This is a genomic window from Arthrobacter sp. CDRTa11 (assembly GCF_026427775.1).
GTDB lineage: Bacteria > Actinomycetota > Actinomycetes > Actinomycetales > Micrococcaceae > Arthrobacter.
This window is the reverse complement of record NZ_CP044532.1, coordinates 341,097-1,253,713: the sequence shown is the minus strand read 5'-3', so window position 1 is coordinate 1,253,713 and position 912,617 is coordinate 341,097. Positions and strand designations below refer to the sequence as shown.

The window sequence follows — 912,617 nt, the reverse complement described above, 5'->3', positions numbered from 1 at the left end:
ACCTTCCTTCCGGTCCACAGTGAATGTCGACAGACGCGTCAAGCGCTTCATCCTGGTCTAATACTCATCCTGTCTCTAGCAAATTGGGGTTCCACTCATGGGTTCAATCACCCGCGCCGCGCTCGTCCTTGCCTTCTCCGCAGCTCTCGCCGGGAGTATGGCTCTGCCCGCCTCGGCGGATCCGACAACCGCCACCATCCAAGTCACTGGAGGTGCCCTCGCAATTAGCGTTCCTACCGACGCCGGTAGCCTTGGCTCCCGCGTGAACACTGTGGGCGGGGGCACGATCAGCGGACCCTTGGGCCAGGTGCAAGTCAATGATGCCCGCAGCTCCGTTGCCGGTTCGGGTTGGGTTGCGAGCGTCATTTCAACAGCTTTCACCCCTGCGCCGGCTGGAACGGCCATCGCTGCCAGCGCTGTCGGCTACACGGCCGGACCAATCACTAAAGTGGGCACAGCGACCTACACAGCGAATGACCCGGCCAGCCTCGTCGGTGTAGTTCCTGCGGTCACGGCGACCGGGATCACCGGGGATAACTCCGCGACATGGAACCCGACGATCAGTGTCGCAGTCCCGGGAGGCGCGGTCGCCGCCATCTACTCGGCGACAATCACCCACTCCCTTCTCTAGCCACCGATTGGGCACGTACTCGCACGTGGGACGGCCAGCGTTCCTCCCCCGCGTATGGCAACGCATCATGCGGTCCATGTTGTGCATTATCGCCGGCGTCGGTTTGTGCCTAGTTGCCGGGGTGCCCGTGGACGCGTCCACGAACACCCCGACAGGCCAACTCCCTGCCGCAGGCCTCGGGCTGCGGCTCCTCGACGCCCCGTCCGGTGCCGCGAACGATCCGCGGGCACAGCTATACATCGTGGACCACCTTGCCCCTGGAACGGTTATTCAGCGGCGGATCGAGGTTTCGAACGGAGCCGCTTCCTCCACCCCTGTTGCACTGTATTCTTCCGCAGCCACCATTTCGGGTGGCTCATTCCTGGGCGCCCCCGGCGACACGCCTAACGACTTATCCACATGGACGTCTGTCGATCCGGGCACGTCCACGCTCCCGGCCGGCGGAAAGGTGACCGCCACCGTAACCATCGCCGTCCCGGCCGACGCGGCTCCCGGGGAGCAATATGGCGTTGTATGGGCCGAGGCGCGTTTGAGTCCCATCAATGGCGGCGGCGTCACTCAAGTCAGCCGCGTCGGTATCCGTCTCTACCTATCCGTTGGGCCCGGCGGGGCGCCCCCGGCCAACTTCACGGTCGACTCGCTAACGGCTGAGCGGACCGCCGACGGCCGACCCTCCGTCCGTGCGTCCGTCCACAACACCGGCGGCCGGGCCCTGGACATGTTCGGGACCCTGGATCTTTCAGGGGGTCCGGGCGGGCTCAGCGCGGGCCCGTTCCCTGCCAGTCTCGGCACGACCGTGGCGATCGGTGCCACCGAGTCCGTCACGATCGTCCTGGACAAGCAGATACCCGCCGGTCCCTGGGAGGCAGGGATCACGTTGCATAGCGGACTGCTTGAACGACGTGCCCAGGCAACGATCACCTTCCCTGATGCCGGTTCATCGCCCCCAGTGGAAACGACGACTCCTGACCCCGGATGGCTGTACGTTAGCCTCGCGCTGCTAGCCGTCCTGCTGCTGGGTACCGCCGCGTGGCTCCAATTGCGCTACCGACGCCGGCGCCGCATCAGGGCCGGAGTACCCACAGCCGCCACGGCCGTTAAAGGTTCCTGAAACGACCAGTCCAGCTTCGGCGTGCAGCCAATCGGACTTGAACTGAAGCCCTGTTCACCGGATATTTACCCTGCAGACTGCCACCCGCGAAAGGCCTACACTGATCGTAAGTTTTGCATTCTTCTTCGTGCTTGCAGTACGCCCCAGAGCGCAGCGCAAGGGAAGGAACGCCATGGATGCCAGAGCGAATTACGAACCGTCGGATGGCCAAACAGCGGGCCCTGTTAGACCGGATGGGGTGACCGGGAGGCCGGACCGCTGGACCGCGGCGGCTGGCCTGGTGTTCACCGCCCTGGTTGTGGCCAGCATCTTCACGCCCGAGGTACCCAGTGGCGACAGCCCGGCGGAGGACATCGCGGCCCAGCTTGCCGCGGAGGGCACCGGCCACCGGCTTTCGCTGCTGCTGGGATTGATCGCCGACATCGCATTCCTGGTGTTCCTGGCTGGCCTCTGGAGCAGGCTGCGCCGATGGGAGGGCCAGGCCGGGATGTTCGCCGCTCTGGTCCTCACCGCCGGCACTGCCGTGGGGGCACTCATGCTGGTTTCGGGGGGCCTGCACCTGGTGCTCATCCAGTACGCATCCGGTGGCCAGTCCGACCCGGCGGTGCTGCCCGCCCTCGCCGTCCTCAACCAGTGGGTGGGTGCGGCCATCCTGCCCCCTAGTATCGCCATGTTCCTCGGGGCGGCGGTGGCCATCCTGACCACCCGGGCGCTACCGCGGTGGCTGGGCTGGGTGGCTGCCGCCACGGCCCTGCTGCAGCTCATTGCGCTCGCGGGAGTATTCCAGACCACCATCGAGGGAGTGGTCGGCATCGCCGCTTTCGTCGGCTTCCTGCTTTTCATGGTCTGGGTCCTGGCCACGAGCGTCGTCCTCCTGATACGGCCCGGCCGGCAGCCGAACGGTCCATAACGACACGAAACGTGGAACCGTTTGCCGCGCAGCCCTACCGCCGTCGTAAATTCACGACGGCGGCGCTTGCCTTGGTGCCGCGGGTGGGAGGCCCGTCTGAAACCGCCTAGCCTTGGAACATCGGACACAAAGCCTCGTCAACTGTTCCCTGGCTCCTGTGCCCGGTCAACTATTTTGAAGTCCACCCCGGAAGGTATGCACCCATGCGGATACTCGTCGTCGGAGCCGGAGCCACAGGCGGGGCGTTCGGTACGCTCCTGCAGGAAGCGGGACGGGATGTCACGTATCTGGTGCGTCCGCGGAGGCAGGAAGTCCTTCTCCGCGACGGGTTGCGCTTCGTCTCCCCCACCGCCGACCGGACGCACCCGGTGAAGACCATCACGGCACCGGACGGGCCGGAGGCCTTCGATCTGATCCTCGTCACGGTCAAAGCCAGCGCGTTGGACGGCGTACTAGGCGAGATTGGCGCTTTCGTGGGACCCGGAACCACCATCATTCCAATCCTCAACGGCATGGCCCATGTGGACCGGCTTGAGCAGCAGTACCCGGGACAGGTGCTCGGCGGCCTGGCCCGGATCGTTGCCACGCTCGACGGCGATGTGGTCCGCCAGCAGGTTCCCCTCACTTCGTTCATGGTGGGCGGGCTGAACGGAAACCCTGTCCCATCTGATGTTTCCACTGCTCTGGACGTGCCCGCCGTCGACTTCTCGGTAGTCGACGACATATTGGGTGCTCTGTGGGATAAATGGGCCTTCATCGCTGCCGCGGGGATCGTCAATTGCCTGTTCCGGGCGCCGGTGGGACGGATACTCGACGCCGGCGGGGAGCCCAGGATCCTGGAGGCCATCAGCGAAACCGAAACGGTGGCCGCTGCGGCAGGACATCCTGTTTCCGATGCCGCTCATGCACAAGCGGTCGGTATACTCACCCAGCCGGGATCGGCCTTCACGTCCTCCCTGTACCGGGACCTCACCGCCGGGCTTTCCTCGGAAGCCGAGCACATCCTGGGCGACCTCGCCGGCAGGGCCCGCAGCCTCAACGTCCCGACGCCACTGCTGGACCTCACCCTCATCCAGATCAGGGCCGGCCTCCCACTCTGAATGAGCGGCGGTTTCGAACAAACGTCGCAACAGCGACTGGCGCGGCGCGTTACCTAGCCTTCGGCGGGTCGGCGGCCCTGTGGAACACGTAGACCTCGACGTAATCGCCGTTGAGCACGAATCGGTCGATACCCTGGGCATCGAACCACATCACCTCCGCGACGGTATCGAGGCCTTTGGGGGAACACCCTTCGGCACCGTTATACTCGCGAATCCCCTGATCTTCCACGAGCAGACAGACCATGCCGTAGCGGGACTCTCCGCTCCAGACACGGAAGTCGTTGAAGTTCTCGTATTGCCGCAGCTCATTGGCATTGAGACCCATCGCGTCGAGAGTGCCGAGCCTGTCTTGGGGCTCATCGGTGTCCGCGCCGACCGACTTCAATGCGAGCCTGAAGTCCGCTGCGGGCACGTAGGCGGTCCCACGGTGCTGCGCCTCTGGGACGACAGCGGGCTCATCAGCACGCAGCTGCAACAGCAACGCGACGTGAACCGTGATCAGGGCGAGGGCAGCGGTGGCGCCGCCGAGGATCATCAACCAGCGGCGGCGGCGCCACCACGGTGCCGCGGGGGCTCCGTCGACAGCCTGCGGGACCGATGTCGAAGTAGATCGCGGCCCTTCGACCGGCTCAGCGACCGGGACGCGTTCCCGGACCGGGGCGGGGACGCTCGGGGTGGGTTCGATGACGGGAGTCAGCTGTCGGTGTTGGGCGGCCTCCAGTTCGGAAAGCCGAGCCTGCGCCGCCACATCCCCCGCGATGTCGCCATCCCGTCCGTACGCGCGTCGCCGCAGGCGCTCCAACTCGATAGCTTCCACACCCTCGACCGACCCCAGCGGGTCATCCATGCCCTAATTGTCCACCCGGGCTCCACCGGGGGCTAGAGGCATGGCACGGGGCAACCCGCTGCCGCCGTCGTACGTCCTGCCGTTGCTGAGCCTTGAGCGAGACTTATCCGTGCTGGCATCACTCGCATAAGGCACGCCCTCGTCGAAGGGGCCGCCCGCCCTCGATATACTCCAAACATGCCAATCACACGCCTTGACCGAGGCAACCACACTCAGCCGTCCGCCGTCGAACAGTACGGGAGCGATCTGTGAGCGGCGGTCTGGTCGCCCTGCTGGACGACATCGCAGCCCTGGCCCGCATCGCGGCCGCCTCGGTGGACGACGTCGCTGCCGGAGCGGCGAAGGCGGGGGCCAAGGCCGCCGGCGTGGTAATCGACGACGCCGCCGTCACCCCGCAATACGTGTCCGGGGCGGACCCGTCCCGCGAACTGCCGATGATCAAGAAGATCTTCTGGGGATCGCTCCGGAACAAGCTGTTGATCATCCTGCCGGCCCTGCTGCTGGTCAGCGCCTTTGTCCCCTGGGCCATCCCGTTCATCCTCATGCTGGGCGGCACCTACCTTTGCTACGAGGGCGCCGAAAAAGTCTGGCACAAGCTGCGCGGCCACCACACCGCGGAGGAAGATACTCCTGCCGTTGAACGCGGCCCTGAGGCCGAGGCCAAGGTCATCAAGGGCGCCATCACCACCGACTTCATCCTGTCCTGCGAGATCATGGTCATCTCAATGAACGAGGTGGCCGCAGATTCCTTGCTGTCCCGGGCAATCATCCTGGTGGTCGTGGCCCTCGTGATCACCGTGCTCGTGTACGGCGCCGTCGGCCTGATCGTCAAGATGGACGACATCGGCCTGCACCTGGCGGCCAAGGATTCCGCAAGCTCCAAGCGCTTCGGCGAGCTGCTGGTCAAGGGGATGCCCGCCGTGCTGGCCGCAATAACCTTCATCGGGACCATCGCCATGCTGTGGGTAGGCGGCCACATCATGCTGCAGGGGGCCTATGACCTCGGCTGGCACGGTCCGTATGACATCGTCCATGTCCTCGAGCACCCCTTCGAGGGGATCGCGGTGGTTGGCAGCTTCCTGGCCTGGCTCGTGAACACCTTGTGCTCAGCCGTCATCGGGCTCGCTTGGGGCATCGTGGTCATGGCAATCGTGCATCCGCTGCTGAAAGCGCTGCCGTTCGGCAAGAAGAAGGGCGGGCACGAGGAGGGCGACATCCGCGCCGAACTTGCCGGTTACCGGCCAACGAAACACGACGGCGACGCCTCCTCCTAGCCCGTTGTCTCACCCGGTAAGCCCCGACCTCTTGAGGTTGGGGCTTACCGCGTTTCAGGCCACCGGTTTGATGTTCTGGTTGATATGGAACAGGTTGCCCGGATCGTACGCGAGGTCCAGGCCCTTGTCGCGGGCAAAGTTCACTCCCGCGAGGCATCCGCGATTTGCGAAACCAATGGTGACTCCCATTCGCCGGTTACCGAACGGAGTAGGCGGAGCATGCTCCTCTGGGGCAGCGACCCAGGCGCGTGCCGCCGTCGTACTCCCCTGCCTCAGAGCAGCGCTAATCGCAGGTGCTGTCGAGAGCCTTCTGCGCAAACTCCTCCAGCCCGTAATCGCCTGGAGGCGTATCGACGCTCAGCGGTTCTGCAGCGTGTGCCATGAACACAGCCAGCTGCCTGGAGCCGTCGGCGCTGGTCATCGCGATGGAGGCATAGCCGGGTGCTCCGCCGAGATGGCCATAGTAGTAACCGCTCGTGCAGCTGTCCCACCATTTGGCCAGGCCGAGCCCGTACTCAGAGGAGTTCTGGCTTTGCATCTCCTTGACCAGCGCGGGATTCACCACCTTGCCTGCCAGCAAGGCCGAGAAGAACACGTTCACGTCCTGGACTGTGGAGATCATCCCGCCCGAGGCAGATCTGCTCTGAACACCGGCCTCGGTGGCGTCCACCCGTTCGCCGTCGATCATGACATAGCCGTGCACCATGGTGGCGGGAGCTTTGGCGGTTCCGGCGAGCAGTGTCCCGGCCAACCCGAGGGGCTCCACAATGTCAGTCCGCAGCACATCCCCCAGGCTGCGGCCTGACACGCGCTCGACGAGAAGTCCCAGCACCACGTAATTGGAGTTCGAGTACTCATACACGCCAACATCGGCGGAGTCCCACGGCGCCATTCCTGTCAGCTCAAGCCTTCGCTCCGCGGTAAGCGGGGTGGCCAGGACCTCTTTCACGGGACCCGATCTGATGAGCAGTTCCTCAAAGCCTGGCATCCCGGACGTATGGTCCAGCAGCATCCTGACGGTAATTGGCTTGGGCGGGTGCAGGACTGAATCGAACTCCGGCAGGTCATCGCTGACCAGGTCATCCAACCGGATTTTTCCCTGTTCAACCAGCTTGAGGACGGAGGTCGCCACCATGGATTTGGTCAGGCTGGCCATGTGGAACGAATCGCCGGACTCGGCGGGAACCTTCGTCTCAAGGTCCCGAACACCTTCGGCATTGGACCAGACTTCCCCGCCCAGCCCCGCCTGGATGAGGACGGCTGAAGCTCCTGCTGCCAACCGCTCGGTGCTGAACTGTTCCAGTTCGGCTTTCAATTCATCCATCGACGACGGCGGCGACGGAGCCGGATCAGGACCGGCGGAGCAACCAGCGAGCGCAAGCAAAAGGACAGCGAGGCCGAACGCGGTCTTACGTCCAAGGGCCTTATGACTCCAGCTCACCAACATCCCGAACAGCCTCTCCCGCGTGGGGCAACAGGCGCTGCCTGTTCCCCCCAGCCATATTCAGATGCTCCCCACGCCGTCGCAGCGAGTCAACAGCGCACAGGTGATGGCGGCCGATGCGACAACTGACGGCCACCTCATCGTGCCGGGGTGGCCGTCAGTTTCAGTACGCTGTTGGTGTCAGTGCTCCGCTTCCGCCGCAGCCTTCTTTGCGTTTTTCTGGGCGTCCTTCTCGGCGCGCAGACTCTCCGTCTCGTGCTGTTCCTCGGCCTTTTCCTGGTGGATGAGCTCTGCGAAGAGCTTCTCCATTTCCTTGGCCACGCCGGCAGCTGAAGCCGGGTTCTGGCCTGTCACCAGCCGGTCATCCACCACCACCATCTCCTCAAAGACACCAGCGGAGACATGGGTAGCACCCTGTTCCTCAAGGCGGTCTGCCAGGAAGAACGGGATGACCTTGTCTTTCCCTGCGGCAACCTCCTCGTCGTTGGTGAAGGCGGCCACCTTCCGGCCCTCGACGAGGCGAAGCCCGTTCTCCAATTCCACGTTCAGCAGGCCGGCCGGCCCGTGGCAGACCGCGCCCACCAAGCCGCCGGTGTTGTAGACGCTCGCCACCAGATTCTGCAGGCCTTCGCTGTCCGGGAAGTCCCACATGGTGCCGTGGCCGCCTACAAGGAAGACGGCGTCGTACTGGTCGGGATCAACGACGTCGACCCGGGCCGTGTTGTAGAGACCGGCGCGCGTAGTCTCGTCCTCCGTAAAGGCGACCTGGATGGGATCTCCTGAGTCCACCTCGTCGCGCGGGGGCTGGCCGCCCTGGATGGACGCAAAGTCGACGAAATGCCCGGAATCCTTGAACACCTTCCAGGGATGTGCAGCCTCGGCCACGTTGTAGCCGGTCTTCTCTCCGGTGTCGCCGATCTCGGAAACGCTGGTAAGTACCATGAGGATTTTCTTCATGAAGTGCTCCTTTCGCCCAAGTCCCACCCTACGCCCGCCGAATTTGGGCCCCCACGTCTAGACAGGCGTCAGATAGTGGCGAGGGCTCCCCTGGCGCTTTCCACCAGCACATGGGTGCCTGCCTGAACATGTACAACTTCGCCGTCAATCTGGCATGGAACAGCATTCCGCGTCGTGAAGGCATAGCTGCTGACGCTGGGTTGATGCCCCAGTCCCAAAGTGACGGCCCGAAGGGTCATCAGCGCCATCTTCCAACGCCCGGCATGGGGCAACGTCACCACCTCGAACTGCCCATCATCCGGGTGGTTCGACTCGCTGACCCGCCCATACTTCGCCATCCGCGAGATGTTGGCCAGGATCAGACTGTCGAATTGCGCGGTTGCCCCGTCGGCCCGCACGAGCTCAAACGGCCTCAGGCCAGAGAGCGTCCGGGCAACGGAGATGAGCTCGAGGATTTTCCCTTTTCCGCCCTTTTCGATCCCGATCGCCATCAACGGTGTGAGTCCGAACCCCACATATGAGTGGGCGTACTGGACCTGCTCCCGATGTGCACCGCGGAACGTTATGCGCAGCAGGTCGATGCGACGGACCCGGCTCTCGCGGATGGCCTCCGTAAACGGCCTTACGGGCCTACTCCTGTGATGGTCATTGGCGTTACCTGCAGGGAGCACAGTGCAGACAGCCCTGGTGGCGGGAACGTCCATCACCCCGTTGACAACCTCGTTGTACCCGCCATCGCCGCTGACTGAGACGATGAGCGGGGATCCCGCCACGGCCACGGACCGCGCCAGATCGCGGGCGTGGCCCGCAAAATCCGTCGGCAGCAGCTCAATTGGCAGACCCGGCAGATCAGTGCCGAGATCACGCTGCACGTCATGAATCCGCGTGGCCATTTCGGCTTTGGTCGGATTGAAGATCAGGACCACGCGGTCGAAGGGGGCGGCAGGTGCCCGGTCATCAGCCATGTGCCCATCCTCCAGTCCCGGTTGCGATCGAGTCCAGCCTAGCCGTGGATGTTCTCACGCAATGAAAGCAGCGGCCTCCGCCTTCGCAGCACGGCGATGAGGACAGCAGCACCGGCAAGAAGCAAAGCGCCGCTCCCTGCCGCAATGACAGGAACACCAGCACTGAAAACGTCCCAGCCTGCCGCAACCTTCAAAGCGTCGTCAGCCGCGTCAACGGCTCCCCCGGACAAGGCGGCCGGAGCGGATCCCAGCAATCCGGCGTCGAACACTGTAAGAGTCTTATCTCCCCTGTTGACCACCACCACTGAGCCGTCGGCTGTGAGTGCCAGACGGCCAGGATCTTCCCCGGTGGGTATGGTTTCAGCCACCCGGTCAGCGCCGGGAGGGATGACAGAGACCGTGTTGTCCGCACTGTTTGTCACGTACACCCTCCCATCCGGACCGGCCACCACCTCCTGCGGTTCCCGGCCCACCCGGATCCACCGGGCCACTTTGGTGCCGCCGGGCTCGATAACTGCAACGGCGTTCGACAGGACGTTTGCCACGTAGACATTTCCATCAGGCGCGGCTGCTATCCCGTGAGGGCTTGAACTCTTGCCCACGTCGATAGTGTGCGAGGGGCTTGTGGCGCCGCTCGGAATAACGCTAACGGTGCCTGCATGCTGATTCACCGCGTACGCAGTGCCTCCCTTCGCCACGGTGACCTCCACCGGAGAGTGCCCGGCCTCCATGACACGATGAACCTTTGTCCCGCCCGGCAGGACCACCGAGACAGTGCCGTCATTCCCGCTGGCCACATAGAGCGATCCGTCCGGCGACGTCGTCAGCCAGTGGTTACCTTGCGTCAACGGAATGGTCGCCGAGACCTCGCCTGCCCCGGGTGTCACAACGCCGAGCTCGGTCTGCATGGACTCGGTGGACTGGAGCACATAGAGCGTCCCGTCCGACGTCATGGCCATGGAGGTTGAGAAGTGGCCAACTTTTATGTGCCGGAAGGCTTGAGCCTCCCCGGATCGGAAGACGCTTACGCCACCCAGAAAGTTGTAGTCGCTGACGTACAACGTGCCGTCCGGGCCGGCCACAACTCCAAGCGGCTGGCCGCTTACGTTGATCACCTGTGAGTCTTGAGCGGACGCCGGCGCGGGTGCCAGCAGAGCCGCCGCCCCGGCAAGCAGGAGGGCACAGACGGCGCGACTGAATGGCTTGATGTTCACGATGATTCCCCCAAAAGCTATGGCCGGCCTGCGGCAATGCTCCGATCCTACCGTCCCTGCTCCTGACTACCGCTCACTATCCAGTGGCCAGTCTGCCCAAGAACTTAGCCGCAGGGCATCGAGGCAATCGGCTAATTCGGTAGTGTCAGTTCATGGACAGCGACACACTGGTCAATTTCCTGTTGGTCCTCTTTTTTGTGCTGCTGGGCGGAGTCTTCGCCGGCACGGAAATGGCCTTGGTTTCCCTCCGCGAGAGCCAGGTGCGCCGGATGGAAAAGGCCGGAAAGCGCGGCGCCCGGATCGCAGCCTTGGCCGGGAACCCCAACCGGTTCCTCTCCACCGTCCAGATCGGTGTCACGCTCTCCGGCTTCTTCTCCGCCGCCTACGGCGCCTCCACCATCGCGCCCGACGTCGAACCCCTCCTGGAAGGTCTGGGCCTTGGTTCCGCGGCGGAACCAGTGGCCTTTATCTCCATGACGCTGCTGGTGGCCTACCTTTCCCTGGTGCTGGGTGAGCTGGTGCCCAAACGGCTGGCCATGCAGAGTGCCGTCGGCTTCACGAAGGTCCTTGCCCCGCCCCTGAGTGTCCTGTCCGAACTTATGCGCCCCGCCGTCTGGCTGCTGTCGGTGTCCACCGACGCCGTCGTCCGGCTGTTCGGCGGCGATCCCAACACCCGCCAGGAGAGCGTCAGCTCCGAGGAACTGTGGGACATGGTGTCCCAGAGCGACGACCTGGAAGAACACAGCCGCAGCATCCTCACCGATGTGTTCGGCGCCGGGGACCGCTCACTGCAGGAGGTCATGCGTCCCCGCACAGCGGTTACCTTCATCGACGGCTCTCTGACGATTGAAGCTGCACGCAGCCTGCTCAGGGACGGCCCGTTTTCGCGCTACCCGGTGATCGACAGGACTCCGGACGACGTCCTTGGTTTCATCCACATCCGCGACCTCATGCCCCGCGATAAAGAGTACGACCAAGGCATAGTGAAGGACATCGCCCGGGAGATCCTTCCGCTGCCGGGAACCAACAGGGTGCTGCCGTCGCTGTCCCGGATGCGCAGACTCGGCCAGCACATCGCGCTGGTGGTGGACGAGTACGGAGGCACGGACGGCATCGTCACCCTGGAGGACCTGGTGGAGGAACTGGTGGGTGAGATCTACGACGAGTACGACAACGGCACCGACCCCGAGGACCGCGTCACAAAGGCCAACGGATCAGTCGAGGTCGACGGCGGCCTGATCCTGCAGGAGTTCGAATCAGCGTCCGGCATCGAATTGCCCGAAGGCCACTACGAGACGGTGGCCGGGTTCGTCATTGACCGCTTGGGCCGCCTCCCCCGGACCGGCGACCAGGTGGAGGTCGCAGGCCACGTCCTCACCGTGCTCGCGATGGACCGGCTGCGCATTGCCCGGATCCGGGTGACGCCCGCGAAGGGGCAGCCGCAGGAGTAAGCAGTTGGAGTCAGGCTATTGCGGTGGCCGACCTGCGCCGTTCAGTTGGCCGTCGACGGGTGCCGGCACCAAGGAGGACGACGGAGACTGCGGCGATCCAAAAGAACACGGGCTGGAAGGAAACGATGAACAGCGGGATCTGGGTGACGAGCACCGGACGCAGAATGCTCACGATCCCGACGGCGACTCCTGCCCAGGCGAGCCACTTCGGCAGACCGCCGGCTCGGAGGGAGGCCACGCTGACAGCGACGATGACGATGCCCAAAGCCACTTGCCCTTGAGCGATCACGGTAGACCATAGGCCCTGCATCAGAAGAGCAGAATTAGCGTCGAGGTTGTAGTCGGGAGTTGAACGCAGAACTACGGCTATTCCGGTCGATAGTGTCTCCGACACCAGCCCGGCGGCGAGAAAAACTGCTGAGCCAACGGACACCACCCCGCTCACCCAATCCGAAACGTTTGATTGGTCACTGACGCGGCGTAGCCCTGCGAAGAACCCGATTCCAAATACAAAGATGAGGTTCGAAAGGGCGAAGAAGACCAGCATCTGATCGACGTTCGTGCCGTCCTCCAGGTAGGTAGCAAGCTTCCCGCCCGCTCCCGCCTCCCAGTAACTCGGCATTCTCTGCAGAGCCACCGAGAGTGGGCCATTCACCAGGATGGCCCCAACCATCCCGATGCCGCACCAGCCGGTAAGGCGGCGCGCGGTGCCGTCCAGTAAACGGTGTTCCGGTAAGGTCGACATGGCCCACTCCTCGTTATAGTGATGCTCTAATGAATGAAGTTATACTCCACTCAATGGGTTATGGCTATACTGACTTCATGCCTTCCCCCCGACCAACCCACCGGCAGCGCCAGGCCCAGGAAACCAAGGACCGCATTATTGCCGCCGCCCGGTCGCTGATGGCGGCGAAGGGATGGGCAGCCACCACCATCGACGCCATTGCTTCAGAGGCTGGCGTAGCCACCCAGACGATCTACGCTGCGTTTGGAAATAAGCGTGCCCTGCTCGAAGGCATGCGGCACACAATGCTGCGGGACTCGAAAATTCCTGAACTGATGGCCCAAGCCGCGGCCGAGCCGGATGCCTCCCGCCGCCTGGGCCTGTGGGCGCAACTGGTGCGCCAGCAGATGGAGACGAGCTACGACGTCATCTCCATACACCGCCAGGCCGCAGCGTCAGATCCGAAAGTTGCCGCCGCCTACCGCAAAGTGCTGGACAACAGGGCGCGGACACTTGCGGACTTTATCCACAGCCTGCGTGCCGATCTCGCGGCCAACATCGACGAAGCGACCGCAAGCGACCTCCTGTGGTGCTTCTCGAATGAGGAAATTTACCGGGAACTCGTCGAGGAACGCGGCTGGTCAGCCGACCGCTACCAAGAATGGCTTGCGGCGACCCTCGTGGCGCAGCTGATCACCCCGCAGGCCAGGCAGCCGGATACTCTCACGGCCGAGACCTAACTGATCATGAGTCCTGAGCGGTTCTCCTCACCGGTCAGGGCCAGTGGATCCTGCTCGGGCCGTGGCTGTCTAGTCCTTCGTTGTGCGCTGGCTTTCGACATCGTGCAGGTGGTGAACTCCGTCGTGCAGCAAGTACTGTCGAACAGTGATCGGACGAGTTGATGAAGTCGTAGTGGATTGCCACAACCCCGCCGGGCTGGCCGAGTTCTGGTCCTTGGTGCTCGGCGGCGAGCCTGTGCACCGGAGCGATGCCTGGTCCTTTATCGATCCCCCGGGATGGACGCGACTGGCCTTCCAGCGAGTCCCCGAAGACAAGCAGGGGAAGAACCGCCTCCATATCGACGTGTACGTGGACGATGTGCCGGCTGCGGCCGCAGCGGCTGAAGCCCTCGGAGCTGTCAGGATCGGCACGATCCACAAAGATTCCGTCGGCACCTTCCAGGTGCTCCAGGATCCAGAGGGCAACGAATGGTGCGTTGTCCGCTCGGCTTCAGAAGGATGACCACCAAAGGCTGGATCCGGGCCTGCCCCTCGCTGCCCTGAGCCCAGGCGACAGCTAATTCAGCACCGCGTACCCTGAAGCTATGGAACCCGAAGTCCGGGACCTCCGGCTCCGCACAGGCATCACCGTGCCATGCCTCGTTCACGGCGAGGCAGACGCTCCCCCGGTTCTGCTGCTGCATCCATGGGGCGAATCCCGGCGGACCTTTGACCGGCTGATCCCCCTGCTAACGGGTTTCCGGGTTTACGCCCCCGACCTCCGCGGCCAAGGCGAAGCGGACAAACCGAGGGACGGCTACTCTTTGGCCGAACAGGCCGACGACGCCGCCGCGATCCTGGACGCGCTCGACGTGACCCGGGCGTCCGTCGTCGGCTCCTCCAGCGGTGGATACGTGGCCCAGCAACTCGCCGTCGTCCATCCTGAAAAGGTTGCGGCGCTGGTGCTGGTGGGCACTCCAATGAGCCTCCACGGACGGGCCCCTTTCGCTGACGAAGTGGACGCGCTGACGGACCCCATCGACGAGGCGTGGGTCAGGGATTCCCTCTCCTGGTTTCGCCTGCTGCACGACGTTCCGCAGTGGTTTCTTGAGGACCGCGTGCGGGACGGAGTAAGGATGCCTGCCCACGTGTGGAAGGCGGTTTTGGACGGCCTCGCCGCCGCCGTGCCGCCCACGGAAGCGGGAACCATCACGGCACCCACGCTGATTCTGTGGGGCGGCGAGGACAACCTTCTCCCACCTGGCGACCAGGACAAATTGGCCGCGCGGATCGCGGGCTCGTCGGTGAAAACGTATCCGGATGTGGCGCATTTGGTCCTCTGGGAGTGCCCGGAGCAGGTCGCCGAGGATGCCACCACGTTCTTCCGCTCGCTCGCTGGATTACCCAGGCCATCGGACGCGCCGTGACGGGCCGCTCCGCAGGCTCCCTGACCACGCGCCTAAAGGAAGCCTACGAAAACATTCCGCTGCCGGCGCCCACCGTGGCCGCGATCGCCTTGGATCTCCTCCTTCACCGGCTTCGCCCACTGCCGCTTCCCGGCCCCTGTTTCCTCCACCGGACGGCGGGGGCCGGACTGGTGCTTGCCGGCGTCGGCCTGAATCTTTGGGCCCTAACTGAACGCCGACGCCGGTCCGCCGGCACTTTCGCGCTGGAGGAACCGGAGGAACTGGTCACCAGCGGCCCTTACGCGATCAGCCGCCATCCGATGTACGTGGGCTGGTGGCTCATCCAACTGGGCGCGGGGACCATGGCCGGTTCATCCTGGGTCCTCGTGACGCTGCCGGCCGAATTGCTGGTGGAACATCCCTACATCCTCGATGAAGAGGCCACGCTGGCCGAGCTCTTCGGGCAGTCCTACGTTGATTACGCGCAAAAGGTTCCGCGCTACCTCGGTTACTCTCGGGGATAGGCAGCCCGGTTCCCCGGCGATGGTGGCGTTGCGCTGGCGTCAGAGGGGCGTTAAGCAGCAGAAGTGCCACGAAAACCTTCCACAGAGAAGGTTTCCGCAGCACTTCAACCTCTAGGTAAGGTGGCGGCTAACTTTCACAGGCAACGCCGTCTTTATCCCGGTCCAGGGCTGGCCGGTAGCCGGCCTGCCCGGCAAAGAGCGGCGCCGCACCGGCGGCCTTGGCGTCAGCACAGCTGCCGTAGTATGCGGCGGCGGGAGCCGGAGCAACGGGAGCCGGAGCGGGTGCAGGTGCTTGTTTGGCAGCCTGCTGTGCTGCAGCCTGCTGGGCCGCCGCCTGATCGGCAGCAGCCTTCTGGGCCGCGGCCTGTTCGGCTGCCAGCTGCGTGGCAGCCAGATCAGCTGCTGCCTTGTCCGCAGCGGCCTTCTCAGCCGCAGCTACTTCGGCGGCCGCCTTTTCAGCGGCTGCCTTTTCAGCTGCTATCTCATCAAGGTGTTTGACGCCGAGGTGGACCGTGGAACCCTTTGCCGCTTGGGTACTTCCTGTGGGGTCTTGGGAGGTCACCTGCCAGTTCTTCTCCACAATGATCGACTTGCCGGCGACGGCGTCCACAGCCTCGACCTTGAACCCAAGATCTTCCAGTTGATCCGTGGCCTTATCCAGCGCCAGGCCCGTCACATGTGGAACCGTGACAGCATCTACAGCCACGGAAACAGCGGTTGCAGTTTCTGACGGCGGTGCCGCCGTCTGCTTGCCACCGCAGCCTGTCAGCATGAGGCCGGTCAGCACAACTAAAGTCAGTGTCTTTTTCATTTTTCCCCCTAGGAATTTGAACTTGGAGTGATGAGGTTTGGCTAGCTCTCGCAGGCCACGCCGTCGGAATCGCGGTCAAGCGCGGGCCGGTAGCCGGCTTGCCCGGCATAGATCGGCGCGGCCCCGGCAGCCTTGGCTGCCGTGCAGTTGGCGTAGTAGACAGCAGCCGGCGCCGCAGGGGCAGGTGCAAGTGCAGGTGCAGGAACAACCGGTGCCGGAGCAACGGGAGCCGCCACCACGGGGGCCGGCTGAGGTGCGGGGGTTGGAGCCGGTGCCGCGGCCGGGGCCTGTTCGTTTGTTGGGGCGAGCTGGCCTGAACAGTCGGCCAGGATCCTGGCCATCGCGTCGTGTTCCGCCTGGGTGACCCACAGGCTGTACGTGGCCTTCACGGAAATCTGGCGGGCGACGTACTCACAGCGGAAGCCCTTGTTGGGCGGCATCCAGGTGGCGGCGTCGCCGTCGCCCTTTTTCATGTTGGTTGGGCCATCCGTCGCCTGGAGGTTCAGCGGATCGTTGGCAAACGCCGTACGCTGTTCTGTCGTCAACTGCTGCGCGCCCTTCTGCCAGGCGTCGCTGAGGGCAACCACATGGTCAATCTGGACGGCGCTGCTGGTGGCAGTCCCGCGCAGGAAACTGATGGCGGTACCCGTGTAGGGGTCCGCCAGCATCCCTGACTGCACCTTGCACGGAACGCTGTTGGTGTAGGTGATGGCTGTCAGGTCGCGCTTGAGGGTGTCGTTCCGGGTGTCGCAGCCGTTGCGGTCGACGTCTGCCCAGGCCTGCCCGAAGAGAGCACGGTCATAGCCCGTCTTGGGTGCCCGGCCCTTGATGGGAAGGGTGGCCAGCAGGTCGATCGCCTTCGTCGCGAAGGCGGGCTGAGTCTTGGGAGCCGCAATGCTGACGCCCTGTGCGACCAGGTAAGGATTCTCGGGATCAAGCGGCGCGCCGCTTGCCTGCGCAGTTGGAGCGGACGACGGCGGCGGCGGCGCTTTGACACTTGCGCTCGCTTTCGCTCCGGCTGCCGAGGAGTTGCTTTCAGCGGCGGCGGCCGACAGGTCTCCCGCGGGTGTGCGCGGCAGCGAGACTCCGCCGGCAATAAAGAGTGCACAGGACACAGCCAGGGCGATGGCTCCAGCCTTCCGCTTGGCCGGCAGCCATGCCCAGGAACGGCGTCCGGTGGCAAGGACATAGAGCCCGGTCAGGGCGGCCGAGATGGCCAGGAAGACCAGCGCACCTCCAAGACCGCCCGTGAAGGCCCCAAGGATCATAAAGAGAGCCGTCATGCCTCCGACAAGAAAGTGGAAGCGCGTGGCTTGTTAGGTGGTTTGGGTCCCGGCCCTGGCCCTGGCCCCGGAGCAGATTGTGCCGGCCCCAGAAGACTCTCATAGTTCGACAATTCTTTCCCCCATTGATAAAGCCCCGGCAATTAGCCGGACCTTCTTCATTCGACAAATGCGCCGACGCCGAGCCTATTTCTCAGAAAGCCCGCCCCACCGAAACTTCGGCGATCCTGGGACAACTTTGAGTAAGTCCTGAGCCGATCTTGATCGGAGCCCGTCGCAAATGGTCGTATAAGGGAAAAGCGATATATAAAGATCGTTTGCACGCCTGATTTAAGCGTCGGTGACAAAGCCTTTCCTCCCACATAGCGAGTGCCCACAGGATCGGCGGGATAATGAAGGCATGGCCTATCACGATCAGGACTGGGACCCTTGGGATGAGTTCCACAGGCTGCGGCCTGCCCCGCCGGACCTTATCGGTGGACACCCCGGCGGAGAGCCGCTGGGCTTCGGCTTCCGCACCGGTGTGCGCAGCGCAAGAGTGGCCTTGGGGTTCGCCGTCTATGCTCTGGTCCTCGGAACCGCCCTGGTCCTCACTGGAGCGGTGGTCTTCATCAGCCAGGGCCAGTGGCTGCTGCTGGGACTGATGGTGCTGATCGAGGCCGTCTTCGTCTTCGGCTTTATCCGGCTGGTGAAGCAGGCCCGCAACCGCCGCTCCGCCGGGTAGCCGGGGAGCGGCAGGTCAGGCAAGCAGCCAACCCATGATGGAGGCGCTGCACCGAGCCCGGCTCACCGTCAGCCTTCATCCGGCTCATCGACGCTCTCCGGACCGACCGATCCTTGACTCCCATGCATCCAGAGCACCACGTCGAGAATCCGAAGGAGTGAGAGGCCGTGCAGCCCGGTTGTCGAGCGCAAGGTCTCCAGCCGTCTGACAAGGTCACCGTCTGTGGCAAATGCGTGGTGCCATGCCCGCCAGGTCCCGTCCGAATTGTTGAAACCTGTAAGCCCGGCAACAACAGAATCGTAAATGGGGATCAACCCGGGACGCTTGCGGGCCATGAGCTTGCTTGCCGTCGTGGCTCCAATGCCCCAGCGAGTGCTCTCATGCCTTCGAAGGAGCCGCCAAAGACGCAGCGGCGGCGTTTCATCGCCAAAGTATCGGTCGTGTTCGTCGAAGGGGATGTCTTCAATGGACAGGTCAGGCGGAATGTATCCGAGAAGAGTTGTGATCTTGCTGGAGTAATCACCAAGCAGCCCTAACGCGGCCCGTGCCGGTACGTGTTTGGACAAGCAGGCTACAGCTATCAGATCGTCCGCGGTCAAAGCGTTGGGCTCGTTGATGCCAAATGTATCGAAGTGGGCGCCTGTGAACTCCTTACCTTCCCACTCGCCGAGCCCGTAATAGCGCTGCAAGTACGTGCGCGCTGCTTCGTCGGGAATTTCTTCAAATGCACTGGAGATTGTCATGGTTGTCCCCCATTTGACTGGTTCCGAAGTCTGGTTATGCCGCGCGGCAGTGAGCCCGGGGACAATCTACTCCCCAGAGCGCGGTCAGGGGAGGGCTTCGGTATGCTCAAGCAGCAACGGTTCGGTCTTGCTCTCATGACCGCTACCGCGCTTCCAGAACTGCCTTGAGGCTGGCCAGCTGCGCCACTTCCTTCTCCATGGTGCGCTGGATCAGCGGCGCCAGGAGCCGCATGGGACCTTTCGGCTGGAAGTCCAGGGTGAACCCGACATTTGTCCCGCCGGGCACCGGGCTGAGGTGGTACTCCCCGGCGGGCCGGGCGGGTCCGGCCACCACCTGGAAGCCCATGTGCTTGCCGGGCTCCGCAGCGGTGATCCGGTAGTCGCCGTCGATGGGCCGGCCGCCGGGACCAGCGAGGGTCTGGCGGTAGACGGCGCCAGCTGCTCCGGCTGTGCCGCTCTTCAGCGAAATGGCCTGGACCCCTGACCGCCAGGCAGGGTTGTTCAGCCCGTCCGCGAGAAAGGCGTAGACGTCCTCCGGCGGGCGGTTGATGGTGGTCTGGTTCTCGGCGTGAGCCATGGCTCCCCCTGACGGATCGGTGTTTCCTGCGGCGTCTTCTAAGTGTCGCTGCTCACGGCCAATGTGGCGGAAGAACACCTCTTTAATCCGGTAAAATTGGTGGAGGAATTGTTCGGCCGCCGAGCCCGGTTCCGCCCCTCCCCCTTGAATGGAAACACCCCCTCATGTCCTCCGCGATTTCCGCGCCGGCAACCCAGCGTTTCCCGCTGGCCGCCATGATGGTTTTGGCCACCATCGCCTTTACCGCCATCACTACCGAACTCCTCCCCTCCGGCCTGCTCCCCCAGATCAGCACCGGCCTGAACGTGTCCGAGCCGGTGGCCGGGTACCTCGCCGCCGCTTACGCCGCCGTCATCGTCATCACGGTGGTGCCCGCCGCCCGGCTGCTGGGCAAGGTGCCGCGGCGGCCGCTGCTCGTGGCGCTCGTCCTGACGTTCGCCCTCAGCAACGCCCTGGTGGGCCTTGCACCCAACTTCACCGCGGCGATGATCGCCAGGCTGGTGGGCGGCCTGGCCCACGGACTGCTCTGGACCACCATGGCCCCATACATCGCACGCGTGGTCCCGGCCGACAAAGTGGGTAAGGCCCTGGCCTTGGTCTTCAGCGGCAACAGCCTGGGCCTGGCCATCGGCGCCCCCATCGGAACCGCGCTGGGCGGCTTCCTCGGGTGGCGCGCGTCGTTCCTGTTCCTGGCCGGCTTCGGTCTGCTGCTCGCCGCCCTGGCCTTCTGGCTGCTCCCGTCCGCCCGGCGCGCCGCCGGCGAAGCCCGCCCCTCACTCCGCAAGGCAATCGCCCAGCCAGGCGTGAAGTCCGTGGCCATTGCGTGGCCGCTGATGGTCATGGCCCACTTCGCACTCTTCACCTACATCGCCCCGTACATCCGCGGCGCCGGCCTCCCCGACTACGCCATCAGCCTCTCGCTCACGGTCCTGGGCGTCTCCGGCCTGGTGGGCATCTGGATCGCGGGCCTCACCGTGGATTCGCATCCCCGCCGTTCCATCCTGATCACGACGGCGGCAATCGCCGTCTCGATGCTCCTGTTGCCGTTCGTGGGGGGCAGCCTTCCGTTTGCCCTGATGCTCGTCACCATTTGGGGCGCCGGACTGGGAGCCATCGGCATCTACAACCAGTCAGCCATCCTCCGGGCCGGCCGCGAAAACAAGGACGCCGCCAACGGCCTCACGGTCCTGACCATCCAGCTGGGCATCACCATCGGTGCCCTCTACGGCTCCGCCGCCCTGGTGGTGGCCGGACCGCTGCTGGTCCCGGCCGCGGCGGCACTCCCCGTCATCGCGGCGCTGCTGGTCACCATCGCCGGCAAGCAGGCAGCCTACCCTCCAGGTCCCCGCGAATCCGTGTGGAAGAGCCCGCGGCCCATTAAGGAAACCCAGGGCACACGGTAGGTCACACGGCAAAGCCCCCGCAATGCTCCGGGGGCTTTGCCGACTTCCCTTAAGTGTTACTGAACGGCGACGAAAACCTTGTCACCGAACATGCCGGGCCTGACGGCGAGGACGCCTTGGCCTGCAGTAGCGGTGGGCACTTCGATGGCTTTGTTGCCTGTTGCGGTGCCGTCCTTGTAGAGCGCGCTCGTGGTGTCAATGGGCTCCGGTGCGACCACAAGCTTGTCGAGTCCATTCACCGTGGTTCCGTTTGCAGTGACGTATTCGACAGAGACGAATGCAGCCATTTGTCCATCAGGGTCATCGCCGATATAGGTGGCGGAATAGTTCACCATGATGTACTCCGACCCCTCAGTCGGCCGCTCGTTGAATTGGTTCGCGGCAACAACGGCATCCGACGCCGCGAGGGTGACCGAGTTGATCACGACCCGCCAGTCATCGGATTCGATGACGGAGCCTATCGGCGACGGGTTCTCGCGTGTTCCAGCTTCTGCTGCCGTGCCTTGCAATCCTGAAACTTTGATGTCGCCACTGCCCAAAGCGTTGTCGAGCGACGTCCCCACCGCGGCAAAGAACACCATGAACCCGACGATCGTTCCAACGATGGAGGCGATCAGTGCAGTGACGCCCATCCACTTAGCTTTGTCCTTGAGAAACAGGGAAACGAGAGCCAGAACAAATGCGATCGGCAGGAGAATCCAGCCAACGATGAGTGCTCCTGGGGTACAGGCGAAAATGAAGCCGAGCACCGCTGCGATGAGCGCGATCAGCCCGACCACGTTCAACTGCTTTTTCGCCTTCGTCGGCTGGGGCGGGAGCATCTGCGTTGGCGGCCCATAACCCGGCTGCGCGATATACATTTGCCCAGGCTGCCCAGGTGCCGCTTGCTGATAACCCTGTTGGTGTGACATATATTTCCCCCAAATTTTGATTAATGTGTTCGAAATTCGATTTCAGCCAGCGCGCCCGGTGTCAGCAGTGACCTCGACGAGAATGAGCTTATTTGTTTTGCCCCTCCATGCCGCGGTATTGGGTGAATCCTCGCTCAACATTCGGGCTTTCTTGAGCGGATCCTGATATTTCGTGGCGCCTTTAGGTTTTCTACCTGCATTGCAAGAGTGGTCGGTTTAGGGCATTGTGCAACTTGCCCTCCATAGAGCGGAGGTGTCACTGCCCAACCCCGGCCCGCGTAACCGCAGCGGAAGCTACCCGTCAGCCGGCCGCCTTGGGGAAAGTTGCGGGTGCAGCATCGTGGTGCAGTTTGTGGGAAAAATACCGTCCGGCGCGGAAATACCAGTACGGCCAGGCCACCCAGGCTGCGGCACCCACTGCAGTTCCTGCCCCCATGAGCGCCGTCCGCAGCCACTCCGGACCCTGCGACGCGTAGCCTATGCCCGCAATCGGCAGCCCGACCAGCATCGCACCGCCGATGGCCCGTCCCAGCCTTGAAAGCGTGCGGGGATACTCATCCACCTTCTGAAGCCGGTTATGGATCAAGTAGAACCAGGCGCCCTGCAGCGTAATGGAGGCTATCGAGATGGCCGTGGAGGAGTTGAAGTCCAGGACTTTGAAGACCAGCAGGGCCGAACTCGCCGCGCCCGCCGCACAGGAAGAAACGGTGACCCATTTGATCGGCTCCGTCCACGGCGCGGGCGGCACCCGGCGGTGGACTTGCAGGATGACCGGGATGACCACAGCGTTGAACACCGCGCCGGTGGCGTCATTGATGGTGCCAAATACAAATGGCCCGCCACGCGGAACTTCGACCGCAAACATAGCGCCCAGCGTTACTACGCCTATGGCGCCCGTCGCCGCGGCTGCGTACGCGAGGCGCGAGGCTGTCCTGTCTCCGGGGATTTCAATTAGCTGGTCCATGCTGCCCTCCTGTTTTCAGGACGCATCCAATAGGTTCCCAGCAATTCCAATCGTAGGCGGGTACTCCCGCCGAAGGCAGTGCCCCTGTAGGAAATCAGCAGGCCTGATTGAGCACGGGCTAAGGTGTAGGCCCAGGATTTTCACACAAGCAGCTTCGCCACAAGCTCTCCCCGGCTGCCCACGCCCACCTTGGCGAAGAGCGCCTTCAGGTGGTCGTGCACGGTGTGCGGTGAGATGAATAGATGCCGCCCGATCTCTGCCGTCGTACTTCCCGACAGGACTTCCAGGCAGACGTCCCGCTCGCGGACGGTGGCCCCGTAGGCAGCGAGCAGCAGGCTGACCAGGCCGTGAGTGGTGGCGGGCTCCACGGTGACCACCATCTGTTCGGGGTCATCGCCCGTGATGAGGCGGCTGGCCTGCAGCACCACCCAGCTGCCGCCGGCGTCGCGCATCCTGGCCCGGGCGGTTCCCGACGGCGCCGCGTGCGCCTGCGCCACCACCGTGTACAGCGTCATGCTGAAGCGGCCGGGCGCCGCGTCCTCCAGCTCGGCCAGCCAGGACGTGGCCGCGGGAGTAGCCGCCTGCAGTTCACCGTGCGGGCCTGCCAGGACAATCACGGGCCCGACGGCGGCTGGCCGGGCCTGATGCGCTGCCCGCACCGCCACCCGGCTGGCGGCGGCCAGGGTGGACGCCACGGCGCCCAGGAATTCCACCTCACGGTCGGAGAAATCGTGCCCCGCCTCGCGGAAGAGGCTGCCCACCCCCCAGCACGCGTCGTCCACACGGAAGGCCGCGCGCAGCTCATGGTCAAGGCCTAGCGGCAGCAGCAGGTCGTTGATCCGCACGCTGCGGACTACTTCCCGGTGTGGCGCATCGGAGATCCTCGCGACGGGCTGCGGCCGGCGCAGCAGCTCGGCAAAGGTGTTGGGTTCCCGGCCGGTGTATTCGGACTCCGCGAAGCGGGCGGCGTACTCGTCCGTCACCGGCCACGGGCGCCAGTTGGTGACGGACGTCATGCCCAAAGAATCCGGGTCGACGCCGGCCCAGCAGGCCTGCTCGAACGGCACCGTTTGCCGGACAATAGCCATGGCCGACGCGTAGAGATCAGCCATGTCCAGTCCGCTGGTGGCCAGGGCCGCAATCTCCCGCCGGGCACGCTCAGCCCGCTCCTCCCACATACCTCCAGTATCCGATCCGCGGACCGGACCGCAATCCCCCAAACTGGGGAATTCCGAAGCAAGCGAAACCCCTGCTGAGGGGATCGCGGCGGCCCGTGCCGGCGTCGTACGTTTCCCCCATGAATGCTGTAACCCAGGTTTTCGCGGTGCTGGCCGCACTGATCCACATCGCCGTGTTTCCGCTGGAGAGCTTCCTGATGCACCAGCCGTGGGCGCAGAAATTCCTCAGCACTCCGCCGCAGAACGTGCCTGCCGTCATGATGTGGGCCATCCCCACAGGGTTCCGCAACCTCCTGATCGGGCTGGGTGTCATCGCCGGGGTGGTGGCCGTCAACATGGGCTACGCGGTGGTGGGCTACACCCTGGTCATCTATTGCTGCGCCAACATGGTGCTGGGCGGGTCCACCATGCTGCTGGCAGACGCACTGGGCCACTACCCGCGGAAGGGTGAGAGCATCCCCGGCACGCTGGGGGCAACCCTCCCGGCGCTGGTGGCACTGATCGCACTGGCCTTCTGACCAGCGATTGTCCGCCGCACTACGTAATCATCAGCAGGCCTGATTGAGCGCTTCCACCGCCGTCCGGGCCATCTCCAGCGCCTGCGGGTCGTCGAAGCCAATCAGGTCCGGCTTGGGAGCGCGGGCCACAGCCATGGCAATCTGCCGGGATCCGTCGGCGCTGATTAGTGCGAGTGCAGCGTAGCCACGCACCACTCCGACGTGGCCATAGTAGTCGTTGTTGGAGCACGGATCGTAATGCCGTACCAAGCCCAGACCGAACTGCTCGTACTTGGGGTGGTGCATTTCCGCCAGACTTTGAGGGGTTACCAACTTTCCCTTCTGCAGTGCGGCGAAATAAGCGTTGAGTTCGGGGACGGTGGAGATCAGGCCCGTATCAGGTGACCCGCTGTGGAATGGAGCCAGCGCGTTATCCACCAGCTCGCCGCCCTCGGTCCGTGTGTACCCATGGATCAGGTTCTGCGGCCCCGGCTCGGAGCCCGTCATCAGGGTGCCCTGCAACCCCAGCGGCTTCACGTTATCGGCGAGGATAACGGTTCCGATGTCCTGGCCGCGCAGCTTTTCCACCAGCAGGGCCAGGGCCGAGTAGTTGGTGTTGGAGTAGTTGTACAGGCTGCCCGCTCCCCGGCCCCACCGGACAGCGGCGGCGAATGACAGACGTTCCTGATGCGTAAAGCGCCGGTTCCCAATATCGTTCGGTGTCTCCCAATAGTGCGGCATCCCGGACCTGTGGCTGAGCAGGCTGCGGATGGTGACAGGCCCGGGCGGCTTGATGATGCTCTCGAACTCAGGCAGGTACTCCTGGATGGGATCATCCAGCTGGATTTCTCCCTCCTCCACCAGCTTCATCACCGACACAGCCACCATGGTCATAGTGATGTCGCCGACGTGCGTCTGGTCGGTCAGCTGCACAGGATCATTGGTCTCGAGGTTCCGGACTCCCTCAGCCGAGGACCATTCCCCCACCCGGGACTTCATCTGGATCACGACGGCGGTGGCTCCTCCGGCGCGCAGGTCCCGGCTGTATTTGTCCAGCCCGGAGGCGAACGCCGGCGCGGCAGAGGCGGTCGCCGTGGCGTTTACAGACGCGCCATTCGGCGTCGGGGATTGCTGGTCGGGCGGGTCCGGCGCACCGGTGCAGCCTGCGAGCGCGGCAACCAGGGCAACCGCAGCGGCGGCGGCACGGCGGACAACGAGGAAGCGGAAATCTGCTGCGTGCATCCCTCGTCCTTTCGAGACGCCGTTCCGCAGCTGAACTTCCGGGAGACCGCCAGTTGCACCGGCATTTCGATGTTCCTCAGGCCGCGGCAGGATGTCAAGGGCACCACGAATGCCTCAGGACTGTCCCGCCCAACCAGCTCGCTACCGCCCGCCAAGCACCACGTTCACCGGCTCCTGCCCGGCGAGCATCAGGTCAACCTGCCTGCCGATCAGCCGTGCCACCCGCGGCAGCATGGCCGAGCTGGCCCCGCCCACGTGCGGAGTGATCAGAACGCCCGGAACGGCCCAGAGGGGGTGGTCCTGCGGCAGCGGTTCCGGATCCGTCACGTCCAGGGCTGCCCGGAGCCGGCCGGATGACGTCTCGGCGAGCAGAGCCTCCGTGTCGGCCACCGGCCCGCGCGCCACGTTGACCAGGAGGGCGCCGTCAGGCATTGCTGCCAGGAACTTCCGGTCCACCAGCTGGCGGGTCTGCTCGCTCAGGGGAACGCTGACCACAACAATCTCGTGCAGCGGCAGTTGTTCGTACAGCTCATCAATCCCGTAGATCCTGCCGTGCCCGTCGTCGCGGCCGCGGCTGGCCATTCGTGTAACCTCGGTTTCGAAGGGCAGCAGCCGCGCCTCGATGGCCTTTCCCACTCCCCCGTAACCGACCAGGAGCACCCGCCGGTCCGCCAGGCTGGGCCGCTGGCTGTTCGCCCACGTGCCCGACGCCTGGTTCCGGACAAAGTCCGGGATACCCCGCTGGCTGGCGATCATCATGCCCAGGGCGAGTTCCGCCGTCGAGGTTTCATGGACGCTTGCCGCATTGGCGAAAAGGCAGCCCGCGGGCAGAACTGCCTCCACGCCGTCGTACCCTATCGACTGGCTCTGGACCAGGCGTGCGTCCACGGACTCAAGCGCGGCCAGGACCCCCGGCCCGCGCATGTACGGCGGCACCACAATGTCCAGCCGTTCGGCCGGGGCGGGCCCGGAAAAGTCCCACAGCAGGAACTCGACGCCGGCGCGCGGCTCCACGGCATCCATCAGCTTTTGGTCGGGCAGGCTCACGCGCAGGCGGGTGGACACAGGGCGTTCCCTTCATCGGAGGCGGGCGTTGGTGCTCCCCCCTAATCTACCGACTGCCGCCCAGCAGGCACCGCCTCGGCTCCGCTTATAGACTGCTGGGGTACGTGTCCCTCGACCTATTTAGGAGAAGTTCATGAACTACAGCGGAAGTCCGTCCGAGAAGCCACTGGCAGCCGGTGACCTTGACCGGAGCCACATCGGCCATACTGTCAGCTTCCAGCCCAACGACTTCACGGTGGTCTTCGGAACGCTCGCCGGGATCGCCCGGACCGACGCCCAGGTGTATCTGTCCCTCCAGGGAGTGGGCGGCGGCACCCACCTGAAGGACGAGTACGACCTTCCCGTTACCCAGGAGGTCTACCTTCAGCTGGATCCCATCAGCAGCGCCGGCAAGACCCTCTCCGAGGCGGAACGGGTGATCAAGGAGAAGTTCGACGAGATCAAGAAAAACCTAATGGACCGGGACCAAAAAACCGGTTCCGAGTAGCCGTACCTCTTAGGTAGCGAAGAACCCCGCAACGTTAGCGTTGCGGGGTTCTTTCGTGATTTGGGGGCGGGTGCCCGCGTTTTGTGGGCAGTCGCTTTCCCGGTTCCGCCCTGAGTCAGGCCTTGAGCGGGTAGGGCTCGATGTCGTCTCTTTCGTCGCTGAACTCACGAGGGGCGTCGGGATCCACCTGGACCATCAGGTTCTGATGAACCGAAACCCAGCCCTCAGCTTCCAGCATCCCGCTGTCGAACTGATCTGGAACAAGCACTGCTTCCCTGCCGTCGGCGTCCCACACATACGTCAGCACATCCCTGCCGTCGATGAGCTCTCCGCATGCGGCTTCCCAGCCGCCGTCCTCCATGACCGCTACGGCGATCAGGCAGAAACTGGCCTCGTCGTAGGCGCTGGGGGCCGCAAAGTACTTGGTGTTCTCGTACATTCCCAGGAAGCGGGCGTTCTCCATCTGCATGTCCGAGGACATGGATCCGAAGTCACCGGCCAGGACGTCCCGCTCGGACGCCGCCCTGTCCAGCACCTTAAGGGTTCCCGGCTGCGGGACGAACAATGCCATCGCGAGGAAACCCAGCGCAGCGCAGGTGCCCACGCCCAGGACAGCAGCGAGGGCGACGATGAGTTTCCAGCCACCCGTCACGCTGTACAGCCAGTGAGTGTCACTGTTTCGACGACGGCGGTACCGGTGTGCGAAGTGGGTGGATGATTCATGCGCTGCCCCCTCAGGCTGATTGATCTTCCTGAAGGTTACACCTGCTCCTGGCCTGCAGCGGCGGGTTCAGTCCGTGCGGTCACAAGACGCCCCGGCTGGCTTAGCCCGACAAAGAATTCCACGCAACCGGCGTCTTGCCAAACGTGGGAGAACATACGGCAATCGTTTTCCTCAATCCTTGTGGCGGTACTCATCGCCGTGCAATAGTAAGCAGCATCAGCCATCGGGGCACCGCGGCGATTCACCTCTTTGACGACCCAAAGGACCCGGCATGAACCCGATAGCTGCTCAGATAGGCATGGTTTTCATTCCGGTCAGCGATCTTCACAAGGCCAGGGACTGGTACTGCGACGTGCTGGGGGTTCCTGCCGATGGGGAGATCCTGCACGACCACCTTTACGTCCTTCCCATGGAAGGCGCGGGGCTCATCCTGGACAGCAAGATCTACTCCCGGGACGCCGTCTTCCAAATTGCCGCCGTCGTTCTCAACACGAGCGATATCCGGACGGCGCACCAGCACATGAAGTTAAAGAGTGCCGAGGTGGCGGACATCCAGTTTGATAAATGGTTCAACTTCAAAGACCCCGATGGAAATCTGCTGATGATCTGCCAGAACTAAACTCGTCCAAACGGCCTGGCGCCGCGCCGATCAAGCTTTCCGAAAATTGGTCAACGGCGCACCTGAAAGCGCAGGTGAAGGACCCTGTTGCCCTGAATCACCACGTCAGGATCCTCCAACAGGTGCTGCGCCTGGAGCGACCCGAAGTATCGCTTGCCGGACCCGAACACGACGGGGACGACGTCCATGCGCACCTCGTCGATCAGGCCCGCGGCAAGCACCTGGCCACCGACGTCGCCAGCGGCGACCTCCACCATGCGCTCGCCCGCAAGCTCCTGCGCCTTGGCCACGGCTGCCTCGACGCCGTCGACGAAGTGAAACGGCGCCTCGGGGTCCCAGCCCTCGGGCTCGGGCCGGTGCGTCACGACGACCACGTGGTCGATCCCGCCCGGAGGCTTCCCGTCCCAGCCGTCCGTCATGTCAAAGACGTGGCGGCCGACGATTGTCACCCCGATCTGGTCCCAGTACGGCCGCGTGTAGTCGTAGGACGTCTGCGACACTTTCAACGCGCCGCTCTCGTCCAACGGAACGTCACCGCTGGTCAACCAGTCGAACAGCGGTCCGGGCTGGTCGTTCTCGTCCGCGATGAAGCCGTCCACCGACACCGAGCTGTACATGACCACCTTGCCCACGGGGCTCTCCTTTGCTTGGGGGTGCGCCCAGATTAGCGTGTCGCGCGCTCTCGCTCTAGAAGAAATCAATCGGCCGGCAGCGGCCAGCTATCCAGCGTGTAGCCGGGATCCTCCACTGCGGGTGCTTGACGGGGTCTTGAACTGGCAGCCACACTCCCCTCAGGTGCTTCAACACATGCGGGACCGCCTTGAAGACCTCAAGCGGCAAGGCATCGAGGCCATCGAGGCCATCGACTGAACTATCGCGCAAGGGCGGCTGCTCGAGGGAAGGAATTGCGGTTTGGATAAATCGGTTCCGCTTGAACGCATGGTGTTCTTCAGCGACGCGGTGTTCGCCATCGCCCTGACGCTCCTGGCACTGGACCTGAAGGTTCCCGCAGGAATTCCACCGGAACGGCTGACTGCCGAACTCATCGACGGAATACCTGAGCTGATCGCCTTTGCGCTGTCCTTCGTGATCATCGCCCGCGTCTGGATGTCCCACCACACGGACTTCTTCCGTATCCGCGAGTTCAACCCGCAGCTGGCGTGGCTGAACATGCTGCTGCTGTTCTTCATCGTGATGGTGCCCGCCACTACCTCAATACTCAGTGATTACGGCGGAAACGCGAGCCCTTGGCCAAGTGTGCTTTACGCCGCCGCCATCTCCGGGGTGTATCTCACGCTTGCCGGCATGTGGACCTATGCCTGGCGCAGGGGCCTGACAGATAAGACGGTGGATGCCCAGGAGCACTGGCGGGTGTTCCGGGGCAGGATGACCGCGCCGGCCGTGTTTCTCCTCAGCATCCCGGCCGCATTCATCCTGACCAACAACACTCCGTACCTGTGGTTCCTGATCCTTCCCGCCGCCTTCATCTCACGCCGGATCTCCCGCCGGCAGGCTGCCGCGCGCTGACCGCCTGAAGCGTTGACCGGTTGACGCGCTGAACCCCCGATTGCACCCTTCCCACATCAGGAGCATAATGGTTAGCGTAGCTAATTAGCATTGCTAAGTATTTGACGAGGAAGAGGGGCCGGGACGCACGGCCAAGAGGAGCAGCGGCATCATGAGCACCATCGAAACGGCGGACCAAGGGACTGCGGACCAGGAGGCGTCGGGCCCCACCAGGCCGGACGTTCTGGCGATTGACCTGCGGACGGCCGTGATGCGCACGTCCCGCCGGCTCCGGGTCGAAGCAACCGGGGACGTCATCACCCCCGGGCAGTACACGGTGCTGGCCCTCCTGAACGGCAATGGCCCCAGCACCCTCCGCGCACTCGCCGAAAGCGAGCATGTGCAGGCCCCGTCCATGACGCGGATCGTCAATGCCCTCTCCGACCAGGGCTTCGTTTCAAGGTCCGCCCACCCCGACGACGGCCGGCAGGTCCGGGTGGACATCACCGACGCCGGCAAGGACGTCCTGGCCGAAGCCCGCAACGAGCGGACGGCGTGGCTTGCCCAGCGTTTGGCCGGGCTCAGCGAGGAGGACAGGGTCATCCTCAGCCGCGCCGCCGGCATCATGCAGAAGATGAGCGGCCGATGAGTGCCATGTTCCGGGCCCTGGAGAACCGCAACTACCGGATCTGGGCCGGGGGTGCGCTGGTGTCCAATGTGGGCACGTGGATGCAGCGGATCGCCCAGGACTGGCTGGTCCTGACCGTCCTCACCAACTACTCAGGTGCCGCCGTCGGCCTCACCACCGCGCTGCAGTTCCTGCCCATGTTGCTGCTGGGCCCCTACGGCGGGGTGCTGGCCGACCGCTACCGTAAACGCATCATCCTGCTCTGGACCCAGCTGGCCATGGGTCTGACAGGCTTGGCCATCGGACTCCTGGTGGTCACCGGCACCGCCCAGCTGTGGCACGCCTACCTGGCTGCCCTTTGCCTGGGCATAGCCAGCGCCATAGATGCCCCGGCACGCCAGGCGTTCGTCTCCGAACTGGTGGGACAGGACAACATTTTCAATGCCGTGGCCCTGAACTCCGCCTCCTTCAACACCGCCAGGCTTACCGGCCCCGCCGTCGCCGGTGTACTCATCGCCTGGGTGGGTACCGGCCCGGTCTTCCTGCTCAACGCGGCCAGCTACGCCGCCGTCATCATCTCCCTGTTCCTCATCCGCACCTCCGAGCTGGTGCCGGTGGCCCGGTCAGGCGGCGGCAAACACCAGGTGGCCGAGGGCGTGAACTATGTGCGGCGCCGCCCTGACCTGGTGCTGATCATGGTCCTGGTGGGCATCCTGGGCGCGTTCGGCATGAACTTCCCCATCACCAACGCGCTGATGGCCACCACGGAGTTCGGCGTCGGCGCCGGCGAATTCGGACTGCTCGGCTCCATCATGGCCGTCGGCACCCTCGCGGGAGCACTGCTCGCGGCGCGGAGGGCCGGACCGCGGCTGCGCTTCCTCCTTGGCGGGGCGCTGGGGCTGGGGTTCTTCACGCTGGTGGGCAGCGTCTCGCCGTCGTTCTGGCCGTATGCGGTTCTCCTGATCCCCGTTGGCCTGGCGTCCATCACGTTCCTGAACAGCTGCAACACCAGCATCCAATTGTCGGTGGAGCCGCAGTTCCGGGGGCGCGTGCTGGCCCTGTACCTGGCCGTGCTTCAGGGCGGGACTGCCCTGGGCGCACCCCTGATGGGGTGGATTGGCAGCGAATTCGGTGCCCGCTGGTCCGTTGCAGGCGGCGGCATCGTGGTCCTGCTGGCCGGCCTAGCGGCCGTAATTGTGGTGAGCCGGAGGAGCCGGCTGTCCTTCCGGGGCGCCCTTCGGGTTGCGTTCCGCGGGAACCGGGAGCAGGCCGCTTAGAAGATCGACGACGGCGGCGTCAGGGCAGGTGCGCCGCGAATGAGAGGTCGTCGACCGCTCCCGCCTCAAGCCGGGTCTGCTTCAGGAGTTGTTGAACGAGGGTCTGAAAGAGCCAGGCCTTGTACTGGGGAACGCTCCACCCCGAGTCCTGGACCAGCTCGCTGAAGACTTGGTGCCCGATCAGCAGGACCACAACGTCCGTAGCTCGCTGGCGGTCAAGGTCCGGGCGCAGTGCACCCAGCTCGGCGAGCCGGGCGATGATCCTGGCTTGGCCCGCCCGGCGGCCGGCAGTGACATTGGTCCAGTACTGCTCGACGTAGCTGTCGGCCTCGGTGGCGGCCCGGACCGCTGGCCACAGCGGAGCTGCGCGCTCGAAGATGGCGGTGCCGTGCTCGACGCCGAGCGCCAGCACGCGCTGCGCAGAGGTCGCCGAGAGCATCGCCTGGGCCCAGGGGCGCTGAATGACGGGGGTCGGGTCCTCTTCCCCTGCAGCCGTTACCTCGACGACCTCGCAGAGCAGCTGGCCCTTGGTCCGGAACGTGTAGTAGACCGTCTGGACGGCGACACCGGCCGCGGCGGCGATCTGCTCCATAGTGGTCGCAGAGTAGCCCTGGGAGACGAACATCTCGCGGGCCGAGGCCAGCATGCGTCGTCGGGTCTCCTTGGCACGCTCTGCGCGAGTCTGCTTATGGGAGGGCTTGACTTGGGGCACGTGGAGCAGTCTACTAGAGAAACCACTAGTGGACACTCTAGTGAAAAAGTCGGCCAAGGAGCTCCGATGTCCGTCATCAGAAATTCCGTTGTGATCCGGTGCAAGCGTGAGGACGCGTTCGACTACCTGTCCGACCACCGCGCTGAGCTGGAGTGGAACCCGAAGTGCATGATGATGGAGAAGGTGACCGAGGGGCCTGCCGGGCTCGGCACCAGGTACCGGGCGCAGTGGAAGGGCAGCCCGCTGATCGAAATGGAGACCGTCGCCTATGAGCGGCCACGCACCTGGACGATGCACAACGGAGGGCCACTTGAGGTTACCTTCACCTGCCGCCTCGAACCGGTTCCGGAAGGAACCCGCCTCGACGTGGAGTTCGTGCCACGCCCCCATGGCTGGTTCAGGCTCCTCTTCCCCGTCTTTCTTTTAGTCTCGCGACGCGACGAGGCCGCCAACATGCACCACATCAGAGACGCGCTCGAGCGCCGAGCGCATTCAGCGACGCCCGAGTAACGGTCATAAGAAGTCCTCGGCGCGTCGATCGCCACTGGCTTCAGACTGCCGAGATCGAAGTGAGCTCGTAGACCAGGGCAGAGCTCACCGCCGGCCCGCGGCAGGTCAGTTGGCTGGGTGGTGCGCGGCGGGCGTCCAGTTCAACGTCGACACTCACCGGGTGGGGCGGGCGGCCGGTGATGCGGATCCGCCAACGATCACCGTCGCGGGAGGTCTCGACCACCCTGTAGTCGTTCCGGCCGGCCGGGCCGAAACGTCTGAGCGTGGCCGCGACAGCGGCCTGCTGTGCTGGGACGAGATCCGTGTATCCGCGCAAGTACTCCGCGTGGATACGGCCGGCCAGGTGTTCTTCGACCGTGGCGACGGACGACTCCGCGTCCAGATTCCCGTAATAGACGCCGTCGGGCGCAACCACAACGTTTGCGGCGAACCTGTCACCGCCTACGTGCGAGCATTCCCACACCAGTTCCGGCCAGCGCTCACTCAGTGCACGTCCCACGGGCCGTCCCCACACGGCACAGCATTGGTCACGTTGACCGTGGGTACAGACCAGGATGACGGGCGGATGGCCGGGCGTTCCGGGGAGGCTGAGGGCTGTGGCAATCTCCGCCAGATCCTCGTCCCGGCTCCACGTTCCCCATTGCTGACGATACGCGCCTGAATCCTCATGGCGCAGCACAGCCCAACGGCTCTGACCCTCACGGCGGCGGAGACCGGCTCGCCTCACCAGCAGCACCCTCGCCCGCGCGGCCTTCGCCGCAGAAAGCACGAGTGCTTTGGTCTCAGGCTTCAGGTCAAGGCCCTCGAAGCCATTGAGCGGCCACCCGCCCCGGTACTCGATGAGGACCCACACGACGCCGTGCGACGCCGTGCCTGCAATCGGGTCGCCGCGCAACCGCGCGCCTTCAGAGCAGAAGAAGCGCTCCGTGGCCGCCACCGTGGCGAAGTCACTGGTTGGATCACTGTTCAACGGGAACGAGGACCCCCGCGCGCAACAGTCTTTCAACGAGTTCGACGCCGAGGTCACCGGCGGCGTGAATCTCCCCGTCGAGCAAACGGGTTACAGACGGCAGCTCGGCCTCTGGAAAGTCGAGCCAGCCCACGCGCGTGGTCAGGCGCGATCCCTCTAGCCGTGCCTCCAGTGCATCGCGAAGCCGGACCACAGAGTTGGGATCCAGGCCGTCGACAGCCGCGAGCTGGGCCAGCGGTCCCAGCGGCGCCGGCCGGCCTTGACCCCGCCGGGTGCGGTGGAACAAAGAACTGGTGTCAGCCTCGGCGAGGGCGGCCGCGAGACGCTTACGGACGACGTCGACCTCCCCAATTGGCCCGTCCACGCCCAATGGCAACGTACGGCGCATCTCGGGATCGTCGCACAGCGCTGCGAGCGCGGCCTGCGCCAGCTGTTCGGCCAAGGCATAGCGGGTCCAGCTGTGGATTCCGAGCGTGAGGTGGATGGAGACCTCGCCCTGCGCCTGAGCGGCATGCAACCAGCCACGCGGCAGGTAGAGGACGTCCCCTGGCTCAAGCACCGTATCGATATAGGCCTCGCCTTTCGCGGCCTCGGCCACGGCGGAGCGGCGGTCGGTCCAGGGCTGGTCACGCAGCGGGTCCGGGTGGACCGGCTCATGGATGATCCAGCGCTTGGTCCCCCCAATCTGCAGGACGAAGACGTCGTGGACGTCGTAGTGATCGTCGAAGCCACGGTTCTGAGGCGGCGTGATGTAGGCGTTGGCCTGCACGGGATGTCCCAGCTCGGTGCTCAACCTGCTGCTGAAGTCCGAGACGGGCTCCCAGGTGCGGTGCAGTGCCTGCAGCACCAGCGTGGCACCGTCCGCGAATTTGCGCCAAAGGGCTGTGTCGTCGAGCTGGTCAGAGATGGTGGCGCCGACACCGGCGGGAGAGGTGAATGACGAGTCGGGAAACGTAGTGCCTCCCTTGGCAACGCGGAGGAAGGGTGTGCGCAGTCCGCGGCGGGAGACCAGTTCGTCCACGGCCTGGGCGGAGAACAGATCGGAGAAGTCGCTGGCGCCACGCGTGAGCAGCGCAGTGCGCCCCCAGATGTCGCCGGCGAACCTTTCACGGCCAATGTTGATAAGGCGTGTTTCCAGGACCCCGCCGCTTTCCAGTGCGTCGGGGTCCCGAAAGTCCGTGCGGGTGGTGCTCAAAATTTAGATGCCCCGTTCTGCGGCTCCCCCATCGGCCCCTCCGTCGGCACCGCTGTCAGCTCCTCCATCGGCACCACCGCCGGCACCGCTGTCGGCTCCCCCGTCAGCGCCTCCATCGGCACCGCTGTCGGCACCCCCATCGGCGCCGCTGTCAGCTCCTCCATCGGCCCCACCGCCGGCACCGCTGTCGGCTCCCCCATCGGCTCCGCTGTCAGCGCCGCCGTCGGCACCGCCATCATGCATGCCGGGGACGCCTGCCGCGCCACCGTCCGCGGGGCCTTCCTCCTGGCTCGGATCCTGCTCTGGACTGGTCATGCTTCCTCCCGAGAATCGAATCGCTAGGATCAGCTCCGTTACCGGCACCTGATCACCCAACCGGGCGATTCCTTCAGCGGCACCGCCCGTGATCACCCTAACGGCACGGGCCAGCTGCGGAACAGCCCTTTTGCAACTCCGGAGCCAGAATCTTCAGGGGCCGCGCTTTGTGCGGCGGGCGCCGCCGTCGTACTCCCCTTTTCCAGGCACCAAATGCATTGTTTTCCCTCCGTCCGCGCTTTACCGTGAAGAGACGGACAGCCGAAGTGCAGGTGCGGGCATGCGACAGATTTCCTGGTCAGCGCGCTGCTTTCTGTCGGGCATCCTTGCCGCCGCCGCCCTTGGCCTGGGCATTCCGGCCGCTGCCATCGCCGAAAGCGCCCCAACGCAGGGTCCGCATCCGGACCAGGCTTACGACGCGCTGGATCTCTTCCTCCAGGATCAGCTGGACACGCTGGACATTCCCGGCGCCGCCGTCGTTGTTGTCCAGCATGGCCTGCAGGTGCACTCTGCGGCGTTCGGAATGGCCGACGATTCAGCCAGGCCCATGACCGCCCAGACGCCGGTGCTGCTGGCTTCCACCAGCAAGTCACTCACAGCCATCGCCGTGATGCAGCAGGTTGAGGCCGGCCGACTGGCGCTGGACGAGCCGGTTCAGACCTACCTGCCCTGGTTCACCCTGAAAGACAGCCGCGCCTCCGCCATCACGGTCCGGCATTTGCTGCACCAGACCAGCGGCATGTCCTCCGGGGATACGGCGTTCGAAGGCTCCAACGCGCAGGACCCCGCGGCGCTCGAACAAGGGGTGCGGGCCCTGGCAGGCGCTCCCCTGGCCGGCACCCCCGGAGCGGAGTTCGGATACGCCAATGCCAACTACAACATCCTGGGGCTCCTGGTGCAGACTGTCTCCGGCCAACCGTTCGCGGACTACATGGAGCAGCACGTCTTCGAACCACTGGAAATGCCGCACAGCCATCCCACCCGGGCCGCTGCCCGCGCAGACAATCTGGCCGCCGGCTATTCCCTCTGGTTCGGCTCGTTCTGGCTCCAGACCGATGTGCCCGCACCCGCCACGGGAATGCCGTCAACCACCATGTACTCCTCCGCTGAGGACCTGGGCCACGAGCTAATGGCCCTGCTCAACGATGGGCGGTACGGTGATGGCCACATCCTCCAGCCTGAAAGCGTGAGGGCAATGTTCCAGCCGCGGGTGCAGGTGGACGCCTCCAAGGGGTACGCCATGGGCTGGTTCACCCGCCCGCTGGTGGAATCGGTTGGCCCGTCAGAGTCCGACGACGGCGATCTGCCACTGCTGCTGGAGCACCAGGGCGAATGGGGCAACACGCACACCTACCTGGCCATGGTTCCGGACTCCCGGCTGGGGGTGGCCCTGGTGATCAACGGGAACGACGCCTCCGCCCCCTCCCGGCTCAAGTCCATCGACACGAACATCCTTCGGATTCTCCACGGCGGGCCGCCGGTGCTGGCAGTTGTCCAGGAGGACTGGCTGCAGCGCTACAGCTGGGCGGTGGCGCTGGCGCTGCTGGTGGCGGAGCTGCTGAGCCTCTGGCTTGCGCTGTCCGTCCTGTTCCGGCGGCGTGCCGCCGGGAGGCGGTGGCTGCCCGCGGTGGTGGCTGTTGGGGCCTTGGCACTTGACGCGTTCGCGCTGTGGCTGTGCTTCGTCTACGCCCCCGCCCGGTTCGAGACGGACCTGGCGGTGATCATCCGCCAGTTTCCCGACGTCGGCGTCTCGCTGGTGCCGGTGCTCGCCCTGGCTGTTGTGTTGCCGCTCCCCCGAACGGTGCTGCTGCTCCTTCGGACGCGGGCGGGCCCACAGGCAGAGGTTGCGTAGGGCGAAGCCAGGCGCCGCCGTCGCACTCCCTAAACCGGCAGCTGTACTAGGCGGTCTGTCTTGACCACGGTGAAGAGCACCGCGGAGTCCTCTTCCGCTTCGAGGCTGTGGAGCCCATCCGGCACGATCAGCAGGTCCCCGGCCTTGCCCTGCCAGGAGTTCCCGCCGGACTTCAGCCACACGTTTCCCTTCAGCACAAAAACAGTCGCTTCGCCGGGGTTCTGGTGTTCGCTGAGCTGGGTGCCCGCGCGGAACGCCATCACGGTCTGCCGGAGCGTCTTTTCATGCCCACCGAAGGCGGTATCGGCGGCCCGGCCGCTGGGCGCCGCCACGGCCGCCTCGATCTGCTGACGGGCCAGGGCGTCAATCGAAATTTTCTGCATGTGGGAACCGTACCCACGTTTGCCTGCGGTTACCCGCTGAGGCGGCGTGTCCCGCCGGGGAATGAACCCGACCCTTAAGATGAGGCATGGACTTCGGCGATGTGCTCCTGACGGCTTTGGGGGCCGGACTGATCCTGCTGATGCTCGCCGACGTCTTCCGCACGCTCCTTTATCCGCACGGTTCCGGACCCGTAAGCCGGGCAATCATGCGCGGACTATGGCTGCTCACCAGAAAGCTCAGAGGCCGGGCCTCCACCATCGCCGCACCATTGGCCATGGCTGCTGTCATCGCCGCCTGGGCTGGGCTCGCTGCCATCGGCTGGGCCCTGCTGTACCTGCCCCACCTGCCAGAAGGTTTCGTTTACGCGGAGAGTGTGCCGCAGCACGGCGACTTCACAGAGGCGCTCTACGTCTCGCTGGTCACACTGTCCACCGTGGGGTTCGGCGAAATCGTGGCCGCCCATCCGCTGCTCCGGCTCGTGGCGTCGTTCCAGGCAGTCACTGGATTCGGGTTGCTGACCGCCACGGTCTCCTGGATCCTGCAAATGTACCCCGCCCTCATCCGCCGGCGGGCGCTTGCCCATGATCTTAACCTCTTCCGGGAAGCCGCAGGTTCTGAGGGGGTGGCCTCGCTGAATCCGCAGCATGCCGCCGGACTGCTCGAATCGCTGGCCAGAAACGTGGCAGCCGTCAGCATAGATCTGCTCTCGTTCCATGAAACCTACTACTTCCATGAGGCCGAGCAGAGAGGCTCCCTGCCGGCCACGGTTGCTTACGCACAGCAGTTGGCAGCCGATGCCCAAGGCAGCAAGAACCCGGACCTCCAGTTTGCCGGGCGGATGCTGTATGCGGCGCTGGACGATCTCGCAGAGGTTCTCCGCGGCAAATTCGGCCATCCGGGAACCACGTCATCCGACGTGTTTGACAGTTACGCGCTGCACCACAAGCACCGGCATCCGCCAGTACCCGGCTCGGAGTAGCCCAATGTCTATGGACCCGGCCGTTTACGGACCTGGCGGCGCGGGCGGGAAGAGGGCGTCGACGGCGGTCTCCGTCAGTTCGTGGATCAGCTCGGTCCTCTCCGCCTCGTCCGAGCTGTCAGCGCTTTCCGTGTAGATCACCAACGCGTAGGTTGCCTCCCGGAAGGTCAGCAGCGCGGCGTCATGGAGGCTGCCGTCCAGCTGCCCGTACTTGTGATGGACGGTAATGTCCGGCCTGGTTGCGGCGGGGATCAGTACTTCATCGTTGGTGTTCCGCATGTAGCCGAGCATCTGCTCAGTGTCCTCGCGGTTGAGCAGCTCACCGGCGTACAGCTTCTTCAGGAACACGGCCATTTCCCCGGGCGTCAGGGTGTTTTCCTGCGGATCGTAGACGATGCCAATCGAGGCGGCGTATTCAATGAGCCGCGGATATCCGATCGCGTCCATCAGCAACAGCCAGGAGTCGTTGCTGCTGGTGTTGATCATGGCCTCGACCTGGAAGCCGGCGTCGTAGTCCCCCAGCTTTTCATCCAGCGTGGCCTCGCCGGTTTCCACCAGGTGATAGTAGGCCGCTGCGGTGATGAGTTTCGCCGTGCTGGCAGCCGCGAACGGCGAATTATCACCGAACGTGCGTGTCTCGCCGCCGTCAACACCGGACAGCGCGACGCCGACGCGATAGTCGCCCGCGTCGCCCAGGATCCGATCAATGCTGTTCGCCAGGTCCTCGGGGATGGCTGCCGCGCTGTCCGGCGTCCCCACAGCTGGGACAACCGGCGACTCAACCCACGGCCCCGGCACCCAGCGGACAACTGCGAACGTGATGCTGGTTAGGATGACCAGCGCCACCGCTCCCCAGATCAGGGACAGCCTCCTACGACGGTGCAGCGGCGGCCGGAAATGGCGCCCGGCCGGGGGCAGCGGCGAAGCCAGGGGCATGCGTTCTCCTGTCACAACAATCCAAGGAAGTAGCAGTCAGCGGCCCCAGCAGTCGCATATACTAAGCATGCTGATTAAATCATGGATTGTCGCCGATCAAGGGCGTTGTCCCCGAAGGCAGCGGTGATGAATTTCCGTTGTGCCCGCCCTTCCAAGGGCCGATGCGAGGAGTTGAACGTATGGCTCAGGCGCTAGCCCCCTTGCCCCGCCGTTCCAGTGTGACCGCCTTTCCGATTGTCATTCTGCTGGCTATCCTGCTCGGGTTCCTGCCGGCGTCTCCGCGGAGCGAGGAGCTGCAGGCGGACACGGCAGAAGCGCTTCAGTCCCTTTTGATCCCGGTTCACCAGTCGGCTGCCGCAGGAGACTACGCCCGGGCCTTGGAAAACCTTAATGGCGTGGCCAGTGAAGTTGCCGCCCACGCTGCCGCCGGCGGGATTTCCGTGGCGAGGCAACAGAAAATCCTGGGCGCGCTGGAGTTGGTCCGGGCCGACTTGGAAAACTTGATCCGTCAAGCCGCTGAGGCTGCGGCCGTACAAGCCAGCGCTGACACCCAAAACGGTGCTGCCGGCCAGACACAAGCTAATCCCGCGCCCACAGCGCCCTTGCCGGCGCCTGCTCCGGCACCGGTGCCCGCTCCTCAACCTCAAGCTGAGCCGGATGAGGATGCGGAGGAGCCGAAGTCGGAACCCGGCGACAAACCGGGGAAGGGCAACGACAACGGGGCCCGCGGCAACGGGAAGGGCAAGTAGGGTTCCGGTCCAGCCGGAGGCTCAGCGGACTAGTCAGTGCTCCAGCTCAAAGAAGTCCGCGTCATGTCCCAACTCGCGGACAGCGGACATGACCTTGCTGCGGTGCCAGGCGTTCCCCGCCAGGATTTCGTCGTGGAGTTCCTGCTGCCACAGCGGATCTGAGGGTCGAAAACCCTCGTCAAGGATTGAGCAATCCTGGGCGCGCCGGGCGGAGTGGTGCAGTGAGTATGTTTCTACCGCTGCTTCCTCTTCTTCGGTGAACCCGTTCTGGCTGCGGTATCCGATGAGGAACTCTGCATAAAGCTCGGGTTCGGGGTCAGCGCCCTCCTCACCGTGCAGCGCACGGGTCGCAAGAGCGATGTCGCATGCAGCGGGGCCGTAGCCTGACTCGTCGAAATCGAAGATCGCCACGCCGGCGTCGGAGAACCGAAGGTTGTCCAGCTCGAAGTCACCGTGCATTGTCATCTGTCGGTGTGTGGGTTCACTCGATCCGAGGAGCCCGTGCAGGTGTGCAAGGGGTCCGGCCAGCAGGCCTTCATCAGAGTAAATGTGAGGCTCAGTGGAATCAATGCGAGGAGCAGCGGCGTGGAATCGCGCCAGCGCCTGGCCCCATTCCCGGGCCCGTGCCGGCGTGAGGGACTGTACGTCGAGGGTAATGCCCGGGGCTTCCTCCACGAGCATCGCTGACATTGGGCCAAACGACGTGTCGACGGTTGGCACGCGGTCGCCTGAGCCTGACGGCAGAGGACGTGCGACCCAAAGGCCATCGACATGCGGAAAGTCGGTTGCCAGTTCGGCACCCTGCCGGAACCGCCGGGCGGCTTCCGTATCCGCGGGCACAAACCGAAGAAACCGACGCGGAGCGCCGGGGACCACGAAGACGTGACTGGCGCTGGACCTCCACCATCTGGCAGTCCCAGGATCAAGACCCCACGCGCTGGCTACGTCGTCGGCAACAGTCGAACGCCACTCCGGATCGACCGATTCCTTAATGCGTCTGATCTCACTTAGAGGCATCATCATCGGTATAGATTACATACAACCAACCTCTCGAAGGATCTTGCTTGCACCCAGATCTCCTGTGAAGTTATGCCGGCCATTAGTTGCGTGGTGCTCCGTCGGGCAGCGAGGGCGCATGAGCGTCCCGACGGGGGGGAACCGCCCGGTAACCCTAGTCTGCGTCGAGGCTCCTGACCGGCTGCCGGAGGATGGTCTTCAGCTTCTCCGGTGCCGTGCGTCCGGGGGTATTCAGGTAGATCTCGTGGTGATCCCCGTTACGCGCCAGCCCGTTGTTCGGCATGTACTCATGGTGCAGCCGGGCCAGAACGGGCCCTTCGTTGTCGTATGGCCCCACATGCAGGATTTGCACGGAGGGGCCTTCATGCAGGCTCATCAGCTTTAGCTCCTGAATGGCCGGCAGCCGCTTTTTTGACCATGCTTTTTCCCTGGCAGTGGCGAGCGTATCCGCTCCGATCCAATCCGGTTGTGGGATCATCATGGTCCATTTCCAGTTGACCTTGTCCCGCCGTATGTAGTCCTCCTCGCTTCCCCGCCACAGGCCCTCAAGGGGCCCGACTGTGAAGTCCCTCCCGTGAACGGCCTTACTGTGGAATTTCAGCGTATAGGCCACGGAGAAGAGACCCTCGACTGCCTCGCTGTAGGACTGCGAGGAGTTCGGGTCCCCCTGCCCGTCAACCGCCAGGAACTGCATTTCCGGAACATCGACGATGGAGAAATCCCTTGGTCTGGCCGAGTAGCAAGCCTTCAAGGCCATCTTCACGTCGTATTTGTCCATCTCATCCCCCTTCGGTCCAGGAGATCGCGTGATCAGGATTGCTGGCGCTGATATAAGGTCCTCCGCGCCGACCGGCTTTGCCCAGCAATCGTGCACTCACGTCCGTGCCTTTTCCCGGATGAAATCCAGATCCTCCCGGGAAAGCATCAACTGGCCATGGTTATCGGTTTCTATGAGCCCAACGGAATGCTGTTTGATCCGTGCGGTGACCGTGCGGGGCAACATCACACATCCCGGATTCTCCAAGAGCCACTGGCGGGTCTCCGGATCCAGCCGGTCCCACTCGTCTTTGAGTGTCATCTCCCTCGTGCCGTCCTTCCCCCACGTACCCCTGAGACCCTAGCCAGGTCAGCGATTCCGCCTAGAGTACCCTTCGCCTCAGGAGAAGGACAGGGGTCCTGGCCCAAGCTGCAACCCCTTCAGCAGGCTACCGGGACAGAGGCCCGGAACGTGGGCCGGTTTTAGAAAATAGAGTACTGACTACTCGTGCTTCCCTTCCCCGGGCTGTGTATGGTCCATAGGAGTTCTGGGGGACCGTTCGGCGTTCAAGGTTCAGGAGGGGTCATGAACGTTGGGTCCAGATTTGCTTGCACGTGCGCGCCCCGGACGTGGGCACGTCATGACGGAGCCTGACGGGTACATCCGGCCGCTGGTTGACCGGTCCGTGTTGGACGCGCTGCGCTCGGAGCTGGATGAGGATGAAGGAGTGTGGCGTGCCTTCGTAAGGAACTACATCGCGCACCTGCCCAACAGGATCGAAAAGCTTCGCCTGACCCTGACCACCGGGGACCTGGATGGTGCACTCGATGCAGTCCTCAGCCTCAAAACCTCCAGCCAGATGGTGGGTGCCGAACGCCTCGCTGGCCTTGCGTTGGACCTGGAGAGGTCACTCCGCGACGAGGATACCTACGCTGACCCCGTCCGCCGCTTGCCCCAACTGGCAGTGGCGCATCTTGCGCGGATCGGCCAATGCGCCCAGCAGACGGGCTCTTTGCTGCGGGATTACGGCTAGCCGCGACTGCCTCGGTCAGCAATCGAGTGGGGCACTGATTTCCGGAGCCAATCCTGGCCCCAACGCGCGTACCCTAACACCAAAGAACCTCGACGGAGAGGACCGTCATGACCACGGCAAACCCCAGCATCAGCACCGTCCCGGCCGGCTACTCCAGCGTCAGCCCCTGGCTCATCACCCGGGACACCAGCACCCTCTTCGAATTCATGACAGCTGCCTTTGGTGCACAGGAAATCGGCCGCGTCGTCGGCGAGGACGGCAGCGTCGGGCACGCGGAAACGCGGATCGGCGACTCAGTAGTCCTTGCCTTCGATGCCCGCCCGCACTGGCCAGCCACGCCGTCGTACCTTCGCCTGTACACGGACGACGCCGATGCCACCTTCCACGCCGCCCTCGCCGCGGGTGCCACCGTAGTTTCTGTCCTGGACAACAGCGCCTGGGGTGACCGCGGTGCCCGCATCCAGGATCCGCTTGGCAATGTCTGGTGGATCATGTCGCACAGGGAGGACGTGCCCGACGACGAAGCCGGCCGCCGCTGGCAAATGCCCGAATATGCGGCCGGCATGGAGTATGCCATCGACTCACTCCACAGGCACATGACAGGTCAGCCGCAAAACCCTGCCCCAGAGGCCGTCCGCAAGATGGCCCCGCTGAAGCGCGCGGAAGGAGTGAGCGCCATCCCGGCAGGCTACAGGTCGGTGGAACCGTGGATCATCACGCGCAGCACGCCTGGCCTGCTCGACTTCATTACCGCCGCGTTCCATGCCGAGGAAGCCTTCCGCGTTCCAATGGACGACGGCTCAATCGGCCACGCCGAAGCCCGCATCGGTGACTCGAACATCCTCGCCTTCGATTCACGCCCGGATTGGCCGCCGACTCCCGCTTTCCTCCGGGTCTACGTCGACGACGGCGATGCCACCTTCGCCGCTGCCCTGGCCGCCGGTGCCACGGCGGTAACGAACATGACCGAAATGTTCTGGGGCGACCAGGTGGGCAGGGTCCGGGATCCGTTCGGCAACCTTTGGTGGATCCACAGCCGGGTCGCTGAGCTCAGCGAGGAAGAAGCCTATGCGAGGGCAGGCGATCCGAAGTTTGTGAAGGCCATGCAATACGTGACCAGCGCGGACTTTTTCGCGCCTGAGCGTTAGCCGGGCCAGGCTTCTACCCAATCCGATGGGCAGACCTCCTTGCATGTCCCAAACACGTAGTCAGCGCGGCCGTCGGAGGACTGATTCCATTTACTTGATGTTTCAAGTAAAGCTGCTAAACTATATGCATAAGCATATAAAAGCTTTGTCGCGGGACTACCGTTACTGCGCTTGACTGACAGATTGGACTGACTCATGCAATTGGAAAATCGGGTGGCATTCATCACAGGCGGCGGCTCCGGCCTCGGTCTCGCCACAGCAAAGACCTTCATTTCCGAGGGTGCGAAGGTCATGATCTTTGACTACAACCCCAAGGCGCAGGAAGTTGCCGACGAAATCGGTGCGAAGTTCGTCCAGGGCGACGTCTCGAAGGCCGAGAGTGTTCAGTCCGCCATCGCAAAGACGGTTGCGGAATTCGGCAGGGTTGACATTGCCGTCGCATCAGCAGGCGTCGGGGGCGAGGGCGACGTCGTCACGTCCACCATCGAAAACTGGGAACGCACCAACGGCATCGATTACTCGGGCGTCTTCTACACCAACAAGTACGCCATCGAACAGCTCCTCGAACAGGGCACGGGTGGCGTCGTTATCAACCTCGCCTCGATGTTCGGCCTCGTAGCCGTCTCGAACAACATCGCTTACTCGGCCTCGAAGGGCGGAGTCGTCAACATGACCCGCGCCGCCGGGACGATGTACGCAAAGGAGGGCATCCGGGTAAACGCGGTGGCCCCCGGCGTCATCCGTACGCCGCTCATCGAGGAGCCGACCCTTGAGCAGTATGCAAAACTGCACCCGGCAGGCCGTGTCGGCGAGGCCCAGGAAGTTGCAGACCTCATCACCTTCCTCGCGAGCGACAAGGCAAAGTTCATCACCGGCGCCACCATTCCGATCGACGGTGGTTACACGGCGGTCTAGCCCGAAACCGGCAGCATCCTGGCACGCCCCTATAGCCAGGGGCGTGCCCTGCAAGCACACCACCCAGGAGTTCCTCATGTTGTTATCCCCCGAGGAGCGGGACCAGCTCGACGAACTGGAAAGGCACCTCAGCACCGAAGACCCCGAACTGGCAAGGACGCTGCGCCTTGGAGCGTACGGGCAGCCGCTGACGGCCGACGCTGCCGCCCCCATCCTCATCGTGCTGGGCGGCCTCCTGTTGCTCGTCGTCGGCATCGCAACAAAGTTCATCGCTGTTGGCGTCATCGGTTTCCTGGCCATGGGCGCCGGAGTTTACTGGTTCGTGCAGAAACGGTGGTCCGAAAACCGATCCCGCCACTACTGACTTGCGCGGCCGGCGATCAGACGGCCCCTCTTGGCTCAGGTCCCGCCGTCGGCCTCGCTCCGGCGCAAACCAGGCTGGCTGCTTCGCTGCGGCGTGACCAGTCCCAGGCAGAGTACGGCGGCAGCGAGGGAGGCGGCCGCCACGATGCCGAACGGAACCGGATTGTCAGCGCCGGCGATCCCCACCAGCGGGGCGGCCAGTCCGCCAAAGGCGAACCGGGCGAGCCCCAGCAGCGATGAGGCGGTCCCGGCGATGGCCGGGTAATCCTTGAGCGCAAGCGATGTTGCCGGCGGGCTGGTGACGGCGACACCGCTGACCATGTTGAAGAGGGACAGGATGATCGCCATCAGGGGCAGCTGCAGCAGCGCGGTGGCCAGTAGCCCCAGCGCCCCGGATCCCGCCATGATCAGGCCCAGGGTCAGTGTTCCATGTTCGGACCAGCGCTCAGAGAGCCGGCCGCCGAGGAAGCCGAAGACCATAAAGCCCAGCGAATTCAGGCCGAAGGCCAACGCATAGCCCTGGGGCGAGAGCCCGTACAAGCCTTGGAGAATGTAGGTTGCGCCGCTGAGGTAGGCGAAAAGAGCGGAGTATGTGAACCCCGTAATCAGTACCACGCCGACGAACACCCGGTCTGCCAGGAGCTGCCGAAAATCGTTGAGCGTGTGCGGGAGCCCTCCGCTTACCCTGAGCTCCGCCGGCAGGGTCTCCCGGAAGACCACCAGGCATGCCACCAGGATCAGAACGCCCACGCCTGCAAGGAACAGGAACACTCCGCGCCAGTCCGTGAAGGTTGCAAGCTGCCCGCCGATGACCGGGCCGACGATGGCGGCCAGGCCGCCGAGCACCGTTAGTCGCCCGTAGTAGCGCAGCAGCTTGCCGCCCGAGTACACGTCCCGTCCCGCAGCCTGGGCAATCACTATGCCCACGGCGCCGGCGAGGCCCTGTACGAACCGGGCCAGGATGAGCGTCTCGACGATGGGGCTCAGGGCGCAGAGGACCGATGTGACGGTGTACGCGATGACTCCGATCAGCAACGGCGTCCGGCGGCCAAACCGGTCCGAGAGCGGCCCGGCGATCAACTGGCCCACGGCCAGCCCCAAAAGGCAGGCGGTGATGGTCAGCTGGGCCACCGACGTCGTGCTTTGAAGCTCCATGGTGAGGGCTGGAAGGACAGGCAGGTAGAGGTCCATGGAAATGGGACCGAAAACTGTCAGCAGGGCGAGCACAACCGCCAAGGGGCGGCCGACTGTCTGCTCACGTGCGGGCATCGGGGTGTCGATGGCAACTGCGGGCATGGGGTGTCCTTCCGGGTTTTGGGGGCACTTTCCATCAAACAGGGCAACGCACTTCCCAGCGAGGGCTCTGCTTATCCGGGTTCCCGCAGAACCTCCCTGGCCGTGCTGCTGCGCGGTAGCGTGGACGGGTGGACAACAGGATGGAAGTGCGCGAGTTCCTCGCATCGAGACGGGCAAAGATCAGTCCCGAAATGGCGGGGCTGACGCTCTACGGCGGACGACGGCGGGTTCCCGGCCTGCGCCGTGAAGAGGTGGCGATGCTCGCCGGCGTGAGCGTTGACTACTACACCAAGCTGGAGCGCGGGAACCTGTCCGGCACGTCCGAAAGCGTCCTGGACGCGATCGCCGGCGCCCTCAGGCTCGACGAGGCCGAGCGGGACCATCTGTACAACCTCGCCAAGGCGGCCGGACCGTCAGGCAGGGCCCGCCGTCGTCCACTTCAGCGCAAGGCGGTCCGCCCCACCCTGCAGTTCATGCTTGACTCCATCACCGGTTCCCCGGCATTCATCGGCAACCACCACATGGACATCGTGGCGGCCAACCAGCTCGGCTATGCCCTGTACTCGGAGATGTACCGCGGCCCTGCCCGGCCTGCCAACCACTCCCGCTTCATCTTCCTGGACCCCAGCTCCCGTGACTTCTACCCCAACTGGGATCTGGCGGCCAACACCAACGTCGCCATCCTGCGGACCCAGAGCGGACGGAACCCCTTCGACAAACGGCTGGCCGACCTCGTCGGAGAACTCTCCATGCGCAGCGAGGAGTTCCGGACCCGCTGGGCGTCCCACAACGTCCGGCACCACTACGCCGGGACCAAGATCTTCTGCCACCCGGTGGTCGGGGAACTTGAGCTCGCCTACGAGGCCATGGAACTCCCGGAAGACCCCGGCTTCTCCCTCACTGTCTACCCCGCGGTACCCGGCTCCCCCTCGGACGAACGCCTCCGCCTGCTTGCCAGCTGGGCTGCCACCGAACGGATCCAGGAGGTAGCCGCCACAGCCCAGCCGCAGGACGTGCGCCAGCCCTGAGACTTTTGGCAGGGGCAGTAGGGTTTACCGCATCCGCTAGCCGCACTGCTTGGGGGGGGAACCATCATGACATCAGCTGCCAACGGGCTTGCAGGCCCTCTGACTCCGACCTTTGGCATCCTGGGATTCATGCTGATGGCGTACGCAGTCCTGATCATTGCTGCCCTGATCAGCATCGCCCGGAACAGGACGTACACCTCCGGAGGCATGCTGGTGTGGGCTCTGATCGTGCTTGCGCTGCCCGTGCTGGGACCAGTGCTGTGGTTCCTGACGGGGCGCCGTCCCTCCCCCGGCGGACGAGCGTCAGCGCTGCGGAAGTAATGCGGCATGCGGGTAAACTCTCGAAGATGTTTCCAACCGGGTTATCGATGCTTTGGGAATCGGCCGAGCCCAGGAGCGCCCTGCAGGAAAGATTCGGTCATGACAGCTTCGATGAAGCTTCCGGCTGGCTTACTGACGTCCTCGCTGAAACCTGGGCCATCGAGGTACAGGCGTGCGAGCGGATTGTCATCAGTGGCGACAACGCCATCGCCTGGGTTCGCACGAGCCGGGGAGCGTTGGTGGTGAAGTGGTCCCGGGCCCAGGATCAGTTCACCAAGTTTGCCGCGGCCGCGGACCTGATCCAAGAGCTGCACCAGCAGGGCGTGCCCGTGGCTCCCCCACTGGCCTCAGTTGACGGGCAGCTCCGGGTAATCATCGGTTCCGTATCCGTATCGGTGCAGCCGCGGATCGACGGCGAACTGCTCGACATTACTGCTGACGCGGCGGTTCGAAAGACCGGCGCGTGTCTGGCGCGGCTACATGGCGCGTTGGCAATGCAAAGTGACAGCCGGCTGGCCGGGCTGGGGCGCTTCACGGCAGGGTCCCTGGATTTGCGACGGCGGGTAGAGACATGGTTGCAGCACGAGGACACCGGGAGGGTGCCGGACGCGTCCGCAAGACTCCGCCGCCAGACAGAGTCGCTGCCGCCGATCGACAGCGAGCCACAGCTGATCCACAACGATTACCGGGCCTCGAACATACTGACCGCAGGCTCGGAGGTCATCGCCGTTCTGGACTTCGACGAGGTGGGGCTGGACCATTGCGTCAGCGACCTCGCGAACGCATGCGTCTTACTCGGCACCCGGTTCACATCATGGCAACCGACGCCTGAAAGGGCCCGGGCCGCGCTTCTTGCGGGATACGAGTCCGTGCGGCCGCTCAGCCCGCTCGAGCGCCAATGGCTGCACGCACTTGTGTTGCTGCGGGGGATCCAGGCCATCCCTCCGGGCGATGACCCCGCCGGATGGGCACGCGCTGTGTAAGTACCACGGGTTCGGTGAAGCACTCCCGTATCCGGCGGGACAGAATGGAACGGGACTACGTGGATGGAACCAGCCTGAACGCGTATCGGCCTACTGTGCGGTCACCTGGGTCGATCCGGAAATCTGCGTCCTGGCTGACCAACTCCAGGGAAGTTTTGAAGAGGTCTCCGTTGCACGGGACCCGTACCGGAGCCAGAACTTCCGCACCTGACGGAACGGACACCGAAAGCTGAACCTCGGGTGGTCCTTCGCAGACAAAGTGCAGTTCGTAAGTGCCGGGGTCGAGTGCCGTCATTCCGTAGTTGGTGACTGTGTCCGAAACGGTGGAACCATAATGCTGGCCGGGTTTCTCGGGTCCCAGCCTCTGTGCTGACCACTCCTGCAGGTCTTCCAGTTCCGAAGCGCGTGCGTCCGTGTTGGGCTGTACGGTAACGCCCGCCGCGGCCGGTTTGCCTGTGGGTACGGTGGCACTGATGGTTAAGGGGCCACCGGGGTGCCGGACGAACCGTTCCAGGACCGAGTCGCACGTATAGGGCATTGTCAGGGGCGGGCGCTCGCCTTGGACAATGGAGAGATTGGCGCTGTTGCCACCGGCACAGGCACTCTTGACCGTATAGTCGCCGGGAGCAAGCTCAATCGTAAGCTCACCGGCAGGCTCTGTTTCCGACGGCATCCCCGGGTCTGTTGGGAAAGCTTTGAGTAAACCCGCCACTTCGGCAACGTTTTGCTGGATCGACCGCTGTTCCCTGGTCGCGGTCTGGGCCGGGGAAGTCACCGCCCCCTCGGCCGGCCCGCTGTACTCGCATCCCGCCAGTGGAGTGGCGAGCGCCGCCACAATAAATAGAGCTTTTCCATACCGCATCTGCATCCCCCATAAGCCGACGTCACCCGAGTCTAATGGCCGCATGACCGATAAACCGTCTGGTCGGATCCCTGGAACAGTGCTTTCGTTGAGGTATACACAACAACACTCGGGGGCCTGTATGAGACGCCATTGGGATCCAAAGCGAGTCCGCCGGATCATTGCCCTCTCACTCGCAGCCGGGGCTTCCCTGGTGCTGCTCCTATTTCCCGTTTACAGCACGATGAGCCTGAGCAACGGAGCGCCGGACCATGTCACGGCTTCGACCATGTTTGACGTCATGGGGCCTTCCATCTTGGTTCCGTTGCTGGTCCCCGTTGTATTGGCCGGGTTACCACTCCTGGTGCGGCGAACGGCGCACGCATTGCCCGTAGCCACCACCATCGCTCTTGGCATCTTCACGGTCATCTCTTCAGCAACCATCGGCTGGTTCTATGTGCCGGCCCTGGCAGCCGCGGTCGCCGCCGTCACTGCACCACCCAAGCCGTGGGGCGTCGGGGAACAGGCACACATAGCCGGTCAGCACTAAACAAGGTGGCCATTCCAGGACCCTTCCAATGCCATGGAGTGCCCTCTGTCGGCCCCTGCGCGTACACTTATCCTATCGAACATATATTCGAATAAAGGTGTGTTGTGCGCGTTATTATTGGTCCCCGCGTGATAGATGCGGGTAGTTCCCTACTGTCGGTGCTGATCTCCCCGGTTCCGGTTGCCGCGGGCTACCCCTCCCCCGCCCAGGACTACTTTGACGGCCGGATAGATCTCAACGAACACCTGATCAAGGACATCACCAGCACCTACGTGGTGCGCGTCAGCGGTGACAGCATGGAAGGCGCCGGGATCAGCGACGGCGATGAACTGATCGTCAACCGGGCACTGGAGCCAAAGGACGGTTCCGTTGTCATTGCAGTGCTCGACGGCGAACTGACCGTTAAGCGGCTCCGGATCACCGCCGCCGGGGTGCTCCTGCAGGCCGAGAATCCCAACTATCCGGACGTCCGCGTTTCCGCACTGAGCGAGCTGACCATTTGGGGCGTGGCCACCAGGTGCCTGCACCATGTCTAAACCCGCAGTCATGCGGCAGATGGAGCAGATCGCGCATGTGGACGTGAACTGCTTTTACGCCAGCGCCGAGCGCGCGTTTGATCCCTCACTTGAGGGCCGCCCGCTGGTGGTGCTCTCCAACAATGACGGCTGCGCGGTCACCCGGAGCCCCGAAGCGAAAGCCCTGGGCATCCCCCTCGGTGAACCCTGGTTCAAACTCGCGCCCAGGGCCAAGGAATGGGGACTGGTGGCCAGATCCAGCAATTACGAGCTCTACGGGGACATCAGCGCCCGTGTCATGGACCTGCTGGGCAGGTACTCCGCCTGGCTCGAGGTCTACAGCATCGACGAGGCCTTCCTTGGCGTCAAAGGCTCCCCCGAGGAACTGCGGCTGCTCGGCCATGCCATGAAGGAGGCCTGCCGCCGGCACGTCGGGGTGCCGGTCTGCGTGGGCATCGCCGGCACCAAGACCCTGGCCAAGCTGGCCAACAAATGGGCCAAAAACAACCCCGCGTTCAACGGCGTGTGCCAATGGGGCTCAGTGCCTGCACCTGTGCGGGAAGCGCTGATGGCCGGGCTGTCGGTGATCGAAATCTGGGGTGTGGCAACCCGGCTCACCAAACGCCTCAACGCGATGGGAATCCAGTCCATCCTGGACCTTTCCAGGGCAGACCCCGTGGTGATCCGCGACCGCTTCTCCGTGGTCATGATGCGCACGGTCCTCGAACTCCAGGGCACTCCCTGCATTCCGATGGAGGAGGAACGGATCGGCCGCGACCAGCTGATTTTCTCCCGGTCCTTCTCCACCCCGATCACCACGGCGCCTGACCTGCGGCAGGTCCTCAGCGTCTACGGCCAGCAGGCGTCCGCCCGGTTGGCCAAACACGGCCTGCAGGCCAAAGTCCTCACTGCCTTTGCCGGCACCTCGCACTACAACCCGCGGGACACCTCCTACCCCTCGGTGTGCATCCGGCTTCCGATGCCCACAGCTGATCCTGTACTGCTGACGCGGGCCTCTCATGCCCTGCTGCCCCTCATCCAGGAAGGCGTCAAGTATGCCAGGGCAGGAATCATGGTCACGGACCTCCGGCCCACCGGCAACCAGCCACCCCTGCACCTCTTCGAAAACGCCCACGAGGAACGTGGGATCGGCGCCCTCCTGGAGGACGTCAGCCGCCGGTACGGCCGGGGGTCCATCGGCCTGGGCCACGCAGGCATCCGCGGCGGACCGGACTGGAGCATGAAACGGGACATGCTCTCACCCCGGTACACCACGCACTGGGACGAACTTCCGCTCGTCAAAGCCGCCTAACCGCCCACCATCGCTGAGAGCAAGGAAGAACCCAGGGCAAACCATGGAGGAGCTCCCCCTTCACTGCACTTTGTCAACCAGTGGCCCATAGGGCTGCTGCCGATCAGTTAGCTGCTGCCGTACTGATCAGCTCTTGCCCACCCGCGCTCACGTGTCTCATAACTAACGATGAGCACTCGATTCTTGCCGAAGGTTGCAAGACATAGTTACGAGAATTGCCCTTGCCATCGCACGTCCGGGATTCCGCCGAAAAGCTGTGACAGTGCAGCGAGGCGACTGTTCACTCGTTGAGACGTCTCGTATCCCATGGGTTGTGAGACGCCTTGGTCGAGACGTAAATCTCGGCGGCGACAAGCTGCATCGACACTTCGAATTAAGCGGACATCTCCTCAGCTGGCGGACGAGTATCAGTCAATCCAAGCATTACTGGGGTGGAGGGCCTGGACGGTCCAGCTGGCGAGTATTCGCATGGCGTCGGCGGTCGGGGATCCCGGTTCAACGGTATATACGAGCATGACCAGGCCCGGGTCGGTGGAGAGCTCGAATGATTCGTAGCCGAATTCGAGGTCGCCGACGGCTGAATGGGTGAGCATTTTCTGCCCGGACCGGTAACGGAAAACGTCGTGGGAGGCCCAGAGGGTGCGGAATTCCTCGCTTTGGGTTGAGAGCGTGCCGATGATCTCGATGAGTTCCCTGTCGTAGGGGTCCCGGGCCGTGGCGGCGTGAAGGAGCGCCACCACGTTGTGTTTGGCTGTGTCGAAGTCACGATGGAACCGCGGGGCGCGTGCATCAAGGAACAGGTAGTGCGCGTAGTTGAATCGGTCGCGGGATCCGTCGTCGGGGAGCGAGTAGAGCGCCCGGCCGATTCTGTTGGAGGCCAGGCGGTCAAGGCGGGCGTTCTGCACGAATGCGGGGGCATCGATGGAGTCCAGGACGCTCTGGATCCCCGGCCTGACCGTGGTGCGGTTGGAGGGTTTCCGTCGCGGGGTGCGCCGCTGAGTGATCCTGGCGAGGTCCAGCAGGTGGTCGCGTTCGTCTTCGTCGAGCTGCAGGGCGCGGGCGATCGCCTCCATGACCTCTCGGGATGCGCCGGAGATTTTGCCGCGTTCCAGCCTGGCGTAGTAGTCCACGCTGACACCGGCCAGTTGCGCCACTTCCTCGCGACGCAGGCCAGGGACCCGGCGTGCCCCGCTGTACAGCGGGACGCCTGCTTGCTCGGGGGTGAGCTTGGCGCGCCGGGAGGTGAGGAAGCTGCTGATCTCGGACCGGGAATCCATAGCTCCAAGGGTAGGCCTGCCGCCTTCGGTCCCGACAGGACCTGCCAGGTCCTCCCGGCGCCGGGGGCCGTTCACCGCCGGGGGCGGTGTCAGTACCACGCCGGGCCGTAGTTCACGTACGGGGCCTCAAGCATATTGACTTCCTCGTCGCTCAGTTCCACGGACAGCGCCTCGACGGCCTGCTGGAGGTGGTGCGGTTTGGTGGCGCCCACAATGGGGGCCGAGACGTTCGGGTTCCGCAGGACCCAAGCCAGCGCGATTTGGGCCATGGTGACGCCGCGAGCCTCGGCCACGGCCTGTACCGCATTGATCACGGGGCCGTCGTAATCGTTGTCGAATGCCTGGACCACCTTGTCCGTGCTAGAACGGTTGCTCTGTTCCCCTGCCGGGCGGGCCAGCCGGCCTTTGCCGTTGGGCGAGTACGGCACCAGGCCCACCCCCATATCTGCGCACATGGCCATGAGTTCCGGCTCGTCCTGCCGGCGCAGCAGGTTGTACTGGTTCTGCATGGAGACGAACCTGGTCCAGCCGCCAAGATCCGCTGCGTGCTGGAGCTTCGCGAACTGCCAGGCATGCATCGAGGAAGCTCCGATGTACCTGACTTTGCCCGCCTTGATGACGTCGTGGAGGGCCTCCAGGGTTTCCTCCACCGGCGCCTCATCGTCAAAGCGGTGGATTTGATACAGGTCGATGTAATCCGTGCCCAGGCGGGCCAACGAGGCATCGATCTGTTCCATGATGGCCTTGCGGGAGAGGCCTTCGCCGCCTGGACCCTCATGCATCCTGCCGCGAACCTTCGTGGCCAGGACAATATCTTCACGCCTCGAGAACTTGGTTATGGCACGGCCCACAACTTCCTCGGAGGTACCGGCCTGGTACACATTGGCCGTGTCCCAGAAAGTGATGCCCAGATCCACGGCCTGGCGGAAGAACGGGGCGGCTTCCTCTTCGGTCAAGGCCCACACATGCGCGTTCGGCGTGGTGGGGTCGCCGTAGCTCATGCAGCCCAGGGCAAGCCGGCTGATCTTCAGTCCTGTGTTGCCGAGTCGGGTGTATTCCATGGGGTCCTTCTTTCAGACGGGGTTTCGTTCCTTTGACGGTACGAGGATCGGAGGCGGCCAAACAGGACCTGCCAGACCACGTCAGAACGGGTCCTTCTCCGTGCAGGGCAGCCACGGGATGGTCGACAGGACGGAACTTCCCGGTTCCGGACTCAAGGCCAGCGAAAGAAGCATTCTGCGAATGGCGACCCTGCGCCTGCCGCGGCGTGCCACGCTCGTTTTCGCGCTGGTGGTCTTCGCGGCCGGACACGTCATGGCGGCGCTGGGAAACGACGTTGGGACCGTCTTGTCCGCACGCGTGATTACTGCCCTAGCGGCCGGGGCCTTCTGTTCCGTGGCCGCTGTCGTCGAAACGCAGGCCGCCGGCCCGCCCGACAGCTCCCGTGCCCTGGGCGTGATGATGAGCGGTGTGGGCCTGGCCACCGTCGCGGGCGTCCCGCTCGGATCCTTCGCCGGCCAACTCCTTGGCTGGCGAGGGACATTCTGGGGACTTGGCGATCCTGTCCGTCGTCGCAGTTCCCGTTATCGCGCGGTTCACGCCCACAAACAAGCACTCGCACGCGCCGTCCGTCCGTGCCGAACTACGGGCGATCATGACCGCCCGCATGGGCATCCTGGTCATCGCCACCATCCTGGCCACCGGCGGCTACATGACATGCCTTCAGCTACCTTTCCCCGTTTGGCCACCGGCCGTGCCGGGCTGCCGGCCTGGGCAGTGCCCCTGATCTTCGTCGTCTTCGGCCTCGGCGCGATCATCGGAACCAACCTCGCCGGAAGGTTCGCCGACAACCGCCCCGTCACCACCTTCATCACAGCCACCGCAGGGACCATCGTGCTGATGGGGCTGCTCGTCCCGCTCTCAACGAACGCCGCCGCCCTCTTTGTTCTCATGTTCCTGCTCGCTATCGCCGGTATGGGCATCCCACCGGTGGGAACCGGACTCGCCGTCCGCTCGGCGCAGAGGGCGCCGACACTGGCGGCCGCAGTTTCCGTGTCCGCTTTTAACGGTGGAACGGCAACCGGCACATGGTTTGGCGCGACGCCGCTCGAATCGACTCTGGGCGTCCTTGGCCCCTGACCACCGCGATCATCATGGCCGCCCTTGGCCTGGTGGCACTGCTGGTCCTGGCCCGGACTCCAGCGACGTACCAACCGGACGCTGAAGATACCTTGTAGCCCCGGCACCGGTTCCCCACCCGATTCTCTGTCTCGAAACCTCTACGCCTCAAAACCCTAGGGATATGAGACGCCCATGGCGTCCGTTGGAACCTTCGAAGGGATTGAGTTCCTGCGGAATTCCGTCCTTGGACTCGAACGCTAGATGTCGCTGAAATAGGTTGCGGCCTCCTAAGAAGGCCTATTCTGAGGGCATGGCGCAGTCCGGTGAGATGATTCCCGCAGCCCTTCACCCACCGCTAGAGGTGGTGTTGGCGAAGGCCGTGAAGGGCATTCCCTCGCCTGCCGCATTGCCTGGCCAGATGCTTTTCGAGCCGAAATTTGACGGGTACCTATTCCGCTTTTGACAGAGGCGCAGCCGAGCCGGGCGAGAGCGTGATGTCTGGCGGGGCTCCGAGCGCGATCAGCCGCTCGCGGATGCTGCTTCGCGCGAGTGCATATCCGCGTGAGGTGCGGTGGAGCAATGACATGCTGTTGGCGGCCTCGAGCATGGAACCGATCTCGAACGCCAGGACCTCAGCGGCGTCAGTTCCGCCGCTCAGGCCAGGCAATTCAGCCCCAGCTTCGCGGACGGCGCGCGTGACGAAGGCCAGCCATTCCGCATCGATCTGCGCGAGACGGTCACGGGCGGCGTCGTCCTTTGACGCGGCGTCCGCCCCGACGGCACGGAAAAAGCATCCGCCGGCAAACACACGGCCCTCGGAGTAGTCGAGCCAAAGTTCAATGAGCGCGATGAGTCTCTGGAGTCCCCGCGGCCTGGCGAGGGCCGGGGTGGTGACCGTGTCGATAAAGATCGCGCGCGCGGCCTCGATCGTCGCCAGTTGCAGCTCCAGCTTGGAGCCAAACAGCGTTGCGACATTGCTCTTGCTGACTCCCAGCTCGCTGGCCAGCCCCCCGATGGTGAGCCCGTCCAGTCCGGTCAGCGACGCCCGATCGACGGCGAGGCGCAGAACGGCGCGCCGTGATTCATCGCCGCGCAGCCGCCTGCCATCGGATGTAGCCGTGTTTTGCATTTTTGACCCCTAGACAATACGAACGATCGTATGTATATATTAGCACTATGACGACAAAGACCCCCACTGTCCCCCCAGCGGTTCGTGCACTTCACCTTCTCGAGCGAGTCGCTCCATCCCTGGCAGCCGAGGCAGCCTACAGCCTGTGGGTACGGCCCGGTAAACGCAAGCCGGTGCATGACACGGAGCGGCCCGTCATGGACCACGCCAGCCGGTCCACTATCAGCGTCCGCGGGCAGCGCGTGGCCGTGTACCGCTGGGGAACCGGCCCGGACGCGGTACTGCTGGTCCACGGCTGGCAGAGCCGTGCCGCTGCCCTTGCTCCACTCGTGCGCGAACTGAGGGCTGCGGGCCGCACGATTGTTGCCTTCGACGCCCCTGCGCACGGCGAATCCAGCGGCCACCAGACCAACGTACGCGACTACGCTGCCATCATTGAGGAGCTTGCCCGTCAGCACGACGGGTTCGAGGCGATCGTGGCACATTCGTTCGGGACGCCAGGCGCCGCTCTCGCCATCCGGAACGGAGTCCGCGTTGGACGGCTGGTCACGGTAAACGGCGCCGCCGACTTCGAGTATCTGCTGGCCGGATTCGCAAGCAAACTCGGGCTGCGCGAGTCAACTGTGGACGCAGTGCGGCGCCTCACAGAGCGCCGGGTCTTCCCCGGCGTCGCTGATATTTGGACAAGCCTTTCGGCCACCGCCCCGCTTCCCGCCGCCGTTCCCTGGCTTGTCATCCACGATGATTCCGACACCATGATCGGGCTGGACCAGGCGCACGCCCTCCTCGATGCGCACCACGCATCCACCATCCTGGTGGTCACACATGGGCTGGGGCACAACCGGCCGCTCCGTGACGACAGCGTGCTGGAGCGGATCAGCAGCTTCCTGTCTCCGGCCCCTCAACACCAGCCCCAGGGGGAATGGCAGCCGGCCGGGGAAAGATACTCGACCCAGGACAAGGTGCCGTCTTCCGTACTCGCCTAGATCAGGTCGAACTTACGTAGCTGTATCCGGCCATTGGCTCGGGTCGTAGCCGTGAAGGCCAGGCACCCGGCGGATATCGGGCTCTTTGTCAGCCGGAGGCTCCTGGTCCTTCTCAATGCTGTTCGCCGATTCAGTGGGATCGGTGTCCGCCTGTTCCCGGGCTTCCCGACGTCCACGCCCCCTGCTCTTGCTGTCAGCCATTTGGTACTCCGACCATTGATGGTAAGGGTCCGTCTGCCTGAACCACTACGCAAAACCCTAGTCTCTGGACCTCCGGCAGACACGCCTCATCCGCTCAAGGTACGGGCAATATTGGATAAAGTCCGGCGGCGGGCCAATTCGAGGATGGAGAGGGATTATGACAAACATCAGCGTTTTCCAGAGCGTCACTCTTGACGGGGTTATGCAGGGCCCTGGACGGACTGATGAGGATACCCGCGGGGAATTTAATCACGGCGGGTGGGCCAACGGTTATCAGGATGAAGTGTCCATGCAGTTTGCCGGCGAAGGAATGTCCTCCGGAGGTTCTCTTTTGTTCGGCCGCCGCACGTATGAAGACCTGCTCGGTTTTTGGAGCACGACGCCGGATCCGAACCCCTTTACCGACGTTCTCCTCAACTCGCGGAAGTATGTGGTGTCCCGGTCGCCGGAGACTGTCCTGGCCTACCCGAATTCGACCTTGCTCGCCGGCGATGCGGCCGGAACGGTGGCAGCGCTGGATCAGGAAGCCATAGGCGGGCTCACGATCCTGGGCAGCAGGCAGCTGGTCCAGTCATTGCATGCTGCCGGACTGATCGACCAGTACATTCTGCTGGTCCATCCCATCGTGCTTGGTTCTGGGACAAAGTTGTTCGGCGACGGCGAGCGCATAAACCTGACTTTGCAGCAGTCAATCACCACCACCACCGGGGTGATCATCGCCCAGTATTCAACGCATTAACCGGGTCGAGGCTCATAACGAGTCATATTTCGGCACTAAAGAGCGGCTTAAAGCTCAAGTTCCACGGGTTATGCGCAAGCTTCGCTCAACATAGTGCCACTTTTGCATTTTCGGGCCACTGAACTGCTAAATTCTCAACAGTCCCCCAAATTTCTGGGTGAGGCGCGGGAAAACAAAAGATCAGGCCATTATTTTTGCCTCTGGGGCGGCGGCCGGCCTGATCGTTCTTTGGCTGCCTTGTGGACTCTCGGTCTCAAACCTCAGGATGCACCATGTCAACGAAAAAGCTCACGTTCAAACTCGGCAGGAAAACTGTCGCCGCCCTCACAGCGGGCTTCCTCATCATCGGTGGCGGCGCCTACGCCTACTGGACCACCACAAGCCAGGGAACAGGGGCCGCTCCCAACGCCGCCTCTAACGGCAGCATAGTCCTGACGGCATCATTCGCCCCGGGACTCACCCCCGGAGCCAGCGCCGCCGTCAGCTACACAGCAGACAATCCCGGCACCTCCAGCCTCCAGGTGGGCACCATCAGCCACGTGGTCAGCACCAGCAACCCGCTGTGCCTCCCGGCAGACTTCACCATCACAAACGTCCCCTCAAACACCACGGTCCCGGCCGGCAGCGATGACTTTCCCATCGCCGGGGCGGGAACACTCTCCTTCGCCGACACCTCCGTGAACCAGGACGCCTGCAAAAGCGCCATCGTCACCCTGACACTCACCGCCAACTAGCCCAACGGCGCGGACGGGCCCGTGAGGGCCCGTCCCCCGTGGACACACGCCGGAGTACCGGGGCCGGCAGCTTGATGGAGGGTCAGATGGTTTTCCAGCGCCCAAATGGAGCGATGGGAGGATTACTCCGCGCGCAGCATGCCGTGGTGGTCTTTGTCCTTGCCGTCGCCACCCTGCTGGCGCCTGGCATTGAACCGGCTCTTGCCTATTCCACCGGTCCCGTCTCCGGCACCAGCTCCGCCACCCTCGGCAGCCTGCAGCCGCCCACCAACGTCTCAGTCCCGTCGAGCAGCACCGGCACCGTCCGCGTGAGCTGGACCGCCGCCGTCGGAACCCCCACACCAAGCGGTTACTTCGTCACCAGAACCAAGACCAGTGACGGTTCCACGACGGCGGCCTGCGGCACCAGCGCATCCGCCACCATCACCGGAAGCGCCTGTGATGACTTCACAGTCCCCGTTGGGGACTACCGCTATACGGTCACGTCCGTGTACAGGACATGGACCGCTTCCAGCGCATCGAGCGGGAGCGTTGGGGTCACCCCGCCGGGGTCGGCGGCAAAGCTTCTGTTCCTCACGCAGCCCGCCAACTCCTCCAGCGGCGTGGCCCTTCCCACCCAGCCCGTCGTCGTCGTCACGGACGTCAACGGCAGCATCGTCATCACCCAGGCCCCCACCCTTGTTTCCATCACCGCTTCAGGCGGCCTGCTCACGGGCTGCCTGCCAGCCACCACGGTAAACGGCACGGCAACATTCTCCGGCTGCACTGTCACCGGGCCGGGCACCTACACCCTCACCGCTGCATCGTTCCCGCTGACCAGCGCGGTCAGCACGGCTTTCACAGTGGCCGGCACGGCAGCCAAACTTGGCTTCACCACGTCACCCTCCGGAGCCACCGGCGGCGCAGTCTTCGCCGCCCAGCCGGCCGTCTCCGTCCAGGACAGTTCCAGCCGGACAGTCACCACCAGCACGGCCCCCATCACGCTGAGCCTCAGCAGCTCACCCGCCGGGGCCACCCTCAGCTGCGACTCCAACCCCAAGAGCGCCGCCGCCGGCGCGGCCTCGTTCTCCGGCTGCAGGATCGACAAAGCCGGAACCTACACCCTGACAGCCAGCGGCGCCGGCTTCACCACTGTCAGCGCCAGCTTCACCGTCACCATCGGGGCAGCCACCAGGCTGGCCTTCACCACCCAGCCCTCCGGCTCCACCGGCTCCGTGTCCTTCGGGACACAGCCCGCCGTCAGCATCCAGGACGACGGCGGCAATACAGTCCCGACGTCGGCGGCCACCGTGGACCTGACGCTCACCGGAACAACCGGGGCAACCCTGAACTGCACCGCCACGCAGGTGGCAGCTGCCGCTGGCGTGGCAACGTTCTCAGGCTGCAGCATCAACAGGGCCGGCACATACACACTGACTGCCACTTCCGCGGGGCTCATCTTCACGCTCAGCGATACTGTTGCCATCGCTGCCGGTGCGCCGGCGAAACTGGGCTTCACCGTCCAGCCCTCCCAGGCCACGGCAGGCAGCGCTTTCGCCTCCCAACCTGCAGTGGCCCTCCAGGACGCCGGCGGAAACACGGCCGGCGGCACGGCTGCCATCACACTGAGCATCACGGGCGCGCCCGGCGAAACCATCCTCAGCTGCGCGGCAAACACCGTGACCACAACCGCGGGGCTGGCCTCCTTCTCCGGCTGCAGCATCAACAAGGCAGGCACCTACACCCTGACAGCAACAGGAGCCGGATTCACCGCCACCAGCGTGAACTTCACCGTCGCTGTGGGAACGCCCACCAAACTCGGCTTCACCACCAACCCGGCGAACTCCACCGGCGGCGTCCCCTTTCCGGCCCAGCCGGTGGTGGCCATCCAGGACGCAGGCGGCAACACCATGACCGGCAGCACCGCCGCGGTAACCCTGACCATCACCACCCCGACCGGTGCCACCCTGGCCTGTGCCGCGAACCCCGTCGCTGCCGTTTCCGGCGTCAGCGCATTCGTTGGCTGCAGCATCAACAGGCCGGGCACGTACACCCTGACCGCCACGTCCGGAAGCCTCACCGCGGCAGTCAGCACCAGCATCACCGTCACCACCGGTCCCGCGGCCAAACTGGCCTTCATCACGTCCCCCTCCACCAGCCCGGTCAACACCATTTTCGCCACCCAGCCGTCTGTGGCGGTCCAGGACGCCGGCGGCAACGCCATCACCGGCAGCACCGCCCCCGTCACCTTGAAGATCTCGTCCCCCAGCGGCGGAGCCAGCCTCACCTGCACCAGCAACCCCAAGAACGCCGTGTCTGGTGTTGCCACGTTCGCAGGCTGCAGGATCAGCAAAACGGGCACGCGCACCCTGACCGCCACCTCCGGCACACTCACCGCCGGCACGAGCGCCAGCTTCAACATCACAGGAGGCACAGCCACCAAACTCTCCGTGACCACCAGCCCCGGCGGTTCCACCGGCGGAGTTGCCTTTCCCACCCAGCCGGTGGTCACCATCCTGGATGCCGACGGCAACCCAACCGCCAGCACGGCAGCCGTTACCTTGAGCATCACCACGCCGGGCGGGTCCGTCCTGGCATGTACGTCCAACCCGAAAACCGCCGTGTCAGGAGTGGCCGCGTTTACCGGCTGCAGCATCAACAAGCCCGGCACCTACACCCTGACCGCGACGTCGGGTACGCTGACCGCGGCCGTCAGCTCCTCGTTCACCGTCACCACGGGTCCGGCGGCCAAGCTGGGCTTCAGCGGCAGCCCGTCGAACTCCGTGTACAACGCGGTGTTCGCCACCCAGCCGGCAGTAGCCGTGCAGGACGCCGGCGGCAACACCGTAACCGGCAGTGCCGCATCAGTCACGCTCAGCATCACCACACCGGCCGGCGCAGTCCTGGCCTGCACCCAGAACCCGGTGAACGCAGTCTCGGGCCTAGCCGCATTCGCAGGCTGCAGCATCGACAAGGCGGGCACCTACACGCTGACGGCGGCCTCCGGCGGGCTCACCCCGGCCACAAGCGCCACGTTCACCATTGCCGGAGGGAACCCCACCAAACTCGCCTTCACCACCAATCCGGCAAACTCCACCGGCGGAATCGCCTTCCCCACGCAGCCGGCAGTCAGCATCCAGGACGACGCCGGCAACACCACTACCAGCACGGCTTCAGTCACGCTGAACATCACCACGCCGGGCGGAGCCGTCCTGGCATGTACGTCCAACCCCAAGGCAGCAACAGCCGGCGTGGCCGCCTTCACCGGCTGTGCCATGAACAAGGCCGGGACGTACACCCTCACGGCCACCTCGGGAAGCCTCACCACGGCCGTCAGCTCAAGCTTCACCATCTCGGTAGGGCCCGCCACCCATCTGGTCTTCACCACACAGCCAGCGGGCGCATCCGTCAACACCGCCTTCACCACCCAGCCCGTGGTGACGGTCCAGGACGCCGGCGGCAACACCGTCACCGGCAGCACAGCGGCGGTTACGCTGGCCATCACCGAAAAGCAGGGCAACCCCACCCTGACCTGCACGGCAAACCCTCAGAACGCCGTCGCCGGTTTGAGTACTTTCAGCGGCTGCCGAATCAGCAGGACCGGGACCCGTACGCTGACGGCGACCTCTACCGGGCTCACGGCAGCAGTCAGTGACCCCTTTATGGTTCAGTGAGCTGGCGGAGTTGTGCCCGCTACGGTGCCGGCTTAATCAGTTCCGGGCCGTTGTTACCCACGCTGTTCACGCGGTCGGTGACCACCCTCGGCGTCAGGACTGCTTCAGGGATGGCGTCCAGCAATTCCTGAACATCCTCTTTCTCCCTGATTCCCGGGTTGAGCCAGTCCGCGTACATGCCGGGCGGGACGATGACCGGGGCCCTGTCGTGGACGTGGCCAAGTGAGTCGTGGGCCGTCGTGGTGAGGACAGTGCAGCTGAGCAGCCAGCGGTGCGGATCATCCTTGGGCAGGGCCGGATCCGGCCAGAATTCGTACAGGCCGGCGAAGGCCAACACCTCATCCTTGTCCGAATAGAGGTAGTGCGGGATCTTCTTCCCGTCCTCAGTTTTCTCCCACTCGTAGTACCCGTCGGCCGGGATCAGGGCACGGCGCGTGATGGCCGCCTTCCGGAAGGCCGGCTTGTCCAGGATGGATTCGCTGCGGGCGTTGATCAGCTTGGAGCCGATCTTGACGTCCTTGGCCCACGACGGAACCAAACCCCAGCGCGCGATCAGAAGCCGCCGCTCCACGGAGTCCTCGTCCAGCTTCTCCGTGATGATGGGGACGTCCTGGGTAGGAGCGACGTTCCAGCTGGGGGTAGGCGGGCTGCCCTCAACGTCCCTGGCCTCGAAGTGGCTCAGGAGATCGCCTGTGGCTTTCGACATCACGTATCTGCCGCACATGAGTTCATTGTGCCCCAGGCTCGCCGGAACAAACAGGAACGCCAACGCAGCGCGCTGGACTACTCCGTGGAAAGATCCGACCGGGATTTGACGTAATGGGAGACGAAGATGCTGCGGGCCCTCTTCACATGCTGTTGGAGGCACCGGGACTCTGTGATGGTGGGCAGCAGGAATGTCCACATTTGCGCTACCCGCTGGATCAGGTCGGTACGGCTCGTAAGTGTGTTCGAGACAAATTGCACTCCGATGAACGAGGCCACCAAATAGCGGGCCAGGTCTTCCACATCGACGCCAGGTCGGAGCTCTCCCGCAGCGAGCGCCTGCCGGAACAGCCCTTCGAAGACCTGCATAACGTTCACATAGGGTTTGGTTACGCGGGGAGCGAAGGCGGACTCCTCCATGGTGAGCCGGTAGGCGGCCCCGACAAACGGTTCTTCGGTAAGTTGGCGAGCGATCAGCGCCGAGAGTTCCATCGCAGCAGTCATGCCATTGCCGCCCTGGTTGGATACCGCGTCAAACGCCGGGCCGAACTCCTGGCTGTACTCGGCGACCACTGCCTGCGCAAGCTTTTCCTTGGTGGGGAAGTGAAACTGCATCGATCCCTTGGACACTGCCGCCTCGCGGATGATGTCTGCGGTGGTGGCCCGGGCAAACCCTTCCCGGTTGAACACGACGGCTCCCGCCCGCAGGACGGCATATCTGGTAGCTTCTGCGCGCGCCTGAACCATCATTGAAAAAGTATAGGCGGATTGTTTTCGTTGACCGCTTCCGCAGTGCCTCGCAGTCTTGGTTGACGGCCCGCTCCCGTGGCCTTCGCATTCCGCATTCGGATGCACTTTTCTTCACCAACCACTAAGGACTCTTTGTGTCTAACCGCCTGTTCACCGCTACCGGAATTGCATCGTCGTTCGGCGGGATGCTTCTCATCGGCGCACTTGAAGCACTCTATGGCCCGTCCCTGATCCGGCTCATTGAACGGTTTGGGGCCTCCCCCTCGGCCGTAGGCATCGTCGTCAGTGCCCACTTCGTCGGAGGCCTTCTCGGGGTGCTCGCCAGCCAAAGTGTCCATGCGCGGATCGGAAACAGAATCCTGCTCGCGGCCGGCTACCTGCTCCTGCTTCTCGGCAGCATCGGGTTCGCCTGGTCACCGAACCTGATTCTGGCCATCACTGCTTCAGCTGCAGCCGGTTTGGGCTTTGGGGCATTGGACTATGCCCTCAGCCACCTGTTTGCCCTGGCGTTTGGTGCCGGCTCGGGAAAGATGCTGAATCTTCTTCACGGTTTCTTCGGCGTCGGGGCCATCCTAGCCCCGCTTGTAGTGGCCCTCTTCGGTCCCGGACTCTACCCGATGTACTTCACGGGCTTTGCCCTTCTTACGCTCATCACGGCTTGGGGAGTCAGCGGGGTCCGGTCATTCCCCACCCAGGGATTCGCTCCACCACCGGAGACCCCCGCAAGAACTGCAAAGACTGGATTATCGACGGCGGCAGGCAAACAGCCTTACTCCATCGTTGGATTCGCCGGTATGGTCTGCGTCTTCGTTTTCCACGTCGCAGTGGGCAGTGGAATTGGAAGCTGGGAAGCAACCTACCTGACCGTCACCGGGATGAGCGTAGAGCAGGCGGCTGCGGCCACGTCTCTGTTCTGGTTCAGCTTGACCGCAAGTCGTTTCGTCCTGGCCACAGCTATAAGGCGCCTGCGTCCGGGCAATGTCGTGACCCTCAGTTGCACACTCATGGCGATTGGTTCGGCCCTCGCCTTGATCCCGGGCTGGGCAGTTATAGGCCTGGCCCTGGCGGGTTTCGCGATGGGACCGGTTTTTCCGACTGCCTTGGCGTGGTCTAACCAGCTCTTCGGTGGACGATCGTGGGTGAGTGGATCGTTGATCGCTATTTCAATGGTCGGCGGGATCGCGTTTCCTCCTTTGCTGGGCGCCACAGTCGCGGCCGATGCTGACGCCTCCCTGTTCCCGTTGGCCCTGGCCGGCCTCGCCCTGCTGTCGGTGCTGGCATGCCTTGCCGTAGGAGCCATGTGCGTCGTTCAGCGCCGTTCGGCTACAACGAACAAAGATCCGGACCGAGACGTTGCATCCGTTACGCAACGCTGATCCATGGCTGTTTTTATGGTGGCGCCGCCCGGCCGTCGCAAGCAAGAATGAAAACCATGACTTCAGAACCAGCGCGATGGACCCAGGCCACCATCTACGCCGACATGTGGGTTGACCCGGAGAATGACCCCCGCGAGAGCGATGGAGTCGGTCCGGACGGTGAGCTTGCAACGCTGCAGGACTATCTGGCGAACTACCGCCTGACACTGCTGATGAAGTGCGAGGGCCTGGATGCCGAGCAAATGGCACGCCGCTCGGTCCCGCCGTCCACCATGTCACTGCTCGGCCTGCTTCGGCACCTCGTCGAGGTGGAACGGGACTGGCACAACTGGATCGGCGACGACGATCCGCTCCCGAAGCTGTATGGCAAACGCGACGCGGACTTTGATGGCGCGGTGGCTGAACAAACCGAGGTGGACGCTGCCTACGCGAATTTGGTCCGTGAGCAGGCGGCCACCGATGCCGCGCTGGCCCGGCATCCGGACCTGGGCGAGCGTGTAGGCAAGGATCGGATCGCCATCCGGGAGTTGATGGTGCACAGGATCGAAGAGTATGCCCGCCACTGCGGGCACGCGGACCTCCTGCGCGAGTGCATCGACGGACGGGTAGGCCAATAAGAAGCAGGCCATATGCGGATGGGGCCATAAGCCTCAGGCGTCCCGGGACTTCTGACCGAAGGAACCCCGTTTTCACTTTAAGTCAGCCGTGCAGCAGGTTGAGTAGGAGCGGAAGGCTGGTCACGCCGTCTTCTGCGAGGAAATGCCCGGCACCGGGTTGGACGTACACCTCGGCATCGAGCCGCCGCGCAAGCTCATCGGATGCCCCCGGGGGTACAAAGGCGTCCGCATCCGAGCGGACCATAACCCGCACACCGATGCTCTTCGCAACACGGCCGCTATCGACGTCAGTGGCGAGGTAGGTATCCAGCACCGGCAGTGATGCCAGTTGTCCGGTGAACCCCGAAACGAGCACGAGACCGCCGAGCTGCCACGGCTGTGTCAGAGCCGCAAGTGCCCGCAGTACCGTGATTCCGCCGAGTGAATGCGCCACGATCCAAGTTCCCTCATCGGGGACCGCAATTGTGTCCGTGACGGCGCTTTCCCATGCGGCCGTTTCCGGGTCGTCGGGAGTCGGTAACGCTACCACCGTTGCGTCGACGCCTTCCCTGTGGAGCGAGTCACTGAGCCAGGGGAACCAATGGGCATCCGGGTGGGCAGCGTATCCGTGAACGATGATGACACGTCGGAGGGAATGAGCCTGGCCGGCCTTTGTTGTTATGTTCATAGGAACTGACCGTAAGGGGTCACATCAGTGTGAAGGTCAAGAAAGGGTTGTGGATGCTGATCGGGGAGCTGTCCGAGCGCACGGGAGTCAGCCGGCGCTCGCTTCGCTACTACGAAGAGCAGGGCCTGTTGGTGCCCGAGCGGGCCTGCAACGGGTACCGCATATACGCCCAAGACGCCCCGCTCATCGTCGCGCAGATTCAGAACCTTTACGCCACCGGGCTCGACTCCGACGCGATCCGACGCTACCTCCCATGCGCCCGCGGCCGCACACCACAGCTTGAGATGTGTGCGGAACTGCGCGCCCACTTGGCCGATCGCGCCGCAGAGCTCGATGCCCAGGCGAAAGCCATCACCCTGCAGCGCGACGCGGTGCTGACCCACCTGGCGTTATGAGCGGGTCTGGCTGGCCTCATACTTGCTCAGCGACCACGCCATGCCCAGACCGGTCAGCAGCACACACCACGCCAAGGCCTGCCACCCGTAGTTTCCAACGCCCGTACCCATCAGCAACCCGCGCACCGTCTCAATGAACGGAGTGAACGGCTGGTACTCCGCCACCACGCCTAACCACGCTGGCATGGAATCCGTGGGGACGAACCCGCTGCTCAGGAACGGCAGGAAGGACAGTGGCATGGGCGAGTTGCTGGCCGTTTCAACAGTGTCCGCGACGATGCCCAGCGCCAGGCAGAGCCAGGTGATGGCGAAGCCAATCAGGGCAACGACACCCAGCGCGGCCAGGACTCCCCACACGCCGCCGGCGGGCCGGAACCCCAGAAGCATCGCCGCGGCCCCGACAGCGAGCGTGGCCAGAAGCGCCTGCACCACGCTGACCACGGCGTGTGCAGACAGGATCGCGATGCGGGAGACGTCCATCGTTGCCAGCCGGGCCGCCACACCCTGCCGCATATCCATCGCGATGTAGATCGCAGTGCCCGCTCCCCCGGTACCTACTGCCATCAGTACGATCCCGGGGACCACGTACTGCAGGTAGGCTGCCACTCCGCCGTCGGCCTCCGCCCCCAGCCCCGCGCCCATCATGCCGCCGAACACGTACACGAACATCAGCAGGAAGATGACGGGCAACCCGACCATCATGATGATCATTGAGGGGTAACGGACCAGTCGCTTCAGTCCCCGCCCCGTCAGGGTCACGGTGTCCGCGAGGGCGTGCTGCACGGCACTTGGCTCATATGCCGCTGCCGCTGCTGTCATGGTTGTCATGCTTCCTCCTTGGTGGGTGCTCCGGTGAGCGCGAAAAAGACATCGTCAAGGTCGGGTGCTGCGGTGGTGACCTCGGCCGGTTCGACTCCGGCTGCCGCCAAAATGTTCAGCACGCCGCGCACTGCCGCGCCGTTGGCCGGTGTTGGTACGCGGAGCTCCAGTCCGTCGTCGGAGGCCGGCAAAAAGTCCTGTACGACGGCGGCCAGCGCCGTGCGCGCCCTGCCCGCCTGGTCTTCGGTGATGAAGCGAAGCCGCAGCTGCTCCTCGCCCACGGCTGCCTTGAGCTCGGCCGGGGTGCCCTCGGCGACGATCCTGCCGCCGTCGAGCACAGCCACCCGGTCCGCCAGCTGGTCCGCCTCTTCGAGGTATTGAGTGGTCAGGAAAAGGGTGACGCCGCCGGCCACCAGCGTGCGCACCACGTCCCACATGGCTCGCCGGCTCCGCGGGTCCAAGCCCGTGGTGGGCTCGTCGAGGAAAATGATCCGAGGGTCCCCCACCAGCGTCATGGCCAGGTCAAGGCGCCGCCGCATGCCGCCCGAGTAGGTGGACACGGGCCGCGTGGCGGCCTCAGTCAGATCGAACTGGCGCAGCAGACGCTCGATCAATGCCTCCCGCTCACCCTTGGGCACATGGCGCAGCCGCGCCATCAGCCGGAGGTTCTCGGCGCCGGTGAGGAGTTCGTCGACGGCGGAGAACTGTCCCGTCACGCCAATGGCCCGGCGGACCCGGCCCGGTTCATCGGCCACGGAATGGCCGCCCACCATGGCGGTGCCCCCGTCAGCCTTGATCAGGGTGGCGAGGATCTGGACGGTTGTGGTTTTACCGGCACCGTTGGGGCCGAGCAAGGCAAACACCCTGCCGCGTTCGATCTGCAGATCGATGCCGTCCAGAACGCTGTGCTCGCCGAAACTCTTTCGCAGGCCGCGGACATCGAAGGCGAGGTCCGTGGCGGTAGCTGTGCGGGTCATGATGGCTCCTTCTTCAGAGCGCCGCCGCGCTGAAGGCGCGGAGGCTGTCGTAGTTGTTGAGGGCAGTGACTTTGAGGCGATGGGCGGTTGGGCCTTCATGCCGCCCCAGGTTGCTGTGGTGTCAGATGACATCGGTAGTGACACCACGCGGTCGGCGCTCGTCCGCATAGTCCAAAACGAGCTTGCCTTCGTACCGGGTCGACTAAACAACGTTCTTGCCTATGCAGAAATGTTCATGACGTCAGTATGACACCAGTGTGACGTCATAGGCAAGAGTTCCGAATGGCCTTGCCGAATTCGCGGGACCAGTCCCGAGATCGCTGTTGAGTTACAGCGAACGCGGCAACGTTCCCGCGACCTCACGGAGGCTCACGACGGAATGAAGCCGGAAGGGTTGCCTGGGTAGGGTGGTCCGCATGGGGAGACCTAAATTGATCGGAGTTTTCGCCCTAGTGATCATGGCGACTGTTTCCGGTTGCGGCGACCCCCGGGGCGCTCCCGACAGGAAAGAAACGTTCTTTGTCCAGGGAGCAGAATGTACTGCTCAATGGTGGCTGGAACCAATGGTTGACGATGTCCCCAGTGCAGCGTCTGACGAAGCAAGCCGGGCACTCACCTCGGCCCAGGTTGAAGCGTCTGAGTTAGAAGACTGGATGAGGACGATTCGCGAATCGCAGTCCGGCGACCGTGAGATCAGTGAGAGCCGACTCGAAGGATTCGCATATGTTGAGGCAGTGCGGGCTGAGATCCGATCAGGCCTGGCTGAAGCGGGGTTCCCGGACGCACCCACCCGCCTCATCGAGGTCTACTCCGATGTGAAGTGCAGCTGATTTGGCCGGGTCTTCTTTAGCACGTCGGCCGCCTGCACCGGAACGCAACGCAACGCAGCACCCGGCCATGCAGGGTCACAGCAATAGGGGACATCTGGGCACACGGATGTTTCCCTACCCATCCGATCAAGTTGGGCAGCGCCTGCTCATTTCAGTGACGCCGGCGTCGCGGACTGTACTGGGTACTTGCCGCCGCCGGAGTCCCTTACTCGTAGAATTCGATCCGCGGCTCGCCCTGCATGCCGGCTTGCAGCATGGCGTCTTTCAATCCGGGATTGCTCAGGTACGCGCGGGCTGCCTCGACTGAATCGAATTAGTGGAGCACCAGGATGTTATTGGGATCGTCGGCCATGCGGTGCACTGAATGATTGGTCACCCCGCCGGACTGTCGCAGCCCGTCCGCCGAGTCGTAGACGCTGCGGAAGGTGTCATAGTCGGCGAAGCGGTGGAGGAGGGTGACGAGTGCCATGGGAAAACTCCTTCGACTGGTCCCGAGATCTGGTTGGTTAGTAACGTCAAGCTAGACCCGGGACCAGGGCTGGTCAAGGTATCAACAGTTAGTCTCGTGCCAGCCCTTCGATCGGCCAACGCACAGACAGTGTCGCCTCGCCACTGGAGCTAATTGCTCAGCCTTGGTAGCTTTCAACGCATGGCCATCAAATTTGAGAACGTGGGTATCGCTGTTCGCGACATCGAAGCAGCAATCGCCTTTTTCACCGATCTCGGCCTCACTGTCGTCGGCCGTGACACCGTCAGCGGCGAGTGGGCCGATACCGCCGTCGGACTTGATGGAAACCATGCCAAGATCGCGATGCTCCAGACACCTGACGGTCTTGGTCGACTGGAGCTCTTCGAATACATCCATCCTCAGGCGATCGAGTCGGACCCGACGCGTCCCAACGACATTGGCATGCACCGCGTGGCCTTCTCGGTAGACGACATCGATAAGGCCCTCGAGGTAGCTGCAAAGCACGGATGCCATCCGCTGCGCGGCGTGGCAACCTACGGCGACGTCTACAAACTCACGTACCTCCGCGGCCCCAGCGGCATCCTGGTGATGCTCGCGCAGGAATTGAAGAAAGACTGACACTCGAATCGAGCAAGGTTGCCCAGACATCATTGAGGTGGCAATCGCCCATCACCACGGCGGCAAATCAGGTGACCGGCCAGCTTGGAATCATGAGCCGAGCAGGGACCCATTCCGGAAATGTATCTGTTCAAGCAGCGATCGGGGTTCGATGCCAAGAAGGGCTGCCGCGAGGCTCCCGAGCAGGTCCAGCACGTAGTCAGTGCTCGCAGTTCCGGCCAGCACATCCATCAAGAGGCCGTCTTCCTGGGCGACGAGGGTACGGGCGATTTTCCCCGGGGCAAGGACGGGAAAAAATTCACCAGCCCGGATACCGTCGGAAATGATTTCTTCGTACATTGTCTGCTGGGTGTTCGTGAGCTCCTCCTGTATCCGGCGCATTTCAGTGTCCCGGAGCGAGTGGGGCCAGAATTCATAGAGGATCCTGGAGGCGTTATCGTCCAGCCCAGCTGAGCCGGCACTGATCACGGCGGCAAGCCTGACGGTGGGGCTCATATCCCCTCGTACTGCTTCCGACAGTTTCTTGAGAAAGCGGTCGGACGAGGCCTTGACCGCTGCCGCGGTGATTTCGGCAAGGCTTCCGTAGTAGTACAAGACCGCATTGGCGGCCATCCCGGCTTCGGCTGCTATCGCGCGCAGGGTCGCCCCCTCGGCGCCGTCCCGGGCCGCTACGGCCTGCGCGGCTGCGGCGATCTGTTGGCGCCGTATTTCCTTCTTGCTGAGTGCGGTCACTGTCAGCTCCCCTTGCCAATGCCTATTGACATTGAGCTTAGACCAGTATTGAATGGCATTCAAATTTTGAATGTCATTCAAATATTAGATTCGATGAGGAGTCGCTATGTCACATCCCCTTTCGCCGCCAACCCTTCCGGTGGCCGCCCCTACAAAAGGTCTCAAAGCCGGTTCTATCGGTCTTGGACCGACCGTTGCTCTGGGGCTCGCTGCCGTGGCGCCGGCATACAGCCTGGCCGTGACGCTTGGATTCGTCGTGGTGGCTGTTGGCGCAGGTACTCCGGCGGCCTTCCTGCTGGGCTTCGTGCCGATCCTGTTCACTGCGTTCGCCTTCCGGGACCTGAACCGGGAAATGCCCGACTGTGGAGGAGTGTTCGTCTGGATCTCACGGGTCTTCGGGCCGGTGGCGGGCTGGTTCTTTGGCGGCTGGGTGCCCCAGGTCGCAACTTTCATCGCCAGCGCCGCCCTTGCCCAGGTCGCGACGACTTACCTCCTGAACTTTTTCGGACTCGCGTGGGCGGCTTCAGAACCGGTCATCGTCGCGGCCATCGCCTGTGTACTGATCGCCTTGAGTGCCATGATCGCTGCCAGGGGGATCGAACTGTCCGCGTGGCTCCAGTACGCCCTGATCGCCCTTCAGCTGGTCGCGCTCGGCGGATTCTGCATCGCCGCCTTCACCGCCATGGCAGCTGGCAATGCTGCCAAAGACGCGGAACAGTTGGGTGTGGAATGGTTCAACCCTTTCGCCTCCGGCGACATCTCGGGACTAGTTTCCGGCGTCATCCTCTGCCTCTTCATCTACTGGGGCTGGGATGCCCTGATAGCAGTCAATGAGGAAACGACCGACCGCAAAGGCACGCCGGGGCGGGCCGTAGTCATCACCACCTTGATCCTACTGCTCGTCTATGTGGCGACGGCGACTGCCGCCGTCGGATTTGCCGGGACCGCTGGCATCACAGACCCCGAAACCGTCTCGGATGTCCTCTCCGTACTCGGCCCGCAGGCCACCGGGGACGTCTTCGGCAAGGTCATTATCCTCGCCGTCGGCCTCTCCGCGCTGTCGGCCCTGATGACGGTCGCTGTCAGCACCCCGCGGTCCTGGCTGAGCATGGGGACCTACGGCGCACTGCCCCGGGCCACGACGAAGATGCATCCCCTAAGGGGGACGCCCACAACCTCCATCACGTGGTGGGCGCTCATCAGCATTGCCATGACCGCACTGCTGACAGCCATCAGCGCCGACTTCATCGGCTTGGCCATACTTTCTGTGGGGCTGATGATCGCGGCCTACTATGCCGCGACCGCGCTGGCATGCGTCGTGTACTTCGCTCCCGAGATGCGCACCTCGGCCGCCGCGCTATGGCTGAAGGGCATCCTCCCCGGGCTCGGCGCCATCCTGATGATGGGAGCTTTTGCTTACAGCGCCGTGGACATGCTGTCTCCCGAGTACGTCGAGCTCTCCTGGCTCGGCATCGGATCCGTCTTCTGGATCGGGATCGGCGCGCTCGGCCTGGGCTTGCTGGTCACCGCCGTTATCCGATCCAGATTGCGCCCCTATTTTTCCGGGGAAACGATCCCGCGCGGCAACTTCTCCACGCGAAACGAATTACCGTCCATCCTCAGCAGCGAATCCGAGGCATAAGTGCGCGTCCTATCCATTGCAGCCGTCCAAACCAAATCCGTCCCGCACGACGTGGAAGCAACCTGGGCCCGGTTTGCCGCCCAGGCTGAAACGGCCAAACAGATGGGCCCTGAGGTTGACGTCATCGTCGCCCCCGAACTGCTCCTCTCCGCGCCCGGCGAGTTCCTCGTCCCTGATCCCGACGCCGAAACCCGCTCCGCCGCCCCCATCCCCAGTCAGCTCACCAACCGCATCTCGGCACTCGCCCGCAGGCTCAACGTCTGGCTCGTCCCGGGATCGCTTTTGGAAACAGACGACGGAAACACCTACAACACCGCGATAGCAGTCTCTCCCGAAGGCGAGATCGTAGCCCGGTACAGGAAACTCTTTCCCTGGCGCCCTTTCGAGCAAACCACCCCGGGCGGTTCGTTCGTCACTTTCGACATCCCAGGCCGGGGACGGGTCGGGCTCGCCATTTGCTTCGACGGAAGCTTCCCCGAAGTTTCCCGGCAACTTGCCTGGCTTGGCGCCGAAGTCATTATCCAGCCCACCCTCACCACCACCCGGGACAGGGCGATGGAAATCGTGATGTCGCAAGCCAACGCCTTCGCCAATCAGGTCTACGTCGTGAACGTCAACGGCGCCGACCCGATCGCCGTCGGCGAAAGCGTCATCGTGGACCCTGAAGGCACGATCATGCAGCAGGCCAGAGGCGGCGAAGAAATCCTCTACGCCGTCCTCGACCTTGACAGGGTCACCCAGGTCCGGCGCTACGGCACCCACGGCATCAACCGGCCATGGGCACAACTCCAGGACCAGCAAGGAATCCTCTCCTACCCCATGTATGGCGGCGCGCAATTCCAGCCGCCAGCCTGGAGCAACGAGGAACTTGATGACCCACGCCCCCGCCCGTTCAGCAGCGCAGTCTCCTGATTCCCCCGCCGACCGGCTTGACCGCCTGGATCCGGGCTCTCACTCCAGCATGTTCTCAGTCGAATCCCGGCGCAGCCTGGCACTCAGGCCAGGCCGCGAAGCCGAACAACCAAAACTGAAAGAAAAAATGACAAAGCCGCGAACAACAACACGTGCACGTGCACGTGATCTGGGTATCTCCTTCTCCGGAGCCCCCGGAGAATTCAACTCCATAACCGACGTCCCCGGCGTCCTTGTCGGCTATCAGACTCTGATCAGCGGCGACGGTGAGCTCATCGAAGGGACAGGCCCGGTCCGGACCGGTGTCACCGCGATCCTTCCACGCGGCCGGACGGGTGTCGGCCAGTCCGTCGCAGCAGGAACCTACTCGTTCAACGGCAATGGTGAGATGACTGGGACGGCTTGGATCGAGGAATCCGGAACATTCAACACCCCGATCCTGATCACGAACACCCATTCCGTCGGCGCCTGCCACGAAGGGTCAATAGCCTGGATGATCGCGAACAAGCCCGAGGCCGCGCGCGCCTGGATGCTGCCCGTCGTGGCTGAAACCTGGGACAGCTACCTCAACGACATCAATGGCCTCCACGTGCGTCCCGACCATGCTGTCGCGGCTATTGACTCAGCCGGGAGCGGCCCACTCGACGAAGGCCCAGTGGGCGGCGGAACCGGGATGACCTGCTATGGCTACACGGGAGGTTCGGGAACGTCGTCACGGAGCGTACGGGTCGGTGGAGAGGAATTCACCGTGGGTGTCTTCATCCAGGCCAACTTCGGGGAGCGGAGGGAACTCGTTGTCGCCGGTGTTCCGGTCGGTGAACGCCTGCTTGAGGACAACCCGATCGAAGACCCGGACTGGTTCGCGACAGCCGGCTCCGGAAGCGCCATTATCATCGTGGCAACCGACGCGCCGCTGCTCCCCTCCCAGTGCAAGGCGCTGGCCCGGCGTGTTCCTCTGGGTCTGGGACGGACCGGAACAACAGGATCGCACTTCTCCGGAGACCTTGTGCTGGCTTTTTCTATAGCCAACCAGGGAGCTCTGAACAGCAGAATGACCGACACCTGCTCACCTACCGCCCGAGGCATTGAGACGCTGAACTCGGTGGCATGGGGGCTGATCGACCGGTTTTACGAGGCCACCGTCCAGGCAACCGAGGAAGCGGTCATCAACACGTTGGTCGCCGGCAGAACTACCTTCGGCCGTGACTCGCACCGGATGCCGGGGTTCCCCGTGAACCGGCTACCCGAGCTGCTCGGCGACCGGCTGGAGACCCGTACGGCCGTTCCGGCCACCTGACCCGCTCCGCCACGCCCGTATCCAAGAAACACTCCCCTACTAGGAGAAGACTTGAACATCATCGAGCACTGGATTAACGGCCGCAGCGGACGCACGGGCGGGTCTAGGGAACCTCGACGAAGTACTCACAATCGCAGACCACGTTGCCTCCTGATTCCGCCGAGTTGCAAGCGAGGGCGGGGCACCTTGCGCTGCTTTCGGGATCGGCTACGTGAGAATTTGACCTGGCTCACCGGCGCTCTACTTCTGGATCTCCGCGCGGCGCAGCCGGACGAGCTCCTCAACAACATCGTCCGGCAAGGGGTGATCGGGGGTGAAACGGATGGTGCCTTTTGACAGGGAGAAGCCCTCCAGCCGTGAGGCAACCGCGTCAACAACCTCCGGGGAAAACGGAAAAACGGACAGGTGTTTGGCAGCTGCAACGACGCCAAGGAGCGGCTTCCCATCCAGCTTAAGGGCGGGCATCCCGTAGCTCACGCCATCCACGGCCTCAGGCGCTTCGGCCCGCGCAACCTCTATCACGTGCTGGAGACAGGCGCGCTCCGACGGCGGCAAATCGACTAACGAATCGTCAACGGAACCCATGCGGACAGCTTAGTCCTGCGCCTGGAACCACGGCAGGGGCAAGGCAGCCGGAGACTAGGCGCCCACGGCCTTAGAAGGCGGCGCCGTTGAACCCCGCACCACCAGCTCCGTCCCGAGCTCGATCCGCTGCGGCAACTCCTCATCACCGTCCAGGTGCCGGAGCAGCGCGCGCATGGCCGTCTCCGCCATCTGGACCACGGGCTGGCGGATGGTGGTCAGCCCCGGCTCGATCCATTCGGCGGCCGGGATGTCATCAAAGCCAACGATGGACAGGTCCTGCGGAATCCGAAGGCCCGCCGTTCGTGCGGCCCGGTACGCGCCCAAGGCCTGGTCGTCGTTGCCGGTGAAGATGGCGGTGGGCCGGTCCGCCAGCTCAAGGAGCTTGCGGGTTCCGGCTTCGCCGGCCTCAATGGAGAAGTCGCCGGGAACCATGAGCGCCTGATCTATGGCGACCCCGGCCCGCCGGAGCGCTGAGATGTACCCGTCTTCGCGCGCACTGCTGCACTGCAGGTCCTCGCGGCCGCCGATCATGCCGATCCGCCGGTGCCCCAACCCCAGCAGGTACTCCGTGGCCGAGTGCGCGCCTTCCCAGTTTGCTGCCCCCACTGTCATCAGGTCCGGGCCCGGCTGGCCGACGGGATCGATCAGCACCACTGGGATCCCCAGCGACTTGATGCGCTGGATCTGCTTGGCGTCCAGCTCATAGACCGCCATCAGCAGCCCGTCCGACTTCCGCTCGGCCAGGTTCGCCAGCCATGGCCGGATCCTCGAACCGTCCATGGACAGGCTGCTCACCACCGTGCCGTATCCGGCATCCTGCGCCACACGTTCCACGCCTTCGATGATTTCCAGCGCCCACTCCGAGCCCAGCCCGGGGAACACCAGATCGATCAGTCCGGCTTTTTTGCTGCGCTTCGCCGGACGCCGGGCGTAGTCACGCCGGGCAATGATCTCCTCCACCCGGGCGCGCGTTGCCGCTGCCACATGGGCATGCCCGTTCAGGACTTTGGAGACTGTGGGAACGGAGACGCCGGCTTCCCGGGCAATCTCACTGATGGTGGCTCGTCCCACGTCCGGCTTCGTCATTCGTCAAACCGCCCTCTTCGAGCTGGGAATCACCCTCAGCGCTGACTGTTATCGGAAAGTTCCCAAGTGTCGATTCGTCCACACATGCCGTAGATTCTGCGGGGTTTCCGTATTCCCATCCTAGTAGCGGACTCCTGAAGGAAGAAACTTTCTTTCGATTCCAGAGAACGCAAATGATCCTTTGTCAGCGCTGCCTGCGCCGCCGCCCCCTGCTCCAGGAAACCGGTCCACGCGGCGGTGTTCCCGCTGACCAGATTCACCGCCGCCGCGTGAAAATCCGCTAACCCGGCAACTCCGGAACGCAGGACCTCCTCCTTGAGCTGAAGGTATCCCTCCAATGCCAAATCCCGACGACGGCGGACGGCTTCCTCCGCAGCCGGATCACCGCCGTCGGCCTCCTTGGACGGGAGGGAGGCGGCGGCGCGGTATGACTCCACGTCTGCAAGGTGCCCCGCCGGGAACGTCATGACAGCGTCCCCGTTCTCCGGCAGCCCGGCGTTCTGCATTAGGACCAGCACCTTGAGATCGCCCGAGGTGTTGATGGCCCGGTGAACTGTCCCCGGCGTAAACCAGAGCACCACCCCGGGAGCCAGGTCCGTGGACGTGAATCCCCTCGAGTCCAGGGTCTCCAGGCGGCCGGTCCCCTCCAGCACGATGTACGCCTCCGTGGACGCCGTGTGCATGTGGGGCGTGCCGCCGGCGGCACCGTCGCTGGCCGGCCAGTTGTAGATGCTCACTGCCGAGACGGCGGTGGCACCCGGGAACGTGCTGCTGGCCGTGGCCGTCACTTCCAGCTTTCCAGGGCGGCTTTGGCGGCTTCCGCCAGCCGGTCCGCCGTGTCCCCATCCGCTTTTCCGTCTGAAATCACGACGGCGTAGCGGTAGGTCAGCGGCTGGCCTTCCTTCAGGGGGACTACTTCGCTGAAGAACGGCGCGGAACCCAGGCACGCGAACATTGACGAGCGGGCGAACCACTTGTTGGGCGCACCGGGGTTGGTGCTGTCCTCAACAAACATGATGGAGGAGAAGCGGCACGTGACATCGTGCTGGCCCGTAAAGGCGATCCATGGCGAGCGGGTGCCCATAAACTCGTCCGCGCCGGTCCCGTTGGATGACCGGAACTCACCCCCGGTGAAGGACCTCGGCCCGCGCCAGAACAGCCCGCCGTAGCCGGCGTTGTTCCGGCCTTCGGTGGTGGGGCTGCCGATCTCGATGGTGTCAGGCGAGATGTTGGTCATTTCCGTTTCGAAGAGGATGGCCCAGGCGGCGTGGCCTTCTTCGGCGGCCGACGGAACATCCAGGAGCCGGATGTTGAAGCGGCGCTTTTCTCCGATGACTGGCTTGCCGTCCTGGGAGGTCCAGGTGAGGGCCTCCACTGCCGTGATGCCTCCGCCGGATTCAGTGATCCCGGTGAAGGCCTCGTGGTTCATGGCGCCGTTGTTGTCCAGGTTGGCGTACTCCGTTTCCCGGGTGTACGTGGCACCGCCCCAGAAATTATCCTTCCCGACGTTCGGCAGCGCCCACGACAGGCCCTTGTGCCACACGTGGTCCCAAGGCCGGGCAATGGTGACCTCGTCACCGCCGAGGGTCCTGAGCGGGTGGAAGTACGGGCGCGGGCTTTCGTACTGGTCATCCCCCGGACGGTAGGTGTATCTCGCCAGCTCCTGCCCGCCTGCATTGAAGACGAGGGTGGTGCCATCGTCTGAATAGGTGAGCTCTTTGTTCGTTACGGCGCTGGTGGGTGCTGCGGTGGTGGTCACTGGATCTCCAAGACGTGGGAAGGAAGAAGGGATCGGGTTCAAGAGGAAGCGGTGGTGGATGCGAGGGCTGTTGAATCCAGGATCCGGCTACCTAGGCCGTCGCCGTCCATGCCGTTGTAGAAGGGATGACCGGGTACGATCTCCCCCCGCTGCACGGCCTTGCCGGTGAACGCTGAGGCGTAGATCGCGGCAGCGAGTTCCAGGGTCTGGCGCACCGAGTCTGCGCCCGCCGGAAGCGGTTTGCCGGCGTCGAGCGCGTCATACATAGCCAGGAACTGGGCTGAATGCCCGCTCCCCTGCTCGAGCGGCTGACCCTCCCACGCCGCGCGCACTGTGTCCTCGTGTCCGGGGGCACCGGTGATGGTCCAGTTGTTTGTGGAGTAGCCGTAGAGGTGGGAGAGCTCGATGGTGGCGAACTCAGTGTCGATGCGGATCTCTGAGGTTTCCCGCGGGGACAGCAGGGAGTTCAAAACCGTGGCCACGGCCCCGTTCTCAAAACGGATAAGGGCTGCGGACAGGTCCTCGGTGGAGGTCCTGCGGGCCTGACGCGAAGCGAGAGCCGTGACCTCCTGCCAGGGGCCCAGGAGGTGGAGCAACAGGTCGAACTGGTGGATGCCGTGGCCCATGGTGGGTCCGCCGCCCTCGGCATTCCATGAACCCCGCCACGGCAGGTCCCAGTAGCTGTCCGGCCGGTACCAGAGGGTATCGCACCTGGCCACCAGTGGCCGGCCAAACGCGGCATCCCCGATCAGGCCCTTGGCTGCCGCCGCCGCATCTCCGAACCTGTGCTGGAACACGCAGGAGAATTGCGCGCCACCCTTAATCCTGGCTGCCTCCAACCTGTCGAAATCCGCCAGGCTCAGGGCCGGCGGCTTCTCAGACAGGACATGGACGCCGGCCTCAAGGCATTCAATGGCCTGGTCGATGTGCATCATGGGCGGGGTGCACAGGTGCACGATGTCAGGCGTGGTCTCAGCCAGCAACTCCGTGAGGCTCTGGAAGCGGCCCGGGATGTTGTGCTGGTTGCTGAAGGAATCCAGCCGCGCCGCGTCCACATCGCATGCCGCCACCAGCTGGGCCCTGCCTCCGGCGCGTCCCACGTTGTCCGCATGGACAGCTGCTATCCCGCCCGTGCCAACGATGGCCACTTTATAGCTCCGCATGTATTCGCTCTCTCCGTCATCGCAGTGGAACATCGGTCCCGGGACGCTGGCCCGGTCCGAAACTTTCTAAGAAACCCTTGAATTTTCTCTGCACCCCGGAAGGGGGTAGCAGCCTTCCTCCCCAACCGTAGAAAGTTCGCTTGCCGGAAGTCAAGGATTTTTTGATCTAGAAACTAACTGTAAGTTTCTGATAGTTTCAGAGAAATCATTCCAATCCAAGGAGCAACCCGTGAACAGCGGTGCAGCCGAAACGCAAGCAGTTCAGCGCCCCGCGGGGCGCACCGTCGTCGAACGCCTGATCCAGGACATGACGCTCGAAGAGAAGCTCGCCCAGCTGGTGGGGGTCTGGGTCAATGCCTCCATCGAGGGCGATTCCGTTGCACCGCTGCAGAGCCAGCTGGCCGGGGACAACCGCTCGTGGGGCGAGGTCATCGCCAATGGGCTCGGGCAGATCACCCGCATGTACGGCACCACTCCCCTGGACCCCGCGGCGGGCGCGCGTTCCCTGGCCGCGGCGCAGCGGGACATCATGGCCGCCTCACGGTTTGGCATTCCCGCCCAGGTCCACGAGGAATGCCTCGCCGGACTGGCGGCCTGGAAAGCCACAGCCTTCCCCGTGCCGCTCGCCTGGGGCGCCACATTCAATCCCGCACTGGTGCGCGAAATGGCCGGCCGGATCGGCGAGAGCATGCACGGACTCGGCGTCCACCAGGGCCTGGCGCCGGTGCTGGACGTGGTCCGCGACCTCCGCTGGGGACGCGTCGAGGAGACCATCGGCGAGGACCCTTACCTGGTGGGCACAGTGTCCACGGCCTATGTGCAGGGCCTGGAGGAAGCCGGCATTGTGGCCACCCTCAAGCACTTCGTGGGCTACTCCGCCTCCCGCGCAGGCCGCAACCACGCGCCCGTGTCCATGGGCCCGCGCGAACTCGCAGACGTGATGCTTCCACCCTTTGAGATGGCGATCAAACACGGCGGCGCCCGTTCGGTCATGCACGCGTATACGGATGTCGACGGCGTGCCGGGGGCCGCCAACGGCGCCCTCCTCACCACCCTGCTGCGCGACACCTGGGGCTTTGACGGCACTGTGGTGGCCGACTATTTCGGCGTCTCCTTCCTGCAGCTGATGCACGGCGTGGCGGAGGACGGCGGACACGCCGCAGCGCTGGCGCTCGAGGCGGGGGTCGACGTCGAACTTCCCACCGTGAATTGCTTCGGCGGGCCGCTGCTCGCCCGGGTCCGGGAAGGCAAAGTGCCCGAAGAACTGATCGACCGGGCCTTGCGCCGCGTGCTGAACCAGAAGCTCGAGGCAGGCCTGCTGGACGCCGGCTTCGATCCGGAACCGCCCTTCCTGGCTGCAGGCCCCATCGACCTGGACCCGGCTGAGAACCGAAAGCTGGCGCGGGACCTGGCCGTGCAGTCGCTGGTACTCCTGGCCAACCATGACCATGGCACCGGGGCGGCGTTGCCCCTGGCCGGCGCGTCTCGTCTCGGCGTGGTGGGCCCCCTGGCCTCGGACCCCTTTGCCATGCTGGGCTGCTATTCGTTCGATGCCCATGTGGGGGCTTCGCATCCTGACACTCCCCTGGGCATCAGCATCCCCACAGTTGCCGGCGTGGCAGCCGAGCGGTTTACCAATGTGCAGAGCGCCGTGACGGGAACGTGCGAGGCCTCCACGGCCGAGGAGATCCAACGGGCCTGCGCCATAGCCAGGGCAGTGGAGACCTGTGTGATTGTGGTGGGCGACAACGCGGGCCTGTTCGGCCGCGGGACCTCAGGCGAAGGCAATGACGCCGCGGACCTCAGGCTTCCGGGCGACCAGCACAAGCTGCTGGACCGCGTCCTGGCCGCCGCGTCCCAGGCGGGCACCCGCGCCATTGTGGTGGTACTCAGCGGACGCCCCTACGCACTGGGTGACTTCGTTGACCGCGCCGACGCCATCGTCCAGGGCTTCTTCCCCGGGGAGGAAGGCGCCGAGGCCCTCTGGGACGTCCTGCTGGGAACGTCCAACTTCTCCGGCAAGCTTCCGGTGTCCGTCCCCCGGGCCCCCGGCGGCCAGCCGGGGACTTACCTGCAGAGCAGGCTGGCCGGGAAGACCGAGGTGAGCGCGCTGGATCCGTCGCCTTTGTTCAGCTTTGGCCACGGCCTGTCCTACACGTCGTTCGAATTGTCCGACCATTCCTGCAGTACTCCCACCATGTCCACGTCGGCGAGCGCCGTGGTGTCCTGCATCGTCACCAACACCGGTGCCCGCGGCGGCGCCGAAGTGGTCCAGCTGTACCTGGAGGATCCGGTGGCCGAGGTGGTCCGCCCGGTCCGTGAGCTGATCGGCTACGCCCGGGTGGAACTGGCTGCCGGGGCGTCGGCCACGGTGGAGTTCACAGTCCACGCGGACCGCACGTCCTTCACCGGGCTGGGGCTGGAGCGCATTGTGGCGCCGGGCCTCGCGAAGCTGCACGTGGCGACGTCGAGCATTAACGATGCCCACACGCACGAAGTGATCCTGCACGGCGAGCGGCGGGTAGTGGGGTTTGAGCGGGAGATGCTGACCCCGGTGCGGGTAACGCCTCTGGCATAGGTGACCGGTCAGTTGGCGCCGCCTGGATTCAGGAAACGGGAGCGGTTGAGGCGCGGACCACGAGCCGCGGCGGAACCATGGCCGCCCCAGGCACCTCGACCGATTCTTCGCCTTGCCCTGCAATGAGAGCCAGCAGCCTCGACACAGCGAGGTCACCCTTCGCCTTGAAGTCGATGTGCACGGTGGTCAGTGCGGGCTTGAAATAGGCCGCACCCCGGACATCGTCGAACCCTACGATGCTGAGATCCCCCGGTACGTCCATCCCGCGTTGATCAAGCGCGGCCAGCGCCCCCATGGCCATCTCGTCATTGGCGGCAATGATTGCCGTGGTGCGGTCGTCAAATGAGGCATCCCTGGCGATGGCAAACGCGGACGCGGCAGACCAGTCACCATGCTGCACCCCGGTTATGGCCATTCCAAGGGCTGCAGTTTCGGTGATCGCCGTTCGCAGCCGCTTGGTGGTAGAGAACCACCCCTCCGGTCCGGCGATGATGAAAATCCCGCGGTGGCCCAGGTCGTGCAGGTGGCGGACTGCCAGCTGGGTTCCCAGGTCAGTATCTGACTGCGCCTGAGGCCCTTCGAGGCCATCTCCATTGACTTCCCGCAGCAGGGGCACCCGCCGGGCAAGGTCGTCAAAGAGCGCATCAAACTCCGCTGTTGGCGCCAGCGACATCGCGCCTGCCACGTACTGCAGGCCGGTCTGCTTGATGGTGCGTGCGCTGGATTCCAGGGAGTCCACGTCCAGGCTTACGATGTCCAGCACGTACCCTGCAGCCGCCGCGGCTTTAGTGGCAGCCCGGACGATGTTGCTCGGGCCTGCCTCGGAAAGCTCATGCACAAACAGGAGAATACGGTTGGGCTTGCTCGTCCGCAGTGCACGGGCCAGCGGGTTGGGGCGGAAGCCGAGTTCTTCGATCGCCTGGCCAACCTTGGTCCGTGTTGCCTGGCTGATTCCTTCGAAGCCGTTGAGGAAACGGGTCACCGTCTGGGTGGAGACCCCCGCCGTTTCCGCCACATCGTAGATGGTGGCCGGCCGTCCGCTCTTGGCCGCCTTGGCGGCGCCAGTTTCCAGGGTCACGAACGCCAGCGTAGGCGCCGCTGCATGCCGCTGTCAATCGACCTACAATTCCTCGCCTAAGGCACGAACTGCGCCGTCCCCCTCCAATCGATTTCCAAATGTATATCGATGGACAAGTCCGGTCCGGCGCGGTAACGTCTCACCCCATGAACTCAGAGCAGAGTTCACAAAGGAGCGTGGACCGCTTTGTTTTCCCGACGTGCCGTACCTTCGGCCCCTACTGACAGCACCCCGACCTGGCGCCGCCGCATGCCCCGCCTGCGTCCCCCTGCGCACCTCCATGCCGTGGGAAGAACCACTGCCACCGCATTGTTGTTAGCGCTCACTATTCTTGGCACGGGCTGCGCGGGCCCAGACGCCACGGTCGAAAACTGGCAGGGCCGCACCATCGATTTATCCGATGTCTCAGTGGATCAGGGCTTGGCGCTGGTTTCCGCGGTACCCATCGACACCACCGGCCAGGTCACCGATCCCGCGGGCCGAAGCCAGATCGTGGTCCTCAAGAGCATCACTACCCAACATCCTGATGTTCGCGGGCTAATCGTCAGTTCCAGCAAGGCAGCCAGCAGCGGGTCCTTGCAGAACTTCGCGGCTGACTGGCAGCTTCCGCCGTCGGGAGTGGTTGGGCACAACGCCGAATCCCTGGCACAGGCCGTAGAGGCCACCGAAGACGCGGTCACCACGGTCCTGATCGACGACGGCAAGGTGATCGGTTCGTGGAGCAAACGGGTGGTCCTGACGCAAGAGATCGATGCTGCCCTGACCGAGGCAGCGGTCCCCACAGGTTCGACGCCAACGACGGCGCCGTAAGAAAGAGGAAGAGATGACACGAAGTTTTGTGCGACGGCGGATGGCGGCCGCAGCCGCCGCCGCCATCGCAGCACTGGTAGGGGCATTGGGCCTCGTGGGAACACCTGCTCCAGCCAACGCGGCAGGAGCGAGCTATTACGTGGATTGCTCAGCCGCGACCAACGGAGCCGGCACCCAAGCTTCACCCTGGAACAGCTTTGCCACACCAAATGCCACCACTTTTGCCCCCGGCGACCAGCTCCTCTTTAAGCGCAGCACCAGCTGCGCAGGAACGCTGCATCCTCTCGGATCTGGGAGCGCCGCCGGCGGATCCATCACGATCGACGCCTACGGCACCGGCGCCCTGCCAAAAATCGTTGCGGGCGGAGCCGCCGACGCCGTCTACCTCCACAACCAGCAGTACTGGGAGATCCGGAACCTGGAAATCACCAACACCGGAGCGGTGAAAGGCGCGAACGCACGCCGCGGCGTCTACGTCGTCCTTGAAAACTTCGGCGCCGGGAACCACTTCAAGGTCAGCAACCTGAACATCCACGATGTCAACGGCAACACTTCCAAAGAGGCGGACGGAAGCGCCGGCATCCTCTTCGCAGTCCGCGGCACCACAACCCCCAGCTGGTTCAACGACGTCGTCATCGACGGCAACACTGTGGCGAACGTGGCCCGCAGCGGAATCAACATGAGCACCTCCTGGCTCTGCCGCCCGTCCATCGGCTGCAACAACCCGGCCTGGACTCCCTGGCAGGGTGTAATCATCCGGAACAACACCGTCCATGACACCGACGGTGACGGAATCGTCGCGCAGATGACGCAGAACGCCGTCGTCGAACACAACGTTGTTTACAACGCGGCCCTGGCCCCCAATATGGCCAATGCCGGTATCTGGGCCTGGGACGCCGACGGGACGGTCATCCAGTACAACGAGGTCTACGGCACGAAGAAACTGACGGGCAACAACGACGGTCAAGGGTACGACGTCGACTACGGCCAGGACGGCACCATCGTCCAGTACAACTACAGCCACCAGAACGACGGCGGATTCATCCTGTACTGCGGCTGCGGCGGCGGTTCCCGGCTGAACAGCAACTCCGTTGTCAGGTATAACGTCAGCCAGGACGACAAGCTGCGTGTCATCAACATGCTGGGTGCCACGGACGCAAAGTTCTATAACAACACCATCTACATCCCGGCAGGATCCACTGCCCACGTCTTCGAATCGTCAGGGGCCTGGAATGACCTCGCGCTGGTGAACAACCTGATTGTGAACAACGGCAGCGGCGGGTACGTCTACTCCGGCCAGACGCCTGATCAGTATGCGTGGCTGAACAACATCTTCTATGGCAACCACCCGGCCAGCGAACCCAACGATCCCCGGAAGATCACCACGAATCCGCTTCTGGCTTCCCCCGGATCGGGAGGCACCGGCACCGGTTCGGTCAGCGGGTACCAGCTGACTTCCGGATCTCCCGCGATCGGTGCCGGTCTGGTCATCCCGAACAACGGCGGCAAGGACTACTGGGGCTCCACAGTTCCCTCCGTCTGCGCTCCTGATATCGGAGCAGACCAGTTCAGCTCCCCGTCAGACGCAACCTGCCTGGCCAACCAGAACCTCGGCTTTGAAGCCGGCTCCCTGTCGGGCTGGAGTGCGTGGAACAGCGCCTCCGTGGTCAACACCGGGGCCCGTTCCGGAACCTATGCCGCCCGTCTGGGAACGGCACCTGCCTCCGTGGAGAAGGTAGTGAACCTCGCTCCGTGGACCACTTACCGGGTCTCTGGCTGGGTCCGGTCTGCAACCGCCGGTGAGGTGGTGAACGTCGGGGTCAAGAACTCGGGCGGAATCGAAACCGCTGCCAATGCGTCCAGTACCGCCTGGACCCAGGTATCGGCCGACTTCACCACCGGTTCCACCGACGGACCCGTAACCCTCTACTGCTACAAGAGCAGCGGAACGGGCAACGGTTACTGCGATGACCTGGCCATCACCCCCGTCAAGAACTACCTCGTCAATGGCAACTTCGAATCGGCCCACACGGTGCCGTGGCGAAACGGTGACTTCTCGCTGACCGGTACGGCATCAAACGGCAAGCTGGCAGGCCTGGTGAACTCGTCCCTTAGCGGCGGCGCCCTCTGGCAGATCGTCTACGGGCTCAGCCCCAACACCACCTACAAGCTGACCGGGGCAATCGCCAGCCAGGTGGCGGGATCGCAGACTGCACTGGAGGCCAAGGTCTACAACGGTACGGCTGTCTCCAGCGTGTCCACGACGTCCACCAGCTACAGCAAGCAATCGCTGACGTTTACCACCGGAGCCGGCGTCACAACTGCACGGATTTTCTGCCATCTTGCCGCCGGCACCGGTGACGGCTACTGCGACGAGGTGACGCTCACCCAGCAGTAACCCTTTTCAATCACGAAGGCTCCGTCAGTGTTTCGGACGGAGCCTTCGTGGGCAGCGGTCACTGAGGCGTCCAGGCAAGAACGGCCCTGCCCCGCTCTAGCGGTGCGGGCCCGCGCCGTCTGTGCGGGCCGGGGCCGTCCATCCGAGCTCCCCGCCCGATTCGTCAGAAAGGCCCCTAGCATAAACCCGTTCTAGTCAGCCTCGTCGCGGCCTTCACGGTAGTCCTCTTCGTCGTCGAGGGAGAGCGCCATAGCCTGTTCCACCAGATCTGCCTCAGCGGCGTCCGCTTCTGCAACGGCCGTTATTCCGGCCTCCGCACCGCCTGGCAGTACGTCTGCGTGCTGCTCCATGACGTCCACCTCCGGTGCATCAATGGGCAGGGGGTCCATCAGCTCGTTCTCGGACCCGCCCGGTAGGACAGGCGTTTGCTGCTCAAGGGCATCAGCTTCCGGTATTTCCGGCGACGTTTCCCGCTCTGGCCGGATATTCATCATCTTCCTCCTGTGACCATCTCATGCTGGTTCTCTGCACCAGCGGGGCTCAGTGGTTGCACGAAAGCGAGGTTAGTGGATGGGCGGCGGGGGGACGCCTTCATCCTTGCCGATATTCTGTGTGCCCACGGGTTCGCCGGGCCCCCGGTTGGTCCGCCGGGTGATCAGCCAGGTGATGAACCACAGGACAATGCCGATGGCCATGAGCCCTCCGGCCACCTGATACTGGATCGGGTTCCGTCCCACCCATGGGCCGGCCAGGAAGGCGCACAGCAACGCCGCCAGCAACGGAAGTTGGCCGGGCGAGGTGAAGAATACCTTCCGGTTGGGATCCCGCTTGCGCCGAAGTACCAGGCACGCGACGTTGACCACCGTGAAGACGCAAAGCAGCAGGAACGCCGTCGTGCCTGAAAGGTTGGCGACGATGTTGCTTTCCGGATCACTGCTGACGTACCAGATCAGCCCCAGCGCCAGAACGGTGGAGAACAGGATGCCGGCCCACGGCGTCCGCCGCACCGGCAGCACCTTGCCCAGTGGCCGCGGCAGGACATCCTGGCGGGCCATGCCGTAAATGAGGCGGCTGGCCATCAGCATGTTGATCAGTGCAGTGTTGGCCACAGCGAACACCGCGAGGAACGGGAAGATCCTGTCGATCGGGAAGTCCGGGGAACCCTTGTGCACCACCTCAAGGAGCGCGGCACCTTCGGCCTCCCTGATGTTCTCAAGCTCGGTGGGCGAAAGCACACTGACCACGGATACGGCCACCAGCATGTACAGGAGCACTGCTATGCCCAGGCCCGTCAGCATGGTGCGCGGGAAGATCTTCTCGGGTTCCTTGGTCTCCTCCACCATGTTCACCGAGTCCTCGAAGCCCACCATCGCAAAGAAGGCAATGGACGTTGCCGCCGTGACCGCCAGGAACAGCCCCTTGTCCTGGTAGTCATTGAAGACGAATATCTCGCCCGCGTTCCCGGTCCCCTGCGTCAATACGTAAAAGCCGACGCCGATCACGATGCAGAGTGCGATCATCTCCACCATGGTGAGCACCACGTTGAACTTCACGCTCTCGCCCACGCCACGCAGGTTGATCGCCGCCAGGAGCAGCATAAAGCCCATCGCCACCATGGTGATGACTTCCCGGCCCGGCACTCCCATCCAGCCGTTGATCTCCATCCCGCCGAAGAAGTTTTGCGCCAGGACGTTCGCGGAGGTGGAGGCGCTGGTGATGCCGGAGCAGACAACGGCGAACGCCACGAGGAACGTGACAAAGTGAATCCCGAACGCCTTATGGGTGTAGAGCGCAGCACCCGCGGCCTGGGGGTATTGGGTGACCAGCTCCAGATAGGAGAAGGCGGTCAGCGTCGCGACGATGAAGGCGAGCAGGAACGGCAGCCACACGATGCCGCCCACCTGGCCGGCCATCGTCCCGGTCACCGCGTACACGCCGGCGCCCAGGATGTCACCAACAATGAAGAGGAGCAGGAGCTTCGGTCCGAGCACCCGTTTAAGCTTGGGTTCGTCTCTTTCAGGAGTTACATCAAAGACCCTGTCTGACGTTGTGCTCATGACGACCTCCACAGCGGATACCCGGCTACCTGAAGGATCTCGGCCGGATTTCCGGCCTCAATGCGATCTATTTCACTGTGAACCTTCCCGGCTGGTTTTGGCAACACCCTCCGCCGTTTGACCAGCCACGACACATACTTTGCTGCGGCGCTGCCGGTGATGAGGAACGCCGGCAGCTACAGCCGGCGTTCCTCCCTCACCGGCCTGAGCCGCTGCGGGGCCCCGTCAGCGTCTGTGTCAGGAAAGGTGCATTCGAACTCTCCGCGGTACCCGAAAAGGAAGCCCAGGAGAGGATTCCGCACCTGCATCTGGATAGTAAAAACCCCGCGGGCGTCGTCAAAGCCCTCATAGAGATCGGCGGTACCCGTAAACGCGGCGGGAAAGGTGAATCCCAGCAAGCCTTCGTAGAACCGCTGGGCCCCGGATTGGAGATGGAGGGATCCGTCCGGCATCACCTCCAGGAGGAGGTCGGTGGCCAGGTGCTGGTGAGTGCCGAGGTAGTCCACTATCCCGCCGCTGTCAGGACTGAAGACCATGGTGGCATCGAACCGGCGGGTCCTGGCCCCGGGGAGCTCCAGCGTCCGGACGAAAGTAACGGTGGGCCGGCCGAAGCCATCAACATAGGGATAGTTCTCGATGGTGAAGGGAATGTTGTCGCCGCGGTCCGGGAAGAGAATGTTGCGGTACGCGCCCAGGCGAAGAAACGGCACGGTCCACCACGCTCCGCGGCGCACCTCCGAAAAGAGACCGTGTCCCACGCATGCGTAACCAGCTTCGGCGTCCACTCCGAAGCGCTTCTGCAGCATGGGATGCAGCCGGTGGAAATCCTGGCCCATCGCGAGTTCAAAAATCGATGCCACTGCTGCTCCTTCTACCAGGGCCGGTGCCGGATATGGGAGGTGAGGGAAGAGTCAGGAGAGACGAGGGGGCACGTGCGGAGCGCGCGTCTGGCGCCTTCCTCAGGCACCGCCCCGCCCGCGGGACCGTCCGGTGTGGCGGAGTAAGCCAGGAGGCGAGCGCCGCCGTCGAAGCCAAAATGGCGGCCACTCCCACGTCCCGGCCGGACAGGGCACGGCGGAACAGCAACAGCGCAGTGAGAAGAGCAGCCCCTCTGGCCGCTGCGTCAATAGCCCAGCGGTTGCGGGAATCCTCGGGCCGGAGGCCGGATTCCGCCCACAGGCGGAGGCGATCAAAGGAGATGGCAGTCGCCCAGCCCAGGGCAGGGCGGATCACCCGGCGGTCAAGGATCCTGCCGAGGACGCCCATTCCCGGCCGGTAGCTGTATCCGGTGATAAAGCGCACGCCGTGGTCGGTGGGGATGTAGCGCCAGTATCCTGCACCCGGCCCGATCGGCGAGAGCACGTCTGCTGTGGTGAATCTGAGCACTGACGTTGCCTGGCCGTCGGCACGACGCCGGTTGCCCAGTGACGTTCCGGTTCCCCTGATGGTGTGGAACGGCAGGCGAAACTCATACCGGAAACTGACGTTGCCCTCATCGTCCTGGCCCGTAGGGACGATGCGCGAAAACCGAAGGTCCCAGCGCGGATGCAGGTCCGGTTCCTGGCTGAGCGTCCACAGCCGCTCCATGGACGTGCGGATGCCGATTTCAACATAGATCTGCTGGCCAGCCCCAGCAGGCGGGCTCCCGCTCAGATGTTCCCCCATGTCAGCATCATAGGCGGCGGCCACGCGGGGTTGATGCAGCTGGATTGATTCAGCCGGATTGATCCGACGTCGGGCTGACGGGCACGACGTCGGTTATTCCCCTATCGTGGAGCCGTGACTGGACAAAGCACGGAGACGGACAGCGGCTGGGTGGACGTGCCCCACGCAAGGATCTACTGGGAATCGACAGGACATCCAACAGGCGTGCCGGTGCTTTACCTTCACGGCGGCCCCGGCAGCTCGCTGGGCAGCGGGGGTTACCGTAAACAGCATGATCCCGCCCGGTTCCGGACCATCGGGCTGGACCAGCGGGGCTGCGGAAAGAGCACACCCCGGGCACAGGATGACCTCGGCAACCTGCACCGGAACACCACGCAGATGCTTGTGGAGGACATAGAGGCCGTCCGCGAGCACCTCGGCATCGGCAAGTGGATTGTCACCGGCGGCTCCTGGGGCTCTACACTCGCCCTCGCCTACGCGTTGACGCACCCCGGCCGGGTCCTCGGCCTAGCCCTGGTGGCGGTGACAACCACCAGCCGCGCCGAGGTCCAGTGGATTACCGAGGGCGTTGGGACCGTGTTCCCCGAAGCATGGACCGAGTTCGCAGCCAACGCCGCCGCACAGCCGGGAGAACGCGTGGTGGAGGCTTACGCCCGCCGGCTGGCGGGGGAAGACCGCGACGACGCCCGGCTGGCGGCCTTGGACTGGGACCGCTGGGAATCGACGCACATTTCCCTGGACCCTCGGTGGCGGCCAGGCCCAATGTTCGACGACGAACGCGAGCGGATGACCTTCGCCCTGCTGGTTACCCACTACTGGTCCCGCGACGGATTCCTGACCAGCGGGCAGGACATCATTCCGAGGATCCACGAACTGGACGGGATCCCCGGCCACCTCATCCACGGCCGCCGCGACATCAGCGGCCCCGTGGTCACACCGTGGAAGGTTCACCAGGGATGGAAAAGCAGCAAGCTCACGGTCATTGAAACCGAGGGGCACGGCGGCCCGGAATCAGCCAAAGCACTCGCCCAGGCGGTGGAAGAGATTGCCGCCCACTTGGCTGAGGATGGCTAAAGGGCGAAGTCCGGGCCCGGCGGAGGTTCATGGAGCCCAAAGACTGAGCCTTGGTCGTCCCGGCACAGCTTGAAGCGGCCATATTCTGCAGCTTTGCTTTCATCGCCAAGGTCGGTCTCGTCTATCGAACCGCCCAGCTTGCGCACCCGGGCCATGGCAGAGTCGAGGTCATCGACTCGGAAGAACAGGTAAGGCGCCGCTCCGGGATCACCTCCGTGCATCCCGCCACTGATCCCCGGAGTGCCGATCACAAATCCTTCCCCTCCTGAGGGTCCGGGGGCAAATTTCCATCCGAAGAGCGACCCGTAAAAGGCCCTGCCCTGGCCGGCATCCTGGACGCCGATTTCGAAATACACTGGCTCACCGGACATGATTCCTCCTGGACAGGGAGTGACTATTGGCCCACCCTAGACCCGCAGGACCGGGCGGACAATGATCAATTTTTCTATGATCTCGCCGCGCGGACAACCCTGCTGACGGCGGCGCCGGCGGCCAGGATAGCCGGGACCAGGCAGACCAGCGTAACCACCGTGTTGGGCCGGAACAGTGAGCGCCCGCCGTCGTTCCGGTAAACGCCCAGCGGCACCACCATGCCCCCTCCCCCTCCGCCGGAAGCACCGTTCCCGGCTTCCCCGCCGCCACCAAATCCGAAGGAGACCAGCGCAACCGGGATGATTTCTTCCCCGCCCACCTGGATCGGTGGGCCGTATGCCTTCGAAACGCCGATGTTTTTGAACGTGTCCACGAGGGAGGAGAAAGTATCAGACATGGCTCCACGATAGGCACTAACAGCGCCCAGCACCATGAGGCGGAGGCCCCGCCTCCCGGCGTCGATCCTGAATTGCTACGGGCTAATTTGTCCCCAAGGAAGTCTGGAATACTTCACGCATGGCCTCCCTCCCCGTTACCCTCTCTGAGGATGTCTTGAACCAGCCAGTCCGAACCCAGTTCGAGGCGTTCCTCAACGAGCACCGCCTCGCCCTCAGTGACTGCTTGGACGGGATCACCGAGGAGCAGGCGCGCCGCTCCCTGGTGCCCTCGCGGACCACGCTGCTGGGCCTGGTGAAGCACGCCACCTTCGTCGAAAAGGTCTGGTTCGACGAAGCCATCACGTGCCGGTCCCGCACCGAGATCGGCATCGCTGCGACGCCGGACGAATCATTTGTCCTCGACGACGGCGACACCATCGCCACCGTCCGGGAAGCCTACCGGCAGGCGTGCGATAACTCGCGGGCCGCGACGGCGCCGCTGGGGCTCGACGACCTTCTCCACGGAAACCGGCGCGGGCCGCTCCCGCTGCGCTGGGTGTATCTTCACATGCTCCGAGAACTCGCCCAGCACTGCGGGCACGCGGACATCCTGCGCGAGCAGCTGCTGGCCAATAACGTCACCAGCGCGCAGGCATAAACTGAGAGTGAATGTCTCTTCCATCGCCCGGGAGGACCTCATGGAGACTGAATACGCCGATGTCACCGGTCACGATGTCACCACCATCGTCTGCGTCTGCGGGAACACCGTCAGCGGCGAGGGACTGATCCAGGCCAACAGCGAAGGCATCCCGGTTCACGGGGACAGCAGGACTCCGGTACCCGCCGGGCTGGCCGAGTGGCCGGAGGATGAAGACATCTACACGCTCTGTCCATCCTGCGGCCGGGTATACCGCGACGCCGTTATTGAGGAGACCGGGAAGGCCCCGGTTGCGTTCCGCGTAGACGCCGCCCAGGGACCCGTTGCCGAGGCAATCCGCGTCCACTGGGAGCAAAACACCTAGGGCAGGTCTACTTCGCCCAGCCCACCTTGGGAAGCCAGTCCTTCAGGATGGGCAACACCACGGAGCTGTGCATCGCACCCAGGTGGTCCAGGCCCGGGAGGACATGCACATCCCAGCCGGCCTCCCTCAGTTCGGCCTCATGCCTGGCCAACGGCTCACCGATCTTCACCTGGACTCCGCCCCACTGAGGGCTGTAATCGATGCTGTCCTCGGCGCCGGCGAAGGCGAGTCTGGGCAGGCCCGGGGGCAATCGGACGGCGGAATCGTCAAAGTCCTGGAGCGCTTCGTAGAGCGTGACGAACTGGCCGGTTTGTGCCGGCGTGGTCTGAACGGCGGCAGAATCCCAGTCGCCGGGTTCGGCTTCAGCCACCGGAACCGCCGACGGATCAGGTGCCTGGGTGGACATCAGATGCGCCGCGCGGGTGACCGCCAGCATGCTCCGGTACGGTCCCCCTAGGGGAGGAAACCCGCCCATCACCAGCGCCCCGAGCCGGTCGGTGCGAAGCGCCAGCTGCAGGCCGCTCAGCGCCAGCCAGGAGTAGCCGTAGTAGCCGAATGATTCGGAATCGGCTGCATCTGCGATGGCCAGAAGGTCAGCGGCAAGATGGTCCGGGGTCAGGCTGCCCGGCGCCGGGTTGGCCATCCGGTGTCCTTCGTAGTCCGCCGCGATGAGGCGGTTCGATGCCGACAGTCCATCCACCAGAACTGGCCCGAGGTCCGGATCCCCGCCCCATTTGCGCATAATCTCGGCCTCGGCAGGCGCATACGGCTCCAGCCTCACAGGCAGGAGCAGCGCCGGCCCGTGCCCCTCAACGGTGACAGGAATGACCGAGCCGTCGTGGAGGACAGCCTCAACAAAGTCAGCCATGGTGAATCCGCTCCCTTTCGACGGCGGCGGCTTTCCGTTTTCGGCTCCTCCTGCGGAACATCCCGCCGATGGTTACGGCGAGGGCCAGGCCATCAAAAATAAACATTAGGAGAACCCCTATTCCCCGCACGGATACGCCGCCGCTTTCGAAACCGAGCACTGTGGCCCGGCCCGGCTGGTCGGCCTGGTACACCACGGTCACCTCATCGCCCACCACAGGCTCCTGGTCGTGGTCTACGCTAGCCGAGACGTAGCGGAACTCCCCGTCCGCTGACTGATACTCCACCCGGATGTTGCGGTCGGACGCTTTGTTGGTGTCGACAAACCGGACGATCGTGCCGCTGACCTGTTCACCGGTCCTGGCCAGTTCGTCATCAGCGTCGGCCAGTACGGTGCCGACCACGATAAGTGCCGGTCCGATGCCGAGAAACAGAACCATCAAAGCAACGTTCCTGAGCCTGTTGAGAAAGGTTTTTGGCTTGCGGGCTGGGGCGTTATTCGGCTCGGTCACGTCCCTATTCTGCCGCAGGCTTCCGGCCTGCCGAACACCAGAAACCTAGGTACATGAGCCGCCTTCAGGTCAGCGCCGGTTCCCGAAGGGTGAACTTCGCTTCGATGAATGTCAGCAGCGGCCGCGAGTTCAGGCAGATCAGGAACATCACGGGCCCGGCGATGAAGATCAGCAGGCCCGCGGTGGTGGCCGTCAGCAAGAATGCCGAGATGAACAGGATCCCGGCGTTGCCCAGCGACACCCGCTTCTGTGCGCCCAGGCAGTACAGCGACAGCCGGTGGATGTCCCGAACCCGGAACGCAAACCGGGCCACCAGCAACATTGCCGTCACACCGGCCGTCGCCACCAGGAGCCCCAGCACCAGCAGCCCTGCCCGGGCGGCCGCCAGGCCGGGATTCCCGGCGTCGAACGTTCCGGGCAGGAGCAGCAGGTTAAGGACGACGACGGCCATCACCGCCAGGTACGGCAGCCAGACCGCGAGCGCCTGCCTGACATTGCTGCGGTAGCCGCGGAGGAAATCCCGGAAGACTCCTGTCTCCTCCCCCGCCAGCAGACGGTTGAAAGCGTAGGCGGCGGCCACCAGCGACGGGCCCACGGGCACCAGCGCAGCCGCAACAACGCCGGCGGCCAGCAAGGTGGAGCCACCGGCCAGGCTGACCATCAGCGGGGCCAGTACCAGCAGCATGTTGGCCAACACCAGAAGCACGCCGGCCATCATGACTCCGTACACCACCCCGGCCGCCCTGAACAACGGACCGGAGCCGTACTCCGCCTTCTTCTGTGCCACGAAATGCCCTACTTCTTGCTGTTATTTGGCTGTATTGGCCTGGTAAGACTTGTACGCCTTGTTGGCCAACTCTACGTACTTGGACTGGCCCTTCGCGTCGAGTTCCTTCAGGTAGGCATCGAACTCGCTCAGGTCCCGCTGGCCGGTGATGAACTTCAGGGTGTTCTGCTTGACGTGGTCCTTCAACGGGGTCAGCACCAGGGTTGCCTGCTCCCGGTCCACGTCGCTGAACGGCACGGGCGGTGCCACAGTCTTGGGCTTCTTGGACTTCATGGCCTTCTGAAATGCCAACTCCTCCTCGTTGAACGTGGACTGCAGCAGCTCCGTGGTGCCGCCGTAGGCGAAGTTGCCGCCGGAGAAGCCGTACTCCACGCGGAGGTCTTTGGTGCCGCCGGGGTTCAGGCCCTGGAAGTTGATGTCCTTCGCCAGGACCCGCTTGCCGCCCTCCTTCGTGAAAGTGGTTCCTTCAACGCCCCACTTGGTGAACTCCTGGCCCTCGTCGCTGTAGAACAGCCAGTCGATGTACTGGATCAGAGCCACAAAGCTGTCCTTCTCCTTGACGGAGGAGTTGAGCATGATGCCGTTTTCCAGACGTGATCCGCCGATGATGTCGCCCGCCGGACCGCCCGGCACCGTGATCTTGGCAACCGCAAAGTTGCCCTTGCCCAGTGACTGCTCCATGGATGTCCGGTAGGTGATGATGTTCTGCGAGTTCGCGCTGATCACAAACGACTTGCCGGAGACGAACTTCTGGATGGCCGAATCGTCGGTCTGCGTGAAGCTCTCCGGATCCATCAGGCCCTCGGACACGAGCGAGTTGAAGTAGGTCACCAGTTCCTTGAACTGCTGCGAACCCGCACCGAACGTAAACTCCTTCTTCGACTCGTCAAAGCTGAGCCCGTCCACCAGCCCCCAGCCCGCCACGGTCCCGAACGCCGTCCCGGCGATGTTCAGGACGCTGTTGCCGTTGAAGCGGTCGGAAAAGGGCACGACGTCGGGATGCGCCTTTTTGAGCTTGCGCAGCACTTCGCGGAACTCATCCCAGCTCTTGGGCTCGCTGATGTTTTCCTTCTTGAGGATGTCCGTGCGGAACGCCACCGAGTAGTCCGGCCACAGCTCCTCATGCAGGCCCGGAAGCACGTAGTACTTGCCGTCCTCCTGGGTCAGACCGGCGATCTCCGGCTCGAGCTTCCACTTCTTGACCTTGTCCTGGAAGTGCGGCATCAGATCCACATAGTCGCTGACAGGCAGGACGGCGCCGGAGGAGACGTACGCCGCTTCCTGGCCGGGGTAGGTCTTGGCGATGATCTCCGGAGCGTTGCCCGAGCTGATCAGGAGGCTGCGCTTCTGCTCATAGTCGCTGCTGGGCACAATGGTGGTTTCCAGCGTGACGTTGTTCTCTGTTGCCATCCGGGTGAACAGCAGCCAGTCCTTTTTGTAGGGGTACGTGGGCTGGTCGCTGAAGAGGAAGCTGAACGTCAGCGGCGTCGTCGCCTTGAACGTGTCCCCCACCCCGAAGCTGTCCATCGCTCCGTTGCGGGACTTGGAGGTGTCCACCTCAGCCGAATCGGAATCGCAGCTGGTCAGCATCAGGCCGATGGTGACAACGGATGCCAGACCGAGGAAGTCTCGTCTGCGGAGCTCTGGTTTGGAGATCATTGGATGTCCTTTCATAAGGGTTATTCCTTGACGGAACCGAGCATGACGCCCGAAAAGAAGTACTTCTGCACGAACGGGTAGACACAGAGAATGGGGATCACGGTCAGGACGATGGTGACCGACTGGATGTTGGCGGCGATCTGGCCCACGTTCTCCACGGTCCCGCCGGCGGACCCGGCCGTGGTGACGCCGGCGATCATGTTGCGCAGGTAGATGGTGACCGGGAAGAGCTCCGGCTTATCCAGGTAGAGGAACGCCTGGAACCAGGAGTTCCAGTTGGCCACGGCGTAGAACAGGACCATAGTGGCCACGATTGCTTTGCTGAGCGGCAGCACCACCCTGAACAGCACGCCGTACTGCGTGAGGCCGTCGATGGCCGCGGCTTCCTCCAGTTCCCGCGGCATGTTCTCGAAGAAGGACTTCATGATCAGCAGGTTGAAGACGCTGATGGCGTTGGGCAGCACCACGGCCCAGATGGAGTCCCGCATGCCCAGCGAACTGATCAGGACGTAATTGGGAATCAGCCCGCCGTTGAAGAACATGGTGAACACCGCAATGCCGATGAAGAGGCTGCGGCCCTTGAGGTCCTTCTTGGCAATGGCGTAGGCGAACGAGGTGGTCAGCACCATGGAGATGGCGGTGGCCACCACCGTGTACAGGACCGTGTTGCCATAGTTGTTCCAGAACGTGCCGTCCGCCAGGATCAGTTTGTACGTCTCCACGTTGAAGCCGCGCGGGAACAGGTTCACCTGGCCGGCGTTGATGAAGCCTTCGCTGGAGAAGGACTGGGCGATGATATTCAGGAACGGATAGAGGGTCAGGAAGACCACTGCCAGCAGGAACACGAGGTTGAAGATCCGGAAGGCTTTGACACCGCGGGATTCCTTCAGGTCAGCTACCCGCACTCCGCTGTCTGACGTAATTTTGTTCACCACAGGCTCGTTCCTGCGAGCCGCTTTGAGATCGCGTTCGCGGAGAGGATCAGCGTCAGGCCGATGACGGATTCGAACATTCCGATGGCGGCCGCGTAACTGAAGTTGCTTGATTCCAGGCCCACCCGGTACAGGTAGGTGGAGATGACATCCGAGGTTTCGTAGTTGAGCGGGTTGTAGATCAGCAGGATCTTCTCGAAGCCCACGGCCATGAACGTGCCGATATTCAGGATCAGCAGCGTAATGATGGTGGGCCTGATGGCGGGCAGGGTCACGTGCCAGGTCTGCTGCCACCGGTTGGCGCCGTCGATCCGGGCTGCTTCATACAGCGATTCATCCACCCGGGTCAGAGCGGCGAGATACAAGATGGCGCCCCAGCCCATGGTCTGCCACACCTCCGAGCTGATGTACATGGGCCGGAACCAGGCGGCGTCCTGGGTGAAGTTCACCGTGGTGCCAAAGAGAGTGTTGGCGATCTGGTTCACTGTGCCGGTCATGGAGAAGTTCTGCAGGATCATGCCGGCGATGATCACCACGGACATAAAGTGCGGCAGGTAGGCCACGGTCTGGACGAACTTCTTGAACTTCTGCGAGCGCAGCTCATTGAGCATCAGCGCGAAGATGATGGGCATCGGGAAGCAGAACAGCAGGGTCAGCACGCCCAGCATGATGGTGTTCTGGAAGGCCTGCCAGAAGCTGGGATCGTTGATGAACAGGACCACGTACTTCAGGCCCACCCACTTCTCTCCGAAGATGCTGCCGCCGGGCTGGAACTGCCGGAAGGCGATGACGTTGCCGGCCATGGGCAGGTACCGGAACACCGCGAAGTACAACAGCGGGAGCACCAGCAGGGTATAGAGCCTCCAGTCCCTTTTGATGGCCAGCTTCCAGCCGCCGGGCTTGTTCCGCGGCGGTTCTGCGCCGCGGGGCTGGTCAGCGGTGACCGCCTCCGGCGGAATTTCCAGTCTCATTGCCATGGCGTCCCCTGCCTATCGTGTGGTGTCATTGGTGGCGGCGTCGGCTGTCCGTCTGTCTTCGAGCCGTGTGTCTTCGACGCTGTTTTCCTCAAGGACCAGCACGCCGCTGGGCGGGAGCTCCACCGCGCCCTGGACCGGGTGCCCGGTCAGGAGGTCTGTTCCGCCGCCGCCCACGTTGACGCTCGCCGGGGCGTCGTTGTGGTTGAGCATGAACAGGAACCTTTTGCCCTTGCCCGCACGACGGCGCACCTGGACTCCCCGGGGTCCGTCCAGTTCGGGATGCACTCCGGCTGCCTTGCATTCGGCGTCCAGCAGCGCGCTCAGGAATGTGGCGTCCACCCGGGCCGAGAGGTAGACGGCACTTCCCCGCCCAAAGGCGTTCCGCGTGACCGCGGGTGCCCCGGCGAGCCGGCCGGACGCGTAGCTGGCAAGGACATCCGCCCCGTCGGTGTGCAGGTGCTCGGTCCAGTAGCCCGCGGAGGCCGTACCGCCGTCGGACAGTGTTAGCTTCACTTCCTCGCCGTCGCCGGCGAGCGGGTGCATTTCCTCGCTCCAGGCACCCAGGACGTTCCGGAGGGCGCCGGGATAGCCGCCCAGGCGGATGGTGTTGGACTCGTCGACGATGCCGGAAAGGTAGGAGACCACCAGGCGTCCGCCGTCGGACACGTAGTCCTCAAACCGCCGGGCTGACTCATCCGTGAGGAGGTACGCGGCCGGCATCAGGACCAGGCTGTACTGGCTGAGGTCCCGCTTGGTGTCCACAAAGTCGACGGTGACGTTCGCGTCGAACAGTGGCCGGTAGAGCCGGAGGACTTCCTGGGCATAGTTCAGGTCGGACCGGGGCGAGTTGCCCAGTTCCAGCGCCCACCAGCAGTCCCAGTCGAAGACGATGGCCACCTTGGCACTGGACCTGGTGCCGGTGAGGCCGGCCAGGGACTTCAGCTCGGTGCCGAGCTCGCAGACCTCCCGGAAGATCCGGGTAATAGGGCCCGCGTGGCCCACCATGGCGGAGTGGTAGCGCTCGGTTCCGCCCCTGGCCTGCCGCCACTGGAAGAACAGGATGCCATCCGAACCCTGGGCGATGGCCTGGTACGAGCCCAGGCGCATCTTGCCGGGAAGCTTGGAGACGTTGATGGGCCACTGGCTCACCGCTCCCGTGGCCTGCTCCATGACCATCCAGGGCTGGCCGTTGCGCAGGGACCGCATGAGGTCGAAGTTCAGTGCAGCCGCCACATGCGAGTCGGCTTCCCGCGGGTCCGGGTAAATGTCCAGGGCGGCCGCGTCCTCTTCGGCGGCCCAGGCCCAGTAGTCGTTGGTTTTGTAGAAGCGCATGAAGTTGGTGACGATGGGCAGGTCAGGCGTGTGGCGGCGCAGGATGTCCCGAACAGCCGTGTAATGATCCAGCATGCTGGCGGAGGTGAACCGGTGGAAGTCCAGCCGGCGCGACGGGTTGGACCAGGTCCGCGGCTGCGCCGGGACACCCACTTGGCTCCAGTCCGAGTAGACCTGGCCCCAGACGTCCGTGCTCCACGCCTGGTTCAGGTCCTCCAGCGAGGAGTACTTCTGCTGCAGCCATCCGCGGAATGCTTTGTCCGCCCAGGGGCCGTAGGAGAGCGGCCCGTATTCGTTGCCCACGTGCCACATCCGAAGCGCGGGGTGCTTGGCATAGTGCTCGCCCATCCGTTCCGCCAGGGCCAGGGCCTTCCGGCGGTACACCGGGTGCGAGACGTCGAAGTGCTGGCGGGAGCCGAAGCCGAACGTGGTCCCGTCTGCCAGTACAGGGTGGATGTCCGGGTGCTGCTGTGTGAGCCAGGCAGGCGGAACAGCGTCCGGGGTTGCCAGGTCCACGCCGATGCCGTGCCGGTGCATCAGGTCCATCACGTCATCCAGCCAGCCGAAGTCATAGACTCCATCAGAGGTTTCCAGGCGGCTCCAGGAGAATACGGCCAGGGTAACCAGGTTGACGCCGGCCTCCTGCATCAGGCGGGCATCCTCGAGCCATACGTCGCGGGGCCACTGCTCGGGGTTGTAGTCCCCGCCGTAGGCAATCCCGCCCAGGCGTTCGTGCAGGCCCTTCAAGCGGTCTTCGGCGGTGCTGGCTTGTGGCTCGCTGGTCATCATTGTCCTTTGGTCGGCAAGTCGGCCGCGTGGTTCCCAACCCTGCGACCTGCATCACATGAAGAAAGTATCGTAAAGTTTACGCAATAACAACACCCTGGATAGCGGATTCCACTCCCACTTTCAGTGAAGCGGCACGGCCAAGCGATGTATAGGGGGCGATTTCAGTCCGCTTTCGCTCGGAAAGGCCACCAAGCATCCCGCACTGATAATTAATGTTTCTGAGACAATTCAGAAACTATCGGAGAAGCGGAGCGGCAGCCACAGGCTTAGAAACGAGGCGCGTCCGGCGAACCATCACTCATAACTGCTAAGGTGGTGTTGGATTTCCAACAATTCATGTTTGCATTGCCACTACTGCCCAGGAGCACCATGGACCTGTCACCGTCCTTCAAGGCCTACGACGTGAGGGGCCTGGTCGGCGTCTCCATAACCGCCGAAAGCGCCGAAGCCGTGGGTGCTGCCTTTGTTGACACCCTGGACCTATCTGGGAAGAGCATCGCCTGCGGCGGAGACATGCGTCCATCGTCGCCCGAATTCAGCCGCGCCTTCGCTGTAGGCGCCACGCGGCGCGGGGCCAATGTCCTGGATCTCGGCCAGATTTCCACGGACGAACTCTACTTCGCGTGCGGTGCACTGGACATGGCGGGGGCAATCTTCACCGCAAGCCACAACCCCGCCGAGTACAACGGCATCAAGATGGCGAAGGCCGGCGCCGTTCCGGTCTCCGCGGACACCGGGCTTAACGCCATCAGGGACCTCGCCCAGCAATACTTGGACACCGGCATCCCCACAGTCCAGGCCGAGGGCAAGATTTCGGCCCTGGACGTCTTGGAGGCCTATGCCGAAAAACTGCGCTCACTGGTACCCCTGGACGGGATCCGGCCACTCAAGGTGGTAGTGGACGCGGGCAATGGCATGGCGGGCCTGACCGTGCCGGCTGTGCTGGGCGCCCAGTACTACCCCGGGTTGCCGCTCACCGTGGTTCCGCTGTACTTCGAGCTCGACGGCACGTTCCCGAACCATCCCGCCAACCCGCTGGAACCGGACAACCTCCGCGACCTGCAGGCCGCCGTCGTAGCCCACGGCGCGGACCTCGGGCTGGCGTTCGACGGCGACGCCGACCGCTGCTTTGTGGTGGACGAGGCTGGAAGGCCCGTGACGCCGTCGGCCATTACTGCCTTGATCGCGGTCCGCGAGATCGCCCGGGCCCGCACCGCCGGGGAGGCAGAGCCGGTCATCATCCATAACCTGATCACGTCCCGGGCGGTGCCGGAATTTGTCCTCTCTGCCGGCGGCCGGCCAGTACGCACCCGTGTGGGGCACAGTTTCATCAAAGCCCGGATGGCTGAGGAAGGGGCCGTGTTCGGCGGCGAACACTCCGCGCACTACTACTTCCGCGATTTCTACAACGCGGACACCGGCATGCTGGCCGCCATGCACGTCCTGGCGGCCCTGGGAGGCCAGGCACAGCCGCTGTCCGAACTGGCCCGCGAATATGATCCGTATGCCGCAAGCGGGGAGATCAACTCGGCGGTCGCCGGCGTCGCCGGGACCGTGGCACGGGTGCGGGCAGCCTACGAAGGTTCCGCTGCCGCATTACTGGAGGAGCTCGACGGGCTGAGCGTTACCGACCCCTCCGGGAACTGGTGGTTCAACCTGCGGGCCTCCAACACGGAGGAACTGCTGCGGCTCAATGTCGAAGCCGCCGACGCCACCACCATGGCGCAGGTGCGGGACGCCGTCCTGGCCGAGATCCGGCGCTAAGCCGGCCGCCACATGAAAGTCGGCGCCGTCCAGGGGCTTGAGCGAGCCGCGCGGCCCTAGTCGGGCAGGGAGACCTGCAGCCGGGCGCTCACGCTGCCACCACCAGCTTGACCTTGGCGGCACGCAGGGCTTTTTCGATCTCGGGCGGCGGCGGCGCGTCAGTCACCAGGATGTCCACGGCGTCAAACGCCGTCAGGCGCGCCAGCGCATACCGGAGCATTTTTTGTTGTGTTGCCACTACCACCACTTGTTCCGCCGAGTTCATCAGCGCAATTTTGGTGGCGCGCTCCACGTCGCGTTCAATGTAGAACGCCTCGTCGTGGAGCCCGCTCACACCAATAAAGGCCGTCTTGGCCCGGAGGCCCTGAACGGCCCCTACTGTCATGGGTCCGTTGAAAGCCTGGCTGTCCAGGAGCAGCTCGCCGCCCAGGCAGATGGTCCGCGCGGACGTCAGCTGCAGGCAGCGCTGGATGGCCGGCGCTGAATGCGTGATGATGGTTCCCCCGAATGAGGTCGGCAGCTCCTGCGCAATCTGGTAGGTGGTGGTCCCGGCGTCCAGGATGATGGCGTCCCGTTCGCCGATCATGGCGACGCAGGCACGGGCCACCCGCTGCTTGGCGTCGGCATCCTCACGCACCCTTGCAGCAAAGTCCGCATTCTGGCCTCCGGTGTTGATGGCGCTCACGCCGCCGTGCACCACCCGCACCAGGCCCAGCTTTGACAGCACGCGCGTGTCCCGCCGCACTGTCATGTCCGAAACCGCGAAAGTCTCGGCGAGGTCGGTGGTGGAAATGAAACCCCGCCGGCCCAGCTCGTCCAGGATGGTGCGCTGGCGGGGCGTCAGCGGCGCCTCTTCACGTGCGATGCTCATAACCCCTTCTTCCTTGCCCACATGCCGGATTGCCTGGCGGAGTGTTGCAATTCCAACACCAATCTACTTAATGCCGTACACCTATGCCCGCATTCACCAGCTCTACGGGGCGCCCTTCCACAATGGAACGCTCGGCGGCGAGACCCATCCGGACAGACTGGAGGCCGTCCGCGACGGTGACCTCCACTGGGCCCTCGCCCAGGATGGCCTTCCGGTAACCCAGGTGTTCGTAGTACGTGGAGCCATGGTGGGCGCCAGCTGCGAGGACTGCCTCGTCCACCGGAACCTCATGCTTTTCCGGACCGAGCGGCGACCGCGGGCTGAATTCCACAGTGGCCTCGGCTTCGTCTCCTTCGATCCAATGGTTGGCCGCCACCGGGATGAGCGTCTCGATCTTGGCGGCGTCGCCGACGATGGAGATCCGTTCCTGGAACTTGGAACCCTCAGCGAACATGGACAGCTCCAGCATGGCGCGCCGGCCACCCTTGAAGTCAACGATCACGTAGGCGTTGTCGATCATGTCCGACACCCGGCCGTCATAGTTCTCGTCCATGTGGTTGACGTCATGACCGCCGCTGGCGTAGACGCGGGTGGGCTCGTCCTGCAGGATCAGTCGCATCAGGTCAAAGAAGTGGCAGCACTTTTCCACCAGCGTTCCACCGGTCCGCTCGGCGAAGCGGTTCCAGGAATCCACTTTGTGCAGGAACGGGAAGCGGTGCTCCACGATGGACAGCATGTAGATGTTGCCGAGTTTGCCGTTGTGCGCTGCCTGGATGATCTCCTGCACGGGCGGCATGTATCGGTATTCCATGGCCACCCACACCGGGGCCGTGTAATTGGCGGCAAGCGCCTCGAGTTCGTCAGCCTGCTCCGCCGTGGTGCAGACCGGCTTCTCCACGAGCACTGGCAGGTTGGTGCCGCTGGCGAAAATGTCCTTGAGGATGCCCAGGTGCGTGTCGTTGGGGCTGGCAATCACTAGCGCGTCCACCAAGCCGGAGGCCAGAAGCTCCTGGTGGGACGGGAAGGTCTGCACCTGATAGCCGATCTCGGCAGCGGTCTCTTCCAGGGATGTCTGCTGGGGATCGGAAACTGCGGTGATCCGGCTACCCGGGATCAGCGCGAGGTTCCGGACGTGTTCACGGGCCATGTGGCCGGCCCCGATGAGGCCGTAACGAATGGTCCGGACCGTTTCCGCAGTAGGCAATGACATGAGCTGCTCCGTTTCTCTACGTTGAGGGTGGGACCGCGGCGTTGCATCCCAAACAGAACTATACCGAAAGTGTTGTTATTCCAACATAGCGTGTGTATATTTCTTCAGTATCAGCCCGGAACTACAACGAGGTGGAACGTGCCCCAACCGTCAACTGGAACCCTGCTCTTCGTAGGCTGTGCAACTCTTGACTCCATTGCCCTGGTCCAGGATTACCCGGCAGCAGACAGCCGCACCGTTGCAACGGACTTCGCGACGGCGGGCGGCGGCCCGGCAGCCACAGCGGCCGTCGCTGCAGCCCGCGCCGGCGCCCTGACAGCCTTCGCCGGAGTCCTCGGCACCGATGAGGAAGGCGACCGCATTGTCAGCGGCCTGGAAGCGGAAGGCGTGGACACGTCGGCCGTCATCCGGGATCCGAACGTCAAAACCGGTGCCAGCGTGATCGTCGTCAGCACCGCCACCGAAAGCCGGGCGATCGTCACCCGGCCCGTCCCCCCTGTCAGTTTTCCCGCCGGCAGCCGCTTCCACGAACTGTTGGCCACCGCAGCCTGGGTCCACACGGACCATCTGGGCTGGAACGCGGTAGCCGGTGCCACCGGCCTCAATCCCGCCAATCTCAAGCTCAGCGTCGACGCCGGCAACCCCATCCCTGCCTTCAGCCCCCGCGGCGTCGCGCTGTATGTCCCCACCGTCGAACGGTTGAGGGCAGACTACGGCGAGGACCTCGCCGTCGAGGCCCTCCTGCGGAAAGCGATCGACGACGGCGCCTCCGCCGTCGTCGCCACCGCCGGCTCGGAGGGTGCCTGGGTCCTTTCCGGCGACGGAGATCCGGTCCACGTGCCGGCAACCCCGGCGAACATCGTCTCCACCCTTGGCGCCGGCGACGTCTACCACGGCGCGCTCCTCGCTGCCGTCGCCGCCGGACTGGCCCTCGTGGATGCCGCAGCCTTCGCCGGCCGCACTGCCTCGGCCTCCTGCGCCGGACTGGACGGCCGCTCCATGATCCCGCGCCAGGCCGTCACCCCTGTTCCTGCCTGACTAAACCGCCCTAGCTGTAACCCCTAGCTGAAAGAAGCAGCCCATGAGCCCCACCGACCTTTCACCCCTCCAGCGCCCGTCAGGCGCGTTCGCCATGCTCGCCGTGGACCAGCGCGAAGCCATGCGCAACATGTTCGCCGAGCATACCGACCAGCCCGTCACCGACGAGGACCTCCGCGACTTCAAGCTCGAAGCCGCACGAATCCTCACGCCCTACGCCTCCGGCATCCTCATCGACCGGCAGTTCGCCCTTGACCAGGCCATTGAAGCCGGCGTCGTGGACCCCGGCTGCGGACTCATCGCCTCCGCCGACCACTTCGAGTCCGCCCACGGCGAGCTCGTTGGCGAGGTCACCATCGACCGCCTCGTTGACCCGCACAAGTATGCCGCCCTCGGGGTGAAGGCGCTCAAGCTGCTGGTGCTGTACCGCCCGGACGAGCCAGCCGAAGGCCGCGTGGCCATGGTCCGCGAGTTCGTGGAACGCTGCCAGTCCGCCGGACTCATCAGCATCGTCGAACCCGTCTCACGCAAGCCCCTGGCCGGCGGCGAGTTCGACTGGAACGCCGGAATCCTTGCCGCGGCCAAGGAGCTCGGCAGCCTCGGTGCGGACCTGTACAAGGCGGAGGTCCCCTTCCACGGCCTGGCGCCCGAAGCCGACGTCCGGGCCGCGTGCGCCGAGCTCACCAAAGCCATCGACGGCCCCTGGGTGGTCCTGTCCTCCGGCGTGCCGGAGGACGTCTTCCCCGACGCCGTGCGGTGGGCCTGCCTGGAAGGTGCCAGCGGCTTCCTGTCCGGACGCGCCGTCTGGGCGTCCTGCATCGGCGCCCCCGACGTCGTCGAATCCCTGTCCACCGACGCCGTCCGGCGGCTGCAGCGCCTGTGCGCCGTGGTTGACGACGTCGTCTCGTCCCAGCGGACCAGCGCATAGGCGCTCCCGCAGCGCCAAAGCGTCGTCCTGACCGTGGCAACCCTTTTCCGCAGCCAAGTAAGCAAGGCACAGCAAAACACTCAACGAGGAGAATATTGTGAGTCAGATTTCACGCAGGCAGGCCATCGCAATTCTCGGAGCCCTGGGCTTCGGAGCCACCGCGGCGGCATGCGCCGGACCGGGCGGCACCACCACACCAGGCGGCGCCACCGGACCGGCCGCACCCGCCACCGGCGCCGTCACCGGCAAGGTGTCCTTCGCGCATTGGCGCGGCGAGGACAAGGTGGTGTTCGACGAGCTCATCAAGAGGTTCGCCGCCCTGCACGACGGCGTGGAGGTGGTCCAGGACATCTCCACCTCCAACGACTACAACGCCCAGGGCCTGCAGAAGGTCCGCGGCGCAGCCATCGGCGACGCGTTCGCCACCTTCCGCGGCGCCCAGTTCAAGAACTTCACCGAGGCCGGGATCTACTCCGAACTCAAGGGCAGCAAGGCCGCCGCCAACTACCAGCCGGGCCTGCTGACTGCCGGGCAGTCCGGCGACAGCCAGCTGGGCCTGCCGTACCAGGTTGTCTTCCCCATGCCCATGGCCAACGCAGACCTGTTCGATAAGGCCGGCGCCGAGATCGCCCCGAAGGACTGGGACGGCTTCCTGGCAATGTGTGAAAAGCTCGCGGCTTCGGGCGTCATCCCCATCTCCTGGCCCGGCGGCGACGTCGGAAACGGCGGCCAGCTGTTCAACTGCATGATCGCCAACAACGCCCCCGTTGACGACATGTGCGCCCAGATCGAGCAGGGCAAACTCAAGTGCACCGACGACTGGTTCCTAAAGATGCTGGGCCAGTACAAGGACCTGGTCCCGTACCTGCAGCCGAATGCCACCGGCACCGCTGTGGAGCCGGCGCAGAACCTGTTCTCGCAGGGGAAGGCAGCCATGCTGGCCACCGGCTCGTACCACATCGCCGCCGTCCGCGGCCTGGGCGCGGCGTTCCCCATCGAGCTGGTGTTCCCCAACACCTCAGACGGCAACGGCAAGTTCGAGGGCGCCTACAACGCCACGTTCATTCTGGGTGTCAACTCGGCGAGCAAGAACCAGGCCGCCTCCGCGGCATGGATCGATTTCCTCTCCGAGCCCGAGAACGCCGGCTACTACGCCAACCAGACAGCCCAGCATGTCGCGGTGAAGGATGTGGAGTACACCAACCCGGACCTGAAGCGGCTCAGCCCCTGGCTTGACAAGAAGACCGCCCTCGCCGCCCGGTTCCAGTTCCAGAACCTGGATGTCCGCAACGCCGTGGAAGCCAGCGCCACCGCCGTCATCTCCGGCACAAGCCCGGAGCAGGCGGCTGAGGCCGCGCAAAAGATTGTTGACGAACGGATATGAGCACCCCCACAGGAACGGCTGCCCAGCGCAAAGCGCCGCACAGCCCTACACGTACCGACACCGCCAAGGCGCGCCGCCGCTCTCCCACCCGGGTGAATCCGGCGCTGTATCTCTTCCCGCTCCCCGCCGTCGCCATCATCGCCTTCTTCCTGGTGATGCCCACCCTGCAGGCGTTCCAGTACGCCATCACGGACTGGAACGGCTTCTCGGCAGCGTTCAACTACGTGGGGCTGGACAACTTCGTCCGGGCCTTCACCAAGGACTCCCTGTTCACCAACGCACTGACGAACAACCTGAAGTTTGTGCTGATGGTGGTCATCGCCCAGACAGCGTTCTCGCTGATCCTGGCCCTGCTGCTGACGAAGAACTCCCGGGGCAGCATCCTGCTCCGCGCCCTGTTCTTCTTCCCCACCATCCTGTCCTCCGTCTCCGTGGCCTTCATCTGGAAGTTCATCTACGACCCCAACTTCGGCCTGGCCAACGCGGTCCTGGGCGGCGTAGGCCTCGAGGCCCTGCAAGGCTCCTACCTCGGCAACAATGCCCAGGCCCTGTACTGGGTGGCCGTCACGCAGGTCTGGTTCCACGCCGGACAGATGATGGTGGTGTACATCGCGGGCCTGCAGGCCATCCCGCGGGAACTCTACGAAGCAGCCGAAATGGACGGCGCCGGCCGGTGGCAGCAGTTCAAGTCCATCACCTGGCCGTTTGTGGCCCCGGCAACGTCCATCGTGGTGGCCTACACCACGGTCCAGTCGTTCAAGGCGTTCGATCTGATCCTGGGCATCGCCGGCAACCCGCCCAAGCAGTCTCTGGACATCCTCTCCACCCGCATCTACAGCACTTTTGCCAATTCGGAGTTCGGCTACGCCGCTGCCCAGTCGATCATCTTCATGGCGATGATCGCCCTGGTGACCTGGCTCCAGCGCCGCCTGCTCCGGCTGACCCCGAAGGGGGAATAGCAGCATGCTCGCCTCAATAAGCCGCCGCGCAATTCTCGGAATCTACGCGGTCATCATCATCGTCCCGCTGACCGTCGTGGGGTTCGGCAGCTTCAAGTCCACGCAGGAGCTCTTTGCAGGCCCGTTCAGCCTGCCGCAGTCCCTCTCCCCCGCCAACTACGCGGAGGTGATCGGCGGCCAGGACCTGGGTAGCTCGTTCTGGAACAGCGTCATTGTCACCGCCGTCTCCGTCCCGGTCACCCTCTTCCTGGCCAGCCTCGCCGGCTACGCCATCTCCAGGCTCAAGGGGTTTATGGCCTGGGCCATCTTCGGCTTCCTGGTCCTGGGCATGGCCATCCCCGCACAGGCCAACATGGTGCCGCTGTACGTCCTGTTCGGCCGGCTGGGGCTGCTGGACAGCCTCACCGGTTTGATCCTGGCCAACGTAGTCTCCACGCTGCCCATCGCCGTGTTCATCCTGGGCGGGTTCATGCGGACCCTGCCCAAGGAACTCTACGAAGCGTCGTCCATTGACGGGACCGGGCCGTGGCGGACGTACGTCTCCATCGCCCTTCCGCTGTCCGCACCGTCGGTGGCCGCAGCCGCGATCTTCCTGTTCGTGATCCATTGGAACGAACTGCTCTACCCGCTGCTGTTCATCCAGTCCCCGGGCAACCGGACCCTCCCGCTGGCGCTCCTCAGCTTTCAGGGCGAGTTCCAGACCAACTACCCGCTGCTGTTCGCCGGCGTCATCCTGGCGTCCCTGCCCGTGGTGGTGGCCTATGTCTTCCTGCAGCGGTACTTCGTTGCCGGCATCACCGCAGGTGCCAGCAAGGGATGAGCACTCGGGACCTCCCGTAGCCAAGAAAGGCAATATCGATGAACCTCAAATCAGCCCAGCACCTCGTCAACGGCAACTGGCACTCCTCCGGCACCTCCAAGGAGGTCACAGACCCAGGAAACGGCAGCACCGTGGGTGAAGTCGCCTGGGGCACTGCGGACGACGCCACGAAAGCAGCAGACGCGGCCGCCGAAGCTTTCGGCTCATGGTCCCGCACCACGGCACGGACCCGCGCCGACCTGCTCCGGAGCGCGGCTGAGCTCCTGGCCGAACGCCGCGATGAACTCGCCCACACCCTGGCGCTCGAGGCCGGCAAGCGGCTCCCTGAAGCCCAGGGCGAGGTGGACTTCTCGGTGGAGTACTTCCGCTGGTTCGCCGAGGAGGCCCGCCGTTCCACCGGCACGGTCAGCCCACCCGAACTGCAGGGCCGCCGCCACCTCAGCCTCCGCAAGCCCATCGGTGTGGCCCTCAGCCTCACTCCCTGGAACTTCCCGGTGTCCATCCAGGCCCGCAAACTCGCCGCGATGCTCGCGGCCGGCTGCACCGTGGTGGGCCGCGTGTCCGAAAAAGCACCGCTCGCCGCCACCGGGCTTTTCGAGGTCCTGCACGACGCCGGATTCCCGGCGGGCGTGGTCAACCTGGTCCACGGGCCCTCCAGGGAGATCACCGCGGCCCTGCTCCAGCACCGGGCCGTGCGCGCCGTCAGCTTCACCGGTTCCACCGGTGTGGGCCGGCAGATCATGGCTTCGGCCTCCGAGCGGGTGGTCCGGCCGCTCCTGGAACTGGGAGGAAACGCGCCCTTCATCGTGTTCGAGGACGCCGACCTGGACGCAGCCGTCGAAGGCGCGGTGCTGGGGCGGCTCCGCAACACCGGCCAATCCTGCGTGGCCGCCAACCGCTTCCTGGTCCAGGACAGCATCGCCGACGAATTTGCCAGCAGGTTGGGCGCCCGTTTCGATGCGATGAGCATCGGGCACGGCGTTCCCGACGGCGGCGCACCGGTTCCTGACCTGGGTCCGGTCATCGACGCCGAACGGGTGTCCGCCGTGCAGGCGCTCGTAGACGACGCCTTGGGCCGCGGCGCCCGCCGCGTGACCCAGCGCACCGAAGTTCCCGGGCAGGGCTCCTACATGGCGCCGACGCTCCTGGCGGATGTCCCCGACGACGCGCCGCTGGTAGGTGAGGAAGTGTTCGGCCCGGCCGCCGGCGTCGTGACCTTCGCCTCGGAGGAGGAGGCCATCCGGAAGGCGAACGCCACGGAAATGGGCCTTGCCGCCTACGTCTGGAGCGGCAGTCCGAAGCGGGGCTGGGACATCCCGGAGCGGCTGGAGGCCGGCATCGTGGGTGTCAACGATCCCCTGCCGTCCGTGGCGTTCGCGCCCATGGGCGGAGCCAAGCAGTCGGGCCTGGGCCGGGAAGGATCAAGCCTTGGCCTGGAGGAATTCGAGGAGGTCCAGTACGTGGCCTGGCGGCCTTAAGTGCTGACCACCGGGCTGGTGCTGGGCGCCGTGGTGATGGGCGCCGGGATGCAGCGAATCACGGGTATGGGTTTTGCCCTGGTGGCCGCGCCGTTCCTGGTCCTGCTGCTGGGGCCGGTGGAAGGCGTGGTGCTGGTGAACGTCTGCGGCGCCGTGACGGCCGGGGCCATCATCGTCCGCGTGGTCCGGGACATCGACTGGAAACGGTACGCGGCCCTGACGGCGTCGGCGGTGCTGGGGATTGTGCCGGCGGCCTTCCTGATCCGGCTTATCCCGCCGGCGGTCCTGGAGATTTCCATTGGGGTGATCCTCGCCGTGGGACTGACTGTCCTGCTGGTCCTGAAGTCCGCCACCCTGCCGGCCCGGCGCCGCTACCTCCTTACCGCAGGCGGGCTCAGCGGGTTCATGAACACTGCAGCCGGCGTTGGCGGACCTGCGGTGAGCATGTACTCCATCGCCACCCGGTGGCAGCAGAAGTCCTTCGCCGCCACCATGCAGCCGTACTTTTTCACCATCGGCGCATTGTCGCTGGTCTCCAAAGCTTTGACGGCGCCGGCAACGTTCCCATCGCTTCCTGCCGCAATGTGGGTAGCAGTGGCCGTGGCCTGCCTCGCCGGTCTGGTGCTGGGCGACGTGGCTGCCCGGTTCGTCCCAGCCCGCGCGGCACAGATCTTGCTGATCGTCCTGGCCTACCTGGGCGCGGCAGCCACCGTGGTCCGCGGCGTGCTCGACGCCGCCGGATAAACAGCCGTTGCCCCGTGGAACATACACACTAATTCGTACATGCACTTTAGAGAGGAAATAACATGACGTGGCTGGACAGTGCCGCTCACGCACGATGGCTGGAGGCAGAAACCGATCGGCTCATCAATTTCGCCAGGGGTTCAAAGGTCCCCACAGGATTCGGCTGGCTCGACAACAACGGCGAGGTATTTCCCGACAAGCCGACCCATCTGTGGATTACGGCGCGGATGGTCCATAGTTTCGCTGTTGCCGCCTTGATGGGACGGCCGGGTGCTGCGGCACTCGTTGACCACGGCATTGCCGCGCTCAACGGAGGTTTCCACGATAATGAGTTCGGCGGTTGGTACGCCGAGATCGACGACAAGGGGCCGGTGAACGACACCAAGTCCGGCTACCAGCACTCCTTCGTGCTCCTCGCTGCTGCCAGCGCCGCAGCGGCTGGGCGCCCCGGAGCCCGGGAACTACTCGATGAGGCGCTCCGCATTGCTGACATGAAGTTCTGGGACCACGAAGCCGACATGTGCTTCGACTCCTGGAACCGCGATTTCTCGGAGACCGAGGCTTACCGGGGTGGAAACGCGAGCATGCACTCAGTCGAGGCGTACCTCATTGTCGCTGATGTGACCGGGGAGAACCGCTGGCTTGAACGGGCCCTCCGGATCGCCGAGGTGCTCATCCACCAGTTTGCGCGCAACAACAACTACCGGGTGTTCGAGCACTTCGACTCGGACTGGAACCCGCTGCCCGAATACAACACCGATGACCGGGCCAGCCAATTCCGGGCGTACGGCGGAACCCCCGGCCACTGGGTTGAGTGGGCGCGCCTGCTCCTTCACCTCCGTGCCGGACTGGAGGCCCGCGGCCTGGAAGTCCCGGGATGGCTGCTCGAAGACTCAAGGGGCCTCTTTGATGCCGCCATCCGCGACGCTTGGGAGCCGGACGGCCATCCTGGATTTGTCTATTCAGTCGACTGGGAAGGCAAGCCGGTTGTCACCTCCCGCATTCGCTGGGTTCCTGCGGAGGCTATCGGGGGCGCAGCAGCCCTCTACATAGCCACCGGTGACAAGAAATATGCCGACTGGTACGAGCGGATCTGGGACCACGCCCGCGACTGGTTCATCGACTACGAGCACGGATCCTGGAAGCAGGAGCTCGACGAGAACGGCAATGTCACCTCGACAGTGTGGTCAGGCAAGGCTGACATATACCACCTGTGGCACTGCCTGGTGGTCCCGCGCCTTCCCCTGGCGCCGGGGCTTGCGCCCGCTGTTGCGGCAGGTTTGCTGGACGCACGGCTGAGGGCAAACGGATAAGGCAAGGAACCTGGCTGCCTGCGCCAAAGACCCTTGATAGGTGACAGGAGCTGATCAGGCAGCAAAGTGGCGATGCCCCTGAAGGCATCGCCACTTTATGTATTGCTGACAATGTTCGTCAGGCCGTGGCGGCATCAGCCAATCAGCACGGTGATCAGCCGTACGGATGAGGCGATGATGGCCACTAGGCCGATGGCACCGAAAAGGTTGTGCCACCATTTGTTGCGCAGCGACCCCATGATGGAGGTTCTGTTGGCCATGATGAAGAGCAGGACGCCCAGCAGAGGTGCAATGAGGACTGTGAGCGACTGCGCGATCACAATGAGGCCGACCGGCGAGGATTGGAACGAGAGCGTGATCACCAAGCCGAAGGCCAGGATGATTCCCGTGACGATCCGGGCCGTGGGCGAACCGGCCTTTGCTCCGCGGCCGAGGGCGTCGGAGAGCATGGTGCCGCCGGCGGTGGCGTTGGCGATCATGGACGAGAAGGCAGCTCCGGAGAGGCCGAGGGCGAAGAGCATCGCCCCGACTGGGCCTGCCAGCGGTGTGAAGATGGAGGCGAGGGCGTTGATGGTTCCGGCTTCGGCTCCGGTTTTGCCGAGGACTGCTGCGGCGACCATGATGACGAGGGCGGTCATGATGCCGGGGGCGACGATGCCGGGGATCGTGTCCACAAGGGTGATGTCGCGGTAATCGGCACGGGTGCGGCGGTGTTCCTTGATGCCGTAGGAGGTGTAGAACGCGGCGTTGATGGAGAAGTTCGTGCCGACCAGTGCCACGATGAGGATTTCACTGCCTGGCGGCAGTTGCGGGACCATGCCCGCCATGGACCGGTACCAGTCGGGCTGGGCGACGACGGTGCTGGCGATGAATGCGATGCCCATGAGGACAACGATGACCAGGAGCGCCTTCTCCACGATTCCGTAAACGTTCCGGAAGGCCAGCACAATGCCGACGGCTATCGTGCAGACGACAGTCCAGAGGACCGGGGAGCCGCCGAAGATCAGGGAGAGACCAAGGCCGGAGCCGACGGCGTTGCCGACGGAGAACATCAGCGTGATGCCAAAGACGCCGAAGCCGGCGAGGACACCCACCCATTTACCCAGGTGGTCTTTGATGGAGGCGATCAGCGAGGTGGGCGTCACGATCCCCAGCCGGACACTCATGTCCGTGAAGAAGATCATCAGGACGGTGGAGACGGCGATAACCCAGACCAGGCTGTAGTCGAAGCGGCTGCCAGCCTGGACGGCGGTGGTGAGGTTGCCGGGCCCGAACTGCCAGGCTCCCACCACAAACGCCGGCCCCATCAGCGCCAGATAACCAAGGAACGTCCTGCGCTTGGCAGGCGCAGCCAGGGCTGCGTTGTCTTCGTGCGCGACCATGTGTCCTCGTTGCTTATCCGGTGAGGGGATGGTCTTATTCTGCTCGCTCATTGCGAGTACTCCTTCTCCAGCGGCATTGCTGGGGGTCGTCGTTGACCGATGGTGGAGAGAAAACGTTGTGGCGATGGATGGCGGACGGCTTGTCCGCCATCCATCGGGGTCCTGCAGAGGCCTCAAACAAGAGGCGCCATGTGGAGGTGGTTGTGCAGGAGGCCTTAGGCAGGAACGGTGACGGTGCCCAGGTTTGCTGACCTGAGGGCAAGTGCGATTTCATCGCCGGCGCCGGGTGCCAGGGGAAGCAGCGGCGGACGGACGGTGGCGTGATCCAGAATGCCGCGTGCAACAAGCCCTTCCTTCAGGGCTACGGTGCCTTCCATATGCGATCCGCGGTGGTAGACGTTCTTGGTCACCGGCAGCAGGCGGTCGTGGATGGCACGGGCGGCTGCATAGTCCTTCGCCTTGCCGGCGGCGATGAGCTCAACCAGCGGCTCGGGTGCGAGTCCGCCGTAACCAACCAGTGCACCGTCCACATCGAACATGGTGTGCAGCAGGTACTCGTCATGGCAGGTAAGGATCTGCAGGTCCGGATAAGTGGCGCGCAGGACCGGGATTTCGGTGTCCCAGCGCTTCATGTTCCGGACGCCGTTCTTGGTGGCGAAGACGCCTTCCTGGCCCGCAATCTCAAGCTGGGTTTCCAGGTCATAGGTGGCTTTGGTGGCGTCCGGGTACTGGAAGAGGATCAGCGGGAGCCCGGACGTTTCGTAGATTTCCTTGTAGCGGGTCTGCGGTGCGCCCTGCTGGTATCCAAAGCGGAGCCAGCCGTGTGACGGGTAGACCAGGCCGGCCTCGGCACCGGCGTCGACTGCGCGCTTGGCCTCAAGGGCAGCGACGGTGTTGCCCTCTCCCGTAATGCCGGCGATGATCGGGATTTCGCCGTTGACGGCGTTCTTGAACTCGCGGATGACAAGCGCCTGCTCGTCCTGGGTCAGGAAGGTTCCTTCGCCGGCGTGGCCAAGGACTACGAGGCCCTTGACACCCTCAACGCTTGCCAGCCATCCGCCGAGGCGGTGGATAGCGTCGACGTCGACGCTGCCGTCGCGGTTGAACGGGGTTACGGGTGCGGGTACAAGCCCGCGGAGATCGATGGTCATGAGAGCTTCCTCTGTCTTTGTTGGTCGTTCTCCCCGCGATAAGGTGAGAACGTTTGCGGGAACGTTTTCATTGTGCGACGTGCTCCAGCTCACTGTCAAGGGCCTGCTGCCGACCAAGGAGGAAATAGAGTGTCTTCTAGGACGATCGCGAACAGGAGAACACGTATGGAACCGGCTGCCCCCGGCACGAACGTCACACTGAGGGATGTTGCTGCCGCCAGCGGCGTGAGCCTTTCCACTGCGAGCCGTGCCCTGGACGAAAGGGGCACGGCGCCGCGCTCCGCTGCTGCCGTCCACGTCCGGAAGGTGGCCGAGGAACTGGGCTACCGCCGAAACTCCTTCGCGTCGAGCCTGCGCCGGGGTGAGACGAGGACGCTGGGAGTGTTGGTCCCCCGCCTCAGCGACACCGTGATGGCCCTGATGTTCGAGGAACTGGAGCGCGCGGCCTCGGACCGCGGCTATTTCGCCATGGTGGCCACCAGCGGGGATGACCCCGATGACGAACGGCGGGCCGCGGAGACCCTGCTTGACCGCAACGTGGACGGGCTGATCCTGGCCACGGCCCGCCTTGACGACGAACTGCCTAAGCTCCTGCGGCAGCGGGGGGTTGCCCACGCATTGGTGCTCCGCACGGATGGGGTCAGCCCTTCGGCGCTCGGGGATGACGAAGTAGGCGGATACCTTGCCGTTCGGCACCTCATCGACCTCGGACACCAAGACATCGCGGTGGCGACCGGCCCGTCCTTTACCTCCACCGGAATCGCCCGTCTCGCCGGGGCACGCCGCGCCCTGGCCGAAGCGCAGATTTCGCCGCAGGAAAGCTGGCTGCTGGCCGCCGGCTACGGCATCGAACACGGATACTCAGCCGGCGAAGCACTCCTGGGCGAAAGTGCGAAAAGGCGTCCCACCGCCATTTTCGCCGCCAACGACAACCTTGCGATGGGAGTCATCGCCGCAGCCCACCGCTACCAGGTCACCGTTGGGAAGGATCTGGCCCTGGTGGGTTACAACGACATCCCCCTGTCGTCACGGCTCGCTACTCCCCTGTCGTCGGTACGCGTACCCTTGGACCAGATTGCCGGCAACGCCATCGACCTCATCGTGAACCCTGGCAGGGAGCCGCACATCCGCAAATCCATGCCAACGCTGATCCCCCGCGCTTCCAGCGGATCGCCTCAACGTCCTTCAGGGTCTTCCGGCTAGCCAGTCTGCCCAGCGAACGGAAAATCCAGCGAACGGAAAGTGGGGCATGCGGCGCTGCCGCATACCCCTCTCCCCTCGCTTTTGTTAGCGGCAGGCCACTCCTGCGCTCACCTCTTCACAGTGACGCTGACTGTTGCCACCGGCTCCCCGTCGCTCCCGGTTGCCTTGATGGTCAGCGACCCCAACGGAGTAGTCACGGGAATCTGAAGGGTGACTTTTCCGGTTCCCTTCACATCGGTGAAAACGGTGCCCAGGTTGGTGGCTCCGGCCGAGAGGACAACCTGGTCCCAGCGGTCGAAGCCGGCCACCGTGAACGTCAGCGAGCCGCCGGGCTTGACCGTTCCGGCGCTGGCCTTCAGCGACGGTGCCACATCCGGCGTGATCTTCACCGATGTGGTGCGGATCCTGTCTGCGTTACCGGCCTCGTCGAAGGACCGGTAGCTGACCACGTAGTCGCCGCGGGTGGCGATGGTCAGCGGCGAGCCCGCCGCTATGGTGGTCCACGCCCCGAGGTTGAGCCGGTATTCGATCCTGGCGACGCCTGACAGCGAATCCTGGGCCGAGAACATCACTGTCACCGGGTTCCGCGGAGTGCCGGTGCCCGAGGCCGGAGAGGTGACGGCCGCCGTCGTCGGCACGATCTTGTCAATCTTCACCGCCACGCTGCCGGCCGAGCCGCCTATCACCACGCTGCCCGTCAACAGCCGGTGGTCAACGGTATGCGGGCCGGACGCCGAAATGGTGAACGGCTGGGCCGCCGCCTGCCAGGCACCGCCGTCAAGGCGGTACTCGGCTGCCGTCCCTGAAGGCGCGGTGATCGCCACGCTGACGTCCTTGGCGTACCACCCCTCCGCGGATGGCTGGCCACTGGAGGTCAGGGTCACTGCCGCCTTGGGCGCCGCCTTCGCCGGCACCAGTGCGGACTGGGCGGGGCTCACATTGCCCGCCGTGTCCACCGCCCGGTACTCCACCGTGGCGGCACCGTCACCCACCGTCACCGTTGTGCTGGCACCGGCCGACGACGTCCACGGCTCAGCGTTGTTGACCCGGTACTCGAGGCCGGCCACACCGGAACCTGGATCCGCGTCGGCACCGTTGACGGCGACCGTGCGGGCCGCACTGTCCACCACCGCTGACGCCGAGGGAACCACGGTATCGATCCTGATCTCCCGGTCCACGACTGCGGACATATTGCCGGCCGCATCCACGGCGCGGACCTTCAGCGCCGGGCTTGAGTCATTCAGCTGCACGGGGGCGAACACGTCCCAGGTGAGGCCACCGTCGCGGCTGGCTTCGATCAGGGGCGCCACCCCGCTGTCATCCGAAGCCGAGGCCGTAACGCTTACCGTTGACTTCCACCACCCGTTGGACCCGTCCGGCGCGTCGGGAGCGACGGCCACGGTGAGCACCGGCGCGGTGGTATCAGGTGCGGCGATGGTGACCGTCGCTGTCTTGTCCGCCGAGGCGTTGCCTGCACCGTCAGTGGCCCGGTAGGCCAAGGCGTGGCTGCCCGCCCCGGAAACCGGGAACAGTGCCGTGTACGTGGTCCACGGACCGCCGTCGAGCGAATATTCTATGGCAGCCAGCCCTGAACCTCCGGCGGCGTCGCTGCCGGACAGCGTCACCACCACAGGGCCAAGCGAGGTGCCGCCCTGATCGTCGAACGCCGCCGAAACCTGCGGTGGCGTCACGTCGCGCCGGACGTCAAGGGTGGTGACCGCTGACTGATGTCCGGCCGCGTCTGTGGCCCGGACCTCTACAGTGGAGCTGCCTTCGCCGAAGCCGACGGCGGCCGAGTACGGCAGCCAGGCACCGCCGTCGACCCTGTATTCGATGGTCACGGCCGAATCGTCGGTGGCGGAAGCCACCAGGGCAACGTCCCCGGTGTACCAGCCGTTGCTGCCGGTGGGATCAGCAGGGTTCAGTCCGGCGGTCAGCACGGGCGCCGCTGAATCCGGCACGACAACCTTGACCTGCACATTCTTGAACTGGTCCGCGAGCTCTTCGGCCGGAGCCATGTTCAGGATCGGCTGGCCGTCGGCCGCGAAGTGAACAGTTGCCGCCCGCGCATGCCGGCCCGGATCGAACAGTCCGCCGTCGCCCTGGTCGCCCGGCCCGGAAACTTCCCCAATGGTCCGCGAGTGGAACACGATCACCGGGTTGCCGTACTCGTCCACCGTGAAGGAGTTGTGGCCCGGGCCGGCCTGGCCGGGAACGTCAGCGGTCTGCAGGATCGGGTACGGGTTCTTGGTCCAGACTGATGGGTTCATCAGGTCGGAGCCCTCGGCGGCGGACAGCAGCCCGACGCAGTAGGCCGCGTCCACGGTGGCCGCCGAGAAGGTGATGAACACCTTCCCGTCCTTCTTGATAACGGCCGGGCCCTCGTCCACGGACTGGCCGGCGTTCTTCTCCCACGCCATGGTGGGCGTGGAGAGCAGGATGGATTTGCTGGTCAGCTGGGAGGGGTCGGCGGGGTCGATGGTGGCCATCCGCAGCGTGGAGGCACCGGGCTTTTCGGCCCAGACGACGTAATGCTTGCCGGCATTCTCGAAGTACGTCATGTCCAGCGAGAAGCCGCGGAATGCCTCCGTGTCGCCGGCGGCGGGCTTCATCCGGCCCAGTTCGCGCCACTTGCTCCGGTCCATCAGGTCCGTGCCGTCCAGTTTCAGCACCACAGGCCGGATGCTCCACACGCTGCCGTCCACACTGGCGGTGAAGAACATGTACCAGCTGTCACCCACCTTGTGCAGCTCGGGCGCCCAGACGTACCTGTTGAGCGCAGAGGTGTTCTCGTCCCAGATGGTGACCTCTGGTGCAGTGCCCAGTCCGGCAATGGTGGTGGCGCGGCGCAGGGTCACGCGGTCGTAGCCGTCGGGATCGCCGCTGCCCACCATCGGGTAGGAGGCGGTGAAGTAGTAGTACCCGTCATCGCCGCGGATCACGTCCGGATCGGCCCGCTGGGCCACGAGCTTCTCGGGGTAAGTGGGCCGCTGCACCGTTCCGTTGACGGTGTAGGTCCCCGCCTTGCCGGATTCGACGGCGGATTCGACGGCGGCCATATCGGCCGCGTTCCACTGGACACCCATCGTGGTGGTGGAGCCGTTGTTGTACCGCACTTCCGACGTCGTGGGCAGCGTGAGCTGCCCGCCGCCGTCGGGCGTGACATCACTGAACGGGGCAACGCCGGTGTTGAAGGGACGGCTGTACTTGGCAAAGACCCTGTCATACTCGGCCTTTGTGACGCCGATGGACGACGGCTCCAGGGCGCCGGCGGGGAACGTACCCTGGGCCACCACGGGGACAGCCGGCACCTCCACCGGATCGGTGAACGCAGCGAAGTCCTTGGTACTGACCTGGTAGGTTTTGCCGTCCGTCTTGGACACAAAGGTCAGGCGGTAGGCAGCGATGCTGTTGTCGTACTTCACCGCCACCGACGCCGCCGCCAGGTTCCTGGAGTTGAACGCCACCAGCCGCTCCCCGGTGAAGGTCACCAGGTCAGCCGAGTCGTAGACGTAGATCGAGGACGAGTTGCTGTCCACCGTGGCCACCAGGCCGAAGGAGCCGTCCGCCTTCCGGAATACTACGGGCGAGCCAAACTTGACCGCACCGATCGTCGGGTAGAGGACCGGGCGGCCGTTGTTCAGGCCCGCGTAGTTGCCGGCGATTTCCGAGCCTGTACCTTGCGAGGACGCGAGGTGCAGGGCATCGGTGCGGTCGGTATTCCCCGACTGGATGTAGGAGCCGATCCGCCCGCCGTCCGCAGCCAACACCTTCACCGTGTACGTGCGCACCTCGGTCAGGCCGTTGGCGGCGAACGTCGCCGTCAGCGTGAGCGTGGTCTCGGCGGCGGGCCGGCTGACTTTGCCGGCGGTGGAGAGCACCGCCGGGTCCGAGGACTGCCAGGAGACAGTAACGTTTCCGACGGCGGCTGCCAGGGTCACGTCCTCCGCGACCACCGGGAAGGCCGGGTTGAAGGTGTCCGCCACCAGCAACAGGTCCTTCTGCGGGGTGTTGGCCAGGACGGTGAAGGTGAAGGAGCGCGTGGTGGTCTGGCCGGCCAGTTCGAGCGTGGCGGTCAGGGTAACCGTCACGTCGTCGGTAGCCGGACGGGTGACCTTGCCGGTTCCGTCCAGGTGCGCCGGATCCGAACTGGCCCACGTGATCCTGGAGCCCTTCGCCCCCGCCGGCGGCAGGGTGAGGTCCGCATTGACGGTGGCCGGTCCCAGGTTCAGTGCGGCGGCGTCGGCGTCCAGGGCGGCCTTGGCCACCGCCGGATCCCCTGCGCCGGTGTAGTAGGCGTTCGCCACGTCGGCGTCGGAGAGTGCGGTGCTGAACACCGACACATCCCGCACTCCGCCCTTGTAGAAGTTGTCCGGGTAGGTGGACCGTCCGACATAGGCCACCAGGTTGGTACCGAAGTCCGTCACGGTCCGGGTGGTGGGTACTGTCCCGATCTTGGTGCCGTTGTAGTACCCCGTGATGGAACCGGGCTTGATAACGGTGGTGTACAGGCCCCACTCGGTACCGGTGGCCGGGCCGGGGATGCCCTTGGACGCGGTGGTTGGCGAGATGCCGGCCTCGGTCCCCCACGGCGCTGAGGGTTCGTTGCCGTCGGTGATTACTGACTTGAACAGGCCCTGCTGATTGCGGGGGTTGAGCAGCCAGTACTGGGCCGGCGGCGAAGCGGCGGAGCCGAAGAACATGGCGGCGTAGTTTCCCGAGCCCGTCTCGTTTTTCAGCCACGCGGAGATGCTCAACGTGTTCTGGCCGTCAAACATTCCGGTGGGCAGCTTCACGTGCGCAGCCGCACTGCCGGCAGAACCGCCAGGCAGAGTCAGCTCCTTGCCGGAAATCGTAGCCCCGCTGCCCACTATGGTGGCGGTTTTGCCGTTGCCCGATGCGTCAGCCACCGAGGTGCCCACCACCGAGGAGAAGTCATACCGCGCCAGCAGTTGCGTCCCCACAACGGCCGGTGACGACTTCGGCGACGCCGCGGAGTCACCCACGGCATTCGTGGCCACCACAGCAGCCTGGTAGCTGCCGGCCGGCAGGTCCGCGAAGCGGTGGGACGTGGCGGAGGCGTCCGCCTGGGCGGTCCGGTGGACGGCGCCGGCCGAGGTGTAAAGGGTCACGGTGTAACCGGTGATGGCAGAGCCGCCGTCGCCCGGGGTGACCCAGGAAGCGGTCAGTGAGCTGCCGTCGGCTGTCAGCGACGGTGCGGCCGGCGCTGCCGGGGCAACCGCCTGTGCGTTCTGCGCAACCACTGTCAGCTGGTACTGCCGGGTGATGGTGCTGTTGCCCAGGGTCAGCGTTGCGGTGAGAGTCACCGGAACGTCGGCGCCGCTGGGACGGTTGACCTCGCCCGTGGTGGAGATCACCGCCGGGTTTGACGATGCCCAGCTGATGGCTGATCCCTTGGCGCCGCTGGTGGGCAGGGTGAGGTTGCCCGTCACCTGCGTGGCGCCCAGGTTGATGGCATTGGCATCGGCCTGGAGGGCGGCGTCGACGACGGCGGGGTCCACCGTTTTGAAGTAATAGTCCTTGATCTGGTCTGCTGTTTTCGCCGTGCTGTGGACCAGCACGTCCTTGACCCCGCCCTTGTAGAACGGGTCGGGGTAGGAGGACCGGCCGATGTAGGAGACCAGGCTGGTGCCAAAATCACTCACCTTCCGGGTGGTGGCGACGGTGCCTATCTTGGTGCCGTTGTAGTAGCCGGTGATCTGGTTCGGCTCGATCACGGTGGTGTAGAGCCCCCAGGAATTGTCCGTCAGAGGACCTGCAATGCCCTGGGCCGAGTTGGTGGGAGAGATGCCGGCTTCGGTGCCCCATGGCGCGGAGGTGCTGTTCCCGTTGGTGATCACGGATTTGAACCTGCCCTGGGAGTTTCGGGGATTTAGCAGCCAGTACTGGCTCGGCGGGTTGTTGGGTCCGCCGAAGAACATGGCGGCGTAGTTCCCTGAGGCAGTCTCGTTCTTGAGCCACGCCGAGACAGTCAGCGTGTTCTGGCCGTCGAACGTTCCGGTGGGCAGCTGGACGTAGCCGGCGCTGCTGCCGGCAGCGCCGCCCGGCAGAGTGAGGACGTCCCCTGCCACCGTTGCACCGGTGCCCTTGATGGCACCGTCACGGCCCCAGGGAGACGAGTCGGGCACCACTGTGCCGGTGGTCTTCGAGAAGTCGTAGTGCAGCAGGGTGTCGCTGCCGGCCGGGATGACCGAAACCGTGGCGGTGGCCGTCAGGTCGGTTCCGGTGACCGCGCCGGTCACTGTGACGGTGCCTTCGCGGGTGTAGTAGTCCGCGGGGGCCGGAGCGTTCCAGGACACCGCGAGGTCCCTGGTGCTGTTGTCGGCGAAGGTCACCGTTGCTGTCCGGGGCAGGGCGGCAGGAGTGCCCACCACGGTGGAGATTTTGACGGGGGCAACGGCGTTGGCGGCGGGCAGGTAGGCACCCATGAGGGCGCGCTGCTCTGCCGCGGTGATGGGCATGATGGTGCCGTGGCGCGGGGCCGGGGACGGCAGGGAGTAGCCGGTGGGAACGGACCAGCTGGCGTTCTGCAGGGTCTTGGAGAACAGCGGGATGTACTTGCGTCCGCCGAACTCGTCAACGAAGAGGTAGTAGCCGGGGCCGTTGACGTCGCCGTCGTTGGCCTTGAACACTGTGGGGCCTTCGACGGCAGCGGTTCCGGCGCCCTTGCCGATGCAGGTGGCGTCAAGCTTCCAGGTATCGGAGGTGGCCGAGGTGACGGTGGTGACGGCGGTCAGGCTGGTGGAGTGCTCCTGCATGATGTCCAGGCAGCCGGTGGACTGGGCTTCGTCCTTGGTGAACCGGTGGTAAACGCCGTTCTCGCCAATTACCGTGCTGTCGATCCTGGACTTGCCGGTGTTCTGCCATACCTTGGCGGGGGTGAACGTGACGAAGTCGCGGGTGGTGGCGTACAGCATCTGGTTGGGCTGGCCCTCGCTGTGGTCCGCGGTGTTGTAGAGCTTGGAGGCCCAGAACACCACATATTCGCCCAGCGTGGGGTCGTAGTAGGCCTCGGGAGCCCAGGTGTTGCCGGCGTTGTCCGGGGACACCTTCACGTGGCGCTGCTCGGACCAGTTGACCAGGTCGGTGGACTCCCAGATCTCCATGTACTGGCTGCCCTGGCGCTGCGAGGCATCCCAGGTGGTGCCGCTGCCGATCGAAAGATCGGTGGCGATCATGTAGAACTTGTCGCCCTCCGGGGAGCGGACGATGAACGGATCGCGCAGTCCCTTGGTGCCCATCGTGGAGGCCTTCACCGGCTGGCCGCCGTTGAGGGTGAGCCAGTTGCGTGCGTCATTGCCGTTGCTGGCACCGAAATAGATCTTCTCGCCCGCGATGGAGTCGCCGGTGAAGTAGGGGAACATGTACGCCTCGAACTTCGGCGTCTCCGGGAGGGCAGGAACGACGGCGGTGAACGCCTTGGTGGTCACGGCGTCGTTCTTGGTGATCAGCGCCGTCAGCGTGACCTGGTCAGTTGGCTGGCCAGTTGCGGGGCGGTGAACGATGCCGCTCGGGTCCACCACCGCACTGTCCTCCGAAGCCCAGGCGATGGTTGTCTCCTGCGGGCCGGTGGTAGGCAAGGTCAGGTTTCCCCGGACGTCGCCGATGTTGGTGACCGCGAGGGCTCCCGCGGCTGCCTGCACGGCCGCTTCGTCCTCGGGGGTGACAGCGAGCGCCGGTTGCGCCGGGGCGATTACCAGTGTGGAGGCAATGCAGAAGGCCGCAATGGTTGACGCCATCCGTAGCCAGGTACCGCTCGGTGTCATGAACACTCCTCTGTGTTTGACTCCCGCCCGAGTGCACTAGCGGGATGTCCCACTAACCTCGTCTTGGCAGGTCGAGCGATGTTAGCGCTCACAATGTTTTGAACAGTAGAGCGCCCCGGCGCTTTAGGCAAGGGTTTCAAGGTAAGTGGACCGTGAAAGCCGGTAACCGCAAGATCGTTACGCCGAAAAGGCGGCCGGAGCCGCCGAGCCTTGACAGCGAGCTAGTCGGTCCGCTCCCGCCACAGCAGCGTCACCACGAACACCGGCACGCAGAGCACCAGCATGGCAAGCACCATCTGGCCCCAGCTTGCACCGTCCACGCCGCCGGCCGCGAAGACACCAATCAGCACCGTGGCGGTGATGGCCCCAACGTAGCGGCAGGTCTGGAAGATCCCCGCCGCAACGCCCCGCTCCTGGGGGCGGGTGGAGATAAACATTCCCTGGTTGAACGCAATGCTGACCATTGCGTACGGAACACCCATTAGCGCTGTCAGTGCCGCGACCAGCGGAATAGCCAGTGAGCCGGTGAAAAGCCACATCAGGGCAGCCACTGCCATCAGAAGGACGACGCCGGTAATAAGCACCCGCCGCACACTGAACCTCGCCATGGAACGCACCGCCCAGGGCGTGGCAAGGAAGGACATGGTGGCCAGCGGCAGCATCAGCAGTCCCACCAGGCCGGGGTCGTACCCGCCTGATTCCTGCAGGAGCTGGGGCAGTCCGAAGAACACAAAGTAGTAGACGCTGTTGAACACTGCGAAGCCAAGGTACACCAGCACCAGCGGCCGGTTCCGGCCGAGGAGCCGCAGGTCCAGGAAGGGCGTGCTGAACCGGAACTCGCGCCAGACAAACAGTGCAGCAATCACCGTCCCGGCGCCCAGCATCCACCAGCGGTAGCCTGGAACCGCATCCAGCAGGGCCATCATCGCCAGCAGCAGCGACGTGACAAAGCCCAGGATGCCCGGGATGTCCGAATCCCGCACCAGCTCGGCAACGCTTCCGCGTTCACGCTCACCATCTGCGGGGGCCACCTGCTTCACGATGAGGAGTGCGGCGAGGGCCAGCGGGACGTTGATGATGAACAACGCTTCCCACCCCACAAAGCCCACCAGGAGGCCGCCGATCACCGGGCCTACCGCTGCCGCGGAGGTGTTGGCCATCTGGATCCGGCCCAGCGGCCGGGCTGATTCAACCTTGGCCCGTTTGGCGATGGCACCCACCATCGCCATTGCGCTGGGATACGCCGTGGCTGTGCCGAGGGCCATCAACGCCCGGGCCACGCACAGCAGGGCGAAGTTGGGCGAGAACGGGGCAACCGCACAGGTTACCGCCACCATGCCCATGCCAAACATGAACATCCGGCGCGGCCCGAATCTGTCCGCGAGCCTGCCCATCAGCGGCTGGCCTGCTGCCGAGCTGAGGTAGAAGGACGTGATCACCCAGGTCACGGTGGCGACGTCGAGGCCAAAATCTGCGCGCAGCACCACCAGTGCCACGGCAATCATGGACGAGTTCAGCGGGTTCAGCGCTGTGCCCAGGCTAAGGCCTGCCACCGCCAGGCCGGTCCGGGGTTTGTTGCTCACGGAAACAGTCTGGTGCACGTGGTTCCGGATTCACGAGTTCATGAAGCCCGGGGAGCCTTTCCCGTCGCTGGCCCGAAGGGAAGACGCTACCGCCCGCAGGTGGTTACGCCCGGGCACGGGGAGAAGGCTCGTTCAGGAACTCCGGGTGCGCCGGTGTTGTAGCAGCGGTGTTGGCGGAGTACTCAGGATGCTTAGTGAGGAACTTCTTGATGAAGGGGCACACCGGCACAATGGCGATGCCTGCCGCGACGGTTTCATCCAGGGCCACGGTGGCGAGCTTGCCTGCCAGGCCCTGGCCGCCGTATTCCTCGTTGATCACGGTGTGATAGAAAATCCGCTGCGGTGAGGCGCCGCCGTCGTACTCTTTGTACGCGGCCTTGCCAATCACGTTGCCGGCGTCCAGCACTTCAAAGCGCTCCCGGTCCGGGTTGTGGCGGATAGTGATATCACTCATGTGGATCTCCTCGGAATCTGCGTCTCTTCAGCCTAACCTCACCGCGGCTGCCCTTATTTCCTTGCCAGATTTCCATGCGCACCCACGGGCAGGCCGGTGACTTAGTCCGCAAAGGCTTGTAGTGTCTTGGGCACCGGTCAGTCCGGACCGGGCTAGCGAGGAGGGAACATGGCAGCCGACAACGACGAACTGCGCATCCTGGACGAGTGGAGCCAGCGGCTGGCCCAGGCGCTGCAGATCCTGGACCTAGAGGTGGATCAGGATCTGCTCCTGGAGCTCGCCAGGAAATCCGCGGCCTCCGTGATTCACGCGGCTGCTCCGGTGACCACGTTTATGGTTGGCTACGCCGCCGGCCTTGAGGCGGGAACAGGCAGTGCCGGGTCCACAGCGTCTTCCGCCGCTGCGGTCTCCAAAGCTGCCGACGTCGCGTTCCAGCTCTGCGGGGACGGGGCCGACGGCGGTCCGGCCAGCAAGGGCTGGGCGGACACGGCGCAGTAGTTGACAGTGTCAACCGGCGGTTGACGCTGTGTTGGCCTGCACCGCTAGCCTGACCCTTTTGCGTGCGCCGTTAGGCTGTCAGAACTTTCGAATGTCCAGTTCTTCGGCCGGCTGGAAGCCTAAGCGCGAGTAGAAGCTGCGGGAGTCGGCGGAGGGTGACAGGACCATCCGTGCCGCTCCGATGCTTTGCGCGAAGGCGACGGACGCTTCCACCAGGCGGCGTCCGATGCCGGCGTTCCGGTGCTGCGGCAGCACATAAACATTGCCGAGGTAAACCCAGCACGAGGCTTCCTTCCTCGGTTTGGGCATCCGCTGGAAGATCATCAGGTTCAGCATGCCGACGAGCTCGCCATCCTGCTCAGCCACGAACACCTTGCGGGGGTTGGCGTCCGCCCAGTCACGGAAGGCCGCCTCGAAATCCGGATCCTCCGCGGCAGCCGGGTCCTGCTCGGCGGCCCACGTTGCGCGCAGTGCAGCCAGGCCGGGCATGTCTTCTGGAAGTCCCTCTCGAACAATTGGCATGGGTTTACTCTAGGGCGAGCCGCTCCGTCCGGATGCCATCCAGCTGCGGTTCGCGTCACGGTCAAGCCCCGCTTCCTCCACCAGCTGCGTCAAATAGGGCCGCCGTCCCTGGCGCAGTTCCAACCCTTCCGGAAGGCCCTGGACAGACGGCTTTGAGTTGGAGATGTCAATGGTGATCCGGCCACCAGCCAGGGGTGCGTTGCTGATGTGCAGGTCGCCATACGATTCCGGCAGGACAGGATCCACCCATACGCCGCCGAGGGAAACGTGGGTGTCGTACCGCATCAGGCTGGTCACCAGGCGAATGGGTGTGGTGGCCGCCCAGGCCTGGGGCGAGCAGGCTGTGGGATACGGCACCGGTTCGGCGATCTGGTCCCGGCTGAAGCCGCAAAACAGCTCAGGCAGCCGGCCGCCGGAGTACTCGGCAGCTTCCAGCAGGGCAGTGGAAATGCGCTGCGCTTCGGCGATGAACCCGTACCGCAGCAGGCCGCTGGCGATCAGCGCATTGTCATGCGGCCAGACGGAGCCGTTGTGGTAGCTGGCCGGGTTGTAGGCACCCATGTTGCTTGCCAGGGTGCGTACGCCCCAGCCGCTGAACATTTCTGGAGACATCAGGTGCTCCACTACTTGCGGCGCCTTGTCCTCGTCGACGAGGCCATACACCAGGCAGTGGCCCATGTTGGATGCGCACGCGTCCACCTGCCGCTTCCGGCCGTCCAAGGCCACCGCGTAGTACCCGCGGTCCGGCATCCAGAACTGCTCGTTGAACTGCTTCTTGAGCTGCGCCGCCTTGTCAGCGTAGCGGGTGGCCGTGGCTGTGTCGCCGGCGTCGTAGGCCATCCAGGCACGCCCTGTGTAGGCCGCGTAAACGTAGCCCTGCACCTCGCAGAGCGCGATCGAGCCCTCGGCCATGCTCCCGTCGGCGAAGTTGATGCCGTCCCAGGAGTCCTTCCAGCCCTGGTTAATGAGCCCCCGGGGGTTGAGCCGCTGGTACTCCACGAACCCGTCCCCGTCCTTGTCCCCGTATTCGCTGATCCAGTCCAGCGCCCGGTCCGCATGGGGCATCAAAGCGGAGATGGTTTCTGCGAAGAATCCGTAGCGGCTTGCGGAGCCAAGCACCACCACAAACAGCGGGGTGGCGTCCACGCTGCCGTAGTAGACGGACTTTCCGCCCAGCGACAGCCCGCTGGAGACGTCGAGCCTGACCTCGTGCAGGATTTTGCCCGGTTCCTCCTCGCTCATCGGATCCACCACCGTGCCTTGCCTGTCCGCCAGCGTCTGCAACGTGCCCAGGGCAAGGGAGGGATCCACCGGCAGCGCCATTTCCGAGGCCAACAACGAGTCCCGGCCAAAGAGCGTCATGAACCAGGGTGCGCCGGCGGCCACCACCACACGCTCCGGATGATTGGGATCCTCGATGCGCAGGGCGCCCAGATCGTCGTAGCTGCGCCGCAGCGTCCGTTCGATGGACCGGTTGCCCATGTGCAGCACGGGAATCTTGGCCACCCATTCCTGCCGGCGGACGTCGCGCGGGGACAATCCCTCCTCGTCAGGGTGAACGAACGATGGCGGCGGCGGACTGGGCGTATCGCCGGTGGGAACTACAGTGAGGATGGTGCTCCATTGCGCGTGGGCGGCGATGGACACGCGGTAGGTCAATGCCTCCTCCGTGAAGTTTGCGCCCGGAGCCTGGACGCGGATGCCCTTCCGGACACCCTGCCAGAGGGACCGGAGGATTAACGTGTCCCCGTCCACCTCCCGGGTTTCTTCCCAGTGGCGATGGATCCGGGCCTCCTTCACCTCAAAGAGATCAGCGAAATCCGCCTCAACCGTCAGTGAGATCAGGCATTCTGCCGGGGCGGGCGAATAATTGCGGACAGTGAGCAGTTCCTGGATGCCCGCGCCCACCTCGCGCAGCCGTTCCACAATCAGCGGGCTGTCCGCGTAGCCGTCCGTGCGGATGACCCTGCCTACCAACAGCGCGCGGAACGGTTCCTTGGCCTCCGCCACCAGGGGTTCAATCTCGTGCCCGTTGATGGTGAGGCGCCAGCCCGAAAGGATCCGGCTGTCCTGCACAAAAACGCCGTGCGGATGCTCGGATTCGATATCCCCATTCGGTAAGGAAATACAAAAGGACGATCCCTCCACCAAAGTAACCGTCCCGGCCCCCAGGGGCCCTGCCGCAGTATCGGCATTCCATCCAGCCATCCCGGCTCCTCCAACAAGCATTTAACTGGGTGCCGTGGCCTTCACTTGGGCTGCCCTCCGGCCACAGCAATGCATCGTCCCCGAACCGACGCTACGCTGGTCTGCCAGCACGCGCCAGAGGGTCTATTCCACCGGCTCCAGCCTCACGATGACGGCCTTGGACACCGGCGTCTGGCTACCTTCGGCAACACTGTCCAGCGGGACCAGGACGTTGGCCTCCGGATAGTACGCGGCAGCACACCCAGTGGCGGTGGGGTACGAAACCACCCGGAAGTTCCGCAGCACCCGCTCCAAATTGTCGTGGTGCACCCCGTGGATGTCCACGTGCTGGCCGTCGGTGAGCCCCAGTTCAGCCAGGTCCTGCGGGCTGACAAACACCACGTCGCGGCCTTTTTTGATGCCGCGGTACCTGTCGTTGTGGCCGTAGATGGTGGTGTTGAACTGGTCATGGGAGCGCATGCTCTGCAGGATCAGGGTGCCCGGCGGCCGCTCCACATGCTCGAGCTGGTTGACCGTGAGCATTGCCTTTCCCGTGGGGGTGTTGAACGTGCGGGAATCCCTGGGCCCGTTCGGCAGGACAAAGCCGCCCTCCTGGCGGATCTTCCGGTTGTAGTCCTCGCAGCCGTTCACCACATGGGAAATGTGGTCACGGATCAGGTCATAGTTCTTTTCGAACCCGTCCCAGTCAGCCTGGATGGAATCACCCAGCACCCCGTGGGCCAGCCTGCTGACGATTGCCACCTCGGACAGCAGCCCCGGTGCCACCGGCTTGACGGTTCCGTGCGAGGGGTGGACCGCGCAGACGGTGTCCTCGACGGACACGAACTGCGGCCCCGATTCCTGCAGGTCGATTTCGGTCCGGCCCAGCGTGGGCAGGATCATGGCCTCTGCCCCGGTCACGGTGTGGGAGCGGTTGAGCTTGGTGGAAATCTGGACGGACAGCTCCGTGTTTTCCATGGCTGCCCAGGCCGTCTGCGTGTCTGAAATGGCGCCCATCAGGTTGCCGCCCAGCCCGACGAAAACCTTGATCCCGCCGTCGCGCATTTTCCGGATGGTTTCCACAGAATCGGCGCCGTGCGTGCGGGGCGCGTCAAAGCTGAACTCCCTGTCCAGCGCGTCCAGGAACGCCGGCGGCATCTGCTCCCAGATGCCCATGGTGCGGTCTCCCTGGACGTTGCTGTGCCCGCGGATGGGCGAGGCGCCGGCACCGGGCTTGCCCATGTTTCCGCGAAGCAGCAGCAGGTTGATGATCTCCTTGATGGTGGCAACGCCCTTTTTGTGCTGCGTGATGCCCATGGCCCAGGTGATGATCACCTTCTCGGCCTTGAGGTAACGGTCCGCCAGTTCGTCAATCTCCTCCACGCGCAGCCCGGTGGCCTCCAGGACGGCGGCCTCGTCCAGGTCTGCAAGGTGGGCCTGGAGTTCGGCCAGCCCCTGGCAGTGTTCGGCCAGGAACTGGTGGTCCAGCACGGTGCCGGGGTTCCTGGCCTCGGCCTCGAGCACCCGCTTGGAGACTGCCTGCAGCAAAGCCATGTCCCCGCCGATCCGGACCTGCATGAACTGGTCGGCGAGGTCGGTCCCCCGGCCCACGATGCCCTTGACCTTTTGCGGGTTCTTGTACCGCATCAGCCCGGCCTCCGGCAGCGGATTCACCGCCACAATGCTGGCACCGGCCTCCTTGGCCTCTTCCAGGGCGGTCAGCATCCGCGGGTGGTTCGTGCCGGGGTTCTGGCCCATGATGATGATCAGGTCCGCCTTGGCGAAATCGTCATAGGAGATGGTGGCCTTGCCGATGCCGATGGTCTGGCCCATCGCCCAGCCTGAGGATTCGTGGCACATGTTGGAACAGTCCGGCAAGTTGTTGGTGCCGTATCCCCGGACGAAGAGCTGGTACAGGAACGCGGCCTCGTTGGAGGTCCGGCCGCTGGTGTAGAACGTGGCCTCATCGGGGCTGGCCAGGCCGTTCAGCTTGTCCGCGACGATGGTGAACGCCTGGTCCCAGCTGACGGGACGGTAATGGTCCTCCCCCGCCGCCTTGTACACCGGTTCCGTGAGGCGGCCCTGCATCCCCAGCCAGTACTCCGACCTCTCCCGCAGCTCGCTGACAGGATGTTCGGCCCAGAATTCAGAGCCGATCACCACCGGTGTGGCTTCCCAGGTGACCGCCTTGGCGCCGTTCTCGCAAAATTCGAACGTCTTGCGGTGCCCCGGATCGGGCCAGGCGCAGCTCATGCAGTCGAAGCCGTCCTTCTGGTTCAGTGCCAGGAGGGTTTTCCGGGTCCGGTCCGGCCCCATATGTTCGAGGGCGGGTTTCATGGAGTGATAAACGCCGGGAATGCCGGCAGCCCACGTTTTCGGGTGGCCCTTGACTTCCAGCTTTGACTCGTCGGCCTCTTCAACCCGCGGATTCTTGCGCGTCACCGTGCACTCTCCTTGCCTCACTGACGGTTCCCGCAGAACACCCGGTTTCGCTGCCAGGAACGCTCACTTTCCACAGTTGTTCAGCCGGCGGTGGAAGTCAAGGAGGATGCCGGGATGCCAAAGAGCGACGGCGGGTGGCCACCCGCGCTAGGCTTGTCACCACGGCTGAAGCAAGCGGCCGCAGGAACCATTTTCCGGAGCTTGTCCAGATGTCCGAGAACCCTGCCCTGTCCGCCGCGCTCAGCACACTTGCGGCTTCCGCTTTTTCCCTAACACACCTCCAACACGGCCAACTGGCCGGCATGGAAGCGCTGGCCCGCGGCCGGGATGTCCTGGCGGTGATGCCCACCGGCTACGGGAAGTCAGCCATCTATCAAGTAGCTGCGGTGCACCTGCACCGGCAGGCGGGGCGCCCCGCCGTCGTGGTTTCACCGCTTATTGCCCTGCAGGAGGATCAGCTGGACGGCCTGGAGGAAGCGCTGGGCCCGGATGCCGCCGTCGCCATCAACTCCTCCCGCAGTGAAACGGAGGTGGACGAAGCGTGGCAGGCAGTGGAGGCGGGCACGGCGGCCATGGTGTTCCTGGCTCCGGAGCAGCTGGCCAAGCAGGAAACCGTGGAACGGCTGGCATCCCTGGACATAGCGCTTTTTGTGGTGGACGAGGCGCATTGCGTCTCCGCCTGGGGTCACGATTTTCGGCCCGACTACCTTGGCCTTGGCAGCGTCCGCGAGCGCCTGGGCAATCCCCCGGTTGCCGCGCTCACCGCCACCGCCTCTCCCCCGGTGCGGGAGGAGATCATCCAACGGCTCGGCATGACGGATCCGCTTGTCCTGGTCCACGGCTTCGACCGGCCCAACATCAGCCTGGCCGTGCTCCGGCACCATGAGGACAAGGGCAAGCGCCGCACGGTAGTGGAACAGGCAAGCGAACTGGTCAGGGAAGCCGGAGGGCAGCACGGCCTCCTGTATGCCGCAACCCGCAAGGACACCGAGAAGTACGCCGCGAAACTGGCCAAGAACGGGGTCCGGGCGCAGGCCTATCATTCGGGCCGCACCGCGGCAGACCGCGAGGCCATCCACCAACAGTTCATGAACGATGAACTTGACATGGTGGTGGCCACCACGGCCTTTGGGATGGGGATCGACAAGCCCAATGTCCGCTTTGTGATCCACGCGGACATCCCGGAATCGCTGGACGCCTACTACCAGGAGATTGGCCGCTGCGGCCGGGACGGACGGCCGGCCTCCGCCGTCCTGCATTACCGCACGGAGGACCTGGGCCTGCGGAAATTCTTTGCCGCCCAGGTGCCGGACGAGGAGTCCCTGCTGGCCCTGCTCAAAATCCTGCGCGCTGCAGACGGGCCGGTGCCCAGGACGTCCCTCGCCGAAATCACGGGATTCCCCACACGGCGGGTCACGGCACTGCTGAACCAGCTCCAGGATGCGGGCGCCCTCAAGACCGGCAAGCGAGGTGTCCGGCTCACGTCCAAGGCCACGCTGCCCACGATGGTGCGGGACGCCGTCGAACTGGCCGAAGCCCGGCAGCGCGTTGACCAGTCACGGATCACCATGATGCGCGGCTACGCCGAGACCAGCGGCTGCCGGCGCCAGTTCCTGCTGGGCTACTTCGGCGAAGACCTCCCCGAGGCGTGCGGCAACTGCGACAGCTGCCAGGCTTCGCCCGTGGACCTGGGCCGGGACGGGGAGCGGGACCGGGAACCGGCCTCCGGTTCCGGGGTTGATACAGCGGCCGATACTGTGCCGTTCCCGGTGCAGTCGTCCGTGACCCACAAGAAATGGGGGCCCGGGCTGGTGATGCGTTCCGAGGCCGACGTGATTACCGTGCTGTTCGAGCAGGAGGGCTATAAAACGTTGTCGCTCAAGGCCGTCGCGAAGAAGAAGCTCCTGCGGCAGAACTGACTCGATTGCAAGGACCTTGGTGGGCCGCGGGTAGGCTTGGAGTAAGCACCGAAGGCCCCCCAAGGACCATTCTGGGACCGCCTTACCAAGCCAGTCGCTACGAAAGGCCCGCCCATGGAAGTATCTTCCTTCGTTTGGACCCTGACAGTTGTGGGCATCATTGGGCTGCTCGCCTTCGACTTCTTCTTTCACGTGCGGAAGGCCCACACCCCTTCCCTGCAGGAATCGGCCATCTGGTCCGGCATCTATGTGGGAATCGCACTGCTTTTCGGCCTGGGGGTGCTGTGGCTCGGCGGCCCCACCCTGGGCACGGAGTACTTCGCGGGCTACATCACGGAGAAGGCCCTGTCGGTGGACAACCTCTTTGTCTTCCTGATCATCATGGCCAGCTTCCGGGTGCCGCGTGCTGACCAGCAAAAGGTGCTGCTGTTCGGCATCGTCTTCTCCCTCATTGCCCGCACCGCCTTCATCCTGCTGGGCGCGGCGCTGATCAACAGCTTCGCCTGGGTGTTCTACATTTTCGGCCTGATCCTGCTGATCACCGCCGGCAACCTGCTGAAGCCTGACGGCCACGACGACGAGTCCGAGGGCCTGGTGGTCCGGCTCGCCAGGCGCTTCCTGCCGGCGTCGGAGCACTACGACGGCGACAAGCTGTTCACCGTTGAAAACGGCAAACGCGTCCTCACGCCCATGCTCCTGGTGATGCTGGCCATTGGCGGCACCGACATCCTGTTCGCGCTTGACTCCATTCCGGCCATTTTCGGGCTGACGCAGAACGTGTACATCGTCTTCACCGCCACAGTGTTCTCACTGCTGGGCCTCCGCCAGCTGTTCTTCCTGATCGACGGCCTCCTGGACCGCCTCATCTTCCTCTCGTACGGCCTCGCCACCATTCTGGGCTTCATTGGGGTGAAGCTCATCCTGCACGCGCTGCACGAAAACAACCTGCCCTTCATCAACGACGGCCAGCATGTCAATGTGGTGGAGGTCAGCACGGAGACCTCTCTTGCGGTGATCCTCGGCGTCCTGGTTGTCACCGTCCTGGCGTCCGTCTTCAGCCCCAAGGGCAAGGCCAAGAACGCAGTATCCGGCGCCAAGCGTCACGCCAACGAATACCTGGACCTCAACTACGAAACGAACATGGCCGAGCGGGACAAGATCTTCGCCAGGATGTGCTGGGAAGAGGACCAGATCCGCAAGCTCCCCGAGAAGTACAAGCGGCTCATCCGCAACGAGACCGAGTTTATGAACCTGCTCCGGAGCGCGCATGCGGAGCATGACAAGGCGCAGGTGAGGGCGGCGCAGAACTAGCGCGTCGAATCCGGGCCCTATACGGGCGGGCGCCTCAGTCCGGGAGCACAAAGCCGGCAGCAGTTATTGTCAGCCCCTCTTGCTAGATTCAAGACAAGGCCAAGGGAACCATCCCCCGGCCAGCCGTCAATGGGGAGGCCCCCTTGTTCCTGCTCGATTCTGCCAGCATCGATCCTGCCAGCGTGGCTCCTGCCAGCGCTAAGGCCGGCAACACTGATCCCGGCACGGGCGGGCCGGCCGATCTGGTGTTCTCCGCGAGCGACCTCGTGGCCGCCAGCGAGTGCGAGTACCGCACGCTCCGGATCCTGGACGAGAAACTGGGACGCTCTCCCAAGGCTGTGTTTCCCGACGACGAAATGCAGCGGCGTGCCGGTGCCCTCGGCGACGAACACGAGGCCAAGGTGCTGGCCGGCCTTATCGACCAGTACGGGGAATGGGACGCCAACCGAGGTTCCGGCGTTTATTCCATCCACCGCGGCCAGAACGCGCGCGCGGACCTCCTGGCCAAGCAGGCGGAAACGGAACTTGCTCTCCGGGCCGGGGCCGACGTCGTCTTCCAGGCCACGTTCTTCGATGGAGAATTCCTGGGGTACGCGGACTTCATCGTCAATGAGGCCGCCGGAACCGGAAACCCGGGGCGCTACGAAGTCTGGGATACCAAGCTGGCCAGGCACGCAAAGGCGGGCGCGCTCCTCCAGCTTGCCGCGTATGGTGACCAACTGATCGGGATGGGGCTTGAACCGTCACCCAAAGTCACCCTGGTGTTGGGCGCGGTGGTGGACGGCGATTACGTCCGCAGCGTGCATTCGCTCACCGACCTCCTGCCTGTTTTCCGCGAGCGCCGCGACCGCTTCCGCACCCTCACGGGCTCGCACCGTGACGGGGATTCACCGGTCCAGTGGCTGCAGAAGGACATCACCTGCTGCGGGCGCTGCAACTACTGCGCGGAGCAGGTCCAGTCCCACCGCGACCTCCTGATGGTAGGCGGCATGAGCTCCTCCCGGCGCAAGAAACTCATCGCCGACGGCATCACCACCATCGATGAACTGGCAGACCTTCCTTCCGCCCAGGCCACAGGTTCCGTGGTCCGGCTGCGCGACCAGGCCCGGATGCAGCTTGGCCGCGACACTCCAGACGGCTCACGGACGTTCGTGAAGGACGGCGAGGAACACACCGTCGCGTTCAAGGTACTTCCGGAGAACGCCCTGGCCTCCATCCCGGCGCCCAGCCCCGGTGACATCTTCTTCGACTTCGAGGGCGATCCCCTCTGGCAGGATCCCGCCACCGGCAGATGGGGGCTGGAGTACCTGTTCGGGGTGATCGAGGCGCCCGATTCCGCCGCTGACCCGTCTGCCTCTGCCATTGAGAGCCGCAAGCCCGTGTTCCGTCCGTTCTGGGCGCACTCCCGCTCCGAGGAACGGCAGGCCTTCCTGGACTTTCTGGACTACGTGGAAGAGCGCAGGCGCAGGTACCCGGACATGCACGTCTACCACTATGCCGCCTATGAGAAGTCAGCGCTCCGGAACCTGTCGGTTACCCACCTGGCCGGTGAGGACACCGTGGACAACTGGCTCCGGGAAGGGGTCCTGGTGGATCTGTACGCCACGGCCCGGCATTCGCTGCGCATCTCGGAGCGGTCCTATTCCATCAAGAAACTCGAGCCCCTCTACATGGGGGACCATCTGCGGTCCGGTGACGTCAAGGACGCCGGCGCCTCCGTGGTGGCATACGCCGGCTATTCCGCGGCCAGGGAAGACGGCGACGCCGCCAAGGCAGCCGAGATCCTTGCCTCCATCTCCGACTACAACGAGTACGACTGCCTTTCCACCCTGAGGCTCCGCGACTGGCTCCTGGGACTGCGTTCCTCCCATAACGGTCGCTCCACCACTCCCGCTGCCGGACCGATCACTGCCGGGCTAAGCCCTGCCGCGCTAAGCCCTGCCGGAAAGCCCGACGGCGGCCCAACAGTGCCGCTGCCGCCTGCGGTTGCCGAGGCGGTATCGATCGTCGAAGCGGAACCAACTCCCGAGGAGATGCGCCTCCGGGACTACCTGGCGTTGCTGCCGGACAACAGGCCCTGGACCCGGGATGAGCAGGCCATCGCCATGGTAGCCGCGGCCACCGGGTATCACCGGCGGGAGCGGAAGCAGTTTTGGTGGGAACACTTTGACCGCACCGAATCCGAGATTGATCGCTGGTCCGATCACCGCAACGTGTTTGTGGTGGATACAGCCGAGGTGCTCAGGGACTGGACGTTGTCCGGGCCGAGGGCTCGGATGCAGACCCGCACCCTGAAACTGACCGGGACCATGAGTGAAGGTTCGGATTTCAAGCCCGGAAGCACCTGGTGCCGGTTGTACGAGGCCCCTCTCCCTGACGGAATGGACGAACCCCAAGGCAGCACCACAGCCCGGGGATACACTTTCGGAACCCTGGTCACCGACGTGCAGGACCATCCGGTCATCCCTGGCCGGACCATCATCACCATCGAGGAGAAGGAGACAGGCAAGGTCCCCGCGTACCCTCATATCCCCGTTGCCCTGACCGAGGACCAGCCACTGCGTACGGCCAGCATCGAGGCCGCCCTGGCCGAGCTGGCCCAGGCAGTAGGGACGTCGGTGCCAGTTTTGCCGGACCATCCGGGGCTGGACATCCTGCGGAAGCTCCCGCCCAGGTTCCGTTCTCTCCCGGGGCCCGCCGCCGTCGGGCCCGATGCTCACGGCGCGGCCGATTACGCAACGGCAATTACCACCTCGCTGATGGACCTGGACCACTCCTACCTTGCCGTGCAGGGCCCTCCGGGCACCGGCAAAACGTACGTGGGCTCGCACGTGATTGCCCGCCTGGTGGAGGCCGGCTGGAAGATCGGAGTGGTAGGCCAGTCCCACGCCGTGGTGGAGAACATGCTGTGCACCGCGATCGAAACGGCAGGAGTCAACCCCGGCCGCGTGGCCAAGAAGCTGTCCACCCCCCACGACGTCCTGTGGCACCGCACATCCGACGACGACGTTGCCGCGCTGCTGGACTCCCCGGGCGGCTGCCTGGTGGGCGGCACGGCGTGGACCATGACGGGAAAATCTGTCCCTGCCGGCGCGCTGGATCTGCTGGTGATTGATGAGGCGGGCCAGTTCTCGCTGGCCAATACCCTTGCGGTGGCCCGGTCTGCCAAGCGGCTCCTCCTCCTGGGCGATCCGCAGCAGCTTCCCCAGGTCACGCAGGGTTCGCACCCGGAGCCGGTGGATGAGTCGGCCCTGGGCTGGCTCGCTGCCGGAAACCCCACGCTGCCCGAGGAGTTGGGGTACTTCCTGGCGGACAGCTGGCGGATGCACCCGGAGCTGTGCCGGTCCGTGTCGCTCCTGAGTTACGACGGCAAGCTTGAATCTGCTCCGGCCGCCTCCTCCCGCCGGCTCGCCGAACTGCCTCCGGGGGTGGAGACGGTGTTGGTGGACCACACCGGAAACACCACGTGCTCTCCTGAAGAGGCGGCGGAGGTTGTCCGGCAGGCCCAGCGGCATATTGGACTGAAATGGGTTCCCGGCGCGGACACGCCCATCCGGCCGCTCAGCCCGGAAGACGTCCTGGTGGTGGCCGCCTACAACGCCCAGGTCCAGCTGATCCGGCACACGTTGGAGCAGGCCGGCCTGGGCGGCGTCCGGGTAGGCACGGTGGACAAATTCCAGGGACAGCAGGCGCCGGTGGTGTTGGTGTCCATGGCATGCTCGGCCGTGGCAGAAGCTCCCCGCGGGGCTGAGTTCCTACTGAACAGGAACCGCATTAACGTCGCCATCTCCCGGGCCCAGTGGCGTGCCGTGATTGTCCGCTCCCCTGAGCTCACCAACTACATGCCGGCGCGGCCCCGGGCCCTGGAAGAGTTGGGTGCCTTTATCGGCCTGAGCCCACGGTCAGCACCCCGTCCATCCAAATAGGTCGCGCGGGCAGTCGTTTTGAGCGCGGAGAGCGACAGTTAGCGCGACTTGCTTGGGCTGGTGCTTACCGGCGTGATCCCGGCTCAAGAACCCGGGTTGGGGTTGGGTGTCAGCGCGCCCTGAAGTCCCGGAACGTTCCTTCGGCCGCAGAGATGGAGTCTTCCACCCGCTCCACGCGGCCGGGGGTTTTGTCCGACTTCAGCCAGTCCAGGAAGTCCTGGATGCGCTCTTCGGGGCCTTCGGCCACCACGTCCACGGATCCGTCGGCGAGGTTCCGCACCAACCCGGTCAGGCCCAGTTCGTCGGCCTTGCCCATGGTCCAGTAGCGGAACCCCACGCCCTGCACTATCCCAAAAACGCGCGCGGAGAGCCGGACACTGTCGGCCGCCGGCATGTCCTGGTTCGCTGGAACGCCAGGGTTCATTGCTTCAGGACTGCTTCACCAAGGCAGCCTCGACGTTGATTTTCACCTTGTCGCTGACCAGGAATCCTCCGGTTTCCAAGGCTGCGTTCCACGTGAGGCCAAACTCCTTGCGGCTGATCTCGGCCTCGGCGGAGAAACCGGCACGGGTGGCACCGAAGGGGTCCACGGCCACACCGGTGAATTCCACCTCCAGTTCCACGGGCTTGGTGATTCCCCGGATGGTGAGGTCGCCCGTGAGGTTGTAGTCCTCGCCGTCGCCCTCCACGGATGTGGCACGGAAAGTCATCTCGGGGTGATTCTCCACGTCGAAGAAGTCCGCCCCACGGACGTGGGCGTCCCGGTTGGCGTCACCGGAATCGAAGCTGGACGTCTTGACGGTGGCATGGAGCGACGATTCCGCCAGGGATTGGCCAATGTGGGCCTCTGCACTCGCCTCAGTGAAACGTCCACGCACTTTGCTGATGCCGGCGTGCCGGACCGTAAATCCGATCTCGCTGTGGGACATATCCAGCGTCCAAACGCCCGGGGTAAGGCCTGAGGGAAGAGTCATTTTGCATCTCCTGAATCGGTGGAAACCGGCCACAGCGACCAAATCCACAGTGCTTCAGCAGCAAGCCCAAGTCAAGGACTCGGGTGCGGTCAGGATTGGGCGCAGTCAGGGATCCGAACGCGGTCAAGGATTCCCGCGCAGTCAAGGATTCCTCCGCGCCGCATGGGCCCCGCCTCCCCTGGCAACAACGACAGAACCCCGCGGACAGTAGGTCCGCGGGGTTCTGCGTGAGGTTAGTTGACGATGATGTCCCGTGTGCGGTGGTCGTAGCGGATGGTGACAGTGCCGCCACCGTGGTGCAGTTCGTGGTTGGGTCCGTCGAATGCACCAAAGGCGCCGTAGTTCTCCTGCCAGGAGCGGTTCAGGGCGATCTTGAACGTGTAGTAGCCAGCAGGCAGTTCCGCGCTGATCTTCCACAGCTGGTCCAGGACGTCGAGCTCCATCTGGGCTTCGTCGTACTGGGGTGCCCAGTTCTCCGGTGCGCCCAGGAAAGTGTTGAAGTCACCGGCAACGGCTACGGCTTCGGGCTGCGGGAACGTTTCGACGGCGGTGGCAACGGCCCCTGCCGAAGCATCCGGGGCGGGCGCTTCAGCCTTTGCCTTCGGCGAGGTCTTGCGGGAACGAACGGCCTTGACCACGGGCTCCACGGCGTCCTCGATCAGTTTGGCTGCCTTGCCCACTGCTTCGGCCGCCTTCTTCGCTGGCGCCTTGGTGGCGGTTGCCTTCGTCGCGGTCTCTTTAGTGGCGGTTGCCTTAGCGGCGGCAGCCTTCTTGGCCGGAGTCTTTTTCACTGTTTCCGTCTTCGCGGCGGCTTCTGCGCGGGCTGCCTTCGGCGAAACAAAATTGGCGGGGACAGCCGGAACCGGTGTGTCCGCCGGAACTGGCGTGCCGGCGTCGACCGCTGCAGTAAAGGAGTCCACATCCGGGAACGCGACGGTGGCGCGCATGCCTTCCTCGGTGATGATCCAGCCGGCACGGCTCTTGACCAGCCAGCCGGCCTTCACCAGCTTTGCGGTGGCGGAGGTCAGCGTCTTATGACCGCGGGGAATGCCGCCGCTGAGCAGTTCTGCCTCATGCGGGCTGAACGGGACGCGGGCTGTGGCTTCCGCCAGTACCTCGCCGGCATTCAGCGCATCGCCGGACCACACGCCTTCGGTCAGGACATCCAGCACGGTCTTGAGGCGAAGGTAGGTGTTTTCTGCGATGGACTTGGCCATGATTCCCCTTTTTTATTGCGATTAGACTCTAGGCATTTTGCCAACAGCCTGTTACATCGCGCGACTTGAATTGGTTAACTTTGCGTGTCGTGACCGACTATGAAGCGGATTCGGACCGAAGTGAGGCGGGAGTCTCGGGTAGGGGGCTGTTTGCTCAACCCAGCAGCGCTAATGTGGGTGCCGCCGGCCTTTTCCCAGACACGCTTGCGGCACCAGTTTAGCGGCACGCGGCAGCAGCCCTGATGTTCCTCACTGTCAGGTGACGCAGGCGCAACCGGATCAACTCTGGACGGTCCAAGCGTCCGCCCTTGGACTGGCCGCCGTTCAGCCCAGGCGCTAGCCGCCGTTCAACTCGTCCAGGAGCTCGGCTTTCCGGTCCTCGGAGGCGAACGAGGAATGAATGGAGTTGGCCGCGAGCCGGGCCCGGTCGAACTCGGACAGTTCGAACACCGCCGTCAGCTGCGCAAAGTTATCATCCACGTATCCGCCGAAATAGGCCGGGTCATCGGAGTTGACGGACACGTTCAATCCGGCGGCCAGCATTGCCGGCAGCGGGTGGTCCGCCAAGGTGTCCACGGTCCGCAGCCGAACGTTGGACAAGGGACAGACCGTCAGCGGAATCCGATCATCCACCAGGCGTTCCACCAGCTCCGGATCGTCCATGCACCGGATGCCGTGGTCGATCCGCTCCACTCCCAGGATGTCCAGCGAATCAATAATGTACGACGCCGGGCCCTCCTCCCCTGCGTGCGCCGTCAGCCGCAGGCCTGCTTCCCGCGCCCGCGCAAAAAGCCGTTCGAATTTGGCGGGCGGGTTGCCCACCTCGGCCGAGTCCAGGCCGATGGCGGCGATGGGGGCGTTCATGGCCAGCAGGGCGTCCAGGACTTCCAGCGCCGACTCCTCGGGCAGATCGCGCAGGAAGGCGGCAATCAGCAGCGTGGAGATCCCGAAGTCCTCAACTGAGGTTGCCAGAGCGGACGCAACACCGTTGACGCAGGTTTTCAGGGAGACCCCGCGGGCAAGGTGAGCCTGCGGGTCCATCATGATCTCGGCGTGCCGCACCCCCGCTTCCTGGGCGCGGGCAAGGTAGGCGCGGGTCATGTCCGCGAAGTCCTGCTCCGTCCGCAGGACCGCCATGTTGGCGTAGTAAAGATCCAGGAAGGACTGGAGGTCACTGAATTCATAGAGTCCGCGCAACTCGTCCAACCCCGAGTAGGGCAGCGTGATGCCATTGCGCTCCGCCAGTTCAAAAATCAGTTCCGGCTGAAGGGTCCCTTCGATGTGAAGGTGCAGTTCGGCGATGGGGAGGATCCTCACAACCGCTTCGGCCCCGGCCAGATCCGCGACTGGAAGTCCCGTGGCAGGAAGTTCCGTGGCAGGAAGTTCCGGCTCGGTAAGCGGATTGGGGGCTGTGTCCCGGTGATTGTCCATCGGGTCAGGATATCGCCCGCCGGCCGGTTCGCGGCTAGAGTCGGACCAATGCGGAACCCCCGGCTGGCTGACGATCTTTCCCTCCCCACCCCTGACCATCATTCGGATGGCTTCGTGCGCGTCCGGGGCGCGCGGGAGAACAACCTGCAGAACGTCAACGTGGATGTGCCGCGGGACGCCATCGTGGCGTTCACAGGGGTCTCCGGCTCGGGAAAGTCGTCTCTCGCCTTCGGCACCATCTACGCCGAAGCCCAGCGGCGCTACTTTGAATCCGTCGCCCCGTACGCTCGCCGCCTCATCCAGCAGGGCCACAATCCAAAGGTGGAGATGATCTCCGGGCTGCCTCCCGCCGTCGCGCTTCACCAGCGCCGCGGCGCACCCAGCAGCCGCTCTACGGTAGGCACGGTGACCACGCTCTCCAATTCGCTCCGCATGCTCTTTTCACGGGCCGGGACCTACCCGGCCGGCGCCGCGCAGTTGGATTCCGATTCTTTTTCTCCGAACACCGCGGCCGGTGCGTGCGCCGAGTGCCACGGGCTGGGCGTCGCTCACACCGTCAGCGAGGCATCCCTGGTTCCTGACCCTGCATTGACCATCCGGGAGGGTGCCATCGCGGCCTGGCCGGGTGCTTGGCAGGGCAAGAACCTCCGCGACATCCTCAGCCACCTGGGCTACGACGTGGACGTGCCCTGGCGGAAACTGCCCCGGAAACAGCGCGACTGGATCCTGTTCACGGAGGAGCAGCCAGTTGTCGAAGTCACCCCCGAGCGCGACCGTGTGGCCAAACCCTACAAGGGCCGCTTCTGGAGCGCCAAAAGCTACGTCCTTCACACTTTGGCGGACTCCCAGAGCGCTGCCATGCGTGAGCGTGTCCTGGCGTTTATGGAATCGGGCCCGTGTCAGCGCTGCGGCGGAACGGGGCTCGGGCCAGAGGCCCTCGCCGTTTCCTTTGCCGGCCGGAACATCGCCGAACTCAGCGCGGCGCCGATGGTGGAGTTGGCCGAGATCCTCCGTCCCACCGCGGGGCTGAAGGAGGCCGGAACGGCGTCCCGCCGGCAGTCCTCCGGCGAGGAAAACGAGGTCGCGGTTGCCATCACTGCGGACCTCCTGCAGCGCATTACTGTTCTCTTGGAGCTGGGCCTGGGTTACCTGGCGCTGGGCCGCGCCACCCCCACCCTTTCCCCCGGCGAGATGCAGCGGCTGCGGATCGCCACCCAGCTCCGGTCGGGGCTGTTTGGCGTGATCTACGTGCTGGACGAGCCGTCCGCCGGCCTGCATCCGGCCGATGCCGAGCCGCTCCTTGCCGTTCTGGACCAGCTCAAGGCCTCCGGCAACTCGGTGTTCGTGGTGGAACACAACATGGATGTGGTCCGCCGGGCTGACTGGCTGGTGGACGTGGGCCCCGGGGCAGGGGAAGGCGGCGGCGAAGTGCTCTACAGCGGGCCCGTTGCCGGCCTGGCGGCCATCAAGGAATCGGTGACCCGCCCATTCCTGTTCGACGGCGGCACCGTCGACGGCGACACGATGCCGGGTGAAGGCGGCGCACCGCGTGCGGGCGGGGCCAGGGAGCCCGATGGCTGGCTGGAGCTGGCAGGCATCAGCCGGCACAACCTCAAGGATCTTTACGCGTGCTTCCCGTTGGGCGTCTTGACGGCTGTCACAGGGGTGTCCGGGTCCGGCAAGTCCACTTTGGTGACCCATGTCCTGGGGGAGGTGGTGGGATCCGGCCTCAAGCCCCAGCAGTCTGCATCATCGGCAAAGGCTGGGCAGCCGGCAGGGCCGGACGAACCGGGTCCTGCCACACCGTTGTCGGTGGGTCCGGTCAGCGGCACCGACCGGATCGACAGGCTCGTCACCGTGGACCAGAAGCCCATTGGGCGCACACCGCGTTCCAACCTCGCAACTTACACAGGACTGTTCGACACTGTGCGGAAGGAATTCGCGGCCACGGAACAGGCCCGGGTAAGCCGGTTCGGCGCCGGGAGGTTCTCCTTCAACGTACCCGGGGGCCGCTGCGAAACCTGCCAGGGCGAAGGCTTTGTGGCAGTGGAATTGCTTTTCCTCCCGGGCAGCTACGGCCCGTGCCCGGAGTGCGGCGGTTCCCGATACAACCCGGAAACCCTGGAGGTAACGTACCGGGGGAAGAACGTGGCCGAGGTGCTGCGTCTGACGGTGGACGCTGCCGCCGCGTTCCTTGCCGATATTCCGGCCGCGGCGCGCAGCCTGAAGAGCCTCCGGGACGTCGGCCTGGGCTACCTCCGGCTGGGCCAGCCGGCCACTGAACTCTCCGGCGGCGAGGCGCAGCGCATCAAGCTCGCCACCGAGCTTCAGCGGGCCCAGCGCGGCCATACCCTCTACCTCTTGGACGAGCCCACCACCGGGCTCCACCCCGCCGACGTCCAGCTGCTCATGGCCCAGCTCCACAGCCTGGTGGACAGCGGCAACACCGTCATAGTGGTGGAACACGAGATGGCCGTGGTTGCAGCTGCCGACTGGGTCATTGACATGGGTCCGTCCGGTGGGGACGCCGGCGGCAGGATCGTTGCAGCCGGAACCGCCGCCGACGTCGCACGGTCTGCGCACAGCCGCACCGCGCCTTATCTGTCCGCGGCACTTCCCCAGCTGGCCACCAGCCAACACCGATAAATTATCTCGGTTTGATAACGCCGGCGTGATGGCCTAGCGTGAAATGCATGCCCGCGAACGCGGGCCAATGAATGCCCGGCGCCGCCTCCACCAGAACTGCCCGGCCGGCGGACGCCGCAGTTGACCTCTATACGTCAGGGGCGGGCAGTAGCGCGACGACCTCCGGGGACGGATCGAGCGCAGGTGGCCTTCAGGAGCATCACCATCATGAAAACAACTACTTTCCGTACTGCCGCGCGCCGCGGAATCACCGTAACCGCCGTTTCCCTCGCTGGCCTGGCGCTCTCAGCTACCGCCGCTAACGCCACCACCGGCACGTCCACCTGGGACTCGCTGGCGCAGTGTGAGAGCGGTGGAAACTGGGCAACCAACACCGGAAACGGCTACACGGGCGGCCTGCAGTTCAGCCCCACCACGTGGGCCGCCTACGGCGGGACCGGCTCCGCCGCGGATGCCAGCCGGGAGCAGCAGATCGCCGTAGCGGAACAGGTCCAGGCCGCGCAGGGCTGGGAGGCCTGGCCTTCCTGCTCGGCCCAGCTGGGTCTGAGCGGCGGCGCAACAGCAGTTGCTCCCCAGACTGTTCCAGTCCAGAGCGCGCCCGTAACCCAGGTTCCGGCCGTCCAGGCACCCGCCACCCAGCCTGTAGCTCCCGTCCATGCTGCGCCGGTGGCGCTCAGCGGCGAGACCTACACGCTGGAGGCGGGCGACACGCTGAGCATCGTGGCGGACAAGCTGGGCATCGTCGGCGGCTGGGCAAGCCTCGCGGACGCCAACCAGGACACCATCTCCAACCCGGACCTGGTGTTCGAGGGACAGGTCCTGCAGCTTCCCGCCTAGCCTTCAGGGCGCCACCGGCGCCTTGAAACAGCAGCAAAGTTAACGACGACGCCGGAGCGTCCCCTCTGCGGGGAGCTCCGGCGTCGTCGTTAACGTCATAGCTTTTGCCTGGGCTGCTGCCTCGGGTTGAGGCTGCTACTTCTGCTTAGGCTGCGGCCGGGATTTCGCGGACGATCCGCACCTTCCAGGAGGTCTCGTCGCTGGTGTCCAGCAGGGCAACCGTGCCGTGGGCGAGGTTGAGGGCCACCCGCTTGACCGCCAGCAACTCCAGGTAGAGGTGTTCGTTCATGCGGCTGGGTGTGTCAATCATGTATTTCACGGCGTCACGGACTTTGCGGTAGTTGGCGCTCTGTTCGCGGTGCAGGTGCAGTTCCAGGTCCTGGCGCTGGCGGACTTTGGGCTCGTGCCGGTTGAGCCAGGAGACGGCAGCGTGCACTGCCACCACAAGGGTCAGGGAAACCGCGTAGATCCACCAACCGCTGGAGAGCAGGAACAGGGGCAGGTTTCCGATGGCCACGAGGGCAATAACCACGCGCAGGGCAGCAATACGGCGGAGCGTGACAGCCACGGATGCAATCGCTGCGCGGAAGCCGTGCTGCTCTTTGCGCGCTGCTGCCGGATCAAGGGTAAATTCGTCAAGGACCAGGATGCCGTTGGCCTCCGGGCTAAGCATCTGCCCGAACTTGGGCGTGAAAATCTGGGTGCTTCCGGGGGTCTTTTCAGGTGTAGTTTTCATGGCAGGGCTTCCAGGACGCGGGACGGGTTCCGGTTATCTTAGTGGTTGCTCCCCCATGGCGTATGTATAGGTCCACTATGTGAACACTCCGGCTGGTCCCGATGTGGCGGCAAGCACTGCAATTGGCACATCCGGTATGGGGCGTCAGACTGAAGAGATGCAAACCTTCCTTCCGCACCCCGATTTTAGGTCGAGCGCGGCCGCGCTCGATCCCGCCAGGCTCGGCAAGCAACGAGTCGAGGCGCTGCAGATCCTCCGGGCGCTGGTGATCCCGGAATACGGCTGGCAGTCCCACCCGGCCGTCAGGATGTGGATGGGGCACGTCCCCGCACTGACCCTGTATGGCCTTGCCATGGTGGACGAGTGGACCGCCCGTGGCCACGCCGACAACACCCGCGCCAACATCACCGAGTTTGCACCCCAGGCAGCGCACCCCGATTACGCAGCCAAAATTCCGATGCCGCATTGGCTCGGCGATCCTGACTTCCATTTGAGCCACCGTTCCAAGCTTCTCCGCAAGGAGCCGAAGTTTTACAAAGACGTCTTTCCTGACGCCGAGGTGGATCTGGACTACATCTGGCCTGAGCCGAAACATGAATTCCTTCCCGAGGACCCTGACGGTGACATCCTGTGGATCCTCCGCGCCACGCAGGGGGACATAGACCCGGAAACACTGGAAACCGTTGCCCTTCCCCCGGTTCGCCGCGGCGGCACTCCCACTGCCGGTTTGGGCGCCGATCAGGATGACTATTCCCCTGTCTACGTGGACGACGGTTCACGACGCCCGTCCAAGCAGCCGCGCAAGCTTCCACCCAAGCAGTTGGTGAAGAAGCCGACCCGGAAGCGCAAGGCCCAGGAGGAGGCATTCGCTACCCTCCCCGGCAAGACAGTCGTGGCGGTGGCCTTCGAGGATGGCCACAAGTTCGCTGTGGGACAGGTCCTTGGCCGCCCCATCACCTTGGAAGATGGCAGGTTCGGCCGCAACTTCAGCGTCACCGAAGTGATCGACAGGTCCGCCTTCGACTACCCGGCCCTGCTGCAGGATCCTCGCGTCTTCTTCCCCGTCCCGGCTCCCTGATCCCATGACTGTCCTGTTGGCCGGATGCGGCGACTTGGGCACCGAAGCGGGCCTGCGTTTTGCCGCAGCGGGGCACCGTGTGGTGGGCTGGCGCCGGTCGCCGGAGAAACTGCCGGCGGAGATTGAAGGTGTGGCGGCGGACCTGGGCACCGCAGGCCTGCCGCCCATCCCGGCAGATACCACCGCCGTCGTTATTGCCGTCGCCGCGGACTCCCCCACGGAAACTGCCTACCGGGCCGCCTACGTGGACGGCGTTTCGCACGTCCTGGACGCCCTCGAACGCGATGCCGTGACGCCCCGCCGGGTTCTTTTTGTCTCGTCCACCGCTGTTTATGGGGATGCCAATGGAGGCTGGGTTGATGAAAGCACGACGGCGGAACCTGGCGGATTTTCCGGCCGCATCATGCGGGAGGCTGAGGAGCTGCTCCACCACCGCCTGCACGGCACCGAAACAGCCGGGATTGTGGTGCGGCTCGGCGGCATCTACGGTCCGGGCCGAACGCGGCTGATAGACCAGGTCAGGAACGGCGCTGCGGTCATTCCCGACGCCCCCCGCTATACCAACCGGATCCACCGTGACGATGCCGCTGCGGCGCTGGTACATCTGGCCGGGATGGAAGCCATGCCAGCTCAGGTATATCTCGGGGTGGACAACGAGCCCGCAGAACTGGGCGAGGTCCTGCGGTTCCTGGCTTCCGAACTGGGGTTTCCCGAGCCGCCCACGGGTCCGGCAGCGGATGCCCGGAACGGGAACAAACGCTGCAGCAACGCACTGCTGCGAAGCACCGGCTTTGAGCCTGCGTACCCCTCCTTCCGTGAGGGCTACCGGGAAGTGCTGACAGGATCAGGGGTTCGACACCGATAGTTATCCGCAATTCCCCGTGCTTATGGTGCAACAAACTGTAACGAATGCCACGCTGCCGGTTGCCGGGACCTAGCGTGGCCCCATGCCGCAAAACAGTTTCAGCCCCGTGCTGCCTGCCCGCCCGGAGACGCCGGGCGGCCCTGCCCTGGATTCCTCGCACCCCTCCCACCGCGACCTGCGCCGGACTGACCTGCGCCGGACCATGGGGCCCCGCCACCTGATCATGATCGCCATGGGCGGCGTCATCGGTTCCGGCCTTTTCCTGAGTTCCGGCTACACGATTGAACAGGCCGGCCCGCTCGGCGCCGTCCTGGCCTACCTGGTTGGGGCCTTTGTTGTTTACCTGGTGATGGCGTGCCTCGGTGAACTCGCCATCGCCTACCCAGTGGCGGGTGCATTCCACATCTACGCGGCACGATCCATCGGCCCCGCCACCGGCTTTACCACGGCATGGCTGTACTGGCTTTGCTGGGCTGTGGCCCTGGGCTCGGAGTTCACAGCCTGCGGGCTGCTCATGCAGCGATGGTTTCCGGGAGTGGACGTCTGGGTCTGGTGCCTGGTCTTTGCCGCAGTGATCTTCAGCCTCAATGCCTTCTCGGCACGGGTCTTCGGCGAGTCTGAATTCTGGCTGTCACTGATCAAGGTGGCTACCATCTTGGCGCTCATCGTGTTCGGCGGTGCAGCCCTGCTGGGTTTCAAGCCCCTGGCGGCTGAGTCCGGCCCTCCCCTGCTCCTGAACAACTTCGTTACTGAGGGTGGGCTCTTTCCCAACGGCTTTGCCGGTGTGCTGATCACTGTTCTGGCGGTCTTCTATGCCTTCTCCGGCTCGGAACTGATCGGCGTAGCAGCCGGCGAAACCAAAAATCCGGAGCGTGCCATTCCCAAAGCCCTCCGCGCCACCGTCCTGCGCCTGCTGATCTTTTTCGTGGGTGCCATCACGGTCATCGCGGCCACCGTTCCCTATGGAGAGGTGGGGCTTGATGAAAGCCCCTTCGTCACCGTGTTCAGTTCGCTGGGGATCCCGTATGCCGCAGACGTCATGAACTTTGTCATCATCACGGCCCTGCTTTCGGCCGGCAACAGTGGCCTGTATTCCTGCGCCCGCATGCTTTTCTCCCTCTCGGATGAAGGCCATGCACCAAAGGCTTTCCGCCGCCTCACCAAGAAGGGCATTCCGCTCATAGCCCTCAGCATCAGCATGATCGGCGGTGTCGCCTCGCTCCTTTGCAGCGTAGTGGCCGCCGAATCGGTCTACCTGGTACTGGTCTCGATCGCCGGCTTCGCTGTGGTTGGTGTGTGGATGTCCATCACGGCCTCGCACTTTCTGCATCGCCGGGCTTTCCTCCGAAATGGCGGTGACGTGGCCACACTGGCCTACCGTGCGCCGCTCTATCCCGTGGTTCCCCTGCTGGCCTTTGCGTTGTGCCTGGCGTCCGTGGTTGGGCTCGCCTTTGACCCCAACCAGGTGGCCGCCCTCTACTTCGGTATCCCGTTTGTGGCCGCCTGCTATCTGTACTTCCACTTCCGGCACGGTTCCCGCAAAAGCGGGCGCCGCGCCGCCGTCGAACTTTCCCCTGACGAAAGCGAGCTGATCCGATGAGTTCACCATCTCCCCTGCTTTTTGCCCTGTACGAGCAGGCCAGCGTGGGCTGCGGCGGCGCCCCCAGCCTGTGGACCCACCCGTTGGATGACCGGCTGCAGGTCAACTCCCTGGACCGGTGGCGCAATGTGGCCGTCACTGCCGAAGAGGCAAACCTGGACGCACTCTTCTTCGCCGACGTCCTCGGCCTGTACGACGTGTACGGCGGCTCCGCCGATGCCGCTTTGGGGTGGGCGGTGGAGGCCCCGGCCAACGATCCCTTTATGTACGTTCCCGCCCTGGCCGCCCTCACCGAGCGGCTTTCCTTCGTGATCACGGCGTCCACCACGTACGAGCACCCCTTCGCCCTCGCCCGCCGCTTCGGCACCCTTGACCACCTCAGCACAGGGCGGATCGGGTGGAATATCGTCACCTCCTACCTGTCCAGCGCAGCCCGCAACTTCGGCATGGACGAGATGCTCAAGCACGCCGACCGTTATGCGCGTGCCGACGAGTTTATGGACGTTTTCTACAAGCTGCTGGAAGGCAGCTGGGCGGCCGACGCGGTGGTGGGCAGCAAGGCGGACCGGCTGTACGCCCGCGCTGGTTCCGTCCACCCCATCAACCACGACGGCGAACACTTCCGCGTGGACGGACCGTCGCTGACGTCACCATCACCACAGCGGACGCCCACACTGTTTCAGGCAGGCTGGTCGCCGCGGGGCCGCGAATTCGCGGCGAAGCACGCGGAGGTGATCCTGTTGCCCAAAAAGGATCCGCAGGAGATCGCGGCGGGACTTGCTGACATCAGTCAGCGCGCGTTGGCTGTTGGACGCCCCGCCGGCGAGGTGCGTTCCATGGCGTTGGCCCGGATCATCACGGCTCCCACTGCCATCGGAGCCCAGGAGAAGTACGACGAGCTGCAGCGCAATTACCACGTGGAGGCGCAGCTGGTCAGCTACGCCGGGGACACCGGAATTGATCTGAGCAAATACGCCGACGACGAGCCGCTCACGACGTCTACCAACGGCCTGACCTCCTACGTGGTCAAGGGAGCTCCGCAGGACAAACCGCTCACGGCCGGCGATGTACGCCGTAAATTCTCGGAGGTCACCCGCGGCACAGACCTTCTGTTCATCGGAACACCCGACGACGTAGCCCGGCAGATCCAGGAACACGCTGCTGTTTCGGGGCTGGACGGCTACATGCTGAATCCCCTCGTCAGCCCGGGATCACTGAACGACTTTGCCGAGCTGGTGGTGCCGCGGCTGGCTGAGCGTGGACTGTATGACACGGAGCCCAAGTCAGGCACGCTCCGGTCGAGGCTTCGGTCGGATTCCTCGGATCTGCTCCCGTCGTCAGCATATGGAGCATCATTCCGGCAGCGGGTGACCGTCTAGGCTGGGGCTGTTGGCTGTCTAGGCTAAGGCTGCTGGCGAGGTCAGGCGGCCAGGGCTTCAATGCAGGCGTATATCCGGCGAAATACGGCAGGGGAACATGGACTTTCAGCACATCATTGAGACCGTAGGCAAGTTTATGGATTTCGCCGGCGTTGCCGTGATGGTGATCGGCGCCCTGGTGTCCGTCCCCATGGCCCTTCGGGGTTATCAGCCGCGAAATCTCCCTCTTGGAGCCGAGAAGCTCACTGTTTACCGCGCCTATCGGCAGTTGCTCGGCAGGTCCATCCTGCTGGGGCTGGAGCTCCTGGTCGCTGCGGACATCATCCGCACGGTCGCAGTGACGCCCACGTATGAAAGTGTGGGCGTCCTGGCGATCATCGTGCTGATCCGTACGTTCCTGAGCTTCTCCTTGGAACTGGAAATCACTGGGCGGTGGCCTTGGCAGAAAGAGCCAGCTGACGGGTCCTCCGAGCCGGCCGGCGCTTCATCCCCGGCCTCCCGCTGAGGTTCCTCCAGCTTTTCACGCGCGCTATCCACATAGGGGCTTTCCTTCAGACTTACTGTCGTACCCCCTTGGCAGACTTAGGGTATGGACGGCACGGTAGTTGTTGACGGTGAAAGCCAGGTTGCTTTCGAGGCTGCGGCGATGTTCGATGCTCCGGTGGACGGGCTTGATTCGGCCTCCTTCTCTGCCGCCCCTGGTGCCGGTTCTGGCACAAGGTTTGGTGCTGATTCTGGCGCCGTTTCCCATACTCGCTCTGGCACAGGGTCTGGTGCTGACTCTGGCACCGTTTCCCATACTCGCTCTGGCACAGGGTCTGGTGCTGATCCTGGCACCGTTTCCCATACTCGCTCTAGCACAGGTTCTGATGCTGATGCTGGTTGTGATCCGTTGCGGGATTTGGCGGAGGAATGCCTGGCCGAGATGGCGGAGGCTGCCCGTGATGAGGCCCGTGCCGCTGCGCGGAAAGCCCGGGCGGCCGCCACCTACGCGGACACCTGCCGGCGGCTGCTTCCCCCGTCGGCCTCGCTGCACGAACGCTCTGCGGCGGAGATGGGCATGGTCGCGGAGGTCGCCTGTGTCCTGACCATCAGCGAAGGCACCGCTTCAGCGTTCCTGGTCCAGTCCCGCCAACTGAGCACCGAACTGCCCCGCACCCTGACAGCCTTGCAGGCCGGGGCCCTCTCCTGGCAGCACGCCCGGATCCTCTGCGATGAAACCACCGGCCTGGGCCCCGCCGGCGCGGCCGCCCTGGAAACCCACTTCCTGGACCCCGACGCAGCGAAGGCTTCCCGCGCCTGCCTTGCCGGGGACCTCACACCCTCACGGTTCCGTGCCAGGGCCCGGACCTGGCGCGAACGCCACCACCCCGTCTCGATCGAAACCCGCCATACCAAGTGCGTCCTGGACCGCCGGGTCGAATACACCCCGGACCGCGACGGCATGGCCTGGCTCTCCGCCTACCTCCCCGCCGACCAGGCCGCCGCCATCTGGGAACACACCACCACAACAGCCCGGTCACTCCAAAGCCCCACCGAGCCCCGCACCCTCACCCAACTCCGCGCCGACACCCTCGCCCACACACTCCTCGGCGGTGGGACATCCAACCCCGGCAGCATCAGCAACGAAAGCACTGGCGGCGCAAAATGCCTTGCCGATCCCGGCGGAGAACGCACCGCCGGGCAGGTCCCGCCGCCGCGGGCCCAGGTACTGGTCACCGTGCCCGTGTTCTCCCTCCTGGGCCTCACCGATGAACCTGCCACACTCGACGGCCACGGCCCCATCCCCGCCTCCATGGCCCGGAACCTGATCGCCAACGGAGCCGGCTCCTTCCACCGCGTCCTGACCGACCCCCGCGACGGCGCACCACTGGAAATCGGCCGAACCAGCTACCGCCTCACCACAGCCATGCGCCGCTGGCTCAGGCTCCGCGATGCCAAATGCCCCTTCCCCGGCTGCAACAACCACTCCCTCGACAACGAAGCAGACCACCTCCTTGCCTGGGCCGACGGCGGCACCACCGGCATATCCAACCTCGGCCAACCCTGCCGAAAACACCACCACCTCAAACACCACTCGGCCTGGCAACCAACACCAGCCAGCAAAAACGAACCACCCGGCTGGACCTCACCCACCGGCCGCCACTACAACAGCGAACACCAAGACTGGGAACCACCCACCTGGCCGGACGGCTCCATAAGCTCAGCCGGCGGTCCGGATTAGGCTGCCCCGGGTTTAGGGATAACGGCTCATCAATAAAGCCAAACGCGAAAGCAACGCCATGTGCTGGGCGGGCGCACAAGACGCGCGCAATCCAACGCCGTGGTGCCGCGCTGTTGCCCAGCGTGCGGACAAGTGCAGCGCCATGACACCATGCGCGGGATAGCAAGCATGAGACGAGGCCGTTCCGAGCTCCATTCCGCCGCTTGTCTGGCGGCTCAGTTAGGCTCGCACCATGACTCAAAACACCGCTGCCAAAGCCACCGAACTCCTCCGTCTACACCAAGCCGCCGATATTCTCCAGGTCATTAACGTTTGGGATGCCATCACAGCAAAGGTCGCCACAGACGTTCCGGGTACGGCTGCGCTGGCCACCGCGAGCCACTCGATTGCTGCTTCCCAGGGATATCCGGACGGCGAAAAAATCCCGGTGGACCTGATGATCGAGGCTGCGGGGCGCATTGCCGCTTCCACTCCCTTGCCTGTGAGCGCTGACCTTGAGGCAGGGTACGGAAATGCTGGCGAAACAGTGCGCAAGGCAATCGGCGTCGGGATCGTAGGCGCAAATATTGAGGACCAGATGCGCCCACTGGATGCGGCTGTGGAGCAGATGACCGGCGTAGTGAAGGCCGCCCAGGCGGAGGGAATCGATTTTGTCCTCAACGCGCGCACCGATGCATTCCTCCGGGGCAAGGAACGCGATCCGCGCGAAGTGCTGGCTGACGCGATCGAACGCGGCCGCGCCTACCTTGATGTCGGTGCAACGACGGTATTTGTTCCCGGCCTATTGGACGAACCGACTGTCAGCGCCTTGGTTGAAGGCATCGGCTGGAACAAAGTGTCAGTGATTAACGTCCCCGGATCACTCGCCCCTGCCAGGCTCCAGGAACTGGGCGTCTGCCGTATCTCCTATGGCCCCTGGACTCAGCGTGTGGCGTTGACTGCCTTTGCAGACGCCGCAGCCAGACTGCTCGCCGGAGACGCCTTGCCGGAAGGAACGCGGATCCTGAACTAGGCAGGGAAGGTCACTGGCCGCACCGCGTAGCTGCCTGTGACCTTCCCTAGAGGGGCACTTTTCTCTGAACTAGGCGTCCTGCCAGCCTCGGCCTTCCACAAACGTTGCCACGAGGGTCCCTACACCGGCCTGGAGCGAGTCCGACGGGTCGAAGTACAGGCTGCCTTCCGTGGCGCGGCTGTGCGTGATGAGTTGTTCGGCCTCCAGCTTGGCTTCGGGAACTGTTGCGCCAACTATCCCCGTGCGTGCGGGCAATTCCGGTGTGTGCACAATCTCGGCGTTGGTCTCGGCCAGGGGGATAGTGGTGCCCGCATTGATCTCGTCGTGCGGGAACTCGAACTCGGCAGCGTCAGAAGGGGCCGGGATGGTGTACTCCAAGAAGTAAGTCATGATCCCAGCCTTACAGAAACGTCCACGTCCCGAAAGCTACCCGCAGGTCGACAGGGCAAATACCTGTCCTTGACCAGCCCGCCGCTCCTATACTGACGGCATGATGATGTCGCTGCTGTTCGGCGTCATAGCATCCAGTGCTTTGCTCGTGGGTGCATTCGTTGGTGTTCGATTTGAACTGCCCAAGCGGCTCCTCGCCATACTGCTCTCGTTCGCGGCCGGTTCCCTGATCACCGCCCTGGCCTTCGAGCTCTTCGAGGACGCCTACGAACAAGGCGGTATCGTCCGGGCCGCCATCGGGCTGATGGTCGGTGCGATCGTATTCACTGTTCTCAGCTCCCTCCTGGACCGTTGGGCCCAGCCAGGCCCGGAGGCCGCTGCCACACCGGCGGACGAATTCCAAGGCAGCGCAAAGCTGGACACGGACGCCGCAGCCACTGAACTTCCTGCCACCGCTGCATCGACGCGAGGGGCAGCGGGCATGGCGCTGCTGGCCGCTGTCACGCTGGACGGAGTGCCTGAGAACATCGCCCTCGGTGTTGCCTTGGGTGAGGGGACCGGTGGCCTGGCCCTGCTCGCCGCAATCTTCGTGTCCAACCTGCCGGAGGCACTGGTGGGGGCCGCCTCCATGCGCAGCCAGGGCCGCTCGACTGCCAGCATCATTGGACTATGGCTTGCCTGCGCCGTCCTGCTGGTGGCAGCGGTTGTTATCGGGGCGGGCCCACTGTCCGGCACGGATCCGGAGGCAATCTCGCTCCCCTTGGCGTTCGCGGCCGGCGCCGTCATTGCCTCCCTCGCTGACACGCTCATGCCGGAAGCTTACGAGCATGGCGGCCCTGCTGTTGCACTCAGCACCGCCGCAGGCTTCGTCCTGGCGTTTGTATTGTCCCTCGCCTGAGGCGCTCCGTCTGAGGCGCTCCGCCTGATTCGCTCCGGCGGAACTACTTGCCGAGGCCGGCCTTGCGCAGCGCCTCCGCCATCGCTGTGTTCACGGGCGCCGCCTGTGGCGCAACCGCCCTGTTGCCAGAGGGCTTGCCCGAGCCGCGGCCTGTTTCGGCATTCTGGTTCCGCTGAGTCTTCCCGTCGCCGCCCGAAGGCCTGGCCCCGGCGTCTCGGCCGCCGGACTCCCGCGCGCCAGCAGTCCTCGCCCCGGAAGCCTGCCCGCCCGATTCCCGTCCGCCCGAGGCCCGTCCGCCGGACGCCCGGCCGCCCGAGGGGGCCAGCTCGTCGTCGAGCCTTAACGTCAGGGAGATCCGTTTCCGGTCCGGATCGGCCTCCAGCACTTTCACGCGCACCACCTGACCGGACTTGACCACCTCGCGGGGATCGGAAACAAACCGGTTGGCAAGGGCAGAGACGTGGACAAGGCCGTCCTGGTGGACACCAACGTCCACAAACGCACCAAAAGCGGCGACATTGGTGACCGTTCCTTCCAGCACCATGCCGGGCTTCAAATCGGAGATCTTCTCGATCCCTTCTGAGAACGTCGCTGCGGCGAAGGCCGGCCGGGGGTCACGGCCCGGCTTGTCCAGCTCAGCCAGGATGTCCTGCACAGTTGGCAGGCCGAACGTTCCGTCCACAAAGTTCCGGGGGTCAAGCGACGAGGCGGGCGCTGAACCCGCGGCAACCAAGATCTTCCGAGCCACCGAGTAGGCTTCCGGATGCACGCTTGACGCGTCCAGCGGTTCCGCTCCCCCGGTGATCCGAAGGAAGCCGGCACATTGTTCAAATGCTTTGGCTCCCAGCCGCGGAACCTTTTTCAGCTCGCTTCGTTTGGCGAACGGCCCGTGTTCGTTCCGGTACGCCACGATGTTCTCACTCAGCAGGGGCCCGACGCCGGCAACGCGGCTCAGTAGGGCCGGTGACGCTGTATTCACGTCCACCCCTACGGCGTTCACGCAGTCCTCCACCACAGCGTCCAAGCTGCGGTCCAGCTTCACTGCGGTCACATCGTGCTGATATTGCCCCACTCCGATGGACTTGGGATCGATTTTTACCAGCTCGGCCAGCGGGTCCTGGAGCCGGCGGGCAATCGACACGGCGCCACGCAGGGACACATCCATGCCAGGCAATTCGGCGGAGGCCAGGGCGGACGCCGAGTAGACAGACGCGCCCGCCTCTGACACCACAAGCTTTTGTGGCTTCCTGTCCGCGGCCGGCAGCAATTTGATCAGCTCCGCGGCCAGCTTGTCAGTCTCACGGGAGGCCGTGCCGTTCCCGATCGCCACGAGTTCGACGGCATGCTGCCGCGCCAGCCGTACCAGGGTGGCCAGTGCCTCGTCCCACTTCCGCGCCGGAGCGTGCGGGTACACGGTGTCGGTGGCAACCACCTTCCCGGTTCCGTCCACCACTGCCACCTTCACCCCGGTACGCAACCCCGGGTCCAGGCCAAGGGTTGCGCGGTTTCCTGCGGGTGCTGCGAGGAGGACATCGCGCAGATTGGCTGCGAAGACCCGGACGGCCTCGTCCTCAGCGGCGGTAAACATCCGCCCCCGCAGGTCCGCCGTCAGCCGCGCCAGCACCCGCGAGCGCCACGCCACCTGGGCAGTCTGCAGCAGCCAGGCATCCGCAGGCCTGCCGCGGTCGGCAACCCCAAGGCACTTGGCTACAGCTGATTCGTAACGGGAGCGGGCGGCGGCCAGGGCGTCGTCGTCCTTCGGGTCAGCTTCGGCGAGATCCAGCTCCAGGACGCCGTCCTTCTCGCCCCGCAGCAACGCCAGCACGCGGTGTGACGGCATCCCGGCCGGCGCCTGCGCGAGATCAAAGTAGTCCGAGAACTTCTGGCCGTCCGCCTCCTTGCCCTTCTTCACGCGCGACACCATCCGGCCCTGCGTCCACAGGCGCTCCCGCAGGGTTGCGGCGAGGTCCGGGTCCTGCGCCACACGTTCCACCAGGATGGAGCGGGCCCCGCCCAGCGCGGCGGCGGCGTCTTCGATGGCGTGCTCTGGGTTGAGATACTTCGCAGCCTCCCGTTCAGGATCCAGATCCGGCCGTTTCAGCAGCGAATCGGCCAACGGTTCCAGCCCTGCCTCGCGGGCGATCTGCGCCTTGGTGCGCCGCTTGGATTTGAAGGGAAGGTAGATGTCCTCAAGCCGTGATTTGGTGTCTGCCGCGACGATGGCAGCCTGTAGCTCAGGAGTCAGCTGCCCTTGGGCTGCAATGACTTCAAGGACAGTACGACGGCGGTCCTCAAGTTCGCGGAGGTAGCGCAGGCGCTCGTCGAGCTCGCGGAGCTGCGTATCATCAAGCGTTCCGGTGGCTTCCTTGCGGTACCGCGCGATAAACGGGACGGTGGACCCGCCGTCGAGCAGTTCCACAGCGGCCTTCACCTGCCAGGTTTTGACGCCGAGCTCGGCGGCGATCTGGTGGAAGATGGCGCTGTCCGGCGTTGAAGCTGCGGACGTCGTGGAGGGGCCTTGCGGGAGTTGGGTCACCAGAACATTTTGCCCTACTGGGTCCGAGGTCTCCAGCAGCATTGGACCACCTGTGTCATCGGAGGGTATTCCGATCCGCGCCGTGAAATGCTGTAGTTGTTGAGATGCGTCACCGGCACCATTCTCGAGGAAGAGGCCACCATGCGGGACTTGCTCATCGTCTTTCAAGAGGGGTTTGACGAGGCCAACATCACCGTCACGGTCAACGGCAAGCAGGCCCGGCGCGATTTGGGAGTATCCACCAATCCCCTTCTGGGAATGGCTTCAGAAGTTTCGGTGGAGCTGCCGGCGAAAGGTGCCCATGTGGGCGTGGAAGTCACGAACCGGGGGCTGAAGGCCATCACCAAAGTCAGCGGGACGCCCAAAAGCCTGCTTGTCTCCATTGAGGACGGCAAGCTGGTGATGCGGGAGGGGACGGGGCGCGAGGCGTTCCTCTAGCGCGCAGCACACGCGATGGCCCGGATGCACAAGCAAAAGCACCGCAGGCACTAGCGATAATCCATTCGCTGGAGTATCATTTTTGCTACCGCCGGTCCTCCTGAGACTGCGCGGTCCACTTATAAATGAGCCAAAAAAGCCGTCGGATGGCTTTTTGGCGCGCGCTGCCGGGACAGCACACCGAGCGGCCAACGACGGCGGCACCCAGCCAGGTGCCGCCGTCGTCGTTTCACCAAACTTCTTAGCCGGAGTACACGGGGTAGTCCGTGTAGCCCTTGGCTCCGTCACCGTAGAAGGTAGCCGGGTCAGCCTCGTTCAGCGGAAGGCTTTCCTTCCAGCGGCGGGCCAGGTCAGGGTTGGCGATAGCGGGGCGTCCAACAACCACGGCGTCAGCATGGCCATCGGCAATCAGTGCAACTGCCTCTTCACGGGTGGTGATCACTCCAAAGCCGCTGTTGACGAGGAAGGTGCCGTCGAAGCGGGCCCGAAGATCCTGGATGAGCTCCCCGGAGGGATCGTGGTGCAGGATGCTCAGGTACGCGAGGTTCAGGGGCGCGATGCTGTCCACCAGCACTTCATACGTGGCACGGACGTCTGCGGGGTCCGTTTCGGCGATCCCCTGGATGTTATGGGCCGGTGAGATGCGGATGCCCACACGGTTGGCGCCAACTGCCGCCACTACGGCGTTGACCGTCTCAATCACGAAACGGGCCCGGTTTTCCGGCGAGCCGCCATAGCTGTCTGTGCGGATATTGGCATTTGGTGACAGGAATTCGTGGAGCAGGTAACCATTGGCCGAGTGCAGCTCCACTCCGTCGAACCCGGCAGCGATCGCGTTGAGCGAAGCCGTGACGATCTCCTGCATCACCACGGGAAGCTCATCGGTGGTGAGTGCATGCGGCACCGGGTAGGGCTTCTTGCCCTCTGGAGTGTGGACTTCACCTTCGATGGCGACGGCGCTGGGAGCCACGAGCGGGTGTCCGCCGGTGATGTCCTCGTGAGATACCCGCCCGCCGTGCATGACCTGCGCGAACATCCGGCCGCCCTCCGCGTGAACGGCGTCGGTGACCTTTTTCCAGCCGGCAACCTGCTCCTCGGTGACCAGTCCCGGCTGGCCGGCATACGAACGGCCTGCAGGGCTCGGGTAGGCGCCTTCACTGACGATCAGTCCCAAAGTGGCGCGCTGGCGGTAGTGCTCCACCACCAGCGGACCGGGCACACCCTCGCCGCCGGAGCGGACCCGGGTCAGGGGCGCCATTACCAGGCGGTTGGGAAGTTCGAGCTCGCCGAGGGTCAAAGGGGAAAACAGCATGCGCAGTTCCTTTCGAAATGAAGTGGTTCTGCCCAGCCCAACTGCCCGGCGTATGCCAACTATTCCGAATGTGAGGCGGAACACGATGGCTTGTGCCGGATACACCTTGGAGAAGGACCATGGACGCTGCCGCGTGATGGTGCCATGGTGAAGCAGTAAGGGTGAACAGCCGGCCCACGCATCGGAGGTTGTCATGGATCTCGACGAACTGGTCTTCCATCCATGGGTTGTCCAGGGACGGCGCGACGTTCCGACGGTGGTCGGCGGCTCCGGGAGCTACGTCGTCGACGTGAGCGGCCGGCGCTACCTGGACTTCAGTTCGCAACTGGTATTCACCAATCTCGGCCACCAGCATCCGCGCATCGTCGCTGCCATCAAGGACCAGGCAGACCGCCTGTGCACACTGGCGCCTGGCCTGGCATCCGATGTCCGGGGCGAAGCGGCACGGCTGATTGTGGACGTCGCGCCAGCGAACCTCGGGCACGTACTCTTCACCACCGGCGGGACGGAGGCCATTGAGCACGCGGTTCGGATGGCGCGCCTATACACGGGACGGCCGAAAGTCCTCGCCGCGTACCGCTCCTACCACGGGTCAACAACCACATCGATCCACCTGACCGGCGATCCCCGCCGCTGGGCCTCAGACACCGGCGCGGCCGGCGCCGTCCACTTCTTCGGCCCGTTCCTGTACCGCTCGGCGTTCGGGTCGAGCACCATCGAGGAAGAGTGTGAGCGGGCGCTGGCTCACCTTGAGCAGGTGATCCTCTTGGAAGGTCCGACGACGATCGCCGGCCTGGTCCTGGAATCGGTCGTTGGCAGTGCGGGCGTCATCGTGCCACCGGCGGGCTACTTGCGTGGGGTCCGTGAACTGTGCGACCGCCACGGCATTGTCTACATAGCCGACGAAGTGCTGGTCGGCTTTGGCCGAACGGGGGCTTGGTTCGGAGTGGACCACGATGGTGTGGCACCTGACCTGTTGGTCTTCGCGAAGGGCGTGAACTCTGGGTATGTACCGTTGGGCGGCGTTCTGGTCGGCGACGCGATCTATGAGATGTTCACCAAGCGCCCCTACCCGGCAGGCATGACGTACAGCGGCCACCCGCTCGCCTGCGCAGCAGCTGTGGGCGCCATCAACGCCATGCACGACGAGGGCACCATCGCCGCCGCGGCCCGCCTCGGCACGGACATTCTTGGCCCGGCACTCAGGGAGCTTGCCGAGAAGCACGAGGCAGTCGGGGATATCCGCGGCATCGGTGGCCTGTGGACTGTGGAACTGGTCCGCAACCGGCAAACGAAAGAGTCGATAGTGCCGACAGGAGCCTCAGGTCCGGACAACGCGCCCATGGCCTCATTCGCTAAAGCATGCCTGGATCGCGGCTTGCTGCCTCTGATCCTGGGCAACCGGATCCACGTGGCTCCCCCGCTCAACGTCAGCGAGTCCGACGCCGCTGCGGGCCTGGCTATCCTCGATGAAGCGCTGAGTGCAGCCGACGACTTTCTGACCTGAAGCAGGATGCCCCCAGCACGTCTCTAACCCGCAGCATTTGCCTAGAAGGGGGCCGCCGTTGGGGTTTTCAGGGCGTCTCTGACGGGACGGAGCCTTCGAAGGACGGGCTTCTTCTTAAGGACGCGGCGCGACTCCCGGGCAGCCTTGCCCTTGGGGATTCTGGTTGCAGTCGTCGGCATAATTCCGGGTGATGGACCGCCACACACTGATCGTCTGCGCCGGCGCACTGAACTGTCCTTGGCCGGGGATGGGCAGGGGCGGGCCGTTGTTCACTGAATAGGTGCCTTGGAAGGACGTAGTCAGGACTACTTGGAAGTCGCCTGTGGCAGTGTATGGGTGACTGGTCCTTGTCTTCTCACCCCAGCGCTCCTGTGGCAGTGGTCCGCCCATGGAAGGTTGCGGGCCGAACACAGTACCGTCGCCGTAGTTCCACGTGTACTGCGCCGGGGTGGCGACGACGTGCACCTTCTGGCCGAACATCGTGATGTCGAACTGTTGTTCAACCGCCTCCGCATAGAAGTTGGTCTCGGCTCCGCGAAGGGTGTGCGGACTTGGCTGTGCCACCACAGCCCCTGCATTGATCGGCAGGCTCTGGAACTCCCGCTGGATCTCAGCGGCAATCCGCGGAAGCAAGTCCTCGGGCTTCGCGTCATAGAGGCACGCTGGGCCGGAGTGATAGGACCACACGGCGCCAGGAACACCTCGGGGCATAGACAGCCAGATAACCGGAATACCTTCCTCCTTCCCTTCGGGCCCGGCCTTGCATTCAACCTGCCTTCCAAGACACTCCGTATCAAAGTCACTGTTTCCTAGGTGACACTGAAGTTCGTACTTGTAGTTGTTGGGGTCAGTGGATGGGATAGCGGGATCAGCGCGAATGAACTCGTTTCGTTCTGCATTCCAAACGTGACCACCTAGTCCGAGGCCTGGGTTCCATTCACCTCCGAATTCCGGATCGCTGCCCTCGCCGCCTTGAGCCGGCAATGCAGTTAGCCCGATAAAGAATGTTGCGACGAGGAGAAGAGAGAGCAATCGGGAACTGGCCATTACTAACCGACGATACTTCCGAGCTCAACTGCAGACCAGGCGTCGTTTTCGTAGGCGAGGATTAGTAGGTTGCCTTGGTCAGGTGCCTGGGGGTCTGTCCGCGCTACAGTTCCGTCAGGTCGGAAATAGGACAATGGTTCCTGGCGGACCTGGACCGCGACCTGGTACCTACCATCCTGGCCTCTAACGAAAGTAGTGCTTGCTACGGGCGTCGATAACTTACCGCCCACCAACCAGCGGCCATCAGAGTGCCAGTCCTGAATGACTCCTTTGACTTTCTGGCAAGCCACGCAGGAAGGGGGCTCCAACTTTTCAAAGTCAGCAACTTCACCTGTCTCGTACGCGTAGCTCAGCACACTGAACCAATACTTCGCGAACGCCTCGGCGCCTTCCTTCGTCTCCGTTTTGGCAACCTCAGGCAGCACGGGCACGGGGACGTTCTCAGCAGGTCCGCTGGCCGAAGCTGGCTTATAAGAAGCGGTGGGAGTGGGCGTCGCAGTAGGTGTGGCTGATTCAGACGCCGGAGTTGACGTGGCGGATGGGTCAGTGTGGCTGACGCCAGGGCTGCAACCGGCCAGACCAAAAGTAGCCGCAGCCATAACAGCCGCAAGAAACGTTCGTAAACGCAACCGCCTGGACCCAAAGAACTTGTGCGATGTCATGGGCAGCTAATCCCCCGATAGTTTTCAAGACGCCTGGCTCGAACAATGCCTTAGAACAATGCTTAAGGGTAGCCCAGGCTACATTTCAGCGATCAAAGTTATCCACAGCCACCCGCCATTGGTTCTACCACCACAGCCGGCCAATAAAAAGTCATAAGGAAAGCCGGTACATCAATGCACCGGCTTTCCTTGACCGCTGAATATCAAAGTCTTACTTCTGCGCCGGCAAGACCAACTGCCCCGTCTTATCTGTCGAAAGGGCGAGGGACGAGACATACTGGATTCCGCCGTCGGGCGCATCCTGGGCCGACCGGATCATGTCGGGCCGCTCAAACTCCATGCCTGTCACGTGGCAGAGAAGCTTGGCGTCACTGGGGTTTCCGTCGGCGTCGAACATCAGCAGGTTAATGCCGTCGTCCGTACGGCGCAGGTAGTACCGGCCCCGGGTGGCAACCGCCAGAAGGGGCGGCAGGACCAGCGCCAGCCCCACCGCGAAGATCGGCGAGAACGGCTGGATGGCGGCTCCGAACGCCCCGAAGAACACCGCGATGGAGATCCCCGCCGAAGCCATCATGGACACAAAACCGACTGGGTTCACCGCATACAGCATGCCGCGGCGGAACTCGGGAACCTTGGGCGAGATCTTGAGCAGGTACTTGTTGATGGCGATATCGGATGCGACGGTGACCACCCAAGCCATGGCACAGTTCGCATAGAAGCCCAGGATGGTGTTGAGGAAATCGAACATGTTGGCTTCCATCAGGATCAGCGCAATCACCAGGTTCACCACCACAAACACCATCCGGCCGGGGTAGGTCTTGGTGACGCGGGTAAAGCTGTTGGTCCATGCCAGGGAACCGGAGTAGGCGTTAGTGACGTTGATCTTGATCTGTGAAATAACCACCAGCACCACGGCCAGGCTCATCGCCAGCCACGCGGGCATCATCTCCTGGTACACGCCCAGGAACTGGTGGACCGGCTCGTTGGCGTGAACGGACGCGGCGGGATCCAGCGTGGCAATCAGATAGATGGCGATAAACATGCCAACAATCTGCTTGACCGCCCCAAAAATGACCCAGCCGGGCCCGGCCAGGATCACGGCCCTCCACCAGGCGCCCTTGTTTTCAGCAGTCTTCGGCGGCATAAACCGCAAGTAGTCGATCTGCTCTGCAATCTGCGCCATCAGGGACAGGCAAACGCCCGCTGCGAGCATCACCGAGGCCAGGATCGGCCCTCCGGAACCGGATTCACCTGTGTAGGCGAAAAAGCCGTCGATGCTCTCCGGGTGTGAAACGAGCAGGTATCCCACGGGCACCACCATCAGGAGCAACCACAGCGGGGTGGTCCATACCTGCAGTTTGGCCAGCGTGTTCATTCCATAGATCACCAACGGAATGATGATCACGGTAGACGCCGCGTATCCGAGCCACTGCGGGATGCCCAGGCCAAGCTCCAGCCCCTGGGCCATAATCGACCCCTCCAGCGCAAAAAAGATGAAAGTGAACGTTGCGAAGATGACGTTCGTGACCACTGATCCGTAGTAGCCAAAGCCGGAGCCCCGAGTAATCAGGTCCAGGTCGATGTTGTACCGCGCAGCGTAATAGGCGAGTGGAAAGCCAGTAGCAAAGATGATGACCGCGGCCACCAGAATTCCGAAAACGGCATTCACCGTCCCGTACGCGATGCCGATGTTCGCACCAATGGAAAAGTCCGCCAGGTACGCAATGCCACCCAGCGCACTGGTGGCCACCACTCCGGCGCTCCACTTCCGGTACGACCGCGGCGCGAACCTCAGCGTGTAGTCCTCCAGGCTCTCCTTGGTGGCGCTCAGCGCCGCGGAACTGCCCGCCGTCGTGATTCCCGACGTCGCAAATTCCGGCAGAGCGGTTTCAGGCACAGCCGTCTCCGGCACCGCGGTTCCCGGCATCGCCGTTTCTAAAGCAGTCCCGGAAGAGCTGACGAGGGCGAGGGTGCTTACCGCCGCCGGCTCCACTAACCGGGTGTTCTCAAGGTCGTCGCTCATGAGTGCCGTCGCTTTCGGTTGGTTGATATCCCTTGGAGGCTAGCCAGCGTGAACGACAGCCCCGTCACGGCCCTGTTTCAGCCGCGTAAAGAGTTGACAGATTTGTGAAGCACCAAAGATTACTGTCAACAGGGGAACTGGCAGCGTCCCGGCTCCACCGGGCCAAAAGAACTACCGAAACTCTGTGGCGTTTTTCTACGTTACGTAGAAGAATGGAGGCATGATGTTCAATCACGCAGATGGAAACCCTGTCCTGGAACTCGACGACGAGCAGTGCTGGAAGCTCCTGGAGAACACGGAGCACGGACGGCTGGTGGTCTCGGTCGCCGGCGAACCCGACATTTTTCCCGTGAATTACGTGGCCAATGGCAGGAAGGTCTATCTCCGGACGGCACCTGGAAACAAGCTGGCCCAGCTGACGATCAACGAAACAGTACTTTTTGAAACAGACGGCGTCCTGTCCGACGAAGCCTGGTCCGTGGTGCTCCGGGGAACCGCCCGCGTGCTTTCTACCTCCGCTGAGGTTGCGGCCGCCGAGGAACTGGGATTGAAGTCATGGGTGCCTACCCTCAAGGACTTCTACGTGGAAATTGAGCCTTCCTCTGTCACCGGCCGCCACTTCCAGTTCGGTGAACAGCCGGAGCGCTACGTCTAGGAGCAGTACTTCCAGGAGCTCATAGACTGGAACCATGGCAGACAGGCTGACCCCTGAGCAGCGCAGCTGGAACATGTCACGGATCAAGGGCAAGAACACCAAGCCAGAATTGCTGGTGCGCCGGCTCCTCCACGCGAAGGGTTACCGGTACCGCCTTCATGGCCGGGCCGGCAAAAACCGCCTGCCCGGCAACCCCGATCTTGTGTTCGCGGGACGCCGCAAAGTCATTTTCGTCAACGGCTGCTTCTGGCATTTCCATGACTGCCGCGTTGGCCTCCACGCGCCCAAGGCGAACGCCGACTTCTGGGAGGCCAAACGCACAAGAACCAAAAACCGCGACGCCGATCAGCGCCGCCGGCTCCGCGACTCAGGGTGGGAGGTCCTCACCCTGTGGGAATGCGAGCTGAAGGACGGCTCCGCGCTGGAGACGCAACTGGTGGCCTTCCTCGGGGCCCGGGCTCCCGGCAGAAGTTGAGCCAATCTTTATCCTTTGTGCCACTCCTTATTGATTCGCTCCGCAGAGAATTGGACCCACAGCCTCAAGGGCTGTGGATCCCATGCGCAGGAGGAACACGTGACCATCAAGCCGGCACCCGCTGAAAAGCTGGTTGTTTTGGCTTCATGGACTGACCTCGGCCTGCGTCACGCACCACGATTGTTGCTTACAAAGCGGGCCGGGGGGTCCAAAAACACCGGTCCACGCAGGAGTAAAAGCCGCAATCTCCCTAAGAAAACCGCACACCTTCTCCCCACCCGTTCCCGGGCAATCGTAGACGGTCCTAGCCTGAAGAAGGACAAATGCTTCATCACACCGCCTCGCCTCCGAAGCGGAGGAGCACAGGGGAAAGGACCGCTATGACGCAGTCTGAGGAGGCCGACCGGCCACTGGTGGACCAGTCCGTTTTGGACAGGCTGCGCGCGGAACTGGACGAGGACGAGGGTTACTGCACGGTGTTCGTAGCCAACTTCATGGACTACCTCCCGCACAGGATCGCCAAGCTGCGGCTAGCGCTGACAACAGGGGACCTTGACGGTGCAATGGACGCCATCCTCAGCCTCAAAACGTCCAGCCAGATGGTGGGGGCGGAGCGGCTGGCCGGACTGGCCATGGATCTTGAGGCGGAAATCCGAAACGAGGCACGCCAGGCGGACGTTTCTATTGCCCTACCCCGGCTGGCCGCCGGCTTCCTTAAGCCGATCGACCAATGCGCCAAGCAAACACTGCATCGCCTGCAGGCTCAGCGCTCCTCAGGTGCCAGCCGGTAGCCAACGCCGCGAACAGTCTGGAGCCACCGCGGGCTCTGGGCCGAATCTCCCAGTTTCTTACGCAAGTTTCCCATGTGGACTTCCACGGACCGTTCGTCGGCTTCGCTGATGTAGCCCCCGACGTCGTAATCCTCATCCCGCAGGCGCCGTACCAGATCGGACTTGGTACGGACCGTCCGGCCAGCCTCCAGGAGGGCGTACAGGAGTTCAAACTCCGTACGGGTCAGGCTCAGTTCCTCGCCGTCCACGGCCACAGACCGTGATGCGTAATTGAGGTTGAGGCCGTTGTGGCTGTACGTGCCGCGGCCATTGGCTGCGGGGACGCCGTTCGTGGCTCCGCCCGCCTCTGCAGTGGTTTCTGCGGGCTCCAGAGCAGCGCGCGGGCGGCGCATCATGGCCGCAACACGCGCGCGCAGCTCGCGGGGACGGAAGGGCTTGGTGAGGTAATCGTCCGCGCCGGATTCCAGCCCGATCAGGGTGTCGAGCTCCTCGGTCCGCGCCGTCAGCATCACGATGTAGGCGTCCGAAAACTCCCGGATCTGCCGTGAGACCTCAAAGCCATCAATGTCCGGCAGTCCCAAGTCAAGGGTGATCACATCCGGCTTCAAGGTTTTGGCCGCGAGGACGCCCTCGGCGCCGCTGGAAGCTACCGTGACGTCAAAGCCTGCCTGGCTCAGCACAGTGCGCACCAATTCACGGATGTCCTGGTCATCTTCAATCACTAGACCCACACGTGCATCACTCATTGCAGCCCCCTCAGCCAGGTTAACACCGTGAGAAGTATAGCTGGCTGACGTTATCCTTTCTGGTATGCGTCTCAACAACCCGCCGTCCCAGGCTCGCGTCCATGACTGAACCTGTGAAGTGGGCGTCAGGCCGGGTGCGGTTCTTCCGCCAGCCGTTCCACGAGTACTCCCTGCGCGAGCGTGTTGCCTTGAGTCAGATGCCGCTTTTCGTCACAACGGTGCTGACGGCCATCCTGGTTTGGGCCTTTTTCCGGGAAACGATGGGCAACCCCCTTTTTGCGGTGTTCCTCGTGTCCCAGCTGGCCATTATGGTGCTTTGCTACGTGGTGCCGTGGGAGCGGTTGCCGTACACCAGCTTCCTGCTGCTTCCGCTCCTGGATTTCGTCTCGATTGGGCTCGGGCGGGAAGGCGGTCAGGAAAGCCTGATTGGCATCAGCCTGCTGGCCGTATTCCCCGTGATCTGGCTGTGCGCCTCCGGCTACTATCCCCGGACAGCGCTCTGGCTTTCCTTCCTTGCACCGCTCGCCATCATTTGGGTGCCCCTTTTTCTTACGGGAGAGGTCACCGGCCCCAATTTGGCGCGCTCCTTGCTCCTGCCCGTTATGACGCTCGGCATTGGAGTGTCCATCAGCGTCCTGACACTGAGCATGACCCGCCAGCAACAGGACCTGGAGAAAAAGGACGCCCAGCTCCAAGACACCCTGCGCACCAGCAAGCGGCACGAGTCGCTGTTGAATACCATCCTGGATACCGTCCATCTGGGCGTCCTTGCCGTAGATGCGGACGGCAACGACATCCTTATGAACCGCAAGCAGCGCGCCAACCACAAACTGGCCACACCCCAGGACATCGCCGATCCCAACGAATCGCAGCTGCTGGTCTTTGAGCCGGACCGCACCACCCCTGTTCCGGTGGCGGAACGCCCCGTCCGGCGCGCCATCTCCGGGGAGACCTTCACGGACTACCTTGTCTGGCTCGGTTCAGGCAAGGACCAGCGTGCCATCACCACCACGGCCAGGGCCATGAAAGACCAGGATGGCGAATTTGCCGGGTCGGTGATTGTGTTCAGCGACGTCACGGACCTCGTGAACGCGCTGGCTGCCAAGGACGATTTTGTCTCCAACGTCTCGCACGAGTTCAGGACACCCCTGACCTCAATCCTGGGCTATGTCGAAATCCTGCAGGACGACGATCCGGAAGAGCACCAAAAGAATCCGCTGCAGATCATCCGGCGCAACTCGGAGCGGCTGCTCACGTTGGTATCCGATCTGTTGGCCGTCAGGCACGGCCAGCTGATTGTGACGCCCCAGGCGGTAGACGTCGCGGAACTGGTGCGCGCCAGCGTATCCGCCGCCTTGCCCAAGGCAGCCGCCTCGCGGGTGGCACTTCAGGCCGCAACCCCGGAGCGGCTGGATGCGCACGTCGACGCCGCCCGCATCTCCCAGGTCCTCGATAACCTGGTCTCCAATGCCATCAAGTACTCCCCGGACGGGGGCAGCGTGTTGGTGGCGCTGGAACAGCACGAGAGCCTGCTCGCCTGCCGGGTCACCGATACCGGCATGGGGATGAGCTCCGAAGACCAGGCGAACGTCTTTACCAAGTTCTTCCGGACCAGCAACGTGCGCCGGACAACCATCCCCGGGGTAGGCCTTGGCCTGCCGATCAGCAAGGCCATTGTTGAAGCCCACGGCGGCACCATCGACGTCGAGAGCAGCCTGGGTGAGGGAACCACCTTTACGTTCCGGATGCCCGTCTAGGCGATATCAGTCAGAAGGGGCTGGCAGCTGCTGCCTAACCGCCCCTGGCCTGGCGCACCACTTCGCCCCAGGACTGCTCCGCGAGGTCCTTAATGTCGGCAAGGATGTCCGACGGCGGCCGGGACAGATCCAGGGGAAACTCCACAATGTCGATGTCAGTGTTAAGGATCCGCCGGAGCTTCACCTCACCCGCTCCGGCATAAACCAGCCAGGCGGTGGGCACCCGCAGCGCGGTGCAGTGAGCCAGCATCTGGTAGTGGTCAACCGTGAGGGACGCGCCCAGGTCCGAGGCGGCCTTGTACTTGGAGTTGTAAACCACCACGGGCCGGCCGCCCAGCAGATGCACCGCGTCCGGCTGCACGGACAGCCTGTCTGAATCCCTGACCGCCTCGCTCAGGAGGGCGTTGTACCGCAGCCGCAGCTCCCCCGGGTAGGCGGCCATGGCTTCCCGGAGCGCGATCCCCACAAAGTCCTCAAAGACCTGCGCCATGTCCACCACGAATGAGGCCGTCTGCTGCTTGCCGTCACCGGCTTCGGCAGAGGCATTGCGCAGGATCAGCTCGGCCAGGCGCAGGACCGGCTGGTAGCGGACGTTCATCCTGCTGGGTTTCCACGGCGGCAGTGGTGCGCCCGACGCAAGCCGTGTGACGGCGTCGAGCTTTCCCTTAAGTTGGCGGAGGCGGCTAAGGACTTCCGGGCGGACGCGCGGGACCTGCCCCATCCGTTCCAGCGCGGCCCGCAGGATGCGGTTTTCGGCGATGTCCTCGGTGAACTCGTCGTAGGACACTTCCAGCGGAACCAGCATTCCGGGGCGGCGGGAAATCTGATCGGAGATGCGGATCCTGCCCTTGACCGTGCGGAGGGACTCATCCACCGTGAGGTATCCCTGCAAGACGCCGCGGCCCAGGGCACGCTCCGCGAGCTGGGCCAGGGATTCGGCCAGCGCGCTCCACAGTTCACGCTCTTCGATGGCGGCCACCGAATCGGACCGGAATCCCTGGTTGCCGGCGTAGCTGAGGAGGAACAGCAGCCGGCTGAGCCCCAGCCGGTCCTTGGGCCGCACGTCCAGCTGCACTGTGCTGGTCCGGACGGAGCCCACTTTGCCCACCGGTTCGATCCGGTACAGTCCCATTCCCATCGGCGACGCCTTGGCCAGGCCGCTGGAGTTCAGGAAGGCCGCACTGGCCGGATCCAGCCGGTCCACCAGGCCGCCGGACAGTTCGTCCAGGACCAGGTGCCGGACAGCCGGCACCGCGGTGGTGCCCCGCAGGCTACCCGGGTGCAAGGCGTCCCAGCAGCTGGTCCAGTCCGAAGCGCTCCTCAAGCTGCGCCCGGGTCAGCTGGCCGTGGTAGTGCTCCTCCAGCAGCGGCATCAGCTCGTACTTCCAGATGCGGCGAAGGCCTGCGGGCGTCTGGGCTGCCGGCTTCATGAAGTAGGACGGACCGATCATCAGGTCCCGGTCCCACTCATCGATGGCCGTGTTCAGCGCATCCAGGAGCAACGCAGGCGTGGTGTCCAGCTGCCGGGCCTGCAGGAAGCGCAGCAGCGAACCCTTCACCGGCTCCGTCTGCGGATGCAGTTCGATGAAGGCAAAGCGGCGGCGGATGGCAGCGTCCATCATGGCGATGGAGCGGTCGGCCGTGTTCATGGTGCCGATGATGTACAGGTTGTCCGGCAGCGTAAACGGCTCGTTCGGGCTGTACTGCAGGTAGATCCTGTCGTCGCGGTATTCGAGCAGGAAGTAGAGCTCGCCGAACACCTTGGCCAGGTTGGCGCGGTTCATCTCGTCGATGATCAGGAAGTAGGGCTTCTTTTCGTTGCCCGGCTTCGCGGCTTCCTCGGCCAGCCGTCGCAGCGGTCCTGCCACAAGTTTGAAGGACACCTGGCCTTCGTCCGTTTTGTCCGGCCGGTAGCCCTCAAAGAAGTCCTCATAGGCATACGACGGGTGGAACTGCACCAGTTTGACGCGTTCGTCCGTGCTGTCATCGGCCAGCTCGGCAGCGAGGTGTTTGGCCAGGTAGGTTTTGCCGGTTCCGGGCGGACCGTAGAGAACCAGCTGGCGGTTTTCTTCCAGCAATTCCGCGATCTCCTGCAGCGGCTCCAGGTCCATGTGCAGCGAGTCCGCGAATTCGGCCGTCAGCGGCCGGAAGCCTTCCTGGACAGGCTCGACGACGGCGGAAGCCTCGCCGGCGTCGTCGTCTTCCGGTTCTGCCTCGGCCGGCAGGAGCGCCTGGAGTGCCTGCGCCACCTTGGTGACGTCCACGATGATCCCGGGAGTGGCAAGCTGGCGCTGGACGTGCCGCGGCAGGGAGGTGGTGGTATGGCCCTCGTCGAACCAGCGGACCTTGCGGCGCATCCGGCGGTTGTCCTCATTATGTTCGGGCTCACCCAACACCACCCCAAGCCTGACCGTGCCGGAGTGCTGATACAGCACCAGGTCGCCGGGCTTCATCACCGTGAGGAAAGCAAAAACGGCGGTCTTGGTGTCCTCGCGCTCCACATAGCCCAGGTGCTTGTAGTCCTCATCGACGGCGTGCTGCACCAGTCCTGCGGTCACGCCGGGATCGAGCAGCCGGAGGTGTTCGACGTCGAGCGTCACCTTCTCTTCGCCCTGCCAGGCGCTGAGCAGTTCGGTGTTGTCGCTGTGCGTGCGCAGCAGCCAGGCACGCCTGCCGGGATCGCCCACCTTGCGCCACTGGCTCACCAGCTGGCGTGCGTACCAGTCGATGCGCTGCCCGGCCTGTTCATCAAGGTGGAGCCGGATCCGGTGAATGTCCGCGGTGATGTCCTCGTCGCTGTCACCCTTGGCCCCGCCCACCAGCGAGGCAAAGGCATCGCGGATCTCCTGGCGCTCCACGTCGGCCACGACGGGCTCAAAATAGCTTGGCCACGCCAGGTACTCGATGCTGCGCCGGATGGCCGGCTGGTCACCCGGCGTTGACGAGGCCAACGCATGGAACTTCAGGGGATCCCTGAGCGCCGCGGTGATGGCCTCCGGGACCTGCTGGTCCACGTGCTGGACAAACCGGCACAGCCACTTCAGATGGTCCCAGATGGTCCAGTTGAATTCTGCGGTGCGGTCCCTGATCACGCCATGGTCTGTCATGCCCTTATAGAGCTCTTCGGGCAGCTCCAGCGGAGGTTCCAGCCAGGAGGCGGCCTCGGCCACGCGGGCACGCTTGACCTTGAGCGACTTGACCTCATGTGCCAGCGGCAGCGACTGCAGGAAAAGCAGTTCCACCGCCAGCTGCTTCGCGCCGCGCGAGGCATCCTGGAGGTTCTCGCGGAGATTGGTCATCATGGGTGCCTTGGCGTCCGGAACACCGCGTTCCAGGCGCTCCAGCAGCTCAGCCGCGGCCTCCGCTGTCCACGTGAGGGTACGCCCGTCCAGGGCGGAGGGTTTGCCTTGAAGGCCTGGCCCGAGCACAAACCAGGCCGCGTCCTCAATCTCCTGAGAGATACCGAGGGCACGGGTAATGGCAGTTTTTGGGGCAGGAATCATTCCGTCAAATTTACAGCCTTAAGCTGGGTTTCCGCTGCATGGGACCGGATCCCCTGCTGGGGACTTGCCGAGCCGGGACAGGCTGCTCCCGTGCTTGGCCATTCGGCTGTGGGCCTGCCGAGGCAGGTCCGGCAGCCCCTCTACTTGACCGCCCCGGCTCGGGACTTGCCTAGCCGGGTCCGGCCGCCCCCTACTTGACCGCCCCGGGCCGCTTGCGGCCGAACACGAAGTAACCCATGGGTCCAACGAAGTTGATCAAGGCGCCCATCCGCCAAGCTGCCTTGGGCCCGTTGATCAGTTCCGCCGGGCGCCGCGAGATGTCCCGTTGGGCGGCAAGCATCAGCGCCACCTGCGCGATTCCGATAATGATCGTCCCCGTCCGTGCTGCGGGCGACATTTCTTTCCAGGTCTTCTTTTTCATCTTGGCCATGATCAAACTCCTTAGTCCAGGTATTAAGTTTCAGGCGTACCACCCGGCCACCGCAACGGTGGCAGGGCGTCGCTTGGGTTAGATAACAAAGGGCCGGATGCGCTCCTTTTGCTCCGGGGTCAGGCGCAGCACTCGGCCTGTTGCTTCGTCCACAAACGCCAAATGACTGCTGGCCCTGACGCAGTCTTCCCTGCTGACCGGATCCTGCACCACATAGTGGATGTCAAAGCTGGCACCCTTCACGGCACCAATCCAGACCTGGACCACTGCGGGGATGTTTCGGTATTCCAAGGTCCTGACGTACCGGATTTTGTGATCCACCACCAGCGCCATGGTGCCTTCGGGAACGTCGTTGAAGAGGGAAACGTGTGGTTCGACCCCCGGCAGTCCGGCGCCCCGGGGTGGCCCGAACGCGGCGATTCTCGCCTCCTCGAGCATCCGGACGATCTGGACGTTGTTGATATGCCCATAGGCATCCATGTCCCCCCATCTCATCGGCACCAGGACCTCAATGCGCCGGGGTGCCTGCGCCCGGGAGGGTGCCTCTGAAGCGGGTGCCTGCGCCGGGGCGGGTGCCCCGGAAGCAGGCATCTGCTGGGAAAATACCGGTTGGGCAGATGCCTCCAGGCCGGCGCCCTGCCCGTTCAGCTGTGCACCGCCGTCGAGTCGTCCACAGGTGTTTCTTCAGCGTCGGATCCGGCGAACTGGGACATGTAAAGCCGGTAGTACGCTCCCTCCGCCGCCAAAAGGACTTTGTGGTTACCCTGTTCGACAATCTGGCCGTTCTCCATCACCAGAATGGTGTCGGCATCGCGGATGGTGGAAAGACGGTGCGCGATAACAAAACTGGTGCGGTCGGTCCGAAGGGCTGCCATGGCCTTTTGCACCAGCAGTTCGGTGCGGGTGTCCACCGAGCTGGTGGCCTCATCCAGGATGAGCAGCGACGGGTTGGCCACAAACGCGCGGGCGATGGTGATCAGCTGCTTCTCACCGGCGCTGACGTTATTGCCTTCCTCATCAATCACGGTGTTGTAGCCTTCCGGCAGGGCACGCACAAAACGGTCCACGAAGGTGGCCTTCGCCGCAGCCATCACCTGCTCTTCCGTGGCGTCCAGGTTGCCGTAGCGGATGTTGTCGTAGATGGAGCCGCCGAACAGCCAGGCGTCCTGGAGCACCATTCCCACCTTGGACCGGAGTTCGGCACGGCTCAACTTGGTGATCTCCACGCCGTCCAGGGTAATGGAGCCTGAATTGAGCTCATAGAAGCGCATCACCAGGTTCACCAGGGTGGTTTTGCCAGCTCCGGTGGGGCCCACAATGGCGACTGTGTGGCCTGGCTGCGCGGTGAAGGAAAGGTTCTCGATCAGCTTCTTGTCCTCGGTGTAGCTGAACGTGACATCCCTGAACTCCACGTGGCCGTCCGTCTTGGCGGGCAGGTGGTCGGTGGCAGTCTCAGGATCCTGCTCATCGGCGTCAAGGAATTCGAACACGCGCTCGGAGGACGCCACGCCTGACTGGAGCATGTTGGCCATGCCGGCCATCTGGCCCAGCGGCTGCGTGAACTCCCGTGAGTACTGGATGAACGCGGTGGCATCCCCCAAGGACATGGAACCTGAGGCCACCCGGAGGCCACCCACAACGGCAATGCCCACGTAGCTGAGGTAGGAGACAAACTGCATCACCGGGAAAATGATGCCGGAGACGAACTGTGCCCCGAAGCTGGCCTTGTACAGTGCCTCGTTGCGCTCCTCGAAGCGTTCCAGCATGTCCGCATCGCGGCCGAAAACCCGCACCAGGTCATGGCCTGAGAAGGATTCCTCGATTTGGCCGTTGAGTGCGCCGGTGTTCTTCCACTGGGCGGCGAACAGCTTCTGGCTGCGGGACCCGATGATGCCGGCGGCGACACCGGAGAGCGGGAGCGCGATCAGTGCAATGACTGCCAGTTGCCAGGACACGATGAACATCATGATGACGATGCCGATGACCGTCAGCAGCGAGTTGATCAGCTGGGCGAAGGCCTGCTGGAGCGCCTGCTGGATGTTGTCGACGTCGTTTGTCACCCGCGAGAGGACATCGCCGCGCTGGCGGGTGTCAAAGTAGTTCAGCGGCAGCCGGTTCAGCTTCTTTTCGGTATCGTCGCGGAGCCGGCGGATGACCTTCATGACGATCCGGTTCAGGACGTAGCCCTGGAGCCACAGGAAAATGTTGGCCACGAAGTACATCAGCAGCACAACAGCGATGAGGACCGACAGTTTCTGGAAGTCAATGCCGCTTCCGGGGATCACTTCCATCTTGGAGATCATGTCCGCGAAGTTGTCCTGCCCCTGCTGGCGCAGCCCCTCGACGAACTCTTCCTTGCTGGCACCGGCGGGCAGCTGCTTGCCCACCACGCCGCCGAAGATCACGTCCATGGCCTGGCCCAGGATCTTGGGCGCGATGACGTTCAGGACAACGGCCACCAGTACCAGGGCCACCACAGCATAGATGCCCAGTGCCTCCGGCTTGAGCAGGCCCATCAGCCGCTTTGCCGAAGGCCAGAAGTGTTCCGCCTTTTTCGCCGGCATGCCGCCGAACATATCGCCGTCGGCCTCGGAGGGCTTGTATTCCTCCTCGAAGAAGTCGTCGTCCTCGAGAACGTCAGGTGAATCTGACACAGCCGGTGTTGTTGCCGTGTCCCCGGCGTTTGTTGAATCCTTCTTGCGGCCGCTCATGCCATTTCCTCCACGCTCAGCTGGGATTCCACAATTTCCTGGTAGGTGGGTGACGTTTCCAGCAGTTCCTCATGGGTGCCGCGGTCAACGATCCGGCCGTTGTCCAGCACCAGGATCTGATCGGCCTCCGTGATGGTGGAGATCCGCTGGGCAACGATAATCACCGTTGCGTCAGCAGTGGTGCCTTTCAGCGCGGCGCGGAGCCGGGCATCGGTGGCAACGTCCAAGGCAGAGAAGGAATCGTCAAAAAGGTACACCTTGGGCTTGGTCACCAGCGCCCGGGCGATGCAGAGCCGCTGCCGCTGGCCGCCGGAGACGTTGGTTCCGCCCTGCGCGATGCGTGAGTTCAGGCCATTCTTCTTTTCCCGGACAAAGTCCTCGCCCTGCGCTACCTCCAGTGCCTCCCAGAGCTCCTGGTCCGTTGCCTCGGTTTTCCCGAAGCGCAGGTTGTGCTCGATGGTCCCGGAGAACAGATACGGCCGCTGGGGAACCAGCGCCACCCGTTTGGTAATTTCGGCCCGGTCCAGCTTGCTGACGGAGACGCCGTCAAGGAGGACCTCGCCCTCGGCCACGTCATAGAGGCGCGGCAGCAGCGACAGCAGCGAAGTTTTCCCGGCGCCCGTGGAGCCGATGATGGCCAGCGTCTCCCCCGGCCTGGCGGTAAAACTGATGTTGCTCAGGACCGGTGACTCGGCACCCGGGTACGCAAAGGTGACGTTTCGGTATTCGACGACACCGGCGGGGGTGGCCGGACTCTCCGGCTGTTCAGGATCGTGGATCGAGGGTTCGACGTCGAGCACCTCACCGATGCGGTCAGCACACACCGAAGCGCGCGGAATCATCATGGCCATGAACGTGCCCATCATGACGGCGATGAGGATCTGCAGCAGGTATTGGAGGAAGGCGGTCAGGGCACCCACCTGCATGTCGCCGGAATCAACGCGCTGGCCGCCAAACCACAGGACGGCGGCGGTGGAGAGGTGCAGGATCATGCCGATGACCGGGAACATCAGGACAAAGAGGGAACCGATCTTCAGCGAAACGTCCGTCAGTTCCTTGTTGGCCTCCCCGAAGCGCTCGGTTTCATAGGGTTCGCGGACGAATGCCCGGACCACCCTGATGCCAATGATCTGCTCCCGCAGGACGGCGTTGATGCCGTCGATTTTTTTCTGCATGGAACGGAAGAGCGGCATCAGCCGGACCACAAGGTAGCCCACCACGACAAGGAGCACGGGTACGGACACCCAGACCAGCCAGGAGAGGCTGATGTCCTCACGGAGCGCCATGATGATGCCGCCGATGCACATGATGGGCGTGGCAACCATGAAGTTCAGGCCCATCAGCACCAGCATCTGGACCTGCTGGACGTCATTGGTGCCGCGGGTGATCAGGGTGGGCGCGCCAAAAGTGTTCACGTCCTTGGCGGAGAAGCTGGTGACCTTGCGGAACACACCGCGGCGCAGGTCCCGGCCCACCGCCATGGCTGCCTTGGATCCGTAGTACACGCCCGCGATGGCGGTAGCGACCTGGACAAAAGCGACCAGGAGCATCACAACACCGGTCCGCCAGATGAAGTCGGTGTCACCGCGGGAAACACCCTCATCGATGATCTGGGCATTGAGGCTTGGCAGGTAGAGTGCGGCAATCGTGGACGCCAGTTGCAAGACAATGACGGCCACGATGTATGGCATATACGGCTTGGAATAGCGCCGTATGAGGGTGAGGAGCATGCCCACGGATCCTTAAAGAAGAGAGCGCGAATTGGTACGAATAAGAAGTAGCAGCCGGGGCTGACATTAATTAGCCTTCCAACTGTACGAAATCCCCTGCCCTGGCGAAACACCGCACGGAAAGATCATCCAATCGGAGTACTGCACTCCCGGCGTCCCTGCACGAACGTGCACGTGAGGCCCTGGATGTCCAGGGCCTCACGTGTCCGTTCGCGCCATCAGGGACGGCGAAACGGCGGAGCAGCACCTTGCGGGTGCCCAGCGCTCGGCGCCGGTCAGCTATTGACGGAGGCGAGCGACGCCGTCGGGCTTTCCAGTTTTGCGTTAGCGGATGCTGATCGGGACGCTGGTTGACGTTCAGTTCCTTGCCCAGCCCCAGGGGCGGCTTCCGTCTCCTGGACGTCGACGGTGCGCCGCAGCGGGCGTTCCTTGATAAACAGGACAGAAACCAGCGCCACGAGACCCACGGCGGCCGAGACGAGGAAGACTTCAGCGGTGGCATCGCCATACGCCGCCCGCATGATCTCGCGCACCGGCTCGGGCATGTGCGTCAGGTCCATGCTGGCCCCTGCCGAGCCGCCCTCCACGGCAATGCCCGCGGCGCTGAGTCCCTGGCTGGCCAGTACGCTGACCCGGTTGGCCAAAACGGCACCCAGAACGGAAACGCCAATGGCACCGCCCACCGATCGAAAGAACGCCACCGATGCGCTGGCCGTTCCGATATCAGCGGCCCGGACGGTGTTCTGCACGGCAAGGACAAGGTTCTGCATCAGCATGCCCAGTCCCAATCCCAGGACTGCGGTGAAAACGCCCGCGTGCCATAGCTCGGTGGTGTGGTCCATGGTGCCGGCAAGGCCGAGCCCGCCGATGAGCAGGATTGAGCCGGCCACGAGGTAGCCCTTCCACTTGCCGGTACGGCTGATCAGGAGGCCGGAGGCGACGGAGCCCACCAGGTTGCCGGCGATCATGGGCAGTGTCAGCAACCCCGCTTCGGTGGGGCTGGCGCCGCGGGCCACCTGGAAGTATTGCCCCAGGAAGGTGGAGGAACCGAACATGGCCACGCCCACTGCCACCGAGGCAAGGATGGCCAGGGCGGTGGTGCGCTCGGAGATGATTTTGAGCGGAATGATGGGCTGCTCCACCTTGGCTTCCACCAGGACCAGCAGACCCAGCAGCACCACGCCGCCGCCCACCATCAGGGCGGACTGCCAGGAGATCCAGTCGTAGTAGGCGGGGTTGCCGGCAAAGGAGACCCAGATCAGGAGCAGGCTGACGCCGGAGGTCAATAGGATGGAACCCAGCCAGTCGATCTTTGCCGGGCGCCGGATGTGCTGGATCTTCAGGGTGATCTGCAACAGGATCAGTGCCACAACGGCCAGCGGGACGCAAACAAAGAACGTCCAGCGCCAGCCCAGCGGGCTGTCCACGATAAACCCGCCCAGCAGCGGGCCGCCTGCGGTGCCCACTGCCATCACGGCGCCCATGTAGCCGGAGTATTTTCCGCGGTCCCTGGGCGGAATCATGGTGCCGATGATGGCCTGGGCCATGGCGGTGAGCCCGCCCATGGCCACGCCCTGGATCACCCGTGCAGCCAGAAGCAACGGGATGGTTTGGGACAGTCCCGCCATGACGGAGCCGGCTACGAAGATGACAATGCTGAGCTGGACCAGCAGCTTCTTGTCATAGAGGTCGGCCAGTTTTCCCCAGATGGGCGTGGTGGCTGCGTTGGCAAGCAACGCAGCCGTGATGACCCAGGCAAAATCCGTCTGGGTTCCTTTGAGCTCAGACATGATGGTGGGCAGCGCATTCGCCACGATGGTGCTGCTGAGGATGGCCGTGAAGAAGGCGGCGAGGAGGCCGGTCAGGGCTTCCATGATCTGGCGGTGGGTCATCGCCACGGGTGGTGCTGCGGCCGTTGGGCTCGACATCTGGATACTCCTAAGACGTGCGGGTAACTGACGTGCGTCCGGCCGCCTTTGCCCGGGCTGAAGATTTAAGGGAATCGGTGAGTTTCCCCAGGGTTTTTGCTGCTTCCTCGGCATCCTCCTGGCTCCATTCCCGGAGATAGTCCTGCAGGGCCGACGTACGCTGCTCCTCGATGTGGCGCAGCTTGTCCGCGCCCTTGGAGGTCAGCGCCACCAGCTGGGCACGGCCGTCGTCGGGATCCTGACGGCGGAGGACGTACCCCTGTTCCTCCAGCTCCGCGATATGGCGGCTGAGGACCGGTGCACTGACACCCAGCCGCTCAGCGAGCCGCGTGGCGCGGGTCTCCCCCTCCCCCACGAACCTGAGAACGCCCTGCAGCGCAACCCCCGTTTCCTGGCCGCGGAGGTTGGCTGCCGAGACGCATCGAACTGCCCGCTGTAAGTCAAAGATCTGGTAGACGAGGTCTGCCGCGGTATTCGGCTCAACTGCCATAGCCCTGGACGCTCCTTGCTTATTTGCCTAAGGCAACTATATAGCAAAAGGTTGCTTTAGGAAACTAACCTGGTGGAAGGCGCCTTAAACACAAGCGCGAACGGACACTTGAGGCCCCAAATCCTCGCGGAAATGGGGCCTCAAGTGTTCGTTCGCGCTAATGGGAAGCGGGAGCTCAGTCTTCGGCGTGGGTGGGGGCGAACATCTTGAGCAGGGTTTCGACGACGACCACGTTGGGTCCGTCCGCGGCGAAGCCCGCCTTCAGCGCGTCCCCCACATCTTCCGGGGCAACCCGGGTGGCCGGCACACCGAAGGCTTCGGCGAGCTTGACGAAGTCTGGGCGTGCGAGTTCGGTGGCCGTGGCTTTGCCGAAGGCACCCACCATGTATTCGCGCAGGATGCCGTAGCCGCCGTCGTCCACGATCAACCAGGTGACCGGGACGTTGTGTTGTTTGGCCGTAGCGAGTTCCGAGATGGAGTACATGGCCGAGCCGTCACCGGATACAGCCAGCACACGTCCCGGTTTTCCCACTGTTTCAAGGCCCACAGCGCCACCTATGGCCGCCGGATAGCCAAAGCCCAGGCCACCCGCGCCCTGGGCGGAATGGAACTGGCCCTGGCGGGCATCCCAGCAGCTCCAGGCCCAGTAGGAGGAAATGGTCATGTCCCAAAAGGTCTGCATGTCAGCGGGGACGGCCTCGCGGATGTCGGCCATGAACTTCAGTTCCTTGGCCAGGTCCTGGGACTCGAGGCGGGCTTTGACCTTTGCCAGCGATTCCTTGACGAGATCCTCGGGAGAAACTCCACGCCAGGTGGGCGAAGCTTTCCGGCCACCCGCCAATGCCGCGTCCAGGGCTTCATCCAAGGCTGCGAGCGCCTGGCCGGCGTCGGCGCGGATCCCCAAGCCTGGCCGGTTGGACTCCAGCACGCGCGGTTCGGCGTCGATCTGGATGATCCGGCCGCGCGGCTCGAAAGTGAAGTAGTTGGACGTCACTTCACCCAGGGAGGAACCGATCACAACCACGACGTCTGCATCCTCAAGGACGTCGGTCATGTAGCGGTCCTCAATCCAGGACTGCAGGGACAGTTCGTGGTTCCAGGGAAACGCGCCGTTGCCGCCGGGAGTACAGATCACGGGAGCCCGAAGCTTCTCTGCGATGGACAGCAGGGATTTCTCGGCCCGGCCCCGGCGCGTGCCGCCGCCGGCAATGATGGCCGGGCGTTCCGCCGTCGACAGCCATTTCACTGCTTCACGGACCAGCTCGACGCGCGGCGGGTTGTCCGCCGCCTCGGCGAGCGCGTCCTCCACCGGCGGAACCATGATGGGGTCCAGCAGGACGTTCTGCGGGATTTCCAGCCAGACCGGGCCCTGCGGGGACGAGATGGCTTCGGTCCAGGCGTCCTGGATGGCGGACGGAATGCCGGAGGCGTGCTGGATCAGGCGCTGGCTCTTGGTGACGTTCGCCGCCGAGGCCTTTTGGTCATCCAACTGGTGGAGCATGCCCTTGCGCCGGGCACCCAGGCCTTCCAAGGGAATCTGGCTGGCCACAACAACCATGGGCACACCCGTTGCGTAGGCCTCCTGCAGTCCGGCCAGCGACGTCAGCGCACCCGGCCCGGTGGACAGGAACAGCACCCCCACTTCGCCGGTGGCGCGCGAATAGCCATCGGCGGCAAAAGCCGAGTTGTTTTCCACCCGGGAGGAGACAAAGTGCAGGTTGCCGCGGCCCATTGCATCAAACAGGCCCAAGGCGTGCTGGCCGGGAATGCCAAAGACCGTTTTGGCGCCCAATGCCTCGAGGGTCTCGACGACGAGGTCCCCGCCGTTGCGCTCACCGGTTCCCTTGTTGTCCGCTGCTCGGGCCTTATCCCCTGCTCCGGCTGCGGCCGTTCCGGCGCCGTCATCGATCATGGGACTACTCCTTGCCGGCTGCCGCGAACCCGGCCGGCTGGCGGGTTTCCTGGCCAAGCGCCTGCGCCGCGTAACCATTGGCTGCCCCGAAACGGTCCCCGGCAACGGCGTTGTCTGCCATCAGGGTCACCAGTTCGAAAGCGACATGGCTGGCGGCGACGCCGGTGATCTCGGCGTGGTCGTACGCCGGGGCAACCTCTACGATGTCAGCGCCTACCAGGTTCATGCCTCGGAAGCCCCGGATAATTTCCAGCAGTTCGCGACTGGTCATGCCACCGGCCTCGGGCGTACCCGTACCCGGGGCATGCGCAGGGTCCAGGACATCAATGTCCACGGAAATGTAGAGCGGGCGGCTGCCGATCCGGTCCCGGACCTTGGCCACGGTTTCCAGGACGCCCTGGTAGTAGACGTCCGCGGACGTGACGATGCCGAACCCGAACCGGTGGTCGTCGTCGAGGTCCTTTTTGCCGTACAGCGGGCCCCGGGTGCCAATGTGGCTGATGGCTTCCGTGTCCAGGATGCCCTCCTCCACGGCCCGGCGGAAGGGCGTCCCGTGCGTGTACTCGGCGCCGAAGTAGGTGTCCCACGTGTCCAGGTGCGCGTCAAAGTGAAGCATGGCAAGGGGGCCGCCGGCACGTTCAGCCGCGGCGCGCAGCAGCGGCAGTGCGATGGTGTGGTCACCGCCGAGGGTCACCAGCTTGCTCCCGCCAGAGGTCAGGTCCAGTGCATTCTGCTGCACGGTTTCGATGGCCTCGTTGATATTGAACGGGTTGACCGCCATGTCACCGGCATCTGCCACCTGGATGTTTTCGAAGGGGCTGACGTCCCAGGCCGGGTTGTAGGGGCGCAGCAGGCGGCTGGCTTCGCGGATGTGGTTGGAGCCGAAGCGTGCGCCCGGGCGGTAGGAGACTCCGGAGTCGAAGGGAACGCCCACCACCGTGACGTCGGCCTTGGCCACCTGGTCAAGGCGGGGAAGGCGGGCATAGGTGGCGGCGCCGGCGTAGCGCGGAATACGGGATGAATCGATGGGGCCAAGATTGCCGTTGGCTTCGATGCGCAGCTCTTCCAAAGGGAGGCCTCTCCTTCGAGGATTGATCAGCGGTTGTGACTGCCATCATACACCCAGGTTGTCCTATGTGCATCAGTTGTTTACATAAAGCTTACTCATGGAAGCACCCGACGGCCGGCGGTTACCTGGAAGCAACTGCTAGCCGTCGAGCTCCAAGGAGGGTCCACACGAGAGCACCAGCTTTCCTCGGGACCCCCGATTCAGCTGTAGGAAACGCTCATCAGAAGCGCCTTGAGCTGCGCGTATTCCTGGGTATCCATCCAGGCGCTGGCAGCGTCCGCGGACGGGAAGCCGGGTGAATCCATATATATCCGGAAGATCGCCGCCCCGTTGGGCAGGGCTACCTGGCTAGTCCCGCCGCTGGTGCTTCCGGAGGCAAGCTGGGCGCTGGGGCGGACATCCATGTAGAAGTGGTCGTTTACGTCAAGGAAACTGTCGCGGAAAAAACCGAAGGTTGGCTCACCCTCGAAGCCAGCCAGCCCGGGAACGGGCGCAGAATCAAACACGGTACGGTCCACGGGGCCGGAGGTGCCATCGCCGTAGAATCCGCTGACCATAAATGCCACGTCTTTGCCACGATGGTCGCTCAGGATGGCCTCGACGCACTCTCCTGGCTCCCCGGGCAGGGTTGGATCCTGGACTATTGGCCCGGGCTGGGTACGGATGGACCAATGAGCCGGGTACGCGAAGGAGATGTGCCCGTCAGGAAAAGTAAAGGTCTTTAGGGCGGCGGCCGGCACCTTTGCCTCATCCCGGGCCTTTTCGTCCTGGGCAACTGACGTCAAGGCGAGCGTCGAACCGGAGGCCTGGTCCGACGTCGGGCTTGACGTGGCGGGCGCGCAGGCGGCGGTGGCAGCGGTGAAAGCAAGCGCGAGGACGGCCACGGCTGCGGCTTTCCTGCATTGTGCAGAGTGCATTATTTTCCCCATTTCATTAACAGGTCCCATGAAAGGCAGGGCCCTTTGCCCTGTCACCCTGTTAATGTCCGCTCAAGGCCCATTTATTACATCGCCTGGAGTAATTCATCCAGAAATGTTCAGGAGGAGCGCGGATGGAAGTGGGTCTAGCGGCTGGCCGCCGGAACCAGGACCCAGAGCACCTCTACGGGCTTGTCCGTGGGGTTGACCCAGGTGTGGGGTTCACGGCCGGGGAACGTGACGGTATCGCCGGTGTTGAGCTCATATTCCTCGTTGGTGAGGATCAGCCGGATGCTGCCCTTGATCACGTGCAGCACATCAACATCGCAGTCCACCGCGTACAACTCCGTCTCGCCACGGCCATGCGGCTCAATCACGGCCTGGATGATCTGGATCCGGCGTTCCGAGCGTGCCGTCAGGAGCCGTTCCACAATCCCATGGCCGCCCAGGGAGATCCGAGGCCCGTCATTCCTCTTGGTGAGGTGCGTTTCCGGGGCGGCAAAAAGGTCCCCAATGGAAATGGAGAGCACCTGGCACAGCGTGACCAGGGAGGCAACGGACGGCGAGGTCAGGTCCCGTTCCACCCGGCTCAGGAACCCCTTGGTCAGGCCGGTGGCATCGGCAACCTGCTCAATGGTCAGCCGCTGGGACTGCCGCGCGGCACGGATACGGGAACCGATGGCAACGGGAACGTTGCTTGGCTCAACTGGCAGTGCCTTCATGTGCGGACCTTTCATGGCCGGCAGTCCGGCCCAATCTCTGGAGCAATCCTAATGGCCATCTACCCATGTGACGCGGCCAGAACGCTGTCCCCGAAAAAGTGGTTCCCAGTCTTGACTGTTACCCTTGTCACAGCATACTCTCAGACAACAGATGTTGTCTCTGAGGCAATATGCGTCAGGCGACACAGAGGAATTTCCTCACACCCCCAGCCCCTCAGCGCAGCGGAAAACCGGCCCCCAACAGCACCTCCGGATTCCAGCAAATGCTGCCCCTCAGCTCCAAGGAGCCTCAAAATGGACGCTAACTTCGTCAACATCGCCATTGTGGTGGTGTACCTCATTGCCATGCTGGCCTTTGGCTGGTGGGGCAAGTCCCGCACCAAAAACAACAGTGATTTCCTGGTGGCCGGCCGCCGCCTGGGTCCGTTCCTCTACACGGGCACCATGGCCGCCGTCGTCCTCGGCGGCGCCTCAACCGTGGGCGGGGTAGGACTCGGCTACAAGTTCGGCATCTCCGGGATGTGGCTGGTGGTGGCCATTGGCGCCGGCGTCCTGCTCCTGAGCCTGCTTTTTGCCGGCACCATTCAAAAGCTCAAGATCTACACGGTCTCCCAGATGCTGACACTGCGCTACGGCAGCAAGGCCACCCAGACCTCCGGCATCGTCATGCTGGCCTACACCCTGATGCTCTGCGCCACCTCCACCGGCGCTTACGCCACCATCTTCGTGGTGCTGTTCGGCTGGGACCGCGCCCTTGCCATCGCCATCGGCGGCGCCATCGTCCTGGTGTACTCCACCATCGGCGGCATGTGGTCCATTACCTTGGCGGACCAGGTGCAGTTTGTCATCAAGACCGTAGGCATCTTCCTGCTGATGCTCCCGTTCACCCTCAACGCGGCCGGCGGCCTGGACGGCATCCGCAGCCGGGTTGATGAAAGCTTTTTCCAGATGGACGGCATCGGCGTCCAGACCATCATCACGTACTTCGTGGTGTACACCTTGGGCCTGCTGATCGGCCAGGACATCTGGCAGCGCGTCTTCACCGCAAAGACCCCCAAGGTGGCTCGCTGGGGTGGCGCCACCGCCGGTGTTTACTGCATCCTCTACGGCGTGGCAGGTGCCCTCATCGGCCTGGGTGCCAAGGTGGCCCTGCCGAACATTGACGTTGCCGCCGAAGGCAAGGACGTGGTCTACGCCGAAGTGGCGCAGAACCTGCTGCCCATCGGGATTGGCGGACTGGTGCTTGCCGCCGCCGTGGCAGCCATGATGTCCACCGCGTCCGGTGCCCTCATCGCTGCCGCAACGGTGGCCCGGGCCGACGTCCTGCCCTTTGTTGCCAGCTGGTTCGGCAAGGAGATCAATACCGAAGACACGGAGAACCCCGAGCACGACGTCAAGGCCAACCGCCTGTGGGTCCTGGCGCTTGGCATCGTGGCCATCGTGATCGCCATCATTACCAAGGACGTGGTGGCAGCCCTGACCATCGCGTACGACATCCTGGTGGGCGGCCTGCTGGTGGCCATCCTCGGCGGCCTGGTGTGGAAGCGCGGCACCGGCCTGGCTGCAGCCGCGTCCATGGCAGTCGGTTCCGTGGTGACGCTGGGAACCATGATTGTCCTGGAAATCAACGCCAAGGCCCCGCTGGACGGCGTCTTCGCCAATGAACCCATCTACTTCGGTCTGATCGCCTCGGCAGTTGTCTACATTGCCGTGTCCCTGTTCACCAGGCCCACGGATGCTTTGGTGATGCGGAACTGGCGACGCCGGGTGGCTGGCCAGGACAACGAGGAAGTGCCGGTCCCCGTCACGGCGCCCTGACCGTAGGGAAGGCTGTTTCTTAGAACGACGGCGGCGCCCGGGTTTCGCTTCCCAGCGAAACCGGGCGCCGTCGTCGTCAGCCCTTATTCAAGGTCGTCAATCTCGCCCGTCTCGCGGTACTCATCCGGATCCAGGGGGACGACCCGCTCTTCGGCGTCGACGACTGCCGGAGGTGGCGGAACAACCGCTTCTTCGGCATCCAGAAACTCGTCCTCTGCGTCCCAGTCGTCATCAACAACCGGTGCATCCTCGGCGTAGTCATAAGCGGGATCGGATTCCACAGCATCGAGGTGCGGCATGTCCGGGTGCTGTCCGGTGGTGTTCATGATTGAACCTCCGTTTGTTCGCCTGACGTGCTCTTACGGTTGTGCGCTGGTGGGCGCCACACTTTCATCACAGCACCGGGGACAGCCGGGGTCAAGAGTGCGGACGGGGTGCACGGCCCGCGCCAGCACGGCCGAAATTGAGGGAACCCGAAACGCTGGAGTGAGGAATGCCAGCCAAAAATCGCCGAATTTCCGCGGTAAGCTTGCTTAGCAATGGGGCCGATCCATGCCCCATCAAGTCCAGGAGCCTTTGTGTTTCAGCACGCCAAATCCAACCAAGAGAACCCCGCCGCGGAGCATCAGCCGGAAGTCCCCACACCGGGTCCCGCAGCAGGGGGAAACCAAGACCAGAAGCCTGGAACCGGCGTCCCCGCGGAAACCATCCCTGCACGCCAGCCCACCCCTTCCGACATCCGGCGGTGGCGCCAGTACTTGGCAGATGAACGGGCCGAAGCAGCAGTGTACCGGGACCTGGCGCAGAACAGGCAGGGCGAAGAGCGGGACATCCTGCTGGCCCTGGCTGAGGCTGAGGGACGGCATGAAGCCCACTGGCTGCGGCTTTTGGGCCAACACGCGGGCAAGTCGCGTCCGGCGTCGCTGCGCAGCCAGCTCCTCGGATTCCTGGCGCGCCACTTTGGCTCAGTCTTCGTCCTGGCCCTCGCCCAGCGCGCCGAAGGCCGCTCCCCCTATGCCAACGACCCCTCCGCCACTCCAGCCATGGCAGCGGATGAGCAGATCCACGAGGAAGTGGTGCGGGGCCTGGCAACGCGTGGCCGCAACCGGCTGGCCGGCACGTTCCGCGCGGCGGTCTTCGGCGCCAATGACGGCCTCGTCAGCAACCTGTCCCTGGTCATGGGCATGGCAGCATCCGGTGTCGCCAGCAGTGTGGTGCTGCTGAGCGGCGTGGCGGGCCTGCTGGCCGGCGCGCTGTCCATGGGAGCCGGCGAATTCGTCTCCGTCCGGTCCCAGCGCGAACTCCTGGCAGCCACGCGCCCCACCCAGATCACCCTGGCAGCGGCCCCCAAGCTGGATATCGAACACAACGAACTCCTGCTGGTGTACCTGGCCCGCGGAATGTCCCATGAGGCAGCGGAGCACCGGGTCGCCGAGCGCATGGGGCTGCTCGCCTGCGACTGCGATCCCAGCCTGTCCCTCCAGCCCGAACTGCCGGACACGACCGACCGGCACGAAGCCGTGGGCACGGCCTGGGGAGCCGCCCTCTCCAGCTTCTGCTTCTTCGCATCCGGCGCGATCGTTCCCATCCTGCCGTTCCTCGTCGGGCTGACCGGAGTGGCTGCCCTTGTCGTGGCTGCTGTGCTGGTGGGTATGGCACTGCTGGTGACCGGCGGAATTGTGGGCCTCCTTTCCGGCACCTCACCCCTGACCCGCGGATTGCGGCAGCTGGCCATAGGCCTTGGCGCGGCCGCTGTGACCTACGTGCTGGGCCTGGCCTTCGGCACCGTGGTGGGCTAATGGCGAGCGTGGGTTAGTGGAGAGCCGCCCTCCCCGCCACTCGCACCAGGACTACCGAAAGCGAACTACCGCGCGGGTCATCCGCATCCTGCTGCTGGTGGTGGCTTTCACCACAGTGGCTTTCCTGGCGACCAGCCTGTTGTACAGCGATCCCCGCTTCGCCGGCCTGCTTGACGTCCGGATCGGCCCTGGCGCGCGGGCCCCCGGAGCCACCGGCGGCGTCCAGCCACCGGCTGAAGGACGCCCCGACGCGCCGCCGCCAGGACTGGAGGAAAGCGACTCTCCGCTGGCAACCCCGGAACCGCCTGCGGTGGCCAGTGATTCCTATGAGTTCCTGGCTGTTAACGGCGACGGCACTCCGGTGGGCTACTCGCCATGCCGGCCGTTGCACTATGTGGTCAACAACCAGCTTGTTCCAGCCGGTGCCCAGCACCTCGTTCCTGATGCCATCGATAAGATTTCCGCGGCCACCGGAATCCGCTTTGTTTACGACGGCGCCACCACGGAGGAGCCGTCAAGCCAGAGGCCGCCGTACCAGCCGGATTCCTACGGGGACCGGTGGGCTCCCCTGCTGATTTCCTGGACCACTCCGGAGGTGGCACCCCAGCTCAAAGGCAAGGTCATCGGAACCGGCGGAAGCACGCATTACAGTTACGACGACGGCCCCAAAAGCTTCGTGACGGGCAGCCTGGAGCTGGACGCACCCCAAATTGCGGACGAACTTCTGTACCCTGACGGCCAGCTTTATGCCACGGCCGTCATCCTGCACGAACTTGGCCACGTGATGGGCCTGGAACACGTGGACGATCCCCGGCAACTGATGTTCCCGGAGATCGGCACACCGGAGGGCCTGGCCGACGGAGACCTGAACGGCCTGCATGAACTGGGCAAAGCCATGTGCCGAAAGGACCTGTAACGGGCAGACCCCGAACGGGAGGATCTGAACGGGCGGATCTGAACGGGCGGATCTGGAAGGGCCGTGGCCGGACTAGTCGCCAATGACGGCGAGCGCTTCCTCAACGCTGTCCACCAGGAAAATGCTCTCTGCCATGGGCCGGCCGGCTGCCAGGCAGCGGAGCATGGGCCAGGCGGGGTACTCGTGCTGCCAGTGCTGCCGCCCCACCAGCACCATGGGGGTGACGGCCTCGCGCGGGCTGTAGTAGTTCTCGCAGGCATCCTGGAAAATTTCCTGCACTGTGCCCGCAGCCCCGGGCAGGAAAACGATGCCGCCGTTGCACAGTTCCAGCAGGATGGCTTCCCGGATGGCGTTGGCAAAGTACTTGGCGATGTGCGTGGCGAAGTAGTTGGGCGGCTCGTGTCCGTAGAACCACGTGGGGATTCCCAGCGACGGCGCACCGTCCGGAAAACGCTCGACGACGGCGGCCGCCGCCCGCGCCCACGCTGACACCGAGGGGCGGAAACCCGGAACGGAGCCCAGGGAATCCAACGCATCCCCGAACTCAGCTTCCGTAACACCGCAGAGGTACGCCCCCAGGTTGGCTGCCTCCATCGCCCCCGGCCCTCCGCCTGTGGCCACCACCCTGCCGCTCTGCGCCAGCAGCCTGCCCAGTGAGGCTGCCTGTGCGAATTCCGGGGTTCCGCGCTGCGCAGCATGGCCGCCCATAACACCCACCATGGTCCTTCCGGCGCATACGTCCGAGCGGGTGAATTCCTCCAGCGCATCACCGATCGCATGGTCATGCAGCGCCGACGCCAAAGTGGAATCCAGCCGATGGCGTTGATCAGGCTGGATGCTCCACTGGTACACGAGCGCATCGGGGAGCTCCTCGTAGGGCGCGCCCGCCAGGCCTGCATACAGCTCCTGCGGCGCGTAGAGCGTGGCCCGGTAGGGATCGAAGGGAACGCCGTGGAGCCGCGGGAAGATCAGTGCACCACGCCGGCGCAGATTGTCCTCCACCCCCGGGTCAAACGTGCATCCCAGGAAGATGGCGCCCTCAACATCCAGCCCGTCCAGTGCCGCCGACCTGCCGCGGAGGTCCAGGGCCTGGGCGTGCCAGCCCTGCATTTCCACTGCCCCCGCGCTGACCAGACGGTCAAAGCTGTCCAGGCTTTCGACTTCAATGCTCCGGGGGCTGGGACCCAGGTTGCCGGAGAGATTCATGCCCACAGGACCTCACCTGCTGGTGATGGGTTGCTCATCGGCCCAGCTTAACTCTTGGAGGCCGGAGGTGGCCTGGGCTGTCCTTGGAGCACCTCAAGCCTCCTGCTACTATCGTTTCAAAGGCAGTATGTCCTATCAAGCGAACATGGACTGACATTCGTGGTTGCGGAAATGGCCGGCATCCGCGCAACGCAAGGGAGCGCTCAATGGCGAATCAGTTAAACCTCAGCATCGACCGCTCATCACCGGTGCCCCTCTACCACCAGGTAGTGCAGGGCATTGAGTCCGCCATCCATACCGGCCTGCTTCCACCAGGCAGCCGGCTGGACAACGAGATTGACCTTGCAGCGCAGCTGAACCTTTCGCGGCCCACCATGCGCAAAGCCATGGATGAGCTGGTCCGTTCCGGCCTGCTGGTGCGCAAGCGCGGCGTGGGAACCCAGGTGGTTTCCAGCCAGGTCCGGCGCCCGCTGGAGCTCTCCAGCCTCTTTGACGATCTGAGCAACAACGGTGCCAAACCCACCACGGACGTCTTGACCTTCAGCCACGACGAGGCCGACGACGCTACCCGCGAAGCGCTCAACCTGCCCCAGGGCGCCACCGTGTACCACTTCACCCGGTTGCGGAAAGTGGCCGGGAAACCGCTGGCGCTAATGGAAAATTGGGTCCGCGACGACATCACGCCCCTCACCGAGGAACTCCTGGGCAGCCAAGGTTTGTACTCCGTCCTGCGGAACGCCGGAGTGAATTTCCGGCTGGCAACGCAACGGATCGGCGCAGTGGTGGCCAACGAGTACCAGGCCACGCAACTCGATGCGGCGCCGGGTTCGGCCTTGGTCACCATGGAGCGGACTGCTGTGGACGATACAGGCCGCAATGTGGAGACCGGACACCACGTGTACCGGGCGGATTCGTACAGCTTTGAAATGACGCTGGTCCAGCGCTGACCAGCCAGCCTCCTGGACCATGCGGCCAGGGCGGCGTGACACACGAACCTTAGAAGGACGGACAAATGGCTGACTGGGTATACCCGCTGGGCTCCGCTGCTGACGGCGGCTGGGACATCTCGCTGGGGACTTCGGACTCTCCCCTGGCCGTGAAGGGGTGGGCACACACAGGACTAAAGGTGGCCACCTTGTCGGCGGGCGCCGGCGTCGAACTTCCCGCCGCGGGAGAAGAGCGCATCGTGGTCCCGCTCAGCGGATATTTCATGGTCACTGTGGACGGTGAGAAGTATTTGCTGGCCGGACGCCCCAGCGTGTTCAGCGGCCCGACTGACGTGCTGTATTCCGGAACGGACAGAGCGGTTACCATCACCTCGCCCGAGGGCGGCAGGGTGGCCATCGCCACCGCGCCCGCACAGGTCCGGTATCCCACCAGGCTGATCACCGCCGCGGAGACCCCGGTTGAGTTGCGCGGCGCCGGCAACTGCTCGCGTCAGGTGCACAACTTCGGCACACCGGCGGCGCTGGAGGCAGACCGGTTTATTGTCTGCGAGGTCCTCACACCCGCAGGAAACTGGTCCTCCTACCCGCCCCACAAGCACGATGAGGAAAAGGACGGCGAAACCCGGCTGGAGGAGATCTACTACTTCGAAACCCGCGTCGCACCGGACCTGGGCGGACCCAGAAGGAAACAGGACCCCATCGGCTACCAGCGCGTCTACGCCTCCGACGAGCGTCCCATTGATGTCTCCGCCGAGGTACGCACCGGCGACGTTGTGCTTGTCCCCTATGGCTGGCATGGGCCGGCAATGGCGGCACCCGGGTATGACCTTTACTACCTCAACGTTATGGCCGGGCCCGGCCGTGTACGCGACTGGCTTATCAGCGACGACCCCCACCACGGCTGGATCCGGCAGACCTGGTCCGGCCAGGTCATTGATCCCCGGCTGCCCTTCCGCGCCTAGGAACCAAAAGTCCAGCGATCAAAAATGCCCCTCCGGAACAGATCCGGAGGGGCATTTCGCATGTAAGGGTACGCTCAGCCCGCCACGCTCACGGCCACCCTCACCGGAACGCCCGTGGCCAGCGACTCCTGGGCAGCGTCCGCCACCCGCGAAGCCGCCACGGCATCCTCCGGCGTGCAGGGGTTGTCCCGCCGGCCCAGGATCAGTTCCACAAAGGCCGCCATTTCGTCGCGGTAGGCCGCATCGAATCTCTCGGCGAAGGTCCGGTGCGGCTTCCCTGCGGGGAATCCAATGCCCGATTCGGCCGAGGCCATCGCGATTTTGTCATCCAGCCCCACCATCAGCGACCGGCGGGATCCTTGGATTTCCAGGCGGACATCGTGGCCTGCCCCGTTGTATCGGGAGGCCGAGACGGTGGCGACAGTACCGTCGTCGAGCGTCACCAGCGCGAGGGCAGTGTCCACGTCCCCCACAACACCGATGGCCGGGTCACCATTATTGGAGCCCTTCGCATACACCTCCACGATCTCCCGGCCGGTGAGCCAGCGAAGGATGTCGAAGTCGTGGACGGAGCAGTCCCGGAACAGCCCGCCGGAGCCTGCCAGGAATTCCACCGGTGGCGGCGCCATGTCGCAGGTGACCGCACGCAGCGAATGGATCCAGCCCAGCTCGCCGGCCTGGTAGGCGCGCCGGGCCTCAAGGTAGCCGGCATCGAACCGGCGCTGGTGGCCGATCTGGACTACGCCCTGCCGGTCCCGGATGTATTCCAGCACGGGGAGCGCATCCGCCACGTCCATGGCCACCGGCTTTTCGCAGAAGACAGGGATGCCGGCATCCACGCCCGCCTTGATCAGCTCAGGGTGGGTGCCCGTCCCGGTGGCAATCACCAGGCCGTCCACTCCGGAGGCCAGCAGTGCTTCCACAGATGGCAGGAACTCGGCGCCAAGGCCGGCTGCCACTGTCCTGGCGTGGTCTTGGGCCACGTCAGTCAGCCGAAGCCGTACATTGATGCCCTCAGGATTGAGCACCCCGTTTAGCGAGGCGATGTTGTTCGCATGCATCACACCGATCCGGCCCACACCCACCAGGCCCAGAGTTACGTCTTTCATGGCTTTTCCTCCGCATAAACGTTGAAGGTGGCCCGGAAGGCGTCCAGTGCCGCGTCGCTGTCGCCCTGGGCCCAGGCTTCCATGCCCACAGTGCCCTGGTAGCCGGCCTCGGCAAGGGCCCTGGCGACGGCCACATAGTTGATCTCTCCGGTTCCGGGTTCACAGCGCCCCGGGACATCGGCCACCTGGATCTCGCCGATGTACGGCAGGGCCGTCCGTACCAACTCAATGAGGTTCCCCTCCCCCAACTGTGCGTGGTACAGGTCCAGCATCAGTTTGGCGTTGGGATGCCCGGCTGCCTCAACGAGGGCCAGCGTGTCCTTGGCCCGGGCCAGCGGGATGCCGGGATGGTCAAGGACGGTGTTGAGGTTTTCCAGGCAAAATGTCACGCCATGCTTTTCGCCAAGCCGGCCCAGGCGCTCCAGCGTCCGGGCACCGGTGCTCCACATGCTGCCGGTGGAACGAAACACGGGCCGGGCGGCCTGGCCGTCCACCAGTTCTGCCGGGTGCACCACCATTCGGCTGACGCCCAGTTCCAGGGCGGTGGGGATCAGCGATTCAGCGGTCCGCACCACGTCATCGGTTGTATCGGGGTCCACCAGGCTGCCCGAGGTGTAGCCGGTCATGGAGGAAAACACCGCGCCTGTGGCTTTGAGCGCAGAAATGTCCTTGGTGCGCGAATCCCATAGTTCGACGTCAAAGCCGGACTCGTGGATCCGGCGCACCCGTTCGACAAACGGAAGGTCCGTGAAGACCATTTCGGCGCAGACCGCCAGGCGCATCAGACCGCGGCCGTCTCGTTGACGGCCACCGGGGCGCCGCGCTTCACCGATTCGATGCATGCCAGCGCCATGGCCAGCGCGCGGCGGGCATCCGCGGCGCCGGGGGTAAGGGTGAAGCCGGACGACGACGGCGGCACACCGTCGCGCCGTGCACGCACCGCGCCGGCGAAGTCGGCCAGCTCGTCCGTATAGGCCTGGCGGAACAGCTCAACGTTGAGCCGCGGGTGTCTGCGGAGAGTCCCGCGGCCGTGTAGCGCCGGGCGGCGGTTTCGGTGGCGCGGCCAGCCTGCACCATGCCCTTGGAGCCAAAGACTTCGCCGCGGATGTCGTACCCGTACAGTGCGCTGAAGTTTGCCTCGGCTACAGCCACTGCGCCGTTGCTGTAGCGGATGGTCACCACCGCGGTGTCCAGGAAGCCTTCATGGCGCAGTGTGGGCTCCACGAGGGCGTCCGCCACGGCGTAGACCTCCACCGGCTCGGCCCCCTCGTTGAACCAGTTGAGGGTGTCGAAGTCATGGATGAGGGTCTCCAGGAAGATGGTCCAAGCCGGGACCTTGGCGGCGTTCGGGATGCTTCCGTTGCCGGGATCGCGGGTCAGTGAGCGCAGCAGCTGCGGGGTCCCGGCGATGCCCGCCGCGAGGTCCTTCTTGGCGGCCTGGAAGTCGTCGGCGTAGCGCCGGTTGAAGCCAACCTGGAAGTGCACGCCGGCTTCCTCCACGGCGGCGAGTGCGGCGTCGAGTTCTTCGAGGCCCTGGCCTGCCGGCTTTTCGCAGAAGACGTGCTTTCCTGCGGCGGCGGCCTGGGCGATCAGGGACGAATGGAAGCGGGCAGGGCTCGCGATGATCACGGCATCGATCTCCGGGTCCGCCAGGATGTCTTCTGCGTTGGCCGTCACTTTTGTGGTGCCGAGCGCGTGGGCGAGGGTCTGCGCGGATTCCAGGTTCGGGTCGGCGATGGCTTCCAGGACGGAGCCCGGGACGCGCCGTCCAATGCTGTCGGCATGGAACGCCCCCATCCAGCCGGAGCCTATGAGTCCGATCCGGACGGGTGCCTGGACTTGAGCAGGGTTGTGGGTGAGATAAGCCATGGGCTGGTCCTTTCGCTGGTCAAAACGTGTGGGTGGGTCAGTTCCGGAGCGTGGCTGGAGTGGGTGGTCACGGCGTGGCCGCAGTGCCGGCTTCGCCGGGGAACACAACGCCCAGCTGCCGGCGGATTTCATCGGCCACTTCCAGGGTGCGGATGGAGGCCGTCAGCGTCCGCTGGCCGGCTTGCGTGTCGCCGGCGGCAATGGCGCGCGCCACCGCAGCCGCCTCAAAGTGCAGGCCTTCGAAGTGGCCGCCGGCCGGTTCGTCATGGCGCAGGCGCGTTCCGTCAGGGAAACGGACCTCAAAACCGCCAGGCATGTTGAAGGGCCCCTCGATGGTCAGGGTCGCCTCGGAACCGACCACCGTTGCGGCCGTGGGCGTGAAGTTGTGCACGTGGGTGTTCACCACCGCCTGGGCACCGCCGTCGAACTGCATAACGGCAGAAAGCTGGGCATTGACCCCGGATTCGTGGGGTTGCCCCACGGCGAGCAGCCGCTGCGGGCTGCCAAGCACCTCGGTGATAAGTGCCAGCGGGTAGGTGCCCAGGTCAAGCAGCGGGCCGCCGGCCAGTTCCGGGTTGAAGATGCGGTGGGTGGGGTCGAAGTGCTCGCCGTACTCCGCGACGACCGTGGTGATGGTGCCGAGGGTCCCGGCGTCGAGAATTTGTCGGATCACATCAAACTTCGGCAGGAAGAACGTCCACATGGCCTCGGCGGCGAATACTCCGGCAGCCTGTGCCCGGGCGGCGATGTCCCGGGCCTGGCCCGCGTTGATTCCGATCGGCTTTTCGATCAGGACGTGCTTGCCGGCGTCGATAATCAGCACAGCGGCCGCGTGGTGGCCCGTATGCGGTGTGCAGACGTAGACGATATCGATGTCCGGGGCGGCGGCCAGTTCCTCATAGCTGCCGTAGGCCGCGGCTACGTCGTATGCTTCCGCGAAGGCCTTGGACCGGCTCAGGGAACGGGACCCGACGGCGGCGATCACCTGCCCGGTGTGGGCCTGGATGGATTCGGTGAACCGTTCGGCAATCCAGCCGGGGCCCATGATGCCCCACCGCAGCGCGGGAGCATCGCGGGATCCGGGCACCCGGGACTGTGGGAGGGCCGAAGCGGTCATGTGTAGCTCACTTTCGTGGAGGCACCGTCGCTATGCAGGGACTGGATCATGGCTTGGGCCACGAGCGCGGCGTTGAGTCCCTCTTGAGCGCCCGCGAGTGGGGGCTTCTCTCCGGCTGCGAGTGCGGAAATCCAGGCCTGCAGCTGCAGCCGGTATGCCTCGGCGAACCTGGGGCGCCAGTCCGCGGGGATCCGTACCTGGCTGGAGCCCTCTTGCTCGATGCCCAGCAGCGCCGAATCCTGCAGGGCAGTCGTTCCACGCTCAGAAACGACCTCACAGCGGGTGGTATAGCCGTACTGCGCATTCAGGTACAACTCGAGGGTGGTGAGGGTTCCATCAGCGGTGTGGAGCATCATAAATGCCGGATCCCGCAGCCCGGCACCCGCGTTCCGGGTACTTTTTCCGGCTTGCCAGGACACTTCCGTGATGGGAGAGTCCAGAAGCCAGGGAATGATGTCCAGCTCGTGGATGGCGGAATTGGTGATGGCCGATTCGGAGGTGGCACCGGGAGCTGCGGTGGCATTACGGCTGATGCAGTGGACCATCAGGGGCTCGCCCTGAGCGCGGCCCTGCACGGCCTGCCGGAGTGCAACGTAGCCCGGGTCGAAGCGTCGCATGAAGCCAAGCGAGAGCAGGGAGGCTCCCGTTGCGGCCATCCTGTCCGCGTCCGCGGCGACTACCTCCAGGCCTTCCAAAACGGTAGGCGCCAAGGGCTTTTCGCACAGGACCGGTGTCATGGCCTCGAAGCACTCCATGACCAATCCGGCGTGCGTGGAATCATGCGAGGCAACGACGACGGCGTCCACCTCACTGGAGTTGATCAGCTCCGACGGGTCTGTGGTGATGCGTGCGGAGCGCGGCGCTGCCGCGGCGGCGCGGTCGGCGTCGAGATCTGCCACGAAGGTGACCTCAGCACCGCCGATGGTGGTGGAAAGGTTCCTGATGTGGTCGGCGCCCATAACTCCGGCGCCGATGACGCCTACCCGGATCGGCATGGTATTCCCCTATCGTGTGCGTTGGTGTGCTTAAGTTCGCCGGACGGTCCGCGCAGGCATAGCGGGGTGCTCCGGATATTCCTCCGGAGCACCCCGCTATGTGCTGCCGCTAGGCGTGCTTCGGAGCGCCGGCCGGGGCCGTATCTGAGACTTCGGCGACTTCGGCCTGGACTTCTTTGACGATGTCGCCGTGTCCGCCGAGTTGTTCGAGTTCGTGGGCTAACTCGGCCAGTTCCGCGCCACCGGCCATCTGGGCGGTGAGTTCGTCCAGGGTGATGTCCTTTTTGTCGTAGTAGCCGATCGACTTGCCGCGTTTGAGAAGCAGGAAGCGGTCCCCGACAGGGAAGGCGTGGTGCGGGTTATGGGTAATGAAGATGACGCCGAGTCCGCGGTCGCGGGCCTGCAGGATGTAGCGCAGGACCACGCCGGACTGCTTCACGCCCAGGGCCGCCGTCGGCTCGTCCAGGATGAGGACCTTCGCGCCGAAGTACACCGCGCGGGCGATCGCGACGCATTGGCGTTCACCGCCGGAGAGCTGGCCGATGGGCTGTTCGACATCGCGGAGGTCGATGCCCATCTCGGCGAGTTCCTTGAGCGTGATGGCCTTCATTTTCTCGACGTCCATGCTTTTGAACGGGCCCCAGCCTGAGGTCAGTTCCGAGCCGAGGAAGAAGTTGCGCCAGATCGGCATCAGCGGAACTACGGCCAGGTCCTGGTACACGGTCGCGATCCCGGCGTCGAGGGCCTCTCGCGGGGAGCTGAATTTGCGTTCCTCACCCAGGATGTTCAGCACTCCGGCATCGTGCTGGTGCAGGCCGGCGATGATCTTGATCAGCGTGGACTTGCCTGCACCGTTGTCGCCCAGGACGCAGGTGACGCGGCCGTTGTCCACAGCCATGGTGACATCGGACAGGGCGATGATGTTGCCGTAGTGCTTGCCCACTCCGTCCAGCGAGAGCAGGTGCACCGGGGTATGTGTGAGGGGGTCACGTTCATTCTGGAGCAGCGTTTGCTGGTCGATCTGATTTGCATTCATTCCGGGCCCCTTTACTTGAGTTCCGCGCGGCGTTTGACGATGAGGTTGACGATGGTGGCCAGCAGCAACATCAGGCCCAGGAAGAACTTGAACCAGTCCGGGTTCCACTGGGCATAGACAATGCCCTTGTTGGCCATGCCGAAGATGAAGGCGCCGATCGCGCCGCCCACAGCCGAGCCGTAACCGCCGGTCAGCAGGCACCCGCCGATCACCGCGGCGATGATGTAGAGGAATTCGTTGCCCACGCCTTCACCGGACTGCACGGTGTCGAACGCGAAGAGGTTGTGCATGCCCAGGACCCAGCCGCAGAACCCGACACCCATGAACAGGCCGATCTTGGTTGCCTTGACCGGGACGCCCACGGCGCGGGCCGCGTTCTCGTCCCCGCCGACGGCGAAGATCCAGTTCCCCACCCGGGTCCGCATCAGCACCCAGGTGGCGACGGCGACCAGTGCGATCCAGATGAACACGGTGATTTTGACCTCGACACCGGCGATGTTGACGGAGGATGCGAAAACGGCGCGGGCGGAGGCGAAGCCGTCCATGGTGGAGATCGAGGGTGAGGACACGGAGCCGCCGATCAGCCGGGTCAGGCCCAGGTTCAGGCCGGTCAGCATCAGGAACGTCGCCAGGGTCACGATGAAGCTGGGCAGCTTGGTCTTCATCAGGATCCAGCCGTTGATAAACCCAATGCCCAGGGACACCAGCAAGGCCAGGAGGACTCCGACCCAGACGTTGGTACTGAAGTACCAGCTGAACATCGATGCCGTCAGGGCCGAGGAGATCACGGCGACGCCGGTGGAGAGGTCGAATTCCCCTCCAATCATCAGCAGGGACACCCCCACCGCCATGATCCCGATCGTGGAACTGCCATAGAGAATGGTCGCCAGGGCGTTGGGTTGGGTGAACGTTGAGGACACCAAGGCGAAGAAGATGAACAGGACGATCGCGCCCACCAGGGCGCCGACTTCCGGCCGGCCGAGGAGCTTCTGGAACGGACTGCGCTTAGCCACACGCTCGTCGGACACTGTCGGCTTAGTAGTTGTTTTTGTCTGGGTAATAGTCATGAGAACTCTCCTTGCTGCCGGGCCGGCCTTCACCGGCCCGGCCAGCGGGCTGTTAGCGGATACCCTGCTCGGCGAACTTCAGGACTTCGTCGGCGTTGGACTTGTCAATGATTGCCGGGCCTGTCAGGACCGACTGTCCGCCGCCCAGCTTGAACCCGCCGCGCTTGTTCTGCCAGAGTGCATCCACGGCGCCGTAGCCCTGCAGCCAGGGCTGCTGGTCAACCGTGAACAGCACGCTGCCGTCGGAGACCTTCTGGGCCAGTTCCTTGTTCAGGTCGAAGCTGGCAACCTTGGCCGAGCTTCCGGCAGTGGCAACTGACTTAAGCAGCGTCAGGGTGATCGGAGCACCGAGGCCGATGATGACGTCAGCATCTTTGGAGGCCTGCAGCTTTGCCGTGGCGGTCGATTCGACCGACGTCATGTCCGCCCCGTTTACGTAGAGAATTTCCGTGCCGGGGACCTTGGCCTTCACACCGGCACACCGGGCTTCGAGGCCTACGTGCCCCTGCGCCTGGATCACGCAGACCGGGTGCTTGTAGCCGCCCTCTGCAAGCCTTGTTCCAACAGCCTGGCCGGCAAGCTGTTCATTGGAACCGAAGTGGGTGAAGGCTCCCAGCTGCGCGGAGGCCGCTTCACCGGCGTTGAAGCTGACAATGGGGATCCCTGCATCAGAGGCCTTCTTCAGAGCTTCCTTCAGCGCGTCAGGCGTAGCCAGGGTAACTGCGATGCCATCCACCTTCTGGTCGATGGCCTGCTCGATCAGCTGCGCCTGCCGTCCGGCCTCAGGATCGGACGTGTAGAGCAATTCAACGTTGTCCTTCGCGGCAGCCTCCTCGGCGCCCTTCCGGACCGTGTCCCAGAATGTGTCGCCCGCAGGTGCGTGGGCGATCAAGGCGATTTTCATCCGATCCGTGGTGGCAACCTGCCCCCCGCCACCGCCATTTGCAGCTTCGGGAGCCCTGCCACCGCTGCTCGAACATGCGCTCAGTGCCAACATCGGCACCACCGCTGTAACCAGAGCCGCCTTACGCCACGAAAAATTAGCCACAATCATCTCCTTTGATTTCAGGTTCCGGGCTGCCACTCTGCAGCCGCCGGAGCACTGTCTACCTCGATCATGGTGATCCAGCTCACCGATGTCAATAGTTTGTCCTGACATTAGGATGTTTTAACCTAACTGGCTGATGCGGGGCTTAGGATGCTGGGGGTGCCGTGGTACTCCGAACCACCAGGACAGGCTCGATCAGCGTGCGCTGTGGGCCAATAGTGGCGTCCTGAACGCGTGCCAGCAGCGTTTTTGCCGTATCGACTCCCACCAGGTCGCTGCGGTTGTCCATCGACGTAAGTTCCAAATACCGCGACTTTGCCAGGGTTGAGTTGTCGTATCCGATCACGGAGATATCCGCCGGGACGGCAAGGCCGCGCGCCTTGATTGCGCCCAGCGCACCCAGGGCCATCGTGTCATTGGCGGCGAAGATCGCCGTGATGTCCGGATGGTGATCCAAAAGCCACGACGCCGAGGCATAACCGTCGTCCTCGGATGTGCCACCCGCCTCTCCCGCGATCAGCGCGGCAGCCCCCGTCTCGCGCAGTCGGGCAAGGAAGCCTTCCCTCCGATGGGCTGCAGCGCCGCCCGACCCGCTGAGGTGGCCGATCCGCGTGTGGCCAAGCCCCAGAAGGTGGTCCGCCACCATGGCGCCGCCGCCGTCGTCGTCGTTGGTTATCAGATCGGCGCCCACCGGCACTCCGTCACGCCACCCGGCCACCACCGTAGGTACCCCAACCCCTGCCAGCATGGACGCACTGGGTTCGGCTGCGATCACCAGCCCGTCGACATGCATGGCAAGCAGCCCGTCCACGGCTTCCTTGATTCGATTCTCCCCCGGCCTGGAGTCGGCCAGCATGACCTGGTAGCCATGCTCAGTGAGCGCAGATTCCATCCCCCGGAGCAGGTCGACGAACCAGAGGTTCCGGTAGTCGTCAATGACCAGGCCGATGCTCTTGGTCCGACTGCTGGCGAGGGTGGTGGCTGCCCGGCTGGGGCGGTAGCCAAGTTCCGCGATGGCCGCCTGGACTGCCTCGCGGCGCTTGTCGCTCACCCGAACAGGATTCTGCAGCACCAGTGAAACCAACGACGGGGAGACGCCCGCCCGCTTCGCTACGTCGTAAATCGTAGGGCGTCGGGTCTTCGGGCGGTTCGCCGTCATCGGAAGTGCCTTTCGTGTCTGGCTTCGAGGATATCCGCTGGATGATTGACAGGACATACATACATGGCTACGCTCGAATCCAGCGTACAAATTGTAGCGCTCCAAAATGCCGTAGAGTGTTCCCGCCACGGCTGAATTTCGAAGGAGAAATCAATGGCTGAAAGCCTAGGCGTCGCCGTCATCGGCGCAGGCATGGCCGGCAAAGCCCACGCTGCCGCGTACCGCACGGCATCCGCCCTCTACAGCCCGGTGCTTCCCCCGGTGCGCCTGGTCTCAATCGGCGACGTCAACGCCGAGTTCGGCTCGTTGGCCGCCCGCCGTTTTGGTTATGAGCGCAACGACACCTCGTGGCAGGCGATCGCCGAAGCCGACGACATCGACGTTGTCAGCGTCGTGATCGCCAACTCCCTCCACCGTGAAGTGGTGGAAGGCCTGCTCGCCGCGGGCAAGCACGTGCTGTGTGAAAAGCCGCTGAGCGACTCACTGGAAGACGCCCGCGCCATGGCCGATGCAGCCCGCAGCGCCGCCAGCATCGCCCGGATCGGCTTCACGTTCCGCCGCACCCCCGGCATCGCGTACATCCGGGACCTCATCCGCAACGGCGTCCTCGGCAACGTCCTGCACTTCAGCGGCCGCTATTGGACAGACTACGGCTTCAGCCCTTCCGCTCCGATGAGCTGGCGTTACAAGGGCGGCCCAGGCTCCGGTGCCCTCGCCGACGTCGGATCCCACTTGGCCTACGTATCCGAATTCCTGTGCGGCGACATCAAATCCGTCACCGGCGGTCAACTGAGCACAGTCATCGGAAAACGCCCGCTGCCGCTCGCCGCCGTTATGGGCCATGACCATGTCGCCGTCAGCGACACCTTCGAAGCCGTCGAGAACGACGACTACGCTGCGTTCAACGCCGAGTTCGAAAACGGTGCCGGCAGCTTTGAAGTCTCCCGCGTCGCCGCCGGCCACGCCAACAGCCTCAACTTTGAAGTGTTCTGCGAAAACGGCGCCGCCAAGTTCGACCAGCGCCGCCCCGCCGAAATCCAGCTGTTCCTGAACGACGGCTCCGGAAACGAAAACGGCTACCGCCAGGTCATCCTCGGCCCGGGCCACCCCTACATCGCCGGCGGGCTGGCCATGGATGCGCCCGAGGTTGGCTTCGGCCAGAACGACGCCTTCGGCTACCAGGCCAGGGCGTTCCTCGAGGAAGTTGCCCGCCTCAGTGAAGAAGAATCCCTGCCCCGCTGCGCCAGCTTCGACGAAGGTGTCCGCAACATGGAACTGCTCGGCGCAGTCACAGAATCTGCGCTCAACAACGGAAAGAAGATCACGTTATGAAGCTCGGCGTCTACAACGCGATCCTGCACGACCGTTCCCTTCCCGAGGCCCTGAAGGTCATCGCGGACCTTGGCCTCACCGGCATTGAGATTAACACGGGCGGCTTCCTTCCTGCCGTCCATGTCCCCACCATGGACCAGATCCTGGAAAGCGACGCGGCACGGGACGACTACCTGGCAATTTTCGAAGGGACCGGCGTCTCCATCGCCGGCCTGAACTGCAACGGCAACCCGCTGCACCCCAAACGGGAGATCGGCGGGAAACATGCCGAGGACATCCGCCGCTCCATCCGTCTGGCCCACCGACTCGGCCAGAACCGGGTTGTCACCATGTCAGGCCTGCCCGGCGGCGAGCCCGGCGCCACCACCGTCAACTGGGTGGTTAACGCCTGGAACTCGGCGGCACTGGACGTGCTGGACTATCAGTGGGGCGTGGCCGCGGAGTTCTGGAAGGAAACCGACCGCCTCGCTGCAGACCACGGCGTCAAGGTGGCTCTTGAGCTGCACCCGCAGAACATCGTCTTCAACACTGCCGATGTCCGCAAGCTCATCGAGCTCACGGGTGCCACGCATGTCGGCGTCGAACTCGATGCTTCCCACTTGTTCTGGCAGCAGATGGACCCCGTGGCGGTGGTCCGCGAACTCGGTCCCCTGATCTTCCAGGCTGCCGCGAAGGATGTCAGGGTCAACACAGACAACGCCGCACTGTACGGCGTCCTGGACAACAGCTTCCGCAGGCTTGCCCCGGAAGAAAACCGCACCAACCTCGGCGGTGACGAGTGGGCGAACGAGTGGCCCAAGAAGTCGGCCTGGGACTTCGTGGCCCTGGGCCGCGGGCACGACACCGCTTTCTGGACCGAATTCCTGCGCGCGCTGCACGAGGTAGACCCGGAGATGCTGGTCAACATCGAGCACGAAGACGTGTCCTTGGGCCGGATCGAGGGGCTGGAAGTGGCGGCCAAGGTCTTGCGCGACGCTGATGCGGCGCTCTCCGCATCGTTGAACCTGACCGCCTGACGCATCACAGGACGGCAAACAAGCAGCAAGGGGGCATCGCTGGCGCGGCGTCCCCTTGCTGCTTTTTTGACTGAGCGGCAGACCCCCCAACAGCTAAGGAACAGAAAGATGCGCATTGGCATTGTCGGATACGGAGTAGGCGGCCGTTACTTCCATGCTCCGTTCATTGAAGCCGCCGACGGAGTGGAACTCGTTGGCGTCGTGGCCCGTTCGGGGCCGAAGAAAGCCCAGATTGATGCGGACTTCCCCGGGCTGCCGATCTACGGGAGCCTCGCTGAGCTGCTGGACGTCGGCGTGGATGCGGTGACGATCACCACGCCACCGCACACGCGCCAGGAGCTTGTCCTGGAAGCCATCAAAGCCGGCGTACATGTTGTGGCAGACAAGCCCTTCGCCCCCAACGCCGACGCGGCGCGGGAACTGGCAGTGGCCGCAGCCCATGCAGGCGTTGTCCTGAACGTCTACCATAACCGGCGGCGCGACGCCGATATCCTCACGCTGGCGAACGTCCTGGCAGCCGGGGAACTTGGTCAGCTGTGGCGGGTCCATTCGACCATGGACCAGGACAACGCGGACAGCCTGGAACTTGGAACCAGCGGTGGGCTGCTTCGGGATCTCGGCAGCCACCTGGTTGACCAGATGCTGTGGCTGCTGGGGCCGGCGACTCATGTGCATGCCACCTTGCACTGGACGGATCGCTTTGGGGAACGCACGGATTGCGGCTTCGTTGTCACCATGACGCACGCGTCCGGAGTCGTTTCCACGGTGTCCGCCAGCAAACTGAACCACTCCAGCATCCGCGAGCTGCGCGCGTACGGCAGCAACGGCAGCTACATGGCAGCAGGTGCCGACGTCCAGGCAGACGCCGTATTCGCCGGGCGCAGGCCCGCAGAGGAACCGGCCACGTGGGGAATCGATGCGGCTGAAAACTGGGGAACCCTGGCGACAAGGGCGGGCCGCAAGACCATTGCCTCCGCGCAGGGAAACTACGCGGACTTTTACACGGAGTTTGCCCGGGCAGTCCGCGTCGAAGGGCCCGAACCCGTCCCTGCAGCGGAGGCGATCCAGACACTGGAGGTCCTGGACGCGGCCCGCCGCAGTGCGCAGGAAAACGCGGTAATCGCGCTGTAGCACCCTCTCTCACTTTCTGCACGTTTTCCCGGATCCCTCTCTCACCGGGTGAGAGAGGGATCCGGATTTTCCTGCAGGAAGTGAGAGAGCGTCCGCTACTCCGCCGTTAGTTGACCTGCGCGACGTACTTGCTCATGGCCTCCAACTGGTATCGGGACACGTCGTCAGCGTTCTCATCCTCGGCAAAGACACTGGACACCATCACGGTGTTGTCCTTGTCCAGGAAGCCGATTTCCTTGAGGCCGCCGAAGAACTCGTCCCAGTTGACGTCGCCGTCGCCGATCTTCAGGTGCTGGTGCACCCGGACGGCGTTTCCGGGAGGGTTGGTAATGTAACGAAGGCCGTGGGAGGCGTGGTGGTTCATGGTGTCCGATACGTGGACCAGGCGCAGCTTGTCTCCCGCTGCCCGCATGATTTCCAAGGGCTGGTTGCCCATGTGGAAGGAGTGTGAAGCCACATAGACCATGCCGATGTTGGGCGAGTTTACGCCGCGGATGACGCGGATGGCGGCCAGGCCGTCTTCCACGAAGTCATCCGGGTGCGGGTCGATCAGGACATCCAGTCCCTCGCGCTCGATGATCGGCAGCAGTTCCTCCATGGAGCGGTAGAAGGCGCGTTCGGATTCCTCGGCCTTTTCCGGGCGTCCGCTGAATTCCGTGTTCATGGTGCTGACACCCAGGTCGACCGTGATCTGGATGGCGCGCTTCCAGTAGCGGACGGCCGCTTCGCGGGCATCCTCGTCCGGTCCGGACCAGCGCAGCACGGGAAGCACCGAGGCGATTTCGACGCCGGCATCCTTGCAAGCCTTGTTCATTTGGGCCACGAGCTCATCGTCGGCCTTGGGGTGGTTGTAGAAAGGGATCATGTCTGCATGCGGCGTCAGTTGCAGGTACTTGTAACCCAGATCGGCTGCCACGCGCGGAAATTCCAGCAGCTTGTGGCTGTGGTGGTACGGGGTGGGGTCAAGGGCAATCTTCACGTGGGACACTCCATTGTGGATCAGTCAGGTGAGGGGCGTTTAGTTGTACAGGTCAGGCTTGGTGTTGAGCCGGACCGTGACCTTTTCGCCGGACTTTTGGGCCTCGACGCCCGCCTCGCAGCAGGCGGCGGTGGCGTAGCCGTCCCACGCGGTGGGACCGCCGATTTCACCGCGGCGGGCGGCATCGGCCCAGGCCTGGACCTCGACGTCGTAGGCGGCACCGAAGCGGTCCTCGAAGCCCGGGGCGACTTTGCCGCCCCATCGGCCTGCCGTGCGGACGTACGGGCCGCCGTCGCCCCCGATGTTGACGATGCCGTCCTCGAAGGAGGCCTGGGTGGCCACTTCGTAGCCGAACTTGGCGTTGACGTAGATCTCGACGTCGGCCAGGACACCGGATTCGGTCTCCAGCAGGACGTGCTGGGGGTCGTGCTGGCCGGCGGGTGCATTCCTCGTCGCCTTGCCGAGCCGGACCTGCACGGAGGTGATTTCCTCGCCGGTGAAGAAGCGGATGGCGTCGAATTCGTGCACGACTGAGTCGTTGATGAGCATCTCGTTGGTGAAGCCGGGCGGGGTGTTGGGGTTGCGGTGCTGGTGGTGGAGCATCAGCAGCTCGCCGAGTTCGCCGTCGCGGATCATGGATCCCAGGGCAGCATATTCGGCGTCGAAACGGCGCATGAATCCTACCTGGATGCGTTTGTGGCCCAGCGCTGTTTCCGCCTGGACAATCTTCCACGCGCTTTCCGCGTCCGGCGTGAGCGGCTTTTCGCAGAGGATCGGGAAATCCTTCGCCAGGGCCTTGTAAAGGATGTCCTCGTGCAGGAAACCCGGTGTGGCAATGAGGACGGCGTTGACGTCACCGTTGTTCAGCGCCTCATCGGCATCCATCAGAGCAACCGCGCCGGGAATGCCCTCGATGGCTGCCTGCGCACGTGCCAGGTCGACGTCGACGACGGCGGCAACTTCGGCGCCGTGAATGCGCGTGCGGAGGCGCTGGATGTGGTCCGCGCCCATGCGGCCGGCGCCGATGACGGCGACGCGAAGGGTTTCAGTCATGGATCTTCCTTACGTTCTAGTGTGCTTGGGCGGCGTCAGTTGACGGCGGTGCGGGAACCGCAGGACAGCAGGTAGTTGCGGGTGCGCTTGGCGATCGGCATGGGGACGTCGAACGCTACCGGGTACATGTCCTGCTCTACAATTCCGAAGATTGGCCGGTTCAGCGCCTCAACGGCTTCAATGACAGCGCGCAGGTCCGGCAGACCGTTCGGTGGCTCCGTCATCACGCCGGCCAGGTTGGCAGCGGCCCAGGTCATGTTTTCCTCGTTGACCCTTTTCAGAATGTCCGGGTTGATCTGCTTCAAGTGCAGGTAGCCGATCCGGTCCGGATAATTCTTGATCAGTTCAAGGCTGGAGGCGCCGCAGTATTCGGCGTGGCCGGTGTCAAGGCACAGGTTCAGGTACTTGGCGTCCGTGGCGGCCAGGAGGGTTTCGATATCCTCCTGCGCTCCCACGTGGGAATCGGCGTGCGAGTGGAACTGCTGCTTCAGACCAAAGTCCTCCAGCAGGGTCTTGCCCAGGCGATTGTGGCCTGCGAACAGCTCGCTCCATGCCTTCTCCGTCAGCTGGCCGCTTTCTACGGCTTCTCCGGTGACGTCGTCGCGCCACATGGCCGGGATGACCACGATGTGCTCACCGCCCATGGCTGCCGTGAGCTCAGCAACCTTGCGGGCCGGCTCCCACGCCGTCTCCCACTGGTCCAGTCCGCGGTGGAACGCGGTGAACACCGTTCCAGCAGTGACCTTCAGATCGCGGGCTTTGAGTTCCTCGGCCAGCCGGCTTGGATCGTTCGGCAGGTAGCCATAGGGACCGAGTTCGATCCACTTATAGCCGGATTCGGCCACTTCGTCGAGGAAACGCTCCCAGGGGGTCTGCTTGGGGTCGTCCGCGAACCAAACGCCCCAGGAGTCGGGTGCGGTGCCGATGATCAGCTTGTTCTCAGTCATGACAGCGTTGTCTCTCTCTGGTGTCAGTTGGAGGGGAAGTTGTAGGAGGCGCCGGAGGCGTGGGTGGGTTCTGGCCAGCGGGAGGTGATGACCTTGCCGCGGGTGTAGAAGGAGACGCCTTCGGGGCCGTAGATGTGCTTGTCGCCGAAGAGGGATGCTTTCCAGCCGCCGAAGGAGTGGTAGGCGACGGGGACGGGCAGGGGCACGTTGATGCCGATCATGCCGACGGTCACGGAGCGCTGGAATTTCCGGGCTGCTGCGCCGGAGGAGGTGAAGATGGCGGTGCCGTTTCCGTACGGGTTGGCGTTGATCAGCTTGATCCCTTCCTCGAGGTCCTGAACGCGGACGACGACGAGGACGGGGCCGAAGATTTCCTCGGTGTACGCGGTCATTTCGGTTTTGACGTGGTCGATCACGGTGGGTCCGACCCAGAAGCCGTCCTCGTGGCCGGGGACCACCAGGTCCCGGCCGTCCACCACCATCGCCGCGCCCGCGGTTTCTGCTTCGGTGACGATCCGTACGATCCGGTCCCGGGACTCGGGCGTGATGACGGGACCCATTTCGGCGCCGGGTGCGGTGCCGTTGTTGACCTTCACGGCCAGGGCGCGCTCTTCGACCTTTTTGACGATCAGGTCCGCGGCGTCCCCGACGGCGACGGCGACGGAGATGGCCATGCAGCGTTCCCCGGCAGAGCCGAAGGCTGCGGCGGCGAGGTGGTCTGCGGCGTTGTCCAGGTCGGCGTCCGGCATGACGATGGCGTGGTTTTTCGCCCCGCCCAGGGCCTGGACCCGTTTGCCGTGTTTGGTCGCGGTTTCCTGGACATACTGGGCGATCGGGGTGGACCCAACGAAGGAGATTCCGTCCACGTCCGGGTGGGTGAGCAGCCCGTCCACGGTCTCCTTCCCGCCGTGCAGGACCTGGAACACGCCGTCGGGCAGGCCGGCGTCCTTCCACAGCTTCGCGAGCAGCATCGACGCTGACGGGTCACGTTCGGACGGCTTCAGGATGAAGGCGTTGCCGGTCGCGATGGCCATCGGGGCCATCCACAGCGGCACCATGACGGGGAAGTTGAACGGTGTGATGCCGGCGACGACGCCGAGCGGTTCGCGGAAGGAAAACACGTCGATCCCGGTGGAGACCTGGTCCGAGTAGTCACCCTTGAGCAGCGTGGGGATCCCACAGGCGAACTCCACCACTTCCAGGCCGCGGGCGATCTCGCCCTTCGCGTCCGAGAGGACCTTCCCGTGCTCGGCCGTGATCAGCTCCGCGAGCTCATCCACATGCGAAGCAACCAATTCGCGGAACTTGAACAGCACCGCCGTGCGCTTCGCCAGCGAAATGTCACCCCACGAATCAGCAGCGGCACGGGCAGCGGCCACCGTGGCATCAAGATCCGCACGGTTCGCCAGGCGGAGTTCACCGGAGACAGCGCCGGTAGCCGGGTTGTAGACGGGCTGGGTGCGGTCGCCTTCACCGGCGCTTTCGGCACCGTTGATGAAGTGCTTGATGGTGGTGGTCTCAGTTGTAACAGTCATGGCGTCTCTTCCTTGAGGTGCTAAGCGTGTGGTGGTGGTGCAGGAGGTCAGCCGAGCAGCTTGCGCTGTCGGTTCTTATGGTCCGTGTAGGTCTCGAAGGCCTGCTTTGTGGAGTCAAGCTCGGAGACCTGCGAGACGGGAACATCCCACCAGGACTCGGAGGACGGTGCGTCCAGGAGCGGGTCGGATTCGACGTGGATCAGGATAGGCCCGCCGCCCTCGGGGGCGGCCTTGGCGTCGCGGATGGCCTGTTCGAGTTCGGCGATGACCTTCTCCCCCGGCTCGATCCGGATCACCTTCACGCCCAGGGACTCGGCGTTCAGGGCCAGGTCAACGGGCAGGGTCTCGCCTTCGTCGAAGCTGTGCTGTTGCTCGTTCAGGGCCCGGTACTGGGTGCCGAACCGCTGTGAACCGAGCGATTCGGAGAGCGAGCCGATGGAGGCGTAGCCGTGGTTCTGAATCAGGACCACGATCAGCTTGATGCGTTCGGCGACGGCGGTGACGAGTTCGGTGTGCATCATCAGGTAGGAGCCGTCCCCCACCATCACGACGACGTCGCGCTGCTCGCCGCCGCGCGCGGCCTCGGCCAGGGCTGCGCGTTTGACGCCGAGGCCACCGGGGATTTCGTAGCCCATGCAGGAGTAGGCGTATTCCACGTGGTAGCCGAAGGGGTCCCGGACCCGCCACATCTTGTGCAGGTCCCCAGGCAACGAGCCCGCCGCGCAGATCACGACGTCTGCCGGGTCCATGGCTCGGGAGGTGGCGCCGATGATTTCGTTCTGCGCGGGCAGCGGCGTGAAGCGGGTATCGAAGGCAACATCGACGGTGGCGTCCCAGCGCTTCTTCTCCGAGGCGATCTGCTGTTCCAGGTCCGCGCCGACGCGGTAGCCGTCGAGGGCTGCGTTGAGTTTGACCAGGGCTTTGCGGGCGTCGGCCACAATCGGGAGGGTGGTGCCGTGCTTGTACGCATCGATCGGGGCGACGTTGATGTTGATGAAGCGTACGTCCGGGTTCTGGAACGCTGTCCGGGACGCGGTGGTGAAGTCCTCGTACCGGGTGCCGATGCCGATGATCAGGTCCGCCTCGGCGGCGATGGCGTTGGCCGCCGTCGTGCCCGTGGAGCCAATGGCTCCGAGGGAGAACCTGTGGTCCCACGGCAGGACACCGACGCCGGCCTGCGTGTTGCCCACCGGGATCCCGGTGAGTTCAACGAATTTGGCGAGTTCGTCGTTGGCGTAGGCGTACAGGACGCCGCCGCCGGCGATGATCAGCGGACGCTTCGCGGCACGGATGGCCGCTGCGGCGCGGGCGATGTCGTCGTCGTCGGCGTCGGGGCGGCGGATCCGCCACTCCCGCTCGGCCAGGAACTCCTCCGGCACGTCGAACGCCTCGGCCTGGACATCCTGCGGCAGTGAGATGGTGACCGCTCCGGTCTCGGCCGGGTCCGTCAGGACCCGCAGGCCGTGGTGGAACGCGGAGAACAGCTGCTCCGGCCGAGTCACCCGGTCAAAGAACTTGGACAGCGGCCGGAACGCATCATTGACAGTGATGTCATAGGCGTAGGGCAGCTCCAGCTGCTGCAGGACCGGGTCCGCGGCACGGGTAGCGAACGTGTCGGACGGCAGCAGCAGCACCGGGAGGCGGTTGGTGGTCGCCAGCGCTGCGCCGGTGAGGAGGTTCGAGGAGCCGGGCCCGATCGAGGTGCTGATCGCGAACGTCTGCCGCCGGCGGGTGTGCCGGGCGTACCCCACGGCCTGGTGCGCCTGTGCCTGCTCGTTCCTGCCCTGGTAATACGGCATGATCGCCGGGTCAAGCTGCTGATACTGCTTCAACGCCTGCCCGACGCCGGCCACGTTGCCGTGCCCGAAAATACCGAACGTGCCGGGGATCAGCCGTTCCCGGAAATCCAGCCCGCCGACAGTGTCCACGGTGTACTGCTTGGAAAGGTATTCCACCACGGCCTGGGCCACGGTCATGCGGCGGGTCCCGGTTACTGTTCTCGTCCCCATGGGAAGTTACTCCGATACTTCTTCAGATGCGGTGTGGTTAAGGAGGGAGGCGGCTGTGGCCACCGCGCCGGCGACGTCGCCGTCCGCCGGGTACAGGAGCGTCCGACCAACGGTGAGGCCCTGCACGCCCGGGAGCGCCAGAGCGGCTTCCCACGTGGCGAAGACTTCATCCTGGGTGCCGTCGGGGTCTCCGCCCAGCAGCACGGTGGGCATGGTGGTGGCAGCCATCACGCGCTCCATGTCGGCCACCACAGGCAGCTTCATCCACGTGTAGGCGCTGGTGGAGCCAAGGCCTTCGGCGATGGCGATGGACTTGATCACGGCGTTTGTGGACAGGTCATTGCGGACTTTGCCGTTCTCGCGGATTGACAGGAAGGGCTCCACCATGGCGATCAGCTTGCGTTCGGCGAGGGAGTCGATGGCCTTCGCGGTCGCTTCGAGCATCGCCACGGTGTCCGGGTCCCCGAGGCAGATACGCGTCAGCATCTTCCCGCCGTCGGCGCCCAGGGCTTCCAATGCTGCGGCGGTGTGGCCGGTGAAGCGGTCATCGATCTCGTTGACCAGCCCGGAGAGCCCGCCGCGGTTCATCGACCCGAAGATCAGTTTGCCTTCAAGTGCGCCGAGCAGCAGCAGGTCATCCATGATGTCCGGCGAGGCGAGCACACCGTCCACATCCGGGTTGGCCAGCGCAACCTGTAGCCGGTCCAGCAACTGCCGGCGGTCTGCCATCGCCACAGGATCATTCCCGACGGCGAGGGCACCGCGGGCGGGATGGTCGGCAGCGACAATGAAGTTCTGCCGGCCGTACCGCAGCCCGGGGTGGCGGCGCCGCGCCTTGGCAGCGCGGGCAACAGCGTCCGGATCTTCCAGCCGGATGGTGCTCAGGTGCGAGTAGCGGCGGGGATCATCGTCCACTTCTACGGTGGCGGCCCCAAGGTTGATGCTCACAGTGCCGCTCCTTCCGTGGCGAACTGGCCGGGGACCAGGCGGCCGTGTTCGGCCAGCAGCGAGGTGACCTCATCCGGCGTCGGCATGGCGTCTGCACAAGACAAGCGGGAGGCAACAATTGCGCCCGCAGCGTTCGCGTAGTCCAGGACCTGGGCCAGCGGCCACCCGGACAGCAGCCCGTGGCAAAACGCACCGCCGAAGGAATCCCCGGCACCCAGGCCGTTGAGCGTCTCCACAGGGACCGGAGCGGAAACTACGCGCTCGGTCCGGGTCTTGGCCATGACGCCGTCAGGCCCAAGCTTGACCACGGCAATTTCAACACCTGCGGCGAGCAGGCGGTCCGCCTGTTCGTCGGGCGTTCCTTCCCCTACGGCAACAGCGCATTCCTTGTCATTGCCGATGGCAACGGTGACGTGCGGCAGGACCTTGGCAATTTCGGCGCGGGCTTCCTCTTCAGAGGCCCAGAACATCGGACGGTAATCAAGGTCCAGGATGGTGAATTGGCCGTCTTTAAGGCCGGAGTGCGGGCGTGCTTCGTGGGCCTTGATATGCGCTTCGCGGCTGGGCTCCTGGCACAGGCCGGTCACGGTTGACCAGAAGATGCCGGCGTCGCGGATCGCGTCCAGGTCCAGCTCGTCCGCCTGGATCTGCAGGTCCGGGGCGGTGGGGAAGCGTCCGTAGAAGTAGAGCGGGAAGTCCTCCGGCGGCTTGATCGCACAGAAGGTCACAGCCGTGGGCCACTCCTCCACGGGCGTAACAAAGGAATCGTCAACGTTGAACTTCTTCAGTTCCCGGTGCAGGTAGGTCCCGAAGGCATCGTCGCCGGTGCGGGTGATCACACCGGTCCGGCGGCCGTGCCGGGCTGCGGCCACGGCAACATTCGACGGCGACCCGCCAAGGTACTTCCCAAAGGACGTCACATCCTCCAGGTTCACCCCAATGTCGTTCGGGTAGATATCAACGCTGATGCGCCCGATCGTGAGCAGTTCGTGGGTCACGGTAATCGCGGACCTTTCTGTTAGAACTCTGTACCTGTGAGCAGCTAGAGCTCCGGCTCCGGCCCCCGTGATCGGGGCCACAACCACTACTTTGCCCTAGAAAACATGTCCTGTCAAAGGTTTGTACTGACATACTTACAACCGGATTTACGTCCGCGAATTGCAGCCCCGAAGGCAGCTCTGTGGGGGCCTCGGGGAGAACTACCTTCCGGGCACCGCCAGCTCGCCCGTGACATATTGGGCCCGCCCAAAGCCAAAGGACCAGTCGTCGGCGGAGTTCTCCACATAGCCAATAAACACATCCTCACCGGCGATATCCAGCTCCGCCAACCGGCCTGCGATGGCCGCAAAGAGGGATTGCTTCGCCTCCCGACTCCGACCGCCCTGGGTGAATATCTGGATCATCACCACATCCGAAGTGCGCTGGAAGCCGAGCCCGGCGTCCTGGGCCACAATTTGCCCCTGCGGATGCTCCGTAAGGACATGGAAATAGTCCCGGTCCGGGATTTTGTATTCACCGAGGATCGCGTCATGGATCCCCTGGCTGAGGCGGCGCAGTTCTTCAGCGCTGCGTCCTTGATTCACATCGATGCGTACGAGTGGCATTTCCATCTCCTTCGGTTTGTCCTGACATACTAACAAAGTTCTGGTGGTGTAGGCAACGACTCGGCAGCCTGGCGGCCAGCCCGCAGTGGCATTCCCAGCAGCCAGTTGGAAACCAGTACGACGACGGACGGTCACCGTTGCAGCGGTAATGACCATCCGTCGTCATACTTATGCAGTTGTGCGGCTACTCACCTCCGCCGGCAAGTGCATGGCTCACAGCGGCGGTGGTGTCGTCATGGGGTTCTCCTGCTGGGTGGGATAAGAAAGCACGGCCTAGGAATGGACGGTGACAGGCTCGGCGGTAACGGGTCCGCCAATGTATATCTGCTGCGCCGCGCCCCGCTGGGCTCGGGCGGCTGCGATGATCATCACGCCGAGTCCAAGCAGGGTGATGGCGGCGCCGGCCCAGATGGGTGAGGTGTAGCCGAGCCCTGCGGTGATGGTCACACCGCCCAGCCAGGCTCCGAGGGCGTTGCCGACGTTGAAGGCTCCAATATTGGCCCCCGAGGCCAAGGTGGGGGCACTGCTGGCATATTTCATGACGCGCATCTGCAGGCCTGGGACGGCGGCAAATCCAAAGCCGCCCATCAGGACTATGGAGGCGACCGTGAGGACCTGACTGGCGGCAGTCAACGCAAAGGCCACCAGGACCACCACCAGGACGGCGAGTACCACCACAAGGGTGCGGTCCACGTTCCGGTCCGCCGCTTTGCCGCCCAGAGTGTTTCCGATGAAGAGCCCCACGCCGAAGACGATCAGGAGCCACGGCACAGTGGACGCCGCGAACCCGGAGACCTCGGTGAGCGTGAATGCGATATACGTGAAGGCGCCGAACATGCCGCCGTAGCCGAGGATCGTAACCAGGATGGAGAGCCAGACTTGGCCCGACCGGAAGGCCCGCAGTTCACTGCGCAGGGTTCCCAGGACAATGTCCCCGTGGCCGGTGTTGGGAATCAGGGTCAGGATCCCGGCCAGGGCGATGACGCCAATAACTGTGATGGCCCAGAAAGTGGAGCGCCAGCCTGCTGCCTGTCCCAGCATGGTGCCGAAAGGCACGCCCAGGACGTTGGCGGCGGTGAGGCCGGTGAACATGATGGCGATGGCACCGGCCCTCTTAGTGGGAGCCACCATGTCTGCAGCCACCACGGCACCGATGCCGAAGAAGGCGCCGTGGGCCAGTGCGGCAATGACGCGTCCGAGCATCATCATCCCGTAGCCGGGGGCGATCGCGGAGATCAGGTTACCGCCGATGAACAGCACCAGCAAAACCGCCAGGACTGGTTTGCGTTGAAACCGGGTGACGGCCGCGGTGAGCAGCAAGGCGCCAACAACGACTGCGAGGGCGTAGCCGGAGATCAGCCAGCCTGCGGTGGCCTCGCTGACCTGGAAGTCAGCGGCAACCTCGGGCAGCAGGCCCATGATGACGAACTCAGTGAGTCCGATGCCGAACCCGCCGACGGCGAGGGCTATCAGGCCAATGGGCATGAGGTACTCCTTCGAAACTATATGGGAGAAGATAAGCTATTAGTTGCAGACGCGTTGTTTATTGTTGCACGCGCAAATATAACGCGCAAACAACTATTATCACGCAGGTCCGCACGTATGCCTTTGGGCAGCCGGACAGCATCGGAAGAGGATAGGGAAATGGGTATCAAGGACGACGCCGTAGAGGTCAGGGCGCAGGGTTGGCGCACTCTCGCGGCGCTGCACGGGTTGATCGAAGGTGAGCTGGAACGCTCACTCCAGGCCGAATCACAGTTGTCGGTGGTGGAGTACACCGTGCTGGACGCACTCAGCCGGCAGGACGGCTGGCACATGCGTATGCAGCAACTGGCCCGTGCCTCCGCCCTCAGTGCAAGCGCCACCACGCGCTTGGTCAACCGGCTCGAGGACAGGGGCCTCCTGACCCGGATCCTTTGCGCGGACGACCGCCGCGGAATCTACACCGAATTGACGGCAGGCGGGATCAAACTGCTGGAGGAAGCCCGGCCGGTGCACGATGCCACACTGGAACGCGCCCTGGCCGAGGCCCGGGAGGTTCCCGAATTGGCCGCCCTGGTGGACGCCCTTCCCGGCCTGCACGCCTCGGTCTAGCCCCTACACTCCCGCGCTAGTCATCGAGTTTTCGTCAAGATAGCGCCCACAAGCACATCATTGGCAGCTCCTGACAAAACCCCTTGACCGGAGGCCGCAGCGGGCATAGATTTGTAATCAACCAATTCATTGATCAATGAAACGGTTGACTTGCAGCAGAAAGGCCTGACCTCGATGAACGCGGACCCCGAATCCCTGGACTCGGCCTTTATGGCCTTGGCCGATCCGGTGCGCCGCAGCATCATCGCCCGCCTCAGCCGGGGTCCGGCCACTGTGAACGAACTTGCGGAACCCTTTGAGATCACCAAACAGGCGGTCTCAAAGCACATCCAGGTCCTCGAGCAGGCGCAGCTGGTGACCCGTACCCGGGACGCACAGCGCCGGCCCGTCCACCTGAATCCCGCACGGCTGGAGGCGCTCACAGCATGGATCGACCAATACCGGTTGGTCCGCGAGGGGCAGTTCCGCAGCCTCGACGCCGTGCTCCAATCGAAGGCCGCAGCCAGCGGCAAGCAGGCAAAGGACTCATCATGAGCAATTCCCTGAAACTCAACATCCCGGAAGGCCTCCCCTTCATCGACTTCGAGCGGGAGTTCGACTACCCGGTGGCCGACGTGTTCCGCGCCCACAAAGAGCCAGAGCTCATCGCCCAGTGGCTGGGCCCGCGCGGATACAAAATGGACGTGGACCACTACGATTTCCGCACCGGCGGCAGCTACCGCTACCTCCACACGGGGCCGGACGGCGTTGGCTACCAATTCAGCGGCGTCTTCCACACCGTCCGCGACAACGAGTTCGCCATTCAGACCTTCGAATTCGGCGGCTACCCCGACGTGGTCAGCATCGAATTCCTCACCTTCGAGGATCTGGGTGGAGGGCGCTGCAGGGTCCGGGGCCACTCCGTCTATCCCACCATGGAGGCCCGCGACGGCATGGCGCAATCCGGTATGGAGGGCGGCATGACGGAAGGCTACGAGCGGCTTGATGAGCTGCTCAGCGGCGCTAAAGTCTAGGACCTACAAACAGAAAAAGCGCGGGGCCACCTCCGTCCTGAAGGACGGCAGGTGACCCCGCGCATTTGGTGCTGTACGGCTTTTGGAACCTAGAGGGCTGCGTAAACTTCGCGCAGCAGGGTGGCGGTCTCGGACGGCGTCTTGCCGACCTTCACGCCGGCGGCCTCGAGCGCTTCCTTCTTGGCCTGGGCGGTTCCAGCGGAACCGGAGACGATGGCGCCAGCGTGGCCCATGGTCTTGCCTTCGGGTGCGGTGAAGCCGGCCACGTAGCCAACAACGGGCTTGGTGACGTTGGCCTTGATGAACTCGGCGGCACGCTCTTCAGCGTCGCCACCGATTTCGCCGATCATGACGATCGCCTTGGTCTCGGGGTCAGCCTCGAACGCGGCCAGGGCGTCGATGTGCGTGGTGCCGATGATGGGGTCGCCGCCGATGCCGATGGCAGTGGAGAAGCCAAGGTCGCGCAGTTCGTACATCATCTGGTAGGTCAGGGTTCCGGACTTGGAAACCAGGCCGATGGGGCCCTTGCCCGTGATGTTGGCCGGGGTGATGCCAACCAGGGCCTCACCCGGGGTGATGATGCCGGGGCAGTTCGGGCCAATGATGCGGGTGACCTGGTTGCCGTCGGCGTCAAGCTTGGACTGGGCAAGTGCCCAGAACTCGGCGGAATCCTGGACCGGAACGCCTTCGGTGATGACCACGACCAGGCCGATGCCTGCCTCGATGGCTTCCACAACGGCGTTCTTGGTGAAGGCCGGCGGGACGAAGACGATGGAGACGTCAGCGCCGGTCTCGGCCATGGCTTCCTTGACGGTGCCGAAAACGGTGATTTCGTTTTCACCATGCAGCACGGTGGTGCCGGCCTTGCGGGCGTTGACGCCGCCAACAATATTGGTGCCGGCCTTCAGCATAAGCGCGGTGTGCTTGGTGCCTTCGCCGCCTGTGATGCCCTGGACGATGACCTTGGAGTCCTTGTTCAGATAGATAGACATGGTGCGTCCCTTTACTTAGCTGCGTTGGCGAGCTCGGCGGCCTTGTCGGCGCCCTCGTCCATGGTGGCGGCCAGGGTAACCAGCGGGTGGTTGGCCTCGGCCAGGATGCGGCGGCCTTCCTCGACGTTGTTGCCGTCGAGGCGGACTACCAGCGGCTTGTTCGCGGAGTGGCCCAGCTCAGCCAGCGCACCAACGATGCCCTTGGCGACGGCGTCACACGCGGTGATGCCGCCGAAGACGTTCACGAACACGGACTTGACCTGCTCGTCGCCCAGGATGACGTCGAGGCCTGCAGCCATGACCTCGGCGGAAGCTCCACCGCCGATGTCCAGGAAGTTGGCGGGCTTGACGTTGCCGTGGTTCTCTCCGGCGTAGGCAACGACGTCCAGCGTGGACATGACCAGGCCGGCACCGTTGCCGATGATGCCCACTTCGCCGTCCAGCTTGACGTAGTTGAGGTCCTGGGCCTTGGCCTTGGCCTCAAGGGGGTCAGTGTCTTCCTTGTCTTCAAGGAGGGCGTGCTTGGCGTGGCGGAACTCAGCGTTCTCGTCAAGCGAGACCTTGCCGTCGAGGGCCACGATTTCGCCTGCACCGGTCTTCACCAGCGGGTTAACCTCAACCAGGGTGGCGTCTTCCTTCTTGAAGACGTCCCAGAGCTTGAGGATCACAGCGGCCACCTTGCCGCGAAGTTCCTCAGCGAACCCTGCGGCTGCAACGATTTCGTCAGCCTTTGCCTGGTCAATACCAATGGCAGGATCGATGGCAATCTTGGCCAGCGCTTCCGGGCGTTCTACGGCGAGCTGCTCGATGTCCATGCCGCCTTCTACCGAGCACATGGCCAGGTAGTTGCGGTTGGCACGGTCCAGCAGGACGGAGAAGTAGTATTCCTCGGCGATGTCGGCACCTTGGGCAATCATCACCTTGTTGACGGTGTGGCCCTTGATGTCCATGCCCAGGATGTTGGTGGAGTGCTCAAGCGCCTCATCGGCGGTCTTGGCAACCTTCACGCCGCCGGCCTTACCGCGGCCACCGGCCTTAACCTGGGCCTTGACGACAGTTACGCCGCCGATCTTCTCGGCTGCTGCCTTTGCTTCTTCTGGGGTGTACGCCACGATGCCAGCAAGCACGGGTACACCGTGCGCCTCGAACATATCGCGCGCCTGGTATTCAAACAGGTCCACGGTTTAGTGTCCTTCTACGTCGAAGTAGTTTCTGTACAGTCGGACACCATCGAAGACGATGACCGGGCTGCGGATTGCAAGCGCCTGAGACTGGTTGGAAACGAGCCACGCGGCGCAATGCTCCTCTCGAACTCTAGTCCTTTCTGGGGACGGGCCCGTCCCAGAGTACCGCTTATGTGAGTAACGACACTATTCTATGGACCGTAGAAAAACCCCGGAATTACGCGGATTTTGAGGGTCCAACCGCTCCCGGAACACCTGTTTCCGGGGCCTTCGAAATAAGTTCGTAGCTTCCCCGGGAAACAAAAAATGCCACGCCCGCGGACACATTTCCGCACGCCACCCCGCCGTTGTAGGCGGAACACCGGAGCCCGTTACGTTCGATGTTCTGCCCCTCGGCCAGTACCGGAAGCTGGGTCAGTGGTCCGCTTTTGCTCCCCTTCGGTCCGTACGCGGCCTCCATTTGTGTGACGCCGGAGCGGCATTCCCCATAACTGGCGGTCTCCGGCGTCAGCAGAGCCGTTCCGCCCAGGTAGCCCAGTCCGGTGCCCGCACAGTCGTCCTTCACGTCCTCTGCTGCAGGCTTCACGTAGACGGCCAGCTCGCAGTGGGCCACTGGCACGGTGGCCAGCTTGTTGTTGGCGCTGTCGCTGAAGCTGTTCTGCTCATATGGGAGGTCGATGTGCTCCCCGCGGGCCGATGTCAGCGAGCAGACAACGTTCCGGTCCTCGGTGATAAAGGAGATGACATCCTGTCCCTGGGAAAAATCGCCGGAATCTGCCAGAGGTGCCTGTTCCAGCTGTTCCAGGGCGGGCAACGGCGGCGGTGGAACGTAACCGGGGTCCTCGGTGGTGATGGTGCATGCCGTGGCGGTCAGCAAAAAGAGGGCGGCCATAATCCCCCATACAGTTGGTCGCATGGGCTCCATTATGCGGCATTGATTAGCGTCTCAGCCCGCCGCCGGACCCAGAACGCCCTCTACGACGTCGGCAGCGGCTTCGGCCGGATCCTGCGCCTTAAACTGTTCGCTCATGTGCCGGGCATTGTTTTTCCATCCTGGATCTGTGAGAACCTGGGTGACTGCCTTGGCAATGTCCTGGGGTTTGGGTGACTCTGTTCTGAGGCTGATTCCTACCCCCGCATATTCCACCCTGGCGTTGACGTCGCTTTTGCCCTCGTTAATACCCGCGACCACCAGCGGAACGCCCTTTGACAGGCTTAGCTGTACGCCACCAAACCCGCCATTGCTGATGAAGACATCGGCGAACTCGAAGACCTGGGCAAAATCCACGTAGTCGCGCACGATGATGTTGGGTTGCGGGTAGCGTGCCTTGAGCGCCTCCGTGCCGCGGCCTCCGGTGGCAACAATGACCAGCGCGTCCATGTCTTTTACGGCTTCCAGGGCCGGGATGATGAGCTTGTTGTGGTCCAGGTTGTCCACGGTCCCCTGGGTCACCAGGAAGGTGTTGGGGTAGGACGGCCAGCCGTTGTCACGGGTTTCGGAACGGTCAGCGGCCGGGACGCGATAGGGCAGCAGCGCTCCGACGTAATGGACTTTGGCATTCACGTTCCGGCGGGGGAAATCCAGGGACTCTGGTCCAGTCTGGATGATGGCCGCCGAGCAGCGGTACGGCTCATCAGTCAACCTGCCATGCCGGGGCACTTCCTGCCCGTACGCGGCGTGCTGGCGGCGGTAGCTGAGACTGGCAGGCCTGAGAATGACCTTGTCGGAGAGCAGCCCGGCTGCGGTCTGCAGCACCTTTTCTCCCGGGTTCCGCGGCGGTTTGAACCCGAAAAAGAGCGGCGGCACCAACGGATCACTTTCCATGTTTGGAACCGCCACGAAGCTCACCACTGGCTTTCCCAGCAGATGTGAAACAAGCCGCTGGATGAACATGGAACTGTCCGCCACCACAACGTCAAACGGGAAGTCCTGCTGCAGTTCCCTGAGATCCTCGAAGAAATTGGTGATGTTGCTGGCAAAGATCTTTTCGCCGTCGAAGCCGATCGCCCGGGGCCCCTTCAGCTTGGCACGCTCGGGGTAGAGCTCATTAAGGTTGTCGGCCCGGTGCTCAATGGCCCGGCGGAAGGGGAACTGCGAAATGCCAAGTTGGCCGAGCTTCTCCGCGAACACCGGGCCGGTGTACCACGCTACGTTGTGGCCCCGCTCCTTGAGGCGGACGGCAACACCGGTCATCGGATTGAAGTGGCCATCAACGGCCTGGCTGGCGAAAAGGATATTCATTGTCCATCCCCACGTGTCCGCTACGCGCTGCCCTGCTTCGGATTCCCTTCGAAGCTCTTCGCGCGTGATGCGCCGGGCTGCCTGGAAAGGATTCCTGAACTGTAGTCCTCAAGGAAAGCACCGGCAAGGGACCGGGCCCGCGTACAGCCCGGCCCGGGCGCCGGGGCTTAGGCGTCGAGTTTGGTCAGCGGCGCATAACGCAGCAGAAGGCGCTTCTCCCCGACGTCGAACTTCACCTTGGCGACGGTCTTGTCCCCGGCGCCCTCCAGGGCAAGGACAGTGCCGTTGCCGAAGCTGGTGTGGTTGACTTTGTCGCCCACGCTGACGGCGACAATTTCCTTCTGCGGCTGCACACGGCTTTTGGCGATCGCGGCCGGGACATCGGCGTTGAAGCCGGCGCTGGAATCCGCAGCAGCCCCGCGGGCCGTGCCGGCACCCCAGAAGGACCCGCCATAGCGGCTGGAGCCGATGGACGGCCCGCTCCCCCAGCCACCGGTCTGCCTGCTGGAACCTTCGCGTTTCCACTCCACCAGCTCGGAGGGAATCTCCTCCAGGAACTGGCTGGCGGGGTTGTACTGGCTCTGCCCCCACATGCTGCGGACTTCCGAGCGTGTCACGTAGAGGCGCTTCCGGGCCCGGGTGAGGCCCACGTAGGCAAGCCGGCGTTCCTCGGCGAGTTCCTTGGGATCGGTGGCGGACCGCTGGTGCGGGAACAGCCCATGCTCCATTCCGGTCAGGAACACCACAGGGAATTCCAGCCCCTTGGCCGTGTGAAGTGTCATCAGAGTGACCACACCGAGGCGCCGGGCTTCGGCTACGGCAGCGGCAGTCTCTTCGGCGTTGGAGCCGGGGGCGTCAGGGATTTGATCGGCATCGGCCACCAGGGATACCTGCTCCAGGAAGGCGCCCAGTGAACCTTCGGGGTTCTCCTGTTCGTATTCACGCACGACGGCGACGAGTTCCGCCAGGTTTTCCACGCGGGACTCATCCTGGGGATCGGTACTGGAACGCAGCCCCGCCAGGTACCCGGTCTGTTCCAGTACGGCTTCCAGTGCTGCGGCGGCGCCGGACCCTGAGGCTACTTCGGCGAGATCATCCAGCAGTTTCACGAAACCCAGGACGGCGTTGACTGAACGGGTGGCCATGCCGGGGGCTTCCTCGGCGCGCCGGGCCGCGGCCATAAAGGACATCCGCTCCCGTTGCGCCAGCGCAGCCACGGCGCCCTCGGCGCGGTCGCCGATCCCCCGCTTCGGTTCGTTGAGCACCCGGCGCAGGTTGACGTCGTCGTCCGGGTTAACCAGGACCCGCAGATACGCGAGGGCGTCCTTGATCTCCTTGCGCTCGTAGAAACGCGTGCCGCCCACCACCTTGTACGGCAGGCCAACGCGGACCAGGACGTCCTCGATGGAGCGGGACTGGGCGTTGGTGCGGTAGAAAATGGCAACGTCCCCGGGACGGAGATTGTCCTCGTCCTGGAGCCGGTCAATCTCCTTGGCGATGAACTGGGCTTCGTCGTGTTCGTTTTCGCCCACGTAGCCAACGATCTTGTGGCCTTCGCCCTCGGCCGTCCACAGCCTTTTTTCGGGGCGGTTGGGGTTGCGGGAAATGACCGAGTTGGCTGCGGTCAGGATGTTCTGGGTGGAGCGGTAGTTCTGCTCCAGCTTGATGGTGCGAGCCTCCGGGTAGTCATTCTCAAACTCGACGATGTTGCGGATGTCGGCTCCGCGGAAGGCGTAGATGGACTGATCGGAGTCGCCCACCACGGTGAGCTCGGAGGCTCCGGGACCCTCGCCCACAATTTCCCGAACCAGCGCGTACTGCGCGTGGTTGGTGTCCTGGTACTCGTCCACCAGGACGTGGCGGAACCGCCGGCGGTAAGAGTCGGCGAGCGCCGGGAACGCCCGGAACATGTAGACGGTCTCGGCGATGAGGTCGTCAAAGTCCATGGCGTTGGCCTGGCGCAAGCGCTGGGTGTAGCCCTTGAAGACGTCCGCCACGGCGCTTTCGAAGGGGTCGTTGAAATTGGCGGCTGAAGCGAAGGAGTCAGCGTCAATGAGTTCGTTCTTCAGCGCCGAGATCTTGTGCTGGATGGCTTTGGGCGCGAACTTCTTGGGGTCCAGGTCCAGGCTCTTGGACACCTGGGTCACGAGCCGCAGGGAGTCGGCGGAATCGTAGATCGAAAAGTTGGATTTCAGGCCGACGTTGGCGGCTTCCTGGCGCAGGATCCGCACACAGGACGAGTGGAAGGTGGAGATCCACATGATCTTCGCCCGGCCGCCCACCAATGCTTCAATGCGCTCACGCATTTCCGCGGCGGCCTTGTTGGTGAAGGTGATGGCCAGGATTTCCCCGTGATGGGCGCGGCCGGTGGCGATGAGGTAGGCGATCCGGTTGCTGAGCACCCTGGTTTTGCCTGACCCGGCACCGGCGACGATAAGCAGGGCACTGCCGGAGTGTTTGACGGCCTCCTCCTGCTGCGGGTTCAGGCCCTGCAGCAGCTGGGCGGCGTCCGGGCGGTGATGCCCCTTGCGGCTGCCCTCAGGGTGGTCTCCGTGCTCCTGGGGCGCCGGTTTCTTCCAGCTGTCGGGCTGGTTGTCGGCACCGCCGCCGCTGACTTCGGCCCCCGCCGCAAGGACTTCCGGGCGCGACTTGGTGGAGGTGGCAGCTTTGGAAGCGGCCTTGAACGGTCCGTCAGAGTACGGGTCAAACAACATATCCATGGTGCTACAAGTCTAGGCGGTGGGGCCGACACTCACTTCGCAGCCTGTGGATTACTGCCGCACCACTCCCCCACAGGCCCCCTCCTCCCCAGTGCCGAGGGTCAGCCCACCGAGGCGGACTGCAGGGCTGCACGCAACTCGCGCACCGCCGTCGTGCCTCCAGCCATAAACCAATCCAGGCCGTTGACCCGGACGGTGTCCGTGGCGCCGCCGGCGGCGCGGACGATTGCCTTGCCCGGCAGCCAGTCCCACTCCGGGCAGCTGTGCTGGAACCAGCAGCCCAGCTGGCCGTCCGCCACGCGGCCGAGGTCGCAGGATCCGGAGCCAAGCATCCGCAAAGCCGCGGCGGACGTTGCCGCCGCATGCCACGGCATGGCGCAGAGCGGGTCCATCAGCCAGCTGGGGTGGATGTAGGTGGCAGCACCAAATTCGGCTACAGCAGTGCCGTTGCGTGCTCCGCTGTTGTCATGAAAGACGGTGAGTGCCTCGCCGTTCAGCGTGGCCGGCCGCGCGCTGCCGCCCAGCCACAGTTTGTCTTCCTCGGGCTGGTAGATGGCCCCCAGGAGCACATCGGAGGAGTCCTTCAGGGCGATGGCGGAGCACCAGTAGGTGGAACCGTGCAGGAAGTTGTAGGTGCCGTCCACGGGGTCGATGACCCACGTCCGGCCGCTGCGGCCCTGGACCGAGGCGCCCTCCTCGCCCAGGATGCCATCCTCCGGCCGGCAGCGCTGCAACTGCTCCAGCACGTAGGCCTCGGCGGCGTGGTCCGCTGCTGTCACGATGTCCGAGACAGATGTTTTCTGCTGCGACTGCAGGCCTGCCATGCGCATGAGGAGCGCCAGCTGGCCGGCCTCCCGGACCAGGGCGGATGCCAACTGGTAGTCGTCCAGTGAGGGGTCAAGTTCAACAGCGCTGTGCCGGCCAATGGTCATGGCTTCAGTTTATGGGGCGGGATAATGGTGCCATGGCCAAAACCCCCGCGCAGCGGATCAAAAAGCACGGCACCAAGGCTGCTGTTCCGCAGCACCACCTTCCGCCGGTGATCAACCCCACCACCGCCCGCTCGCCGCAGAAGGCCCAAAGCAACAGCAACCTCATCGTCGTTGCGGGAGTGGTGGCCAGCCTCTTCCTGTTCTGGTACGTCCACCTGCTGACTCTGATCCAGCTGACGCAGCTCTCGGGCGGCCTGGCCATGCCTGACTCCCTGCTGGGCGGCTTCGACGCCGGCTACATCGAACAGCTGCGTGGTGCCATGGACGACGACGCCCGCGGCCAGCTGAACTACATCCACAAGACGGCCGGCACCCTTTTCCCGTTGATCTTCGGCTTTACCTGGCTGCTGCTGATCGGCACCAACGTTGCACGCAAGGGACTCCGCTGGCTCCTGTGGGCGGCCCCGCTGCTGTTTGTGGTGGCCAGGCTCTGGGGAAACGTGGCAGTTGATTCCGTGCTGGCTTCTGAAGCGCCCGACGCCGGGCAGGTCGCTCTGGCGTCCGCGCTCACCGTCGCGGGGTGGGTCCTGCTGGTCCTCAGCCTCCTAGCCGGTGCGGCGGCAGTCTTTTTGCGCCGCCGCGGCAAACCAGGCAACTGAAACTGCAGTCCAGAGAACTGAGACCAGCAACATAGTTCGACTCCGCAGCCGACCCTGTATGGGTCATGACCAGGGGTTGTTCTGCCCATCGCCGCAGGATCGCGGGTTCATTAGCGTTAGTGCCGTTGCAGATGAGTAAAGCAGGCCATCTATGTGAGTCCAACCCTGACGAGAGCAGTAACCCATGATCCGCAAAGCACTGACCGTCCTGTTCTTGGCAGCCTTGGCGTTGAGTCTTGGTGGTTGCATGGAGGCAGCTGAGAAGGACGATGTAAGAATCGTCGCCAAGTACCGGGCGGCCGTTGAATCCCTCGACCACGTGGAGCAGGTGGAGGTTAGCCACAAGACCATTCCCATATCGGGAAAAACTGGAAGCGTAGACATTTACGCGGACACCGCAGACCCGGAAACACTGAAGGCTCTTGTTAAGGATGCGATGCAGGCAATCGTGCTGGCCAGAGGTGATGACTCCAGCACACACTTGAGGCTAACGGTGTCGCCCCTGGACGGGCAGGAGATCGCGAAAGGGAAGCAGGTCATGAAACCGGACGACATCGGCTACACAGGCCCGGAAACGCTGGATGGTTACGGCTACTACCTTGAATGCGGCATCCAGGAGGGTAGGTGTCCCTGAGCAGGAAACCGCCATGCCTCAGTGCGGTGCAACCGCCTGAGTGCGAATGGCTTTCCGAACCTTCCGGTGCCGGTGGACACGCTGAGCTATCACCAGGCCGGCAGTTGCCACGCCGAGCGTGACCGGATAGCCCATTAGGCGTTCCAGCGTGCCGGGCTCTGGAACGTCCATCCCTGTCAGCCCGCCCGTGGCCAACGCAGCGGCAGACACCACGCCGCACACCAGGATGAACCATCCCAGCGGCGACTGGTCCAGCCAGAGGACCCCCAGTACCAGCAGTCCCAAGGCCCCGGCGATGAAGTACATAATCGCCCCGGCAAAGTGCCAGCCCGAACCCACATCCTCGGGAACCAGACCCACGATGACAGTGCCCGCGCCGGCGGTTCCGATGAATATCCGAACCCAGATGGCCGCCAGCCATGGCTTCCTGCGCCCGGGCTGGACACGGGCACCGGCCCTCGCCGCGATGCAGAGAAGTCCCGAACTAAGAAGCAGCGCCCCGAGCAGCATTCCCAGGCCCTGGACAACAAACGAGGCGTTCATAAGCCAGTTCAACGGGGAACAGACGTTCCGGCCGTCGAAGACGCCGCAGTGGACCGCCCCCAGGTCGCTGATGTAGCCCGTCCGCCGGTCGTAGGGCTGCGGTCCGGCCCAGCCGCCGATCACTGCGGCTTCCGCGGCAAAATACTGCAGGACGCTCAGGACGGACCAGGCCCCGATGTACTGCCTGGTGGAAGCTGTGTCGGGAATGTAGGCCACGGCTGGAGCGGACATCGGGGCTGAACTCATGCCAAGAGCGTAGTACGGCCTCCCACCTTGTATGCTTGTAACCGTGTCCGGACGGACCGGCCCTGCCGGGACAGCGGACATACGCCCTCGTAGCTCAGTGGATAGAGCACGGCTCTCCTAAAGCCGGTGTCGTTGGTTCGATTCCAATCGAGGGCACTTGAACGTTTCCGAGAAGGAATTCGACCTTCGCGCCTACCTGCTGGGCAGTACCGGGTCCGCTCCGTTAACAGCCGGCCGCTGGACCGTGGAGCGGCAGTTGCTGGACCGCGCCACAGGCACCCGCGGAACCTTTTCCGGCGTCGTCCGCTTCTCCGTGACGGACGACGGCGGCCTGGCCTTCCATGAGGAAGGCACCATGCGCTGGCCCTCCTTCACCGGACCGGCCACGCGCGAATACCTCCTGAAACCCGCCGCCGGGCCAGACGCGCTGGACGTCCTCTTCGCCGATGGCCGTCCCTTCCACCGGATGAGTTTCAGCCCGGAAGCCAACCTGGACCAGCATTGGTGCGATCCGGACACGTACCGTGTGGCCTACGCCATGGAGGGTACGGACAGGTTCAGCTACACCTGGGACGTCAAAGGCCCCAACAAGGACCTGCTGCTGGCCTCCACCCTCCAACGGCTGGCCGGGATACCCAGCGCCCGGGCACCGATAGGCTCGGAAGCGTGAAGCCCAGAATCGTTGTCTCCGCCGTGTGTGTGTTCGATGACGCCGGGCGCCTGCTGACCGTCCGCAAACGCGGCACCGGAATGTTTATGCATCCTGGTGGAAAGCCCGAACCTGGGGAAACCGCGGTGCAGGCGGCAGCCCGGGAGCTCGCCGAGGAGGTGGGCATTGACCTGGATCCGCGTGAATTGGAGCTGATGGGCATCTGGATTGCCGATGCCGCCAATGAAGCCGGCACCGATATCGAAGCCACCGTGTTCAAAGCCCCGGGAACCTGGACGGCACATCCGTCGGCCGAGATCGCGGAGATCCGCTGGCTGGACCTGGCCGCTGAACTGCCGGCGGACCTCGCTCCCCTGCTCACGGACCACATTCTCCCGGAGCTCGCCGCTTCCGGACTCTGAGGGGGTGAGATCCCGCCGCTTTAGCCGCGGCTAAGCGCCGGGATCTCACGCTTCCATGAACCGGGGGCCAGCGCCTGCCCTACAACTCGGGAACGGCTTCCTCCGCCACGGCCGTGGCCTCGGCAAACTGCGTCCGGTACAGCTCGGCATACCGGCCGTCCGCGAACAGGAGCTCGTTGTGCGTGCCCCGTTCCACGATCCGCCCGTCCTCCACCACCAGGATGACGTCCGCAGCCCGGACGGTGGACAGCCGGTGGGCAATTACGACGGCGGTGCGCCCCTCAAGCGCTGCGCCCAGCGCAGCCTGCACGGCGGCTTCGTTGGTGGAATCCAGTGCGGCCGTTGCCTCATCCAGGATCACTACCCTGGGCTGGGCGATCAGCAGCCGGGCGATGGTGAGGCGTTGACGTTCGCCTCCGGAGAGCCGGTAGCCACGCTCCCCCACCACTGTCTCCAGGCCGTCGGGCAGGGAACGGATCATGGTTTCCAGCCGCGCCTGCCGGATGACGTCCCACATGTCCTCCTCGGTGGCTTCCGGCCGTGCCAGGCGCAGGTTGGAGGCGATCGTTTCGTGGAACAGGTGGCCGTCCTGGGTCACCATGCCCAAGGTGTCGCGCAGGGAATCAAAGGTCACGTCGCGGACGTCCAGGCCGGCTCCCGGCACGGTGCCGGCCAGGCGCACGGCGCCGGAGTCGACGTCGTAAAGCCTGGACAGCAGCTGCGCGATAGTGGATTTGCCCGCGCCGGAAGAGCCAACCAGCGCCACGGTCTGGCCGGGCTCCACCCGGAAGCTGATGCCGTGCAGCACTTCCTCGCCGCCGCGGGTGTCCAGCGTGGCCACTTCCTCCAGCGAGGCAAGGGACACCTTGTCAGCGGAGGGATAGGCGAACCGGACGTCGTCGAACTCGACGGAGACAGGCCCCGGCGGCACGGCCACGGCGTCGGGCTTTTGCTGGATCAGGGGCTTGAGGTCCAGGATTTCAAAGACGCGCTCAAAACTGACCAGGGCGCTCATGATTTCCACCCGCGCGTTAGAGAGCGCGGTGAGCGGGGCATAAAGGCGCGTGAGCAGCAGGGCCAGCACCACGACGTCGCCCGCTGCGAGTTGCCCGATGATGGCGAGCCAGCCGCCCAGTCCGTACACCAGGGCCAGCGCCAGCGCCGAAACCAGGGTCAGCGCGGTGACGAAGGTGAACTGCAGCATGGCCGTGCGGATGCCGATGTCGCGGACCCGGCCGGCGCGCACCGCGAATTCCCGTGATTCCTCGTCCGGCCGGCCAAAGAGCTTGACCAGCGTGGCACCGGGGGCAGAGAACCGTTCGGTCATTTGGGTGCCCATGGCGGCGTTGTGCTCTGCGGCCTCGCGCCGGAGGTCCGCCAGTTTGGAGCCCATGCGGCGGGCGGGGATGAGGAAGACCGGCAGGAGGATCATCGCCAGGACGGTCACCTGCCAGGACGTACCGAGCATCACCATCAATGTCAGGACCAGCGCCACCACGTTGCTGACCACGCCGGACAGCGTGCCGGCGAAGGCCGATTGAGCACCGATCACGTCATTGTTCAGGCGGCTGACCAGGGCGCCGGTGCGCGTGCGGGTGAAGAAGGCGATCGGCATCTTCTGCACGTGGTCAAAGACCCGGGTGCGAAGGTCCACGATCACGCCTTCGCCGATGGTGGAGGACAGCCAGCGGCTCACCAGTCCCAGTCCGGCTTCGGCAACGGCAACAACGGCGATCAGCACTGCCAGCCGGACCACTTCGTCGGCCCCTGCTTTGGCGACAATGGCATCCACCACCTGGCCGGCCAGGACCGGAGTGGCCACTGCGAGGAACGCCATCACGATGGACAGCGCCACGAAGGCAATGAGTTTCCCGCGGTGCGGGCGCGCGAAGCCCAGGACCCGCTTCAGGGTGGCTTTGGAGAACGGCTTGGAGCCGCTCTTGGCCCTGGTGATCTTGTACAGGGAGTTCCAGGCCACCCCTTCCATGCTCATCGGCGGTGCTCCTTGGTGTCTGTCATAGTTCAGTTACCGTCCCGTTTTCCACATTCCACCGCACGTCCAGCTGGACGTTCTCCAGCAGCCTGCGGTCATGGGTAACTAACAGCAAAGCGCCCTCATAACTTCCCAGCGCCTCTTCCAGTTGCTCAATGGCTGGCAGATCGAGGTGGTTGGTGGGCTCATCGAGGACCAACAGGTTCACCCCGCGGGCCTGGAGCAGGGCCAGTGCTGCGCGGGTCCGTTCACCCGGCGAGAGCGAATCCACAGAGCGTGCCGTGTGGTCGGCTTTCAGCCCGAATTTCGCCAGCAGCGTCCTGACTTCCGCCGGGGTCTGGTCCGTGAGCACGGCCTCGACGGCGTCCGCCAGGTTGAGGTGGCCCGCCAGGAGCCCGCGCGCCTGATCGATTTCGCCGATGGCCACCGATGCACCCAGGGCCGCGTTCCCGGAGTCCGGCGCCTGCACGCCCAGCAGCAGCCGCAGGAGGGTGGACTTGCCTGCGCCGTTGGGGCCGGTGATGCCGATCCGCTCCCCGGCGTTGAGCTGGAGGTTGACCGGGCCCAGGGTGAAGCTTCCCTGGTGCACAACAGCATCCCGCAGTGTGGCCACCACGGCACTGGACCGTGCTGCCTGCCCGATGGTGAACTGCAGCTGCCATTCCTTCCGGGGCTCTTCCACCACGTCCAGCCGGGCAATCCGGGATTCCATCTGCCGGACTTTCTGCGCCTGCTTCTCGGAGGATTCAGTGCTGGCCGCGCGCCTGATCTTGTCGTTGTCCGGGCTCTTCTTCATCGCGTTTCGAACTCCCTGGGAGCTCCATTCACGCTGGGTCCGCGCGCGGGAGACCAGGTCCGCCTTGGTGGAGGCAAACTCCTCGAACCGTTCCCTCGCATGGCGGCGGGCCACAGCCCGTTCCTCCAGGAAGGCCTCGTAGCCGCCGTCGTACACAGCCACCGAGTTCTGGGCCAGGTCCAGTTCAACAATGGTGGTGACGCAGCGGGCCAGGAATTCCCGGTCATGGGACACCAGGACCACCCCGCCGCGGAGCCCCTGCACGAAAGCCTCGAGTTTGGCCAGTCCAGCCAGGTCAAGATCGTTGGTTGGCTCATCCAGCAGCACTATGTCGAAGCGGCTCAGCAGCAGGGCCGCCAGCGCCACCCGGGCTGCCTGGCCGCCGGAGAGCCCGGTCATGGGGGCATCCGGGCCGGTTTCCAGTCCCAAGTCCGCAAGCACGGCCGGAAGCCGCTCATCCAAGTCCGCTGCGCCAGAGGCCATCCAGCGGTCAAAAGCAAGCGAATAGGCGTCGTCCGCGCCGGGAGCACCAGATCCCAGGGCCTCCGCGGTGGACTCCATCTCAGCGGTGGCCTGGGCGCAGCCGGTCCGGCGTGCAATATAGCCCGCCACCGTTTCCCCGGCCACGCGTTCATGCTCCTGCGGAAGCCAGCCCACGAAGGCGTCCGCGGGGGCGAGGCTGACGGTTCCGTCCTGCGGTTGGTCAACACCGGCCAGCAGGCGGAGCAGTGTGGACTTCCCGGCGCCGTTGGCACCAACCACCCCCACCACATCACCGGGAGCCACTGTCAGGGAGAGCTTTGAGAAGAGTGTGCGGTGGTCGTGACCACCGGAAAGTTCTTTGGCAACAAGGGTTGCAGTCATTGGTCCGTCCTCGGCGCATGAAAGAACCCGCCGGTCCGGACTTGGGGGGTGTACGGACCAACGGGCTCGACCATCAAGCATAGTCGAAGCACGGCCGGGCGTAAAATCCCAGGCAACCCGGCACGCTAAAATGAGGGCAGACATCCGTTCTGCAGAGAGCACTCAATGCCCCTTCCCGCCAAGGCGTTCCAGCGCTGGCTGCAAGGCATCGCGCCGGACACCAGCACGGCTGACGTCTGCCGGATTTCCGGGATCAAACGGACAACCCTGGCCCAGCAACTGGTCCGTGGCAAGGTCGCGGAAACCACCGTGGTGAGTATTAGCCGGGCCTTCAACATCAATCCGGTGACGGCGTTGGCCAGCTTCGAGGCGTTCCAAGAACTGGCCGCACCCCAGCATCAGCCCACCAGGTCCGAACTTGTCAGCCAGGTCTCGACTCCCGATCTCCTCAGGGCGCTCCTCGCCCGGGAGTCGGTGGAACCGGCGGCGCAGCCCTCCACCGAAAGGCCGGCCCTCAGCCCGGCGCCGCATGCCACCTCCGTCAAGAACTGGGTGGAAGCCATCGACGACGGCGAACTGCGGCACCGCGTCTCGGTTGCCACAGGCATCGCGCCCCAGAACTATTCGGCACAGCTGACCGCGAACAGGCTTTCCCCTGAGCTGGCCCTCGCCACGTCCCTGGCCGCCGGCGTTGGCCCTGTTGGCGGCCTCGTGGCCACCGGTCTTGTCACCGAGGCGGAGGCAGGGTGGCCGCCAGGGGCCCGGCAGGCGGCCCTGGACACCCTGACGGATGGAGAGCTGACGACGCTCGCCGGGGAAAGGCTGCAGGCGCTGGGCAGGACGCTTCGCCGCCAGGAGCACGATCAGGAACAAACCGACAAAATCTGGGAGAACCTGGGATGATCGAAATCCTTCAGTGGTCAACGCTCGCCTTGTGCGCCGTCACCGCAGCGGCCCGGATTCCCAGTGCACTGCGGGGGCAGAACCGGGCCGTCTTCTACATCTTCGCGCTCCTGACCGTGGCCATCCTGCTCAGCATTGAAGCACCGTACGTTGCCATCGATCAGGCTTTGGGCGGCATCAACGTGGCAAACCTCATCCTCCGCTACATCATCTTTGCGGCCATCTTTTTCGTGGGCATCCGAGTAACCAAGGGTTTCGGGGCTGCCGAAGGGCATCGGTTCATCACGGGCCGGATCGGTATCAGTGTCCTGGCGCTGATCTCCGCCGCGGTGCTGGTGCTGTTCCTGATGATGGATACCGCAGGCTCCTCGGCAGGCATGGCCGCCGTATCCGGCAAGGACGCCCGTAACGGGGTTTTGGCTGAGCTTTACGGCGCCGCCGGCCGCGCCTACCCCGCTTATGCCTCCCTTGCCTTGCTGCCTGCCATGGTGAGGGCGGTCAGGAGCAGCCTTCCCGGCATGGTGCGGTTCGCGGCCTTCCTGCTGGCGGCGGGAGCCATGGCTATCGCCCTGACGCTGCTGTTCCCGCTGGTGCCGCCGCAGTGGGGCACCGCCGAGTTCATCATCAATTACACCGCTGTCCTGTGCTTTGTGGTGGGGCTCGGGCTGATCTGGGCGGCAAGGATCCGGTACGGACGCACTGTGGTGCCCGCAAGGACTTAAACCGCCGGGCAACCTTCATCAGTTCACAAAATCATTAGAATGTGAAACAATCATGAATGTGTGAAGGCGGGGCCGGAGCGTTTTCGAACGGGGATAAATTCTTGGACGTTTAGGCCTCAACGGTCCTTTGCACATCTTGGGGGGATGAGTGGTGGCGGCCGTTGGGGACCGCCCCCACTCAGCCTGTTTAACGGCACCTGCCGCATCACGGCGCACCAAAGCAAACAGTGCAACCCCGATGTGATGGGGCCCGCCGGCCTGCCGCGGCAGGTCCGCCCGGTACCTTTTTAGCGCACGAACCTTCCTTTAGCGCACGAACCTTAAGGTCACCAGTTGGAAGGGGCGCAGGCTTAGATCCACGGAGTCCGGCCCTGTTACCGTAATTCCTGGTGCGTCTGCCTGCCGTTCCAGCAGGTCCGTGGAGTGGACGGCCGTGACCGGGAAATTTGCTGTGAGCAACCCTGCCGATCTCTGCCCCAGGGATTCGTAGAGCCGGACGATCACATCACCCGAGCCGTCCTCGGCAAGCTTGACAGCCTCAATGACCAGGGCGGGATTGCCCACAGTAAACAGGGGTTCCACTGCCTGGCCGCCACGTATCACCCGTGGCGGCAGGTTGGTGCGGTACCCCTCCTCGATTGCCTCCGCGATGCCGGCGCCGGGACGGATGGTCACCGTCAGTTCGTGCCGTCCGCGGTCCGCCGCTGGGTCCGGGAACTTGGGCGCCCGCAAGAGTGAGAGCCGCACGGTAGTGGTGGTCCCGCCGTCGTCCTCCCTAATGCTCCTGGTGACGTCGTGCCCATAGCTGGAAGAGTTCGAGATGGCGACGCCGTAGCCGGGCTCTGCAACATGAATCCAGCGGTGGGCGCAGATTTCGAACTTCGCAGCCTCCCAGGACGTGTTGACGTGGGTGGGACGGAACACGTGGCCAAACTGCGTCTCGGATGCTGAACGGTCCGCCCGGACATCCAGGGCAAAGCCCAGCTTGAGGAGCTTCTCGCGTTCCTGCCAATCGACGGTGGTGGTGATGGACAGGGAGTCGCTGCCGGCCTCAAGCATGATCCGCTGGGTCACGGGAGAAGATCCAGCCAGGCGCTCCACAACGACGACGGGAGTCTGGCCCTCCTGTTCCAGCCTCACAGCCGTGACATCAGTCAGGGCTGTGACGTTGCGCCGGTAGAACTCATCGATGTCCCAGGCATCCCATTCATTGGGCGTATCGCGGTGCAGTTCCAACAGGTTGCCCCGTTGGCCTGACGCAATGGCTTCCCGGCCCGTGGCGTAGTCCGTCAGGGACACGATCAATCCGTTGCCATCCAGCACCGCCCTGACAATCCCGTTGTCCAGGACGTAGCCACCCGCCGCCGGGGACACCCCCCCGGGCAGGGGCGGGGCGGCTGGTTCTGCGGCGCCCAGGGCAGGAACCCCGTGGCGGGCGTGGGGCGCGGCGTTCAGGAGGAACTCGCGGGATCCGGAACCGAGCACCGACGCAGCGGCCCTGGCAATGAGATCCTCCAAACCGGAGGCGATGGCCGAGTAATTCCGCTCGGCGTCCTGGTGCACCCAGGCAATGGAGCTGCCCGGCAGGATGTCGTGGAACTGGTGCATCAGCACCAGCCGCCAGAGCCGCTTGAGCTCGGCCGCGGGATACGGGAAGGATCCCCCGCTCCGGACAGCGGCGGTGGTGCACCAAAGTTCAGCTTCCCTGAGGAGATGTTCGCTACGGCGGTTGCCGCGTTTGGTCCGGGCCTGGCTGGTATAGGTGCCGCGGTGCAGCTCGAGGTACATCTCCCCCACCCAGACCGGCAGCGCCTTGTATTCCTCCTCTGCCTGGGTAAAGAAACTCTCGGCGGAACCGATGCGCACCTTGGGTGAACCCTCCAGGTCAGCCGTCCGGCTTGCAGCTGCCAGCATTTCACGGGTGGGACCGCCCCCGCCGTCGCCGTATCCGAATGGGACAAGCGACGTATTTCCGCGGCCATGGTCCCGGTAGTTGCGCTCAGCGTGCGCCAGTTCGCGCCCACTTAACTCGGAGTTATAGGTGTCAATGGGAGGGAAGTGCGTGAACAGCCTGGTGCCGTCAATGCCTTCCCAGCTAAAGGTGTGGTGGGGCATCCGGTTCAGCTGGTTCCAGGAGATCTTCTGCGTAAGGAACCAGCGGCTGCCGGCCGACTTGACGATCTGCGGCAGGGCGCCGGAGTAGCCGAACGAGTCCGGGAGCCAGGCTTCCCGGCAGTCGATGCCGAACTCCGCGAGGAAGAAGCTCTTGCCCTCCACAAACTGGCGGGCCATCGCTTCCCCGCCCGGCATGTTGGTGTCCGATTCGACCCACATGCCGCCCACCGGGACAAACTGGCCCGCCTTGACCTTCTCCCGGATGCGGCCAAAAAGTTCCGGATAGAACTCCTTCATCCAGGCGAACTGCTGGGCCGAGGAGCAGGAGAAGACAAAGTCCGGGTTTTCGTCCATCAGCGAGACTACGTTGGAGAAGGTCCTGGCGCACTTGCGGATGGTTTCCCGCACCGGCCACAGCCAAGCCGAATCGATGTGCGCATGGCCTGTGGCCACCAACTGGTGGGCAGAGGCGTAGGCAGGCCTGGACAGCACCTCGGTGAGTGCCTCGCGACCCGCAGCTGCTGTTCCGGCGATGTCGTCCGGGTCCATGAGGTCCATCATGCGTTCCAGTGCCCGGAGAATTTCATGGCGGCGCGGCTGCTCCATGGGGAGCTCGTGCATCAGCCCCGCCAGCGTCCAGATGTCCTGCTGGAGCTCCCACACCGACTGGTTCAGTTCCGCGATGGCGATAGTGCCGAGCCTGTACTGCGGCGCCGTTCCGGCCGTTGCCTTATCGCCGTAGGGCATGGCGGCAAAGGTCCACCCCTGCGCGACGTCCGGATTGGCTGCGGCTTCGACATAGAAATCCACGGCCATGCCGCTGCCCAGGAGCTTGAGCGGAATGTACTGGTTCCGTGGCGAGATCGCCTTGATGATCGTGCCGTCAGGACGCCAAGCTATCCCCTCACACTGGAAGCCCGGGATTTCCGTGGTGAAGCCCAGGTCCACCACCATTTCGACGGCGGTGTCCGGTTCCGTTCCCCAGGATTCAGGGACATCACCCTGCAGTCTCAGCCATTTGGTACCCCACGGCTTGCCCCAGGCAGCGCCGTGCTCCTGTGGCAGGAAATCCTGCCGCAGTGCCTCCATCACAGTCACTGGTTCGTCCGGTACATCCCAGCTGGTCAGCGTCAGCGGAACCATGCGCGTGTAAACAGCGGGAATGACCCGCTCACGCACAAAGCGGTCCAGGCGCACTTCCGTGATCCGGCGATCGTCATGCAATGTTTGGCCTCTTTAATGCTTGAAACGGGAGAACTTGGATCTGGCTAAGCTGTCCATTCGATGGACAAAATCTACCGGGCTGTCGTCCAATAACCAAGCTCCGTTGCCCACGCCACAGCCTCCGTTCTGCACTTATCCCGGCAGCTCGGCTGGCAGCTGCGCGGGCGCGGGGAGAGTGATCCGCTGATGTCCGGCATAGACGTTCAGGCTAGTGCCGCGGCTGAATCCTGCCAGGGTTATGCCGCTGGCTTCCGCCAACTCCACGGCAAGGCTGGAAGGCGCACTGACGGCAGCCAGAACGGGGATTCCGGCGAGGGCGGCCTTTTGGACAAGTTCGAACGATGCCCGTCCTGATACCTGCAGGACCAGTCCGGACAGCGGAAGGAGGCGTTCCCGGAGGGCCCAGCCCACCACCTTATCCACGGCGTTGTGGCGGCCCACGTCCTCCCTGAGGCACAAAAGCTCCACGTCGCCGTCGTCCTTGATGCTAAAAAGGCCGGCGGCGTGGACTCCGCCGGTGACGTCGAAAACTGCCTGGGCTTCGCGAAGCCGGCCGGGCAGGGAGGCCAGGGTTTCCGCGGGAAGCGTCAAGGTGTCCGCGGCAGGGCTGTAGTGGGAAGACTTGTGGACCGCTTCGATCGAATCCGTGCCGCAAATGCCGCATGAACTGGAGGTGTAGACGTTCCGGCCGGTTTCCGGTATCTGGACGTCCGGCCGGAGCTGGGCCTCCACGACGTTGAAGGTCTGGACTCCATTTTCGTCCTCACCGGCGCAGAACCGGAGGGACACCAGCTGCTCCGGTTCCCAGATAACACCCTCGGACACCAGGAATCCGGCCACCAGGTCAAAGTCGTCACCGGGCGTCCGCATTGTCACGGAGAAGGAAAGTGTCCCGATCCGGATCTCCAGCGGTTCTTCAACCGCAAGCACGTCCTCGCGGTGCCGGACGGGGAACTCGAGAGCGTTGGGCGAGCCGTCCAGGACATATTTGTGCACCTTTCGGCGCTGGGTCACTCGTCCCATGCGCTTGCCGCCGTCCTGGCTGTGCGGATTAGATGAGTCCCGGACGCGCCGGATTGGCCCTGATGGCTGTTCATAGCTCCATCATCGCAAGCCCTGCTTGGCGATGCCAGCCGGTGCAGGCCCGGCAGGCGTCAGCCCAGCAGTGCGCTCCAGTCGACAGGTCCGGCCGGAGCAGCAGGCTTTGCCGCAGCCTTGCCGGCCGTCCGTCCCGCTGTCCTGGCGCCGGCTTTGGCTTTGGACTTCGCTCCCGCAGGCTCGGGGACAGGAACCGGCGGTCCCCAAGGGAGCGCGAACGCCGGCACAGCTTCACCCAACTGCACCCCGTGCGGCGGCACCACCATCACCCCCTGCGCGGAGGCCAGGCCCCGCATCATGCCGGGTCCCGTGTGCTGCGCCGGAGACGCCATGCCGTAGAGCAGGCGGAAGGGCATCAGCCTGGTGCGGCCCGGATCCGGTTCAATAGTTGTTCCGCAGGGGACCTCCTGGACCGGGGGCATGGTTCCGTGGCCAAGCGCTGCCAGCAGCGGTACACCCACGGTGGATAACGCCATCATGGCGGCCAGGGGATTGCCGGGCAGGCCCAGCACAAAGCGTCCGTCCGGGAGCTCGGCCAGGACGGCGGGATGACCGGGGCGCATGGCGATTCCGTCAATGATCAGCCGCCCGCCGAGTTCGGCCACCGCCTGGCGCAGATGGTCCGTCCCGGAGCGGCCCGTTCCGCCGGTGGTGATCACGACGTCGGCGGGCAGGACAGCGGGCGCCGCCACGTCCGCCCCGTCCTCCGGAGATGACGGAGGTTCGGGCGGCAAAGCGACGTCTTCCAGCCCTTCCAGCCATTCAGAATAGGTGTCGCCGATCTTTTCCTGGCCTCCGAAGATCCCGCCGAGCATTCCCACCACGGCAGGGAGCTGCGGACCGAAAGTGTCCCGGACCTTGCCGGGCTCAGGTACGCCATGGGTGACCACTTCGGAGCCTGTCAGGAGGAGTTTGACCACGGGTTTTCCCTGGACCAGCAGCGCGTCGTGGCCGGCCAGCGCGGCAAGGGCCAGATGGGCCGGGTTAAGGGCAACACCTGCGGGGACCAACACTTCCCCGGCCGTTGCTTCCTCGCCTGCCTTCCGGATGTGCTGGCCGTTCCGAGGTTCACCGGGCCGGGCCGTGCCCCCGGTCATCAGGATCGGCAGGCCGTCGTCGTCCGTGCCCAGGACCGCGCTTTCGCTGCGCAGCACCGCCTTGGCCCCGGGCGGGATCAGGCCTCCGGTCACGATGGGACTAGCCTGGTGCGGCGCCAGCCGCTGCCCGGGTTCGGCAATGATCCAGGGTCCACTGCCGTTAACAGCCCAGCCGTCCATGGCGGAGGAGGCATAGTGCGGCATGTCGTGCAGCGCAGTGATATCCCCTGCCAGAACCCTGCCCAGCGCGTGCTGCAGCGGCACGCGTCCGGCAGGAATGGGTGTGGCACATTCAAAGGCAGCCGTCCGGGCTTCCTGCCAGGTGTGGGCAAGATGGCCGGATTCTGCATGCGGTGCTTCAGGGGCCTGAGGCGTTTCGGGGGCCTGAAGGGAGTCCTGGTTTTGGGTGGTCTGCTGCGTTTCCCGAGCTTCGGGGACGCCAGGCTTTTCCGGATCCCCAGGTTCTTCGCCGGGTCCGGCAGTCATTCGGCCGGAGTCCCGGCGGCTTCAGCGTCGTAGTCCTTGGCCAGGGCCCGTGCCACATCCATCGCCGCTGCCATGGAGGCCGAATCGGTGGCCTGCCCTGAGCCGGAGGCAAGTCCGGCAGCGAAGCCGGCAATGAAGGTTGTCAGGGGTGCGGCAGGCCGGACTACTGAGTGGGCCGCCACGCCGGCGAGCGAAAGGATCGCATTGACGTCCATCTGGACGTCCTCAAGCTCATAGGCCTGGAGCAGGGACCTGCACCATTCCTCCAGCGTTTCATCCTGGCTCTTCACTGTCTGCCTCCAATTCCATTGCGGCCGCTCTGGTCCGGAACCTGGTCACGGTTCCTGGCCGGCCACTCCAAGTGCGGCGGCATCGTCCCAGGTATCCACATCGTCTGTGGACCCTGCCGGGACGGTGACAAGCTGCACGTCCAGACTAGCAAGTAGTGCCATCACCGAACCGTTGATTAAGGCACCACGGGAGGCGAGATCTTGAACCGAGCGTTGTAGCGCGGCTGTGCTATAAAACCCCAGGAGCGGCTGCCGGCGGCCATCCTGGTCAACTGCCATCACCCCTTCGGCCCCGTCGCGAATTCCGTCTCGAAGGGCTTGGACAGCAGTCCCGGCCCTGGGCATGTCGCATGCCAGCACCAGCGTGAATGGCTTGAGCGCTCCGGCGTACGCCAGCGCCGCCAACCCGGCCGCTACTGCGGCAGCAGGCCCCGCGAACGGCGGATCCTCCCTGCACGTCAACACCTCGGCCGGCAAGGCACCGTCCTCTGGCCCCACTACCGCCACGCCGGCAGCGCCCCGGGCAGCGTCAAGTGACAGCTGAAGGAGGGTTGCGCCCCGGTACGTCATCCATTGTTTGGGCTGGCCGCCCAGCCTTGAGGAGCGTCCGCCGGCAAGAATGACGGCGTCAAATTCCACGTCTGAATCCACACTGCCAGCCTAGCGGTGCGATATCAGGCAGGCATCACGCAGGGTGACATCAGGCAGCCTGCGTCAGGCTGCGCGTTCCGGCAGCAGGAACGGGTCCCAGGCCGGAGTGGGCTTCTCCAGCTCCTTGATCTGCCAGATGGTGCCATGTGGAGGCTCAGGCGTGAACCTCAGTTTCCAGCCCATTTCCCCCGGAGTGTGGTCTCCCTTGAGGTTGTTGCAGCGAAGGCAGGCAGCTACCAGGTTTTCCCAGGAATCCGCGCCTCCGCGCGATTTGGGGTGAACATGGTCGATGGTGTGGGCTGCCTTGCCGCAGTAGGCGCAGCGGTGTCCGTCCCGACGCAAAACACCGCGGCGGCTGACCGCGGTGTTCTGGTTGTATCGGGGGCGGATGTAGCGGTTCAGGAGGATCACGGACGGGCGGCCCAATATCTCCTGCGGCCCCACCACGGGATCCTCGCCTTCGGCTACCACGCTTGCCTTGCCCGTGAGCACAAGCACCAGCGCCCGGCGGAAGGTGATCACCGCCAGCGGTTCATATCCAGCATTCAGAACGAGAGTGCGCATGCACTTACCTCTTCACGGCCGCACCCGTCAGGGGCACGAGGGCCGGCTGCCCCCGGCATATCCGGGCTATGGATCGACACCACAAGAGTAAACAAAGAAACCCCTGATCAGCTAATCCAGGGGTGATCGAAGGTGTGTGTCGGGGTAGCCCAGGTCCTGAAACGAAGCGTCCGCCGAACAACACAAAGGACCCCCGCCGTCAGGCAGGGGTCCTTCGAAGAGCTGCGGGCCGTCTTAGGGGATGCGGATAAAGACGGGGCCGGAACCAACGTTGGCGCTGAACACAACGGTCTGGTTGCCGTTGTAGCCACCGTGTACGGCCTGGCCGTTGCCGGCGTAAACAGCCACGTGGGCAACGCCCGCGCCGCCGTCGGCGTAGTAGATCAGGTCGCCGGGCTGGGCCTCGGCAGCACTGACGGTGCGGCCCAGGGAGAGGTATCCGGCGGGCCAGTCGTGGAAGTTGATGCCTACCGCTGCAAGCGAGTTGGTCACCAGCATGGTGCAGTCCTGGTTGACGCCCAGCTGTGCATAAGCGGCGGACAGGATGGCCTGGCCCTTGCTGCTCGCGGCAACGGGACCGGCAGGAACGGCTGCTGCAACCTTGACAGAGGCCACGGGCTTGGCGGCGGGAGCTTCCTGAACCTCAACCACGGGCTCAGGAGCCTCGACGACGGGAGCCGGTGTGGTGGTGACCGCGGGCTTCTCGTAGGAGATGGAGATGGTGGAAGCCGCCGAAATGGTTGCCGGAGCTGCAGCTTCGACACCGAGAGCGGAAGTGGAAGCAGATTCACGCTGAACGTTGGTGTCAGCAGCGTTGGCCGCGATACCACTGGTCAGAACAAGGCCGGAGGCAGCAGCGATGACTGCGGCCTGGCGGCCCACGCCGCCGGCGTTGTCGCCGACAGCCTTGGCAATGACAGCCAGCGAGTTGGTCTTGACAACCTCGGCGCGGTGCCGTGCAACAGTTGCACGTGTAGTCATTATTTCTCTCTTTCGTTTTCCTCAGGACCACATGGGCAACCGAAGGGCTTTGGACGCGCCGGCATCTTGGGGGTACGCCGGCACGCCCCGAACGGGGATTCAGCGAAAAGTGTTTCCGGGGAGGAATCGTTCTTCCGGAACCCGTGGGAGCAGTTCCGGAGGCGGAACTAGCTCATGGTGTAGTACGATCCGCCGCCTGTGGAGGCGACAGAGTGCAGCAGCGTTCCCTGTGAGGGGTTCAAGGCGCTGATCATCATGCCGTTGCCAACGTAAATGCCTACGTGGGCGCCGCCATTCTGCATGACAAGGTCACCGGGAGACGGTGTGGAGGTGGGCTTCATCGCGGTCCAGGCGTTGACACGCGGAATGCTGATGCCTGCCTGGGCGTAAACCCACTGGGTGAAACCGGAGCAGTCCCAGCCGTTGGGGGTTGTGCCGCCCCAGACGTAGGGGCTGCCGATTCCGGTGTAGGCAATTGCAGCCAGACCCGACGCCGCAGCAGAGGAGACAGTGTCCGTCAGCTTGGAGGCGGTGGTAGCCGTTGCTCCGGATGCCCGCGTGGCCGTCTCAGTAGACTGCGGACGCACGGTTTCGATCTTCGGAGCAGCCGTGGTCTTGACCACGGGACGCTCGAAGGACACCGTAGCGGTGGGTGCAGCCGTAACGGCAAGTGCAGGCTGCGCGGAACCAGACTCCGTGGAAGCGGAGATGCCCGCGGTGGTGTCGGCGGCGTTGGCCGGAAGCCCCATGCTCAGGATCAGGCCTGATGCGGCTGCAATGACAGCAGCCTGGCGACCTACGGTCCCGGCATTTGCACTAACAGCCTTGGACACGGAGTCCAATGGGTTGGTACGAACCGTTTGCGCACGGTGGCGCGCAGAATTATGGCGTGAAGACACGAAGGTAGCCTCTCCCAATGCCTGCGAGGTGAGCTGTCGGATTCGGATGGGAGTCACCCGGCCGCGCTGCTTCCTGGGAAGCTTTGCGACTTAACCCCAAGGCCTTCATAAATCGAAGACCAAAATTGGTTCCCCCGCCCCTGCCAGACGATGTCATGCGAACGGACCTTGAGCGGTGGCAGAGCTAGGCAATCCACTCAAGAGCGTCAACTTCGGAAAAGTTGACGCGCTTTAGACGTTACAACAGTTTAGAGCGAATGTCACATTCAGGTCACGGCATGTCACAGCGATTTGAGAGTTTTCCATCACTTAAAGCCATCCGGTGGGATCGACGACTTCTCCGTTGACCTGCACCTCAAAGTGAAGGTGGCAGCCGGTAGAAGCCCCGGTGGTGCCGCTGAGCGCCACAACTTCGCCCCTGGTGACGGTTTGGCCCACGTGGACGTTGAACGAGGAGAGGTGGTTGTACGTGGTCTCCAGGCCGTTGCCATGGTCCACCACAACACGGTTGCCGCCGCCGTAGGGATGCCAGCCGGCAAAGGTCACGGTGCCGCTCGCGGCTGCCAGGACCGACGTTCCGCACTGGGCCACATAATCCTGGCCGCGGTGGAAGTCGCCGGAACCACCGGTAATGGGACTGACGCGGTAACCGAACGGAGAGGCGGTCACGAGTGAAGCCAGCGGTGCACCCAGGCTGCCGGCGGATGCGGCGCGGGTGATTGAACCCGCAGACTGCGCGCTCAGCAGCTGCTTGAGCTTGCCATCCGGATCGCCCTGCGTCACCACGGAGGAGCGGCTGAAGTCGATCTGCGCACCCGCCTCTGCGGAAATTTCAGGTTGCGGCAAGACTGAGGCGGCTGAGGTTGCAGTCTGGCCGACAGCAGGGGTGGCCATGACGGGGCCGGTTGCGGGAACCGTGACCGTGAGGACCAGGCCGGTGGCGGCGAGGGCAATCCCGGCCTTCTGCCCTACGCCGCTGGCCGCGGCAAAATCGCTGATTTGCTGGAACGGACCACGCCGGCGGCGCGCATCACGTTGGGGGTCGCGTGGTCTGTTCGCGGCAAGAACCTCGGCAACCCGGGGCGCCGAAGGCGGGCCGGCGGCGCGACGGCGGCCCCTGGAATTTTGCATGGTCAAGAACGGTTCCTCTCTGGGTAGCCTGCGAAGTTAGCTGTCGGATTCGGGTCAGAGAGTTCAAAGACCCGGTCCGCCGTAAGCAAGCTTCGGCACAGAGATATCCCGTAGGATCCTTCGCTGGAAGAGGCTTGCCGCTGACGGACTTCACCCCAAGGCAGCCTTTCGGCTGCCGGTTGTGGTTCCTCCGCCTCTGCCAGTTAAGTGACTCGTGCACCTGATCCGCTGGCAGAGCTCGGCTCCAGATCAGGTAACGCTTTAGTATCAACGCTTGGGGATCAACTATAGGCGATTAAAGCCCGTGTAACAATTCCGTTATCTTTTATGTGCTCGCTCACAACAAGGCAACGGGGCCCCGCCGCGGGCCCCGGATTTGTCCCTCGATTAGGCTAAATCAGCCGACAGAAACAAAGACGTGGGCCGCTACTTCCGGCGGCAACTCCAGCGCCCCCTCTATCCCGGGCACGCGGACGGAAATGTACTCCCCGACGCGCTCAAGGGAGACGGAGGCTCCCGGCCGAATCCCGCCCTCGTCGAGTTGAACCAGCAACTCTGGCTCCACCTGGATTGGCTCGGCAAGGCGGCTGACAGTCACCTGGGAGCCCTGGCCGTAACCCTTCATCGCGTCCAGGAGATTAATCACACCGTCTGCGATCCCACTGGGCTCTGCACCACCAAGGGCCGCCAGACCGGGGATGGGGTTGCCATAAGGGGATTCAGTGGGGTGGTCCAGCATTTCATAGATGCGCCGCTCCACCCGTTCGCTCATCACGTGTTCCCAGCGGCAGGCCTCGTCATGGACATATGCCCAATCCAGGCCAATCACATCAGCAAGGAGCCGTTCCGCGAGCCGGTGCTTGCGCATGACTTCGATGGCGCGCTTGCGGCCGATTGTCGTGAGTTCCAGGTGACGATCTCCGGAGACCACCACCAGGCCGTCCCGCTCCATCCGCCCAATGGTCTGGGACACCGTGGGGCCGGAGTGGCGCAGCCGTTCAGCGATGCGGGCCCGAAGAGCGACAATGTTCTCTTCCTCAAGCTCCAAAATGGTCCGAAGATACATCTCCGTAGTATCGATCAGATCCGTCATCCAGCTCAGCTCCCTCGAGCGCAGTACCTTGGGCAATCCCATCCGTATCGCCCACCCACAGCGACGTAGTCCGTTGAAAAGCTTAGCCTATTTTGAGTTTGTCCGGATAATTTCGCCACCCCCTGTCAGGGTCAATTTCGCGTCAGTTCTCAGGGCGGGTATTCTCCTGGCGCCCTCCGCAAGTGCTGCCCTGGAGCTTGCGCATCATGTCTCCCGCACTCCCCTGCCACCTTTCACCGGAGGTCGCAGGGCAGGTCTCAATGACCGGACTATGACGGTCCGGTTCCCGCCGCATCTGGCTGTCAGGCAGAATAAGGGAGGTCCATAATTGCAGTCACTGCTGACTGCCCGCCACCCCACCGTCCCGGACGTGAAGTGCGTCCACGCCGAAATTGGAGCCCCTGTGAGCGAAACCAGCATCACTATTCCCGCCGACCTCCTGCCAAAGGACGGACGGTTCGGTGCCGGACCTTCAAAAGTCAGGCCGGAACAAATCGAGGCGCTTTCCGCTGCATCCACCACGATTCTTGGTACGTCGCACCGTCAGGCCCCGGTCAAGAACCTGGTGGGCTCTGTCCGTGAGGGCCTGAACCAATTCTTCCGCGCCCCCGAGGGGTATGAGGTTGTCCTGGGCGTGGGTGGCTCCACGGCCTTCTGGGATGTTGCCAGCTTTGGCCTGGTGGAGAACAAGGCCCAGCACCTCTCGTTTGGCGAATTCGGCTCCAAGTTCGCGTCCGCCACCAACAAGGCGCCGTTCCTTGAGGCCTCCACCATCATCACGTCAGAGCCCGGCACGCGCCCTGAGGCAACGGCGGAGGCCGGCGTGGATGTCTACGCCTGGCCGCAGAACGAAACGTCTACTGGCGTTGTGGCGCCGGTGAAGCGGGTCGCAGGTGCGGACGACGGCGCCCTTGTGCTGGTGGATGCAACATCAGCAGCGGGCGGACTCGACGTAGACGTGGCCGAGACGGACGTGTACTACTTCGCACCCCAGAAGAACTTCGCTTCCGACGGCGGCTTGTGGCTGGGCCTCTTCTCCCCCGCCGCGCTGGAACGCGCCGCCCGCATCAAAGCCAGCGGCCGCTGGATCCCGGACTTCCTGGACCTGCAGACCGCTGTAGACAACTCGCGCCTCAACCAGACGTACAACACGCCGTCGCTTTCCACCCTCGTGACCCTGGACGCGCAGGTCCGCTGGCTCAACGACAACGGAGGGCTCGACTTCGCCTCCAAGCGGACCGCCGATTCCGCCGGCCGCATTTACACGTGGGCAGAGGCTTCCGACTTCGCTTCCCCGTATGTGGCCAAGGCCGACGAACGCTCCAACGTTATTGCCACCATCGACTTTGACGAGTCAGTGGACGCGGCAGCGGTGGCCAAGGTACTGCGCGCGAACGGCGTCGTGGACACGGAGCCGTACCGGAAACTGGGACGCAACCAGCTCAGGATCGCCACCTTTGTGGCGATCGAGCCCGCCGACGTATCGGCGCTGCTAGCCTGCATCGACCACGTGGTGGCTGAACTCCGCAAGTAGCGATTCCCGCCTGAAGGTCCTGTCAGTGCTCGACGGCGTCGCCCGGGTTTTCCCCGGCCGGCGCCGTTTTGCTGTTTGAGGGACAGTGATGCAGCGCGCCGCAGCTCCGCTGCGGCCCTCACCTGCCGCCCTGCTGAAGCTCACGCCGTGAAGCCGACTGGATCTTTCCCAGACCCAGGGGCAGTGCCAAGGGCCTAGTGGGCCCCTCCGGCCGGGCTCTCATCGGCGTCGTCCTGATCGGCGTCGTGATCGCCGACCTGATAAGCGTCGTCCTGATCGGCGTCGTCCTGGTGCGTGTCGTCGGGACTCGGAGAATCCTGATCGGCGTCGCCGCCCTGGTCGGCGTCGTCCTGATCCACATCCTCGAGATCGTCCACTGGTGCCTCTGTCGCAGGCACGGCTTGCCCGGCGGCTTCTGCTTCCTGGGCATCCTCCGGGCGGACACGCTCCGCCCATGGCACCCATTCCGGGGCCAGGATGGAGTCCTCCGACGGCAGCAGGCCCAGCTCATTGACCGTGACAACCTTGGAGCGGGAGTTGCGGGTCAGGACCGCGTACCACTGCCAGCCCTGGTAGCCGGGCAGCTTGGATTCGAACAGGTGCGTGACAAGGCGGTCGCCCTCACTTCGGGCCGCAACGTGCTGGCCAATGTCCGAGGCGGCAGTGATGCCTTCGATGGCCGTGCGCGCCACGTCCACAGCAGCGGCGAGGAAGGCGTCCGGCTTGCCGGTCCGCCATACAGGCACAGCGGCACGCCGCGCCGCCCCCGGCTTTGCCGCGGTGGCGGCATCAGCGGTGGCGTCAGTAGGGGCCGCGTCAGTGGTGCCGGCGTCCGTAGGGGTCACCTCAGTGGTGCCCGCGTCAGTGGTGCCGGCATCTGTTGGGGGCAGGACCAGTTCTGGCTGGCCGGCCGTTTCGCCTGGCTGGCCGCCGGTTGTTGCCTCCTGCTGTTCGCCTTCCGGGTTCATCAGCAGACCTAAACGTCCAGCTCGTCGGCAACCTTACGCAGGGCAGCGGCGATGGCCTTGCCCTTGTTGCCTTCCGGGTACTTACCTGCGGACAAGGTGCCGGAGAGGTTGTCCAGTACTGTCACCAGGTCCTGAACGAGGGGGGCGAGGTCCTTGGCGCTCGGCCGCTTGGCCTTGGCAATCGAAGGGGTCTTGTCCAGGACCCGCAGACCCAATGCCTGCGCGCCTTTACGGCCGTCTGCCACACCGAACTCAACCCGCGTCCCGGCCTTCAGGTCCGTGACGCCTTCCGGGAGCGAAGATTTGGGCAGGAAGACTTCCTGGCCGTCCTCGCCCGCGAGGAATCCGAAACCTTTTTCCTTGTCATACCACTTGACCTTGCCGGTAGGCACGTAATCAACCCTCTTCGTTCTGACGTCTTGAGACACGGACGGCCGTCACCGCATCCGCACTGATGTGCGGGTTCAGGGTATGAGGGCCCGGACCGTGTTGGTCTGTATTGTTCAAGGTTATCCTGACTGACAGCGGAATCCCGCTTTCAACGGCTCATCACGGCGCCGCGTGCTGTTAGCGTTACGGGCATGACACCCACGCGGTACCGGCGGCCCCTGATGATCTGCGCAGCGTTTGTTGCCATCCTGTCCCTGGTGGCGGTGGGCGCGGTGATGGCATTCGCGTTTGCAGGCTCCGTGGCGCCCGTGTGGGTCACCTCCACCGCCCTGTACGGCCTGCCGCTGGCCTTCCTGCTGATGCTCTTCCTGGTGCTGGACAGTGTGGCCGGCAGGCGCCGGGCAGGAAAGCCCGGCGGGCGGTAACGTTGGACTGATGTCCCTCATTCGCGCGCTCAGCAAGGAACTGGAGGCACGCAGCGACGAATCGTTGCGGGCCCTGTTCGCTGCGCGGCCGGACCTTATCTCTCCCACCGTCCCCGATTTCTCCGCACTCGCCGCCCGGGCCAGTGCCCGGGTCAGCGTCCAGCGCGCACTGGAGCGCCTCAACAAACCCCAGATGCAGGTCCTGGAAACCCTCCACCTCTGCACCAACACGGACACCGAACACAGCGCCTCGGCAACAGTGGTCAGGAAACTGATCTCAGGATCCACGGTCACCGCGGTGGAACGCATCCTGGCCTCACTCCAGGAGCTGGCGCTGGTGCACCGGGCGGAGCCGCCACACGGAACCCCTTCCACTGCCCGGCGCCAGCGGTTCTACCTTCCCGTGGGGTGCCTGAAGGATGTGGTGGGCATCTACCCGGCGGGCCTGGGCCGCAGCTACACAGAACTGGTCCGGCTGCAGCCCGCCTTTGCCCAGCGTGCGGTCCAACTGGTTTCCGAACTGCACCGCAGCGGCGTGGCCATCCAGCCGGCCACCACACCCATGGAAGCAGCCTTGTCCCTGCAGCATTGGACATCATCGCCCGAGGCCCTGCAAAAGGTTCTGGCCGGAGCCCCGGAACGCACGACGGCGCTGCTCGCCCGGTTCCGCAACTGGGCCATGGGTGCCGTTCCCCAGGCGCAACGCAAGGCGTCCGTGGCGAACGAGGGCGCCGACGTCGGGCCTGTTGACTGGCTGCTTGCCCGGGGCCTGCTGGTACCGCTGGACGCCGCCCATGTGGAACTGCCGCACAGTGTAGGACTCTCCCTGCGTGGCGGAGCGGTCATCAACGATTTCACGCTGTCGCCGCCAGTTCCCGAGCTTGGCAACACCACTGCCCTCCTGCGCAGGAATGCCGCCCTCGGGGCCATCGCCGAAACCCTGAGGCTGGTTGGCGAGCTCCTGTATGCGGTCAGGGAACAACCCTTGGCAACATTGCGCAGCGGAGGGGTGGGGGTCCGCGAGATGCGGCGCCTTGCCGAGACCCTGCGCATAGAGCAGTCCCGGACGGGACTGCTGCTGGAGCTCTGCGGGCTGTCGGGCCTGCTCCGGCTGGATGTGGATTCTTCAGCCTGGATTCAGCCGCCGCAGCTGGAATGGCTGGTCCTTCCCCGGCAGGAGCAGTGGCTTTGGCTGGTCAACGCCTGGCTGGCCAGCGAACGTGTTCCGTCCCTCGTGGGGCAGCCAGTGGGTGGCCCGGCCGCCGGTTCCGGCCCTCACCGCACAGCTGCCGGAAGCATCATCAACGCACTGTCCGCGGAAGCGCAGCGGCCCGACGCTCCGGTGGTGAGGAAACGGATCCTGGAAATCCTTAACGAACTCACCCGTGAGGCAGCTGCCTCGGACGGCAAAGCCCCCGTCCTGGACGCCGCCGCTGTGCTCCAGCGGGCCGAATGGGCCCAGCCCAGGATGGCGCGCCGTTTCAGTTCCCTCATCCGGGGCGTCCTGGTGGAGGCGGAGATGCTTGGCCTGATCGGGTCCGGCGCGCTCAGCCAGCTGGGGAGCGCCATGGCAGAAGACAGCCCGGACGAAGCACTGGGCATCCTGGGCGAGCACCTGCCCGCAGCGCTGAACCATGTCCTCCTGCAGGCAGACCTCACGGCGGTGGCGCCTGGTTACCTTTCGCCGGAGCTGAGCGAGAAGCTCCTGCTTATGGCCGACGCCGAAGGCCACGGTCCGGCCACCATCTACCGCTTCTCCGTGCCCTCCATCAGGAGGGCACTGGACTCCGGGCACGACGCTTCCAGCCTTCTCGAGTTCCTGCGTGAACATTCAGCCACTTCAGTTCCCCAGCCCCTGGAATACCTGGTGGAGGACACCGCCGCCCGGCACGGGCGGCTGCACGTGGGTGCGGCCGCCAGCTTCATCCAGAGCGACGACGAATCAACGGTTCTGGAGCTGGCCGCGGAGTCGAAGGCGGCGGGCCTGAGGCTTAGCCGGATCGCGCCTACCGTACTGATCTCGTCAGCGCCTCCCCGGGAGACGGCGCACGTGCTTCGCAGCCTGGGCCTCTCGCCTTCTGTGGAGGAATCTGAGCCGTCGGTGGTCCGGCTGCGCCGCACCACCGGTGCCGCGGGCAGCGTCCGCCCCGTTTATACCGCTCCGCGGACCGCTCCGGCCGAGGCGGACGTGGAGGCCCAGCTGTCCCTGCTTCGCCACAGCAGGCCCGTCGGCACCGGCAGCCGGTCTGCGCCCGCCGGGGCCGGCCCTTCCATCGCTGCAGCCTCCGCCGAATCCGGTGAGGCGGCCACGCAGCTTGGCTTGGAAACACTTCAGCGTGCCATCCGCCTCAAGCAAAGGGTCAGCATGAACGTGGTGGACAGCCAGGGGAATGCGAACCTGGAAACGGTTGTTCCCCTATCTGTAAGCGGCGGCCGGGTCAGGGTTTTTGACCCGGCGAAGGACACCGAACGGGTGCTCTCCATCCACCGCATCATCGATATAGAGGCCGCAGAGGAACTGCGCCAGTGAAGGACTCCCCCGCGTGAACGACGGCCCGCTGATTGTCCAGAGCGATAAAACAATCCTGCTCGAAGTGGACCACGAACTGGCCACCGAAGCCCGCCATGCCATCGCACCATTTGCCGAGCTGGAACGCGCACCGGAGCACATGCACAGCTACCGGCTCACTCCCCTTGGACTGTGGAATGCCCGCGCCGCCGGGCTGGACGCGGAGAAGGTCCTGGACACGCTCCTCAAGTACTCCCGGTTCCCCGTTCCGCACTCACTCCTGATCGACGTCGAGGAAACCATGTCCCGGTACGGGAGGCTGCGGCTGGAGAAGGACCCGCAGCATGGCCTGGTGATGCGCACCGACGACTACCCGGTGCTTGAGGAAGTTATCCGGTCCAAGAAAATCCAGCCACTGCTGGGCCCGCGGATCAACGGCGAAACCATCGTGGTCCATTCCTCTCAGCGGGGCCAGCTCAAACAGTTGCTGCTGAAGATCGGCTGGCCCGCCGAGGACCTCGCCGGCTACGTTGACGGCACTCCGCACCTGATCGCCCTGAACGAGGACGGCTGGAAACTGCGGCCCTACCAGCGGCTCGCCACCGAGAACTTCTGGGCCGGCGGAAGCGGTGTGGTGGTCCTGCCCTGCGGAGCGGGCAAGACGCTTGTGGGTGCCGCCGCCATGGCCACCAGCTCAACCACCACGCTCATCCTGGTAACCAATACCGTGGCTGCCCGGCAGTGGAAGGACGAGCTGCTTAAACGGACCTCCCTGACAGAGGACGAAATCGGCGAGTATTCCGGGGCTGTCAAGGAAGTGCGCCCGGTGACCATCGCCACCTACCAGGTGCTGACCACCAAACGGGGCGGCCTCTACCCGCACCTGGAGCTGGTGGATGGCCACGACTGGGGCCTGATCATCTACGACGAAGTGCACCTCCTGCCTGCCCCGATCTTCCGCATGACTGCCGACCTCCAGGCCCGGCGCCGCCTGGGCCTCACCGCCACCCTGGTCCGCGAGGACGGCCGCGAAGGCGAGGTGTTCAGCCTCATCGGGCCCAAGAGGTATGACGCCCCGTGGAAGGACATCGAGTCGCAGGGCTACATCGCACCGGCCGATTGCGTTGAAGTCAGGATTGACCTGCCGCGGGATGAACGGGTGGCATACGCCATGGCCGAGGACGCGGACAAGTACCGGCTGTGCTCCACGTCGGAGTCCAAGACCCTGATTGTGGAGCAGCTCGTGGCCCGGCACCAGGGCGAGCAGCTCCTGGTGATCGGTCAGTACATCGACCAGCTGGACGAGATCGGGGAGCGGCTCCAGGCCCCGGTCATCAAGGGTGATACCTCGGTCAAGGAACGCCAAAAGCTGTTCGATGCCTTCCGCGCCGGTGACGTGCAAACCCTGGTGGTCTCCAAAGTGGCCAACTTTTCCATCGACCTGCCTGAAGCGTCCGTAGCCATCCAGGTCTCCGGGTCTTTCGGGTCACGGCAAGAGGAGGCGCAGCGGCTGGGCAGGCTGCTCAGGCCGAAGAAGGATGGCCGGGCCGCCCGCTTCTATTCCCTGGTAGCGAGGGACACCCTGGACCAGGACTTCGCCGCAAAGCGCCAGCGGTTCCTGGCCGAACAGGGGTACGCCTACCGGATCATGGACGCGAAAGACGTCGGCCTGCCCGGGTAAAGCGACTCTGCAGCAACTGGCTTGTCCGGGAACGTACGCTGGCCCGGCGCCTTCATGAAACGCACAACGTCCACCCAGAAAACTCACAGACTCTGGGAGCATGATGGGAGAATGAATAAGAACGGGCCCGAAGCCAAGCTCCTCGTTGTCGATGATGAACCCAACATCCGCGAGCTGCTGTCCACCTCCCTGCGCTTTGCCGGGTTCGAGGTAGTCTCCGCCGCGAACGGCAGGGACGCCCTGGCAGCGGCTGAGCTCCACACCCCGGACCTGGCGGTACTGGACGTGATGCTCCCGGACATGGACGGTTTTACCGTGACCCGCAAGCTCCGGGCTTCCGGCAAGCACTTCCCCGTTCTCTTCCTCACCGCTAAAGACGACACCGAGGACAAGGTCACGGGCCTCACCGTCGGCGGCGACGACTACGTCACCAAACCCTTCAGCCTGGACGAAGTGGTGGCCCGGATCCGCGCCGTCCTCCGCCGCACCCAGCCCATGCTCGATGATGATGCCGTGATCCGGGTGGACGACCTGGAGCTCGACGACGATGCGCACGAGGTGCGCCGTGGCGGGACCGTTATTGAGCTGTCCCCCACCGAGTTCAAGCTGCTCCGGTACCTCATGCTGAACCCGAACCGGGTGCTGTCCAAATCACAGATCCTGGACCACGTGTGGGAGTACAACTTCAACGGGGACGCCTCGATCGTGGAGTCCTACATCTCCTACCTGCGGCGCAAGGTGGACCTGGATCCGGACGCACCCGCCCTGATCCAGACCAAACGCGGCGTGGGCTATGTTCTCCGAACGGCAGAGAAGCGCTGACATTGTTGCACCGGTGGAAGTCGGCCTCGCTGAGGTCACAGCTTGTGGCCATGATCATGGCGCTGCTGATTGTTGCCCTGACGGTGACCGGTGCCGGCACGCTGACCCTGCTGCACAGTTATCTGCAGGGCCAGGTTGACGACAAACTCAACGCCGCCGTTAACCTCGCCAGCCAGCAGCGCTCATTCACCCAACTGCAGACACCCAACCCGATGGTCCTCACCGATTATTCCCTGACGCTGTTTACTCCGGGCCAGGATCCCATTCCCTTCGGCGGTGATCCGGACAACCGGCCGGACATCAAGTCAATCTCTGTCCAGGACGCACGTGACCAGGGCGGCCGCCCCTATCAGGTTCGGGGCACCGACGGTGAAAACTGGCGCGTGGTGGCGGTTACCGTCCTGAACAACGGCACCAGCGCGGTGGTTGTCATCGGGCTGCCGCTGACCAGCGTGGACGACGTCCTGGAGCACGCCATCCTGGTGGTGTGCGGCGTGGGGCTGCTGACTCTTCTGCTGGCCTCCCTGATTGCCAGCTGGACGGTTTCCCGGTCCTTCCGGCCGCTTGCCAGGGTTGAAAAAACAGCTGCCGCGATTGCTGCCGGCGACCTCTCCCGGCGGGTGGAGGTGGACAACCCCGGCACCGAACTGGGGCGCCTTGGCAGCTCGCTTAATGCCATGCTCGCGCATATCGAAACAGCCTTTTCCGCCCGCACAGCCTCTGAAGGCAGGATGCGCCGGTTCGCCGCGGATGCATCGCACGAGCTGCGCACCCCGCTGGTAACCATCAGGGGATTCTCTGAGCTCTACCGCCACGGCGCGCTTGCCACTGAGGAGGACGTGGCCACCGCCATGGGCAGGATCGAAAGCGAAGCCAAACGGATGGGATCCATGGTGGAGGACCTCCTGTTGCTGGCCCGCCTGGATGAACAGCGCCCGCTGCAGCAGAGACCCGTAGACCTCCATCTGATCGCCCATGACGCCGTGGTGGACACACAGGCCAGCGACCGCACCCGCGCCATCACCCTGACCGGGATCGACGGCGGCGCTGCGGCACCGGCGCCTGTCCTGGGGGACGAAGCGAAACTGCGGCAGGTGGTGGGCAACCTGGTGGGCAATGCGCTGCGCTACACCCCTGAAGGAAGCCCCATCGAACTTGGCGTCGGAGTCCGCACCGCCGAGGGCGGACAGCAGTTTTCCGTGATCGAGGTGCGCGACCATGGACCGGGCATCTCCGAGGAGGATGCTTCCAAGGTCTTTGAGCGCTTTTACCGCGCAGACACCTCCCGGACCCGTGAAACGGGCGGCAGCGGCCTGGGGCTTGCCATTGTGGCGGCTATCGTCGGGTCGCACGGTGGATCGGTCAGGGTGGAAGCCACCGACGGCGGCGGGGCCACCTTGGTGGTTAGCCTGCCTATGCGGCAGGACGCCGACGGGCTGGATGCTGACGGATCTGATGCTGAGGCGGCTGATGCTGACGGACCAGATGCCCAGGGAGTAGACGCTCAGGGATCAGTCGCTGAGGGGCAAGACGCTCCACTGCGGAGGCCCTGACCGGGGAGAGCGCGGCAGCCAAAGCGACGGCCGGGTTTTCCACATAAAGCCGCAAGACTGTGGCACTGGCGTAGGTGCCGTTCGTAGGCTCGATGCAGCGGTCCGGAAGCCGGACCGGGCAGCGGAGGCTGTCCACCACATCGAAAGGCAGCAGCCATGAGCATCATTTCCGTCGATACCGAACAGCTCCACCTCAAATCAGCCAATGTGAAAGCAACCGTAGACCGGATCGGCGCGGACGTTCAGACCATGAAGCGGGGGCTGGACGAACTCCAGGCCACTTGGCGTGGTTCAGCGGCCACCAACTTCCAAGCGCTGGTCACCGAGTGGACCATCACCCAGGGCAAGGTGGAGGCGTCGCTGGCATCCATCAACCTGGCGCTGGCTTCTGCGGCGTCCAGCTACGCCCAGACCGAGCAGGGCAACACCCAGCGGTTCAGCTAAGGGCTGCCCCCTTGGGCTGCCGGGAGGACTAGGGTTGCCCCTTGGTCTGCTGACGGGTGGCCAGCCGAAGTTTCCTCAGGCTTCCGGAGTGCCCTGATGGAACCGGAGCCTCCAGCGGCCGCCATCAAGGACCCACAGCGAGCTTCGGAGGGTGGTACCTGAACGCGAGTAGCTTCGATATGTCAGGAGCACTGAATCGGTTCCGATGCGGTCCGCCCCCAGCACCTCAAGTTCCGTCCGCTCCCCCGGGTCCTCTTCCAGGGCCATCATCATGGCGTCACGGGTCCAGACCCGCCCCGAACTTCCGATCTCCATAAAGTCCGCGTGCAGGAGGACCCCGGTCCGGCCGATGTCGCCGCGGACGTCCGGACCCAAGAGCTCGCGCTCGAGGGCCTCGACGATCGCTTCCGGCGCACGTTCGGCACCTGCGGCCTCTGGTGCGGGGAAGGACTCACTCTCCAGCTCACTGAAGAGGTCGGGCTCGTCGTAGGCCGGCAGGCCCAGCGTGGCGGGACCGGACGTGGCCTGGGAACCCCTGGGACCGAGAGCAGCGGCGGGGGCTGCGGAAGCGGCAGCGGCTCCCGTTCGGCCGTGGGCCGCTGTGCCGTTCGCGCTGGCGGGAACTGTGCCGTTCACGTTCACCCGAGCTATGCCGTTCGCGATGGCCGGAGCTACAGCGTTCGCGGCGGCAGGAGCTGTCGTGGCGGCGCCAGGAACGTGGGCACCGGGAAAGCCCGGACCCGAGCGGGCAGCTACTCCCTGCTGGTAGGCAGTGGCGGCGGCCCTGGCCCGTTCGTCTGCTGCCTCATTAAGAGGGTGGCCTGCGTGGCCTTTGACCCACTCAAAGGTGTACTTGCGGCCCGTGAGTTCGCGGTCAAGTTCTTTGAGCAGTTCCACGTTCAGGACCGGTTTGCCGTCGGCCTTCCGCCACCCCTTCCGCTTCCAGCCGGGCATCCATTTGGTGATGGAGTTGATGACGTACTGGCTGTCACACAGGATTCGAAGGTCTTCCGCGGGGACGTGCGCCGTGGCCCGGAAAAGGTCCAGGACGGCCATCAGCTCACCCTGGTTGTTGGTCCCGTGCGGCCATCCCCCTGCACGCCAGCAATCGTCGTTCACATACCAGGCCCACCCGGCAGGGCCGGGATTTCCTAAAGCCGAACCGTCGGCTGCTGCAGTAATTGTCACGGCTCCATCCTGCCAGACCACCCGGACAATGCGTTCGCGCCGGCGACTGTGAGCCAGCCATCGACACCACGAAGGGGATCAAATGCATCCGGAACTTCGTAAACCTCGCGGGCGTCAACAAAAGATTGGCACCACGTGTAACAGTAGGGGCCCGGCCGGAAACTATACAGATATCCTGCAGTTCCGGGTTCTATTTATTGGGGGGACAATCGTGCTTTCAGAGCGCGAATTGGCGTTTATCGCCATTCATAAAGACAACTATCCATCCGTCTACAAGTTCGTGCGCCGACGCGTGGAATCGGCGGACCTGGCGGAGGAGATCGCAGCTGACGTCTTCCGCGTGGTGTGGCAGAAATGGGCCGACAGCTCACATAAGGACCTCCCCTACCTGTTGACGGTTGCGCGGAACTTGGTGGGAAACGCTTACCGCAGCCGCGACAGACGGCAGGCGCTGCTCGACAAACTGCGGACGGCGGTGGTCCAACGGTTCGGGGACGCGTCCGAAAACGTCGCGGTACAGGATGCCATGATGCGGTTGCGCGAACAGGACCGCGACGTTTTGCAGCTGGCCTACTGGGACGGCTTGGGCACTGCAGACATTGCGAGGGTGCTGCAATGCAGCGAATCGGCGGCCAGGGTCCGTCTGCACCGGGCCCGCGCAGCCTTCCGGAAACAGGTGCCTGCAGGGGCCGAAGCCACTACACACAAGATGGGGGTCTGAAGAACATGGATCCGGTCAAGAACCAGATATCAGCGGTTGACCCACTGGCTATCGATCCAGAGGCGGAGCCGAATGGGGAAGATGCCCTGCATAAGATCCTGTCAGGGACCACAGTCTTCCGCCACAGCCCGCCGGGCGCGGGTGTGACCTCCCTGGACAACCACAGGCATCGCAAGGCGCAGATCGCAGGTGGGTTCTTGCTCGCCGCTGCTGCTGTGACGGCAGCGGTCCTCGTTGGCGCCAACTTCGGTTCGGTGAGTTCCAAGCCTGCGCCGGCAGCCACTGTTACCTCCGCCCAGGCAACGCCCACAGCCTCCGCGACTCCGTCGGCCACCCCATCAGTGTCAGCATCCGTGCCGGCTGCGAACCCCGCTCCGGCACAAACTGCCCCCGCCGCGGCACCAACAACTGCTCCGTCGCAACCGGCCGCGCAAGCCGTCGCGCTGCAGACGTTCACGTTCCCGGACGGCCATGTCTCCTTCCAGTACCCCGCTGGCTGGAGTGTCAGAACGGAGCAAGGGCCCTATCTTTCGGAGGAGACGAAGGCCAGTTCCATGGGCGCTATCGTCTCGGATGCTGCTGGCGGAGAAGTAGCCCACGTGTTCAGCGGGTTCTACGGTGATGGCACTGGTGGCTGGGTGAAGCGGACGGTACTGGACAGTGCGGCGGTCCCCGGGATCACGGACAAGTCGGGTAATCCTCTGAAGTTCGGCTTCGCGTCGGATCAAGGTTTGGCTGATCCCGCTGAGGGGATGGCCACACCCGCCCAACCGGCGGACAGTCGTCCGTCCTACTTCATGGACGTGCGTCTTTCTTCGGAATTCGAGGCCGGGGAGAGGAGCTCGGGGACCAATCAGATCATGATGCCCAATGGTGCCATGTCCGCCCGCGTGCTGTTCGACTTTGAAAAGCAGCCGATCTTCGCCAGCCCCGAGACGGCAAAGGCTTGGATGAACAGCGTGCAGTACACCCAGCTGAAGGCTTTGCTGCTGAGCCTGCGCTACCAGTAACCGCACCCGCTTAGGCCGGCAGGAAAAACGCGGGCACAGAAATGCGGCCCCCTCCATGAGGGGGCCGCATTTCTTATCTACGGGTCCGGCCGCTGGGCCAGTTACCAGCTGGGGGCTAGAAGCCGCCCATACCGCCCATGTCTTCGCCGCCACCCATGGCCGGAGCGTTCTTCTCCGGCTTGTCGGCCACTACGGCCTCGGTGGTGAGGAACAGGCCGGCAATGGAGGCCGCGTTCTGCAGTGCAGAGCGGGTCACCTTGACCGGGTCGTTGATGCCGGCAGCCAGCAGGTCAACGTATTCACCGGTTGCTGCGTTCAGGCCGTGGCCTGCGGGCAGGCCACGAACCTTGTCCACCACAACGCCCGGCTCGAGGCCGGCGTTGAAGGCGATCTGCTTCAGCGGAGCGTCGATGGCAACGCGGACGATGTTGGCGCCCGTTGCTTCGTCGCCGGTCAGGTTCAGGTTGGCGAACGCCTTGGCGCCGGCCTGGATCAGTGCAACGCCACCACCGGCGACGATGCCTTCTTCAACAGCAGCCTTTGCGTTGCGGACAGCGTCCTCAATGCGGTGCTTGCGTTCCTTGAGCTCAACTTCGGTAGCGGCACCGGCCTTGATAACTGCAACGCCGCCGGCCAGCTTGGCCAGTCGTTCCTGCAGCTTCTCGCGGTCGTAGTCGGAATCGGAGTTTTCGATCTCGGCGCGGATCTGGGAAACGCGGCCAGCAATCTGGTCGGCGTCGCCTGCACCCTCGACAATGGTGGTCTCGTCCTTGGTGACAACCACCTTGCGGGCGCGGCCCAGGAGTTCCAGGCCAGCCGTCTCCAGCTTGAGCCCTACTTCCTCGGCGATGACCTGGCCGCCGGTGAGGACGGCAATGTCAGCCAGCTGGGCCTTGCGGCGGTCACCGAAGCCGGGAGCCTTGACGGCAACCGACTTGAAGGTGCCACGGATCTTGTTCACGATCAGCGTGGCCAGGGCCTCGCCCTCGATGTCCTCGGCAATGATCAGCAGCGGCTTGTTGGACTGCATGACCTTCTCCAGGACAGCAACCAGTTCCTTGACGTTGGAGATCTTGGAGTTGACGATCAGGATGTACGGGTCCTCAAGGACCGTTTCCTGACGCTCAGCGTCCGTGACGAAGTACGCGGAGATGTAACCCTTGTCGAAGCGCATGCCTTCGGTGAGCTCAAGCTCCAGGCCGAAGGTGTTGGACTCCTCAACGGTGATAACACCTTCCTTGCCCACCTTGTCCAAGGCTTCGGCAATGAGGGCACCGATTTCATCGTCACCGGCGGAGATGGACGCGGTAGCCGCGATCTCTTCCTTGGTTTCGATTTCCTTAGCTGAAGCGAGCAGCTCCACCGTGACGGCTTCTACAGCCTTCTCGATGCCGCGCTTGAGTGACAGCGGGTCAGCGCCGGCAGCAACGTTGCGCAGGCCTTCCTTGACCAGCGCCTGTGCCAGCACGGTAGCCGTGGTGGTTCCGTCGCCGGCCACGTCGTCCGTCTTCTTGGCAACTTCCTTGACCAGCTCGGCGCCGATCTTCTCGTAAGGATCGTCCAGTTCGATCTCCTTGGCGATGGAAACACCATCGTTGGTGATCGTGGGGGCGCCCCACTTCTTTTCGAGGACAACGTTGCGTCCACGCGGGCCGAGGGTGACCTTAACGGCGTCGGCGAGGATGTTCAGTCCCCGCTCAAGGCCGCGGCGTGCCTCTTCATCAAATGCAATGATCTTGGCCATAACGGCAGTAGTCCTTTCGGGACAGTCGTTAAGAATGAACCTCCACTGCGGTGCCCGCGACGGACGATCCTTTGCCGCCGGCCTCTGTATGCCGCCTGCTCCGGATCTCACCCCAGCAAGGTGTTTCTTTCGCTCCACGGCCGGCGCCTCGCTCCGCAACCGGCCGGAACCGGACGTTGCTTTAGCAGTCGGCACGTAAGAGTGCTAAGTCAATAATTAGCACTCCATAGGTGAGAGTGCAAGCGAAAGGGTGCCGGTTTCGCTCTGCGGAGAGCCGATTCGCTGCTGCCGGTCAGCCGGCGGCACGGCCCGCCGTCTCGCGGCCCGTCACCCGGGCGTTGTTGTCCGGCCCGTAGGTGAAGACCATGAAGTTCGCCGTGGTGATGTCACCGTTGGCGTCGAAGGCAACGGGACCTGACTCGCCGTCATAATCAACGGCGGCACCGGACTTCACCAACGCCTGGCAATCCTTGAAGGAAGTGCACTTCTTCCCGGCCTGCCCCCGGTCAAGATTTTCAACGGACCCGCCGGAGACGGCAATCAGGTTGGCAGCTATGGTCCGCCCGGCGTCGTCGTCGGCTTCCGCAGCGGCCAGGACCGCGAGATTAACGGCGTCGAAGGTCTCCGCCGCGAACGATAGATCCTTCAGCCGGGGCTCCACCGCCACCAGGCGCGCCTGGAAGTCCGCCGAGGGGAACAATCCGGGAACTACGGCCCGTGCGCCGTCCAGCGCTTTGGAACCCAGCCCCGAACCGTATTTGGCAAAGGCGCCATCGCTGAGGACGATCCTGCTCCCGGACAATCCGGCATTGTTCAGTTCCGCTATGGCGCCCTGGGCGCCCTCCCGTGCAATCAGCACCACGGCGTCCGGCGCAGCCTTTTGCGCGGCAGCGGCTGCCTGCCGTGCATCTCCCGGTTTGAAGTCCGAGGTGGACACGGTTTCCAAGCCCGCGTCCTTGGCCGCAGCGGCAACAGCGGAGGACACTTCCCCGCCGTAGGCGCTGTCCTGATGGACCACGGCAAGGCTCTTGGCGCCGCCGTCCTTCGCAAGCTTGACCAGCACGGATGCCTGGGCAATGTCGGCTGCAGCGGTGCGGAAGTAATAGCCGCCGCTCTGGTGTGAGCTGAGCCCTGCGGCGGAGTTGGCCGGTGAAATAAGCGGCACTCTCGCGTGGGACAGTACGGCGATGGCAGCGGCCGCGTGGCTCGAGTCGGTGGGCCCAATCACCACATCAGCCTTTGCTGCCACCAGGTTCCTGGCCTGTGCCTCGGTATCATCGCCGGCAGACTCGGGAAGCAGCTCCACGGGTTTTCCCTTGTGACCGCCGGCGGCGTTGACTTCCTGCACGGCGAGTTTGGCAGCGGCCCGCTGTGAATCGTTGAGGAAGGCCTGGTCCCCGGTGTTGTCCAGGATCAGGCCGATGCGCAGGGTTCCGTCACCGGATGCTTCCACGGAATCCAGCCGCGCATTCCCGGCGGCCGTCGAACAGCCTGCCAGGGCAAGGAGGACTGCCGCTCCTGCGGCGCCCCGAAAGATGGCCGCCTTCAATGTCACAGACTTCACTCGGCGGGCCGGACGCTTTCGGCCTGCGGGCCCTTCTCGCCTTCGCCGATTTCCAGCTCCACGCGTTGTCCCTCGTCCAGGGCCCGGTACCCCTCACCCTCAATGGCCGACCAGTGCACAAAAACATCGTCGCCTGAGCCGTCAACGGTGATAAAGCCGTAGCCCTTTTCAGCGTTGAACCACTTAACGGTTCCCAGTGCCATGTTGTCCACTCTTTCAGTAGCGTCCGTAGGGCCACGCCCCTGTGCGCCGCATTTATGAACCGAAGCGCTGAAATCACTCTAGCCAATGGCCGCGGGGCTGGCCGAGGCACAGGGCCGGGTCGGCGCCCAATAGTTATTCAGGCGTAACCGGTTGTGCTTACCGGAAGCCGGGGCCCAGCACCACAACAACCGGGACCTGGAATTCGGCGCTGTCCACCAGGGTGGGAATGTTCAAAAGCGCGGACAGGGCCTCTGCGTTGGCCTTCTGGGCCGGGCCGGCGTAAAAGATCACGGAGGTCTGCTGCGGGGCACCGCCCCAGTTGCCCACCTGTCCCAGCGTCCAGCCATCAGTCTGGAGCGTTGAACTGACCCGGCCAGCCAGCCCGGCTGTTCCGGAAGCGTTGTAGACCGCCACGCCCTGGGTCTTGTCCACCGCGGACGACGGCGTGGCGCTCGGCGTCGGGCTTGGTTCTGGTTTTGCACTTTCGGACGTCTGCGCGGCGGAGGGCTGCGGGCTGGCGGAGCTGTCCGCACTCGCTGAAGGATCCGCTCCCGACTGGGGCAGGGCTGCCGACTCCAGGCTGCTGGAAGCCTGCGTACCCGCGGGCATGATGCCCAGCTTCGGGAGGATCAGGAAGGAGACCAACCCGATGGCCAACGCCACCATGCCGACCGCCAGAATGGGCCACAACTTGCGCCGGGAAGGGGCAGATGCGGAACGGTGGACTCCCTGCCGCGAGGCAGTCTCCGGTACCTTGTCGAATTCATCCCGAGCGTATTTGGTCATGGTGGGGAGACATCCTTGTTGATTGCTGCTGTTCGGAACAGCGCGGCCTACTTACGCGTCGGATCCCAGGCGGCGTGCAGTACGTGCCCGCTGACGTGACGTACGTAGTCTACGCAATCTCTTGACCAGCATCGGATCGTGGGCCAGTGCATCCTCGGTGTCTATGAGCGAATTCAGCAACTGGTAGTAGTGGGTGGCGGACAGGTCGAAGAGCTCCCTGATGGCCTGTTCCTTCGCACCGGCGTACTTCCACCACTGCCGCTCCAGGGCCAGCATCTGCTGGTCCCGCTCGCTCAACCGCGAGTCGCGAAGACTGAAATCAGGCAGCAGCGGGCTGTGCACTTCCGGCTCCGGCATGTGTTCCCGAGCTGCTTCTGCCACGACACACTCCTTCGCTGGTTACGGTAAAAGTCCCAGCCCCATGGTACGGACGAATAACACCATTGTCATTTGCGGCTCGTCGAAGGGAAGAAACGGATCCCTGCAAGAATGGGAGGGTGTTTGAGCCCGACGCGCTGTTCGAGTGGGACCCGGTCCCCGTGGATACCCTTGACTTCGCCGAAATGGCACGGCTCCCGCTCGCCGAACTGATGGCTGCTGACTGGGCGGAAGCATTGGCTGGGGTGGAAGCGGAACTTCGGGCCGTCCTGGCCTTCCTTGCCGCCGAAGTTGAGGCCGGCTACCAGGTCCTGCCGTCGCCGTCGAACGTTCTGCGTGCATTCCGTCAGCCCTTGGCGGACGTGAAGGTTCTCATTGTTGGCCAGGACCCTTATCCGACCCCCGGGCACGCCGTCGGGCTGTCCTTTTCTGTTGATCCGCGGACCCGCCCCATTCCCCGGAGCCTGGCCAACATCTACCGTGAACTGGAAGCCGATCTGGGGATCCCGCCCAGGGGACACGGCGACCTGTCTGCCTGGGCTGATCAGGGGGTGCTGCTGCTGAACCGGGTGATGAGCGTCAGGGCCGGGGAGGCCGGTTCACACCGTGGCAAAGGCTGGGAGAAAATCACCACGGCGGCCGTTGCGGCCGTAGCCAACCGGGAGACCCCCGGCGGCGCGGTTGCTCCGCTGGTGGCCATCCTGTGGGGCAAGGACGCAGAGTCGGTCAGGTCGCTTCTCCGCGGGGCAATGGTGGTGTCGAGTCCGCACCCGAGTCCGCTTTCGGCGTCGCGCGGGTTTTTTGGTTCCCGCCCCTTCAGCCGGGCAAATGCGTTGCTGCGCGAACAAGGCAGCACCGGCGTAACCTGGGAACTCCCCCAGGTTCCTTAGCTTAGGCTTGCCTTATGAGCACCGTTCCGGCCGCCACCAGCGCCTCGAAGCAGACCCGCCCGCAGACCGACCTGACCGTGATCCGCCGTGAGGAACTCAGCCCGCACATGGTCAGGATCATTGCCGGCGGCGAGGGCTTTGCAGGCTACACCAACAACGGTTTTGTGGACCGTTACGTCAAGATTGCCTTCCCGCAGCCCGGCGTTGACTACGGCATGCCATTGGACCTGTGGGCCGTCCGGGAAACCATGCCCCGTGAGCAGTGGCCCTTTACACGTACATACACCGTCCGGTGGGTGGACCTTGAGGCCGAGGAACTCGCCATAGATTTTGTCATCCACGGCGACGAAGGGCTCGCGGGCCCCTGGGCAGCATCTGCCCAGCCGGGCGATACGCTCACGTTCACCGGCCCGGGCGGCGCCTACAACCCCGCTCCCGACGCCGACTGGTACCTCTTTGCCGGCGACGAGGCCGCGTTGCCTGCCATCGCCGCTTCGCTGGAGGCGTTGCCCCCGGAAGCACGCGGCCTGGCCTTCCTGGAAGTGGACAGCGACGCCGACATCCAGCCAATCTCCGCGCCCGCCGGCGTGGACATCACCTGGCTCTTCCGCCACGGCGCACCGGCCGGCACGGGCGACCTGCTGGCCTCGGCCGTCGCCAGCGCGGAGTGGCCCGCCGGCAGGGTTGATGTTTTCGCCCACGGGGAACGCGGGTACATGAAGGCGCTGCGGGACGTGTTTTTTGCCCAGCGCGGGCTGGAACGCAAGCAGGTGTCCCTGTCAGGTTACTGGGCCAGCGGACGGGTCGAGGACGATTTCCAGGCGGAGAAAAAGCTCCCCGTAGGGCAAATCTAAAAACAGGCAAATCTAAAACAGTCAGCTCTGGTCACCGTCTCCGGGCGCGCCTGCGTTCGTTGCTGGCCAGGCTCCGGGTCAGCGGCCTGGCCAGGGTGTCTCCCAGCACAATCCCGCCGGCCGCGCCCAGGACAATCGCTCCGGCATTGAGCATCCCTCCGGCGCCAAGCAGGATCTCGGATTCCTCGATGGTCAGCACGTACATGGAGCGGAAAATGGTCAAGCCAGGCAGCAGGATCAGCGCGGCGGGAACGGCCACCACCAGTTGGGGTGCGCCCATCTTCAGCGCCACCACGCGTGCCAGCAGACCGATCACCACGGCTGAGAGGGCGGGAGAGAACCTGTCACCAAGGCCCAGTGCCCCACCGCCGAGAAGCACCAGATAGCCTGCCACGCCAACCGCTGCCGTGGGCAGGAGCAGCGTCCAGGAGGTCTGCTCCGTGATGCCGATGGCCATGACCGCAATGGCGATGAAGATTACCAGGACCCATAGGTCGTAGGCGGGCGGGAAGGTCTCGGTGACATCGATCTCCTGCATCCCGGTCTTAGACCCCACCACAAAGGCGACGGCGATCCCGGCCACCAGCGCCCCGAATGTCAGGACCGTGGACAGGAACCGGCCTGCTGCTGTCACAGGGAATCCATTGATTGCATCCTGGACTGAAGAGACCAGGCGGCCCGTGGGCAGGAGCAGCAGGATGCCGCCCACCACCACGATCGCCGGCGAATTCGTCAGTCCGAACCGCCAGAGCAGGAGAGCCACAATCGTCACCACGAAAGCAGATGTTGCGGTGACAAAGAAGTCAGGCATCCGAAGGCGCCCCAGCTTGCGGGCCAGGAGGCTCACCCCGATGTTGGAGAGGAAAGCGATGAGCGAGGACACCGGGCCGCCGCCAAGCACACCCACAAAGACAGCTGCGAACACGCCGAAGGCAATGGTGACCATCCAGCGCGGGAACGGTTTGGGGCTGGTGATGGCCTCGTCCAGCCGCCGGATTGCCTCGTCCCGGCCCACTCCCCCGGCCACGATGTCTGTCACCAGCTGATGCACCTTGGCCAGCCCGGCGTAGTTGTTGGTCCACGACCGGACCACCCGCAACAGCGCTATGGGCGTCTGGTCCTTGGGAGCGTAGTTGATGGCCACCGACTGGTTGGTGATGTCCACTTCGATGTTCTTCAGCCCCAGGGCGGCGGTGACGGCGATGATGCTGGTTTCCACTTCCAAGGCGCCTGCACCGTAGCGGAACATCGTCTCGGCAAGGTGGAGGGCGAAGTCCAGGGTCTTGCGGGCTGACGTATCCACGCCTCCCACCTGGATCATCGGGTTGGCGTAGGGGCTCCCGGTGAGCCTGTCCACAATACTCAGGGGCGCCGTCGGCGGGTTCTCCCCCTGGACCAGGCGGCGCAGCATCCTCTTGGCTGCGGCGTTCTGGTGGAGCTGCGAAGGCGAAAGCGGCTCGGTCTTGGGCAGGCCGTCGGTGTGCGGCCTGGCCCCGGGCTTTTCAGGTCGATGGGTCATGCTGGTCCTCCTCCCCCTGTGGTGGATCGTCTTTGCTGGCGGTGCTGGCTGTACTGGTTTTGCTAAGCCGTCCGTTTGAGGGGAAGCTTGCCGAGAACCAGGCGGGCGGCGGAGGTTGCGGCCCTGACCAGGCGGTTGGCCTGGAACATGGCTGGCCGGACCGGCATCACAAAGTCGCCCAGGAGCTGGACCACCTCTCCGCCGAAGCCCTTCTTGAAGGCGTAGCCACCGTGGCCCTCCTCGTCCTGGCCTTCAATGCCGAAGGTTCCGTAGAAGTTGTAGCGGGAGTACCCCTTCTCCAGCGCGTGCAGCATCATGCCCCAGTACAGGGACGTGGCGCCGTTGAAGTAGATGTAATCCTGCTTGGTGCCGCCGATGACACAGACCACCTCGTCGCCAAAGCAGACAAAATGGATGGCCGCTACGGTTACCACGCCAACGGAGTCGGGGAAACGCTCGATGTCCTTGAGGCTGCGCTCGTAGCTGTCCACGAGGTCCTGGACCACCTTGAGCCTGTTGGCCTTCTTTTTGCTGCCGGTTTCCTCAACTTCACGGCGCAGGTCTGCCGCGGTTGCCGACTCGGCTTCCAGCCGTTCAGTGATGGATTTGCGGTAGCCGGGGATGTCGATTTTTGCCATCATGAGCTTGGTGAACTCTGACGAGGTGGTGCGCAGGAGCTGCTCGTAGTATTCGCGTTCACGGTAGATGAAGCCCTTTTCATCCCCCGCCGTGCTCAACGCGTCGTAGAACTCATCCAGGGTTTCCAGGGTGGCCTGCTCCAGGAAGACCCCGTTCTTCTCCGCCTTCCGGATGGCTTTGCGCGTCCGGTAGCTGGTGCTCATGATGAGCTCCTCGGCGTCCTTAATGCCCTCGAGCTTTTTGATGAACATCCAGTTGACGTTCGCGAAGTTCATGTCCGAGCCCTGGTGCTCAAAACCCAGGCTGCCCAGTTCCGCCACCAGGGGACGGTTGTCGAGGATTTCCGGGTGCTCTGCGCCGTCCTCGTCCCGGGCAACGTACACCAGGTTCGGCGAGATCCTCAGCTCCGCGGCCTTACGGTCTGCGGCCCTTGTCTTAAGGAGTTCGACGACGGAAGTCACCAGGTCAGCGTCCGTGTAGTCCAGGAGGGGGCCCTTTGCGCACTCGCAGACCGTGTAACCCCAGCGGTTTCTGGTGTAGTTAAGTTTCCCGGCCGCCACGAGCTCCCCGTTGCGCCTGAAGCCAACCAGCTCCACGACTTGTCCGCGGGCGCGCTGAAAACGGGCGAAATCGGCGGACTGGATGAAGTTCTTTTGCGGGTGCTGCACGGAAAAGGACTCATATTCGGCGTCGCTCAGGACGGCAAATTCGAGGTCCGTTCCGGCCTTGATTGGATTCACAGAAATTCCCTCACGTGTTGATGTGCTGCCGGCTTCGGGGCGCTGGTCTTTGTGGACTGGATGGACGGGCAGGCTCATGGTCAGTAGAACTGGCCGCCGGTGCGCATGGTTTCCAGCCGCCGGAAGATGCGTTCGGCGCCCTTCACCCACATGGCGTGCCTGACGGGCGAAAGGACGTAGTCGTAGCAGCCAACAAAATCAGTGACTGTCTTGGTGAAGCTGGTCTTGAACATGCCCATGCCGTACAGCGGGTGGGACTTGTCCTTGATCCTGGCTGCCGGCGGCGTGCCGCAGAAGTCGTACTCCGTGCAGCCCAGCTCCTTCATCCTGCGGATGGCAGCCCACTGCACCAGATGCGAGTCACCGTACTGCTTGCGGTTCTGGGTGGACCCGCCGTCCTTGTACGTGGCCTTGGAGCCGTAGTTGATCACAAAGGCGCCGACGCTCGGCTTCCCGTCCTCATAGACAAAGAAGAAGTTGCCCTGGCCGCGGTTGCAAAATTCGTCCCAGAACCGGGAGTAGTACTCAAAGCTGCGCAGGGGCATCGATCCCTTGGCCTTGACGGTGTCCGCCATCAGGTCATAGAGGGCGCGGTACGTTTCGACGCCCTGATCCCGCTGCACCACTTCGCAGCCTTCGCGTTCCGCCCGGCGGATGGCGTTGCGTGCGCGTGAAGTGATGGCACGGAGCACTTCATTCTCCGGCGCAGCGATGTCAAGCAAAGCCGTGGAGTCGTTGGACTGGATGTTCGGTGCCTTCACCAGGCCGGCGGCGGCGAAGTGTGCCTGGTTTTCGGCGGTGGCGGTGATGTCCGGCTCGACCTTGACCGCGAAAACGTTGAATTTCCGGTTCCTGGCCAACGAAGCGCAGGCGTCCAGCGCCGGCTTCAGGTCCTCAAGGGCGGCCAGATCTGGCCCCTTGATGAGGTACCAGAGGCGGCCCAGGACGGGAAACTTCTTCTCCAGAACCAGGTTGTAGCTGGCAGCTCCCCCGGATTCCAGGACAAGGAAACGGACCTTCCAGCCGTGGCCGTTCTTCACCGACGCGTAGGCCGCCGACTGCAACATGTTGCCGCCGTTCGGGTTGGCCGTGACGTGCTTGTCCCAGTTCTCAATTTCCTCGGCTGTGGCAAAGCGGGCGGTAAATTCGCGCAAGGGGGCCGTGTCCAATCTCAGGGTTTCGTTCGTGGTTCTGTGGGTGTGGCTGCGTGCGGACATGTAGTCCCAAGTCTAAAGCCTGATCTGCCCGGGGCTTTTCAGCGTTGCCCCGCTGGCCGGCCGGCGCCCGCCGGTGCACCCTCCCTCCCCGGCATTTAGACGGCGGTGCCGCGGCCCCGCCTTGACTCCTGGTCCCGCCTTGACTCCTGGTCCCGCCTTGACTCGTGGTCCCGCCTTGACTCAGGCTTCAGCCTTGGCAAGGGTTGAAGCATGCAGTTCCTTTCCGGTGAATCTCCGGCACAGCGCCAGCCGCCGGCAGCACAGCAGGAAACGCCTGAACGGGGAACTGTGGCCCAACTCCTGATGCTCCTGCTGTTCCTGGGCACTTCAGCCGCCGTGGCCGGCCTGGGCAGCCTTGCGGTCACTGCAAACGTCAACGGGTGGTTCGCCACTGCCAACATGCCTCCCTGGACTCCGCCACGGTGGATGTTCGGCACCGTCTGGACAGTCCTCTATGCCGCCATGGCGGTGGCGGCGTGGCTCGTCTGGCGACGCGGGACCAGCCTCTCCAGCAGGCCGTTGAAACTGTACTGGCTGCAGCTCGCCTTGAACCTGGCCTGGACACCGCTCTTTTTCGGCCTCTACCCCGTGCTGGGGCCGCTGGCGCTATGGCTTGGGCTGGCGGTCATCGTGGCCCTGATTGTGGCGCTGACCTTTATGGTTCTGAATTTTGGCCCCATCAGCACCTCCGCCGGACTCCTGCTGCTGCCCTACCTGTCCTGGGTAATCTTTTCCGGAACCCTTAACGCCTGGGCGGCTGTCCACAACTGATCCGGCTCAGCACTCCACAACATTCACGGCGAGGCCGCCCATGGCTGTTTCCTTGTATTTTGAGCTCATGTCCTTGCCGGTCTCGCGCATGGTGATGATGACCTCGTCGAGCGACACCCGGTGCGAACCGTCGCCCCAGAGCGCCATCTTGGCGGCGTTGATTGCCTTGGCGGCCGCGATGGCGTTGCGTTCGATGCAGGGAACCTGGACCAGTCCGCCGATCGGATCGCAGGTCAGGCCAAGGTTGTGCTCCATCGCGATTTCCGCGGCATTCTCTACCTGGGCAGGGGTCCCGCCCATCACCTCGGCCAGGCCTGCAGCGGCCATGGAGGACGCCGAGCCCACCTCACCCTGGCAGCCCACCTCCGCGCCGGAGATGGACGCCTGCTCCTTGTACAGGACCCCGATGGCCCCGGCGGTGAGCAGGAACTTCACCACAACGTCATCGCGGTCCTGCTGGCTGGCGTTCTCCATGCCCGGCGCGAAATGCAGGGCGTAATACAGCACGGCCGGAATGATGCCCGCTGCTCCGTTGGTTGGCGCGGTGACCACCCTCCCGCCGGTGGCGTTCTCCTCGTTGACCGCCAGGGCGATCAGGTTCACCCACTCCTGCCAGTACTTGGGATCACGGTCCTTGTCTTCCTTCAGAAGGCGGTCATGCCAGTCCGGTGCACGGCGGCGGACCTTCAGCCCGCCCGGCAGCAGGCCTTCGCGCTTAAGGCTGACCTGGACGCAGCTTTCCATCACCGAGTAGATATGGAGCAGGCCCTCGCGGATCTCGTCCTCGGACCGGGAGGCCCGCTCGTTGACGAGCATGACTTCGCCGATGGACAGGCCCTTGGACTGGCAGTGGCCCAGCAGTTCAGCGGCGGTCCTGAACGGCAGCGGAAGCTCTTTCTTGGACTCGTCGAGTTCCTGCTGTGCCGCGTCCTCCTCGCCTTCGCGGACGATGAACCCGCCGCCCACCGAGTAGAACGTGGCCGTGTGCAGGACCTCGCCCCCGGCGTCGGAGACGGTGAACGTCAGACCGTTGGTGTGCCTGGGCAGGATGGTCAGCGGCCGCAGCACCATGTCCTGCACCCCGTACCGAAGGGGCACACCGTGTCCATCAGCGCCGGCCAGCTGCAGTACCCCGGTCTCCGCGATAGCGGCCAACCGTTCCTCCACCTCATCGGGCAGGATCAGCTCGGGATGGAACCCCTCCAGCCCCAGGAGGATGGCTGTCATGGTGCCGTGGCCATGTCCGGTGGCGGCCAGCGAACCGTACAGATCCACCCGGAGGCCGGCCACGCGGTCCAGCACACCGGAGGATTTGAGCTCGCCGGCGAAAACCGCACCGGCCCGCATTGGGCCCACGGTGTGGGAACTTGAGGGTCCTATTCCGATGGAAAAAAGGTCAAAGACTCCAACGGCCATGGTGATTCCTTACTGGGCTTGCGTGGTCCGGCAGTTGGTCCTGCCGGAGGCTGTGCGGCCACCTGGTGGGCGGCAGTACTGCCGGATGTACGACGCCGGACGGCAGCTTTTGGCGGGCCGCCGGCGTCGTGATCCGTACTTCTGTCATACGGGTCTTAGCGGAGGTTGGCAACCATCCGTGATCCGTGGAAGCTCACAGTTCGCCGCCGTTTTTGGAGGCGTAGTCCTGGGCGGAAAGAAGCGGGCCCTCAGATTCGGCGGCAACCTTGAAGAGCCAGCCGGCGCCGTAGGGGTCGCTGTTGATAAGCGCAGGGTCATCGACGACGGCGGGATTGATTTCCGTAACTTCGCCGGTCACCGGGGCGTACAGGTCCGAGACGGACTTGGTGGACTCAACTTCCCCGCAGGTTTCCCCCGCCGTCACGGCTGAACCGACCTCCGGCAGGTCCACATACACGATGTCACCGAGGGCATCGGTGGCGACGGCGGAAATCCCAATCGCCACAACGTTGCCACCCTCACGGGCCACCCACTCATGCTCGTCGGAGTACTGCAGTTCGGCGGCAACTTTTGCCATGTGTTTTTCCTTAATTAGTGTGTGAAAAGTGAGAGAGCATCGACTCAAACCACGCGAAAAGTGAGAGAGCGTCCGCCCAAACACTGCGTTAAGTGAGAGAGCGTCCGCCCAAACACTGCGTTAAGTGAGAGAGCGTCCCGGGCCGGCAGAGCCGGACTTTTCGAAAGCGTGCGTCAGAGCGACGAAGGAGCAGCACGCGTGAAAAGCCCGGTCTGCCGGACCGAGCCCGGACCGAGAAGCTACTTTTGGCGCTTGTAGAACGGAAGTGCGACGACTTCGAACGGCTCTGCCTTGCCGCGGAGGTCGATGTCCAGGGAGGTGCCGATATCGCTGTGCTCGATGTCCACGTAGGCCATAGCCACGGGGTAGCCAAGGCTGGGTGAAGGCTGGCCGGAGGTGACTTCGCCCACCACGGCGCCGTCCTTGAGGACCGGGTAGTGGCCCCGGCCGGCACGGCGTCCCAGGCCTTTGAGTCCAACCAGCCGGCGGCCGGCGGTGCTGCCGGCGCCTGCTTCCTTCATGGCGGTGAGGGCGGCCTTGCCCACAAAGTCGCCTTCCTTGGAGAGCGCGACGACCGGTCCCAGCCCGGCGGCGAAGGGGTCGCCGTCGAGGGACAGTTCGTTGCCGTAGAGGGGCATGCCCGCTTCGAGGCGGAGCGAATCGCGGGAGGCAAGGCCGGCGGGCACCAGCTCCCCTTCGTCCGCAATGGCGACGATCGCCTGCCAAAGTGCGGCGGCGTCGTCGCTATTGATGAAGATCTCGAAGCCGTCCTCACCGGTGTAGCCGGTTCGGGCCAGCAGGAGGTCCTGGCCGGCTCCGGCCACGAGGAAGGGAACCTCGACGGCGGCGTAGTACTTGAGCCCGGTGACCAGGTTGTGCTGGGCGGCGGGGACCAGGCGGAGGAGGAGCTCCTCCGCTTTGGGGCCCTGGACAGCGATCAGGGAGGTGTCCGCGGAGACGTCCTCCACCATGACATCGAAGTTCGCTGCACGGTCAGCAAGTTGGGCTGCCACCGTTTTGGCGTTGCCGGCGTTGGGGACAACCAGGAACACGTCGGTGCCATCGTCGGCAACCGGGCGGCGGTAAACGATGAGATCATCGATGATGCCGCCGTCTTCGTTGCAGATCAGCGAATATTTGGCTTTGCCCACGGCCATGGCCGAGATCTTGCCCACCAGCGCGTAGTCGAGGAACGCGGCGGCATCCGGGCCAGTGACCCAGACTTCGCCCATGTGGGACAGGTCAAAGATGCCGGCTGCCTTGCGGACGGCGTGGTGCTCCGCCAGCTCCGAGCTGTACTTGAGCGGCATCTGCCAGCCACCGAAGTCGGTGAAGGAGGCGCCGAGTTTCTTATGCTCTTCATAGAGCGCTGTGTAGTTCTCAGTCATCGAAGGAATCCTTAGTTTTCGAACTCGGAAAGCGGCGGGCAGGAGCAGACCAGGTTACGGTCGCCCGCGGCGCCGTCGATGCGGCCCACAGGCGGGAAGTACTTGTCCTGTCTGAGCGTGTGAACCGGGAAGACTGCCTGTTCGCGCGGGTAGGCACGGTCCCAGTCGCTGCTGATGGCGGCCGCGGCGGTGTGCGGGGCATTGCGCAGCGGGCTGTCCGCGACCGTGAAGTCGCCGTTGGCCACCTGGTCGATTTCCGCGCGGATCGAGATCATCGCGTCGATGAACCGGTCCATCTCGCCGAGGTCCTCGGACTCGGTGGGCTCCACCATCAGAGTGCCGGCAACGGGGAATGCCAGGGTGGGGGCGTGGAAGCCGTAGTCGATGAGGCGCTTGGCCACGTCCTCCGCGGTGACGCCGGTGCGGGCCGTCAGTTCGCGGAGGTCAAGGATGCATTCGTGCGCCACGAGGCCGCCTTCTCCTGTGTAGAGCACGGGGAAGAAGTCGTTGAGGCGGGCAGCGATGTAGTTGGCGGCAAGGAGCGCCGACTTCGTGGCCTCGGTCAGGCCTTGGCCGCCCATCAGCTTGACGTAGGCCCAGGAGATGGGGAGGACGCCGGCCGAGCCGTACTTGGATGCCGAAATGGGGACGTCGTTGCCTTCGGTCCAGGTGGCCGCGTTGCCCGGCATAAAGGGCGCCAGGTGTGCCTTCGCCGCCACCGGGCCCACGCCGGGTCCGCCGCCGCCGTGCGGGATGCAGAAGGTCTTGTGCAGGTTCAGGTGCGAGACGTCGCCGCCGAACTTGCCCGGCTGGGCGAGGCCGACCAGGGCGTTCAGGTTGGCACCGTCGATGTACACCTGGCCGCCGGCAGCGTGAACAGCGTCACAGACCTCGCGGACGTCGGCGTCGTACACACCGTGCGTGGACGGGTAGGTGATCATGATGCAGGAGAGCGCGTCCTTATTGGCGTCGATCTTCGCGTAGAGATCGGTGTGGTCGATGGTGCCGTCCGCTGCGGTGGCCACCACTACCACCTTCATACCCGCCAGCACGGCTGAGGCTGCGTTGGTGCCGTGCGCCGAAGCGGGAATCAGGCACACATTGCGCTGGTCATCGCCGCGGGAACGGTGGTAGCCACGGATGGCCAGGAGGCCGGCCAGCTCACCCTGGGACCCGGCATTCGGCTGGATGGACACCTGGTCGTAGCCGGTGATCTCGGTCAGCTGGGCTTCCAGGTCCGCGATCAGTTCGCGCCAGCCTTCGGTCTGGGAGTCGGGGGCGAAGGGGTGGATGGAGGCGAACTCCGGCCAGGAGATGGCTTCCATCTCAGCCGTGGCGTTCAGCTTCATGGTGCAGGAACCCAGTGGGATCATGGTGCGGTCCAGCGCCAGGTCCCGGTCGGACAGCTTGCGGATATAGCGCAACAGCTGCGTCTCGGAACGGTGGGTGCTGAACACCGGGTGCTGCATGTACTCGGAGGAACGTTCGACGGCGGGGTCCAGTGCGAAGGCTGCGTCGCCGCCGTCGGTGGCCGAAACACCGAATGCCTCCAGCACCTGGGCGGCGATTTCCGGCGTGGTGGTTTCATCCGTGGAGAAGCCCACTGTGTCGGCATCGATGCTGCGAAGGTTGATGCCCTTGGCTTCGGCCGCGGCAACAATCCCGGCAGCCTTGCCCGGTACGGAAACCGTGACGGTGTCGAAAAAGCTGGTGTGCAGGACGTCAAGCCCGGCTGCGCTCAGTGATGCGGCAAGGGTCCTGGCGTGGGTGTGCGCAGCCAGGGCGATCGCCTTGAGCCCTTCCGGACCATGGTAAACGGCGTACATGGAGGCCACGATGGCCAGCAGCGCCTGGGCTGTGCAGATGTTGGAGGTGGCCTTTTCGCGGCGGATGTGCTGCTCGCGGGTCTGCAGGGCAAGACGGTACGCGGGAACGCCGGCGTTGTCCTTCGAGACGCCCACCAGGCGGCCAGGCATGGAACGCTCAAGGCCCTTCTGCACGGCCATGTAGGCGGCGTGCGGTCCGCCGTAGAACAGGGGGACGCCGAACCGCTGGGCTGAGCCAACGGCGATGTCGGCCCCCTGCTCACCGGGAGGCGTGATCAGCGTCAGGGCCAGGAGGTCGGCAGCCACGGTGACCAGCGCGCCGCGTTCCTTGGCGTCGGCAATAACGGAGCTGTGGTCGAAAACCCGGCCGGAGACGCCGGGCTGCTGGAGCACCACGCCGTTGATAACGCCGTCGGGAAGTCCCTTGGCGAGGTCAGCCACCTGGACCTCAAAGCCCAGTGCCGCGGCGCGGCCTTTCACAATGGCGATGGTCTGCGGGAGGCAGTCGGCATCCAGGACGGTTTTCCCGTCGCGGGCGCCTGCGTTCTGGCCCGTGGCCTTATTTGCCCTGCGCATCATCAGCACGGCTTCGGCCACGGCGGTGGCTTCATCCAGCAGGGACGCGTTGGCGATGGGCAGGCCCACGAGGTCCTGCACCATGGTCTGGAAGTTCAGCAGCGCCTCAAGCCGGCCCTGCGAAATTTCCGGCTGGTACGGCGTGTACGCCGTGTACCAGGCCGGGCCTTCGAGGATGTTGCGGCGGATCACCGGCGGCGTCACGGTGTCGTAATACCCCTGGCCGATCATCTGCACGGCGGTCTTGTTCTTCGCGGCGAGCTTCCGCAATTCGGCGAGGGTTTCCACCTCGCTCAGGGCGTGGGTGAGCTCCAGCGGCGAGTCCTGGCGGATGTCCTTGGGAACTGCTGTGTCCACGAGTGCATCAACGGAGTCATAGCCAACAGCCTTGAGCATGGCGTCGACGTCGTCCTGGCGGCGTGAGCCGATGTGCCGGTCAACAAAGGATGCGACGGCTGGGAAGGTCGGGGCGAGGGCCGGGCTTGCGGGGGCCTGGGCAGCGGGTGCCGGGCTGGCGGAGGCCGGAGAAACAGTCACGAGGAACTCCATGTACTAAGGCGGCGAGGGTACGCCACATCGATTGGGTTCCTCCCCGCTCTGTATTGGACCTGAGAGTTTCCGCCTGCCCTGCTTCCGCAGGACCCGCTTGCACCGTCGGTGAGCACAGCTGTCCTGGTATTCCGGATGGTTCCGGGACACGCCAGGCGGACTGCCTGCTACTTTCCAGAGTTGCCTCGCCGCGGCGGTACATGGGCCTGTGAGATTCCTGGGGAGGGTTTGCTCCTACGGCGCCTGCTGTACCTACTGGCAGGACTCTCCCGCCGCAGATCAAAGGCTATTCAGTTGGATGATGTTGTTCATGGTGGCCGTTACCGGGCCCACACACGGTCCAATTGTCCTATGCCGTGCGCGTTCGGGCAAATGCCGCGGACCCATCAGGATACGGGCTCAGAGGATACGGACTCAGCTGCGGAGCCGGTCCAGCGCGGCCAGCAGGCCCGCAACGTCGGCCGCCGTCTCTTGGGCAGGAACGGGCCCCACGGAAAGCATGGCGTTGAAGTACAGCCCGTCGCCCATGTACAGCACCGGTTTGGCCATGGCCGCGCCAACGTCGGCGGCAATCTCCCGGAGCCAACGCTGCTGGATTGCCGCGAAGCGCTGACGTGTTTCCTCATGGGCCACCTCGGCGAGCCTGGTGGCAGCAACAATGGCACGGTCAAGGGGTGTATCTGCCCACACCGAAGACCTGATGAAGTACGCGGCCGCTCCCTCATCGGCGGCGGCCATGGCGTCGGCGTCGGCGGCTGCCAGCTCATCCAGCCTGTCCAGCAGCACCTCGATCAGGGCTTCCTTGTTCGGAAAGTGATACAGCAACCCGCCCTTGGAGACTCCTGCCCGCTTAGCGACCGCATCAAGGGTGGCGGCCCGCTCGCCCACCTCGATCAGCAGGGATTCAAAAGCATCGAGAACAGCCTCGCGGGCTACGGGTTTTCTGGCCATGGCTTCAATCATGCACGGTCCCGCCCCCGAAATTGATAACTATACCGTCTGGACGGTACAGTTATGTCATGACCTCGTCCGCAACTTCCCTCCGGAAAGCCCCTGAAGCGCTGGCAAACCAGCTCCCGGCCCGCTCCCGCACGCCCCAGGCACCGGGATCCAAAGCGCCCTGGCGCGACTGGCTTGCCCTGGGCCTGCTGATGTTCCCCGTGCTGCTGATCGCCGTGGACAACACGGCCCTGACGTTCGCCCTCCCGGCGATTGCACGCAGCCTGGAAACCACGGGAGTCCAGCTCCTGTGGATCGTGGACGCTTATCCTCTGGTGCTTGCCGGGCTGCTGGTGGCCATGGGAAGCCTGGGCGACAGGATTGGACGCCGCAGGCTGCTACTGGTGGGCAGCATCGGGTTCGCGCTGGTCTCAGCCGCAACAGCCTTCGCACCCAGCGCCGAGTGGCTGATTGCGGGCCGGGCAGCACTGGGATTCTTTGGTGCCATGTTGATGCCGTCCACCCTGTCGCTGATCCGGAATATCTTTCCGGATCCCAACCGCCGCCGGCTGGCGATCGCCATCTGGGCAGCAGGATTCTCCGGCGGCGCGGCCCTGGGTCCCATCTTTGGCGGCTGGCTAGTTGAACAGTTCTGGTGGGGAGCGGTGCTCCTGGTTGCCGTGCCCATCATGCTTCCGCTGCTGGCGTTCGGCCCCGCCTTCATCCCCGAATCTCGGGATCCCCGGCCCGGCCGCGTGGACGTCCCCAGCATGCTGCTGTCCCTGCTGGTCATGGTCCCTGTGGTCTACGGCATCAAGGAGGTGGCCACCGAGGGCTTCGGCGTCATGCCGCTGGCTTCCGTCACCTTCGGGGTGGCCATGGGATTCGTTTTTGTCCGCCGGCAGCAACGGCTGGCCAACCCCCTGCTGGACATGTCCCTGTTCAGCAACAGGGTCTTCAGCACGGCCATCTCTGCCAACGTGCTGGCGCTTTTTTCCTTCAACGGCTTTATCCTGTTCCTGGCCCAGCACCTCCAGCTATTGGAAGGGATGTCACCGTCCGCCGCGGGCGTCGCCATGATTCCGGCGCTGCTCGCCACGGTGACGGCCGGGCTGGTTGCCGTGCCGCTGGTCCGCCGGATAAGGCCGGGCTTTGTGGTGGCGGGCGGCCTCTCCCTCAGTGCCGGCGGCTACCTTATGGTCACCGTGGGCGATCACAGTGCCGGACCTGCCCTCCTGCTGGGCGCACTGTTCATCCTGGCACTGGGCGTTGGGACCGCGGAAACCATCTCCAACGACCTCATCCTGGGCTCCGCGCCGGCCGAAAAATCCGGGGCCGCCGCCGCCATCTCCGAAACAGGCTATGAGGTGGGGTCGGTGCTGGGAACGGCAATCCTGGGCTCCATCCTGACGGCGTCGTACCAGCAAAACCTCAGGCTGCCGGCAGGACTGGCGGAAGCCACATCCCACACAGCCGCGGACAGGGCCGGGGAGACCCTGGCCGGTGCCATGGAACTGGCCGGCACCCTCCCGGGACCACTTGCCACAGCCGTGCGGGAGGCGTCCCGGGCGGCGTTCGATTCCGGCGTCCACATCACGGCAGCCATCGCGCTGGTACTGATGGCGGCCGCGGCAGTCCTTGCCGCCGTCGTGCTCCGAAAAGTCCCGACGGCGCGCTAGGAGCCGCCCCATCGAACGCCGGTGGACGTCAGTGTCCCTCGAGGTAGGTGACGAGGGCGTCCATCAGGCCTTCGGTGCCTTCCTTGCGGCCCGCCACCTGGTCCTCCTCCGTGAAGTAGACGCCCTGTTCAGTGAGCGTCAGGATGGTTCCCTGGCCGTCGGCGTCCAACTCCAGGGTGCACAACGAAACGGAGGACCGCTCGCCGTTCAGCAGCATTTCGTAGGTGTATACGATCCGCTCATCCTGGACGATGTCGTGATAGACGGCGTGCATGGTGGAGACGAACCCGCCTTCGGGCCCGCCGACACCTGTCTCCCGCCCGCCGACGCGGAAGTCCAGGCTGGATTCGCCCTGGACCCATTCAGCGGGGCCGCCGAACCACTTCTTTTTGGTCTCGTAGTCGGAAAAGGCGTGGAAAACGCGCGACGGCGGGACGCTGAGCTTGCGCTCGATGGTGAAGCTGGCGTGGGTAAGGGGACTGCTCATCATGTGCTCCTGGGTGGATTCGGAGGGAATGTCTTGGTGTGTGGATTACTCGGATCAGGCGTTTCGGGAACTTTCAGCTCTGTGGCTTCAGGTTCGGCGGCAAGGAACGCCTCCAGCCGGTCCAGGATGCGTTCGCTGGCGGTCCGGCGGGCGCCGAGCCAGCTTTCGGCCAGCCTGACGGTGGCCGGAACGATGCTGCAGGTCCGTACCCGGCCGATCTTTTGACTCTTCACCAGGCCGCTGTTTTCCAGGACCTGGAGGTGCTGCACAACTGCCGGCAGGCTCATGGTGAAAGGCCTGGCGAGTTCCGAGACGGATGCCGGGCCGATGCAAAGCCGGACCACGATGGCCCGCCTGGTCGGATCGGCGAGCGCCTGGAAAACAAGGTCCAGGTCTGCCTCGGAACTATTGTTAAGCACATGCTTAAGTATGTTGGTGGAAGGCAGGAAGTCAACCCCCGGCACAAAAAAAGCGCCCGGCGCCGGAATGATTCCGGTACCGGGCGCCTGATCCAGGAGCGCCAGTGTCCTAGGGGGTATCTGGGGCTGTGACGCTGGCCGTGGCCTTCATGGTTTCTGCGTTAACCATCCAGGCGAACTGCTCAAGCCTGGCAATGAACTCATGGAGGAGATCGGCAGTAGTGGGATCTTCCTCCTCCACTTCGTCATGAACCTTCCGCATGGTTCCCACCGCCGCTTCCAGGGCTGCCACGGTTCGCTCGATCGCGTCCTTGGTGTTGATCAGGCCTTCGGGGAACGCCGGCAGATTGGTGGAAGCCGCCACGGTGGAGCTGCGCCCGTCCGGGAGTGCATGCAGTGCGCGCATGCGCTCCGCCAGGTCGTCCGCAAACTGGCGGCCGGCTTCGACAATCTCGTCCAGCTGCAGATGGAGGTCCCGGAAATTGGTCCCCACGATGTTCCAGTGGGCCTGCTTGCCCTGGATGTGCAGCTCAATCAGGTCCGCGAGTACAGCCTGCAGGTTATTGGTCAGGGTCGGTGAAGCTTTCATAAGTCCTCCTCGATTGGTCCAGCAGTCCCGACGCTATCAGCCCCCTGCATGGCCACAGGAGGGTGGGACGGAATTTCTCAGTAAGCTTACCAATTTGCTTCCCGGGGACATAAAAGAACGTGATTCATTTCGGGTCTTGCGCTAAAGCCGCCGACCCTCCATACTAAATGAACGTCATTCATTTAGTGACGATCGTCTCACTGGAGTAGCCACATGATTGAAATTTCCTGCCTTGATGCACCAGCGTCCCCTGCACGGACAACGCCGTCCGATCGCCCCGCCCTCCGGGTGGGAGTGGTGCAACACCGCTGGCACGCAGACGATGCCGTCCTGCGCGCCGAACTCGACGAGGGCATCAGCCGGGCCGCCAGGCTTGGAGCCACGGTGGTGTTCCTGCCGGAACTGACGCTCTCGCGCTACCCGGCAGACACCCTGCCGGTCAACGACACGTCCCGGCCGGGAGTGGTGCGGCCCAGGCCCTCGGACGCTGCCGAGGATCTCCTCACGGGACCCACCTTCCAGTTCGCCGCCGCATCAGCACGCCGTCACGGCGTCAGCGTCCATGCCTCGCTCTATCAGCGCGCGGACAACCCGGACGGCTCGGATGACGGGCTCGGCCTCAACACGGCCATCCTGGTCTCGCCTGAGGGCGAACTCCTGGCCCGTACACACAAGCTGCACATTCCCGTTACGGCTGGCTATTACGAGGACAAATTCTTCCGCAGAGGTCCCGCAGCCGCCGACGCCTACGAGGTCCACTCGCCCGCCGAGCTGAATGGCGCACGGCTGGGCATGCCCACCTGCTGGGACGAATGGTTCCCTGAAGTGGCCCGGCTTTACTCCCTCGGCGGTGCCGAAATCCTGGTCTACCCCACTGCCATTGGCTCTGAACCTGACCACCCGGACCTGGACACGCAGCCGCTGTGGCAGCAGGTGATCGTGGGCAACGGCATCGCCAACGGCCTGTTTATGGTGGCGCCCAACCGCTGGGGCAACGAAGGAACATTGAACTTCTATGGTTCCTCCTTCATCTCAGATCCGTACGGCCGGATCCTGGTCCAGGCGCCGCGCGACCAGTCCGCTGTGCTGGTGGCAGACCTTGACCTTGACCAGCGGCGGGATTGGCTGACTCTCTTCCCGTTCCTGGCCACACGGCGTCCGGACACGTATGGACGGCTCACCGAACCCGTCCGCCCCGGCCAGCCGTTGGGCGGAGAAGCACAGGCCTATCTGGAGGCAACAGCATGAGCACCTGGCGCATGCCAGCCGAAACAGCCCTGCAGGAACGCCTCTGGATGGCCTTCCCGACCGGCGGCTACACGCTCGGCGATTCCGAGGAAGCCGCCCACGCGGCCCGGTCAACTTGGGCAGCTGTCGCCAATGCCGCCGTCGAGTTCGAACCGGTCACCATGGTGGTAAACCCCGACGACGTCGACACCGCAGCCCGCTATCTGCACCCGGACATTGAGGTGCTTGCCGCCCCGCTGAACGATGCCTGGATGCGGGACATCGGCCCCACCTTTGTTCTTGACCAGCACGGCTGCCGCGGCGCCGTCGACTGGGTTTTCAACGGCTGGGGTGCGCAGGACTGGGCCCGCTGGGACAAGGACGCCCTGATCGCCGCCGAAATTTCCGCCCGCTCCGGGTCCCACCACGTGGTGTCCCCCTTGGTGAACGAGGGCGGCGGGCTGCAGGTGGACGGTGAGGGAACAGTATTGGTCACCGAGACCGTCCAGCTGGACCCGGGGCGCAACCCCGGCCTGAGCAAGGCCGATGTGGAAGCCGAACTGGCCCGCACGCTGGGCGCCACGCACGTCATCTGGCTCCCCCGCGGCCTGACCCGGGACTCGGAACGTTTCGGCACCCGCGGGCATGTGGACATCGTGGCAGCCATCCCCTCCCCCGGCACGCTGCTGGTCCACTCGCAGCGGAATCCGGCACACCCTGACTTCGACGTCTGCAGGGACATCATCAGCTACCTGCGCACCACGCGCGACGCTGCCGGCCGCGAGTGGAACGTCGTGGAGGTTCCCGCTCCCGAGGCCCTGACAGACGACGAAGGCTTTGTGGACTACAGCTACATCAACCATGTGGTGGTCAATGGAGGCGTCATCGCCTGCAGCTTCGGCGACCCCAACGACGACAAGGCCCTCCAGATCCTGGCCGAGGCCTATCCCGGACGCCGGATCGTCAGTATTGACGCACGGGAACTCTTCGCCCGCGGTGGCGGTATCCACTGCATCACCCAACAGCAGCCTGCTGCCCTCGAGAAAGTACGGACATGACCCACACCATCCGTAACAGCACCGCAACCGGAGTAGCTGACAGCACCGGGGCCGACGCCCCCGGCACGGCCCACGGCATCAGCGCCAAGGGACTGAAGGGTGGCCAGCTGGGCCTCCTGGCCGTGGTGGTCCTTGGCATCTCCACCATCGCGCCCGCCTACACGCTGACCAGCGCCCTGGGCCCCACCATCAATGAGGCCGGGCTCCAATTGCCGGTCATCTTCCTGATCGGATTCATCCCCATGATCCTGGTCTCGCTGGCCTACCGGGAACTCAATGCCGATTCCCCGGACAGCGGCACCACCTTCACCTGGGTCACCAAGGCCTTCGGCCCGTGGGTTGGCTGGATGGGCGGCTGGGGGCTCCTTGCGGCCAACATCATTGTGCTGTCCAACCTGGCCGCCGTGGCAGTGGACTTCTTCTACCTTTTCCTCTCCCAGCTCACGGGTTCACCGGAGCTGGCCGAGCTCGCCGCCAACAAGCCGCTGAACGTGCTGACCTGCTTCGTCTTCGTGGCCCTGGCGGTGTGGATCAGCTACCGCGGCATGCACACCACCAAACTGGTGCAGTACGGCCTGGTGGGGTTCCAGCTGCTGGTCCTGGGCCTCTTCGTAACCATGGCCTTCGCCAACTGGTCCACGTCCGAAACAGCCATCCCGTTCAGCTGGGAATGGTTTGACGTCACCAAGATCGAGACGTTCGGCCAGATCGCGGCGGGCATCTCGCTCTCCATCTTTGTCTACTGGGGCTGGGATGTATGCCTTACCGTGAACGAGGAAACCACCAACGGCAAGAAGACGGCTGGTTTGGCCGGGACCCTGACCGCCGTAATCGTCCTGGGCATCTACCTGCTGATCAGCATCTCCACCATGATGTTCGCCGGCATCGGCGATACCGGCAACGGACTCAGCAACCCCGACAACCAGGAAAATATCTTTACCGCCCTGGCTTCCCCCATCATGGGACCCTTCGCCATCCTGATGTCCCTCGCCGTCCTCTCCAGCTCGGCGGCGTCGCTGCAGTCCACCTTCATGTCGCCGTCCCGCAGCCTCCTGGCCATGTCCCACTACGGCGCCCTTCCCAAGCCGCTCAGCCGCCTGAGCAAACGCTTCTCAACGCCGCGCACCGCCATCATTGCCGCTGGAGTCCTGTCCGCGGGGTTCTACGCTGCGATGCACATCATCAGCGAGAACGTCCTGAATGACACCATCCTGGCGCTGGGCCTGATGATCTGCTTCTACTACGGACTCACCGCCATCGCCTGTGCCTGGTACTTCCGGAACAGCGTGTTCAGCAGCGTCCGCAACTTCACGCTTCGGCTGCTGTGCCCGCTGCTGGGCGGCATAGGACTCTTTGTGGTGTTCTTTCAGACCGCAGTGGACAGCCTGGCCCCTGAGTTCGGCAGCGGTTCCGAGGTGTTCGGTGTTGGCCTGGTCTTTGTCCTGGGCATTGGAATCCTGGCATTCGGAGCGGTGTTTATGCTCATCATGGCCCGCCTGCGGCCGGGATTCTTCCGCGGCGAAACCATCCGCCGGGACACACCGGCACTGGTGGTTCCCGAGTAGCCTGCCCGCAGCGGCAACAAAAAAGCGGCGCCCTGCCCGGAAAGCCTCCGGAGCAGGGCGCCGCTTTTTGTGGTTCCCTCTGCCTATCTCAATGCCGGCACCTTGTTTTCTACCGGCGTCCACCCAACCTGTGGATCACCAGAAGTGCGCTACATCAACAACCATGCGCGATCCGGCTCCCGGACCGTCCAGGGTGAAAACCCGGAACGGAAGCCGGGCGCGAACGCCCAGACCGATGCTTGTGTAGCCTTCAAAGCTGCCTGCGTACGCTACCTGACGGAAGGTCTGGTACCCCGAAACGTTGGACAGTTCGGCTTTGGCTGCCGGGCTGTACGTGACGTTGTAGTTGCTGTCATAGGAGGGTGCGTTCACAGTTACCTGGAGGAACGCGCCGCCCTGCAGCGGGATATCAAAACCTGAACCGTCCTGGACCACTACGGGGACGTACTGGACGGTGTAGCCGGCCACAGGGCCGTTAAGATCAACCACCAGGCGGTCGAAGCAGTAGTGCTGCCCCGTCCGGACGTTGGTTACCGATGCGGTGCTCATCGCAGGATTGGATTCAATCAGCGATCCCCATTCGAGTCCGCAATAGGATGTGGTAGCCGAGGCGGGCCCCGGAGCCAGGAAACCTAATCCGACAGCCATCAAAACGACTGCCAGCCATGTATGAATCTTTTTCATTGTGGGCCACCCCTTCGAGTGATTAGGTAGCTCAAGCGTAGGAGCGCCCAGGGCGGGAATCGAGGCTTGTATCCGCTTCGGCGCGGAACCGTTAATGAGGCCTTTTTCGGGTCACGCCAGAGTAATCGCGGAGGGGTTTTTAGGCCTAAAGAAACCTGATCGACGCCGTTTCTGGACCCTTCCGTTATGCCTTATAACGTTGCCTAACCGAGACGCAAAAGCGCCGGCCACCTCACGGTGGCCGGCGCTTGACGATCATGCAGGGATGGGTCAGCCTTCGCATTCCCGGCAGTATTTCAGGCCGTTCTTTTCGCGGGCAATCTGGGACCGGTGGCGGACCAGGAAGCAGGAGGAACAGGTAAATTCGTCGGACTGCTCCGGAACAACGATGACCGTCAGTTCTTCACCGGAGAGGTCAGCGCCGGGAAGGTCGATGCCTTCGGCGGTGTCGTTCTCGTCAACGTCAATCACCGCGGTCTGTGCACTGCCGCTGCGGGATGCCTGGAGGGCCTCCAGCGATTCGGCGGAAGATTCTTCGTCTGTCTTATTGCGTGGAGCGTCGTAATCGGTAGCCATAGCGTGGTTCACTTTCGTTGCTGCGCAGCACCATTTCAGGCACCTCAGTGAAGCAGTTTAGGTCATTATGCCGTTCCTTGGAGAAAAGTGTGCCCCAGCAGACACTCCGTGTTGATTCGCGCGCCGTTTCCAGGAGTTATCCGGCCAATTGCACGGCGGGAATTCAATCCGCCCGGCCCTTTACGCTCTGCCCTTTTACGCTCTGCCCTTTTACGCTCCGCCCGCTGACGGTCAGCCTGGGAAGCTTTGGGACGGCGGCACGGTTGCCGCTGCATGTGCTGCCATGGCCTCATCTGCTCCCGCCGCCACCCCGCTCAAGGCCGGCAACCAGCCCCAGCGGGTGGCGTCAGCCATGGCCCCGGCCGCCTGATCAACGGAATCACACAGGAACACATCCGCCAGGCGGGAACGGAGACGGGCCACGAGACTGAAAGGCATGTACTGAAAGTAGGGGGCGAATGTTGTGGGCGGGTTTCGGCCCGGTCTCACAGGCATTAACAGTCCCGCTATTAACAGCCACGAGAAGTCCGGAACTGCAGGTGTCCGGCGAATTTTCGTTCCCAGGCCGTGGTGGCTGCGGCCGTGAAGTCCTAGGCTGAAATCGCCGGCAGAACCCGTGGCTTAGGAGGCAGCATGGCCGTCAAACTCAACCGTAAAGCGTTGGCGCACGCCCGGAAACTTGTTGAGAACGGAAAGGTTGAACGCGATATCCGTGATGACTGGAGCGAACACGCGCCGTCAACTGATGAGGAAAACGCGTTTATCGACAAGCACGGTTTCGCCGATTTTGCGGAATGGCATCTGGGCCGGGACGACGAAGCGTCAGACGGCACTAAAGGCAGCGTGAGCTTTCCCTTTGGGGACTTCAAGAAGGTGCACCGCTGCGCCGTGATCTCACTGGAAAGCCGCGCAGGCCAGTACGGGCACGATGACATCCGGGACGCCGCCAAGAAACTGCTGGAGCTCATCGATAAGGATTGAGCTGATCGTCAGGGACCAAGCCTGGGTCAGTTCGCTCTGGACCGGCTGGAGAAGTGGAGCCTCCTGTCGGATTCGAACCGACGACCCCCGCTTTACAAGAGCGGTGCTCTGGCCAACTGAGCTAAGGAGGCGTGCCCCTGCGGGCGAACGCCTAAACGGCGCTAGATAAGGTTAGCCCAACTCCGGCCGCTGGTAAAAACGCGTGGACCCCCACGTTCCACAAAGGGAACTGCACCCCGCTCCACATAAGAATGGCCCGGCCCGGAATTTGCGTCCGGGCCGGGCCATTCTTTGAGCTGGTGTTGATCAGCCCTTAGCGTCGATCGCGGCCTGGAGGAAGTCCGGGAACGGGGTCTGGGCGCTGGCACCCTTGCCCCACTGCTTGCCGTCCACAAATACGGTGGGCGTGCCGGTCACGCCGATGGACGCGGCCTGCTTGGTGGTGTACGCCACGTAGGGACGGTAGGTCTTGCTGTCAACGCAGGCATCGATGTTCTTGGCGCCAATGTCCGTGGCCATCTTTTTCAGGTCATTGTCGGACAGGCCCGCTCCGCCTTCTGCCGGCTGCTGGGCGAACAGCTCGTCCACGAACTCCGCGTACTTTTCCGGGGATTCGTTGACAACGCAGGCCGCAGCGTTGGCTGCCCGGGAGGAGTAGTTGGTGGTGGACCGCGTATCCAGGAAGCCCAGCGGGCGGTACTCCACGGAAATCTTGCCCTCGTTGCGGAGGGCGGTCAGCTGCGCGTTGTTCTGGGCCTCGAAGTTCTTGCACGCCGGGCAGATGAAGTCGATGTAGAGGACAACCTTCACCGGCTTGCCGGCCTCGGCTTCGGCGCCGGGCGCCAGCACTTCAGCCGGGGCAGTCTCCGGCGGACCCGGCAGGTCCGCTGCGTTCACGGTGGCCGGCTCAGCGGGTGCCACCTCTGTATTGGCAAGTAATGTGACGCCGCCATGGATATTGCCGTTTGCGGGGGTGGGACCCTGCTCGGCAACCGGCGCGTTCTGCCGCATGCTGGTGGTCACCACCAGCGCTATCACCGCCAGGATTGCAACCACTGCCACCACGATGCCCCAGCCGATCAGCAGCTTGTTGCGCTTGTCCTTTTTCAGCTGGGCCTCGCGGATCAGGCGCGCTTTTTCGCGTGCCTCCGCCGTTCGCTCAGCCTTGGACTTACGTACTTCGTTTGCGGGGCTCATGTGTTCCTTGGGTCGATCGACGTGGGGGGACCACTCAGTGGCAACTCCATCATTTTAGGGGAGAAAGCTGAGAGCTTGCGCCTTCAAGCATTCCTCCAAAATGACCAACGGACGAATAGCACGGAAGATTCCGTCCCGTTATGGTGGGCAGAGAGGCACAAGCAAACCCAAGGGGTCCGCAATGCAAACACCTGTCCAAGAAAAACCCATCGTTGTATCCGACGCCGGCGCTGCCGCGAACGGCCACAGCACCGGGACAAAGTACGACTTCATGGTGGTGTCCAACAGGCTGCCTGTGGACCGCTGCGCCACGGGAGAGAGCGGCGACGACGGCAGCGGGTGGCGCCGGTCGCCCGGCGGTCTGGTGACCGCGCTCGCTCCCATGATGACCAAGACTGACGGCGCGTGGGTAGGGTGGCATGGAGCTCCCGACGAGACGGTCAAGCCTTTCAGCCATGGCGGGATGGACCTGGTCCCGGTTGAGCTCAGCACCGAGGACGTTGAGCTGTATTACGAAGGGTTCTCCAACGCCACGCTGTGGCCGCTGTACCACGACGTCATCGCCCCGCCGGAGTTCCACCGGACCTGGTGGGATGCCTACCGCAGGGTCAACAGAAGGTTCGCCGACGCCGTCGTCCGCCATGCCGACGAGGGCGCCACGGTGTGGATCCAGGACTACCAGCTGCAGCTGGTGCCGCGGATGCTGCGCGAAGCGCGGCCGGACCTGCGGATCGGGTTCTTCAACCACATCCCGTTCCCGCCTCCCGAGATCTTCGCCCAGCTTCCCTGGCGGCAGGCCATCATTGACGGGCTGCTGGGCGCTGACCTGGTGGGCTTCCAGCGCGCCAGCGACGCCGGCAACTTCATGCGCTCAGCACGGCGCTTCCTGGGTGCCAGCGTCAAGCAGCAGCAGGTGCACGTCAAGGGCCAGGATGATCAGGTTACCCACATTGCCCGGGCCCAGGCCTTCCCCATCTCCATCGACGTTGGCCACATCAGCGAGCTGGCCAGCAACCCGGAGATCATCGAACGGGCCCGCCAGATCCGGCAGGACCTCGGCAATCCCAAGACCATCCTGCTCGGCGTTGACAGGCTGGACTACACCAAGGGCATCAGGCACCGGCTCAAGGCCTACGAGGAACTCCTGAACGAAGGCAAGCTCACGGTGGGCGACGCCACCCTGATCCAGGTGGCCAGCCCCAGCCGTGAACGGGTGGAGCAGTACCGGCTCCTGCGCGAGGAGGTGGAGGGAACGGTGGGCCACATCAATGGCACCTACGACACCATCGAGAACACCGCGGTCCGCTACCTGCACCACAGCTACCCGGTGGAGGAGATGGTGGCCCTGTACCTTGCCGCCGACGTCATGCTGGTGACCGCACTCCGGGACGGCATGAACCTTGTGGCCAAGGAGTATGTGACCGCCCGCAAGGACAACAACGGCGCCCTGGTACTGAGCGAGTTCGCCGGCGCAGCGGACCAGCTCAAGCAGGCGCTGCTGATGAACCCGCATGACATTGACGGGCTCAAGGACACCATCATGCGGGCCGTGAACATGTCCCCCAAGGACGCCGCACGGCGCATGCGGGCCATGCGCAAGCAGATCCTTGAACACGACGTGGACCACTGGTCCGCGGACTTCCTGACGGCGCTCAACGAGAAAGTGGTCCGCGATGACTCCTGATACCCGCCCCGCCAAGGGCCCGCTGACCCTCTCCCCGGAGCTCCGGGAGGCGATCCGGCGGGTCGCGCAGACCGAACACCTGCTGGTTGCCATGGACTTCGACGGCACCATCTCCCCCATCGTTAACCGCGCCGACGACGCCCGGCCGCTTCCGCGCTCGGCGATCGCTTTTGCGGGGCTTGCTGCCTTACCCAGGACGACGACGGCGCTCATCTCCGGGCGTGCCCTCGCCAGCCTCCGCGGCGTCGCGTCGCCTCCGGTGGACACGCTGCTGATTGGCAGCCATGGTGCTGAAGCCTGGCTCGGCCCGGGCTCCACCGAGCTGACCCTGGATGAGGATCAGCGGGAGCTGCTCAGCGAGGTCCGCAGCATCCTTGAGGGCATCGTGGCGGAGGCTCCGGGCACTCTCCTGGAAGAGAAGCCCGCCGGAGTGGTCCTGCATACAAGGCTGGCCGCCGACGATGTGGCCGAGGACGCCGTCGCCGCGGCCCGGTCGCTGCTCCAGGAGCGCAAGGGCGTTTTCCTGAAGAACGGCAAGCGCGTCCTGGAGACGTCCGTGGTGAATGCTTCGAAGGGCGAAGCTGTGACATTTCTGCGCCAGATCACCGGAGCAACATCGGTCCTCTTTGCCGGCGACGACACAACGGATGAGGACGCCCTGGCCAGGCTGGAACCTGGCGACGTGGGCGTCAAGGTGGGGCTCGACTTTACCCAGGCCGAGTTCCGGGTGGAGGCCCCGGTGCACGTCGCGGAACTGCTGGAAACGCTGCTGCATGAGCGAAGCCTGGCGGTGGCCGAAGAAGCACCCGGACAGCTGGGAAGTTAGCCGGCATAGCCAAGGTCACATGTGACCTCCGTAACATTTGCACCGTTTCACCAATCATCTGACATACTCTTGGTTGTGATGTGGCGCACAAGAACCGTGCGGTGTCACGCGAAGCTCCTCGGCCTCGGCCGGGGAGTTTCAAGCAATATGAGCGGTTAAAGCACCAAATAACTGAATTACATGAACCATTCACAACGGATCGTCCGGCACGTACCTGCCGGTGAAGGGATTGATAACTGTGGCTACAGTTACTTTTGATAACGCTACGCGTCTGTACCCGGGCACAGATAAGCCCGCCGTCGATAAGCTCAACATCGACATCGCCGATGGCGAATTCCTGGTCCTCGTTGGACCCTCCGGTTGCGGTAAGTCCACCTCGCTGCGCATGCTCGCAGGCCTTGAGGACGTCAACGCCGGCCGTATCCTCATTGGCGACCGCGACGTCACCGACGTTCCGCCGAAGGACCGCGACATCGCCATGGTGTTCCAGAACTACGCGCTGTACCCGCACATGACGGTTGCAGACAACATGGGCTTCGCCCTGAAGATCGCCGGCGTCAGCAAGGAAGAGCGTGCCGAGCGTGTCCGCGAAGCAGCCAAGCTTCTTGACCTTGAGCCGTACCTGGACCGCAAGCCGAAGGCACTCTCCGGCGGTCAGCGCCAGCGTGTTGCCATGGGCCGCGCCATCGTGCGTAACCCGCAGGTCTTCCTCATGGATGAGCCGCTTTCCAACCTGGACGCCAAGCTTCGTGTCCAGACGCGTACGCAGATCGCATCCCTGACCCGCCGCCTCGGCGTCACCACCGTCTACGTGACCCACGACCAGGTCGAGGCCATGACCATGGGTGACCGCGTGGCTGTGCTGAAGGACGGCCTGCTGATGCAGGTCGACACCCCGCGCAACCTCTACGACAAGCCCAAGAATGTCTTCGTCGCCGGCTTCATCGGCTCCCCCGCCATGAACCTGCTGGAACTGCCCGTCGTCGACGGCGGCGTCCAGTTCGGCGGAACGGTTTACCCCGTACCGCGCAACGTCCTCGAAGAAGCACACGGCAGCACGGTCACCCTGGGCTCACGCCCCGAGGACCTCGAGACCGCACCGGCCGGCGAAGGCCTGAAGGTCGAAGTTGACGTTGTTGAAGAGCTGGGTGCCGACGCCTACGTCTACGGCCACACCACGCTGGACGGCAAGGACCACGACATCGTGGCACGCGTCGACGGCCGCCGTCCCCCGATGAAGGGCGAGGCCATCTACGTCCGTCCGCAGTCGGGCCACGTGCACCTGTTCGACACCAAGACCGGCCTGCGCCTGGGCGACTAGTCCCCACCGGCGCCCTAACCTCGCTCCGCTTCGGCCAGGGAACCCTGCCGGCGTGGGCCCACCACGGGTGCCTAACCACTGGCGCCGATATCTGAACCGACGGCGGCCCTCCTTCCTGGACGGGCCGCCGTCGGCGTTAACTCCAATGTTTAGGCCCGCCGCCCCATGTACGGAAGAATTGAACCCATGACCGAGGAATACAGCGCCCAGTGGCACGACGAACCCACCGACTACGCGCAGATCGGCAAGCTGCCGCGGTTCGAGGCCGCCAGCGCCAATGATTCCAAGCTTTCGGCTGTTTCCAGTTCACTGAACATCACGGCCGCTGCAGCCGACCCGGAGCTGCTGGACCTGCCCTGGCACATCGCCCTGGAGGACTGGCCTGCAGAGAACCTCGCTGCCCTCCCCCGCGGCATCTCCCGGCACATCGTGCGTTTCGCCCACCTGGGCCACTCCGTCATCGCCATCAAGGAGACCTCGGAGCACGTCGCCCGCCACGAGTACCACATGCTCCGGAAACTGGCGCGGCTGGACGTCCCCTGCGTGGAGCCGGTCGCCGTCATCACCGGCCGCACCACCCTGGACGGCAGGCCCCTGAACCCCGTGCTGGTGACCCGGCACCTGAAGTTCTCCATGCCGTACCGCGCCCTCTTCTCCCAGATGCTGCGCAAAGACACGCTGACCCGCCTCATCGACGCCCAGGCGCTGCTGATGGTGCGCCTGCACCTCATCGGCTTCTACTGGGGCGACGTTTCATTGTCCAACACGCTGTTCCGCCGTGACGCCGGCGCTTTCGCTGCCTATCTTGTGGACGCCGAAACGGGTGAGCTGTACCCGGATCTTTCCACCGGACAACGGGAGTACGATCTCGAGATCGCCCGGGTCAACATTGCCGGCGAGCTCATGGATCTGCTCGACGGCGGACTGATCGAGGAAAAGGTGGACCCCGTGGCCACCAGTGAACTCATCATGGACAGCTACCGGCGGCTCTGGGCAGAACTGACGGAAAAGGAATCCTTCGAACTCGGCGAACGGTGGCGGGTGGGTGCGCGCATCCGGCGCCTCAACGAACTGGGATTCGACGTCGAAGAATACGCCATCAAGACCACCCAGAACGGCACCACCATCCAGCTGCAGCCCAAGGTGGTGGATGCCGGGCACCACCAGCGGCGCCTCCTGCGGCTTACCGGGCTGGACGCCCAGGAAAACCAGGCCCGCCGGCTGCTCAACGACATGGACACGTTCCGCGCCGACAACAATCCGGACATGGACGAGGAATACAGCGCGCACCTTTGGGTCAGCCAGGTCTTCGAGCCCATCGTGCGGTCCATTCCGCGGGACCTCTCCGGCAAGCTGGAGCCGGCGGAAGCCGTCCATGAGGTGCTGGAGCACCGTTGGTACATGTCAGAAAAGCAGGAGCGCCACATCCCGCTGGCCGAGGCCGTCCAGTCCTACATCGATTCCATCCTGCGCCACCGCCGGGACGAGGCCGCGATCATGCTGAACCCGGACACGGAGCTTCTCAAGATCCTCGAAGTCGAAACTGAAGAGTCCAGGTACGGCCCGGAGGAATCCATCGACGAGTACCCGGACGTGGACGACTAAACACAGCCCTCGCTCCAGATTGCCCGTCCCCAACTAAGTAGCAGTAAGTGTCGTTTTGAGCGCTCATAACGACACTTACTGCTACTTACTTGGGTCTCGCCTTTGCCTAGATAGCCTTGCCGGGATTGAGGATTCCGGCCGGGTCAAACAGGTCCTTGATCCTGCGCTGCAACTCCCTGACCGGTTCCGGCTGTTCCAGGCCCAGCCAGCGCAGCTTGTACTGTCCGATGCCGTGCTCACCGGTGATGGTGCCGCCCATCTCCAGCGCGGCGTCAATGGAAGCGTCCAATGCCAGGTTCAGGCGCTCCATCGCGGCTTTATCCACCGCGTCGTCCAGCCGGTCCACCCAGAACGTTGGATGGAGGTTGCCGTCCCCGGCGTGCGCCACCACTTTAAGGTTCACCACGTGCGCGGCCGCCATGCCTTCAAGGGCGGCAACGTAATCGACCAGGCGCGAGCGGGGCACAGCTACGTCCTCGCCCACCCTGTACTCGTCATCCACTTCCACGCCCCTGCTGTGCCGCCGCAGGTCCACGAGGTGCTCGGCTTCCGCGCTGGCCTCCATGGTGACTACGGCTCCTCCGTCGGCCAGGACCCTTCGGACAACGTCGGCCTCGGCGGCGGCGCCGAACCCGTCGGTCTGGACCAGGAGCAGTGCCCGGCCCCGGGAACTGAGGTCCGAGCCGTGGATGCTGTCCAGCTGGGCCAGCGTGCCGCCGTCGAGCAGTTCCATGATGGCAGGCTGAACGCGCGCCCTGCCCACCGCGAGGACGCCGGCGGCGGCCAGCCGGAAGTCCGGGTAGAAGGCCGCGATGGTGTGAATGTCCCGGGGCAGGTATTTGAGCCGGACAGTTACACCCACCACGATTCCCAGCGTCCCCTCGGAACCGACGAAAAGCCCGGTGAGGTCATACCCGGCAACACCTTTGAAAGTCTGGTGGCCGGTATGGATGAGTGACCCGTCGGCCAGCACCACGTCCAGTGCCAGGACGGAATCCCTGGTGACCCCATATTTGGCGCAGCGGAGGCCGCCGGCGTTGGTGGCCACATTGCCGCCGATCGTGGAGGTGCGGAAGCTGGCCGGATCCGGCGCATACATCAGCCCGTGAATCGTCGCGGCTTCGTTCAGGACAGCGTTGACCACTCCGGGCTGGACGACGGCGGTCTCGTCATCCGGGTTCAGGTCCAGGATGCGGTCCATCCGTTCAAGGGACAGGATGACGCAGTTCCTGCTCGCGTGCGCACCACCGGAAACCCCTGTTCCGGCTCCACGGGCTACCAGCGCCACACCCATGCCCGCACAGCTACGGACCGCCGACTGCACGTCCGCTGTTGACTCCGCGAAAACCACAGCAGCCGGCAGCTGGTAATCCAGGACTGGCCCCTGGTCCAGGGCGTACCGGGCCAGCGTAACCTCGTCGGTGCTCACCTTTCCCTGCCCGAGGGTGCCTTCAAGCTCTTCAACAATGCTGCCCACGCAGCCTCCAGTCCTCATTCGTCCGTTCGTCCGTTCGTCCAAGTCTAGGACCGGCATGTGGGAGCCGGCCCGGGCAGCTTTCCTCCAGTGCCTCATTCTGCAAACGCTTCCACAGCTGCAATTCATCCAGTCATTTGAACCTAAGCAGGCTTGTGGTCACATGACTGGAAGCGTTTTCATTTTTACGGTACGAGTGCCTAAACTCTTCTCCATGTCCGTAGATACAGTGATCTCCGCCACAGCGCACCTGACGGGTCCGTTGACCCTCATCCACGACGCCGATACCGTCCCGGGCTGGTGGCGTTCCGCCGTCATCTACCAGGTCTACCCCCGGTCCTTCCGCGACCTTAACGGTGACGGCATCGGAGACATCCCTGGTATCACGGAGGAGCTTGCGCACCTCGCCGAGCTGAATGTGGACGCTGTCTGGCTGTCGCCCTTCTACCGCTCCCCCCAGAGGGACGCCGGTTACGACGTCAGCGACTACTGCGACGTTGATCCGATCTTCGGCACACTGGGTGATTTCGATGTCATGATGGCCGAGGCAAACCGGCTGGGCCTCCGGGTCATCGTGGATCTTGTACCCAATCACTGCTCTGACCAGCACGTGGCCTTCCAGGCCGCCCTCTCAGCCCCTGCAGGCAGCCCTGAGCGGGACATGTTCATCTTCCGCGACGGCAGCGGACATGACGGCAACGAACCGCCCAACAACTGGCAGTCCCACTTTGGCGGACCTGCATGGACGCGGGTCACTGGGCCCGACGGCCGGCCCGGCCAGTGGTACCTGCACCTCTTTGATTCCTCCCAGCCGGACTTCAACTGGGACAACCCGACCGTCCACGCGGAATTTGAACGGGTACTCCGCTTTTGGCTTGACCGCGGCGTTTCCGGCTTCCGGGTGGACGTTGCCCATGCCCTGGTCAAGGCTCCCGGACTCCCCGAGTGGGGCGGCCGCGCCGACGGCAGCAGCTCGCACGGCTTCCCGGGCCACGAGGCTCCGATGTTCGGCCAGCCCGCTTTGCACGATATCTACCGCTCCTGGCGTCTGATCCTTGACCAGTACGGGCCGGACCGCATCCTGTGTGCCGAGGCCAATGTGGATCCGCTGCCGCGCCTGGCGAACTGGGTCAAGCCAGACCAGATGCACCAGGCCTTTAACTTCCCGTTCCTGCATGCCGGGCTGGACGTGTACAGGCTCAGGTCCGTCATCACGGATTCGCTGACGGCCTTGGATGCCGTAGGAGCACCCAGCACCTGGGTGTTGTCCAACCACGACGTCGTACGGCACGCCTCGCGGTTTGGCTACAACGGCTCCGGACCGCGTGACGGCGACGGAATCGGGCCGGCGGATCCACAGCCCGATCTGGCGCTGGGACGCAGGCGGGCAGCAGCCGCCTCGACGTTTATGCTGGGGCTCCCCGGCGCCGCGTACCTCTACCAGGGTGAGGAGCTGGGCCTGCCGGACGGCATAGACATCCCCGAGGGGCTGCGGCAGGACCCCACGTTCGCCCGCACCGGTGGCGAACGGCTGGGCCGTGACGGCTGCCGGGTTCCACTCCCCTGGCGCGCGGCGGAGCGGCACGCCGGCTTCGGTTCCGGGCAGGATCCGTGGCTGCCCTTGCCGGCAAGCTTCACCGAACTGTCAAGGGACCTCCAGGCTGCCTCGCCGTCGTCGCATCTTTCGCTGTACAGGCGGACTTTGGCGCTCCGTCGGGAACTGGAGCTGGGCCGCGGATCCCTGGCCTGGGCTGAGGAATGGTGCACGGGCTCGTCACTGGCTTATGTGAACGGCGCTACGCTGGTGCTTATGAACCTGAACCACGAGCCCTTGGAAATGCCTGCAGGACACGTCCTGCTGCGCAGCGGAGAGCCTGACTTGGGTCATTACCTTGCCTCCGGCGAAACTGCCTGGCTGCGCATTGACGGGCGCGGCGCCGAGTAGTGGGACTTGCGGGGATCAAGGACGTCGCGGACCGCGCGGGGCTGTCAATTGCGACAGTTTCGCGCGCGCTCAGCGGCAAGGCCAATGTTTCGGCAAAAAGCCGGCAGCTCGCGCAGGCGGCCGCCGAAGAACTTGGCTTTGTTCCGTCCTACCATGCCTCCAGCCTTGCATCGGGGCGCAACCATAACGTCGGCTTGGTGGTTCCGTCCGTCCACCGCTGGTACTTCTCATCCGTCGTGGAGGGGGTGTCCGCGGCCCTGCTGGATGCCGGGTATGACCTGACCCTCTACAACGTGGGAGACCAGCCTGAACGGCGCCACAGCGTCCTGAACGACTTCCTGCTCCGAAAAAGGCTGGACGCGGTCATCGCCGTTGCTTTGGTACTCAGCGACGCCGAAATCCAGCAGCTGCTTGCCATCCACCGCCCCATCGTTGGTATTGGCGGGGCACTGACCGGCGCATCAACAATCAGGATCGACGACGCCGGCCTTTCCTTGATGGCCATGGAACACCTGCTCCGTTTGGGACACACCAAGATCGCGCATATGACCGGTTATGCCGAACTCAACCAGGACTTCAAGCTGCCGGGGATCCGCCAAACGGGCTTTGAGACAGCCATGAAGACCGCGGGGCTCCCCGTGCGGCCCGAGTGGCAGGTGGATGCGGACTTCACCATCCAGGGCGCCTACGCCAGTGCCCGCAGGCTCCTTGGTACGGCATCGGAGCGGCCAACCGCGGTGTTCGCGGCATCGGACGAGATGGCTATCGGCACGATTCTTGCAGCACGGGACTTCGGACTTCGGGTACCCCAGGACCTGTCAGTCATTGGCATGGACGGCCACGAACTCGGCGAAGTGTTTGGGCTGACCACCATCAACCAGGATGCCCGCGGACAGGGCGCGCTGGCCGCACGGATGCTGTTGGAAAGCCTTGATGCCAACGCGCAAACCGGGACAAGGCAGCCAGCCTCCCGGCAAGGCCTCAAGCAACGCGCCAAGCGCACGCCGGGAAGTCCAGACACAGTGGATCATGAATACCCCACCGAGTTTGTGATCAGGACCAGCACCGCGGTAGCGCCGGTTTAGGCTGGACCGTCTTCGCCCCCCTCAAGGCCCGTTCCACCCATAAAACGCACAAAGCGTCCCAGTACCTTTGGCCAGTCGGCCTCATATGAGGCACGCGTCCCTGAAGGGTCCTCAGCGCCCTCCCAGCCGTCGTGCACCAGGCGGACCTCTGTCCCCTCCGCAACGGCCCTGAAGGCCACACGCAACTCCGTGGACCACAGTGCCGTGGTTCCCGGATGCCATGAAGGGGAAGGACAGCGGCGGCTGCCAGTCATCAATGGTGCCCCAGATGGTGGTTCGTCCGTCATCGGCAGTCTCCAGGATGAGGTTTTCCTCGAACTCGACGTAAGAACCCGCGCCGTAGACGCCATGCGACTCCAGTGGCCACCACAGATGCGTGTGGTCGGTGAAGCCGGCAAAGGCCTGGGCAACCGGGCCTGGAACTGTCACAGTACAGATGACCGGGTCCAGGGAATCCCGGGATTCAGCGGTGCCCGGGATGGCGTCATCCGCGTGGCTGAAGAGGTTGTCCATGGACGTCAACTCTACCGGCGGGCCCAGCGGGCGGCTCAATCAAGCCAACCCTCTCTCAGGTCCTGCCGCTTTTGTGGCGACGCTCTCTCAGGTCCTGCCGGTTTTGTGGCGACGCTCTCTCACATCCTGCGGCTTTTGTTGCGACGCTCTCTCAGGTCCTGCCGCTTTTGTGGGGATGCTTTCTCAGGTGGGATGTGTGGGGTTTGGGTGTTTAAATGGGTCAGGCCCCGACAGTGTGTGTCGGGGCCTGAGCCTAATGATTGTCCGGCGGTGTCCTACTCTCCCACACCCTCCCGGGTGCAGTACCATCGGCGCTGTGGGTCTTAGCTTCCGGGTTCGGAATGGGACCGGGCGTTTCCCCCACGCTATGACCGCCGTAACCCTTGTACCCGTCCCCCGTGCTGGTGGGGGTGGGAAGTCTTTGTGGTTACAACGTGTTCTGCCGGTTAAGGCAGTTGTGGTGTTGTTATTTAGTTTTGTTCCTCAAGCAACGTTTGGTTTGTTGTTTGGGAACCACATAGTGGACGCAAGCAGTCTTGTTATCTTTTTACTTTCTTCGGGTGTGAACGTCTTTTGAATGCCGTTCACGAAGAAAGTGTGTGGTGTAAGTTATCGGCCTATTAGTACCGGTCAGCTTCACGAGTCGTTAGTCCTCGCTTCCACATCCGGCCTATCAACCCAGTGGTCTGGCTGGGGGCCTCTCACACACAAGGTGTATGGAAATCTCATCTCGAAGCGAGCTTCCCGCTTAGATGCTTTCAGCGGTTATCCCATCCGAACGTAGCTAATCAGCGGTGCACTTGGCAGTACAACTGACACACCAGAGGTTCGTCCGTCCCGGTCCTCTCGTACTAAGGACAGCCCTTCTCAAATTTCCTGCGCGCGCAGCGGATAGGGACCGAACTGTCTCACGACGTTCTAAACCCAGCTCGCGTACCGCTTTAATGGGCGAACAGCCCAACCCTTGGGACCTACTCCAGCCCCAGGATGCGACGAGCCGACATCGAGGTGCCAAACCATGCCGTCGATATGGACTCTTGGGCAAGATCAGCCTGTTATCCCCGAGGTACCTTTTATCCGTTGAGCGACGGCCATTCCACAATGTACCGCCGGATCACTAGTCCCGACTTTCGTCCCTGCTCGAGATGTCTCTCTCACAGTCAAGCTCCCTTGTGCACTTACACTCGACACCTGATTGCCAACCAGGCTGAGGGAACCTTTGGGCGCCTCCGTTACTTTTTAGGAGGCAACCGCCCCAGTTAAACTACCCATCAGGCACTGTCCCTGACCCGGATTACGGGCCGAAGTTAGATGTCCAAAGTGACCAGAGTGGTATTTCAACGATGACTCCACCCGAACTGGCGTCCGGGCTTCAACGTCTCCCACCTATCCTACACAAGCCACTCCGAACACCAATACCAAACTATAGTAAAGGTCTCGGGGTCTTTCCGTCCTGCTGCGCGTAACGAGCATCTTTACTCGTACTGCAATTTCGCCGAGTTTATGGTTGAGACAGCGGGGAAGTCGTTACTCCATTCGTGCAGGTCGGAACTTACCCGACAAGGAATTTCGCTACCTTAGGATGGTTATAGTTACCACCGCCGTTTACTGGGGCTTGAATTCTCAGCTTCGCCGTGAGGCTAACCGGTCCTCTTAACCTTCCAGCACCGGGCAGGAGTCAGTCCGTATACATCGTCTTGCGACTTCGCACGGACCTGTGTTTTTAGTAAACAGTCGCTTCCCCCTGGTCTCTGCGGCCCCGATCCCCTCCCGGTCGCTAGTACCGTTCAAGGTTGGGGCCCCCCTTCTCCCGAAGTTACGGGGGCATTTTGCCGAGTTCCTTAACCATAATTCTCTCGATCGCCTTAGTATTCTCTACCTGATCACCTGTGTCGGTTTGGGGTACGGGCGGCTAAAACCTCGCGTCGATGCTTTTCTCGGCAGCATAGGATCACCAAATCCCCCCGTGAGGGGGGTCCCATCAGATCTCAGGCATCATGAACAGCGGATTTGCCTACCGTTCGCCCTACATCCTTAGACCGGGACAACCATCGCCCGGCTTGGCTACCTTCCTGCGTCACACCTGTTAATACGCTTACCTCCCAGGATCAGGTCCCGCGCTCCACCAAAACCCACGTCACCACAAGGGTGGGCGGGCAGGTTTCGGGCAGTTAGTATCCCCTGTTCAGCATGGACGGTTTTTCGCCGGTACGGGAATATCAACCCGTTGTCCATCGACTACGCCTGTCGGCCTCGCCTTAGGTCCCGACTTACCCAGGGCAGATTAGCTTGACCCTGGAACCCTTGATCATTCGGCGGACGGGTTTCTCACCCGTCTTTCGCTACTCATGCCTGCATTCTCACTCGTGTAGGCTCCACCGCTGGTTTACACCGCGACTTCACTGCCCACACGACGCTCCCCTACCCATCCAGACGCCTGAACCACAAGGGCTTAGCTAATATCTGAATGCCACAACTTCGGCGGTGTACTTGAGCCCCGCTACATTGTCGGCGCGGAATCACTTGACCAGTGAGCTATTACGCACTCTTTTAAGGATGGCTGCTTCTAAGCCAACCTCCTGGTTGTCTTCGCAACTCCACATCCTTTCCCACTTAGCACACGCTTAGGGGCCTTAGTTGGTGGTCTGGGCTGTTTCCCTCTCGACTATGAAGCTTATCCCCCACAGTCTCACTGCTGCGCTCTCACTTACCGGCATTCGGAGTTTGGCTGACGTCAGTAACCTTGTAGGGCCCATTAGCCATCCAGTAGCTCTACCTCCGGTAAGAAACACGCAACGCTGCACCTAAATGCATTTCGGGGAGAACCAGCTATCACGAAGTTTGATTGGCCTTTCACCCCTACCCACAGCTCATCCCCTCCATTTTCAACTGAAGTGGGTTCGGTCCTCCACGACGTCTTACCGTCGCTTCAACCTGGCCATGGGTAGATCACTTCGCTTCGGGTCTAGATCACGCCACTGCAACGCCCTATTCAGACTCGCTTTCGCTACGGCTTCCCCACACGGGTTAACCTCGCGACGTAACACTAACTCGCAGGCTCATTCTTCAAAAGGCACGCCGTCACAGCTACTATGCACACAAGGTGCGGCTGCTCCGACGGATTGTAAGCACACGGTTTCAGGTACTGTTTCACTCCCCTCCCGGGGTACTTTTCACCTTTCCCTCACGGTACTGGTCCGCTATCGGTCATTAGGGAGTATTTAGGCTTATCAGGTGGTCCTGACAGATTCGCACGGGATTTCTCGGGCCCCGTGCTACTTGGGATACTCTCCAGGCGGTACAAAACATTTCGGTTACGGGGCTCCCACCCTCTCTGGCCGGCCTTTCAAGACCGTTCACCTATGCCTGCACATCACACCCCACTGTCCCGGCAGAGACAGAACGGAAAGTCCCACAACCCCGACCATGCAACGCCCGCCGGCTATCACACATGGAACGGTTTAGCCTGATCCGCTTTCGCTCGCCACTACTCACGGAATCACTATTGTTTTCTCTTCCTGCGGGTACTGAGATGTTTCACTTCCCCGCGTTCCCTCCACGCACCCTATGTGTTCAGATGCGGGTCACCAGATCACTCGCGCGTCTGGCGGGGTTTCCCCATTCGGACACCCTGGGATCACAGTCCGGTTATCGACTCCCCCAGGCTTATCGCAGATTCCTACGTCCTTCTTCGGCTCCTAATGCCAAGGCATCCACCGTGTGCTCTTAAAAACTTGACCACAAAAGATCAATCAGTAATTTTCGAGAGAACCACGAAAACCAACCACACCCCAACACCCACGAAGGGCATCAACAGCGCAGCCAGATCCAGGTTCATATTCTTGGAAATTGCTTCTTATAAAAGATGCTCGCGTCCACTATGTAGTTCTCAAACAACAACCCCAAACCACACACCCCACACACACAACCCTCCAAAAGAAGATCAAAACCGTGTGATCGGTGCAGCCAGGAAACCAGAAACAAACAAACCCGGAACCCTCCCTCACAGAAGAACCCCGGCCCTGTTGCCTCAGGACCCAACAGTGTGCCAAACACTAAACCACCCAAACCACACCCCACCGTTCCAGGACACACAAGGCATCCGTACTAGACAAGGCATAAACCAGGCAGCCGCTATTTGTTGATATTCCACCCATGAGCACCCGCCGCAGAACTTGCGTCTGCGCAACGGGCATATACTCCTGACAAACCCCCACCAACGCATACACGCAGCAGTGGTTTGTAGGTGCTCCTTAGAAAGGAGGTGATCCAGCCGCACCTTCCGGTACGGCTACCTTGTTACGACTTAGTCCCAATCGCCAGTCCCACCTTCGACAGCTCCCTCCCACAAGGGGTTAGGCCACCGGCTTCGGGTGTTACCAACTTTCGTGACTTGACGGGCGGTGTGTACAAGGCCCGGGAACGTATTCACCGCAGCGTTGCTGATCTGCGATTACTAGCGACTCCGACTTCATGGGGTCGAGTTGCAGACCCCAATCCGAACTGAGACCGGCTTTTTGGGATTAGCTCCACCTCACAGTATCGCAACCCTTTGTACCGGCCATTGTAGCATGCGTGAAGCCCAAGACATAAGGGGCATGATGATTTGACGTCGTCCCCACCTTCCTCCGAGTTGACCCCGGCAGTCTCCTATGAGTCCCCGCCATAACGCGCTGGCAACATAGAACGAGGGTTGCGCTCGTTGCGGGACTTAACCCAACATCTCACGACACGAGCTGACGACAACCATGCACCACCTGTGAACCGGCCCCAAAGGGGAAACCACATTTCTGCGGCGATCCAGTCCATGTCAAGCCTTGGTAAGGTTCTTCGCGTTGCATCGAATTAATCCGCATGCTCCGCCGCTTGTGCGGGCCCCCGTCAATTCCTTTGAGTTTTAGCCTTGCGGCCGTACTCCCCAGGCGGGGCACTTAATGCGTTAGCTACGGCGCGGAAAACGTGGAATGTCCCCCACACCTAGTGCCCAACGTTTACGGCATGGACTACCAGGGTATCTAATCCTGTTCGCTCCCCATGCTTTCGCTCCTCAGCGTCAGTTAATGCCCAGAGACCTGCCTTCGCCATCGGTGTTCCTCCTGATATCTGCGCATTTCACCGCTACACCAGGAATTCCAGTCTCCCCTACATCACTCTAGTCTGCCCGTACCCACCGCAGATCCGGAGTTGAGCCCCGGACTTTCACGGCAGACGCGACAAACCGCCTACGAGCTCTTTACGCCCAATAATTCCGGATAACGCTTGCGCCCTACGTATTACCGCGGCTGCTGGCACGTAGTTAGCCGGCGCTTCTTCTGCAGGTACCGTCACTTTCGCTTCTTCCCTACTGAAAGAGGTTTACAACCCGAAGGCCGTCATCCCTCACGCGGCGTCGCTGCATCAGGCTTTCGCCCATTGTGCAATATTCCCCACTGCTGCCTCCCGTAGGAGTCTGGGCCGTGTCTCAGTCCCAGTGTGGCCGGTCACCCTCTCAGGCCGGCTACCCGTCGTCGCCTTGGTGAGCCATTACCTCACCAACAAGCTGATAGGCCGCGAGTCCATCCAAAACCACAATAAAGCTTTCCACCCCCCACCATGCGATGAGGAGTCATATCCGGTATTAGACCCAGTTTCCCAGGCTTATCCCAGAGTTAAGGGCAGGTTACTCACGTGTTACTCACCCGTTCGCCACTAATCCCCGATGCAAGCACCGGATCATCGTTCGACTTGCATGTGTTAAGCACGCCGCCAGCGTTCATCCTGAGCCAGGATCAAACTCTCCGTTGAAGTAAAACAAAAACAGACACAACCACCAACCCCGGGAAAACGGGATAAAACGGCTGCACAAAATTTGAAACCAGCTGTAAAAACCAAACCAACCACGGGGTGGCGGTCCGGCAAATTCAACCAATTCATATAAAATAAACCGGTATCAACAAACTTGGCACACTATTGAGTTCTCAAACAACAGACACACCCGGCACCACCACAACCCCTCAAGGGCCGCGGATCGCTCCGGAGCAACTTTTCAAACTTACCCGCTAGCTTCACCCTAGTCAAATCGGCGTTCCTGACCCTGTGTTGCCATTGGCATCTGGGTCACCTTCACCGACTGACTCCGGGGAGCAGCGCGGAAATAAACTCTACCACCACTTTGCATCGATGGCTAACCGGCCCCAGAACGGGGTCCTTGCCAGGCCCCGAAGGACACGAAAAAGCCCGGAACCACAACGGTTCCGGGCTTCTTCTGTCGGCGGCTTTTGCTACTTGACCGCGGGGCCGGCTGGCTTGAAGTACGCTGCGCCCAGTGGCGGCAACGTCACGGTCAGGGTTGCGGGCTGGCCATCGAGTCCCTTCGGGAGTGCGGTGAGGCTTCCGCTATTCAGCACACCGGATCCGCCGTACTCAGATGAATCGGTGTTGAGAACTTCCGTCCAGGCGCCGTCCTGCGGCACGCCCAACGGGTAACCGACGTGCGGGCCCCCGGAGAAGTTCACAGCGCAAACCAGCGGATTGCCTTCAGTGTCCCAGCGAACAAACGTCAGGACGTTCCGGTCAGCATCGCCGCCGTTGATCCACTGAAAGCCTCCGGGCTCGTTATCCCGCGAATACAGCGCAGGCGTCGAGCTGTACAGCTCGTTCAGATCCTTGGTGAGCAGCTGCATTCCGCGGTGGGCGGGAATGTCAGCAAGCCACCAGTCCAGGCCGTGCTGCTCTGACCACTCAGCTTCCTGCCCAAATTCGGTGCCCATAAAGATAAGCTGCTTGCCCGGGTGTGCCCATTGGTATGCCAGGAAGGCCCGCAGGTTGGCAAGCTGCTGCCAGCGGTCACCGGGCATCTTGCGGAGCATGGAGCCCTTGCCGTGCACTACTTCATCGTGGCTGATGGGCAGCAGGAAGTTTTCGGTGAACGCGTAGACCATGGAAAACGTGATGGTGCCGTGGTGCCACTTGCGGTTGACGGGGTCCTCGGAGGCGTACTTGAGGGAGTCATGCATCCAGCCCATGTTCCACTTCAGGCCAAAGCCCAGGCCGCCATGGCTGGTTGGTGCCGTCACTCCGGGGAACGCTGTGGATTCCTCAGCGATCATCACCGCGCCAGGGTGGGTCTTGTAGACCGTGGCGTTCACTTCCTGGAGGAAGGAAATGGCTTCCAGGTTTTCTCGTCCGCCGAAGCGGTTGGGTGACCATTGGCCGTCTTCCCGGGAGTAGTCCAGGTAGAGCATGGAGGCGACGGCGTCCACTCGGAGCCCGTCGATGTGGAATTCATCAAGCCAGTAGAGCGCGTTGGAAACCAGGAAGTTGCGGACTTCGGTCCGGCCGAAGTCGAAGATCAGCGTGCCCCAGTCCGGGTGCTCGCCCAGGTTCGGATCCGCATGCTCGTACAGCGGCTCGCCGTCGAACTGCGCCAGCGCCCAGGCATCCTTCGGGAAGTGCGCGGGGACCCAGTCCAGAAGCACACCGATGCCGGCCTGGTGCAGGGTGTCCACGAGGAAACGGAACTCATCCGGGTGGCCGAACCTCGACGTCGGGGCGAAGTAGGAGGTGACCTGGTAGCCCCAGGAACCACCGAACGGATGCTCGGCCACGGGCATGAACTCAACGTGGGTGAATCCCAGCCATTTGACGTAGTCCACCAGCTCTTTGGCCAGCTCACGGTAGCCGAGTCCCAGCCGCCACGAGCCCAGGTGGACTTCGTAAACACTCATGGGAGAGTTGTGCGGATCCCGCTGTGCCCGCGCCTCCATCCATTCGTCGTCCTTGAAAACGTAGGACGGTTCCACCACCCGGGACGCAGTCAGGGGAGGGACCTCTGTGCCAAATGCAAGAGGATCCGCCTTTTCGACCCAGTAGCCGCCCTTGGTCTTGATCTCGAATTTGTAGCACGCCCCTGCTAAAACACCTGGCAGGAAGACTTCCCACACCCCTGAGGAGCCCAGGGAACGGAGCGAATGCTCACGGCCGTCCCAGGCATTGAAGTCGCCCTTGACACGCACAGCCTGGGCGTTGGGTGCCCAGACGGCAAAGGACACGCCGTCGACGTCCCCCAGTGAGGACTTGTAGTGCTGGACATGCGCACCCAGCACCTCCCACAGTTTCTCGTGCCTGCCCTCTCCGATCAGGTGCAGATCCACTTCACCCACGGTGGGCAGGTAGCGGTAGGGCTCGTCCACCACCACTGGCTCGGCACCCGGGTAGGTTACTTCCAGCCGGTAATCGGGAACATGGCCCGGCTGCAGTGGCTCAAGCACTGCAGCCCAGACCCCGTGTGCCTCGTGCGTCATGGGTACGGAACCAGCGGCGGTGACGACGGACACGGACGCAGCAAGGTGCTTCACGGTCCGGATGGTCACGTGGCCGTGGTCGTCCAGATGCGCACCCAGGACGGAGTGCGGCGCGTGATGCTCACCGTTCGCCACCTGGCCGAGGGTATCTGGGTTCACGTGAAGCGGCGCATGCGGCCGATCAGTACGTGCTGAGCCTGTCATTTCGTTACCTTCCGATGCCGCCCCGGCCTGTTCGCCGGAGCCTTTACCGCTGAGGAGCCGTCTGGAGGAGTTCACTGGAATCGCCAGCCAGTCAGGTCTGTTCCGCAACTCATAAACAACTTCGTAGAGCGCCTTGTCCAGCCACAATGCCACAAAGAGCGGCGAGTTGCGGTCGATGGTGCCGGGTGTGACCCCTGTATAGCCGGCTATGAAGGCGTCGGCGCAATCATCCACCCACGTCTCCACGATGTGTGCTCCCTGGTACTCGCGTTCTGCCGCCCCGGCCGCGTAGTCAAACGAGCGCAGCATGCCCACGACGTCGCGGAGCGGAACGTCGGGGAGGTTGCGTTCGGCGATGGGCCGCAGCGGTTCACCTTCAAAGTCCAGGATGGCCCAGCGTTCAGGATCGTCGCCGTGCCCGGGAACCTGCAGGATCTGGCCAAGGTGGAGATCGCCATGGATCCGCTGCAGCGGACCGGCCGGCACGCCGTCGAGCTCGGTGAGCAGTGCCCTGAGCTCCTGGTCATAGGGCCCAACGGCGGCACCGGCTTCCGCCCATGCCTGCCGGACCCGCTGGGCTACTGCGGGAGCGATAATCTCCCCTGGCTCTGATTCCTTGGAGGTACCCAGGGCATCGGCGAGCCTGCGATGGACCGTGGCCGTAGCCGCCCCGAGGGCGTGCGCTTCAGCCGTAAAGTCGGTGCCTGTCCGGGCCGCATCAACCGCCAGGCGCCACGCGTCCCGGCCGCCGGCCAGGAATTCATGGGCGACTGCCAGTTCACCTTGTCCCTGATGGGCGTCCGTAGTCGGGCTGGCCACCTGCCATGCGCTGCTGACCCAACCGAGCGTGGCGGGAACTTCGGACGTGCCTGCGGCGGTGAGGGCAGCCCCCACTTCCACTTCCGGGTTCGTGCCCTCCGAGAGCACGCGGAAGAATTTCACAATGGCGGCGGACTCGCCGTCATCAACGATGACGGAGCTGTTGGATTGCTCTCCGGACAGGACCTTGACCATTCCATGGGCGGTGGGCAGACGATGGTCCGAAGGTACCCGGTGGCCCTTAACCGTGCCGGAGCCGCTTCCGGTGCGGATCAGTTCCAGCCAGGCGGAAACAAAGGCCGGGTCGTGGACGCCGTCATAGATCCATGCCGGCCGGGCGCCGCCGGATTCGGCCTGGCCGACCAGTGCCCGCTCGCTCCCGGCCAGCGGCGCACTCCGGTAGCTGAGGGGGACCTGGACAACGTCGGTGCGGCTCCCGCCGTCGGCCGTCCGCGACGTCACCGCCAGCAGGAAGACCTCCAGGTGAACCTTCCTGGCGGGATCTTCCAGGTTCAGGCCACCCGCCATTTCGAGCGTGAAATCGGCTGACTTGACCGGGAACCAGCGCTGCCGCGGCAACCATTCCCGAAGGACTGCGCCCAGTTCAGGGGTGAGGGTTGGCTGGTTCATATCAGTTCTCGATGGACAGGATAGGCATCGCCTGGGTGTAGGGCGAGGCCGGGTTGGATGCCGCCGACCGGACGCGAAGCCAGAAGAAATCATGGCTTCCCAAGGTCAGCGTCAGCGTGCCGTCGTCGTCGATGCCGGGGAAAGGCTGCCCGCCGAACACGTCACGGAGCCCGCGGCCGGCAAATTGCGGAACCCGCAGCCGGGCCGCCACCGGGTGCTGGGAAAGGTTGAACGCGCACAGGATGGACTCTCCGTCCACCCCCGCCGTGTTGTCATCGGACAGCTCACGGATGTATGCCAGTACCGCGTCGTGATCTGCCTCCACGTGCTTGAAGCTCCCCAGGCCGAAGGCCGGGTGGTTCTTGCGGACGCTGAGGATCTGCCTGGTCCAGCGGAGCAGGGAACCCGAATGGGCCGCCTCCGCCTCGACGTTGGCCATGCTGTAGTTGTACACAAGCGACTGGATGACCGGAAGGTACAGCTTGCCTGGATCCGCGTCGGAGAAGCCGGCGTTACGGTCCGGATTCCACTGCATGGGAGTACGTACGGCGTCGCGGTCTTCAAGCCAAATGTTGTCCCCCATGCCGATCTCGTCCCCGTAGTACAGGAACGGGCTCCCCGGGAGCGAGAGCAGCAGGGCGTGGATGAGTTCGATCTCGGCCCTGGAATTGTCCAGCAGGGGCGCCAACCGGCGGCGGATGCCGATGTTGGCCCGCATCCGGGGATCGGGTGCATACCAGCCGAGCATCGCGGCACGCTCGTCCGCCGTGACCATTTCGAGCGTCAGTTCGTCATGGTTCCGCAGGAAGGTCCCCCACTGCGCCCCCTCCGGAATCTCCGGGGTGTCATGCATCGTTTCGATGATCGGGGCGGCCTTCTGGTCACGCAGAGCGTAGTAGAGACGCGGCATGATGGGGAAGTGGAAGGCCATATGGCATTCCGGCTCGGTCTCAGTCCCGAAGTACTCCACCACCTCGTTGGGCGGCTGGTTGGCCTCGGCGATGATGACGCGGCCCGGGTAGCTCTCGTCCACCATGGTCCGCAGCTTGCGAAGGAAGTCATGGGTGGCGGGAAGGTTTTCGCAGTTGGTCCCTTCCTCCTCGAAGAGGTAAGGGATGGCGTCCGCGCGGAAACCATCGATGCCCTGGTCCAGCCAGAACCTGACAACGTCAAAGAGCGCGTCGATGACCTTGGGGTTCTCAAAGTTCAAATCAGGCTGGTGGCTGAAGAAGCGGTGCCAGAAGAACTGGCGACGGATGGGATCGAAACTCCAGTTTGATTCTTCGGTGTCCACGAAGATGATGCGGGCGTCCTGGTACTTCTCGTCGGTGTCGCTCCACACATAGAAATCACCGAAGGGGCCATCGGGGTCCTTGCGGGATTCCTGGAACCAGGGGTGCTGGTCCGACGTGTGGTTCAGCGGGAGGTCGATGATGACCCGGACGCCGCGCGCATGGGCTTCGGCCACGAGGCGCTTGAAGTCCGTGATGGTGCCGAACTCATCGAGCACGGAGTTGTAGTCGGAGATGTCATATCCGCCGTCGCGCAGCGGTGACTGGAAAAACGGCGGCAGCCACAGGCAGTCCACCCCCAGCCACTGCAGGTAGTCCAGCCTGTCGATGAGTCCGTGGAAGTCGCCTGAACCGTCACCGTTGGCGTCCGCAAAGGCTCTCACGAGCACCTCGTAGAACACTGCCTTCCGATACCACAAAGGGTCATGTTGGAGGCCCGGCGCGTTCAGCTCAAACGTGCTCTTGGGGGTGAAATGCTGGCTGGATCCCTGCGGGTTAAAACTCACTGATGAATTCTCCTCACTCTCAGGATGTGTGCGGGTTCAACGTGTGCGTCCAGGCGGACATAGTTGTATTCTCCCCATTCCCAGGATTCACCCGAGATCAGGTCGTCCACCCAGAAGCCGCCATTGTGCGAGAGGTCCTTCGGGTCAAGTTCAAGCGCGGGAAGGTCCAGCGAAACGGTGCTCTCCCTGGTCCCGTGCGGATCGACATTGACCACCACGATGATGGTGTCCTTGGTGCCGTCTGCGAGGGTCTTGTGCTTGGAGTAGACGATGGTGGCGTCATCAGTGCTCTGGTGCACCGTGAGGTTCTGGAGATCCTGCAGCGCCGGATGCGCGTGCCTGATCTCGTTGAGCCTGGTGATGTAGGGCGCCAGGGAGCGGCCGGACGCTTCGGCGGCATCCCAATCGCGGGCCTTGTACTCAAACTTTTCGTTGTCGATGTATTCCTCGGCACCCGGGCGGGCCACGTGCTCATACAGCTCGTAGCCTGCATAGACGCCCCACAGCGGGCTGGCGGTTGCCGCCAGCGCTGCCCGGATCTTGAACGCGGGCGGTCCGCCGAACTGCAGGTATTCAGTCAGGATGTCCGGGGTGTTCACAAAGAAGTTGGGCCTGAAGTAGGCCGGGGATTCGTGGCTGACCTCCGTGAAGTACGCCTCCAGCTCCTTCTTGGTGTTCCGCCACGTGAAGTAGGTGTAGGACTGCTGGAATCCGGCCCTGCCCAGGGCGTGCATCATGGCCGGGCGGGTGAAGGCCTCGGCAAGGAACACAACGCCGGGCGCCTTCTTGTTGACCTGCCCGATCAGCCATTCCCAGAACCACACGGGCTTGGTGTGCGGATTATCCACCCGGAAAATCTTCACGCCGTGGCTGACCCACAGCAGGACCACCCTCAGGATTTCCTTGGACAGGCCTTCGGGATCGTTGTCGAAATTAAGCGGATAAATATCCTGGTATTTCTTTGGCGGATTCTCCGCGTAGGCAATGCTTCCATCCACCCGGGTGGTAAACCATTCAGGGTGCGATTCCACCCAGGGGTGGTCCGGGGCCGCCTGGAGCGCGAGGTCCAGCGCAACTTCGAGCCCGAGTTGGTTGGCGTGGGCCACAAAGGCGTCAAAATCGTCGAAGCTTCCCAGATCGGGGTGGATGGCGTCGTGGCCGCCCTCCTTGGCGCCGATGGCCCAGGGTGAACCGGGATCGTTGGGGCCTGCGATCAGCGTGTTGTTGGGTCCCTTGCGGTGCTGAACACCGATGGGATGGATGGGAGGCATGTAGAGCACGTCAAAACCCATGGCCGCCACCGCCTCCAGGCGCTTCGCGGCGGTGCGGAAGTTGCCTGAGGTCCAGGTGCCTGTGACAGGGTCCCGGACAGCGCCCTCGGAGCGGGGGAAGAATTCGTACCAGGCACCGCGGCCGGCGAGGTCGCGCTCCACGAAGAGTGGGAAGCGCTCCGACACGGTGACCAATTCCCTGATGGGCTGACGGTTAACAAGGTCCGTGATTTCCGGACCGAATCCGGCAGCGAGCCGTTCCTCATCCGTCAGGGAGCCGTTGGCAAGCGTGGCGGCTGCCGCCCGCAGGGTGCGCCTGTCGGCGGCACTCCGGGAGGCGTCGTCGGCGGCTTCTGCGAGGAGCGATGAACCCTCGGCGAGCATCAGCTCGACGTCGATCCCGGCCCCCACCTTGACCTCGGCGTTGTGGTGCCAGGTCCCGTAGCGGTCGTGCCAGGCCTCGATGATGAATGACCAAGTTCCCGTGCCCGACGGCGTGAGGATGCCTTCCCAGCGGTCAGTCCCCATCCCGCGTTCCCCCTTGGGCGGGGCCAGCCGGACGCGCTGGCGCTCCTTGCCCCGGGGATCGAGAAGGACTGCGCTCACGCCCAGCTGGTCATGTCCCTCGCGGAAAGCGGTGGCGCCCACCACGATTCCTTCACCCGGCAAGGCCTTGGCGGGAAACTTTCCGCCTTCCACCACGGGCTGCACGTCCGTGATGGGAAAACGGCCAAACCGCAGGCCGTCAGTGATCCGGCCTTTCGGCTTTTGCTTTGATGCGGCAGTGGTTCCAGAGTTAGTCGTCACAGCCTCGACGTTAGCGAGAAATCAACCGGATTGCTAAGCCTGCTCTCTTTTTTCCACCGGCGATTCGACTTTTCCCCGGCGTTATCTGTCATTTACCTAAAAGAAAGCCAAACCGGTTCCAGCCGCCCATGTTGTCGGTTAGTGTGGCGCAGGTGAAGGCAATCCGCAGATTTACCGTTCGAACTGTTCTCCCTGAACCGATCAGGCCACTGGCCCGGTTGGCCACCAATCTCCGCTGGTCCTGGCACCGGCCAACCCGCGAGCTTTTCGCCGGATTGAACGCCCGGGTCTGGGAGGAAAGCGGGCAGGATCCGGTGAGCTTCCTCGGGCTGGTGAGCCGCGAGGAGTTCCAAAGCCTCGCAGCAGACCAGGCGGTGGTGGACCGGATCCGGGCTGCCGAGGCGGACCTTGACAGGTACCTTGAGGAGCCCCGCTGGTATCAGACGCTGGGTGAGGACGCTCCGTCTTCCATTGCCTATTTCTCGCCGGAGTTCGGTATCACCGAGGTACTCCCGCAGTACTCCGGCGGCCTGGGCATCCTCGCCGGTGACCACCTGAAAGCCGCTTCCGACCTCGGCGTGCCGCTGGTTGGTGTTGGCCTGCTTTACCAGGCCGGTTACTTCAAGCAGTCGCTGTCACGGGACGCCTGGCAGCAGGAGACGTACCCCGTGCTGGACCCGGACGGCCTGCCGCTGACGCTGCTCCGCGAACCGTCAAGCGACGGCAACGGCCGACCCCTCCAGATTTCTCTGCCGCTGCCCAACGGGCGCCGGCTGCTGGCGCATATCTGGCGTGCCGACGTCGGGCGTGTCCCGCTGCTGCTTTTGGACTCCAATGTTCCGGGCAACGACGACGCCGCCCGCGGCATCACCGACCGCCTCTACGGTGGCGGCGGGGACCACCGGCTGCAGCAGGAGCTGCTTCTGGGAATGGGCGGGGTGAAGGCGCTCCGCCTCTACCAGCGGCTCACAGGACGCGCCGCGCCGGAAGTCTTCCACACCAACGAGGGCCACGCCGGCTTCCTGGGGATCGAACGCATCCAGGAGCTGATGTCCGGCGAGCAGGCGCTCAGCTTCGACGAGGCGCTTGCTGCGGGCAGGGCCTCCACAGTTTTCACCACGCACACGCCGGTGCCGGCGGGCATTGACCGGTTCGAGGTGTCCCAGATCCACCACTTCTTCCAGGCCGGGCTGGCGCCCGCGGTGCCCGTGGACAGGATACTGGAGCTGGGCCGGGAGAACTATGCGGACGGAAACCCGTCTGTCTTTAACATGGCGGTGATGGGTCTCCGGCTGGCCCAGCGCGCCAACGGCGTGGCCAAGCTGCACGGTGAAGTGTCTCGGGGCATGTTCTCGGCCCTCTGGCCGGGCTTTGACCACTCCGAGGTGCCCATCACGTCGGTCACCAACGGCGTGCACGTTCCCACGTGGGTGGACGGACGTATTTCCAAGCTCGCCAGGGAGCAATTCGGCAGCGAAGCCGAAGCCATGGGCCGCTGGGACCTTGCTTATAACGTGAGCGACGCCGATGTGTGGGCTTTGCGCCGTGAAATGCGGACAGCCCTCGTTGAGGACGTGCGCCGCCGTCTCCGTGCCGCCTGGAAGAAACGCGGTGCCGCGGACGCCGAGCTCGGCTGGACAGACAGCGTGCTGGACCCCGACATCCTGACCATCGGTTTTGCCCGCCGGGTTCCGACGTACAAGCGCCTCACCCTGATGTTGCGCGAGCCCGCACGGCTTAAGGCACTCCTGCTGCACAAGGAACATCCCATCCAGCTGGTGATTGCCGGCAAGTCCCACCCTGCAGATGATGCGGGCAAGAAAATGATCCAGGACCTGGTCCTCTTCGCGGATGATCCCGAAGTCCGGCACCGGATCGCCTTCCTGCCCAACTACGACATCGCCATGGCGAGGACTCTTTTCCCCGGCTGCGACGTCTGGCTGAACAACCCGCTGCGTCCGCTGGAAGCCTGCGGAACGTCAGGCATGAAGGCTGCCATTAACGGTTCGCTGAACCTTTCTGTCCTGGACGGCTGGTGGGACGAGATGTACGACGGCGAGAACGGCTGGGCGATCCCCACCGCCAACAATGACGCGTCCCCCGAGGAACGGGACGATATTGAGGCAGCGGCCCTTTATGAGCTGCTGGAATCCGAGGTGGCCCCGCGCTTCTACGGGAGCACAGTTTCCGAAGAAGCGGGCGCTGCCGGGCCCTCCACGTCGGAGATGGAAAAGGTTCCCACGCACTGGGTTTCGATGATCAAGCACACCCTCTCGCACCTGGGCCCTGCTGTTTCGGCCGAGCGGATGCTGCACGACTACGTCAACATCCTGTACCGTCCGGCGGCGGACGCAGGCCGCAGGGCGGTGGCGGATTCCTACGCCCAGTCACGCACCCTGGCCGCCTGGATCGGAAAGGTGCGGTCCGCGTGGCCGCTGCTCCACGTTGAGCATGTGGACTCCGTCGGTGTATCCGAGGATCCGCAGATCGGTGACACGCTGCAGGTCAACGCCTACGTGGCACTTCACAGCCTGACGCCGGACGACGTCGCGGTTGAAGTTGCCTACGGCCGCGCCGAGGAAAGCGACACCCTGACGGACATCACCGTGATGGAACTCAAGCCGCAGGAAGACCTCGGAAACGGACGTCACCTTTTCACCGGTTCCCTGGTGATAGACCGTTCCGGTTCCTTTGGCTACACGGTGCGGGTCCTCCCCCGGCATGAGGCCCTGGCTTCGAAGGCCGAGCTCGGGCTGATCGTCAACGCCTAAGCTCTGCTTGTCTGAAGTCTGTTTGCCTTGAAGCCAGGTCCTGCCAAAGCAGGACCGGGCTTCATGCTTGCCTAAACAGGTTTGCGGCCTAGAGCAGGACCGCGGTTACGGCGAGCTGATCGCCGGCGTAGCTTTCAGCGTCCTGGAGAATCTCGCAGATAATGCCGAAGGACCTGTCGCCGCGAAACGGCGCGGCGACCTGCCAGAGGACAGTCACGGCCGGATGCCCGTTTTCCGTGATGCTGTCTGCGAAGTCGTGCAGGGAATCGTTGAGGGCGTCCAGATCCACGCCGTAGTGTTCGGGGAAGTCCAGGACCTCCCCGAACACCTCCAGGACTGCTTTCTTGTGGTCTGCCGGCGGGACAACCAGGCTGCGGCGCCCGGCGTCTGCGACCATCTCCTGCAGCTCTTCGATGGACCAGGTGTCTGCGGAGTAGATCTTCATCGGTGTCAGGTGCCTTCTGCCTTGGATCTTAAGTGCGGTAGATGTTAATGGAGTTGGCCTGGACGAGGTCTGATTCCCCGGAGGCCACGCGACTGCCCTGGCGGAGCTCGTGCAGCGGTGAGGTGGTCAGCCTGAGCTCAAACATCCGCCGCGGCGATCCGTCGTCGTTCGTGAGTTGCGGCAGGGTGATTTTGACGTCGGTGTTTCCTCCGTTGACCACCGCCAGTCCGGCAAGGGTGCCGTCGTCGGACCCGAGCAGGAGCTGCATGACCCGGCGGTGCGGATCGTTCCAGTGCTCCATGGACATCGGCGCGCCCGACTCGTCGAACCAGTAGAGGTAGGACTGTTCGTCGCGGACCGGAAAGTCGTGTGGCTGGTTGGCCATAAAATCCTTCCGGAGCCGGATGAACCTTTTGGTACTGCGCAGCATTTCATGCGATTCCGGCGTGCGGGTCCAGTCCAGCCACGTAATGGGGTTGTCCTGGCAGTAGGCGTTGTTGTTACCTTGCTGGGTCCGGGCAAGTTCGTCGCCCGCAGTGATCATGGGTACGCCCAGGGAAATCATCAGGGAGACCATCAGGTTCCGGCGCGACTGGGCGCGCTCCGCCAGGATGGCCTCGTCCTCGGTGCGGCCTTCGAACCCATGGTTGTAGCTGCGGTTGTCGCCGTGGCCGTCCCGGTTCTGCTCGCCGTTTGCTTCATTGTGCTTGCGGTCGTAGGACACCAGGTCGCTCATGGTGAAACCGTCGTGCGCGGTGACCAGGTTGACCGAAGCCAGGCGGGAACGGCCTGATCCTTCAAAGAGTCCTGCCGAGCCCGAAAGCGCGTCCGCCAGCCGGGACACGGACCCGCCCTGGCCTCCGGCCTCAATGGCAGCGCGGTCCGCGAGCCAGAACGAGCGCACGGCATCCCGGAAGTGATCATTCCAGTCCACCCAGCCACCGGGGAAGCGTCCTGTCTGCCACCCCCCGTAACCAACATCCCAGGGCTCAGCAATGAGCTTCACATCGGACAGGATGGGGTCGGCGGCGATGGCCACCAGGAAAGGGTGCCGCGGATCGAACTCGTTGACCGCGTTACGGCACAGGGTCACAGCGAGATCGAAACGGAAGCCGTCAATATGGAACTCATCCACCCAGTACCTGAGGGAATCCAGGACAAGCTGCACCACGCGCGGTTCCCCGAAGTTCAGGCTGTTGCCGCAGCCCGTGGTGTCGATGTACCTGCCGTGGCCGTCAGTGCGGTAATACTTGTCTTCGCCGAGCCCGCGGAAGCTGAGCGTCTTGCCGTCGGGGCCGCCCTCCGCGGTGTGGTTGTAGACGACGTCGAGGATCACTTCCAGTCCGGCCGCATGAAGCAGCTTGACCATGCCCTTGAATTCGTCCTGGATGGCCTGTGGTCCGGCTTCCTGCGCGGCGCGGGTGGCATAGCCGGGATGGGGGGCAAAGAAAGCGGCGGTGTTGTAGCCCCAGTAGTTGGTCATACCGAGGTTCTGCAGGTGAGGCTCATCCAGATGAAAGTGCACGGGGAGCAGCTGGACGGACGTGATGCCCAGGCTGGTGAGGTGTTCGATGATCGCCGGATGAGCCATGCCGGCGTATGTGCCCCGCAGTTCTTCAGGGACGTCGGGATGCAACATGCTCTGCCCGCGGACATGGGCTTCGTAAATGATGGTGTTGCGCCAGTGCACGCGGGGCCGCTGATCGTTGCCCCAGTCGAAGTGGTTGGCCATCCTGACATTGGTCAGGAATCCCTCGCGCTCGTCCACGGCGCGCCCGTAGGGATCGAGCAGGAGCGGCTGGCCGCCGTCGTCATCCAGGTCCAGGGTGGGCACGGAAAGCGGCAGCGACGCCTCCTTGGAGGTGGCCCGGAAACCGTAACGCGATCCGTACGGAAAGTCCTCAACGATCCCGTGGTGCACGCCGTGGGTGACGTTCGGAAGCGTTTTCAGCTGCCATTCGCCACCGGGTGCCTTGTACGCGATCTCGAGGTTTTCCACACCCGGCGCATAGACCGCCACGTTCGCCCGGGACTGCGAATGGTGCTCCCCACCGGAGGAACCCGGGCGCGGAACAGTCACACCTAAAGGAAGCGCGGCGGAGGCGTCCATGGTGGAAGCAGTATCAAAGAGCGGCATGACCATCACCTAAATATTAGCCGCCGCGCGCAAATCGCCGGTTTTCCCTGCTGGTTGTGAAGCTGTGCTTCTGCCGCCCACGGCATCACCCGGCGGCATTGCATACTGGATGGACGAGTCTTATGGGAGGTAGTTATGCGGGTTGCACTTGCCCAGATCATCACTGGCCGGGAGCTTGGCAAAAACCTGGCTCTTGTGGAGGAGTACGCCCACAAGGCCAAGGCCGGCGGAGCGGAAATGGTGGTGTTCCCCGAGGCCACCATGCGGGCCTTCGGCAACTCCTTGCTGGATATCGCCGAACCGGTGGACGGGCCCTGGGCGAGTCAGGTGCGGGGCATCGCCGAATCGCTCGGCCTGGTAATTGTGGCGGGGATGTTCACACCGGGCTCGCCCTCAGGCAGCGGCCGCGGAAAGGTGCGCAATACCCTCCTGGCCACCGGACCGGGCGTGGACGCCAGCTACGACAAAGTCCACCTCTTTGACGCGTTTGGCTTTCTTGAATCGGACACCGTGGAGCCCGGAACAGGCCCCGTAACCTTCGACGCCGGTGGCCTCACCTTTGGCCTGGCCACCTGTTACGACATCCGCTTTCCGGCTTTGTTCACCGCCAACGCCGAGCGGGGTGCCGAAGTCAACATCCTCTGCGCCTCCTGGGGGTCCGGTCCCGGCAAGGTGGAGCAATGGCAGCTGCTCTCCCGGGCGCGTGCACTGGATTCCACCACCTATGTCCTGGCCTCCGGACAGGGCGACCCCGCAGTACAGGGCATCGAGACCAAGGGCAGCGCACCCACCGGGGTGGGGCACTCCGCCGTCGTCTCCCCGTTCGGCGAGGTCCTGGCCGAGCTCGACGGCGCCCCGGACCTGCTCTTCGCGGACCTCGACGCCGCGGTGGTCAAGGAAGCCCGCCAAAAGCTCCCAGTCCTGGCCAACCGCAGGGAGTTCTAGGTCGGGGACTGCTCAAGACAAACCAACGCTCCCCCACCGAAGTGAGGAAGCGTTGCTGCAGTTTTACCCGCCAAAGGTGAGGGAGCATTCGAGCCGGAGCCCGCGTTTTGCGTAGGAGCGCAGCAGCCGGCAAAAGTCCGGCCGCGCGCTCCCCTACATGGTGGCTCTCCCCTACTTGGTGGCGCGCTGCCTTGAAACTTCGTAGAGCGAGATCCCCACGGCCATGGACGCGTTCAGGGATTCCATGGCGGAATCGATCGGGATCGAAACGATCTGGTCGCAGTTTTCGCGGACCAGGCGGCTCAGGCCCTTGCCCTCGGATCCGACCACAATGCAGACAGGCTCAGTGGCGAGGGTCAGGTCCGGCAGGGAGACGTCGCCGTCACCGTCCAGTCCCAGGACAAAGATGCCCATGTTCTTGAACTGCTTCAGGGCGCTGTTCAGGTTGGCTGCCCGGGCCACCGGGACACGGACGGCCGCGCCGGCGCTGGTCTTCCAGGCAGAAGCCGTGACGCCCACGGAGCGTCGCTCCGGAACAATTACGCCGTGGCCACTGAAAGCTGAGACAGAGCGGATGATGGCGCCGAGGTTGCGTGGATCGGTGATGCCGTCCAGGGCAACGAACAGCGGGGCGTTGGCAACGTGGCCCTTCTTCCACCGTTCCACTGTTTCCACGGCAAGATCGTAGGCATCCTGGTACTCGTACGGCGGAATCTGAAGCACGAGGCCCTGGTGGACGGCGTCGTCGGTCATCCGGTCCAGCTCCGGCTTGCCCGTTTCAAGAAGCGGAATGCCCCGCTCGGCCGCTATCTTGAGGGATTCCTTGACGCGGTCATCCATTTCGATCCGGATGGCAATGTGGAGGGCCTTCGCCGGAATCCCCGCCCGCAGGGCTTCAACCACCGAGTTACGGCCGGTGACAACTTCCTCCGTGGCGCGCCCCTTGGGTCCGGAGCGGGCAGCACCGGCACTTCGGGCGCCTGTTCCACGCTTGGCAGCTGACCTCTCAGCCAACTGCTTGCTCTTGTGCGCTTTGTGGTACGGGCGGTCTTCCGCCTTGGGCGTGGGGCCCTTGCCCTCCAGGGACTTGCGGCCATGGCCACCGGTTCCGATGGTAGGCCCCTTCTTTGCTTTGACCGACCGGCGACCGTTGTTGGCCATGAGAGTTCCACCCTTGATTGTTTGACTGAGTCTGCATACCAGTCTACTGAAATAAGTTAAATCGCCGGTTCAGTCGCGCTGCAGGCTCCAGGTGGCACCGTCAGGGCCATCTTCGACGACGACTCCGGCAGCCTTAAGCGCGTCGCGGATGGCATCTGAAGCAGCCCAGTCCTTGTTGGCACGCGCCTGGGCGCGGGCAGCGAGCTGACCATCGACCAGGACCTGCAGCGCCGCCTGTTCCTTTCCGTCCCCTGCGCTTGGCTGGGTGGCGGCATTCAGACCCAGGACCTGCGTCATGAGGATGACCACGTGCCTGGCGTTCCGTGCAGCCTCATCGTCCCCGGCGGCCAGTGCCGTGTTTCCGGCACGGACCGTGTCATGGAGCGCACCCAGTGCCCGCGGAACATTCAGGTCATCATCCATCGCGGCCGTAAAGGCATCCATGGTCGCTTTGGATTCACCAAAGGCTCCGGCCACAAAACCGAAGCCCGAGCCGAAGCGTTCCCTGGCCTTGTTCAGGAATCCGTCGATGCGGTCAACGGCCGCCGCCGCTTCCTGCAGCGACGTTGGCCTGTAGTCCAGCACGGACCGGTAGTGTGCCTGGCCGAGGTAGTACCGGACAACGCGTGAGGGAGCGAGCTCCAGCATTTCAGCAGGGCTGACGGTGTTCCCAATGGACTTGGACATCTTTTCGCCCTGATAAGTCACCATGCCGTTGTGCATCCAGAAGTTGGCGAAGCCGTGGCCCGCTGCCTGGGACTGTGCCATCTCGTTTTCGTGGTGCGGGAAACGCAGGTCAAGGCCGCCGCCATGGATATCAAACTCGGTGCCGAGGTACTTGGTCACCATGGCGGAGCACTCCAGGTGCCAGCCGGGGCGTCCGGTGCCCCAGGGTGAAGCCCAACTGGCGGTGAGCGGTTCCCCCTCCTTGTAGCCCTTCCACAGCGCGAAGTCCCGGGGATCCTTCTTGCCCCGCGGGTCAGCATCCGGCGCGCCCTGCATATCGTCGATGTTCTGCCGGGTGAGGGACCCGTATTTGCTCCAGGACCTGACGTCGAAGTAGACGTCTCCGGAGCCGTCCAGGGCCGGGTAGGCGTGGCCTCTTTCGATCAACTGCTGGATGAGGGCATGCATCTCGGGGATGTGGCCGGTGGCGCGGGGCTCGTAGGTGGGCCGGGAAACACCCAGGGTGTCGTAGGCCTTAAGGAATTCCTGCTCGTAGCGGTAGGCAAGTGCCCACCACTCTTCCTCACGGACCGCTCCGGGCTCCGGCCGGAAATCAGCGGCAAAGGACTCGGCCGACTTGGCCAGGATCTTGTCATCAATGTCGGTAACGTTCCGTACCACGGTGACCCGGTATCCACGGAACTGAAGCCAGCGGGTCAGCTGGTCAAAGGCGATGGCCGACCTGATGTGGCCCACGTGCGGCATGCCCTGAACTGTGGCACCGCAGTAGTACAGGCTCGCCTTGCCCGGGACGAGGGGGACGAAGTCACGGACTTCGGCGGATGCAGTGTCGTAAAATCGCAGGGTCACCGCTCCAGATTAGCCGAAAGGGCGCAGGCCGCTCCGTTCCCGGGAGCATTCACCGGGCCAAGGCCCCTATCTCCCGCTACTTCGGATACACCAGGGCAGTGGCGACGGCGGAAATGCCCTCCCCGCGTCCCGCGAATCCCAGGCCGTCGCTGGTGGTGGCCGTAACGCTGACGGGGGCGCCGGCTGCTTCGCTGAGCACTTCCTGCGATTCCTGCCTGCGGGGTCCGAACTTTGGCCGGTTGGCTACGAACTGAACGGCAATGTTGCCGATCTCAAAGCCGGCGCCCCGGACAATTCTTGCCGCCTCAGCGAGAAGGGTTACCCCTGAGGCGCCGGCAAACTCAGGCCGGTCTGTGCCGAAGTGGGTTCCCAGGTCGCCGCTGCCCGCGGCGGAAAAAAGCGCGTCCGCTGCAGCATGGGCCACCGGATCGCCGTCGGAGTGTCCGGCCAGGCCGCGCTCACCCTCCCAGAGGAGTCCGCCGAGCCAAAGCGGGCGCGGCTCCTCGGCCGAAGAGTAGGCGTGAACGTCCAGGCCGATGCCGGTGCGCGGAAGGATCATTCTGTCTGCAGCCACGATTAGCCTTCCACCCAGCGGACCCCGAGCGGGCCTTCCAGCAGCCCTTCGGCAATGATCAGGTCCAAGGGTGTGGTGATCTTGAGCGACTGGGTGGAGCCATGGACGGCATGGACAGGGACGCCGAGAAGTTCCACCAGCATGGCATCATCCGTGACAGCTGCAGCCTGTTCGTCCGCAAGGTTCATCGCCGCTTCGTGGGCTTTGACGAGGGTGGGGAGGTGGAATCCCTGGGGGGTCTGGACTGCCCGCAGGCTCTCCCGCGGAGCCGTGCCGGTGACTATCTCCGGCGCGATTCTGCCGCCTTCACCCGTAGTGGGCGCCACTGTCTTGACGGTGTCCACGACCGGGACCGCGGGGATGACGGCAAGGGCGCCGGCGGCCAGCGAGTCAACCACACGGTGAAATACATACTCAGGCGTCAGTGCCCGGGCGGCATCGTGGACGAGTACTGCCTCTGTGCCCGTTTCCACAGCCGCAAGCGCGGAGCGGACGGAGTCTGACCTGCTGGCTCCGCCATCAACCACCGTCAGGACTGGGCCGCCGTCGACAAGCTCCAGACGGAAATCGTCCACGAGCTGCTTCAGCGCGTCATGGCCCGCAGGCAGCGCGATGCACACCTGGCTTGCCACCCCCGAGGCCACCACACCGCGCAGGGCATGGAGCAGGATGGGTTCGTCGCCGAGCGGGACGGCGGCCTTGGGCATGCCGTAACCCAGCCGTTCGCCGGAACCGGCGGCCACGACGATGACGGCGGTGACGGGGCGGTGCGGTTCGCTACTCATGCGCTCTAGCCTACGTCCCAGGAACTGCCACGGACCCTACCGGCCCGGCAGCGCCAGGTTTTGGGCAAAAAGAAACCCCGGAGGCGCTTTCGCACCCCCGGGGGTCAATTCTTAGGAAGCCAGGACCTCGTCGAGAACGCTTGCAGCCTTCTCTTCGTCGGTCTTTTCAGCCAGCGCCAATTCTGAAATCAGAATCTGCCGGGCCTTGGCCAGCATTCGCTTCTCACCTGCGGAAAGGCCCCGATCGTGATCACGGCGCCAAAGGTCACGAACGACCTCTGCTACCTTGATGACGTCACCGGAAGCAAGCTTCTCCAGATTTGCCTTGTATCTGCGTGACCAGTTGGTGGGCTCTTCAGTGAACTCAGCCCGCAGCACGTCAAATACGTGCTCCAAGCCTTCCTTGCCCACTACGTCACGAACCCCAACAAGGTCAACGTTCTCTGCTGGAACTTCAATGGTCAGATCACCCTGAGCCACCTTGAGCTTGAGATACATTTTCTCTTCGCCCTTGACAGTGCGCATCTTGATTTCTTCAATTTTTGCTGCACCGTGGTGAGGGTAAACTACTGTCTCGCCGACCTCAAATACCATGTGGACATTCCCCTTTCCCGCAGACCAGTTTATCACGATTCAGGCATACGACTGGCCCGGAACAGGCCCCCGAACCGCATGAATACGCGGAAAACGGGCAGAATCAACCCCTTCAACCCCCTTGACGGATGCAGATAATAGTGCATCGAGGGGCGGCTGCCAAGGGCAATATGACCAGGCCGAATCCTCGTTTCAGCCGGTTTGCGGATAGGCTATGGGCTGAATAATGTTCCAAGACTCTATGAGGAGTACGTGACGTGCGTTTCACTGCGACGAACCGGGCCCAGCGCGGCAAACTGGCACTGACGGCAGCTGCCCTTGGCCTCGGCCTGGTGACCGTGACTGGCTGCGGCTACATCACCCCCCAGCAGACTTCGCACCAATACTCCGCGTCGGATGGCATCCGCGCGGACCTGGGCCCCCTGCAACTGCGCAACGTGCTGATTGTCTCGGCAGGAGAAGACAAGCCCGGACGTCTCATCGGCGCCGTCTACAACTCCTCCTCCAAAGACGTAAAACTTACCGTCAAGGGTGCGGAAGGCTCGCAGACACAGGTGTCCGTGAAGGCCAACGACTACACCCTGCTGAACAATTCCACTGACGAAGCCCTCCTGAGCACCACCGGTGGCATTCCGGGCTCCCTCGTGGACGTCCAAATCAGCGAAGACGGAACCAATGTGAATGAGACGGTCAAGGTGCCCGTCCTGGACGCGACGCTTGCCGAGTACAAGGAGTACCTGCCGGCCGGAAGCGAACCGACGGGAACAGCGTCACCGTCACCGTCGCCGTCGGCCTCTTCCGCAGCCGCAGCCCACTAAGGGCAGGGCTAGCAACGCCGGCAGCCCAGGCCGCACCGCTAAATGTTAAAGGAGGGGCTCCACGGAGCCCCTCCTTTGACATTGCCGCAAGACAGCGAAAGCTTACGGCTCAAACTTGTAGCCGAGGCCCCGAACCGTCACCAGGAACCGGGGCAGGGACGGGTCAGGCTCGATCTTGCTCCGCAGCCTTTTGACGTGGACGTCCAGGGTCTTGGTATCGCCCACATAGTCCGAGCCCCAGACCCGGTCGATCAGCTGGCCCCGCGTGAGTACACGGCCGGAGTTGCGAAGAAGCATTTCCAGCAGCTCAAATTCCTTCAGCGGCAGGAGAACCTGCTCCCCGCCAACACTGACGACGTGCCGCTCGATGTCCATCCGGACGGGTCCGGCCTGGACCGTGGAGGAGATCAGTTCCTCGGGCTCGCCCTGCCGGCGCAGCACGGCCCGGACCCGTGCCACCAGTTCGCGGGAAGAATACGGCTTGGTGACGTAGTCATCGGCGCCGAGCTCCAGGCCCACGACCTTGTCGATCTCCGAGTCCTTGGCGGTCAGCATGATGACCGGGACGCTGGAGCGCTGCCTCAGCTGGCGGCATACCTCTGTGCCTGACAGGCCCGGAAGCTGCAGGTCCAGGAGCACGAGGTCTGCACCGTTGCGGTCGAATTCGGTGATGGCGTCCAAGCCGTTGTCCACCACTTCCACCTCGAAACCTTCCTTGCCCAGCAAGTAGGACAACGGGTCGCTGAAGGACTCCTCGTCTTCGACAATCAAAATCCTGCTCAAGCGCTGGCTCCTTGTTCGTTGACATTGCGTTCGTTGGCGTTCAGTTCGCCGGCCTTTTGTTCCCGGATACTGCGGCCGGATGCAGCGGGTTCCTTGGCGTCTCTTTCCTTGGCGCCGGATTCCTTTGCACTGTGTTCCTTGCCCCGCTCCGTTGCACCGCGGTCATCCACCAGTGGCGCCTGCGGTTCTTCGCTCTCCATCTCCGGAAGCCTGAGGGTGAAGGTGGAGCCCTGGCCGGGCTTGGACCACACCGTCACCTCGCCCCCGTGGTTGGAGGCAACGTGCTTGACGATGCTCAGGCCCAGCCCCGTGCCGCCGGTGTGCCGCGACCGGGCGGCGTCCACACGGTAGAAACGCTCGAACACCCGCTCTTGGTCCTCCTGCGTGAGCCCAAGCCCCTGGTCAGTGACTGAGATGGCAATCAGCCCGTCCTTGGCGCGGACACCGATGCCCACCCTGGTGTTCTCCGGAGAGTACCGGATGGCGTTGTCTATCAGGTTCCGCAGGGCGGTAACCAGCAAATCCTGGTCACCATAAACCATGCCCTCGGCCCGTCCGCCAACCACTATCTCAATATTCTTGCTTTCAGCGGGAAGCTGGGAGCGGTCCACGGCTTCGGTGATCACGGCGTTGACGTCCACCGGCCGGCCCTGCTGGGAAACACTGGCACCCTGCAGGCGGGAGAGCTCAATGATGTCCTGGACGAGCGCAGCCAACCGGCCGGATTCCTTATGCATGCGCTTGGCAAACCGCCGGACTGCTTCCTCGTCGTCTGCGGAGGACTCCAGGGCCTCGGCGAGCAGGGAGATGGCGCCTACGGGTGTCTTGAGTTCATGGGAAACGTTCGCCACGAAATCATTGCGGATCTCCTCCGTGCGGGTGATCTCCGTGCGGTCATCGGCCAGCAGTACGATGTATTCCTCACCGAGCATGGCAGCGCGCACCTGCACGATGATGGTGCCCTGACCGAGCGGCCCGCGGGGAAGCTCCAACTTCTTTTCCAGGATGACGCCGTCGCGGCGCACACCTGCTGTCATTTCCAGCAGCTGTTCATGGACCACAGTGTGGCCGCGGACCAGGCCGTAGGCGTACGCTGCGGGACTGGCACGGACCACGCCGTCCACCGCATCCACCACAACGAAAGCCCTGCCGACGACCGCGAGCACCTCGGCAGCACCCGCCGGCAACGCGAGTTCATCGACGTTAATGTCCACGAGTTGGCGCTGTTTTTCGCTGACCCTGAACGCGAGCACGCCGAAAGTGCCGAACGACAGGCCGATGAGGCCGGCGATGACACCAATGAGCATAGGATCCACAGCTCCAGCTTATGCTCTGGAAAATGTCCGTCCGGTGCGTCCAGCGCCATTGTCCCGACGGTTCAGCTAACGTTCATCTTCTAATGCCTAACCGTTTACCGGGCGCTGGCAGAGTTGTACGTTGGAGTGCCGAACGGCGACATGAAGTCCTGCTGCCAGGCCGGCAGGGGTTCCAAAGAAAGGACGCCTACGTGCGTAAGGTTTTTCAGGAAGAGCTGACCCAGGTGGGTGAGCAGCTGGTGGAGATTTCGCGGCTGGTCAGCGAAGCGATCGGCAAGGCCTCAACGTCCTTCCAGGTGGCTGACGTGGACCTTGCCCAGGATGTCATTGCCGCGGACGCCCGGATCGATTTCCTGCAGAACAGCCTGGATGAGCGCGCCATCGACATCCTCGCGCTGCAGGGACCGGTTGCCAGTGACCTCCGCATGATTGTTGGATCATTGCGCATGAGCGCCTCCCTGGAGCGTATGGGTGACCTCGCCCGGCACATCGCCCAGCTGGCGCGCCTCCGCTTTCCGTCCAATGTGATCCCGGCATCCATGACGGAGACCTTTAAGAGTTTCGCGGAACTGGACCAGCTGATCGCAGACAAACTGACGATTCTCTTGGAGACCCGGGACCTTGAAGTGGCCCGCGACATCCTGAAGGCGAAAAGTGCTATCAATGATCTCCACTTGAGCGTCTTCCAGGCGATCGCCCACAGTGACTGGCAGGAGTCCCCGGCCACCACCGTTGACGTGGCGCTGGCCAGCCGCTATTTCGAGCGCTTCGCCGACCACGGTGTTTCCGTCGCCCAAAAAGTCACGTACCTCGTGACGGGTGCCTGGCAGCCGAACGGCACCGAGTACAGCTAACCCCTTGGAATTTTTGTCCAGATACGGCGACCAAAACGCCCTTTAGGTCGCTATATCTGGACAAAAACTCCAGTACGACGACGGACGGTCACCCGGAATTCCCGGGTGACCGTCCGTCGTCGTCCGTTAATGAATGAAACGCCTACTTCTTGCCCTGGTTGGCCACGGCGAGGATGGCGTCTGCCGCTGCTTCCGGATCAAGGTAGGTGCCGCCGCGGTTGATCGGCTGGAAGTCCTCGTCCAGGTCGTAAACCAGCGGGATGCCGGTGGGGATGTTCAGACTGGCGATGGCTTCGTCGCTGATGCCGTCGAGGTGCTTGACCAGGGCGCGCAGCGAGTTGCCGTGTGCCGTGACCAGGACGGTCTTGCCCGCCCGAAGGTCTGCCTTGATGTCCGATTCCCAATACGGCAGGAGGCGGACCAGGACGTCCTTCAGGCACTCCGTGCGCGGGAGGGCGTCGCCGAGGTCGGCGTAGCGCGGATCGTGTGCCTGCGAGAACTCGCTGTTGTCGTCCAGGGGCGGCGGCGGGGTGTCGTAGGAACGGCGCCACTCCATAAACTGATCCTCGCCGTACTCGGCCAGGGTCTGGGCCTTGTCCTTACCCTGCAGCGCACCATAGTGGCGTTCGTTCAGGCGCCAGTCGCGCTTGACGGGAATCCAGCCGCGGTCAGCCTTGTCCAGGGAGATGTTGGCAGTGTTGATGGCCCGCTTCAGGAGCGAGGTGTAAAGGATGTCGGGGAGTACATCATGCTCGACCAGAAGCTCACCGCCGCGCGCCGCCTCCTCGCGGCCCTGGTCGTTGAGGTCAACATCCACCCAGCCGGTGAACAGGTTCTTGGCGTTCCATTCGCTGTGGCCGTGGCGCAGCAGAATCAGCTTGTAAGTCATGATTTTCATCCTAGCGGAGGCGCAATGAAGCCCGCCCAGCGTTACACCGCGGGGTCACGTAGCCGACGCATCGGCAGCCTGCAGCGCCGCGCGCATCCAAGTGCGGCAGCGGCCAAGGATAAGGTTGGGCGGTGGTTCAAAAAGCTGAACGGGTGGCAGGCCCGCACGTCTCCGGCAGGAGCAGGCCCGGGAAGCCGGTCGGAAATGTCACCCGCGGCACCACCAGCCCCAACCGGATGAGGCGCCTGGACCGCTGGCTGACTGGTCCGCAGGCATGGCGGCTGAGGACCGCTAACGATCCGCTGGTGGTGGACCTGGGCTACGGCGCCACGCCGGCCACCGCCGTCGAACTCTTCCAGCGGCTGGCTGCCGTGCGTCCGGACGTCCGTGTCTGCGGGATCGAGATCGAACCCGAACGGGTCAGGGTGGCGAAAGCCCTGGAGAGGCCCGGCCTCGCATTTATGGTGGGCGGCTTCGAACTGCCGGTGCCCGGCAATCCCGTCCTGGTCCGTGCGTTTAACGTGTTGCGGCAGTACGAGGAAGCGGATGTCGGAGCTATCTGGCGCCTGGTCCAGGGCCGGCTCTCCGCCGGCGGGCTGTTCATTGACGGCACCTGTGACGAAATCGGGCGGCGGGTGGCGTGGATTGCCCTTGATGCTCAGGGCCCGCTGTCGCTGAGCATCTCGATGCGGTTCGGCAGCTTTGTGCTGCCCTCCGAGATTGCCGAAAGGCTCCCCAAGGCACTGATCCACCGCAATGTCCCCGGCGAGCGGATCCACGCCCTGATGCAGGCTATGGACCGTGCGTGGCTGGAATCTGCGCCACTGGCCTCGTTCGGGAACCGTCAGCGGTGGCAGGGGATGTGCAAGGCACTGCTCGAGGCCGGGTGGCCGGTTCAGGACGGTCCCGCGCGTTGGCGGCTGGGGGAACTCACGGTGGGCTGGGAAGCGGTGGCCCCGCCGGCCCAGGAGGCCTGAGGCCTCCTACCAGGGCCCGTAGGGTCCGGTGTTGCGGCTTCCGCCGCGGCCGGCATCCTTCACGGCAGGCCTGACATCGGCGAGGTACACGCACGCTGCAACTACCGCTGCCAGCCCAAAGAGGCCGAGGGTTCCGAAAATGCCGCCGCTGCCCAGAAGGGACAGCGCCCCCACGGCCGTGGCTCCGCCGGTGAGTGCAAGCCAAAAAGTCTTTGTCCTTTTGCCGGTGGCTTCAAAAGCGTTGGCCTTGTGCCGGACACAGTCAAACAGGGCCCACAGCTCAAGTCCCAGTGCCACCAGGGCAAGGATAAAAAACACTGCCTGCTCAACAGGCCGAATAATCATTTCACCGTCCACCATCCAAGCCTAGCCGCCCAGCGAGTCCAGTGCCTGTTTCAGATCGGCCCAGAGGTCCTCAACATTTTCAATTCCGACGCTGAGCCTCACCAGGTTCTCCGGCACGGAGAGCGGTTCGGCGGTGTGCCGGCGCCGCCGTTCAATGAGGGATTCCACTCCGCCAAGGGAGGTGGCGGGCAGCCACAGCTGCAGGGCGCGGACCAGCTTGTCTGCGGCGTCGGCCCCGCTGACGCTTCCCACGGGGGCGATCTGGACGCAAATTATTGAGCCGAAGCCGGTCATTTGTGTTTTGGCACGTCCGTGGCCGGGGTCGGTGGAAAGCCCCGGGAAGCGGATGCTTTCAATCCGCGAATGCGTGCTGAGCCGTTCCGCCAGCACAGCCGCCGACGCCTGCGACCGTTCAATGCGAAGCGCCAGGGTTCTCAGGCCCCGCAAAGCGAGCCATGCTTCGAAGGGCCCGGCAATGCCGCCGTGGATGATCCGGTGATGCAGCAACGCGTTTCGGATATCCGGATTCGAGGTCACCAGGGCGCCAAGGACAACATCGGAGTGGCCAGCCAGATATTTGGTCACCGAGTGGAGCACGACGTCGGAACCCAGTCCCAGGGGCTGCTGCACCAGCGGGGTTGAAAAGGTGTTATCCGCGACAACGATGGCACCGGCCTGATGGGCTGCCTGGGTAAGTTCGCGGATGTCGGCAATGCCAAGCATGGGATTGGTGGGGCTTTCGATCCAGAGCATGCTGGCCGGCCGGGCTTGAGGGCCTTGGGGGGCCAGCAGTTCCTTCACAGCGTCGGTATCCGCGATGTCCACGGTCCGGAGCTCCAGGAAGCCCTTCTGTGCCAGCTCCGTAGCCATCACCAGGGACCCCGAGTAGCTGTGCGAGGGCATGACCAGCACACCCCCGGCCGGAATAAGCGACAGCGCGGAGCTGACCGCTGCCAGCCCGGACGCATACAGGAGCCCCGGCAGTTGGGAACCCTCCAGCTGTCCCAAGGCTTCCTCGAAAGGGTCCCAAGTGGGGTTGGAGTACCTGCCATAGCCGCGGTCCCCATCAGACAGGGGGCCGCTGCCGAAGTAGGTGGAGGACAGCACAATGGGAGGGTTAACCGGTTCATCCCGCTCCCGCGGCGGCCGGCCGGCTGCAACAACCACCGTCTCGGCCGAGAGGGACGCTGAGTGCTGTTGTGAAAGGCTCATGCAGAAAGCGTACTTTGGAGCCTGCTGCCGTCCGAAAGGAGTCACCGACCGGGTGGTATGCGCCGTGTGGCGGCCGGTTAGCCCGCCACTGGATGAATGTCCGAACGGTAGGCTTGTTCAGTGACTAACCAGACCCCCGGATTCTTCATCGCGTTTGAAGGCGGCGACGGCGCCGGCAAGTCCACGCAGGCAGCCCGGCTGGCCGAGGCGCTGGAATCCCGGGGCCTGAAGGTTTTACGAACGCGCGAGCCGGGGGGAACACCCGTTGGCGAGAAGCTGCGCTCCCTTGTTTTGGACCATGGCAATGGCCACATCGATGCCCACACGGAGGCGCTCATCTTCGCGGCCTCCCGCGCTGCCCACGCCAGCCAGGTCATCCGCCCTGCCTTGGAGCGGGGTGAAATCGTCCTCACCGACCGCTATATCGACTCCTCGGTGGCCTACCAGGGTGCTGGCCGGGATCTGGGCACCGACGCCGTGCGCTCGATCAACGAATGGGCCACCAGCGGTCTGCAGCCTGATCTGACCGTGCTGCTTGATGTGGATCCTGGTGTTGGACGGCGCCGCAGGACGGCAGGGGACGCCGCCGAAGACCGCCTTGAATCCGAGGCCGACGAATTCCACACGCGCATCCGGAACGCCTTCCTCGAGTTGGCGGCCCTCCACCCGGACGCCTACCTTGTCCTGCCGGCGCATTTGCCCGTGACCGACCTCGCCGCACAGATCCTGGCCAGGGTGGACGGGCTGCTGACTTCTGCCGGACGTGGTGCTGCGTGACCGTCTGGGACGATCTCCAGGGCCAGCCGGCCGTCGTCGAACAGCTCCGCCAGGCCTCCCTTGGCGAGGGCCTGACCCACGCTTGGCTGTTCACCGGCCCTCCCGGTTCTGGACGTTCCAACGCGGCCAAAGCCTTCGCGGCTGCCCTGAACTGCGACCAGGACGATGTCAGCCTCCGTGGCTGCGGTGAGTGCTCCGCCTGCCACACCATCCTTGGCGAGACTCATTCAGATGTCACCTTTGTCCGCACTGAGAAGGTCACCATCACCATTGACGAAGCCCGCGATCTGGTGTCAACAGCAGGAAACAGGCCCTCGTCCGGACGGTGGCGGATCATCGTGGTTGAGGACGCGGACAGGATGGCTGAACGCACCACCAATGTTCTGCTCAAGGCCATCGAGGAGCCCACGCCGCGCACCATTTGGATGCTTTGTGCGCCGTCGCCGGCGGATGTCCTGGTGACCATCAGGTCACGCTGCCGTGCCGTAGCCCTTCGCCTGCCGCCTGCGGCCGACGTCGCCGCCTTGCTGGTCAAGCGGGACGGTGTGGACCCCGCCCTTGCCGAACGGGCAGCCCGGGCTGCCCAGAGCCACGTGGGGATCGCCCGCCGCCTTGCCCGGGATCCCGAGGCACGGGAGCGCCGGCTCGAAACAGTGCGGTTCCCGCTGGCGTTGCGCGGCGTCACGGCGGCGGTCATGATGGCGGACAAGCTGGTCAAAATCGCCACCGCCGAGGCCAACAGCTCCAACGAAGAGCGCGACGCCGCGGAGAAGGCCGCGCTCCTGGCCACACTGGGCGCCCCCGAATCAGGGACACTGCCACCGTCCATGCGGAGCCAGGTCAGGCAGCTCGAAGAGGACCAGAAGCGGCGGGCCAAACGCTCCATCACGGATTCCCTGGACAGGACACTGACGGACCTGCTGTCCTTCTACCGGGATGTGCTGATTATCCAACTCGGGAATGCTGTGGAGCTGGTAAACGTTGAGCTCAGGGGTGAACTGGAGGAGTTCGCCGGACGCTCCACGCCCGAAACCACCCTCGCCCGCATGGATGCCGTCAACAAGGCCCGCCAACGCATCACCACCACCAACGTCGCACCGCTGTTGACTATTGAGTCCATGGCAGCCAGCCTGATCTAGCCCTTACCAAGGAGACCTCACGATGACTGCTCGCCCCCTGCCCGCACGCTCCCGATCCCTGGGGAAGCGACTGCGGACCGCCGGCGCCCTGGTTTTGGCCCTGCTGCTTGCCTCCTGCAGCCTGATCGGCGGGGGTAACCAGGACAAAGGACCGTCAACCGCCAAGGCGGATCCTTCGATCGTGGCGTCGGCTCCGAATGGGCTGGCTGATTTCTATTCGCAGGAAGTGGTGTGGGAGCCGTGCGAAAAGGAGTTCCAGTGCGCCAAGGTCACCGTGCCGATGGACTATGACAACCCCGACGGCGACACCATCCAGATCGCGGCCCTGAAGGTTGCAAGCACGGGCAAGAAGACCGGGAGCCTGCTGGTGAATCCCGGCGGGCCCGGCGCCTCCGGCTACGACTACGTCAAGGATGCCGCGGCCACCAGCTTTTCCGAATCCGTGCGGGCCAACTATGACCTGGTGGGATTCGATCCCCGGGGTGTTGAGCGCTCCTCCCCGGTGAAATGCATGACTGACGCCGAGCGCGATGCGTCACGGGCGAAGATCTACGCCCTCGATACCGATTCCGGCCTGCAGGCAGCCCTCGCGGACAACAAGGCGATCGCGGCCAAGTGCGCGGAACAAACCGGCCCCTCCATGGGACACATCGACACCGTGAGCTCGGCCAAGGACATGGACATCCTTCGTGCTGTCCTGAACGACAGCAAGCTCAACTATCTTGGCTACTCCTACGGAACCTTCCTGGGATCAACCTATGCATCGCTGTTTCCGGACAACGTGGGCCGTATGGTCCTGGACGGAGCCCTGGACCCCTCCATCAGCTATGAGGAGGTGACCAGCGGCCAGGCCCGGGCCTTCGAAAAGGCCATCAGGTCCTACGTTGAAGACTGTATGCAGGAAGACGGCTGTCCCTTCAGCGGAAGCCCTGACAGCGGGGTCCAGCAAATCCGCGACCTCATCAATTCTGTCCAGGAGACACCACGCACCGCCAAGGACGGGCGCCTGGTCACCGCGAATATTTTTGTCAGCGGACTCATCACCCCGCTCTACAACGACCAGAGCTGGCCCGCCCTGACCCAGGCGCTGGAGGCTGCCATGACGGGCGATATGAGCCTGATGCTCCGCCTGGCCGACGTTGGCGCCGACCGTTCCCCCAACGGAACCTACTCGTCCAACACCACGTTCGCTTTCAACGCGATCAACTGCCTGGATTACCCCATGGTCACCGATACTGCGGGCATGCGGGCAGACGACCAGCGATTGCGCGAGGACTCCCCTACCTTGGGGTACTTCTTCGCCTATGGCGGGACCTCGTGTGTTGACTGGCCCTACCGGAGCGTCCGGACCCCCGCGCCTGTGGATTACACCGGCGAGTCCCCCATTGTTGTTATCGGCACCACCGGCGATCCTGCAACGCCAGTGGAATGGGCCGCTTCCCTGCGGAAGCAGCTGGAGAATGCGTCATTGCTGACCTGGGAGGGCGAAGGCCACACAGCTTATGGCAGGTCCAACAGCTGCATTGGGGATGCCGTGGATGCCTACCTCGTCGAGGGCAAGGTACCCGCGGACAACACCGTCTGCTAAGCACAGTCGGGCGTCCATTTTGACCCGGGTGCAGGGACTCTATTACAGTTGACTCTTGCATGAAGCGCCCGGTTCTTCCGGGCGAACGTGCGGTGCTTCCTTAGCTCAGTCGGTAGAGCGTTTCACTCGTAATGAAAAGGTCATCAGTTCGATTCTGATAGGAAGCTCGGGATAAACCCCCTGGAAATCAAGGTTTCTAGGGGGTTTTTCGCTGGTTAAGCTGCGCCCATCGAGTCGGGGGCAGAGCGCCCTGCGGGAAGCAGCCTACAGCCTATGATGGCGTGCATGGATGACGAGGCCCTGGCTAAGATCGCGAACAGGCTGTACGCCTTGCCCGTCGACGAATTCATCGCCGCCCGCACAGCCGCAGCCAAGGACGCCGCCGGTTCCGGGAACGAGCTACCGGCCGCTGTGCGCGCTTTGCCCAAGCCTTCTGTGGCAGCGTGGGCCGTCAACATGCTGGCCGTGCATCAGCCCGAGGTCCTTGATGAGCTGGCAGAACTTGGCGAGCGGATGCGCGCAGCGCAGTCGTCCCTGGATGCGGCTGCCCTCCGGGAACTGGGCAGGGAGCGACGCAAAATGCTCGCCGCCGCCGTCCAGACGGCCGGCTCGGTGGCTGAACAGCAGGGACGCAGCATCAGCGCCACCATAGCGTCCGACGTCGAGCGGACGCTGCAGGCCGTGACAGCAGACGAAGGTGCTGCGGCGGCGGTCCGGAGTGGACGGCTGCTGCAGGCACTGTCCGCCGACGGCGTGGATACGGTTGAGCTTGACGGTGTGGTGGCTGTCCCCGGGGCTGTGTCCGTTCAGCGTTCTGCCCGACCTCCAGTTGCGCCGGGCAAAGCCCCGGCCACTAAGCCACGAACGACGGCGGAAGCCGCCCCCCGCCGCCAGGCAGAGAAGCCACGGCTGCAGGCGGTCCGGCAGACACCGCGGCCGTCGTCGCCATCGGCCCTGGAAAAGGCCAAAGCAGCTCTTGCCGAGGCAAACGCTGCTGCGGATGAGGCTGCGCGGCTGGCACAGGAACGCCAGAACGAGTCCGAGAAGGACCGGGCGGAGGTTTCCCGGCTGACGGAGGAGACACAGGAGCTCAGGGCGAGACTCAAGGCCTCCGAGGAGCAGCTGGATAGGGCCCGGAAGCGGCTGGACGCAACCGCCGCCGAAGCGAAGCAGCTGGCCAGGGCGGCCGACAAAGTGCAGCGCTCGGCCGTGCTGGCGCGGGAACGGGTGCTCCGCCTGGCCGGTGAGTGAGGCGGCGAAGCGAAACATACAGGCAATCAAAGCGCCCCGGTCAGCCTGAAGCAGGCAACAGTTCCGCGGGACATGGCGGACTTCTTCAGCGCGGGTCGCCGGCGGGCCGGCACCTCGCAGCGACACGCGGAACTGCTTCCCCCGATAATGTCAGACCCCGGTTGCACACTGGATTTATGGAAAATCAACTCGTACAGGAATTTCACGTCACGTACTTCGACGCCGATTGCGGCCGGATCCTGGCGGAAACCTTTGACACCCTTGAAGAGGCGGAGCGCTTCGCCAGCCGGAACTGCACAGGCGAGGATTCGTGGGCTGTTGTTGACGCGGTCGCCGTTGAGCAGATCCGGCTCGCTGCATAGGTGCACGCCGTCTTAACAGACCCGCACGCCCTGCCGGTTGCAGGACGTGCGGGTCTGTCAGCCGGATCTAGGCGAAGTCTGAAACGGCGGGATCGGGGCCGATGCGGCCCCCGCCAGCTGCAGTGCGGTCCAGGCGGTTAATCGCCTGGACATCATCTTCGTCGAATGTGATGTCCAGGGCTGCGTAGTTTTCCTGGATCCTGGACTCCGTGACTGATTTCGGAATCACCACATTGCCGATGGCCAGGTGCCAGGCGATAACCACCTGGGCCGGGGTGGCATGGTGCTTGGCTGCAACGGCAGCCACGGCGGGGTCCTCCAGAAGAGCTCCACCCTGGCCGAGGGGTGACCAGGCCTGGGTCAGGATGCCCTTCTCCCTGCCGAAGTCCCGCAGTTCCTGCTGGCTGAAGTACGGGTGCAGTTCGATCTGGTGGATGGCCGGAACCACGCCGGTTTCATCGATGAGCCGCTGAATCCCCTTGGCCGTGAAGTTCGAAACCCCGATGGACTTCACGCGTCCACGCTTTTGGAGCTCAATCAGTGCCCTCCACGTGTCAACATACTTGTCCTGCTGAGGCTGCATCCAGTGGATGAGGTACAGATCCAGTTTTTCCAGGCCCAACCTGTCCAGTGATTCCTCGAAGGCCGCCAGCGTGGGTTCGTAGCCCTGATCGGCATTCCAGAGCTTGGTGGTGATGAAAATTTCGTCCGGCGTCAGGCCCGAACCCGCGATGGCACGGCCAACGCCTGCCTCGTTGCCGTAGATCCTGGCGGTGTCGATGTGGCGGAAGCCCGCTTCGAAGGCCTGGCGGACCACCTTTTCCGCAACGCCGTCCTCAACCTGCCACACACCGTACCCGAGCTGGGGAATGGTGTGGCCGTCATTAAAAGTCAGTGTGGGTGAAAGAGTCATCCAGTCATCCTGCCAAAGGAGCTGGGCAGCCTGAAGTGAAACGCCCCGGATCAGCCAGACGCTTAACCGGGAATACTAGCCCGGCTGGCCTGCGGCATCCTCGGCCAGCCGTCTTTCGGCGTCGGCCACCTGCTCAAACACTGATTCGGCGCGGCGCCGCACGGACGCGGCGCCTACCGGTACCGGTCCAACAGCCAGCCGCAGCATGGCCGCTGCCTCAGCCGTGGTGGCCAGGGAGTTGCCGGCCTTGGAAAGGGATCGGTGCACTCCGGCCAGAGGGCCGGGGATGTCCAGGCCATCGCTGGGCGACCGTCGCTGGGCTTCCAGGCAGACAACCCTGACCCGGTCCAGGAGCCCGGCCAGTTCATTGGCCACCTCAACGAGTTCGCCATACAGCTGGTCATCCTCGACGCCTTCCAGGACCTGGTGGTAACGGTCCAGGCCACGGTGGAAGCGGTCGTGGGCGCGGCGCCACAGACCCTTGCCGAGTTCGGCGTCGTCCTTGCGCCCTTGGCGGGCGGCGGTAAAGAAGCCCAAGCGGAACTACAGGTACTGGCCGGGACCGTGGTCCGGATCCTCCGGCCTGCCCGGCTTCGACGGAGCCGGGCGCGGCTGGCCCGCCTGCGCCCGCTGCGGCTCGCCGTTTTCGCCGATGACCACACCCGGAGCAATCATGGTGCCCGGCGGGAGCTGCCGGAGCTGCAGTTGCGCGGCGGCATGCTCGCGGGCGGCGTGCTGTGCCGCAATGGCGGTCTGAATGCCGTGGAACAGCCCCTCCAGCCAACCGACCAGCTGAGCCTGCGCGATGCGCAGCTCAGCATCGGACGGAGTGGCGTCGTCCGGGAAAGGCAGGCTGATGCGGTCCAGTTCTTCCACCAGCTCCGGCGCCAGCCCGTCCTCGAGCTCCTTGATGGACCGCTCGTGGATCTCGGCCAGGCGTCCGCGCGCGGCATCGTCCAGCGGAGCGGCCTTAACCTCCTCCAACAGCTGGCGGATCATGGTGCCAATCCGCATAACTTTGGCAGGTTCATCCACCAGGTCCTGCAGGTTGCTGCCCTTGGATCTGTTTCCGTTCGCCGGAATGGGCCCAACCGGCGCGGGCTGTTGCCCGTCGAGGGTCTTGCCCTCTACCGGGACCTCGTCTTGCTGAGTGTCTTTCGGATCGCTCATGGGTTCATACTCTCACGTGCCGGCGGCTCACTGGACAGTCCGGTGACACTCCGTAACCAAACCATCAGCAGCATCTCCCTTGCGGGTTGCTGTCCTGCCTGTCCGTCCTGTCCCGCCAGAATTCGCGCTCACCCATTGGCAGCGCCTCATGTCCTGCGGTTCGGTGGTGCTCGACGTACTTTGCGTAGGCGTCCGCGCCCAGGACCGCGCTGAGGTACCTGGCGAATCCGCGGAATGCCGACGTGATCGAAGCCAGTCCCGAACGCATCAGTGGTGCCCGGCTTTTTCGAACCGCAACTCAGCCGGCAGTTTGTTCCATTCGGCCATCAGCTCCCGTTCGGCAGGGGAAGCGATGAGTCCCGCCGGCGCGAAGACCCGGGAGGGACGGGCCTCGTCTTCGTGGTCCCGGTTGGCGGTCCCCGCAGCGGTGTTGCGGTAGGCCTTCACAGTGGCCAGCACTGCCGTGGCGATAACGATGATGCTCAGCGTGACGAAGATGACGGAAAGCCAGCCCTGGATCATGGTGTTGCGCACCACGGCCTCCATGGCTGCAACGGTCTTGGCCGTGCCGAATTCGGTTTTACCATCGGCAAGGGCCTTGGAGAAGGCGGCGTTGTTGGCGAAATAGCCCACTGCCGGCACCGGCGAGAAGATCTTGTGGAAGCTGGCCGTGATGGTGACCACCGCCGCGAAGGCCAGCGGCAGGGCAACAATCCAGAGGTACTTGTATGCACCGCGTTTCGCCGCAATGGCCATGCAGACCGCAAGGGCGATGGCGGCAAGCAACTGGTTGGCGATGCCGAACAGCGGGAACAGGGTATTGATGCCGCCAAGCGGATCTGTCACCCCCATCAGCAGTACTGCGCCCCAGGCCCCCACCATCACTGCAGTGCACAGCCAGGCTCCCGGCCGCCAGGAGGCTTCCTTGAACTTGGGGACAAAGTTGCCGATGGAGTCCTGAAGCATAAACCGCGCAACCCGGGTGCCGGCGTCGACCGCGGTGAGGATGAACAGCGCCTCGAACATGATGGCGAAGTGGTACCAGAAAGCCATCATGGCGGTGCCACCGATGAACTGCTGCATGATGTGCGCCAGACCCACGGCCAGTGTCGGGGCGCCCCCTGTCCGGGAGACAATGCTTTCTTCGCCGACGTTGGCTGCTGTCTGGGCCAGGAAATCAGGTGTGAGGTTCACCCCGGCGAGCCCGAGGCTGTTGACCCAGGCTGCAGCCGTCTCCACGGTTCCGCCGGTGAGGGCGGCCGGCGAGTTCATGGCGAAGTACAGGCCGCGGTCGATGGAGATGCCCGCCACGAGCGCCATGATGGCCACAAAGGACTCCATCAGCATGCCGCCGTAGCCGATGAAGCGGGTCTGGCGTTCCTTTTCGATGAGTTTGGGCGTGGTGCCGGAGGAAATGAGGGCATGGAAACCGGACAGCGCTCCACAGGCGATGGTCACGAACAGGAACGGGAACAGGGCGCCGGAGAAGACCGGCCCATTGTCGCGGCCGGCGAACTCGCTGAACGCGGGGACGGTGATTTCGGGACGGACCACCACGATGGCAAGTGCCAGCATCACGATCACGCCGATCTTCATGAATGTGGAGAGGTAGTCGCGGGGAGCCAGCAGGAGCCAGACGGGAAGGATCGCCGCGATGAAGCCGTACACGATCAGGCCCCACGCGATGGTGACCTTGTCCAGGTGGAAGAACGCGGCACCCCATTCGGTACCCGCAACGGCGCCGCCGCCGATGATTGCGGCCATCAGCAGCAGGAAGCCGATCAGGGAAACCTCCATGACCTTGCCGGGCCTGAGGAACCTGAGGTAGACCCCCATGAACAGGGCAATCGGGATGGTCATGCCAACGGAGAAGACTCCCCAGGGGCTTTCACCGAGGGCATTGACGACGACGAGGGCAAGGATCGCGACGATGATCACCATGATGAGCAACGTGGCCACCAGCGCTGCGGTGCCGCCGATGACGCCAAGTTCCTCGCGGGCCATCTGGCCCAGGGAACGGCCGCCGCGGCGCATGGAGAAGAACATCACCAGGTAGTCCTGGACGGCGCCTGCAAACACCACACCGATGATGATCCAGATGGTGCCCGGAAGGTAACCCATCTGTGCTGCAATGACCGGTCCCACCAGGGGTCCGGCGCCGGCGATGGCCGCGAAGTGATGGCCAAACAGGACGTTGCGGTCCGTCCGGACGTAGTCCTTGCCGTCGGCCTTGTACTCCGCCGGTGTGGCACGCCGGTCATCGGGCTTGAGCAGGAACTTCTCAATGACCTTGGAGTAGAACCGGTAGCCGATGAGAAGGTGCAGACGGAGGCGAAGACAAACCAGATGGCGTTGACCGTTTCACCGCGGATAATGGCCAGCATGAACCAGGCCACGCCGCCCAGGAGTGCGATTGCGGACCAGAGTGCGATCTTGGCTGGCGTCCACTTCTTCTCTTCCGCCTCACGGACGGCCTCGTCCACGGCGGTGGGAGGAAGGTCCGGATCTGCGGTCAAAGATCCGCCCCGACGCGTTGAATCTACAGCTTCACCAGGCATTCCGGCCATGTCTCCTCCTTGAGAGTTCCTGCTCCAGTTGCTCAGAAGGCACCCTACCAACGCAGGGGCGCCGCACGTCCGGATTCAGCTGGCGTGGCGCGCCCGCAGCGCTGAGCGGCGCGCCCGCAGCGGTAAGCGGCAGGAAGGTGGCGGCGAGCGGCAGGCGGGTGGGGGCGAGCGGTCAGGTTCCCAGGCCGCGGCGGGACATCGGCAGGCGTGCCCGGGTGAATATCCAGGCCAAAGCCGAGCCGGTGAGAGGCACAATAATCACCAGCGCCAGCAGCTGCAGCCACGGGACAACCGCGTCTGCACCCAGTCCTGTGGCCCGTCCCGAGGCATGGACAATAATGACCGCCGGGGCTACACCGGCAAGGCAGCCCAGGAAGGACCCCAGACCACCCGTCATCAGGGCCTGGGCTCCGGCCAGTGCTTTCCGCAGCCTGGGCGCCGCGCCGACTCCGGCAAGGGTCATATGGTCACTGCGCGAGTCGGCAAGCGACAGCCCCGTGGTGATGCCGGCAGCACTGAGCGTGATCAGCGCACTGATCCCCACGATGGACCAGATGACCCAGGAAGAATCCCGGTCCACCCCCGGCTCAACGTAAATCCCAATTGGGGTACTTCCGAAGAAACCGGCAGCGGTTGACGCCAACAGGTCCTGCTCCGCCGGGCTGGGATAGGCGCTGAACTGGACCAGCAGGGAAGATTCCGTGAGCCGGATGCCCGCGGATTTGGCGGCGGCCGGTGAGATGACGCCGAAGTATGGAACCGGAACCTCGGGAACCATCACGACGGCGGGCACCTCCGTTGACGTGACCACCTCGTAGCCGGCGTGCATCTGGGTCGTGGACACCTTGTCCCGACGCATATCGGCCCCTTCCACGACTGCGCGTCCGTCCTGCACAAAGACGGGATTGGTCACCACCATGCCGCCGTTGCTGAGCGCCTCCAGTGCCTCTGCGGAAGGCGCCGTTCCCAGCATGGCGCGGATCTCGGCCTCGCCGCCCACTGCCAGCGAGCCGCTGGAACTGAAGCCGATGGGGCGCATTGAGCCCTGGCAGCGCCAATCCCGCGGATCCTGGACCCTTTGGCCCTCGGTCAGGGCGCATTCGTTCCCTGCCGGCACTTTCAGCGAGTAGAGGAGGCAGTTGAAAGTGGGAGTAACGGGCGGAATGGAGAGATCAGCTTCAGGGCCCCTGGGACAGTTTGTGACCCGTGGCGTCTCCAGGACTTGCGTCCAGGACACCGTGCCTACGGCGTTCTTCAAAGCGCTGGTGAACTTGGCAGGATCCACGGCCACCGGTGCCGGGAGGGAGCCATCTGCCAAGGGCGGACCAGACTCATTCAAGGGCAACACCACCTGGTTTGGCAAAGCGTTCCACTGGTGGTTTTCCCGCTCCCGTGCCTCCTGACTGGCTGCAAGAACCATGGCGGCACTGGCCAGCGTGGCCGCCGCCAGCACTGCGGCCACGGCAGGAACAGTACGGCTGCGGTTGCGGGCGGAGTCCCGTGCAGCCATCCGCAACGGGAGCGGCAGCCTGCCGGTCCGGCTGGTCATCAGCGCCACCACGAATCCCGTCACAAGCACCAGTCCGGTCACCGCCAGCACGGCACCGGCGATCACGAGCCCTGTAATCAACGGCATTCTGTCGTTGAGCAGGTCGGGGTCGGCCGGGACGTCGGCCAGGGCGTTGCCGGAAAACAGCAGAACAGCGGACAGCAGCAGCATCCCTGCACCGATTCGCTGCGGCCATTTTCCCGTTGTCACCGGCGCCCGCCCGGACTTCAGAGCCCCCAGCACCGCCTGCCGTGACACCTGGCGGGCCGGCGCAAGCGCAGCGAGAATACAGGCCCCCAGTCCCATAAGCATGGCAGTGGCGGTCAAAAGGATATCCGGGTGGAAGCCTGCCAGCCGCTCGGAGCCGAGATAACGTACCCAGAACACCGCACCCGCAGCGCCCGCGAGGCCCAGCGCCGCCCCGGCAGCGACGGCAATGGTTCCCAGCCACAGGCCGGCCGCCATGACCACCGCCTGGACGGTGGGGGCCTCGGCGCCCGAAGCAGCCAAAAGCGCCAACTCGCGAATCTGACGTTTGGCTCCGACGGAGAAGGCTGCGCCGGCCAGCAATCCGACCTCCAGCAGGGCAAGGGCTCCAATGAAGCCGCCCGTGAGGTAGGCGGAATAGGGTGTGGCCTGCTCGTACTGCGGCGGCGAACCGTCCACACTGCGCTGATCCATAGGGGGCAGATTGAAGGCCACGGACCTTGAGAGTACGGACACTCCAACGGTGTTCGCCTCCCTGACCTGGGCCCAGGTCACAGGCTCGGGGCCCACCAGGTAGTACTTAGTCTGGCCACCGCGCCCGGACGGCAGGGGTGCGATTGCATCGTCCCCCTGACCCGGTTTCAGGAAGAGAATTTCGTTCCGGTCCGAGACCCCAAAGTCACGCAGGGTGCCGACGGCGGTAAAGGTACCCGCCGACGTCGTCAGGTTTTCCCCCAGTTCCATACCAAAGCGGTCCAGCAGACCCGGTGAAACGAGAGCTTCCGCGGCAGATTGCGGTGCCCTGCCGTTCAGCAGCTGGAATTTCCCTTCAAAGGCAGGGTTCAAGGCATCCACGGCCCTGCCCATCAGGGACACATCTGCGTCTCCGACCCTGGTGGTGAGGTCGAGCTGCGATTCCGTCAGGATCTTGTAGCCGGCAGGCAGGACGTCCTGGGGATCCGCGGCGACGAAGTCGGGATCGATGTCCTGGGGATTGGAGGCCACAATGTGGTCCATCAGGGGGTCCTGGACCATCGCGCTGTTCACCGCATTCAGTGACTGGAACCGCGCCTGCGTCTTCCCGAGCTGGTACTGGACCCGTTCGCCGGGAGTTTCCTGCATGCTCTGGACCAGAGTTGCGGCACCTGTCATGCCAGCCACGGGGAGCATGATCAGCAGGATGATCAGCAGCGAGCGGCCCTTGTGGCGGCTGATGTCGCGCCGCGCCATTCGGAGGGCGACGCGGAAGGAGTGCCGGCGCCCGCCGGGCACCGGTGTGAGTTCAAGCGCCACGTTAAAGCCCGGCTTGGGTCAGGAGCATCGTGGGATCGTGCATGGCGGCTGCCTGGTCCACGATCCGGCCGTCCCTCAGGAAAACCACCCGGTCCGCCCAGGCTGCATGCCTGGCCTCATGGGTCACCAGCATGACCGCCGCACCGGCATCGGCCCTTTGCCGCAGGACCTCCATCACACCGTGGCCGGTGGTGGAGTCCAGCGCCCCCGTGGGTTCGTCGGCGAGGATCAGGCGGCGATTGCCCACGATGGCGCGCGCAATGGCAACCCGCTGCTGCTGGCCACCGGACATCTCATCCATGAAACGATCGGCCAAGTCCGTAATCCCCACTTGGCGGAGGGCGTCAAGGGCCTGACGGTGCGCCTTCCTGGCCGCTGTCCCGTCCAATTCCAGGGGCAGCGCCACGTTCTCTGCCGCTGTCAGTGTGGGAACCAGGTTGAAGTCCTGGAAAACGTAGCCGACGGCGCGGCGGCGCAGCCGCGCGAGTTCATTGAGTCCCAGCCGGGCGAGTGGCGTTGATTCCACAAAGACACCGCCCGACGTCGGCTGGTCCAGTCCTCCAGCCAGCGCCAGCAGGGAGGACTTACCGGAGCCGGAAGGCCCCATCACCGCGACAAACTCGCCCGCGTTAATGGTGAGGTCTACGTCGCGGAGCGCGGCGACCGCCGTCGCTCCGTCACCGAAGGTCCTGCTGACCTTGGACAGCTCCAGGACCTGTTGTGGTCCCTGGACGCTCACCGGCGGTTGGTCGCGATGAGCGGGGCGGCCTCGTCCGCAGCTACCCCGTTGGACAGTTTCCGTGATGTTCCCTGCCCGGACTGGGCCTGCTGCACCATCCGCGCCTCACACAGGTCCAGCCATCGGACCTCAGCCTCAGTCTGGAAGATCAGCGAATCCAGCACCAGCAGCCAGGCGGTGTCGGCGGAACGCTGGTTTGCTGCGGTGTCCCGGCGGGCCTTGGTGTAGTCCTGCAGAGCCCGGATGGATGCGACTCTCTGGGCCTGGATGATTGCCTGCACGTCAACGCCGGGCAATGTGACGGCGAGCGCCAGCTTGATGGCGAGTTCGTTCCGCGGCGGGTTGTTACGCTCCACGGGGGCGGCAAACCAGCCCTGCACCTCGGCCTTGCCTGCACCGGTGATGCTGTAGACCACGTGGCCTTCGCCGTCGCCGCCGTCGTTGTTTACCAGGCCGTCGCGCTCCAGCCGGTCCAGCGTGGTGTAGACCTGACCGATGTTCAGGGGCCATGTGGCTCCGGTGCGGTTCTCGAACTCAACCCTGAGCTGGTAACCATAACGCGGCTGGTCCTGCAGCAGGGCGAGGAGGCTGTGACGGATGGACATAATGCTCCTAGCGGTAGCGTGTGCCGCGGCATGCACAGACCCCCAAAACCTGTGCATACCGCGTATGGAATGACACTAGCCCACTCTGGGACCGGAAGCAATACTGAGTATTTATGGCTAGAGAAGCAGCAGAATCTTGCCCACATGGTCGCCGCTGTCAAAGTACTCGTGGGCTGCACGAACCTGGTCCAGGGGGAAGGTCTTGGCCACCAGCGGCCGGATCCGTCCGTCCGTAATGAGCGGCCACACCGATTCCCGGACGGCACTCATGATGGCTCCCTTTTCCGCGACAGGGCGCGGCCGCAGCGCTGTTGCCACCACCGCCGCCCGCTTCTTCAGCAGCTGGCCGAGGTCCAGTTCGCCCTTGGCGCCGCCCTGCAGGCCGATCACGATCAGCCGCCCGTAGTCAGCCAGGGCGTCCACGTTCTGCTGGAGGTATTTGGCCCCCACAACATCCAGGATCACGTCAGCTCCCCTGCCGCCATTCTGCCGCCGCAGGCTTTCCGGGAAGTCTTCCTCCCTGTAATTGATGGCAATGTCGGCACCCAGGAAGGCCTTGGCGGTGCCGACTTTCTCGTCCGTCCCGGCAGTGGTTGCCACCGTTGCTCCGAACGCCTTGGCAAGCTGGATGGCCATGGTGCCAATGCCGCCCGTGGCGCCGTGGATCAGTACGGTTTCACCGGCCTGCAGCTGGGCCGTCATGATCAAATTCGAATACACGGTGGCAGCCACTTCCGGCAGGGAAGCTGCAGTCACCACGTCCACACCGTCCGGAATCCTGAGGACCTGTTCGGCCGGAACGGCGACCTGCTGCGCATAGCCGCCGCCGGCAAGCAGCGCCACTACTTTGTCACCCAGCGAGAAAGGCTTCGTGACACCCGGGCCGAACCCTGCGATCCTCCCCGACACTTCCAGCCCCGGCACCTCCGAGGAACCGGGCGGCGGCGGATAGAATCCCCTGCGCTGCTGCACATCCGCCCGGTTCAGTCCCGCAGCTACGACGTCGATGAGGACCTCGCCGTGCCCGGGAACCGGGGCGTCCACGTCGCGGACCTCCAGCACTTCCGGGCCGCCAGGTTCTGATATATAGACGGCTTTCATCGAACTCCCGTTTCTTGCTGATTCGTGCCCCAGAACCAGTGTGCACCGGATGCGCTCCAGGCTCTGTTTTGTTGCAGCCAACTGCCTATGAAACACTACTCGTTAGGGAAGGTTGTCCGAGCGGCCGAAGGAGCTAGTCTTGAAAACTAGTGTGCGGTAACCCCGTACCAAGAGTTCGAATCTCTTACCTTCCGCGTTAAGGCCGTCATTCAGCGGTCAGAGGGCCGGTTGAACCGCATCGCAAGATGCGATCAGCCGGCCTTTAGCGTTTGCCGGGCTGGCTCGCTGGGAAAACTTACGGAGCCGATTTGAAAAGTAAGCATACTGTCTATTACTCTGGTGTGAGTTCCTTCATACGTCCCCCAATGTGTGTAGTGACTGCAAGAAAAACCCCGCATAACTGACTCGTGCTGCGGGGTTTTTCGCTGTCCGCCGCCAACCCCGGTCTCAGCCCGGCCCGGCAGCATGAGGTGCATGAGTGAAGCACCGGACTTCCGCTACACCACTCTTGGGGCCGGTGACTCTGGCAGATCCCACTGGTGCGATGTTCAAGATTGTCGCCGGTACCGCTCGGGTAAGCGACGAGGCGTCTGGCTCGGGTACCTGAGCCGCTCCCGGAAACAAGAAGGTGCCCCTTCCCGCCTGTGTCCCAGGCCGGGAGGGGCACCTTCCTTTTTTGGAAGGGACCGCGTCTAGCCACCGACCACGGGTGTCTGGAGCAAGGACTCTACAATGACCGTCTCCGAGTAGGCGGAGGAGTCGCCCTGGATGGAGGTGCTGCTCCTGCCATCCACGCCCCTGGGAATGTCACCGGCGATGGTGACACGGTTCAGCTGGCGGGCCTGGCCGTCATAGTTGGCAGGTGCGTAATGCTGGGTGATGCGGTTATCAAAGAGCACCAGCTGGTCCGGCTCCCAGTTGACGCGGACCACGTTTTCGGGGCGGGTTACGTAGGCCTGCAGCAGGCGCAGGATATCCCTGGACTCGGTGTTGGACAGCCCCACGATCCTCAGCCGCTGGGCAAACCCGCCGATGAACAGACCCCGCTCCCCCGTCAGGGGATGGACCCGGACCACAGGATGGGCGGACTCGAAATGGATCCTGGTGAATTCCTTGCGCCGTTCGGCGGCGTTGGCGTGTTCCAGGTTCTTGGGCACCGAGTAGTCGTAGTCGTTTGTGTGGACAGCCCAGAGCGTGTCTGCGAAGTTCCGCAGTTCCTCCGGCAGATCCAGGTAGGCCCCGGCGGATGAGGCGATGAGGGTTTCCCCGCCATAGGCCGGCAGCGTGATGCTCCGCAAGGTGGAGGCCTGCGGCGGGTTCACCACAAAAGTGACGTCCGTATGCCAGTTGTTGGCGCTGCCGTTTTCGCTGTCCACGGGCAGTACGGCGGGCTTGCCATCCACGGATGCCACCGTCGGGTGCGCCTTGGTGAGCGGGCCGAAGCGGCTGGCGAACCGCACCTGTTCCTCATCGGTGCGGATGTTTGCCTCGCGGAAGACCAGTGCCTTATGGATATTGAGGGCTTCCCGGATCTGGGTGATGGTGCCTTCGCTGAGCTCCGCGCTGAGGTCCAGCCCGCGGATCTCAGCGCCAATGCGGGAACCCAGTTTGGTGAACTGAAGCTTGGTTTCGGTGATGACGGTCATTGTTGTTTCCTTTGCAGTTCAGACGGGAATGGATTCAGGATGTGGAGCCGACGGCGGTGCGCCAGCGGGAGAAGTGGCGTTCCAGTGCCACCAGCAGCACGTTCACCAGGAGTCCCAGCACCGAGACGGTGAGGATCCCTGCGTACATGTCCGGGATAAGGAAGCTCATTTGCGAATTGACGATCAGGTAACCCAGCCCGGCCTTGGCGCCCACCATTTCTGCGGCAATCAGCACCAGGATGGATGACGTGCCGGCCATCCTGATGCCGGTGAAGATGGTGGGGACGGCCGAGGGCAGGATGACCTTCTGGAAGAGCCGGAAGCTGTTCAGTCCCAGCGATTTGGCGGCCCTGATCAGCAGCGGGTCAACGGTCCGGACGCCAGCGATGGTGTTCAGCAGCACCGGGAAGAATGCCGCGTAGGCAACGATGGTGATTTTGGATTCCTCGCCGATGCCCAGCAGCAGCGTGAACACCGGAAGCAGGGCCAGGGTGGCGGTGTTCCGGAAGAGCTCCAGCAGCGGATTCAGGAAAGAATTCAACCAGCCGTACCAGGCGATGAGGAGCCCCAGCACCACGGCCGACACTACGGCGATGCTAAATCCCGACACGGAGCGGGTGAGGCTGGCCTGCAGGTGGCTCTGCAACTGGCCGGACTGCACCAGTTTGGCTCCTGCTGCCAGCACCTCGTGCAGCGGAGGCAGGAACACCCGGGTGGACGGACCTGCCAGGTACAGCGGCCCGACTTCCCACAGGGCCAGGAAGAGCAGGACAGCGAGGGACTTCCATCCCGCCCGGGCGGCGCGGCCAGCCAGCCGGGAAAGCCCCTCCCGGATTCTGTCCCGCCCGCCGGGACGCCCCTCGGCTCCGGCGGAACGGCCGACGGCGCGACGTTCCCCGGATCTCGTCGCTGCAACGGCTGTTGCCGGCACTTCTGGTTTGGTAATGACGGAAGTCATCAGGCCACGCTCCTCTCAAGCGGCAGTTCATCGGGGGCGGTCCCGTCCGGCAGGATTTTCCGGTGACCGGAGTCCTGCGCCAGCCGGACCTCGTCGTGCAGGAGGGACCAGACCTGGTGCCGGTGCTCCACAAACGCCGGATGGGAGCGGATGTCCGCGTCGCCGTCGCGGTCTGGGATGTCGATGTCCACAATTTCCTTCAGCCTGCCGGGCCGGGCGCTAAGCACCGCCACCCGCTGGCCGAGGTAGACGGCCTCATCGATGCCGTGGGTGATGAACACAATGGTTTTTCCTGTTGCTTTCCAGATGCGCAGGAGCTCGTCCTGGAGTTGCTCACGGGTCTGGGCGTCCAGGGCTGCAAACGGCTCATCCATCAGCAGAACGTCCGGCTCATAGGCGAGGCTTCTGGCAATTGCCACGCGCTGCTTCATGCCGCCGGAGAGTTCATGCGGATACCGGTCCTCAAAGCCGGCCAGGCCTACAAGGTCAAGGAATTCGCTGGCGATCCCGGCCCGCTGTTTCCTGGACAGGCCCTTGTTCTCCAAGCCAATGGACACGTTGGCTGATGCTGTGCGCCAAGGGAACAGCGCGTACTGCTGGAACACCACCGCCCGGTCCTGGCCTGGCCCTGACACTTCGTTTCCGTCCACCAGGACTTTGCCGGAGGTGGGGCGGGACAGGCCGGCCAGCAGGTCCAGGAGGGTTGTTTTTCCCGAACCGCTGGGGCCTACGAGGGTGAGGAATTCGCCGTCGGCCACATCCAAGCTGAGGTCATCCAGCGCTGTCAGGACACGCTGTCCACTGCTCCTGCCTTCGCCTTTGCCCTGACGGACTGCAAACTCCTTGGTCACATTCCGGAGGCTTATTTTGGGTGTCATGGCTATCCTTTCGAGGTTGGCGTAGCCGGCGTTGTTTCCAGCCCGTTGAACTCGTTGGTGTAGAGCTTGTTGGTGTCCAGCGGGCCGTTGATGATCCCCGCGGAACGGAGGTAGTCCTCCCAGCGGGTGAAGTCGCTGTCCTGAATGCGTCCGCCGGTGGACGCAACGCCCACACTCTTCCAGTACTTCAGGGTTTCGGTGCTCTCGTTGCGGCCCCGCTTGGTGATGATTTCCTCGAACTTGGCGATCACCTGCTCCGGCGGGGTGGTCCGCTCCCACTCAATGGCTTTTGCTACTCCCGTCACCAGGGTGCGGCTGGTTTCAGGGTTCTGGGCGATGAAGTCCTTCCGCAGGACATACTGGCCGGCGTCGAACGGTCCGCCGATCACGCCAACGTCAGTGAAGAGAGCACGGACGCCGCCCTCGGCAAGGGCCCGGTCCTGGAGCACACCGCCCAGGGTGCCAACGTCCACCTGCTTCTTGCGGAGGGCTACTTCGGTTTCGTTCGGCGGGACCACCACCAGCTGGACCTGCTTGATTTCTTCCGGTGTCAGGCCGCTGTTCTTCAGGTGCGTGGTGATGACTGCCTCGTGGTGGGCGCCCAGGGTGTTTACGGCGATCTTTTTGCCGATCAGGTCCCGGGCCGTTTTGATGGGACTTCCCTCTTCCACGTAGTACCCGGTGAAGGTGTCCTTGTCCTCCCCGTAGTAGTTGATGACAGCCTGCACGGGCGCCCCTGCCTCAATCAGCTTGATCACGGCGCCGGTGAAGGCTCCCCCAATGTCAGTCTGGTCAGTTGCCACCGATTGGATGCTTTGCGGGCCGCTGGTGGTATTGCTGACCCACTCCAGCTTCACGTCCTCCAGGTATCCGAGGTCCTCGGCCACCTCCAGCAGTGAGACGGTGTTGGGCGAACCCTGGTAGCGGACGGTCTTCACTTCCGTTCCCGCAGCACCGTCCGCGCCTTGCTGGGCTGTCGCCGGACCGCCACAACCTGACACCACCAGCGCGACGGCGATCGCTGCTGCCGCCCCTGCCATCCTGGCAGCCGTCCTGGCCGTTGTTGCGCCTGTAGACATGGCAGCCCTTACTCCATGGGAGGGAGCGGTTCCAATGGGCAAATGCGGGTGTTTCATGGCGGATTCTTTCTGCGCTTGAGGAGGTGGGTCCTGACCTGTGCGACCCTTCCGACCGGCTTGTGTCCACCATCAGAGCAGAGATCACCGGACGCCTGAAGCGGGCCAGCAATGCGAAGAAACCGGAGTTAACCGGGCTGCATGCGGCGTCGCAGAAGGCAATGAGGACGCATTAATCAACACGGGGACATCTGCCTCAACGGGACGGAATGAGGGGTAAAGAAAGTTCCCTGCCGGCGGTATCCAGCGACGGCGGCCGAAGCGGTTATGACGTTTTCAGGACTCCCTGCTACGGCAGGTGACACACCCGGCGCCGTCGGCTGCCTCGCCTGGGCGGCGAAAAATTTCTTTCGGGCACTTTGACATGTCGGCAGTGGTGCCCAACGCCGGCAGGGGTGCACGTTTCCGGCGTGGAGCCGGTCAGACCCCCAGGATGGCGCGGGCGATTTCGTCGGCGTCCCGGAGGGTACGCTGACCGCTTGGGTAAGCGGGGCCGCCCGGCTGGAAAGCCTCCGCGGCAATGGCTGTGCCCCACTGGGAAGCCGAGAGCTGCAGGCCCAGGACGTAGAGCCCGGCGGTCACCGAACCGTTTGCCGCCAGCGGACGGTAGGGATGCGGGCTGACGTCGAGTCCCGTTGCTTCCACCGGAGCACCCTCAGCCGTCATCATCAGCCGTGGCCGGACCAGCCCGTCCGCCAGCAGCCGCTCCAGCAGCGGGGAGGCGCTGGCCGAGACCCGGTTCGCCGGCGCCAGGGCTTCAATCATGGTTTTTGCCGCAGCCGGCGGACCCGTCACCCACGGCGACGCGGCGGTGAACATCCCGTTCCGCCGGTCGATGCCGAACTTGGGATCGGGACCCACAAAGCTGACCACACCCGCGCGGGCCAGCGCTGCCAGTTGTTCGGACCGCAATGCGGGAGGTCCGCTGGCGAGCCCTTCCACAAACGACTCAAACCAGCCCCTCAGTCCGCCCACCCACGACTCGTCGGTGATCCCGCCGTCGGCCACTGCCGTTTTGAGCACAGCGCGGCCGCGATGCAGGGCTCCGATCGCCATTTTGACGGGGTCCTGCTCACCCAGCGCGGAGCGGCGGACATCATCGAGCAGGTACTCCACGACGGCGGCATCCAGCTCGCCCCGCGACGCGAACCGGTGGCCAGCCAACGGGGAGGCGAGGCCCAGGAGGTCCAGCCGGTGCCGTGGCCCGATATGGACGGCCAGCACACTCTCCACAGCTTCCTCCCAATTGGCCGCACTGTGGGCATGCGGCCGGAGCGCTTCCTCGAGCTCGGCAAGGAAACTGGCGGGATCCGCTGCCGCCCCCGGCTGCGAGCGCACCAGCGTGGAGTAGTAGGCCCAGAGGGTGTCCCGGTGCAGCAGCGGCCAGAGGTCATGATCAAAGCCCGGCCTGATCCCGGCGGCAGCAAAGCGTGCCAATGCCGCATCAGTCAGGTATCGGAGCTTGACGGACTCGGGGTAGTACCCCTCAAGGGCGGCTTTGGCCCGGTAGGGCGTGCCGCGGCGGGACGCGGCGATGATCAGCGGCTCCTGGCCGGACGGTTCATACGTCAGTACCGGTCCGGCGTCGATGAATTTTCCACCCCGGGCCTCCGTCAGCTGCACCATGGCGTCAAAAAAGTTCAGGCCCATGCCGCGAACCAGGACGGGCTCGCCTGGGGGGACCTCCTGCCAGTCCACGTCCGCAGGTACGGCGGGCGGCAGGTACCGCAGGCCAAGCCGGTCAGCTGAGGCCAGCAGCTCCCGCTGTTCGGCGTTGAGCCGGGACGGGATATGGCCCAGGGCCAAGACCACGGAGTCCGCGGTGAGTGAAGCGCCGTTCGCCAGGCCGACGTCGAACGTTTCCTTGCCTGACCGGCGCACAGTTGAAGCTGACGTTTCATGGAATGTGACGGTGACGCCGTCGGGCAGCTGGCTTGTCAGTTCCTCCAGCGTGCTGCGGAGGTAGCGTCCATACAGGGCGCGGCTCGGAAAGTCCCGGGACGTGAGCGCGGCGAGTTCGGCCTTTTCCTCGGCTGTGAGGGAGGGCAGCGGATGGTGCTGCTGGCGGTTTCGCCACTGGTCAAAAGTAGTGCCGCTGATGGCGGGGGCCAGCTGGGGATCCTCGGGAATGACCGTGGGGTAGAAGGACTGCGTGTTCATCAGGTACAGGCGCGACTGGCCGGGCTGCCAGACGTGCCCGGGGCCTGCCGGATAGGGATCGACCATGTCGATGTGGAGGGGCGCGGCTCCGCCGTGGGCGGCACGGTGGGCGAGCAGGCGTTCCAGCACGCTGGTACCCCGGGGGCCGGCGCCGATGATGGCTGTCCGGATGCTCTGCGATTTACCCACGGCATCCAGAGTATCGGCATGTGTCTTGCCCGCTTGACTTGCTTGCGGCGCTTAGATGTTGTTTGGATGGGCGCATGACCACCACTGCAGCTGTTCCACCGCCCGCGCCGGGTGCCCCCGTTCCTTCTGCACTTTCCGGCACAGCCCCTGAACCCACCGACGAGAATGTCTGGCTTGAGGAAATTTACGGTGAGCAGCAGCTGGACTGGGTCCGGGAGCAGAACGCCCGCACGGAGGATCTGCTGGAAGACGCCGACTATGCGGCATTGGAGGGCGGCATCCTGGAGGTGCTGGACTCCACGGACAGGATCGCCATGGTGGGCAAGCGCGGCGACTGGTACTACAACTTTTGGAAGGACCAGGAGAACCCGAAAGGACTGTGGCGCCGCACCACCTGGGATAGCTACCAGACGGAGAACCCCGAGTGGGATGTCCTGTTGGATGTGGATGCGCTGGCCGCTGCCGAGGGCGAGGAATGGGTCTTCCATGGAGCAACTTTCCTGCGACCGGCTGCCGGCGAACCGCACCGGCTGGCGCTCGTGGCGCTCTCCCCCGACGGCGGCGACGCAAACCGCTACCGCGAGTTCGACGTCGAAACCCGCCGTTTTGTTGACCCGGCTGACGGCGGCTTTGACCTCCCGACGGCGAAGGGCAACATTTCGTGGCTGGATGCCGATACGCTGCTGGTCGCCTCCACAGCCGGGGACCTGCCGCGGACAGCATCCTCCTACCCCCGGACCGCGGTGACGCTGCGGCGGGGCGAAGCCCTCGGTTCCGCAGCGCTGCTCTTTGACGTGGCCGAGAACCACATGATGGCGGCGGTGGCGCACGACTCCACGCCGGGCTTCAAGCGCACGTTCGCCGTGGACTACATTGACTTCTTCAACCGCAGCACGTTCTTCCGGCAGGACGGATCCTGGGTTGAAATCGACGCCCCCACCGACGTGAACCTGAGCGCCCACCGGGAGTGGCTGCTCTTCCGGCCCCAAGGTGACTGGGCGGTTGGCGGGACTACCTACCCGGCAGGTTCGCTGCTGGCCGCCAGGTTTGAGGATTACCTCGCCGGAGCCCGGGATCTGTCTGTGCTCTTTACCCCGGACGCGCACACGTCCCTGCAGTCGTGGAGCTGGACCCGGAACTTCCTGCTGCTGAACCTGCTGCGGGACGTGTCTTCCGAGATCCGGGTGCTTGATCCGTCCCGGCCTGGAGCCGACGGCGAGGGCGCCTGGGCCTCCTCGCTGCTGGATGCCTGCCCTCCGCTGCACGACGTGAACGCCTACGCCGTGGATGACGAGGACGAAAGCCACACCGACGGCGGCGCCGGAGACGATTTCTGGCTGGTGGCCACCGGGTTCACCACCCCCAGCACGCTGATGCGCGGAACGCTTGAGCGGCGGGCCGTACCCGCAGGCGCAGACGGAACCGCAGACGCGTCCGGTACCGCATCGGTGGTGAGCAATCATGCGGCGGTCAAGGCGTCGCCGTCGTTCTTTGACGACGAAAAGTACGAGGTCCAGCAGCACTTCGCCGTCTCGGCCGACGGCACCAGGGTCCCGTACTTCCAGGTGGCCTCCCGGGATCTTGTCCTAGACGGCCAGAACCCAACACAGCTTTCCGGCTACGGAGGCTTCGAGATCTCCCGCACCCCCGCCTACAGCGGCTCGGTGGGCAGGGCCTGGCTGGAACGGCGCACAGCGCAGGCCGCCGGGCCCGATAATGCGGAGTCCTACTCCCGTGGCGGCGTCTACGTGGTGGCAAACATCCGCGGCGGCGGCGAATACGGACCGGCCTGGCACCGCGCGGCCCTGAAGGAAAACAGGCACCGGGCCTACGAGGACTTCGCGGCAGTGGCGCGGCACCTCATCTCCCGCGGGGTGACCTCGCGGGAGCGGCTTGGCTGCGTCGGCGGGTCCAACGGCGGCTTGCTGGTGGGAAACATGCTCACCAGCTACCCGGAGCTTTTTGGCGCCGTGTCCTGCGGCGTCCCCCTGCTTGATATGCGCCGCTACACCAAGCTGTCGGCGGGGCACTCGTGGATCGCCGAGTACGGTGACCCGGACGTGCCCGAGGAATGGGAGTTCATACGGACTTTCTCGCCGTACCATCTGCTCAGGGACGGGGTGGAATATCCGGAAACGTTCATCTGGACCGCAACCTCGGACGACAGGGTTGGCCCGGTCCAGGCCAGAAAAATGGCTGCCCGGATGCAGGCCATGGGCATCCCGAACGTCTGGTACCACGAGGCGCTCGAGGGAGGCCATGCGGGGGCATCGGACAACCGGCAGGCGGCCGCGCTGCAGGCCCGCAGCCAGCACTTCCTGTGGCGGACCCTTGCCGGCGGTTCGGCATAAGGGTGGGGCTTGAGGTGCGGCGCTCCCTCCCGGCGGACGCCGAACGGCTTGCCATCAGCCGTTTTGCGCTGGGTGCCTCATTCTGCGTATCCTTGGTGGGCTAGGAATAGCAATTGGAGACGTGCCAGAGCGGCCGAATGGGCTTCACTGCTAATGAAGTGTGGGGCACAACTCCACCGGGGGTTCAAATCCCCCCGTCTCCGCGTTTGGCCCCGGTCCCTGGACCGGGGCCTTTTGCGTATCCCGGGACCTTCGTATCAGCCGACCCAACTGGGTAGCGCTAACTGCCGTTATGGGCGCTCAAAAGGGCAGTTAGCGCTACCCAGTTGGGGGAACGGCGCGTCCGGGGTGCGGACACGACAGGCCCGCACCGTACCCGCGGTGGCAGGATAAATGGATGGCAGCAAGCAATCCGGTGGAGACGACTCCAGGCAGCAGCCAGGCGTGGAATCCGCGTTTGGCGCTGCTGGTGGCTGCCACGTTCTTTATGGAGTTCCTCGACGGCACAGTCCTTACCACCGCCATTCCGAGTATCGCCGGAGACTTTTCGGTGCCGGCCGCCGACGTCAACATCACCATGACGGCCTACCTCATGACAGTTGCCATGGGGATTCCCCTGAGTGGCTGGCTTGCGGAACGGCTCGGCGCCCGGCGGGTGTTTTGCCTGGCTATTGCCATCTTCACCGTTGCATCGCTCCTGTGTGCCCTGAGCCAGGACCTGACCATGCTGACGCTCAGCCGTGTCCTGCAGGGGGCAGGCGGGGCGATGATGGTTCCTGTGGGCACTCTGGTTGTGCTGCGTGGGACCCCCAAGTCCGAGCTCCTGCGGGCTACAGCCTTCCTGGTCTGGCCTGGTCTCCTTGCTCCGGTGCTGGCCCCCTTGGTAGGCGGAGCCCTGACGACCTACCTCTCCTGGCATTGGATCTTCCTGATCAACCTGCCGCTGGGGCTCGCGGCCTTTATCGCTGCTTTGAGGCTGGTTCCCGCCGGGGCGAGCGACAGCAGGCGGCGGCTTGACTGGCTGGGCCTGCTGCTGACGACTTCCGGAGTAGGTGCCCTGGTGGTGGGCCTGGAGTTGGCTGCAGGCCATCCTGACGGTCCCTGGGCTGCGCTCACCGCAGCGGCCGGAGTGGCCGCGCTCGCAGGTGCAGCCCTGTGGATGAGGCGGACCAGCAACCCGCTTTTTGACCTCAACGTGTTTCGGACCCGCACGTTCCGGGCCATGGCCACCGGCGGGTTTGTTTACCGTCTGACCATTGGGTCGGTGCCTTTCCTCCTGCCACTGATGTTCCAGGCAGGCTTTGGCTGGACGCCGTTGCACGCCGGCATCATGGTGGCGGCGGTGTTTGTCGGCAACATAGGAATCAAACCTACCACCACACTGCTGATCAGGCGCTTCGGTTTCAAGGTGATGCTGGTCTTTGCTTCGTTTGCTTCAGCAGCGACCTTCGCCTTATGCGCCCTGCTCACCCCGGACACTCCCGAAGCGCTGGTGTTTGCCCTTCTGGTCTGCAGCGGCGCTTTCCGTTCCATAGGTTTCTCGGCTTATGCCTCCGTGCAGTACGCGGACATCGTTCCAGCGCAGCTCACCTCGGCCAACGCAGTCTCGGCTACCCTGGTGCAGCTGGCCACCGGCGCAGGCATCGCCGTTGCCGCCTTGCTGATCCGACTTTTCGAAGGTGCCGGGGCGTTCCCGCAGGACGCTGCCGGGCCGTTCCGCGGGGCCTTCCTGACCATGGCCGTTTTGATGCTTTTCAGCACGGCGGACAGCCTCACCCTGCAGCGGCACGCCGGCGCTGAGGTCAGCCGGCCTGGCCAAGCACCAGCGGAAGGACAGCCCCCGCCCCCGCCTGCCGCAGGGCGCGTCCGGCCACGGTAACCGTCCAGCGGCTGTCCACGAGGTCGTCGATCAGCATCACGCTCTGGCCCTGAAGCGAAGCCAGGGCGGCCTCCAGCTCCGGGCCCACCACCAGCCGGTCCCAGACTCCTGCCAGCCGGTAGGCGCTGTTGCCGCCGCGCCCGCCGGTAGGCCCGCCATGACCCAGCTGCAGTTCACCGAGGTAGGGCATCCGGCCGATCTCCGAAATACCCTGCGCCAGGGTCCTGACCAGCTCAGGTTTGCTGCGTGACGGAAGGCTGACGATTGCTGCCGGCCGGCCAGCGCCGCTCCATCCCGGATTGCGTCCATCGCCGGTTCCCCATTCACGCAATACCTGCACGCACGCCTGCAGCATGCCGGGATCAATGGGCCGGTCCGGGGCGCCGGCCGCAAAAACTTCGCGGAGTGCCCCGCCCCAGCCGAGATCGGTCAGCCGCGCAAGGACCCGGCCGTCCGCCAGGCTTTCATGGGGCTTGATTTTCCCTTTGACCGGGACACCCAGTCGGTCCATGCCGCTGGGCCACTGCAGCCGCGCCTCCAGGACCCCGCCCGCACGGCTGAGGGTCTGGCCGGCTGCTGCTGTTGCGTCTGCGGCGATCTCAGCCTGAAACCATCGGCCCGCGCAGTTGTCGCACCGGCCGCAGGGGTGAGCTGTTTCATCGTCCAGGACCGACGTGATGAACTCCATCCGGCACCCGGCAGTGTCCTGGTAGATCACCATTGAATCCTGCTCATCCACCCGGGCCTCGGCGATCCGGCGGTAACGCTCGGCGTCGTAGAACCAGGGCCGGCCAGTTGACCGCCATCCCCCGCCCACACGTTCAACGGCGCCATCGACGGCCAGGACCTTGAGCAGCAGTTCCAGCGGTGTGCGCCGGAGGTCAACGCGCGCCTCCAGTGCCACGGTGGAAACGGCCGCCCCGGCCTCGGCGAGGGCCGTCAGGACAGCAGTGGCCTTCTCCTCGGAAGGCATCGAAGCAGTGGCGAAGTACTGCCAGATATCGCGGTCCTCGGAACCCGGCAGCAGCAGGACATCCGCGTTGGCCGCACCACGGCCTGCGCGCCCAACCTGCTGGTAGTAGGCCACGGGGGAAGACGGCGCACCCAGGTGGACCACAAAGCCCAGGTCAGGCTTGTCAAAGCCCATCCCCAGGGCCGAGGTGGCCACGAGCGCCTTGACCTGGTTGTCCTTGAGCAGCTGTTCCGCCCGCTCCCTGTCGGCAGGATCCGTCCTGCCGGTGTATGAGAGAACCTTGTGACCGGCTTCCGCAAGCAGCCGGGCGGTGTCTTCCGCCGCCGAAACTGTCAGCGTGTAGATGATGCCGCTGCCGGGAAGGTCAGCGAGGTGGGTCAGGAGCCAGGCAAGGCGCTCCCGTGAATTGGGAAGCGCGAGGACGCCCAGCCTCAACGAATCCCGGCCCAGGGCGCCGCGGATGGTCAGGACGCCTGCACCCAGCTGGTCCTCGATATCGTGGACCACGCGTGAGTTCGCCGTGGCAGTGGTGGCCAGCACCGGGACTGTCTCCGGAAGCTGCGTGATCAGGTCTGCAATCCGGCGGTAGTCCGGCCGGAAATCATGGCCCCAGTCGGAGATACAGTGTGCTTCGTCGATGACCAGCAGGCCTGTGCGCCGGATCAGCTCCGGCAACTGGTTCTCACGGAACGAGGGGTTGGTGAGCCTCTCCGGCGACACCAGGAGGACGTCCACTTCATCGGCGGCGAGCTGTTCCCGGACGGTGTCCCACTCCAGCTGGTTCGCCGAGTTGATGGCAACTGCCCGTACCCCGGCCCGGGCCGCCGCGGCCACCTGGTCCCGCATCAGTGCGAGCAGCGGCGACACGATCAGCGTTGGGCCGGCACCCCGGCGCCTGAGGAGCAGGGACGCCACAAAGTAGACGGCCGACTTGCCCCAGCCGGTGCGCTGGACCACCAATGCCCGCCGCCCGCCGTCGACCAGTGCTTCAATCGCCTCAAACTGTCCGTCATGGAATTCAGCCGACGGGTGGCCCACGAGTTCACGCAGGACCTCAAGTGCCTGGAGCCGGGTTGGAGAAGCTGAAGAGGCAGGGGCAAGCGGAGGAGCTACGGCGGAAAGAAGGGCGGCGTTCTGGTTATCGACCATTGATTCAGTATCCCAGCCACCACCGACAGCCAGAAGCAGGAGTGTCCCTATGTGGAAAGCCACGCCCCGCTCGAGCAGACCAAAGGCCAGACCCTGGCGCGATCAGGGACAGCACTATCCCTCAACAGGCGGCACCGCGCTTCAACGTAAGATAAGACCCGTGACTAGCGAACAGACAAAGACTTTTGACCTCTCGGCTTCCTTCAAGGCGTACGACGTCCGGGGCATCGTGGGCGATTCCATCACGGCAGAAATCGTCGAAGCAGTTGGCGCCGCGTTCGTAGACGTCCTTCAGCTTGAGGGCCAGACCGTCCTGGTGGGCGGGGACATGCGCCCCTCATCCCCTGAGTTCAGCAAGGCATTCGCCGACGGCGCCGCCACCCGCGGCGCAAACGTCCAGCTCCTGGACCTGATCTCCACCGATGAGCTCTACTTTGCCTGCGGGTCCCTCAATGCGGCCGGGGCAACGTTCACCGCAAGCCACAACCCGGCTGAGTACAACGGCATCAAGATGTCCAAACCCGGCGCCCAGCCCATCTCGTCCGAATCCGGGCTCAAGGAGATCCAGGCCCTCGCCGAGCAGTACCTCAACACCGGATCCATTCCTGCCGCTCCCACCCGCGGACTGATCGGTGTACACGATGTCCTGAAGGACTACGCGGAGTACCTCCGCCAGCTGGTGGACCTCTCCGGCTCCCGCCCCCTTAAGGTGGTGGTCGACGCCGGCAACGGCATGGCCGGCCTCACCACACCCGCAGTCCTGGGCGACGCCCTGCTGCCCAAGCTACCGTTTGAGATCATCCCGCTGTACTTCGAACTGGACGGGTCCTTCCCCAACCACCCGGCCAACCCGCTGGAACCGGAGAACCTCCGCGACCTGCAGGCCGCTGTCATTGAACACGGCGCTGACATCGGCCTGGCCTTCGACGGCGATGCAGACCGCTGCTTTGTCATCGACGAAAAGGGCGAACCGGTATCGCCGTCGGCCATTACCGGCATGGTCGCCCGCCGTGAAATCGCCCGCGCCCAGGCGCAGGGCGAGGCAAACCCCACCATCATCCACAACCTCCTCACCTCCCGCGCGGTGCCGGAACTGGTGGAGCACGACGGCGGCCGTGCCGTCCGTACGCGGGTTGGCCACTCCTTCATCAAGGCAGTCATGGCGGAGGAAGGGGCGGTGTTCGGCGGCGAGCATTCGGCGCACTTCTACTTCCGCGACTTCTGGAACGCCGACACGGGAATGCTGGCGGCAATGCACGTCCTCGCCGCGCTCGGTGAGCAGGATGGGCCACTGTCGGAACTCGGCCGCGAGTACGAACCCTACGTTTCCTCCGGGGAAATCAACTCGGAAATCGAGGACAAGACCGCTGCAGTTGAGCGCGTGCGGGCAGACTTTTCCAGTGAAGACATCACCATCGACACCATGGACGGCAGCACCTTCACCGCCAACGACGGCAGCTACTGGTTCAACCTGCGCCCCTCCAACACGGAGCCGTTCCTGCGCCTGAACGCCGAAGCAACTGACCGGGCAACCATGGAACGCGTGCGGGACCGCGTCCTGTCACTTGTCCGGGGCTGAATCGGTGGCTGACCATACCGGCGGCAGTGCCGGCCCAAATTCCTCCTGGCGGGAGTCGGTTCCCGATGCGACTGCCTCCGACCTGGAGAATCTGCTGGGAACCGGGGTGGGCGCCGCCCAGGAGCAGCTCCAGCGCAACGGTGGTTTCCTGCCGTTTGCCCTGGTGGTGGAGAACGACGGCGAGGTCCGGCTCGTGGCCGTCTCGCCGGCCGACCCCGCAGAAGGCTCCGGCGCCGACTTCGATGCCGACACGATGATCGGCGACATTACCGAGCTCCTCCGCCAAAACCGCGCGGATTTCCGGGCCACGGCAGTGGTCTGCGACATCCTCCTGGTCGAAGACGAATCGGACGCCATCCACGTGGCCGCGGAACACCGAGACGGGTCCGTCTTTGCGGCCGTCCTCCCGTACGCCGCCAACCCAGCAACCCGCGAGTGGGAATTCGGCCAGCTGTCCGCTGACACCAACGAGCCCACCGTCTGGGTGGACTAGACCGCCGCCCCGCCATGAGAATTAACGCCTTCGCAGATGTGAGCCTCCGGGCACTGATGGTGCTGGCGGCCGCCCCTGAGGGCAGCCTCCTCACCACCCAGAACATCGCCAACGCTGTGGCCACGCCTTACAACCACGTCAGCAAGGCAATGGCCAAGCTCCGCGGCCTGGGACTGATCGAGGTAGAGCGGGGCAGGACAGGCGGCGCCAGGCTCAGCGCTGCAGGACGGCTGGCAACCGTAGGCCAGATCCTGCGGGCGCTCAATACACGGACGGACGCCGCCGACTGCATAGCTCCATCCGGAGACTGCCCCCTGATCCATGAATGCAACCTGAGGAGGGCACTGGCCCGGGCCCGCGAGGCGTTTTACCGCGAACTTGATGACGTGGTGGTCTCGGAGCTCCCCAATTCCGCTCAGATGACTCCTGTATTCGAGATGATCGGACTGCGCCCAGGAATTTAGCGTCGCCGGATTTGCTTACATTTTCTACAAGGAGTAGAACTTAAGGCAGGAAAACTTGTATTTCGAATACAGGTTTTCTCCACGATCGGGCGAAGGTCCGGTCCCCTATCTCAGGAGTACACATGCTCTCGGACAAGTCCCGCCCCGTTATTGAGGCAACCCTGCCGCTCGTCGGTTCCCGGATCGGCGCCATCACGCCAAACTTCTACTCCCGGCTTTTCGCCGCCCACCCGGAGCTGCTGGACGGCCTGTTCAGCCGCTCGAACCAGCGCTCCGGCAACCAGCAGCAGGCCCTCGCCGGAAGCATCGCCGCCTTCGCCACCCACCTTGTCAACAATCCCGGAACCCTGCCTGAGACAGTGCTCTCCCGCATCGCCCATCGCCACGCTTCGCTGGGGATCACCGAGCCGCAGTACCAGGTGGTGTACGAACACCTCTTCGCTGCCATCGCGGAGGACCTGGCCGAAGTCATCACTCCCGAAATCGCGGAAGCCTGGACCGAGGTGTACTGGCTTATGGCCGATGCGCTGATCAAAATCGAGAAAGGGCTGTACTCCATTCAGGCCAACGGCAGGATGTGGACGCCGTGGCGGGTTGCCGCGAAGACCCCGGCCGGCACCGGCGCCATGACCATTACCCTGGAACCCTCTGACGAAACCCCCATAACGCCTGCCCTGCCCGGACAGTACGTCAGCGTCAAGGTCCAGCTCCCTGATGGCCTGCGCCAGGTCCGGCAGTACTCACTCTCCGGCGGTGCGGGCACCAGCAGGACCTTCACCACAAAGCTGGACGACGACGGGGAGGTATCCCCCGTACTGCACAACTCCGTGAAGATCGGGGACGTACTGCAAATCTCCAACCCCTATGGCGAGATCACCCTCAAGGAAGGCGACGGCCCGGTTGTCCTGGCTTCGGCCGGCATCGGCTGCACCCCCACGGCCTCCATCCTCAGATCCCTTGCCGAGTCAGGGTCGGACCGTGAGATCCTCGTACTTCACGCGGAAAGCACCCTGGACAACTGGGCGCTGCGCGGCCAGATGACGGACGACGTCGACCGCCTGGACGGCGCGGAACTAAAGCTCTGGCTCGAAGAGCCTGCCGCAGGGTCTTACGAGGGGTTTATGTCCCTGCGGGAGGTGGACCTGCCTGCAGATGCATCCCTCTATCTCTGCGGGCCGCTGCCCTTCATGAAGAGCATCCGCAACGAGGCCATCAACGCGGGCATACCCGCGACCAGGATCCACTACGAGGTCTTCGGCCCCGACATCTGGCTGGCCTCCTAGCAGACGCCCGAATGGACACTTAAGCCCCGGGGCTTAAGTGTCCGTTCGGGCAAGTACGACGACGGCCCCGCACCTTTGTTGAAAAGGTGCGGGGCCGCCGTCGTTCTAACAAGGGACTCCGCCGCCGAGGGAAGCGGTGGACTAGCCCAGGCGGGACTTCAGGCCGGCCAGCTCGGTCTGCAATGCTTCGGGAAGCGAGTCACCGAAGTTGGCGAACCATTCTTCGATGGAAGCCAGTTCCGTTTCCCATTCGGCCGGGTCGACGCGGACAGCTTCCTCAACCTGCGCTGGAGTCATGTCCAGGCCTTCGAGATCGATGGAGTCACCGGTGGGGACGAATCCGATGGGGGTCTCCACGGCGTCGGCCTTGCCTTCGAGCCGCTCGATGGCCCACTTGAGGACGCGTGCGTTGTCGCCGAAGCCAGGCCAGGCGAAGCCGCCCTCCGAGTTGCGGCGGAACCAGTTGACCAGGAAAATCTTGGGCAGGCGCTCCGGATTGGCCTTGGCGGACAGGTTCACCCAGTGGTTCAGGTAATCCCCTGCGTCGTAGCCGATGAACGGGAGCATGGCCATGGGGTCGCGGCGGACAACACCAACCGCGCCCGCTGCCGCAGCAGTGGTCTCGGAAGACAGCGTGGAGCCCATGAAGATGCCGTTGGACCAGCTGCGTGCTTCGGTAACCAGCGGGATGGTGGTCTTCCGGCGGCCGCCGAACAGGATGGCGGACAGCTCAACGCCGTCCGGGCTGTTGTACTCCTCGGCCAGCATGTCGATCTGGTCGATCGGCGTGCAGAAGCGGGAGTTCGGGTGTGCGGCCGGCTTGTCCGAATCCGCGGTCCAGGAGTTGCCCTGCCAGTCGGTGAGGTGCGCGGGCACTTCCTCGGTCATGCCCTCCCACCACACGCCGCCGTCGTCCGTCAGTGCAACGTTGGTGAAGATGCTGTTGCCCTTGGCGATGGCGCGCATGGCGTTGGGGTTGGTGCCCCAGCCGGTGCCCGGTGCCACGCCGAAGAGACCGGCTTCGGGGTTGACTGCCCGGAGTTCGCCTTCCTTTCCGAAGCGCATCCAGGTGATGTCGTCTCCGAGGGTCTCAACCTTCCAGCCCTGGATGGTGGGGTCAAGCAGGGCCAGGTTGGTCTTGCCGCAGGCGGAGGGGAAGGCAGCGGAGACGTAGTAGGTCTTCTGCTCGGGGGACGTGAGCTTCAGGATGAGCATGTGCTCGGCCAGCCAGCCCTCGTCGCGGGCCATGACGGAGGCGATCCGCAGGGCATAGCACTTCTTTCCCAGCAGGGCGTTGCCGCCGTAGCCTGAGCCGAAGGACCAGATGGAGCGCTCTTCGGGGAAGTGGACAATCCATTTGTCCGGGTTGCACGGCCACGGCACGTCAGCCTGCCCGGCTTCGAGCGGTGCACCCAGGGAGTGCAGGGCCGGAACAAAGAAGGCGTCTGTTTCGGTAATGCGGTTGAGCACATCGGTACCGATGCGGGCCATGATCCGCATAGAGGCAACAACGTAAGCGCTGTCCGTGATCTCCACGCCGAACTTGGGATCCTCGGCATCAAGGTGGCCCATAACGAAAGGAATGACGTACATGGTGCGGCCGCGCATGGAACCTGCGAAGAGGGAGCGCAGCTTTTCCTTCATGGTGGCCGGGGCCATCCAGTTGTTGGTGAAGCCGGCGTCGCGTTCGTTCTCGGAGCAAATGAAGGTCTGCTCTTCGACGCGTGCCACGTCTGCTGGATCGGAGAACGCGGCAAAGGAGTTGGGGAAGAGCTCCTGGTTCAAGCGGGTCAGGGTTCCCGCTTCAACGAGCTCATCAGTGAGGCGTGTATTTTCCTCTTCGGATCCATCAACCCAGTGGATACGGTCCGGCTGCGTAAGCTCAGCAACCTCTTCGACCCATGCCAGCAAAGCAGCATGTGTGGTGGGTGCTTTCTCAAGCAGCGGCTTCTGCGCCAGATCGCCCATTGCGGTTCCCTTCCTCGGGGTCATCGGTGTGTCCTAAATGTTATTGGCCGGGGCGCGTCGGTTTTTGGCTCTGAAGGTGCAGGTCAGCGCCTTTTACTAGTCAATTCCGCGTAGATTCAATAAAACTCCATTGAAATGCCCTCGTTTAAGTGATGAAGGTCACCTAGACCGGTCTAGTCGGCTACATTACATGCGTTTCGATTTGGCACTCCGGGCCACCCTCGCGTAAAGTAATTCGAGGTTCGGGGAGAGAGATACTCCGCGAAACACAATATGCGCCCATAGCTCAGCTGGATAGAGCGTCTGTCTACGGAACAGAAGGCCGGGGGTTCGAATCCCTCTGGGCGCACAGAAAAGGTCCGCAACGGTACGCCGCTGCGGACCTTTGAGTTTAAGCCCCGCAGGACCAGAGAAGCCCGTGGCCGCCCACAGTCCGCGGCGTAGGCTATTCCCATGACGCCTGAGTTCCTGAACAAGGAATGTGATGTCGTAGTGATCGGCGCGGGGGCAGCCGGCGAAACCGTGGCCCGTCGGGTGGCCCAGGGCGGACTGAGAGCTGTCCTGGTGGAAGCACAACTGGCAGGGGGCGAATCCGCCTACTGGGCATGCCTGCCGTCCAAAGCCCTGCTCCGCTCCGGCACTGCACTCCATGCTGCACAGACGGTACCCGGGGCGGAGGAAGCCGTGACCCGCACACTCAATGCGGAGGCAGTGCTTCGACGCCGGAACCACCTGACCTCCAACTGGCAGGACCACACGCATGCGACGTGGTTGAGCGAAGCCGGGATCGAACTGATCCGCGGCCGGGGACGGCTCACGGGCCCTCGCACAGTGGAGGCCGACGGCCTGGACGGTAACTCCTACCGGTTCACGGCCCGCCACGCCGTTGTCCTGGCAACAGGCTCGATCCCCAACATTCCATCCATCGACGGTCTGGCTGGGCTCAAGGTTTGGGGCACACGCGAAGCAACGTCCACCCAGGAGATTCCGCAGCGGCTGGCAGTTCTTGGTGGCGGGATGTCCGGCACCGAACTGTCCCAGGCGTTCGCCAGGCTGGGCTCCAGGGTGACCCTCGTAGCCCGGAGCGCCCTGCTGGGAAATTTTCCGGAGGAGGCTGCAAACCTCGTAACAGCCGGCCTGCGCGCAGATGGCGTCGAAATCCACCTCGGCACCACTGCCAAAAACATCAGTGACAACGGGGACGGGAGCTACACCTTGGCTCTCAGCGATGGAGCGAGTATCACCGCGGACAGGGTCCTGCTGGCGATGGGCAGGCGGCCCGCCGTGGAAGGGCTCGGCTTGGAAACCCTGGGACTTGACGCCGCGGAGGGCAGGATGAGCCTCATCACGGAAGCCTCCGGATTGGTCCAGGGAACCAAGGAACCTGACCCGTGGCTATATGCCGTCGGTGACGCAGCCGGGACCGCCATGTACACCCATCAGGGCAAATACGCGGCCCGGGTAACCAGCAACGCCATTCTGGCCAGAGCCAATGGTGCCGCTCCGGGCGCGGAGACCTGGGGCCAGGCTCCAACGTTGGACCTCCATGCAGCGCCAAGGGTTCTTTTCACCGATCCCGAAGTTGCCACAGTGGGCCGGAGCGTCGAGCAGGCTGCAGCTGACGGCCACAACGCTTCCAGCGTGGAACTGCCCATCCAGGTGGCCGGATCCTCCCTTCATTCGGAGCACTATGACGGCTGGGCGCAACTGGTGGTGGATGAGGACCGCAACGTGCTTCTGGGAGCCACCTTCGCGGGACCGGATGTTGCCGAGTTGCTGCACGCTGCCACCATCGCCGTGGTGGGGGAGTTACCCCTGGACCGGTTGTGGCACGCAGTGCCGGCCTATCCCACAGTCAGCGAAGTATGGCTTCAGCTCCTCGAGAAGTACGGCCTCTGATTCGCCGAACGAGCACTTAACCCGCTCCAAGGGCCGCAAGTGTCCGTTCGCCCGCTGCCAGGGCCGCAAGTGCCCGTCCGCCCTCCACTATTTGAACTGACCGGTCAGTTCGATTAGGGTGAAAGGGAGACGTCCCCTGCGAAAGGCCCTTTTTGCTCTCCGTACAGCAGCTCCACGTGAAAGGACGGCGGACCGATCTGCTTCCGCCCACCTCACTGCAGGCCAAACGGGGTGAATTGCTCCTGGTTGCCGGTGACCGGCAGGACCAGCGGACGGCACTGGCCCTGACACTCAGCGGCCGCATGAAACCGACCGGCGGACGCATTGCCTGGGACGGCACCCGGCCCATCAAAGAGCTCCGGCTTGCCAGCGCCCTGGTGGACTCCCCCGGTGTGAACGAACCGGAACAGCACCTCAGCGTCCGGGACCTGGTCACGGAGGACCTGGCGCTGATCCCCCGCCGCTACCGCGGAGCACTCCTCAGTAAGCCTTGGCTGAAGGTAAACAGCTTCGAGGACATCGCGGATCTGTGGACCGAGCAGCTGCCGCCCGGCCGGCGAATGGAACTCCTCACTGCCCTTGCCCTGGCCAACCCGCATACCGACCTCCTGGTGGTGGACTCCCCGGACCGGCACAGTGCTGATCCTGCGGACTGGCTCCCCCGCCTTGAGCAGTTGGCTGACGACGGCGGCCGCCCACTCGCCGTCGTAGCCACCGTCACTGCCCTGCCGCCGCTCTGGCGGGGACCTGCGGCGGTCATCGGCAACTCAATCCATCACCCCCAGGGCACACCAGCTCTGGCGAAAGTTATTGAACTCCGACTCGAAACTGAGGACGCAAAGTGACTGTGCTGCGGCTGGCCCGCTCCGAACTCAAGCGGATGACCGGCGGGCTGCTGCCCAAGCTGACCATCCTGGCACTGGTGATGGTGCCGCTGCTCTACGGGGCCGTTTACCTCTACGCCAACTGGGATCCTTACGGCAACCTGGACCGGATTGATGCCGCCCTGGTGGTGGAGGACACGGGTGCTGTAACCAGTGACGGCACCGAACTTCAGGCCGGCGAAAAGGTGGCCGACAGCCTGGTGGAAGGCAACGTCTTCAACTGGAAATCCGTTGCCAGCGCCGACGAGGCCGATCAGGGGGTGAGCAGCGGAAAGTACGCCTTTGCCCTGAAGATCCCGCAGGACTTCTCCACCAACCTGGTGTCGCCCGGCAGCTTCGATTCAGCGAGCCAGGCCATGCTGGATGTCACTACCAACGACGCCAACAACTACCTCCTCAGCACCATCGTGGACAAGCTCACCACTGCCGTCCACAACACCGTGGCCAAAGACGTGGGCGAAGAGACCGCCAACCAGCTGCTCACCGGCTTTGGCACCATCCACGCCCAAATGCTCAAGGCCGCCGACGGCGCCGGGCAGCTCGCCGACGGCGTGGCCACCCTGCGTGACGGGACGGTCACCCTGCACCAAGGCAGCACCGCGCTCAACGGCGGAGCCGGCGAACTGTATGCAGGGCAACTCAAACTGCGCGACGGCGCCAACCAGCTCACCGACGGCGCCGGGCAGCTGAGCAGCGGGCTGTCCGTGTTGAAGGACAAGACCGCCACCCTGCCCAGCGACTCACAGACACTGGCCAACGGCGCGGCCCAGGTGGCGGCAGGCAACGCCCAGCTGAACACCAAGGTCCAGGACATCGCAGCCCAGCTTGATGCGGCCGACCTGGGCCTCCGCGCCCGTGTGATTGAGTCCAACAGCCGGCTGGTTGCGTCAGAGGTCATCACCCAGGTGCAGGCTGACAAGATCCTGGCCGACTTCGACGCCACCGCCGCCTCCAGCCCGGTGACTGCCGCCAAAACCAAAATCCAGGCCGACGCTGCGCAGGTGCAGCAACTCGCTGACGGTTCCGAGGCAGTCAGCGTCGGGGCAGCGCAGCTCGCGGCGGCTACGCCCGCGCTCAAAGACGCGGTAGCGCAGGCCTCCAGCGGCGCTGACCAGCTCCATACAGGGTCCGCCACGCTTGCCACCGGACAGCAGGCTGCCGTGGACGGCGCTGGCCAGCTGGCGGACGGGGCAACCAAGCTCGACGCCGGTGCGGGCCAGTTGGAGACCGGCGCGGGAACGGCCGCGGACGGCTCCCGGACCCTGGCGGACGAAATCGCCAAGGGCGCCGGGCAGGTACCCAACCCGGACGATTCGCAGAAAAGCAGCCTCTCCGAAGTGATTGCCGATCCCGTGGCGGTAAGCAATGTTTCGCAGGCGAAGGCCGACTCCTACGGCGCCGGACTCGCCCCGTTCTTCCTGACCCTGGCGCTGTGGATCGGAGTCTTTATGCTGATCCAGGCCATGCGGCCCATGACACAGCGGGCTCTGGCATCGAACGCACCGGCGTGGAAAATCGCCGTCGGAGGCTGGCTTCCCTTCCTTGCCGTATCAGTGGTCCAGGCCAGCCTGCTGACGCTGGTGGTGAACGTTGGTCTGGGACTCAACCCGGCGCATCCGGTCCTGATGTGGCTCTTTATGCTGGCAGCGGCCATGGCGTTCAGTGCCATCATCCAGGGCATCGTTGCCCTGCTGGGATCCCCCGGCAAGCTGGTGGTGCTCATCCTGCTGGTCCTGCAGCTGGTCTCCTCCGGCGGCACTTTCCCCTGGCAGACCACCCCTGAGCCGCTGCACGTGGTGCACGAGGTCCTGCCCATGGGATACGTGGTGACGGGCATGCGGCACCTGATCTATGGGGCCGATCTGTCCATGATTGTGCCTACGGTCCTGGGACTTCTGGGCTACACAATATTGGGCGCTGGACTGTCCACGCTGGCGGTCCGTAAACACAGGTTCTGGACGCTCAAAACGCTTAAGCCCGAGATCGCCATATGAGCACCAGGCCACCGGAGCCACATGAACCACCGGCGGAAGCGCATGGGGAGCCGTCAGGGCCGGCCGCGAAGAAGCTTCGCCCGGAACGGACCGGCGCCACCCGGCAGAGGCTCTTCGACGCGTCGATGGAACTCATCGGCCAGCGCGGTGCGGCCGGGGTGACAGTGGACGAGATCGCCGCAGCAGCGGGTGTGTCCAAGGGAACCATCTACTACAACTTCGGCAGCAAGTCCCATCTCATCGCCCAGTTGCTGCGGCATGGCGTCGATATTCTGAAGGACCGTCTCCTCGATGCGGGCAACGTGGACGCCGGAGGCACTGCGGGGAACGGTGCCGTCACGCCCGAGGTGGATCCGTTGCTGTCCATGGAGGCGATGATTGGCCAGGCCATGGATTTTATGGATGATTACCCCTCCTTCGCGAGGTTGTGGGTGAGCGAAAATTGGCGCACGCCCAGTGAATGGCAGGATACCTTTGCCGTACTCAGGGGCGAATTGCTGGAGGTCATTGGCGCCGCGGTGGGGAGAGTCGCCGCCGCTCAGCCCGTCGATGAGCGGATCTCCCGAGGGAGCCTGGAGACGGCAATTTTTGGGGCCTGCTTTGTGGTGGGGCTGGACCGCCAGACCTACAATCCGGAACGGACCCGTGACCAAAGTGTTGCAGCAATAATGGCGATAATGCGCGGCTACGTCCTGAAGTAGCTGGCCTCTCGGGGATGATTGAGCACATGCGTCACATGGGGAACAGCGGAAAGCTCGCGATCATCACGGCTGTGGTGGCTCTTCTCATGCTGGTCCTGACAGCACTCACGCTGGAAGAGCCGGTGATGTTCACCTTCCTCGCGCTGGTGGCCCTGGCGTACGTTGCCGCTCTTTTTGAGGTCCTGTCCCGGCGCCGCTACGCTGTTGCCGCCGCCACCGGCGTGGGAACCAGCCTGACAATCGCGTTTGCACTTGCCTTCATCAGCACGTGGGAACTGGCCTTCGCCGGCCAGCCGTCGTTCTTCGGCACACCCCTTCCCACCGGGGATCCGGACAACTACTTTTTCCTGTCTGCCGCCTCGTCGTTGTCCACCCTGCTGGTCCTGTTCGCCGGCGCCGCCTGGCCATCCCGAAAGCGGATGCCAGCCAGGACACCTGCGTCGCCGAGGCGTCCCGCCACAGCCGCACGTCGCCCCGCTGCCCGGCCCCGCAGCCAAAGCGCACCGGGCCAACGCACCAGTCAGAGTACGGCTCAGCGCGTAAGTCAGGGGGCGTCTGCTTCCCGAACTCCCACACCACGGGTTCCGGCTGGGGCGGCCAAGCGGCCCTCGTCGTCAGCATCATCGGTGCGCAAAGCGGCCCCCGCGGGTGCATCAAAGCCCAAACCCGCGCCCAAACCTGGCAGCAAGGCAGCACCCCGGCGCTGAGTCCTGCTGCCCGTTCCGGTGAGCACCGCCGTCGCGACGCCACCCAGCAGGAGCAGGCCGCCGGCCAGTTCGGCAGGAGAGGGCACCTCAGCCAGGGCCAGCCAGGCGGCGCTCATTCCCACCACCGGAACCAGGAGGGTGAAGGGCACCACGGCGGACGACGGGTAAGTCGCCAACAGCCTGTTCCAGATCCCGTAGCCAACCAGCGACGCGAAGACTGCCGTGTACAGCGCGCTCAGGAGGGTGGCCGGCTGCAGGTCCACCAATGTTCCGGCGACGGCGGCCGGTCCGTCGATGATCAGCGAAAGACCGGCAAGGGGAAGCGGCACTACAGCCCCGGACCACACCACCAGCCCCAGTCCTGACGCAGCCCTGGCTTTGCGGACGATGATGTTGCCGGCCGCCCAGGACAGCGCAGCTGCCAGCACAATGATCAACGGCAGCACAGGTGCCACCGCACTGCGGCCCACTGCCACGACGGCAAGTCCCGCCACGCCCAGCACAACTCCGGCCATCTGGCGGGCGGTGGGCCGTTCACCAAGGAACCCCGCGGCCAGGAGGACTGTCAGCAGCACCTGGGCCTGCAGTACCAGCGACGCGAGGCCCGCCGGCATGCCCAGCGCCATGGCCAGGTAGAGGAGGCCGAACTGCCCCGCACTCATAAAGAGCCCGACGCCGATGATCACCTTCCAGCTGACGTCCGGCTTTCGGATGAAGAAGATCCAAGGGAAAACCACGAGCACGAATCGCATGGCGACGAACAACAGCGGCGGAACCTCGCGGCCGTTGGCGTGCAGGCCGAAGTCGATGGCGACGAAATTCAGGCCCCAAAGGACGGCGACCAGGGCGGCAAGCAAGGAATGGCGGAGGTTCACGCTTCTTACCTTCACAGAAAGCCGGATGAAGCACCAGCGTTGATTTCTACCGCTGACCATGTACCTTTACTTCATGATTGACATTGGTACTTTGCGGGCGCTGACAGCCATTGAGCAGCACGGGTCCGTTATTGCCGCCTCGGAAGTCCTGGGCTTTAGCCCTTCGGCAGTCTCCCAGCAGGTTAAGAAGCTGGAGAAACAGACAGGCTTCGCGGTACTCGAGCGCCGCGGGCGGGGTGTGCTGTTGACCGAGCGCGGGCTTACCCTCGCTGCCTACGGGCGCAGGATCCTTGCCGAACTGGAAGAACTGCAGTCCACCCTGCTTGCGGATCCCGCCAAGCCAACGGGTCACCTGAGGGTGGTGTCCTTTTCCACCGCCTGCCGCGGGCTGGTGGGACCCATGCTGGGGAAGCTGGCCGCTTCAGGAAGCGAACTGGACGTCAGCGTATTGGCGGAGGACCCGCGGGAGGCGGTGGCCCGGGTGGCCAACGGAGAGGCGGATCTGGGCGTGGTGCACAACTGGAACTCCGTCCCCCTGGTCATCCCTGAACACATGAGCCTGGAGTGGCTGTGCGAGGACATCGCGGACCTCCTGGTGCATCAAAGCCATCCTCTGGCCGGACGGAAGGCAGTGGAACCCGCGGATCTTGTTGACGAGCGCTGGATCAGCACCCCGCATGGCGCAATCTGCAATGAGGCACTGCTCAGGATCTTCGCGGACCTGGGCCGGGTGCCCGACATCCGGGTCTATGATCCGGACTTTGCGACCCACCTTGCCCTGGTGGAGCAGGCGGCCGTGGTGGCGCTGGTCCCCCGGCTTGGCCGGCCCGCCCTTCCCCCCGGCGTGGTGTCAGTACCCGTCATCAAGCCCCTCCAGGTCCGCCAGGTGGGTTTGGTGCACCGCAGGACCATGACAGCCAGCCCTGGCATCCGCCACGTCGCTGCACTGTTGAAGGAGATCGCCGCCGCCCCAACCAGCTAGCGGGTTGGAGCGGTCTGCACTGGCTAGTGGGCGCGCGGAACCTTGAACTTGGTAAGCCGCGCGTCCTGCCCGTCCAGTTCCGCCCAGGATTTTTCGGTTTCCAGGACAGTCAGCGCGCTGGTGGGAAACCTGGTGGCCGCGTCCATGTAGGCGTCGTGGTTGGAATCACGCGAGGCCAGGTGCATGGCGAGGTCCTGGACCCCGGGCATGTGGGAGATCAGCATCAGGGTGGTCACGGTATCCGGCACGTGGTTGACCACCGTGAGCATGCGCAGCGCGGAGGCACCATACAGCCCGCCCTCCAGTTTCGGCGTCGGGGCCTTGTCCCCCAGCTCCGAGCACACCCAGGTGCAGGTTTGGCGGGTCCGGAGTGCACTGGAGCACAGGATGAAATCCGGCACTATCCCATGCTTGACGAGCCATTTTCCGGCAAGGGGCGCTTCACGGTGGCCGCGTTCTTCCAGCGGCCGGTCGTGATCCGCCACCCCGCCGGGCCAGTCCGCCTTGGCATGCCGCATGATCACCAGTCGCCTGATGTGGTGCTCGCTCATGCCCCCAAGCCTAGCCCGCCAGATATACCCAAAGCCGCGGAGGCACATGCCCGGAGAGCCCGAACGCGCAAAAGCGGCTACTACGGGGCGGTGCAGCGCAGCGGGGCATCCTGAAAGCGCCGTTGTTGCGTGAGGAACGAGCGCAGGCGCCGAAGGATGTCCCGCGAAAGCGGAAGCGCCCGCCCCACAGGGACAGGCGCTTTCGTGCGCAGCTAAGGAGCTAGATCGAGTATTCCGGAGCGGCCCAGACCACTACTTCCGGGTGCTCGTAGAACCGGTAGCCCTGGCCGCGGACCGTGCGCACGGTGTTGGCGAGGCGGCCCAGCTTGGAGCGGAGACGGCGGATGTGGACGTCAATGGTGCGCTCGTTGGGAACCTCTTCGGCGTTGCGCCACAGGCCTTCGAGCAGCTCGTCGCGGCCCACGGTGCGGGTGCCGTTCTCGACGAGGTAGTTCAGGAGTTCGAACTCCTTGAATGTCAGGTTCAGGGATTCGCCGTCCAGGTGGACTTCGCGGCGGGCCAGGTCAATCAGGACGCCGGACGGACGGGGGTCCTGGGGCTGCTGGAGCCGGGCTGTTTCGGTACGCTGCCGTGCGTTCACGGTGGGGTCACCGAAGGTGGAGCGGACGACGTCGAGCGCGGAACCCGGGGTGCTGGCCGGCGCCACTGCAACAGCTGCATAGCTCTCGGCACCTGAAACCAGGGACTGGGCGTAGGCGCGGATTTCCTGGGCGAGCTTGGCGATGGACGTTCCGGCAGCCGCGGCAGTTTCCTCGTCGATGCCCATGTACAGGACAAATCCCCTGGCCACGTTGTCGTTGGCTACGGGCCGGACGGTGTTGGGGCCTGCCACCACGGGAGTGGGAGCGGTCATGGGTGAAGCGTCAGGCTGCACGGCGCGGAGCTGTCCGTAGGAGTTGGGGTTGTAGCCCTGGGGGGCGTAACCGGGAGCCGGGAAGCTGGCGCCGGGGGCTGCCGGGGCGAGCGCGGGGCGAGCGCCGAAGCCCTGGCGGAGGCCGGCAGGCTGGCCCGGCTTGCTGGCGTTACGGACAGAGATGTGGACGTATCCGGATGCAACTGACATGAATGCTTACCTCAATGTGAATGGCCGTCATCGCGGCTCGAATGCTTGGATCCCCGCAATGAGATCAGGGGAGGGGCGCCCGACGCTGGGCTGGGGGGCGAATGCCTAAGAACTTCTGGGGATGGGAAGGTCAGGCGTGCATTCGACAACAGCGCATGTTGACAGCAGCGGGTGTGCCGGGCCAATAATCTGCGTCTGCAGGTGCTGTTGAGTACTTGTTCACAATTAGAAGTGTGCAACGTAACAATACGAACTTGCAAGTAACAATGGACGAGATGTTCCACATACTGAGACAAAATCCGCGAATGTGTTCCAGATCACGATTCTAAAGACCGAATAAAATAACAGATGTTATCCCGAACGGACGGTCAAAAAACCCTGTTGAGGAAATTTTATTCGATGAATTCCGGGAAAAATCAGAAACGATTCATTGCCCGGGGATTTGCTGAAATTACCACCCCGCTTTCCCCATCATGTCCAGCCGTGCCGAAATCTGGACAAAAAAGTTTCCCGGAAAGCCGCCGGCCGCCCGCCCGGGCCCGGACCACCGTCCCTGGCCACTCCCGCGGAACGCCTACCGGGATCCTCTCGAGGAACCCGGCGGGATATAAGGAAACGCCGCTCCGGTCCCTTCACCGCCGTCCAGCTCGCTAGGGTGGGATTCACAGCTTGCGCACAGGAAGCCCATAGCGCGGGCCAACCCCGAGACCGGAGAGTTGTTCCATGGCCACTTCGCATTCCATGACCAACAATCTTCCCCAGCTCACCCACCCGGACGGCTCACCCATCCGCGCCCTCGTGGTGGATGACGAACCCAGCCTCTCCGAGCTTATGAGCATGGGACTGCGCATGGCCGGCTGGTCTGTTGCCGTCGCCGCGGACGGCCCGGAGGCCGTCAAACTCGCCAAGGAGTTCCGGCCGGACGTCCTGGTGCTGGACGTGATGCTGCCGGGGTTCGACGGCGTTGAGCTGCTCACCAGGATCCGCGCGTTCGCGCCGGTGGTGCCTGCGCTGTTCCTGACCGCCAAGGACGCTGTCCAGGACCGGATCCTTGGGCTGGCTGCCGGCGGGGATGACTACGTCACCAAACCCTTCAGTATGGAAGAAGTACTGCTCAGGCTGCACCGGCTGGTGCAGCGCTCCGGGGTTGCCGCGATGGACACCGCCGAACTGGTGGTGGGCGACCTTGTCCTGAACGTGGACACCCGCGAGGTGACGCGGGCCGGCGACGAACTCCACCTCACCGCCACACAGTTCGAGCTTCTCCGTTACCTCATGGAAAACCCCAGGCGGGTCATCAGCAAGGCCCAGATCCTTGACCGGGTGTGGGACTACGACTTCGGCGGGCAGGCCAACATTGTGGAGCTCTATATCTCCTACCTCCGCAAGAAGGTGGATGCGGTGCACCCGCCCATGATCCATACCGTGCGCGGGGCCGGTTACGTCATCAAGCCTGCGGACTAGGCGGTGTCCTTGCCCTCGCACTCATCCTCGTCCGCATCGGCAGCGGGACCGGCACCGGCACCGGCACCCAAGGATGACCGCAACTGGCTGAGGCCCGGCACCTGGCACCTGCGCACCCGGCTGGTTCTGCTGGCCATGGCCCTCCTGGTTGCCATCTGCGGTGCCGTGGGCCTGTTCACCTACGCGTCCATGGATTCATTCCTCACCCGCCAGCTCGATGACCAGCTCAGCCAGGCGGCGGAACGCTCCAACGCTCCCGGCAGGCCGCCGATGGGCGGCTTCAATGGCGGGCGTGATCCCCTTGACGCCCGGGGACAGAGCGTTGGCACCCTCAATGCCCGCATCCTCGGCGGGCAGGTCAACAGTGCCGGCTTCCTCGCCTCAGACACCACCCGCGCACCACTCTCCACCCGAGACAAAGAGGTCCTGCTGACCTTGGCACGCAACGGGGATCCGGTGGACCGGACGTTGTCCAACGGCAACTACAGGCTGGTGGCCGAGGAAACCTCGTTCGGCGATGTCCTGGTCACGGGACTCCCCCTGGCCGGCAAGGAAAGCACCCTGTCATCGCTGGTGTGGACCTTTGTCTTTGTGTCTCTGGGCGGCCTGGTGCTTATCGGACTGGCAGGAACTGTGCTGATCCGGCGCACCATGCAACCGCTGGAACAGCTCTCCGAAGTTGCCACCCGCGTTTCCCGGCTTCCCCTCGACGCCGGCGAGGTAGCCCTCGCGGTGCGGGTCCCGCCGTCGAACGCCAATCCCCGGACTGAAGTGGGCAGCGTCGGGCATGCCCTCAACCTCATGCTGGACAACGTAGCCCGGGCATTGGAGGCCAGGCAGCAGAGCGAAACCAAAGTGCGGCAGTTCGTCGCCGATGCCTCACATGAACTCCGCACCCCGTTGACAGCCATCCGCGGTTACACCGAACTGATGCGGATGACCGAGGACTTCACTCCGGACGGCCAGAAGTCGCTGGCCCGGGTGCAGAGCCAGTCCGAACGGATGACCACCCTGGTGGAGGACCTGCTCCTGCTCGCCAGGCTGGACGCAGGCCAGTCCCTGAAGCTTGCCGAGGTTGACCTCACGCAACTGGTCATCGAGACCGTCAGCGACGAGAAGGTCATCGCTCCTGCCCACAACTGGCACCTGGAACTCCCCGACGAGCCCGTGCTGGTCAACGGCGATGCGCCGCAGCTTCGCCAGGTGCTGGTGAACCTGCTTTCCAATGCCCGCAAGCACACGGCCCCCGGCACCACTGTTGTCACCGGGGTCACGACGTCGCCTGACGGCAGCGCCGTCGTAACGGTAACGGACGACGGCGGTGGCATCCCGACGGAGTTCCTGGACCAGGTTTTCTCCCGGTTCGCCCGCGCAGACGCGTCCCGTGCGGGCAACGCACCTGGATCAGGTCCCGCGGCTTCGGAAGGAACCAGCGGACTGGGCTTGGCGATAGTCCAGTCAATCGTGGAGGCGCACGGCGGAACGGTAACGGTGAGGTCACAACCGGGCTTCACCGAGTTCAGCTTGCGACTTCCCATCATTGCCCGCTAAGCGCAAGCCAACACACCGTCGTCGTGATCTCTGTTACCTAAATGTGACTTAAGCGGCAGTCTCCTGTACCGTCGATGGGGTGCGGTTCCCGTTCGGGCCGTATATTCCGGATGACGCCAAGCTCTGCCGCTTCCCGGATTCTTCTTGACCAGGCAGAGGCGGGGGACCCACAGTCCCGGGCAGTGAATGCCCTTGGGGTTAAGCCAGCACGTGATTTTCCGTGTGGCCGGATGCCCTCATCCGAACCCGACAGCTAACTCCGCAGGTGTGAGAGGCGATCCATCATGTCTGAATTCAAGGTAGAACCACGCCCTAAAACCGGGCAGTCCGAATCCCACGGCCGTCACAAGCTCCGCCTGACGGTGGCAGCCTGGCCCGCCGCCACCATGTCCAGGCTGGCAAAAATACCCTCCCTGGGCAAGCGCACAGCCGTTCTTGTCACCGCCGGTGCATTGCTGGTGGGAGTCGGCGCCGCCGGCCAGGCGTCCGAATCCATCACCCGGGTGTCGGCCGTCGAGTCCCAATCCGCCCCCGCCGCAGCTCCCGCTGACTCCGATTTGAGCGTCGAGAAGACCGAGGTCCAGGCGCCGCCCGCTCCCGCTCCCGCCCCTGCCGAGGTTGCTCCGCCGGCACCAGCGCCTGCCCCCGAGCCCGCACCGGCACCCGCCCCGGCGCCGGCCCCGGCGCCCGAGCCTGCTCCTGCGCCTGTTGTTGCCGTCAATGATCCCGCGGGAGCCCAGGCCTACGCGGCCAGCCAGCTGGGATCGTATGGCTGGGCACCTGACCAGATGCAGTGCCTCAAGACGCTCTGGACCAAGGAGTCCGACTGGACCACCACGGCGATGAACCCGAGCAGCGGGGCGTACGGCATTGTCCAGTCACTGCCCGCCGAGAAAATGGCGAGCGCCGGTGGAGATTACCTCACCAACTACCGCACGCAGATCAACTGGGGCCTGAACTACATCCAGGAGCGCTACCAGTCACCATGTGGTGCCCTGAACTTCCACCTGTCGAACAACTGGTACTAGGCAACCGGCAGGTTTTGGCCCGCTCAAAACAAGTGGCTTTCTGGTGACACCCAGGGCCGGGGCGGGATACTGGGACCATGAAATTCACCACCACCATCCTGGGCAGCGGCAACAAGGCGGCCATTGAGGTTCCGGAGGAAGTTGTCGGCGCGCTGGGCGCCGGCAGGAAGCCGCCGGTGGTGGTGACCATCAACGGCAAAAGCTACCGCAGCAGCATCGCCGTGATGGGCGGGCAGAACATGGTTGGAGTGAGCACCGCCAACCGGGAACTCACCGGGGTTTCGGCCGGCGACACCGTTGAGGTGGACGTTGAGCTGGACACGCAGCCCCGCGTCATCGAGGTTCCGGACGATCTTGCCGCCGCCCTCGCTGCCGAACCCGAGGCGCAGGCATTCTATGCCACGCTGAACTACAGCACCCAGCGGCGGTACGTTGAACCGCTGGCGGAGGCGAAGACGGCGGAAACCAGGGCCCGCCGGATAGCCAAGGTGGTGTCAGACCTCAAAGCCGGAAAGAAATGACCCTCGCGCCCGCTGCGTCTGTTTCCACGGCAACCGAAACGTCGCTGTAGTCGGAAATGTGCAGCACGCCGTCCGGCAGCGGACCGGTGTTCGGGCCCACCGCCACCGTGCGGATGCCCGCAGCCAGCCCGGCAGCAATTCCGGCAGGCGCATCCTCGAACACCAGGGCATCCGAAGGTTCCACTCCCAGGAGTCCGGCGGCCTGCAGGTAACCCTCAGGATGGGGCTTGCCCCTGGTCACCAGCTCGGCGGTAACGGCGGTGGCGGGCATGGCAAGGCCAGCGGCCTCCATGCGGATGTCCGCCAGGATACGGTCGGCCGAGGTCACCAGCGCCACGGCGTCGCCGGGAAGTATTCGCAGCAGCTCAGCGGCTCCGGGCAAAGCAACAATGCCTGCCGTCCGGACACGTTCGGCAGCGCCGAGTTCGGCGGTGAGGGCCACCACGTCGGCTCCCGCCGGGGCAAAACGCCGCACCGTGTCGCCCGCCTGGACGCCATGGGATGTGCGCAGGATCTCGGCAAAGTCCAGCCCGTAGCGGGCGGAAAACTCGCTCCACACCTGTTCCACAATGGCGGTCGAATCCACCAATGTTCCGTCCATGTCAAAGAGCACGGCGCGGCAGGTGAGGGTGCGGGTATCGGCAGGCGTGGGAATGGTCATGCCTCAATCCTGCCCCATATGCGTTCGGCGGCTAACCCGAACGCTAGCCGGCGATGCCGTACAGCCGGTCCCCCGCGTCTCCGAGCCCCGGGACGATATAGGACTTCTCGTTCAGCTTCTCGTCGATGGAAGCCAGGACAATGGTCACGTTGGCGTCGGAGAGTTCCTCCTCCAGCTTCGCCAGGCCTTCCGGGGCGGCCAGGAGGCAGATGCAGGTGACGTCTGAGGCGCCGCGCTTGAACAGGAACTTGATGGCCTCGCGCAGGGTGCCGCCGGTGGCCAGCATGGGATCCAGCACAAAAATCTGCCGGCCAGTGAGGTTCTCCGGGAGCCGCTCGGCATAAGTGATGATGTCAAGGGTTTCCTCGTCCCTGGCCATGCCCAGGAAGCCCACTTCCGCCGTCGGAACCAGCTTCGTCATGCCCTCCAGCATGCCGAGGCCTGCGCGGAGGATGGGGACAACCAGCGGAGTCGGCTTGGTAAACGCGGTACCAACTGCGGTACTGACCGGCGTCTCAATGGTGACGGGCTGGGTGCGGACTTCGCGGGTGGCCTCGTAGGCGAGGAGCGTCACCAGCTCTTCCGTCAGCTGCCGGAAAACAGGGGACGGTGTGTTCTTGTCCCGCAGGACGGTGAGCTTATGGGCGACCAGCGGGTGGTCCACAACGAGAGTGCGCATTGGTCAAAACTATCACCCGGCAGAAGAGCCTTTGCCCGGAGAACCGGTGCCTGCGCCGCGCTCCGCCGAGTCTTCCGTGACAGGTTCGTCGCCGCTGTGGTCCTCCCGGAGGGCGGGATGTTCAAACGTGGGCGCCGGGCCGGCATGTTCGCGTTTCCGGGTCAGGTGGAACAGCCGGTGCGCCAAGATCACCAGCGCCATCCAGGCAAGCCCCAGGAACCAGGCGGCCAGGACATCGGTCATCCAGTGATGGCCCAGGAAGACCCGGCTCAGGCCCATGGCGATGATAAAAAGCGCACCGGCGGTGATGGCCGTGATGCGCACCCACAGGACCTCAAACTGCAGGCACATGATGTACACCAGGACTCCGATGACCACCGTGGTGTTGAGGGTGTGCCCGCTGGGGAAGGACGGGGAGGTTTCGTAGGGCGGGACAGCCTCCGAATGGTCCGGGCGGGTCCGGCCCACCAGGCGCTTGCCCACGGTCGTGGCCAGGGTTGACACCGCTGCCGCGCCGCCCACCAGGATGATGGGCCGCCAGGTCCGGCTCAGGAAGGTCAGCCAGGCCGTCAGGACGCTTGCCACGATGGGCATCCCGATTCCGCCGCCAACGTTGGTGAACGCCGTTACGCCCGCGTTCAAGTCCGAGGTCCGCAGTTGCTGGGACAGTTCCAGGGCGGGCAGGTCCAGGGATGCCAGGCCCTCATCGTCCACCACGTTGGCGTATACCTCGGCACCCAGCAAGGCTAAAGTGACCACCAGGGCGCCACCCACCAGAAGCGTGATCCACAAGGCAGCGTACGGCAAAACCCATAGTGCAAAGCGGTCTTTGAGGGTGTCCACGGTGCCTCCCGACGTAGGTGCTTGCAAGCCTGGATATCCTTCGAAACTATCATTGAGCCATGGTCCCCGCACAAAAGAAATACAGCGAGTGGATGGGCCTTGCCCTGGCAGAGGCCAGGCGGGCACTCGCCACCGAGGATGTGCCGATTGGCGCCGTGGTGATAGGGCCTGACGGCGCGGTGCTGGGTTCGGGGCGGAACCAGCGGGAGGCCCTCGGAGACCCCACCGCCCACGCCGAGATCGTCGCAATTCGCCAGGCGGCTGACCGGCTGCGGGAACTCTCCCTGCACGACGGCGGTACCGCGGACGGCTGGCGGCTGGCGGACTGCACGCTGGTGGTCACCCTGGAACCATGCGCCATGTGCGCAGGTGCAGTGGTGCTGGCCCGGATCCCCCGGGTGGTTTTTGGCGCGTGGGATGAGAAGGCGGGCGCGGCAGGCTCAGTGTTTGACGTGCTCCGGGAGCGCCGCCTCAACCATTGGGTAGAGGTTTACGCGGGTGTCCGGGAGGACGAATGCGGTGCGCTGCTCAGGGAATTCTTCGCCGGGCACCGCACCCGACTCTAGCCAGCGTCAGTCTTCCCCGGGTGCCGCCACGGTTTCCAGCACCGTCCGGGCTGTGGCTTCCCACCCCGGCAAGCGTTCACGGGAGGCAAGCGCGGCCGCCCGCCAGGCGGCGCGGAGCCTCGGTTCCTCCAGCCATTCCCGGATGGCAGCGGCCAGCGGCTCCGGGTTGGTGGCTGTCAGAGTTCCGGCTTCGAGCGTCTGGAGGTCGGGGGTGCTGGGTGGGCCGACGGCGGCGCCGGGCAGTGCGGTGCCGGGCAGTGCGGTACTGGGGAGTGCGCCGCTGGCGCCATTGGTCTCCCCTGCAGCGCGGGCTGCGAGCGTCAGCGCCTCCATGGCCCCTGTTCCCTCCCGAACAATGACGGGTATGCCACGGGCGAGGGATTCGGTGACCACCATCCCGAAAGCTTCGGCCCGGGACACCAGCAGGCTCAGGTCGGCCCTGTTCCATTCGTCGTCCAGTGGCTCTCCCGTCAGCTGGCCTGTAATCTGCAGCCGGTCTTGGAGCCCGCGGGCAGCGACGGCCGCCCGCACAAGCTCCGCGTACTCCGGATCGGCGCTGTCAGAACCCACAAACGACGCTGTCCATGCCAGGTCCTGAAGCCGTGCCAGGGCCTCCACGGTCAGCAGTTGATCCTTGTTGGCCAAGAGCGCCGCCACCACGATGATGTGCGGCGGGTCCGAGCCTTCCGCCACGGGCGCCGTGTCCGTTCCGGGCAGTGCAACGTAGCCCTCCGCCAGTCCGTGCAGGGACCTGATGGCGGCAGCGGTGGAACTGCTGGTGCTGATCACTCCGGCGGCTGCACGCAGGGCGCGGGCCTCGCTCTCCGGATGGCCGGCGGACGGCATGTGCAGCAGAACCCATGCCGGCCTTCGGGCAGCAGCTGCATACTCGAGTTCGTCCGGAGCGCCCAAGGCGATCAGTCCGTCAACCATGGTGACCGATCCCGGGGTGGCTTCCGCGGAAGACTCCCAGGTTCCCAAAAGGCTCCCCAGCCGCCGTCGTTCCTTTGCGCTGGCTGCCGGCCAGGAACCCTCCACCGCCAGCACCTCAACCCGGGCGCCCAGCGTCCTCAACCCTTGCACGAGCCGGGCGTTATAGGCATTGCCGCCGGAGTGGTGACGGATATTGGCGGGCACCAGGAGACGGAGGCTGAGCACGGTATCAGCCGGCCATGTCCAGCGTGTAGGTTGCCCAGGCGTCCGGGTTTTCGCGCAGGGTGACGTCGATCCCGGCCAGTTCGCGGCCGTCGTCGTCGCCCTTAAGCTGTGCAGCGACGGACTGGGCGATGTACTCCGCGAGCGCCTCGGTGGTGGTGAGTTTGCCGTCGAAATCAGGATGCTCGTCCAGGTTGCGGTAGTTCAGCCCTGCCAGCACCCCCTCGATGATGGTGCCGGCCGCCCCGATGTCCAGCACGATAGCGTCCTGGTTCAGGGCCCGACGGCGGAAGGCCACCTCGGCCACGAAGGTTGCCCCGTGCAGGGCCTGGGCCGGGCCGAAAGCTTCACGCGGGAGGCTGTGGGCAATCATGAAATGGCGACGGACGGTCAGGCTGAACATGGGCTACCTCTTGTCTTCAGGGTCGGTGGCTTTTGCGGAGTCTGTGTTCTGCTGGGAGTCCCCGGCGCCGGGGTATTCGATCACGTGGCACAGTGCTTCCAGCTTCCCGTCGGCCAGGCTCTGCACCACGTCCGGCAGTTGGGCGAAAGGCGACGTGCCGGTAATAAATGCCTCAAACACCGGGTCCTGTAGCAGCGAGACGGCCAGGTCCAGCCGGTCGGCGGTGGTCCGGCGGTGGCGCCTGGCGCGGGACACCACCCCCACCTGGCTGGCGCGGATGGAGAGCCGGCGGGCGTGGAAGTCCTCGCCCAGCGGCAGCGTCACCTCACGGTTGGCGTACCAGGACATCTCAATGATGTCGCCTTCGTCGCCGGCCAGTTGCATGCTGCGTTCCAGGCCCTCCTGGGACGCCGAGCAGTGGAACACGATGTCGCAGTCGGCCAGCGCGTCATCCGGGTGGGCGAAGTCCACGCCGAGCCGGTCCGCGAGGTGCTTCCGTTCAGGATCCAGGTCCACCAGTTGGAGGCGGGACAGCGGGAAGGTACGCAGGAGGGTGGCCACCATGCCGCCCACCAGGCCGGCACCAACCACGGCGATCCGGTCGCCCAGCCGCGGGCCAGCCTCCCAGAGGGCATTCACGGCGGTTTCCACGGTGCCGGTCAGGACAGCGCGGCGGGCGGGAACGCCGTCGGGGATCCTGGTCAGGGCATCGGTGGCGGTAACGTACCTGTCCTGGTGCGGGTTCAGGCAGAACACCTTCTGGCCCACCCAGTCCTCGGGCCCCTGCTCCACCACACCCACCGACAGGTAGCCGAACTTCACGGGTGACGGAAACGAGCCCTCCTGGTGCGGGGCGCGCATCTCCTCGGCAACCCGCGGCGGGACCGAACATTTATGCACCACAATTTCGGTGCCCTTGCTGATCCCGGAATAGAGCGTTCGGACCAGAGCCTGGCCCGGCCCCAGGGCAGGCAGCTCCTCGGTGCGGAGTTCGCCATGCTCCGGACCCGTGGTCCAATATGCGGTTGCCTGCGCTGCTTCGCCTGATTTAGTCATCTTGCTTACGAATCTAGTCCCGCCCGGCTTTCCGGACAAAGCCTGACAGCGCGAACGGACACTTGTGGCCCCACTTCCGCCCGTGAACCTTGCCAGGCCTTAGCGGGGCAGGCTGCCGTTTTGGGGATGCGAGCCATGCTCCGGTAGCCTATATGGGTTGGTGACGTGTCCGAGCGGCCGAAGGTGCAACACTCGAAATGTTGTTTGGTGTCAAAGCCAACGTGGGTTCAAATCCCACCGTCACCGCGAATGGGTTTTCAAGAAAAGCCCAGCCATCATGACGAATTCCCCCGGACGGGCCTCTGTCCGGGGGAATTCGTCTTTTGGGGAGACTTACTCCGCTGATTCGTCCTTCAACGCCGCATTGACCACACCGGTGCGGGCCGGTTCTTTGATGGCACCATTTCCGGCGGCCGGGGTGTTTGCCGCCGGCGTTGAGGCGCCGAAGCCCTTAAGCATCTCGATCACGTCAAACCCGGTGGTGTCCTTGAGCATCTGCGCCGTCTGCTGAACACCAGAGGCAACGTTCCTGCTCATCTGGCCGGCGCCATCGTTGGAGATGACTGTCATGTTGCTGATGGCACTCATCGGGGCCGCGATTTCCTTAGCGATGGACGGCAGGACCTCCAGGAGCTTGTTCAGGATGGCGGCCTCATTGAACTCGCTGTACGCCTTGGCCTGAGCCTCGATGGCTTCAGCTTCGGCCCGGCCACGGAGGCCAATGACGTCAGCTTCTGCTATGCCCTTGGATTTGGTGACCTCAGCCTCGGCAAGGCCGCGAATCTTGTTGATCTCCGTCTCGGCGTTGCCCTTGGCGGTGTTGGCCGCTGCCAAGGCCTTCGCTTCAACCTCGTTGCCGGCGGCCTTGAGCTTACGGGTTTCCAATTCAGCGGCCGCTTCGACCTTGGTAGCTTCCGAGATGCGGGTACGGCGGGAAAGATCAGCCGCTGCTTCAGTTTCGACCTTGTACTTGGCAGCGTCTGCGGGCTTGCGGACCTCGATGTCGAGTTCCTTTTCACGAAGCTCCGCCTGGCGTGCCACCACCTGCTGATTCTTCAGGATGATCGCCTGCTGCTGGTCGGCATGGGCAAGCGGACCAGCGGCGTCAGCTTCGGCCTGGCGGGCATCCGTTTCCTGCTTCAGCTCGGCGCGGCGAAGAGCCAGCTTCTGCTCGGCTTCAGCGGTCTTCTGATCCGCGAGCGCCTTCGCTTCCGCGGCCTCACGCTGGGAGTTGGCTTCGGCAATGCTTGCGTTCCGTGCAACCAGGGCAGCCTCGGGACGCCCCAGGTTCTTCAGGTAGCCGCCGGCGTCGTCAACAGACTTGATCTGGAAGGTGTCGATCACCAGACCCTGGTTGGTCATGGAGTGCTCGGCTTCTTCCTTCACTGATGCTGCGAACTGCGCGCGGTCCTTGATGATCGCATCAACGCTCAAGGTGCCCACGATGGAACGCAGTGAACCCGAGAGGGTTTCCTGCGTGTAGTGATCGATCGCGTCCTGCTGGTCAAGGAATCGCTGGGCTGCCTTGCGGACGGAGATCTTGTCACCGCCCACCTTCACCTGTGCAACGCCGGCCAGTTTGAGCTGGATACCGTTGTTGGAAATGGCTTCAATGGTGACTTCGACCTGGCGCGAGGACAGCGAGATATGGCTGACGCGTTCTGTGATCGGGTTAACGAAGGCCCGGTTGTTGATGATAACGCGGGACTGGTCATCGGACGTTTCATCGGTGGTGTTCGGGTCGCTCTTGCCGGTGATGAGCATGGCCTCATTCGGCTTGGCGAACCGGATGCTCGAAGTGTAAAAGATGAATCCCGCGATGAGCAGGGCCGCAAGTACGGCGCCGCCGATCAGCAATACTGTCATTGTTCCCCCTGTGTGATGTGTCAGACCGCCATGAACAGGCGCCGGTCCGATCCGTGAACGCCAGCGGGCACGTGTGGAAAGGGCACAGTTGTTGGGAACACAGTGTCGATTCACAGTCTCGCCAGGCGTTGTCCATCAAACCTTACGTGCAGTTGACGAGCGGCGGGCCCTCCCGGCGCGCAGGCACGACCGGAGCGGAGGCAGATAGACGACGCTAGGGGCAACTACTCCGGCTTCGGTGCGGCTCCAACATCCCGTGAAAGTGGAAGATCCATGAATTCGTACAGTTCATGCCAGGCGTTGTCCAGCCGCAGTTCGGCCAGGACAAGCTCCTCGCTGCCGGCTCCATGGCCGCCCTTGGCGTCCTCCCGCAACGCGATCAGATGGCGGTACAGCTCTTCCACTTGATCCAGCCGCGTCCTGAACTCGTCTTGAGCCATGGCTATTCAGTCTCCTTCAGATAACCCCAGATAAAACTGCAGCGGGCTCAGGAGCCCTGGTGGCCAGACCGGTAGCGGACCACTCCCGCCAGCAGTCCCAACATGGCAGCCAGGCTGCCGAGCATGATGGCTAAGCCTGAAAAGTATTCAATGATTGTCATGTGAGTGCACCTTTCGTCTCGCTGGTGCACTCACGGTAGCCATCCAAGCTCAGCCTTAGCCCATGGATGGCAGTGGATTTGCTCAAGATTGCTGTGGTCAGATCTTGTCTGTCTTGTCGTCACCCTTCAGGCCGCCCCGAAGGTTCTCCTGGACCTTGCCAAAGATGTCCTTGATGGTCGACTCGGTGTTCGTCAGCATGTCGGGCTGGAGGTAGACCAGCTGGCTGCCGGGAAGGCTGTAGCTGGACTGCAGGCCCCCACTGCCGTCCACGCCCTGCAGCGCGATGGTGACGCTGCCCTCTTTACGCGCTATTGCCGCGATTTTTCCGAAGACCAGCGTAAATTCGTCGGGCTCAAAACTGACAGTGTGCCCTACGTGGGTCCTGTTGAGCTCGCTGGCCGGCGTAGCTTTCTCGTTGCCCATCCCTGAGTAGTTCATGATGTTCTCCCTGAGGTAGGTGGCGGCTTACGCCAGCAGTCTAGCGCCGCTCCTTGGCCCCGCCTATAAGCCAGTTGGAGTCCGTTGGAGGCCTGCACAAACGTTCCCGCCGTGGCTGGTCACTTCCGCCATTGAGCGGACACAGGCTGTTGGGGTTGGATGAAATGGACCGGCCGGACGTGCCGGCAACCGAGCTTAGAGGAACAACCGTGACTTCAACGACGAATCGCGTCCGAGGCCCTGGCCGTTGGGACGATGTCCGGGTAGCCGAGGCTGTGATGGCGGGCAGAAGCGGCCAGGCCGCAGCCGCCTGCTGCCCCGAGGACTGCCACTACTGCTCAGGCCCGGAAACGGATTGAGTTGGGCGGGGGCCTCACCCCTGTAAGACTGGAACGGACATCCAGCCGCCAGGATCCGGAGTGACAACATGACGCCAGAACAGAATCTCTCCTCCCGCCCCAACCGGGCCACGGAACTGTTCCGAACAGAGGTGCCGGTGGTGCTGGGGCCCTTCGGCGGCGTCTCCTCCGTGCAGCTCACCGCTGCTGTCAGCGAGGGCGGCGGGCTTGGCTCATATGGCCTCTATGGATACGACGCCCAGGCCATCCACAAAACTGCGGCACAGCTTAAGGACGCCACGGCCAAGCCGTTCGCACTGAACCTGTGGGTACCCGACGGTACCGAGGACACGCCGCTCACAGCCGCTGCCTTCGACAGGTACGTCAGCATCCTCCGCCCTTACTTCGACGAACTGGACCTCCCGCTGCCGGAAATGCCGGCACGGTACCTTCCTGACTACGGCGAGCAGGTGGAGGCCACGCTGGAAGCGGGACCCGCCGTCGTGAGTTTTGTCTTTGGCGTCCCCGCCCCCGAGATCATCGAGGCGGCTCACCGGCGCGGAATCGTTGTGGTGGGCACCGCCACCACCGTGGCCGAAGCGGTGGCCCTGGAAACCGGCGGCGTGGATGCCGTGGTGGCCAGCGGCATGGAGTCGGGCGGCCACCGGGTCTCGTTCCTGAAGCCGGCGGAGGACTCCCTGGTGGGGACCTTCGCGCTGGTCCCGCAGGTGGCAGACTCCGTCCGAATCCCCGTCATCGCTGCCGGTGGCATCGCCGACCGGCGCGGGTTTGCGGCAGCCATGGCACTTGGCGCCGACGCTGTCCAGGTCGGCTCAGCCTTTCTGGCCACCAGGGAATCAGCCGCAGTTCCCGCCTACCGCGAAATCCTGCACAGCCCCGCTGCCCGGGAAACTGTGCTCACACGCGTCCTCAGCGGCCGGCTGGCCCGCGGCATCCCCAACCGCATCATTGCGGACCTTGATCCGGCGCGAATCGCACCATTCCCGGCCCAGAACTGGCTGACCGGCAGGTTCCGCCCGGAGGCAGCCGCCCAGGGCAACACGGAACTCATGTCGCTCTGGGCCGGACAGTCCGCGGCACTGATCCGGCACGACTCGGCCGCGGCCGTATTGGCCGAACTGCTCGCAGGCGGTACCTCTGCCTGATGGCCCATCCGGATGCCTTTGGGCTCCGAATGACCGGTAGAATTTGAAGGCTGCCTTCGAGGTGGCACCGGAAGACAGACAGCAAATAAGGGAGGATCCGTGCGCACCCACCGTGCCCGTGCTCCCTTTCACGTATTCCGTGCCGCCGCCCTTTCCACAGGCATCCTGACACTGGCGGCCGGTGCCCACGTGGCAGCCGGTGGCCAGCTCCCGGGCTTTGGCATCCTGCTGGCCGTGTTTGCCCTGACCGGGCTCGCCGCCACCAGCGCAACACGGCTCCGGCTGAACCTTCCGGCCATGATCGCAGTCCTGGGAACAGGACAGGTCATCCTGCATGAGGTTTTCACCGCCTTCAGCGGGCCGGCGCCGGCGGACGGCGGCACTGTGGCCGGCGCGCACGGCAGCCACTCTCCTGGTCTCGCTCCGCCTGTCCTCGAGGGTATGACCGGCCATCCCCATCAACTTGATTCCGCGGCCGGATTGGCGATGCTGCTGGCCCACGCCGTTGCCACCGCAGGATGCGCACTGCTGCTCGCCAAGGGCGAGTCCGCCCTTTGGGCCCTTGCCGCGTGGCTCGGCCCCCTTATCCAGCTCGCCCAAGCGGTAATGCCCGACGCCGGTCCCCCACCGGCGGTGACCCGTCCTGGGACGGTTCCATCCTCACCCCGCTGGCGGAATCTCAGGCAAGACAGCCGGCGCGGCCCGCCTTTCGCCGTCGCCCTCTCCTGACCGAGCCCGCACCGCAACGGTTTGACGGGTTTTACCGTATTTCCGCATGTCCGAATACCGGCGCATGCGACCGAAAGGCAATTCCATGAACACCCCCTTCCTTCGCCGTACCCTCACTGCCGCTGCAGCCGCAGGCGGCACCGCAGCCCTGCTGCTGGCCGCAGCGGCCGGCGCCTCCGCCCATGTGGGGATCACACCGGACAAGACCACAGCAAACTCGTACGCCCTGCTCACCTTCGGCATCCCGCACGGCTGCGACGAATCGGGAACCACCAAGGTGGCCATCACGCTGCCGGCTGAGCTCAACGACGCCCAACCCACGGTGAACCCCAACTGGACGGTGGAGAAAGTCACCGAACAGCTTGCTGAACCGCGGAAGCTGGCCGACGGCACCTCCATTACCAAGCGGACAAGCCAGATCGTGTATACGGCCAAGGCTCCGCTGCCCGACGAGCTCCGGGACGCGCTGGTCTTGTCACTGAAACTGCCCGATGCAGCCGGGACTACGCTCCACTTCCCTACCCTGCAGACATGTGAAACCGGGCAGACGGACTGGTCCGAGATCGCCAAGGACGGCCAGGACCCGCATTCGCTGAAGGCACCGGCACCTTCCATCACCATCACGGGCGCCGCCACGGAAGGGCATGAAGGCAGCGCGGCTCAAACGTCCCATACCGAACAGGCCTCTGTGGTGACGGACAGCGGAGTGGAAGCCCGCAGCTGGGCAAGCCTCGCAGCAGGTCTTGGCGGACTGGCATTGGGTGGCGTGGCCGTGGCACGTGGCTTCAGGCGCCCGGCCCGGGACAATGATCCGGCCGCGCTCAGCCAGCCTCCTGCCAAATAGCCGACTGCCAGGTACACGCCTGCTAATTTAGCCAGCCCCACGCACAGCAGATTTGATGCCCGGATCATCACGATCCGGGCATCAAATCACCATTCTTGCTCGTGGCATCGTTGACTCCTGCCACACTGGCCGCAATGGTTGGGGCATGAGGTCTCAGCGAGGGTTACACGGGTTTGTTTTTACGACGGCGATCGCCGCAGCGGCACTGATGCTCACCGCCTGCGGTCCGAGCCAGCCGCAGACACAGGGGACAACGGAGCCCGGCACCGGCGGCGCCAGCCCGGCCACAACTTCCGCATCGCCGACTGCGCCACAGACGCCGTCGGCCACCACGTCCGCCCTAACGGGGCCGGCGCTCTGCAAGGCCGGGAGCCTCTCGGCAGCCACAGATGCCTCCGGCGGTGGAGCGGCGGGAAGCGTCTATATGAACCTCATCCTCACCAACACCGGCAGCGAGCCGTGCCTGCTCAGGGGGTTCCCCGGCGTGTCCCTCGCCGCCGACGCCGCGGGTGGCCCCATTGGAGCCCCCGCGAAACGTGATGAAACGGTACCGGTTGCCGACGTACTGCTGGCTCCGGGCAAGGCTGGTTCTGCGGTGCTCCGCTACACCAATGCCGGCAACTACACGGACTGCACCAGGACGGATGCGGCAGGCTACCGGATCTATCCTCCGGAAGACACTGCCTCCCTGTTCCTGGCGCAGCCCACCCAGGCATGCACTAACGCGGCCATCGAACTGCTGACCATCGGCCCCTTCCAGCCGGCCTGATTCCTGCCGGCTGGAAGTGCCGATTGGACGGGCCGGCTGGAGTGAACGGCCGCTAGTGGGCTGTGGTGGTGGTCCGGCCGGCCCTTGACGGGCCGCGGGACAGGGCCACGCCCAGCGCAATCATGGCCAGGCCCAGGATCAGGTGCAGCCAGTTGTCAGCCGTATTGAACGGAACAAAGTTCGCCGGCGTCTCGTGGCCGATCAGCAGGCCATAGAGCCACAGAACCAGGTAGACGGCGCCGCCCACCAGCAGGAAGTTCCTGGACTGCGCGGCGGTGCGGGCCATGGCGATTCCTGCTGCGCCAAAGAGCAGGTGAACGATGTTGTGGAGAATCGAGACCTGGAAAATTCCCAGCAACAGCGCCTGAGAGGCGGGGCCTGCCATGCCAAGGGCCGCGTAGTTGGTGGTGATGCCGGGAATGAATCCCAGAACGCCCACCAAGAGGAAAACAGCGCCCACGGCCAGGGAGGCCTTCTGGATGTTGGTTCGGCCGACGGTACGACCGGAACTCATGGATGTCATGATCACTCCTGGATCTATTTGTCGTTGAACTGCACATGATGCGTCGCCGGGTTGAGTCAACATCATGGACTTAAACTCCGACATCGTAAGTATACTTATCAAATCCACGATGAGTCTTTAGGCCGATATAACGGACCCATCACAAATGGCCGCTTTGCAGGGCCGCAGACCGGAGGCAGGTTGAGCTTGCATGACGTCACTTTGGTTGGACCGCGGGGAATCATTTACTTCTGATACCTTTCCGGCCGGAGACAGTTACGACACCGTAGTGGCCGGGGCCGGCCTGACCGGGCTGGTCACGGCACTGCTCCTTGCCCGGTCCGGGCAGAAGGTCCTGGTCCTGGAAGCCCGGTTCCCCGGCGCTGTCACCACGGGAAACACCACGGCGAAGGTCACCCTGCTTCAGGGCACCGTACTGTCCGGCCTGTCCAAGCACTACTCCAAAAAGCAACTCAGCGCCTATGTGGAGGCCAACAAGGAGGGCCAGGCCTGGCTGCTTCGCTATCTGGACGAAAACAACGTGCCATACCAGCGGCGGGACGCCTACACCTATGCCACCACAGCCAGCGGCGCGGACTCCGTCCGTGCCGAACGGGACGCCGCCACCGCCGGTGGCCTCGAAGTGGAATACGTGCGCGACGCCGGGCTGCCGTTCCCGGTGCATGGCGCCGTTCGGCTTGCCGCCCAGGCCCAGATCAACCCGATGCAGGTCCTGGACACCCTGCTGGCCGATCTCCGCGCGCGCGGCGGCACCATTGTTTCGGGGGTGCGCGTGCGGGACGTTACCGCAAGCAGCCCGGCAACCGTGCACACTGACCTTGGAACCGTGACCACCAAAGAGGTGGTGCTGGCAACCGGCACACCGATTCTTGACCGGGGCCTGTACTTCGCCAAGCTCAAGCCCAGCCGCTCTTACGCCGCCGCCCTGGAGCTGCCCGCGGACCAGGTGCCGCCGCCGGGAATGTATATATCGGTGGAGCAGCCCACGCATTCCCTGCGCGACTACGAGGCTGACGGCCGCAGGCTCCTGCTGGTCGGAGGGCACGGGCATCCGGTGGGGCGGGCAAAATCGGAGCGGGAACACCTGTCCGGGCTGCTGCAGTGGGCCGGGGAGCAGTTTCCCGGCGCTGTCACCACCCACACGTGGTCAGCACAGGACTACCAGCCCACCAGCCTCATGCCGTTCTTTGGCAAACTGCCACGAGGCCGGGGGCATGTCTACGTAGGCACGGGCTACAACAAGTGGGGTATGACCAACGCAGTGGCCGCGGCGCTGGGCATCTCCGGCGACATGTTGGGTGGCCAGCTCCCTTGGGCTGACACGCTCCGCCACCATGGCCCCACCGCTTCCGGCGCCTGGTCCACCGTGGCGCTCAATGCCGGCGTCGCAGCCAAGCTGGCCACCGACTGGGGACACGTGGCAGCCAGTGGCGGTGACGGACACAAGGAGCAGACGACGGCGGCGGCAGGCGCCCAGCCCGACGCCACCGGGGCGCCGGACACCGGTATGGTGCCGGGTGCGGACGTTGAGTCCGCGGGTCTTGAAACTGCTGGTGCCGGCCCGCAGGCCGCTGTCGAACCGGCAGAGGGCGAAGGAGTGGTTTACCGCGAGGGTGTCCGGCCGGTGGCAGCTGCCACGGTCAACGGAACAACATGCCGGCTGTCCGCCGTCTGCACCCATTTGGGCGGAATCGTCCACTGGAACGACAACGAAATGACCTGGGACTGCCCTCTCCACGGGTCCCGCTTCAACAGCGACGGCACGCAACTGGAAGGCCCTGCCACGAAGGATCTGCCTCCCATCGAGCACGTTTGAGCAGCCGTTTTCTGAGCAGGGAAGTGGAGAAGCTGACGGCTCCGTGCCGCCGTCGACGGGGCAGGTAATTCTGTCGGTGGGGTAGGGCATGATGGAGTCATGCAGGAGCATTTGGGAGCGCCTATGGGCCGCTTCAGCCAGCCCACCCGTGAGTGGTTCCTGGGTGCCTTCCCGGAACCTACTCCTGCCCAGAACGGCGCCTGGGATGCCATCTCTTCCGGTTCGCACGCTTTGGTGGTGGCCCCAACCGGCTCCGGAAAGACGCTCGCGGCGTTCCTCTGGGCCCTGGACCGCCTGCTCGTTTCGGCCCCCGCTCCTGTGCAGGAACTGCCCGCGGACGCCCTGCAAGGGAAGGGCAGGCGTCCGCGGGCGCCCAAGCGCAAGACGCGCGTGCTCTACATCTCGCCCCTGAAGGCACTGGGCGTGGACGTGGAGCGGAACCTCCGCTCGCCGTTGATCGGCATCACGCAGACCGCCAAGAGACTGGGGCTTCCGGCTCCGCTTATCACCGTTGGGGTCCGGTCCGGTGACACCACGGCCGCGGACCGGCGCTCACTGCTCAGCAACCCGCCGGACATCCTCATCACCACGCCTGAATCGCTGTTCCTGATGCTCACGTCCAGGGCCCGGGAGACCCTCTCTGAAGTGGACACCATCATTGTTGACGAGGTCCATGCCGTGGCCGGGACCAAACGCGGCGCGCACCTGGCGGTCTCCCTCGAGCGGCTGGACGCGCTGCTGCCTCAACCTGCGCAGAGGATCGGGCTGTCAGCCACCGTGGAGCCGCGGGAGCTGGTGGCTCAGTTCCTCGCGGGTTCCGCCCCTGTGCAGATTGTGGCGCCGCCTTCCCGCAAGAACTGGGACCTGACAGTCTCCGTTCCGGTGGAGGACATGTCCGATCTCCAGGCCGCGGCCGCCGCCCATGACTCCGGACCGGCCTCGGGGCTGCAGCCGCAGGCCTCCATCTGGCCCCACGTCGAGGAAAAAATCGTTGACCTGGTGCTGGACAACCAATCCACCATCGTCTTTGCCAATTCCCGGCGCCTGGCGGAGCGGCTGACTGCAAGGCTGAATGAAATTTATGCGGAACGGCAGCTGGTGGCAGTGGGAGGTGGCTGGGACGGTCCTCCCCCGGCAGTTCCAGGAGTGCCTGCCTCGACGGCCACGCCGGCCCACATGATGGCCCAGGCCGGCAGCACCACCGGAGCAGATCCGGTGCTTGCCCGCGCACATCATGGCTCAGTATCCAAGGACCAGCGGGCACTGATTGAGGATGATCTCAAGTCCGGGCGGCTGCGCTGCGTGGTGGCAACGTCCTCGCTGGAACTCGGCATCGACATGGGGGCGGTGGACCTGGTGGTTCAGGTTGAATCCCCGCCGTCTGTGGCCAGCGGGCTACAGCGTGTGGGCCGTGCCGGGCACCAGGTGGGGGAAATATCGCAGGGTGTGCTGTTCCCCAAGCACCGGGCGGACCTTGTGCACACCGCCATCACAGTGGAAAGGATGCTCGAAGGGAAGATCGAACGGCTCAGCGTCCCCGCCAATCCGTTGGACATCCTGGCGCAGCAGACAGTGGCCGCTACGGCTCTGGGCAGCATCGACGTCGAGGAATGGTTCTCCACAGTCCGAAGGTCCGCCCCCTTCGCGTCCCTCCCCCGTTCGGCCTATGAAGCAACGCTGGACCTGCTGGCCGGCCGCTACCCCTCCGACGAATTCGCCGAACTGCGGCCCCGGATCATCTGGGACCGCAACGCCGGAACCATTGAAGGCAGGCCGGGGGCACAGAGGCTGGCGGTGACCTCCGGCGGAACCATCCCGGACCGCGGCCTGTTCGGTGTCTACATCATCGGTACGGAAGTTGAGGGCAGCGCCTCCCCTTCCGACGGCAGGAACGCCAACGGAAGGGGGGACGGAAAGGCTCCATCCCCGGCGTCCCCGGCGAAAGGCGGCCGGCGGGTTGGCGAACTGGACGAGGAAATGGTCTACGAGTCCAGGGTGGGCGATATCTTCGCCCTTGGTGCCACCAGCTGGAAGATCGAGGACATCACCCATGACAGGGTCCTTGTGTCTCCGGCCTTCGGGCAGCCGGGCAAGCTTCCCTTCTGGAAAGGCGATTCGCTGGGTCGTCCCATAGACCTGGGCCGGGCGCTGGGCGCCTTTGTGCGGGAGCTGTCCGCGGCGGACCCCGGCCCTGCCGCGGAGCGCTGCACAGCGAGCGGCCTGGACCAGTTCGCCGCGAACAACCTCATCCAATACCTGGAGGAACAGAAGCTCGCCACCGAGGTTGTTCCCAGCGACACCACCCTGGTGGTGGAACGGTTCCATGACGAACTGGGCGACTGGCGGGTCATCCTGCACAGTCCATTTGGCATGCCCGTCCACGCACCCTGGGCACTCGCCGTCGGACAACGCCTGCACCAGCGCTACGGCCTGGACGGCTCCGCGATGGCTGCCGATGACGGCATAGTCCTTCGTGTCCCGATGATGGAGGATGAGCCGCCCGGGGCAGAACTGTTCCTCTTTGATCCCGAAGAGCTGGAGCAGATCGTCACAGCCGAAGTGGGCGGGAGCGCCCTGTTCGCCTCGCGATTCCGCGAATGCGCCGCCCGCGCCCTGCTGCTCCCCCGCCAGACGCCGGGCAAGCGCCAGCCCCTCTGGCAGCAGCGCCAGCGGTCGGCCCAGCTGCTGGACGTGGCACGGAAGTACCCCACGTTCCCCATCGTCCTGGAAACTGTCCGGGAATGCCTGCAGGACGTTTACGATCTCCCGGCGCTGAAGGACATTGCCGCGTCCGTGGAGCGCCGCGAGCTGCGGATTGTGGAGACCACCACCCAGCAGCCCTCCCCCTTCGCCAAATCCCTGCTGTTCGGATACGTTGCACAGTTCCTGTACGAAGGCGACTCCCCGCTGGCGGAACGCCGGGCCGCGGCACTTGCCCTGGACTCGACGCTCCTGAACGAACTCCTTGGCCGGGTTGAACTCAGGGAACTGCTGGACGCCAGGGTCATCGAAGCCACCGAGCGCGAACTCCAGCGCCTTGCCCCCGGACGGCGGGCCCGTGGCATCGAAGGCGTGGCGGACCTGCTCCGGCTACTGGGGCCGTTGGCTCCGGAGGAGGTCGCCGCCCGGCTCGAGGGTGACCCGAATACCGGGACGGCCGACGTCGGCGCAGAAGCCGGCGCTCCGGGTGCCGGGGCGGCGGCGGAACCCGGCTCAGCCCTGGGGCTTGCCGGCGCGGCTGGAACAGATGACGGGACCGAGGCGGACAGCCCGCACGCAAGTGCCAGCGTAGCGGCCGGGCACCTTGTTGCCCTGCAGCGGGCACACCGCGCCATCCGGGTGAATCTGGCAGGCGTGGAGCGCTTCGCCGCCGTGGAGGATGCCGCCCGGCTACGGGACGCCATCGGCGTACCGCTGCCCATGGGCGTCCCGCTCGCCTTCCTTGAGCCAGTGGACGACCCTCTCGGCGACCTGGTGTCACGTTTTGCCCGCACGCACGGACCCTTCACCGCAGATGAAGCAGCCGCCAGGCTGGGACTCGGCGTCGCCGTCGTCGCCACCGCCCTGAAACGTCTGGCGGCGGACGGCCGTGTGGTGGAAGGGGAATTCCGCCCGCACGCTCCCCCGGCGGGAAATGGACCGGAACCTGCGGCGGGAGATGGACCGGAATCTGCGTCGGGATCTGCGACGGCTGATGGGTACGAAGCTGCGCACGATGGAATGCCAGGGGTCGTGCCTGCGGTCATGGTGCCGCAGCACACCGTCAGCGAGTGGTGCGACGCCGAGGTCCTCCGGAAGCTGCGGCGCCGGTCCTTGGCTGCGCTCCGGGCCGAGGTGGAGCCGGTGGATGGCGCCGCCTACGGCCGGTTCCTTCCCGCATGGCAACACGTCCAGACGCCGGGCGCCGGACGGAGCCAGCCAACGTTGCGGGGACTGGACGGCATCGTCACCGCCATTGACCAGCTCTCCGGTGTGCCCGTCCCGGCGTCTGCGTGGGAACCGCTGGTCCTGGCCAGCAGGGTCTCCAATTACCAGCCCGCCATGCTGGATGAGCTGATGGCGGCCGGCGAGGTCCTGTGGTCCGGGGCCGGTTCGCTGCCCGGGAACGACGGCTGGATCAGCCTCCATCTGGCAGAGTCCGCTGAGCTGACGCTGAATCCAGCCCTGGAGTACGAACCCGGTGATGCGCAGCAGCGGCTGCTTGACCACCTTCGGAACAACGGCGGCGGTTATTTCTTCCGCCAGTTGACTGACGTCGCAGGCGGTATGGACAGGGTGCTGAGCGATCAGGATGTGGTCTCGGCGCTGTGGGACCTCGCGTGGGCGGGACGGATCACCGGGGACACTTTCGCACCAGTCCGGGCCCTGATCGCCGGCGGGCACACCGCGCACCGCCAGGTTGCCCGTCCGCCTCGGGCCAGGGCACCCCGGATGAGCCGCCTGGGCCGCTCACATGGCACTGGCCTGCTCGGCTCTCCCGGGCTGGGGCCTTCGGGTGTTGGACGGTACGGTTCGGCATCAGGGGCCGGAGCCACTCCCCCCATGGCGGCGGGCCGTTGGTCGGCCCTGCCATCGCCGGAACTGGACCCCACCATCCACGCGCGGGCCACCGCCGAGCTGCTGCTGGACAGGTACGGAGTGGTGACCCGGGGCTCGGTCATGGCCGAACAGATCCTGGGCGGCTTCGGCCTGATGTACAAAGTGCTGGCCCGGCTGGAAGAAGCAGGCCGGTGCCGCCGCGGCTACTTCATTGAACACCTCGGCGCCGCCCAGTTCGCGGTTCCGGCAACGGTGGACCGGCTCCGCACGTATTCCGAAGACGCACAGCTCGCGAAGAAGGAACCGGCGGCCTTGGCGCTGGCCGCCACCGACCCCGCCAACCCCTACGGCGCGGGGCTTCCTTGGCCGGCCCTCAACGAGGAGGCGGGCACCGGTCACCGGCCAGGCCGGAAAGCCGGGGCCCTTGTGGTGCTGGTGGACGGCGCACTGGTGCTGTATGTGGAGCGAGGCGGTAAAACCCTCCTGGCTTTCAGCGACGACGAATCTGTGCTGGCGGCCGCTGGAGCAGCATTGGTGAGCGTGGTGACCCGCGGAGCCATCGACAAACTGGTGATGGAAAAGGTCAATGGACACGACATTCTGGAGACAGCGGTGGCCCGTGCTTTGGCCGCAGCCGGGGCCTATTCCACGCCTAAGGGCCTGAGAATCCGTGCCTGAGGGGGATTCAGTCTGGCGTGCCGCCAACCAGCTGCACCAGGCCCTGGCGGGGCAGGAGCTGACAGCCTCCGACTTCCGCGTGCCGCGGTTCGCCACCCTCAACCTGGCTGGCTGGACGGTCAGCGAGGTGGTCCCCCGCGGAAAGCACCTGCTGATGAGGGTGCAGGGGCCGGACGGGCAAAAACTGACCATCCACTCGCACCTCAAGATGGAAGGCGCCTGGCAGGTGTACCCGGCGGGCGGACGGTGGCGCAAGCCCGGCTTCACCGCACGGTGCGTGCTCCGCACGGCAGCGGCAGACGCCGTCGGATTTTCCCTCGGCGTGCTGGAGGTTGTCCGCACTGATGCCGAAGATTCGGTGGTTGGCCACCTCGGCCCTGACCTGCTCGGTCCCGACTGGGACCCGGCCGAGGCTGAACGCCGGATCCGGTCGGCCCCTGACGTGCCCATAGGTGTTGCGCTGCTGGACCAGCGCAACCTGGCGGGCATCGGCAATATTTACCGTTGCGAGGCTTGCTTCCTCTCCGGCGTCCATCCGGCATCCCCTGTTTCAGCCGTTGAGGATCTGCAGACCCTGATGACGGACGCCAAGCAGCTTCTGGAGGTGAACCTGGGGTCCGGCCGCCGGGTAACCATCCTGAACCCGCGCGGGTTACCGGTGGGAAGGCAGGCGGGCAGGCCCGGCTACTGGGTCTACGGCCGCGAACATCGGCCGTGCCTGAAATGCGGCACGCATGTTGGCCACGACGTCCTGGGCAAACCCGGTGGCGAGGAGGAGCGGCACATCTATTTCTGCCCTCAGTGCCAGCCGCTCCTGCCTCTCCTGTAGGTCCGGTTCGGTGTCTAGGTGTTTGATACAGGCGTCTGGTGTTAGCGGGGCAGGGCACCAAGAGGCTGTGAATCGGTCTCAGCGTCCTCGATCCCGGCAGGTATACGGACCGGGGCAGCTTCCGGAACCATAAAGTACGGCAGCAGCAGCTGCACCAAGGGGCCAATGGCGAGCGCGTAGACCACTGTGCCAACGCCCACCGAACCGCCGAGAAGCCATCCTGCACCCAGCACCACTACTTCGATCAGCGTGCGTGATATCCGGACCGACCAGCCGGTCCGGCGGGCCAGGCCTGTCATGAGGCCATCGCGGGCGCCAGGACCGAAGCGGGCACCGATGTAGCAGGCCGAGGCGATCCCGTTGAGCAGCACGGCACCGGCCAGCATCCCGACCTGGCCGCCCAGGTGGGACACCTCCGGGATCAGGGCCAGGCCAATGTCCGCGAACACTCCGACCAGTACCGCGTTGCATAGCGTGCCAAACCCAGGCCATTGCCGCAGCGGGATCCACAGCAGCAGCACCAGGAAGCTCACGATGATTACCACCGCGCCGATGCTGAGCCCGGTCTTCTCCGCCAGGCCCTGATGGAACACGTCCCAGGGATCCAGTCCGAGGCCCGCCCGGATGAAAATGGCAAGGGAGATGCCGTACATAGCGAGGCCGATAAAGAGCTGGGCGAGTCTGCGAGGGATCATGACAACACTCTCGCAGGTAACTGGCATTGATTTACATAGCCAGTTTGAGATACTGGCTTTATGCCCGGCACCCTAAACTCCTCAGCTCTGGCCCGTCTCCTGGGCAAGTGGCACCTCGGTGCCGCCCCCGCCTACCGTGAACTTGCCGACGTCGTACGCCTCCTGATCCTGGACGGAAGGGTTGCACTGGACACCGCGCTCCCCAGTGAACGGTCGTTGTCTGACACGCTCGGCGTCAGCCGGACGACCGTGACGGCGGCGTATGCCCATCTCCGAGAACAGGGCTTCCTCAGCAGCGGCCAGGGCAGCCGGGGACGCACCCGGATCCCCCGGCTGACGCCTCTGCTGCCAACCTTGCCGTCGCATGGAGAGCTTCCGGCCTTTGGAAACGCAGGACCCGGTCTCGCTGCGGCTGGACTTGCGGCGCCCGGCCTGGCTGCGCCTGGTCTCACGGCGCCGGAAGGACTGATCGACCTGGCGTATGCGGCGCTTCCCGCGAGCGGCGAGGTGGTTCACCGCGCTTTTGCAGCCGGCCTGACGGAACTGCCGGCCCTGCTGCCCGGCTTTGGGTACGACGCCATGGGCCTGCTGCCCCTCAGGGAAGCCATAGCGGAGCGTTACAGTTCGGCAGGGGTTCCAACGGATGCCGCACAAATCATGGTGACATCAGGAGCCCAGCACGCTCTGAACATCGTCATCCGGGCTTTGACGGAACGGCAGGACAAGATTCTGGTGGAGCATCCGAGCTACCCCAATGCGCTGGATGCCATCCGCGCGGCCGGTTGCCGCCCCGTCCCTGTGGCGTTCGTGGGCCAGGGCGCCGGGGCAAGCCAGGTGCCGGCCTGGGACATGCCGGCGCTCCAGTCGGCCCTGATGCAACAACGACCCAGGATCGCCTATGTAGTACCGGACTTCCACAATCCCACCGGCCAGCTCATGCCGGACGCCCAGCGGCGTGAACTGGCCCGCGCGGCCACAGCGGCCGGAACGGTGCTGGTAGTCGATGAAACGCTCCGGGAGTTGAATCTCGACGGCGGCGCTGCCACTCCCGTGGCAGCCTTCAGTCCCGCCGTCGTAACCATTGGATCACTCAGCAAGTCCCATTGGGGCGGCCTTCGCACCGGCTGGATCCGGGCCTCGGAGCCCCTCATCCATCGCTTTGCAGCTGCCCGGACAACCCTGGATCTTGGCGGTCCCGTCATGGAGCAGCTGGCGGCGGCACACCTGGTCCGCGCCTTGGATGAGCCGCTGCCCGCCAGGCTTGATTCCCTCCGCGAGGGCCGCTCGGCACTACTGGAGTTGCTGGGCAAGCACCTGCCGGAATGGGAAACTGCGCGGCCCGCCGGTGGCCTGTCCATCTGGTGCAAGTTGCCGGGCCCGATCAGCACTGCACTGACCGTGATTGCCCCCGACTTTGGCATCAGGCTGGCCGCCGGGCCACGCTTCGGGATCGGCGGGGCCTTCGAGCGCTACCTCCGCGTGCCCTTCACCCTGCCGCCTGCCCAGCTCGAAACGGCGGTCCTGGCCCTCCGGCGTGCCCAGGACAGGCTCGACGCCGCACCGCAGCTCCGTCGCACGCTCAAGACTGCCCCTGCCGTGGCCATCGCATGACACGCTGACTCACCTGCGACGCGCAAAGTACCTTGCGCGCACGAAGTATGTGCTGCGCCAGGTAATTTGCGCGTCGATGGAGGTTTCGCGCGTCGATGGCTGCCTGCCGAGTCGATGGAGGTTTCGCGCGTCGAGGGAGGTCTGACGGGTCGGCAGGCACATTCCCGGCTGGTGCACCTTACGCGTAGACCTTCGAGAGGAAGCCACCCCAGGCCTTGGCCGTTGCTTCGGAGTCACCGCTGCCGCTGAATTCGTGGACGGTCATTCCTACCGGCGCACCAAAGTGGTTGCGGCCAAAGAACCGGTACATTGCGTCGGCAGTCCGCAGGCCCAGGAAGTGCTGGTTGGAGAAGTCCACTTCCCCGGAGAGCCGGCCCACGCCGTCGAGCTCCAATTCCACCGATTCATCTTGGGCCGCCCCCTCAACACCCAAGGCACTTTTCAACCGCGCAAAGCCGTCAGGGGTCTGCGAGGCGGCCGGCGCCTGGATGTCCGTGAACACCACCGGCCTGCCGTCGAAGTGCTTCAGGTACTGGCCTAGCGTGTGGAGGTAGAACGCGGTGTGCTTACTGGCGCCGTCGTACTGCTCGTCCCAGTTGTCGGCGAAAATCCCGCTGTGCACGTAGTGCAGCCGCGCCCGGCCGCCGTCGAGCGGTTCCAGCACATGCTCCAGCTGGTTGAACCAGCCGTCCGGTCCGTCCATCCGGGAAACGAGGTGGGTTGGATATTCCTTCACGGTCTTGACGTCCGGCCACTGATCCGTGGGGAACATCCAGGCCGGGGTGCCGTTGGTGACGGCTTCCCAGACACGTTCGGGCGTTCCGGGCAGTTCAGTGTCGTAGACGATTTCGAATTCTCGGTTGTCAGTCATGGTCCTGCTCCTTAGCTGAGAGGGGTTTGTTTGGGGTCTTGAGTACGGGGTGGAGCGCCACGACGAGCCGGTGACGGCGGCCGGGCTGTCCCCCCGGGGAGGTTCCGCCGTCGTGGTACTTGTCCACCAGGCGGGTCACCGCAACGCCGAGTTCCTCGGCAAAAGCGGCACGGTCCGCTGCGGTACGGAAGGTGATCTCGCCGTCAATGGCGAAGGTTGCCAGCTTTTGCCGGGCCGCGGCCGCACCGGCGATGAGCTTCCCCACCTCCTGCACCATGCGCCCTGCGAGCGCCAGCAGCCAGAAGGCGGAAAAGCGGTCCGAAAACCGGTGCGGATCGGGGGCCACCGAGGCGAGCGCCACGGGTGAAATCAGGTAGGACGCCGCAGTGGCCTGGAGGACGCGCTCAGTGACGTTCCCCTTGCGCCGCTCTTCCACGAGCTGCACCAGACCGTGGCGTTCCAGGGCCTTGAGGTGGTAGTTGACCTTCTGCCGCGGCAGGCCCACCTTCACGGCAAGCTGTGTTGCCGATCCCGGTTCAGCCAGTTCCTGAAGGATCCTGGTCCGGATGGGGTCCAGGGACGCTTCGGCCGCGGCCGGGTCCTCGATCACTTCGATGTCCAACATGCTTCAATGATGCCTGCCGACAACTTTTCTTGTCAAGAACTTTTTTGTCGTCGGCGTCTAGAGCAGAGGCCCCAGAAGCACCTCGGAGCCGCCACGTAGAATGGACAGGTGATGCAATCCCCCCTCCCCGTGCGCGACGGCGTTAATGCCACCCGCCTGCGCCTGCCGAACGAGGGGCCATGGAGCACCGCCATGGACTACATGATGCACCGCTGGGGGCACATCGATCCGCAGGGCATCGAGGACAGGTTCGACGCCGGCGAGATCGTGGGCGAGGGCGGCGTGCGGCTGGACAGAGCCACAAAACTGCAGGACCACACGTTCATTTGGTACTACCGCAGCCTGCCGCCGGAGACCCGCATCCCGGTGGAACTGAACATTCTGTACCAGGACGAGCATCTCCTGGTGGTGGACAAACCACATTTCTTGCCCACCACTCCGGGCGGCACCTACATCCAGGAATCGGCCCTGGTACGGCTGCGGAACCAGCTGGACCTTCCGGACCTGATCCCGATGCACCGGCTGGACCGGATGACCGCCGGCATCCTGCTCCTGTCCACCAACCCCGAGACCCGCGGCAAGTACCAGGTGCTGTTCGAGAAGCGCCAGGTGCAGAAGGAGTACGAGTGCGTCTCCGCCGCGGAGCCCGCTGCAGGTTACCCCGCCGTCGACTTTCCGGTGGTGGTGCGGAACCGGATGACCAAGTCCCGCAGCTACCTGCTCGCCGAGGTCATTGAGGGTGAACCGAACGCGGAGACCCGCATCGATCTCATCAGGACGTTCGACGGCGGCGCTTCCGCGGCTGCCCTGGCGCACCGCGGTGCCGCCCGACGCGCGGTGTACCGGCTTGAGCCGCACTCCGGGAAGACCCATCAGCTTCGGGTTCATATGGCGTCGCTGGGCCTGGGCATTGCGAATGACGCGTTCTACCCGGACCTGCTGGACAAAGCTCCGGACGACTACAGCAAGCCCTTACAGCTCCTGGCCCGCGGCATCCGCTTTGTGGACCCCATCTCGGGCAAGCCGGTGGAGTACCGCAGCCAGCTTGAGCTCAGCGAGGCTGCTCAAACACAGCCTTGAACGTCTCCTCCATCTCCGGGCTGAACAACACAAACTCCACCAACTCCACCGTGCTGTCCGGATGGGAGGCAGTAAAGCCGTTCACGGCGTCGAAGGCTGCCTCCGCCACCTGCCGGCCGTGCCATCCGTAGACACCACCGCCCACCGCCGGGAATGCGATGGAACCGGCCCTCAGCGAGTCCGCCACCCGGAGGCTTTCACTGAAGCAGGACACCAGCAGCGCCCGGTTCGTCTGCCCGGCATGGCGGTTGGGCCCGACGGTATGGATCACCCGCCGCGACGGGAGCATGAAGCCGGGAGTGGCCGCCGCGGCGCCCACCGGCAGTCCGTTCGGCAGGCTCGTAGCGCGCAGTTCGCGGCAGGCCGCCAGCAGCTCAGGCCCGGCAGCCCGGTGGATGGCACCGTCCACCCCGCCGCCGCCCAGCAACGACGAATTCGCAGCGTTCACCACCGCATCCACGGAGCGGGCCGTGATGTCGCCCTGGAGAATGCGGACTCGCATGCGGCCAGTCTTCCACCGGAGGACCCTGGATAAAAGGCCGCAGCCTCGTGCCCTAAAGTGCGGTACTTTGTGGCCATGGACTTTGGCAACGCCGACAGCTGGGGGGCGGCGATCTACTTCTGGATCGTCCCCATTGTTCTCGGCGATGCCATCTTCCCGCCCATCCCGTCGGAGATGGCGGTGATTACCGGCGGGGCGCTGTCCGCAGAGGGCCGGGCCAACGTGTTCCTGGTGGCCGCAATATCCGCGTTTGCCTCCTGGCTGGGCGACATGGTGGTGTTCCAGCTGTTCAAGCGCCGGCTCAGCCACGTGCTGGACCGCTGGCGCTGGGGCCGGAAAGTGCACAGCGGGATCCACCGGGCCATCGCCAAGGCCGGACGTTCCTCCACCTACGGGACCATCATCGGGGCCAGGTTTATCCCGGGCGGGAGGCTGGCGACGTCGGCCGCGGCAGGGATCGCGGACGTTTCGGTGCGCGGGTTCAGCCTGTGCGCCGGGCTCGGTGCCGTGCTGTGGGCCAGCTGGCTGGTGGGCCTGGGCTACTTCACGGGGTCCGCCACAAAGCTGCCCTTCTGGGCAAGCTCCCTGATCGGGGTGGCGCTGGGGCTGGTGATCGGCGTCGTCGTTGGCATTATTGTCACCCGCCGCCGCGGCAACCGCTCCCCGGTGGATGAGCCCGGCCCCGCCGAACAGGGAAGCCCGGAACCGGGCACGGGGTAGCCGGTTTCTGGGAGGCTAGCCTAGACCGGCGCCCAGCGGCCGCGGTTCCGGCGCAGGACGGTCAGCGAGCCGGTCAGCGCAACACGCTCGACGGCGTCGCGCACCATCGCTGCCGATTCCTGCGCCTGCCGGTTCTCGCCGCTGTATTCGCTCGGCTCCACGAGGAACCGCAGGTTCAGTTGGGGAACACCGCCTGCGAGTTCCAGCTGGTTTGCCTCCACGTGGTGCCGGGTTTCCAAGGCCTCCACGGCAGCGGCCATCACCGCTTCCGGCGGGTTGCCCGGCTTCAAACCGGTGATCTTCAGGCGGGTCTGGAACGAAGGCATAAAACAACCCTATCCCGGCAGCACTCCCGGTCCCCAAGCCCAGAAACGCTCTCTCACTTAATGCAGAAAACCACAAACGATCTCTCACCGGGTGAGAGATCGTTTGGGAAAAACCCACAGGAAGTGAGAGAGCGTCGGGGTTAGCCGGTGTTCCGCAGGCCTGCTGCCACTCCATTGACGGTGATCAGCATGGCGCGCTGGAGCCGTTCGTTGATCTCGGCCCCGCTGATGCTGCCGTCCCCTGCACCCTCGGCGCGCACGCGGCGGAGCAGTTCCACCTGCAGGTAGCTGATTGGGTCAAGATACTGGTCACGGATCTCCAGCGAGCGCTTAAGCGTGGGCTGGGCGTCCAGGAGCAGGTTCTCGCCGGTGAGGTTCTGGATCTCCGTGACGGTGAGTTCATACTCTGCGCGGATAGTCCGGAAGATGTGGTGCAGTTCCTCGGGGACCAGGGTGGAAACGTAGTAGCCGGCAATGTCCAGGTCGGTCTTGGCCAACGTCATCTCCACGTTGGAGAGCACGGAGCGGAAGAAGTGCCAGTTCTCCATCATCTCCACCAGCTGGGCGGAGTGCCCGGCCTCGCGGGCAGCCTTCAGCCCCGATCCCACACCGAACCAGCCCGGGACGATCTGCCGGGACTGGGTCCAGCCGAACACCCAGGGGATGGCGCGCAGGCCACCGAGGCCTGCCCCGGAGTCCGGGCGCTTGGACGGGCGGGAACCGATGTTCAGGGACCCCAGCTGCTCCACCGGGGTGGATGCCAGGAAGTAGGCCGGCAGGTCCGGGTGGTCAATCAGCTTCCGGTACCTGTCAAAGGCTCCGTCCGAGATGGTCTCCATAACGTGCCCGTAGCGTTCACGCTGGTCCTCGGAGGTACGCGGGCTGCGGTGCAGGGCCGAGCCCTGGAGGACGGCCGCGAGGGAAAGCTCCAGGTTCTCGCGTGCAAGCTCCGGCAGCGAATACTTGTCCGAGATGACTTCGCCCTGTTCGGTGAACTTGATTTCACCTTCGAGCACGCCGTTGGGCTGGGCCATGATCGCATCGTAGGTGGGTCCGCCGCCGCGGCCCACGGAACCGCCGCGGCCGTGGAAGAGGCGCACCCGGACGCCGTGCTTGGCCGCGACATCACGCAGCTTCCGCTGGGTCTTGTGGATTTCCCACTGGCTGGTCATGACACCGGATTCCTTGTTGGAGTCCGAGTAACCCAGCATGACTTCCTGGACGTCCCCACGCAGGCGCACCAGTTCCCGGTAGGAAGGATCGGACAGCAGCTGGTCAACAATCTCCGCTGATGCCCGAAGTTCCTCCACCGTCTCCAGCAGCGGCGCAAACCCGATCTTGGCGTAAGGTGCTTCGCCGAAAAGGTTCACCAGCCCGGCTTCACGGGCCAGGACAGCCGCCGCCAGGACATCGTCCGCTCCGCGGGTCATGGAAATGATGTAGGTCTCGATGACATCAGGGCCGTAGGTGCGCAGGGCGCGCCGGATCTCACGGAAGACGTCGTACGTGCCGTCAGCAACGCCGTCGAGCTTGATCGGGTGCCCGGACAGTGGCCGGCGCGAGGCAAGCTCGGATCCCAGCACCTCCAGGCGCTCCCCGCGGCTCAGTTCCGCATAGCGGAGGCCGGGACCGCCCAGCCTGTCCATGAGCTGGCCGACGGCGTCATGGTGGTGGTCTGCATGCTCGCGGATGTCCAGGGTGGCCAGATGCAGGCCGAACGAGGCTACCGCCCGGCGGACGCGTGCCAGGGCTCCGTCCGCAACCAGCGAGGCCGAGTGGTTGCGGAGCGAAAGTTCCACCAGTTCCAGGTCGGCCAGGAGTTCGTTGGTGCCGCTGTAGTCCCTGCCGTGCTCGTGCGAGGAACCTGTTGCCACGCGCTTGCCGGTGTTGATCAGTTTGGCCTTGACGCACGTCAGCTTGAGCCGGTAGGGCTCCTGCGCATTGAGCTCCAGCACACGGCGGTCCAGGCCCGGCAGTTTCTGGAGGTCGGCGTCGATGGAGTCCAGCAGTTCCTGGTCAGCGCCGGCCAGGGCCGTGGAGTTGGACAGGACGGAGATCAGTTCGTCCATCATGCCGATGCTGATCCGCACCGCGTGCTGGTTCTGGATCTGCAGGATTTCCCTGGTGACCGCGGCAGTAACGTTGGGGTTGCCGTCCCTGTCCCCGCCAATCCAGGAACCAAAGCGGATGGGAGCATTCTTCGAGGCCAGGCTCACGCCGTGCTCCCCCAGCAGCTCGGACAGCTCCGTCAGCATCTCCGGCATGGCATCGGTAAGGATGCTGCCCAGGTAGTAAATGGCGTTGCGGGCCTCGTCCACAGGCGTGGGGCGGACCTGGCGGAGTTCGTCGGTCTGCCACATCTGGTCGATGATCTCCGAAAGCTGGCGGTCCTGCCGGCGGCGTGCGGTGGTGCCCTCCTGCGTGGGCTGCGCCAGCACGTCGGAGAGCTTGCGGATCTTATCCAGCACCGAACGCCGGGAAGCCTCCGTGGGGTGCGCGGTGAAGATGGGGCGGACATCCAGCCCGTTCACCACTTCCTGCAGCACCGCGGGCCCGGCCTGCCCGGCGATGTCCGTGACAGCCTTGGCCAGCCAGCCGTCCTTCTCCTGCCGGGTCCTCAGGCCGCGGACCCGGTGGACCTGTTCGGCGGCGTTGGCCAGGTGGAAGTAGAAGGCAAAGGCGCGGACCAGGTCAGTCGCCTGCTCAATAGGCAGGGACCCCAGGAGCTCGCGAACCTGGGCGACGACGTCGTGGGCGCTCCACGGGCCGGTGGCATGCGCGCCGCCGCGGGCCGCTTCCTTGGATTCCTTGGTGAGGAGGCGAACCTGCTCCACCAGGTCCAGGAGCTCGGGCCCGTGCTGGCGAACCAGGGATTCGCCAAGCAGCGTGGAGACGCGCCGGACATCGGCCCTCAGCTCGGAGGCGAGGTCAGTTCCGGAATTGATTGCAGTGTCAGCCATGGAAACTATCTTTCGAGGGTTTGGACTTGGCTCGTACACTGCGCTGGATACTGTGAGCCACGTTACTAGCTAAAGATGCTACCCGCAGGGGGCCGCCGCAGCGGAATCCGTCTCAGATAATGTCGGAAATACCACTTTCTAATACGTAGCAATCACAGCAGACGTTCCCGGCCGCATTTACTGCTCCGGCGCCAGGGCATAGCTTTGGTAACACCACGACGACGAGTGACACGAGGAGGAACGGCATGATTACAGAACCGACGGACAGCATCGACACCAACGACGGCGACGGCAGCAACTCCGTGAAAGACGGTCTCAGCGGAAGGGTGGCGCCACTGCCCCGTGAAGCCGTTGACGCCGTCGGCCCCGAGGCTGGCGGTGAACGCGGCAGCGAAGCTGCAAGCACAAACGATTCAGGAGCCGAAACGGAAAACAGCAGTGGCAGCCCCGACGACGTGGAAGGCCTAAACAAGGCCGCGGGACCTGCCCAGGAATCCAACGATCAGGCGGCGGACGGCCGTTCCCTGACCACTGACACCAGCCCCAGCGACTAGCTTTCGGGTGCCGGTCCGCGTGCCGCCCTTCGTGCCACCCGTCGGGCCGCCGCCGGTGCGGCAGTCAGCGGACGATCTTAAAGTTGAAATCGGCCGTCCCCAGCGTTGACCACAGCCGCAGCCAGACGGGCAGCATCATCTCGGCGCCGCGGGCGCTGGTGATGTCGCCGAGGTCGATGATGTCCCGGTGTCCCAATGCCTCCAGCAGCCCGGCCACGGTCTGTTTGGCCTCGGGGTCGTCTCCGGACACGAACACCGAGTGGTCCCCGTCCGCCAGCCTGCCGGGATCAGCCATGAGCCCCGCGTTCATGGTGTTGAGGGTTTTCACCACCCGGGCGTCCGGGAATGCCCCCTGAATGCGTTCGGCAAGGCTCTCCGTGTTGACCGGATTCAGCACAGGCGGCATGCCCTGGGAAAAGTCGAGCGGGTTGGAAACGTCCATCAGCACTTTGCCGGCCAGGTTTGCGGAGCGGGCCGAGCCAAGGGCGCTGAGTGACCTGGCGCCGTCGGTGGCGTTTACCACCAGTTCCGCCTGGGCCGCAGCATCCGCGAACGCCTCCAGCGGGATGTGCTGGTTCCTGCTGTGCCATTCGCTAAACGGCGGGGCGCCGACGGCGTTGGGTCCGGTCCGGGCAAAGGTGGCCTGCGGGTCGCGGGTCCCAAGGACAACGGTGTGGCCCAGTGCCGAGAAGGCGCCAGCCAGCGTCCGCCCTACGGTTCCCGTGCCAAGGATGGCGATCTTCATGACTCCTCCGTTTCAGCCGGCCGGGTTCATCAGGCCCAGTCGGTTCCGACCTTACTCCGCGCGCGCACCCTGGCAAGGTAACCGGCTGCCTGCACAGTTGGAATGAACAGCCTGCCCCCGGGGTTGTAGCCGGGGCAGCCGAACAGTCCTGGAGGAACCATGAGCGCATCCGCAGCGGCCCAGTTGGAGCGATGGCAACGCTTCCGCACCAACCGGAACAAGGCACTGGCAACCAAGCACGGCTGGCTCACCCTCACGTCGTTGGAGTGGCTGGACAGCCAGCCATCCGCCGTCGAAACGGCCCCGGGACTGTGGTCAACGGACGGTTCGACGGCGGCACTCACCGCAGTGCCGCAGGACGGACTGACGTTCGTGGAAACCGGCGAGCCGGTGGAAGGCACCGTCACGGCACGGCTCGCCGACGAGGAGTCCCTGATGTGGGTGCAGTTTGGCGGCGCGGACGGACAGCAGGTGGTGGTGGAACTGGCCATGCGGGCCGGCCGGTACGCCATTCGCACGCGGGACTCGGGCTCACCCGTGCTGACGGAGTTCGACGGCGTCCCCACCTTCGACTACAACCCGGACCTGGTGGTCGAGGCCAGCTTCCGCCCCTATCCCGAGCCGGTGGACGTCCCGATCGGAACCGCAAACCCGCTGGTGGACGGCGTCCACCGGTCGGTCGGCGAACTGGTGTTCCGGCTGCCCGGCAAGGATCACGAATTCCATCTGCAGGCCGAGGAGGAAAAACTCGGCGCCCTGACGGTCACGTTCCACGACGAGACCAACGGATCCGGTTCGCCCGAACAAGCAACGGCTGAATGGCGCAAGGTATCCACGCCCCGGCCCCGCGTCGATCCGTCCGGAAACGCGTACGTGGTTCTGGACTTCAACCGGGCCATCAACTACCCCAGCGCCTTCACCCCCTATGGAACCTGCCCCATGCCGGTGAAGAACAACAGCCTGGACGCCAAGATCGAGGCCGGCGAGAAGATGCCCGGGCCCGCCGACTGAGCGCGAACTGGCAGCTAATCCCCGCAAATTCGCGTTTTGAGGTCATCAGCTGCCAGTTCGCGCGGTAGGGGCGGGTCAGACGATGGCGGAAACCCCTGTTACCGCCCGGCCCACAATCAGCGTGTTGATCTCAAACGAGCCCTCATAGGTAAAAATGGCTTCTGCGTCGGCGAAGATCTTGGCCATCCGGTACTCCGTCACAATGCCGTTGCCACCCAGGATGGACCTGCCCATCGCCACGGTTTCCCGCATCCGGGCGCTGATGTAGGACTTCGCCAGCGCTACCTGCGGCATGTCCGCGGCGCCGTCCTCCTGCAGTTGGGCCAGCCGCACCATCATCCCCATGCTCGCCACGGTATTGCCCAGCATGGTCACCAACTGCTGCTGGATGAGCTGGAACTTCGCCAGCGGGCGGCCGAACTGGTGGCGTTCGACGGCGTACTGCCGGGCGACGTCGAACGCCGCCAGCTGCTGCCCCACGCCCTGCCAGGCCACCATGATCCGCGAGCCGTGCAGGAGCCGGTTGGTGTCGTCAAAACTACCGATGCCGGCAAACCTGTCTGCCTCGGCCACCCGCACGTCCGCGAAGACAATGTCCGCGTTCTGGACGGTCCGCAGCGCGATCTTGTTCTCGATCCGGCTCCGGCTCACTCCGGGCAGGGAAGCGTCCACGATGAATCCCCGGACGGCCCCGTCCGCCTCGTCGCGGGCCCAGACGAGCAGGTAGTCGCAGAACGTCCCGTTCCCGATCCAGCGTTTGGCGCCGTTGAGCACCCAGGAATCGCCTTCGGCGTCGGGCTCTCCTGTCCGGGAGGAGATCCGCCGCGCCCTGGTTTCCATGCCGCCGGCAACGTCGGAGCCGTGCCCTGGCTCCGTGAGGGCAAAGGCGCCGGTGATGCGCAGGTTGGACGCGTCGTCGAGGAGCCGCTCCCTCTGGTCCTGGGAACCGAACGCGTAGAGGGATTCCACAAACAAGTCATGGTGAACCAGGAAAAACGTGGCAATGGAGGTGTCCACGCGCGTCATTTCGGCAATGACCAGGCCCGCGAACAGGTGGCTGTAACCACGCTGGGCAGGTGTGCTGAGCTCCAGCGCCGCGAGCTTGGGGAGGATGTGCGCCGGAAATTCAGCCTTGTTCCACCATTCCCCGGCGTAGGGTGCGATCTCCGTGGCCAGGAAGTCCCGCAGTTCGGCCAGCTTGGTGCGCTCCACGTCGCTCAGGAGCGACTCGAAGGCGAAAAAGTCTGCCGTGGGCAGCTCCTCATGATGCGCCACCGCGGGCGTTGCGGAGGGTGGCTGCGCCGAATTCATTTCGGGCCCATTCGGATAGCGCCGTCCAACCTGATGGTTTCACCGTTCAGCATGGCGTTCTCCACGATGTGCGCCACGAGGTTGGCATACTCCGCAGGGCGGCCAAGCCGGGAGGGGTGCGGAACCTGGGTGGCCAGCGATTCCTGGGCTTCCTGCGCAAGCCCTGCCATCATGGGTGTCTCGAAAATCCCCGGCGCGATGGTCACCACCCGCACCAGGGAGCGCGCCAACTCGCGGGCCAGCGGCAACGTCATTGCCGCCACCGCCCCCTTCGAGGCGGCATAGGCGGGCTGGCCGATCTGGCCGTCGAACGCGGCCACCGAGGCCGTATTGATGATCACCCCACGCTCGGGGCCACCGAGATCGGTAGCGGCAGGTTCGGTGGACACCATCGCCGCCGCCGCCAAACGCAGCACATTAAACGTTCCGATGAGGTTCACCTGGACAACCCGGCTGAAGGCATCCAGGGGCAGCACCCCGTCCCGCCCCAGAACCTTGCCTGGGGTCGCGATACCCGCGCAGTTCACCACGATCCGCAGCGGGCCCAGGGCAACAGCGGTGTCGACGGCGGCCTGCACCTCCGCTTCGCTGGTCACATCCGCGGGGACAAAAACGGCCGTCCGGCGGGAGCCGGAAGCCTCGCCATTCAGGTCAGATCCGTGCAGGGCCGGTCCAGCCGGCTCCTGCCCATTCAGCTCATCGGCAAAGGCGGCACCCGCGGAAGATGGCAAATCGATCAGCACCACGGAAGCTCCGGCGTCGAACAGGCGCCTCGCTGTTGCGGCCCCCAGCCCCGACGCCCCACCCGTGATCAGTGCGACGCTACCGTCGATGTCCATTCATCCTCCTTGATGTGAGCGCCGCTGGCGGAAGGCTCCGGCCGGGAACGCTAGTTAGTGAATGTTAACTGAAATGCCGACTGCACGCACCAGTCCGCCGTCGAGCAGCAACTCCGGGCTACTAGGGTGGAAAGCATGAGCCCGACGGCCGACCCGCCTCCCGCCGACGAATCCCGCAGGGATGAATCCCGCATGGACGACTCCCCTGCCGGCCCGCTGCCGATTGATTGGCCTGGCCGTGCAGATGAGGCCGCCCGCGCTGTCACATCGCTCTTCGGCCAGCGGCTGTTGTTCCTGCCGGGCACGCATCTCGGCGCCGTTGTACAGCCCTCCGGCGGCCTGAGCAGCCTCTTCCGCCCGTGGCACTACTGGTGGCAGGCGCATTACGTGGACTGCCTGGTGGACGCCGGAAACCGGGAACTCGCCAAGGGGGCTACACCGGCATCACGGTTCGCCGGACCCGGAAGCCCCAGCGCCGGACGCCTCGCCTCACAGTTGGTAAATGGGATCAGGCTCCGGAATTTCCTCACCTATGTCAACAGCTATTACGACGACATGGCCTGGCTGGCGTTGGCCACCCTCCGGCTGGAAAAACTGGCAGAAGAAACCCGCAAACGCGGGCGGCGGCGCAACGCCCGGCTCCGCAGGACCCTGGCCCGGCAGTTTGATTCAGCGTCCACGGACCACCTGGGCGGCGGCACGTTCTGGAGCAAGAAACGGGACTTCAAGAACACGCCGGCTACGGCCCCTGTAGCCCTCTTTTATGCCCGCACAGGTGAGCCAGCCAAAGCCCGGGCCCTGCTTGACTGGCTGGATGCCAGGCTCTTTGACCCGTCGCAGGGGCTCTATCTGGATGGCCTCCGCCTGACCGGGAGCGGAGAATTCCTGCTGGAAAACGCCATCTATTCCTACAACCAGGGCCCCGTCCTCGGGGCACTCTTGGAGCTCGGCGGTGAGGCCAGCCTGGCGCGGGCCGCCACACTGGTGGAAGCGATCGCCCGCAACCTCACGGCCCAAGCCGCGAACCAAATCCTTCACTGCCACGGAACCGGCGACGGTGGCCTGTTCACCGGGATCCTCTGCCGCTACCTTGCTCTCGCCGCAGCGGACGCCAGGCTTCCGGACAGAGTCCGAGGCACTGCGGCAGGACTCGTCATGGGCACCGCGGACGCGTTCTGGTCAGGCAGGCGAGAGGTTTCACCGGCCGAACCCCTGTCCAGGCACGGCGGGAAGCTGCTCTTTTCCTCCCTCCCGCAGGAGCCGGCGAATGCCACCTATCCCGCGGGAGCCGCCGTCGAGCTGTCCACCCAGCTGCAGGCGTGGATGGCACTGGAGGCGGCGGCAGCGGTGCAACAGTGGGGGAAAACGAATTAAGTCATGCCACACTACCGTAATTGATGTGATCCTCATCACTTAACCGCCTTCAGGGCTGGTTGCTTAGGATTGGCTAACCTACAGTTTTGTCGAGTGAGCATCCCCTGATCCCAGCTCACCAGGACCACGGTCCGCCTGACTTTTCCCCAGAAAGTAGCCCCCATGAAGATCCGCACCAACGCGCTGGCCGGCATCGCCCTCGCCGCAACCGCAGCCCTCGGACTGACCGCCTGCGGCGGCAGTGCCACTCCGGCAGCCACCGGCACCTCCTCGTCGAGTGAAGCCGGCGGGATCACGGTGTACAACGCCCAGCACGAAAGCCTCACCAAGGAATGGATCGAAGCCTTCACGGCGGAGACCGGCATCAAGGTAACCATGCGCCAGGGTTCGGACACCGAGCTGTCCAACCAGATCATCCAGGAAGGCGCGGCATCGCCGGCCGACGTTTTCCTCACGGAGAACTCCCCCGCGATGACGCAGGTGGAGACGGCCGGGCTGTTCGCTGACGTGGACAAGGCAACCATCGACCAGGTGCCCGCGGAATACCGCCCCTCCACAGGGAAATGGACGGGCATCGCCGCCCGCTCAACCGTCCTGGTCTATGACAAGGCCAAGCTGACCGAGGAAAAGCTGCCCAAGTCCATGCTGGACCTGGCCAACCCCGAGTGGAAGGGCAAATGGGCGGCTTCACCGTCCGGTGCCGACTTCCAGGCAATCGTCTCCGCGCTGCTTGAGCTCAAGGGCGAGGCCGCAACCGAGGAATGGCTCAAGGGCATGAAGGAAAACTTCAAGGCCTACAAGGGCAACAACACGGCCATGAAGGCAGTCAACGCGGGCGAAGTTGATGCCGCGCTGATCTACCACTACTACTACTACGGCGACCAGGCCAAGACCGGCGAGAACTCGAAGAACGTCACGCCGTACTACTTCAAGAACCAGGACCCGGGCGCGTTTGTCTCGGTTTCCGGCGGCGGTGTCCTGAAGTCTTCCAAGAAGGCAGAGGATGCCCAGGCATTCCTGAAGTTCGTCACGGGCAAGAAGGGCCAGGAAGTGCTGAAGAACGGCACCTCGTTCGAGTACTCCGTCGCCTCTGACGTTCCGGCCAACGACAAGCTGGTTCCGCTGGTGGAACTGCAGGCCCCCACGGTGGACGCTGCCAAGCTGAACTCCGCAAAGGTTACCGAGCTCATGACCAAGGCAGGACTCCTGTAATTCGTGACCACTGATCTATCGGCTCCCCCCACCAGGGGGAGCACGACGACGGCGGGCCGGGGCAACAGCCCTCGCCCGCCTTTCGGCGTTTCCGTGGTGTCCATCCTGGCAGTGCTGATTGCCCTGTTTTCCCTGGTTCCGCTCGGCTACGTGGTCTACATGACCGCCGCAACCGGGTGGGACACCGCCGTCGAACTGATCTTCCGGCCCCGCGTTGGCGAGCTTCTGCTCAACACCGTGCTGCTCACGCTGGTCACCGTTCCGCTCTGCCTCATCCTGGGTGTGGGCGGAGCCTGGCTGGTGGAGCGGACCGGGCTGCGGGGGCACCGGATCTGGGCGGTGCTCCTTGCGGCCCCCCTGGCCATTCCCGCCTTTGTGAACAGCTACGCCTGGGTCTCGGCCGTGCCGTCACTGGAGGGGCTGAGCTCGGGTGTGCTGATAGCCACCCTGTCCTATTTTCCGCTGGTCTACATTCCCGCCGCGGCCACCCTCAGCCGGCTGGACCCGGCCATCGAACAGTCCGCCGCCGCCCTCGGGCTTGGCGCCTGGCGTGTTTTCTTCCGTGTAGTGCTCCCCCAGCTCAGGATTGCCATGACAGGCGGCGCCCTGCTGGTGGGCCTTCACCTGCTGGCCGAATACGGCGCGTTTGCCATGATCCGCTTTGACACATTCACCACCGCCATCATGGTCCAGTTCCAGTCCACGTTCAACGGCACCGCCGGCAACATGCTGGCCAGTGTGCTCGTCTTTTTCTGCCTGATCATGCTGGTGCTGGAAGCCCGGGGCCGCGGCTCTGCCCGCTACGCCCGGATCGGCTCCGGCGCGCAGGCCAGGGCCATCCGCCTTCCCCTGCACGCCTACCAGGTTCCGGCCCAGCTCTCACTGGCTGCCCTGACCGCTCTGGCCGTCGGGCTCCCGCTGGTCCTTGTCCTCCGCTGGACCCTGGCCGGCGGCCCGGCCGTCTGGGTTGCGGATGAATTCATCCCGGCCCTCCTGCAGACCCTCGGATATGGCCTGGCAGGAGCCTTGGTTACCACCGTCGTCGCATTCCCCATGGCCTACCTTGCCGTCCGGCACCCCAGCTGGTTCAGCAAGTCCCTTGAGCTCTCCAACTACGTCACCAGCTCCCTGCCGGGGATCGTGGTGGGCCTGGCCTTTGTCACGGTCAGCATCCGGCTGGTCCCTGGCGTGTACCAGACTGCCGGGGTGCTGGTGGCGGCGTACGTCCTGCTGTTCCTGCCGCGGGCGCTGGTGAACCTCCGCGCCGGCCTGGCCCAGGCGCCCAAGGAACTCGACGAGGCTGCCCAGTCGCTGGGCAAGCCGCCGCTGCTGTCCTTCATCCGGGTGACCCTGCGGCTTACGGCTCCCGCAGCCGCCGGTGGTGCCGCCCTGGTTTTCCTGGCCATCGCCAATGAGCTCACGGCCACGCTGCTGCTGTCCCCCAACGGCACCCGCACGCTTGCCACCGAGTTCTGGAGCAAGAGCAGCGAAATTGACTACTCCGGCGCCGCGCCCTATGCCCTGCTGATGATCCTGCTGTCGGCGCCCATGACGTACCTCCTCTTCCAGCAGTCCAAGAAAGTGGCCGGACAGTGACCGATTCCTACACTTCGCGTGGTGCCCCCTCCAGGCTTCCGGAACCACGGATCGCCGCTTCAGTGGAACCCAGCACCAACAGCCATCTGCAGATTACGGACGCCACCAAGAACTTCGGGTCCCAGGCGGTGCTCAAGGGTGTCAACCTGTCCGTGGCCAAGGGCGGCACAACGGCTATTGTGGGCCCCTCCGGTTCCGGCAAGACAACCCTCCTTCGGCTGATTGCGGGCTTTGAACACCCAGCCACCGGCAGCATCTCCCTCAACGGCACCAAGGTGGCGGGCGACGGCGTGTGGCTGCCTGCGCACAAACGCCAGGTCGGATATGTCGCCCAGGACGGGGCACTGTTCCCGCACCTCACCGTTGGCCAGAATGTTGGCTTCGGCCTGGACCCGGCCAAGCTTCCCGGCGGCCGCCGCGGGGTTCCCGGCCGGATCACCGAGCTGCTGGAGATGGTGTCCCTTGACCCTGCCATGGCCAAGCGGCGTCCGCACCAGCTGTCGGGGGGCCAGCAGCAGCGGGTTGCCCTGGCCCGCGCACTGGCCCGCGAACCGGAACTGATGCTGCTGGATGAGCCGTTCTCAGCCCTGGACGCCGGCCTCCGCGTGGCCACCCGCCGCGCCGTGGCCAAGGTCCTGAACAAGGCAGGCGTCACCACCATCCTGGTGACCCATGACCAGGCCGAAGCACTGTCCTTCGCCGACCAGGTGGCTGTCATGCGCGGCGGAAAACTGGCCCAGATCGGCAACCCGTTTGTGGTGTACACCCGCCCTGCGGACCGTGTCACCGCCGAGTTCCTGGGCGACGCCGTCATCCTGGATGCCTGGATGGAAGGCTCCCTGGCCACCTGTTCCCTGGGCGGCATCCCGGTCCGCCGGCCGCCGGCACAAGGCCGCGTGCAGCTGATGCTGCGCCCCGAGCAGATTCGCATCGCGGAGGACGGCCCCATTCGCGGAGTGGTGGTGGACACGGACTACTTTGGCCCGGAAACCACGGTGCGGCTGAAGCTTGCGGTGCCGCCGGAACTCGCCCGGGCGGACCACCGGTACCCCGGCGGGGGTGAGATCATCACCATCCGGCACTGGAACGCGTCCATCGCGCGGCCAGGGATGGAGTTGTGCCTCCGCGTGGTGGGCGAAGCGGTGGCCTTTCCCCTGGACAGCTGACGCATAACCGCCGCCAGGCGGGCTGTCACGCCGGCTGTCACGGGTCGCCAGGATGGGCAGGCTTCTTCTGCTGCGGGAACGGCGACTCGCCACGTGCCAGCATTTCCACAAAAGCGGCAATCTTCCGCTCCCGAAGCTCCTGGTTCTTCACCGAGGTGGTCCGGTAGATCAGGGCATACCTGTTCACTGACGTGAGGACGTCGAACATCGCCTGTGCCTGCGGGACCGCAGCAATCGCGGCGGCCAGGTCGGCCGGGACCTCCGCCGCTGCCTGTCCCGGATACGCCGCGTCCCAGCGCCCGTCGGCCTTGGCGCTTTCGACGGCGGCCCGTCCGGCGTCGGTCATCTTCCCTGCGGCCTCGAGCCGGGCCACGTGCCCGACGTTCCGCAGCGACCAGCGGCTTTTGGGGCCGCGGCGCGTCATCCGCTGGATGTAGCTCCCGGCGTCGCGCTTCTTGACCTGGCCGTCGATCCAGCCAAAACAGAGTGCTTCATCCAGTGCGGCGTCGTAGTCCAGTTCCGTGACGTCGCCGCCCTTCTTGTGCAGCACCAGCCACACCCCGGGGCTGTCTTTGTGGTTCGCTTCCAGCCAGGACCGCCAGGCGGCGGCGTCCGGCACCAGCAGTTCCTCAAGTTCAATGGCCATGGGCCTATTCTGCCCCGTGCCGGCTGCTGGAAGTCGTGGCATGATGGCCCTACCTGCGCCGTCCCCGGAGTCGAGGAGAAACCATGCTGCGTGTCCGCCCTGTCCATTTCACGTCCCGGCTGGACCAGTGGGAGCAACTGCTCACTGCCCTGGGCCTGGCGAAAACGGCGGATCATGGCATGTGGCGCGAGTTCGACGCCGGCGCGGGGCGCCTGGCCCTGCACCAGGCCGAACCAAACGCGGCTGACGACGGAACCACCGTTTTCGGGGTGGAGGTGGGAGATCTTGCCGAGTTCGCCCGGCGGACCAACCTCGCCGCCGAGGACACGGGCACCAGCTCGGCAGAGATCGTCCAGGCTGATCACGGCGAGTCCTGCCGGGTAACGGCGCGGGACGGCTTCAGCTTCCTGGCCGACCCCGCCGCCCGGGGGGAAGACGGCACCTGGGCAACCTCCCGCGGCGCTGACCCGGCCCTCGCCGTCGTCGGTGTCCTGTTCACCGAGGACGCCGCGGCCGCCGCGCAGATGCTTCGGGACATCGGCGGGAGCTTCCGCCCCTCCCCCGATGCCGACGAAACCGCCGACTTCACCGCCAAGAACGGCGGGGTGCTGATGGTGCGTCCCGCGTCCGGACCGTCACGGGCCGGCCTCGGCTTCGAATACGACGGCGACCTGGACGCCCTGGCGGACCGCCTTGCGGCAGCTGGGCAGGAGGTCCGCATCACCGAGGAAGCGTTCGGCCGCACGCTTCACCTTCCCAATCCGGACGCGGGCGGGTCACTGGCCGCCCATGTGCCTGCCACGCTGTGGATTTCGAAGCGTTGACCGCCGAGGGGTGAGGTTCCGCGCTTTAGGCGACCCTAAGGGCCGGTATCTCACCCCTGAACAGGCCCGCAGCCCTCCGATGGGGTAGAACTTAACCCATGAACGTTCGCACACCTGACCCCAATCCCGGCTGGCTTTCCGAAGAAGACCTCTTTGAGGCACGTGGGAGGCTTCCCATGGTTTATGTGGAAGCGGTGCCGGTCAGGCTGGATCCGCTGGGGTTCGTGAACGAGGTGGGCACCCTCCTGCAGGCCGATGAAGACGGCACCATGATCCGTTCGCTGGTATCGGGCCGGGTCATTTACCGCGAGACCATTCGTGCAGCGCTCCTGCGCCACATGGAAAAGGACCTGGGCCCGCTGGCCTTTCCGCAGCTGCCCATCAGCCCCGTGCCGTTTACCGTGGCCGAGTACTTTCCTGCGCCGTCGCAGACCGGGTTCACCGATGACCGCCAACACGCCGTGTCGCTGGCCTACGTCATTCCGGTAACCGGAGAATGCGAGCCCCGCCAGGATGCCCTTGAACTGACGTGGATGACGCCTGAGGAAGTCCTCAGCCCGGACGTCCAGCTCGAATTCAGTGGCGGACGCGGTTCCCTGATCCGGCAGGCACTGGCCTTTGCCGGTGTGGGCTTCTGACGCCCTCGGTTGACCCGGGGTCCCCGACTTTCGGCGGCCGCCTTTGTAGACTGTAGGGCGGACCGCAAGAGAACTTAAGGACTCCCATGACCGAAACCCCAGCCGCCCGGCACTACAGCGAACAGCAGGCTGGAGCCCTGAAGGCCGGCGATCAGCTCCTCCTTCCAGACGGTGAACGCACCGCCGAGGTCCACCAGGTGGACGTGGAACCGGACGATTATGGGGTCCCGGCGCTGGTCCTGGCCAGCCTGACCCGCGGCGGGACACTGCGCATCGCCGCCGGCTCCTCCGTCCGGATTCTGGATACAGCGCCCGACGCCGTTTCGCGGCTTCCGCTGGGGGCAAACCTGGGCGGACAGGACCTTGGTCCGCAGGGCACTGGCGATGAGAACCTGGGTGACGACAACAAAGGTGATGAGCACCTTGGTCACCAGAACCTCGGTGACCAGGGCAAAGGCGATCACGCCCCTGGTGAGGCGCCTTCAGTGCCGGCTCCCGCCGTCGTCGTTCCTCCCCCGCCCGCCATTCCGCCGGCGCTGAGCGGCCCCACAGCAGAGGAGCTCGAACTGATCCCCGTCCCGCAGGGGACACCGGAGTCTGTGGTGGCCGCCGTGGCCGACGCCCACCCTGACGCCGTTGGCGTCCTGCTGCTGGCCGACAAACTTGCCAAGGGGATAAACTTCAAATCCGGAAGCTGCCTGAAGGACCTCAGCGACCTGGCCCACGAGCTGTTCGTTACGTTGAAGGATCCCGACGGGTCGCTGGCTGTGGCGGATCTGCTCAACGTCCTGCCATTCGACGGAAACCCGGGCAGGTGGGCGTCAGTGGAAGCGTCATTGGCGCTGTCGAGTTACATCTGCCGGCAGGACGGGCAGGAGGCACGGGCCGAAGTGTACGAAAAGCTGCTGCGCATGCCCGAGACGCAGGAAACTGACCCGTTCAAAGCCCGGATGAATGCCAAGGTCCGCCAGCGTTCCCTGAACGAACCGAACCTCTACGACAAAGAAATCTTCCGCTCCATCGACAACTCCAACCACGAGGCCGAGCGCGAGTGGCGGCTGCTGCGGCTGGAGTCCCTGCTCTTTTTGCGGGCGCACGGCGGCTCCGAAACCATCGGCCTGGGCGAACTCCAGCGCCGGATCAGCAACGAACTTGAGGCTGTCCGGGCCTGATGCCTGCCGCCTTACCGGCGCGTTAATCCGGCAAAGAACTTACCCCTACCGGGCGCTCCCGCTGAGTTGTACATTCGGGGAATGACGAACAATCTGAGCGTGGTGATTAATGCCGACGCGCCGCAGGTGTGGACCATGCTGCGCGAACCGTCCAAGGTAGCCCAGTGGCACGGCTGGGAAGCGGACGACCTGGACGCCGAAATTAAGGAAATCTACTTCTCAAGTGATGTGGTGGAAGCACCGGACCACACGAGCCTGACAACCCATGGCGGCGACGTCTTTGACCTCAAGCCCGTACCCGGAGGGACCCAGGTCAGTGTGACCCGCGCGGCTTTGGACCACAATTCCGAATGGGCGGCCTGGGACGAGGACATAACCCAGGGCTGGCTCACCTTCCTGCAGCAGCTTAGATTCGCCTTGGAGCGCCATCCGCACGGCAGGCGGCACACGCTGTTCTTCCAGGTTCCCGGCGGACCCGGTTCGGCCATTGAAAAACTTGGCCTTTCGGATGTGCCCAAGCCCGGGGAGAACTACGAGAAGACCCTCGGCACCGGCGAAGAGATTGCGGGGAAGGTCTTGTACCGCAGCAACCACCAGGTGGGCCTGACCGTCCATGACTATGCCGAGCACGGTGACGGCCTGCTGATCGTTGCCGACCAGCCAGTCATTGATGACGTCAGGCCGGAGGGCGGCTCCATGGTGATCATCTCCACCTACGATCTGGGGGCGTCCAGGCTGGAGTCCATTCGCGCGCTGTGGGAAGGCTGGATGGCTGAGAACTACCCCACATCCGCTCCGCTGCACTGAGGGTTCGGACCGATAGCTGGCACACTTGAACCGTGCCAGCCAACTCCGCCCCCGCTTCTGCCGGTCCCTCCGCTTCCTCCCCCGCCGCTTCCTCTCCTGAAACACAGCCGGGGTTCTCGTTCCGGGTGGGCACGCGGCTCAGGGAGACCTGCGCGCCGTCAACTGCCCAGGTCACTGCCAACGGCGGCGAGTTCCTCGGCCGGACCGGCATCATCAGCACCCCCCACGGTGAGATCCAGACGCCGGCCTTCATCGCCGTCGGAACCAAAGCCACGGTGAAATCCGTGTTGCCGGAGTCCATGGCGGAGCTCGGGGCGCAGGCGCTCCTGGCCAACGCCTACCATCTCTACCTGCAGCCCGGCCCGGAGATCCTGGACGAGGCCGGCGGGCTGGGTGCCTTCATGAACTGGCCGGGCCCGACATTCACGGATTCTGGCGGTTTCCAGGTGATGAGCCTGGGCTCGGGTTTCAAGAAGGTCATCGATATGAAGTCCGTTTCTTCCGCGACAGCGGCTGTTCCGGATGACGCCGTGGCGCCCGGCAAGGAACGCCTGGCCCACGTCGATGACGACGGCGTCTGGTTCAAGTCGCATCTGAACGGTGACCGCCACCGCTTCTCCCCCGAGATTTCCATGCAGGTCCAGCACCAGATCGGCGCGGACATCATGTTTGCCTTTGATGAGCTGACCACGCTGCAAAACTCGCGCGGCTACCAGGAGGAGTCGCTGGAACGGACCCGGCGGTGGGCGCTTCGTTGCATCGAGGAGCACGCGCGGCTGACGTCGTCCCGGGTGGGAAAGCCCTACCAGGCGCTGTTCGGCGTCATCCAGGGCGCCCAGTACGAGGACCTGCGCCGGAAGGCCTGCCGGGACCTGGGCGCCATGGATTTCGACGGCTACGGCATCGGCGGCGCCCTGGAAAAGGAGAACCTGGGCACCATCGTGCGCTGGTGCAACGAGGAACTGCCGGAGGACCGGCCGCGGCACCTCCTGGGCATCTCCGAGCCCGACGATATCTTCACCGCCATCGAGAACGGCGCGGACACCTTCGACTGCGTCTCGCCCACCCGAGTCGCCCGAAATTCGGCTTTCTACACGCCCACGGGCCGCTACAACCTGTCCGGGGCGAAGTACAAACGGGACTTTGGCCCGCTGCAGGAAGGCTGCGACTGTTACGCCTGCGCCAACTACTCGCGGGCCTACATCCACCACCTGTACAAGGCCAAGGAAATGCTGTCGGCAACGCTGATTTCCATCCACAACGAGCGCTTTGTGGTGAAGATGGTGGACGATGCCCGGCTGGCCATCGAGTCCGGCAGCTTCTTCGAGTTCAAGGCCGAGACCCTGGCGCAGTACTACTCCTGAGTTCTGCAAGATCAACGGGGAAACGCCCTGCGCTCAAGCATTCGTGGCCGTTCCGCGCCCGGAACGACCACGAATGCGGGTCCACTTTTTAGTTAGCGCACTGTCATGAGGTGGCTGGCGTGATCGTAACTGAAGGTGACCGGGCCGCCGTCGTGGTTCAACGCGATATTGCTGCCGTTGGCGGCGCCGCCCAAGCCGTAGTTCTCACTCCATGAACCATTGATGGCGGCCTTGAATTCGTAACTGCCAGCGGGCAGTTCCGGAATGGGCAGCTTCCAGATGCCGTCCGAGGGATCCAGCGTTAGCTGGGCCTGGCTGCAATCGGGCATCCAGTCGCCGGCGCAGCCGAGCTCGGAGTCCAGGCTGCCCGCCACTGACACGGCAGCAGGCTGCTGGTCCGCCGTGACAGCGCTGATTACGTTAGTGGCGTGATCGTACAGGAACGTGGCCGGGCCGCCTTCATGTTCGAACAGGACGTTCGGGCCGTCCGGCTCACCACCGGCACCATAGTTTTCATCCAGCGTCCCATTCAGCGCCGCCTTGAAGTCGTAAGTGCCTGATGGCAGGTTCGAGACGTTCAGCTGCCACAGCCGGTGGACCGGTTCGAGGGTCATGAAAGCCTTCTCACAGGACGGCTGCCAGTCCTCCGTGCAGCCCAGTTCGGTGTTGAGGCTGCCTGCCACGCTGACGGTCGTCGGCTGCGCAGGCTCGCCAACAACACCGCTGCGCGGTTCACTCGATGACGTTTGCCCGCGGTTGTCCAGCACTACCGCCCGGTACTCCAGCGGGCTTCCTGACTCCATCGCAGAGACGTCATGGAACACCTGGTACGGAGCGTTGTCATCCGTGCCGATCGCCTGCCACTCACCTCCCGGGGTCCGCGCCTGAAAGGTGACCTCGTAGAACGAGTTACCGTCGACGTCGGCAGTTACCTTAAGGCGACCTGTGTCATCTGCTGCCATGAGAGGTTTTTTGAGTGCGACGGCGGGCGCCGCCTTGGACTTCGCGAGCTGCCCTTTCGCTTCATACACCACGGCGGAGAGCGGCGGAACCGTGACGCCGAGGTTTGCCTGCTCATCGGTTTTGGCCTCAGTCGCAGCGTCGCCGTAGACGAGCTCGAAGGGCTGCTTCGCCTCGTAGGTCGGGATTACTGCGGTTTGGGGTGTCTCGCTGTTGTTCAGGGCCACGATGTACTCGCGCTGGTCCTTGGCATCGATCCGGGAGAAAGCGTAGATCCCGGCTCCGTCGGCGGCGTAGCGGTTCTGCTGGGCGCCGTCGCGGAGTGCGGGGTGCTTGGCCGTGAGTGCAGCGAGTTCGCTGATCTTCCGGTACAGGGGGTGTTGGGTGTCGAAGTTGTCGGTCGCGTGTGTGGATCCGGTGCCCAGAAGGTCGTCGTCCAGGTATTCCTGGACCTGGCTGGCGAACAGCGACTGCCGTGAGTCCTGGTCTCCGCCGGGGCCAGTGAACCCTTGCTCGTCACCGTAGTAGACCACGGGGTTTCCGCGTGAGAAGTACATCAGCTCGTGGGCGAGTTCGTCACGTTCTACGAGTTCGGCCTCAGGCGCTCCTGGGTTGTCCTGGGCGATGAAGGTGCCGATGCGGCCCATGTCGTGGTTTCCCAGGAAGGTGGGCAGCTGGTACACGTTGGAATCGGCGTCCGTGTACCAGTCGTCGCCGTTGAAGAAGTCGGCCATGCCGCTAGCTTTGCTTCCCTGGGAGGCGAAGCTGCGGGCTGCTCCCTGGAAGCCGAAGTCCAGGACCGCCTGCATGCGGTTCTTGGTGGTGAACTTGGACGTGATGCTTTTGGAGGTTTCGAAGACTTCGCCGAACATGAAGAATTCGTCCTTGCCCTGCTCCTTGGCGTAGCTGAGGACCTCAGGCCCGAACTGCTGCCAGAATTCGTCGTTGACGTGTTTCATGGTGTCGATGCGGAAGCCGTCGATTCCGAAGTCGCGGATCCAAGTCTTGTAGATGTCCATCATCCCGTTGACGACTCTCGGGTTTTCCGTGAACAGGTCATCCAGTCCGAAGAAGTCGCCATAGAGGGCGTCCTCGCCGGCGAAGGTTGTGTTGCCGCGGTTGTGGTACAGCGTGGGATCGTTGAGCCACGCGGGAACCTTGACGTCCTGCTCGGCGGCCGGGATCACCGGCGTGTACGGAAATGAGGTTGCCGCATCCAGGGCCGGGAAGTCCTGGGTGCCGGCGTAGTCCTGGTCGTCGAATGCCTCACCGGTGGCCGTGCGGTAGGGTTCGGCTTCCTTGGAAATGTAGGGAGCAGACGACGTTTCCTCGTACTGGATGACATCCGCGGTGTGGTTGGTGATGATGTCAAAGTAGACCTTCATGCCGCGGGCCTGGGCGGCCTCAATGAGCGCCTTCAGCTCCGCATTCGTGCCCATGTGCGGGTCGATCTGGGTGAAGTCAGTGACCCAGTAGCCGTGGTAGCCAGCCGAGCTGTTGTCCAGCTCCCCGCCGCCCTGGACGGCCTTGTTCTTGAAGCTCGGCGTGAGCCACAGGGCGTTGGTTCCCAGGCCCTGGATGTAGTCCAGGCGGTCCTGCAGGCCCCTCAGATCTCCGCCGTTGAAGAACCCCTTGCGGGTGGGGTCATAGCCGGACACCATCGGATCCGAACCCAGCCCGCCCTCGTCGTTGGCCTTGCTCCCGTTGTTGAACCTGTCGGGCATGACGAAGTAGAAATTCTGGTCACTGACGCCGCCGCGGACCGAATGCTGGGCGGCCGGATCCGGGGCGGACTTATTGGTGCTGACCGTTCCGGCACTGGCAGGCAGGACGGCGGACGCCGTCACCACCGCTGCAGCGAGCAGGACGGCAGCCGCGCGGCTAATCGATTTGCGCGCGCCTGAGTTTGGACTGACGTGGGGAACACGGGATTCATTACTGCGAGATAACAAGGTGGAACCTTCCGTTAAGCGACTCTGCTTGGTGCCAAGTTGCGGCTATGGGCACTTGGATAATGTGTCGGGCCTGCCGATCACCGGATGGATGTGGGCCTTAGCGCACCCATACGGTGCTGTTGCCCGGCAGTTTGCCATGTTCCAGCGGCGCGCTGCTGACCAAGACAACACCGGGCGGAAGGTCGACGGGGGTGTCCCCGAAGTTGGTGATCGACTGCCAGCCGCCCGGGCGGTTGAAGTGCAGGACCTTCGGGTTGCCGGTCTCGATCCACTCCAACTCTTCAACGGCCTGCAGCTCGCGGCGGAGCCTCAGTGCGGCGCGGTAAAGCTCCAGGGTGGACCCATGAATCCCGGCCTGGCTGTCGGCGGCGTAGGCGGCGAACCATTCCGGCTGCGGCAGGTGGGCGCCACCGTCCCCGAAGCCGAAGGAGGAGCCCTCTGTTGTCCATGGCAGCGGCACACGGCAGCCGTCCCGGCCGATTTCCACGCCCTTGTTGCGGTAAAAGGCCGGGTCCTGACGCTCAGAATCCGGGATCTCGTTGCCCACTTCCTGCAGGCCCAGCTCCTCGCCCTGGTACAAGTAGGCCGAGCCGGGCAGGGCGAACATCAAGAGCGAGGCGGCGCGGGCACGACGCAGGCCCAGTTCGGCATTGACGTCTTCCCGCCTACCGCCGTCGAGCAGCCACTCTTTGCCGGCCAGGCCGGCCATGATCTCACCTTCACCGGCGGGGGTGGCTGCGGTAAGTCCGTAGCGCGTGGCGTGCCGGACGACATCGTGGTTGGAGAACACCCAGGTGGACGAGGCACCTGACGCTGCGGCCTCGGCGAGGTTCTTGGTAATGATCGTCCGGAACTGGGCAGCGTCAAAGTCGGCCTGCAGGAGATCGAAATTGAAGGCCTGGCCGAGCCCCTCGGGACTGGCGTAGCGGGGACGGCGGTCAGTGTGCACCCAGGCCTCAGCGACAGCGGTGCGCGGAGGATTGTACTCGTTAAAGAGCTTGCGCCACTGGGCGTAAATCTCGTGCACTTCGTTGCGGTCCCAGTAGGGATGGGAGCCATCGAGGAAGCCCTCTGCATCTGCTCCCTTCGCCTCAAGCTCCGCCCTGGTGGGCAACGCGCCTTCGAGGTCCTTTGTCAGCGCGTGGGCGACATCGATACGGAAGCCGTCCACGCCGCGGTCGGACCAGAAACGCAAAGTCTTCAGGAAGTCCGCGCGGACCTCGAGGTTGTCCCAGTTAAAGTCAGGCTGTTCTTTCGCGAAGATGTGGAAGTACCACTGGCCGGGAGAGCCGTCCGGCTCGGTAATCCGCTCCCAGGTGGGGCCGCCGAACACGGAAACCCAGTCCGACGGCGGCAGTTCGCCGTTCTCCCCCAGACCGTCACGGAAGATGTAGCGGTCCCGGGCGGCGGAGCCCTTTGGGGAGGCCAGTGCTTCCTTGAACCATTTGTGGCGGTTCGAGGAGTGGTTGGGGACGATGTCGACGATCAGCTTGATACCGGCGTCGTGCAGAGCGGCGGTCATCTCGTCGAAGTCTTCCAGGGTGCCCAATTTGGGGTCCACGTTGCGGTAGTCGTCCACGTCGTAGCCGCCGTCAGCCAGCGCAGAGGGGTAGAAGGGGCTTAGCCAGACGGCGTCGATTCCCAACGACTTCAGGTAGGAGACCTTGCCGGTGATGCCCCGGATGTCGCCCAGGCCATCGCCGTTCGAGTCGGCGAAGCTGCGGGGGTAGATCTGGTAGACCGCTGCCTGGCGCCACCAGTTGTGGTCCTTCATGCGTTCGGTGTCTGTGCCTTTTGCCGTTGCGACGATGGTGCTCACGCTGCTCCTTCATGGTGGAATCTGAATTGAACTGACGGATTTGTCTGTGATGGTTCTGCGTTTTGTTCGGCGGGTTCCAGGGAAAGATCGGCAGCACCGATCGCCCCGGCCAGGGGGCCCAGAACGGCGGTCCTGAGTTGGGGACGGGAACGCGGCGGGGTCACTTCAGCACCCGCCAGTGCTTCTTGGGCGATCGCCAGGAAGCGGGGGTCACTTCCCAGTCCGCCGCCGAGGATCACCAGGGAAGGGTCCAACGCGGAGGAAAGCAGGAGGATGCCCCGCGTGAGGTCGCGGGCCACACCTTCAACGACCCGGCGGGCAGCGGGATGGGTTTCAGCGGCAGACAGGACGTCGTGGCCCGCCGAGGGCTTGTCCCAACCGGCGGCCACCGCAGCCCGGTGGAGAGCGCTGCCGCTGGCATAGCGTTCCCAGCAGCCCCGGGATCCGCAGGCACAACTGTCGCCGCCGGGAACAAGTGCCAGGTGGCCCACTTCGCCCGCTGCGCCGGTTGCCCCGCGCAGGAGGCGCCCATTGACAATGAATCCACCGCCCAGTCCCGTACCGACGGTGATCATCGCGAACGAGGCCGTGCGGGGATGTCCTCCAAACCGGTATTCGGCCCACGCGGCTGCATTCGCGTCGTTGTCGACCCGGACCGCGGCCCCTGCCGGCGCATAGCCCCTTATGCGCTCGGCAATATCCAGGTCACTCCATCCGATGTTCGGGGCAGATCTGATGACGCCTGTGGAAGGATTGACGTCCCCAGGAACAGCGATTCCAATTCCTAACAGGCCATGCTTCGCGGCGAAGCCGGTGACGATTGCAGCGATCTGCCCAAGGATGACGTCCCCGCCCTGCAAGGTTGGAGTCGTCTGGACATCCAGGACAGTTCCATCGTGGTCAAGGACTGCGCTGGCAATCTTTGTCCCGCCTATATCTATACCGAGAGAACATCTCATCGTTGGACCTCCTGAATAATGGCCGATGAAGTTATTAGGATTTGGACCCGGAGAGGGCGATACCGTCCACGATTTGGCGCTGGGCGACTCCGAACAGGATCAGCAGTGGTGCTGCAGCCAGGGTGGTGGCGGCCATGAGGGCGGTCCAGTCGGCGCCGTACTGTCCCTTGAACTGGTTTACGAGCAGCGGGAGCGTGAAGTTCGCGTCGCTGTTGAGGAAGATCAGCGGCCCGAAGAAGTTGTTCCACTGTCCAAGGAAGGTGAAGATTCCGAGTGCGGTGAGGGGTGTGCGCAGCAGCGGCAGGATCATGGTGGTGAAGATCCGGAAGCGGCTCGCACCGTCCAGTTCCGCGGCCTCCTCCAGCTCTTTCGGGATGCCTTTGACGTACTGGCGCATGAGGAACACGCCAAAAGCATTAAAGAGCGCGGCGGGGACGATGAGTGCGGCGTGGGTATCCACCCAGCCGAGCCCTCCCATGATGATGTACAGCGGGATGATGGTCAGCTGGGCAGGAACCATCATGGTTGCCAGGAACACCATGAACAAGGGTTTGCTTCCACGGAATTCGATTCTGGCGAAGGCGTAGGCGGCCATGGCAGAGGTGAGCAGGGAGATGGCGGTGACGGTTACTGCGATGTAGGTACTGTTCCAGAATCCGCGGAGGAAGTCGGCGCCTGTGAAGGCTTTTTCATATCCCTCCGTGGTCCATTCAAGGGGGAACAATGCCGGGGGGTGCGCGAAGATCTCGGTCAGCGGTTTGAACGAGGACAGCAGCATCCAGAGGAATGGCAGCGCCATCAGGACTGCGCAGACAGCCAGCGCGGTGTGCAGGATGGTCCGGCCGGCAAGACGCCGTGGGTTCACGCTCCGGGCCTTCACAGGCTGACTCAGATTGCGGCGGTTGTTTCGGGTAGCGGTTGAGGTGCTCATTCTGCGTAGTGGACCCATCTCTTCTGTGCCGCCAGCTGAAGGGCGGTCACACCCAACAGGGACAGCAGGAGCAGGAATGCCAAGGCCGAGGCCTGGCCGAAATTGAATTCGCGGAAGGCGATCTGGACGATTTCGTACACGATCGTGCGGGCAGCTTCAGGAGCATTGCTGTCCATGAAGACGTAGATGTAGTCGAAGATCTGGAAGGAGCCGATGATCGAGGTGATCGAGAGAAACAGGATCGTGGGGGAAAGCAGCGGAATAGTGACGTGAACCAGCTTTTGCCAGCCGGTGCAGCCGTCCAGCTCGGCAGCTTCCAGGTAGGAGGAGCCGATGCTTTGCAGTCCGGCCATGAACATCACCAGCTGGTAGCCCAGGCCCTGCCAGATGGAGACAATGGCGAAGGCCGGGATCACGAAGTTGGGGTCCTGCAGCCAGTCAGGGGCCTGGATGCCGATGCTGCGCAAGGCGCTGCTGACCGGGCTGATTTCAGGATTGAACAGCCACAGCCAGATCGCGGCGACCGCAACTGAAGAGGTCACCACTGGTGCCACGAAGCATAGCCGGTAGGCCGAAGTCATCTTCCCCGCCTTCTGCATCAGCAGGGCAAAGACGAAGCTTGAGATCATCAGGCCAGGCACCTGCAGCACGGTGAACCACACAGTATTCACAACTGAGCGTTGGATTCGCGGGTTGGACAGTACCTCGCTGAAGTTGGCGAATCCGGCGAACGTCGCCGCGCCGAAACCATCCCAATTGCTGAAAGCCAATACCAGTGCGAAGACCAACGGTCCGACCATGAAGGCTGCCAGCCCCACGAGTTGCGGCGACAGGAAGACCAGTGCGGCAATGGTGTCCTTGCGCCTGCGCCGGGACGGGCCGCGTCGAGGGGGCTCCGCGACCCGTTCTGGCGCTGGAGCGGCGGTCAGCGTGCTCACTTCCCCGACTCCACCAGCTCGGTGACTGCGGAACTGAACGATGCCGCAGTCGTTGCGGAATCCTTGAACAGTTTGTCGACCAGGAGGGGCAGTTCGGTAGCTGTTTTGGGATTGCCCACGAATGCGCGCGGGATGGCGTAGCCCTTGGCGACGACATCGTTGAACCACTGCCCGTGTGCAGGAATGCCGCCCTCAGTGGCGACCTCGTCCAGGCCCTTGATGGACGGCACTGCGTTGCCACCTCCGGAGAGCCGGAACTTCTGCCCGTCACGGCTGACATAGTTTCCAATTAGCTCAAGGGCCTTTTCCGGGTTCTTGGCCTTGGCATTGAGCGCTATGGCCGCAGTGGCGACCGGGGCCGGAAGAATGTCTTTGCCAGAGGGCGAGGGGATCGGGACGATGTCGAAACCGAACTTGACGTCCTTTAGCGTCGGGAGCGCCCAACGGCCGACATTGTTCAGGGCAAGTTGGCCGGCCAGGAAAAGGGCGTCTCCGCTTTGGCCCTTCGGCAGAGAGCCTGCATAGGTGATGTTGCCGGACTTGAACTGCTCAAGCAGCCATTCCAGTCCCTCCTGGGCCTTGGGGTCATCGGCAAGAACCAGCTTGCCGGATTCGTCGGTCAGCTGACCGCCGAACATGGTGGTGGCGGTGCACCAGTTGAACCACCAGTTGGACAGGATCAGGCCCTTCTTCCCGGAGGCGCGAACCTTGCCCAGCAAATCCTCCAGCGCGTCCGGCGTCCAGGTGCCGGCCTCGAAAAGCTGGGCGGGATCCTGTGAAACGCCTGCGGCGGAGAGAACGTCCTTGTTGTACCAAAACACCGAGGGATTGCAGTCAACCGGAATGCCGAAGATTCCGGCGCTGCCGTCGGCCGGCTTGCACCACTGGTAGAGATCCTCCGGGAAGTCCTCGAGCTTGGCAGGAGACTGGCCACGGCTGAGGTAGTCGGTGAGGTCTGAGATCTGCTTCGCGTCAATCATTTTGGCCATGTCGGCGTCACCCACGTAGAACGCATCGGGAGCGGAGCCGCCCGCGAGCTGTGAGAGCAGCTTGGCCTGGTAGTCACCGACGACGGCCTGGAAGTTGACTTTGGCGTCAATCTTCTTGCCGAGCTCGGCAGCGAACTGCTTGTAGCGTTCGTCCTCGCCCGGGTTGGCCCACGCCGCCCAGGAAACACTGCCTCCGGCGCTGGAGCCAGAACCGCCGCCGCAAGCCGCCACCGCTGGGGCGGCCGCCAGGCCGAGCACGCCCAACAGGCCGCTGCGCAGTATGGTCCGCCGGTCAATAGAACGTGAGAAAAGGGAGTTAGACATCGATGTCAAGCCTTTCAGTAAGCAAGCGTCCGGTCTTGGGAACGCACGGAAGCCAGTTAATATTGGAAGTAAATTTAGGAGGTGAAACAACTATGGAGGTGCCTTACGTCACACGTCAAGGCGCTGTGGCTTTATGACTTTGAGATGAAGCTGAGTAATAACAGGGCCCAAAAAAGCTGCTCGGCAATTGAATCCGAGGGCGGCCACAGGGGCCGGGAATCGCTTGGAGCCAGACATCTGTCCATCAGCGGCAGGACGCAAAGGCCCCTTATTGGCTCATCGAACGTGTGCTATATCCCGATAGTGTCGGGCTGCCGGTTCCCAGAGCCTGTTCCACGGGCCATCCTCCGATTCGGAGGAGTTGTCTTCCTCCGTTGCGCCGCACGCCTCTTCCTGGTGGAACGATCGGCGCTGGTCGACGGCAACCGCACAGTCCGCTTCTCGCACTTGCCCGTAAGGGACCTCGGAGGTGACCTCAACGGTGAAGCATGTGGGGGCGTGCCTGGTAACCAGGATCCCTCCTGCCCGATCCCTGGTGGCAAGGCTTATAGCCATGTCGATTGCTGCATTGAGGCGTAGGTCCCTCTCCAAGCTGGTCTCGGGTGAGACGTGGATGACCTGTTGCATGGGCATGTCCTTTTCTATGCATTTGAGCTTCAAGGTGCTGGCGGGGCTGGGGCGGCCGCCTGTTGGGTTGCTTCTGTTGGGCCGCCTCGCATGGCGGCCCAACCATAGGCACGAGACGGCGAACGAAGGGCTGGAGGGATTCTTCCCGCGGAACACAGAGCCGTTAAGGGCCCTCTTGGGGGGCCGGATAAAGAACAGTTTTGGATCTCGTAACCTCCACACTGGGCATCTACTAACTTGGATGCAGAGTGAGGGGTGCCGCACTGATGTGGGACGGCGTTAGTAAGGTCTCCGCCTGGGGGATAGTCGGCGAGTCCGTTTATTCGAGACTAAAATTTAGTTCTTCAAGTATTATGGGCTGTATCCGTCAGAGAGGTCAATACCATGTCTTCCGTGATCTCGGCACCGGAGCCCCAGCTGCTGCGCAGAGTGAGCGCCAGCACTGTCCTTGACTTCATGCGGGCTTCGGGTGCAGTAACAGTTACCGACATCATGAAGGCAACGGGACTGGCCCGCGCCACAGCCATATCGGTGTGCGAGGAACTTATTGAACGGGGCTGGATCAGGGAGCTGGAGAACCAGCGGGCCTTTGGCCAATACCAGAAAGGCCGCCCTGCCCGTAGGTTCGAACTCAATGAAAGCGCCGGTTTCGTTCTGGGCGTGGACGTGGGAATCGCAAAGGTCACTGCGGTGGTGTCAAATCTCCGAGGGGAAACTGTCGGCCGGTCCAGCCAGCCATTTCCCGGCGTTCAGATCACTGCCGAGGATCGCATTCCCGGCGCCCAGATCACTGCCGAGGAACGTATTGCCATCATCGATCAGTCGGCCATGGCGGCAATTCAAGATGCAGGCGCTTCTGCCGACATGGTGCTCGCCATGACCGTCGGCATAGCAGCACCCGTGGACCGAAACGGTGATGTTTTAGCCACCCAACACTTCTGGGAGCTGTTCGACCTGGACATCAAGACTGCTTTCAATAATCTCCATGGTTGGACGGTGCTGCTGGAAAACGACGCAAACCTTGCAGCCTTGGGCGAACGGTGGCGCGGCGCAGCCGCCGGAGTAGACGACGTCGTGGTGATCCTCTCCAGCGAACGCTTTGGTTCGGGAGTCATCGATGGCGGGAGGCTACTCCATGGCAGCCATGGAGGTGCCGGAGAACTGGCCTTCCTGAAGCAGATCGAAGGCGTGGGCGACACTTTCGGCATCGCCCTCATGGCCAGGACCTGGGCTGCCGAAGCCCTTGCCGGCAAAGCCAAGACATCCCTCCGAAGGCATCCCGCCGAGGAAATCGATGCGGAAGATGTATTCACCGCGGCCGCAGCCGGGGACGACCTGGCACAAAGGATTTTGGATCGCCTCGCCGACAGGATGGCCCGAGTTATCGGAGCCGTGGCCACCATCTTCAACCCCGAACTTGTGGTCATTGGCGGCGGCGTGGCAAAGTCCGCCGGGGTACTGCTGAAACCTATCGCGGAACGACTGGACGAATTTACCGCCACCCCGCCCCGCATCGCAGTTTCCCCCCTGGGCGAGTCAATCGTCGCTGTCGGAGCAATAAGGAGCGCTCTGGACTATGTAGAGAAAAACAGCCTCAACCTTCAGCTACGCACGCGGAGCCTGGCTGAATAAGGGATTCCCCAGCCCGGGGTGCAGATGCTTAGTCTCAATCGCGATCCGGGCCTGCGCCGCCGCTGCCTTGAGGGCATCCCCAACTGACGCGCCATGAAGGGCCGCAGCCAGGAAGCCAGCCATGAACGCATCGCCGGCACCGTTCGTGTCCACTACATCGGCGGGAACTGCGGCTATCTCATACCGGGTCCCGCCCCTTTCCAGCGCCATCGCACCTTCTGCCCCTCGTGTGCAGACAGCCAGGCGAGGACCCCGCTCGAGGCAGGAACGCATAAGCTCCCACGGATCGTCGGCCTGGTCGTCGTTCATGAACACGGCGTGGGCGGCATCCAGGAATGGCTCATGGAACGCGGAAGACCCGTCGTAGTCGTGAAGGTCCACCCACAGCGGGGTCTGCCGGACCTCTTCCCGTTCCAGCAGGAGCGCGCCAAGCTCGCTCAGGTCAATCACGGCGAGATCCGCCGAGGCCACCAGGGCCCCGGCTGCTTCGAGCTCATTCTCCGCGGGCGTGGAAGGCACCGAAACGTAAAGGGATACCCGGCTGCCGTCGTCGGTCATAAGATTGACGTGCCGCTCGGTGCGTTCAGACGCAATCGCGACGACGGCGACGCCGGAGGTGGTAAGTGCGCGGCGGACCCGCGCGCCGTCGTCGTCAGCCCCAATCGGTGAGCACAACTGCACGCCGATGCCCAGATCCGCAAGATGCAGGGCCTTGCCCGCCGAGGTGCCCCCAACCGTCTCCCAGGTGTCCCGCGCGAACTGCATGTGCGGGACAGGCTGCGGCAGATGGTCCAGGAGGATGAGATGGTTCCATGAGGCCGGGCCGCAGACAACAACGACCGCAGGGGAGCTGGACATGCTCTATTCAAGCACGGTCATGCCACCGCCGCTTCGCTACAGCGAGCCCGCAACGTTCCGCGGACTCATGGGCCGCTGGCCTACGCTGCCCCGTAGCTCGGCTCGTGCTTCTTGATCCAGCCGATCACCAGTGACGTCACCGGCACCAGGAGGAACTCCACCAGGGTCTTGTAGACGAAGCCCACCACCACGTAGTTCACGAACGTGCCGAAGTCCGTGATGCCGATGACAGACGCGGCGATGCTGCAGAAGATCAGCGTGTCCACAAACTCGCCGGCGCCTGAGGACCCCATGAGCCGCGCCCACAGGGACTTCTCCCCCGAACGGGCCTTCATCTTGACCAGGATCCACGAGTTGATGGTCTGGCCTGCCAGGAACGCCAGCAGCGAGGCCAGCACGATCTGCGGGACCGGACCCAAGGCACCTTCCAATGCCGCCTGCTTGGACGTTCCAAACTCGTCGTCGAAACCCGGCAACGCAATGATCACCCAGTAGCTGAGGGAGGCGAAGACGGACAGCGCAAACGTGCAAAGGATAGCCTTGCGCGCAACCCGGAACCCGTAAACCTCACTGATGACATCGCCCAGGATGTACGCCAGCGGAAACAGGAAAAAGCCGCCATCCGTGATGATCGGCCCGATGGCAACACCCTTGGAAGCGCCGATGTTGGACAGAATGAGAACCACGGCCATAAAGGCCAGCAGGATGCCGAAGTAGGGCGAGCCGATGGAGGCAAACCTGGGGGCGCTGACTGACGGACCGGAAAGGGGCAGGGCGTCTGGGCCTGGCGTGGAGGGGCCTGATGCGGAGGGCATGGGGTGTCCATTCGTAGTGGTTTGCTCGCCGCCCGGGAGTGTCACGGGCGCCGGCTGTATTAGCACTGTCACCACATTCTCCCACTGAACGGCCCCACGTCCGGGCCCTGCCGCGCCTAAGCCTGTGCGGCTGACGCGGCGCCCAGCGGCGACTCCCCACGTTGCGACTCCCCCAGCAGCCTTTCCGCCATAAGCGTTTCCGCCATAAGTGTTGCAGTGCGGACGATGAAGGCCCGACGGCGGTCCGCCCGGTCCGGCGCGTCGCCGGCAAGGAGCGCATCGAGCTGGGGAAGGACGGTCCAGCCGTCGCAGAGCGTTACCACTGTGATCACCAGATCGGCCGCGTCCGTCCGGTCGACGCCGGGCAGGACCTTTATGACCTGATCCACCTTGGTGGCGCAATGGTCTGCCCGCGTGGCCCGGTCCACCGTGTTGCGTCCACGTTCGAGCCCCTCCCAGAACAGCAGCCGCGGCAGGGCGCCGTCAGTGGTGTGGCGGTCGAAAAGCCGGCCTGCATAGTCGCCAAAGGCCTCGGCACCGTGCCCTTCAATGGGCACATCCGTCATCACGCGTACCAGTTCGGCCGCCAGCACAGCGTCAAAGAGCTCATCCTTCTTGCCGAAGTACTGGTAGATCCGCTCCTTGTTCACGCCCGCGGCAGCCGCGATCCGGTCAACCCGGGCACCGGCCAGGCCGTTCGCGCTGAATTCCTCGGTGGCAGCCGCCAGCAGCAGTGCTTTGGTGCGCTCTGTGTTCCAAGCCATAGGCCAAGTGTAGCCGTTCTCCAACTAACCAGTTGCACTTTCCAACGAGCACAGCTACTGTCGTTTTATCAATTGCAACTAAACAGTTGGGGATTACGTTGGAGAACACACTCAGCCCTGCGTCAGCCGGCACCGCGGCCCAATCAAGCACTCTTTCCTCGGCGCCGCCGGCTGTCCCGGGGGCTCCGTCAGTCCCGGGGGCTCCGTCGGTCCACGTCCGGGCAGTCATCACGTGGCTGGCCATCTTCCCGCTGGTCACCGTGGGCATGCTGGCGTCCGCGCCGTTAATGGAGGGGTGGCATCCCGTGCTTCGCGCCCTGGTCCTGACCCTTGCAGTGGTCCCGGTTGCCGTGTATCTGGTGGTACCCAGGTTCTTCGCGGCTTACGGCATCCTCGTGCGGCGCAGGCACTCCCGGCGCTGAGGAACTTGCCTAGCGCGGATCGGCCACCTTGCCCATAAAGAGCGGCATTCCGGTTTCAACGTGGACGATCTGGTACTGGAACGGCCGGTTGAATTCGAGGATGCGCGCAGGGTCTGGCATCTTTGCGCTCGAGGCCTCGGCATTGATTTGAGTCACCGCGGCGGCAATGGTCCCCTTCTCCGCCACGGTGATGTTGGCCGCCTGCGCGGCCTGCGTGATGGTCATGCCCCGCTGGATCTCATCGAAGTCCCGCGTCGTGTTCAGCATTGAGCTGAGCCCGAATTGCTCAAAGACGCGGCGCAGGTCAAAGGCGCTTTTGTGATTCCACTTTGGCAGCGAGAGCTGGACACTTTCGTCAGCGGCAGCCTCCAGGGAACCGGCAATGTCGGCGAGTTTGAGAGGGTCAAGAAGGTCTCCACTTTGGCCTGCGGCCTGGGCAGCGCCGCCGTCTGCAGGAAGCACCAACCGCATCACAAACCCCTCCCCGTACGGCAGGTCAACAGCCTGCCACCCGTCGCCTTCCGCGTAGGCCAGGTCCTGCAGGCTGTGCATCATCGGAACGTTCACCGTGCCGCCGGCTGCAGTGGTGAAAGGCTCCTCATACGTGGCATTGGGGCTGAACGGCGTCTCCCACGCGGACGCGAAATAGACGGCATTCAGCAGGCTGAAGGTGTTGTTGACGTCGTAATCCGCCGGCGCCTTCTTGATTCGGCCACCCGTGTTCTTGTCAACCCACGCGTCGATCGCCGGGCTGGTGACGGCCTTATCCCGGAAGTCCACCGGATAGACGCCGCTCCCGTAATGCTTTGCCAGTGTTTGCAGATACGGCTCCCCGGTGGGGACGCTCCCGTGGACGAACAGTCCGTTGGCCACATGCAATAAGGGTTCCGCCGGTGGATTGGCCTCATCCACTGACCCGGGGTCGCCGTCGAACTTTTCGAGCTCGGCCAGGAGGGCGTTCATGGCCTCATCCCGGTTAGCTTCCGGGAGACCCAACAGTGCATCCATTTCAGCGGCGGCGTCGCCCGACGCCCCCGCGCGCAGCATGGCCAAGGCGATCAGCAGGCTTCCGGGCGAGGCGATCACATTCCCGTTTGCGTCGTCGCCGCCGTCGGCCAGAAGGGCATTCCCGAGCTTGAGGGCGGAGGTCCTGAACGCTGACAGCTCACCGTCAAAAGCCGCACGTTCCACCGAAACGCGCTCAACGCCGTCGGCTTTCACCAGGCCCGGCGCCGGTGATGAACACGCCGTCAGGGCCACCACCGCACCCAATGCCAGTACGCGTGTAAGCAGTGGTGCCTTGATGACCATCTGATTGCCTCCCCGTTAGCAAGGGCGGGAGCCCGCCTGCTCCCAGTGAAGCAGCGACGGCGGCAACTAACGATGCCTGCGCGGTCACGGTTCGCCATCGTTTCGGTCTCGGCGGGATGCTGGCGACCACACACTGAGTTTCATCACGCAGAAAACCACGACGGCGGGTGGCCGGCTCCGGCACCGAAAGGAACCGCTGAGCCGGCCACCCGCCGTCGTGCTTCCGCTGTTGCTAGACCTTCAGGAGCGCTTCGTCCTTGTCGCCATCGGTGCTTGGCCGCTTCCAGGCATCACCCTGCTCACGGTCCAGGTGGGTGGCCTTCTTGTTTTTCAGGGCGAAGATATAGACCAGCAGCGAAACGCCGATCGCCACGGTGACGTAGGTGAAGAAAAGATCCACCTGGCCGGCCTTCTGCAGCGCCGAGCCGATCAGCGGGACTGTTCCGCCGAAGAGCGAGTTGGCGATCGCGTAGCCCAGTCCGACGCCGAGGGCACGGATGGAAGCGGGGAACAGTTCAGCCTTCACCAGCGCGTTGATCGAGGTGTAGCCGCCCACGACCAGCAGGCCGCCCATCATCAGCAGGAATGCAGTGAACGGGTCCTTCGTGTTGGACAGGGTGGACAACAGCGGCCAGGTGAAGAGGACGCCGGTGATGCCGAACCACAGAAGCAGCGGCTTGCGGCCCACCTTGTCCGAAATCAGGCCGTAGACAGGCTGGAGCAGCATAAAGATGAACAGCGCCCAGAAGTTGATCAGCGACGTGTCGGTTTTGGCGATGCCGGACGTATCGTTCATGAACTTGAGGATGAAGTTGGTGTACGTGTAGAACGCCACAGTGCCGCCGAGGGTCACTCCAATGCAGATCAGCAGTGGCTTCAAATGGCGGGTAAAGAGCAGCTTCATGGTTCCTGGCTGGGCTTCACCGGCCACATGGACATGCGCCGCCCGGATCTGGTCCGCGGAGACTGTTTCTTCCATGGAGCGCCGCAGCCACAGGACCACCAGCGCAGCCACGCCACCAATCGCGAAGGGAATCCGCCAACCCCACTCTGTCAGCGCCGCATTGCCCATGGTGTTCTGCAGGATCACGAGAACCAGCAGGGCCACCATCTGTCCGCCGATCAGCGTGACGTACTGGAAGCTGGAGAAAAAGCCGCGCCGCTTGGAGGTGGCCGCCTCGGACATGTAGGTGGCGCTGGTGCCATATTCGCCCCCTACAGAGAACCCCTGGACCAGGCGTACGAGGACCAAAAGGATCAGTGCCCACACGCCGATCTGCGCGGTGGTGGGCAGGATCGCGATGGCGAAGGAGCCGGCCGACATCATGGTCACGCTGAGCGTCAGGGCGGCCTTGCGGCCATTGCGGTCCGCATAGCGGCCAAAGAACCAGGCGCCGATCGGGCGCATCAGGAACGACGTCGAGAAGACGGCCATCGCTTCGAGGCCGGCCTGGAGCTCGTCCTTGGAGTTGAAGAAGTGGGACTGGAAGTAGGCTGCGAACACGGTGTAGACGTAGAGGTCATACCACTCCACGAGGTTGCCGGACGAGCCCTTAAGGATGTTGCTCACGGCCTTGCGGGTCTGCGCCGCCTCGTTCTGCGCTGTGGCTTGCTGGGTGTGCATCAGTGAACCCTCCTTGGCGGCACGGCCATGGGTAACCGGTGCGAATTTTCTTTGATGCTGTCCATGGCAACTTTGCGCATGGCTTCCTCCTCGACATTGAAGGCCGCCTGAATGGCGGGGACTCCTTTCAAGCTATGGGTGATCCACAGCACAACCTATGCGGCGGAGCATTTCCTAACACTTCCTTAGGTTTCGCCCCCGGCAGGGTGTGAAAGGGGGTAACCTCCAATGCGGGCAGGGATGCAAGTGCCCACCAAGGGAAAAGGGACCAGCAATGGAAGTGCTCATCGTCGAGGACGACGACGCCATGGCGTCTGCACTTGCCGCGGCCGTCGGGTCCGCCGGCCACAAGGCAACCCGGGTGTCCAGGGGAGCTGACGCGCTGCTGGCCCACCGGCGGTTCGAGGTCATCCTCCTGGACCTGGGGCTCCCGGACATCGATGGCCTGGACGTGCTCCGCAAGCTCCGCCAGGTCACCCACTGCCCGATTCTGATTCTGACTGCCCGCGACGACGAGCGGAGCGTGGTACTGGGCCTGCGGTCCGGAGCCGACGATTACCTGGTCAAGCCGGTGAAACTTGTTGAGTTGCTGGCCCGGATCGAAGCTGTCACCAGGCGTGCGTTCCGCCAAGGCACAGCGCCCCCACAAAGCATTGTGCTGGGAGACCTGGAGGTGGACGTCCACCGGCGCGTGGCCGCCCTCGGTTCACAGGTTCTTCCCCTGACCGCCACCGAGTTCGACCTTCTTGCGCTCCTGGCCCGTCACGCAGGATCAGTGGTCACCAGGGAACAGATCCTGGATGCACTCTGGGGTGATGCTTTCCTTGCCTCCTCACGGTCCCTTGATGTGCACCTGACCGGGCTGCGGGCAAAGCTCCAGTTGCCCGGCTTTATCATCAACGTCCGTGGCGTGGGCTACCGGATCGAGGCGGATCCTGCATGAAGCTGCGGGTCCTGGGCGTCCTGAGCCTGCTCTCGGCACTCCTGGTCATCATTGTCTCCACTGTCATCCTGACCTCGGCCAGCCGGGAACTCACGCAGGAACTCCAAATCAACCGGGTCGCAGCCCTGAACCGGTTCGCCCAAGTGGCCTTCGATGCCGCGGGTGACGGCGACTCCAGCCAGCTGCAACGGGAGATGGACAGGTACTCGGAGCTCTACGGCGAGGGAATCCTGGTCCGCCTCCAAAACGCCACGTTGCGCTCGGGCGGCCTGTCCGAAGACAGGGCAGACGTCCGGGACGCCATCGCCAGTGCGAACCTGAACCTCAGCGACACCACCCTGGCCCCGCTTCAACCGTTCGGAACCGGCTCCGAGGTAATCTCCCGGTCCTTCGGAAGCGCCAGCCAGGTCCTGGGCGAGGCCGTTGTCGAAGTCAACCTGGACGCGGCCCGCCAGAAACTGCGGGACCGGTGGCTCGCCGTCGTCCTCGCGGCGTCGGCGCTCGGGGCGATGCTGCTGTGGGGCGCATCCCGCGTGACCGGATGGGTGTTGCGGCCTGTTCATCGCCTGAATTCGGCGGTGACTGAACTCGAAGCGACGGGAAGGACAGCCCAGCTCCCGGACGACGGTCCTCCTGAGCTGAAGAAACTGAGCCGCTCTTTCACCGCCATGGCGCGGACTGTCAGCGACAGTATCGACTCGCAGCGGCAGCTGATTGCCGACACGTCACACCAGTTGCGCAATCCCGTAGGAGCACTGCGGCTCAGGATCGATCTGCTGCAGCTGGAGGTGGATTCGGACCGCGAAAAGGCTGCTGCGGCCGGGGTTGTTGCAGAACTGGAACGCGTCGAGGAGATCCTGGACGGCGTGCTTAGGCTGGCGGCCGCGGAACACCGGGCGTCGGAGGATTCTGCCAGGGGCACCCTCGGCCCGGCTTTCGGTCGGAACGGGGCGCTGATCGACCCCTTCCCGATCGTGGCGGAAGAGGTGGAGCGGGCAATGCCTGCGGCGCGGCGGGCGTCGACGGCGGTGGTCCTGGAGGCGCCCAACTCGCCAGTGCAATTAGCCTGTAACCCCGAGGACCTGAGCCAGATGGTCGGTGAACTCCTGAACAACGCGATCAAATATGCCGACGGGGCCCACATCTCTGTATCGGTCCGTACCAGTCCGGGAATGGTGTCCGTCGCGGTGTCAGACGACGGTCCGGGCCTGTCCGCCGACGAAAGGGCAGCAGCCACCACACGGTTCTGGCGCTCCCCGCGGCACCGGATGGTCAGCGGCAACGGCCTGGGCATGACCATCGTGGACAAACTCGCGGATGCCAACGGGGGCCGGCTGTCCTTGGCGGAACGGACTCCGCATGGCCTGGACGCACGCCTGGAGTTTCCCCGCCCCTTAGCCCTGCAACGCCAGGTGGGTCCGGATGAGTGAGCCAACACTCCGCTTTCTTCCCGCCCGGCGGACAGCCCTCAAAGCCGGGCTGGCAGCGGGACTGACCGGCCTGCTGCTGCCGGCGCTCACAGCGTGCACATCGGAAACCGGGCCCGGGACGGTCACGGTGGCAGGCGGTGAGCAGGGCGGCTTCTATCTTGAGTTTTCAACGCTGCTCGCGGAAGCCCTCCAGCGGCACGGTGTGGCCCGCAACGCCATGGCGCTGACCACCGGAGGCAGCCTGGACAACCTCGAGCAGCTGCTGAGCGGCAAAGCCACCTTCGCCGTCGCACTCGCAGACGCCTCGGCCCAGCAGGCAGCGGCGGCGACCGGATCCGGCAACGGAATTGCCGCCGTCGGCAAGGTGTATGAAAACTATGTCCACTGCGTGGTCCGGCGGGACAGCGGCATCCGTGCGTTTACTGAACTGGCCGGCAGGACCGTCGCCGTGGGCCAGCCTGGCTCGGGGACGTCACTGACCACTCCCCGCCTCATCGAAGCCGCAGGGTTGATCCCCACTGGTACCGGTTCGAGTGCGCCGGGACCGGCAGGCAGCGCGATCACGGTGCTGAACCTGGGGCTCAATGACGGGCTTGCCGCACTCCAGGCGGGTTCGGTGGATGCCTTGTTCTGGTCCGGCGGGGTGCCCACCGCCGCCATCGCTGCCGTCCATCACGACACAGGGCTTGGCTTCCTCGATCTTTCCGCGCTGCTCCCTGAATTGCGTTCCAGGTACGGCCCTTATTACGACCGCGTGCTGATTCCCGCGGGCAGCTATGAGGGGACGCCGGCCGTATGGACTGTGGGCGTGGCCAACCTTCTCCTGTGCCGCGATGACCTGGATGCCGGCACAGTGAAGAGGACCGTGGAGCTGCTGGTGGGCCATGCCCAGGAACTCGTTCCGCGGTCCAGCCTGGGGGTCCAGTTCCTCAGCGCGGAATCACTCATTAACACCGCCGGCCTGCCACTTCACCCCGCAGCTGAGGCGGCCTACAAGGCGCTTCACGGGTAGCGGCGGATTCAGCGGTTCCTGCCGTCGTTGGCGGACGCAGGAATCGACCTGTTTCTTGACGATTGCCGTGCATGAAGGGCGTCATTTGCCAGTATCGGCGCAGGATCGCCCGGGTGTACACTGCGCTTGTCAACCCTAGGTTTTGCGATTCGGGCAGGCCATGAAACTCAAGGTTTCCGTTGTCATCGATAGGCCCCCTGCGGTGGTGTTCGACTTCTACGCGGTGAACCATGTGCGCAACCATCCTCGGTGGGATCCGCACATGCAATTGACGCAGCTCACCGAAGGACATGTAGGCGTGGGCACTCGGATCCAACGCCGGCACACACGTCTTGGCACTCCCATCGAGGGCATCATGGAAGTGGTGGAGTTCGATCCCGAAAAGGTCATGAAAGCTGTCATCGTGGACCAAACGCCCAACGGACCTTTGGAAGTCCATGGCCGTGTCACCTTCGACCCCATAGACGGTGACAAGACCCGACTTAACCTCGAGCTGGACATGCCCTACTACCACGGGTCAATGGACCGAGGAATGATCGAGGGCGGCTACCAGCGAATCAAGGAGCTCATCGAAGCCGAGACGTAGGGCGTGCAGCTCTTAGGCCTGGAAGGGGCACTCATCCACGGATTACTTCCCCGAGTGCGCCTGCAGGAAGCTATACACCTCGGTTTCGTCCACGCCGGGGAACGCGCCTGGCGGCATGGCGGCGAGCAGGTGCGAGTGCGCCCGCGCCGACGGCCAGGCATTGCCTGCCCATTCAGAGGCCAGCGAAGCCGGAGGACGTTTGCAGCAGCTCTCGTCCGGGCACGTGGACTTGGACCGCTCGGTGGTGTCCCGGCCGCGGAACCATTTCACGTGGGCGTAGGGCACACCTACCGACAGCGAGAATTCGCCGTTGGCCGAGCGCTCGGTCCTGGCAGTGCACCAGTAAGTCCCCGCCGGAGTGTCCGTGTACTGGTTGTATGCCCTGAACTTGTCGGGGACGTCGAACACCACCCGTGACGTCCACTGCTTGCATGACGGCTGGCCCTCGATGGCGCCGGTGTGGTCCTGCGGGAACGTCACGCCGTCGTTCTCGTAAGCCTTGTAGATGATGCCGCTCTGGTGTGTCTTCTGGAAGTGCGTGCGGATGTCCAGGTGCTGGGTGGCGAGGTTGGTGAACCGGTGCGCGGCCGTTTCGTAGGAAACGGCAAAGGCGTCACGGATGTCCTCGACGGCAATTTCCTTGGCCTGCTTGGCCTTCTGTAGGAAGTCCACCGTGGCCTTCTCCGGAAGCATCAGCGCGGCGGCAAAGTAATTGGTGGCCACGCGCTGCATCAGGAAATCGCCATAGTTTTTGGGCGTTTGGTGGCCCAGGACGTAGTGGCCCAGGGCCTGCAGCAGCACCGAGCGGGGGTCGTGGTCAGTCCGCTGATTCTGCGTGAGATAAATTCTGTGATTCTTAAGATCGGTCACCGAACGCGTTGAATGCGGCAAATCGCCCACATGATGGAGGCTGAAGCCGAGGTGCGCGGCGATGTCGGCGATCACGTGCTGGGACAGCGGACCGGTGGTGTGCCCGACGGTCGCCAGCACCTTCTGGGCCTCCGCCTCATACTCGGGAAAGTAGTTGTTCCGCTCCCGCATCATGGCCCGCAGCTCACCGTTGGCGCGGCGGGCCTCCTCCGGGGTGGCGATCTGCTCGTTGAGCTTGCGTTCCAGCTCATGCTGCAGCCCAACCATCGACTCGAGCACGTCCATGGGAAGCCGCGAGCTGATGCGGATTTTCGGCAGGTTAAGGGACTCATAGATGGGACTGCGCTGGTACCGTTCCAGCTCGATTTCCAGGGCTGCCCTGCGGTTGGGCGGCTCCGCGCCGAGCAACTGGTCGATGCCCACATTCAGCGCGGCCGCGAGCTGCTGCAGGAGTCCCAGCTTGGGCTCTCGCTTGCCGTTTTCGATCAGGCTCAGCTGGCTGGGCGCGGTCCCGACGGCGGCGCTCAGGTCATCGAGCGTCAGTCCAGCCGCTTTGCGCAGGTGGCGGACGCGGCGGCCGAGGCTGATGACGTCCAGTTCCGGGGCGGCAGGGGACGACGGCGGTGTGGCGGCTTTGCGGTTCCAGCTTGAAGGGGACATTTCTTGAGGATACGCGAAGAAATGCATTTCTTTCCATTGTTTTCCCCTAGAGAAGTGCTTGAAAGTGCTGAAAAGTAGGGATCACGGAAAGAAACACCGCACCGGGGTAGCCGGCCGGGACTGCAAGGAAGCAGCCCTGGCCGGCGGATTACCACCCCGGAGCTCAATCAAGGAGATCAACGATGACTGCAGCATTTGAGCCCACCCAGGAGCCGTCCGGCCAGGACACAACAGAGCAGGCCGCCGCCCTGGAGCTTGAGTGGGCCGCCAACCCGCGCTGGGAAGGTGTGACCCGGGACTACAAGGCCGCGGATGTCGTCCGCCTCCGTGGCCGTGTCTCCGAAGAGCACACTCTGGCCCGCCGCGGCTCGGAAAAGCTGTGGAAGCAGCTGACCGAGGAGCACAAGACCGGCGGCTACACGAACGCCTTGGGCGCCCTGACCGGCAACCAGGCTGTGCAGCAGGTCAAGGCCGGCCTCCGCGCCATCTACCTCTCAGGCTGGCAGGTGGCCGCGGACGCCAACAACTCCGGCCACACCTACCCGGACCAGTCGCTCTACCCGGCCAACTCGGTACCCACAGTGGTGCGCCGCATCAACAACGCCCTGCTCCGGGCAGACCAGATCGAGTTCTCCGAGGGCATCCAGACCGTTGAGGACTGGATGGTGCCGATTGTTGCCGACGCCGAGGCTGGCTTCGGCGGGCCGCTGAACGCCTACGAGCTCATGAAATCCATGATCCAGGCCGGCGCCTCGGGTGTGCACTGGGAAGACCAGCTCGCCTCGGAGAAGAAGTGCGGCCACCTCGGCGGCAAGGTCCTGATCCCCACCCAGCAGCACGTCCGGACCCTGAACGCGGCCCGCCTCGCTGCAGACGTCGCCGGCACACCGTCGGTGGTCATCGCCCGCACCGACGCCGAGGCAGCCACCCTGATCACCTCCGACGTCGACCCCCGCGACCAGGAATTCGTCCTCCGCGAAGGGGGCCAGCCGGTTCGCACCCCGGAAGGCTTCTACAAGGTCCGCAACGGCATCGAACCCTGCATCGCCCGCGCCAAGGCCTACGCCCCGTACTCCGACCTCATCTGGATGGAAACGGGCACCCCGGACCTTGAGCTGGCCCGCAAATTCGCCGAAGCCGTCAAGGCCGACTTCCCGGACCAGATGCTCTCCTACAACTGCTCGCCGTCATTCAACTGGCGCAAGCACCTGGACGACGCCACCATCGCCAAGTTCCAGCGTGAACTCGGCGCCATGGGCTTCACGTTCCAGTTCATCACCCTGGCCGGCTTCCACGCCCTGAACTACTCGATGTTCGACCTCGCCCACGGCTACGCCCGTGAAGGCATGAGCGCCTACGTCGAGCTCCAGGAAAAGGAATTCGCCTCCGAATCCCGCGGCTACACCGCAACCAAGCACCAGCGCGAAGTCGGCACCGGCTACTTCGACGACATCGCTACCGCGCTCAACCCGAACGCATCAACCCTGGCACTGGTGGGATCCACCGAAGAAGGCCAGTTCCACTAATCCCCAGCCATGCCCTCCGCTCGCAAGCTCGCGAGGGAACCCGGGCCGTGGCCCCCCTCCCCACGTAAGTAGCAGTAAGTGTCGTTTTGGAAGCTCAAAACGACACTTACTGCTACCCAGGTGGGCACAGCACCAGGAGCAATTGAAATGAACACCTTCACGGACAACTTCACGATCAACGGCATCACACTGACCGCGCAGCCTATTTGCCGGCAGAACGAGGTACTCACTCCGGATGCCCTGGAGTTTGTCGCCAAACTGCACCGGGCTACGGCTGAGCGGCGGCAGGAACTCCTGCAGGCACGTCGGACCCGCCGGGCAGACATCGCCGCAGGCCAGGACCCGACGTTCCTGCCGGAGACCGAGGACATCCGCAACGACCCGTCGTGGCGCGTCGCTCCGCCCGCGCCCGGGCTGGAGGACCGCCGGGTGGAGATCACCGGCCCGGTGGACAAGAAGATGACCATCAACGCGCTGAACTCCGGCGCAAAGGTCTGGCTCGCGGACATGGAAGATTCCTCCACCCCCACGTGGCGCAACGTCATCAAGGGTCAGCTGAACCTCACCGACGCCCTCGAACGACGCATCGACTACACGAGCCCCGAAGGCAAGGAATACAAGCTCCGCCCCGCCGAGGATCTGCCCACCATCGTGGTCCGTCCCCGCGGCTGGCACCTGCCCGAGAAGCACATGATCATCGACGGCGCTCCCGTGGCCGGGGGGATCGTGGACTTCGGTCTGTTCTTCTTCCACAACGCCCACCGCCTCATCGCCCAGGGCAAAGGCCCGTACTTCTACCTGCCCAAGATCGAAAACCACCTCGAAGCCCGGCTCTGGAACGACATCTTCATCCTCGCCCAGGACCTGCTGGACATCCCGCAGGGCACCATCCGCGCCACCGTGCTGATCGAGACCATCACCGCCGCGTTCGAAATGGAGGAGATCCTCTACGAACTGCGCGACCACGCCGCCGGCCTTAACGCCGGCCGCTGGGACTACATCTTCTCCCTGATCAAGAACTTCCGCACCCGCGGCCCCCGGTTCGTCCTGCCGGACCGCGCCCAAGTGACCATGACCCAGCCCTTCATGCGCGCCTACACCGAACAGCTGGTCCGCGCCTGCCACAAGCGCGGCGCCATGGCCATCGGCGGAATGGCCGCGGCCGTCCCCAACCGCAAGGACGAAGCAGCCAACACCAACGCGTTCGAGAAGGTCCGTGCCGACAAAACCCGCGAGGCCAACGACGGCTTCGACGGCTCCTGGGTGGCCCACCCCGACCTCGTTCCGGTCTGCCGCGAAGTGTTCGACGCCACCCTCGGCGAATGCCCCAACCAGCTGGACCGCACCCGCGAGGACGTCATCCCCAACGACCGCGCCCTCATCAACGTGGCCGCCACCACCGGGACCATCACCGAACAGGGCATCCGGAACAACATCGAGGTAGGCATCCGCTACATCGAGTCCTGGCTCCGCGGGAACGGCGCCGTCGCCATCCACAACCTCATGGAAGACGCCGCCACCGCGGAAATCTCCCGCTCCCAGATCTGGCAGTGGATGTACGCGTCCGCCATCACCGACCGCGGCGAAATCATCACCCACCACTGGATCGAGGAACTGCTCGACGAAGAGTTCGCACGCCTGGAACGCTTCGACGGAGACCGCTTCGAAGACTCCCGCGACATCTTCGAGGAAGTCACACTCAGCCAGGACTTCCCCTCCTTCCTCACCCTCCCCGCCTACGCGCGGTACCTGACCGAAGCCCGTGAAAAGGCAAGCCAGGAGGAACTCACCGCAGCGTAGTCAGCTGCAAAAGACTTCCGTCTGCCGGGCCGGCACCGTTCGCAACAGGAACCCCGAAATCCGGGGCGCCGGCCCGGCAACGGAACCCATCAAAGCGCGAACTGGCAGCTAATGACCCCAAAACCAAGTTTTGAGGGCATTAGCTGCCAGTTCGCGCTGTTGTTCGGGGGCTTAAGTGTTCGTTCGCGCTCACTGCAGAGACACCCTTCGCGGCGGGCAACGATGGTCCCGGGCTGGCATACGATAAGCATCACGCCACCGACGGACGAAGGAGCAGACATGGGGCACCGGCTTGCCATTCTGGATGACTACCAGGATGTTGCGCACGGCTTCGCCGACTGGACCGCCCTTGAGAAAGAGGGTGTATCCGTCACCGTCTTCCGGGAGCCCTTCACCTCGCAGGAAGCGTTGGTGGCCGCGCTGGCCGGTTATTCCATGGTCATCGCCATGCGCGAGCGGACTCCGTTTCCCCGCCCGGTCCTGGAAAAGCTGCCTGCATTGAAGCTCCTGGTCACCACCGGGATGGCTAATGCAGCCATTGATGTGGCAGCCGCAGAAGAGCATGGCATCACTGTTTGCGGGACGCCGGGATCACCTGCGGCAGCGCCGGAACTCACCTGGGCCCTGCTGCTGGCGATCGCCCGGAACCTCCCCGCTGAAGACAACTCGATGCGCTCCGGGGCGTGGCAGAGCACTGTGGGGTTTGAACTGGCCGGCAAGACGCTGGGCATCGTGGGGCTTGGCAAGATCGGCCGCCGGATTGCAGCCTATGGCCAGGCATTTGGCATGGACGTGCTGGCCTGGAGTGAGAACCTGACCGATGAGGCCGCCGCGGACGCAGGAGTCCGGAAGGTGAGCAAGGACGATCTTTTCCGAAGTTCCGATGTGGCCACCCTTCACCTGCGGCTGTCCCCCCGATCGGAAGGCACGGTGGGTGAGCGGGAGCTGCGGCTGCTGGGACCCGAAGGCATCCTGGTGAACACAGCCCGCGGCGCTCTGGTTGACCAGGATGCCCTGGTCCGGGCCCTGGCGGAGGGCTGGATCCGCGGCGCCGCCCTGGATGTGTTTGACCAGGAACCCCTGCCGGCGGCCCACCCGATCCTCGCGGCCCCCAATACCGTCCTGTCGCCACACCTGGGTTATGTCACACGGGAGAGCTACCGGCAGTTCTATGGCGGTGCCTTCGAGGACGTCAACGCCTGGTTGGCAGGCGCACCCATCCGGGTTATCCCTGCCTGACACGAAACCTGACAAGAGCTCTAGCCGGCCGCCTGGAGCGTGGACTCAATTGCCGCCGGTGACAACACATGCTGGGTGACCATTTGGCTCGCGCCGAAAATCGCGGCCTGGTCCCCCGCTCTGGAGAGGGCAATCCGCAAGTGGGTTGTAGCCAGCGGAAGTGAACGCCGGTAAACAACTTCCCGGATGCCCGCCATCAAATGCTCTCCCGCCTGGCCCAGGCTTCCGCCAATAACTATGACGGACGGGTTCAGCAGGTTCACCACAGTAGCCAGGACATCCCCCACGTCCCGCCCGGCCTGGCGCAGCGCCTGGATGGCCGGCAGGTTTCCCTCCGCCACAAGGCGCAGCACGTCGCTGCCCTTCGAGGCGGGCACTCCCTGACGCGTCAGGTCTGCGGCAAGCGCCGGCCCGGACGCGAGAGCTTCCAGGCAGCCATGGTTCCCGCACCGGCAGAGCACATCGTCTCCGCGGGGAACGCGGACATGGCCAAGATCGCCGGCGGTGCCATTGGCCCCGCGCTGCAGCTCGCCGTTGCTGATGATGCCTGAACCGATCCCTGTGGCAACCTTAATAAACACAAAATTCTGGTGTTCCGGCCAATGCGCACTGCGCTCGCCCAAAGCCATGATGTTCACGTCGTTGTCCACCAGAACAGGCCCCGGCAGGGAACGCTGGACATAGCTGACCACGTCGAACCCATCCCAACCCGGCATGATGGGCGGCTTCACGGGCCGTCCGGTGGCGTGCTCGACGGGACCCGGCAAACCGATCCCGACGCCGGCAAGGTCACTGATGCTCCGGCCAGCCTTTGCCAGGAGTGAGAGCCCTTCGGCAACCACCCGGCCCAAAACCGTTTCCGGACCGTCGGCAACGTCCTGGACCAGGCGCTGTTCGGCCAGGACTGCTCCGCTGAGATCGGTGAGGGCCACGATGACATGGGTGGCCCCGACGTCCACGGCAAGGACGGCACGCGCCGCCGGGTTGAAGGCAAAGCGCGACGGCGGCCTGCCGCCGCTGGAGTTCGCCTCCCCCGCCGCGGCAATAAGGCCGGACGCGATGAGGGCATCGATGCGTGCAGCGACGGTGGAACGGGCGAGGCCGGTTGTCAGCGCCAGTTCGGCCCGGGTCCGCGCCTTGCCGTCGCGCAGGAGCTGGAAGAGGTCACCGGCGCGCGCCAGACTGCCGCCGCTATCAGGGTTGGCAGGCGCGGTACGGGAGGTGATGCTCATTGTTTATGGATAACACACGATTCTTCTGCCTGTCACCTCGAAGTAAGATTGATGCCCATCATTCAACTTTTGCTTGACGCTCGGTAAAAGTGGTTCTAGCTTTAGGGGAAACCAACTGCACTTCAGGAGAACCACGAATATGACGTATTCACTTCAGCTCTACACGCTGCGCAACGCCATCCAGGAGGACCTGGCCGGCACCATCCGGAGGGTCGCGGAGATTGGTTTCACGCAGGTGGAGCCGTACAACTTTGTCGCTACTGCAAAGGAACTCGGCGCGGCGCTGCGGGAGAACGGCCTGACCGCACCCTCCGGGCATGCACCGCTGCTCAGCCAGGACCAGGACGAAATCTTTGCCGCGGCGAAGGAACTCGGCATCAGCACGGTGATCGATCCGTTCATCCCGGCGGAGCGCTGGCAGACGGCCGAAGACATCCAGGCCACCGCGGCAGCGCTCAACGCTGCAGCGAAAAAAGGTGCGGAATACGGCATCCGGGTCGGCTACCACAACCACCAATGGGAGCTGGAGTCGATCATTGAGGGCCGCACCGCCCTGGAGTACTTTGCGGACCTGCTGGACCCTGAACTCGTGCTGGAGGTGGACACCTACTGGGTGGCCGTCGGCGGGCAGGACCCCGTGGACATTCTCACCAAGCTGGGTGACCGGGTGAAGTTCATCCACATCAAGGACGGCCCGCTGAACACCGACACGAAGGCCCAGCAACCCGCCGGCCAAGGCAAGGTCGCAGTCCTGGACGTCATCAACGCCGCCGCTTCCCTGGAGGTAGGGGTGGTGGAGTTCGATGACTACGCCGGCGACATCTTCGACGGCATCGCCCAAAGCCTGGCCTACCTCCAGACCGCTGCCGTGAACGCAGGAGAGCTGGCATGACCGGCACAGGGATGGCCGGCACAGGCACCGGCCGCGGCCCGGTGGGCGTCGCCGTGATCGGTGCCGGGAACATCAGCAAGCAGTACCTGGACAACCTGACCGGCTTCCCGGACCTGAAAGTTCACGTCATCGCTGACCTCTTCGAAGACACCGCTCAAGCGCGGGCCACCGAATACGGCATCCCCGAGTTCGGCGGGGTGGACGCGGCGCTGAACCATCCCGACGTCGAAATCATCGTTAACCTCACCATCCCCGCCGCCCACGTCGAAGTCGCCACCGCCGCGGTCAACGCGGGAAAGCACGTCTGGACTGAAAAGCCCTTCTCCCTGGACCGTGAATCCGGGCTGGGGCTGCTCAAAACCGCGGACGCCGCGGGGATCCGGCTGGGCTGCGCCCCCGACACGTTCCTCGGCGCCGGCCTCCAAACAGCCCTGCGCCTGATCCAGCGCGGCGACATCGGCACGCCGCTCACCGCCATGACCACCTTCCAGACCCCCGGCCCGGAATCCTGGCACCCCAACCCGGCGTTCCTCTTCCAACACGGCGCCGGCCCGCTCTTCGACATGGGCCCGTACTACCTCACCACCCTGATCCAGGCCTTCGGCTCCATCCGGAAAGTCGCCGCCGTCGGCTCCAAAGCCAAAGACATCCGCGTCATCGGCTCCGGACCCAAAGCAGGCGAAGAGTTCACCGTCGAAGTACCCACCCATGTCTCCGCGATGGCCCAATTCGAGAACGGCGCCTCCTCCCACAGCGTCTTCTCCTTCGAATCCCCCCGCCAACGGATGGGCTTCGTGGAGATCACCGGCACGGAAGCCACCATCTCCCTGCCTGACCCGAACTATTTCGACGGCGACATCAGACTCTGGCGCACCGGGGACGAAGACTGGACCACCATCCCGGCAACCGGCCCGGCGAACGGCCGCGGCATGGGCGTCCTGGACATGGCCCGCTCCCTCCGCGCCGGTGTCCCGCACCGCGCCACCGGCGGCCTCGCGTACCACGTCCTGGACACCATGGTCTCCATCACCGAGTCCATCGAATCCGGCACCTTCATCAACGTCGAAAGCACCGCCCCCGCCTCTCCTGCCCTCCCCGAAGACTGGGCACCAGAAACCAAAACCCTCTAGGAAAACGCACCATGACCCCACAGGAACGCAGCACCAACCGTCCGCAAACGGAACCCACCATGCCCTCACGCCGGGATGATCAGCCGCTGGGCGTGGCCATGGTTGGCTACGCCTTTATGGGCAAGGCCCATTCGAACGCCTGGCGGAACGTAGGCAGCTACTTTGATGTACCGGCGTTCGAACAGAAGGTCCTTGTCGGCCGGGACGCCGCCGGAGTGAAGGAAGCCGCGGCGAAGTACGGCTGGGCCGAAACCGCAACGGACTGGCGCACGGTGATCGAACGGGATGACATCCACATTGTGGATATTTGTGCGCCGGGATGGCTGCACGCCGAGATTGCCACCGCTGCCCTGGAGGCCGGGAAGCACGTACTCCTGGAAAAGCCGCTCGCCAACACCCTGGCCGAGGCCGAATCCATGACGGCTGCGGCCCAGGCTGCCAGGGCACACGGTGTGCAGTCCATGGTGGGTTTCAATTACCGCCGGGTTCCGGCGCTGGCCCTGGCGAAGGAGCTGATCGCCGAGGGCCGGCTGGGCGTCATCCGGCACGTGCGCGCCGCCTACCTCCAGGACTGGCTCGCGGATGAGACTGCCCCCATGACCTGGCGGCTGAAGAAGGAAAGCGCCGGCTCGGGCGCCCTGGGGGACATCGCTTCGCACGCCATAGACCAGGTCATGTTCCTGCTTGGAGATAGCGTTAGGGAGGTTTCGGGCCGCACCCACACCTTCACTACCAGCCGTCCCGGGGCGGCTGGCCCGGAGGAAGTAACGGTCGACGACGCCGCCTGGGCAACGTTGTCCCTGGCCTCCGGGGCCATTGCCTCGGTGGAGGTCTCGCGCGTGGCCACCGGCCAGAAGAATTCACTGAAGCTGGAAATTTACGGCGACAAGGGCGCCATCCTCTTTGATCTGGAGAACCTGAACGAACTCGGGTTCCTGGACGCCACCGCCCCCGTCCGCGAGCAGGGCTTCCGCCGGATCCTGGTCAACGAGCCGGAGCACCCCTATCTTGAGGCGTGGTGGCCGCAGGGCCACATCATCGGCTGGGAGCACACATTCACCCACGAGATCCGTGACTTCCTGCTGGCCATCGACGGCGGAACCCAGCCTTCGCCGTCGTTCGAGGATGGCCTGGCCGTCCAGCGAGTCCTGGCGGCAATTGAAGAATCGTCCGCTGCGAAGGGTTCCATCATCAACGTGGCGCCAGCCACGACTGAAACAGCCAGCAACTACACAGCCCTGTCCGAAACCGTCCCGACTGAAGGAGCCTGACATGCCCCGCCCGTACACCCTGTTCACCGGCCAGTGGGCCGACCTCCCGTTCGAGGAAGTCGCCCGCCTTGCCTCCGGCTGGGGCTACGACGGACTCGAAATCGCCGTCTCCGGCGACCACCTGGACGCCTGGCGCTGGGACGAACCAGGCTACGTGGACTCCAAGCTCGCGGTCCTGGAAAAGTACAACCTCAAGGTCTGGGCCATCTCCAACCACCTCAAGGGCCAGGCCGTCTGCGATGACCCCATCGACTTCCGCCATGAAGGAATCGTGGGAGCCAAGGTGTGGGGCGACGGCGACCCCGAAGGCGTCCGCACCCGCGCCGCCGAGGAAATGAAACACACCGCCCGGCTCGCCCAGGCACTGGGCGTGGACACCGTCGTCGGGTTCACCGGGTCCTCGATCTGGCAGTACGTGGCCATGTTCCCGCCCGTCCCGGAAAAGGTCATCGACGCCGGCTACCAGGACTTCGCGGACCGCTGGAACCCCATCCTGGACGTCTTCGACGAATGCCGGGTCCGCTTCGCCCACGAAGTCCACCCCAGCGAGATCGCCTACGACTACTGGACCACCGTCCGCACCCTCGAAGCGATCGGCCACCGCGAAGCATTCGGCCTGAACTGGGACCCGTCCCACATGATGTGGCAGGGCATCGACCCCGTCTCGTTCATCTGGGACTTCAAGGACCGGATCTACCACGTGGACTGCAAGGACACCAAGCTCCGCCCCACGGGCCGGAACACCGTTATGGGCTCCCACCTGCCCTGGGGTGATCCGCGCAGAGGCTGGGACTTCGTCTCCGCCGGCCGCGGCGATGTGCCCTGGGAATCGTCCTTCCGCGCGCTCGCCGCCATCGGCTATGACGGACCCATCTCGGTTGAATGGGAAGACGCCGGCATGGACCGGCTGCACGGCGCCCCCGAAGCCCTCGCCGCCCTCAAAAAGTTCGACTTCCCGCCGTCGAGCACCTCTTTCGACGCCGCCTTCAAGCAGTAATCTGAAGAGTTTTTGTCCAGATGCGGCGACTTTGCCGGGGCTCAAAGTCGCCACAGATGGACAAAAACTCAGCGGGGCTGAAGGGTTGGAACATGCCCCACACCGTTCGGAAAGCAACAGCGGACGACGCCGGCGCGCTGGCCCGGCTGGCGGAAGTCACCTTTCCGCTGGCGTGCCCGCCGTCGGCGTCTCCTGAGGACATTTCCGCGCATCTGGCCAACACACTCAGCGAGCGCCATTTCCAGGCATACCTGGCGGATCCTGACGTCACCGTGCTGGTGATCGACGCCGAAGTTGGGCGTCAACAGCCAGAACGTCCGTGCCATCCGCTTCTATGAGAAGTCGGGATTCCGCACAGTGGGGACCAAGTCTTTCCGGCTGGGAAACTCGCTGGAACATGACTTTGTCATGGAGCGCACGCTGGGCCAGGCTCCTAACGGTTCTGGTGCAAGCCAACAGGATTGGGAACGCCCGCAGCCGGCTTCCCTTCAAGGAGCTGTTCGAAAAGGTCAAGGTGGTCCGCAACCATACGTTCAGCGCTGAAGCGTTCCTGTACGCTGGCCCGGCATGCCGCCCTGTCCAGGCTGGCGGCCGCCGGAACCAGGTCCGCCAGTTTGTCGGTGGCTGCCAGGTAGCCTGTCCGTCCGTGCTCCACTATCTCGGGGGCGGAACCTATGGGGGTACCCACTACCGGCGTGCCGGTGGCAAGGGATTCGATCATGACCAGGCCAAAAGGCTCTGACCACTGGATGGGATTAAGGAAGGCCACCGCTTCGCCCATGAGATGGTATTTTTCGGCGTCACCGATTTCGCCCACGAACTCCTCGTTGGTTCCCAGCAGCGGTTTGATGACGTCGCGGAAGTAGCGCAGTTCCTCGGCTTCGCGCATCTTGGCCGCAATTTTCAGCGGCATCCGCGCTTTCCGCGCCAGGTCGATGGCTTCCATGACTCCCTTGTCCGGACACATTCGGCCCACAAAGCACAGGTAGCCGCCACTCCCGCTGCCTGCCGGGACAGAGGAGAGGTCCATTCCATGGTGGATCACTTTCGCTACCGGGATATCGGGGGCGTGGGAGGTCTGATCATGGGAGATGGCGATGATCGAGGTGTTGGCGCTGGCGGCCCGGTAGATCTCCGCGACGGCGGGGGTGAGCAGTCCGTGGATGGTGGTGACTACGGGGGTTCCTGGCGGCCGGAAGGGGCAGAACGGCCCGGCCAGGGTGTGGTCGTGGATGATGTCCACGCCCTGCACACCCTTGTAGGCCTTAATGACGTGGCTCAGTTCCGAGACGGTGGTGCCCACTTCTTCGGGGTCGGACGGGGCCATGCCGGGAACCCGGGGTACCGGGCACTCGCTGTCGGAGGAGACGGCCAACAGGACCTCATGGCCTGCGTCCGCAAACCCGCGTGCAAGGTGATCCACAACTCTTTCTATGCCGCCATAGGTGACCGGCGGTACAGGAATCCATGGTCCTGCAATCAGCCCTATCCGCATCCAGACCTCCAGGAGGGTGACAGGCCAGGCTCCCCCTGTGGCCAAGCGTCCAGTTAATTCTGAAAGGCCTCTGCATAACCTGTGCTTTGACTATGGTCCGAAAACGGTCGCAAGACAAGGCCAAAATGTGACGCAACCGACACTCCTGCCCGGAATGGCGGCCGGGACGCGGGAGTTGAACCAGTCATGAAGATTGAGATCTGGTCAGACGTCGCGTGCCCGTGGTGCTACATCGGCAAGCGCCGGTTTGAGGCTGCCCTGGCCGAGTTCCCGCACCGGGACTCGGTGGACGTCCAATGGCGCAGCTACCAGCTGGATCCCACGCTCCCCGAGCACTACGACGGCACCGAGCTGGATTATCTGAGCACCCGGAAAGGGCTGGCGCCGCAACAGGTCAGGCAGATGTTTGACCATGTGGCCGTCCAGGCCCGGTCGGAAGGCCTCAATTATGACTTCGACAACGTTGTGGTGGCCAACAGCTTCACGGCCCACCGCCTGATTCACCTGGCGGCAGCCCACGGCGCGCAGGACGCAGCCAAGGAGCGCTTGCTCAGCGACCATTTCGAACTTGGCAAGGACATCGGCAACCAGGAGTACCTGACTGGACTGGGCGAGGACCTGGGCCTGGATGCTGCCGAGGTGGCTGAATTGTTCTCCACTGACAAGTACGCCGACGACGTCCGGAACGATTTCCGGGAAGCCCGCGCCCTGGGCGTCACCGGGGTCCCGTTCTTTGTTATCGACCGGAAGTTCGGCCTGTCCGGCGCCCAACCTGCTGAGACGTTCACCGCCGCCCTCAACCAGGCCTGGCAGGAAAGCCATCCGCTGGTTCTGGTCAACACCGGCGGCGGGGACTCCTGCGGCCCGGACGGCTGCGCCGTCTGACCCTGCGCCGCCCCTCCCGCGGCGCGCGAGCATGCAGTATCAACTGCTGGTTTACTGACACACGGCGGTAAAGTGTCTGCATGCCCAGGATTTCGGCGGCCAGTAACGCCGCGCAACGCGCCGAGACGCAGCGTCGCATCCTCACGGCATTCGGTGAGCTGCTGTTCACGCATGGGCTGCCTGGCCTGACCATGACCGACGTCGCCCGGCACGCCGGGGTGGGACGGACAGCGGTCTACAACTACTTTGCGGACATCGAAGAACTGCTGATTGCGTATGCCCTGGATGAGACCGAACGGTTCCTCGCCGAATTGCGGGAGGCCTTGGATCGCCTGGACAACCCCGTGGAACGGCTGGCGCTGTACGTGCGCTCCCAGGTCGAGGACCTGAGCCGCCGCCACCTCCCGCCGGGGCCGGCCATGGCGGCGGTGATGTCGCCGTCGTCCTTCGCCAAACTGGCGGACCATGTGGGCGAGCTCAGCGTCCTGCTGCAGGGCATCCTCAGTGACGGCATGAAACAGGGGTATCTGCCGGTGGCCGATGTCGGCGAGCAGGCGAAACTGATCCACGGCACCCTCTCCTCCAGCGCCGCCCGCGGCAGCGATGAGCCGGGGGAACTTGAAGGCCGGATCGCCCGGACAGTCCGTTTTATCCAACTGGGTGCCGGAGCAAGGTTCGACGACGACGGCCGCCCAGTCCGCGTGGACCAGCTTCCTGCCGTGACCGGCTAGGCCGTTACCGGCACAAGCGTTATGGCGTTGCACCCGCCGTCGGCATAACAGGATACTTGTCGTCGTCGGCGATGCGGCGGCTTTCACGCGGGCAGCTGAGGGTTCCGGGCGTCTGGTCCACGAGTTCCGCCGCTGCAAGTTCCTTGAAGTCTCCGGCAACGATCACATCCACGCTCGCGTCCGCGCGGTCGTCCTGGTAGTAGTCCGAACCAGGCAGGTTGCGCTGGACGCTGAAAGCCGCCGATTGGCCCGCCGCACCTGACACCACAGCTGCAACTCCCCTGTGGCCGGCGTCGGTGTTGCCCACCGCCCCCACCACGAACTTCCGGGCGAGGAACTCGTCGGCGACGGTCCTGGCCAGTCCGGGCCTGCTGGTGGAGTTGTAGACGTTGAGGTTGATCTTGTCGTTTGGGGTGTAGTCAAAGGTGGCTGTCGGACAGACTGAAGCGGGCTCCTCGCTGCTTTCGGCCGCCGGAAGCTTCAACTGCCCGCTGATGATGGCTGTCGCGGTGATGATGGCGGCGGCAATAAGCCCCAGGAGGAGTACCAGCACCACGCCGTGCAGGACCCTGCGGCGCAGCCGGACCGGGTTGTCCGGATCCGCTCCGGCCTCAAAGGCGGCGCGAAGTTCAGAGCCGGTGACTACGTGATGGCCGTGCAGTACCGCGGGGTCCTTGGCCTTGGGCGTCCTAGCCATCTATGACCAGCACGCGGGCGTGGATGGCGGTCCGCTGGTGGAGGGCTGTGCGGACGGCCCGGTGCAGCCCGTCCTCCAGATACAGGGTTCCCTGAAACTGAACCACGTGTGGAAAGAGGTCGCCGAAGAATGTGGAGTCCTCGGCCAGGAGAGCTTCAAGGTCCAGTGTCCGTTTGGTGGTCACCAGTTCGTCCAGCCTGACCGGACGCGGCGGCAGCGCGGCCCACTCTTTGGGCGAACTGTATCCATGGTCGGGGTAAGGGCGGCCCTCGCCCACAGCTTTAAATATCACCCTGCCAGCCTAGGCAGCTTCCCAGTCTGAGAGAAGATCAGGATCGTGGCGTGCCAAGGTTGTAGCCAAACGGTGACCATCTGTCACATCCCGCGGAGCTTCGGCCCGTGACACAGGTCCGCATGGTCCCGGCTGACACAATGGAGCCATGACTGCAACCGACTTTCCTGCCGGCACACCCGACGTTCGCCAGCCTTCCGCGCCGCCGCTGGCACTCCTGCTCGACGTCGATGGTCCCGTGGCCAGCCCGGTGACCCGGGACGTAAAACCGGAAATCATCTCTGACCTGGTAGCGCTTGCCGCTGCCGGCATCCCAGTCATCTTCAACACCGGCCGCTCCGATGAGTTCATCCGGACCCAGGTGATGGAGCCGATGATCGCCGCCGGAATGCCCTCGGAAACAGTCATCCACGCCATCTGCGAGAAGGGTGCTGTGTGGTTCAGTTACACAGCGGCAGGGCCCGGCCCCATCCACGTGGACCGGGAACTGGCGGTACCCAAGGCCTACGGCGACGACATACGCAGGTTGGTCGCAGAGGACTACGCCGCGCACATGTTCTTCGATGAGACCAAGCGCGCCATGGTGTCCGTGGAGCAGCACGTGGAGGTGGCCAACTCGGACTACCTGGCGGAACAGAAGCTCTTCGACTCCGATGCCATGCACCTGATGGCGCGCCACGGCCTGGGTGTGGTTCGGCTGGAGCATCACGCGCCCAATTCCGACGACGAAGTGGACTACCGGGTGGACCCCACCATCATTTCCACGGACATCGAATCCGTACGGCTGGGCAAGGATCTCGGGGCCAGCCGGGCAGTGGAACTTCTCGCCGCCCAAGGCATCACCCCGCAGGCCTGGCGCACGGTGGGAGATTCCCGGACGGACTACGCCATGGCAGACTGGCTTCACCACAATGACCACGCCGTTAAACACGTTGACGTCCGTCCCGCGGACGGCGTTCCCGTAAAGCCGTACGCGGTGCTGACGGCCGCTGACCTGGGACTGGCCGCCGACGTCATTCATGACGACGCCGGGGGCGCGTTCCTGCGTGACTGGCTCGACGCCCTGATCGGCTGAGGCCCCTTCCCGGCCAGTTGGCCCGTTCGAAACCTGCCGTTTTCCATGCCGGGCTATTATGCAGGGTAAGAACGCTTACGATTTAGCAGCACGGAGACAACCATTACAGAAGCACCGGTCCAGGACGAGATTTACTACGGCAGCCAGGCGTCCGTAGAAGCGCGCGTACACGCGGAGGTGACATCCCCGGCGGCTGAGGCGCGCCTCAAACACCGCCCCGACGTTGTCCGGCATAAGGGCAGGTATGCCCTGATCAACCACAACCGGACGCCCTACCAGGCGATGGTGGAGGATTTGCTGTTCCTTCGCAACGTCCTCGCAGGCGCCGGCCTGGACTACCTCCTTGTCCGGGGCAACAGCGACCGCCCGGTGATCGCGCTTGATTGGAAGGACCGGAAGACGCTCCGGGATGCGCTGGTAAAAGCCTGCCGCAACGAGCCCGTCTATTCGATGACCGTGGACGCCAAGAAGAAGTCCTTTGTCCTCGTTGCCGACGGCGAGCTCTCGCCCAACCGGCAGGCGCGCATCTTCCGCCTGTACCGCCCGCGCGTGGAGCCCGACGGCGGCTTCGAGTTTGGGTCATCGGCGGGTGTCCAGCTGGAGCTGTGGAGCTTTGAGGGCAACCAGGTGATCCTGCCCATCGAGAATTCCCTGACCCGGCGGACCATGCTCAGCCAGGACGCGGTCCGCGGAACTGTGGAACGTTACGGCCACACGTGGCCCACCATCGAGAACATGTTTGCTGACCACGCCAGCGACATCAGCTTCGACATCGACCTCGTGTTTTCCTGGGTGGATGGCAGCTCGCCCGAATACATCGCTGCCCGCCGCGCCCAGCAGCAGGGCGTGGTGCTCGGTGAAGGCGATGACCACGAGGCACGCTTCCGGCAGATCGACGAACTCAAGTACGCCCTGCGCTCCGTGTACATGTTCGCGCCGTGGATCCGGCGGATCTTTATTGCCACGGACTCACCAGCACCTGCCTGGCTCGCCGAGCACCCGGCCGTGACGATTGTCCGCAGCGAGGAATTCTTCTCCGACCCCTCGGTCCTTCCTACGCACAACTCGCAGGCGGTGGAATGCCAGCTGCACAACATCGAAGGGCTGTCGGAGCACTTCCTGTACTCCAACGACGACATGTTCTTTGGCCGGCCCGTCAGCCCGGACATGTTTTTCACGCCGGGTGGCATCACCAAGTTCGTTGAGGCTGAAACCAGAATCGGGCTGGGCGACAACGACGCCGAGCGCAGCGGCTTCGAAAATGCGGCCCGGGTCAACCGCAAGCTGCTGTGGAACAGGTTCGGCCGCATCACCACCCGTCACCTGGAACACACTGCTGCACCGCTGAGGCGCAGCGTGGTGTCAGAGATGGAGCGCGAGTTCCCCGAGGAGTTCAGGAAGACGGCCGCCAGCCGATTCCGGGCCGCGGACAACATTTCCGTCACCAACTCGCTCTACCACTACTACGCGCTCCTCACCGGACAGGCAGTGACGCAGACAGCGGCAAAGGTGCGTTACATAGACACCACCATGCGTGCAGGACTGAACTACCTGCCCAAGCTTCTGGCCAAGCGGAACATGGACTTCTTCTGCCTGAATGACGGAAGCTTCCCGGAAGTCCCCGCAGACGAAAGGGCGGAGCTGGTGACGGATTTCCTGGAGAAATACTTCCCCATCAAGGCACCGTGGGAAATCTGAGCCTAACCGGCTGACCGGATCCCCACCTTGGTGCCCCTGGGCTTTGCGTTCTCCGGGATGCGGACGCCCGCTGCGGCCAACCGCTCGGCCGTCCCTTCCGGCGTAACGTACTCCCCCACCGTGGGCGTGCTGCCCAGCGGGACCACCGAGTGCACGATGGTGTGCTCATAAACGTGAACGAGGTTGAACGCCTGCCCGCCGTCGCGCCCGCGGGTGCCGCCGACGGGAACGTTGAGGTCCTGGGTGTAGCAGGTGGCCGAAGCTACCGAGACAGGGATGCCGGCAAAGCTTGCCGTGGTGGAGTAATGCAGGTGACCGGCCAGGATGGTGCGCACGTCCGAATTGCGGACTACGGCCTCGAGGTTCGCCTGGTCCCGCAGCTCCACCAGCACGGACAGGTCCAGGACAGACGGGACGGGCGGGTGGTGCAGCGCCAGGATGGTTCCGTCAGGGGCAGGGGTGTCCAGCTCATTGGCCAGCCAGTCCAACTGCGCTTCGTCGAGCTCGCCGTGGTGGAACCCTGGCACGGAGGTGTCCATGGTGATGACGCGCAGGCCGTTGATGAAGTAGCTGTGGTCCACCGGGGCGTCGGTTCCAGGCTGGTCCAGCAGCGCTGTGCGGAAGTTTGCCCGGTTGTCGTGGTTTCCCATGGCCCAGATAACCTTGGCGCCGAGTTCCTCGCAGGCGGGGTCCACGATGGCCCTGAGTTTCACGTAGGCTTCGGGATCACCCTTGTCCGCCAGGTCCCCGGTGAAAATCACAGCTTCAGGTTGGGCTCCGGAAGCACGCACTTCATCAAAAAGCTGGATGAGTTTGGCTTCGCTGTCTATGGCGCCGTATAGGGGGTCCGGACCTCCCATCAGATGGGGATCGCTCAGGTGGAGTAGGAAGTGGCGTGGCCGGGGGTGTTCGGCCTCGATGTGCTCCATTGCTGCCTCTGTGGTCGGTGGGAAACGGCGTTTCCCTTCTACCTATCAGTTATCTTTATCCAATCAGACATTGGGCAAACTTTGGGTAAATTGCCGCGGCCAAGTTGAAAAAAGGTAAAAGAATTACCCTCAGCGTTTTATGCAGACGGACTATCCGGCCTCGCAGACCCGAGGGCCTTCTCGATCGCGTCGATGACCTCCGCCGAGTCCGGTTCGACGGCGGGAGCGAAGCGGGCAACCACCTCGCCGTCGCGGTTGACCAGGAACTTCTCGAAGTTCCATTTCACCAGCCCGGGCAGGACGCCGGACTTGAACTTGGTGAGCTCCGCGTACAGCGGGTGCTGGTCCTTGCCACGCACATTCGCCTTTTCCGTCAGGGGGAAGGTGACGCCAAAGTTCCGCTGGCAGAACTCCGCGATCTCAGCATCGCTGGCTGGTTCCTGGCCCGCGAACTGGTTGCATGGGACGCCCAAAATTGCGAAGCCGCGGTCCTGGAACTTTTCGTAGAGGGTCTCAAGGCCTGCGTACTGGGCCGTGAAGCCACACTTCGAGGCGACGTTAACCACCATCACAACATCCCCCTTGAAGCGGCCGAAGTCAGTTATGGTGCCGTCGTTGAGGGTGAGGGGAATGGAGTACAGGGAAGTCACGGGCGGTCCTCGAAAAGTTGGTGATGCCGGAGATACGTTGCCAACTTAAGCGTACGGGGCAACACTGAACGTTTCCTGTCAGGCTGATTCCCGTCAGGCCGTTCCTTTTCGATTTAGACTGCTTCTTTTTCGGTTAAGGAGCGGCAGTGACCGTTGCTGTTTCCGGGGCAATCGCCGCCGTTTCGGCCTCCCTCGAGGCCAGCTCCGTGGCTGAAGGTTCAGTAGCAGGCGCGGGTGCCGGCGGAAGGGCCGGCGAGGACACTGGATCAACCGGTGTAACGGGAGCCGCATCGGGGGGTGGTGCCGGGTCAGCCAGGGTGGCTGTCGCTGCTGGCGCAGGCTCGGGGGTCACAGCAACGGTGGGCGTACCAGCCGCCGTTGGCGTCGTGGTCAGCGAGTCCGACGTGGCAGTAACCGCCGGGCTCGCAGTCTCCGATGGCGTAGCGGTCTCCGTCGGGCTCGCAGTCTCCGAAGGCGTAGCGGTCTCCGTCGGGCTGGCAGACTCCGAAGGCGTGGCAGTCTCCGTCGGGCTGGCAGTCTCCGAAGGCGTGTCCGTAGCTGTTGGTGTGGGCGATTCGCTGGGAGCCGGCGTTGTGGGAGCCGGCGTTGAAGGGGCAGGCTGGGCAGGTTCGGCGTCGGCGCTACCCGCTGGCGGAACTGTGGTTTCGTCCGGTGTTGGCGCCACGGTCAGTTCATTCTCGCCGCCCAGGACGGTATGGGTGTGGTCGGAGGCGGCAGGGATTGCCCAGTTGTTCGTCCTGGCGGAAGCAGGCGGGCGATCGGCAAAACTGATCATGGCGATGGCAGCAAGCTGATCCACTTGGCTGATGGGGATAAGCCTCCAATTGAGCGGGCTGGTGTGCTTGCCGTGCAGGATCGTCTCGAAGTGCAGATGGCAGCCGGTGGACCATCCGGTGGTTCCCACCCGGGCGATCACCTGCCCCACCTGGACAGAGTCACCTGCCTGCACGCCAATGGCTTCAAGGTGGTTATAGGTAGTGATGAGTCCGTTGCCGTGATCGATTTCTACCCGGTTCCCACCGCCCCACGGATGCCAGCCGGCGGCCCGCACCGAGCCCGAATCCGACGCATAGACCCTGGTACCGCAGGGGGCTGCGTAGTCCTGGCCGAGGTGGAAGTCGCCGCCTGCCCCGGTGAGGGGGCTGACACGCAGGCCAAAGGGTGAACTTGAATTGAGGACTTCAAGGGGCGCCATCAGGAATCCCTGCGGCGGCCGTGGGAGACCGGCGGAGGCAACATTGAGCTGCGGCAGGCCGTCTCGTGGAATGGTCCTGACGATGGTCCGGCTAAAGGGAACCAGGGCCCTGGCGTCTGCCACAAAGCCGCCAGAAAGCCCGGTCAGGTCCGCTTGACCGTCTGTTCCTGTCCAGGGCGCTTCTGCCCCGTCCCCTGGAAGTTGTGCATTGTGGACATGGCCGGGGGAAGGAAAGCCACCGGGAACAATGCCAACGGGACCAACACTGCCGGCTGCAGTGCCGCCGCTGTGCCGGCCCTGTGAAGGGAGGCCGGCGGCAAAAAGGGCCATTGCCACAACCGCTGAGGCAGCCAGTGCCCGCACGGCAATAGCACACGCGCCCGCAGATTCCTTCTCGCGGCCGGACCCCCAGTGATTACCCACTACATTGACTCCCCGTTCGTCCCGTCAGACCCCAATCCGGCCGGGCGTGCTCTCACTCCCATAGGAACACACGGCCGGTGGGCTGGGAACCCCGCTTCTGATTAACTGCGGATTTTGTGGATAACCATGCGGGGCAGCGTCAGTGCGGATTCAGCCCAGGTTTTCCTTGAGGAGGGTTCGGTGCACGGCGGCCGCTGCGGCATGCAGCGTGCGTCCGGCATCGGTCAGCTCCAGGTATAGGGAGCGGCGGTCCTCCTCGCAGGCCTTGCGGGTCAGCAGGCCGGCTTTCTGAAGGCGGTCCACCACTTTGGACATGGCGCTCTGAGTCATGGGCGTACGCTCCCCCAACTGCTTCATCCGGCAGGCGGATTCGACGCTGTCGGCGACGAGGTCAAGAATTTCGAACTCGTTCAGGCCGATATCAAACCGGGCCTCAAGCTCGCGGTCGATCGCACCCGCCGTACGGAAATAGGCGCTTTGGATGGTGCGCCACTCCTCAACGAGCTGACGGTCCTTGGTTGCCATAGCGAGATTCTAGCCGACGCGATAAATAAAATCCACGTCATAATATTCCTTGTCATCTAATGACACGTCATATAGATTGATCGCCATGAGCTTACCCTCCACCCTCACACGAACCGCTTCCGGACCGTCAGCACCCTCTCGCTGGACCCGTGCGCAATGGATGCTTCTGCTGGTCCTTTGCACCGTCCTTGCCCTCGACGGATTAGATGTGTCCATGGTGGGAGTTGCGCTTCCCTCCATCGGGCAGGAACTTGGCCTCGGCACCGAATCCCTGCAGTGGATCGTCTCCGCATACGTGCTGGGCTACGGCAGCCTGCTGCTTCTCGGCGGCCGTCTGGCCGACCTCCTGGGGCGGCGCAGGATCTTCCTGATCGCCCTGAGCGTCTTCGCCGCCGCATCACTGCTGGGCGGCCTCGTGGATGACCCCACCCTCCTGATCGCCACCCGCTTCATCAAGGGCCTGGCGGCAGCGTTCACTGCCCCAACAGGGTTCTCGATCATCACCACCAACTTCGCGGAAGGCCGCGAGCGCAACCGTGCGCTGTCCATCTTCTCCACCTTCGGAGCAAGCGGCTTCTCCCTTGGACTGGTGGTGGGCGGCCTGATGACCAGCCTGAGCTGGCGCTGGACCTTCCTGGTCTCCGTCCCGTTCGCCGTCGCCGTGATCATCCTTGGCCTGAAGTACATCCCGCGCGACAACCCGGCGGACCAGGAACAGGAGAGCGGGCATGACGTGTGGGGTGCCATCACGCTGGCCGGCGGAATGCTCGGGCTCGTCTATACCCTGGTATCCGCGCCGGAACACGGCTGGGGATCCCTTGCCACCATCGCCGGGTTTGCCGTCTCAGCTGCCGTCCTTGCCGCCTTCGCCATCATCGAAACCCGCGTCAAGCATCCTCTGATCAGGTTCAGCATTCTGAAGGAGGGCTGGGTTGCCCGGGCAAACCTCAGTGCCGTAGGCCTCTTTGGTTCCTACCTCAGCTTCCAGTTCATCGTCACCCTTTACCTTCAGTCCGTTCTGGGCTGGAGCCCCCTGAGCATGGCCCTGGCGCTCCTCCCGGCAGGACTCCTGGTAGTGGCCACGGCTCCGTTTGCGGACAGGTTCATTGACCGGTTCGGGGCGCCCCGGCTGATAGTGGCGGGCCTGGCCTCGCTGGCGGCCGGATACGTCCTCTTCCTCAGGGTAGGCACCACGCCTGACTACGCACTGGACATCCTGCCATCCATCCTGCTGCTGGGCATCGGTTTTGCGCTCGCCTTCCCTTCCATCAACGTCCAGGCCACGGCGGGCATCCGCAACTCTGAACAGGGGCTGGCGGCCGGGCTGATCCAGACCAGCACGCAGGTGGGGGCAGCCCTGGTACTTGCCGTCACGACGGCCCTCATCTCCGGGCAGGGACACCCCGGCGGCCAGCAAGTGGATGCTGCGGCCATGCTGGCGCAGTACCGACCAGGACTGGTCCTCAGCGGCGCCGTAGCCATCGCCGCGCTTGTCGTCGCCCTGGCGCCGTCCCGCCGTCGCGCTGCCCCCGAGCCTTTGGCTGCCGGCCACAACTGACGGACGGCAGCAGCTGCGTACCGTTAGAGCCCCGGCGGTACGCAGCTGAGGGAGTGCGCAACAATGGGAATATGCGCAACATCCTCAGGGAGTGGCAGGGCGAGCTGAAAAAGGCGTTCACCGGCAGTGCCGACGCGCTGCCGGACTGGGTTCCGCGGCTGGCGGAAGGGGACGACGCCGGATATCACCTGCCGGGTTCTGCCGTGTGGGCTGTGCACGGTTCGATGCCAACGATTGTTGCCGGAATCCGGACGCTGCTGATGCAGGCGCTTCACCCAGGTGCATTGGCGGGAGTCCACGAACATTCGAATTTCCGGGAGGATCCATTGGGGCGGCTGGCACGGACCATCCGCTGGATCTTTACTGTCACCTACGGCTCCACGGCTGCGGCCCAGGAAGCCTCGGCCAGGCTCCACCGCCTGCACGAGCCCGTGCAGGGTACCTACCTTGACGGGCAGGGCCGCCCACGGACCTACTCCGCCAATGATCCCGACCTGGCCCGCTGGGTACATATCGCCTTTATGGACGCTTTTCTCTCGGCCCACAAAATCTGGGGCGGCCCCATCCCCGGCGGGCCGGACGCCTATGTACGCGAATGGGCACAGGCAGGACGGCTGATGGGGGTGGAGGATCCGCCACTGACGGAAGCGGAGATGCGCCGGCAACTGGACCGCTACAACAGCGACCTGCGTGCGGACGGCAGAGTCAAGGAAACGGTGGCGTTTATCCGCAATCCGCCCCTGCATCCGCTCCTGCGGCCGGGCTACCGGATCATGTTCGCTGGCGCCGTCTACAGCCTGGAACCCACGTATCGCCGGATGCTGGGGCTCAGGAACCCGCGGCTGGGCCCGTTCCCTCTGCCGGTGAAGCTTGCAACGAAGGTGACGCTCGGCGTCGTACATCTGGCACTGGGACGGAAGGGCCCCAGCGAGCTCGCCGCGCTCCACAGGCTGCGAAGACTTGGGTACCTGACTGAGGATCCTGCAAAGGGCCAGTCGTCAAGCGCATATCAATAATTTCAACATTGAGGAATGCAAAAACCCGGCCCTGACAATGTCAGGGCCGGGCTTTTGGTGGCGGAGAATGGGGGATTTGAACCCCCGAGGGCGTTAACCCAACACGCGTTCCAGGCGTGCGCCATAGGCCGCTAGGCGAATTCTCCAGCTGCTTCCGAATCGAAAGCAGATACTAGAATACCTGAACATCGCGGCATCGCCCAATTGAGCCCGCGGGCCCCGCAACGTCCGCGGGCGCGGCTGGATGCAGAGCCCCGGGCAACTGGGGCCTTAACGCCAAAATGGACGCCCCCAACGCGCCCATTCCACCGGTACACGTTGAGCTGCCGGGTCCGGCCCCACCAGCCAGGCCCCGCAGCTCACAATCTGGAGATTGCCCCAATCGTTGTACATACCCATGATCGTGCCTGCGCGCCAGATAAGCAATGAAAATTGCCATCTGCGAACCCCATGAACCCGGGACTCTATGGCTGCTTTCTTGGCACCATGGACTCATGAGTGCGCTTCACGCCTTAGTGGTTTATGTCCCGGCCTCCCATACCGACCAGGTCTTAGCTGCCCTTGGCGACGCCGGCGCCGGCAGGATCGGGAACTACTCGCATTGTTCCTTCGTCACCCCGGGGACCGGCCGCTTCATGCCGCTCCAGGGCGCATCGCCCTTCGTTGGCACGGTGGGCAGCCCCACCACCGTGGCCGAGGACCGGATCGAATGCGTGGTTGAGGCCACAAAGCTCGACGCCGTAGTGCTGGCTTTACGTGATGCCCACCCCTATGAGGAGCCGGCGTTAATGAGCTGGCCCGTGGACGGATGGCGTTAGGCGGCCGCTGGCTGCCCGGTTCGAGGCACCCTTAAACGTCGGGTAAACTTGCTGACGGCCCCTCATGTGGCGTCATCCTGTTGAACTCCCCCAGGACCGGAAGGTAGCAAGGGTAAGCGGGCTCTGGCGGGTGCATGGGGGGTCTTTACTATTCCCCCACAGGGCACCTGCGAGGAACCCTGAATGTCAGCCCGGATTGGTAGGGTTTCTCTGTGACTGTTACAACCGCCCTTTACCGCAGATACCGTCCCGACTCGTTCGCAGACGTTATTGGGCAGGAACACGTCACCGAGCCCCTGATGACGGCCCTGCGCAAAAACCGCGTCAACCATGCCTACCTTTTCTCAGGCCCCCGCGGCTGCGGCAAGACCACTTCCGCCCGCATCCTTGCCCGCTGCCTCAACTGCGCCCAGGGGCCCACTGACACTCCATGCGGCACCTGCCCCAGCTGCATCGAGCTGGCCCGCGGCGGTTCAGGTTCCCTTGACGTCATCGAGATCGACGCCGCCAGCCATGGCGGTGTGGATGACGCGCGGGACCTCCGCGAACGTGCCACGTATGCCCCAGTCCGGGACCGCTACAAGATCTTCATCATCGACGAAGCCCACATGGTCACCTCCGCCGGCTTCAACGCCCTGCTCAAAATCGTGGAGGAACCGCCGGAGCACATCAAGTTCATCTTCGCCACCACGGAGCCTGACAAGGTCATCGGCACCATCCGTTCCCGCACCCATCACTACCCCTTCCGCCTGGTGCCGCCGGAACCGCTGATGGCCTATCTGGAACTGCTGTGCCGGCAGGAGAACGTGCCGGTTGCCCCCGGCGTCCTGTCCCTGGTGATCCGCGCCGGCGGCGGGTCCGTCCGTGACTCCCTCTCCGTTCTGGATCAGCTCATGGCCGGCGCCGGTCCCAGTGGCCTGGATTATGAGCTCGCGGTCGCCCTGCTCGGCTATACCCATGCATCGCTGCTGGACGACGTTGTGGAAGCCGTGGCAGCATCCGACGCCGCCACCGTATTCCGGGCGGTGGACCGGGTCATCCAAACCGGCCATGACCCGCGTCGTTTTGTTGAGGACCTGCTGGAACGTTTCCGCGACCTCATCATCGTCCAGGCCATGCCGGAAAGTGCCCAGACCATCCTGCGCGGGATGCCCGCAGACCAGATCGCCCGCCTGCAGAATCAGGCCCACAACCTGGGCGCGGCAGAACTTTCGCGCGCCGCGGATGTCACCAACACGGCACTGACCGAAATGACTGGGGCCACGTCACCGCGCCTGCACCTGGAACTTCTCTGCGCCCGCATCCTGCTGCCCAGCTCCGAACAGACCGAACGCGGCATCGCCGCCAGGATCGACCGCGTGGAGCGGCGGCTCAACTATGCAGGAACCGACGCCGGTTCTCCCGCCGCTGCCATCGCGGCACCGAGGGCGGCATCTTCCTCGGCTGCGCCTGCAATGCCTGCTGACCCGTCCGGCCCTTCTCAGCGCGGCCCTGAACGGCCGGAGGCTGTTGCATCCGCCGCGGCACCGCTGCGGCGTGGGCTGCCGCCGGAAACCCCCGTTTCTAACCCGACTCCTGCCGTGCCGGCGGAGCCTCGCGGGCAGGCTGCCCGGGACGGAGAAGCCGCGCAGGCAGGACATGCCGAACCGGGCCAGCCTCTGACGGCGCCGCGCGTCACCACTGCGGACTGGCCCAGGGAGGAGCGGCCGGATGGACGCCAAACCGCTCCGGCGAACATGCGTGCCGCCCAGGCGCTGCCAGAGGCAGCGCAGGTGGCAAAAGCATCAGGATCCACGCCGGCCCCTCATCCCCTGCCGGTCAATGGAGCCGCACCCGTCCATAATGCCGGGCCAGTCCAGAGTGCCGGGCCGATGCATAGTGGCGGGCCGGTCCATGATGCCCGGCCAGCAGCGGGGCGGGAACCAGAAGCAGCAGCAGCCCCGCGGCCTCCGGCAGCAAGCGCCACAAGCTCCTCGGGCGACGTCGAAGTACTGCGCCGTGCATGGCCCGAGATCCTTCAGGCACTGTCCAAGATCAAGCGCAGCACCTGGGCGCTGGTGGAGCCCAACGCCCAGGTAGGCGCCTTTGATGGGCAGGTCCTGACACTGGCCTTCACCACCACGGGCCTGGCCGGCGCTTTCGGCCGCGCCGACCATTCCGACAACCTGCGCCAGGCAATCCACAAGACCGTGGGCATCGACTGCCAGATCACCGCAGTTTCCGGTTCCGCCAACAGTCCAGTGAGCTCTGAGCCAAACCCAAAAGCACCCGTTAGTCCCGAGGCCCAGGCCACGTCCGCGGACGTCGCCTGGGGACTCGCCCCTGCCCCTGCTCCCGGCGCAGCGCCGGTACAGCAACCAGCCAGCCCGGTTGATGCATCCACGCCGGGCCAGAACGCTGCCCCGTCACAGTCAGCTGTGCAGTCTCCGGCGAAGTCCCATTCCGAGTCGCCGGAACGGGAACCAGCGAAGCCGCTGCCACAGGATGCGACGGCGGGCAGCGCAAGCCCCGTGCGTCCGGAAGCAACCCCGGACGAAGCAGCCCCAGCAGTAGGCCCCTCCGGAGTACAGGCCGTGCACTCCGGTAAAGAAGAAGCCGCCGCAGCTCCGGGTTTGCCGAGCGCCGCCGGGGCTCAGGCCGCCGACCCGGGCCTGAACACTGAGGGCACGTACTCCTATTCCGACGACGACTGGGGTCCGCCGCGGGACGAGGACGCGCCGCCGCTGGATGAGGAACCCCCCATGGACTGGGCACCCCCGGCCCCAGGTGACTCTCAGCAGGGGCTTGACTCTCAGCAGGGGCCCGCTGCCATTCCGGCTGCCGTCGCCTCACGGCCTGCAAAGAATCGGGCTGAGACCACCCCACGCTCCGGCGGCAAGAAACAGGCACCATCGCCAGAAGCGTCGAAGCCGGACACCTCGCACGATCCCTGGACCCGTGCCGTGGAGCAGGCTCCGGGCATCTGGGTCATGGGTTCAGAGAGCAACGTCGGCAAAAGCCCTGCCACTGCCGCCGCCGAACCGGCAATTCCGGAAACTGCCCCGGCGCCGGCCTACGAGCCTGCCACAGCCCAGATCCCCGGCCCTGCTGCCGTCCGGGCTGATCCGGACGCGGAGGCCAGCTGGGGCCTGTCACCAGTACCGGTGGTCTCCCCTGAAGCCACCACAGTGCCGGCCGCAACGGCCACTACGCCGGAGCAGGTGCCGGAGCAGGTGACGAATAGTCCCAGGGAACCCGTTTACGCCATGGCCTCCTCTGCCCCTCCGGCCGCCCCACAGCCAGCACCCGCAACATCACCGGCGGCAGCCGCTGCCAGACAAAGCCTGTACCAGCGGCTGTCCAACAGTCCCGAAGCCGAGGCCGGCCGGGCCAAGGCTCCGGCCCGGGTGGTTGCAGCCAGCACCACCTATGTCCAGGACATCCCCAGCTCGGACGATGAAACCATTGAAGAATCGGGCGTCTTTGGGCGTGCCGCCGTCGAGCGTATTCTGGGCGGAAAGCTGATCGAAGAGCGCTCCCCTGACGGAAGCCCGCTTCCACCGCGGTTCTGACCGCACTGATCCACCAATCATCCAAACCGATTTAAAGAGGGAAACGTGTACGAAGGTGCAGTCCAGGAGCTGATTGATGAGCTCGGACGCCTTCCCGGTGTTGGCCCCAAATCCGCGCAGCGTCTGGCATTCCATATCCTCGAAGCCGATCCGCAGGACATGAAGCGGCTGGTGGAAGCCATCACCACCGTGAAGGAGCGGGTGAAGTTCTGCTCTGCCTGCGGCAACGTTACGGAGCAGGAGCTGTGCAACATCTGCCGTGACCCCCGGCGTGATCCTTCAGTTATCTGTGTGGTGGAGGAGTCCAAAGACGTCCTTGCCGTGGAACGGACCAGGTCATTCCGTGGCCGGTACCATGTGCTCGGCGGAGCCATTAACCCCATCGCCGGCGTGGGCCCCGAGCAACTGCGGATCCGCGAACTTCTCACCCGGCTCAACGACGGCGCCATCCAGGAAGTCATCATCGCCACCGATCCCAACCTGGAGGGCGAGGCGACGGCCACCTACCTGGCACGCATGCTGAAGTCGATCGGGATAGTGGTTACCCGCCTGGCTTCCGGGCTACCCGTCGGCGGGGATCTGGAATACGCGGACGAAGTCACCCTTGGCCGGGCATTCGAAGGCCGCCGCAACGCACTGACTTAGCAAGCACGGACTTAACGGGAGGCAAGATGAGCACGGCCGGCATCGCACCAATTGAGACTGAGCGCCTCACACTGCGCCTGCTGACCCCTGCCGACGCCGCTGCCGTTCACAGTTTCCGCGGGGATGAAGGCGTCACGCGCTTCCTGTCCCACGCGCCCCTGACAGCCGAAGAGAACCGTGTGCGGCTGGCGGAAGTAGTGGAGCGTGCTGCCGTATCCACCCCTGAGTGGTTTCACTACGGCTGGGCCATCACTCTTCGGGATACCGGCCAGCTGATCGGCGACGGGAGGACCTGGAACAGTGCGGGTTCACCGGCACGCGGAACGTTGACCCCCGGCAGCCTCCCCTCCCACCAGGCGTCACTGGGTTACGTCCTGCACCCTGATTACCAGGGCCGGGGCTACGGCCGGGAGGCCGCGGGTGCCCTGGTGCAGTGGCTTTTCCGGGAGCTTGGCGTCAGTACTGTCTTCGCCGGAGTCTATGAACCAAATACTGCATCGATTAGGCTGCTCCAGCATCTGGGATTTACCCGGGACGGCTACGTCGCCCCGGAACTGGACAAATTTGGCAAAGGCTTCCCTTCGCTGATGTTCAGGTTGGACAACCCTGGGGTTTCATCCCGCTGAGGCCTCCTCCTGATCCACCTTCTCCCGAATAACCCGGCGACGAGCGGCATGATGGCCCGCAGCCAGGAGCCCAACGGCCAACCCACCCTGCATGGCCAGGCCCATCGCCGCCAAAGGGGGTTTGGAAGGAGCCAGCAGCCTTCGGCTCGGAATTGACGCACGGGACCTGGATTCCGTCGGCTGTCGCCTGCAGGGCCATGGGAAACCAGCCTAAGACACCGGGGCCACCGAGAGCGGAAGTGTAGTCGGCGTAGGCATCGGAGCCGCCGTCGGCGCCCGCAGCCACCATAACGAAAATCATCATCGGGTTGGGAGCGGCCAGCCACATAATCCGTTCCGTGTGGAATACCTCGGCTACACCCACAATCTCCGCTGCACAGTCGTAAGCCACAGGAACGCCGTCAGGACCCCGTTCGATGTTCAGCACCACCGTCACCGGTTCTTCGGCACGGACTGCGGGAAATAAGGCCCACACGGCGGCAAGGTTCCCGAGCACCAGCCACCAGGCCAGTGCCCAGACAGCCGTGCCCGCAGCACGGGAACGCCCGAGCCACGCCGAGATGCCGGCGGCAAGGGCGCCGAATACGGCGAACTCGAGAAGGGCCAACCCCGCGGCTGCCACCGCAAGCCCGCCGGGAGCGCCCACAAGACCGGCGTGAACGAGCAGGACAACAAGGGCAAGCACCGCGAAGACGAAGCCGCGGGCCGCCGTCGCGAAGAAATCCGCCAGCGGGCTCCGGCTGGCGTGGCCGGGCCGTTCGATTCCATCGAATGAAGAGATGCCCCGATGCCCCCAATGCACGGCCAGGAGGGCGCCAGCCGGGGCCATCAACGCCGAGGCCAGAATGTAGGTCCAGAGCTGCGTTTCCGCCAGTAATGGATCTTCCTGGACAGTCCCGAGCGCGACAACTGCCGCGGCCGTGAGCCAGGCACCGAGCACAACCATTGCCGTAGAGCCCCAGAACCTGACCGTCCTGATGGAGCGCAACCAGTCGTCCGCCGCCTGCCTTAGCGCCACCCGGGCGGCGCCGTCCTGCCGCGGTGGCCGGCCGGCGTCGTCCCCGACTTCCGGCGGCTCATTGATCCAGCCGCCGCCGATGGGTTCGTAGAACGGTTCCGGGGCCGGCCGTACGGCAGCCTGGTGGTCATCTTCGGGCATCGTTCCAGCCTCCATCCCTGGACAGGCCCAGCCACCCGAGATCCGGCTGCACAGCCGGCTCCTACAATCGTGATCCGCTGTGGCAGGCCTGTCCAGAGGAGAAGCTAGGCGATCCGGGTGCCCCGCGCCAGCTTCCGGGCCGGCGTCCGCAGCGAACGCCACCCCAGCCACATCAGGAGCCCGGCGAACAGCAGCTGCAGGCCAAGGCCAAGGGGCCACAACGCAGCGGACTGCGCCAAATACCGGGGCTTGGGCTCGCCATTGGCGCAGGGAAATGTCCCCTCCGGGCCGGCCATGGCATGCCTTGCCCCCTGGCTGATTGATTCAATGGCTCCAACCCCTGAATAGCCAAACGGGCTCATGGTACGGTCCGGATACGGGATGGCGTCCGCCACCACCACGTACGGATTCATGGCCAGCAGCCAGGCGATGCGTTCGGTGTGCACGGTGGAACGTTCGCGGAGCGGCCCGGAACACGTGTATTCGGGTTCTTCCGGATCCGGCGTCGGTTGGCTAAAGCCGCTGTACTGCGCCTCGTTTGCCATGACGGTGCCATGGGTCAGGCCGGTGCCCAAGCCAAAGGAAATCAGGGTGCCGAAGACCAGCCCCGCCACCGCGAGGTAGGTCACCACAATGGAAAACAACGGACGCCCGGCCAGGGCCGAGATTCCGACGCCAACGGCGCAGACAACGCCTACTTCCAGGGTGAGCATCAACAGCGCCACGAGGACGTGGCCCGGTGTCATGCCCCCGAGCGCCACGCCGATGATCAGGAAAGGTGCGCTGGATACCAGGAAGGCCAGCGCGGCAAGCCAGGCGGCGAAAAATTTCCCCCACAGTATCTGCCCGGGCTGCAGCAGTGTCACCTGCAGGATTGCCAGCGTTCCGCCGGCGCGGTCGCCGTTGACGGCGTTGGCTGACAACGCGGGTGCCACCAGCAGCGCGAACAGGAGGACAAAGGCCAAAACCACTTCGAAGATCATGGACCCGGGGCCAGTGGCCTCGGTAGCGAAATCCGAGTAGGCCCGCTGGGCTGCCTGGTTGGCATTCCAGCTGGCCCAGGTCAGCCAGGTCACCAGGCCGGTGAGGACAAACCAGATGGACAGCATGATGTACCAGCCCCGGGAACGCAGGCGCTGTTTCAGTTCAAGGACCACAACGTCCCTGATTCCGGCGACGTAGCCCCCGGCGGTATGTGGCACGGAGGGCTGGTGCTGTGTTTCGGTCAGCTGGCTCATCGACGCTCCCCTTCAAGGCTCATGTATGTCTCTTCCAAGGCACCTGAGGCGGGGGCAAAGGAGCTTACTCCCACGCCCGCCAGCACGAGGTCCCGCAGGAGGCGCGCGGCGTCGTCGTCGTTCATCAGCATGAGGCTGACGGCCTGCCGGCGTCCGTCCTCCACCCGGAACGCAAGGCCCAGGCTGGTGAGTTTGGCTGCCAGGGCAGCCCCGTCCGACGCCGAAATGGCGTAACGGCGTCCGGAGGCGGCAGCCTCTTCGATGGTCTGCTGCCTGACGGTGCGGCCGTTGTTGACGAAGACGGCGCCGTCGGCAATTTCGTCAAGTTCGCTCAGGACGTGGGAGGAGACCACCACGGCTGTGCCTTCGGCTGCGAGCTGGCGCAACATGTTCCGGAGTTCCACCCGTGACCCCGGGTCCAGGCCTGATGCCGGCTCATCAAGGAGGAGGACAGAGGGCTGGTGAATCAGGGCACGCGCCAGGCTGAGCCGCTGCTGCTGGCCTCGGGACAGGACGCGTGCCGGCTGGTCTGCCAGGTCGCTGAGGCGTACCCGCTCCAGCATCGCCGAAACACGCTGGGCGATTCCTGCGGCTGGAAGCCGGTAGAAGCGGGCCATCTGCGTCAGGATTTCGCGGGCCGTCAGGGACTCCCACACGCCCAGGGTGTCCGGCATCCACCCGATCCTGCTCCGTACCTCCAACCGATGGTGCCGGGGATCAAGCCCGCCCACTCTGACGGTTCCGGAATCCGGCGCCAGCAGTGACGCCAGCATCAGGAGCAATGTTGTTTTTCCGGCCCCGTTGGGTCCGATCAGGGCCGTCACCTTTCCCGCGGGGGCATGGAAGTCCATGTGCTCGACGGCATGTACCGCGCCGAAGCTTCGGCTTACCCCACTGGCTGTGATGCCCCCTTGCTGCAGGCTGTCCGGCTGGCCCGGTCCGCCTTCCGTGTGCTGATCTGCTGTCATTTTCCGCGCACCTGTCCCCCAAGTCTGTGAATGCATACTGACTATAGGATCGTACGCCTGCAGTGCGTCTTCCCGGGTCCTCCAAGAGGATGGGATTGGGTCACAATTCAACGGCGGACGGCAGGCAAAGATAAACTGGGCAGACAAGCTACGCCGTTGCGCCTCAAGGCGGCTGGCCTCCAAAACTCCGATTGATCCGTGAAGGTACGCGCATGAGTACGCCCACTACCGAAGTGCACACCGCAGTCCAGCCGCAAAAGGGGCCCGACGGCGGTGCAGTCACCAAACAGCTGATTGTCCAGAAGTTCGGCGGCTCATCCGTGTCGGACGCCGAAGGCATCAAGCGGGTTGCCAGGCGTGTGGTGGATGCCCAGCAGGCCGGCAACGAAGTTGTTGTGGTGGTATCCGCCATGGGTGACACCACTGACGAACTGCTGGATCTGGCCGCCCAGGTGACCGATTCTGCCCCCGCACGGGAAATGGATATGCTCCTCTCGGCCGGGGAGCGCATCTCCATGGCCCTGCTGGCCATGGCTATCAACAAGTTCGGCGCCTCAGCCCAGTCCTTTACCGGATCGCAGGCCGGCATGATTACGGACGGGATTCACGGCAAGGCCAGGATCATCGATGTGGACCCGCACCGCATCCGTACATCACTGGACAAGGGCCACATAGCGATTGTTGCCGGATTCCAGGGCATGAGCCGCTCCACCAACGAGATCACCACCCTGGGCCGCGGCGGCTCAGACACCACCGCCGTTGCCCTGGCAGCCGCGCTGGAAGCTGACGTCTGCGAGATCTACACCGACGTGGACGGCATCTACACCGCGGATCCGCGTGTGGTCCCCTCCGCCCAGAAGATCGACACGATCTCCAGCGAGGAAATGCTGGAACTGGCCGCCTCCGGCGCCAAGATCCTGCACCTCCGGTGCGTCGAGTACGCGCGCCGGTTCGGTGTGCCGCTCCACGTTCGATCCTCATTCAGCCAGCACGAAGGCACCTGGGTCATCCCCAGCGCCGAAGACAAGATCACCACTCAAGAGGGAGTTGCCTTGGAGCAGCCAATCATCTCCGGCGTTGCACATGACCGTTCCGAAGCCAAGGTCACAGTGGTGGGCGTACCGGACATCCCGGGCAAGGCCGCCGCGATCTTCCAGGTCATCGCTGACGCCCACTCAAACATCGACATGATCGTCCAGAACGTGTCCACCCACGGCACCGGCCGGACGGACATTTCCTTTACCCTGCCCATCGTCGAAGGTGCGGACGCACTCAAGGCGCTCAAGACAGCACAGCCGGACATCGGATTCGAGAACATCGAATACAACGAGCAGATCGGAAAGCTGTCCCTCATCGGCGCCGGCATGCGCTCGCACCCGGGTGTCTCCGCGACTTTCTTCAAGGCTTTGTCCGCAGCCGGAATCAACATCAACATGATCTCCACCTCCGAGATCCGGATCTCCGTGGTGACGCATGCGGACCTTCTGGACGACGCCGTCCGCGCCATCCACAAGGCTTTTGACCTGGACAGTGACGACGAAGCCACCGTGTACGGCGGCACCGGCCGCTAGGCAGGAACGCCTGGCACTGGAGGCGCCCCCTCCAGACTTACAACGAAAGCCGCCCCGCACATCGAAACTGTGCGGGGCGGCTTTTCCGTCGGCGTCTCAGGTGAGGTCTTCAGGTGAGGTCTTCGCGCCGGACTGCGTAATGGTGGCCGTGGGAATCGGTCTCCACTTCGAAGTGGGAGAGTTCCTCGTCTGAGGCCTGCTCGAACGCATCATGCTTGTGCACAACAGGTTCGTCGATGTCGAGACGCGTCGCCGGGCCAAAGACGAACCGGAGCCGTTCAGTCAGGTTCATAAAACCACTGAGTACATGTGCCATTATTTCCACCCCCTTCCCACGCTCCCCAGGAAGAGCCGCAGGACCATTGCCCCCGAGAGGAGCAACGGCCCCAACTGGAGCCAGTGCCCTTATTTTACGCCCGGAGCTGGGAAAAGGCCCCTGCCGGCGGGCTCAGCGGAGGGACTGGTCCTCAGGGTTTTTGGGTACGACGTAGGTGCTGCCATCGGGCCGGCGCAACGTTTCCCACTGCTGGCTTTCGGCTTCGCGCTGCCGCAGCAGTTTGCGGTTCTCCTCGGTCATGTCGTGAGAGAGGGAACTGCGGTTGGCCGGGCCGAAAATCGCCCTGAGTTTTCCGGTTGCCCGCATGAACCGCTGCGAGGCGTTGTCTTTGTCCGCCGGCTTGCCCTTGCCCATCATGACTCCTTGAAGAGAACGAATTGCTGGTACTAAGTGTACGCTAATGATTAGTGCACTAATTATTGGAGGCCCGCAATGTCCACCGCACCGTCCCAGCTCAAAAAGCAGAACCGGGAAGAACAGCAGGACGATGACCTGCTGCTCCTGGAGCACCAGCTCTGCTTCGCCCTCACCGTTGCCTCCCGCAGCGTGGTGGGCGCCTACAAGCCGGTCCTTGAGAAGCTGGGCCTGACGCATCCGCAGTATCTGGTGATGCTCTGCCTCTGGGAGTCCAGCCCCCGCACTGTGCGTAATATCAGTGATGCCCTGGCGCAGGAGCCGGCAACAATTTCCCCGCTGCTCCGCCGGCTCGAGGCCGCGGGCTTCCTCACGCGGCACCGCATGGATGGAAACGAACGCGCCCTGGCCGTGGACCTTACCCCCGCCGGAGCAAGGCTGCGCGAACAGGCCCTCGCCGTGCCCGGCACCATGATGGAGCGGCTGGGGCTTACGCGCGAACAGGTGGGCCAACTGCACGCCTCCATGATGGGCCTGATCGCGGCGACTTCAGGAGCGACCAGCGCAGGGAGCAGCGAAGAGACCGGCGCAGGGACCAGCGAACGGCCTCAGATACGGCAGTAGAATGACAGCAATCGAGGAGGCCGTATGCGTAAACTGCTGATCCAGGCGGCGGCCCTGCTGCTGGCGGCAGGGCTGATGTCCGCGTGCTCGGCTCCGGATACCGGCGCTCCCACCTCCACCACGCCGGCAGCAAGCTCCCCCACCACTTCCGGAACTGCCACCACGCCCGCCGCGGACACCGAAACCTCCGTCTCGGCTCCGGCGCCGTCTGCCTCACGCAGCCCTGCAGCAGGACCGGGAGCCGGCAACGCCGAACTGGCCATCACGGTCAGGCCTTCCGAGACAGAACCTGCCGTCAACTACACGCTCGTATGCCAGGACGGGGTCCCGGCAGCTGAAAGCAAGCACCTGTCAGCCGAAGCGGCCTGTGAGGCCATCAAGAACAACGCCGCCGTGCTCAGCCCGTCCGCCCAGGACAAGGACCAGGCGTGCACCGAGCAATATGGCGGGCCGCAACAGGCCACGGTCACCGGCATCGTTGACGGCACGCCTGTTGAGTCCACCTTCGCCCGCAGGAACGGCTGCGAGATCAGCGCCTGGGACGCTGCCCGGGACATTCTGGGTGCCAGTGGTGGAGCAGCTTAGCCTGCTGGCGGACGGCGAGTGGCAGCTGCGCGAGGCAGCGTACCAGGAACGGGTCCGCCGCTATGCCGATCCCTACCTTGCCCGCCGATCAGCCGGACAGAAGCACCCGGTTGAAGATTTTCTCTTCACCTACTACACCCAGAAGCCTGGCCAGCTGCTGCGCTGGCACCCGGGCGCCGGCGTCGTCCTCACCGGCGCCGGGGCGGCTGCCCGCAGCAGCTGGAAACACTACAGAATGCTCGACGACGGCGAACTCGCCTCCCTGGGGATGCCTTCCGGCAGCACGGCGGTCACCGTCGACACCCGCGCCTTCCTGGAAGACAGGCACCAGGCAGTCACTTTCGCCGGCATCATTCTGCGCGGAACGGCGGCCCGGCCTGCCCAGTTCGGCTGCTTCGGACTGCATGAATGGGCCATGGTCTACCGCCAGGACAAGTTCGACCTGCGGCACGAGTACCTGCACCTGAGGCTGGGCTCCGCCGGCACGGACAAGGTAGTGGAGGACAACCGGATCCGCTGCTCCCATTTTGATGCCTTCCGCTTCTACACCCCTGACGCCAAGCCGCTGAACGAACTCGAACCCAGCCGGGAAAAGCAGCGGGATCTGGAACAGCCCGGATGCCTGCACGCCAACATGGATCTGTACAAGTGGGCATACAAGCTGGTGCCGGCGCTTCCCAGCGAGCTGGTGATGGAGTGCTTTGAACTGTCGTGGCGGATCCGTGCCATGGACATGCAGGCCTCCCCCTACGATCTGGCCGAGTGGGGCTACCCTCCCATCCGGATCGAAACAGCCGAGGGCAAAGCCGCCTATGTGGAGAACCAGCGGGCCTTTGCTGCTGAAGCCGCAGCCCTCCGCGAACGGCTCGCCGTGCAACTGGCCCCGCTTTCCGGAGGACCGGCATGACGGCGCCTGGTGCCGAAGCGACTGCCACGGACCTGACCATCAGGCTCACCGAACAGCCAGGTTCCAAGGAGTACGTTTTCCGTCTGGTTGCCGAGGACGGACACCCCACAGCGGGGTCGAACCTGCCCGATCCGGAGGCAGCACTGGCAGTTCTGGAACGGTTTGGCGAGGACATCTTCTTTCCGAAGCCGGGCCCGCCCAGGCTGTGCACCCAACAGTACGGCGGACCCCAGGTGGCCCTGGTGACGGGAACGTTTCATGGCCGTCCCGTCAATGCTGAGTTTCGACGCACCGACGGCTGCGAGATCTCCCGGTGGAAGGCCATGGCCCCGCTGCTGGGCGGAAGTCCTGGCTCTTTTCAGACGTAGAGGGCAGCAGACGTAGCGGGCGCAGACATAGCGGGCAGCAGCCACCAGCGCGCACAAGAAAGCGCCGCCGGATCATTGCGAGCCGGCGGCGCCTCTATCGGTAAGGATTATGGGGCTAGATACCCATGTCCCTGATCCCGGAAGATTCGGAAATTTCCTGCTTTTTCTTGTCCTTCCTGACCTTCTCCTTCGCTTCTTTTTGGTCAGGCTTTGCAGGATCATCAGCCTGTTCGTCGGCCGGAACCACTGCCGTGCTGCCCGGTGTCACAACCACCGAGACGAACGTGGGCGTGCTGGAACCGGCAAAGCTGATCCGGCCAATGTACGAACCTGCAGCGAGGTCCTTCCAGGCAAGCGTCAGGACGCCTGGTTGTCCATTGCCAAGCCGCAGCGGGTTCGGGGATACGGTGGCATTTCCTACATTCGCGCCCAGCACTGCGGCATCCACGGACGCCTTGGTGGGCTGGCCGTTGGGACTGGCGTAGAGATTCACGTAGATCGTGTACACACCCGGGGCCGGGTTTGGCACGGATATGGATTCGCTGGCTGAAGCCGTCTGCGCCAGCAGGACCTGGCCCGCTGGATTGAAGACCACCATGTCAAAGTCCGCCTCCTCCGTGGAGGAAAAGACGGAGAACTTGGCCAGCGGCGATCCGGCGGGGACGGTGACCTCCTTGGCGAAGTTGGATGCATTGGTTTCCAGTGCCAATGGCCCGGGAACCAACTCAATCGCTGAGGAATCGGCCTTCGACAGTCCGTCCAGCGTGACATTGACAGGTGCGTTCGTACCGGAAACCACGGGGATCCCGCCCTGACCGGTCCCACCCTCCGACGTAAAGGCCAGGTTTGACGGAGCCACCACGGACTGCGGGCGGACCGCAATAGGTGAGGTGATGTTCTTCCCGGCGCCTTGCCAGACCAGGCTTCCCATGGCGAACTGCCCCAGCGCCGCCCCGGTGTTTTCGAACTTCACCTTGAACGTGCGCTTTTCGCCGGCGGCCTCGAAGTTAAGGACCGACGGCGTCACGCTCACCTTCACCCCCGGTACGTTGGCCTGGGCGCGGTAGAGCCCGGGCGTCAGTGCCGTGACAGTGCGGGTGACCTCCGTTTTGCCGGTGAGGGCTCCCAGCGCGAAGGAAGCGACATTCATGTCCCGCGGTGCCGTGGTTCCCAGGTCCGGGATGCCAAGGTCCAGGCCGGTTCCCTGGATGAACCTGAGGTAGTCGTCCTCGGTGTTGTCGTAGACCAGCCCGGGATCCAACACCCTCGCCACGTCCACCTGGCCCGCGCCGGTGGCAAACACATCGCTGTTCCGGGAGCCGTCCGCATTTTTGACGTCGCCGGCCGTGCTCATCATGGCTGACTTGACCGTGGCCGGGGACCAGCCGGGGTTCTTGGCGAGGACGAGGGCGCCAAAGCCTGCCACGTGCGGCGCCGCCATGGATGTTCCGGACATCATGCCAAACTGGTCACCGCCGGAACCGATAGGAGACACGCCGGCCAGGACAGCCACACCGGGCGCTGCAACGTCAGGCTTGAGAAGGTCAGAGCCCGTGGCAAGAAGGGGTCCGCGTGAAGAGAAACCGGCAACCTGCGGCTGGGGTGCCGCCGACAGCCCGGTGGTGTCCTTGTTGACGAGTGCAACCTTGATCGCCGGATTCGCGGTGATCTTGTTCTTGATCTCCTGTGTCGCCGGAGGATTCACGTGCACGGTGGGAACGGAATGGCGGTCCAGGTCCTCCGAGGAGGTGGCCAGGTTGACCAGGATCATGCCGACGCCGCCCGCCCGCTGAACCTCCGCGCTCTTGGCCACCCGGTCAATGACACCCCGGTCACAGACCACAATCTTCCCGGTTACTTTGGCCGGGTCCAGCACGTTCGGACCGCAGAGTGCCGGGTTGGCTGCCCCGGCGGCCGCAGCGTCGACAGCCAGGACGGCGCTGCTGGCGGGAACGGGGTTGGCCATCAGGCTGGCGCCGCGGAACTTGCTGCCGTCTTCGAATTCAACCGTGCCCTGGAGCTCGGTGGAAAACGAACTTGCGGCCACTGTCGTCAGCCACGGTGCGCCATGGTTGACCGTGCTCGCGGCAGGACCGGAGTTTCCCGCCGAAGCGGCCACGAAGATGCCGGCTGACGCCGCCGAGAGGAAGGCAAGCGAGACCGGATCCGTGGTGGTGGATGTACTGCCGGAGATGGAGTAGTTCAGGACATCCACGCCGTCCAGGATGGCCTGGTTGATGGCAGCCACAGATGCGGAGCTGTAGCAGCCGCCGGTGTCAGGGTTATCGTCCTCCCAGCAGACTTTGTACACCGAAAGCTTCGCAGCAGGAGCAACGCCGCTGGTAATGCCCATGTCGGTCGCGCCAAGGTTGGTCCTGACGTTGGCATTGCCCGCCGCAGTACTGGCGGTGTGCGTGCCGTGGCTGCCCACATCAACCGGTGAGATGAGTTCCTCCGGGGCGCGGTGTTCCGGCGCAACATACTTCATGAAGTCATCCGCGAAGTACCGGGCGCTCAATACCTTCGAGTTGCAGGCACTTCCGTCGAACGCCGCCCCCGCGCCCTCACCCTTCTGGCATTCGCCGATGAAAGTATCGCCGTCGGACTTCAGCATGGCGATCTTGCCCTCTGCCGTCCGGTAGGGAACCCCCACCTGGGCCTGGCCGGTGAGTGGCTGTACGTCCTGGCCGGCGAAAAACGGGTTGGAGGGTGTGTAGCCGGAGTCGATGACACCGACCACAACGCCCTTGCCGGCATTCTCCTGGCCGCCAAACACGGTGTTCCAGCTGCCGTTGGGCCCGCTGAGCTTGAGGAAGTCGGTGGTGGAATAGTCCGGGGCGTTCTCGGTGTCCGGGGCAACAAGCAGTACGGCTGGATCCTTTGCGAGCTTCACGGCCTGCCCGGCAGTGAGGTCGGCTGAGAAACCGTTGATCGCGGCGGTGTACTTCCGCTTGATCTGGACGTTTTCGCCCGCGGCTACCTCGTTCTGCTTCGCCTCGAGGTGTGCCTGGTACTGCTGGACCTCGGGCCGCCCGGCATCCAGCTTGCGGCCACTCTCAGGCTTGGTGGCGGCCAGGCCCGGTGTACCGCCGTCGTACGTGGCAGCTGGTTTCCCGGCAAGCACAACGATGTATCGCCCGGCCGGATAGTCAGCCGGATTGATGTTCTTTGCCGTTATCGCCGCATCTGGATGACTACCAGGCTGGCCGGTAGCCGCGGTAGCGGGGCTCAACGCCATTGAAGTCAGGAGGAACGGCAATCCGACGGCGAACGCCGCCGCTTTCCGGAACCCCCGGCCCCTTCCGGGGCTCTTTCCAGTTGATTTCACGAGCTGGTACACCTTTCACGAGGTACGGGCCCGGCGATGTGGCCGGCCTGAATGGCCGGAAGCGGCAGCAGTATTACAGATCTTGTAACCCGGCGAGACCAGCCGAATCAAACAGTACAGACTGATAGATGAATATGACATAGGCAGCTAACCATGTTTTATCTTTTGTCATATCGTGTGCTGCTGGCATGGAAAAGGGCACAGAAAACGGGCGCTCCCGTTCCGGGAACGCCCGTCATCACCGCCTTGAGGCAAATGTGTTTGGGGGAAGGTGACGCCTACTCGCGCGGGGTGCGGACCACTTCACTGATCCACTGCCGCGTCTTTTCATCCACAGGACCCGTCACCCTGTGTTCCCTGGCGGCACGGTCCGCCTTGATCTTCTGCAAAACCATCCTGCCCAGCCCCGCGAAAACAGCTGCGGCGATCACGGGCAACAGCACGGATTTCGATTTCTCAGCCATTCAGCAATCCTAGTGACGGTCTGCATGCAGGGCCAGAGCCGCCGTCGTTCCCGTCGAATACAGAGTGCGGCTCCAATCCCGGTAGAATGGGCAGGCAAGCTCGCGGAGCGCCCGTCCCCCACCGTTTTACACGACAGTGTTTTTTACAACATGGAACGGCGTGAGACGGCACCACTCCGCTGCGCCCTTACCCAAAGCTCACGCACAGGAGTTGCCGGATGCCCCGGATCGTTGTTGACGTCATGCCCAAGCCCGAGATTCTGGACCCGCAGGGGAAGGCCATCGTGGGTGCACTCCCCCGTCTGGGCTTCACCGGCTTTAGCTCTGTCCGCCAGGGCAAGCGCTTTGAACTGACCGTCGACGGCGAGGTGACCGACGCAATCCTGGCCCAGGCCCGTGAGGCAGCAGAGACCCTGCTGTCCAACCCCGTGATCGAAGACGTCGTCAACGTCGAGGTCGTCGAGGCCTGAGATGACTGAACTTCCCCTGATCGGCGGGGAGGTCGCCGTTGCGGCCGACGCCCGCCTTGCCGGCGCCAAGATCGGCGTTGTGACTTTCCCAGGTACGCTCGATGACCGCGACGCCGCCCGCGCAGTCCGCCTTGCCGGCGCCACCGCCGTCGAGCTCTGGCACGCCGATACCTCCCTGGGCGACGTGGATGCGGTGGTGATTCCTGGCGGTTTCTCCTACGGCGACTACCTCCGCGCCGGGGCGATTGCACGGTTTGCGCCGCTCATGTCCAGAATCATCGACGCCGCCAACTCGGACGCGAAGCTGCCCGTCCTGGGCATCTGCAACGGCTTCCAGATCCTGACCGAGTCGCACCTGCTTCCCGGCTCCATGATCAAGAACGACCACCTGAAGTTTATGTGCCGTGACCAGGTCCTGCGGGTGGAGAACAACACCACGGACTGGACCAGGGACTACGCCGCGGGCCAGGAAATTACCGTGCCGCTGAAGAACCAGGACGGCCAGTACATCGCCGACGAGAAGACCCTCGATGCGCTGGAAGCTGAAGGCCGCGTGGTGTTCCGCTACGTGGGCTTCAATCCGAACGGCTCCCGCCGCGACATCGCCGGCATCTCCAACGCTGCGGGCAACGTGGTAGGGCTGATGCCGCACCCTGAGCACGCTGTTGAGGTGGGCTACGGCCCCGAATCCCTGGATGGAATCGGCGGTTCCGACACCGACGGCCTCGGATTCTTCACCTCCGTCCTGACCAAGATTGTGGGAGGCGCCAAGTGAGTACCTCAGCTGAAACCGTCAGCAAGAAGTTCAATATCGACACCGTCGAGAACGCAGCCAAGACACCGGATACCGAACTTCCCTGGGCCGAGCTGGGCCTGAAGCAGAACGAGTTCGACGAAGTGGTCAAGGTTCTCGGCCGCCGCCCCACCGGCGCCGAGCTCGCCATGTACTCGGTGATGTGGAGCGAGCACTGCTCCTACAAGTCCTCGAAGAACCACCTGCGCCAGTTCGGCGACAAGGTGACCGAGGAAATGAAGAAGGACATGCTGGTGGGCATCGGCGAAAACGCCGGCGTGACCAACCTGGGCGACGGCTGGGCCGTGACGTTCAAGATCGAGTCCCACAACTCGCCGTCGTTCGTGGAGCCCTACCAGGGTGCAGCCACCGGCATCGGCGGCATCGTCCGCGACATCATCTCCATGGGCGCCCGCCCGGTGGCCGTGATGGATCCGCTGCGTTTCGGCGCCATCGACCACCCGGACACCGCCCGCGTCATGCACGGTGCTGTTGCAGGCATCGGCGGCTATGGAAACTCCCTGGGCCTGCCCAACATCGGCGGCGAAATGGTCTTCGATTCGGTGTACCAGGGCAACCCGCTGGTCAACGCGCTGGCAGTTGGCGTGATGCGCCACGAGGACATCCGCCTGGCCAACGCGTCCGGCAAGGGCAACAAGGTGGTCCTGTTCGGTGCCCGCACCGGCGGGGACGGAATTGGCGGCGCCTCGGTGCTGGCCTCCGAGTCCTTCGACGACACCAAGCCGTCCAAGCGCCCCGCCGTACAGGTGGGCGACCCCTTCGCCGAGAAGGTCCTGATTGAGTGCTGCCTCGAGCTCTTCAAGGGCTCGCTGGTTGAAGGCATCCAGGACCTCGGCGCCGCAGGCATCTCCTGCGCCACGTCCGAACTCGCCTCCAACGGCGACGGCGGCATGGAAGTTGAACTGACGTCCGTCCTGCTGCGGGACCCCACACTGACTCCGGGCGAGATCCTGATGTCCGAGTCGCAGGAACGCATGATGGCCGTGGTGACTCCGGAGAACATCGAAGCCTTCGAAGCCGTGATGGACAAGTGGGCCGTGGAATACTCCTGGCTGGGTGAGGTCACCGACACCGGCCGCCTCATCATCACCTGGGAAGGGGAGGTGATCGTCGACGTCGATCCCCGCACTGTTGCGCATGACGGTCCGGTCTACGACCGCCCCTACGCGCGGCCCGAGTGGCAGGATTCGCTCCAGGCTGACACGTTCACCGGGTCCGTCCAGGACGCCGGCCGCCCCTCCGCCCCTGCAGAGCTGGCGGCAGCCGTGACGGAGCTCATCGCCTCGCCGAACATGTGTGACAAGTCCTGGATCACCAACCAGTACGACCGTTACGTTGGCGGCAACACCTCCATGGCCATGCCCGACGACGCCGGCGTGGTCCGGGTGGATGAGGAAACCGGCCTGGGTGTGGCTTTGGCCACCGACGCCAACGGCCGTTACACCTTCCTCGACCCGTACCACGGCGCGCAGCTGGCACTGGCCGAGGCCTACCGCAACGTGGCCACCTCAGGTGCTGTCCCGATGGCTGTCAGCGACTGCCTGAACTTCGGCTCCCCCGAGGACCCGGACGTCATGTGGCAGCTGGCCGAAGCGATCCGCGGCCTGTCCGACGCCTGCATGGTGCTGGGCATCCCCGTCACCGGCGGCAACGTTTCGCTGTACAACCAGACCGGCACCACGCCCATCCACCCCTCCCCTGTGGTGGCTGTGCTGGGCAAGTTCGACGACGTAGCCCGCCGCACGCCGTCGGGCTGGCGCGAAGACGGCCAGGCGATTTACCTGCTGGGCACCACCGCGGCTGAACTGGACGGATCTGAATGGTCCAACCTGCGCGGCCACCTGGGCGGGCTTCCCCCCAAGGTTGACCTCGCCGCGGAACGCGCGCTGGGTGAAATCCTGATCAACGCCTCGCGCGACGGCATGGTTGACTCCGCGCACGACCTCTCCGAAGGCGGCCTCGCGGCCGCCCTTGTGGAGTCCTCCCTGCGCTACGGCGTAGGCGCCCGCATCGCACTGCAGGACGTCCTGGACCGCGACGGCGTGGACCTGTTTACGGCGCTGTTCTCCGAGAGCCAGGGCCGTGCCATCGTGGGCGTCCCCAGGTCCGAGGAGATCCGCTTCACGGACATGTGCACAGCCCGCGGCTTTGCCCACATCAGGATCGGCATCGTGGACGCCGCCAGCGGTCAGCTGGAGATCAACGGCGTGGAGACGCTGTCCCTCGATGCCCTCCGCGAAGCCCACGAGGCCACCCTGCCGAAGTACTTCGGCTAGTACCCTCCGCGTCGCACTCCTCAAGGATCCGCGGCGGTTTCGGCCAAACGTACCCCTGATAAGGGAAGCGAATTGGCGAAACCGCCGCGGATTTTTGGCTTTATCATCGTGCTATGGGCAAGGTGGCAAGGTTCCTGAGTATCGTGGTGTTGCTGGTCCTTGTCCTGGTTTCGGCGGCACCCACGCCAACGAGCCGCTATCCCCGGAGTATGGCTGCCATTGGCGATTCCATCACCCGGGCCTTCAGCGCCTGCTGTGGGTTTGGCGACCACCCGGTCCACTCGTGGTCCAGCGGCGACAGCGGGAATGACGGCGTCGTCAGCCATTATGAACGGCTGCTGCGCCTGCAGCCGGCAATCTCCGGGCGAAATTACAACAACTCCAGAAGCGGGGCGAAGGTGGCTGAGATTCCGGCGCAGGCAGCCGTGGCTGCCAGCCAAAAGGCCGCTTATGTCACTGTCCTGGTGGGCGCCAACGACCTCTGCGCATCGTCCGCACACACCATGACCACCGAGGCTGACTTCACGGCGGCAGTGGACGGGGCGCTGGCCATACTGGACCGGATGCGCCCCCGGCCGAAGGTCTTCGTCAGCAGCATCCCGGACCTGTACCAGCTGTGGGCTGTCCTGCACACCGACCCGGCGGCGCAGGCGGCCTGGTCCGGTGGAAGCATCTGTCCGTCCATGCTCTCGGCTTCGAACAGCGAAGAGACGCGTCAGCTCGTGGTGCAGAGGCAAGCAGCCTTCAATGCCATCCTCTCCGGTTCCTGCGCAGCCTATTCCGGCATGTGCCGCAGCGATGGCGGTGCGGTGTACGGATACAAATTCACCGCCAGCGACGTGAGCGTCCTTGATTACTTCCACCCAAGCCTGGAGGGCCAGAACAAGCTGGCAGGCATCACCTGGGACGCGGTTTGGCAGGAAGGCACCCTGACTTCCTGACCGTCCCGGTCAGTCTTCGCTGTGCAGTTCCCGCTGCCTTGCACTGAGCAACTCAAACTCGGGGCGGGCAGCGACAAAACGCTCGACGGCGGTGAGCACCTCCACGAGGTGCGCGCGGTCAGCTGCCACCAGCCCCGCCCCCACCTGGCTGCGGCGGTACTGCTCGTGGTCTCCCACCTCGGCCACCGAAACGTCGAAGCGGCGCTTTATTTCCGCCACGAGAGGCCTGATGATGGAACGTTTCTCCTTCAGGCTTTGAACATCGCCTAAAAGGATGTCGAATTCGATCCAGCCGATCCACATGCCCCCATGCTACCCACGCCGGCTGGCGGTCAACGTCCCGGGGCCGTGTTGTCTCGTCAGCCTGCTGCCAACGCCAGTTCGCACTCCTGGATGCCTTGCCGCGCGGTGTGCTGCTGCGCCGGCGTGCCCACGCGTTCGGCCCACTGTTCGGCCAGTTGGAATTCCACCAGCGCTTCCGTGAACCTGCCTGAACCATGCAGCTCCCGGCCCAGATCATGATGCAGTCCCACCATCCAGCGCCGGGTCAGCGGATCACGGGCGGTGGAAGCGTACTCCAGCGCACTGCGCAGCCACAGTTCCGCGTGGGCGGAGTCGGCGAGGGCCAGCAGGCGAAGTGCGTCCACGGCCAGGAACTCCTCACCGAGGTGATCGGCCAGCTCGGCCGCCTGCTCGAACAAGGGCACCGCCATGGCAGCATGGCCACTCGAGTTCAGGAGCCGGCCCCGCTCCAGCAGGACCCGGACTCCAACGGTCGGTTCGTCACCGTCGATGGAGTCGAGCAGGGCATCTGCCTCCTCGAAACGGCCCTGCAGCCCGATGGCACGGCCTACCTGCGTGGCCAGTTCGGCCTTTTCGTCATCGTCATAATCCGGGTCAGCCATGGCCGTCCGGAGCCGTTGTTCGGAAAGTTCCGGATCATTGGCGTCCCACAAACGGTCCAGGGCCTCTTGGTCCAGCATGTACTTTCTCCTGATCAGATCTCATCGGCGGCGAGTTGGCGCGCCCCTTCAATGTAGCGGGAAGTGATGTACCTTTGCGCCGCCCGGCCCACCACCCCGCCCACCCGGTAAAGCCAGTTGGAGGGCTTGCTGAAAGCCGTGACCTTCAAAAACACACTTTCCTGCGCGTCGATCTCCACCTCGAAGGATTCCTCGCCTCTGACCGGATGACCGGGGAGGGTACCGTAGCCGAAGCCCGCCGACTGCGGGCCTTCACCGGTCCACGGCCGGCGGACCCACACCACCTCGCAGGGGGCATTCAGGCGGAAGGGCCCGACGCCGAATCCGCTCACTATCCGTGCACCGGGAACGACGTGACCTGACTCTGTCCGGACGTTCAGCCCTGACCGCTTCTGCAGCTCCCAGGTGAGGATTCCGTTTGCCACCCTGAGGTAGGTTGCCGTGCCCTTTCCGATGTATGTCCGTGACATCACGCTGGCGTACCCCTCCGGCGTCCGGCCATGCTCGGTGGAGCCAATGCCCGGGTAATTGAGTTGGCCCGCCGCCAGACGCTTTTCAGTCAAGCGATGCGCCCTGCGATCCGGACAGCCGGGCCCAGCCGAGCTGCTCCTGCTGTTTGCGGCTTAAGGTGGCCACCACCAAATCGTAGGAATCCTCCACCATGTCGCGGATCATGTCATCCGGAAGGGAACCATCAAGGCGGACACCGTTCCAGTGGGTCTTGTTCATGTGCCAGGCGCCGGTTATTTCGGGATGGGCCGCACGAAGCTGCTCTGCCAGGGCAGGTTCGCATTTCAGGCTCACGGACCAGTCGTCCGGGTTCATGGCCGATGCCGCGAACATTTTGGCCTCATGCCTGGACCCGCCGGCCACGTGGGCCCGGACCTTGAACACGGAGGTCTCAGGCCCAAACGGAAAATCCTCAAAGGCCCCGGGAAACGACAGGCAGATTTTCCTGAGCTGGGCTACGTCCATGCAGCGAGCCTACAAAGCCTTCCACGGCAGTGCTAGTCTGCGAGCATGTCACATGACCAGGCGACCATACCTGTTCTGGACCTGAGCACCGCACGCCAACCCTACGGTCCCTTCAGTCCGGAATTCATTGAACAGCTGCGGGACGCCACCCATCGTGTGGGCTTCTTCCAGCTCACGGGCTACGGCGCCTCCCCCGGGCAGCCGGAGGAGCTGCTGGAACTGATTAAGCGGTTCTTCGATCTCCCGCTCGAGGAGCGCATGAAGCTGGACAACCGGCTTTCCCCGCATTTCCGCGGCTATACGCGGATGGGCACTGAAGTCACCCAGGGCAGGGCTGACGCGCGCGAGCAGATCGACTACTCCCCGGACCGCGAACCGGTTCTGGACTACCCTCCGGACCAGCCGTACTGGCTGCTTCAGGGCCACAACATGTGGCCGGACGAGTCGTTACCGGAGCTTGAACCGGCAGCCATGGCCTGGGCCGAATTGATGTCCCGGGTGGGCGCTGAACTCCTCCGCGCCATCGCCGTTTCCCTCCAGCTGCCGGAGGACTACTTTGATGAACCCTTCAGGGATACCCCGGCCTGGATGGGCAAGCTGGTGCACTACGTAGGCGGTGTGGTGGAAGCGGCCGGCGACCAGGGGGTGGGTTCGCACGCCGACTACGGTTTTGTGACCCTCCTGCTGCAGGACGGGGTGGGCGGTCTGGAGGTGCTGCCGCCTGGAGCCAGCGATTGGGCTGCGGTGGAACCCATTCCGGGGGCGCTGGTGGTCAACCTCGGTGAGATGCTGGAGGTGGCCACGGAAGGCTACCTGGCTGCCACCATCCACCGCGTCCAGGCACCGCCGCCGGGCGTGGACCGTTACTCGGTGCCGTTCTTCTGGTCACCCCGGCTCGATGCCGTGATTGAACCCGTGCCGCTGCCGGCCGAGCTCAAGGCGCAGGCCCGCGGTATCTCAGATGACCCCGCCAACCCGATGCTTGCTTCCTTTGGGCTCAACATGCTCAAGGGCAGAATGCGCGCACACCCCGACGTTACGGAGCGCCACTACCCCGAGCTGATGAAGCGATGACTCCTTAGCGCTGCGCAGCGCGGATTAGAGTTTGTACTTCCAGGCCTGCTGCGCCGGGCAGACGTCCATCACCACGTCCAGTTCGGCGGCCTTGGCGCGCTCCACAGCGGCCTCATCAATCACGCCCAGCTGCAGCCACACCGCTTTAGCGCCCACGGCGATGGCCTGGTCCACCACCGCGCCTACCTTCTGCGAATTAACAAAGCAGTCCACGACGTCGATGGGCTGCTTTTCCGGTGGAATGTCCGCCAGGCTGCGGTAGCCTGTTTCGCCGTGCACAGGGTCCCCTGGCAGGTTGACGGGAATGATCTCCATGCCAAGCCGGTCCCTGATGAACAGGGACGTGTCGTAGGCAGCCCGCCACTCGTTGGTGGTCAGGCCCACAATCGCCCACCGCCCCTTGTTGCGCATCAGGCGTTCGATGACTGCAGGATCGTTGGTGTGTCCCATGGACCAAGCCTAGCCGGGCTAACGCCGGAACTTTTTCAGCCAGGCGGCCCCGGGGCCCGGTTTTCCGGATCCGGCGCCCGCTTTCCCGGTCGGGGCTGCCGGCTTCAAGGCTTCCTGGACTTCGGAACCCTTGGCATCCTGCCCTTTGGTGGAATCTCCGCCTTTGGCGGCAGCACCGTTAGCGGCAGCACCGCCGTCGGGAGCGTCCCTGTTGGCCGGGGCACCGCCTTCGGCAGAACCGTCGTCGCTTGTTGTCTTGCGCGCCGGAGTGTGTGCCCGTTCGGCCGCCGGGGAACCCCCTTGAGCCGCCGCGTGTCCCGGAACGGGCGCTGCCGGCTTTCCGCGCTGTTCCGCCCCAACCGGCGCTGGCTGATTAAGCGTCCCTGGAACGTCGGCCGGAGCCGGCATCAGTCCACCGTCTCCGCCCGGTGTCCCCGCCGCAATGGTCCAGGAGGGCGTCCAGTCCTCCAGCAGGTGCTGGATGGACATGCTGGCCTGTTGGCTTCCGCCCGGCCCGCCGGCAGCCACGCCAGTGACGCCCAGCCCCATCCCTGCAATGACTGCCAGGCCCACAAATCCGGAGCGGTGCCTGCCCAGCCTGCGCCGGTGGGAAAGCTGATCATGCCCTCCGGCCAGCAATGCTGAAAGTTCGGCGTTGGGTGCAGGCGCCGGTACCGTTCCCAGGGAGCCCAGGGCGAGAAGTGCGGCGCGAAGCTCATCGGCGTGCACCTGCCCGGCGTCGAGCAGCATCTCATCCACGGTCCTGATAACTCGGCTTGTGCTGGGCGTCATGGCGCCACATACTCCTTTACTGCCGACTGCTCACGGAGATTGCTCAAAGCACGCCGCTGCAGTTGCTTGACTGCGCCGGCGCTCTTCCCCATGACCACGGCAGCCTGGTCGACGGTGAGGCCTCCGATCAGGCGGAGGGTGAGCACTTCGCGCTGCTCGTCCGGCAGAGCCTGGAGGAGGTCCAGGACCTCCCCGGAGGAGACCCGCTGCAGGGCCTGCGCTTCAGCGGAAGATTCCTCGCGCTGGTCCAGATCCGCTTCGAAGGGAAGCTTTAGCGGAGTGCGGCTTTGCCTGCGGTGATCATCCACCATTCGCGCGTGGGCAACTGAAAAGATGAAAGTGCGCAAGCCGGAAATGCCGCCGCTAACAGTCGCCAGCCGGGGAAGGACGGCGAGGAAGACTTCCTGCATAACCGCCTCCGGATCTTCGACTCCGCGGGCTGCGAGGTAGCCCTGGACCTGTGACGCATATGTCCGGTACACGAGGCTGAAGAACTCAGGATCACGGGCTTTGTCCCGCAAATCATCATCAGTCAGCACATCGTTCACGGACGCAGGGCCTTCGCTGGGGGGACTTTGCTTGCTCAGTCTAGGGCCACCGACGCTGACGCGGTATGCCCTTGCCCAGCTAACTTTACCCCGCAGTAACTTAGCTGCCTTCTCAGGTGCAGCCCGTACCGCCCCAATATCCCTGCCTCGATGGATGCTGAGACAGAAAGAGCCGGGCTGGAACATGATGGGGGACAAGTTCCAGCCCGGCGCTACATAAAGGTAATCGCAGGCAGCATCCAAAGGGTTACGCCCCGGAAGAAAAAACTTCTAAGCAATTTCTTCACGTCGCAAAGGTGGCCCGGCTGAATCGGGCCTAGGCGCTCCCCGAACCGAGCTCTTCGGCCGCCTTCCGGGCGCCGCGGACCGCGATCGCCACGCTCATCAAGGTGGGATTCATGGCCGTCGCCGTCGGAATCAGGGCGTTTCCGCCTACCACCAGGTTGTCGTAGCCCCATACGTGCGACCACGGATCAGCCACCGACGTTCCGTCGTCGGTCTCGCCCATCCGCATGGTGCCCTGGTAGTGCAGGCTCGAGCCGTTGGGCATGAGCCTGGGTTCGGCTACGAAGACGCCAAGGGCCTTCCCCGCACGGCGCAGCCGCTCGGTAGCCTCCGCGATCTCCACGTTTTCCCGCTCGGTGAGCTCATACTCAATGCTCATGTTCGGGAATCCCCGATAGTCGGGCTCGTTGTCGTCGAAAGTGACCGCGTCCTCGTAGCGGGGATGCTTGCGCATGCCGTAGCCCATGTTGACGTAGCCCCAGCGGTTCTGTGAGTGAGGCGTTCCAGGCTCCATCGGGAAGGGCGTCGTCTCGGAGTACATCACCTGGACAGAGAACGGGTGTTCCGGCTCAGAGAACGGGATGCGGTTCACCGCGGCCACCGGATCCGCCGGATTGAGCGCGCGCCGGGCCAGTTCGGCCTTGAGGTCCTCCTCGGTGGCGTATCGCCCCATCTTCTCTTCGTCCAGCGCCACCGTGGAAATGACCACAGGATGCTCAGTCAGGTAGTGGCCGAGGGCCTTCGGCCGCACACCCGATGCCCAGAGGAGCTGCGGCGAACGGAAGGCATCGGCGGCCACCACCACCAGCTCAGCCGCCACAAAGGACGTCTCCCCCGTCCGCAGGTCCTGGACGGTCACGCCCGTGACACGATGCCCGTCCAGTTCCACCCGGCGGACCAAGGTGAGGTCGCGGAGTTCGAACCGCTCCGAGAGTGGACTCTCCTTATCGATGAGCGGGCCGAGGACGACGTCGGCGCCCGCCCAGCGCACGGAGCCGTCAGGCTGCGGATCCCCGGCCACGGGAAGGGTGCCCACCCCGTAACCTTCCGGCAGCTCCGCACCGAATTCCTCATCGAGGAGGGACCGGATGGCCTCGCCGACTTTGGAATCGGTAAACGCGGCGCTGTGGACGTGCAGCAGCTGCTTGGCGTCCTCAATCAGCCCGTCCCATTCGTCGTCCCCGATGAACGGGACCTTCTCGCTGAAGGCGGGCGACGGCGTCGCACAGGTCCAGTGCGCACCCTGGCCACCGACGTTGGTGGCCGCCGCCGCTGCCGGGAACGACGGGGCGTGCGCGGAACCGGCGCCGCCGAAGTCCAGCAGGTGGGTGCCTTGGCGTGCGGTGAACATGCCTTCGGTGACGGTTCCGGCCGGGATGCCGAGGGATTCCCGGTACGCGCCGGCCTGCGGCCCCTGGGACATTTCCCGGGCACGGGCCTTTTCGGCCGGGTCGGGGATGTTCCGGACGCTTTCACCGGGAACTTCGGTGAGCTGCGGGCCGGCTTCGAACATCACCACCCGGGCGTTCGGGACCCGCTCCACGAGCAGCCGGGCGTAGGTGGAGCCGATAGGCCCGCTGCCGACGATGGCGACGGTGGGATTGGACATAATGTCTCCTTTGGATCAGGCCGAATGGATCAGGCCGAAAGGGATTCGGAAGTTGAGGGGGCCACAGGAACGGGTTCGTCGGAAAGGCGGCCGTGCGGAAGCAGGACAGCCGCGACAATCCCCACGGCGTAGGTGGCCGCCAGGGCGATGAAGATCGGGATAAAGACGGAGCTGTAGATATGCGCCACGCTTTCCTGGACTGCCGGCGCAGCACCGTGGACCAACTGCGGGGTCAGGGTTGAAGCGTCAAGGCCCGCCGGCAGGAGGGAGGCCACACCGAAGCCGATGACCCCGCCGATAATTGCCGTCGCCACTGTTGAGCCCACCTGGCGCACCAGGTTGACGGTTGCCGTAATGGTGCCGGTCTGGCTGGCCGGAACAGCTCCCTGCACCACTGCGACAATCAGGCTCATGAACGCACCGGTGCCGATGCCCACCACACCCATCACCACCATGGGAACCCACAGCGTAAGTCCGGCCGGCAGCAGGGCCATCGCGAACAACCCGGCGGCTCCCAGCGAAGTCCCCAGGATCGGGAAGATCCGGTACCGGCCCGTCCGGCTGGCCAGCCATCCGGTGAGCAGATTGCTGATCAGCATGCCGAACACGGTGGCGATTGGTACGAGCCCGGACACGGTGGCCGTGGTCCGGTAGGCCATCTGGAAGTACGTGGGGAGGTACGCAGTTATGGAGAAGAGCCCGACGCCGATAATCGCCGAGAGCGCTGTGCCCGCCGCAATGGTCCTGTTGGCAAAGAGATAGAGCGGCACGATGGGCTCGGGGGCGCGACGCTCGATAAAAAAGAACGCCACGAAGCCCGCGGTGCTGACCGCGAGCGCAGCAGCCGTGGCAGGGCCTGCGCTGCGTTCCGCAGCCCAGGTGACCGCGAGTACGAGGGCCACCAGCGAGGCAGTGAACACCGCCGCCCCGGCAACGTCGAAGTGGCGGGGCGCAGGCCCTGGCTCCAGGTGCGGTACAGCAATCAGCGCGAGCGCCAGTGCCGCCGCACCCACCGGGATGTTGATCCAGAAGACCCACTGCCAGCCCCAGTAGTCAGTGATGGCGCCGCCGAGAACGGGGCCAACCAGGATAGCGATGGGGAAAGCGGCGCCGATGATGGCCATGTAGTGCGGACGTTCACGCTGGGTGGTGACGCGGGCAATGATGGTCTGGGACATCAACTGCAGCCCGGCGGAACTCATCCCCTGCAGGACGCGGGCGGCAATGAGCCACGCCATGTCCGTCGCGAAACCACAGGCCAGGGAAGCAGCGAGGAACATCACCAGCGAAGCAATGAAGATTCGCCGGGCGCCCAGGACATCACCAAGCTTGCCGAGTACTGGCAGCAGCACGGTGCTGGCGAGCGTGTAGCCCACCACAACCCAGCTCATGAGCTTCAGCGCACCCAGCTCACCGGCGATGGTGGCCAGGGAGGTGGATACCACCGTGTGGTCCAGGGCCCCCAAGAAGGAGACCGTGAGCAGTGAAATGACAAGGAGACGGAGTCTTAAAGGCGAAAGAGGCATAGTGATCTACCCGAACGATCGGGCCGTCGACGCGACGTGTTGTGCCTCCGGCGCATCATCACGACGGAGAACGGGTCCGGCAGGAACCCCGGCGCCGTTACCCATCTTACCGCACTTTAGTCTGAAAGCAACAAAAGGAAGCCTGAATTCGACGCCTACCCCATTGCTGATTATGAGGCGAGCAAATCCCAGGTGAGGGCCATATCCTCAAGCAGATCGCCTAGGTCCGTCACCGGAATACCCTCTGAACGGGCCTGAATGGCGCGGCGGAGCGCCAGTCGGGCTGACGACTCATACCGGTCCGGCGCCCTCAAAGCGCCTTCTTCCCTGGACGTCTCCAGTCGCGTCAGTCCGGCGGGCTGGTCAATGGTCAGGTCCGTTCTCACTTCACCGAGGGCCAGCACCTTGAGCAGGCCTCTAGCGTGAAGGCCACCCACCGTCGTCCCCACCAGGGTGGCAGGACTTGGTCCACTCTCCGCGGTATCAAAATCAAGGAGCGCCATCCTTCCGCGCGACGTGGCAGTACCAGCCTTAAGGCTGAGCGGCCCCTGGGCCAGGGACCTCGCCCAGCCAAAACCGTCCCGAACAACCGCCTCAAAGCCTGATGAAGGTGCAACGCACTCCACCGTGATGATGCGGGCGGGGCTGCCCCGTCGTGCCGCCACCGCATCGGCAACAACATCAGGGCGCAGGCGGGGGCGCTCGACGATCACCGGGATGTCGCCCGTCCATGGGTGGGACACTAAGGCCTCCCGGGGAAGCACCGCCGGGTCGGCCAGCACCACGGCAACGGCTCCCCCTGCGCGGGCCGCCAGCATCGCCTGCCACCAATCTCCTGATCCCTGCACTACCGCCACCGCGCCGCTGACGTCATCCGTCAGTTCGGCGCTGAGAGGGAGCTCGGCAATAGCGGCCATGTAGGCAGGCAGCGCGGCCAGGACGGCGCATCCCCCTCCCGCCGGGCTCATTGACCCACCTCGAGGAGTTTCGCGGCCGCAGCGTCCGCGAGATCGATGGCGAAATGCGAGTCAGCGAGGAGTTCGTCGTACTCCACGGGCGCCGATCCTTCAAGCAGCGCCGCAAGCAGGCGCCACTCCGCCACATAACCATCCTCGGGATCCCGCGTGTACTCCGCCCACTGACCATCGACGCCCCGCACGCGGGTCGCAGCGCTTCCGGCATGCACGAAGGCAGGCGGGAAATTGACCTCGATGCGGTCGTGGGAAGTGGTGATGCTCATCCGCCAGAGGGCATCCGGCCCCTGCGGAAGCATGGTGAGCGCCAACTGGACCAGGACGTCGCCTGCCCGGTAGCCCACCACATAACCGATCGGCGGAGCGATCCGCGCGTACACCACTTCGTCGATACCCGGCGCTATGTCCCTGACCCCGGGAAGGTCATGGATTGCGAGGCCGGTCAGCAGCTGCCTCAGGACGTCGGCGGCGACGGCGGGATTGCCGAGGTCAGGGCGTCCCCGCCGGGCAGCCTGGAAAGGGGCGCCCTCGGCCACCAGCCGGTGGTACCTGTCATTCGGCGGGAGCGCGAGTGTCACGGAGATGGCCCGCACCCGGCCCTCGAGGGCGACCAGGTGATGCTTTGCGCGCCCCCAAGCCGCATCAAAGAGGTGGTTGGTTCCCACCAGGAGGATGGTGCTGGCCTCGCGGCAGGCAGAGATGACGCTCTCCGCTTCCTCGCCGCTGGCGGCCAGCGGCTTCTCACAGAACACCGCGCGCTTGCCGGCGGCGACCGCCGCCAGGATCTGGCGGGCATGCTCAGCTGGCGGACTGCAGACTGCCACGACATCCACGGCGGGGTCGCGAAGCAGTTCCGCCTCCCCTTCTGACCACCGTGCACCAAGTCTCGCAGCCAGGGCCTTAGCCCGCCCGCTTCCGGCGTCGGCAAGATGCACCACCGTAAACAGCTCCGTCAGCCTGCCCAGCACCGGCAGGTGCAGGGCCGCGATTCCCGGCCCCGCACCCAGTATTCCTACGTTCCAAGGCATCATTGCCCCCTTCTTATGTCTCTATTATTCATAAGTATGGGACGTTCTGGCTATAGTCAGGAATAATGCCACCTTAGTGGGCCCCTATGTGTGAGAATTGTTAACCATGACGACAGAGTCCACCCTCCGCTTTGCGGCCCAGACGGATGAAGTGACGAGCCTCCTCAGGATCGTCAACCTCGTGCGAACAGGCGAGGCAACCACCCGCCCCGAAATCGGTAAGGTTACCGGCCTGGGCAGGGGCGTTGTCAGCCAGCGCGTGGACCAGGCCATTCAGATCGGATTCCTGGGGGACGGTGAGTTCGGCGCCTCGTCCGGCGGACGTGCACCGCGGACGCTCCGTTTTCGCGCCGAGCAGGGACGGATCATCATCTGCGCGCTCGGGGCCGCCCATGTGCACGTCGGCTTCACCGCGCTCGACGGCGACGTCCTGGACCATGCGCACCGCCCCTGGGATATCGCCCAGGGTCCGGAAAAGACCCTCGACATGGTGACGGCCCTCGTCGACGACATGCTCAAGAAACACCCCGACGTCCCGGTGTGGGGCGTCGTTGTAGGACTTCCGGGCCCAGTGGACTTTGCCTCGGGACAGCCGGTGGCGCCTCCGATCATGCCCGGGTGGAACGGGTTCGATGTCCGCACACCGTTTGAGGAGCGCTTCAATGCGCCGGTCTGGGTGGATAACGACGTCAACCTGCTTGCCCTCGGAGAGCGGGCACGCCGCCGCGACTCCCTTGCGGACCTCATCTACTGCAAGATCGGTTCAGGAATCGGCGCCGGCCTGCTGTCCCAGGGCCGGATCCACCGGGGTGCCAACGGCGCTGCCGGCGACATCGGCCACGTCCGCGTCTCGGACTCCGATGTCCAGTGCCGCTGCGGAAAGATCGGCTGCCTGGAAGCGGTGGCAGGCGGCTGGGCCCTGGTGCGGGATGCCGAAGAGGCCATCAGGGGCGGTGCGAACAGCTCATTGGCAGCGCGAGCCAAGAAGGGGACGTTGACCCTCGAGGAGATTACCCTCGCCGCGCAGGCCGGCGACCCGCTGGCCATCACGCTGGTCCAGAAGTCGGCGCGGGTGGCGGGCGAGACCATCTCCGCACTGGTGAATATGTTCAATCCCGGAGTCATTGTCATTGGCGGCGCCATGGGTTCCGCCGGTGAGGTCTTCCTGGCTGAGGTCCGCCAGCGCGTCTATGAACTGTCGCTGCCGCTCGCCACCCGCGACCTCACCATCACCCTCTCCGTCAATGACACGCGCGAACCGCTGCGTGGTGGAGCCGAACTGGCCCGGGAGCAGCTGTTCGATATCACTTTCCCGCGCTGGTTTGCCGACGGCAGGCCGTCACCGGAACGGGTCGCAGTTTCGGCCTAGGATTTCAGTCCGCCGTGGCCGGAGGTTCTTCCTCAGGCCACGTCGCGGGAAACACTTGGCACGCGGGCATGATCCAGCTCCAGCCCGGCCTCCATGTGGAACGGCAGGACCAACGGAGAGCCGGGTCGCGCCTGCAGGTAGGGCACCAGCAGCTGGAAATCGACGGCGATGCGGTGAGTTCCGCCATGAAGTTTCCGCAGGCCGGCCAGGACCAGCCTGTCCTGCACGAACCACCAACTGGCCTCCCCCTCCAGCTCTTGTGCCGACACCTGCCTGGGACCCAGCACCACTGCCAACTCGCCCGCCTCCACCGCGACGCCGTCGATCTCCACCGTGAGTTCAAGGACGCTCGACAGGGGCATGGACCGGATCCACGGCAGGCCGATTCGAAGTTCGAAGCCTTCCGGCGTGGCTGTCAGCGCATCTTCGCGCAAAGCAGTTTGCAACATGGTTTTCATCCTTTATCCTAAAAGTGACATAAGTTTGTCATTAACAGGCATAAATGGGAAGGTGCCCAATGGCCCTCGCAATCCCCCACGGCTGGACTTTGTGCGCCAGCTCCTTCAACTGGACCCCCGAGATCACCGCCGCCCGCCGAACCGCCCACGAGATCGTGGCTGGCATCGCGGATTCGGTAGTGAAGACAATCGAGCTCGAACCCGGACTGCTGTGGCGGTCCTTCCCGGCCCCCCAGGACGCCGAGGTGGACGAACTGAGGCACTCCCTTGCCGCAAAGGGCGGAAGTGTCAGCATCGTCGGCGCCAGCCTCGACGATTTCACGTCTGCAACCAACCGGCGCGCCCTGCAGGAGCGCCTTGACTTCCTGGTCCCCCAACTCCGCGCTGCGCACCGCGTCGGAGCCAGCGGCGTCCGGCTCCCGATCGGACAGGCAGGCACCGAACTCCTCACTCTGGTACAGCCCCTGCTCCACGAGCTCGATCTGATCCTGTACGAGGAGATCCAAGGGCAGCAGGCTCCCAGCAACCCTGCCGTCCAACCTGCCCTGGATGCGATAGCCGGGCTTGCAGATGATCAGGTGCGGGTTCTGGTGGATATCAGCATGCTGATGCCTGCCCTCCCGGTGACGTATCTGGAAGAACTGCGGCGTGGAGGCCTGTCCGTTGAACTTCTGCACCGCCTGGAGAAGGACTGGCGGGACCCCGCCACGCTGGACGCCGTCACAGCTCTGCTCCGCTCCGGGCAGGTTCCGCCGGACATCCACACGCTCTTTATGAACCTGCTTATCCGCTTCGGCCGGAGCGACACCGCAGACCTGCAAGGCATCCTCCCGCTGGTGGGCGCCTTCCACCTGAAGTTCTGGGACCTGGACGACGACGGCGGCCGGGTTTCGCAGCCGCTGCGGGATCTCGGCGGCCTTCTGGGCAGGAACGGTTTCACGGGCACGCTCACCAGCGAGTGGGGCGGCCACGAATGGCTGCAGGACGACCCCACGCAGATGACGCGGAGGCACCTGGCCCTGGCGAAGGCATCCCTCGTGCAGGCAGCGCCGGTGGCCCAGGGAATCGGTGGCTGACGAACCCGATCTTCTGGCTGAGGAAACGCTCTCTCACTTCCTGCAGCTTTTCCCGCGACGCTCTCTCACTTCCTGCAGCTTTTCCCGCGACGCTCTCTCACTTCTTGCAGCTTTTGGCACAACGCTCCATCGGTGCGTGCGGCATCTCCCGGCAAACCCCAAACGTGATGGAGGGTTCCCGGGCTGGCAGGGCGTCACGCAGTGCTCGCTTTTGAGAAGCGAACGACGGCGGCGTCCCGGTTTGGCGGTGAGCGGCACCTACGATGAGCCAAAAGGCTGCCTGACGTGACGCCGTCGTACATCCAGCCAGGATTCTCCGACACGTGATGCCCCCGCCGGGGTGACAGGTGAGAGAGGGTTCCCCAATTTATTGGGGTAAGTGAGAGAGGGTTCCCCAAATTGCTGCAGGAAGTGAGAGAGGGTTTCCCGAGCCGGAGGCGGACGTGACGGGCAAAACAACGAGGCCGGCCCCGAGTTTCGGGACCGGCCGTCTGGTTTGTGCTGATTTATCGGTGTTATGCGGTGCTATTTCGTGCTGAAAGCGGCGTCAAAAGCCGTGGCGGAGGGTTCATAGCCGGAGAGCTTGCGCACGAACGCCAGCGCCTCGGGGGCACCGGCCAGGCGGTCCATGCCGGCGTCCTCCCACTCCACGGAAAGCGGGCCGCGGTAGCCGATGGAATTCAGCATCCGGAACGCATCCTCCCAGGGCACGTCGCCGTGGCCAGTGGAAATGAAGTCCCATCCGCGGCGCGGATCAGCCCAGGCCAGGTGCGAGGACAACCGGCCGTTGCGGCCGTTGGACAGGCGCTTCTTCGTATCCTTGCAGTGCACGTGGTAGATCCGGTCCTTGAAGTCCCAGAGGAATCCCACAGGGTCGATGTCCTGCCACACCATGTGGCTCGGGTCCCAGTTCAGCCCGAAGGCCTCGCGGTGCCCGATCGCTTCCAGGGCGCGGTGCGTTGTCCAGTAGTCGTAGGCGATCTCGGACGGGTGCACCTCGTGCGCGAACCGGACGCCCACCTCATCAAAGACGTCGAGGATGGGGTTCCAGCGGTCCGCAAAATCCTGGTATCCGGCGTCGACCATCTTTTCGGAGGCAGGCGGGAACATCGCCACGTACTTCCAGATGGACGAACCCGTAAACCCGGTCACCGTCTTCACGCCCAGCTTGGCGGCGAGCCGCGCCGTGTTTTTCATTTCCTCGGCGGCGCGCCGCCGGACACCCTCAGGGTCGCCGTCGCCCCATACAGCATCCGGCAGGATGCCGCGGTGCCGTTCGTCGATGGGATCATCGCAGACGGCCTGGCCCTTGAGGTGGTTGGCGATGGTCCACACCTTGAGGCCGTGGCGTTCAAGGATGTCCAGCTTGCCCTGGACGTAGGCGTCGTCGTCCCAGCGCCAGGGATCCAGGTGGTCACCCCAGCAGGCGATTTCGAGCCCGTCGTAGCCCCACTCGCCGGCGAGACGGGCCACCTCCTCGAACGGCAGGTCGGCCCACTGGCCGGTGAACAACGTAACAGGTCGTGCCATGTACTTCCCCTCCCTACCTGGTCTGGACAGTGACGTCGGCGGCGACGCGCGTCCAGGCGGAATCATTGTTGGAACTGCGCTCGACGGCGTCGAGCACACGCTGCACCCCGAGCCCCTCCGCGAAGGTCGAATGCGGATCAGTGCCGCCCGCGATACCTTCCACGAGGTCCTTGACCTGGTGGGAGAACCCGTGCTCGTAGCCGAGCATGTGGCCGGCGGGCCACCATGCCGAGACGTAGGGGTGTTCCGCTTCGGTGACCAGGATTTTTCGGAAGCCCTGCCGGTCAGCGGGTACGGTGCGGTCGTAGAACTGGACGCTGTTGAGGTCCTCCAGGTCGAACGCCAGGGCGCCCTTGTCCCCCGAAACCTCGATCTGCAGTGCGTTCTTCCGTCCGGTGGCAAAGCGCGAAGCCTCAAACGACGCCAGCGCGCCCGATTCGAAGCGGCCCGTGAAGATGGCAATATCGTCCACGGTCACCTGGCCCTTGCCGGCTCCGGCAGTGCCGGAGAGACCTGAACCGTAATCCAGAAGGGGGCGCTCCTTAACGATGGTGTCGATGACGCCGGACACCTTCTCCAGGTTCAGCCCTGTCACGAACTGGGCGAGGTCGATGGCATGGGCGCCGATGTCCCCCAGCGCGCCGGAACCGGCGTGCTCCTTCTGCAGGCGCCATGCCAGCGGCATCTCCGGGTCCACGAGCCAGTCCTGCCGGTAGGAGGCACGCACCTGGTTGATCGTCCCCACGGCACCTTCGGCGATCAGGTTGCGCAGGAAGGTGACAGCCGGAACCCGGCGGTAGGTGAAACCCACCATGGCCCGGATTCCCTGTACTGAGGCCCGCTCGGCCGCTTCGGCCATGGCTTCGGCCTCGGCCACGGTGTTGGCCAGCGGCTTTTCACACAGGACGTGCTTGCCCGCTTCCAGCGCCGCGATCGCGATCTCTGCGTGGGAGTCACCGGGGGTGACAATGTCGACGACGTCGATATCGTCCCGTGCGATCACCTTACGCCAGTCCGTGGCTGTCTCCGCCCAGCCCCACTTGTGGGCGGCGGCGGCCACCGCTTCGGTGTTCCGGCCGACGACGATCGTCATTTCCGGCTCGGCGCGCAGGTCGAACACACGCGGTGCCGTGCGCCAGCCCTGCGAGTGCGCGGCCCCCATGAAGCCGTAACCGATCATGGCCACGCGAAGGGTTTTCATGCAAGCACCACTTTGCGTTCAACAGCGACGCGGTTGCCCACATAGCGCATGGGTGCGATCTGCATGTACAGCAGGCGGAGGGTGAGGATGACCTCGACGTCGATTTCCTCACCGGCGTCGGGGACGCGGTCCAGTGGAATGATCACGTCGGGCTTGTCCGCGACGAACCACAGGGTTTCCCATTGCTCGGGAAGTTCGGCAACGGAATAGGACGTGCCCTGCAGCTCGAAGCGGAGGGCTTCCTTGGGGATCTCCACGCCGTTGACGGTGGCGGCGACGTCGTCAACAGCAGAGAGCCAGAGACTGCGGTACCAGGGCAGTTGCACGGATACGGCAATGCCCTCGGGGTGCCTGCGGACGTCGGTGTCCTGGAACAGGGAGTTGTGAGTTGCCATGGCTTTCCTTACTGAGCTGACTCGACGAAGGTCGGGTGGGAAACGTTCGCTGCGGGTTCAACAGCCTCTTCGATGGCACGCCGCATCAGGGAGTGCTGCTTCTTGACCAGGTCGATGGGATCGGACTCGCCCAGGTCGGCGAAGGCATGGCCTTCCCATTCGCTGGAGAGGAATCCTGTGTAGCCGCCCTTGACGAACTGCCGCACGATGCGCGGGATGTCCATGGCGGGCTCGTTGCCGTTCTCGTCGATGTCGTAGAACTTTGCGTGGACGTGGAACATCTGGGGCATGATGTCCAGCCATTCCTCCGGCGGGACCAGGCCGTGCATGTTGAAAGCGAGCCGGGTGAACGGGCCCAGGCGTGCGGGGTCGAAGTTGTTCTCCCGCAGGTAGTCCTCGAACTCCTGGTTGCGCTCCTGCATGGGCAGGGGCTTGCGCCAGATGTCCTGCATCACGGCAAAGTGTTCCTCGGGCAGTCCCATCTGGGTCAGGGTGCGGAACAACGTGGGCGACAGGCTGTGCATCGTGGAGCTGAAGTCTGCCGTGAAGCCCAGCCGGTCGCTGCCCAGTTCCTCGTACATTTCGCGGATCTGCAGGATCTTGGGATCGTTCGGGCCCTGCGGGGCATGGATTTCGTAGCCGAGTTTCTGGTCGTACTTTTCGGCAAGGGGCAGGAGCCGGCGGAGCAGTTCCTTGCCGGCGGACCGGATCACGATCTTGTTGAAGCCGAGCGTGTTCGCCGTCTTCAGCTGCCTGGCGAAGAAGTCGTATTCCTCGTCGGGGGTCATGTCCCGGTCCTTGCGGCGGCCCATGTCCAGGTTGGTGCCCACGGCGCTGGGCGTCAGGCCATAGCGGTCCATGCTGTCCCGCCACAGGCGGACGAAGTCCTCGTCCACGTCCGGGTACGTGCGCAGCATCTGGGCGATGTTGAACTCGACGCCGGGGCCGAGGCCTTCGTCGGCGACGGCCTTGATCAGGGTCTCCGGGGTGTAGACTCCGGCGGCGAACTCGGAGGTGAGTGAATAGAGGGTAATGCCAAGCTCGATGCCCGAGCCTGCGATGCCTTCTGACATGTCGTGTTCCTTTTCGTTTCAGCCGCGGACGGGCTGGGCGAGGTGGTTGTTGAGGATGCGGCGGGCCTCGGCGGCATCGGTGATCATGGCGGAGCCGGCGTCGGCGGCGGCAGAACGCTGGATGGCCTGCTCCCCGCGGATGATCTCAAACGGGTCCTGCCAGTTGTTCCAATGCCAGCCTTCGTATTCGCTGGAGATCGCTCCGGAGTAGCCGTTTTCAACGAGTTGGCGGACCAGGTCACGTACAGGCACCGAGGGCTCTTCACCGTTTTCGTCGATGCCGAAGAACTTGCCGTGAACATGGCGGACCCACGGCATGATCTCCAGCCAGGTGTCCAGCGGCGCGGGACCAAACAGCCCCGTTCCGTTGATGCCGAAGTCGATACCAAGGTCCGGCCGGCCGTTGCGTGCTGCCAGGCCTATGAAGGCACCGAAGCGCTCACCGTGGACCTTCTGCGTGTTCGGCGGCCCTTCGGCGTAGAAACCGTTCCACAGCTCCACCACCTGGCGGAGCAGTTCCTCCGAAGCGCCACGACGGCGGTATGCCTCCAGCAGCGAGGGGGCAAAGCCGGTGACGGTGGCGCCCCAGTCGGCGGTGAACCCCAGCAGTGGGGAGTCGAGCTTTTCGTAGCGGTCACGCAGGGCCAGGACGCGTTCGTGCGCGCCGTGCTGGTCCGCGTGGACTTCCAGTGCCAGGGTGACGCCGTACTTTTCGGCTACGGGCAGCAGGCTTTCCATGGCGTCGGGAGTCAGTGAGATCTGTACCCGGGCGATCGGGAATCCGAGCCGGGCGGCCACTTCGATCTGCTTGCGCATGTATTCGACCAGCTCGTCGTGGTTCATGAGCCGGTCGCGGCGGATGCCGGTGTCAACGTTGACTGCGAGGGAGGTGGGGACCAGGCCAACCTCTGCCACCAGGTCGCGGAACTTCCCCACGAAGGTGTCGTCGACGCGGTCAGGGAAGCCGCGGAGGCTGGAGAATCCAATCACCTCGAGCCCCGGGCCGAAGCCCTCGGCCGCTACCTTGCGGATCAAGCCGTCGAGGTCATACTGCCGGGCGTGGAAGGCGCGGGTGAAGCTGTAAAGGGTGACGCCCTGGATCGGCGTGCCGAGGCTGGTCATCGCTGTGCCACCTTCATGGTCTTGGTGTCGTGCTCTTCGATGTGCAGCACGCCGTGGTCGGTGATGATGTACGGAATATAGAGCTTCAGGTCCACGCGGACCTCGTGCTCTGCCTGGTCATCCTGGACGGGAACGTCGCCGGAAAGGACTGCCGAGTCCAGCGGGAACCACCACTCACCGGTCTCGTCCACGAGTTCTTCAAACCGGAACGTCCGGTTGTTCATGGTCCAGCGCAGGGTGTCCTCGGGAGCGGCAACACCGTCAACTGTCAGTGCTGCGCCGGCGATGCACGAGCCCGGAAGGGCCCGGTACCAGGGGATGCGGACTTCGACGGCGGTTCGGCCGCCCTCCGTGGTGAGTGTTCCTTGCTCGATAATGCGGTCGGCGATCATCGAGACCTCCTTGTCTGCGGCGTGCCTTGCCTGTGAAGGACGTGCCTGTGAATGAAATGCCTGGGATTGAACGAAAGGGGCTTTGCGCGCCACTTCTTCTTTATTTAGTCATTCTATTGTCTGATTCAGACATAAGTAAAGCGCTGTTGAGTTGTTCCGAGATTTTCCGCGCCCCACACACGGCGAGGGCAACGGCCGTCAGCGTGGGATTGCACGCCGTCGCGGTGGGAATGACGCCGTTGCCGGCCACGAAGAGGCCGGGAACCTGCCAGACCTGGCTGTCGGGAGAACAGACGCTCTCGCCGTCGTCCGTCTCGCCCATGCGTGTTGTGCCCTGGTAGTGCAGCGACGCTCCGGGCGGCATGACAAACGGACGCTCGTCGAGTGGTTCGCCGACTGCCCTGCCCAGACGGACAATCTCCTGCCTGGCGCGGTCCAGTACCTCGTGGTCCCGCCCGGTGAGGCGGTAGTGGATGCGCATGGCGGGCATTCCGTAGGAGTCGTGTGCGTCGTCGTCGAATGCCACCCGGTCCTCGCGCTGCAGGTCCTTGGCGCAGAACAGGCCAAGCCCCACGATCGATCCCGGCACAACGGGGTCATCCTCGGCCAGCGGAACAGGAGAGGCGTCCAGCTGCATGATCTGGCCGTGGAAAGGAGCTTCGTCAGTGTAGGGAACCCAGGCAACCCCGCTCTGCTCGCTGAGCGCACCATTGGCGGCTGCCGGGGCCGGCGGAGCCGTGACATCGCGCAGCCTGCTCGCGAACACCACCTGCGCCTGGTCGTTGAGGTAGCGGCCCAGGGCGTCGGGCCTGATCCCGGAAGCCCACAGCAGCTGCGGCGTGCGCAGCGCATCCCCACCCACCACAACATAACGGGCAGCCACCCGATGGGTTTCGCCGCTGCGGCGGTCCTGGACTTCGACGCCGGAAGCAGCGCCGTCCTCCACGAGCACACGGGTCACCAGCGACTCATCAAAAAGTTCGAACTGCGGGTTCTCCCGGGTGACGTTACCCATCACGACGTCAGAGCCTGACCACACGAGGCCGCCGTCCTCCCGCCGGTGCACAGCAAGCGGCATCGGCTGGACCCGGTACGCCGCCTTCCGGCCTTGGTCCACCACCGCTGCGAGGCGCCTGATGACGAGGTCCGAGAAAGGTGCGCCGTCGAAGGCATGGGTGGTCACACCCAGGAGGCGGTCGGCGTCGTAAAGGAGATCTTCCAGGTCCGGCAGGAACGGAATGCGCTCCTTTCCACCCGGGTGTGGGCAGGCGGCGGTCCAGTGTGCCGCCATGCCGCCCACATTGCTGGACATGGCCGCGACGGGCATGCCGTCCTCGCCCGGGAAGGCGTAACCATCCTGCAGCAAATAGGTTCCGGCCCTGGCCCGGCGCTCCCCGCTTTTGACGGCGCCGGGTGAGCTCACCGTTTCGGCACCGGCGCCGGGGCCTTCCGAAGCGCGCTGCGCGACGCTGCGGGATTCAGGATCCTCGATGTTCTTGACGTGCGCCCCGGGCGGATTGCTCACCGTGGGGCCGACTTCAAACATGGCGATAGTGGCCCCGGGCGCTTCCTCGCTCAGGATCCGCGCGTACGCCGATGCCGTGGGGCCGCTGCCAACGATGGCGACGTCGACTGCCGCCGGGTACCGGTGACCGCTCACCGCCCGGCCACCAGTTCCTGGATGCGGCGGACGGACTTTGCCGAGTCAATGGTCGGGTAGTACTCAAGCCCGATGGGGCCTGTGTAGCCGCTGTTCCGCAGGTCACCGAGCCGGGCAGGCCAGTCGATGGAACCCGAGCCGGGTTCGCCGCGTCCTGGGGCGTCGGCAATCTGTACGTACTTGATGAGGTCACCGGCATTGGCCAGTTCAGCGACGACGTCCTCGCCTTCGACGGTGGAGTGGTAGAGGTCGTAGAGGACGCCGAAGTTCGGTGAGTTGACGCCCCTGGCGATGTAGACGGCTTCGGAGGTGCGGTCCAGCAGGGCACCGGGGTGGTCCACCCTGGTGTTCACCGGTTCGAGGACCAGGGTGATGCCGGAACCTTCAATGTGGGCTGTGCCTTTGGTGAAGATCTCAATCAGTTCATCCAGCTGGTCCTGCCGCTTACGGCCGCCGAAGCCGGTGCCGCTGCCCACCACGATCCGCGGGCAACCCAGCTGCTGCGCCACCTCGACGCCGGCATCAAGTCCTGTATAGAACGGCGCGTGGTCCTTGGGCGGGATCATGAACTGCATCCGCGGCTCCGCCAACTGGACGGTGAGCTGCACACCCGTCTCCTCGAGGGCGCCCTTGAGCGCGGAAATGTCCTTCCCCGTGGGGCCCCACATTTCCACCGCGTCGAATCCGGCAGCGGCAGCAGCACGGACACGGTCTGCGGCGCTGCCGCCGGCTTCTGCGAACAAAAGGTCGATGTTGGGTGCAAGTTGGTACATGGGTGTCTCCTGGAAGGTGAGGTGTTCAGCTAAAACTTGGGCAGGCGATGCACCCGTATTTGGGTGTGGACCCGTTTTTGGGTGTGGAACATCGCCGCGAAGCGTTGATCGCTGCGCGGTGGTCAAACGAGTGGTCAGCCTTTCAGGCCGCCGGAGAAGCCCTGGATGAAGCGCTTCTGCGCAAACAGGAACAGCGCCAGGATGGGAATCATGGACACGATCACGATGGCGAAGATCGAGTTCCACTGCGAGACCAGGGAGCCGATGTAGTAGTACATGGCCACCGGCAGTGTCTGGTTGGCGGAGCCGCCGAGGAAGATCAGCGAGGTGAAGAAGTCGTTCCACACGATGAGCCCGGCGAAAATGGTGACCGTTCCCGTAGCGGGGGCCATCATGGGCAGCACCACCTTGGAGAAGATCTGGGTCTTGCTGGCACCGTCGATGGTGGCTGCTTCCTCATAGTCGGTTCCAAGCCCGCGGAAGAAGTTGGCGTAGAGGAAGATCGACAGCGGCAGGAGCATCCCTGTGTACAGGACGATCAGGCCCCACGCCGAGCCCGTCAGGCCCATTGCGCGTGCACCCATGTACAGGGGTACTGCGCCGAGCTGGCCCGGGAGGATGATGGCGATCAGGAACAGGTAATATGCACCCTTGCTCCAGCGGCGCGTGCTGCGTGAGATCACGTAGCCGGTGATCGAGCCCAGTGCGATCAGGCCGATGATGCTGCCCGTAGTGATGATGACACTGTTCACGAGTCCCATAACGACGTTGGAGTTGCCGGTGGCCGTCAGGACATCGACGAAGTTACTGAAGTCCGGGCTTTTCGGCACGGCCAAGGGTGACGTTGTGTACATCTCACTGTCCGGCTTCAGGGCGGTGGTCACCAGGAAGTAGAACGGGGCGAGGAAGATCAGCGCCAGCGCCCAGAGGCCAACTTCGCGGAGCAGGGTGAGTTTGGTGTAACGGAACATGGTTAGTCCTCAGGGTTCGATCGCGTCAGCCGCTGCTGGATTACGGCGAAGAACAGGATGATGACGGCGAGCACCAGGGCCAAGGCGGCGCCGCCGCCAAAGTTGCCGAGCGCGAATGCCTGCTTGTAGACCTGGGTGGCCAGCGTCTCGGTTGCCCCGGCGGGTCCGCCACCGGTCAGGGCCATGATGGGGTCGAAGACCCGCAGGCCCTGGACGATCCCGAGGGTGGTGGCAATAGCGACGGCGGGGCGAATGGCCGGCAGCGTGACGTTCCGGAAGCGCTGCCACAGGTTGGCGCCGTCGATCGCGGCGGCCTCCTCGACTTCCACCGGGACGCCGGCAAGCCCGGCCATAAAGATCACCATGGCAAAGCCGGTAGAGCCCCAGACCAGTACCACGAGCACTGTCCAGATCGCCCACTGCGGGTCTGCGAGCCAGGGCTTTGCGAGGTCCTCGGCGCCGATCGACATGAGGAAGGCGTTGATGGGGCCGTCAAAGTCGAAAATGTACTTCCAGATGTAGGCCGTGGCCAGGGGGCTGAGCACCACGGGCATAAAGAAGAGGGTCCGGAGGATGTAGCGCGTCTTCAGGACCCGGTTCAGTCCGAGGGCGATGATCAGCCCGGCAACGTTGCCGAGAAAGACGGATCCGAAGGCGAGGAAGAGCGTGTTGGAGAGGGCACCGAGCTTGGTGGGGTCCTTGAAGATGGCTTCGAAGTTCTGCCAGCCTGTGACTTCGAACGCCCCGATGCCGGTCCAGTTAGTGAAGGCGAAGAAGCCGCCAATACCCGTTGCCACGTAGTGGATGGCAATGACAAGGGTGATCCCGGGCAGTGCCCACCACCAGTGTCCAAACTGCAGGCCCCTGCCCCGGGGGCGGGTCTCTTGGCCCGCCCCCGGAGTGCGCCTGCCTCGCCGGGGCACTTCAGCTGCTTCGCTTTTGGGTTGCATCGTCGCAGTCATGGTAATCCTTGTTTGTCCCTTTGAGTCGTCGGAACCTGGGTGATGTGAAACGGTCACTGGCCCCAGGCTGCGTCCATGGCCTGCAGGACCTGGTCAGGGTTTTTCTGGCCGGTGATAAGGCCCTGGACGCCGGTGGCGAGTGCGTCATACACGGCGGAGTTGGGCCACTGGCTGTTCGGCAGAGGACCGTACTTTCCGTCCTTGATGAGCCCGCCGACGTTCTTGTACGCACCTGCGTCGAAGTCGTAGCTGTCCAGGCCGGTGACCGGCAGTGCGCCATCGATTTCCGCGAAGGCCTTGGTCTGCTCAGGCTCAGCGGCCCAGTCCAGGAACGCCTTGGCAGCATCCTTGTTCTTGGACGCGGCGTTGATGGAGAACGCGTAGTTGGCGCTGGCGTAGACGAAGCTTTGGCCCGAGCCTTCGGCCGGGAGTGCGCGGACATTGAACTCGGAGTCTGCAGCGGCGGACTTCAGCTGCTTCCAGCTGGGACCCGGGATAAAGCCGGCAACCGACGTTCCACTGGCGAGGCCCTTGGTGATGGCGTCAAAGCCGGCACCTGCGGCGCCTTTCTGGAAGCAGCCGGCCTCGTTCAGTGTGACCACCGCCTCGAGCGATGACTTCCAGCCGTCGGAGTCAGCGAAGGTGGTTTCCTTGGCAGCCCGCTTTTCATTCCACTTCGGGTCCTCGGCATATACCCGCGAGGCTGCGAGGGACATCGCCATCAAACCTGTGTTGGGAGCAGCGGACCCGGCCAGCGCGATGAACGACTTGCCGGAGGATGCAAGCTTCTTGCACTGCTCCTCAAGGGCGGAGAAGTCTGCCGGGAACTCTGATATGCCGGCCGCTTTTGCGGCAGTCTCGTTGGCTACCAGGCCAACCACAGTGATCTCGGGGGCCTGGCCGTAGACTTTGCCGTCAGTTCCAAAGAGGGCTTCGCTGCCTTCAGGAAGCAGTTCCTTGGCGGCATCGTCCAGCGGCTCCAAAAAGCCTGCCTGAACGAGCGGCAGGATGCTGCGTCCGGTGCCCGAACCGGGCGAGGTCACTACGACGTCAGAGGCGTTGCCGGCCTGGAGCTGGGTCCGCAGGGTCTGGTCGTAGGAGTCGTTGGGCTGGGGGTTGAACGTGATTTTTACGTTCGGGTTCGCTTCCATGTACTTCTCACCCAGGACCTGGAAGGGGCTCTCGATGGTGTTGGAAGTGGCAAATGACAGGGAAAATTCCTGCGAGCCTCCGGAGGAGGTGCTGCCGGTGGGGGCCGAGCAGCCGGTGAGGACGAGGGCTGCAATGGTGGGGACGGCGAGGGCGCCGGCCTTCAGGCCCGAATAGCGACTGTGCTGTGACATGTCCAGCCTTTCTGACTTCGTTGTCGAAATATCCGGGAGCCGTGACCCCGGTCACTCACTAGTATGCAGGAGATGTGCAGAAAAAGCACATAAGTAATGCGTATACCAGACATAAGTTCCACGGAGGTCCGCGGAAGCTCCCGGCATCCAATCCTCTGATATGGACCGGCAAATGTATCGATGCCGCTGATACACTGATGAGACGTAGTTCACCGCCGAAAGAAACGCCGCGCCGTGACAAACAATGTCCTGCTTTCCCGGCTTGACCTCAACCTGTTGATATCGCTCGACGCCCTCATCACTGAGCGGAGCGTGACCAGGGCGGCCGAGCGCCTGCACCTGAGCCAGCCGGCATTGAGCGCCTCGCTTGCGCGCCTCCGGTCCCACTTCGGGGATCCCATCCTGGCCCGCCGGGGCAACGCCTATGAGCTCACGCCCTTCGCCCTGCGGCTGGCGGAACACACCACCACGGCGCTGGAAGCCGCCCGCCGCGTCTTCGAGAGCCAGGCAACGTGGGAACCCACCGAATCCGAGCGCGAGTTCTCCATCTACGGTTCGGACTATGGGTTCACCACTATTGGCCGGGTAGTTTCCGAGCTTGCGGCGGAACGTGCTCCGGGTGTCCGGTTCCGGTTTATGCTCCACAATCCGATGGTGGTGGAAGATGCAGCCAACCGCCTCCGCTCGGTGGACGGCATGGTGATCCCCCACGGCTTCCTGTCCGGACTCCCCTACCTGGACCTGTGGCGGGACGCGTGGGTCGCTGTCGTCTCTTCGTCCAACGAGGCCGTCGGCGAGCAGATCACCATGGAGAACATCGCAGAACTTCCGTGGGTCATGACGTATCAGACCCGCTCAGCCTCAACGTCCGCGGAACGCCAAATCATGCAGCTGGGCGTTGAGCCTCGGGTGGATGTGGTGGTTGAAAGTTTCCAGTCCTTGCCGCATTTTGTGGTGGGGACCAACCGGATCGCCCTCATCCAGGCAGCGCTGGTTCCGTTTGCGCTGCGTGTGGGCGGAGTGCGGATCCTGCCGCTCCCATTCGATGCCACGCCGCTGGTTAATGCCCTGTGGTGGCATCCAGTACACAACCGCGATTCCGAGCATGAATGGATGCGCGGCCTCTTCAAGGACGCAGCTGGCATCGTCGCAGCCGCCGCGGCCACGGAAGCTCCTTAAATGCCCCGATACCCGCCCTGATGAGGGACGGGCATCGGGGATTGGGGCTACAGCGTCAGGCTGATGCGAGCGCCGTCCGCGTGCTCTTGCGGATGAGGTCATGCTGCTTGCGAACCAGCAGCAGCGGGTCCACTTCACCCAGCTCAGCGAAGGCGTGACCCTCCCACTCGCTGGACCAGTAGCCGCGGTAGCCCCCTTCCACGAACACGCGGACCAGTTCCGGGTAGTCGATTGCCGGCTCGTTGCCGTGCTCATCGATGTCATAGAACTTCGCGTGGACGTGCATGATCTGCGGCATGATGTCAGACCACTCCTCCGGGCTCACGTGGCCATGCATGTTGAAGGCGAGGTGGGCGAAGGAACCGAGGCGGGCGGGATCAAAGCCGCGTCCCTTGAGATAGCCGATGAACTCTTCCTGCCGGGCCCGCATCGGGGCGTCGGTGGCCCAGATCGCCTGCAGCCTGAGGACGGCTTCGTCGTCGAGTCCCGCCCGGCGGACAGCGCGCAGGAGGGTGGGTGACATGCTGTGCATGGTGGAAGAGAAGTCCGCCACGAAGCCCAGCAGCGGTGAATCAAGCTCCGCATAGACGTCGCGGACCTTTCTGATCTCCGGGGAGTTGGGCCCCAGCGGCGCGTGGATCTCATAGGCAAGCTTGAGTTCGAGGTTCTCGGCCAGCGGAAGAAGCCGGCGAAGCAGTTCCGGCTTCGCGCTCTGGATCCGGACCAGCGGGAAACCGAGCTTTTTGGCGCCCCGGAACAGCGTCTCCGTGAACCCGTATTCCTCATCCGGAGTCATGTCGCGGTCACGGCGGCGGCCCATATCAAGATTGGCGCCAAAGGAACTGGCGGTGAAGCCGTGCTTGTCGAAGGCCTGCTGCCAGGAACGTGCAAAATCATCAGTCACGTTGGGGTAGGTGGGCAGGACCTGGGACGCCACGATCTCGATGCCGGGGCCTATTCCCAGCTCCGCCACGCGATTAAGCAGGCCGTCGAAGTCATACCACCCGGCCCGGAATTCGGCGCTGGCAGAGTACAGCGTGAGCCCCAGCGAGAACGGATCATCCTCAGCCTTCGGCGGAGGCGGCGTAGCCGCCGTCTTCAGTTCAGGAGCCGGCGCGGCCTTGTCGGTCACGGTCAGCTCCAGCGTCTGGTTCACGAAGTTGGGCACGTACATGCCGGGGCCGCCGTCCTGGCCCGGGGCGATCTGCATGTACGGCAGTCGAAGCTCCCCTATGAGCTGGATGGTGTGCTGCTCGCCCAGGGAAGCCGGGCTCTCCCTTGTGACGATGAGCAGGGGATGTTCCTGGAGGTACCAGAGAGTCTCGCTTTGCGCCGGCAGGTCGGCAAGCGCGTAGCGGACACCGCCCAGTTCCAGTGACAGGTCCCCGGAAGGAACCTCCTGGCCGTCAATACTCAGCCGGAGGCTGGACACCGAGGAGAGCCACAGGCTGCGGTACCACGGCAGCGTCAGTACCAGCGCGAGGCCTTGCGGATGGGGGCGGAGGCTTGATTCGTCAATAAGTCCGTTGGGCATGGTTGTTCTCTTTGCTGGGAGATGGGATGGGTCAGGGAAGTTCGGCCGTAATGCGGCGGATGAGGGCATGCTGGCGCCGCACCTGCTCGATGGCCCGCCAGGGGGTGCGTTCGCCTTCGTATTCGCTGGAAAGGTAGCCGCTGTAGCCGGCGTCCTTGAGCGCACTGAGCACGGTCAGCCAGGGAATCTGCTGGTCTTCCAGCTGCTCGTTGATGTCGTGGAACTTCGCCTGGATGAACACCACGTACTGGGCGATGTCCGCGAAATCGGCCGGATCGACGCCGATGCCGTCCAGGAAGGCGGGGCGGGTCTCGCGCGTCTCCCCTTCCCGCAGCGGGATGGGCCGGTCCTGGAAGATGCCGGTGTCGATGAGGAGGCCGAAGTTCTTGGTTCCCGTCCGTTCAATGAGGCCGATGTAGTCCTCGACGACGGGGTGCCTGATGGGCGTAGGCGAGTGGATCTCGGGGCAGATGATGATCCCCAGCTCGTGCGCCAGGTCGAGCGAGCGTTCCACTGACTCCGTCCAGATCGGGTCCGGAACCAAGTCGCTGGATACGACCCCGATCTTTGGGCGGACGAAGCCGAATCCCAGCCGGTGGGCAAGCCTGAGGTCCCGTTGCAGCGCCTCGGCACCTTCGGTTGCTGTCATGCTCCGGCCAGGATGCAGCCGGGTGTCAATCCAGGAGCCGTAATTCGTGGGCTCCAAAGAGTACTTCTCGAGCAGGCCGAACCAGTTGTCCATCCACGCCGGGGAGGGCTCGGGATAGTTGGGGATGTGGCCCTCGCCGAGGATCTCGACGCCGGTGGCGCCCACGTCGGCGACGGCGGCCAAGGCCGTTTCCAGGTCCATGACCGTGCCGTAGTCGCCCATGAAGCTGTACAGGGAAACGCCGTAGCGGAAATTACCGTCTCCGCCTTCCGGTGCCAGCGTCACCTTCCGGCTGACCCGGTGGATGGTGGGCTGGTGCTCGACGGGAATGTAGGACATCCGCAGCCGCAGCTCGATGCTGAGCTCATGGACGCCTTGCGGCAGTCCGCCGTCGAGGGGAACGGTGACCAGGGCAGCTTCCTCCAGGGGCCAGCGGACGCCATCACTTTCCCAGAGTTGCTGCAGTGTGTAGGTCCGCCCGCCAAACGTCCAACGCGGAACGTCGGGGCCAACGTTCACCAGATCGCCAATGCGGACCGCGATGCCGTCAATGAGGGACGCGGCCATACCCCGGTAGGAAGGCATCCGGACCCGGAACTGAAAGCCGGTCACACGTCCGCCTTCTGTTACGTTGCGGAAGCCGACGGACTGGATGAGGTCTCTTTCGAGAAGCATCATTGCTCACTCTCTGTAGGTTCTTAAACAGACTAACAGCATTATGTCTGTTTCACACCTAAGTTGGTGAGGATCCTACTTAAGAGGTTCGCATCCATCCGGGTTTGCCCATTAACGACGCCGGCGGGCCACCTGTTCAGGTGACCCGCCGGCGTCGGACTTTCAGAAACTGTCAGTCATTGATGAGGTCGTTGACCACAATCGTCTGGTCCCGGTCCGGACCTACGCCAATGGCTGAGAAGCGGGTACCGGAGAGCTTTTCCAGGGCCAGGACGTAGTTGCGTGCATTCTCCGGCAGGTCATCCATGGTGCGCGCGGCCGTGATGTCCTCGGTCCATCCTTCGAAGTACTCGAAGATGGGCTTGGCGTGGTGGAACTCGGTCTGGGTCATGGGCATTTCGTCGTGCCTGACACCGTCGACGTCATAGGCCACGCACACCGGGATCTGCTCGATGCCGGTGAGCACATCCAGTTTGGTGACGAAGTAGTCCGTGAAGCCGTTGACGCGGGCCGCATGGCGGGCCAGGACGGCGTCGTACCAGCCGCAGCGGCGGGGACGGCCGGTGTTGACGCCGAACTCGCCGCCCGTCTTCTGAAGGTACACGCCCATCTCGTCGAAGAGCTCCGTGGGGAACGGGCCGGCGCCCACACGCGTGGTGTACGCCTTGATGATGCCGATGGAGCGCGAGATCCGGGTGGGACCGATGCCGGAGCCAACGGAGGCTCCGCCGGCGGTGGGGTTGGAGGAGGTGACAAACGGGTAGGTGCCGTGGTCCACGTCCAGGAAGGTGGCCTGGCCGCCTTCCATGAGCACTACCTTGCCCTCATCCAGGGCCTTGTTCAGGACCAGTGTGCTGTCGATGACCAGCGGCCGGAGACGCTCGGCAAAGGAGAGGAAATATTCAACAATCTCCTCAACATCGATGTCGCGGCGGTTGTAGACCTTGACCAGGAGCTCGTTCTTCTGGCGGAGCGATCCTTCCACCTTCTGGCGGAGGATGGATTCGTCGAAGACGTCCTGGACACGGATGCCCAGCCGGGCCACCTTGTCCATATAGGCGGGCCCGATGCCCCGGCCCGTGGTTCCGATGGCGCGGCTGCCGAGATAACGTTCAGTGACCTTGTCCAGCACCTGGTGAAAAGGCGCCACCAGGTGTGCATTGGCGGAGACGCGCAGTTTGGAAGTGTCTGCACCGCGGGCCTGCAGGCCTTCAATTTCCTGGAACAGGGCTTCAAGGTTCACCACGCAGCCGTTGCCGATGATGGGAACCGCATTGGGGCTGAGAATGCCGGCCGGAAGGAGCTTGAGCTCATACTTCTCACCGCCTACGACGACGGTATGCCCGGCGTTATTGCCGCCGTTGGGCTTAACCACATAGTCGACGCGGCCGCCGAGGAGATCAGTGGCCTTGCCTTTTCCCTCGTCGCCCCATTGGGCTCCTACGATCACGATAGCTGGCATGGGATCCTCCCCCATTCGTTCGGGCTGCATTCCGGTTGATCCACCCTGGTGAGGCAGCAGGTGTTCAGCCGGAAGTCAACGCCGTTCATGAGAATGCCCCGACGGCTACAGTCTGGCGGGCACAGTTGCGGTGGCCTGCCAGGCAAGAGTTCGGGGCTCTTACCAGCCAAGTTTAGCGGATCCCCGGGTTTCTCTACTCGTTCGCAGCAGGCGGGCCCTGGGTTTCTTCGCGCCTGCCACCCGCCCATCCCATGAAACAAACCGGCTGAAACAAACCGGCTGAAATAATCTGGCGAAGTCTTGCCCGCACCCGGCAGATGCCATTAAGTGAGAGTACCCATCCGGAGCGGCCGAGAGACCTGGCTCGCTGACGCCGCAGCAACCACGGGTGCAGGGACAATCCTGTCCGCTGGTGCTACTGCCAGGACCGATGGAAAGGAAGTATCCATGTCCCTCAACACCGACTACATCCAGGTCACGCACGCAGGTTCCCTGCCCCGAACCCCGGAACTCATCGCCGCCAATGCCGCCAAGGAATCCGAGGGCATCACGCCCGAATTCCTGGAGCTGCTGGAGGCCTCGGTGGCGGATGTGGTCCAGCGGCAGAAAGACCTCGGCGTCGACATTGCGAACGACGGCGAGTACGGGCACACCATGTCCACTTCCGTTGATTACGGCGCGTGGTGGAACTATTCCTTCGCCAGGCTGGGCGGCCTGGAACCCACCGACGTGGACAGGTGGAAGGACCCCGTGGTGCATCGCTCGTCCCCGGGGCACATTGTGCTGACCTCGTTTCCGGACCGCCGGGACCGGCTGGCTTTCAACGACGCATACACCGATCCGTCCTCGGGCATCCTGGCGCACCGCAAAAGCGTGACGCAACCGAAAATCGCGGGACCCCTGACCTACACGGGGCATGACCTGGTGGCCTCCGATGTCACCAACCTCAAAAAGGGACTGGCTGCAGCCGGCCTGACCGAAGGCTTTCTGGCGTCCCTGTCCCCCGGTTCGTGCGCCAGGGTAGCCAACGAGTACTACAAGTCGGACGAGGAACTGCTGTACGCCTGCGCCGATGCCATGCGGGAGGAATACAAGGCCATCATCGACGCCGGCCTGACGGTACAGCTCGATGACCCCTCCCTCGCGGAAAGCTGGGACCAGATCAACCCCGAGCCATCGCTGGAGGACTACCTCAAATTCATCCAGCTGCGCATCGAGGCCACCAACTGGGCCCTCCGCGACCTGCCCCAGGAACAGATCCGCCTCCACGTCTGCTGGGGTTCCTGGCATGGGCCGCACACCACGGACATTCCGTTCGGGGACATCGTTGGATCAGTCCTGCAGGTCAACGCCGGGGCCTACTCGTTCGAGGCCGCCAACGTCCGGCATGAGCATGAGTGGCGGGTGTGGGAAAACACCAGGCTTCCGGAGGGCAAGGCCATCATTCCCGGGGTGGTCTCACATGCAACCAACGTTGTGGAACACCCGGATCTCGTCGCTGACAGGATTGTCCGCTTCGCCGAACTGGTGGGCCGGGAGAACGTTATTGCGTCCACGGACTGCGGGCTGGGCGGCCGTGTTCACCCGCAGATCGCCTTCGCCAAACTGGAGGCTCTCGGCGAGGGCGCCCGGCGCGCCAGCCAGCGTCTTTGGTAGGTGCAGCGATCCAGCCGCCCTGTGCCTTCCATCACGGGAAGGCCTTGGGCGCGCCTGCGTTTTGCGGGGCTTGCTAAACTGATAAGGACCGACCAGGAATCGGTCCACTCCACATTTCAAACCATCCCGGAACCTGCCGCGCCACGGTGCGCCCATTTTCCGGATTGGCAGCATCACCGAGCCCCGCAGGAGACATAGCAATACATGACAGCCCTGGCACCTGAATCTTTTCGCGAGCAGCTCATGAGCCGCCGTTACGAACCCAACGTCGCAGCCGTCAACGAGCTGTGCGATTCCCTGCAGAGCGTCAAGCCGGACACCCAAGTTCCCTACGTTGACCCCATGCACGACGTAGATGAATGCCGCATTATCAGCCTGTACTCGAACATCGGCGAAGCGGACAAGTCCGGATTCATTACCGCCGGCGACGACGACGCCGCCACCCGCATGCTGGGCGTCCAGTGGAAACTGGGCCTGCGTCCGGAGTTCGTGATGCCGTGGAACGTCCACCCGTGGCACACCCCTGGCGAGCCCAACGGCAAGTTCACGCCGGACCAGATCGCCTCCGGCCTCAAGCCGCTGCTCAAGTTCCTGGCCCTCGTGCCCCGGGCTTCCGTCATCGTGGCACACGGCACCGAGGCCAACCGCCTGGCCAACCTGCTGCTGAAGACCGAGGTGCCCCTGCTCTGGCGCCGCGGCCTGAAAACCTACAAGGTCCGTTCCCTCAGTGGCCGTGCCTTCGCCGGTACCCCGGCCCGGCAGGAACAGTATCTTGAAGAAATGCACGTGGCCTATGCGGATGCCATGGCGCGCACAGGCCTGACGAAGCCCAGCTAGTCCCCTCCGGTTACGGAGTTAACGACGGCGGGTGGCCACCTTTCCAATAAAGGTGACCACCCGCCGTCGTGCTTTAACGTGCTTTTAACTTCGTTCAGTTGCCTTCGATCGCCGCTTTCGCTGCCGGGTCCGAGTCGTTGAGGAACTTCTCGATCCGTTCCGGTTCCTCGGCTTCGCCGATGGCCGCCGAAGCGCGGCCCAACGAATACAGCGCACGCAGGAAGCCGCGGTTGGGCTCGTGCTCCCAGGGGATGGGGCCGACGCCGCGCCAGCCGTTACGCCGCAGCGAATCCAGGCCGCGGTGGTAGCCCACACGGGAATAGGCGTAGGAATCGATGGTGCGTCCCTCGGCCCACGCCTCTTCCGCGAGCACAGCCCACAGCAGCGAGGAGGTGGGGTGCTTTTCCACCAGATCCAGTGCCTCCTGGCCCGCCTCCAGCTGCTCGTAGACCTCGGTCTCGGCAGGCAGGAGGGTGGGCTCGGGGCCCATCAGGTTCCTGCGGAACTCGTCGGACATACTAGAACGACTTGCCGAGGGAGCCGAGCTGCTTGGCTGCCTCCACCACACGTGCAGCCAGGCCGGCTTCGGCCGAGGCGCCCCAGACGCGCGGATCGTAGAGCTTCTTGTTGCCCACTTCGCCGTCAACCTTGAGGACGCCGTCGTAGTTCTTGAACATGTGGTCAACCACCGGACGCGTGTAGGCGTACTGCGTGTCGGTGTCGATGTTCATCTTGATGGTTCCGTAGGAGACGGCGTCAGCGATTTCCTGGTCCGAGGAGCCCGAACCGCCGTGGAAGACGAGGTCGAACGGGTTGTCCTTGCCGATCTTCGCGCCAACTTGGGCCTGGATATCCTTCAGGATCTCCGGACGCAGCTTCACGCCGCCCGGCTTGTACACGCCGTGCACGTTGCCGAAGGTCAGGGCGGTGATGTAGCGGCCGTTCTCGCCGGCACCGAGGGCCTCGATGGTGGCCAGGGCATCTTCAACCGTGGTGTAGAGCTTGTCGTTGATGGCGTTCTCGACGCCGTCTTCCTCGCCACCGACGGTGCCGATCTCAACTTCGAGGATGATCTTCGCGGCGGCGGTGCGCTCCAGCAGTTCACGGGCGATGCGGAGGTTCTCCTGCAGGGTCTCTGCGGAACCGTCCCACATGTGGGAGTTGAACAGCGGGTTGCGGCCTGCCTTGACCTCGGCCTCGGAAGCGGCCAACAGCGGCAGCACAAAGCCGTCCAGCTTGTCCTTGGGGCAGTGGTCCGTGTGTAGGGCGATGTTGACGTTGTAGTTCTTGGCAACTTCGCGCGCAAAGGCTGCGAAGCCCAGGGAACCGGCCACCATGTCCTTGGTGGAGGCGCCGGACCAGTAGGCGGCGCCGCCGGTGGAAACCTGGACGATGCCATCGGACTCAGCATCGGCGAAACCGCGGAGGGCCGCGTTCAGCGTCTGCGAGGAGGTGACGTTGACGGCCGGGTATGCGAAGCCGCCCGTCTTAGCGCGGTCGATCATCTCGGAGTAGATCTCTGGGGTTGCAATGGGCATGCTGACTCCTCATGTGAATTTCGTCTGCGGGTTCTTGACCCTGGAGTGAACCTCGTCGGCTAGGAACCATCCTAGCCAGTTCTGCCGCCGGGCCGTGTTTCGGGTCACGGAAACTGGTAATACAGGGTTCTGTTCTTGCGCCGGGATGTTACTTCCCGTCGGTCCTGGCCCGTCGCGAAGCTTAGACGTGCTGGTTGAAAACGTGCCGGCGGACCCAGGCGTGCATGGCGATCGCGGCAGCCGAGGCGGCGTTGATGGAGCGGGTGCTGCCGAACTGCTCGATGGAGAGGGTGGCCAGCGCCGCCTCATGCACTTCAGGCGTCAGGCCCGGGCCTTCCTGCCCAAACACCAGCACGCAGTCTTTGGGCAGTTCGTACGTTTCCAGCGGCACTGAGTCCGGGAAGATGTCGATGCCAATGATGGCCAGCCCCTCCCCCTGCGCCCACGCCACGAAGTCCTCCACGGTGGGGTGGTGGCGGACATGCTGGTAGCGGTCGGTGACCATGGCGCCCCGCCTGTTCCACCGGCGTCGTCCGATGATGTGGACTTCCTTGGCGAGGAACGCGTTGGCGGTCCGGACCACGGTGCCGATGTTGAGATCGTGTTGCCAGTTCTCGATGGCGATGTGGAAGTTGTGGCGCCGGGAATCGAGGTCGGCCACGATGGCGTCGTGCTTCCAGTAGCGGTACTGGTCCACCACGTTTCGCCGGTCACCGTCGGCGAGCAGGTCCGGGTCCCAATGGTCACCGGCAGGGAGGTCCCCTTCCCAGGGCCCGACGCCGACCTCCGCCTTGGGGGCGGCATCCTCCTCGGGCGCTGGCACGGGCGGGGCTGGAATCTGGGGGTGGTCAGTCACGCATCAACTCTAGCTGCGCCTGCCCGGCCGCGGGTCCCGGCCAGGTATCCGGCCGGGACCCGCGGTGGTGTCAGCCGGCCAGCTTCCACTTATTGGCGCGGTAGGAGTTGCCCAGCTTCTCCATCAGCCCGGGGTTGGCCGCCCAGTAGCTTTCGTGCCCGCTGATGCCCATCATTTGCGGCGTGCCCCAGGGCGTCACCGTGAAAAGGTTGACGGCCTGGATCGTTTCCGCCCGGGCATTGGTGCAGGTGAAGCCAATCACCACGGCAACTGCGCGACGGAATTGCCTGAGTTCCGGCGTCGAGGTCTTGAAATTGCTGGTGCACTTGTGTCCCACAAGGTGCTGGGGCAACTCTGCGGCGGGCATGGCCTTGAACTTTGCCTCAATTTCCTGGATGCCCGCCTGGACCTTGGCCGGCTCCTTGCCGTACTTGCCTTCCTCCGCTTCCGCGAAAAACGCGAACGCAAGGGCAATGCCGTCCCCGTCCCGTTCCTCGGTGCCTTGCGCCTTTTGCTGCATGGTTACGCCCGAGACGGGGTCTGTGGTGATTCCGAACGTTTCGTCCTGGGTCCAGGAAGCAAGGTACTGGAAGGAGGATTCACCGGTGACGAACTTGCGGAACAGCGGGTCGCCGTCGGCCGGGATGTCAGTGGGTCCCTGCAGGGTGTCCCAGCCCGGGGGCAGCGGAATAGCGCCGGCCGGCATGTCCGCCGACGATGCTGTGGGGCTGGGATCGGCGGAAGGTTCTGCCGAGTTCTTTGCGTCTGCATCATCCGTTGCCTCGGCCGAGGCCGCTACAGGATCCGGAGTTTCCCCTCCCTGGTTGCTGAACGCCGGGATGACCCAAATGAATACGGCCACCAGGGCCGCGATGACAGCTGCTGCTACGACGCCCAGAACGATGAACAGGGTTTTGTTGCCGCTGCCAGGTTCAGAGGGGTTCGGTCCCGGCTGGTAGGGACCGGTCTGGTCCGGCGCCGGCGGGTACGGGCCGGCTTGGTTCGGCGCCGGCGGGTACGGGCCGGCTTGGTTCGGCGCCGGCGGGTACGGCACAGTCTGGTACGGCGCGGTTTGGTACGGGGCCGTTTGGTCAGGCTGGTTTTGGTAGGGCGCCGTTTGGTCAGGCGCAGGCTGATACGGCGGGTTCGGATAGCCGTTCTGGTGGCCATCCGGCCCCTGGGGCGGGGGCGGCGGGGCGTTGTACTGGTTGGTCATTGGCAGACCCTTTCAGGTGCTTGTGGGCATCCTGAGGTTCCCGGGATGCCATGTGATGTCCGGCGTCGGGGGCCTGCCGGCGCGGGCCGGCACAATCAATTGCTGCGGACATCCCCCGAGCCGCAGCACTTGGCACAGTAGTGCCACGTATGAGCCTAATGGAAGACGCGCTGATGGAAGACGCTGCGGAAGAGTTGCGGGCTGGAAGAGTTGCCGGCTGACCGGCCGTCATTCTTCGGGCCGCGGATGGTGCCGCCGGTGAAGGATGACAGACTGGGATCCGCAACCGGCACATCAGCGTTGGAGGATAACAACATGGCAAAAGCGGACCAGGTCAGCGAATCGTCAACCATCTACCGAAGCGGCCGGGAAATTGAGTGCTGGCTGACGGACATGGACGGCGTCCTGGTCCACGAAAACCAGGCGGTCCCGGGCGCAGCTGAACTGATCCAGCGCTGGGTGGATACTTCCCGGCGCTTCCTGGTGCTGACGAACAACTCCATCTTCACCCCCCGCGACCTGGCCGCACGGCTCCGCGCCTCCGGTTTGGAGGTTCCCGAGGAAAACATCTGGACCTCCGCCCTGGCCACCGCCCAGTTCCTCAAGAACCAGGTGCTGGGCTCAGGTTCCGGCAACCGCGCCTACACCATTGGCGAAGCCGGGCTGACGACGGCGCTGCATGAGGCGGGCTTCATCCTCACGGACCAGGACCCGGACTTTGTGGTGCTGGGCGAAACCCGCACGTATTCGTTTGAGGCGATCACCATGGCCATTCGCCTCATCCTGGCCGGCGCCCGCTTTATCGCCACCAACCCCGACGCCACGGGCCCGTCGAAGGACGGCCCCATGCCCGCGACGGGCGCCATCGCCGCTCTGATCACCAAGGCAACCGGCCGGGAACCCTACATTGTGGGCAAGCCGAATCCCATGATGTTCAGGTCCGCGATGAACCAGATTGATGCACACTCCGAAACCACTGCCATGATCGGGGACCGGATGGACACGGACATCATTGCCGGCATGGAAGCCGGCCTGCACACTGTCCTGGTGCTGACCGGAATCACCCAGCGCGATGACATCGCGTCGTACCCCTTCCGGCCCAACCAGGTGCTCACCTCGGTGGCCGACCTGAAGGACCAGATCTAGAAGACCGTCACCCTGGATCCTCCACGGGGGAGGGGGAAAAGCTCGTTCAGGAGCCGCTCCAGGATGGGCCGGTAAATCGTGGGATTCCATCCCGGGCTGGCATGCGCCGGCCGTGCACCGTCCGTCTGCTGCTCGGTGGACACCATGTTGGCGCGGTAGGCCACGTTCCAGGCTTCCAGAGCGGTCTGGTACCGCACTGTCCGGTCCGCCGGATTCCCGATGAATGCCATCCGCGTGCCACCAAGCTTGTCCGCGAACCGCATTCCGTCAAAGTGGTAGATGTACGCCGACTCGGACTGGACAAGGACGCTGGAGGGAGCGATCGGTGACAGCTGCTCCATGGTCTGGTCCAGGATCTGGCGCCACGTCCGTTCGTCCTTGTGGATGACGCGCTCCCCCAGTTCGTAGCCGCCGCGGAGCACCGACGGGACGCGGAATCCGCGCTCGTAGAGGAACACCACGCCGTCGAACCAGCTCTGGTCCAGGACATCATGCTTGCTGTAGGGCGTGGAATCGAGCAGGATGAACGCCACTTCCACGCCGTGAAGTTCCCGTAGCCGGGCAGCCACCTGGGTGGCCACCATCCCGCCGAAGCTGTGCCCGTAGAAGAACAGCTTGGTGAGCTTTCGCGCCCGGACATGCTCGATGACCGCAATGACCAGCTCGTCAATGTCCAGGCCCTGATTGGAATAGCCGACGGCGGCCAGCTGGGCCCGCTTGTTCAAGGCACCCCGGAGGGAGTTCAGGATCCACTGGGCTTCCTCCCAGCTGGTTTTGTAGCCTGGGAAAAGGAACCAGCTGGCATCAGGGTAGTAGGCGTCGGCGAAGTCATCAGGCACCGTGAGAATCCTGTTGACCCTGCGCTCTGCCTGGACCCGCCGGGTCAGCAGCATGTCCGCGGCAAGCACCGATGATGCCCCTGCTCCTATGAAGAAGCTCCGCCGCGAGAACGTCCTGAGGGCAGCGGCATCCGCGAGCAGCCGGGCTCCGGCAGCCCCTGGCTGTTCGTGTTGCTCAGATTCCCCCTGTAGCGGCACATCTCTACCGTAGTCACAGCGGGAGCCCCCACTGCAACTGTGCGCTTGCCGGCGTCAGCGGGAACCGGGCTCAGCTGGCAGCTTCCCCCGCTGCGGGTTTGAAAGCAGCATCGGTGGAGTCCCGCCGTGAAATCTCCTCGCCGATGTCGTTATAGCGGGCCAGGAGATCGGATCCGGCGAATGCCTCGGGGGTGTCCAGAAGCGAAAAGATCGAGTCGCTGGCGGCCAGGAGTTCGTCGTCAGAATACTCCGTCAACGAACGGGCGCCCAACGCTCCCAAGCCTTCCGGTTCCTCTTCGACATGCTGGGCAGCAAAGACATCGGTCAGTCCACCGGCGATGTCCAGCGGCCGCTCTCCAAGGCGGGGGCCCGAGGAACTCTCCTCGGACGAGGCCGTCAGTTCAAGGGAGACGCCCGCTCCGTTGCCGCCCGGACAGGTGGCACCGTCGATGGCGTTAAGGTCATTGCGCAGACCTGCCAGCGCTGATGATTCAACAATCGCGGCACGGGAGAGGTCAACCCGGATATGGGATCTGATCCCCGTGCGCCTGACGCGGAGGATAACGTGGACAAGGGATGGGCGGGATTGCTCATTGAGGCTGCCCCGGACATCGATCCTCACGACATCGGCGGCGACGTCCAGCTTAACGTGGGCATAAAGTCTGCGGTCCATAGGTACTCCAAAAGAAGGGGTCTATGGCCGACGGCTCAACCTCGGCTAGCGTATCCTTCCACGCAGTTCCGCACAAGCCACCGTCCTGCGAAGTGTTCAGTGCAGGTTCCAAGCGCCTGGAACCTAGCCGGCCTGGGCCTGGTCCGGCTCCTGATAGTGCGTGCGGGTGCCCGTCCCGCCGACGGATTCAACCAGAGACTTGGCAATGTCGCGGATCTTGGTGTTGCTGTTGCTGGAGGCGTCCGTAAGGATCCGGACCGCTGCGTCCTGGCTGCAACGGTTCTGTGCCATCACAATGCCCACGGCGATGTCGATGATTGTCCTGGACTCCAGGGTGGCCCGGAGGTTGGTGGCGCTGTCTGTGTGCAGTGAAAACCGGACAGCCAGCCGCAGCGCCTGTGAGATTTCCCGCGTGTAGCCCCTGGCCCGGGCGGCCGCGCGTTCATCGAACTTATTCGGCACGTCCGAATAGAGGTTCAGGGCGGCCCTTGCTTCGCCCTGCAGGTTGAACGGCAGGGACAGGACTGAACGCAGTCCGTGGGACGCCACCGCGTTGGCGTAGTCCGGGCCCCAGCGGTCCTCCTCGAACAGGTCCGGCACGTGGACTTCACGTTCTTCCTCGGCGGCAGTGAGGCAAGGTCCTTGCGAGAGCGAGTACTGGATTTCATCCACTTCCCGCGCAGAGTCGCTGCTCCAGCCGATCGTGGCTGCCTTGCGATCGCGAAGCAGGGTGATTCCGCACAAGGCGTCGTCGCCGTCGCCGGCCATCTGGTGGGCCGAGAACCTGGCCAGTTCATTGAGGAACGCTTCGAAGTCCGCGCTGTCCAGGATGAGATTCTGGACTTGCTCGGTGGTGTTCAAAGGCTGTTCTGGCGGGAGCATAGTGCACGTTCTCCAAAGGGATCCTGAAGTGGGTTAGGGCAAATAGTAGGGCACCCTCAAGTATGAGTCCAGCCGTGCAGGTCAGCGGGCTGACCCGTCCAGTCCCACGCTCCCCTGGCTCCAGCTGTTAGGAGAGTCCCAGCTCGTCCTTGCCGAAGGCGAACAGGTACGGCACACCGGTCTCGGCCTCGATCTTTTCCTTGGCACCGGTGTCCCGGTCCACGATGACGGCCACGGCCACCACGTTGCCGCCGGCCTTGCGGACGCCCTCAACTGCGGTGAGCGCCGAGCCTCCGGTAGTGGACGTGTCCTCCAGCACCAGCACGTTCCGGCCCTCAACTGGCGGGCCCTCAACTTGGCGGCCCATGCCGTAGGACTTCTGCGCCTTGCGGACCACAAATGCGTCTACCTTCCGCCCGGCGTCCACCGCGGCGTGCATAACGGCGGTACCCACGGGATCGGCACCCATGGTGAGCCCGCCGGCGCACTCAAAGTCGATGCCGGCGTCGTCCGCCAGTGCCAGCATGACCTGGCCCACCAGCTTGGAGGCCTCGTGGTGGAGGGTGATGCGGCGCAGGTCGATGTAGTAGTCGGCCTCCGCTCCGCTGGAAAGGATTACCTTGCCGCGGACGACGGCGAGCTCCTTGATCAGTTCAAGGAGGCGGGCGCGTGCGGCAGTGGCGTCAAGAGGGGGAGTCATGGTCTCCAGTTTAGTGGTTGGCACGGACAGGGATTGCGGCGCCAGATCCAGGACCGCCGACGGCGGCCCGCCTCACCGCTGGATGGTTCTCGTGCATCAAGCCCGCGTGGTCACAGAGGACACAGTTGAGCCGTATTGACAGTGCTGGCTAGGCTGGGTCACATGCGCGAACTCCAGGCCAGAATCATTGAAGAAATGGGCGTGCAGCCCCGGATCGACCCCGCCGGGGAGGTGCGCAAACGCGTCAACTTCCTCAAGGACTATCTCAAGGCGACACAGACCAAAGGCTTTGTCCTGGGTATCTCCGGCGGCCTGGACTCCTCATTGGCGGGCCGCCTGGCCCAGCTTGCCGTGGAGGAGTTGGAGGCCGAAGGCGTCGAGGCCAACTTCGTGGCGGTGCGGCTGCCTTACGGTGTGCAGCACGACGAGGACGACGCGCAGGCCGCTTTGGACTTCATCCAGGCGAAGACCCAGTGGACGTTCAACATCTCTGCCGCCGTGGACGGCTTCGAGGACGAGTTTGAGAAGACCGTAGGAAACGGCATTTCCGACTTCCATAAGGGCAACACCAAAGCCCGCACGCGCATGACCGCCCAGTATGCCCTGGCCGGTGAATACAACTATCTGGTCATCGGCACGGACCACGGCGCCGAGTCAGTGACCGGGTTCTTCACGAAGTACGGCGACGGCGGAGCCGACATCCTGCCACTCTTTGGCTTGAACAAGCGCCAGAACCGTGAACTGCTCGCTGAGCTGGGGGCGCCGGCCCGTGTATGGGAGAAGGTTCCCACTGCTGACCTTCTGGACGGCAAGCCCGGCCGCACTGACGAAGACGAACTGGGCCTCACATATGACCAGATCGACGACTACCTTGAAGGCCGCGACGTACCGGACGACGTGGCCGAAAAGATTGAAGGCAAGTACCTTCGCACCCGCCACAAGCGCACCGTACCCGTCACCATCTTCGACTCCTGGTGGAAGCATGAGGGTCCGGAGGAGCCCAGGGTCGGCCTCTAACCGGGCACGAACCCACGACGTCCATGACCCACGACGTCGACACGTACCTCGCGGGGAAGCCGCCGGCCGCCGTCGAACTTTTCTGCCGGTTCCGTGCCCTGGTACTTGCCGTGGGCGAGTGCGAGGAGCGGGTTCATACCGTGGGCCCCGGTACACGCTAGCGCCACCCCCAGCGACTACAGTTCTTTGCCCGGGCCGGCCAGCTGAACACTGATCCGGTGCGCCTCCTCCATCAGCAGCCGCCCCAGGAAGTCCCGGCGCTCCTGCCGGAACCGCGGCTCGATGCCGGTGAGGGACAGCGCACCGGACGGGCGTCCCGCAGGATCAAACACTGCGGCGCCCATCCCCCAGCTTCCCTCCAGCACCAGGCCCGGGTTGACCGAAAAGCCAGCTTCACGGGTCTTCTTCAAATTCTCCCGGACCACGCCTTCGGGGTGACCGGCGGCGAACTGTCCGGAATGGGCCGTCCAATTATCCAGCAGCTGATCCTGTTCCGCTTCCGGCATGAAGGCCATGATCGCGGTTCCTGCCGAGGCAACACCCAAGGGGAACCGGACGCCTTCGTGCAGCACAAAGGAGCGGACCGGAAAGCTGCCTTCTTCGCGCAGGAGGCAGACCGTTTCAAAACCGCGGCGAATGGAAAAGAAGGCACTCTCCCCCGTTTCCTCTGCCAGCCGGCGGAGGCTGGGCCGGGCGATCTCCTCGAGAGGGAACCTTGCGGAAGCAACCGACCCCATCAGCAGGATCTCCGGGCCCAGGACCCAGTTGCCGGTGCGGGCCTCGTGGTCCAGCAGCCCCTCGGAAGCCAGCGACGTCAGCAGCCTGTGGACAGTAGGCCGCGTGAGGCCCGATTCCCGGACGAGTTCAACCAGTGTGCTCCCCTCGGGCTTGCGCCCCACAATCCGTAACAAACCGGCGATACGGCTGACAACCTGGGCTCCCTGGACGGGTAATTGAGTCATTTTCGCTCCTAGTAATCCATATTATGGACACCGGCTAGCTTACCGTCCACAGTGTAGAAATGAGGTGTTTCGGCGTTAAAGCTGGTCCTTGACAGTCACAGTTCAGCTCCCGTACGCTCCACATTCAGCCAGCAAGTCCATAAAGTGGATTGCCTTTAAGGGCCCACGCTCAATGAGGAGACAAAGATGTCCAAACTCAAACCAGGAGCCGCCGAGGCCCTGCATGATGCGCTGCGGGACGGCATCACCCTCGCCGTCGGCGGCTTTGGCCTCAGCGGTATTCCAGCGGACCTCATCGACGCCGTGCGGAACTCCGGCGTCCGGAACCTGACAGTCGTGTCCAACAACATGGGCGTCGACGGCAAGGGCCTGGGCATCCTGATTGAGGCCGGCCAGGTCCGCAAGGTCATCGCCTCCTATGTGGGCGAAAACAAGCTGTTCGCCGAGCAGTACCTGGCGGGCCGGCTGGAGGTGGAGTTCACCCCGCAGGGGACCCTCGCCGAACGGCTTCGAGCCGGCGGGGCGGGCATCCCGGCGTTCTACACCAAGACGGGCGTGGGAACACTGGTGGCCGAGGGCAAGCCGCACGAGGTGTTCGACGGCGAAACGTACGTCCAGGAGCGGGCCATCCTGGCCGACGTCGCCCTCGTCCACGCGCACACTGCCGACACGGACGGGAACCTGGTGTACAGATACACTGCCCGGAATTTCAACCCGGTGGTAGCCACGGCCGGCGCGGTCACCATAGCGGAAGCCGAAGTGATCGTGGAGCGCGGCGGGCTGGATCCGAACCACATTGTCACGCCCGGCGTCTACGTCCAACGGCTTGTCCAGGCCTCCGCGAGGGTGAAGGACATCGAACAGCGCACCGTGCGCCCGCGCGCCTCCGAGTCCGTCCCCGTGTAATCCCGCCCCACTGGATCCCCCACCCCCACGCGCGAACGAACACTTAAGCCCCCACTTTGAACCAAGGAGAACCCCATGGCCTGGACCAGGGATGAAATGGCTGCCATAGCGGCCGAAGAATTGAACGACGGCGACTACGTGAACCTGGGCATCGGCATCCCCACACTGGTGGCCAACAACCTGCCCGACGGCGTCCGCGTGGTCCTGCAGAGTGAAAACGGCCTGCTCGGCATGGGTCCGTTCCCGTACGAGGGCGAGGAAGATGCCGATCTCATCAACGCCGGCAAGCAGACCGTCACCGTCCTTCCGGGCGGCAGTATCTTCGACTCCGCCACCTCCTTCGGGATGATCCGCGGCGGCCACGTCAAGGTGGCCATCCTGGGCGCCATGCAGGTCTCGGGCAACGGCGATCTGGCCAACTGGACCATCCCGGGCAAGATGGTCAAGGGTATGGGCGGCGCGATGGACCTGGTGGCCGGGACACCACGTGTTGTGGTCCTCACCGAACACGTTGCCAAGGACGGCACCGCCAAAATTGTCACCGAATGCACCCTTCCGCTGACTGGCCTCAGCTGCGTGGACCGGATCATCAGCGACCTCGCGGTCTTTGACCTGGTGAGGAATGAACAAGAAACTGCCGACGGCGAGCGGCAGCTCACCCTGACCCGCCTGGCGCCAGGCGTCAGCGTGGAGGAAATCCGCGGGAAGACCGAGGCGTCGTTCGCCGTCGCACTGGAAAACAACACTGCCCCCGCCCTCGAAGGAGCCCCAGCATGAGCCTGAAAGAACAGTTTGGAAAAGACGTCCTCCTCACCGGATGGGGCCACAGCCGGTTCGGCAAGCTCACGGAGGAGACGCTCGAGTCGCTGATCGTGCAGGTTGCCACGGAAGCCATCAGCAGCGCCGGCATCGAGCCGGGGCAGATCGACGAGATCTACCTGGGCCAGTTCAACTCGGGCATGATGCCGTTGGCCTTCCCGTCGTCGCTCGCGCTGCAGGTCTCACCAGACCTGGCCAACGTCGCCGCCACCCGGGTGGAAAACGCCTGCGCCTCGGGATCCGCCGCCTTCCAACAGGGCACCAAGTCGCTCCTCGCCGGAACGGCAAGGACCGTCCTGGTCATCGGCGCCGAGAAAATGACGCACGCCGGGGCGGACGTCGTCGGGGCCGCCCTGCTGGGCGCTGACTACGACATGGCCGGCCACCCGTCCACCACCGGATTCACGGGACTCTTTGCCGACGTCGCGAAGCACTATGAGAAGCGGTACGGGGACGGCAACGGAAAACTGGGCGACGTCCTGGGCACCATCGCGGCGAAGAACCACCGCAACGGGGTGGACAACCCCTATGCCCAGCTCCGCAAGGACCTGGGCGAGGAGTTCTGCCGCACCGTCTCGGACAAGAACCCCCTGGTGGCGGATCCGCTGCGCCGCACCGACTGCTCCCCAGTGTCCGACGGCGCCGCCGCCGTCGTGCTGTCCGTGTCACCCACTGGAGGTATTACGTCGCCGGTACGGCTGGCCGGTTTCGGCCACGCCAACGACTTCTTCCCCGCCGAGCGGCGGGACCCCACCGCCTTTGCCGCCACCCGCGAGTCATGGCACCGCGCGCTGGCGATGGCCGGCGTCGGGCTGGAAGACCTGGATTTCGCCGAAGTCCACGACTGCTTCACCATCGCCGAACTGGTGATGTATGAGGCCATGGGACTCACAGAGCCCGGCCAGGGAGCCCGCGCCGTGGAGGAAGGCTGGGTGTTCAAGGACGGCAGGCTGCCCATCAACGTCTCCGGCGGGCTCAAGGCCAAGGGACACCCCGTCGGCGCCACAGGCGTGTCCCAGCACGTCATCGCGGCCATGCAACTGACCGGGACGGCCGGGGACATGCAGCTGGCCAAGCCACGCCGGGCCGCGGTGCAGAACATGGGCGGTGTGGGCATCGCCAACTACGTCAGCGTGCTCGAATCCGTTTAAGGGCGTGTGGGCGCCGCCGTCGTGGGCGGGTTTGAGGCCAGTTTTCGGCTGGCGACGCCCAAACGCCGGCGTGTCCGCGCCAATGTGCCCCACGACGGTGGCATGGAAGCCTTGGTCGCAATAGTCGGGCCGTGAAACTAGCCGGCACGGATGAGGTTGGCGATCTCCACGAAGCCCAGGCGTTCGGCGTTCTCCAGTGCTGTCCGCCCCTGGGGATCCCGGATACTGGGGTCGCCGCCTGCCTCGAGCAGCAGCCGCACCACCTCCTGCTGCCTCGGCCCGCCGTTGTTGAGCAGGATGGCCTCCTGCATGGCAGTCCAGCCCAGGTTGTTCACGTGGTTCACGGGCACGCCGGCGGCCAGGAGGATGCGGACAGTCTCCACATGGCCGTGCTCGCTGGCCGGCATCAGGGCCGTCCCGCCGTAGCGGTTGGTGCTGGTGACGTCTGCGCCGGCTTCCAGGGTCAGCCGAAGGACCTCGTTGAAGCCCTCTGCCCCGGCATAGAGGAACGCCGAATCCTGGATGGCATCCTTGGCATTGACGTTTCCGCCCCGGCCGATCAGCTCCGCCACCAGCGCCACGTTGTTGGCCTTCGCGGCGGCAATGAGCTCCTGGTCGAGCCTGGCCTGGTCCTCCGCGGATAGCGCCGGTGGCGTGGCCGGAGCTGTTGTGGCGGAAGCCGTGGCTGGGGAAATGGCGGCGGGGGTGGGCTCCGGGCTTGCCAGAACGAACGACGCCGGCGCCCCCTCCTGCTGTGGCTCACCGGGGTCCGCCTGGCACGCCGCCAAACAGACCGTTACACCACAGACCAGGAGAAGGACCGTTAACCTCCGTGCCGGGCGCCAGTAGCTGAACCGCCTCATGGATCCGAGCCTACTTGGCTGCGCCGGCAGCCGCAGCGGCGATGGCCTCAGCACCGGCGGTAGCGCACGCTTCGTCCAGGTTGCCGTCAGGGGCGCCACCCACACCGATCCCCGCAACGGAGACTCCATTGACCTTGAGCGGAACACCGCCGGCCAGGAACAGAGTGCCCGGGAGGTCCGCGATGCTGGGGCCAGTGCCGTTGATGCGTTTGGCCAGCTCACTCGTCGGTGCACCAAAGGCAGCAGCGGTGTACGCCTTCTGCTTCGCTGCCTCAATGGTGTGCTCGGCGGCGTTGTCCCCACGCAGGAGAGCCTGGACGGTGCCGAACCTGTCCACCAACGCCACCGTGACGAACGGCAGCTTGTCCGCCTGGCATTTGGCGAGGGCTGCGCGAACGGCGTCGGACGAGGCGCCAACGGTGATGCGCTGCTGCGCCACCACCGTTTCCGGTGCCTGCGGGACGTCGACAGCGGGAACCGCGGCTTGAGCGGCGGCGGGGGCGGCGGCTTGGCCTGGCCCGGCATTGGCCGCAGCGGTCAGCCCGCCGGTCAGCAGCAATGCTCCGGCAGCAGCGGCGGCGGCAATCTTGTTGGACTTCTTCACAGTGTTCTCCTTGGGTTGAGGGGCGTTGATCGATTCCCGAGGACCGGAACCGGCTCCATCCATCCTGTCCAGCCCCGCCCGGACACACATCGGGCCTTTGGCTGGGCCGGGGTCCTCCGGATGGCTGGCAGCATCAGCCAAAAGGCTGAGAGACCAGCGGTGGTGCGGGCAATAGCATGGGATAAGACCTCCCCTGACCTGAACCGGACACCATGCCCTCCCCAGCCACTTCCCCCGAAGCACCGTCCACGGGCGCCGCCCTGTCCGCCGGATCTGATGCGCCCCCCGGCCGGCTGGGCAGGATCGACACCGCCGTGCACCTGGGCTTCGCCGTCCTGCTCGTCGCATCAGCAGTCCGTTATGCCATGAGGCACAGCCTGCAGGACAACCTCCTGGTCCTGGGACTGGCGGGAGCTGTGTGCGCTGTTTACGCCGTGATAGCCGTGCTGGCCCGGCAGAGACGGCCCTGGGCAGTCTGGATGCTGGTGCTTATGGCCATCTGGGCCGTCCTGGTGATTGCGGCGCCCAGCTTTGCCTGGTGTTCCTTCGCCATCTTCTTCCTGTGCCGGACCGCCTTCACGGGCGCTGTGGGCTACGCTGCGGCAGGCGGGACGGCGGCTGCCACCGCCGTCGGGCTGTTCCGGCTGAGCGACGGCACCGACCTCGCGATGCTGCTGGGCCCGCTTGCCGTCGGTGTGATGCTGACGCTGATCTATGACCGGATCGAGCACGACGCCGAGCAGCAGCGCCGCCTTCACGCCGAGGTCTCACAGGTACAGGGTGAGCTGGCAGCCAGCGAGCGCCGGGCCGGAACCATCGCCGAACGTGAGCGCGTATCACGCGAGATCCACGACACCGTGACGCAGGGCCTGGCCAGCAGCCTCCTGCTCCTGGAAGCCGCGGACCGTTCGTGGCCCGGCCAGGAGTCACGCCGGGATGTCACCCAAGCCACTGAACTGCTGCGAAGGAACCTCTCCGAGACCCGCAGCCTGGTTCACGAGCTCGCTTCCCCGGGACTGGACGATTCGCCGCTGGCCGAGGCACTGCACCAGGCCGCCTCCCGGTACGTTCCGGACGTTCGGCTCCTGGTTACCGGCGAACCCGGGAACGTCACCGCGGAGGTCCGGCACACGCTGTTGCGGGTGGTCCAGAGCGCGGCCGCGAACATCCAGCAGCATGCGAACGCCACTACCGCAACGGTGACGCTGGGCTTCCTTCCCGGATCGGTCACCCTGGACATTTACGACGACGGAACGGGCTTTGACCCTGCGGCGGCAGCACCGCCGTCGGACGCCGGAGGCTACGGGCTGCGGGCGATGCGCCAGCGGGTGGAGCAGCTGGGCGGCGTATTCTCGGTGGAAAGCTCGCCCGGCGAAGAAACGATTGTGGCCGCCCAGGTGCCGGCCCGCCTGCGGGCGGAGCAGGCAGCGCAGGCAGATAGGGAGGAGCCATGAACCCCATCACAGTCCTCCTGGTGGACGACCATCTGGTGGTCCGGAGCGGCCTCAAGGCGTTGCTGGGTACCCAGCCTGACCTTGTTGTGGTGGCCGAGGCCAGCTCTGGCGAGGAGGCCCTGGAACTGGTGGAACAGCACTCCCCTGCCGTGGTGGTGATGGATCTGGCCATGGGTCCGGGGATGGACGGGATCGGGGCCATCAGGCAGCTGCGGCAGCGCAACAGCCGGCAAGCCATTCTGGTTTTCACCACCTATGATTCGGACGCGGATATTGTCCGGGCGGTGGACGCCGGCGCCATGGGCTACCTCCTCAAAGACGCCACCCCGGATGAAATTTTCGCTGCCCTCCGCGGCGCCGTCCAGGGGAAGAGTGTGATGAGTCCGCCCGTGGCTTCGCGGCTCTTCCAGCAGCTGCGCAATCCCGATGAGGTCCTGACGCCCCGGGAGGCGGAGCTGCTGAGCCTTCTGACGGAGGGGCTCAGCAACCGGGAGCTGGGCCAGCGGCTGTTCATCTCCGAGGCCACCGTCAAAACCCATCTGGCGCACATCTATGCCAAGCTCGGCGTGGAGACCCGCGCGGCGGCCATCGCAACGGCCATCCGCCGGGAGGGTATGCGCTAGCGGATCCCGGCTACCCGCAAGGTCCTGGCGAGTTCGGCGGCGGCTGATTCCAGGGTGGCGACGGTATCGCGCAGGACGTCGTCTGTAGCGAGTTCGGTGGGAATGGAGCAGCTGATGGCGTCCGTGCCGGGGATCCGGTAGGGCACCACCACGCTGACGCAGCACAGTCCGACAGTGTTCTGCTCTCTCTCCAGGGCGTGGCCGGTCTTGCGGAATTCCGCCATTTCAGCCTGCAAAGCTTCGAAGTCCGGCACCGTGTTGGGCGTGAGCTGTTGATAGGGACCGTCACCGATCCGTTGACGGACTTCCTCGTCGGTGTATTCGGACAGGATGGCTTTGCCGAGTGCCGTCACCTGGGCCGGCAGCTTGCGGCCCACCCGGGACGAAAGGCGGCGGCGGTCCACGGCCTGCCGCGTGGCCAGATAGATGACATCGGAGCGGTCCAGGCGGGCGTAATGGGTAGTGAAACTCGTGGCGTTCCTGACCTTTTCCAAGACGCCGGAGACGTGTTCCATCACAGGATCACGGTCCAGGTACGCGGTGCCGCACAACAGCGCGTGGGTACCTATCCGGTAGGCGCCTTCCGGAGTCTGTTCAATCCAGTTCAGCTCAAGGAGGGTCAGCAGGAGCCAGTGCAGGCTGGAGCGCGGATACCCGGTCTGCTTGAAAATTTCTGCCGTGGTCAGCGGCTGCGGGGCGGCTGCCAACAGTTCAAGAATAGCGATGGTGCGTTCAGCGGATTTAACGAGCTTTACATCGCCAGCTGCCCCGGCAGCGTCGCCGGGATGCTCCTCAAGCGGTGTCATTGCGGCCTTTCCTCTCCCCATTTCATTACTGTACGGCAGTTCACTTCGCGGCCAGATGCGGGTAGTTGTCCACGCCGAGTTGATGTCCGCTGCTCGCCCAGAACCCGCCTAGAAGGCCGTTCCAGCTTTCGCCGCTTGCGCCTTGGGCCTCAATGCCGGCAGCGAAGTCTTCAGCGTTGTCCTGGGGATCAAATCCAATCCGACGGCCGGCCGACAGATCCGCCCAGCCCCGGGAATTTGCCGAGACTGCCCACAGCACGTGGTGCCCCGGGGCGCCCAGGTCATTCAGTGTTGCTTCCACCAGCCGGTAGGAATCGGCCGGGGAAAGCCAGGACGACAACGTGCGGGTGTTGCCGGGCTGCTTGCCGCCGGTTCCGATCCTGGCGCTGACGACTTTCATCCCGAACCTGTCTGCGTACAGGCTGCCGAGGGCTTCCATCGCAGCCTTACTGACCCCGTAGTAGGTGTCCGGCCGTGGAGCCGGGGCAGTGGCCGAGCCGCCGGCTTCCACGGGGTGATAGCCAACGGCATGAGTGGAACTGGCCAAAAGGACGCGGCCGACGCCGTTGATGCGCGCCGCTTCCAGTGTCACCTGGGTGCCGGTGATGTTGGTTGCCACCAGTTCCTCCCAGGCCTTCTCGCGGTGAAGCCCGCCCAGGTGGACGACGGCGGTGGCTCCTCTGAGAGCGTCAACCATAAAGCCGTGGTCCGCCACGGAGCCAATATGGACGGTTTCGCTGGGCCGGGGGTCCGGGGCCGCGGCAAGATCAAGCAGCCTGACGGTATGCCCCGCATCGGCCAGGTATGGCCGCAGCAGCGTTGCCATCATGCCGGCCCCGCCTGTGAGGGCAATGGTCTGGGGGTTTAGTGCTGCAGACAAGATTCCTCCGGCTGTTGACAGTTGGTGATGGCGATCATACTCTCATGAAGTACGTTTCACATGATAACAGCAATTTACATATGTAAAAAGGAGAATCAGAGTGGATTCCAAGACGATGTCCCGCTCCCGGGCTGCGGTAGCACTGACCATTGCATCTGCCGCTGTCCTGACGGGATGCGGAGCCGGCTCCTCGGCACCTGCTGCGACTGATGACGGGCAGCCTATTGAGGTCTGGGCCCGGGCCGGTACCGATGCCGCCACCACCTACGCCGCGCTGTTCAAGGACTTCACGGCGAAGACCGGCGTCCAGGTCAACTTCCAGGGTGTCCCGGACCTGGACCAGCAGCTGCAAACCCGCGCCGCTTCCAAGAAGCTGCCGGACATCGTGATCAACGATTCGGCAGCACTGGGCAACTACACCGCGCAGGGGTACCTGCAGAAGCTGGACAAATCCACCGTCGAGGGCAACGACAAGATCGCCGGCTCCCTGTGGGACGAGGCCAAGGGCCTGGACGGGGCCACCTATGGCGTTCCGTTCTCACGGCAGACCATGGTCACCATGATCCGCAAGGACTGGCGCGAAAAGCTGGGCCTGCCGGTTCCCAAGACCCAGGAAGACCTGGAAAAACTGGCCACCGCCTTCGCTACCCAGGATCCCGACGGCAACGGGCAGGCTGATACGTACGGCATGACAGTTCCCGGCTCCACGGAACGCGGCTACCTGGGATGGTGGGCATCCTCCTACATCTGGCAGGACGGCGGCGCCTACCTAAAGGACGATGGTGACGGAAAGTACGCAGCCTCCGCTTCCACTGCAGAGGTGCAGAAGGGCGTCACCTGGATCAAGCAGCAGTTCTGCACCCCCGGGAACACCCAGCCGGGTGCACTCACCGCCGCCACCAGCGTCGCCTCACCGTTCTTCCAGACGGGCAAAACCGGAATCATCCTTACGGGTCCGTACAACTTTGCCTCCTTTGACACCGCGCTGGGCAAGGACGCCTACGAGGTCATCGAGGCTCCCAAGGGCTCCGTAGACAACACCGTGCTGGCTGAAGGCGAGAACATCTACGTCACCGCCAGCAACGGCAAGCCGGAGCAGACCAAGAAGGTCATCAACTACCTGGTCTCTTCCGACGGCCAGAAGGCAGGCATGACGGCCGGCAAGCAGCCCATCGTCCGGGTCCCCGTAAATGCCGACGTCGACGCCGCCACCGTCTACAACGATCCCCGCTGGAGCGTGGTCCAGGATGCCCTGAAGGACTCCTCCAAGGCGTTTCCCTCGGCCATCAACTTCGTGCCGATCAAGCAGGCCGCCGCCGAGGCGCTGAACAAGATCGTGTCCGACTGCGGGGCCGACAACGTCGGCTCAGGGCTGAAGGATCTTGACACCGCCATCAACGACGAGCTGACGAGCCAGAACGCCAAGTCATGACCGTCACGCCAACCAAACCAGCGGAAACGCTGAATCCAGCCGCAGGGGGAAAACAGGCTCCCAGCGGCAGGAAGCGCGGCAACGGGAAGCAGCTGCTGGCCATATGGCTGTTCCTGGTGCCGGCGGCCGTGCTGGGCATGTACTTCAAATTCATCCCCATGGTCGAGGGGATCCGGCTGAGCCTCTTCAAGGTACAGCCGTTTCTCGGCGACGTTTTCGTCGGCTTCGACAACTACGTCAGCGTTCTCACCGACGCCCGCTTTATGGATGCCCTGGGCCACACCGTGGTTTTGGGCCTTACCCAAACGCTGGGTGCCCTGGTGGTGGGATTCGTCCTGGCCCTCTTGCTGGAGGGCCAGGCAAGGTCCCTGTGGGTCCTGCGGACCGCCATTTTCCTGCCCGTCGTCACGGCCCTGGCAGTGGTGGGCGAAATCTGGCGCATCCTCTATTTCCCCACCCCGGATGGCCCCCTGAACAGTATCTTGAGCTCGGTGGGGCTGGGTCCGCTGCAGTTCCTGAACGGGACGGACACAGCTCTCTGGTCCATCGCCGTCGTGGGCATCTGGAGCGGCGCACCGTACAACATGGTGATCATCCTCGCCGGCCTGACAGGTGTGGACAGGTCCCTGTACGAATCGGCAGGGGTTGACGGTGCCACCGTTTGGCAGCGGCTCCGGTACATCACTCTTCCGGCGTTGCGGCCCTCGATCGTGATCGTGCTGACCCTGGCTGCCATCCGCAGCCTGCGAAGTTTCACCGAAGTGTATGTACTCACCGGAGGCGGCCCCGCCGGATCCACCGAAGTGTGGATGACGCGCATGTACTCTCTCGGTTTCCAGCGCAATGACATTGGTGTGGCTTCGGCCGCAGCGGTCCTCCTGCTACTGGTCACGTTGCTGCTGACAGTTGGCACCCAGCTCCTGGCCCGAAGGAAGGCACAACGATGACGAGCCAAACCAGCACCCCCACCGCCGTGCGGAAATCCAGACCCTCAGCGTCTGCCAGGTTCGACTCGGCGCTGGGCTGGTCCCCCCGGTTCGGCACCAACATGGCCCTGCGAATGATGTTGTGCGTCCTGGTGTTCTGCATCTTTGCACTGCCATTCCTGGCGATTATCTCCGGAGCCTTTGACCGGAACTCCAGTCCCACGGAAATCTCGCTGCTGCCCAAGACCTTCACCCTGGCGAACTTCGAAGCCGCACAACAGCAGGGCCTCTGGCGCTATCTGCTGAACTCGCTGGTGGTTGCCGGCGGCGGACTCCTGCTGCAGATGACCGTTTCGGTGTTCGCGGCGTACAGCCTCAGCCGCAGGAAGTTCAGGGGACAGGCCCTGGTGATGCTGCTGGTCCTGATGACCATGATGCTCCCCGAGGAAGTCATCGGCATCCCGTTGTCGCTGGTGCTGGGTGACTTGCCGCTCCTGGGCATCAGCCTCCGGGGAACGGTCCTTGCCGTCATCCTTCCCGTTGGCATCTGGGGCTTTTCCATCTTCATCATGAGCGAATTCATGAAGGAGATCCCCGCAGAAATCGAGGAAGCGGCGCGGCTGGACGGCGTGGGCGAGTTCCGCATGCTGTTCACCATCATCCTTCCGCTCTGCAAGCCTGCCCTCGGTGTGATCGGCATCTTCGGCTTCATGATGGTGTGGGACCAGTACCTCCTGCCCCTCATCGCAGCGAATGACCCCAGCGACTACACACTGACCGTGGCGCTCTCCGTGCTCCGCAACGACACCACGGTGGGACCGGGCGTGCTGCTGGCCGGCGCCGTTATGGCCATGATCCCCAGCCTCCTGGTGTACCTCTTCCTGCAGCGCTCCATGATCCGCGGCATCACCTCCGGCGCCACCAAAGGCTAGGGCACGCCCAGCCCGTCCGGACCATCCACGAAAGAAGTTTCATGAAAACCAGCACCATCCTTCCGGCCGCCGCCACAGCCACGGCCACAGCCACAGCCACCGACCTGAAAATCACCGAAATCACCATCACGCCCATTGCCTTCTCCGACCCGCCGCTGCTGAACGCCGTCGGAGTCCACGAACCTCTGGTGCACCGGGTGGTGATTGAAGTCCGGACCGGAAACGGACTGCTGGGCCTGGGCGAATGCGCCGGTGGCCAGAGCCGGCTGGACAACCTGGCAGTGGGCGCCAACGCCATCAAGGGCCTCAGCGTTTTTGACACCTCCCTGATGGAACAGCTCATCAATGAGGCGCTGGACCCTGCGCTCTCCTCCTTTGAACGGGCGGCCGTGTTCTCAGCCTTCGAAGTGGCGGCGCTGGACATTCAGGGCCATGCCACAGGCCGGAGCGTCAGTGAACTGCTGGGTGGCACCGTCCGGGACGAGGTTCCGTTCAGCGCGTACCTGTTCTACAAGTGGGCGGAACACCCGGAACTGGATGGCAGGCCGGCCATTAGCGATGAGTGGGGCGAGGCCATGGACCCGGAAGGCATCGTGCGCCAGGCCCGCAGGATGATTGCCGAGTACGGGTTCAAGTCCATCAAACTCAAAGGCGGTGTCTTCCCTCCTGCGCAGGAGATCGAGGCCATCCGGGCGCTGCGCGGGGCGTTCCCTGACCTGCCGCTTCGGCTGGATCCCAACACAGCCTGGACAGTCGAAACGTCCAAGTGGGTGGCCAGCCAGACCGAGGGCCTGCTCGAATATTTGGAAGACCCCACCCCTGGCCTCGAGGGCATGGGGCAGGTGGCCGCGTCGGCTGCGATGCCGCTTGCCACCAACATGTGCGTGGTGTCCTTTGACCACATCAAACGCAGCGTCGAACTGGACTCAGTGCAGGTGATCCTGGGCGACCACCACTACTGGGGCGGCCTGAGGCACACCCGGGAGCTGGGCACCATCTGCCAGACATTCGGCCTAGGATTGTCCATGCACTCCAACTCCCACCTCGGCATCAGCCTGGCCGCCATGGTCCACGTTGCCGCGGCCACTCCGTCGCTGACGTACGCGTGTGACACCCACTATCCCTGGAACGGCCATAACGACGTCATCAAGCCCGGCGTCCTGCGGTTTGTTGACGGCAGCGTCAGAGTGCCGGCCGGGCCGGGGCTGGGTGTGGAACTTGACCGGGAGAGATTAGCGGAACTGCACCTGCAGTACCTGGAGGCGAAGATGACCGCGAGGGATGACACCGGCTACATGCAGCGATTCGTTCCGGAGTACACCGCGGACCTCCCCCGCTGGTGATCCGCCCCTTGAGGAACGTCACCGGCTACCTTTATCCCTGGGACGTCCTGGACGATCCCGCGGCGGCCTCCCGCATCGAGGCCACGGGGGTGAACCGCGTGGCGTTGGCCGCGGCGTATCACTCGGTCCGTGCCGCAACCCCCAGGCATCCGGAACGCCGCGTTGTGGATGCCCGTTCGGCGGCCCTTTATGTCCCTGTGGGCAGTGCCTGGGACCAGCAGGCACTGACGCCGGCGGAAGCCCGGGAGTGGACGGGTACCAACGATTCCTTCTCAGCTGCGGCGGCGGTTCTGCGGGGCGCGGGGCTTCCCATCGACGCGTGGACGGTGCTGACTCATACGAGTGCGCAGGGGATGCGGCATCCGGAACTCTGCGTGCGGAACGCCTTCGGAGAAATCTACCGCCACGCCCTGTGCCCTTCACACACACAGGTCCGGACGTATGCTGCCACTTTGGTGGGACAGATACTGCAGCATGGACAACCGGATGGGCTGATCCTGGAGGCGGTGGGACCGCTCGGCTTCGGCCATCAGAACCAGCATGAGAAGACCGAAGGTGCAGAGTATTCGCCCTGGGTGCAGGCGCTTCTGTCGCTGTGCTTCTGCCAGGCCTGCAGCTCCGCTTACGCTGCGCGCGGCATGGCGCCGCAGGAGTTCCAGAACCGCGTGAGGGCGGCAATTTTGCGGGAGGATAATCCGCATTCCACACCGGAAACAGCCCGGGACGCGGAGGAGTTCCGGCCCCTGCTGGACGTCAGATGGGATGCCACCGCCGCGCTCCTGGACGAATGCCTTTCCGAAGTGGCAGGCTCCGGAACAGACCCCCGGATCTCGCTGCATGTCTCGCCGGATCCATGGTCCAGCGGGCCGTTCGTCCCGGTGGAAGCGCTTCGGCGCAGCCGGCTTTGGCCGGTCATGGGCAACGTGACCGCCGTCGTTCCGTGTTGGGGAGACGCCGCAGCAGGCGCTGCTACGGTGACCGCGCTTCGACATGCGGCCCCGACGGCACGGGTCGGTTCCTATGTCCTGGTATTGCCACCGAAGCCCTCCGACGCCGAATCCATGGCGCGTGAGTGGGACACATTGTTCGCAGCGGGCAGCAGCGAACTCCACTTGTACCACTTGGGACTGGCCTCCACCGCGCGCCTCAATGCCGCCGTCGAAGCCCTGGAATGTTTGCCGTTGAAAGACCCCGGATCACCGGAATCCACCTCCTAAAGTCCGGCTCTGCACTGGGCTGCCGGCGCTTTGGCAGGATCAATCCAACGTGACAGGTGGGACAGTTGATGACCGCAGCTATTGCACGGCCACCCCGCAGCCCCTAGGTTTGAAACAGCGGAGGACAGTCTTCGCGTCTGCCTGCCGTCCGAGCAGGACCAGAAAAGGGTTACAAAGGAAGTTAGCAATGGCAACAGGCACAGTTAAATGGTTCAACGCTGAAAAGGGCTTTGGCTTCATCGCTCCGGACGACGGATCCGCCGATGTTTTCGCGCACTACTCCGCAATCGCCAGCAGCGGATACCGCTCACTGGACGAGAACCAGAAAGTCGAATTCGATGTGACCCAGGGCCCCAAGGGCCCCCAGGCAGAGAACATTCGCCCGCTGTAATCGTCTGGAAGCTCCCCCGCTGGCGCCTCCGGGCGCCATCGGGGGAGCTTCTGCATTCCTGCTCCCACCGGCTGCGGGTCAGAAGCGGCGGTACCATTCAGCCGCTGCCCGGGAAAATCCAAAGTCCGGCGGTTGCACGCCCGCCACGGTCCAGAGCCTGTCGGACTGATACCAGTGGTCCTGTGAGAGCAGCGCCACCTGATGCTCCGTCAGTCCGTTCCTGCGGAGCAGGGCGACAGCCCCCGCAAAGTCGGTTCGGGGTGACCACCGGGGACCCGTAACTCGGTCTTCAATATGGTGCAGGATCTGCCCGACGCTCACGGGAACGGGCTCAGCGGCATGAAAGACCCCGTGTATTTGGCTGCCGAGCGGGAGCAGCCCGGCAATCAGGCCGCCCAAAGACTCGACGCCGATAACCGAAAGTCTGGACTGGCCGTCGCCCACCGGTCCTCCCAGCATTGTGGCCATGCGGATCAGGGACGGAACAAACCAGATGTCGCCCGGGCCATAGATTAAGCCGGCTCGCAGCACTGTGCCTCCAGCCGCAAGCACGAGTTCCTCGCCCGCCCGCCGGCTGCGGCTGACATCCGATTCCGGCCGGCAGGCCAGGGCGGTCGCCGTGGCCCCCCGGTGCGGTCCGCTGCCGTAAACCGCGGTTGTGCTGAGCTGGATGAACCCCGGGACGCCGCAGTCCTGGGCGGCCTGAAGCAGGTTTCGCGCACCTTCACGGTTTACGGCTTCAGCCATGGAAGCGTCGGCTCCCGTGTAGGAGGCCGCGTTGACAATGACGTCCGCCCCGAACAATGCCGCTTCAAGGGTTGAGCGGTCCGTGATGTCGCCGACGTATATGCTGGCTTCACTGGCCTTCATGAGGTCGGTAGTCCGCCGGGTGAGGAGGCGAAGCTTGATTTCCTTCCGGGCAGCGATGGCTTGAAGGGCGTTCTGGCCGATAAAACCGGATCCGCCCACCAGCAGGACGGTCATCCCGGGCAAGCCCTGCGTCATCCGGGTGGCCCGGCGACCGGGCCGGCCACAGCTGTGTCAGGAAAGGCCAGGCCAGCTGTACAGCATGTGCACATCTTCAAGGAAAGGTCGCATAGATGCCCCTGCAGGAACGCGCCAAGGCTACAAAGGTGTCCATTGTGGAAGGCGCGGCGGCCGTTTTCGAAGAAATCGGCTACGGCAACACGAGCCTGAGCAGCGTCGCCGAACGGGCCGGAGTGACCAAGGGTGCGCTGTACTTCCACTTCAAATCCAAAGAGGATCTGGCGCTGGCAGTGATCGAATCCCAGCATGAAGTGGTCAGCCGCGAAGGCCAGCGCGTCGCGGACCTCGGCCGCGGCGCCCTGTCCACCATGATCATGACCTGCGGCGGTTTTGGCCGGCTGCTGGTTGAGGAACCCATCGTCCGCGCGGGCATTCGGCTGACCCTTGAGGCCTCTGCGTTCGGGCAATCGGTGACCCGGCCCTACCACGACTGGATCCACACCATGGAGCTGCTGACCCGGCAGGGCCAGACCGAGGGGGACATCCACGAGTCGGTGGACGCCGCCGCGTTTGCACGGTATTTGGTGGCATCCTTCACCGGGGTACAGATGGTCTCAGGCATCCTCACCCACCGTGCTGATGTCCTGAGGCGGATCGAGGATATGTGGTCGATCCTCTTGCCTGGGATGGTTCCCGACGCCAAACTGCCTGAGTTCCTGGCCGTTGCGCACCTGAGCATTCGTGGAGCGGATTCTGCCGAAGACCACTCGGTGGACTGACTGCAAAGCGGCAATCAAGCTCCACGCACACGGTGCCGTCCACGGTTATGGCGGCAGAAGCCTGCCCCACGTCCTGGCCGTGCCTCGTTATATCTTGCAGTGTCACGGCCGCGTGGTCAGTGAGTTCCACCATTTTCCCGAACACAGCCTCGAAGGCCTGAAAGTCCAGGCAGGGGTTGCCCATCCGCACCCGAAGGGCCTGCCGGACTGCTTCCACCATCAGAAGGCCCGGGACGTGGTCCAAAGGATGGTCAAAGAATGTGGGGTTGCTGCCGTCAACGTGCAGTGGCCAGCTGCCACCGGGCCCCTCGTGGCCGAGGACAACGTTGTGGGAGAACCGGTGCCCCACAAGTCCGGGCGGCAGCGGCTCAGTCTGAGGAGATGGGCCATCCGCCCCGGCCCGGAGCCGCATCCTGGCGTAGCTTCCCGGATCCATTAGCCGTGCTCCCGCCGTCCCGGTGGCAATAGTGCGCCCGCCGACGTCGAACCTCGCCTTTACCTGCAGGGCGCCCGGTCCGTGCGCATTCCGTCGTGGGACGGAGGCGTCGATCAGCACCTGAACTTCGGCAGGAGTGCCGGGATCACTCGAATGGCCGACCATGGACTGAACGGCCATGTCGGGCATCAGGAAAACCTGTCCCAGAGGCACGCCTTCCATGGCATGGGCAACCAGGATCGTAGCCTGCCGGAGTGATTCGGCGATCAGCGCTGTGTCATAGGCCCCGCCTCCGGAAAGGAAGAAGGGATGCAGCCGCGGCCATTGCGCGGCGGCCAGGTATCGGCCGTCACCAAGCCGGTGGATGTCCGTCATAAAAACCTCGGAGATGGCGCGGCGGTGCACGAGTTCGCGGGGAACAGTGTTGCTGAACGACGGCGTGCGATCGGCACCGGAGGCTTTGCCGCCGTCGGGCTTCCCGCGTTCAAACCGCATGGTTTTCCTTTCGCCAACCCCTGAGTGGCAACAGCATACCGCGTATGGGGCAACGTCCTCGGGAAAATTCGCCTCCATTTGACCAGGTTCAATGACTGGAACTGTCAAAGTGAAAAACATACCGGTCGAATGGTTTATTATTATTGACAAGCAGTATTAGCATTCGGTCTGGATGGTCGCATCCGGATGGTGGCCACGCAGTACAGAAACGGGAGCAAGGTAGTCCAATGGCGGGTAAATTCGAAGTCTTTCGGGACAATGATGGGCCCTTGCCGTACAGGTTCCTCCTGCGTGGCAGCGACGGGTCTGTGATTGCCGTTTCACCACAACTGGGCAGCATTACTGCGGTAAAAGCAGGCATTGTGGCAGTCAGGGAAAGCGCCGCCAGCGGCAGCATCGTGGATCTGACCGAATAGCCCCCGCCTCTTCCGGCACCCCGCTGCGAGGGTTCCGGGTGAACATCACCAGGTGGGAGCCGGCTACACGAAGGCCGACTTACCCGTGACGGCGCGCCCCACAATCAACGAATTGATTTCGTAGCTCCCCTCATAGGTGTACAGGATCTCGGCGTCGCAAAAGAGCTTGGCCATCTCGTAGTCCGTGCTGATCCCGTTGCCGCCCAGGAGTGATCTCCCCATCGCTACGGAAGCCCGTGCCAGCCTGGTGCCGGTGGATTTGGCCATGGCGGCCTGCACCATTTCCAGCCGGCCCTCCTCCTGGATCCGGGCTACCTGGGCCATCAGGGCAAGTGAGGCGGACGCATTGCCCAGGATTTCGGCCAACTGCTGCTGGATCAGCTGAAAGCGGGCCAGCTCCTTGCCAAACTGCCGGCGCGCCAGCGAGTAGGAACGGGCCACGTCGAAGGCCGCGAGCTGGATGCCGGCAGCCTGCCATCCCACCCACGCACGCGAATCCCGCAGGAGATCGTTGGCCTTGGAGAAGTCGGTAGCGCCGGGCAGTATGTTGGACTCGGGAATTCGGACTTGGTCCAGCACAATGTCGGCATTCTGCATGATCCGCAGTCCGATCTTGTTGGAGATCTTGGTGGCCCGGTAACCAGGGCGGTCTGTCTCCACGATAAAGCCCTTGATGCGCCCGTCGGCCTGGTCACGGGCCCACACCAGGGCAAAGTCGGCAATGGTTCCGGCGCCGATCCAGCGCTTGGCGCCGTTGATCACCCATTCGCCGCCCTCCAGCCGGGCAGACGTTTCGAGGCCGCCCGCAATGTCTGATCCATGGTCCGGTTCCGTCAGGGCGAAGGCTCCCAGCTGGGTGAAAGAGGTCAGTCCCGGCAGCCACCGCTGCCGCTGCTCCTCGGAGCCGAGTTCGTTGATCATGCCCACAATGAGTTCGTTGTGGATCCCCACCAGAGCGGAGAGGGATACGTCGGCCCGCGCCACCTCCACGTACATCAGACCCTTGAAAAGTTTGGAGCTGCCGTCTGTCTGCAGGCCGCCAAGCCCGTGCTTGCCCATCTCTGCGAGCAGCCCGAACGGGAACTCTTCACGGTTCCAGTAGTCAATCGATGCCTGCCGCACTGAGGACTGAAGGAAGGTCCGGACGGAAAGGTACCGCTGACGCTCGGGCTCGGGCAGCAGGTCCACGATGTACAGCAGGTCCGCATCAGGAAAGGGTGGCGTGCCGCCGGTTCCAGGGAAAGCGTCATTCTCGTGTCCATGTGGCTGCACGGGCAGTGATCCCTTCGCTCTACCGAACCCTTGGATGTCCTAGTATATTGCACAGGGTTGGTGATTTAGTGATGCGCATCACTGTGGCGAAAGGTGCTCCATGTCAGCCATTCAAGACGGCGGAACAACCGGGAACCGCCCCACGCTTCCCTTAGCAACCCAACTGGGTAGCGCTAACTGTCGTTCTGAGCCCTCAAAACGACAGTTAGCGCTACTTAGTTGGGCCCCGCACAACATGGGCCGGCCGGGGCTGAAGGGCTGACCGTGGGTTCCCCACTTCCGCGCGACCCCATCTCCGACGCCCAGCACAACTGGGAGGAGCACGGCTGGGCTGACGTTGCCGCCCCCATGGCCGCCATCACCGCAATCATGCGCACCCAGCAAATCCTCATGGCCAGGATCGAGGCCTGCCTCAAGCCCTTCGGCCTGACGTTTGCCAGGTACGAACTCCTGGCCCTGCTCAGCTTCACCCGGACCGGCGCGCTGCCCATGAACAAGGCAAGCGCCCTTCTCCAGGTCCATCCGACGTCGGTGACCAACGCCGTCGACCGCCTTCAAAGCGTGGGCCTGGTGACCCGCTCACCGCACCCCACCGATGGCCGCACCACCCTGATTGAACTCACCGCCCAAGGCCGTACCCTGGCAAAAAGCGCGACGGCGGTACTGAACGCAGAGGTCTTTGGCCAGTCCGGATTCGCCCCCGAAGACATTGACCACCTGATCCGGATCCTCGCCGGTTTCCGCCGGAAGAGCGGCGACTTCATCGGCTGAGGCGTCGCGGGAAATCCTGGGAGAAAGCTGAATCGGGCCTAGCGCTGGCGGGCCCGGCTGCGGCGGACCCCTCTCACAACGAGCCAAACCACCAGGACCGCCAGCGCACCATAGACGGCGTAGTTCAGGAACCGGGAATACTGTTCGATGAGCCGGTACTGGGACCCCAGCAGGTAACCCAGGCCGATGAGTGCACCGTTCCAGAGCCCGCTTCCGGCGAGCGTGTAGAGGCTGAAGGTGGCCAGGTGCATGTTGGAGGCACCGGCCGGCAGGGAGATCAGGCTCCGCACGCCGGGAAGCAGCCTGCCGAAAAAAATCGAAGATCTGCCGTGCCGCCGGAACCAGTCCGCAGCCTTTTCGAAGTCCTCCCGGTCCATCAGCGGAAGCCTGGACAGAGTACGGATGGACCGCTCAAGGCCCAGTTTCGACCCCACCCAGTACAGGAGGAGAGCGCCAAGATAAGCGCCCAGGGTGCTGGTGATGAAAATCAGGGCAACGTTCAGGTCCCCCTGTTTGGCGAGGAAGCCCGCCAGGGGAAGAATCACCTCGCTGGGGATTGGCGGCAGGACAGTCTCGGCAAGGGTAAAGAGGCCCACTCCCCATTCACCGAGGTTATCGATGCCCCGCGCAGCAACCCCTACCAGGCCGTCCAGGTTGTCCGCCGCGCCGGCTGCAGCCACGGATGCTCCCCACATAACTTCCCCCGTTCCGCTCCCAAAGCCGTTTTGCGTCCAGTCCCGTGTCTACCTGAGGAACCTGCATAAAAGCTAGGAGTCCGCGGCTGGCTGCCCCGGTTTGGCCCGCACATGCATCCGTTCGCCCTGGCGTCCAAAGAGACTGAGGAACTCCACAGCCTTCCCGTCCGCCCTGCCGAACCAATGAGGGATCCGGGTATCAAATTCTGCGGCCTCTCCCGCGCCCAGGACGAGGTCCTGCGCACCCAACACCATCCGCAGCTTGCCGTTGAGCACATAAAGCCATTCATAGCCTTCATGGACCTGCGGATTCGGTTCCTCCAGCCTGCCTGCGGGCAGGATGTGCTTGTACGCCTGGATACCGCCCGGCCGCCGCGTCAGCGGAATAATCGTCATGCGGTTGCGGACGATGGGCCGCAGGTGAACGCGCGGATCCCCCGTGTCCGGGGCACCCACGAGTTCATCCAGCGGGACCTGGTGCGCCTTCGCCAGCGGCAGCAACAACTCAAGGTTCGGACGCCGCAGCCCGGATTCCAGCCGCGACAGGGTGCTCACCGAAATGCCGGTGGCTTCGGCCAGTGCCGACAACGTGGTGTTCCTGCTCATCCGCAGCGCGCGCAGACGCGGGCCCACGGCGGCCAGGACATCGTCCAACTGTTCTTCCATCCGATCATTTTGCCATTCCAGCAAGGATCTTTGCCAAGAAAGCAGACCAGCAAGATGATAAAAGACATGACCGAAAATGCTGAACAACCATACGACGTAATGATCATCGGCGGCGGTGCCGCCGGCCTGAGTGCCGCCCAGATGCTGGGACGCTCCCGGCGGTCGGTAGTGGTGATCGACGCCGGGAGTCCCCGGAACGCCCCTGCCGACGGGGTCCACGGATTCCTCAGCCGGGATGGCATCAGCCCTGCGGAACTTCTCAGGATCGGCCGCGCGGAGGCGGAGCACTACGGCGCGGACATCGTCGACGGCGAGGTGTCCAGTGCAGAAGGCAGCCGTGAGTCAGGCTTCACAGCCTCTCTCAAGGACGGGCGCACGGTCCGCGGCCGCCGCCTCCTGGTCACCACCGGCCTGACGGACGAGCTGCCGGACATCCCAGGAATCCGCGGGCGCTGGGGGAAGGACGTGCTTCACTGCCCGTTCTGCCACGGCTGGGAAGTGCAGGACCAGGCGATAGGAATTCTGGGCAACGGGCCCTGGTCCACTCACCAGGCCCTGCTGTTCCGGCAGTGGAGCAGCAACATCACCCTGTTCCTCAACAACAGGACCAACCCCACGGACGTGGAGCTGGAGCAGCTGGCCGCGAGGGGCATCAACGTGGTGGAGGGAACCGTGGAGGCGCTTCGCGTCGAACAGGACTCCCTCCGCGGGGTTGCCCTTGCCGGCGGCCCGGAGGTGGCGGTGGACGCAGTAGTGGTGGGGCCGCAGGTCCGGGCCCGGCTGGAGGCCTTTGCCGGGCTTGGCCTTGCGCCCTCACCCCATCCGATGGGCGTGGGAGATTACCTGGAGACTGACGCCGACGGAGCGACAGCCGTCCCGGGTGTGTGGGCGGCCGGCAACGTAACGGACATCAAAGCACAGGTGCTGGCATCGGCGGCAGCGGCGGCCTGGACCGCCGTCGCGATCAACAACGATCTGATGGCGGAGGAACTCCGCCGGGACGTCAGCGACTACCGGGAATCGCTCGCCCTCAGCGGTGCTTGAACTCGGGCTGCCGCTTTTCGGTGAAGGCTGCCATTCCTTCCTTTTGGTCCTGTGTGGCGAAGAGTGAGTGGAAGATCCGGCGCTCGAACAGGACCCCTTGCGCGAGCCCGGTTTCGAAGGCGGTATTCACGGCTTCCTTTGCCGCCATGGCTACCGGCTTTGACTTGGAGGCTATGACCTCGGCGGCCTTGAGCGCTTCGTCCACCACATCCTCGGCGGGCACCACCCGCGAGACCAGGCCGGAACGCTCAGCTTCCTCGGCACCGATGAACCTGCCGGTGAGGATCAAATCCATGGCCTTGGCCTTTCCTACGGCACGGGTGAGCCGCTGCGATCCGCCCATCCCGGGCAGCACGCCAAGGTTTATCTCCGGCTGGCCGAACTTCGCGTTGTCGCCGGCGAAGATCAGATCGCACATCATGGCGAGCTCACACCCGCCGCCCAGTGCGAAGCCAGAGACGGCAGCAATAGTGGGAATGCGCAGCCGGGTAAAGTCCTCCCAGCCGCGGAACCAGTCGGCGGCGTACATCTCCATGTACGTCTGGGAGGCCATCTCCTTGATGTCCGCCCCGGCAGCGAACGCCTTGCCGGAACCGGTGATCACCACTGCCCCGATGCCGGGATCAGCGTCCATGCCCCCGACGGCGGACACCAGTTCCTCCATGGTGGCCCTGTTGAGGGCGTTCAATGCCTCGGGCCGGTTAAGGGTCACCAGGCCCACCCTGCCACGCCGTTCCACAAGGATGTTCGCGTATTCGGTCATGCCTGGCTCCCGTCCTCCTGCGACTTGTCGCGGATATCGGTGATGATGCCGGAGAAGTCCCGGGCCGCACCGCCTTCCGCGGCAAACGTATCGTAGATTTCGGACGCCAGTGGCCCCAGCCGGGCCGCCACCCCGGTGCTGTTGAGCGCATTGACTGCCAGCCTGAGGTCCTTGGCCATCAGCGCGCCGGCAAACCCCGGCTGGTAGTCACGGTTGGCGGGGCTGGTGGGGACGGGACCGGGAACGGGACAGTTGGTGGTCAGGGCCCAGCACTGGCCTGACGCCGCGGAGGCGACGTCGAACAGTGCCTGGTGGCTCAGACCCAGTTTCTCGCCGAGGACGAACGCCTCGCTCACGGCGATCATGGAGACCCCCAAGATCAGGTTGTTGCAGATCTTGGCTGCCTGGCCGGCGCCATGGCCACCGCAGTGCACCACACGTTTGCCCATGACTTCCAGCAGGGGGCGGACGGCCTCGAAGTCCTCAGGCCCGCCACCCACCATGAAGGTGAGGGTGCCCGCCTCGGCACCCACCACACCGCCGGAAACGGGAGCGTCCACAGCACGGTGGCCGGCGTCGATGGCGAGAGTGGAAGCCTCCCGGGCCTCGTCCACATTAATAGTGGAGCAGTCCAGGAACATGGTTCCGGGGGCGGCGGTAGCCAGCAGTCCGGGCTGTCCGTCGGCTCCGCGGTAGGCGTCCAGCACATGCTGGCCGCTGGGGAACATGGTCAGTACCACACCCGCCCCGGACACGGCGTCGGCAGCGCTGGGTGCGGTGGGTACGCCCTGATCCTTGGCGGCCTCCAGGGCGGCGGGCACCACGTCGAAGCCGGCCACCGGAAATCCGGCCCTGACCAGGTTGACGGCCATGGGCCCGCCCATGTGGCCCAGGCCCAGGAAGGCGATGGTGCTGTTATCAGGCATGGTCCGTCTCCTTGATGTGAAGGTTCAGCTCTCTGTCACCCAGCGGCACAAAAAACAGTTCCACGTCTTCCGGCCGTACGTCGTGCAGGGTGGCCGGCTTCCAGTGCGGTGTGCGGTCCTTGTCCACCACCTGCGCCCGGATGCCCTCGCGGAAGTCCGGAGCGGCAAGGAACCTGAGCCCCACCCGGTATTCCTGGGCCAGTGCCTGATCCAGCGTCAGGCCTTTGACCCGGCGCAGGGATTCCAAAGCCACCTTCACGGCAGTGGGCGACTTCGCCTCGATGGTACGCGCGGCCTCCGCGGCCTCTCCCCCGGCCGCTGTCAGCCTGCGGAGGATTTCTTCGGCGTCGGAGGAGGCGTAGCACTCGTCAATCCAGTCCCGCTGGGCTTCCAGCCCGGACGCCGGCGCGGCTGTAAGGAAGCGCCCGACGGCGTCCTCCGGACTTTCGTGCTCCAGCGCCACCGCCAGGTCGTCAAGGCTTTCGGACGGGACGTAGCCGTCCGCAAGGCCCAGGAACAGGGCATCCGCCGCGCTCAAATGCGCCCCGGTCAGGGCGGCGTGGGTGCCCCCCTCCCCCGGCGACCTGGAAAGCAGCAGGGTCCCGCCGACGTCGGGCACAAAACCAATGGTGGTCTCCGGCATGCCCATCCGGGTCCGCTCCGTGACCAGCCGGACTGAACCGTGGGCCGAGATGCCAACGCCCCCGCCCAGGACCAGTCCGTCCATCAGGGCCACATACGGTTTGGGGTACCGGGAGATCAGCGAGTTCAGCCTGTACTCCGTCTGCCAGAAGTCCGCTGTCTGCGTTCCGCCAGCCAGCAGATCGTGGTAAATCGCCACAATGTCGCCGCCGGCGCACAGCCCCCGCTCACCGGCGCCCTGCACCAAAACGGTGGCCACGCCGTCGTCCTCTGTCCAGGCGGACAGCTGCACAAGCATGGCTTCCACCATGCCTGCGGTCAGGGCATTAACGGCCTTTGGCCGGTTGAGGGTGATGACACCCAGATGGCCGCGCCGCTCGAAGATCACTTCCGGGCTGTTTGACGTCACGGATTCTGCGCCGGGTTCTGTTTCCGCAACTTCGTTGCGGCTGTCCGGCATCAGCTTCCTTCCGGCATCACAAAGCTGGCGCCCTGTCGGATTCCGGAAGGCCAGCGCGTGGTGACGGTCTTGGTCTTGGTGTAGAAGCGGAAGGCGTCCGCGCCGTGCTGGTTGAGGTCGCCGAATCCGGACGCTTTCCAGCCGCCGAAGGTGTAGTACGCGATGGGGACAGGGATGGGGACGTTGATGCCCACCATGCCCACTTCCACCCGGCTGGCGAAGTCCCTGGCGGCGTCGCCGTCGCGCGTGAAGATGGCCACCCCGTTGCCGTATTCATGTTCGCTGCAGAGCCTGAGGGCCTCGTCGTAATCGGCGGCCCGGAGCACGCTCAGGACGGGTCCGAAGATCTCCTCCCGGTAGATCTTCATGTCGCGGGTGACGTGGTCAAAGAGGGTGGGACCAACCCAGAAGCCTCCTTCGTGTCCCTCAACGGCAAGGCCCCGTCCGTCGGCAAGCAGTGTGGCCCCTTCGTCCAGGCCGGCCTGGATGTAGCCCTCAATCCTCTCTTTGGCGGCCGCTGTCACCACCGGGCCGAAGTCCGAGTCCTTTTCCAGGCTGGGTCCCACCTTGAGCCCCTTGACCCGTTCCTGGAGCTTCGCCACCAGCCTGTTGGCGGTTTCCTCGCCCACCGGCACCGCCACGGAGACTGCCATGCAGCGCTCCCCCGCCGAGCCGTAGCCCGCGCCGATCAGGGCATCGGCGGCCATTTCCAGGTCGGCGTCAGGCATGATCACCATGTGGTTCTTGGCGCCGCCGAAACACTGCGCGCGCTTGCCATGGGCGGCTGCGGTGGCATAAATGTACTGAGCGATGGGGGTGGAGCCCACAAACCCTATCGCCTTCACCCGGGGATCCTCCAGCAGGGCGTCCACGGCCTCCTTGTCCCCGTTGACCACGTTGAACACACCGTCGGGCACCCCTGCCTCCGAGTAGAGCTCGGCAAGGCGCAGCGGCACGGACGGATCCCGTTCAGAGGGTTTGAGGATAAAGGCGTTGCCTGCCGCGAGGGCCGGTCCGGACTTCCAGAGCGGGATCATGGCCGGGAAGTTGAAGGGAGTGATGCCGGCGACGACGCCCAGGGGCTGGCGCAGGGAGTGGACATCGATGCCCGCACCGGCGTCGGTGGAAAACTCGCCCTTGAGCAGGTGCGGAGCGCCTGCCGCGAACTCCACCACCTCAATGCCTCGCTGGATGTCGCCTTTGGCGTCCGCAAGTGTTTTGCCGTGTTCGGAGGACAGGAGGGTGGCGAGCTCATCCAGGTTCCTGTTCACCAGCTCAACAAACGCGAGCAGGATGCGGCCCCGGCGCTGCGGGTTCATGGCCGCCCACTCCGGTTGGGCCTTCTCCGCGGCGGCAACCACATTCTGGACTTCCGCGCGGCTGGCCAGCGGCAACCGCGCCTGGACCTCGCCCGTGCAGGGATCGAAAACGTCCCCGTAGCGGCCGGATGTCCCGCTCACCCGCTGGCCGCCTACGTAATGGGATAGCTCGCGCACCATGGCTGACTGCTCCTTCGCATGTGATCCAGGTCATCTCTGCAAGCGAATATACTCGGACTTCCTACTAAATTCCAGCGTCCCTAAGCCCTCCTCCGCCAAGCAGACGCCCCGCCGTCGTGGGGCACTTTGACCCTCATTTTTGAGCACCGAAGCACCATGTGATGGCGTGTCCGCGCCATAGTGCCCCGTTTCCGCCGCAACACCCGCCGGTGTTCGGTAAGTTAGGGGATGTGAAGATTGCTACCTGGAACGTAAACTCCCTCCGTGCCCGTGCCGACCGCGTGGAGGCATGGCTGCAGCGCAGCGACTGCGATGTCCTGGCCATCCAGGAAACCAAATGCAAGGACGACAACTTCCCCTGGGAGCTCTTTGAGCGCATGGGCTACGAGGTGGCCCACTTCGGCGTAAACCAGTGGAACGGTGTGGCCATCGTGTCCCGCGTGGGTCTGGAGGACGTGGAGCGGACCTTCCTGGACCAGCCGGCGTTTGGCAAGGCCGGCAAGGACCCTGTGCAGGAGGCCCGCGCGATGGCGGCAACCTGCGGCGGTGTCCGGATCTGGAGCCTCTACATCCCCAACGGCCGTTCCCTCGACGACGAGCACATGCCCTACAAGCTGAAGTGGCTGGAAAGCCTCAAGACCCACGCGCAGGGGCTGGTCACGACGGACCCCCACGCCCAAGTGGCCCTGATGGGCGACTGGAACATCGCGCCGCGGGATGAGGACGTATGGGACATCGACCTGTTCGTTGCGAACCGGTACACCCACGTCAGCCCGCCGGAACGCGCGGCCTTCCATGCGTTTGAGGAGGCCGGCTTCACCGACGTGGTCCGTCCCTACACTCCCGGCCCCGGCGTCTATACCTACTGGGACTACACCCAGCTGCGCTTTCCCAAGAAGGAGGGCATGCGGATCGACTTCGTGCTCGCCTCCCCCGCCCTGGCTGCCCGGGTGACCGGCGCCTCGATCGACCGCGAGGAGCGCAAGGGCAAGGGCGCCTCCGACCACGCCCCCGTTATGGTGGATCTGGCAGACTGATGGTAGCGTCCTGGACCGCGACAGGGAGGCAACAATGACCGGAAATCTGTACCGGGGCCAGGCTGGGCTGCCGTTCTCCTCCACCCTGCGGGTCTACGAACCCCTGGACGCCTTCCCCGAGGACCAGCGCGCAGCCATCCAGGCGGCCGGCGCACGCACCGCCTCCCGCGCTGCGGTGGAAAACGCCGAACTACTGGCCTCCCTGGGCCGTATCACCAGGTCCGGCGGGGATCCCTTTCCCACCGGACGCACCGACCTCGTGCGGGTCACCACTGCTCCGGGAGTCCCCCCAGCGGATACGCCCGATAAAAAAGCGGCCGACGGCGACGCCGCCGCCGGCGCTTCCACCGGCTCCGGGGCGGAGCCGGTACTGCTGTACTGCCCCAGCCAGCTGGTCCTTCGCGCCGGCTTGGCTGCCAACGCCCTGATGGAAGGCATCCACGGCCCCCTGGCGGAGATGCTGATACCCGAGGAACAGCGGGACAAGCACCAGGAGCGAATCGACCAGGTGAAGGCGCGGGACGGCTCCATCCGGGTGCACACACGCGCTTCCACCTGGGGCATCCCGTTCAGCTGGTTTTCGCTGTTTATGGAATCAGACCCCAAGGATGTCGTCGAATCAGGCGGACGGATCCTGACGGTAAGGGTCTGGGCGCCGATCACCGAGGCCATGGAGCGGGCCCGTTACGCCGTGGCCAACCTGGCCCTGGCCGCGCCTGACCTGGACATGCTTGATGACCTCGCCCAACTCACGGAGTGGCTGGAGCTGTTCCATGTAAATTCCATGGTGGAACTGGACTATGGAGCGGTGGCGGACAAGGTGTACCCCGACGAGTCCCCCATGGACATCAGGCTGGGCATCGAGTGCCTTGCCGAAGGAGACATGACAGGAGCCGCGGCCGCTTACCGCAGGCTGGCATCGCGCTGGATCCCCATCCGCCAACTGGCCCGCGCGTCCTAGCGCTGCACAGTTCTCGCGGAGTTCCTTTTGATAGGAGTTCCCTTAACCAGGGCTGACTCAGCAGGGCGGCGGCGCCGTGGTGCGCCTGACAATCAGCTGATGGGGAGCGACGGCGGACTGCACGGCCCCGGCAACGCCATCCAATTCGTCAAGAAGCATCTTGGTGGCGAGTTCGGCCTGTTCATCAGGCCGCTGGCCAACGGTGGTCAGGCCCACGGCGTCAGCGAAGTCATGGTTGTCGATGCCCACCACGGACAGTTCCTCCGGCACACGGACACCCATCCTGGCTGCTTCAAAAATGACCCCCATGGCCATCTCGTCAGAGGCGCAGAAAATGGCGGTTGGTTTGGGGCCGCTCCGCGCCCAAAGCCGGCGGAAGGCCTCCTGGCCGCTCCGGACGGTGAAATCTCCCCACTCGTCCCATTCGGGACGGGTGGGCAGGCCGGAAGCTGTCATGACGTCCTTGAAGGCCAGGATCCGCACCCGGGGGACGTCGAAGTTAAGGTCTGTTTCGTCGTCGCCGTGAAGGAGGGCGATGTCCCGGTGCCCAAGATCGATCAGGTGCATCACGGCGGTTGAAGCCGCCGCGTAATCGTCAATGCCGATGTAGGCGCATTCCTCCACGTGGCCGCCCACAACCACCAGCGGGATGTCGATCTTCTGGAGATGGTCCAGCTCGTCATGTGTCAGCGCCATACAAAGCACCAGCAGGGCATCAATCTGTTTGTAGACCATGGTCTTGCTGAAGAGCCGTTCGCGGTTGCTGCCGTGTCCGCCCAGGTTGAACAGCGACAGGTTGTAGTGGCGCGCATGGAGTTCGCGGTCCGCTCCCTCGATGGCCTTGGAGAAGAACCAGCGGCTCACAAAGGGAGCCAGTACACCGATGGTTTTGGTGCGCCCGGTGGCAAGCCCGGAAGCCGACGACGAAGCCACGTAACCCAAGGCGCCGGCCACTTCCAGGATCTTCTCCCGGGTGGCCGGTGATACCCGGGGCAGTCCCCGGACGGCCCTGGACACGGTGGCGGTGGATACGCCCGCGGCAGCAGCGACATCCTCAATGCTGACGCCGCTGTGGCCTCCCCGTTGGGACCTTTCAGTAATGCGTGCCACGGTGTCCCCTTATCGGCCCGGTGGGCATCCGTAATGCCCAGATACCCCCAAGTCATAGTATTTTGCGCGTCCCCCTACGTCGCAGTGTTACCTGCGGGAGGAAAACTGCTGGCGCCGCCCTCCCCCAACGGAGAGCGCGGCGCCAGCGGGTGTACTACCGACAGGACGGTTGGCCTGCTGGCCGGCTGGCTGTGGCTACCGCCTGGCCGGAAGCCGACGGCGGAGCCGCACCATCCCGTAGATCGCCAACAGGCTGGCCAGGAGGCCCAATGCCCAGCCGAGTGCCGGCTGCCCTGTCACTTCCATCCAGACAGTGACCACCAGCAGGACTACGGCCCAAAAGCCGAGGAATCCGATGATGATGTCAAAGTCCTCACCGGACCGCGCCCTCCGGCGTTCACTTCCCGCCCTGACGGACTTCCGGGGGTGGGAAGCTTCTCCTGTCACTTGACTGCACCCGCTGTCAGGCCGGCCACGATCTTGCGCTGGAAGACCAGCACCAGGATCACCAAGGGAATGGTAACGATGGTGCCGGCAGCCATGATCGCCGTGTACGGAATCTGCTGGGGCTGGGCCCCGGCAAAGTTGGCGATGGCGACGGTCACTGGCTGGGTGGCGTCGTTGGACAGCTGGCTGGCAATCAGGAATTCATTCCAGGAGGAGATGAAGGCCAGGATCGCCGTGGTGAAGATTGCCGGAGCGGCCAGCGGCATGATGACTTTCCGGAACGCCTGGCCCTGCGTGCAGCCGTCCACCCGGGCAGATTCCTCGAGCTCCCACGGCATTTCGCGGAAGAAGGATGTCATGGTGTAAACGGTCAGCGGCAGGACAAACGAGATGTTCGGAATGATCAGTGCCTGGTACGAGCCCATCCAGCCGATGTTGGTGAAGAGCTGGAAGAGCGGGGTGATGAGGGCAACGCCCGGGAACATGGAAGCTCCGAGGATGAAGCCCAGTACCAGGTACTTGAACCTGAAGTTCAGCCTGGCCAGTGCGTAGGCGGCAAAGACGCCGATCAACAGCGAAATTCCGGTCACCATCACACCGATGAAAATACTGTTCAGCAGTGCCTGGCCGAACCTGTTGCCGAAGGACGTGTCGAAGGCAGTGACGAAGTTGTCCATCGTCACGTGGGTGGGCAGGATCGAGGTGTCGTAGGTGAAGGCCACCTCGCGGAACGCGGTCACCACCATCCAGTAGGCAGGTGCCAGGCACCAGATCAGGATGACGGCGGCGCTGATATACGTGCGCGCCTGGGCCCACTTCTCGCGGTTCTGGGCCGTCTTGCGCCCCTTGTCCTGCCGCGCCCGCAGGTCCGAGGCTGCTGTTGCCGTGGTCATTTCTTCCCCTTACCGGTGGCGCCGCTTTGTTCGACCACGTTCGCGCCCAGGAACCTGACGAAGATAAAAGCGACCAGAAAGATGATGATGAAGGTGATAGTTGACAGCGCTGCCGCCGAATTAAACCCTTGCCGGATCTGGTTGATCACCAGAATGGAGAGCGTTGTGGTGTTGTTCGCGCCTTCGGTGAGGATGTAGGGAAGGTCGAACATACGCAGCGCGTCCAAGGTACGGAACAGGATTGCCACCATCAGCGCAGGCTTTACCAGCGGCAGGGTGATCATCCGGAACCGCTGCCAGGCAGAGGCGCCGTCCACCTTGGCGGCCTCGTAGACCTCCGCCGGGATCATCTGGAGCCCGGCAAGGATCAGGAGGGCCATAAACGGCGTGGTCTTCCAGGTATCGGCGATGATGATTGCCCATTTGGCCGGCCACTCGCTGCCCGTCCACAGAATGGAAGCATTGAACAGCTTGTTGGCGATGCCCTGGAAATCGAAGATGAAGAGCCACAGCTGCGCGGTCACGGCAGTGGGGATTGCCCACGGAACCAGGACTGCGGCACGGATCAGGCTGCGGCCCTTGAACGTCCGCGCCATGATCATGGCCATCCAGAAGCCCAGCACGGTTTCCAGCGTCACGGTGACAATGGTGAAGAAAAACGTTGTGCCGGTAGCTGTCCAGAACTGCGAGCCCAGGGTGCCCGGCGGGCAAGCCACGGTACCGCCTCCGGCGGTGGAGCACTGCTGGGCAAGCCAGTTGATGTAGTTCTGCAGCCCGGCGTTACCGCCCTGAACGAACAGCCCGGTGGCCGGATCAAGGCCTGCGTCCTTCTGCACGGACATCACAATGGCGCTGATGATCGGGTAAATGATCACCACGCCCAGGGCGATGATGGTGGGAGCCAACAGCCATGATGCCCACTTGCCCTGGCTCAGGATCTTGTTGTCTTCACCTACGCCCTTGGGCCCATGGTGAATCTCGGGACCGCCCGACGCCGGCTTTTTGACCGGCGTCGGGCCCAATTCGGTTGCCATGGCTAAGCTACGATCCTGCGCCGGCGGACTCGATGGACTTCTGCATATCGGCAAGAGCCTGTTCCGCAGTCTTCTCACCCTTCAGCGCGGCGTAGGCGTTGACCTGGATGGCTTCGGTAACGGCCGGGTAGAACGGCGTGACCGGACGCGGAACTGCATTCTCGATCGAGGTCTTCAGGACGGGCAGGTACGGCAGCTTGGCCACCAGTTCCTGATCGTCATACAGGGCAGTCAGCACCGGAGCCAGGGAACCCTGGGTGGCGTAGAACTTCTGGGTTTCCTCGGACGTGATGAACTTCAGGAAGTCCAGCGCCGTGGCCTTGTTCTCGGAGTAGACGCTCACACCAACGTTGTGGCCACCCAGTGACGAAGCACCGGGGCCGTCCTTGCCCGGGAGGGCTGCCATTCCCAGCTTGTCCTTCACGGCGGAGGAAGCCTCAGTGGTGGCCAGGTTGTAGACGTACGGCCAGTTGCGGTGGAACAGCAGCTGCCCGGACTGGAAGGCACGGCGGCTTTCCTCTTCCTGGTAGGTGATGGCTTCTGCCGGAATGTTGCCGTTCTTGAAGGCTTCCGTCAGGTTCTCGAGGCCTTCCTTGGCTTCCGGAGTGTTCAGGTTGGGCTTGCCCTGGTCGTTCAGGACGGAACCGCCGAACGAGTTGATGGCCTCCGACGCGTTGACGGTCAGGCCTTCATACTGCTTGAACTGTCCGGAGTAGCAGCCGATGTTGTTGGCCTTGGCGATGGAGCACATCTCCATCATTTCGTCCCAGGTCTTGGGAGGCGTGGCAACCAGGTCCTTGCGGTAGTACAGGATGCCGCCGTCGGAGTTCTGCGGTGCAGCGTAGAGGGTTCCGTTGTAGGAGGCGCCTTCAACGGTGGACTTCAGCATCTTGGACGTGTCGATTGCCATCTTGTCCTTGAGGGGCTGCAGCCAGCCCTTCGCCGCAAATTCGGCCGTCCAGACCAGGTCAACGGCAGCGACGTCGTAATCAGCGTTCTTGGCCTGGAAGTTCTGGACCAGATCATCGTGCTGCTGGTCGGCCTGGTCGGTCTGCTCCTTGAAGGTGACCTGTTCATCAGGGTGGGAAGCGTTCCACTTTTCAATCAGGGGACGCACAACGTTGCTGTTGTCCTTGCCCTGCACATAGGTGATGGGGCCGCGGCCGTCAAGGCCTTTATCGGCGTCGCCGCCACCACCGCCCGTGGTCCCCCCGCCGCCGCCGCCCGCACAGGCGGAAAGGGTCAGGGCCAGGATGCCGGCAGTAGCTGCCGGGAATAAGAATTTACGGGTTTTCATTTGCTTGAAGCTCCTCGCTGAGTGACAAGTATGTCGACAGTGCGCTTGATGTGGTGACCATCACACTAGTAACGTTGCCGTGAGAAATGCAAGCGTTTACATCAAATAGTTACATGAGAGGAACCAAATGGTCCACACAGACGTTCCCGCCCCGGATTCCACGTTAGGATCGTGGTGGGCGAGTGCTGTCGTCTACCAGATCTACCCGCGTTCCTTCGCTGACTCCAATGGCGACGGGATGGGCGATCTGCCCGGAGTTACGGTGCATTTGCCCTATCTTCAGCGTCTTGGCGTCAACGCCATCTGGCTTTCACCGTTCTATAAATCCCCACAGGCTGATGCAGGTTATGACGTGGCGGACTACCGCGAGGTGGATCCCCTTTTCGGGACTCTTGCTGACTTTGACACCATGTTGCAGAAGGCTCACAGCCTGGGACTGAAAGTTATTGTGGACCTGGTCCCGAACCACACCTCTGACGAACACGTGTGGTTCCAGGAGGCCCTTGCGGCCGGCCCGGGATCGAGGGAGCGGGACCGTTACATCTTCCGCCCGGGGCGGGACAGGGTTCCCGGGTCCGGCGACGGAAACGTCGCCCCAAACAATTGGAGGTCCATCTTTGGCGGCCCCGCGTGGAGCCGGGTCACCGAGGCCGACGGCAGCCCGGGAGAGTGGTACCTCCATCTGTTTGACACCAAACAGCCGGACCTGAACTGGGACAATCCCGAGGTCCGGGAGGAGATGCGCTCTGTCATGCGTTTCTGGCTTGACCGCGGCGTTGACGGTTTCCGGGTGGACGTTGCGCACGGAATGGTTAAGGCAGAGGGCCTTCCGGACTGGGATGGGGTGGCGGCCATGGTGGAGGGTACCTCCGCGGCTGCCCCGGATCCCCGTCGCACCACGGGCGAAGCGCCCGGGGCCCACACCGACGCCGAGGAACCACACCGGGCAAGGTCGCCGCTGTATCCGCCGTCGCCGTTCTTTGACCAGGACGGGGTCCACGACATCTACCGTGACTGGAACCGGCTGCTGGCATCCTATGGCGGGGACCGGATGCTGGTAGCCGAAGCCTGGGTGGAGCCGGCAGAACGTCTGGCCCGGTACATCCGCAAGGACGAAATGCAGCAGGCGTTCAACTTCGATTTCCTCTTGGCCGGGTGGAATGCCCAGCGTATGGCCAATGCCATCGACGCGTCGCTGAAGGCGGCCGCTTCCGTGGAGGCACCCTCAACCTGGGTCCTGAGCAACCACGACACCGTCCGTCATGCCAGCCGCTTCGGCCTGAAGGACCCCACCATATTCCCTAACGGGATCGCGGGCGGGGACGAGCAGCCGGACGCTGCCCGCGGCCTGGCACGCGCCCGCGCCGCCACTTTGGTGATGTTTGCCCTGCCGGGCTCCGCCTACATCTATCAGGGCGAGGAACTTGGCCTTCCCGAGCACACCACCCTTCCGGACGATGCCCGCCAGGATCCCACGTTCTTCCGCACAAAGGGCGTGGAAACCGGCAGGGACGGCTGCCGCGTTCCGCTTCCGTGGAAAGCGGACGAGCCCGGTTACGGCTTCTCCGACATGGTCACCGGTGCTGTAAGGCACGACGGCGGCACTCCAGACGACGGCGGCCCCGCCCCCAGCGTCGGCGGTCCGGACCGCCCGGCGGCCCCATGGCTCCCGCAGCCCGAGTCTTTCGGTGAGCTGGCTGCCGACAGGCAGGAAGGTGTAGCAGGGTCTACGCTGGAGCTCTACCGTTCGGCGCTGGCACTGCGCGCCGCCCATAATCTGGGGACGGGAAGGTTCCGGTGGGCGGACATCCACCGGCCGGCTGAGGGCGTGTTGGCCTTCCACAATGGCGGCCTCCTGGTGATCTGCAACCTCGGCGAAGGGCCGGTCCCTGTTCCGGCCGGCTACTCACCGGCACTGTCCAGCGGCCCGGCTTCCCAGGCAGCCGCAGGCCTCACCAAGGTGCAGCCAGACTGCACGGTATACCTGCTGGCGGACTGAGATTCACACAGATGACGCCGCGCCCCGTCCGGAGCGCGGCGTCATCTATTAAACAGACTTGCCAATTAGACAAGCCTGGGCAGGAAGCCCGGTCTACTTGCCGGCCTTGAACAGCCCGGCGATCCGTGCGCCGAGACCCTTGGCGCCTTCAGCAACATCACTGGCTAGTTCCTTGGCACTCCCGGTAACATCACCGGCCAGTTCCTTCGCGTTCTCAGCCACGTCGCCGGCAAAGAATTCCTTTGCCTTCACGGTAGCCTCGCCAGCGAACTCCTTGACGTTTTCGGTGGCCTCGCCAGCGAACTCCTTGGCCTTCCCGGTAGCCTCGCCCGCAAACTCCTTGACGTTTTCCGCGGCTTCGCCCACCACTTCCTTGGCCTTGACGGCCGCACCTTCCACTCCGTCTTTGGCTGATCCGCTGCCAGTTACTTCTTCGCTCATGGTGTTCTCCTTGGTTCCCCGGGCAATTTAGTCCGGACGGTGGTCCCCGGCGACGGACAGTGTCCGGCATCGGGAAGATCAGGTGTCCCCCGCCTCACACTACGGCCACAGCTCCCGCCCTTTGCAACATCCGCGCCAGGAGCAGGTCACGGGGTCACGTTGACATGACAAAGCCTGCAACGGCCGGTAATGCGGGCAAGCGAAGTGCAGCGGAGGTCAGCGGACGCGCTCGGCCCGGCTGAAGCGTGTCCGGGCGCCGGCGCCAATGTGGATCAGAACGGGGGTTCGTTTGCCCACCACGGCATCCAGGGCATCCACCAGGGAAACCACTTCGGCTGCCAGGAGGTGGGGCGCCACTCCCTGACGTGGCTGCAGCCTGACCTTCAGGGCGGGGCTGCCCTGAACGTCGTAGGTTGTCACTGTGGCACCGGCCAGGTCCGCGCGCCCGGCGAGAGCTTGCTTCAGGGCCTGCTCGGCCACACCTCCGCCAATCCGCACGTCACCGGGTACCGTACCGGGGTCGTATTCGGAGACCAGCAGGTTGCTCCGGCCCTTTCCCTGCTGGGCAATCCAGGCAACCATGAGCCCAATCAGCACCAACAGGGCAAACGCGACCAGGATCCATAACCAGCTTTCCGGCCTGCCGGGGAACCGGGTGCTGTCGAATGCCTGTCTGATTCCGTTCCAGGCTGAGCCGGACCACGAATGCCACCACGTTGCTACTGCGGGAACCGTAGCCAGCAGAATCAGCAGCAGGCCAACAGCCAGCAACATAGCACCCAGGATGCCTATCAGGATCCGGTTGAGCAGCGCGGGTGTACTGTTCATGCGCCAATCACCCCCGATGTGGCGACATTGACCTGCACCTCAGGTGACGGAACCAGTGCCATTTGGCCAAGTTCTTCCTGAACTGCGGCGAGGACGGCGGTTTCATCCACGGGCACCCCTGACGTGGGCCGGACATTCACGATGACCTGGCGCCTGGAGACCACCACCATGACCTGCTCGGGCGTAACGTTCGCGGCGAGCCGGGCGCTGCGGGCAAGCGCTGAAGCAATGACCTCATCATCCACCACCACTGCCGGCGTGTTTTCCGGATCCGGGCCGGGGCCGACCAGCACATGCCTGGCACGCCTGCCGGGAAGAACAGCGTTGAGGAAGAAAAACAGCCCCACCATCGCAAGGACTGCCCCCAGGGCGCCGAGCAGCAAGGGCGGCAGTCCAGCCGGCAGCGCCACGATGCGCTCCGCAGCCAACTGGGGTTCGATCAGCCACGCCGGCTGCCCAATAGCGTGCACCGCAGCCTCGAGAAGGCCATAGGCAGCCAGCACCATCACCAGGACGGCAGCCAGCGTGGCAACTGCTGCACGGGATGAATGGGTCTCGCGGTGCAGGATCCGCCGCATATCCGGCCCCTGTTCTTCTGCGCCCGGGTTCTCCCTGTCCTGCCGACGTGGCCGTAAGTTCACTGACACCAGGTCATCCTGCCCCTGCCTCACTGGACGCGGCCTCCTTCGCTGATCCGGGCACCGCTGATCCGAATGTCCACCCTGCTCAGGCTGGCGCCACTGAGGGCGGCTACAGTTGCCAGGATCTGCGCCTTGGCCGTGACTGCCCGGTCCCTGATGGTTCCTCCGAAGGCGGCCACGCGGCCGGGGTCCCGTGCCACTGCCTTGAGCGGCGGGATTTTGATAGGTGCGACGAGAGACAGCGCAAGCAGGCCGTCGTCGTCGGACCAGTCTGCCCGGATATCCTGGGCGTCCACGCCCAGCGCATCAGCGGCCGCTGCCTTGGCAAGGCTGGTCAGGGCTTGAGTGCTGATGCGGTTATGGCCGTTCAATACCTGCCCGGGTAAGGCCGGTGCCGGCGAGCTCATGACGAGGAGCGCCGGCCGGTGATGGCATCCAGGACGCCGCGAAGATCCAGTTTCCCTTCGGCGGCGCGGCCCAGCAGGGCACCAATAGCCATAAAGAGCAGCGAAACCAGGAAGCCCCAAAGCCCGAACTCAAAGGACATAAAGGCTACGAAGGCGCCAATGGCGATTCCCACGACGGTCAGGTTCACAGGAGTCCCTCTCTTTCGGTGGTGCCCACTGCCCCGGCGGTTCCGGTCCCAGCTGGGGATTTCACCGGCGGCGCCACATAAACGTCCGTGATTTCAACGTTTACCTCAATGACCTGAAGTCCCACCAGCTCTTCGACGGCCCGGTAAACGGCAGACCTGACCTGATCTGCCAGCGAATGCAGGGGCGTGCCATAGGTGGCAACCAGGTTGATGTCCACTGCCACCTGCGTCTCGCCCACCTCTGCGTGGACGCCTGCAGCATGGTCCGAGCTGCCAACGGCGTCCCGGATGGCGCCGAGCGCACGGGAGGACCCGGAACCCAGCGAGTAGACACCGGGTATGGCGCGGGCGGCAATGCCGGCGACCTTGGCAACGGCAGTTTCAGAGATGACGGTGCGGCCGTGGCCCGGAACCGGTGGCTGCGCAGGACTTGCGGCGGCGTGGTTACGGACAACCGCATCGGGTTGTGGGTTCTGGTATTCCATCAGGCACTCCCCCTTCTGTTGATCCCAACCCTATCCCCTGCATGTGACAACGTGCGTCGAATCCACCGCAACTCCGAATGACAGGTCCTTCCGTTAAGAGCGGAAGACCTGTCATAGCTGAAGACGAACATGGGGACGCCCGCGCAAAGTCGCGGACGTCCCCATTTACTCAAGGCATTATCCAATGCGCCCCGTCAGGGCGCTGGCCACCGAGCTTGCCGGTCACTTGTAGTGGCCGGCACCGCCTACGTTGAGGTTAGTGGGCAGGTAGCCGAACGGGCCGAGGCCGTTCTGGCCGAACGTGCGGTCAACCTGCGAGATACCGTCGCGGAAGTTGATTTTCACGGTGGGTGACAGCGATCCACCACGGACACCGTTCACGTTGTCGATGAAGGACTGCACCAGGCCACCGGGCTGCACGTAGTGCGAGTAGGCCTGGAACTGGCGGCCGTTCTGGAGCGGGTTAGGACCTTCCGGGGCGTTGGCCGGCATGTTCAGGTCGGTCGGGGAACCCAGGGCCAGGCCGCTGTTGTTCATCGGCTGGTAGTCGGAGCGGATGCCGTCGCCCACAAAGCCGTAGACGCCGTCGGGGCCGCGCATTCCGGCAGCGTAGGTGAACTGGTGGCTGATGGTGAACAGGTAGTACTTGTTCTTGCCATTTTCGTTCTGGATGAAGATCTGCGGGCGTTCGGTCTGGTCGTTGACGCAGTTGGCCGACAGGATGGGCGGCAGGAAGGACCACTTGGTCAGGTCCTTGTTCTCGGCCACAGCAAGGCCCACGTTGGCAGTCTGGAACCAGGCGCCGGTGTTGTTGACCTGCTCCAGGCTTTCAGCGTTCGGATCGCCCGGCTGGTAACCCAGGTCCTCCTGCTCGCAGCGGTATTCGCCGCGGGTGCCGCCGGTGTTGCCTTCGAAGACCATAAAGGTCTTGCCGGGGTGCGCCGGGTCCGCGAAGGTGTAGGGATCACGGAAGGCGAAACCCGGGTTCTGTTCCTTTGTCTGGTACATCTTGCCCTCGGGTTCCAGCAGTTTGGTGTGCTCGAAGCCGTCGAAGGTAACGCCGTTCTTGTCGGCGTGGATGCTGCCCAGCGCCTTGGCGATGGCCGCATCGGGGGCGATTCCGCCGCCGCCTGCGTTGCGCTCGGCCACGTCGTAGAAGGTGGTTGCCGTGTAGAAGACGTTGACCTGGTCACCCTGCATCAGCCGGGTGGACCCTGACCATTCGGTGTTGCCGATGGAGGCACCCTCGGCAAACATGTGGCCGCCGTAGTTCCACTTGTCAGTGGCGGGGTCTGCATTGGTCTTGCGGAAGAAGTAGCCGATCCGGGCGTTCCAGTGGCGCTGGTCAAAGCCGTAGCCGGCGTGACGGTCCGCCACGAGCGCGAAGATGACGTCCCAGCCTTTGTAGCTGATCTGGTTTGCGTGCTCGTCGGTCAGGGACCAGGTGTCCCAGACCCAGACGTCCTCGTTCATGGTGGGGAAATCCTCGGGGATCTCCGGCATGGTGACGTCCGGGCTCATGGAGTTTTGGCCGGGAGCCACGGTGGAATCGCTCTGGGCCATGATCTGCTTGGCGTCCGCGCGGGTCCACTTTGCGGTGAAGTCCGACGCCGGATCATGGGCCTGCTGTGTGTGCGTCGTGGGGAGCGGGAAGCCGGGGGTCGGGGCCGGCATCTGCTGTGTGGCCGGCGGATCAGATGGTTCGTTGGCCTGGGCCGACGGAACGGCCAGGAAGGCCGACGCGGCAACGGCCGCCGCCAGAGCTGCGGCGGCAGAACGCCACCGCAGCATCCGGGGTGAATTGGGGTGCTTGTGCATGTTTGCTCTTCTCGCGGAGTTGTAACTATTCGTGGAAGACGGGCAGGTGCCCTGGCCCTTGAAACTCCGGCGGACCCGACAACACGGCAGGCGTCATCGAGGACGCCGTTGTGTCGAGGGGTTGGGGGCATGGGTAGGGCCCCGCAATGTGGTCCAGGTGGTACTGCTTTCCTGGCCTGCCTCCACGTTATGCAGCCTCCGCCGGCCTTTCAAACCTGGGTTTCGGAGGGCCAAAATTGATGTGAGCGTGAACAAATGCAAGCGCTTACATACCGCAATCGCGCGCGCGTGCCATATCGGTTTGGCCTTCGTCAAATGTGGCCCGAAAAATCCGGGTTAGTGAGCAGATTCACGTCCTGGATGCCCCTTAGAGTGTGGGAATGGAGGGACGCGTGTTTCTGATAAGGCCCTGTTCTAGACTTTTTTATATCGAGGATTTAGCTACACCTCCTGGTGGTGCGCGCGCCTTGACGTATCTGAAAGGCAGATCAGTGAAAGCTCGTCTTGCTTTGGCTGGGTCGGCGCTGCTCATCGCACTTACGGGCTGCGATGGCGGATCCACTGTGGACGCCACGCAACACGCATCACCGGTTCCCACGGGTGCGGCGACCGCTTCCTCAGAACCTCGGCCATTCACGGGCCCCGGCACGTACACTTTCACGGCCGACGGCGGCGGCACCGGCACCCTGCAGGTGCCGGGGCCGGCAGCCTCCGATATTGAGGAGCTCCGGACGATGGTGGGCGCCCCGCCGGTCACCTACATCTCGGCAGCAGTTGATAACCGGGAAGGAACCAAGGCCATCAACATGTATTCGCTGAGAATTTACACTCCTGAGGGCAAGGAATTGAAGTACGAAGGGGCCAGCCCCTATGTCGATGATCTGCGCCGCATGCTCCCCCCGGATGCTCCATCCGAAGTGTTCAACAGGTTCATTGAGCTCTCGGATGCCTACCTCGATGATGCCTCGCCCCTGGAGGTCAAGAACTTTGTCCTGGTGGGACCGGAGGTGCCTGCCCAAATCACCGGAATCACGGTCTATCCGACTGGCGGATTCCCGCCGGTAAGTGCTGAACCGGCCGCAGAGTGAGCACACAACACCTCCCGGAGGACCTCAAGTATGGACAGTAGATCCCCATCGTTGCCGCGCGTCGAAGGCGACGATCTCGAGTGGGAGGGCCAACTTCAGACCTGGAACGATGAGCCATTCACCGGAATCCAAGTGTGGCGCTTTCCGAACGGAGCCATCGAGAGCGAAACGACATACAAGGATGGCCTCAGTGACGGCCTGTCGCGCAGCTGGGACGAGCAGGGGCAGCTGCGTGCGCAGTTCACCTGCCGCCTTGGCGCCATGCACGGCAATCGCAAGAAGTGGCATGCCAACGGCCAGCTCGCCGAGGACGGCAACTATGAATGGGGCGTCCGCATCGATGAGAAGGAGTACAACGGGCAAGGTGCGCTGATCAGCGAGTTCACCCTGGACCCGGCCGATCCCGACTCGCAGTACGGCATCCTGCTCAAGTTCAGGGAAGCCTACAATAAGTATCTGTAGGAGGTCCTTTACAGGGGTTCACTGCCACCGCCGTCGAGCAAGCCGGTCTTGGATCAGTGCCGCAATGCCGCAGGTTCCCGGTCGTTCCCGTCGTTATTGCTGACGGGTGCTGATGTCGCGGGCGCCGTGTCAAGGGATTTGGTGAGGTTGCTGCCTTCCGCATCAAGGTCGGGCAGGACACGCTCAAACCACCGGGGCAGCCAGTACGCCCTGTTGCCGAGCAGTGACATCAGGGCAGGAACCAGGGTCATCCGTACCAGGAATGCGTCAGCGAATACGCCGATGGCAAGGGCGAAGCCGATGGACTTGACCACCGGCTCGGTTGCCGTGATGAACCCGGCGAACACGCCGACCATGATCAGGGCCGCGGCCGTGACTACACGCGCCCCGTGGCGGAATCCGAGGGCGATCGATTCGTCGGCGGTCGCGCCATGGACGTGCTCCTCGCGTATCCGGGTCACGAGAAATACTTCATAGTCCATGGCGAGGCCAAAGAGGATGCCCACCAGAAGGATCGGCAGGAAGCTGATGATGGGTCCGGGATTGTCGATGCCGAGGATACTGGCGGCGAAGCCATTCTGGAATACCGCCACCACGGCGCCGAAAGCTGCCATAACACTGAGGAGGAAACCGCCGACGGCTTTGAGCGGGATGAGAATGCTGCGGAAGACGAGCATCAGAAGAACGAACGCGAGCCCGACAATGACAGCAAGATAAGGAACAAGGGCATCAGAGAGTTTCTGCGAGACATCGATGCCTGCAGCGGTGGTTCCGGTCACGTAGACCTGCGCGCCGGTCTGGGACCGCCAGTCGCCGGAATCGTCACGGATGGTATGGACAAGGTCCTCCGTCTGGACGCTGGCTGGCCCGCTCTTCGGAATCACGGTGATCACTGCGGTGTCGCCGCCCTGACCGAACGCCGCCGGGGTTACGACGGCGACACCGGCGATCTTGGACAGGTCCTCGCCAATGGTCTGTGCCGCCTGCTGGGGAGCCTCAGCATTGGCGAGGTCGGCAACGATCACAAGAGGGCCGTTGAAGCCGGCCCCGAACCCGTCAGCCAGGGCCTGGTAGGCCTTGTGCTCGGTGGTCCGGGCAGAGGCGGTCGCGTCGGAAGGCAGCCCAAGGCGCATGTCCAGTGCAGGTATTGCCACGACGCCGAGCGTGATGATGACACCCAGCACCGCCAGGACGCGGTGGCGCAGCACGCCACGGGCCCACCGCTCCCCCAAAGGGACCTTCCCTGCCGCCTGCGCTCCGTTTCCTCCGGCTGCCCGGGCCGCGCGGCCCTTCCGGCCAAGGACACTTTCTCCGGCGAAGCCCAGCAGTGCCGGAAGCAGGGTGATAGCAATAGCAACTGCTCCCAGGACAGTTGCGGCGGCAGCCAGGCCCATCTGCATCAGGAACGGGATGCCCACCACAGACAGCGCGGCGAGGGCGATAATGACGGTCAACCCTGCGAACACGACGGCCGATCCAGCCGTCCCAACCGCCCGGCCCGCCGCCTCTTCCGGGGAATGACCTTCGATCAGCTCATGCCGGTACCGCGAGACGATGAACAGGGCGTAATCGATTCCCACGGCCAGGCCGAGCATGAGGGCCAGGGACGAGGTGTTGGAACCGAGTTCGAAGAAGCCGCTGGCGATCTGGATGCAAAGCATCCCGGCACCGACGCTGATAATCGCAGTCAGCAACGGCAGTCCGGCCGCGACGAGCGCTCCGAAGGTGATCAGGAGGACCAGCGCTGCCATGATGACGCCAATTCCCTCCGTGGCACTCTGCTCCGGGGATGCCGTGACGGCATCGCCACCGAATTCAACAGTCAGGCCGGCGGACTCGGCACTGCGGCCTGCTTGGAAGAGCGCTTCACGCTCCGCCGTTCCCAGGTCAGAGGCCTTCACGGCATAGCTGACAGTCGCGAACGCCGTGCGTTCGTCGGGCGAAACCGCGCGTGAAACGAAAGGATCTGCCACCGCCCTGACATGTGGAAGCTCTGAGACGTTCTTCACCGCAGTCTGGATTGCCTCCTGCGCTGACGGTGTTGCCAGGGTCTGGCCCTCGGCCGCGACAAATACCACCCTTGCTGTAGCCGAATCTGCGTTAGCCCCTGTTCGCGACGTGAGCAAGTCAAGCGCGCGCTGCGACTCCGTACCTGGAATCGAAACCGAATTGGACACGGGACCGGACAACGTTGCGGCGCCAGCACCAAGCCCGGCAAGAACCATGGCCCACAGGATGAGGACCAGACGCCGGCGCCGGAACATACAGCGCCCAAAACGGTACAGAAAAGCAGCCATGACAGGACCTCCTGGAAGGGATTTTGTGTGGATGGAGGATTCGTTCACATCCAAGCCGATTGGCTAACTATCAAGTTAGCCAATCGGCTCAGCTTTTACAAGCCGTTCGGCTAACTTGTGCGTAGAATGGGTGACAAGTGCTTCGGACGAAGGAGCGGATGCAGGCGTATCGTGCCTGCCGCGATCAGGGGGGACTGTGGGGAAACCAAAAGCACCGCGAGGCCAGGGACGCGACCGAGTGGTTGCGGCAGCCCTCGAACTTTTCTCCGAGCGGGGCGTCAGCGGGACCTCCCTGCAGATGATTGCCGATCGCCTGGGAATCGGGAAAGCCGCCGTCTATTACCAGTTCAAGACCAAGGAAGGCATCATCGAAGCGGTCCTCGCGCCCGCCTTCGCACAGATGCGCCGCATCATCGCCGACGCCGACACTTCACAGTCACCTCAGGAGGCGGCCATCGTGGGACTCTCCGGCCTTGTGATCGCCCAACGGGAAGTGGTGGCGGCACTCAGCCATGATCCGGAAGTCCGCCGCTTCCTCGAGACGCACAGCGAGGCAGCCCAGCTCATCTTGCAGTTAGGTGGGATGCTCCTGGGGCCCGAACCAGACACCCGCCACAGGGTGGCTGTTTCCCTGTTCGGCGGAGGACTTGCCAGCGTCGGCATAGATCCGGCCCTGGCCGACATCGACGATGAAGCTCTCCGCAGCGAACTCATAACCCTGGGACAGCTTCTTCTCATGGGGAAGCCGCATCAGAACGGGCCTGCCAGCCCGCCAAATGTTCGGGTCAGGACAGCGCAGTGACCCGCACGTCCTGGTACCCCGCCCGTCCGTCGAAGACATTCAGTCCCACCCGGCCCGACGCCAGGCTGTTATCCACCACATCGATCAGCCGGGCGCCGTCCAGATTCACCGTCAGCCTGCCGCCGTCGGCCTGGACCTCCAGCCGGTAGCTCAGGCCATGCGTGAGCAGCACCGGGACGCTGGCCAAGATGCTGGTGGCGGGATTGAAGGAGCCGTTCTCAAGCTTGAAAATCCGCACCAGCCGCAGGTTTGGATCCAGATTGACGTAGTAGGCGGTAGATCCGTCAGCCGACGCCCGAAGCAGCACGGAGCCGGCGCCGCCATCCCCGCGCTCGGGCGCCAGATCACCGTTGAGCATGGCCCCGGCATAGGCTTCCCCGCCGAAGCGCACCGTCGCCTCCACCTTCACATTGGCGTATGTTCCCGCACTCAGCGCCGTTGAGTCTTTGTCGAATGTTCCCACCAGCCCCGCTCCTGTGCTTTCCCACCGGCCGCCAGGCACCACTGTATAGGCGCCCAGGTTATGCCGTGCTGCGCCGGTTGCCGGCGGCAGAACGGCCGACGGCGGCGCGCTGGTCAGCCTGGAGGTGTCGGCCAGCTGATGGACCGTGGCGGAAACCAGCCTGACGTTCCCGCCGTCGGCGTTCAGGGACAATCCGGTGGAGTCCGGGCCGGGGAAGATGAGCGACGTTAGGGCCGCCGTTCCGTCCCCGCCAAAGACTTCCACGGATGAGGAGTCCACCAGCACCCGCACCCTGACCCGGCGTTCCGTGCCGCCGCCTGCCACCGCAACCGTGGAGGAACTCCACCGTGTGCCGGCGTTGTCCGCCGGATCAGCGGCAAAGTACCTGGTGAAATCCTCCCGGCCGGACCGGCCCCGGTCCAGGGTGAGCGTTCCCGCGCCGGTGTCATAGCGGAGCAGGGTTTCCTGGACCACGCCGTCCACAGTCCCCTTCCGGAGTCCGAAGGAAAAGGCCGACGCGCCCCCGGATGAGGGAACGGCCACCTCGGCCTCCAGTTCCAAAGACCGTCCGGAGGCTCCAGCCAGGGGATTGGCCGACGTGGGCGTCACCAGGACATCCGAGGCCTGCCATAAGGAGCTCCGCAGGCCGTTGAGCTCCGGAACGGGTTCCTGGGCCAGCCTGAGCCCGGCGCCCGGAACGTCTTTCAGGCTGATCTCACGCGGAACGCTCAGCTGGCCGTTCCAGCGGCCCGTGGGCGGGCTGAAGGCATAGTCCCAGTTGCTCATCCATCCGAGCATGATGCGCCGGCCGTCCGGAGCGCCGAAGAAGCTCATGGCGGCGTAGTAGTCCCGGCCGGCATCCGCCTGCAGCACCTGGTCAGGACCGGTATCCGGTGTGAAGGCGGTTCCGTTCCAGGTGCCGGTGACATATTGGGCGGCCGAGCCGTTCGTTGACCGCACTGCTCCGGTGCTCCACCAGAGCACCCAGCGCTTCACCCCGGGCTGGCCTTCGACGGGTAGTTCAAAAAAGTCCGGACATTCCAGCACTCCGCCGCGCACCCAGTTGCCGTATCCGAAGGTGCTGGCGAAGGTCCAGTGCAGCAGGTCTGTGGAGGTGTAGAACCGCAGGTGGTCCCCGGCGGCCACCACCATGATCCACTGACCGGTGGCGCTGTCCCAGGTGACCTTCGGATCCCGGAAGTCCCAGCCGCCGTCGGGCCCTCCGGGATTTTGCACCACGGGTGGGGCCTGCGCCACCTGCCACGTGCGGCCATGGTCCGCACTGTAGGCGGCGCGCACCGACTGGTTTCCGTTGGGTGCATCGTGATTAAAGCTCGTGTAGAACGCCACCAGGCCCTGCCCGCCGCCGAAGAGTCCGGTGGAATCCGTGGCGTCCACCACCGCGGACCCGGACCATGATTCGCCGGCCGCCAGGTGCGGCAGGGCGATGGGCAACTGCTTCCAGTGCAGCAGGTCGGTACTCACGGCGTGGGCCCAGCGGCCGCGGTCCTGGTGGAACAAATGGTATTCGCCGTCGAAATACACCAGACCGTTGGGGTCTGAGCTGTTGCCGGAGTTCTGGCTGTAGTGGAAGCCGGGCTGGTACAGGCCGTTCATGTACGCCGCCACATCGTCCGCCCGGACATTCTGGAAGTAGGCTCCGCCGCCGCCGACGAGCAGCCCGAAGCCCTTTCCTGCGGCAGTCCCGGCCGTCCCGCTGAGCGCCTGAATGCCGTTGACCAGGGCAGTGGCCTGTGTCCCTTGAACGGTGAGCTGGACCCGGTTCAGCTGGCCGGCGGCAAAGCTGTGCGGCGGCATTGCGCCGGATGCAAGGACAGTTCCGCTGGCCCGGTCCTTCAGGACAACCGTCCCGGCGCCGGGGTCGATCCTCAATTCAGTGCCGCCGCTGCCGTCAGCATTGCCGCGGACCACCACGGCGGCCGTGGCCGGGGACGCAACGTCCAGGTCAAGGGACACCACGACGTCGGAGGCCACCGCCGGAATGAAGCGCGCGGCTTCCCCGCCCGCCGGCAAGCCGTCCACCGCGCCGCGCATGCCCCTGGCGTCAGGTTCCCAACTGCCGGCGGCAGTACGCCAGCCTTGGAGCGAACTCTCCAGGCCCTTGAGCGTCATCCCCTGGAAGACCGATTCCCCATTGAAGGACAGAAGTCCGACGTGGCCGGAACCATGGGAGGCGTCCTGGGCTGTGATGACCGGGGCGTAGCCGTTCGGATCAAGGAAGTCGGTCTGCCAGTGGACGGCAAGCTTGCCGCCGTCGGCCGTCACCCGGAGCCGATAAACGTTGTTGACCGTAATGGGTGTGTTGTAGGTGCCCAAAGTCGCGTTGTCGCCGATCCGGTAGAGCCGCAGCCGCCCGGCGTTCGGGTCCACTTCCGCAGCGTAACCTGTGCTGCCGGTGCTGTTGCTGCGGAAGAGGACCGCTCCAACGGCATGCGCGGAACGGATCTGGATGTCCGCGGTGAAATCCGTGACCTGCGCGGTCTGGCCGGTGGCAATGGTCCGGAGGTTGGCGCCGGACCCGGCCGAGCCACGCAAGCCGGTGGCGGTCGCCTGCCAGCCGGGGCCGGAAGTGGTCCAGCCGGTGACGTTCGCCTCCACGGAGCGGGCTGAGGGCTGCCCGAACTGGACCTTGCCGTTGTAGGCAAGCAGGCCCAGATGCCCGCTTTGATACCGCTGGTCCAGGACATCCAGGCGTTCAACGCCGTCCACCGCAACATAGATGCGCGGGCCGTCCACATGAACGTCCACGGAGTAGGTGCGGCCGGTGTCCAGCGGCACGGCTGCTGACGGAACCACGTCTTGCCCGGTGGCGAGGTCGAACAGCCTGACCCGGTCAAGGTTGGGATCGATGGCCACCGCATAGCCGTCGCTGCCGTCTGCCGCGGCCCTGAAAAGCAGCGTCCCCACGCCGTAGGGAGTCCCGGGGTCAACGGACACTCCGGCGGTGTACCGGGCAGTGCCGCTGATCCGTTGTTCGCTGATGGCCGTGCCGTTCTGTCCGGCCGGGACCACGGCGGTGTACCCGGCGTCCGCGGTCCGGGTCCAGGTGCCGCTGTCCGGCAGGGCAACGGCATCGGGAACGGGACTGGTAGTGCTGTTCACCGTGACGGGCGCCTGGCCGGAAGCCTGCGCAGGTCCGGCGAGGATTGCCGGAGCCAGGACGGCCCCCGCGGTCAGCGTGCCGAGCCCAAGGGCGGCTGCGGCGATTCCTGCGACAAGTCTTTTCGGCATTCAGATCACCTTTGATCCTGGGAAATGTGGGCAGCGGTGTGCATCCCTCCCTGCCGCTCATGCGCTTCACCACGAAGAAGGTATGAGCGGCAGGCAGGGAGTATCCGCGGAGATTTCAGGGAAAGAGCGGGCGTGGCCCGTCGAAAACGTCTTCCATCCGCCAGGCGTCGAGTTGCCGCAGCCGGACCGGTCCGACAGCGGACAGGCGCACGCTGCCGCCGCCGAGGGTGGGGTAGGCCCGCGCGGTCAGGGGTTTACCGTTGGCAAAAACCTCCAGCGCAGAGTGGTCCACGATGACGCGAAGCCGCAGCCTGCCGTCCGGGAGGGCAACCGGGCCGGACAGTTCCTCAACATCCACGGATGTGTCCAGGCTGCTGCGCGTGCGGTCCAGCCGCAGATATGACCCTTCGGTACCGTTAGCTGCCTGGCAGCCCACCTCGATGACGGTTTCCTCAGCCATGTCTCCGGTTCCCGAGGGCGTGCCGAGAATGCCGAGCCTGAAGACACTTCCAGGTTCGAGGTCCAGATCCAGTTCAAGATCCAGCTGGTTTCCGTCGACGCCGTCCAGCACCTTGAAGCCGCTGAGAGCTTCCGGGCCCAGCCGGACGTGGCCGTAGCGCAGGGATTCGATTTCAGGTACCGGGGCAAATACCAGCTCCCCCGCAGGGTCCAGGGTGGCAATGCGCGGCAGGCTCATCACGCCGGACCAGCCTGCCTCCACCATCGCCGCGTCCGTGCGGCCCTCCTGGAGCCAGCCGAACATCACCCGCCTGCCGGATTCGTCAGCGAACGACTGGGGCGCGTAGAAGTAACGGCCGCCGTAGTCCAGTCTGTGCAATTGGCGTGGTGTGAACGAATCCCCACTGTAGCGGCCGGTCCAGTACAGCGGATGGCGGGTGGCGCCGTCGTCCCAGGCGGAGAACACCAGGGCGTCCACTTGCGCGTCGCCGCCGTCGGCCCCGTCGCCCAGTGTCCCGGTGCCGGCTCGAAAGAGATCCACGCACTCCCACATGGTGCCTTCCCAGCTGGTGCCTGCCGGATCCCCCGCGGAGGCGTCACCAATGAAGAGCGGCCCCACATACGTCCAGGACCGCAGGTCCTCGGACTCGTAGAGGAAGGCGGTGCCGCCCCTCCCCCGGATGCCCGAGCCCACCAGCTGCCGCCAGCGGGATCCTTCGCGCCAAACGCAATGGTCGCGGTAGGCCGTGATGTCCACACCCGCGGGCGGTCCCGGGATGACGGGGTTTGCATCAAACTTGGTCCAGGTCAGGAGGTCCGGGGAACCTGTTGCCACGCAGGGAAGCTCACGCTCACCCTGCCGGCCGGAGTAGACCAGGGTGGGCGTCCCGTCGTCGTTCACCAGCACTCCCGACCAGCAGCCGTCCGCATCCGGCCCCGCAGTGGGTTCCAACGCAACAGGCTGGTCCGTCCAGTTCACGAGGTCCTCGCTGGTGGCGTGGCCCCACAGGATGCGGTGGTGAAAGGCTCCCTCCGGGTTGTACTGGTAGAAGAGGTGATAGGTGCCATTCCACTGACCCACACCGTTGGGGTCATTCAGCCACCCGCCGGGAGAGACGAAGTGGAAACGCGGCCGGTGCGGGTCCGCTTCGGCCCGGGCCACCAGCTCGTCCCGGGGGACGGTGGCCAGGGGATGGGTCAGTTCAGTCATGCGGATGCCTTGGATTCTGTGAGGGAGCCGTCTGCCGCCGCGAGGGCAGCTAAGGCATCGGAGGAAAGTGCGTGGCCGGCCGCGGCGGCCGGCGGCCGGTACAGGTGGCAGCGCACCCAGTGCCGGTTGGCCGCATCACCCACGGCATGCCGCACCGGTCCGGTGGCGGAGCAGCGCTGCTGCGGATCGCCGTCGAAAGCGCACGACGCCGATTCCATCACCGCAGCCCGCAGTGCTGCCCGTTCGGCGGGATCGTAGGAGCCGGTGCGTGACGGATCCGGCACGGCAGAGACCAGGAGCCGGGTGTAGGGGTGGGCCGGGTTGGCCAGCAGATCAAGCGATTCGCCTTCCTCCACAATTTCACCTGCGAACATCACGGCGATGCGGTCCGCCAAATAGCGGGCAGACGCCAGGTCATGGGTGATGTAGAGCATGGAGATCCCCTGGCTGTCCCGCAGTTGGCGCATCAGGTTGAGGATTCCGATCCGGACGGAGACATCGAGCATGGACGTCGGTTCGTCAGCCAGGATCACGTCCGGCTCCACGGCGAGCGCCCTGGCGATGGCTACCCGCTGCCGCTGCCCGCCGGAAAGCTCATGCGGGTAGGAGTTGAGCATGTCCGGCGTCAGGCCCACCGTGGCCATGAGCTGATCCAGGCGCGTCCGCAGCTGGTCCGGGGTCCCTGCCTTGCCGTGGAGGGTCAGTGACCGGGTGAGGAAGTGCTCGATACGGTGGACCGGGTTCAGTGAACCGAACGGGTCCTGGAACACCATCTGCAGCTGCGACCGGTATTCCCTGGAGGCCTGGAAGCGGTCCCGCTTCAGGACGTTGACGCCGTTGACCAGGATCTGGCCGGCCGTGGGCTTTTCAAGCCGGGCCACGCAGCGGGCCAGGGTGCTCTTGCCTGAGCCGGACTCGCCAACAAGCGCCACGATCTCGCCCTTGCCGATGGCCAGGTCCACACCGCCCAGGGCCCGCACGGATGCCCGGGAGAACAGTCCGCCGCTGTGGAAGTCCTTGACCAGGCCGCGCACCTCCAGGGCTGGAACCTGCTGGGCAGGGGTGTTGGTGCTCATGGCTGCGCTCCTTGCAGAACGGGAAGAGGAGATACGAAGTGCCCGGGCGTGACCTCTTGGAGGTCCGCAATGTCGCTGAACTTCACGCCGTCCGCCAGGCCTGTCAGCGGGACCCGGGGGCCGGTGAGCGGCGGGAAGGCCCCCATCAGGGCCTGCGTATACGGGTGCAGCGGAGCCGTGTGGATGTGCTTGGCCCGCGCAGTCTCCACAATCCGGCCGCCGTACATCACGGCCATCCGGTGCGAAAGCTCCACCATGAGGGACATGTCGTGGGTGATGAAGAGGACCGAAAAGCCCAGTTCGTGCTGCAGTTCCTTGATCTGGGCCATAATCTCCTGCTGCACCACCACGTCCAGGGCGGTGGTTGGTTCATCCAGGATCAGCAGCGAGGGCTTCAATGCCACGGCCATGGCGATCACCGCACGCTGGCGCATCCCGCCGGACAGCTGGTGCGGATACGACTTCAGCCGGGCAGGGTCGATCCGGACCAGCTCAAGCAGTTCCGCGGCCCGCCGCAAAGACTCCTTCCGGGAATAGCCAGCATGCGTGGTGTAGATATCCACGATCTGGTCCCCGATGGTCATCACCGGGTTCAGCGAGTTCATGGCCGACTGGAACACCATGGCCACGTCCTGCCAGCGGAAGCGCCGCAGCTCCTCGCTGCCCATGGACAGGACATCCTTGCCGCCGAAGCGGATGCTGCCGCCGGAGATCTCCGCGGGGTCGCGCAGCAACCGCATGATGGCGTTGGCAATGGTGGACTTGCCGCAGCCGGACTCGCCAGCCAGGCCGAAAATTTCGCCCACGCCGATGCTGAAGGAAACGCGGTCGACGGCAATGGTGGACCGGGTGTCACCGCGGTACTTCACGGTGAGGTCCTTGATCTCCAGCACCGGTTCGTGGGAACCGAAGGAAGTTTGGGAAACGGTCATGCTGCTGCTCGCTTTCCGGAGGTAGCGGACTTGGTGGCTGCCGGCTTGGTCTTCCGGATCTTCCGCAGTCTGATTTTCCTCAGTCGAGGGTTGGTGACCTCATCCACCGCGTAATTGATAAGCGACAGCGAGAAGGCGACCAGGGCAATGCACAGGCCGGACGGGATGAACACCCACCAGCTGCCTGTCAGCAGGGCGCCTTCATTGCCTGCCCAGTAGAGGTTGTTGCCCCAGGAGACCGTGCTGACGTCCCCCAGGCCAAGGAACTCCAGGCCGGCCTGGGCGCCGATTCCGTAGATGATGCAGGCCAGGAGCGTGCCCATCACGATGGAGGCCATGTTGGGCAGGATCTCCCGGAACATGATGCGCAGCGGCCGTTCACCGGTCACCACGGCGGCGGCAACAAAGTCCTTGGAGCGGATGGACAGGGCCTGCGAGCGCAGCACCCGGGCCGAACCCGCCCAGCCGGTGACCACCAGGACCAGGATCACGGTGCCAAGGCCCGGCGGCAGGAAAGCTGCCAGGATCACCAGCAGCGGCAGTCCCGGCAGGAGCAGGAACACGTTGGTGGTCAGGGACAGGGCCTCGTCGATGAACTTGCCAAAGTACGCGGAGGCCAGCCCCACCAGGATGCCGATGAACGTGGAGGCAAAACCCACGGTCAGGCCCACCAGCAGTGAGCTGCGCGCCCCGTGGATGGTCAGCGCCAGGACGTCCTGGCCCTTGGCTGTGGTGCCCAGCCAGAATTCAGCGTCGGGTTCCTGGGATGCCATGCCCGTGATCTTGGAGGGGTTGTCCGGATACAGCACGGGGGCGAGCAGCGCCAGGGCGATGAAGATGAGCAGGATGGCGGTGCCGGCCATGGCCTTCTTGTTGGTCAGCAGCCCGTGCAGGAGTGTCCTGTTGGGCTGCCGGACTGAGCCTTGGGGCGGAAGTCCGGCGCCGCCGTCGGACGTCTGTCCTGACGATTTGCCGGGACGGGAGCCGGCGAGGGTCTCTGCCGAAATGGTGGAGGCTGTGGTTGCGATGGAGCTTGTCATGGTCCGTCCTTCCTAGTTGCTGCGCACGCGCGGGTCGAGGCGGACGTAGAGGATGTCCACCAGGAAGTTGGCCAGCAGCACGGCGGCCGTGATGGTCAGGAACAGGCCCTGCATGAGCGGATAGTCCAGGCCCTGCACGGCGTTCAGGAGCTGGTAGCCCACTCCTGGGTAGGCAAACACCACCTCTGTCAGGAGCGCGCCGCCCACCACAAAGCCCAGGCTCATGCCGAAGCTCGTGACCGACGGCAGCATGGCGTTGCGGGCGGCGTAGCGGAACATGATCCGCCCCGGCCGCAGCCCTTTTGCCTCTGCCATGGTGATGTAGTCCTCGGCGTTGGTGGCGATCATGGTGTTCCGCATGCCCAGCATCCAGCCGCCCACCGAGACCAGCACGATGGTGAGGGCCGGCAGCACCAGGTGCATGCCGACGTCGGACATAAACTCCCAGCTGAAGCTGGGCTCAATCGTGTCGCTGAAGGCGTGCCGGATGGGGAACCAGCCCAGGGTGACGCCGAACAGGTACAGGGCGCCCATGGCGAGCCAGAAGTAGGGGAAGGATCCGATGAAAATCAGGATCGGCGGGAGGGCGGAGTCGATGGCGCCTCCACGCCGCCACGCCGCCAGGATTCCCAGCAGGTTGCCCACGACGGCGGCAATCACCAGTGCGGTCCCGCCCAGCAGGAGCGTCCAGCCCACTTGGGAGGCAATGACCTCTGTCACCGGGGTGGGGAAGCGGGAGATGGAGACACCCATCTGCCCGGTGAGCATGTTGTGCAGGTAACCGATGTACTGCTCCCACAGGGGCCGGTCGTCCACGCCGAGGAGCTTGCGGAGCGCCTCGATCTGTTCGGGCTGCATCCGGTCCTGGGTGCGGGCAAACATGCGGGACACGGGATCTCCGGGCATAAAGCGCGGGAGCAGAAAATTCAAAGTGATGGACACCCAGAAGGCAATCAGGTAGAAACCCAGGCGGCGCAGGATAAAGCGCACGGTTTCCCTCCATTCGGGAATTGCGGAAAGTTTGGATGGCGGACCCGCGCTGCTGCGTTGAGCGGCAGCACGGGTCCGCGTGGAGGCAAGTGGATACTTGCGTGGTTAGTTGCGTGTTACTTGCGCGGTTCCAGCGACGTCAGGACCAGCACCGTGGTGGGCGCCCGCACTGACAGCGTGGCGTACGGGTTGTCCTCGGTGGGCCAGCCCGTGAACCGGGTGTCGTTGTAGGCGCCCCATTCCGGGCCGGCGAACAGCGGGATGACCGGGGCCTCGGCGCTGTACTCCTCCTGGAGTTTGTCCGCGACGGCGTGCTGGGTGTCCTCGTCCGCCGCGGCGGCGAACTCGGTGAGGAGGCCGTCCGCCGTCGGATCACCGAAGCGGTGGTAGTTCTCGAAGGCCTTCTCCCCCACCGGCTTCACCGTGGACGTTCCCATCAGGCCCGCGAAGAACTTGTACGGGCTGGGGTCGTTGGCGCTCCACACAATGCCGGAGTCAAAGTCGCCCGTCTCATAGCCGGCCACCACGGCGGCCCAGTCCGGGGAATCCACCTTGACGGTGACGCCCACCTCGGCGAGGTTCTGCGCGATCACGTTGGCCACGGAGAGCCAGTCAGAGGAAGCGGCACCCACGGAAATCTTGAATTCGAAGGGCTTGCCGTCCTTGAAGACACGCTTGCCGTCCGCGCCCTTGGCGTAGCCGGCGTCGTCAAGCAGCTTGTTCGCCGCGTCGACGTCCAGCTTGGTCCAGTCGCAGTCCTCCTGGACCTTCTTGTTCTTCCATGTTTCGTAGTTCCCGGACAGCCCCGTGCAGTCGGCGGGCTTGGTGTAGCCGCTCATGCCGATCTTGGTGACCTGTTCACGGTCCACGGCCATGCTGAGGGCCTTGCGGACGTTCGCGTCATCGAACGGGGCCTTGGTGGTGTTCAGCTGCCAGTTGATCATCGAACCCGTGGGCGGGAACCAGTACCTGCGGTGGTCCGGGTCCTTGGAGATGAACGTCTTTTCGATGTTGGGCATGTACTGCGGAGCCCAGTCCACGTCGCCGTTGGCAGCGGCGAGGTTGGCGCCGTCGTTTCCGGCAAACGCGAGCATCTTGATGCCGGCGATCTTCTGCTTTTCCGGCTGCCAGTAGTTCGGGTTCTTCTTCAGCACAAAGGACTGCGCCTGGAAGGTGTCCACCTCGGTGTAGGGGCCGGTGCCCACGGGCTTTTCGTTGGCGTCCTTCTCAGGATCGGCGATCTTGGACCAGACGTGGTCGGGCAGGATACTCAGCTGGCCCAGGTCGAACAGGGCCGGCGACCAGGCAGTCTTGAACGTGAACTTCACCTGGTTCGTGCCCTCGGCAGCAACCGTATCCAGATACTCGTAGCCGCCCTTGATTTTCTTCTGCAGCGCGAACGTGGTCACCACATCAGCGGGAACGAGGGGCTGGCCGTCGGACCATTTCACACCCTCACGGAGCGTGAAGACGACGGACTTGCCGTCCTCTGCAGCCTTCCACTCGCTGGCAAGCCACGGCGTGGTTTCACCCTTGGCGGGGTTGTAGATCAACAGGGATTCGTAGATGGCCTGTTGCGTCATGGGGGCCACGGTGGGGGCAAACGGGTTGAAGTTCCTGACGAAGGTGCCCATGTCCTCCCGCGGAATGGTCAGGAGGGCGCTTTCAGCCGAACCGCCGGCGTTGGACTGGCTGCCCTGGTTGGCCGAGCAGCCGGTGAGCAGCAGGGCACCTACTGCCAGGCTGGCCGCGGTGATGCGGGCAGACCTGAGGAATCGCGATTGTGTCATGATGGATATCTCTTTCCTCTCTTCATCGCTGAAGGTGAAGGTGTGGTTGGGGTTGCTCTTCAGTTGTTGATTTGCCGTCAGACTGAAAAGCGTTCTAGCAGCGGACAGTCGACCATTTGCTGGTGTGCGGTGATCGGCTGTCCTGCTGTAAGGCTTGCGAGTGTCTGGACACCCAGCGCACCCATCTCCTGGAAGGGCAACGCAACCGTTGTCAGTTTGGGCCTGAGGTAGGCCGAAATGAGTTCCTGGTTGTCGAAGCCGATCACGGCGATGTCTTGGGGGATGGCCAGTCCACGTTCCTTGATGGCGTCATAGGCGCCCATGGCCATCCGGTCATTGAGGCAGAACAGTGCCGTTGGCCTGCCTGCTCCGGCCGGAAATTTATCGAGGATTTCGCACGCTGCCTCGTAGCCGCCGTCCGCCGTCGCGTATCCCGAGACCACAAGATCAGGGTCCAGTTCCAGCCCTGCTTCGGCGAGTGCTTCACGGCACCCCTCCAGTCGTCCGACGGCGGCGGGGATGTTCGGATCCAGGTTGATGACACCGATCCTCTTGTGGCCGGCCTGGAGCAAACGCTCGACGGCGATCCGGCCGCCGGCGCGTTCGTCCGGCACGATCGAAGGCAGCTTCCCGTCCGCGTCGAAGCAGTTGATCAGGACAGTGGGCACCTCATGGGTGCTTTTCGGAACGTGCACGGGCCGGTGGAAGGTGGCCGCGTACAGAAGTCCTTCCACCCTTTGTTCCAGCAGCTTTTCCACAGCGGCATCTTCCAGGCCCTGGTTCGGTCCTACGGCATCGGCCTGGTCTGACGGGGCGATGAGCAGGAACTTGCGGTCCAGCCAGGCCTGGTCCTGCGCGCCTTTGATGATGTCGACGGCGAACGGTGCCGTGACGATCTCAGTGACGATTCCATACCAGTCACTGCGCTGCGAAGCCAGGGCCCGGGCGCCGGCGTTCGGCCGGTACCCTAGGGTCTGCACGGCTTCGAGGATACGGTGCTTGGTCTCCTGCGAAATGCTGGTGTCCCCCCGGTTGCTCAGGACGAACGAGACGGCGGTGCGGGACACTCCGGCATGCTTGGCAACATCCGCCATGGTGACGCCGCGTTGTGCAGGGGCTCCCGACGCCGACGGTGCGGACGTGCCGCCATCCACAGCCTGTGCGCGTGCGTTGCTGTTCGCCATTGAATGCTCCGGGATTCTGCTTTGGAGCCAGTCGGGAGACCGGCCTGCTCTGAGTTACTAACGCGCGTTACCAGCTGCGTTGTGATTTAGGTTACGCGCGTTAGTTGATTCCTGTCAACGCCTTGGGCAGGTTTAACTTGAGGGGCCGGCGGCATTCAGAAGCTTGTTGGCAGATCGGAGCCTTGAAGGGCCTGTTCCGCGGACAAGGTTAGGTTCAGGCTTGAGGTAGACGGCTTCGTATTTAGGTAGCCGGTTGTATTGGAAAGGTGTGGTGGCCATGTCTTCCGTCCAGGCTCCCCACGGGAAACAGTCCCGCCGCCTCCGCACAGGTGCCGCCCTCATGACGCTGGCCGGGCTGGCCTTCGTGGGCTACGCCGCCGTCTTCCTGGTGCTCAACTTCACGGGCAGCTTCCTCGAGTTGGGCATCGGCCCCGATCAGGTGGACAAGGGGAAGGCTGATGTGGAGGAGTTCAGCCCGCAGCTGTATCACTACATCAGCCATCTCCACCTCGCCATCAGCGGCTTCATTGCGGCGACAGGGCTGGCCATCGCGGGCCTGTCCTGGTACGGCGTGCGACGAGGAGAAAGCTGGGCCTTCACCACAGCGGTTATCGTCCCGGTTGTCGGGCTCGCCATTTCCGTCCCCGCACACTACCCATTTGGCCTGGCGACGCTGGAGCACCTGGGTCCGGTCTACCTCGCCGTCCTCATATTCGTTGCAGGTGCCGGTGCGGCCTACAGCGGACTGCGGACACGGGAGACTCCAGAGGGGGTAGCACTACCTCCCCAGTGAGCCCTGCGACACGTTGCTGCGAACCCGGTCTCCCCACGCGGTGCTGAGCCGTTCGTACTCTTCGGCCGTCACCGGCAGCACCACACCGTGGCAGGGGTCCTTCGGCAGCCGGAAGTCCTTGGAGGGAGTCCACTGGCCGCCGGCCAGATCGGTCGTCTCGAAGGGAACGTAACGGCGTTCCGGGGTGAACTCGTCCAGCCAGAGGAACCACTTGTCCTCGGTGTTCGACCTGTAGACCAGCGGGCCCTCGCCCCGGCTGATCGCACCGAGGCCGATGCCTTCAGCCAGCAGCTTCCAGTCGGCCGCTGTCAGGGAGTCGGCGGTCTCACAGAAGACAGATTTGCCGTTGGGCGCCTCTCCGCTGCGGGTGCGCTCGTCCTTGAGGAAGCGGTAGTAGAGGCCTTCGTGGCAAATCACGGTGGTGTCGATCGTGGCCCAGCCCCGGTCGATCCAGACGCGTGGCTTGGAGAACTCGCGGAAGTCGCGGGTGGTGGCGTACATGATCCGGTTGTAGCTCTCGCCTTCGTGCTCAACATTGTCATAGAGCTTCGAGGACCAGTGGACCAGATAGGCCTCCTGCTCAGGATCCCAGACCGATTCCGGCGCCCAGGTGTTACCCGCTTCGGGTGGCGCGACCTCAACAAGGCGGCCTTCCCCCCAGTCCACCAGATCCCTCGACTCCCAGACCATGATGGAGCGGCTGCCCCGGCGCTGGTGCCGGTCCCAGTCAAGGCTCGTGTAGAGGCACAGGTCCGTGGCAACCATGTAAAACCGCTCGCCATCAGGGGAACGGACGATGTGAGGGTCGCGTACCCCGCATTCCCCCAAAGCCGAGAACAGGACCGGCTTGCCGCCATTGAGATCGTGGAAGCGAAGCGGGTGGTTCCCCTCGCTCAGGGCAAAATAAATCTGCTCACCGTCCGCTGCTTCATGTTTGAAGTGGACGAAGAGGTACCCCGCATACTCATGGCTGGAACTCATTGATCGGGATCACTCTTTCTGTTCAGGACGTAAACAATACTTGCCCACATTCGTGAAATGACTGGAGCCTAAAGGTCAAATGAATTTTTATAAGGGTAGCTGGCTAGCCACGGCGTGGAGCCAGCTATTGCTAGCAACCAAATTACCAGCCCGCGTAATCATCCGATGTATTCCCTCGCTCGGATAGGTTGTAGGAACTTCTCCAATAATATGGACAGCCGATCTCCATCGTTGTAGTTTTTGTGGAGGCTGTTGGTGGGACAAGGGGTAGTCACACCGATCCTGTCCCCCTCATCCGCAGCGGCACCTCTCTCCCGAGCAAGGATCCAACAGCATGTCCGTGCGACACCGCGTCCTCCTCAACAGGCCCGCAACCCTGTTCATCAACTCTTTCCTCCTTGGCAATGGTTCGACAGGGGCAGCCGTATACGGCACCCCGGCCCGGGAGCGTTTTGAGTTGAACGCCGATACGTTGTGGTCCGGCGGTCCACTTCCTGAACCTTCGATCGAAGGAGGGGCGGAACGTCTTGCCGCCCTCCGCGAGGCCATTCAGTGCGGCGACCATCTCGGCGCAGATGCGGCTGCCGTGGTGTTGCAGGGAAATTCGTGGACGCAGTCCTATCAGCCCGTCGGCGGACTGCTCTGGACCTACGGGAACGAAGGGATTGGGGAGTATCGGCGCTTCCTGGACGTGTCCCAAGCAATTGCCACCACGGAATATAAGTCCGACAGCGGATGGGTCCGCATGGACTCCTTCATCTCCGCGCCGGATGGCGTCCTTGTTTCCACCGCCACAGTGCCAGATACAGGAGAAGTTCTTGGTTCGCTCGATTTCGACGCCCCGCATCCACATACCCGGGTGGAGCGGCGGGTTGAAGATGCCACCGAGTTCCTGTTCGTTTCGGGCAGGGCGCCGGCAAGCGTATTTCCCAACTACGTCCAGGATCCCGCCCCTATCGTTTACGCGGACGACGAACCGGATGATCAAGGATTGGTTGATGCGGGGATGGGGTTTGCCCTCGTCGCATCAATGGAAAGGATCGACGACGGCACGTTGCGGCTGATCGCCGCCATCGAGACCGGATTCCGGGGATATGACCAACGTCCCAGCGCCGACGTCGCGTCCCTCCTCAGGGGTGCAGAGGAAAGGGTCCGCGCGGCACAGGTGCGAAGCACCGAGGATCTCCGGAGGCGGCACATCTCCGACTACCAGAGCTACTTCAACCGCGTCGACCTTGATCTCACAGCATCCAGCGGTGCAGGAGCCTCTGAGGCATCCCGCGCCGAACTGTATTTCCATTTCGGCAGATACCTCCTGATTTCAAGCTCACGCCCCGGCACCGCACCCGCGAATCTACAGGGGATCTGGAACGCCGATGTGCGCCCAGGCTGGAGTGCGAACTACACAACGAACATCAATGCCCAGATGAACTACTGGGGCGCGGAGATCACGGCGCTCCAGGATCTTCACCAGCCGCTGCTGGAGCTGACCCGGGACCTTGCCATAAAGGGCGCGGAAACGGCATACGCGTATTACGGCGTGAAAGGCAGCGTGGTGCACCACAACACCGACATCTGGCGCTTCACCACCCCGGTTTCCGGTGAACCGCAGTGGGCCAACTGGCCCTCTGGCCTGATGTGGCTTGCCACCCATTTCTGGGACCGGACCGACTTTGCCGATGCCAGCCCTGTGGCTGATAAGGCCACCATTGCTGTCCTGGAGCCGGTCGTCGTGTTCGCCCTCGAAATGCTTCAGGACAACGGCGACGGCGGCCTCGCCTTCAGTCCTTCCACCTCACCTGAAAACCGCTTCCATTCCGGTGGCGACACCGCCAGCGTCACCTCCGGAAGTGCCATGGACCAGGAACTTGTCCACGAACTCCTCAGCCACTATCTGTCCCTGGCAAAGACGTGCTCAGCCGCAGACCTTGCCATCGTGGACAGGGCACGGCTGGCCTTTCCACGCATCCTCCCCATCCGCACAGGCAATGATGGCGCCATCCTCGAATGGGGCGATGAATCGAAAGAGCCCGCTGAACCCGGACACCGTCATTTGTCACACCTCTATGGTCTTTATCCAGGTACCCGCATCACGGAGGCAGGAACGCCCGAAGACTTCGCGGCGGTACGCCGGGCGCTGGACACCAGGCTCGCGCACGGCAGCGGTCACACAGGCTGGAGCCAGGCCTGGGTGCTGTGCCTGGCGGCGCGGCTCAGGGACCGGCAGCTTGCGGAAAGGTCCATCTCTACACTGGTGCACCAGCTCAGCTCAGAATCCCTGCTGGACCTGCACCCTCATCCTGAATGGCCGGGCGGCAACATCTTTCAGATCGACGGGAACCTGGGTGCAATTGCCGGACTCGCCGAACTGTTGGTGCAGAGCCACGAAGGTCCAATCAGCCTGCTCAAAACCGTACCCACCGCGTGGACTGCCGGGCGCGTTTCCGGAATCAGGGCCAGAGGTGGTCACAGCGTTGACGTCGAATGGGCCGATGGTGCGCTGGTCCGCGCGTCGGTCCGGCCGTCCTGGGACAGCGAGGTCTGGATCGAAGTGCCCCATGGCCAGGAGGATTTAGCCGTGGTCGATGACAGTGGTGCCCAGGTCCAGGCTTCCCAACGGCCGGCAATTGCGGGGCGGACAGGTATCTCCTGGACGGCCGCCGCCGGACAGTCCTACCTAATCAGTCCTCTGGGCTCCCGCTCCGGTAACCAGCCGCAGGACTAAAGGCAGCGCGTCCGCCCAGTAACCCTCAACGGCGGACGCACGGGCCGGTTAAGGAAAGAGGCCCTCGTGGTTGAGGACAGGTCTGGTTAAGAAGAAAAGCACCAGTTCCGAAGAACTGATGCTTCCCAGTGGTGGCTCCGACCGGCGTCGATCCGGTGACCTTTCGATTTTCAGTCGAACGCTCTACCAACTGAGCTACAGAGCCTAGGTGACTAGTCACCATGACGGCCGGAATTGCTTCCGGCAATCAGAGCGACCCTGACGGGACTTGAACCCGCGACCTCCGCCGTGACAGGGCGGCGCGCTAACCAACTGCGCTACAGGGCCTTGCTTTTTCTTGCTTCCGCGGTATCTCTACCGCTTTTTTCAAGGCTTCCAGCCTACCAGACTTTCACATCCGGCCTGACCAGCTCCTTGCGTACCCCCAACGGGATTCGAACCCGTGCCGCCGCCGTGAAAGGGCGGTGTCCTAGGCCGCTAGACGATGGGGGCCAGAACCCGTTCGGAGCAAAATAAAAAGGCTTCAAGCCGAGGCTCTCAGTCTTTGTCCTTTGCTGTTCCTCCGAACTGGACTCTAAAACTATAGGGCCTTGGTGGGAATTATCCAAAATCGGCTTCCGGCTAGGTGAACAAAGCAGCAGTCAGCGGCGAAGATGGACAGATGGATGCCGTTGCCGCACTGAATGAGATTGCGTTCTGGCTGGAACGTGGACGGGCTGCCACCTTCAAGGTGCAGGCGTTCCGTAAAGCGGCCGCCGCCATTGCCGCCCTGGAGCCGGACGAGCTCGCGGCCAGGGCACGTGATGGCCGGCTCAAAAGCATGAAGGGCATCGGGGACCGGACCTATCAGGTCATCCGCCAGGCCGTGGACGGGGAGGTTCCCGACTACCTCCAGGACCTGCGGCAGCGCGGAACCGGTGCGCTTGCCGAAGGCGGCGGTGAGCTCCTGCGCACCCTTCGCGGCGACCTGCACACGCACAGTGACTGGTCCGACGGCGGCTCCCCCATTGCCGCCATGGCTGAGGCAGCGCGCGTCCTGGGCAGGGAGTACCTGGCGCTCACCGACCACTCGCCCAATCTAAAAATCGCCAACGGCCTCAGCGCGGAGCGCCTCATGGAACAGCTCGACGTCGTTGCCGCCATCAACTCGGACGGCACCACAGGCAGTGGCGCCACAGGAAGTGGGTCCACAGCCGGAAACAATTTCCGTCTCCTGACGGGAATCGAGGTGGACATCCTGGAGACCGGTGAACTGGACCAGGCTCCGGAGCTGCTGGACCGGCTGGATGTTGTAGTGGCAAGTGTCCACTCCAAGCTCCGCTCCGACCGCACCACCATGACCAGGCGCATGCTCAAAGGCATCCAGGACCCGCACACCAACGTCCTGGGCCACTGCACCGGACGACTGGTGGAGGGATCGCGCGGCCTGCGGCCGCCTTCTGAATTCGATGCGAGGAAGGTCTTCGCCGCCTGCGCCGAAAACAACGTGGCCGTGGAGATCAACTCCCGCCCGGAGCGGCAGGACCCGCCGGACGAGCTGATCCAGTTGGCCCTCGACGCCGGCTGCCTGTTTTCCATCGACAGCGATGCCCATGCCCCGGGGCAGCTGGATTTCCTCCAGTACGGCGCGGCGCGTGCCGAGCTGAACAACGTGCCGGCGGAGCGCATCGTGACCACCTGGCCCCTGGAGCGGCTTCTGGAGTGGTCCCGGGGCTAGGAAACTCCGTCACCGCACCGGCCAGTGGCTGCTGGAGCACGGCCGCTAACCACGCTCAACGACATTGGCAGAAACTCGACTAGACGTGGCCGATTTCCGCCAGCTGTCCGCGGCGGCGCAGCGCTAGATTGGCAGCATGGCTTCCACCCGAACACGCACTCGACGCTCCTCGGCCCCCCTCCCTGCAGGCAACCCGGTCAACGCTCTTGGCGTGGCGGCCGTCGTGGTAACTGTGGTCCTCTGGGCATCAGCTTTTGTGGGTATCCGGGCCATCGGCCCCGACTTTTCCCCCGGCCCCCTGACGCTGGGCAGGCTGGCGGTTGCCGCCGTCGTGCTTGGTGTCCTGGTGCTTCCACAGCTGCTGAAGAGCAGGCTTCTGCCGCAGGGCCGGGAATGGTGGCCCATCGTGGCCTACGGCGTGATGTGGTTCGGCGGCTACAACGTTGCGCTCAACGCCGCCGAGCACCTCCTGGACGCCGGGACCAGTGCCATGCTGATCAACGTCTCCCCCATCCTCATCGCCGTTTTGGCAGGATTTTTCCTCAAGGAAGGCTTCCCCCGCTGGCTGATTATTGGCAGCCTGGTGGCCTTCGGCGGGGTAGCGCTGATCGCCCTCGGATCCGGCGCAGCTCCCGCAGCGGGGCAAAGTTCGACGTCGTATGTTGCGGGCGTGCTGCTATGCCTCCTTGCCGCTGTTCTCGCCTCGGTCAGCGTGATCATCCAGAAGCCCGTGCTGCGGAAGTTCCCGGCGGGCCAGGCCACCTGGTTCGGGATCGTGGTGGGCGCCCTGTGCTGCCTGCCGTTCACGGGGCAACTGGTGTCCGAACTGCAGGCGGCACCGCTGCCGGCAACGTTGGGGCTTGTGTATCTGGGTGTTTTCCCCACCGCGATCGCCTTCACCACATGGGCGTATGCGTTGTCCTTGATCGACGCCGGAAAAATGGCCGCCACCACGTATCTGGTGCCAGGCGCCACCATCCTGATCTCGTGGCTGGTCCTCAGCGAGATCCCCACCATCTGGGGCCTGGTGGGAGGCGTGGTCTGCCTGGTGGGCGTCGGCCTCACCCGGCGCAAATCCCGCACACCCTCCGTGTCTTGACTGTTTGTCCTTGACCGCCGCCGCCTCAGCGGCAGGGAAGTTCCGGCTTTCCCGCTAGAGTCAGAATATGCCCGCCAACCTGCCGCCCGGACTTCCCATCGTCCCGGATGGTCCACCGGATTCCGGACCTTTTGACATGTCCGACGACGACTTTGAATCCGCTGTCACCGATGCCCTCAACCGGATTCCCGCCAAGATTGCGAGCGCCATGGACAACGTGGCAGTCTTCATCGAGGATGACTACGTGCCCCGGCCCGGCGAAGATCCGGACACCGTCCTGCTGGGACTCTACGAGGGCGTGCCGCTGACTGAACGTGACTCGTGGTGGGACGCGGGTTCGCTCCCGGACCGAATCACCATCTTCCGCCAGCCCATCCTGGAGATCTGCGGATCCCGTGACGAGGTGATTGAGGAGGTGGCCGTGACGGTGGTTCATGAGATCGCCCACCACTTCGGCATTGGTGAAGAACGGCTGCACGAGCTGGGCTGGGACTAACCTGAGCGGGCCAGTCACTGTTTACCTCACGTTGAGCCGGCCCATCTGGGACTAGCCTTAGAGGCATGGGACACGACCACAGCCATACGCATGGGATCACGGCCACGGGCCGGCACCGCAAGCGCCTTGTAGCCGTTTTGGCCATCACACTGGCTGTGGTCCTGGTCCAGGTGGCAGGGGCGGCGCTCTCCGGGTCCCTGGCCCTCCTGGCTGACGCAGGCCACATGCTGTCCGACGCTGCGGGCGTCACCATTGCGCTTCTCGCGTCGTGGATTGCGGGCCGTCCGGCCAGCGACTTGAGAACGTACGGTTACCAGCGGGCCGAGGTCCTGGCGGCGCTGGCCAACGCCCTGATCCTGATCGTCATCTCCGTGATCATCTTCACCGAGGCGATCCGGCGTTTCGGATCTGCTCCCGAGGTACAAACGGACATCATGCTGGGGGCTGCCATCCTGGGAGCGCTGGCCAATCTGGTGTCCCTGCTGATCCTGCGGGGTGCACACCAAGACAGCCTGAACGTCCGGGGAGCCTACCTGGAAGTACTGGGCGACCTGCTGGGGTCCTTGGCAGTCATTGTGGCCGCAGTGGTGATCCTGACCACGGGTTACCACGCCGCTGACACCATTGCCTCCGTGCTCATTGCCCTGATGATCCTGCCGCGCGCCTGGAGCCTGCTCCGCGATGTGGTGGATGTCCTGCTTGAAGCGAGCCCCAAGGGTGTGGAGGTTCAGATGATCCGCGAGCACATCCTGTCCGTTGAGGGCGTGGTGGACGTTCACGACATCCACATCTGGACCATCACCTCCGGGGTACCGGTGTTCTCCGCCCACGTGGTTCTTGAGGATGGAGTGCTCACTGCCCGCGGCGCCGACCAGGTGCTGGACAAGCTCATCACCTGCCTTGGCTCCCACTTCGACACCGAGCACTGCACGTTCCAGCTTGAGCCCGCCAGCCACCTTGAACACGAGGCGCATCAGCACGCCTAACCTCAACGCTTTACGGGCAGCGTGGGCTTCGCAGCCACACCCAGCGGCGATGGCTGCCGGCCACCCACCACGTCTTGCCATCAACGCCAACACGGCGCAGCCCCGCCCACCGCGCCGGGATCCGGTGACCGTCGGGCGCCGCACTTGTCCCGATCCGCAACATCAGCACTTCCCGGGTGGCGTCGCCGGGCAGCCTGCCGATGCCCTCCAGGAAGCCGATCAGCCTCACCCCGTCGGCGTAATAGCCAGGTTCCGGACCTTCGCCCGGATGATTGGCACTGTGCCAGCTGCCAAACAACTCCATCAAGCCGGGGTTTGCCCGGATGGCGCCCGCCAGGGCTGGAAAGTGGTAGCCAATGCCGCCCAGCCTCTTGCGTTCAAGGCCACGCCGGACGGCCGCCACCTGCAGGGGGTCGAAGCCTTCAGGCACCGGCCCCTTCGCCACGAGCGCCTCAACGAGCTCCCGCTGGCTGGCGGCGAGGCGTAAACGCGCAGCGGCGAGCACCTGCGCGCCAGTACCGTCCCAGCTTCCGGAGTCCACGCCGTCCGGATCCGAGGGACTGCCTGTTCCTGCAGTCATTCCGGAAGCTGCCCGGCCGTTGCACCGGGGGTGACACGGGGCAGGCCTGCGGCGTCGGCGATGGCGTCCAGCTCGGCAAAAAACACCGCTTCGGGAGGGAACTTGCCGTCGCGTTCGAGCATCAGCGGCACGGGTCCTGTCGATTGAAGGAGTTCGCCGCCGAGTTCCAGGACCTCCCGCGGGACCGGGTCCTGATGGGTGTCCTGGTAGAGACCGTCCATCACGCTTCCTCCCGCAATGTGGCAATAGGCGATGCGCTCAAGCGGAAACTCAAGCAACGCCGCAAGCGGGTCGCGGCCATGGTTCACTGCATTGGCATACACGTTCGCGACGTCGAGCACCAGCAAAGCGTCTGTCCGTTCCAGCAGCTCGGTCAGGAACTGGCCCTCGGTCATGGTGTTGTCCGGCCACTCGGCCAGCGCCGCGATGGGTTCCAGTGCCAGCGGAACCTCCAGCCCGTCCACAGCCTGCCGGATGTTGGCCGTCAGCACCAATAGCGAGTCAAGGCTCCGCGGCACCGGCAGCAGATGGCCGGCCTCGAGCATGTCCGCATGCGGGGCCCCCGGCGGGGCAGGACTCCCGGCCCGCACGAACGCAATGTGTTCGCTGACCAGGGGCGCCCGGATGGCCTCCCCCACCCGGCGCAAATGCGCCAGGCGGGACTGGTCCACCTCTGCGGCCGAGCCCAGCGACAGTGAGATTCCATGCGCGACGGCGGTGCTGCCGCCGTCGACCAGCTGTTGGAGGTCAGGAGGCACGTCTATTCCGGAACCATGATCATGCAGGTTCTCGGCCACAACCTCAACGAAAGACAGGCCGTTCAGGCGGCCAATGGACTCTGCCAGGCTGGAACGCCAGCCGATGCCCAGGCCCGGCTGAAGCAGTCCTGCCTCAACCACCACAACCGCCGCCGCCGCAGCCACCGCTGCTGCCGCTGCTGCATGAGGAGCTTCCGGACGATGAGGAGGATGCGGAGGATGAGCCGGAATCGCCGTAGTACATTCCACCGCCGGCGGCTGTCCCTGCGGCGGGGATCCCCATGGCCGAGGCATAGGCCGGAGCCGCAATCCATAACCCGGCTGTGCCAAAGAGCGCCGCCCCAAGTGCCACCCGGGCGGGACGAACGCCGTCGTAGCCCGCTTTCCTGCCGGGCCGGAGGTCCTGGTTCTCGCGCCGCAGTTCGCGCAGCGCCTTGATTCCTGGATGAGTGATGGTGGGGATCTTGACGGCCAGTACAAACAGCAGGAAGACGCCCGCAATGACCGCACCCACCAGATACGCGGTGTCCCTGCCGTTGATCATCCCTGCGACGATCCGGGCAACACCCAGCGCCAGGAACCCGATGGCAACCCATTTCAGGATCCGCAGAAAACCCATGACTCCGCGGCTGCGCAGCAGTCCCCGCCCGGCGAGCTGTTGATGCCTGGACCTGAGCTGGAACGAAACGGCCGGATCCAGCAGGCACTCCCTGATGGAGGCAGTGGAATTCAGCACGGGACCGGCAACTGCCTGCAGCAAAGGGTCCAGCCGGTTTGCTCGCAGGAACTCCGCTTCCTCGCCATGGCGCCCCGCCTTGTGATCCGTCCATACCCAATGGCTGATTGCCACGGCGTGGAACGGGCCGCCGCTCAGGTACGCCAGATCGAGCGGCAGGAGGGTGTGGGGGTCAACTTTTGGACGAACGGGTATCAGACCGCCGGTGAACAGCCGGACCAGGAAAATGGTGGCGGCCAGCAACAGCCCAATGCTCAGATACCACCCCAGGAAATCCGCGCCCTCAATGCCCCATGTCGGCTCCACTAGCCCCCCTGTCAGTGTTGTCGTTCCCCAATGTTACGGGCCCGAACGGCGTTCCGTTATGGGTTGGACTGTCCATGTGCCCGGCTCAAATGAAGCCGACACGCCGAGGCAAATAACCAGCCCGCCAACCGCCTGTTGTTAATGTTATTGATGTGACAGTTGTTGCCATTGTGCATCCTGTCACGTAGCCTCGGACTGCTGGGCGATGGGCAGCGGGGCATCTTTGTGCCGCATACAAGCCTCGATCACCAGCCTTACTGTGCTGCGAGGTTTTGACATGGGTTTGACCGCACCGGGCCGGAAGGCCGCCGTATGGTGCGCCGCCGTCGTGCTTCTGGGAACTCTCGCACTGCCGGCTCAAGCCGCTCCCCTGCCACAGGCACCCGCCGTCCAGCTTCCGGCCGCCCCGGAGATTCCCAGCCCCGAGGACATCGCCGCGGCCAAAGCCAGTGAAAGCGCGACGGCGGATCAGGTGGCGGCCATCGAGCGCATCCTGTCGGACGCAGCCACAGCCCAGCAGGCCACTTTCGCGTTGTCACTGCAGGCAAATAACTCCTATGGCGACGCCTTGGTTGAGCAGCAGTCCCGGCAGTCCGCCGCGGTGGCTGCCACGGCGAGAGCCCAGGCAGCCCAGCACGAGCAGGACAAAACGCGCAAGGAGGTGGGGCAGCTTGCCGGCGATCTTTACCGCAACGGCGGCATGAACCCGGCCCTGAGCACGTTCATGGGGGGCGGCGACGTCCTGCAGCAGGCCGCCACACTGGAGGCCATCTCGGCCAGCCGGAGCCGCGCCTTCCAGTCAGCCGAAACTGCCGCCACCACCTTCAAGTCCCTGACTGCTGCCGCCGATGATGCCAACCGGGCGGCAGAAGATGCAGCAAGGAACGCTGAAGTCCGCAAGGAGGAGGCTGAACAGGCCAACGCCGCCCAGGTGAAGGCCGTAGCGGAGGCTACGGCACAGCGGGCAGTCCTGGTGGATCAGCTGGCACAGCTGAGGAACACCACGGTTGCCTTGGAATCTGCGCGCGTTGATGCCCTGGACAGGCAGCGGGACGCGGCCAGGCTTGCCGCACTGACCGCAGCAGCGGATCAGGCCGCAGCAGCAGAGGCGGCGGCTGGTCGGGCGGCTGGTCCACGGGCTGTGGCGCCGGCTGCTCCCGCACCTGCCGCGCCGGCACCGGCAGCTCCCGCGCCTGCGGTCCCCGGCCCCGCTGCTCCCGGCCCAGCTGCTCCGGCTCCCGCTCCCGCTCCCGCTCCACAGCCTCCTGCAGTTCCAGCTCCCGGCGTTCCGGCAGCTCCCGCTCCACTAGTTCCTGCTCCCGTTGCACCCGCTCCCGTTGCGCCTGCGCCTTCGCCTTCGCCTTCGCCCGGAGGTTCCAATGAGACCGCCATCTCCGTGGCAATGACCAAGGTGGGAGCACCCTACTTCTACCAATGGGGCGGGACCGGGCCGTATGGCTTTGACTGCTCCGGCCTGGTGCAGACAGCATTCGCCGCGGCCGGCAAATACCTGCCCCGCACGGCGGCGCAGCAGTATTCCTCAGCCCCGGTGCATGTACCCATCTCGCAGGCCCAGCGAGGCGACCTGTTGGTGTGGGGCTCGGCGCCGAACTTCTATCACGTGGCAATTTACCTGGGAAACGGCCAGGTGGTGCAGGCCCTGAATCCGAATGAAGGAATCGCCGTGACCCAGCTGAGCCGGATGGCCGGCATGCAGCTTCATCCCTACGCCGCCCGCTACTAGCCCTTGCTAACGACTTCCAGCTAAAAGAACCCGAGCGGCCCCCTCAGGAGAGCACATCCTTGGTGACGAACCTCCCGTAGGCCAGCGCGCCAAACACGGCCACATACCCGGCTTGCAGCAGGGCATTGCTGGCAAACGAATCCCACAGCACAGGCTCCCGCAGGATATCTCCAAAGCCAAACCAGTAGTGGCTGAAAAGCCAGGGGTGCAGCCACTCGAGCTGCGGCAACTGGTCCAGGACCTGTGACACCACCGACACCACCACCGTGGCCGCCATCGCACCGACAGGGACCACGGTAAGGGTGGACAGGAACAGGCCGATTGCCGAGAGACCGGCAAGGGACACCGAGAGATAACACGCGATCAGCACCAGCCGCAGTGCCGCTTCCGGTGGTTGGACCACGTCCCCGGACAGCAGCGTCACCGGGCCGATAGGAAACAGCGAGGCCCCAATCGCAGTTCCCGCGAGGGCCACGGTAACGGGCGCGGCGACGCAGAAGGCCAGCGCACCGGCGTACTTCACCAGGAGCAGCCGCACCCTCCCGGCAGGAGCCACCAGGAGATAGCGCAGGGTGCCAAGGCTCGCCTCGCCGGCGATCGTGTCGCCGGCAACCACCCCGATGGTGAGGGGCAGGAACAGGGGAACCGAAACCAGCATGGCGGTGACCGCCACAAAGAGCCCGTTCTGGGTGATCCGGTCCAGGAAAGCGGGCCCCCGCCCCGGCGGCACCGTGGAAGAAAGCCGGACGGCGACGGCGATCAGCACCGGTATCGCGGCCAGTGCCAGCAGCATCGCCCAGGTTCTCCGGCGGCGGAACAGCACCTTCAGTTCGGACGCCAGCAGCGACAGGCTTGATGGCGCGGCCGCGCCGCCTCGTGCGGCTCCGGGCCGGCCGCCGGCCTCACGTCCCTGTACGCTCCCGGGCACACTGTTACTAGGCAATCTGTCACTGGACAATCTGCTACTGGGCAACCTGCTACTGGGCAACGTCGAACCCCTCCCCCGTCAAGGCCACGAACCGGTCCTCCAGGCTCTCCCGCTCCACCGAAAATCCGCGGACCCTGACACCTGCCTCCACCAGGCGCGCCACAACATTCTCCGGCGCCGTGCCGTTTGACCCCGCGGCTTCTGGGGAAACGGCGGCCACGGCGGTCACCACGTCGCCTTCGGGCGCCGGCGTCCCCTGAGCAGGATCCATTCCCAGCCGGCGCAGGACATCAGAGGCTGCTCCGGCGTCGGGCGTTATGAGGCGGATCCGTGTTTCACCAGCCTGGCGGAGCTCCGCCAGGGGCCCCTGGGCCACCAGCCGCCCTGCGCTCATGATGGCCGCGTGGGTGCAGATCTGCTCCACCTCTGCGAGCAGGTGGCTGGACACGAACACGGTGGCGCCGTCGGCAGCGAGGGAACGGACCAGGCTTCTGACCTCCCGGGTGCCTTGTGGATCCAGCCCGTTAGTGGGCTCGTCCAGGACTAGGAGTTCCCGCGGGGACAGCAAGGCGTTGGCGATGCCCAGCCGCTGCTTCATGCCCAATGAATAGGCGTGCACCCTTTTCCCGGCCGCGTGGGCCAGGCCCACCCGCTCCAAGGCATTCTGGACCCTCGCTTTACGCGTGGCCGGCGCAGCATGCCGGCTGGCGGCGTCAAGCCTGTGAAGATTGGCGGCACCTGACAGGAAGGGATAAAAAGCAGGGCCTTCCACGAGTGCGCCTACTCGCGGAAGGACGTCGTGGAGGCGGCCCGGCATCTCCAGGCCAAGCACGCTGACTGTACCGGCCGAGGCCGCCGCAAGGCCCAGCATCATGCGGATGGTGGTGGTCTTTCCTGACCCGTTGGGCCCCAGGAACCCAAACACCGAGCCGTGCGGCACCGCCAGATCCACCGAATCAACGGCCAATTGGTGGCCGAACCTCTTACTCAGGCCCTTAGTTTCAATGGTCAGTCCCGACGTCCCGTTCTCCTGAACGCCCGTCACAGCGGCGGCGCCGGAGCCCGTCACGGGGCCACTGCGCCGGCGGCGGCTTGCAGCCTCTCGGACGGAACCATCCCCACGAAGACGCGTCCGTCGTCGGTGAACAGGACGTTAACCAGGGCGGTGGACAGCAACCGTCCCCCGGGAACGACGACGGCGGCCTGGGCCAGGAGCGGATCATTCAGCAGTGACTCACTCAGGACTGACCCCTGCCCGCCCATTGCGGCCGGGATACCAATCACTGTCTCCCAGCCGCTGCCGGTCACGGACGGCCGGGGCATGGCCTTTCTGTCCCAGCTGGGCTTGTCAGGCGGGACCTGCCCGTCCTGAAGCTCCGGCGGAAGCTGGTCCGCGGGAGGCTGGTCCGGCGGCAGTTTGTCCGCTGGGCTCGGCGGGACGGCCGGGACGTCGCCGGGCAGGGGCGGGGCCGGCTGCGGCTCAACCTGGCCGGGCTCAACCTGATCCGGCTCAACCTGGCCGGGGGTGGTCGTGCCCGGAGATCCCGGGATGGCTGGCGTGGACGGCCAGTGCATGCCCGGGGCCGGCGGCTGGAGCTCCTTGACCGTGGCCCCCGGCGGTGGAACAAAGCTGAACCGCGAATCGTCCGGCGGCTCCAACGACAGGCTCGCGAAACCGCTCTGGAAGGCCGGCTCTGCCTGGCCCCGCGCCGTTACCGAAACCCTCAGCGGCATGCCCGTTTCGCTGTCCACCGCGATGGCGGCACTGCCCACCAGGGTTCCTTCGGTCCGCGGCTCAAGCACCAGGTTGTAGGCAGCGCGGCCGGCAACCTCAACGTCCGGTCCCACCGTCACTTCAGTGGAAGGATCGGCTGCGGCCAGGAGCCTGCTGGCCAGCTCGTCCGGAGTGGGCGGCACCGGGGCTTCAGGCTGCGGCAGCGGCAGGTCACTGGCCTTCGCGGGCAGCGTGAGGTGGGCTGCGGTGTTGTCCTTGGAGGAGTAGAACCAAACGTCGCTGTCCCGCCGGATCAGGTCCCGTTCAGCCAGCCGGTCCACCAGTTGGATCCGCACTTTAGCCGGTCCGTCCATAAAAATTCGGGCTGTGTGCTGGCCGGTCAAAAGCTCCAGGGCTGAGGCTGCCCCTCCCGCGGAGGCCGGTCCAGAGGTGGGTCCTGGCGCCGGGAGTTCAGGCAGGCCCAGGTCAGAGGTCTGTTCCACTGTTCCGGAGAAAGTCTTGGTGGTGTGCCCGGCCACCAGGGCAAGGACCTGCGCGGGAGTCTTCTCGGGGAGGGGGTCACCGGCCCGCGCCGGAATGGACCCCGCCAGCACACCAGCGGCAATCACAGCAGGTACTGCTGCGGCTGGCATCCACCGCAGCCAGGCACGGCTCATCTTGGCCCCGCTTCGTCCTTGCAGCCCATAGATTCAGGGTACGCCTGACGCTGGCCGTCCACACCCCTTTTTGCCGTGCCTGCCCCTGCTGACGCCGGCCAGCCAAGGTTATTCAGGCACCACGGTCCCGGCACCGCCGTCGACCGTTATTCTCTGTCCGGTGGAGATCCGGATGGTGGCGTCTGCAACACCGACCACCGCGGGGATGCCGTACTCCCGCGCCACCACAGCACCGTGGGAGTTGGGGCCGCCCATCTCCATGACCAGGCCGCCGGCGGTGAGGAACAATGGGGTCCAGCCGGGATCTGTTGAAGGCGCCACCAGGATCTCGCCGGGTTCCAGATGCGCCCCGATCGGATCCAGGATGACTCGCGCTGCTGCCGTTGCTGTTCCCGCCGAGGCGGGGCTGCCGCTAAGGGTTCCGGGTGTCTGTTGTGAACCAGGCAGCACATCCGGGCCTGGCAGCGCCTCCGGTTCAGTTCCGTCCGAGAGCAACAGCCGCGGCACATGGCGCCGTTCGAGCTCACGCTCATATGCCTCCTTCCGTGCCTGGACGAGTTCGCGCAGGTCAGTGTTCCCTGTTGAAGGGCTTCCCGCCGAATTACTTCCCGCACCCTGTCCAAGCCCTTCCCGCGCCTCCTCGAAATCAAGGAAAAAGATGTCCTCCGGATCTGCGATGGCGCCGGCAGCGGCCAGGGCCGCCCCCACCTGCTGCAGCTGCGTCCGTACTTCGGCCAGGCCCATCACGATCTGGTTTTTTGGCAGCTCGCGCAGCCCGGCGAAGAGCCGGGTCCGCCGCAGGGCGGCCTGCACCATGGCACCGCGGAGGCGTCCGCGGTTGCGCGCCAGGGACACGAGGCGTGCCACGTGCGCGTCTGCTTCTTCTTCCGCCTTGGCGAACTGAACATCCGGAGCCATGCCTGGGTCATCGAGGCGAAGGTAGTTGGCCAGGACTCCAAGGATGTGCGTGGGAACATCGGACCAGCGGGGCATCCCGACGTCGATCTCGGCCACGGCGCGGTGCCCGTAACGGCCCAGGAAACGTACCAGCCCCGCCTGCAGGACTGCCGGGAGCTGCCCCGCGCCGAACTGGCTGGCCAAGGCCGCCGGTTCCAGCCCTCTTACGGCAGCAGCGGATTCGGCGTCGTCCCTGATGACGGTGGCGAGCCGCCACAGTTCCAGGTCCATCTCGGTGGTCACGTTGTTGGGCAGCCCGCGGAGCACCTGCTGGAGCTGGTCCCATCCGCTGTTTGCGCCGCCCAGCAGTTTCCCTGCCACGGCCAGCATGGCGAATCCCAGTGCGGGCAGCGGAAGGACGGCCGGCACAATCGTGAAAAGGCGCGTGCCAAGGAGCCGCTCGGCATGGTCCAGGCGTTCCGCCGGGGTGGCATCACGGTTGAGCTGCAGCGAGTCATTGAACTCACGGGTAAACCGGTTCAGCCGCCGGAGCGCCGCCTGCGGCCGGAACAGGGCACGGAGCAGGGTTTCAGGAGCGCGGGCATGCGCCGCCGCAGGCACAACATGGCGCAGCAGGCCTAACGGTGTCCTGCGGGTCACCGAAAACCTGGGGTCCTCGAAGACCCGGCGCAGCAGCACCGCGGAACGGGCTTCCATCACGTCGAAGACCCGGGGAACAATTCGCCGGCCGGTGGTGCTCCGGGCCACCGTTGTCAGGTCGAAGTAGATGCGCTGGCCGGCTTCCGCGTACGGGGATGGCCCGCGGTGCGGCTCCGTCACGTCGAATTTCGCTGCCCGCGCCACGGAGGAGGCAATGAGCCGGACGGCCGCCAAGCCCATGGGGGTGATAGGGCGGGTGAGGCCCTGGGCCAGGCTGAAGCAGAGATAGACGCGCGCACCCGCGGCGGCGGTGGCCCGCTCCGGCACCGGGTACAGGGTGGTGATGGGCCGTGACTGGGTCAGCCACAGCCGGCCGGCGTGATCGATGGCCCATTCGATGTCCTGCGGCGAACCGAAAAGCCCCTCCACGCGCAGGCCAAGGGCAGCCAGCTCGGCCGCCTGTCCGTAGGTGAGGCAGGGAGCGCCGGAGTCCGGCAACTGCACGCTCTCTGTCCCGCCACCGGGCAGTGGCCTGACCATCAACCGTTTATCCCCGACCCGACGCTCCAACACCCTTCCCTCCAGCGGATCCACCACATAGTGGTCCGGGTTAACGGCACCGGACACCACAGCTTCCCCCAGACCCGGGCTGGCATCGATGACGGTCTGCTGCCGCCGCCCGGTGACTGGATTGGCCGTGAACATCACACCAGCGGCAGCGGCGTCCACCATTTTTTGGACGACGGCGGCGAGCGCCACGGATGCGGGGTCGATCCCCCTGCTGGCCCGGTAGCTGACAGCCCTGTCGGTCCAGAGCGAAGCCCAGCAGTCGCGCACGGCCGTCAGGACGGCGTCGGCCCCCACCACGTTGAGGTACGTGTCCTGCTGGCCGGCAAAGCTGGCGGACGGAAGGTCTTCTGCTGTGGCCGAGGACCTGACGGCCACCGGGACGTCCTCCCCCAGTTCCGCGTAGGCCTGGGTCACCGCTGCAGCCACCTCGGCCGGAATACTTACCCGTCCGATGATCTGCCGCGCCCTGCCGGCCAGGTCCGCCAACTCCGCTAGGCTCGCCGGGTCCGTGGACCTCAGTGCGCCGAGGACGTCGTCAAGGCTTTCCACTCCACGGTGCGCGGATTCCGTGGCTGATCCGGATTCCGTGGCTGGCCCGGATCCTTTGGCCGGCGAGGGCATGGTTGCCAGCCGGTAGGCGTCGGTGGTCAGGCAGAAGCCGTCCGGGACAGGCAAGCCGCCGGTTATCAGCTCGCCGAGGTTGGCTGCCTTGCCGCCCACCAGGGGCACCAGTCCGGCATGGACCTGCCTGAGGTCCAGAACGAGCTTTCCGTCCGGCGCTCCGCTCTCCGGCTGCCGCACTTCCCTGGTTGCTGCCTGGGAACCGCGAGGTGCTGCACCAGTGATATCCGGCATCTGCACGCCTCCAGATTGGAAGGCTGGACGTTAAGCCGCGCCGAGGATGGGACCGAAGCTGGCCCTGTCCGCCAGCCGTGGGTCCTCCCGGTCCGGCACCACCAGGATGGGGCCCTTGGCGTGGTGGAGAACTCCATCCGACGTGGAACCCAGGAGCATGCCGGCGAAGCCGCCGCGGCCACGGGTTCCCACCACCACGAGTTCGACATGCCGGCTTTCCTCCACCAGCACCTCCACGGGGGAACCATCCTTCAGCACGGACTCGATGGGGAGGTGGGGATAGTGGCTTTTGAGCCAGGCCATGCCGGCATCCAGCTGTACCTGGATGTCCGCAAAAAGCGCTTTGCGGTCCATCGGCGCCGGCACCCAGGCGAGCGAACCGCTGTACTGCGGCACCGCGCAAATGACCCGCAGGGTTGCTCCCAGCCTTTCGGCCTGGGCCGCAGCCTCCAGGACTGCCACGCGGGCCTGCTCGGAACCGTCTACGCCCACCACCACAACGTTCTCGACGCGCTGGTGCCCGGATTTGGCCTGCTCGGCCTTGATCCGCCTGTCCTCGGTGGTTTCGCCGAGACGGTCGGCGCAGATCAGCGGGACAGTCACGGTGGGGCACTTGGCGTGGGCCGGCAGGGCGCTGCTGACCGAACCGAGAAGCCGCCCTACAAAGCCACCCCTGCCTCGGGTTCCGAAAACGAGGAGCTCGGCGGTTTCGGACAGCCCCAGCAGCACCCCGGCCGCGTCACCGTTCTCAACCGAGGCATCGACGTCGATGTTATAGCCGGCCACTTTGTCCAGGGCCTGCTTGACGATGGCTTCGGCGCCTTCACGGATGACCGAGTCATCCACCGTGGCGTAGCCGCCGTCCAGTCCGGACGCTGCGAAGATCGGCACCGAATATGCGGTCACGATATGAAGGGGCCGACGGCGGCGCTCCGCCTCGCGTGCCGCCCAGACAAGGGCGCACTGGCCGTGGTCCGATCCGTCCACGCCCACAACAATCCCTTGCGGAGCAGAACTGGCACCGCCGTCCCGCTCCGGGTCCGGATGCATCTCTTCTGCGCCCATTGGGCCGCCTCCTCGCGATACTGCCTGATATTGCGGCTATTCTGCCAGAAGCAGCCCGTTCCACCCGCACCCGTCCGGCCGCCACGCGCCAGATCAGGAAAGCCCGCCTCCACTTCTCACTATTCTCGGTCCGCAGACACTTAGCAAGCATGCGCAAGGCTGCAGCGGCAACAGTTATCCACAGCCTTTGGACAAAATGGTGAGCGCAAACATTCCTTTCGGAATGTTTGGGTTTGGGCTATCCATGTCAATAAATGTTCTGTAGTCTTCGAGGCATTGTTGGTCCGGGATGTGCCGTGTCAAGGCAGGCCCGGGCCAGGTACTGCGACCGCACTTTGGGGGTAACGGAACGCGTGCAGGGCGACGACGCCTGCGTAAGCCGGAAGCTTCGAAGGAGGAAAACTGTAGTGTCAAGCATGCCTTTGATTGGCGGGACCGAACAGACCACCACTGTGATCATTGGCACGGGCCTTTCCGGCCTGGCCGTGGCCGCAGAGCTGCGCCGGCGGGGCGTGGACTCCATCGTTGTGGACGGACTCGACATCCTGGGCGCCGGGCAGCCGGCCAACACAGCTTCGCTGCAGCGCTGTGATGCTGCAGACTCCGATTCCCTGCGGGAACGGAACGAAATCCTTCGGCACCTGCGCAACTACGCGGCCAGCCACAACATGGACGTCCGCAGCACCATCCGCGCGGTCAAGCTGACCATGGTGCACGGCCCGCAGGACAACCCGGCCACGGATGGCCGCTCGCGGCAGTGGGAGGTCCACACTCCCAACGGCATCCTGGTGGCTGAACACATTGTGCTGACCCGGTGCGCGCACAGCCAGCTGCGGCGCATGCTGAGCGACTTCGGCATCACTGTGGGGCACAACCTGATTGCCGCGATGCGCGCCATCGGCATCTATCTGGTGGGCGTAGGCGAGCTCATTACGCCCTCTCCCAAGGAAGTGCTGCGCCAGGCCAAAACGGTGGGCCAGGCTATCTCGTCCAAGGTCTATCCGGAGAGCGCTCCCACCATCCTGACCGGAAGCTTCGCCATCGTCCCGGGCTAGCAAGCCCAGACAACACAGGCAAACCAGCCCAGACAAACCAGCGCAGACAAACCAGCCCAGCCCGGCTACCTCAGCGTGGGCTCCTCAACGTCCTCTTCTTCCCTGCCGCCCATGAGCCTGCGCCTTGCCGTGACCGCGATTGCTACGAGCAGCCCGATGGCCACGGCGGCAAAAACCACCAGGCTCCACGGAAACGGCTCCGAGGCGTCAGCCGCAGGCTCACCGGGCGAGGTGACCCCGGGCTGCGGGGTGCCCATGCCGGGAACGGCTGCGGCCGTCGTCGCCCCCGCTGCTCCTGAACCAGCCGCCGTCGAACCCGTTGTTGCCGAAGCGGAGGGCGCAGCCCCCGCAGCCGCAGCGGTGGCCGTAAAGCCGAACGTCCCCTCGATGGGGTGTGAATCGGAGCTGACCACCCGCCATGTGACCGTGTATGCCCCCGCCGGCGCGCCGCCCCTGAGCTTCTGGCTGACCACGTTGTCCACGATCTCGACGGCGCCTTCCGCCCACTCAGTCCCCGTGGAATCCTTCACGGAGAACTGCGAGCCGATGGCCAAAGGGTTCCTGTTGAACGTCACGGAGACCTTTTCCGGCGGTGCGGCCACCGTTGCGCCCTGGGCCGGGGTGCTGGATTCAGCGGCGTCGTGCGCGCTGGCCGGGCCCGCAACCCCCAGGATGGCGGCGGCGAAAAAGATCCCGAGCGCAAGGCTCAGCAAATGGCGGATGGAACGCATGTCTGGACTGCTCCCTTTGTGTTGGCTTCCTTACAGACTAGGCGAGTTTGGCGGGCATTCTTCCGGACGGCCCATAGGATTCAGGTATCCCCACAGACTGCCCCGGAGGACTAATGCTTAAGCAAGGCTCTGCCCTGGACCGGTATTTCAGGATCACCGAACGCGGGTCCAACCTCTCCCGCGAGGTCCGCGGCGGCTTCGCCACCTTCTTTGCCATGAGCTACATCGTGGTGCTGAACCCGCTGATCCTCTCCGGCGCCGATTCCAGCGGCAACTCCCTCGGTTTCCCCGCGGTGGCCGCCGTGACAGCATTTGTGGCCGGCGTCCTCACCATCCTGATGGGAGCCTGGGCCAAGCACCCCTTCGCCCTGGCCACAGGGCTCGGCGTCAATGCCTTCGTGGCTGTCACCGTGGCCACCAACCCGGGCCTCACATGGCCGGACATGATGGGCCTGGTGGTGATCTCCGGGGTGACCATGCTGATCCTGGTCCTGACCGGTTTCCGGACCGCGGTGTTTAAGGCGGTGCCGGATGGCCTCAAGACGGCCATCGTGGTGGGCATTGGCCTGTTCATCGCCCTGATCGGGCTGGTCAACGCCGGGTTCGTCCGCCGCATCCCGGACGTCGCCGGAACTACCGTCCCCGTGGGCCTGGGCTTCGACGGGAAACTGCTGGGCTGGCCTACCGCCGTGTTTGTGTTCGGCCTGATCCTTACACTCGGCCTGGTGGTCCGGAAGGTGAAGGGTGCCATCCTGATTGGCATCATCACCTCCACCGTCATCGCCGTCATTCTTGAAACGACCCTGCACATCGGCCCCAGCGTCGCTCCGGGCAAACCGTTCAACCCGCAGGGCTGGTCCCTGGTAGCGCCCACCTTTTCGGAGTGGGCAGCGCCTGACCTGTCCCTGATCGGAAAGGCCAACCCGTTCGGCGCGTTTGAGCACCTGGGCTTTGTGGCCGCCACGCTGCTGGCGTTTGTCATCCTGCTGAGCATCTTCTTCGACGCGATGGGCACCATGGTGGGGCTTGCCAACGAGGCCGGGACGGTGGACGAGCACGGAAACATCCCCGATGTTGACCGCGTTCTGCAGGTGGACGCCCTCGGCGCGATAGTGGGCGGCGGGGCCTCCGTGTCCTCCAACCAGATCTACGTGGAGGCCGGGGCCGGCATCGGCGAAGGAGCCCGGACCGGCATCGCCTCCATCGTCACAGGCCTGTTGTTCCTCGTGGCGATGTTCTTCACCCCGCTGATCAACCTGGTCCCGTTCGAGGCTGTGGCGCCGGCCCTGGTGGTGGTCGGTTTCATGATGGTGTCCCAGGTGGGGAAGATCGACTGGCAGGACTGGGGCATCGCCATCCCGGCCTTCCTGACCTTCACACTGATGCCGTTCACCTACTCGATCGCCAACGGCCTGGGCGCGGGTTTCATCGCGTATGTCCTGATCCGCACCATCCAGGGCAGGGTCCGCGACGTCCATCCCCTGATGTGGGCGGTGGCGGGCGCGTTCCTGCTCTTCTTCGCGGTGGGTCCGATCGAGGCCGCCCTGGGCATGTAGCGCAGGGCTCCTCAGACCGGAGTGTTGGGCGCCTTCCCCTCGTCACCGGATTCCGCCAGCGCGCGCCGTTCGCGAAGCCGGTCCAGCCGGTTCATCAGCGGCGACGTGGTGGCCCCATGGATCACGATGGACAGTGCAACCACCAGCCCGACGATCCCCCACAGCTCCTCGGCCTGGCCGGCGAACTGTCCTTTTCCCAGCGCGTAGGAAAGGTAGTAGAGGGAACCGATCCCGCGGATCCCGAAGAAGGACAGGGCGATGCGCTCCCGCGGACCTGTCTTGCCGCCCAGCAGTCCCACCCAACCTGCCAGCGGCCGCACCAGGAGCAGGAACGCCAACGCCACGAACACCTCGGGCCAACCGACGTCGGCGAGCAGGCCCCGGGCGATTGCGCCGCCCAGCAGGATCAGGATCACCACCGTCATGAGCCGCTCCAGCTGTTCAACATAGGAGTGCAGCACCCGGTGGTAGCCATGCGTGTGCTCGGCAGCCCTGATGGTCACCGCGCAGACAAAAACGGCAATAAACCCGTAGCCTTCGATCATTTCCGTTAGTCCATAAGCAAGGAACGTTGCGGCCAGGGCAACGAACCCTTCCGAATGGTTTGAGAGACGGATGCTTTCCTTCCGCGCCGTGAAGAACAACAGCGCCAGCAGTTTCCCGATACCCCAGCCCAGCACCACCCCGATGGTCAGCCGCCACACCACATCGATCCCCAACCAGGCCGGCAACCACTCCGACGGCGACGCTCCCGCGATGCTGATGGCTATGGCCAGGTACACAAACGGGAAGGCAAGGCCGTCGTTCAGGCCGGCCTCGGATGTCAGGCCGAACCGGACCTCGTCCTCCTTGTCCGCATCGTCGGGTTCGTCGGCCGGTTCGCCCACCTGCACCTCGGATGCCAGTACGGGGTCCGTGGGTGCCAGGCTTGAAGCGACCAGCAGGGCAGCTCCCAGCCCCAGTCCCAGGAACCAGAGGCCCAGCAGCGTCAGGACAACAATGCACAGCGGCATGGCGATCGCCAGAAGCCGCCAGGTAGTGGCCCAGTTGGTGCGGCCGAACGGCCGGTCGATGGCCAGCCCCGCACCCATCAGGGAGATGATGACGCAGATTTCCGCCAGGTGGGTGGTGAAATCGCCATGCAGGACAGGATCCGGATCGGGCAGTGTGGGAATCAGGGCGAAGGCCACCATCCCGGCGCCCAGGAACACCATGGGCATCGAGAACGGGACGTTGAGCAGGATCTTGGGGAGGATTGCGGCGACAAAGACGGCGGCTCCGGCTGCCGCGAACAGGATACTGGGGGCTTCAAACATGGTGCTGCTCCGGCCTGTCTGGTCTCCGGCGGGTGATGGCCCGTGGGCGGGATTGCCCTCCCCAGAATCCCCCGGCGCCTGACGATGCACAATAGTTAGGGCCACGGCCCACAGGGTAAGCCCGCCGGTTCCGGTACGCATTTCCGGAATTCCAGACACCGCCACGGCGGCGCCGCTCGCTTTTGCCCCAGGTATGCGGTGAGCTTGGATTATGCCATTTCCCGCACTCACTGCTGACGTCCCACCCCGGCCCTGGAGCGGGAGGTTCGACGGCGACGGCGGGGAGCACCGGCGCTGGTGGCAGGCAGTTTCGCCGCTGGCACCCGGTGAACCCTTCCCGGCAACGCCGTCCAGCCCCCAGGCGGGTGGGCCGGAGCGCCCGGCCGTGCTTCTGGGGTTTGCCAGCGACGAAGGCGTCCGGCGGAACAAGGGCCGCCCCGGCGCGGCACTGGCCCCGGCCGCAATCCGCGGCGCCCTGGGCCCGCTGGCCTTCCACCTGGACCGCACCGTGTCCGACGCCGGCGACATGGAGGTCCGGAACGGCGCCCTGGAGGCCGGCCAGGCACGTGCGGGGCTGGCAATAGCTGCCATGCTCGACGCCGGCCGCCTCACCGTAGTTCTGGGCGGCGGACACGAGACAGCTTTCGCCAGTTATCTGGGACTCGCCGGATCCGAGGCCGTCCGCGGCGGCCAGAGGCTTGGCATCCTGAACCTGGATGCCCACTTCGACCTCCGCGATGAACCAGTGCCCAGTTCGGGCACCCCGTTCCTGCAGATGGCCGAAGCAGAAGCCGCCGCGGGGCGCGAATTCCGGTACGCCGTCGTCGGAATTTCAGAGCCGAACAATACCCGGGCATTGTTTGGCACAGCCAAGCGGCTGGGTGTCCAGTACCTGCTGGACGAGGAGTGCACGGAAGCGCGCGTGCAGGCGTTTGTGGCGGAGTTCCTGGAACGGGTGGATGTGCTGTACCTGACCATCGACCTTGACGTGCTGCCGGCGTCGGTGGCCCCCGGCGTGAGCGCGCCGGCAGCCTATGGTGTTCCGCTGGCCGTTATCAGCGCCGTCTGCCGGCAGGTGGCTGCGAGCGGAAAACTGCTGCACCTGGACGTCGCCGAGCTAAATCCGGAGTTCGACATCGACTCCCGCACGGCGAAGGTTGCGGCCCGGCTGGTGAACACCCTGCTGCGCTAGCCAAACTACTGCGCTGCCAAACCGCTGTGTTGGCCAAACCGCTGGAACAAGCTAAGTAGGCTGTCTAATGAAGTTTATGGACACCTGCACGCGAAGGAGCCGGCCATCATGAGATATCCGCGCAGTTCAGCAGCCCTGGCGTTGTTCTCCGCGCTGGCCCTCACCGGCTGCGGCACCGCCTATCCTGCCGATCCGTCGGGAACCCTGGGCCGGGTCACGGACGGCACCCTTCGGGTTGGTGCCAGCTCCAACGCGGACTGGGTGGAGGTCTCCTCAGGCGGCGGCGACGTCAGCGACGAGGACGTGCAGGGCAGCGAGGCCGAGCTGGTGCGGCGCTTCGCCGCGAAGCTGGGAGCGGAGATCGACTGGGTGTCCGGCACGGAGTACGTCCTGGCCGAAGACCTCAAGCGCGGGAACCTTGACCTGGTGATCGGCGGCCTTGACGACAAGACTCCCTGGTCCACGCATGCCGGCCTGACCATGCCGTACACCGAATCCGTTGACGGCCACGGCTCCCGGCACAGGCACGTGATGCTGGTGCCCATGGGTGAGAATGCGTTCCTGCTGGAGCTGGACAGCTTCCTGAAGGAAGCGGGGGCCGCACAATGACCACCGTGAAGAACGGCCGGGCCGCAAGCTTTGGCCACACCAAGCTGCCGGACGAACAGCGGGAGGCGCTCCGCAGGGCCGTGAAGTTCGAATGGATCACCATCGGCTTCCTGGCTGTCTCCACCGCACTGGTCTTCGCCGTGCTGGGCAACTCGCAGGCCATGAAGGCCGCCTGGGTGGAGGATGTCCTGTCCTTCCTGCCGCCGTTGGCCTTCCTGCTGGCCGCGCGCGTGATCCGCAAGCGCCCCAGCGAGGAACATCCCTACGGGTACCACCGCGCCGTCGGGATCGCCCATGTGGTGGCCGCTGTGGCGCTCACGGTGATGGGCGCCTACCTCATTGTGGATTCGGCCATCGGACTCCTGGGCAACGAGCACCCCACCATCGGCGGTTTCGACTTCTTTGGCCAGACAATCTGGCTTGGCTGGCTGATGATTGGCGCCATGATCTTCACCGCCGTCCCGCCCATCTATCTGGGCCGGGTCAAGATGAAACTGGCGGAAAAGCTGCACGACAAGGTCCTGTACGCCGACGCCGACATGAACAAAGCCGACTGGATGACCGCTCTTGCCGCCGCGGTGGGGGTGGCCGGCATCGGCCTTGGCCTGTGGTGGGCGGACTACGCCGCAGCCCTGCTGATCTCCGCCAGCATCCTGCAGGACGGCTTCCGGAACACCCGCGCCGCCGTCTCTGCCCTGATGGACAAACGGGCCCGCACGTACGACGACGCCGAGCCGCACCCGATTGGGCGCCGGCTGGACGAGTACCTTCGCGGCCTGGACTGGACCGAGAGTGCCCAGTCCAGGATCCGGGATGAGGGCCACGTGTTCCATGTGGAATCGTTTGTGGTCCCGGCAGCAGGCCGGATGCCCACCCTGGAACAGCTCGAAGCTGCCCGCCTTGCCTGCATCGGGATGGACTGGAAGGTCCAGGACATGGTCCTGGTCCCGGTCGCTGAACTTCCGTCGGAGTTCCTGCCCGGACCCACCTCCGGCGGTGAGCGCTGAGTGTCGAACCTGTGGCCTACGCCTCGGCTCCCTTGAGGACGTACCGCCGTTCGGGCCGTCCCGCTCCGTATCTGAGCCGGACCTCCAGTTCGCCGACGTCGTACAAATACTCCAGGTACCGGCGTGCACTGACCCTGGACGTGCCCAGCAGGACGGCAACCTCGGCGGCCGAGAGGTCCCCGTCCGCCTCCTGCAGGGCCGCTTCCACCAGCTTCAGGGTTTCGATGCTGCACCCCTTGGGCAGCGGCCGCTCGCTCCGGTCCAGGCCAAAAACCCGGTTGACGTCAGACTGCTCCGCCACATCCTTTGACGAATCCAGGCTCTGATAGGCGTTGCGGTAATGCTCCAGGCGTTCCTGGAGATCCGTCTGTGAGAAGGGCTTGATGAGGTAGTGGACAATACCGCCCCGCAGCGCTTTTCGGACGGTTTCCACCTCGCGGGCAGCGCTGATGACCAGGACATCGAGTTCGGGGGCGACGTCGCGCAGTTTCTGCATCAGGTCCAGCCCGTTGATGTCCGGCAGGTGAATGTCCAGCAGCACCAGGTCCGGCATCAGGCGGGCCGTTTCAGCCACCGCATGGGCGCCCGTGTGGGCCGCGCCGACGACTTCAAATCCCGGCGTGCGCTGGATGAATCCCGCGTGGACCTTCGCCACCATAAAGTCGTCATCGACTATCAGGACTTTGATCATGGCTGTGGTCTCCTTTGATTCAGCCGTGCGGTGAAGACTGCTCCGTTGTCATTGGCCACCGTCAGGTCACCGCCGGTTCGCCGGCAAATCACCCGCGAGAGCGCCAGTCCAAAGCCCCGGCCGCCCCCGGGGCCGGTCCCCTTGGTGGTGAAGCCCTGCCGGAAGATCTCCTCGACGTTTCCGGCGGCCACGCCCGGACCGGAGTCCCGGACGGTCACGGTGACGGCGTGGTCCTCCTCTTCCACCAGCACCCGGACCGAGGCCCCGGCCAGCCCGGAGACGGCGTCGAACGCGTTATCCACCAGGTTCCCGACGACGGTGGCCAGGTCCCGGGAAAGGTCATCGTCAATGCGCCCCAGCGCTGAGTCCGGGTCCAGCTGGAGGGCCACGCCGCGTTCCGTGGCAAGGCTGGATTTTGCGATCAGGAGGGCCGCCAGCGCCGGGTCCTCGATGCGGCTGGTCACTTCATCGTTCAGCCGGGTCCTGTCCACCGTGGCGCCATTAACGAACTGGACCACCGAATCGTACTCACCGATCTGGATCAGCCCGGAGATCACATGGAGCTGGTTGGCGAACTCGTGCGCCTGGGCTCGCAAGGTGTCGGTGGCGGTCCGGGTGGCACCAAGTTCGCGCTCCAGGGAGGAGAGCTCGGTGCGGTCGCGCAACGTTGTCACAGAGCCGATGTCCCGGCCGTGGGAACGGATGGGGACGCGGTTCAGCACCACCATCCGGTCGCCCACCAGGACCAGGCGGTCAGGGCCCGGCTGGTCGCGTGTGAGGACTTCCTTCAGCGCCGGGTCCACCGCGAGCGCGCCCACCTTTTTGCCCACGCAGTCTGCCGGCAGGCCCAGCAGTTCACGGGCGCTGTCGTTGGCCACGGTGATACGTTCGTGCGGATCAAGCGCCACCACGCCTTCTTTCAGGCCGTGGAGCATGGCCTCGCGGTTCTCCACCAGCCCGGTGATTTCGCTCGGCTCCATGCCCAGCGTCTGCCGCTTTACCCGGCGGGCCAACAGGAGTGAGCCGGCCACGCCCAGCACGCTGGCAACCCCCAGGTACGTGAGCAGGTTGGGGATGGCGTCGCCCAGCCGCTCCAACGTGGAGGGGTAGTTCCGGCTGACGGAGGCGATGCCGATCATTTTTCCGGTGTCGTCCAGGACGGGGACGTGGGCTGACAGGAAAGCACTGCCGGATCCGCCCACCACCCCGGTCCAGGCCCTGCCTTCCAGCACACGGCTTCCGCCAAGTTCCAGCGGCTGGCCCAGCAGGCCCGGGTCAGAGGAAGCAACCACCGTCCGGTCCATTTTGGCCAGCACCACCTGGGGTGCCCCGGAAACGGTGGTGACGGTCTCCACCACGGCCGGAAGCGCCGCGCCGGCCCGCGGCTCGGCTGACGGCAGCAAGGCACGGACTGTGGGGTTGCTGCCCAGGGATTCGGCCGCGGACAGCGCCCGGCGCCCTTCGATCCGTTCAAAGGCGGCGGCTGACTGTGCCAGCGAGATGGCCACAACAGCCACCAGCACGGCCAGGACTATCAGCAACTGCAGAACCAGGTACTGCCCAGCGAGGGACATTCCTCTTCGTCGAGTCACTGTTGTTGTTTCCTCTGATGTTTTCGCAGATGCGGCGGTGGGTGACGTGGAAATCCGCCTTGGGCCGTGGTTCCGCGCTGGCTACCGGAACTATACCGCGTCGGCTCAGGGGGTGGGACGCCGGAAACGTGAACGCAATGAACTTAACTTTTTCTGCGTACATAAGAGTGATTCGGGTCACTTCCAGGCCTAGCATCAGAGCACAAGTCAGTTTCTACGAGTATTTACCAACGAGAAGAGGAACACCATGCGCCAGATCCGCGCAATGCGAGTCGCCGCCGTCGCCGCCGGCATCGCCCTGATGGCCACCGGCTGCGGTGCCACCGGGGGCTCCACCAACACCGCCAGCCCCGGCGCTGCTGCCGGCCCGGTAACCAATCTCCAGATCATGGTCCCCAACACTCCGGGCGGCGGCTACGACACCACCGCCCGCGTCGCAGCAAAGGTGCTCGACGACGAGAAGGTGGCCACCAACACTGAGGTCTTCAACCTCGCCGGGGCAGGCGGAACGGTTGGCCTGGCCCGCATCGTCAACGAGAAGGGCAACGGCGATCTCACCATGCTGATGGGCCTGGGCGTGGTGGGTGCGAGCTACACCAACAAGTCCGAGTCCAAACTGACCGAAACCACCCCCCTGGCCAAGCTCATTGAAGAGCCGGGCGCCATCATGGTCAACAAGGATTCGCAATACAAAACCATCGATGACCTGGTCAAAGCCTGGAAGGCAGACCCCGGTTCCATCAGCGTCGGCGGCGGCTCCTCCCCCGGCGGCCCGGACCACCTGCTGCCCATGCAGCTCGCCGGAGCCGTGGGGATCGACGCCACCAAGGTGAACTTTGTATCCTACGACGGCGGTGGAGACCTTCTCCCGGCCATCCTGGGCAACAAGGTTGGCTTCGCAGCCTCCGGCGCCGGAGAGTACATGCAGCAGATCCAGTCCGGTGAAGTCCGCGTGTTGGCAACCAGCGGCTCCAAGCGGCTGGAGGGCGTGGATGCACCCACGCTGAAGGAATCCGGCATCGACCTGGAATTCACCAACTGGCGTGGCATCGTGGCTCCTCCGGGAATCAGCGAGGACGACAAGACCAAGCTGATCGCAGCCCTGGAAAAGATGCACGGCACCGATGGCTGGAAGGAAGCACTCAAGACCCATGGCTGGACTGACGCCTTCATCACCGGCGATGAGTTCAAAACCTTCCTGACCGACCAGGACAAGCGGGTGGCGGACGTCCTCAAGAAGCTTGGCCTGGCGTGAGCTCCTCCCCAACTTTGGCCTCCAGGCTCAAAGGCCGCTCCGAGCTGGGGGTAGCCCTCCTGCTCGGAGTGGTGGGCGTCCTGGTCCTGCTGGACGCCATCGCCCTGGTAACCCCGTACTCGCAGTCGGATCCGGTGGGACCCAAGACCCTGCCGTACATCGTGTCCGCCATGCTGATCGTCTGTGCAGTGCTGTTGGCCATCAACGTGCTGCGCGGCGGACAGGGCGAAGCAGAAGGCGGCGAGGACGTGGACCTGACCCACCCGGCCGACTGGAAGACGGTCCTGCCGCTGGTGGGAGCTTTCGTGGCCAACATCCTGCTGATCGACCTGGCAGGCTGGGTGATCTCCGGGACCATCCTGTTCTGGGGCAGCGCCTGGGCACTGGGGAGCCGGCACTACGTGCGTGACGGCATCATTTCCCTGGCCCTCTCCGTGATCACCTTTTACGGCTTCTACCTGGGCCTCGGTATTCCGCTGCCCGCAGGCCTCCTGAAAGGGATTCTCTGATGGACGTCTTCTCCTCCCTCATGGACGGCTTTGCCACCGCCCTGACCCCCATGAATTTCCTCTACGCGGTCATCGGTGTGCTGCTGGGCACCGCCGTCGGCGTCCTCCCGGGCCTGGGCCCGGCCATGACGGTGGCCTTGCTGCTCCCGGTCACGTATGCCCTGGAACCCACCAGCGCGTTTATTATGTTCGCCGGCATCTACTACGGCGGCATGTACGGCGGCTCCACCACCTCCATCCTGCTCAACACACCGGGCGAATCGTCGTCAGTGGTGACGGCCATCGAAGGCAACAGGATGGCCAAAGCCGGCAGGGCCGCCCAGGCCCTGGCGACGGCGGCCATCGGCTCATTCGTTGCCGGCACCATCGGCACCGCTCTGCTCGCCGTCTGCGCACCCATTGTGGTGGAGTTCGCCGTCAGCCTCGGAGCGCCCAGCTACTTTGCCATCATGGTGCTCGCCCTCCTGGCGGTGACCGCCGTCCTTGGCTCATCCCGCCTGAGGGGCTTCGCCTCCCTGGGCCTGGGGCTGGCGATCGGCCTGATCGGCATGGATTCCGTGACGGGCCAGCGGCGCCTCACCTTCGGCCAGCCACTGCTGGCTGACGGCCTGGACATCGTGGTGGTGGCAGTGGCCATCTTCGCGGTGGGCGAGGCACTTTGGGTTGCCGCGCACCTGCGCCGCAACCCGCTGCAGATCATCCCGGTGGGACGTCCCTGGATGGGCAAACAGGACTGGAAGCGGTCCTGGAAGCCCTGGCTCCGCGGAACGGCCTACGGCTTCCCGTTCGGTGCACTTCCGGCCGGCGGCGCCGAGATCCCCACGTTCCTGTCGTATGTCACGGAGAAACGCCTCAGCAAGCACCCCGAAGAGTTCGGCAAGGGCGCCATCGAGGGTGTGGCCGGGCCGGAGGCAGCCAACAACGCTGCGGCCGCCGGCACCATGACCCCGCTGCTGGCCCTGGGCCTGCCCACCAACGCCACGGCTGCCGTGATGCTGGCAGCCTTTACGTCCTACGGCATCCAGCCAGGACCCCTGCTGTTCTCCAACGAGGGACCCCTGGTCTGGGCACTGATCGCGAGCCTCTTCATCGGCAACTTCCTGCTGCTGCTGATCAACCTTCCGCTCGCGCCGCTGTGGGCCAAGCTCCTGCAGCTCCCCCGGCCCTACCTCTACGCAGGCATCCTCTTCTTCGCCACGCTGGGCGCCTATTCGGTGAACCTGCAGGCGTTCGACCTGGTGCTCCTGCTGGCCCTCGGCGCGTTGGGATTCATGATGCGCCGCTTCGGCCTCCCCGTGCTGCCGCTTATCCTCGGCGTTATCCTTGGGCCGCGGATCGAAGGCCAGCTGCGCAAGAGCCTGCAGCTCAGCGCCGGTGACCCCGCCGGCCTGTGGAGCGAGCCGATTGCCGTGGGCACCTACATCCTCATCGCGATCATCCTGGCCTGGCCGCTGCTGTTCAAGCTGTACCGCCGCAACCGCCCGGCTCCCCTCCTGTCCGCAAACGCCACCCGCGGAAACGAGCCGACGGACGTGGCCAGCGGCCGCCGGGCGGACACACACCACAGCGGCGACGGTGGCGGCGATGGCGGTGACGGGGGCGACGGCGGCTAGTACGTCCGGGCCCCAGCCTCCCGCCTTCGTGGGAGGAAACAACAGTCCAAACCACAGACCACTTACCACTGACCACTGACCACTGACCACAAGGAGCAACCATGACGATCGTGGTGGGATACGTCCCCACACCAGAGGGCGAAGCGGCGCTGACCCAGGCCATTCTGGAGGCCCGGAAAAACAGCACCACCCTGCTGGTCATCAATTCGTCCAAGGGCGATGCCCTGGTGGACAACAGATACGCCCAGGAGCCGGAGATCCAGAGCATCGAGGACCGACTGGCAACCCAGGGAATAGACCACGTGATCAAGCAGCCGGTCCGTGGGCATGACGCGGCAGCGGAGGTCCTCGATGCCGCGGAGGAGCACAATGCCGATCTGATTGTGATCGGCCTGCGCCGCCGCACGCCGGTGGGCAAGCTGATCATGGGCAGCACGTCGCAGCGCATTTTGCTGGAGGCGGACTGCCCGGTATTGGCGGTCAAGGCCAGTTAGGTCCGCCCGCTCCGACTAATCCGGGGCTTGTCCGCGGTTCCCCGCCTTCACGGCGCGGTTCTGCGGACAAGCCTCGGATTTTTTGTGTCAGGCAACTTCATTAATGCGGAAGCGCGCGCAACCGCAGGGCCTGCATGCCGCCGTCGACCGTTATTGATGTACCGGTGGTGGAGCCGGACTGCGGGCTGGCGAGGTACGCAACAGCCCCGGCCACCTCATCCGCCGACACCAACCGGCCGTGCGGCTGGCGGGCTTCAAGGGCGGCGCGCTCCACAGCGGGATCCGGGGCAGAGTCCAGGAGCCGGGAGATCCAGGGTGTATCCGCGGTGCCGGGATTGACGCAGTTCACCCGGATCCCTTCGCGGAGGTGATCCGCTGCCATGGCCCGGGTCAGGGACAGCACGGCGCCCTTCGTGGCTGAGTACAGTGCCCGTTGGGGAAGGCCCACCGTAGCCGCCACCGAACAGATGTTCACGATGGCAGCGGAGGCTGACTGCCGCAGCGCCGGAAGCGCCGCCCTGCTGACCCGGGCCATCCCAACGACATTAACGTCCCACACCCTGTGCCACTCGTCATCAGTGTTGTCCTCCACGGTGCCCTGGGCGCCCACGCCAGCGTTGTTCACCACAATGTCCAGCCGGCCGAACTCCGCGACGACGGAGCCGACGGCGGCATGGACGGAGGCGTCGTCGCCCACGTCACAAACGGCATGGAAAGCGCCGGGGGCGGACCGGCCAGGGTGGCGGTCCAGGGCCGCCACTTCGGCGCCGAGCGCCTGAAACCGCCGGACGACGGCATCGCCGATGCCGGAGGACCCTCCGGTCACGATGGCCACCAGGCCCTGCAGCTCGGTCATGCGCCTGCCCTCTCTTGACTTGGACGGTTCCCCTTTGATGGTGCTTCGAAGGATGACGGGTGATCAAGAGGGGAAGGCTACGAAGTTTCCCCCTGTTCCTGCCGCCGGCCATCCTTGGCAACCCACAAGGATAACGATTTCCTAAATAGTGGGCGAATGACGCCTGGCAGGAAAAGAAACTCGGCTTCAGGTCTTGAATGTGGGGGCCATCACGTGACAGTATCAGCGGCAAGGATAACGTTTTCCTCGCTGCAGGCAAGTAGGCGGCGAGGCGGCAGGCCAGTTGCCGGATAAAACCATCCCGCGACAGTCTCCACCCGAAGAAACACCACAAGGAAGTGAACAGATGAGCCTGAAAAACACCAAGCGGAAAGCGCTGTCCATCTCGGCAGCGGCCGCAGCAATCGGCCTCCTGGCAGGCTGCGGCGGCGCCCCGACGCCGGCGGCCGCTCCCGCAGCCGACTCCGGCCCGGTCACCATCGATGTCTGGGGTTGGGACGCCGAATCCACCCCGAACGTGGTGGCCGCGTTCAACGAGAGCCAGGACAAGATCACGGTTAACTACGTTCTTCAGGCCAGCCTCAAGGCCACCCAGACGAACTTCAGGAACGTCATGGAGTCGAAGAAGGACATCCCCTGCTACCTGCCGGGCATCGGGCCCATGGCCACCACGCTGGTCAACGGCTGGGCCCAGGACATCACCCAGTACGTAGAGCCGATCAAGGACGTTTACAGCAAGGGCGCGCAGGCGGCTGCACAGGTTGAGGGCAAGTTCTTCGGCTTCCCGGCGGGACCCTCGGCAACGTTCATGATGGCCAACAAGGCCGTTTATGAGAAGTACGGACTGGCCGTTCCGAAAACGTGGGAAGAGTTTGTCACCACCGGCAAGGAGCTGAAGAAGCATGGTGTGACGGTGATGAACCTCGCCGGAGAAGACCCCTCAACACTCCTGCAGATGTCCCAGCAGGCCGGTGCCAGCTGGTTCGAGATCGATGGGGACAAGTGGAAAGTCAACCTCCAGGACGACGCCACCATGAAGGCCGTGGACGTCATCCAGCAGATGGTGGACAACGACCTCGTAGCCCACCAGACCTACCAGGACAGGCCGGCCCTGTACTCCTATTTTGACAGTGGCCAGCTTGCCACGGTTCCTCTCGCCTGGTGGTCAATGGCCGGATACCAGACCAACTTCAAAACCTCCCTCGGTCAGTGGGAAGCAGTTGACGTTCCTCAGTTCAAGGGTGCCAAGGAGTTTGTTAGCTCCGGCATGGCAGATCCCGGCTTCGTTCCGGTCGGCTGCGAAAACCCCGCCGCTGCCATCGAATACGTCCATTGGGTAGCCAGCTCCAAGGAAGCCATCGAAGCCGGCAGAAACAAGAAGACCGGGGCAATTGGAGTTCCCGCCCACCTGGCTGACGTGTCCGAATACACCGACGACGTGGTCCCCGACAAGATCTTCGGAGACCAGCCCGCCGCCGAGGTAGGCAAGGTCATCGCCAAGGCCCAGAATGCAGCCGTTGGCAAGTTCGAGCGCGGTCCGAACTACGACGCCTGGTTCCCCGAGATGCAGGACCAGTGGGGCAAGGCCATGGCCAAGCAGATCACCCTGAAGGAGGCCATGGCCAACGTCCAGACCTTCATCACCAAGGACCTGGACACCAAGGGCATCAAGTACGAGGTCAGCAAGTAACTACCCCGGTTCTCTTCGGAGATCCGCTACAGAGAGGAGACGCGGATGTCTTCCAGTTTAGAAGTCCGTAAAACCCTAGACGGCAAAAGGCAGGAGCCTTCCAGGCCGGCACGGACACAAGGAAGCTCCGCGTCTCCCCGCTGGTCGTGGCGCAGCATCCAACGGGTCAAGGGCGCCTCGTTCACGTGGCCGTTTGTAGTTGGCTTCGCCGTTTTTACCCTTCTTCCCGTGGTAGTCGGACTGGCCCAGAGCCTGTACGCCTCAAAGACCACGGGACTCGGATTCGGCACCCCAACCGTCAGTTTCGCCGGCTTTGACAACTTTGCCCGCGGGCTCGTGGACACGGTTTTTTGGGAATCGATGCTCCGGGTCAGCATCTATGCCGTGGTCATCGTCCCAGTGACGCAAGTGGTCAGCCTCATGCTTGCCCTGCTCATTGATGCCGTACAACGGCGCGTGGCCAACAGGTTCCGCCTGATCCTGCTGGTGCCCTACATGATTCCGGGGATTGTGGCGACGATGATCTGGATCTACCTCTACAGCCCCATCGTGGGCCCTTTGACGCCTGTCCTGAAATTCTTCGGCCTGGATGTTGACTTCTTCAGCGGCGAAATGATTTGGGTGTCCATTGGCAACCTCTCGGTTTGGGGCGCCATCGGCTTCAACATGCTCATCCTCTACGGGGCCCTGCAGGCGGTGCCGCGGGAGATCTTCGATGCCGCCAGGGTTGACGGGGCTTCCGAGCTTCGAATAGCCCTCTCCATCAAGGTGCCCTATGTTCAGACATCCCTTGTGCTGACCGGGTTGCTCGCAATCATCGGAACGCTGCAGATCTTCGCTGAGCCGACGCTCTTCAGGTCCATCTCTCCGGAAACCATCACGAAGGACTTCACCCCCAGCATGGTGATCTTCAACCAGGCATTCCAGGTTGGAAACCTCAACTACGCGGCCGCCCAGTCCATCATCCTCGCCGCCGTGGTGGGGGTAGCTTCAGTGCTCATCTACCGTCTGACGAAAAAGGTCGACTCATGACCCTCACTTCAATCCGCTCCAAGGCAACCGGCCCTGAAGAAGACACCCCAAAGATGGAACCCAAGGCCAGCCGCCAAAAACGGCGGCTGCAAAGAAAAGCAGAAGCGGCCGCTGACTCCACCGAACTGTCGGGCAAGCGTGGAGGTTCCCGTCTTACTGTCATCATCGGCCTGGTGCTGTTCGCCTTATATTCCATAGGTCCCGCATGGTGGCTGATTGTTTCGTCAACCAAGACAAAAGAAGACCTGTACACCACTGACGCCATGTGGTTCGCCAACTTCAGCCTGTTCGACAACCTGTCCTCCCTCTTCACCTATCAGGACGGCATCTTCGGAGTCTGGATGTGGAACTCCACCCTCTATGCGTTTGCCGGTTCCATCGGCCATACCCTGGTCTCCCTGGCTGCGGGGTATGGGCTGGCCATGTACTCCTTCCGGGGCAAGGGCACCACCATGGGCTTTATCATCGGCTCGTTCCTGATTCCCGGCGCCCTGCTGACCATTCCGTCCTACCTGCTCTTTGTGCAGATGGGCCTCTACGACACCATCTGGGCCATGATCATCCCCGCATTCTTCAGCCCGTTTGCGGTGTATCTGGCCAAGATCTACGCCGAGGGTGCTGTTCCGAGTGAGCTTCTGGAAGCGGCCCGGATTGACGGGGCAGGCGAATACCGGATCTTCTTCCAGATTGCGTTCCGCCTGCTGACCACAGCCGGCGCCACCATCTTCCTCCTGCACTTCGTGGGCTCCTGGAATGCTTTCTTCGGTCCCATGGTGTTCCTGCGCGGAGCGGACAAATGGCCCGTGATGCTGGGGCTGTATTCCTGGCTGCAGCGTGGCACCGACTCCACGGTGGACCTCACGGGGATGGTCATTACCGGCTCCTTGGTGGCCACGATTCCCATGGTGATCCTGATGGTGGCCATGCAGCGCTACTGGCGCTCGGGAGTGGCGATGGGCAGCCTGAAATAACCCCGCAACCGTTCCGACTGATAGCCTAATAAACGGCCTGCGGGGACAGCTAAACAGCAGACATCTTACATTTGTAAACCGGTGACGGTAGGCTTGGCACACTCACTCCGGCACGCATGAGAAGAAAGTTTCACCATTATGACCACCACCTTGGAACGCCCTGTGGCCAGTTCGCCGGCAGTGGATACTCCCGAACTTCCGTCCATCGACCTCCACTTTTCCAGTGCGGACGAGATGCACGAAGGCCTGGATAACGCTGTTGCCACCCTGATCGAGACAGCCGCCAAGGACGCCGCGTGCGGCATCCTTGTCACCCGGCTGCACCCCGGACGGTACATTGTGGCACTGGATGATTCAGTGCCTTTCGGCGAGACGTACGAGAGCATCGCGGCCTAAGAACCGCCGCCTCCTGCCGTTCCGGCACCACTGCTTTTACGGCACCACTGCACAAAAAGAAGTCCCCGGCTCCAGGCTTCCTCCTCCAAGGGGGATGCCCGGCGCCGGGGACTTCTTTGCGTCGGCAGTTTGGGGTTAGCTCCTGCGCACCTGCACACCGTCGGATTTCAGGAAGAGCTGCTTTTCGGACGGGCTGGCCGGCACAAGCCAGAGCACGTTTCCGCTCTTTGACACTTCTTCCACTTCACCCGATGCAACGACATGTGCGTGCTTGATGATCTCCACCCGATCTCCAGGACTGAGGGTTCCCCAGTCTGAAATGGTGGCCGGATGGGCGTTGCGCCTCGATAAGACTGCCCCACGTGCTTTCATCTGAACTTCTACCCCTTTGTATACGTTCTGCGCCACAGCCTCTTTGATGTGACTTTCACTACACCTTCAGTTCTACTACACTTCGCGCGCCGTCTCCGACCGTGTCGACACATATTTCGGGAGGCAGCAAAAATAGTAAGCCAGACTGAAGATTATTCCCTTTTAGGCGAGGATCCCGACGGCGGATTCGGCCGCCGCCCGTACCTCCCCCGACGCCACAAGCCGGTCAGCCGCTTCAAGTTCCGGGGACAGGTACCGGTCGGTTCCGGGGCCTTCCACCACGGAACGGAGCGAGGCGATGACTGCGGCACCGGCTGGTCCCGGGGTCAGTTCCCCGCCAGACAGCTGGGCCCGGATATCGATGGCCCGTGCCGAGGTCACCAGCTCGATGGCCAGGACTCGGCGCAGGTTCTCCACGGCCTTGCGCAGTTTCCGGGCAGCGTGCCAGCCCATGGACACGTGGTCCTCCTGCATGGCGGAGCTGGGAATGGAGTCAACGGAGGCTGGAACAGCCAGCCTCTTGTTATCCGAGACCAGGCCTGCCTGCGTGTACTGCGCGATCATCATTCCCGAGTCCACGCCCGGATCCCCAGCCAGGAAGGCCGGCAGGCCATGGGAACGCGCGGGGTCCAACATCCGGTCCGTCCTGCGCTCGGCAATGGAGCTCAGGTCCGCCACGGCGATGGCCAGGAAGTCCAAAACGTAGCCGACGGGGGCTCCGTGGAAGTTGCCGTTGGAGCTCACCCGGCCGTCCGGCAGGACCACAGGGTTATCGATGGCCGCCGCCAGCTCGCGGGAAGCCACCAGCGCGGCATGGTCAACGGTGTCCCGGACGGCGCCGGCCACCTGCGGTGCGCAGCGCAGCGAGTAGGCGTCCTGGACTTTCGAGTCGCCCACCCGGTGCGAGGCCACAATGGGCGAATCCGAGAGCACCCGGAGCATGTTGTCCGCACTGGCTGCCTGGCCCGGATGCGGACGGAGTGCGGCATGGAGCTCGGGCAGGAACACCTGGTCCGTGCCGAGCAGCGCCTCGACGCTCATGGCGGCCGTGATATCCGCCGTCGTCAGCAACTGCCGGATGTCTGCGATGGCCATCAGGAGCATGCCCAGCATGCCTTCGGTGCCGTTGACCAGCGCCAGGCCTTCCTTCTCCGCGAGGGTGACGGGTTCAATGCCGTGTGCGGCGAGCAGCTCCGCCACCGGTGCTTCGCCCCGCCCACCGAACGTAACGCCGTCGGGCCCTTCCGCTTCGCCCTCCCCCATCAGCACCAGGGCGCAGTGGGACAGCGGGGCGAGGTCACCGGAGCAGCCCAGCGAGCCAAACTCGCGGACCACCGGGGTGATGCCGGCATTGAGGACGTCCACCATGGTCTGCAGGACAATGGGGCGGACTCCGGTACGGCCGGAGGCCAGCGTCTTGGCGCGGAGGAACATGATGCCGCGCACCACCTCGCGCTCTACGGCCGGGCCCATGCCTGCTGCGTGGCTGCGGATAAGGGACTTCTGCAGCTGGGTGCGCAGCTCATTGGGGATGTGCCGGTTGGCCAGCGCTCCGAAACCGGTGGAGATGCCGTACGCCGGGACGTCGCTGGAGGCAAGGTCATCGATGTGCGCGCGGACTTTGGCCACCGTGTCCAGGGCTTCCTGGGAGATGGTCACCCTGGCGTTGTGGCGCGCGACGGCCACAACGTCCTCGGGTGTGACACCGCTGGAGCCGAGGGTGACGGTCAGTGATTCATGGGTGAGGGTGGTCATGTTATTTCTGTTCCTTCATGGGGATGCGGACGCCGCGTTCCTTGGCGACGTCTAGCGCACGGTCGTAGCCGGCGTCGGCGTGGCGGATGACGCCCATGCCGGGGTCGTTGGTGAGCAGGCGTTCGAGTTTTTGGGCGGCGAGGTCGGTGCCGTCGGCGACGGAGACCTGGCCGGCATGGATGGAGCGGCCGATGCCGACGCCGCCGCCGTGGTGGAGCGAGACCCAGGTGGCGCCGGAGGCGGTGTTGAGCAGGGCGTTGAGCATGGGCCAGTCGGCGATGGCATCGGAGCCGTCTGCCATGGCTTCGGTTTCCCGGTACGGGGAGGCCACGGAGCCGGAGTCCAGGTGGTCGCGGCCGATCACGATGGGGGCCTTGACCTTGCCTTCTTTGACTAGCTGGTTGAACAGCAGGCCGGCCTTGGCGCGGTCGCCGTAGCCCAGCCAGCAGATCCGGGCCGGCAGGCCTTCGAACTCCACCCGTTCCTGGGCGGCGTCAATCCAGCGGTGCAGGTGCTTGTTCTCCGGGAACAGCTCCTTGATGGCCTCATCGGTAACCCGGATATCTTCGGGGTCACCGGACAGTGCCACCCAGCGGAACGGGCCCAGGCCTTCACAGAACAGCGGGCGGATATAGGCCGGAACAAAGCCGGGGAACTCGAACGCCCGGTGGTAGCCGCCCTTGCGGGCTTCGTCCCGGATCGAGTTGCCGTAGTCAAAAACCTCGGCGCCGGCGTCCTGGAACTCCACCATCGCCTGCACGTGCCGGGCCATGGAGGCCTGCGCCTTCTTGGTGAAGCCTTCCGGATCAGCCGCGGCCTCCCGGTGCCAGTCCTCCACCGAAATGCCCTCCGGGAGGTAGCTCAGCGGGTCGTGGGCGGACGTCTGGTCCGTGACGATGTCCACGGTCAGCTCACCGGCCTTGTGGCGGCGCAGGATCTCGGGGAAGACCTCGGCGGCGTTGCCCACATAGCCCACGGACCAGCCGCGGCGCTCTTCCTTGGCCTTCTGCACCTTGGCGATGGCGGCGTCGAGGTCTGTTTCCACCTCGTCCAGGTAGCGCTTGCCGGCGCGGCGGCGCAGGCGGGTCTCGTCGACGTCCACGATCAGGCAGGCGCCGTCGTTCAGTGTCACGGCGAGGGGCTGGGCACCGCCCATGCCGCCGCAGCCGCCGGTGAGGGTAAGGGTTCCGGCCAGGGTGCCATTCTCGTCCCCGGTGAGCTTGCGGGCGATCGCGGCGAAGGTCTCGAAGGTGCCCTGCAGGATGCCCTGCGTACCGATGTAAATCCACGATCCCGCGGTCATCTGGCCGTACATCATCAGGCCCTCAGCCTCCAGCCGCCGGAACTCGGGCCAGTTGGCCCAGTCACCCACCAGGTTGGAATTCGCCAGCAGCACCCGGGGCGCCCACTCGTTGGTGCGGAAGACGCCCACCGGTTTGCCGGACTGGACCAGCAGGGTCTCGTCCTTCTCCATGGTTTCCAGGGTGCGGGTGATCGCGTCGAACGCTGCCCAGGAACGCACAGCCCGGCCCGTGCCGCCATAAACCACCAGGTCATCCGGGCGCTCGGCCACCTCGGGATCCAGGTTGTTCATGAGCATGCGCAGCGGGGCTTCCGTCTGCCAGCTCTTGGCGGTGAGCTCGGTGCCGCGGGCTGCCTTGACCGGGCGGGCACCGGTAGTGAAATCGGCGGGTGCCATGAGGGGCTCCTTCGTTGCTTGTGCGGTTCGTAATAGTGCTTCTGTATCTACTAAAGCCCCTCATCGGCGCCGCAAACAGGGCTTTCCAGTGGGTGCTGTCCGGTATTCCAGACAGACCCGCATACCCCCATCTGACTCGCATATAACGTCGTCAAACGCGTGTTTCACGACGTTAAGTGCGAGTCAGTTGGGTGGGCAGGGGTACTTGGTGGCGCAGGCCTATTTGGCGGGGCGGCCGTGGATCCGGACCGAGAGCTCGTCGGCCACCTTCTGCACCCTGGCTGCGAGCGCCGGCCACTGGTCAGCGGGCAGTTTGTCCTCCAGAAACGTCACCGCCACTGCCGCCGTCGGCCATCCCACGTGGTCCGTCACCGCGGCGGCAATGGAGCCAAAGCCGGGCGTCACCTCACCGTGCTCTGTTGCATACCCGCGCTGCCGGACCTGGTCCAGGTGCGAGGACAGCGCCGAGTACTTCATGATGGCGCCCTCCACCTCATGCCGGGAGGTGAAGGCGGCGGCGTTCGGGTATAGCGCCCGCACCTGCGACTTGGGCAGCGCGGCAAGGATGGCCCGGCCGCTGGCGGTCAGGTGGCTGGGCAGCCGGACCCCGACGTCGGTCACCAGGGACGGGCGGTTCTTGGCGCGCTCCTCCACGATGTAGAGCACGTCCCGGCCATGCAGCACCGCCAGGTGCGCGCTCTCGCCGATCACGTCCACCAGGGACGCCAGCAACGGCCGGCCCAGCCGGGACAGCGGCTCCTGCCGGGAGTAGGCGGAACTCAGTTCGAAGGCACTGATGCCCAGTCCATAGCGCTGCTCCTCGTGCAGGTGCAGCACAAACCCGTTCGCCTCCATCACCCCCAGGAGGTGGTAAACGCTGGAACGCGGCAGTCCCAGAGCGGTGGCAATGCTCGACGCCGCCATGGGCCCCCGCTTGGACGCCAGCAGTTTGAGGATGCGCAAAGTATTCTCGGCAGCCGGGACTTTGGATGTCACCCTCGATTCGGCCATGGTTATAGCACCTGCCATTCTGTCCTCCAAAATTTTTCCTCAAAGGCTGCCAGCGGATGTCCGGGATACCGTACTAATTTTGGCCCGGTTTCTACGCCCTCCGGGCCATCAGAATACATCGCTGTCCGGAATGCCAGACGCCCTTGGGCCGGTGCCGATACCTAATTCTGAGCAGGACGCCGAGCGGTGGTCAGGGCTTTCCTTCGGACGTTGCCCGGTCGAAGCGGTGCAGGAAGTCACGCAGGACTTCCAGGTAACGCTCCCGTTCCTCAAGGTGCGGAAGATGGCTGCTCTCCTCAAAGATGACCAGCTCGGCTCCCGGCACAAGGCTCCGGTAGAACTCCGTCTCCTCAGGCCGTGTTTCACCGTATCGGCCGCAGATGAACAGCGTCGGCACGGCCACGGAGCCGAGGCGGTCCGTGATGTCGTAGTCCTTGTGGATGCCCGAAATGATGAACTCGTTCGGACCCTGCATCCGCTCATAGATTGACTGGTTCAGCTGGCCGAACGAGCGCATCAGCGCATCGGGCCAGGGATTCAAGCGGCAAACGAAGCGGCTATAGAACTCCATCGCCGCTTGCTCATACTCCTCGGAGTCCATGGTGCCGGCCGCCTCATGCCGGTCCAGCACCTCCTGCACGTCGGTTGGCAGCGTTGCACGAAGGGCAGCTGTGGCGGCGGCGAAGAGCGGCATGCTGAGGCAGGGATCCGACAAAACCAGGCCAGCCAATCGTCCCGGCGAACGCAGCGCGTACTCTGCCGCGATGATCGTCCCCCAGGACTGGCCCAGCAGGTGGACCCGCGAGAATGCGAGAGTATCGAGGACTTGGCCCAGTTCCTCGACCATCCGGTCGTTGGTCCAGAGGCTGATATCCTCCGGCGCATCCGATTTGCCGGCACCCAGTTGGTCATAAAACACAACGGCCCGCTCGTCCGCCAAAGCTTCCAGCGGTTCCAGATAGTCATGCGTGCCGCCGGGGCCGCCGTGAACGGTAACCAGCGGGACCGCTGTGCCTTCACCGACAACCGAGTACCAGGTGCGGCCGCCACGGACCGCTGCGTAACCTTCTACCGCGTGCACATGGGCAGGCACGGTGCCTCCAAAACAACGCCCACGAAAGGGCTGCATCTTCCTTCGATTACACTCCTGCCCGCCATCCTCGTCAATATCCTTCTTCGATGCTGCGGCGGCTGGGGTTCAGGGAAGCCACCACCACGCGATACGTCCGACCCCGGCAGCGTCAGCGAATAGGACTTCCTCCGCCGCGAGGAAATAATGTTCCCATGCAACCGGAATGGAGCCCACGCATCAGCTGGACGGATCTGCCTGTCCGGGTGCGGGCAGGAATTGAAGAAATTCTTGGCTCACCGGTGGTGGAGGCATTGGGCCAGCTGGGAGGGTTCTCTCCGGGCACCGCGGACAGGGTCCGCACAGCGGCAGGCGGCAGGGCGTTTGTGAAAGCAGTGGGCCGCCAGCTGAACGAGCAGTCGCCGGTGATCCATCGCAAGGAAGCCAAGGTTGCGGCCGGGCTGCCGGAGGGCCTGCCTGCTCCGTCACTGATCGGGACCTTTGACGACGGCGACTGGGTTGCGCTGGTCCTCAGCGACGTGGAAGGCCGGCACCCGCAGGTCCCGTGGCAAACTCAGGACGTGCTCCTTGTCCTTGATGCCCTGGTGGACATTGCCCGGGCACCAGTCCCGCCTGAACTGGAACACCTGCCCAGGCTTGAGGAAGAGCTGGATGAAGCATTCCGTGGCTGGGGCCGGCTCAGATCGGACAACCCGGAAGGCTGCGATCCCTGGATCCTCGGGAACTTGGACATCCTGGAGGAGCTGGCGGAGTCCGGGCTGAGGGACCTGGCCGGCAGATCCCTGGTGCACACTGACGTCCGCGCCGACAATGTCCTGATCACCGCGAAGGGCGCAGTCCTGGTGGACTGGCCCTGGGCATCCATCGGCTCGGCCTGGATGGACGCGCTGACGGTCCTGATCAACGTGCGCGTGTTCGATCCCGCTTACGACGCCGATACTGCGCTCCGGTCCCACGCCGCCTTTGCCTCCAGCGACGCTGACAGCATCAACCGGGTCCTCGCCGGCCTGGCTGCATACCTCATGGACGCCGCCCGGCAACCTCCGCCGCCCGGGCTCCCCACTCTCCGCGCTTTTCAGCGGCGGCAAGGCGAAGCGGTCATCCGATGGCTCCGGGAGCGGCTGCAGCTGTAGAAGTCAGCCGGCGGGCAGCCGCAGCTCCATGCATTGCAGGGCCATACGCTCTTCCCAGGACGGAACCATCCGGAAGCCGAGGCGGAGATAGGATCGCACGGCGGGTTCACGCCATTCCCAGACGGTGAGGCGCACCGCTTCAGCGTTGTCTGCCTGGGCGGCGAGGATGGCCTCGTTCAGCAGTGCCGATCCCACTCCGGCACCGCGAACCGACGGCTCAACCCAAAGCCTCTTCACCTCGCTGGCCGCACCGCCCGAAGGAGTGAGGACCACCATGCCAACAGGCCGGACATCCTGCTGGGCAATGAAGACCCGCGACCACGCAAACGCCTCCGCAGGGCAATCGATCTCCTCCTGGTACTTCCGCGGCAGAAGGCCGTCTCCGGTCAGCAATCCAACCCCGTTGGCCGCCTTCTCCAGCTCGGTTTGCCGGTGGTAGGACTGCAGCAGCCCACCGAGGCGCCGCCCGGTCTCCCCGTCGGCCAGGTCTGCGGAAACGATGGTCATCATCCGCCCATGCTATTACCGATCAAAGCCGTCATTGGCTCTACCGTTTTTCAAACTCCGACGGCAGCTTAAACGGACGACGGCGGCGCCATCCCTCCGCTGCCATGGACCGAGGTGGGTGCCGTGGCAGCGGCGGGGGCGCCGCCGTCGTACGGGTGGTTCTGTTGTGTGGGTGGTTCTTAGGCGGTGTCGCGGCGGGCGACGTTGTAGAAGCGGATGTTTTCGTATTCTTCCAGGCCTTCGGCACTTCCTTCGCGGCCGAGGCCTGACTGCTTGATGCCTCCGAAGGGGGCGCCGGCGTTGGACGGCACGCCCTGGTTGATTCCCACGATGCCGGTCTCGAGACGATCGGCGACATTAAGGGCGCGGTCCAGGTTCTCGGTGAAGACATAGCCGGCGAGGCCGAATTCCGTGGCGTTGGCCCGGCTGATGGCTTCGGCTTCGGTGCTGAAGCGCTGGATGGCGGCGATGGGGCCGAAGATCTCGGACCGGGCAACATCGGAATCTTCCGTGACCCGGTCCAGCACGGTGGGGGCGAAGAAGTTGCCGGCCGAGTCGTAACCGTGGCCGCCGGTCAGCAGGCTGGCGCCCAGGTTGACGGCGTTGTCGGTGTACGCCTGCATTTGAGCCACCGCACGGTCATCGATCAGGGCACCGAGTCCGGTCTGCTTTCCAAGGCCGCTTCCCACCGTGACCTGGGCGAAGCGTTCGGTGAGTGCCGCGACGAAGTCATCGGCGATCCCGTCCTGGACGTAGATCCGGTTGGCTCCGATGCAGGACTGTCCGCCGTTGCGCAGCTTGGCGGCAAACGTTCCCTCCACGGCGCGCTGAAGATCGGCGTCGTTGAAGACCAGGAGCGGGGCGTTGCCGCCGAGCTCCATGGAACTGCGGAGCACGTTCCTGGAGGCCAGCTGCAGGAGTTGGCGGCCCACCGGCGTTGAGCCGGTGAAGGAAACCTTCCGGACCCTCGGGTCAAGCAGGACAGCTTCGCTGAAGGCCCCGGACTTGGAGGTGGTGATGACCTGGACCAGGTCTTCAGGCACCCCTGCCTCGATGGCGAGCTGGACGGCGAAGTACGTTGTCAGGGGGGTTAGGGTGGCAGGCTTGATGACCACGGGGCATCCTGCTGCCAGCGCCGGCGCGATCTTTCGGGTGGCCATGGCCAGGGGGAAGTTCCAGGGCGTAATCAGCACCGCCAGACCAACGGGGGAACGGCGCGTCAGAAGGCTCGCCCCGCCGTCGGGCGTGTCCCGGAAGTTTCCGGCAGGGCGCACAGCCTCTTCGGCGTACCAGCGGACGAAGTCGGTACCGTATTTGACCTCGCCGCGGGCCTCCGCGAGCGGCTTGCCCATTTCGCGCGAAATCAGGTGCGCGAGATCCTCGGTGTGGGCAACAAGCATGTTGTACCAGGCGTGCAGCACATCCGCGCGCTGACGAAGGCTGGTCTTGGCCCAGGCAGCTCCGGCTTCATCGGCCTTTCCCACAGCTTCCAGTGCAGCCTCAACGTCAGCGTCAGGTACATGGGCGATGGTCTCAGCCGTGGCAGGATCCTGGACTGCGATTCCCTGGCCCGGAAGGTTGATGGACTTGATGACGGCATCCGCGTGGCGGACGCTGTCCGGGTCCGCCGCAATCAGCGGCGTAGTGACTGGTGAAATGAGGCTCATTGGTTCTCTCTTTCGGTAATGACTTGCTCAATAGCGGCGGCAAATACGGTGGTTCGGGCGGTGGGGCGGTTCGGACGGTCGGAGGGGGCCATCAACATGCGGTGGCTGGGAGCGCGCCCGTGGCCAAGCGTGGGGGCTGGGATCAGGAGCTGGGTTGGTTTCGGGCTGCTTCCAACATGGGGACCGACTTCTTGAGGTGCCATTCGATTTCGGTGAGATAGCCGGTTTCATCCCGTGCCTGGATAAGTTCCTGGAGACGGCGGTGCTGTTCCAGGACGATTTCCTTGCGTTGGTGGATGTGGCGGAACTGCCGGACGCACAGCAGGGTCTCGGCTGCCAGGGTGGAAAACATCCTGTCCAGCCGGGGGCTGAGGGTGGCCCGCACGATGGTTTGGTGGAATGTCAGGTCCGCGGTGGCCACGTCCTGCCACCTGTCCTCCTCCAAAGCGTGGTGCATGCGTTCCAGGATGACGTTCAGCTCGATGGCCAGCCCGGCAGTGTCGTGCTGGAGGACCAGCCGGCCTGCCTCAAGCTCGATCGCAACCCGCGCCTTATAGATGTCCTCGATGTCTTCGGGGCCCAGGTCAACAACGGAGGTGCCGTAGTTGCGGGTGCTGACAAGGAGTCCCTCCTGCACCAGCCGTTGGACGGCTTCGCGCAGCGGCCCGCGGCTGATGTTGAGGTGGGCGGCCAGTTGCACTTCGTTGATGTTCGTGGACGGCGCGAAGGTCCCGTCCAGGATCCGCTCACGCAGATACTCGGCAATGAGGTCTGCTGTCACTTTTGATTGGAGCTTGATGGCGCCGCTGCCGGGGCTCAGGCGCGAACCTCCTTCTGAAAGAAGGCTTTTGTGCTGCATGCTGGCGCCCATATTTCCGACGCCGGCCACGGCCGCTTTCATTTGGGATACCACGTCCGCTGCCCCTTACTCTTCTGACTCAGTCGACGCTGACACCTGACTGCCAGCCACTTTAGGCTGAATAGTGTAAACAGTCAACAATCAACCGTTTGTGCATCACGGCAATACCCTGTCCAAGAAGGGACCAGCCAACGGGTTCAGACGCTGACCACAACCTTTCCCCGGGCCCTGCCCTCGTGCACATAGTCAATGGCAGCCGCCGCTTCAGCAAGTGGGTAGACAGTATCGATGGCAGGCCTCACCGTGCCTGCCTCAATCAGTGACGCCAGGTACTGAAGGTCCTGATGGTTCTCCCCTGCCACCAGCCCTTTGAGCTTCTGGCCCACGAACGGCGTGAGCAGCGCAGCGCCCAGGGACCGCTCAAACCCTCCGGTCAGCTGACCGCCGCCTTCACCGCCCACAATCACCAGGGTTCCCTCGGGGGCGAGTGTTTGCCGCAGCACTGACAGGGGCCTGTTGCCGGCGGTATCGATGATGACGTCATAGCGTTGCCCTGCGGCAGCGAAATCCTCCCGTGTATAGTCGACGACCTGGTCAGCACCCAGCGAGCGGACCAGGTCCGCCTTGCCACCGCTGCAGACGCCGGTGACCTCGGCACCGAAGACCTTGGCCAGCTGAACCGCAAAGGAACCAACACCGCCTGCCGCACCGATCACCAGCACGATTTGACCCGGTGTCACCTGCCCGGCATCGCGTACCGCCTGCAGGGCGGTGCCCCCGGAAATGGGCACGGCTGCAGCCTGCTCAAAGGTGAGATTGGCCGGCTTAAGTGCCAGCCTGCCCTCCTTGGCGGTGGCGTACTCGGCGAATGATCCCTCGCAGGTGCCGAAGACCTCATCACCGGGCTGGAAGCGGGTCACGCCGGTTCCTACAGCCTCCACCACACCTGCCACATCCCGCCCCCGGACAGGGACCTTGGGCTTTTTGAGGCCGTACCCAAACACCCTGACCAGGTATGGCAGTCCGGTCATGAGGTGCCACACCCCCTGGTCGACGCCGGCGGCACGGACCCGAATGAGGACCTCACCGTCGCCTGCCGTGGGTTTGTCGATGTCGCGAAGCGTGAGCACGTCCGCGGATCCGTAGATGTCCTGCACGATAGCTTTCATGATGCGTCTCCCTCATGGTGCAGGTACTGGAACACGTCCTCCAGCGGAACGCTGAGGACGTGGGCTATCTGGAAGGCCATCTCCAGGGAAGGTGAGTACCGGCCCTGCTCGATGGCGATGACGGTCTGTCGGGTCACGCCCACCCGCTCGGCAAGCTCGGCCTGAGTCATTTCGCCGCGCTCGAACCGCAGACGGCGGATGGAGTTGGTCACGCGCGTCGGCTTCACCACGGCTGGAATCCCCTCCGGTAAGCGACAATCTTTGCCACCGCGCCCAGGATGGCCGAGAGGACGAACATCAGATAGATCACGTTGGCAATCCAGAAGTGGTCCAGTTCAGCCATGGCCATCAGCAGTGCCGCCACTCCGCCGATCACCACAAAGGACTGCCCGATGTACTCGCCGAACCGATAGATTTCCCTGTCACGCTGGTCCTTCCTGCCCGCCTCCCTAGGCGCCGAAATGCCCATCACGGCATGCAGCGCGATGGATACCAGGATGGAGGCACCGACCGTCCACAACAGCGGCGAGACATACGCGACGTCGGTGAGGGGGGTGGTTCGGGCCTGGCCCAGGATGATGGCGAGGTAGATGCCATAAGAGCCCACGGCCACCACACCCATGATCCAGGCGCTCTTTTCCTCGTAGGACATTTTCACTCCGGATGTAAAACAAAGCTGACATGACTAAAGTAAAGAAACTTTGACATGGTGTCAATAGTTCTAGACCAAGGTATGCAACTTCGATGCTCCCGTCCGGAGACTGCGGGCTCGGCGGCGGGGGGCCAGGTGGGGGAGGTTTTGTTCATTCTGGGAAGAATTAGCCTGCATCGCCATGGGCTGCCATAAACTGGTGGCAGTAAAGGGCCGGGGGGCTGGTATGGAAAATCGACGCGTCTGTCTCGTCATCGAGGATGACGAGGACATCCGGGGACTGATCACGCTGGTCCTGACCCGCGCAGGCTTCGAAGTGCGGGCGGTGGGCACGGGCGCTGAGGCCATTGCGGCGGCGGGTGATCCTTCATTGTCCTTGGTCACCCTGGACCTGGGCCTGCCCGACGCAGACGGCCACGTGGTGGCGCGAGCCCTTCGGGAACTGACCAATGCTCCGCTGTTGTTCCTGACGGCACGATCGGACTCCGATGACTTGCTGGCAGGAATGGCTTCCGGCGCCGCAGCCTATTTGACCAAGCCCTTCCGGCCCAAGGAGCTGGCAGAGGTGGCCGAGATGCTGTGCGCCGCCTCCGCGCCGCCTCCGACTTCGGCTTCGACTCCTGCTCAAGCACCGGCCCCGGGCCAGGGCCCGGACAAGGCGAACCGTCCTTCTACCGCCGAGTTGGACGTCAACCTCAGGTATTTAGTCCAGCCATAGATTGATCCTGCGACAGACAGCCGCATCCGCCGCCCGGTACAAGTGGCCGTCACGCCAAAAGCGAGTACTCCGTGCCGCGCAATCTCAGTAGACCCGTGGGGAAATTGGGGTAGATGTTATTGATGTTACTGATGTGATTTGTCGGTACATTGTTTTGTAGGTGCCAGCCGGAATAGGAGGACCATCCTCAGCTGGGTGCGTTCCGGCACCTGCACCGCCAGTGAGCGACGACGTCGCCCTGAAGGAGTGGTATCCATGGCCAAAGCTGCCCGGAATCGCGTCCACGAACAACTCCCGGCCAGTCCGGCGGGCCTGGTGGAAAAGGCGTGGAACCGTATGCGCACGGTTCCACGCCCATCCTGTCCTTACAAGATCGGTGAGGCGGTGATGGGAGATGACCCCTTCAACGGCCGTCACGACGGTGTGGTGGTTTCGCTGAGCGGAACCTCTGTAGGGGTGAAAACCAGCCACGGCATCCTCTTTTACGATCACCGCCAGCTGAAACGCCTGGACTAGATGTACAGGCCGGGACGGCCCTGCAGCCTCCATGGCGCTCGCCGGCCGGCACCTACCGGGCGGACCAGCCGCCGTCCATGGTGTAACTGGCGCCGGTGACCATGCCGGCCTGATCCGAGGCCAGCCAGGACACCAGTGATGCCACCTCCTCCGGTTCCACCAGCCGTTTCACGGCCGATTCGGTAAGCATCACCCTGGCCAGGACCTCAGACTCCGGGATGCCATGCACCAGGGCCTGGTCCGCGATCTGCTTCTCTACAAGCGGAGTGCGGACGTATCCGGGGCTGACGCAGTTGGAGGTGACCCCGTGCTCCCCGCCTTCGAGCGCCGTCACTTTGCTGAGACCTTCCAGTCCGTGCTTGGCGGAAACGTAGGCGCTCTTGAACGGTGAGGCCCGGATGCCGTGCACGGAGGACACGTTGATGATGCGGCCGAACCCGTTGGCGTACATGTGCGGCAGGGCGGCCCGGATCAGCAGGAAGGGCGCCTCCAGCATCAGGGCGATGATGCGGCGGAACTCCGTCGGATCAAACTCCTCGATGGGGCTGATCCGCTGGATCCCGGCGTTGTTCACCAGGATGTCGCAGTCCAGGCTCACGGTGGCGAGCTTGTCCATGTCCAGCAGGTCAACGGCCCAGGCAGTGCCGCCCACTTCATCGGCGAGGGCGGCAGCACCGTCACTGTCGACGTCGGCCACCACCACCTTCGCCCCGCGGGCGGCCAGGTCCCGGACGCACGCGGCGCCGATTCCGCTGGCGCCGCCCGTCACCAGGGCCTTGCGGCCGTTCAGTGTGTTTTCCATAGCAGTTACGGTTCCCATCGTGTTCCCGTCCATCAACCCGTCATCAACCACGTCCGGCCGTCCGAGCAGCTCAGCGGGTGCCTGCCGGAAGCAGTCCCTCGCGGGCGGCGTCGGCCTTGTCCACTTCCTCCAGGGCGATGCCCTTGGTCTCCTTGAGGCTCAGCACCGCCACTGTGGTGATGGCGCAGGCCACCACGAGGTAGATGGCGGTGGGGACCCAGGAGCCCGTGTCCTTGAGCCACTGGGTGGCCAGCAGCGGGGCGAGGGAACCGGCGAAGATGGACGTCACCTGCGAACCGAGCGACACCCCCGAGTAGCGCATCCTGGTGGGGAAGAGCTCGGCCATGATGGCGGGCTGGCCGGCATACATAAACGCATGCAGGCACAGTCCGATGGTCACGGCCAGGACGATCACCACAGCATTGCGGGTATCGAACATCGGGAAGGCGAAGAACGGCCAGGCAGCACCGGCGATGGCGCCGAACAGGTAGACGGGCTTCCGTCCCAGCGAGTCCACCAGCCGCCCCACCTGCGGGATGACCAGGAAGTGGATGACGTGGGCGATCAGCAGGGCCAGCAGGAGGGATGAGGTGTCGTACTTGTGAACGCTCTTGAGGTACACGATGGCAAAGCTGACCACGAGGTAGTACATGATGTTCTCCGCGAACCGGAGTCCCATGGCCTGCAGGATGCCCTTGGGGTATTTGCGGACCACCTCGAAGACGCCGTAGCTGACAGCCTGCTCCTTCTCCACCAGGGCCTTGGCTTCCAGGAAGATGGGGGCCTCGGTGACGTGGGTGCGGATGTAGTAGCCCACGAACACGATCACGGCGGAGAGCCAGAACGCTACCCGCCAGCCCCAACCCAGGAAAGCTTCAGGGCTGAGGGCGGTTGACATGATGAACAGCACCAGCGTGGCCAGCAGGTTGCCCACCGGGACCGCGGCCTGCGGCCAGCTGGACCAGAACCCCCGGGACTTGTTGGGGCTGTGTTCGGCAACCAGCAGCACCGCGCCGCCCCATTCGCCGCCGAGGGCGAAACCCTGGATAAAGCGCAGGGCCACCAGCAGGGCCGGGGCCAGGTAGCCGATGTCGGCGAAGCCCGGGAGGCAGCCCATCAGGAACGTGGCAACGCCTACGATGACGATGGTCAGCTGCAGCGTGGGCTTGCGGCCCAGCTTGTCACCGATCTGGCCGAACACGATTCCGCCCAGCGGACGTGCCACAAAGCCCACCGCGTAGGTGAGGAAGGCCTGGATGATGCCGTCGAGTTCGTTGCCGGTGGCAGGGAAGAAGTACTTCCCGAACACCAGGGTGGCGGCGGTGGCGTAGAGGAAGAATTCATACCATTCCACTACGGTGCCCACCATGGAGGCGGCCACAATCTTTTTGAGTCCGGATCCCTTGGATGCGGATCCGGCGGCATTGTCTGCCGAGCGCTGCTCTACGCTCATGGGGTTTCTCCTTAGTGTCCACATTGACACGTGCCGTGGTTCACAGCACTAATGGCTCCCCCGAGTATTGCTGCACAAACATGTGCACTCAATAACCAAAAGAGCACCTCTCATGTGCACAATTGCAGATATGAATGCCAACCCGGATGACCTGCTGGTACTGCTGGCGGTTTCCCGCTCAGCTAAATTTACGACGGCGGCCCAGGCGTTGGGCCTCAACCACACCACTGTGTCACGCCGGATAGCGGCCCTGGAGAAGGCCCTTGGCGGCCGGGTCCTGGCCCGGGCGGCGGGCGGCTGGGAGCTGACGGACCTTGGCACCCAGGCGGTGCGGGCAGCCGAACAGGTGGAGGCTGCGGTGAGTGCGCTGGGACCGGCAGGCAGGGCGCCGGACCCCATCACCGGCGTCGTCCGCATGACGGCGACAGACGGCTTCAGCGCCTACATCGCCGCTCCCGCCGTGGCCGGGCTCCGCCGTGAACATCCGGGGCTCAGCGTGGAAGTGGTGACCATGACCCGGCGGGCGCTGCAGCAGCGTTCCGGGCTGGACATCGAGGTGGTGGTGGGTGAACCACAGGTCCACCGGGCCGAGGCCGTCAGGTTGGGCGACTACATGCTGGGCATGTATGCCTCGCGCTCGTACCTGGAGGAGAACGGAACCCCTGCCACCGTGGCTGACCTGTCTGAGCACCCCTTGGTCTACTTTGTGGATTCCATGCTTCAGGTTGATGACCTGGACGCCCCGCGGCGCCTTGTCCCGGCCATGCGTGACGGGCTAACGTCCACCAACGTCTTTGTGCATGTGGAGGCCACCCGGGCCGGCGCCGGCATCGGATTCCTGCCCTGTTTCATGGGTGATCTCCACTCGGATCTGGTCCGGCTGCTGCCCGAGGACTTCGCCGAACTGCTCCCCTATTGGATGGTGCTGCGCCCCGATTCGATGCGCCGCCCTGCGGTTGCCGCCGTGGTGCAGGCGCTGCGGGACCAGACGGCGGCACACCGCGAGAAACTGCTGGGCCGGGGGCTAGGCGGACGCGAGAGGGTCGTGGCGGACCGGTGACCCTGCGGCGAAGGCGCGCACCTGGGCGTCATCCCAGATATGCGCCGGCACCGCCCCGCCCAAGAGCTTGCGGGCCAGCTGCGGGTCGCCGTCGAACGGGACATCGCTGCCGGCCATCACCATGTTCCCGTAGCGGCGGCCTTTCAGCATGGCAGGATCGGCGATGATCATCGTGTGCTCAAAGGAGGCTGCGATGGTGGCCGCGTCCTCCCGGGCATTCAGCAGGTTGGGGGCGTCGCCGGAGTTGACCACATACATGCCGCCCGGAGCCAGGACCCGCCGGATGTGTTCGTTGAACTCCGCCGTGGTCAGTGCCCGCGGCGTCAACGACCCGGCAAAGACATCCCTGATGATGAAGTCGCGGGTGTCAGGCGTGAGGGTTTCGGTCACTTCGCGGGCCTCGCCCACCCGAAGACGGAGCAGCGGAGCCTTGGGAAGGTCAAACCAGCCGCGGACGTACTCGGCCAGTTTTCCGTCCAGCTCCACCACCACCTGGCGGGCATCGGGGTAGGCGGCGTGAAAGTAGCGTGCCAGGGAGCAGGCGCCGCCGCCAAGATGCAGGCCGCGAAGCCGCGCGGGCTGGCCTGTCTTTGGTTTCGGCGGCCACCGTGATTCAATGAGCGCCGCCATCCAGCGCATGTATTCGAAGTCCAGAAAGAGCGGGTCGGCGAGGTCTATGTGGGAGCTCATCACGCCGTTGATCTTCAGGAGCCAGCCGTTGGAGTTGTCCTGGTCAGCAATCAGCTGGCAGTCGCCGGTATCGATGTAATAGACGCCCTCAACAGGGCCGTCCGGCCGGGTGCCCTTGGGCACTTCCACAACGCCCGCCGTCGAACCTCCACTGGCGCGGCCTCCTGACCTGCCGCGTTTTGCCATTACCCGTGCCCCGCTTCAGTCATGGCTCAACTTTAGTTGACGCTAGTTGGTCTGCTCTGCCCCTTTGCCCTCGCGGATCCGCTGGACCACGGCCGTGGTGGAGCGTTCCGCGACATAGTCCAGGATGGCCACCCGTCCGCCGTACTCCTCCACAGCCGCCGTCTCCGCCAGCATCTCCGGCGTGTAGTCCCCGCCCTTGGCGTAGACCTCGGGCCGGAGTTGGGAGATCAGCGGGCTGGCCGTGGGCGTATCAAAAACCGTCACGTAGTCCACACAGCTGAGGGCGGCGATCACGGCAGCGCGGTCAGCCACGGTATTGATAGGCCGGCCCGGGCCCTTGAGCCTGCGCACGGAGTCGTCACTGTTCAGCGCCACCACCAGCACATCCCCGAGCTGCTTGGCCTGGTTGAGGTACCTGGTGTGGCCGCTGTGCAGCACGTCGAAGCAGCCGTTGGTCAGCACGATCCGCTGGCCCTGGGCGCGGTGCACCTCCAGCTGCCGGTCCAGTTCCTCCACGCCAAGCGCGGTATCCGCGAAGCTCTCCAGGTGCCGGCTCAGCTGCGCAGTGCTGCAGACGGAGGTCCCCGGCTGGTGGACAACCACGTCCGCGGCTGCCTGCGCCAGGTCCAGGCTCGCCGTCAGCGGAAGTCCTGCCGAGCGGGCAACCGTCAGCGCCGCCACAAACGTGTCACCGGCGCCGGAGGCCTGCTTCTCCGCGGCCGGCCGGGCCCAGGTCCGGTGCGTGCCGCCGCCGGCCGAGAACAGTACTGTTCCGTCCCGGTCCAGCGTGACCACCAGGGAGCTGGCTCCGCTGGCCTCCAGCAACGCCTCCCGGTTCGCGCTCACCGCGTCGATCCGTTCAGCACCCTCCGGCAGGCGCACGCCAAGCATCCGCGCGGCTTCCTGCGCGTTGGGGGTGGCCAGGTCGGGACGCAGCCCGGCCCACAGGCGGGGGTCGTGCGCGTCGATGACCGTCAGCGGCCGGGTACCAAGCGTGCCTGCTGCTCCTGCCTGTGCGGCCACCTCCGGTTCCGGTGCATGCGGCTCCTGCCTCTCCAATTCCGGGCGGGCCAGAGCTTCGACCAGGCTGCCGCGGACCGGGTCCGCCAGGACTCCGGTTCCGTAATCGCAAACCATAACGGCATCCTGGTGGCCGACGGCGGCTCCCACCGAAGCGGCCAGCGCTGCCAGCGCCTCTTCCGGAACGGCCTTGGCGCAGTCATCGATGCGCAGGAGCACCTGCCCGCCGCTGCTGATCCGGATCTTGGTGGTGGTGACCATGGCTGGGTGGCTGTGCAGGTGCCGGACGTCGATGCCCGCCTCCACCAGCTTTTCCCGCAGGACCACGCCGGCGTCGTCGGTACCGATGATGCCTGCAACAGACACCCGGGCACCCAGGGCAGCCAGGTTCATGGCCGTGTTCGCAGCACCGCCGGGAGCGAAATCCCGCGTGGTGATGTCAACCACGGGTGCGGGCGCCTCCCGGCACAGCCGTTCGATGCTGCCGCTCCACCAGCCGTCCAGCATCACGTCGCCAATGACCATCACGGCGGGGTGTTCGGCAGCAATCCGCCTCGGCAGCGATCCGGACAGTGCGCGCTCGCCGGCCAGGTCCCTTGAGTTGGCACAGTCCCTTGAGCCGGCAAGGTCCCGTCCACCCGTGCGGTCCAGCGGGCTCATGGTGTGCCCTGATCCAGCGTCACGGGCGGCGCAGCGACGTGCACCACTTTCACCCGGGTGAACTCATCCAAAAGCTCGGGTCCGTAGCCGAAGCCTTCGCCGCTGTCGCCGCGGGGTTGCGCTGAACCTCCGGGGGCGCCGCCAAACACCTCATTGACCTTCACGGTCCCTACGGGAAGGGAGGCAATGGCCTGCTGCGCATGGGCGATGCTCCCCGTGAGTACCGTGGCGGCAAGCCCGAACCGGCCGCTGCAGGCCTCCCGCAGCCCTTCTGCGAAAGTTGATACCACTTGCACGGGTGCCACCGGCCCGAAGGTTTCCTCGGTCATCACCTGCATGCTCCCGGTGCAGCCCAGCAGGACGGTGGCCGGGTAGTGGGCGCCCGGCCCGTCCGGAACGGCGCCGCCTTCCACGGCGTGCGCACCAAGCTTCACCGCTTCGGCAACCTGGGCGTGGACAGCTTCCCGCAGCCGCGTGTCCACCAGTGGTGCCACGGTGCCGTTGCCGTTGCGGAGGGCGGCTTCGGCTTCCAGTGCGGCGCAGAACTCATCGGCAATAGCCTCATGAACGTAGATCCGCTCCACTGAAGTGCAGATCTGGCCGCTGTTGGCGAAGGCACCGATCGCCGCCTGCTCGGCAGCCCACACAGGGTCCACATCGCGGTCCACCAGGAGCGGATCATTGCCGCCGTTTTCACGAATGAAGTGCGCGCCGGTGGCCGCGGCGGCCGCTGCGATCCGGGCGCCCGATGCGCTGGAACCCACATGCGCGATGACGTCCACCCCCGCGTTTGTCAGCAGGGCACCCACGCCGGCACCGCCGGAGACGGTCAGCAGCACTCCCGGCGGGAAGGCCGGAGCGAGCACCTCTCCCAGTGCTTCGCCTAACCGGGGGCAACGTTCGCTGGGTTTGTGTATCACCGTGTTGCCGGTGGCCAGGGCGGCACCGATCAGCCCGCAGGCAACCGCCACGGGATCGTTCCAGGGCGTCAGCAGAACGGCCACTCCACGCGGCTCTGCCACCGTGTAGTCCGAGGCCAGGCTGTTGCCCCTGAGGCTGCGCCCCCGGTGCAGGGGTCCGAGCTCGGCGTACTGCTCCAGGGTGGAAACCCCGGCGGCGATCCCGCCCAGGGCTTCCTCCAGGGGGCGTCCCGTCTCACTGCTGTTGAGCCCGGCCAGCTCATGGGCGGCGTCCTCGAGCGCCCGGGCCGCCGCCCGCAGGCGCGAACCCCTCTCCGCGGCGGCGGTGAAGGCCCATTCGGCTGCGGTCTTGCGTGCCACATCCACGGCTTCGGTTACTGTATGGGGTTCAGCCTCCGGAACTGTCCACAGGGTCTCGCCGCTGCGTGGATCCCTGATGGTGACCCCGGAACCGTCCCCGGTGACGTGGGTGGGCCGTGTTGGCGTGGCTGGTATCGGCGTGGCCGCTGATGCGGCATCCGTCTGCCTGGCAGTGGTATGCATGGATCTCCTCCGTAGCACTCTCCTGTGCCGTTCTGTGCTGGTGCCGTTCTGTGCCTGTGCCGTCCTCTGCTGTCCCGTACCCAGGGAGCCGGTGTTTACACGAACCTGATGAAAGCTGAGTCAGCTGCCGGGACCTTGCCGGTCCCCAGGCCATATGGCGTGGCCGAGGATGTGGTCCACCGGGGGCACCAGCGGGCCGGCAGAGAAACCGAACCGACGGTTCTCCCGGATGGTGAATCCAGCAGAGGAGATGGCCTGCAGCGTGTCCCGGTTCGGATGGCAGCCGCCGGCCAGGCGCTGCCAGGCCGGCGTCACCAGGTCCTGCAGCGCAGCCAGGACTTTATGGCCCGAACGGACATGCTCGTAGTACGCCAGTGCGCCGCCGGGCCGCAGAACCCGCCGGATTTCTGCCAGGACGGCGGCCTGGTCCTCGACACTGCAGAGCACAAGACTTGTGACCACGGCGTCGGCACTGGCGTTCGGCGCGGGAATCGTCTCCGCCGCTCCGGCCACCACCCGGACCGGAACCGGGGCGGACACCGCCTTGGCCTTGGCCAGCCGCCGGAGCTCATCATCAGGCTCCACCGCCAGAACCTCGGTGACAGAGCTGGGGTAGAGCCCAAACGCTGAGCCTTCCCCTGCCCCGATTTCTATCACCTTGCCTGACAGGCCGGACAGTGCGGCACGGCGGTGCTCCGTGGCGCCGCGTTGGTTCATCACCTCCACCGCCCGCGCATAGCTTTTGGCAAAACGTGGGTGCTGCAGGTGGGGCGGCCCTGTTGGCCGATCCAATTCGTGTCCCGTCACCGCAATCCTCCCTGGCATGGACCCCTCTTCAAGAACACGACGTCAGAAACCAGCCGTCAAGGGCCGGCCTTAAAACCGGCCGTCAAGGGCGGCATTCGCGGATCGGACAGCGGGGCTCAGGGCCAGGAGCCCTCCTCCTCGTGGCAGATGAGCATCTCCCGCACCTCGCAGCCGGTGGGCTGGGACAGCACAAACAGGATGGCCTGGGCCACGTTGCCCGGGCTGTTGAGCCGGGAGTCGTCCTGCGGTTTGTACTGCTCGGTCCTGTCATCAAAGAAGCGGGTCTTCATACCGCCGGGGATCATGGTGGTCACGCCGATTTCCCCGCCGGTCTCCGCGGCCAGCGCATGGCTGAAGCCCACCACGCCAAACTTGGAGGCGCAGTACGCGGTCGCATCAGCCACCGCACGCTTTCCCAGCGTCGAAGCCACGGTCACCACCCGCCCCCGGGAAGCCTTGAGGTGGGGCAACGCGGCGCGGACAACCGAGACTGTGCCCAGCAGGTTGACGCCGATGACCTTCTCCCATTCGTCCGCGGCAACCTCCGCCAGTTTGCCGCAGCGGTCGATTCCCGCCGCCGTGACCACCGCATCCAGCCCTCCCAGCGAATCCGCTGCCTCCTGGACAGCCTGCTCAACGGCAAGCCGGTCCGAGACGTCAACTTCGAACGCCTTAGCGGACGAAACTGCGCTGATGTCGCGGTCCAGGACCACCGGCGTACCCCCTGCCCTGAGGACAGCTTCGACGACGGCGGCACCCAGTCCGGAGGCCCCTCCGGTAACCAGGACGCGGCCGGGCCAAGGCGACTGAATGTTCATGGTGTTCCTTTCGCTTGGAAACAAAATGCTTCGAAATGAGGCTGCTTTTGATCAGCTGACCTTCGCCAGGGCGTCGGCCAGAAGGGTGGTGGAGCGGGCCGGATGGTAGGGAACGGTGACGCAGCGTCCGCCCCAGCTCTCCACCAGTTCCGCTTCGGGCAGGCGCGCACCTTTGTAGTCGCCGCCCTTGACCCAGATATCGGGCCGAAGCCGGTCCAGCGCGGCCTCCGGCGTGTCCTCGTCAAAAATCATCACTGCGTCCACACACTCCAGCGCCAGCAACAACTCCGCCCGGTCCTGCTGGCCCATGATGGGGCGCTGCTCTCCTTTCAGGCGGTGGGCCGAGGCATCCGAGTTCAGACAGACAATAAGGCAGTCCCCCAGTTCCCGGGCTGCTGCCAATGACCTGACATGCCCGGCGTGCAACAGGTCGAAGCAGCCTCCGGTGGCAACCACCGTGCCGCCGTTCTCCCGCACGCTGCGGGCCAGCAGGAGCGGCTCAGTGGTGCGGTGCCTGGCTTTCCCCGGCGCGGAGGGATCCGGCAGGGACGCCACCCCTCCGGCCGCCAGGAAATCTGCGGCCTCATGGACAGCGAGTACGGACGCGTCCTGAAGGTCACGGCCTGCCAGCAGGTGGACGGCCAGGCTGGCGGCCAGCCTATCGCCGGCACCGCAGGGATCGCCCACCTCCACCCGGGGAACGGGAACAAGCTGGGGCGTTGGGTCCCGCCGGGTCAGGAGAACGGCGCCATGTTCCCCGGTGGTCACCAGGACGGCACGGCTGCGCCACTGGTCCAGCAGGACGCCCGCAACGTCCCCGGCTCCATTGGAGGAGGCCATGTTTCCGGGCGCCGCGGTCCCGCTGCCGGCGGCCTTGTGGGCTTCGGACAGGTTGGGCGTCACCACGGCTACCCCCGGAACGGGAGGGGCCCCGGAGGGGTGCGGGTCCCATACGATGGGAACATCGTCGGCCAGTCTTGTCAGAAGTTCCCTCAGCTGTGCGTTGGCGGCCAGACCGCGGCCGTAGTCGGCAACGATGATGGCCCCGGCCTTTTCCACGGCCCGCAGCATCGCTGGAGTCACCTCGGGTACCGGCGTTGGCCCGCAGCCCTGGTCAAAACGGACCACGGGATGGGAGCCTGCCCGGACCCGGGTCTTGACCGGCGACGGGAAGCTGCTGGGCCCGGCCACAAGCCGGACTCCCGCGAGCGCCGCCTCAAGCTGCCGTCCGGCGTCGTCATCTGCCAGGACCGTCACCAGGGTGACGGGCCAGCCGTCCTCCGCCAGCATCCGGGCCACCAGCCCGGCTCCCCCGGCCCGGCGCCTGATCCCGGAGACGTCAACTACGGGCACAGGGGCATCGGGACTGAGCCGGGTGGCCTCGCCGGACAGGTCAACATCCAAGATTGCGTCGCCCACCACAACGATCCTCATGCCCGGCCTCCTGCTTCTCCATCAGGGCTGCCAGAGTAGTCCCTGCTGTGGTTTCCGGCTCCGCTCCGGTTGACCTCCAGGTCGAAGGCCCGGCAGATGGCATGCAGCGCGATCAGGTGCCCTTCCTGGGCGTTGGCGTTAATGGCTTCAATGGTCACGGCCTCGTCACAGGCCAAGGCCAGGGGGTTGGGCCCGGGTCCCGTCAGTGCCCAAGTGGTGATGTTGAGCCGGGCGGCTGTTTCCGCGGCCCTGAGCAGGTTGGGGCTCTTGCCGCTGGTGGATAGCAGGACCAGCACGTCACCGGAACGGCCGTGGGCCCGGATCTGCCGGGCGAACACCTCGTCGTAGCCGTAGTCATTGGAAATCGCCGTCACCGCCGAGGTCTCGGCGTGGAGGGAGATCGCGGAGAAGGGGATCCGCTCGCCGTCGAACCGTCCTACCAGTTCAGCGGTCAGGTGCTGGGCCTCGGCGGCCGACCCGCCGTTGCCCGCGGCCATCACCCGCTGCCCCCGGAGCAGGCGCTGGGCCAGCTCAACTCCCCACGCGGCCAGGCGGTCCGACTGGCTCCGGAGCGAGTCCAGCGCAGGCAGGACGTTGTCCAGGTGGGCGCGAACAGCATGTGCCGCGGCCGCGTCCACAAGGGCTGTTCCCGCGTCCATAACGGCTGCACCGGAAGGAACGGGGGAAGGCACTGCGGAAGGAAGCGCCGGGAAAAGCGCGCCGTGGCGGGCCAGGGCCTGGACGTCCGCCTCACGAAGGGACCATTCGGCAGTCACAGCGCAGCTCCTTCCATGGGGACCCGGCCGGCCGAAGCTTCCGCCATCGCCAGCTTGTAGGCCTTTTCGGTTTCGACAGCCACCCGATCCCAGGAATACCTCGATCGGGCTCTCAATTGCCCGGCTCTGCCGAGTTCGGCCGCCAGGGCTGGATCACCCAGCAGGAGCGCCAGGGCGGACGCGATCGCTTCCGGATCCCGCGGCGGTACGTGAAGCCCGGTGCCGTGATCAACCACAGTGTCGCGGAGCCCGCCCACTGCCGCAGCCACCACCGGCACTCCACAAGCCATGGCTTCGAGCGGGACGATGCCGAAGGGCTCATACCAGGGTGAGCAGACCACTGCGTCGGCGCTTCGGAAGATCCCTGGCATGGCGGCCCGGGGTACCTGCCCCTGCAATGTCACCCGATCCGAAAGGTTCAGTTCCTCGGCCAGCCCCAGGAGGCGGCGTACTTCCGGGTCAGCATCAAGAACCTTGGAGTCCCCGCCACCGCCCACAATCAGGAGTTCGACGTCGTCGAATCCTGCCTCGCTCAGGAGCGGAAGTGCGCGGATCACCAAATCCACGCCCTTGCGCGGAACCAGCCTGCCCACCGAGAGGATCCGGTGCCTCCTTGGCCGGGGGTCGGCGGGTCCCTCCGTGGAGAAGAGGTCAAGGTCAACACCGCAGGGAGCGATGGAAATCTTGCTCGTGTTGATCCCCATGGCCTTGAGTTCAAAGACCTCATCCGAACAGGTGGCGATGATCCTGTCTGCGGAGCGTCCCACCCCGGGTTCCAGCCAGCGGCGCTCCAACGGACTGGTGTCCTCGGCGCCCTGATGCCTCCGTTTGACAGTTCCCAGGGCATGGAAAGTCTGGATGACCGGCACCTGGTAGCCTGCCCCCTCCCGCCGCGCCGCGTACAGGGCCGCGAGGCCGGACATCCAAAAATGGCCGTGGACCACGTCGGGCCGACGCTGCCCCCAATCCTTGGCGACGCCGTCCGCAAGCTCCCCCATCAACGGAAGAAGCTCATCCTTGGGAATGTGGCAGGCCGGTCCGGCATCCACATGGACCACTTCCAGCCGGCGGCCCACCTTCACCCTGGCGGGAAGCTCCGTTGCGTCCCTCCGGGTGTAGACGGTCACCGTGTGCCCCCTCTTGGCCAAGGCCTCGGACAATGCCGCAACATGCACGTTCTGCCCGCCGGCATCCACCCCGCCCAGTGCCGCCAGCGGACTGGCGTGTTCTGAAATCATGGAGATTTTCATGGGGTCTTCCTCTCTCGCGCCGGAATCAGGATCTTCTCTTCCAGACGTTCGTTGGCTTTCGGCCGGGGCGCCAGGTCCGCCAGCACTTCATCCCAGCGGCCCAGGAACCTGTCCAGGCTGTAGCGCGCCAGTGCCGCTTCCCTGGCGGCGGCGCCCCGCCGTCGGGCTTCTTCCGGATTGGCCACCAGCCGGGCGGCGCAGCGCAGCAGTTCGTCCATGTCGGCAGATATGGCTCCCGCTTCGGGCGGCACCGCCCGCGGCGCTTCCGTGGCAGCAAGCGCTACCACCGGCATGCCCAGGTGCATCGCTTCCAGGAGGGACAGTCCCAGGGAGGTCCACCGCATGGGATGGACGTAGACCCGGCATCGGGACAATTCCCTGTGCAGTTCGCGCGTCCTCAGATCGCCCCGCGACGTGAGGCGTGATTCCCCTATTCCGATGGCGGCTGCCAGTCCTTGGGTTTGCATGCCGAAGACCTGCAGCGGCGCCACGGAGGCGAACACCGGCAGGAGGTCCGTACCGGTCACCCGCCCACGCCGCACAGGCTCATTGACCACCACTCCCAGTTCCGGCAGCTCTCCCGTATAAAGGAGTCCCGGGTCCGGGATCCCGTGCTCAATGACCAGGGTGGGGGCCGAGCCGCTGTCCCAGGCCAACCTGTTGAAATGGGTCACGTGGACCACCGGAATGCTTGCCTGCTCAGCCAGCGGATGCCGGATGAAGGGAAAATTCCCCTTCGGAGTGTTGTGCTCCACGTACACCGCGGGCAGGTCCCGGCCAGGGCGGCGGCCCAGCGCCCTGAACACTTCCGCAATTTCTTCGGGACGCTGAAGAACGACGGCGTCCACGGCGTCGGCGTCCAACTCCGCCAGCGCGACTTCCCGGACAGTGGCTGGCCACTCCCTGCCTGCCCGGCCCAGGCCCCAGGGCCCGCCCTCCGGCAGGACGGGCAGCAGGTATTCATGGCGTCCACGGACGAACGCGTCGGTCCACGAACCGTGGACGTGCCACAGCAGGAGTCTCATCGTTTGCGAGCCTTTCTTCGGGTGCTGAGGTGGGTGCTGAAGGAGGTGACCCCGCCGATCAGACGCTCCACGGCCTGCACCACCTCCTCCGGAGGCACGGAATCCAGGCAGGGATGGCCTGGCACGGGACAAACCCGGGCACGCGTGAGCCGGCACGGTGCACTTTGGTCGCCCAGAAGTTCCAGGGGCACACCGTAGGGGGCCCACCGCACTGCAGGCACCACCGGGGAGAAGAGGCAGGCGACCGGGGTTCCCACGGCGGCAGCCAGATGGGCCGGGCCGGTGTTGCCGATCACCACTGCCTCAGCACCCGCCAGCACCCCCGCCAGGGTGCGGAGGTCGGTGCGTCCGCCCAGGTCCAGGGCCGATGGTCCTGCCACGGTGGCCGTCAGCGACGTGTCCCCGGGCCCGCCGGTCACCACTACCCGGTGACCGGCTCCTTCAAGGAGTTCGACGGCGGCCGCATGGTGAAACGGCGGCCAGGCTCTCGCCGGCACTGCCGCCCCGGGATGGACCACCACATAGGGACCTTCCCCCACCAAATCCTTGACGTCCGGAACACGGTCCACCCGCAGTTTGCCGTCGTCTCCTGCCGGCAATGTGAAGCCGGCAGCCTGTGCGATACCGAGGGCCCGTTCTGCCTCGGGCTGGTCTTCCGGAAAGTCCTCGCCAGGCTTGAGCCTGACATCCAGGAGGGAACCGGCGTAGTCCGTGGAGGCTCCGCTGATCCTTTCCACGCCGGCAAGGCGGAGCAGCAGGGCAAGCGGCAGCGGGGACTGGTGGAAGGACGTCAGGATCACGGCCTCGGTGATCCTGGAGTTGCTGACGTAGTCCACCAACCTGTCGGCGTGCGGCCAGGTCATCTTGGGCGCAGGATTCATGATCCACGGGCAGTCCCAGCTGTAGACTTCCGCCGCCCCGGGCAGCATGGACGCAGCGTCCTCTCCCTGGCTGCCGCACAGCATCACCACCTGGTTTGGCTGGCTTCCATCCGTCCGGCGGCCATTGGCAACGGCCCGGACGGCCGGGCCGGCGAGCAGGACGTCGCCCATGCTGTCCAGCCTTGCCACCAGGACGCGTCCCATTACTGTGTCCGCTCCAGGAGCAGATCCACGGCCCCGGCAAGATCACTGGCAACCAATGCGGACCGGCTGACTTCGTCCGGGCGGGTCACCGCAGTAGGCACCAGGATGCCTCTGGCGCCGGCAGCCTCGGCGGCGAGGATGTCACTTCCAATGTCACCGATGAGCGCGGCCTCGGAAGGTTCGATTCCCAGTTTCCGGCAGGCGATGTGCACCATTCCCGGGGCGGGCTTCCGGCAGGCGCAGCCGTCTTCCTCCGAGTGCGGGCACACCTCCCACACATCAAAAGGACCCAGGAGCTCCTCCACCCTCGCGTTGACGCCCGCCACGTCCGCAGCGGTGAGGATGCCGCGGGCAATCCCGGACTGGTTGCTGATCACTCCGGTTGCCAGCCCCTGGCGGCGGAGGGAATCCAGCACGTCCTTGGCCCCCGGCATGGGCTGGACCAGGCCGGGATCCCCGTTGTAAGGCACATCAACCACCAAGGTTCCGTCCCTGTCGAACAGGACAGCCTTGAGCTGCGGAGTTGCGGAGCTTCCCATATCCACCTTGTTCCCCGGAGCAGCAGCTCCTAAACAGCGTGGAGGCACTTCTTCTCCTGGCCGGCGCCATCCCGCACCTAGGCGCGAACGGACACTTGAGGCCCTGACTCCCAGGGCCACAAGTGTTCTTTCGCGTGTTCTTTCGCGCAGGTGGGGCTTGGAGGAGAGGGCCAGCCGATCCCACCTCACCGGGTGGAGACTCGGGAACGGCTGCCCCGCTGCGATCCATTGGACGGCCGGCCGGATCCGGCCCTTCGCGGAGCAGCGGACAGGTGCAGGGCTTCCCCGGTCCTGGATTCGGCAACGTAGCTGTTTTCCAGAAGCCTGCGCTGCAGTTCCACCAGCACGCGGGCCAAACGCCGCGAAACCTGCATCTGGGACATTCCCAGGCGTTTGCCCAGTTCAACCTGGGTCTCTTCGCAGAAGTACCGCCGGTATAACAGTTCCCGGTCCCCGGGATCGAGCTCCTCCATGGCTTCCCGCAAGCAGGCGAGCTCTTCGAGCCGTTCCAGGGGCGTTTCAGGAGCGGCGAGCACCTCTGCGATCGGAGGCGCATCGCTGTTCGGGTTTACGGCGTCGAGCGAGTCCGGATGCAGGCTGCTCGACGCCGAGATGGCCTCCTGCACCTCCCCACTTTCCACTCCCAGTTCCTGGGCTAGCTCGTCGACAGTGGGGTTCCTTCCCAGCGTCTGGGCCAATTCAGGCTCCACGCGGAACAGGCGCGAACGCAGATCCTGGATGTGCCTTGGTGGCCTGACCACCCAACTCCTGTCGCGGAGGTACCTCTTAAGTTCGCCAGTAATAGTGGGCGCTGCATAGGCCGGAAAGCTGTCACCTTTTGTCTGGTCAAAGCCTCGCGCGGCCTTGACCAGGCCCAGGTATGCCACCTGGTTGAGGTCGGCCCGCTCCCGGCCTCGGGCCTCAAACCGGGCGGCCAGCGCTTCAGCGAGGTCCAGGTAGCTCAGGACCAGGTCGTTTTCGAAAGTTTGTCGGAGGCGCCCACCCCTAACAGGAGAGTTGGGTGGAGGAACCTCCACCGGACGCGTCTCAGCTCTGGTATTCTCCACGGCAAGCGCAGCAATAAGATCAGGCATTGTCGTTGGTTCCTTCGGGCTCGGATTCCGAAAGCCTGCGGCAAGACTTAGAAGTAGGAAATCATAAGGCTGCTTATTAAACAATGCTTCCCGATGAGCGGCCCGGCGTGCGTGAGGAAGCTCCCGGCCTGGTCACAGGAGATGTGGTTATGCGAATCGTCATCATCGGAGCCAGCGGAAACGCCGGCACAGCGCTCCTTCGCAACCTGCAGGGGCAGCTGCTCAAGCGCCCCGGTAGCCTGCAACTTGCAGGAGTGAGCCGCCGGCTCCCCGATACCACCCTCCCGCCATACCAGGGGGTCGAATGGCACACCATGGACGTGGGCAGGGATGCCGATTTTCCGCTGCTCCGCTCTGCCATGGCAGGGGCAGACGCCGTGGTCCATCTGGCCTGGCTGCTGCAGCCCAACAGGGACCTGGCCACCCTTCGCCGAACGAACGTCACGGGAACCGCGAATGTCCTCGAAGCTGCCCGGCAGGCAGGCGTGGGGCACATTGTGTGCGCATCATCCGTGGGCGCCTACAGCAAAGCACCCAAGAACCAGAGGACCGATGAATCCTGGCCGGCCACGGGGATCCCGTCGTCGCATTACAGCCGGCACAAGGCGGAACAGGAAGCCCTGCTGGACCGGTTCCAGGCTGAACAGCCAGGGGTCAAAGTGGCCAGGCTCCGGCCCGGGCTGATCTTTCAGGCGGATGCCGGCAGCGAAGTGGGACAGTTCTTCCTGGGCCCCATTCTTTCCCGGCTGGTGCCGCGTAGGCCTTGGCTCCCCCTACTGCCCGCCCCTGATGACCTCATATTCCAAGCTGTCCACGCCGAAGACGTTGCCGAGGCATACTGGCGGGTCCTGGACCGCGGCGAGTCGGGGGCGTTCAACGTCGCCGCCAAGCCCGTCATCACTCCACAGGAACTGGCCAGGTTCCTGCGTGCAAGACGCATCCTGCCCATTCCCATGAGCCTCCTGCGGGCCCTGGTGGATGTCACCTGGAAGCTCCGCCTGCAACCCACTGATGCAGGCTGGATTGATATGGCCGCCGGGGCCCCCATCATGGACACCAGCCGGGCCCGGAGGGTCCTGGACTGGGAGCCGCGGAGGTCATCCATGGACGCGCTGGCCCAGATCCTCCATGGCATGGGAGCGGGGGAAGGAGTGCCTCCCTCCCCCGCCCTCAAACCCAGGCGGAACCTGGCTGCGGCTTCCCGTTCCGGGCACCCCCAGGTTCGATAAAACAGTCCAATAAAACGGTGCAATAAAGGCGGGTGCAGCCAGCAGGCCCTGCCCCTTATTAAAGGACTGATACAGGACCTTAGATGCCGGCTCCTGGATGCCGGACCCTGGATACGGCTTCCTAGATACCCGAGCGCGGGTTTTCGCGGTCAGCGTCAGCCCGGGCGGCGTCAGCCCTGGCAGCGCCACCGCGGGCTTCCCGCTCGCCACGAGGGTTCCCGTCGTCGCGCACGTCGTCATCGCGCACGTCGGGATCAACGGCGTCGGCCTTCCGGCTCTGCCGGGCTACATCTTCGCGCAGGGACTGGGCATTGGCTGCCTTCTGGTCAGCTTCCTGCTTAAGCCTGGCAGCTTCCACCTGGGCCTGTTCCGCGTCAGCACGGGCACGAGTTGCCCGTGCCTCATTTTCACGGGCATCCAATTCGACGTTCTGGGCGTCCCGGCGAATTTCCGCGGCCTTTTCACGTTGCGATTCTTCACGCTTCTGCTGCATTGCCTGACGGCGCTTTCCGGTCAACAGGAGCACCAGAATAAGCGCCACGACAACTATTGCAACAACCACCCAAACCCACGGTGCTGTTTCCAAAGCTACCCACCTCTTTCCACTTCGTTGCGGCCGGGCCGGGGTGCTGCCAATTCAACAGGCACGACAAACCCGTTTGAAAGTAATTTACCAAGGGTACTTACTATCTGTTAGTAATCATGCTTACTATTTTACGGCCAGTATCGCTGGTTCTTGATCAACAACCGGCCTTCTTGGAAAGAGAGAGCGAAGATGACAGAGAACCAATGGCCCGAGGACCCCACGTACAGGGTTCCGCCGGCCACACCAGGGACTACCGAAGAGCGGAGCCCCAGCACGTTCCCCTCCGCTGCCCAGACTGCGGGGACTCCGCAGACAGGCACTCCGCAGACAAGCGGGGCCTATGAGACCTCCTCCCGGAAGGACGCTGTAAAGCAAGAAGCCGGGGACGTTGCCCGCACTGCAGCGGATTCTGCCCAGAGCGTGGCCCAGACTGCCAAGAGCGAAGCGGCAAACGTCGCGAGTGAGGTCAAGGCTAATGCCAAGGACCTCCTGTACCAGGCCCGGAACGACCTCACCCAGCAGGCAGGCACGCAGCAACAGAAAGTGGCTGACGGCCTTCGCTCCGTTTCTGACCAACTGCATTCCATGGCCCGCGCATCTGACCAGCCGGGCGTTGCCTCCGACCTGGTCCGCCAGGCTGCAGAACGTTCCTCCTCGGTTGCATCCTGGCTCGAAGGGCGGGACCCTGGATCACTCCTGGATGAAGTAAAGACCTTCGCCAGGCAGCGTCCCGGCACCTTCCTGCTCCTTGCTGCAGGGGCAGGCGTCCTGGCGGGCAGGCTGACCCGTAGCCTGAGCGCCGGTGCACCGGAGTCCACCACAGGTTCTGCTGCCGGGTACACGGGCCAGTATTCCGGCAACCAGTATGCAGCCGGCCAGTACGAGGCAGACCAGGCTGCAGGCTACGTCCCCGCAGGCGGGGGTGCGGTTCCGCCGCCACCGGTCCAGCTCCCTGGCCCGTCTACCACTACGGCAGGGTACGACGGCGGCGCGCCGGGAAGCGGCTATCCCGCTGCCTCCACAACGGCAAGTCCCCTGGACAGCCCGCAGTTGGTAGAGGAGCCGTGGTCCGGAAACAGGACCGCAGAGGATCCACTGGGCGACAGGGCACTGGCGGATGATCCGATGGCCAACGACCCACTCACCCGGGACCGTTCCGCGGACGGCCAGACTGGCAGGCCGTGATGAGCAGCGAGATGCCGGAGACTCCTCCGAGCGCAGCGCACGTCAAGGCTGACAACACGTCCTTGGGAGATCTGCTGGGCGAGGTAACCCGTGACTTGTCCACCCTGATGCGCCAGGAACTCGAGCTCGCCAAAGCAGAACTCAAGCAGACGGCCACCAAGGCGGGCAAGGGCAGCGGAATGCTCGCCGGAGCGGGCGTGGCCGGTCATTTTGTCCTGCTGTTCCTTTCCATCGCCCTCTGGTACGCCTTGGGCGAGCTGATGGGCCTGGGCTGGTCCGCCGTCGTCGTGGCGGTCATCTGGGGCATCATCGCCGCAGTCCTGGCTTCCATTGGTCGCAAGGAACTCAAATCGGTCAAGGGCCTGCCCCAGACCACCGAAACACTCCAGGAAATCCCCCCAACCCTAAAACCCGGTGAGGTAAAACGATGAGTGACAACCCGGACGCGATCCGTTCAGATATTGAAGCAACCCGTGCCCGCCTTGGCACCAATGTGGATGCCGTGGCTGACAAGGTCACTCCCTCCAACATCGTCCACCGCCAGACAGACAAGGTGAAGGACGCCGTCTTCGGAGTGAAGGAGAAAGTCATGGGAGCAGCAGACAGCGCCACTTCCAGGGTGCAGGGTGGGGTCCACAACCGCACCGACAGCGCGGGCAACATGCTCAGTGACGCCGGCACGGCAATCAGCGATGCCCCCCAGCAGGTCAAGGCAAAGGCCCAGGGCAATCCCCTGGCTGCAGGGCTTATCGCCTTCGGCGCTGGGATGCTGTTGTCCTCGCTGATTCCGGCCAGCGAAAAGGAACGCGAAGCGGCGGATGCCCTCAAGTCGGCCGCAGAACCCATGACAAGCGAGCTGACGGAGGCCGCGAAGGAAATGGCCGAAGGCATGAAGGAGCCGGCCCGGGAAGCCATGGAGAACGTGAAGGCAACCGCTGCTGAGGGCGCTGAACATGTCAAGGCTGAAGGCCAGGTTGCGGCCTCTGATGTGAAAGACCGTGCCACTGACGCCAAGGACCACGTTCAGAACCCCTGACAGGCTCTGCAGCAATCAGTAACAGCCACGACAGAAATCAGCAGCGCCAAAGACAGGCCGGCTCCCGCCTCCCCCGGCGGAGCCGGCCTGTCCGTCTTACCACAATCGAGAGGACACACCATGGCCACTCAGGACAGTTCCGAGACGAGCACCGCCAAGGCCGGCAGCGCTCCGGCCCCCGACGACTCCCGTAAGCCGGACAGCCCTACAGATGTCACCAAGCCCTCATGGAAGTACATCGCCAAGAAAACCTTCCGCGAGTTCAATCAGGACCAGTGCCCCGACTTGGCGGCCGCACTGACGTACTACGCCGTCCTGTCGCTGTTCCCCGCGCTGCTGGCGCTCGTTTCGCTCGTCGGCATCTTCGGAGACCCTGAAAAGACGACCGCGGCGCTACTTGAGATCGTGCGCGGCATCGCGCCAGAGGATACGGTGCAAACAGTCAGCGGCCCGGTGGAGGAACTCGCTGCCTCCCCCGCTGCAGGCTTTACGTTGTTCATCGGCCTTGCCACCGCCCTCTGGTCCGCGTCCGGATACGTGGGAGCGTTTGGCCGAGCCATGAACCGTGTTTATGAAGTCGACGAAGGCCGCCCGTTCCTGAAGCTCCGCGGAACCATGCTGGCAGTCACCCTGCTCGCCGTGGTCATTGTAGCCCTGCTCGCCGGCATGCTCGTGCTCAGCGGCCCGGTTTCGGAAGCCATTGGCGGCGCCATTGGACTGAGCGGGACCATCCTCACCGTCTGGAACATCGCTAAGTGGCCGGTTATCGTGGCGCTGGTTATCGTGATCATCGCCGTCCTGTACTACGCGACGCCGAACGTCAAGCAACCCAAGTTCCGGTGGATGAGCATTGGCTCGTTCCTTGCGTTGGTCATTTTCCTTCTGGCCTCCCTGGGCTTCGCCTTTTACGTGGCCAATTTTGGCAATTACAACAAGACCTACGGTGCATTGGGCGGCGTGATCGTGATGCTGCTCTGGCTGTGGATCCTCAACATGTCCCTTTTGTTCGGGGCGGAACTCGATGCTGAGATGGAACGCGGACGCCAACTCCAGGCAGGGATTGAAGCGGAGGAAACCATCCAGCTGCCCCCACGGGACACCAAGAAGAGCGACAAGCTGCAGGAACAGGTAGAGGAAGACATCCGTCGTGGCCGGGAGCTGCGCGAAAGCCGCGGCGGGGACATGCAGCAGGGAAACGGGGACGAAACCGGCAGGGATCTCCACAAGGGAAGCCGCCGGGACTAGGCAGGACCTCGAACTTGGAGGAAAATTAACAAAAGAAGCAGGTCCTGTCCAGGTTTCCCGGGTTTAAGCAATGGCCCGGGTGTCAGGCGGGGTCGGCGGTGAGATGGCCTCTTCTGAGACCGAGGCCAGTCCCCCCAGTCGCCGTCGGCCCCCTCGATCTGCAGCCACTCGTCCTCCCCTGTCTGGGATATCCGTGGCCGGGCCTGGCCCTTGACTGGACCTCAGGGGCTTCACCCATGGACTGGACACAGTCAGCCCGAATGCCATAACTTCGTGATTATCCTGCTGGCTTCAGGCCGGCCAGGGCCGCTGAAGCAGATCGGCGGCATCCCATCGACGACGAATGAGCGGACATGCCTGCGACCCACTTTGAGCAATTCCTGGCCGAAGCGGTCACCCATGACCGGGAACCCGGTTCCGGCCTCAAACGTGATGAGCTGTACGGCCTGTACACCAGCTGGTGCCTACTCCACCAGGTTGAGCCGCAACTGCCTGAAGCCCTTTGGGCCGCGCTGAAAAGGCATGGCATCGCGCCGGACGACAATGGCCTGTCCATGACAGGTCCCGCCGCGGCGGACTACATCGTTGCCAGCGCACCGGACCTGATCTGACCAACTGCCGGATGTGACCTGGCTGCCCCTCAAAATACGCGTGGGGAGCACCTGTCCCGGCAAGACGGCAAACCCCTCGGCGGCCCTGTTTGCAACCGCCAAAGCTGGCTAGCATTGAAGCATGACCAGCCGGCATTCCGCTGGCCGGCATCAAGCCACAGGGAGAAATGCCATGGGTTTGGACGACAAGATGGAGAACACCGGCGAGAAGCTCGGCGGCAAGGCCAAAGAGGCTACCGGTAAAGCTACCGACGACGAGGGCCTCGAGGCCGAGGGCAAGATGGACCAGACCAAAGCCGACCTGAAGCAAGCCGGCGAGAAGGTCAAGGACGCCTTCAAGAAAGATTAACGAACGAAATTTCGCCCTGGCATGGATCCGCCACTGGTGTACTCAGCGGACCAATGCCAGGGCGAACCCGTCCCACCCCTTGGAGCCCACGGTCTGGATGACCGTGCCGTCCAAGTGCGGGTGTTTCCCCAGCAGCTCCAGGGCGCCAATGATCCCTGGCGCGTTGACCCTGTCTACGGAAGGGTCCAGTACCGCGCCTTCCCAAACGGCGTTATCCAGCACTACGACTGTTCCCGGCCGGCCCAGGCGCACAGCCCATTCCAGGTAGGCAGCGTCGTTTTCCTTGTCCGCGTCAATGAAGACAAAATCAAACGGCTCCTGGCCTTCAGAGTGCAGGGCGGCAAGTGTTTCCAGGGCGGGGCCAATCCGGATCTCCACTTTTCCGCCGAGGCCCGCGGCATCAACATTTGCCCGCGCTACGTCAGCGTGTTTGGGGAGGTATTCGCACGTGACCAGCCGGCCGTCGTCGGGCAGCGCCTGAGCCATCCAGATGGTGCTGAACCCGGCCAGCGTCCCTATTTCAAGAACACGACGCGCGCCGGACAACTGCACCAGGAGATTGAGGAGCTTGCCCGCATTGGGCGCCACTTCGATCGGCGGCATCCCGGCATCGGCGGCGGACTGAACCGCACGTTGGAGCGCTTCGTCAGGATGAACTACGGATTCGGTGAGGAAGTTTTCCACTTTTACCCACCCGGGCTGGGTCTTGTGCTCAAACATGGCCACAGTCTGGCACGGAGGATTCCCCGGGTCTAGGGCGCAGTCCGGAGCATGCAACCAATCGCCCTGACGGCGCGCTACTCCGGGAGGACCGGCTGCTGTATCTTGTCCGACACATTGCGCGTAGGCTCAAAACAGAAGCGGTCTTAGGCAGGTGCTCACTATCCCGTTGAAGCGTCACACCCGCTCCTGAACATCCTGTTCGGAGCACCAAGGCCGGCGGCCACACCTCCGCCCGGCCCATTCCTGTACCGTTCGCCAGGCACAGGACCTATTGAGAATCGAGGCTCATGATGGCCTCCAAACCCCTCCCTGCGATAACCCATGACCACCTTCAGGACCTGTTGCTGGAAAGCAAGGACTTTGACGCGTTCCTGTTGGAACTCACGCTCTATTCGGCCTCCCGGCTAGGCGACCGAGGACCCATTTCGTGCGCCATCTCCGTGCAGCGTGACGATGGACTGTTCACGGTGGCCAGCAGCAGTGACCAAGCCCGCATGATGGATGAAAAGCAATACGAGCTCGACGACGGCCCCTGCCTCACTGCACTCCGCGGCGGGCATTCGGTGATGGTGGAGGACCTGACAGCCGATGCACGCTGGAGCGAGTACTACGCGGCGGTTAAGGATTTTGGTGTGCTGTCCGTCCTCGCGGTGCCAATCGACGCTGGGCGGGAGGCTTCTGCAGCCTTGAACTGCTATGCCTACCGAACCTCAGCCTTCAGTCCCGAAACTGTTGCCTCCATTGAGGAGCACTCACAGTCCATCTCCCGCATCCTCCGCATAGCACTCCGCCTGCATCCTCACTTGGACCCTGAGGCATATCCGGACAAGTTGCGGGAAGCACTGCGCTCCCGCGCGACGATCGATGCTGCACTGGCCCTCGTGATGGTCCATACCCGCTCCAGCCGCGACGCTGCAATTTCGCTTCTCCACGACGCCGCCCAGGCAAGGAACGTGCGGCTTCGGCTGGTAGCGGCAGACATCGTCAACGGTGCCGAAATCCCGGAAAAACGGGCCTAAGCACGGGCGCCGAAGTTATGCTGGAACCAGCGGCAGCCGTGGATCTTCCTGCCGAATCACCGGCAGGAATGGCAATGGAGGCCAACAAGTGACGCGAAGAGAGCCAGTGACAGGCGAGTTGCGGGCGGTCTTCGCCCGCGTCTCAGGCCTGCTGCTGACGGAACAGGTGGCTGGGTCAGCCATAGCCAAAATAGCCCGGGCAGCCTTAGAAGGCATTCCCGGGAGCGTCGGCGCCGGCGCCACCCTCATTAACGCGCAGGGTCAACCCATCAGCAGGGCTTCCACGAATGTGTTGGTGGAAGAGGCCGACCAACTGCAGTACGACCTGGGGGAAGGCCCATGCCTCTCAGCGTGGGCCGGAGCAATGACAGTCCGCGTCGACGACAGCCGCATCGAGACGCGGTGGCCTCAATGGAGCCGGGCCAGCGCGCAGGTTAGTTTGCTCTCGTGCCTCAGCGTCCCCCTCCTGCTGCCGCCGGAACAGAACCTTCAGCGTACGGAGGCCATTGGCGCACTGAAGGTCTACTCGGACCAGGCCCATGCATTCGATGCCCACAGTGAACATCTCCTGGAGCTGCTGTCCGCACCGGCAGCCGTGATGCTTGCCAACGTCCAGGCGCATGAGAGTGCGGCTCAACTCAGTGACATACTGAAAGACTCCCTGCACAGCCGGAGTGTGATCGACATGGCGAAGGGGGTGCTGATGGAACGCCAGAACCTCGATGAGCGTGCCGCCCTGCGCGTGCTCACCACGCGGTCCCGCGAGGAAGGAGTCCCCCTCAGCGACGTCGCCCTCAGTGTTCTTGACCGGCATGCCGAACCTGACCACGAACGTCCATGAGTGTTGACGAGACCGCAGAGGAGCAGCGGGACCGGACGTCCGCTGATTTCGAAGCGGCTGGGCTAAGCCTGGAAGCGCTGTGGATGCACTATTTCAGCATCGGCGGTGACGCGGGTGAGCTGGAGATCGATGCGTACCTGAACGGGTCCTATATGCTGCGCGGCGTTCAGCGGGACCTCCTGGACCATGCCATCCACGAGCTAGACGGTAACGGCTCCCAGGCGGATCGCTAGGAGCCGGAGATTGCCTGTTCCAGGCGGTCCACTTTAGCCACGAGCTCCCCGGAGTACCCGGGACGGATGTCAGCCTTGATCACCAGCGAAACGCGGCTTCCGAACTCTCCAACCGCCTCGGTGGCCTTTTTCACAACCTCAAACACTTCATCCCATTCACCCTCAATGGTGGTAAACATCGAATCGGTCTTGTTGGGCAGGCCCGATTCCCGCACGATTTTCACGGCGGCGGCGACGGCGTCGTGAACGGACGCGTCGGACGGGCGGGAACCACCCGCGGGGGTACCGGACGGGGCCACAGAAAATGCAAGCAACATAAAGCCAGTCTGGCACGGCCGCCGTCGATGACCTTGCAGGCCCCTTATCTGCCACACGTCATATAACCGCCTACCCTCCAGTAACCGTGAACGCCCCGGCCTGCGTTGCTACCCTGATCGGATGAACCTCGCAGTCGCCCGCAAGCCGCTCCGTGCAGATGCAGCGCGGAACGTGGACAAAATCATTACTGCGGCACGTCAATGCTTCCGCGAATTTGGCCCGGACGTGCCGTTGCAGACGATTGCGACGACGGCGGGTGTAGGCCCTGCCACCCTTTTCCGTAATTTTGCGGACAAGGAGGAGCTGGTCCTCGCAGCCCTCAACCGTCAGCTCAGGCTGACTGTGGACCCCGTGATGGACGACGCCCTTGCCGACATCGATGCGGCCAAGGGCCTGCTGCGTGTCGTGGAAGCGATCATGGACGCCGCAAGTGCTGACGCCAACCTGCTGGGCGCAGTTGCCGGGCGGCGTGAGCTGCTCGTTGGCATCACAGGATCGCTGATCGATTCGATTGGTGTCCTGCTGGCCCGCGGGCAAGGCCAGGGAACCCTCCGGGCTGACATCTCCATGACTGACATGTTCCGGCTGCTTGCAATGCTTATTGGCGTCGTGGATACCATGGAGCCCGGGTCCGACGCCTGGCGCCGGCCGGTGGCGCTGGTCGAGGATGCCATTCGTACGGAACGCCCCTCCCGGCCCCTTCCGCCCCACGTTCCTTTGCCAGCTGCCCAGCTCCCTGGCTCGCAGTTTCCTGGTTCTTCGCAGTTTCCAGGTTCGCAGCAATATCCTGGTTCACCGCTCCCCGGTTCACGCTTCAGCTAGGGCACTTTGGGCGGAAAGTCAGCCGGCAGGCAAATGGCCACATGACCATTGTGGGCGCCGTTTGGTTGGAATAGACTCAAGTAGGGTTACGCAGCCAGCCTCGAGATTCCCAGATGGAGCCACCCCATGAACCACATTCTGCGTAATAAGCCCAGTCGCATTACCCTGAACAGCTCCCAGCTTTCAAAATTCCTTAATGATCCCCGCGGCCCGGAGGAAGTCCTTCCCACCCTCCCCGCGGAAGAGCTCGCAAGCCTGTTGGACGCCCTCTACCAGAATCTTGATACGCCCGAACCCGAGTTCGGGGCGCAGGTCTGGTATGAGCTGGGCGTTGAAGAAGCTGCCCGAAGGGCTGTCTCACCGGACGCCGCTGCCCACGGCGTAGCCTAGCTACCCGCCCCGCACCCTCCACCATTCCTCACCAAGCTGCACTCTTGCGCCAGCCCACGCGTAACTGTCATGCGCTTTGGGGCTGCGGTATACGTCTAATCGGGATGACAGCTTCCGCGCACGGCTTTTAGCAGGGGGCGATACCCCTGACAGCGTGCCATTCCCGCTGCAGCCCTACATCGATTTGCGGTGCCTATCTAAAGTTGTCCGCCTTGTCATCCTTGCCGGCCGCGTCATCCTTGCCGACGTCGGCCTGCCGATCCGACTCATGGTGATCCGACTCCTGGTGGGCGTGCTCCTTGGCTTCCATCAGATGCTGCTGCAGCTTCTCTTCGGCCTCGCGACGGCGGCGGGCCGTCTCACGGAGTTCCTTCGTGGACTGGGAGCCGCCTGGGTCCACATACGCAGACCGCGACTTCGCCGCTGTTTCAAAGCCAGGTGTTCGAGTCTCGGGTCGGCGCCCGGTAGTATCCCGGTCATCGTCTGGACGTTGTTGTTCGTTCATCGCGATTCCTCCTCTTGGCCCGCAAACCTGGTTGGCGGCCTCTCTCCAGTGGATCACAGATCCTCGGCAGAAGCAGGTCAGCTTCCCGGGCCGGCGGCAGTTTCCCCTGTGGACGGAGCCGGAGTTGGGGCAAAAGCCAGGCCCAGGCTCCGCTGGTTCGAGTTACTGATTCCGGCGTGTTGGGCAGCCAAGTGGACGCCATCTGAAACCGCCATTCCTTGCGCCAATCCCGCAGCAAGGGCAGTTGAAAATGTTCCTCGAACCTTTCCGGAGTCCGCACCCGCCGGGGATGTCAGGACAGAAACTGAACTTGCGTCCCAGCTATGCAGCAGCACGCCGGCCGCTTCCGACGCCGAATCCTGGCTCCGGACGTCGATTCCGCTGGCATGTGAGGCGGACGACTGGCCTATCGTCACCGCGCTGACCCCAGGTACGGGAGCGGGGCCGTCCCGGTGCTGGTCCCACACGATGGGGACGCTGGAGGCCAAAACACCCAGCCGCCAGCGGAGGCGGTCGTTCCACGTCACTCCGCGTCCGCCGTCGGCCACCATTATCGCGTCCGCAAAGTCCAGGCAGCGCAGCATCTCTTCAGTGAGGTCCTGGCCTGCCGCCACACTGACGCCAGGCAGGACGGCGGCAAGCTGTGACGGCGAACTGTCGCCAGGAAGGACAGTCAGCAGCTGTACGTTGTTGCCGGTCCGCGCAAGCAGGGATGCTGCGCGTGCGGCGCCTCCGGCTGCGGTGCCAAAGTGCCCTGAATCAACAAGGAGATCGCCCACTACGGCGATCTTCATGCCTTTCCGTCAATCATTGGGCGCCGCTTCCCGGCTGAGGATCTCGTTGCGTACGGCACGGTGGAGGGCCGCAGTCTGGGATCCCTGACCGATTTCCATGGCGATCATGAGCCGCTGGGAAAGGAACTCGAGGTCCTCCGCGGGAACGTCTGCCAGTGAATCGAATCTGGTGAAGAACCGCTTGACGGGGAGGCCGGCTCTCAGCCGCGCTGAGGCAATGGTGCGGGTCAGGCTCGATCTATGACCGGCGGCATGCAGTTGATTTTTCATGGTCATCCTTACGATGAAGTTCCATGGCCAGCTGCATAGCCACTTTCATAGTACAGTGCCTGTGATCGGCGCCACCAGAGGACATCAATTCCACCCGATCAGCCGGAGTACGGCCGCCGTGCCCGCCCCGGCAACCACCACCAGTAGGAACGGTGCCCGAAAAGCCAGGGCGACGGCGGCCGCTGCCAGCGCTCCCAACCTTGCGTCAAAAGCAAGGGTTTGGCCCGTAGCCACGGCATTCACGATGGTCAGGGAGGCCAGTAGCCCGATGGTCAGGGTCCCGGCCACCCGGGACATTCGCGGATCCTTGAGGAACTCAGCGGGAACAAAATAGCCCACCAGCTTCCAGCCGTATGCCAAGGCGCAGGCCAGAAGCAGCCAAATCCAGAGATTCATGTGCCCTCCTCCCTGGACGCATGGTGGCCGCCGTGATGGTGTTCGGCGTAGGGATCAACATCCGGCTCCAGCCCTTCGTCGCTGCGGCCATGTCCGAACCAGCCCATGACCGCGGCCACCACCGCGGCAATGAGGATCGGTACACCTGCCGGCACGAACGGCACTGCCACCACGGTAGCCAGGGCGCACACGACGGCGATCGCCACCGGTTCCCGTCCCTTAAGCCTGGGCCAGAGCAACGCCAGAAAGGCTGCCACCGCGGCGCCGTCCAGTCCCCACTGCTTCGGGTCACCCAGCCCGCTGCCCGCGAGTGCCCCCACCGCGGTAAAGAGATTCCACAGAACGTAGATGCCCACGCCGGCAGTCCAGAAGCCGCGGCGCTGCTCCGCAGGGTCCGTCTGCCCGGTACTGGTGGCAGTGGACTCGTCGATGGTCAGCTGCGCGGCCACATATTTGCGCCAGCCAGTGGGATGCAGGAGTGCATTCAGCTGGATGCCGTAGACCCCGTTGCGCATGCCCAGCAGCGTGGCCGCACTCATGGCGGCAATGCCCGAGCCACCACCTGAAACAACACCAATGAACGCGAACTGTGAGCCGCCGCTGAAGAGCAGCAGGCTGAGCGCCATCGTCTGCCAGAAATCGAGCCCCGACGTGACCGAGAGCGCCCCGAACGACACCCCGTAAAGCCCCGTTGCGATGCTGATGGAGATCCCCACGCGCACCGCGGGCGATGCCAGGAATTTCACGGCAGCTCACTATGGCAGAGGCGGCTGGGAGGCATGGTTCTACTCAATCACACCTGATAGGACGCGACGTACACGCGGACGAGTGCTCGCCAGGGTGGGCTAGACGGGCTGGCCAGAGCTGGACGGCTGGCCAAAGCTAGACGGGCAGCTGAAGCTGCGCCAGCACTCGAGCAGGCACGTTGGTGGTGATTTCGTGGATGCCCAGTCCCTGGCACAGCGCCACGTCCCGTTCAGAGTCAACCGTCCATACCCGGAAACGGCGGCCGGAATCCAGCCAGCGCTGGACGTTCCGGGCGTGCTGGCGTACGTAGTCGATGCCTGGACCGGCCAGCCGTACTTCGCAGTCGTCCAGGATCCTTTCGCCTTCGAGCTGTGCCGCCTTCATAACGTTGGCGATGGCACTGCCCGTGAGCAGGCCAAGGCCCAGCTCCTCCCGGATTTCGTGAACGTCGATGTCGTCCACCAGTTGGCAGATGAATTCAGCAGGCACCTGCCGGAGCAGGTGCTTCACAGAATCCGGGCTGAAGCTCATGAATGTCACCGTGATGTTGTCCAGGGACGACGTTGCCGGGTCCCAACCCTCACTGCGCAGAACGTCCAGCACCCGGTCCTCGAGTTTGAGCTGGAAGGGGCTTGGATGTTTGAGCTCGATGGCCAGCGCAATCGGCCGCCCGGCCCCGCGCAGGAGATCCAGGAGTTCCGAGAGGGTGAGGAACTGCTCGGACCGCGCCCCGAACTTCTCGGGAATCCTGGCACCTTTCCAGGAGGAAAAATCGAGGAGGCGCAACTCGCGGAGCGAGCGCTCGGCAACAGGACCGGTGCCGTCTGAAGTGCGGTCCAGGTTGGCGTCATGGATCAGTACGGCATGCTGGTCCCGGGTGAGGTGGACATCGCACTCCACCCCGTCTACGCCTTCGGCAAGGGCCTGCAGGTAGGCCGCCCGCGTGTGTTCGGCAAACAGGGCGCTTGACCCCCGGTGGGCGAAGACCAAGGGCCTCACGTGCATAGGCTCGTCCGTTGTCATGAGGACACGCTAGCGGACCGGGGTATCGGCTGCGGGACTAGGCTGGGCACATGCAGGTGAACTCTGAACCAATTACCCAGCAGGCCCCTCACGGTCCGTCCGGGCCCCTGCAAAGGGGACCCGCCGTCGTCGGACATCAATTCAGCGCGGGGGACGCCGAAAAGGCGGCAGCGCTGCGGAAGATGAAACTTGTGGCGCTTGGCCTCCTGATCGCCATGGCCATCGTTTTTGTTTTCGCCTTCGCTTTGCAGCGGGAGTACCCGTGGCTTCAGTATGTCCGGGCAGCGGCGGAGGGCGGCATGGTAGGCGCCCTGGCCGACTGGTTCGCCGTGACCGCCCTTTTCAAATACCCGATGGGCATCAAGATCCCGCATACCGCCATTATTCCCCGCCGCAAGGACCAGATCGGCGCGTCACTGGGCGAGTTTGTGGAAACCAACTTCCTCTCCGAGCAGGTGGTCCAGGACAAGCTCGCGAGCATCAACATCGCACGGAAGGCCGGCGAATGGCTCGCCGCCCCCGGCGGGGCAGAACGCGTGGCCAAGGAAGGTGCCGCCGTCATTCGCGGTGCATTTAAGGTCCTGAACGACGACGACGTCCAGGCAGTCATCGAGGGCATGGTGCGCAAGCACCTGCTGGCTCCGCCGTGGGGACCGCCGGTGGGCAGGATGGCGGAAAGGATTTTCGCCGACGGGCACCATCACCAGCTGGTGGACCTGCTGGTGGACAGGGCTGCGGACTGGGTCAACGACAACCATGAGACTGTCAGCAGGCTCGTCTCGGACCGCTCGCCGACGTGGGTTCCGCCGTTCGTGGACGGTCTGGTGGGCGACAAGGTATATGTGGAAATCCTCAAATTCACCCGCGCTGTGCAGGCGGATCCCAACCACCAGGTCCGCAAGTCCATCGACAAATACCTCAACGACCTGGCGCAGGACCTGCAGTACGATCCGGCGATGATTGCCCGTGCTGAGGACATCAAGAAGCAGGTTTTGGGAGACCCGGAGGTCCGCGAGCTGGCTTCCCGGACCTGGGGCACAGTGAAGAGTGCACTGCTGAACGCCGTGGACGATCCCGACAGCGACCTGACGGTTCGGTTCAAGGCGGCCGTCCGCGACTTCGGCTCGCGCCTGGTGAACGATGCTGAGCTCGCTGGCAAGGTCAACGCCTGGATTGGGGACGCTGCGGGCTATCTGGTCCGCACCTACCGCTCCGACATTGCCGGCGTTATCACCGACACTGTGGCGCGCTGGGACGCCGAGGAGACCTCACAGAAGATCGAGCTGCAGGTGGGCAAGGACCTGCAGTTCATCCGTATCAACGGCACAGTGGTGGGTTCGCTGGCAGGGTTGGCAATCTTCACAGTGGCGCATCTGGTGTTCGGCTGACGGGCCCTCCGGTTACAGCACAAAGCTCTTAGGCCTTGGCGTTGGTGCCCGAACGGACACTTAATCCCCTCCCTTGAGCGCGAACGAACACTTAAGCCCCCATGGGCGCGAACGGGCACTTAAGCCCCTCGCCTGGGCGCGAGCGGACACTTAAGCCCTTGGCTGCCTGCGGGTGATCGAACGAGCTCGGGGAGGGATGAACTCAGGCCGGAAGAGCTCACCAGGGCCGGAGGGAATGCCCTTTTGCTGCAGCTTGCGGGTGCGGAACGTCTTCGGGAGCAGGCGAGGTCCGGGACCGTTAAATGTCGGTGCCCACTGACAGGCTGAGGGTATGGACAACGGGGAAGTCTTGGAAGCAGCAGAAGCACCTGGTGCTGCCCTGATCCGGCCTGACTCCAAGCCGTGCTCCGCTGCCGTTGATTCTTTCCCGGGTCCTGATGCTGATTCCAATGCCCCCAGGCATCCTGATGCTGCTTGTGGCTCCCGCGCCGGCTCTGATCAGGTGGCCGCGTCTGATGCTGACGCTGGTTCTGATCCGTTGCGGGATTTGGCGGAGGAGTGCCTGGCTGTCATGGCGGAGGCGGCCCGTGATGAGGCCCGGGCCGCTGCCCGGAAGGCCCGCGCGGCTGCCACTTACGCGGATAGCTGCCGCCGCCTGCTTCCCCCGTCGGCCTCGCTGCACGAACGCTCAGCGGCGGAGATGGGCATGGTCGCTGAGGTCGCCTGTGTCCTGACCATCAGCGAAGGCACCGCCTCAGCCTTCCTGGTCCAGTCCCGCCAGCTGAGCACCGAACTGCCCCGCACCCTGACTGCCCTGCAGGCCGGGGCCATCTCGTGGCAGCACGCGCGGATCCTCTGCGATGAAACCACCGGCCTGGGCCCCGCCGGCGCGGCAGCCATGGAAACCCACTTCCTGGACCCCGACGCCGCGAAGGCTTCCCGCGCCTGCCTGGCCGGGGACCTTACACCCTCCCGGTTCCGTGCCAGGGCCCGGACCTGGCGCGAACGCCACCACCCCGTCTCGATCGAAACCCGCCACACCAAGTGCATCCTGGACCGCCGGGTCGAATACACCCCGGACCGCGACGGCATGGCCTGGCTCTCCGCCTACCTCCCCGCCGACCAGGCCGCCGCCATCTGGGAACACACCACCACCACAGCCCGGGCCCTCCAAAGCCCCACCGAATCCCGCACCCTCACCCAACTCCGCGCCGACACCCTCGCCACCGCACTCCTCAGCGGAGAAACCACCACCGGCGACAGTAACGGCGGCGCCGGCGCAAATAGCCTTGCCGATCCCGGCGGAGAGCGCGCTGCCGGGCAGGTCCCGCCGCCGCGGGCCCAGGTACTGGTCACCGTGCCCGTCTTCTCGCTGCTGGGCCTCACGGACGAACCTGCCACCCTCGACGGCCACGGCCCCATCCCCGCCTCCATGGCCCGGAACCTGGTCGCCAACGGAGCCCACTCCTTCCACCGCGTCCTCACCGACCCCCGCGACGGCGCACCACTGGAAATCGGCCGAACCAGCTACCGCCTCACCACAGCCATGCGCCGCTGGCTCAGACTCCGCGACGCCAAATGCCCCTTCCCCGGCTGCAACAACCACTCCCTGGACAACGAAGCAGACCACCTGCTCGCCTGGGCCGACGGCGGCACCACCGGCATCAACAACCTCGGCCAACCCTGCCGAAAACACCACCACCTCAAACACCACTCGGCCTGGCAACCAACCCCAGCCAGCAAAAGCCAACCACCCGGCTGGACCTCACCCACCGGCCGCCACTACAACAGCGAACACCAAGACTGGGAACCACCCAACTGGCCGCCAGGGATGAATTCCTCTTAGGCCGTGCACTCTGAAGGGTTGGATAGCAAAGGCTCAGGAATTCCTGAACCCGTAGACCTAGGCGAAGGACTCCAACTGAACCCCTGCTGCCTCAAGCCCTGCCCGAACGCCCGCGGCCATCTCCACAGCGCCCGGAGTATCCCCGTGGATGCAGAGGGAATCGGGCCTCACCTGCACTATGGTCCCGTCCACGGCCTCCACCTCGCCCTTGGTGGCAAGGCGAACGGCACGCTCAACGATCGAGTCGACGTCCTGCAGGACGGCGCCTTCCTGTGAGCGCGGCACCAGAGTGCCATCCGCACGGTAGGCACGGTCCACAAAGGCCTCGATAAAAACAGGGTGGCCGGCTTCCTTAGCCTGAATGAGAAGCTCCGATCCCGGCAGGCCAAGGATGGGCAGGCCGGGATCGTAAGCCTGGATGGCTGCCACCACTGCGGAGGCCTGGTCCGCGTCATGGACCAGCCGGTTGTACAGGGCGCCATGAGGCTTCACATAGTCAACGGATGCCCCCACCGCATGGGCCACACCGTCGAGCGCGCCAAGCTGGTAGAGCACGTCACCGAAAAGTTCGTCGAAGGACATGTCCAGGGACCGCCGGCCAAAGCCCGCCAGGTCCCGGTAGCCCACGTGGGCGCCCACCGTCACGTCGAGTTCGAACGCCGCGCGGCAGCTGTCCAGCATGGTGACGGGATCGCCGGCATGAAAACCACAGGCCACATTGGCGCTGGTAACCAGGCGAAACATTGCGGCGTCGTCCCCCATGGTCCAGGAGCCGAATGATTCGCCAAGATCAGCGTTGAGATCCAAAGTTGTTGCCTTCCAGCGTGAGGTTGTCCGGTGCCGCGGCGGTTGCTTTAAGCTCTCCCGGGATGGTGTCGGGCATGGGACCGAAGGCCTCTTTGGCGTTGGCCACCACTGCCCGGCCCATCATGAGGTTACCCGCCCCGCCCACCACAGCACCGATACCGAATGGAAGGGCTCGGCCGAAGAGGGCCGTGCCCTGGCGCCTCAGCAGGTTTTTGAGGAAGGCTTTCTGGATTCTGTTCCGGATGGAGCCGAAGCTGGGGGACGGCATGGATTTGGAAAGAACGTTGCCCCACGCCTTTGTGGCACCCACTCCCCTGCCCGTGGCCTGGCCGCTCAACGTGCCCAGCAGTGCAGTTCCTTCCTCGCCCAGCATGATGGCCATCACCATGGTGCTGGCTTTCTCCGGGTTGGTCAGGCGGATGCCATGAAGCTCTGCGAGCGACGTGGCGTACAGGGCAGTGGCCTCAAGGAAGCCCACGGTGGCTGCGGCGGACAGCCCCAGGGAGGCGATGGTCCCCACCCCGGGAACTACAGCCGTGGCCCCCACGATCGCACCTCCTCCGGTAACGGCACGGAGGTAGTCGCGTTCCAAAATATTGGCCAGCTGCGCTGCCGAGGCGCGCGGATGCTTCCGCTGCAGCCTCTTGATGTACGTGAGGACCAGAGGCCGCTGGATCTCTACGGCCCGGAGCAGCATGTTGTGCAGGCCGGGTTTCGGTTTACCTTCGGCGTCGAACACCGCATTGTGGGCGGCTTGCTGGGTGATTCGTACTGCTGGATTGCTTCGATTGGCCATGGTCACCTCTGCTTTTGTCCTGCTTCTGTTCCGCTGGCGGTTTTGGCCGCAGCCTGCCTTAACAGTAAGCGTGCTTAATACTTGGGTGCCAACACCAGGCCCCATTTCAATCAGCTGGCCACGGTTCCCGTCCTCCAGCGACCCGCCATCGGTCAGCCGGAAACAGTGGATCCTTGGGCATGGGCGGGCTGGGTGAGGTTCGGTCTGTTCCTCGCCGACCGGAACTCGAAGATAGCCTCTACAGGTCAGGTGGTTAGGTCTCTTTCGCCCACCTGCCAGCTGGCCACCGCGGCAAAAGCGATGGCGATGACGGCCATCAGCAGGGCGCCTTCCGGGTTGAAATCCTCCACTGGCATGGCTGAGGAATGCCGGAAGGGGCTCAGGTCCTGAAGCCACACGGGCAGGTTGAGCAGTTCTCCGAACTGCCCCAGGACCAGCGCGGCGGCCAGGGCACTCCAGCCGACGGTGCTGCTCCAGCGGGGGGCAAGCGCGAATACCAGCACTGTCACGGCAGGGAAAACGAGCGCTGCCGGGATGTGCGCCAAGGCGGCGGCCAACACAGTGCCGGGGCTGCTGCCCCCTGCTTGCCCTAACGCCAGCACGACGGCGGCTGAGGCTCCGGCGGCCACGGCAACGGCCGTCGTCGTAATTGCCGCAACGGCGAGGGTGCTGCCCAGCCAGCGGAATCGCGACGCCGGCACGGACAGCAGCAGCTCGGCCCGCCCTTCCGCCTCTTCCGACCTGAGCCGCAGGACGGCTTCGATGCCCGCGGCGGCGGCGAGGATCCCGGCGATGCCCAGCATGGCAGTGGTGAACAGGTCTACCAGTCCCGCGTCGCCGGGAACGATGCGGCTCATCAGTTCCGCCACGGACGGGTTTCCTTCCAGTGCGCCGCGGACTACCGGGCCAAGACCTCCGGCTACTGCCCCCAGCGCAGCGGTGGTGAAGCACCAGCTGGCCAGGCTTCCACGCTGCAGCCGCCATGCCAGGCCCAGCATCGACGCCAGGCCGGCGCCAGCCCGTTCCGCGCCTGACTCATCCGCCGCGATGTAGCTGGCGCCGAGGTCCCTGCCGTTACGGAGCGCCACTGCACCCCCTGCCAGGACCACGGCAACGGCCCCGATCACCAGCAACGGCAGCGAGTCCGTCTCGGTAAAGGGCCGGATGCGCTGGCCCCAGCCGATGGGTGAGAACAGCGATGGCCAGGCAGCGGTGACGTGCAGCAAAGAATGGTCGGCTGTGCCGAGAGCGTCGCCGGCACCGCGGATCAGGTATGCGCCACCCACCAGCGCGGCGGCTGTCCCGTTGGCGCTCCTGGCGGAGGGCATGACTTGGGCTACCAGCGCGGCGGCCGCCATGAAGAACAGGCCCACGGCGCCCACGGCTGTCCCCGTCAGGAACGATCCTTGGACCGGGAGGCCGGCACCGAGGAATCCAGCGGCAACGGCCAGGGCAAGGACCACGTTTGCGCACGTGCCAAGGAGCAGGGTTGCGTACAGGGACGTCACCCGGGTGACTGAGGTGGAACCGACCAGCTCAAACCGGCCCTGGTCCTCGTCCCCGCGGGTGTGCCGGACCACCAGGAATGCGCTCATCAGCCCGGCGAGCACCGCCGTGAACGAATAGCCCTGGAAGAAGGTGACAGCCCCGGAGCTGATGCCGTCGGGCAGGCCCCGGAGGAACAGGAACGCCGGGCTGGCCGCGGCGACAGAAATCAGGGCGGCGCGCTCATTGTCCTCGCCAAACTGCGTGGTGACGGCGGAGGCAGCCGCGTAGCCCAGTCCGGCGATGCCCAGGATCCAGGCAGCCAAGGTTCCGCGGTCCCTGCGTGCCTGCAGCAGGGCCAGCCGGAGAACGGCGCGCATCACAGGACCTGGCTGTTTGGGCTCTTGTGGCTTGCCTGGCCGTTGTGGTCCGTCTGACCGGCAGCTTGCCCCGCATCCTGCACGCTGTAATGGCGCATGAACAGCTCCTCCAGGGAAGGGGGCGCGGCCGTGATGCCCGTGACGCCGGCAGTAGCCAATGCGTCCAGGACGTAGCCCAGGTCCGCTGCGTCGGCGTCGAACTCTATGACCGACCCGTCAAAACGGAGGTCGTGGATGCCCCGCCACGTGGACAGCATCTCTGGTGTCGCCGCGGACGTGACCCGGAAGCGGGTGCGGGTGAGGTGACGGAGCTCGGCCAGGGTTCCGGATTCCACGGCCACGCCGGACCGGATGATGGTCACCCTGTCGCAAAGCTTTTCCACCTCGGCCAGGATGTGGCTGGACAGCAGCACCGTGGCCCCGTCCGCGGTGACCCGACGGACATGGCTGCGGAACACGGCGTCCATCACGGGGTCCAGGCCCGAGCTTGGTTCGTCCAGCAGGTAGAGCCTGGCCGGCCGGGAAAAGGCGGCGATCAGGGCAGCCTTCTGCCGGTTGCCTTTGGAGTAGGTCCGCGCCTTTTTCCGTGGATCGAAATCGAGCTCGTCAATGAGCTGCCGGCGCAGGTTTTCATCCGCTCCGCCGCGCAGCCCGGCCAGCAGATCGATGACCTCGCCGCCGGTCAGGTTGGGCCAGAGCGTGACGTCCCCGGGGACGTAGGCAACATCGCGGTGCGCCCGAACCGGCTCAGCCCACGGGTCCATGCCGAACACCCGTGCCGTTCCCGACGTCGGCCGGATCAGGCCCAGGAGGATGCGGAGCGTGGTGGACTTTCCTGCCCCGTTCGGCCCAAGGAAACCGTGAACCTCCCCGGCCATGACGGACAGGTCCAGGCCCGCGAGTGCGGCGGTCCGGCCAAAGTTTTTCACAAGGTGGGCGGTGTGGATGACGGGAGATGAGTCTGTGCGCATGGCCGGTTCCTCGGGTCGCAACATCACACCCGAGGCGGGCTGCCAGGGGCATGCCGCAAGCGTTTTCCGCATGCGGGCCGACCAGGCTTCCCGGCTCTCCGGTCCACATCTTACAAGCGTCGAGTGAGCTGCGGAAGGGCCGCATTGTCGGACAACGAGCCGCCTGCAGATTCTCCACGCTTAGACTGAAACCTATGCCAACCCCCAAGGCCCTGCGGCCGTTTGTCCACCGTGAGTACCGGGTCCTGATCGCAGCGTTGGCCATCTCAATTTTTGGTTCCGGAATGTGGGCTGTGGCCATGGTTTACCAGGTGATCCACCTGGGCGGCGGTCCGCTGGAGCTCTCCCTCGTTGCCACCGCAGGCAGCATCGGGCTTGTGGCTTTTGTGCTCGCGGGAGGCATTGCTGCGGACAGGGTCCCGCAGCGGCTCCTGATCATTGCCGTGGAAGGAGCAAACCTGGCGGTGATCGCCACTCTCAGCGGGCTGTCCATGGCAGGGTGGCTGCAGCTGTGGCATGTTGCCGTGGGCGCTTTTGTGCTGGGAGTGGGGGCCGCGTTCTTCTTTCCGGCCTACTCAGCCATCCTGCCCCGTATCCTGCCGCCGGAGGACCTGCTAGCGGCGAATGGCATGGAAGGGTCCATGCGCCCGATCCTCCAGCAGGCAGCAGGACCCGCTGTGGCCGGAATCCTGGTAGCGGCCTTGTCGCCTTCCCATGCCGTGACCGGCGTGGCCGTGTGTCACTTGATGGCCTTCATCGTCCTGAACTTCCTCGGCACCCACGCGCTCGACGCCCCAGAGAACGGCGCCGAAGACCGCAGTATGGGAGCGACGCACGGAGTCGCGGATGGGACTGACGCCGGATCCCCGACAACAGGCACCCCGGCTACAGGGATCCCGGCAACAGATGCGCCTGCACCGGGTGCGCCCGCCAAGTCGTCGTTTTTCCACGATCTCCGGGAGGGCATCAGCTACACGCTGCGCACTCCCTGGCTCCTGTGGACGCTGCTGTGGGCATGCATCTCGGTGCTGTTCCTGATCGGTCCCATTGAAGTGCTGATGCCCTTTGTGGTCCGTGATCAGCTGGGCGGCGATTCCAGCATGTTTGGCTTCCTGCTGGCCACGATGGGCGTGGGCGGAGCACTCGGCTCGCTGGTGACTGCTTCCCTCAACCTGCCGCGCCGCTACCTGACAGTGATGATGGTGTCCTGGGGTGTCGGGAGCCTGCCGCTCGCCGCCGTCGGCATTATGGACAGCTTCTGGGCGGTGGCTGCCGCCATGTTCGTGTTCGGAGCCACCGGAAGCGTGGGCATGGTTATTTGGGGCACGCTGCTCCAGCGCCGCGTCCCGCCGCACCTGCTGGGCCGGGTCTCCAGCCTTGACTTCTTCGTTTCCCTGGCCCTGATGCCTGTCTCCATGGCCTTGGCGGGTCCTGCCGCGCAGGTGCTCCCCATCTGGCTGATCTTCCTGGTGGCCGGCTGCGTCTGCCCCATCGTGGCAGTGGTCGCATCCATCGTCGCGAAAATGCCGCAGGACGAACTGGCCCACCCGCTGGACAGGGCCCCGGGGATGGAACGAATGGAACGCACGACGGCGGCAGGAGACTGACGCGGGCAGCGTCAGTCTCCTGCCGTCCCCGGCGCGGCTACTGAAAAACTAGGCGTGCGCCGCTACCCCAGCCCTAGGCGCGGGCGCGGACTACGGGCAGGCTCGCCGTCGGCGGTCCGCTGGGGAAGACAGTGGGTTCCGGAACCGGAACCGGTTCCAGGGCCACACGGACGGGATCGTTGCCCACCGTGAACACCTGTCCGCGGACGTCTATGCCCAGCGGCTCGCCGTCGCGGATGCTCAGGGTGATGGAGCCGTCCTCAAGTTCCACGAGCAGCAGCCGGCCCTGGATCTTGAGGTGGAAGGACAGGAACTCCCAGTCGGCCGGCAGCCGCGGGTCGAAGAACGGTACCGGCCCCTGGTCGCGCAAACCCGCGAAACCGGACACCAGCGAACTCCACACCCCGCCGGTGGAGGCGATGTGCACGCCGTCGATGGTGTTCCCATGGGTATCGTCAAGATCGATGAACACGGCGTCGGTGAAGTGTTCCAGGGCCGCTTTCGGATAGCCCACCTCAGCGGCCATGATCCCCTGGACGCAGGCCGAAAGCGTGGAGTCTCCGGTGGTGATGGGATCGTAGAAGTCGAAGGCCCGCCGCTTTTCTTCGGCGGTAAATTCCTGCCACTGCAGGAACATGGCCAGCACAGTGTCCGCCTGCTTCAGCACCTGGTGGCGGTAGATCACCAGCGGGTGGAAGTGGAGCAGCAGAGGGTACTTTGAGCGGGGCGTTGTCCAGTCCCAGGGCTCCAGTGTCATGAAGTCGTTGTCCTGGGAATGGACCTCCATCCGCTCGTCAAACGGAAGCTGCATCCGGTCGGCCGCTGCCGCCCACAGCTGGCGCTCGTCGTCGCTGATTTCGACATGGTCCAGGGCGGCGGCGGCACGGAGGTTAAAGCGCGCCATCACATTGGTGTACAGGTTGTCATTGACCACGGCTGTGTACTCGTCCGGGCCGGTGACACCGTGGATGTGGAAGAGGCCGTCGGTGCCGAAGAACCCCAGCGAAATCCACATCCGGGCAGTTTCGATCAGCAGTTCTGAGCCCATGCCGTCACGGAACACTTCATCTCCGCTGGCCCAGTGGTACCGGTTGGTGGCGAAGGCGATGGCAGCGGCAATGTGGAACTGGGCGGTACCGGCGGCGTAGTACGCGCTGGCTTCCAGCCCGTTAATGGTGCGCCACGGGAACAGCGCCCCGTCCACGCTCAGCTCCTTGGCCCGGACCTTGGCTGCGGGGAGCATCTCGTGCCGGAACTCCAGGACCTGCCGGGCGCCGGCGGGGTTGGTGTAGGTCAGGTACGGCAGGAGGTAGACCTCCTGGTCCCAGAAATAATGGCCCTCATAGCCCGAGCCGGTGACGCCCTTGGCGGGGATGCCGGCGACGTCGGCACGCGCGGTTGCCTGGGCCAGCTGGAACAGGTTCCAGCGGATGGCCTGCTGCAGCGCCGGCTGGCCGCCCACCACGATGTCCGATGTAGCCCAATAGCCGCGGTAGTGCTCCTCGCTCTCGGCGAAGATGTCCCGGACAGCACGAAGTCCTGCTTCTGCGGCTTCCGCCGCATCCTGGCCCGAATCCTGCACACCGCGGCCTGCGGCGTAGCTGATGCTTTTCTCCAGCAGGAAGGGCTGATCCGCGCCGACGGCCAGGACGTAGCGGACGCTGCTGTCATCCTGGTCAACCAGTGTGTCGAACGGCTGATGGCCGGCTGAGGTCCAGTGATCCACAGCGAGTCCTACCCGCTGCCTGGATTCGGCTGCTTCCCAGGAGAGCCGGAGTGAGCCGTCGCCGCCGTCGAGCCGCAACGGCAGCAGGACGCGCCCCGCGTGGCGGCCGGCACGGCGCGGATCGTGCGCGGAGTGGTCCTCCACCGGCTGGTCCTGGCGGTTGATGACTGAGGACGTCACATCGGCCGAAACGTCCCGGTCCGCCGATACCTCCAGTGAAATGCCCAGGCTTCCGCGGGAGGCGAATCCAACCGCCCGCCGTTCTGTGGTGGTCACCGTGGCCCCGGAGCGGCACTGCCAGGTGATGCGGCATTCATAGATGCCGGTGGAGAAGTCCACGGACCGCCGGTAGTCCACCACGGCAGATTCCGCCAGGCTGAGGGCCTCACCGTCAATGACAACCGTGAAGTTGTTCGCATCCGGGATGTAGATGATCCGCTGGCCGGTCCGCGCGAATCCAAACGCGTTCTCGGCATGCTTGATGTCCCAAATTTCGTGCAGCCCGTTGATGAAGCTGCCAGGCAGGTCAGCGTCTGCCGCCGCCCAGTGCGCCCCGCGGATACCCAAATGGCCGTTGCCCAGCGCGAACAGGGTTTCGAGCGTGCCGGCGTTGCCCGGTTCATGGCGCGTTTCAACCAGTTGCCAGGGGGTATTGGGGAACCGCTCGCGGTCCGCGGTGATGAGAGCCATGGTGTTGGGGTCCTTTGGCATTGGTGCTGGGCAGCCGATTCTTAGGCAGCTGAGGGAGATGCGGCTGGGGGGACAGCCTGGGGGGAACCGCGGGGGGTGCGGCAAGGGTGGAGCAGAAAGAGCTGGCAGCCGGGGAAGCTGGGCCTTAGAGGAGTTCCTTGAGGTCGTTGACCACCAGGGTGGCTCCGGCGTCCAGCAGCGTCTGGCGGCCTGCGCCGCGGTCCACGCCAATTACCGAGTGGAACTGCCCGGAATGTCCTGCCTGGACACCGGACACTGCATCTTCGACGACGACGCATTCCTCACTGGGCAGGTCCAGCAACTGGGCGGCGTAGTCGTACGTAGCGGGGCTTGGTTTGCCGGGGAGGCCTTCCGCCGCTGCCACAACGCCGTCCACCACAACCCGGAAGTGCCGGCTCAGGCCAGCTGCCTCCAGCACCGCCGGTGCGTTACGGGAGGAGGAGACGACGGCGATCTTCAGCCCCAGCGCCTGCGCGGCTTCGATGAAGAGCACAGAGCCCTCAAACGGCTCCACTCCGCTGCTGACGATGTCATTGAAGATCCGGTTTTTCCGGTTGCCCAGGCCCTGGACGGTGAGGTTGGCGGGGTCGTCGTCCGTGGGGCCTTCAGGAAGCACAATGCCGCGCGAGGCAAGGAAGTCCCTGACGCCGTCGAACCGTGGCTTTCCGTCAATGTGGTCGAAGTAGTCGCTTTCCTGGTACCCGGTGACGCCAGGCTGCGAGGCAAGGTAGCCCTCGAAGAGTTCCTGCCACGCCCTCTCGTGGACAGTCGCGGTGGGCGTCAGCACGCCATCCAGGTCAAAGAGGATGGCAGAGGCACCGGTCCAGGAGGGACTGATGGTTTTCAGCAGGTCTGTCATGGGCGGTGCGGTGTCCTTTCAGACGGCAGGCAGCCCCGGAGGGCGAAAAGCATGTTGATGGCGGCGTCGGTGACCGCAGGATCAGCGAGCGGGGCAGACGGGCGTGGACCGAAATTCCACGGCAGGCCGGAGGGCTGCTGATAAAAGTCTTCTTCCATCATGGCGGCCGTGCTGCGCCGTGACAACCCCACGGCACCCAAGGGGAGGTGCTGCGCGGGCAGCACCAGGGAGGCTGTGCATCGGTTGTGTCTCCTGTTCAGCGCGGCTCAGGGCCGCTAAAACGGCCGAAGTCGAGTGTAAGCGCTTACAATTTTGGCGCGCAACTGTTTTTTCGAGCACGCAGGACTGTGACGAAATTCTCAAGGATGGCGAAAAGCTACGGGCAGCCCAGACGGTCCGGCAACAAGCCTGGAAGAGGGCCGGCAACAGGGCCTCCAGCGCGAACGAACAGTTGGGGCCCCTCATGACAGCTAACTGAGAACGTAGTGGCGGAGGAACGCGCTCACGTCCACCATCTCGGCCTTGCACATGGCATGCCCCATGCCCGGGTACGTCCTGGCGGTGAGCTGCGTGTTCGCGTTGAGCCACTCGCCTGTGTACTCGATGGCATCCTCGTTGATGACCAGATCGGCCTTGTCCCGTCCCCAGAAGAAGGGCGGCGGGGCATCAAAGGACTCGCTCATTGACAGCAGTTCGTTGTTCAGGACAAAGCCGGACAACCCCACTGTGGCCGTGTAGTCGTTCGGGTGAAGCCGCAACAGCGTGCTTGCCATGGCCATCCCTTGCGAGTAGCCAAACAGGCTCACGCTGCTGTGCTGGCCTTTTACCGAGTTGATCCATGTGTGTACGGCATTGGTGGCGCTAATGACGTCCGCGAAATCGTTGGCCAGGAAGTAGTCCAGCAGGAACCAGCCGTAGTCATCGCCGATCACCATGGGCCCCCGGACAGCCGCACACGTAAACTCCGAGGGCAGGTAGTCAAACAGCCGCACCATGCGGGATTCGTCCGTGCCGTAGCCATGCATCATGACCAGCAGCGGGGTGCCGGCCCGTTCGCTCTCCGGCTTGGACCATACAACTGTTTTCATCGGATCAGCCTAGCGAGTCGGCCAGCGTGCGCGGACGCCGCGGGAGGCCATGCACGTGCCTGAGCAGCGGTTTCTTTACCGAAATGCAGTCTGCGATCCCAGCCGCGCCTGAAAAGGTGATGTAGCCTGACATTAGACAGCATGCTTAGTAAGCCGCTCAAGGAACGTCCTCAGGCAACGTCACAGTGACAACAGATCCGGCAGTCCGCATACACCGCACACAAAGGAGCAAGTCATGAGAATCGGTTCCTCCATTTTCCTCATCGCACTCGGCGCCATCCTGGCATGGGCCATCACGCCGGGATTGATTCCCAACGTGGATCAGACGCTCATCGGCTACATCCTGATGGCCGTGGGGGTCATCGGCCTGGTTGCCTCCCTCATCCTCGCGTCTCCGGGACGCAGCCGGCGCGTTAGTGAAACGCGCTCCGTGACGGACCCCAACACGGGCGAACGGATCACCCGAAACGAAAGCCGTGACGGCCAGCTATAGCGGCGGGAAACGGTACGCATGATTCCGGGAAGCCGGGCCAGACCACAGCGGTCCGGCCCGGCTTTCTTTGTTCTTGTGGTTTTTTCATTGACAAACCAACAAGAACAAAGATAAAGTCAAGTGATTCAACATCATGTGATGCCAGTCACGGGTGGATTTTCCAGGACATTACGCAACGGAGGGTTTTGTGTTCGCCGAGGAGCGCCAGCAGCAGATTGCCGAGCTTGTAGCCGGCAGCGGCAGGGTCAGTGTGAACCTGCTGGCCGAGCGCTTCCGCATCACCACCGAAACGGTCCGGCGCGATCTCGCCACCCTTGAATCAGCCGGCACCATCCGCCGCGTCCACGGTGGCGCCGTGGCTGCAGACCGCTTCAGCACCACCGAGGAAAGCATCAAAGAGCGGGCCATCAAGCGTCCGGACCAGAAGATGCGCATCGCCCAGGCTGCCTTGGCCCTTGTCCCCCGAACCTCCTCGGGAAGCATCCTGATCGACGGCGGCACCACCACAGAAGTCTTGGCCGACCTCCTGTCCCGGCGCACCGCCGTCGAACCCTCCGGAGCCGGAATCGAACTCGTGGTGATCACGCACGCTGTGCCCATAGCCGCCAAACTTTCCAGCACACCCGGAATAGCGCTCGAAATTCTGGGCGGGCGGGTCCGCGGACTCACCCAGGCGGCCGTTGGACAAGCCACCGTGGACGCAGCACGCCGGATCCGCCCGGACATTGCCTTCATCGGTACCAACGGCATCCACGCACGCTTTGGCCTCAGCACTCCCGATCCTGAAGAAGCCGCCGTCAAGGCAGCCTTCGTCCATTCGGCGCGCCGCATTGTGGTGCTGGCCGATTCCTCCAAGCTGGACGCGGAAACCCTGGTCCAGTTCGCCTCCCTGAAAGATCTGGACACTTTGATTACAGACAGCGAACCAAGCCCCGAACTTGCAGCCGCCCTGGCAGAGGCCGGCGTTGACGTGGTGATCGCATGATCGTTACGCTTACCGCCAACCCCAGCCTGGACCGCACCGTTGCCCTGCCCGGGCCGCTCGAACGCGGCGAAGTGCAGCGCGCGGTTTCCGTCAGCCAGGAGTCCGGCGGCAAGGGAGTTAATGTCTCCCGCGCCCTGGTGGCCTCCGGGCTGGAAACTCTTGCCGTGCTTCCCGGGGCTGACAGCGACCCCGTGCTGGCAGGGCTGCGTGACACCAAAGTTCCTTTCGCTTCCCTTTCCATCGGAGAGCCGCTGCGCACCAACGTGGCCCTCACCGAACCGGGCGGAGTAACCACCAAGATCAACGAACCCGGGCCGCTCCTGAACGAGGAACAGCAGGAAGCCCTGATCCAACTGCTGCTTGATCGCTCCCGCGGGGCCAGTTGGGTGGTCCTGGCCGGCTCGCTGCCGCCGGGCTTCCCCGCTGACTTCTACGCCACCGTCACCCGGCGGTTGCGCACCCTTGCCGACGGCGGTCCAGACGGCGGCGCCCCGCGCATCGCCGTCGACTCCTCCGGCGGTCCCCTCGCTGCCGCCATAGCGGACACCCCGCTGGCTGGCACGTCACAGGATGGCACCTCACGGCAAGGCGCGTCCGGAAAACCGGACCTCCTTAAGCCCAACGCCGAAGAACTGGCGGAATTGGCTGCAGCAGCCGGTTTCGCCCTGGCGTCCACCGCTGACGAACTTGAAGCGGATCCGGTGGCTGCCGCGGCAGCTGCCGCCGCCGTCGTGCGTTCCGGTGTGGGTGCTGTGCTGGCAACTCTCGGATCCAAGGGAGCTGTCCTGGTAACGGCCGACGGCGCGTGGCTGGCCACGCATCCGCCGGTCGCCGCGGTCAGTACTGTCGGTGCGGGCGACTCCTCGCTGGCCGGCTATCTGCTCGCCCACGGCCAGGGCGCCGCCCCGGCCGATTGCCTCCGTCAGGCTGTGGCACATGGTGCCGCCGCCGCTTCCCTGCCGGGTTCCACTGTCCCGGCAGTCCACCAAACCACCCCGGAAGCCGTAACCATCACGGCCCTTCGAAAGGATTGACAGTGACTCAGCTCATCACCACAGAACTGGTCGACCTCGACCAGAACCTGGGCAACTCGCCCGAGGACGTGATCCGGCATTTGGCCCGCAAAGTTGCAGCCACCGGACGTGCCACCGAAGCGGAGGGCCTGTTCGCAGACGCTTTCGCCCGGGAACAGAAGACAGCCACGGGCGTTCCCGGCGGCATCGCCATCCCGCACTGCCGCTCCGCCGCCGTCACGGTTCCCACGTTGGCCATGGCCCGGCTCTCGCAGCCCGTGGACTTCGGCGCCAAGGACGGTGCAGCAGATCTGATCTTCTTCATCGCGGCGCCGGACGGCGCGGACCAGGAGCACCTCAAACTCCTGTCCAAGCTGGCCCGCTCCCTTATCAAAAAGGACTTCACCGGCGCACTGCGCTCGGCCTCTTCCCGCGAGGAAATCGTGGAACTGGTGGACGGTGCCCTGGCCGACAAGCCGGCATCGCACGCTGCGGCCGCGCCGGTTGATGCAGCTGCCGGTAGCGCTGCTGGTGCTTCCGCGGTTGCGGGCGCCAGTGTTGGCGACGGCGGCCCATCCGGGCGTGGCCCGAAGAGGCTTGTTGCCGTGACTGCCTGCCCCACCGGCATCGCCCACACCTACATGGCTGCGGACTCCCTGGTTGCGGCTGCAAAGGAAGTTGGCGTAGACCTCCAGGTGGAGACCCAGGGATCCTCCGGAGCCAAGCCCCTTGACCCGGCCGTGATCGCCGCCGCTGACGCTGTGATCTTCGCCGTTGATGTGGATGTCCGCGGCAAGGAGCGCTTCGCCGGCAAGCCCGTCATCAACGCGCCCGTCAAGCGCGGCATCGACGAGCCGGACAAGATGGTCCAGGAGGCCCTCGCCGCGGCTGACAACCCGAACGCACGCCGGGTTCCGCATTTCGGCGCCGAGGAGCAGTCCCAGAACGCCGAGATGGAAAAGGGCGAGCACGTCGGCCAGAAGCTGAAGAAGGCGCTCCTCACGGGCGTCAGCTACATGATTCCGTTTGTCGCCGGTGGCGGCCTGCTGATCGCCCTTGGCTTCCTGCTGGGCGGTTACGACATCAATGTGGTTGCCGACAAGGTGGTCCTGGAGAACAACTTCGGCAACCTTCCCGAAGGCGGACTAGCGATCTACCTCGGTGCCGTGATGTTCAAGATCGGCGTCCTGTCGATGGGCTTCCTGGTGCCCGCGCTGGCTGGCTACATTGCGTACGCCATCGCTGACCGGCCAGGTATCGCCCCGGGCTTCGTTGCCGGTGCCGTAGCCGGGTTTATGGGTGCGGGCTTCCTCGGCGGCATCGTCGGCGGTCTGCTCGCCGGCTACATCGCACACCTGATCGGCACCTTGCAGGTACCGCGCTGGCTGCGCGGCCTGATGCCTGTTGTCATCATCCCGTTGCTGGCTTCCATCGTGGCATCCGGCGCGATGTTCCTCTTCCTCGGCGGCCCGATCGCTGGTCTCACCACCGCCCTCAACGGCTGGCTCTCCGGCATGACGGGCGCCTCCGCCGTGGTCCTGGGTATCATCCTCGGCCTGATGATGTGCTTCGACCTGGGCGGCCCGCTCAACAAGGTTGCCTATGGCTTCGCCGTTGCCGGCCTGAGCGCCGGCGGCGCTGACAACCAGGCGCCCTGGATGATTATGGGAACGGTGATGGCTGCCGGCATGGTGCCGCCGCTGGCGATGGCCCTGGCCACCGTCCTGGACAAGAAGCTCTTCACCTTGAACGAGCGTGAAAACGGCAAGGCAGCCTGGCTACTGGGAGCTTCCTTCATCACCGAAGGTGCCATTCCGTTCGCCGCGACCGACCCGCTGCGCGTCATCCCTGCCAGCATGGTGGGCGGTGCCGTCACAGGTGCTCTCACCATGGCCTTCGGGGTTACCTCGCAGGCACCCCACGGCGGCATCTTCGTCTTCTTCGCCATCGGCAACCTGGCGATGTTCGTCATTGCCATCCTGGCAGGAGCTGTGGTCAGCGCCTTGGCAGTCATCGCCCTCAAGCGCTGGGCAGTCCGTGAACCCGCTGCTACCGTGGAGCCCGTTCCCGCAACGGTCTGACCCACACCACCCCATAACTCAACCCCGGCGCTGAACCACAGCCAGCCGAAAGACAAAAGGAGCAAAAATGTCAGAACGCACCGCAACCGTCGCCAGCCGCGTAGGCCTCCACGCCCGCCCCGCCGCCATCTTTGCCGAGGCAGCCGGCGAGTTCGACCTGGATATCACCATCGCCCGTGAAGGCGAGCCGGCCGACGAAGCAATGGACGCCGCCAGCATCCTGTCCCTGATGAGCCTGGGTGCTTCCCACGGTGATGTTGTGGTGCTTCGCGCCGAGGGCGACGGTGCCGACGACGCCCTGGACCGCCTGGTCCAGATCCTGGAAACGGATCACGACGCCGAGTAGCAGCATGACGTTGTGACAGCAGCGTGCCAATGGCCGCCGTCGCGCCTCTCCTCTTAAGGACTGGCGCGACGGCGGCCGCTTGGTTTTTGTGCGCCCCTGGCCCAACTGGGTCGCAGTTAACGTCGTCATTCGCGCGAATGGCGACGTTAACTGCGACCTACTTGGGTTCGTTAGCCGCGTTCGGCAATCTCCTTGACGTCCGCCACCAGCATGTCCCACATGCCCTGCGAGTGCTGGGCGGCCTGCTCGGTGGCGTTGTTGTCCTGGGAAAGCGTGAGCAGCGTTCCGCCGTCGCGGGCCTCGAGGGTCCAGGTCAGGGTGTGGTAATTCTCCGGGCGGTCTTCCTCGCCGCCCAGCGCACTGTAGTGCGTGTGGACCAGCCGTTGCCCGGGCTCTACCTCGAGGATGTACCCCTTGTCCTCGTATGGTTTGCCCTCCCATTCCCCGCGCCACACGATGGGACCGCCCACGGTCCAATCGGTCACGAGTTCCGTCCCGAACATAAACTCCTTGACGGCAGCGGGGTCCGTGATCACCTCCCACACCCGGCTCAGCGGAGCATCAATGGTGACAGCGGACGTCGCCACAAAGTTTCCTTCCACGGCACTCTCCTTCTACTCGGTTTTCAGACTAGGCAAGGCCTGCGAGGATCGCTGCGGGTCTGCTGCCTGGCGCTGCGGTGTACGTCAGGATGCGGTGCCCTGAATCATCAGGCATGGTGAGGACCTCAAATCCCAGGTCCAGCCGGCCGTGCTCCGGATGGTTCAGCAGCTTCTGCCCCGACATGCAGTTCTCAACGGGATGCTCGGCCCACATCAGGGCGAACTCCGGGCTCTTGAGGGTCAACTCCCCCACAAGCCCGGCGAGTTCCGTGTCGTCGGAGAATCGTCCGGAGAGCAAACGCAGGGATGCGACGGCGCGGCCTGCCTCCGAGCGCCAATTCGGGTAGAGCGTCCGGGTGCCGTCGTCCAGGAACAGCATTCGCGTGAGGTTGGGCCGCGCCACAGGATCCTCGGCGCTGCTATAGTCCAGATGCGATGCCACCAGGCTGTGACCGGCCTTGTTCCAGGCAATCACTTCGGTGCGCTTGCCGACTACCACCGCGGGCACCGCCATCGCGTCAACCAAACGTTTTGTGCCCTCCCTGACGTGATCCGGCTTGGCGTAATGGGCTCTGGTCGGATGGGGGCCGCCGTTCTGGGAGTGCTGGGAGGAGGCTGGCTTCCGGCGTCTGATTCCAGAGAGGTCCCGGAGGTGTTTTCCTTCCGCCTCCGTCAGGGCAAGTGCCCGCGACAGCGAATTGATGACCGAATCGGAAGCGTTGACGTGCTGGCCCTGTTCCAGCCGCGCGTAGTAGGTCACGCTCATCCCCGCCATCATGGCCACTTCCTCGCGCCGAAGACCGGGGACGCGCCGCGTTCCGTAATCCATCAGGCCCACGTCGCCGGGACTCAGGGCAGCCCGTCGTTTGCGCAGGAAGCTGCCCATGGCTGCTGGTTCGTTCATACCCCCGAGTATTCCCGAACAACGGCAAACGTGGGTAGCACTGCCAGTGCTACCCACAACGCGGCGTGGCTGCTGCCGGCAAACCGGTGGACGGTGGATAGCAACAGGACCACCACGTCAATGATTGGAACCGCGCATGACCACCCGCCAAACCCCACCCCTCCAGCACCTGGCCACCCCGATTCAACCGGAGCGGATGACTGGCCGGCAACGCCTGACCATGATCCTGCTGCTGACCGCCAGCTTCACCCTGGCCGTGGATTTCTCCATCCTCAACGTTGCCCTGCCGGCGATAGGAGCCGACGTCGGATTCTCGCTGGAGCATCTGCAGTGGATCGCCACCTCCTTTGCGCTGTGCGCCGCCGGCTTCACACTGTTTTTCGGACGAATCGCCGACCTGTTCGGACGTAAACGCCTTTTCATCGCGGGCATGGCGCTGCTGGGGTTCGGCTCGCTTCTGGGCGGGCTGGCAACAGAGCCCGGTCTGCTGCTGCTGGCGCGTGTGGCCCAGGGCCTGGCGACGGCCGCCGTGACGCCGGCGGCCCTGTCGCTGCTCACCACGTCCTTTCCCGAAGGGCGGCTGCGGGACACGGCCCTGGGGCTGAACGGCTCCCTGATGGCCGCCGGCTTCACCACCGGCGCCATTCTCGGCGGGCTTCTGACGGACTTGCTCAGCTGGCGGTGGGCGTTCCTCATCAACGTCCCCGTCGCCTTGTTCGTTCTGGTCCTCGCTCCCCGGTTCCTGTCGGAATCCTCAAACCCAAACAGGGCCAAGCTGGATGTGCCGGGAGCACTTACCGTCACCGCCGCACTGCTTCTGCTCGTCTTCGGCCTGACCAGCGCCGGGGAAAAGGGGTGGGCTGACCAGTTCGCCTGGGGTCCCTTGGCGGCCGGCCTTATGCTGTTCGCGGTGTTCCTGATCATCGAAAAGAACACGGCCCAAGCCTTGATCCCGGTGGGCATCCTGCGGCGGAACAACATTGCCTGGGGAAACGCTGCCGGAATTCTTGCCTTCGCCACTGAAACCTCCCTGGTCTTTGTCCTGACCGTCTACCTGCAGCAGGTCCTGGGCTACACCCCACTGGGCGCCGGGCTGTCCTTCGCCGTTCTGGGAATTGGCACGGTGGTGGGTGGCATTGTTGCACCCAAACTCATTGGCAGGGTTGGCCCAAAAACCACCATTGTCAGCGGACTCTCGGTCCAGGCCGCCGCCACCGGCTCGCTGCTCTTCATCACCGCTGATCCTGCCTCGGTGATGCTGGTACTGGCTGCTACCTTTATTGGCGGCGTTGCCAACCTGGCCGCCATCGTCGGCTTTATGGTCACGGCCACCACCGGTCTTCCCGACTCGGAACAGGGCCTGGCCACCGGCTTGGCCACCATGAGCCAGCAGATCGGAATTACCCTGGGCATCCCGGTCATGAGTGCCGTGATGGCCGCGTTCCTGCATCCCGGGGCCATCGGTCAGCCGGCCGGAGTACTCGATGCGGTGGTCCCCGCCATCGGAGTCAACGCGGCGCTATGCCTGGGGACGGCTGTTGTGGTTTCGATCTTCCTGCGCAGCCGGCCAGCCGGCAGCTGACACAGCCTGGCTCCCGTCCTCGCGCGCTGCGGGCTGGGGGGCGCCAGCCCGCGCCGAAGGAAGCCTCACTCCATGCCTCAGGACGGTTTGGAGCCTGAATTCACGGTCCACTATCAGGAGGTCAGCCTGCATCCCGGTGCGCAGGCTGCCCACGTGCCCGTCCAGTCCGAGCAGCCGTGCCGGGGTGCCTGTGGCAGCCAAAACGGCGTCAGCAGCGCTGACTCCGGCCGCTATAGTCCGACGAACGACGTCGAGCAGGGTTGCCGTACCGCCTGCCAGGGATCCCGTGCTGGTGAGGGTGGCAACATAGCCCACGACGGAAACCTGCGCCGGGCCGAGCTGGTACTCGCCTTCCGGAAGGCCCGTTGCTGCCATGGAATCGGTGACCAGGACAACGTTGTTGGCCCCCACCAGCTCAAAAACCATCCTGACCGTTTCCGGATCAAGGTGGACGCCATCTGCAATAAGTTCGACGGCGACAGTCCCGGCACGTGCCAGCCGCAGGCATGCGGCGACTGGCCCGGGTGCGCGGTGATGCATCGGGGGCATGCCGTTGAAGAGGTGGGTTACCGTTGGCCGCGCTCCCCGCAGGGACGACGAACCGAGCCTGCCTGCCGCATACTCAAGCGAAACGGCGGCCGTCCGCGCGTCGGAATCCGTGTGGCCGAGGGACGGGATCACGCCGGACGACACCAGCGTGGAGACGAGCTCGTCGGAACCCGGCAGTTCGGGCGCGTACGTCATTGTCTTCAAGTGCCCACCGGCCTCAGCCACCAACGCACTCAGGAACTCAAGGTCAGGTTCCAGCAGCCACCGCGGGTCCTGGGCACCGCATCGCGAGTGTGAGAGAAAAGGCCCTTCGGCATGGATACCGGCGATAAGGCCTTCATCCGCCACGACCCGGAGTGAGCGGATGGCTTTAAGGAGATCGTCCTTTGGCGCGGTGACCACGCTGGCCAGCAGCGTGGTTGTCCCGCTGGAACGGAGGAAGGACACCGCATTCCGGCTCTCCGCCTCATGACCGGCCGGAAAGTCGCCTCCCGCTGCACCGTGGCAATGCATGTCCACCAACCCGGGCAGAACTGCACCGCCGTCGGGAGTCCTGATGGTTTCAGCGCGCGGATACAGGTTAACGTCACAAGCCGAGGCCGGGCCCGAGAAGGCAATCTTTCCGTCCTTGATGGCCAGCACCTGATCCTGGCGGATCTCCCCGTCGGTAATGACGGTCCCTGAAACCAGATAGTCCATGTACTAAGGCGCTCCTGTTGGTGTGGGGTGGAAATAATGCAGGCGTGCGGCTCTGCAGGCGGCCGGCTGTTCCGTGGGCGCACAGGGCTGTGCTCGTTTGGTCCTTGCCGCGATCCTACCTAACGTCGCTTCCCCAAAAGCCACACCAGGACTGGGCATACCCCCTGAAGTACCGAACGGCTGGGCCGGATCAGCAAAAAGCAAGCAGCCTTACTATTTCCTTGTTTTTGCCGTTCCCCGGAATTAGCGTTGAAACTGACCCCACGGTTCAAAAACGACCCAGGGCAGAACAGGCAGCCAAGACCACACCAAGGTTGAAGGAGGATGACATGCCCGGCAAGAAAAACCCTAGCGTGAAAGATCCCAAGCTGTATGAGGAACTGCGCGAGGACGGCGCCTCCAAGCAGAAAGCCGCCCGGATTTCCAACGCCGCCGCCAAAAAGGGACGCTCCGACGTGGGCCGTAAGGGCGGCAAGGCCGGCGACTACGACGACTGGACAGTTGCGCAGCTAAAGGCCAAGGCGAAGGAAATAGGCCTCACCGGTTATTCCTCCAAGAAGAAGAGCGAGCTCATCTCCGCCCTCCGGAACTCCTAGGCGGCAGCCATTACCGAACCAGGCGCGAGACCGCCGACAGCCTCAGGCACGCTTGCGCGCCCGCGTAGTGGACGTCTTCGCCTCGGGCTTGTCGGAGGACGCCGCCGACTTAGCCGCGGGCTTTCGGGCGGTGGACTTGGCAGCCTCAGACTTCGCCGAACTGACCTTGGTCGAAGTCTCCCTTGCCGAAGTGGCCGAGGACTTCGTAGCTGTCGACTTAGCCGCCGCGGTCTTGGTACCCGCGGTCTTAGTGTCCGCAGTCTTAGCCCCCGCGGTTTTGGTGCCAGCGGTTTTGGTGCCAGCTTTTGTGCCGCCCCTGGCTGCGGATTTGGCCGGCGCTTCCTCGGCCTCTTCCTCGTCAGTGTCCTCGGCAGCCTCAGGCAGCCCGCCCCCACGCTTCCGGTCCAGGCTGCGCTTGAGCGCCTCCATGAGGTCGATCACCTCGCCCTTGCCCTCGCCAGCCTCGACGCCGAACGTGGCCTCGGTGTCCAGCGCATCGCCCTGTTCCAGCTTGGCATCGATCAGCTGGCGGAGCTGCACCTGATACTCGTCAGTGAACGATTCGGGCTCAAAGTCCGCGGCCATGGACTCCACCAGGGCGGCGGACATCTCACGCTCCTGCGGGGAAATCCGAACGTCCGCATCGAGCGCCGGAAAGTTGGCTTCCCGGACCTCGTCCGGCCACAGGAGGGACTGCAGCACCAGCACGTCGTCCTTGATACGGAGCGCACCCAGCCGCGTCTTGTCGCGCAGGGCGAACTGCACAATGGCCACCCTGTCGGTATCCTCAAGGGCCCGGCGCAACAGGACGTAGGCCTTGGGCGACTTGGAGTCCGGCTCCAGGTAGTAGCTCTTCTCGAACATCATTGGTTCCAGCTGCTCGGACGGCACAAACTGGACCACTTCGATCTCGTGGCTGTTCTCGGCCGGGATGGACTTAAGCTCATCCTTGGACAGGACCACCGTCCTGCCGTCTTCCTCGAAGGCCTTCTCAATATCCGAGTAGTCGATGATCTCGCTGCAGACCTCACACCGGCGCTGATACCGGATCCGGCCGCCGTCGGCGTTGTGGACCTGGTGCAGACTGATGTCATGATCCTCGGTGGCGCTATAGACCTTCACAGGCACGTTGACCAGGCCGAACGCGATGGCACCTTTCCAGATGGCTCTCATCCCTCAAGTGAACATCACACAACGCCTGAGGTGAAGCCCCATGGCCGGCACTAAGGAACGGGTCCGGGTGGCGGGACGGGAAATGAGCCTGACCAACCTGGAGAAAATCATCTACCCGGAAACCGGCACTACCAAGGCCGACGTCCTGGCCTACTACGCCGCCGTCGCCCACGTCCTGATCCCTGCCGCCGCCAGCCGGCCAGCCACCAGGAAGCGATGGGTCAATGGGGTGGGCACCGCAGACAATCCCGGAGAGGTGTTTTTCCAAAAGAATCTTGAAGATTCCGCGCCGGGCTGGCTCCCGCGGGCCGCCATCACGCACAAGGAACGGACCATTTACTATCCGATGGTCAATGATCGCGCCACGTTGACCTGGTTCGGCCAGATCGGTTCATTGGAAATCCACGTGCCCCAATGGCGGGTGGATTCCCACGGCAACCAGCTCAACCCGGACCGCCTCGTCCTGGACCTGGATCCCGGCGAAGGCGCCGGCCTGGAGGAATGCGTGGAGGTGGCCAGGCTGGCCCGCGCCATCCTTGAGGACGTGGGCCTGGCCCCGGTTCCGGTAACCAGCGGCAGCAAGGGCATCCACCTTTACGCAGGATTGGACGGGACCCAGAGCTCGGAGCAGATCTCGTCCTTCGCCAAGGAACTGGCCCGCGCGTTGGAGGCGGATCACCCCGATCTTGCCGTCAGCGATATGAAGAAAACGCTCCGCACAGGCAAGGTCCTGGTGGACTGGAGCCAGAACAACGCGGCCAAGACCACCATCGTGCCCTACTCGCTCCGCGGCCGCCCCACCCCCACCGTCGCCGCTCCGCGGACCTGGCGCGAGCTGAGTTCCCCGCATCTGCAGCAGCTCGATTACAAGGCTGTTATGCGCCGCGTCCACGCGGGCAAGGACCCTTTCGCCGCCATCACCACAGCTGCCGGTCACCCCGGCGACTCTGGTAACCACCGCAATTCAGATAACACCGGAAATCACGACGACGGCGCTGCGCATCCACGCCTGCAGAAGTACCGTTCCATGCGGGATCCGCACGCAACACCGGAACCCTTCACCGGTGCCGAGGGCCCCGGCAACACTTTTGTGATCCAGGAGCACCACGCCAGCCGGCTCCATTTTGATTTCAGGCTGGAGCACGACGGCGTCCTGGTGTCCTGGGCCCTGCCTAAAGGCGTTCCGGACTCAGGCGACAAGAACCACCTGGCCGTCCAGACCGAGGACCATCCGATGGACTATGCCACGTTCGAAGGCACTATCCCCAAGGGTCAGTACGGCGCCGGCGAGGTCACCATCTGGGACCACGGAACCTACGAACTCCACAAGTGGATCAACGGCAGGGAAGTCATCGTCACGCTAACCGGCTCCGAGGGCGGCGGGCTCGGCGGAACCAAAAAGTTTGCCCTGATAAACACCGGCCGCGGCGGAGGGAAGGATACCGAGGGGCAATGGCTGATCCACCTGATGGACAAAGACCACCACGGCGGCCGCCGTCGTCCGCCATTGTCGAAGGACGGGTCAGACGAAGGCGCGGATGAGCCCGCGGACCTGCCGGCGCCCGCGAAGCGGGAATCCCCCGCAGCCGTCCCCGCCCCTGCACGTAGACCCGCCGCTGCAGCAGCAACGGTCACCGCGCCAGCTGACGCCGTCCCCACAGCCGGGCCCGCGCCCGCCCCCGAGGACTTCCGGCCGATGATGGCCACGTCGGGAACAGCGGCGGACCTCCAAGGCAGTGGCTGGCATTTTGAACTGAAATGGGATGGCGTCCGCGCCGTTATCGTGGCCGATGAGAAGAGGATCCGCATCTTCAGCCGGAACGGCAACGACGTCACGGCAACCTATCCCGAATTGGCAGTCCGGACCTGCTGGCCGCCACAGGCGTTCGCCGCCGACGGCGAGATCATCGCCGTCGGGCCTTCCGGGAAACCGGATTTCGGTCGGCTGCAGGGACGCATGAAACTGACCCGGCCCCACGACGTCGAGAGGGCCCGTGCGTCCATCCCGGTCCGGCTGATGCTTTTTGACCTGCTGTCCGAGGACGGCGAAGACCTGCGCCGCAGGCCGCTGGAGAAGCGGCGGCAGCGGCTGGAGGAATTTTTCACACCATCCGCTTGCCCTGTTGAGTTGTCCCCGGTGCTGGACGAACGGATCGACCACATCCTCGAGAGCGCCCGGGAACTTGGCCTGGAAGGGGTACTGGCGAAGCGGACCGGCAGCCGCTATGCCAGCGGCCAGCGCACCCGGACCTGGATCAAGATCAAGCTCGAAAAGACCCAGGAAGTAGTGGTGGGCGGATGGCGTCCCGGCAAAGGTGGACGGAACAGCTCGGTCGGTTCCCTCTTGGTGGGTATCCCGGACGGGAAAAAGCTGCGGTACGCAGGCCGGGTGGGCAGCGGGTTCAGCACCAGGGAACTGACGGAGCTCCGGCTCAAAGTCGATGCGCTGGCACGGAAGACCTCCCCCTTCGACGACGTTCCCGCCGAGGACGCCGCGGACGCGAACTGGATCACGCCGGAGCTCGTGGGAGAAGTGACCTTCGGTGAATGGACGGGGAGCGGAAAGCTCCGGCACCCTGTCTGGCGTGGCTGGCGTGTGGATAAGGAGCCGGGGGACGTTGTGGCGGAGTCCTGAACGCCGCAGCGCTGGACCGCAGTGTTCAGGACTGCCGTGCGGGCACTGGCGAGCTGGCGACGCGCATATTCCCCCAGGACACGCATCAGGCCTGGCGACCCCCGAATAGGGGTATCGCCAGGCCTTTTGCGTGTCGTCAGGTCAGATGCGCCTCATCAGGACGAGTGCGGCATTTGCGGCCGGCTGGTCCGGTGCACCGCTGTCACAGCTGCCTCGTGCCCGATCCTTCCGTGGCCGGCGCCCCGTTCTTTGGGGTGCCGTTTGCTGCCGTTCCCGTCCGGCCAATGCTGCTCCCCGGCCATGGCGGGTGTTACCGGAACGGTAGCCGGGCCAGGTATGGCGGGCGTGTCCATTGCTGCCGCGAGGTGGCTCGCGACCTCCGGTTCGATCTTTCCTGCTGGGTGCATTTCAGCCATCTTTCTTCCTTTCCCCAATGAAATGAAGTGTTGCTCAACAGTAGGTTGGTGAAGCAGGTCAGGACGGAATTACCAGCGGACTTTCTTTTCTGCCGGGCCTTGTTTGCCGCTCACGTGGGTGGGCTTGTGACTCTTGCCCACACTCTGGAGGCCGGCGCCTCCGCCACGGGATTTGCTGTCGAGCATGGCTTTTTGGGCTTCCGTCAGCCGGGACCGGACGCCGCCCGACTCAGCTTTTTCAGGATCTGCCGGCTTTTCAGAATCCGACGGCGCCTGTGCGTCCCCGGGAGTGGGCTGGCTGTGGTCTTTGGTCATGTTGATGGAACCTTTCTGAGGAGGATCAGCTTGTCCGGACGTGTCTGCCGAGTTAAGGAGGGACGGGGGCCGGCTGAAGCGGGCCGCAAACGTCCGCCTACTCAAAAATCAGTGTTCCCATGGCACAACAATAGGCAGCAAGCGGCGAACTTGTGAACCCCCTTGGTGGGGCACCGGATGGTCCCCCAAATACGGCTGCCGGCCAGTGGCCGCCGTCACTTTCGCCTGGATCCAGAGCCCGATCAACCCTCAGCAGCAGGGGGAAACGATAAAAATTCTGTAACCATCAGCACTCGACGCGCCGATGCCAGCAATGGCGCGGCCAAAGCGGCCAAAACAAATTCTGGAAGCACGCCCGAAAACGCCCTCAAATGGGCGAGCTTACGGCATGAAGCTCTCAGTTGCCATGAGATTCGCGTAAAATTGAAGGCCTGCCCGGAGCGGGGCAGCTACAAGTCGCAAGCAAATGACCTCCATAGGAGTCGCCCAAATGCCCACAGACCGAAGCACGACCGACTCTTCAGCAGGCGTAGACAACGCCGGCGGAACCAACACATTGGCAGCACCAGTCACCTCAGCGAGCGGAAGGAAACCGAAGCTCCTCGCGCGGCGACGGCTCAAAGAGTCGGACGTCAACGTAGTCAATCAGCCGATGCTGAAAAAAGCCCTCGGCGGAACCATCGTGGGAAACACCATGGAATGGTTCGACGTCGGTGTGTTCGGCTACCTGATCACCACCATGGGACCTGTGTTCCTCCCCGAGGCGGACCCGGCCGTCCGGACGCTGTTCCTGCTGGGAACATTCGCGGCCACCTTCATTGCGCGTCCGCTGGGCGGCGTGGTGTTCGGCTGGCTCGGCGACAAGATCGGGCGGCAGAAGGTACTCGCTGCAACCCTGATGATCATGGCTGCGAGCACGTTCGCCGTCGGGCTGCTGCCCGGATACGCGCAGATCGGCATCTGGGCCGCTGTCCTGCTGGTGGTCCTGAAGCTTGTCCAGGGCTTCTCCACCGGCGGTGAATACGCTGGCGCCACCACGTTCGTCAGCGAATACGCCCCGGACAAGCGCCGGGGATACTTTGCGAGCTTCCTGGATATGGGCAGCTACCTTGGTTTTGCCTTGGGTGCAGCACTGGTATCTGTCCTGCAGCTGACCCTTGGCCAGGCCGCCATGGAGGAATGGGGCTGGCGTATTCCCTTCCTGATTGCAGGTCCGTTGGGCCTGATCGCCATTTACTTCAGGAACAGGATTGAGGAATCCCCTCAGTTCCAGGCCACCCTCGACGCCCAGGAATCGATCGCGCAGGATGCCGATTCCGCTGACGTTGATGCCTCCAAGGGGCCGGTGGGCATTGTGAAGGCCTACTGGCGCTCACTCATTGTGGCGATGATCCTTGTGGCCGCGGCGAACACCGCCGGCTACGCCCTGACGTCCTACATGCCTACGTACCTTACCGAGTCAAAGGGTTACGACCCTGTCCACGGAACCCTGCTGACCATTCCCGTGCTGGTCATCATGAGCCTCTGCATCCCCCTGACCGGGAAGCTGTCTGACCGGATCGGCCGCCGTCCGGTGTTGTGGATCGGCGCCATCAGCACCGTGGTGCTGGCAACGCCTGCGTTCATGCTGATCGGCGTCGGTGAAGTCTGGTCCACGCTGGCAGGCCTTTCGCTGATCGCTTTTCCCGTGGCCTTCTATGTTGCGAACCTCGCTTCGGCTTTGCCGGCGCAGTTCCCGACGGCCAGCCGGTACGGCGCCATGGGTATCGCCTACAACTTCGCCGTGGCTATCTTCGGAGGCACCACTCCGTTCGTTGTTGCCGCGCTGATCACGGCGACCGGCGACGACATGATGCCCGCCTACTACCTGATGGCCACCTCCCTCGTTGGTGCCGTGACCATTTACTTCCTCAAGGAATCGGCCCAGCGTCCGCTGCCCGGCTCCATGCCGAGCGTGGCAACCCAGGAAGAGGCGCGCGAACTGGTGGCCACCCAGGATGAGAATCCGCTGATCGACCTCGACGACATGCCGTTCGAAACCCAGGACGTCATCACCGCCAACGCGGAACCTGCCGACGCCCAAGACGACAGGGTCCCGGCTTCCGTGTAGCCCCAGCCTGTCCCGGATACGTCTTGTAGCCCGCGCTCATGAGGCCCGCTCTGCGTGATTTCCTTGGGGGAATCATGCAGGGCGGGCCTCGGCTCTGCCTGCTGGGGATGTGACAGGTTACCTTCCGGGTCCGCCCGCAGGACTTCCGGCGGCACCGGATGATATCTTCCGAAAGGCCCCCAGCGGCCGCATCCAGGCCCGCAACCGGGCCCGCAACCGGGTCTCGAAAAAGATCCACGTGAAACAAAAGATGGGTGGCATCGGCGGCATGAAGCCCGTTTTGCAGCAGGTGCGCGCGCTCCACCGGCTGGAGCCGGCGGACAACGACAGCCTCGCCGCAGTCAGGGTTGCCATCAGCGTTGCCGTTCCCTCACTCACACTCCTTTTGCTGGGCCGTGCGGATCTCATCATGTACGCAGTCTTTGGAGCCCTGACCGGGATGTACGGACGCTCCGAACCGCACCAGCTCCGGCTAAAGCACCAGGCACAGGCGGCGCTCGTGCTGCTGACAGGCGTAGCTGTGGGGGTGGTCCTTTCCGTCACCCAACTCCATTCGTGGTGGCTGGTGGGGATCGAAGCCGTGATGGCCGGCGCAGGGTCACTGTTCGCGGACAAGGTACGGCTCAAGCCCAATGGCCCGTTCTTCGGAATCCTGGCTTTAGGCGCCTGTGCTTCCGTCCCCCTGGCCGTCCCCTGGTATGCAGCCGTGCTGATCGCCGCCGGGTCTGCGGTTTTCTCCCTGGCCGTCGGGTTCGGAGGGTGGGTCCGTTCGAGGGCCTGGCAGCCGGGTGCTGCCAGGAACATCGTGTCATTCCGGGCGGTGGGGGCCAGGCCCGCCGTGGTCCACGCCGCCAGGTATGTCCTGGCTGTTGGTGCGGCCGGCACGCTGGGCGTCCTCAGCGGAAGTGGCCATCCGCACTGGGCCATGGCGGCCGCGGCCGTGCCGCTGGCAGGTGCGGATCTTCCCAGCAGCGTCCGCCGGGGTATCCACAGGATCGTGGGGACGTTCTTCGGATTGGCGGTCACCGCCGTCGTACTTCTTCCCGGTCCCTGGCAAACCGTAGAAATCGTCGCCGTGCATCACGTGGCGGTGCTGGCCATCCTGGTCATCGTCTTCCAGTTCACCACGGAGCTGTTCATGGCCCGGCATTACGGACTGGCCATGGTGTCCTTCACTCCGGTGATCCTGCTGATGACGCAACTCGCAGCGCCCATCGATCCCGCGGTACTGATTCTTGAGCGCGGTGTGGAGACCTTGGTGGGCGCCCTGATAGGGATCCTTGTCGTGCTTGCGGTGAGGGGCAGGCCTACCTCGCCCTTCGCGGCGGACCTGTTGTCAGACGGGCGGGGAGCACCTGCGCCGCCGCCATCATGACCCTGTACCTCTTGGAAGGGACCCAAACTGCCTTGCCGTGCTGGCTGGCGGCCAGCCCCTCCCGGACCACACGCTCGGGGTTGAGCCACATCCACCGCGGCGCCACTGACTTGTCCATCTCCATCCGGTCGTGGAACTCAGTGTGCGTCAGCCCGGGGCACACTGCCGTGACCGTGACGCCCTGCGGGGAGTACGCCAGGTTGGCCCAGCGGCTGAAGGCCACCAGCCACCCCTTCGCCGCCGAGTAGGTCCCTCTCGGCAGGAATGCCGCCACGCTGGCCACGTTGATAATCTTCCCGGAACGGCGCCGCAGCATCCCCGGCAACGCAGCATGGCTCAGCACCATGGGCGTTTCCACGAGTAGTTTCAGATGCGCCTTTTCATCCTCGATGTCATTTTCCTCAAAGGACCGCAGCAGCCCGAACCCCGCGTTGTTCACCAGGATCTCCACCGGCCGTGCCTCAGCGGAAAGGCGTTCGACGACGGCAGCCACGCCGTCGTCGTCGGTCAAGTCTGCGGCAATCACCTCAACGTCGATGCTGTAGTTGTTTTCCAGTTCGTGCGCCTTGGCGGCCAGCCGCCCGCTGTCCCGTGCCACGAGCACCAGGTGGTGCCCCTGCTCCGCGAGCTGACGCGCGAACTCGGCGCCCAGCCCCGCTGTGGCTCCGGTAATCAGTGCCGTGGTCCCGGTACTCTGTGGCGTCGTCATGGCCCCAGCCTAGCCGCGCGAACGAACACTTGAGGCCCTCCCTGCGGGGACCTCAAGTGTTCGTTCGCGCTTCGTCAGCCCTGGAGATAAAGCGGGTGGGTTATCAGGACTGCGGCGCGTACCTGGCGAGTGGATTCGCCAGCCGGCCGGCCATCTGCAGCCCGCCGGACGGGTCCGCGAGATCCAGCATCTGCTGGTTATTCCGCAGCTGCAGGCGGTTCAGGCACGACAATTCGAAGTCCGCGGCGAAGAGGTCATGGCGGGCGAACTGGCTGGCCAATTCCGGGTGCTCCGCCTGGTAGTCGCGGATAGCCTGGGCCGCGGTGCCCCAGAACTGGTCCTGGTTGAGTTTGCCGTCCTCCACCAGCAGCGCGGCCAGGAACCGGAAGATGCAGTCGAAGACATCCGTGAAGATGGCCAGCACCTTTTCGCCGTCGGGAATGTCCGCCTGGATCCGGGCCACGTCCTCGGGAAGGTCCAGCCTGTCCCCCATCACCACAATCTCCTCGGCGATGTCCTTCATGACCGCACGCACGGGCACACCGTTCTCCAGCACCAGGATCACGTTTTCGCCGTGCGGCATAAAGGCGAGCTCATAGCGGTAGAGGCAATGCACCAACGGGACAAGGTATACCTCGAAGTACCGGCGCAGCCATTCAACAGGGGCCAGCCCGGACCGGTCGATCAGGGCCGAGACCAGGGGTTTACCGGCCGAATCAACGTGCAGGAGCGAGGCCATGGTTGCCAGTTGCTGGCCGTCTTTGAGCAACGGCAGCGGACTCTCCCTCCACAGGGCGGAGAGCATCTTCCGGTAGGGGGATCCGTTGGCGGAAGCGGCCTCGTAGTAGCTGTTGTGGTACCCGATGGCGGCAATTTCGCTGATCATTTCCAGGCCGCGGCGCTGGAGTGCCGCATCGGAGCCGATCAGGTCCCGCAGCCAGTCGTTGATGGCCGGGGTGGCCTTCATGTACTGCGGCGAAAGACCACGCATAAAGCCCATGTTGAGCACGGACATCGCCGTCTTGACGTAGCTCTTGGCGGGGTGGCTGGTGCTGAAGAACGTGCGAATGGACTGCTGCGCCTGGTAGCTGTCTGTTCCTATCCCCAGGTGGACTATGAAGTGGCGGGCTATTTCGGCGGCGAAGGTGACAGTGAGTTTGTTCTCCCACTGCCACGGGTGCACCGGCATGAGGAAATAGTGGGCGGATTCCAGGCCCTGCGCGCTGAGCTTGGCGTCGAAGGCGGCCACGAGCGGCGCGCCCAATTCAGCCTCCAGGTGGGCCCGGTAGTCAAGCCCTGCGCTGGAGGTAAACACCGCCTGGCTGCGGTGCACGGCGATCCACTCCAGCTGGACAGGAGCTCCCGCCTCGGGCGCAAAAGCCCGGTAGTCGCTGATGCCGAACCCGAGCCGGCCGTTGTTGGCCACGAAGCAGGGATGGCCCTCGGTCATGCTGCGCTCAAGCACCTGGAAGTCGGTAGCAGGATCGCTGCCTCCGGTAACTCCGGCGGCGAGCTCCCCGGCAAGCGGCTGGCCCATCCACTGCTTGTAGGCGTGGCTGGCGAGCGTGCTGCTGATTTCCTCAAGGTAGACAGGAAGCATCTCCTCCCGGATCCCCAGGGTGTTCCGGAATTCGGTGATGAAGGTCAGGGCATCCGGGGCTGCTTCGCTTCCGTTCCGGGTCCAGCGGATGGACTCGCCGTCGATGGACCAGTGGTCCAGGGCAAGGAGCCGAGCTTTGAAAGAGTACTGGCTTGCAGCGTCGTCGCTGCTGACCAGGTAGGACGCCACCCCATCAGGCGAGTCCGGGCCGTTGCTGCCCATCCGTTGGGCGGTGAGGATCCTTTCGTGCAGGAATTCGGCCAGCGCCTTGCGCACCAGGTGGCGGTTGGCCCTGGCCCACCGCTCCGGGGTGAGATGCGGGACGGCGGCGTTGGCCGCGGTTTCTGCGAGCAAGTCTGGATAGATGGCAATGGTGGTCACAGTGATGCTCCCTGGTGGATCGGGTTTGAAGAGTCTGCGGACTGTTGGAGGGCAGCCCGTGCAGCGAGGTAATCGGAATGGGAGCAGAAGCTCAGCAGTGCCTGCTTGTCCGGCAGGTCCACCACCCCGGCGGGCTGGAATCCCAGCCGTTCATTGAGGGCATGGATCTTGGTGTTCCTGGCATCGGGTTCCACCACTACGCGCTCCACACCCGGTTTGTTAAAGAGGCGGTCCAGGACGGCGTCCATCACCGCCGTGGTGTACCCGGGCTGAGGCCCTCCCGACGGCGGCGCCACCAGCAGGTGCATTCCCATGTCACCGGGCTGGGCGGCGTAAACCGCGGCCAGTGGCGAGGCAGACGGGAGGTACTCCTCCATCAGGAAGGCGGGGACACCGCCGTCGAGCCCCAGCAGGGCGTGGTGGTGCCCACTGGCCTGGATCTTGGAGTATTCCTCCACAACCCCGTCAACCGTGGAGGACAACATGCCCCAGAAGGACGCGTAGGGCTGGGTCACCCAGCTGTGCAGAAGAGGTGCATCGGCGTGGGGGTCCAGGCAGCGGAACGTAAACCTCATACTGAAGCCCCTGCCGTGGCGGTCACTGCTGCGTTGGCCGTAGCCGGCGCCCCAAACTCCTGGAAGGCGATGCTGCGCTCCACCGGGTAGACCTCACGGCCCGTTATTTCCCGGAGGATGCAGGAGTTGCGGTAGGCGCCCATGCCCAGGTCTGGGGTCACAAAGCCGTGGGTGTGCAGCTCGGCGTTCTGCACAAAGATTTCCCCGGGTTCGACGCCGGTGCTGTAGTTGCGGCTGACGGCGAACCTGCCGGAGGAGTCCCGTTCGATCCTGTCCTGCACACCGGCAAGGAAGCCGGGCTCCCGGTAGGTGTACCCGGTGGCCAGGACCACGGCCTCGCTGTCCAGGGCGTAGGACCTTCCCTCTTCTTCGTGGTGCAGCTCCAGGGTGTGGGAACGTGCGGCCGGGTCCCAGGCGGCGCTGGTCAGGGAGGAGTGCGTCAGCAAGCGGGTGTCCACTATGCCGGAGAGGCTCTTGGTGTAGAGGAGATCGTAGATCGCATCGATGAGCTCGGAGTTGATCCCCTTGTAGAGGTTCTTTTGGCTCTTGATCAGGCCATCGCGCTGGTCCTGGGGCAGCCGGTGGAAATAGTCCACGTACTCGGGCGAAGTCATTTCCAGCGTCAGCTTGGTGTACTCCAGCGGGAAGAACCGGCCGGAACGGGTAACCCAGTTCAACTGGTAGCCGTGGACGTCGGTCTCCTGAAGCAGCTCGTAGTAGATCTCCGCGGCGCTCTGGCCGCTGCCCACAATGGTGATGCTGCGCTTGTCCTGCAGTTCACTCTTCCTGGACAGGTAGTCGGCGTTGTGAAGGACCACCCCGCCGCCGTTTGAAGCCGCTTCCACTATTGCGTCGCAGGCCGCCGGCACGTACGGGGACGTACCGGTGCCCAACACCAGGCGGCGGGCCAACAGCACCTCTGCCCCGTCCGGTCCCTCCACCGCCAGGCGGTACACGCCGTCGTTGTAGGTCACATTCAGCACGGCTGTGTTAAAACGTACGGATGGCAGCTGACCGGCCACCCACTGGCAGTACTGGTTGTACTCAGCGCGCAGCGGGTAGAAGTTCTCGCGGATATAGAAGCGGTAGAGCCGCCCGGTCTGCTTGAGGAAGTTCAGGAACGAGTAGGGCGATGTGGGATCCGCGAGCGTCACCAGGTCCGCCATAAACGGGACCTGCAGGTGGGCCGGCTCCAGCATCATGCCCGGGTGCCAGTCGAAGGAGTCGCGGCGCTCCAGGAACACACCGTCCAGCCCCTCCACGGGTTCGCTGAGTGCGGCGAGGCCAAGGTTGAAGGGGCCAACCCCGATGCCGGCGAAGTCGTAAACGTGGCTCATGCGGACACCTCGTCCTGGAGCAGCCCGTCCTGCACGAGCCCGGCGCCCGTGCTGCGAAGAAGGCTGATGATCTGGCCGATATCCTCCAGGGTTGCTTCAGCATTGAGCAGCGTGAATTTCAGGTAGTGCCGCCCTGCCACCTTGGTCCCGGCCACAACGGCCTTGCCGGAGGCGAAAACCGCGGCGCGGATGGCGGGATTGAGGAGATCAGAGGCGTCCTCAGACATCCGCTGGCTGCCGCTTGGGGTATCCACCCGCGGCCGGTAGCGGAACACCAGGGTGCTCAGCTGGGGCTCGGCGGCGAGCTCGAAGTCGTCATCGGCGGCAAGAAGCGAGCCTACGCGGGCGGCAAGGTCTATCGCCTCGTCAAAGAGGGCACCGATAGCGTCTGCACCCATGATGCGCAGGGTGAGCCAGAGTTTGAGCGCATCGAAGCGCCGGGTGGTCTGGATGCTCTTATCCACCTGGTTGGGGATCTCTGCGAGGGCGGCGCTCTCGGGGTTCAGGTAGTCCGCGTAGTAGGTGATGTGACGCAGCATGGCGCGGTCGCGGACCAGCAGGGCGCTGGAACTGACCGGCTGGAAGAAGGTTTTGTGGAAGTCCACGGTGACGGAATCGGCCAGCCGGGTTCCGTCCAGCAGGTGCCGGTAGCGGCCCGAAACCATCAGCCCGCCGCCGTACGCAGCATCGATGTGAAGCCACGCGCCGTAGGCGCGGGCCAGGGCCGAAAGCTCCGGCAGCGGGTCCACTGCCCCAAAGTCAGTGGTGCCGGCGGTGGCCACCACCGCCATCGGGACCAGCCCGGCGTCGTGCGCTTCCGCCATGGCCTCAGCGAGGGCGGCGGGGTCCATCCGGTGGTCAGGTGCACAGCGGACGGAGATCACGGCGTCGAATCCCATGCCCAGCATGGAGGCTGACTTCTGGATGCTGAAATGGCTGTCTTCCGAGGTGAAGATGCGCAGCCTGTCCAGCAGTGCGGGCAGCCGGAGGCCGGTGTTGGCCGGTTCCTGGCGCAGCCCCGCGACGGCGTGGTTGCGGGCGATCAACAGTGCCTGCAGGTTGGACTGGCTCCCACCGGAGGTGAACACGCCGTCGGCTGCAGTCCCCAGCTGCAGCCGCTCGGCGGTCCAGTCGATGAGCCGGCGCTCGATCATGGTGGCGCCGGCGCTCTGGTCCCAGGTATCCATCGAAGAGTTCACTGCCGAGAGGATGGCCTCTCCCACCAGCGCCGGGATCACCACGGGGCAGTTCAGGTGGGCTGCGTACTTGGCATCGTGGAAGTAGATGGCGTCGCGCAGGTAGACGGACTCCAGCTCCTCCAGGGCGGCAGCGGTATCAGGCAACGGCCGGTCAAGATCCACCGCACCGATGCGCGCCTTCAGTTCCGTGGGCCCGACGCCGGTGAACGGCTGCGTGGTCCGGTCCAGTTTGGTGGCCACCGCGTTGACACCCTGCAGCACCTGCGCCACGTAACGCGGCGAGTTGCGGGCGTTGAACAGATGGTTGGTGGCGGCCAGGGCGAGTTCCACCCGGGACGCAAAGTCTTGCCCCGGCGAGGCTTCGGTGCCCCGGCCTTCATCCACATAGATCTCTTCAACACGGGGCAGCAGTGGCACGGGAGTCATCCTTAAGTCGACGATGGGGAGAGGAGCAAGGTAAGCCTTACTTAGGACAGCCTTTTCGTCAAACTTTTGTGATGTATTTATCTTCAGCCCCTAAATGACGGGTGCTTTAGGGGCAAACGCGCGTCATTGACTGGCACCGAACACCAAAGAGGTGCAAAATACGCCGCTTGAAAGGGCGTCTGTTGTCCGGGAGTGGCGGGGAGTGCTCGGGAGGGTGCCTGCAGCAGACACTCCCCATTGCAGGGCAGTCGCGGCCAGGGGGTAGGGTCTTGTACCAGCAGCGGGGCCACACGAATCAAAAGGGGAAACGTGGAGCAGACAGAGTCCAACGGCATCGGATTCCGTGAAGTGGACCAGAACGGCCGGGCCGTTGATCCGGAAACTGCCGGCAGCACCGGCACTGGGGCAGCACCAGGCAGTCAGGCGGGCAACCTCCGCCTCAATCCGTTCATCATCATCCTCTGGATCCTGGCCGTAGGACTGAACGCCGCGGCCGTCTGGGGCTATGTCAACGCTTTTTCCCAGGGCCCGATACCCGGCAATATGGGACCCCAGGTGGCCTTCTTCGTGCTGAGCTTTGCACCCCTGGCCGGAACGTTGACCGTCATCTCCCTGCTGTTCTGGCACGCGGTGCAATGGCGGCGCAGGAGCACCTAACCCGCCCTTCATCGCCAGTCATCAGCACCCGCAGCTAAGGCACCTCGCAATTAACGGCGCCGAGCAATTAAGCCGAGCTATTAAGGCGCCGGGCACCTGAACTGCGGGCACGCTACTTAACCGTCGGCAACCCTCTAAAAATGGACCTTGTGGGCCTTAAGTGACCGTTCGCGCTGGATGCGCTTAGCGCTGGCGGACCGGCTTGGCCGGACCGGGTGGGGCGGGTCTGTGGGCTGGTTCGGGTGCTCCAGAAGGGCTGCCTGCGCCACGTCCAGGCGCGCTTCCGCCAACTCCTTCGCGGAATGGATGGGGCATACCGGCAGGTACACGGGTTCCATGATGGTCAGATGGAAATCGTCAGCTTCCTCCAGTGCCGCCGCTGCCGCCATACCCATTTCGTGGTGGATGGCCGCATGCTGGCCCGCACCATGGGACCCAGGACTGGCGATGTGGCGAAGATGTGCAAGGACGCCGGCGTCCAAGTGAATGGCCCGCCGCAGGTTCAGCGCAATGCTGGGGCTGAAGGACAGGCGCTGGGCCCGCAGCAGCAGGTGGAGCAAGGCCGGAAAGTTCGAATGTGTCAGGCATCCGCCAACCTCTACCGTGATGTGTCCCGGGTCAAGGTCAACGTGGACAACAACACGCAGCTTGTGGTGGGAAAGTTTGTGGCTCACAGGAATCTCCACGGAAGGATCTAACGGGCCGGCTGCATGGCCCACCAATGACTTTACGAACATGTTGCGCAGGTCACAAGTTTGGCCATAAAGATTACGGCGCGCCTCTTTGACGCGGCGCCCTGATACCTGCACTGGGCCCGGCCTTTTGTCACAGGACGGCACTAGAATGGGGTATGGACAAGTCAGCGATTGACACCTCAGTTCGTTCCGAGGCCGCGGTCACGGCGCAGCTTCAGAACCTCGTCATCGACAGCCGCGACGTCAACGAGTTCCTTCATGAACTCTGCGACTATGCGGCCCGGGCTGTCTCGAGTTCCATGGAGCTGCCGGTGGTGTGCGCCGTCACCCTGAGCCGGCGCCGCCGGACCACCACTGCTGCGTGGAGCGATCAACAGGCCCGTCTTATGGACGAGATCCAGCAGAACTATGGCGCAGGGCCCTGCCTTCATGCGATGAATACCGGAACCACTGTGCTGGTCCCGGATACCCGGCGGGACTCGCGCTGGCCGGAATACGGCCAGGCAATTGCGGAGCTTGGCCAGCTGAGCGTTCTTGCCGTTCCCCTCACCTTGGACGAGGACGCCCGGGCTGCACTCAACATCTTCGCTCCCGCCGTGAACGCGTTCAATTCCACTGCCTTGGAGAGCGCCGAACTGTTCGCCTCGCACGCTCAAAGCGCACTGCGGCTCGCTGTCCGCGTGGCTGCCGGCCAGCAGTTGGCGGCAGATCTTAAGGCGGCGATGGAATCACGGACCGCGATTGACTTGGCCGCCGGAATCATCATGGGTCAGAACCGCTGCTCGCAGGAGGAAGCGATGGCCATCCTGGTCAAGACCTCCAGCGGCAGGAACCAAAAGCTGCGGACCGTCGCCGAGAACCTGGTCGCAGCATTTTCCACCCGAGGGTCAGTCACGCACTTTGACTGACACCCCTGGTTACTGACCACCTGGTTACTGACCGCCTGGGCGGCAACAACAGCGGTCAGCCTGCTGTCCGGGCTACTGTCCACAGGCTGGCCAGTTACCTCTCCCGGCTACCCCTCCGGCCAGTCCACATGCTGCTCGTAGCCTTCATGGAGGCGCAGGTACTCGGCAAAAAATGGGTCGCGCGGAATGATCCGTTTTCCCGCTGCCACCACATCGTCCAGCGCAAAGTGGACCAGCACTTTGTCCAGCCCCTGTCCCTGGAAACCTTCGGCGGTTTCCACGTGGGTGAAATCCACGTGTCCGGGCTTGTCCAGGAAAAAGGACTGAACGGCGATCTTCCCGCCCACCTGCAGCTCGTAACAGTGCTGCGCATCGTTCCTGGCCATTGAGACGTCAGGACGGAATTCGTCCTCTGTGGAAATCATGTTCTCAGTCATGGTTCGACATTGGCACTACTTGGCCCCGCTGGCAATGCCCCGCCGTTTGAGGCACCCGACCCTCCCCCGGCTCCCGTACCTGGCAGGCTGGCCTGCTCACCTGATGCCGCATCGTTCACGCCGGGAAGGCGTTCGGGAACCCTGCCCAGGAGCAGTGCGGCCAGCATAAAGCAGGCCGCGCCGCCTCCCAGCAGGCCTAGTGCCAGGCCGTTGAGAGCGGCGTCCGCCACCGGGATGAACACCACGACGGCGGCAGTCACCACTGCGGCCGGGGGCCGTCCGCGGGTGTGGACAGACGCCGTCGGACGTTCCTCAAGGCGGCCGAAAAAGGCCAGCACCGGCAGCAGGAGGGCCACCACGCCCAGCAGTACCAAGGGCCGCGCCCACCACCAGGCGGCGGTGCCGGCGGCAGGTTTGGGAAAGTCCGTCAGGAGCAGTATCCCGGTCATGGCCACGAGCAGGGGCAGGTGCCACAGGTACACCGTCATGGAACGCCGCCCCGCAACGGCCACAACACCGCGCACCCACCCCAGCCGGGAAACCCAATCGAGCCCAGGCCTGAAAAGCTCCAGCACCGCGGCCTGCGACACGCCCAGCAGCAGCAGGCACAGGTTGGGCGGATTCAGGTTGACCAGCATGTTCCCGGAGTACAGGCCCAGCCCGGCCAGCAGCCCGAGCAGGAGGTTTGCGGCCAGGATCAGGCCCACCAGCCCGGAACGGGATACCCTGGCGAAAACGCCATCAGCCACGAGGAAGCCCAGCTGCTGAACCGTGCACCACAGGAAAACAAGGTTCGCGTAGGCGAGCAACGGAAGGGCCCCACGGAGGCAGTCCACGGCCACCACCAGGGCGGCAAGGATGCCAAGGGTCAGCCAGGGGGCGCGGTCATGGAACCTGGCCAGCAGCGGAATGTTCAGCTGCGCGGCAAGGTAGGCAGCCAGGAACCAGAGCGGCATTCCGGCGCCCGTGGCCATCAGCTGAACCACTTGCGGGTCCACGCCAAGGAGCAGTGCGGCCCACAGTCCCAGGAACATGGCTGCCAGGAGTGCCGCCGCCGGGCGGACCAGCCGCAGGAGCCGTGCCTGGGCGAAGTCAAAGCCGGTGCCTCCGCGGAATTTCAGCCGCCGCCAGGACTGGAGGCCTGTGGTCCCGCCAGTGACAAAGAACAACGGCATCACCATAAAGATCCAGGTGACGGGCTGAAACCAGTTCTGCTCAGTGAGGGTGTTTTCCGTGGTGACAGTGCCGTCCGGGTGCAGGACCGGGCTCACCATCATGCAGTGTGCGACGACCACCAGGGCCAGGCAGAAGAAGCGGACCAGGTCAATAACCAGATCTCGCTCCACCGGTTCGTGCCCTGTGACCGGCTCGCCGCCCTTTACCGGCTCGCCGCCTTTGACCGGCTCGCGCCCGGGGGTTGGCCCCTGCTCCTTCACACCACTCACGTGCGGTCCCTACGAACACTGGATGCTGTTGTTAGCTCCATTGTCCGCCCGAGGCGCGGCGGCGGCCAGCAAGGGGCCTGCTGAAGTCGAGACGCGCTTAGAGGGTTACCGCAAGGATCCCGAGCACAACGGCCAACAGCGGAGTGGTGCCCTGGATGGTTGCAGGCCTGAGGTTCTTCTTCCCGCTCAGGGCAAGCACCAGCGCGGCGAGCAGCATGGAGCCGCAGCAGCTGAAGATGAGCGTCCAGCCCACCACCGCCTGGGCTGAGCCCTGGGACGCAAATGCCACACAGCCGACGCCGATGAACGCTCCGATGGCAAGGAACAGATTGTAGAAACCCTGGTTATAGGCCAGAGACTTGGTGGTCTCGGCGTCAGCCTGGGAAGCCAGGCCGAAGCGCTTCCACGTGGCGGGCGTGGTCCAGGTCAGGGACTCCATGGTGAAGATGTACACGTGGAGGGCAGCTGCAATGAAGGCAAAAAGAAGGGAGGCCAGGATCATGGCTTGATCCTAACCTCCCATTCCTCACGGTCAGCGCGTGAGCATACCCAGCGCGCCCGTGGCGAACCCCCGCGCCGAGCTGTTCCAATGCCCCAGCAGGCCCTGGAGGTTTTCGCCGTCGGCGCGGTGTCCGGGAAGGTGCTGCTGAAGCGTGGACAGGACGCCCGTGCGCAGTTCCGTATTGAAGTTGACCTTGCCCACGTTCATGGCCGCGGCTTTGACCAGTTCATCGGCCGGGATGCCTGATGCGCCGTGCAGCACCAGCGGAATGTGGGTCCGCACCGCGATGTCCTGGAGCACGTCCCACCGCAGCTGCGGCTCCCCCTTGTACTTGCCGTGCACGTTGCCCACAGCTACGGCCAGGAGTTCAGCGCCGGTGCGGCCCACAAAGTCCTCCACCTGGGCGGAATCAGTCAGGCCAGCCACTGCGACGCCGGCCTGGTCCGCACCAAATGCGCGGTCCTCGTCACCGGCCAGTCCACCCAGTTCCGCTTCAAGGACGATGCCGGCGTAGCCCTTTGCCTGCAGCAGCGAGCGCGCCGCCTGGACCAGCGCGATGTTGTCCTCATACGGAAGGGACGAGCCGTCCGCGAGGACGGAGTCCGCCCCCGCGGCGACGGCGTCGATCATCACACCCAGATCCGATGCATGGTCAAGCTGCACCGACACGGGGACGGCGGCGGCGTCCGCCAGGCCCCGGAGGGCCGAGGTCAGGCGCAGGCCGTTGACGGTTCCGGCTGTCTTGGGTGCCACCAGCAGGATGACGCCCTGGCCGGCTTCCTCCGCCGCACCCACCACAGCCATGGCGGTGGTGAAGTCGTAGCACGTGAAGGCCGGAACTGCGGAGCCCTGCTGGAGCGTGGAGGTAACCAGGGGGTCAAGTCGGGTGCGCATTAGACGCCCAGGCCTCCCACCAGGATCCAGGCTACGAAGGTGAGGATGAACCCGGCCAGGCCGAGGATGGTGGTGAGGACGGTCCAGGTCCGGAGGCCGTCGGAGACGGTGAGGCCGTAGTAGCGCACCACTGTCCAGAATCCGGCGTCGGTCACGTGCGACAGGCCCAGCGAGCCGAAGCCGATGGCGATGACGATCACGGCGATCTGGGCCGGCGAGTAGCCGCCTTCCATCACCGCGGAGGTGAGCAGGCCGGTGGTGGTGACGATCGCGACGGTGGCTGAGCCCTGTGCAGCACGCAGGGCCAGCGAGATCACGAAGCCCAGGACGATGACCGGCAGGCCGAGGTGGTCCAGGGTTTGAGAGAGCGCGGCGCCAATTCCCGAGGTCCGCAGAACTTCACCGAACACACCACCGGCGGCAACCACCAGCAAGATGGAGGCGATGGGAGGGAGTGCACCTTCGAAGATCTCACCGGTTTCCTTGAGCGACCAGTTGCGGCGGACAGCCAGCAGGAAGAAGGAGAGGCCAACAGCGACGAGGAGGGCGAAGAACGGGTTGCCGATGAAGGCCGCCAGCCCGTACAGGCCGTTGTCCTTGGGGATGGTGAGCGTGCCCAGGGTGCCGATGAGGATCTGCACGATCGGGGCGGCGATAAGGAAGATGATCAGGGCCGGGCGGGGCGGAGCAATGGCCAGGGCGCCGGGGCCTTCGTGGCCAACCTTCACCAGGGAATCGGAACCGAATTCGTCCACCTGCGCCTTGACGGACGGGAGCAGCTCGTATTCCTTGCGGTTCATGATGCTGGCCACCCAGTAGGACAGGAAGCCAAGGGGCACACAGATCGCCAGCGAGATAAGGGTGATAAGGCCGATGTCGGCGCCGAAGACACCGGCGCCGGCCACGATGCCGGGGTGGGGCGGGACGGCGACGTGGATGGCCAGCATGATGCCGGCCATGGGAAGGCCGAACTTGACCGGGTGCACGTTGGCGATCTTGGCGAAGGCATAAACGATGGGAACCAGCACGATGATGCCCACCTCGAAGAAGACCGGGATGGCAACGAGGAAGCCCACGGCGGTCAGGGCGACGGCCACGCGCTTAGCGCCAAGCTTCTCCGTAAAGTGCGATGCCAGCGACTGGACGCCGCCTGAGACCTCGATCATCCTGCCCAGGATTGCGCCGAGGGCGATCAGCAGGGCCACCTTGCCCATGGTCCCGCCGACGCCGGTGGCCACCACGGTGAAGACGTCTTTGAGCGGAATCTGGGCGGCCACGGCCACCATGATGCTCACGGTCAGCAGGGCCACGAAGGCCTGGATCTTGAAGCGGATGATCATCACCAGGAGGACGGCGATGCCAATGGCGGCGATGGTAAGCAGCAGCGGAGTACCCAGCTCCACAGCTGGTTTGATGGCAGGGGCGTCGGCCGCCCGAACCATCAGTGAGTTAGTCAGGGGGTTCATTGGGGGTGTCTCCTTTGACAAGCCAGTCTTCCAGAAGACAGGCAATCGGGCGCAGGTTTTTTCAGGGATTTAAAGGGAGTACTTCGGGGTGGTACGACGACGGCGGAGGGGGGACCGCCGTCGTCGGGCTTGGGGGCGGTTACGGCTGGTTCGCGGTGCGCTTTGTGGGCGCTACCACCTTGATGACGGCGGAATCGTCGGCTGCAGCGAGGCCCTGGGCCTGGCCGAGAAGGTAGAGCTGTTCTGCTGCAGCGGCAACCGGGGCTGCCAGTCCGGCGGCGCGGGTGGCCTTGCCCACGATGCCCATGTCCTTGACGAAGATGTCCAGGCGGGACAGGACTTCAGCGCCGTCCTCCGTGTAGGCCTCCAGGATGCGGGGGCCGCGGTTGGAGAGCATAAAGGACCCGGCCGCGCCGGCTTCCAGGGCGGCGAGGGTCTTGGCCTGGTCCAGGCCAAGCGCGTCGGCAAGGGCCATGGCCTCTGCGGCAGCGGCGATGTGGATGCCGCACAGGAGCTGGTTGACGGTCTTGAGCGCCTGGCCGTCCCCGGGCTTGTCGCCCACGATGGTCAGGGTGGACGCGAGCAGTTCCAGCACGGGCCGGGCCTTTTCCTGGGCCTCGGGCGAGGCACCCACGACGATCAGCAGGTCGCCTTCGCCGGCTCGCTTGGGCCCGCCGGACAAGGGTGCGTCAACAAGCTCGACGCCGTATTCGGCCAGGCGGTCTACGGTGGCGGGAATGGCTTCCGTGCCCACTGTGCTGCCGAGGATCACCACGGCACCCGGCTCCAGCACGGAGGCCACGCCGTTCTCGCCGAAGAGGACATCGTTGAGCTGTTCGCCGTTGCGGACCGCGAGCAGCAGGGCGTCGGCACCCTTGGAAGCTTCGCGGGCTGAGCTGAAGGTGTGGATTCCGGCTTCTTCGGCGAGCGCCAGGCGCGGCCCGGCAATGTCGAAGCCGTGGACGGTGAGCTGGCTCGCCAGGCGCGTCGCCATGGGCAGGCCCATGGCGCCAAGGCCGAGAACTGTGACTTTGTAGTTTGCAGACATTGTTTTCTCCGTTGAATACGTGGTGGTTAGAGAGGGAGGTGGTGGGCCCACGCCGGCGAGGGCCCCGATCCGGGGAGCCGCGCCGGCGAGGGCCCCGATCCGAGCTTGCGAGGGTTGGGAGCCGGTGCGGACTTGCGAGGGTTGGGAGCCGGTGGGGATTAGAAGGTGTTGCTGAGCTTGCGGGTGACCTGGGCCAGGGAGTCGTCGTCACCCACGTTGCCCGCGAACACGATGTACGGAATGCCCTTCGCGGGACCGTCCACCGGCTCCCAAAGCGAGACGATGCCCGGAAGCATGGGGCCCCGGACAATGGCGTGCCTGATTTCGAGCCCGTGTGCGGCAACATCCGAGGAGGTGATGCCGCCCTTGGCAATGACAAATCGCGGCGGAAAGGTCTTCAGTGTCCGGTTCACCACGGCGACGACGGCGGCGGATACAGTGCGTGCGATCCGCAGGCTTTCGGCCGGGTCATCGGTCTTGATGAGCAGGCGGCTGGTATGGACGATGACGTCACCGCCGTGGAGAGCGTCAACTACCGTGTCCACTGTTTCGTCGAGGTAGGCAGCCGCACTGCCCGTTTCGGTTTCGGCGGCAAGCAGCTTTTCGGCGTCGATTTCCACGATCCGCGCGGCGCTGTGCTGGTCCGTGAGGGCCTTGAGCTGACGCGTGGTGACACCCACGTGCGAGCCGACAACGATCAGGCCGCCCGCCATCGAGGGTGTGTTTCCCGCGTAAGCTTCGGCCCCGCTGAGTTCGGTGCGGATCTCCTGGCCGATGCGGGCACGGACAAAGGGCGGGCCCACGCGGTACAGCAGCTTCTTGCCGCGCCGTTCGGCCTCTTCCAGGCCCAACGAAAGGGCGCGAAGATCATTCTCGGTGACGATGTCCGCCACGATGGGCGTGGAGTGCGCGGCAGGCGCAATGGCATCGGCGATGGCTGCGGCGGTGACCTGCGGGTCTGCCGAGGCACGGATGATGGTCAGGTCCAGGACAATCACGGATTCAGCTGCGAAGCGGCCCTTTGACTTCTCCTCCACATACCTGGCCATCTCGGAGTTGGCGAAGCCGAAGCTTGCGTCCCTGGCGAATTCGGTGTCCGATACCGGCGTGAGGCGTACGGCGTCCTCCCCGGTTCCGCGCATGTAGTGGACACCGCCGATGGTGACGCGGCCGGCGTCGGGAAAAGCGGGAACCAGCACCACACCATCCGTGTCTCCACCGCTCACCTCAGCAACGGTGGCGGCAATGACGTCAGGTTCCAGCGGGTAGTGGCCGCGGAGGGTGGAATCGCTGCGGCTGACAAAGCGGACACGGAGCGCGTCATCCGCCGCGGCGGCCAGGGCATTGCGGACGATCTCCGCGTTCCTGGCAGCTGCCTCTGCCGGATCCAGGCTGCGGGTGTTCGTGAGGACGTAAACGGCCGGCTTGGCCTGTGCGAAGGCCCAGGTGAAGTCCTCCACATCCCAGCGGGTCAGCACGGGAAGGTCCGCAACGGACTGCGTTCCTGTGGGGTCGTCGTCGAGCACTACAAGGATGCCGGGAGTTTCTGCATTGGACGCGGCGAGGGTTTCGGCAACCAGCCTGGCTGGGATCCGGACCTCGGCCGGAAAGGCGGCCAGAACGTCTGCTTCAAGCTTCACTGTTCACTCCATTGTGGGTCGAATCATTGATGGAAACACATCTGTAAGATGTCTGACATCTAACATTTAGCAAAAGTGTGGCACACCACATTCGAACGCGCAAGTAGACTTGTCAGACATATTTAGGCAGGGCTAAGAGGGGGAAGCATGGCACGGAAATCACTGGTCGGTGTAGTCGCCGACGAGCTTCTGGACCGGATCATCGCGGGAGAGTTTCCGCCCGGAGCCAGCGTGCCGGGAGAGCATGAACTCAGTGCCAAGCATGAAGTCAGCCGGATGACGGTGCGCGAGGCCATGAAAACCCTGGAAGCGCAGCGCATCCTCAGCGTCGAGCGCGGCCGCGGCACTTTTGTGAACCCGCTCAACCGCTGGGCGTCCCTCGAAGCGGTGTTGCGCGCAGCCTCCGAAGGGAAAAACGAGGCTGACGCCTCCGTGCAGCTCATCGAGTTGCGCCGGATGCTGGAGACGGGAGCCTGCGAGCTGGCAGCCGGCCGGATTGGGGACGCAGACGTCGAGGCGCTCTACAAGTGTGTGGCCGCCATGCGCGCAGCCAACGAAGTCAACGACCTCCCCGCGTTTGTGGAAGCCGACCTGGCCTTCCATGACCTCATCCTGCACGCGTCCGAGAATGTTTTTGTGGCGGTACTCTTCGAACCGCTGCACCGCGTGCTCGCAAAACGCCGGGCCGAAACGTCGGCGGTGCCGGAGATCCAGGTCCACGCCATCGCGCACCACCAGAACATCGCGGAGGCCCTGGAATCCCGGGACCCTTCACGTTCCCGGCAAGCCATGGATGACCACATGCAGCAGACCCTGGACGACCTCAAGAACCTGGTGCTGGGCGCACCTAAGGTTTAGCGCTCAGTCGCCTGGAGTTTTTGTCCAGGTCGGGCGACTTCCGAGCCTCGGAAGTCGCCACAAATGGACAAAAACTCTTGCGGTTGAGGGGGCCAGGGACGCCTAACGTAAGGGCGGCGCGGTGGTTCCCCTGACCACCAGCTCGGTGGCAAGTTCCAATGCCGCCGGAACCGCAGGGCCCTGCTGCTCCTGCTGCTCGGCCAGAATACCCACTGCCATGGAGGCCAGCTGGGCCAGCGGCTGCCGAACGGTGGTGAGCGGCGGCGACATCAGCGCGGCCTGGGCGATGTCGTCAAAACCCACAATGCTGAGGTCCGCCGGTACCTTCAGCGAGCGCTGGGCGGCTGCATTCATCACACCGAGCGCCTGGAGATCGTTGGCAGCGAAAATGGCGGTGGGAGGCTGGGGCAGGTCCAGGAGGTCCCCGCCGTGCCGCACTCCCGCCTCAATGCTGAAATCGCCGTCGCGCACCAGTTCCGGCAGGACCGGCAGCCCTGCCTCATGCAGGGCGGCGGCGTACGCCGCATACCGCGCCCGGCTGTGGCCGGAACCATGGCCGCGGCCGGTGATGATGCCAATCCTGCGATGCCCAAGTCCCAGCAGGTGCCCCACCGCTGAAAGAGCTCCGGAGAACGACGCCGGGCTGACGCTGGGAATGGTGAGCCCCTCGCTGCCCTCGGGGTCCACAGCCACGGCCGGGATGTTCAGGCTGCGCAGGGTGGTCACCAGCTTTGAGCCGATCCGCGGGGCGAGCAGCACCACCCCGGCGAGCCGGTTGGCTGATGATTCCCTGAGCTTGCGCCAGTTCTCAGCGCTCGCGTGCTCAGCCCTTGTGTAGACCACGGAGTAGCCGAGCCGTGCAGCCGCCGCCTCCGCGCCCTCCAGGATTTCCAGCACCCAGGGTGAATCGAAGTTGTTGACCACCAGCTGGAGAAGCCCCGGCTGGGTGGCGGGGACGTTCCGCTTGGTGTAGTCGAGCTCTTCCAGCGCCTTCCGCACCCGGGCGCGGGTGGCCTCGGAAACGTGCGAACGGCCGTTGAGGACTTTGGACACCGTGGGAACTGAGACGCCTGCCGCCACGGCCACGTCGGCGATCTTGGGACGCGGAGTGGGGCTCAACGGGGCGGTCCTTGCGGTCATGTGGAGGAAGTTGCGGCGTAATGCCGGGGAGCCGGCCGGCTGACCGGCGCAGTATCCACCCGCACGGGTCCAACGATAACATTGCCCTTTTCCTGCGAGCCCAGCGGTGACGTCGCGAACAGCCCGAGCTCCGCGCCGATCCACTTCCCCTGGACTACATCGAAATTCCAGCCCTGCACCTCCCAGGGTTCGCCAGCCCCTGCCCGCCAGGCGAAGGTGGACCGGGGAGTCCCGTCAGTGCGGATCTGGAGCTCAATCCTGGGGCTGTCAAGAGGAATACGGCGTCCGAGCGGCCGTTCGTGCGGGCCTTCTCCGCCCTTTCCGCTCCCCAGGACATAGCCGTCGGCGGTCCTGATGATGCCCAGCCACGCGTATTGCTGCCCCAGAACCACCACCCCGGCGCGGGTGCCCTCCGGGACATCAGCAAGCTCCAGAACCGTGGTGAAGGTAGACGGCGTGCCGGGGAGGATCTGGCCCAGGACGTTGGGCAGTTCCCGAAGGTTCACGGGATCATTGGCCTGCGGACGGAGGACCAGCTGCCCTCCCCCGCCCTGGAACGACCACGACTCCCGCGGATTCGCCTGCCAGTGCCACTGCGGCCCCAGCCAGGGGGAAGTGAAATTGTCGCTCATCGGTGGAGCCACGTCCTCAGGGACGGTACCTGCCGGGTAGGTGTGGCTGGCCACCGGAACTCCCGTGCCGCCGTCGTCAGGGCTTTCTCCCATCCAGGGCCAGCCGTCGGCGCACCAGCCCATCGGCTGGAGGTGGACCACCCTGCCGTAGGGGCCGCGGTCCTGGAAGTGCAGGAACCAGTCCTCACCCTCGGGAGTGGTCACCCACGCCCCCTGGTGCGGCCCGTTGACTGCAGTTTCCCCCTGCTCCAGTACCCGGCGCTCCTCATACGGGCCGAAAGGCGACCGCGAGCGGAACACCGACTGCCAGCCCGTTGCCACGCCACCTGCCGGCGCAAAAATCCAATACCAGCCGTCACGCTTGTAGAACTTCGGGCCCTCAAGGGTGGTGTAGCCGGGCAGGTCGGCACCATTGACCACGTGCGTGCCATGGTCAAGGAGCCTGCCGGCGTCCGGGCTCATCCGATGGACGGTGAGCCGGTTTTTGACGCCGATCCGGCTTTGGGCCCAGCCGTGCACCAGATAGGCCTCGCCGTCCTCGTCCCACAACGGGCAGGGATCAATGAGGCCGCGCCCGGCGTAGAGCAGGTGCGGCGCGCTCCACGGCCCTTCTGCCCTTTCCGCGCTGAGCACAAAGATCCCGTGGTCCGGATCGGGGTAGAAGATCCAGAAGCGGCCGTTGTGATACCTCAGCGCCGGCGCCCACACTCCGCTCCCGTGCCGGACCAGGGAGTAGTGGCTGCCTTGCGGCAGTTCGGCGAGCGCGTGTCCGGCATGTTCCCAGTCCACGAGGTTCCGGGACCGCAGGACAGGCAAACCTGGCACGCGGTTGAAGCTCGAGGCGATGAGGTAATAGGTCCCGTCAACCTGAACGGCGTCGGGGTCAGGCCAGTCACCGTTCAGGACGGGGTTGGTGTACACGGGTGTGGGGGGCCGGGTTGTCATGGCGTCCTGTCTGGTGTCCTGGTGTGGCTGATTCGGGGGTGCTGCTGTATTAGTTCAAGGGCGTGGGTGCTGGTGTCCACGGGACCGTCATGGATTACGGCGTTGAGGCTCAGCCTCAACGGATGGTCGCTGGTGGCCCGTGCCGGTTCGGCCCAAGCCACGGCGGGTCCTGCTCCGAGGTAGCCGTCCGCCCGGACGAACCACGGGAGCAGGCGTTCGCTGCCCCGTGCAGGGATCCGGGGCTCACGGACCTCCTGGAAGAGCACCACGCTGACGGGTTCGCCGTCGTTCTTCATGGAGATGGAGAGCCAGGATGACAGTGAACCGTGGGCGGCAGCTTCGCCGTCTCCAGCGGCGGAGAGGATCACCGGGTCACCGGCGCATGCGCCGAACCGCCAGAAGATTCCGCCGTAGCCGGCTCCGTGCCGGCCCTTAACGGCCGACGACGACACCACCAACTCCTCCACGTCGGCTCCCGGAACCATCACCGAGGCAACCGAGAGGCTCCAGGTTTTGGGGTCCGGATGGCCGAGGTAGTGGAAGCTCCGCCGCTCGAGGGCAACTTCCTTTCCGCTCTTGGACCGCCAGGTCACGCTCCCAGCGGCTCCGCGGGTGGTGTGCTGCCAGCCCCACGGGACCTGGGTGCCATGATTCGGAAGCAGCTTGGGCCCGTGGCCCGGCGTAAAAGTGGACCCGCCCCAGAAGTTTGTTCCGTTGAGGTCAGAGAATGCCAGCGACAGCCCCAGGTGATGGGGGTGGTCCGCCGGCTCCGCTTCGGTGACGGCGGTACCGGCGAGGGATCTTATCGGGTGCAGGTATGGCCGGGGAGCGCTGGTGACTGGCAGCGCCCGACCGGTGCTGTGAGTCACCAGGGCCTGCGGAGCCGACGGCCGGTTTGTGGCCAGGGCAGCCGACGGGGAGGGGATCACCTGGGACCTCCTTCTGGTTTATTTCATTGTCATCGGCATTGGCCACGACTTGTGGGGCCGCAACGGTTCCGCTGTGGGAAATCACGTACGGGAATCAGGCGTGGGATCAGCGTTGTGGGGATCAGCATAGCGATGCAGAAAGTCTTCGGCAAGCCATGCGGAAAGTTTCTTTGCATCGTTACCTTCAGCCTAAAGAAATTGTGTTGACAGTCACACAGTTTTCTTGCTAGAAATCGTTTACTCATATTTCCTTCTGCGAACAGCAGCACGATGGCGCGGAAGGATCGCGGGGCGTTTTGCTTTAACTACCCAGAAACTTTCCGTCATGGATCGCACAGTCCAATGTCCATACCGAACCACTGCACCTCCAGAGAGGCGTCATTCAATGAAGAAGACAGCAAGCACCCCCATCCCGCGCAGGATCATCCTGGGCGCAGCGGTGACCGCCGCGGGCCTGGCCCTCAGTGGCTGCGCCGGGGCATCCTCGCCCAGCTCCGGGGGCAATGTGGAACTGAACTTCGTGTACTGGGGTGACTCCAACCGCGCCAAGATGACGGATGCCGCGATCAAGACCTTCGAGGAGAAGAATCCGGGCATCACCGTTAAGAGCGAGTATCAGGACAGCGGACCTTACGCGGACAAGCTAGCCACCCGTTTCGCTGGCGGCAATCCACCGGACGTCCTGAACATGGCAAACAGGTCCCTGCTGGAATATGCGCAGCGGGGCACGCTGGCGGATCTGAAGTCGCTGCCCGAGATCAAGCTCGACAACATTCCCGCGACCATCCAGAGCCGCGGCGAGGTAGACGGCAAGCTGTATGGCCTGGCCACCGGCGTCAACCTCATTGGCATGGTGGTCAACAAGACCATCACCGACCAGGCCGGTGTAGCCATTCCCGATGACAAAACCTGGAGCTGGGAGGATTACGCCAAGTTCGCCACCGAGGTGACGCAAAAGACCGGCGGCAAGATCTACGGTGCCGGTTACGACGTTGCCACCGAAACAGGCCCGATTCTGTTCGCTCGGCAGCGGGGCGAGGACTTCTATACCAAGGACAACAAGCTCGGAGTCAGCGAGGAAACCATCCGCGAATGGTTCCAATACAGCGTCGACCTTCGCAACGCCGGGGGCTACCCGCCGGCAGGATTCTTTGAACAGATCGGCGGCTCGCCAGCACAGTCCTACTTGGCCAAGGGAACCGTGGCGTCCCAGATCATCCCCATCAACAACTTCCGCGGCTACAACGAGGCCGCCGGCGGCAACCTCGTCCTGCTGCGGATGCCGGGTGAAACCACGGAGAAGCGGCGGGGCTACTCCGCAGATCCGAGCATGCTCTGGTCGGTGGCCGCAAAGTCCAAGCACCCGAAGGAAGCCGCCAAGCTGGTGAACTTCCTGATCAACGACGTTGATGGTGCGGCGGAGACTCTGACCCAGCGCGGCGTGCCGATCAACCCGGAGGTGGCCGATGCCATCATGCCGAAACTTGGAACGGACGACACGAAGTTCGTGGAGATGGTGGCCGCCATCCAGGAGGACGATCTGCCGCCCGCTTACGTCTACCCCAAGGGCGCCAGCGTGGTGGCCGACACTCTTAAGCAGCTCGCCACCGAAGTGGAGTTTGGACGCGTCAGCCCGGCAGATGCCGCCAAGACCTTCCTCGAGAAAAGCAATGCAGCCATCAATAAGTAGTTCCGCCGTGAGTCCCGCCAACACGCAGATAGGAGCCTGACGGATGTCAGTGCTGACCAAACAAGCCCCCGGGGCCGCCGCCGCCCTGGCCACAGCAGGTGGCGGCAAGCCCCGGCGGGGCAGCTCTCGGCGCACCAATCAGCGTTCCGGCTACCTGTTCCTGTTGCCGTGGTTCCTAGGCATGCTGTTCACGATCATTCCGTTCTTCGCCTCCCTGTATCTGGCGTTTACGGACTACAACCTGTTTACCGAGCCGAACTTTGTGGGGCTGGCCAACTTCCAGGCCATGTTCGAGGACCCGCGGCTCCTGCAGTCCCTGAAGGTCACGTTCGTTTACACCTTTGTTTCCGTGCCGATCTCGCTGGCCGTTGCCCTGCTGATCGCTTTGGTGCTGAACAGGGGCCTTCAGGGCCTGGCGATTTACCGCTCTGTCTACTACCTGCCTTCCCTGCTGGGCGGCAGCGTTGCCATCGTGATGCTGTGGCGCTACATCTTCGGCAACGACGGGATTGTCAACGGATTCCTGGGTATCTTCGGAATTCAGGGCCCCGCCTGGGTGACTGATCCCGAGTTCGCGCTCAGCACCCTGATTGTGCTGAACGTCTGGACGTTTGGGTCGCCCATGGTGATCTTCCTGGCCGGGCTGCGGCAGGTGCCTTCCATGTACTACGAGGCCGCGTCCATAGACGGGGCGTCGAGGTGGCGGCAGTTCCGCAGCATTACCCTGCCGCTGATCAGCCCCATCATCTTTTTCAACCTCATCATGCAGCTCATCGGGTCTTTCCAGACCTTCACCCAGGGCTACGTGATGAGCGGCGGCACGGGTGGTCCGGCCGACTCAACGCTCTTCTACAACCTTTACCTGTACCAGAAGGGCTTTACCGAATTCGAGATGGGGTATGCCTCCGCCATGGCCTGGCTGCTGCTGATGATCATTGCGATTTTCACCGCCATCAACTTCATCGCATCCAAGTTCTGGGTCTTCTACGACAATTAAGGCAACGCTATGGCTCTCCTCGAACTACCGGCACAGCACAAGCAAGACAAAAAGCGCAAACAGCGCAAGCAGGAAAAGAACTCCCCGGAAGATGCCCTCACCGGCACTCCAGCCAAACGCTTCTCCCGCCACCTGATCCTCTGCCTGGTGGGGTTGGCGATGCTCTATCCCCTGCTGTGGCTGATCTCGAGTTCATTCAAGCCCAGCAACGACATCTTCCGCCAGCTGGGACTGTGGCCGGAGAACTGGGATTTCAGTAACTATGAACAGGGCTGGACGGCCCTGAACCAGCCGTTCCACGTCTACCTGATCAACTCGCTGATTGTTGTGGTGTTCTCCATTGTGGGCAACATTTTCTCGTGCGCCTTGGCCGCCTACGCCTTCGCCCGGATGGAGTTCACCGGCCGGAAGCTGTTCTTCGCGCTGATGCTCGGGACCCTGATGCTGCCGGGCCATGTGCTCCTGGTGCCGCAGTACATTATTTTCTCCCAGCTGGGCTGGCTGGACACCTACCTGCCGCTGATCGTGCCGAACTTCATGGCCACCAACGCGTTCTTCATCTTCCTCATGGTCCAGTTCATGAAAGCGCTGCCCCAGGAACTCGACGACGCCGCGCAGATTGACGGCTGCGGCCCGTTCCGGACGTTCCTCCGGGTCATCCTCCCCCTGTGCGTTCCGGCCATGGCCACCACCGCCATTTTCACCTTTATCTCCACCTGGAACGAGTTCTTCGGGCCACTGCTCTATATCCAGAACCAGGACCTCTACACGGTCCCGCTGGCCCTGCGGGCCTTTATGGACTCCGAGGGCCAAAGCATGTGGGGACCGATGTTTGCCATGTCCGTGGTTTCCATCGCCCCTATCATCGGCTTCTTCATCGCCGGCCAGAAGTACCTCATCAACGGCATCGCCACCACTGGGCTCAAGTAAGCTCTGGCCAAGGCTCGCGAAGTCCTACTAGTCTTCAAGGACCCGCAACCGGGAATCGAAGGCGATCACGAGGAGCGAAGTTGTCCAATCACACGTACAGCATTTCTGAAATTGTCGGCACCTCAACCCAGGGCGTGGACGACGCCGTCCGGAATGGGATCGCCAAGGCGTCCCAGACCCTGCGCAACCTGGACTGGTTCGAAGTGAAGGAGATCCGCGGCCACCTGGAAAACGGCCAAATCGCCGACTGGCAAGTCACCATCAAACTCGGTTTCCGGCTGGAAGAACACTAGCCCCTGCCAATCTGACTCGCAGTTAACGTCGCTAAAAAGCAGTTTGACGACGTTAACTGCGAGTCAGCGGATGAGCGTCGCTGGCGCGCCGTGGGATAGGGAAAGTATGCGTTCGGCCCGCCCAGACTCTGGTCCTGACTGGGCTGGTGGGGTGATCATGGTGGTGTCCGTCTCGGTCAACGCCGACCCAACTTGGTGCCCTGAGTCCGTGAGTCAGCGTGGTGTGGAGGGCTTCCACGGGAACCGTGGATTGTTGCTTTGAAGCACGGGTATTAGATTCCTGAATGATTTCCCTGTCCTCCCCGAGACTGACACTGTCATAGCCGTCTAGCAGTGTTGGAGGGAAGCCGGAATGGACATCGTGCATGAACGCGCTGCGGGGATGGATATCTCCAAACGGGACGCGAAGGTCTGCGTTCGGGTGCCCGGAGCCCGGGCCGGGACGTACACGTCAAAGGTCACGACCTGGGGTGCGACGACGCAATCGATCCTGGAGCTGCGCGAGTTCCTGGAACACGAGCACGTCACTACCGTCGTGATGGAAGCGACCAGTGATTACTGGAAACCCTTCTTCTATCTGCTCGAGGAGACGCTGCCGGTGATGCTCGTCAATGCCAAAGCTGCCCGGAATATCCCCGGCCGTAAAACCGATGTCTCAGACGCTGCCTGGCTGGCGCAACTGGCAGCGCATGGGCTGCTGCGCGCCTCCTTCGTACCACCAGAACCGATCCGTGAACTGCGGGACCTCACCCGGGCCCGTGCCCTCGCGACCCGGGACCGCGCCCGGGAAATCCAGCGCCTGGAGAAGTTCCTGGAGAGCTCCGGGATCAAGCTCTCCTCGGTGGTCTCTGACCTGACCGGGGTCTCTTCCAGGGACATGCTCGAAGCCCTCATCAACGGAGAGCGGAACCCGGAAGTCCTGGCCGGCATGGCCCGTGGAACGATGCGCTCAAAAATCCCGGCTCTCGTTGATGCACTCACCGGCAGGTTCAAACCCCACCATGCGTTCATGGCGAGGCTTCACCTGGACCAGATCGATGCCCATACCCGAACCATCCAGGCACTTACTTCACGGATCGAGGAGGCGATGGAGCCCTTTCGTGACGCCAGGGAAGCCCTGGCCACCATCCCCGGAGTCTCCCAACGCGTCGCCGAGGTAATCATCGCCGAAACAGGCGGAGACATGACAGTCTTTGAAACCCCCGGTAGGCTCGCGTCCTGGACCGGCGTCTGCCCCAGCGCCAACGAATCCGCCGGCCGGATCAAATCAGCCCACATCCTGCCCGGCAACAAATACCTCAAGGGAGCCCTAGGCACCGCCGCCATGTCAGCAGCGCACTCGAAGAACACTTACCTCGCCGCGAAATACCACCGCATCACCGCCCGCAGCGGGCGCAACAAAGCCCTCGTCGCCGTCGAGCACTCCATCCTCACCGCAACCTGGCACATGCTCACCAACGGCGAGTGCTACACCGACCCCGGCGCCGACCACTACACCAGACTCAACCCATCCCGGGCCAAGAACAACGCCATCAAACAACTCAACAGCCTCGGCTACAACGTCACCATCACCCCGGCCACCGCAGCCTAACCCACCTCCACTTTCGTATTAGTTGGCGTTAAAAAAGGGCTAACCCGCCGAGACAGTTCCTGCCGCGCGCCGGACCCATACGGTGGGGACGCCGTCGAAGGCCGGGAAGACCTGGCCCTCGAAGATCAGCTGCACGGCCTGCGGGTCCGAGCCGGGGGCCCAGAATCCGGAGGCGGGGCAGTGCGAACCTGTGGGCGCGGGAGCCTGTCCGCCGCCGGGGGCCTGGCGTTCCTTGAGCAGGGCGATGCGTTTCATCATTGAAGACCATCCTTGGTGGAGAAAAAATGTGTACTTCGAGCCTAGGAAACGGCCCGACCGCCTCCCAATGGGCTGGTGGACAGAATCGCTGAGGCAAGCTGGCCAACTGCACAGCCGGCGCAGATTTCGCAGGATCTCCCAAGGATCGGTTCGGGTTCCACAGGGTTTCCTGAGGATTGGGCCAACTACCTATCCACCGTCCTGACGCTTTGCCACCATGGTCTGGGGGCGCTTATCCAAAGGCCGGTACGGATCCAGTGGTCGGAATGGGCCGGCACTGGAACCGGGCGCCCAGCACTCTCTTGCCCCGCCGGGGCTTGATTCCACTCTTGCTGGGAGCATTCATGCGTCATTCTTTCGTTCGATGGGTCGTGCCCGGCCTGATCCTGTCATTGGCAGTTCTGTTCGGCATTGCGGTGCCGGCCCAGGCAACCGGCCGCACCGAAATCAGCCTGAGCGCCTCGGCTGGCCCGGCAGGATCCTCAGTCACAGTGACAGGGTCCGGCTTCGCCCGGCAAAGCCCGGGTACGCTGACCGCCGGAACCAATAGTGTTCCCATCACCACCAGCGCAACGGGATCGTTTTCCGCCTCGGTGACCATCCCGCCTACCTCGGCCGCCAGTGTTGTGGTCACTGCGAAGACAGGGTCACGCTCCGCATCGGCACCCTATGCCGTGACGTACAGCCCGGCTTCCACGACGGCTGGCAAGGACAGCGCCCTTGCCGTAGCGGAAGCGCCGGTTACCATGGCAGCCCGAACCAAGACAGGACCCACAACGGCAACCACCACCCCTCCCATCAGTTCTGACTCCCTGCGGTTCGGTGTTTCCACTCCCGGAGGCCCCTGGGCTGCCAGCGAACTCGACGCCGTAGCCACCCTGGTGAACGAAAGCCCGTCAATCGTTATGTCGTACAAGGACTTCGGGCAGGCCGCTCCCATCGCGGAACTGAATGCCGTTGATGCCCGCGGAGCCACGAGCCTGGTCACATGGGAACCCTGGCTGTGGGGCGGAAACGGCGCAAACCAACCGGCCTTCGCGTTGGACCGGATCACCGCCGGAGACTACGACGCCTACATCGCCCAGTGGGGCACCGCGCTGGCATCGTGGGGTAAGCCTGTCATGCTCAGGTTTGCCCACGAGATGAACGGCAACTGGTACCCCTGGGCGGAGTCCGCCAATGGCAACCAGGCCGGGGACTACGTGGCCGCCTGGCGGCACGTCCATGACGTGGTGGCTGCAACCGGAGCCACCAACGTGCAGTGGGTCTGGAGCCCCAACGTTCCCTACTGGGGTTCAACGCCCCTCGCCGGCCTCTATCCCGGCGCCGGCTATGTGGACGCCGTTTCGCTGGACGGCTACAACTGGGGCACCTCGGCATCCTGGAGCACCTGGACGTCACCGGCATCGCTGTTCGGCGACGGACTGGCTGCCCTTCGCGGCCTGGCCCCAGGGAAGCCGATCATGATCTCCGAGACGGCGTCTGCTGAAGCCGGCGGGTCAAAAGCAAGCTGGAACACCGCACTCGTCTCCTACCTTGCGGCCCAGCCCGACATCACGGCGCTGGTGTGGTTCCACCACAACAAGGAAGTCGACTGGCGAATCAACAGCTCCGCCTCCTCGGCGAGCGCCCTCGCGGCTGCCCTGGCCGCCAGGAACTGATGTACCTCCCAGCCGCGCCACACCTGCACCGGGAAACCAGGCAGGGTGCGGCGCGGCTGGGACCGGACCTGAAGCGTGAAAGGGGGACGCTGTGAGTCACCAGCTGGTAGTCAGGATTCTAACCGCACTCACCATCGTCCTGGGAGTGAACTACATCCTGTGGCGGTGGATGTTTTCCGTGAACTGGGCCGCAGCCTGGATCAGTGTGCCTCTGGCGATGGTGGAGACCTACAGCCTGATCGACGCCTTCCTTTTCGGAGTCACCATGTGGCGGCTGCGTCAGCGGCCTGCTCCCCCGGCCGCGGAAGAGGGGCTCGGTGTTGATGTTTTCATCACCACCTACAACGAACCCGTTGATCTGGTCATGACAACGGCCGTCGCCGCCCGGAACATCACGTATCCGCACAAGACCTGGATCCTGGACGACGGCGCACGGCCCGCCATGCAGCAAGCCGCGCGGGAGGCCGGCGTCGGCTACATCACCCGCTCACCGGATTGGGACGATCTCCCCCGCCATGCCAAGGCGGGCAACCTCAACAACGCCCTGGCTGCCACCGAAGGCGAGTTCCTGCTGATCCTGGACGCGGACCAGATCCCGGAGCCGCAGATCCTGCACCGGATGCTTGGCCACTTCAGCAATGACAACGTAGCCCTGGTGCAGACACCCCAGTGGTTCTCCAACGTCCTGGACGACGACATCCTGGGCAGCCAGGCGCCGCTGTTCTACGGCCCCATCCAACAGGGCAAGGACGGCTGGAACGCCGCCTTCTTCTGCGGCTCCAACGCCATCATCCGCCGCGAGGCCCTTATGCAGATCGGCGTCACAGGCTATGTCCAGGGCGTCCGGACCTCCGTTGAGCTGGCCCTGAAAGGCGCGGACAGGGTCATTGCCAGGGCGCGCTCTGAGCACGGCGGTACCGGGCTTCACGTGACCCAGGCGCTGGACCAGATCGGCTCAGCGGTGCGCAGCGCACGGGACGAACTGAAATCGGACCATCCCGTCGCGAATGTCACCTACGACTTCCAGCGCAAGGTTCATCTCGCCGCACGCAACGTGGTCACGATGGACATCGCTTCGATGACAGCGGACCTGGATACTATCGCCGGAATCACCGGCACTGTCAGCCGGGCCGAGATCGGTGAGGACGCAGTGGACCGCCTGGCCAGCCGCGACTGGTCGCCCATCAGTGCCATCGATCCGGTCCAAAAGCTGATCCGGGCCGTCGACGTCGACCGGTACCTCGAGGCACTCCCCGTGATGCCGCTGGCCACAAATTCAGTCACCGAAGACATGGCCACCTGCATGCGTCTGCACGCTGCAGGCTGGGAAAGCGTCTATCACCATGAAATCCTCGCCAAAGGCCTGGCCCCCGAGGACCTTCGCACCATGCTGACCCAGCGGCTGCGGTGGGCCCAGGGCACCATGCAGGTTTTCCTGCGCGAAAACCCGCTCTTCCAAAAGGGGCTCAAGGCGGGGCAGCGCCTGATGTACTTCGCCACCATGTGGAGCTACCTCTCCGGTTTCGCCGCGGTGGTCTACATCGCTGCACCCATCATTTTCCTGTGCTTCGGCGTGATGCCCGTCGCCGCGTTCAGCACCGATTTTTTCGCCAGGCTGATACCTTTCCTGATCGTCAACCAGATTCTGTTCTTCGTGGCGGCAAGAGGCAGGAAAACGTGGCGCGGCCAGCAGTACAGCGTGGCGCTCTTCCCGATCTGGATCAAGGCCTGCACGACGGCGGCCGGCAACGTCCTGTTCGGCCGCAACCTCGGCTTCGCTGTGACGCCCAAAACCCGGCAGGACGGCGGCCCGCCCTGGTCGCTCATTCGGCCCCAACTCGTGGCGATCGCCGCCCTCCTGCTCGCCGCCGTCGTCGGTTTCATCAGGATGTTCACCGGGCTGGGCGCGCCGGCCGGGACCCTGGTGAACGTTGCCTGGGTTGTCTTCGACCTGCTGATCCTCAGCGTCATCATCCGCGCAGCCCTCTACAAGGGCTTCACCGGAACAAGGGCCTTACAGGAACAGGGACTGTAAGCCCTGGTCAACCCTCCACAGCTGCAGGCGGAAGGGCGTTAGTGCGCCCTTCCGGGCGGGACTGCCGGCCATCCGCTCCAAGGCTTCCCAGCAGCGTCAGGGCGTCCGACGACGGCGACCCAGGCTTGGCGGAATACACCCGGAGCAGCTGGTCCGGATCGTCGGGGAGGACAAGGTTCTCAAAGTTCAGTTCCAGATCGCCGACGGCGGGATGGTGGAGCCGGACGGTGCCTGCAGACCGCGTGGCCACCTTGTGCCCGGCCCACCATTGGCGGAAGTGCTCGCTGTGGACGGCGAGCTCACCCACCAACTGGTTGGCCTGCGGGTCATTGGGGTGCCGTCCCACATCCACGCGCAGGGCACCTGCCGCTTCCGCTGCCACCGCCTTCCAGTCCCTGAAGAGCTCCCGGGCCAAGGGGTCCAGAATCAGCCAGCGGGTGAGGTTACGCTCCTGGGCCGGGAGCTCCCCGAAATCGGTGAACAACAGGAATGCCATCCGGTTGCCGGCCAGGACGTCGGTCCGGCGGCCCAGCACCAATGCGGGAATGTCCCCCACCGCTTCAAGGAGCTGGCGAAGGGCGGGGCGCACACCCTGCGGAGGGCCCGGGGTGCGGCTGGTACCCGAACAGTTTTCCAGCAGGTCCATCATGTGCGCGTGCTCGCTGCTGTCCAGGCGGAGGGCCCGCGACACCGAATCAAGGACCGTTCGTGAGGGATGGATGTTCCGGCCTTGCTCCAGGCGGATGTAATAGTCCGTGCTGACCCCTGCCAGCCGAGCTACTTCCTCGCGCCGGAGCCCGGGAACTCTTCGTGCTCCCGACGTGCCGCCGGTCCCGGCATCCTCCGGGCTTAAGCGGGACCGCATGGCTTTCAGGAATTTTCCGAACTCGGCGCTTTGACCCATCCCCTCATTCTGCCTGCCTTGGTGGCAGCTTTCTACAACGAAGGTAGGACTGGGAGTCCTAGGAAAAACAGGGACAGGTTAGGTGCTGACGCGGAGGCCAAAAGTGCATAGGCTCAGAACAGAGCCTGTCCGAAAGCGCTTTCTCAGAACTGGGAATGCAAGGCGGGATTTCAGGCAGAATTCACCACCAGCAAGGAGCCCATCCATGTCAGAGCTGACCCTGAACAACGGCGTCACCATCCCCCAGCTGGGTTTTGGCGTTTTCCAGGTGCCACCGGAAGATACCCAACGAATAGTCGAAGATGCCCTGGAGGCCGGCTACCGGCACATCGATACCGCCGCGGCGTACCGGAATGAGGCAGGCGTGGGCGCCGCCCTTGCCGCGTCGGGCATCCCGCGGAAGGAAATCTTCGTCACCACCAAGCTCCGCAACGGCGAACAGGGCCGCGCGCAGGAAGCCTTCCAGAACAGCCGCAAGGCTTTGGGCCTGGACGTCGTTGACCTGTACCTCATTCACTGGCCGGTCCCTTCCCAGGGCCTGTATGCCCAGGCCTGGAAGGAGATGGAGCGGCTCTACAACAACAACCAGGTCCGCGCCATCGGGGTGTCCAACTTCCTCGCGGAGCACCTGGACAGCCTGCTGGAGTCGGCCGAGATCGTCCCGGCCGTGAACCAGATAGAACTCCACCCGAGCTACCAGCAAGCCGGCCTCGCTGCCAAGTGCCGTTCGCTCGGCATCGCGGTGGAGGCCTACAGCCCGCTGGGCCAGGGCGGGGACCTCAACGGCCATGCCGTGACAGCCATTGCACAGGCCCACAACGCCACCACCGCCCAGGTGGTACTCGCGTGGCATCTTGCGGCCGGCAATATCGTCATTCCAAAATCTGCCACCGCATCGCGGATCCGCGAGAACTTCGCCGCTTCATCCCTGGTCCTCACGGACGAAGAACTGGAATCCATCGGCGCGCTGGAATCGGGTGCCCGCCTTGGGTCCGATCCCGCCGTCGCCTCCTTCACGCAGATGTAGCCAGCGCCTGTGATGACAGAGCACCGCTGTTAAACCACACCGCACAGACCGCACCACCCGAGTGAGCTTGACCCGAGTGAAACTGAAGAGACAAAAAGGACTGAACAACATGCAGTACACCCACCTTGGCCGCTCCGGCCTCAAGGTTTCCCGCCTCTGCCTGGGCACCATGAACTTCGGCCCGAAAACCGACGAAGCCGATTCGCACCTCATCATGGACTCGGCGGTGGATTCCGGCATCAACTTCTTCGATACCGCCAATGTTTACGGCGGTACGGAGCACCGAGGCTGGACCGAAGAAATCATTGGCCGCTGGTTCGCCACAGGCGGCGAGCGCCGCGAACGGACCGTGCTTGCCACCAAGCTCTACGGCACTATGACGGACCGGCCCAACGAGTCCAGGCTGTCGGCGCTGAATATCCGCCGGGCCCTCGATGCCAGCCTCAAGCGCCTGCAGACGGACTACATCGATATCTACCAGTTCCATCACATCGACAGGGACACCCCCTGGGACGAGATCTGGCAGGCCATCGAGGTGGCGGTGCAGCAGGGCAAGATCCTGTACTCGGGCAGCAGCAACTTCGCCGGCTGGCACATCGCCCAGGCCCAGGAGGTTGCGCGGCGCCGGAACTACACAGGCCTTGTCAGCGAGCAGTCCATCTACAACCTTTTCCGCCGGGAGGTGGAACTTGAGGTCATCCCGGCCGCACGGGAGTATGGCCTGGGCCTGATCCCGTGGTCCCCGCTGCAGGGCGGCCTCCTGGGCGGGGTGCTGAAAAAGGAACGGAGCGGAGTCCGGCGAACCGAGGGCCGGGCGCTGGAAACCCTGAAGAAGCACGAGGACCAGCTCCGGCAGTACGAGGACTTCGCTGATGAGCTCGGCCACGAACCCGGCGACGTCGCCCTCGCCTGGCTGCTGCACCAGCCTGCGGTCACGGCACCGATCGTGGGGCCCCGCACGCAGGAACAGCTCGACGCCGCCATCCGGGCTTTGGAGGTCACCCTCGACGCCGACGCCCTCAAGCGCCTCGACGACATCTTCCCGGGGCACCGCACCGCGCCGGAAGACTACGCGTGGTAACTCTTTGGGATCCTCAGACTGACACTGTGGCGCCGAGGAACATCCTTTTTATCGGTGGAACCGGGGTCATCAGCGCGGCGGCGGCTGAACGCGCCGTCGCGCTGGGCCACCGGCTCACCATCCTCAACCGGGGCCGCTCCGCGGAAAGGCCAGCCGCCGACGGCACCGAAATCCTGCACGCCGACGTCCGTGATGCCTCAGCGGTGCGGGAGGTGCTCGGGGGACGGGAGTTCGACGCCGTCGCGGACTTTATTGCCTTCACCCCGGACCAGGCGCGGAACAGCATGGAACTCTTCCGCGGCCGGACCGGACAGTACGTCTTCATCAGTTCCGCTTCCGCTTACCAAAAGCCGCCCACCCGGCTCCCCATCCTTGAATCCACGCCGCTGAAGAACCCGTTCTGGCAGTATTCACGGGACAAGATCGCCTGTGAGGACCTGCTGTTCGAGGCCTACCGCACTGAAGATTTTCCCGTCACGGTGGTCCGCCCGTCGCATACCTACGACCGGACCAAGATCGCCATGGTGGGCGGCTGGACGGATATCCACAGGATGCGGGAAGGACTTCCTGTCCTGGTCCACGGCGACGGCACCTCGCTCTGGACGTTGACCCACAGCCGTGACTTTGCCAAGGCCTTTGTGGGTCTGCTGGGGAGGCCACAGGCAGTGGGTGAGAGCTACACCATCACTTCTGACGAATACTTGCCGTGGAACCAGATCTACCAGCTGTTCGCCCGTGCGGCCGGGGTTTCCGAGCCCGAGCTGGTCCATGTGGCCTCCGAGACCATCGCAGCGCACAACGCGGAACTGGGAGCCAATCTGCTGGGCGACCGCTCCCACTCGGTGGTGTTCGACAACACCAAGATCAAGTCGCTGGTGCCGGATTACGTGGCCACAATCCCCTTCGCCGATGGCGCCAGGGAAATTGTGGACTGGTACGACGCCCACCCCGCGCTCCAGGTGGTGGACCCGCAGTTTATGGAGCTGAGCGACCATCTGGTCCGGTGGGCCCGCAAGGCGTTCTGACGCCGCTTTTTGAATCGTTCTAAATACTCGGCTTTTGCGCTGAACGCAAGGGTTGCTTTGTCTCCTAGAATCCCACTAAGTTACTGGGGAAGCGTTTTCCCACTTTCAAATTGAAAGGATTCACTGATGAATCCAAGCAGGAAATCCGTGCGCCATCTTTCAGGTGCCGCTGCCGCCGGAATGGCACTCACCCTAAGCTGCCTCACCAGCCCGGCCGCCGCCGTCGAACCGTCCGCCCCACCAGCCCCAGCGGGAGTCCAACTGGACCATCTTGACCGGGGGCTGGTGGCAGCCGGAATACCGGAAGGAGTGTTCCTGAGCTGGCGGCTCCTTGGCCATGAGGCGACGGGTTCAACGGCCACCGGCCTCACGGGGACGGACTTCGCGGTGTACCGCGATGGACAGAAGCTCGCCACTGTCACAGACAGCACCAACTACCTTGACGCCGGCGGAACCGCCGCCTCCGCATACGAGGTGCGTGCCGTCGTCGGCGGCGTGGAACTGGACCGCAGCGCCACGGCCACTGCCTGGGCCGGCAACTTCAAGGACATTGCCCTGAAGAAGCCCGCCGACGGTGTCACCCCGGCCGGCCAGGCGTACACCTACGCCGCCAACGACGCGTCGGTGGCAGACGTGGACGGCGATGGCCAGTACGAGTTCATCGTCAAATGGGACCCGAACAACTCCAAGGACGTCTCCCAGGTGGGCTACACCGGCAACACGTATGTGGACACTTACAAGGCGGACGGCACTCTGCTTCACCGGATCGACCTGGGCGTCAACATCCGCTCCGGCGCGCATTACACGCAGCTGCTGGTCAACGACTTCGACGGCGACGGGCGAGCCGAGATGATGATGAAGACCGCGCCCGGCACCAGGACCATCCCGTACAAGGATGGCACTGCGGCCGGTGACTCCTTCATTTCGCTGCTCCAGCAGGACATCGACGCCGGCTACTCCCACGCTGACGACTACCGGATGAGCGCCGCGGACTACTACCAGCACATGGTGGACACTTTCCAGGGTTGGACCGAGCACCCAGAGGTGAAAGCCGGCAACTGGCCGGCGACGTTGGAGGAGGCGTTCGGCATCGCGCCGCAGTACCAGTACCCGCTCTCGCGCACCGACGCCGAGGCTGTCACGGACTACTTCATGGACGTCTACGCCCCGTCCCGCAGCGCTCGGAACAACCTGCGGGCTTTCGAAGGATTTATTGTTTCCGGCCCGGAGTACCTGACCGTCTTTGAAGGTGCCACGGGCAAGGAACTGAAAACGGTGGCCTATGCGCCCGGCCGGCACGACGACGGCCTGATGTGGGGCGATTACGCCATGGCCCGGATTGAACCGGGCAACCGTGTGGACCGTTTCCTGGCCGGCGTGGCCTACCTGGACGGCCAGAAACCCGCGGCGGTCTTTGCGCGCGGCTACTACACGCGGACCACCCTGGCCAGCTACACCTGGGACGGCACCACCCTCTCCCCCTTGTGGAACGTTGACTCCGGCTGGGCACCCATGACCAACCCCTTCAACGACTCTCCGCACGGCCGCGACGGCTCGGATCCGGTGTTCGGCAAGCTCACCACCCAGGGCTTCCACTCCCTCAGCGCCTCCGACGTGGACGGCGACGGCAAGCAGGAAATCGTTTACGGCGCAGCCACGATCGACGACGACGGATCGCTGCTGTACAGCTCCTTCGACACCATGCCTGCCGGCAGCGCCACTCCTGGTGAAGAGGCGCGGTTGGGCCACGGCGACGCAATGCATGTGACGGACATTGATCCGGCTCGTCCGGGCAAGGAGATCTTCACCGTTCATGAGGGCGGAACCTACGCGCCGTACGGGTATGCAATGCGCGACGCCAGCGACGGGAAAGTCCTGTTCGGCGCCTACTCCGGAAAGGACACCGGGCGCGGCATGATCGGCGATGTTGATCCCGCCGTTCCCGGAATCGAGAACTGGGCCATCGGGATGCGGTCGGCCGACGGCCGCGAGTTGCCGGGCGCGCAGCCCGGCACCAACATGAGCATCAAGTGGGCCGCGGACATGACCACCCAGATCATCAACGGCTCCGGGGACCAGACACCCACCATCGACGATGTGAAGCGCGGCCGCCTGCTGACCGCCGACGGTACCCGGACCAACAACGGCACCAAGGGCACTCCCAGCCTGGTGGCCGACGTGGTGGGTGACTGGCGCGAAGAGATGCTGGTGCGGACCGCGGACAGTTCCGCACTGCGCATGTACCTGAGCACCGAGGTAACCAACCACAAGCTGTACACGCTGATGCACGATCCGCAGTACCGTGCCGAAGTCGCCCGGCAGAACACCACCTACAACCAGCCCTCCTACACGGACTTCTACTTCGCATCCGACATGGACTTCGGCAACGTTCCGCTGCGGGCCGCGTGGCTCCCGGGCAGCGTCAAGGCCCTGCAGTATGTCCTGGAAGACCTGACGGACTCCGGCGATGTTTCCGGGCCGGTGGCCAGCCAGCTCACGGCCAGCGTGGAGCAGGCGCAGAAGGCCGTTGCCGACGGCGACAGCGCCGAAGCCGGCCAGGCCATCCAGCGGTTTGTCGACTTCCTTGGCCAGCAGAAGAACCCTGACAACGTGTCCGAAGCCGCCCGCAGCGTCCTGGGCTACAACGCCGGAAATATTCTGCGGGCGTTCGAGGGCTAGGACGGGCCGATTCGGGAGAGACTGTTGAGATGACACTTGCACCCCTCATCAAGCTCAATGATGGCCACAGCATCCCGCAGATCGGCCTCGGCACCTGGCCGCTGGACGACGACCAGGTGGCTACCGCCGTCGTCCATGCAGTGGAAGCCGGGTACCGGCATATTGATACCGCGGTGAAATACGGCAACGAGGAAGGGGTGGGAAACGGGATCCGCGCCAGCGGCGTGGACCGCAGCGAAATGTTCGTCACCACTAAGCTGGACGGCCAGTTCCAGGGCCAGGACCGTGCGATCGAAGGACTGGAGGGTTCGCTGCGGCGGATGAAGCTGGACTATGTGGACCTGCTGCTGATTCACTGGCCGCTGCCCCAGCGGAACGAGTTCATCTCCACCTGGAAGACGTTCGAGCGGCTCCAACTCGAGGGCAAAGTACGGTCCATAGGGGTGTCCAACTTCAAGCCGGCCCACCTTGAGCGGCTTATGGCCGAGTGCGAGGTGGTGCCGGCGGTGAACCAGATCCAGCTCAGCCCGGCCATCACCCGGACGGCAGAGCGGGAATTCCATGCGGAACACGGCATCGTCACCGAGTCCTACAGCCCGCTGGGCGGTTCGGGGGCCAGTCTGCTGGACGCTCCGGTACTTGTGCAGCTGGGCGAAAAGTACGACAAAACGCCCGGACAGCTTGTGTTGCGCTGGCATATTCAGAACGGATTTGTCACTGTTCCAAAGTCCGGCGATCCGGAGCGGATGAAGGAGAACCTGGACGTGTTCAATTTCGCCCTCGATCCGCAGGATCTAGCGGAAATCTCCATCCTGGACGAGGGTCCGGGCGCCGGTATTGATTCAGACATCAGCGGTCACTGAAACGGGCATTAGGGGGTCCGTCCGCCGCCGGCGGGGTTGGCAATTAGATAGTAAGCATGATTACTATTGAGGCGGAAGGACGAAGCGCACCCGGCATCCGGGTGCCTCCTTTATAGAAGAAAAGGAAACGACAAAATGGGTTTTTTTGCATTTCTGATTCTGGGCCTCATTGCTGGCGCGATCGCTAAGGCGATCCTCCCGGGCAAGCAGGGTGGCGGCATTTTCATCACCTTGCTCCTGGGCGTTGTGGGAGCATTCCTCGGCGGCTGGATCGGCGGACTGATCTTCGGCGAAGGGCTGCAGGAGTTCTTCTCACTGCAGACCTGGCTGCTCGCGATCGGCGGCGCCATCATCGTGCTGCTCGTTTACGGCATGATCACCAAGCGGAGCGTCCGCAGCTAACTGCGGCGCTCGGCCAGGAAACCGGCCCGGGGACATCTTCCTTGGGCCGGTTTCCTCATCTCCCGGCCAAGCGGCCGGGCTTGAAACCTTCTCACGGAGCAGGAGTTCATCATGAAAAATAAACTTCTTTTGGGTGTTGGCATCGCGGCAGGCTACGTCCTGGGATCGCGGTCCGGCCGGGCAGCGTACGACAAGCTCAAGGCCAAGGCAGCGGGCATCTGGGACAGCAAACCTGTCCAGGACAAGGTCACCGCCGCCACCGAGGCCATCAAGGAAAAGGCGCCCGAAGTAGCGGACCAACTGGGCGAGGCCGCGCGTCGGGCCGGCACCGTGATCGGCTCCGCCATGCACCATGAGCCTGCGTCCGGCGATGGCACCGGCAAGAGCAGTCAGACCAAGGCTTCCGACGCCGGCATGACGGTCCCAGCGTCTGCTGGGACGGGAGCGGGCATGGGAACATCCGCCGGGAATCTTGGGCCGGGAACAGTTGGCGACCACGTTCCGTCGCACAGCACGCACCCGGAGACGGTCAACCTTGGGACGTCGGATGTTGAATCCGATCCTGCACGGAACGATACCCAGGGCCAGGACTGGTCCGACGAAGGCGGCGCAACTCCCGCCGGCGCTGCTACGAACGTGGATCCCAAGCGGGACTGAATTGCTGCTCCGGGTTAAACCCGTGCTGCAACTTAATAACCACGCTGGCCGCCGCTACCCTTGGGGTGGCGGCGGCCAGCGGTATATGCTTCTTGGTGCATATACTGCTGGTGGGGCGCAGCTTCATAGCCGTTTCGTAGCGGCGAGCTGTGCGGTCACGCACAATGGGGGCATGCAGATGAGCAATTCCAATACCGGCCCCTCAGTTCCTCCCGGCTGGTACCCCGACCCCGCAGGTACGGGACGGCTCCGGTGGTGGGACGGCACCAACTGGACCAGCCAGTACAGCACTCCGTATTCACCTGCCGCGCAACCCGGACCCGGCGGTGGCCTTTACCCGGTTACGCCCTATTTTTCCGAACGCCCCCACATCAGCAGCGAAACGCCCGTCTACAATCCCCTGATCTGGATCATTACGCTGCTGCCACTGCTGCCGGTCATACTTTTGCTGCTATGGAACCCGGAAGTGCGCTTCATTAGCATCGGCAGCCAGGGCACGCCCGCCGTCGATCCGCTGTCCGTCTTCACACCCGTCTATTTCCTTCTCGTCTTTTCGGGATTCCTCACCTACGCCGCTTCTGTGCTGCTGGCCTACTTTGACAGCGAGCGGCTCAAGCGGGACGGGGTGGTCAGGCCCTTCCACTGGGCATGGAGTTTCCTCAACAGCGCTGTATATGTCATCGGCCGCTCGGTGATCGTCCATAAGGTGGCGCCCGGGCGCGGGCTGCTGCCGGTGTGGGCGACCATTGGCGTTTTCGTCCTCAGCTCCGTTGTATCCACCATCAAAATGTCAGCGCTAGTGTCGTCGGTAATGTCGTCCCTTATGTCCATTCCGAGCTGACTCAACGTACTCTGGATGCGCTAACTGGCCACGTCATTACTGTCGTACCCCCACGGCAGAGTGGACCTATGGAAGCCATCGGGGAACAGCTTGCGGAGCACCGCGGTTCCTTAGCTGCGCTTTCCCTGGCGTCGCGCGATGCCCATCGGGCCCGCTCCTTCCAGGATCACGACGCAAAATCCGGTGAGCCCTTAAATGTCGCACCCCCTTGGCAGAGTGGACCTATGGAAGCCATCGGGGAACAGCTTGCGGAGCACCGCGGTACCGTAGCCGCGCTTTCCCTGGCGTCACGCAATGCCCATCGGGCCCGCTCCCTCCAGGATCACGACGCAAAATCCGGTGACCCCTTAAATGTCACACCCCCTTGGCAGAGTGGACCTATGGAAGCGATTGGGGAACAGCTTGCGGAGCACGGCGGTATCGCCTTGCTGACACCTGCAGGCACCCCGGCGGCCGGCCTTTCAAATTCAAGTAAGGCGTCCGACGGCGGTGCCCGGCACGGCGGGCCTTCTCACCTTCGCGCCGTCCCGGCCAACCCAGCCTGGACGGCTGAGGCTGACACCCGAGCCAAGTCGGCCGGGCCTGCTGAGGCCTCGGGCGTAACTGAAACCGTTGGACCGACTGGAACGATTGGGCTGGCCGGCCTGGTCTCGCTTCTGAACCGGGTCGCGGCCGCCGCTCCGGACACTCTGGCGCTGGCAGGCTACGTGGAGGCCTCAAACTTCGCCGGCCAGGTCGAGGAGCTCGCCCGGACCGTGGACTACCTGCAAATCCTCTCCGCCGGCGCCGTGGACCGCACCCGGACCCAGGCCATCACCGAAGCCAACACCAGAACCAGCCGCCCCAGCCCCGGCACACCATCCGCCGCCACCGGCACCAACGGCTGGGTCACCGGCTGGAACACCGGAACAGAAACCCTCCGCGAAACGGACGCCGCCTGGCCAGCCACCAGCCCCGCGAGCACCAGCCCCGAAATGACCGCTGGGACGGAAATATCCGTGCCAACATCCCCGGCCGATGACGGCTGCCGGAACACCGCCGAGTTCCTGCGCCTCAGACTCCGGATCGGCATCAGCGAGGCCCGCCGCCGGCTCCACCTCGCCCACGACACCCTCCCCGCGATCACCCTCACCGGAGACACCACCCTCCCACCGCGGGAACACCTCGCCACAGCACTGGCACCAGCAAACCCCGCGCAATCGGCCGGCACCGAACAACCCGGCATAGAAGAAGCCGACGCCGCTGACGGGACCGGCCTGCCCGGCAGCCGCATCACGTGCAGCCCGGCCGTGTCCTCCCGCGCAGGGACCATCATCGCCACCACCCTGGACCGGCTCAGGCACCACACCACCCCCGAAACCCTCACCCGGATCGAAGAGCACCTCACCGGCACCGCAGCCACCGCCGATCCCGACTTCCTCACCCGCGTCGCCCGCCGCTGGTCAGACACCATCGACGCCGACGGCACCGAACCCAGCGAAGAAGCACTCCGCCACACCCAAGGCGCCTTCATCCGCAAACCCCGCCACGGCCTCCACCGCATCGAAATCCTCGCCACCACCGACCAATACGAACACTTCCTCACCGTCATGAACACCGCCACCAACCCCCGCACCACCACCCCACCCACCGGAACAGGGCAAGGTGACAGTGCAGGCGGCGGCGGGGACGGCGAACAAACGGACGGGAATCAGGTCTGGCAAAACACGGACGTGGACCTGGACCGGCGCACCCGCTCCCAAAAACAACTCGACGGCATCATCACCGCCATCAAAGCCGGCCTCACCACCAACACGCTGCCCACCACCGGCGGCAACCGACCCCAAATCCTGGCCACCATCAACTACCAAGACCTCCTCCCCCACCTCCCCCAACCCACCGGCAACAGCACCAGCACCAGCACTAGCACGACAGGCAAGGGCAAACAGGCAGGGACCGGGAACTTCACCTTCACCGGACCCGTCGCCGCCACCACCCTCCGCAAAATCGCCTGCGACGCCGACATCATCCCCGCCCTCCTCGGCACCCACGGCGAGATCCTGGACCTCGGCCGCAAAACCCGCCTCTTCACCACCACCCAACGCCTCGCCCTCACCGCCCGCGACCAAGGCTGCACCTTCCCCCACTGCACCATCCCAGCCCCCTGGTGCGAAGCCCACCACATCACCTACTGGTCACACGGCGGCCCCACCAACCTCAACAACGGCGCACTCCTCTGCACCCACCACCATCACCTCATCCACAAAGAACAATGGACCATCACCAACAGCAACGGCACCCCCTGGTACACACCCCCACCCCACATCGACCCCACCCAAAAACCCCAACAAAACACCTACTTCAAACCACCCCCACCACCACAGGAATAAACCTGCCCGGACCCCACAGGGCCAAGGCCATCATGCCCCGGGCAGAACCTGCCGTAGGGCGGTCAAAGATGAAGTGATTCCGGATTCCGGATTCCCACGCCAGTGGACGGTGCCGCGAATTAGCTAACCTGCGTCTGAAGCTACGGCGGGACCGGTGATGACACAGTGAAGTGCACCTGATGACCCGGACTGTGAACTGACAAGTGCCGAGATATCGGCCGGCGCTAAATTACCGTGGCCGCCAACGCAGGAGTGCCCCCGGAGCAGTGCCGATCACAACGGTGCCATCCAGCTCATCGGAGTGGATTGTCCTTGTCTCGAGTCCCGCCGCTGCAAGAATGCCGGCAGTCTCGAGGGCCTGCCTTTTACTTGTTTCTATGAGAAGGTGCCCGCCAGAACCAAGCCATTCCCGGGCACCAGCCGCCACCCGGCGATGGACATCCAGGCCGTCAATACCGCCGTCGAGGGAGATGAGGGGCTCGTGCTCCCGGGCTTCAGGCGGCATTGTGGCGATGGCATCAGTTGGAACGTACGGAGCATTCACGGCCAGGAGTGTCACGTTTCCCTTGAGCGCCGGCGGAAGAGCCTCGTACAGGTCGCCATGGTGAACCTGACCGCCCACCAGCCGCACATTGCGGGAGGCGCACTTCACCGCTGCCGAATCGATGTCCGCGGCATGAAGCTCAAGGCCGTCTACCCGACGGGCAAGCGCCGCCCCCACCGCCCCGGAACCGCAGCAGAGATCCACCACGACGGCGGCTGCTTCGTCATGCCCAGACGAATGCAGGCCGAGTTCGGCCCGGCTTCCTCGCCTGGATCCGCCACCAGACCCACCCCTGGATCCTCGCCTAAATCCCGCAAGCAGTTCCGCAGCCTGATGAACCAGCAGCTCGGTACGGCGGCGGGGAACGAACACTCCTGGATCCACGGCTATCCGGGCCCCACAGAACTGGGCCCAACCAACAATGTGCTCCAATGGATACCCGGCAATCCGCCGTTCAACAGCATGGGCGAGATCGTCAGGGTTCGTAAAAGCGTCGAGCAGGAGTTGCGCCTCCTCCTCCGCGAATACGCAGCCCGCCCTACGAAGCCGCGCGGCAATTTCTACAGCCAGGGTCCTGGAGAAATGGTGCTCGCGGGAGGGAATCGGAGAGCAGTCGTGTTTAGGTGCTGACATGGGAACGCCTTTCGGTGAGCCGATGGGCACTCCTGGCATCTAGACATGCGGTCTTGACGGCAACTGGCTGGACGGCAACGTGAGGGAGCACCCGAAACTCATAGAGCGGTAATGGGACTCACCTCCTTCTGCCATGGCTGGAAACTCCATGCTAACTGAAGCGGAAATGCAGCCCCAGGAAGGCAATCTCTTGGCAGGATAGAAGCCATGACTTCTCCTGCGCGGCACTCACTGATCTGGACCGGCACCTACACCCCGGACGGCGGTGGGCGGGCAGAAGGAATTGGCGCTATCTCCGCCAGCGACGACGGAACGCTCGAATGGCTGGGCACGGCAGCCAAGGCCGATTCGCCGTCGTTCCTTGCGGTTCACCCCACCCTTCCCGTGGTCTACGCCGTCGCCGAGCAGGCCGGCACGGTCCAGGCTTATCGCCGGTCCGGGGAGTTCGGCCTGGAACCGTTCGGCGATCCTCAAGCGGCTGGGGAGGCCGCATGCCACGTCGCCGTGGAAGCGCTGGCGCGCTTCGTCACCGTCACCTGTTGGGGAGACGGCCAGGTCCTGCTCTACGAACTGGATCGCGACGGCGGGATGACAGGGCGGTTTGCTGCGCCGGCATCGGTTGACCCCCACGGAAGCCAAACGCCGGGCGAGCCCCGGCAAAGCCGGGCCCACGCAAGCCTTATGCTCGCCGACGGGCGCGTCATGACAACGGACCTTGGACACGACTCACTCCGCGTCTGGCGGTTTGAGCCCGGCACCGGGCTGATTGCGGACCACGAGGTTGCCCTCCCGTACGGCAGCGGCCCACGCCACCTGGTGCAGCACACCAGCGGGAGCGTTTTTGTGGTCTCGGAGTATTCCGTGGAGGTTTTCGTGCTCAGGGCCGACGCCGGGACGTTCGAGCTGATTAACCGCGGTCCGGCCACCTCCGGTGGAAGCCTTCCCGGCGATTCGGCCGCGGAGATCTGCCTCAGCCAGAGCGGGGACCAAGCTTACGTCGGGGTGCGCGGCTCCAACCTGATCAGCGTTCTCCTGGTGGGTGCCGACGGCGCTGAGGTGGCCCCGCTGGCCGACTTCCCCAGTGGCGGGGACTGGCCCCGCCATCACCTGGTCAGGGGCCCCTGGCTGCACGTGGCTCACGAGCGCTCGGACGACGTTGCCACGTTCGCTTTGGACGCGTCCACAGGCTTGCCCGGGCCCCTTGTTCAGCGGTTGCAGACCCCCTCGCCCACAGCCTTGGTGCCCGCAAACTAGTACTCGAGGGCATTTCGCAAAACACTGGAAATATTCAGTGCAAGCGCTTACAGTTGTGACTTGGTTCACAGCTGGCGACCAACCTCCTGCTGAACCAGCCACCTCACCGCACCCAAGCAAGAACGTGCACCTGTTCAGCAACGCCGCTACCAGGAAGGTCTCTCCTGACGTGAATGCCCGCACCCCCCGAGGCTCCACCCAACGCCTCACACCGTCGCATCCAATTCGCAAGCCAGCCGTCAACAAGCCAACCCCTCACAAAGCAAGCACCCGAAGGTCAACTACCCGTCAAGCACTCCGGGGCCCCGCCGCAGCCCTGCTCGCTGCGGCGGTCGCCGCCTCCACTGCGGTACTCCCGGCCCAGGCCGCACCGGAACCGAAAAATCCCGATTCGTCGTCGGCCCTTCATTCACTCAGGTCACCTGTTACTGATGAGAATTTCTATTTTGTGATGGCAGACCGCTTCAGCAACGGCAATCCTGCCAATGACGACGGCGGCCTGGGCGCCGATCCGATGGTGTCAGGATTCGATCCCACCGGAAAGGGCTTCTACAACGGCGGAGACCTGGCCGGCCTGCTGGACAAGATCGACTACATCCAGGGCCTGGGCACCACCTCCATCTGGTTGACGCCGAGTTTCAAGAACAAGGCGGTCCAGCCAGAGGACAAATCGGCGGGTTACCACGGCTACTGGATCACGGATTTCACGCAGATCGATCCCCATCTGGGCACCAATGACGAACTTAAGGCCCTCATCGACGAAGCCCATGCCCGCGGCATGAAGGTCTACTTTGACATCATTACCAACCACACCGCGGACGTGATTGGTTATGAGGAAGGCGCCCGGAAGACATACGTCTCCAAGGATGCCGAGCCGTACAGGACCGCAGACGGCAAAGAGTTTGATGACCGCGACTTCGCCGGTTCCTCGAGTTTCCCGGCGCTTGATCCAGCCACGTCCTTTCCCTACGTTCCCGTGCTGGACAAGAGCGAGGAGAACCTGAAAGTCCCCGCCTGGCTGAACGATCCCACGCTTTATCACAACCGCGGCGACACCACTTTTGTGGGCGAGGATGCCTACTACGGCGACTTCTTCGGCCTGGATGACCTCTTTACCGAGCACCCCAAAGTGGTGGACGGGATGAAGGAGATCTACAAGGCATGGATCGCGGACTTCGGTGTGGACGGCTTCCGGATCGACACCATGAAGCACGTCAACAACGAGTTCTGGCAGGAATTCGGCCCGGAGGTCCTCAGCTTCGCCAAGGAACAGGGCAAGGACGAGTTCTTTATGTTCGGCGAGGTTTTTGACACCACCAAGAGCTTCACGTCCCAGTTCACCACCCGCAACCAGATGCAGGCCGTCCTGGATTTCCCGTTCCAGGACGCAGCCAGAAACTTTGCCTCCAAGGGCGAGGACACCAAGGCCTTGGAGTCCTTCTTCGCCGGGGATGACTGGTACACGGACGCCGATTCCAACGTCTACCAGCTGCCCACTTTCCTGGGAAACCACGACATGGGCCGGATCGGCAGTTTCATCGCGGCGGACAACCCCGGCGCGGCGGATGCCGAGCAGGTGGCACGCGACGAACTTGCCCACGAACTCATGTACCTCTCGCGCGGCAACCCGGTGATCTACTACGGCGACGAGCAGGGCTTCACCGGTCCCCGTGGCGACCAGGACGCGCGGCAGACTCTCTTTGCAAGCCAGGTGCCGGAGTACCTCGATGACGACCTGCTGGGCACTGATGCCACCCATGCTGTGGACAACTTCAATCCCGGCCACCCGCTGTACTCCAAGATCAGTCAGCTTGCATCGCTGACCAAGCAGCACCCGGCCCTGCGCGACGGCGCCCACCAGCACCGGTACGCTTCCGAGGGCGCCGGCATTTACGCCTTCTCCCGCACAGACGTTGAGGAGCAGCGCGAGTATGTGGTGGCCCTGAACAACAGCGAAGAGCCGCAGTCCGCCGAAATTCCCACCTATATCGACAAACGCACTTACACAAAGATCTATGGGGACACTGGTGCCGCGCAGGAAGTGAAGACCTCCGCAGAGGGCAATCTCAGTGTGACGGTTCCGCCGCTTTCGGCTGTGGTGTACCAATCATCGGGCCGCATCCCACACTCCCAGGCGGCCCCCGCCGTCGAACTTCAGGAACCTGCCGCGGCTCCCGGTGACAACGGCCGCGTTAAGGTGACGGCCGACGTCGGCGGTACGTCGTTTTACGAAGTCACCTTCGAGGCAAGGACGGCAGGTGGGGGCTGGGTGCCGATCGGCACTGATGACACCGCGCCCTACCAGGTGTTCCATGATGTGGCGGCGTTGGACACCGGAACAGCGCTGGAATACAGGGCCACGGTGCTGGACAACGGCGGCCATACCGCCAGCAGCCAGACCCGCAGCGCAACCGTTCCCGCACCGCTCCTGACCATCCAGAAGCCCACGGAGGGCAGCAGCGTGGAGGGCAAGGTGGAGCTCAGCGCCCTCGCCGACCCTGAAAAGGCCAGCCACGTGGTGTCATTTGAGCGGAGCGTTGCCTCCGGTGAATGGACAGCAGTGGGCTCTGACGATTCCTCCCCCGTGTACTCGGTGGTGGATGACCTGTCCGGCCTGGACCTGGCGGACGGAACCGAGGTGCGGTACCGGGCCTCCATGAGCGGTACCGGCTTCAGTGTGGTCAGCGAACCACGGACGGTGACCGTGGGTGAGGTTCCCCAGCCGGACTCGGTGACGGTGGCGGGTTCGCTCAACGTTCCCATGGGTTGTGGAGAGTGGAGCCCCACTTGCCCGCAGGCGATGATGAGCCTGGATCCGGTGGACAAGATCTGGCGGCTTACAGTTGACCTTCCGGCCGGCCGCTTCGAGTACAAGGCGGCGTTGAACGGCGGGTGGGACGAAAACTACGGGGCCGACGGAGTCTTCAACGGCTCCAACATCGTTCTGGATCACCCCGGCGGATTTGTCACCTTCCGCTACGACAACTCCACCCACCTGCTGAGTGCCGTCTACGCCTCCCAGCAGCCCCAGGCTGTGTCAGTGGCCGGAAGCCTGGGATCGGAACTGGGCTGCGTGGACGACTGGCTTCCTGAATGCGATCAGGCGCAGCTGATGCTGGATCCGGCTGACCTGGTGTGGAAGTTGCAGGTGCCAGGCCTTCCAGCCGGCACCTACGAGTTCAAGGCCGCACTGGACCGTTCCTAGAACGTGAATTACGGAGCGAACGGGGTGCTCAACGGCGGCAATATTGCCTACAAGCACGACGGCGGCCCGGTCACTTTCCGCTATGACCACGCTACGCACGTCATCACCGCCAGCTGAGTCCCTCCAGGAACAGGAGGGGAGTGAACGTTTTCCGGAGGGAGGCACCTAGGATCGATACATGCAGATACTCCCGCCATGGGCCAGGGTTTTCCGAATAACTCTGATGGTGTTCCATGGCATCGGGATTCTCGGTGTCTTCCTTGTCATCTTTGCCTACACCGTTCCGCTCGGCCCGGGGCCGAGCGGAACGATGTACCTGACGTTTCCCCTCCTGTTTGCCTGGCTGGGCTTTATCTTGCTGAGCATTCCCTACCTGATTGCCAACGTGACGTATGGCATTCTGTGGCTGAGCAAGATCCGCGGCAGGGGCTACCGCACCCACATGTTAGGCACCGTCTTCCTGGTGACGCCTCCGGCTTTCATCGGGATCTCAGTAGTGGGCTGGTTTGCGTTCGCGGCTTCATAGGTCCTGAAGCCCCTACGCCAGTCGCTCCGCGAGGCCGCGCCTAAGGTAATCGATGGCTGCGGTCACGCGCCGTGGGGTATGCACCGCGTCCGGGTAAACAGCGTGAATGTCCGCGGCCGGGGTGGGAACATCCTGGAGGACCTGCGTCAGAAGCCCTTGCTGCAGCATGGGATTCACATGCCACGTGGAACGCATCATCAGTCCCAGGCCCTGCAGGCACCACCCGGCCACCACTTCCCCGTCATCGCTGACCATATTGCCGTTCACTCGGACGTTCCGCTCCCGGCCCTGCTCCCCAAACCGCCACAGGGCATAGTCGCTGTTGTCCTGGCGCAGGATGATGCAGTTGTGCTGTTCAAGCTCGGCAGTTGTGCTGGGCGCACCCATCCTCTCCAGGTACTGCGGGGACGCGCAGACCACCCGCCGGCTTTCCGCGAGCCGTGTGAACTTAAGTTGGGAATCTTCCAGGCTCCCCACCCGGATCCCCAGGTCAAAGCTGCTCCCGGCAATGTTCAGCGGAAGCGCAGACAGCTGCAGGTCAACCGAGACGCCAGGGTGATCCCGGACAAACTCGCCCAGGAGCGGGGCAATATGGATCCGGCCGAGGCCAACCGTTGTATGCACGGCGATCCGCCCCCGAAGCTCACCGTATTTCTGCGAGATGCCTTCCTCCAGGTCCATTTTCTGCTGAAGGATGGCCAATGCCCCCGCGGCGTATTGTTCCCCCTCCGGGGTGAGCGTGAGTTTGCGAGTGCTCCTTCTGACAAGCTGTGCACCGAGCCTCGATTCAAGCTGGGTCAGCCTTTTGCTGACGGAAGGAAGCGACTTCCCCCAACTCCTGGCCGCCTCCGTCAGGCTTTTTGATCGTGAGATCTCTTCAAAAAATTCGAGATCATCCACAGTTGACAGGTCCACGGCAGCCTTCTTCTTTCAAATAGGGAAACAATGCCTTGCGAATATTGCCGTTCTCAGTTTCTTCTTAACTCCTACACTGGTTGGACAGCTAGCACAATGCGGAGGGGCTCAAAGCCGCCTGGACTGCCTCGCCTGAGTCGAAAGATGGACCCGATGAACCGAGCCGGAGCAGACAGTCTTGTGCGGGATCTCGAGCACGATGGCGTGGAGGTGGACGCCAGCAGCCGCAGGCTGTCGGAATACTCTTACGATGCGTCCAACTACCGGGTGCGCCCCCAGGCCGTCGCCTTCCCGCGCAGCAGCCAGGACGTTGCCGCGGTCATCCGCGCCTGCCGGCGGCGCGGCGTCCCGCTCACCAGCCGCGGCGGCGGAACCAGCATGGCCGGGAACGCGATCGGCACCGGCGTGGTCATCGATTTCTCCCGCTACATGAACCGGCTCCTCCAGTTGGATGCCGGCGCAAAGACAGTCAAGGTCGAGCCAGGCATCATTCTCACGACCCTCCAAAAAGAGGTCCGGGCCGCCACCGGCGACGCTCTGACGTTCGCTCCGGACCCCTCAAGCATGGGCCGGGTTACGGTAGCCGGAGCCATCGGCAACGATGCCTGCGGCAACCACTCCGTCAGGTACGGCCGGACGGTGGACCACGTTGTTTCCCTGGAGCTGATCACGGCATCAGGCCACCTGGTGACCGCCGGTCCCGGCGGCGTGAAGGCAGTTGACCCCGCGGACGCGGCAGCTGTCGAAGAGGCCGCTCGCATTGAAGCCGGCCTGAAGAGGCTGGCCGATGCCAATCTGGGTCTCCTGCGCACAGAGTTCGGCCGCATTGCCCGCCAGGTCTCCGGCTATCAGCTGGCCAACCTGCTGCCGGAGAACGGCTTCAATACCGCCAAAGCCCTCGCCGGAAGCGAGGGTACCTGCGCCGTGATAGTGTCCGCCACAGTGAAGCTGGTGGACGTTCCTGCTGCAGCGCTGCTCGTTTGCCTGGGATACCACGACGTTGTGGCCGCGGCGACGGATGTGATGGAGATCCTCCGCTTTAACCCTGCCGCCGTCGAAGGAATCGACGATGCCATTGTCCAGACCATGCGTGACCGCCGCGGTCCAGGCTCTGTGGGCGCCTTGCCGGATGGCACCGCCTACCTCTACGTCGACCTGGACGGCAGCGACCCCGCAGAGGTGCGGGCAAAGGCGGACGACCTCCTGAAAACCCTGAAGCAGCGGGGCAACGTGGTGGACGGCGTTGTGGTGTCCGATCCGGTGGAACGAGCCAACCTCTGGCGTGTCCGGGAAGACGGGGCGGGGCTGTCCTCCCGCCTGGCCGGCGGTGTCCAGTCGTGGGCAGGCTGGGAAGACGCCGCAGTGGCACCCGAGAACCTGGCCGCCTACCTGGCCGACTTCACCACCCTGCTGGCTGAGCATGAGCTCCGGGGCGTAATGTACGGGCACTTCGGTGCCGGCTGCACCCACGTCAGAATCACCTTCGACCCCCGGACTGAATCCGGGAGGGCCGTGATGGACAACTTCCTGCGCGCGGCCGCCGATCTGGTCACCCGCCATGGCGGATCCCTCTCCGGTGAGCACGGCGACGGCAGGGCACGGTCCGCGCTTCTTCCCATCATGTACAGCCCTGCGGCGTTGGAAGCCTTCTCCCAGTACAAGGCAGTCTGGGATCGGGACGGGATCCTGAACCCCGGCATCATCACCGACCCCGCGCCTGTCATGTCCAACCTCGCGCTGGCGGCAACCCCTGCCCGGGGTTTCCGGACGTCCTTTGCCCTGGAGCCGGCCGGCGGAACGGGCCGGGAGGGGTTCACCGACGCAGTCCAGACCTGCATTGGTGTGGGACGGTGCCGGACCACCTCCGGCGCGGGAGTAATGTGCCCCAGTTACCGGGCAACGCGTGACGAAAAGGACTCCACCCGAGCACGGGCACGGGTCCTCCAGGACATGATCAGCGGCTCACCCACAGCCAAGGAAGGCTGGAAATCGGAGGATGTGCGGGAGTCACTGGACCTCTGCCTGTCCTGTAAAGCCTGCTCCACCGACTGCCCGGCCGGCGTGGACATGGCCACGTACAAGTCCGAGTTCTTCGATCACTACTACGAAGGCCGCCTGCGCCCGATTGCCCACTACACCCTCGGCTGGCTGCCCACCTGGCTGAAAATTACCGGCTATATCGCACCGCTCGTCAACGCTGCCCTGGCATCGCCGCTGCGGCCCCTGATCGCCAGCATCTCCGGGATCACCACGCACCGGAGGATGCCGGACTTCGCCTCCCGCAAACAGTTGCTGAAGGAGATCGGAGGCGAAACGGTAGGCGGCACCACAAAGGCCAAGGCTTCTGACACCGGCACCGCCGATACGGTCCTGTTCATCGACAGCTTCACCCGCGGCTTCCGCCCCTCAGTTGCCGGCGCCGCCAAGCGGGTCCTGGAGGATGCCCAGCGAACAGTGGAATGCAGCGCGGACCTGTGCTGTGGCCTGACCTGGATTTCAACAGGCCAGCTGGACACAGCCCGCAAGCTGCTCAACCGGACCGCCGAGGCACTTGACGACGGAACGGACAGGCCGATCGTTGTGATCGAACCAAGCTGCGCGGCCGCCTTGCGCAAGGACCTCCCCGAACTGGTTCCCACGGAAGCGGCCCACCGGGTCTCCCGGCGGATCCAAAGCTTCGCCACCGCAGTCATCGAACAGGCCAGGACGGGCTGGCAACCGGCCAACGTCCCGTCTGCGGTCACCGTCCAGACCCACTGCCATGAGTACGCCGTCTTCGGTTCCGGAACGCAGGCCAACGCACTGGCAGCCCTGGGCATCACTACCGTCAAGGAAGCTACGGGATGCTGCGGCGTGGCCGGAAACTTCGGCTTCGAAGCGCAGCACTATGACGTCAGCATGGCTGTCGCCGAGCAGTCACTCGCCCCTGCCCTCCGCGGTGCCGCCGACGGAACCCCCATCCTGACGGACGGCTTCAGCTGCCACATGCAGGTACGGCAGATCCTGGACAGCCACTCCAACGGCGCCTCCAGCCACCTTGCCGAACTCATCGACCCTAAGAACCAGGAACCGGCCCCTCGCGAGCTCACCCAGAGCCGGACCGGACGCCGCGCGTCACGCGCCTAAGGAGTCCTGCACGGCGGCCAGGAGGTTATTGAACCGCGGGTTCCTCGGAAGGTCGTCAATCAGGACCGGGCGGCCGTCCGGGCCGCCCAGGGGCACCTGCCAGTTCGGGTACAGCGATTCTGTTGTCCCCGGCTGGTTCTGCACGCGGCGCTCCCCCACGGCATCAACCAGGGCAACACCCAGGAGGACCGACGGCGTCTGGGCCAGAAGGCGGTGAAGCGCCACCACCGTTTGTTCCTCGCTTTCCGGCAAGACCGCTGCGGGCGAAGCTGCTCCGGCACCTGCACCGTCGGAGGCCTCCGCACTGCCCTCAGGAAGCAGCCCGCGTTCCCGCAACAGCCCCATCATCTTCTCCAAGGTGGCGAGGTGCTCCGCCCGCTCGGCGTCTTCTGAGCGCTCCAGGAGGCCAAGGCGGCTGCGCAGCTCCACGTGGTCGCCAGCCAGGTAACCCGCGGTGGGCGGCAGATCATGGGTGTTGACGCTGGCAAGCGCCTGCTTCCGGTACCGTTCGGGCGGGAGCGGCGAATCGCCGTCGTTCTCGAACCAAAGGATGGACGTGCCCAGGATGCCCCGGGCAGCCAGGTAGTCACGCACCCAGGGCTCAAAGGTTCCCAGGTCCTCGCCAATCACCACTGCACCGGCGCGCTGTGCCTCAAGGGCCAGGATGCCGATCAGGGCTTCATGGTCATAGCGGACGTAGGCGCCGTCCCGCGGGGAGTTTCCGGCGGGCACCCACCAGAGGCGGAACAGGCCCAGCACATGGTCCACCCTGATGCCGCCGGCGTGCCGGAGAACAGTGGAAAGCATGTTGCGGAAGGGCGCATAGCCGGCCTCGGCGAGCCGGCCAGGGTGCCACGGCGGCTGGTTCCAGTCCTGGCCCAGCTGGTTGTACATGTCCGGCGGGGCACCCACGCTGATTCCCGGTGCCAGGACGTCACGGAGGGTCCAGGCGTCTGCGCTGCTCAGGTCCACTCCGACCGCAAGATCGTGGACCACCCCAAGTCTCATTCCGGCCCGGAGCGCAGCCTGCTGGGCGTTCTCCAGCTGTTGGTCGCAGATCCACTGCAGCCAGCGGTGGAAGCCGATCCGGTCCGACAGCTTCTCCCGCAGGGCCTCAGCCTCGGGCTGCCCCAGCGCCAACGCCGGATTCGTCCAGAAGGGATCCTCCGGTCCGATGTCTTCCCGCACGGCGGACCACAGGGCGAAATCATCAAGTCCGGAGCCGGACAGCCGGCAGAATTCGTCAAACGCTGCCTGCCGTGTGGGTGATCGCCTGGCGTGGTAGAGGAGTTCCAAGGCCTCGAGCTTCGCCGCATAAACGGTGTTCCGGTCCAGCCGCTCGCCATTCCTGTTCAGTCCCTGGACCTGTTCCAGGAGCCTGTCCACAACGGCACGCCTCCGCGGTTTGATATATGCCAGTTCCGGAATGTCTTCAACCCGGATGTACAGAGGGTTGAAAAAGCGCCTGGTGGATGGTGAATAAGGCGAAGGCTGGACAGGAGGAACCGGCTCGGCGGCGTGCAGCGGATTCACCAGGACGTAGTCGGCCCCGCGCTCTCCGCTCAGCGTGGCCAGATCGGCCAGATCCGCGAAGTCGCCGATTCCCCAGGACCGTTTCGACCGCACCGAATAGAGCTGTGTTGCCAGGCCCCAGCCACGGCGCTGCTCCAGGGGTGCGGCCGTGGTCAGCCGGGCGGGCACCACCACTAGCGTTCCTCGCGCCGTACTCCCCTCAGACTCAGCTGAGAGGGTATGCCAGCCCAGGGGCAGATCCTGCGGCAGCGCGAAGGTTGCCCGGCCGGTCAGCACTCCATCCACGTCCTGGGGCTGGATCCAGACATCCTGCTGGGTGGCCTCCACTACTGTGGGCTCTGCCGGTTGCTCGGGGCCCGCGGTGTCCTCCAGGTGGATGCTGAGCTTTGCCGTGGCGCCATCGCGGACATGGACCGGGACCAGCGCCATCTCCCCCTGCTGGACCACGACGGCGGGGGGCAGCATGCGCCGCCACGGCGCCAGTTCCGCTTCGGCCAGGGCAGCCTCAATGAGCTGGTTCGTATGCGCCGGAACGCCGAGGGCAGCCAGCACCTTGATTAGGGTCTCCGGCGCCACGCTGTGCGGAAGGCCGTCCCACCCCTGGAACGACGTGCCTACCCCATGGGCGTCTGCCAGCCGCTGAAGCAGGTGGCTATCAACGGGGCTCTCACCTGCAACGGAAGCTTGGCCTGCGGCTTCCTGACCTGCGGCTTGACCTGTCACGGACACTTCATCTGCCGCTTTAGCTGCCCCTTGACCGACGGCTTGACCCGGCACCGGACCTTGGCCAGGAGAGTCTCCCGGCATTCCGGGAAATTCCGTGTACTGGTGGTCTGGAGCCTTCATGGATGTCCGCCTCGTCTGGTGTGATGGGCCCGAACTTACACTGATGCCTGTTGCACCGGGCGCCGGCATACTCCGGCACAACTGCTGGTTCCGATTATTGCAGGGACGCGGCAGGGGTGCTCCGGTCCGTTGACTTGTCTTGCGGACATAACCTACCGTTCCTTTCACTGACAACGTTGTCTATTACGGTAGGCACGCGCGATGAAGGGCGACCCCAACGATATGCCGAGCAAAAAATCTCCAACAATCCGGGCGTGTTCCGCGCTCACCCTGGCGGGCCTCAGCCTGGCCGCCGCGCTGGCAGGAGCCGGCCCAGCCCTGGCGCTGTCCGTGCCAGGATCCCCCGTTGACCCCGTCACCGTGGCCCTCAACGGAACCGAGCCGGCAGGGGGCGAGCAATACCGGCCGGCCATCCACTTCACACCCCAAAAGAACTGGATGAACGATCCGAACGGGATGGTCCTTCATAAGGGCGTCTATCACCTGTACTACCAGCACAATCCATCCGGCAATACCTGGGGCAACATGTCTTGGGGCCACGCCACGTCCACCGACCTGACGCACTGGACTGAGCAGCCGCTGGCCATCGCCACAGATGACCAGCAGGACATCTTTTCCGGAAGCGTCGTGGTGGACAAGGACAACACCACGGGCTTCGGCACGGCCGAAAACCCACCGCTGGTGGCAATCTTCACCAGCGCCTACAAGGACGCCTCCCCCCACAGGGGCCTGCAGGCACAGTCGCTTGCCTACAGCCTGGACGATGGCCAGACCTGGACCAAGTACGATGCCAACCCCGTCCTCAACCGCAATTCTGCCAACTTCCGGGACCCCAAAGTCTTCTGGTACGAAACTCCCGCCGGTGGCGGCTACTGGGTCATGGCCGCAGTGGAAGCCACGGACCACAAGGTACTCCTCTACAAGTCCGCCAACCTCAAGGACTGGGACCTGCTGAGCGAATTCGGGCCAGCCAACGCAACTGGCGGGCTCTGGGAATGCCCGGACCTCTTTCCGCTGGCAGTGGACGGCGATCCCGCCAACATCAAGTGGGTCATGGTGGTCAACATCAACCCCGGCGGCGTGGCAGGCGGATCTGCAGGCCAGTACTTCGTGGGCAATTTCGACGGGACCACCTTCACCTCGGAATCAACCAAACCCAGCGACGCCCTGCCTGCCGGGACTCCACTGGCCGGGTTCAATGACGGCACCTACAACGGGTGGACGGTCAACAACGAGCCGGGCAACTGGAAGAACGGTCCCTTCGGCGATGCTCCGGCGGCAGGCACGCTCCCGGGGCAGAACACCGTCACCGGTTTTGCCGGCGCGGGGCTGGTCAATTCGTTCAACGACGGCGACTGGCCACTCGGCTCCATGAGCTCCCCGGAGTTCACCGTCACCAGCGACTACCTCAACTTCCTGGTGGGCGGCGGGCAGCATCCGAGTGTCTCCGACAAGCTCGATAACACACCACCGGCCGGCGATCTTCTCTTCAACGGCTTCGAGGTGGCGGACGGGTCCACTCTGGCCGACGCCGGCTGGACAGGAACGGACGATTTGGCACCAACGTTTCAGCCGGCCACGTCCGGAGGCGACTACTACATCGGCGCCAAGCGCATCAACACGTTCGAAACTGGAGGCGCTCCCGGCGACGACAGGCAGGGAACCCTGACATCGCCGTCGTTCACTGTGTCCAAAAACTTCATGAGCATGCTGGTGGGCGGCGGGCACAGGGCTGTGGAAACCGGGCAGACCCTGGAGGCCCAGCTGCTGGTGGATGGCAACGTGGTGCGCACCCTGGCAGGCGATGACGCAGGCCAGCTCAACTGGAAGGGGTGGGACGTTTCGGAGTTTGCCGGAAAGACCGCCCAGCTGCGGATCGTGGACCAGGCCACCGGCGGCTGGGGCCACCTAACGCTGGACCACGTGATGCTTACTGACCAGGCCGCCGTCCCCCGCTCGGACGAGACCACCGTGAACCTCGTGGTGGACGGGGATGTGGTCCGCTCGGCAACCGGCGCGAACAGTGAAGTCCTGGACTGGGCCTCGTGGAACGTGGCTGAATTCAAGGGTCGGCAGGCCAGCATCAAGGTGGTGGACAACAACCGCTTCGGGTGGGGGCACATCCTGGCTGACGAATTCATTGCCTCGTCAACGGCGGCGGCACCCCGGTTGCAGAGCTATGACTGGCTGGACTACGGCCGGGATTACTACGCCTCGGTATCCTTCGCCAATATGCCGCAGGACAAGCGGATCATGCTTGGCTGGATGAACAACTGGGACTACGCAAACACCATCCCCACCTCACCGTGGCGCAGCGCCATGTCCCTTCCCCGCGAGGTTGCACTGACCCAGACTGCAGCCGGCCCGCGCCTGACCCAGAAGGCTGTAAAACAGGTGGACTCCCTGGGATCCAAGGTGGCCTACGCCGAAAAGCAGGCCCGGAACATTGCGCCGGGCACCACGCCGCTGCCGGCAGCTGCCTCAGGCCAGGTGCAACGGATTGACGTGACGTTTGCTCCAGGCACGGCTGCCAAGGCCGGAATCACGGTCCTGGGGAGCGGCACAACCTCCACGGTGATCGGATACGACCAGGCAGCAGGCGAGGTTTACGTGGACAGGCGGAACTCCGGGAACACCGCCTTCCACCCATTGTTCACCTCGGTGGACTCAGCGCCGGTGACACCCGACGCCAACGGCAACATAACGCTGCGGATCTACGTGGACAGGTCCTCCGTTGAGGTCTTCGCCCAGAATGGCCTGCGGACCATCACGGACCAGGTGTTTCCCGAGGCTGGCGCTGGTCAGGTGGCGCTCTTTGCCGACGGCGGCACCGCCCAGCTGAAATCGATCACTGTTACCCCGCTGGAGGCTTCGATGTTCAGCGGGCAGGGCAAACCGGTGAAGGACCGTCAGTAGGCCCCAAACGCCGGACCAATCATAGGCTTGTCCGCGATTCCCCGCCTTCACGGGGCGGAATCGCGGACAAGCCCATGTCTGGGTCTTTGAGCCTCAGGCCACCTGCTGGAGCCAGGTCAGCACGGAGCCTTCCTCCTCGATGTGGGCCGAGAGCTCACCGTTGAACCGTGCGCCGTAGTCGGCGCTGATGTGTTCCTGGAACGCGGCGTCGTCCTGGTAGACCTCGAAGACGAAGTACTCGCGGGGGTTTGTTTCCCGCGTGTAGGGCAGGAACAGCTGGTTGCCCGGCTCGCGGCGGACATGCTCGGTCAGTTCCTGCATCATCTCGGCCACCCGGGCCTCGCTGCCGGGTTTGACAGTGAATTCTGCGTACAGCGTTTTGGTCATGGATCTTTCCCCTCGGTTAGGTTCTGGCTGGATGGTTACGCTCAACGGCCGGGTGGAAGCTCCCCGGAACCCCGCTTGATGAGTTCGGTTGGAACGATGTAGGTCTGCGCCGGCTGGTCGTCGCCGTCGATCCTGGCAAGCAGCCGCTCCGCCGCCAGTTTTCCGATCCTCTCGGGGTGCTGTGCGATCACGGTGATGCCGGGGTCCATCATGTCCGCGAGCGTGAAGTCGTCGAATCCCACAAGCGCGGTGCTCCGGCTTGCTCCGAGCTCCCTGAGCGCCCGCATGGCCCCAAACGTGATCAGGTTCTGGCTGGAGAAGATGGCTGTGGGCGGGTCATCTCCTGACATGACTTCCAGCGCCGCCTGCCGGGCTGATTCCTCGTTGTGAAGGCCTTCGCGGACAGGCACGGACGACGTCGGGATGCCGGCCCTGCCCAGCTCCTCCAGGAAGCCGCGGCGCCGTTCGCGGGCCGTCTGGATATCAGTGCGGTCACCCAGATAGGCAAGTTTGGTGTGGCCGTGCGCCATCAGGTGGGCCGCCGCCCTGGCAGCTCCGACGGCGTTGTCCGTTACCACGGCGTCTGCTTCGATCCCTACGGGTTCGCGGTCAATAAACACCATGGGCAGATCGCGGGAATGCTCAGGAATGACGTAGGACTGGCTTTTGGCAATGGGCGTGAGGACCAGCCCGTCCACGCGCCTGCCAAGGAACGCGGCCACGAGGGACTTCTCCCGTTCGGGGTCGTCGTCCAGGCTGGCGGCGAAAACAGCAATCCCGCGGGTGGCCAGGGCATCCTCGAGCGCGCGATGGATTTCACTGCTGAACGGGTTGGCCACACTGGGCAGCAGGAGCCCGATGGACAGCGTCTGCCGGCCCGCACGGCGCAGGCTCCCGGCGGCCATGTCCAGCTGGTAGTTCAGCTGCTGCGATGCGCCCAGGACACGCTGCCGGGTGGCCTCAGAGACGCCGGGCTCATCGTTCATCACGCGGGAAACGGTCTTGATACCTACGCCGGCGAGCGCGGCGACATGCCGCATGGTGGGCCGATCCTTTGCCGTGGCCGCTTGGTAACGATTAGACATCGTTGTCATGACTTCGTCCTTCATCATCGAATTTACCTTGACTATAGCGTGTGACGCTGATTACATGATGCCTGACATCGTTGTCAGGCACGGGATGTGCCACGAACACAGGAGATTCAATGTTGACTTCCAAGACCCCGCGCACCATCGCCCGCCGCCTGGCTGCCGCGGGCGCCGTCCTGACGCTCGCCACCCTCAGCCTCACGGCCTGCGGCGGCAGCTCCCCGGCCACCTCCGGCACCGAATCCGGAGAAAAAGTGGGCGTTTCGCTGATCGTCAAGACCACCACCAACCCTTTCTTCGTCTCCATGCAGGAAGGCGCCAAGAAGGCAGCGGAGGCAGACGGCGTTGACCTGAAGCTCGCCGCCGGAAAGGCGGACGGTGATGAGGACACCCAGATCCAGGCCATCGAAAACGCCATCTCGAAAGGCGACAAGGGAATCCTGATCACACCCAACGGCCCATCCGTGGTGGATGCCCTGAAGAAGGCCAAGGACGCCGGACTCTTTGTCATTGCCCTTGATACCCCGCCGGACCCGGCCGACGCCGCGGACATCACGTTCGCCACCGACAACTTTGCTGCCGGTGAGCTGATCGGCAAGTGGACCGCCACCCAGCTCGCCGGCAAGAAGGCCACCATCGCCCTGCTGGACCTGTTTGACGACAAGGTTGTCTCCGTTGACTACAACCGCGACCAGGGCTTCCTGACCGGACTCGGCATCGACACCGCCGACAAGAAGAAGAACGGCGACGAAGCCAAGACCGGCAAGTACACCGGCGGCAAGGGCGGCGAGTACGAGATCGTCGGCAGCCAGGCCTCCCAGGGCGCCGAGGACGGCGGCCGTACCGGTATGGAGACCCTGCTGTCCAAAAACCCCAACATCAACGTTGTGTACACCATCAACGAGCCTGCCGCCGCGGGCGCGTACGAAGCCCTGAAGTCAGCCGGCAAGGAAAAGGACGTTCTGATCGTTTCGGTAGACGGCGGCTGCGCAGGCGTCAACAACGTGAAGTCCGGCGTCATCGGTGCCACCGCACAGCAGTACCCGGTCAAGATGGCCGAAATGGGCGTCAAGGCCATCGTCGAGCTGGCCAAGACCGGCAAGAAGCCCGCCAACTCGGAGGGCCTGGACTTCTTCAACACCGGTGTTGAGCTGGTCACGGACAAGCCTGCAGACGGCGTCAAGAGCATCACCACCACTGAAGCCAGCGACATCTGCTGGGGCAAGTAACCACGCAGCCTCAAGCGGGGAGGCCGGAACTCTTCGGTCTCCCCGCAATTCATACACCGAGCTAGCTCCGCCCTAGCAAACCATCACCAAAGATCGGGACCCATCGTGACCCAGCAACAGACCGCCGGTCCGCCCGCCGCAGGGCAGCAGGCCGACCTGGCAGAAGAATTTCTCGACCGCAGGACGCCCCTCAGCCGGATACGCAATATCCTCCACCGCTACCCTGCCGTCAGCCCCGCCCTCGTCCTGCTGATCGCCGTCGTCGTGTTCGGACTGCTCAATGACAGGTTCCTGCGGGTTGAAAACCTCTCCTTGATTACCCAGCAGGTTTCCGTCGTCGGCACCCTGGCCATCGCGCAGACCCTCATCATCCTCACTGCAGGCATCGACCTTTCCGTCGGAGCTGTCATGATCCTCTCTTCCATGGTCGTGGCCCAGCTCGCCGTCAACAACGGATTGCCGGCACCCGTAGCGCTGCTCGCGGGCCTGATCGTGGGACTCGCCGCCGGCGCCGTGAACGGATTCCTGGTGACCAGGTTCCGCCTTCCCCCGTTCATCGTCACCCTGGGCACGCTAAATATCTTCATCGCTCTGACACTGCTTTACTCCAATGGAGCGACAGTCCGCGGCTCCGCAATGCCCGATCTGCTGACCTGGACAGGAAGCACCTTCCCGGTGGGCCCGGTGCGGATCTCTACCGGTGTCGTGGTGATGCTGCTTCTCTACATCGCCATCGCCTTCATCCTCGGGAAAACCGCATGGGGTCGGCACGTCTACGCCGTAGGCGATGACAAAGAAGCCGCCCGCCTGGCAGGCATCGCCGTGAACAAGGTCCTCATGAGCGTCTACCTCGCCGCCGGCGCCGTCCTGGCCATCGGCGCCTGGATCCAGATCGGCCGCACCAACGCGGCCAGCCCCAACGCCGGCGTCGATTTGAACCTGGACTCCATCACCGCCGTCGTGATCGGCGGAACCAGCCTCTTCGGCGGGCGCGGCTCGGTCTGGGGAACCCTCCTGGGCGCCCTGATCGTCGGCGTCTTCCGCAACGGACTCTCCCTCGCCGGCCTGGACGTGCTCTACCAGACCCTCGCCGTGGGCGTCCTCATCATCCTCGCTGTGTCCATCGACCAGTGGATCCGAAAGGTGAAGTCATGACCGCGTCCCAGCTGGAACCCACCGGCACCGAGGTCCGCCAGCCCATCCTGCAGGCCAGGAACCTCGTCAAGACCTTCGGCCGCGTGGTGGGCCTCGACGGTGTCAGCCTGGACCTCTACCCGGGCGAGGTCCTCGCGATCATCGGCGACAACGGGGCCGGGAAGTCCACCCTGATCAAATGCCTCACCGGCGCCGAGGTTCCCGATTCGGGCGAACTGATGGTGTCCGGCCAGCCCGTGCACTTCAAGCGCCCGCAGGACGCCCGGGCCTACGGGATCGAAACGGTCTACCAGAACCTTGCAGTGTCACCGGCACTGGACGTGGCTTCCAACCTGTTCCTGGGCCGGGAAGAACGGCTTGCCGGTCCGCTGGGCAAGATCTTCCGGGTCCTGGACACCAAGGGGATGCGCCGCAAGGCAAAGGAAGAGCTGACCCGGCTGGGCATCTCCACGCTCCAGGACGTCACCGTTCCGGTGGAGAACCTTTCAGGCGGCCAGCGCCAGGCAGTGGCGGTGGCCCGTGCCGCTGCGTTCGGTTCCAAGGTGGTTGTGCTGGACGAGCCGACGGCGGCGCTGGGCGTCCGGGAATCAAACCAGGTTTTGCAGCTGGTCCGGGACCTCCGCGATCGCGGGCTGCCGGTGATCCTGATTAGCCACAACATGCCCCACGTGTTTGATGTGGCGGACAGGATCCACATCCAGCGCCTCGGCAAATGCGCGGCAACCATCACCCCGGAATCTCACTCCATGACCGACGCGGTGGCAATCATGACCGGTGCCGCCACCGCCTAATCCGCGGCACCATCCGATTCAACCTAACGTCCGCGGGCCTTCCACTTGTCTGAGTGAGGAGGCCCGCGGTCCGCTCCCTGAAAGGCGCAACGTGCATACGAATTCCCCTTCCGCCTCCGGCACTCCCCTTCCGGCAGCCGCTCCCGACGTGGTTGTTATCGGGGAGGCACTGGTGGACATTGTCAGCTCCGCCAACGGCAGTGTGGAGCACCCCGGCGGGTCGCCGATGAACGTTGCCTACGGACTGGGCCGGCTGGGTGTCCCCACTGCTTTGCTCACGTCGCTGGGGGACGATACCCGCGGCGAGGCCATCGAGGCACATCTCCGGAGTGCCGGCGTCGACCTCCTGCCCGGTTCGAAGTCCGCGGGCCGGACCAGCTCCGCCGCGGCAACGCTCGCAGCCGATGGCTCTGCCAGCTATGAATTCGACATCACCTGGGAGCTGGCGGCGGTAACCCCGCCGTACCTTCCCAAGGTGCTCCACACGGGATCCATCGCCACTTTCCTCGCTCCCGGCGCGGGCACTGTGAAGACACTTCTTGAGCAGGCGCACCGGGAATGCATCGTGACGTACGACCCGAATATCCGGCCCGCCCTGCTGGGAAGCAAGGCAGAGGCACGGTCCATTTTTGAGGACCTGGTTCCCCTGACCGACGTGGTGAAACTCAGCGACGAGGATGCGGCCTGGCTGTACCCCGGGCACAGCCTTGAAGAGGTGGCGGCCAGGATCCTGGGGCTGGGGTCCGGGCTTGCGGTGGTGACGCGCGGCTCCGAGGGCTCGCTGCTGGCCACCGCTGCCACCACACTGCACGTTCCCGCCACCAGGGCCGTTGTGGCGGACACCATTGGAGCGGGAGACTCCTACATGGCGGCGCTGATCTATGGACTGCTCGCACGGAAGACCGATGGGCTCGCAGCAGACACCCTGGATAACCTCGGGCGGACCGCGGCCAAGGCCGCCGCCATCACAGTAGGCAGGCCCGGCGCCAACCCGCCAACGGCAGCGGAACTGGCGGCGGAACCAGCAGTGACAGGAAGCGCCGCGGCGATGCCTGCCGCCGCCGTCTAAAGCGCCGCCGTCCTCTAAAGTACGGCGCTGCTCCTCGAAAGAGCGGCGCTATTCGTCGAAATACGTGGACGTGCTGGCGCTGCCGGCGAGCGACGAGAGGACGCGGGCAGCCACATGGTGGAGTTTCATGTTGCGGGTGTTGGATGCCTGCAGCAGCACCTCGAACGCAGCGCTTTGGCCGCACCGGTTCTGGGCCATGATGGCGCCGGTGGCGAGGTCAATGACAGTCCTGGATTTCATCGCGGCGCTCATGTCATCCCTGGTGTCCTGCAACTGCGCCAGCCGCAACGCCAGTCGCAGGCCCTTGGATGCCTGCCATGCAAAAGCTTCCGCACTGGCGATGTCCTGCCCGCTGAACGCGTGCGGTAACCGGCTGTAAAGATTCAGCACTGCCCGGCTTTGGCCCTCCAGCGGCAGCGGAATCCCGATGACTGACCTGTTCCCCAGGCCGGTGATCGCCTCGACGTAAGCGGGCCAGCGCTCCTCCTGCGTGAGATCAGGCACCAGGACCGTGACCATCTCACGCATCGCCGTCAGGCACGGTCCGTCGCCGTATTCGTGTTGCAGCTCGTCCATCACCCGTGCGCACGGGCTGCTGCTGGCCACAGTGGTGGCCTTCTTATGCCTCACAACGGTAATCCCGCAGGACACTTCGCGCCCGGGACTGCTGAGCCGGTCAGCAGAGTATGCAGCCAGCTCCTCAAGGAACCGGCCCACTTCAGGGCTGTCCAGCGCCAGATCCTGAAGGCGCTGGGCAACATCCTTAAAAATCTCATTCTCCGAAAATTTGGCAGCTACCATGGTTCCCCCCTGAACACAGCGCATGGCTGAAAGTGTGACCAGCCAGGCTTGGCCGCCTACTGCAGAGACGGTGAGCACAGCTTACCCCGGGGTTTTTCCCGGCAAAAGGGGACTTATTCCATACGGAGGTAAACTCCGGGGATGCTGCTGCCCCCGGACCTGGCCCTGACCCTCGCCGAATATACTGCTTTGGGCCTGGCCTGTTCAGAACCTACTGCAGAGCCGGAAAGCGTTGATTACGGGGCGCACACGTTCTCCGTCCATGGTCAAAGGGCCGTCTCCCGCTCTGCCAGGACAACTCCCAAAAAGATAGGCCAGTTCGTCACGCTCTGGCAGCGCTCTGAAGCCGGCACCGGGCCCATCCGTCCCTTCGATGCCTCGGACGGCATTGACTTCTTTGTGGTCAGCACCCGCGGTGGCGGGGAACCCACGGAACTCGGGCAATTCGTGTTTCCCCTGGCTGCCCTGACCGCGCGGGGTGTTGTGTCGAGGGATTTCGACGGCGGCAAACGTGCCATGCGTGTCTACCCGCCGTGGTCCCACCCCACCAGCCGTACGGCCATGGCCACGCAGGGCTGGCAGCTGGAGCACTATTTCCCCATTCCGGACCCCCTCCAGGGAGTGTCGGGAGTGTTATCCTCCGCGTTCTGACGGGTTCCTCTACGGCTCCTTGCCCACTCCTTTTGGAGGTTCGCCGGGCCGAAAGTGAGGACATTCCCGGGAATCCCCAGGGGCCTTCGGGCGTTAACAATAGTGGCGCGGGAAACTCCACCGTGCCCTGGAAAAGGAACGGAATGAGCAGGAAGTTCGAATCTGTAGAAGACGATGCCGGCAAGGTCACCCGCTACCTGCGGCACCCCAACGGAGGGGGCTTCGTTGGGCCAGGGGCCGATGTCGCTGAAAGTGCGCGCATTGGTTCAATGACCTATGTGGAACCAGGCGCGCAGGTGGGTCCCGGTGCACGCGTAGGGCGTGGAAGCTGGATCGACCGCGAGGCGAAAGTCGGGGACCGCACGGTCATCGGCGACGGCGTGTACGTAGGCCACGGATCGGTCATCGGCAGCCGGGTTCATATCGGAAGCCATTCACGGATCGGAGCCGGTGCCCTGATTGGCCACGGGTCCCACGTGCATGCCGATACCACAGTGCCCGAGCGGGGACGCGTGGTGGCAGAGGCAAGCCGGCGGCGCCGCGCCCCGGCCGGGAAGCGCCCGCCCCGCAGGCCGGACCACGGCCTGGCAGCCTAGGTCCGGCCCTTCCGGGCGCCGTCTACCTGGCGGACCCTACCGCCAGGTACTGTACCGCGCCGTCCACAACGGTGGCCACTGCCCTGGTGGCTGCCAGCTCATCCGGAGCCGCCAGAAGCGGATCGGTTTCAAACACCGTGAAATCCGCGCGCTTGCCTACCGTAATGGAACCCGAGACTTCCCATTCCCCTGCCGCGCGGGCCGCATGGGACGTATATCCTTCCAGGGCCTGCAGGGCCGTGAGGGCCTGGCCCGGCAGGATCGGCTCATCGTGAGGGTGGCCGGACCGCCGGCGCAATTGCGCGTCGGCCAGAATGGGCAGGGGTTCGAACGGGGCGATCGGCCAGTCCGAGCCGAGGGCAAGGGTGGCTCCGGCAGCGCGAAGGTCCCCGCACCGCCAGGCGCGGTTGGCCCTCTCCGCGCCAAGCCGAATGGACCAGTTGTCAGTCTGGTCAGCGCGGGAGTAATGCGTGCAGTGGGAAGGCTGCATGCTTGCCACCAGGCCTGAGCGGGAAAACCTGTCCACCAGGGCGTCCGGCACCGTTTCCAGATGCTCGATCCGATGAACCGCCTGAGGAGTACCCGGCGGCAGCGCCTCGAAGGCGTCCAGCACGGCGGCCACCCCGGCGTCACCGATCGCATGGGTGGCGGTGGGAATGCCCCGGCCGGCAAAGAACCGCACGGCCTGGGCGTATTCCTCCGGCCGGGGCCAGAACGGGCGGACCGACTCCCCGTACACGTCAGGTTCAAACAGCCAGGCGGTTCCGTTGTCCACCGTGCCGTCAACGAACAGTTTGATGCCGGCCACCTCCCAGCGCCGTCCTGCCAGGGTTCCCACCTGCTCAGCGAGCCCGAGCCACTCCGTCCGGCTGCTTCCCGGCATGCACCACGGCGAGATCCGCAGGCGCAGCGGAAGCCCGCCGTCGCCTTCGAGAGCCCGGTAGAGCTCCAGGGAGCCCTCCCCGCAGTCCATAACGTGGGCGCCCGTGAGCCCTGACCTGGAAAACTGTTGGAAGAGTCCTGCCAGCCGATCCTTCCGCGCGGCGAAGGACTCGGCGGGCATCACCCGCGCAACCAGTTCGACGGCGGCTGCCTCCAGCAGCAGCCCGGTGGGTGCCCCACCGGCATCGCAGACCACCTCGGCGGCCTGGTCAAAGGAACGGGGGCCGGTGACGCCCGCTATTTCGAGAGCACGGGTGTTTGCCAGCGCCGAATGCCCGTCGAACAGCCGGACAAGGCACGGCCGCCCGGCGACGACGTCGTCAATCAGCCCACGGTGTGCAGCAGCCGAGCCGAACAGATTGGGGTCCAGGCCCCAGCCCCTGACCCACTCGCCGGGTGGGGTCGCTTCAGCTTCAGCCAGCAATTTGGTCTGAACATCGTCGAGGTTGACAGCGCCGGACAGGTCGCAGCCACGGGTGAGTTCGAGCCCCAGGACAGGGTGGATATGGCAGTCCACCAGGCCGGGCGTCAGGACGGCAGAGCCAAAGTCGAGAACCTCCGCGGCCCGCCAGCTTTCGGCCTCCTCCCGTGTTCCGACGGCGGCAATCACCCCGTCCTTAACTGCGACGGCCTGGGGCAGGGTTCCGGCCGGGCTGGCCTCGGAGCTGGTTTCCATCGTATGGATGGTGCCGGCAAGGATGATGAGATCAGGATTCATGGGTTTCGAAGCTTCCAATCTGCGCGAAGGTTTCGGGGCGGTGGCGGCGTACCCAGCGGGCCGTGAGGAGTCCGGCGAGGAACACCACTGGCATGACCAGGATGAGGACGGTGTTGGTGGTGCTGTCAGCAAAGGTGAGCAGCTCGATGTTCAGGCCGATCAGCAGCACAACGCCAAAGAGGAGAATGGCGGACGCAAGGCTGACGGGAATGAGGAATCTGTGGGTGGCCGCAGCGGGATTCCGGCGAAGGTAGAGGAAGGCTGCCACCGAAACCAGGCCCTGGAGCCCAACGATGCCGAAGATTCCGGGAGTGTTTACCCAGATCAGCAACTGCTGGTACGGGTCGGCGTTCAGGAGCGCGCAGATGCTGATGACCACCGCGGCCAGGAGGGTCTGGATCTGGCCTGCCCGGTGCGGGGACTGGAACCTGGGGTGGGTTTGGGCGAGGAAGCCCGGCAGCACACCGTCGCGCGCCAGCATGTAGACGTATCGGTTGATGGCGTTGTGGAAGGCCAGCTGGGAAGCGTAGACGCTGGTGACGATCAGGACGTACATCACCACTTCCGCCCAAGGACCGACGTACTGGTTGATGGTCTGGAAGAACATCCCGCCTGCCAGTTCCCCCGCGGCTTCCACCACGCGGCCTTCGCCATAGGCCTGCACAACCGTCCAGACGATGAAAGCGTAGAAAACGGACATAAAGCCCACGGCGATGTACGTGGCCCGCGGCACTGACCTGTCTGGATTCCGGGCCTCCGAACGGTATAGGACGGTTGACTCGAAGCCCATAAAAGCCGCGAAGCAGATTCCAAGGATGGCCAGGACACCGGGGCTGAACGCCTGATCCGGGCTGAAGGAACCGATGCCAATGCCGTCTGCGCCGCCACTGCTGAGAATTCCAACGCCCATCACGGCCAGGATCCCGGTCTCTGCAACCAGGAGCACGCCCAGAACCTTCGCGCCGACGTCGATCCCCCGGTAGCCGAGGAACCACACCGCGGCGACGGCGGCGAGCGCGATGGCCGGCCACGGTACCTCCAGCCCGAACAGGACCTTGAACATGTCGTGGGTCTGGACGGCGAAGAGGCCGTAGACGCCGATCTGGAGGCAGTTGTAGGAGACGATCGCCAGGATGGCGGAGGCCAGGCCCATGGTCCTGCCCATGGACAGCGAAATGTAGGTGTAGAAGCCGCCGGAGGCCTTGACGTGGCGGGTCATGGCCATAAAGGAAACGGCGAAGAGTGTGAGGACAAGGCCCGCAAGGAGGTACCCGGCGGGGGCGCCGATGCCTCCGACGCCGATTGCTATGGGGGCGACTCCGGCCATAACGGTCAGCGGAGCCGCTGCCGAGATTACGAGGAAGGCGATGCCGCCCGTCCCCAGGGCATTGCGCTTGAGGGCGCCGTCCGCGGACGACGACTGTGGTCTGGTTTGTGTATCCGGCACTGGTCCGTCCTTTCGTGGAAGCCCTCATAAACGAAAGCCTTTCGTTTTATTATGGGGATGTGTGGCGCAGAGCACAATAGGTTTGGGGAATCTGTTGCATTTGGCCCGGTTTGCGTCCGTCCGACTAGGCTGGGCTGGATGGTCAAGAGCTGCAGTCAGGAGAACCCATGGGGCGCCCGCTCCTCCCGCTGATATCCGTGGAAGCCCTTACGTCGGCTGCCTTGGAACTGGTCGATGAAAGCGGCGATTTCAGCTTCCCGAAGCTGGCGAAGAAGATCGGTGTCAGCCAGTCGTCCATCTACAACCACGTCAGCGGCAGGGACCAGATCCTGGAGCTGCTGCGTCACAGGATCATCACCGAGGAGCCGTATCCGCCGGTAAACCACCAGGAGTGGGAAGCCGCCCTGCGGGTCCTGATCCGGGCCTACCGGGACGCATTTGCCCGCCATCCCCGGCTGGCACCGCTGCTGGTGCTGCAGTCCATCACCGATCCGGACGTCATCGGCCTCTACGAGGATCTGGCCAGGGCATTGGAAAGCGCCGGCTTCCGCGGACGGGACGTGGTGGCCGGCATCTCAACTATCGACAGCTTCGCGCTGGGCGCCGCCCTGGACCTGGCGGCTCCGGAGATTGTCTGGGATCCGCCGGCTGAGGGCTACCCCACCCTCAAGCGGGCGGTGGGCAACGCGGGCCCAGCGGAGGAACGCGGCGGGCATGCCTTCGACTTCGGACTGGACGTGATCATCGGCGGCCTCAAGGCTAAGCTCTGACGCGTCAGGGCGGGAAGCCAACGCGCTCAGGGTGCCGCTGCCCGGAACTGCCCCTTCAGCGAGGCCACACCCCAGATCCCCAGCAGCAGGGCCACGAGAATTAGCCCGGCATCCCCGAGGTCCACAGCTCCCAGCCACGTCGTCAGCGGATCCCGCAGCCCGAAGGCGGCGTTGAAGAAACCCGCGAGGGTGATCACGGCGACAAACAGCGCGGAGGCCGCCGAGATGCCAGTGACCACGGCATTGAACCCGAGCTTCCGGCGCGGATCCTCCAGTGCGGACCTGTACATCCGCATCATGGCCACCCCGTTGGCTGAATCGCACAAGGTCATCGCCGCGGTGAATGCGAGGGGCAGCGCCACCAGGGCGAGCGGTGAAACACCGGCCAGCGAGGCCGCCGTCGCCATCACCAGCAGGCCAATGGTGGTGGCGGTGTCAAAACCCAGCCCAAACAGGAACCCGATGACGTAGATGTTGCGCGGACGCCGGACCCGGGACAGCGGCCTGGCCAGGAGCCGGGCCACAAATCCCTTTGCTTCAAGGTCCTCGACGGCCACGCGTGCGCCATTCCGAGCAGTCCGGCAAAGACGCGCCGCTCGGACAAAGGCCGAGCCGTTGAACGTGCCCATGGCCAGCAGGAAGAGTCCCGAGACCCCGCTGCCCACCAGGCCAAGAGCCAGGTTTCCCGCTGTGCCGTCCTCCATCAGCTGCCCCACGGCACCGGCGCCGGCCACCACCAGGACGCCGGCCAGGACAACCACGGAGCTGTGCCCCAGGCTGAAGGCGAAGCCCACGCTCACGGGGTCCTGCCGCCGCGCCACGAACGCGCGCGTGGAGTTGTCGATTGCCGCGAGGTGGTCCCAGTCGTAGCTGTGCTTGACCCCGGCAAGATAGGCGGTGAGCACCAGTCCCCACGCCAGCGGCTGCCCGCCTCCGGAGATGCCGGCCAACAGAAGTCCGACGGCGGCTGCATGCAGTGCGGCGACCGCGCCGAACGTGAAGGCCAGGCGGACCCGCAGCGGAAGGCTCTCCCGCCCGCGGTACATCATGGACAACCGGCTGACGGCGTGCATCAGTACTTCCTCAGGTTCAGCGGTTCCTGCCCGGACCAGCGTTTGCGGAGAAGTGTGGTGCACGCACCCAGCAGGCGGTTCAGCTCCCCCGTGCTGTTGGACAACGATCGCAGCACCACGCCACTGGTTCCTGCCACAGTCCTGGTCAGGGAGACGCCCGTGTAGGCACTGTGTCCGCTGGTGAGCGCGACCAGTTCGTCGGCGAGCGCCTGGTCCACCCGAGCATCAACCACCATCAGCGAACCGAGGTGGCTGAAGCCCTCCATGAATCCCATACCTCCCACATCGTTGTGCGGGGGCCGGATCAGCACGCTGTCCAGTGCGAGCAGTTCCATACCGCCGTCGGTTTCTACATGGATTTCGTTCCGCAGCCGCAGTTCCTCGTACCGAAAGGATGTGCCCTCCGGTGACCACCCTGGGGTGATGACTTCGGCCATGACCAGGCTCGACGACGGCCCCACCGTGATGTGCGTCCGCTGCCGATAACTGGCCTCCCGGTAGGCAATGAGCTGGTCAGGCATCAGCTCCAGCCGCGCCCCCTCCCCCAGACGCACCGCCATCCGCTGCTCCGCGAAAGACCCGGGAGTGCGGTAAATCTTGGTCGCCGACTGGGTAGTAAGCAACAGGTCAGCCCCGTCCTGCACATCAAGATCCACAACAAAGAGATCCGCCCCAAGATAAGCCCCGCCAGGATTCACCACGACATAACAAACCTGCCCCGAGTCATCAAGATAGTGCGGCCGCAAAACACGAAGAGCGCCCTCATGGAACTGCCGGGACGCAACGGATCTCCCGCCCCGCTCACTGATTACGAGCTCAAGCACACCGCGAGGCGCGTCAACCGCAGAGGCGGTGGAGCCGGATATTGGGGGCCGCGGCGTGGTGGCACTCGTGGGGGGCCCACTGGCGCGAGGGCCCCGATCCGAGCTTGCGAGGATTGGGAGCGCCAGGGGACGGGCACGGCCCCCAATATCCGGTGAAGGCGCCGGGCTGGACTCAACCGCCGTCGTGCTCATGGAGCGAGGTCGAGCATCAGGACATCGCGCCTCATCCAGGAGATGACGGCGTCGAGTCCTTCGTCGGTTTTGAGGTTCGTGAAGCAAAAGGGTTTCCCGCCGCGGAACTCTTTGGAATCACGTTCCATGACGGAGAGGTCGGCGCCGACGTGCGGGGCGAGGTCAGTTTTGTTGATGATGAACAGATCGGACTTGATCATGCCCTGGCCGGCTTTGCGCGGGATCTTTTCGCCCTGGGCGACGTCGATGATGTAGATGGAGAAGTCCACCAGCTCGGGGCTGAAGGTGGCGGAGAGGTTATCACCCCCTGATTCGACAAAAATAACCTGCAGGTCCGGGTGGCGGCTCTTCAGCTCCTCGATGGCGGCAGTGTTCATGGAGGTGTCCTCGCGGATGGCGGTGTGCGGGCAGCCGCCGGTTTCCACGCCGATGATCCGGTCCACGGGCAGGATGCCATTGGCGGCCAGGATTTTGGCGTCCTCGATGGTGTAGATGTCGTTGGTGATGGCGGCCATGGAAATCTCGCGGCTCATGTGCCGCGTGAGCCGCTCCACCAACTGGGTTTTGCCGGCACCCACCGGGCCGCCGATGCCGATTCTGATGGGTTCAGACACGTTGTTCTCCTTTGACTTCAAAGCACAGTTAGCTCATGAACATGCGGGCGCGTTGGTGTTCGTGCCGCATTTGCGAAATTTCCAGTCCGGGGCTGACAGCCCCGAAGTCGTCCAGCGTCAGGTGACCGATTTGCCCGGCGGCGGCAGCGACGTCGTCGGACGCCCTCCGCAGCAGCCGCTGGCCGGCGTTCTGCCCCAGTGGGATGGCGCGCACGGCGTTCTGCGTCAGCGAGGTGGCGCAGGCGAAAAGATAGGCGGCGAGCGCCCCGTCGAGGGGCACTCCCAGTGAACGGGCGACGACGGCGAACGCCAGCGGCTGGTGGCCTGCAGCCCGGCCCGTGGTCACCAGGTCCCGGTACAGTTCCAGCCCAGGCGAGGGGAAGACTTCGGAGCCGATCTCAAGCAGGCGTGTGCCCATTTTGATGCTGGCTTCGCGCAGCTGCCGGGGAAGCAGTTGCGCGGACAACAGCTCATCCAACTCTGTGACGGGGGTGCCTTCGTAGAGAAACCGGATGGCGAGCCCGTCGGAGTAGGTCAGCTGCTGTCCGATGAACGCTGTGAGCCAGACGCCAAAAGAGTTCTCATCATGAACGAGCCCCCGGTCGATGTACGTTTCAAAGCCAAGTGAGTGCGCAAACGCCCCGGTGGGGAGCGCCGAGTCGGTGAGCTGTTGCAGCGCCAACTGATAGGCCGGCGCCGAAGCCGGATCAGTGGCTGTGTTCGGCATGGCGAAAAGGCACGGGCATCACGCGTTCCTGGCGGGCGTAGGGCACTCCGACGTGTTTGAGGTAGTCCTCCACGGTGTGGTCGTAGGCGCAGACCATGACGTCGGCGCCGTACTCCGAGGACGCGTCGAAGAAGTGGGCCTGCAGGTGGCGGTTGCCCAGGGAGTGCGCCACAACGCCCATCTCGTAGACGGACCCGGGCGAGATCACCAGCACATCGGTGGGGAGCACAGCCACCACGATCATGTTGGCCGCGGCGACGTGCAGGATGTCGCCGTCCCGCAGGTCGTTCGAGCCGGAGGGCAGCCGGATGCCGAGCTCCTGGCCGTGGTCCGTGGTGACGCGCTGGATGCGCTTGACCAGTTCCGCACTGGGAAGAACCACCTTTTCGCGGTGCAGGCCCGTGTAGGCGGCGAGGTCTGCGGTGGGCAGCTCGTGGAGGTTGCCAAGGACTTTTTCGATGATCATGTCAGGCTCCGGTGGTTCGGGAAATCACGGGTCGGGAAATCACGGGTCGGGAGATCAAGGGGTCGGGACATCACGGGGTCGGGACATCAGAAGAGGAAGTAGCGCTGGGCCATGGGCAGCACGTCGGACGGCTCACACGTGACGTCTTCGCCGTCCACCGTCACCTGGTATGTCTCCGGGTCCACCTGGATGTCAGGGGTGGCGTCGTTGTATTTCAGGTCGGCCTTGGTCAGCGAGCGGATGCCGGACACGGGCCGGATTACTTTCTCGAGCCCGAGCTCCTCCGGCACGCCGGCGTCAATCGCTGCCTGGGACAGGAACGTGATGGAGGACTGCTGCACGGCCTTGCCGAACGCCGCGAACATGGGACGCATGGTGCGTGGCTGCGGGGTGGGGATGGAGGCGTTGGCATCGCCCATCAGGGCGTAGGCGATCTGGCCGCCTTTAATGACCAGCTCAGGCTTCACGCCAAAGAATGCCGGGTCCCAGAGGACGAGGTCCGCGAACTTCCCCTCCTCCACTGAACCAATGGAGTCCGCCATGCCCTGCGCTATGGCCGGGTTGATGGTGTACTTGGCCACGTAGCGTTTGAGCCGGAAGTTGTCGCTGTCCTCGGAGCCGTGGACACCGGCTGCACTCTCGCCGCGGGGATCCTGCAACACCCCCCGCTGCTTCTTCATCTTGTCCGCCACCTGCCAGGTGCGGGTGATCACCTCGCCCACCCGGCCCATCGCCTGGGAGTCCGAGGACGTGATGGCGAAGATGCCAAGGTCCTGCAGGACATCCTCGGCGGCGATGGTCTCGGCACGGATGCGGGAATCCGCGAAGGCCACGTCCTCCGGGATGTCTGGGTTCAGGTGGTGGCAGACCATCAGCATGTCCAGGTGCTCTTCGATGGTATTCCGCGTGTACGGAAGGGTGGGGTTGGTGGAAGCGGGCAGGACATTGGGCAGCCCGGCGATCCTGATGATGTCCGGAGCGTGTCCTCCCCCGGCGCCTTCGGTGTGGAACGTGTGGATCACGCGGCCGTCAATGGCCCGGATGGTGTCCTCCACAAAGCCGCACTCGTTCAGGGTGTCCGTGTGGATGGCCACCTGGACGTCGTATTCGTCGGCCACCTTCAGCGAGGTATCGATCGAAGAGGTGGTGGATCCCCAGTCCTCATGGACTTTGAGCCCGATGGCCCCGGCGCGGATCTGCTCGGCCAGAGGTTCGACGGCGGATGCGTGCCCTTTGCCGAACAGTCCGATGTTGATGGGCAGGCCTTCCGCTGCCTGCAGCATCCGCTGGATGTGCCATTTTCCGGGCGTAACAGTGGTGGCTTTGGTTCCCTCGGCGGGACCGGTACCGCCGCCCACCATGGTGGTGATGCCGCTGCTGAGGGCCGTGGGTACCTGGTCCGGGGAGATGAAGTGGATGTGCGAGTCCACGCCGCCGGCCGTGAGGATCCTGCGCTCCCCGGCGATGATTTCGGTGCTGGCCCCGATGACGATGTCCACCCCGTCGGAAATCTGCGGGTTGCCGGCCTTGCCGATCCTGAAGATGTGGCCGTCCTTGAGCGCGACGTCCGCCTTGTAGATGCCGGTGTAGTCGAGGATGACAGCGTTGGTGATGACGGTGTCCGGCACGCCGCCGCCGGAACCAATACCGCCCTGGACGTTCCCATCCCTCGTGGCCTGGCCGTTCTGGCCCATGCCGTCACGGATCACCTTCCCGCCGCCGAACACCACTTCTTCGCCGTAGACGGTGAGGTCCTTTTCGATCTCCAGGAAAAGTTCAGTGTCGGCCAGGCGGATTTTGTCACCCGTCGTCGGGCCGTAGAGGTCAGCGTATTGCCTGCGCGGAAGGTCGAAGCTCACTGGTCGTCCTCCTTGCCAGCGTTTGGTGGACTGGCGCCGGGACTGCCGCCGTCGAGCGGTCCGTTAACGGCGTTGCTGAGGCCGTACACCTCGCGGCTGCCGGCCAGTTCTATCAGCCGCACCGTTTTGCTGTCGCCGGGTTCGAACCGCGCTGCCGTCCCAGCCGGGATGTCCAGCCGCCGTCCGTAGGCGTCCTGCCGGTCAAATTTGAGGGCAGCATTCGCCTCGGCAAAGTGGAAATGCGATCCCACCTGCACTGGCCGGTCGCCGGTGTTAAGCACGACGACGTCGATCGCCTCCCTGCCTGCGTTTACCGGTACCGGCTCGGACCTGAGGATGTACTCTCCTGGAATCATGCCTGCCCCTAGCGGATGGGATCGTGGACGGTGACGAGCTTGGTGCCGTCAGGGAATGTTGCCTCGATCTGCACGTCATGGACCATTTCCGGCACACCTTCCATGACGTCCTCACGGGTCAGCAGTGTGGTGCCGTAGCTCATCAGGTCAGCCACCGTGCGGCCGTCCCGTGCCCCCTCGATCAGTTCGTAGCTGATGATGGCCACGGCCTCCGGGAAGTTCAGCTTCAAACCGCGGGCCTGCCGGCGCCTGGCCAGATCGGCGGCCACCACGATCATGAGCTTCTCCTGCTCACGGGGCATCAGATGCATCAGGTTCCCTTCAACGGCCGCTGGACTTGGCGTGTGACCAGCGTAGGCCGTTGAGGTTTCCGGGGCGTTTCAGACACTCATGCCTGCTGCCTCGTTTTCGGGGTCATCTCGTTTTCGGGGTTGGCTCAAGCGGGAGCGGAAAGCAGCACGTCCAGGGACGCCAAGGGCACCACGTCTTTGGCCTTGGCCAGCATCTCCGGATCGATGCTGACCAGCGCGTCGGCCTGCAACCTGGTGATGGCCAGGTACTCGGCGTCATAGGTGTTTTCCCAGCCCTGCTCGACGGCTATCTTCCAGGCAGTGCGGCGGGACACCCGGTCGCCGAGGAGACGCATCTTCAGTTCAGTGAGGCGCTCATGTTGCTCAAGCGCTTCCGCCTCAGTGAGCTCAGAGCGGCGCACGGCCGCCAGCAGCAGCGAGAGAGCCTGGGAGCGGATGAGGTTCGGGGCCACCAGCTGGTGTCCGGGGTCCACCGGGACGGTGGCCGCCACAAGGTGCAGGAGAGTGGGGGCGTCGATGACGTAGCGGCTCATGGATGCAACCCGGCCAGCCGTCCCAGGATCTCCTTATTGGTCTGGACAGCCTGCCGGTACTCGGCGGCCAGGATCCGCAGCATGTCCTCAGCAGCCTGGTCATTCTCGGATCCCACGGCGTCCTTGGCGTAGGTGACCCGGATGTTCCGGGCGAAGGCGTCGGCGGCTGTCTGTGCGATGCAGTTGTGGGTGGAGACGCCGGCCAGCACCACCTCGTCAACGTCCCAGTTCCGGAGCCTGGCCAGGAGGTCGGTGCCCACGAACGCACTGTCCCGGGTCTTGACCAATTGGGGCAGGCCATCGGCGGCCAGGCCCTGAACAAATTGGGCCTGTTCGGTGCCCCGGAAGATGAAGCCTTGGCCGTCGTCGAGCATGTTCAGGGACCAGGTGGATTTGTCCCGCTCGTGCTCCGTGCCAATCAGCAGCGCCTTATGGCCGTTGGCGGAAAAGGCCGTCAGCAGTTCGTTGCACGCATCCACCAACGTGTCCTGCCTCGCGGCGAGCGCCGGATCCTCAAAGTAGGCGTTCTGCATATCGATGACCAGCAGCGCAATCATGTGACCACTCCTCGAATACAAGCCGGTGCCGTACAGGATAACCCCTGTTTCAGCGGGCCTCCAGCAGTTCCTTCAGCCGTGCCAGGTCCTTGCGCATTGCCCTGCGCATCATCGGGGCCATCACCAGGCCGGCGAGACGGGAGAATCCGGCCGGGCTGCCGGTGTTCCGAAGGGTCATGCGCGTGGCGTTGTCCCCGGCGTCCTGCCAGGTATAGGTGGTCTGCATGGGAAACGGGCCTTGGGCAGTGCGCATAGTCAGCGAGGAACCAGGTGCCAGTTCGGTGAACTCATAGGTGTATTCCAGGGTCCGACCCAGGAACTCGGCGACGAATGCCAGCCGGGAACCCACCGAAAGGGGAGGCTCGGTTTCCCAGCGGACCGATTTGATGTTGCTGTACCACTGGGGCGCGTTGCTTGGGTCCCCGGCATAGCCTGCAACTTCCGCGCGGGGGCGGCTGATGACGGTTTCGGTTTGCACATCTACCATTGGTTTCCCTTTCGAACAGACCGCTTCCAGAAAAACTAGGGTGCCGATTCCCGGATTTTCAGGACGAAGCCGGCCTCGATGTGAACGCTGTCCTCTGCAGACTCCGTCCCGTCGATCCTGTCGATAAGCAACCCGATGGACCGTTCGGCGATCTCGTCCATCCCGGGCGAAACGGTAGTGAGCGACGGCGATGCGAACCGCGCCTCGTCAATATCGTCAAAGCCCACCACGGCGACGTCCTGCGGGACCTTGACGCCGCGGATCAGCAGTTCGTGCATGGCGCCCAGGGCCAAGGCATCGTTCAGGCCAAACACGGCGTCGAAGTGCACCCCGCTGTCCAGCAGGCCCGAGACGGCGGCGGCACCGGCATCCCGGCGCCATTCCCCGGATGCCACGAGCGCGGGATCAAAAGCGACGCCCGCTTCCTCCAAGGCCTTCCGGTAGCCGTTCAGACGCAGGCCGGGCGAGCCTGCCGTCTCCTCCGGAGAAGCACCCACCACGGCTATCCGACGGCGGCCTCCCGCCAGGAGGTGGGCCGTGGCCGCCTTCGCCGCCTCTTCGTTTTTCATGGTGACCAGGTCAAAGCGAGAGTCGAGGATATGTTCCCCGAGCAGCACCACCGGCTTGCTGCCGCGGCGGGAGGCGACGGCGTCGGCGTCCATCCCCAAAGGGGTGAAAAGCAGTCCGTCCGTTAACTGCCGGAACGGTCCCCGCAGCGCACTGAGTTCGTTGTCGGGCGTCCCCCCTGACTGTTCCACCAGCACGCGGTAGCCACGGCTGGAGGCCACTGTCATGAGCTTGGATGCCAATTCCGCGTAGTACGGGGAGGAGAGATCGGACAGGACCAGCCCCAGCATGCGCGTCTTTCCCGAGCGCAGGCTGCGCGCCGTCAGGTTCGCCTCGTAGCCCAGCGCAGCGATCGCGTCGTGGACCTTCTGCTTGGTGGCCGGGCGGATGAACTCGTAGTCGTTCAGTACATTCGATACTGTCTTCAGCGAGACACCGGCGGCCCGTGCGACGTCGTTCATGGTCACTGCCATTGGTCCGCGATTCTCCTTGTGGTTCGTTTCCCTACATCGTTGCAGAAATTTACCCGTGGGGAATAACCGGCGTCATGAAATCGGCCTCAGCTCTTGGCCGCCTTGGCTGCAGCTTTCGCGGCCTGCTTGCTTGCCCGCACTTTGGCGAGTGATTCAGAGTCAACGATGTCGGCGACCGACAGGAACGAATCCTCCTGCCCGTAGTGGCCGGCGGCCTCCCGCCACCCGGGGGCCTGGAGTCCGCACTGCTTGCCCAGCAGTGCCAGGAAGATTTTCGCCTTCTGCTCCCCGAACCCGGGCAGCTCCTTCAAACGCCGCAGTACCTCGGCGCCGTCAGGGTCTCCCTGGGTCCAGATGCTGGTTGCGTCGCCACTCCAGTCACGCTCAACAGTTTCTGCCAGGGCCTGGACCCGCCCTGCCATGGAGCCGGGAAAGCGGTGTACTGCCGGCCGCTCCTTGAACACCTCGATGAAAGCCTGGGGGTCCTGGGAGGCAACGGCGGACGGGCTGATGGACCCGATGCGGGCGCGGATCTTCTCCGGTCCGGCAAAGGCGGACTCCATGGTGACCTGCTGGTCCAGCAACATGCCGGTCAGCAGCGCAAATGCGTCATCGCCCAAGAGTTTGTCAGCAGCGGGATCCCCGGTGATATGCAGTTCCATGCCCCCATCCTTCCATCTGCCGCAGCCGTCGTCATAGGCTGCCCTCCACCCCGGGAGTTTTTGTCCAGATATGGCGCCCAACGGTCAGTTGAGGTCGCCGTATCTGGACAAAAACTCTGCCGCGGGGAGGGTGGGTGGGGTGGTGCGGCTAGGACTCCACAGCCAGCCGGATCATGGACCAGGACACCGCCGGGAGCTCGGCGGTGAGCCGGCCGCCGTCGGCCTTTGCCGTGACGTTTTCGGCTGGCAGGACGGACGTGGAGTCGTCGGCGGTGGCCTGCCAGTATGGATCCTTGTTCGTGTACGTAAGGGCCTCAATGATCCTGACGTTGCCGAGTCCGGCCACTGCCGCGTCCAGCGTCAGCGCGTCGGTGGCCGAGCGGTTCGCGGCGAACACCACGGCCTCGCCCGCCTCGGCGTCGAAAGTTGCCACAGCCGACAGCGCGGCGAATTCAGCGGTCTTCCCGCCGCTGACCAGCGGGGACTCGACGGCAAGCTGCAGCACCGTGCCGGCGGCATGCCGGGAGGTCAGGGCGAAGGGGTGGAACGTGGTCTGCTTCCAGGCCCGCCCACCGGGTTCGGTCATGATGGGGGCGATGACGTTGACCAGCTGCGCCAGGCTGGCGGAGTGAACCCTGTCGGTGTTGCGCAGCAGGGTGATCAGGAGGTCACCGACGACGACGGCGTCCGCCACTGTGTAGCGGTCCTCCAGCAGCACGGGGGCCACCGGCCAGTCCTTGCCGCTGGGCGTCTTGGACTCCGCGCGGCTCGCGTGCCAGACGTTCCATTCGTCAAAGGAGATGTTGACCTGTTTGGTGGACTTCTTGACCGACTTCACGTGGTCGATGTGGCTCACGATGTCCCCGATGAATGACTCCATCTTGTATCCCGCCGCCAGGTGTTCCTGAAGGTCACCGGAGTCCTCGAAGTACTGGTGGGCGGAAATGAGATCCACCAGTTCGTAGGTCTCCGTCAGGACCACACGCTCCCACTCACCAAAGGTGTCCATGCCGGGCGAGGAGCTGCCGCAGGCCACCAGTTCGAGGTCCGGATCGATCATGCGCATGCCACGGGCGGTGTCGGCGGCGAGCCGGCCGTACTCGAGGGCGTTTTTATGGCCGATCTGCCACGGTCCGTCCATCTCGTTCCCCAGGCACCACATCTTGATGCCGTAACCGTCCTGCGCGCCGTTGGCCTTCCGCTGATCGGAGAAGGCCGTGCCGCCGTCGATATTGCAGTATTCCAGGAGGTCCAGTGCCTCCTGCGTTCCGCGCGTTCCCAGGTTGACTGCCATCATGGGTTCGACGCCGGCTTTGGCGCACCATGTGGCGAACTCGTCGACGCCCACCAGGTTGGGATCCGAGGAATGCCAGGCCAGGTCCAGCCGCACCGGTCGCTGCTTCACCGGCCCAACACCGTCTTCCCAGCGGTAGCCGGAGACAAAGTTTCCGCCGGGGTACCGGACCGTTGAGACGCCCAGTTCCCGGGTCAGTTCCAGCACGTCAGTACGGAAGCCGTCCGTATCAGCCTGCGGATGCTCGGGCTCGAAGATTCCCGTGTACACACAACGGCCCAGGTGTTCCACGAAGGCGCCGAACGTGCGACGCCGGACCGGTCCCACCGTGAATGCCGGATCGATGGTGATTTTTGCTGCAGCTGACTCTGAAAGGGCCACGAAAACATCCTCGTTTCTATTTTTACAACGTTATAGAAATCAATTGTTAGCGCTCGCGCCGCGTGCGTCAAGGAGTGTTGGGAATCAGTTTTTAGGCGATTACTGCTCTGGCGGACGCAGCCGTCAAAACCGGGTACCCTCATTGCCGCCCAAGTAGTACCTAATCTGAAAAACGAGTACCGATTACGCATACTCCAGAGGCGTCTTCGGAACTAGGTTCATCTCAGGGAAAGACTGAATGGCTCACTTGGGGGGTGTGAGACGGACTATGCGTTCAGGACTCACAATCTGCGACTTCCCGGTTCCACGGAAACGGGTAACAAGCGGGGCCGGCGACGAGGAGGTCTTTGAGACCGAGGCCTCTCCCCCAGCCGTCGCCGGCCCTCTTACTTCCAGCCTTACTTCCAGCCGCCAGGCTCACTTCAAGAACCGAATGCCGGCCACCCGTCCGGTCCCGCATGCCTGAGGCCGCCATGAATGTCCCCTTCTCTTCTGCAGAGGCAGCATTGGGCGGGCCCGAAGTGTCCGTTCGTGCTGCGGATGGGGCGCGCACCGTGTACGCGGCGCTGCGGCCCACCGGCATTGTCCTTGACCTGGTGACCGGCGCGGACTGCGTCACTGACTCACTGCAAATATTGGTGAACCAGGCAGCGGCGGCCATGGGCAGGACCACCGGCGCTCCCATCCAGTGCGGTCTGATCCTGCAGCGCATCAAGCGCGCCACCGAGGCGATCGGGACGGACCATGAAACCGAGTCGTTGGCGCGGCTGGATCAAAAACTGGCTGAAGGCCCCCTGACGCAAGCGATCCGGGCGAACTCTCCCATCGCTGTGAACTGCGGCAACGCCGGGTTCAATTGGCCGCGGTACGGGTCAGGATTTCAGGCTGCCGGCTTCAGCAGTGTCCTGGGCGTCCCGCTGAAACTCGGTGAGGGGTCACAGTCTGCCATCGGATTCTTTGCCCGGAGTCCTGACGTGTTTCCCGTGCAGGTCATGGCTGATGCCCTCGCCTTTGCGGACCTCGCTTCGCGCAGCCTGAAACTCGTTTTGGAGCTGAAAGCTGCACGGGCCGCGGCCTCCGATCTACGGTCAGCACTGGAAAGCAGGACGTCCATCGACATCGCCTGCGGAGTCATCATGGCCCAGAACAGGTGCTCGTACCACGACGCGATAGGCATCATCTCCAGGGCATCCAGCCACCGGAACATCAAGCTCCGCAAGATTGCCGAGGGCATCCTGGACAGGCTTCCGGGCGGCACCCCGCGCACGCACTTCGACCACTAAGGTACGGCTGTCGCCGCCGGCCGAGCAATCTGGTGCCTTAGGACGTTAGTGCCTTAAATGGGGCCGGGCGGCGTCGCAGGCACTCGTGCTCACTGCGGCGCCGCCCGGATTCGGCGGTCAGGGCCCGGGCTTAGAGCCCGCCTGCAAGCTTGTAGTAGGCCGCGTTCCAGTTCAGGTCCTTCTTGAACTGGCGGATGGTGGTGTCCTCGTCGATGGTGAGCAGCTCGGTCCGGGTGATCTCGGCAAAGTCCTCAAAGACATCCATCCCCACCTGGGTGGACAGGACGGTGTGGTGTGCTGCACCGGCCGTGAGCCAGGCAGCTGCGGAGGTGGCAAAGTCAGGCTTCGGCTCCCACAGGGCGCGGGCCACGGGCAGGTTCGGGAGCGGCTGGTCCAGGGGCACGACGTCCACGGCGTTAGCCACCAGCCGGAAGCGGTCACGCATGTCCGACAGGGCCACCACCACGCCAGGGGAGGCGTCGGCGTCGAATACCAGGCGGACGGGATCCTCCTTGCCGCCAATGCCCAGCGGGTGGATTTCCAGGCGGGGCTTTCCGGCCGTGAGGGACGGGCAGACCTCCAGCATGTGAGCACCCAGGATCTTCTCGGCGCCGGGCTCCAGGTGGTATGTGTAGTCCTCCATCAGGGACGCACCGCCGGGCAGGCCGGAACCCATCACCTTGGCGGCGCGGACCAGGATGGCAGTCTTCCAGTCACCTTCGGCGCCGAAGCCATAGCCGGATGCCATGAGCCGCTGGACCGCCAGTCCGGGGAGCTGCCGGAGTGCGCCCAGGTCCTCAAAGGAGGTGGTGAAGGCAGCGGACCCGTTGGCTTCCAGGAAGCTGCGCAGACCGAGCTCGATCCGCGCACCGTAGCGGAGGGAATCGTGGCGGGAAGCGCCGGCGCGGAGCTCAGGAACCACGTCGTAAAGTTCCTCGTACTCAGCTACCAGGTCATCGACGTCGGCATCAGCGGCGCCGTGGACGGCGTCGGCGAGTTCGTTGACGGACCAGGTGTTGACGGACACACCGAACCGGAGTTCCGCTTCGGTCTTGTCGCCTTCGGTGACGGCAACGTTGCGCATGTTGTCGCCAAAGCGGGTCAGTTTCAGAGTGCGGACAGCGGTCCAGCCGGCGGCCGCGCGCTGCCAGACACCTACCTGGCGTGCCACCTCCGGGTTGGAGACGTGGCCAACAACGGTCTTGCGGGCAATGCCGAGGCGTGACTGGATGTAGCCGAACTCGCGGTCACCGTGGGCGGCCTGGTTCAGGTTCATGAAGTCGAAGTCGATGTCCGCCCAGGGCAGTTCCACGTTGGCCTGCGTGTGCAGGTGCAGGAGCGGCTTACGCAGCAGGTCCAGGCCCTGGATCCACATCTTGGCCGGCGAGAAGGTGTGCATCCAGGCGGTGACTCCGATGACGGAATCGTTGGAATTGGCTTCCAGGGCGGTCCGGCGGATGGCGTCCGAGTCGGTCAGGACCGGCTTCCAGACGATCTTGACCGGAACGCTGGAGGAGGCGTTGAGCTGGTTGGCGATCTCCTGGGACTGCGCCGCCACCTGCTTCAGGACGTCTTCGCCGTAGAGGTGCTGGCTTCCGGTGAGGAACCAGACCTCAAAACCGTCGAGGGAGGTGTTTGCTGCGGTGTTCATGGGATTCTCCTGAAGTGGGTACGTGATGGCGGACGGCGGCTGTTACTGGCCGTAGACGTTCTGGTAGCGCGCGTAGAGGGAGTCGATATGGCCCTGATCAATGGGGATCGGCTCGCCCAGCTGGCGGGAAATATGCACGGTGCGCGCCACTTCCTCGCACATCACCGCGGCCTTGACGGCGGACCTGGCGTCCTTGCCGATGGTGAAGGGGCCGTGATTCTGCATCAGGACCGCTGGTGAGTGGGAATCCTTCAGGGTTTCCACAATGCCCTGGCCAATGGAGTCGTCACCGATCAGCGCAAAAGGACCCACGGGGATGGACCCACCGAACTCGTCGCTCATCATGGTCAGGACGCACGGGATGGATTCCCCCCGCGCCGCCCAGGCCGTGGCGTAGGTGGAGTGGGTGTGCACCACGCCGCCCACTTCCGGCATATGCCGGTACACGTATGCATGTGCCGCGGTGTCCGACGACGGCGCCAGCGGCGGATTGCCCCACTCACCTGTTGCGTCCCCATCCACGGGAACCCCGTAAAGGTCCGTGACCACCATCTGTTCTGGGGTCAGGTCGTCATAGGAAACGCCGGACGGCTTGATCACCATCAGGTCCTGGCCGGGCACACGGGCGGAGACGTTGCCTGCCGTCCACACCACCAGTTCATACCTGGTCAGTTCCGCGTGCAGTGCGCAGACTTCTCCGCGGACGCGGGCGATGGTTTCCATCGTTGATCCGGATGCGGTGCTCATGCGGACACCCCTGCAACTCGTTCGGCGGCGTCGGACTCTGCTGCCACCGTATCCGATGTGGACGCGCCGACCTGTGGCTTGGCCTTGCGCTGGATGGCCTTGAGCCGGTGCATGACGTCGTTCGTGCCGCGCCCGAAGTAGTCGTGCAGTGTGCGGTATTCGGTGAAGAGCTGCTCATAGGCGGCAACGTTTTCCGCGATGGGAGTGTAGACGGCGCCGGGTTCAGAACCCATCGCTGCGGCGGCTTCCCGGATATCGGCGTACTTGCCGGCAGCCACCGCGGCGTGGATGGCGGAACCGAGGGCGGGGCCCTGGGTGGAGCCGATGGTGGAGAGCTGGAGGCCGGTGATGTCCGCATAGATCTGCATCAGGAGTTTGTTCTTCAGCAGGCCGCCGGCCACGATGAATTCCTTCACCGGGACACCGGAAGTGCGGAACGCGTCCACGATGGTGCGGGTGCCAAAGGCCGTGGCTTCCAAGAGCGCGCGGTAGGTATCCTCCGGGCGGGTGGCCAGGGTCTGGCCCACAACGATGCCCGACAGTTCGTGGTCCACCAGGACAGAGCGGTTGCCCGAGTGCCAGTCCAGTGCGATCAGGCCATGTTCGCCAATTGCCTGGCGGGAGGCCAGCTCGGTGAGGTATTCGTGGATGCCCAGCCCTGCTGCTTCCGCTGCCTGGTGGTATTCCGGCGGCACACCGTACTTGGTGAACCAGCCAAAAATGTCCCCGACGCCGGACTGACCGGCTTCGTAGCCCCAGAGCCCGTCCACGATACCTCCGTCAACAACCCCGCACATGCCAGGAACTTCATGCAGTTCGGTGCCGTTCATGACGTGGCAGGTGGAGGTTCCCATGATGGCAACCAGCTGGCCGGAGTCAACGGCGCGGGCGGCAGGCGCGGTGACATGCGCGTCCACGTTGCCTACGGCAACTGCAATGCCTTCCGGCAGCCCGGTCCAGGCCGCCGCTTCCGCCGTCAGGTAACCTGCGGCGTCGCCCAGGCGGCCGATGGTGTGCTCCAGCTTGGTGCTGACAAAGTCCTTGAATTGGGGGTTGAGCGCCGCCAGGAAATCCTCCGACGGGTACCGGCCGTCCTGGTAGATGCCCTTGTAGCCGGCGGTGCAGGCGTTGCGGACATACTTGCCGCACAACTGCCACACGATCCAGTCCGCGGCCTCCACCCAGTGGTCCATCTCGGCGTAGGCTTCGGGGTCCTCCTCCAGCAGCTGAAGGCCCTTGGCAAACTCCCATTCAGAGGAGATGAGCCCGCCGTAGCGTGGCAGCCAGTCCTCCCCGCGCTCCGCTGCAAGCGTGTTGATCCGGTCTGCCTGGGGCTGGGCCGCGTGGTGGCGCCACAGTTTGACGTAGGCGTGCGGCCGGTTGGCGAAACCCTCCAGCTCGTTCAGCGGGGTGCCGTCGGACTTGACGGGCACCATGGTGCAGGCGGTGAAGTCCGTGGCGATTCCGACGACGCCGGCAGGGTCAATTCCCGCGTCTGCGATCGCGGCCGGAACTGCGTACCGAAGCACGTCCCGGTAATCGTTGGGTACTTGAAGTGCCCATTCGCCGGGAAGCCGGACGCTTTTTTCCTCACCGTCGCCAGCCACGTCCTCGGGGAGCGCGTCTGTGACCACAGCGTGGGGGTAGTCGTAAACGCCGCTACCCAGCTCCTTGCCGTCCCGTACGCGAACCACCAGGGCCCGGCCGGACAGAGTGCCGTAATCAACGCCGATGACGTAGTTCTCCGCGCCGGATTCGTGGGAAAGATCAGGTGTATTGCTTTGCATAAGATGCCTCCAAAGGAAGAGGCGGGGACCTCTTTTACCTACGTTGGAAAGGAAAGGACTAGTACTAATTGTGAACGCTAACACGAGCAGCGTCAAGGCAGGGCTGCGAACTGTTCCACCAGGCCACCATTCCACCTTCGCGGGCGGGAGTGGCTCATGGTTCCGCCACGACAAACTCCTTCCGACAGCAGAAGCAAGGGCTGCCTGGAACTGGCAGTCGGGGACCCGCGAAGGGCCCACCAGTCGCCGGGGTCCGGCCTTGCTATGCCAGCGACTCTACGTGAAACCGCGTGTCCAAATTGTGACCAATGGCACTTGACGCGCAGATTGTTAGCGTTCACACTTGCTGGCAGAGCAGCAGCTCACTTGCAGCAATGGCGGTGTCAGAAACTCCCGCCTGCCTGTAATTCACGCTTCCGGGAGGACCATCGTGTTCAAAAAAACTTTAGTCGCGGTCATGGCCGCATCAGCCCTCGCCCTGACCGCATGCGGCGGCGGCACCCAGGCCGCCAGCACCGGCGGGGACGCAGACAAGAAGATTGTGATGGGCTTTGCCCAGGTCGGCGCAGAAAGCGGCTGGCGCAGCGCGAACACCAAGTCGGTCCAGGAATCCGCCAAGGAAGCCGGGATCGAGCTGAAGTTCTCCGACGCCCAACAGAAGCAGGAAAACCAGATCAAGGCCATCCGGTCCTACATCCAGCAGAAAGTGGACGTCATCGCTTTCTCCCCCGTGGTTGAATCCGGTTGGGACACCGTGCTGAAGGAAGCCAAGGACGCCAAGATCCCGGTCATCCTCACGGACCGCGCAGTGGACTCGGCCGACAAGTCCCTCTACAAGACCTTCCTCGGCTCCGACTTTGTCCTCGAAGGCAAAAAGGCCGGCGAATGGCTGGTAGCCGAATCGAAGGCGGCCACCGACACCGTCAACATCGTCGAAATCCAGGGCACCACCGGCTCAGCCCCCGCCAACGACCGCAAGGAAGGCTTCGAAGCTGCCATCAAGGCCGACCCGAAACTGAAGATCATCGCCTCCCAGAGCGGCGACTTCACCCGCAGCGGCGGCAAGCAGGTCATGGAAGCCTTCCTGAAGAACAACCCGGACATCGACGTTGTCTTCGCCCACAACGATGACGAAGGCCTCGGCGCAATCGAAGCCATCGAAGCCGCCGGCAAGGTCCCGGGCAAGGACATCAAGATCATCACCATCGACGCCGTCAAGGACGGCATGACCGCCCTGAGCACCGGCAAGATCAACTACATCGTCGAGTGCAGCCCGCTGCTGGGCACCCAGCTCATGGACCTGGCCAAGAAGGTCCTCGCCGGTGAAACCGTACCCGAGCGCGTAGTCACCGAAGAAACCACCTTCACCCAGGAACAGGCCATCAAGGCCCTGCCTACCCGTCAGTACTGAGTTACCGCTCACCTGATCGTCCGTGCGGTGGCAGCAGCAAACACGCCAGCCGCTGCCACCGCACGGATCAACACAGAAAAGATACCTAGGATGAACGAACTCGTTCCGGTCGTCGAGATGACCGACATTGCCATCGGATTCCCAGGGGTCAAGGCCCTTGACGACGTCAGCTTCCGTCTTTTCCAAGGCGAGGTGCATGCCCTGATGGGCGAAAACGGGGCGGGCAAGTCCACCCTTATCAAGGCGCTGACCGGCGTCTACACCATTGACTCAGGACGCATCACCGTCCTGGGACAGCAGAAGAACTTCTCCACGCCTGCCGAATCCCAGGCGGCCGGCATCAGCACGGTCTACCAGGAAGTCAATCTCTGCACCAACCTCACCGTTGAAGAGAACGTCATGCTGGGGCGGGAGCCACGGCGGCGCGGTTCCATCGACTGGCGCGGCGTACGCGCCCGCACCCGTGAGGTCCTGGCCCAGCTCCACCTGGAACATGTGGAACCGGGCTCCTTGCTTTCCGAACACTCCATCGCGGTCCAGCAATTGATCGCCATTGCCCGCTCCGTCGAAGTCAACGCCAAGGTCCTGATCCTGGACGAGCCGACGTCGAGCCTGGACGCAGATGAAGTCAACCAGCTTTTCCGGGTGATCCGGGACCTCCGTGACCGCGGCGTCGCCATCCTTTTCGTGTCACACTTCCTCGAGCAGGTCTATGAACTTTCAGACCGCATGACAGTGCTCCGCAACGGCAAGCTTGTGGGCGAATACATGACCCGCGACCTTTCCCGCATGAACCTCATCTCCAAAATGATCGGCAAAGACCTGGAGGTCCTGGAGGAACTTGACCAGGCGTCCACCCGGTCACAGGCCAGGCTGGCGGCGAACGCCCAGCCGTTTATGGAAACCGAGGGACTAGGCCGAAAAGGATCCGTCTCCGGCGTCAACCTGTCCATCTATCCCGGCGAGGTGGTGGGACTGGCCGGGCTCCTTGGTGCCGGACGTACCGAGACCGCACGACTCCTCTTTGGCGCCGACAAGTCCGATGAAGGCTCCCTCAAGGTCAAGGGCCAGCCGCTGAAGTTACGTTCCCCGCGCACCGCCATCGACCATGGCATCGGATTCTGCTCCGAAGACCGCAAGGAGGAAGGCCTCATCGGCGACCTCACCGTCCGTGACAACCTGGTGCTCGCCATGCAGGCAACCAAAGGCTGGGCACGGCGCATTCCACGGCGGGTCCAGGATGAGCTCGTTGCCGAGTTCATCAAGACCCTCGACATCCGGCCGGCAAACCCCGATGCCCTTATTCGCAACCTCAGCGGCGGGAACCAGCAGAAAGTGCTGCTGGCCCGCTGGATGGTGACGTCCCCGGACCTGCTGATCCTGGATGAACCAACCCGAGGCATTGATATCGGAGCGAAGACCCAGATCCAGAAACTGGTCAACAAGCTTGCCTCCGAAGGTATGTCCATCCTCTTCATCTCCTCCGAGCTGGAAGAAGTGCTCCGGCTCAGCGACCGCATCGCCATCATCAAGGACAGGGCCATGGTGGCCGAAATCAGTAACGACGACGTTTCCGTCGAAGACGTCCTGACAGTCATCGCCGGAGGCGCCCAGTGAAATCCATCCTGAAGAACCGGCTGGCCTGGCCGGTCCTGGCCCTCGTTGCCCTGCTGGCAGTCAACCAGATTTTCCGGGGAGACTTCCTGAGCCTGCGGATGCAGGACGGCCATCTCTACGGCAGCATCATCGACATCATGCGCAATGGTGCCCCCACCATCCTGATAGCCCTCGGCATGACCCTGGTGATTGCCTCCCGGGGCATCGACCTTTCAGTGGGTGCTGTGGTGGCCATCGCCGGTGCGGCCTCCTGCGCCTACATCGCCGCTTCTCCGGAACCTGCTTCGCCGGCAACCGCCGCCGTGGCAGTGGTCATCGCCGTGGTGGCGGGCCTGGTGCTGGGTGTCTGGAACGGATTCCTGGTGTCCACCATCGGGGTCCAGCCCATCATTGCCACGCTGGTGCTCATGACGGCCGGGCGCGGCATCGCCCAGCTCATCACCGACGGCCAGATCGTCTCGGTGACCAACGACAGCTACAAAGCCATCGGCGCCGGATACCTCTTCACCCTTCCGGTCTCCATCCTTATCACCGCCGTTGTCTTCATCCTGGCAGCCGTACTGACCCGCCGGACAGCCCTGGGAACCCTGATCGAGGCAGTTGGCATCAACCCCGTGGCGAGCCGGCTGGCCGGGCTGCGGGCCCGCAACATTATCTGGATCGTCTACATCTTCAGCGCATTCTGTGCGGCGATCGCCGGACTCATGATCAGCTCCAACGTCACTGCGGCGGACGCCAACAACGCCGGCCTGTACATCGAAATGGACGCGATCCTCGCCGTCGTCATCGGCGGCACGTCCCTCGCCGGCGGACGCTACAGCCTGGTGGGCACCGTGGTGGGAGCTTTTATCATCCAGACCCTGACCACCACCGTCTACACGCTGGGCATTCCCCCGGAGGTCACCCTGGTGTTCAAGGCCATCGTGGTCCTCACCGTGTGCCTCCTGCAGGCGCCAAAGGCCAGGAACCTGTTCAGGAACCTCAAGCCGGCAAGTCCGCTCCGCACCAAGGAAAAGGTGGCAGTCTGATGTCTCCCCTCTCCACAGTGGCCCCGCCCACTCCCCGCAAGTCCTTTGCCGTCCGGAACCGGATGCGCACGGGTGCCCGTTACGCTCCCACCCTGGCTACCCTGGCCCTGTTCATCCTGATGTTCATCGTCGGCGCCGGCATGTACCCCAGCTTCCTCTCGGGCCAGGTGCTCCTGAACCTCTTCATCGACAACACCTTCCTGATCGTCCTTGCCGTCGGCATGACCTTTGTCATTCTGACCGGCGGGATCGATCTGTCCGTCGGAGCCGTCGTCGCGCTTTCCATGATGGTGACGGCCAGCATGCTCCAAAACGGGTGGAATCCGGGCATCGTCATAGTGGCCGTCCTGGTCATTGGCGGCGGCCTCGGACTGCTGATGGGGCTGGTCATCCAGTACTTCGACATCCAGCCATTCATCGTGACCCTGGCCGGGATGTTCCTGGCCCGCGGCCTGTGCTACGTGATCAGCCTCGACTCCATTCCCGTCACGGACCCTTTCTTCACCGGGATGGCGCAGGCGCGGATCCCGCTGTCGGAGGAGCTGTTCATTTCCCCAGGTGTGCTGATCGCCCTGGTGGTGGTGGGCCTGGCGTTCTTCGTCCTTCACCACACGAGGTTCGGCCGGACGGTCTACGCGATCGGCGGCAATGAGAACTCAGCCATGCTGATGGGCCTGGCCGTGAAAAGCACCAAAGTCCTGGTCTACTGTGTCAGCGGGCTGTGCTCGGCGGTTGCCGGGATCCTCTTCTCCTTCTACAGCCTGTCCGGCTACAGCCTGGCCGCCCAGGGCATGGAGTTGGATGCCATCGCCGCTGTGGTCATCGGCGGAACCCTGCTGACCGGCGGAGTCGGCTACGTGCTGGGTTCGGTGGTCGGAGTCCTGGTACTGGGGATCGTCCAGACCTTCATCGCCTACGACGGAACGCTCAGCTCCTGGTGGACCAAGATTGTGATCGGCGGCCTGCTGCTGGTCTTCATCCTGCTGCAGCGGCTCTTCACCAGACGCACAGCGTAAGCCCAATCCCCACAGCGCGAACTGGCAGCAGATTCCCTCAGATTCGGATTTTGAGGGCATCAGCTGCCGGTTCGCGCTTGTTGTATGAGCGCCTGTTGTCTGAGCGCCTGTTCTAGATGGCCGCGGTGCTTCCGCGGACCACCAGCTCCGGCGTCACCACGATTCCGCTGACGGCAGCACCCTGCTCAATCTCCCCCACCATGGCATCCACGCAGCGCCTGCCGAGTTCCTCAAAGTCCTGGCGCACAGTAGTGAGCGGCGGAACGAAATACGCCGCTTCAGGGGTGTCATCAAAACCGACCACGGAGACATCTCCCGGGACACTGATCCCGGCCTCGCTGAAGGCCCGGAGCAGCCCAAGGGCCATCTGGTCGTTTCCGACGAAAATTGCAGTGGCTGAGCGTTTCCGGGCCAGCTCGCGGCCGATGGCGTAGCCGCTGCCTGCGCTCCAGTCGCCGTGGGCCAGGAGATCATCCTCCAGCCCGGCGGCGCGGAGGGTCTGGCTCCAGCCTTCTGCCCGGGCCGCGCCGTCGATCCAGTCAAGCGGGCCGGAGATGTGGCCGATCCTCCGGTGTCCCTGATCGATGAGGTGGCGGACGGCAAGTTCTGCACCGCGCTTCTGGTCCACCATGGCACCGCTGATTTTGTCGTTGCCCAGGGAGCCTACCGTGACAACCGGTACATCCAGCGCCATCTCGTCCAGGGCGCTGAGCGTCTCAGAGTGCGGGACCACCACCACCACTCCATCCACGGACTGGTCCTGGAAGTGGCGGAGGGCATCGGAAATGGTGTCCCGGTTGACGGTCTTGAGCGCTGCGATGCTGACGAAGTAACCGGCGTCCCGCGCAGCCTGCTCCACACCCAGGATGGTGTTGGCCGGGCCGTACTGGGACAGCTCGCTGCCCACCACACCAATGGTCTGGGACCGCCGGGTGACCAGGCTGCGGGCAGCGGTGTTGCGGCGGTATCCCAGCTCCGAGATGGCCGCCTCCACCCGCTCCCGTGTGGCCTTGCTGACGTTGGGATGGTTGTTGACAACCCGGGACACGGTCTGGTGTGACACACCGGCCAGCGCGGCTACGTCATTGAGGCGCGGTAGCCGGCGGCCGTTGATGTTCGCCACAAGAGGCCTTTCCACTGGAGGGTACTGATCCATATCCTATGGCCCCGCGGCCCTTACGCCGTGTCTATTTCCCGCGAGCCAGCAGTGCGTCCGCAAACACGCTGGGGATGTCCTGGGGTGCGCGGGCAACATAACTTGTGCCGCCGGTGGCCGCGGAAATCTTCGTCAGTGTTTCAGCGTCCGCGTCTTCGGTGATGCCAATGGTGACAATCACCACCGGTTTGGCCGGATCCCGTTCCCGCTGCAGGGTCTCCAGTAGCTGCTCCAGGGTGAGGGACTCGGGGTCCTCGTTGGCGCCGTCGGTGAACAGGATGACGCTGTTGATGGCACGGGAGTCGTAGGAGGCCTGAACTGTCCTGAACGCGGCGAGGGTGGAGTCATAAAGGCCCGTTGCTCCGCCGGTGCGTTCGGACAGGCCGGCAATCCCCGCCACGAGGCGATCACGTTGGGTCACCCCGTCCACCACCTGGTCCATCTTCCGGATGGGCTCAAGCTCCAGGTAGTCCTGGCTGCCGCCGCCAAGGCCGATTGAGAAGGCCCACAATCCGAGGGCCGCGGTGTTGGGAAACAGTTTGCTGCCCGTGGTGGCTGCCTGCTGCGTCAATTCCATCCGCGTCTGGTTGCCGGCCGGAAACTCCATGGAGCCGGAGACATCCATCACCACCAGGGACCGGAACGGAATGGCCTGCACAGACCAGGCGCTGAGGGCCTGGCTGACTGCCTGCGCGGAGGCCGGGGCGAGCGCCACAACGGGACCGGCACCCTTCTGGTCCAGGAGGTTGCTGCTGTCCGCGGGGCGCAGCCCCTGGCCGGCAAGGTTCGTCCTGCCCTCGTCCGTGGCCACCTGCTCAGCAAGGGCCCGGGCCGCCGCGGCCACGGCCTGGCCCCGGGTCCCGCTTCCGGCAGTACTGACCAGGGGGTAGTTCAGCGACACGGCACCGCTTGCGGGGACCGAAGCGGCCAGGAGGGCCCCTGAAGTGGTCTTGGAAAACTTCAGCCAGGCCTCCTCCGTGACGATGACGAATCCGCCGGATGTTGCCACAGACTCAAGCTGCTGCACGTCCGAGAGCTTCTCCCCCGCCCGCTGGCTTTCCTTTTGGGCCAGCTGTGCGGTGGCCGCCTGGAGGGCCTTGGCGTCCGTCAGGCCCGCCTGGACTTCCGATACCGCCCCCAGCAACGCAACTTCGCCGCTCCCGGTGACCAACGGATCGCCGAAGCGTACGCCGGGAGCCTGCAGGGCACTGAGCCACGTCGCAAAAGCCGCGACTTCCCCGGCCCGTCCAACGATGACCCCAGGCGTTGACGCCAATGAAGGCACGATGACCTCCGGCGGGGTTGTGGTGACCACCCGTTGGACCCGGACCGCAGAATCCGCGACCCACACATCCGGTGCATCCTTGCCTGCTGATACCTTGGCCGCCAATTCCGCCTGGCTCAAAGTTGCGAAGGTGAAGTTCACGCACGCCTCCGGCGGAATCCGGGAGGCTGCCTGCTCCAGCACCGGTGCCATGGCAGCGTCCGCTCCCACAGTTACGTCAACTGGATCGGTGCAATGGGAGGCCTCTGCCGGTGTGCGCATCCCCATGATCCACACCACGGCCCCGCCGGCCACTGCGAGGGCTACGATCGTCCCGAAAACTATGGCAATGCGCGCCCAGGGGAAGCGGGACGGGCGCGGGGATGCGCTGTGACGTGCACGGAGGGCGGCTCGGCGAGCTGACATGAACGTGGCACCTATCTGCTGGGTACTCCGGCGCGCCGGAAAGGAGCCGGCCAGCACTTTCCCCATGACCTCCCGACACTGGGAGGCCGGAAGGCCGCGGAACCAGATCAGTATACGTAAAGCGTGTGAGCGATCACATTCGGCGGCATATTTGGCAGGAAACAAAAAACCCCGGCCTCCTGGTGACAGGAAGCCGGGGTTTTCCACTCTTCGCTAAAAGAGTGGGCCCTGTGGGGCTCGAACCCACGACCCACGGATTAAAAGTCCGATGCTCTACCAACTGAGCTAAAGGCCCCAGCCGACGGCCATAACAGCCATCAGCCCAGTCCATTTCTGGACGTTAAATACTGTACCCCACGCGCGGGGCCGCTCTGCACGGTGTGGGCATCGCCGTCGTACTTTCCTCCCGGGATCTCGGCTGCGGCGCTGGAGCCGCCCTCCTGCGCAGATATGCGGCACAGGGTTCTGGCGCCGCTTCGGCACCGCCCTCCGGCACCGCTTTCCGGCATAGCATTCGACGGCGCCCCTGGAGCCTTGGGAACCCCTGAAGCCCAGGTGCGGCCGGATGCTCGATTTCCGCCGCAGCACAGGAGTAGCGTGGGTGCCATGAGCGAGCAAGCAGGACCCAGCCACTACGGCGGAGCCAACCGGCACCACAAGCCCAAGCCCTTCGCCCCCATAGATTTTGAACCGTTCGCGGGCGGCGCCGATCCCGCCCGCGTCTCCGAGGCCGCCCACCTTGCGGCCCAGGCGCTGGTGCGCCATGGCCGTGACAGTGACGACCCCGTCATCACGGAACGGCTGGTCAGGCTTGCCGACGAGCAAGGCCTGGAGGCCATCGCCGAGCTGTGGGCCGAGAGCCCTGCGCGCTCCCTGCCCGGTGCCCTGTGGCGGCTGTATGCGCTGCGGGCCGCCACCGTGCAGGATCCGGAGCGGATTTCGGTGTATTTCCGTGCAGGCAAGGACACCGCCCAGGTCTCCAACGTGGTGGCGGGCGCCGCCGAGCCGCCGGGAGCCGAGGAGATGACCGCCATGGCAGACGCCATTCTGTCCGGAGCGTTCGACGGCGAGTTCGACGTCGCACTGGAACGGTCCGCAGCTTTCTGCCGGGTCGTGGCGCTTGGCCAGGCCACCATCGCGGACGGGGCAGAGCACGCCAATGAGGCCCACGCGAGCAAACTGACGCGCAACTCCCATCAGCTGGTGAAAACGGCCGAAGACCTTGAGCACGCCGCCAACGCCTGGCGCCTGGGAGAGCTGGACTGACCTGCGCTGAACCCCATGGGGGTCCGATCTGTCAATGTTGACTTGGGCCAGCCAACGTAGAACACTGAAACTGGTGTCGAGCCGCGAAACCCCCGGGCTTCAACAATTAGCCGCCTAGAGCGGCCTACCGCCGAGAGGCGTATCCGGTTCGGCACCATTTTTGTGCCCGCTTATCTCGGCTCCAAGAGGATCCAGTGTCCAATTCCGGCCGGAACGGCTGGCACCGGTAGAGTTAGGGTCAGCTGCGGGCCGGCGTCAAGTCACAGGCCGGCGGCTCCCAGCCCAGTACATCCTCCGGAGACCGGTACCCCACGTGAAGCTGCGCCTTTTCCCCCAGGAGCCCGCCGGGCTGAACCTCCTTTCGCAGATGGCGCACCAGATAGTGCTGGCCAGCGCCACCCTGGCCGAGATCCTGGGCGTTCCCGCCGCTGAGCACGCCAAGCTGGTGGAGGACATGCACAACCACGAGGCCAAGTCCGCGGAACTGCACTTCGCACTGCTCACGCATATGCGTACCAGCTTTGTGAACCCGCTCCCCCGCGAGGACATGTACGCGCTGTCCCGGTACCTCAACGAGGCCATGGAAAAGATGGATGCCGCCGCGGAACTGGTGGCTCTGTACAAGCTGGAACGGCTGCCCAAGCGGGCAGCTGACCAGCTGGAGATTATCAGCCGCCAGGCGGAACTCACCGTGGACGCCATGCGCGGGCTCAACAACCTTGACGACCTCGAGGACTACTGGATCGAAATCCTCCGGCTTACCAAGCGTGCTGAGCGGACCCACCGCGTCTGGGTTGCTGACATGATCGCCGACATGAAGTGGGCGCCGTACGCCCGAAACCGGGATATCGCCAACCAGTTGGTGGAAGTCACTAAGGACATGCGCCGAATCGCCACCCAGGTGGGCAGCATCATCGTCAAGGAATCCTGACGTGTCTGGGGCAATCTTCAGCGCGGTGGTCCTGCTGACTGCCGCGTTTGCCTTCCTCAATGGTTTCAGGGACGTTTCCACCTCGGTGGCCGTGGCGGTCCGCACGCGGGCACTGACGCCCACCGTGGCGGTGCTCCTTGCGGCCTTCTTCAACTTCCTGGGGGCCCTGCTCAGCGCCAGCCTGGCAGTGGCAGTCAGCCAGCACTGGATCAGCCTTCCTGCCGGTACGAATGGCCTCAGCATTCTGGTTGCAGGCCTCGCGAGCGCCTTTGCCTGGGGCGTCCTGCTGTGGTGGCGCGGGATTCCGGCATCCTCCACGCACGCGCTCGTGGGCGGGCTCGCCGGCGCCGGGCTGGCCAGCGTGGCGGTAGGCGGGACAGGCGTGGGCGGGGTGGACGAGTCGCTTCTCCTCCAGGTGGTCCTGCCGTTGCTGCTCTCCCCGTTGGTGGCCTACAGCGGCGCGTTCCTGCTGGTTTTCCCGGTGACCTGGGCTGCCCGCTATGCCCAGCCGAATGTCATCAACCAGCGCTTCCGGCGAAGCCAGTCCATCGCAGCAGGCGCGGTGGCGTTCGGGCACGGGCTGCAGGACGGACAGCGGGTCAGCGCCGTGCTGCTGCTTGCCCTGCTCGCGGCAGGCTATTCCGACGGCGGCACCATCCCTGTGTGGGTGGCGCTGCTCTCCGCTGTGATGATCACGGCAGGAACGCTGTTCGGCGGCTGGCGGATCTCGCACACCATCGGTTACAAAGTCACCAGGATTGATCCGCTTCGGGGCTCGGTGGCCCAGATCTTCAGCGCCGTGATGCTTTTTGTGGGGGCCATCGGACTGCACTGGCCGGTGTCCACAACGCACACGGTGACCTCGGCGGTCCTTGGAGCCGGCGAAAACCAGAACTTCTCCGTGACCAACCGGAAGCTGGTCATCCGGATCGTGGGGCTGTGGATCCTGACTCCGGCCGCGACGGCGGCCGGAGCTTTTGTGCTGGCACTGGCACTGTCCCCGCTGGCTGGCTAAGCGGCCGGACAGGGCAACGCAAAAGCGGCCCCGGCCCGCTTGAGCGGTGCTGGGCAGCACCGTTCAAGCGGTCCAAGGCCGCTGTCAGCAAAAGCCTTGCGAGCCGGTGGGCCCACGGCCTGGGGATCGGCTGGGTGGGCCCACGCCGCCAGGGTTCCCTGACCGAGCTTGCGAGGTTAGGGCGGCGGTGGGGATTATCCGAAGCGGCCGGAGACGTAGTCCTCGGTCGCTTTGACGGTGGGGTTGCTGAAGATGGTGTGCGTGTTGCCGAATTCGATCAGCTTGCCCGGCTTGCCGGTCCCCGCAATGTTGAAGAAGGCAGTCTTGTCCGAGACGCGCGCGGCCTGCTGCATATTGTGGGTCACGATCACCACGGTGTACTGGTCCTTGAGCTCGTTGATGAGATCCTCAATGGCCAGGGTGGAGATGGGGTCCAGCGCGGAACACGGTTCATCCATCAGGATGACCTGCGGCTCCACGGCGATGGCCCGGGCGATGCAGAGGCGCTGCTGCTGACCGCCGGAAAGGCCTGAACCCGGCTTTTCCAGCCTGTCCTTGACCTCGTTCCAGAGGTTGGCGCCCTGCAGCGACCGCTCCACCAGGATGTCTGCCTCGCCCTTGGAGATCTTCTGGTTGTTCAGCTTCACACCCGCCAGCACGTTGTCCCGGATGGACATGGTGGGGAACGGGTTGGGCCGCTGGAACACCATGCCGATCTGCGAGCGCACGGTCACCGGATCAACGCCCGGACCGTACAGGTTATCGCCGTCCAGAAGGACCTCGCCTTCCACACGGGCACCGGGCAGCACCTCGTGCATGCGGTTCAGGGTGCGGAGGAATGTGGACTTTCCGCAGCCGGAAGGACCGATGAAGGCCGTCACGGATTTGGCCTCGATGTTGATGGTGACGTCTTCCACGGCCAGGAAATCGCCGTAGTAGACGTTCAGGTCCTTGACGTCGATACGCTTAGACATGGTGTTCCTTCACTTGCTGGGTACGGATTAAGTGTATTGACCGGATTGCTATCGGCCGGATTTCGGGGCGAAAACCCTGGCGATCAGCCGGGATCCAAGGTTCAGGACCATCACCAGGATGATCAGCACCAGGGCCGCACCCCACGCCCGCTGCGATGACGGATCCGGGTTCGCCGGGGAGGTGGGGTTCAGGATCTGGGTGTAGATGAACGTGGGCAGCGAGGCCATCCAGCCGCCAAAGACGTTGCTGTTGATGCTCGTGGCGAATCCGGCGGTGACAAGGATGGGCGCCGTCTCCCCGATCACGCGGGCGATCGCCAGGGTGACGCCGGAAGCGATTCCGGAGATCGCCGTCGGGATGACCACCTTCAGGATGGTGCGCCATTTCCGCACGCCCAGGGCGTAGGCCGCTTCACGCAGCTCGTTGGGCACAATCTTGAGCATTTCCTCGCTTGAGCGGACCACCACCGGAATCATCAGGACCGAAAGCGCGACGGCGGCAACGGCGCCTGTCTTGGTGCCCGGTCCCATGACGGCGAAGAAGAAGGCTGCGGCGAAGAGGCCGGCCACGATCGAGGGGATGCCTGTCATCACGTCCACAAAGAACGTAATAGCACGCGCCAGGCGGCCGTCGTTGCCGTACTCCACCAGGTAAATGGCGGTCAGGAGGCCCACCGGGACGGAGATCAGCGTGGCCAGGAGGGTGATCTGCACGGTGCCCAGAAGCGCGTGGTAGATGCCGCCGAGTACGGGCGTTCCCTCTTCCACTGCCTTGTTGTCGAAGACCCCGGTGACGCCGTTCATGGAGCTGGTGAGGAAGCCCGGCGTGACGAGGCCTGGGACGCCGTTGACCAGCACTGTCCAGATCACGGAGATGAGCGGGAGCAGCGCGATCAGGAACGAGCCCATGACCAGGCAGGTGGCCAGCTTGTCCTTGGCCTTTCGCGAGCCTTCCACCACCGCGCTCCAGCCCACCAGGCCGGCGGCGAACAGGATGGCGGAGACGATGCCCCAGCCGAACGCGTTGAAGCCGATCAGGGCGAGGATGGCGGCTCCGGCGATCAGGGCTATCGCGAGCACCACGTACGGTGCGTACTTCGGCAGCTGGCCCTTGGTCAGGGCCGAACGCTTGCTGCGGACGGGAGTAAGGGTGGAGGTCATTTAGTTGGCTCCCGAGAATTCTTTGTGCCGCGTGATGATCCAGCGGGCAATCATGTTGACGCCGAGGGTGATCACAAACAGGACCAGGCCGGCGGCGATGAGGGTGCTGACCTTGAGGCCGCTGGCTTCCGGGAAGTTCAGGGCGATTTCGGCGGCGATGGTCTGGTTTCCGGACTGGATCAGGCTGGCGGTGAGGGCGCCGGAGGAAAGCACCAGGGCAACGGCCATGGTTTCACCGAGCGCACGGCCGAGTCCCAGCATGACAGCGCTGATGATGCCGGGGCGGGCAAACGGCAGGACCGACATTTTAATCATTTCCCAGCGCGTGGCACCCAGAGCGAGGGCTGCCTCCTCATGGAGCTTGGGGGTCTGGAGGAAGATTTCGCGGCTCAGGGATGTGATGATCGGCAGGACCATCACGGACAGGACAATTCCCGCCGTAAGAATGGTCTTGCCCGTGGCGGACGCGGGACCCTGGAAGATAGGCAGCCAGCCCATGTTCGCGGCCAGCCAGTTGTAGGCCGGTGAGATTTCCTTGGCCAGGAATGCGGCGCCCCAGGCACCATAGACCACCGAGGGAATGGCAGCGAGCAGGTCAATGACGTAGCCCAGGCCAGCCGCCAGTTTCCGCGGGGCGAAGTGCGAGATGAACAGCGCGACGCCAATGGCCACGGGCGTGGCGATGACCAGTGCGATGACCGCGGCGATGAGCGTGCCAATGACAATCGGCCAGATGTAGGAAAAGAAGCCTGCACCCCCCTGGATCTCCGCGGCGGGAGCGGTCAGGGCCGGGATGGCCTGGATCACCAGGAACAGGGCAACGCCGAACAGGACGGCAAGAATCAGGCACCCTGCTGCCAGGGTTGCTCCGGAAAAGATCTTGTCCCCTGCGCGGCCTGCGCCCTGGGAAGCTCTCAGGGAGGTGGCGGTCATTCGGCGACCCTTCGGTTGTGGTGGTGCTGAAAACTGGCGGTTACTGCTGACAAAGCCAAGTTCCCCGCCCCGCCTTGCGGCAGGGCAGGGAACCGGCGTCGGTACAGGTGCTAGGACTTGACCTTGATGGTTTCAATGGCCTTCTTGGCCTTCTCTGCCAGTGCGGCGGAGAGCGGTGCGGACTTCGCGGAGTCAGCGGCTGCCTTCTGGCCGTCCTCAGAAACTACATAGTTCTCAAAGGCCTTTACCAGGTCAACGGTCTCCTGCTTGTCGTACGTGGAGCAGACGATGTGGAAGGAAACCAGGACGATCGGGTAGGCGCCCTCAATGCTGGTCTTGCGGTCCAGCTTGATGGACAGGTCGTTGGCGCTGCGGCCTTCAACGGGCTTGCCGGCGTCAACAGCCTTGGCTGCAGCTTCGGCGGAGATCTTGGTGAAGCTCTCGCCCACCTTGATCTGGGCCACACCGAGCTTGCCGCTGACGGCAGAGTCGTCGGCGTAGGTGATGGCGCCGGGAGTGTCCGTGACGGTCTTGACCACACCGGAGGTGCCCTTGGCGTTTTCGCCCTGCAGGCTTGCCGGCCAGACGCCTGAAGACTTGTCAGTCCAGACCTCGGGAGCCGCTGCTGCCAGGTAGTCGGTGAAGTTGGTGGTGGTTCCGGAGTCGTCAGAGCGGTTCACGGGCGTGACCTTGGTGTCCGGAAGGGTGACGCCCGGGTTCAGGGCGGTGATGGCCGGGTCATTCCAGGTGGCAATTTCGCCGCGGAAGATCTTCGCCACGGTGGGGGCGTCAAGCTTCAGCTCAGTCAGGCCCGGGAGGTTGAACGCAACGGCGATCGGGGAAATGTAAACCGGGATGTTCAGGGCACCGTCAGGGCCGCAGACGGTCTGTGACGAAGCGTATTCTTCGTCCTTGAGGTAGGCGTCGGACCCGCCGAACTGTGCTGAACCGTCCAGGAGTGCCTTGCGGCCTGCACCGGAACCATCCGGGGAGTACTGCACGGTGGCGCCCTGGTTGGCGGAGGCGAAGTTGGTCTTCCAGGCGTCCATGGCCGCGCCCTGCGCGGAGGAGCCGATGCCGGTCAGGGTGCCGGTGACCTTGGGTCCTGCCGAAGTCTGGGTGCCTGCGGGCGCAGCACCCGTGACGTTGTCTGAACCGCAGGCGGAGAGCGCGAGTGCGCCTGCCGCGATAACAGCAATGGCCGCGTGGCGGCCGAAGCGGAGAGCCTTCACTTAGATGTACCCCTTCCAGGGTTATTCAGGTGCGGGAGGGCCGGAGACGCCCTGCAGCGCGATGCGTACGGTGTGTACCTTCTATGAAGTTATGGGCCGCAGGTAACGGGATGGGCTGACCAAAGTGAACGGGAAATTAACGACGGCGGCATATTGGCTTACATGTGCAGCGTCACCATTGCGCTCATCACATCTCCGGCCGTAGTGCAATGCCGGTGAATAGACTGGAACGCATGGCCATTTCAGCAGGACTCTCATCAGGCAGGCGCTTCCTGCGTGGCCGCGTCCGCACCGGACTGATCCGGAGCCGGAATTCCCTGCTCCCCGCCATCCAGATGACCGTGTGCGCGGTGGGTGCCTATGCCTTCGCCGAGTACGTGCTGGGGCATACCGGCCCGCTATTCGCAGCCACGTCGTCGCTGATTGCGTTGGGTTTCTCCCGGGAGCCGAGGCTGCGCCGGGTGGTTGAGGTGGGCCTGGGCTGCACTATCGGCATCGCCGTGGGCGACCTGCTGCTGCACTGGCTCGGTGACGGCATCTGGGTGGCCGCCGTCGTCCTGATGGTTTCCATCCTGCTGGCCCGTTTTTTGGACAGCGGCACCATCTTCACCACGCAGCTGGGGCTCCAGTCCCTGCTGGTGGTGCTGCTGCCGGCGCCCGCCGGCGGGCCCTTCACCCGCAGCCTGGATGCCGTGGTGGGCGGGCTTTGCGCCCTGTTGGTGACCATCCTCATCCCGAAGGACCCCCGGCGTGAACCACGTAAGGACGTCCAGAAACTGCTGCACGAACTCGCTGAGGTGCTGCGCGAATGCGCCACCGCGCTGGGCAACAGCGATTCCACCCAGGCATGGCATGCGCTGATCCGCGGCCGGAACTGCCAGCCGCTGGTGGACGGCATGCGCCAGTCGCTGCGCGCCTCCGGTGAAGTGGCAACCCTGGCTCCGGCCTACCGCCGGCACCGGGATGAGCTGGACCGGCTGGAGCAATCGCTGGATTTCATTGACCTGGCGCTGCGGAACAGCCGGGTTTTTGCGCGCCGGCTCACCAGCGCCATCAACCATGCCGCCCTGTCCGATGAAGCCACTCAGAACCTCTCCGAGGTCCTGCAGGACACCGCTGCCGCGATCGACGAGCTCTCCCTTGGGCTGGCAGAAACCCACGACGGCGTCCGGCGCGCCCACCTGCGCACGGCCCGGCAGGACCTGAGCGAAATCGCACTGCGGCTGCACCCGAAGCTGCTGGAGGTGCAGCGGCTGGAAGGCGAGACAGTGGTTATGCTGTTCAGGCCGCTCATGGTGGACCTGCTTGAGGCTACTGGCATGGATTCGCGCGAGGCCCGGGACATCCTGCCAGCGCTCTAGTTCTCCCGCAGTTCCGTGGTTAGGCCTGGGCCGCCGGGGAAACCTAGCGGTCGTTCACGTAGTGGACGCCAAGCTGGTCCCGGACGCCGTCAAGGAGCTGCATGATCCGCAGGCTTTCATCCCACGGCAGCAGGGGACTCTCCAGCAGCCCTGCCCTGATGCACCGTGCCGCTTCCCTCAATTCATGGATGAAGCCTTCGGTCTCTTCCGGGAACTCCTCCACCCGCATTATGCCGTCAGGGCCCTGGTATTCCAGCCTGCGGGGGCGGTAGAGGGGCCAGCCGGTCCGCAGCCAGCCCTGCGTGCCGCTGATGGTGACGGTGCCTGGGCTGTCAGATTGCAAGGAGGAAACCAACTGGGCCGAGGCGCCGTCCGCATACCCCAGTGTCACCGTGTTCTGGACGTCTATCCCGTCACTGTTGACCTGGCCGGCGGCGGCGACAGTGGCTGGAAAACCGAGTGCGCTGATGGCCCAGGTCAGCGGATAGACGGTCAGGTCCAGGAGGGCGCCGCCTCCTGCCGCCGGATCAAAGAGCCGGTGGCTGGGGTCGTAGGGTGCGGCAAAGCCGAGATCGGCCTGCACCCACCGAATGGTGCCGAAATGGCCGCCCCGGACCAGCTCCAGGGCCCGCAGCGTCGCCGGCAGGAACCGGGTCCACACCGCCTCCATCAGGAACAGCTTCCGCTCCCCGGCCAGTGACACAAGCTCTTTCGCCTCCCTGGCGTTGACCGTGAGCGGCTTTTCGCAGAGGACGTGCTTGCCTGCTTCCAGGGCCGCTTTTGCGACCTCGAAGTGCTGCGCGTGCGGGGTGGCGATGTAGACCACGTCAACCACAGGATCCTCAAAGAGCTGCTGGTAGCCCGTGGCGGCCGGCTGGTCGTAGTAGCTGGCTGCGAAGCCGTATTGGCCGGCGAACTCCTTCGCGGCGGCCTGGCTGCGTGAACTGACCGCATGCAGGACCGCGTTTTCCAGCCGGGCGAGATCGCGGGTGGCGCGGTGTGCGATCCGGCCGGTGGCCACCACGCCCCAGTTAAGAGGCGGAATCACGGATCACCAGCGACGTGGGGATCTGGGTAACCCTGTCCGCGGGCTTGCCCTCGATCAGGTCCACCAGGATCTCAGCCATCTTCTTGCCCATCTCAATGATGGGATGGTGCACGGTGGTCAGCTGCGGATTCACGGAGGTGGCAAAGGAGTCGTCATCAAACCCCACTACCGCCACGTCGTCCGGAATCCTGATCCCCCGTTCCTGGAGGACGGTGTAGGCCCCGGCAGCCATCTGGTCGTTGGCCACAAAGAGCCCGTCGATGGGTTTGCCACGCTCAAGGAGCCGCCGCATTGCCTTGGCGCCGGAGGAAAGGGTGAAGTCGCCATACTCCGCCAGGGAATCGTCCAGCCCCGAGACTTCAAGGGCCTTCCGCCAGCCGGTGATCCGGTCGACGCCGGGCGGCATGTCCTGGGGCCCGGCGATGGTGGCGATGTGCGTGCGGCCGCCCTCGATCAGCAGACGGGTTGCTCCTTCGGCAGCGGCTTCGTTGTTAACGTCCACGTAGTAGCTTCCGCCCTCGGCCAGGGGCCTGCCAGCGAAAACCATCGGGATGTAGTCGCTGACGTGGGCCCAGGAACGGTCCCCGGCATGGTGGGACACCACGAGCGCGCCGGCGACGTTGCCGCCGAGCAGGAACGCCCTGGTTTTTTCTGGTTTGGCCTCGGACGCGATGACCATGTTGAGCGTGTAGTCGGTATCGGCGAGGTGCAGTGCAACGCCTTGGACCACCGAGGCGAAGAACGGGTCGGCGAAGACCTTGGACGTGGACTCCGGCACAATCAGGCTGATGGAGTTGGGCTTCCGGCTGGCAAGGGACCGGGCGGCCCGGTTGGGGGTGTAGTTCACCGCGAGGATGGCTTGGCGTACCTTTGTGGCGATGTCCTCGTCCACGCTGGGCACGTCGTTCACCACGCGCGAGACCGTAGCCCGTGACACGCCGGCCAGCGCCGCCACCATTTCAAGGGTTGGCGCCGGCCGGCTTCCGCTCTGATCTTGCTTCACTCTTCTTCGCTCCGTGAGGTTGGACGGGCCTGGGGTTGAACGGGCCTGCGTTGTACGGGCTTTAGCCCAGCATTCCAGTTTAGGCAGGCAGTGTGGCAGGCAGCCGGGAGGCATCCCGCTTTGTGACGGCGATCAGCCGGGCGTAGGCGTGGCCGCTGTCCTTGACGGTGCGCTCGAACGAGCCATAGTCCACACGGATAATCCCAAAGCGCTTCCCGTACCCCCAGGACCATTCAAAGTTGTCCAGCAGCGACCAGACGAAGTAGCCCCGGACGTCGGCGCCCTGGTCGATCGCTTCACCGACAGCAGCGATGTGGTCCAGGATGAAGCCGGTGCGGTCAGCGTCATGCACGGCGCCGTCCGGGCTGACGGCGTCCTCATAAGCCGCACCGTTCTCGGTGATGTACAGCGGCGGCAGGGTGGGATACTCGTCGCCGAGCCGGACCAGCAGTTTCCGCAATCCGTCAGGGTTCACTTCCCAGTCCATGGCAGTCCGCGGCAGCCCGCGGCTCGGAAAGGCGATGTCCTCGGACCCGATCCATGGTGAGGCCGCAACCCGTTCTGCGCCGCCGGAGTGCCCGTCACTTCCGGCTTCGTCCGTATGCCCGCTGATGAGGTCGTCGTGATAATGGTTGACGCCCAGGAACTCCAGCGGCGCACTGATGGCCTCAAGGTCACCGGGGAGGATGAGTTCCGGCAGGCCAAACGGTGCGAGGTCGCGCAGGGTGTCCTCCGGGTAGCTTCCGCGCAGGATGGGATCGAGGAAGACCCGGTTCTGCAGGGAATCAAAGCGCCGGGCCGCGTCCAGGTCGATAGGGTCCTGCGGGTCCCGCGGAATGGAGTTGCTCAGGTTAAGCGTGATTCCCAGGTTCTTAGCTCCGCGGTCCCGCAGTGCGTTGACGGCCAGGCCGTGGGCCAGGTGCTGGTGGTGCACGGCTGCGACGGCTGCTCTTGGTTCCTGCCGGCCGGGCGCATGGACACCGGAACCGTAGCCCAGCAGCGACGAGCAGAATGGTTCGTTAAAGGTGGTCCAGTGCTGCACCCGGTCCCCGAGGGCGGTGTACACATCGTTTGCGTAGTCGACGAACCGGTAGGCCGTATCCCTGTTCGCCCAGCCCCCCTTGTCCTCAAGGGCCTGGGGCAGGTCCCAGTGGTAAAGCGTCAACCACGGCAGGATTCCCGCCTCCAGCAGTTCATCCACCAGGCGTGAGTAGAAGTCCAGGCCCTCCGGATTGGCGCCCCTGTCCCCCGGGCGCACCCGGGCCCAGCTGGTGGAGAACCGGTAGGAATCCAGCCCCAGTTCCTTCATCAGCCGGACGTCTTCAGGCATCCGATGGTAGTGGTCCACGGCGTGTTCCAGGTTGTCCCCCTTGGCCACGGCGCCGGGGATCCGGGCAAAGTGGTCCCACACGGAATCCTCCTTCCCGTCCTCATGGCCGGCCCCCTCAATCTGGGCTGCCGCCGTCGCCGATCCCCAAATGAAACCCTCCGGCCACTGCCGTGAGTACGTCGAATGTGGCATTAGCCCTTCACTGCTCCTTGCATGATTCCTGAAATGAGTTGTTTCCCTGCCAGCACAAACAGCACCAGCAGCGGCAGGGTGGCCAGCACCGCGCCTGCGAGGACCACCGAGTAGTCCACGTAGCGGGCCGACTGCAACTGGCTGAGCGCCGTCTGCAGGGTGGGGTTGCCGGCGTCGAGCACCAGCAGCGGCCAGAGGAAGTCCGTCCACGCCGTCATAAACGTGAACAGGCCCAGGATGGCCATGGCCGGGCGGGCGGCAGGGATGGCCACGTGCCAGAACGTGGAGATCATGTTGGCGCCGTCCACGCGGGCCGATTCGATGAGCTCGTCCGGAATGACGTCCACCAGGTATTGCCGCATAAAGAAGACTCCAAAAGCCGTTACCAGGCTGGGCACCACAACGGCGCCGATCTCGCCGGTCCAGCCCAGTGTCCGCATCACCATAAACAGCGGGATTATGCCCAGCTGGGTGGGGATGGCCATGGTGGCCACAACCATCAGCATGAGGCCGTTCCGGCCGCGGAACCTCAGTTTGGCGAAGGCGTAGCCGGCGAGGGTGGAAAAGCCGACTACGGAGACGGTGATGATTCCCGAGATGAGGACGCTGTTTCCGAGCGCAAGCCAGAAGGGAACGGTGTCAAAAACTTCGCCGACGTTTTTCCAGAAGTTCCCGCCGGGCAGCAATGGCGGCCACGTTTCACCCAGTGCTTCATTGGACCTGCTTCCGATCACCACCGACCACCAGAGGGGGTAGGCGGACGAAAGCAGGAACGCCAAAAGAAGTCCGTAGCTGAGGAAACCGGGGCGCTGGCCTGTTCCGAAGAACCGCTTTCGGAAGATGGCGGGTTTCGCCGGGGCTGCTTCCCCCGCAGGGGTTTTGCCTGTCGACGGCCTGGCAGATTCAGGTTTGGCGCGGTCGATGATGCTCATCTGTTGGTCCTCTCAGCACGCTTCCGGGCAGCGATTGTCCTGCGGGCAGCGCGGGAGGGCCTGCCCGCATCAGCTGTGGCGATCCGGCGGGAGATCAGGTAGTTGATAAAGCCGAACAGCACGATGATCAGGAAGAGCAGCCAGGCGATGGTTGATGCCTTGCCGAAGTTCTGGCGCTGGAAGGCCATCTCCCAGAGGTACAGCACGGTGGTCTGGAACTGGCGCTGCGATCCGCCGGCCGTGGCGGGGTCAAAAAGCCTGGGCTCCGTGAAGACCTGGAGCCCGCCGATGGTGGCTGTGATGACCACAAAGACCATGGTTGGCCGGATGCTGGGCAGTGTGATGCTGAAGAACCGCCGGACAGCTCCGGCACCGTCCAGGGCCGCCGATTCATACAGGTCCCGCGGAACGGCCTGCATTGCGGCCAGCAGGATCAGGGCGTTGTAGCCGGTCCAGCGCCAGTTGACCATGGTGGCGATGGCAACGTGGCTCGGGAACGTCTCGTTCTTCCACATCACGGGGTCCAGGCCGAAGTTCCCCAGGATGTTGTTTATCAGGCCGTACTGCTCGCCGAACATGTTGGTGAAGATCATGGCCACCGCCACCGGCGTCACGATGTACGGCAACAGGATGCTCATGCGCCAGAACGTCTTGGCCCGAAGGTTCTGGTCCAAAACTGCTGCCAGGAACAGCGCCAGTGCCAGTTGCGGAACGGCGGAGAGCACGAAGATGCTCACGGTGTTGAACAGCGAATTCCAAAAGAAGCGGTCCTGCAGGATCTCGGCGAAGTTCTCCAGGCCCACAAACTGCCCCTGCCCTTTGAGCAGGTGCCAGTCAAAGAGGCTCACGAAAAATGTGTAGACCAGCGGGAAGAGGCCCACGAGGGCAAACAGGATGAAGAAGGGAGCGACGTAAAAGTAGGGCGATGCCTTGACGTCGAAAATGCTCAGGCGTTGTTTGAACGTCGGTTTGGGTTTGGCGGCCCCAGGCGTGGCGGACCGGTTCAGCGTGGTTGTCATGGGTTCTCGCACTCCATCAGGGGGCCTCCCGGGCGGGAGGCCCCGCAAGCGGGTCTAGTTGTTGACGACCAGGTCGTTGAGGAGGCGCAGGGCTTCGGACCAGGCCTTGCCGGCGTCGGCGGTTCCGGCGTCGAGGCTCTTCAGCGCCGGGCCGAACACGTTCTCCTGGATGACGGAATCGTCCGGTCCCTTGAACTGCGCCACGACGCCCTTGGCGCGGTTGGCCAGGATGGCGCCGGTGGGTGCGTTGTTGAAGAGGACGTTGGGCGTGGCATCCTGGACCAGCTTTTCCTGGGCCTTGAGGGTGCTGGGGAAGTTATTGGCAGCAGCGGACTGTTTGACCTGCTGCTCGGGGGCTGTCAGCCAGGCGGCAAGTTTCGCGGCCTCTGCCGGGTGCTCGGACGTCTTGGGGACGGAGAGGAAGGCACCGCCCCAGTTCGACGCCCCGCCGGGGAAGACATCGGCGAAGTCCCAGCCGCTGCCGGCTCCGCCACCCGCGGATTCGAGCTGCCCCTTGATGGTGCCAAGCATCCAGCCGGGGCAGACGAAGGTGGCAAAGGAGCCGTCCACAAATGCCTTGCCGTTTCCCCAGTCCCATTGAGTCTGGTTGGCAGACAGGCCTGCAGCCGTGCCGGCCGCCAGCATCTCGAACTTGCCCTTCATCTCCTTGTTGCCGTCGACGTTGAGCTCCCCGTCCTTGGTGTAGTAGCCCTCCTCCATCTGGTTCACCATGGAGTTCCAGACGAAGCCGGACTGGTCGTACCAGGCCTTTCCGGTGGCCGCCTTGTACTGCTTGCCGAGTTCGAAGTACTTCTCCCAGGTGGCGTCCTGCCCACCGAAGAGCTTGGCAACGGATTCACGGTCGCTGGGAAGGCCCGCCGCTTCGAACAGCTTGCCGTTGTAGCAAAGCCCCTGTGGGCCGATGTCTGTCCCGTAGCCGATGACGCGGCCAGCGGGGTCGGTGCCCTGCTTGAACTTCCAATCCACCCAGTTGGCCTGGATGTCCGCGGCGCCGTGATCCTTGAGGTCAACGAACTGGTCCGAGACTTCCATGATTGAACCGAGCCAGCCTTCCTCAATGGCCACCACGTCGGTGAGCCCTGAGCCGGCCGCGAGCTTGGTGAAAGCATCCGTGCGGGCGTTTGATCCCCGGTCTATGTTGGTGGCCTTGATTGTTACCCCGGGGTTTGCCTGCTCGTACTCGGCATAGAGGCCCTCGTAACCAAACGTGCCGAACGTAGTGACAGTCAGTTCAACGGGGTTGCCCGCACCGGCGGGCTGGTCTGAACTGCCTGCGCAGCCGGTGGCGATGAGGGCCAATGCGGCCGCTCCCGCTATCGCGGCGGCGGTATTTCGTCGTGAAAATTTCACGGTCACTCCTTTGTGGGGGAAATGGCTGAGGCTGAGAGAGCGCTCTCTTGGCAGTTCCCTAACTGTAAACGTGGCGCGGATCACTGTCAAGAGAGCGCTCTCTTGGGTCCGTCATAACGCCTTGCGGGGAGTGCCTGGGTGCGGCTGCGGAGCAATGTCCGCCCCCACAGTTAGGGTGGAACCCATGGCAACAAAGACCTCCCGGGCCTCCAAGGCGCCCGCCTACAAGTGCGCTGAATGCGGCTGGACCACCGTCAAATGGGTTGGCCGCTGCGGCGAGTGCCAGGCCTGGGGCACGGTGGAGGAAACCGGCGCCGCCGTGGCCCGGACCACCGCGGCAGCCACTGTTCTTGAGCCCGCCCGCCGGATCGCGGAGGTGGACGCCACCACCGCGGCGTTCCTGCCCACGGGCGTGGATGAGCTGGATCGGGTTTTGGGCGGCGGCCTGGTGCCGGGCGCTGTCATCCTGCTGGCCGGCGAGCCTGGCGTGGGGAAATCCACCCTGCTGCTGGACGTTGCGGCAAAGTTTGCCCGCACCGCCCAGGACGTTCTGTATGTCACCGGTGAGGAGTCAGCAGCGCAGGTGAAGCTCCGCGCGGAGCGGATCGACGCCGTCGCCGAGTCTCTGTATCTGTCCGCTGAGACAGATCTTGGCCAGGCCTTGGGCCAGGTGGAGAAGATCGAGCCGCGGCTGCTCATTGTGGACTCGGTCCAGACTCTCAGCAGCGCCGACGTGGACGGCAGCGCCGGCGGTGTGTCCCAGGTCCGCGAAGTCGCCGCCTCCATCATCGCCGCGGCCAAAAGGCGAAACATGACCACCCTGCTGGTGGGCCACGTGACCAAGGACGGATCCATCGCCGGGCCCCGCCTTCTGGAGCACCTTGTGGACGTGGTGTGCCAGTTCGAGGGCGAGAGGCACTCCCGGCTCCGGCTCCTGCGTGCGGTGAAAAACCGCTACGGGCCCACGGATGACGTCGGTTGCTTTGACCTGAACGAGGACGGCATCGTGGGCCTTGCCGATCCCAGCGGGCTTTTTGTCAGCCGCACCAAGGAGCCGGTGTCCGGCACGTGCATTACGGTGACCATGGAAGGCCGCCGTCCGCTGCTGGCCGAAGTGCAGTCCCTGCTGGCCGAAAGCCCCAACTCCCAGCCGCGGCGCGCCACCAGCGGGCTGGACAGTTCCAGGGTTTCCATGCTGCTGGCCGTGCTGCAGCAGCGCGGGGGATGCCTGCTGCACAAGGATGATTCCTATGTGGCCACGGTGGGAGGCGTGAAGCTCAGTGAGCCCGCCACGGACCTTGCGGTGGCCCTGGCTGTGGCCTCGGCAAAGGCGCGGAAGCCGCTGCCCATCCGCCTGATCGCTTTTGGTGAGGTGGGCCTGGCCGGTGAGGTCCGCCCAGTGCCAGGGATCAATCAGCGCATCCAGGAAGCCCACCGGCTGGGGTTCACGCACGCCGTCGTGCCGGCGAGCCACAACGGCCCGGGCCCCATTCCGGCCGGCTTCTCCGTCCGGGAAGTGGAGCACCTGACGGAGGCCCTGAGCCTGCTGATCGGATAGGCCGGCGCGGCCTTCCTGTGTTGGTGTTGCCCCCTATATGCGGGCTGGCTGGACAGGGCCTAGTTGGACAGAGGCTAGCTGGCCTCTGACGGGTTGAGATGCCCGACGCCGGAAAGTTGGCGGCCCGGCGTCGTGGTTTGCGCCCCGCTCAGGTCCAGCGCCGGCAGGAGCCTGGAAAGCATCTTTCCGGCCGCAGCATCAACAAAGGCTTGGAACAGAACCTCTTCACCGGCTATCTGCTCGGGGTGCCACTGGACGCCAACGCAGAAAGTCAGTCCCGGGTGTTCGATTGCTTCAACTACCTGCTCCGGGCTCCAGGCTGTTGCCATGAGGCCATGCCCCAACTTATCCACCGCCTGGTGATGCGATACCGGGACGTCATCCGCCGCCGGGCCTAAAAGCCCGCCCAGTGTAGAACCAGGCCTGATCTCCACGGGGATGGTGTTGAAGCGGTGTCCGCCCGCTTGGTAGTGGGCGCTCCCGATCACATCCGGCAGGTGCTGGTGCAGCGTGCCTCCCAGGGTGACGTTCAGCAACTGCTCACCCCGGCAAATGCCAAACAACGGCACGTCCTGGCGGATGGCTTCCAGGATGAGGGCCTGTTCCCAGGCGTCGCGTCCGGTGCGGGGCTGGTCTGTCTCAGCGTGGCGTTCCTGGCCATAAAGCGAGGGATCCACGTCCCAGCCGCCGGGAATAAGCAGTCCGTCGATGGTGCTCACCAGCCGTTCCACGGCAGGAGCCGTCACCGGCTGAGGGGGAAGGAGAAGGGGAACACCGCCAGCCGCGATGATCGGTTCCATGTACTTCTGCGGCAGAAACGCTGCTTCCACCCTGCCGCAGCCATCAGTGCCTGCCGCTTCAAGGTAAGTGGTCAGCCCGATCAGCGGCCTGGCAGCACCTTCGGTGGGGTTCATGGATCTCCTTCGACGTCTCGTTCAAGCCTAAGGAGGTTTTGTGTACGCCATGTTTCGCCTTGGTCACTTGTTTGTATCCGTTGTTCCCCCGGGGACCGCGCTCACCGGGCCGGATATGGGCGCCCCAACTGAGCCTAGACAACGGGACAGGCGGTGCGTAGATTCAGATGAGGGCCACAACGCATTCACAGGCAGGCCCCTCTCCGGCCCGGTGCAAGGCCGTTGTGACGCCGCTGTAGCCACATGGCGGACCAGAGCACAGAGCGGAAAGAGCCTACTGTGGCCACCTCTCACTTTGACCAATTCCTCATTGAAGCGACAGTTTCCGACCCCGGCACAGATCTGTCCCTTGGAGCGGACACTCTCTACGGCTTATACACAAGCTGGTGTTTCCTCAAAGGCCTGGTACCCAAAGAAGACAGTGTTTTCCGGGCAGCCATGCGGCGCGCCGGCATTGACCTCCACGACACCCGGCTGCGTATGACGGGGCCGGCGGCGGCAGACTATATTTTGGCAAGTTATCCAGCGATGGCATGACCTTGGACGGCATGCGAAGCTTCGGGGTGGAGGAAGAATTCCTCCTCGTTGACGCCCGGACGGGAACCCATGCCCCGGTAGCTGAATCAATCGTGGACAAACCCGGCGCGGACGCAGCGGTCCGCGCCGGGAAACGTCCAGGTACCGGAGGCCCCAAAGAACGGCCGCTGCACAACAGCCTGACCGGCGAGGTTCAACGCGAGCAGGTGGAAGCCGTATCCGCGCCCTTCGAGGATCGGGACCAACTGGCTGCAGCCCTCCGGGCAGGGCGGGAAGAGGCTGACCGCCAGGCCTTGGGGGTTGGCGCACGGATCGTACCCCTCGGAACCTCTCCTCTACGCGTTCTCCCGCACCGGGCAAGCCAGCCCAGGTACCGCGCCATGGAAGAGCGGTTCGGCCTGATCCTTCGGGAACAGCTGATGTGCGGCTTCCACGTTCACGTTTCAGTGGCCTCGCCCGAGGAAGGAGTGGCCGCACTTGACCGGATCAGGATATGGCTGCCTGTGCTGATCGCGCTTTCTGCCAATTCTCCGTTCTGGCAGGGGCAGGGCACCGGCTACGCCAGCTTCCGCTACCAGGTGTGGCGGCGGTGGCCAACGGCCGGACCTACCGAGATTTTCGGTTCGGCCTCGGCCTACGAAGAACTGGTTCAGATGTTGCTCTCCTGCGACGTGCTGCTGGATGGCGCCATGATCTACTTTGACGCGCGCCTGTCAGCCAGCTATCCCACCGTGGAAGTACGCGTGCCGGACGTCTGTACGGAGCCTGACCACGCCGTCGCCCTGGCAGCGATCACCCGCGCGCTGGTTGAAACGGCGGCGAGGGACTGGTCCAAGGGGGTGCCGCCGCCTCACGTTCCGGCCGAGATGCTCCGGCTGGCGTCGTGGCGCGCCAGCCGTTTTGGACTCAGCGGCGATCTGATCCATCCCGTCGACAACCGACCGCGTCCTGCCCGGGAGTGCGTGGAAGCGCTGCTTTCCCACACGGGGGACGCCCTGTCCGACGCCGGTGACCTTACGTTCGTCGTGGACACGGTTGCCAGTATCCTCGCCGAAGGCAACGGGGCAGACCGGCAGATGGCAGTTTTCAGCCGAACAGGCAATCTCCACGACGTCATCGTGGATGCCATGAACACCCCAAACCTGCGCCCTTCGCCAGCGGAGCGGCGTTATCCCGTCGGACTGAATCGTGAGGGGACCTGATGCGCGCAATGGTGTACCGCGGACCATATAAGGTCCGGGTCGAAGAAAAGGAAATACCCAGGATTGAGCATCCCAACGACGCGATTGTCCGTGTCTCGCTCGCCGCAATCTGTGGTTCGGACCTGCACCTGTATCACGGCATGATTCCGGACACCCGCGTGGGCACCACCTTTGGACACGAGTTCGTCGGCGTCGTCCATGAAGTGGGGCCATCCGTGGAGAACGTCAAGCCCGGTGACCGGGTCATGGTGCCGTTCAATGTGTATTGCGGCTCCTGCTACTTCTGTTCCCGGGGCCTGTATTCGAACTGCCACAACGTCAACCCCAACGCCACCGCGATCGGCGGGATCTACGGCTATTCGCATACCTGCGGCGGATACGACGGCGGGCAGTCCGAATTCGTGCGGGTCCCCTTTGCGGACGTGGGACCCGCACCGATCCCCGACTGGATGGACGAGGAAGACGCAGTCCTCCTCACCGACGCCCTGGCCACCGGCTACTTCGGGGCGCAGCTCGGGGACATTACCGAAGGTGACACCGTGGTGGTATTCGGTGCCGGCCCAGTTGGCCTTTTTGCTGCCAAATCTTCCTGGCTGATGGGGGCAGGCCGGGTCATCGTCATCGACCACCTTGAGTACCGGCTGGAGAAAGCGCGAACCTTTGCACACGCCGAGACGTACAACTATGCCGACTACCAGGACATTGTGGTGCACCTGAAGAAGATCACGGACTATTTTGGTGCAGACGTGGCCATCGACGCCGTGGGCGCCGAGGCTGACGGCAATTTCCTGCAGCACGTCACAGGAACAAAACTGAAGCTGCAGGGCGGATCCCCGGTGGCACTGAACTGGGCCATTGACTCGGTCCGCAAGGACGGCACAGTAGCTGTCGTTGGTGCGTACGGGCCGGTGTTCAGCGCCGTGAAATTCGGTGATGCCGTCAACAAGGGGCTGACACTGCGCATGAACCAGTGCCCGGTGAAGCGCCAATGGCCACGGCTTTTCGAGCACATCCGCAACGGCTACCTCAAGCCCAGTGACATCGTCACCCACCGCATACCGCTTGAGGACATAGCGGAGGGTTACCACATCTTCTCGGCGAAGCTGGATAACTGCATCAAGCCGCTGATCCTGCCCACGGCCAGCTGAAGAACAGGAACAAGTGCCATGCCCTACACAGCAAGAAGGCCGCAGAGGTTCTCCCGGGAGGAACTGGAGTCCCGGATTCCTGGCTGGGGAGCTGATCTGGACCCCGCCGACAGGCCTGCAGTACCGCGGGAACGCACGGACCTGCAAACGGGAGCGCACTGGGAGTTTCCCGAACGCCAGCCGGAGGAGTGGCCCCGGGAGCGGTCTGTGGAACACCAGTTCCTGACTCCGGTTTTTGGGACGACCGTTCCAGCGAAAGGTGTTTCAGGGGCCGTCAGGAAATACGCGTACCGGTTCAGCGAGGGACGCGCGGCGCACTGGCTGATTCTGGTAGCCGCGGACAGGGTGGATGCCTGGGGCAGCCATCTCCGGTCATTCGCGACATTGCGCCCTGACAACCCCGTGACGGAAACAGGTGTACTGAGCGAACCGGCGCGCCGCGGTTTTCGGTCACGGTTCGACGGCAAGCGCCCGGACGTTAAGCACCAGTGGCTGGACCCGGTCATTGTGGCGGGCCCGTGGCTTGGAGTAGCAGCTGCCGGCATTGCCGCAGTGCGGGCGTTGGCCGCAAGGCGGAGTGGAACCTAGCGGAGCGGAACCTGGCGGAGCGGAACTAGCGGGCTGACTGCCAGCTCTCTCCGTCTTCGCGGGCAATGGAGGCGCCGTCTTTTGTGCATATCATCCTGCGGCCCATGCCGTCGTCGGTCCACACCCAGATGACTGATCCGTCGGGCATGGCGTCATCAACAATGCCAGCTCCCCCGAATCCGTCGGTTTCAAAGACAACACGGTCTCCTGTGCTGAGCATCGCAGTCACCGTGCACCCCAGGTAATACTGCGCTGCGGGGCAGCGTCGAGGATGTAGCGGATGACGGCTTTATGCCTGATGTGGTGGTCCCCCGATACGGGAACGAATGGGTTGCCTGGCATAGCGGTTTTACCTCATATAGGTGGAGGGTCGAGGGGATCGCGATGCAACTATCCTATCAAGTGTCAACAATCAACAATAGACCAATCATCAAAATCTTTTCTGAGGTCCGGGGTTTCTTGGCTCTAGCCAAGAAAACTGGGCCCCGCTGGAGGGTCTGGCGTCCCGGCGCAAGCGGGCGTAGCGTCAAGTGAAGATGCGGTGACGGCAGCAGCCCCGCCAACGAAGGTGATGGGACACTGGCGTCAGTTTTCTTGAAGGAGCCCCGAATGGCTGGATGGAATGCTGATACTGCGGCGGGCCCCATTGGGGCCGGGACGGTCACCTTGGTGGAGGGATCGTCCTTCTGCATCTCGCTGCAGAACGGGGACATCCATGCTGAGTTTCCCCATGGAGTCTTTTACCTTGACACCCGCATCCTGTCGGGCTGGTGCTTGACGGTAAACGGCATGGCGCTTGAGCCGTTGGCTGCGGAGACGAAGGAACCTTACAGGGCCCTGCTGGCCGGGCGCGTTCCGCGGGCCGATGGATACGCCGACAGCCCCCTGATTGTGGAGCGGCTGCGGGAGGTTGGTGCGGGTATCCAGGAACAGGTGACGGTTCGCAATTATTCGCCGGTCCCTGCGGAATGCCTGATTTCACTGACGGTTGGGGCGGATTTCGCGGACCTTTTTGAGGTGAAGGAAGCCCGGATCCAGCGGCGGTGGGACGAGACGCGGCACGTGGACGGCGACACTTTGGCCATCCGGTCCAGCTGGCAGGACATCCAGAAAGGCATCCTGGTCCAGGCGCCCGGGGCAGAAGTGACCACTGGAGCCCTGACGTACCGGGTGTCCGTCGCCCCGCATGGCCAGTGGAGTACTGTCCTGACAGTGGTTCCCAGCAATGACGCTGCAAGTCCTCCGCCGCCGTCGTTCGTCCATACTGAAGCGGATGGGTTGTCCCCCCGGGACCTGCGCCGGCGCGAGTGGGTGGCGAAGATTCCAGTGCTGCGGCTGGAAAACCATTCCCTCGAACGGACTCTGCGGCGCAGCTACGACGATCTGGGCGCCCTGCGGATCGAGGACCCTAACCATCCCGAACGGGTGGTGGTGGCCGCCGGTGCGCCGTGGTTCATGACATTGTTTGGCCGGGACTCCCTGTGGGCTTCGGAAATGGCCATGCCCGTTGACCCCTCCCTTGCCCTTGGCACCTTGCAGACGCTGGCGGACCGGCAGGGCAGGGTGGTGGACCCGATGAGCGAGGAGGAACCGGGCAAGATCCTGCACGAGGTCAGGCTGGACGTCTCCAGCGGCCTTTCCCTGGGCGGAAAATCCGTCTACTACGGAAGCGTGGATGCCACTCCGCTGTTTGTGGTGGTTCTTGGCTCGGTCAGCCGGTGGGGATTCGCCAAGGACACCATTGCGGCCCTGCTCCCCCACGCCGACCGGGCCTTGGAATGGATCCGCAAGTATGGGGACAAGGACGGGGACGGGTTTGTCGAATACGAGCGGCTCAACCCCCAAGGGCTGATCAACCAGGGCTGGAAGGACTCCTGGGACGGCATCAACTTCGCGGACGGCCGCATGGCCGAGGCTCCCATCGCCCTCTGCGAAGTTCAGGCGTACGTTTACGACGCGTATATGTCCCGCTCGTGGCTTGCCTACGATTCCGGTGACATTGCCTTGGCGGAGGAACTCCGGGACCGCGCGAAGCAACTCAAAAAACAGTTCAATGAGCAGTTCTGGCTTCCTGACCGCGGCTATTACGCCATCGCCCTGGACAAGGACAAGCGTCCCGTCGATGCCTGCGCATCAAATATGGGGCACTGCCTCTGGACGGGCCTGGTGGACGAGGACAAGGCGCCGCAGGTGGTGGAGCGCCTAATGTCCCCGGAGATGTTCAGCGGCTGGGGCATACGGACCCTGGCAAGCGACATGGGTGCCTACAACCCGGCGAGCTACCACAACGGGTCCGTCTGGCCGCACGACAATGCGGTTATTCACGCCGGGCTCGTACGCTACGGATTTGTGGCCGAAGCGCAAAGGATTTCGACGGCGTTGCTGGAGGCTGCGGAGTTTTCCGGCGGCCGGCTGCCGGAGCTGTTTTGCGGATTCAGCCGGGACCAGTTCGCCGAGCCTGTTCCTTATCCGACGGCCTGCTCGCCACAGGCCTGGGCGGCAACGACGCCAATTCTGCTGGTGACAAGTTTGATGCGGTATGACGCGCATGTTTCCCGTGGCGGCATGTGGATGGACCCCGTTCTGCCGGAGTCCTACGGCACCCTGCACATCAGCAATGCCCCCATGGCAGGTGGCCGCATCACCATCGATATTGTCGACTCAGTACCGAGCGTCCACGGGCTGCCCGAAGGGATGGAATTCCACCAGGGACACCGGCCGTGGCTGACAGAGCTCGTGGAGGAAGCCGGCCGACACCAAAACCCCACGCTCCGGGGTCAGTCTGTTTCCGGCCCTAAGCAGTAGTGGCAGTATTCATCGCACAGGTCATCGGGTTCAGCCGGGCCTCCGGTTATCTGTTGATCAGCAACGTCATCTAACATCGCTTTGCCTTTCTTTAGGCAGCTGTTGCGGGGACGAATCCGAGTTCTTTGTCCACGATGTTTTCCAGTGGTTCGCCGTTGCGGTAGCGCTTGAGGTTGTCTACGAAGAGCTTGCCGAGATCATCGAGGTAGTTCTCGGTGTCGCCGCACATGTGCGGGGTGATGATGACGTTTTCCATGCTCCACAACGGGTGTCCGGCGGGGAGTGGTTCCGGGTCCACAACATCCAGGGCAGCACCCGCAATCGATCCCGACGTCACGGCCTCCGTCAGCGCTGCGGTTTCCACCAGTTGGCCGCGGCCCACGTTGATGAGCCGGGCCGACGGTTTCATGGCATTGAGGACATTAGCGCCGACCAGGTTTTGGGTGTCGGCGGTCAGCGGGGCTGCCAGGACCACGTAATCGTAGTCGTGCACCACTGTGGCGAGGTCTTGGGAGGAGTGGATCCGGTCAAAGGCCGTGTCTCCCGGCCGGGCTGTTCTTCCGGCGCCGTCCACGTCCATGCCGACGGCGCGGAAGAGCCGGGCTATTTCCCGGCCGATCGAGCCGGTGCCGACCACCAGGGCGGTTTGGCCCTGGATTTTGCAGGTGGTCCGGTGCTGCCAGCGCTGTTCCTGCTGCAACCGGAAAGAGCCCTGGGAATCCTTGGCCATGTCCAGGACAAAGCCGAGCGCGAACTCGGCGATGGCGGTGCTGAGCACGCCGCGGGAGTTGGTGTAAACAACGTTGCTGCGGATCAGTTCCTCGAACAGCAGCTGGCTGACGCCCGCGGCCGTGACATGGATCCATTCCAGGCTGGACGCGGCGCCCCAGTTCTCCCGCAGCGCCGGCGAGAACGAATGCCACTGGTAGAGCACGTCGGCTCCGTCCAGCGCCTCCGCCAGGCCATCTGCCTTGGTCAGCCGGACGTCCGCGAGCTCCTCGACCTCTGCCAGCCGGGGCGGAAGCGCCTCCCGGTAAAGGGCGGCGACGACGGGCCGCTTGGGTGCTGGGGCGCCGGTCCTCATGCCGGGACCGGGGCCAGGGCGTTGATCGCGGTCAGGACGGCGGCGGTGAATTCGGTCGTGGACGAGGTCCCGCCGATGTCGCGGGTGCCGTGACCATCGCGCAGCGCGGAGTTGAACGCGGCCTGCAGGTGCGCGGCGGCTTCGGCGTGCCCGAGGTGCTCCAGCATCATCGCACCGGACCAGATCTGCCCCACCGGGTTCGCCAGGTTCTTGCCCGCGATGTCCGGGGCCGAGCCGTGGACCGGTTCGAACAGGGAGGGGAAGTGGCCTTCCGGGTTCAGGTTCGCGCTCGGCGCCAGGCCGATGGAACCTGTCACGGAGCTGCCCAGGTCCGAGAGGATGTCTCCGAAGAGGTTGGAGGCGACGATGACGTCCAGGGTCCAGGGCTTCAGGACCAGGTGCGCGGCCAGGGCGTCCACCAGTTCGTGGGTCACAGTCACACCCGGATACTCAGCCACGGTTTCTTCGACCACTTCGTCCCAGAACGGCATGGTGTGCACGATGCCGTTGCTCTTGGTCGCTGACGTCAGCCTGCCCGTGCGGGACGCAGCCAGGGAAGCAGCGTAGCGGGCGGCGCGGGAGACGCCCAGGCGGGTGAAAATGGTTTCCTGGACCGCGCTCTCGTGCGGCAGGCCACGGTACATGCGCCCGCCCACCTCGGAGTATTCACCCTCGTTGTTTTCCCGCACGATCAGGATGTCGATCCGTTTGTCCGAGGCGAGCGGTGAGGCCACGCCGTCGAGCGTTTTGACCGGGCGGAGGTTGATGTACTGCTGGAATTCGCGGCGGATGGGGATCAGCAGCCCCCACAATGATTCGGTGTCCGGGACCTCGGGTGAGCCCACCGCGCCCAAGAACACCGCGTCGTGCCGGGCGAGCTGGTCGATGCCGTCCTTCGGCATCATCCGGCCGTGCCGCAGGTAGTAGTCAGAGCCCCAGTCAAAGTGGGTGAACTCCAGGTTCAGGCCGTGAATCGAGGCGATCCGCTCCAGGCATTCGATAGCTGCCGGGACCACTTCCTGGCCGATGCCGTCCCCGGCGATCACCGCGATGCTGTGGCTGCTTGCGTCTGTGCTCATGAGGTTGTCCGTTCGGTCAGGCCGCCCAGGACCTGCCAGCGGGCCTGTGACTCGCCGAGGTTGATGATGGTGTTTTTGGGTTCGGTCATTTCGCGGACCGCGTGGCTGACGCCTTCGCGGCCGACGCCGGATTTCTTGAACCCGCCAAAGGGCATGGAGTCGATCCGGACGTCGCTGGTCTCGTTGATGACCACGGCGCCCACGTGCAGTTTCTCCGCGATGGCCAGGGCCAGGTCGATGGACTGGGTGAAGACGCCGGCCTGGAGGCCGAACTCGGTGTTGTTGGCCGCGAATACGGCGTCGCGGACCTCGATGAACGGCAGGATGCTGACCACCGGGCCGAAGACCTCGTCCCGGATCACCCGGGCGTCCGAGGGCACATCGGTGAGCACCGTGGGTTGGTAGTAGGCGCCCCGGCGGGTGCCGCCGGCGTGGATGGTGGCGCCCGCCGCTGTGGCTTCGTCCACCCATTCCTCCACCCGGCGGGCCTCGGCCTCGGAGATCAGCGGGCCCACGTCGGTTCCCCGGTCAAGCTTCGGCCCGGTCCGCAGCGTCCTGGTCCCGGCGGTGACGAGCTCCAGGACCTCCTCAAACAGCGAGGTGTGGACGTAGACCCGCTGGACCGACAGGCAGTTCTGCCCGGCCACCCCGAAGGCGCCGGCCACGACGGCCTTCGCCGCGGCCTGCGCGTCCGCGTCCGCGCAGATGATCGTGGCGTTGTTCCCGCCGAGTTCGGACAGGATCTTCTTCGCCCCGGCCGCCGCGGCGATCCGCTCTGCCGTGGCGGGGCCGCCGGTGAAGGAAATCAGGTCAACACCGGGGTCCGTGACCACGGCCTCGGACACGCCGGGCCCGGTCACGATCGCCGCGATCCGGCCCGCCGGGACACCGGCTTCCAGCAGCAGCTGGACAAAGGCCAGCCCGGTCAGCGGCGTCCGGGTGGAGGGCTTGAGCAGCACCCCGTTGCCGCCGATCAGTGCCGGGCCCAGTTTATGCGCCACCAGGTTCAGCGGGTCATTGAACGGGGTGATCGCCGCCACGATCCCCACCGGCTTCCGGCTGTACCAGCCAATCTTGCCCGCACCGGCCATGCTGTCCTCAAACCCCAGGGTCTCCCCCGCCAGCTCCCCGGATGCCGCCGCGGACAGCCGCAGGGTCTCGCCGCAGCGGCGCACCTCGCGCTCGGCCTCGGTGATGGTCTTGCTGCTCTCGGACGCGATAATGTTCGCGAACCGCTCAGCCTGCTCCGCCAAAAGCAGCACAGCCTTTTCCAGCGCCTGCCGGCGGGCACGCAACGGCCACTCCTCCGCCTCAAGGTGACGGTGGATGTGGGCGATGGCACGCTCCACGTCCTCTGGAGTGGAAGTGCATACCCGGCCGAGCAGGACACCGTCCTCAGGATCCCGCACCTCCAGGGTCAGATCAGCGGTCTGCCACTGCCCTTCGAAAAAAGCTCCCCCGGGAAGGTTGGCAAATCGTGCACGCCTGTACGCAGATTCCTCTGTAGTTTTTGGGCGCGCTTCAGCGACAGTTGGTGATGACATGGGGACCCTTATCTTGCCTGGAGGTAGGAAACGTCTACTTGACTCGGTCGATGATTTTTGCAGCTGCGCCGATGAAGGGCAGGAACCAGGGCGGACCGAAGTGGCCTGGAACGGGCGGGTTCTTCAGGTCTTCCCACACGTTGGCGCTCTTGTCGCCGGCCATGTAGTGAGCCATCCGCTTACCCATGTGGGCAGCCATCTGCACGCCGTGTCCGCTGTAGCAGAGGGAATAGAAGAGGCCGTCGTGCTGCCCCGCATGAACCATCTGGTCCATGGAGAGGTCCACCAGGCCGCCCCAGATGTAGTCCACCTTGGCGTTGGAGAGGTAAGGGAAGAGCTCGAGCATTGCCTTGCGGAGGATCTCGGCGCTCTTAACGTCCGAGTCCGGGCTGGACAGCGCGAAACGGGCCCGGCCGCCGAACAGCAGCCTGTTATCCGGGGTGATGCGGAAGTAGTAGGTCAGCATCTTGCTGTCCGACGCCTGGCGGCGGTTGGGCAGGATACGGTTGACCACGTCCTCGGGCAGCGGGTCAGTGACAATGATGAAGCTGCCCACCGGGATCACCCGGCGCTGCAGCCACGGGGTGACGTTGCCGGTGTAACCGCTGGTGGCCACCAGGACCTGCTTGGCCCTGGTGATGCCCCGGGTGGTGTGCACGTCGTGCACAGTGCCGGAAACCTTCTTCAGTTCGGTTACCGCAGCGTTTTCACAGATATCCGCTCCGGCGGCAACAGCCACTTCGGCCAGGCCGTGGACAAACTTGCCAACGTGCAGGCCGGCCCCAAGCGGGTCAACCATCGCGCCCTGGTAGAAGTCCGTGCCGATTTCGCTGTGGATCTCGGACTTGGGGATAACGGTGACATGGTGGTTAGCCAGCTTGGCCAGCTTCTCCTGCGACCTCAGGAAGCCCTCATAGTGGGACTTGTGGAACGCCAGCGAGAGCTTCCCGAAGCGCTTGTAGTCGCAGTCGATGCCGTTGTCATGGACCAGCTTCTCGATGGTCTCGATGGCGTCGTTGTATTCCTGGAACATCTCCACCGCGCGGGTTTCCCCATACCGCTTGACCGCGGTGCTGAAGCTGATGGCCAACCCGGTAGTCGCCATTCCCCCGTTGCGGCCCGATGCGCCCCACCCCACGGTGTGGCGTTCGAAAACGGCAACGCTGGCGCCCTGCTTGGCGAATTCAAGGGCCGCGGACAGCCCGGTAAATCCGGCGCCGATGATCGCCACATCGACATTTTCCGGTACCGGCGTCTGCCGGTAGTCTCCGGATGCTTCGGCTGTGTCCAGCCAGTAAGGAATGAGTTTCACGGTTTGACCTTTCGCCTCGGAGTCGGTTAAAGACCGAGGTACTTGTTGATCTCGTCCAGGGACTTAGCGGTGGTGAGGTCGTAGCCCGGGCCGATGGGGTCATAGCCACGGTCCAGCAGCCAGAGGTTCCGGAAGCCCATGTCGTGCATCGGGTGAATGTCGTAGCGGGTGTGCGAGGAGATGTGCAGGAAGTCCTCCGGCGAAGCGTTCAGGGTATCGAGCATGTACTCGAAGGCCTGGTAGCGCGGCTTGTAGGCCTGGGCCTGCTCAGCAGTGAACACGGCGTGGAAGTCAGCACCGAGCTTGGGAATGCTGATGTCCAGGAAGCTGTCGTCTGCGTTGGACAGAGCCACCAGCTTGTAGTTGTCGCCCATGAGCTTCAGCGGAGCCGGCACGTCCTCGTGCGCAACCCAGCCGCGCACAGCTTCGGCGAACGCTGCGCCGGCGCCTTCGGTCGGCCCGATGCCCCAGCGCTTGCACACGCGGTCAAAGGAATCCTGGAGGATCGCTTCGTAGTCCTTGTAGTCGCCGCAGACCTCGTCGAAACGGTACCCGCGGAACTGCTTCTTGAAGGCAGGCCACTGCTCTTCGGAGATGCGGCCGTCGAGCAGCCGGCGCGTGGTGGGATCAATGTCGAAGTTGATGAGGGTGCCGTAGATATCAAAAGATATGTACTTCGGCCGGAGGTTCGTGTCTGCCATGATTCGTCCGTTTCATTCGGTCTTGAACGGGAGGCCCGGATATTTGGCCTGCCGCCTTCCTATGGTCTGCAAGGTGTGCGCCAGCGGGGTTCCTGGGGTTCATCAGGGCTTCTTTGCCGGCTCTTCTCGACTCTAGATCCGATGATTGTAGATTGTCAACAGTTCTAATCTGCGACTGTCCCGCAACTCGGCCCGTTTGGAAAATACTCGATTTATTTATCGTCAATTGTTGACAATCAGCGATCTTGGCTGTTGCATTGTTCCAGATGCGGAACGAGATCCTGATCACAACCGCATGGAAGCAACACCTAAAGACTGCCCCCATCTCAGCAAATCAACAACAGCTGAAACCATCGAAGGGAAGCACCATGAAGACCATCAATAAAGTTCAGACCGCAGCCACAGGGCTGGCCCTCGTATTGGCGCTGAGTGCCTGTGGCGGCGCTGCCACCGGCACTTCTGCCGCGGCGGAAGACAAGGCAAAAACCAACCACACCGCGGACATCTCAGAAGGCGTCCAGGCTGATCCGGCTGCCGTTGCCCTGTTGCCGCAGTCCATCAAGGACAAGGGCGAACTGACAGTCGCGATGGACCTGCACTACCCGCCGACCACATTCCTGGCTGAAGACAACACCACACCGATCGGCCTGAACCCGGATGTGGCACGGCTCATTGCGAAAAAGCTTGACCTGAAGCTGAAGTTCGTGGACACAAAGTTCGACACCATCGTGCCCGGGCTCGACGGCGGCCGCTTCGACTTCACGGCCACCACCATGTCCAAGACCGAAGAGCGGCTCAAGGTCCTGGACATGATCGACTACTTCAAGGCGGGCAACTCCGTGGCCGCCGCCGCAGGGAACCCACTGAACCTTACGGTCGAGACCCTGTGCGGGAAGAACATCGCCGTCACCCAGGGCTCCACCGGCCAGCTCAAGCGCCTTCCGGCGCTGAGCGAGCAGACCTGCACCTCCAAAGGACAGCCGGCGATCAACGCCGTGACGCTCCCCAACGTCCAGGAGGCACTGACCCAGCTGCACTCCAAGCGGATCGACGGCGTACTCTACGACACCACCTCGCTTGGGTGGGCCCAGAAGCAGCAGCCGGACTCCTTCACCCTCATCGGCCGGGTCAACGTCGGCAACAGCGACGTAACCGCCGTCGGCCTGAAGAAGGACTCGCCGCTGACCCCGGCCATGCAGGCAGCGCTCCAGTCCGTTCTGCAGACCCCGGAGTACAAGGAGTCCCTGGAGACCTGGGGTCTCGAGTCCGGAGCCATCACCGACGCCAAACTGAACTAGCGGGAGGGCCACCATGGTCACAGCTACTAAAGGAAGCAAAGCAACGATGAGTAGCATCGATGCAGCCCTGAAGCCGCGGCTTCGGCTCCGGACCCGCTCCGAGTACGCGGGATGGATCCTCAGCATTCTCCTCGGCATCGGGATCCTCACCTCCGTCCTGACCAACCCCAACTTCAAGTGGGGCGTGGTTGCCCAGTACTTCACGCACGAATCCATCCTCCGCGGGCTGATGCTCACCATCTTCCTCACGGTGGCCAGCATGACCCTGGGAACGCTCCTGGGGCTGGGCCTGGCCATCATGCGCTCCTCGCACGTGAAGCCGATCGCCATCGCCGCAAATATCTACATCACCCTGTTCCGGGGCACCCCGGTCCTGGTGCAGCTGATCTTCTGGTTCAACATCTCTGCGTTGTACCCGAACCTGTCCATCGGGATCCCGTTCACGGACATCGGCACCGCCATCGACATGAACGTCCTGATGGCACCCATCACCGCGGCCCTGGTGGGCCTGACGCTGAACGAGGCCGCCTACATGGCCGAGATCATCCGCGGCGGTTTCTCCTCGGTGGGCAAGGGCCAGATCGAAGCCGCAGACTCCCTCGGCATGAGCTCCGGCACCAGGATGCGCAAGGTCATCATCCCGCAGGCGATGCCCTCGATCATCCCGGCCACCGGCAACCAGGTCATCGGCATGTTCAAGGGAACCTCCCTGGTCAGCGTCCTGGGCGTCGCCGAGCTGCTCCAAAGCGCGCAGCTGATCTACGCCCGGACCTACGAGACCATCCCGCTGCTCTTGGTTGCCAGCCTCTGGTACCTCGTGATGACCCTGCTGCTGAGCTACCCGCAGTCCAAGCTCGAGCAGAAATACTCCCGCACAGCCTCCAGGCTTCCCCGGAAGGCCAAGAAAGCGGTTGTCCTGACAGAACCGGAAGAAGGTAACCTCCGATGAGCAACGACGGCACCATTCTTGCCCAGAAAATCCGCAAGTCCTTCGGACCCAAAACAGTCCTCAAAGACATCAACCTGGACATCGCCAGCGGCGAAATCTGCTGCATCATCGGCCCCAGCGGCTCCGGCAAATCCACCATCCTGCGCTGCATCAACGGCCTGGAAACAGTCGATTCGGGAGTTCTGAAGGTCAATGGCGAAGACTTCGGCTACTACGAAACCGACAACGCCTACCACGCACTGCCGCCCAAGAAACTGGCCGAGCAGCGCACCAGGGTGGGCATGGTCTTCCAATCCTTCAACCTCTTCCCCAACATGACCGCCCTGGAGAACATCATGTCCGGGCCCGTACTGGTCAAGGGCGCTGACAAGAAGCAGTCGGCCAAGCGGGCGCAGGAGCTTCTGGCCAGCGTCGGCCTGGCCGGGTTCGGGGACTACTACCCCGCCCAGCTCTCCGGCGGCCAGCAGCAGCGTGTCGCGATCGCCAGGTCCCTGGCGATGGACCCGGAGATCATGCTCTTCGACGAGCCCACCTCGGCCCTTGACCCCGAAAAGGTCGGCGAAGTCCTGGCAGTCATGAAACAGCTCGCCAAGAAGGGCATGACCATGGTGGTGGTCACCCACGAAATGGGCTTTGCCCGCGAAGTGGCAGACTCGCTGATCTTCATGGACGACGGCTACGTCGTGGAGCGCGGCGACGCCCGCGAAGTCCTCACCAACCCGAAGGAAGCCCGTACCCAGGCCTTCCTGGAACAGGTGCTCTAAACCATGGACGGAAAGCTCGCCGTCATCGGCCTGGGCAGCATCGGCTCCATGGCACTCTGGCAGGCCTCGCGCCTGTCCGATTCCGTCACCGGATTCGAGGCCCAAGCGCCCGCCCACGGCCGCAGCGCCGTGGGCGGGGACACCCGGCTGTTCCGCATGATCTACCGCGGAGTGCCTGACTTCTACCCCATCCTGGAACGATCACGGGATCTCTGGGCCGAGCTCGAAGCCGAAACCGGCCAAAACATCCTCACCCGCTGCGGCGGGCTGTCCATCGGAACCAAAGATGGGCCGTACATCCCCACGCTCCTGGAAACCACCAGGATCAATGGCGCGGACCACGAAATCCTCAGCCGCGAGCAAATGGCTGAACGCTACCCGCAGCACAACCTCCGCCCGGACGACATCGCCGTCTATGACCCGCATGGCGGTGCCCTGCGCACCGACCGTGCGGTCACGGCGGCGGTGGCGGCCGCGAAGGCCAACGGTGCAACCATCCACAGCAACACCCCGATCGACAGCATCACCGAAACCGCCGACGGCGTCCTCATCACCTCCGGCGAGAAGTCCTGGACTTTCGAGAGCGTCATCATCTCCTCCGGCGGGTGGTCCCAACGGCTGATGCCCGACTACCTGAAGGCAGCAACCCAAACCAAGCGGTGCTTCCTTACCTGGTTCGTAGCCAAGGACGCAGCGGAATTCTCGCCGGAGAATTTCCCCGTCTTCATCCGGATCTCCGGGGACCGGTCGATGTACGGCGCACCCGCCGTCGACGGCGCCACCGTGAAGGCTACGCTTGATGGCCGGGGAGCACCAACACCGCAGGCAGATTCGGTCCCCCGGGAGCTGTCGTCCGCGGAAATCTCGGAAACCATGGAGACGGTCACCGAGTTCTTCCCAGGGCTGCACCCCAACATCGTCCGCTCGGATGCCTTCCCGGACCTCTTTACCTCGGATGGGAAGCCCCTGATGGGCCATGTTAACGAAGAGAGCAAAATCTACTTCGCCACCGGCTTCTCCGGCGGCGGCTTCAAAATGGCCACGGGCTACGGCGAAATCGCGGCACACGAAGCCTTGGGCAAGCGCACCTTCGAGGGCCTGGACTTCGCACGCCCCCAACGCTTCAAAACAAATTAACGAAGCGCCCTCTTCCCGATTTGCTCAGCATCGCCTATTGTTGACAATCTACAGTCCCTAAGAAAGTATGAAGCCATGGCAACTCTTAGTCCCCTCCTCAAGCAGGCCACTCCGGTCGTCGTCGACCATGCCCTCGGCAGCTGGATCCACGCGACCGACGGCAAAAAGTACCTCGATTTCACCACTGGAATCGGTGTTACCAGCACGGGTCACTGCCACCCGGACGTCGTAGCGGCGGCCCGCGAGCAGGTGGGCAAGATTGTCCATGCCCAGTACACCACCGTGATGCACAAGCCGTTGCTTGAGCTGACGGAAAAACTGGGAGAATTCCTGCCCTCGGGGCTGGACAGCGTTTTCTACGCTACCTCCGGCTCCGAGGCAGTGGAGGCTTCCATCCGCCTGGCCCGCATGGCCACCGGCCGGCCCAACATCATCTCCTTCCACGGCGGCTTCCACGGCCGGACCGTGGGCGCGGCCTCACTGACGACCGCCGGCACCAAGTTCCGTTCAGGCTTCTCCCCCCTTATGGGCGGCGTGCACATCGCCCCGTTCCCCCACGCCTACCGCTACGGCTGGGATGAGGAAACCGCAGTCAACTTCGCCCTGAAGGAGCTGGACCACCTCCTCCTGAGTATCAGCAGCCCCGCAGACACAGCCGGATTCATCATTGAACCTGTCCTGGGCGACGGCGGTTACATCCCCACACCGCCCGCTTTCCTTCAGGGGCTGCGTGATCGCGCAGACCGGCACGGCATTGTGCTCATCCTCGATGAGGTCCAGGCCGGCGTCGGACGCACCGGTAAGTTCTGGGGACACGATTGGGCGGGAATCACTCCCGACGTCGTAATCACCGCAAAGGGGCTCGCCAGCGGCTTCCCCATCTCGGCAATTGCGGCATCAGCAGAGCTGATGGGCAAGGCTTGGGCGGGTTCTCAGGGCGGCACTTACGGCGGAAACGCCGTAGCGGCCGCGGCCGGCGTCGCAACCCTGGGTGTTATTGAGCGCGAGAACCTGGTCGAGAACGCCCTGCTTCGGGGCGATGAGCTGCGGGCAGGGCTTGACAGGCTCAAGACAGAATTCACGGGCATCGGAAACGTCCGGGGCCGCGGCCTCATGCAGGGCGTCGAATTCACTTCCCCGGACAGCACCCCTGATGCCACTACCGCCGCGGCTGTCCAGCAGGCAGCCATCAAGGAAGAACTCCTTCTCCTCACCTGCGGCCCGCACGGCAACGTCGTCCGCATCATCCCGGCGCTCAACGTCACCAGCGACGAGATCCAGGCCGGCTTGGTCAGGTTCACCCAGGCGCTGAAGACGGCCACGTCCTAACTCAACCCAAGGCAATGGACTTCGCCGGGGCGGAACCCCACCGCCCCGGCGAACCTTCCCCACGACACTGAAAGCGTGACATGAGTCTTTCCTTTGATCCCACCACTCTTCATACTGACTTGTTCATCGACGGTGCCTGGCGGAAGGCCTCCAACGGCGCCACGTTCGCCGTGGAAAACCCGGCAACGAATGAAATCATCGCCCACGTCGCCGACGGCGGACCCGAGGATGCAGCCCTGGCCATCCAGGCCGCCGGGCGGGCCCAGGCAGCCTGGGGCAAGTCCACCCCGCGGGAACGGGCAGACATCCTGCGCCGGGCCTTCGAGCTGGTCATCGCCAACACCGACCGGCTCGCCGCGATCATGACCGCGGAGATGGGCAAACCCCTCGCCGAAGCCAAGGGCGAGGTAGCCTACGGTGCCGAGATGCTGCGCTGGTTCTCCGAAGAAGCCGTCCGCATCGGCGGGGACCAGACCACCTCGGTGGACGGCAACACCCGGATCATGATCACCAAGGAGCCCGTCGGCCCTTCCGTGCTGGTCACGCCGTGGAACTTCCCGCTGGCCATGGGCGCCCGCAAGATCGCCCCCGCCGTCGCCGCCGGCTGCACCATGGTCTTCAAACCCGCGGAACTGACCCCGCTGACCTCCCTGGCCCTGGTGGACATCTTCCAGCAGGCAGGCCTGCCCGACGGGGTCCTGAACGTCGTCACCACCGCCAGCGCCGCCCCCGTGGTGGAGAACTGGACCAGCAGCGGCATCGCCCGCAAGATCAGCTTCACCGGCTCCACCGGCGTCGGCAAAATCCTGCTGCGCCAGGCATCCGAGAACGTCATGCGCTCCTCGATGGAACTGGGCGGCAACGCCCCCTTTATCGTCCTGGCCGACGCCGACATCGAAAAGGCCGTCGACGGGGCCATGAAAGCCAAAATGCGGAACATGGGCGAAGCCTGCACCGCCGCCAACCGCTTCTTCGTCCACCGCTCAGTGCTGGCCGAATTCTCCGAGAAGTTCGCCAAGAAAATGTCCGAACTCCAGGTCGGCAACGGCGCCCTGGCCGGAACCGACGTGGGCCCCCTGATCGAGCAAAAGGGCCTGGACAAGGTCGAAAGCCTCGTCGCCGACGCCGTCGCCAAGGGCGCACGGGTCCTGACCGGCGGAAACCGCCCGGAAGGCCCTGGCTACTTCTACACCCCCACCGTCCTGACCGACGTGACCCTGGACGCGGACCTGATGAACAACGAGATCTTCGGCCCGGTGGCCGCCATCACCACGTTCGACAGCGAGGATGAAGTGCTGCATGCAGCCAACGACACCGAATGGGGCCTGGTGGGCTACGTCTTCACCGAAAACATGGCCAAAGCCCTGCGCTTCTCCCAGGAACTCGAAGTAGGCATGGTGGGCATCAACACCGGCCTGGTCTCCAACCCGATAGCACCCTTCGGCGGCATCAAGCAATCCGGCCTGGGCCGCGAAGGCGGCAAAATCGGCATCGAAGAATTCCTCGAGTACAAATACACCGCAATAGCCATCTAAGAAATATGCAGTAAGCAATGCAATGAAGGAAATGAGGGGGACATCCATGGCGACACCGGAAGGGCTCTTTGCACTGGAGGGAAGGCCTACGGCGCAGCTGATCGCCGATCAGCTGCGTGAACAAATTGTTCAGGGCACGTTCCGTCCGGGAGACCAGATCAACGAATCTGTCCTGGCAAGCCAGCTACACACATCCAGGGGCCCGGTCCGCGAGGCGTTGCAGCGGCTGTGCCAGGAGGGGATTCTGGTCAGCCGCCGCAACAGGGGCGTCTTCGTCCTTGAGCTCGCTACCGATGACATCATTGAGATCTATGCAGTTCGCCAGGCAGTGGAATCGACTGCCGCTGACGCGCTGCTCGATGCCGGCCAGCAGCAGGTCAAGGACACCTGCCAGGCCTTGAAAGCCATCATCAGTGAGATGGCCAAGCAGGTTGCCGCGTCGGACTGGCAGGCAATTGCCCGGCTCGATATGGAATTCCACACCTCCTTCGTGGCCGGGGCAGGCAACACACGCCTGATCCGGATCTACGAAACCCTCGCAGCCGAATCCAGGATGTGCATCCTCAACCTGGCCGTCGCCTACCCGCGGATAGACGTCCTGGTCCAGGAACACCAGATCCTGCTGGATCTGCTCGAGGCCGGAGACAAGGAAGCACTCCACAAAGCCATCAAACGCCACCTGGAAACGGCCGTGGACGATCTCACTGCATCAGGCAAAGCGAGCGACGTCACCGCCTGAAGTGCCTCCACATGCAACACTTTCGAAAGGAAAGGTCAGATCCATTGGATCTGGCCTTTCCTTTTCCATATCCCCTCAAAGTTTTTCGCTGTGAATTGTCGACGATCTGCGACAAGGGTGGTTGCATTGTAGGTGAAGGGATCCGGCCGGAAGGTTTGGAAGGAGACAGCGACGAAAATGAGAACCAGGGTTCAGGCTGCCGCTGCAGGGTTAGCGGTCATACTGGCCTTAACCGCGTGCGGGACCAGTCCCGGTGAAGATTCAGGTAATGACGGATCCAAGACGTCGAATACGGCTGACATCTCCGAGGGCGTCCAGCCCGATGAAGCTGCCGTGAAGTTGTTGCCGCAGTCCTATAAGGACAAGGGCGAAATCACGGTGGCGATGGATCTGCACTACCCACCCACCACGTTCCTGGCTGATGACAACAGCACCCCGATTGGCCTTAATCCGGATATGGCACGGCTCATTGCCAAGAAGCTTGGCCTGAAGCTGAAGTTCGAGAACACTGCCTTCGACACGATCATTCCAGGGATCGACGGCGGCCGGTATGACTTCACCGCCACCACCATGTCCCCCACCGCCGAGCGTCTCCAGGTGCTGGACATGATCGATTACTTCAATGGAGGGCTTTCCCTTGCCGTGAGCGCAGGAAATCCGCTCAACATCAGCAACGATGACATGTGCGGCAGGAACATCGCCGTAACGAAAGGCTCGAATGCCCAGCTGAAGCACCTGCCGAACGTCTCGAACTGGACCTGCACGGAAAAGGGCAAGCCCGCCATCAACGGTGTGACTCTTCCGAACGTCCAGGAGGCCCTGACCCAGCTGCACTCCAAACGCGTTGACGGCGTTCTTTACGACTCTGCCTCGCTGGTCTGGGCAGCCGACCAGCAGCCGAACACCTTCACCATTCTGACTCCTCAGGTGGACACCCGTTCCGACCATGTGGTTGCCGTTGCCCTGAAAAAGGGATCGCCGCTCACTCCGGCCCTGCAGGCAGCCGTTCAGTCCGTGCTCGACAGCCCTGAGTACAAAAAGTCGCTTGAGACGTGGGGGCTTGAGGCAGGCGCCATCACCGAAGCCAAGCTGAACTAGGGAGACGCCGTGCTGAAATCCATTCGTCCAAGAAGTGAGGACACCATGACGGGGATCGACTCCGCACTCAAACCAAGGCTTCGGCGGCGCAGCACCTTCGAATATGCCGCCTGGATCCTTTGCAGCCTTTTGGCCCTGGGCATTCTCATCTCGGTTTCCACCAATCCCAACTTCAAGTGGGGCGTGGTGGCGAGGTACTTCACTCATGAAACGATCCTGCGCGGGCTGATGCTCACGCTTTTCCTCACGGTGGCCAGCATGGCCCTGGGAACGCTCCTGGGGCTGGCGTTGGCCATCATGAGGGCCTCCGAAATCAAGCCGATCGCGGCCACCGCCGGGGTCTACATCACCATCTTCCGCGGCACCCCTGTGCTGGTGCAGCTGATCTTCTGGTTCAACGTCGCCGCGCTGTATCCGAACCTGTCCATCGGGATCCCGTTCACCGACATCGGCACAGCGATCGACGTGAACGCCCTGATGGCACCCATCACCGCAGCCTTGGTCGGCCTGACGCTCAATGAGGCCGCCTACATGGCCGAGATCATCCGCGGCGGTTTCTCCTCCGTCGGCAAGGGCCAGATCGAAGCAGCAGACTCCCTGGGCATGAGCGCCGGGACGAAGATGCGCAAGGTCATCATCCCGCAGGCGATGCCCTCGATCATCCCGGCCACCGGCAACCAGGTCATCGGCATGTTCAAGGAAACCTCCCTCGTCAGCGTCCTCGGCGTCGCCGAGCTGCTCCAAAGCGCCCAGCTCATCTACGCCCGCACCTACGAGACCATCCCGCTGCTGATCGTCGCCAGCCTCTGGTACCTGGTGATGACCCTGCTGCTGAGCTACCCGCAGTCCAAGCTCGAACAGAAATACTCCCGCTCAACCTCCAGGCTTCCCCAAAAAGCGAAACCCGTTGTGCTGACAGACCCGGAAGGCGCTGCCCGATGAGCAACGACGGCACCATTCTCGCCCAGAAGATCCGCAAGTCCTTCGGACCCAAAACAGTCCTCAAAGACATCGACCTGGACATCGCCAGCGGCGAGATCTGCTGCATCATCGGCCCCAGCGGCTCCGGCAAATCCACTATCCTGCGCTGCATCAACGGCCTGGAAACAGTGGACTCCGGCGTCCTGAAAGTCAACGGCGAAGACTTCGGCTACTACGAAACCGAGCATGCCTACCACGCCCTGCCGCCCAAGAAGCTCGCTGAGCAGCGCACCAGGGTGGGCATGGTCTTCCAGTCCTTCAACCTGTTCCCCAACATGACCGCGCAGGAAAACATCATGTCCGGCCCCGTCCTGGTCAAAGGCCAGGACAAAAAACACGCCGCCAAACGCGCCCACGAACTCCTCGCCAGCGTCGGCCTGGCAGGCTTCGGGGACTACTACCCCGCCCAGCTCTCCGGCGGGCAGCAGCAGCGCGTCGCGATCGCCCGGTCCCTGGCCATGGACCCGGAGATCATGCTCTTCGATGAACCCACCTCAGCCCTTGACCCGGAAAAAGTCGGCGAAGTCCTGGCAGTCATGAAACAGCTCGCTAAGAAGGGCATGACCATGGTGCTGGTCACCCACGAAATGGGCTTCGCCCGCGAAGTCGCCGACTCGCTGATCTTTATGGACGACGGCTACGTCATCGAACGCGGCGACGCCCGCGAAGTCCTCACCAACCCCCAAGAACCCCGCACCCAGGCCTTCCTGGACCAGGTCCTCTAGGCCATGGACGGAAAACTCGCCGTCATCGGACTGGGCAGCATCGGCTCCATGGCCCTCTGGCAAGCCTCCCGTCTGTCCGAAAACGTGGCCGGCTTCGAAGCACACACCCCCGCCCACGGCCGCAGCGCCGTGGGCGGGGACACCCGGCTCTTCCGCATGATCTACCGCGGCAACCCCAGCCTCTACCCCATCCTGAAACGCTCACAGGACCTCTGGGCCGAACTCGAAGCCGAAACCGGCCAAAACATCCTCACCCACACCGGCGGACTCTCCATCGGCACCAAAAACGGCCCCTACCTGTCAGCCCTCCTGGAAACCACCCAACAAACCGGGGCCGAGCACGAAATCCTCAGCCGCGAACAAATGGCCCAACGCTACCCCCAGCACAACCTCCGCCCGGACGACATCGCCGTCTACGACCCCCACGCCGGTGCCCTGCGCACCGACCGCGCCGTCACGGCCGCCATCACCGCCGCCCAAACCAACGGCGCAACCATCCACAGCAACACCCCCATCGACGCCATCACCGAAACCACCGACGGCGTCCACATCACCTCCGGCGAGAAGTCCTGGACCTTCGAGAACGTCATCATCTCCTCCGGCGGCTGGTCCCAACGCCTCATGCCCAACTACCTGCAAAGTGCCACAAAGCCCTATCGCATCTATCTCACGTGGTTCGTGGCGCGTGATCCGGCAGAATTTTCGCCGGAGCGGTTCCCTATATTCATTCGAATCTCCGGGGACCGGTCCATGTATGGGGCGCCCGCCGTCGACGGCGTCACAGTGAAGGCAACTTTGGACGGACGGGGGGCTCCAACCCCGCAGGCGGATTCAGTCCCCCGGGAACTTACCGCCGGAGAAATCACGGAAACGACCGAGACCGTCAGAGAGTTCTTCCCGGGCCTGTTCCCCAACATCGTCCGCTCCGACGCCTTCCCGGACCTCTTCACGAGCGATAGCCATCCCCTGCTTGGCCCGGTGACGGATGACAGCAGGATCTACTGCGCCACAGGATTTTCCGGCGGCGGCTTCAAAAATGCCAGCGGCTACGGCCAGATCGCCGCACACGAAGCCCTCGGCAAAGGCACCATCGAAGGCCTGGACTTCGTCCGACCCCAACGCTTCAAAGGCATCTAATGCGGCAATTAAAGAAAGGGGAGTTCGCCAGGGACCTCGCGCCCAATGTCGTCCCAGGGTTCAGAGTCCAATAATCTCTAAGAAGCGCAATAAACCCAAGAGTGAAGTGAGGGAACAGCAATGGCGGCACCGGAAGGACTATTTACGCTGGAGGGAAGACCCACGGCGCAGCTGATCGCCGATCAGCTGCGGGAACAAATCGTCCAGGGGATTTTCCGTCCGGGAGAGCAGATCAATGAATCTGTCCTGGCAGGTCAGCTGCGCACGTCCAGAGGCCCGGTCCGTGAGGCGTTGCAGCGGCTGTCCCAGGAGGGGATCCTGGTCAGCCACCGCAACCGCGGAGTGTTTGTCCTGGAGCTTTCAGACGACGACGTGAGGGAGATCTATGCAGTCCGCCAGGCTATGGAATCAACAGCCGCAAACGCGCTGCTTGATGCCGGGCAGGAGCAGATCAAGGACACCTGCCAGGCTCTGAAGGCCGTCATCAGTGACATGGCTAAGCAGGTTGCTGTCTCGGACTGGCAGGCCATTGCACGGCTCGATATGCAGTTCCACACCACCTTTGTGGCCGGGGCGGCCAACACCCGCCTGATCCGGATCTACGAAACCCTCGCGGCCGAATCCAGGATGTGCATCCTGAACCTGGCTGTCTCCTACCCGCGGATAGACGCCCTTGTCCAGGAGCACCAGAACCTGCTGGATCTGCTCGAGGCCGGAGACCGGGAAGAGCTCCATAAAGCCATCGAGCAGCATATGCAAACGGCAGTGAACGATCTCACGGCTCCGCGGAACGGGAAGGCGGTTACCGCCTAAATAGTTCACCGGGCAGCTCATGCGCGGCAGGCTGCCCACCGCCTGAAGGAGCCCCCGGTCAGCTGGACCGAGGGCTCCTTCCGGTTGGCTCAACAGAGACAGCGGCAGGCTTTGCCACGCCCACGTGAATGGTCCAGTGGCCCTCCCAAGCCGGCTATAGCAATTGTCAACAATTGACGATAGCCTTGGAGGAGAGATTTTCGTTGTGTCCGGGCCGCTGACGTCCCGGTGGCGGACCGAAAGGGCAAGAGCAATGGTGCAAAGCTATGGTAAATCTGCGTGGACGGGCTGCCTCCAGCGCGGCGACGCCGTCACCCTTAGCCAGCGTGGCGTGGAGAGCTACAGAGGATTAGTAGATGATCGGACCGACGATGGCCGAACCATCTGGGTAACGGACAAAGTCGGTGATCGCCGGCTGTTCCATATTGAGGACGACTGCGACCTCAAGCTTTCTGACAGCAGCCATGCCCGCTAGGAATTCCTGCGGAGTAACTGACTGCAGGCGCCTGCCCGGATTTCTCATCCCTGGAGCATCATGGTCATCCTGATTGTGCTTATCGCAGCAGCACTCCTGACCAGCCTCAGCGCCGTCGTATACATCCCGCAGCCCGCTGCAGGTGCAAAGCGTCTCAGGAGATTCACAGATCGCTGGGGTGTGCAAATCTGCGCCGGAACCATTGCACTGGGCTCCGTCCTCCTTGCCGTTCATATCCAGTGGGGCGTGTTCCGGTGAAAGAGGCAGCGTCCAACACTTTTCGGGAACAGCTTCGGAACAGCCCTGGAACGTTGCCAACCGCTACTCCCCAGCCGAAAGGACCAGAGCTGGTCTTCCACGATCCCCTCTTTGCTCCAGACCTTGACCCTGGGAAACAGCCGGTCCGCCCACACAGGTCGTTGTCTTCGCATCCTTCTTCCAGCGCCAAACTGAAGGGTCAGAGGACTAATCCGGCTACGCGGGCCGACAGGCTTGAAGCTGTTTCACGGGAGATCGCACGCCTTGCCCGAACCAGAGGAAGCTAAACCTCCAGTTCCAGCGCAGTATGTAAGTCTGAAGCGCCTCCGACGGCGGATTACGTGCAGGGCTGGGGGCTACCCCCGGGTGATCACCAACGAGGCGCTGTGACCGCCGAAGCCGAAAGCGTTGACCATCCCCGCCCCGCCACTTTCGGGTTCACCGCCCCAGCGTGCTGTCCCGGTGATGATGTTGAGGTCCACCTCCGGATCCAGGCTGCCTACGTTATACGTTCCGGGAAGGTCTCCACTCCGCAGCGCTTCGATGACGACGATGGCCCCCAGAGCGCCGGCACCGCCCAGGAGGTGGCCGGTCAGGGACTTTGTTGACGTGACGGGAACCGTAGAACCGAGAACGGCGCCAATTGCCTGGGCCTCCAGGCGGTCCCCCACCGGCGTGGACGTGGCGTGGGCATGCACAAAGCTGATGTCCGCACCCCTGAGCCCGGCCATAGCCAGGGCCTTCTCCATCACGCGCCGCTGCATGGCAGGGTCCGCTGCCACGATGTCGCCCGCATCGGACGTTACGGCAGCACCTGCCACCGCCCCCAGTACGTGCGCACCACGCGCCCGTGCATGCTCCTCGCTTTCCAGGACCAGGATCCCCGCACCCTCCGCCAGGACAAAGCCGTCCCGGTCACGGTCGAATGGCCTGGACGCGCCCTCCGGATCGTCATTGCGGGTAGACAGTGCCCGGATTTGAGAGAAACCGCTGAGGACGAGATCGTTGACGCAGGCATCAACGCCACCGGCAACCACGACGTCGGCCGCGCCGGCCTTGATCAGTTCCAGGCCCTGGGCGATTGCTTCCGCTCCGGACGCGCAGGCGCTTACCGGGGTCCGCGCTCCTGCCCGGGCACCGAGGTCGATGGACACCCATGCGGAGGGCCCGTTCACCATCAGGCGGGTCAGGGTGTGCGGCGACACGCGGCGTGCACCGCCGCTGTCCAGTGCACGGGTCTGGGCCAGGGTGGTGTCCAGGCCGCCATAGCCGGATCCGATGACCACGGCAAACCGGTCCGGATCCACTTCGGGGGCGCCGGCCTTCGCCCAGGCATCCCTGGCCGCGAGCACCGCAAGCTGCCCGCAGCGGTCCATGCGCTTCAGTTCCCGCGTCGTCAGCAGTGCTGAGAGGTCGGTGCCGACCCGGCCGGCGATCCGGACGGGCAAAGGCTCAGCCCAGGCCTCGTCTATGCCGGCAATGCCTGACCGGCCGGCAATCAGTGCAGACCAGGTTTCTGCAACGGTGGACCCGAGTGGATTGAGCGTACCCGTCCCCGTGATCACGGCCCGAGGTTGAACAGTCGTCACCGCAGCCTACTTCGCCGGGTTGTGCGTGCCGATCGGGACCAGCGTCAGGTCCGGGTGGTTCTTCTCTATCCGGCGCAGGGCCCAGACGTCGTTGAACAGGGCGAGGAATTCGCCGTCGGACCGCAGCAGCACCTCGGCGCCAGGCACGTTGGCCAGCGCCGGCATGGCATCCGCCGTCGAAATCCTGGCAATGGAATAGGGGAGGCGTTCCAGCCGCATGGGGGCACTGAAGTCATGGGCCATCCGGTCCTCCACCACTTCAAACTGCATAGGGCCGACGGCGGCGAGCACCGGCGCCTGGTCGCCGCGGACGTCGGACCGGAGCACCTGGATGACGCCCTCGTGCTCGAGCTGCTCAATGCCGCGGCGGAACTGCTTAAAGCGGCTGGGGTCCTTGGAGCGTGCCACCTGGAAGTGTTCCGGCGCGAACAGCGGGATGGCCGGGAATTCCACCGGGTCCTCGAGGAAGAGGCTGTCCCCCACGCGCAGGGACGAGGCGTTCACCAGGCCCACCACGTCGCCGGGGTAGGCCTCATCGATGACCTCACGTTCGCGGCCGAAGACCTGCTGCGCGTACTTGGTGGCGAAGGATTTACCCGTGCGCGTCTGCGTGACCACCATGCCGCGCTCAAAGACGCCGGAGCACACGCGGATGAACGCCACGTGGTCGCGGTGCGCCTTGTTCATGCCGGCCTGGACCTTAAAGACGAACCCGGAGAACGGGGCGGCCACGGCGCGTGGGCTCCCGTCTACGTCCGGCCTGGGAGCCGCCGGCGGGGCGAAGTCCACCAGGGCGTCCAGCAGTTCCTTGACGCCGAAGTTCAGGGCGGCTGAGCTGAAAAGTATGGGCGTGGCCTTGCCTGCGTGGAAGCTCTCAACATCGAACTCGAGGTTGGATTCGATGACCAGGCCGGCTTCGTCCACGGCATCGGACCAGTTGCTGCCCTGGCTCTCCGCCGCTTCCTCGGGGGTGAAGTACTCGGTCAGCGCGATGTTGGCGCCGGAGTTGTTCCGCTTGAACTGGGCGAAACGGTCGTTGCGGAGATCCCAGACGCCACGGAAGTCGCCGGAGATGCCAACGGCCCACGTCAGCGGCATGGGCTGCAGGCCGGTGCGCTCGGTGATCTCGTCCATCAGGGCCAGGGCGTCCAAACCGGGGCGGTCCCATTTGTTGATCACAGTGATGATGGGCAGGTTGCGCTGCTTGCAGACCTCAAAGAGCTTCATGGTCTGGGTTTCCAGGCCCTTGGCTGCATCCACCAGCATCACTGCGCAGTCGACGGCGGCGAGGACACGGTACGTGTCTTCCGAGAAGTCGGCGTGGCCGGGAGTATCCAGCAGGTTGATGACGGTATCGCGGTAGGAAAACTGGAGAGCTGCGGAGCTGATGGAAATGCCGCGGTCCTTCTCCATCTGCATCCAGTCCGAGACCGTTTCCTTGCGGTTTGCCTTGCCGCTGGAAGCACCGGCGGTGCCGATCACCTTTGCATGCAATGCCAGTGCTTCGGTGAGCGTGGACTTGCCGGCGTCAGGATGCGAAATAACGGCAAACGTCCGACGCCGGGCCGCCTGTTTGTGAATCTCGTGGACCCGGGCGGGGCTAAGGACATCTTGGGACACGGTGCTACTTTCGCTACGGTGGGGGTCCTGGCGCTTGACGGGACATTGTAAGGCTGGCTGGGGACTGGCTAAGGCCAAGGTACAAGTTTATCCCAGCGCCGGCCCGGCACCGAAGGCGGCTCCTACATGCTGCGGGGCAGATCCCTTATCCAGCGGCGGCAAAAGGCCCAAAAATGCGTCAGCGCCGGCCGCCCGCGGGCGGTCTTCGGAACCCTTTCCGGGAACCCCCGAATGGGGCACTTTAGGGCTTGCCCGTGCGGTTGTTGCCCCTCTTTACCTCTATCATTGGTCTTGCGGGAAACTGAGTACTTTTGATCCTGCCGGCAGACAGTGGGAAACCGGCATAATTGCGGGCGGCAGCCAGCACCTTTGAAGGGAACACCCTATGGCCCGGAGCCCCGAAGAATCGCTCAAGGCGACTCTGGGCAGAGTAGCTCCAGGAACGCCCCTCCGCGATGGACTGGAACGCATCCTCCGGGGACGCACTGGCGCACTGATTGTTCTCGGCTCGGACCGGACCATCGATTCCATTTGCTCCGGCGGCTTTGATATCGGTATCGACTTCTCCCCCACGAGGCTCCGCGAACTCGCCAAGATGGACGGCGCCATCATCTGTGACAGGGACGCCGGGAACATCCTCCGCGCCGCCGTGCAGCTGGTGCCGGACTCCAGCATCGAAACCCAGGAATCGGGCACCAGGCACCGGACCGCGGAGCGTGTGGCCATCCAGACCGGCGTGCCCGTCATCTCCGTCAGCCAGTCCATGCAGATCATCGCGCTGTACGTCAACGGCCTGCGCCACGTCCTCGAAGGCTCCGAGAAGGTCCTGGCCCGCGCCAACCAGGCCCTGGCCACCCTGGAGAGGTACCGGTCGCGGCTGGACCAGGTGACCAGTTCCCTCTCAGCCCTTGAGATCGAGGCCATGGTGACCGTCCGGGACGTGGCCGTCACCTTGCAGCGCCAGGAAATGGTTCGCCGGATCTCGGAGGAAATTTCCCAGTATGTCCTGGAGTTGGGCGAGGACGGCCGGCTGCTGTCCCTCCAGCTTGACGAGCTCACCGTGGGCCGGGGCCCCGGCAGCGACATCATCATCCGTGACTACGCGGGACCGCACGCCTCCCCGGATGATATCGACAAAGCCGTGAGTGCCCTCGTAAACCTGGGCCCAACCGAGCTGATAGATCTGGGCAAGATTTCCGGCATCATCGGCTTCGCCGGCGGGGTGGATACCCTCGACGCCGTGGTACAGCCCCGCGGGTACCGCCTGCTTTCAGGGCTTAAGGCGGTCCCCAAGGCTGTCGCCGACCGTCTGGTGGACCATTTCGGCGGCCTGCAGTTCCTGATGGCTGCCACCATCGATGACCTGATGACGGTGGACGGCATCGGTGACCAGCGTGCCCGTACGGTGCGTGAAGGCCTGAGCCGGATGGCCGAGGCCAGCCTGCTGGACCGGTTCCTCTGACCCGCTTGCCCTGACCCGCTTCCCCTGCCGGTGGGGTTCCAGCTCAGCCCAGCTGGAACACTGCCTTGGGACTGGCCTTCGAACCCAGCTTGGCCGTGAAGATGTAGTACGCCCCGCCGCCTCCCGGTTTGGCGTCGATGGGCTCGCAGCCTTCCACGCTGCGGTTGCGCGGCCACGGGAAGTTGGCTGTTTCGCTGGCGCCCGGTGCAATGGTCTTCACCAGATCCTCGCTCGCCGCCTGGCAGTCCCTGGAGGAGAAAATCCGGTCTGCGCCGCTGGTCACCAGGAACTCCATCTGGGACGTGCCTATGTTCACCTCGCACGGCATTTTCCCGCCGTTGGTGACCTTCAGGGTGAGCAAGGGGTTCTCGTCCGGCCCGTAGGCAGGCTTGTCCGTTGCTGCAGAGACAGTCACCAGGTTCTGGTCGCAGGTGGGGCTTGCCGCCGGAGTGGGAGTAGGACTGGGCGCTTCCGATGGCGACTCTGTGGGGGCTGCCGGCGAAGCGCCGGCGCCGGTTTCACTGTCGGTGCTTGAAACCTGCTCGGAGTTGCCGCTGAAGGCGCCGCCCGCCGCGAAGCCGCCAAGGACCACGGCGATCACCATCAGCACTACCACTCCGACGAACAGCCGCCGGCGGCGGTACACCACGGCGTCACTCAGCGTCCGTGGTGCCCCTGAACCATTCCGGGAACCAGATGCGGATGACGCCGTCCCGCGTGTTGATGAATTGCCTTGCCTGCCCATCCTTCTAGGCTAGAGAACAGGGTGCCTTCTGCATTCCCACCACGCCGGGAACCCAGCCAACGCTATGGTTACGGTTTGTTTGCGTTGCCCGCAGATCCCGTCCAATGCAAGGCTTCAACTACAGTGTTGGGATCGATACTAAAACCTCTTCCCCAGCTGTGCCCGTTGGTCCTTCCCTGAACAGGGACGCGTTGGCCTCCCTGCACGCCAGGATTACGGACTGGTTCGCGGAGACCGCCCGGGACCTGCCCTGGCGGGATGCGGGCTGCTCACCATGGGGCGTCCTGGTCAGTGAAATCATGCTCCAGCAGACACCTGTGGTGCGTGTGCTGCCGGTCTGGCAGGAATGGCTCAGCCGCTGGCCCAACCCGGCCGCCCTGGCGGGTGAACCTGCAGGGGAAGCCGTCCGTTTGTGGGGAAGGCTGGGCTACCCGCGCCGTGCGCTCCGGCTGCACGCAGCGGCAGTTGCGATCGTGCGCGACCATGGCGGCACAGTTCCTGGAACCTACACGGAGCTGTTGGCCCTGCCCGGGGTGGGCAGCTACACGGCTGCCGCCGTGGCCGCGTTTGCCTTCGGACGTCGGGAAACGGTGGTGGACACCAACATCCGGCGCGTCCATGCGCGCCTCATTTCCGGCGTCGCGCTTCCGTCGCCGTCGCTGACTGCCTCGGAAATGCGGCTGGCGGCAGAACTCCTGCCGGACGACGACGGTGCCTCCGTCCATTGGAACGCTGCGGTCATGGAACTGGGGGCGCTGGTCTGCACGGCCCGGGTGCCCAAGTGCGCCGCCTGCCCTGTCCGCAACTCATGCGCCTGGATTGCGGCCGGCGAGCCGCCGCCGTCGTACATTCCCAAGGGACAGGCGTGGCACGGCACTGACCGCCAGGTGCGCGGTGCCGTGATGGCGGTCCTGCGGACCGCGGAGAATCCCGTACCCCCGGAGATGTTCCACCAGGAGCCCGCGGACCTGGGCTTTGCGCCGGACGGCGTTGCAGTGCCGCTCTCTGCCCTTCACCGGTTGAACTGCGGCCCGGAGCAGCTGGACCGTGCGCTGGCCGGACTGCTCACCGACGGCCTGGCCGAGCTGCACCAGGGCGGATACCGGCTTCCGGCATGAGCTTCGGGTGCCGCAGGGGATGGCATACTTTTGGGTGACCTGAACTGGGGGAAAACATGAAGATCGTGCTGTACATCATTGGGGCGCTGTGGGTTGTTGGCGCGGGCCTGGCCACCCTCCATCTGCTCCGGAAGGCCAAACGCCGCGAGCAGCAGGCCGTGGGCTGGCCCCGGGTGCAGGCCACCGTGACAGGGAGCGTGGCCGGCTGGAACAGGAGCCCTGGCAGCTCGCCCGCCAGCAGGTGCTACTTCCCCACCTACCAGTTCACAGATCCGCACGGCACGCTTTTTGTAGGTGAATCGGAGGTTTCGCGGGTCAACCCGCCCCAGCCGGGGTCGCTCGTGCCGGTGATCTACAACCCGCTCAACCCCAACCAGTCATTCCAGGTCGTCTCCGATTCCAAAAAAATAGTGGGCTGCCTCATCCCCTTCATGGTGGTGTTTTCCATCCTTCTGTTCAACTTCATCAACATCTTTCCGGTGGACTAGGCGATGGACTCCATCAAGGCCGTGTTTGTTGTCGTCCCGGGCCTTTTTGCCGCCACGGGGCTGCTGCTGGTGGGACTGTCGCTGGCTGCTTCCTTCCGCCGGCGCAGCATCCTGCGTGGCTGGGTGGCCACCTATGCCACTGTCACGGGGAATCTTCATGGCAAAGACGGCCCCGGCAGCAACGGCGGCCACCGGTTCGCCCCCTCCTATGAGTTCACTGACGCCGGCGGCCGGCGCTGGCTGGGCCAGTCGGACATCTATGGGATGGACCAGGAAATCATCGGCAGTCCCATACCGGTGATTTACAACCCGGCCAACCCCGCTGAATCCACGCGTCCGGTCTTCCTGGTGTCAAAGGGAAGGTTCTCATTCGGTCTCATTATGGTCATTTTCGGCGCCGGTGCCGTAACGATGTTTGCGTCAGTTCTCTGGTAGCCGGGAGGCCGGCAGCCCGCCGGCTTTACCCTGAAGTATGGGCAAGTCCGGAGTACTGCTGACACTGATTACGACGACGGTTCTCACCTCCGCCTGCTACCCCTACGACGTGCCGTGCCCCATGATCGCCCAGGCGTCCGTGGTCTCCGTGACGGTGGCCCGCGAGTACGCCCCCCAGGTGAAAACCCTTCACCTTAAAGCGTGCCAGGACGGCGCCTGCAAGGAAGCGGACCTTGAGCTCTACCCCGGGACAGTGTCCATTGACCAGGGCTGCACCTCCGACGGCGTCTGCTCCGCCACAGCGTCACCTGACGGGACCCTGATGGGGAATCTGATGCTGGACTCCCTCACCGAGTCCCCGATGGCACTGACGGCCAGCGGAACAGCAGCAGACGGATCAGCCCTGCCCGTACGTACGCTCGACTTCAGGCCCCGCGGCGATTTTCCCTACGGCGAGCACTGTGGAAGGTTTGTCTCCGCCTCGGTCGAACTCAATGCAGAAGGGCTGCGGCCGAGGGTGTAAGACAGAGGCACCAGCTCCGGAGGCGGGATGAAACCTCGAATCAACTAGTGTGGGAAGCATGAAGAAACTCACCACCGCCCTGCTCGCCACCGGGCTTGTTCTCTCCGCTTCGGCCTGCACCGCATCCACTCAGTTGAGCACCCCCGAAACCTGCGACCGGATCAAGTCAGTTGTGGCGAACCCACCCGTTGGCAAGAGCGGGATGACCCGGATGGCCAACCAGTTCCGGCCCATCGAGGTAGTGGCCTCTGATGACCTGAAGTCCGCGCTGCAGTCGATCATCGAGTACACGGACGAGTCCGCGAAAGAGACCCCTGACGAGGAAAAGCTTTCGGGCCTGCAGGCGGATTACGAAGCTGCCGGCGGCACGTTCAGCAAATTCTGCAGCTAAAGCTTTAGCCTTCAGTCCCGGGACGGAAGTCCCGGGGATTGTTGGCGTGTACGCAGGATCTACAACGATGTATATTAACCGGAACAACATCCAGCGTTTCGGAGATTCCCGTGCACCCCAGCCCTGCCCCCGCGCCTGCCCCGCTGTACCGTGACCCTTTGGAAGACGGGGCAGCGGACCCTGTCCTGATCTACAATCCGCATGAGCAGTCGTGGTGGATGATCTACACCAACAGGCCCACTACCGTCCGGCATGCGCAGGGGATCAGCTGGCTGTTCGGTTCAAAGCTGGGGGTGGCGTCGTCAACGGATGGCTGCGCCACCTGGCGGTACCGCGGAACCCTTGAGGGTCTCGACTTTGAGTGGGGCCACAACACTTTTTGGGCTCCCGAGGTATTCGAGAACAACGGGACCTTCCACATGTACGTCAGCTACATCCAGGGGATTCCGCTGGGCTGCGCCATCGAAGAGACGCTGATTCACCACTACACCAGCGAAGACCTCATCTCCTGGCAGCACCATGGCCCCATCGCGCTGAGCTCCAACAACGTCATTGATGCCTGCATCATCGAACTCCCGCAGGGTGGATTCAGGATGTGGTACAAGGACCAGCACCGGGGTTCGGAGACCTGGGCGGCGGACAGCGAGGACCTCTACACCTGGACGGTCCGGGGCCGGGTGCTGTCCACGCCTGGCGGCCATGAAGGCCCCAACGTCTTCTTCTTCCAAGGGTTCTACTGGCTGATCGTGGACAGCTGGAGCGGTCAGCTGGCTTTCCGCTCCGATGACCTGGACAACTGGGAGCCGGCGGGGACGATCCTCGGCGGTTCAATTGGCGACAAGCATGCGCGAGCCGACGATGAGGGCCCGGGGCTCCACGCAGACGTGGTGGTCGACGGCGACGACGCATGGATCTTCTACTTCACCCATCCTGAGCGGCCCGGCCAGGACCACCCGACGGAAAGCAGCCGGCGGTCCTCGATCCAGGTGGCGAGGCTCGCCGTCGAGAACGGAAACCTGGTGTGCGATCGGGACCAGGTCCCGGCGCCTGCCATCGGTGCCCCCTCCCCTCGAGTTTTTGTCCAGGTCGGGCGGGTTTAAGGCCTTCCAACCCGCCGCATCTGGACAAAAACTCCGGGTGCATTAGGGCTCGCCGAATCCTGCCTGCACCAGGCCGCCAACGTAGTTCACGGCCCGCTCGGCGTCGGCACCCCAGGCTTCCACGTGCAGCACCGACCCCCGGCCCGCGGCCAAGGTCATGAGCCCGGTCATGGACGCTCCATCCACCCCGTTGACCTTGACCTCGGCGTCCAGGGACGAGAGGCCGCCCGCGATCTTGGCGGCCGGCCTGGCGTGCATGCCGGCCTGGTTGATGAGCTCAAAGTCGCCGGTAAAATCGGGGCCGGCACCCGTTACCGACCCCTGCGACACGGCGCTCTCTGCGGGGACCGGCCCGGGGGCTGCCGGCAAAGCCGAACCGTAGGCGGACTCGGCGGCGCGCTTCACGGCTTCGGCGTCGGCACCTCCCTGGGCTGCGACCGCGGCAGCCACCAGCCCTTCCACCAGGGGCGCGTCGGCCAGCAGCACCCCGGCCGGATCCTCCGCAAGTTCCAGCGCCGATTCCGCTGTCATAACAGCCGACCCCAGATCGGTGAGTACCACCACGCCGTCCCCGCCCGCGGCCTGCTCCAGCGCTGACAAAACCTTCTCAAGGCTGGTGCCGATGCGTCCCTCCGGGGTTCCCCCGGCTGCCACGATCACGACGTCGGGCGCCATCTGGGCGGCAAGTTCCACGGCGCCGTCGGCAATCTTTTCGCTATGGGACACCACCACGATGCGGACCGTCACGCGGCAGCCCCAACGGCAGCCCGGAAAATAAGCGCGCTGGAGGCGGCGCCTGGGTCACGGTGCCCAACGCTCCGTTCGCCCAGGTAGCTGGCCCGGCCTTTGCGTGCCACCAGCGGGTCCGTCGCCGCTGCACCTGCCTCGGCCGCCTCGGCGGCAGCGACCAGCACTGCCAGGACGTTGCCGTCGGCGTCGGCAGCCGCCGCCTGTGCGGCCTCAACAGCGGGAGTCCACGCATCCACCATGGTTTTGTCCCCCGTCTCAGCCTTGCCCCTGGCCACAATGCCGTCACGGGCGGCGGCGAGGGCACCTGCCAGGGCCGCCGGGTCCACCTCGATGGCGTCTCCGAGAAAGGTGGCAGCGCGCAGGAAAGCAGTCCCGTACAGAGGGCCCGCGGCGCCTCCCACCTTGGACATCAGCGTCATGGCGGTCAGCTTGAATGCGGCACCGGGAGTTTCCGGCGGCGCCTCGGCAAGTTTTTCCAGGACGGCCTGGAAGCCGCGGTCCATGTTCTCCCCATGGTCCGAGTCCCCGATGGCGCGGTCCAGTTCGATGAGTTCAAGCCGGTGTGCCGCCATGGCCTGGGCGCATAGGGTCAGCCATCTAACGGCCCAGTTCACATCCAGCATCATGGCTACACGCCCCAGCGCAAGGCAGCCGTGTGAACGGGGGCATCCCACAAATCAATAAGCTCGTCGTCCAGCCGCAGCACGGAAATGGAGCAGCCCTGCATTTCCAGCGCGGTGATGTAGTTCCCCACCAGGTTCCGCTCCACGGTGGCTCCCCTGGCGGCAATCACCTGTGCCGCCCTGCGGTAGACAATGTAGAGCTCGCTCAGGGGTGTCCCGCCCATGCCGTTCACGAACAGCAGCAGCCTGTCCCCCGCGCCCACACCCAGATCGTCCAGCACCGGCTGCAACAGCCGGTCGGTGATCCCATCCGCACGCTCCATCGGGATGCGGTGCCGGCCGGGTTCGCCGTGGATCCCGATGCCGATTTCGATCTCGTTATCCTCCAGGTCGAAGCTCGGCGATCCTGCATGCGGGACGGTGCAGGCGGACAGCGCGACGCCCATGCTGCGGACGTTGCTGTTCACACGCTCACCGATGGCGGCAACGGCATCCATGCCGTCCCCCCGCTGGGCGGCTGCGCCCGCTATTTTTTCCACCAGCACGGTTCCGCCCACGCCACGCCGGCCAGCGGTATGGAGCGAGTCCTCCACCCCAACGTCATCGTTCACCAGGACGGCACGGACCTGGATCCCTTCTGCCTCTGCCAGTTCAGCCGCTGTTTCGAAATTGAGGACGTCACCGGTGTAGTTCTTCACGATGTGGACGACGCCGGCGCCGGAGTTAACCGCCAGCGTCGCCGGAAGGATCTGGTCAGGAGTGGGCGAGGTAAAAACCGCGCCGGGCACAGCGGCGTCGAGCATTCCGCGCCCCACGAAGCCCGCGTGGAGGGGTTCATGTCCGCTGCCGCCCCCTGAAACCAGTCCCACTTTCCCAACCACCGGCGCGTCTGCACGGACAACGAAAGTGGGGTCGGTGCTGACTTTTACCAGGTCTGCGTAGGCAAGTCCGAAGCCCTCCACGGATTCGTCCACAACGCTGCGCGGATCGTTGATAAGTTTTTTCACGGCGGAGCTCCTGGGACGTGGGGTGCTTCCTGGAGGATGTCACTTTGACCCTACTACCGCCACCGGGACGAGGGTAGTTTGAGGCTCTGTGCCGCTCACGACGAAAGGGACAGCCCCCATGACTGTCCCTTTCACGCGAATCCCTGAAACTGCGATCCCTGGCAGTTTATCCATCAAATAGTCTAATGCCAATCCCGGGAGGCTCGCCTGCTAAGCGACGAAGGTCCGCAATTGTCCTGCCGCTGGTTGGATTGCATGGCCGTGACGGAACAAATTCTTTGGATCCAGCTCAGCCTTGGCCTTGCTGAGCCGTTCCCGGGCAGCTTCCGGCCAGGCGCGGGAGGCCAGTTCCGGCGACGTAAGGTGCCCATGCAGGTTGACGGCCGTACCGCCCGTGCCGAAAGGCTCCAGGACCTCCCGGGCTTCCTGGATGGCTGCCGGAACCAGGTGCGCGAGCTGCGGCACCATGATGCCCACCGCAAAGAAGGACAGTGCGGCATCACGTCCACCCACGTAGTCGAAGCCGGCCACCTCGGCATTTAATGGCCTGGCCAGCGCTCCTCCCATCAGCCGGATTTCAGCCAACAGGAGCGGCGCGGTGCTGCCTGGTCCAGCCAGTCGGAGCAGCGCGTCCTCAAGGCCCGCGTCCAGATCCCTCAGCAGCATGCCGCCTTCCCGGACAGGAACCGGGCGTTCCGGGTCTGCGTGGATCTCGTCCACCCGCGCGTACGGCAGCGGGCCTGCCCCGTCCAGCAGGACCGGAGCCACCTCCCGCATCGGCGCCAAGATTTGAGCTCCTTCAGCCGCATCGCCCTGCCAGGCGAACCGGAGGTGCATCACAAACTTGCCGCGGAGGAACGCCGGTACTTCCTCCATGTCCGGCAGGCGGAGGAATGCCAGGGAGGCGGAAGCCTCGGCGGGAAGATGCCGGATCCACTCGCGGAACCCTGCCAGCACATCCCGGGAGTGACCGCCGTCGTAAAAGATGCCGCCGGCGAAGAGTTCACCGGCCGGGAACAGCGAGAACTCCATGGCCGTGACAATGCCGAAGTTCCCCTTGCCGCCGCGGAGCAGGGCAAACAGCCGCGGGTCGCTTGCTGCATCCACTCGGCGCAGGACGCCATCGGGGGTCACCACGTCGAATGCCAGCACATGGTCGGAGGCAAAGCCGTACTTCCGCCCCAGGAGCGGCAAACCGCCGCCCAGCGTGTAGCCAACAACGCCGACGTCGGTACTGGAGCCGTGCAGGCCCATCAGCCCGTAGGGCGCAGCTGCCCTGAGGACGTCCCGCCAGCGCACCCCGGCGCCGACGCGCGCCGTCCGCTCGTCAGGATCGATGAAGAGTTCCAGCATCAGCCGGGTACTGATAAGCAGGCCATCGGTAATGGCGTTGGCGGCTCCGTGGCCAGTGGACTGGACTGAAATGGACATACCGCGGGCGGCTGCCCACCGGACCGCGGCCACGACGTCGTCGGCGTTGACTGCGCTCAGTACCAGGTCCGGGGTGTGGCGGGTGGCGAGGTTAAACGCTGCCACTTCCGCGTCATAGTGGGGGTCGCCGGGGGCATACACGAGCCCACGGACCAGAAGCTGAAGCTCGGTTTTTTCCGTGTGGGAGGAGAGGATGTGCATGAGGTGCTTTCATTAGTCGGGGTTTGCTCCCCAGCAAGCTCCCAGCAGTTTATCCATCGAATCGACCAATGTGAAGACTATAAAAATCATGCATTATCACCGCGTCATTCTGGCCCTGTCTCTCCGTGCTCAGGGAGCAACGAAGGACCTGTTCAGAGGAACTTGATCATTCGCGTGTTGCCAAGGGTATTGGGTTTTACGCGCGCGAGGTCCAGGAACTCGGCCACGCCTTCGTCGTGCGAGCGCAGCAGCTCCGAGTACACCTCCGGGTCCACCGCCGTCTGGTCCGCCATCACCTCAAAGCCGTGGCGCTTGAAGAAGTCCACCTCAAACGTGAGGCAGAAGACCCTTCCCACGCCCAACTGACGCGCTTCCTCCAGAAGACTCTCCACCAGCACATGGCCAACGCCCCTGCCCCGCCAGGCGTCTGAGGCGGCAAGGGTGCGCACCTCTGCCAGGTCTTCCCACATCACGTGCAAAGCGCCGCAGCCGATGACGTCGCCGTCGTCCGATTCGGCGATCCGGAACTCCTGCAGGCTCTCGTAGTACGCCACCGTCTCCTTGGCCATCAGGATCCGCTGCTCAGCCAGCGGCGCCACCAGTCTCTTGATGGCGGCCACATCACTAGTGCGGGCAGGACGGATACGGAAGGAGTCAGTCACAGGTTCAATCCTATGGCCGCAGCGTCCGGCTCGAAGACTGGGCCGCTTGGAGCGCTCCGATACCGGTACGAGGCGAAGGAGGCTGGGACATTCCTGTAGCGTGCGTCAAAGCGAGGAACCAGCAGCACGCGGGAAATGTCCCAGCCTCCGAGCAGGAGCTTAGAGACCCAGCTCGGCCGGTACCGGGAGCTCCTCGTCCAGCACGTGCTTGGCGAGGAAGCTTTCCACGACGCCGTACCAAACCTTGGCATGCTGCGGTTGCAGGACCCAGTGGTTCTCGTCGGGGAAGTACAGGAAGCGGTGCGGAGTCTGGCCGTCCCGGTCGGCGGCCAGTTGGGATTTGGACAACAGCTCGTACCAGAGCCGCAGGCCTTCACCGATGGGCACCCGGTAGTCCTTGTCCCCGTGGATCACCAGCATGGGCGTGCTGATCTTTTCCACATGGCGGTGCGGCGAGTTCTCAATGGCCATCTCCTCGGTCATTTCCCTCAGCCAGTACTGCGAATCGTCAGTGGTGGGCCCGAACTGGTCCAGGGCCCACAGGCTGGCATGGGTGACCACTGCCCTGAAGCGGTCAGTGTGCCCGGCAACCCAGTTGGCCATGTAGCCGCCAAAGGACCCTCCCATGGCCGCGGTTCGGGTCGGATCGATGTCGGGGCGCCTCTCAGCGGCGTCCGTGGCGGCCATCAGGTCAGTAAAGGGAGCCTTGCCCCATTCCCCCCAGCCGCGCTGGATGTACGACTGCCCGTAACCTGTGGACAGCGCGGGGTCGGGCAACAGGACCGCATAGCCCTTCGCTGTGAGCAGCCACGGGTTCCACCGCCAGGTCCAGGCGTTCCAGGATCCCAGCGGGCCGCCGTGGATCCACAGCAGCATCGGCGCAGGCGCATCGGCCGATGCTCCCTCTGGCAGAGCCAGATAGGCAGGCACCCGTGCGCCGTCGGCCGCCGTCGCCGCCAGCCGTTCCAGCCGGCCCGGAACCGCAGGCCGTTCGGCCGGCGCCGGAAGGCGCGTTGCCTCACCCGTTTCCAGGTCGATCCGAACGGCTTCCGGCGGGAAGGCGTAGGAGCTGCGCAGCGCATACGCGGTGCGTCCTTCCGGTGACACCACGACGTCGGTGTACGCCGCCGCATCCTGCGTCAGCCTCGTGACGCTCACTTCAGCAGCAGACGCCGGGAGGCTGATCCGGAAGACCGGCGACGCGCCGTCGTCGTCCGCTGTGACCAGCAGTGCTGAACCGTCCGGGAGCCAGGCGGCGGGCCTTGCCCAGCGGTCCCAGTCATGAACCAGCGCGGTGAGGCGGGCGGCGCCCCCTGTCTGGCCGGGTGAATCCAGCCGGCCGGAAACATCCAGAAGGTTCAGCTTGACCTGCGGCGCCTGATGCGGGGTGGTGTCGCTTTCGCTGACCACAACCAGCGTGTTGCCGTCCGGACTGACCGGGCCGGGGAAGTAGCTCATGCCTTCCTCGTCCAGCAGCACATTCCGGTTGCCGGAAGCCACATCCACGGCCACCAGCACCGAACGGCTTTCTGCCTTCGCCAACGGCCTCGTGTAGCTCGTGTAAATGGTCCTGCCGTCCGGGCTGGCCACCGTTTCCGCTTCCCGCAGCCGGGGCCCTGCGTGGGGGGTGAGGTTGCGAAGGACGCGCGGCGGGGCAGCATCCACCGTGGCAGGCTTTCCCGCCTCTTCGTCCTGGCCCTCATCGACGGCGAAGATCCGCGGCTGGCCGGGGCCCAGGTCCGAGTCCCAATAACGCACCGGATATTCGCTGTGCAGTATGGCGGCCACTTTGTTGTCCTTGCGGGCCTTACGCCGCTCCGCATCATTGTCCTCGTCCGTGGAACCGGCCAGGATCTCGGCAATAACGAATGTCGCGTCGGCGTCCCGGGCAGACAGGACCTTGTCCACTCCGCCCGGCCTGGAGAGAATTACCCTGGCCTCGCCGCCGCCTGCCGGGAGCAGCCACAGGGCCTTGACGGGATCGCCGTCGGGGCTTTCCGGGTCCGGCCGGGCCGAGGTGAAGTAGACATCGCCGTTGGCTGCGAAGACGGCCCCGGCCTCTCCTTTGGCGCTGCGGGTGATCCGCCGGGCCTGCTTTTCGCCCGTGGGGTCAAGCTCCCAAAGCGCTGTGGCGAATTCGGTGCCTTTGCCGTTGAGGGTGGAGACGGTGGTGACCAGCCTCCGCCCGTCCGGGCTTAGGGCAAGGCCGCTCACCCGGGGGATAGCCAGGTAATGGTCCAGGTCATGGAAAGGGGTCAAAGGTTGCTCGCCCGGGATCGCCGGGTTCAGGTTAGCCATGTACCCGATTCAACCCGACTGTGCCCCGCATCACAAAGCCCCGCGCCGAGCACGAGTGTCGCTCGGGTGCGTTGCTGTGGCTGGGTTCGCTCCGGCACCGGCGGCATTTGCCGCTTGCTGCTCCTTCGTCGCTTTGACGCAAGCTACACAAATGCCCCCGGCACCCTCGCTTGTGGCGCAAGAACGCTTCCCAGCCAACAGATCCCCCGCACGAACGGTTCTGCCCCGCATGAGCGGCTTTGGGCAGCACCGCTCAAGCGGGCCAAGGCCGCTCATGTCAGGCTCCAGCGTATAGAGCCAAGGTGAGTCCGCGCACGAGGTGCCGGGCATCAGGGATTTATGTAGGCGCCGTCAAAGCGAGGAACGAGCAGGCGCCGGGAAATCTCTGATGGCCGGCACCGGACAGAACCACGGCAGCGCCCCGACCACGCACCGGACTCAGCCTTTGACCGGATGGGAGCTTAACAAGCGAAAGGCCCCGCCTGCTCCTTTGCGGGAGTGGCGGGGCCTTCGGGTTGGTGCTTAGACGCTCGGTGCGATCTCAGGGATGCGCGGCTTGGCGTTACCGGCGAAGGTGAACTTGGCGTCGTCGCCTTCGCCGTCCACATCCACCACCACGATGTCCCCGGCGTGAATCTCGCCGAAGAGGATCTTCTCGGAGAGCTGGTCCTCGATCTCGCGCTGGATGGTGCGGCGCAGCGGCCGTGCACCCATGGCGGGATCGTAGCCTCGCGTTGCCAGCAGGACCTTGGCCGCGGTGGTGAGCTCGATGCCCATGTCCTTGTCCTTGAGGCGCTTTTCCAGGCGGCCCACGAACATGTCCACGATCTCGACGATCTCGTCCTGGGTGAGCTGCGGGAACACCACAACGTCATCCACACGGTTCAGGAACTCCGGGCGGAAGTGCTGCTTGAGCTCCTCCGTCACACGGGCGCGCATCCGGTTGTAGCCGGTCTGCGTGTCCGTACCGGACTGGAAGCCGGTGGCAACACTCTTGGAGATGTCCCGGGTGCCCAGGTTGGTGGTCATGATGATCACCGTGTTCTTGAAGTCCACCACGCGGCCCTGGGAGTCGGTCAGGCGGCCGTCTTCCAGGATCTGGAGCAGTGAGTTGAAGAGGTCCGCGTGGGCCTTCTCAACTTCATCGAACAGGACCACGGAGAACGGACGGCGGCGGACCTTTTCGGTCAGCTGTCCGCCTTCCTCGTAGCCCACGTAGCCCGGAGGGGCACCGAAGAGCCGCGAGACGGTGTGCTTCTCGGAGTACTCGGACATGTCCAGGGTGATGAGGGCGTCCTCTTCACCGAACAGGAACTCGGCCAGGGCCTTTGCCAGCTCGGTCTTGCCGACGCCGGTGGGGCCGGCGAAGATGAACGATCCACCGGGCCGCTTGGGGTCCTTGAGTCCTGCGCGGGTACGGCGGATTGCCTGGGACAGGGACTTGATGGCCTCGTTCTGGCCCACCACACGCTTGTGCAGCTCGTCTTCCATCTTCAGCAGGCGCGAGGACTCTTCCTCCGTCAGCTTGAACACCGGGATGCCAGTGGAGTTGGCCAATACCTCGGCGATGAGATCCTCATCCACCTCGGAAATATCGTCCATGCCGCCGGACTTCCAGTGGCGTTCCTTCTCCGAACGCTCGGTGATGAGCTTCTGCTCCTTGTCCCGGAGCGAAGCGGCGCCTTCGAAGTCCTGCGCGTCGATGGCGGATTCCTTCTCCATCTTCAACTTGGCGATCCGCTCATCCATGGCCTTCAGCTCGGGCGGAGCGGTCATGCGGCGGATACGCAGCCGTGCACCGGCTTCATCGATGAGGTCGATCGCCTTGTCCGGCAGGAACCGGTCCGAAATGTAGCGTTCCGACAGGTTGGCGGCCGAGGCGAGGGCGCCGTCGGTGATGGTGACGCGGTGGTGTGCCTCGTAGCGGTCCCGCAGGCCTTTGAGGATCTCGATCGCATGCGCAACGGAGGGTTCCTTGACCTGGATCGGCTGGAAGCGGCGCTCCAGCGCTGCGTCCTTTTCGATGTGCTTGCGGTATTCGTCCAGGGTGGTGGCACCGATGGTCTGCAGTTCACCGCGGGCCAGCATGGGCTTCAGGATGGACGCGGCGTCGATGGCGCCCTCGGCGGCACCTGCACCAACCAGGGTGTGGATCTCATCAATGAAGAGGATGATGTCGCCGCGGGTGCGGATTTCCTTGAGGACCTTCTTCAGGCGCTCTTCGAAGTCACCGCGGTACCGGGAGCCGGCCACCAGGGACCCGAGGTCCAGGGTGTACAGCTGCTTGTCCTTGATGGTTTCCGGGACGTCGCCGCGGACAATCGCCTGGGCCAGGCCCTCGACGACGGCCGTCTTGCCAACGCCGGGCTCCCCGATCAGGACCGGGTTGTTCTTGGTGCGGCGGGAAAGGACCTGCATAACGCGTTCCATTTCCGACTCGCGACCGATCACCGGATCCAGCTTGTTCTCGCGCGCAGCCTGGGTCAGGTTGCGTCCGAACTGGTCCAGGACAACCGAACCGGCCGGGGTACCTTCGGGCTGGCCCGTACCGACGCCTGCGCCGGTGGTTTCCTTGCCCTGGTAGCCGGAGAGGAGCTGGATGACCTGCTGGCGGACACGGTTGAGGTCAGCACCGAGCTTCACCAGCACCTGGGCGGCAACGCCCTCACCCTCACGGATGAGTCCCAGCAGGATGTGCTCCGTGCCGATGTAGTTGTGGCCAAGCTGCAGGGCCTCGCGCAGCGAGAGTTCCAGCACCTTCTTGGCGCGGGGGGTGAAGGGGATGTGCCCGGACGGGGCCTGCTGGCCCTGGCCGATGATCTCCTGCACCTGCTCGCGAACGCCGTCGAGCGAAATGCTCAAGGACTCAAGAGCTTTGGCGGCAACGCCCTCACCCTCATGGATCAGACCCAAGAGGATGTGTTCGGTACCAATGTAATTGTGGTTCAGCATGCGTGCCTCTTCTTGGGCAAGCACAACTACGCGACGGGCACGGTCCGTAAATCGCTCAAACATTTCGCCACACTCCTAGCTACGACGTACTTTGATGCTACGTGGCGGACCCGGCAAAGTGGAGCGTGTTCGCCACAGGGGAAACCGTGACGGGCCGGGAATAACCTGAGGGTACTTCCGGCGGGGTTACTTGCGGAAGTCAAACAGAGCGGTGTGCACAGTCCCGTCATCCAGTTCGAGCGTGAATTCCCTGCAGGATCCGCGGCCACAGTCTGTTCGATGACGTCCGGAGTGGAGTCCCCGGGACAGGCAACAGCGGACGACGACGGCGCTCCCGCCGCCAGGACATCCACTTCGCGGCCTCCGCCCGGGCTGAATCTTGACTCAGCCCCTCGGGACGCAATTTTCTTGGGCACTAAAGACCCCCACCAAGCATCGATTCATGAGGCCAAAATTCGAGGGCGTCCCGGACCGGAAGCTCAAACCCCGCCACCGGCAGACTTTGAAGGAATCAGCCAATGATTGTTCTCACCGTACACTTGCGCCCCAATGGCAGCAATGGTTTTTTATGCCCCCAAGCCGGCACGGTTGATAACTCATTCAGAGCACAAAAAACCCGGTCCCCGCCATTGGACGAAGACCGGGCTAAAAGCGGCCTAAGGGTGCCGGATACTAGGAATTGGCCTTTTGGTAGGCTTCCTGGATTTCAGCCTGAATTCGGCCCCGGCTGTTAACCGTGTAGCCGTTTTCACGTGCCCACTGACGGATTTGCGCAGAGTCATTGGCGCGCCCGCCCGATGCGGCTTTTGTTCGGGTGGCGCGGCCCGCGGATGTTTTGCGGGCTGCGGCCACATACCGCTCCAGCGCCGATCGGAGCTCGGCGGCGTTGGCTGCGGACAGATCAATTTCGTAGCTGACCCCATCGAGGCCAAAACGGACATTCTCGTCCGCGGTTCCCCCATCCAGATCATCTACGAGGATGATGTTTACTTTCTGTGCCATTAAATTGTCTTCCTCTTGGAAAGGGTTCGGGTTTTCGGCAAAAGCAGGATGTTCCTGTAAAAAGTATGACCCTCGGTATGGCAACGCGTCAAAGCGCCGAATGGTTCCTGTGGATATTCACGAGAAAGTCCGGTCGTTTTATTTATTGGTATCCGTTTCCGGCCCGTTCGGAGTGTCCGTTTGGCGGGCTTCTGCTTCAGCCTGAGCCCGGGCTTCAGCCCGCCGCTCCGCTTTATCGGCATTAAAAATTGATTTCATGGCGAACCAGAAAAGCAGGCCAACAACCAGGGAGGGCAGGAGTACCGCGACGTATTCCACGCGTTAGTTCACCTCGGGCTTAAGGAGCGGGAAGAGGATTGTCTCCCGGATGCCGGCGCCGGTGAACAGCATGACCAGCCTGTCGATCCCGAGGCCGATACCGCCCATAGGAGGGGCGCCGTATTCGAGGGCCCGGAGGAAGTCCTCGTCCAGCTGCATGGCCTCGTCATCGCCGGCGGCGGCGTGGCGGGACTGCTCGGTGAGACGCTCACGCTGGATGACGGGGTCGATCAGTTCAGAGAACGCGGTGCCGCGTTCCATGCCGCCGATGATGAGGTCCCAGGCCTCGATCAGCCGGCCGTCCTTCCGGTGCGGGCGGGCCAGAGGCTGGGCGGACGGTGGGTAGTCGTAGACGAATGTGGGATTCAGCAGCGTGGGCTCCACGATTTCGCCAAAGAGTTCAACCGCCAGCTTTTCGGCGTCCCACTTGGGATCGGCCTTGACCTCATGCTTTTCGGCGATTTCGCGCAGCACCTCAACGGACGTCTCCGGGGTGACTTCCTGGCCAACGGCGTCGGAAAGCCCAGGGTAGACGGACAGCCAGGCCCAGTCGCCGTCGAGGTTGATCTCCCCGGCCTCCGTCTGCAGGGTGCGCCCGGCACCCACAGCGTCTGCCGCGTCCAGGATGATTTCCTTGATGCGGTCCGCCATCACGAACTGGTCCGCCCAGGCCTCGTAGCACTCAAGGGTGGTGAACTCCGGGCTGTGGGTGGAGTCCACGCCCTCGTTGCGGAAAACCCGGCCCATGTCGTAGACCCGGTCGATCCCGCCCACCACGGCGCGCTTGAGGTAAAGCTCGGTGGCGATGCGAAGCGTCATCTTCTGGTCGAACGCGTTCATGTGCGTCTCGAACGGGCGGGCCAGGGCCCCACCGTGAACCAGGTTCAGGATGGGGGTTTCCACCTCCACGTAATTGTGGCGGTGGAGGCTCTCGCGGATGGAACGGGTGATCGCGGCACGGGTATAGACCATTTCGCGGGCTTCGTCGCGCACCATCAGGTCCACGTAGCGTTGGCGGACGCGGGTTTCCTCGTTCAGTTCCGCGTGCAGGACAGGCAGCGGGCGGAGCGCCTTGGAAGCCATGGACCAGGATTCTGCCATCACTGAAAGTTCACCGCGGCGGGAGGAAATCACCTCGCCCTTGATGAACACGTGGTCGCCCAGGTCAACCAGGGCCTTCCAGTCCGCGAGCGCTTCTTCGCCCACGGCGGCCAGGCTCAGCATGGCCTGCAGCCGGGTGCCCTTGCCGTCCACGCCGCCTTCCTGAAGCGTGGCGAAGCAGAGCTTGCCGGTGTTCCTGACAAACACCACCCTGCCGGTCACACCCACGATGTCACCGGTGGTTTCATCAGCCTGCAGGTGCGCGTACTTCTCACGGATCTCCGTGAGGGAATGCGTGCGCTCCACACCCACCGGATATGCCTCGGTGCCGCGCTCGATCAGCTTGGCGCGCTTTTCCATGCGGATGCGCATCTGTTCGCTGGCGTCGAGCGGCTCGGGGGCATTCTTGGGGGCGGGTGCGTTTTGGGAAGTCACAATCCCCAAGTTTACCGGGACTTCGGGTGCCGGGCTTCCGGCGGCAGCGGGGGCTTAGACTCGGGCTGTGGAGACCTGGACAGTTGAAACGGAAGACGGCGGCCGCCTGGACGTTCACTCGTTCCTGACTCCGGCCGGTAGCCTCAGGGCCGGGACCCTCGGCAGGGCCCGTTCCGCTGCATTGATGGTTCCGGGGGCAAGCACCCCCACAGGCGGCGAGCCGACGACGGCTGGCGCTCCCGGCGTCGTACTCATCCACGGCACCCTGGTGACCGATGCCCTCTACCGGCCTTTCGCCCGGAAGCTCAGTGTCCTGCTGGGCAGGCCCGTGCACTGTTACAACAGGCGCGGAAGGGGCGGGTCCGCGCCGCAGCCGGCCGACTATTCGGTGAAAACCGAGATCAGCGATCTGGCGGCGGTGATGCGCGAGACCGGGTCAACGGACGTGGTGGCCCACAGCTACGGCGGGTTTGTGGCGCTGCAGGCCGCCCGGACACTGCCGATGGGCCGGCTGGTGACCTATGACGCCGCAGTGTCCCTCTCCGGCAGCCTGAGCCACCGGTGGCGGCCCGAGCTGGAGGACGCGGTGACCGCTGGCCAGCTCAACCATGCCTGGGCACACCTGGTGCAGGGCCTTGCAACCGCCGGTCCGGTCTCCTACCTGCCGCTGGGCGCCTTGCGGATGCTGAGCATACTGTCCGCGCGGACCAATGTGGGTGCGGAAATGCGGCAACTGCTGCCCACCGCCGTCGCGGAGATGCGGGCGGTGCTTGACGCCGATGCCGAACTGGAGGACTTCACCTCACTCAACATCCCCATCCTGATGCTCAGCGGCGGCTGGAGCCCGGCATACTTCGCGCAGACGGGCCGGGAGCTCGCCGCGGCGGTTCCGTCTATCCAGTTCGCCGTGGTGCCCGGCCAGCTCCACGAGGGCCCGATCCGCCCCGGCAAAGGCCTTGCGGTGCGCGTGGCGCGCTTCATCAACGGAGGCGACAGCGAGGTCCGCAGGCTTGGGCGCCGGCGGCCCAGGGGCGGCCGGTCGGGCGGGTAAGGCTTCCCCTCCCCCTGGGATGGACCCCCAGGATGGACCGGGCCAGGATGGGCCCGCCTGGGATGGACCTGCCTAGGATGGGAGCGTGAAAGAACAGGCAGTTCCCACGCACGACGGCGGCCGGCTGGCTTTGTACAGCTACGGCGCCGTGGACGCGCCGGGAGAACGCCGTGTGGTGGTTATCGGCGGCGCCTTCCTTACCGCTCTCATCTATCGTCCGTTCTCGATCGCGCTGGCCAGGGGCCTCGGCGAGGGCTGGGCTGTTGACGTCTATGACCGGCGCGGCCGGGGCAGGTCCAGCGAACAGCCGCCAGGGTATTCCATGGCCACCGAAATCGCCGACGTCCGCACTGTCATGGACACCACCGGCGTCCGAAACATCCTGGGCCACAGCCTGGGCGGCTCGGTGGCACTCAATGCCGTGCAGGAGTTCTCGGGAACCGCCTACGAACCGGACAAACTGGCGGTCTACGACGCCGCCGTGAACATCGACGGCAGCCTGGACACCTCCTGGCTGAACGATTTCGAGCAGGCCGTCAACGCCGGCAACGTGGGTCATGCACTCGCCCGGCTCAAAAAGGGCATGCAGCCGGGTTCCGCTCTCGCCAAGATCCCGGAGCCGGTCCTGGCGGGGCTGATGGCCCTTGTCTCGCGGACCAAGGTCAACCGGATGTTCCGGGAACTGATGCCCAGCGGGGTGGGCGAACTGCGCGCAGCCTACGACGAAGCCGAGCATGTGCGTGACTTCGGGGTCCTTCCTGCCAACACGCACTTTATGGTGGGCGGCAAGAGCCCCGGCTACTACAAAGTGACGGCCCAGCGCCTGCATGCTGCCGTGCCCGGGAGCACCTACGAACTCTCCCCCAAGGGTTTTCATGGGTCCATCCCCGCGGCCGTGGAGGAACTGGTGACGGACATCTCTGAATACTTCAAGGGCTGAGCCCTCCGGCGGCGACTTTTCCGCGCACAGAGCGAAGACTGCTGCCAGCACTCAGGTACCTTCCGCTAGGCTCGGAACATGACGCGTGAGAACATCAGGACCCCAGACGGCGGCACGCTGGAGGTATTTTCCACCGGCTCGGAACTGACCTCAGCCGGTTCAGGCGTAGTGGTTGTTCCGCCCTCCATGGTGACGGCCGCCGACTACACCAAGTTTGCGCAAAAACTCAGTGCCGCGTTGGGCCGGCCGGTCCACACATTCAACCGCCGGGGCCGCGGCTCTTCCTCTCCGCAGCCGGAGGACTACACCCTTGACGTGGATATCCGCGACCTTGACGTGGTCATGAAGCACACATCCAGCACGGACGTATTCGGCCACAGCTTCGGCGGTGCCGTGGCGCTGCACGCTGCCCGCACCCTTCCGGTGGAGCGGCTGGCGGTCTACGATCCCGCCGTTTCCGTGAACCACAGCGTTAAGGCTGACTGGACTGCCGAGTACGAACGGGCCACCGCGGCCGGCGACGACGACCGTGCCCTGGCCGTGTTGAGCAAGGGACTGGAGACCGGCGGCACCTTCGCCCGGATGCCGCTGTCCATGCTCACCATCGCGAACAAGCTCACGGCAGGCACACACCTGGGAAAGCAGCAGCGCGAGTTGATGCGCACCGGCGTCCGTGAAATCAAGGCCATCATCGCGGCTGACATGCCTGCCGAGCCGTTCCTGGCACTGCCGCTGGAAACCCTGATTATCGTGGGCGAGAAGAGTCCGGCGTACTTCGGCGTGGCCTGCGGCCAGATCCACGATGTCCTGTCCGGGTCCAGCTACACCATCCTGCCCGGCTTTGGCCACGACGGCGTCATCCGGGCACCGGACAAGCTCATCACCGAGCTCCGGGACTTCTTCGCCGGCTGATACTCCCTGCGCGAACGAACACTTGAGGCCCCGCTTTCGCTGAAAAGCAGGGCCTCAAGTGTTCGTTCGCGCTTAGCGCAGGGGTGCAGGAATCGCGCTAGTGGCCGGGGGTGGCGCCTTCCGTTTTGCGCATCATGGCGGAAAGCACGACGGCGGCGACGGCTATCACCGCGGCCGTCAGGAAAGCGGCACTCATCCCGGCAACGAGGCCCGAGGTGGCCGAAACCACGGCGAAGATGGACACCAACAGTGCCGTTCCGCCGGCTCCGGCTACCTGCTGGGTGGTGCTCATGATGGCCGAACCGTGCGAGTAAAGGTGCGGCGGCAACGGGTTCAGCCCGGTGGTAAACGCCGGTGTGAACAGCAGCGCCAGGCCGAAACTCAGCCCGATGTGAAGGGTAACGATCCACCAGACTGGCGTGCCGGCGTCGAGCATGGAGAACTGCCACAGGGACAGCACCATCAGGACGGACCCGGTCACGGTCAGCGGCAACGGGCCCACCTTGTCGAACAGCCGCCCAATGACCGGGCCCAGGAGGCCCATGGCCAGGCCTCCGGGCAGCAGCGCGAGCCCTGTCTCCAGGGAGCCCAGGCCGCGGATCTCCTGCAGGTAGAGCGGCAGCAGGATCACGCCGCCGAAGAGGGCCATCATGGCCACCACCATCAGCAGCACCGACACCGTAAACATTCGGAAGTTGAACGCCCGGAGGTCCAGCAGCGGAGCGTCGGCCTTCTGCAGCCGGAGCTGGCGCAGCACGAACACCGCGAGGCTGGCAGCACCGATGACCAGGGCCGCAATGGCTGCCGGGCCGGGGCCGGCCTGCCCGCCATGGCCGCCGCCGATCTGGGAGAGGCCGTAAACCACGCCGCCGAAGGCGGGAATGGTCAGGACGACGGAGAGGAAGTCGAGCTTCGTCTTCTCACTTTCGCCCACGTTGGTGAGGTACTTCGCCCCGATGGCCAGCGCGGCGAGCGCGACCGGAAGGACAAACACAAACATAAAACGCCAAGTGAAGTGCTCCAGGATGAGCCCTGAAACGGTGGGGCCCATAGCCGGCGCCACCGAGATGGCAATGCTGACGTTGCCCATCACCGCACCGCGCTTGGCCACGGGAACCAGCGTGAGGATGGTGGTCATCAGCAGCGGAAGCATGATGGCCGTGCCGCCGGCCTGGATGATGCGGGCCAGGAGCAGCAGCTCAAACCCGGGCGCAACCGCGGCCAGGGCCGTGCCGCCGGCGAAAAGGCCCATCGCCAGCATAAAAACGGCCCGCGTGGACAGGCTCTGCAGAATGAATCCGGTAGTGGGGATGACCACGGCCATGGTCAGCATAAAGCCGGTGGAAAGCCACTGCACCGTGGGCGCGTCAACCCGAAGGTCAACCATCAGCCGCTGCAGTGCAACGTTCATGATGGTCTCGTTGAGGATCACCACAAACGTTGCCACCAGCAGGGTGGCAATGATTGTCACCGACTCCCGGGACATCTTCTCCGGCGCGGACAGCTTCACGGTGGAAGCCTGCATGGGATCTCCGGCGGCGTTCGAAGATACTTCTGTAGACATGGGTGTTCCCTCAGGGAGTTTTGGATTCAGTGGTGACAGCGAGCCTCGTCGCTGCAGATTCCAACACTCTACCGGTTGGAGTAATTCCTCCGCACGGGTTTTTTCTTAATCCTGAGGGAACAACTGGCCTATGCTGTCTGGCCGGCGTGCTGGCCTTCCGAGATTTCCTCCATCACTTTGCTGTTGAAGGCGTCGAGGTCCTTCGGGCTGCGGCTGGTCACCAGGCCCTGGTCCACCACCACTTCCTCGTCGCTCCAGTTGGCCCCGGCGTTTTTCAAGTCCGTCTGAAGCGTGTGGTAAGAGGTAACGTTGCGGCCGCGGACCACACCGGCGTCGATGAGCAGCCACGGCCCGTGGCAGATGGCGGCCACTGGCTTGTGCTGTTCAAAGAAGCTCCGCGTGAAGTTCTGAGCGTCCTTGTCCACCCGGAGGTGGTCTGCGTTCACCACTCCGCCCGGCAGCACCAGGGCGTCGAAGTCGGCGGCGTTGGCTTCCGCCACGGTGAGGTCCACGTTGAAGGTATCGCCCTTGTCGGTGCCGTTGTAGCCCTGCAGGCGGCCACTGGACGGTGCCACCAGGATGGGCTGGCCGCCCGCTTCCTTCACGGCCTGCCACGGGCTGGTGAGCTCCACCTGCTCGACGCCGTCGGTCAGCAGGAATGCCACCCTCTTGCCTGCGATGCTGTGTTCTGACATTGTTCCTCCTCGCGTGAGGCGGGGACGGCACGCTTTTGGCGCGCAGCGATGCCCGCTTCGAGAGTTGTTTGCCTGACACCATCCAGCCTAGGAAACGCAAAAGTCATAAGCAAGCTGACTAATGGCGCTGCGACTGACGCTCTCCAGCCGGCGCGAACGAACACTTGGGGCCCCGACGCGCCGGGCCCCAAGTGTTCGTTCGCGCCGAGGGGAGCTAGTTGCGGTGGTGTTCGATCAGCCAGCCTGCCATCTGCTGGGCGCGATGCGCAGCTCCGGTGTCACCTTCTGCGGCTGACACAATGGACCCCTTCATCAGGATGTGCCAGGACCGGGCGAATTCCTCGGTGCGTTGCAGCCCGGCCTCCTCGGCCAATGCCTGCACGTGTCCCCTGATCTTGGCGAGATAATCGATGCTGGCCCTGCCCAGCGGATGCGCCGGGCCCATCTCAAGAAGCACGTTGATGAATGAGCAGGCCTCAAAGTCTTCGCGCAGGAACCAGTCAGAGAAAACGTCAAAGATGGCCAGCAACTGTTCTGCGGGTGAGCCGGCACGGAGCTTCGCCTGGCCCACAATCGCCTCGACCGTCCACAATTGGTCTCGCTGCTCGAGGAACGCCAGGACCAGGTCATTCTTGGAAGGAAAGTGACGGTAAAAAGTGGCTTTTGCTACTCCCGAGCGTGAAATCAGTTCATTCACGCCCACGTCCCGGACACCGCGCCGTGAAAAGAGCTCATAGGCAACGGCCAGGATCCGTTCTGCAGAATCGGCAGGAGCCATCCCCGCCACCCTCATGGGTTCCCGAGGGTCCGGTGCCGGCGCTGCTTCAAAATTCATCGTGGGAACAGTTTACCTTCAGAGGGAAGACAGACCGGTCTTTCTCGCTGTAGGGTTTCCCGTATGCGCAATGCTTCGACGCCGGACGGACAGAGTGGCCCGCCCGATTGGTGCAAGGAGGCTCCATGTCAGCAGAACGGATGTTCCATGACATGCGGCACGGTTCCGATCCCTGGCCGGATGAAGACGTCCCTGCCAACGTGCGCCAATTCGCGATTGAGTCCCTTCGGTGGCAGGCGCAGGAGATCATTGACGAAGTACTGTGCGGAACTGACCCCCGTGAAGAGTTGGCGCGGGCACGGCTCCGCCGCTGTCTAATCCAAAACCCCGGGAAGCCCGAGCTTGCGCTCCTTCAGCAACTGACATTCAACCGGGACTGCCTGACTGAACGTCCGAGCTAAAACCCAACGGCGGCTGGAGATGTGAGCCAGGAATTGGAGCAGTTAAATTAACGAGGGTGCTGGGGCCTTTCGGCTCCAGCACCCTCGCCTCACCTGCGCGACGGCGGGCTGCTTCACCTATGCGAAGGCGGGCTGGGATCCGGGACGGCAATCGAAGAAGTGCGGCTGCTGAACTGGCTCGAAAGGAACTATCAGCCATTGGCTTCCGTAGTATTCCACGTACGAGTCCGCCGGGCAGCGGGAGTAGGCTTCTTCGCGGGTCATCTTGGTTGGCTTTCATGATTGAGCTGTACGTTGAACGGTCAAGAACCCCGCTCAAACTGTTAGCGCTAACGAATAACCCCCAGTGTGAGCGCTAACAGAAGTGCGGTCAAGAGTCCCGGACTAACTTTTTTAGGAGCCCTTCTGGCCTTCCAGCGCATCATCGCAGGTCAGCGCTCCAGTAAACGCATTCTCCGCCGTCGGAACAATTTTTGACCCCTGGCCGATCAGCGGCGGCAAGAGATTCTGCCACAGAACTGCCTTGTTGTGCTTAGGTAGAAGCATGGCGGCACCCATCGAGGATTACGCGCTTTTGTCAGACCTGGCCACCGGGCCACTCATCTCCCGGTCTGGGAGCGTGGACTGGCTTTGCTTCCCCCGTTTTGACTCACCGTCCGTCTTTGCAGCACTCCTTGGAAACGAAGATCATGGCAGGTGGCTGCTTGCGCCGGCGGACCCCGATGCCGTGGTGGTGAGCCGCCAGTACCTGGAGTCCACCTTCGTCCTGGAGACCACCTGGCAGACCTCCACCGGGCAGATGCGTGTTACAGACCTGATGCCGCCAGGGCAAGGCCGATCCTCCCTCCTGCGACGCGTGACGGGCGTCCAGGGAACTGTTTCGGTGCGCCAGGAGCTGAGCATCCGCCCCCAGTACGGTGCGATCGTCCCATGGATGAGCCGCATCCGGAAGAACACCGTGCCCGGAAGCGGGGACGCGTTGCTGGCCATGGCGGGGCCTGATGCCTGGGCCCTGCAGGGGCCTCATTTGCCCGAGGCCCATGGCCACGTGCGCCTTGGGGATTTTCAGGTCCCGGCCGGCGAGTCAGTCGACTTCGAACTGACGTGGTTCCCCTCCTACAAGGAAGTTCCGGCGCCGCTGGATTTTGACGCAGCGCTCGAGGAGACAACGCGCTATTGGACCCGTTGGGGTGGGAACTGCCGCCAGGACGGCATTTACGGGCCCGCCGTCAAGAGATCCCTGCTTGTTCTGCGGGCCTTGACCCACTACGAAACGGGAGGCATCGTCGCCGCTCCCACCACGTCCCTGCCGGAGGACTTTGGCGGCTCACGCAACTGGGACTACCGCTTTTGCTGGCTCCGCGACGCCGCCCTGACCCTTGAAGCCATGCTGACCCACGGGTACGAAACGGAGGCTCTCAAGTGGCGCAACTGGCTGCTGCGCGCGCTTGCCGGTGATCCTGAGGATGTCCAGATCATGTACGGGGTGGCCGGGGAACGCGACCTCCCGGAGAGGGTACTGGATCACTTACCCGGCTATCAGGACGCGCGGCCGGTCCGGATTGGCAACGCCGCAGTGGCTCAATACCAGGCTGACGTGGTTGGCGAAGTGATGGTGGCCCTGGAGCGGCTGCGCCTGGCCGGCGGAAAGGAAGACACGTTCTCCTGGGCGCTGCAGCGGGCCCTGCTGGGATTCGTCGAGAAGCATTTTGATGACAAGGACTTCGGGTTGTGGGAGATGCGGGGCACCGCCCAGTACTTCACGCATTCCAGGGTGATGATGTGGGCGGCCTTTGATTGTGGTGTCCGCGCGGTTCGGGACCACGGACTCCCAGGCCCGGCCGAGCACTGGGAAGAACTGCGGCGGCGTTTGCGGTCAGAAATCATGGAGCGGGGCTTCAACGCCGAGCTGAACTCCTTCACCCAGACGTACGGCGGCACCCAGACGGACGCCGCGCTCCTGGCCCTGCCGCAGGTTGGCTTTCTGGCTTACGACGACCAGCACATGCTCGGTACAGTCGCCCAGCTGGAACGCGAGCTTCTGACTGACGAGGGACTGCTGTTGCGCTACCGGACCGAGACGGGCGTTGACGGCCTTGAACCGGGCGAGCATCCTTTTCTTGCCTGCTCCTTTTGGCTGGTGGAACAATACGCACGCACCCACCGGCAGTCCGATGCCGGGGCACTGATGGACAGGCTTGTGGGGTTCTCCAATGAGCTGGGCCTGCTAAGCGAAGAATACGCGCCGGAGGACCAGCGGATGGCAGGGAACTTCCCGCAGGCTTTCTCCCATTTGGCGCTGGTCAGGGCCGCCGACGCCATGCACGGAGTGGACCTGCTCAGCCTCGCAGCCCAGGAATAGCCTTCCGCCTTATTTGAGTATCAGGAGCTTAGCGGCACGTTGTCGATCAGCCGGACGGGTCCCACCCTCGCCGCTATGATCCCCAGCCCCTCGCCGCGGAACGGGGTCGCCCGGCAATTCTCTGCCAGGGGCTCCAGGGTGAGCGGATCCACCACGTCGAAGTAGTCCAGCTCAACCATCGGCTGGGAGGCCACCAGGGCCTGGGCCGAGTCGAGGTCCAGCGGCTCGTGGGCGTTCGCCCGTTCCTCCAGCAGCCGCAGCGCCCTGGACAACACCAGTGCGGCTTCGCGCTGATCCTCGGACAGGAAGCGGTTGCGGCTGGACAGAGCCAGGCCGTCGCCGGAACGGACTGTCGGCACGGCAATGATTTCCACCGGGAAGTTCAGATCGGCCACCATCCGCCGCACCAGGGCCAACTGTTGCGCGTCCTTCTGGCCAAAGTACGCGCGGTAGGCAGGAAGCCCCCCGCCGTTGCCCGACACAAAAGCCCCTGCGGGCGGCAGCCCTGTCCCCGGAATGCCGTAGTGCAGCAGCTTGGCCACCACGGTGAGGGCACCGTCAAAATGGCCCGGCCGGGATGCGCCCTCCCACTTCTCCCCCAACGGACCTGCTGTGACCCGCACCAGCGGCGCCCCTTCGGGATAGACCTCCTCCACCGGCGGCGCAAATGCGATGTCCACTCCCTGTTCCTCCAGCAGCGCGAGGTCCGCGTCCAGGGTCCGTGGATAGCGGTCCAGGTCCACGGCGTCGCCGAACTGCAGCGGGTTGACGAAAATGGACGCCACCACCACGTCGTTTTGTTCGACGGCGGTGCGCGCCAGCCGGGCATGTCCCTCGTGGAGGGCTCCCATGGTGGGCACCAGGCCCTGGGACACGCCTTGCTTCTCCCTGAGGAGCCGGGCGCCCTGCGCGCGCAGGTCCGCCACCGTTGTCACCAGCTGGATGCTCATGTCATCGTCCTCCCGAGGACCGCGGCCCATCGCCGTCGGAGTTATGGTCGCCAAAAGGGTCACCGCTGCCCGAGCCGTCACCGCTGGCCGGCCCATCGCTGCCCGGTTCGCCGTTGTTGGAGCCGTCGCCCTGTTCATTTTCAAGGAGGGCTTCGCGGATCGCCTTGAGCTGATCCGCTTTCAGCAGCCCTCGTCCTTCGGCGCGGCGGGCTGTTGCCCGGGCCATGGCAAGGTACGCCTCAAGCACATCGGCCTGCGCTCCGGCGTCGTACTCACGCAGCGCTTCAGCATGGGCGGCGACAGTTCCGATGTCACCGCGTGCAACCGGACCGGTCAATGCCGATTCGCCGGACGCCAGGGCGTTCTCCAGGGTGGCGCGTAAGAGGGGCCCCAGCATCCGTTCGGGTGCGTCAACGCCTACATCGCGCAGCAGCTGCGACGCCTGCGCCACCAGGGTAACCAGGTGGTTGGAACCATGGGCCAGCGCCGCATGGTAGAGCGTGCGATCGCCCTCGGCGATGGCCACCGGCTCGGCCCCCATCTCCACCACCAGCGCCTGGGCTATGGGCAGCATCGCAGCGTCAGCGGTCACGCCGAACGTGCAGTCAAGGAGCCGGGTCAGGTCCAGGCTCATACCGGTGAAGGTCATGGCGGGGTGCAGGGCCAGCGGGATGGATCCTGCCGCCCGTACCGGGTGCAGGACGCCCACGCCAAACCGGCCCGACGTATGGGCCACCAGCTGGCCTGGCTGCCAGGCGCCCAGTTTGGCCAGGCCCTGGACGAGGCTGGCCAGGGCGTCGTCCGGTACCGCCAGGAGCACCAGTTCGGACCGCTCCACGATGTCCTGGACCTCCATCACCGGAACCCCCGGAAGCAGGGCTTCAGCACGTTCGAGGCTGGCATCGGAAACGGCGGAAACTCCGACGACGGCGTGCTCGGCGGAGCGCAATGCCGCACCGAGGACTGCGCCCACCTTGCCGGCGCCGATGATTCCGACGCCAAGGCGTCCTGGTTTAGCCATGCTGGCCTTCCTGAAGTGAGGTGTCGGCGGCAGCGGCGGTTCCCTGCTGCGGTTGTTCCGCCAGGCCAGGGGCAACCTGGGCCAGCCATTGTTCGCTGGTTTGCCGTTTCCGGGCCAGGCGGGCGCGCGCTGACTGTTCGTCAAACAGGGCCCTGGCCTGGTCCATATCGGCCTGTATCAGGCGGGGCACCACGGGCCCGGCGGTGGTGTGGAGCACCAGGTCGGCCACCCGGAACCGCCTGGCCAGCGGTCCCTGGTGCAGGGCCATGGACTGGGTCCGCTGGTGCGGGACCACCACCAGGTGCCGCCACCAGCGGCCTGAACGGATTAGAAGCGCCGTGTCGGTGGCGGTGAACCCGTTCCGCCGCCACCCGAGGGGTGCCAGCAGCCGGGCCCGTGGCGGCGTGGTGACAAAACCGCCGTCGGCATCCAGTCCCGTCAGTCCGGCAACGAAAACCTTCCCGGGCTCAGGAGTTCCCGGATCCGGCAGCACCAGGGCAAGCATGCTCATCACGTCAGGCAGTTTTCCTACCGGCAGGAGGGTGGTGCGGGAGGTGCCCTCGCCGTTGCCTCCCACCAAGCCATACCCGGCCACGTTTACCTGGATCCGGTACCAGCCAAAGAACCGCCACAGCGGAGGCTGCGTCACTTTCAGCGCCTGGATCCGGCCGGGAGGCAGCGTCTGCGCCTGCGTGTCCAGCAGCCCGTAGCGAAGCCGAATCCCGTCCGGCGAGATGGCTGCCGTGAAGTTGTAACCCTTGTTGAAGGATCCCCAATAGGTGGCGGCCAGGCCAAGGGCCGCCGGAATCAGGTAGAAGTAGAACCCCCGGTTGTCCGTCACCGCGGAGAGGACAACGGACGCCACACCGCCCAGCACTATAAAGAAGCTCTGTTCGCTGAGCAGCAGCGAACCGATAAGGCGCGACGGCGGCACTGACAGCACGGGCTGCTCCGGTGCCTCGGGCGCGGCCTCCTGCGTTTCGCCGGAAACCTGCACCACGCCGGCGGCCCGGGCCAGGATGGTTGCCCGAAGTTGCCGGGCGTCATCCATCCGGAGGTAGGCCAGCCGCACCGCGGACTCGCCGGCGTCCGCCACCTCGAATTTGAGCTCGGCAAGGCCAAAAACCCTGGCCAGCAGTGGCTGAACGATGTCGATGGCCTGGACCCGGTCCAGCCGCGCCTGGCGCTGCTGGCGAAAGAGGAAGCCGGTATTGACCCGGACGTAGCCACCGGACACCTGGTACTTGGTGAAGTACCAGGTGAGGATGAAGCCGAGCACTGCGATCAGCAGCACTGCCCCTCCTCCAGCAAGCAGCCAGGGGACCCGGCCGGCGAAGCCGTCTTCCAGCACGGGCCTGCCTTGAAGCATCCGTTCGAAGATGTCGCGGCCGAAGAAAAAGCCGATGGCGGCCAAGGCCACCCAGCCGCGCACAAAAGGCGACGCCGGATGGACCCGCAGCCACTCGCCGTCGGGGGCCGGTGAAGGCTGCTGGACCGGGGCCGGTGAAGGCTGCTGCGGTGACGATTGCGGTGCCGGCTGCGGGGGGCCTTCAGCCGTCACAGTCCTGCCAGCCTGGCTTCGCCGCGGGCTGTGAGCTGCTCACGCAGGCGCGCCCCCTCGGCGGCGGGCAGGCCCGGGATCTGGGCGTTGGTGCCAGGTGATGCCGTGTGCAGCTTGAGGGTGCACAGGCCAAGCGCGCGTTCCACGGGTCCCACCCCTATATCCACGTACTGCATGCGGCCATAGGGGACGGCCATGGTCCGCTGGAAGAAGATGCCGGTGCGGATCAGGAGGTCGTCGTCGCGCTCTGCATAGCCGATGGCGCGGACTTGCCGCGGGATCAGCACAAGGCGCCAGACGGCGAGGACCAGCATGACGGCGGGCGCTGTGACGGCAAGCCAGAGCGGCGGCCATGCCCACCACCCGTTGAGGACCAACACCAGGGGCAGGCTGAGTACCAGCAGGGTGACCAGGTTCCCGACGGCCCACTGCACCAGGCGCACCGTGATGTATTTGGGCGACACCCGCTGCCACGTGATGCCCGGCGGATCAATCGCCTCGGTATGCATATTCGCCTTCCCCTGCGGCTTCGCCCCGTGCCCCGCGGCCGGGCTGTCCTTCGCCGGGCGGGGTGTCGCTGTCCTCCGGCGGGATCTTGCAAAAGCGTTCCACCAGCAGTCCCACCACAATCATGGCCAGCCCTCCCCCGGCCTGGGCCAGTGCAACCCAGGTGATGCCCTGGTCGCTGCGCAGGCTCCAAACCCGCAGCTGGTCCAGGAAAATGCCGGCATGCCAGCCCAGCAGGACGGTGCCGGCGTAGGCACACGCCTGCGCCAGCACGAGGGTGCGCGCGGCGAGAATCGGATCGAGGGCGATCTTCTTTTTGGTTTTGTCGCGGTTCCTGTTGCGCCACCTCAGGATCCGGATGCCAAGGATCAGCGTGATAACCACAATCACGCCCATGGTGGCAAGAGCCGTGACCGGCAGGACCGGGGTGGCCATGCTGTACCGGTTGGTGAGGACAGTGGCAGACCATCCGGCGACGGCAAGGATGACGCCTATGAGCAGCAGTCGCAGGGGATTAATAGGTTTCATCGGCTACTCCGCCGTCCCGGCCAGTGGGACACCGTCGAAATCGCCGAAGCCGTCGAAGGGCGCGAGGTCGTCAAAATCTTCTGCACGGGCGGCCAGCGTGCTGATCCGCTCGCCGTTCAAAGTGGCAGCGGGCTCTATCAGGGACCAGGGGTACAGCACAAAAGCGCGGCTCGCGGCCCTGGGATGCGGGAGGGTCAGCACCGGATCCCCGCTGATGAGGTCACCGTAGACAATGATGTCGACGTCGAGCGTCCGCGGCCCCCAGCGGACCTCCCGGACGCGGTGGTGCTTGTTCTCCACAGCCTGGCAGTGCTCCAGCAGCTGCAGCGGCGAGAGCGAGGTTTCCACGGTGATGACCATGTTCAGGAAGTCCGGCTGGCCGGCCGGACCACCCACCGCCTTGGTCTGCACCACGGGAGAAACGTCCAGCAGGCGGACCTCCGGCGGATCAACAAGATCCGCTACGGCCTCGGAAAGGGTGTCGTTCCGTTCGCCCAGGTTGCTGCCCAGGGCCAGCACAGCCTTTGAATAAACAGCACTCATGGGTTCTGCCCGTCGTTCCGGGCGCGGTGGACAGTGACGGCAACGTCGCCGAAAGGCACCTCGATGGGCGCCTCCGGTTTATGCACAGTGATGTCCACTGCGTTGATCTGGAACCCGCTGAGAAGGTCGTCCGCAATCCGCACGGCCAGCGCCTCGATCAGGTTCAAGGGCTCACCCGTGATCCAGGCCTTGATCCGCTCCGCCACCTCACCGTAGTGGGCGGTGTCCCGGACGTCGTCGGATTCGGCTGCCTTGGAGAAGTCCAGGTGCAGGACGGCGTCCACAACAAAGGGCTGGCCCTCGCGGCGCTCAAATTCAAACACGCCATGATGGCCGACGGCGGTGACACCGCTCAGCGTGATCCTGTCCATGGGTCCCCCGGCCCTAGTGAGTGGTGTGGGCAGCAGCCAGGCGCGAGGCGACCTTGACGGCGTCAAGGCTGGGACGGACATTGTGCACGCGGACGGCCCAGGCGCCGCGGGCGGCGACGATGGCTGTAATGGCGGCGGTGGCGGCGTCGCGTTCCTCGGGAACGGCGGCTTTGCCTGCCTCCGTGAGCAGGGAGCCCAGGAAGCGTTTGCGGGAAGCACCCACCAGGACCTTATGGCCAAGGCTTTCGAGCCGGTCCAGGTTCCGCAGGAGTTCCCAGTTGTGGGCATCGTTCTTGGCGAACCCCAGGCCTGGATCCACGATGATCTGTTCCTGGCTGACGCCGGCGGCGTAGAGCTTGTCGCGCACACCGGCGAGCTCTGCCACCACCTCGGCGGCAACGTCGGTGTACTCAGCCAGTGAGTTCATGGTGCGGGCATCCCCGCGGCGGTGCGTGAGGATGTAGGGCACTTTCGACGTGGCCACGAGCTCTGCCATCTCCGGTTCAATGCTGAGGCCGGAGATGTCATTGATGATGGCGGCGCCTGCATCCAGCGCGGCGGTTGCCGTGGACGCGTGGGTGGTGTCGATGCTGACCAGGGCGCCGGCCTTCACCAGCGCCTGGATCACTGGCAGCACCCGGCGCTGTTCCTCTTCCGGGCTGACATCTTCCGCGCCGGGACGCGTTGATTCGCCGCCGACGTCGATGATGTCCGCCCCGGCGTAGAACATCCGCAGGCCTGCCGCGATGGCGCTGTCCGCCGTCTCATGCTTGCCGCCGTCGCTAAAGGAGTCGGGGGTGACGTTCAGGATGCCCATGACCAGCGTGCGGTCCGTGGGAAGGTCTTCGAATTTCGCGGCCGGGCGGGGTTTGCGCAGGATGGGAAGCGGGGAGGTGGCGGGCCCGGTTCCCGGGGCTGCAGCTAGTGAGTCCATGGTCTGAAAATTACCTTCCGATGATGAGGCTCATGGCTTCGGCGCGGGTGGCCGGGTCATGAAGCTGCCCGCGTACCGCACTGGTGACGGTCTTCGCTCCGGGCTTGCGGACACCGCGCATGGACATGCACATGTGTTCGCATTCGATGACAACAATTGCGCCACGGGGCTTGAGGTGGCTGACCATTGCGTCGACGATCTGCGTGGTGAGGCGTTCCTGCACCTGGGGGCGCCGGGCGTAAATGTCCACGAGGCGTGCCAGCTTGCTGAGCCCGGTCACTTTACCGTCATGGGAGGGAATGTAGCCCACGTGGGCAACGCCGTGGAACGGCACCAGGTGGTGTTCGCAGGTGGAATAGAAGGGGATGTCTTTGACCAGGACCAGTTCCTCGTGGTCCAGGTCAAAGGTGGTGGAAAGGATCTCGGCCGGATCGTGGTGCAGCCCTGCGAATACCTCCGCATAGGCCTTGGCCACCCGTTTGGGAGTGTCCTGCAGGCCGCCACGGTCAGGGTCTTCGCCGATGGCGAGCAGGATTTCACGCACGGCAGCCTCGATCCGGGGCCGATCCACCTTTTCGTGCTTTTTGTGGTGGTGGCCGCCCTCCGCCGGGTGGCCGGCGGAGGCGGGAGCGTCGTCGTCGTCGAAATAGTTCACAGAAGAAAGCTTAGCCGCGGACGCCGTCAGGTCCCGAGTCGGGGACGCCGCCCTGGAACGCAGCGTCCTCCGGGACACCTTGCGGGTGCAGGGGCTGCGAATCCAGCGGCTCGTCCAGGCGGGCCTGCTTGGCTTCCTCCTGGGCCTCCCGTTCGGCCTTCTCCTGGCGGGACTCCACCGGGCCTGCCTGCTGCACGGGGCGGGTCTCCTTGGACAGCCAGACCTCGCGGAAGTCACGCTTGCGGATGGAGCTGAAGATCTGCGCGATCTCTGCCTGGTTCAGGGTTTCCCGTTCCAGGAGCTCCAGGGCGAGGTCATCCAGGACATCGCGGTTCTCGATAAGGATGGCGTAAGCCTCGTCGTGGGCCTGGTCGATCAGGCGGCGGACTTCCTCATCCACCACGTAGGCGATCTGGTCCGAGTAGTTGCGCTCGTGCCCGGCGTCGCGGCCCAGGAACGGTTCGCCGCCGCCCTGACCCAGCCGCACGGCACCCACGCGTTCACTCATGCCGTACTCGGTGACCATCTTTCGGGCCGTTGCGGTGGCCTTCTCGATGTCGTTGGACGCTCCCGTGGAGGGATCGTGGAACACAATCTCCTCCGCGACGCGGCCGCCCATGGCATAGGCCATCTGGTCCAGCAGCTCGTTGCGGGTGACCGAGTACTTGTCGTTGTCCGGCACCACCATGGTGTATCCGAGGGCACGGCCGCGCGGAAGGATGGTGATCTTGGTGACCGGCGAAGAGTTGCGCAGCGCGGCAGCCACCAGGGCGTGCCCGCCCTCGTGGTACGCGGTGATCTTGCGCTCGTGCTCCTTCATGACACGGCTGCGCTTCTGCGGGCCGGCCATGACACGGTCGATTGCCTCATCCAGGGCGCGGTCATCAATGAGGTTGGCATTGGAGCGCGCGGTCAGGAGTGCAGCCTCGTTCAGCACATTGGCGAGGTCCGCGCCGGTGTAGCCGGGGGTCTTCTTCGCGACGGCCTTGAGGTCAACGCCCTGCGCCATGGGCTTGCCCTTGGCATGCACCTGCAGGATCTGGTCGCGTCCGATCAGATCCGGTGCTTCCACCGAGATCTGGCGGTCGAAACGGCCCGGACGCAGCAGGGCGGGGTCCAGGACGTCGGGGCGGTTGGTGGCCGCGATCAGGATGACGTTGGTCTTGACGTCGAAGCCGTCCATCTCCACCAGGAGCTGGTTGAGGGTCTGCTCGCGTTCGTCGTTGCCGCCGCCGATGCCGGCGCCGCGGTGACGGCCCACGGCGTCGATCTCGTCCACAAAGATGATGGCGGGAGAGTTGGCTTTGGCCTGCTCGAAGAGGTCGCGGACACGGGAAGCGCCCACACCCACGAACATTTCCACGAAGTCCGAGCCGGAGATGGAGAAGAACGGGACGCCTGCCTCGCCTGCGACAGCGCGTGCCAGGAGGGTCTTGCCGGTTCCCGGCGGGCCGTAGAGCAGCACACCCTTGGGGATCTTGGCCCCCACTGCCTGGAACTTGGCAGGCTCCTGCAGGAACTCCTTGATTTCCTGGAGTTCCTCTACCGCTTCGTCTGCACCGGCAACGTCCACAAAGGTGACTTGCGGCATGTCCTTGTTGACCATCTTGGCCTTGGACTTGCCGAACTGCATGATCTTGGAGCCGCCGCCCTGCATCCGGGTCATCAGGAACCAGAAAAGTGCGCCAAGCAGGATGACGGGGATCAGGAGGGAAAGCAGGCCGGAGAACCAGTTGCTCTCGATGGGCTGGTCTGTGTAGCCGCTGGCCGGCCGGGCGTCGGTGACAGCCTTGACGACGTCGCCCGCGCGGGCGTCGACGAAGAAGAACTGGACGCTCTTGCCCTTGTCCTGGCCGTTGACCTGGAGGTTGTCCTTCAGGGTGAGGTCTACGCGGTTTTCGCCGTCGAAGATTTTTGCCTGCTCCACCTTGCCGCTGTCGGCGAGGAGCTCAAGGCCCTTGTCCGTGTCGATCCGTGCCGCGCCGCCGGGAGCCAGCGTTGCAAAAGCCACAAGAAGCATGCCGATCACAACAACGATCCAGATGCCCGGGCCCTTGAAGAAACTCTTAGCTTTCATCTGTTCGGGGGCTGGCCCCGTCCCTCCTGGTAGTGCTGCACGGCGAGTGGTCTGCGCGCGTGTTGGTGCTGCGTCAGCTTCTAGCTATACACCGTATCCGAGTAAATCACGCACGGTGTAGCGGAAAAGTTCCCTCTGGGCGTAGCGGCGGGGAGGAGGAATGCCGCCGGGGCCATCTGGGCTGCTAGCTGACCGCCGAGACTTCCAGCCGGCGGATGACCGCAGTGCCGCCGTCGGCGAAGACCGCTGTGCCCACGCTTCCGGGAGCGGGAAACACCAGGTCCGTCAGGACCACCTTGCCGCCCTGCGCAAACACCTCCACGGAGCAATGGTCGACGACGATGCGCAGCGCCAGTACGCCACTGTCCAGGGCGACGGGGGCGGACTCGGCGGAAGGAAATTCCGGATGGAACTCCGTTATCCCGCCTTCCCGGCGGTCCAGTGTCAGCAGCCCGGCGGCTGCGTCGTAGGTCAATACCGCGGCGGCGCCGCCGTCGGCAGCCTGAAACAGCCGGAAACCAAACTGCCGGGCCGTTCCGGGAAGGAGTTCGGCGTCGATGAGCTGCGCGGTGCCCGGGATGGCTTCCGGCAGCTTGACCTCCGCGGAGAGCCCGCCCGGCTCCATGGCGTGCCGGTTGCCGCTGACGGCAGCGGGCAGGACAGGCGTCTGGACCAGGCGCGGCCGGCCGTCCACCGTTTCCAGGCTGACTTCGCGCACCAGCGACATGCCGGAGCGCCAAGGTGACGTGGGCAGGGAGTTGGCGTAGTCCCAGTTGTTGATCCAGCCGATCATCAGGCGCCGGCCGTCGGGGACGTTGCTGAAGGAAACAGCGGCGTAATAGTCGCGGCCCCAGTCCAGCCAGCTGCATTGGCGCAGTCTGTCCCTGTCCACGGCACTGCCGTCCGGCTTGAGGGCAGCCGCACCGTCCACCGGGTCCTCCAGCAGGCAGGAAGGATCCGGTGTGAAGGTGGCGCCGTCGAAATCTCCCACGAAATACTGGCCGCCTGAGCCGCCCGCCACCGCGCCCGGGTTGAGGTTGACCACCAGCACCCACTTGATCCGGGCAGGATCGCCGTCTACTGGCAGCGGGAAGAGATCCGGGCATTCCCACTCTCCGCCGAGGGCATTGGCCGGTCCGAACTCGCTGGCAAAGGTCCAGTCCCGCAGGTTCGCCGAACGGTAGAAGACAACCTTCTGCTCGCCGGCCTCAACGGCGGCCATCACCCATTCCTGGCCGTTCGGCCCGGAATGGCTGAAGACCTTGGGATCGCGGAAGTTGGCCGAGCCCCGGGTCAGGACGGGGTTTCCACTGAACTTGGTCCACGTCATGCCGGCGTCGCTGCTGTACGCGAGGGACTGGGCCTGAGTGCCCGCATACGGCGTCCCGTCCTTAAAGGCACTGGTGTAGATGGCAACCAGCGGAGGGTTGTTGGCCGTGCCAAATCCGGAGGTGTTGGCATGGTCCACCACAATGCTTCCGGAGTAGACGTCCTCTTCGGCGTCGCAGGCGATGGCCACGGGCTGTTCAGTCCAGTGCACCAGGTCCTCGGAAATGGCGTGGCCCCAGGACATGTTGCCCCATACATTTCCGTGCGGATTGTTCTGGTAATACAGGTGGTACTGGCCGCGGTAGAAGACCAGGCCGTTGGGGTCGTTGAGCCAGGTATCCCGGGCCGTGTAGTGGATTGCCGGGCGGTAGTGCGGCGTCCCCGCCTGCTCTGTCCGGGCAACTGGCAGCACCGGTGCCGTCGGCGGAGCCGGCAGCATATGTGGCTGCGGGCGTGCGTCATCAAGGCGACTGGACATGATGGTGTGGATCCTTGGTCTGTGGGTGGGTCTGCCGGAGCAGGGTGGGTGGGCTTGTGGTCTGTAATCAGTGCGGCGGCGCGGGTGCCGCCACGGATTCCCGTACCACCAGGGGGCAGTCCAGGATGGTCGGGTGCAGGGCCATGAGGGCCAGGTCAGTTTTGCCTTCGATGGCGTCAATCAGGCTTTCCGTGGCCCAGGCGCCCATTTCATAGTGCGGCAGGGCAACAGTGGTGAGGCCCGGGTGCAGGTTGGCGGCGATGAGCTGCTGGTCATCGAAACCCACCACGGAAAGGTCTCCGGGGATGGACAGCCCCAGTTCCGCAGCAGCACGGTACGCGCCCATGGCCATCCGGTCGTTGTAGCAGAACAGCGCGGTGGGCCGGTCCGCCCGGTCCAGCATCCGGCGTGCTGCCTCGTAGCCTCCCGGCACTTCTGACAGCTCCGATTCGACAGGGGCCGCATCGCCGTCGAGCCCTGCTTCCGTCAAGACGGCCCGGAAGCCGCGGAGGCGATCCCGGGTGGCCGGGACGTCGTCCGTGTTGTTAAGGAAGCCGATGCGGGTGTGGCCGGCCGCCACGAGATGTTCGACGGCGGCCCGGGCACCGCCTTCCTCGTCCGGGACGACGGCTGTCAGGTTTCGGCCGGTGCTGACGGCGTCCACCAGGACGGTAGGCACGTTCCCCAGGTTCGCCGGGACCTGCACCTTCCGGTGGTACATGGTGGCGTAGAGGATTCCGTCCACCCGGCGCTCCAGGAGAGCCTCGACGTCGGCATCCCGGGATTCGGCGCTGGCCGAGCCTGACGTGTTGATGATCATCAGGTTGTAGCCGCGGGTGCGGGCGGCCTCGTCCGCGCCGAGGATGATCCGGCCCGCGTGGGGCGTGGTGGCGATGTCCTCGCTCACCAGCCCCAGCATGCCCGTCCGCTGGGTTCGCAGGGCCTGGGCCAGGCGGTTGGGCCCGTAACCCAGTTCCTCAGCAGCGGACCTGACCTTGTTGCGGGTTTCCGGACTGATCCGCGCATAGGACACGTCGTTCAGCACGTGGGAAACCGTGGTCACAGACACGCCGGCGGCGACTGCTACGTCCTTGATGCCAATGTTCTTGTTGCTCAACGGTCTCCACGTCCTTTAGGTTTCATGCCTGGTCACGTCTGGTTTTTAGGCTACAGACGAGTAATCGTTTCCCTGGTTGCCGGCGTTGCCGTGTTCGATGGCGGGAAACCGATCGTGGGCGTGGCCCGCAGGGCATTAACAGCCCTGTCTGCGATAACTTGGGCGTCGCTTCCGGAGTCAAGGATGGTGTTCCGGGCTGATGCGGACTCCACCATAACGGCCGTCACGGCGAGGCCGTCCAAAGCCGCAGTGGTCAACAGAGCGTCCACCTGGGCCTCAAAGCAGGAGTCACTTGACGTGGCGTGAACGTCCATCGCCACCACATGGTTGTTGGAGACGAAGTTCCCCACGCCCGCCGTCAACCGGATGATCACAGGCATCGCCCCTGCCGGCCGAATGCTCTCCGAGTCGATAACCAGGGAGAAGTGGTTGGCCACCACAGAGTTGTTGCTGCCGCTGACCCGGAGAAGTCCGTTGAGGTCGTCCAGTCCGTTGTCCACTCCCAGGAAGGGCGTCCAGGGCTCATGGTCGCGAAGGAAGTGATTGGTGGCCACGAGGATTTCCGAACTGTTCGCGAGAATCAGCATCCCCGGGTAGAACGAATGCAGACGGTTGTTGGTGACGCTTGACCTCGTGACGCCGTCGAGATGGACGCTGCTCGCACCACGGGGGAAGACGTTGTTCGCGGTGATCAGGAGCCCGCCATGGTTCTCGGCGTAAATCGAGTGACCCTTAGGGCCTGCTCCCACCAGGTTGTCGGTGATCTTGGATGCCTGTCCCCACCCGCGCAACTCGATGCAGCTTCCGCATTCGGCGATGAAGTTGTCGTGAATGGAGAGAGCGTCCGCCTTGTGGATGGTGAGAGCGTTCTCAAGGTAGATGAACCCCATGCCGTTCACCCGGAATGAGTCATTGGCGCTCGCGACGTAGATGCCGGTCTTGCCGTTGACGTAGGTGTTCTCCGGAGGCATCGCCGAGCCATCCGGGGTGAAGTGCAACCCGTCGATGCAGAAGTTGGAGAACTCCACCGAACTGATCCGCGGGCTCCCGCTTCGCTCAACGTAGAACGCGGCGCCCATGGATTCCTGCCCGTTTTTGGCGGGAGGAAGATCGACCAGGATACGGCTCCCGCCGGGCCAGAGCTCATGCAGGTCCGGCCATTCGTCTTCGGCAGCGTTGAACCGGATGCTCGAGGACGTAAAGCCGTGTCCGGAGCCCTCGATTCGAAGGAAGCTGACGTCGATCACCACCTGCGTACGGAGGTGGTAGTCCCCGGGCGGAATGTAGATCACCGCGCCTGGCTTTCCTCCATTGTTCGCATCGGTGGCCGTCTGCCGGTCCTTGATATCGGCGATGATGCTGTTGATGACTTCACCGACGTCCTCGGACGGATTGCCGACGGGCCACGTCGTCACGTCGTAGGAGTTGTTGCTTGACATTGGTTCTTCCCTTTGTGTTGTGATTGCTCAGCCCTTGACGGCACCCAGCGTCATGCCGGCCACGATTTTGCGCTGCAAGAGAAGCGTAAGGAGGATGACCGGGATCGAGTACACGGCGGCCAGTGCCGTCATGGATCCCCAGTCAAGCCCAAACTGGGTCTGGAAATTCGCTATGACCACCGGGGTGGTCTGGGAGCGGATCGCCGTCATAAGGAGGGCGAAGAGGAACTCGTTCCAGGAGGCCAGGAAGGCGAAGATCGCGGTGACCGCGATGCCGCCGGAGACCACCGGGATGACCACCCGCCACAGGGCGCCCAGCCTGCTGCAGCCATCCACGGTGGCCGCTTCCTCCAGGTCCTTGGGCACGGCTTCGAAGAAGCTGGCCATCAGCCAGATGGACAGCGGCAGCGAAATGGTGGTGTGGGCAATGGACAGAGCGATGGGGGTATCGGCGAGCCCCGCCGTCGCCATCATGGAAGCCAGCGGGATGCCGATGGCCACCGGCGGCACCATCCGTGTGACGAGTGCCGCCATGATGAACACCCGGCCGCTGGGTGTCTTGTACCGGGTGATGCCGTAGGCCGCCGGCACCGCCAGCACCAGAGACAGGACAGTGCTGATGATGGCCGTCTGGGTGCTGTTGATGAAGGACGCCAGCACTCCATTGCGGCCCAGCGCGTTGATGTAGTTCTCCAGCGTCCATTCCCTGGGCAGGATGGTGGGCGGAACGGCGATGGTATCGATCGGCGTCTTGAAGGAGGTAAATAGCAGGTAGAGGAACGGGAAGCCGTAGAGCACCATGGCGATTGCCAAAAGGATCCAAAGCAGGGTCCTGGTGCTGCGCCGGCCCGCTTCGAGGCCCTCGGCGTGGTGCCGGGCCCGGCGCTTCCGGCCTCCTCCCAGGTCCGTCTGGGCCGTTGCGCCCTTCAGGGAAGCCGACGAACGGGCCGGCGGGGTGGTTTGTGTTGCGCGTTTTCCGCCAACGCGGTGGTCTGCGATGCTCATCAGTTGTCCTTTCCTGGCCGCCAGATGGTGGCGACGGCGAAGAAGGCGACGCCGAGCATGGCCAGCAGGTAGATAGTGCCCATGGCGCTTGCCAGCCCCGGATCGCCGAAGCGGATCATGGTGCGGTAAATCAGCAGGCTCATGGTTTCCGAGGCGGACTGCGGGCCGCCGTTGGTCTGGATGAGGATGGTGTCAAAGGCCCGGGCGGCATCGATGCCGCGCACCACCAGTGCCACGGCTATCACGGGCCGGAGCAGGGGAAGGATGATGCGGAACAGCATGGCGGGGGCGCGTGCCCCGTCCAGCCGTGCCGCCTCGATGAGGTCGCCCGGAATGTTCTGCAGTCCGGCGAACAGCACCAGGCACATGAACGACGTGGTGAGCCAGATATCCGGAATCGCCACGGAGAAAAGGACGATGTTGGGGTCGGACAACCAGCCGATCTGGTTGGGATTCTGCAGGATTCCAGCCTGGTGTAGAAGCGTGCCGATCAGGCCGAAGTTATCGATCATGAGGAACTTCCACAGCAGGCCTGCCACGATGGGCGCGATCATCAGGGGGTACAGGAAGACAGTCCGCCAGATCTGGGAATTGCGGCCCAGCATGGTGAACAGCAGGGCCATGCCAAGCCCGAGCGCAAACTCGAGGGTGACAACCACCAGGGTGTAGGCCAAGGTACGCCATCCTGCGCCCATAAAGGCTTCAGAGGCGAAGGCCCGGAAGTAGTTGTCCAGGCCCACGAAATCACGGGGCCCGCCGGCCATGGGCGAGATCTTGAAGAAGCTGTCGGTGACAAGACGGAACAGCGGGTAGGCCACGAAAATGGCGAGGAACAATGCCGCCGGGGCCATCAGGAACATTGCGAAGCGGCGATCGGAGATGCGCACGGTGTTTCTCTTCTGCTGGTTGGGGGCCGCGGCCGGCACGGACATGGCTGCTGCCACAGGGTCACGTGCCGGCCACGGAGTCTTACTTGAGGAGATCCTGGATCTGCTTCTTGGCGTCTGCCAGGAGGGTTGCGGAGTCCCCGCCGGCCACAGCCTTCTGCAGGAGCGGCACCAGGACGGTGTCCACGATCTGCTGCCACTTTTCGGTGGCCGGGCGGGTGGCGGTGGCCTTCCCGTTGAGGGTTTCGATCAGGGGGCCGAAGCTTTCATACCCCGGCTGGTCCTGGTACTTCTCGAAGGCGGAGATGCGCGAGGCCAGGCCCAGGCTGGACTCGATGCCCATGCTGTTGTGGTCGTAGGCGCACTTGATGAATTTCTTGGCGTTGTCCGCGTTCTTGGTGGCCTTCGGAACCGACAGGTACCAGGGGCCCGGAACACCGGCCACCCCGGCGCTGCCGCCGATCATTGGAGCCGCACCCACCTTGCCGGCCACCGGGGAATCCTTGGGGATCTGGCGGTAGGCGTGGGCCCAGAACCGGGTCATGGCAGTCTTGCCCTGGTTGAACAGGTTCTGCGCCGCGGCCCAGTCAACCTGCGCTGCCCCTGGCGGGGCGGACGGTGCCAGGCTGGTGTAAAAGTCCAGCGCTTCCTTGTGGGCGGCGTTGTCGATGACCACGTTGTTCTTGTCATCTATCACCATCGGGGAGCCGGCCTGGAGGACGTGGGCCAGCCATTCGGTCTCCACCCCGCCCTTCACGTCGGTGCCGTACATCCCGTCCTTGGTGAAGAACTCGGCAACCTCCTGGTACTGCTTCCAGGTGGTGGGTGCAGCGAGGTCATAGCCATACTTGGCCTTGAACCCGGATTTGTTCTGCGGGTCCTCAAAGAGGTCCTTGCGGTAAAGGATGATTTCGGCGTTGGTCCAGGCCGGCATGCCAATGAAGTGGCCGTCCACATTCGCTTCCTTCACCAGGGCCGGGAAGATGTCCTTTTTGGCCTCGTCGGTGAAGAGTTCGTCGATGGGCTGGACGGCGTCCTTGAAGCTGGGGAGCCAGACGGAGTCCAGGGCGGCGACGTCGAAGGAGACGTTGCCGGAGGAGAATTCGCTGGAAAGCCTGTTGAACATGCCGTCGTAGGGCAGTTCGACGAAATTGACGTCTATCCCCGCGTCCTTCTTGCACTGTTCGGCAACGCCAGTCAGCTCGGCGTGGCCGCCGGCCTCCACCAGGACGTTGATGGTGCTGGCGGCGCTACCCGACGACGACGGACCCCCGGCGCCGCACGCGGTGGCCGCAAGGGCGACGGCGGTGCAGAGGCCGCCGATGGTGGCGAACCTGTTGATGGTTTTTCGAGTGGACATCGCTGTCGACTCACTTTCTCTCGAACGGAATGGCGAGACAGTCTGTGGGGTGAAAAATCGTTTTGCCAAAACGACTTGGCAACACATTAGGCCTTTTTCGAATGAAGTGTCAAGCGTCACATCTCAAGAACTTTCCACTCTTGACGCTGGGATGCGAGCGCCCCTACAGTGAGCTTCGGCCAAAGGTAAATCGTTTTGGCACATTTTGGCTGATTTGGCACTTTTTGGCAACCCACGTCCGGGGATCAGTTCTCCGGATCCGTGGCAGCCGCCCCCACTCGCTGGCGGGTTATCCCGCCGCAGTTCAAAGGAGAACGCTATGCATCCCATTCCGCCACACCCAAGCCGCAGGTCCGTACTGCGCGCGGCCTCGGCGTCGCTCGTTGCGCTGGCCGTGGTCAGCGCCGCAAGTGTGCAGGCCAGCGCCGCCAACACCATGGTGGCCCGGCGAGATAACCCCGACGACAGTCCGCTCCGTCCCGGTCCGCCGGACCACCGCTCCATCGTGGGCCTGCTGTAGCGCTTCACCAGCGCCTGCACAGCACCCACGTGGACAGCACCATTATTCTGCACCAGGAGCAGCAACCAGTAACCAGCACGAGCACTGCACCGCCAACATTCTGAGGAGCACCAGCATTGACCACTGTCTACGACGTGACCACCTGGACCGTCCCGGGAAACCCGGGCGCCACCCCTTATGCCGATATCGGGCTGACCATCAACAGCATCATTGCGGACGTAAAGTCCCAGCAGACCAGCCAGGCTTCAAAGCCCGGGGCGGTGATTTACATTCCGCCAGGGGATTATTCGCTGAAGACCAGGGTCAACGTGGACATCAGCTTCCTGACCATCCGCGGCTCGGGCCATGGGTTCACTTCCCTGAGCATCCGCTACAACGCGGGAAACACGTCCGGCTGGCACGAGGTCAATCCGGGCGGCAGCCGGATCCGGGTGGAGAAAACGGACGGCAACGGGGACGCGTTCCGGGTTTTCCGCACAGGTGACCCCCGGCTGAGCTCCATCATCTTCGAAAACTTCTGCCTCGACGGCGTCTCGTTCGGCTCCAACCAGAATTCCTACCTCAACGGCAAGACCGGCATCCGCTTCGACTCGGCCAACGATGCGTGCCGGGTGGAGGGCGTGGGAATGGTCTATCTGGAGCATGGCCTGGTGGTCAAGGACACGGACGCGCTCAGTGTCAGCGGAAACTTCCTGGCAGAGTGCGGCAGCTGCATTGAACTGACGGGCTCAGGCCAGGCCTCCAAGGTGACGGACAACCTGATCGGCGCCGGCTTCGTGGGCTTCTCCATCTTTGCCGAGGGGCACATGGGCCTGCTGGTCACCGGCAACAACGTCTTTCCCCGCGGCCGGAGCAGCGTGCATTTCAAGAACTCCACACGCTCTGCCATCACGGCCAACCGCTTCCATGCCTTCTACCCCGGCATGGTCAACTTCGAAGGCAGCTGCACCGAAAATCTTGTGGCGTCCAACCACTTCCTTCGCCAGATGGAACCGTTCGATCCACTCAAGCCGTACAACAACGGGCTGGACGACCTCTTTGGGCTGGTCCACGTCGCCGGCAACAGCAACACCGTGACCGGCAACCACTTCAGCTACGACGTGCCGGCGGGATCGGTAAACCCGCCAAGCCAGCCGCCCACCATGGTGCTGGTGGCCTCCGGCAACAACAACTTCATAGCGACCAACAACACGGTGGCCTCAGTGCCTGTGCGGACTGTGGTGCTTGATGCCGCTACCGCCGGCACAAAGGTCCTGGATTGCGGAACCTCCGCCGAGTTCCAGGCCCATGGCAGTCCGCACTCGTTCAGGGCCACGCCCTAACCGCACGGCATAAATAACGACGACGGCGGACGCCCCCCACGAGCGGGTCCGCCGTCGTCGTACTGCAACGCAAGCCCCGACGAAAGGTCTGTCAACGATGACAAGACGCACCAAAGCCATGATGTCGATCGGAGTGGCGGTGGCACTCACCGCCGCCTCATTCGGCGTCGCCGCCAGTACCGCCCAGGCCACCGACCCGGACCCGGCCACACAGCAATACCGGCCGTACCTGCACTACACGCCGAAAGCGAACTGGATGAACGACCCGAACGGGCTCGTCTTCCACAACGGGAAATACCACATGTATTACCAGTACAACCCCAACGGGACACGCTGGGGGGACATGAGCTGGGGCCACGCTTCCTCCACCGACCTGATCCACTGGGAGGAACAGCCGCTCGCCATCCCGCGGAGTTTCAACGGATCCGGCCAGGTTATTGAGGAAATCTTCTCCGGGTCCGTAGTGGTGGACACCCAGAACACCAGCGGACTGGGGACTCTCCAAAATCCGCCACTGGTGGCCATCTACACGAGCAATTACACTGCAGCCCACCCCACCCTCGCCGGCAAACAAGCCCAATCACTGGCGTTCAGCACCGACGATGGGCAGACCTGGACCAAGTACGCCAACAACCCGGTCCTCAGCAGGAACACCTCCGGCTTCCGCGACCCCAAGGTCTTCTGGTACGACAACCCGAGCGGCCCGGACTACTGGGTGATGGCCGCGGTTGAAGCGGACGAGCACCGGGTCCTCTTCTACAAGAGCAATGACCTGAAGCAATGGAACTACCTGGACGACTTTGGTCCGGCAAATGCGACGGGCGGGCAGTGGGAATGCCCGGATCTGTTCCCCCTCGCCGTCGACGGAGACCCGCAGAACGTCAAGTGGGTCCTCGCCGTGAACATCAACCCCGGAGCCGTCGCCGGCGGAAGCGGCGGACAATACTTCGTTGGAACCTTCAACGGCACAACGTTTGCCGCCGAGAATATCGATCCCGCCAGCCAGCTTCCACCCGGCAACGTCCTTGCCGGCTTCAACGGCGGCAGCTACAGCGGCTGGAACGTCCAGAACGATCCGTCGAACAGTTCCGGCCCCTGGGGAAGCGCTCCCGCCGCCGGAAGTCTTCAAGGACAAATGGCGGTCACGGGCAATATCGGAGCCGGGATGGTAAACGGCTTCCACGGCGGAGACGCTCCCGTGGGCACCATGGAATCAGCACCATTCACAGTGGACAAGGACTACCTCAACTTCCTGGCCGGAGGCGGAAAGCACCCGCAGGAACCCGGCAAGCAGCCGGGAAACCTGGCCCCTCCGGGATATCTGCTGTTCGACGGCTTCGACTACCCTGGAACGCTCACACAAGCCGGCTGGCAGCTCACCGGCGACTTCCAGGCGGCACTGAACCCCTCGACGTCGGGCGGTGAATTCGCCATCGGGAAACGGATCAACACGTTCGAAGGGGGCCCGCACCAGGACAACAATGTCGGCGCCATCACGTCCCCCGAGTTTTACCTGACCGACACCAACATTGGATTCCTCCTGGGCGGAGGCAGCCGCACGGACGGGAATCTCCAGGTTGAGCTGCTGGTGGGCGGCGTGCCGGTGCGTACCGCAACCGGAACGAATTCAGGAGACCTGAACTGGCAGAACTGGGACGTTTCCCCCTGGCACGGCCAGATCGCCCGCATCCGGGTTGTGGATAACGCAACGGGGCCATGGGGCCATCTCACACTTGACCACATGGTGCTTGGTTCGGAACCGGCGAAGCCCAGGAGCGCGGAAACCACCGTGAACCTGGTGGTCAATGGTCAGACCGTCCGTACCGCCACCGGCAACGATTCCGAACACCTCGAGTGGAAAGCCTGGGACGTCAGCGCCTATAAGGGCAGCCAGGCCACCATCAAGATCGTGGACAACAACCGCGGAGGCTGGGGACACATCCTGGCGGATGAGTTCGTTTCCTCCGATGCCTCCCACCTCGAGCAGCACGATTGGCTGGACTGGGGCAGGGACTACTACGCCACGGTGTCCTTCAACAATGCTCCCGGCGGCAAGCGCATCATGCTGGGCTGGATGAACAACTGGGACTACGGCCAGGACACTCCCTCCACAACGTGGCGCGGGGCCATGGCCCTGCCGCGTGAAGTGGTACTGACCCAGACGTCCATGGGGCCGCGGCTGCGGCAGCAGGTGGTGTCCCAGGCCGATGCCTTGAAGAACACGGCAGCCACGTACACGGCGCCGGCGAAGGACATCGCGCCGGGAACAACCACACTTCCAGTCACAGGGGACGTGGTCCAGGTTGACGCCGAATTCTCTCCGGGGACGGCGTCGTCGTTTGGCCTGAAGGTCCTTGGCAACGGAACCGAAGCAACCCGAATCGGCTATGCTTCGTCCACTAAACGGCTCTCCATCGACAGGACCAACTCCGGCAACGAGGGGTTCCATCCGGCCTTCAGTTCAGTGGAGGACCCGCGGGTTGAGCTGATCAATGGCCGGCTCCGCCTGCGCCTGTACGTTGACCGTTCATCCGTGGAACTCTTCGCCCAGGACGGACTGACCACCATCACGGACCAGGTCTTTCCAGCTGCCGGGGCCACCAGCATCTCGGTCTTTTCCGAAGGAGGAAGCGCCCGGCTCGAAAGCATGACGGTGACTCCCCTGAACCAGGCCATGTGGGGCGGCTGACCCGGGCCGTGTGTGGGGCTTACTCGTAAACGTGCGGTGCGAGGGTGCCCACGAAGTCCAGGTTGCGGTACTTCTCGGCGTAGTCCAGGCCGTAGCCCACCACAAATTCGTTGGGGATGTCGAAGCCAACGTACTTAACGTCAATCTCCACCTTGGCGGCGGTGGGCTTGCGGAAGGCCGTGCAGATTTCCACTGACGCGGTGCCACGGGACTCCAGGTTGGTCTTCAGCCAGGACAGCGTGAGGCCGGAGTCGATGATGTCTTCAACGATCAGGACGTCCTTGCCCATGAGGTCTGTGTCCAGGTCCTTGAGGATGCGGACAACCCCTGAGGACTGGGTGCCGGAGCCGTAGGAGGAAACAGCCATCCAGTCCATGGAGATGTGGCTGTGGAGCGCGCGTGCGAGGTCCGCCATCACCATCACCGCCCCCTTGAGGACCCCCACGATGAGGATTTCGCGGCCCTCGTAGTCTTTGTCAATCTGTGCAGCGAGCTCGGTGATCCGCTGCTGGATCTGTTCCTTGGTGTAGAGAACGTGCTTGAGGTCTGCCTGGACGTCGTTTGAATCCACCAATGGCTCCTGTGTAGATGCGGGGTGCGACTATTTTTGGGGCGGTTTGTGAGACCGGAATACTAGCTTCCCACAGCGGGCCCCTTCCCGGGGAACGGGAGCGCCGCCGTCGGGCTGCCTGCCGGGGGCAGCGCTGCGGCCCGCTGCATCCAACTCGGCCAGCGACAGCCGGAAGACGCTCACCCCTCCGGGGAGCTCCACCGGACCTGCGGAGCCTTGGCGCCGCAGCAGTCCCTCAGCCGCCAGAAGGCGCTGGTAGCTGGGTTGTTGGCCCCCGACGTCGGCGGCGGCCTTGGCGATCACCCGGAACCTGATGGCCGGCGCAAGGTCCGCCAGCGCCTCCTCCGGAAGGCTCAGTTCAGTACCCGAACGCTCCACGAGTGTCGAAAAAGTGCGTTCCGCCACGTCCTCAAGATAATCGGCGTCCAGCTGCAGGATGGAGGCTGTCCGCGCCAGCGACTCGGCCACCCCCGGCCCCAGCTTTTCCTCCAGGAGGGGCAGGACCTCCACCCGGGTCCGCGAGCGGGCAAAAGCCGGATCCGCATTGCCGGGATCATGCCAAGGCTGCAGTTCCTCAACCTCACAGATCTGGAGGGTATCCGCACGCCGGAGCCCCAGGAAAGGCCGAAGCAGGATTCCGCGGGCAGGTCTCATACCCGCCAATGACCTGGTCCCGGAGCCGCGGGCCAGGCCCAGCAGGACCTGCTCGGCCTGGTCATCCAGCGTATGCCCGAGCAGGATGGCCGCAGCGCCTTGCTCAGCTGCGGCATCCTCCAACGCGGAATGGCGGGCAGCCCTGGCAGCGGCCTCGGGCCCCATTCCGGCGCTGGCCACGCTGACCGTCCGAACTTCCACCGGGGACAGGCCCAGTTCCTTCAAAACGTCCGCGGCCTCTGCAGCCACCTGGGCCGAGCCGTGCTGCAGCTGGTGGTCCACCACCACCGCCCCGACCGTCAGGGGGTGCCCGTCAACGTGGCCGCGCCGGGCGAAGTAGGCAGCCACCGAAGCCAGCGCCAGTGAATCCGGGCCGCCGCTGCAGGCCACCAGAACGTGGCCCGGGTAGCCGGCCTGCTCCAGGGCGCTCCGGACCATGGTGCGTGCCTTGCCGACGACGGGAGCGAGCCGGCCAGGCCGGCGTCGTCCGCTGGTTGGGCCAACAGGAAGCTGGGGCAATTAGAGGCCCATCCGGTCAAGCCACAGCTTGGCGTCATGGATTTCGGGCTCGGTGGGGAGATGGTCAGCGGATTCCCAGACCCTGTTGAAGCCTTCCATCCCTGCTACGTCCACCACCGCGCGGACAAACTTGGCGCCGTCGGAATATTGACGCATCTTGGCGTCCAGGCCCAGCAGGTTGCGGATGAACTTCTCGATCACACCGCGGTCCTTGCCACGGTCATTGAAGCGCTGCCGGATGGTCTTCACGGACGGCACAATGCTGGCATCAACGGCGTCCATCACCACGTTGGCGTGGCCTTCCAGCAGGCTCATCACGGCCGTCAGGTGCGACAGCGATGCCTTTTCCTCCGGGTTCTGCAGCAGGTCCAGGATGGCACCGCGGCCCGGGGTGTTGCCGGCAGCCGTCCGGTCCTTCAGTGAACGTGCGGCGGCGGAGGCGCGCTCCATCAGGGAGTCCACGTTTCCGAGAAGGTGGCCGCTGAGGTTGTCGATTTCCTGCAGCATGTGGTGCCGGAGCCAGGGAGCGGCCGCAAACTGCACCCGGTGTGTCTGTTCATGAAGGCAGACCCAAAGCCGGAAGTCCTCCGGCGTGACGTTGAGCTCACGCTCCACGGAGACGATGTTGGGGGCCACCAGCAGCAGCCGGCCGCCGGCCGGAGCGTTGGACCCCTCCGCCAGCGCCGCGAAGGGATCGTACTGGCCCAGGACCTTGCTGGAGAGGAAGGCAAGGACTGCGCCCAGCTGGCTGCCGGTGATGGCACCGCTTACACTGGCTGCCGCCGGGCTGATGGAGCCGCGGCGGGTTTCCAGCATCTTTTCCATGGCCGGTTTGAGCATCACGGCGAAGCTCTGGGTGTTGGCCTTGGCCCAATTGGCGCGGTCCACTACCAGGACCGATGAATCGCGGAGGTCCCTGGCAGCTTCCAGGCCCGTGATCTCGTGGACGTGCGGAACGGAGGCGTCAGCGAGGTGCCGGAGGCTGTCCACGGCATCACCGATTTCCGCAGAGTTAAGCACCGGGCCGGCGGAAGCAAGCCGGGCAGCCGTGGACGCGGCGAGGTCCCAGTTGATCAGGGCCTGGGCCGGGGTGGATGACGCCGGTGACGAATCACGTGCAGTGGACTCCATACTTCCCATCAGATCACAGCCGGGGCCGGATCGGCCTTAAGTTCGCTGACGGGCGAGCGGGGGCAGAAGGGATTCCCGGGTCACATGCCTGGGTCAGGTACGTGGCGGAGATCCCTCGAGCAGCCAGGCCATGGCTTCGGGCCTGGACGTGAAAAAGCGGGTGGGACACGGCGGAACGTGCATGCTGAGAAAGAAGTTGGCCAGAACCCGGTCAACAGGACTTGACCCCAGGAGGGCAATGCGGTTGGCCGCACACGGGATGGAAAAAACGCCACGCGCCTGGCGGCTCACGGACTCGGTGGTGGCCATGTCCACCAGCATGGGGTACTCAGACCCGTTACCGGCCTGGTTGACTGCCGCCATGGCGGCCGCGGCGTCGGCGGCTTCGATTTTGGCGCTTTGCTTCCAGACCAGGTGGATAACGTCATCGGCTCCGAGGGCAACGGTGCCCTTGCCGCCTTCAACCACGATCGGTTCCACTGCTCCCCATTTCCTCTCGGCTGTGCACATCCTATCCCTTCGGCCGGCCGCGCCCCGGAGCGCCTGTCAGCGCCGCAGCCCGCGCCGCTGCTGCTTCGAAAAAACCGGGTACTAACGGCAGCCGCAGGCCGCGAGCGCTGTGGCGGCACGGTCCAGCGCTTCCTTGTTGCCGGCGGCACCTGGAGCCAGCCCGTTGCCAATAAAGGAGAAGACCAGCAACCGGCCGTCGGCGTCCACCACATAACCGCTGAGTGCGATCACCGAGTTCAGCGTTCCCGTTTTGGCCCGCACCAGCCCGGCTCCTCGCGCAGTGGAATCATCTCCATAGCGGGCATCAAGCGTTCCTGTTAGTCCGGCCACCGGGAAGCCGGCCAGTGCCGCGCGCAGCCTGGTGTCCGTGCCGGAGGTGATGGCGCGCACCACCTCGGCGAACTGGCGGGCGGAGACCTGGTTGCCCAGCGCCAGCCCGCATACGTCGGCCAGCTGCATGCTGTCCGTAGGGATACCCAATTCCCCGAGCTGGGCACGGACCGCGGCGGTGGCGGCGTCGTTGCTGCCGGGCTGCCCGGCTGCCACTGCGGACATCCTGCCCAATACTTCCGCGAGATAGTTGTCCGAGGTCTGCAGCATCAGGTCCACCTGCTGGCTCACCGTGGCGGACTGCTCTTCCGCCAGGATTGAAGCCTGGGGGGCCGCCGGGGATGTGACACGTTGGACGCCGTCAGCCACCGTTATCCCCGCAGTGGCACCTGCCGCTTCAAGCTGCGCCGCGAACGCCTCCGCTGTGGTGAGCGCGGAATCCTGGGGGCGTGGACCAGTGGTGACGCCGGCGCTGAAGCGGGCCGAATTCATGGCCAGCGGGTAAAGCGGAGCCAGCTCGCCGGCCTCAACATCGCCTTTTTCCCATGCGGGGTTCAGCGCCGGACCGTTGAAGAGGGAATCGTCCACCAGGACCGTCACCTCCCCCGTGGTTCCTTTCTCCTGAAGCGCCGCCACTGTTGATGCCGCCAGTGAGGCGAGCCCTGCATGGCCCATCACCTGGTCCGGGTCCGACTGGCCGGCGCCCAGGAGGACATCGCCGCCGCCCCTGAGCACCACCTGGTTTGCCGACGGACCTGCCACGACGGTGGTGCTGAACCGGTGCTCAGGCCCCAAAGCCCGCAGGGCAGCGACGGCGGTGAGCAGCTTCATGTTGGAGGCGGGGATCCGGTTGTCCGAACCGCCGCGGTCGAAAAGGATCTGCCCGGTCAGCGCATCCTGGACCAGGCCGGTGAAGGTGCCGCCGCCGTCGGCCTTCAACAGTGGCTCCAGCTGCGCGGCGACGGCCGACGGCACTGGCACGGGTGCGGATTCGTTCAGCGGCGACAGGCCCTGCCGGGCCGAAAGCGTTGCAGGAGCCTGCTGCCAGGCGGGAGCAGCGGGGCGCGCAGCGGGAGCCTCAGGTCCGATAAAGCCCGGGGCAACCACCAGCGCAGCGGGCACGGCCAGCGCCACCATCAGCGCCAGGAGCAGACCCACCGGCCAAGTGCGGCGTAGACGTGCGGCCACACCCGTGGCGATGCGCCTGGCTGTGGCCGGGACGCCGCCCGGGAAGGCCGCCCTGAGCCCTGCGGGACGCAATGTTTTTTTCATGCTGGTGCTGGTCCTCAAGTCCTGAAATTTCCCCGCCAGTTCCTGAAACCCGGGCCTCTCGCTATATCCTCAATAGTAGTCGGCGGCACCGACACTCCTTTTGGCTGCTCGTCACCTGTGCCGCGAACCCCCTGCAATTGCCGAGGAGCATTCCATGAAGCACGACGTCACCATCGAGATCCCCAAGGGATCCCGCGTCAAGTACGAAGTCGACCACGAGACCGGACGCGTCCGCCTGGACCGCGTCCTCTTCACCTCCATGCAGTACCCCACGCACTACGGTTTCTTTGAGAACACCCTGGGCGAAGACGGCGACCCGCTGGATGCACTGGTGCTCCTGCAGGACTTCGATCTGATCCCCGGCGTGATCGTCGAATCCCGCCCCATCGGCGTCTTCAACATGACCGACGACGGCGGCGGAGACGCCAAGGTCCTGTGCGTCCCGGTTGACGCCCGTTTCGACCACATCCAGGAAGTCAGCGACGTCAACGAGTTCCTGATCAAGGAAATCGAGCACTTCTTCACCCGTTACAAGGACCTGGAGCCGGGCAAGTGGGTCAAGGCCGAGGGCTGGGGCGACCGCGCCGCCGCCGAGGCCGAGCTGGAAGCCTCCATCAAGCGCTACGTGCCGGCAGCGCACTAGCGTCTGTTCAAAACGTACGACCGTTTTAGCGTCCGACGGCGGGTGGTGCAGTTCCTGAGGAACCGCGCCACCCGCCGTCGTTGTTTTAACCTGCTCTATGTCCGGAGCTCCCGACCATGTGGCGCCACGCGGTGCGCCCGGTGGAACATGCCCTGGATGCCCGCGGTCAGGTCGATGACGATCATGGTCAGGATGCTCAGCATGATGGCTGGAAGGGCGAATCGCGCGGACATTACGTGCTCCGGCTCCTCGAATACCTCGTAAGGAGCCTCGAAGCCGCCGTGCTGCATGACAGCGAACAGCTCGCCCGCATGCCCAAGGAGCGCTATTGCTTCCGCCGCGAGCAGTATCCAGGCCAGGACGCGAAGAGCGCGGTTCGGGGCCAAGCCCCTCAGTTGCCAGATCACCCAAAGGCCAATGATGAGGCATGGGATGTAGACCAGGTGGAACGCCATGTGGTCCGTCCTCAGCAGCGTCACCGGCAGGATGGCAAACGGCACAAGCACCACCAGGTTGGCCATGCCCAGCCAGAATCCGAAGCGGTCCGCCATCCGCCTGGGCCCTGTTTCCGCCTCCGTTGTCCGTTCACTGACAGCCTTGCTATCCGCCATCGGGATCATCTCCTTGTATCCGCTGGCACCAAGCCAGATCTGGTTGATGATCCCGAAGCTACGCCGACCCGCCGGTCGAATCATCGGTGAAAGCACCTATTCCCTCCGGGCCGGATCAGGGCCAGCATGGGTGGTATGGCTATCGGCGGATTGAGCATGCCCCCGACGCCGCTCCATCCCGAGAAATTCCTGTGGTCCGGCGCCGCCGGAGCGCTGCTCGCGGTGGGCGTGGTCAGTGCCGTTTTTCAATGGAATGCCGTCATCGACCCGCCGTTTTTCGCCTTTTCTCCTCCGGCGCACGTGTCGCTGATCTGTGCGGCCGCCGTCGTTTTTGCCTCGGCTATGGTGATCCGGCGCTTGGGAAATCGGCGCCTAACGTGGCTGACGTTCAGTGTAGGAGCCGCACTGTGCCTCTACCCGTTCTGGATGTTCCTGAGCAACGTCCTGGTGTGGGAGGGCGGAAATACCGCACTGTCCGGAACCATGCTGGTGGTGATGGCGTTGTCATGGCATGTCCCCTGCCTGCTGCTGCTCCAGTTGCTGCCTATCGTCGTAGCTGAGGACATCGCCGGACGGTCGCGTTGGCTGGTGCGATACCTGCTGGTGGCTTCCGTGATCTTTGCATCGTTGTCCATCGCCGTGGGCGGCCTGGCCCGGACCATGCCCCAGCTGGAACCTCTGCTCCCGCCCGGCTGGGCCCTCGGCTCGTTCCTGCAGTGGTTCTCGGAGGGGCCAAGCTCCTTCCTGTGGCTGGGCAGCTTCCTCGTTTCGCCTGTCACCGTATGGTTGCTGGTCCGGGCCACTGAGGGCGAGCGCCGCCAACGGCTGCTGCTGGCGGGCATCGCCTCCTTGGTCCCGGTCTTTATCATCGTCCTGTGCTCGGCAGGCGGGATGGCTGTTTCCCTCGGCGGACTGGGCGGTTCTATAGGATTCACCGTGCTGATCGTTGGGTTCGCTGTGAGTTGCGCACTGACGGCGTTCCTGGTGGCCGGTGCCGTGGCGGCCGAAACCGGGCGCGGGATCCCCCGTCGGCTGATCACGCTGGTCCTCAGCGGGACGCTCATCCTGACCGTAGCGCTTGCCGCGGCCAGCGCCGGGATCGCCACAGCCGGGTCCGTGTGGCAATCGTCCATGGTGACAATCGCCGTCGCCGTTGTCCTGATTCCGTTCTCGTTGAAGTTGGCCACGTGGTGCAGCAGGGTGCTCGATCCCCGCGAGAACCTCTTGGCGGAGCTGCGCCGGCGGGGCAAGGTGCCGTCCGGCACCGAAGGTCAGGCGATCGAAGCAGCACTCCGGGCAGCTATGAACGACGCCGGCATCACCGCCCGCCTCAAACTCCCTGATGAGGCGGGTTGGGTTGATTCCGGGGGGCTTGCGGTCTCCGCCCCCGGGGAGGAAAAGAACGCCCTTCTGCTGGGCAGTTCCACAGATCCGCACGCCTGCATCATGTTCACGTCCGCGCGGTCCCAATCGATAGGGGCTGCGATCCCCCAACTCGACCGCATCCTGGAGCCGGCTGTCCTGGAAGCGGCGGTGCGCTACCGGCAGGCCGCAGCCGAACGTGAATCTGCGCGGGCGGTTGGTGCGAGGGCCCAGGAGCGCGCCCGGATCGTCCAGGACATGCACGACGGCGTGCAGGGCCGTCTGCTGGGGCTCGCCCTGAACCTGCAGTCGGCATCGCGGAACGTGGACGACGCACACGCGCGCCTTGCCATGGACGAGATTGTTTCCGGGATGGGCGGAGTCCTCGAGGAACTGCGCCTGCTGGCACTGGGGAATCTTCCGGCGAAACTGGCTTCGGGTGGGCTGCATGCCGCGCTCAGTGACTTCGTCGCTCCGCTGCCCATCCCGGTGTATCTCGCCGTCCCGTCGCACCGGGTCAGCCCGCAACTCGAGGCCATGAGCTACTTCGTGGTGGCAGAAGCCGTCACCAATTCCGTGAAACATGCGCACGCGAGCTACGTGGACGTCAAACTGCTGGTGGCGGACCGCGTCCTCAGCATCACAGTGGCCGACGACGGTGTTGGCTCCGCGGATCTGCGCGCGGGCACCGGACTCCGCGGCCTCGCCGAGCGTGTCCGTTCAATGGGCGGGCACCTGCTCGTCAGCGACCGCTCGCCCAGCGGCACCCTTGTGGAGGTGTCGGTGCCGTGCGAATCGTCATAGCCGAGGACCTGGTTCTTCTCCGCGAAGGTATCGCCCGGCTCCTCGCGGATGCCGGCCACACCATAGTGGCCCAGGCGGGCGACGCACACGGCTTGATTGACGCCGTCGTCGAGCACCGCCCGGATCTGCTGATCGCCGATGTCCGGATGCCTCCGAGCCACACCGATGAAGGGGCCCGCGCCGCCCTGATGCTGCGTGAGCGCTACCCGTCGCTGCCGGTGATCATCCTGTCCCATGTGGTGGATCCGGCGGTAGCTGTGATGATGACCCGCCGGAATCTGTCCTCCTTCGGATACCTGCTCAAGGATCGGGTCCTGCACACCGAAGAGTTCCTGGCTACAGTCCAGCACGTTGCCGACGGCGGCACGGCCATTGACCTGCAGGCCATCAACGCGTTCCTGCAATCCAACGAGCACCGGCTGACTGCGCTGACGCCGCGCGAGCTCGAGGTCCTTCGGCACCTCGCGGCGGGGCGCAGCAACGCCGGAATCGCCCAGGTTTTGGTCACCTCGCGCCGGACGGTGGAAGCGCACCTCCGCTCTGTATTCGTCAAACTGGGCCTGGAAGAGGCGCCGGAGGACAACCTCCGCGTGCAGGCGGCACTCGCGTGGCTGCGTGAAGGAGCAATTGCCGGCTGACCGCCGTCGTCGTCGTTTATCCGGCCCTACCCTGGCGCGAACGTACAGTTGAGGCCCCTTAATCATGAGATTTGGGGGCCTCAACTGTACGTTCGCGCGTTTGTCAGCGGCGCATCAGCAAACTGTGGAATCGTTGCCCTGTGAATTCCGAGCCTTCTTTTGATCCTCCCTGCGGTCCGGTCACCGGATGGCGGGACGGCGACGTGGTGCGTGCAACGGGAATCCCGTACGCCACCGCGGGCCGCTTCGAGCCCCCGATGCCTGCGCCGGACCGGTCCGGGACATTTGTGGCCACCTCCCTTGCACCCGCCTGCCCGCAGGGCCCGGTGCCCTTCCTCGATGACATCCTGGGCACGCGGTACGGCGAACTTCCGGGCAGCGAAGACTGCCAGAACCTCTCCATCACCATGCCGTCCGACATTGCTCCCGGTGAACGGCTGCCGGTCATGGTCTGGATCCACGGAGGTTCCTACACCACCGGTTCAGGGGACCTTGCCATCTTCGACCCGGCCGTACTGGTGGCCGAGAACCGCGTCATAGTGGTTGCCGTGAGCTACCGGCTGGGATTGTTTGGCTTTCTGGCCACGCATTCCGGCAGGCCCGCCAACCTGGGACTGCTCGACCAGCTAGAGGCGTTTCGTTGGGTACAGCGCAATATCTCAGCGTTCGGCGGTGATCCTGGAAGGGTGACGGCGTTCGGGCAGTCTGCCGGCGGGGACGCGATTGCCCACCTGATGGCGTCTCCGGACGCGCCTTCCCTTTTCCAGCGCGCCATTATCCAAAGTGCACCCCTGGGCATCTCCCGCGGGCGGGAAAAGATGAACCATGCGATGGGCATCGCGGCCGAAGCCGTCACGGAGGAGACCCCCGCCATGGAAGTCGTGGCCGTTGAGGACCGCGTGTCGCAGGTGGCACGGAAGTTCGGCCTGATGGCGGCCATGCCGTTCGGAACCCAGTACGGGCACCCCCCGCTGCCGCCGGAAGCCGACATTGAGGCCGCGTGGGATGCCACAGCCCCGGACATCGAGGTGCTGATCGGGCATACGGCCGACGAAGCACGGCTTTTCCTTCCCCGCAATCCCCTGGTGCGCCGGCTCGGCAACGTCCCCGGCATCGGCGGCGCCGCCGTCGTAACCATTAATTGGGCCGTGACCGAAGCGGTGTACGGCCGGGCAGCGCGGAAGTTTGCCCGGCGCCACGTGCGCGCCGGGGGCAAGGCCCACAGTTATGTGATCTCCTGGGGCGCCCAGGGGAATTACTACCGCGCCGCCCACACCGTCGACCTGCCGCTGCTGTTCGGCAATCAGGGGACCTGGGCTGCAGCCGGCCTCCTCGACGGCGCCACCTGGGAGGAGGTCAACGCCGTCGGCCACGCTATGCGGAGTCTCTGGGCCACTTTTGCCCGTGGGGAAGACCTCGGCGAATCAGGCGGCATCCCGGGCGCCCTCCACTACCGGTCTGTGTAGATCGAATTTTTTAGGCAGGTGTCAGGTGCCGGCCGCCGCGTTTCGGATCGCCTCCACCAGAAGGTCCTGCCGCTGGAAGTAGGCGTTGTGGCCAGCGTCCTCCACAACGAGCAGGCGGCTGCCGGGAACCGTGGCCGCCACATGCTCCGCGCCGCGGCGGATACGCGGCCTTTCGGCGTCGCCAATGAAGACCAGCAGCGGGCTGGTGATCGCTTCCAGTCCGCGCTGGAATGCGTCAACGTCCTGGGAAGCCGCGCTGAGGAACTCGCCCTGGCTTGCCTCCAGGCTGCGCGGGTGGCGTGCCGCTTCAATCGCGGCGGCTGTGGACCGGACCCGGATGTAGCGGGCGTAGTCGAGCGGGTTGGCAGCGATCCACTCCTCCGTGAAGGAGTTCCCCACCCCCAGCCAGATCCGCTCGTCGGCGTCGAGTGAGCTGAACACCTCGAACTTTTCCGGCTGGCCGGGTTGCCCGGGCGGCGGCACCACCAGCGGCCAGCCCATCCCGCAGATGACGAGGGCCGCCGCTTCCCCGGGATGCCGGACCGCCCAGCGCAGGGTGGTCATGCCGCCCATGGACTGCCCCACGATGATCGGGTTCTCCAGGGCGAGTGAACTGATGAAATGCTCAAGTTCTGCCTCCCGGTCAACCAGCGGTCCCTGCGGCGGCGAGTTCGAAGACCAGCCGTGGTCGTAGGTGTCGTAGGCCAGTACCCGGAAGTCCCGCTCCAGTTCCGCGCTGATCGGTTCCCAGCACGCCGCCGCGGAGGCGTGGCCGTGCAGCAGGACCACCGGCTGGCCGTGGCCGGTGTCGGTGTAGTGGATGTCATTGCCGAGCACATCAAGCCATGGCATGCGTAGGGTTCCCTCCGGGCGTCGGACCGCCGATCGGCCCTCCGCCGACCAGCGTTTCAGAACTCCATTCGCGTGTCACTCAGCGTCCACCATCCCGTCTCCGAAATCAGGCCCGCACGCCAGCTGGCACCGGATCGGCCGGGCGTAGAGTCAACTACATGTCTCCTCTGGAAGCCTGCAGCAGCGGTGGCCCGCGCAACGGCCCTTCGCACCCAGGAGTGCGGGCGGCATGAGAACGCTGGGCGTCGACCTTGCCGCGGCGACCAGGAAGACGGCGGTGGCGGTCCTGGAATGGAACACCGGCTCTGCCCGTCTGGAGCACCTGGCCCTGGGTGTGGATGACCGGGAGATCGTGGACCTCTTCGGCAACAACGCCATGACCGGCATCGACTGCCCGGTTGGCTGGCCGGACGCTTTCCTGCCGTTCCTCGCAGGACACCTGAATTTCGACGCCGGTCCGGTCCTGGACCACGACGGCATCGAGGGACGCCGGCTGCTGGCATACCGGGACACGGACCGCTTTGTCACCGGACACACCGGGCTGATCCCGCTCAGCGTCTCGGCCGACCGGCTCGCCCATCCGGCCATGAGGTGTGCCGTGATCCAGGCCAGGATCGCCGCTGAGTACGGGCCGCAGGCGCGGGACGGATCCGGCCGCCTGGCGGAGGTCTACCCTGCTGCGTCCCTGAAGGTTTGGGGCCTTTTGGCCCGCGGCTACAAGGGCCGGGGCGCTCCCGAGGCAGAACGGCTCGGCGTGATCCTGGACCAACTGCAGGCTGCCGCGCCTTGGCTGGACCTGGCCGGACACGAAGGGCGGCTGGCCGGGTCCGACGACCTCTTTGACGCAGTGATCGCCTCTTTGACCGCCCGCGCCGTCGTCCTGAAGCAGACCCTCGGGCCGCCAGGGACCCATGCCGCGGCAGCGCTGTCAGAAGGCTGGATCCATTTGCCGTCCGGTCAGCCCGCCGACCTGTGTGACTAGCGAATTATTGTCCAGTTGCGGCGACCTGGAGCGTCCAAAGTCGCCATAAATGGACAATAACTCCGGGGAGGGTCAGGTGCCGGGCGACCAGTTGCGGATCTCCTCCGGGTCCTCGCCGTGGGTCCTTGTATGTTCAAAGGCCCGCATACGCCGGTCCTGGAGGTCCTGCCGCAGCAGTGAGTGTTTCTCGGCCAGCCCCGGGACACGGTCGAGCGCGTCGATGGCCAGCTGGAAACGGTCGATCCCGTTCAGCATGGCCATGTCGAACGGCGTGGTGGTGGTTCCCTCTTCCTTGTAACCCCGAACGTGCAGGCCCTCCTGGTTGGTGCGGCGGTAGGCCAGCCGGTGGATCAGCGCCGGGTAGCCGTGGTAGGCGAAGATGATCGGCTTGTCAGCGGTGAAAATTCCGTCGAAGTCGCGTGCCGGGAGGCCGTGCGGATGCTCACTGGAGTCCTGGAGCCGCATCAGGTCCACCACGTTGACCACCCGGACTTTCAGCCCCGGCACACCTTCCTTGAGGAGTTCTGCTGCGGCCACCGTCTCCACGGTGGGCACGTCGCCGGCGCAGGCGAGAACGACGTCGGGCTCCTCGCCGGGGATCTCGGACCCTGCGAACGTCCAGATCCCCAGCCCGCGGCGGCAGTGGTTGGCAGCATCGGCAGACCCCAGCCAGGTGGGAGACGGCTGCTTGCCGCTGACCACAATGTTCACGTAGTCCGTGGACGCCAGGCAGTGCTCCATAACGGACAGCAGGGTGTTCACGTCTGGCGGCAGGTACACCCGGATGACCTCGGCCTTTTTGTTCACCGCGTGGTCGATGAATCCCGGGTCCTGGTGCGAGAACCCGTTGTGGTCCTGCTGCCAGACATGCGAGGACAGCAGGTAGTTCAGCGATGCCACCGGCTGGCGCCACGGCAGCTTGCGGTGCACCTTGAGCCACTTGGCGTGCTGGTTGAACATGGAGTCCACGATATGGATGAACGCCTCGTAGCAGCTGAAGACGCCGTGCCGGCCGGTCAGGAGGTAGCCCTCCAGCCAGCCCTGGCACAGGTGCTCGCTCAGCACCTCCATCACCCGGCCGGAACGGGCGAGGTGCTCGTCGACGTCGTCAATCCGGTACTGCCACACCTTGTCCGTCACTTCGTAGACGTTCTGGAGCCGGTTGGACGCCGTCTCGTCCGGGCCGAAGAGCCGGAAGTTCTCCATATTCAGCGAGATGACGTCCCGCATCCAGGAGCCCAGCGTGATCATGGGGCTGACCCGTTCGGTCCCGGGCCGGGAAACCTCGACGGCGTGATCCCGGTAAGCGGGCAGCTTCAGTGCGCGCCGCAGCACGCCGCCGTTGGCATGCGGCGTGGCACTCATCCGGAAATCTCCGGTGGGCGCACCTTCCGCGATGTCGGGACGGAGGCGGCCGTCGCCGTCGAACAGTTCTTCCGGGCGGTAGGACTGCAGCCACTCCCCCAACTGGTCCAGGTGGGCCGGATTGGTGCGGACCTCGGACAGCGGAACCTGGTGGCTGCGCCACGTGCCCTCAACCTGCAGCCCGTCCACGATGCGCGGCCCAGTCCAGCCCTTCGGCGAGCGCAGGACGATCATGGGCCACCGCGGGGCGCCGTCCTCCACAGCATCCTGGTTGTCCGACGGGGCCCGGCGCGCGTCCTGGATGGCGCGGATGTCCGCCAGGCACTGGTCCAGCGCCGCGGCGAAGTCCCGGTGCGCCTTCTCGGTGGCATCCGGGTGGTCCACCGTGACGAAGTACGGCTCGTGGCCGTAGCCGCGCAGCAGCTGGTCCAGCTGTTCTTCGGGCATTCGGGCGAGGATGGTGGGGTTGGCGATCTTGTACCCGTTCAGGTGCAGGATGGGCAGCACCGCGCCATCCGCTGACGGGTCCAAAAAGTTGTGCGAATGCCAGCTCGCTGCCAGCGGACCGGTTTCAGCCTCGCCGTCGCCAATCACGACGGCGGTGATCAGCTGGGGGTTGTCGAACACCGAACCGTACGCATGGGCCAGCGCATAACCCAGCTCGCCGCCTTCGCTGATGGATCCCGGGCTTTCCGGCGCAGCGTGGCTGGGGATGCCGCCGGGGTAGGAGAACTGGCGGAAGAGTTCAGCCATGCCGGCCTCGTCATTACCCACGTGGCCATAGATCTCCGAATAGGTGCCTTCCAGCCACGCGTTTGCGACCACCGCAGGGCCGCCATGGCCCGGTCCGGCAACAAACAGCATCTCCTGGGAATCCCTGCGTATCACCCGGTTCAGGTGGGCGTACACGAAGTTCAGGCCCGGCGTAGTGCCCCAGTGGCCCAGCAGCCGGGATTTGGTGTCCTCCGCCGTGAGCGGTTTCCGCAGCAGGGGGTTGGAGCGGAGGTAGATCTGGCCCACCGAGAGGTAGTTGGCCGCCCGCCACCACCGGTCCACATGTTCCAGTTCGTCCTGTCCCAGGCTGCCCGCCATAACCATCCTTACGTCGCGCCTGCTGCCCCGGATGTATTGCCCAGGCAGCTGATCCTCCATCGCAACAGATGACGGCCGGGCTGGCAACCTTCGGCCGGGACCCCCGGCCGTTTTAGCGGCGGCCTCCGGTGGGCTGCACTCCCCATCGCTACATGGTTCGCGAACAGGTAAGTTCTTAGGGTTGATTCGACAGCAGGAAAGGGGACACCGTGGTGAAGGCCCAGGGGGTGGCAGGTCCGGCAGCCTACGCGGATCCTGCACTCGTTCACAGTGCGCGCAAACGA

At 64.4% G+C, this 912,617-nt stretch carries 826 protein-coding genes, 13 tRNA genes, 3 rRNA genes, 1 other RNA gene, 7 pseudogenes and 5 riboswitches (1 of these 855 only partly in view); of the genes and pseudogenes, 367 read left to right on the top strand and 483 right to left on the bottom strand.

Going from position 1 to position 912,617, the window contains the following annotated elements:
* The first annotated feature begins 97 nt into the window (after positions 1-97).
* The 4 genes from F8G81_RS05825 to F8G81_RS05810 all read left to right on the top strand — a co-directional run bounded on the left by F8G81_RS05825 (position 98) and on the right by F8G81_RS05810 (position 3,752).
* Positions 98-631 (top strand): hypothetical protein, encoded by a 534-nt coding sequence (locus tag F8G81_RS05825; protein ID WP_267278064.1) that lies wholly within the window; start codon positions 98-100, stop codon positions 629-631.
* 76 nt (positions 632-707) lie between these two features.
* Positions 708-1,742 carry a hypothetical protein gene (locus F8G81_RS05820; RefSeq protein WP_267278063.1) on the top strand — a complete coding sequence of 345 codons (1,035 nt, stop codon included), beginning with the start codon at positions 708-710 and terminating at the stop codon, positions 1,740-1,742.
* A 172-nt stretch (positions 1,743-1,914) separates the two neighbouring features.
* Entirely contained in the window at positions 1,915-2,652 is a 738-nt protein-coding gene (locus F8G81_RS05815; protein WP_267278062.1) for a DUF4386 family protein, read from the top strand.
* Between the two features lie 203 nt (positions 2,653-2,855).
* Positions 2,856-3,752, top strand: a complete 897-nt coding sequence (locus F8G81_RS05810; protein ID WP_267278061.1) for a ketopantoate reductase family protein — start codon at positions 2,856-2,858, stop codon at positions 3,750-3,752.
* A gap of 49 nt (positions 3,753-3,801) precedes the next feature.
* Here the strand turns inward: F8G81_RS05810 and F8G81_RS05805 are convergent, their stop codons facing one another.
* Positions 3,802-4,599 (bottom strand): hypothetical protein, encoded by a 798-nt coding sequence (locus F8G81_RS05805; protein ID WP_267278060.1) that lies wholly within the window; start codon positions 4,597-4,599, stop codon positions 3,802-3,804.
* Positions 4,600-4,847: 248 nt separating this feature from the next.
* On the opposite strand from F8G81_RS05805, the gene F8G81_RS05800 reads away from it, so the two are divergent.
* Positions 4,848-5,873, top strand: a complete 1,026-nt coding sequence (locus F8G81_RS05800; RefSeq protein ID WP_267278059.1) for a DUF808 domain-containing protein — start codon at positions 4,848-4,850, stop codon at positions 5,871-5,873.
* A 283-nt stretch (positions 5,874-6,156) separates the two neighbouring features.
* Here the strand turns inward: F8G81_RS05800 and F8G81_RS05795 are convergent, their stop codons facing one another.
* From F8G81_RS05795 to F8G81_RS05780, 4 genes are all read right to left on the bottom strand, one after another.
* Positions 6,157-7,314, bottom strand: a complete 1,158-nt coding sequence (locus F8G81_RS05795) for a serine hydrolase domain-containing protein (protein WP_267278058.1) — start codon at positions 7,312-7,314, stop codon at positions 6,157-6,159.
* Between the two features lie 183 nt (positions 7,315-7,497).
* Complete coding sequence (locus tag F8G81_RS05790) at positions 7,498-8,274, bottom strand: type 1 glutamine amidotransferase domain-containing protein (protein WP_267278057.1); 777 nt, start codon at positions 8,272-8,274, stop codon at positions 7,498-7,500.
* 68 nt (positions 8,275-8,342) lie between these two features.
* Positions 8,343-9,239 (bottom strand): diacylglycerol/lipid kinase family protein, encoded by an 897-nt coding sequence (locus F8G81_RS05785; RefSeq protein WP_267278056.1) that lies wholly within the window; start codon positions 9,237-9,239, stop codon positions 8,343-8,345.
* Positions 9,240-9,277: 38 nt separating this feature from the next.
* Positions 9,278-10,453: a hypothetical protein gene (locus F8G81_RS05780; RefSeq protein WP_267278055.1), complete on the bottom strand. Its 1,176-nt coding sequence runs from the start codon at positions 10,451-10,453 to the stop codon at positions 9,278-9,280.
* 152 nt (positions 10,454-10,605) lie between these two features.
* Here F8G81_RS05780 and F8G81_RS05775 point away from each other — a divergent pair, with 152 nt between their 5' ends.
* Positions 10,606-11,904, top strand: a complete 1,299-nt coding sequence (locus F8G81_RS05775) for a hemolysin family protein (protein ID WP_267278054.1) — start codon at positions 10,606-10,608, stop codon at positions 11,902-11,904.
* Positions 11,905-11,914: 10 nt separating this feature from the next.
* On the opposite strand, the gene F8G81_RS05770 is transcribed toward F8G81_RS05775, so the two are convergent.
* Positions 11,915-12,649, bottom strand: coding sequence for a hypothetical protein (locus F8G81_RS05770; protein WP_267278053.1), 735 nt, complete (start codon positions 12,647-12,649; stop codon positions 11,915-11,917).
* A gap of 77 nt (positions 12,650-12,726) precedes the next feature.
* On the opposite strand from F8G81_RS05770, the gene F8G81_RS05765 reads away from it, so the two are divergent.
* The 4 genes from F8G81_RS05765 (at position 12,727) to F8G81_RS05750 (ending at position 15,277) form a co-directional block, all read left to right on the top strand.
* Complete coding sequence (locus F8G81_RS05765; RefSeq protein WP_267278052.1) at positions 12,727-13,368, top strand: TetR/AcrR family transcriptional regulator; 642 nt, start codon at positions 12,727-12,729, stop codon at positions 13,366-13,368.
* Positions 13,369-13,513: 145 nt separating this feature from the next.
* The gene (locus F8G81_RS05760; protein ID WP_267278051.1) at positions 13,514-13,870 is read left to right on the top strand and encodes a VOC family protein; all 357 of its coding nucleotides are present in this window, start codon (positions 13,514-13,516) and stop codon (positions 13,868-13,870) included.
* An 82-nt stretch (positions 13,871-13,952) separates the two neighbouring features.
* Positions 13,953-14,774 (top strand): alpha/beta fold hydrolase, encoded by an 822-nt coding sequence (locus F8G81_RS05755; RefSeq protein WP_267278050.1) that lies wholly within the window; start codon positions 13,953-13,955, stop codon positions 14,772-14,774.
* Complete coding sequence (locus F8G81_RS05750) at positions 14,771-15,277, top strand: methyltransferase family protein (RefSeq protein ID WP_267278049.1); 507 nt, start codon at positions 14,771-14,773, stop codon at positions 15,275-15,277. Before F8G81_RS05755 ends, F8G81_RS05750 begins: the two co-directional genes overlap by 4 nt.
* Positions 15,278-15,404: 127 nt before the next feature.
* On the opposite strand, the gene F8G81_RS05745 is transcribed toward F8G81_RS05750, so the two are convergent.
* On the bottom strand, positions 15,405-16,088 hold the full coding sequence (locus F8G81_RS05745) for an excalibur calcium-binding domain-containing protein (protein ID WP_267278048.1): 684 nt from the start codon (positions 16,086-16,088) through the stop codon (positions 15,405-15,407).
* A gap of 41 nt (positions 16,089-16,129) precedes the next feature.
* Entirely contained in the window at positions 16,130-17,371 is a 1,242-nt protein-coding gene (locus F8G81_RS05740; RefSeq protein ID WP_267278047.1) for a GmrSD restriction endonuclease domain-containing protein, read from the bottom strand.
* Between the two features lie 400 nt (positions 17,372-17,771).
* On the opposite strand from F8G81_RS05740, the gene F8G81_RS05735 reads away from it, so the two are divergent.
* On the top strand, positions 17,772-18,095 hold the full coding sequence (locus tag F8G81_RS05735) for a hypothetical protein (RefSeq protein ID WP_267278046.1): 324 nt from the start codon (positions 17,772-17,774) through the stop codon (positions 18,093-18,095).
* A 68-nt stretch (positions 18,096-18,163) separates the two neighbouring features.
* Here the strand turns inward: F8G81_RS05735 and F8G81_RS05730 are convergent, their stop codons facing one another.
* Both F8G81_RS05730 and F8G81_RS05725 read right to left on the bottom strand, forming a co-directional pair.
* A complete protein-coding gene (locus tag F8G81_RS05730; protein ID WP_267278045.1) occupies positions 18,164-18,838 on the bottom strand; it encodes a DUF6308 family protein in 675 nt (224 codons plus the stop codon).
* 142 nt (positions 18,839-18,980) lie between these two features.
* Positions 18,981-19,415: an SRPBCC family protein gene (locus tag F8G81_RS05725; protein ID WP_267278044.1), complete on the bottom strand. Its 435-nt coding sequence runs from the start codon at positions 19,413-19,415 to the stop codon at positions 18,981-18,983.
* 164 nt (positions 19,416-19,579) lie between these two features.
* Between F8G81_RS05725 and F8G81_RS05720 the strand changes: the two genes are divergently transcribed.
* On the top strand, positions 19,580-20,818 hold the full coding sequence (locus tag F8G81_RS05720; RefSeq protein ID WP_267278043.1) for an MFS transporter: 1,239 nt from the start codon (positions 19,580-19,582) through the stop codon (positions 20,816-20,818).
* A 56-nt stretch (positions 20,819-20,874) separates the two neighbouring features.
* Here F8G81_RS05720 and F8G81_RS05715 read toward each other — a convergent pair whose 3' ends face one another.
* The 3 genes from F8G81_RS05715 to F8G81_RS05705 form a co-directional block, all read right to left on the bottom strand.
* Positions 20,875-21,678 carry a hypothetical protein gene (locus F8G81_RS05715; RefSeq protein ID WP_267278042.1) on the bottom strand — a complete coding sequence of 268 codons (804 nt, stop codon included), beginning with the start codon at positions 21,676-21,678 and terminating at the stop codon, positions 20,875-20,877.
* 352 nt (positions 21,679-22,030) lie between these two features.
* A complete protein-coding gene (locus F8G81_RS05710; protein ID WP_267278041.1) occupies positions 22,031-22,693 on the bottom strand; it encodes a hypothetical protein in 663 nt (220 codons plus the stop codon).
* 140 nt (positions 22,694-22,833) lie between these two features.
* Positions 22,834-23,871 carry a helix-turn-helix transcriptional regulator gene (locus tag F8G81_RS05705; RefSeq protein WP_267278040.1) on the bottom strand — a complete coding sequence of 346 codons (1,038 nt, stop codon included), beginning with the start codon at positions 23,869-23,871 and terminating at the stop codon, positions 22,834-22,836.
* Between the two features lie 119 nt (positions 23,872-23,990).
* On the opposite strand from F8G81_RS05705, the gene F8G81_RS05700 reads away from it, so the two are divergent.
* Entirely contained in the window at positions 23,991-24,389 is a 399-nt protein-coding gene (locus F8G81_RS05700) for a DUF1304 domain-containing protein (RefSeq protein WP_267278039.1), read from the top strand.
* A 30-nt stretch (positions 24,390-24,419) separates the two neighbouring features.
* Here the strand turns inward: F8G81_RS05700 and F8G81_RS05695 are convergent, their stop codons facing one another.
* Positions 24,420-25,610, bottom strand: coding sequence for a serine hydrolase domain-containing protein (locus F8G81_RS05695; RefSeq protein ID WP_267278038.1), 1,191 nt, complete (start codon positions 25,608-25,610; stop codon positions 24,420-24,422).
* 141 nt (positions 25,611-25,751) lie between these two features.
* Entirely contained in the window at positions 25,752-26,675 is a 924-nt protein-coding gene (locus F8G81_RS05690; RefSeq protein ID WP_267278037.1) for a 2-hydroxyacid dehydrogenase, read from the bottom strand.
* A gap of 133 nt (positions 26,676-26,808) precedes the next feature.
* Here F8G81_RS05690 and F8G81_RS05685 point away from each other — a divergent pair, with 133 nt between their 5' ends.
* A complete protein-coding gene (locus tag F8G81_RS05685; protein WP_267278036.1) occupies positions 26,809-27,162 on the top strand; it encodes a hypothetical protein in 354 nt (117 codons plus the stop codon).
* Between the two features lie 115 nt (positions 27,163-27,277).
* Here the strand turns inward: F8G81_RS05685 and F8G81_RS05680 are convergent, their stop codons facing one another.
* Positions 27,278-27,814, bottom strand: a complete 537-nt coding sequence (locus tag F8G81_RS05680; RefSeq protein WP_267278035.1) for a hypothetical protein — start codon at positions 27,812-27,814, stop codon at positions 27,278-27,280.
* Between the two features lie 343 nt (positions 27,815-28,157).
* On the opposite strand from F8G81_RS05680, the gene F8G81_RS05675 reads away from it, so the two are divergent.
* Positions 28,158-28,505, top strand: a complete 348-nt coding sequence (locus tag F8G81_RS05675; protein WP_267278034.1) for a VOC family protein — start codon at positions 28,158-28,160, stop codon at positions 28,503-28,505.
* A 50-nt stretch (positions 28,506-28,555) separates the two neighbouring features.
* On the opposite strand, the gene F8G81_RS05670 is transcribed toward F8G81_RS05675, so the two are convergent.
* The gene (locus F8G81_RS05670; protein WP_267278033.1) at positions 28,556-29,137 is read right to left on the bottom strand and encodes a dihydrofolate reductase family protein; all 582 of its coding nucleotides are present in this window, start codon (positions 29,135-29,137) and stop codon (positions 28,556-28,558) included.
* A gap of 280 nt (positions 29,138-29,417) precedes the next feature.
* On the opposite strand from F8G81_RS05670, the gene F8G81_RS05665 reads away from it, so the two are divergent.
* The 3 genes from F8G81_RS05665 to F8G81_RS05655 all read left to right on the top strand — a co-directional run bounded on the left by F8G81_RS05665 (position 29,418) and on the right by F8G81_RS05655 (position 31,916).
* On the top strand, positions 29,418-30,032 hold the full coding sequence (locus F8G81_RS05665) for a TMEM175 family protein (RefSeq protein WP_267278032.1): 615 nt from the start codon (positions 29,418-29,420) through the stop codon (positions 30,030-30,032).
* Between the two features lie 151 nt (positions 30,033-30,183).
* The gene (locus tag F8G81_RS05660) at positions 30,184-30,660 is read left to right on the top strand and encodes a MarR family winged helix-turn-helix transcriptional regulator (RefSeq protein WP_267278031.1); all 477 of its coding nucleotides are present in this window, start codon (positions 30,184-30,186) and stop codon (positions 30,658-30,660) included.
* Positions 30,657-31,916 (top strand): MFS transporter, encoded by a 1,260-nt coding sequence (locus F8G81_RS05655; protein ID WP_267278030.1) that lies wholly within the window; start codon positions 30,657-30,659, stop codon positions 31,914-31,916. Before F8G81_RS05660 ends, F8G81_RS05655 begins: the two co-directional genes overlap by 4 nt.
* 19 nt (positions 31,917-31,935) lie before the next feature.
* On the opposite strand, the gene F8G81_RS05650 is transcribed toward F8G81_RS05655, so the two are convergent.
* A complete protein-coding gene (locus F8G81_RS05650) occupies positions 31,936-32,628 on the bottom strand; it encodes a TetR/AcrR family transcriptional regulator (RefSeq protein ID WP_267278029.1) in 693 nt (230 codons plus the stop codon).
* 66 nt (positions 32,629-32,694) lie between these two features.
* On the opposite strand from F8G81_RS05650, the gene F8G81_RS05645 reads away from it, so the two are divergent.
* Positions 32,695-33,138, top strand: a complete 444-nt coding sequence (locus F8G81_RS05645; protein WP_267278028.1) for an SRPBCC family protein — start codon at positions 32,695-32,697, stop codon at positions 33,136-33,138.
* A gap of 40 nt (positions 33,139-33,178) precedes the next feature.
* Here the strand turns inward: F8G81_RS05645 and F8G81_RS05640 are convergent, their stop codons facing one another.
* From F8G81_RS05640 to F8G81_RS05630, 3 genes are all read right to left on the bottom strand, one after another.
* Positions 33,179-34,018: a sucrase ferredoxin gene (locus F8G81_RS05640; RefSeq protein WP_267279133.1), complete on the bottom strand. Its 840-nt coding sequence runs from the start codon at positions 34,016-34,018 to the stop codon at positions 33,179-33,181.
* A 79-nt stretch (positions 34,019-34,097) separates the two neighbouring features.
* A complete protein-coding gene (locus F8G81_RS05635) occupies positions 34,098-35,303 on the bottom strand; it encodes a cupin domain-containing protein (protein ID WP_416377108.1) in 1,206 nt (401 codons plus the stop codon).
* Between the two features lie 3 nt (positions 35,304-35,306).
* Positions 35,307-35,618: a BatC protein gene (locus F8G81_RS05630; protein ID WP_267278027.1), complete on the bottom strand. Its 312-nt coding sequence runs from the start codon at positions 35,616-35,618 to the stop codon at positions 35,307-35,309.
* Positions 35,619-35,898: 280 nt separating this feature from the next.
* On the opposite strand from F8G81_RS05630, the gene F8G81_RS05625 reads away from it, so the two are divergent.
* Positions 35,899-37,470 carry a serine hydrolase domain-containing protein gene (locus F8G81_RS05625; RefSeq protein WP_267278026.1) on the top strand — a complete coding sequence of 524 codons (1,572 nt, stop codon included), beginning with the start codon at positions 35,899-35,901 and terminating at the stop codon, positions 37,468-37,470.
* 29 nt (positions 37,471-37,499) lie between these two features.
* Here the strand turns inward: F8G81_RS05625 and F8G81_RS05620 are convergent, their stop codons facing one another.
* Positions 37,500-37,853: a cupin domain-containing protein gene (locus tag F8G81_RS05620; RefSeq protein WP_267278025.1), complete on the bottom strand. Its 354-nt coding sequence runs from the start codon at positions 37,851-37,853 to the stop codon at positions 37,500-37,502.
* A gap of 86 nt (positions 37,854-37,939) precedes the next feature.
* On the opposite strand from F8G81_RS05620, the gene F8G81_RS05615 reads away from it, so the two are divergent.
* Positions 37,940-38,833, top strand: coding sequence for a potassium channel family protein (locus F8G81_RS05615; RefSeq protein WP_267278024.1), 894 nt, complete (start codon positions 37,940-37,942; stop codon positions 38,831-38,833).
* A gap of 24 nt (positions 38,834-38,857) precedes the next feature.
* Here F8G81_RS05615 and F8G81_RS05610 read toward each other — a convergent pair whose 3' ends face one another.
* Complete coding sequence (locus F8G81_RS05610) at positions 38,858-39,769, bottom strand: serine hydrolase (RefSeq protein ID WP_267278023.1); 912 nt, start codon at positions 39,767-39,769, stop codon at positions 38,858-38,860.
* 179 nt (positions 39,770-39,948) lie between these two features.
* Between F8G81_RS05610 and F8G81_RS05605 the strand changes: the two genes are divergently transcribed.
* Positions 39,949-40,518, top strand: coding sequence for a hypothetical protein (locus F8G81_RS05605; RefSeq protein ID WP_267278022.1), 570 nt, complete (start codon positions 39,949-39,951; stop codon positions 40,516-40,518).
* A gap of 33 nt (positions 40,519-40,551) precedes the next feature.
* Here the strand turns inward: F8G81_RS05605 and F8G81_RS05600 are convergent, their stop codons facing one another.
* The 3 genes from F8G81_RS05600 to F8G81_RS05590 all read right to left on the bottom strand — a co-directional run bounded on the left by F8G81_RS05600 (position 40,552) and on the right by F8G81_RS05590 (position 42,613).
* Positions 40,552-41,535, bottom strand: coding sequence for a phosphotransferase enzyme family protein (locus F8G81_RS05600; RefSeq protein WP_267279131.1), 984 nt, complete (start codon positions 41,533-41,535; stop codon positions 40,552-40,554).
* Positions 41,536-41,689: 154 nt separating this feature from the next.
* Positions 41,690-42,313 (bottom strand): GyrI-like domain-containing protein, encoded by a 624-nt coding sequence (locus F8G81_RS05595; RefSeq protein ID WP_267278021.1) that lies wholly within the window; start codon positions 42,311-42,313, stop codon positions 41,690-41,692.
* Positions 42,314-42,409: 96 nt separating this feature from the next.
* Positions 42,410-42,613: a hypothetical protein gene (locus tag F8G81_RS05590; RefSeq protein ID WP_267278020.1), complete on the bottom strand. Its 204-nt coding sequence runs from the start codon at positions 42,611-42,613 to the stop codon at positions 42,410-42,412.
* Between the two features lie 319 nt (positions 42,614-42,932).
* Between F8G81_RS05590 and F8G81_RS05585 the strand changes: the two genes are divergently transcribed.
* The 4 genes from F8G81_RS05585 (at position 42,933) to F8G81_RS05570 (ending at position 45,752) form a co-directional block, all read left to right on the top strand.
* Entirely contained in the window at positions 42,933-43,325 is a 393-nt protein-coding gene (locus tag F8G81_RS05585) for an Hpt domain-containing protein (protein WP_267278019.1), read from the top strand.
* Between the two features lie 107 nt (positions 43,326-43,432).
* Positions 43,433-44,473 (top strand): VOC family protein, encoded by a 1,041-nt coding sequence (locus F8G81_RS05580; RefSeq protein WP_267278018.1) that lies wholly within the window; start codon positions 43,433-43,435, stop codon positions 44,471-44,473.
* 213 nt (positions 44,474-44,686) lie between these two features.
* Positions 44,687-45,388 (top strand): SDR family NAD(P)-dependent oxidoreductase, encoded by a 702-nt coding sequence (locus F8G81_RS05575; protein ID WP_267278017.1) that lies wholly within the window; start codon positions 44,687-44,689, stop codon positions 45,386-45,388.
* A gap of 76 nt (positions 45,389-45,464) precedes the next feature.
* Positions 45,465-45,752, top strand: a complete 288-nt coding sequence (locus F8G81_RS05570) for a DUF3040 domain-containing protein (protein WP_267278016.1) — start codon at positions 45,465-45,467, stop codon at positions 45,750-45,752.
* A gap of 35 nt (positions 45,753-45,787) precedes the next feature.
* On the opposite strand, the gene F8G81_RS05565 is transcribed toward F8G81_RS05570, so the two are convergent.
* Entirely contained in the window at positions 45,788-47,047 is a 1,260-nt protein-coding gene (locus tag F8G81_RS05565) for a multidrug effflux MFS transporter (RefSeq protein WP_416377107.1), read from the bottom strand.
* Between the two features lie 128 nt (positions 47,048-47,175).
* Here F8G81_RS05565 and F8G81_RS05560 point away from each other — a divergent pair, with 128 nt between their 5' ends.
* From F8G81_RS05560 to F8G81_RS05550, 3 genes are all read left to right on the top strand, one after another.
* Positions 47,176-48,075 (top strand): helix-turn-helix transcriptional regulator, encoded by a 900-nt coding sequence (locus F8G81_RS05560; RefSeq protein ID WP_267278015.1) that lies wholly within the window; start codon positions 47,176-47,178, stop codon positions 48,073-48,075.
* Positions 48,076-48,141: 66 nt separating this feature from the next.
* Entirely contained in the window at positions 48,142-48,396 is a 255-nt protein-coding gene (locus tag F8G81_RS05555; protein WP_267278014.1) for a PLDc N-terminal domain-containing protein, read from the top strand.
* A 26-nt stretch (positions 48,397-48,422) separates the two neighbouring features.
* A complete protein-coding gene (locus F8G81_RS05550) occupies positions 48,423-49,379 on the top strand; it encodes a phosphotransferase enzyme family protein (RefSeq protein ID WP_267278013.1) in 957 nt (318 codons plus the stop codon).
* Positions 49,380-49,434: 55 nt separating this feature from the next.
* Here F8G81_RS05550 and F8G81_RS05545 read toward each other — a convergent pair whose 3' ends face one another.
* Positions 49,435-50,052 (bottom strand): hypothetical protein, encoded by a 618-nt coding sequence (locus F8G81_RS05545; protein ID WP_267278012.1) that lies wholly within the window; start codon positions 50,050-50,052, stop codon positions 49,435-49,437.
* A 310-nt stretch (positions 50,053-50,362) separates the two neighbouring features.
* On the opposite strand from F8G81_RS05545, the gene F8G81_RS05540 reads away from it, so the two are divergent.
* The 3 genes from F8G81_RS05540 to F8G81_RS05530 all read left to right on the top strand — a co-directional run bounded on the left by F8G81_RS05540 (position 50,363) and on the right by F8G81_RS05530 (position 52,597).
* Positions 50,363-50,770, top strand: coding sequence for a hypothetical protein (locus F8G81_RS05540; protein ID WP_267278011.1), 408 nt, complete (start codon positions 50,363-50,365; stop codon positions 50,768-50,770).
* 104 nt (positions 50,771-50,874) lie between these two features.
* On the top strand, positions 50,875-51,306 hold the full coding sequence (locus F8G81_RS05535; RefSeq protein WP_267278010.1) for a LexA family protein: 432 nt from the start codon (positions 50,875-50,877) through the stop codon (positions 51,304-51,306).
* The gene (locus tag F8G81_RS05530) at positions 51,299-52,597 is read left to right on the top strand and encodes a Y-family DNA polymerase (protein WP_267278009.1); all 1,299 of its coding nucleotides are present in this window, start codon (positions 51,299-51,301) and stop codon (positions 52,595-52,597) included. Before F8G81_RS05535 ends, F8G81_RS05530 begins: the two co-directional genes overlap by 8 nt.
* Before the next feature lie 407 nt (positions 52,598-53,004).
* Here the strand turns inward: F8G81_RS05530 and F8G81_RS05525 are convergent, their stop codons facing one another.
* Complete coding sequence (locus tag F8G81_RS05525; protein WP_267278008.1) at positions 53,005-53,874, bottom strand: helix-turn-helix transcriptional regulator; 870 nt, start codon at positions 53,872-53,874, stop codon at positions 53,005-53,007.
* An 89-nt stretch (positions 53,875-53,963) separates the two neighbouring features.
* Positions 53,964-54,935: an aldo/keto reductase gene (locus F8G81_RS05520; RefSeq protein ID WP_267278007.1), complete on the bottom strand. Its 972-nt coding sequence runs from the start codon at positions 54,933-54,935 to the stop codon at positions 53,964-53,966.
* 181 nt (positions 54,936-55,116) lie between these two features.
* On the opposite strand from F8G81_RS05520, the gene F8G81_RS05515 reads away from it, so the two are divergent.
* Entirely contained in the window at positions 55,117-56,013 is an 897-nt protein-coding gene (locus F8G81_RS05515; RefSeq protein WP_267278006.1) for an MFS transporter, read from the top strand.
* A gap of 430 nt (positions 56,014-56,443) precedes the next feature.
* Here the strand turns inward: F8G81_RS05515 and F8G81_RS05510 are convergent, their stop codons facing one another.
* On the bottom strand, positions 56,444-57,124 hold the full coding sequence (locus F8G81_RS05510; protein WP_267278005.1) for a TetR/AcrR family transcriptional regulator: 681 nt from the start codon (positions 57,122-57,124) through the stop codon (positions 56,444-56,446).
* A gap of 47 nt (positions 57,125-57,171) precedes the next feature.
* Here F8G81_RS05510 and F8G81_RS05505 point away from each other — a divergent pair, with 47 nt between their 5' ends.
* On the top strand, positions 57,172-58,110 hold the full coding sequence (locus F8G81_RS05505; RefSeq protein WP_267278004.1) for an alpha/beta fold hydrolase: 939 nt from the start codon (positions 57,172-57,174) through the stop codon (positions 58,108-58,110).
* Between the two features lie 12 nt (positions 58,111-58,122).
* Here the strand turns inward: F8G81_RS05505 and F8G81_RS05500 are convergent, their stop codons facing one another.
* Positions 58,123-58,311: a hypothetical protein gene (locus F8G81_RS05500; protein ID WP_267278003.1), complete on the bottom strand. Its 189-nt coding sequence runs from the start codon at positions 58,309-58,311 to the stop codon at positions 58,123-58,125.
* 157 nt (positions 58,312-58,468) lie between these two features.
* Between F8G81_RS05500 and F8G81_RS05495 the strand changes: the two genes are divergently transcribed.
* The 3 genes from F8G81_RS05495 to F8G81_RS05485 all read left to right on the top strand — a co-directional run bounded on the left by F8G81_RS05495 (position 58,469) and on the right by F8G81_RS05485 (position 63,437).
* Positions 58,469-59,050, top strand: a complete 582-nt coding sequence (locus F8G81_RS05495; protein WP_267278002.1) for a dihydrofolate reductase family protein — start codon at positions 58,469-58,471, stop codon at positions 59,048-59,050.
* Positions 59,051-59,322: 272 nt separating this feature from the next.
* Positions 59,323-59,784: a hypothetical protein gene (locus tag F8G81_RS05490; RefSeq protein ID WP_267278001.1), complete on the top strand. Its 462-nt coding sequence runs from the start codon at positions 59,323-59,325 to the stop codon at positions 59,782-59,784.
* 113 nt (positions 59,785-59,897) lie between these two features.
* A complete protein-coding gene (locus tag F8G81_RS05485; protein ID WP_267278000.1) occupies positions 59,898-63,437 on the top strand; it encodes a beta strand repeat-containing protein in 3,540 nt (1,179 codons plus the stop codon).
* A 19-nt stretch (positions 63,438-63,456) separates the two neighbouring features.
* Here F8G81_RS05485 and F8G81_RS05480 read toward each other — a convergent pair whose 3' ends face one another.
* A complete protein-coding gene (locus F8G81_RS05480; RefSeq protein WP_267277999.1) occupies positions 63,457-64,161 on the bottom strand; it encodes an SOS response-associated peptidase in 705 nt (234 codons plus the stop codon).
* Between the two features lie 59 nt (positions 64,162-64,220).
* Entirely contained in the window at positions 64,221-64,892 is a 672-nt protein-coding gene (locus tag F8G81_RS05475) for a ScbR family autoregulator-binding transcription factor (RefSeq protein WP_267277998.1), read from the bottom strand.
* A 134-nt stretch (positions 64,893-65,026) separates the two neighbouring features.
* Here F8G81_RS05475 and F8G81_RS05470 point away from each other — a divergent pair, with 134 nt between their 5' ends.
* Both F8G81_RS05470 and F8G81_RS05465 read left to right on the top strand, forming a co-directional pair.
* Positions 65,027-66,268, top strand: coding sequence for an MFS transporter (locus F8G81_RS05470; RefSeq protein WP_267277997.1), 1,242 nt, complete (start codon positions 65,027-65,029; stop codon positions 66,266-66,268).
* 56 nt (positions 66,269-66,324) lie between these two features.
* Positions 66,325-66,885 carry a DinB family protein gene (locus F8G81_RS05465; protein WP_267277996.1) on the top strand — a complete coding sequence of 187 codons (561 nt, stop codon included), beginning with the start codon at positions 66,325-66,327 and terminating at the stop codon, positions 66,883-66,885.
* A gap of 82 nt (positions 66,886-66,967) precedes the next feature.
* On the opposite strand, the gene F8G81_RS05460 is transcribed toward F8G81_RS05465, so the two are convergent.
* On the bottom strand, positions 66,968-67,552 hold the full coding sequence (locus F8G81_RS05460) for an RBBP9/YdeN family alpha/beta hydrolase (protein WP_267277995.1): 585 nt from the start codon (positions 67,550-67,552) through the stop codon (positions 66,968-66,970).
* A 29-nt stretch (positions 67,553-67,581) separates the two neighbouring features.
* On the opposite strand from F8G81_RS05460, the gene F8G81_RS05455 reads away from it, so the two are divergent.
* A complete protein-coding gene (locus F8G81_RS05455) occupies positions 67,582-67,947 on the top strand; it encodes a MerR family transcriptional regulator (RefSeq protein WP_267277994.1) in 366 nt (121 codons plus the stop codon).
* Here the strand turns inward: F8G81_RS05455 and F8G81_RS05450 are convergent.
* Complete coding sequence (locus F8G81_RS05450) at positions 67,942-68,775, bottom strand: ABC transporter permease (protein WP_267277993.1); 834 nt, start codon at positions 68,773-68,775, stop codon at positions 67,942-67,944. The two genes, F8G81_RS05455 and F8G81_RS05450, sit on opposite strands and share 6 nt — an antisense overlap.
* A 14-nt stretch (positions 68,776-68,789) precedes the next feature.
* On the opposite strand from F8G81_RS05450, the gene F8G81_RS05445 reads away from it, so the two are divergent.
* Positions 68,790-68,875: transfer RNA gene (locus tag F8G81_RS05445), tRNA-OTHER, on the top strand.
* On the opposite strand, the pseudogene F8G81_RS23545 reads toward F8G81_RS05445, so the two are convergent.
* Positions 68,856-69,743: pseudogene (locus F8G81_RS23545) on the bottom strand (ABC transporter ATP-binding protein); the annotation flags it as partial. The gene F8G81_RS05445 and the pseudogene F8G81_RS23545 overlap by 20 nt on opposite strands.
* 653 nt (positions 69,744-70,396) lie before the next feature.
* Here F8G81_RS23545 and F8G81_RS05435 point away from each other — a divergent pair.
* Complete coding sequence (locus tag F8G81_RS05435; protein ID WP_267277991.1) at positions 70,397-70,573, top strand: hypothetical protein; 177 nt, start codon at positions 70,397-70,399, stop codon at positions 70,571-70,573.
* 313 nt (positions 70,574-70,886) lie between these two features.
* Here the strand turns inward: F8G81_RS05435 and F8G81_RS05430 are convergent, their stop codons facing one another.
* Positions 70,887-71,042, bottom strand: a complete 156-nt coding sequence (locus F8G81_RS05430) for a hypothetical protein (protein ID WP_267277990.1) — start codon at positions 71,040-71,042, stop codon at positions 70,887-70,889.
* Between the two features lie 180 nt (positions 71,043-71,222).
* Between F8G81_RS05430 and F8G81_RS05425 the strand changes: the two genes are divergently transcribed.
* Positions 71,223-71,660, top strand: coding sequence for a VOC family protein (locus F8G81_RS05425; protein ID WP_267277989.1), 438 nt, complete (start codon positions 71,223-71,225; stop codon positions 71,658-71,660).
* Positions 71,661-71,750: 90 nt separating this feature from the next.
* Here F8G81_RS05425 and F8G81_RS05420 read toward each other — a convergent pair whose 3' ends face one another.
* Positions 71,751-72,392 carry a TetR family transcriptional regulator C-terminal domain-containing protein gene (locus F8G81_RS05420; RefSeq protein WP_267277988.1) on the bottom strand — a complete coding sequence of 214 codons (642 nt, stop codon included), beginning with the start codon at positions 72,390-72,392 and terminating at the stop codon, positions 71,751-71,753.
* A gap of 106 nt (positions 72,393-72,498) precedes the next feature.
* Between F8G81_RS05420 and F8G81_RS05415 the strand changes: the two genes are divergently transcribed.
* The 3 genes from F8G81_RS05415 to F8G81_RS05405 are packed head-to-tail and all read left to right on the top strand — an operon-like array spanning position 72,499 to position 76,243.
* Positions 72,499-74,034, top strand: a complete 1,536-nt coding sequence (locus tag F8G81_RS05415) for an APC family permease (protein ID WP_267277987.1) — start codon at positions 72,499-72,501, stop codon at positions 74,032-74,034.
* Positions 74,035-74,946, top strand: a complete 912-nt coding sequence (locus F8G81_RS05410; protein WP_267277986.1) for a carbon-nitrogen hydrolase family protein — start codon at positions 74,035-74,037, stop codon at positions 74,944-74,946.
* Complete coding sequence (locus F8G81_RS05405) at positions 74,906-76,243, top strand: P1 family peptidase (RefSeq protein ID WP_267277985.1); 1,338 nt, start codon at positions 74,906-74,908, stop codon at positions 76,241-76,243. Before F8G81_RS05410 ends, F8G81_RS05405 begins: the two co-directional genes overlap by 41 nt.
* Positions 76,244-76,483: 240 nt before the next feature.
* Here F8G81_RS05405 and F8G81_RS05400 read toward each other — a convergent pair whose 3' ends face one another.
* The 5 genes from F8G81_RS05400 to F8G81_RS05380 are packed head-to-tail and all read right to left on the bottom strand — an operon-like array spanning position 76,484 to position 80,836.
* A complete protein-coding gene (locus F8G81_RS05400) occupies positions 76,484-76,828 on the bottom strand; it encodes an iron chaperone (RefSeq protein WP_267277984.1) in 345 nt (114 codons plus the stop codon).
* A gap of 54 nt (positions 76,829-76,882) precedes the next feature.
* On the bottom strand, positions 76,883-77,914 hold the full coding sequence (locus F8G81_RS05395; RefSeq protein WP_267277983.1) for a LacI family DNA-binding transcriptional regulator: 1,032 nt from the start codon (positions 77,912-77,914) through the stop codon (positions 76,883-76,885).
* 35 nt (positions 77,915-77,949) lie between these two features.
* On the bottom strand, positions 77,950-78,702 hold the full coding sequence (locus F8G81_RS05390) for a cupin domain-containing protein (RefSeq protein WP_267277982.1): 753 nt from the start codon (positions 78,700-78,702) through the stop codon (positions 77,950-77,952).
* Positions 78,699-79,673, bottom strand: a complete 975-nt coding sequence (locus F8G81_RS05385) for a PmoA family protein (RefSeq protein WP_267277981.1) — start codon at positions 79,671-79,673, stop codon at positions 78,699-78,701. Before F8G81_RS05385 ends, F8G81_RS05390 begins: the two co-directional genes overlap by 4 nt.
* Before the next feature lie 38 nt (positions 79,674-79,711).
* The gene (locus F8G81_RS05380; protein WP_267277980.1) at positions 79,712-80,836 is read right to left on the bottom strand and encodes a Gfo/Idh/MocA family protein; all 1,125 of its coding nucleotides are present in this window, start codon (positions 80,834-80,836) and stop codon (positions 79,712-79,714) included.
* Positions 80,837-81,065: 229 nt separating this feature from the next.
* Here F8G81_RS05380 and F8G81_RS05375 point away from each other — a divergent pair, with 229 nt between their 5' ends.
* Entirely contained in the window at positions 81,066-83,414 is a 2,349-nt protein-coding gene (locus F8G81_RS05375) for a glycoside hydrolase family 3 N-terminal domain-containing protein (RefSeq protein ID WP_267277979.1), read from the top strand.
* A gap of 28 nt (positions 83,415-83,442) precedes the next feature.
* Here the strand turns inward: F8G81_RS05375 and F8G81_RS05370 are convergent, their stop codons facing one another.
* Positions 83,443-84,492 carry a LacI family DNA-binding transcriptional regulator gene (locus F8G81_RS05370; protein ID WP_267277978.1) on the bottom strand — a complete coding sequence of 350 codons (1,050 nt, stop codon included), beginning with the start codon at positions 84,490-84,492 and terminating at the stop codon, positions 83,443-83,445.
* 285 nt (positions 84,493-84,777) lie between these two features.
* On the opposite strand from F8G81_RS05370, the gene F8G81_RS05365 reads away from it, so the two are divergent.
* The gene (locus tag F8G81_RS05365) at positions 84,778-85,302 is read left to right on the top strand and encodes a hypothetical protein (protein ID WP_267277977.1); all 525 of its coding nucleotides are present in this window, start codon (positions 84,778-84,780) and stop codon (positions 85,300-85,302) included.
* A 13-nt stretch (positions 85,303-85,315) separates the two neighbouring features.
* The gene (locus F8G81_RS05360; protein ID WP_267277976.1) at positions 85,316-87,700 is read left to right on the top strand and encodes a carbohydrate binding domain-containing protein; all 2,385 of its coding nucleotides are present in this window, start codon (positions 85,316-85,318) and stop codon (positions 87,698-87,700) included.
* Positions 87,701-87,891: 191 nt separating this feature from the next.
* Here F8G81_RS05360 and F8G81_RS05355 read toward each other — a convergent pair whose 3' ends face one another.
* From F8G81_RS05355 to F8G81_RS05340, 4 genes are all read right to left on the bottom strand, one after another.
* The gene (locus tag F8G81_RS05355) at positions 87,892-88,191 is read right to left on the bottom strand and encodes a hypothetical protein (RefSeq protein ID WP_267277975.1); all 300 of its coding nucleotides are present in this window, start codon (positions 88,189-88,191) and stop codon (positions 87,892-87,894) included.
* 72 nt (positions 88,192-88,263) lie between these two features.
* The gene (locus tag F8G81_RS05350; protein ID WP_267277974.1) at positions 88,264-89,757 is read right to left on the bottom strand and encodes an APC family permease; all 1,494 of its coding nucleotides are present in this window, start codon (positions 89,755-89,757) and stop codon (positions 88,264-88,266) included.
* A gap of 176 nt (positions 89,758-89,933) precedes the next feature.
* A complete protein-coding gene (locus F8G81_RS05345) occupies positions 89,934-90,617 on the bottom strand; it encodes a DUF4166 domain-containing protein (RefSeq protein ID WP_267277973.1) in 684 nt (227 codons plus the stop codon).
* A complete protein-coding gene (locus F8G81_RS05340; RefSeq protein ID WP_267277972.1) occupies positions 90,601-91,422 on the bottom strand; it encodes a hypothetical protein in 822 nt (273 codons plus the stop codon). The genes F8G81_RS05345 and F8G81_RS05340 overlap by 17 nt, the downstream gene beginning before the upstream one ends.
* 114 nt (positions 91,423-91,536) lie before the next feature.
* Between F8G81_RS05340 and F8G81_RS05335 the strand changes: the two genes are divergently transcribed.
* Positions 91,537-92,496: an alpha/beta fold hydrolase gene (locus F8G81_RS05335; RefSeq protein WP_267277971.1), complete on the top strand. Its 960-nt coding sequence runs from the start codon at positions 91,537-91,539 to the stop codon at positions 92,494-92,496.
* On the opposite strand, the gene F8G81_RS05330 is transcribed toward F8G81_RS05335, so the two are convergent.
* Together F8G81_RS05330 and F8G81_RS05325 are read right to left on the bottom strand one after the other, a co-directional pair.
* Complete coding sequence (locus F8G81_RS05330; protein WP_267277970.1) at positions 92,493-92,867, bottom strand: VOC family protein; 375 nt, start codon at positions 92,865-92,867, stop codon at positions 92,493-92,495. The genes F8G81_RS05335 and F8G81_RS05330 overlap by 4 nt on opposite strands.
* 74 nt (positions 92,868-92,941) lie before the next feature.
* Positions 92,942-93,265, bottom strand: a complete 324-nt coding sequence (locus F8G81_RS05325) for a hypothetical protein (RefSeq protein WP_267277969.1) — start codon at positions 93,263-93,265, stop codon at positions 92,942-92,944.
* Positions 93,266-93,384: 119 nt separating this feature from the next.
* On the opposite strand from F8G81_RS05325, the gene F8G81_RS05320 reads away from it, so the two are divergent.
* Both F8G81_RS05320 and F8G81_RS05315 read left to right on the top strand, forming a co-directional pair.
* Positions 93,385-93,903 (top strand): DinB family protein, encoded by a 519-nt coding sequence (locus F8G81_RS05320; protein WP_267277968.1) that lies wholly within the window; start codon positions 93,385-93,387, stop codon positions 93,901-93,903.
* A gap of 7 nt (positions 93,904-93,910) precedes the next feature.
* The gene (locus F8G81_RS05315; RefSeq protein ID WP_267277967.1) at positions 93,911-94,267 is read left to right on the top strand and encodes a hypothetical protein; all 357 of its coding nucleotides are present in this window, start codon (positions 93,911-93,913) and stop codon (positions 94,265-94,267) included.
* 7 nt (positions 94,268-94,274) lie between these two features.
* Here F8G81_RS05315 and F8G81_RS05310 read toward each other — a convergent pair whose 3' ends face one another.
* From F8G81_RS05310 to F8G81_RS05280, 7 genes are all read right to left on the bottom strand, one after another.
* Entirely contained in the window at positions 94,275-95,135 is an 861-nt protein-coding gene (locus F8G81_RS05310; RefSeq protein WP_267277966.1) for an alpha/beta hydrolase, read from the bottom strand.
* Positions 95,128-95,646 carry a DUF3592 domain-containing protein gene (locus tag F8G81_RS05305; protein ID WP_267277965.1) on the bottom strand — a complete coding sequence of 173 codons (519 nt, stop codon included), beginning with the start codon at positions 95,644-95,646 and terminating at the stop codon, positions 95,128-95,130. Before F8G81_RS05305 ends, F8G81_RS05310 begins: the two co-directional genes overlap by 8 nt.
* 64 nt (positions 95,647-95,710) lie before the next feature.
* On the bottom strand, positions 95,711-96,433 hold the full coding sequence (locus tag F8G81_RS05300) for a DUF624 domain-containing protein (RefSeq protein WP_267277964.1): 723 nt from the start codon (positions 96,431-96,433) through the stop codon (positions 95,711-95,713).
* A 21-nt stretch (positions 96,434-96,454) separates the two neighbouring features.
* Positions 96,455-98,092 carry an extracellular solute-binding protein gene (locus F8G81_RS05295; protein ID WP_267277963.1) on the bottom strand — a complete coding sequence of 546 codons (1,638 nt, stop codon included), beginning with the start codon at positions 98,090-98,092 and terminating at the stop codon, positions 96,455-96,457.
* A gap of 20 nt (positions 98,093-98,112) precedes the next feature.
* On the bottom strand, positions 98,113-99,015 hold the full coding sequence (locus tag F8G81_RS05290) for a carbohydrate ABC transporter permease (RefSeq protein ID WP_416377132.1): 903 nt from the start codon (positions 99,013-99,015) through the stop codon (positions 98,113-98,115).
* Positions 99,016-99,020: 5 nt separating this feature from the next.
* Entirely contained in the window at positions 99,021-100,001 is a 981-nt protein-coding gene (locus F8G81_RS05285) for an ABC transporter permease (protein WP_267277961.1), read from the bottom strand.
* A 12-nt stretch (positions 100,002-100,013) separates the two neighbouring features.
* Positions 100,014-102,119 carry a beta-galactosidase gene (locus tag F8G81_RS05280; protein ID WP_267277960.1) on the bottom strand — a complete coding sequence of 702 codons (2,106 nt, stop codon included), beginning with the start codon at positions 102,117-102,119 and terminating at the stop codon, positions 100,014-100,016.
* Positions 102,120-102,491: 372 nt separating this feature from the next.
* On the opposite strand from F8G81_RS05280, the gene F8G81_RS05275 reads away from it, so the two are divergent.
* Complete coding sequence (locus F8G81_RS05275; protein ID WP_267277959.1) at positions 102,492-103,886, top strand: phosphomannomutase/phosphoglucomutase; 1,395 nt, start codon at positions 102,492-102,494, stop codon at positions 103,884-103,886.
* 88 nt (positions 103,887-103,974) lie between these two features.
* On the opposite strand, the gene F8G81_RS05270 is transcribed toward F8G81_RS05275, so the two are convergent.
* Together F8G81_RS05270 and F8G81_RS05265 are read right to left on the bottom strand one after the other, a co-directional pair.
* Positions 103,975-104,757, bottom strand: coding sequence for a DeoR/GlpR family DNA-binding transcription regulator (locus tag F8G81_RS05270; protein WP_267277958.1), 783 nt, complete (start codon positions 104,755-104,757; stop codon positions 103,975-103,977).
* A 67-nt stretch (positions 104,758-104,824) separates the two neighbouring features.
* Entirely contained in the window at positions 104,825-105,967 is a 1,143-nt protein-coding gene (locus F8G81_RS05265; RefSeq protein WP_267277957.1) for a Gfo/Idh/MocA family protein, read from the bottom strand.
* A gap of 138 nt (positions 105,968-106,105) precedes the next feature.
* Here F8G81_RS05265 and F8G81_RS05260 point away from each other — a divergent pair, with 138 nt between their 5' ends.
* From F8G81_RS05260 to F8G81_RS05225, 8 genes are all read left to right on the top strand, one after another.
* Positions 106,106-107,005: a PfkB family carbohydrate kinase gene (locus F8G81_RS05260; protein ID WP_267277956.1), complete on the top strand. Its 900-nt coding sequence runs from the start codon at positions 106,106-106,108 to the stop codon at positions 107,003-107,005.
* A 43-nt stretch (positions 107,006-107,048) separates the two neighbouring features.
* Complete coding sequence (locus F8G81_RS05255) at positions 107,049-107,933, top strand: aldolase (RefSeq protein ID WP_267277955.1); 885 nt, start codon at positions 107,049-107,051, stop codon at positions 107,931-107,933.
* A gap of 97 nt (positions 107,934-108,030) precedes the next feature.
* Positions 108,031-109,317, top strand: coding sequence for an ABC transporter substrate-binding protein (locus F8G81_RS05250; RefSeq protein ID WP_267277954.1), 1,287 nt, complete (start codon positions 108,031-108,033; stop codon positions 109,315-109,317).
* The gene (locus F8G81_RS05245; RefSeq protein WP_267277953.1) at positions 109,314-110,276 is read left to right on the top strand and encodes a carbohydrate ABC transporter permease; all 963 of its coding nucleotides are present in this window, start codon (positions 109,314-109,316) and stop codon (positions 110,274-110,276) included. Before F8G81_RS05250 ends, F8G81_RS05245 begins: the two co-directional genes overlap by 4 nt.
* 4 nt (positions 110,277-110,280) lie before the next feature.
* The gene (locus tag F8G81_RS05240; RefSeq protein WP_267277952.1) at positions 110,281-111,096 is read left to right on the top strand and encodes a carbohydrate ABC transporter permease; all 816 of its coding nucleotides are present in this window, start codon (positions 110,281-110,283) and stop codon (positions 111,094-111,096) included.
* A gap of 38 nt (positions 111,097-111,134) precedes the next feature.
* On the top strand, positions 111,135-112,574 hold the full coding sequence (locus F8G81_RS05235; RefSeq protein ID WP_267277951.1) for an NAD-dependent succinate-semialdehyde dehydrogenase: 1,440 nt from the start codon (positions 111,135-111,137) through the stop codon (positions 112,572-112,574).
* The gene (locus F8G81_RS05230) at positions 112,575-113,318 is read left to right on the top strand and encodes a sulfite exporter TauE/SafE family protein (RefSeq protein WP_267277950.1); all 744 of its coding nucleotides are present in this window, start codon (positions 112,575-112,577) and stop codon (positions 113,316-113,318) included.
* A gap of 62 nt (positions 113,319-113,380) precedes the next feature.
* Complete coding sequence (locus tag F8G81_RS05225) at positions 113,381-114,631, top strand: AGE family epimerase/isomerase (RefSeq protein ID WP_267277949.1); 1,251 nt, start codon at positions 113,381-113,383, stop codon at positions 114,629-114,631.
* A gap of 134 nt (positions 114,632-114,765) precedes the next feature.
* Here the strand turns inward: F8G81_RS05225 and F8G81_RS05220 are convergent, their stop codons facing one another.
* Together F8G81_RS05220 and F8G81_RS05215 are read right to left on the bottom strand one after the other, a co-directional pair.
* Positions 114,766-116,064: an Nramp family divalent metal transporter gene (locus F8G81_RS05220; RefSeq protein WP_267277948.1), complete on the bottom strand. Its 1,299-nt coding sequence runs from the start codon at positions 116,062-116,064 to the stop codon at positions 114,766-114,768.
* 164 nt (positions 116,065-116,228) lie between these two features.
* The gene (locus F8G81_RS05215) at positions 116,229-117,164 is read right to left on the bottom strand and encodes a dihydrodipicolinate synthase family protein (protein ID WP_267277947.1); all 936 of its coding nucleotides are present in this window, start codon (positions 117,162-117,164) and stop codon (positions 116,229-116,231) included.
* Positions 117,165-117,329: 165 nt separating this feature from the next.
* Here F8G81_RS05215 and F8G81_RS05210 point away from each other — a divergent pair, with 165 nt between their 5' ends.
* Positions 117,330-118,367 (top strand): LacI family DNA-binding transcriptional regulator, encoded by a 1,038-nt coding sequence (locus F8G81_RS05210; protein ID WP_267277946.1) that lies wholly within the window; start codon positions 117,330-117,332, stop codon positions 118,365-118,367.
* 107 nt (positions 118,368-118,474) lie between these two features.
* On the opposite strand, the gene F8G81_RS05205 is transcribed toward F8G81_RS05210, so the two are convergent.
* From F8G81_RS05205 to F8G81_RS05195, 3 genes are all read right to left on the bottom strand, one after another.
* Entirely contained in the window at positions 118,475-126,154 is a 7,680-nt protein-coding gene (locus tag F8G81_RS05205; RefSeq protein ID WP_267277945.1) for an immunoglobulin-like domain-containing protein, read from the bottom strand.
* A 221-nt stretch (positions 126,155-126,375) separates the two neighbouring features.
* Entirely contained in the window at positions 126,376-127,737 is a 1,362-nt protein-coding gene (locus tag F8G81_RS05200; RefSeq protein ID WP_267277944.1) for an MFS transporter, read from the bottom strand.
* A gap of 103 nt (positions 127,738-127,840) precedes the next feature.
* Entirely contained in the window at positions 127,841-128,191 is a 351-nt protein-coding gene (locus F8G81_RS05195; RefSeq protein WP_267277943.1) for a GNAT family N-acetyltransferase, read from the bottom strand.
* Between the two features lie 168 nt (positions 128,192-128,359).
* On the opposite strand from F8G81_RS05195, the gene F8G81_RS05190 reads away from it, so the two are divergent.
* A complete protein-coding gene (locus tag F8G81_RS05190) occupies positions 128,360-128,689 on the top strand; it encodes a DUF6457 domain-containing protein (protein ID WP_267277942.1) in 330 nt (109 codons plus the stop codon).
* 78 nt (positions 128,690-128,767) lie between these two features.
* Here F8G81_RS05190 and F8G81_RS05185 read toward each other — a convergent pair whose 3' ends face one another.
* From F8G81_RS05185 to F8G81_RS05175, 3 genes are all read right to left on the bottom strand, one after another.
* Entirely contained in the window at positions 128,768-129,211 is a 444-nt protein-coding gene (locus F8G81_RS05185; RefSeq protein WP_267277941.1) for a GNAT family N-acetyltransferase, read from the bottom strand.
* A 9-nt stretch (positions 129,212-129,220) separates the two neighbouring features.
* On the bottom strand, positions 129,221-131,419 hold the full coding sequence (locus F8G81_RS05180) for a glycogen debranching N-terminal domain-containing protein (protein ID WP_267277940.1): 2,199 nt from the start codon (positions 131,417-131,419) through the stop codon (positions 129,221-129,223).
* A 123-nt stretch (positions 131,420-131,542) separates the two neighbouring features.
* Complete coding sequence (locus tag F8G81_RS05175; protein WP_267277939.1) at positions 131,543-133,840, bottom strand: FdhF/YdeP family oxidoreductase; 2,298 nt, start codon at positions 133,838-133,840, stop codon at positions 131,543-131,545.
* Positions 133,841-134,049: 209 nt separating this feature from the next.
* On the opposite strand from F8G81_RS05175, the gene F8G81_RS05170 reads away from it, so the two are divergent.
* From F8G81_RS05170 to F8G81_RS05160, 3 genes are all read left to right on the top strand, one after another.
* On the top strand, positions 134,050-135,759 hold the full coding sequence (locus F8G81_RS05170) for a RecQ family ATP-dependent DNA helicase (protein WP_267277938.1): 1,710 nt from the start codon (positions 134,050-134,052) through the stop codon (positions 135,757-135,759).
* Positions 135,760-135,873: 114 nt separating this feature from the next.
* Positions 135,874-137,070 carry a TerC family protein gene (locus F8G81_RS05165; RefSeq protein WP_267277937.1) on the top strand — a complete coding sequence of 399 codons (1,197 nt, stop codon included), beginning with the start codon at positions 135,874-135,876 and terminating at the stop codon, positions 137,068-137,070.
* 182 nt (positions 137,071-137,252) lie between these two features.
* Positions 137,253-140,996, top strand: coding sequence for a TM0106 family RecB-like putative nuclease (locus tag F8G81_RS05160; protein WP_267279129.1), 3,744 nt, complete (start codon positions 137,253-137,255; stop codon positions 140,994-140,996).
* Between the two features lie 109 nt (positions 140,997-141,105).
* Here F8G81_RS05160 and F8G81_RS05155 read toward each other — a convergent pair whose 3' ends face one another.
* From F8G81_RS05155 to F8G81_RS05140, 4 genes are all read right to left on the bottom strand, one after another.
* The gene (locus F8G81_RS05155) at positions 141,106-141,420 is read right to left on the bottom strand and encodes an acylphosphatase (RefSeq protein WP_267277936.1); all 315 of its coding nucleotides are present in this window, start codon (positions 141,418-141,420) and stop codon (positions 141,106-141,108) included.
* Between the two features lie 4 nt (positions 141,421-141,424).
* A complete protein-coding gene (locus tag F8G81_RS05150) occupies positions 141,425-141,970 on the bottom strand; it encodes a YceI family protein (RefSeq protein WP_267277935.1) in 546 nt (181 codons plus the stop codon).
* Positions 141,971-142,203: 233 nt separating this feature from the next.
* Entirely contained in the window at positions 142,204-143,187 is a 984-nt protein-coding gene (locus tag F8G81_RS05145) for a glycosidase (RefSeq protein WP_267277934.1), read from the bottom strand.
* A 336-nt stretch (positions 143,188-143,523) separates the two neighbouring features.
* Positions 143,524-144,618, bottom strand: coding sequence for an adenosine deaminase (locus tag F8G81_RS05140; RefSeq protein WP_267277933.1), 1,095 nt, complete (start codon positions 144,616-144,618; stop codon positions 143,524-143,526).
* A gap of 48 nt (positions 144,619-144,666) precedes the next feature.
* Here F8G81_RS05140 and F8G81_RS05135 point away from each other — a divergent pair, with 48 nt between their 5' ends.
* Positions 144,667-147,264, top strand: a complete 2,598-nt coding sequence (locus tag F8G81_RS05135) for an excinuclease ABC subunit UvrA (RefSeq protein ID WP_267277932.1) — start codon at positions 144,667-144,669, stop codon at positions 147,262-147,264.
* A gap of 207 nt (positions 147,265-147,471) precedes the next feature.
* Positions 147,472-148,101, top strand: a complete 630-nt coding sequence (locus F8G81_RS05130; protein WP_267277931.1) for a transglycosylase family protein — start codon at positions 147,472-147,474, stop codon at positions 148,099-148,101.
* Between the two features lie 145 nt (positions 148,102-148,246).
* Here F8G81_RS05130 and F8G81_RS05125 read toward each other — a convergent pair whose 3' ends face one another.
* Positions 148,247-148,837 (bottom strand): hypothetical protein, encoded by a 591-nt coding sequence (locus F8G81_RS05125; protein WP_267277930.1) that lies wholly within the window; start codon positions 148,835-148,837, stop codon positions 148,247-148,249.
* Positions 148,838-148,994: 157 nt separating this feature from the next.
* On the opposite strand from F8G81_RS05125, the gene F8G81_RS05120 reads away from it, so the two are divergent.
* The 7 genes from F8G81_RS05120 (at position 148,995) to F8G81_RS05090 (ending at position 156,995) form a co-directional block, all read left to right on the top strand.
* The gene (locus F8G81_RS05120) at positions 148,995-149,915 is read left to right on the top strand and encodes an MSMEG_6728 family protein (protein ID WP_267277929.1); all 921 of its coding nucleotides are present in this window, start codon (positions 148,995-148,997) and stop codon (positions 149,913-149,915) included.
* 4 nt (positions 149,916-149,919) lie between these two features.
* On the top strand, positions 149,920-150,780 hold the full coding sequence (locus F8G81_RS05115) for an SDR family oxidoreductase (protein ID WP_267277928.1): 861 nt from the start codon (positions 149,920-149,922) through the stop codon (positions 150,778-150,780).
* 82 nt (positions 150,781-150,862) lie between these two features.
* A complete protein-coding gene (locus F8G81_RS05110; protein WP_267277927.1) occupies positions 150,863-152,380 on the top strand; it encodes an amino acid permease in 1,518 nt (505 codons plus the stop codon).
* Entirely contained in the window at positions 152,377-153,759 is a 1,383-nt protein-coding gene (locus F8G81_RS05105) for an NtaA/DmoA family FMN-dependent monooxygenase (RefSeq protein ID WP_267277926.1), read from the top strand. Before F8G81_RS05110 ends, F8G81_RS05105 begins: the two co-directional genes overlap by 4 nt.
* Positions 153,760-153,856: 97 nt before the next feature.
* Positions 153,857-154,264, top strand: coding sequence for a DUF1622 domain-containing protein (locus F8G81_RS05100; protein ID WP_267277925.1), 408 nt, complete (start codon positions 153,857-153,859; stop codon positions 154,262-154,264).
* A 420-nt stretch (positions 154,265-154,684) separates the two neighbouring features.
* Positions 154,685-155,983, top strand: a complete 1,299-nt coding sequence (locus tag F8G81_RS05095) for a DUF222 domain-containing protein (RefSeq protein WP_416377106.1) — start codon at positions 154,685-154,687, stop codon at positions 155,981-155,983.
* A gap of 232 nt (positions 155,984-156,215) precedes the next feature.
* Positions 156,216-156,995 carry an isocitrate lyase/PEP mutase family protein gene (locus tag F8G81_RS05090; RefSeq protein ID WP_267277924.1) on the top strand — a complete coding sequence of 260 codons (780 nt, stop codon included), beginning with the start codon at positions 156,216-156,218 and terminating at the stop codon, positions 156,993-156,995.
* Between the two features lie 69 nt (positions 156,996-157,064).
* Here F8G81_RS05090 and F8G81_RS05085 read toward each other — a convergent pair whose 3' ends face one another.
* A complete protein-coding gene (locus tag F8G81_RS05085) occupies positions 157,065-157,385 on the bottom strand; it encodes a hypothetical protein (RefSeq protein WP_267277923.1) in 321 nt (106 codons plus the stop codon).
* A gap of 100 nt (positions 157,386-157,485) precedes the next feature.
* Between F8G81_RS05085 and F8G81_RS05080 the strand changes: the two genes are divergently transcribed.
* Positions 157,486-158,283 (top strand): ZIP family metal transporter, encoded by a 798-nt coding sequence (locus F8G81_RS05080; RefSeq protein WP_267277922.1) that lies wholly within the window; start codon positions 157,486-157,488, stop codon positions 158,281-158,283.
* 43 nt (positions 158,284-158,326) lie between these two features.
* Here F8G81_RS05080 and F8G81_RS05075 read toward each other — a convergent pair whose 3' ends face one another.
* The gene (locus F8G81_RS05075) at positions 158,327-160,819 is read right to left on the bottom strand and encodes a Tex family protein (RefSeq protein WP_267277921.1); all 2,493 of its coding nucleotides are present in this window, start codon (positions 160,817-160,819) and stop codon (positions 158,327-158,329) included.
* 141 nt (positions 160,820-160,960) lie between these two features.
* On the opposite strand from F8G81_RS05075, the gene F8G81_RS05070 reads away from it, so the two are divergent.
* On the top strand, positions 160,961-161,257 hold the full coding sequence (locus tag F8G81_RS05070; RefSeq protein WP_267279128.1) for a hypothetical protein: 297 nt from the start codon (positions 160,961-160,963) through the stop codon (positions 161,255-161,257).
* Between the two features lie 241 nt (positions 161,258-161,498).
* Here F8G81_RS05070 and F8G81_RS05065 read toward each other — a convergent pair whose 3' ends face one another.
* Positions 161,499-162,569, bottom strand: a complete 1,071-nt coding sequence (locus F8G81_RS05065; protein ID WP_267277920.1) for an alkene reductase — start codon at positions 162,567-162,569, stop codon at positions 161,499-161,501.
* Between the two features lie 193 nt (positions 162,570-162,762).
* Here F8G81_RS05065 and F8G81_RS05060 point away from each other — a divergent pair, with 193 nt between their 5' ends.
* Positions 162,763-164,076, top strand: coding sequence for an aspartate aminotransferase family protein (locus tag F8G81_RS05060; protein WP_267277919.1), 1,314 nt, complete (start codon positions 162,763-162,765; stop codon positions 164,074-164,076).
* A 114-nt stretch (positions 164,077-164,190) separates the two neighbouring features.
* On the opposite strand, the gene F8G81_RS05055 is transcribed toward F8G81_RS05060, so the two are convergent.
* The 3 genes from F8G81_RS05055 to F8G81_RS05050 all read right to left on the bottom strand — a co-directional run bounded on the left by F8G81_RS05055 (position 164,191) and on the right by F8G81_RS05050 (position 167,808).
* Complete coding sequence (locus F8G81_RS05055) at positions 164,191-164,709, bottom strand: hypothetical protein (protein WP_267277918.1); 519 nt, start codon at positions 164,707-164,709, stop codon at positions 164,191-164,193.
* A 416-nt stretch (positions 164,710-165,125) separates the two neighbouring features.
* Positions 165,126-165,722 (bottom strand): DUF6318 family protein, encoded by a 597-nt coding sequence (locus tag F8G81_RS23540; protein ID WP_416377105.1) that lies wholly within the window; start codon positions 165,720-165,722, stop codon positions 165,126-165,128.
* A gap of 274 nt (positions 165,723-165,996) precedes the next feature.
* A complete protein-coding gene (locus tag F8G81_RS05050) occupies positions 165,997-167,808 on the bottom strand; it encodes a purine-cytosine permease family protein (protein ID WP_267277917.1) in 1,812 nt (603 codons plus the stop codon).
* Positions 167,809-168,028: 220 nt separating this feature from the next.
* Between F8G81_RS05050 and F8G81_RS05045 the strand changes: the two genes are divergently transcribed.
* The 3 genes from F8G81_RS05045 to F8G81_RS05035 all read left to right on the top strand — a co-directional run bounded on the left by F8G81_RS05045 (position 168,029) and on the right by F8G81_RS05035 (position 169,729).
* Complete coding sequence (locus F8G81_RS05045) at positions 168,029-168,463, top strand: pyridoxamine 5'-phosphate oxidase family protein (protein WP_267277916.1); 435 nt, start codon at positions 168,029-168,031, stop codon at positions 168,461-168,463.
* Between the two features lie 34 nt (positions 168,464-168,497).
* Positions 168,498-168,938 (top strand): very short patch repair endonuclease, encoded by a 441-nt coding sequence (locus F8G81_RS05040; RefSeq protein ID WP_267277915.1) that lies wholly within the window; start codon positions 168,498-168,500, stop codon positions 168,936-168,938.
* A gap of 380 nt (positions 168,939-169,318) precedes the next feature.
* Positions 169,319-169,729 carry an Hpt domain-containing protein gene (locus F8G81_RS05035; protein ID WP_267277914.1) on the top strand — a complete coding sequence of 137 codons (411 nt, stop codon included), beginning with the start codon at positions 169,319-169,321 and terminating at the stop codon, positions 169,727-169,729.
* On the opposite strand, the gene F8G81_RS05030 is transcribed toward F8G81_RS05035, so the two are convergent.
* Entirely contained in the window at positions 169,702-170,475 is a 774-nt protein-coding gene (locus F8G81_RS05030) for a response regulator transcription factor (RefSeq protein ID WP_267277913.1), read from the bottom strand. The two genes, F8G81_RS05035 and F8G81_RS05030, sit on opposite strands and share 28 nt — an antisense overlap.
* 101 nt (positions 170,476-170,576) lie before the next feature.
* On the opposite strand from F8G81_RS05030, the gene F8G81_RS05025 reads away from it, so the two are divergent.
* Positions 170,577-172,232 (top strand): sensor histidine kinase, encoded by a 1,656-nt coding sequence (locus F8G81_RS05025; protein WP_267277912.1) that lies wholly within the window; start codon positions 170,577-170,579, stop codon positions 172,230-172,232.
* A gap of 34 nt (positions 172,233-172,266) precedes the next feature.
* On the opposite strand, the gene F8G81_RS05020 is transcribed toward F8G81_RS05025, so the two are convergent.
* The 12 genes from F8G81_RS05020 to F8G81_RS04965 all read right to left on the bottom strand — a co-directional run bounded on the left by F8G81_RS05020 (position 172,267) and on the right by F8G81_RS04965 (position 187,644).
* Positions 172,267-173,460 (bottom strand): 5-methylcytosine restriction system specificity protein McrC, encoded by a 1,194-nt coding sequence (locus F8G81_RS05020; RefSeq protein ID WP_416377131.1) that lies wholly within the window; start codon positions 173,458-173,460, stop codon positions 172,267-172,269.
* A 43-nt stretch (positions 173,461-173,503) separates the two neighbouring features.
* Entirely contained in the window at positions 173,504-175,735 is a 2,232-nt protein-coding gene (locus F8G81_RS05015) for an McrB family protein (RefSeq protein WP_267277910.1), read from the bottom strand.
* A gap of 190 nt (positions 175,736-175,925) precedes the next feature.
* The gene (locus F8G81_RS05010) at positions 175,926-176,165 is read right to left on the bottom strand and encodes a PLDc N-terminal domain-containing protein (RefSeq protein ID WP_267277909.1); all 240 of its coding nucleotides are present in this window, start codon (positions 176,163-176,165) and stop codon (positions 175,926-175,928) included.
* 78 nt (positions 176,166-176,243) lie between these two features.
* A complete protein-coding gene (locus tag F8G81_RS05005) occupies positions 176,244-176,660 on the bottom strand; it encodes an acyl-CoA thioesterase (RefSeq protein ID WP_267279127.1) in 417 nt (138 codons plus the stop codon).
* 149 nt (positions 176,661-176,809) lie between these two features.
* Positions 176,810-178,876, bottom strand: coding sequence for an ABC transporter ATP-binding protein (locus tag F8G81_RS05000; RefSeq protein ID WP_323809230.1), 2,067 nt, complete (start codon positions 178,874-178,876; stop codon positions 176,810-176,812).
* On the bottom strand, positions 178,873-180,606 hold the full coding sequence (locus F8G81_RS04995; protein WP_267277908.1) for an ABC transporter ATP-binding protein: 1,734 nt from the start codon (positions 180,604-180,606) through the stop codon (positions 178,873-178,875). The genes F8G81_RS05000 and F8G81_RS04995 overlap by 4 nt, the downstream gene beginning before the upstream one ends.
* 275 nt (positions 180,607-180,881) lie before the next feature.
* Entirely contained in the window at positions 180,882-182,534 is a 1,653-nt protein-coding gene (locus tag F8G81_RS04990; RefSeq protein WP_267277907.1) for an MFS transporter, read from the bottom strand.
* A gap of 10 nt (positions 182,535-182,544) precedes the next feature.
* Entirely contained in the window at positions 182,545-183,024 is a 480-nt protein-coding gene (locus tag F8G81_RS04985; RefSeq protein WP_267277906.1) for a MarR family winged helix-turn-helix transcriptional regulator, read from the bottom strand.
* Between the two features lie 175 nt (positions 183,025-183,199).
* Positions 183,200-184,936, bottom strand: coding sequence for a thiamine pyrophosphate-binding protein (locus tag F8G81_RS04980; RefSeq protein ID WP_267277905.1), 1,737 nt, complete (start codon positions 184,934-184,936; stop codon positions 183,200-183,202).
* A gap of 4 nt (positions 184,937-184,940) precedes the next feature.
* Positions 184,941-186,005: an agmatinase gene (gene speB / locus F8G81_RS04975; protein ID WP_267277904.1), complete on the bottom strand. Its 1,065-nt coding sequence runs from the start codon at positions 186,003-186,005 to the stop codon at positions 184,941-184,943.
* 200 nt (positions 186,006-186,205) lie between these two features.
* The gene (locus tag F8G81_RS04970; protein WP_267277903.1) at positions 186,206-186,922 is read right to left on the bottom strand and encodes a hypothetical protein; all 717 of its coding nucleotides are present in this window, start codon (positions 186,920-186,922) and stop codon (positions 186,206-186,208) included.
* A gap of 146 nt (positions 186,923-187,068) precedes the next feature.
* Complete coding sequence (locus F8G81_RS04965) at positions 187,069-187,644, bottom strand: helix-turn-helix domain-containing protein (protein ID WP_267277902.1); 576 nt, start codon at positions 187,642-187,644, stop codon at positions 187,069-187,071.
* A 294-nt stretch (positions 187,645-187,938) separates the two neighbouring features.
* Between F8G81_RS04965 and F8G81_RS04960 the strand changes: the two genes are divergently transcribed.
* Entirely contained in the window at positions 187,939-189,462 is a 1,524-nt protein-coding gene (locus F8G81_RS04960) for a sodium:solute symporter (protein WP_267277901.1), read from the top strand.
* Between the two features lie 83 nt (positions 189,463-189,545).
* Here the strand turns inward: F8G81_RS04960 and F8G81_RS04955 are convergent, their stop codons facing one another.
* A complete protein-coding gene (locus tag F8G81_RS04955; RefSeq protein WP_267277900.1) occupies positions 189,546-189,788 on the bottom strand; it encodes a hypothetical protein in 243 nt (80 codons plus the stop codon).
* 252 nt (positions 189,789-190,040) lie between these two features.
* Here F8G81_RS04955 and F8G81_RS04950 point away from each other — a divergent pair, with 252 nt between their 5' ends.
* Positions 190,041-191,261, top strand: a complete 1,221-nt coding sequence (locus F8G81_RS04950; protein ID WP_416377104.1) for a VIT1/CCC1 transporter family protein — start codon at positions 190,041-190,043, stop codon at positions 191,259-191,261.
* A 16-nt stretch (positions 191,262-191,277) separates the two neighbouring features.
* Positions 191,278-192,177: a matrixin family metalloprotease gene (locus F8G81_RS04945; protein WP_267277899.1), complete on the top strand. Its 900-nt coding sequence runs from the start codon at positions 191,278-191,280 to the stop codon at positions 192,175-192,177.
* A 72-nt stretch (positions 192,178-192,249) separates the two neighbouring features.
* Here the strand turns inward: F8G81_RS04945 and F8G81_RS04940 are convergent, their stop codons facing one another.
* Entirely contained in the window at positions 192,250-193,383 is a 1,134-nt protein-coding gene (locus F8G81_RS04940) for an LOG family protein (RefSeq protein ID WP_267277898.1), read from the bottom strand.
* A gap of 206 nt (positions 193,384-193,589) precedes the next feature.
* On the opposite strand from F8G81_RS04940, the gene F8G81_RS04935 reads away from it, so the two are divergent.
* Together F8G81_RS04935 and iolB are read left to right on the top strand one after the other, a co-directional pair.
* Positions 193,590-194,330 carry a GntR family transcriptional regulator gene (locus F8G81_RS04935; RefSeq protein ID WP_267277897.1) on the top strand — a complete coding sequence of 247 codons (741 nt, stop codon included), beginning with the start codon at positions 193,590-193,592 and terminating at the stop codon, positions 194,328-194,330.
* Positions 194,331-194,395: 65 nt separating this feature from the next.
* Positions 194,396-195,292, top strand: a complete 897-nt coding sequence (gene iolB, locus F8G81_RS04930) for a 5-deoxy-glucuronate isomerase (protein ID WP_267277896.1) — start codon at positions 194,396-194,398, stop codon at positions 195,290-195,292.
* 74 nt (positions 195,293-195,366) lie between these two features.
* On the opposite strand, the gene F8G81_RS04925 is transcribed toward iolB, so the two are convergent.
* From F8G81_RS04925 to F8G81_RS04885, 9 genes and pseudogenes are all read right to left on the bottom strand, one after another.
* Positions 195,367-196,401, bottom strand: a complete 1,035-nt coding sequence (locus tag F8G81_RS04925) for a Gfo/Idh/MocA family oxidoreductase (protein WP_267277895.1) — start codon at positions 196,399-196,401, stop codon at positions 195,367-195,369.
* Positions 196,398-197,183, bottom strand: coding sequence for a TIM barrel protein (locus F8G81_RS04920; protein ID WP_267277894.1), 786 nt, complete (start codon positions 197,181-197,183; stop codon positions 196,398-196,400). The genes F8G81_RS04925 and F8G81_RS04920 overlap by 4 nt, the downstream gene beginning before the upstream one ends.
* Positions 197,183-198,270 (bottom strand): annotated as a pseudogene (locus tag F8G81_RS04915) (Gfo/Idh/MocA family oxidoreductase). The gene F8G81_RS04920 and the pseudogene F8G81_RS04915 overlap by 1 nt, the downstream one beginning before the upstream one ends.
* Positions 198,271-198,337: 67 nt before the next feature.
* Positions 198,338-199,387: a Gfo/Idh/MocA family protein gene (locus F8G81_RS04910; RefSeq protein ID WP_267277893.1), complete on the bottom strand. Its 1,050-nt coding sequence runs from the start codon at positions 199,385-199,387 to the stop codon at positions 198,338-198,340.
* On the bottom strand, positions 199,384-200,382 hold the full coding sequence (locus tag F8G81_RS04905) for a Gfo/Idh/MocA family oxidoreductase (protein ID WP_267277892.1): 999 nt from the start codon (positions 200,380-200,382) through the stop codon (positions 199,384-199,386). Before F8G81_RS04905 ends, F8G81_RS04910 begins: the two co-directional genes overlap by 4 nt.
* A 109-nt stretch (positions 200,383-200,491) precedes the next feature.
* Complete coding sequence (locus F8G81_RS04900) at positions 200,492-201,418, bottom strand: ATP-binding cassette domain-containing protein (RefSeq protein ID WP_267277891.1); 927 nt, start codon at positions 201,416-201,418, stop codon at positions 200,492-200,494.
* Between the two features lie 11 nt (positions 201,419-201,429).
* Entirely contained in the window at positions 201,430-202,485 is a 1,056-nt protein-coding gene (locus F8G81_RS04895; protein ID WP_267277890.1) for an ABC transporter permease, read from the bottom strand.
* A 52-nt stretch (positions 202,486-202,537) separates the two neighbouring features.
* Complete coding sequence (locus F8G81_RS04890) at positions 202,538-203,533, bottom strand: substrate-binding domain-containing protein (RefSeq protein WP_267277889.1); 996 nt, start codon at positions 203,531-203,533, stop codon at positions 202,538-202,540.
* Positions 203,534-203,678: 145 nt separating this feature from the next.
* On the bottom strand, positions 203,679-204,692 hold the full coding sequence (locus tag F8G81_RS04885; RefSeq protein WP_267277888.1) for a LacI family DNA-binding transcriptional regulator: 1,014 nt from the start codon (positions 204,690-204,692) through the stop codon (positions 203,679-203,681).
* A 153-nt stretch (positions 204,693-204,845) separates the two neighbouring features.
* Here F8G81_RS04885 and F8G81_RS04880 point away from each other — a divergent pair, with 153 nt between their 5' ends.
* The 3 genes from F8G81_RS04880 to F8G81_RS04870 all read left to right on the top strand — a co-directional run bounded on the left by F8G81_RS04880 (position 204,846) and on the right by F8G81_RS04870 (position 208,171).
* Positions 204,846-206,024, top strand: a complete 1,179-nt coding sequence (locus F8G81_RS04880; protein WP_267277887.1) for a Gfo/Idh/MocA family protein — start codon at positions 204,846-204,848, stop codon at positions 206,022-206,024.
* Positions 206,021-207,040: a sugar phosphate isomerase/epimerase family protein gene (locus F8G81_RS04875; protein ID WP_267277886.1), complete on the top strand. Its 1,020-nt coding sequence runs from the start codon at positions 206,021-206,023 to the stop codon at positions 207,038-207,040. The genes F8G81_RS04880 and F8G81_RS04875 overlap by 4 nt, the downstream gene beginning before the upstream one ends.
* A gap of 108 nt (positions 207,041-207,148) precedes the next feature.
* Positions 207,149-208,171, top strand: coding sequence for a Gfo/Idh/MocA family oxidoreductase (locus F8G81_RS04870; protein WP_267277885.1), 1,023 nt, complete (start codon positions 207,149-207,151; stop codon positions 208,169-208,171).
* A gap of 106 nt (positions 208,172-208,277) precedes the next feature.
* Here the strand turns inward: F8G81_RS04870 and F8G81_RS04865 are convergent, their stop codons facing one another.
* The 9 genes from F8G81_RS04865 to F8G81_RS04825 all read right to left on the bottom strand — a co-directional run bounded on the left by F8G81_RS04865 (position 208,278) and on the right by F8G81_RS04825 (position 218,731).
* Entirely contained in the window at positions 208,278-209,150 is an 873-nt protein-coding gene (locus F8G81_RS04865; protein ID WP_267277884.1) for a sugar phosphate isomerase/epimerase family protein, read from the bottom strand.
* 39 nt (positions 209,151-209,189) lie between these two features.
* Positions 209,190-210,203 carry a Gfo/Idh/MocA family protein gene (locus tag F8G81_RS04860; RefSeq protein WP_267277883.1) on the bottom strand — a complete coding sequence of 338 codons (1,014 nt, stop codon included), beginning with the start codon at positions 210,201-210,203 and terminating at the stop codon, positions 209,190-209,192.
* Positions 210,204-210,238: 35 nt separating this feature from the next.
* Positions 210,239-211,150 carry a sugar phosphate isomerase/epimerase family protein gene (locus F8G81_RS04855; RefSeq protein WP_267277882.1) on the bottom strand — a complete coding sequence of 304 codons (912 nt, stop codon included), beginning with the start codon at positions 211,148-211,150 and terminating at the stop codon, positions 210,239-210,241.
* A gap of 23 nt (positions 211,151-211,173) precedes the next feature.
* On the bottom strand, positions 211,174-212,685 hold the full coding sequence (locus F8G81_RS04850; protein ID WP_267277881.1) for a CoA-acylating methylmalonate-semialdehyde dehydrogenase: 1,512 nt from the start codon (positions 212,683-212,685) through the stop codon (positions 211,174-211,176).
* A 47-nt stretch (positions 212,686-212,732) separates the two neighbouring features.
* Positions 212,733-214,661, bottom strand: a complete 1,929-nt coding sequence (gene iolD, locus F8G81_RS04845) for a 3D-(3,5/4)-trihydroxycyclohexane-1,2-dione acylhydrolase (decyclizing) (protein ID WP_416377130.1) — start codon at positions 214,659-214,661, stop codon at positions 212,733-212,735.
* A gap of 39 nt (positions 214,662-214,700) precedes the next feature.
* On the bottom strand, positions 214,701-215,642 hold the full coding sequence (locus tag F8G81_RS04840; RefSeq protein WP_267277879.1) for a deoxyribose-phosphate aldolase: 942 nt from the start codon (positions 215,640-215,642) through the stop codon (positions 214,701-214,703).
* Entirely contained in the window at positions 215,639-216,640 is a 1,002-nt protein-coding gene (gene iolC / locus F8G81_RS04835; protein ID WP_267277878.1) for a 5-dehydro-2-deoxygluconokinase, read from the bottom strand. The genes F8G81_RS04840 and iolC overlap by 4 nt, the downstream gene beginning before the upstream one ends.
* 201 nt (positions 216,641-216,841) lie before the next feature.
* Entirely contained in the window at positions 216,842-217,246 is a 405-nt protein-coding gene (locus F8G81_RS04830) for a tautomerase family protein (protein WP_267277877.1), read from the bottom strand.
* Positions 217,247-217,519: 273 nt separating this feature from the next.
* Entirely contained in the window at positions 217,520-218,731 is a 1,212-nt protein-coding gene (locus F8G81_RS04825; protein WP_267277876.1) for an MFS transporter, read from the bottom strand.
* A gap of 159 nt (positions 218,732-218,890) precedes the next feature.
* On the opposite strand from F8G81_RS04825, the gene F8G81_RS04820 reads away from it, so the two are divergent.
* The 3 genes from F8G81_RS04820 to F8G81_RS04810 all read left to right on the top strand — a co-directional run bounded on the left by F8G81_RS04820 (position 218,891) and on the right by F8G81_RS04810 (position 220,353).
* Entirely contained in the window at positions 218,891-219,340 is a 450-nt protein-coding gene (locus F8G81_RS04820; protein WP_267277875.1) for a MarR family winged helix-turn-helix transcriptional regulator, read from the top strand.
* Between the two features lie 174 nt (positions 219,341-219,514).
* Positions 219,515-219,874, top strand: a complete 360-nt coding sequence (locus tag F8G81_RS04815; protein ID WP_267279124.1) for an ArsR/SmtB family transcription factor — start codon at positions 219,515-219,517, stop codon at positions 219,872-219,874.
* Positions 219,871-220,353: an SRPBCC family protein gene (locus F8G81_RS04810; RefSeq protein ID WP_267277874.1), complete on the top strand. Its 483-nt coding sequence runs from the start codon at positions 219,871-219,873 to the stop codon at positions 220,351-220,353. Before F8G81_RS04815 ends, F8G81_RS04810 begins: the two co-directional genes overlap by 4 nt.
* Positions 220,354-220,442: 89 nt before the next feature.
* On the opposite strand, the gene sucD is transcribed toward F8G81_RS04810, so the two are convergent.
* From sucD to F8G81_RS04780, 6 genes are all read right to left on the bottom strand, one after another.
* Positions 220,443-221,345 (bottom strand): succinate--CoA ligase subunit alpha, encoded by a 903-nt coding sequence (gene sucD / locus F8G81_RS04805; RefSeq protein ID WP_267277873.1) that lies wholly within the window; start codon positions 221,343-221,345, stop codon positions 220,443-220,445.
* A gap of 11 nt (positions 221,346-221,356) precedes the next feature.
* A complete protein-coding gene (gene sucC / locus F8G81_RS04800) occupies positions 221,357-222,526 on the bottom strand; it encodes an ADP-forming succinate--CoA ligase subunit beta (RefSeq protein WP_267277872.1) in 1,170 nt (389 codons plus the stop codon).
* Between the two features lie 220 nt (positions 222,527-222,746).
* Positions 222,747-223,454, bottom strand: a complete 708-nt coding sequence (locus F8G81_RS04795) for a hypothetical protein (protein ID WP_267277871.1) — start codon at positions 223,452-223,454, stop codon at positions 222,747-222,749.
* Positions 223,455-223,475: 21 nt separating this feature from the next.
* Positions 223,476-224,771, bottom strand: a complete 1,296-nt coding sequence (locus tag F8G81_RS04790) for a glycosyltransferase (RefSeq protein WP_267277870.1) — start codon at positions 224,769-224,771, stop codon at positions 223,476-223,478.
* Between the two features lie 167 nt (positions 224,772-224,938).
* Positions 224,939-227,491, bottom strand: coding sequence for a DNA helicase PcrA (gene pcrA / locus F8G81_RS04785; protein WP_267277869.1), 2,553 nt, complete (start codon positions 227,489-227,491; stop codon positions 224,939-224,941).
* 101 nt (positions 227,492-227,592) lie between these two features.
* Complete coding sequence (locus F8G81_RS04780; protein WP_267277868.1) at positions 227,593-228,423, bottom strand: inositol monophosphatase family protein; 831 nt, start codon at positions 228,421-228,423, stop codon at positions 227,593-227,595.
* Between the two features lie 32 nt (positions 228,424-228,455).
* Here F8G81_RS04780 and F8G81_RS04775 point away from each other — a divergent pair, with 32 nt between their 5' ends.
* Positions 228,456-229,082: a hypothetical protein gene (locus tag F8G81_RS04775; protein WP_267277867.1), complete on the top strand. Its 627-nt coding sequence runs from the start codon at positions 228,456-228,458 to the stop codon at positions 229,080-229,082.
* A 184-nt stretch (positions 229,083-229,266) separates the two neighbouring features.
* Positions 229,267-229,716: a hypothetical protein gene (locus tag F8G81_RS04770; RefSeq protein WP_267277866.1), complete on the top strand. Its 450-nt coding sequence runs from the start codon at positions 229,267-229,269 to the stop codon at positions 229,714-229,716.
* Between the two features lie 18 nt (positions 229,717-229,734).
* Here the strand turns inward: F8G81_RS04770 and F8G81_RS04765 are convergent, their stop codons facing one another.
* Complete coding sequence (locus tag F8G81_RS04765) at positions 229,735-230,505, bottom strand: DUF998 domain-containing protein (protein WP_267277865.1); 771 nt, start codon at positions 230,503-230,505, stop codon at positions 229,735-229,737.
* 83 nt (positions 230,506-230,588) lie between these two features.
* Here F8G81_RS04765 and F8G81_RS04760 point away from each other — a divergent pair.
* From F8G81_RS04760 to F8G81_RS04750, 3 genes are all read left to right on the top strand, one after another.
* A tRNA-Arg gene (locus tag F8G81_RS04760) sits at positions 230,589-230,661 on the top strand.
* A gap of 1 nt (position 230,662) precedes the next feature.
* Positions 230,663-231,175 (top strand): DUF6314 family protein, encoded by a 513-nt coding sequence (locus tag F8G81_RS04755; RefSeq protein WP_267277864.1) that lies wholly within the window; start codon positions 230,663-230,665, stop codon positions 231,173-231,175.
* Positions 231,172-231,576, top strand: coding sequence for an NUDIX hydrolase (locus tag F8G81_RS04750; protein WP_267277863.1), 405 nt, complete (start codon positions 231,172-231,174; stop codon positions 231,574-231,576). The genes F8G81_RS04755 and F8G81_RS04750 overlap by 4 nt, the downstream gene beginning before the upstream one ends.
* Before the next feature lie 79 nt (positions 231,577-231,655).
* Here the strand turns inward: F8G81_RS04750 and F8G81_RS04745 are convergent, their stop codons facing one another.
* Positions 231,656-233,569, bottom strand: a complete 1,914-nt coding sequence (locus F8G81_RS04745) for an ABC transporter ATP-binding protein (protein ID WP_267277862.1) — start codon at positions 233,567-233,569, stop codon at positions 231,656-231,658.
* 22 nt (positions 233,570-233,591) lie between these two features.
* Positions 233,592-235,229, bottom strand: coding sequence for an ABC-F family ATP-binding cassette domain-containing protein (locus F8G81_RS04740; RefSeq protein WP_267277861.1), 1,638 nt, complete (start codon positions 235,227-235,229; stop codon positions 233,592-233,594).
* A 165-nt stretch (positions 235,230-235,394) separates the two neighbouring features.
* Between F8G81_RS04740 and F8G81_RS04735 the strand changes: the two genes are divergently transcribed.
* Positions 235,395-236,132: a hypothetical protein gene (locus F8G81_RS04735; RefSeq protein ID WP_267277860.1), complete on the top strand. Its 738-nt coding sequence runs from the start codon at positions 235,395-235,397 to the stop codon at positions 236,130-236,132.
* Positions 236,129-236,854 (top strand): hypothetical protein, encoded by a 726-nt coding sequence (locus F8G81_RS04730; protein WP_267277859.1) that lies wholly within the window; start codon positions 236,129-236,131, stop codon positions 236,852-236,854. The genes F8G81_RS04735 and F8G81_RS04730 overlap by 4 nt, the downstream gene beginning before the upstream one ends.
* A 306-nt stretch (positions 236,855-237,160) precedes the next feature.
* On the opposite strand, the gene F8G81_RS04725 is transcribed toward F8G81_RS04730, so the two are convergent.
* From F8G81_RS04725 to F8G81_RS04680, 10 genes are all read right to left on the bottom strand, one after another.
* A complete protein-coding gene (locus tag F8G81_RS04725; RefSeq protein ID WP_267277858.1) occupies positions 237,161-240,193 on the bottom strand; it encodes an alpha-mannosidase in 3,033 nt (1,010 codons plus the stop codon).
* Between the two features lie 132 nt (positions 240,194-240,325).
* On the bottom strand, positions 240,326-241,216 hold the full coding sequence (fdhD, locus tag F8G81_RS04720; RefSeq protein WP_267277857.1) for a formate dehydrogenase accessory sulfurtransferase FdhD: 891 nt from the start codon (positions 241,214-241,216) through the stop codon (positions 240,326-240,328).
* Positions 241,217-241,347: 131 nt separating this feature from the next.
* On the bottom strand, positions 241,348-242,874 hold the full coding sequence (locus F8G81_RS04715) for a molybdopterin molybdotransferase MoeA (RefSeq protein ID WP_267277856.1): 1,527 nt from the start codon (positions 242,872-242,874) through the stop codon (positions 241,348-241,350).
* The gene (locus F8G81_RS04710; RefSeq protein ID WP_267277855.1) at positions 242,871-243,164 is read right to left on the bottom strand and encodes a DUF6457 domain-containing protein; all 294 of its coding nucleotides are present in this window, start codon (positions 243,162-243,164) and stop codon (positions 242,871-242,873) included. The genes F8G81_RS04715 and F8G81_RS04710 overlap by 4 nt, the downstream gene beginning before the upstream one ends.
* A gap of 45 nt (positions 243,165-243,209) precedes the next feature.
* On the bottom strand, positions 243,210-243,815 hold the full coding sequence (mobA, locus tag F8G81_RS04705) for a molybdenum cofactor guanylyltransferase (RefSeq protein ID WP_267277854.1): 606 nt from the start codon (positions 243,813-243,815) through the stop codon (positions 243,210-243,212).
* Positions 243,816-243,878: 63 nt separating this feature from the next.
* Positions 243,879-244,379 carry an HNH endonuclease gene (locus F8G81_RS04700; RefSeq protein ID WP_267277853.1) on the bottom strand — a complete coding sequence of 167 codons (501 nt, stop codon included), beginning with the start codon at positions 244,377-244,379 and terminating at the stop codon, positions 243,879-243,881.
* Positions 244,380-244,613: 234 nt separating this feature from the next.
* Positions 244,614-245,360, bottom strand: coding sequence for an NlpC/P60 family protein (locus F8G81_RS04695; protein ID WP_267277852.1), 747 nt, complete (start codon positions 245,358-245,360; stop codon positions 244,614-244,616).
* A gap of 167 nt (positions 245,361-245,527) precedes the next feature.
* Positions 245,528-246,193 (bottom strand): C40 family peptidase, encoded by a 666-nt coding sequence (locus tag F8G81_RS04690; RefSeq protein ID WP_267277851.1) that lies wholly within the window; start codon positions 246,191-246,193, stop codon positions 245,528-245,530.
* Positions 246,194-246,263: 70 nt separating this feature from the next.
* A riboswitch (cyclic di-AMP (ydaO/yuaA leader) is annotated at positions 246,264-246,425 on the bottom strand.
* 143 nt (positions 246,426-246,568) lie between these two features.
* Positions 246,569-247,390, bottom strand: a complete 822-nt coding sequence (locus F8G81_RS04685) for a M23 family metallopeptidase (RefSeq protein WP_267279123.1) — start codon at positions 247,388-247,390, stop codon at positions 246,569-246,571.
* A 10-nt stretch (positions 247,391-247,400) separates the two neighbouring features.
* Positions 247,401-247,644, bottom strand: a riboswitch (cyclic di-AMP (ydaO/yuaA leader).
* Positions 247,645-247,787: 143 nt separating this feature from the next.
* Complete coding sequence (locus F8G81_RS04680) at positions 247,788-248,483, bottom strand: metal-dependent transcriptional regulator (protein WP_267277850.1); 696 nt, start codon at positions 248,481-248,483, stop codon at positions 247,788-247,790.
* A 403-nt stretch (positions 248,484-248,886) separates the two neighbouring features.
* Here F8G81_RS04680 and serC point away from each other — a divergent pair, with 403 nt between their 5' ends.
* Entirely contained in the window at positions 248,887-250,017 is a 1,131-nt protein-coding gene (gene serC / locus F8G81_RS04675; protein WP_267277849.1) for a phosphoserine transaminase, read from the top strand.
* Between the two features lie 194 nt (positions 250,018-250,211).
* Here the strand turns inward: serC and F8G81_RS04670 are convergent, their stop codons facing one another.
* Positions 250,212-250,862, bottom strand: coding sequence for a DUF3027 domain-containing protein (locus F8G81_RS04670; RefSeq protein ID WP_416377129.1), 651 nt, complete (start codon positions 250,860-250,862; stop codon positions 250,212-250,214).
* 131 nt (positions 250,863-250,993) lie between these two features.
* Positions 250,994-251,377, bottom strand: a complete 384-nt coding sequence (locus F8G81_RS04665; RefSeq protein WP_267277848.1) for a cold-shock protein — start codon at positions 251,375-251,377, stop codon at positions 250,994-250,996.
* Between the two features lie 189 nt (positions 251,378-251,566).
* Between F8G81_RS04665 and F8G81_RS04660 the strand changes: the two genes are divergently transcribed.
* From F8G81_RS04660 to F8G81_RS04635, 6 genes are all read left to right on the top strand, one after another.
* The gene (locus tag F8G81_RS04660; protein ID WP_267277847.1) at positions 251,567-251,800 is read left to right on the top strand and encodes a hypothetical protein; all 234 of its coding nucleotides are present in this window, start codon (positions 251,567-251,569) and stop codon (positions 251,798-251,800) included.
* 10 nt (positions 251,801-251,810) lie between these two features.
* The gene (locus F8G81_RS04655) at positions 251,811-254,330 is read left to right on the top strand and encodes a helicase-associated domain-containing protein (protein ID WP_267277846.1); all 2,520 of its coding nucleotides are present in this window, start codon (positions 251,811-251,813) and stop codon (positions 254,328-254,330) included.
* Positions 254,331-254,343: 13 nt separating this feature from the next.
* Positions 254,344-255,990, top strand: coding sequence for a DNA repair helicase XPB (locus F8G81_RS04650; RefSeq protein WP_267277845.1), 1,647 nt, complete (start codon positions 254,344-254,346; stop codon positions 255,988-255,990).
* A gap of 111 nt (positions 255,991-256,101) precedes the next feature.
* Positions 256,102-256,812, top strand: coding sequence for a response regulator transcription factor (locus F8G81_RS04645; RefSeq protein ID WP_267277844.1), 711 nt, complete (start codon positions 256,102-256,104; stop codon positions 256,810-256,812).
* Positions 256,813-256,814: 2 nt separating this feature from the next.
* The gene (locus F8G81_RS04640) at positions 256,815-258,365 is read left to right on the top strand and encodes a sensor histidine kinase (protein WP_267277843.1); all 1,551 of its coding nucleotides are present in this window, start codon (positions 256,815-256,817) and stop codon (positions 258,363-258,365) included.
* Between the two features lie 156 nt (positions 258,366-258,521).
* Positions 258,522-258,809 carry a WXG100 family type VII secretion target gene (locus tag F8G81_RS04635; RefSeq protein ID WP_267277842.1) on the top strand — a complete coding sequence of 96 codons (288 nt, stop codon included), beginning with the start codon at positions 258,522-258,524 and terminating at the stop codon, positions 258,807-258,809.
* Between the two features lie 75 nt (positions 258,810-258,884).
* On the opposite strand, the gene F8G81_RS04630 is transcribed toward F8G81_RS04635, so the two are convergent.
* Positions 258,885-259,997, bottom strand: a complete 1,113-nt coding sequence (locus F8G81_RS04630; RefSeq protein ID WP_267277841.1) for a ribonuclease HI family protein — start codon at positions 259,995-259,997, stop codon at positions 258,885-258,887.
* Positions 259,998-260,208: 211 nt separating this feature from the next.
* Between F8G81_RS04630 and F8G81_RS04625 the strand changes: the two genes are divergently transcribed.
* Positions 260,209-260,718, top strand: coding sequence for an RNA polymerase sigma factor (locus F8G81_RS04625; protein ID WP_267277840.1), 510 nt, complete (start codon positions 260,209-260,211; stop codon positions 260,716-260,718).
* Positions 260,719-260,723: 5 nt separating this feature from the next.
* Positions 260,724-261,728 (top strand): hypothetical protein, encoded by a 1,005-nt coding sequence (locus F8G81_RS04620; protein ID WP_267277839.1) that lies wholly within the window; start codon positions 260,724-260,726, stop codon positions 261,726-261,728.
* A 115-nt stretch (positions 261,729-261,843) separates the two neighbouring features.
* Here the strand turns inward: F8G81_RS04620 and groL are convergent, their stop codons facing one another.
* The 5 genes from groL to F8G81_RS04595 form a co-directional block, all read right to left on the bottom strand.
* Entirely contained in the window at positions 261,844-263,472 is a 1,629-nt protein-coding gene (gene groL, locus F8G81_RS04615) for a chaperonin GroEL (protein ID WP_267277838.1), read from the bottom strand.
* Positions 263,473-263,764: 292 nt separating this feature from the next.
* Positions 263,765-265,027 (bottom strand): ABC transporter substrate-binding protein, encoded by a 1,263-nt coding sequence (locus tag F8G81_RS04610; RefSeq protein ID WP_267277837.1) that lies wholly within the window; start codon positions 265,025-265,027, stop codon positions 263,765-263,767.
* A 5-nt stretch (positions 265,028-265,032) separates the two neighbouring features.
* On the bottom strand, positions 265,033-265,239 hold the full coding sequence (locus F8G81_RS04605) for a cold-shock protein (RefSeq protein ID WP_108600346.1): 207 nt from the start codon (positions 265,237-265,239) through the stop codon (positions 265,033-265,035).
* A gap of 157 nt (positions 265,240-265,396) precedes the next feature.
* Positions 265,397-266,026 carry a LytR C-terminal domain-containing protein gene (locus F8G81_RS04600; RefSeq protein WP_267277836.1) on the bottom strand — a complete coding sequence of 210 codons (630 nt, stop codon included), beginning with the start codon at positions 266,024-266,026 and terminating at the stop codon, positions 265,397-265,399.
* A gap of 51 nt (positions 266,027-266,077) precedes the next feature.
* Positions 266,078-266,407 (bottom strand): DUF3263 domain-containing protein, encoded by a 330-nt coding sequence (locus F8G81_RS04595; protein ID WP_416377103.1) that lies wholly within the window; start codon positions 266,405-266,407, stop codon positions 266,078-266,080.
* A 116-nt stretch (positions 266,408-266,523) separates the two neighbouring features.
* On the opposite strand from F8G81_RS04595, the gene F8G81_RS04590 reads away from it, so the two are divergent.
* Both F8G81_RS04590 and F8G81_RS04585 read left to right on the top strand, forming a co-directional pair.
* Positions 266,524-267,294, top strand: a complete 771-nt coding sequence (locus F8G81_RS04590; protein ID WP_267277835.1) for a uracil-DNA glycosylase — start codon at positions 266,524-266,526, stop codon at positions 267,292-267,294.
* Between the two features lie 14 nt (positions 267,295-267,308).
* Positions 267,309-268,148 carry a siderophore-interacting protein gene (locus F8G81_RS04585; protein WP_267277834.1) on the top strand — a complete coding sequence of 280 codons (840 nt, stop codon included), beginning with the start codon at positions 267,309-267,311 and terminating at the stop codon, positions 268,146-268,148.
* A 31-nt stretch (positions 268,149-268,179) separates the two neighbouring features.
* Here F8G81_RS04585 and F8G81_RS04580 read toward each other — a convergent pair whose 3' ends face one another.
* The 3 genes from F8G81_RS04580 to F8G81_RS04570 form a co-directional block, all read right to left on the bottom strand.
* Positions 268,180-269,667, bottom strand: a complete 1,488-nt coding sequence (locus tag F8G81_RS04580) for a threonine/serine ThrE exporter family protein (protein WP_267277833.1) — start codon at positions 269,665-269,667, stop codon at positions 268,180-268,182.
* Positions 269,668-269,729: 62 nt separating this feature from the next.
* Complete coding sequence (locus F8G81_RS04575) at positions 269,730-271,046, bottom strand: peptidoglycan bridge formation glycyltransferase FemA/FemB family protein (RefSeq protein WP_267277832.1); 1,317 nt, start codon at positions 271,044-271,046, stop codon at positions 269,730-269,732.
* Between the two features lie 80 nt (positions 271,047-271,126).
* Entirely contained in the window at positions 271,127-272,215 is a 1,089-nt protein-coding gene (locus tag F8G81_RS04570) for a lipid II:glycine glycyltransferase FemX (RefSeq protein WP_416377128.1), read from the bottom strand.
* 258 nt (positions 272,216-272,473) lie between these two features.
* On the opposite strand from F8G81_RS04570, the gene F8G81_RS04565 reads away from it, so the two are divergent.
* On the top strand, positions 272,474-273,034 hold the full coding sequence (locus F8G81_RS04565) for a TspO/MBR family protein (RefSeq protein WP_267277830.1): 561 nt from the start codon (positions 272,474-272,476) through the stop codon (positions 273,032-273,034).
* A 6-nt stretch (positions 273,035-273,040) separates the two neighbouring features.
* Here F8G81_RS04565 and F8G81_RS04560 read toward each other — a convergent pair whose 3' ends face one another.
* The 5 genes from F8G81_RS04560 to F8G81_RS04540 all read right to left on the bottom strand — a co-directional run bounded on the left by F8G81_RS04560 (position 273,041) and on the right by F8G81_RS04540 (position 280,317).
* Positions 273,041-274,450, bottom strand: coding sequence for an L-serine ammonia-lyase (locus F8G81_RS04560; RefSeq protein ID WP_267277829.1), 1,410 nt, complete (start codon positions 274,448-274,450; stop codon positions 273,041-273,043).
* 193 nt (positions 274,451-274,643) lie between these two features.
* Complete coding sequence (gcvH, locus tag F8G81_RS04555; RefSeq protein ID WP_267277828.1) at positions 274,644-275,027, bottom strand: glycine cleavage system protein GcvH; 384 nt, start codon at positions 275,025-275,027, stop codon at positions 274,644-274,646.
* A gap of 239 nt (positions 275,028-275,266) precedes the next feature.
* On the bottom strand, positions 275,267-276,415 hold the full coding sequence (gcvT, locus tag F8G81_RS04550; protein WP_267277827.1) for a glycine cleavage system aminomethyltransferase GcvT: 1,149 nt from the start codon (positions 276,413-276,415) through the stop codon (positions 275,267-275,269).
* Positions 276,416-276,426: 11 nt separating this feature from the next.
* A complete protein-coding gene (gene gcvP, locus F8G81_RS04545) occupies positions 276,427-279,366 on the bottom strand; it encodes an aminomethyl-transferring glycine dehydrogenase (protein ID WP_267277826.1) in 2,940 nt (979 codons plus the stop codon).
* Between the two features lie 184 nt (positions 279,367-279,550).
* Positions 279,551-279,648, bottom strand: a riboswitch (glycine riboswitch).
* Between the two features lie 132 nt (positions 279,649-279,780).
* Positions 279,781-280,317 (bottom strand): TetR/AcrR family transcriptional regulator, encoded by a 537-nt coding sequence (locus F8G81_RS04540; protein WP_267277825.1) that lies wholly within the window; start codon positions 280,315-280,317, stop codon positions 279,781-279,783.
* A 68-nt stretch (positions 280,318-280,385) separates the two neighbouring features.
* Between F8G81_RS04540 and F8G81_RS04535 the strand changes: the two genes are divergently transcribed.
* Complete coding sequence (locus tag F8G81_RS04535; RefSeq protein WP_267277824.1) at positions 280,386-281,984, top strand: MFS transporter; 1,599 nt, start codon at positions 280,386-280,388, stop codon at positions 281,982-281,984.
* 28 nt (positions 281,985-282,012) lie between these two features.
* Here F8G81_RS04535 and F8G81_RS04530 read toward each other — a convergent pair whose 3' ends face one another.
* The 3 genes from F8G81_RS04530 to F8G81_RS04520 form a co-directional block, all read right to left on the bottom strand.
* Positions 282,013-282,471: an SRPBCC family protein gene (locus F8G81_RS04530; protein ID WP_267277823.1), complete on the bottom strand. Its 459-nt coding sequence runs from the start codon at positions 282,469-282,471 to the stop codon at positions 282,013-282,015.
* On the bottom strand, positions 282,471-282,890 hold the full coding sequence (locus F8G81_RS04525) for an ArsR/SmtB family transcription factor (protein WP_267277822.1): 420 nt from the start codon (positions 282,888-282,890) through the stop codon (positions 282,471-282,473). Before F8G81_RS04525 ends, F8G81_RS04530 begins: the two co-directional genes overlap by 1 nt.
* A gap of 109 nt (positions 282,891-282,999) precedes the next feature.
* Entirely contained in the window at positions 283,000-283,479 is a 480-nt protein-coding gene (locus tag F8G81_RS04520; RefSeq protein ID WP_267277821.1) for a Dps family protein, read from the bottom strand.
* A 213-nt stretch (positions 283,480-283,692) separates the two neighbouring features.
* On the opposite strand from F8G81_RS04520, the gene F8G81_RS04515 reads away from it, so the two are divergent.
* From F8G81_RS04515 to F8G81_RS04505, 3 genes are read left to right on the top strand one after another with little or no spacing between them, the layout of a single operon-like run.
* Positions 283,693-284,727 (top strand): nitrilase-related carbon-nitrogen hydrolase, encoded by a 1,035-nt coding sequence (locus F8G81_RS04515; protein ID WP_267277820.1) that lies wholly within the window; start codon positions 283,693-283,695, stop codon positions 284,725-284,727.
* The gene (locus tag F8G81_RS04510; RefSeq protein ID WP_267277819.1) at positions 284,724-285,764 is read left to right on the top strand and encodes an agmatine deiminase family protein; all 1,041 of its coding nucleotides are present in this window, start codon (positions 284,724-284,726) and stop codon (positions 285,762-285,764) included. The genes F8G81_RS04515 and F8G81_RS04510 overlap by 4 nt, the downstream gene beginning before the upstream one ends.
* Positions 285,761-287,329 carry an APC family permease gene (locus F8G81_RS04505; RefSeq protein WP_267277818.1) on the top strand — a complete coding sequence of 523 codons (1,569 nt, stop codon included), beginning with the start codon at positions 285,761-285,763 and terminating at the stop codon, positions 287,327-287,329. The genes F8G81_RS04510 and F8G81_RS04505 overlap by 4 nt, the downstream gene beginning before the upstream one ends.
* Before the next feature lie 135 nt (positions 287,330-287,464).
* Here F8G81_RS04505 and F8G81_RS04500 read toward each other — a convergent pair whose 3' ends face one another.
* The 3 genes from F8G81_RS04500 to F8G81_RS04490 form a co-directional block, all read right to left on the bottom strand.
* On the bottom strand, positions 287,465-288,013 hold the full coding sequence (locus tag F8G81_RS04500) for a hypothetical protein (RefSeq protein ID WP_267277817.1): 549 nt from the start codon (positions 288,011-288,013) through the stop codon (positions 287,465-287,467).
* A 270-nt stretch (positions 288,014-288,283) separates the two neighbouring features.
* The gene (locus F8G81_RS04495; RefSeq protein WP_267277816.1) at positions 288,284-288,589 is read right to left on the bottom strand and encodes a DUF4193 domain-containing protein; all 306 of its coding nucleotides are present in this window, start codon (positions 288,587-288,589) and stop codon (positions 288,284-288,286) included.
* Between the two features lie 231 nt (positions 288,590-288,820).
* On the bottom strand, positions 288,821-289,027 hold the full coding sequence (locus F8G81_RS04490; RefSeq protein ID WP_267277815.1) for a hypothetical protein: 207 nt from the start codon (positions 289,025-289,027) through the stop codon (positions 288,821-288,823).
* Positions 289,028-289,222: 195 nt separating this feature from the next.
* Between F8G81_RS04490 and F8G81_RS04485 the strand changes: the two genes are divergently transcribed.
* Entirely contained in the window at positions 289,223-289,570 is a 348-nt protein-coding gene (locus F8G81_RS04485; protein ID WP_267277814.1) for a hypothetical protein, read from the top strand.
* A 54-nt stretch (positions 289,571-289,624) separates the two neighbouring features.
* On the opposite strand, the gene F8G81_RS04480 is transcribed toward F8G81_RS04485, so the two are convergent.
* Both F8G81_RS04480 and F8G81_RS04475 read right to left on the bottom strand, forming a co-directional pair.
* Positions 289,625-289,701, bottom strand: a tRNA-Thr gene (locus tag F8G81_RS04480).
* Between the two features lie 175 nt (positions 289,702-289,876).
* Entirely contained in the window at positions 289,877-290,767 is an 891-nt protein-coding gene (locus F8G81_RS04475; RefSeq protein ID WP_267277813.1) for a DsbA family protein, read from the bottom strand.
* A 181-nt stretch (positions 290,768-290,948) separates the two neighbouring features.
* Here F8G81_RS04475 and otsA point away from each other — a divergent pair, with 181 nt between their 5' ends.
* The 4 genes from otsA (at position 290,949) to F8G81_RS04455 (ending at position 296,203) form a co-directional block, all read left to right on the top strand.
* A complete protein-coding gene (gene otsA, locus F8G81_RS04470) occupies positions 290,949-292,451 on the top strand; it encodes an alpha,alpha-trehalose-phosphate synthase (UDP-forming) (RefSeq protein ID WP_267277812.1) in 1,503 nt (500 codons plus the stop codon).
* Positions 292,441-293,277 (top strand): trehalose-phosphatase, encoded by an 837-nt coding sequence (gene otsB, locus F8G81_RS04465; RefSeq protein ID WP_267277811.1) that lies wholly within the window; start codon positions 292,441-292,443, stop codon positions 293,275-293,277. Before otsA ends, otsB begins: the two co-directional genes overlap by 11 nt.
* Before the next feature lie 238 nt (positions 293,278-293,515).
* Positions 293,516-294,598 carry an ABC transporter ATP-binding protein gene (locus F8G81_RS04460; protein WP_267277810.1) on the top strand — a complete coding sequence of 361 codons (1,083 nt, stop codon included), beginning with the start codon at positions 293,516-293,518 and terminating at the stop codon, positions 294,596-294,598.
* Positions 294,599-294,784: 186 nt separating this feature from the next.
* Entirely contained in the window at positions 294,785-296,203 is a 1,419-nt protein-coding gene (locus F8G81_RS04455) for a DUF4032 domain-containing protein (RefSeq protein WP_267277809.1), read from the top strand.
* 106 nt (positions 296,204-296,309) lie between these two features.
* Here the strand turns inward: F8G81_RS04455 and F8G81_RS04450 are convergent, their stop codons facing one another.
* The gene (locus F8G81_RS04450) at positions 296,310-297,698 is read right to left on the bottom strand and encodes an FAD-binding oxidoreductase (RefSeq protein ID WP_416377102.1); all 1,389 of its coding nucleotides are present in this window, start codon (positions 297,696-297,698) and stop codon (positions 296,310-296,312) included.
* A 193-nt stretch (positions 297,699-297,891) separates the two neighbouring features.
* Here F8G81_RS04450 and F8G81_RS04445 point away from each other — a divergent pair, with 193 nt between their 5' ends.
* The gene (locus F8G81_RS04445) at positions 297,892-299,622 is read left to right on the top strand and encodes a glycoside hydrolase family 13 protein (RefSeq protein ID WP_267277807.1); all 1,731 of its coding nucleotides are present in this window, start codon (positions 297,892-297,894) and stop codon (positions 299,620-299,622) included.
* The gene (locus F8G81_RS04440) at positions 299,622-300,707 is read left to right on the top strand and encodes a LacI family DNA-binding transcriptional regulator (protein ID WP_267277806.1); all 1,086 of its coding nucleotides are present in this window, start codon (positions 299,622-299,624) and stop codon (positions 300,705-300,707) included. Before F8G81_RS04445 ends, F8G81_RS04440 begins: the two co-directional genes overlap by 1 nt.
* On the opposite strand, the pseudogene F8G81_RS04435 reads toward F8G81_RS04440, so the two are convergent.
* The 7 genes and pseudogenes from F8G81_RS04435 to F8G81_RS04405 all read right to left on the bottom strand — a co-directional run bounded on the left by F8G81_RS04435 (position 300,704) and on the right by F8G81_RS04405 (position 315,031).
* Positions 300,704-301,220: pseudogene (locus F8G81_RS04435) on the bottom strand (hypothetical protein). The gene F8G81_RS04440 and the pseudogene F8G81_RS04435 sit on opposite strands and share 4 nt — an antisense overlap.
* Positions 301,221-301,482: 262 nt before the next feature.
* Positions 301,483-301,599, bottom strand: a 5S ribosomal RNA gene (gene rrf / locus F8G81_RS04430).
* A gap of 220 nt (positions 301,600-301,819) precedes the next feature.
* Positions 301,820-304,960 (bottom strand): 23S ribosomal RNA (locus tag F8G81_RS04425).
* A 517-nt stretch (positions 304,961-305,477) separates the two neighbouring features.
* Positions 305,478-307,004 (bottom strand): 16S ribosomal RNA (locus F8G81_RS04420).
* Together the 16S, 23S and 5S rRNA genes form the textbook arrangement of a ribosomal RNA operon.
* Before the next feature lie 476 nt (positions 307,005-307,480).
* Positions 307,481-311,155: a 1,4-alpha-glucan branching enzyme gene (locus tag F8G81_RS04415; protein ID WP_267277805.1), complete on the bottom strand. Its 3,675-nt coding sequence runs from the start codon at positions 311,153-311,155 to the stop codon at positions 307,481-307,483.
* 1 nt (position 311,156) lies between these two features.
* A complete protein-coding gene (gene treS / locus F8G81_RS04410) occupies positions 311,157-312,953 on the bottom strand; it encodes a maltose alpha-D-glucosyltransferase (protein ID WP_267277804.1) in 1,797 nt (598 codons plus the stop codon).
* A complete protein-coding gene (locus F8G81_RS04405; protein ID WP_267277803.1) occupies positions 312,950-315,031 on the bottom strand; it encodes an alpha-1,4-glucan--maltose-1-phosphate maltosyltransferase in 2,082 nt (693 codons plus the stop codon). The genes treS and F8G81_RS04405 overlap by 4 nt, the downstream gene beginning before the upstream one ends.
* A 152-nt stretch (positions 315,032-315,183) precedes the next feature.
* Between F8G81_RS04405 and glgP the strand changes: the two genes are divergently transcribed.
* Complete coding sequence (glgP, locus tag F8G81_RS04400; RefSeq protein ID WP_267277802.1) at positions 315,184-317,802, top strand: alpha-glucan family phosphorylase; 2,619 nt, start codon at positions 315,184-315,186, stop codon at positions 317,800-317,802.
* A gap of 88 nt (positions 317,803-317,890) precedes the next feature.
* Here glgP and F8G81_RS04395 read toward each other — a convergent pair whose 3' ends face one another.
* A complete protein-coding gene (locus F8G81_RS04395; protein ID WP_267277801.1) occupies positions 317,891-318,247 on the bottom strand; it encodes a barstar family protein in 357 nt (118 codons plus the stop codon).
* A 28-nt stretch (positions 318,248-318,275) separates the two neighbouring features.
* Entirely contained in the window at positions 318,276-320,390 is a 2,115-nt protein-coding gene (gene glgX, locus F8G81_RS04390) for a glycogen debranching protein GlgX (protein WP_267277800.1), read from the bottom strand.
* Positions 320,391-320,519: 129 nt separating this feature from the next.
* On the opposite strand from glgX, the gene F8G81_RS04385 reads away from it, so the two are divergent.
* Positions 320,520-321,329, top strand: coding sequence for a carbon-nitrogen hydrolase family protein (locus F8G81_RS04385; protein ID WP_267277799.1), 810 nt, complete (start codon positions 320,520-320,522; stop codon positions 321,327-321,329).
* 171 nt (positions 321,330-321,500) lie between these two features.
* On the opposite strand, the gene rlmB is transcribed toward F8G81_RS04385, so the two are convergent.
* The 5 genes from rlmB to F8G81_RS04360 all read right to left on the bottom strand — a co-directional run bounded on the left by rlmB (position 321,501) and on the right by F8G81_RS04360 (position 325,979).
* Entirely contained in the window at positions 321,501-322,490 is a 990-nt protein-coding gene (rlmB, locus tag F8G81_RS04380; protein WP_267277798.1) for a 23S rRNA (guanosine(2251)-2'-O)-methyltransferase RlmB, read from the bottom strand.
* A 69-nt stretch (positions 322,491-322,559) separates the two neighbouring features.
* A complete protein-coding gene (gene cysS, locus F8G81_RS04375) occupies positions 322,560-324,026 on the bottom strand; it encodes a cysteine--tRNA ligase (protein WP_267277797.1) in 1,467 nt (488 codons plus the stop codon).
* Positions 324,027-324,102: 76 nt separating this feature from the next.
* A complete protein-coding gene (gene ispF / locus F8G81_RS04370) occupies positions 324,103-324,585 on the bottom strand; it encodes a 2-C-methyl-D-erythritol 2,4-cyclodiphosphate synthase (RefSeq protein ID WP_267279120.1) in 483 nt (160 codons plus the stop codon).
* Positions 324,586-324,602: 17 nt separating this feature from the next.
* Complete coding sequence (gene ispD / locus F8G81_RS04365) at positions 324,603-325,385, bottom strand: 2-C-methyl-D-erythritol 4-phosphate cytidylyltransferase (protein ID WP_267277796.1); 783 nt, start codon at positions 325,383-325,385, stop codon at positions 324,603-324,605.
* 111 nt (positions 325,386-325,496) lie between these two features.
* Positions 325,497-325,979, bottom strand: coding sequence for a CarD family transcriptional regulator (locus F8G81_RS04360; protein ID WP_026266570.1), 483 nt, complete (start codon positions 325,977-325,979; stop codon positions 325,497-325,499).
* 257 nt (positions 325,980-326,236) lie between these two features.
* On the opposite strand from F8G81_RS04360, the gene F8G81_RS04355 reads away from it, so the two are divergent.
* Entirely contained in the window at positions 326,237-326,797 is a 561-nt protein-coding gene (locus F8G81_RS04355; RefSeq protein ID WP_267277795.1) for a hypothetical protein, read from the top strand.
* A gap of 102 nt (positions 326,798-326,899) precedes the next feature.
* Here the strand turns inward: F8G81_RS04355 and F8G81_RS04350 are convergent, their stop codons facing one another.
* Positions 326,900-327,580, bottom strand: coding sequence for a response regulator transcription factor (locus F8G81_RS04350; protein ID WP_267277794.1), 681 nt, complete (start codon positions 327,578-327,580; stop codon positions 326,900-326,902).
* Positions 327,577-328,887: a sensor histidine kinase gene (locus F8G81_RS04345; RefSeq protein WP_267279119.1), complete on the bottom strand. Its 1,311-nt coding sequence runs from the start codon at positions 328,885-328,887 to the stop codon at positions 327,577-327,579. The genes F8G81_RS04350 and F8G81_RS04345 overlap by 4 nt, the downstream gene beginning before the upstream one ends.
* 200 nt (positions 328,888-329,087) lie before the next feature.
* On the opposite strand from F8G81_RS04345, the gene phoU reads away from it, so the two are divergent.
* A complete protein-coding gene (gene phoU / locus F8G81_RS04340; RefSeq protein WP_267277793.1) occupies positions 329,088-329,750 on the top strand; it encodes a phosphate signaling complex protein PhoU in 663 nt (220 codons plus the stop codon).
* Between the two features lie 142 nt (positions 329,751-329,892).
* On the opposite strand, the gene F8G81_RS04335 is transcribed toward phoU, so the two are convergent.
* A complete protein-coding gene (locus tag F8G81_RS04335) occupies positions 329,893-330,639 on the bottom strand; it encodes a phosphoglyceromutase (protein ID WP_267277792.1) in 747 nt (248 codons plus the stop codon).
* A gap of 131 nt (positions 330,640-330,770) precedes the next feature.
* On the opposite strand from F8G81_RS04335, the gene F8G81_RS04330 reads away from it, so the two are divergent.
* A complete protein-coding gene (locus F8G81_RS04330) occupies positions 330,771-331,616 on the top strand; it encodes a class I SAM-dependent methyltransferase (RefSeq protein ID WP_267277791.1) in 846 nt (281 codons plus the stop codon).
* 6 nt (positions 331,617-331,622) lie between these two features.
* On the opposite strand, the gene F8G81_RS04325 is transcribed toward F8G81_RS04330, so the two are convergent.
* On the bottom strand, positions 331,623-331,973 hold the full coding sequence (locus F8G81_RS04325; RefSeq protein WP_267277790.1) for a DUF2516 family protein: 351 nt from the start codon (positions 331,971-331,973) through the stop codon (positions 331,623-331,625).
* Positions 331,974-331,982: 9 nt separating this feature from the next.
* Positions 331,983-333,173, bottom strand: coding sequence for a trans-sulfuration enzyme family protein (locus tag F8G81_RS04320; RefSeq protein ID WP_267277789.1), 1,191 nt, complete (start codon positions 333,171-333,173; stop codon positions 331,983-331,985).
* 120 nt (positions 333,174-333,293) lie between these two features.
* Between F8G81_RS04320 and tmk the strand changes: the two genes are divergently transcribed.
* The 6 genes from tmk (at position 333,294) to F8G81_RS04290 (ending at position 338,290) form a co-directional block, all read left to right on the top strand.
* Positions 333,294-333,950 carry a dTMP kinase gene (tmk, locus tag F8G81_RS04315; protein WP_267277788.1) on the top strand — a complete coding sequence of 219 codons (657 nt, stop codon included), beginning with the start codon at positions 333,294-333,296 and terminating at the stop codon, positions 333,948-333,950.
* Positions 333,947-335,089 (top strand): DNA polymerase III subunit delta', encoded by a 1,143-nt coding sequence (locus F8G81_RS04310; RefSeq protein ID WP_267277787.1) that lies wholly within the window; start codon positions 333,947-333,949, stop codon positions 335,087-335,089. Before tmk ends, F8G81_RS04310 begins: the two co-directional genes overlap by 4 nt.
* Before the next feature lie 22 nt (positions 335,090-335,111).
* Positions 335,112-336,677 (top strand): alpha/beta hydrolase, encoded by a 1,566-nt coding sequence (locus tag F8G81_RS04305; RefSeq protein ID WP_267277786.1) that lies wholly within the window; start codon positions 335,112-335,114, stop codon positions 336,675-336,677.
* Positions 336,678-336,771: 94 nt separating this feature from the next.
* Positions 336,772-336,844: transfer RNA gene (locus tag F8G81_RS04300), tRNA-Thr, on the top strand.
* Between the two features lie 118 nt (positions 336,845-336,962).
* The gene (locus tag F8G81_RS04295) at positions 336,963-337,928 is read left to right on the top strand and encodes a hypothetical protein (protein ID WP_267277785.1); all 966 of its coding nucleotides are present in this window, start codon (positions 336,963-336,965) and stop codon (positions 337,926-337,928) included.
* Positions 337,929-338,104: 176 nt separating this feature from the next.
* Positions 338,105-338,290 carry a hypothetical protein gene (locus F8G81_RS04290; protein WP_267277784.1) on the top strand — a complete coding sequence of 62 codons (186 nt, stop codon included), beginning with the start codon at positions 338,105-338,107 and terminating at the stop codon, positions 338,288-338,290.
* Positions 338,291-338,357: 67 nt separating this feature from the next.
* Here the strand turns inward: F8G81_RS04290 and F8G81_RS04285 are convergent, their stop codons facing one another.
* The 9 genes and pseudogenes from F8G81_RS04285 to F8G81_RS04245 form a co-directional block, all read right to left on the bottom strand.
* Complete coding sequence (locus F8G81_RS04285) at positions 338,358-339,203, bottom strand: aldo/keto reductase (RefSeq protein ID WP_267277783.1); 846 nt, start codon at positions 339,201-339,203, stop codon at positions 338,358-338,360.
* 75 nt (positions 339,204-339,278) lie between these two features.
* Positions 339,279-339,740, bottom strand: coding sequence for a hypothetical protein (locus F8G81_RS04280; RefSeq protein ID WP_267277782.1), 462 nt, complete (start codon positions 339,738-339,740; stop codon positions 339,279-339,281).
* Positions 339,741-339,746: 6 nt separating this feature from the next.
* Positions 339,747-340,373 (bottom strand): bacterial proteasome activator family protein, encoded by a 627-nt coding sequence (locus F8G81_RS04275; RefSeq protein WP_267277781.1) that lies wholly within the window; start codon positions 340,371-340,373, stop codon positions 339,747-339,749.
* Positions 340,374-340,437: 64 nt separating this feature from the next.
* Positions 340,438-340,641: a YbdD/YjiX family protein gene (locus F8G81_RS04270; RefSeq protein WP_267277780.1), complete on the bottom strand. Its 204-nt coding sequence runs from the start codon at positions 340,639-340,641 to the stop codon at positions 340,438-340,440.
* Positions 340,641-342,940 (bottom strand): annotated as a pseudogene (locus F8G81_RS04265) (carbon starvation CstA family protein). Before F8G81_RS04265 ends, F8G81_RS04270 begins: the two are co-directional and overlap by 1 nt.
* A gap of 172 nt (positions 342,941-343,112) precedes the next feature.
* On the bottom strand, positions 343,113-345,989 hold the full coding sequence (locus F8G81_RS04260; protein WP_267277779.1) for a hypothetical protein: 2,877 nt from the start codon (positions 345,987-345,989) through the stop codon (positions 343,113-343,115).
* Position 345,990: 1 nt separating this feature from the next.
* Positions 345,991-346,728: an ABC transporter ATP-binding protein gene (locus F8G81_RS04255; protein ID WP_267277778.1), complete on the bottom strand. Its 738-nt coding sequence runs from the start codon at positions 346,726-346,728 to the stop codon at positions 345,991-345,993.
* Positions 346,725-347,333 (bottom strand): PadR family transcriptional regulator, encoded by a 609-nt coding sequence (locus F8G81_RS04250; RefSeq protein ID WP_267277777.1) that lies wholly within the window; start codon positions 347,331-347,333, stop codon positions 346,725-346,727. The genes F8G81_RS04255 and F8G81_RS04250 overlap by 4 nt, the downstream gene beginning before the upstream one ends.
* Before the next feature lie 117 nt (positions 347,334-347,450).
* Positions 347,451-348,434, bottom strand: coding sequence for an NAD(P)H-quinone oxidoreductase (locus tag F8G81_RS04245; RefSeq protein WP_267277776.1), 984 nt, complete (start codon positions 348,432-348,434; stop codon positions 347,451-347,453).
* Positions 348,435-348,540: 106 nt separating this feature from the next.
* Here F8G81_RS04245 and F8G81_RS04240 point away from each other — a divergent pair.
* A tRNA-Ser gene (locus F8G81_RS04240) sits at positions 348,541-348,628 on the top strand.
* 498 nt (positions 348,629-349,126) lie between these two features.
* On the opposite strand, the gene F8G81_RS04235 is transcribed toward F8G81_RS04240, so the two are convergent.
* The 5 genes from F8G81_RS04235 to F8G81_RS04215 form a co-directional block, all read right to left on the bottom strand.
* Positions 349,127-350,080 carry a TauD/TfdA dioxygenase family protein gene (locus tag F8G81_RS04235; protein ID WP_267277775.1) on the bottom strand — a complete coding sequence of 318 codons (954 nt, stop codon included), beginning with the start codon at positions 350,078-350,080 and terminating at the stop codon, positions 349,127-349,129.
* A 34-nt stretch (positions 350,081-350,114) separates the two neighbouring features.
* Positions 350,115-351,038: an ABC transporter permease gene (locus F8G81_RS04230; RefSeq protein ID WP_267277774.1), complete on the bottom strand. Its 924-nt coding sequence runs from the start codon at positions 351,036-351,038 to the stop codon at positions 350,115-350,117.
* Positions 351,038-351,916, bottom strand: a complete 879-nt coding sequence (locus F8G81_RS04225) for an ABC transporter ATP-binding protein (RefSeq protein WP_267277773.1) — start codon at positions 351,914-351,916, stop codon at positions 351,038-351,040. Before F8G81_RS04225 ends, F8G81_RS04230 begins: the two co-directional genes overlap by 1 nt.
* A 2-nt stretch (positions 351,917-351,918) precedes the next feature.
* The gene (locus F8G81_RS04220) at positions 351,919-352,995 is read right to left on the bottom strand and encodes an ABC transporter substrate-binding protein (protein ID WP_267277772.1); all 1,077 of its coding nucleotides are present in this window, start codon (positions 352,993-352,995) and stop codon (positions 351,919-351,921) included.
* 477 nt (positions 352,996-353,472) lie between these two features.
* Positions 353,473-355,401, bottom strand: a complete 1,929-nt coding sequence (locus F8G81_RS04215; RefSeq protein WP_267277771.1) for an FAD/NAD(P)-binding protein — start codon at positions 355,399-355,401, stop codon at positions 353,473-353,475.
* Between the two features lie 74 nt (positions 355,402-355,475).
* Here F8G81_RS04215 and F8G81_RS04210 point away from each other — a divergent pair, with 74 nt between their 5' ends.
* The 3 genes from F8G81_RS04210 to F8G81_RS04200 all read left to right on the top strand — a co-directional run bounded on the left by F8G81_RS04210 (position 355,476) and on the right by F8G81_RS04200 (position 359,631).
* Entirely contained in the window at positions 355,476-357,752 is a 2,277-nt protein-coding gene (locus F8G81_RS04210) for a prolyl oligopeptidase family serine peptidase (protein ID WP_267277770.1), read from the top strand.
* Between the two features lie 115 nt (positions 357,753-357,867).
* Positions 357,868-357,955, top strand: a tRNA-Ser gene (locus F8G81_RS04205).
* 194 nt (positions 357,956-358,149) lie between these two features.
* Positions 358,150-359,631, top strand: a complete 1,482-nt coding sequence (locus tag F8G81_RS04200; protein ID WP_267277769.1) for an MFS transporter — start codon at positions 358,150-358,152, stop codon at positions 359,629-359,631.
* Here the strand turns inward: F8G81_RS04200 and F8G81_RS04195 are convergent.
* Positions 359,555-361,753 carry a RecQ family ATP-dependent DNA helicase gene (locus F8G81_RS04195; protein ID WP_267277768.1) on the bottom strand — a complete coding sequence of 733 codons (2,199 nt, stop codon included), beginning with the start codon at positions 361,751-361,753 and terminating at the stop codon, positions 359,555-359,557. The two genes, F8G81_RS04200 and F8G81_RS04195, sit on opposite strands and share 77 nt — an antisense overlap.
* Positions 361,754-361,913: 160 nt before the next feature.
* Here F8G81_RS04195 and F8G81_RS04190 point away from each other — a divergent pair, with 160 nt between their 5' ends.
* The 4 genes from F8G81_RS04190 (at position 361,914) to F8G81_RS04175 (ending at position 365,572) form a co-directional block, all read left to right on the top strand.
* Positions 361,914-363,332, top strand: coding sequence for a phosphomannomutase/phosphoglucomutase (locus F8G81_RS04190; RefSeq protein ID WP_267277767.1), 1,419 nt, complete (start codon positions 361,914-361,916; stop codon positions 363,330-363,332).
* Positions 363,333-363,336: 4 nt separating this feature from the next.
* On the top strand, positions 363,337-363,825 hold the full coding sequence (locus tag F8G81_RS04185; RefSeq protein WP_267277766.1) for a hypothetical protein: 489 nt from the start codon (positions 363,337-363,339) through the stop codon (positions 363,823-363,825).
* A gap of 14 nt (positions 363,826-363,839) precedes the next feature.
* The gene (locus tag F8G81_RS04180; protein WP_267277765.1) at positions 363,840-364,289 is read left to right on the top strand and encodes an RrF2 family transcriptional regulator; all 450 of its coding nucleotides are present in this window, start codon (positions 363,840-363,842) and stop codon (positions 364,287-364,289) included.
* A gap of 122 nt (positions 364,290-364,411) precedes the next feature.
* Positions 364,412-365,572 carry a globin domain-containing protein gene (locus F8G81_RS04175; RefSeq protein WP_267277764.1) on the top strand — a complete coding sequence of 387 codons (1,161 nt, stop codon included), beginning with the start codon at positions 364,412-364,414 and terminating at the stop codon, positions 365,570-365,572.
* Positions 365,573-365,713: 141 nt separating this feature from the next.
* On the opposite strand, the gene F8G81_RS04170 is transcribed toward F8G81_RS04175, so the two are convergent.
* Positions 365,714-367,540 carry a phosphoenolpyruvate carboxykinase (GTP) gene (locus tag F8G81_RS04170; protein WP_267279118.1) on the bottom strand — a complete coding sequence of 609 codons (1,827 nt, stop codon included), beginning with the start codon at positions 367,538-367,540 and terminating at the stop codon, positions 365,714-365,716.
* A gap of 275 nt (positions 367,541-367,815) precedes the next feature.
* Between F8G81_RS04170 and F8G81_RS04165 the strand changes: the two genes are divergently transcribed.
* From F8G81_RS04165 to F8G81_RS04145, 5 genes are all read left to right on the top strand, one after another.
* Positions 367,816-367,889, top strand: a tRNA-Arg gene (locus F8G81_RS04165).
* A 104-nt stretch (positions 367,890-367,993) separates the two neighbouring features.
* A complete protein-coding gene (locus tag F8G81_RS04160) occupies positions 367,994-369,439 on the top strand; it encodes a dihydrolipoyl dehydrogenase family protein (protein ID WP_267277763.1) in 1,446 nt (481 codons plus the stop codon).
* 152 nt (positions 369,440-369,591) lie between these two features.
* Positions 369,592-370,284 carry an ABC transporter ATP-binding protein gene (locus tag F8G81_RS04155; protein ID WP_267277762.1) on the top strand — a complete coding sequence of 231 codons (693 nt, stop codon included), beginning with the start codon at positions 369,592-369,594 and terminating at the stop codon, positions 370,282-370,284.
* Positions 370,281-372,317, top strand: a complete 2,037-nt coding sequence (locus F8G81_RS04150) for a YhgE/Pip domain-containing protein (protein WP_267277761.1) — start codon at positions 370,281-370,283, stop codon at positions 372,315-372,317. The genes F8G81_RS04155 and F8G81_RS04150 overlap by 4 nt, the downstream gene beginning before the upstream one ends.
* Positions 372,314-373,018: a TetR/AcrR family transcriptional regulator gene (locus tag F8G81_RS04145; protein WP_267277760.1), complete on the top strand. Its 705-nt coding sequence runs from the start codon at positions 372,314-372,316 to the stop codon at positions 373,016-373,018. The genes F8G81_RS04150 and F8G81_RS04145 overlap by 4 nt, the downstream gene beginning before the upstream one ends.
* Positions 373,019-373,214: 196 nt before the next feature.
* On the opposite strand, the gene F8G81_RS04140 is transcribed toward F8G81_RS04145, so the two are convergent.
* Both F8G81_RS04140 and F8G81_RS04135 read right to left on the bottom strand, forming a co-directional pair.
* The gene (locus F8G81_RS04140; RefSeq protein WP_267277759.1) at positions 373,215-373,355 is read right to left on the bottom strand and encodes a hypothetical protein; all 141 of its coding nucleotides are present in this window, start codon (positions 373,353-373,355) and stop codon (positions 373,215-373,217) included.
* Positions 373,356-373,562: 207 nt separating this feature from the next.
* The gene (locus F8G81_RS04135; protein WP_267277758.1) at positions 373,563-374,600 is read right to left on the bottom strand and encodes an EamA family transporter; all 1,038 of its coding nucleotides are present in this window, start codon (positions 374,598-374,600) and stop codon (positions 373,563-373,565) included.
* Positions 374,601-374,673: 73 nt separating this feature from the next.
* Here F8G81_RS04135 and F8G81_RS04130 point away from each other — a divergent pair, with 73 nt between their 5' ends.
* A complete protein-coding gene (locus F8G81_RS04130; protein ID WP_267277757.1) occupies positions 374,674-375,582 on the top strand; it encodes a LysR family transcriptional regulator in 909 nt (302 codons plus the stop codon).
* Positions 375,583-375,605: 23 nt separating this feature from the next.
* On the opposite strand, the gene F8G81_RS04125 is transcribed toward F8G81_RS04130, so the two are convergent.
* Positions 375,606-376,133: a SixA phosphatase family protein gene (locus F8G81_RS04125; RefSeq protein WP_267277756.1), complete on the bottom strand. Its 528-nt coding sequence runs from the start codon at positions 376,131-376,133 to the stop codon at positions 375,606-375,608.
* A 220-nt stretch (positions 376,134-376,353) separates the two neighbouring features.
* A complete protein-coding gene (locus F8G81_RS04120) occupies positions 376,354-377,217 on the bottom strand; it encodes a winged helix-turn-helix domain-containing protein (protein WP_267277755.1) in 864 nt (287 codons plus the stop codon).
* Between the two features lie 723 nt (positions 377,218-377,940).
* On the opposite strand from F8G81_RS04120, the gene F8G81_RS04115 reads away from it, so the two are divergent.
* The 4 genes from F8G81_RS04115 (at position 377,941) to F8G81_RS04100 (ending at position 381,781) form a co-directional block, all read left to right on the top strand.
* Positions 377,941-378,681 carry a response regulator transcription factor gene (locus tag F8G81_RS04115; RefSeq protein ID WP_267277754.1) on the top strand — a complete coding sequence of 247 codons (741 nt, stop codon included), beginning with the start codon at positions 377,941-377,943 and terminating at the stop codon, positions 378,679-378,681.
* 87 nt (positions 378,682-378,768) lie between these two features.
* Positions 378,769-380,232, top strand: a complete 1,464-nt coding sequence (locus F8G81_RS04110) for a sensor histidine kinase (protein WP_267279117.1) — start codon at positions 378,769-378,771, stop codon at positions 380,230-380,232.
* Positions 380,233-380,336: 104 nt separating this feature from the next.
* A riboswitch (cyclic di-AMP (ydaO/yuaA leader) is annotated at positions 380,337-380,511 on the top strand.
* A 5-nt stretch (positions 380,512-380,516) separates the two neighbouring features.
* A complete protein-coding gene (locus F8G81_RS04105; protein ID WP_267277753.1) occupies positions 380,517-381,260 on the top strand; it encodes a hypothetical protein in 744 nt (247 codons plus the stop codon).
* 77 nt (positions 381,261-381,337) lie between these two features.
* Complete coding sequence (locus F8G81_RS04100) at positions 381,338-381,781, top strand: YdeI/OmpD-associated family protein (RefSeq protein ID WP_267277752.1); 444 nt, start codon at positions 381,338-381,340, stop codon at positions 381,779-381,781.
* On the opposite strand, the gene F8G81_RS04095 is transcribed toward F8G81_RS04100, so the two are convergent.
* The 3 genes from F8G81_RS04095 to F8G81_RS04085 are packed head-to-tail and all read right to left on the bottom strand — an operon-like array spanning position 381,762 to position 383,991.
* Positions 381,762-382,442 (bottom strand): HAD-IA family hydrolase, encoded by a 681-nt coding sequence (locus F8G81_RS04095; RefSeq protein WP_267277751.1) that lies wholly within the window; start codon positions 382,440-382,442, stop codon positions 381,762-381,764. The two genes, F8G81_RS04100 and F8G81_RS04095, sit on opposite strands and share 20 nt — an antisense overlap.
* A gap of 43 nt (positions 382,443-382,485) precedes the next feature.
* A complete protein-coding gene (upp, locus tag F8G81_RS04090) occupies positions 382,486-383,121 on the bottom strand; it encodes a uracil phosphoribosyltransferase (protein WP_267277750.1) in 636 nt (211 codons plus the stop codon).
* A 12-nt stretch (positions 383,122-383,133) separates the two neighbouring features.
* Positions 383,134-383,991 carry a phosphatase PAP2 family protein gene (locus F8G81_RS04085; protein WP_267277749.1) on the bottom strand — a complete coding sequence of 286 codons (858 nt, stop codon included), beginning with the start codon at positions 383,989-383,991 and terminating at the stop codon, positions 383,134-383,136.
* Positions 383,992-384,023: 32 nt separating this feature from the next.
* On the opposite strand from F8G81_RS04085, the gene F8G81_RS04080 reads away from it, so the two are divergent.
* Positions 384,024-384,530, top strand: a complete 507-nt coding sequence (locus F8G81_RS04080) for a nucleoside deaminase (RefSeq protein ID WP_267277748.1) — start codon at positions 384,024-384,026, stop codon at positions 384,528-384,530.
* Positions 384,531-384,536: 6 nt separating this feature from the next.
* On the opposite strand, the gene F8G81_RS04075 is transcribed toward F8G81_RS04080, so the two are convergent.
* Genes F8G81_RS04075 through F8G81_RS04065 form a run of 3 tightly spaced genes read right to left on the bottom strand, consistent with a single transcriptional unit; the run spans position 384,537 to position 387,144 of the window.
* Positions 384,537-385,688 carry a glycosyltransferase family 4 protein gene (locus F8G81_RS04075; protein WP_267277747.1) on the bottom strand — a complete coding sequence of 384 codons (1,152 nt, stop codon included), beginning with the start codon at positions 385,686-385,688 and terminating at the stop codon, positions 384,537-384,539.
* A 4-nt stretch (positions 385,689-385,692) separates the two neighbouring features.
* Positions 385,693-386,088: a 6-pyruvoyl trahydropterin synthase family protein gene (locus F8G81_RS04070; RefSeq protein ID WP_267277746.1), complete on the bottom strand. Its 396-nt coding sequence runs from the start codon at positions 386,086-386,088 to the stop codon at positions 385,693-385,695.
* Positions 386,089-386,091: 3 nt separating this feature from the next.
* Positions 386,092-387,144, bottom strand: a complete 1,053-nt coding sequence (locus tag F8G81_RS04065) for a dehydrogenase (protein WP_267277745.1) — start codon at positions 387,142-387,144, stop codon at positions 386,092-386,094.
* A gap of 159 nt (positions 387,145-387,303) precedes the next feature.
* On the opposite strand from F8G81_RS04065, the gene F8G81_RS04060 reads away from it, so the two are divergent.
* Positions 387,304-387,390: transfer RNA gene (locus tag F8G81_RS04060), tRNA-Ser, on the top strand.
* Positions 387,391-387,477: 87 nt separating this feature from the next.
* Here the strand turns inward: F8G81_RS04060 and F8G81_RS04055 are convergent.
* From F8G81_RS04055 to F8G81_RS04045, 3 genes are all read right to left on the bottom strand, one after another.
* On the bottom strand, positions 387,478-389,010 hold the full coding sequence (locus tag F8G81_RS04055; RefSeq protein ID WP_267277744.1) for a flotillin family protein: 1,533 nt from the start codon (positions 389,008-389,010) through the stop codon (positions 387,478-387,480).
* 224 nt (positions 389,011-389,234) lie between these two features.
* Positions 389,235-389,450, bottom strand: a complete 216-nt coding sequence (locus F8G81_RS04050; RefSeq protein WP_267277743.1) for a hypothetical protein — start codon at positions 389,448-389,450, stop codon at positions 389,235-389,237.
* A 258-nt stretch (positions 389,451-389,708) separates the two neighbouring features.
* On the bottom strand, positions 389,709-390,050 hold the full coding sequence (locus F8G81_RS04045; protein WP_267277742.1) for a hypothetical protein: 342 nt from the start codon (positions 390,048-390,050) through the stop codon (positions 389,709-389,711).
* 427 nt (positions 390,051-390,477) lie between these two features.
* Between F8G81_RS04045 and F8G81_RS04040 the strand changes: the two genes are divergently transcribed.
* The 4 genes from F8G81_RS04040 to F8G81_RS04025 all read left to right on the top strand — a co-directional run bounded on the left by F8G81_RS04040 (position 390,478) and on the right by F8G81_RS04025 (position 393,896).
* Positions 390,478-391,554, top strand: coding sequence for an NAD(P)H-dependent flavin oxidoreductase (locus tag F8G81_RS04040; protein ID WP_267277741.1), 1,077 nt, complete (start codon positions 390,478-390,480; stop codon positions 391,552-391,554).
* A gap of 99 nt (positions 391,555-391,653) precedes the next feature.
* Complete coding sequence (locus F8G81_RS04035; RefSeq protein WP_267277740.1) at positions 391,654-392,283, top strand: hypothetical protein; 630 nt, start codon at positions 391,654-391,656, stop codon at positions 392,281-392,283.
* 85 nt (positions 392,284-392,368) lie between these two features.
* Positions 392,369-393,127 (top strand): YcnI family protein, encoded by a 759-nt coding sequence (locus F8G81_RS04030; protein ID WP_267277739.1) that lies wholly within the window; start codon positions 392,369-392,371, stop codon positions 393,125-393,127.
* Between the two features lie 145 nt (positions 393,128-393,272).
* Positions 393,273-393,896, top strand: coding sequence for a DUF4232 domain-containing protein (locus tag F8G81_RS04025; RefSeq protein WP_267277738.1), 624 nt, complete (start codon positions 393,273-393,275; stop codon positions 393,894-393,896).
* A 52-nt stretch (positions 393,897-393,948) separates the two neighbouring features.
* Here F8G81_RS04025 and F8G81_RS04020 read toward each other — a convergent pair whose 3' ends face one another.
* On the bottom strand, positions 393,949-394,419 hold the full coding sequence (locus F8G81_RS04020) for a DUF4383 domain-containing protein (protein ID WP_267277737.1): 471 nt from the start codon (positions 394,417-394,419) through the stop codon (positions 393,949-393,951).
* Positions 394,420-394,609: 190 nt separating this feature from the next.
* On the opposite strand from F8G81_RS04020, the gene F8G81_RS04015 reads away from it, so the two are divergent.
* From F8G81_RS04015 to F8G81_RS04005, 3 genes are all read left to right on the top strand, one after another.
* A complete protein-coding gene (locus tag F8G81_RS04015; protein ID WP_267277736.1) occupies positions 394,610-396,235 on the top strand; it encodes an FAD-dependent oxidoreductase in 1,626 nt (541 codons plus the stop codon).
* Positions 396,236-396,334: 99 nt separating this feature from the next.
* Positions 396,335-401,452: a DEAD/DEAH box helicase gene (locus tag F8G81_RS04010; RefSeq protein WP_267277735.1), complete on the top strand. Its 5,118-nt coding sequence runs from the start codon at positions 396,335-396,337 to the stop codon at positions 401,450-401,452.
* Positions 401,445-402,281: an Fpg/Nei family DNA glycosylase gene (locus tag F8G81_RS04005; RefSeq protein WP_267277734.1), complete on the top strand. Its 837-nt coding sequence runs from the start codon at positions 401,445-401,447 to the stop codon at positions 402,279-402,281. Before F8G81_RS04010 ends, F8G81_RS04005 begins: the two co-directional genes overlap by 8 nt.
* Before the next feature lie 41 nt (positions 402,282-402,322).
* Here F8G81_RS04005 and F8G81_RS04000 read toward each other — a convergent pair whose 3' ends face one another.
* Positions 402,323-402,976, bottom strand: a complete 654-nt coding sequence (locus F8G81_RS04000; protein ID WP_267277733.1) for a YczE/YyaS/YitT family protein — start codon at positions 402,974-402,976, stop codon at positions 402,323-402,325.
* 60 nt (positions 402,977-403,036) lie between these two features.
* Here F8G81_RS04000 and F8G81_RS03995 point away from each other — a divergent pair, with 60 nt between their 5' ends.
* Positions 403,037-404,587 (top strand): PLP-dependent aminotransferase family protein, encoded by a 1,551-nt coding sequence (locus tag F8G81_RS03995; protein WP_267277732.1) that lies wholly within the window; start codon positions 403,037-403,039, stop codon positions 404,585-404,587.
* A gap of 178 nt (positions 404,588-404,765) precedes the next feature.
* Here F8G81_RS03995 and F8G81_RS03990 read toward each other — a convergent pair whose 3' ends face one another.
* Together F8G81_RS03990 and F8G81_RS03985 are read right to left on the bottom strand one after the other, a co-directional pair.
* Positions 404,766-405,458 (bottom strand): SRPBCC domain-containing protein, encoded by a 693-nt coding sequence (locus tag F8G81_RS03990; protein ID WP_267277731.1) that lies wholly within the window; start codon positions 405,456-405,458, stop codon positions 404,766-404,768.
* Positions 405,451-406,083 (bottom strand): winged helix-turn-helix domain-containing protein, encoded by a 633-nt coding sequence (locus F8G81_RS03985; protein ID WP_267277730.1) that lies wholly within the window; start codon positions 406,081-406,083, stop codon positions 405,451-405,453. Before F8G81_RS03985 ends, F8G81_RS03990 begins: the two co-directional genes overlap by 8 nt.
* 111 nt (positions 406,084-406,194) lie before the next feature.
* On the opposite strand from F8G81_RS03985, the gene F8G81_RS03980 reads away from it, so the two are divergent.
* Positions 406,195-407,163 (top strand): RluA family pseudouridine synthase, encoded by a 969-nt coding sequence (locus tag F8G81_RS03980; RefSeq protein ID WP_267279116.1) that lies wholly within the window; start codon positions 406,195-406,197, stop codon positions 407,161-407,163.
* On the opposite strand, the gene F8G81_RS03975 is transcribed toward F8G81_RS03980, so the two are convergent.
* Complete coding sequence (locus tag F8G81_RS03975) at positions 407,135-407,665, bottom strand: O-acetyl-ADP-ribose deacetylase (RefSeq protein ID WP_267277729.1); 531 nt, start codon at positions 407,663-407,665, stop codon at positions 407,135-407,137. The two genes, F8G81_RS03980 and F8G81_RS03975, sit on opposite strands and share 29 nt — an antisense overlap.
* A gap of 75 nt (positions 407,666-407,740) precedes the next feature.
* On the opposite strand from F8G81_RS03975, the gene F8G81_RS03970 reads away from it, so the two are divergent.
* A complete protein-coding gene (locus tag F8G81_RS03970; RefSeq protein ID WP_267277728.1) occupies positions 407,741-408,385 on the top strand; it encodes a DedA family protein in 645 nt (214 codons plus the stop codon).
* Positions 408,386-408,405: 20 nt separating this feature from the next.
* Here the strand turns inward: F8G81_RS03970 and F8G81_RS03965 are convergent, their stop codons facing one another.
* Together F8G81_RS03965 and ppc are read right to left on the bottom strand one after the other, a co-directional pair.
* The gene (locus tag F8G81_RS03965) at positions 408,406-408,711 is read right to left on the bottom strand and encodes a hypothetical protein (protein ID WP_267277727.1); all 306 of its coding nucleotides are present in this window, start codon (positions 408,709-408,711) and stop codon (positions 408,406-408,408) included.
* Positions 408,712-408,851: 140 nt separating this feature from the next.
* Positions 408,852-411,671: a phosphoenolpyruvate carboxylase gene (gene ppc, locus F8G81_RS03960; RefSeq protein WP_267277726.1), complete on the bottom strand. Its 2,820-nt coding sequence runs from the start codon at positions 411,669-411,671 to the stop codon at positions 408,852-408,854.
* A 245-nt stretch (positions 411,672-411,916) separates the two neighbouring features.
* Here ppc and F8G81_RS03955 point away from each other — a divergent pair, with 245 nt between their 5' ends.
* Complete coding sequence (locus tag F8G81_RS03955) at positions 411,917-412,225, top strand: hypothetical protein (protein WP_267277725.1); 309 nt, start codon at positions 411,917-411,919, stop codon at positions 412,223-412,225.
* 64 nt (positions 412,226-412,289) lie between these two features.
* On the opposite strand, the gene F8G81_RS03950 is transcribed toward F8G81_RS03955, so the two are convergent.
* Positions 412,290-412,970 carry an NADPH-dependent F420 reductase gene (locus F8G81_RS03950; protein WP_267277724.1) on the bottom strand — a complete coding sequence of 227 codons (681 nt, stop codon included), beginning with the start codon at positions 412,968-412,970 and terminating at the stop codon, positions 412,290-412,292.
* 159 nt (positions 412,971-413,129) lie between these two features.
* Here F8G81_RS03950 and F8G81_RS03945 point away from each other — a divergent pair, with 159 nt between their 5' ends.
* The gene (locus F8G81_RS03945; protein WP_267277723.1) at positions 413,130-413,981 is read left to right on the top strand and encodes a DUF1684 domain-containing protein; all 852 of its coding nucleotides are present in this window, start codon (positions 413,130-413,132) and stop codon (positions 413,979-413,981) included.
* Positions 413,982-414,056: 75 nt separating this feature from the next.
* Here the strand turns inward: F8G81_RS03945 and F8G81_RS03940 are convergent, their stop codons facing one another.
* Positions 414,057-415,292, bottom strand: a complete 1,236-nt coding sequence (locus tag F8G81_RS03940; protein WP_267277722.1) for an acyl-CoA dehydrogenase family protein — start codon at positions 415,290-415,292, stop codon at positions 414,057-414,059.
* Positions 415,289-416,131, bottom strand: coding sequence for an SDR family NAD(P)-dependent oxidoreductase (locus F8G81_RS03935; RefSeq protein ID WP_267277721.1), 843 nt, complete (start codon positions 416,129-416,131; stop codon positions 415,289-415,291). Before F8G81_RS03935 ends, F8G81_RS03940 begins: the two co-directional genes overlap by 4 nt.
* Before the next feature lie 192 nt (positions 416,132-416,323).
* On the opposite strand from F8G81_RS03935, the gene F8G81_RS03930 reads away from it, so the two are divergent.
* The 4 genes from F8G81_RS03930 (at position 416,324) to F8G81_RS03915 (ending at position 421,479) form a co-directional block, all read left to right on the top strand.
* Complete coding sequence (locus F8G81_RS03930; RefSeq protein WP_267279115.1) at positions 416,324-417,505, top strand: glycoside hydrolase family 76 protein; 1,182 nt, start codon at positions 416,324-416,326, stop codon at positions 417,503-417,505.
* Between the two features lie 162 nt (positions 417,506-417,667).
* Complete coding sequence (locus tag F8G81_RS03925) at positions 417,668-418,717, top strand: iron ABC transporter substrate-binding protein (protein WP_267277720.1); 1,050 nt, start codon at positions 417,668-417,670, stop codon at positions 418,715-418,717.
* Between the two features lie 3 nt (positions 418,718-418,720).
* A complete protein-coding gene (locus F8G81_RS03920) occupies positions 418,721-420,313 on the top strand; it encodes an ABC transporter permease (protein ID WP_267277719.1) in 1,593 nt (530 codons plus the stop codon).
* Positions 420,310-421,479 (top strand): ABC transporter ATP-binding protein, encoded by a 1,170-nt coding sequence (locus F8G81_RS03915; protein WP_267277718.1) that lies wholly within the window; start codon positions 420,310-420,312, stop codon positions 421,477-421,479. Before F8G81_RS03920 ends, F8G81_RS03915 begins: the two co-directional genes overlap by 4 nt.
* A gap of 37 nt (positions 421,480-421,516) precedes the next feature.
* Here F8G81_RS03915 and F8G81_RS03910 read toward each other — a convergent pair whose 3' ends face one another.
* Complete coding sequence (locus F8G81_RS03910; protein ID WP_267277717.1) at positions 421,517-422,125, bottom strand: YdeI/OmpD-associated family protein; 609 nt, start codon at positions 422,123-422,125, stop codon at positions 421,517-421,519.
* An 83-nt stretch (positions 422,126-422,208) separates the two neighbouring features.
* On the opposite strand from F8G81_RS03910, the gene F8G81_RS03905 reads away from it, so the two are divergent.
* The 5 genes from F8G81_RS03905 to tgt all read left to right on the top strand — a co-directional run bounded on the left by F8G81_RS03905 (position 422,209) and on the right by tgt (position 426,930).
* Entirely contained in the window at positions 422,209-422,949 is a 741-nt protein-coding gene (locus F8G81_RS03905) for a VOC family protein (protein ID WP_267277716.1), read from the top strand.
* Between the two features lie 98 nt (positions 422,950-423,047).
* Positions 423,048-423,587 carry an NUDIX hydrolase family protein gene (locus F8G81_RS03900; RefSeq protein WP_267277715.1) on the top strand — a complete coding sequence of 180 codons (540 nt, stop codon included), beginning with the start codon at positions 423,048-423,050 and terminating at the stop codon, positions 423,585-423,587.
* Between the two features lie 86 nt (positions 423,588-423,673).
* Positions 423,674-424,759 (top strand): DUF6707 family protein, encoded by a 1,086-nt coding sequence (locus tag F8G81_RS03895; RefSeq protein WP_267277714.1) that lies wholly within the window; start codon positions 423,674-423,676, stop codon positions 424,757-424,759.
* A gap of 81 nt (positions 424,760-424,840) precedes the next feature.
* Entirely contained in the window at positions 424,841-425,566 is a 726-nt protein-coding gene (locus tag F8G81_RS03890) for an SRPBCC family protein (protein WP_267277713.1), read from the top strand.
* Positions 425,567-425,598: 32 nt separating this feature from the next.
* Positions 425,599-426,930 carry a tRNA guanosine(34) transglycosylase Tgt gene (gene tgt / locus F8G81_RS03885; RefSeq protein ID WP_267277712.1) on the top strand — a complete coding sequence of 444 codons (1,332 nt, stop codon included), beginning with the start codon at positions 425,599-425,601 and terminating at the stop codon, positions 426,928-426,930.
* A 92-nt stretch (positions 426,931-427,022) separates the two neighbouring features.
* Here the strand turns inward: tgt and F8G81_RS03880 are convergent, their stop codons facing one another.
* The 6 genes from F8G81_RS03880 to F8G81_RS03855 form a co-directional block, all read right to left on the bottom strand.
* On the bottom strand, positions 427,023-429,842 hold the full coding sequence (locus tag F8G81_RS03880; RefSeq protein WP_416377101.1) for an alpha-amylase family glycosyl hydrolase: 2,820 nt from the start codon (positions 429,840-429,842) through the stop codon (positions 427,023-427,025).
* Between the two features lie 100 nt (positions 429,843-429,942).
* Positions 429,943-431,619 carry an alpha-amylase family glycosyl hydrolase gene (locus F8G81_RS03875; RefSeq protein ID WP_267279113.1) on the bottom strand — a complete coding sequence of 559 codons (1,677 nt, stop codon included), beginning with the start codon at positions 431,617-431,619 and terminating at the stop codon, positions 429,943-429,945.
* 41 nt (positions 431,620-431,660) lie between these two features.
* Complete coding sequence (locus F8G81_RS03870) at positions 431,661-432,623, bottom strand: ROK family protein (protein WP_267277711.1); 963 nt, start codon at positions 432,621-432,623, stop codon at positions 431,661-431,663.
* 34 nt (positions 432,624-432,657) lie between these two features.
* Positions 432,658-433,488 carry a carbohydrate ABC transporter permease gene (locus F8G81_RS03865; RefSeq protein WP_267277710.1) on the bottom strand — a complete coding sequence of 277 codons (831 nt, stop codon included), beginning with the start codon at positions 433,486-433,488 and terminating at the stop codon, positions 432,658-432,660.
* A 62-nt stretch (positions 433,489-433,550) separates the two neighbouring features.
* Positions 433,551-434,492 (bottom strand): carbohydrate ABC transporter permease, encoded by a 942-nt coding sequence (locus F8G81_RS03860; protein ID WP_267277709.1) that lies wholly within the window; start codon positions 434,490-434,492, stop codon positions 433,551-433,553.
* The gene (locus tag F8G81_RS03855) at positions 434,489-435,805 is read right to left on the bottom strand and encodes an extracellular solute-binding protein (RefSeq protein WP_267277708.1); all 1,317 of its coding nucleotides are present in this window, start codon (positions 435,803-435,805) and stop codon (positions 434,489-434,491) included. Before F8G81_RS03855 ends, F8G81_RS03860 begins: the two co-directional genes overlap by 4 nt.
* Before the next feature lie 1,011 nt (positions 435,806-436,816).
* Here F8G81_RS03855 and F8G81_RS03850 point away from each other — a divergent pair.
* Positions 436,817-438,064, top strand: a complete 1,248-nt coding sequence (locus tag F8G81_RS03850) for an ROK family transcriptional regulator (protein ID WP_267277707.1) — start codon at positions 436,817-436,819, stop codon at positions 438,062-438,064.
* On the opposite strand, the gene F8G81_RS03845 is transcribed toward F8G81_RS03850, so the two are convergent.
* The 3 genes from F8G81_RS03845 to F8G81_RS03835 form a co-directional block, all read right to left on the bottom strand.
* Positions 438,038-438,922 carry a carbohydrate kinase family protein gene (locus F8G81_RS03845; RefSeq protein WP_267277706.1) on the bottom strand — a complete coding sequence of 295 codons (885 nt, stop codon included), beginning with the start codon at positions 438,920-438,922 and terminating at the stop codon, positions 438,038-438,040. The two genes, F8G81_RS03850 and F8G81_RS03845, sit on opposite strands and share 27 nt — an antisense overlap.
* Positions 438,923-439,002: 80 nt before the next feature.
* A complete protein-coding gene (locus tag F8G81_RS03840; protein WP_267277705.1) occupies positions 439,003-439,737 on the bottom strand; it encodes a queuosine precursor transporter in 735 nt (244 codons plus the stop codon).
* Positions 439,738-439,853: 116 nt separating this feature from the next.
* The gene (locus F8G81_RS03835) at positions 439,854-440,501 is read right to left on the bottom strand and encodes a TetR/AcrR family transcriptional regulator (RefSeq protein WP_267277704.1); all 648 of its coding nucleotides are present in this window, start codon (positions 440,499-440,501) and stop codon (positions 439,854-439,856) included.
* A 98-nt stretch (positions 440,502-440,599) separates the two neighbouring features.
* On the opposite strand from F8G81_RS03835, the gene F8G81_RS03830 reads away from it, so the two are divergent.
* Positions 440,600-440,923: a hypothetical protein gene (locus F8G81_RS03830; protein WP_267277703.1), complete on the top strand. Its 324-nt coding sequence runs from the start codon at positions 440,600-440,602 to the stop codon at positions 440,921-440,923.
* 9 nt (positions 440,924-440,932) lie between these two features.
* Here the strand turns inward: F8G81_RS03830 and F8G81_RS03825 are convergent, their stop codons facing one another.
* Entirely contained in the window at positions 440,933-442,234 is a 1,302-nt protein-coding gene (locus tag F8G81_RS03825; RefSeq protein WP_267277702.1) for a serpin family protein, read from the bottom strand.
* Positions 442,235-442,466: 232 nt separating this feature from the next.
* Complete coding sequence (locus F8G81_RS03820; RefSeq protein WP_267277701.1) at positions 442,467-443,858, bottom strand: MFS transporter; 1,392 nt, start codon at positions 443,856-443,858, stop codon at positions 442,467-442,469.
* A 274-nt stretch (positions 443,859-444,132) separates the two neighbouring features.
* Between F8G81_RS03820 and F8G81_RS03815 the strand changes: the two genes are divergently transcribed.
* The 4 genes from F8G81_RS03815 to F8G81_RS03800 all read left to right on the top strand — a co-directional run bounded on the left by F8G81_RS03815 (position 444,133) and on the right by F8G81_RS03800 (position 447,829).
* Positions 444,133-444,801, top strand: a complete 669-nt coding sequence (locus F8G81_RS03815) for a response regulator transcription factor (RefSeq protein WP_267277700.1) — start codon at positions 444,133-444,135, stop codon at positions 444,799-444,801.
* The gene (locus tag F8G81_RS03810) at positions 444,798-446,231 is read left to right on the top strand and encodes a sensor histidine kinase (protein WP_267277699.1); all 1,434 of its coding nucleotides are present in this window, start codon (positions 444,798-444,800) and stop codon (positions 446,229-446,231) included. Before F8G81_RS03815 ends, F8G81_RS03810 begins: the two co-directional genes overlap by 4 nt.
* Positions 446,224-447,243 (top strand): TAXI family TRAP transporter solute-binding subunit, encoded by a 1,020-nt coding sequence (locus F8G81_RS03805; RefSeq protein WP_267277698.1) that lies wholly within the window; start codon positions 446,224-446,226, stop codon positions 447,241-447,243. The genes F8G81_RS03810 and F8G81_RS03805 overlap by 8 nt, the downstream gene beginning before the upstream one ends.
* A gap of 160 nt (positions 447,244-447,403) precedes the next feature.
* Positions 447,404-447,829, top strand: coding sequence for an SRPBCC family protein (locus tag F8G81_RS03800; protein WP_267277697.1), 426 nt, complete (start codon positions 447,404-447,406; stop codon positions 447,827-447,829).
* A gap of 42 nt (positions 447,830-447,871) precedes the next feature.
* Here F8G81_RS03800 and F8G81_RS03795 read toward each other — a convergent pair whose 3' ends face one another.
* Complete coding sequence (locus F8G81_RS03795; RefSeq protein ID WP_267277696.1) at positions 447,872-449,386, bottom strand: helix-turn-helix transcriptional regulator; 1,515 nt, start codon at positions 449,384-449,386, stop codon at positions 447,872-447,874.
* 155 nt (positions 449,387-449,541) lie between these two features.
* On the opposite strand from F8G81_RS03795, the gene aceA reads away from it, so the two are divergent.
* The 3 genes from aceA (at position 449,542) to F8G81_RS03780 (ending at position 453,924) form a co-directional block, all read left to right on the top strand.
* The gene (gene aceA, locus F8G81_RS03790) at positions 449,542-450,885 is read left to right on the top strand and encodes an isocitrate lyase (protein ID WP_267277695.1); all 1,344 of its coding nucleotides are present in this window, start codon (positions 449,542-449,544) and stop codon (positions 450,883-450,885) included.
* 147 nt (positions 450,886-451,032) lie between these two features.
* A complete protein-coding gene (gene aceB / locus F8G81_RS03785; RefSeq protein ID WP_267277694.1) occupies positions 451,033-452,685 on the top strand; it encodes a malate synthase A in 1,653 nt (550 codons plus the stop codon).
* Positions 452,686-452,964: 279 nt separating this feature from the next.
* Positions 452,965-453,924, top strand: coding sequence for a D-2-hydroxyacid dehydrogenase family protein (locus tag F8G81_RS03780; RefSeq protein ID WP_267277693.1), 960 nt, complete (start codon positions 452,965-452,967; stop codon positions 453,922-453,924).
* Between the two features lie 20 nt (positions 453,925-453,944).
* On the opposite strand, the gene F8G81_RS03775 is transcribed toward F8G81_RS03780, so the two are convergent.
* Positions 453,945-455,156, bottom strand: a complete 1,212-nt coding sequence (locus tag F8G81_RS03775) for an ROK family transcriptional regulator (protein WP_267277692.1) — start codon at positions 455,154-455,156, stop codon at positions 453,945-453,947.
* A gap of 139 nt (positions 455,157-455,295) precedes the next feature.
* Here F8G81_RS03775 and F8G81_RS03770 point away from each other — a divergent pair, with 139 nt between their 5' ends.
* The 5 genes and pseudogenes from F8G81_RS03770 to F8G81_RS03750 form a co-directional block, all read left to right on the top strand.
* Entirely contained in the window at positions 455,296-456,048 is a 753-nt protein-coding gene (locus tag F8G81_RS03770) for a sugar phosphate isomerase/epimerase family protein (protein WP_267277691.1), read from the top strand.
* Positions 456,045-457,178 (top strand): Gfo/Idh/MocA family protein, encoded by a 1,134-nt coding sequence (locus F8G81_RS03765; RefSeq protein WP_416377100.1) that lies wholly within the window; start codon positions 456,045-456,047, stop codon positions 457,176-457,178. Before F8G81_RS03770 ends, F8G81_RS03765 begins: the two co-directional genes overlap by 4 nt.
* Before the next feature lie 59 nt (positions 457,179-457,237).
* Positions 457,238-458,449, top strand: a complete 1,212-nt coding sequence (locus tag F8G81_RS03760; RefSeq protein ID WP_267279111.1) for a Gfo/Idh/MocA family protein — start codon at positions 457,238-457,240, stop codon at positions 458,447-458,449.
* Between the two features lies 1 nt (position 458,450).
* Positions 458,451-459,446: a sugar phosphate isomerase/epimerase family protein gene (locus F8G81_RS03755; RefSeq protein ID WP_267277690.1), complete on the top strand. Its 996-nt coding sequence runs from the start codon at positions 458,451-458,453 to the stop codon at positions 459,444-459,446.
* Positions 459,447-459,538: 92 nt separating this feature from the next.
* A pseudogene (locus F8G81_RS03750) lies at positions 459,539-459,869 on the top strand (GNAT family N-acetyltransferase); the annotation flags it as partial.
* A gap of 10 nt (positions 459,870-459,879) precedes the next feature.
* Here the strand turns inward: F8G81_RS03750 and F8G81_RS03745 are convergent.
* The gene (locus tag F8G81_RS03745; RefSeq protein ID WP_267279110.1) at positions 459,880-460,941 is read right to left on the bottom strand and encodes a glycosyltransferase family 4 protein; all 1,062 of its coding nucleotides are present in this window, start codon (positions 460,939-460,941) and stop codon (positions 459,880-459,882) included.
* A gap of 186 nt (positions 460,942-461,127) precedes the next feature.
* Here F8G81_RS03745 and F8G81_RS03740 point away from each other — a divergent pair, with 186 nt between their 5' ends.
* Together F8G81_RS03740 and F8G81_RS03735 are read left to right on the top strand one after the other, a co-directional pair.
* Entirely contained in the window at positions 461,128-461,826 is a 699-nt protein-coding gene (locus F8G81_RS03740; protein ID WP_267277689.1) for a DsbA family oxidoreductase, read from the top strand.
* An 80-nt stretch (positions 461,827-461,906) separates the two neighbouring features.
* On the top strand, positions 461,907-462,557 hold the full coding sequence (locus tag F8G81_RS03735; protein ID WP_267277688.1) for a TetR/AcrR family transcriptional regulator: 651 nt from the start codon (positions 461,907-461,909) through the stop codon (positions 462,555-462,557).
* Positions 462,558-462,576: 19 nt separating this feature from the next.
* On the opposite strand, the gene F8G81_RS03730 is transcribed toward F8G81_RS03735, so the two are convergent.
* Together F8G81_RS03730 and F8G81_RS03725 are read right to left on the bottom strand one after the other, a co-directional pair.
* Positions 462,577-463,254 carry a LytR C-terminal domain-containing protein gene (locus tag F8G81_RS03730; RefSeq protein ID WP_267277687.1) on the bottom strand — a complete coding sequence of 226 codons (678 nt, stop codon included), beginning with the start codon at positions 463,252-463,254 and terminating at the stop codon, positions 462,577-462,579.
* Positions 463,247-463,546, bottom strand: coding sequence for a type II toxin-antitoxin system VapB family antitoxin (locus F8G81_RS03725; RefSeq protein ID WP_267277686.1), 300 nt, complete (start codon positions 463,544-463,546; stop codon positions 463,247-463,249). The genes F8G81_RS03730 and F8G81_RS03725 overlap by 8 nt, the downstream gene beginning before the upstream one ends.
* A 148-nt stretch (positions 463,547-463,694) precedes the next feature.
* Between F8G81_RS03725 and F8G81_RS03720 the strand changes: the two genes are divergently transcribed.
* Both F8G81_RS03720 and F8G81_RS03715 read left to right on the top strand, forming a co-directional pair.
* The gene (locus tag F8G81_RS03720; protein ID WP_267277685.1) at positions 463,695-464,621 is read left to right on the top strand and encodes a hypothetical protein; all 927 of its coding nucleotides are present in this window, start codon (positions 463,695-463,697) and stop codon (positions 464,619-464,621) included.
* Positions 464,622-464,903: 282 nt separating this feature from the next.
* The gene (locus F8G81_RS03715) at positions 464,904-466,319 is read left to right on the top strand and encodes a stealth family protein (protein ID WP_416377127.1); all 1,416 of its coding nucleotides are present in this window, start codon (positions 464,904-464,906) and stop codon (positions 466,317-466,319) included.
* A gap of 2 nt (positions 466,320-466,321) precedes the next feature.
* Here the strand turns inward: F8G81_RS03715 and F8G81_RS03710 are convergent, their stop codons facing one another.
* The 4 genes from F8G81_RS03710 to F8G81_RS03695 all read right to left on the bottom strand — a co-directional run bounded on the left by F8G81_RS03710 (position 466,322) and on the right by F8G81_RS03695 (position 470,062).
* The gene (locus F8G81_RS03710; RefSeq protein WP_267277684.1) at positions 466,322-467,248 is read right to left on the bottom strand and encodes a phosphodiesterase; all 927 of its coding nucleotides are present in this window, start codon (positions 467,246-467,248) and stop codon (positions 466,322-466,324) included.
* A 137-nt stretch (positions 467,249-467,385) separates the two neighbouring features.
* Entirely contained in the window at positions 467,386-467,898 is a 513-nt protein-coding gene (locus F8G81_RS03705) for a glutathione peroxidase (RefSeq protein ID WP_323809229.1), read from the bottom strand.
* A gap of 133 nt (positions 467,899-468,031) precedes the next feature.
* Positions 468,032-469,537 (bottom strand): peptidoglycan DD-metalloendopeptidase family protein, encoded by a 1,506-nt coding sequence (locus tag F8G81_RS03700; protein WP_267277683.1) that lies wholly within the window; start codon positions 469,535-469,537, stop codon positions 468,032-468,034.
* A gap of 150 nt (positions 469,538-469,687) precedes the next feature.
* Positions 469,688-470,062, bottom strand: a complete 375-nt coding sequence (locus tag F8G81_RS03695) for a MarR family winged helix-turn-helix transcriptional regulator (protein ID WP_267277682.1) — start codon at positions 470,060-470,062, stop codon at positions 469,688-469,690.
* Positions 470,063-470,147: 85 nt separating this feature from the next.
* On the opposite strand from F8G81_RS03695, the gene F8G81_RS03690 reads away from it, so the two are divergent.
* Positions 470,148-471,620 carry an MFS transporter gene (locus tag F8G81_RS03690; RefSeq protein WP_267277681.1) on the top strand — a complete coding sequence of 491 codons (1,473 nt, stop codon included), beginning with the start codon at positions 470,148-470,150 and terminating at the stop codon, positions 471,618-471,620.
* A 71-nt stretch (positions 471,621-471,691) separates the two neighbouring features.
* On the top strand, positions 471,692-472,636 hold the full coding sequence (locus F8G81_RS03685; protein ID WP_267277680.1) for an oxygenase MpaB family protein: 945 nt from the start codon (positions 471,692-471,694) through the stop codon (positions 472,634-472,636).
* Positions 472,637-472,694: 58 nt separating this feature from the next.
* On the opposite strand, the gene F8G81_RS03680 is transcribed toward F8G81_RS03685, so the two are convergent.
* A tRNA-Ser gene (locus F8G81_RS03680) sits at positions 472,695-472,782 on the bottom strand.
* A 348-nt stretch (positions 472,783-473,130) separates the two neighbouring features.
* On the opposite strand from F8G81_RS03680, the gene F8G81_RS03675 reads away from it, so the two are divergent.
* The 5 genes from F8G81_RS03675 to F8G81_RS03655 all read left to right on the top strand — a co-directional run bounded on the left by F8G81_RS03675 (position 473,131) and on the right by F8G81_RS03655 (position 478,276).
* Positions 473,131-473,454, top strand: a complete 324-nt coding sequence (locus F8G81_RS03675) for a hypothetical protein (RefSeq protein WP_267277679.1) — start codon at positions 473,131-473,133, stop codon at positions 473,452-473,454.
* A gap of 53 nt (positions 473,455-473,507) precedes the next feature.
* Positions 473,508-473,604: signal recognition particle sRNA small type (gene ffs / locus F8G81_RS03670), an RNA gene on the top strand.
* Positions 473,605-473,666: 62 nt separating this feature from the next.
* Positions 473,667-477,005, top strand: a complete 3,339-nt coding sequence (locus F8G81_RS03665) for a DNA polymerase III subunit gamma and tau (protein ID WP_267277678.1) — start codon at positions 473,667-473,669, stop codon at positions 477,003-477,005.
* 45 nt (positions 477,006-477,050) lie between these two features.
* On the top strand, positions 477,051-477,650 hold the full coding sequence (recR, locus tag F8G81_RS03660; protein WP_267277677.1) for a recombination mediator RecR: 600 nt from the start codon (positions 477,051-477,053) through the stop codon (positions 477,648-477,650).
* 26 nt (positions 477,651-477,676) lie between these two features.
* Positions 477,677-478,276 carry a GNAT family N-acetyltransferase gene (locus tag F8G81_RS03655; RefSeq protein ID WP_267277676.1) on the top strand — a complete coding sequence of 200 codons (600 nt, stop codon included), beginning with the start codon at positions 477,677-477,679 and terminating at the stop codon, positions 478,274-478,276.
* Here the strand turns inward: F8G81_RS03655 and F8G81_RS03650 are convergent.
* From F8G81_RS03650 to F8G81_RS03640, 3 genes are all read right to left on the bottom strand, one after another.
* Positions 478,242-479,435, bottom strand: coding sequence for a hypothetical protein (locus tag F8G81_RS03650; RefSeq protein WP_267277675.1), 1,194 nt, complete (start codon positions 479,433-479,435; stop codon positions 478,242-478,244). The two genes, F8G81_RS03655 and F8G81_RS03650, sit on opposite strands and share 35 nt — an antisense overlap.
* A 104-nt stretch (positions 479,436-479,539) precedes the next feature.
* A complete protein-coding gene (locus F8G81_RS03645) occupies positions 479,540-480,673 on the bottom strand; it encodes an ABC transporter permease (protein ID WP_267277674.1) in 1,134 nt (377 codons plus the stop codon).
* A complete protein-coding gene (locus F8G81_RS03640) occupies positions 480,670-481,641 on the bottom strand; it encodes an ABC transporter ATP-binding protein (RefSeq protein ID WP_267277673.1) in 972 nt (323 codons plus the stop codon). The genes F8G81_RS03645 and F8G81_RS03640 overlap by 4 nt, the downstream gene beginning before the upstream one ends.
* 212 nt (positions 481,642-481,853) lie before the next feature.
* Here F8G81_RS03640 and F8G81_RS03635 point away from each other — a divergent pair, with 212 nt between their 5' ends.
* Entirely contained in the window at positions 481,854-483,212 is a 1,359-nt protein-coding gene (locus tag F8G81_RS03635; RefSeq protein WP_267277672.1) for an aspartate kinase, read from the top strand.
* Between the two features lie 109 nt (positions 483,213-483,321).
* Here the strand turns inward: F8G81_RS03635 and F8G81_RS03630 are convergent, their stop codons facing one another.
* Together F8G81_RS03630 and F8G81_RS03625 are read right to left on the bottom strand one after the other, a co-directional pair.
* The gene (locus F8G81_RS03630) at positions 483,322-483,528 is read right to left on the bottom strand and encodes a hypothetical protein (protein WP_267277671.1); all 207 of its coding nucleotides are present in this window, start codon (positions 483,526-483,528) and stop codon (positions 483,322-483,324) included.
* Positions 483,529-483,660: 132 nt separating this feature from the next.
* Positions 483,661-483,903 (bottom strand): hypothetical protein, encoded by a 243-nt coding sequence (locus tag F8G81_RS03625; protein WP_267277670.1) that lies wholly within the window; start codon positions 483,901-483,903, stop codon positions 483,661-483,663.
* A gap of 78 nt (positions 483,904-483,981) precedes the next feature.
* Here F8G81_RS03625 and F8G81_RS03620 point away from each other — a divergent pair, with 78 nt between their 5' ends.
* From F8G81_RS03620 to F8G81_RS03605, 4 genes are read left to right on the top strand one after another with little or no spacing between them, the layout of a single operon-like run.
* The gene (locus F8G81_RS03620; RefSeq protein WP_267277669.1) at positions 483,982-484,527 is read left to right on the top strand and encodes a MarR family winged helix-turn-helix transcriptional regulator; all 546 of its coding nucleotides are present in this window, start codon (positions 483,982-483,984) and stop codon (positions 484,525-484,527) included.
* Positions 484,528-484,551: 24 nt separating this feature from the next.
* The gene (locus tag F8G81_RS03615) at positions 484,552-485,112 is read left to right on the top strand and encodes an SSI family serine proteinase inhibitor (protein ID WP_267277668.1); all 561 of its coding nucleotides are present in this window, start codon (positions 484,552-484,554) and stop codon (positions 485,110-485,112) included.
* On the top strand, positions 485,090-486,019 hold the full coding sequence (locus F8G81_RS03610; RefSeq protein ID WP_267277667.1) for a 3-methyladenine DNA glycosylase: 930 nt from the start codon (positions 485,090-485,092) through the stop codon (positions 486,017-486,019). Before F8G81_RS03615 ends, F8G81_RS03610 begins: the two co-directional genes overlap by 23 nt.
* Positions 486,016-486,387: a serine protease inhibitor gene (locus F8G81_RS03605; protein WP_267277666.1), complete on the top strand. Its 372-nt coding sequence runs from the start codon at positions 486,016-486,018 to the stop codon at positions 486,385-486,387. The genes F8G81_RS03610 and F8G81_RS03605 overlap by 4 nt, the downstream gene beginning before the upstream one ends.
* A 115-nt stretch (positions 486,388-486,502) precedes the next feature.
* On the opposite strand, the gene F8G81_RS03600 is transcribed toward F8G81_RS03605, so the two are convergent.
* Positions 486,503-489,715, bottom strand: coding sequence for a S8 family serine peptidase (locus F8G81_RS03600; protein ID WP_416377099.1), 3,213 nt, complete (start codon positions 489,713-489,715; stop codon positions 486,503-486,505).
* Positions 489,716-489,993: 278 nt separating this feature from the next.
* Positions 489,994-490,179 carry a hypothetical protein gene (locus F8G81_RS03595; protein WP_267277665.1) on the bottom strand — a complete coding sequence of 62 codons (186 nt, stop codon included), beginning with the start codon at positions 490,177-490,179 and terminating at the stop codon, positions 489,994-489,996.
* Positions 490,180-490,397: 218 nt separating this feature from the next.
* Here F8G81_RS03595 and purS point away from each other — a divergent pair, with 218 nt between their 5' ends.
* The 4 genes from purS to F8G81_RS03575 all read left to right on the top strand — a co-directional run bounded on the left by purS (position 490,398) and on the right by F8G81_RS03575 (position 494,680).
* Complete coding sequence (gene purS, locus F8G81_RS03590) at positions 490,398-490,649, top strand: phosphoribosylformylglycinamidine synthase subunit PurS (RefSeq protein WP_066287204.1); 252 nt, start codon at positions 490,398-490,400, stop codon at positions 490,647-490,649.
* Between the two features lies 1 nt (position 490,650).
* Complete coding sequence (gene purQ / locus F8G81_RS03585) at positions 490,651-491,424, top strand: phosphoribosylformylglycinamidine synthase subunit PurQ (protein ID WP_267277664.1); 774 nt, start codon at positions 490,651-490,653, stop codon at positions 491,422-491,424.
* Positions 491,421-493,739, top strand: coding sequence for a phosphoribosylformylglycinamidine synthase subunit PurL (purL, locus tag F8G81_RS03580; RefSeq protein ID WP_267277663.1), 2,319 nt, complete (start codon positions 491,421-491,423; stop codon positions 493,737-493,739). The genes purQ and purL overlap by 4 nt, the downstream gene beginning before the upstream one ends.
* Before the next feature lie 113 nt (positions 493,740-493,852).
* Positions 493,853-494,680, top strand: coding sequence for a GDSL-type esterase/lipase family protein (locus F8G81_RS03575; RefSeq protein ID WP_267277662.1), 828 nt, complete (start codon positions 493,853-493,855; stop codon positions 494,678-494,680).
* 9 nt (positions 494,681-494,689) lie between these two features.
* Here F8G81_RS03575 and F8G81_RS03570 read toward each other — a convergent pair whose 3' ends face one another.
* From F8G81_RS03570 to F8G81_RS03555, 4 genes are read right to left on the bottom strand one after another with little or no spacing between them, the layout of a single operon-like run.
* On the bottom strand, positions 494,690-494,983 hold the full coding sequence (locus tag F8G81_RS03570) for a DUF503 domain-containing protein (RefSeq protein ID WP_267277661.1): 294 nt from the start codon (positions 494,981-494,983) through the stop codon (positions 494,690-494,692).
* 56 nt (positions 494,984-495,039) lie between these two features.
* Positions 495,040-495,663 (bottom strand): hypothetical protein, encoded by a 624-nt coding sequence (locus F8G81_RS03565; RefSeq protein WP_267277660.1) that lies wholly within the window; start codon positions 495,661-495,663, stop codon positions 495,040-495,042.
* A 14-nt stretch (positions 495,664-495,677) separates the two neighbouring features.
* A complete protein-coding gene (locus F8G81_RS03560; RefSeq protein WP_267277659.1) occupies positions 495,678-496,226 on the bottom strand; it encodes a DUF1990 family protein in 549 nt (182 codons plus the stop codon).
* Positions 496,219-496,638 carry an MmcQ/YjbR family DNA-binding protein gene (locus tag F8G81_RS03555; protein ID WP_267277658.1) on the bottom strand — a complete coding sequence of 140 codons (420 nt, stop codon included), beginning with the start codon at positions 496,636-496,638 and terminating at the stop codon, positions 496,219-496,221. The genes F8G81_RS03560 and F8G81_RS03555 overlap by 8 nt, the downstream gene beginning before the upstream one ends.
* 45 nt (positions 496,639-496,683) lie before the next feature.
* Here F8G81_RS03555 and F8G81_RS03550 point away from each other — a divergent pair, with 45 nt between their 5' ends.
* Positions 496,684-497,712: an isopenicillin N synthase family dioxygenase gene (locus F8G81_RS03550; protein WP_267277657.1), complete on the top strand. Its 1,029-nt coding sequence runs from the start codon at positions 496,684-496,686 to the stop codon at positions 497,710-497,712.
* A gap of 24 nt (positions 497,713-497,736) precedes the next feature.
* Here the strand turns inward: F8G81_RS03550 and F8G81_RS03545 are convergent, their stop codons facing one another.
* The 7 genes from F8G81_RS03545 to F8G81_RS03515 form a co-directional block, all read right to left on the bottom strand.
* Complete coding sequence (locus F8G81_RS03545) at positions 497,737-498,162, bottom strand: CoA-binding protein (RefSeq protein ID WP_267277656.1); 426 nt, start codon at positions 498,160-498,162, stop codon at positions 497,737-497,739.
* 18 nt (positions 498,163-498,180) lie between these two features.
* Positions 498,181-498,954 (bottom strand): hypothetical protein, encoded by a 774-nt coding sequence (locus F8G81_RS03540; protein WP_267277655.1) that lies wholly within the window; start codon positions 498,952-498,954, stop codon positions 498,181-498,183.
* Complete coding sequence (locus F8G81_RS03535) at positions 498,951-499,502, bottom strand: RNA polymerase sigma factor (protein ID WP_267277654.1); 552 nt, start codon at positions 499,500-499,502, stop codon at positions 498,951-498,953. Before F8G81_RS03535 ends, F8G81_RS03540 begins: the two co-directional genes overlap by 4 nt.
* Positions 499,503-499,818: 316 nt before the next feature.
* Positions 499,819-501,396, bottom strand: a complete 1,578-nt coding sequence (locus tag F8G81_RS03530; protein WP_267277653.1) for a GMC oxidoreductase — start codon at positions 501,394-501,396, stop codon at positions 499,819-499,821.
* Between the two features lie 29 nt (positions 501,397-501,425).
* A complete protein-coding gene (locus F8G81_RS03525) occupies positions 501,426-502,841 on the bottom strand; it encodes an MFS transporter (protein ID WP_267277652.1) in 1,416 nt (471 codons plus the stop codon).
* A gap of 251 nt (positions 502,842-503,092) precedes the next feature.
* Positions 503,093-503,890: a hypothetical protein gene (locus tag F8G81_RS03520; protein WP_267277651.1), complete on the bottom strand. Its 798-nt coding sequence runs from the start codon at positions 503,888-503,890 to the stop codon at positions 503,093-503,095.
* On the bottom strand, positions 503,887-504,924 hold the full coding sequence (locus F8G81_RS03515) for a Gfo/Idh/MocA family protein (RefSeq protein WP_267277650.1): 1,038 nt from the start codon (positions 504,922-504,924) through the stop codon (positions 503,887-503,889). The genes F8G81_RS03520 and F8G81_RS03515 overlap by 4 nt, the downstream gene beginning before the upstream one ends.
* Before the next feature lie 106 nt (positions 504,925-505,030).
* On the opposite strand from F8G81_RS03515, the gene F8G81_RS03510 reads away from it, so the two are divergent.
* Positions 505,031-506,293, top strand: a complete 1,263-nt coding sequence (locus tag F8G81_RS03510) for an ROK family protein (protein ID WP_267277649.1) — start codon at positions 505,031-505,033, stop codon at positions 506,291-506,293.
* A 32-nt stretch (positions 506,294-506,325) separates the two neighbouring features.
* On the opposite strand, the gene F8G81_RS03505 is transcribed toward F8G81_RS03510, so the two are convergent.
* Positions 506,326-506,742: a C-glycoside deglycosidase beta subunit domain-containing protein gene (locus tag F8G81_RS03505; protein WP_267277648.1), complete on the bottom strand. Its 417-nt coding sequence runs from the start codon at positions 506,740-506,742 to the stop codon at positions 506,326-506,328.
* Positions 506,743-506,810: 68 nt separating this feature from the next.
* Between F8G81_RS03505 and F8G81_RS03500 the strand changes: the two genes are divergently transcribed.
* Entirely contained in the window at positions 506,811-507,827 is a 1,017-nt protein-coding gene (locus F8G81_RS03500; RefSeq protein ID WP_267277647.1) for a restriction endonuclease subunit R, read from the top strand.
* 525 nt (positions 507,828-508,352) lie between these two features.
* Here F8G81_RS03500 and F8G81_RS03495 read toward each other — a convergent pair.
* From F8G81_RS03495 to F8G81_RS03445, 11 genes are all read right to left on the bottom strand, one after another.
* On the bottom strand, positions 508,353-509,357 hold the full coding sequence (locus F8G81_RS03495; RefSeq protein WP_267277646.1) for a sugar phosphate isomerase/epimerase family protein: 1,005 nt from the start codon (positions 509,355-509,357) through the stop codon (positions 508,353-508,355).
* 13 nt (positions 509,358-509,370) lie between these two features.
* On the bottom strand, positions 509,371-510,558 hold the full coding sequence (locus tag F8G81_RS03490) for a Gfo/Idh/MocA family protein (protein ID WP_267277645.1): 1,188 nt from the start codon (positions 510,556-510,558) through the stop codon (positions 509,371-509,373).
* A complete protein-coding gene (locus F8G81_RS03485) occupies positions 510,555-510,953 on the bottom strand; it encodes a C-glycoside deglycosidase beta subunit domain-containing protein (protein WP_267277644.1) in 399 nt (132 codons plus the stop codon). The genes F8G81_RS03490 and F8G81_RS03485 overlap by 4 nt, the downstream gene beginning before the upstream one ends.
* Positions 510,954-510,961: 8 nt before the next feature.
* Positions 510,962-512,026 (bottom strand): sugar phosphate isomerase/epimerase family protein, encoded by a 1,065-nt coding sequence (locus F8G81_RS03480; RefSeq protein ID WP_267277643.1) that lies wholly within the window; start codon positions 512,024-512,026, stop codon positions 510,962-510,964.
* An 18-nt stretch (positions 512,027-512,044) separates the two neighbouring features.
* Positions 512,045-513,148 (bottom strand): sugar phosphate isomerase/epimerase family protein, encoded by a 1,104-nt coding sequence (locus tag F8G81_RS03475; protein WP_267277642.1) that lies wholly within the window; start codon positions 513,146-513,148, stop codon positions 512,045-512,047.
* Positions 513,145-513,540: a C-glycoside deglycosidase beta subunit domain-containing protein gene (locus F8G81_RS03470; RefSeq protein WP_267277641.1), complete on the bottom strand. Its 396-nt coding sequence runs from the start codon at positions 513,538-513,540 to the stop codon at positions 513,145-513,147. Before F8G81_RS03470 ends, F8G81_RS03475 begins: the two co-directional genes overlap by 4 nt.
* Positions 513,541-513,640: 100 nt before the next feature.
* A complete protein-coding gene (locus F8G81_RS03465; protein WP_267277640.1) occupies positions 513,641-515,200 on the bottom strand; it encodes a GMC oxidoreductase in 1,560 nt (519 codons plus the stop codon).
* Positions 515,197-515,973, bottom strand: a complete 777-nt coding sequence (locus tag F8G81_RS03460; RefSeq protein ID WP_267277639.1) for a TIM barrel protein — start codon at positions 515,971-515,973, stop codon at positions 515,197-515,199. Before F8G81_RS03460 ends, F8G81_RS03465 begins: the two co-directional genes overlap by 4 nt.
* A 134-nt stretch (positions 515,974-516,107) precedes the next feature.
* The gene (locus tag F8G81_RS03455) at positions 516,108-516,944 is read right to left on the bottom strand and encodes a carbohydrate ABC transporter permease (protein WP_267277638.1); all 837 of its coding nucleotides are present in this window, start codon (positions 516,942-516,944) and stop codon (positions 516,108-516,110) included.
* 2 nt (positions 516,945-516,946) lie between these two features.
* Positions 516,947-517,906, bottom strand: a complete 960-nt coding sequence (locus F8G81_RS03450) for a carbohydrate ABC transporter permease (protein ID WP_267277637.1) — start codon at positions 517,904-517,906, stop codon at positions 516,947-516,949.
* A gap of 53 nt (positions 517,907-517,959) precedes the next feature.
* A complete protein-coding gene (locus F8G81_RS03445; RefSeq protein WP_267277636.1) occupies positions 517,960-519,249 on the bottom strand; it encodes an ABC transporter substrate-binding protein in 1,290 nt (429 codons plus the stop codon).
* Positions 519,250-519,483: 234 nt separating this feature from the next.
* On the opposite strand from F8G81_RS03445, the gene F8G81_RS03440 reads away from it, so the two are divergent.
* A complete protein-coding gene (locus F8G81_RS03440; RefSeq protein ID WP_267277635.1) occupies positions 519,484-520,428 on the top strand; it encodes a LysR family transcriptional regulator in 945 nt (314 codons plus the stop codon).
* 55 nt (positions 520,429-520,483) lie between these two features.
* Here F8G81_RS03440 and F8G81_RS03435 read toward each other — a convergent pair whose 3' ends face one another.
* The 3 genes from F8G81_RS03435 to F8G81_RS03425 form a co-directional block, all read right to left on the bottom strand.
* Positions 520,484-521,962, bottom strand: coding sequence for a sugar phosphate isomerase/epimerase family protein (locus F8G81_RS03435; protein WP_267277634.1), 1,479 nt, complete (start codon positions 521,960-521,962; stop codon positions 520,484-520,486).
* Between the two features lie 31 nt (positions 521,963-521,993).
* Positions 521,994-523,286, bottom strand: a complete 1,293-nt coding sequence (locus F8G81_RS03430) for a C-glycoside deglycosidase beta subunit domain-containing protein (RefSeq protein ID WP_267279106.1) — start codon at positions 523,284-523,286, stop codon at positions 521,994-521,996.
* A gap of 172 nt (positions 523,287-523,458) precedes the next feature.
* Positions 523,459-524,748, bottom strand: a complete 1,290-nt coding sequence (locus tag F8G81_RS03425; protein ID WP_267277633.1) for an adenylosuccinate synthase — start codon at positions 524,746-524,748, stop codon at positions 523,459-523,461.
* A 334-nt stretch (positions 524,749-525,082) separates the two neighbouring features.
* Positions 525,083-525,185: riboswitch (SAM riboswitch) on the top strand.
* 10 nt (positions 525,186-525,195) lie between these two features.
* Between F8G81_RS03425 and F8G81_RS03420 the strand changes: the two genes are divergently transcribed.
* Together F8G81_RS03420 and F8G81_RS03415 are read left to right on the top strand one after the other, a co-directional pair.
* A complete protein-coding gene (locus F8G81_RS03420; RefSeq protein WP_267277632.1) occupies positions 525,196-526,404 on the top strand; it encodes a cobalamin-independent methionine synthase II family protein in 1,209 nt (402 codons plus the stop codon).
* Between the two features lie 204 nt (positions 526,405-526,608).
* Positions 526,609-527,241 carry a uracil-DNA glycosylase gene (locus F8G81_RS03415; protein WP_267277631.1) on the top strand — a complete coding sequence of 211 codons (633 nt, stop codon included), beginning with the start codon at positions 526,609-526,611 and terminating at the stop codon, positions 527,239-527,241.
* Positions 527,242-527,335: 94 nt separating this feature from the next.
* Here the strand turns inward: F8G81_RS03415 and F8G81_RS03410 are convergent, their stop codons facing one another.
* The 5 genes from F8G81_RS03410 to F8G81_RS03390 all read right to left on the bottom strand — a co-directional run bounded on the left by F8G81_RS03410 (position 527,336) and on the right by F8G81_RS03390 (position 531,168).
* The gene (locus F8G81_RS03410; protein WP_267277630.1) at positions 527,336-527,758 is read right to left on the bottom strand and encodes a DUF3151 domain-containing protein; all 423 of its coding nucleotides are present in this window, start codon (positions 527,756-527,758) and stop codon (positions 527,336-527,338) included.
* 1 nt (position 527,759) lies between these two features.
* The gene (gene fbaA / locus F8G81_RS03405) at positions 527,760-528,779 is read right to left on the bottom strand and encodes a class II fructose-bisphosphate aldolase (RefSeq protein ID WP_267277629.1); all 1,020 of its coding nucleotides are present in this window, start codon (positions 528,777-528,779) and stop codon (positions 527,760-527,762) included.
* 181 nt (positions 528,780-528,960) lie between these two features.
* Positions 528,961-529,635 (bottom strand): TrmH family RNA methyltransferase, encoded by a 675-nt coding sequence (locus tag F8G81_RS03400; protein ID WP_416377098.1) that lies wholly within the window; start codon positions 529,633-529,635, stop codon positions 528,961-528,963.
* A gap of 70 nt (positions 529,636-529,705) precedes the next feature.
* Positions 529,706-530,851, bottom strand: a complete 1,146-nt coding sequence (locus tag F8G81_RS03395) for a hypothetical protein (RefSeq protein ID WP_267277628.1) — start codon at positions 530,849-530,851, stop codon at positions 529,706-529,708.
* 155 nt (positions 530,852-531,006) lie between these two features.
* A complete protein-coding gene (locus F8G81_RS03390) occupies positions 531,007-531,168 on the bottom strand; it encodes a hypothetical protein (RefSeq protein ID WP_267277627.1) in 162 nt (53 codons plus the stop codon).
* Here F8G81_RS03390 and F8G81_RS03385 point away from each other — a divergent pair.
* A complete protein-coding gene (locus tag F8G81_RS03385; protein WP_267277626.1) occupies positions 531,167-531,997 on the top strand; it encodes an HAD-IIA family hydrolase in 831 nt (276 codons plus the stop codon). The genes F8G81_RS03390 and F8G81_RS03385 overlap by 2 nt on opposite strands.
* Here F8G81_RS03385 and F8G81_RS03380 read toward each other — a convergent pair.
* The 4 genes from F8G81_RS03380 to pyrE form a co-directional block, all read right to left on the bottom strand.
* Positions 531,994-533,034, bottom strand: coding sequence for an alpha/beta fold hydrolase (locus F8G81_RS03380; protein ID WP_267277625.1), 1,041 nt, complete (start codon positions 533,032-533,034; stop codon positions 531,994-531,996). The genes F8G81_RS03385 and F8G81_RS03380 overlap by 4 nt on opposite strands.
* Before the next feature lie 70 nt (positions 533,035-533,104).
* Positions 533,105-533,707 (bottom strand): hypothetical protein, encoded by a 603-nt coding sequence (locus F8G81_RS03375; protein WP_267277624.1) that lies wholly within the window; start codon positions 533,705-533,707, stop codon positions 533,105-533,107.
* 123 nt (positions 533,708-533,830) lie between these two features.
* On the bottom strand, positions 533,831-534,589 hold the full coding sequence (locus tag F8G81_RS03370; protein WP_267277623.1) for a GAF and ANTAR domain-containing protein: 759 nt from the start codon (positions 534,587-534,589) through the stop codon (positions 533,831-533,833).
* Between the two features lie 127 nt (positions 534,590-534,716).
* Entirely contained in the window at positions 534,717-535,289 is a 573-nt protein-coding gene (gene pyrE / locus F8G81_RS03365; protein WP_267277622.1) for an orotate phosphoribosyltransferase, read from the bottom strand.
* A gap of 162 nt (positions 535,290-535,451) precedes the next feature.
* On the opposite strand from pyrE, the gene nadE reads away from it, so the two are divergent.
* Positions 535,452-536,306: an ammonia-dependent NAD(+) synthetase gene (nadE, locus tag F8G81_RS03360; protein ID WP_267277621.1), complete on the top strand. Its 855-nt coding sequence runs from the start codon at positions 535,452-535,454 to the stop codon at positions 536,304-536,306.
* On the opposite strand, the gene F8G81_RS03355 is transcribed toward nadE, so the two are convergent.
* A complete protein-coding gene (locus F8G81_RS03355; protein WP_267277620.1) occupies positions 536,303-536,443 on the bottom strand; it encodes a hypothetical protein in 141 nt (46 codons plus the stop codon). The two genes, nadE and F8G81_RS03355, sit on opposite strands and share 4 nt — an antisense overlap.
* A gap of 39 nt (positions 536,444-536,482) precedes the next feature.
* Complete coding sequence (locus tag F8G81_RS03350; protein WP_267277619.1) at positions 536,483-537,268, bottom strand: IclR family transcriptional regulator; 786 nt, start codon at positions 537,266-537,268, stop codon at positions 536,483-536,485.
* 186 nt (positions 537,269-537,454) lie between these two features.
* Between F8G81_RS03350 and F8G81_RS03345 the strand changes: the two genes are divergently transcribed.
* From F8G81_RS03345 to F8G81_RS03335, 3 genes are all read left to right on the top strand, one after another.
* Positions 537,455-538,174, top strand: coding sequence for a CoA transferase subunit A (locus tag F8G81_RS03345; RefSeq protein ID WP_267277618.1), 720 nt, complete (start codon positions 537,455-537,457; stop codon positions 538,172-538,174).
* A gap of 75 nt (positions 538,175-538,249) precedes the next feature.
* Positions 538,250-538,951, top strand: coding sequence for a CoA transferase subunit B (locus F8G81_RS03340; RefSeq protein WP_267277617.1), 702 nt, complete (start codon positions 538,250-538,252; stop codon positions 538,949-538,951).
* Positions 538,948-540,144, top strand: coding sequence for an acetyl-CoA acetyltransferase (locus F8G81_RS03335; RefSeq protein ID WP_267277616.1), 1,197 nt, complete (start codon positions 538,948-538,950; stop codon positions 540,142-540,144). Before F8G81_RS03340 ends, F8G81_RS03335 begins: the two co-directional genes overlap by 4 nt.
* A gap of 137 nt (positions 540,145-540,281) precedes the next feature.
* Here the strand turns inward: F8G81_RS03335 and F8G81_RS03330 are convergent, their stop codons facing one another.
* Complete coding sequence (locus F8G81_RS03330; RefSeq protein WP_267277615.1) at positions 540,282-541,007, bottom strand: ankyrin repeat domain-containing protein; 726 nt, start codon at positions 541,005-541,007, stop codon at positions 540,282-540,284.
* Between the two features lie 10 nt (positions 541,008-541,017).
* Positions 541,018-541,611, bottom strand: a complete 594-nt coding sequence (locus F8G81_RS03325; RefSeq protein ID WP_267277614.1) for a GlcG/HbpS family heme-binding protein — start codon at positions 541,609-541,611, stop codon at positions 541,018-541,020.
* A gap of 212 nt (positions 541,612-541,823) precedes the next feature.
* On the opposite strand from F8G81_RS03325, the gene F8G81_RS03320 reads away from it, so the two are divergent.
* On the top strand, positions 541,824-543,065 hold the full coding sequence (locus tag F8G81_RS03320; RefSeq protein ID WP_267277613.1) for a sensor histidine kinase: 1,242 nt from the start codon (positions 541,824-541,826) through the stop codon (positions 543,063-543,065).
* A complete protein-coding gene (locus F8G81_RS03315; RefSeq protein ID WP_267277612.1) occupies positions 543,062-543,688 on the top strand; it encodes a response regulator in 627 nt (208 codons plus the stop codon). The genes F8G81_RS03320 and F8G81_RS03315 overlap by 4 nt, the downstream gene beginning before the upstream one ends.
* On the opposite strand, the gene F8G81_RS03310 is transcribed toward F8G81_RS03315, so the two are convergent.
* Both F8G81_RS03310 and F8G81_RS03305 read right to left on the bottom strand, forming a co-directional pair.
* Positions 543,685-544,494, bottom strand: a complete 810-nt coding sequence (locus F8G81_RS03310; RefSeq protein ID WP_267277611.1) for an IclR family transcriptional regulator — start codon at positions 544,492-544,494, stop codon at positions 543,685-543,687. The genes F8G81_RS03315 and F8G81_RS03310 overlap by 4 nt on opposite strands.
* Positions 544,495-544,534: 40 nt before the next feature.
* Complete coding sequence (locus F8G81_RS03305; RefSeq protein ID WP_267277610.1) at positions 544,535-545,374, bottom strand: NAD-dependent epimerase/dehydratase family protein; 840 nt, start codon at positions 545,372-545,374, stop codon at positions 544,535-544,537.
* Positions 545,375-545,474: 100 nt separating this feature from the next.
* Here F8G81_RS03305 and F8G81_RS03300 point away from each other — a divergent pair, with 100 nt between their 5' ends.
* From F8G81_RS03300 to F8G81_RS03275, 6 genes are all read left to right on the top strand, one after another.
* Positions 545,475-546,806 carry an ABC transporter substrate-binding protein gene (locus F8G81_RS03300; RefSeq protein WP_267277609.1) on the top strand — a complete coding sequence of 444 codons (1,332 nt, stop codon included), beginning with the start codon at positions 545,475-545,477 and terminating at the stop codon, positions 546,804-546,806.
* Positions 546,803-547,753, top strand: a complete 951-nt coding sequence (locus tag F8G81_RS03295) for a carbohydrate ABC transporter permease (RefSeq protein ID WP_267277608.1) — start codon at positions 546,803-546,805, stop codon at positions 547,751-547,753. The genes F8G81_RS03300 and F8G81_RS03295 overlap by 4 nt, the downstream gene beginning before the upstream one ends.
* Positions 547,750-548,664: a carbohydrate ABC transporter permease gene (locus tag F8G81_RS03290; RefSeq protein ID WP_267277607.1), complete on the top strand. Its 915-nt coding sequence runs from the start codon at positions 547,750-547,752 to the stop codon at positions 548,662-548,664. The genes F8G81_RS03295 and F8G81_RS03290 overlap by 4 nt, the downstream gene beginning before the upstream one ends.
* A 41-nt stretch (positions 548,665-548,705) precedes the next feature.
* Positions 548,706-550,007, top strand: a complete 1,302-nt coding sequence (locus F8G81_RS03285) for a glucarate dehydratase family protein (protein WP_267277606.1) — start codon at positions 548,706-548,708, stop codon at positions 550,005-550,007.
* A gap of 8 nt (positions 550,008-550,015) precedes the next feature.
* Positions 550,016-551,224, top strand: coding sequence for a hypothetical protein (locus F8G81_RS03280; RefSeq protein WP_267277605.1), 1,209 nt, complete (start codon positions 550,016-550,018; stop codon positions 551,222-551,224).
* A gap of 187 nt (positions 551,225-551,411) precedes the next feature.
* Complete coding sequence (locus tag F8G81_RS03275; RefSeq protein WP_013599688.1) at positions 551,412-551,615, top strand: cold-shock protein; 204 nt, start codon at positions 551,412-551,414, stop codon at positions 551,613-551,615.
* Positions 551,616-551,693: 78 nt separating this feature from the next.
* Here the strand turns inward: F8G81_RS03275 and F8G81_RS03270 are convergent, their stop codons facing one another.
* Positions 551,694-552,620 (bottom strand): NAD-dependent epimerase/dehydratase family protein, encoded by a 927-nt coding sequence (locus tag F8G81_RS03270; RefSeq protein ID WP_267277604.1) that lies wholly within the window; start codon positions 552,618-552,620, stop codon positions 551,694-551,696.
* Positions 552,621-552,715: 95 nt separating this feature from the next.
* Between F8G81_RS03270 and F8G81_RS03265 the strand changes: the two genes are divergently transcribed.
* A complete protein-coding gene (locus F8G81_RS03265) occupies positions 552,716-553,381 on the top strand; it encodes a ScbR family autoregulator-binding transcription factor (RefSeq protein ID WP_267277603.1) in 666 nt (221 codons plus the stop codon).
* Positions 553,382-553,472: 91 nt separating this feature from the next.
* Here F8G81_RS03265 and F8G81_RS23535 read toward each other — a convergent pair.
* Positions 553,473-554,192: pseudogene (locus F8G81_RS23535) on the bottom strand (ScbA/BarX family gamma-butyrolactone biosynthesis protein); the annotation flags it as partial.
* On the opposite strand from F8G81_RS23535, the gene F8G81_RS03255 reads away from it, so the two are divergent.
* Together F8G81_RS03255 and F8G81_RS03250 are read left to right on the top strand one after the other, a co-directional pair.
* A complete protein-coding gene (locus F8G81_RS03255) occupies positions 554,127-554,336 on the top strand; it encodes a hypothetical protein (RefSeq protein ID WP_267277601.1) in 210 nt (69 codons plus the stop codon). The pseudogene F8G81_RS23535 and the gene F8G81_RS03255 overlap by 66 nt on opposite strands.
* 203 nt (positions 554,337-554,539) lie before the next feature.
* Positions 554,540-554,728, top strand: coding sequence for a YegP family protein (locus F8G81_RS03250; RefSeq protein ID WP_267277600.1), 189 nt, complete (start codon positions 554,540-554,542; stop codon positions 554,726-554,728).
* A gap of 63 nt (positions 554,729-554,791) precedes the next feature.
* Here F8G81_RS03250 and F8G81_RS03245 read toward each other — a convergent pair whose 3' ends face one another.
* Positions 554,792-556,000, bottom strand: a complete 1,209-nt coding sequence (locus F8G81_RS03245) for an acyl-CoA dehydrogenase family protein (RefSeq protein ID WP_267277599.1) — start codon at positions 555,998-556,000, stop codon at positions 554,792-554,794.
* Between the two features lie 264 nt (positions 556,001-556,264).
* On the opposite strand from F8G81_RS03245, the gene F8G81_RS03240 reads away from it, so the two are divergent.
* Positions 556,265-556,771, top strand: coding sequence for a MarR family winged helix-turn-helix transcriptional regulator (locus tag F8G81_RS03240; protein WP_267277598.1), 507 nt, complete (start codon positions 556,265-556,267; stop codon positions 556,769-556,771).
* Positions 556,772-556,809: 38 nt separating this feature from the next.
* On the opposite strand, the gene F8G81_RS03235 is transcribed toward F8G81_RS03240, so the two are convergent.
* Positions 556,810-557,466: a DedA family protein gene (locus F8G81_RS03235; RefSeq protein WP_267277597.1), complete on the bottom strand. Its 657-nt coding sequence runs from the start codon at positions 557,464-557,466 to the stop codon at positions 556,810-556,812.
* A gap of 72 nt (positions 557,467-557,538) precedes the next feature.
* Complete coding sequence (locus F8G81_RS03230) at positions 557,539-558,132, bottom strand: helix-turn-helix domain-containing protein (RefSeq protein ID WP_267277596.1); 594 nt, start codon at positions 558,130-558,132, stop codon at positions 557,539-557,541.
* Positions 558,133-558,198: 66 nt separating this feature from the next.
* On the opposite strand from F8G81_RS03230, the gene F8G81_RS03225 reads away from it, so the two are divergent.
* A complete protein-coding gene (locus tag F8G81_RS03225; protein WP_267277595.1) occupies positions 558,199-559,176 on the top strand; it encodes an NAD(P)/FAD-dependent oxidoreductase in 978 nt (325 codons plus the stop codon).
* Here F8G81_RS03225 and F8G81_RS03220 read toward each other — a convergent pair.
* From F8G81_RS03220 to F8G81_RS03205, 4 genes are read right to left on the bottom strand one after another with little or no spacing between them, the layout of a single operon-like run.
* Positions 559,163-559,939, bottom strand: a complete 777-nt coding sequence (locus tag F8G81_RS03220) for an enoyl-CoA hydratase (RefSeq protein ID WP_267277594.1) — start codon at positions 559,937-559,939, stop codon at positions 559,163-559,165. The genes F8G81_RS03225 and F8G81_RS03220 overlap by 14 nt on opposite strands.
* Complete coding sequence (gene mmsB, locus F8G81_RS03215) at positions 559,936-560,865, bottom strand: 3-hydroxyisobutyrate dehydrogenase (RefSeq protein ID WP_267277593.1); 930 nt, start codon at positions 560,863-560,865, stop codon at positions 559,936-559,938. The genes F8G81_RS03220 and mmsB overlap by 4 nt, the downstream gene beginning before the upstream one ends.
* A complete protein-coding gene (locus F8G81_RS03210; RefSeq protein WP_267277592.1) occupies positions 560,858-561,967 on the bottom strand; it encodes an enoyl-CoA hydratase/isomerase family protein in 1,110 nt (369 codons plus the stop codon). The genes mmsB and F8G81_RS03210 overlap by 8 nt, the downstream gene beginning before the upstream one ends.
* Positions 561,967-563,466, bottom strand: coding sequence for a CoA-acylating methylmalonate-semialdehyde dehydrogenase (locus F8G81_RS03205; protein WP_267277591.1), 1,500 nt, complete (start codon positions 563,464-563,466; stop codon positions 561,967-561,969). Before F8G81_RS03205 ends, F8G81_RS03210 begins: the two co-directional genes overlap by 1 nt.
* Before the next feature lie 230 nt (positions 563,467-563,696).
* On the opposite strand from F8G81_RS03205, the gene F8G81_RS03200 reads away from it, so the two are divergent.
* Together F8G81_RS03200 and F8G81_RS03195 are read left to right on the top strand one after the other, a co-directional pair.
* Positions 563,697-564,503, top strand: a complete 807-nt coding sequence (locus tag F8G81_RS03200; RefSeq protein WP_267277590.1) for an exodeoxyribonuclease III — start codon at positions 563,697-563,699, stop codon at positions 564,501-564,503.
* 34 nt (positions 564,504-564,537) lie between these two features.
* Entirely contained in the window at positions 564,538-565,464 is a 927-nt protein-coding gene (locus tag F8G81_RS03195) for a hypothetical protein (protein ID WP_267277589.1), read from the top strand.
* A 57-nt stretch (positions 565,465-565,521) separates the two neighbouring features.
* Here the strand turns inward: F8G81_RS03195 and F8G81_RS03190 are convergent, their stop codons facing one another.
* The 5 genes from F8G81_RS03190 to F8G81_RS03170 form a co-directional block, all read right to left on the bottom strand.
* On the bottom strand, positions 565,522-566,574 hold the full coding sequence (locus tag F8G81_RS03190; protein WP_267277588.1) for a LacI family DNA-binding transcriptional regulator: 1,053 nt from the start codon (positions 566,572-566,574) through the stop codon (positions 565,522-565,524).
* 195 nt (positions 566,575-566,769) lie between these two features.
* Positions 566,770-567,021: a hypothetical protein gene (locus tag F8G81_RS03185; RefSeq protein ID WP_267277587.1), complete on the bottom strand. Its 252-nt coding sequence runs from the start codon at positions 567,019-567,021 to the stop codon at positions 566,770-566,772.
* Positions 567,018-567,914 (bottom strand): carbohydrate ABC transporter permease, encoded by an 897-nt coding sequence (locus F8G81_RS03180; RefSeq protein ID WP_267277586.1) that lies wholly within the window; start codon positions 567,912-567,914, stop codon positions 567,018-567,020. Before F8G81_RS03180 ends, F8G81_RS03185 begins: the two co-directional genes overlap by 4 nt.
* Entirely contained in the window at positions 567,911-568,948 is a 1,038-nt protein-coding gene (locus tag F8G81_RS03175) for a carbohydrate ABC transporter permease (RefSeq protein ID WP_267277585.1), read from the bottom strand. Before F8G81_RS03175 ends, F8G81_RS03180 begins: the two co-directional genes overlap by 4 nt.
* 7 nt (positions 568,949-568,955) lie before the next feature.
* The gene (locus F8G81_RS03170) at positions 568,956-570,245 is read right to left on the bottom strand and encodes an ABC transporter substrate-binding protein (protein ID WP_267277584.1); all 1,290 of its coding nucleotides are present in this window, start codon (positions 570,243-570,245) and stop codon (positions 568,956-568,958) included.
* A gap of 127 nt (positions 570,246-570,372) precedes the next feature.
* Between F8G81_RS03170 and F8G81_RS03165 the strand changes: the two genes are divergently transcribed.
* Positions 570,373-572,244 (top strand): glycoside hydrolase family 13 protein, encoded by a 1,872-nt coding sequence (locus F8G81_RS03165; RefSeq protein WP_267277583.1) that lies wholly within the window; start codon positions 570,373-570,375, stop codon positions 572,242-572,244.
* 93 nt (positions 572,245-572,337) lie between these two features.
* Here the strand turns inward: F8G81_RS03165 and F8G81_RS03160 are convergent, their stop codons facing one another.
* The 7 genes from F8G81_RS03160 to F8G81_RS03130 form a co-directional block, all read right to left on the bottom strand.
* Positions 572,338-572,685, bottom strand: a complete 348-nt coding sequence (locus tag F8G81_RS03160) for a hypothetical protein (protein ID WP_267277582.1) — start codon at positions 572,683-572,685, stop codon at positions 572,338-572,340.
* Positions 572,686-572,901: 216 nt separating this feature from the next.
* A complete protein-coding gene (locus F8G81_RS03155; RefSeq protein WP_267277581.1) occupies positions 572,902-573,513 on the bottom strand; it encodes a hypothetical protein in 612 nt (203 codons plus the stop codon).
* Positions 573,510-574,091, bottom strand: a complete 582-nt coding sequence (locus F8G81_RS03150) for a DUF6286 domain-containing protein (protein WP_267279390.1) — start codon at positions 574,089-574,091, stop codon at positions 573,510-573,512. Before F8G81_RS03150 ends, F8G81_RS03155 begins: the two co-directional genes overlap by 4 nt.
* 89 nt (positions 574,092-574,180) lie before the next feature.
* Positions 574,181-574,561, bottom strand: coding sequence for a hypothetical protein (locus F8G81_RS03145; protein WP_267277580.1), 381 nt, complete (start codon positions 574,559-574,561; stop codon positions 574,181-574,183).
* A complete protein-coding gene (locus tag F8G81_RS03140; RefSeq protein WP_267277579.1) occupies positions 574,558-574,749 on the bottom strand; it encodes a hypothetical protein in 192 nt (63 codons plus the stop codon). The genes F8G81_RS03145 and F8G81_RS03140 overlap by 4 nt, the downstream gene beginning before the upstream one ends.
* On the bottom strand, positions 574,746-575,234 hold the full coding sequence (locus F8G81_RS03135) for an Asp23/Gls24 family envelope stress response protein (protein ID WP_267277578.1): 489 nt from the start codon (positions 575,232-575,234) through the stop codon (positions 574,746-574,748). The genes F8G81_RS03140 and F8G81_RS03135 overlap by 4 nt, the downstream gene beginning before the upstream one ends.
* Positions 575,235-575,456: 222 nt before the next feature.
* Complete coding sequence (locus F8G81_RS03130; RefSeq protein ID WP_267277577.1) at positions 575,457-577,052, bottom strand: glycoside hydrolase family 68 protein; 1,596 nt, start codon at positions 577,050-577,052, stop codon at positions 575,457-575,459.
* Positions 577,053-577,543: 491 nt separating this feature from the next.
* Between F8G81_RS03130 and F8G81_RS03125 the strand changes: the two genes are divergently transcribed.
* Positions 577,544-578,140 carry a hypothetical protein gene (locus F8G81_RS03125; RefSeq protein WP_267277576.1) on the top strand — a complete coding sequence of 199 codons (597 nt, stop codon included), beginning with the start codon at positions 577,544-577,546 and terminating at the stop codon, positions 578,138-578,140.
* Positions 578,141-578,170: 30 nt separating this feature from the next.
* Positions 578,171-578,602, top strand: coding sequence for a toxin-antitoxin system YwqK family antitoxin (locus F8G81_RS03120; protein ID WP_267277575.1), 432 nt, complete (start codon positions 578,171-578,173; stop codon positions 578,600-578,602).
* Between the two features lie 53 nt (positions 578,603-578,655).
* On the opposite strand, the gene F8G81_RS03115 is transcribed toward F8G81_RS03120, so the two are convergent.
* Entirely contained in the window at positions 578,656-580,899 is a 2,244-nt protein-coding gene (locus F8G81_RS03115) for an MMPL family transporter (protein ID WP_267277574.1), read from the bottom strand.
* Between the two features lie 238 nt (positions 580,900-581,137).
* Between F8G81_RS03115 and F8G81_RS03110 the strand changes: the two genes are divergently transcribed.
* Positions 581,138-581,701, top strand: a complete 564-nt coding sequence (locus F8G81_RS03110) for a TetR/AcrR family transcriptional regulator (RefSeq protein WP_267277573.1) — start codon at positions 581,138-581,140, stop codon at positions 581,699-581,701.
* Here the strand turns inward: F8G81_RS03110 and F8G81_RS03105 are convergent.
* From F8G81_RS03105 to F8G81_RS03070, 8 genes are all read right to left on the bottom strand, one after another.
* Positions 581,685-585,416 (bottom strand): glycoside hydrolase family 32 protein, encoded by a 3,732-nt coding sequence (locus tag F8G81_RS03105; protein ID WP_267277572.1) that lies wholly within the window; start codon positions 585,414-585,416, stop codon positions 581,685-581,687. The genes F8G81_RS03110 and F8G81_RS03105 overlap by 17 nt on opposite strands.
* A gap of 115 nt (positions 585,417-585,531) precedes the next feature.
* A complete protein-coding gene (locus tag F8G81_RS03100) occupies positions 585,532-587,085 on the bottom strand; it encodes a glycoside hydrolase family 32 protein (RefSeq protein WP_267277571.1) in 1,554 nt (517 codons plus the stop codon).
* The gene (locus F8G81_RS03095; protein WP_267277570.1) at positions 587,082-588,161 is read right to left on the bottom strand and encodes an ABC transporter ATP-binding protein; all 1,080 of its coding nucleotides are present in this window, start codon (positions 588,159-588,161) and stop codon (positions 587,082-587,084) included. Before F8G81_RS03095 ends, F8G81_RS03100 begins: the two co-directional genes overlap by 4 nt.
* Entirely contained in the window at positions 588,158-589,093 is a 936-nt protein-coding gene (locus F8G81_RS03090) for an ABC transporter ATP-binding protein (protein ID WP_267277569.1), read from the bottom strand. The genes F8G81_RS03095 and F8G81_RS03090 overlap by 4 nt, the downstream gene beginning before the upstream one ends.
* A complete protein-coding gene (locus tag F8G81_RS03085; protein WP_267277568.1) occupies positions 589,090-590,133 on the bottom strand; it encodes an ABC transporter permease in 1,044 nt (347 codons plus the stop codon). Before F8G81_RS03085 ends, F8G81_RS03090 begins: the two co-directional genes overlap by 4 nt.
* A gap of 12 nt (positions 590,134-590,145) precedes the next feature.
* Complete coding sequence (locus F8G81_RS03080) at positions 590,146-591,123, bottom strand: ABC transporter permease (RefSeq protein ID WP_267277567.1); 978 nt, start codon at positions 591,121-591,123, stop codon at positions 590,146-590,148.
* A gap of 116 nt (positions 591,124-591,239) precedes the next feature.
* Complete coding sequence (locus F8G81_RS03075; RefSeq protein ID WP_267277566.1) at positions 591,240-592,913, bottom strand: ABC transporter substrate-binding protein; 1,674 nt, start codon at positions 592,911-592,913, stop codon at positions 591,240-591,242.
* Between the two features lie 77 nt (positions 592,914-592,990).
* Entirely contained in the window at positions 592,991-594,007 is a 1,017-nt protein-coding gene (locus F8G81_RS03070) for a LacI family DNA-binding transcriptional regulator (protein WP_323809246.1), read from the bottom strand.
* 367 nt (positions 594,008-594,374) lie between these two features.
* Here F8G81_RS03070 and F8G81_RS03065 point away from each other — a divergent pair, with 367 nt between their 5' ends.
* Positions 594,375-594,890: a hypothetical protein gene (locus tag F8G81_RS03065; RefSeq protein WP_267277564.1), complete on the top strand. Its 516-nt coding sequence runs from the start codon at positions 594,375-594,377 to the stop codon at positions 594,888-594,890.
* On the opposite strand, the gene F8G81_RS03060 is transcribed toward F8G81_RS03065, so the two are convergent.
* A complete protein-coding gene (locus F8G81_RS03060; protein WP_267277563.1) occupies positions 594,876-595,871 on the bottom strand; it encodes a glycoside hydrolase family 43 protein in 996 nt (331 codons plus the stop codon). The genes F8G81_RS03065 and F8G81_RS03060 overlap by 15 nt on opposite strands.
* 334 nt (positions 595,872-596,205) lie before the next feature.
* Here F8G81_RS03060 and F8G81_RS03055 point away from each other — a divergent pair, with 334 nt between their 5' ends.
* Positions 596,206-598,596, top strand: coding sequence for a glycosyl hydrolase family 95 catalytic domain-containing protein (locus F8G81_RS03055; RefSeq protein ID WP_267277562.1), 2,391 nt, complete (start codon positions 596,206-596,208; stop codon positions 598,594-598,596).
* A 129-nt stretch (positions 598,597-598,725) separates the two neighbouring features.
* Here the strand turns inward: F8G81_RS03055 and F8G81_RS03050 are convergent.
* From F8G81_RS03050 to F8G81_RS03040, 3 genes are all read right to left on the bottom strand, one after another.
* Positions 598,726-598,801: transfer RNA gene (locus F8G81_RS03050), tRNA-Phe, on the bottom strand.
* 48 nt (positions 598,802-598,849) lie between these two features.
* Positions 598,850-598,923, bottom strand: a tRNA-Asp gene (locus tag F8G81_RS03045).
* Positions 598,924-599,015: 92 nt separating this feature from the next.
* Positions 599,016-599,088, bottom strand: a tRNA-Glu gene (locus tag F8G81_RS03040).
* 169 nt (positions 599,089-599,257) lie between these two features.
* On the opposite strand from F8G81_RS03040, the gene F8G81_RS03035 reads away from it, so the two are divergent.
* The 4 genes from F8G81_RS03035 (at position 599,258) to F8G81_RS03020 (ending at position 602,894) form a co-directional block, all read left to right on the top strand.
* A complete protein-coding gene (locus F8G81_RS03035; protein WP_267279389.1) occupies positions 599,258-600,313 on the top strand; it encodes a PHP domain-containing protein in 1,056 nt (351 codons plus the stop codon).
* A gap of 136 nt (positions 600,314-600,449) precedes the next feature.
* Positions 600,450-601,412 carry a DMT family transporter gene (locus F8G81_RS03030; RefSeq protein ID WP_267277561.1) on the top strand — a complete coding sequence of 321 codons (963 nt, stop codon included), beginning with the start codon at positions 600,450-600,452 and terminating at the stop codon, positions 601,410-601,412.
* Positions 601,413-601,479: 67 nt separating this feature from the next.
* Positions 601,480-601,908: a metallopeptidase family protein gene (locus F8G81_RS03025; RefSeq protein WP_267277560.1), complete on the top strand. Its 429-nt coding sequence runs from the start codon at positions 601,480-601,482 to the stop codon at positions 601,906-601,908.
* A gap of 65 nt (positions 601,909-601,973) precedes the next feature.
* Positions 601,974-602,894: a cation diffusion facilitator family transporter gene (locus F8G81_RS03020; RefSeq protein ID WP_267277559.1), complete on the top strand. Its 921-nt coding sequence runs from the start codon at positions 601,974-601,976 to the stop codon at positions 602,892-602,894.
* 10 nt (positions 602,895-602,904) lie between these two features.
* Here the strand turns inward: F8G81_RS03020 and F8G81_RS03015 are convergent, their stop codons facing one another.
* Genes F8G81_RS03015 through F8G81_RS03005 form a run of 3 tightly spaced genes read right to left on the bottom strand, consistent with a single transcriptional unit; the run spans position 602,905 to position 605,274 of the window.
* Positions 602,905-603,474, bottom strand: a complete 570-nt coding sequence (locus F8G81_RS03015; protein ID WP_267277558.1) for a hypothetical protein — start codon at positions 603,472-603,474, stop codon at positions 602,905-602,907.
* Positions 603,471-604,397: a DUF692 domain-containing protein gene (locus F8G81_RS03010; protein WP_267277557.1), complete on the bottom strand. Its 927-nt coding sequence runs from the start codon at positions 604,395-604,397 to the stop codon at positions 603,471-603,473. Before F8G81_RS03010 ends, F8G81_RS03015 begins: the two co-directional genes overlap by 4 nt.
* Positions 604,366-605,274, bottom strand: coding sequence for a TIGR04222 domain-containing membrane protein (locus F8G81_RS03005; RefSeq protein ID WP_267277556.1), 909 nt, complete (start codon positions 605,272-605,274; stop codon positions 604,366-604,368). Before F8G81_RS03005 ends, F8G81_RS03010 begins: the two co-directional genes overlap by 32 nt.
* A gap of 277 nt (positions 605,275-605,551) precedes the next feature.
* On the opposite strand from F8G81_RS03005, the gene F8G81_RS03000 reads away from it, so the two are divergent.
* Positions 605,552-607,018: a C40 family peptidase gene (locus F8G81_RS03000; protein ID WP_267277555.1), complete on the top strand. Its 1,467-nt coding sequence runs from the start codon at positions 605,552-605,554 to the stop codon at positions 607,016-607,018.
* Positions 607,019-607,061: 43 nt separating this feature from the next.
* On the opposite strand, the gene F8G81_RS02995 is transcribed toward F8G81_RS03000, so the two are convergent.
* The 5 genes from F8G81_RS02995 to F8G81_RS02975 form a co-directional block, all read right to left on the bottom strand.
* On the bottom strand, positions 607,062-607,859 hold the full coding sequence (locus F8G81_RS02995; RefSeq protein WP_416377160.1) for an ABC transporter permease: 798 nt from the start codon (positions 607,857-607,859) through the stop codon (positions 607,062-607,064).
* A gap of 136 nt (positions 607,860-607,995) precedes the next feature.
* Positions 607,996-609,015 carry an ABC transporter ATP-binding protein gene (locus F8G81_RS02990; RefSeq protein WP_416377097.1) on the bottom strand — a complete coding sequence of 340 codons (1,020 nt, stop codon included), beginning with the start codon at positions 609,013-609,015 and terminating at the stop codon, positions 607,996-607,998.
* Positions 609,012-610,313 (bottom strand): hypothetical protein, encoded by a 1,302-nt coding sequence (locus F8G81_RS02985; RefSeq protein WP_267277554.1) that lies wholly within the window; start codon positions 610,311-610,313, stop codon positions 609,012-609,014. Before F8G81_RS02985 ends, F8G81_RS02990 begins: the two co-directional genes overlap by 4 nt.
* Positions 610,314-610,445: 132 nt before the next feature.
* A complete protein-coding gene (locus F8G81_RS02980; protein ID WP_267277553.1) occupies positions 610,446-613,319 on the bottom strand; it encodes a PEP/pyruvate-binding domain-containing protein in 2,874 nt (957 codons plus the stop codon).
* Between the two features lie 30 nt (positions 613,320-613,349).
* Positions 613,350-614,384, bottom strand: coding sequence for a universal stress protein (locus F8G81_RS02975; RefSeq protein WP_267277552.1), 1,035 nt, complete (start codon positions 614,382-614,384; stop codon positions 613,350-613,352).
* Between the two features lie 416 nt (positions 614,385-614,800).
* Here F8G81_RS02975 and F8G81_RS02970 point away from each other — a divergent pair, with 416 nt between their 5' ends.
* The gene (locus F8G81_RS02970) at positions 614,801-615,439 is read left to right on the top strand and encodes an NAD(P)-binding protein (protein ID WP_267279386.1); all 639 of its coding nucleotides are present in this window, start codon (positions 614,801-614,803) and stop codon (positions 615,437-615,439) included.
* A gap of 65 nt (positions 615,440-615,504) precedes the next feature.
* Here the strand turns inward: F8G81_RS02970 and F8G81_RS02965 are convergent, their stop codons facing one another.
* The gene (locus F8G81_RS02965; protein WP_267277551.1) at positions 615,505-616,170 is read right to left on the bottom strand and encodes a copper resistance CopC family protein; all 666 of its coding nucleotides are present in this window, start codon (positions 616,168-616,170) and stop codon (positions 615,505-615,507) included.
* Between the two features lie 113 nt (positions 616,171-616,283).
* Between F8G81_RS02965 and F8G81_RS02960 the strand changes: the two genes are divergently transcribed.
* The gene (locus F8G81_RS02960; protein ID WP_267277550.1) at positions 616,284-617,726 is read left to right on the top strand and encodes an NCS2 family permease; all 1,443 of its coding nucleotides are present in this window, start codon (positions 616,284-616,286) and stop codon (positions 617,724-617,726) included.
* 11 nt (positions 617,727-617,737) lie between these two features.
* Here the strand turns inward: F8G81_RS02960 and F8G81_RS02955 are convergent, their stop codons facing one another.
* Positions 617,738-619,042: a cation:proton antiporter gene (locus F8G81_RS02955; protein ID WP_267277549.1), complete on the bottom strand. Its 1,305-nt coding sequence runs from the start codon at positions 619,040-619,042 to the stop codon at positions 617,738-617,740.
* Between the two features lie 211 nt (positions 619,043-619,253).
* Between F8G81_RS02955 and hutG the strand changes: the two genes are divergently transcribed.
* From hutG to F8G81_RS02940, 3 genes are all read left to right on the top strand, one after another.
* On the top strand, positions 619,254-620,234 hold the full coding sequence (hutG, locus tag F8G81_RS02950; RefSeq protein WP_267277548.1) for a formimidoylglutamase: 981 nt from the start codon (positions 619,254-619,256) through the stop codon (positions 620,232-620,234).
* A 108-nt stretch (positions 620,235-620,342) separates the two neighbouring features.
* On the top strand, positions 620,343-620,843 hold the full coding sequence (locus F8G81_RS02945; RefSeq protein ID WP_267277547.1) for an ABC transporter substrate-binding protein: 501 nt from the start codon (positions 620,343-620,345) through the stop codon (positions 620,841-620,843).
* The gene (locus tag F8G81_RS02940; RefSeq protein WP_267277546.1) at positions 620,840-621,850 is read left to right on the top strand and encodes a cation transporter; all 1,011 of its coding nucleotides are present in this window, start codon (positions 620,840-620,842) and stop codon (positions 621,848-621,850) included. Before F8G81_RS02945 ends, F8G81_RS02940 begins: the two co-directional genes overlap by 4 nt.
* Before the next feature lie 16 nt (positions 621,851-621,866).
* Here the strand turns inward: F8G81_RS02940 and F8G81_RS02935 are convergent, their stop codons facing one another.
* On the bottom strand, positions 621,867-622,541 hold the full coding sequence (locus tag F8G81_RS02935) for a response regulator (RefSeq protein ID WP_267277545.1): 675 nt from the start codon (positions 622,539-622,541) through the stop codon (positions 621,867-621,869).
* Positions 622,538-624,115 carry a sensor histidine kinase gene (locus tag F8G81_RS02930; RefSeq protein ID WP_267279385.1) on the bottom strand — a complete coding sequence of 526 codons (1,578 nt, stop codon included), beginning with the start codon at positions 624,113-624,115 and terminating at the stop codon, positions 622,538-622,540. The genes F8G81_RS02935 and F8G81_RS02930 overlap by 4 nt, the downstream gene beginning before the upstream one ends.
* Positions 624,116-624,380: 265 nt before the next feature.
* Here F8G81_RS02930 and F8G81_RS02925 point away from each other — a divergent pair, with 265 nt between their 5' ends.
* The 4 genes from F8G81_RS02925 to F8G81_RS02910 all read left to right on the top strand — a co-directional run bounded on the left by F8G81_RS02925 (position 624,381) and on the right by F8G81_RS02910 (position 628,004).
* A complete protein-coding gene (locus F8G81_RS02925; protein ID WP_267277544.1) occupies positions 624,381-625,388 on the top strand; it encodes a Bug family tripartite tricarboxylate transporter substrate binding protein in 1,008 nt (335 codons plus the stop codon).
* Positions 625,385-625,897, top strand: a complete 513-nt coding sequence (locus F8G81_RS02920; RefSeq protein ID WP_267277543.1) for a tripartite tricarboxylate transporter TctB family protein — start codon at positions 625,385-625,387, stop codon at positions 625,895-625,897. The genes F8G81_RS02925 and F8G81_RS02920 overlap by 4 nt, the downstream gene beginning before the upstream one ends.
* Entirely contained in the window at positions 625,897-627,510 is a 1,614-nt protein-coding gene (locus tag F8G81_RS02915) for a tripartite tricarboxylate transporter permease (protein WP_267277542.1), read from the top strand. The genes F8G81_RS02920 and F8G81_RS02915 overlap by 1 nt, the downstream gene beginning before the upstream one ends.
* 101 nt (positions 627,511-627,611) lie before the next feature.
* Positions 627,612-628,004 (top strand): universal stress protein, encoded by a 393-nt coding sequence (locus tag F8G81_RS02910; protein ID WP_267277541.1) that lies wholly within the window; start codon positions 627,612-627,614, stop codon positions 628,002-628,004.
* A gap of 100 nt (positions 628,005-628,104) precedes the next feature.
* On the opposite strand, the gene F8G81_RS02905 is transcribed toward F8G81_RS02910, so the two are convergent.
* On the bottom strand, positions 628,105-628,860 hold the full coding sequence (locus tag F8G81_RS02905) for an SDR family NAD(P)-dependent oxidoreductase (protein WP_267277540.1): 756 nt from the start codon (positions 628,858-628,860) through the stop codon (positions 628,105-628,107).
* A gap of 346 nt (positions 628,861-629,206) precedes the next feature.
* On the opposite strand from F8G81_RS02905, the gene F8G81_RS02900 reads away from it, so the two are divergent.
* The 4 genes from F8G81_RS02900 (at position 629,207) to F8G81_RS02885 (ending at position 632,949) form a co-directional block, all read left to right on the top strand.
* Positions 629,207-630,550 (top strand): ABC transporter substrate-binding protein, encoded by a 1,344-nt coding sequence (locus F8G81_RS02900; protein ID WP_267277539.1) that lies wholly within the window; start codon positions 629,207-629,209, stop codon positions 630,548-630,550.
* Between the two features lie 45 nt (positions 630,551-630,595).
* On the top strand, positions 630,596-631,582 hold the full coding sequence (locus F8G81_RS02895; RefSeq protein WP_267277538.1) for a carbohydrate ABC transporter permease: 987 nt from the start codon (positions 630,596-630,598) through the stop codon (positions 631,580-631,582).
* Positions 631,579-632,553 (top strand): carbohydrate ABC transporter permease, encoded by a 975-nt coding sequence (locus tag F8G81_RS02890; RefSeq protein WP_267277537.1) that lies wholly within the window; start codon positions 631,579-631,581, stop codon positions 632,551-632,553. The genes F8G81_RS02895 and F8G81_RS02890 overlap by 4 nt, the downstream gene beginning before the upstream one ends.
* A gap of 138 nt (positions 632,554-632,691) precedes the next feature.
* Positions 632,692-632,949 carry a hypothetical protein gene (locus F8G81_RS02885; RefSeq protein ID WP_416377096.1) on the top strand — a complete coding sequence of 86 codons (258 nt, stop codon included), beginning with the start codon at positions 632,692-632,694 and terminating at the stop codon, positions 632,947-632,949.
* A 135-nt stretch (positions 632,950-633,084) separates the two neighbouring features.
* Here the strand turns inward: F8G81_RS02885 and F8G81_RS02880 are convergent, their stop codons facing one another.
* The 5 genes from F8G81_RS02880 to F8G81_RS02860 form a co-directional block, all read right to left on the bottom strand.
* The gene (locus F8G81_RS02880; protein ID WP_267279383.1) at positions 633,085-633,321 is read right to left on the bottom strand and encodes a hypothetical protein; all 237 of its coding nucleotides are present in this window, start codon (positions 633,319-633,321) and stop codon (positions 633,085-633,087) included.
* Between the two features lie 162 nt (positions 633,322-633,483).
* Positions 633,484-635,076: a histidine ammonia-lyase gene (gene hutH / locus F8G81_RS02875; RefSeq protein ID WP_267277536.1), complete on the bottom strand. Its 1,593-nt coding sequence runs from the start codon at positions 635,074-635,076 to the stop codon at positions 633,484-633,486.
* 1 nt (position 635,077) lies between these two features.
* Positions 635,078-636,775 carry a urocanate hydratase gene (hutU, locus tag F8G81_RS02870; RefSeq protein WP_267277535.1) on the bottom strand — a complete coding sequence of 566 codons (1,698 nt, stop codon included), beginning with the start codon at positions 636,773-636,775 and terminating at the stop codon, positions 635,078-635,080.
* Positions 636,776-636,994: 219 nt separating this feature from the next.
* Positions 636,995-637,804 carry an IclR family transcriptional regulator gene (locus tag F8G81_RS02865; protein WP_267277534.1) on the bottom strand — a complete coding sequence of 270 codons (810 nt, stop codon included), beginning with the start codon at positions 637,802-637,804 and terminating at the stop codon, positions 636,995-636,997.
* Between the two features lie 172 nt (positions 637,805-637,976).
* Entirely contained in the window at positions 637,977-638,879 is a 903-nt protein-coding gene (locus F8G81_RS02860; protein ID WP_267277533.1) for a proline iminopeptidase-family hydrolase, read from the bottom strand.
* Between the two features lie 191 nt (positions 638,880-639,070).
* Here F8G81_RS02860 and F8G81_RS02855 point away from each other — a divergent pair, with 191 nt between their 5' ends.
* The gene (locus tag F8G81_RS02855) at positions 639,071-640,009 is read left to right on the top strand and encodes a phosphotransferase (protein WP_267277532.1); all 939 of its coding nucleotides are present in this window, start codon (positions 639,071-639,073) and stop codon (positions 640,007-640,009) included.
* A gap of 3 nt (positions 640,010-640,012) precedes the next feature.
* On the opposite strand, the gene F8G81_RS02850 is transcribed toward F8G81_RS02855, so the two are convergent.
* From F8G81_RS02850 to F8G81_RS02825, 6 genes are all read right to left on the bottom strand, one after another.
* A complete protein-coding gene (locus tag F8G81_RS02850; protein ID WP_267277531.1) occupies positions 640,013-640,519 on the bottom strand; it encodes a GNAT family N-acetyltransferase in 507 nt (168 codons plus the stop codon).
* Positions 640,520-640,695: 176 nt separating this feature from the next.
* Positions 640,696-642,183, bottom strand: coding sequence for an NAD-dependent succinate-semialdehyde dehydrogenase (locus F8G81_RS02845; protein ID WP_267277530.1), 1,488 nt, complete (start codon positions 642,181-642,183; stop codon positions 640,696-640,698).
* 142 nt (positions 642,184-642,325) lie between these two features.
* Positions 642,326-643,096 (bottom strand): GntR family transcriptional regulator, encoded by a 771-nt coding sequence (locus F8G81_RS02840; RefSeq protein ID WP_267277529.1) that lies wholly within the window; start codon positions 643,094-643,096, stop codon positions 642,326-642,328.
* 143 nt (positions 643,097-643,239) lie between these two features.
* Complete coding sequence (locus F8G81_RS02835) at positions 643,240-644,211, bottom strand: NAD(P)-dependent alcohol dehydrogenase (RefSeq protein WP_267277528.1); 972 nt, start codon at positions 644,209-644,211, stop codon at positions 643,240-643,242.
* A complete protein-coding gene (locus tag F8G81_RS02830) occupies positions 644,208-644,441 on the bottom strand; it encodes a helix-turn-helix transcriptional regulator (protein WP_267277527.1) in 234 nt (77 codons plus the stop codon). The genes F8G81_RS02835 and F8G81_RS02830 overlap by 4 nt, the downstream gene beginning before the upstream one ends.
* Positions 644,435-644,863, bottom strand: a complete 429-nt coding sequence (locus F8G81_RS02825) for a hypothetical protein (protein ID WP_267277526.1) — start codon at positions 644,861-644,863, stop codon at positions 644,435-644,437. The genes F8G81_RS02830 and F8G81_RS02825 overlap by 7 nt, the downstream gene beginning before the upstream one ends.
* Before the next feature lie 226 nt (positions 644,864-645,089).
* On the opposite strand from F8G81_RS02825, the gene F8G81_RS02820 reads away from it, so the two are divergent.
* Together F8G81_RS02820 and F8G81_RS02815 are read left to right on the top strand one after the other, a co-directional pair.
* Positions 645,090-645,581: a response regulator transcription factor gene (locus F8G81_RS02820; RefSeq protein ID WP_267277525.1), complete on the top strand. Its 492-nt coding sequence runs from the start codon at positions 645,090-645,092 to the stop codon at positions 645,579-645,581.
* 255 nt (positions 645,582-645,836) lie between these two features.
* Positions 645,837-646,097, top strand: coding sequence for a hypothetical protein (locus F8G81_RS02815; RefSeq protein ID WP_267277524.1), 261 nt, complete (start codon positions 645,837-645,839; stop codon positions 646,095-646,097).
* A gap of 52 nt (positions 646,098-646,149) precedes the next feature.
* On the opposite strand, the gene F8G81_RS02810 is transcribed toward F8G81_RS02815, so the two are convergent.
* Entirely contained in the window at positions 646,150-646,899 is a 750-nt protein-coding gene (locus F8G81_RS02810) for a 3-hydroxybutyrate dehydrogenase (protein ID WP_267277523.1), read from the bottom strand.
* Positions 646,900-646,969: 70 nt separating this feature from the next.
* Positions 646,970-648,352: an MFS transporter gene (locus F8G81_RS02805; RefSeq protein ID WP_267277522.1), complete on the bottom strand. Its 1,383-nt coding sequence runs from the start codon at positions 648,350-648,352 to the stop codon at positions 646,970-646,972.
* A gap of 130 nt (positions 648,353-648,482) precedes the next feature.
* Here F8G81_RS02805 and F8G81_RS02800 point away from each other — a divergent pair, with 130 nt between their 5' ends.
* The gene (locus F8G81_RS02800) at positions 648,483-649,412 is read left to right on the top strand and encodes a LysR family transcriptional regulator (protein WP_267277521.1); all 930 of its coding nucleotides are present in this window, start codon (positions 648,483-648,485) and stop codon (positions 649,410-649,412) included.
* Here the strand turns inward: F8G81_RS02800 and F8G81_RS02795 are convergent.
* The 12 genes from F8G81_RS02795 to F8G81_RS02740 all read right to left on the bottom strand — a co-directional run bounded on the left by F8G81_RS02795 (position 649,377) and on the right by F8G81_RS02740 (position 662,259).
* The gene (locus F8G81_RS02795) at positions 649,377-650,288 is read right to left on the bottom strand and encodes a spermidine synthase (RefSeq protein WP_267277520.1); all 912 of its coding nucleotides are present in this window, start codon (positions 650,286-650,288) and stop codon (positions 649,377-649,379) included. The genes F8G81_RS02800 and F8G81_RS02795 overlap by 36 nt on opposite strands.
* Before the next feature lie 42 nt (positions 650,289-650,330).
* Positions 650,331-651,968 carry a D-glycero-beta-D-manno-heptose 1-phosphate adenylyltransferase gene (gene rfaE2 / locus F8G81_RS02790; protein ID WP_267277519.1) on the bottom strand — a complete coding sequence of 546 codons (1,638 nt, stop codon included), beginning with the start codon at positions 651,966-651,968 and terminating at the stop codon, positions 650,331-650,333.
* Positions 651,965-653,431 carry an aldehyde dehydrogenase family protein gene (locus F8G81_RS02785; protein ID WP_267277518.1) on the bottom strand — a complete coding sequence of 489 codons (1,467 nt, stop codon included), beginning with the start codon at positions 653,429-653,431 and terminating at the stop codon, positions 651,965-651,967. The genes rfaE2 and F8G81_RS02785 overlap by 4 nt, the downstream gene beginning before the upstream one ends.
* Positions 653,432-653,551: 120 nt before the next feature.
* Positions 653,552-654,148 (bottom strand): class I SAM-dependent methyltransferase, encoded by a 597-nt coding sequence (locus tag F8G81_RS02780; protein WP_267277517.1) that lies wholly within the window; start codon positions 654,146-654,148, stop codon positions 653,552-653,554.
* A 206-nt stretch (positions 654,149-654,354) separates the two neighbouring features.
* Complete coding sequence (locus F8G81_RS02775; protein WP_267277516.1) at positions 654,355-655,056, bottom strand: SDR family oxidoreductase; 702 nt, start codon at positions 655,054-655,056, stop codon at positions 654,355-654,357.
* 51 nt (positions 655,057-655,107) lie between these two features.
* Positions 655,108-656,490: a PfkB family carbohydrate kinase gene (locus tag F8G81_RS02770; RefSeq protein WP_267277515.1), complete on the bottom strand. Its 1,383-nt coding sequence runs from the start codon at positions 656,488-656,490 to the stop codon at positions 655,108-655,110.
* Positions 656,487-657,266, bottom strand: a complete 780-nt coding sequence (locus tag F8G81_RS02765) for a D-sedoheptulose-7-phosphate isomerase (RefSeq protein ID WP_267277514.1) — start codon at positions 657,264-657,266, stop codon at positions 656,487-656,489. Before F8G81_RS02765 ends, F8G81_RS02770 begins: the two co-directional genes overlap by 4 nt.
* On the bottom strand, positions 657,263-658,516 hold the full coding sequence (locus F8G81_RS02760; protein WP_267277513.1) for a glycosyltransferase: 1,254 nt from the start codon (positions 658,514-658,516) through the stop codon (positions 657,263-657,265). The genes F8G81_RS02765 and F8G81_RS02760 overlap by 4 nt, the downstream gene beginning before the upstream one ends.
* On the bottom strand, positions 658,513-659,541 hold the full coding sequence (locus F8G81_RS02755) for a glycosyltransferase (protein ID WP_267277512.1): 1,029 nt from the start codon (positions 659,539-659,541) through the stop codon (positions 658,513-658,515). The genes F8G81_RS02760 and F8G81_RS02755 overlap by 4 nt, the downstream gene beginning before the upstream one ends.
* Positions 659,538-660,626 carry a glycosyltransferase family 9 protein gene (locus tag F8G81_RS02750; protein WP_267277511.1) on the bottom strand — a complete coding sequence of 363 codons (1,089 nt, stop codon included), beginning with the start codon at positions 660,624-660,626 and terminating at the stop codon, positions 659,538-659,540. The genes F8G81_RS02755 and F8G81_RS02750 overlap by 4 nt, the downstream gene beginning before the upstream one ends.
* Positions 660,626-661,165, bottom strand: coding sequence for a D-glycero-alpha-D-manno-heptose-1,7-bisphosphate 7-phosphatase (locus tag F8G81_RS02745; protein ID WP_267277510.1), 540 nt, complete (start codon positions 661,163-661,165; stop codon positions 660,626-660,628). Before F8G81_RS02745 ends, F8G81_RS02750 begins: the two co-directional genes overlap by 1 nt.
* Before the next feature lie 185 nt (positions 661,166-661,350).
* Entirely contained in the window at positions 661,351-662,259 is a 909-nt protein-coding gene (locus tag F8G81_RS02740; protein WP_267277509.1) for a sigma-70 family RNA polymerase sigma factor, read from the bottom strand.
* 149 nt (positions 662,260-662,408) lie between these two features.
* Between F8G81_RS02740 and F8G81_RS02735 the strand changes: the two genes are divergently transcribed.
* Positions 662,409-663,488: an NAD-dependent epimerase/dehydratase family protein gene (locus F8G81_RS02735; protein WP_267279382.1), complete on the top strand. Its 1,080-nt coding sequence runs from the start codon at positions 662,409-662,411 to the stop codon at positions 663,486-663,488.
* Positions 663,489-663,609: 121 nt separating this feature from the next.
* On the opposite strand, the gene F8G81_RS02730 is transcribed toward F8G81_RS02735, so the two are convergent.
* Positions 663,610-664,074 carry a hypothetical protein gene (locus F8G81_RS02730; protein ID WP_267277508.1) on the bottom strand — a complete coding sequence of 155 codons (465 nt, stop codon included), beginning with the start codon at positions 664,072-664,074 and terminating at the stop codon, positions 663,610-663,612.
* 189 nt (positions 664,075-664,263) lie between these two features.
* Here F8G81_RS02730 and F8G81_RS02725 point away from each other — a divergent pair, with 189 nt between their 5' ends.
* The 6 genes from F8G81_RS02725 (at position 664,264) to F8G81_RS02700 (ending at position 668,500) form a co-directional block, all read left to right on the top strand.
* The gene (locus F8G81_RS02725) at positions 664,264-665,259 is read left to right on the top strand and encodes a hypothetical protein (RefSeq protein ID WP_267277507.1); all 996 of its coding nucleotides are present in this window, start codon (positions 664,264-664,266) and stop codon (positions 665,257-665,259) included.
* Positions 665,259-665,690, top strand: a complete 432-nt coding sequence (locus F8G81_RS02720) for a phage holin family protein (protein ID WP_267277506.1) — start codon at positions 665,259-665,261, stop codon at positions 665,688-665,690. Before F8G81_RS02725 ends, F8G81_RS02720 begins: the two co-directional genes overlap by 1 nt.
* On the top strand, positions 665,687-666,295 hold the full coding sequence (locus F8G81_RS02715) for a DUF3618 domain-containing protein (protein WP_267277505.1): 609 nt from the start codon (positions 665,687-665,689) through the stop codon (positions 666,293-666,295). Before F8G81_RS02720 ends, F8G81_RS02715 begins: the two co-directional genes overlap by 4 nt.
* Positions 666,296-666,415: 120 nt before the next feature.
* Positions 666,416-667,540: a YihY/virulence factor BrkB family protein gene (locus F8G81_RS02710; protein WP_267277504.1), complete on the top strand. Its 1,125-nt coding sequence runs from the start codon at positions 666,416-666,418 to the stop codon at positions 667,538-667,540.
* A 353-nt stretch (positions 667,541-667,893) separates the two neighbouring features.
* The gene (locus F8G81_RS02705; RefSeq protein WP_267277503.1) at positions 667,894-668,151 is read left to right on the top strand and encodes a hypothetical protein; all 258 of its coding nucleotides are present in this window, start codon (positions 667,894-667,896) and stop codon (positions 668,149-668,151) included.
* Positions 668,152-668,323: 172 nt separating this feature from the next.
* Positions 668,324-668,500 carry a CsbD family protein gene (locus F8G81_RS02700; protein ID WP_267279381.1) on the top strand — a complete coding sequence of 59 codons (177 nt, stop codon included), beginning with the start codon at positions 668,324-668,326 and terminating at the stop codon, positions 668,498-668,500.
* Between the two features lie 42 nt (positions 668,501-668,542).
* Here F8G81_RS02700 and F8G81_RS02695 read toward each other — a convergent pair whose 3' ends face one another.
* Positions 668,543-669,220, bottom strand: coding sequence for an O-methyltransferase (locus tag F8G81_RS02695; protein ID WP_267277502.1), 678 nt, complete (start codon positions 669,218-669,220; stop codon positions 668,543-668,545).
* Positions 669,221-669,513: 293 nt separating this feature from the next.
* Between F8G81_RS02695 and F8G81_RS02690 the strand changes: the two genes are divergently transcribed.
* From F8G81_RS02690 to F8G81_RS02680, 3 genes are all read left to right on the top strand, one after another.
* Positions 669,514-670,242: a GAF and ANTAR domain-containing protein gene (locus tag F8G81_RS02690; RefSeq protein ID WP_267277501.1), complete on the top strand. Its 729-nt coding sequence runs from the start codon at positions 669,514-669,516 to the stop codon at positions 670,240-670,242.
* 106 nt (positions 670,243-670,348) lie between these two features.
* Positions 670,349-671,083 (top strand): GAF and ANTAR domain-containing protein, encoded by a 735-nt coding sequence (locus F8G81_RS02685; protein WP_267277500.1) that lies wholly within the window; start codon positions 670,349-670,351, stop codon positions 671,081-671,083.
* Positions 671,080-671,316 (top strand): hypothetical protein, encoded by a 237-nt coding sequence (locus tag F8G81_RS02680; protein WP_267277499.1) that lies wholly within the window; start codon positions 671,080-671,082, stop codon positions 671,314-671,316. Before F8G81_RS02685 ends, F8G81_RS02680 begins: the two co-directional genes overlap by 4 nt.
* On the opposite strand, the gene F8G81_RS02675 is transcribed toward F8G81_RS02680, so the two are convergent.
* Positions 671,313-671,633: a thiamine-binding protein gene (locus tag F8G81_RS02675; protein WP_267277498.1), complete on the bottom strand. Its 321-nt coding sequence runs from the start codon at positions 671,631-671,633 to the stop codon at positions 671,313-671,315. The two genes, F8G81_RS02680 and F8G81_RS02675, sit on opposite strands and share 4 nt — an antisense overlap.
* A gap of 121 nt (positions 671,634-671,754) precedes the next feature.
* Between F8G81_RS02675 and F8G81_RS02670 the strand changes: the two genes are divergently transcribed.
* Together F8G81_RS02670 and F8G81_RS02665 are read left to right on the top strand one after the other, a co-directional pair.
* Positions 671,755-672,456 (top strand): TetR/AcrR family transcriptional regulator, encoded by a 702-nt coding sequence (locus F8G81_RS02670; protein WP_267277497.1) that lies wholly within the window; start codon positions 671,755-671,757, stop codon positions 672,454-672,456.
* Between the two features lie 126 nt (positions 672,457-672,582).
* Complete coding sequence (locus tag F8G81_RS02665) at positions 672,583-672,846, top strand: hypothetical protein (protein ID WP_267277496.1); 264 nt, start codon at positions 672,583-672,585, stop codon at positions 672,844-672,846.
* A 193-nt stretch (positions 672,847-673,039) separates the two neighbouring features.
* On the opposite strand, the gene F8G81_RS02660 is transcribed toward F8G81_RS02665, so the two are convergent.
* The 6 genes from F8G81_RS02660 to F8G81_RS02635 form a co-directional block, all read right to left on the bottom strand.
* Complete coding sequence (locus F8G81_RS02660) at positions 673,040-673,351, bottom strand: hypothetical protein (RefSeq protein WP_267277495.1); 312 nt, start codon at positions 673,349-673,351, stop codon at positions 673,040-673,042.
* Between the two features lie 77 nt (positions 673,352-673,428).
* A complete protein-coding gene (locus tag F8G81_RS02655; RefSeq protein WP_267277494.1) occupies positions 673,429-674,145 on the bottom strand; it encodes a hypothetical protein in 717 nt (238 codons plus the stop codon).
* A gap of 9 nt (positions 674,146-674,154) precedes the next feature.
* On the bottom strand, positions 674,155-674,415 hold the full coding sequence (locus F8G81_RS02650) for a hypothetical protein (RefSeq protein WP_267277493.1): 261 nt from the start codon (positions 674,413-674,415) through the stop codon (positions 674,155-674,157).
* An 84-nt stretch (positions 674,416-674,499) separates the two neighbouring features.
* Complete coding sequence (locus F8G81_RS02645) at positions 674,500-674,811, bottom strand: AzlD domain-containing protein (protein ID WP_267277492.1); 312 nt, start codon at positions 674,809-674,811, stop codon at positions 674,500-674,502.
* Positions 674,808-675,557 carry an AzlC family ABC transporter permease gene (locus F8G81_RS02640; protein WP_267277491.1) on the bottom strand — a complete coding sequence of 250 codons (750 nt, stop codon included), beginning with the start codon at positions 675,555-675,557 and terminating at the stop codon, positions 674,808-674,810. The genes F8G81_RS02645 and F8G81_RS02640 overlap by 4 nt, the downstream gene beginning before the upstream one ends.
* 136 nt (positions 675,558-675,693) lie before the next feature.
* On the bottom strand, positions 675,694-676,581 hold the full coding sequence (locus tag F8G81_RS02635) for a glycerophosphodiester phosphodiesterase (RefSeq protein ID WP_267277490.1): 888 nt from the start codon (positions 676,579-676,581) through the stop codon (positions 675,694-675,696).
* Positions 676,582-676,631: 50 nt separating this feature from the next.
* Here F8G81_RS02635 and F8G81_RS02630 point away from each other — a divergent pair, with 50 nt between their 5' ends.
* Positions 676,632-677,969, top strand: coding sequence for a DUF445 domain-containing protein (locus F8G81_RS02630; RefSeq protein ID WP_267277489.1), 1,338 nt, complete (start codon positions 676,632-676,634; stop codon positions 677,967-677,969).
* Between the two features lie 331 nt (positions 677,970-678,300).
* Positions 678,301-679,815 carry an HNH endonuclease signature motif containing protein gene (locus tag F8G81_RS02625; RefSeq protein WP_267277488.1) on the top strand — a complete coding sequence of 505 codons (1,515 nt, stop codon included), beginning with the start codon at positions 678,301-678,303 and terminating at the stop codon, positions 679,813-679,815.
* A 57-nt stretch (positions 679,816-679,872) separates the two neighbouring features.
* On the opposite strand, the gene F8G81_RS02620 is transcribed toward F8G81_RS02625, so the two are convergent.
* From F8G81_RS02620 to F8G81_RS02605, 4 genes are all read right to left on the bottom strand, one after another.
* Positions 679,873-680,622, bottom strand: a complete 750-nt coding sequence (locus tag F8G81_RS02620; RefSeq protein ID WP_267277487.1) for a LamB/YcsF family protein — start codon at positions 680,620-680,622, stop codon at positions 679,873-679,875.
* Positions 680,606-681,418: a hypothetical protein gene (locus F8G81_RS02615; RefSeq protein WP_267277486.1), complete on the bottom strand. Its 813-nt coding sequence runs from the start codon at positions 681,416-681,418 to the stop codon at positions 680,606-680,608. The genes F8G81_RS02620 and F8G81_RS02615 overlap by 17 nt, the downstream gene beginning before the upstream one ends.
* A gap of 245 nt (positions 681,419-681,663) precedes the next feature.
* Positions 681,664-683,283 (bottom strand): ABC transporter permease, encoded by a 1,620-nt coding sequence (locus F8G81_RS02610; RefSeq protein ID WP_267277485.1) that lies wholly within the window; start codon positions 683,281-683,283, stop codon positions 681,664-681,666.
* Positions 683,283-684,254 (bottom strand): ABC transporter ATP-binding protein, encoded by a 972-nt coding sequence (locus F8G81_RS02605; RefSeq protein WP_267277484.1) that lies wholly within the window; start codon positions 684,252-684,254, stop codon positions 683,283-683,285. Before F8G81_RS02605 ends, F8G81_RS02610 begins: the two co-directional genes overlap by 1 nt.
* A 194-nt stretch (positions 684,255-684,448) precedes the next feature.
* On the opposite strand from F8G81_RS02605, the gene F8G81_RS02600 reads away from it, so the two are divergent.
* Positions 684,449-685,861, top strand: coding sequence for an MFS transporter (locus F8G81_RS02600; RefSeq protein ID WP_267277483.1), 1,413 nt, complete (start codon positions 684,449-684,451; stop codon positions 685,859-685,861).
* A 73-nt stretch (positions 685,862-685,934) separates the two neighbouring features.
* Here the strand turns inward: F8G81_RS02600 and F8G81_RS02595 are convergent, their stop codons facing one another.
* The 4 genes from F8G81_RS02595 to F8G81_RS02580 all read right to left on the bottom strand — a co-directional run bounded on the left by F8G81_RS02595 (position 685,935) and on the right by F8G81_RS02580 (position 690,245).
* Complete coding sequence (locus tag F8G81_RS02595) at positions 685,935-688,277, bottom strand: glycoside hydrolase family 65 protein (RefSeq protein ID WP_267277482.1); 2,343 nt, start codon at positions 688,275-688,277, stop codon at positions 685,935-685,937.
* Between the two features lie 145 nt (positions 688,278-688,422).
* The gene (locus tag F8G81_RS02590; protein ID WP_267277481.1) at positions 688,423-689,157 is read right to left on the bottom strand and encodes an HAD family hydrolase; all 735 of its coding nucleotides are present in this window, start codon (positions 689,155-689,157) and stop codon (positions 688,423-688,425) included.
* Positions 689,154-689,381, bottom strand: a complete 228-nt coding sequence (locus F8G81_RS02585) for a hypothetical protein (RefSeq protein WP_267277480.1) — start codon at positions 689,379-689,381, stop codon at positions 689,154-689,156. The genes F8G81_RS02590 and F8G81_RS02585 overlap by 4 nt, the downstream gene beginning before the upstream one ends.
* A 246-nt stretch (positions 689,382-689,627) precedes the next feature.
* Positions 689,628-690,245, bottom strand: a complete 618-nt coding sequence (locus F8G81_RS02580) for an alpha/beta hydrolase (RefSeq protein ID WP_267277479.1) — start codon at positions 690,243-690,245, stop codon at positions 689,628-689,630.
* 235 nt (positions 690,246-690,480) lie between these two features.
* Between F8G81_RS02580 and F8G81_RS02575 the strand changes: the two genes are divergently transcribed.
* From F8G81_RS02575 to F8G81_RS02555, 5 genes are all read left to right on the top strand, one after another.
* Positions 690,481-690,738 carry a DUF6458 family protein gene (locus tag F8G81_RS02575; protein WP_267277478.1) on the top strand — a complete coding sequence of 86 codons (258 nt, stop codon included), beginning with the start codon at positions 690,481-690,483 and terminating at the stop codon, positions 690,736-690,738.
* Positions 690,739-690,925: 187 nt separating this feature from the next.
* Complete coding sequence (locus F8G81_RS02570) at positions 690,926-691,723, top strand: DeoR/GlpR family DNA-binding transcription regulator (RefSeq protein WP_267277477.1); 798 nt, start codon at positions 690,926-690,928, stop codon at positions 691,721-691,723.
* Positions 691,720-692,757 (top strand): 1-phosphofructokinase family hexose kinase, encoded by a 1,038-nt coding sequence (locus F8G81_RS02565; protein WP_267277476.1) that lies wholly within the window; start codon positions 691,720-691,722, stop codon positions 692,755-692,757. The genes F8G81_RS02570 and F8G81_RS02565 overlap by 4 nt, the downstream gene beginning before the upstream one ends.
* A 2-nt stretch (positions 692,758-692,759) precedes the next feature.
* Positions 692,760-694,817, top strand: coding sequence for a PTS fructose transporter subunit IIABC (locus F8G81_RS02560; protein WP_267277475.1), 2,058 nt, complete (start codon positions 692,760-692,762; stop codon positions 694,815-694,817).
* Between the two features lie 67 nt (positions 694,818-694,884).
* Positions 694,885-695,163: an HPr family phosphocarrier protein gene (locus tag F8G81_RS02555; protein ID WP_267277474.1), complete on the top strand. Its 279-nt coding sequence runs from the start codon at positions 694,885-694,887 to the stop codon at positions 695,161-695,163.
* A gap of 170 nt (positions 695,164-695,333) precedes the next feature.
* On the opposite strand, the gene F8G81_RS02550 is transcribed toward F8G81_RS02555, so the two are convergent.
* Positions 695,334-695,765 (bottom strand): SRPBCC family protein, encoded by a 432-nt coding sequence (locus F8G81_RS02550; RefSeq protein ID WP_267277473.1) that lies wholly within the window; start codon positions 695,763-695,765, stop codon positions 695,334-695,336.
* A gap of 28 nt (positions 695,766-695,793) precedes the next feature.
* Positions 695,794-696,669, bottom strand: coding sequence for a helix-turn-helix transcriptional regulator (locus F8G81_RS02545; protein ID WP_267277472.1), 876 nt, complete (start codon positions 696,667-696,669; stop codon positions 695,794-695,796).
* 136 nt (positions 696,670-696,805) lie between these two features.
* Between F8G81_RS02545 and F8G81_RS02540 the strand changes: the two genes are divergently transcribed.
* On the top strand, positions 696,806-698,251 hold the full coding sequence (locus F8G81_RS02540) for an MFS transporter (RefSeq protein ID WP_267277471.1): 1,446 nt from the start codon (positions 696,806-696,808) through the stop codon (positions 698,249-698,251).
* Here the strand turns inward: F8G81_RS02540 and nagA are convergent.
* On the bottom strand, positions 698,189-699,499 hold the full coding sequence (gene nagA, locus F8G81_RS02535) for an N-acetylglucosamine-6-phosphate deacetylase (protein WP_267277470.1): 1,311 nt from the start codon (positions 699,497-699,499) through the stop codon (positions 698,189-698,191). The two genes, F8G81_RS02540 and nagA, sit on opposite strands and share 63 nt — an antisense overlap.
* A gap of 329 nt (positions 699,500-699,828) precedes the next feature.
* Here nagA and F8G81_RS02530 point away from each other — a divergent pair, with 329 nt between their 5' ends.
* Complete coding sequence (locus F8G81_RS02530) at positions 699,829-700,095, top strand: DUF7218 family protein (protein WP_267277469.1); 267 nt, start codon at positions 699,829-699,831, stop codon at positions 700,093-700,095.
* A gap of 42 nt (positions 700,096-700,137) precedes the next feature.
* On the opposite strand, the gene F8G81_RS02525 is transcribed toward F8G81_RS02530, so the two are convergent.
* Entirely contained in the window at positions 700,138-701,268 is a 1,131-nt protein-coding gene (locus tag F8G81_RS02525) for a Ku protein (RefSeq protein ID WP_267277468.1), read from the bottom strand.
* Positions 701,269-701,308: 40 nt separating this feature from the next.
* Here F8G81_RS02525 and F8G81_RS02520 point away from each other — a divergent pair, with 40 nt between their 5' ends.
* On the top strand, positions 701,309-703,903 hold the full coding sequence (locus tag F8G81_RS02520; protein ID WP_267277467.1) for an ATP-dependent DNA ligase: 2,595 nt from the start codon (positions 701,309-701,311) through the stop codon (positions 703,901-703,903).
* A 155-nt stretch (positions 703,904-704,058) separates the two neighbouring features.
* On the opposite strand, the gene F8G81_RS02515 is transcribed toward F8G81_RS02520, so the two are convergent.
* Positions 704,059-704,319, bottom strand: coding sequence for a hypothetical protein (locus tag F8G81_RS02515; RefSeq protein WP_267277466.1), 261 nt, complete (start codon positions 704,317-704,319; stop codon positions 704,059-704,061).
* A gap of 69 nt (positions 704,320-704,388) precedes the next feature.
* A complete protein-coding gene (locus F8G81_RS02510; RefSeq protein ID WP_267277465.1) occupies positions 704,389-704,634 on the bottom strand; it encodes a hypothetical protein in 246 nt (81 codons plus the stop codon).
* Positions 704,635-705,124: 490 nt separating this feature from the next.
* Here F8G81_RS02510 and F8G81_RS02505 point away from each other — a divergent pair, with 490 nt between their 5' ends.
* Both F8G81_RS02505 and F8G81_RS02500 read left to right on the top strand, forming a co-directional pair.
* The gene (locus tag F8G81_RS02505) at positions 705,125-706,744 is read left to right on the top strand and encodes an MFS transporter (RefSeq protein WP_267277464.1); all 1,620 of its coding nucleotides are present in this window, start codon (positions 705,125-705,127) and stop codon (positions 706,742-706,744) included.
* A gap of 268 nt (positions 706,745-707,012) precedes the next feature.
* Positions 707,013-708,119: an FUSC family protein gene (locus F8G81_RS02500; protein ID WP_267279380.1), complete on the top strand. Its 1,107-nt coding sequence runs from the start codon at positions 707,013-707,015 to the stop codon at positions 708,117-708,119.
* On the opposite strand, the gene F8G81_RS02495 is transcribed toward F8G81_RS02500, so the two are convergent.
* The 5 genes from F8G81_RS02495 to F8G81_RS02475 form a co-directional block, all read right to left on the bottom strand.
* Positions 708,052-708,828 (bottom strand): SDR family NAD(P)-dependent oxidoreductase, encoded by a 777-nt coding sequence (locus F8G81_RS02495; RefSeq protein ID WP_267277463.1) that lies wholly within the window; start codon positions 708,826-708,828, stop codon positions 708,052-708,054. The genes F8G81_RS02500 and F8G81_RS02495 overlap by 68 nt on opposite strands.
* A 103-nt stretch (positions 708,829-708,931) precedes the next feature.
* Complete coding sequence (locus F8G81_RS02490; RefSeq protein ID WP_416377159.1) at positions 708,932-710,815, bottom strand: IucA/IucC family protein; 1,884 nt, start codon at positions 710,813-710,815, stop codon at positions 708,932-708,934.
* A complete protein-coding gene (locus F8G81_RS02485; protein ID WP_267277462.1) occupies positions 710,806-711,384 on the bottom strand; it encodes a GNAT family N-acetyltransferase in 579 nt (192 codons plus the stop codon). The genes F8G81_RS02490 and F8G81_RS02485 overlap by 10 nt, the downstream gene beginning before the upstream one ends.
* Positions 711,381-712,721, bottom strand: coding sequence for a lysine N(6)-hydroxylase/L-ornithine N(5)-oxygenase family protein (locus F8G81_RS02480; RefSeq protein WP_267277461.1), 1,341 nt, complete (start codon positions 712,719-712,721; stop codon positions 711,381-711,383). Before F8G81_RS02480 ends, F8G81_RS02485 begins: the two co-directional genes overlap by 4 nt.
* Positions 712,718-714,337, bottom strand: a complete 1,620-nt coding sequence (locus tag F8G81_RS02475) for a pyridoxal phosphate-dependent decarboxylase family protein (RefSeq protein WP_416377095.1) — start codon at positions 714,335-714,337, stop codon at positions 712,718-712,720. The genes F8G81_RS02480 and F8G81_RS02475 overlap by 4 nt, the downstream gene beginning before the upstream one ends.
* Before the next feature lie 318 nt (positions 714,338-714,655).
* Here F8G81_RS02475 and F8G81_RS02470 point away from each other — a divergent pair, with 318 nt between their 5' ends.
* The gene (locus F8G81_RS02470; RefSeq protein WP_267277460.1) at positions 714,656-715,003 is read left to right on the top strand and encodes a hypothetical protein; all 348 of its coding nucleotides are present in this window, start codon (positions 714,656-714,658) and stop codon (positions 715,001-715,003) included.
* 134 nt (positions 715,004-715,137) lie between these two features.
* Here F8G81_RS02470 and F8G81_RS02465 read toward each other — a convergent pair whose 3' ends face one another.
* Positions 715,138-715,677, bottom strand: coding sequence for a hypothetical protein (locus tag F8G81_RS02465; protein ID WP_267277459.1), 540 nt, complete (start codon positions 715,675-715,677; stop codon positions 715,138-715,140).
* Between the two features lie 176 nt (positions 715,678-715,853).
* Here F8G81_RS02465 and F8G81_RS02460 point away from each other — a divergent pair, with 176 nt between their 5' ends.
* On the top strand, positions 715,854-716,606 hold the full coding sequence (locus F8G81_RS02460) for a GAF and ANTAR domain-containing protein (protein WP_267277458.1): 753 nt from the start codon (positions 715,854-715,856) through the stop codon (positions 716,604-716,606).
* A gap of 107 nt (positions 716,607-716,713) precedes the next feature.
* Here F8G81_RS02460 and F8G81_RS02455 read toward each other — a convergent pair whose 3' ends face one another.
* The 7 genes from F8G81_RS02455 to F8G81_RS02425 form a co-directional block, all read right to left on the bottom strand.
* A complete protein-coding gene (locus tag F8G81_RS02455; RefSeq protein WP_267277457.1) occupies positions 716,714-717,043 on the bottom strand; it encodes a GNAT family N-acetyltransferase in 330 nt (109 codons plus the stop codon).
* Positions 717,040-718,389, bottom strand: a complete 1,350-nt coding sequence (locus tag F8G81_RS02450) for an acyltransferase family protein (protein WP_267279377.1) — start codon at positions 718,387-718,389, stop codon at positions 717,040-717,042. The genes F8G81_RS02455 and F8G81_RS02450 overlap by 4 nt, the downstream gene beginning before the upstream one ends.
* A 196-nt stretch (positions 718,390-718,585) precedes the next feature.
* Complete coding sequence (locus tag F8G81_RS02445; protein WP_267277456.1) at positions 718,586-718,990, bottom strand: DUF1304 domain-containing protein; 405 nt, start codon at positions 718,988-718,990, stop codon at positions 718,586-718,588.
* A gap of 30 nt (positions 718,991-719,020) precedes the next feature.
* Positions 719,021-719,884, bottom strand: coding sequence for a class II fructose-bisphosphate aldolase (locus F8G81_RS02440; RefSeq protein WP_267277455.1), 864 nt, complete (start codon positions 719,882-719,884; stop codon positions 719,021-719,023).
* Positions 719,884-721,350 (bottom strand): GntP family transporter, encoded by a 1,467-nt coding sequence (locus F8G81_RS02435; RefSeq protein WP_267277454.1) that lies wholly within the window; start codon positions 721,348-721,350, stop codon positions 719,884-719,886. Before F8G81_RS02435 ends, F8G81_RS02440 begins: the two co-directional genes overlap by 1 nt.
* Before the next feature lie 139 nt (positions 721,351-721,489).
* Entirely contained in the window at positions 721,490-722,398 is a 909-nt protein-coding gene (locus F8G81_RS02430) for an NAD(P)-dependent oxidoreductase (RefSeq protein WP_267277453.1), read from the bottom strand.
* Positions 722,399-722,556: 158 nt separating this feature from the next.
* Positions 722,557-724,038, bottom strand: a complete 1,482-nt coding sequence (locus F8G81_RS02425) for a four-carbon acid sugar kinase family protein (protein WP_267277452.1) — start codon at positions 724,036-724,038, stop codon at positions 722,557-722,559.
* Positions 724,039-724,185: 147 nt separating this feature from the next.
* On the opposite strand from F8G81_RS02425, the gene F8G81_RS02420 reads away from it, so the two are divergent.
* A complete protein-coding gene (locus tag F8G81_RS02420; RefSeq protein ID WP_267277451.1) occupies positions 724,186-724,896 on the top strand; it encodes a FadR/GntR family transcriptional regulator in 711 nt (236 codons plus the stop codon).
* A gap of 102 nt (positions 724,897-724,998) precedes the next feature.
* On the opposite strand, the gene F8G81_RS02415 is transcribed toward F8G81_RS02420, so the two are convergent.
* The 3 genes from F8G81_RS02415 to F8G81_RS02405 are packed head-to-tail and all read right to left on the bottom strand — an operon-like array spanning position 724,999 to position 728,542.
* Positions 724,999-726,036, bottom strand: coding sequence for a LacI family DNA-binding transcriptional regulator (locus F8G81_RS02415; protein ID WP_267277450.1), 1,038 nt, complete (start codon positions 726,034-726,036; stop codon positions 724,999-725,001).
* Positions 726,033-727,613 carry a glycoside hydrolase 43 family protein gene (locus F8G81_RS02410; protein ID WP_267277449.1) on the bottom strand — a complete coding sequence of 527 codons (1,581 nt, stop codon included), beginning with the start codon at positions 727,611-727,613 and terminating at the stop codon, positions 726,033-726,035. Before F8G81_RS02410 ends, F8G81_RS02415 begins: the two co-directional genes overlap by 4 nt.
* Complete coding sequence (locus tag F8G81_RS02405; RefSeq protein WP_267277448.1) at positions 727,610-728,542, bottom strand: PmoA family protein; 933 nt, start codon at positions 728,540-728,542, stop codon at positions 727,610-727,612. Before F8G81_RS02405 ends, F8G81_RS02410 begins: the two co-directional genes overlap by 4 nt.
* Positions 728,543-728,927: 385 nt before the next feature.
* Between F8G81_RS02405 and F8G81_RS02400 the strand changes: the two genes are divergently transcribed.
* The 5 genes from F8G81_RS02400 (at position 728,928) to F8G81_RS02380 (ending at position 734,043) form a co-directional block, all read left to right on the top strand.
* Positions 728,928-730,232 carry an ABC transporter substrate-binding protein gene (locus F8G81_RS02400; protein ID WP_267277447.1) on the top strand — a complete coding sequence of 435 codons (1,305 nt, stop codon included), beginning with the start codon at positions 728,928-728,930 and terminating at the stop codon, positions 730,230-730,232.
* Between the two features lie 43 nt (positions 730,233-730,275).
* On the top strand, positions 730,276-731,229 hold the full coding sequence (locus F8G81_RS02395) for a carbohydrate ABC transporter permease (protein WP_267277446.1): 954 nt from the start codon (positions 730,276-730,278) through the stop codon (positions 731,227-731,229).
* Positions 731,230-731,238: 9 nt separating this feature from the next.
* Positions 731,239-732,159, top strand: a complete 921-nt coding sequence (locus F8G81_RS02390; RefSeq protein WP_267277445.1) for a carbohydrate ABC transporter permease — start codon at positions 731,239-731,241, stop codon at positions 732,157-732,159.
* Between the two features lie 80 nt (positions 732,160-732,239).
* The gene (locus F8G81_RS02385; protein WP_267277444.1) at positions 732,240-732,452 is read left to right on the top strand and encodes a dodecin; all 213 of its coding nucleotides are present in this window, start codon (positions 732,240-732,242) and stop codon (positions 732,450-732,452) included.
* Between the two features lie 352 nt (positions 732,453-732,804).
* Positions 732,805-734,043 carry an IS110 family transposase gene (locus F8G81_RS02380; protein ID WP_267276214.1) on the top strand — a complete coding sequence of 413 codons (1,239 nt, stop codon included), beginning with the start codon at positions 732,805-732,807 and terminating at the stop codon, positions 734,041-734,043.
* A 39-nt stretch (positions 734,044-734,082) separates the two neighbouring features.
* Here the strand turns inward: F8G81_RS02380 and F8G81_RS02375 are convergent, their stop codons facing one another.
* Positions 734,083-734,298, bottom strand: a complete 216-nt coding sequence (locus F8G81_RS02375; protein ID WP_267279376.1) for a hypothetical protein — start codon at positions 734,296-734,298, stop codon at positions 734,083-734,085.
* Positions 734,299-734,645: 347 nt separating this feature from the next.
* On the opposite strand from F8G81_RS02375, the gene F8G81_RS02370 reads away from it, so the two are divergent.
* Positions 734,646-735,962, top strand: coding sequence for a glycoside hydrolase family 26 protein (locus F8G81_RS02370; protein ID WP_267277443.1), 1,317 nt, complete (start codon positions 734,646-734,648; stop codon positions 735,960-735,962).
* A 91-nt stretch (positions 735,963-736,053) separates the two neighbouring features.
* Positions 736,054-737,997: a glycosyltransferase gene (locus F8G81_RS02365; protein ID WP_416377094.1), complete on the top strand. Its 1,944-nt coding sequence runs from the start codon at positions 736,054-736,056 to the stop codon at positions 737,995-737,997.
* Between the two features lie 7 nt (positions 737,998-738,004).
* On the opposite strand, the gene F8G81_RS02360 is transcribed toward F8G81_RS02365, so the two are convergent.
* Positions 738,005-738,901 carry a helix-turn-helix transcriptional regulator gene (locus F8G81_RS02360; protein WP_267277442.1) on the bottom strand — a complete coding sequence of 299 codons (897 nt, stop codon included), beginning with the start codon at positions 738,899-738,901 and terminating at the stop codon, positions 738,005-738,007.
* A gap of 205 nt (positions 738,902-739,106) precedes the next feature.
* Here F8G81_RS02360 and F8G81_RS02355 point away from each other — a divergent pair, with 205 nt between their 5' ends.
* The 9 genes from F8G81_RS02355 to F8G81_RS02315 all read left to right on the top strand — a co-directional run bounded on the left by F8G81_RS02355 (position 739,107) and on the right by F8G81_RS02315 (position 749,845).
* Positions 739,107-739,928, top strand: a complete 822-nt coding sequence (locus tag F8G81_RS02355; RefSeq protein ID WP_267277441.1) for an aldo/keto reductase — start codon at positions 739,107-739,109, stop codon at positions 739,926-739,928.
* Between the two features lie 109 nt (positions 739,929-740,037).
* On the top strand, positions 740,038-741,009 hold the full coding sequence (locus F8G81_RS02350; protein ID WP_267279374.1) for an aldo/keto reductase: 972 nt from the start codon (positions 740,038-740,040) through the stop codon (positions 741,007-741,009).
* Between the two features lie 26 nt (positions 741,010-741,035).
* Positions 741,036-742,034: an SDR family oxidoreductase gene (locus F8G81_RS02345; RefSeq protein ID WP_267277440.1), complete on the top strand. Its 999-nt coding sequence runs from the start codon at positions 741,036-741,038 to the stop codon at positions 742,032-742,034.
* Positions 742,035-742,160: 126 nt separating this feature from the next.
* Positions 742,161-744,713, top strand: a complete 2,553-nt coding sequence (locus F8G81_RS02340; RefSeq protein WP_267277439.1) for a rhamnogalacturonan lyase — start codon at positions 742,161-742,163, stop codon at positions 744,711-744,713.
* Positions 744,714-744,742: 29 nt separating this feature from the next.
* On the top strand, positions 744,743-745,576 hold the full coding sequence (locus F8G81_RS02335) for an aldo/keto reductase (RefSeq protein WP_267277438.1): 834 nt from the start codon (positions 744,743-744,745) through the stop codon (positions 745,574-745,576).
* A gap of 135 nt (positions 745,577-745,711) precedes the next feature.
* Positions 745,712-745,978, top strand: a complete 267-nt coding sequence (locus F8G81_RS02330) for a GlsB/YeaQ/YmgE family stress response membrane protein (protein ID WP_267277437.1) — start codon at positions 745,712-745,714, stop codon at positions 745,976-745,978.
* A 111-nt stretch (positions 745,979-746,089) separates the two neighbouring features.
* Positions 746,090-746,635 (top strand): hypothetical protein, encoded by a 546-nt coding sequence (locus tag F8G81_RS02325; RefSeq protein ID WP_267277436.1) that lies wholly within the window; start codon positions 746,090-746,092, stop codon positions 746,633-746,635.
* A gap of 172 nt (positions 746,636-746,807) precedes the next feature.
* Entirely contained in the window at positions 746,808-747,476 is a 669-nt protein-coding gene (locus tag F8G81_RS02320; RefSeq protein ID WP_267277435.1) for a DUF2510 domain-containing protein, read from the top strand.
* 68 nt (positions 747,477-747,544) lie between these two features.
* A complete protein-coding gene (locus F8G81_RS02315; protein WP_267277434.1) occupies positions 747,545-749,845 on the top strand; it encodes an HNH endonuclease signature motif containing protein in 2,301 nt (766 codons plus the stop codon).
* 229 nt (positions 749,846-750,074) lie between these two features.
* On the opposite strand, the gene F8G81_RS02310 is transcribed toward F8G81_RS02315, so the two are convergent.
* Positions 750,075-751,022: a putative protein N(5)-glutamine methyltransferase gene (locus tag F8G81_RS02310; RefSeq protein ID WP_267277433.1), complete on the bottom strand. Its 948-nt coding sequence runs from the start codon at positions 751,020-751,022 to the stop codon at positions 750,075-750,077.
* Positions 751,023-751,229: 207 nt separating this feature from the next.
* Between F8G81_RS02310 and F8G81_RS02305 the strand changes: the two genes are divergently transcribed.
* From F8G81_RS02305 to F8G81_RS02295, 3 genes and pseudogenes are all read left to right on the top strand, one after another.
* The gene (locus F8G81_RS02305; RefSeq protein ID WP_267277432.1) at positions 751,230-752,276 is read left to right on the top strand and encodes a lactonase family protein; all 1,047 of its coding nucleotides are present in this window, start codon (positions 751,230-751,232) and stop codon (positions 752,274-752,276) included.
* 316 nt (positions 752,277-752,592) lie between these two features.
* A pseudogene (locus F8G81_RS02300) lies at positions 752,593-755,598 on the top strand (alpha-amylase family glycosyl hydrolase).
* A 61-nt stretch (positions 755,599-755,659) separates the two neighbouring features.
* Positions 755,660-756,007, top strand: a complete 348-nt coding sequence (locus F8G81_RS02295) for a hypothetical protein (RefSeq protein WP_267277431.1) — start codon at positions 755,660-755,662, stop codon at positions 756,005-756,007.
* Between the two features lie 12 nt (positions 756,008-756,019).
* On the opposite strand, the gene F8G81_RS02290 is transcribed toward F8G81_RS02295, so the two are convergent.
* On the bottom strand, positions 756,020-756,922 hold the full coding sequence (locus tag F8G81_RS02290; RefSeq protein ID WP_267277430.1) for a LysR family transcriptional regulator: 903 nt from the start codon (positions 756,920-756,922) through the stop codon (positions 756,020-756,022).
* A 153-nt stretch (positions 756,923-757,075) separates the two neighbouring features.
* Between F8G81_RS02290 and F8G81_RS02285 the strand changes: the two genes are divergently transcribed.
* Positions 757,076-760,048: an FAD-binding and (Fe-S)-binding domain-containing protein gene (locus tag F8G81_RS02285; protein ID WP_267277429.1), complete on the top strand. Its 2,973-nt coding sequence runs from the start codon at positions 757,076-757,078 to the stop codon at positions 760,046-760,048.
* Here F8G81_RS02285 and malQ read toward each other — a convergent pair.
* Positions 760,037-762,427 (bottom strand): 4-alpha-glucanotransferase, encoded by a 2,391-nt coding sequence (gene malQ / locus F8G81_RS02280; RefSeq protein ID WP_416377093.1) that lies wholly within the window; start codon positions 762,425-762,427, stop codon positions 760,037-760,039. The two genes, F8G81_RS02285 and malQ, sit on opposite strands and share 12 nt — an antisense overlap.
* Before the next feature lie 438 nt (positions 762,428-762,865).
* Between malQ and F8G81_RS02275 the strand changes: the two genes are divergently transcribed.
* Complete coding sequence (locus F8G81_RS02275; protein ID WP_416377158.1) at positions 762,866-765,343, top strand: GH32 C-terminal domain-containing protein; 2,478 nt, start codon at positions 762,866-762,868, stop codon at positions 765,341-765,343.
* 93 nt (positions 765,344-765,436) lie between these two features.
* Here F8G81_RS02275 and F8G81_RS02270 read toward each other — a convergent pair whose 3' ends face one another.
* On the bottom strand, positions 765,437-765,730 hold the full coding sequence (locus F8G81_RS02270; RefSeq protein ID WP_267277427.1) for a putative quinol monooxygenase: 294 nt from the start codon (positions 765,728-765,730) through the stop codon (positions 765,437-765,439).
* 41 nt (positions 765,731-765,771) lie between these two features.
* Positions 765,772-766,770: a LacI family DNA-binding transcriptional regulator gene (locus F8G81_RS02265; RefSeq protein WP_267279372.1), complete on the bottom strand. Its 999-nt coding sequence runs from the start codon at positions 766,768-766,770 to the stop codon at positions 765,772-765,774.
* A gap of 164 nt (positions 766,771-766,934) precedes the next feature.
* Between F8G81_RS02265 and F8G81_RS02260 the strand changes: the two genes are divergently transcribed.
* The 4 genes from F8G81_RS02260 to F8G81_RS02245 all read left to right on the top strand — a co-directional run bounded on the left by F8G81_RS02260 (position 766,935) and on the right by F8G81_RS02245 (position 771,062).
* Positions 766,935-768,047, top strand: a complete 1,113-nt coding sequence (locus F8G81_RS02260; RefSeq protein ID WP_267277426.1) for a substrate-binding domain-containing protein — start codon at positions 766,935-766,937, stop codon at positions 768,045-768,047.
* A 105-nt stretch (positions 768,048-768,152) separates the two neighbouring features.
* Entirely contained in the window at positions 768,153-769,202 is a 1,050-nt protein-coding gene (locus F8G81_RS02255; RefSeq protein WP_267277425.1) for an ABC transporter permease, read from the top strand.
* The gene (locus F8G81_RS02250; RefSeq protein WP_267277424.1) at positions 769,199-769,993 is read left to right on the top strand and encodes an ATP-binding cassette domain-containing protein; all 795 of its coding nucleotides are present in this window, start codon (positions 769,199-769,201) and stop codon (positions 769,991-769,993) included. Before F8G81_RS02255 ends, F8G81_RS02250 begins: the two co-directional genes overlap by 4 nt.
* A gap of 91 nt (positions 769,994-770,084) precedes the next feature.
* The gene (locus F8G81_RS02245) at positions 770,085-771,062 is read left to right on the top strand and encodes a carbohydrate kinase family protein (protein ID WP_267277423.1); all 978 of its coding nucleotides are present in this window, start codon (positions 770,085-770,087) and stop codon (positions 771,060-771,062) included.
* A 48-nt stretch (positions 771,063-771,110) separates the two neighbouring features.
* On the opposite strand, the gene F8G81_RS02240 is transcribed toward F8G81_RS02245, so the two are convergent.
* Entirely contained in the window at positions 771,111-771,863 is a 753-nt protein-coding gene (locus tag F8G81_RS02240) for a GAF and ANTAR domain-containing protein (RefSeq protein WP_267277422.1), read from the bottom strand.
* A 141-nt stretch (positions 771,864-772,004) separates the two neighbouring features.
* On the opposite strand from F8G81_RS02240, the gene F8G81_RS02235 reads away from it, so the two are divergent.
* Together F8G81_RS02235 and F8G81_RS02230 are read left to right on the top strand one after the other, a co-directional pair.
* Positions 772,005-772,514, top strand: coding sequence for a MepB family protein (locus F8G81_RS02235; RefSeq protein ID WP_267277421.1), 510 nt, complete (start codon positions 772,005-772,007; stop codon positions 772,512-772,514).
* A gap of 143 nt (positions 772,515-772,657) precedes the next feature.
* On the top strand, positions 772,658-773,110 hold the full coding sequence (locus F8G81_RS02230; protein ID WP_267277420.1) for a transferase: 453 nt from the start codon (positions 772,658-772,660) through the stop codon (positions 773,108-773,110).
* 22 nt (positions 773,111-773,132) lie between these two features.
* On the opposite strand, the gene F8G81_RS02225 is transcribed toward F8G81_RS02230, so the two are convergent.
* Both F8G81_RS02225 and F8G81_RS02220 read right to left on the bottom strand, forming a co-directional pair.
* Complete coding sequence (locus F8G81_RS02225; protein WP_267277419.1) at positions 773,133-774,770, bottom strand: amidohydrolase; 1,638 nt, start codon at positions 774,768-774,770, stop codon at positions 773,133-773,135.
* A complete protein-coding gene (locus tag F8G81_RS02220; protein WP_267277418.1) occupies positions 774,760-776,217 on the bottom strand; it encodes an APC family permease in 1,458 nt (485 codons plus the stop codon). Before F8G81_RS02220 ends, F8G81_RS02225 begins: the two co-directional genes overlap by 11 nt.
* A 167-nt stretch (positions 776,218-776,384) precedes the next feature.
* Between F8G81_RS02220 and F8G81_RS02215 the strand changes: the two genes are divergently transcribed.
* Positions 776,385-776,987: a TetR/AcrR family transcriptional regulator gene (locus F8G81_RS02215; RefSeq protein ID WP_267277417.1), complete on the top strand. Its 603-nt coding sequence runs from the start codon at positions 776,385-776,387 to the stop codon at positions 776,985-776,987.
* Positions 776,988-777,013: 26 nt separating this feature from the next.
* Here F8G81_RS02215 and F8G81_RS02210 read toward each other — a convergent pair whose 3' ends face one another.
* The 14 genes from F8G81_RS02210 to F8G81_RS02145 form a co-directional block, all read right to left on the bottom strand.
* Entirely contained in the window at positions 777,014-778,060 is a 1,047-nt protein-coding gene (locus F8G81_RS02210) for a HoxN/HupN/NixA family nickel/cobalt transporter (protein ID WP_267277416.1), read from the bottom strand.
* Positions 778,060-778,884 carry an urease accessory protein UreD gene (locus tag F8G81_RS02205; RefSeq protein WP_267277415.1) on the bottom strand — a complete coding sequence of 275 codons (825 nt, stop codon included), beginning with the start codon at positions 778,882-778,884 and terminating at the stop codon, positions 778,060-778,062. The genes F8G81_RS02210 and F8G81_RS02205 overlap by 1 nt, the downstream gene beginning before the upstream one ends.
* A gap of 188 nt (positions 778,885-779,072) precedes the next feature.
* Positions 779,073-779,690, bottom strand: a complete 618-nt coding sequence (ureG, locus tag F8G81_RS02200) for an urease accessory protein UreG (RefSeq protein WP_267277414.1) — start codon at positions 779,688-779,690, stop codon at positions 779,073-779,075.
* Positions 779,691-779,718: 28 nt separating this feature from the next.
* A complete protein-coding gene (locus F8G81_RS02195) occupies positions 779,719-780,417 on the bottom strand; it encodes an urease accessory protein UreF (protein WP_267277413.1) in 699 nt (232 codons plus the stop codon).
* Positions 780,398-780,883: an urease accessory protein UreE gene (ureE, locus tag F8G81_RS02190; RefSeq protein WP_267277412.1), complete on the bottom strand. Its 486-nt coding sequence runs from the start codon at positions 780,881-780,883 to the stop codon at positions 780,398-780,400. The genes F8G81_RS02195 and ureE overlap by 20 nt, the downstream gene beginning before the upstream one ends.
* Positions 780,884-780,969: 86 nt before the next feature.
* The gene (ureC, locus tag F8G81_RS02185; RefSeq protein ID WP_267277411.1) at positions 780,970-782,742 is read right to left on the bottom strand and encodes an urease subunit alpha; all 1,773 of its coding nucleotides are present in this window, start codon (positions 782,740-782,742) and stop codon (positions 780,970-780,972) included.
* Positions 782,739-783,098, bottom strand: a complete 360-nt coding sequence (locus F8G81_RS02180) for an urease subunit beta (RefSeq protein WP_267277410.1) — start codon at positions 783,096-783,098, stop codon at positions 782,739-782,741. The genes ureC and F8G81_RS02180 overlap by 4 nt, the downstream gene beginning before the upstream one ends.
* 8 nt (positions 783,099-783,106) lie before the next feature.
* Entirely contained in the window at positions 783,107-783,409 is a 303-nt protein-coding gene (locus F8G81_RS02175; RefSeq protein ID WP_267277409.1) for an urease subunit gamma, read from the bottom strand.
* 125 nt (positions 783,410-783,534) lie between these two features.
* Entirely contained in the window at positions 783,535-783,942 is a 408-nt protein-coding gene (locus tag F8G81_RS02170; RefSeq protein ID WP_267277408.1) for a type II toxin-antitoxin system VapC family toxin, read from the bottom strand.
* A complete protein-coding gene (locus F8G81_RS02165) occupies positions 783,939-784,499 on the bottom strand; it encodes a cysteine hydrolase family protein (protein WP_267277407.1) in 561 nt (186 codons plus the stop codon). The genes F8G81_RS02170 and F8G81_RS02165 overlap by 4 nt, the downstream gene beginning before the upstream one ends.
* 49 nt (positions 784,500-784,548) lie before the next feature.
* Positions 784,549-784,986: an SRPBCC family protein gene (locus F8G81_RS02160; RefSeq protein ID WP_267277406.1), complete on the bottom strand. Its 438-nt coding sequence runs from the start codon at positions 784,984-784,986 to the stop codon at positions 784,549-784,551.
* 35 nt (positions 784,987-785,021) lie between these two features.
* Entirely contained in the window at positions 785,022-786,026 is a 1,005-nt protein-coding gene (locus F8G81_RS02155; RefSeq protein ID WP_267277405.1) for a LacI family DNA-binding transcriptional regulator, read from the bottom strand.
* Between the two features lie 86 nt (positions 786,027-786,112).
* Positions 786,113-786,688 (bottom strand): HhH-GPD-type base excision DNA repair protein, encoded by a 576-nt coding sequence (locus F8G81_RS02150; protein WP_267277404.1) that lies wholly within the window; start codon positions 786,686-786,688, stop codon positions 786,113-786,115.
* A 148-nt stretch (positions 786,689-786,836) separates the two neighbouring features.
* Positions 786,837-788,363, bottom strand: coding sequence for an alpha-N-arabinofuranosidase (locus tag F8G81_RS02145; protein WP_267277403.1), 1,527 nt, complete (start codon positions 788,361-788,363; stop codon positions 786,837-786,839).
* 473 nt (positions 788,364-788,836) lie between these two features.
* Here F8G81_RS02145 and F8G81_RS02140 point away from each other — a divergent pair, with 473 nt between their 5' ends.
* Entirely contained in the window at positions 788,837-789,646 is an 810-nt protein-coding gene (locus F8G81_RS02140) for a GAF and ANTAR domain-containing protein (RefSeq protein ID WP_267277402.1), read from the top strand.
* Between the two features lie 130 nt (positions 789,647-789,776).
* Here F8G81_RS02140 and araA read toward each other — a convergent pair whose 3' ends face one another.
* Genes araA through araB form a run of 3 tightly spaced genes read right to left on the bottom strand, consistent with a single transcriptional unit; the run spans position 789,777 to position 793,831 of the window.
* A complete protein-coding gene (gene araA / locus F8G81_RS02135) occupies positions 789,777-791,297 on the bottom strand; it encodes an L-arabinose isomerase (RefSeq protein WP_267277401.1) in 1,521 nt (506 codons plus the stop codon).
* Positions 791,298-791,339: 42 nt separating this feature from the next.
* Entirely contained in the window at positions 791,340-792,044 is a 705-nt protein-coding gene (locus F8G81_RS02130) for an L-ribulose-5-phosphate 4-epimerase (protein ID WP_267277400.1), read from the bottom strand.
* Entirely contained in the window at positions 792,041-793,831 is a 1,791-nt protein-coding gene (araB, locus tag F8G81_RS02125) for a ribulokinase (protein WP_267277399.1), read from the bottom strand. The genes F8G81_RS02130 and araB overlap by 4 nt, the downstream gene beginning before the upstream one ends.
* Positions 793,832-794,288: 457 nt before the next feature.
* Here araB and F8G81_RS02120 point away from each other — a divergent pair, with 457 nt between their 5' ends.
* The 4 genes from F8G81_RS02120 to yjfF all read left to right on the top strand — a co-directional run bounded on the left by F8G81_RS02120 (position 794,289) and on the right by yjfF (position 798,903).
* The gene (locus tag F8G81_RS02120; protein WP_267277398.1) at positions 794,289-795,242 is read left to right on the top strand and encodes an ABC transporter substrate-binding protein; all 954 of its coding nucleotides are present in this window, start codon (positions 794,289-794,291) and stop codon (positions 795,240-795,242) included.
* 90 nt (positions 795,243-795,332) lie between these two features.
* Positions 795,333-796,859 carry a sugar ABC transporter ATP-binding protein gene (locus F8G81_RS02115; RefSeq protein WP_267277397.1) on the top strand — a complete coding sequence of 509 codons (1,527 nt, stop codon included), beginning with the start codon at positions 795,333-795,335 and terminating at the stop codon, positions 796,857-796,859.
* Positions 796,856-797,887 carry an ABC transporter permease gene (locus F8G81_RS02110; RefSeq protein ID WP_267277396.1) on the top strand — a complete coding sequence of 344 codons (1,032 nt, stop codon included), beginning with the start codon at positions 796,856-796,858 and terminating at the stop codon, positions 797,885-797,887. Before F8G81_RS02115 ends, F8G81_RS02110 begins: the two co-directional genes overlap by 4 nt.
* Positions 797,887-798,903 (top strand): galactofuranose ABC transporter, permease protein YjfF, encoded by a 1,017-nt coding sequence (yjfF, locus tag F8G81_RS02105; protein WP_267277395.1) that lies wholly within the window; start codon positions 797,887-797,889, stop codon positions 798,901-798,903. Before F8G81_RS02110 ends, yjfF begins: the two co-directional genes overlap by 1 nt.
* A gap of 112 nt (positions 798,904-799,015) precedes the next feature.
* Here the strand turns inward: yjfF and F8G81_RS02100 are convergent, their stop codons facing one another.
* The 3 genes from F8G81_RS02100 to F8G81_RS02090 form a co-directional block, all read right to left on the bottom strand.
* Positions 799,016-800,041: a LacI family DNA-binding transcriptional regulator gene (locus F8G81_RS02100; RefSeq protein ID WP_267277394.1), complete on the bottom strand. Its 1,026-nt coding sequence runs from the start codon at positions 800,039-800,041 to the stop codon at positions 799,016-799,018.
* A gap of 49 nt (positions 800,042-800,090) precedes the next feature.
* The gene (locus F8G81_RS02095; protein WP_267277393.1) at positions 800,091-801,749 is read right to left on the bottom strand and encodes a VWA domain-containing protein; all 1,659 of its coding nucleotides are present in this window, start codon (positions 801,747-801,749) and stop codon (positions 800,091-800,093) included.
* A 222-nt stretch (positions 801,750-801,971) separates the two neighbouring features.
* Positions 801,972-802,044: transfer RNA gene (locus F8G81_RS02090), tRNA-Lys, on the bottom strand.
* A 311-nt stretch (positions 802,045-802,355) separates the two neighbouring features.
* Between F8G81_RS02090 and F8G81_RS02085 the strand changes: the two genes are divergently transcribed.
* The 3 genes from F8G81_RS02085 (at position 802,356) to F8G81_RS02075 (ending at position 804,961) form a co-directional block, all read left to right on the top strand.
* Positions 802,356-803,015 (top strand): hypothetical protein, encoded by a 660-nt coding sequence (locus F8G81_RS02085; RefSeq protein ID WP_267277392.1) that lies wholly within the window; start codon positions 802,356-802,358, stop codon positions 803,013-803,015.
* A 313-nt stretch (positions 803,016-803,328) separates the two neighbouring features.
* On the top strand, positions 803,329-803,946 hold the full coding sequence (locus F8G81_RS02080) for a DUF47 domain-containing protein (RefSeq protein WP_267277391.1): 618 nt from the start codon (positions 803,329-803,331) through the stop codon (positions 803,944-803,946).
* Between the two features lies 1 nt (position 803,947).
* On the top strand, positions 803,948-804,961 hold the full coding sequence (locus F8G81_RS02075; protein WP_267277390.1) for an inorganic phosphate transporter: 1,014 nt from the start codon (positions 803,948-803,950) through the stop codon (positions 804,959-804,961).
* A 194-nt stretch (positions 804,962-805,155) separates the two neighbouring features.
* Here the strand turns inward: F8G81_RS02075 and pstB are convergent, their stop codons facing one another.
* The 4 genes from pstB to pstS form a co-directional block, all read right to left on the bottom strand.
* Entirely contained in the window at positions 805,156-805,935 is a 780-nt protein-coding gene (pstB, locus tag F8G81_RS02070; RefSeq protein WP_267277389.1) for a phosphate ABC transporter ATP-binding protein PstB, read from the bottom strand.
* Between the two features lie 48 nt (positions 805,936-805,983).
* Positions 805,984-807,096, bottom strand: coding sequence for a phosphate ABC transporter permease PstA (pstA, locus tag F8G81_RS02065; RefSeq protein WP_267277388.1), 1,113 nt, complete (start codon positions 807,094-807,096; stop codon positions 805,984-805,986).
* Entirely contained in the window at positions 807,097-808,029 is a 933-nt protein-coding gene (pstC, locus tag F8G81_RS02060; RefSeq protein WP_267277387.1) for a phosphate ABC transporter permease subunit PstC, read from the bottom strand.
* Positions 808,030-808,139: 110 nt separating this feature from the next.
* Positions 808,140-809,261 carry a phosphate ABC transporter substrate-binding protein PstS gene (gene pstS / locus F8G81_RS02055; protein ID WP_267277386.1) on the bottom strand — a complete coding sequence of 374 codons (1,122 nt, stop codon included), beginning with the start codon at positions 809,259-809,261 and terminating at the stop codon, positions 808,140-808,142.
* A 233-nt stretch (positions 809,262-809,494) separates the two neighbouring features.
* On the opposite strand from pstS, the gene F8G81_RS02050 reads away from it, so the two are divergent.
* The gene (locus F8G81_RS02050) at positions 809,495-810,622 is read left to right on the top strand and encodes an FUSC family protein (RefSeq protein ID WP_267277385.1); all 1,128 of its coding nucleotides are present in this window, start codon (positions 809,495-809,497) and stop codon (positions 810,620-810,622) included.
* Between the two features lie 43 nt (positions 810,623-810,665).
* On the opposite strand, the gene F8G81_RS02045 is transcribed toward F8G81_RS02050, so the two are convergent.
* The 6 genes from F8G81_RS02045 to F8G81_RS02020 form a co-directional block, all read right to left on the bottom strand.
* The gene (locus F8G81_RS02045; RefSeq protein WP_267277384.1) at positions 810,666-811,670 is read right to left on the bottom strand and encodes a Gfo/Idh/MocA family protein; all 1,005 of its coding nucleotides are present in this window, start codon (positions 811,668-811,670) and stop codon (positions 810,666-810,668) included.
* Positions 811,654-812,673: a LacI family DNA-binding transcriptional regulator gene (locus F8G81_RS02040; protein WP_267277383.1), complete on the bottom strand. Its 1,020-nt coding sequence runs from the start codon at positions 812,671-812,673 to the stop codon at positions 811,654-811,656. Before F8G81_RS02040 ends, F8G81_RS02045 begins: the two co-directional genes overlap by 17 nt.
* A 79-nt stretch (positions 812,674-812,752) precedes the next feature.
* Positions 812,753-814,195 carry a GH1 family beta-glucosidase gene (locus F8G81_RS02035; protein ID WP_267277382.1) on the bottom strand — a complete coding sequence of 481 codons (1,443 nt, stop codon included), beginning with the start codon at positions 814,193-814,195 and terminating at the stop codon, positions 812,753-812,755.
* Positions 814,195-815,127 (bottom strand): carbohydrate ABC transporter permease, encoded by a 933-nt coding sequence (locus F8G81_RS02030; RefSeq protein WP_267277381.1) that lies wholly within the window; start codon positions 815,125-815,127, stop codon positions 814,195-814,197. Before F8G81_RS02030 ends, F8G81_RS02035 begins: the two co-directional genes overlap by 1 nt.
* Positions 815,124-816,146: a carbohydrate ABC transporter permease gene (locus F8G81_RS02025; RefSeq protein ID WP_267277380.1), complete on the bottom strand. Its 1,023-nt coding sequence runs from the start codon at positions 816,144-816,146 to the stop codon at positions 815,124-815,126. The genes F8G81_RS02030 and F8G81_RS02025 overlap by 4 nt, the downstream gene beginning before the upstream one ends.
* A gap of 54 nt (positions 816,147-816,200) precedes the next feature.
* On the bottom strand, positions 816,201-817,517 hold the full coding sequence (locus F8G81_RS02020) for an ABC transporter substrate-binding protein (RefSeq protein ID WP_267277379.1): 1,317 nt from the start codon (positions 817,515-817,517) through the stop codon (positions 816,201-816,203).
* Between the two features lie 184 nt (positions 817,518-817,701).
* Between F8G81_RS02020 and radA the strand changes: the two genes are divergently transcribed.
* Positions 817,702-819,075 (top strand): DNA repair protein RadA, encoded by a 1,374-nt coding sequence (gene radA / locus F8G81_RS02015; protein ID WP_267277378.1) that lies wholly within the window; start codon positions 817,702-817,704, stop codon positions 819,073-819,075.
* 74 nt (positions 819,076-819,149) lie between these two features.
* On the opposite strand, the gene F8G81_RS02010 is transcribed toward radA, so the two are convergent.
* The gene (locus F8G81_RS02010; protein ID WP_267277377.1) at positions 819,150-819,989 is read right to left on the bottom strand and encodes a gamma-glutamyl-gamma-aminobutyrate hydrolase family protein; all 840 of its coding nucleotides are present in this window, start codon (positions 819,987-819,989) and stop codon (positions 819,150-819,152) included.
* Between the two features lie 548 nt (positions 819,990-820,537).
* On the opposite strand from F8G81_RS02010, the gene F8G81_RS02000 reads away from it, so the two are divergent.
* The 3 genes from F8G81_RS02000 to F8G81_RS01990 are packed head-to-tail and all read left to right on the top strand — an operon-like array spanning position 820,538 to position 823,464.
* Positions 820,538-821,728: a carboxylate-amine ligase gene (locus F8G81_RS02000; RefSeq protein ID WP_267277375.1), complete on the top strand. Its 1,191-nt coding sequence runs from the start codon at positions 820,538-820,540 to the stop codon at positions 821,726-821,728.
* Positions 821,728-822,876, top strand: coding sequence for a zinc-dependent alcohol dehydrogenase (locus F8G81_RS01995; protein WP_267277374.1), 1,149 nt, complete (start codon positions 821,728-821,730; stop codon positions 822,874-822,876). The genes F8G81_RS02000 and F8G81_RS01995 overlap by 1 nt, the downstream gene beginning before the upstream one ends.
* Positions 822,877-822,894: 18 nt before the next feature.
* A complete protein-coding gene (locus F8G81_RS01990; protein ID WP_267277373.1) occupies positions 822,895-823,464 on the top strand; it encodes a hypothetical protein in 570 nt (189 codons plus the stop codon).
* 25 nt (positions 823,465-823,489) lie between these two features.
* On the opposite strand, the gene F8G81_RS01985 is transcribed toward F8G81_RS01990, so the two are convergent.
* Positions 823,490-823,684, bottom strand: a complete 195-nt coding sequence (locus F8G81_RS01985) for a hypothetical protein (RefSeq protein WP_267277372.1) — start codon at positions 823,682-823,684, stop codon at positions 823,490-823,492.
* A 389-nt stretch (positions 823,685-824,073) separates the two neighbouring features.
* Here F8G81_RS01985 and F8G81_RS01980 point away from each other — a divergent pair, with 389 nt between their 5' ends.
* The gene (locus F8G81_RS01980; RefSeq protein WP_267277371.1) at positions 824,074-826,269 is read left to right on the top strand and encodes a glycogen debranching N-terminal domain-containing protein; all 2,196 of its coding nucleotides are present in this window, start codon (positions 824,074-824,076) and stop codon (positions 826,267-826,269) included.
* A gap of 91 nt (positions 826,270-826,360) precedes the next feature.
* Here F8G81_RS01980 and F8G81_RS01975 read toward each other — a convergent pair whose 3' ends face one another.
* The 5 genes from F8G81_RS01975 to F8G81_RS01955 are packed head-to-tail and all read right to left on the bottom strand — an operon-like array spanning position 826,361 to position 831,989.
* Positions 826,361-827,353, bottom strand: a complete 993-nt coding sequence (locus F8G81_RS01975; protein ID WP_267277370.1) for a D-2-hydroxyacid dehydrogenase — start codon at positions 827,351-827,353, stop codon at positions 826,361-826,363.
* The gene (locus F8G81_RS01970) at positions 827,350-828,432 is read right to left on the bottom strand and encodes a tartrate dehydrogenase (RefSeq protein WP_267277369.1); all 1,083 of its coding nucleotides are present in this window, start codon (positions 828,430-828,432) and stop codon (positions 827,350-827,352) included. The genes F8G81_RS01975 and F8G81_RS01970 overlap by 4 nt, the downstream gene beginning before the upstream one ends.
* Positions 828,429-829,976 (bottom strand): aldehyde dehydrogenase family protein, encoded by a 1,548-nt coding sequence (locus F8G81_RS01965; RefSeq protein WP_267277368.1) that lies wholly within the window; start codon positions 829,974-829,976, stop codon positions 828,429-828,431. Before F8G81_RS01965 ends, F8G81_RS01970 begins: the two co-directional genes overlap by 4 nt.
* Before the next feature lie 34 nt (positions 829,977-830,010).
* Positions 830,011-831,288, bottom strand: coding sequence for an NAD(P)/FAD-dependent oxidoreductase (locus F8G81_RS01960; protein ID WP_267277367.1), 1,278 nt, complete (start codon positions 831,286-831,288; stop codon positions 830,011-830,013).
* Positions 831,289-831,314: 26 nt separating this feature from the next.
* Positions 831,315-831,989: a haloacid dehalogenase type II gene (locus tag F8G81_RS01955; protein WP_267277366.1), complete on the bottom strand. Its 675-nt coding sequence runs from the start codon at positions 831,987-831,989 to the stop codon at positions 831,315-831,317.
* 368 nt (positions 831,990-832,357) lie between these two features.
* Between F8G81_RS01955 and F8G81_RS01950 the strand changes: the two genes are divergently transcribed.
* The 13 genes from F8G81_RS01950 (at position 832,358) to F8G81_RS01890 (ending at position 845,227) form a co-directional block, all read left to right on the top strand.
* Positions 832,358-833,287 carry an ABC transporter substrate-binding protein gene (locus F8G81_RS01950; protein ID WP_267277365.1) on the top strand — a complete coding sequence of 310 codons (930 nt, stop codon included), beginning with the start codon at positions 832,358-832,360 and terminating at the stop codon, positions 833,285-833,287.
* A gap of 46 nt (positions 833,288-833,333) precedes the next feature.
* A complete protein-coding gene (locus F8G81_RS01945; protein ID WP_267277364.1) occupies positions 833,334-834,236 on the top strand; it encodes an amino acid ABC transporter permease in 903 nt (300 codons plus the stop codon).
* Entirely contained in the window at positions 834,233-835,000 is a 768-nt protein-coding gene (locus tag F8G81_RS01940) for an amino acid ABC transporter ATP-binding protein (protein WP_267277363.1), read from the top strand. Before F8G81_RS01945 ends, F8G81_RS01940 begins: the two co-directional genes overlap by 4 nt.
* 3 nt (positions 835,001-835,003) lie before the next feature.
* On the top strand, positions 835,004-836,137 hold the full coding sequence (locus F8G81_RS01935; RefSeq protein WP_267277362.1) for an FAD-dependent oxidoreductase: 1,134 nt from the start codon (positions 835,004-835,006) through the stop codon (positions 836,135-836,137).
* Positions 836,138-836,212: 75 nt separating this feature from the next.
* The gene (locus tag F8G81_RS01930) at positions 836,213-837,466 is read left to right on the top strand and encodes an aspartate aminotransferase family protein (protein WP_267277361.1); all 1,254 of its coding nucleotides are present in this window, start codon (positions 836,213-836,215) and stop codon (positions 837,464-837,466) included.
* Between the two features lie 80 nt (positions 837,467-837,546).
* Positions 837,547-839,001 (top strand): NAD-dependent succinate-semialdehyde dehydrogenase, encoded by a 1,455-nt coding sequence (locus tag F8G81_RS01925; RefSeq protein ID WP_267277360.1) that lies wholly within the window; start codon positions 837,547-837,549, stop codon positions 838,999-839,001.
* A 46-nt stretch (positions 839,002-839,047) separates the two neighbouring features.
* A complete protein-coding gene (locus F8G81_RS01920) occupies positions 839,048-839,740 on the top strand; it encodes a GntR family transcriptional regulator (protein WP_267277359.1) in 693 nt (230 codons plus the stop codon).
* 177 nt (positions 839,741-839,917) lie between these two features.
* Positions 839,918-840,838, top strand: a complete 921-nt coding sequence (locus F8G81_RS01915) for an ABC transporter substrate-binding protein (RefSeq protein WP_267277358.1) — start codon at positions 839,918-839,920, stop codon at positions 840,836-840,838.
* Between the two features lie 9 nt (positions 840,839-840,847).
* Positions 840,848-841,780: an amino acid ABC transporter permease gene (locus F8G81_RS01910; RefSeq protein ID WP_267277357.1), complete on the top strand. Its 933-nt coding sequence runs from the start codon at positions 840,848-840,850 to the stop codon at positions 841,778-841,780.
* Positions 841,777-842,544, top strand: a complete 768-nt coding sequence (locus F8G81_RS01905) for an amino acid ABC transporter ATP-binding protein (RefSeq protein WP_267277356.1) — start codon at positions 841,777-841,779, stop codon at positions 842,542-842,544. The genes F8G81_RS01910 and F8G81_RS01905 overlap by 4 nt, the downstream gene beginning before the upstream one ends.
* Before the next feature lie 3 nt (positions 842,545-842,547).
* Positions 842,548-843,681 carry an N-methyl-L-tryptophan oxidase gene (gene solA / locus F8G81_RS01900; RefSeq protein WP_267277355.1) on the top strand — a complete coding sequence of 378 codons (1,134 nt, stop codon included), beginning with the start codon at positions 842,548-842,550 and terminating at the stop codon, positions 843,679-843,681.
* A gap of 120 nt (positions 843,682-843,801) precedes the next feature.
* The gene (locus F8G81_RS01895) at positions 843,802-844,494 is read left to right on the top strand and encodes a GntR family transcriptional regulator (protein ID WP_267277354.1); all 693 of its coding nucleotides are present in this window, start codon (positions 843,802-843,804) and stop codon (positions 844,492-844,494) included.
* Between the two features lie 535 nt (positions 844,495-845,029).
* Complete coding sequence (locus F8G81_RS01890) at positions 845,030-845,227, top strand: hypothetical protein (protein WP_267277353.1); 198 nt, start codon at positions 845,030-845,032, stop codon at positions 845,225-845,227.
* Between the two features lie 356 nt (positions 845,228-845,583).
* Here the strand turns inward: F8G81_RS01890 and F8G81_RS01885 are convergent, their stop codons facing one another.
* The gene (locus F8G81_RS01885; RefSeq protein ID WP_267279371.1) at positions 845,584-846,789 is read right to left on the bottom strand and encodes a beta-ketoacyl-[acyl-carrier-protein] synthase family protein; all 1,206 of its coding nucleotides are present in this window, start codon (positions 846,787-846,789) and stop codon (positions 845,584-845,586) included.
* Positions 846,790-846,822: 33 nt separating this feature from the next.
* Positions 846,823-848,436, bottom strand: a complete 1,614-nt coding sequence (locus F8G81_RS01880; RefSeq protein WP_267277352.1) for a peptide chain release factor 3 — start codon at positions 848,434-848,436, stop codon at positions 846,823-846,825.
* 385 nt (positions 848,437-848,821) lie between these two features.
* Between F8G81_RS01880 and disA the strand changes: the two genes are divergently transcribed.
* A complete protein-coding gene (disA, locus tag F8G81_RS01875; protein ID WP_267277351.1) occupies positions 848,822-849,898 on the top strand; it encodes a DNA integrity scanning diadenylate cyclase DisA in 1,077 nt (358 codons plus the stop codon).
* A gap of 43 nt (positions 849,899-849,941) precedes the next feature.
* Here disA and F8G81_RS01870 read toward each other — a convergent pair whose 3' ends face one another.
* Complete coding sequence (locus F8G81_RS01870) at positions 849,942-850,643, bottom strand: hypothetical protein (protein WP_267277350.1); 702 nt, start codon at positions 850,641-850,643, stop codon at positions 849,942-849,944.
* Positions 850,644-850,801: 158 nt separating this feature from the next.
* Here F8G81_RS01870 and F8G81_RS01865 point away from each other — a divergent pair, with 158 nt between their 5' ends.
* The 6 genes from F8G81_RS01865 (at position 850,802) to F8G81_RS01840 (ending at position 854,698) form a co-directional block, all read left to right on the top strand.
* Positions 850,802-851,761 carry an A/G-specific adenine glycosylase gene (locus tag F8G81_RS01865; RefSeq protein ID WP_416377092.1) on the top strand — a complete coding sequence of 320 codons (960 nt, stop codon included), beginning with the start codon at positions 850,802-850,804 and terminating at the stop codon, positions 851,759-851,761.
* Positions 851,762-851,817: 56 nt separating this feature from the next.
* A complete protein-coding gene (locus F8G81_RS01860; RefSeq protein WP_267277349.1) occupies positions 851,818-852,249 on the top strand; it encodes a DUF3592 domain-containing protein in 432 nt (143 codons plus the stop codon).
* A gap of 3 nt (positions 852,250-852,252) precedes the next feature.
* On the top strand, positions 852,253-852,684 hold the full coding sequence (locus F8G81_RS01855) for a DUF3592 domain-containing protein (protein ID WP_267277348.1): 432 nt from the start codon (positions 852,253-852,255) through the stop codon (positions 852,682-852,684).
* A gap of 37 nt (positions 852,685-852,721) precedes the next feature.
* A complete protein-coding gene (locus F8G81_RS01850) occupies positions 852,722-853,207 on the top strand; it encodes a hypothetical protein (protein WP_267277347.1) in 486 nt (161 codons plus the stop codon).
* A gap of 58 nt (positions 853,208-853,265) precedes the next feature.
* Positions 853,266-853,598, top strand: a complete 333-nt coding sequence (locus F8G81_RS01845) for a hypothetical protein (RefSeq protein ID WP_267277346.1) — start codon at positions 853,266-853,268, stop codon at positions 853,596-853,598.
* A gap of 110 nt (positions 853,599-853,708) precedes the next feature.
* Positions 853,709-854,698: a hypothetical protein gene (locus tag F8G81_RS01840; RefSeq protein ID WP_267277345.1), complete on the top strand. Its 990-nt coding sequence runs from the start codon at positions 853,709-853,711 to the stop codon at positions 854,696-854,698.
* 42 nt (positions 854,699-854,740) lie between these two features.
* On the opposite strand, the gene dhaM is transcribed toward F8G81_RS01840, so the two are convergent.
* The 10 genes from dhaM to lysS all read right to left on the bottom strand — a co-directional run bounded on the left by dhaM (position 854,741) and on the right by lysS (position 867,478).
* Positions 854,741-855,445, bottom strand: coding sequence for a dihydroxyacetone kinase phosphoryl donor subunit DhaM (gene dhaM / locus F8G81_RS01835; RefSeq protein WP_267277344.1), 705 nt, complete (start codon positions 855,443-855,445; stop codon positions 854,741-854,743).
* A complete protein-coding gene (dhaL, locus tag F8G81_RS01830; RefSeq protein WP_267277343.1) occupies positions 855,442-856,074 on the bottom strand; it encodes a dihydroxyacetone kinase subunit DhaL in 633 nt (210 codons plus the stop codon). The genes dhaM and dhaL overlap by 4 nt, the downstream gene beginning before the upstream one ends.
* A gap of 2 nt (positions 856,075-856,076) precedes the next feature.
* Positions 856,077-857,078 carry a dihydroxyacetone kinase subunit DhaK gene (gene dhaK / locus F8G81_RS01825; protein WP_267277342.1) on the bottom strand — a complete coding sequence of 334 codons (1,002 nt, stop codon included), beginning with the start codon at positions 857,076-857,078 and terminating at the stop codon, positions 856,077-856,079.
* 210 nt (positions 857,079-857,288) lie between these two features.
* A complete protein-coding gene (locus F8G81_RS01820) occupies positions 857,289-858,710 on the bottom strand; it encodes an FAD-binding oxidoreductase (RefSeq protein ID WP_267277341.1) in 1,422 nt (473 codons plus the stop codon).
* Between the two features lie 152 nt (positions 858,711-858,862).
* Positions 858,863-859,372 (bottom strand): amino-acid N-acetyltransferase, encoded by a 510-nt coding sequence (locus F8G81_RS01815; RefSeq protein ID WP_267277340.1) that lies wholly within the window; start codon positions 859,370-859,372, stop codon positions 858,863-858,865.
* A gap of 159 nt (positions 859,373-859,531) precedes the next feature.
* Positions 859,532-861,670, bottom strand: coding sequence for an alpha/beta hydrolase family protein (locus F8G81_RS01810; RefSeq protein ID WP_267277339.1), 2,139 nt, complete (start codon positions 861,668-861,670; stop codon positions 859,532-859,534).
* Between the two features lie 522 nt (positions 861,671-862,192).
* On the bottom strand, positions 862,193-864,685 hold the full coding sequence (locus F8G81_RS01805; RefSeq protein ID WP_267277338.1) for an ATP-dependent Clp protease ATP-binding subunit: 2,493 nt from the start codon (positions 864,683-864,685) through the stop codon (positions 862,193-862,195).
* A 609-nt stretch (positions 864,686-865,294) separates the two neighbouring features.
* Positions 865,295-865,624, bottom strand: a complete 330-nt coding sequence (locus F8G81_RS01800; RefSeq protein ID WP_267277337.1) for a histone-like nucleoid-structuring protein Lsr2 — start codon at positions 865,622-865,624, stop codon at positions 865,295-865,297.
* A gap of 138 nt (positions 865,625-865,762) precedes the next feature.
* Entirely contained in the window at positions 865,763-865,942 is a 180-nt protein-coding gene (locus tag F8G81_RS01795; protein WP_267277336.1) for a hypothetical protein, read from the bottom strand.
* Positions 865,943-865,945: 3 nt separating this feature from the next.
* A complete protein-coding gene (gene lysS / locus F8G81_RS01790) occupies positions 865,946-867,478 on the bottom strand; it encodes a lysine--tRNA ligase (protein WP_416377091.1) in 1,533 nt (510 codons plus the stop codon).
* A gap of 67 nt (positions 867,479-867,545) precedes the next feature.
* Between lysS and F8G81_RS01785 the strand changes: the two genes are divergently transcribed.
* The 3 genes from F8G81_RS01785 to F8G81_RS01775 all read left to right on the top strand — a co-directional run bounded on the left by F8G81_RS01785 (position 867,546) and on the right by F8G81_RS01775 (position 870,381).
* Positions 867,546-868,529: an alpha/beta fold hydrolase gene (locus F8G81_RS01785; protein ID WP_267277335.1), complete on the top strand. Its 984-nt coding sequence runs from the start codon at positions 867,546-867,548 to the stop codon at positions 868,527-868,529.
* A gap of 85 nt (positions 868,530-868,614) precedes the next feature.
* Complete coding sequence (locus F8G81_RS01780) at positions 868,615-869,469, top strand: alpha/beta fold hydrolase (RefSeq protein ID WP_267277334.1); 855 nt, start codon at positions 868,615-868,617, stop codon at positions 869,467-869,469.
* Between the two features lie 78 nt (positions 869,470-869,547).
* Positions 869,548-870,381: an alpha/beta fold hydrolase gene (locus F8G81_RS01775; protein WP_267277333.1), complete on the top strand. Its 834-nt coding sequence runs from the start codon at positions 869,548-869,550 to the stop codon at positions 870,379-870,381.
* Between the two features lie 97 nt (positions 870,382-870,478).
* Here the strand turns inward: F8G81_RS01775 and F8G81_RS01770 are convergent, their stop codons facing one another.
* The 3 genes from F8G81_RS01770 to F8G81_RS01760 all read right to left on the bottom strand — a co-directional run bounded on the left by F8G81_RS01770 (position 870,479) and on the right by F8G81_RS01760 (position 873,475).
* Positions 870,479-871,945: a DHA2 family efflux MFS transporter permease subunit gene (locus tag F8G81_RS01770; RefSeq protein ID WP_267277332.1), complete on the bottom strand. Its 1,467-nt coding sequence runs from the start codon at positions 871,943-871,945 to the stop codon at positions 870,479-870,481.
* A 128-nt stretch (positions 871,946-872,073) separates the two neighbouring features.
* A complete protein-coding gene (locus tag F8G81_RS01765; protein WP_267277331.1) occupies positions 872,074-872,640 on the bottom strand; it encodes a type 1 glutamine amidotransferase domain-containing protein in 567 nt (188 codons plus the stop codon).
* A gap of 214 nt (positions 872,641-872,854) precedes the next feature.
* Positions 872,855-873,475, bottom strand: coding sequence for a TetR/AcrR family transcriptional regulator (locus tag F8G81_RS01760; RefSeq protein ID WP_416377090.1), 621 nt, complete (start codon positions 873,473-873,475; stop codon positions 872,855-872,857).
* A 125-nt stretch (positions 873,476-873,600) separates the two neighbouring features.
* Here F8G81_RS01760 and F8G81_RS01755 point away from each other — a divergent pair, with 125 nt between their 5' ends.
* Positions 873,601-873,876: a hypothetical protein gene (locus F8G81_RS01755; protein ID WP_267277330.1), complete on the top strand. Its 276-nt coding sequence runs from the start codon at positions 873,601-873,603 to the stop codon at positions 873,874-873,876.
* A gap of 393 nt (positions 873,877-874,269) precedes the next feature.
* Here the strand turns inward: F8G81_RS01755 and F8G81_RS01750 are convergent, their stop codons facing one another.
* On the bottom strand, positions 874,270-874,422 hold the full coding sequence (locus tag F8G81_RS01750) for a hypothetical protein (RefSeq protein WP_267277329.1): 153 nt from the start codon (positions 874,420-874,422) through the stop codon (positions 874,270-874,272).
* Between F8G81_RS01750 and F8G81_RS01745 the strand changes: the two genes are divergently transcribed.
* Positions 874,421-876,238 (top strand): glycoside hydrolase family 15 protein, encoded by a 1,818-nt coding sequence (locus F8G81_RS01745; protein ID WP_267277328.1) that lies wholly within the window; start codon positions 874,421-874,423, stop codon positions 876,236-876,238. The two genes, F8G81_RS01750 and F8G81_RS01745, sit on opposite strands and share 2 nt — an antisense overlap.
* 20 nt (positions 876,239-876,258) lie before the next feature.
* On the opposite strand, the gene F8G81_RS01740 is transcribed toward F8G81_RS01745, so the two are convergent.
* The 16 genes from F8G81_RS01740 to F8G81_RS01665 form a co-directional block, all read right to left on the bottom strand.
* Positions 876,259-877,188 carry a 4-phosphopantoate--beta-alanine ligase gene (locus F8G81_RS01740; protein ID WP_267277327.1) on the bottom strand — a complete coding sequence of 310 codons (930 nt, stop codon included), beginning with the start codon at positions 877,186-877,188 and terminating at the stop codon, positions 876,259-876,261.
* Position 877,189: 1 nt separating this feature from the next.
* Positions 877,190-878,209, bottom strand: coding sequence for a Rossmann-like and DUF2520 domain-containing protein (locus F8G81_RS01735; RefSeq protein ID WP_267277326.1), 1,020 nt, complete (start codon positions 878,207-878,209; stop codon positions 877,190-877,192).
* Positions 878,202-879,668 (bottom strand): PH domain-containing protein, encoded by a 1,467-nt coding sequence (locus tag F8G81_RS01730; RefSeq protein ID WP_267279367.1) that lies wholly within the window; start codon positions 879,666-879,668, stop codon positions 878,202-878,204. Before F8G81_RS01730 ends, F8G81_RS01735 begins: the two co-directional genes overlap by 8 nt.
* 98 nt (positions 879,669-879,766) lie before the next feature.
* Positions 879,767-880,279, bottom strand: coding sequence for a PH domain-containing protein (locus F8G81_RS01725; protein ID WP_267277325.1), 513 nt, complete (start codon positions 880,277-880,279; stop codon positions 879,767-879,769).
* Positions 880,260-880,805, bottom strand: a complete 546-nt coding sequence (locus F8G81_RS01720) for a DUF3180 domain-containing protein (RefSeq protein ID WP_267277324.1) — start codon at positions 880,803-880,805, stop codon at positions 880,260-880,262. Before F8G81_RS01720 ends, F8G81_RS01725 begins: the two co-directional genes overlap by 20 nt.
* Positions 880,806-880,808: 3 nt before the next feature.
* Positions 880,809-881,348 (bottom strand): 2-amino-4-hydroxy-6-hydroxymethyldihydropteridine diphosphokinase, encoded by a 540-nt coding sequence (gene folK / locus F8G81_RS01715; RefSeq protein ID WP_267277323.1) that lies wholly within the window; start codon positions 881,346-881,348, stop codon positions 880,809-880,811.
* On the bottom strand, positions 881,345-881,719 hold the full coding sequence (gene folB / locus F8G81_RS01710) for a dihydroneopterin aldolase (RefSeq protein ID WP_267277322.1): 375 nt from the start codon (positions 881,717-881,719) through the stop codon (positions 881,345-881,347). Before folB ends, folK begins: the two co-directional genes overlap by 4 nt.
* 13 nt (positions 881,720-881,732) lie before the next feature.
* Positions 881,733-882,653, bottom strand: coding sequence for a dihydropteroate synthase (folP, locus tag F8G81_RS01705; RefSeq protein WP_267277321.1), 921 nt, complete (start codon positions 882,651-882,653; stop codon positions 881,733-881,735).
* A gap of 10 nt (positions 882,654-882,663) precedes the next feature.
* Complete coding sequence (gene folE, locus F8G81_RS01700; protein ID WP_267277320.1) at positions 882,664-883,308, bottom strand: GTP cyclohydrolase I FolE; 645 nt, start codon at positions 883,306-883,308, stop codon at positions 882,664-882,666.
* A 10-nt stretch (positions 883,309-883,318) separates the two neighbouring features.
* A complete protein-coding gene (gene ftsH / locus F8G81_RS01695) occupies positions 883,319-885,385 on the bottom strand; it encodes an ATP-dependent zinc metalloprotease FtsH (protein WP_267277319.1) in 2,067 nt (688 codons plus the stop codon).
* Positions 885,386-885,569: 184 nt separating this feature from the next.
* The gene (locus F8G81_RS01690) at positions 885,570-887,192 is read right to left on the bottom strand and encodes a glycoside hydrolase family 32 protein (RefSeq protein ID WP_267277318.1); all 1,623 of its coding nucleotides are present in this window, start codon (positions 887,190-887,192) and stop codon (positions 885,570-885,572) included.
* A 67-nt stretch (positions 887,193-887,259) separates the two neighbouring features.
* Positions 887,260-888,309, bottom strand: coding sequence for a LacI family DNA-binding transcriptional regulator (locus F8G81_RS01685; protein WP_267277317.1), 1,050 nt, complete (start codon positions 888,307-888,309; stop codon positions 887,260-887,262).
* A 50-nt stretch (positions 888,310-888,359) separates the two neighbouring features.
* Positions 888,360-889,748, bottom strand: a complete 1,389-nt coding sequence (locus F8G81_RS01680) for a NosD domain-containing protein (RefSeq protein WP_267277316.1) — start codon at positions 889,746-889,748, stop codon at positions 888,360-888,362.
* Positions 889,749-889,775: 27 nt separating this feature from the next.
* On the bottom strand, positions 889,776-890,753 hold the full coding sequence (locus F8G81_RS01675) for a carbohydrate ABC transporter permease (RefSeq protein WP_267277315.1): 978 nt from the start codon (positions 890,751-890,753) through the stop codon (positions 889,776-889,778).
* Positions 890,753-891,640, bottom strand: coding sequence for a carbohydrate ABC transporter permease (locus F8G81_RS01670; RefSeq protein WP_267277314.1), 888 nt, complete (start codon positions 891,638-891,640; stop codon positions 890,753-890,755). The genes F8G81_RS01675 and F8G81_RS01670 overlap by 1 nt, the downstream gene beginning before the upstream one ends.
* Positions 891,641-891,722: 82 nt before the next feature.
* Positions 891,723-893,000 carry an ABC transporter substrate-binding protein gene (locus F8G81_RS01665; RefSeq protein WP_267277313.1) on the bottom strand — a complete coding sequence of 426 codons (1,278 nt, stop codon included), beginning with the start codon at positions 892,998-893,000 and terminating at the stop codon, positions 891,723-891,725.
* Between the two features lie 319 nt (positions 893,001-893,319).
* Here F8G81_RS01665 and F8G81_RS01660 point away from each other — a divergent pair, with 319 nt between their 5' ends.
* The 3 genes from F8G81_RS01660 to F8G81_RS01650 all read left to right on the top strand — a co-directional run bounded on the left by F8G81_RS01660 (position 893,320) and on the right by F8G81_RS01650 (position 897,531).
* A complete protein-coding gene (locus tag F8G81_RS01660) occupies positions 893,320-893,520 on the top strand; it encodes a hypothetical protein (protein ID WP_267277312.1) in 201 nt (66 codons plus the stop codon).
* Positions 893,521-893,636: 116 nt separating this feature from the next.
* Positions 893,637-894,842, top strand: a complete 1,206-nt coding sequence (locus tag F8G81_RS01655) for a NosD domain-containing protein (protein ID WP_267277311.1) — start codon at positions 893,637-893,639, stop codon at positions 894,840-894,842.
* A 97-nt stretch (positions 894,843-894,939) separates the two neighbouring features.
* On the top strand, positions 894,940-897,531 hold the full coding sequence (locus F8G81_RS01650; RefSeq protein WP_267277310.1) for a GH32 C-terminal domain-containing protein: 2,592 nt from the start codon (positions 894,940-894,942) through the stop codon (positions 897,529-897,531).
* Positions 897,532-897,550: 19 nt separating this feature from the next.
* Here the strand turns inward: F8G81_RS01650 and hpt are convergent, their stop codons facing one another.
* From hpt to dacB, 5 genes are all read right to left on the bottom strand, one after another.
* The gene (gene hpt, locus F8G81_RS01645; RefSeq protein WP_009358389.1) at positions 897,551-898,102 is read right to left on the bottom strand and encodes a hypoxanthine phosphoribosyltransferase; all 552 of its coding nucleotides are present in this window, start codon (positions 898,100-898,102) and stop codon (positions 897,551-897,553) included.
* 30 nt (positions 898,103-898,132) lie between these two features.
* Positions 898,133-899,194, bottom strand: a complete 1,062-nt coding sequence (gene tilS, locus F8G81_RS01640) for a tRNA lysidine(34) synthetase TilS (protein WP_267279366.1) — start codon at positions 899,192-899,194, stop codon at positions 898,133-898,135.
* Positions 899,195-899,275: 81 nt separating this feature from the next.
* Positions 899,276-900,406 (bottom strand): zinc-dependent metalloprotease, encoded by a 1,131-nt coding sequence (locus F8G81_RS01635; protein ID WP_267277309.1) that lies wholly within the window; start codon positions 900,404-900,406, stop codon positions 899,276-899,278.
* 93 nt (positions 900,407-900,499) lie between these two features.
* On the bottom strand, positions 900,500-900,886 hold the full coding sequence (locus tag F8G81_RS01630; RefSeq protein WP_267277308.1) for an STAS/SEC14 domain-containing protein: 387 nt from the start codon (positions 900,884-900,886) through the stop codon (positions 900,500-900,502).
* Between the two features lie 111 nt (positions 900,887-900,997).
* Positions 900,998-902,383, bottom strand: coding sequence for a D-alanyl-D-alanine carboxypeptidase/D-alanyl-D-alanine-endopeptidase (gene dacB / locus F8G81_RS01625; RefSeq protein ID WP_267279365.1), 1,386 nt, complete (start codon positions 902,381-902,383; stop codon positions 900,998-901,000).
* Positions 902,384-902,672: 289 nt separating this feature from the next.
* Here dacB and F8G81_RS01620 point away from each other — a divergent pair, with 289 nt between their 5' ends.
* The gene (locus F8G81_RS01620) at positions 902,673-903,161 is read left to right on the top strand and encodes an inorganic diphosphatase (protein ID WP_267277307.1); all 489 of its coding nucleotides are present in this window, start codon (positions 902,673-902,675) and stop codon (positions 903,159-903,161) included.
* A gap of 95 nt (positions 903,162-903,256) precedes the next feature.
* Here the strand turns inward: F8G81_RS01620 and F8G81_RS01615 are convergent, their stop codons facing one another.
* Complete coding sequence (locus tag F8G81_RS01615) at positions 903,257-903,772, bottom strand: hypothetical protein (RefSeq protein ID WP_267277306.1); 516 nt, start codon at positions 903,770-903,772, stop codon at positions 903,257-903,259.
* A gap of 135 nt (positions 903,773-903,907) precedes the next feature.
* Between F8G81_RS01615 and F8G81_RS01610 the strand changes: the two genes are divergently transcribed.
* From F8G81_RS01610 to F8G81_RS01600, 3 genes are all read left to right on the top strand, one after another.
* Positions 903,908-905,938, top strand: coding sequence for a sensor histidine kinase (locus tag F8G81_RS01610; protein WP_267277305.1), 2,031 nt, complete (start codon positions 903,908-903,910; stop codon positions 905,936-905,938).
* The gene (locus tag F8G81_RS01605) at positions 905,923-906,576 is read left to right on the top strand and encodes a response regulator transcription factor (RefSeq protein WP_267277304.1); all 654 of its coding nucleotides are present in this window, start codon (positions 905,923-905,925) and stop codon (positions 906,574-906,576) included. The genes F8G81_RS01610 and F8G81_RS01605 overlap by 16 nt, the downstream gene beginning before the upstream one ends.
* Before the next feature lie 140 nt (positions 906,577-906,716).
* Positions 906,717-908,042, top strand: coding sequence for a carboxylesterase family protein (locus tag F8G81_RS01600; RefSeq protein WP_267277303.1), 1,326 nt, complete (start codon positions 906,717-906,719; stop codon positions 908,040-908,042).
* A gap of 21 nt (positions 908,043-908,063) precedes the next feature.
* Here the strand turns inward: F8G81_RS01600 and F8G81_RS01595 are convergent, their stop codons facing one another.
* Positions 908,064-908,894 (bottom strand): alpha/beta fold hydrolase, encoded by an 831-nt coding sequence (locus tag F8G81_RS01595; RefSeq protein WP_267277302.1) that lies wholly within the window; start codon positions 908,892-908,894, stop codon positions 908,064-908,066.
* A 229-nt stretch (positions 908,895-909,123) separates the two neighbouring features.
* Here F8G81_RS01595 and F8G81_RS01590 point away from each other — a divergent pair, with 229 nt between their 5' ends.
* Complete coding sequence (locus tag F8G81_RS01590) at positions 909,124-909,876, top strand: DUF429 domain-containing protein (RefSeq protein WP_267277301.1); 753 nt, start codon at positions 909,124-909,126, stop codon at positions 909,874-909,876.
* 72 nt (positions 909,877-909,948) lie between these two features.
* Here F8G81_RS01590 and F8G81_RS01585 read toward each other — a convergent pair whose 3' ends face one another.
* Positions 909,949-912,333 carry a phosphoketolase gene (locus F8G81_RS01585; RefSeq protein WP_267277300.1) on the bottom strand — a complete coding sequence of 795 codons (2,385 nt, stop codon included), beginning with the start codon at positions 912,331-912,333 and terminating at the stop codon, positions 909,949-909,951.
* 209 nt (positions 912,334-912,542) lie between these two features.
* Here F8G81_RS01585 and F8G81_RS01580 point away from each other — a divergent pair, with 209 nt between their 5' ends.
* Positions 912,543-912,617 carry the 5' end (the start) of a hypothetical protein gene (locus F8G81_RS01580; protein WP_267277299.1) on the top strand. 588 nt of this gene lie beyond the right edge of the window, so the window shows 75 of its 663 coding nt (coding positions 1-75); the start codon lies at positions 912,543-912,545; its stop codon lies off the right edge, out of view.

Excerpts from the sequence above, each read along its gene's own strand:
- F8G81_RS03455 (WP_267277638.1), bottom strand. The coding sequence starts at position 516,944 with ATGTTCCGTTACACCAAACTCACCCTGCTCCGCGAAGTTGGCCTCTGG.
- F8G81_RS04895 (WP_267277890.1), bottom strand. The coding sequence starts at position 202,485 with ATGACTATTACCCAGACAAAAACAACTACTAAGCCGACAGTGTCCGAC.
- F8G81_RS05355 (WP_267277975.1), bottom strand. The coding sequence starts at position 88,191 with ATGAATATCCGGCCAGAGCGGGAAACGTCGCCGGAAATACCGGAAGCT.
- F8G81_RS05600 (WP_267279131.1), bottom strand. The coding sequence starts at position 41,535 with ATGCCTCTAAGTGAGATCAGACGCATTAAGGAATCGGTCGATCCGGAG.
- F8G81_RS05625 (WP_267278026.1), top strand. The coding sequence starts at position 35,899 with ATGCGACAGATTTCCTGGTCAGCGCGCTGCTTTCTGTCGGGCATCCTT.
- F8G81_RS02250 (WP_267277424.1), top strand. The coding sequence starts at position 769,199 with ATGACCGCGTCCCAGCTGGAACCCACCGGCACCGAGGTCCGCCAGCCC.
- F8G81_RS04660 (WP_267277847.1), top strand. The coding sequence starts at position 251,567 with ATGACACCCACGCGGTACCGGCGGCCCCTGATGATCTGCGCAGCGTTT.
- hutH (WP_267277536.1), bottom strand. The coding sequence starts at position 635,076 with ATGACCACCCTCACCCATGAATCACTGACCGTCACCCTCGGCTCCAGC.
- F8G81_RS04475 (WP_267277813.1), bottom strand. The coding sequence starts at position 290,767 with ATGAGCCCCGCAAACGAAGTACGTAAGTCCAAGGCTGAGCGAACGGCG.
- F8G81_RS05430 (WP_267277990.1), bottom strand. The coding sequence starts at position 71,042 with ATGGCACTCGTCACCCTCCTCCACCGCTTCGCCGACTATGACACCTTC.
- F8G81_RS02775 (WP_267277516.1), bottom strand. The coding sequence starts at position 655,056 with ATGAACATTCAGTCGCCTTGGCCCGGCCGCGTCCTGGTTACCGGAGGG.
- F8G81_RS03410 (WP_267277630.1), bottom strand. The coding sequence starts at position 527,758 with ATGTCCGACGAGTTCCGCAGGAACCTGATGGGCCCCGAGCCCACCCTC.
- F8G81_RS03975 (WP_267277729.1), bottom strand. The coding sequence starts at position 407,665 with ATGCGAGTCCGCATTCTCCAGGGCGACATCACGGCCCGCTCCGTGGAT.
- F8G81_RS01675 (WP_267277315.1), bottom strand. The coding sequence starts at position 890,753 with ATGAGCATCGCAGACCACCGCGTTGGCGGAAAACGCGCAACACAAACC.
- F8G81_RS04490 (WP_267277815.1), bottom strand. The coding sequence starts at position 289,027 with ATGCCTTTCAGTCTCGTGGCCCGTCTCCGTTCCCGCCTGGCGGATGTG.
- F8G81_RS03825 (WP_267277702.1), bottom strand. The coding sequence starts at position 442,234 with ATGGTCATCAAGGCACCACTGCTTACACGCGTACTGGCATTGGGTGCG.
- F8G81_RS01990 (WP_267277373.1), top strand. The coding sequence starts at position 822,895 with ATGCCCTACACAGCAAGAAGGCCGCAGAGGTTCTCCCGGGAGGAACTG.
- F8G81_RS05770 (WP_267278053.1), bottom strand. The coding sequence starts at position 12,649 with ATGTCGACCTTACCGGAACACCGTTTACTGGACGGCACCGCGCGCCGC.
- F8G81_RS03605 (WP_267277666.1), top strand. The coding sequence starts at position 486,016 with ATGACGGCGCCTGGTGCCGAAGCGACTGCCACGGACCTGACCATCAGG.
- F8G81_RS03165 (WP_267277583.1), top strand. The coding sequence starts at position 570,373 with ATGGTCCACACAGACGTTCCCGCCCCGGATTCCACGTTAGGATCGTGG.
- F8G81_RS02515 (WP_267277466.1), bottom strand. The coding sequence starts at position 704,319 with ATGGCTGAAATGCACCCAGCAGGAAAGATCGAACCGGAGGTCGCGAGC.
- F8G81_RS04415 (WP_267277805.1), bottom strand. The coding sequence starts at position 311,155 with ATGAACCAGCCAACCCTCACCCCTGAACTGGGCGCAGTCCTTCGGGAA.
- F8G81_RS03270 (WP_267277604.1), bottom strand. The coding sequence starts at position 552,620 with ATGACGCAGGGCTTGCCCGGGATGACCGTCCTGCTGGTGGGCGGATCC.
- F8G81_RS03090 (WP_267277569.1), bottom strand. The coding sequence starts at position 589,093 with ATGACCGTTTCCCAAACTTCCTTCGGTTCCCACGAACCGGTGCTGGAG.
- F8G81_RS02625 (WP_267277488.1), top strand. The coding sequence starts at position 678,301 with ATGGACAACGGGGAAGTCTTGGAAGCAGCAGAAGCACCTGGTGCTGCC.
- nadE (WP_267277621.1), top strand. The coding sequence starts at position 535,452 with ATGCGCGAACTCCAGGCCAGAATCATTGAAGAAATGGGCGTGCAGCCC.
- F8G81_RS05765 (WP_267278052.1), top strand. The coding sequence starts at position 12,727 with ATGCCTTCCCCCCGACCAACCCACCGGCAGCGCCAGGCCCAGGAAACC.
- aceB (WP_267277694.1), top strand. The coding sequence starts at position 451,033 with ATGAACACCTTCACGGACAACTTCACGATCAACGGCATCACACTGACC.
- F8G81_RS04905 (WP_267277892.1), bottom strand. The coding sequence starts at position 200,382 with ATGCCGATCCGGGTAGGCGTCATCGGCGCCGGAGTTATGGGCGCCGAC.
- ureE (WP_267277412.1), bottom strand. The coding sequence starts at position 780,883 with ATGATCATCGAAAAAGTCCTTGGCAACCTCCACGAGCTGCCCACCGCA.
- F8G81_RS05140 (WP_267277933.1), bottom strand. The coding sequence starts at position 144,618 with ATGGACAATCACCGGGACACAGCCCCCAATCCGCTTACCGAGCCGGAA.
- F8G81_RS02675 (WP_267277498.1), bottom strand. The coding sequence starts at position 671,633 with ATGTTGCTTGCATTTTCTGTGGCCCCGTCCGGTACCCCCGCGGGTGGT.
- F8G81_RS05730 (WP_267278045.1), bottom strand. The coding sequence starts at position 18,838 with ATGACAATCTCCAGTGCATTTGAAGAAATTCCCGACGAAGCAGCGCGC.
- F8G81_RS02810 (WP_267277523.1), bottom strand. The coding sequence starts at position 646,899 with ATGGAAAACACACTGAACGGCCGCAAGGCCCTGGTGACGGGCGGCGCC.
- F8G81_RS04080 (WP_267277748.1), top strand. The coding sequence starts at position 384,024 with ATGGTCCCCGCACAAAAGAAATACAGCGAGTGGATGGGCCTTGCCCTG.
- F8G81_RS05655 (WP_267278030.1), top strand. The coding sequence starts at position 30,657 with ATGAGTGCCATGTTCCGGGCCCTGGAGAACCGCAACTACCGGATCTGG.
- F8G81_RS01965 (WP_267277368.1), bottom strand. The coding sequence starts at position 829,976 with ATGTCATCACCAACTGTCGCTGAAGCGCGCCCAAAAACTACAGAGGAA.
- F8G81_RS04000 (WP_267277733.1), bottom strand. The coding sequence starts at position 402,976 with ATGATCCCTCGCAGACTCGCCCAGCTCTTTATCGGCCTCGCTATGTAC.
- F8G81_RS05330 (WP_267277970.1), bottom strand. The coding sequence starts at position 92,867 with ATGTCCGGTGAGCCAGTGTATTTCGAAATCGGCGTCCAGGATGCCGGC.
- F8G81_RS05285 (WP_267277961.1), bottom strand. The coding sequence starts at position 100,001 with ATGGCAATGAGACTGGAAATTCCGCCGGAGGCGGTCACCGCTGACCAG.
- F8G81_RS02575 (WP_267277478.1), top strand. The coding sequence starts at position 690,481 with ATGAGAATCGGTTCCTCCATTTTCCTCATCGCACTCGGCGCCATCCTG.
- F8G81_RS04795 (WP_267277871.1), bottom strand. The coding sequence starts at position 223,454 with ATGGAGCCCATGCGACCAACTGTATGGGGGATTATGGCCGCCCTCTTT.
- F8G81_RS03180 (WP_267277586.1), bottom strand. The coding sequence starts at position 567,914 with ATGACCACGGCAACAGCAGCCTCGGACCTGCGGGCGCGGCAGGACAAG.
- F8G81_RS05265 (WP_267277957.1), bottom strand. The coding sequence starts at position 105,967 with ATGTCATTGCCTACTGCGGAAACGGTCCGGACCATTCGTTACGGCCTC.
- F8G81_RS02610 (WP_267277485.1), bottom strand. The coding sequence starts at position 683,283 with ATGCGCGCCGTTCTCCGGCTGGCCCTGCTGCAGGCACGCAGGGACCGC.
- F8G81_RS03555 (WP_267277658.1), bottom strand. The coding sequence starts at position 496,638 with ATGGACGTAGCCCAGCTCAGGAAAATCTGCCTGTCGTTTCCCGGGGCC.
- F8G81_RS03890 (WP_267277713.1), top strand. The coding sequence starts at position 424,841 with ATGACGAACAATCTGAGCGTGGTGATTAATGCCGACGCGCCGCAGGTG.
- upp (WP_267277750.1), bottom strand. The coding sequence starts at position 383,121 with ATGCGCACTCTCGTTGTGGACCACCCGCTGGTCGCCCATAAGCTCACC.
- F8G81_RS05605 (WP_267278022.1), top strand. The coding sequence starts at position 39,949 with ATGGCTCAGGCGCTAGCCCCCTTGCCCCGCCGTTCCAGTGTGACCGCC.
- F8G81_RS03480 (WP_267277643.1), bottom strand. The coding sequence starts at position 512,026 with ATGTCAGAAGGCATCGCAGGCTCGGGCATCGAGCTTGGCATTACCCTC.
- F8G81_RS05520 (WP_267278007.1), bottom strand. The coding sequence starts at position 54,935 with ATGGAATACACCCGACTCGGCAACACAGGACTGAAGATCAGCCGGCTT.
- F8G81_RS05115 (WP_267277928.1), top strand. The coding sequence starts at position 149,920 with ATGACTGTCCTGTTGGCCGGATGCGGCGACTTGGGCACCGAAGCGGGC.
- F8G81_RS04130 (WP_267277757.1), top strand. The coding sequence starts at position 374,674 with ATGATTGACATTGGTACTTTGCGGGCGCTGACAGCCATTGAGCAGCAC.
- F8G81_RS03620 (WP_267277669.1), top strand. The coding sequence starts at position 483,982 with ATGTCCACCGCACCGTCCCAGCTCAAAAAGCAGAACCGGGAAGAACAG.
- F8G81_RS02155 (WP_267277405.1), bottom strand. The coding sequence starts at position 786,026 with ATGGCAGTGACCATGAACGACGTCGCACGGGCCGCCGGTGTCTCGCTG.
- F8G81_RS02445 (WP_267277456.1), bottom strand. The coding sequence starts at position 718,990 with ATGATCCTGGCCTCCCTTCTTTTTGCCTTCATTGCAGCTGCCCTCCAC.
- F8G81_RS04680 (WP_267277850.1), bottom strand. The coding sequence starts at position 248,483 with ATGACGGATCTGATCGATACTACGGAGATGTATCTTCGGACCATTTTG.
- F8G81_RS05465 (WP_267277996.1), top strand. The coding sequence starts at position 66,325 with ATGACTTCAGAACCAGCGCGATGGACCCAGGCCACCATCTACGCCGAC.
- F8G81_RS05205 (WP_267277945.1), bottom strand. The coding sequence starts at position 126,154 with ATGACACCGAGCGGTACCTGGCTACGGATGGCGTCAACCATTGCGGCC.
- F8G81_RS05460 (WP_267277995.1), bottom strand. The coding sequence starts at position 67,552 with ATGAACATAACAACAAAGGCCGGCCAGGCTCATTCCCTCCGACGTGTC.
- F8G81_RS02275 (WP_416377158.1), top strand. The coding sequence starts at position 762,866 with ATGAACGATCCGAACGGGATGGTCCTTCATAAGGGCGTCTATCACCTG.
- F8G81_RS03810 (WP_267277699.1), top strand. The coding sequence starts at position 444,798 with ATGAAGCTGCGGGTCCTGGGCGTCCTGAGCCTGCTCTCGGCACTCCTG.
- F8G81_RS03330 (WP_267277615.1), bottom strand. The coding sequence starts at position 541,007 with ATGAGGCGGTTCAGCTACTGGCGCCCGGCACGGAGGTTAACGGTCCTT.
- F8G81_RS01870 (WP_267277350.1), bottom strand. The coding sequence starts at position 850,643 with ATGGGCAGGCAAGGCAATTCATCAACACGCGGGACGGCGTCATCCGCA.
- F8G81_RS04735 (WP_267277860.1), top strand. The coding sequence starts at position 235,395 with ATGCCCCTTCCCGCCAAGGCGTTCCAGCGCTGGCTGCAAGGCATCGCG.
- F8G81_RS04745 (WP_267277862.1), bottom strand. The coding sequence starts at position 233,569 with ATGAGCATGGAAGGGGTGGCCTGGAACTCCCTGTACAAGATCACCAGG.
- F8G81_RS03635 (WP_267277672.1), top strand. The coding sequence starts at position 481,854 with ATGAGTACGCCCACTACCGAAGTGCACACCGCAGTCCAGCCGCAAAAG.
- F8G81_RS05810 (WP_267278061.1), top strand. The coding sequence starts at position 2,856 with ATGCGGATACTCGTCGTCGGAGCCGGAGCCACAGGCGGGGCGTTCGGT.
- F8G81_RS03710 (WP_267277684.1), bottom strand. The coding sequence starts at position 467,248 with ATGGAGCACATCGAGGCCGAACACCCCCGGCCACGCCACTTCCTACTC.
- F8G81_RS04020 (WP_267277737.1), bottom strand. The coding sequence starts at position 394,419 with ATGACATCCATGAGTTCCGGTCGTACCGTCGGCCGAACCAACATCCAG.
- F8G81_RS03115 (WP_267277574.1), bottom strand. The coding sequence starts at position 580,899 with ATGGCTGCTTTTCTGTACCGTTTTGGGCGCTGTATGTTCCGGCGCCGG.
- F8G81_RS05585 (WP_267278019.1), top strand. The coding sequence starts at position 42,933 with ATGACGGAGCCTGACGGGTACATCCGGCCGCTGGTTGACCGGTCCGTG.
- F8G81_RS03650 (WP_267277675.1), bottom strand. The coding sequence starts at position 479,435 with ATGCCCGAAGATGACCACCAGGCTGCCGTACGGCCGGCCCCGGAACCG.
- F8G81_RS03910 (WP_267277717.1), bottom strand. The coding sequence starts at position 422,125 with ATGGCCATTGAACTTGAGGAACTGCTGGTGCCGGACGCCGCCGCCTGG.
- F8G81_RS03030 (WP_267277561.1), top strand. The coding sequence starts at position 600,450 with ATGGCTTCCACCCGAACACGCACTCGACGCTCCTCGGCCCCCCTCCCT.
- F8G81_RS03740 (WP_267277689.1), top strand. The coding sequence starts at position 461,128 with ATGAAGATTGAGATCTGGTCAGACGTCGCGTGCCCGTGGTGCTACATC.
- rlmB (WP_267277798.1), bottom strand. The coding sequence starts at position 322,490 with ATGGCCAACAACGGTCGCCGGTCGGTCAAAGCAAAGAAGGGGCCTACC.
- F8G81_RS05025 (WP_267277912.1), top strand. The coding sequence starts at position 170,577 with ATGACTGAACCTGTGAAGTGGGCGTCAGGCCGGGTGCGGTTCTTCCGC.
- F8G81_RS03335 (WP_267277616.1), top strand. The coding sequence starts at position 538,948 with ATGAGCCTGAAAGAACAGTTTGGAAAAGACGTCCTCCTCACCGGATGG.
- F8G81_RS05320 (WP_267277968.1), top strand. The coding sequence starts at position 93,385 with ATGGCCTCCCTCCCCGTTACCCTCTCTGAGGATGTCTTGAACCAGCCA.
- F8G81_RS03035 (WP_267279389.1), top strand. The coding sequence starts at position 599,258 with ATGGATGCCGTTGCCGCACTGAATGAGATTGCGTTCTGGCTGGAACGT.
- F8G81_RS04270 (WP_267277780.1), bottom strand. The coding sequence starts at position 340,641 with ATGCGTTCGGGACTGGCTTCGATCACGTCGGCATTCCGCGGATTCGCC.
- F8G81_RS01635 (WP_267277309.1), bottom strand. The coding sequence starts at position 900,406 with ATGGAGTCCACTGCACGTGATTCGTCACCGGCGTCATCCACCCCGGCC.
- F8G81_RS05125 (WP_267277930.1), bottom strand. The coding sequence starts at position 148,837 with ATGAAAACTACACCTGAAAAGACCCCCGGAAGCACCCAGATTTTCACG.
- F8G81_RS02170 (WP_267277408.1), bottom strand. The coding sequence starts at position 783,942 with ATGAGCCGCTACGTCATCGACGCCCCCACTCTCCTGCACCTTGTGGCG.
- F8G81_RS05035 (WP_267277914.1), top strand. The coding sequence starts at position 169,319 with ATGACGCAGTCTGAGGAGGCCGACCGGCCACTGGTGGACCAGTCCGTT.
- F8G81_RS02715 (WP_267277505.1), top strand. The coding sequence starts at position 665,687 with ATGAGTGACAACCCGGACGCGATCCGTTCAGATATTGAAGCAACCCGT.
- F8G81_RS02310 (WP_267277433.1), bottom strand. The coding sequence starts at position 751,022 with ATGTCAGCACCTAAACACGACTGCTCTCCGATTCCCTCCCGCGAGCAC.
- F8G81_RS04700 (WP_267277853.1), bottom strand. The coding sequence starts at position 244,379 with ATGCGCACTCTCGTTCTGAATGCTGGATATGAACCGCTGGCGGTGATC.
- F8G81_RS02320 (WP_267277435.1), top strand. The coding sequence starts at position 746,808 with ATGCAGATGAGCAATTCCAATACCGGCCCCTCAGTTCCTCCCGGCTGG.
- F8G81_RS02545 (WP_267277472.1), bottom strand. The coding sequence starts at position 696,669 with ATGAACGAACCAGCAGCCATGGGCAGCTTCCTGCGCAAACGACGGGCT.
- F8G81_RS03955 (WP_267277725.1), top strand. The coding sequence starts at position 411,917 with ATGATTACAGAACCGACGGACAGCATCGACACCAACGACGGCGACGGC.
- F8G81_RS03500 (WP_267277647.1), top strand. The coding sequence starts at position 506,811 with ATGGCCCTCGCAATCCCCCACGGCTGGACTTTGTGCGCCAGCTCCTTC.
- F8G81_RS01985 (WP_267277372.1), bottom strand. The coding sequence starts at position 823,684 with ATGCTCAGCACAGGAGACCGTGTTGTCTTTGAAACCGACGGATTCGGG.
- F8G81_RS03385 (WP_267277626.1), top strand. The coding sequence starts at position 531,167 with ATGGCAAAAGCGGACCAGGTCAGCGAATCGTCAACCATCTACCGAAGC.
- F8G81_RS05570 (WP_267278016.1), top strand. The coding sequence starts at position 45,465 with ATGTTGTTATCCCCCGAGGAGCGGGACCAGCTCGACGAACTGGAAAGG.
- F8G81_RS03965 (WP_267277727.1), bottom strand. The coding sequence starts at position 408,711 with ATGCCTTCGTTCCAGACCCGCCTGAAGATCACCGGTTTGAAGCCGGGC.
- F8G81_RS02340 (WP_267277439.1), top strand. The coding sequence starts at position 742,161 with ATGAATCCAAGCAGGAAATCCGTGCGCCATCTTTCAGGTGCCGCTGCC.
- F8G81_RS05505 (WP_267278004.1), top strand. The coding sequence starts at position 57,172 with ATGACGACAAAGACCCCCACTGTCCCCCCAGCGGTTCGTGCACTTCAC.
- F8G81_RS03735 (WP_267277688.1), top strand. The coding sequence starts at position 461,907 with ATGCCCAGGATTTCGGCGGCCAGTAACGCCGCGCAACGCGCCGAGACG.
- F8G81_RS02865 (WP_267277534.1), bottom strand. The coding sequence starts at position 637,804 with ATGGCAGGTGCTATAACCATGGCCGAATCGAGGGTGACATCCAAAGTC.
- F8G81_RS02720 (WP_267277506.1), top strand. The coding sequence starts at position 665,259 with ATGAGCAGCGAGATGCCGGAGACTCCTCCGAGCGCAGCGCACGTCAAG.
- F8G81_RS04455 (WP_267277809.1), top strand. The coding sequence starts at position 294,785 with ATGACCGAGGAATACAGCGCCCAGTGGCACGACGAACCCACCGACTAC.
- F8G81_RS02260 (WP_267277426.1), top strand. The coding sequence starts at position 766,935 with ATGTTGACTTCCAAGACCCCGCGCACCATCGCCCGCCGCCTGGCTGCC.
- F8G81_RS02880 (WP_267279383.1), bottom strand. The coding sequence starts at position 633,321 with ATGAAAGCACGTGGGGCAGTCTTATCGAGGCGCAACGCCCATCCGGCC.
- pstA (WP_267277388.1), bottom strand. The coding sequence starts at position 807,096 with ATGACCTCCACCCTTACTCCCGTCCGCAGCAAGCGTTCGGCCCTGACC.
- F8G81_RS01810 (WP_267277339.1), bottom strand. The coding sequence starts at position 861,670 with ATGGCTAACCTGAACCCGGCGATCCCGGGCGAGCAACCTTTGACCCCT.
- ispF (WP_267279120.1), bottom strand. The coding sequence starts at position 324,585 with ATGATCCTTCCGCGCACCGGCATCGGCCTGGACGTTCACGCCTACTCT.
- pstC (WP_267277387.1), bottom strand. The coding sequence starts at position 808,029 with ATGACCGCCACCTCCCTGAGAGCTTCCCAGGGCGCAGGCCGCGCAGGG.
- F8G81_RS02390 (WP_267277445.1), top strand. The coding sequence starts at position 731,239 with ATGGCTCTCCTCGAACTACCGGCACAGCACAAGCAAGACAAAAAGCGC.
- F8G81_RS02285 (WP_267277429.1), top strand. The coding sequence starts at position 757,076 with ATGAACCGAGCCGGAGCAGACAGTCTTGTGCGGGATCTCGAGCACGAT.
- F8G81_RS03105 (WP_267277572.1), bottom strand. The coding sequence starts at position 585,416 with ATGCCGAAAAGACTTGTCGCAGGAATCGCCGCAGCCGCCCTTGGGCTC.
- F8G81_RS02010 (WP_267277377.1), bottom strand. The coding sequence starts at position 819,989 with ATGAACCCCACCGAAGGTGCTGCCAGGCCGCTGATCGGGCTGACCACT.
- F8G81_RS02665 (WP_267277496.1), top strand. The coding sequence starts at position 672,583 with ATGAACCACATTCTGCGTAATAAGCCCAGTCGCATTACCCTGAACAGC.
- F8G81_RS04180 (WP_267277765.1), top strand. The coding sequence starts at position 363,840 with ATGAGAATTAACGCCTTCGCAGATGTGAGCCTCCGGGCACTGATGGTG.
- F8G81_RS05235 (WP_267277951.1), top strand. The coding sequence starts at position 111,135 with ATGAACCTCAAATCAGCCCAGCACCTCGTCAACGGCAACTGGCACTCC.
- F8G81_RS05245 (WP_267277953.1), top strand. The coding sequence starts at position 109,314 with ATGAGCACCCCCACAGGAACGGCTGCCCAGCGCAAAGCGCCGCACAGC.
- F8G81_RS05725 (WP_267278044.1), bottom strand. The coding sequence starts at position 19,415 with ATGGCTCACGCCGAGAACCAGACCACCATCAACCGCCCGCCGGAGGAC.
- F8G81_RS02815 (WP_267277524.1), top strand. The coding sequence starts at position 645,837 with ATGGCCAAAGCTGCCCGGAATCGCGTCCACGAACAACTCCCGGCCAGT.
- F8G81_RS03275 (WP_013599688.1), top strand. The coding sequence starts at position 551,412 with ATGGCAACAGGCACAGTTAAATGGTTCAACGCTGAAAAGGGCTTTGGC.
- F8G81_RS01995 (WP_267277374.1), top strand. The coding sequence starts at position 821,728 with ATGCGCGCAATGGTGTACCGCGGACCATATAAGGTCCGGGTCGAAGAA.
- F8G81_RS01620 (WP_267277307.1), top strand. The coding sequence starts at position 902,673 with ATGAAGCACGACGTCACCATCGAGATCCCCAAGGGATCCCGCGTCAAG.
- pyrE (WP_267277622.1), bottom strand. The coding sequence starts at position 535,289 with ATGACTCCCCCTCTTGACGCCACTGCCGCACGCGCCCGCCTCCTTGAA.
- F8G81_RS01820 (WP_267277341.1), bottom strand. The coding sequence starts at position 858,710 with ATGCACATCCTCTCCTCCCACACGGAAAAAACCGAGCTTCAGCTTCTG.
- F8G81_RS03000 (WP_267277555.1), top strand. The coding sequence starts at position 605,552 with ATGGGTTTGACCGCACCGGGCCGGAAGGCCGCCGTATGGTGCGCCGCC.
- F8G81_RS03730 (WP_267277687.1), bottom strand. The coding sequence starts at position 463,254 with ATGGCTAGGACGCCCAAGGCCAAGGACCCCGCGGTACTGCACGGCCAT.
- F8G81_RS05155 (WP_267277936.1), bottom strand. The coding sequence starts at position 141,420 with ATGAACCCTGGCGTTCCAGCGAACCAGGACATGCCGGCGGCCGACAGT.
- F8G81_RS03675 (WP_267277679.1), top strand. The coding sequence starts at position 473,131 with ATGAGTGCGCTTCACGCCTTAGTGGTTTATGTCCCGGCCTCCCATACC.
- F8G81_RS02975 (WP_267277552.1), bottom strand. The coding sequence starts at position 614,384 with ATGGGCGCAGAAGAGATGCATCCGGACCCGGAGCGGGACGGCGGTGCC.
- F8G81_RS02315 (WP_267277434.1), top strand. The coding sequence starts at position 747,545 with ATGGAAGCCATCGGGGAACAGCTTGCGGAGCACCGCGGTTCCTTAGCT.
- F8G81_RS03395 (WP_267277628.1), bottom strand. The coding sequence starts at position 530,851 with ATGACCAACCAGTACAACGCCCCGCCGCCCCCGCCCCAGGGGCCGGAT.
- F8G81_RS02780 (WP_267277517.1), bottom strand. The coding sequence starts at position 654,148 with ATGAACCAACGCGGCGCCACGGAGCACCGCCGTGCCGCACTGTCCGGC.
- F8G81_RS03755 (WP_267277690.1), top strand. The coding sequence starts at position 458,451 with ATGCCCCGCCCGTACACCCTGTTCACCGGCCAGTGGGCCGACCTCCCG.
- F8G81_RS03390 (WP_267277627.1), bottom strand. The coding sequence starts at position 531,168 with ATGTTGTTATCCTCCAACGCTGATGTGCCGGTTGCGGATCCCAGTCTG.
- F8G81_RS05755 (WP_267278050.1), top strand. The coding sequence starts at position 13,953 with ATGGAACCCGAAGTCCGGGACCTCCGGCTCCGCACAGGCATCACCGTG.
- F8G81_RS05775 (WP_267278054.1), top strand. The coding sequence starts at position 10,606 with ATGGACAGCGACACACTGGTCAATTTCCTGTTGGTCCTCTTTTTTGTG.
- F8G81_RS03345 (WP_267277618.1), top strand. The coding sequence starts at position 537,455 with ATGTCCAAACTCAAACCAGGAGCCGCCGAGGCCCTGCATGATGCGCTG.
- F8G81_RS05675 (WP_267278034.1), top strand. The coding sequence starts at position 28,158 with ATGAACCCGATAGCTGCTCAGATAGGCATGGTTTTCATTCCGGTCAGC.
- F8G81_RS04645 (WP_267277844.1), top strand. The coding sequence starts at position 256,102 with ATGAATAAGAACGGGCCCGAAGCCAAGCTCCTCGTTGTCGATGATGAA.
- F8G81_RS03420 (WP_267277632.1), top strand. The coding sequence starts at position 525,196 with ATGTCCCTCAACACCGACTACATCCAGGTCACGCACGCAGGTTCCCTG.
- F8G81_RS03445 (WP_267277636.1), bottom strand. The coding sequence starts at position 519,249 with ATGTCACAGCACAGTCGCTATTCGGGCCTGAAGGCCGGCGCCCTCGCC.
- F8G81_RS03630 (WP_267277671.1), bottom strand. The coding sequence starts at position 483,528 with ATGGCACATGTACTCAGTGGTTTTATGAACCTGACTGAACGGCTCCGG.
- F8G81_RS04985 (WP_267277906.1), bottom strand. The coding sequence starts at position 183,024 with ATGGCAGTTGAGCCGAATACCGCGGCAGACCTCGTCTACCAGATCTTT.
- F8G81_RS05515 (WP_267278006.1), top strand. The coding sequence starts at position 55,117 with ATGGCGACCCTGCGCCTGCCGCGGCGTGCCACGCTCGTTTTCGCGCTG.
- F8G81_RS05000 (WP_323809230.1), bottom strand. The coding sequence starts at position 178,876 with ATGAGCGGCCGCAAGAAGGATTCAACAAACGCCGGGGACACGGCAACA.
- F8G81_RS04970 (WP_267277903.1), bottom strand. The coding sequence starts at position 186,922 with ATGCACTCTGCACAATGCAGGAAAGCCGCAGCCGTGGCCGTCCTCGCG.
- tilS (WP_267279366.1), bottom strand. The coding sequence starts at position 899,194 with ATGGTCCGGAGCGCCCTGGAGCAGGCCGGCTACCCGGGCCACGTTCTG.
- F8G81_RS02695 (WP_267277502.1), bottom strand. The coding sequence starts at position 669,220 with ATGTTTGAGCACAAGACCCAGCCCGGGTGGGTAAAAGTGGAAAACTTC.
- F8G81_RS03060 (WP_267277563.1), bottom strand. The coding sequence starts at position 595,871 with ATGAGTTCCAGCCATGAGTATGCGGGGTACCTCTTCGTCCACTTCAAA.
- F8G81_RS02085 (WP_267277392.1), top strand. The coding sequence starts at position 802,356 with ATGAGCGAGCAAGCAGGACCCAGCCACTACGGCGGAGCCAACCGGCAC.
- F8G81_RS05450 (WP_267277993.1), bottom strand. The coding sequence starts at position 68,775 with ATGACAACCATGACAGCAGCGGCAGCGGCATATGAGCCAAGTGCCGTG.
- F8G81_RS02635 (WP_267277490.1), bottom strand. The coding sequence starts at position 676,581 with ATGACAACGGACGAGCCTATGCACGTGAGGCCCTTGGTCTTCGCCCAC.
- F8G81_RS01980 (WP_267277371.1), top strand. The coding sequence starts at position 824,074 with ATGGCTGGATGGAATGCTGATACTGCGGCGGGCCCCATTGGGGCCGGG.
- F8G81_RS04030 (WP_267277739.1), top strand. The coding sequence starts at position 392,369 with ATGAACACCCCCTTCCTTCGCCGTACCCTCACTGCCGCTGCAGCCGCA.
- F8G81_RS04855 (WP_267277882.1), bottom strand. The coding sequence starts at position 211,150 with ATGACTGAGAACAAGCTGATCATCGGCACCGCACCCGACTCCTGGGGC.
- F8G81_RS05220 (WP_267277948.1), bottom strand. The coding sequence starts at position 116,064 with ATGAGCGAGCAGAATAAGACCATCCCCTCACCGGATAAGCAACGAGGA.
- F8G81_RS02785 (WP_267277518.1), bottom strand. The coding sequence starts at position 653,431 with ATGCATACCACTGCCAGGCAGACGGATGCCGCATCAGCGGCCACGCCG.
- F8G81_RS02970 (WP_267279386.1), top strand. The coding sequence starts at position 614,801 with ATGCCTTTGATTGGCGGGACCGAACAGACCACCACTGTGATCATTGGC.
- F8G81_RS05340 (WP_267277972.1), bottom strand. The coding sequence starts at position 91,422 with ATGGGGGAACATCTGAGCGGGAGCCCGCCTGCTGGGGCTGGCCAGCAG.
- F8G81_RS03155 (WP_267277581.1), bottom strand. The coding sequence starts at position 573,513 with ATGAACAGTACACCCGCGCTGCTCAACCGGATCCTGATAGGCATCCTG.
- araB (WP_267277399.1), bottom strand. The coding sequence starts at position 793,831 with ATGCAAAGCAATACACCTGATCTTTCCCACGAATCCGGCGCGGAGAAC.
- F8G81_RS05630 (WP_267278027.1), bottom strand. The coding sequence starts at position 35,618 with ATGACCAGTCCAGAGCAGGATCCGAGCCAGGAGGAAGGCCCCGCGGAC.
- F8G81_RS01915 (WP_267277358.1), top strand. The coding sequence starts at position 839,918 with ATGAGAACCAGGGTTCAGGCTGCCGCTGCAGGGTTAGCGGTCATACTG.
- F8G81_RS05215 (WP_267277947.1), bottom strand. The coding sequence starts at position 117,164 with ATGACCATCGATCTCCGCGGGCTTGTACCCGCACCCGTAACCCCGTTC.
- F8G81_RS05740 (WP_267278047.1), bottom strand. The coding sequence starts at position 17,371 with ATGACGGCTCTCTTTATGATCCTTGGGGCCTTCACGGGCGGTCTTGGA.
- F8G81_RS04730 (WP_267277859.1), top strand. The coding sequence starts at position 236,129 with ATGATCGAAATCCTTCAGTGGTCAACGCTCGCCTTGTGCGCCGTCACC.
- F8G81_RS02740 (WP_267277509.1), bottom strand. The coding sequence starts at position 662,259 with ATGCCTGATCTTATTGCTGCGCTTGCCGTGGAGAATACCAGAGCTGAG.
- F8G81_RS02540 (WP_267277471.1), top strand. The coding sequence starts at position 696,806 with ATGACCACCCGCCAAACCCCACCCCTCCAGCACCTGGCCACCCCGATT.
- pcrA (WP_267277869.1), bottom strand. The coding sequence starts at position 227,491 with ATGGATATGTTGTTTGACCCGTACTCTGACGGACCGTTCAAGGCCGCT.
- F8G81_RS04095 (WP_267277751.1), bottom strand. The coding sequence starts at position 382,442 with ATGACCATTCCCACGCCTGCCGATACCCGCACCCTCACCTGCCGCGCC.
- F8G81_RS03645 (WP_267277674.1), bottom strand. The coding sequence starts at position 480,673 with ATGAGCCAGCTGACCGAAACACAGCACCAGCCCTCCGTGCCACATACC.
- F8G81_RS05170 (WP_267277938.1), top strand. The coding sequence starts at position 134,050 with ATGTCCGAGAACCCTGCCCTGTCCGCCGCGCTCAGCACACTTGCGGCT.
- F8G81_RS03375 (WP_267277624.1), bottom strand. The coding sequence starts at position 533,707 with ATGGACCGCAGACTTTATGCCCACGTTAAGCTGGACGTCGCCGCCGAT.
- F8G81_RS04880 (WP_267277887.1), top strand. The coding sequence starts at position 204,846 with ATGGCTGAAAGCCTAGGCGTCGCCGTCATCGGCGCAGGCATGGCCGGC.
- F8G81_RS04560 (WP_267277829.1), bottom strand. The coding sequence starts at position 274,450 with ATGGCCGTTGGAGTCTTTGACCTTTTTTCCATCGGAATAGGACCCTCA.
- F8G81_RS02435 (WP_267277454.1), bottom strand. The coding sequence starts at position 721,350 with ATGAACCCCCTGACTAACTCACTGATGGTTCGGGCGGCCGACGCCCCT.
- F8G81_RS01850 (WP_267277347.1), top strand. The coding sequence starts at position 852,722 with ATGGGCAAGTCCGGAGTACTGCTGACACTGATTACGACGACGGTTCTC.
- F8G81_RS03845 (WP_267277706.1), bottom strand. The coding sequence starts at position 438,922 with ATGTCCAGCTCCCCTGCGGTCGTTGTTGTCTGCGGCCCGGCCTCATGG.
- F8G81_RS02395 (WP_267277446.1), top strand. The coding sequence starts at position 730,276 with ATGTCAGTGCTGACCAAACAAGCCCCCGGGGCCGCCGCCGCCCTGGCC.
- F8G81_RS03745 (WP_267279110.1), bottom strand. The coding sequence starts at position 460,941 with ATGCGGATAGGGCTGATTGCAGGACCATGGATTCCTGTACCGCCGGTC.
- F8G81_RS03510 (WP_267277649.1), top strand. The coding sequence starts at position 505,031 with ATGACGACAGAGTCCACCCTCCGCTTTGCGGCCCAGACGGATGAAGTG.
- F8G81_RS03805 (WP_267277698.1), top strand. The coding sequence starts at position 446,224 with ATGAGTGAGCCAACACTCCGCTTTCTTCCCGCCCGGCGGACAGCCCTC.
- F8G81_RS04960 (WP_267277901.1), top strand. The coding sequence starts at position 187,939 with ATGGACGCTAACTTCGTCAACATCGCCATTGTGGTGGTGTACCTCATT.
- F8G81_RS04775 (WP_267277867.1), top strand. The coding sequence starts at position 228,456 with ATGGCCAAAACCCCCGCGCAGCGGATCAAAAAGCACGGCACCAAGGCT.
- F8G81_RS01950 (WP_267277365.1), top strand. The coding sequence starts at position 832,358 with ATGAAGACCATCAATAAAGTTCAGACCGCAGCCACAGGGCTGGCCCTC.
- F8G81_RS02745 (WP_267277510.1), bottom strand. The coding sequence starts at position 661,165 with ATGGGAAGCTCCGCAACTCCGCAGCTCAAGGCTGTCCTGTTCGACAGG.
- F8G81_RS04395 (WP_267277801.1), bottom strand. The coding sequence starts at position 318,247 with ATGAAGATCTACTCCGCAGACACCTGGTCCATCGAAGAGCTGCAGGAG.
- F8G81_RS04715 (WP_267277856.1), bottom strand. The coding sequence starts at position 242,874 with ATGACTGCCGGACCCGGCGAAGAACCTGGGGATCCGGAAAAGCCTGGC.
- F8G81_RS03250 (WP_267277600.1), top strand. The coding sequence starts at position 554,540 with ATGGCGGGTAAATTCGAAGTCTTTCGGGACAATGATGGGCCCTTGCCG.
- F8G81_RS04885 (WP_267277888.1), bottom strand. The coding sequence starts at position 204,692 with ATGACGGCGAACCGCCCGAAGACCCGACGCCCTACGATTTACGACGTA.
- F8G81_RS02325 (WP_267277436.1), top strand. The coding sequence starts at position 746,090 with ATGAAAAATAAACTTCTTTTGGGTGTTGGCATCGCGGCAGGCTACGTC.
- F8G81_RS02175 (WP_267277409.1), bottom strand. The coding sequence starts at position 783,409 with ATGCATCTGATGCCCCGTGAGCAGGAGAAGCTCATGATCGTGGTGGCC.
- fbaA (WP_267277629.1), bottom strand. The coding sequence starts at position 528,779 with ATGCCCATTGCAACCCCAGAGATCTACTCCGAGATGATCGACCGCGCT.
- hutG (WP_267277548.1), top strand. The coding sequence starts at position 619,254 with ATGCCATTTCCCGCACTCACTGCTGACGTCCCACCCCGGCCCTGGAGC.
- F8G81_RS03095 (WP_267277570.1), bottom strand. The coding sequence starts at position 588,161 with ATGAGCACCAACACCCCTGCCCAGCAGGTTCCAGCCCTGGAGGTGCGC.
- F8G81_RS02630 (WP_267277489.1), top strand. The coding sequence starts at position 676,632 with ATGCAGGTGAACTCTGAACCAATTACCCAGCAGGCCCCTCACGGTCCG.
- ppc (WP_267277726.1), bottom strand. The coding sequence starts at position 411,671 with ATGGCTGACACTGCAATCAATTCCGGAACTGACCTCGCCTCCGAGCTG.
- F8G81_RS02910 (WP_267277541.1), top strand. The coding sequence starts at position 627,612 with ATGACGATCGTGGTGGGATACGTCCCCACACCAGAGGGCGAAGCGGCG.
- F8G81_RS04295 (WP_267277785.1), top strand. The coding sequence starts at position 336,963 with ATGGATGACGAGGCCCTGGCTAAGATCGCGAACAGGCTGTACGCCTTG.
- F8G81_RS02355 (WP_267277441.1), top strand. The coding sequence starts at position 739,107 with ATGTCAGAGCTGACCCTGAACAACGGCGTCACCATCCCCCAGCTGGGT.
- F8G81_RS05530 (WP_267278009.1), top strand. The coding sequence starts at position 51,299 with ATGTCTAAACCCGCAGTCATGCGGCAGATGGAGCAGATCGCGCATGTG.
- F8G81_RS04770 (WP_267277866.1), top strand. The coding sequence starts at position 229,267 with ATGATCCGCAAAGCACTGACCGTCCTGTTCTTGGCAGCCTTGGCGTTG.
- F8G81_RS02095 (WP_267277393.1), bottom strand. The coding sequence starts at position 801,749 with ATGTCAGCTCGCCGAGCCGCCCTCCGTGCACGTCACAGCGCATCCCCG.
- solA (WP_267277355.1), top strand. The coding sequence starts at position 842,548 with ATGGACGGAAAACTCGCCGTCATCGGACTGGGCAGCATCGGCTCCATG.
- F8G81_RS04230 (WP_267277774.1), bottom strand. The coding sequence starts at position 351,038 with ATGACTTCCGTCATTACCAAACCAGAAGTGCCGGCAACAGCCGTTGCA.
- F8G81_RS04925 (WP_267277895.1), bottom strand. The coding sequence starts at position 196,401 with ATGAAAGACGTAACTCTGGGCCTGGTGGGTGTGGGCCGGATCGGTGTG.
- F8G81_RS02835 (WP_267277528.1), bottom strand. The coding sequence starts at position 644,211 with ATGAAAGCTATCGTGCAGGACATCTACGGATCCGCGGACGTGCTCACG.
- F8G81_RS02650 (WP_267277493.1), bottom strand. The coding sequence starts at position 674,415 with ATGAAAAATCAACTGCATGCCGCCGGTCATAGATCGAGCCTGACCCGC.
- groL (WP_267277838.1), bottom strand. The coding sequence starts at position 263,472 with ATGGCCAAGATCATTGCATTTGATGAAGAGGCACGCCGCGGCCTTGAG.
- F8G81_RS02660 (WP_267277495.1), bottom strand. The coding sequence starts at position 673,351 with ATGAACGAACAACAACGTCCAGACGATGACCGGGATACTACCGGGCGC.
- F8G81_RS03520 (WP_267277651.1), bottom strand. The coding sequence starts at position 503,890 with ATGAGCCCGGCGGGAGGGGGATGCGCCGTCCTGGCCGCGCTGCCTGCC.
- aceA (WP_267277695.1), top strand. The coding sequence starts at position 449,542 with ATGACTGCAGCATTTGAGCCCACCCAGGAGCCGTCCGGCCAGGACACA.
- F8G81_RS05225 (WP_267277949.1), top strand. The coding sequence starts at position 113,381 with ATGACGTGGCTGGACAGTGCCGCTCACGCACGATGGCTGGAGGCAGAA.
- F8G81_RS04120 (WP_267277755.1), bottom strand. The coding sequence starts at position 377,217 with ATGTCAGTTGCATCCGGATACGTCCACATCTCTGTCCGTAACGCCAGC.
- F8G81_RS04050 (WP_267277743.1), bottom strand. The coding sequence starts at position 389,450 with ATGGCTCAAGACGAGTTCAGGACGCGGCTGGATCAAGTGGAAGAGCTG.
- F8G81_RS03315 (WP_267277612.1), top strand. The coding sequence starts at position 543,062 with ATGAACCCCATCACAGTCCTCCTGGTGGACGACCATCTGGTGGTCCGG.
- F8G81_RS04160 (WP_267277763.1), top strand. The coding sequence starts at position 367,994 with ATGACGCCTGAGTTCCTGAACAAGGAATGTGATGTCGTAGTGATCGGC.
- F8G81_RS04065 (WP_267277745.1), bottom strand. The coding sequence starts at position 387,144 with ATGACTAAATCAGGCGAAGCAGCGCAGGCAACCGCATATTGGACCACG.
- F8G81_RS02025 (WP_267277380.1), bottom strand. The coding sequence starts at position 816,146 with ATGACAACCACGCTGAACCGGTCCGCCACGCCTGGGGCCGCCAAACCC.
- F8G81_RS02800 (WP_267277521.1), top strand. The coding sequence starts at position 648,483 with ATGAATGCCAACCCGGATGACCTGCTGGTACTGCTGGCGGTTTCCCGC.
- F8G81_RS02130 (WP_267277400.1), bottom strand. The coding sequence starts at position 792,044 with ATGAGCACCGCATCCGGATCAACGATGGAAACCATCGCCCGCGTCCGC.
- F8G81_RS03195 (WP_267277589.1), top strand. The coding sequence starts at position 564,538 with ATGACCGGAAATCTGTACCGGGGCCAGGCTGGGCTGCCGTTCTCCTCC.
- F8G81_RS05080 (WP_267277922.1), top strand. The coding sequence starts at position 157,486 with ATGATGATGTCGCTGCTGTTCGGCGTCATAGCATCCAGTGCTTTGCTC.
- F8G81_RS05785 (WP_267278056.1), bottom strand. The coding sequence starts at position 9,239 with ATGGCTGATGACCGGGCACCTGCCGCCCCCTTCGACCGCGTGGTCCTG.
- F8G81_RS04235 (WP_267277775.1), bottom strand. The coding sequence starts at position 350,080 with ATGACCGTCATCACCGAAACCAAGCTTCAGTTCACCAAACTGGGTTCC.
- F8G81_RS03255 (WP_267277601.1), top strand. The coding sequence starts at position 554,127 with ATGCAGCCGCGGCCATTGCGCGGCGGCCAGGTATCGGCCGTCACCAAG.
- F8G81_RS02965 (WP_267277551.1), bottom strand. The coding sequence starts at position 616,170 with ATGCGTTCCATCCGCCATTTGCTGAGCCTTGCGCTCGGGATCTTTTTC.
- F8G81_RS03950 (WP_267277724.1), bottom strand. The coding sequence starts at position 412,970 with ATGAAGATCGCCATCCTTGGCACGGGAACCGTAGGGCGGACGCTGGCT.
- F8G81_RS01690 (WP_267277318.1), bottom strand. The coding sequence starts at position 887,192 with ATGTCCAGTCGCCTTGATGACGCACGCCCGCAGCCACATATGCTGCCG.
- F8G81_RS05820 (WP_267278063.1), top strand. The coding sequence starts at position 708 with ATGTTGTGCATTATCGCCGGCGTCGGTTTGTGCCTAGTTGCCGGGGTG.
- F8G81_RS02360 (WP_267277442.1), bottom strand. The coding sequence starts at position 738,901 with ATGGGTCAAAGCGCCGAGTTCGGAAAATTCCTGAAAGCCATGCGGTCC.
- F8G81_RS04910 (WP_267277893.1), bottom strand. The coding sequence starts at position 199,387 with ATGACCGCTTCGGCCCTCCCACAGTCCCGGGTGCCCGGATCCCGCGAT.
- F8G81_RS03925 (WP_267277720.1), top strand. The coding sequence starts at position 417,668 with ATGAAGATCCGCACCAACGCGCTGGCCGGCATCGCCCTCGCCGCAACC.
- F8G81_RS03655 (WP_267277676.1), top strand. The coding sequence starts at position 477,677 with ATGAGCACGGCCGGCATCGCACCAATTGAGACTGAGCGCCTCACACTG.
- F8G81_RS05120 (WP_267277929.1), top strand. The coding sequence starts at position 148,995 with ATGCAAACCTTCCTTCCGCACCCCGATTTTAGGTCGAGCGCGGCCGCG.
- F8G81_RS05720 (WP_267278043.1), top strand. The coding sequence starts at position 19,580 with ATGTCCTCCGCGATTTCCGCGCCGGCAACCCAGCGTTTCCCGCTGGCC.
- ispD (WP_267277796.1), bottom strand. The coding sequence starts at position 325,385 with ATGAGTAGCGAACCGCACCGCCCCGTCACCGCCGTCATCGTCGTGGCC.
- F8G81_RS03170 (WP_267277584.1), bottom strand. The coding sequence starts at position 570,245 with ATGAAAACCCGTAAATTCTTATTCCCGGCAGCTACTGCCGGCATCCTG.
- F8G81_RS03065 (WP_267277564.1), top strand. The coding sequence starts at position 594,375 with ATGTCTTCCGTCCAGGCTCCCCACGGGAAACAGTCCCGCCGCCTCCGC.
- F8G81_RS05620 (WP_267278025.1), bottom strand. The coding sequence starts at position 37,853 with ATGCAGAAAATTTCGATTGACGCCCTGGCCCGTCAGCAGATCGAGGCG.
- F8G81_RS05660 (WP_267278031.1), top strand. The coding sequence starts at position 30,184 with ATGAGCACCATCGAAACGGCGGACCAAGGGACTGCGGACCAGGAGGCG.
- F8G81_RS04290 (WP_267277784.1), top strand. The coding sequence starts at position 338,105 with ATGGAAAATCAACTCGTACAGGAATTTCACGTCACGTACTTCGACGCC.
- F8G81_RS03565 (WP_267277660.1), bottom strand. The coding sequence starts at position 495,663 with ATGCTGGACCAAGAGGCCCTGGACCGTTTGTGGGACGCCAATGATCCG.
- F8G81_RS01665 (WP_267277313.1), bottom strand. The coding sequence starts at position 893,000 with ATGTCCACTCGAAAAACCATCAACAGGTTCGCCACCATCGGCGGCCTC.
- F8G81_RS05060 (WP_267277919.1), top strand. The coding sequence starts at position 162,763 with ATGGATCTCGACGAACTGGTCTTCCATCCATGGGTTGTCCAGGGACGG.
- F8G81_RS04620 (WP_267277839.1), top strand. The coding sequence starts at position 260,724 with ATGGATCCGGTCAAGAACCAGATATCAGCGGTTGACCCACTGGCTATC.
- F8G81_RS03495 (WP_267277646.1), bottom strand. The coding sequence starts at position 509,357 with ATGGCACGACCTGTTACGTTGTTCACCGGCCAGTGGGCCGACCTGCCG.
- F8G81_RS04445 (WP_267277807.1), top strand. The coding sequence starts at position 297,892 with ATGTCCGTAGATACAGTGATCTCCGCCACAGCGCACCTGACGGGTCCG.
- F8G81_RS05595 (WP_267278021.1), bottom strand. The coding sequence starts at position 42,313 with ATGGACAAATACGACGTGAAGATGGCCTTGAAGGCTTGCTACTCGGCC.
- F8G81_RS02555 (WP_267277474.1), top strand. The coding sequence starts at position 694,885 with ATGTCAGAACGCACCGCAACCGTCGCCAGCCGCGTAGGCCTCCACGCC.
- F8G81_RS04695 (WP_267277852.1), bottom strand. The coding sequence starts at position 245,360 with ATGACTACACGTGCAACTGTTGCACGGCACCGCGCCGAGGTTGTCAAG.
- F8G81_RS04200 (WP_267277769.1), top strand. The coding sequence starts at position 358,150 with ATGGCAGCAAGCAATCCGGTGGAGACGACTCCAGGCAGCAGCCAGGCG.
- F8G81_RS05815 (WP_267278062.1), top strand. The coding sequence starts at position 1,915 with ATGGATGCCAGAGCGAATTACGAACCGTCGGATGGCCAAACAGCGGGC.
- F8G81_RS04535 (WP_267277824.1), top strand. The coding sequence starts at position 280,386 with ATGACCTCGTCCGCAACTTCCCTCCGGAAAGCCCCTGAAGCGCTGGCA.
- F8G81_RS05275 (WP_267277959.1), top strand. The coding sequence starts at position 102,492 with ATGGACCTGTCACCGTCCTTCAAGGCCTACGACGTGAGGGGCCTGGTC.
- F8G81_RS01895 (WP_267277354.1), top strand. The coding sequence starts at position 843,802 with ATGGCGGCACCGGAAGGACTATTTACGCTGGAGGGAAGACCCACGGCG.
- F8G81_RS04580 (WP_267277833.1), bottom strand. The coding sequence starts at position 269,667 with ATGACCCATCGACCTGAAAAGCCCGGGGCCAGGCCGCACACCGACGGC.
- F8G81_RS05210 (WP_267277946.1), top strand. The coding sequence starts at position 117,330 with ATGGAACCGGCTGCCCCCGGCACGAACGTCACACTGAGGGATGTTGCT.
- F8G81_RS01720 (WP_267277324.1), bottom strand. The coding sequence starts at position 880,805 with ATGAAACCTATTAATCCCCTGCGACTGCTGCTCATAGGCGTCATCCTT.
- F8G81_RS03340 (WP_267277617.1), top strand. The coding sequence starts at position 538,250 with ATGGCCTGGACCAGGGATGAAATGGCTGCCATAGCGGCCGAAGAATTG.
- purS (WP_066287204.1), top strand. The coding sequence starts at position 490,398 with ATGCCCCGGATCGTTGTTGACGTCATGCCCAAGCCCGAGATTCTGGAC.
- F8G81_RS02495 (WP_267277463.1), bottom strand. The coding sequence starts at position 708,828 with ATGACGACGCCACAGAGTACCGGGACCACGGCACTGATTACCGGAGCC.
- F8G81_RS04305 (WP_267277786.1), top strand. The coding sequence starts at position 335,112 with ATGACTGCTCGCCCCCTGCCCGCACGCTCCCGATCCCTGGGGAAGCGA.
- F8G81_RS03855 (WP_267277708.1), bottom strand. The coding sequence starts at position 435,805 with ATGTCTAACTCCCTTTTCTCACGTTCTATTGACCGGCGGACCATACTG.
- F8G81_RS02590 (WP_267277481.1), bottom strand. The coding sequence starts at position 689,157 with ATGACAGACCTGCTGAAAACCATCAGTCCCTCCTGGACCGGTGCCTCT.
- F8G81_RS03995 (WP_267277732.1), top strand. The coding sequence starts at position 403,037 with ATGCCCGGCACCCTAAACTCCTCAGCTCTGGCCCGTCTCCTGGGCAAG.
- ftsH (WP_267277319.1), bottom strand. The coding sequence starts at position 885,385 with ATGAAAGCTAAGAGTTTCTTCAAGGGCCCGGGCATCTGGATCGTTGTT.
- F8G81_RS03220 (WP_267277594.1), bottom strand. The coding sequence starts at position 559,939 with ATGACCGAATACGCGAACATCCTTGTGGAACGGCGTGGCAGGGTGGGC.
- F8G81_RS03575 (WP_267277662.1), top strand. The coding sequence starts at position 493,853 with ATGGGCAAGGTGGCAAGGTTCCTGAGTATCGTGGTGTTGCTGGTCCTT.
- F8G81_RS03135 (WP_267277578.1), bottom strand. The coding sequence starts at position 575,234 with ATGGAATACCAGAACCCACAACCCGATGCGGTTGTCCGTAACCACGCC.
- F8G81_RS02225 (WP_267277419.1), bottom strand. The coding sequence starts at position 774,770 with ATGAATCCTGATCTCATCATCCTTGCCGGCACCATCCATACGATGGAA.
- F8G81_RS01925 (WP_267277360.1), top strand. The coding sequence starts at position 837,547 with ATGAGTCTTTCCTTTGATCCCACCACTCTTCATACTGACTTGTTCATC.
- F8G81_RS05480 (WP_267277999.1), bottom strand. The coding sequence starts at position 64,161 with ATGTGCGGCAGATACGTGATGTCGAAAGCCACAGGCGATCTCCTGAGC.
- F8G81_RS05295 (WP_267277963.1), bottom strand. The coding sequence starts at position 98,092 with ATGATCTCCAAACCAGAGCTCCGCAGACGAGACTTCCTCGGTCTGGCA.
- F8G81_RS02725 (WP_267277507.1), top strand. The coding sequence starts at position 664,264 with ATGACAGAGAACCAATGGCCCGAGGACCCCACGTACAGGGTTCCGCCG.
- F8G81_RS02510 (WP_267277465.1), bottom strand. The coding sequence starts at position 704,634 with ATGACCAAAGACCACAGCCAGCCCACTCCCGGGGACGCACAGGCGCCG.
- fdhD (WP_267277857.1), bottom strand. The coding sequence starts at position 241,216 with ATGGGACGAGTGACCCAGCGCCGAAAGGTGCACAAATATGTCCTGGAC.
- otsA (WP_267277812.1), top strand. The coding sequence starts at position 290,949 with ATGCAAACACCTGTCCAAGAAAAACCCATCGTTGTATCCGACGCCGGC.
- F8G81_RS02770 (WP_267277515.1), bottom strand. The coding sequence starts at position 656,490 with ATGAGGATCGTTGTGGTGGGCGACGCAATCTTGGATGTTGACCTGTCC.
- F8G81_RS05555 (WP_267278014.1), top strand. The coding sequence starts at position 48,142 with ATGACATCAGCTGCCAACGGGCTTGCAGGCCCTCTGACTCCGACCTTT.
- F8G81_RS03945 (WP_267277723.1), top strand. The coding sequence starts at position 413,130 with ATGAGCGCATCCGCAGCGGCCCAGTTGGAGCGATGGCAACGCTTCCGC.
- F8G81_RS03130 (WP_267277577.1), bottom strand. The coding sequence starts at position 577,052 with ATGCACAAGCACCCCAATTCACCCCGGATGCTGCGGTGGCGTTCTGCC.
- disA (WP_267277351.1), top strand. The coding sequence starts at position 848,822 with ATGGCCCGGAGCCCCGAAGAATCGCTCAAGGCGACTCTGGGCAGAGTA.
- F8G81_RS04275 (WP_267277781.1), bottom strand. The coding sequence starts at position 340,373 with ATGAGCGATCCGAAAGACACTCAGCAAGACGAGGTCCCGGTAGAGGGC.
- F8G81_RS03820 (WP_267277701.1), bottom strand. The coding sequence starts at position 443,858 with ATGCACACCCAGCAAGCCACAGCGCAGAACGAGGCGGCGCAGACCCGC.
- F8G81_RS04965 (WP_267277902.1), bottom strand. The coding sequence starts at position 187,644 with ATGAAGGCACTGCCAGTTGAGCCAAGCAACGTTCCCGTTGCCATCGGT.
- otsB (WP_267277811.1), top strand. The coding sequence starts at position 292,441 with ATGACTCCTGATACCCGCCCCGCCAAGGGCCCGCTGACCCTCTCCCCG.
- F8G81_RS04920 (WP_267277894.1), bottom strand. The coding sequence starts at position 197,183 with ATGCGCCTGGCGGTCTGCGCCGAAATGGTCTTCACGGACCTTCCGTTT.
- F8G81_RS03970 (WP_267277728.1), top strand. The coding sequence starts at position 407,741 with ATGGACTTTGGCAACGCCGACAGCTGGGGGGCGGCGATCTACTTCTGG.
- F8G81_RS03780 (WP_267277693.1), top strand. The coding sequence starts at position 452,965 with ATGGGGCACCGGCTTGCCATTCTGGATGACTACCAGGATGTTGCGCAC.
- F8G81_RS03990 (WP_267277731.1), bottom strand. The coding sequence starts at position 405,458 with ATGACTGACAACCGAGAATTCGAAATCGTCTACGACACTGAACTGCCC.
- F8G81_RS02760 (WP_267277513.1), bottom strand. The coding sequence starts at position 658,516 with ATGAAAATCTCCATGATTTCAGAACACGCCAGTCCGCTGGCGGCACTG.
- F8G81_RS03055 (WP_267277562.1), top strand. The coding sequence starts at position 596,206 with ATGTCCGTGCGACACCGCGTCCTCCTCAACAGGCCCGCAACCCTGTTC.
- F8G81_RS05700 (WP_267278039.1), top strand. The coding sequence starts at position 23,991 with ATGAATGCTGTAACCCAGGTTTTCGCGGTGCTGGCCGCACTGATCCAC.
- F8G81_RS02270 (WP_267277427.1), bottom strand. The coding sequence starts at position 765,730 with ATGACCAAAACGCTGTACGCAGAATTCACTGTCAAACCCGGCAGCGAG.
- F8G81_RS04815 (WP_267279124.1), top strand. The coding sequence starts at position 219,515 with ATGAACGCGGACCCCGAATCCCTGGACTCGGCCTTTATGGCCTTGGCC.
- F8G81_RS04605 (WP_108600346.1), bottom strand. The coding sequence starts at position 265,239 with ATGGCACTGGGAACCGTTAAGTGGTTCAACGCTGAAAAGGGCTACGGC.
- F8G81_RS03225 (WP_267277595.1), top strand. The coding sequence starts at position 558,199 with ATGACCGAAAATGCTGAACAACCATACGACGTAATGATCATCGGCGGC.
- F8G81_RS03935 (WP_267277721.1), bottom strand. The coding sequence starts at position 416,131 with ATGGACATCGACGGTAGCGTCGCACTGATCACGGGTGGGGCGTCGGGG.
- F8G81_RS04015 (WP_267277736.1), top strand. The coding sequence starts at position 394,610 with ATGACGTCACTTTGGTTGGACCGCGGGGAATCATTTACTTCTGATACC.
- F8G81_RS05550 (WP_267278013.1), top strand. The coding sequence starts at position 48,423 with ATGTTTCCAACCGGGTTATCGATGCTTTGGGAATCGGCCGAGCCCAGG.
- F8G81_RS05435 (WP_267277991.1), top strand. The coding sequence starts at position 70,397 with ATGAGGACGATTCGCGAATCGCAGTCCGGCGACCGTGAGATCAGTGAG.
- F8G81_RS05005 (WP_267279127.1), bottom strand. The coding sequence starts at position 176,660 with ATGAGATGGGGGGACATGGATGCCTATGGGCATATCAACAACGTCCAG.
- F8G81_RS05070 (WP_267279128.1), top strand. The coding sequence starts at position 160,961 with ATGCGGGACTTGCTCATCGTCTTTCAAGAGGGGTTTGACGAGGCCAAC.
- F8G81_RS23540 (WP_416377105.1), bottom strand. The coding sequence starts at position 165,722 with ATGGCTGCGGCTACTTTTGGTCTGGCCGGTTGCAGCCCTGGCGTCAGC.
- F8G81_RS05405 (WP_267277985.1), top strand. The coding sequence starts at position 74,906 with ATGACCCACGCCCCCGCCCGTTCAGCAGCGCAGTCTCCTGATTCCCCC.
- F8G81_RS02000 (WP_267277375.1), top strand. The coding sequence starts at position 820,538 with ATGCGAAGCTTCGGGGTGGAGGAAGAATTCCTCCTCGTTGACGCCCGG.
- F8G81_RS04980 (WP_267277905.1), bottom strand. The coding sequence starts at position 184,936 with ATGATCGATGACGGCGCCGGAACGGCCGCAGCCGGAGCAGGGGATAAG.
- F8G81_RS03760 (WP_267279111.1), top strand. The coding sequence starts at position 457,238 with ATGCCCTCACGCCGGGATGATCAGCCGCTGGGCGTGGCCATGGTTGGC.
- F8G81_RS05645 (WP_267278028.1), top strand. The coding sequence starts at position 32,695 with ATGTCCGTCATCAGAAATTCCGTTGTGATCCGGTGCAAGCGTGAGGAC.
- F8G81_RS02240 (WP_267277422.1), bottom strand. The coding sequence starts at position 771,863 with ATGGTAGCTGCCAAATTTTCGGAGAATGAGATTTTTAAGGATGTTGCC.
- F8G81_RS02820 (WP_267277525.1), top strand. The coding sequence starts at position 645,090 with ATGGAAAATCGACGCGTCTGTCTCGTCATCGAGGATGACGAGGACATC.
- F8G81_RS02595 (WP_267277482.1), bottom strand. The coding sequence starts at position 688,277 with ATGGCTCTCATCACCGCGGACCGCGAGCGGTTCCCCAATACCCCCTGG.
- F8G81_RS05010 (WP_267277909.1), bottom strand. The coding sequence starts at position 176,165 with ATGGCCAAGATGAAAAAGAAGACCTGGAAAGAAATGTCGCCCGCAGCA.
- F8G81_RS03980 (WP_267279116.1), top strand. The coding sequence starts at position 406,195 with ATGCAATCCCCCCTCCCCGTGCGCGACGGCGTTAATGCCACCCGCCTG.
- F8G81_RS05050 (WP_267277917.1), bottom strand. The coding sequence starts at position 167,808 with ATGAGCGACGACCTTGAGAACACCCGGTTAGTGGAGCCGGCGGCGGTA.
- F8G81_RS02980 (WP_267277553.1), bottom strand. The coding sequence starts at position 613,319 with ATGCCGGATATCACTGGTGCAGCACCTCGCGGTTCCCAGGCAGCAACC.
- F8G81_RS04250 (WP_267277777.1), bottom strand. The coding sequence starts at position 347,333 with ATGTCCATCCGTCACAGCCTCCTCGCCCTGCTGCAGGACCAGCCGCGT.
- F8G81_RS05490 (WP_267278001.1), top strand. The coding sequence starts at position 59,323 with ATGTCAACGAAAAAGCTCACGTTCAAACTCGGCAGGAAAACTGTCGCC.
- F8G81_RS03435 (WP_267277634.1), bottom strand. The coding sequence starts at position 521,962 with ATGCCCAACGGACTTATTGACGAATCAAGCCTCCGCCCCCATCCGCAA.
- F8G81_RS02700 (WP_267279381.1), top strand. The coding sequence starts at position 668,324 with ATGGGTTTGGACGACAAGATGGAGAACACCGGCGAGAAGCTCGGCGGC.
- F8G81_RS03985 (WP_267277730.1), bottom strand. The coding sequence starts at position 406,083 with ATGTTGGACATCGAAGTGATCGAGGACCCGGCCGCGGCCGAAGCGTCC.
- yjfF (WP_267277395.1), top strand. The coding sequence starts at position 797,887 with ATGTCTCCCCTCTCCACAGTGGCCCCGCCCACTCCCCGCAAGTCCTTT.
- F8G81_RS03905 (WP_267277716.1), top strand. The coding sequence starts at position 422,209 with ATGCTGCGTGTCCGCCCTGTCCATTTCACGTCCCGGCTGGACCAGTGG.
- F8G81_RS04220 (WP_267277772.1), bottom strand. The coding sequence starts at position 352,995 with ATGTCTACAGGCGCAACAACGGCCAGGACGGCTGCCAGGATGGCAGGG.
- F8G81_RS04500 (WP_267277817.1), bottom strand. The coding sequence starts at position 288,013 with ATGAAAAAGATTCATACATGGCTGGCAGTCGTTTTGATGGCTGTCGGA.
- F8G81_RS04505 (WP_267277818.1), top strand. The coding sequence starts at position 285,761 with ATGACCCACACCATCCGTAACAGCACCGCAACCGGAGTAGCTGACAGC.
- F8G81_RS03490 (WP_267277645.1), bottom strand. The coding sequence starts at position 510,558 with ATGAAAACCCTTCGCGTGGCCATGATCGGTTACGGCTTCATGGGGGCC.
- F8G81_RS04810 (WP_267277874.1), top strand. The coding sequence starts at position 219,871 with ATGAGCAATTCCCTGAAACTCAACATCCCGGAAGGCCTCCCCTTCATC.
- F8G81_RS04210 (WP_267277770.1), top strand. The coding sequence starts at position 355,476 with ATGACCACCACTGCAGCTGTTCCACCGCCCGCGCCGGGTGCCCCCGTT.
- F8G81_RS02350 (WP_267279374.1), top strand. The coding sequence starts at position 740,038 with ATGCAGTACACCCACCTTGGCCGCTCCGGCCTCAAGGTTTCCCGCCTC.
- F8G81_RS03900 (WP_267277715.1), top strand. The coding sequence starts at position 423,048 with ATGAACGTTCGCACACCTGACCCCAATCCCGGCTGGCTTTCCGAAGAA.
- F8G81_RS03795 (WP_267277696.1), bottom strand. The coding sequence starts at position 449,386 with ATGCATTTCTTCGCGTATCCTCAAGAAATGTCCCCTTCAAGCTGGAAC.
- F8G81_RS03505 (WP_267277648.1), bottom strand. The coding sequence starts at position 506,742 with ATGTTGCAAACTGCTTTGCGCGAAGATGCGCTGACAGCCACGCCGGAA.
- F8G81_RS01920 (WP_267277359.1), top strand. The coding sequence starts at position 839,048 with ATGGCGACACCGGAAGGGCTCTTTGCACTGGAGGGAAGGCCTACGGCG.
- F8G81_RS03835 (WP_267277704.1), bottom strand. The coding sequence starts at position 440,501 with ATGGCTTGGAACACAGAGCGCACCAAAGCACTGCTGCTGGCGGCTGCC.
- F8G81_RS04935 (WP_267277897.1), top strand. The coding sequence starts at position 193,590 with ATGGCGAATCAGTTAAACCTCAGCATCGACCGCTCATCACCGGTGCCC.
- F8G81_RS02370 (WP_267277443.1), top strand. The coding sequence starts at position 734,646 with ATGCGTCATTCTTTCGTTCGATGGGTCGTGCCCGGCCTGATCCTGTCA.
- F8G81_RS02380 (WP_267276214.1), top strand. The coding sequence starts at position 732,805 with ATGGACATCGTGCATGAACGCGCTGCGGGGATGGATATCTCCAAACGG.
- F8G81_RS02415 (WP_267277450.1), bottom strand. The coding sequence starts at position 726,036 with ATGACCGCAAGGACCGCCCCGTTGAGCCCCACTCCGCGTCCCAAGATC.
- F8G81_RS04195 (WP_267277768.1), bottom strand. The coding sequence starts at position 361,753 with ATGGTCGATAACCAGAACGCCGCCCTTCTTTCCGCCGTAGCTCCTCCG.
- F8G81_RS05510 (WP_267278005.1), bottom strand. The coding sequence starts at position 57,124 with ATGCAAAACACGGCTACATCCGATGGCAGGCGGCTGCGCGGCGATGAA.
- F8G81_RS03415 (WP_267277631.1), top strand. The coding sequence starts at position 526,609 with ATGACAGCCCTGGCACCTGAATCTTTTCGCGAGCAGCTCATGAGCCGC.
- F8G81_RS03595 (WP_267277665.1), bottom strand. The coding sequence starts at position 490,179 with ATGGCTGAGAAATCGAAATCCGTGCTGTTGCCCGTGATCGCCGCAGCT.
- F8G81_RS02755 (WP_267277512.1), bottom strand. The coding sequence starts at position 659,541 with ATGAGACTCCTGCTGTGGCACGTCCACGGTTCGTGGACCGACGCGTTC.
- gcvT (WP_267277827.1), bottom strand. The coding sequence starts at position 276,415 with ATGACTGAGAACTACACAGCGCTCTATGAAGAGCATAAGAAACTCGGC.
- folB (WP_267277322.1), bottom strand. The coding sequence starts at position 881,719 with ATGGACAGGATCACGCTGAGCGGTGTCACCGCCGTCGGCCATCATGGC.
- F8G81_RS05565 (WP_416377107.1), bottom strand. The coding sequence starts at position 47,047 with ATGCCCGCAGTTGCCATCGACACCCCGATGCCCGCACGTGAGCAGACA.
- F8G81_RS02375 (WP_267279376.1), bottom strand. The coding sequence starts at position 734,298 with ATGAAACGCATCGCCCTGCTCAAGGAACGCCAGGCCCCCGGCGGCGGA.
- mmsB (WP_267277593.1), bottom strand. The coding sequence starts at position 560,865 with ATGCCTGATAACAGCACCATCGCCTTCCTGGGCCTGGGCCACATGGGC.
- F8G81_RS03695 (WP_267277682.1), bottom strand. The coding sequence starts at position 470,062 with ATGGCAACCAAGGACCGTCAGCTCGTTGAGGAGTGGCGCACCATCCAA.
- F8G81_RS02480 (WP_267277461.1), bottom strand. The coding sequence starts at position 712,721 with ATGAGCCACGTTTACGACTTCGCCGGCATCGGGGTTGGCCCCTTCAAC.
- F8G81_RS02945 (WP_267277547.1), top strand. The coding sequence starts at position 620,343 with ATGAGATATCCGCGCAGTTCAGCAGCCCTGGCGTTGTTCTCCGCGCTG.
- F8G81_RS03320 (WP_267277613.1), top strand. The coding sequence starts at position 541,824 with ATGCCCTCCCCAGCCACTTCCCCCGAAGCACCGTCCACGGGCGCCGCC.
- F8G81_RS03085 (WP_267277568.1), bottom strand. The coding sequence starts at position 590,133 with ATGACAAGCTCCATCGCAACCACAGCCTCCACCATTTCGGCAGAGACC.
- F8G81_RS03230 (WP_267277596.1), bottom strand. The coding sequence starts at position 558,132 with ATGGAAGAACAGTTGGACGATGTCCTGGCCGCCGTGGGCCCGCGTCTG.
- F8G81_RS03470 (WP_267277641.1), bottom strand. The coding sequence starts at position 513,540 with ATGATCGCCGACCGCATTATCGAGCAAGGAACACTCACCACGGAGGGC.
- F8G81_RS01890 (WP_267277353.1), top strand. The coding sequence starts at position 845,030 with ATGGTCATCCTGATTGTGCTTATCGCAGCAGCACTCCTGACCAGCCTC.
- F8G81_RS01955 (WP_267277366.1), bottom strand. The coding sequence starts at position 831,989 with ATGGCAGACACGAACCTCCGGCCGAAGTACATATCTTTTGATATCTAC.
- F8G81_RS05525 (WP_267278008.1), bottom strand. The coding sequence starts at position 53,874 with ATGGATTCCCGGTCCGAGATCAGCAGCTTCCTCACCTCCCGGCGCGCC.
- F8G81_RS05185 (WP_267277941.1), bottom strand. The coding sequence starts at position 129,211 with ATGCCAATTGTTCGAGAGGGACTTCCAGAAGACATGCCCGGCCTGGCT.
- F8G81_RS02455 (WP_267277457.1), bottom strand. The coding sequence starts at position 717,043 with ATGACTGAGAACATGATTTCCACAGAGGACGAATTCCGTCCTGACGTC.
- F8G81_RS05415 (WP_267277987.1), top strand. The coding sequence starts at position 72,499 with ATGTCACATCCCCTTTCGCCGCCAACCCTTCCGGTGGCCGCCCCTACA.
- F8G81_RS04585 (WP_267277834.1), top strand. The coding sequence starts at position 267,309 with ATGAGCACCGTTCCGGCCGCCACCAGCGCCTCGAAGCAGACCCGCCCG.
- F8G81_RS02655 (WP_267277494.1), bottom strand. The coding sequence starts at position 674,145 with ATGAAGATCGCCGTAGTGGGCGATCTCCTTGTTGATTCAGGGCACTTT.
- F8G81_RS03175 (WP_267277585.1), bottom strand. The coding sequence starts at position 568,948 with ATGGCAACCGAATTGGGCCCGACGCCGGTCAAAAAGCCGGCGTCGGGC.
- F8G81_RS05735 (WP_267278046.1), top strand. The coding sequence starts at position 17,772 with ATGGCCTATCACGATCAGGACTGGGACCCTTGGGATGAGTTCCACAGG.
- F8G81_RS02295 (WP_267277431.1), top strand. The coding sequence starts at position 755,660 with ATGCAGATACTCCCGCCATGGGCCAGGGTTTTCCGAATAACTCTGATG.
- F8G81_RS05190 (WP_267277942.1), top strand. The coding sequence starts at position 128,360 with ATGGCAGCCGACAACGACGAACTGCGCATCCTGGACGAGTGGAGCCAG.
- F8G81_RS02905 (WP_267277540.1), bottom strand. The coding sequence starts at position 628,860 with ATGACCGAGCTGCAGGGCCTGGTGGCCATCGTGACCGGAGGGTCCTCC.
- F8G81_RS05195 (WP_267277943.1), bottom strand. The coding sequence starts at position 128,191 with ATGAGTGATATCACTATCCGCCACAACCCGGACCGGGAGCGCTTTGAA.
- F8G81_RS02940 (WP_267277546.1), top strand. The coding sequence starts at position 620,840 with ATGACCACCGTGAAGAACGGCCGGGCCGCAAGCTTTGGCCACACCAAG.
- glgX (WP_267277800.1), bottom strand. The coding sequence starts at position 320,390 with ATGGTCATGCCGCTCTTTGATACTGCTTCCACCATGGACGCCTCCGCC.
- F8G81_RS05615 (WP_267278024.1), top strand. The coding sequence starts at position 37,940 with ATGGACTTCGGCGATGTGCTCCTGACGGCTTTGGGGGCCGGACTGATC.
- F8G81_RS03235 (WP_267277597.1), bottom strand. The coding sequence starts at position 557,466 with ATGTGGGGAGCATCCGTGGCTGCAGCCGGCGCGGCGGACAACCTGGAC.
- F8G81_RS03550 (WP_267277657.1), top strand. The coding sequence starts at position 496,684 with ATGTCACATGACCAGGCGACCATACCTGTTCTGGACCTGAGCACCGCA.
- F8G81_RS05100 (WP_267277925.1), top strand. The coding sequence starts at position 153,857 with ATGGACTTTCAGCACATCATTGAGACCGTAGGCAAGTTTATGGATTTC.
- F8G81_RS04875 (WP_267277886.1), top strand. The coding sequence starts at position 206,021 with ATGAAGCTCGGCGTCTACAACGCGATCCTGCACGACCGTTCCCTTCCC.
- F8G81_RS03285 (WP_267277606.1), top strand. The coding sequence starts at position 548,706 with ATGAAAACCAGCACCATCCTTCCGGCCGCCGCCACAGCCACGGCCACA.
- F8G81_RS03015 (WP_267277558.1), bottom strand. The coding sequence starts at position 603,474 with ATGACTGCAGGAACAGGCAGTCCCTCGGATCCGGACGGCGTGGACTCC.
- F8G81_RS02985 (WP_267277554.1), bottom strand. The coding sequence starts at position 610,313 with ATGCCAGCCGCAGCAGTACCTGCTGTGATTGCCGCTGGTGTGCTGGCG.
- F8G81_RS05280 (WP_267277960.1), bottom strand. The coding sequence starts at position 102,119 with ATGACCAGCGAGCCACAAGCCAGCACCGCCGAAGACCGCTTGAAGGGC.
- F8G81_RS05090 (WP_267277924.1), top strand. The coding sequence starts at position 156,216 with ATGACTCAAAACACCGCTGCCAAAGCCACCGAACTCCTCCGTCTACAC.
- F8G81_RS05590 (WP_267278020.1), bottom strand. The coding sequence starts at position 42,613 with ATGACACTCAAAGACGAGTGGGACCGGCTGGATCCGGAGACCCGCCAG.
- F8G81_RS04790 (WP_267277870.1), bottom strand. The coding sequence starts at position 224,771 with ATGAATATCCTTTTCGCCAGCCAGGCCGTTGATGGCCACTTCAATCCG.
- F8G81_RS02460 (WP_267277458.1), top strand. The coding sequence starts at position 715,854 with ATGGACAAGTCAGCGATTGACACCTCAGTTCGTTCCGAGGCCGCGGTC.
- F8G81_RS02895 (WP_267277538.1), top strand. The coding sequence starts at position 630,596 with ATGTCTTCCAGTTTAGAAGTCCGTAAAACCCTAGACGGCAAAAGGCAG.
- F8G81_RS05325 (WP_267277969.1), bottom strand. The coding sequence starts at position 93,265 with ATGTCTGATACTTTCTCCTCCCTCGTGGACACGTTCAAAAACATCGGC.
- F8G81_RS03515 (WP_267277650.1), bottom strand. The coding sequence starts at position 504,924 with ATGCCTTGGAACGTAGGAATACTGGGTGCGGGGCCGGGAATCGCGGCC.
- F8G81_RS01615 (WP_267277306.1), bottom strand. The coding sequence starts at position 903,772 with ATGGCGGATAGCAAGGCTGTCAGTGAACGGACAACGGAGGCGGAAACA.
- F8G81_RS04345 (WP_267279119.1), bottom strand. The coding sequence starts at position 328,887 with ATGCTCATTGGTGTCATCGCCGGCCTCATCGGCCTGTCGTTCGGCACT.
- F8G81_RS04245 (WP_267277776.1), bottom strand. The coding sequence starts at position 348,434 with ATGAAAGCCGTCTATATATCAGAACCTGGCGGCCCGGAAGTGCTGGAG.
- F8G81_RS04830 (WP_267277877.1), bottom strand. The coding sequence starts at position 217,246 with ATGCCACTCGTACGCATCGATGTGAATCAAGGACGCAGCGCTGAAGAA.
- F8G81_RS02430 (WP_267277453.1), bottom strand. The coding sequence starts at position 722,398 with ATGTCTGCAAACTACAAAGTCACAGTTCTCGGCCTTGGCGCCATGGGC.
- F8G81_RS04820 (WP_267277875.1), top strand. The coding sequence starts at position 218,891 with ATGGGTATCAAGGACGACGCCGTAGAGGTCAGGGCGCAGGGTTGGCGC.
- F8G81_RS03430 (WP_267279106.1), bottom strand. The coding sequence starts at position 523,286 with ATGCTTCTCGAAAGAGACCTCATCCAGTCCGTCGGCTTCCGCAACGTA.
- F8G81_RS02420 (WP_267277451.1), top strand. The coding sequence starts at position 724,186 with ATGGCACGGAAATCACTGGTCGGTGTAGTCGCCGACGAGCTTCTGGAC.
- F8G81_RS04105 (WP_267277753.1), top strand. The coding sequence starts at position 380,517 with ATGTCTGAATTCAAGGTAGAACCACGCCCTAAAACCGGGCAGTCCGAA.
- F8G81_RS03355 (WP_267277620.1), bottom strand. The coding sequence starts at position 536,443 with ATGAACCCGCTCCTCGCACTCGCCCACGGCAAGTACCAGGGCACGGAA.
- F8G81_RS02955 (WP_267277549.1), bottom strand. The coding sequence starts at position 619,042 with ATGTTTGAAGCCCCCAGTATCCTGTTCGCGGCAGCCGGAGCCGCCGTC.
- F8G81_RS01800 (WP_267277337.1), bottom strand. The coding sequence starts at position 865,624 with ATGGCACAGAAAGTAAACATCATCCTCGTAGATGATCTGGATGGGGGA.
- F8G81_RS03450 (WP_267277637.1), bottom strand. The coding sequence starts at position 517,906 with ATGACTGCGACGATGCAACCCAAAAGCGAAGCAGCTGAAGTGCCCCGG.
- F8G81_RS04515 (WP_267277820.1), top strand. The coding sequence starts at position 283,693 with ATGATTGAAATTTCCTGCCTTGATGCACCAGCGTCCCCTGCACGGACA.
- F8G81_RS01595 (WP_267277302.1), bottom strand. The coding sequence starts at position 908,894 with ATGCCATGGCTTGATGTGCTCGGCAATGACATCCACTACACCGACACC.
- F8G81_RS02440 (WP_267277455.1), bottom strand. The coding sequence starts at position 719,884 with ATGCGCACCCGACTTGACCCCCTGGTTACCTCCACGCTCCAGCAGGGC.
- F8G81_RS03715 (WP_416377127.1), top strand. The coding sequence starts at position 464,904 with ATGGTGGAGGATTTGCTGTTCCTTCGCAACGTCCTCGCAGGCGCCGGC.
- F8G81_RS05395 (WP_267277983.1), bottom strand. The coding sequence starts at position 77,914 with ATGACGAAGCCGGACGTGGGACGAGCCACCATCAGTGAGATTGCCCGG.
- F8G81_RS01590 (WP_267277301.1), top strand. The coding sequence starts at position 909,124 with ATGAGAACGCTGGGCGTCGACCTTGCCGCGGCGACCAGGAAGACGGCG.
- F8G81_RS04320 (WP_267277789.1), bottom strand. The coding sequence starts at position 333,173 with ATGAGCCTTTCACAACAGCACTCAGCGTCCCTCTCGGCCGAGACGGTG.
- F8G81_RS02580 (WP_267277479.1), bottom strand. The coding sequence starts at position 690,245 with ATGAAAACAGTTGTATGGTCCAAGCCGGAGAGCGAACGGGCCGGCACC.
- gcvH (WP_267277828.1), bottom strand. The coding sequence starts at position 275,027 with ATGGCAAAAGTTGCCGCCGAACTGCAGTACTCCGACGAGCATGAGTGG.
- F8G81_RS04025 (WP_267277738.1), top strand. The coding sequence starts at position 393,273 with ATGAGGTCTCAGCGAGGGTTACACGGGTTTGTTTTTACGACGGCGATC.
- F8G81_RS05130 (WP_267277931.1), top strand. The coding sequence starts at position 147,472 with ATGAAAACAACTACTTTCCGTACTGCCGCGCGCCGCGGAATCACCGTA.
- F8G81_RS02670 (WP_267277497.1), top strand. The coding sequence starts at position 671,755 with ATGAACCTCGCAGTCGCCCGCAAGCCGCTCCGTGCAGATGCAGCGCGG.
- F8G81_RS04335 (WP_267277792.1), bottom strand. The coding sequence starts at position 330,639 with ATGACTTACAAGCTGATTCTGCTGCGCCACGGCCACAGCGAATGGAAC.
- pstB (WP_267277389.1), bottom strand. The coding sequence starts at position 805,935 with ATGTCTAAGCGTATCGACGTCAAGGACCTGAACGTCTACTACGGCGAT.
- F8G81_RS02150 (WP_267277404.1), bottom strand. The coding sequence starts at position 786,688 with ATGGAACTGCATATCACCGGGGATCCCGCTGCTGACAAACTCTTGGGC.
- F8G81_RS05240 (WP_267277952.1), top strand. The coding sequence starts at position 110,281 with ATGCTCGCCTCAATAAGCCGCCGCGCAATTCTCGGAATCTACGCGGTC.
- F8G81_RS04385 (WP_267277799.1), top strand. The coding sequence starts at position 320,520 with ATGCGGGTTGCACTTGCCCAGATCATCACTGGCCGGGAGCTTGGCAAA.
- dacB (WP_267279365.1), bottom strand. The coding sequence starts at position 902,383 with ATGGTGGCGCTGGCCGTGCCCGCTGCGCTGGTGGTTGCCCCGGGCTTT.
- F8G81_RS05145 (WP_267277934.1), bottom strand. The coding sequence starts at position 143,187 with ATGGCCAAGTCCATCGCAGAAAACACCTACCTTCGCCTCAAGACCGTG.
- F8G81_RS02750 (WP_267277511.1), bottom strand. The coding sequence starts at position 660,626 with ATGGGACGCGTCCTGGTGGCAAGGCTGGACAGCATGGGCGACGTCCTG.
- F8G81_RS03720 (WP_267277685.1), top strand. The coding sequence starts at position 463,695 with ATGACTGCAACCGACTTTCCTGCCGGCACACCCGACGTTCGCCAGCCT.
- F8G81_RS02485 (WP_267277462.1), bottom strand. The coding sequence starts at position 711,384 with ATGAGGTTTACGTTCCGCTGCCTGGACCCCCACGCCGATGCACCTCTT.
- F8G81_RS03875 (WP_267279113.1), bottom strand. The coding sequence starts at position 431,619 with ATGAAGGACCACAACTGGTGGCGCCAGGCAGCGGTCTACCAGATCTAC.
- F8G81_RS04900 (WP_267277891.1), bottom strand. The coding sequence starts at position 201,418 with ATGAATGCAAATCAGATCGACCAGCAAACGCTGCTCCAGAATGAACGT.
- F8G81_RS02500 (WP_267279380.1), top strand. The coding sequence starts at position 707,013 with ATGAAGCCCGTTTTGCAGCAGGTGCGCGCGCTCCACCGGCTGGAGCCG.
- radA (WP_267277378.1), top strand. The coding sequence starts at position 817,702 with ATGGCAACAAAGACCTCCCGGGCCTCCAAGGCGCCCGCCTACAAGTGC.
- F8G81_RS01805 (WP_267277338.1), bottom strand. The coding sequence starts at position 864,685 with ATGTTTGAGCGATTTACGGACCGTGCCCGTCGCGTAGTTGTGCTTGCC.
- F8G81_RS04635 (WP_267277842.1), top strand. The coding sequence starts at position 258,522 with ATGAGCATCATTTCCGTCGATACCGAACAGCTCCACCTCAAATCAGCC.
- F8G81_RS03295 (WP_267277608.1), top strand. The coding sequence starts at position 546,803 with ATGACCGTCACGCCAACCAAACCAGCGGAAACGCTGAATCCAGCCGCA.
- F8G81_RS02215 (WP_267277417.1), top strand. The coding sequence starts at position 776,385 with ATGGGGCGCCCGCTCCTCCCGCTGATATCCGTGGAAGCCCTTACGTCG.
- F8G81_RS03895 (WP_267277714.1), top strand. The coding sequence starts at position 423,674 with ATGACCGAAACCCCAGCCGCCCGGCACTACAGCGAACAGCAGGCTGGA.
- F8G81_RS02330 (WP_267277437.1), top strand. The coding sequence starts at position 745,712 with ATGGGTTTTTTTGCATTTCTGATTCTGGGCCTCATTGCTGGCGCGATC.
- F8G81_RS02210 (WP_267277416.1), bottom strand. The coding sequence starts at position 778,060 with ATGCACGCCGTCAGCCGGTTGTCCATGATGTACCGCGGGCGGGAGAGC.
- F8G81_RS02530 (WP_267277469.1), top strand. The coding sequence starts at position 699,829 with ATGCCCGGCAAGAAAAACCCTAGCGTGAAAGATCCCAAGCTGTATGAG.
- F8G81_RS04010 (WP_267277735.1), top strand. The coding sequence starts at position 396,335 with ATGCAGGAGCATTTGGGAGCGCCTATGGGCCGCTTCAGCCAGCCCACC.
- F8G81_RS04285 (WP_267277783.1), bottom strand. The coding sequence starts at position 339,203 with ATGACTCTTTCACCCACACTGACTTTTAATGACGGCCACACCATTCCC.
- F8G81_RS03370 (WP_267277623.1), bottom strand. The coding sequence starts at position 534,589 with ATGCTCCCGCCAGAACAGCCTTTGAACACCACCGAGCAAGTCCAGAAT.
- F8G81_RS03160 (WP_267277582.1), bottom strand. The coding sequence starts at position 572,685 with ATGAGCGAAGAAGTAACTGGCAGCGGATCAGCCAAAGACGGAGTGGAA.
- F8G81_RS01905 (WP_267277356.1), top strand. The coding sequence starts at position 841,777 with ATGAGCAACGACGGCACCATTCTCGCCCAGAAGATCCGCAAGTCCTTC.
- F8G81_RS05085 (WP_267277923.1), bottom strand. The coding sequence starts at position 157,385 with ATGACTTACTTCTTGGAGTACACCATCCCGGCCCCTTCTGACGCTGCC.
- F8G81_RS05095 (WP_416377106.1), top strand. The coding sequence starts at position 154,685 with ATGGCGGAGGCTGCCCGTGATGAGGCCCGTGCCGCTGCGCGGAAAGCC.
- F8G81_RS04860 (WP_267277883.1), bottom strand. The coding sequence starts at position 210,203 with ATGACTGAAACCCTTCGCGTCGCCGTCATCGGCGCCGGCCGCATGGGC.
- F8G81_RS01585 (WP_267277300.1), bottom strand. The coding sequence starts at position 912,333 with ATGGCGGGCAGCCTGGGACAGGACGAACTGGAACATGTGGACCGGTGG.
- F8G81_RS02140 (WP_267277402.1), top strand. The coding sequence starts at position 788,837 with ATGAATGTCCCCTTCTCTTCTGCAGAGGCAGCATTGGGCGGGCCCGAA.
- F8G81_RS02160 (WP_267277406.1), bottom strand. The coding sequence starts at position 784,986 with ATGGTAGATGTGCAAACCGAAACCGTCATCAGCCGCCCCCGCGCGGAA.
- F8G81_RS05540 (WP_267278011.1), top strand. The coding sequence starts at position 50,363 with ATGAGACGCCATTGGGATCCAAAGCGAGTCCGCCGGATCATTGCCCTC.
- F8G81_RS02520 (WP_267277467.1), top strand. The coding sequence starts at position 701,309 with ATGGCCGGCACTAAGGAACGGGTCCGGGTGGCGGGACGGGAAATGAGC.
- F8G81_RS04540 (WP_267277825.1), bottom strand. The coding sequence starts at position 280,317 with ATGGCCAGAAAACCCGTAGCCCGCGAGGCTGTTCTCGATGCTTTTGAA.
- F8G81_RS02935 (WP_267277545.1), bottom strand. The coding sequence starts at position 622,541 with ATGATCAAAGTCCTGATAGTCGATGACGACTTTATGGTGGCGAAGGTC.
- F8G81_RS03460 (WP_267277639.1), bottom strand. The coding sequence starts at position 515,973 with ATGTACCAACTTGCACCCAACATCGACCTTTTGTTCGCAGAAGCCGGC.
- malQ (WP_416377093.1), bottom strand. The coding sequence starts at position 762,427 with ATGAAGGCTCCAGACCACCAGTACACGGAATTTCCCGGAATGCCGGGA.
- F8G81_RS02265 (WP_267279372.1), bottom strand. The coding sequence starts at position 766,770 with ATGCGGCATGTCGCCGCGCTCGCCGGCGTAGGTATCAAGACCGTTTCC.
- F8G81_RS02735 (WP_267279382.1), top strand. The coding sequence starts at position 662,409 with ATGCGAATCGTCATCATCGGAGCCAGCGGAAACGCCGGCACAGCGCTC.
- F8G81_RS01935 (WP_267277362.1), top strand. The coding sequence starts at position 835,004 with ATGGACGGAAAGCTCGCCGTCATCGGCCTGGGCAGCATCGGCTCCATG.
- F8G81_RS05695 (WP_267278038.1), bottom strand. The coding sequence starts at position 25,610 with ATGCACGCAGCAGATTTCCGCTTCCTCGTTGTCCGCCGTGCCGCCGCC.
- F8G81_RS01680 (WP_267277316.1), bottom strand. The coding sequence starts at position 889,748 with ATGTCAAGCAACAACTCCTACGACGTGACGACGTGGCCCGTCGGCAAT.
- F8G81_RS05045 (WP_267277916.1), top strand. The coding sequence starts at position 168,029 with ATGATGTTCAATCACGCAGATGGAAACCCTGTCCTGGAACTCGACGAC.
- F8G81_RS02030 (WP_267277381.1), bottom strand. The coding sequence starts at position 815,127 with ATGAGCATCATCGACCGCGCCAAACCTGAATCTGCCAGGCCGTCGACA.
- F8G81_RS01770 (WP_267277332.1), bottom strand. The coding sequence starts at position 871,945 with ATGTCTACAGAAGTATCTTCGAACGCCGCCGGAGATCCCATGCAGGCT.
- F8G81_RS03475 (WP_267277642.1), bottom strand. The coding sequence starts at position 513,148 with ATGACCAGCCTCGGCACGCCGATCCAGGGCGTCACCCTTTACAGCTTC.
- F8G81_RS03930 (WP_267279115.1), top strand. The coding sequence starts at position 416,324 with ATGGACGACTCCCCTGCCGGCCCGCTGCCGATTGATTGGCCTGGCCGT.
- F8G81_RS01725 (WP_267277325.1), bottom strand. The coding sequence starts at position 880,279 with ATGCATACCGAGGCGATTGATCCGCCGGGCATCACGTGGCAGCGGGTG.
- F8G81_RS04870 (WP_267277885.1), top strand. The coding sequence starts at position 207,149 with ATGCGCATTGGCATTGTCGGATACGGAGTAGGCGGCCGTTACTTCCAT.
- F8G81_RS04115 (WP_267277754.1), top strand. The coding sequence starts at position 377,941 with ATGGCCACTTCGCATTCCATGACCAACAATCTTCCCCAGCTCACCCAC.
- F8G81_RS05485 (WP_267278000.1), top strand. The coding sequence starts at position 59,898 with ATGGGAGGATTACTCCGCGCGCAGCATGCCGTGGTGGTCTTTGTCCTT.
- F8G81_RS03770 (WP_267277691.1), top strand. The coding sequence starts at position 455,296 with ATGACGTATTCACTTCAGCTCTACACGCTGCGCAACGCCATCCAGGAG.
- F8G81_RS02115 (WP_267277397.1), top strand. The coding sequence starts at position 795,333 with ATGAACGAACTCGTTCCGGTCGTCGAGATGACCGACATTGCCATCGGA.
- F8G81_RS05040 (WP_267277915.1), top strand. The coding sequence starts at position 168,498 with ATGGCAGACAGGCTGACCCCTGAGCAGCGCAGCTGGAACATGTCACGG.
- F8G81_RS05030 (WP_267277913.1), bottom strand. The coding sequence starts at position 170,475 with ATGAGTGATGCACGTGTGGGTCTAGTGATTGAAGATGACCAGGACATC.
- F8G81_RS02885 (WP_416377096.1), top strand. The coding sequence starts at position 632,692 with ATGACCACCACCTTGGAACGCCCTGTGGCCAGTTCGCCGGCAGTGGAT.
- F8G81_RS02890 (WP_267277537.1), top strand. The coding sequence starts at position 631,579 with ATGACCCTCACTTCAATCCGCTCCAAGGCAACCGGCCCTGAAGAAGAC.
- rfaE2 (WP_267277519.1), bottom strand. The coding sequence starts at position 651,968 with ATGAGCCCGCTGGACCGCACGGGTGGACGGGACCTTGCCGGCTCAAGG.
- F8G81_RS05500 (WP_267278003.1), bottom strand. The coding sequence starts at position 58,311 with ATGGCTGACAGCAAGAGCAGGGGGCGTGGACGTCGGGAAGCCCGGGAA.
- dhaL (WP_267277343.1), bottom strand. The coding sequence starts at position 856,074 with ATGATGCTGGATGTGAACTGGGCCGTTAGATGGCTGACCCTATGCGCC.
- F8G81_RS04485 (WP_267277814.1), top strand. The coding sequence starts at position 289,223 with ATGGCCGTCAAACTCAACCGTAAAGCGTTGGCGCACGCCCGGAAACTT.
- F8G81_RS05015 (WP_267277910.1), bottom strand. The coding sequence starts at position 175,735 with ATGATTCCTGCCCCAAAAACTGCCATTACCCGTGCCCTCGGTATCTCT.
- F8G81_RS05425 (WP_267277989.1), top strand. The coding sequence starts at position 71,223 with ATGGCCATCAAATTTGAGAACGTGGGTATCGCTGTTCGCGACATCGAA.
- F8G81_RS03940 (WP_267277722.1), bottom strand. The coding sequence starts at position 415,292 with ATGAATTCGGCGCAGCCACCCTCCGCAACGCCCGCGGTGGCGCATCAT.
- F8G81_RS05110 (WP_267277927.1), top strand. The coding sequence starts at position 150,863 with ATGCCGCAAAACAGTTTCAGCCCCGTGCTGCCTGCCCGCCCGGAGACG.
- F8G81_RS04685 (WP_267279123.1), bottom strand. The coding sequence starts at position 247,390 with ATGCAAAATTCCAGGGGCCGCCGTCGCGCCGCCGGCCCGCCTTCGGCG.
- F8G81_RS04600 (WP_267277836.1), bottom strand. The coding sequence starts at position 266,026 with ATGACCAAATACGCTCGGGATGAATTCGACAAGGTACCGGAGACTGCC.
- F8G81_RS02305 (WP_267277432.1), top strand. The coding sequence starts at position 751,230 with ATGACTTCTCCTGCGCGGCACTCACTGATCTGGACCGGCACCTACACC.
- F8G81_RS04510 (WP_267277819.1), top strand. The coding sequence starts at position 284,724 with ATGAGCACCTGGCGCATGCCAGCCGAAACAGCCCTGCAGGAACGCCTC.
- F8G81_RS05105 (WP_267277926.1), top strand. The coding sequence starts at position 152,377 with ATGAGTTCACCATCTCCCCTGCTTTTTGCCCTGTACGAGCAGGCCAGC.
- F8G81_RS03265 (WP_267277603.1), top strand. The coding sequence starts at position 552,716 with ATGCCCCTGCAGGAACGCGCCAAGGCTACAAAGGTGTCCATTGTGGAA.
- F8G81_RS03120 (WP_267277575.1), top strand. The coding sequence starts at position 578,171 with ATGGACAGTAGATCCCCATCGTTGCCGCGCGTCGAAGGCGACGATCTC.
- F8G81_RS02645 (WP_267277492.1), bottom strand. The coding sequence starts at position 674,811 with ATGAATCTCTGGATTTGGCTGCTTCTGGCCTGCGCCTTGGCATACGGC.
- araA (WP_267277401.1), bottom strand. The coding sequence starts at position 791,297 with ATGAACACCGCAGCAAACACCTCCCTCGACGGTTTTGAGGTCTGGTTC.
- F8G81_RS02335 (WP_267277438.1), top strand. The coding sequence starts at position 744,743 with ATGACACTTGCACCCCTCATCAAGCTCAATGATGGCCACAGCATCCCG.
- F8G81_RS04955 (WP_267277900.1), bottom strand. The coding sequence starts at position 189,788 with ATGAACACCACCGGACAGCACCCGGACATGCCGCACCTCGATGCTGTG.
- F8G81_RS01970 (WP_267277369.1), bottom strand. The coding sequence starts at position 828,432 with ATGAGCACAGACGCAAGCAGCCACAGCATCGCGGTGATCGCCGGGGAC.
- F8G81_RS02615 (WP_267277486.1), bottom strand. The coding sequence starts at position 681,418 with ATGGCCAATCGAAGCAATCCAGCAGTACGAATCACCCAGCAAGCCGCC.
- F8G81_RS05255 (WP_267277955.1), top strand. The coding sequence starts at position 107,049 with ATGAGCCCCACCGACCTTTCACCCCTCCAGCGCCCGTCAGGCGCGTTC.
- F8G81_RS05310 (WP_267277966.1), bottom strand. The coding sequence starts at position 95,135 with ATGGCTGACTTTGTTGAGGCTGTCCTCCACGACGGCTCGGTCATTCCT.
- F8G81_RS04520 (WP_267277821.1), bottom strand. The coding sequence starts at position 283,479 with ATGAAAGCTTCACCGACCCTGACCAATAACCTGCAGGCTGTACTCGCG.
- F8G81_RS05790 (WP_267278057.1), bottom strand. The coding sequence starts at position 8,274 with ATGAAGAAAATCCTCATGGTACTTACCAGCGTTTCCGAGATCGGCGAC.
- F8G81_RS04655 (WP_267277846.1), top strand. The coding sequence starts at position 251,811 with ATGTCCCTCATTCGCGCGCTCAGCAAGGAACTGGAGGCACGCAGCGAC.
- F8G81_RS05715 (WP_267278042.1), bottom strand. The coding sequence starts at position 21,678 with ATGTATATCGCGCAGCCGGGTTATGGGCCGCCAACGCAGATGCTCCCG.
- F8G81_RS04990 (WP_267277907.1), bottom strand. The coding sequence starts at position 182,534 with ATGTCGAGCCCAACGGCCGCAGCACCACCCGTGGCGATGACCCACCGC.
- F8G81_RS02525 (WP_267277468.1), bottom strand. The coding sequence starts at position 701,268 with ATGAGAGCCATCTGGAAAGGTGCCATCGCGTTCGGCCTGGTCAACGTG.
- F8G81_RS02850 (WP_267277531.1), bottom strand. The coding sequence starts at position 640,519 with ATGATGACCATCGTTTCCGCAGACCTGGCCGACGGGGAGACCGGGCGG.
- F8G81_RS03765 (WP_416377100.1), top strand. The coding sequence starts at position 456,045 with ATGACCGGCACAGGGATGGCCGGCACAGGCACCGGCCGCGGCCCGGTG.
- iolB (WP_267277896.1), top strand. The coding sequence starts at position 194,396 with ATGGCTGACTGGGTATACCCGCTGGGCTCCGCTGCTGACGGCGGCTGG.
- folP (WP_267277321.1), bottom strand. The coding sequence starts at position 882,653 with ATGGACTCACTAGCTGCAGCCCCGGGAACCGGGCCCGCCACCTCCCCG.
- F8G81_RS03540 (WP_267277655.1), bottom strand. The coding sequence starts at position 498,954 with ATGACGCCCAGCACAAGCCGAGTTATCAGGACCGTGGATGAGATGCTG.
- F8G81_RS01765 (WP_267277331.1), bottom strand. The coding sequence starts at position 872,640 with ATGTCAGAACACAGCATCGCAGGCAAGAGGGTGGCATTCCTGCTGACC.
- F8G81_RS01855 (WP_267277348.1), top strand. The coding sequence starts at position 852,253 with ATGGACTCCATCAAGGCCGTGTTTGTTGTCGTCCCGGGCCTTTTTGCC.
- F8G81_RS05805 (WP_267278060.1), bottom strand. The coding sequence starts at position 4,599 with ATGGATGACCCGCTGGGGTCGGTCGAGGGTGTGGAAGCTATCGAGTTG.
- F8G81_RS03850 (WP_267277707.1), top strand. The coding sequence starts at position 436,817 with ATGTCTTCCGTGATCTCGGCACCGGAGCCCCAGCTGCTGCGCAGAGTG.
- F8G81_RS04995 (WP_267277908.1), bottom strand. The coding sequence starts at position 180,606 with ATGCTCCTCACCCTCATACGGCGCTATTCCAAGCCGTATATGCCATAC.
- F8G81_RS04850 (WP_267277881.1), bottom strand. The coding sequence starts at position 212,685 with ATGACTGTTACAACTGAGACCACCACCATCAAGCACTTCATCAACGGT.
- folK (WP_267277323.1), bottom strand. The coding sequence starts at position 881,348 with ATGAGTGCTGTTTATTCAAAGGCTGTGCTGGCCCTGGGCAGCAACCTG.
- F8G81_RS02605 (WP_267277484.1), bottom strand. The coding sequence starts at position 684,254 with ATGCGCACAGACTCATCTCCCGTCATCCACACCGCCCACCTTGTGAAA.
- F8G81_RS02845 (WP_267277530.1), bottom strand. The coding sequence starts at position 642,183 with ATGAGCCTCATTTCACCAGTCACTACGCCGCTGATTGCGGCGGACCCG.
- F8G81_RS04495 (WP_267277816.1), bottom strand. The coding sequence starts at position 288,589 with ATGGCTACCGATTACGACGCTCCACGCAATAAGACAGACGAAGAATCT.
- F8G81_RS03150 (WP_267279390.1), bottom strand. The coding sequence starts at position 574,091 with ATGCGGCGGATCCTGCACCGCGAGACCCATTCATCCCGTGCAGCAGTT.
- F8G81_RS02680 (WP_267277499.1), top strand. The coding sequence starts at position 671,080 with ATGAGTGTTGACGAGACCGCAGAGGAGCAGCGGGACCGGACGTCCGCT.
- F8G81_RS02035 (WP_267277382.1), bottom strand. The coding sequence starts at position 814,195 with ATGCCACATTCGACGTACTCACGGCAGTGGCCGGAGGGTTTCATTTGG.
- F8G81_RS04780 (WP_267277868.1), bottom strand. The coding sequence starts at position 228,423 with ATGACCATTGGCCGGCACAGCGCTGTTGAACTTGACCCCTCACTGGAC.
- gcvP (WP_267277826.1), bottom strand. The coding sequence starts at position 279,366 with ATGGAGTTCCTCGTGACTGTTTCTCCGGCCTCCGCCAGCCCGGCACCC.
- F8G81_RS01740 (WP_267277327.1), bottom strand. The coding sequence starts at position 877,188 with ATGAGCATCCAGCTGGTGACAACGGTGGCGGACCTGCGCGCGCAGGGC.
- F8G81_RS03070 (WP_323809246.1), bottom strand. The coding sequence starts at position 594,007 with ATGGCGGATGTTGCCAAGCATGCCGGAGTGTCCCGCACCGCCGTCTCG.
- F8G81_RS01755 (WP_267277330.1), top strand. The coding sequence starts at position 873,601 with ATGTCAGCAGAACGGATGTTCCATGACATGCGGCACGGTTCCGATCCC.
- F8G81_RS04045 (WP_267277742.1), bottom strand. The coding sequence starts at position 390,050 with ATGAACTACTCAGGGATGGGCAACGAGAAAGCTACGCCGGCCAGCGAG.
- F8G81_RS05825 (WP_267278064.1), top strand. The coding sequence starts at position 98 with ATGGGTTCAATCACCCGCGCCGCGCTCGTCCTTGCCTTCTCCGCAGCT.
- F8G81_RS05165 (WP_267277937.1), top strand. The coding sequence starts at position 135,874 with ATGGAAGTATCTTCCTTCGTTTGGACCCTGACAGTTGTGGGCATCATT.
- F8G81_RS05545 (WP_267278012.1), bottom strand. The coding sequence starts at position 50,052 with ATGCCGTCGGAAACAGAGCCTGCCGGTGAGCTTACGATTGAGCTTGCT.
- hutU (WP_267277535.1), bottom strand. The coding sequence starts at position 636,775 with ATGGCACCCGCCGATTTCACTACCGGTGCCCGCCCGGTCAAGGCAGCC.
- F8G81_RS02230 (WP_267277420.1), top strand. The coding sequence starts at position 772,658 with ATGAGCAGGAAGTTCGAATCTGTAGAAGACGATGCCGGCAAGGTCACC.
- F8G81_RS05710 (WP_267278041.1), bottom strand. The coding sequence starts at position 22,693 with ATGGACCAGCTAATTGAAATCCCCGGAGACAGGACAGCCTCGCGCCTC.
- F8G81_RS03210 (WP_267277592.1), bottom strand. The coding sequence starts at position 561,967 with ATGCCGGACAGCCGCAACGAAGTTGCGGAAACAGAACCCGGCGCAGAA.
- F8G81_RS02915 (WP_267277542.1), top strand. The coding sequence starts at position 625,897 with ATGGACGTCTTCTCCTCCCTCATGGACGGCTTTGCCACCGCCCTGACC.
- F8G81_RS04360 (WP_026266570.1), bottom strand. The coding sequence starts at position 325,979 with ATGGTATTTGAGGTCGGCGAGACAGTAGTTTACCCTCACCACGGTGCA.
- F8G81_RS02960 (WP_267277550.1), top strand. The coding sequence starts at position 616,284 with ATGCTTAAGCAAGGCTCTGCCCTGGACCGGTATTTCAGGATCACCGAA.
- F8G81_RS03020 (WP_267277559.1), top strand. The coding sequence starts at position 601,974 with ATGGGACACGACCACAGCCATACGCATGGGATCACGGCCACGGGCCGG.
- F8G81_RS03570 (WP_267277661.1), bottom strand. The coding sequence starts at position 494,983 with ATGTGGATCGGCTGGATCGAATTCGACATCCTTTTAGGCGATGTTCAA.
- F8G81_RS05745 (WP_267278048.1), bottom strand. The coding sequence starts at position 16,088 with ATGAAAAAGACACTGACTTTAGTTGTGCTGACCGGCCTCATGCTGACA.
- F8G81_RS05610 (WP_267278023.1), bottom strand. The coding sequence starts at position 39,769 with ATGCCCCTGGCTTCGCCGCTGCCCCCGGCCGGGCGCCATTTCCGGCCG.
- F8G81_RS03800 (WP_267277697.1), top strand. The coding sequence starts at position 447,404 with ATGAAACTCAAGGTTTCCGTTGTCATCGATAGGCCCCCTGCGGTGGTG.
- F8G81_RS03425 (WP_267277633.1), bottom strand. The coding sequence starts at position 524,748 with ATGCCAGCTATCGTGATCGTAGGAGCCCAATGGGGCGACGAGGGAAAA.
- F8G81_RS05380 (WP_267277980.1), bottom strand. The coding sequence starts at position 80,836 with ATGCGGAGCTATAAAGTGGCCATCGTTGGCACGGGCGGGATAGCAGCT.
- F8G81_RS01650 (WP_267277310.1), top strand. The coding sequence starts at position 894,940 with ATGACAAGACGCACCAAAGCCATGATGTCGATCGGAGTGGCGGTGGCA.
- F8G81_RS02925 (WP_267277544.1), top strand. The coding sequence starts at position 624,381 with ATGCGCCAGATCCGCGCAATGCGAGTCGCCGCCGTCGCCGCCGGCATC.
- F8G81_RS05360 (WP_267277976.1), top strand. The coding sequence starts at position 85,316 with ATGACACGAAGTTTTGTGCGACGGCGGATGGCGGCCGCAGCCGCCGCC.
- F8G81_RS02180 (WP_267277410.1), bottom strand. The coding sequence starts at position 783,098 with ATGATTCCAGGAGAGTACATCCTCAGGTCCGAGCCGGTACCGGTAAAC.
- F8G81_RS02120 (WP_267277398.1), top strand. The coding sequence starts at position 794,289 with ATGGCCGCATCAGCCCTCGCCCTGACCGCATGCGGCGGCGGCACCCAG.
- F8G81_RS02235 (WP_267277421.1), top strand. The coding sequence starts at position 772,005 with ATGCTGCTGCCCCCGGACCTGGCCCTGACCCTCGCCGAATATACTGCT.
- F8G81_RS02805 (WP_267277522.1), bottom strand. The coding sequence starts at position 648,352 with ATGAGCGTAGAGCAGCGCTCGGCAGACAATGCCGCCGGATCCGCATCC.
- F8G81_RS05495 (WP_267278002.1), top strand. The coding sequence starts at position 58,469 with ATGACAAACATCAGCGTTTTCCAGAGCGTCACTCTTGACGGGGTTATG.
- F8G81_RS05685 (WP_267278036.1), top strand. The coding sequence starts at position 26,809 with ATGAACTACAGCGGAAGTCCGTCCGAGAAGCCACTGGCAGCCGGTGAC.
- F8G81_RS03485 (WP_267277644.1), bottom strand. The coding sequence starts at position 510,953 with ATGGCAACTCACAACTCCCTGTTCCAGGACACCGACGTCCGCAGGCAC.
- F8G81_RS03100 (WP_267277571.1), bottom strand. The coding sequence starts at position 587,085 with ATGACTGAACTGACCCATCCCCTGGCCACCGTCCCCCGGGACGAGCTG.
- F8G81_RS05475 (WP_267277998.1), bottom strand. The coding sequence starts at position 64,892 with ATGATGGTTCAGGCGCGCGCAGAAGCTACCAGATATGCCGTCCTGCGG.
- F8G81_RS02855 (WP_267277532.1), top strand. The coding sequence starts at position 639,071 with ATGCAACCGGAATGGAGCCCACGCATCAGCTGGACGGATCTGCCTGTC.
- F8G81_RS04055 (WP_267277744.1), bottom strand. The coding sequence starts at position 389,010 with ATGACAGTATTGCTGATCGGCGGCGCCGTACTTGCGGCCCTGCTCATC.
- F8G81_RS05150 (WP_267277935.1), bottom strand. The coding sequence starts at position 141,970 with ATGACTCTTCCCTCAGGCCTTACCCCGGGCGTTTGGACGCTGGATATG.
- F8G81_RS02825 (WP_267277526.1), bottom strand. The coding sequence starts at position 644,863 with ATGTCCTACGAGGAAAAGAGCGCCTGGATCATGGGTGTGGTGGCCGTG.
- F8G81_RS02900 (WP_267277539.1), top strand. The coding sequence starts at position 629,207 with ATGAGCCTGAAAAACACCAAGCGGAAAGCGCTGTCCATCTCGGCAGCG.
- F8G81_RS04940 (WP_267277898.1), bottom strand. The coding sequence starts at position 193,383 with ATGAATCTCTCCGGCAACCTGGGTCCCAGCCCCCGGAGCATTGAAGTC.
- F8G81_RS01760 (WP_416377090.1), bottom strand. The coding sequence starts at position 873,475 with ATGAATTTTGAAGCAGCGCCGGCACCGGACCCTCGGGAACCCATGAGG.
- F8G81_RS01930 (WP_267277361.1), top strand. The coding sequence starts at position 836,213 with ATGGCAACTCTTAGTCCCCTCCTCAAGCAGGCCACTCCGGTCGTCGTC.
- F8G81_RS02600 (WP_267277483.1), top strand. The coding sequence starts at position 684,449 with ATGCCAACCCCCAAGGCCCTGCGGCCGTTTGTCCACCGTGAGTACCGG.
- F8G81_RS03640 (WP_267277673.1), bottom strand. The coding sequence starts at position 481,641 with ATGACAGCAGATCAGCACACGGAAGGCGGACCGGGCCAGCCGGACAGC.
- purQ (WP_267277664.1), top strand. The coding sequence starts at position 490,651 with ATGACTGAACTTCCCCTGATCGGCGGGGAGGTCGCCGTTGCGGCCGAC.
- F8G81_RS05180 (WP_267277940.1), bottom strand. The coding sequence starts at position 131,419 with ATGGCTGGATGGAATGCCGATACTGCGGCAGGGCCCCTGGGGGCCGGG.
- F8G81_RS04170 (WP_267279118.1), bottom strand. The coding sequence starts at position 367,540 with ATGGGCGATCTGGCGCAGAAGCCGCTGCTTGAGAAAGCACCCACCACA.
- F8G81_RS02705 (WP_267277503.1), top strand. The coding sequence starts at position 667,894 with ATGCCTGCGACCCACTTTGAGCAATTCCTGGCCGAAGCGGTCACCCAT.
- F8G81_RS04765 (WP_267277865.1), bottom strand. The coding sequence starts at position 230,505 with ATGAGTTCAGCCCCGATGTCCGCTCCAGCCGTGGCCTACATTCCCGAC.
- F8G81_RS04740 (WP_267277861.1), bottom strand. The coding sequence starts at position 235,229 with ATGACTGCAACCCTTGTTGCCAAAGAACTTTCCGGTGGTCACGACCAC.
- F8G81_RS04125 (WP_267277756.1), bottom strand. The coding sequence starts at position 376,133 with ATGAGCGAGCACCACATCAGGCGACTGGTGATCATGCGGCATGCCAAG.
- F8G81_RS04070 (WP_267277746.1), bottom strand. The coding sequence starts at position 386,088 with ATGTTCAGCCTGACCGTCCGTCGCCATTTCATGATTGCCCACAGCCTC.
- F8G81_RS03145 (WP_267277580.1), bottom strand. The coding sequence starts at position 574,561 with ATGAGCTCGCCGGCACCGGCCTTACCCGGGCAGGTATTGAACGGCCAT.
- F8G81_RS04145 (WP_267277760.1), top strand. The coding sequence starts at position 372,314 with ATGAGCACCAGGCCACCGGAGCCACATGAACCACCGGCGGAAGCGCAT.
- F8G81_RS02690 (WP_267277501.1), top strand. The coding sequence starts at position 669,514 with ATGGCCTCCAAACCCCTCCCTGCGATAACCCATGACCACCTTCAGGAC.
- F8G81_RS03615 (WP_267277668.1), top strand. The coding sequence starts at position 484,552 with ATGCGTAAACTGCTGATCCAGGCGGCGGCCCTGCTGCTGGCGGCAGGG.
- F8G81_RS03530 (WP_267277653.1), bottom strand. The coding sequence starts at position 501,396 with ATGTCCAATCCCACCGTCGCCATCGTCGGCAGCGGGCCTATCGGCTCC.
- F8G81_RS02505 (WP_267277464.1), top strand. The coding sequence starts at position 705,125 with ATGCCCACAGACCGAAGCACGACCGACTCTTCAGCAGGCGTAGACAAC.
- F8G81_RS05065 (WP_267277920.1), bottom strand. The coding sequence starts at position 162,569 with ATGCTGTTTTCCCCTTTGACCCTCGGCGAGCTCGAACTTCCCAACCGC.
- F8G81_RS01750 (WP_267277329.1), bottom strand. The coding sequence starts at position 874,422 with ATGCTTCTACCTAAGCACAACAAGGCAGTTCTGTGGCAGAATCTCTTG.
- F8G81_RS04825 (WP_267277876.1), bottom strand. The coding sequence starts at position 218,731 with ATGCCCATTGGCCTGATAGCCCTCGCCGTCGGCGGGTTCGGCATCGGA.
- F8G81_RS04565 (WP_267277830.1), top strand. The coding sequence starts at position 272,474 with ATGCAGTTCCTTTCCGGTGAATCTCCGGCACAGCGCCAGCCGCCGGCA.
- F8G81_RS02400 (WP_267277447.1), top strand. The coding sequence starts at position 728,928 with ATGAAGAAGACAGCAAGCACCCCCATCCCGCGCAGGATCATCCTGGGC.
- iolD (WP_416377130.1), bottom strand. The coding sequence starts at position 214,661 with ATGACCGTGGCCCAGGCCGTGGTGGAATACCTTTCCAAGCAGTACACC.
- F8G81_RS02195 (WP_267277413.1), bottom strand. The coding sequence starts at position 780,417 with ATGCCGAACACAGCCACTGATCCGGCTTCGGCGCCGGCCTATCAGTTG.
- F8G81_RS01945 (WP_267277364.1), top strand. The coding sequence starts at position 833,334 with ATGAGTAGCATCGATGCAGCCCTGAAGCCGCGGCTTCGGCTCCGGACC.
- F8G81_RS03685 (WP_267277680.1), top strand. The coding sequence starts at position 471,692 with ATGCGCAACATCCTCAGGGAGTGGCAGGGCGAGCTGAAAAAGGCGTTC.
- F8G81_RS02930 (WP_267279385.1), bottom strand. The coding sequence starts at position 624,115 with ATGTCCCTCGCTGGGCAGTACCTGGTTCTGCAGTTGCTGATAGTCCTG.
- F8G81_RS03690 (WP_267277681.1), top strand. The coding sequence starts at position 470,148 with ATGAGCTTACCCTCCACCCTCACACGAACCGCTTCCGGACCGTCAGCA.
- F8G81_RS03625 (WP_267277670.1), bottom strand. The coding sequence starts at position 483,903 with ATGGGCAAGGGCAAGCCGGCGGACAAAGACAACGCCTCGCAGCGGTTC.
- F8G81_RS01735 (WP_267277326.1), bottom strand. The coding sequence starts at position 878,209 with ATGGCTAAACCAGGACGCCTTGGCGTCGGAATCATCGGCGCCGGCAAG.
- F8G81_RS02165 (WP_267277407.1), bottom strand. The coding sequence starts at position 784,499 with ATGATTGCGCTGCTGGTCATCGATATGCAGAACGCCTACTTTGAGGAT.
- F8G81_RS05350 (WP_267277974.1), bottom strand. The coding sequence starts at position 89,757 with ATGAGCACAACGTCAGACAGGGTCTTTGATGTAACTCCTGAAAGAGAC.
- F8G81_RS02050 (WP_267277385.1), top strand. The coding sequence starts at position 809,495 with ATGGCCATTTCAGCAGGACTCTCATCAGGCAGGCGCTTCCTGCGTGGC.
- nagA (WP_267277470.1), bottom strand. The coding sequence starts at position 699,499 with ATGGACTATCTGGTTTCAGGGACCGTCATTACCGACGGGGAGATCCGC.
- F8G81_RS01610 (WP_267277305.1), top strand. The coding sequence starts at position 903,908 with ATGGCTATCGGCGGATTGAGCATGCCCCCGACGCCGCTCCATCCCGAG.
- F8G81_RS01660 (WP_267277312.1), top strand. The coding sequence starts at position 893,320 with ATGCATCCCATTCCGCCACACCCAAGCCGCAGGTCCGTACTGCGCGCG.
- F8G81_RS05400 (WP_267277984.1), bottom strand. The coding sequence starts at position 76,828 with ATGGGTTCCGTTGACGATTCGTTAGTCGATTTGCCGCCGTCGGAGCGC.
- F8G81_RS04450 (WP_416377102.1), bottom strand. The coding sequence starts at position 297,698 with ATGAGGACTGGAGGCTGCGTGGGCAGCATTGTTGAAGAGCTTGAAGGC.
- F8G81_RS03870 (WP_267277711.1), bottom strand. The coding sequence starts at position 432,623 with ATGAGATGTTCTCTCGGTATAGATATAGGCGGGACAAAGATTGCCAGC.
- F8G81_RS04530 (WP_267277823.1), bottom strand. The coding sequence starts at position 282,471 with ATGAGCAGTCCCCTTACCCACGCCAGCTTCACCATCGAGCGCAAGCTC.
- F8G81_RS02710 (WP_267277504.1), top strand. The coding sequence starts at position 666,416 with ATGGCCACTCAGGACAGTTCCGAGACGAGCACCGCCAAGGCCGGCAGC.
- sucD (WP_267277873.1), bottom strand. The coding sequence starts at position 221,345 with ATGTCTATCTATCTGAACAAGGACTCCAAGGTCATCGTCCAGGGCATC.
- F8G81_RS03025 (WP_267277560.1), top strand. The coding sequence starts at position 601,480 with ATGCCCGCCAACCTGCCGCCCGGACTTCCCATCGTCCCGGATGGTCCA.
- F8G81_RS03840 (WP_267277705.1), bottom strand. The coding sequence starts at position 439,737 with ATGCCCTCCGCATCAGGCCCCTCCACGCCAGGCCCAGACGCCCTGCCC.
- F8G81_RS05270 (WP_267277958.1), bottom strand. The coding sequence starts at position 104,757 with ATGAGCATCGCACGTGAAGAGGCGCCGCTGACGCCCCGCCAGCGCACC.
- F8G81_RS04040 (WP_267277741.1), top strand. The coding sequence starts at position 390,478 with ATGACGCCAGAACAGAATCTCTCCTCCCGCCCCAACCGGGCCACGGAA.
- F8G81_RS05135 (WP_267277932.1), top strand. The coding sequence starts at position 144,667 with ATGCGGAACCCCCGGCTGGCTGACGATCTTTCCCTCCCCACCCCTGAC.
- F8G81_RS03815 (WP_267277700.1), top strand. The coding sequence starts at position 444,133 with ATGGAAGTGCTCATCGTCGAGGACGACGACGCCATGGCGTCTGCACTT.
- F8G81_RS05580 (WP_267278018.1), top strand. The coding sequence starts at position 43,433 with ATGACCACGGCAAACCCCAGCATCAGCACCGTCCCGGCCGGCTACTCC.
- F8G81_RS02795 (WP_267277520.1), bottom strand. The coding sequence starts at position 650,288 with ATGGCAAAACGCGGCAGGTCAGGAGGCCGCGCCAGTGGAGGTTCGACG.
- F8G81_RS03290 (WP_267277607.1), top strand. The coding sequence starts at position 547,750 with ATGACGAGCCAAACCAGCACCCCCACCGCCGTGCGGAAATCCAGACCC.
- F8G81_RS05705 (WP_267278040.1), bottom strand. The coding sequence starts at position 23,871 with ATGTGGGAGGAGCGGGCTGAGCGTGCCCGGCGGGAGATTGCGGCCCTG.
- F8G81_RS01775 (WP_267277333.1), top strand. The coding sequence starts at position 869,548 with ATGACGCGTGAGAACATCAGGACCCCAGACGGCGGCACGCTGGAGGTA.
- F8G81_RS01845 (WP_267277346.1), top strand. The coding sequence starts at position 853,266 with ATGAAGAAACTCACCACCGCCCTGCTCGCCACCGGGCTTGTTCTCTCC.
- F8G81_RS04225 (WP_267277773.1), bottom strand. The coding sequence starts at position 351,916 with ATGACACCCAAAATAAGCCTCCGGAATGTGACCAAGGAGTTTGCAGTC.
- F8G81_RS02565 (WP_267277476.1), top strand. The coding sequence starts at position 691,720 with ATGATCGTTACGCTTACCGCCAACCCCAGCCTGGACCGCACCGTTGCC.
- F8G81_RS04175 (WP_267277764.1), top strand. The coding sequence starts at position 364,412 with ATGCTCTCGGACAAGTCCCGCCCCGTTATTGAGGCAACCCTGCCGCTC.
- F8G81_RS01975 (WP_267277370.1), bottom strand. The coding sequence starts at position 827,353 with ATGAGGACCGGCGCCCCAGCACCCAAGCGGCCCGTCGTCGCCGCCCTT.
- F8G81_RS03775 (WP_267277692.1), bottom strand. The coding sequence starts at position 455,156 with ATGAGCATCACCTCCCGTACCGCGCCTGCCAACCCTGATAGCGGCGGC.
- F8G81_RS03310 (WP_267277611.1), bottom strand. The coding sequence starts at position 544,494 with ATGACACCGCTTGAGGAGCATCCCGGCGACGCTGCCGGGGCAGCTGGC.
- F8G81_RS02410 (WP_267277449.1), bottom strand. The coding sequence starts at position 727,613 with ATGACAACCCGGCCCCCCACACCCGTGTACACCAACCCCGTCCTGAAC.
- F8G81_RS01745 (WP_267277328.1), top strand. The coding sequence starts at position 874,421 with ATGGCGGCACCCATCGAGGATTACGCGCTTTTGTCAGACCTGGCCACC.
- F8G81_RS03075 (WP_267277566.1), bottom strand. The coding sequence starts at position 592,913 with ATGACACAATCGCGATTCCTCAGGTCTGCCCGCATCACCGCGGCCAGC.
- F8G81_RS03350 (WP_267277619.1), bottom strand. The coding sequence starts at position 537,268 with ATGACTCAATTACCCGTCCAGGGAGCCCAGGTTGTCAGCCGTATCGCC.
- F8G81_RS01860 (WP_267277349.1), top strand. The coding sequence starts at position 851,818 with ATGAAGATCGTGCTGTACATCATTGGGGCGCTGTGGGTTGTTGGCGCG.
- F8G81_RS03545 (WP_267277656.1), bottom strand. The coding sequence starts at position 498,162 with ATGGGACACACCAACGATCCTGCAGTCATCGAACGCCTGATGCGCAAC.
- F8G81_RS04100 (WP_267277752.1), top strand. The coding sequence starts at position 381,338 with ATGAAATTCACCACCACCATCCTGGGCAGCGGCAACAAGGCGGCCATT.
- F8G81_RS01940 (WP_267277363.1), top strand. The coding sequence starts at position 834,233 with ATGAGCAACGACGGCACCATTCTTGCCCAGAAAATCCGCAAGTCCTTC.
- F8G81_RS03205 (WP_267277591.1), bottom strand. The coding sequence starts at position 563,466 with ATGGTGCGCGAGCTATCCCATTACGTAGGCGGCCAGCGGGTGAGCGGG.